At 48.0% G+C, this 922,746-nt stretch carries 925 protein-coding genes, 18 tRNA genes, 2 other RNA genes, 3 pseudogenes and 3 riboswitches (2 of these 951 only partly in view); of the genes and pseudogenes, 388 read left to right on the top strand and 560 right to left on the bottom strand.

Translation table 11 applies throughout. The annotated features are described in order from the left end of the window. The 3 genes in view from phoU to phoR are tightly spaced (at most 51 nt apart) and all read left to right on the top strand, a layout consistent with a single transcriptional unit that may run on beyond the window. Window positions 1–465, top strand: the 3' portion of a protein-coding gene (phoU, locus tag QUE66_RS05955) for a phosphate signaling complex protein PhoU (protein WP_286223165.1). The gene continues 240 nt to the left of window position 1, outside the view; the window shows 465 of its 705 coding nt (coding positions 241–705); its start codon lies off the left edge, out of view; the stop codon is at window positions 463–465. 4 nt (window positions 466–469) lie between these two features. Then, window positions 470–1,180, top strand: coding sequence for a phosphate regulon transcriptional regulator PhoB (gene phoB / locus QUE66_RS05950; protein ID WP_286223164.1), 711 nt, complete (start codon window positions 470–472; stop codon window positions 1,178–1,180). 51 nt (window positions 1,181–1,231) lie between these two features. Then, window positions 1,232–2,524 (top strand): phosphate regulon sensor histidine kinase PhoR, encoded by a 1,293-nt coding sequence (gene phoR, locus QUE66_RS05945; RefSeq protein WP_286223163.1) that lies wholly within the window; start codon window positions 1,232–1,234, stop codon window positions 2,522–2,524. On the opposite strand, the gene ppk1 is transcribed toward phoR, so the two are convergent. Next, complete coding sequence (gene ppk1, locus QUE66_RS05940) at window positions 2,490–4,583, bottom strand: polyphosphate kinase 1 (RefSeq protein WP_286223162.1); 2,094 nt, start codon at window positions 4,581–4,583, stop codon at window positions 2,490–2,492. The two genes, phoR and ppk1, sit on opposite strands and share 35 nt — an antisense overlap. 77 nt (window positions 4,584–4,660) lie before the next feature. Between ppk1 and QUE66_RS05935 the strand changes: the two genes are divergently transcribed. Further along, on the top strand, window positions 4,661–6,229 hold the full coding sequence (locus tag QUE66_RS05935) for a Ppx/GppA phosphatase family protein (RefSeq protein ID WP_286223161.1): 1,569 nt from the start codon (window positions 4,661–4,663) through the stop codon (window positions 6,227–6,229). Here the strand turns inward: QUE66_RS05935 and QUE66_RS05930 are convergent. From QUE66_RS05930 to QUE66_RS05915, 4 genes are all read right to left on the bottom strand, one after another. Then, window positions 6,226–7,173 carry a GNAT family N-acetyltransferase gene (locus QUE66_RS05930; protein ID WP_286223160.1) on the bottom strand — a complete coding sequence of 316 codons (948 nt, stop codon included), beginning with the start codon at window positions 7,171–7,173 and terminating at the stop codon, window positions 6,226–6,228. The genes QUE66_RS05935 and QUE66_RS05930 overlap by 4 nt on opposite strands. Before the next feature lie 85 nt (window positions 7,174–7,258). Then, window positions 7,259–7,660 (bottom strand): diacylglycerol kinase, encoded by a 402-nt coding sequence (locus tag QUE66_RS05925; RefSeq protein ID WP_286223159.1) that lies wholly within the window; start codon window positions 7,658–7,660, stop codon window positions 7,259–7,261. After that, window positions 7,660–8,688 carry a glycosyltransferase family 4 protein gene (locus QUE66_RS05920; protein ID WP_286223158.1) on the bottom strand — a complete coding sequence of 343 codons (1,029 nt, stop codon included), beginning with the start codon at window positions 8,686–8,688 and terminating at the stop codon, window positions 7,660–7,662. Before QUE66_RS05920 ends, QUE66_RS05925 begins: the two co-directional genes overlap by 1 nt. Continuing rightward, complete coding sequence (locus QUE66_RS05915) at window positions 8,685–9,551, bottom strand: UDP-2,3-diacylglucosamine diphosphatase (RefSeq protein ID WP_286223157.1); 867 nt, start codon at window positions 9,549–9,551, stop codon at window positions 8,685–8,687. Before QUE66_RS05915 ends, QUE66_RS05920 begins: the two co-directional genes overlap by 4 nt. Window positions 9,552–9,647: 96 nt before the next feature. Here QUE66_RS05915 and QUE66_RS05910 point away from each other — a divergent pair, with 96 nt between their 5' ends. Further along, window positions 9,648–10,397, top strand: a complete 750-nt coding sequence (locus tag QUE66_RS05910) for a lysophospholipid acyltransferase family protein (protein ID WP_286223156.1) — start codon at window positions 9,648–9,650, stop codon at window positions 10,395–10,397. Here QUE66_RS05910 and QUE66_RS05905 read toward each other — a convergent pair. Further along, the gene (locus QUE66_RS05905) at window positions 10,387–12,477 is read right to left on the bottom strand and encodes a TonB-dependent receptor (RefSeq protein WP_286223155.1); all 2,091 of its coding nucleotides are present in this window, start codon (window positions 12,475–12,477) and stop codon (window positions 10,387–10,389) included. The two genes, QUE66_RS05910 and QUE66_RS05905, sit on opposite strands and share 11 nt — an antisense overlap. 100 nt (window positions 12,478–12,577) lie before the next feature. Next, a complete protein-coding gene (locus QUE66_RS05900) occupies window positions 12,578–12,991 on the bottom strand; it encodes a hypothetical protein (protein ID WP_286223154.1) in 414 nt (137 codons plus the stop codon). Between the two features lie 82 nt (window positions 12,992–13,073). On the opposite strand from QUE66_RS05900, the gene QUE66_RS05895 reads away from it, so the two are divergent. Beyond that, a tRNA-Pro gene (locus QUE66_RS05895) sits at window positions 13,074–13,150 on the top strand. 28 nt (window positions 13,151–13,178) lie between these two features. Here QUE66_RS05895 and QUE66_RS05890 read toward each other — a convergent pair. The 3 genes from QUE66_RS05890 to QUE66_RS05880 are packed head-to-tail and all read right to left on the bottom strand — an operon-like array spanning window position 13,179 to window position 16,295. Further along, on the bottom strand, window positions 13,179–14,033 hold the full coding sequence (locus QUE66_RS05890) for a hypothetical protein (RefSeq protein ID WP_286223153.1): 855 nt from the start codon (window positions 14,031–14,033) through the stop codon (window positions 13,179–13,181). A gap of 53 nt (window positions 14,034–14,086) precedes the next feature. Further along, the gene (locus QUE66_RS05885) at window positions 14,087–15,430 is read right to left on the bottom strand and encodes an APC family permease (RefSeq protein ID WP_286223152.1); all 1,344 of its coding nucleotides are present in this window, start codon (window positions 15,428–15,430) and stop codon (window positions 14,087–14,089) included. 22 nt (window positions 15,431–15,452) lie between these two features. Continuing rightward, complete coding sequence (locus QUE66_RS05880; RefSeq protein WP_286223151.1) at window positions 15,453–16,295, bottom strand: methyltransferase domain-containing protein; 843 nt, start codon at window positions 16,293–16,295, stop codon at window positions 15,453–15,455. A gap of 111 nt (window positions 16,296–16,406) precedes the next feature. Between QUE66_RS05880 and QUE66_RS05875 the strand changes: the two genes are divergently transcribed. The 5 genes from QUE66_RS05875 (at window position 16,407) to QUE66_RS05855 (ending at window position 18,894) form a co-directional block, all read left to right on the top strand. Continuing rightward, a tRNA-Arg gene (locus QUE66_RS05875) sits at window positions 16,407–16,483 on the top strand. 178 nt (window positions 16,484–16,661) lie between these two features. Next, window positions 16,662–16,919, top strand: coding sequence for a type II toxin-antitoxin system Phd/YefM family antitoxin (locus QUE66_RS05870; protein WP_286223150.1), 258 nt, complete (start codon window positions 16,662–16,664; stop codon window positions 16,917–16,919). Beyond that, entirely contained in the window at window positions 16,906–17,217 is a 312-nt protein-coding gene (locus tag QUE66_RS05865) for a type II toxin-antitoxin system RelE family toxin (RefSeq protein ID WP_286223149.1), read from the top strand. Before QUE66_RS05870 ends, QUE66_RS05865 begins: the two co-directional genes overlap by 14 nt. Before the next feature lie 261 nt (window positions 17,218–17,478). Next, window positions 17,479–17,841, top strand: a complete 363-nt coding sequence (locus QUE66_RS05860; protein WP_286223148.1) for a Rap1a/Tai family immunity protein — start codon at window positions 17,479–17,481, stop codon at window positions 17,839–17,841. 39 nt (window positions 17,842–17,880) lie between these two features. Continuing rightward, window positions 17,881–18,894 (top strand): GNAT family N-acetyltransferase, encoded by a 1,014-nt coding sequence (locus QUE66_RS05855; protein WP_286223147.1) that lies wholly within the window; start codon window positions 17,881–17,883, stop codon window positions 18,892–18,894. A 206-nt stretch (window positions 18,895–19,100) separates the two neighbouring features. On the opposite strand, the gene QUE66_RS05850 is transcribed toward QUE66_RS05855, so the two are convergent. After that, window positions 19,101–19,700 carry a GNAT family N-acetyltransferase gene (locus QUE66_RS05850; protein ID WP_286223146.1) on the bottom strand — a complete coding sequence of 200 codons (600 nt, stop codon included), beginning with the start codon at window positions 19,698–19,700 and terminating at the stop codon, window positions 19,101–19,103. A 436-nt stretch (window positions 19,701–20,136) separates the two neighbouring features. Here QUE66_RS05850 and QUE66_RS05845 point away from each other — a divergent pair, with 436 nt between their 5' ends. Then, entirely contained in the window at window positions 20,137–21,819 is a 1,683-nt protein-coding gene (locus tag QUE66_RS05845; protein ID WP_286223145.1) for an amidohydrolase, read from the top strand. Window positions 21,820–21,944: 125 nt separating this feature from the next. Continuing rightward, on the top strand, window positions 21,945–23,024 hold the full coding sequence (locus tag QUE66_RS05840; protein ID WP_286223144.1) for a calcium/sodium antiporter: 1,080 nt from the start codon (window positions 21,945–21,947) through the stop codon (window positions 23,022–23,024). Window positions 23,025–23,059: 35 nt separating this feature from the next. On the opposite strand, the gene QUE66_RS05835 is transcribed toward QUE66_RS05840, so the two are convergent. After that, window positions 23,060–24,028, bottom strand: coding sequence for a sodium-dependent bicarbonate transport family permease (locus QUE66_RS05835; RefSeq protein WP_286223143.1), 969 nt, complete (start codon window positions 24,026–24,028; stop codon window positions 23,060–23,062). Between the two features lie 86 nt (window positions 24,029–24,114). Here QUE66_RS05835 and QUE66_RS05830 point away from each other — a divergent pair, with 86 nt between their 5' ends. The 3 genes from QUE66_RS05830 to QUE66_RS05820 all read left to right on the top strand — a co-directional run bounded on the left by QUE66_RS05830 (window position 24,115) and on the right by QUE66_RS05820 (window position 28,052). After that, window positions 24,115–25,023: a LysR family transcriptional regulator gene (locus QUE66_RS05830; protein WP_286223142.1), complete on the top strand. Its 909-nt coding sequence runs from the start codon at window positions 24,115–24,117 to the stop codon at window positions 25,021–25,023. A 249-nt stretch (window positions 25,024–25,272) separates the two neighbouring features. Continuing rightward, window positions 25,273–26,958 (top strand): alpha-keto acid decarboxylase family protein, encoded by a 1,686-nt coding sequence (locus QUE66_RS05825; protein WP_286223141.1) that lies wholly within the window; start codon window positions 25,273–25,275, stop codon window positions 26,956–26,958. Continuing rightward, entirely contained in the window at window positions 26,955–28,052 is a 1,098-nt protein-coding gene (locus tag QUE66_RS05820; RefSeq protein WP_286223140.1) for a patatin-like phospholipase family protein, read from the top strand. Before QUE66_RS05825 ends, QUE66_RS05820 begins: the two co-directional genes overlap by 4 nt. Before the next feature lie 16 nt (window positions 28,053–28,068). Here QUE66_RS05820 and QUE66_RS05815 read toward each other — a convergent pair whose 3' ends face one another. The 3 genes from QUE66_RS05815 to QUE66_RS05805 form a co-directional block, all read right to left on the bottom strand. After that, the gene (locus QUE66_RS05815) at window positions 28,069–29,184 is read right to left on the bottom strand and encodes a DSD1 family PLP-dependent enzyme (RefSeq protein ID WP_286223139.1); all 1,116 of its coding nucleotides are present in this window, start codon (window positions 29,182–29,184) and stop codon (window positions 28,069–28,071) included. Between the two features lie 95 nt (window positions 29,185–29,279). Next, window positions 29,280–31,166: a carbon-nitrogen hydrolase family protein gene (locus QUE66_RS05810; RefSeq protein ID WP_286223138.1), complete on the bottom strand. Its 1,887-nt coding sequence runs from the start codon at window positions 31,164–31,166 to the stop codon at window positions 29,280–29,282. 62 nt (window positions 31,167–31,228) lie between these two features. Further along, window positions 31,229–32,989, bottom strand: coding sequence for an amidohydrolase (locus tag QUE66_RS05805; RefSeq protein ID WP_286223137.1), 1,761 nt, complete (start codon window positions 32,987–32,989; stop codon window positions 31,229–31,231). A gap of 113 nt (window positions 32,990–33,102) precedes the next feature. Here QUE66_RS05805 and QUE66_RS05800 point away from each other — a divergent pair, with 113 nt between their 5' ends. From QUE66_RS05800 to QUE66_RS05785, 4 genes are all read left to right on the top strand, one after another. Next, the gene (locus QUE66_RS05800) at window positions 33,103–33,918 is read left to right on the top strand and encodes a hypothetical protein (protein WP_286223136.1); all 816 of its coding nucleotides are present in this window, start codon (window positions 33,103–33,105) and stop codon (window positions 33,916–33,918) included. A 17-nt stretch (window positions 33,919–33,935) separates the two neighbouring features. Next, window positions 33,936–34,781, top strand: coding sequence for a hypothetical protein (locus QUE66_RS05795; protein WP_286223135.1), 846 nt, complete (start codon window positions 33,936–33,938; stop codon window positions 34,779–34,781). Window positions 34,782–34,825: 44 nt separating this feature from the next. Continuing rightward, window positions 34,826–36,124, top strand: a complete 1,299-nt coding sequence (locus QUE66_RS05790) for a lipase family protein (RefSeq protein WP_286223134.1) — start codon at window positions 34,826–34,828, stop codon at window positions 36,122–36,124. A 153-nt stretch (window positions 36,125–36,277) separates the two neighbouring features. Next, window positions 36,278–37,351: a patatin-like phospholipase family protein gene (locus QUE66_RS05785; RefSeq protein WP_286223133.1), complete on the top strand. Its 1,074-nt coding sequence runs from the start codon at window positions 36,278–36,280 to the stop codon at window positions 37,349–37,351. Window positions 37,352–37,355: 4 nt separating this feature from the next. Here QUE66_RS05785 and QUE66_RS05780 read toward each other — a convergent pair whose 3' ends face one another. The 3 genes from QUE66_RS05780 to QUE66_RS05770 are packed head-to-tail and all read right to left on the bottom strand — an operon-like array spanning window position 37,356 to window position 40,196. Further along, window positions 37,356–38,786 carry a glycosyltransferase family 2 protein gene (locus QUE66_RS05780; protein ID WP_286223132.1) on the bottom strand — a complete coding sequence of 477 codons (1,431 nt, stop codon included), beginning with the start codon at window positions 38,784–38,786 and terminating at the stop codon, window positions 37,356–37,358. Then, entirely contained in the window at window positions 38,783–39,442 is a 660-nt protein-coding gene (locus QUE66_RS05775) for a hypothetical protein (RefSeq protein ID WP_286223131.1), read from the bottom strand. The genes QUE66_RS05780 and QUE66_RS05775 overlap by 4 nt, the downstream gene beginning before the upstream one ends. Continuing rightward, window positions 39,420–40,196, bottom strand: a complete 777-nt coding sequence (locus QUE66_RS05770; protein ID WP_286223130.1) for a YaiO family outer membrane beta-barrel protein — start codon at window positions 40,194–40,196, stop codon at window positions 39,420–39,422. Before QUE66_RS05770 ends, QUE66_RS05775 begins: the two co-directional genes overlap by 23 nt. Window positions 40,197–40,403: 207 nt before the next feature. On the opposite strand from QUE66_RS05770, the gene QUE66_RS05765 reads away from it, so the two are divergent. From QUE66_RS05765 to QUE66_RS05735, 7 genes are all read left to right on the top strand, one after another. Beyond that, a complete protein-coding gene (locus tag QUE66_RS05765; RefSeq protein ID WP_286223129.1) occupies window positions 40,404–42,122 on the top strand; it encodes an amidohydrolase in 1,719 nt (572 codons plus the stop codon). 19 nt (window positions 42,123–42,141) lie between these two features. Beyond that, the gene (locus tag QUE66_RS05760) at window positions 42,142–42,387 is read left to right on the top strand and encodes an EF-hand domain-containing protein (protein ID WP_286223128.1); all 246 of its coding nucleotides are present in this window, start codon (window positions 42,142–42,144) and stop codon (window positions 42,385–42,387) included. Window positions 42,388–42,506: 119 nt separating this feature from the next. Then, window positions 42,507–43,892: an APC family permease gene (locus tag QUE66_RS05755; protein WP_286223127.1), complete on the top strand. Its 1,386-nt coding sequence runs from the start codon at window positions 42,507–42,509 to the stop codon at window positions 43,890–43,892. Window positions 43,893–44,002: 110 nt separating this feature from the next. After that, complete coding sequence (locus QUE66_RS05750; RefSeq protein ID WP_286223126.1) at window positions 44,003–45,517, top strand: cryptochrome/deoxyribodipyrimidine photo-lyase family protein; 1,515 nt, start codon at window positions 44,003–44,005, stop codon at window positions 45,515–45,517. 100 nt (window positions 45,518–45,617) lie between these two features. After that, entirely contained in the window at window positions 45,618–45,959 is a 342-nt protein-coding gene (locus QUE66_RS05745) for a hypothetical protein (RefSeq protein ID WP_286223125.1), read from the top strand. Between the two features lie 11 nt (window positions 45,960–45,970). Continuing rightward, entirely contained in the window at window positions 45,971–47,209 is a 1,239-nt protein-coding gene (locus QUE66_RS05740; protein WP_286223124.1) for a DASH family cryptochrome, read from the top strand. Then, complete coding sequence (locus QUE66_RS05735) at window positions 47,210–48,196, top strand: NAD(P)/FAD-dependent oxidoreductase (protein WP_286223123.1); 987 nt, start codon at window positions 47,210–47,212, stop codon at window positions 48,194–48,196. Here the strand turns inward: QUE66_RS05735 and QUE66_RS05730 are convergent, their stop codons facing one another. Continuing rightward, window positions 48,197–48,892 carry an SDR family NAD(P)-dependent oxidoreductase gene (locus tag QUE66_RS05730; RefSeq protein WP_286223122.1) on the bottom strand — a complete coding sequence of 232 codons (696 nt, stop codon included), beginning with the start codon at window positions 48,890–48,892 and terminating at the stop codon, window positions 48,197–48,199. A gap of 45 nt (window positions 48,893–48,937) precedes the next feature. On the opposite strand from QUE66_RS05730, the gene QUE66_RS05725 reads away from it, so the two are divergent. The 10 genes from QUE66_RS05725 to QUE66_RS05680 all read left to right on the top strand — a co-directional run bounded on the left by QUE66_RS05725 (window position 48,938) and on the right by QUE66_RS05680 (window position 54,630). Further along, window positions 48,938–49,192, top strand: a complete 255-nt coding sequence (locus tag QUE66_RS05725; RefSeq protein WP_286223121.1) for a TIGR03643 family protein — start codon at window positions 48,938–48,940, stop codon at window positions 49,190–49,192. Between the two features lie 4 nt (window positions 49,193–49,196). Beyond that, window positions 49,197–49,574, top strand: a complete 378-nt coding sequence (locus QUE66_RS05720; protein WP_286223120.1) for a DUF4149 domain-containing protein — start codon at window positions 49,197–49,199, stop codon at window positions 49,572–49,574. A 100-nt stretch (window positions 49,575–49,674) separates the two neighbouring features. Next, a complete protein-coding gene (gene htpX / locus QUE66_RS05715; protein WP_286223119.1) occupies window positions 49,675–50,562 on the top strand; it encodes a protease HtpX in 888 nt (295 codons plus the stop codon). A gap of 134 nt (window positions 50,563–50,696) precedes the next feature. Next, entirely contained in the window at window positions 50,697–51,113 is a 417-nt protein-coding gene (locus QUE66_RS05710) for a MarR family winged helix-turn-helix transcriptional regulator (protein WP_286223118.1), read from the top strand. A 31-nt stretch (window positions 51,114–51,144) separates the two neighbouring features. After that, entirely contained in the window at window positions 51,145–51,699 is a 555-nt protein-coding gene (locus QUE66_RS05705) for a flavodoxin family protein (RefSeq protein WP_286223117.1), read from the top strand. A gap of 3 nt (window positions 51,700–51,702) precedes the next feature. Then, entirely contained in the window at window positions 51,703–52,401 is a 699-nt protein-coding gene (locus QUE66_RS05700) for a pirin family protein (RefSeq protein ID WP_286223116.1), read from the top strand. Window positions 52,402–52,437: 36 nt separating this feature from the next. After that, window positions 52,438–53,109: a DUF502 domain-containing protein gene (locus QUE66_RS05695; protein ID WP_286223115.1), complete on the top strand. Its 672-nt coding sequence runs from the start codon at window positions 52,438–52,440 to the stop codon at window positions 53,107–53,109. A gap of 59 nt (window positions 53,110–53,168) precedes the next feature. Beyond that, the gene (locus tag QUE66_RS05690; RefSeq protein WP_286223114.1) at window positions 53,169–53,498 is read left to right on the top strand and encodes an ArsR/SmtB family transcription factor; all 330 of its coding nucleotides are present in this window, start codon (window positions 53,169–53,171) and stop codon (window positions 53,496–53,498) included. Next, window positions 53,489–53,977 (top strand): arsenate reductase ArsC, encoded by a 489-nt coding sequence (locus QUE66_RS05685; RefSeq protein WP_286223113.1) that lies wholly within the window; start codon window positions 53,489–53,491, stop codon window positions 53,975–53,977. The genes QUE66_RS05690 and QUE66_RS05685 overlap by 10 nt, the downstream gene beginning before the upstream one ends. Further along, window positions 53,974–54,630 carry an aquaporin gene (locus QUE66_RS05680; protein ID WP_286223112.1) on the top strand — a complete coding sequence of 219 codons (657 nt, stop codon included), beginning with the start codon at window positions 53,974–53,976 and terminating at the stop codon, window positions 54,628–54,630. The genes QUE66_RS05685 and QUE66_RS05680 overlap by 4 nt, the downstream gene beginning before the upstream one ends. On the opposite strand, the gene QUE66_RS05675 is transcribed toward QUE66_RS05680, so the two are convergent. The 4 genes from QUE66_RS05675 to QUE66_RS05660 are packed head-to-tail and all read right to left on the bottom strand — an operon-like array spanning window position 54,621 to window position 57,600. Continuing rightward, window positions 54,621–55,160, bottom strand: coding sequence for a DUF3299 domain-containing protein (locus tag QUE66_RS05675; RefSeq protein ID WP_286223111.1), 540 nt, complete (start codon window positions 55,158–55,160; stop codon window positions 54,621–54,623). The two genes, QUE66_RS05680 and QUE66_RS05675, sit on opposite strands and share 10 nt — an antisense overlap. After that, window positions 55,157–56,389, bottom strand: coding sequence for an ABC transporter permease (locus QUE66_RS05670; protein WP_286223110.1), 1,233 nt, complete (start codon window positions 56,387–56,389; stop codon window positions 55,157–55,159). Before QUE66_RS05670 ends, QUE66_RS05675 begins: the two co-directional genes overlap by 4 nt. Then, window positions 56,389–57,090 (bottom strand): ABC transporter ATP-binding protein, encoded by a 702-nt coding sequence (locus tag QUE66_RS05665; protein WP_286223109.1) that lies wholly within the window; start codon window positions 57,088–57,090, stop codon window positions 56,389–56,391. Before QUE66_RS05665 ends, QUE66_RS05670 begins: the two co-directional genes overlap by 1 nt. After that, a complete protein-coding gene (locus tag QUE66_RS05660) occupies window positions 57,091–57,600 on the bottom strand; it encodes a ZrgA family zinc uptake protein (RefSeq protein WP_286223108.1) in 510 nt (169 codons plus the stop codon). It abuts the gene before it with no gap. 144 nt (window positions 57,601–57,744) lie between these two features. Here QUE66_RS05660 and QUE66_RS05655 point away from each other — a divergent pair, with 144 nt between their 5' ends. After that, the gene (locus QUE66_RS05655) at window positions 57,745–58,389 is read left to right on the top strand and encodes a lipid-binding SYLF domain-containing protein (RefSeq protein WP_286223107.1); all 645 of its coding nucleotides are present in this window, start codon (window positions 57,745–57,747) and stop codon (window positions 58,387–58,389) included. Window positions 58,390–58,413: 24 nt separating this feature from the next. Then, entirely contained in the window at window positions 58,414–60,108 is a 1,695-nt protein-coding gene (locus QUE66_RS05650) for a GMC family oxidoreductase (RefSeq protein WP_286223106.1), read from the top strand. Here the strand turns inward: QUE66_RS05650 and QUE66_RS05645 are convergent. Further along, window positions 60,105–60,377 carry a hypothetical protein gene (locus QUE66_RS05645; RefSeq protein ID WP_286223105.1) on the bottom strand — a complete coding sequence of 91 codons (273 nt, stop codon included), beginning with the start codon at window positions 60,375–60,377 and terminating at the stop codon, window positions 60,105–60,107. The two genes, QUE66_RS05650 and QUE66_RS05645, sit on opposite strands and share 4 nt — an antisense overlap. 160 nt (window positions 60,378–60,537) lie before the next feature. On the opposite strand from QUE66_RS05645, the gene QUE66_RS05640 reads away from it, so the two are divergent. Both QUE66_RS05640 and QUE66_RS05635 read left to right on the top strand, forming a co-directional pair. Continuing rightward, window positions 60,538–61,257 (top strand): hypothetical protein, encoded by a 720-nt coding sequence (locus QUE66_RS05640; RefSeq protein ID WP_286223104.1) that lies wholly within the window; start codon window positions 60,538–60,540, stop codon window positions 61,255–61,257. Between the two features lie 8 nt (window positions 61,258–61,265). Continuing rightward, complete coding sequence (locus QUE66_RS05635; protein ID WP_286223103.1) at window positions 61,266–62,066, top strand: substrate-binding periplasmic protein; 801 nt, start codon at window positions 61,266–61,268, stop codon at window positions 62,064–62,066. A 54-nt stretch (window positions 62,067–62,120) separates the two neighbouring features. Here QUE66_RS05635 and QUE66_RS05630 read toward each other — a convergent pair. The 3 genes from QUE66_RS05630 to QUE66_RS05620 all read right to left on the bottom strand — a co-directional run bounded on the left by QUE66_RS05630 (window position 62,121) and on the right by QUE66_RS05620 (window position 62,954). Next, a tRNA-Asn gene (locus QUE66_RS05630) sits at window positions 62,121–62,196 on the bottom strand. Between the two features lie 96 nt (window positions 62,197–62,292). After that, complete coding sequence (locus tag QUE66_RS05625) at window positions 62,293–62,529, bottom strand: CDGSH iron-sulfur domain-containing protein (protein ID WP_286223102.1); 237 nt, start codon at window positions 62,527–62,529, stop codon at window positions 62,293–62,295. Continuing rightward, the gene (locus tag QUE66_RS05620; RefSeq protein ID WP_286223101.1) at window positions 62,526–62,954 is read right to left on the bottom strand and encodes a MarR family winged helix-turn-helix transcriptional regulator; all 429 of its coding nucleotides are present in this window, start codon (window positions 62,952–62,954) and stop codon (window positions 62,526–62,528) included. Before QUE66_RS05620 ends, QUE66_RS05625 begins: the two co-directional genes overlap by 4 nt. A 65-nt stretch (window positions 62,955–63,019) precedes the next feature. On the opposite strand from QUE66_RS05620, the gene QUE66_RS05615 reads away from it, so the two are divergent. Then, window positions 63,020–63,853 (top strand): DODA-type extradiol aromatic ring-opening family dioxygenase, encoded by an 834-nt coding sequence (locus QUE66_RS05615; protein WP_286223100.1) that lies wholly within the window; start codon window positions 63,020–63,022, stop codon window positions 63,851–63,853. 90 nt (window positions 63,854–63,943) lie between these two features. Then, window positions 63,944–64,029, top strand: a riboswitch (glycine riboswitch). A gap of 3 nt (window positions 64,030–64,032) precedes the next feature. Further along, a riboswitch (glycine riboswitch) is annotated at window positions 64,033–64,119 on the top strand. 62 nt (window positions 64,120–64,181) lie between these two features. Then, window positions 64,182–65,450 (top strand): D-amino acid dehydrogenase, encoded by a 1,269-nt coding sequence (locus QUE66_RS05610; protein ID WP_286223099.1) that lies wholly within the window; start codon window positions 64,182–64,184, stop codon window positions 65,448–65,450. A gap of 276 nt (window positions 65,451–65,726) precedes the next feature. Here the strand turns inward: QUE66_RS05610 and QUE66_RS05605 are convergent, their stop codons facing one another. From QUE66_RS05605 to QUE66_RS05595, 3 genes are read right to left on the bottom strand one after another with little or no spacing between them, the layout of a single operon-like run. Next, entirely contained in the window at window positions 65,727–66,284 is a 558-nt protein-coding gene (locus tag QUE66_RS05605; protein WP_286223098.1) for a cytochrome b/b6 domain-containing protein, read from the bottom strand. A 9-nt stretch (window positions 66,285–66,293) separates the two neighbouring features. Continuing rightward, window positions 66,294–66,812, bottom strand: coding sequence for a diheme cytochrome c (locus QUE66_RS05600; protein WP_286223097.1), 519 nt, complete (start codon window positions 66,810–66,812; stop codon window positions 66,294–66,296). Window positions 66,813–66,825: 13 nt separating this feature from the next. Continuing rightward, complete coding sequence (locus tag QUE66_RS05595; protein ID WP_286223096.1) at window positions 66,826–67,224, bottom strand: DUF1924 domain-containing protein; 399 nt, start codon at window positions 67,222–67,224, stop codon at window positions 66,826–66,828. 103 nt (window positions 67,225–67,327) lie between these two features. On the opposite strand from QUE66_RS05595, the gene QUE66_RS05590 reads away from it, so the two are divergent. The 3 genes from QUE66_RS05590 to QUE66_RS05580 are packed head-to-tail and all read left to right on the top strand — an operon-like array spanning window position 67,328 to window position 69,655. Beyond that, window positions 67,328–67,633, top strand: a complete 306-nt coding sequence (locus QUE66_RS05590; protein ID WP_286223095.1) for a PepSY domain-containing protein — start codon at window positions 67,328–67,330, stop codon at window positions 67,631–67,633. Between the two features lie 11 nt (window positions 67,634–67,644). Then, window positions 67,645–68,307, top strand: coding sequence for a response regulator transcription factor (locus QUE66_RS05585; RefSeq protein WP_286223094.1), 663 nt, complete (start codon window positions 67,645–67,647; stop codon window positions 68,305–68,307). Further along, window positions 68,297–69,655 carry a sensor histidine kinase gene (locus tag QUE66_RS05580; RefSeq protein WP_286223092.1) on the top strand — a complete coding sequence of 453 codons (1,359 nt, stop codon included), beginning with the start codon at window positions 68,297–68,299 and terminating at the stop codon, window positions 69,653–69,655. The genes QUE66_RS05585 and QUE66_RS05580 overlap by 11 nt, the downstream gene beginning before the upstream one ends. Before the next feature lie 40 nt (window positions 69,656–69,695). Here QUE66_RS05580 and QUE66_RS05575 read toward each other — a convergent pair whose 3' ends face one another. The 3 genes from QUE66_RS05575 to QUE66_RS05565 all read right to left on the bottom strand — a co-directional run bounded on the left by QUE66_RS05575 (window position 69,696) and on the right by QUE66_RS05565 (window position 72,213). Next, entirely contained in the window at window positions 69,696–70,553 is an 858-nt protein-coding gene (locus QUE66_RS05575; protein WP_286223091.1) for an EamA family transporter, read from the bottom strand. Then, window positions 70,550–71,290 (bottom strand): sulfite exporter TauE/SafE family protein, encoded by a 741-nt coding sequence (locus QUE66_RS05570; protein ID WP_286223090.1) that lies wholly within the window; start codon window positions 71,288–71,290, stop codon window positions 70,550–70,552. The genes QUE66_RS05575 and QUE66_RS05570 overlap by 4 nt, the downstream gene beginning before the upstream one ends. A 290-nt stretch (window positions 71,291–71,580) precedes the next feature. Then, window positions 71,581–72,213: a response regulator transcription factor gene (locus QUE66_RS05565; protein WP_286223089.1), complete on the bottom strand. Its 633-nt coding sequence runs from the start codon at window positions 72,211–72,213 to the stop codon at window positions 71,581–71,583. Between the two features lie 480 nt (window positions 72,214–72,693). Between QUE66_RS05565 and QUE66_RS05560 the strand changes: the two genes are divergently transcribed. Both QUE66_RS05560 and thiD read left to right on the top strand, forming a co-directional pair. Then, entirely contained in the window at window positions 72,694–73,725 is a 1,032-nt protein-coding gene (locus QUE66_RS05560) for a tyrosine-type recombinase/integrase (protein ID WP_286223088.1), read from the top strand. 330 nt (window positions 73,726–74,055) lie between these two features. Continuing rightward, on the top strand, window positions 74,056–74,931 hold the full coding sequence (gene thiD, locus QUE66_RS05555; RefSeq protein ID WP_286223087.1) for a bifunctional hydroxymethylpyrimidine kinase/phosphomethylpyrimidine kinase: 876 nt from the start codon (window positions 74,056–74,058) through the stop codon (window positions 74,929–74,931). Window positions 74,932–74,936: 5 nt separating this feature from the next. Here the strand turns inward: thiD and QUE66_RS05550 are convergent, their stop codons facing one another. The 10 genes from QUE66_RS05550 to QUE66_RS05505 all read right to left on the bottom strand — a co-directional run bounded on the left by QUE66_RS05550 (window position 74,937) and on the right by QUE66_RS05505 (window position 83,904). Next, a complete protein-coding gene (locus tag QUE66_RS05550; protein ID WP_286223086.1) occupies window positions 74,937–75,866 on the bottom strand; it encodes a thiamine phosphate synthase in 930 nt (309 codons plus the stop codon). A gap of 9 nt (window positions 75,867–75,875) precedes the next feature. After that, window positions 75,876–76,688, bottom strand: a complete 813-nt coding sequence (locus QUE66_RS05545) for a thiazole synthase (protein ID WP_286224895.1) — start codon at window positions 76,686–76,688, stop codon at window positions 75,876–75,878. An 18-nt stretch (window positions 76,689–76,706) separates the two neighbouring features. Then, entirely contained in the window at window positions 76,707–76,907 is a 201-nt protein-coding gene (gene thiS / locus QUE66_RS05540; RefSeq protein WP_353506761.1) for a sulfur carrier protein ThiS, read from the bottom strand. Then, window positions 76,904–78,019 (bottom strand): FAD-dependent oxidoreductase, encoded by a 1,116-nt coding sequence (locus tag QUE66_RS05535; RefSeq protein WP_286223085.1) that lies wholly within the window; start codon window positions 78,017–78,019, stop codon window positions 76,904–76,906. The genes thiS (QUE66_RS05540) and QUE66_RS05535 overlap by 4 nt, the downstream gene beginning before the upstream one ends. Before the next feature lie 8 nt (window positions 78,020–78,027). Then, on the bottom strand, window positions 78,028–79,929 hold the full coding sequence (gene thiC / locus QUE66_RS05530) for a phosphomethylpyrimidine synthase ThiC (RefSeq protein WP_286223084.1): 1,902 nt from the start codon (window positions 79,927–79,929) through the stop codon (window positions 78,028–78,030). 41 nt (window positions 79,930–79,970) lie between these two features. Beyond that, a riboswitch (TPP riboswitch) is annotated at window positions 79,971–80,067 on the bottom strand. 48 nt (window positions 80,068–80,115) lie between these two features. Then, entirely contained in the window at window positions 80,116–80,940 is an 825-nt protein-coding gene (locus tag QUE66_RS05525) for an NUDIX hydrolase (protein WP_286223083.1), read from the bottom strand. 235 nt (window positions 80,941–81,175) lie between these two features. Next, a tRNA-Arg gene (locus tag QUE66_RS05520) sits at window positions 81,176–81,250 on the bottom strand. A gap of 6 nt (window positions 81,251–81,256) precedes the next feature. After that, window positions 81,257–81,415: a hypothetical protein gene (locus QUE66_RS05515; RefSeq protein WP_286223082.1), complete on the bottom strand. Its 159-nt coding sequence runs from the start codon at window positions 81,413–81,415 to the stop codon at window positions 81,257–81,259. A gap of 51 nt (window positions 81,416–81,466) precedes the next feature. Continuing rightward, a complete protein-coding gene (locus tag QUE66_RS05510) occupies window positions 81,467–82,690 on the bottom strand; it encodes an MFS transporter (RefSeq protein WP_458574870.1) in 1,224 nt (407 codons plus the stop codon). Next, a complete protein-coding gene (locus QUE66_RS05505) occupies window positions 82,687–83,904 on the bottom strand; it encodes a CaiB/BaiF CoA transferase family protein (protein ID WP_286223081.1) in 1,218 nt (405 codons plus the stop codon). Before QUE66_RS05505 ends, QUE66_RS05510 begins: the two co-directional genes overlap by 4 nt. Before the next feature lie 59 nt (window positions 83,905–83,963). On the opposite strand from QUE66_RS05505, the gene QUE66_RS05500 reads away from it, so the two are divergent. Genes QUE66_RS05500 through QUE66_RS05490 form a run of 3 tightly spaced genes read left to right on the top strand, consistent with a single transcriptional unit; the run spans window position 83,964 to window position 89,396 of the window. Further along, window positions 83,964–85,952 (top strand): DNA topoisomerase IV subunit B, encoded by a 1,989-nt coding sequence (locus QUE66_RS05500; protein ID WP_286223080.1) that lies wholly within the window; start codon window positions 83,964–83,966, stop codon window positions 85,950–85,952. Window positions 85,953–85,960: 8 nt separating this feature from the next. Continuing rightward, window positions 85,961–88,324, top strand: coding sequence for a DNA topoisomerase IV subunit A (parC, locus tag QUE66_RS05495; RefSeq protein WP_286223079.1), 2,364 nt, complete (start codon window positions 85,961–85,963; stop codon window positions 88,322–88,324). 4 nt (window positions 88,325–88,328) lie between these two features. Further along, window positions 88,329–89,396, top strand: a complete 1,068-nt coding sequence (locus QUE66_RS05490; protein ID WP_286223078.1) for a Rossmann-fold NAD(P)-binding domain-containing protein — start codon at window positions 88,329–88,331, stop codon at window positions 89,394–89,396. Window positions 89,397–89,402: 6 nt separating this feature from the next. Here QUE66_RS05490 and QUE66_RS05485 read toward each other — a convergent pair whose 3' ends face one another. Genes QUE66_RS05485 through QUE66_RS05475 form a run of 3 tightly spaced genes read right to left on the bottom strand, consistent with a single transcriptional unit; the run spans window position 89,403 to window position 91,225 of the window. After that, window positions 89,403–89,849 (bottom strand): hypothetical protein, encoded by a 447-nt coding sequence (locus QUE66_RS05485; protein WP_286223077.1) that lies wholly within the window; start codon window positions 89,847–89,849, stop codon window positions 89,403–89,405. Beyond that, on the bottom strand, window positions 89,849–90,202 hold the full coding sequence (locus QUE66_RS05480) for a DUF6152 family protein (RefSeq protein ID WP_286223076.1): 354 nt from the start codon (window positions 90,200–90,202) through the stop codon (window positions 89,849–89,851). Before QUE66_RS05480 ends, QUE66_RS05485 begins: the two co-directional genes overlap by 1 nt. A 45-nt stretch (window positions 90,203–90,247) precedes the next feature. Further along, window positions 90,248–91,225: a helix-turn-helix transcriptional regulator gene (locus tag QUE66_RS05475; protein ID WP_286223075.1), complete on the bottom strand. Its 978-nt coding sequence runs from the start codon at window positions 91,223–91,225 to the stop codon at window positions 90,248–90,250. 130 nt (window positions 91,226–91,355) lie between these two features. Here QUE66_RS05475 and QUE66_RS05470 point away from each other — a divergent pair, with 130 nt between their 5' ends. Then, entirely contained in the window at window positions 91,356–91,838 is a 483-nt protein-coding gene (locus QUE66_RS05470; RefSeq protein WP_286223074.1) for a TlpA family protein disulfide reductase, read from the top strand. 313 nt (window positions 91,839–92,151) lie between these two features. On the opposite strand, the gene ffs is transcribed toward QUE66_RS05470, so the two are convergent. Next, window positions 92,152–92,249, bottom strand: an RNA gene (gene ffs, locus QUE66_RS05465) — signal recognition particle sRNA small type. A gap of 33 nt (window positions 92,250–92,282) precedes the next feature. Here ffs and dnaX point away from each other — a divergent pair. From dnaX to QUE66_RS05410, 11 genes and pseudogenes are all read left to right on the top strand, one after another. After that, complete coding sequence (dnaX, locus tag QUE66_RS05460) at window positions 92,283–93,947, top strand: DNA polymerase III subunit gamma/tau (protein WP_286223073.1); 1,665 nt, start codon at window positions 92,283–92,285, stop codon at window positions 93,945–93,947. Window positions 93,948–93,970: 23 nt separating this feature from the next. Continuing rightward, complete coding sequence (locus tag QUE66_RS05455; protein WP_286223072.1) at window positions 93,971–94,294, top strand: YbaB/EbfC family nucleoid-associated protein; 324 nt, start codon at window positions 93,971–93,973, stop codon at window positions 94,292–94,294. A gap of 6 nt (window positions 94,295–94,300) precedes the next feature. After that, a complete protein-coding gene (gene recR / locus QUE66_RS05450; protein WP_286223071.1) occupies window positions 94,301–94,933 on the top strand; it encodes a recombination mediator RecR in 633 nt (210 codons plus the stop codon). Between the two features lie 20 nt (window positions 94,934–94,953). Continuing rightward, on the top strand, window positions 94,954–95,739 hold the full coding sequence (gene surE, locus QUE66_RS05445) for a 5'/3'-nucleotidase SurE (RefSeq protein WP_286223070.1): 786 nt from the start codon (window positions 94,954–94,956) through the stop codon (window positions 95,737–95,739). 26 nt (window positions 95,740–95,765) lie between these two features. Next, window positions 95,766–96,389, top strand: a pseudogene (locus tag QUE66_RS05440) (protein-L-isoaspartate(D-aspartate) O-methyltransferase); the annotation flags it as partial. Continuing rightward, window positions 96,386–97,216 carry a peptidoglycan DD-metalloendopeptidase family protein gene (locus QUE66_RS05435; RefSeq protein ID WP_286223068.1) on the top strand — a complete coding sequence of 277 codons (831 nt, stop codon included), beginning with the start codon at window positions 96,386–96,388 and terminating at the stop codon, window positions 97,214–97,216. The pseudogene QUE66_RS05440 and the gene QUE66_RS05435, both read left to right, overlap by 4 nt. Window positions 97,217–97,242: 26 nt before the next feature. Beyond that, window positions 97,243–98,055 carry a 3'-5' exonuclease gene (locus QUE66_RS05430; protein WP_286224740.1) on the top strand — a complete coding sequence of 271 codons (813 nt, stop codon included), beginning with the start codon at window positions 97,243–97,245 and terminating at the stop codon, window positions 98,053–98,055. Window positions 98,056–98,090: 35 nt separating this feature from the next. Beyond that, window positions 98,091–99,449, top strand: a complete 1,359-nt coding sequence (gene rlmD / locus QUE66_RS05425) for a 23S rRNA (uracil(1939)-C(5))-methyltransferase RlmD (RefSeq protein WP_286223067.1) — start codon at window positions 98,091–98,093, stop codon at window positions 99,447–99,449. Between the two features lie 40 nt (window positions 99,450–99,489). After that, window positions 99,490–100,050: a peroxiredoxin gene (locus QUE66_RS05420; RefSeq protein ID WP_286223066.1), complete on the top strand. Its 561-nt coding sequence runs from the start codon at window positions 99,490–99,492 to the stop codon at window positions 100,048–100,050. Window positions 100,051–100,104: 54 nt separating this feature from the next. Further along, a complete protein-coding gene (locus QUE66_RS05415; RefSeq protein ID WP_286223065.1) occupies window positions 100,105–100,377 on the top strand; it encodes a BrnT family toxin in 273 nt (90 codons plus the stop codon). Beyond that, entirely contained in the window at window positions 100,358–100,687 is a 330-nt protein-coding gene (locus QUE66_RS05410) for a BrnA antitoxin family protein (protein WP_286223064.1), read from the top strand. Before QUE66_RS05415 ends, QUE66_RS05410 begins: the two co-directional genes overlap by 20 nt. Before the next feature lie 92 nt (window positions 100,688–100,779). Here QUE66_RS05410 and QUE66_RS05405 read toward each other — a convergent pair whose 3' ends face one another. Further along, complete coding sequence (locus tag QUE66_RS05405; RefSeq protein ID WP_286223063.1) at window positions 100,780–101,481, bottom strand: Bax inhibitor-1/YccA family protein; 702 nt, start codon at window positions 101,479–101,481, stop codon at window positions 100,780–100,782. A gap of 269 nt (window positions 101,482–101,750) precedes the next feature. On the opposite strand from QUE66_RS05405, the gene ndk reads away from it, so the two are divergent. The 13 genes from ndk (at window position 101,751) to QUE66_RS05340 (ending at window position 115,534) form a co-directional block, all read left to right on the top strand. Beyond that, a complete protein-coding gene (ndk, locus tag QUE66_RS05400) occupies window positions 101,751–102,176 on the top strand; it encodes a nucleoside-diphosphate kinase (RefSeq protein WP_108508520.1) in 426 nt (141 codons plus the stop codon). 7 nt (window positions 102,177–102,183) lie between these two features. Beyond that, complete coding sequence (gene rlmN / locus QUE66_RS05395; RefSeq protein WP_286223062.1) at window positions 102,184–103,338, top strand: 23S rRNA (adenine(2503)-C(2))-methyltransferase RlmN; 1,155 nt, start codon at window positions 102,184–102,186, stop codon at window positions 103,336–103,338. Between the two features lie 21 nt (window positions 103,339–103,359). Further along, a complete protein-coding gene (ispG, locus tag QUE66_RS05390) occupies window positions 103,360–104,634 on the top strand; it encodes a flavodoxin-dependent (E)-4-hydroxy-3-methylbut-2-enyl-diphosphate synthase (protein ID WP_286223061.1) in 1,275 nt (424 codons plus the stop codon). Beyond that, window positions 104,621–105,907 carry a histidine--tRNA ligase gene (hisS, locus tag QUE66_RS05385; protein ID WP_286223060.1) on the top strand — a complete coding sequence of 429 codons (1,287 nt, stop codon included), beginning with the start codon at window positions 104,621–104,623 and terminating at the stop codon, window positions 105,905–105,907. The genes ispG and hisS overlap by 14 nt, the downstream gene beginning before the upstream one ends. Window positions 105,908–105,957: 50 nt before the next feature. Continuing rightward, window positions 105,958–106,611 (top strand): YfgM family protein, encoded by a 654-nt coding sequence (locus QUE66_RS05380; RefSeq protein ID WP_286223059.1) that lies wholly within the window; start codon window positions 105,958–105,960, stop codon window positions 106,609–106,611. Beyond that, entirely contained in the window at window positions 106,611–107,741 is a 1,131-nt protein-coding gene (gene bamB, locus QUE66_RS05375; RefSeq protein WP_286223058.1) for an outer membrane protein assembly factor BamB, read from the top strand. Before QUE66_RS05380 ends, bamB begins: the two co-directional genes overlap by 1 nt. Before the next feature lie 12 nt (window positions 107,742–107,753). Beyond that, complete coding sequence (gene der, locus QUE66_RS05370) at window positions 107,754–109,112, top strand: ribosome biogenesis GTPase Der (protein ID WP_286223057.1); 1,359 nt, start codon at window positions 107,754–107,756, stop codon at window positions 109,110–109,112. Between the two features lie 114 nt (window positions 109,113–109,226). Continuing rightward, on the top strand, window positions 109,227–109,475 hold the full coding sequence (hfq, locus tag QUE66_RS05365; RefSeq protein WP_108508513.1) for an RNA chaperone Hfq: 249 nt from the start codon (window positions 109,227–109,229) through the stop codon (window positions 109,473–109,475). Beyond that, window positions 109,453–110,709 (top strand): GTPase HflX, encoded by a 1,257-nt coding sequence (gene hflX / locus QUE66_RS05360; RefSeq protein WP_286223056.1) that lies wholly within the window; start codon window positions 109,453–109,455, stop codon window positions 110,707–110,709. The genes hfq and hflX overlap by 23 nt, the downstream gene beginning before the upstream one ends. Then, on the top strand, window positions 110,666–112,072 hold the full coding sequence (hflK, locus tag QUE66_RS05355; protein ID WP_458574869.1) for an FtsH protease activity modulator HflK: 1,407 nt from the start codon (window positions 110,666–110,668) through the stop codon (window positions 112,070–112,072). The genes hflX and hflK overlap by 44 nt, the downstream gene beginning before the upstream one ends. Window positions 112,073–112,092: 20 nt before the next feature. Then, complete coding sequence (hflC, locus tag QUE66_RS05350) at window positions 112,093–112,962, top strand: protease modulator HflC (RefSeq protein WP_286223055.1); 870 nt, start codon at window positions 112,093–112,095, stop codon at window positions 112,960–112,962. A gap of 11 nt (window positions 112,963–112,973) precedes the next feature. Beyond that, entirely contained in the window at window positions 112,974–114,149 is a 1,176-nt protein-coding gene (locus QUE66_RS05345; protein WP_286223054.1) for an ATP phosphoribosyltransferase regulatory subunit, read from the top strand. A gap of 53 nt (window positions 114,150–114,202) precedes the next feature. Continuing rightward, window positions 114,203–115,534 (top strand): adenylosuccinate synthase, encoded by a 1,332-nt coding sequence (locus tag QUE66_RS05340; protein ID WP_286223053.1) that lies wholly within the window; start codon window positions 114,203–114,205, stop codon window positions 115,532–115,534. A gap of 31 nt (window positions 115,535–115,565) precedes the next feature. Here QUE66_RS05340 and QUE66_RS05335 read toward each other — a convergent pair. Further along, window positions 115,566–115,652: transfer RNA gene (locus tag QUE66_RS05335), tRNA-Leu, on the bottom strand. Between the two features lie 74 nt (window positions 115,653–115,726). On the opposite strand from QUE66_RS05335, the gene rnr reads away from it, so the two are divergent. Next, window positions 115,727–118,054: a ribonuclease R gene (rnr, locus tag QUE66_RS05330; protein ID WP_286223052.1), complete on the top strand. Its 2,328-nt coding sequence runs from the start codon at window positions 115,727–115,729 to the stop codon at window positions 118,052–118,054. Beyond that, a complete protein-coding gene (gene rlmB / locus QUE66_RS05325) occupies window positions 118,051–118,812 on the top strand; it encodes a 23S rRNA (guanosine(2251)-2'-O)-methyltransferase RlmB (RefSeq protein WP_286223051.1) in 762 nt (253 codons plus the stop codon). The genes rnr and rlmB overlap by 4 nt, the downstream gene beginning before the upstream one ends. On the opposite strand, the gene tal is transcribed toward rlmB, so the two are convergent. After that, window positions 118,813–119,757, bottom strand: coding sequence for a transaldolase (gene tal / locus QUE66_RS05320; RefSeq protein WP_286223050.1), 945 nt, complete (start codon window positions 119,755–119,757; stop codon window positions 118,813–118,815). It abuts the gene before it with no gap. Window positions 119,758–119,804: 47 nt separating this feature from the next. Here tal and rpiA point away from each other — a divergent pair, with 47 nt between their 5' ends. After that, window positions 119,805–120,530: a ribose-5-phosphate isomerase RpiA gene (gene rpiA, locus QUE66_RS05315; protein WP_286223049.1), complete on the top strand. Its 726-nt coding sequence runs from the start codon at window positions 119,805–119,807 to the stop codon at window positions 120,528–120,530. Between the two features lie 3 nt (window positions 120,531–120,533). On the opposite strand, the gene acsF is transcribed toward rpiA, so the two are convergent. After that, on the bottom strand, window positions 120,534–121,610 hold the full coding sequence (acsF, locus tag QUE66_RS05310) for a magnesium-protoporphyrin IX monomethyl ester (oxidative) cyclase (protein ID WP_286223048.1): 1,077 nt from the start codon (window positions 121,608–121,610) through the stop codon (window positions 120,534–120,536). Window positions 121,611–121,766: 156 nt separating this feature from the next. On the opposite strand from acsF, the gene hemN reads away from it, so the two are divergent. After that, window positions 121,767–123,197, top strand: a complete 1,431-nt coding sequence (hemN, locus tag QUE66_RS05305; protein WP_286223047.1) for an oxygen-independent coproporphyrinogen III oxidase — start codon at window positions 121,767–121,769, stop codon at window positions 123,195–123,197. Here the strand turns inward: hemN and QUE66_RS05300 are convergent. Further along, window positions 123,194–123,472 (bottom strand): oxidative damage protection protein, encoded by a 279-nt coding sequence (locus QUE66_RS05300; protein ID WP_286223046.1) that lies wholly within the window; start codon window positions 123,470–123,472, stop codon window positions 123,194–123,196. The genes hemN and QUE66_RS05300 overlap by 4 nt on opposite strands. A 78-nt stretch (window positions 123,473–123,550) precedes the next feature. Beyond that, window positions 123,551–124,900: an amino-acid N-acetyltransferase gene (argA, locus tag QUE66_RS05295; RefSeq protein WP_286223045.1), complete on the bottom strand. Its 1,350-nt coding sequence runs from the start codon at window positions 124,898–124,900 to the stop codon at window positions 123,551–123,553. A gap of 85 nt (window positions 124,901–124,985) precedes the next feature. Here argA and hrpA point away from each other — a divergent pair, with 85 nt between their 5' ends. From hrpA to xth, 10 genes are all read left to right on the top strand, one after another. Further along, complete coding sequence (hrpA, locus tag QUE66_RS05290) at window positions 124,986–128,936, top strand: ATP-dependent RNA helicase HrpA (RefSeq protein WP_286223044.1); 3,951 nt, start codon at window positions 124,986–124,988, stop codon at window positions 128,934–128,936. A gap of 65 nt (window positions 128,937–129,001) precedes the next feature. Next, the gene (locus tag QUE66_RS05285) at window positions 129,002–129,988 is read left to right on the top strand and encodes a YVTN family beta-propeller repeat protein (protein WP_286223043.1); all 987 of its coding nucleotides are present in this window, start codon (window positions 129,002–129,004) and stop codon (window positions 129,986–129,988) included. Between the two features lie 10 nt (window positions 129,989–129,998). Further along, the gene (locus tag QUE66_RS05280) at window positions 129,999–130,748 is read left to right on the top strand and encodes a polysaccharide deacetylase family protein (protein ID WP_286223042.1); all 750 of its coding nucleotides are present in this window, start codon (window positions 129,999–130,001) and stop codon (window positions 130,746–130,748) included. A gap of 19 nt (window positions 130,749–130,767) precedes the next feature. Further along, the gene (locus tag QUE66_RS05275) at window positions 130,768–131,760 is read left to right on the top strand and encodes a sterol desaturase family protein (RefSeq protein ID WP_458574888.1); all 993 of its coding nucleotides are present in this window, start codon (window positions 130,768–130,770) and stop codon (window positions 131,758–131,760) included. A gap of 18 nt (window positions 131,761–131,778) precedes the next feature. After that, window positions 131,779–132,648, top strand: a complete 870-nt coding sequence (locus QUE66_RS05270; protein WP_286223040.1) for an EI24 domain-containing protein — start codon at window positions 131,779–131,781, stop codon at window positions 132,646–132,648. Further along, window positions 132,641–133,456 (top strand): competence/damage-inducible protein A, encoded by an 816-nt coding sequence (locus tag QUE66_RS05265; protein WP_286223039.1) that lies wholly within the window; start codon window positions 132,641–132,643, stop codon window positions 133,454–133,456. The genes QUE66_RS05270 and QUE66_RS05265 overlap by 8 nt, the downstream gene beginning before the upstream one ends. Before the next feature lie 187 nt (window positions 133,457–133,643). Further along, on the top strand, window positions 133,644–135,059 hold the full coding sequence (gene glnA / locus QUE66_RS05260) for a type I glutamate--ammonia ligase (protein WP_108508496.1): 1,416 nt from the start codon (window positions 133,644–133,646) through the stop codon (window positions 135,057–135,059). Between the two features lie 23 nt (window positions 135,060–135,082). Further along, complete coding sequence (gene glnL, locus QUE66_RS05255) at window positions 135,083–136,219, top strand: nitrogen regulation protein NR(II) (protein WP_286223038.1); 1,137 nt, start codon at window positions 135,083–135,085, stop codon at window positions 136,217–136,219. Further along, window positions 136,216–137,679 carry a nitrogen regulation protein NR(I) gene (ntrC, locus tag QUE66_RS05250; protein ID WP_286223037.1) on the top strand — a complete coding sequence of 488 codons (1,464 nt, stop codon included), beginning with the start codon at window positions 136,216–136,218 and terminating at the stop codon, window positions 137,677–137,679. Before glnL ends, ntrC begins: the two co-directional genes overlap by 4 nt. 30 nt (window positions 137,680–137,709) lie before the next feature. Continuing rightward, on the top strand, window positions 137,710–138,561 hold the full coding sequence (gene xth / locus QUE66_RS05245) for an exodeoxyribonuclease III (RefSeq protein ID WP_286223036.1): 852 nt from the start codon (window positions 137,710–137,712) through the stop codon (window positions 138,559–138,561). Window position 138,562: 1 nt separating this feature from the next. On the opposite strand, the gene QUE66_RS05240 is transcribed toward xth, so the two are convergent. From QUE66_RS05240 to QUE66_RS05225, 4 genes are all read right to left on the bottom strand, one after another. Beyond that, window positions 138,563–140,689, bottom strand: coding sequence for a M3 family metallopeptidase (locus tag QUE66_RS05240; protein WP_286223035.1), 2,127 nt, complete (start codon window positions 140,687–140,689; stop codon window positions 138,563–138,565). 266 nt (window positions 140,690–140,955) lie between these two features. Further along, the gene (gene folD / locus QUE66_RS05235) at window positions 140,956–141,825 is read right to left on the bottom strand and encodes a bifunctional methylenetetrahydrofolate dehydrogenase/methenyltetrahydrofolate cyclohydrolase FolD (protein ID WP_286223034.1); all 870 of its coding nucleotides are present in this window, start codon (window positions 141,823–141,825) and stop codon (window positions 140,956–140,958) included. A gap of 17 nt (window positions 141,826–141,842) precedes the next feature. Next, complete coding sequence (locus QUE66_RS05230) at window positions 141,843–142,475, bottom strand: response regulator transcription factor (RefSeq protein WP_215368546.1); 633 nt, start codon at window positions 142,473–142,475, stop codon at window positions 141,843–141,845. Beyond that, window positions 142,438–145,014, bottom strand: a complete 2,577-nt coding sequence (locus QUE66_RS05225) for a PAS domain-containing sensor histidine kinase (protein WP_286223033.1) — start codon at window positions 145,012–145,014, stop codon at window positions 142,438–142,440. Before QUE66_RS05225 ends, QUE66_RS05230 begins: the two co-directional genes overlap by 38 nt. A gap of 184 nt (window positions 145,015–145,198) precedes the next feature. On the opposite strand from QUE66_RS05225, the gene aceE reads away from it, so the two are divergent. The 3 genes from aceE to lpdA (QUE66_RS05210) are packed head-to-tail and all read left to right on the top strand — an operon-like array spanning window position 145,199 to window position 150,995. Then, window positions 145,199–147,895: a pyruvate dehydrogenase (acetyl-transferring), homodimeric type gene (gene aceE, locus QUE66_RS05220; RefSeq protein ID WP_286223032.1), complete on the top strand. Its 2,697-nt coding sequence runs from the start codon at window positions 145,199–145,201 to the stop codon at window positions 147,893–147,895. A gap of 7 nt (window positions 147,896–147,902) precedes the next feature. Continuing rightward, window positions 147,903–149,204: a dihydrolipoyllysine-residue acetyltransferase gene (gene aceF, locus QUE66_RS05215; RefSeq protein WP_286223031.1), complete on the top strand. Its 1,302-nt coding sequence runs from the start codon at window positions 147,903–147,905 to the stop codon at window positions 149,202–149,204. 9 nt (window positions 149,205–149,213) lie between these two features. Beyond that, window positions 149,214–150,995, top strand: coding sequence for a dihydrolipoyl dehydrogenase (gene lpdA / locus QUE66_RS05210; RefSeq protein WP_286223030.1), 1,782 nt, complete (start codon window positions 149,214–149,216; stop codon window positions 150,993–150,995). Between the two features lie 81 nt (window positions 150,996–151,076). On the opposite strand, the gene QUE66_RS05205 is transcribed toward lpdA (QUE66_RS05210), so the two are convergent. Then, complete coding sequence (locus QUE66_RS05205) at window positions 151,077–151,637, bottom strand: phasin family protein (protein ID WP_286223029.1); 561 nt, start codon at window positions 151,635–151,637, stop codon at window positions 151,077–151,079. Between the two features lie 157 nt (window positions 151,638–151,794). Here QUE66_RS05205 and QUE66_RS05200 point away from each other — a divergent pair, with 157 nt between their 5' ends. The 3 genes from QUE66_RS05200 to QUE66_RS05190 are packed head-to-tail and all read left to right on the top strand — an operon-like array spanning window position 151,795 to window position 154,740. Continuing rightward, window positions 151,795–152,718, top strand: a complete 924-nt coding sequence (locus QUE66_RS05200; protein WP_286223028.1) for a histone deacetylase family protein — start codon at window positions 151,795–151,797, stop codon at window positions 152,716–152,718. Then, window positions 152,715–153,599 (top strand): DMT family transporter, encoded by an 885-nt coding sequence (locus tag QUE66_RS05195; protein ID WP_286223027.1) that lies wholly within the window; start codon window positions 152,715–152,717, stop codon window positions 153,597–153,599. The genes QUE66_RS05200 and QUE66_RS05195 overlap by 4 nt, the downstream gene beginning before the upstream one ends. A 43-nt stretch (window positions 153,600–153,642) precedes the next feature. Continuing rightward, window positions 153,643–154,740, top strand: a complete 1,098-nt coding sequence (locus QUE66_RS05190; protein WP_286223026.1) for a serine hydrolase — start codon at window positions 153,643–153,645, stop codon at window positions 154,738–154,740. A 3-nt stretch (window positions 154,741–154,743) separates the two neighbouring features. Here the strand turns inward: QUE66_RS05190 and QUE66_RS05185 are convergent, their stop codons facing one another. The 10 genes from QUE66_RS05185 to QUE66_RS05140 all read right to left on the bottom strand — a co-directional run bounded on the left by QUE66_RS05185 (window position 154,744) and on the right by QUE66_RS05140 (window position 164,281). Next, on the bottom strand, window positions 154,744–155,550 hold the full coding sequence (locus QUE66_RS05185; protein WP_286223025.1) for an IclR family transcriptional regulator: 807 nt from the start codon (window positions 155,548–155,550) through the stop codon (window positions 154,744–154,746). A 97-nt stretch (window positions 155,551–155,647) separates the two neighbouring features. After that, the gene (locus QUE66_RS05180; protein WP_286223024.1) at window positions 155,648–156,676 is read right to left on the bottom strand and encodes a quinone-dependent dihydroorotate dehydrogenase; all 1,029 of its coding nucleotides are present in this window, start codon (window positions 156,674–156,676) and stop codon (window positions 155,648–155,650) included. Continuing rightward, window positions 156,669–157,430 (bottom strand): arginyltransferase, encoded by a 762-nt coding sequence (locus QUE66_RS05175; RefSeq protein WP_286223023.1) that lies wholly within the window; start codon window positions 157,428–157,430, stop codon window positions 156,669–156,671. Before QUE66_RS05175 ends, QUE66_RS05180 begins: the two co-directional genes overlap by 8 nt. Then, window positions 157,427–158,164, bottom strand: coding sequence for a leucyl/phenylalanyl-tRNA--protein transferase (gene aat / locus QUE66_RS05170; RefSeq protein WP_286223022.1), 738 nt, complete (start codon window positions 158,162–158,164; stop codon window positions 157,427–157,429). Before aat ends, QUE66_RS05175 begins: the two co-directional genes overlap by 4 nt. Window positions 158,165–158,179: 15 nt before the next feature. Next, window positions 158,180–158,734: an NUDIX hydrolase gene (locus QUE66_RS05165; RefSeq protein WP_286223021.1), complete on the bottom strand. Its 555-nt coding sequence runs from the start codon at window positions 158,732–158,734 to the stop codon at window positions 158,180–158,182. Further along, window positions 158,731–160,545 carry a bifunctional chorismate-binding protein/class IV aminotransferase gene (locus tag QUE66_RS05160; RefSeq protein WP_286223020.1) on the bottom strand — a complete coding sequence of 605 codons (1,815 nt, stop codon included), beginning with the start codon at window positions 160,543–160,545 and terminating at the stop codon, window positions 158,731–158,733. The genes QUE66_RS05165 and QUE66_RS05160 overlap by 4 nt, the downstream gene beginning before the upstream one ends. 4 nt (window positions 160,546–160,549) lie before the next feature. After that, the gene (locus QUE66_RS05155) at window positions 160,550–161,125 is read right to left on the bottom strand and encodes a peptidylprolyl isomerase (RefSeq protein WP_286223019.1); all 576 of its coding nucleotides are present in this window, start codon (window positions 161,123–161,125) and stop codon (window positions 160,550–160,552) included. A gap of 42 nt (window positions 161,126–161,167) precedes the next feature. Continuing rightward, window positions 161,168–162,463 carry a Y-family DNA polymerase gene (locus QUE66_RS05150; protein ID WP_286223018.1) on the bottom strand — a complete coding sequence of 432 codons (1,296 nt, stop codon included), beginning with the start codon at window positions 162,461–162,463 and terminating at the stop codon, window positions 161,168–161,170. 6 nt (window positions 162,464–162,469) lie between these two features. Next, a complete protein-coding gene (locus QUE66_RS05145; protein WP_286223017.1) occupies window positions 162,470–162,916 on the bottom strand; it encodes a LexA family protein in 447 nt (148 codons plus the stop codon). Between the two features lie 57 nt (window positions 162,917–162,973). Then, complete coding sequence (locus QUE66_RS05140; RefSeq protein ID WP_286223016.1) at window positions 162,974–164,281, bottom strand: replication-associated recombination protein A; 1,308 nt, start codon at window positions 164,279–164,281, stop codon at window positions 162,974–162,976. Window positions 164,282–164,357: 76 nt separating this feature from the next. Here QUE66_RS05140 and QUE66_RS05135 point away from each other — a divergent pair, with 76 nt between their 5' ends. Continuing rightward, window positions 164,358–164,900 carry a TIGR00645 family protein gene (locus QUE66_RS05135; protein ID WP_286223015.1) on the top strand — a complete coding sequence of 181 codons (543 nt, stop codon included), beginning with the start codon at window positions 164,358–164,360 and terminating at the stop codon, window positions 164,898–164,900. A gap of 16 nt (window positions 164,901–164,916) precedes the next feature. On the opposite strand, the gene QUE66_RS05130 is transcribed toward QUE66_RS05135, so the two are convergent. The 4 genes from QUE66_RS05130 to QUE66_RS05115 are packed head-to-tail and all read right to left on the bottom strand — an operon-like array spanning window position 164,917 to window position 168,230. Further along, window positions 164,917–165,405, bottom strand: a complete 489-nt coding sequence (locus QUE66_RS05130; protein WP_286223014.1) for a DUF3429 domain-containing protein — start codon at window positions 165,403–165,405, stop codon at window positions 164,917–164,919. Further along, window positions 165,386–166,243, bottom strand: coding sequence for a 3-hydroxybutyryl-CoA dehydrogenase (locus tag QUE66_RS05125; RefSeq protein ID WP_286223013.1), 858 nt, complete (start codon window positions 166,241–166,243; stop codon window positions 165,386–165,388). Before QUE66_RS05125 ends, QUE66_RS05130 begins: the two co-directional genes overlap by 20 nt. Next, window positions 166,240–166,956 carry a glutathione binding-like protein gene (locus QUE66_RS05120; protein ID WP_286224738.1) on the bottom strand — a complete coding sequence of 239 codons (717 nt, stop codon included), beginning with the start codon at window positions 166,954–166,956 and terminating at the stop codon, window positions 166,240–166,242. Before QUE66_RS05120 ends, QUE66_RS05125 begins: the two co-directional genes overlap by 4 nt. 11 nt (window positions 166,957–166,967) lie before the next feature. Further along, window positions 166,968–168,230 carry a pyridoxal phosphate-dependent aminotransferase gene (locus QUE66_RS05115; protein ID WP_286224737.1) on the bottom strand — a complete coding sequence of 421 codons (1,263 nt, stop codon included), beginning with the start codon at window positions 168,228–168,230 and terminating at the stop codon, window positions 166,968–166,970. A 60-nt stretch (window positions 168,231–168,290) separates the two neighbouring features. Between QUE66_RS05115 and QUE66_RS05110 the strand changes: the two genes are divergently transcribed. Genes QUE66_RS05110 through QUE66_RS05100 form a run of 3 tightly spaced genes read left to right on the top strand, consistent with a single transcriptional unit; the run spans window position 168,291 to window position 171,636 of the window. Then, window positions 168,291–169,553, top strand: a complete 1,263-nt coding sequence (locus QUE66_RS05110) for a SulP family inorganic anion transporter (RefSeq protein ID WP_286223012.1) — start codon at window positions 168,291–168,293, stop codon at window positions 169,551–169,553. Window positions 169,554–169,604: 51 nt separating this feature from the next. Then, on the top strand, window positions 169,605–170,384 hold the full coding sequence (gene yaaA / locus QUE66_RS05105; RefSeq protein WP_286223011.1) for a peroxide stress protein YaaA: 780 nt from the start codon (window positions 169,605–169,607) through the stop codon (window positions 170,382–170,384). Between the two features lie 40 nt (window positions 170,385–170,424). After that, window positions 170,425–171,636 carry a DUF2863 family protein gene (locus QUE66_RS05100; RefSeq protein WP_286223010.1) on the top strand — a complete coding sequence of 404 codons (1,212 nt, stop codon included), beginning with the start codon at window positions 170,425–170,427 and terminating at the stop codon, window positions 171,634–171,636. A gap of 15 nt (window positions 171,637–171,651) precedes the next feature. Here QUE66_RS05100 and QUE66_RS05095 read toward each other — a convergent pair whose 3' ends face one another. Continuing rightward, window positions 171,652–172,032 carry a hypothetical protein gene (locus tag QUE66_RS05095; RefSeq protein WP_286223009.1) on the bottom strand — a complete coding sequence of 127 codons (381 nt, stop codon included), beginning with the start codon at window positions 172,030–172,032 and terminating at the stop codon, window positions 171,652–171,654. 37 nt (window positions 172,033–172,069) lie between these two features. Beyond that, complete coding sequence (locus tag QUE66_RS05090) at window positions 172,070–173,059, bottom strand: malate dehydrogenase (RefSeq protein WP_286223008.1); 990 nt, start codon at window positions 173,057–173,059, stop codon at window positions 172,070–172,072. A gap of 108 nt (window positions 173,060–173,167) precedes the next feature. Here QUE66_RS05090 and QUE66_RS05085 point away from each other — a divergent pair, with 108 nt between their 5' ends. The 23 genes from QUE66_RS05085 (at window position 173,168) to QUE66_RS04975 (ending at window position 194,899) form a co-directional block, all read left to right on the top strand. Next, a complete protein-coding gene (locus tag QUE66_RS05085; protein ID WP_286223007.1) occupies window positions 173,168–173,902 on the top strand; it encodes a GntR family transcriptional regulator in 735 nt (244 codons plus the stop codon). A gap of 169 nt (window positions 173,903–174,071) precedes the next feature. Next, window positions 174,072–174,497 carry a succinate dehydrogenase, cytochrome b556 subunit gene (gene sdhC / locus QUE66_RS05080; protein ID WP_286223006.1) on the top strand — a complete coding sequence of 142 codons (426 nt, stop codon included), beginning with the start codon at window positions 174,072–174,074 and terminating at the stop codon, window positions 174,495–174,497. A gap of 10 nt (window positions 174,498–174,507) precedes the next feature. Beyond that, window positions 174,508–174,873 carry a succinate dehydrogenase, hydrophobic membrane anchor protein gene (gene sdhD, locus QUE66_RS05075; RefSeq protein WP_286223005.1) on the top strand — a complete coding sequence of 122 codons (366 nt, stop codon included), beginning with the start codon at window positions 174,508–174,510 and terminating at the stop codon, window positions 174,871–174,873. A gap of 3 nt (window positions 174,874–174,876) precedes the next feature. Then, window positions 174,877–176,652: a succinate dehydrogenase flavoprotein subunit gene (sdhA, locus tag QUE66_RS05070; protein WP_286223004.1), complete on the top strand. Its 1,776-nt coding sequence runs from the start codon at window positions 174,877–174,879 to the stop codon at window positions 176,650–176,652. 16 nt (window positions 176,653–176,668) lie between these two features. Further along, window positions 176,669–177,373 (top strand): succinate dehydrogenase iron-sulfur subunit, encoded by a 705-nt coding sequence (locus QUE66_RS05065; RefSeq protein WP_286223003.1) that lies wholly within the window; start codon window positions 176,669–176,671, stop codon window positions 177,371–177,373. Further along, window positions 177,370–177,627, top strand: a complete 258-nt coding sequence (locus QUE66_RS05060; protein WP_286223002.1) for a succinate dehydrogenase assembly factor 2 — start codon at window positions 177,370–177,372, stop codon at window positions 177,625–177,627. Before QUE66_RS05065 ends, QUE66_RS05060 begins: the two co-directional genes overlap by 4 nt. Before the next feature lie 30 nt (window positions 177,628–177,657). Continuing rightward, window positions 177,658–178,971 (top strand): citrate synthase, encoded by a 1,314-nt coding sequence (gene gltA, locus QUE66_RS05055; protein ID WP_286223001.1) that lies wholly within the window; start codon window positions 177,658–177,660, stop codon window positions 178,969–178,971. A gap of 31 nt (window positions 178,972–179,002) precedes the next feature. After that, on the top strand, window positions 179,003–180,412 hold the full coding sequence (gene leuC, locus QUE66_RS05050) for a 3-isopropylmalate dehydratase large subunit (RefSeq protein ID WP_286224736.1): 1,410 nt from the start codon (window positions 179,003–179,005) through the stop codon (window positions 180,410–180,412). A gap of 19 nt (window positions 180,413–180,431) precedes the next feature. Continuing rightward, the gene (locus tag QUE66_RS05045) at window positions 180,432–180,644 is read left to right on the top strand and encodes a hypothetical protein (RefSeq protein WP_286223000.1); all 213 of its coding nucleotides are present in this window, start codon (window positions 180,432–180,434) and stop codon (window positions 180,642–180,644) included. 2 nt (window positions 180,645–180,646) lie between these two features. Next, the gene (gene leuD / locus QUE66_RS05040; protein ID WP_286222999.1) at window positions 180,647–181,294 is read left to right on the top strand and encodes a 3-isopropylmalate dehydratase small subunit; all 648 of its coding nucleotides are present in this window, start codon (window positions 180,647–180,649) and stop codon (window positions 181,292–181,294) included. A gap of 53 nt (window positions 181,295–181,347) precedes the next feature. Continuing rightward, on the top strand, window positions 181,348–182,418 hold the full coding sequence (gene leuB, locus QUE66_RS05035) for a 3-isopropylmalate dehydrogenase (RefSeq protein ID WP_286222998.1): 1,071 nt from the start codon (window positions 181,348–181,350) through the stop codon (window positions 182,416–182,418). 24 nt (window positions 182,419–182,442) lie between these two features. Beyond that, on the top strand, window positions 182,443–183,606 hold the full coding sequence (gene asd / locus QUE66_RS05030) for an aspartate-semialdehyde dehydrogenase (protein ID WP_286222997.1): 1,164 nt from the start codon (window positions 182,443–182,445) through the stop codon (window positions 183,604–183,606). Window positions 183,607–183,616: 10 nt separating this feature from the next. After that, window positions 183,617–184,990, top strand: a complete 1,374-nt coding sequence (locus QUE66_RS05025; RefSeq protein WP_286222996.1) for a FimV/HubP family polar landmark protein — start codon at window positions 183,617–183,619, stop codon at window positions 184,988–184,990. 3 nt (window positions 184,991–184,993) lie between these two features. Then, window positions 184,994–185,815 (top strand): tRNA pseudouridine(38-40) synthase TruA, encoded by an 822-nt coding sequence (gene truA, locus QUE66_RS05020; protein WP_458574887.1) that lies wholly within the window; start codon window positions 184,994–184,996, stop codon window positions 185,813–185,815. A gap of 2 nt (window positions 185,816–185,817) precedes the next feature. Beyond that, a complete protein-coding gene (locus QUE66_RS05015) occupies window positions 185,818–186,501 on the top strand; it encodes a phosphoribosylanthranilate isomerase (protein WP_286222994.1) in 684 nt (227 codons plus the stop codon). A 31-nt stretch (window positions 186,502–186,532) separates the two neighbouring features. Then, window positions 186,533–187,726, top strand: coding sequence for a tryptophan synthase subunit beta (gene trpB, locus QUE66_RS05010; RefSeq protein WP_286222993.1), 1,194 nt, complete (start codon window positions 186,533–186,535; stop codon window positions 187,724–187,726). 3 nt (window positions 187,727–187,729) lie between these two features. Next, window positions 187,730–188,530, top strand: a complete 801-nt coding sequence (gene trpA, locus QUE66_RS05005) for a tryptophan synthase subunit alpha (RefSeq protein WP_286222992.1) — start codon at window positions 187,730–187,732, stop codon at window positions 188,528–188,530. A gap of 19 nt (window positions 188,531–188,549) precedes the next feature. Beyond that, the gene (gene accD / locus QUE66_RS05000; RefSeq protein ID WP_286222991.1) at window positions 188,550–189,452 is read left to right on the top strand and encodes an acetyl-CoA carboxylase, carboxyltransferase subunit beta; all 903 of its coding nucleotides are present in this window, start codon (window positions 188,550–188,552) and stop codon (window positions 189,450–189,452) included. Window positions 189,453–189,455: 3 nt separating this feature from the next. Then, window positions 189,456–190,760, top strand: coding sequence for a bifunctional tetrahydrofolate synthase/dihydrofolate synthase (gene folC / locus QUE66_RS04995; protein ID WP_286222990.1), 1,305 nt, complete (start codon window positions 189,456–189,458; stop codon window positions 190,758–190,760). Between the two features lie 3 nt (window positions 190,761–190,763). Next, window positions 190,764–191,528 (top strand): SPOR domain-containing protein, encoded by a 765-nt coding sequence (locus QUE66_RS04990; protein WP_286222989.1) that lies wholly within the window; start codon window positions 190,764–190,766, stop codon window positions 191,526–191,528. A 2-nt stretch (window positions 191,529–191,530) separates the two neighbouring features. Beyond that, window positions 191,531–192,082 (top strand): CvpA family protein, encoded by a 552-nt coding sequence (locus QUE66_RS04985; RefSeq protein ID WP_286222988.1) that lies wholly within the window; start codon window positions 191,531–191,533, stop codon window positions 192,080–192,082. A gap of 2 nt (window positions 192,083–192,084) precedes the next feature. After that, a complete protein-coding gene (purF, locus tag QUE66_RS04980) occupies window positions 192,085–193,623 on the top strand; it encodes an amidophosphoribosyltransferase (protein ID WP_286222987.1) in 1,539 nt (512 codons plus the stop codon). 70 nt (window positions 193,624–193,693) lie between these two features. Beyond that, entirely contained in the window at window positions 193,694–194,899 is a 1,206-nt protein-coding gene (locus tag QUE66_RS04975) for an O-succinylhomoserine sulfhydrylase (protein WP_286222986.1), read from the top strand. Here the strand turns inward: QUE66_RS04975 and QUE66_RS04970 are convergent, their stop codons facing one another. Next, window positions 194,900–196,048 carry an ABC transporter ATP-binding protein gene (locus QUE66_RS04970; protein WP_286222985.1) on the bottom strand — a complete coding sequence of 383 codons (1,149 nt, stop codon included), beginning with the start codon at window positions 196,046–196,048 and terminating at the stop codon, window positions 194,900–194,902. Further along, entirely contained in the window at window positions 196,005–196,655 is a 651-nt protein-coding gene (gene modB, locus QUE66_RS04965) for a molybdate ABC transporter permease subunit (RefSeq protein WP_286222984.1), read from the bottom strand. Before modB ends, QUE66_RS04970 begins: the two co-directional genes overlap by 44 nt. Before the next feature lie 154 nt (window positions 196,656–196,809). Here modB and QUE66_RS04960 point away from each other — a divergent pair, with 154 nt between their 5' ends. From QUE66_RS04960 to mnmH, 19 genes are all read left to right on the top strand, one after another. Further along, window positions 196,810–197,184 (top strand): ArsR/SmtB family transcription factor, encoded by a 375-nt coding sequence (locus QUE66_RS04960; RefSeq protein ID WP_286222983.1) that lies wholly within the window; start codon window positions 196,810–196,812, stop codon window positions 197,182–197,184. Window positions 197,185–197,229: 45 nt separating this feature from the next. Beyond that, window positions 197,230–198,603, top strand: a complete 1,374-nt coding sequence (soxC, locus tag QUE66_RS04955; protein WP_286222982.1) for a sulfite dehydrogenase — start codon at window positions 197,230–197,232, stop codon at window positions 198,601–198,603. A gap of 7 nt (window positions 198,604–198,610) precedes the next feature. Continuing rightward, window positions 198,611–199,705 carry a c-type cytochrome gene (locus tag QUE66_RS04950; RefSeq protein ID WP_286222981.1) on the top strand — a complete coding sequence of 365 codons (1,095 nt, stop codon included), beginning with the start codon at window positions 198,611–198,613 and terminating at the stop codon, window positions 199,703–199,705. A gap of 31 nt (window positions 199,706–199,736) precedes the next feature. Then, a complete protein-coding gene (locus tag QUE66_RS04945; protein WP_286222980.1) occupies window positions 199,737–200,063 on the top strand; it encodes a c-type cytochrome in 327 nt (108 codons plus the stop codon). Between the two features lie 110 nt (window positions 200,064–200,173). After that, window positions 200,174–200,626, top strand: a complete 453-nt coding sequence (gene soxY, locus QUE66_RS04940) for a thiosulfate oxidation carrier protein SoxY (RefSeq protein ID WP_108508443.1) — start codon at window positions 200,174–200,176, stop codon at window positions 200,624–200,626. Window positions 200,627–200,678: 52 nt separating this feature from the next. Beyond that, entirely contained in the window at window positions 200,679–200,987 is a 309-nt protein-coding gene (gene soxZ / locus QUE66_RS04935; RefSeq protein ID WP_286222979.1) for a thiosulfate oxidation carrier complex protein SoxZ, read from the top strand. A gap of 45 nt (window positions 200,988–201,032) precedes the next feature. Next, the gene (soxA, locus tag QUE66_RS04930; protein ID WP_458574816.1) at window positions 201,033–201,896 is read left to right on the top strand and encodes a sulfur oxidation c-type cytochrome SoxA; all 864 of its coding nucleotides are present in this window, start codon (window positions 201,033–201,035) and stop codon (window positions 201,894–201,896) included. 15 nt (window positions 201,897–201,911) lie between these two features. Next, window positions 201,912–202,520 carry a sulfur oxidation c-type cytochrome SoxX gene (gene soxX / locus QUE66_RS04925; protein WP_458574799.1) on the top strand — a complete coding sequence of 203 codons (609 nt, stop codon included), beginning with the start codon at window positions 201,912–201,914 and terminating at the stop codon, window positions 202,518–202,520. 20 nt (window positions 202,521–202,540) lie between these two features. Beyond that, a complete protein-coding gene (gene soxB / locus QUE66_RS04920) occupies window positions 202,541–204,271 on the top strand; it encodes a thiosulfohydrolase SoxB (RefSeq protein ID WP_286222978.1) in 1,731 nt (576 codons plus the stop codon). A 27-nt stretch (window positions 204,272–204,298) separates the two neighbouring features. Beyond that, window positions 204,299–204,733 (top strand): DsrE family protein, encoded by a 435-nt coding sequence (locus QUE66_RS04915; protein WP_286222977.1) that lies wholly within the window; start codon window positions 204,299–204,301, stop codon window positions 204,731–204,733. A 141-nt stretch (window positions 204,734–204,874) separates the two neighbouring features. Further along, on the top strand, window positions 204,875–205,192 hold the full coding sequence (locus QUE66_RS04910) for a hypothetical protein (RefSeq protein WP_286222976.1): 318 nt from the start codon (window positions 204,875–204,877) through the stop codon (window positions 205,190–205,192). Between the two features lie 8 nt (window positions 205,193–205,200). Further along, window positions 205,201–206,328 carry a YeeE/YedE family protein gene (locus tag QUE66_RS04905; RefSeq protein ID WP_286222975.1) on the top strand — a complete coding sequence of 376 codons (1,128 nt, stop codon included), beginning with the start codon at window positions 205,201–205,203 and terminating at the stop codon, window positions 206,326–206,328. Between the two features lie 16 nt (window positions 206,329–206,344). Further along, window positions 206,345–206,776 carry a YeeE/YedE family protein gene (locus tag QUE66_RS04900; protein WP_286222974.1) on the top strand — a complete coding sequence of 144 codons (432 nt, stop codon included), beginning with the start codon at window positions 206,345–206,347 and terminating at the stop codon, window positions 206,774–206,776. 4 nt (window positions 206,777–206,780) lie between these two features. Then, complete coding sequence (locus tag QUE66_RS04895; protein ID WP_286222973.1) at window positions 206,781–207,218, top strand: YeeE/YedE family protein; 438 nt, start codon at window positions 206,781–206,783, stop codon at window positions 207,216–207,218. A gap of 29 nt (window positions 207,219–207,247) precedes the next feature. Further along, window positions 207,248–207,592, top strand: a complete 345-nt coding sequence (locus tag QUE66_RS04890) for a protein tyrosine phosphatase family protein (protein ID WP_286222972.1) — start codon at window positions 207,248–207,250, stop codon at window positions 207,590–207,592. Between the two features lie 8 nt (window positions 207,593–207,600). Then, window positions 207,601–207,906 carry a 4a-hydroxytetrahydrobiopterin dehydratase gene (locus tag QUE66_RS04885; protein ID WP_286222971.1) on the top strand — a complete coding sequence of 102 codons (306 nt, stop codon included), beginning with the start codon at window positions 207,601–207,603 and terminating at the stop codon, window positions 207,904–207,906. A gap of 5 nt (window positions 207,907–207,911) precedes the next feature. Beyond that, window positions 207,912–208,349: a DUF2244 domain-containing protein gene (locus QUE66_RS04880; RefSeq protein ID WP_286222970.1), complete on the top strand. Its 438-nt coding sequence runs from the start codon at window positions 207,912–207,914 to the stop codon at window positions 208,347–208,349. 49 nt (window positions 208,350–208,398) lie between these two features. Then, window positions 208,399–208,824: an acyl-CoA thioesterase gene (locus QUE66_RS04875; RefSeq protein ID WP_286222969.1), complete on the top strand. Its 426-nt coding sequence runs from the start codon at window positions 208,399–208,401 to the stop codon at window positions 208,822–208,824. Beyond that, a complete protein-coding gene (gene mnmH, locus QUE66_RS04870; RefSeq protein ID WP_286222968.1) occupies window positions 208,821–209,867 on the top strand; it encodes a tRNA 2-selenouridine(34) synthase MnmH in 1,047 nt (348 codons plus the stop codon). Before QUE66_RS04875 ends, mnmH begins: the two co-directional genes overlap by 4 nt. A gap of 1 nt (window position 209,868) precedes the next feature. Here mnmH and QUE66_RS04865 read toward each other — a convergent pair whose 3' ends face one another. Further along, entirely contained in the window at window positions 209,869–211,047 is a 1,179-nt protein-coding gene (locus QUE66_RS04865; protein WP_286222967.1) for an acyl-CoA dehydrogenase, read from the bottom strand. A gap of 96 nt (window positions 211,048–211,143) precedes the next feature. Here QUE66_RS04865 and QUE66_RS04860 point away from each other — a divergent pair, with 96 nt between their 5' ends. The 5 genes from QUE66_RS04860 to QUE66_RS04840 all read left to right on the top strand — a co-directional run bounded on the left by QUE66_RS04860 (window position 211,144) and on the right by QUE66_RS04840 (window position 216,744). Next, window positions 211,144–211,851: a queuosine precursor transporter gene (locus QUE66_RS04860; RefSeq protein WP_286222966.1), complete on the top strand. Its 708-nt coding sequence runs from the start codon at window positions 211,144–211,146 to the stop codon at window positions 211,849–211,851. Further along, window positions 211,848–212,816, top strand: coding sequence for a protein-methionine-sulfoxide reductase catalytic subunit MsrP (gene msrP, locus QUE66_RS04855; protein ID WP_286222965.1), 969 nt, complete (start codon window positions 211,848–211,850; stop codon window positions 212,814–212,816). The genes QUE66_RS04860 and msrP overlap by 4 nt, the downstream gene beginning before the upstream one ends. Window positions 212,817–212,819: 3 nt before the next feature. Continuing rightward, window positions 212,820–213,428 (top strand): protein-methionine-sulfoxide reductase heme-binding subunit MsrQ, encoded by a 609-nt coding sequence (locus tag QUE66_RS04850; protein WP_286222964.1) that lies wholly within the window; start codon window positions 212,820–212,822, stop codon window positions 213,426–213,428. Continuing rightward, window positions 213,425–215,065, top strand: a complete 1,641-nt coding sequence (locus QUE66_RS04845; protein WP_286222963.1) for a gamma-glutamyltransferase family protein — start codon at window positions 213,425–213,427, stop codon at window positions 215,063–215,065. The genes QUE66_RS04850 and QUE66_RS04845 overlap by 4 nt, the downstream gene beginning before the upstream one ends. A 71-nt stretch (window positions 215,066–215,136) precedes the next feature. Beyond that, window positions 215,137–216,744, top strand: a complete 1,608-nt coding sequence (locus QUE66_RS04840; protein WP_286222962.1) for an ABC-F family ATPase — start codon at window positions 215,137–215,139, stop codon at window positions 216,742–216,744. Here QUE66_RS04840 and QUE66_RS04835 read toward each other — a convergent pair. The 10 genes from QUE66_RS04835 to ygfZ are packed head-to-tail and all read right to left on the bottom strand — an operon-like array spanning window position 216,741 to window position 223,931. Continuing rightward, entirely contained in the window at window positions 216,741–216,974 is a 234-nt protein-coding gene (locus QUE66_RS04835; RefSeq protein ID WP_286222961.1) for a DUF1289 domain-containing protein, read from the bottom strand. The two genes, QUE66_RS04840 and QUE66_RS04835, sit on opposite strands and share 4 nt — an antisense overlap. Before the next feature lie 3 nt (window positions 216,975–216,977). Continuing rightward, the gene (locus QUE66_RS04830) at window positions 216,978–218,171 is read right to left on the bottom strand and encodes a GNAT family N-acetyltransferase (protein ID WP_286222960.1); all 1,194 of its coding nucleotides are present in this window, start codon (window positions 218,169–218,171) and stop codon (window positions 216,978–216,980) included. A 23-nt stretch (window positions 218,172–218,194) separates the two neighbouring features. After that, complete coding sequence (gene gloA / locus QUE66_RS04825) at window positions 218,195–218,578, bottom strand: lactoylglutathione lyase (RefSeq protein ID WP_108508422.1); 384 nt, start codon at window positions 218,576–218,578, stop codon at window positions 218,195–218,197. A gap of 1 nt (window position 218,579) precedes the next feature. Continuing rightward, window positions 218,580–219,371 carry a peptidylprolyl isomerase gene (locus tag QUE66_RS04820; protein WP_286222959.1) on the bottom strand — a complete coding sequence of 264 codons (792 nt, stop codon included), beginning with the start codon at window positions 219,369–219,371 and terminating at the stop codon, window positions 218,580–218,582. Between the two features lie 28 nt (window positions 219,372–219,399). Further along, window positions 219,400–219,678 carry a BolA family protein gene (locus QUE66_RS04815; protein WP_286222958.1) on the bottom strand — a complete coding sequence of 93 codons (279 nt, stop codon included), beginning with the start codon at window positions 219,676–219,678 and terminating at the stop codon, window positions 219,400–219,402. Further along, window positions 219,675–220,226, bottom strand: a complete 552-nt coding sequence (locus QUE66_RS04810) for a septation protein A (RefSeq protein ID WP_286222957.1) — start codon at window positions 220,224–220,226, stop codon at window positions 219,675–219,677. The genes QUE66_RS04815 and QUE66_RS04810 overlap by 4 nt, the downstream gene beginning before the upstream one ends. Beyond that, entirely contained in the window at window positions 220,223–220,633 is a 411-nt protein-coding gene (gene msrB, locus QUE66_RS04805; RefSeq protein WP_286222956.1) for a peptide-methionine (R)-S-oxide reductase MsrB, read from the bottom strand. Before msrB ends, QUE66_RS04810 begins: the two co-directional genes overlap by 4 nt. Window positions 220,634–220,654: 21 nt before the next feature. Beyond that, window positions 220,655–222,121, bottom strand: coding sequence for a protein adenylyltransferase SelO (locus tag QUE66_RS04800; protein WP_286222955.1), 1,467 nt, complete (start codon window positions 222,119–222,121; stop codon window positions 220,655–220,657). A 2-nt stretch (window positions 222,122–222,123) separates the two neighbouring features. Continuing rightward, window positions 222,124–222,981: an NRDE family protein gene (locus tag QUE66_RS04795; protein ID WP_286222954.1), complete on the bottom strand. Its 858-nt coding sequence runs from the start codon at window positions 222,979–222,981 to the stop codon at window positions 222,124–222,126. A 17-nt stretch (window positions 222,982–222,998) separates the two neighbouring features. Continuing rightward, window positions 222,999–223,931, bottom strand: coding sequence for a CAF17-like 4Fe-4S cluster assembly/insertion protein YgfZ (gene ygfZ, locus QUE66_RS04790; protein WP_286222953.1), 933 nt, complete (start codon window positions 223,929–223,931; stop codon window positions 222,999–223,001). Between the two features lie 100 nt (window positions 223,932–224,031). On the opposite strand from ygfZ, the gene mltG reads away from it, so the two are divergent. Genes mltG through QUE66_RS04760 form a run of 6 tightly spaced genes read left to right on the top strand, consistent with a single transcriptional unit; the run spans window position 224,032 to window position 228,978 of the window. Continuing rightward, entirely contained in the window at window positions 224,032–225,099 is a 1,068-nt protein-coding gene (gene mltG, locus QUE66_RS04785) for an endolytic transglycosylase MltG (protein WP_286222952.1), read from the top strand. Window positions 225,100–225,102: 3 nt separating this feature from the next. Then, window positions 225,103–225,738 (top strand): dTMP kinase, encoded by a 636-nt coding sequence (tmk, locus tag QUE66_RS04780; protein WP_286222951.1) that lies wholly within the window; start codon window positions 225,103–225,105, stop codon window positions 225,736–225,738. A gap of 53 nt (window positions 225,739–225,791) precedes the next feature. Beyond that, window positions 225,792–226,931, top strand: a complete 1,140-nt coding sequence (locus QUE66_RS04775; protein WP_286222950.1) for a DNA polymerase III subunit delta' — start codon at window positions 225,792–225,794, stop codon at window positions 226,929–226,931. Between the two features lie 11 nt (window positions 226,932–226,942). After that, window positions 226,943–227,731 (top strand): TatD family hydrolase, encoded by a 789-nt coding sequence (locus QUE66_RS04770; protein ID WP_286222949.1) that lies wholly within the window; start codon window positions 226,943–226,945, stop codon window positions 227,729–227,731. Next, entirely contained in the window at window positions 227,728–228,441 is a 714-nt protein-coding gene (locus QUE66_RS04765; RefSeq protein ID WP_286224684.1) for an ankyrin repeat domain-containing protein, read from the top strand. Before QUE66_RS04770 ends, QUE66_RS04765 begins: the two co-directional genes overlap by 4 nt. Before the next feature lie 51 nt (window positions 228,442–228,492). Further along, window positions 228,493–228,978, top strand: coding sequence for an ion channel (locus QUE66_RS04760; protein WP_286224683.1), 486 nt, complete (start codon window positions 228,493–228,495; stop codon window positions 228,976–228,978). A gap of 3 nt (window positions 228,979–228,981) precedes the next feature. Here QUE66_RS04760 and QUE66_RS04755 read toward each other — a convergent pair whose 3' ends face one another. Further along, window positions 228,982–229,962, bottom strand: coding sequence for a DUF3108 domain-containing protein (locus QUE66_RS04755; RefSeq protein WP_286224682.1), 981 nt, complete (start codon window positions 229,960–229,962; stop codon window positions 228,982–228,984). Window positions 229,963–229,997: 35 nt separating this feature from the next. After that, the gene (locus QUE66_RS04750) at window positions 229,998–230,573 is read right to left on the bottom strand and encodes an HNH endonuclease (protein WP_286224681.1); all 576 of its coding nucleotides are present in this window, start codon (window positions 230,571–230,573) and stop codon (window positions 229,998–230,000) included. 421 nt (window positions 230,574–230,994) lie between these two features. Between QUE66_RS04750 and QUE66_RS04745 the strand changes: the two genes are divergently transcribed. From QUE66_RS04745 to QUE66_RS04735, 3 genes are read left to right on the top strand one after another with little or no spacing between them, the layout of a single operon-like run. Next, window positions 230,995–233,907: a molybdopterin oxidoreductase family protein gene (locus QUE66_RS04745; RefSeq protein ID WP_286224680.1), complete on the top strand. Its 2,913-nt coding sequence runs from the start codon at window positions 230,995–230,997 to the stop codon at window positions 233,905–233,907. After that, window positions 233,900–234,550, top strand: coding sequence for a 4Fe-4S dicluster domain-containing protein (locus QUE66_RS04740; protein ID WP_286224679.1), 651 nt, complete (start codon window positions 233,900–233,902; stop codon window positions 234,548–234,550). Before QUE66_RS04745 ends, QUE66_RS04740 begins: the two co-directional genes overlap by 8 nt. Then, the gene (locus tag QUE66_RS04735; RefSeq protein ID WP_286224678.1) at window positions 234,550–235,506 is read left to right on the top strand and encodes a dimethyl sulfoxide reductase anchor subunit family protein; all 957 of its coding nucleotides are present in this window, start codon (window positions 234,550–234,552) and stop codon (window positions 235,504–235,506) included. The genes QUE66_RS04740 and QUE66_RS04735 overlap by 1 nt, the downstream gene beginning before the upstream one ends. On the opposite strand, the gene QUE66_RS04730 is transcribed toward QUE66_RS04735, so the two are convergent. Genes QUE66_RS04730 through QUE66_RS04710 form a run of 5 tightly spaced genes read right to left on the bottom strand, consistent with a single transcriptional unit; the run spans window position 235,503 to window position 239,739 of the window. Beyond that, on the bottom strand, window positions 235,503–236,222 hold the full coding sequence (locus QUE66_RS04730) for a GntR family transcriptional regulator (protein WP_286224677.1): 720 nt from the start codon (window positions 236,220–236,222) through the stop codon (window positions 235,503–235,505). The genes QUE66_RS04735 and QUE66_RS04730 overlap by 4 nt on opposite strands. A gap of 44 nt (window positions 236,223–236,266) precedes the next feature. Beyond that, a complete protein-coding gene (locus tag QUE66_RS04725; RefSeq protein ID WP_286224676.1) occupies window positions 236,267–237,439 on the bottom strand; it encodes a UxaA family hydrolase in 1,173 nt (390 codons plus the stop codon). A 48-nt stretch (window positions 237,440–237,487) separates the two neighbouring features. After that, window positions 237,488–237,769, bottom strand: coding sequence for an SAF domain-containing protein (locus tag QUE66_RS04720; RefSeq protein ID WP_108508403.1), 282 nt, complete (start codon window positions 237,767–237,769; stop codon window positions 237,488–237,490). 27 nt (window positions 237,770–237,796) lie between these two features. Further along, window positions 237,797–238,807 carry an Ldh family oxidoreductase gene (locus QUE66_RS04715; RefSeq protein WP_286224675.1) on the bottom strand — a complete coding sequence of 337 codons (1,011 nt, stop codon included), beginning with the start codon at window positions 238,805–238,807 and terminating at the stop codon, window positions 237,797–237,799. Continuing rightward, complete coding sequence (locus tag QUE66_RS04710; RefSeq protein ID WP_286224674.1) at window positions 238,804–239,739, bottom strand: hydroxyacid dehydrogenase; 936 nt, start codon at window positions 239,737–239,739, stop codon at window positions 238,804–238,806. Before QUE66_RS04710 ends, QUE66_RS04715 begins: the two co-directional genes overlap by 4 nt. Before the next feature lie 96 nt (window positions 239,740–239,835). Between QUE66_RS04710 and QUE66_RS04705 the strand changes: the two genes are divergently transcribed. Next, window positions 239,836–240,816, top strand: a complete 981-nt coding sequence (locus tag QUE66_RS04705; protein ID WP_286224673.1) for a Bug family tripartite tricarboxylate transporter substrate binding protein — start codon at window positions 239,836–239,838, stop codon at window positions 240,814–240,816. 47 nt (window positions 240,817–240,863) lie between these two features. Here QUE66_RS04705 and QUE66_RS04700 read toward each other — a convergent pair whose 3' ends face one another. From QUE66_RS04700 to QUE66_RS04675, 6 genes are read right to left on the bottom strand one after another with little or no spacing between them, the layout of a single operon-like run. Beyond that, on the bottom strand, window positions 240,864–242,585 hold the full coding sequence (locus tag QUE66_RS04700) for an L-aspartate oxidase (protein ID WP_286224672.1): 1,722 nt from the start codon (window positions 242,583–242,585) through the stop codon (window positions 240,864–240,866). 17 nt (window positions 242,586–242,602) lie between these two features. Then, the gene (locus QUE66_RS04695) at window positions 242,603–243,211 is read right to left on the bottom strand and encodes a fumarate hydratase C-terminal domain-containing protein (protein ID WP_286224671.1); all 609 of its coding nucleotides are present in this window, start codon (window positions 243,209–243,211) and stop codon (window positions 242,603–242,605) included. A gap of 8 nt (window positions 243,212–243,219) precedes the next feature. Further along, complete coding sequence (locus QUE66_RS04690; protein WP_286224670.1) at window positions 243,220–244,095, bottom strand: fumarate hydratase; 876 nt, start codon at window positions 244,093–244,095, stop codon at window positions 243,220–243,222. A gap of 12 nt (window positions 244,096–244,107) precedes the next feature. Continuing rightward, window positions 244,108–244,470, bottom strand: coding sequence for a succinate dehydrogenase, cytochrome b556 subunit (sdhC, locus tag QUE66_RS04685; protein WP_286224669.1), 363 nt, complete (start codon window positions 244,468–244,470; stop codon window positions 244,108–244,110). Then, window positions 244,467–244,832: a succinate dehydrogenase gene (locus QUE66_RS04680; protein WP_286224668.1), complete on the bottom strand. Its 366-nt coding sequence runs from the start codon at window positions 244,830–244,832 to the stop codon at window positions 244,467–244,469. Before QUE66_RS04680 ends, sdhC (QUE66_RS04685) begins: the two co-directional genes overlap by 4 nt. Next, window positions 244,817–245,548: a succinate dehydrogenase/fumarate reductase iron-sulfur subunit gene (locus tag QUE66_RS04675; RefSeq protein ID WP_286224667.1), complete on the bottom strand. Its 732-nt coding sequence runs from the start codon at window positions 245,546–245,548 to the stop codon at window positions 244,817–244,819. The genes QUE66_RS04680 and QUE66_RS04675 overlap by 16 nt, the downstream gene beginning before the upstream one ends. An 82-nt stretch (window positions 245,549–245,630) precedes the next feature. Between QUE66_RS04675 and QUE66_RS04670 the strand changes: the two genes are divergently transcribed. Continuing rightward, a complete protein-coding gene (locus QUE66_RS04670; RefSeq protein ID WP_286224666.1) occupies window positions 245,631–246,491 on the top strand; it encodes a LysR family transcriptional regulator in 861 nt (286 codons plus the stop codon). On the opposite strand, the gene QUE66_RS04665 is transcribed toward QUE66_RS04670, so the two are convergent. From QUE66_RS04665 to gcl, 4 genes are read right to left on the bottom strand one after another with little or no spacing between them, the layout of a single operon-like run. Further along, window positions 246,488–247,093 carry a YqiA/YcfP family alpha/beta fold hydrolase gene (locus QUE66_RS04665; RefSeq protein ID WP_286224665.1) on the bottom strand — a complete coding sequence of 202 codons (606 nt, stop codon included), beginning with the start codon at window positions 247,091–247,093 and terminating at the stop codon, window positions 246,488–246,490. The two genes, QUE66_RS04670 and QUE66_RS04665, sit on opposite strands and share 4 nt — an antisense overlap. A gap of 6 nt (window positions 247,094–247,099) precedes the next feature. After that, window positions 247,100–247,999: a 2-hydroxy-3-oxopropionate reductase gene (glxR, locus tag QUE66_RS04660; RefSeq protein ID WP_458574881.1), complete on the bottom strand. Its 900-nt coding sequence runs from the start codon at window positions 247,997–247,999 to the stop codon at window positions 247,100–247,102. Between the two features lie 39 nt (window positions 248,000–248,038). After that, window positions 248,039–248,815, bottom strand: coding sequence for a hydroxypyruvate isomerase (gene hyi, locus QUE66_RS04655; RefSeq protein ID WP_286224664.1), 777 nt, complete (start codon window positions 248,813–248,815; stop codon window positions 248,039–248,041). Window positions 248,816–248,846: 31 nt separating this feature from the next. Beyond that, a complete protein-coding gene (gene gcl, locus QUE66_RS04650; RefSeq protein WP_286224663.1) occupies window positions 248,847–250,637 on the bottom strand; it encodes a glyoxylate carboligase in 1,791 nt (596 codons plus the stop codon). A gap of 128 nt (window positions 250,638–250,765) precedes the next feature. On the opposite strand from gcl, the gene QUE66_RS04645 reads away from it, so the two are divergent. From QUE66_RS04645 to QUE66_RS04630, 4 genes are read left to right on the top strand one after another with little or no spacing between them, the layout of a single operon-like run. After that, window positions 250,766–251,680, top strand: a complete 915-nt coding sequence (locus QUE66_RS04645) for a LysR family transcriptional regulator (RefSeq protein ID WP_286224662.1) — start codon at window positions 250,766–250,768, stop codon at window positions 251,678–251,680. Window positions 251,681–251,714: 34 nt separating this feature from the next. Continuing rightward, window positions 251,715–252,344 (top strand): hypothetical protein, encoded by a 630-nt coding sequence (locus QUE66_RS04640; RefSeq protein ID WP_286224661.1) that lies wholly within the window; start codon window positions 251,715–251,717, stop codon window positions 252,342–252,344. A gap of 40 nt (window positions 252,345–252,384) precedes the next feature. Next, entirely contained in the window at window positions 252,385–254,025 is a 1,641-nt protein-coding gene (locus tag QUE66_RS04635) for a thiamine pyrophosphate-binding protein (RefSeq protein WP_286224660.1), read from the top strand. Window positions 254,026–254,065: 40 nt separating this feature from the next. Then, the gene (locus QUE66_RS04630; RefSeq protein ID WP_286224659.1) at window positions 254,066–254,911 is read left to right on the top strand and encodes a M48 family metallopeptidase; all 846 of its coding nucleotides are present in this window, start codon (window positions 254,066–254,068) and stop codon (window positions 254,909–254,911) included. A 44-nt stretch (window positions 254,912–254,955) separates the two neighbouring features. Here the strand turns inward: QUE66_RS04630 and QUE66_RS04625 are convergent, their stop codons facing one another. The 8 genes from QUE66_RS04625 to gltX form a co-directional block, all read right to left on the bottom strand. Continuing rightward, complete coding sequence (locus QUE66_RS04625; RefSeq protein WP_286224658.1) at window positions 254,956–255,951, bottom strand: Bug family tripartite tricarboxylate transporter substrate binding protein; 996 nt, start codon at window positions 255,949–255,951, stop codon at window positions 254,956–254,958. A gap of 110 nt (window positions 255,952–256,061) precedes the next feature. Continuing rightward, a complete protein-coding gene (locus QUE66_RS04620; protein ID WP_286224657.1) occupies window positions 256,062–257,135 on the bottom strand; it encodes a TauD/TfdA family dioxygenase in 1,074 nt (357 codons plus the stop codon). 182 nt (window positions 257,136–257,317) lie between these two features. Continuing rightward, window positions 257,318–257,497 (bottom strand): hypothetical protein, encoded by a 180-nt coding sequence (locus tag QUE66_RS04615; protein ID WP_286224656.1) that lies wholly within the window; start codon window positions 257,495–257,497, stop codon window positions 257,318–257,320. A gap of 52 nt (window positions 257,498–257,549) precedes the next feature. Next, the gene (locus QUE66_RS04610; protein WP_286224655.1) at window positions 257,550–258,143 is read right to left on the bottom strand and encodes a hypothetical protein; all 594 of its coding nucleotides are present in this window, start codon (window positions 258,141–258,143) and stop codon (window positions 257,550–257,552) included. Between the two features lie 114 nt (window positions 258,144–258,257). Next, a tRNA-Asp gene (locus tag QUE66_RS04605) sits at window positions 258,258–258,334 on the bottom strand. A 31-nt stretch (window positions 258,335–258,365) separates the two neighbouring features. Next, a tRNA-Glu gene (locus tag QUE66_RS04600) sits at window positions 258,366–258,441 on the bottom strand. A gap of 19 nt (window positions 258,442–258,460) precedes the next feature. Beyond that, window positions 258,461–258,536, bottom strand: a tRNA-Ala gene (locus tag QUE66_RS04595). A gap of 34 nt (window positions 258,537–258,570) precedes the next feature. Beyond that, entirely contained in the window at window positions 258,571–259,974 is a 1,404-nt protein-coding gene (gltX, locus tag QUE66_RS04590) for a glutamate--tRNA ligase (protein ID WP_286224732.1), read from the bottom strand. Window positions 259,975–260,012: 38 nt separating this feature from the next. On the opposite strand from gltX, the gene hslO reads away from it, so the two are divergent. Then, window positions 260,013–260,987 (top strand): Hsp33 family molecular chaperone HslO, encoded by a 975-nt coding sequence (gene hslO, locus QUE66_RS04585; protein WP_286224654.1) that lies wholly within the window; start codon window positions 260,013–260,015, stop codon window positions 260,985–260,987. On the opposite strand, the gene ftsB is transcribed toward hslO, so the two are convergent. The 4 genes from ftsB to QUE66_RS04565 are packed head-to-tail and all read right to left on the bottom strand — an operon-like array spanning window position 260,988 to window position 265,204. Further along, window positions 260,988–261,311, bottom strand: coding sequence for a cell division protein FtsB (ftsB, locus tag QUE66_RS04580; RefSeq protein ID WP_286224653.1), 324 nt, complete (start codon window positions 261,309–261,311; stop codon window positions 260,988–260,990). 13 nt (window positions 261,312–261,324) lie between these two features. Then, window positions 261,325–262,617 carry a phosphopyruvate hydratase gene (eno, locus tag QUE66_RS04575; RefSeq protein WP_286224652.1) on the bottom strand — a complete coding sequence of 431 codons (1,293 nt, stop codon included), beginning with the start codon at window positions 262,615–262,617 and terminating at the stop codon, window positions 261,325–261,327. A gap of 51 nt (window positions 262,618–262,668) precedes the next feature. Further along, window positions 262,669–263,532: a 3-deoxy-8-phosphooctulonate synthase gene (gene kdsA, locus QUE66_RS04570; protein ID WP_286224651.1), complete on the bottom strand. Its 864-nt coding sequence runs from the start codon at window positions 263,530–263,532 to the stop codon at window positions 262,669–262,671. A 10-nt stretch (window positions 263,533–263,542) separates the two neighbouring features. Further along, on the bottom strand, window positions 263,543–265,204 hold the full coding sequence (locus tag QUE66_RS04565) for a CTP synthase (RefSeq protein WP_286224650.1): 1,662 nt from the start codon (window positions 265,202–265,204) through the stop codon (window positions 263,543–263,545). A 92-nt stretch (window positions 265,205–265,296) separates the two neighbouring features. On the opposite strand from QUE66_RS04565, the gene QUE66_RS04560 reads away from it, so the two are divergent. Both QUE66_RS04560 and acnB read left to right on the top strand, forming a co-directional pair. Next, window positions 265,297–265,485 (top strand): superinfection immunity protein, encoded by a 189-nt coding sequence (locus QUE66_RS04560; protein WP_286224649.1) that lies wholly within the window; start codon window positions 265,297–265,299, stop codon window positions 265,483–265,485. 96 nt (window positions 265,486–265,581) lie between these two features. Beyond that, entirely contained in the window at window positions 265,582–268,167 is a 2,586-nt protein-coding gene (acnB, locus tag QUE66_RS04555) for a bifunctional aconitate hydratase 2/2-methylisocitrate dehydratase (protein WP_286224648.1), read from the top strand. Window positions 268,168–268,250: 83 nt separating this feature from the next. Here acnB and QUE66_RS04550 read toward each other — a convergent pair whose 3' ends face one another. The 4 genes from QUE66_RS04550 to QUE66_RS04535 all read right to left on the bottom strand — a co-directional run bounded on the left by QUE66_RS04550 (window position 268,251) and on the right by QUE66_RS04535 (window position 274,055). Next, entirely contained in the window at window positions 268,251–268,505 is a 255-nt protein-coding gene (locus QUE66_RS04550; protein WP_286224647.1) for a hypothetical protein, read from the bottom strand. 67 nt (window positions 268,506–268,572) lie between these two features. Next, window positions 268,573–269,349, bottom strand: a complete 777-nt coding sequence (locus QUE66_RS04545) for a spermine/spermidine synthase domain-containing protein (protein WP_286224646.1) — start codon at window positions 269,347–269,349, stop codon at window positions 268,573–268,575. Next, window positions 269,350–273,336, bottom strand: coding sequence for a phosphoribosylformylglycinamidine synthase (gene purL / locus QUE66_RS04540; RefSeq protein WP_286224731.1), 3,987 nt, complete (start codon window positions 273,334–273,336; stop codon window positions 269,350–269,352). Between the two features lie 38 nt (window positions 273,337–273,374). Beyond that, window positions 273,375–274,055, bottom strand: coding sequence for an ABC transporter ATP-binding protein (locus QUE66_RS04535; protein ID WP_286224645.1), 681 nt, complete (start codon window positions 274,053–274,055; stop codon window positions 273,375–273,377). A gap of 10 nt (window positions 274,056–274,065) precedes the next feature. Here QUE66_RS04535 and QUE66_RS04530 point away from each other — a divergent pair, with 10 nt between their 5' ends. Further along, window positions 274,066–274,728, top strand: coding sequence for an arylesterase (locus QUE66_RS04530; protein WP_458574798.1), 663 nt, complete (start codon window positions 274,066–274,068; stop codon window positions 274,726–274,728). 3 nt (window positions 274,729–274,731) lie between these two features. Here the strand turns inward: QUE66_RS04530 and QUE66_RS04525 are convergent, their stop codons facing one another. From QUE66_RS04525 to ispD, 9 genes are all read right to left on the bottom strand, one after another. After that, on the bottom strand, window positions 274,732–276,171 hold the full coding sequence (locus QUE66_RS04525) for a peptidylprolyl isomerase (protein WP_286224644.1): 1,440 nt from the start codon (window positions 276,169–276,171) through the stop codon (window positions 274,732–274,734). Window positions 276,172–276,184: 13 nt separating this feature from the next. Further along, window positions 276,185–276,260 (bottom strand) — tRNA-Val (locus QUE66_RS04520). Window positions 276,261–276,286: 26 nt separating this feature from the next. Continuing rightward, entirely contained in the window at window positions 276,287–278,719 is a 2,433-nt protein-coding gene (gene lon, locus QUE66_RS04515) for an endopeptidase La (RefSeq protein WP_286224643.1), read from the bottom strand. Window positions 278,720–278,877: 158 nt separating this feature from the next. Next, entirely contained in the window at window positions 278,878–280,242 is a 1,365-nt protein-coding gene (clpX, locus tag QUE66_RS04510; protein WP_286224642.1) for an ATP-dependent Clp protease ATP-binding subunit ClpX, read from the bottom strand. Between the two features lie 15 nt (window positions 280,243–280,257). Further along, entirely contained in the window at window positions 280,258–280,875 is a 618-nt protein-coding gene (gene clpP / locus QUE66_RS04505) for an ATP-dependent Clp endopeptidase proteolytic subunit ClpP (protein WP_108508366.1), read from the bottom strand. A 31-nt stretch (window positions 280,876–280,906) separates the two neighbouring features. Then, a complete protein-coding gene (gene tig / locus QUE66_RS04500) occupies window positions 280,907–282,238 on the bottom strand; it encodes a trigger factor (RefSeq protein ID WP_286224641.1) in 1,332 nt (443 codons plus the stop codon). A gap of 51 nt (window positions 282,239–282,289) precedes the next feature. Beyond that, window positions 282,290–282,376 (bottom strand) — tRNA-Leu (locus tag QUE66_RS04495). Window positions 282,377–282,429: 53 nt separating this feature from the next. After that, complete coding sequence (gene ispF / locus QUE66_RS04490; RefSeq protein WP_286224640.1) at window positions 282,430–282,924, bottom strand: 2-C-methyl-D-erythritol 2,4-cyclodiphosphate synthase; 495 nt, start codon at window positions 282,922–282,924, stop codon at window positions 282,430–282,432. A gap of 9 nt (window positions 282,925–282,933) precedes the next feature. Then, a complete protein-coding gene (gene ispD, locus QUE66_RS04485; RefSeq protein WP_286224639.1) occupies window positions 282,934–283,689 on the bottom strand; it encodes a 2-C-methyl-D-erythritol 4-phosphate cytidylyltransferase in 756 nt (251 codons plus the stop codon). A 46-nt stretch (window positions 283,690–283,735) separates the two neighbouring features. Here ispD and mfd point away from each other — a divergent pair, with 46 nt between their 5' ends. Next, window positions 283,736–287,350 carry a transcription-repair coupling factor gene (gene mfd, locus QUE66_RS04480; protein ID WP_286224638.1) on the top strand — a complete coding sequence of 1,205 codons (3,615 nt, stop codon included), beginning with the start codon at window positions 283,736–283,738 and terminating at the stop codon, window positions 287,348–287,350. Between the two features lie 13 nt (window positions 287,351–287,363). Continuing rightward, window positions 287,364–288,236, top strand: a complete 873-nt coding sequence (serB, locus tag QUE66_RS04475) for a phosphoserine phosphatase SerB (protein ID WP_286224637.1) — start codon at window positions 287,364–287,366, stop codon at window positions 288,234–288,236. 3 nt (window positions 288,237–288,239) lie between these two features. Here the strand turns inward: serB and QUE66_RS04470 are convergent, their stop codons facing one another. From QUE66_RS04470 to QUE66_RS04440, 7 genes are all read right to left on the bottom strand, one after another. Next, window positions 288,240–289,424 (bottom strand): acetyl-CoA C-acyltransferase family protein, encoded by a 1,185-nt coding sequence (locus tag QUE66_RS04470; RefSeq protein WP_286224636.1) that lies wholly within the window; start codon window positions 289,422–289,424, stop codon window positions 288,240–288,242. Between the two features lie 51 nt (window positions 289,425–289,475). Further along, a complete protein-coding gene (gene rimO / locus QUE66_RS04465) occupies window positions 289,476–290,834 on the bottom strand; it encodes a 30S ribosomal protein S12 methylthiotransferase RimO (RefSeq protein WP_286224635.1) in 1,359 nt (452 codons plus the stop codon). A gap of 49 nt (window positions 290,835–290,883) precedes the next feature. Beyond that, entirely contained in the window at window positions 290,884–291,444 is a 561-nt protein-coding gene (phaR, locus tag QUE66_RS04460) for a polyhydroxyalkanoate synthesis repressor PhaR (protein ID WP_286224634.1), read from the bottom strand. Between the two features lie 44 nt (window positions 291,445–291,488). Then, window positions 291,489–292,229 carry a 3-ketoacyl-ACP reductase gene (locus tag QUE66_RS04455; protein ID WP_286224633.1) on the bottom strand — a complete coding sequence of 247 codons (741 nt, stop codon included), beginning with the start codon at window positions 292,227–292,229 and terminating at the stop codon, window positions 291,489–291,491. Window positions 292,230–292,258: 29 nt separating this feature from the next. Next, the gene (gene phaC / locus QUE66_RS04450) at window positions 292,259–293,875 is read right to left on the bottom strand and encodes a class I poly(R)-hydroxyalkanoic acid synthase (RefSeq protein WP_286224729.1); all 1,617 of its coding nucleotides are present in this window, start codon (window positions 293,873–293,875) and stop codon (window positions 292,259–292,261) included. Window positions 293,876–294,017: 142 nt separating this feature from the next. Then, window positions 294,018–294,809: a peptidoglycan editing factor PgeF gene (pgeF, locus tag QUE66_RS04445; protein WP_286224632.1), complete on the bottom strand. Its 792-nt coding sequence runs from the start codon at window positions 294,807–294,809 to the stop codon at window positions 294,018–294,020. Continuing rightward, complete coding sequence (locus QUE66_RS04440) at window positions 294,806–295,840, bottom strand: RluA family pseudouridine synthase (protein ID WP_286224631.1); 1,035 nt, start codon at window positions 295,838–295,840, stop codon at window positions 294,806–294,808. The genes pgeF and QUE66_RS04440 overlap by 4 nt, the downstream gene beginning before the upstream one ends. A gap of 35 nt (window positions 295,841–295,875) precedes the next feature. On the opposite strand from QUE66_RS04440, the gene QUE66_RS04435 reads away from it, so the two are divergent. Beyond that, complete coding sequence (locus QUE66_RS04435; protein WP_286224728.1) at window positions 295,876–296,700, top strand: outer membrane protein assembly factor BamD; 825 nt, start codon at window positions 295,876–295,878, stop codon at window positions 296,698–296,700. Here QUE66_RS04435 and alr read toward each other — a convergent pair. Then, on the bottom strand, window positions 296,693–297,778 hold the full coding sequence (gene alr / locus QUE66_RS04430) for an alanine racemase (RefSeq protein ID WP_286224727.1): 1,086 nt from the start codon (window positions 297,776–297,778) through the stop codon (window positions 296,693–296,695). The two genes, QUE66_RS04435 and alr, sit on opposite strands and share 8 nt — an antisense overlap. Window positions 297,779–297,826: 48 nt before the next feature. Between alr and lplT the strand changes: the two genes are divergently transcribed. After that, entirely contained in the window at window positions 297,827–299,146 is a 1,320-nt protein-coding gene (gene lplT, locus QUE66_RS04425; protein ID WP_286224630.1) for a lysophospholipid transporter LplT, read from the top strand. Here lplT and QUE66_RS04420 read toward each other — a convergent pair whose 3' ends face one another. From QUE66_RS04420 to scpA, 9 genes are all read right to left on the bottom strand, one after another. After that, entirely contained in the window at window positions 299,147–299,647 is a 501-nt protein-coding gene (locus QUE66_RS04420; RefSeq protein WP_286224629.1) for a DNA polymerase III subunit psi, read from the bottom strand. After that, window positions 299,637–300,164, bottom strand: coding sequence for a ribosomal protein S18-alanine N-acetyltransferase (gene rimI / locus QUE66_RS04415; RefSeq protein WP_286224628.1), 528 nt, complete (start codon window positions 300,162–300,164; stop codon window positions 299,637–299,639). The genes QUE66_RS04420 and rimI overlap by 11 nt, the downstream gene beginning before the upstream one ends. Beyond that, the gene (gene tsaB, locus QUE66_RS04410) at window positions 300,124–300,849 is read right to left on the bottom strand and encodes a tRNA (adenosine(37)-N6)-threonylcarbamoyltransferase complex dimerization subunit type 1 TsaB (RefSeq protein ID WP_286224627.1); all 726 of its coding nucleotides are present in this window, start codon (window positions 300,847–300,849) and stop codon (window positions 300,124–300,126) included. The genes rimI and tsaB overlap by 41 nt, the downstream gene beginning before the upstream one ends. 16 nt (window positions 300,850–300,865) lie before the next feature. After that, a complete protein-coding gene (aceB, locus tag QUE66_RS04405) occupies window positions 300,866–302,455 on the bottom strand; it encodes a malate synthase A (RefSeq protein WP_286224626.1) in 1,590 nt (529 codons plus the stop codon). 84 nt (window positions 302,456–302,539) lie between these two features. Beyond that, entirely contained in the window at window positions 302,540–303,001 is a 462-nt protein-coding gene (locus tag QUE66_RS04400; RefSeq protein ID WP_286224625.1) for a VOC family protein, read from the bottom strand. A 5-nt stretch (window positions 303,002–303,006) separates the two neighbouring features. Next, on the bottom strand, window positions 303,007–305,019 hold the full coding sequence (gene accC / locus QUE66_RS04395; RefSeq protein WP_286224624.1) for an acetyl-CoA carboxylase biotin carboxylase subunit: 2,013 nt from the start codon (window positions 305,017–305,019) through the stop codon (window positions 303,007–303,009). 22 nt (window positions 305,020–305,041) lie between these two features. Then, complete coding sequence (locus tag QUE66_RS04390) at window positions 305,042–306,574, bottom strand: acyl-CoA carboxylase subunit beta (RefSeq protein WP_108508348.1); 1,533 nt, start codon at window positions 306,572–306,574, stop codon at window positions 305,042–305,044. A gap of 8 nt (window positions 306,575–306,582) precedes the next feature. Next, window positions 306,583–307,614: a methylmalonyl Co-A mutase-associated GTPase MeaB gene (gene meaB, locus QUE66_RS04385; RefSeq protein WP_286224623.1), complete on the bottom strand. Its 1,032-nt coding sequence runs from the start codon at window positions 307,612–307,614 to the stop codon at window positions 306,583–306,585. Between the two features lie 9 nt (window positions 307,615–307,623). Continuing rightward, the gene (gene scpA, locus QUE66_RS04380; RefSeq protein ID WP_286224622.1) at window positions 307,624–309,801 is read right to left on the bottom strand and encodes a methylmalonyl-CoA mutase; all 2,178 of its coding nucleotides are present in this window, start codon (window positions 309,799–309,801) and stop codon (window positions 307,624–307,626) included. Between the two features lie 152 nt (window positions 309,802–309,953). Here scpA and QUE66_RS04375 point away from each other — a divergent pair, with 152 nt between their 5' ends. Next, window positions 309,954–310,592 carry a GntR family transcriptional regulator gene (locus tag QUE66_RS04375; RefSeq protein ID WP_286224621.1) on the top strand — a complete coding sequence of 213 codons (639 nt, stop codon included), beginning with the start codon at window positions 309,954–309,956 and terminating at the stop codon, window positions 310,590–310,592. A gap of 46 nt (window positions 310,593–310,638) precedes the next feature. Here the strand turns inward: QUE66_RS04375 and QUE66_RS04370 are convergent, their stop codons facing one another. Together QUE66_RS04370 and QUE66_RS04365 are read right to left on the bottom strand one after the other, a co-directional pair. After that, complete coding sequence (locus QUE66_RS04370; protein WP_286224726.1) at window positions 310,639–310,980, bottom strand: c-type cytochrome; 342 nt, start codon at window positions 310,978–310,980, stop codon at window positions 310,639–310,641. Window positions 310,981–310,997: 17 nt separating this feature from the next. Further along, window positions 310,998–311,360, bottom strand: coding sequence for a c-type cytochrome (locus tag QUE66_RS04365; protein WP_286224620.1), 363 nt, complete (start codon window positions 311,358–311,360; stop codon window positions 310,998–311,000). 145 nt (window positions 311,361–311,505) lie between these two features. Here QUE66_RS04365 and QUE66_RS04360 point away from each other — a divergent pair, with 145 nt between their 5' ends. Continuing rightward, window positions 311,506–311,961 carry a RidA family protein gene (locus QUE66_RS04360; RefSeq protein WP_286224619.1) on the top strand — a complete coding sequence of 152 codons (456 nt, stop codon included), beginning with the start codon at window positions 311,506–311,508 and terminating at the stop codon, window positions 311,959–311,961. On the opposite strand, the gene QUE66_RS04355 is transcribed toward QUE66_RS04360, so the two are convergent. Beyond that, window positions 311,958–315,461, bottom strand: a complete 3,504-nt coding sequence (locus QUE66_RS04355) for a UvrD-helicase domain-containing protein (protein ID WP_286224725.1) — start codon at window positions 315,459–315,461, stop codon at window positions 311,958–311,960. The genes QUE66_RS04360 and QUE66_RS04355 overlap by 4 nt on opposite strands. A gap of 5 nt (window positions 315,462–315,466) precedes the next feature. Further along, a complete protein-coding gene (locus QUE66_RS04350) occupies window positions 315,467–318,319 on the bottom strand; it encodes a PD-(D/E)XK nuclease family protein (RefSeq protein WP_286224618.1) in 2,853 nt (950 codons plus the stop codon). A gap of 122 nt (window positions 318,320–318,441) precedes the next feature. Between QUE66_RS04350 and trxA the strand changes: the two genes are divergently transcribed. From trxA to QUE66_RS04325, 5 genes are all read left to right on the top strand, one after another. After that, complete coding sequence (trxA, locus tag QUE66_RS04345) at window positions 318,442–318,768, top strand: thioredoxin TrxA (protein WP_286224617.1); 327 nt, start codon at window positions 318,442–318,444, stop codon at window positions 318,766–318,768. Between the two features lie 275 nt (window positions 318,769–319,043). After that, complete coding sequence (rho, locus tag QUE66_RS04340) at window positions 319,044–320,306, top strand: transcription termination factor Rho (protein ID WP_108508340.1); 1,263 nt, start codon at window positions 319,044–319,046, stop codon at window positions 320,304–320,306. Between the two features lie 120 nt (window positions 320,307–320,426). Continuing rightward, window positions 320,427–320,789, top strand: a complete 363-nt coding sequence (locus QUE66_RS04335) for a type B 50S ribosomal protein L31 (RefSeq protein ID WP_286224616.1) — start codon at window positions 320,427–320,429, stop codon at window positions 320,787–320,789. Window positions 320,790–320,888: 99 nt separating this feature from the next. After that, entirely contained in the window at window positions 320,889–322,607 is a 1,719-nt protein-coding gene (locus tag QUE66_RS04330; protein WP_286224615.1) for an ArnT family glycosyltransferase, read from the top strand. Between the two features lie 8 nt (window positions 322,608–322,615). Then, window positions 322,616–324,007, top strand: a complete 1,392-nt coding sequence (locus QUE66_RS04325) for an MATE family efflux transporter (RefSeq protein ID WP_286224614.1) — start codon at window positions 322,616–322,618, stop codon at window positions 324,005–324,007. Between the two features lie 2 nt (window positions 324,008–324,009). Here the strand turns inward: QUE66_RS04325 and QUE66_RS04320 are convergent, their stop codons facing one another. Beyond that, complete coding sequence (locus tag QUE66_RS04320; protein WP_286224613.1) at window positions 324,010–324,339, bottom strand: winged helix DNA-binding protein; 330 nt, start codon at window positions 324,337–324,339, stop codon at window positions 324,010–324,012. 189 nt (window positions 324,340–324,528) lie between these two features. Here QUE66_RS04320 and QUE66_RS04315 point away from each other — a divergent pair, with 189 nt between their 5' ends. After that, window positions 324,529–324,744 (top strand): hypothetical protein, encoded by a 216-nt coding sequence (locus QUE66_RS04315; protein ID WP_286224612.1) that lies wholly within the window; start codon window positions 324,529–324,531, stop codon window positions 324,742–324,744. A 12-nt stretch (window positions 324,745–324,756) separates the two neighbouring features. Here the strand turns inward: QUE66_RS04315 and QUE66_RS04310 are convergent, their stop codons facing one another. Genes QUE66_RS04310 through QUE66_RS04295 form a run of 4 tightly spaced genes read right to left on the bottom strand, consistent with a single transcriptional unit; the run spans window position 324,757 to window position 326,971 of the window. Beyond that, a complete protein-coding gene (locus QUE66_RS04310) occupies window positions 324,757–325,221 on the bottom strand; it encodes a glycine zipper family protein (RefSeq protein WP_286224611.1) in 465 nt (154 codons plus the stop codon). Window positions 325,222–325,280: 59 nt separating this feature from the next. Continuing rightward, window positions 325,281–326,246, bottom strand: coding sequence for a Bug family tripartite tricarboxylate transporter substrate binding protein (locus tag QUE66_RS04305; RefSeq protein ID WP_286224610.1), 966 nt, complete (start codon window positions 326,244–326,246; stop codon window positions 325,281–325,283). 6 nt (window positions 326,247–326,252) lie between these two features. Further along, a complete protein-coding gene (locus QUE66_RS04300; RefSeq protein WP_286224609.1) occupies window positions 326,253–326,816 on the bottom strand; it encodes a disulfide bond formation protein B in 564 nt (187 codons plus the stop codon). Beyond that, window positions 326,813–326,971, bottom strand: a complete 159-nt coding sequence (locus QUE66_RS04295) for a DUF5993 family protein (protein ID WP_286224608.1) — start codon at window positions 326,969–326,971, stop codon at window positions 326,813–326,815. The genes QUE66_RS04300 and QUE66_RS04295 overlap by 4 nt, the downstream gene beginning before the upstream one ends. 63 nt (window positions 326,972–327,034) lie before the next feature. On the opposite strand from QUE66_RS04295, the gene QUE66_RS04290 reads away from it, so the two are divergent. Genes QUE66_RS04290 through QUE66_RS04280 form a run of 3 tightly spaced genes read left to right on the top strand, consistent with a single transcriptional unit; the run spans window position 327,035 to window position 329,433 of the window. Beyond that, window positions 327,035–328,258, top strand: coding sequence for a CaiB/BaiF CoA transferase family protein (locus QUE66_RS04290; protein ID WP_286224607.1), 1,224 nt, complete (start codon window positions 327,035–327,037; stop codon window positions 328,256–328,258). Continuing rightward, on the top strand, window positions 328,255–329,040 hold the full coding sequence (locus tag QUE66_RS04285) for an enoyl-CoA hydratase/isomerase family protein (RefSeq protein WP_286224606.1): 786 nt from the start codon (window positions 328,255–328,257) through the stop codon (window positions 329,038–329,040). The genes QUE66_RS04290 and QUE66_RS04285 overlap by 4 nt, the downstream gene beginning before the upstream one ends. A gap of 9 nt (window positions 329,041–329,049) precedes the next feature. After that, complete coding sequence (locus tag QUE66_RS04280; RefSeq protein WP_286224605.1) at window positions 329,050–329,433, top strand: DUF2237 family protein; 384 nt, start codon at window positions 329,050–329,052, stop codon at window positions 329,431–329,433. 4 nt (window positions 329,434–329,437) lie between these two features. Here the strand turns inward: QUE66_RS04280 and QUE66_RS04275 are convergent, their stop codons facing one another. The 3 genes from QUE66_RS04275 to QUE66_RS04265 are packed head-to-tail and all read right to left on the bottom strand — an operon-like array spanning window position 329,438 to window position 331,166. Further along, on the bottom strand, window positions 329,438–330,130 hold the full coding sequence (locus QUE66_RS04275) for a fumarylacetoacetate hydrolase family protein (RefSeq protein WP_286224604.1): 693 nt from the start codon (window positions 330,128–330,130) through the stop codon (window positions 329,438–329,440). Window positions 330,131–330,138: 8 nt separating this feature from the next. Then, complete coding sequence (locus QUE66_RS04270; RefSeq protein ID WP_286224603.1) at window positions 330,139–330,591, bottom strand: cupin domain-containing protein; 453 nt, start codon at window positions 330,589–330,591, stop codon at window positions 330,139–330,141. Window positions 330,592–330,599: 8 nt separating this feature from the next. Continuing rightward, window positions 330,600–331,166, bottom strand: coding sequence for a 5'-methylthioadenosine/S-adenosylhomocysteine nucleosidase family protein (locus QUE66_RS04265; RefSeq protein ID WP_286224602.1), 567 nt, complete (start codon window positions 331,164–331,166; stop codon window positions 330,600–330,602). Between the two features lie 17 nt (window positions 331,167–331,183). On the opposite strand from QUE66_RS04265, the gene QUE66_RS04260 reads away from it, so the two are divergent. Beyond that, complete coding sequence (locus QUE66_RS04260; RefSeq protein WP_286224601.1) at window positions 331,184–331,702, top strand: adenine phosphoribosyltransferase; 519 nt, start codon at window positions 331,184–331,186, stop codon at window positions 331,700–331,702. Here QUE66_RS04260 and QUE66_RS04255 read toward each other — a convergent pair whose 3' ends face one another. The 7 genes from QUE66_RS04255 to QUE66_RS04225 all read right to left on the bottom strand — a co-directional run bounded on the left by QUE66_RS04255 (window position 331,703) and on the right by QUE66_RS04225 (window position 335,748). Further along, complete coding sequence (locus QUE66_RS04255) at window positions 331,703–332,371, bottom strand: RraA family protein (protein WP_286224600.1); 669 nt, start codon at window positions 332,369–332,371, stop codon at window positions 331,703–331,705. Between the two features lie 53 nt (window positions 332,372–332,424). Next, entirely contained in the window at window positions 332,425–333,081 is a 657-nt protein-coding gene (locus tag QUE66_RS04250; protein WP_286224599.1) for a DsbA family oxidoreductase, read from the bottom strand. Then, window positions 333,082–333,258, bottom strand: a complete 177-nt coding sequence (locus tag QUE66_RS04245; RefSeq protein WP_286224598.1) for a hypothetical protein — start codon at window positions 333,256–333,258, stop codon at window positions 333,082–333,084. Window positions 333,259–333,337: 79 nt separating this feature from the next. Then, window positions 333,338–334,354, bottom strand: a complete 1,017-nt coding sequence (locus QUE66_RS04240) for a DUF6352 family protein (protein ID WP_286224597.1) — start codon at window positions 334,352–334,354, stop codon at window positions 333,338–333,340. 5 nt (window positions 334,355–334,359) lie between these two features. Then, the gene (locus QUE66_RS04235; protein WP_286224596.1) at window positions 334,360–334,812 is read right to left on the bottom strand and encodes a Smr/MutS family protein; all 453 of its coding nucleotides are present in this window, start codon (window positions 334,810–334,812) and stop codon (window positions 334,360–334,362) included. Window positions 334,813–334,814: 2 nt separating this feature from the next. Then, complete coding sequence (locus QUE66_RS04230; RefSeq protein ID WP_286224595.1) at window positions 334,815–335,459, bottom strand: LON peptidase substrate-binding domain-containing protein; 645 nt, start codon at window positions 335,457–335,459, stop codon at window positions 334,815–334,817. Between the two features lie 22 nt (window positions 335,460–335,481). After that, entirely contained in the window at window positions 335,482–335,748 is a 267-nt protein-coding gene (locus tag QUE66_RS04225; protein ID WP_286224594.1) for a hypothetical protein, read from the bottom strand. 45 nt (window positions 335,749–335,793) lie between these two features. Between QUE66_RS04225 and QUE66_RS04220 the strand changes: the two genes are divergently transcribed. After that, the gene (locus QUE66_RS04220; protein WP_286224593.1) at window positions 335,794–336,171 is read left to right on the top strand and encodes a carboxymuconolactone decarboxylase family protein; all 378 of its coding nucleotides are present in this window, start codon (window positions 335,794–335,796) and stop codon (window positions 336,169–336,171) included. Here the strand turns inward: QUE66_RS04220 and QUE66_RS04215 are convergent. Further along, window positions 336,168–336,596, bottom strand: a complete 429-nt coding sequence (locus QUE66_RS04215) for a CBS domain-containing protein (RefSeq protein ID WP_286224592.1) — start codon at window positions 336,594–336,596, stop codon at window positions 336,168–336,170. The genes QUE66_RS04220 and QUE66_RS04215 overlap by 4 nt on opposite strands. Before the next feature lie 80 nt (window positions 336,597–336,676). Between QUE66_RS04215 and QUE66_RS04210 the strand changes: the two genes are divergently transcribed. The 3 genes from QUE66_RS04210 to QUE66_RS04200 are packed head-to-tail and all read left to right on the top strand — an operon-like array spanning window position 336,677 to window position 337,937. Further along, the gene (locus QUE66_RS04210; RefSeq protein ID WP_286224591.1) at window positions 336,677–337,090 is read left to right on the top strand and encodes a gamma-glutamylcyclotransferase family protein; all 414 of its coding nucleotides are present in this window, start codon (window positions 336,677–336,679) and stop codon (window positions 337,088–337,090) included. Window positions 337,091–337,148: 58 nt separating this feature from the next. Beyond that, entirely contained in the window at window positions 337,149–337,532 is a 384-nt protein-coding gene (locus tag QUE66_RS04205) for a glycine zipper family protein (protein ID WP_286224590.1), read from the top strand. Window positions 337,533–337,547: 15 nt separating this feature from the next. Further along, on the top strand, window positions 337,548–337,937 hold the full coding sequence (locus QUE66_RS04200) for a hypothetical protein (protein WP_286224589.1): 390 nt from the start codon (window positions 337,548–337,550) through the stop codon (window positions 337,935–337,937). On the opposite strand, the gene QUE66_RS04195 is transcribed toward QUE66_RS04200, so the two are convergent. The 4 genes from QUE66_RS04195 to QUE66_RS04180 all read right to left on the bottom strand — a co-directional run bounded on the left by QUE66_RS04195 (window position 337,938) and on the right by QUE66_RS04180 (window position 339,683). Beyond that, window positions 337,938–338,318, bottom strand: a complete 381-nt coding sequence (locus QUE66_RS04195) for a BLUF domain-containing protein (RefSeq protein WP_286224588.1) — start codon at window positions 338,316–338,318, stop codon at window positions 337,938–337,940. A gap of 75 nt (window positions 338,319–338,393) precedes the next feature. Beyond that, on the bottom strand, window positions 338,394–338,534 hold the full coding sequence (locus tag QUE66_RS04190) for a hypothetical protein (RefSeq protein ID WP_286224587.1): 141 nt from the start codon (window positions 338,532–338,534) through the stop codon (window positions 338,394–338,396). Window positions 338,535–338,551: 17 nt separating this feature from the next. Further along, complete coding sequence (locus QUE66_RS04185) at window positions 338,552–339,331, bottom strand: heme-dependent oxidative N-demethylase subunit alpha family protein (protein ID WP_286224586.1); 780 nt, start codon at window positions 339,329–339,331, stop codon at window positions 338,552–338,554. Further along, entirely contained in the window at window positions 339,315–339,683 is a 369-nt protein-coding gene (locus tag QUE66_RS04180; RefSeq protein WP_108508312.1) for a phage holin family protein, read from the bottom strand. The genes QUE66_RS04185 and QUE66_RS04180 overlap by 17 nt, the downstream gene beginning before the upstream one ends. A 150-nt stretch (window positions 339,684–339,833) precedes the next feature. Here QUE66_RS04180 and QUE66_RS04175 point away from each other — a divergent pair, with 150 nt between their 5' ends. Further along, on the top strand, window positions 339,834–339,983 hold the full coding sequence (locus QUE66_RS04175; RefSeq protein ID WP_286224585.1) for a TIGR02450 family Trp-rich protein: 150 nt from the start codon (window positions 339,834–339,836) through the stop codon (window positions 339,981–339,983). Continuing rightward, on the top strand, window positions 339,974–340,378 hold the full coding sequence (locus QUE66_RS04170) for a PIN domain-containing protein (protein ID WP_286224584.1): 405 nt from the start codon (window positions 339,974–339,976) through the stop codon (window positions 340,376–340,378). The genes QUE66_RS04175 and QUE66_RS04170 overlap by 10 nt, the downstream gene beginning before the upstream one ends. A gap of 311 nt (window positions 340,379–340,689) precedes the next feature. On the opposite strand, the gene QUE66_RS04165 is transcribed toward QUE66_RS04170, so the two are convergent. Together QUE66_RS04165 and QUE66_RS04160 are read right to left on the bottom strand one after the other, a co-directional pair. Beyond that, window positions 340,690–341,256, bottom strand: coding sequence for an SRPBCC family protein (locus QUE66_RS04165; RefSeq protein ID WP_286224583.1), 567 nt, complete (start codon window positions 341,254–341,256; stop codon window positions 340,690–340,692). Between the two features lie 12 nt (window positions 341,257–341,268). Continuing rightward, on the bottom strand, window positions 341,269–341,574 hold the full coding sequence (locus QUE66_RS04160) for a hypothetical protein (RefSeq protein WP_286224582.1): 306 nt from the start codon (window positions 341,572–341,574) through the stop codon (window positions 341,269–341,271). Window positions 341,575–341,640: 66 nt separating this feature from the next. Here QUE66_RS04160 and QUE66_RS04155 point away from each other — a divergent pair, with 66 nt between their 5' ends. Further along, a complete protein-coding gene (locus tag QUE66_RS04155) occupies window positions 341,641–342,051 on the top strand; it encodes a PaaI family thioesterase (RefSeq protein ID WP_286224581.1) in 411 nt (136 codons plus the stop codon). 2 nt (window positions 342,052–342,053) lie between these two features. Here QUE66_RS04155 and QUE66_RS04150 read toward each other — a convergent pair whose 3' ends face one another. Together QUE66_RS04150 and QUE66_RS04145 are read right to left on the bottom strand one after the other, a co-directional pair. Then, window positions 342,054–342,230, bottom strand: coding sequence for a hypothetical protein (locus tag QUE66_RS04150; RefSeq protein ID WP_286224580.1), 177 nt, complete (start codon window positions 342,228–342,230; stop codon window positions 342,054–342,056). A gap of 30 nt (window positions 342,231–342,260) precedes the next feature. Next, entirely contained in the window at window positions 342,261–342,851 is a 591-nt protein-coding gene (locus tag QUE66_RS04145) for a malonic semialdehyde reductase (RefSeq protein ID WP_286224579.1), read from the bottom strand. Between the two features lie 64 nt (window positions 342,852–342,915). Between QUE66_RS04145 and QUE66_RS04140 the strand changes: the two genes are divergently transcribed. Further along, the gene (locus tag QUE66_RS04140) at window positions 342,916–343,944 is read left to right on the top strand and encodes an isocitrate/isopropylmalate dehydrogenase family protein (RefSeq protein ID WP_286224578.1); all 1,029 of its coding nucleotides are present in this window, start codon (window positions 342,916–342,918) and stop codon (window positions 343,942–343,944) included. Here QUE66_RS04140 and QUE66_RS04135 read toward each other — a convergent pair whose 3' ends face one another. After that, a complete protein-coding gene (locus QUE66_RS04135) occupies window positions 343,945–344,094 on the bottom strand; it encodes a DUF2256 domain-containing protein (protein WP_286224577.1) in 150 nt (49 codons plus the stop codon). It abuts the gene before it with no gap. Then, complete coding sequence (locus QUE66_RS04130; RefSeq protein ID WP_286224576.1) at window positions 344,091–344,891, bottom strand: alpha/beta hydrolase; 801 nt, start codon at window positions 344,889–344,891, stop codon at window positions 344,091–344,093. Before QUE66_RS04130 ends, QUE66_RS04135 begins: the two co-directional genes overlap by 4 nt. 246 nt (window positions 344,892–345,137) lie before the next feature. Between QUE66_RS04130 and QUE66_RS04125 the strand changes: the two genes are divergently transcribed. From QUE66_RS04125 to QUE66_RS09275, 6 genes are all read left to right on the top strand, one after another. Continuing rightward, window positions 345,138–346,349 (top strand): tyrosine-type recombinase/integrase, encoded by a 1,212-nt coding sequence (locus QUE66_RS04125; RefSeq protein WP_286224575.1) that lies wholly within the window; start codon window positions 345,138–345,140, stop codon window positions 346,347–346,349. A gap of 8 nt (window positions 346,350–346,357) precedes the next feature. Next, window positions 346,358–347,026: a hypothetical protein gene (locus QUE66_RS04120; RefSeq protein ID WP_286224574.1), complete on the top strand. Its 669-nt coding sequence runs from the start codon at window positions 346,358–346,360 to the stop codon at window positions 347,024–347,026. 67 nt (window positions 347,027–347,093) lie between these two features. Then, on the top strand, window positions 347,094–347,294 hold the full coding sequence (locus QUE66_RS09280; RefSeq protein WP_353506821.1) for a helix-turn-helix transcriptional regulator: 201 nt from the start codon (window positions 347,094–347,096) through the stop codon (window positions 347,292–347,294). Further along, complete coding sequence (locus tag QUE66_RS04115) at window positions 347,291–347,812, top strand: hypothetical protein (protein WP_286224573.1); 522 nt, start codon at window positions 347,291–347,293, stop codon at window positions 347,810–347,812. Before QUE66_RS09280 ends, QUE66_RS04115 begins: the two co-directional genes overlap by 4 nt. After that, entirely contained in the window at window positions 347,809–350,178 is a 2,370-nt protein-coding gene (locus QUE66_RS04110; RefSeq protein ID WP_286224572.1) for a primase-helicase family protein, read from the top strand. The genes QUE66_RS04115 and QUE66_RS04110 overlap by 4 nt, the downstream gene beginning before the upstream one ends. A 341-nt stretch (window positions 350,179–350,519) precedes the next feature. Next, entirely contained in the window at window positions 350,520–350,900 is a 381-nt protein-coding gene (locus tag QUE66_RS09275; RefSeq protein ID WP_353506820.1) for an HGGxSTG domain-containing protein, read from the top strand. Window positions 350,901–351,167: 267 nt separating this feature from the next. Here QUE66_RS09275 and QUE66_RS04105 read toward each other — a convergent pair whose 3' ends face one another. Both QUE66_RS04105 and QUE66_RS04100 read right to left on the bottom strand, forming a co-directional pair. Next, on the bottom strand, window positions 351,168–351,515 hold the full coding sequence (locus QUE66_RS04105) for a helix-turn-helix domain-containing protein (RefSeq protein ID WP_286224571.1): 348 nt from the start codon (window positions 351,513–351,515) through the stop codon (window positions 351,168–351,170). A gap of 58 nt (window positions 351,516–351,573) precedes the next feature. Further along, window positions 351,574–360,054, bottom strand: a complete 8,481-nt coding sequence (locus QUE66_RS04100; protein ID WP_286224570.1) for an ESPR-type extended signal peptide-containing protein — start codon at window positions 360,052–360,054, stop codon at window positions 351,574–351,576. Between the two features lie 838 nt (window positions 360,055–360,892). Between QUE66_RS04100 and cysD (QUE66_RS04095) the strand changes: the two genes are divergently transcribed. From cysD (QUE66_RS04095) to QUE66_RS04080, 4 genes are all read left to right on the top strand, one after another. Then, window positions 360,893–361,789, top strand: a complete 897-nt coding sequence (gene cysD / locus QUE66_RS04095) for a sulfate adenylyltransferase subunit CysD (protein WP_286224724.1) — start codon at window positions 360,893–360,895, stop codon at window positions 361,787–361,789. Then, complete coding sequence (gene cysC / locus QUE66_RS04090) at window positions 361,789–363,777, top strand: adenylyl-sulfate kinase (RefSeq protein WP_286224569.1); 1,989 nt, start codon at window positions 361,789–361,791, stop codon at window positions 363,775–363,777. The genes cysD (QUE66_RS04095) and cysC overlap by 1 nt, the downstream gene beginning before the upstream one ends. 79 nt (window positions 363,778–363,856) lie before the next feature. Further along, the gene (locus tag QUE66_RS04085; protein WP_286224568.1) at window positions 363,857–364,252 is read left to right on the top strand and encodes a hypothetical protein; all 396 of its coding nucleotides are present in this window, start codon (window positions 363,857–363,859) and stop codon (window positions 364,250–364,252) included. Then, window positions 364,138–364,641, top strand: coding sequence for a phosphohexomutase domain-containing protein (locus tag QUE66_RS04080; protein ID WP_353506826.1), 504 nt, complete (start codon window positions 364,138–364,140; stop codon window positions 364,639–364,641). Before QUE66_RS04085 ends, QUE66_RS04080 begins: the two co-directional genes overlap by 115 nt. A 122-nt stretch (window positions 364,642–364,763) precedes the next feature. Here the strand turns inward: QUE66_RS04080 and QUE66_RS04075 are convergent, their stop codons facing one another. The 9 genes from QUE66_RS04075 to QUE66_RS04035 form a co-directional block, all read right to left on the bottom strand. Then, complete coding sequence (locus QUE66_RS04075) at window positions 364,764–365,015, bottom strand: hypothetical protein (RefSeq protein WP_286224567.1); 252 nt, start codon at window positions 365,013–365,015, stop codon at window positions 364,764–364,766. Then, complete coding sequence (locus QUE66_RS04070) at window positions 365,003–365,572, bottom strand: glycosyltransferase family 2 protein (RefSeq protein ID WP_286224566.1); 570 nt, start codon at window positions 365,570–365,572, stop codon at window positions 365,003–365,005. Before QUE66_RS04070 ends, QUE66_RS04075 begins: the two co-directional genes overlap by 13 nt. Then, window positions 365,562–366,866, bottom strand: coding sequence for a glycosyltransferase (locus QUE66_RS04065; RefSeq protein WP_286224565.1), 1,305 nt, complete (start codon window positions 366,864–366,866; stop codon window positions 365,562–365,564). The genes QUE66_RS04070 and QUE66_RS04065 overlap by 11 nt, the downstream gene beginning before the upstream one ends. 47 nt (window positions 366,867–366,913) lie before the next feature. Then, window positions 366,914–367,159: a glycosyltransferase gene (locus QUE66_RS04060; RefSeq protein WP_286224564.1), complete on the bottom strand. Its 246-nt coding sequence runs from the start codon at window positions 367,157–367,159 to the stop codon at window positions 366,914–366,916. Between the two features lie 8 nt (window positions 367,160–367,167). Then, on the bottom strand, window positions 367,168–367,947 hold the full coding sequence (locus QUE66_RS04055; RefSeq protein WP_286224563.1) for a class I SAM-dependent methyltransferase: 780 nt from the start codon (window positions 367,945–367,947) through the stop codon (window positions 367,168–367,170). A gap of 15 nt (window positions 367,948–367,962) precedes the next feature. Next, on the bottom strand, window positions 367,963–368,709 hold the full coding sequence (locus QUE66_RS04050; protein ID WP_286224562.1) for a glycosyltransferase family 2 protein: 747 nt from the start codon (window positions 368,707–368,709) through the stop codon (window positions 367,963–367,965). Window positions 368,710–368,722: 13 nt separating this feature from the next. After that, window positions 368,723–369,460, bottom strand: a complete 738-nt coding sequence (locus QUE66_RS04045; protein ID WP_286224561.1) for a class I SAM-dependent methyltransferase — start codon at window positions 369,458–369,460, stop codon at window positions 368,723–368,725. 191 nt (window positions 369,461–369,651) lie between these two features. Continuing rightward, window positions 369,652–370,512, bottom strand: a complete 861-nt coding sequence (locus QUE66_RS04040; RefSeq protein ID WP_286224722.1) for an alpha/beta hydrolase — start codon at window positions 370,510–370,512, stop codon at window positions 369,652–369,654. A gap of 5 nt (window positions 370,513–370,517) precedes the next feature. Next, on the bottom strand, window positions 370,518–375,734 hold the full coding sequence (locus QUE66_RS04035; RefSeq protein WP_286224560.1) for a sulfotransferase: 5,217 nt from the start codon (window positions 375,732–375,734) through the stop codon (window positions 370,518–370,520). Between the two features lie 288 nt (window positions 375,735–376,022). On the opposite strand from QUE66_RS04035, the gene QUE66_RS04030 reads away from it, so the two are divergent. Continuing rightward, window positions 376,023–376,694: an acetyltransferase gene (locus tag QUE66_RS04030; RefSeq protein WP_286224559.1), complete on the top strand. Its 672-nt coding sequence runs from the start codon at window positions 376,023–376,025 to the stop codon at window positions 376,692–376,694. Here QUE66_RS04030 and QUE66_RS04025 read toward each other — a convergent pair. The 7 genes from QUE66_RS04025 to cysS all read right to left on the bottom strand — a co-directional run bounded on the left by QUE66_RS04025 (window position 376,678) and on the right by cysS (window position 384,168). Beyond that, a complete protein-coding gene (locus QUE66_RS04025; protein ID WP_286224558.1) occupies window positions 376,678–378,186 on the bottom strand; it encodes a glycosyltransferase family protein in 1,509 nt (502 codons plus the stop codon). The two genes, QUE66_RS04030 and QUE66_RS04025, sit on opposite strands and share 17 nt — an antisense overlap. Before the next feature lie 260 nt (window positions 378,187–378,446). Then, window positions 378,447–378,541 (bottom strand) — tRNA-Ser (locus QUE66_RS04020). Between the two features lie 22 nt (window positions 378,542–378,563). Continuing rightward, entirely contained in the window at window positions 378,564–379,814 is a 1,251-nt protein-coding gene (locus QUE66_RS04015) for an aspartate kinase (protein WP_286224557.1), read from the bottom strand. 51 nt (window positions 379,815–379,865) lie between these two features. Then, window positions 379,866–381,146: a tRNA lysidine(34) synthetase TilS gene (gene tilS, locus QUE66_RS04010; RefSeq protein WP_286224556.1), complete on the bottom strand. Its 1,281-nt coding sequence runs from the start codon at window positions 381,144–381,146 to the stop codon at window positions 379,866–379,868. Next, complete coding sequence (locus QUE66_RS04005; protein ID WP_286224555.1) at window positions 381,106–382,083, bottom strand: acetyl-CoA carboxylase carboxyltransferase subunit alpha; 978 nt, start codon at window positions 382,081–382,083, stop codon at window positions 381,106–381,108. Before QUE66_RS04005 ends, tilS begins: the two co-directional genes overlap by 41 nt. Window positions 382,084–382,120: 37 nt before the next feature. Then, window positions 382,121–382,759 (bottom strand): DNA-3-methyladenine glycosylase family protein, encoded by a 639-nt coding sequence (locus QUE66_RS04000; RefSeq protein WP_108508298.1) that lies wholly within the window; start codon window positions 382,757–382,759, stop codon window positions 382,121–382,123. Further along, entirely contained in the window at window positions 382,759–384,168 is a 1,410-nt protein-coding gene (gene cysS, locus QUE66_RS03995) for a cysteine--tRNA ligase (protein WP_286224554.1), read from the bottom strand. The genes QUE66_RS04000 and cysS overlap by 1 nt, the downstream gene beginning before the upstream one ends. 80 nt (window positions 384,169–384,248) lie before the next feature. Here cysS and QUE66_RS03990 point away from each other — a divergent pair, with 80 nt between their 5' ends. Genes QUE66_RS03990 through QUE66_RS03980 form a run of 3 tightly spaced genes read left to right on the top strand, consistent with a single transcriptional unit; the run spans window position 384,249 to window position 386,359 of the window. Beyond that, window positions 384,249–385,040, top strand: coding sequence for a tetratricopeptide repeat protein (locus QUE66_RS03990; RefSeq protein WP_286224553.1), 792 nt, complete (start codon window positions 384,249–384,251; stop codon window positions 385,038–385,040). Window positions 385,041–385,051: 11 nt separating this feature from the next. Next, window positions 385,052–385,555 carry a peptidylprolyl isomerase gene (locus QUE66_RS03985; protein ID WP_286224552.1) on the top strand — a complete coding sequence of 168 codons (504 nt, stop codon included), beginning with the start codon at window positions 385,052–385,054 and terminating at the stop codon, window positions 385,553–385,555. 15 nt (window positions 385,556–385,570) lie between these two features. Continuing rightward, entirely contained in the window at window positions 385,571–386,359 is a 789-nt protein-coding gene (locus QUE66_RS03980; protein WP_286224551.1) for a UDP-2,3-diacylglucosamine diphosphatase, read from the top strand. Here QUE66_RS03980 and QUE66_RS03975 read toward each other — a convergent pair. Then, entirely contained in the window at window positions 386,352–387,146 is a 795-nt protein-coding gene (locus QUE66_RS03975) for an inositol monophosphatase family protein (RefSeq protein WP_286224550.1), read from the bottom strand. The genes QUE66_RS03980 and QUE66_RS03975 overlap by 8 nt on opposite strands. 80 nt (window positions 387,147–387,226) lie before the next feature. On the opposite strand from QUE66_RS03975, the gene QUE66_RS03970 reads away from it, so the two are divergent. Next, on the top strand, window positions 387,227–387,982 hold the full coding sequence (locus QUE66_RS03970) for an RNA methyltransferase (RefSeq protein ID WP_286224548.1): 756 nt from the start codon (window positions 387,227–387,229) through the stop codon (window positions 387,980–387,982). A gap of 23 nt (window positions 387,983–388,005) precedes the next feature. Beyond that, a complete protein-coding gene (gene cysE, locus QUE66_RS03965; protein ID WP_286224547.1) occupies window positions 388,006–388,764 on the top strand; it encodes a serine O-acetyltransferase in 759 nt (252 codons plus the stop codon). A gap of 24 nt (window positions 388,765–388,788) precedes the next feature. On the opposite strand, the gene QUE66_RS03960 is transcribed toward cysE, so the two are convergent. Beyond that, a complete protein-coding gene (locus QUE66_RS03960) occupies window positions 388,789–389,409 on the bottom strand; it encodes an FKBP-type peptidyl-prolyl cis-trans isomerase (protein WP_286224546.1) in 621 nt (206 codons plus the stop codon). A gap of 32 nt (window positions 389,410–389,441) precedes the next feature. On the opposite strand from QUE66_RS03960, the gene QUE66_RS03955 reads away from it, so the two are divergent. Both QUE66_RS03955 and QUE66_RS03950 read left to right on the top strand, forming a co-directional pair. Further along, a complete protein-coding gene (locus tag QUE66_RS03955) occupies window positions 389,442–390,737 on the top strand; it encodes a cupin domain-containing protein (RefSeq protein ID WP_286224545.1) in 1,296 nt (431 codons plus the stop codon). A gap of 157 nt (window positions 390,738–390,894) precedes the next feature. Further along, complete coding sequence (locus tag QUE66_RS03950; protein ID WP_108508288.1) at window positions 390,895–391,128, top strand: hypothetical protein; 234 nt, start codon at window positions 390,895–390,897, stop codon at window positions 391,126–391,128. A 63-nt stretch (window positions 391,129–391,191) separates the two neighbouring features. Here the strand turns inward: QUE66_RS03950 and bamC are convergent, their stop codons facing one another. From bamC to QUE66_RS03905, 9 genes are read right to left on the bottom strand one after another with little or no spacing between them, the layout of a single operon-like run. Then, window positions 391,192–392,325, bottom strand: coding sequence for an outer membrane protein assembly factor BamC (gene bamC, locus QUE66_RS03945; RefSeq protein WP_286224544.1), 1,134 nt, complete (start codon window positions 392,323–392,325; stop codon window positions 391,192–391,194). 15 nt (window positions 392,326–392,340) lie between these two features. Beyond that, a complete protein-coding gene (gene dapA, locus QUE66_RS03940) occupies window positions 392,341–393,240 on the bottom strand; it encodes a 4-hydroxy-tetrahydrodipicolinate synthase (RefSeq protein WP_286224543.1) in 900 nt (299 codons plus the stop codon). A 13-nt stretch (window positions 393,241–393,253) separates the two neighbouring features. Then, on the bottom strand, window positions 393,254–393,841 hold the full coding sequence (locus QUE66_RS03935; protein ID WP_286224542.1) for a class I SAM-dependent methyltransferase: 588 nt from the start codon (window positions 393,839–393,841) through the stop codon (window positions 393,254–393,256). Continuing rightward, window positions 393,838–395,040, bottom strand: coding sequence for a tryptophan--tRNA ligase (locus tag QUE66_RS03930; RefSeq protein ID WP_108508285.1), 1,203 nt, complete (start codon window positions 395,038–395,040; stop codon window positions 393,838–393,840). Before QUE66_RS03930 ends, QUE66_RS03935 begins: the two co-directional genes overlap by 4 nt. Window positions 395,041–395,059: 19 nt before the next feature. After that, window positions 395,060–395,902, bottom strand: coding sequence for a 3',5'-nucleoside bisphosphate phosphatase (locus QUE66_RS03925; RefSeq protein ID WP_286224721.1), 843 nt, complete (start codon window positions 395,900–395,902; stop codon window positions 395,060–395,062). Window positions 395,903–395,917: 15 nt separating this feature from the next. Beyond that, window positions 395,918–397,021 (bottom strand): cell division protein ZapE, encoded by a 1,104-nt coding sequence (gene zapE / locus QUE66_RS03920; RefSeq protein ID WP_286224541.1) that lies wholly within the window; start codon window positions 397,019–397,021, stop codon window positions 395,918–395,920. Between the two features lies 1 nt (window position 397,022). Continuing rightward, entirely contained in the window at window positions 397,023–398,459 is a 1,437-nt protein-coding gene (gene lpdA, locus QUE66_RS03915) for a dihydrolipoyl dehydrogenase (protein ID WP_286224540.1), read from the bottom strand. A gap of 10 nt (window positions 398,460–398,469) precedes the next feature. Then, window positions 398,470–399,675 (bottom strand): 2-oxoglutarate dehydrogenase complex dihydrolipoyllysine-residue succinyltransferase, encoded by a 1,206-nt coding sequence (gene odhB / locus QUE66_RS03910; RefSeq protein WP_286224539.1) that lies wholly within the window; start codon window positions 399,673–399,675, stop codon window positions 398,470–398,472. 50 nt (window positions 399,676–399,725) lie between these two features. After that, the gene (locus QUE66_RS03905; protein ID WP_286224538.1) at window positions 399,726–402,581 is read right to left on the bottom strand and encodes a 2-oxoglutarate dehydrogenase E1 component; all 2,856 of its coding nucleotides are present in this window, start codon (window positions 402,579–402,581) and stop codon (window positions 399,726–399,728) included. A gap of 303 nt (window positions 402,582–402,884) precedes the next feature. On the opposite strand from QUE66_RS03905, the gene QUE66_RS03900 reads away from it, so the two are divergent. Then, on the top strand, window positions 402,885–403,565 hold the full coding sequence (locus tag QUE66_RS03900; RefSeq protein WP_286224537.1) for a helix-turn-helix domain-containing protein: 681 nt from the start codon (window positions 402,885–402,887) through the stop codon (window positions 403,563–403,565). 48 nt (window positions 403,566–403,613) lie between these two features. Here the strand turns inward: QUE66_RS03900 and QUE66_RS03895 are convergent, their stop codons facing one another. The 17 genes from QUE66_RS03895 to QUE66_RS03815 form a co-directional block, all read right to left on the bottom strand. Then, window positions 403,614–403,952: an H-NS histone family protein gene (locus QUE66_RS03895; RefSeq protein ID WP_286224536.1), complete on the bottom strand. Its 339-nt coding sequence runs from the start codon at window positions 403,950–403,952 to the stop codon at window positions 403,614–403,616. A 281-nt stretch (window positions 403,953–404,233) separates the two neighbouring features. Next, complete coding sequence (locus QUE66_RS03890; protein WP_286224535.1) at window positions 404,234–404,638, bottom strand: PaaI family thioesterase; 405 nt, start codon at window positions 404,636–404,638, stop codon at window positions 404,234–404,236. Next, entirely contained in the window at window positions 404,638–405,051 is a 414-nt protein-coding gene (locus tag QUE66_RS03885) for a VOC family protein (protein ID WP_286224534.1), read from the bottom strand. The genes QUE66_RS03890 and QUE66_RS03885 overlap by 1 nt, the downstream gene beginning before the upstream one ends. A 20-nt stretch (window positions 405,052–405,071) precedes the next feature. Beyond that, window positions 405,072–405,148, bottom strand: a tRNA-Pro gene (locus tag QUE66_RS03880). Between the two features lie 19 nt (window positions 405,149–405,167). After that, window positions 405,168–405,518, bottom strand: coding sequence for a MerR family transcriptional regulator (locus QUE66_RS03875; protein WP_108508275.1), 351 nt, complete (start codon window positions 405,516–405,518; stop codon window positions 405,168–405,170). Next, entirely contained in the window at window positions 405,493–405,813 is a 321-nt protein-coding gene (locus tag QUE66_RS03870) for an integration host factor subunit alpha (protein ID WP_108508274.1), read from the bottom strand. The genes QUE66_RS03875 and QUE66_RS03870 overlap by 26 nt, the downstream gene beginning before the upstream one ends. Before the next feature lie 67 nt (window positions 405,814–405,880). Then, complete coding sequence (pheT, locus tag QUE66_RS03865; RefSeq protein WP_286224533.1) at window positions 405,881–408,322, bottom strand: phenylalanine--tRNA ligase subunit beta; 2,442 nt, start codon at window positions 408,320–408,322, stop codon at window positions 405,881–405,883. 8 nt (window positions 408,323–408,330) lie between these two features. Beyond that, window positions 408,331–409,374 (bottom strand): phenylalanine--tRNA ligase subunit alpha, encoded by a 1,044-nt coding sequence (gene pheS, locus QUE66_RS03860; protein ID WP_286224532.1) that lies wholly within the window; start codon window positions 409,372–409,374, stop codon window positions 408,331–408,333. 12 nt (window positions 409,375–409,386) lie between these two features. Continuing rightward, window positions 409,387–409,749, bottom strand: a complete 363-nt coding sequence (gene rplT / locus QUE66_RS03855) for a 50S ribosomal protein L20 (protein WP_108508272.1) — start codon at window positions 409,747–409,749, stop codon at window positions 409,387–409,389. 16 nt (window positions 409,750–409,765) lie between these two features. Then, window positions 409,766–409,963, bottom strand: a complete 198-nt coding sequence (rpmI, locus tag QUE66_RS03850) for a 50S ribosomal protein L35 (protein ID WP_108508271.1) — start codon at window positions 409,961–409,963, stop codon at window positions 409,766–409,768. Window positions 409,964–410,067: 104 nt separating this feature from the next. Further along, complete coding sequence (infC, locus tag QUE66_RS03845) at window positions 410,068–410,589, bottom strand: translation initiation factor IF-3 (protein WP_215372542.1); 522 nt, start codon at window positions 410,587–410,589, stop codon at window positions 410,068–410,070. Window positions 410,590–410,633: 44 nt separating this feature from the next. Further along, window positions 410,634–412,556 (bottom strand): threonine--tRNA ligase, encoded by a 1,923-nt coding sequence (gene thrS, locus QUE66_RS03840; protein WP_286224531.1) that lies wholly within the window; start codon window positions 412,554–412,556, stop codon window positions 410,634–410,636. Window positions 412,557–412,632: 76 nt separating this feature from the next. Further along, window positions 412,633–412,709, bottom strand: a tRNA-Val gene (locus tag QUE66_RS03835). An 18-nt stretch (window positions 412,710–412,727) separates the two neighbouring features. Continuing rightward, window positions 412,728–414,728, bottom strand: coding sequence for a RelA/SpoT family protein (locus tag QUE66_RS03830; protein ID WP_286224530.1), 2,001 nt, complete (start codon window positions 414,726–414,728; stop codon window positions 412,728–412,730). 30 nt (window positions 414,729–414,758) lie between these two features. Further along, window positions 414,759–416,579, bottom strand: coding sequence for an alpha/beta fold hydrolase (locus tag QUE66_RS03825; RefSeq protein ID WP_286224529.1), 1,821 nt, complete (start codon window positions 416,577–416,579; stop codon window positions 414,759–414,761). Further along, entirely contained in the window at window positions 416,576–417,229 is a 654-nt protein-coding gene (locus tag QUE66_RS03820) for a CoA transferase subunit B (RefSeq protein ID WP_108508268.1), read from the bottom strand. Before QUE66_RS03820 ends, QUE66_RS03825 begins: the two co-directional genes overlap by 4 nt. Before the next feature lie 36 nt (window positions 417,230–417,265). Continuing rightward, a complete protein-coding gene (locus QUE66_RS03815) occupies window positions 417,266–417,961 on the bottom strand; it encodes a CoA transferase subunit A (RefSeq protein ID WP_286224528.1) in 696 nt (231 codons plus the stop codon). 103 nt (window positions 417,962–418,064) lie between these two features. Between QUE66_RS03815 and QUE66_RS03810 the strand changes: the two genes are divergently transcribed. Continuing rightward, window positions 418,065–419,735: an electron transfer flavoprotein-ubiquinone oxidoreductase gene (locus tag QUE66_RS03810; RefSeq protein WP_286224527.1), complete on the top strand. Its 1,671-nt coding sequence runs from the start codon at window positions 418,065–418,067 to the stop codon at window positions 419,733–419,735. Here QUE66_RS03810 and QUE66_RS03805 read toward each other — a convergent pair. From QUE66_RS03805 to QUE66_RS03795, 3 genes are read right to left on the bottom strand one after another with little or no spacing between them, the layout of a single operon-like run. Beyond that, window positions 419,724–420,884: an MFS transporter gene (locus QUE66_RS03805; RefSeq protein ID WP_286224526.1), complete on the bottom strand. Its 1,161-nt coding sequence runs from the start codon at window positions 420,882–420,884 to the stop codon at window positions 419,724–419,726. The genes QUE66_RS03810 and QUE66_RS03805 overlap by 12 nt on opposite strands. A gap of 6 nt (window positions 420,885–420,890) precedes the next feature. Further along, window positions 420,891–421,994 (bottom strand): chorismate synthase, encoded by a 1,104-nt coding sequence (gene aroC / locus QUE66_RS03800; protein WP_286224525.1) that lies wholly within the window; start codon window positions 421,992–421,994, stop codon window positions 420,891–420,893. 15 nt (window positions 421,995–422,009) lie between these two features. Further along, complete coding sequence (locus QUE66_RS03795) at window positions 422,010–422,861, bottom strand: YihY family inner membrane protein (RefSeq protein ID WP_286224524.1); 852 nt, start codon at window positions 422,859–422,861, stop codon at window positions 422,010–422,012. 48 nt (window positions 422,862–422,909) lie between these two features. Between QUE66_RS03795 and wrbA the strand changes: the two genes are divergently transcribed. From wrbA to QUE66_RS03775, 4 genes are read left to right on the top strand one after another with little or no spacing between them, the layout of a single operon-like run. Then, window positions 422,910–423,515: an NAD(P)H:quinone oxidoreductase gene (gene wrbA, locus QUE66_RS03790; protein WP_286224523.1), complete on the top strand. Its 606-nt coding sequence runs from the start codon at window positions 422,910–422,912 to the stop codon at window positions 423,513–423,515. Window positions 423,516–423,518: 3 nt separating this feature from the next. Continuing rightward, window positions 423,519–423,905: a DUF2069 domain-containing protein gene (locus tag QUE66_RS03785; protein WP_286224522.1), complete on the top strand. Its 387-nt coding sequence runs from the start codon at window positions 423,519–423,521 to the stop codon at window positions 423,903–423,905. 9 nt (window positions 423,906–423,914) lie between these two features. After that, the gene (locus QUE66_RS03780; protein WP_286224521.1) at window positions 423,915–425,333 is read left to right on the top strand and encodes an FAD-binding oxidoreductase; all 1,419 of its coding nucleotides are present in this window, start codon (window positions 423,915–423,917) and stop codon (window positions 425,331–425,333) included. Then, window positions 425,330–425,884 carry a histidine phosphatase family protein gene (locus QUE66_RS03775; protein WP_286224520.1) on the top strand — a complete coding sequence of 185 codons (555 nt, stop codon included), beginning with the start codon at window positions 425,330–425,332 and terminating at the stop codon, window positions 425,882–425,884. Before QUE66_RS03780 ends, QUE66_RS03775 begins: the two co-directional genes overlap by 4 nt. On the opposite strand, the gene QUE66_RS03770 is transcribed toward QUE66_RS03775, so the two are convergent. From QUE66_RS03770 to QUE66_RS03755, 4 genes are read right to left on the bottom strand one after another with little or no spacing between them, the layout of a single operon-like run. Further along, window positions 425,877–426,212, bottom strand: coding sequence for a P-II family nitrogen regulator (locus QUE66_RS03770; protein ID WP_286224519.1), 336 nt, complete (start codon window positions 426,210–426,212; stop codon window positions 425,877–425,879). The two genes, QUE66_RS03775 and QUE66_RS03770, sit on opposite strands and share 8 nt — an antisense overlap. Continuing rightward, window positions 426,209–429,304, bottom strand: a complete 3,096-nt coding sequence (locus tag QUE66_RS03765) for an efflux RND transporter permease subunit (RefSeq protein WP_286224518.1) — start codon at window positions 429,302–429,304, stop codon at window positions 426,209–426,211. Before QUE66_RS03765 ends, QUE66_RS03770 begins: the two co-directional genes overlap by 4 nt. Window positions 429,305–429,315: 11 nt before the next feature. Continuing rightward, window positions 429,316–430,662 (bottom strand): efflux RND transporter periplasmic adaptor subunit, encoded by a 1,347-nt coding sequence (locus QUE66_RS03760; protein WP_286224517.1) that lies wholly within the window; start codon window positions 430,660–430,662, stop codon window positions 429,316–429,318. Then, on the bottom strand, window positions 430,662–431,948 hold the full coding sequence (locus QUE66_RS03755) for a TolC family protein (protein ID WP_286224516.1): 1,287 nt from the start codon (window positions 431,946–431,948) through the stop codon (window positions 430,662–430,664). Before QUE66_RS03755 ends, QUE66_RS03760 begins: the two co-directional genes overlap by 1 nt. 262 nt (window positions 431,949–432,210) lie before the next feature. On the opposite strand from QUE66_RS03755, the gene QUE66_RS03750 reads away from it, so the two are divergent. From QUE66_RS03750 to QUE66_RS03725, 6 genes are all read left to right on the top strand, one after another. Continuing rightward, entirely contained in the window at window positions 432,211–433,170 is a 960-nt protein-coding gene (locus tag QUE66_RS03750) for a sodium-dependent bicarbonate transport family permease (RefSeq protein ID WP_286224515.1), read from the top strand. A gap of 89 nt (window positions 433,171–433,259) precedes the next feature. After that, window positions 433,260–434,267, top strand: a complete 1,008-nt coding sequence (locus tag QUE66_RS03745) for an MBL fold metallo-hydrolase (RefSeq protein WP_286224514.1) — start codon at window positions 433,260–433,262, stop codon at window positions 434,265–434,267. 105 nt (window positions 434,268–434,372) lie between these two features. Further along, window positions 434,373–434,765, top strand: a complete 393-nt coding sequence (locus tag QUE66_RS03740) for a DUF3302 domain-containing protein (RefSeq protein ID WP_286224513.1) — start codon at window positions 434,373–434,375, stop codon at window positions 434,763–434,765. Beyond that, window positions 434,765–435,721: an HlyD family secretion protein gene (locus QUE66_RS03735; protein ID WP_286224512.1), complete on the top strand. Its 957-nt coding sequence runs from the start codon at window positions 434,765–434,767 to the stop codon at window positions 435,719–435,721. The genes QUE66_RS03740 and QUE66_RS03735 overlap by 1 nt, the downstream gene beginning before the upstream one ends. A 15-nt stretch (window positions 435,722–435,736) precedes the next feature. After that, window positions 435,737–437,119, top strand: a complete 1,383-nt coding sequence (locus QUE66_RS03730; protein WP_286224511.1) for an efflux transporter outer membrane subunit — start codon at window positions 435,737–435,739, stop codon at window positions 437,117–437,119. Window positions 437,120–437,172: 53 nt separating this feature from the next. After that, window positions 437,173–438,426: a patatin-like phospholipase family protein gene (locus QUE66_RS03725; RefSeq protein WP_286224510.1), complete on the top strand. Its 1,254-nt coding sequence runs from the start codon at window positions 437,173–437,175 to the stop codon at window positions 438,424–438,426. Window positions 438,427–438,428: 2 nt separating this feature from the next. Here the strand turns inward: QUE66_RS03725 and QUE66_RS03720 are convergent, their stop codons facing one another. The 12 genes from QUE66_RS03720 to QUE66_RS03665 form a co-directional block, all read right to left on the bottom strand. Continuing rightward, window positions 438,429–438,674 carry a hypothetical protein gene (locus QUE66_RS03720; protein WP_286224509.1) on the bottom strand — a complete coding sequence of 82 codons (246 nt, stop codon included), beginning with the start codon at window positions 438,672–438,674 and terminating at the stop codon, window positions 438,429–438,431. Window positions 438,675–438,681: 7 nt separating this feature from the next. After that, on the bottom strand, window positions 438,682–440,031 hold the full coding sequence (locus QUE66_RS03715) for an FAD/NAD(P)-binding protein (RefSeq protein WP_286224508.1): 1,350 nt from the start codon (window positions 440,029–440,031) through the stop codon (window positions 438,682–438,684). A 22-nt stretch (window positions 440,032–440,053) separates the two neighbouring features. After that, the gene (locus QUE66_RS03710) at window positions 440,054–443,131 is read right to left on the bottom strand and encodes an efflux RND transporter permease subunit (protein WP_286224507.1); all 3,078 of its coding nucleotides are present in this window, start codon (window positions 443,129–443,131) and stop codon (window positions 440,054–440,056) included. A 3-nt stretch (window positions 443,132–443,134) separates the two neighbouring features. Continuing rightward, entirely contained in the window at window positions 443,135–444,370 is a 1,236-nt protein-coding gene (locus tag QUE66_RS03705; RefSeq protein WP_286224506.1) for an efflux RND transporter periplasmic adaptor subunit, read from the bottom strand. Window positions 444,371–444,377: 7 nt separating this feature from the next. Beyond that, window positions 444,378–445,583: a TolC family protein gene (locus QUE66_RS03700; RefSeq protein ID WP_286224505.1), complete on the bottom strand. Its 1,206-nt coding sequence runs from the start codon at window positions 445,581–445,583 to the stop codon at window positions 444,378–444,380. A gap of 147 nt (window positions 445,584–445,730) precedes the next feature. Then, entirely contained in the window at window positions 445,731–446,108 is a 378-nt protein-coding gene (locus QUE66_RS03695; protein WP_286224504.1) for a hypothetical protein, read from the bottom strand. Window positions 446,109–446,220: 112 nt separating this feature from the next. Further along, window positions 446,221–446,502 carry an HU family DNA-binding protein gene (locus QUE66_RS03690; protein WP_108508243.1) on the bottom strand — a complete coding sequence of 94 codons (282 nt, stop codon included), beginning with the start codon at window positions 446,500–446,502 and terminating at the stop codon, window positions 446,221–446,223. Between the two features lie 270 nt (window positions 446,503–446,772). Next, window positions 446,773–447,654 carry a DMT family transporter gene (locus tag QUE66_RS03685; protein ID WP_286224503.1) on the bottom strand — a complete coding sequence of 294 codons (882 nt, stop codon included), beginning with the start codon at window positions 447,652–447,654 and terminating at the stop codon, window positions 446,773–446,775. 61 nt (window positions 447,655–447,715) lie between these two features. Beyond that, entirely contained in the window at window positions 447,716–447,907 is a 192-nt protein-coding gene (locus tag QUE66_RS03680) for a hypothetical protein (RefSeq protein WP_286224502.1), read from the bottom strand. A 94-nt stretch (window positions 447,908–448,001) separates the two neighbouring features. Continuing rightward, complete coding sequence (locus QUE66_RS03675) at window positions 448,002–448,370, bottom strand: Rap1a/Tai family immunity protein (protein WP_286224501.1); 369 nt, start codon at window positions 448,368–448,370, stop codon at window positions 448,002–448,004. Window positions 448,371–448,396: 26 nt separating this feature from the next. Next, on the bottom strand, window positions 448,397–449,515 hold the full coding sequence (locus tag QUE66_RS03670; RefSeq protein WP_286224500.1) for a DUF3300 domain-containing protein: 1,119 nt from the start codon (window positions 449,513–449,515) through the stop codon (window positions 448,397–448,399). A 28-nt stretch (window positions 449,516–449,543) separates the two neighbouring features. Further along, entirely contained in the window at window positions 449,544–451,241 is a 1,698-nt protein-coding gene (locus tag QUE66_RS03665) for a cation:proton antiporter domain-containing protein (protein WP_286224499.1), read from the bottom strand. A gap of 397 nt (window positions 451,242–451,638) precedes the next feature. Here QUE66_RS03665 and QUE66_RS03660 point away from each other — a divergent pair, with 397 nt between their 5' ends. Then, window positions 451,639–452,187: a GNAT family N-acetyltransferase gene (locus QUE66_RS03660; protein WP_286224498.1), complete on the top strand. Its 549-nt coding sequence runs from the start codon at window positions 451,639–451,641 to the stop codon at window positions 452,185–452,187. An 8-nt stretch (window positions 452,188–452,195) separates the two neighbouring features. On the opposite strand, the gene QUE66_RS03655 is transcribed toward QUE66_RS03660, so the two are convergent. The 9 genes from QUE66_RS03655 to hemP all read right to left on the bottom strand — a co-directional run bounded on the left by QUE66_RS03655 (window position 452,196) and on the right by hemP (window position 460,181). Beyond that, on the bottom strand, window positions 452,196–452,588 hold the full coding sequence (locus QUE66_RS03655) for a VOC family protein (protein ID WP_286224497.1): 393 nt from the start codon (window positions 452,586–452,588) through the stop codon (window positions 452,196–452,198). A gap of 20 nt (window positions 452,589–452,608) precedes the next feature. Beyond that, the gene (locus tag QUE66_RS03650; protein ID WP_286224496.1) at window positions 452,609–453,106 is read right to left on the bottom strand and encodes a Dps family protein; all 498 of its coding nucleotides are present in this window, start codon (window positions 453,104–453,106) and stop codon (window positions 452,609–452,611) included. Window positions 453,107–453,182: 76 nt separating this feature from the next. Further along, window positions 453,183–453,941 (bottom strand): ATP-binding cassette domain-containing protein, encoded by a 759-nt coding sequence (locus tag QUE66_RS03645; RefSeq protein WP_286224495.1) that lies wholly within the window; start codon window positions 453,939–453,941, stop codon window positions 453,183–453,185. Window position 453,942: 1 nt separating this feature from the next. Next, on the bottom strand, window positions 453,943–454,986 hold the full coding sequence (locus tag QUE66_RS03640) for a FecCD family ABC transporter permease (protein WP_286224494.1): 1,044 nt from the start codon (window positions 454,984–454,986) through the stop codon (window positions 453,943–453,945). Continuing rightward, a complete protein-coding gene (locus QUE66_RS03635) occupies window positions 454,983–455,885 on the bottom strand; it encodes a heme/hemin ABC transporter substrate-binding protein (RefSeq protein WP_286224493.1) in 903 nt (300 codons plus the stop codon). Before QUE66_RS03635 ends, QUE66_RS03640 begins: the two co-directional genes overlap by 4 nt. Beyond that, window positions 455,882–456,964, bottom strand: a complete 1,083-nt coding sequence (locus QUE66_RS03630) for a hemin-degrading factor (RefSeq protein ID WP_286224492.1) — start codon at window positions 456,962–456,964, stop codon at window positions 455,882–455,884. Before QUE66_RS03630 ends, QUE66_RS03635 begins: the two co-directional genes overlap by 4 nt. Before the next feature lie 9 nt (window positions 456,965–456,973). Then, on the bottom strand, window positions 456,974–459,277 hold the full coding sequence (locus tag QUE66_RS03625; protein ID WP_286224491.1) for a TonB-dependent hemoglobin/transferrin/lactoferrin family receptor: 2,304 nt from the start codon (window positions 459,275–459,277) through the stop codon (window positions 456,974–456,976). Between the two features lie 141 nt (window positions 459,278–459,418). Beyond that, window positions 459,419–460,006, bottom strand: coding sequence for an energy transducer TonB (locus tag QUE66_RS03620; RefSeq protein WP_286224490.1), 588 nt, complete (start codon window positions 460,004–460,006; stop codon window positions 459,419–459,421). 1 nt (window position 460,007) lies between these two features. After that, on the bottom strand, window positions 460,008–460,181 hold the full coding sequence (gene hemP / locus QUE66_RS03615; protein WP_286224489.1) for a hemin uptake protein HemP: 174 nt from the start codon (window positions 460,179–460,181) through the stop codon (window positions 460,008–460,010). A 154-nt stretch (window positions 460,182–460,335) separates the two neighbouring features. On the opposite strand from hemP, the gene QUE66_RS03610 reads away from it, so the two are divergent. From QUE66_RS03610 to senB, 3 genes are all read left to right on the top strand, one after another. Further along, the gene (locus tag QUE66_RS03610) at window positions 460,336–460,671 is read left to right on the top strand and encodes a hypothetical protein (RefSeq protein WP_286224488.1); all 336 of its coding nucleotides are present in this window, start codon (window positions 460,336–460,338) and stop codon (window positions 460,669–460,671) included. An 85-nt stretch (window positions 460,672–460,756) separates the two neighbouring features. Further along, window positions 460,757–461,950 (top strand): MFS transporter, encoded by a 1,194-nt coding sequence (locus QUE66_RS03605; protein ID WP_286224487.1) that lies wholly within the window; start codon window positions 460,757–460,759, stop codon window positions 461,948–461,950. 2 nt (window positions 461,951–461,952) lie between these two features. Then, a complete protein-coding gene (gene senB / locus QUE66_RS03600) occupies window positions 461,953–462,921 on the top strand; it encodes a selenoneine biosynthesis selenosugar synthase SenB (protein ID WP_286224486.1) in 969 nt (322 codons plus the stop codon). Here senB and egtD read toward each other — a convergent pair. The 6 genes from egtD to QUE66_RS03570 are packed head-to-tail and all read right to left on the bottom strand — an operon-like array spanning window position 462,895 to window position 467,954. Then, entirely contained in the window at window positions 462,895–463,824 is a 930-nt protein-coding gene (egtD, locus tag QUE66_RS03595) for an L-histidine N(alpha)-methyltransferase (protein ID WP_286224485.1), read from the bottom strand. The two genes, senB and egtD, sit on opposite strands and share 27 nt — an antisense overlap. A 1-nt stretch (window position 463,825) precedes the next feature. After that, a complete protein-coding gene (locus QUE66_RS03590) occupies window positions 463,826–464,968 on the bottom strand; it encodes an SUMF1/EgtB/PvdO family nonheme iron enzyme (protein ID WP_286224484.1) in 1,143 nt (380 codons plus the stop codon). Between the two features lie 11 nt (window positions 464,969–464,979). Next, window positions 464,980–466,251, bottom strand: a complete 1,272-nt coding sequence (locus tag QUE66_RS03585) for an ATP-grasp domain-containing protein (RefSeq protein ID WP_286224483.1) — start codon at window positions 466,249–466,251, stop codon at window positions 464,980–464,982. Next, entirely contained in the window at window positions 466,248–466,835 is a 588-nt protein-coding gene (locus QUE66_RS03580) for an SRPBCC family protein (RefSeq protein ID WP_286224482.1), read from the bottom strand. The genes QUE66_RS03585 and QUE66_RS03580 overlap by 4 nt, the downstream gene beginning before the upstream one ends. A gap of 10 nt (window positions 466,836–466,845) precedes the next feature. Further along, window positions 466,846–467,574: a cytochrome c biogenesis CcdA family protein gene (locus tag QUE66_RS03575; RefSeq protein WP_286224481.1), complete on the bottom strand. Its 729-nt coding sequence runs from the start codon at window positions 467,572–467,574 to the stop codon at window positions 466,846–466,848. Then, entirely contained in the window at window positions 467,574–467,954 is a 381-nt protein-coding gene (locus tag QUE66_RS03570) for a thioredoxin family protein (RefSeq protein WP_286224480.1), read from the bottom strand. The genes QUE66_RS03575 and QUE66_RS03570 overlap by 1 nt, the downstream gene beginning before the upstream one ends. Window positions 467,955–468,047: 93 nt before the next feature. Between QUE66_RS03570 and QUE66_RS03565 the strand changes: the two genes are divergently transcribed. Next, a complete protein-coding gene (locus QUE66_RS03565; protein WP_286224479.1) occupies window positions 468,048–468,431 on the top strand; it encodes a DUF2784 family protein in 384 nt (127 codons plus the stop codon). Here QUE66_RS03565 and QUE66_RS03560 read toward each other — a convergent pair. The 11 genes from QUE66_RS03560 to QUE66_RS03510 form a co-directional block, all read right to left on the bottom strand. Further along, on the bottom strand, window positions 468,428–468,730 hold the full coding sequence (locus QUE66_RS03560) for a Na+/H+ antiporter subunit G (protein WP_286224478.1): 303 nt from the start codon (window positions 468,728–468,730) through the stop codon (window positions 468,428–468,430). The two genes, QUE66_RS03565 and QUE66_RS03560, sit on opposite strands and share 4 nt — an antisense overlap. A gap of 14 nt (window positions 468,731–468,744) precedes the next feature. Then, window positions 468,745–469,014: a K+/H+ antiporter subunit F gene (locus tag QUE66_RS03555; RefSeq protein ID WP_286224477.1), complete on the bottom strand. Its 270-nt coding sequence runs from the start codon at window positions 469,012–469,014 to the stop codon at window positions 468,745–468,747. After that, window positions 469,008–469,496 (bottom strand): Na+/H+ antiporter subunit E, encoded by a 489-nt coding sequence (locus tag QUE66_RS03550; RefSeq protein ID WP_286224476.1) that lies wholly within the window; start codon window positions 469,494–469,496, stop codon window positions 469,008–469,010. Before QUE66_RS03550 ends, QUE66_RS03555 begins: the two co-directional genes overlap by 7 nt. Further along, window positions 469,493–471,034 carry a monovalent cation/H+ antiporter subunit D gene (locus QUE66_RS03545; protein ID WP_286224475.1) on the bottom strand — a complete coding sequence of 514 codons (1,542 nt, stop codon included), beginning with the start codon at window positions 471,032–471,034 and terminating at the stop codon, window positions 469,493–469,495. Before QUE66_RS03545 ends, QUE66_RS03550 begins: the two co-directional genes overlap by 4 nt. Continuing rightward, window positions 471,031–471,423 (bottom strand): Na+/H+ antiporter subunit C, encoded by a 393-nt coding sequence (locus tag QUE66_RS03540; RefSeq protein WP_286224474.1) that lies wholly within the window; start codon window positions 471,421–471,423, stop codon window positions 471,031–471,033. Before QUE66_RS03540 ends, QUE66_RS03545 begins: the two co-directional genes overlap by 4 nt. Beyond that, window positions 471,424–474,201, bottom strand: a complete 2,778-nt coding sequence (locus QUE66_RS03535; RefSeq protein ID WP_286224473.1) for a monovalent cation/H+ antiporter subunit A — start codon at window positions 474,199–474,201, stop codon at window positions 471,424–471,426. Between the two features lie 193 nt (window positions 474,202–474,394). Then, entirely contained in the window at window positions 474,395–474,787 is a 393-nt protein-coding gene (locus QUE66_RS03530; RefSeq protein WP_286224472.1) for a hypothetical protein, read from the bottom strand. Beyond that, a complete protein-coding gene (locus QUE66_RS03525; protein ID WP_286224471.1) occupies window positions 474,784–475,113 on the bottom strand; it encodes a heavy-metal-associated domain-containing protein in 330 nt (109 codons plus the stop codon). The genes QUE66_RS03530 and QUE66_RS03525 overlap by 4 nt, the downstream gene beginning before the upstream one ends. A 7-nt stretch (window positions 475,114–475,120) precedes the next feature. Next, complete coding sequence (locus QUE66_RS03520) at window positions 475,121–475,765, bottom strand: hypothetical protein (protein ID WP_286224470.1); 645 nt, start codon at window positions 475,763–475,765, stop codon at window positions 475,121–475,123. After that, entirely contained in the window at window positions 475,762–476,043 is a 282-nt protein-coding gene (locus QUE66_RS03515; RefSeq protein WP_286224469.1) for a copper-binding protein, read from the bottom strand. The genes QUE66_RS03520 and QUE66_RS03515 overlap by 4 nt, the downstream gene beginning before the upstream one ends. 54 nt (window positions 476,044–476,097) lie before the next feature. Then, window positions 476,098–476,448 (bottom strand): hypothetical protein, encoded by a 351-nt coding sequence (locus QUE66_RS03510; RefSeq protein WP_286224468.1) that lies wholly within the window; start codon window positions 476,446–476,448, stop codon window positions 476,098–476,100. Window positions 476,449–476,510: 62 nt separating this feature from the next. Between QUE66_RS03510 and trxC the strand changes: the two genes are divergently transcribed. Beyond that, on the top strand, window positions 476,511–476,936 hold the full coding sequence (gene trxC, locus QUE66_RS03505) for a thioredoxin TrxC (RefSeq protein ID WP_286224467.1): 426 nt from the start codon (window positions 476,511–476,513) through the stop codon (window positions 476,934–476,936). A gap of 4 nt (window positions 476,937–476,940) precedes the next feature. On the opposite strand, the gene QUE66_RS03500 is transcribed toward trxC, so the two are convergent. Then, window positions 476,941–477,573 carry a class I SAM-dependent methyltransferase gene (locus tag QUE66_RS03500; RefSeq protein WP_286224466.1) on the bottom strand — a complete coding sequence of 211 codons (633 nt, stop codon included), beginning with the start codon at window positions 477,571–477,573 and terminating at the stop codon, window positions 476,941–476,943. A gap of 82 nt (window positions 477,574–477,655) precedes the next feature. Here QUE66_RS03500 and QUE66_RS03495 point away from each other — a divergent pair, with 82 nt between their 5' ends. Next, window positions 477,656–479,203: a cryptochrome/photolyase family protein gene (locus QUE66_RS03495; protein ID WP_286224465.1), complete on the top strand. Its 1,548-nt coding sequence runs from the start codon at window positions 477,656–477,658 to the stop codon at window positions 479,201–479,203. On the opposite strand, the gene QUE66_RS03490 is transcribed toward QUE66_RS03495, so the two are convergent. After that, window positions 479,188–479,670, bottom strand: a complete 483-nt coding sequence (locus tag QUE66_RS03490; protein ID WP_286224464.1) for an MEKHLA domain-containing protein — start codon at window positions 479,668–479,670, stop codon at window positions 479,188–479,190. The two genes, QUE66_RS03495 and QUE66_RS03490, sit on opposite strands and share 16 nt — an antisense overlap. Window positions 479,671–479,952: 282 nt before the next feature. Here QUE66_RS03490 and QUE66_RS03485 point away from each other — a divergent pair, with 282 nt between their 5' ends. Next, the gene (locus tag QUE66_RS03485; protein ID WP_286224463.1) at window positions 479,953–480,222 is read left to right on the top strand and encodes a GNAT family N-acetyltransferase; all 270 of its coding nucleotides are present in this window, start codon (window positions 479,953–479,955) and stop codon (window positions 480,220–480,222) included. Next, entirely contained in the window at window positions 480,222–481,085 is an 864-nt protein-coding gene (locus tag QUE66_RS03480) for a ChaN family lipoprotein (protein WP_286224462.1), read from the top strand. The genes QUE66_RS03485 and QUE66_RS03480 overlap by 1 nt, the downstream gene beginning before the upstream one ends. Here QUE66_RS03480 and QUE66_RS03475 read toward each other — a convergent pair. After that, a complete protein-coding gene (locus tag QUE66_RS03475) occupies window positions 481,055–481,366 on the bottom strand; it encodes a hypothetical protein (RefSeq protein WP_286224461.1) in 312 nt (103 codons plus the stop codon). The two genes, QUE66_RS03480 and QUE66_RS03475, sit on opposite strands and share 31 nt — an antisense overlap. A 105-nt stretch (window positions 481,367–481,471) precedes the next feature. Between QUE66_RS03475 and QUE66_RS03470 the strand changes: the two genes are divergently transcribed. Both QUE66_RS03470 and QUE66_RS03465 read left to right on the top strand, forming a co-directional pair. Next, window positions 481,472–481,609, top strand: a complete 138-nt coding sequence (locus QUE66_RS03470; protein WP_286224460.1) for a hypothetical protein — start codon at window positions 481,472–481,474, stop codon at window positions 481,607–481,609. Between the two features lie 55 nt (window positions 481,610–481,664). After that, on the top strand, window positions 481,665–482,264 hold the full coding sequence (locus tag QUE66_RS03465) for an MOSC domain-containing protein (RefSeq protein ID WP_286224459.1): 600 nt from the start codon (window positions 481,665–481,667) through the stop codon (window positions 482,262–482,264). On the opposite strand, the gene QUE66_RS03460 is transcribed toward QUE66_RS03465, so the two are convergent. Next, window positions 482,249–482,659, bottom strand: coding sequence for a thiol-disulfide oxidoreductase DCC family protein (locus QUE66_RS03460; protein WP_286224458.1), 411 nt, complete (start codon window positions 482,657–482,659; stop codon window positions 482,249–482,251). The two genes, QUE66_RS03465 and QUE66_RS03460, sit on opposite strands and share 16 nt — an antisense overlap. Window positions 482,660–482,694: 35 nt before the next feature. On the opposite strand from QUE66_RS03460, the gene QUE66_RS03455 reads away from it, so the two are divergent. After that, complete coding sequence (locus QUE66_RS03455) at window positions 482,695–482,994, top strand: hypothetical protein (RefSeq protein WP_286224457.1); 300 nt, start codon at window positions 482,695–482,697, stop codon at window positions 482,992–482,994. Window positions 482,995–482,997: 3 nt separating this feature from the next. Here the strand turns inward: QUE66_RS03455 and QUE66_RS03450 are convergent, their stop codons facing one another. From QUE66_RS03450 to QUE66_RS03420, 7 genes are all read right to left on the bottom strand, one after another. Then, window positions 482,998–483,639 (bottom strand): hypothetical protein, encoded by a 642-nt coding sequence (locus QUE66_RS03450; protein WP_286224456.1) that lies wholly within the window; start codon window positions 483,637–483,639, stop codon window positions 482,998–483,000. Between the two features lie 15 nt (window positions 483,640–483,654). After that, complete coding sequence (locus QUE66_RS03445; RefSeq protein ID WP_286224455.1) at window positions 483,655–483,792, bottom strand: hypothetical protein; 138 nt, start codon at window positions 483,790–483,792, stop codon at window positions 483,655–483,657. Window positions 483,793–483,876: 84 nt separating this feature from the next. Then, entirely contained in the window at window positions 483,877–484,926 is a 1,050-nt protein-coding gene (selD, locus tag QUE66_RS03440) for a selenide, water dikinase SelD (RefSeq protein WP_286224454.1), read from the bottom strand. Between the two features lie 13 nt (window positions 484,927–484,939). Next, window positions 484,940–485,728 carry a DUF748 domain-containing protein gene (locus tag QUE66_RS03435; protein WP_286224453.1) on the bottom strand — a complete coding sequence of 263 codons (789 nt, stop codon included), beginning with the start codon at window positions 485,726–485,728 and terminating at the stop codon, window positions 484,940–484,942. A gap of 35 nt (window positions 485,729–485,763) precedes the next feature. After that, entirely contained in the window at window positions 485,764–486,024 is a 261-nt protein-coding gene (locus QUE66_RS03430; RefSeq protein WP_286224452.1) for a SemiSWEET transporter, read from the bottom strand. 29 nt (window positions 486,025–486,053) lie between these two features. Further along, complete coding sequence (locus tag QUE66_RS03425) at window positions 486,054–486,329, bottom strand: heavy-metal-associated domain-containing protein (RefSeq protein ID WP_286224451.1); 276 nt, start codon at window positions 486,327–486,329, stop codon at window positions 486,054–486,056. A 68-nt stretch (window positions 486,330–486,397) separates the two neighbouring features. Continuing rightward, complete coding sequence (locus QUE66_RS03420) at window positions 486,398–487,099, bottom strand: haloacid dehalogenase type II (RefSeq protein WP_286224450.1); 702 nt, start codon at window positions 487,097–487,099, stop codon at window positions 486,398–486,400. 92 nt (window positions 487,100–487,191) lie between these two features. On the opposite strand from QUE66_RS03420, the gene QUE66_RS03415 reads away from it, so the two are divergent. Continuing rightward, the gene (locus QUE66_RS03415) at window positions 487,192–488,337 is read left to right on the top strand and encodes an alpha-hydroxy acid oxidase (protein ID WP_286224449.1); all 1,146 of its coding nucleotides are present in this window, start codon (window positions 487,192–487,194) and stop codon (window positions 488,335–488,337) included. Window position 488,338: 1 nt separating this feature from the next. On the opposite strand, the gene QUE66_RS03410 is transcribed toward QUE66_RS03415, so the two are convergent. Continuing rightward, complete coding sequence (locus QUE66_RS03410) at window positions 488,339–489,154, bottom strand: ABC transporter substrate-binding protein (protein WP_286224448.1); 816 nt, start codon at window positions 489,152–489,154, stop codon at window positions 488,339–488,341. Window positions 489,155–489,229: 75 nt separating this feature from the next. Between QUE66_RS03410 and QUE66_RS03405 the strand changes: the two genes are divergently transcribed. Continuing rightward, window positions 489,230–490,225, top strand: coding sequence for a substrate-binding domain-containing protein (locus QUE66_RS03405; protein ID WP_286224447.1), 996 nt, complete (start codon window positions 489,230–489,232; stop codon window positions 490,223–490,225). 11 nt (window positions 490,226–490,236) lie between these two features. On the opposite strand, the gene QUE66_RS03400 is transcribed toward QUE66_RS03405, so the two are convergent. Together QUE66_RS03400 and yjgA are read right to left on the bottom strand one after the other, a co-directional pair. Next, on the bottom strand, window positions 490,237–490,707 hold the full coding sequence (locus tag QUE66_RS03400) for a methyltransferase family protein (RefSeq protein WP_286224446.1): 471 nt from the start codon (window positions 490,705–490,707) through the stop codon (window positions 490,237–490,239). Then, complete coding sequence (gene yjgA, locus QUE66_RS03395; RefSeq protein WP_286224445.1) at window positions 490,708–491,223, bottom strand: ribosome biogenesis factor YjgA; 516 nt, start codon at window positions 491,221–491,223, stop codon at window positions 490,708–490,710. A 70-nt stretch (window positions 491,224–491,293) separates the two neighbouring features. On the opposite strand from yjgA, the gene QUE66_RS03390 reads away from it, so the two are divergent. Both QUE66_RS03390 and QUE66_RS03385 read left to right on the top strand, forming a co-directional pair. Continuing rightward, a complete protein-coding gene (locus tag QUE66_RS03390; RefSeq protein WP_286224720.1) occupies window positions 491,294–492,235 on the top strand; it encodes a DnaJ C-terminal domain-containing protein in 942 nt (313 codons plus the stop codon). Window positions 492,236–492,246: 11 nt separating this feature from the next. Further along, window positions 492,247–492,555 (top strand): chaperone modulator CbpM, encoded by a 309-nt coding sequence (locus tag QUE66_RS03385; RefSeq protein WP_286224444.1) that lies wholly within the window; start codon window positions 492,247–492,249, stop codon window positions 492,553–492,555. Here the strand turns inward: QUE66_RS03385 and QUE66_RS03380 are convergent, their stop codons facing one another. Beyond that, window positions 492,556–493,740 carry a pyridoxal-phosphate-dependent aminotransferase family protein gene (locus QUE66_RS03380; RefSeq protein WP_286224443.1) on the bottom strand — a complete coding sequence of 395 codons (1,185 nt, stop codon included), beginning with the start codon at window positions 493,738–493,740 and terminating at the stop codon, window positions 492,556–492,558. A 205-nt stretch (window positions 493,741–493,945) separates the two neighbouring features. On the opposite strand from QUE66_RS03380, the gene QUE66_RS03375 reads away from it, so the two are divergent. Continuing rightward, complete coding sequence (locus QUE66_RS03375; RefSeq protein ID WP_286224442.1) at window positions 493,946–494,854, top strand: 3-hydroxyacyl-CoA dehydrogenase family protein; 909 nt, start codon at window positions 493,946–493,948, stop codon at window positions 494,852–494,854. Here QUE66_RS03375 and QUE66_RS03370 read toward each other — a convergent pair whose 3' ends face one another. Further along, window positions 494,855–495,988 (bottom strand): alanine--glyoxylate aminotransferase family protein, encoded by a 1,134-nt coding sequence (locus QUE66_RS03370; RefSeq protein WP_286224441.1) that lies wholly within the window; start codon window positions 495,986–495,988, stop codon window positions 494,855–494,857. 81 nt (window positions 495,989–496,069) lie between these two features. Here QUE66_RS03370 and QUE66_RS03365 point away from each other — a divergent pair, with 81 nt between their 5' ends. Next, a complete protein-coding gene (locus tag QUE66_RS03365) occupies window positions 496,070–496,918 on the top strand; it encodes an ion transporter (protein WP_286224440.1) in 849 nt (282 codons plus the stop codon). A gap of 9 nt (window positions 496,919–496,927) precedes the next feature. Here the strand turns inward: QUE66_RS03365 and ppc are convergent, their stop codons facing one another. From ppc to QUE66_RS03335, 6 genes are all read right to left on the bottom strand, one after another. Beyond that, window positions 496,928–499,738 carry a phosphoenolpyruvate carboxylase gene (gene ppc, locus QUE66_RS03360; protein ID WP_286224439.1) on the bottom strand — a complete coding sequence of 937 codons (2,811 nt, stop codon included), beginning with the start codon at window positions 499,736–499,738 and terminating at the stop codon, window positions 496,928–496,930. A 4-nt stretch (window positions 499,739–499,742) separates the two neighbouring features. Beyond that, window positions 499,743–500,768 (bottom strand): type I glyceraldehyde-3-phosphate dehydrogenase, encoded by a 1,026-nt coding sequence (gap, locus tag QUE66_RS03355; RefSeq protein ID WP_286224438.1) that lies wholly within the window; start codon window positions 500,766–500,768, stop codon window positions 499,743–499,745. A 30-nt stretch (window positions 500,769–500,798) separates the two neighbouring features. Continuing rightward, window positions 500,799–501,863, bottom strand: a complete 1,065-nt coding sequence (gene fba, locus QUE66_RS03350; RefSeq protein WP_286224437.1) for a class II fructose-bisphosphate aldolase — start codon at window positions 501,861–501,863, stop codon at window positions 500,799–500,801. Window positions 501,864–501,871: 8 nt separating this feature from the next. Further along, entirely contained in the window at window positions 501,872–503,866 is a 1,995-nt protein-coding gene (tkt, locus tag QUE66_RS03345; protein ID WP_286224436.1) for a transketolase, read from the bottom strand. 20 nt (window positions 503,867–503,886) lie between these two features. Continuing rightward, window positions 503,887–504,894, bottom strand: coding sequence for a class 1 fructose-bisphosphatase (locus QUE66_RS03340; RefSeq protein WP_286224435.1), 1,008 nt, complete (start codon window positions 504,892–504,894; stop codon window positions 503,887–503,889). Between the two features lie 80 nt (window positions 504,895–504,974). Beyond that, window positions 504,975–505,442, bottom strand: a complete 468-nt coding sequence (locus QUE66_RS03335; RefSeq protein ID WP_286224434.1) for a tetratricopeptide repeat protein — start codon at window positions 505,440–505,442, stop codon at window positions 504,975–504,977. Between the two features lie 83 nt (window positions 505,443–505,525). Here QUE66_RS03335 and QUE66_RS03330 point away from each other — a divergent pair, with 83 nt between their 5' ends. After that, complete coding sequence (locus tag QUE66_RS03330; protein ID WP_286224433.1) at window positions 505,526–505,720, top strand: hypothetical protein; 195 nt, start codon at window positions 505,526–505,528, stop codon at window positions 505,718–505,720. A gap of 105 nt (window positions 505,721–505,825) precedes the next feature. Here the strand turns inward: QUE66_RS03330 and QUE66_RS03325 are convergent, their stop codons facing one another. The 14 genes from QUE66_RS03325 to QUE66_RS03260 all read right to left on the bottom strand — a co-directional run bounded on the left by QUE66_RS03325 (window position 505,826) and on the right by QUE66_RS03260 (window position 516,682). After that, a complete protein-coding gene (locus tag QUE66_RS03325; protein ID WP_286224432.1) occupies window positions 505,826–507,265 on the bottom strand; it encodes a PucC family protein in 1,440 nt (479 codons plus the stop codon). Window positions 507,266–507,369: 104 nt separating this feature from the next. Beyond that, a complete protein-coding gene (locus QUE66_RS03320) occupies window positions 507,370–507,582 on the bottom strand; it encodes a light-harvesting protein (RefSeq protein ID WP_108508171.1) in 213 nt (70 codons plus the stop codon). A gap of 10 nt (window positions 507,583–507,592) precedes the next feature. Beyond that, the gene (pufB, locus tag QUE66_RS03315; RefSeq protein ID WP_108508170.1) at window positions 507,593–507,745 is read right to left on the bottom strand and encodes a light-harvesting antenna LH1, beta subunit; all 153 of its coding nucleotides are present in this window, start codon (window positions 507,743–507,745) and stop codon (window positions 507,593–507,595) included. Window positions 507,746–508,012: 267 nt separating this feature from the next. Next, a complete protein-coding gene (locus QUE66_RS03310) occupies window positions 508,013–508,411 on the bottom strand; it encodes a VOC family protein (protein WP_286224431.1) in 399 nt (132 codons plus the stop codon). A gap of 18 nt (window positions 508,412–508,429) precedes the next feature. After that, window positions 508,430–508,720, bottom strand: a complete 291-nt coding sequence (locus QUE66_RS03305) for a hypothetical protein (protein WP_286224430.1) — start codon at window positions 508,718–508,720, stop codon at window positions 508,430–508,432. Then, window positions 508,720–508,971 carry a sulfur carrier protein ThiS gene (thiS, locus tag QUE66_RS03300; RefSeq protein WP_286224429.1) on the bottom strand — a complete coding sequence of 84 codons (252 nt, stop codon included), beginning with the start codon at window positions 508,969–508,971 and terminating at the stop codon, window positions 508,720–508,722. The genes QUE66_RS03305 and thiS (QUE66_RS03300) overlap by 1 nt, the downstream gene beginning before the upstream one ends. Before the next feature lie 9 nt (window positions 508,972–508,980). Beyond that, entirely contained in the window at window positions 508,981–510,237 is a 1,257-nt protein-coding gene (locus QUE66_RS03295; protein WP_286224719.1) for an NAD(P)/FAD-dependent oxidoreductase, read from the bottom strand. 6 nt (window positions 510,238–510,243) lie between these two features. Continuing rightward, a complete protein-coding gene (locus QUE66_RS03290; RefSeq protein ID WP_286224428.1) occupies window positions 510,244–512,091 on the bottom strand; it encodes an aldehyde ferredoxin oxidoreductase family protein in 1,848 nt (615 codons plus the stop codon). Between the two features lie 12 nt (window positions 512,092–512,103). Next, window positions 512,104–512,577 carry a 4Fe-4S dicluster domain-containing protein gene (locus QUE66_RS03285; RefSeq protein ID WP_108509324.1) on the bottom strand — a complete coding sequence of 158 codons (474 nt, stop codon included), beginning with the start codon at window positions 512,575–512,577 and terminating at the stop codon, window positions 512,104–512,106. A gap of 123 nt (window positions 512,578–512,700) precedes the next feature. Beyond that, entirely contained in the window at window positions 512,701–513,894 is a 1,194-nt protein-coding gene (locus tag QUE66_RS03280; RefSeq protein WP_286224427.1) for a BaiN/RdsA family NAD(P)/FAD-dependent oxidoreductase, read from the bottom strand. Then, window positions 513,891–515,276: a TAXI family TRAP transporter solute-binding subunit gene (locus QUE66_RS03275; RefSeq protein WP_286224426.1), complete on the bottom strand. Its 1,386-nt coding sequence runs from the start codon at window positions 515,274–515,276 to the stop codon at window positions 513,891–513,893. Before QUE66_RS03275 ends, QUE66_RS03280 begins: the two co-directional genes overlap by 4 nt. A 10-nt stretch (window positions 515,277–515,286) precedes the next feature. Continuing rightward, window positions 515,287–515,475, bottom strand: a complete 189-nt coding sequence (locus QUE66_RS03270; protein ID WP_108509323.1) for a YgaP family membrane protein — start codon at window positions 515,473–515,475, stop codon at window positions 515,287–515,289. Window positions 515,476–515,501: 26 nt separating this feature from the next. Continuing rightward, window positions 515,502–515,801, bottom strand: a complete 300-nt coding sequence (locus tag QUE66_RS03265) for an ArsR/SmtB family transcription factor (protein ID WP_286224425.1) — start codon at window positions 515,799–515,801, stop codon at window positions 515,502–515,504. Window positions 515,802–515,818: 17 nt separating this feature from the next. Next, the gene (locus tag QUE66_RS03260; RefSeq protein WP_286224424.1) at window positions 515,819–516,682 is read right to left on the bottom strand and encodes an MBL fold metallo-hydrolase; all 864 of its coding nucleotides are present in this window, start codon (window positions 516,680–516,682) and stop codon (window positions 515,819–515,821) included. A 90-nt stretch (window positions 516,683–516,772) separates the two neighbouring features. Here QUE66_RS03260 and QUE66_RS03255 point away from each other — a divergent pair, with 90 nt between their 5' ends. Then, window positions 516,773–517,594 (top strand): sulfite exporter TauE/SafE family protein, encoded by an 822-nt coding sequence (locus QUE66_RS03255; RefSeq protein WP_286224423.1) that lies wholly within the window; start codon window positions 516,773–516,775, stop codon window positions 517,592–517,594. On the opposite strand, the gene QUE66_RS03250 is transcribed toward QUE66_RS03255, so the two are convergent. After that, on the bottom strand, window positions 517,591–518,313 hold the full coding sequence (locus tag QUE66_RS03250; protein WP_286224422.1) for a sulfite exporter TauE/SafE family protein: 723 nt from the start codon (window positions 518,311–518,313) through the stop codon (window positions 517,591–517,593). The two genes, QUE66_RS03255 and QUE66_RS03250, sit on opposite strands and share 4 nt — an antisense overlap. A gap of 50 nt (window positions 518,314–518,363) precedes the next feature. On the opposite strand from QUE66_RS03250, the gene fnr reads away from it, so the two are divergent. Then, window positions 518,364–519,128 (top strand): fumarate/nitrate reduction transcriptional regulator Fnr, encoded by a 765-nt coding sequence (fnr, locus tag QUE66_RS03245; protein WP_286224421.1) that lies wholly within the window; start codon window positions 518,364–518,366, stop codon window positions 519,126–519,128. Window positions 519,129–519,377: 249 nt separating this feature from the next. Here fnr and QUE66_RS03240 read toward each other — a convergent pair whose 3' ends face one another. The 9 genes from QUE66_RS03240 to QUE66_RS03200 all read right to left on the bottom strand — a co-directional run bounded on the left by QUE66_RS03240 (window position 519,378) and on the right by QUE66_RS03200 (window position 527,431). Beyond that, window positions 519,378–519,566 carry a hypothetical protein gene (locus tag QUE66_RS03240; RefSeq protein ID WP_286224420.1) on the bottom strand — a complete coding sequence of 63 codons (189 nt, stop codon included), beginning with the start codon at window positions 519,564–519,566 and terminating at the stop codon, window positions 519,378–519,380. Window positions 519,567–519,578: 12 nt separating this feature from the next. Continuing rightward, complete coding sequence (gene ccoG, locus QUE66_RS03235; protein WP_286224419.1) at window positions 519,579–521,039, bottom strand: cytochrome c oxidase accessory protein CcoG; 1,461 nt, start codon at window positions 521,037–521,039, stop codon at window positions 519,579–519,581. Between the two features lie 4 nt (window positions 521,040–521,043). Next, on the bottom strand, window positions 521,044–521,967 hold the full coding sequence (ccoP, locus tag QUE66_RS03230) for a cytochrome-c oxidase, cbb3-type subunit III (protein ID WP_286224418.1): 924 nt from the start codon (window positions 521,965–521,967) through the stop codon (window positions 521,044–521,046). Next, window positions 521,964–522,131 carry a cbb3-type cytochrome oxidase subunit 3 gene (locus QUE66_RS03225; RefSeq protein ID WP_286224417.1) on the bottom strand — a complete coding sequence of 56 codons (168 nt, stop codon included), beginning with the start codon at window positions 522,129–522,131 and terminating at the stop codon, window positions 521,964–521,966. Before QUE66_RS03225 ends, ccoP begins: the two co-directional genes overlap by 4 nt. Window positions 522,132–522,142: 11 nt before the next feature. After that, window positions 522,143–522,787, bottom strand: a complete 645-nt coding sequence (gene ccoO, locus QUE66_RS03220) for a cytochrome-c oxidase, cbb3-type subunit II (RefSeq protein ID WP_286224416.1) — start codon at window positions 522,785–522,787, stop codon at window positions 522,143–522,145. A 12-nt stretch (window positions 522,788–522,799) separates the two neighbouring features. Then, entirely contained in the window at window positions 522,800–524,245 is a 1,446-nt protein-coding gene (gene ccoN, locus QUE66_RS03215) for a cytochrome-c oxidase, cbb3-type subunit I (protein ID WP_286224415.1), read from the bottom strand. Window positions 524,246–524,326: 81 nt separating this feature from the next. Then, entirely contained in the window at window positions 524,327–524,497 is a 171-nt protein-coding gene (gene ccoS, locus QUE66_RS03210; protein ID WP_108508150.1) for a cbb3-type cytochrome oxidase assembly protein CcoS, read from the bottom strand. Window positions 524,498–524,511: 14 nt separating this feature from the next. After that, entirely contained in the window at window positions 524,512–526,947 is a 2,436-nt protein-coding gene (locus tag QUE66_RS03205; RefSeq protein ID WP_286224414.1) for a heavy metal translocating P-type ATPase, read from the bottom strand. Window positions 526,948–527,005: 58 nt separating this feature from the next. Then, window positions 527,006–527,431, bottom strand: coding sequence for a universal stress protein (locus QUE66_RS03200; protein WP_286224413.1), 426 nt, complete (start codon window positions 527,429–527,431; stop codon window positions 527,006–527,008). 103 nt (window positions 527,432–527,534) lie between these two features. Here QUE66_RS03200 and QUE66_RS03195 point away from each other — a divergent pair, with 103 nt between their 5' ends. Both QUE66_RS03195 and QUE66_RS03190 read left to right on the top strand, forming a co-directional pair. Continuing rightward, a complete protein-coding gene (locus tag QUE66_RS03195) occupies window positions 527,535–528,950 on the top strand; it encodes an MBL fold metallo-hydrolase RNA specificity domain-containing protein (protein ID WP_286224412.1) in 1,416 nt (471 codons plus the stop codon). Between the two features lie 2 nt (window positions 528,951–528,952). After that, window positions 528,953–529,813 (top strand): NAD(P)H-hydrate dehydratase, encoded by an 861-nt coding sequence (locus QUE66_RS03190; RefSeq protein ID WP_286224411.1) that lies wholly within the window; start codon window positions 528,953–528,955, stop codon window positions 529,811–529,813. Here the strand turns inward: QUE66_RS03190 and QUE66_RS03185 are convergent. Next, window positions 529,810–530,322: an HPP family protein gene (locus QUE66_RS03185; protein WP_286224410.1), complete on the bottom strand. Its 513-nt coding sequence runs from the start codon at window positions 530,320–530,322 to the stop codon at window positions 529,810–529,812. The two genes, QUE66_RS03190 and QUE66_RS03185, sit on opposite strands and share 4 nt — an antisense overlap. A 69-nt stretch (window positions 530,323–530,391) precedes the next feature. Here QUE66_RS03185 and QUE66_RS03180 point away from each other — a divergent pair, with 69 nt between their 5' ends. The 4 genes from QUE66_RS03180 to QUE66_RS03165 are packed head-to-tail and all read left to right on the top strand — an operon-like array spanning window position 530,392 to window position 533,993. Then, window positions 530,392–531,276 carry an LpxL/LpxP family acyltransferase gene (locus QUE66_RS03180; protein ID WP_286224409.1) on the top strand — a complete coding sequence of 295 codons (885 nt, stop codon included), beginning with the start codon at window positions 530,392–530,394 and terminating at the stop codon, window positions 531,274–531,276. Window positions 531,277–531,305: 29 nt separating this feature from the next. Continuing rightward, the gene (pcaD, locus tag QUE66_RS03175; protein ID WP_286224408.1) at window positions 531,306–532,097 is read left to right on the top strand and encodes a 3-oxoadipate enol-lactonase; all 792 of its coding nucleotides are present in this window, start codon (window positions 531,306–531,308) and stop codon (window positions 532,095–532,097) included. A gap of 32 nt (window positions 532,098–532,129) precedes the next feature. After that, entirely contained in the window at window positions 532,130–533,119 is a 990-nt protein-coding gene (locus QUE66_RS03170) for a Bug family tripartite tricarboxylate transporter substrate binding protein (protein WP_286224407.1), read from the top strand. Then, window positions 533,106–533,993 carry an amidohydrolase family protein gene (locus QUE66_RS03165; RefSeq protein ID WP_286224406.1) on the top strand — a complete coding sequence of 296 codons (888 nt, stop codon included), beginning with the start codon at window positions 533,106–533,108 and terminating at the stop codon, window positions 533,991–533,993. The genes QUE66_RS03170 and QUE66_RS03165 overlap by 14 nt, the downstream gene beginning before the upstream one ends. Window positions 533,994–534,008: 15 nt before the next feature. Here the strand turns inward: QUE66_RS03165 and QUE66_RS03160 are convergent, their stop codons facing one another. Together QUE66_RS03160 and sodB are read right to left on the bottom strand one after the other, a co-directional pair. Continuing rightward, a complete protein-coding gene (locus QUE66_RS03160; RefSeq protein WP_286224405.1) occupies window positions 534,009–534,590 on the bottom strand; it encodes a urate hydroxylase PuuD in 582 nt (193 codons plus the stop codon). A gap of 18 nt (window positions 534,591–534,608) precedes the next feature. Continuing rightward, window positions 534,609–535,190 (bottom strand): superoxide dismutase [Fe], encoded by a 582-nt coding sequence (gene sodB, locus QUE66_RS03155; protein ID WP_108508142.1) that lies wholly within the window; start codon window positions 535,188–535,190, stop codon window positions 534,609–534,611. A 157-nt stretch (window positions 535,191–535,347) separates the two neighbouring features. Between sodB and QUE66_RS03150 the strand changes: the two genes are divergently transcribed. Continuing rightward, window positions 535,348–536,292, top strand: a complete 945-nt coding sequence (locus QUE66_RS03150; RefSeq protein ID WP_286224404.1) for a hydroxymethylglutaryl-CoA lyase — start codon at window positions 535,348–535,350, stop codon at window positions 536,290–536,292. Window positions 536,293–536,307: 15 nt separating this feature from the next. Here the strand turns inward: QUE66_RS03150 and QUE66_RS03145 are convergent, their stop codons facing one another. From QUE66_RS03145 to QUE66_RS03130, 4 genes are read right to left on the bottom strand one after another with little or no spacing between them, the layout of a single operon-like run. After that, entirely contained in the window at window positions 536,308–537,045 is a 738-nt protein-coding gene (locus QUE66_RS03145) for an enoyl-CoA hydratase/isomerase family protein (RefSeq protein ID WP_286224403.1), read from the bottom strand. Between the two features lie 2 nt (window positions 537,046–537,047). Continuing rightward, complete coding sequence (locus tag QUE66_RS03140) at window positions 537,048–538,211, bottom strand: CaiB/BaiF CoA transferase family protein (RefSeq protein WP_286224402.1); 1,164 nt, start codon at window positions 538,209–538,211, stop codon at window positions 537,048–537,050. A gap of 41 nt (window positions 538,212–538,252) precedes the next feature. Beyond that, a complete protein-coding gene (locus QUE66_RS03135; protein WP_286224401.1) occupies window positions 538,253–539,269 on the bottom strand; it encodes a cytochrome d ubiquinol oxidase subunit II in 1,017 nt (338 codons plus the stop codon). Next, window positions 539,270–540,622, bottom strand: coding sequence for a cytochrome ubiquinol oxidase subunit I (locus QUE66_RS03130; RefSeq protein WP_286224400.1), 1,353 nt, complete (start codon window positions 540,620–540,622; stop codon window positions 539,270–539,272). A 102-nt stretch (window positions 540,623–540,724) separates the two neighbouring features. On the opposite strand from QUE66_RS03130, the gene QUE66_RS03125 reads away from it, so the two are divergent. After that, window positions 540,725–541,351 (top strand): cysteine dioxygenase family protein, encoded by a 627-nt coding sequence (locus tag QUE66_RS03125; protein ID WP_286224399.1) that lies wholly within the window; start codon window positions 540,725–540,727, stop codon window positions 541,349–541,351. On the opposite strand, the gene QUE66_RS03120 is transcribed toward QUE66_RS03125, so the two are convergent. The 4 genes from QUE66_RS03120 to QUE66_RS03105 are packed head-to-tail and all read right to left on the bottom strand — an operon-like array spanning window position 541,348 to window position 545,220. Beyond that, window positions 541,348–542,676: an NAD(P)/FAD-dependent oxidoreductase gene (locus QUE66_RS03120; RefSeq protein WP_286224398.1), complete on the bottom strand. Its 1,329-nt coding sequence runs from the start codon at window positions 542,674–542,676 to the stop codon at window positions 541,348–541,350. The genes QUE66_RS03125 and QUE66_RS03120 overlap by 4 nt on opposite strands. A gap of 35 nt (window positions 542,677–542,711) precedes the next feature. Beyond that, entirely contained in the window at window positions 542,712–543,485 is a 774-nt protein-coding gene (locus QUE66_RS03115; protein WP_286224718.1) for a 3-hydroxybutyrate dehydrogenase, read from the bottom strand. 41 nt (window positions 543,486–543,526) lie between these two features. Next, on the bottom strand, window positions 543,527–544,027 hold the full coding sequence (locus tag QUE66_RS03110; protein ID WP_286224397.1) for a YqaA family protein: 501 nt from the start codon (window positions 544,025–544,027) through the stop codon (window positions 543,527–543,529). Further along, complete coding sequence (locus QUE66_RS03105; protein WP_286224396.1) at window positions 544,027–545,220, bottom strand: CaiB/BaiF CoA transferase family protein; 1,194 nt, start codon at window positions 545,218–545,220, stop codon at window positions 544,027–544,029. Before QUE66_RS03105 ends, QUE66_RS03110 begins: the two co-directional genes overlap by 1 nt. Before the next feature lie 75 nt (window positions 545,221–545,295). On the opposite strand from QUE66_RS03105, the gene QUE66_RS03100 reads away from it, so the two are divergent. Genes QUE66_RS03100 through QUE66_RS03090 form a run of 3 tightly spaced genes read left to right on the top strand, consistent with a single transcriptional unit; the run spans window position 545,296 to window position 548,743 of the window. Continuing rightward, window positions 545,296–546,390 (top strand): choloylglycine hydrolase family protein, encoded by a 1,095-nt coding sequence (locus QUE66_RS03100; RefSeq protein ID WP_286224395.1) that lies wholly within the window; start codon window positions 545,296–545,298, stop codon window positions 546,388–546,390. Between the two features lie 2 nt (window positions 546,391–546,392). Then, window positions 546,393–547,562 carry an acyl-CoA dehydrogenase family protein gene (locus QUE66_RS03095; RefSeq protein WP_286224394.1) on the top strand — a complete coding sequence of 390 codons (1,170 nt, stop codon included), beginning with the start codon at window positions 546,393–546,395 and terminating at the stop codon, window positions 547,560–547,562. Window positions 547,563–547,564: 2 nt separating this feature from the next. Beyond that, window positions 547,565–548,743 (top strand): CaiB/BaiF CoA transferase family protein, encoded by a 1,179-nt coding sequence (locus tag QUE66_RS03090; RefSeq protein WP_286224717.1) that lies wholly within the window; start codon window positions 547,565–547,567, stop codon window positions 548,741–548,743. Here QUE66_RS03090 and cls read toward each other — a convergent pair. The 4 genes from cls to QUE66_RS03070 are packed head-to-tail and all read right to left on the bottom strand — an operon-like array spanning window position 548,740 to window position 551,717. Next, window positions 548,740–550,209 (bottom strand): cardiolipin synthase, encoded by a 1,470-nt coding sequence (gene cls / locus QUE66_RS03085; protein ID WP_286224393.1) that lies wholly within the window; start codon window positions 550,207–550,209, stop codon window positions 548,740–548,742. The two genes, QUE66_RS03090 and cls, sit on opposite strands and share 4 nt — an antisense overlap. A 1-nt stretch (window position 550,210) precedes the next feature. Continuing rightward, on the bottom strand, window positions 550,211–550,990 hold the full coding sequence (locus QUE66_RS03080; RefSeq protein WP_286224391.1) for an endonuclease/exonuclease/phosphatase family protein: 780 nt from the start codon (window positions 550,988–550,990) through the stop codon (window positions 550,211–550,213). Then, complete coding sequence (locus QUE66_RS03075; RefSeq protein ID WP_286224390.1) at window positions 550,956–551,159, bottom strand: (2Fe-2S)-binding protein; 204 nt, start codon at window positions 551,157–551,159, stop codon at window positions 550,956–550,958. Before QUE66_RS03075 ends, QUE66_RS03080 begins: the two co-directional genes overlap by 35 nt. A gap of 9 nt (window positions 551,160–551,168) precedes the next feature. Continuing rightward, entirely contained in the window at window positions 551,169–551,717 is a 549-nt protein-coding gene (locus tag QUE66_RS03070) for an LOG family protein (RefSeq protein ID WP_286224389.1), read from the bottom strand. A gap of 74 nt (window positions 551,718–551,791) precedes the next feature. Between QUE66_RS03070 and QUE66_RS03065 the strand changes: the two genes are divergently transcribed. From QUE66_RS03065 to QUE66_RS03055, 3 genes are read left to right on the top strand one after another with little or no spacing between them, the layout of a single operon-like run. Then, complete coding sequence (locus QUE66_RS03065; protein WP_286224388.1) at window positions 551,792–552,487, top strand: ABC transporter permease; 696 nt, start codon at window positions 551,792–551,794, stop codon at window positions 552,485–552,487. Next, window positions 552,480–553,169, top strand: a complete 690-nt coding sequence (locus QUE66_RS03060) for an ATP-binding cassette domain-containing protein (protein ID WP_286224387.1) — start codon at window positions 552,480–552,482, stop codon at window positions 553,167–553,169. The genes QUE66_RS03065 and QUE66_RS03060 overlap by 8 nt, the downstream gene beginning before the upstream one ends. A 27-nt stretch (window positions 553,170–553,196) precedes the next feature. Then, on the top strand, window positions 553,197–553,823 hold the full coding sequence (locus QUE66_RS03055) for a YbhB/YbcL family Raf kinase inhibitor-like protein (protein WP_286224386.1): 627 nt from the start codon (window positions 553,197–553,199) through the stop codon (window positions 553,821–553,823). A 47-nt stretch (window positions 553,824–553,870) separates the two neighbouring features. On the opposite strand, the gene QUE66_RS03050 is transcribed toward QUE66_RS03055, so the two are convergent. The 12 genes from QUE66_RS03050 to QUE66_RS02995 form a co-directional block, all read right to left on the bottom strand. Then, window positions 553,871–554,158, bottom strand: a complete 288-nt coding sequence (locus QUE66_RS03050; RefSeq protein ID WP_286224385.1) for a hypothetical protein — start codon at window positions 554,156–554,158, stop codon at window positions 553,871–553,873. A gap of 5 nt (window positions 554,159–554,163) precedes the next feature. Beyond that, window positions 554,164–555,222 (bottom strand): formate dehydrogenase subunit gamma, encoded by a 1,059-nt coding sequence (locus QUE66_RS03045; protein WP_286224384.1) that lies wholly within the window; start codon window positions 555,220–555,222, stop codon window positions 554,164–554,166. Between the two features lie 27 nt (window positions 555,223–555,249). After that, window positions 555,250–555,474 carry a hypothetical protein gene (locus QUE66_RS03040; protein WP_286224383.1) on the bottom strand — a complete coding sequence of 75 codons (225 nt, stop codon included), beginning with the start codon at window positions 555,472–555,474 and terminating at the stop codon, window positions 555,250–555,252. Next, window positions 555,471–556,121 carry a formate dehydrogenase FDH3 subunit beta gene (fdh3B, locus tag QUE66_RS03035; RefSeq protein ID WP_286224382.1) on the bottom strand — a complete coding sequence of 217 codons (651 nt, stop codon included), beginning with the start codon at window positions 556,119–556,121 and terminating at the stop codon, window positions 555,471–555,473. The genes QUE66_RS03040 and fdh3B overlap by 4 nt, the downstream gene beginning before the upstream one ends. Window positions 556,122–556,149: 28 nt before the next feature. After that, window positions 556,150–559,128, bottom strand: a complete 2,979-nt coding sequence (locus tag QUE66_RS03030) for a formate dehydrogenase subunit alpha (RefSeq protein WP_286224380.1) — start codon at window positions 559,126–559,128, stop codon at window positions 556,150–556,152. 54 nt (window positions 559,129–559,182) lie between these two features. Next, complete coding sequence (locus tag QUE66_RS03025; RefSeq protein WP_108508114.1) at window positions 559,183–559,404, bottom strand: formate dehydrogenase; 222 nt, start codon at window positions 559,402–559,404, stop codon at window positions 559,183–559,185. A gap of 142 nt (window positions 559,405–559,546) precedes the next feature. Continuing rightward, window positions 559,547–560,182, bottom strand: coding sequence for a TorD/DmsD family molecular chaperone (locus QUE66_RS03020; RefSeq protein ID WP_286224378.1), 636 nt, complete (start codon window positions 560,180–560,182; stop codon window positions 559,547–559,549). Window positions 560,183–560,191: 9 nt separating this feature from the next. Beyond that, window positions 560,192–562,249, bottom strand: coding sequence for a 4Fe-4S binding protein (locus QUE66_RS03015; RefSeq protein WP_286224377.1), 2,058 nt, complete (start codon window positions 562,247–562,249; stop codon window positions 560,192–560,194). 55 nt (window positions 562,250–562,304) lie between these two features. Then, window positions 562,305–562,973, bottom strand: coding sequence for a DUF3306 domain-containing protein (locus QUE66_RS03010; RefSeq protein ID WP_286224375.1), 669 nt, complete (start codon window positions 562,971–562,973; stop codon window positions 562,305–562,307). Continuing rightward, window positions 562,973–563,533: a DUF3305 domain-containing protein gene (locus QUE66_RS03005; RefSeq protein ID WP_286224374.1), complete on the bottom strand. Its 561-nt coding sequence runs from the start codon at window positions 563,531–563,533 to the stop codon at window positions 562,973–562,975. Before QUE66_RS03005 ends, QUE66_RS03010 begins: the two co-directional genes overlap by 1 nt. An 11-nt stretch (window positions 563,534–563,544) precedes the next feature. Further along, window positions 563,545–564,633, bottom strand: a complete 1,089-nt coding sequence (apbC, locus tag QUE66_RS03000; RefSeq protein WP_286224372.1) for an iron-sulfur cluster carrier protein ApbC — start codon at window positions 564,631–564,633, stop codon at window positions 563,545–563,547. Window positions 564,634–564,722: 89 nt separating this feature from the next. Then, a complete protein-coding gene (locus tag QUE66_RS02995; protein WP_286224370.1) occupies window positions 564,723–565,520 on the bottom strand; it encodes a DUF3047 domain-containing protein in 798 nt (265 codons plus the stop codon). Between the two features lie 37 nt (window positions 565,521–565,557). Here QUE66_RS02995 and QUE66_RS02990 point away from each other — a divergent pair, with 37 nt between their 5' ends. From QUE66_RS02990 to QUE66_RS02960, 7 genes are read left to right on the top strand one after another with little or no spacing between them, the layout of a single operon-like run. Next, window positions 565,558–566,733 (top strand): MFS transporter, encoded by a 1,176-nt coding sequence (locus QUE66_RS02990; protein ID WP_286224368.1) that lies wholly within the window; start codon window positions 565,558–565,560, stop codon window positions 566,731–566,733. Between the two features lie 9 nt (window positions 566,734–566,742). Beyond that, window positions 566,743–567,636 (top strand): NAD(P)-dependent oxidoreductase, encoded by an 894-nt coding sequence (locus tag QUE66_RS02985; RefSeq protein WP_286224366.1) that lies wholly within the window; start codon window positions 566,743–566,745, stop codon window positions 567,634–567,636. A gap of 6 nt (window positions 567,637–567,642) precedes the next feature. Next, window positions 567,643–569,160: an ArnT family glycosyltransferase gene (locus QUE66_RS02980; protein WP_286224365.1), complete on the top strand. Its 1,518-nt coding sequence runs from the start codon at window positions 567,643–567,645 to the stop codon at window positions 569,158–569,160. Beyond that, entirely contained in the window at window positions 569,157–570,170 is a 1,014-nt protein-coding gene (locus QUE66_RS02975; RefSeq protein ID WP_286224364.1) for a lysylphosphatidylglycerol synthase transmembrane domain-containing protein, read from the top strand. The genes QUE66_RS02980 and QUE66_RS02975 overlap by 4 nt, the downstream gene beginning before the upstream one ends. 46 nt (window positions 570,171–570,216) lie before the next feature. Further along, on the top strand, window positions 570,217–571,473 hold the full coding sequence (locus tag QUE66_RS02970; RefSeq protein WP_286224363.1) for a glycosyltransferase family 9 protein: 1,257 nt from the start codon (window positions 570,217–570,219) through the stop codon (window positions 571,471–571,473). Between the two features lie 2 nt (window positions 571,474–571,475). Further along, entirely contained in the window at window positions 571,476–572,255 is a 780-nt protein-coding gene (locus QUE66_RS02965; RefSeq protein WP_286224362.1) for a phosphatase PAP2 family protein, read from the top strand. Continuing rightward, complete coding sequence (locus QUE66_RS02960; protein WP_286224361.1) at window positions 572,248–573,111, top strand: 23S rRNA (adenine(2030)-N(6))-methyltransferase RlmJ; 864 nt, start codon at window positions 572,248–572,250, stop codon at window positions 573,109–573,111. Before QUE66_RS02965 ends, QUE66_RS02960 begins: the two co-directional genes overlap by 8 nt. Here the strand turns inward: QUE66_RS02960 and QUE66_RS02955 are convergent. Genes QUE66_RS02955 through QUE66_RS02905 form a run of 11 tightly spaced genes read right to left on the bottom strand, consistent with a single transcriptional unit; the run spans window position 573,095 to window position 581,648 of the window. Beyond that, window positions 573,095–573,745 carry an SOUL family heme-binding protein gene (locus tag QUE66_RS02955; protein ID WP_286224360.1) on the bottom strand — a complete coding sequence of 217 codons (651 nt, stop codon included), beginning with the start codon at window positions 573,743–573,745 and terminating at the stop codon, window positions 573,095–573,097. The genes QUE66_RS02960 and QUE66_RS02955 overlap by 17 nt on opposite strands. Next, window positions 573,739–574,683, bottom strand: a complete 945-nt coding sequence (locus QUE66_RS02950; RefSeq protein ID WP_286224359.1) for an LD-carboxypeptidase — start codon at window positions 574,681–574,683, stop codon at window positions 573,739–573,741. The genes QUE66_RS02955 and QUE66_RS02950 overlap by 7 nt, the downstream gene beginning before the upstream one ends. Further along, window positions 574,680–575,138: a tRNA adenosine(34) deaminase TadA gene (gene tadA / locus QUE66_RS02945; RefSeq protein WP_286224358.1), complete on the bottom strand. Its 459-nt coding sequence runs from the start codon at window positions 575,136–575,138 to the stop codon at window positions 574,680–574,682. Before tadA ends, QUE66_RS02950 begins: the two co-directional genes overlap by 4 nt. 6 nt (window positions 575,139–575,144) lie before the next feature. Beyond that, entirely contained in the window at window positions 575,145–575,603 is a 459-nt protein-coding gene (locus QUE66_RS02940; protein WP_286224357.1) for a 6-pyruvoyl trahydropterin synthase family protein, read from the bottom strand. Then, complete coding sequence (gene queE / locus QUE66_RS02935) at window positions 575,603–576,256, bottom strand: 7-carboxy-7-deazaguanine synthase (RefSeq protein WP_286224356.1); 654 nt, start codon at window positions 576,254–576,256, stop codon at window positions 575,603–575,605. The genes QUE66_RS02940 and queE overlap by 1 nt, the downstream gene beginning before the upstream one ends. Before the next feature lie 9 nt (window positions 576,257–576,265). Next, window positions 576,266–576,946: a hypothetical protein gene (locus QUE66_RS02930; RefSeq protein WP_286224355.1), complete on the bottom strand. Its 681-nt coding sequence runs from the start codon at window positions 576,944–576,946 to the stop codon at window positions 576,266–576,268. 46 nt (window positions 576,947–576,992) lie between these two features. Then, window positions 576,993–577,691, bottom strand: a complete 699-nt coding sequence (locus QUE66_RS02925) for a hypothetical protein (protein WP_286224354.1) — start codon at window positions 577,689–577,691, stop codon at window positions 576,993–576,995. A gap of 22 nt (window positions 577,692–577,713) precedes the next feature. Further along, on the bottom strand, window positions 577,714–579,321 hold the full coding sequence (gene guaA, locus QUE66_RS02920) for a glutamine-hydrolyzing GMP synthase (RefSeq protein ID WP_286224716.1): 1,608 nt from the start codon (window positions 579,319–579,321) through the stop codon (window positions 577,714–577,716). 19 nt (window positions 579,322–579,340) lie between these two features. Then, a complete protein-coding gene (gene guaB / locus QUE66_RS02915) occupies window positions 579,341–580,807 on the bottom strand; it encodes an IMP dehydrogenase (protein WP_286224353.1) in 1,467 nt (488 codons plus the stop codon). Between the two features lie 54 nt (window positions 580,808–580,861). Then, a complete protein-coding gene (locus QUE66_RS02910; protein ID WP_286224352.1) occupies window positions 580,862–581,224 on the bottom strand; it encodes an RnfH family protein in 363 nt (120 codons plus the stop codon). Then, the gene (locus QUE66_RS02905; RefSeq protein ID WP_286224351.1) at window positions 581,214–581,648 is read right to left on the bottom strand and encodes a type II toxin-antitoxin system RatA family toxin; all 435 of its coding nucleotides are present in this window, start codon (window positions 581,646–581,648) and stop codon (window positions 581,214–581,216) included. The genes QUE66_RS02910 and QUE66_RS02905 overlap by 11 nt, the downstream gene beginning before the upstream one ends. Window positions 581,649–581,682: 34 nt before the next feature. Between QUE66_RS02905 and smpB the strand changes: the two genes are divergently transcribed. The 5 genes from smpB (at window position 581,683) to QUE66_RS02880 (ending at window position 586,276) form a co-directional block, all read left to right on the top strand. Beyond that, window positions 581,683–582,132 carry an SsrA-binding protein SmpB gene (smpB, locus tag QUE66_RS02900; protein ID WP_286224350.1) on the top strand — a complete coding sequence of 150 codons (450 nt, stop codon included), beginning with the start codon at window positions 581,683–581,685 and terminating at the stop codon, window positions 582,130–582,132. 91 nt (window positions 582,133–582,223) lie between these two features. After that, a complete protein-coding gene (locus QUE66_RS02895; RefSeq protein ID WP_286224349.1) occupies window positions 582,224–583,636 on the top strand; it encodes a circularly permuted type 2 ATP-grasp protein in 1,413 nt (470 codons plus the stop codon). 3 nt (window positions 583,637–583,639) lie between these two features. Beyond that, window positions 583,640–584,617 carry an alpha-E domain-containing protein gene (locus tag QUE66_RS02890; RefSeq protein WP_286224348.1) on the top strand — a complete coding sequence of 326 codons (978 nt, stop codon included), beginning with the start codon at window positions 583,640–583,642 and terminating at the stop codon, window positions 584,615–584,617. Next, entirely contained in the window at window positions 584,586–585,431 is an 846-nt protein-coding gene (locus QUE66_RS02885; RefSeq protein WP_286224347.1) for a transglutaminase family protein, read from the top strand. Before QUE66_RS02890 ends, QUE66_RS02885 begins: the two co-directional genes overlap by 32 nt. Window positions 585,432–585,433: 2 nt before the next feature. Continuing rightward, window positions 585,434–586,276 carry a peptidase gene (locus QUE66_RS02880; protein ID WP_286224346.1) on the top strand — a complete coding sequence of 281 codons (843 nt, stop codon included), beginning with the start codon at window positions 585,434–585,436 and terminating at the stop codon, window positions 586,274–586,276. A gap of 41 nt (window positions 586,277–586,317) precedes the next feature. Here QUE66_RS02880 and ppsA read toward each other — a convergent pair whose 3' ends face one another. Continuing rightward, entirely contained in the window at window positions 586,318–588,705 is a 2,388-nt protein-coding gene (gene ppsA, locus QUE66_RS02875; RefSeq protein ID WP_286224345.1) for a phosphoenolpyruvate synthase, read from the bottom strand. A gap of 131 nt (window positions 588,706–588,836) precedes the next feature. Between ppsA and ppsR the strand changes: the two genes are divergently transcribed. Then, window positions 588,837–589,673 (top strand): posphoenolpyruvate synthetase regulatory kinase/phosphorylase PpsR, encoded by an 837-nt coding sequence (gene ppsR / locus QUE66_RS02870; protein WP_286224344.1) that lies wholly within the window; start codon window positions 588,837–588,839, stop codon window positions 589,671–589,673. 6 nt (window positions 589,674–589,679) lie between these two features. Here the strand turns inward: ppsR and QUE66_RS02865 are convergent, their stop codons facing one another. The 16 genes from QUE66_RS02865 to rpsB are packed head-to-tail and all read right to left on the bottom strand — an operon-like array spanning window position 589,680 to window position 604,397. Next, a complete protein-coding gene (locus QUE66_RS02865) occupies window positions 589,680–590,507 on the bottom strand; it encodes a TrmH family RNA methyltransferase (protein WP_286224343.1) in 828 nt (275 codons plus the stop codon). Next, window positions 590,500–591,081 carry a ribonuclease HII gene (gene rnhB, locus QUE66_RS02860; protein WP_286224342.1) on the bottom strand — a complete coding sequence of 194 codons (582 nt, stop codon included), beginning with the start codon at window positions 591,079–591,081 and terminating at the stop codon, window positions 590,500–590,502. Before rnhB ends, QUE66_RS02865 begins: the two co-directional genes overlap by 8 nt. Window positions 591,082–591,087: 6 nt before the next feature. Beyond that, a complete protein-coding gene (lpxB, locus tag QUE66_RS02855; protein WP_286224341.1) occupies window positions 591,088–592,248 on the bottom strand; it encodes a lipid-A-disaccharide synthase in 1,161 nt (386 codons plus the stop codon). 6 nt (window positions 592,249–592,254) lie between these two features. Continuing rightward, window positions 592,255–593,049: an acyl-ACP--UDP-N-acetylglucosamine O-acyltransferase gene (lpxA, locus tag QUE66_RS02850; RefSeq protein WP_286224340.1), complete on the bottom strand. Its 795-nt coding sequence runs from the start codon at window positions 593,047–593,049 to the stop codon at window positions 592,255–592,257. After that, entirely contained in the window at window positions 593,049–593,495 is a 447-nt protein-coding gene (gene fabZ / locus QUE66_RS02845) for a 3-hydroxyacyl-ACP dehydratase FabZ (RefSeq protein WP_286224339.1), read from the bottom strand. The genes lpxA and fabZ overlap by 1 nt, the downstream gene beginning before the upstream one ends. A 19-nt stretch (window positions 593,496–593,514) precedes the next feature. Beyond that, window positions 593,515–594,588, bottom strand: a complete 1,074-nt coding sequence (gene lpxD / locus QUE66_RS02840; protein ID WP_286224338.1) for a UDP-3-O-(3-hydroxymyristoyl)glucosamine N-acyltransferase — start codon at window positions 594,586–594,588, stop codon at window positions 593,515–593,517. A gap of 5 nt (window positions 594,589–594,593) precedes the next feature. Next, window positions 594,594–595,127, bottom strand: coding sequence for an OmpH/Skp family outer membrane protein (locus QUE66_RS02835; RefSeq protein ID WP_286224336.1), 534 nt, complete (start codon window positions 595,125–595,127; stop codon window positions 594,594–594,596). Window positions 595,128–595,138: 11 nt separating this feature from the next. Further along, entirely contained in the window at window positions 595,139–597,451 is a 2,313-nt protein-coding gene (gene bamA / locus QUE66_RS02830) for an outer membrane protein assembly factor BamA (RefSeq protein ID WP_458574886.1), read from the bottom strand. Between the two features lie 29 nt (window positions 597,452–597,480). After that, window positions 597,481–598,605, bottom strand: a complete 1,125-nt coding sequence (locus QUE66_RS02825) for a M50 family metallopeptidase (protein WP_286224334.1) — start codon at window positions 598,603–598,605, stop codon at window positions 597,481–597,483. A gap of 2 nt (window positions 598,606–598,607) precedes the next feature. Continuing rightward, the gene (gene ispC / locus QUE66_RS02820; RefSeq protein WP_286224333.1) at window positions 598,608–599,816 is read right to left on the bottom strand and encodes a 1-deoxy-D-xylulose-5-phosphate reductoisomerase; all 1,209 of its coding nucleotides are present in this window, start codon (window positions 599,814–599,816) and stop codon (window positions 598,608–598,610) included. 15 nt (window positions 599,817–599,831) lie between these two features. Further along, window positions 599,832–600,665 carry a phosphatidate cytidylyltransferase gene (locus QUE66_RS02815; protein WP_286224332.1) on the bottom strand — a complete coding sequence of 278 codons (834 nt, stop codon included), beginning with the start codon at window positions 600,663–600,665 and terminating at the stop codon, window positions 599,832–599,834. Window positions 600,666–600,670: 5 nt separating this feature from the next. Continuing rightward, entirely contained in the window at window positions 600,671–601,459 is a 789-nt protein-coding gene (uppS, locus tag QUE66_RS02810) for a polyprenyl diphosphate synthase (protein WP_286224331.1), read from the bottom strand. A gap of 18 nt (window positions 601,460–601,477) precedes the next feature. Next, window positions 601,478–602,038 (bottom strand): ribosome recycling factor, encoded by a 561-nt coding sequence (gene frr / locus QUE66_RS02805; RefSeq protein ID WP_108508077.1) that lies wholly within the window; start codon window positions 602,036–602,038, stop codon window positions 601,478–601,480. A 12-nt stretch (window positions 602,039–602,050) separates the two neighbouring features. Then, on the bottom strand, window positions 602,051–602,761 hold the full coding sequence (pyrH, locus tag QUE66_RS02800; RefSeq protein WP_286224330.1) for a UMP kinase: 711 nt from the start codon (window positions 602,759–602,761) through the stop codon (window positions 602,051–602,053). Window positions 602,762–602,766: 5 nt separating this feature from the next. After that, window positions 602,767–603,648: a translation elongation factor Ts gene (tsf, locus tag QUE66_RS02795; protein WP_286224328.1), complete on the bottom strand. Its 882-nt coding sequence runs from the start codon at window positions 603,646–603,648 to the stop codon at window positions 602,767–602,769. Then, complete coding sequence (gene rpsB / locus QUE66_RS02790) at window positions 603,648–604,397, bottom strand: 30S ribosomal protein S2 (RefSeq protein WP_286224327.1); 750 nt, start codon at window positions 604,395–604,397, stop codon at window positions 603,648–603,650. The genes tsf and rpsB overlap by 1 nt, the downstream gene beginning before the upstream one ends. Before the next feature lie 185 nt (window positions 604,398–604,582). On the opposite strand from rpsB, the gene map reads away from it, so the two are divergent. Beyond that, window positions 604,583–605,419: a type I methionyl aminopeptidase gene (gene map, locus QUE66_RS02785; protein WP_286224326.1), complete on the top strand. Its 837-nt coding sequence runs from the start codon at window positions 604,583–604,585 to the stop codon at window positions 605,417–605,419. A gap of 26 nt (window positions 605,420–605,445) precedes the next feature. Beyond that, window positions 605,446–608,019 carry a [protein-PII] uridylyltransferase gene (locus tag QUE66_RS02780; protein WP_286224325.1) on the top strand — a complete coding sequence of 858 codons (2,574 nt, stop codon included), beginning with the start codon at window positions 605,446–605,448 and terminating at the stop codon, window positions 608,017–608,019. Here QUE66_RS02780 and ligA read toward each other — a convergent pair. Genes ligA through smc form a run of 3 tightly spaced genes read right to left on the bottom strand, consistent with a single transcriptional unit; the run spans window position 608,008 to window position 614,570 of the window. Beyond that, window positions 608,008–610,023, bottom strand: coding sequence for an NAD-dependent DNA ligase LigA (ligA, locus tag QUE66_RS02775; protein ID WP_286224324.1), 2,016 nt, complete (start codon window positions 610,021–610,023; stop codon window positions 608,008–608,010). The two genes, QUE66_RS02780 and ligA, sit on opposite strands and share 12 nt — an antisense overlap. A 9-nt stretch (window positions 610,024–610,032) precedes the next feature. Further along, complete coding sequence (locus QUE66_RS02770) at window positions 610,033–611,055, bottom strand: cell division protein ZipA C-terminal FtsZ-binding domain-containing protein (protein ID WP_286224323.1); 1,023 nt, start codon at window positions 611,053–611,055, stop codon at window positions 610,033–610,035. After that, window positions 611,055–614,570 carry a chromosome segregation protein SMC gene (gene smc, locus QUE66_RS02765; protein WP_286224322.1) on the bottom strand — a complete coding sequence of 1,172 codons (3,516 nt, stop codon included), beginning with the start codon at window positions 614,568–614,570 and terminating at the stop codon, window positions 611,055–611,057. Before smc ends, QUE66_RS02770 begins: the two co-directional genes overlap by 1 nt. A 179-nt stretch (window positions 614,571–614,749) precedes the next feature. On the opposite strand from smc, the gene dapD reads away from it, so the two are divergent. The 3 genes from dapD to prmB are packed head-to-tail and all read left to right on the top strand — an operon-like array spanning window position 614,750 to window position 617,660. Beyond that, window positions 614,750–615,577 carry a 2,3,4,5-tetrahydropyridine-2,6-dicarboxylate N-succinyltransferase gene (gene dapD, locus QUE66_RS02760; RefSeq protein ID WP_286224321.1) on the top strand — a complete coding sequence of 276 codons (828 nt, stop codon included), beginning with the start codon at window positions 614,750–614,752 and terminating at the stop codon, window positions 615,575–615,577. A 3-nt stretch (window positions 615,578–615,580) separates the two neighbouring features. Beyond that, window positions 615,581–616,729: a succinyl-diaminopimelate desuccinylase gene (dapE, locus tag QUE66_RS02755; RefSeq protein ID WP_286224320.1), complete on the top strand. Its 1,149-nt coding sequence runs from the start codon at window positions 615,581–615,583 to the stop codon at window positions 616,727–616,729. Window positions 616,730–616,754: 25 nt separating this feature from the next. Beyond that, window positions 616,755–617,660 (top strand): 50S ribosomal protein L3 N(5)-glutamine methyltransferase, encoded by a 906-nt coding sequence (gene prmB, locus QUE66_RS02750; protein WP_286224319.1) that lies wholly within the window; start codon window positions 616,755–616,757, stop codon window positions 617,658–617,660. Between the two features lie 6 nt (window positions 617,661–617,666). On the opposite strand, the gene radA is transcribed toward prmB, so the two are convergent. The 3 genes from radA to QUE66_RS02735 are packed head-to-tail and all read right to left on the bottom strand — an operon-like array spanning window position 617,667 to window position 621,368. Then, the gene (gene radA, locus QUE66_RS02745) at window positions 617,667–619,028 is read right to left on the bottom strand and encodes a DNA repair protein RadA (RefSeq protein ID WP_286224318.1); all 1,362 of its coding nucleotides are present in this window, start codon (window positions 619,026–619,028) and stop codon (window positions 617,667–617,669) included. Between the two features lies 1 nt (window position 619,029). Then, entirely contained in the window at window positions 619,030–619,524 is a 495-nt protein-coding gene (locus tag QUE66_RS02740; protein WP_286224317.1) for a hypothetical protein, read from the bottom strand. After that, window positions 619,524–621,368, bottom strand: coding sequence for a potassium transporter Kup (locus tag QUE66_RS02735; protein ID WP_458574697.1), 1,845 nt, complete (start codon window positions 621,366–621,368; stop codon window positions 619,524–619,526). Before QUE66_RS02735 ends, QUE66_RS02740 begins: the two co-directional genes overlap by 1 nt. A 207-nt stretch (window positions 621,369–621,575) precedes the next feature. On the opposite strand from QUE66_RS02735, the gene QUE66_RS02730 reads away from it, so the two are divergent. Beyond that, window positions 621,576–621,652, top strand: a tRNA-Met gene (locus QUE66_RS02730). Window positions 621,653–621,708: 56 nt separating this feature from the next. On the opposite strand, the gene QUE66_RS02725 is transcribed toward QUE66_RS02730, so the two are convergent. Genes QUE66_RS02725 through QUE66_RS02710 form a run of 4 tightly spaced genes read right to left on the bottom strand, consistent with a single transcriptional unit; the run spans window position 621,709 to window position 626,921 of the window. Further along, window positions 621,709–624,159 carry a DNA internalization-related competence protein ComEC/Rec2 gene (locus QUE66_RS02725; RefSeq protein WP_286224316.1) on the bottom strand — a complete coding sequence of 817 codons (2,451 nt, stop codon included), beginning with the start codon at window positions 624,157–624,159 and terminating at the stop codon, window positions 621,709–621,711. Window position 624,160: 1 nt separating this feature from the next. Then, the gene (locus QUE66_RS02720; protein ID WP_286224315.1) at window positions 624,161–624,973 is read right to left on the bottom strand and encodes a TatD family hydrolase; all 813 of its coding nucleotides are present in this window, start codon (window positions 624,971–624,973) and stop codon (window positions 624,161–624,163) included. Between the two features lie 6 nt (window positions 624,974–624,979). Continuing rightward, window positions 624,980–625,666, bottom strand: coding sequence for an ABC transporter ATP-binding protein (locus QUE66_RS02715; protein ID WP_286224314.1), 687 nt, complete (start codon window positions 625,664–625,666; stop codon window positions 624,980–624,982). Beyond that, a complete protein-coding gene (locus tag QUE66_RS02710) occupies window positions 625,659–626,921 on the bottom strand; it encodes a lipoprotein-releasing ABC transporter permease subunit (RefSeq protein WP_286224313.1) in 1,263 nt (420 codons plus the stop codon). Before QUE66_RS02710 ends, QUE66_RS02715 begins: the two co-directional genes overlap by 8 nt. A gap of 68 nt (window positions 626,922–626,989) precedes the next feature. Here QUE66_RS02710 and QUE66_RS02705 point away from each other — a divergent pair, with 68 nt between their 5' ends. The 4 genes from QUE66_RS02705 to lysS all read left to right on the top strand — a co-directional run bounded on the left by QUE66_RS02705 (window position 626,990) and on the right by lysS (window position 632,313). Beyond that, the gene (locus QUE66_RS02705; RefSeq protein WP_286224312.1) at window positions 626,990–627,892 is read left to right on the top strand and encodes a hypothetical protein; all 903 of its coding nucleotides are present in this window, start codon (window positions 626,990–626,992) and stop codon (window positions 627,890–627,892) included. After that, window positions 627,889–629,631 carry a single-stranded-DNA-specific exonuclease RecJ gene (recJ, locus tag QUE66_RS02700; RefSeq protein ID WP_286224310.1) on the top strand — a complete coding sequence of 581 codons (1,743 nt, stop codon included), beginning with the start codon at window positions 627,889–627,891 and terminating at the stop codon, window positions 629,629–629,631. Before QUE66_RS02705 ends, recJ begins: the two co-directional genes overlap by 4 nt. 23 nt (window positions 629,632–629,654) lie before the next feature. Next, window positions 629,655–630,759, top strand: a protein-coding gene (prfB, locus tag QUE66_RS02695; RefSeq protein WP_286224309.1) for a peptide chain release factor 2 whose coding sequence is annotated in 2 segments (ribosomal slippage) — window positions 629,655–629,735 and window positions 629,737–630,759 — 1,104 coding nt in all. Because the reading frame shifts where the segments join, the coding sequence is not laid out codon by codon here. 9 nt (window positions 630,760–630,768) lie between these two features. After that, window positions 630,769–632,313, top strand: a complete 1,545-nt coding sequence (gene lysS / locus QUE66_RS02690; protein WP_286224307.1) for a lysine--tRNA ligase — start codon at window positions 630,769–630,771, stop codon at window positions 632,311–632,313. Between the two features lie 2 nt (window positions 632,314–632,315). Here lysS and QUE66_RS02685 read toward each other — a convergent pair whose 3' ends face one another. The 9 genes from QUE66_RS02685 to uvrB form a co-directional block, all read right to left on the bottom strand. Then, entirely contained in the window at window positions 632,316–632,663 is a 348-nt protein-coding gene (locus tag QUE66_RS02685; protein WP_286224305.1) for an HNH endonuclease, read from the bottom strand. 11 nt (window positions 632,664–632,674) lie between these two features. After that, window positions 632,675–633,013, bottom strand: coding sequence for an ISC system 2Fe-2S type ferredoxin (fdx, locus tag QUE66_RS02680; protein WP_286224304.1), 339 nt, complete (start codon window positions 633,011–633,013; stop codon window positions 632,675–632,677). A 17-nt stretch (window positions 633,014–633,030) separates the two neighbouring features. Then, window positions 633,031–634,893, bottom strand: a complete 1,863-nt coding sequence (hscA, locus tag QUE66_RS02675) for a Fe-S protein assembly chaperone HscA (protein WP_286224302.1) — start codon at window positions 634,891–634,893, stop codon at window positions 633,031–633,033. A gap of 11 nt (window positions 634,894–634,904) precedes the next feature. Beyond that, complete coding sequence (gene hscB, locus QUE66_RS02670) at window positions 634,905–635,429, bottom strand: Fe-S protein assembly co-chaperone HscB (RefSeq protein WP_286224301.1); 525 nt, start codon at window positions 635,427–635,429, stop codon at window positions 634,905–634,907. Beyond that, window positions 635,407–635,730 (bottom strand): iron-sulfur cluster assembly protein IscA, encoded by a 324-nt coding sequence (iscA, locus tag QUE66_RS02665; protein ID WP_286224299.1) that lies wholly within the window; start codon window positions 635,728–635,730, stop codon window positions 635,407–635,409. Before iscA ends, hscB begins: the two co-directional genes overlap by 23 nt. 8 nt (window positions 635,731–635,738) lie before the next feature. After that, the gene (gene iscU, locus QUE66_RS02660) at window positions 635,739–636,125 is read right to left on the bottom strand and encodes a Fe-S cluster assembly scaffold IscU (RefSeq protein ID WP_215371770.1); all 387 of its coding nucleotides are present in this window, start codon (window positions 636,123–636,125) and stop codon (window positions 635,739–635,741) included. A gap of 33 nt (window positions 636,126–636,158) precedes the next feature. After that, window positions 636,159–637,418 carry an IscS subfamily cysteine desulfurase gene (locus tag QUE66_RS02655; protein ID WP_286224294.1) on the bottom strand — a complete coding sequence of 420 codons (1,260 nt, stop codon included), beginning with the start codon at window positions 637,416–637,418 and terminating at the stop codon, window positions 636,159–636,161. 2 nt (window positions 637,419–637,420) lie between these two features. Then, complete coding sequence (gene iscR, locus QUE66_RS02650) at window positions 637,421–637,990, bottom strand: Fe-S cluster assembly transcriptional regulator IscR (protein WP_108508047.1); 570 nt, start codon at window positions 637,988–637,990, stop codon at window positions 637,421–637,423. 148 nt (window positions 637,991–638,138) lie between these two features. After that, entirely contained in the window at window positions 638,139–640,301 is a 2,163-nt protein-coding gene (gene uvrB, locus QUE66_RS02645) for an excinuclease ABC subunit UvrB (protein ID WP_286224292.1), read from the bottom strand. A 133-nt stretch (window positions 640,302–640,434) separates the two neighbouring features. Here uvrB and QUE66_RS02640 point away from each other — a divergent pair, with 133 nt between their 5' ends. From QUE66_RS02640 to QUE66_RS02615, 6 genes are read left to right on the top strand one after another with little or no spacing between them, the layout of a single operon-like run. Next, window positions 640,435–641,640 carry an amino acid aminotransferase gene (locus QUE66_RS02640; RefSeq protein WP_286224291.1) on the top strand — a complete coding sequence of 402 codons (1,206 nt, stop codon included), beginning with the start codon at window positions 640,435–640,437 and terminating at the stop codon, window positions 641,638–641,640. 28 nt (window positions 641,641–641,668) lie between these two features. Then, window positions 641,669–642,940 (top strand): polyhydroxyalkanoate depolymerase, encoded by a 1,272-nt coding sequence (locus QUE66_RS02635; RefSeq protein WP_286224290.1) that lies wholly within the window; start codon window positions 641,669–641,671, stop codon window positions 642,938–642,940. A 21-nt stretch (window positions 642,941–642,961) separates the two neighbouring features. Further along, window positions 642,962–643,642: an electron transport complex subunit RsxB gene (rsxB, locus tag QUE66_RS02630; RefSeq protein WP_286224289.1), complete on the top strand. Its 681-nt coding sequence runs from the start codon at window positions 642,962–642,964 to the stop codon at window positions 643,640–643,642. Beyond that, window positions 643,639–644,295 (top strand): endonuclease III, encoded by a 657-nt coding sequence (gene nth, locus QUE66_RS02625; RefSeq protein WP_286224288.1) that lies wholly within the window; start codon window positions 643,639–643,641, stop codon window positions 644,293–644,295. The genes rsxB and nth overlap by 4 nt, the downstream gene beginning before the upstream one ends. Further along, complete coding sequence (locus QUE66_RS02620) at window positions 644,288–644,710, top strand: DUF1841 family protein (RefSeq protein ID WP_286224714.1); 423 nt, start codon at window positions 644,288–644,290, stop codon at window positions 644,708–644,710. Before nth ends, QUE66_RS02620 begins: the two co-directional genes overlap by 8 nt. Window positions 644,711–644,717: 7 nt before the next feature. Continuing rightward, window positions 644,718–645,428 (top strand): class I SAM-dependent methyltransferase, encoded by a 711-nt coding sequence (locus QUE66_RS02615; RefSeq protein WP_286224287.1) that lies wholly within the window; start codon window positions 644,718–644,720, stop codon window positions 645,426–645,428. On the opposite strand, the gene QUE66_RS02610 is transcribed toward QUE66_RS02615, so the two are convergent. The 4 genes from QUE66_RS02610 to clpB all read right to left on the bottom strand — a co-directional run bounded on the left by QUE66_RS02610 (window position 645,420) and on the right by clpB (window position 651,411). Beyond that, entirely contained in the window at window positions 645,420–645,848 is a 429-nt protein-coding gene (locus QUE66_RS02610) for an HIT family protein (protein ID WP_286224286.1), read from the bottom strand. The genes QUE66_RS02615 and QUE66_RS02610 overlap by 9 nt on opposite strands. A gap of 99 nt (window positions 645,849–645,947) precedes the next feature. Next, window positions 645,948–647,246, bottom strand: a complete 1,299-nt coding sequence (gene aceA, locus QUE66_RS02605) for an isocitrate lyase (RefSeq protein ID WP_353506819.1) — start codon at window positions 647,244–647,246, stop codon at window positions 645,948–645,950. A 273-nt stretch (window positions 647,247–647,519) separates the two neighbouring features. After that, window positions 647,520–648,767 carry an MFS transporter gene (locus QUE66_RS02600; RefSeq protein ID WP_286224283.1) on the bottom strand — a complete coding sequence of 416 codons (1,248 nt, stop codon included), beginning with the start codon at window positions 648,765–648,767 and terminating at the stop codon, window positions 647,520–647,522. Between the two features lie 40 nt (window positions 648,768–648,807). Continuing rightward, window positions 648,808–651,411 (bottom strand): ATP-dependent chaperone ClpB, encoded by a 2,604-nt coding sequence (clpB, locus tag QUE66_RS02595; protein ID WP_286224282.1) that lies wholly within the window; start codon window positions 651,409–651,411, stop codon window positions 648,808–648,810. 82 nt (window positions 651,412–651,493) lie between these two features. On the opposite strand from clpB, the gene QUE66_RS02590 reads away from it, so the two are divergent. Next, window positions 651,494–651,760, top strand: a complete 267-nt coding sequence (locus QUE66_RS02590) for a GIY-YIG nuclease family protein (protein ID WP_353506818.1) — start codon at window positions 651,494–651,496, stop codon at window positions 651,758–651,760. Here the strand turns inward: QUE66_RS02590 and moaE are convergent. The 6 genes from moaE to QUE66_RS02560 are packed head-to-tail and all read right to left on the bottom strand — an operon-like array spanning window position 651,750 to window position 657,762. Continuing rightward, window positions 651,750–652,205, bottom strand: a complete 456-nt coding sequence (gene moaE, locus QUE66_RS02585; RefSeq protein WP_286224280.1) for a molybdopterin synthase catalytic subunit MoaE — start codon at window positions 652,203–652,205, stop codon at window positions 651,750–651,752. The two genes, QUE66_RS02590 and moaE, sit on opposite strands and share 11 nt — an antisense overlap. A gap of 1 nt (window position 652,206) precedes the next feature. Further along, window positions 652,207–652,464, bottom strand: a complete 258-nt coding sequence (gene moaD / locus QUE66_RS02580; RefSeq protein ID WP_286224279.1) for a molybdopterin converting factor subunit 1 — start codon at window positions 652,462–652,464, stop codon at window positions 652,207–652,209. 9 nt (window positions 652,465–652,473) lie between these two features. Next, window positions 652,474–653,736 carry a molybdopterin molybdotransferase MoeA gene (locus QUE66_RS02575; RefSeq protein WP_286224278.1) on the bottom strand — a complete coding sequence of 421 codons (1,263 nt, stop codon included), beginning with the start codon at window positions 653,734–653,736 and terminating at the stop codon, window positions 652,474–652,476. Window positions 653,737–653,738: 2 nt separating this feature from the next. Beyond that, complete coding sequence (gene thrC, locus QUE66_RS02570) at window positions 653,739–655,181, bottom strand: threonine synthase (RefSeq protein WP_286224277.1); 1,443 nt, start codon at window positions 655,179–655,181, stop codon at window positions 653,739–653,741. Window positions 655,182–655,195: 14 nt separating this feature from the next. Continuing rightward, window positions 655,196–656,506, bottom strand: coding sequence for a homoserine dehydrogenase (locus QUE66_RS02565; protein WP_286224713.1), 1,311 nt, complete (start codon window positions 656,504–656,506; stop codon window positions 655,196–655,198). Further along, window positions 656,506–657,762, bottom strand: a complete 1,257-nt coding sequence (locus QUE66_RS02560; protein ID WP_286224276.1) for a pyridoxal phosphate-dependent aminotransferase — start codon at window positions 657,760–657,762, stop codon at window positions 656,506–656,508. Before QUE66_RS02560 ends, QUE66_RS02565 begins: the two co-directional genes overlap by 1 nt. Window positions 657,763–657,846: 84 nt before the next feature. Here QUE66_RS02560 and QUE66_RS02555 point away from each other — a divergent pair, with 84 nt between their 5' ends. The 10 genes from QUE66_RS02555 (at window position 657,847) to QUE66_RS02510 (ending at window position 667,894) form a co-directional block, all read left to right on the top strand. Then, the gene (locus tag QUE66_RS02555) at window positions 657,847–658,227 is read left to right on the top strand and encodes an Mth938-like domain-containing protein (RefSeq protein ID WP_286224275.1); all 381 of its coding nucleotides are present in this window, start codon (window positions 657,847–657,849) and stop codon (window positions 658,225–658,227) included. Continuing rightward, window positions 658,228–659,922, top strand: coding sequence for a glycosyltransferase family 39 protein (locus QUE66_RS02550; protein WP_286224273.1), 1,695 nt, complete (start codon window positions 658,228–658,230; stop codon window positions 659,920–659,922). Window positions 659,923–659,926: 4 nt separating this feature from the next. Then, window positions 659,927–661,084, top strand: a complete 1,158-nt coding sequence (locus QUE66_RS02545) for a DegT/DnrJ/EryC1/StrS family aminotransferase (protein ID WP_286224271.1) — start codon at window positions 659,927–659,929, stop codon at window positions 661,082–661,084. A 28-nt stretch (window positions 661,085–661,112) separates the two neighbouring features. After that, window positions 661,113–662,075, top strand: coding sequence for a glycosyltransferase (locus tag QUE66_RS02540; protein ID WP_286224270.1), 963 nt, complete (start codon window positions 661,113–661,115; stop codon window positions 662,073–662,075). Between the two features lie 3 nt (window positions 662,076–662,078). After that, window positions 662,079–662,978 (top strand): formyltransferase, encoded by a 900-nt coding sequence (locus QUE66_RS02535; protein WP_286224268.1) that lies wholly within the window; start codon window positions 662,079–662,081, stop codon window positions 662,976–662,978. A gap of 40 nt (window positions 662,979–663,018) precedes the next feature. Continuing rightward, window positions 663,019–664,059 carry a bifunctional UDP-4-keto-pentose/UDP-xylose synthase gene (locus QUE66_RS02530; protein ID WP_286224266.1) on the top strand — a complete coding sequence of 347 codons (1,041 nt, stop codon included), beginning with the start codon at window positions 663,019–663,021 and terminating at the stop codon, window positions 664,057–664,059. A gap of 11 nt (window positions 664,060–664,070) precedes the next feature. Then, entirely contained in the window at window positions 664,071–665,006 is a 936-nt protein-coding gene (locus QUE66_RS02525; RefSeq protein ID WP_286224265.1) for a polysaccharide deacetylase family protein, read from the top strand. A gap of 21 nt (window positions 665,007–665,027) precedes the next feature. After that, window positions 665,028–665,495, top strand: coding sequence for a peroxiredoxin (locus QUE66_RS02520; RefSeq protein ID WP_108508023.1), 468 nt, complete (start codon window positions 665,028–665,030; stop codon window positions 665,493–665,495). A 220-nt stretch (window positions 665,496–665,715) separates the two neighbouring features. Then, window positions 665,716–667,380, top strand: coding sequence for a PhoH family protein (locus QUE66_RS02515; RefSeq protein ID WP_286224261.1), 1,665 nt, complete (start codon window positions 665,716–665,718; stop codon window positions 667,378–667,380). Further along, window positions 667,361–667,894 carry a C40 family peptidase gene (locus QUE66_RS02510; RefSeq protein ID WP_286224260.1) on the top strand — a complete coding sequence of 178 codons (534 nt, stop codon included), beginning with the start codon at window positions 667,361–667,363 and terminating at the stop codon, window positions 667,892–667,894. Before QUE66_RS02515 ends, QUE66_RS02510 begins: the two co-directional genes overlap by 20 nt. On the opposite strand, the gene dnaB is transcribed toward QUE66_RS02510, so the two are convergent. The 6 genes from dnaB to QUE66_RS02480 form a co-directional block, all read right to left on the bottom strand. Then, window positions 667,891–669,294: a replicative DNA helicase gene (gene dnaB / locus QUE66_RS02505; protein ID WP_286224712.1), complete on the bottom strand. Its 1,404-nt coding sequence runs from the start codon at window positions 669,292–669,294 to the stop codon at window positions 667,891–667,893. The genes QUE66_RS02510 and dnaB overlap by 4 nt on opposite strands. A 64-nt stretch (window positions 669,295–669,358) precedes the next feature. Continuing rightward, entirely contained in the window at window positions 669,359–669,811 is a 453-nt protein-coding gene (gene rplI, locus QUE66_RS02500) for a 50S ribosomal protein L9 (protein WP_286224259.1), read from the bottom strand. A 13-nt stretch (window positions 669,812–669,824) separates the two neighbouring features. After that, window positions 669,825–670,106, bottom strand: coding sequence for a 30S ribosomal protein S18 (rpsR, locus tag QUE66_RS02495; protein WP_108508018.1), 282 nt, complete (start codon window positions 670,104–670,106; stop codon window positions 669,825–669,827). Window positions 670,107–670,115: 9 nt separating this feature from the next. Then, window positions 670,116–670,421, bottom strand: a complete 306-nt coding sequence (gene priB, locus QUE66_RS02490) for a primosomal replication protein N (RefSeq protein ID WP_286224258.1) — start codon at window positions 670,419–670,421, stop codon at window positions 670,116–670,118. A 45-nt stretch (window positions 670,422–670,466) separates the two neighbouring features. Then, window positions 670,467–670,838: a 30S ribosomal protein S6 gene (gene rpsF / locus QUE66_RS02485; protein ID WP_286224257.1), complete on the bottom strand. Its 372-nt coding sequence runs from the start codon at window positions 670,836–670,838 to the stop codon at window positions 670,467–670,469. A gap of 102 nt (window positions 670,839–670,940) precedes the next feature. Further along, window positions 670,941–671,930 carry an asparaginase gene (locus QUE66_RS02480; RefSeq protein WP_286224256.1) on the bottom strand — a complete coding sequence of 330 codons (990 nt, stop codon included), beginning with the start codon at window positions 671,928–671,930 and terminating at the stop codon, window positions 670,941–670,943. Window positions 671,931–671,994: 64 nt separating this feature from the next. Here QUE66_RS02480 and lexA point away from each other — a divergent pair, with 64 nt between their 5' ends. After that, window positions 671,995–672,699, top strand: coding sequence for a transcriptional repressor LexA (lexA, locus tag QUE66_RS02475; protein ID WP_286224255.1), 705 nt, complete (start codon window positions 671,995–671,997; stop codon window positions 672,697–672,699). On the opposite strand, the gene QUE66_RS02470 is transcribed toward lexA, so the two are convergent. The 5 genes from QUE66_RS02470 to uvrC all read right to left on the bottom strand — a co-directional run bounded on the left by QUE66_RS02470 (window position 672,696) and on the right by uvrC (window position 676,003). Beyond that, window positions 672,696–673,154, bottom strand: coding sequence for a hypothetical protein (locus tag QUE66_RS02470; RefSeq protein ID WP_286224254.1), 459 nt, complete (start codon window positions 673,152–673,154; stop codon window positions 672,696–672,698). The genes lexA and QUE66_RS02470 overlap by 4 nt on opposite strands. An 81-nt stretch (window positions 673,155–673,235) precedes the next feature. Further along, window positions 673,236–673,309: transfer RNA gene (locus tag QUE66_RS02465), tRNA-Cys, on the bottom strand. Between the two features lie 72 nt (window positions 673,310–673,381). Beyond that, window positions 673,382–673,457 (bottom strand) — tRNA-Gly (locus QUE66_RS02460). Between the two features lie 65 nt (window positions 673,458–673,522). After that, entirely contained in the window at window positions 673,523–674,092 is a 570-nt protein-coding gene (pgsA, locus tag QUE66_RS02455; RefSeq protein WP_286224253.1) for a CDP-diacylglycerol--glycerol-3-phosphate 3-phosphatidyltransferase, read from the bottom strand. Window positions 674,093–674,122: 30 nt separating this feature from the next. After that, window positions 674,123–676,003, bottom strand: a complete 1,881-nt coding sequence (gene uvrC, locus QUE66_RS02450; RefSeq protein WP_286224252.1) for an excinuclease ABC subunit UvrC — start codon at window positions 676,001–676,003, stop codon at window positions 674,123–674,125. On the opposite strand from uvrC, the gene earP reads away from it, so the two are divergent. Both earP and efp read left to right on the top strand, forming a co-directional pair. After that, window positions 676,002–677,045: an elongation factor P maturation arginine rhamnosyltransferase EarP gene (earP, locus tag QUE66_RS02445; protein WP_286224251.1), complete on the top strand. Its 1,044-nt coding sequence runs from the start codon at window positions 676,002–676,004 to the stop codon at window positions 677,043–677,045. The genes uvrC and earP overlap by 2 nt on opposite strands. 79 nt (window positions 677,046–677,124) lie before the next feature. After that, window positions 677,125–677,685 (top strand): elongation factor P, encoded by a 561-nt coding sequence (gene efp / locus QUE66_RS02440; RefSeq protein WP_286224250.1) that lies wholly within the window; start codon window positions 677,125–677,127, stop codon window positions 677,683–677,685. On the opposite strand, the gene nagZ is transcribed toward efp, so the two are convergent. The 17 genes from nagZ to QUE66_RS02355 form a co-directional block, all read right to left on the bottom strand. Beyond that, window positions 677,682–678,758, bottom strand: coding sequence for a beta-N-acetylhexosaminidase (nagZ, locus tag QUE66_RS02435; protein ID WP_286224249.1), 1,077 nt, complete (start codon window positions 678,756–678,758; stop codon window positions 677,682–677,684). The genes efp and nagZ overlap by 4 nt on opposite strands. 4 nt (window positions 678,759–678,762) lie before the next feature. Next, window positions 678,763–679,197 (bottom strand): holo-ACP synthase, encoded by a 435-nt coding sequence (acpS, locus tag QUE66_RS02430; protein WP_286224248.1) that lies wholly within the window; start codon window positions 679,195–679,197, stop codon window positions 678,763–678,765. Beyond that, window positions 679,197–679,943, bottom strand: a complete 747-nt coding sequence (gene pdxJ / locus QUE66_RS02425) for a pyridoxine 5'-phosphate synthase (RefSeq protein ID WP_286224247.1) — start codon at window positions 679,941–679,943, stop codon at window positions 679,197–679,199. Before pdxJ ends, acpS begins: the two co-directional genes overlap by 1 nt. An 8-nt stretch (window positions 679,944–679,951) precedes the next feature. Further along, window positions 679,952–680,686, bottom strand: a complete 735-nt coding sequence (gene recO, locus QUE66_RS02420) for a DNA repair protein RecO (protein ID WP_286224246.1) — start codon at window positions 680,684–680,686, stop codon at window positions 679,952–679,954. After that, window positions 680,687–681,607, bottom strand: coding sequence for a GTPase Era (gene era, locus QUE66_RS02415; protein ID WP_458574692.1), 921 nt, complete (start codon window positions 681,605–681,607; stop codon window positions 680,687–680,689). It lies immediately after the preceding gene. Window positions 681,608–681,650: 43 nt separating this feature from the next. Then, on the bottom strand, window positions 681,651–682,442 hold the full coding sequence (gene rnc, locus QUE66_RS02410) for a ribonuclease III (RefSeq protein ID WP_286224244.1): 792 nt from the start codon (window positions 682,440–682,442) through the stop codon (window positions 681,651–681,653). Beyond that, entirely contained in the window at window positions 682,442–683,245 is an 804-nt protein-coding gene (gene lepB, locus QUE66_RS02405; RefSeq protein WP_286224243.1) for a signal peptidase I, read from the bottom strand. The genes rnc and lepB overlap by 1 nt, the downstream gene beginning before the upstream one ends. Continuing rightward, complete coding sequence (gene lepA, locus QUE66_RS02400; RefSeq protein WP_286224711.1) at window positions 683,242–685,050, bottom strand: translation elongation factor 4; 1,809 nt, start codon at window positions 685,048–685,050, stop codon at window positions 683,242–683,244. Before lepA ends, lepB begins: the two co-directional genes overlap by 4 nt. A gap of 196 nt (window positions 685,051–685,246) precedes the next feature. Then, entirely contained in the window at window positions 685,247–686,716 is a 1,470-nt protein-coding gene (locus QUE66_RS02395; protein ID WP_286224242.1) for a DegQ family serine endoprotease, read from the bottom strand. Between the two features lie 46 nt (window positions 686,717–686,762). Then, window positions 686,763–688,010, bottom strand: a complete 1,248-nt coding sequence (gene fabF, locus QUE66_RS02390; protein WP_286224241.1) for a beta-ketoacyl-ACP synthase II — start codon at window positions 688,008–688,010, stop codon at window positions 686,763–686,765. A 19-nt stretch (window positions 688,011–688,029) separates the two neighbouring features. Beyond that, window positions 688,030–688,272, bottom strand: a complete 243-nt coding sequence (gene acpP, locus QUE66_RS02385; RefSeq protein WP_286224240.1) for an acyl carrier protein — start codon at window positions 688,270–688,272, stop codon at window positions 688,030–688,032. Between the two features lie 79 nt (window positions 688,273–688,351). Then, a complete protein-coding gene (gene fabG / locus QUE66_RS02380; RefSeq protein WP_286224239.1) occupies window positions 688,352–689,095 on the bottom strand; it encodes a 3-oxoacyl-ACP reductase FabG in 744 nt (247 codons plus the stop codon). 14 nt (window positions 689,096–689,109) lie between these two features. After that, window positions 689,110–690,048: an ACP S-malonyltransferase gene (fabD, locus tag QUE66_RS02375; RefSeq protein ID WP_286224238.1), complete on the bottom strand. Its 939-nt coding sequence runs from the start codon at window positions 690,046–690,048 to the stop codon at window positions 689,110–689,112. Between the two features lie 15 nt (window positions 690,049–690,063). Then, the gene (locus tag QUE66_RS02370; RefSeq protein WP_286224237.1) at window positions 690,064–691,050 is read right to left on the bottom strand and encodes a beta-ketoacyl-ACP synthase III; all 987 of its coding nucleotides are present in this window, start codon (window positions 691,048–691,050) and stop codon (window positions 690,064–690,066) included. 2 nt (window positions 691,051–691,052) lie between these two features. Then, a complete protein-coding gene (plsX, locus tag QUE66_RS02365; protein WP_286224236.1) occupies window positions 691,053–692,063 on the bottom strand; it encodes a phosphate acyltransferase PlsX in 1,011 nt (336 codons plus the stop codon). Window positions 692,064–692,135: 72 nt separating this feature from the next. After that, the gene (gene rpmF / locus QUE66_RS02360; protein ID WP_108507995.1) at window positions 692,136–692,315 is read right to left on the bottom strand and encodes a 50S ribosomal protein L32; all 180 of its coding nucleotides are present in this window, start codon (window positions 692,313–692,315) and stop codon (window positions 692,136–692,138) included. Between the two features lie 73 nt (window positions 692,316–692,388). Then, window positions 692,389–692,973: a YceD family protein gene (locus QUE66_RS02355; RefSeq protein WP_286224233.1), complete on the bottom strand. Its 585-nt coding sequence runs from the start codon at window positions 692,971–692,973 to the stop codon at window positions 692,389–692,391. A gap of 14 nt (window positions 692,974–692,987) precedes the next feature. Between QUE66_RS02355 and QUE66_RS02350 the strand changes: the two genes are divergently transcribed. Together QUE66_RS02350 and QUE66_RS02345 are read left to right on the top strand one after the other, a co-directional pair. After that, on the top strand, window positions 692,988–693,587 hold the full coding sequence (locus tag QUE66_RS02350) for a Maf family nucleotide pyrophosphatase (protein WP_286224232.1): 600 nt from the start codon (window positions 692,988–692,990) through the stop codon (window positions 693,585–693,587). Window position 693,588: 1 nt separating this feature from the next. Then, window positions 693,589–694,353 carry an SAM-dependent methyltransferase gene (locus QUE66_RS02345; RefSeq protein WP_286224231.1) on the top strand — a complete coding sequence of 255 codons (765 nt, stop codon included), beginning with the start codon at window positions 693,589–693,591 and terminating at the stop codon, window positions 694,351–694,353. Between the two features lie 2 nt (window positions 694,354–694,355). On the opposite strand, the gene QUE66_RS02340 is transcribed toward QUE66_RS02345, so the two are convergent. The 3 genes from QUE66_RS02340 to QUE66_RS02330 are packed head-to-tail and all read right to left on the bottom strand — an operon-like array spanning window position 694,356 to window position 697,079. Further along, complete coding sequence (locus QUE66_RS02340; protein WP_286224229.1) at window positions 694,356–695,315, bottom strand: S49 family peptidase; 960 nt, start codon at window positions 695,313–695,315, stop codon at window positions 694,356–694,358. Window positions 695,316–695,319: 4 nt separating this feature from the next. Continuing rightward, window positions 695,320–696,027 (bottom strand): HAD-IA family hydrolase, encoded by a 708-nt coding sequence (locus QUE66_RS02335; protein ID WP_286224227.1) that lies wholly within the window; start codon window positions 696,025–696,027, stop codon window positions 695,320–695,322. Then, window positions 696,024–697,079 carry an RluA family pseudouridine synthase gene (locus QUE66_RS02330; RefSeq protein WP_286224226.1) on the bottom strand — a complete coding sequence of 352 codons (1,056 nt, stop codon included), beginning with the start codon at window positions 697,077–697,079 and terminating at the stop codon, window positions 696,024–696,026. The genes QUE66_RS02335 and QUE66_RS02330 overlap by 4 nt, the downstream gene beginning before the upstream one ends. Before the next feature lie 388 nt (window positions 697,080–697,467). On the opposite strand from QUE66_RS02330, the gene QUE66_RS02325 reads away from it, so the two are divergent. Genes QUE66_RS02325 through QUE66_RS02305 form a run of 5 tightly spaced genes read left to right on the top strand, consistent with a single transcriptional unit; the run spans window position 697,468 to window position 703,405 of the window. Then, window positions 697,468–700,032: an Rne/Rng family ribonuclease gene (locus QUE66_RS02325; protein WP_286224225.1), complete on the top strand. Its 2,565-nt coding sequence runs from the start codon at window positions 697,468–697,470 to the stop codon at window positions 700,030–700,032. Between the two features lie 24 nt (window positions 700,033–700,056). Further along, a complete protein-coding gene (gene moaA / locus QUE66_RS02320) occupies window positions 700,057–701,172 on the top strand; it encodes a GTP 3',8-cyclase MoaA (protein ID WP_286224224.1) in 1,116 nt (371 codons plus the stop codon). Between the two features lie 9 nt (window positions 701,173–701,181). Beyond that, window positions 701,182–701,787: a molybdenum cofactor guanylyltransferase MobA gene (gene mobA / locus QUE66_RS02315; RefSeq protein WP_286224223.1), complete on the top strand. Its 606-nt coding sequence runs from the start codon at window positions 701,182–701,184 to the stop codon at window positions 701,785–701,787. Window positions 701,788–701,791: 4 nt separating this feature from the next. Further along, a complete protein-coding gene (gene moeA / locus QUE66_RS02310; protein ID WP_286224221.1) occupies window positions 701,792–703,093 on the top strand; it encodes a molybdopterin molybdotransferase MoeA in 1,302 nt (433 codons plus the stop codon). 12 nt (window positions 703,094–703,105) lie between these two features. Continuing rightward, window positions 703,106–703,405, top strand: coding sequence for a hypothetical protein (locus QUE66_RS02305; RefSeq protein ID WP_108507984.1), 300 nt, complete (start codon window positions 703,106–703,108; stop codon window positions 703,403–703,405). Window positions 703,406–703,417: 12 nt separating this feature from the next. Here the strand turns inward: QUE66_RS02305 and QUE66_RS02300 are convergent, their stop codons facing one another. Next, window positions 703,418–704,404, bottom strand: a complete 987-nt coding sequence (locus QUE66_RS02300; RefSeq protein WP_286224217.1) for a 2-hydroxyacid dehydrogenase — start codon at window positions 704,402–704,404, stop codon at window positions 703,418–703,420. A gap of 113 nt (window positions 704,405–704,517) precedes the next feature. On the opposite strand from QUE66_RS02300, the gene fdxA reads away from it, so the two are divergent. Genes fdxA through QUE66_RS02285 form a run of 3 tightly spaced genes read left to right on the top strand, consistent with a single transcriptional unit; the run spans window position 704,518 to window position 706,163 of the window. After that, window positions 704,518–704,841: a ferredoxin FdxA gene (gene fdxA / locus QUE66_RS02295; protein ID WP_108509308.1), complete on the top strand. Its 324-nt coding sequence runs from the start codon at window positions 704,518–704,520 to the stop codon at window positions 704,839–704,841. 27 nt (window positions 704,842–704,868) lie between these two features. Continuing rightward, window positions 704,869–705,663 (top strand): thymidylate synthase, encoded by a 795-nt coding sequence (locus QUE66_RS02290; RefSeq protein ID WP_286224213.1) that lies wholly within the window; start codon window positions 704,869–704,871, stop codon window positions 705,661–705,663. A gap of 8 nt (window positions 705,664–705,671) precedes the next feature. Next, window positions 705,672–706,163 carry a dihydrofolate reductase gene (locus QUE66_RS02285; protein WP_458574885.1) on the top strand — a complete coding sequence of 164 codons (492 nt, stop codon included), beginning with the start codon at window positions 705,672–705,674 and terminating at the stop codon, window positions 706,161–706,163. Here QUE66_RS02285 and pmbA read toward each other — a convergent pair whose 3' ends face one another. Continuing rightward, window positions 706,164–707,510, bottom strand: coding sequence for a metalloprotease PmbA (gene pmbA / locus QUE66_RS02280; protein ID WP_286224210.1), 1,347 nt, complete (start codon window positions 707,508–707,510; stop codon window positions 706,164–706,166). 26 nt (window positions 707,511–707,536) lie between these two features. Here pmbA and mog point away from each other — a divergent pair, with 26 nt between their 5' ends. Next, window positions 707,537–708,154: a molybdopterin adenylyltransferase gene (gene mog / locus QUE66_RS02275; RefSeq protein WP_286224208.1), complete on the top strand. Its 618-nt coding sequence runs from the start codon at window positions 707,537–707,539 to the stop codon at window positions 708,152–708,154. On the opposite strand, the gene orn is transcribed toward mog, so the two are convergent. Beyond that, a complete protein-coding gene (gene orn / locus QUE66_RS02270) occupies window positions 708,155–708,739 on the bottom strand; it encodes an oligoribonuclease (RefSeq protein WP_458574880.1) in 585 nt (194 codons plus the stop codon). It abuts the gene before it with no gap. A gap of 15 nt (window positions 708,740–708,754) precedes the next feature. Between orn and QUE66_RS02265 the strand changes: the two genes are divergently transcribed. Both QUE66_RS02265 and rsgA read left to right on the top strand, forming a co-directional pair. Beyond that, on the top strand, window positions 708,755–710,005 hold the full coding sequence (locus QUE66_RS02265; protein WP_286224204.1) for a M48 family metallopeptidase: 1,251 nt from the start codon (window positions 708,755–708,757) through the stop codon (window positions 710,003–710,005). Between the two features lie 13 nt (window positions 710,006–710,018). Continuing rightward, window positions 710,019–711,014 (top strand): ribosome small subunit-dependent GTPase A, encoded by a 996-nt coding sequence (rsgA, locus tag QUE66_RS02260; protein WP_286224202.1) that lies wholly within the window; start codon window positions 710,019–710,021, stop codon window positions 711,012–711,014. Here rsgA and QUE66_RS02255 read toward each other — a convergent pair. The 6 genes from QUE66_RS02255 to rpsP form a co-directional block, all read right to left on the bottom strand. Further along, complete coding sequence (locus QUE66_RS02255; RefSeq protein ID WP_286224201.1) at window positions 710,959–711,915, bottom strand: CobD/CbiB family protein; 957 nt, start codon at window positions 711,913–711,915, stop codon at window positions 710,959–710,961. The genes rsgA and QUE66_RS02255 overlap by 56 nt on opposite strands. After that, window positions 711,912–712,643, bottom strand: a complete 732-nt coding sequence (locus QUE66_RS02250) for a CoA pyrophosphatase (RefSeq protein ID WP_286224200.1) — start codon at window positions 712,641–712,643, stop codon at window positions 711,912–711,914. The genes QUE66_RS02255 and QUE66_RS02250 overlap by 4 nt, the downstream gene beginning before the upstream one ends. Before the next feature lie 71 nt (window positions 712,644–712,714). Continuing rightward, window positions 712,715–713,113, bottom strand: a complete 399-nt coding sequence (gene rplS / locus QUE66_RS02245; RefSeq protein ID WP_286224199.1) for a 50S ribosomal protein L19 — start codon at window positions 713,111–713,113, stop codon at window positions 712,715–712,717. 84 nt (window positions 713,114–713,197) lie between these two features. Further along, the gene (gene trmD, locus QUE66_RS02240; protein WP_286224710.1) at window positions 713,198–713,950 is read right to left on the bottom strand and encodes a tRNA (guanosine(37)-N1)-methyltransferase TrmD; all 753 of its coding nucleotides are present in this window, start codon (window positions 713,948–713,950) and stop codon (window positions 713,198–713,200) included. Window positions 713,951–713,967: 17 nt separating this feature from the next. Beyond that, on the bottom strand, window positions 713,968–714,522 hold the full coding sequence (gene rimM, locus QUE66_RS02235; protein WP_286224709.1) for a ribosome maturation factor RimM: 555 nt from the start codon (window positions 714,520–714,522) through the stop codon (window positions 713,968–713,970). Between the two features lie 8 nt (window positions 714,523–714,530). Beyond that, window positions 714,531–714,776: a 30S ribosomal protein S16 gene (rpsP, locus tag QUE66_RS02230; protein WP_108507972.1), complete on the bottom strand. Its 246-nt coding sequence runs from the start codon at window positions 714,774–714,776 to the stop codon at window positions 714,531–714,533. 236 nt (window positions 714,777–715,012) lie between these two features. Between rpsP and QUE66_RS02225 the strand changes: the two genes are divergently transcribed. Together QUE66_RS02225 and QUE66_RS02220 are read left to right on the top strand one after the other, a co-directional pair. Then, the gene (locus tag QUE66_RS02225) at window positions 715,013–715,477 is read left to right on the top strand and encodes an META domain-containing protein (protein WP_286224198.1); all 465 of its coding nucleotides are present in this window, start codon (window positions 715,013–715,015) and stop codon (window positions 715,475–715,477) included. Beyond that, window positions 715,474–715,929 (top strand): hypothetical protein, encoded by a 456-nt coding sequence (locus QUE66_RS02220; protein WP_286224197.1) that lies wholly within the window; start codon window positions 715,474–715,476, stop codon window positions 715,927–715,929. Before QUE66_RS02225 ends, QUE66_RS02220 begins: the two co-directional genes overlap by 4 nt. Before the next feature lie 7 nt (window positions 715,930–715,936). Here the strand turns inward: QUE66_RS02220 and QUE66_RS02215 are convergent, their stop codons facing one another. From QUE66_RS02215 to QUE66_RS02205, 3 genes are read right to left on the bottom strand one after another with little or no spacing between them, the layout of a single operon-like run. Next, entirely contained in the window at window positions 715,937–716,866 is a 930-nt protein-coding gene (locus QUE66_RS02215; RefSeq protein WP_286224196.1) for an electron transfer flavoprotein subunit alpha/FixB family protein, read from the bottom strand. Beyond that, a complete protein-coding gene (locus QUE66_RS02210; RefSeq protein ID WP_286224195.1) occupies window positions 716,866–717,615 on the bottom strand; it encodes an electron transfer flavoprotein subunit beta/FixA family protein in 750 nt (249 codons plus the stop codon). The genes QUE66_RS02215 and QUE66_RS02210 overlap by 1 nt, the downstream gene beginning before the upstream one ends. Window positions 717,616–717,665: 50 nt before the next feature. Then, complete coding sequence (locus QUE66_RS02205) at window positions 717,666–718,586, bottom strand: histone deacetylase family protein (protein ID WP_286224194.1); 921 nt, start codon at window positions 718,584–718,586, stop codon at window positions 717,666–717,668. An 83-nt stretch (window positions 718,587–718,669) separates the two neighbouring features. On the opposite strand from QUE66_RS02205, the gene QUE66_RS02200 reads away from it, so the two are divergent. Next, complete coding sequence (locus QUE66_RS02200; protein WP_286224193.1) at window positions 718,670–719,950, top strand: lytic murein transglycosylase; 1,281 nt, start codon at window positions 718,670–718,672, stop codon at window positions 719,948–719,950. Here QUE66_RS02200 and cysM read toward each other — a convergent pair. The 15 genes and pseudogenes from cysM to gyrA all read right to left on the bottom strand — a co-directional run bounded on the left by cysM (window position 719,947) and on the right by gyrA (window position 737,196). Continuing rightward, complete coding sequence (cysM, locus tag QUE66_RS02195) at window positions 719,947–720,873, bottom strand: cysteine synthase CysM (RefSeq protein ID WP_286224192.1); 927 nt, start codon at window positions 720,871–720,873, stop codon at window positions 719,947–719,949. The genes QUE66_RS02200 and cysM overlap by 4 nt on opposite strands. A 40-nt stretch (window positions 720,874–720,913) precedes the next feature. Beyond that, the gene (locus QUE66_RS02190; protein WP_286224191.1) at window positions 720,914–721,360 is read right to left on the bottom strand and encodes a ComEA family DNA-binding protein; all 447 of its coding nucleotides are present in this window, start codon (window positions 721,358–721,360) and stop codon (window positions 720,914–720,916) included. A 94-nt stretch (window positions 721,361–721,454) separates the two neighbouring features. Further along, window positions 721,455–722,474 (bottom strand): ADP-glyceromanno-heptose 6-epimerase, encoded by a 1,020-nt coding sequence (rfaD, locus tag QUE66_RS02185; RefSeq protein WP_286224190.1) that lies wholly within the window; start codon window positions 722,472–722,474, stop codon window positions 721,455–721,457. After that, window positions 722,471–723,403, bottom strand: a complete 933-nt coding sequence (rfaE1, locus tag QUE66_RS02180) for a D-glycero-beta-D-manno-heptose-7-phosphate kinase (protein WP_286224189.1) — start codon at window positions 723,401–723,403, stop codon at window positions 722,471–722,473. Before rfaE1 ends, rfaD begins: the two co-directional genes overlap by 4 nt. 22 nt (window positions 723,404–723,425) lie before the next feature. Beyond that, window positions 723,426–724,790: a UDP-glucose dehydrogenase family protein gene (locus tag QUE66_RS02175; RefSeq protein ID WP_286224188.1), complete on the bottom strand. Its 1,365-nt coding sequence runs from the start codon at window positions 724,788–724,790 to the stop codon at window positions 723,426–723,428. A gap of 47 nt (window positions 724,791–724,837) precedes the next feature. Next, entirely contained in the window at window positions 724,838–726,049 is a 1,212-nt protein-coding gene (gene lapB, locus QUE66_RS02170) for a lipopolysaccharide assembly protein LapB (protein WP_286224187.1), read from the bottom strand. Between the two features lie 76 nt (window positions 726,050–726,125). Further along, window positions 726,126–726,461: pseudogene (locus tag QUE66_RS02165) on the bottom strand (integration host factor subunit beta); the annotation flags it as partial. 40 nt (window positions 726,462–726,501) lie between these two features. Continuing rightward, on the bottom strand, window positions 726,502–728,175 hold the full coding sequence (gene rpsA, locus QUE66_RS02160; RefSeq protein WP_108507959.1) for a 30S ribosomal protein S1: 1,674 nt from the start codon (window positions 728,173–728,175) through the stop codon (window positions 726,502–726,504). A 113-nt stretch (window positions 728,176–728,288) separates the two neighbouring features. Further along, window positions 728,289–728,954: a (d)CMP kinase gene (cmk, locus tag QUE66_RS02155; protein ID WP_286224185.1), complete on the bottom strand. Its 666-nt coding sequence runs from the start codon at window positions 728,952–728,954 to the stop codon at window positions 728,289–728,291. Between the two features lie 22 nt (window positions 728,955–728,976). Next, window positions 728,977–730,296 (bottom strand): 3-phosphoshikimate 1-carboxyvinyltransferase, encoded by a 1,320-nt coding sequence (gene aroA / locus QUE66_RS02150; protein ID WP_286224184.1) that lies wholly within the window; start codon window positions 730,294–730,296, stop codon window positions 728,977–728,979. Next, window positions 730,296–731,165, bottom strand: coding sequence for a prephenate dehydrogenase (locus tag QUE66_RS02145; RefSeq protein WP_286224183.1), 870 nt, complete (start codon window positions 731,163–731,165; stop codon window positions 730,296–730,298). Before QUE66_RS02145 ends, aroA begins: the two co-directional genes overlap by 1 nt. Then, window positions 731,162–732,298: a histidinol-phosphate transaminase gene (gene hisC / locus QUE66_RS02140; protein WP_286224182.1), complete on the bottom strand. Its 1,137-nt coding sequence runs from the start codon at window positions 732,296–732,298 to the stop codon at window positions 731,162–731,164. The genes QUE66_RS02145 and hisC overlap by 4 nt, the downstream gene beginning before the upstream one ends. A gap of 11 nt (window positions 732,299–732,309) precedes the next feature. Then, window positions 732,310–733,392, bottom strand: coding sequence for a prephenate dehydratase (gene pheA, locus QUE66_RS02135; RefSeq protein ID WP_286224181.1), 1,083 nt, complete (start codon window positions 733,390–733,392; stop codon window positions 732,310–732,312). After that, window positions 733,392–734,486 carry a 3-phosphoserine/phosphohydroxythreonine transaminase gene (gene serC / locus QUE66_RS02130; protein WP_286224708.1) on the bottom strand — a complete coding sequence of 365 codons (1,095 nt, stop codon included), beginning with the start codon at window positions 734,484–734,486 and terminating at the stop codon, window positions 733,392–733,394. Before serC ends, pheA begins: the two co-directional genes overlap by 1 nt. A gap of 28 nt (window positions 734,487–734,514) precedes the next feature. Then, window positions 734,515–737,196, bottom strand: a complete 2,682-nt coding sequence (gene gyrA / locus QUE66_RS02125; protein WP_286224179.1) for a DNA gyrase subunit A — start codon at window positions 737,194–737,196, stop codon at window positions 734,515–734,517. A gap of 146 nt (window positions 737,197–737,342) precedes the next feature. Between gyrA and ompA the strand changes: the two genes are divergently transcribed. The 4 genes from ompA (at window position 737,343) to ssrA (ending at window position 739,822) form a co-directional block, all read left to right on the top strand. Next, entirely contained in the window at window positions 737,343–737,948 is a 606-nt protein-coding gene (ompA, locus tag QUE66_RS02120) for an outer membrane protein OmpA (RefSeq protein WP_286224178.1), read from the top strand. A gap of 92 nt (window positions 737,949–738,040) precedes the next feature. Continuing rightward, on the top strand, window positions 738,041–738,739 hold the full coding sequence (gene ubiG, locus QUE66_RS02115) for a bifunctional 2-polyprenyl-6-hydroxyphenol methylase/3-demethylubiquinol 3-O-methyltransferase UbiG (protein WP_286224177.1): 699 nt from the start codon (window positions 738,041–738,043) through the stop codon (window positions 738,737–738,739). Continuing rightward, window positions 738,739–739,407, top strand: coding sequence for an HAD family hydrolase (locus tag QUE66_RS02110; RefSeq protein ID WP_286224176.1), 669 nt, complete (start codon window positions 738,739–738,741; stop codon window positions 739,405–739,407). The genes ubiG and QUE66_RS02110 overlap by 1 nt, the downstream gene beginning before the upstream one ends. A 56-nt stretch (window positions 739,408–739,463) precedes the next feature. Further along, window positions 739,464–739,822: a transfer-messenger RNA gene (gene ssrA / locus QUE66_RS02105) on the top strand. A gap of 35 nt (window positions 739,823–739,857) precedes the next feature. Here ssrA and QUE66_RS02100 read toward each other — a convergent pair. Further along, window positions 739,858–740,208: a hypothetical protein gene (locus QUE66_RS02100; RefSeq protein ID WP_286224175.1), complete on the bottom strand. Its 351-nt coding sequence runs from the start codon at window positions 740,206–740,208 to the stop codon at window positions 739,858–739,860. An 86-nt stretch (window positions 740,209–740,294) separates the two neighbouring features. On the opposite strand from QUE66_RS02100, the gene QUE66_RS02095 reads away from it, so the two are divergent. Continuing rightward, window positions 740,295–740,873: a hypothetical protein gene (locus QUE66_RS02095; protein WP_286224174.1), complete on the top strand. Its 579-nt coding sequence runs from the start codon at window positions 740,295–740,297 to the stop codon at window positions 740,871–740,873. Here QUE66_RS02095 and QUE66_RS02090 read toward each other — a convergent pair. From QUE66_RS02090 to QUE66_RS02080, 3 genes are read right to left on the bottom strand one after another with little or no spacing between them, the layout of a single operon-like run. Then, window positions 740,851–742,203, bottom strand: a complete 1,353-nt coding sequence (locus QUE66_RS02090; protein ID WP_286224172.1) for an NAD(P)H-dependent oxidoreductase — start codon at window positions 742,201–742,203, stop codon at window positions 740,851–740,853. The two genes, QUE66_RS02095 and QUE66_RS02090, sit on opposite strands and share 23 nt — an antisense overlap. A gap of 9 nt (window positions 742,204–742,212) precedes the next feature. Continuing rightward, window positions 742,213–743,070 carry a pirin family protein gene (locus tag QUE66_RS02085; protein WP_286224171.1) on the bottom strand — a complete coding sequence of 286 codons (858 nt, stop codon included), beginning with the start codon at window positions 743,068–743,070 and terminating at the stop codon, window positions 742,213–742,215. 3 nt (window positions 743,071–743,073) lie between these two features. Next, window positions 743,074–743,631 carry a carboxymuconolactone decarboxylase family protein gene (locus QUE66_RS02080; RefSeq protein WP_286224170.1) on the bottom strand — a complete coding sequence of 186 codons (558 nt, stop codon included), beginning with the start codon at window positions 743,629–743,631 and terminating at the stop codon, window positions 743,074–743,076. A gap of 62 nt (window positions 743,632–743,693) precedes the next feature. Here QUE66_RS02080 and QUE66_RS02075 point away from each other — a divergent pair, with 62 nt between their 5' ends. Beyond that, window positions 743,694–744,488, top strand: coding sequence for a sulfurtransferase (locus QUE66_RS02075; protein ID WP_286224168.1), 795 nt, complete (start codon window positions 743,694–743,696; stop codon window positions 744,486–744,488). 6 nt (window positions 744,489–744,494) lie between these two features. Here QUE66_RS02075 and QUE66_RS02070 read toward each other — a convergent pair whose 3' ends face one another. Further along, window positions 744,495–744,797, bottom strand: a complete 303-nt coding sequence (locus QUE66_RS02070; protein WP_108507945.1) for an antibiotic biosynthesis monooxygenase family protein — start codon at window positions 744,795–744,797, stop codon at window positions 744,495–744,497. A 68-nt stretch (window positions 744,798–744,865) separates the two neighbouring features. Between QUE66_RS02070 and QUE66_RS02065 the strand changes: the two genes are divergently transcribed. From QUE66_RS02065 to QUE66_RS02055, 3 genes are read left to right on the top strand one after another with little or no spacing between them, the layout of a single operon-like run. Then, window positions 744,866–745,846: a D-2-hydroxyacid dehydrogenase family protein gene (locus tag QUE66_RS02065; protein WP_286224167.1), complete on the top strand. Its 981-nt coding sequence runs from the start codon at window positions 744,866–744,868 to the stop codon at window positions 745,844–745,846. 3 nt (window positions 745,847–745,849) lie between these two features. Continuing rightward, entirely contained in the window at window positions 745,850–746,380 is a 531-nt protein-coding gene (locus QUE66_RS02060) for a chromate transporter (protein WP_286224165.1), read from the top strand. Next, window positions 746,377–746,901 (top strand): chromate transporter, encoded by a 525-nt coding sequence (locus QUE66_RS02055; RefSeq protein ID WP_286224164.1) that lies wholly within the window; start codon window positions 746,377–746,379, stop codon window positions 746,899–746,901. The genes QUE66_RS02060 and QUE66_RS02055 overlap by 4 nt, the downstream gene beginning before the upstream one ends. Here QUE66_RS02055 and crcB read toward each other — a convergent pair. Genes crcB through QUE66_RS02040 form a run of 3 tightly spaced genes read right to left on the bottom strand, consistent with a single transcriptional unit; the run spans window position 746,894 to window position 748,657 of the window. Then, complete coding sequence (gene crcB / locus QUE66_RS02050; RefSeq protein ID WP_286224162.1) at window positions 746,894–747,280, bottom strand: fluoride efflux transporter CrcB; 387 nt, start codon at window positions 747,278–747,280, stop codon at window positions 746,894–746,896. The genes QUE66_RS02055 and crcB overlap by 8 nt on opposite strands. 24 nt (window positions 747,281–747,304) lie before the next feature. Further along, the gene (cfa, locus tag QUE66_RS02045) at window positions 747,305–748,474 is read right to left on the bottom strand and encodes a cyclopropane fatty acyl phospholipid synthase (RefSeq protein WP_286224160.1); all 1,170 of its coding nucleotides are present in this window, start codon (window positions 748,472–748,474) and stop codon (window positions 747,305–747,307) included. A 45-nt stretch (window positions 748,475–748,519) separates the two neighbouring features. After that, a complete protein-coding gene (locus tag QUE66_RS02040; protein WP_199908516.1) occupies window positions 748,520–748,657 on the bottom strand; it encodes a hypothetical protein in 138 nt (45 codons plus the stop codon). A gap of 243 nt (window positions 748,658–748,900) precedes the next feature. Here QUE66_RS02040 and QUE66_RS02035 point away from each other — a divergent pair, with 243 nt between their 5' ends. Further along, window positions 748,901–749,569 carry a site-2 protease family protein gene (locus QUE66_RS02035; RefSeq protein WP_286224159.1) on the top strand — a complete coding sequence of 223 codons (669 nt, stop codon included), beginning with the start codon at window positions 748,901–748,903 and terminating at the stop codon, window positions 749,567–749,569. 87 nt (window positions 749,570–749,656) lie between these two features. Beyond that, entirely contained in the window at window positions 749,657–750,136 is a 480-nt protein-coding gene (locus QUE66_RS02030; protein WP_286224158.1) for a c-type cytochrome, read from the top strand. 32 nt (window positions 750,137–750,168) lie between these two features. On the opposite strand, the gene QUE66_RS02025 is transcribed toward QUE66_RS02030, so the two are convergent. The 3 genes from QUE66_RS02025 to QUE66_RS02015 are packed head-to-tail and all read right to left on the bottom strand — an operon-like array spanning window position 750,169 to window position 753,551. Beyond that, a complete protein-coding gene (locus tag QUE66_RS02025) occupies window positions 750,169–750,822 on the bottom strand; it encodes a cytochrome b/b6 domain-containing protein (RefSeq protein ID WP_286224157.1) in 654 nt (217 codons plus the stop codon). Between the two features lies 1 nt (window position 750,823). Then, window positions 750,824–751,765, bottom strand: coding sequence for a 3-hydroxyacyl-CoA dehydrogenase family protein (locus tag QUE66_RS02020; protein ID WP_286224155.1), 942 nt, complete (start codon window positions 751,763–751,765; stop codon window positions 750,824–750,826). A 1-nt stretch (window position 751,766) separates the two neighbouring features. After that, a complete protein-coding gene (locus QUE66_RS02015) occupies window positions 751,767–753,551 on the bottom strand; it encodes an IlvD/Edd family dehydratase (protein ID WP_286224154.1) in 1,785 nt (594 codons plus the stop codon). Between the two features lie 72 nt (window positions 753,552–753,623). Between QUE66_RS02015 and QUE66_RS02010 the strand changes: the two genes are divergently transcribed. The 4 genes from QUE66_RS02010 (at window position 753,624) to QUE66_RS01995 (ending at window position 758,583) form a co-directional block, all read left to right on the top strand. Further along, window positions 753,624–754,553 carry a 2-hydroxyacid dehydrogenase gene (locus tag QUE66_RS02010; RefSeq protein WP_286224153.1) on the top strand — a complete coding sequence of 310 codons (930 nt, stop codon included), beginning with the start codon at window positions 753,624–753,626 and terminating at the stop codon, window positions 754,551–754,553. A 12-nt stretch (window positions 754,554–754,565) separates the two neighbouring features. Then, window positions 754,566–755,486: a dihydrodipicolinate synthase family protein gene (locus QUE66_RS02005; RefSeq protein ID WP_353506817.1), complete on the top strand. Its 921-nt coding sequence runs from the start codon at window positions 754,566–754,568 to the stop codon at window positions 755,484–755,486. A 67-nt stretch (window positions 755,487–755,553) separates the two neighbouring features. Then, the gene (locus QUE66_RS02000; RefSeq protein WP_108507935.1) at window positions 755,554–756,504 is read left to right on the top strand and encodes a TAXI family TRAP transporter solute-binding subunit; all 951 of its coding nucleotides are present in this window, start codon (window positions 755,554–755,556) and stop codon (window positions 756,502–756,504) included. Window positions 756,505–756,567: 63 nt separating this feature from the next. After that, complete coding sequence (locus QUE66_RS01995; RefSeq protein WP_286224151.1) at window positions 756,568–758,583, top strand: TRAP transporter permease; 2,016 nt, start codon at window positions 756,568–756,570, stop codon at window positions 758,581–758,583. A 56-nt stretch (window positions 758,584–758,639) separates the two neighbouring features. On the opposite strand, the gene QUE66_RS01990 is transcribed toward QUE66_RS01995, so the two are convergent. After that, window positions 758,640–759,776 carry a mandelate racemase/muconate lactonizing enzyme family protein gene (locus tag QUE66_RS01990; protein WP_286224150.1) on the bottom strand — a complete coding sequence of 379 codons (1,137 nt, stop codon included), beginning with the start codon at window positions 759,774–759,776 and terminating at the stop codon, window positions 758,640–758,642. A 45-nt stretch (window positions 759,777–759,821) separates the two neighbouring features. Next, window positions 759,822–760,079 carry a hypothetical protein gene (locus QUE66_RS01985; RefSeq protein ID WP_286224149.1) on the bottom strand — a complete coding sequence of 86 codons (258 nt, stop codon included), beginning with the start codon at window positions 760,077–760,079 and terminating at the stop codon, window positions 759,822–759,824. 114 nt (window positions 760,080–760,193) lie between these two features. Here QUE66_RS01985 and QUE66_RS01980 point away from each other — a divergent pair, with 114 nt between their 5' ends. From QUE66_RS01980 to ccmI, 10 genes are all read left to right on the top strand, one after another. Beyond that, window positions 760,194–761,633, top strand: a complete 1,440-nt coding sequence (locus tag QUE66_RS01980) for a M23 family metallopeptidase (protein ID WP_286224148.1) — start codon at window positions 760,194–760,196, stop codon at window positions 761,631–761,633. A gap of 6 nt (window positions 761,634–761,639) precedes the next feature. Continuing rightward, a complete protein-coding gene (gene ccmA, locus QUE66_RS01975; protein WP_286224146.1) occupies window positions 761,640–762,266 on the top strand; it encodes a cytochrome c biogenesis heme-transporting ATPase CcmA in 627 nt (208 codons plus the stop codon). Further along, the gene (gene ccmB, locus QUE66_RS01970) at window positions 762,263–762,949 is read left to right on the top strand and encodes a heme exporter protein CcmB (RefSeq protein ID WP_286224145.1); all 687 of its coding nucleotides are present in this window, start codon (window positions 762,263–762,265) and stop codon (window positions 762,947–762,949) included. Before ccmA ends, ccmB begins: the two co-directional genes overlap by 4 nt. Window positions 762,950–763,013: 64 nt before the next feature. Then, a complete protein-coding gene (gene ccmC / locus QUE66_RS01965) occupies window positions 763,014–763,751 on the top strand; it encodes a heme ABC transporter permease CcmC (RefSeq protein WP_286225724.1) in 738 nt (245 codons plus the stop codon). Continuing rightward, complete coding sequence (gene ccmD, locus QUE66_RS01960; RefSeq protein WP_353506816.1) at window positions 763,751–763,930, top strand: heme exporter protein CcmD; 180 nt, start codon at window positions 763,751–763,753, stop codon at window positions 763,928–763,930. The genes ccmC and ccmD overlap by 1 nt, the downstream gene beginning before the upstream one ends. Window positions 763,931–763,945: 15 nt before the next feature. Continuing rightward, a complete protein-coding gene (gene ccmE, locus QUE66_RS01955; protein WP_286224144.1) occupies window positions 763,946–764,419 on the top strand; it encodes a cytochrome c maturation protein CcmE in 474 nt (157 codons plus the stop codon). Beyond that, window positions 764,416–766,353, top strand: coding sequence for a heme lyase CcmF/NrfE family subunit (locus QUE66_RS01950; RefSeq protein WP_286224143.1), 1,938 nt, complete (start codon window positions 764,416–764,418; stop codon window positions 766,351–766,353). Before ccmE ends, QUE66_RS01950 begins: the two co-directional genes overlap by 4 nt. Before the next feature lies 1 nt (window position 766,354). After that, window positions 766,355–766,873, top strand: coding sequence for a DsbE family thiol:disulfide interchange protein (locus tag QUE66_RS01945; protein ID WP_286224142.1), 519 nt, complete (start codon window positions 766,355–766,357; stop codon window positions 766,871–766,873). A 2-nt stretch (window positions 766,874–766,875) separates the two neighbouring features. Beyond that, entirely contained in the window at window positions 766,876–767,361 is a 486-nt protein-coding gene (locus QUE66_RS01940; protein ID WP_286224141.1) for a cytochrome c-type biogenesis protein, read from the top strand. Continuing rightward, on the top strand, window positions 767,361–768,230 hold the full coding sequence (gene ccmI / locus QUE66_RS01935) for a c-type cytochrome biogenesis protein CcmI (RefSeq protein WP_286224140.1): 870 nt from the start codon (window positions 767,361–767,363) through the stop codon (window positions 768,228–768,230). Before QUE66_RS01940 ends, ccmI begins: the two co-directional genes overlap by 1 nt. Before the next feature lie 3 nt (window positions 768,231–768,233). On the opposite strand, the gene QUE66_RS01930 is transcribed toward ccmI, so the two are convergent. After that, entirely contained in the window at window positions 768,234–768,674 is a 441-nt protein-coding gene (locus QUE66_RS01930) for a universal stress protein (RefSeq protein WP_286224139.1), read from the bottom strand. 89 nt (window positions 768,675–768,763) lie between these two features. Here QUE66_RS01930 and QUE66_RS01925 point away from each other — a divergent pair, with 89 nt between their 5' ends. Together QUE66_RS01925 and QUE66_RS01920 are read left to right on the top strand one after the other, a co-directional pair. Further along, entirely contained in the window at window positions 768,764–769,180 is a 417-nt protein-coding gene (locus tag QUE66_RS01925) for a DUF2177 family protein (protein ID WP_286224138.1), read from the top strand. 9 nt (window positions 769,181–769,189) lie between these two features. After that, entirely contained in the window at window positions 769,190–770,833 is a 1,644-nt protein-coding gene (locus QUE66_RS01920) for a SulP family inorganic anion transporter (RefSeq protein ID WP_286224137.1), read from the top strand. Here the strand turns inward: QUE66_RS01920 and QUE66_RS01915 are convergent. From QUE66_RS01915 to QUE66_RS01905, 3 genes are read right to left on the bottom strand one after another with little or no spacing between them, the layout of a single operon-like run. Then, complete coding sequence (locus tag QUE66_RS01915; protein ID WP_286224136.1) at window positions 770,830–772,050, bottom strand: MFS transporter; 1,221 nt, start codon at window positions 772,048–772,050, stop codon at window positions 770,830–770,832. The genes QUE66_RS01920 and QUE66_RS01915 overlap by 4 nt on opposite strands. Window positions 772,051–772,060: 10 nt before the next feature. Beyond that, window positions 772,061–772,795: a 2OG-Fe dioxygenase family protein gene (locus QUE66_RS01910; RefSeq protein ID WP_286224135.1), complete on the bottom strand. Its 735-nt coding sequence runs from the start codon at window positions 772,793–772,795 to the stop codon at window positions 772,061–772,063. Between the two features lie 7 nt (window positions 772,796–772,802). Beyond that, a complete protein-coding gene (locus QUE66_RS01905) occupies window positions 772,803–774,104 on the bottom strand; it encodes a TAXI family TRAP transporter solute-binding subunit (protein WP_286224134.1) in 1,302 nt (433 codons plus the stop codon). Window positions 774,105–774,148: 44 nt separating this feature from the next. Between QUE66_RS01905 and QUE66_RS01900 the strand changes: the two genes are divergently transcribed. Further along, the gene (locus QUE66_RS01900; protein WP_286224133.1) at window positions 774,149–774,916 is read left to right on the top strand and encodes an SDR family oxidoreductase; all 768 of its coding nucleotides are present in this window, start codon (window positions 774,149–774,151) and stop codon (window positions 774,914–774,916) included. Window positions 774,917–774,920: 4 nt separating this feature from the next. On the opposite strand, the gene QUE66_RS01895 is transcribed toward QUE66_RS01900, so the two are convergent. Next, window positions 774,921–775,994, bottom strand: coding sequence for an extracellular solute-binding protein (locus QUE66_RS01895; RefSeq protein WP_286224132.1), 1,074 nt, complete (start codon window positions 775,992–775,994; stop codon window positions 774,921–774,923). Between the two features lie 88 nt (window positions 775,995–776,082). Further along, window positions 776,083–777,666: an ABC transporter permease gene (locus tag QUE66_RS01890; RefSeq protein WP_286224130.1), complete on the bottom strand. Its 1,584-nt coding sequence runs from the start codon at window positions 777,664–777,666 to the stop codon at window positions 776,083–776,085. Window positions 777,667–777,747: 81 nt separating this feature from the next. On the opposite strand from QUE66_RS01890, the gene QUE66_RS01885 reads away from it, so the two are divergent. Further along, window positions 777,748–778,818 carry an ABC transporter ATP-binding protein gene (locus QUE66_RS01885; protein WP_286224129.1) on the top strand — a complete coding sequence of 357 codons (1,071 nt, stop codon included), beginning with the start codon at window positions 777,748–777,750 and terminating at the stop codon, window positions 778,816–778,818. A gap of 4 nt (window positions 778,819–778,822) precedes the next feature. Here the strand turns inward: QUE66_RS01885 and QUE66_RS01880 are convergent, their stop codons facing one another. From QUE66_RS01880 to rpsU, 10 genes are all read right to left on the bottom strand, one after another. Then, window positions 778,823–779,746 (bottom strand): DMT family transporter, encoded by a 924-nt coding sequence (locus QUE66_RS01880; RefSeq protein WP_286224128.1) that lies wholly within the window; start codon window positions 779,744–779,746, stop codon window positions 778,823–778,825. 23 nt (window positions 779,747–779,769) lie between these two features. After that, on the bottom strand, window positions 779,770–779,937 hold the full coding sequence (locus QUE66_RS01875; RefSeq protein ID WP_286224127.1) for a hypothetical protein: 168 nt from the start codon (window positions 779,935–779,937) through the stop codon (window positions 779,770–779,772). 70 nt (window positions 779,938–780,007) lie between these two features. Then, complete coding sequence (locus QUE66_RS01870) at window positions 780,008–780,718, bottom strand: alpha/beta hydrolase (protein WP_286224126.1); 711 nt, start codon at window positions 780,716–780,718, stop codon at window positions 780,008–780,010. A 1-nt stretch (window position 780,719) separates the two neighbouring features. Then, a complete protein-coding gene (locus QUE66_RS01865) occupies window positions 780,720–782,360 on the bottom strand; it encodes an AAA family ATPase (protein ID WP_286224125.1) in 1,641 nt (546 codons plus the stop codon). A 305-nt stretch (window positions 782,361–782,665) separates the two neighbouring features. Next, window positions 782,666–783,118 carry a hypothetical protein gene (locus QUE66_RS01860; protein WP_286224123.1) on the bottom strand — a complete coding sequence of 151 codons (453 nt, stop codon included), beginning with the start codon at window positions 783,116–783,118 and terminating at the stop codon, window positions 782,666–782,668. A gap of 153 nt (window positions 783,119–783,271) precedes the next feature. Further along, window positions 783,272–783,348 (bottom strand) — tRNA-Ile (locus QUE66_RS01855). A gap of 11 nt (window positions 783,349–783,359) precedes the next feature. Next, a complete protein-coding gene (gene rpoD / locus QUE66_RS01850; protein ID WP_286224122.1) occupies window positions 783,360–785,798 on the bottom strand; it encodes an RNA polymerase sigma factor RpoD in 2,439 nt (812 codons plus the stop codon). 233 nt (window positions 785,799–786,031) lie between these two features. Next, window positions 786,032–787,918 carry a DNA primase gene (gene dnaG / locus QUE66_RS01845; protein WP_286224704.1) on the bottom strand — a complete coding sequence of 629 codons (1,887 nt, stop codon included), beginning with the start codon at window positions 787,916–787,918 and terminating at the stop codon, window positions 786,032–786,034. A gap of 16 nt (window positions 787,919–787,934) precedes the next feature. Next, window positions 787,935–788,381, bottom strand: a complete 447-nt coding sequence (locus QUE66_RS01840; protein WP_286224121.1) for a GatB/YqeY domain-containing protein — start codon at window positions 788,379–788,381, stop codon at window positions 787,935–787,937. A 124-nt stretch (window positions 788,382–788,505) separates the two neighbouring features. Further along, on the bottom strand, window positions 788,506–788,718 hold the full coding sequence (gene rpsU, locus QUE66_RS01835; protein ID WP_011903537.1) for a 30S ribosomal protein S21: 213 nt from the start codon (window positions 788,716–788,718) through the stop codon (window positions 788,506–788,508). 86 nt (window positions 788,719–788,804) lie between these two features. Between rpsU and tsaD the strand changes: the two genes are divergently transcribed. Beyond that, entirely contained in the window at window positions 788,805–789,875 is a 1,071-nt protein-coding gene (tsaD, locus tag QUE66_RS01830) for a tRNA (adenosine(37)-N6)-threonylcarbamoyltransferase complex transferase subunit TsaD (protein WP_286224046.1), read from the top strand. Here tsaD and folE2 read toward each other — a convergent pair. The 4 genes from folE2 to xseB are packed head-to-tail and all read right to left on the bottom strand — an operon-like array spanning window position 789,872 to window position 793,833. Next, window positions 789,872–790,696: a GTP cyclohydrolase FolE2 gene (gene folE2 / locus QUE66_RS01825; protein ID WP_286224045.1), complete on the bottom strand. Its 825-nt coding sequence runs from the start codon at window positions 790,694–790,696 to the stop codon at window positions 789,872–789,874. The genes tsaD and folE2 overlap by 4 nt on opposite strands. Window positions 790,697–790,753: 57 nt before the next feature. After that, window positions 790,754–792,676, bottom strand: a complete 1,923-nt coding sequence (gene dxs / locus QUE66_RS01820; protein WP_286224044.1) for a 1-deoxy-D-xylulose-5-phosphate synthase — start codon at window positions 792,674–792,676, stop codon at window positions 790,754–790,756. 1 nt (window position 792,677) lies between these two features. Then, window positions 792,678–793,586 carry a polyprenyl synthetase family protein gene (locus tag QUE66_RS01815; RefSeq protein ID WP_286224043.1) on the bottom strand — a complete coding sequence of 303 codons (909 nt, stop codon included), beginning with the start codon at window positions 793,584–793,586 and terminating at the stop codon, window positions 792,678–792,680. Between the two features lie 19 nt (window positions 793,587–793,605). Continuing rightward, on the bottom strand, window positions 793,606–793,833 hold the full coding sequence (gene xseB / locus QUE66_RS01810) for an exodeoxyribonuclease VII small subunit (RefSeq protein WP_286224042.1): 228 nt from the start codon (window positions 793,831–793,833) through the stop codon (window positions 793,606–793,608). Between the two features lie 190 nt (window positions 793,834–794,023). Between xseB and QUE66_RS01805 the strand changes: the two genes are divergently transcribed. Beyond that, window positions 794,024–795,130: an aromatic ring-hydroxylating oxygenase subunit alpha gene (locus QUE66_RS01805; protein WP_286224041.1), complete on the top strand. Its 1,107-nt coding sequence runs from the start codon at window positions 794,024–794,026 to the stop codon at window positions 795,128–795,130. Beyond that, the gene (locus QUE66_RS01800) at window positions 795,130–795,987 is read left to right on the top strand and encodes a sulfurtransferase (protein ID WP_286224040.1); all 858 of its coding nucleotides are present in this window, start codon (window positions 795,130–795,132) and stop codon (window positions 795,985–795,987) included. The genes QUE66_RS01805 and QUE66_RS01800 overlap by 1 nt, the downstream gene beginning before the upstream one ends. 21 nt (window positions 795,988–796,008) lie before the next feature. Here the strand turns inward: QUE66_RS01800 and QUE66_RS01795 are convergent, their stop codons facing one another. From QUE66_RS01795 to polA, 3 genes are read right to left on the bottom strand one after another with little or no spacing between them, the layout of a single operon-like run. Next, on the bottom strand, window positions 796,009–796,770 hold the full coding sequence (locus tag QUE66_RS01795; protein ID WP_286224703.1) for a ZIP family metal transporter: 762 nt from the start codon (window positions 796,768–796,770) through the stop codon (window positions 796,009–796,011). A gap of 48 nt (window positions 796,771–796,818) precedes the next feature. Continuing rightward, entirely contained in the window at window positions 796,819–797,718 is a 900-nt protein-coding gene (locus QUE66_RS01790; protein ID WP_458574879.1) for a dienelactone hydrolase family protein, read from the bottom strand. A 37-nt stretch (window positions 797,719–797,755) separates the two neighbouring features. Further along, the gene (gene polA / locus QUE66_RS01785; protein ID WP_286224039.1) at window positions 797,756–800,518 is read right to left on the bottom strand and encodes a DNA polymerase I; all 2,763 of its coding nucleotides are present in this window, start codon (window positions 800,516–800,518) and stop codon (window positions 797,756–797,758) included. 162 nt (window positions 800,519–800,680) lie between these two features. On the opposite strand from polA, the gene QUE66_RS01780 reads away from it, so the two are divergent. Genes QUE66_RS01780 through QUE66_RS01770 form a run of 3 tightly spaced genes read left to right on the top strand, consistent with a single transcriptional unit; the run spans window position 800,681 to window position 802,837 of the window. After that, the gene (locus QUE66_RS01780) at window positions 800,681–801,049 is read left to right on the top strand and encodes a hypothetical protein (protein ID WP_286224038.1); all 369 of its coding nucleotides are present in this window, start codon (window positions 800,681–800,683) and stop codon (window positions 801,047–801,049) included. Window positions 801,050–801,057: 8 nt separating this feature from the next. Next, window positions 801,058–802,035, top strand: coding sequence for a homoserine kinase (locus tag QUE66_RS01775; protein ID WP_286224037.1), 978 nt, complete (start codon window positions 801,058–801,060; stop codon window positions 802,033–802,035). A gap of 16 nt (window positions 802,036–802,051) precedes the next feature. Further along, on the top strand, window positions 802,052–802,837 hold the full coding sequence (locus tag QUE66_RS01770; protein WP_108507894.1) for a BPSS1780 family membrane protein: 786 nt from the start codon (window positions 802,052–802,054) through the stop codon (window positions 802,835–802,837). 9 nt (window positions 802,838–802,846) lie between these two features. On the opposite strand, the gene QUE66_RS01765 is transcribed toward QUE66_RS01770, so the two are convergent. Then, window positions 802,847–805,183 (bottom strand): UvrD-helicase domain-containing protein, encoded by a 2,337-nt coding sequence (locus QUE66_RS01765; protein ID WP_286224036.1) that lies wholly within the window; start codon window positions 805,181–805,183, stop codon window positions 802,847–802,849. A 24-nt stretch (window positions 805,184–805,207) separates the two neighbouring features. Between QUE66_RS01765 and QUE66_RS01760 the strand changes: the two genes are divergently transcribed. Together QUE66_RS01760 and galU are read left to right on the top strand one after the other, a co-directional pair. Next, window positions 805,208–808,117 carry a valine--tRNA ligase gene (locus tag QUE66_RS01760; RefSeq protein ID WP_286224035.1) on the top strand — a complete coding sequence of 970 codons (2,910 nt, stop codon included), beginning with the start codon at window positions 805,208–805,210 and terminating at the stop codon, window positions 808,115–808,117. An 18-nt stretch (window positions 808,118–808,135) separates the two neighbouring features. Continuing rightward, a complete protein-coding gene (gene galU / locus QUE66_RS01755; protein WP_286224034.1) occupies window positions 808,136–809,008 on the top strand; it encodes a UTP--glucose-1-phosphate uridylyltransferase GalU in 873 nt (290 codons plus the stop codon). A gap of 3 nt (window positions 809,009–809,011) precedes the next feature. On the opposite strand, the gene dnaE is transcribed toward galU, so the two are convergent. Further along, complete coding sequence (gene dnaE / locus QUE66_RS01750; RefSeq protein ID WP_286224033.1) at window positions 809,012–812,602, bottom strand: DNA polymerase III subunit alpha; 3,591 nt, start codon at window positions 812,600–812,602, stop codon at window positions 809,012–809,014. Window positions 812,603–812,636: 34 nt separating this feature from the next. On the opposite strand from dnaE, the gene gluQRS reads away from it, so the two are divergent. Beyond that, a complete protein-coding gene (gene gluQRS / locus QUE66_RS01745; RefSeq protein ID WP_286224032.1) occupies window positions 812,637–813,599 on the top strand; it encodes a tRNA glutamyl-Q(34) synthetase GluQRS in 963 nt (320 codons plus the stop codon). Here the strand turns inward: gluQRS and QUE66_RS01740 are convergent, their stop codons facing one another. The 4 genes from QUE66_RS01740 to QUE66_RS01725 form a co-directional block, all read right to left on the bottom strand. Beyond that, on the bottom strand, window positions 813,600–814,979 hold the full coding sequence (locus QUE66_RS01740) for a DEAD/DEAH box helicase (protein WP_286224031.1): 1,380 nt from the start codon (window positions 814,977–814,979) through the stop codon (window positions 813,600–813,602). A gap of 180 nt (window positions 814,980–815,159) precedes the next feature. Continuing rightward, a complete protein-coding gene (locus QUE66_RS01735; protein WP_286224029.1) occupies window positions 815,160–815,570 on the bottom strand; it encodes a heme-binding protein in 411 nt (136 codons plus the stop codon). Window positions 815,571–815,631: 61 nt separating this feature from the next. Next, window positions 815,632–815,967 carry a helix-turn-helix domain-containing protein gene (locus QUE66_RS01730; protein WP_286224027.1) on the bottom strand — a complete coding sequence of 112 codons (336 nt, stop codon included), beginning with the start codon at window positions 815,965–815,967 and terminating at the stop codon, window positions 815,632–815,634. Next, complete coding sequence (locus QUE66_RS01725; protein WP_286224025.1) at window positions 815,939–816,325, bottom strand: type II toxin-antitoxin system RelE/ParE family toxin; 387 nt, start codon at window positions 816,323–816,325, stop codon at window positions 815,939–815,941. Before QUE66_RS01725 ends, QUE66_RS01730 begins: the two co-directional genes overlap by 29 nt. Window positions 816,326–816,497: 172 nt before the next feature. Here QUE66_RS01725 and QUE66_RS01720 point away from each other — a divergent pair, with 172 nt between their 5' ends. Then, window positions 816,498–819,563 carry an FAD-binding and (Fe-S)-binding domain-containing protein gene (locus QUE66_RS01720; protein ID WP_286224024.1) on the top strand — a complete coding sequence of 1,022 codons (3,066 nt, stop codon included), beginning with the start codon at window positions 816,498–816,500 and terminating at the stop codon, window positions 819,561–819,563. A gap of 30 nt (window positions 819,564–819,593) precedes the next feature. Here the strand turns inward: QUE66_RS01720 and QUE66_RS01715 are convergent, their stop codons facing one another. Genes QUE66_RS01715 through queG form a run of 3 tightly spaced genes read right to left on the bottom strand, consistent with a single transcriptional unit; the run spans window position 819,594 to window position 822,069 of the window. After that, window positions 819,594–819,974, bottom strand: a complete 381-nt coding sequence (locus tag QUE66_RS01715; protein ID WP_286224023.1) for an AzlD domain-containing protein — start codon at window positions 819,972–819,974, stop codon at window positions 819,594–819,596. Next, on the bottom strand, window positions 819,971–820,834 hold the full coding sequence (locus tag QUE66_RS01710) for an AzlC family ABC transporter permease (protein WP_286224022.1): 864 nt from the start codon (window positions 820,832–820,834) through the stop codon (window positions 819,971–819,973). The genes QUE66_RS01715 and QUE66_RS01710 overlap by 4 nt, the downstream gene beginning before the upstream one ends. Window positions 820,835–820,851: 17 nt before the next feature. Beyond that, window positions 820,852–822,069, bottom strand: a complete 1,218-nt coding sequence (queG, locus tag QUE66_RS01705) for a tRNA epoxyqueuosine(34) reductase QueG (RefSeq protein WP_286224021.1) — start codon at window positions 822,067–822,069, stop codon at window positions 820,852–820,854. Window positions 822,070–822,115: 46 nt separating this feature from the next. Between queG and tsaE the strand changes: the two genes are divergently transcribed. The 3 genes from tsaE (at window position 822,116) to QUE66_RS01690 (ending at window position 824,297) form a co-directional block, all read left to right on the top strand. After that, complete coding sequence (gene tsaE / locus QUE66_RS01700; protein WP_286224019.1) at window positions 822,116–822,673, top strand: tRNA (adenosine(37)-N6)-threonylcarbamoyltransferase complex ATPase subunit type 1 TsaE; 558 nt, start codon at window positions 822,116–822,118, stop codon at window positions 822,671–822,673. Further along, complete coding sequence (locus tag QUE66_RS01695) at window positions 822,670–824,040, top strand: N-acetylmuramoyl-L-alanine amidase (RefSeq protein WP_353506815.1); 1,371 nt, start codon at window positions 822,670–822,672, stop codon at window positions 824,038–824,040. Before tsaE ends, QUE66_RS01695 begins: the two co-directional genes overlap by 4 nt. Before the next feature lie 181 nt (window positions 824,041–824,221). Then, a tRNA-Lys gene (locus QUE66_RS01690) sits at window positions 824,222–824,297 on the top strand. 119 nt (window positions 824,298–824,416) lie between these two features. On the opposite strand, the gene QUE66_RS01685 is transcribed toward QUE66_RS01690, so the two are convergent. From QUE66_RS01685 to QUE66_RS01665, 5 genes are all read right to left on the bottom strand, one after another. After that, a complete protein-coding gene (locus QUE66_RS01685) occupies window positions 824,417–826,906 on the bottom strand; it encodes a beta strand repeat-containing protein (protein ID WP_286224017.1) in 2,490 nt (829 codons plus the stop codon). Between the two features lie 126 nt (window positions 826,907–827,032). Beyond that, complete coding sequence (locus tag QUE66_RS01680; protein WP_286224016.1) at window positions 827,033–833,407, bottom strand: autotransporter-associated beta strand repeat-containing protein; 6,375 nt, start codon at window positions 833,405–833,407, stop codon at window positions 827,033–827,035. Window positions 833,408–833,994: 587 nt separating this feature from the next. Beyond that, on the bottom strand, window positions 833,995–834,735 hold the full coding sequence (locus tag QUE66_RS01675) for a hypothetical protein (RefSeq protein ID WP_286224015.1): 741 nt from the start codon (window positions 834,733–834,735) through the stop codon (window positions 833,995–833,997). Beyond that, window positions 834,723–835,043, bottom strand: coding sequence for a hypothetical protein (locus QUE66_RS01670; RefSeq protein WP_286224014.1), 321 nt, complete (start codon window positions 835,041–835,043; stop codon window positions 834,723–834,725). Before QUE66_RS01670 ends, QUE66_RS01675 begins: the two co-directional genes overlap by 13 nt. Before the next feature lie 10 nt (window positions 835,044–835,053). After that, a complete protein-coding gene (locus QUE66_RS01665) occupies window positions 835,054–835,293 on the bottom strand; it encodes a helix-turn-helix transcriptional regulator (protein WP_286224013.1) in 240 nt (79 codons plus the stop codon). A 70-nt stretch (window positions 835,294–835,363) separates the two neighbouring features. On the opposite strand from QUE66_RS01665, the gene QUE66_RS01660 reads away from it, so the two are divergent. The 5 genes and pseudogenes from QUE66_RS01660 (at window position 835,364) to cysN (ending at window position 840,946) form a co-directional block, all read left to right on the top strand. Further along, complete coding sequence (locus QUE66_RS01660; RefSeq protein WP_286224012.1) at window positions 835,364–836,383, top strand: YqaJ viral recombinase family nuclease; 1,020 nt, start codon at window positions 835,364–835,366, stop codon at window positions 836,381–836,383. Then, a complete protein-coding gene (locus tag QUE66_RS01655) occupies window positions 836,380–837,105 on the top strand; it encodes a recombinase RecT (protein ID WP_286224011.1) in 726 nt (241 codons plus the stop codon). The genes QUE66_RS01660 and QUE66_RS01655 overlap by 4 nt, the downstream gene beginning before the upstream one ends. 269 nt (window positions 837,106–837,374) lie before the next feature. Next, a pseudogene (locus QUE66_RS01650) lies at window positions 837,375–837,530 on the top strand (helix-turn-helix domain-containing protein); the annotation flags it as partial. Between the two features lie 600 nt (window positions 837,531–838,130). Next, complete coding sequence (gene cysD, locus QUE66_RS01645; RefSeq protein ID WP_458574884.1) at window positions 838,131–839,024, top strand: sulfate adenylyltransferase subunit CysD; 894 nt, start codon at window positions 838,131–838,133, stop codon at window positions 839,022–839,024. Continuing rightward, window positions 839,024–840,946, top strand: coding sequence for a sulfate adenylyltransferase subunit CysN (gene cysN, locus QUE66_RS01640; protein ID WP_286224009.1), 1,923 nt, complete (start codon window positions 839,024–839,026; stop codon window positions 840,944–840,946). The genes cysD (QUE66_RS01645) and cysN overlap by 1 nt, the downstream gene beginning before the upstream one ends. Here the strand turns inward: cysN and fcl (QUE66_RS01635) are convergent, their stop codons facing one another. From fcl (QUE66_RS01635) to QUE66_RS01525, 23 genes are all read right to left on the bottom strand, one after another. Continuing rightward, window positions 840,947–841,921: a GDP-L-fucose synthase gene (fcl, locus tag QUE66_RS01635; protein ID WP_286224008.1), complete on the bottom strand. Its 975-nt coding sequence runs from the start codon at window positions 841,919–841,921 to the stop codon at window positions 840,947–840,949. An 84-nt stretch (window positions 841,922–842,005) separates the two neighbouring features. Further along, window positions 842,006–843,139 (bottom strand): GDP-mannose 4,6-dehydratase, encoded by a 1,134-nt coding sequence (gmd, locus tag QUE66_RS01630; RefSeq protein WP_286223986.1) that lies wholly within the window; start codon window positions 843,137–843,139, stop codon window positions 842,006–842,008. Window positions 843,140–843,174: 35 nt separating this feature from the next. Continuing rightward, window positions 843,175–844,644 carry a mannose-1-phosphate guanylyltransferase/mannose-6-phosphate isomerase gene (locus tag QUE66_RS01625; protein WP_286224007.1) on the bottom strand — a complete coding sequence of 490 codons (1,470 nt, stop codon included), beginning with the start codon at window positions 844,642–844,644 and terminating at the stop codon, window positions 843,175–843,177. A gap of 22 nt (window positions 844,645–844,666) precedes the next feature. After that, window positions 844,667–845,611, bottom strand: a complete 945-nt coding sequence (locus tag QUE66_RS01620; RefSeq protein ID WP_286224006.1) for a lysylphosphatidylglycerol synthase transmembrane domain-containing protein — start codon at window positions 845,609–845,611, stop codon at window positions 844,667–844,669. A gap of 59 nt (window positions 845,612–845,670) precedes the next feature. Next, the gene (locus tag QUE66_RS01615; protein WP_286224005.1) at window positions 845,671–846,357 is read right to left on the bottom strand and encodes a glycosyltransferase; all 687 of its coding nucleotides are present in this window, start codon (window positions 846,355–846,357) and stop codon (window positions 845,671–845,673) included. Continuing rightward, entirely contained in the window at window positions 846,354–847,574 is a 1,221-nt protein-coding gene (locus QUE66_RS01610; RefSeq protein WP_286224004.1) for an NAD(P)-binding protein, read from the bottom strand. The genes QUE66_RS01615 and QUE66_RS01610 overlap by 4 nt, the downstream gene beginning before the upstream one ends. Further along, window positions 847,561–849,696, bottom strand: coding sequence for a hypothetical protein (locus QUE66_RS01605; RefSeq protein ID WP_286224003.1), 2,136 nt, complete (start codon window positions 849,694–849,696; stop codon window positions 847,561–847,563). The genes QUE66_RS01610 and QUE66_RS01605 overlap by 14 nt, the downstream gene beginning before the upstream one ends. A 3-nt stretch (window positions 849,697–849,699) precedes the next feature. Further along, window positions 849,700–851,601: a hypothetical protein gene (locus QUE66_RS01600; RefSeq protein ID WP_286224002.1), complete on the bottom strand. Its 1,902-nt coding sequence runs from the start codon at window positions 851,599–851,601 to the stop codon at window positions 849,700–849,702. Beyond that, window positions 851,598–853,871 (bottom strand): rhamnan synthesis F family protein, encoded by a 2,274-nt coding sequence (locus QUE66_RS01595; protein WP_286224001.1) that lies wholly within the window; start codon window positions 853,869–853,871, stop codon window positions 851,598–851,600. Before QUE66_RS01595 ends, QUE66_RS01600 begins: the two co-directional genes overlap by 4 nt. Window positions 853,872–853,923: 52 nt before the next feature. Beyond that, entirely contained in the window at window positions 853,924–854,856 is a 933-nt protein-coding gene (locus tag QUE66_RS01590; RefSeq protein ID WP_286224000.1) for an NAD-dependent epimerase/dehydratase family protein, read from the bottom strand. Then, window positions 854,853–858,593: a rhamnan synthesis F family protein gene (locus QUE66_RS01585; protein ID WP_286223999.1), complete on the bottom strand. Its 3,741-nt coding sequence runs from the start codon at window positions 858,591–858,593 to the stop codon at window positions 854,853–854,855. Before QUE66_RS01585 ends, QUE66_RS01590 begins: the two co-directional genes overlap by 4 nt. A gap of 13 nt (window positions 858,594–858,606) precedes the next feature. Beyond that, the gene (locus QUE66_RS01580) at window positions 858,607–860,007 is read right to left on the bottom strand and encodes an ABC transporter ATP-binding protein (RefSeq protein WP_286223998.1); all 1,401 of its coding nucleotides are present in this window, start codon (window positions 860,005–860,007) and stop codon (window positions 858,607–858,609) included. Further along, a complete protein-coding gene (locus QUE66_RS01575) occupies window positions 859,997–860,815 on the bottom strand; it encodes an ABC transporter permease (RefSeq protein ID WP_286223997.1) in 819 nt (272 codons plus the stop codon). The genes QUE66_RS01580 and QUE66_RS01575 overlap by 11 nt, the downstream gene beginning before the upstream one ends. Beyond that, complete coding sequence (locus QUE66_RS01570) at window positions 860,815–861,795, bottom strand: glycosyltransferase family 2 protein (protein ID WP_286223996.1); 981 nt, start codon at window positions 861,793–861,795, stop codon at window positions 860,815–860,817. The genes QUE66_RS01575 and QUE66_RS01570 overlap by 1 nt, the downstream gene beginning before the upstream one ends. Window positions 861,796–862,442: 647 nt before the next feature. Further along, window positions 862,443–863,555, bottom strand: coding sequence for an MraY family glycosyltransferase (locus tag QUE66_RS01565; protein ID WP_286223994.1), 1,113 nt, complete (start codon window positions 863,553–863,555; stop codon window positions 862,443–862,445). A gap of 717 nt (window positions 863,556–864,272) precedes the next feature. Then, on the bottom strand, window positions 864,273–865,016 hold the full coding sequence (locus QUE66_RS01560) for a glycosyltransferase family 2 protein (protein ID WP_286223993.1): 744 nt from the start codon (window positions 865,014–865,016) through the stop codon (window positions 864,273–864,275). Between the two features lie 52 nt (window positions 865,017–865,068). Beyond that, window positions 865,069–865,836 (bottom strand): glycosyltransferase family 2 protein, encoded by a 768-nt coding sequence (locus QUE66_RS01555; RefSeq protein ID WP_286223992.1) that lies wholly within the window; start codon window positions 865,834–865,836, stop codon window positions 865,069–865,071. A gap of 19 nt (window positions 865,837–865,855) precedes the next feature. Further along, window positions 865,856–867,004, bottom strand: coding sequence for a glycosyltransferase family 9 protein (locus QUE66_RS01550; RefSeq protein ID WP_286223991.1), 1,149 nt, complete (start codon window positions 867,002–867,004; stop codon window positions 865,856–865,858). A gap of 179 nt (window positions 867,005–867,183) precedes the next feature. Beyond that, window positions 867,184–867,879, bottom strand: coding sequence for a class I SAM-dependent methyltransferase (locus QUE66_RS01545; protein WP_286223990.1), 696 nt, complete (start codon window positions 867,877–867,879; stop codon window positions 867,184–867,186). Between the two features lie 66 nt (window positions 867,880–867,945). Then, complete coding sequence (locus tag QUE66_RS01540) at window positions 867,946–869,364, bottom strand: lipopolysaccharide biosynthesis protein (RefSeq protein WP_286223989.1); 1,419 nt, start codon at window positions 869,362–869,364, stop codon at window positions 867,946–867,948. 96 nt (window positions 869,365–869,460) lie between these two features. Further along, window positions 869,461–870,450, bottom strand: a complete 990-nt coding sequence (fcl, locus tag QUE66_RS01535; RefSeq protein WP_286223987.1) for a GDP-L-fucose synthase — start codon at window positions 870,448–870,450, stop codon at window positions 869,461–869,463. 84 nt (window positions 870,451–870,534) lie between these two features. Next, on the bottom strand, window positions 870,535–871,668 hold the full coding sequence (gmd, locus tag QUE66_RS01530; RefSeq protein WP_286223986.1) for a GDP-mannose 4,6-dehydratase: 1,134 nt from the start codon (window positions 871,666–871,668) through the stop codon (window positions 870,535–870,537). Between the two features lie 35 nt (window positions 871,669–871,703). After that, window positions 871,704–873,203 carry a mannose-1-phosphate guanylyltransferase/mannose-6-phosphate isomerase gene (locus QUE66_RS01525; protein WP_286223985.1) on the bottom strand — a complete coding sequence of 500 codons (1,500 nt, stop codon included), beginning with the start codon at window positions 873,201–873,203 and terminating at the stop codon, window positions 871,704–871,706. A 153-nt stretch (window positions 873,204–873,356) separates the two neighbouring features. Between QUE66_RS01525 and QUE66_RS01520 the strand changes: the two genes are divergently transcribed. Beyond that, window positions 873,357–874,325 (top strand): GDP-mannose 4,6-dehydratase, encoded by a 969-nt coding sequence (locus tag QUE66_RS01520; protein ID WP_286223984.1) that lies wholly within the window; start codon window positions 873,357–873,359, stop codon window positions 874,323–874,325. Between the two features lie 22 nt (window positions 874,326–874,347). Here the strand turns inward: QUE66_RS01520 and waaC are convergent, their stop codons facing one another. From waaC to rfbB, 6 genes are all read right to left on the bottom strand, one after another. Continuing rightward, entirely contained in the window at window positions 874,348–875,487 is a 1,140-nt protein-coding gene (waaC, locus tag QUE66_RS01515) for a lipopolysaccharide heptosyltransferase I (protein WP_286223983.1), read from the bottom strand. A gap of 75 nt (window positions 875,488–875,562) precedes the next feature. Continuing rightward, complete coding sequence (gene rfbC / locus QUE66_RS01510; protein ID WP_286223982.1) at window positions 875,563–876,129, bottom strand: dTDP-4-dehydrorhamnose 3,5-epimerase; 567 nt, start codon at window positions 876,127–876,129, stop codon at window positions 875,563–875,565. 2 nt (window positions 876,130–876,131) lie between these two features. Continuing rightward, the gene (gene rfbA / locus QUE66_RS01505; protein WP_286223981.1) at window positions 876,132–877,067 is read right to left on the bottom strand and encodes a glucose-1-phosphate thymidylyltransferase RfbA; all 936 of its coding nucleotides are present in this window, start codon (window positions 877,065–877,067) and stop codon (window positions 876,132–876,134) included. 32 nt (window positions 877,068–877,099) lie between these two features. Then, entirely contained in the window at window positions 877,100–878,542 is a 1,443-nt protein-coding gene (locus QUE66_RS01500; protein ID WP_286223980.1) for a hypothetical protein, read from the bottom strand. A 62-nt stretch (window positions 878,543–878,604) separates the two neighbouring features. After that, window positions 878,605–879,570 (bottom strand): dTDP-4-dehydrorhamnose reductase, encoded by a 966-nt coding sequence (rfbD, locus tag QUE66_RS01495; protein ID WP_286223979.1) that lies wholly within the window; start codon window positions 879,568–879,570, stop codon window positions 878,605–878,607. Between the two features lie 19 nt (window positions 879,571–879,589). Next, window positions 879,590–880,648 (bottom strand): dTDP-glucose 4,6-dehydratase, encoded by a 1,059-nt coding sequence (rfbB, locus tag QUE66_RS01490; RefSeq protein ID WP_286223978.1) that lies wholly within the window; start codon window positions 880,646–880,648, stop codon window positions 879,590–879,592. A gap of 78 nt (window positions 880,649–880,726) precedes the next feature. Here rfbB and QUE66_RS01485 point away from each other — a divergent pair, with 78 nt between their 5' ends. The 3 genes from QUE66_RS01485 (at window position 880,727) to QUE66_RS01475 (ending at window position 883,621) form a co-directional block, all read left to right on the top strand. Next, complete coding sequence (locus QUE66_RS01485) at window positions 880,727–881,569, top strand: DUF5672 family protein (protein ID WP_286223977.1); 843 nt, start codon at window positions 880,727–880,729, stop codon at window positions 881,567–881,569. A gap of 8 nt (window positions 881,570–881,577) precedes the next feature. Continuing rightward, entirely contained in the window at window positions 881,578–882,597 is a 1,020-nt protein-coding gene (locus QUE66_RS01480; RefSeq protein ID WP_286223976.1) for a glycosyltransferase family 10 domain-containing protein, read from the top strand. A 166-nt stretch (window positions 882,598–882,763) separates the two neighbouring features. After that, window positions 882,764–883,621, top strand: a complete 858-nt coding sequence (locus QUE66_RS01475; RefSeq protein ID WP_286223974.1) for a hypothetical protein — start codon at window positions 882,764–882,766, stop codon at window positions 883,619–883,621. On the opposite strand, the gene QUE66_RS01470 is transcribed toward QUE66_RS01475, so the two are convergent. From QUE66_RS01470 to QUE66_RS01460, 3 genes are read right to left on the bottom strand one after another with little or no spacing between them, the layout of a single operon-like run. Beyond that, window positions 883,607–884,545, bottom strand: coding sequence for a glycosyltransferase family 2 protein (locus tag QUE66_RS01470; protein WP_286223973.1), 939 nt, complete (start codon window positions 884,543–884,545; stop codon window positions 883,607–883,609). The two genes, QUE66_RS01475 and QUE66_RS01470, sit on opposite strands and share 15 nt — an antisense overlap. Further along, window positions 884,545–885,444 (bottom strand): DUF6492 family protein, encoded by a 900-nt coding sequence (locus tag QUE66_RS01465; RefSeq protein WP_286223971.1) that lies wholly within the window; start codon window positions 885,442–885,444, stop codon window positions 884,545–884,547. Before QUE66_RS01465 ends, QUE66_RS01470 begins: the two co-directional genes overlap by 1 nt. A 12-nt stretch (window positions 885,445–885,456) precedes the next feature. Then, window positions 885,457–886,794 carry a glycosyltransferase family protein gene (locus QUE66_RS01460; RefSeq protein ID WP_286223969.1) on the bottom strand — a complete coding sequence of 446 codons (1,338 nt, stop codon included), beginning with the start codon at window positions 886,792–886,794 and terminating at the stop codon, window positions 885,457–885,459. Window positions 886,795–886,818: 24 nt separating this feature from the next. On the opposite strand from QUE66_RS01460, the gene QUE66_RS01455 reads away from it, so the two are divergent. Beyond that, a complete protein-coding gene (locus QUE66_RS01455) occupies window positions 886,819–887,808 on the top strand; it encodes a glycosyltransferase 61 family protein (protein WP_286223968.1) in 990 nt (329 codons plus the stop codon). Window positions 887,809–887,896: 88 nt separating this feature from the next. On the opposite strand, the gene QUE66_RS01450 is transcribed toward QUE66_RS01455, so the two are convergent. Continuing rightward, window positions 887,897–888,847 (bottom strand): aspartate carbamoyltransferase catalytic subunit, encoded by a 951-nt coding sequence (locus QUE66_RS01450; RefSeq protein WP_286223967.1) that lies wholly within the window; start codon window positions 888,845–888,847, stop codon window positions 887,897–887,899. Beyond that, window positions 888,844–889,356 carry a bifunctional pyr operon transcriptional regulator/uracil phosphoribosyltransferase PyrR gene (gene pyrR / locus QUE66_RS01445; RefSeq protein ID WP_286223966.1) on the bottom strand — a complete coding sequence of 171 codons (513 nt, stop codon included), beginning with the start codon at window positions 889,354–889,356 and terminating at the stop codon, window positions 888,844–888,846. The genes QUE66_RS01450 and pyrR overlap by 4 nt, the downstream gene beginning before the upstream one ends. A 384-nt stretch (window positions 889,357–889,740) precedes the next feature. On the opposite strand from pyrR, the gene QUE66_RS01440 reads away from it, so the two are divergent. Beyond that, window positions 889,741–890,178 carry a rubrerythrin family protein gene (locus tag QUE66_RS01440; protein ID WP_108507821.1) on the top strand — a complete coding sequence of 146 codons (438 nt, stop codon included), beginning with the start codon at window positions 889,741–889,743 and terminating at the stop codon, window positions 890,176–890,178. Between the two features lie 108 nt (window positions 890,179–890,286). Here QUE66_RS01440 and QUE66_RS01435 read toward each other — a convergent pair whose 3' ends face one another. The 6 genes from QUE66_RS01435 to QUE66_RS01410 all read right to left on the bottom strand — a co-directional run bounded on the left by QUE66_RS01435 (window position 890,287) and on the right by QUE66_RS01410 (window position 893,977). Next, on the bottom strand, window positions 890,287–890,592 hold the full coding sequence (locus QUE66_RS01435) for a high-potential iron-sulfur protein (protein WP_286223965.1): 306 nt from the start codon (window positions 890,590–890,592) through the stop codon (window positions 890,287–890,289). Between the two features lie 133 nt (window positions 890,593–890,725). Next, on the bottom strand, window positions 890,726–891,490 hold the full coding sequence (gene folE / locus QUE66_RS01430) for a GTP cyclohydrolase I (protein WP_286223963.1): 765 nt from the start codon (window positions 891,488–891,490) through the stop codon (window positions 890,726–890,728). 27 nt (window positions 891,491–891,517) lie between these two features. Further along, window positions 891,518–891,907 (bottom strand): MAPEG family protein, encoded by a 390-nt coding sequence (locus QUE66_RS01425; RefSeq protein WP_286223961.1) that lies wholly within the window; start codon window positions 891,905–891,907, stop codon window positions 891,518–891,520. A 35-nt stretch (window positions 891,908–891,942) separates the two neighbouring features. Next, complete coding sequence (gene plsY / locus QUE66_RS01420; RefSeq protein ID WP_286223960.1) at window positions 891,943–892,560, bottom strand: glycerol-3-phosphate 1-O-acyltransferase PlsY; 618 nt, start codon at window positions 892,558–892,560, stop codon at window positions 891,943–891,945. Window positions 892,561–892,582: 22 nt separating this feature from the next. Beyond that, a complete protein-coding gene (gene xerD, locus QUE66_RS01415; protein ID WP_286223959.1) occupies window positions 892,583–893,488 on the bottom strand; it encodes a site-specific tyrosine recombinase XerD in 906 nt (301 codons plus the stop codon). A gap of 3 nt (window positions 893,489–893,491) precedes the next feature. Next, complete coding sequence (locus QUE66_RS01410) at window positions 893,492–893,977, bottom strand: YajQ family cyclic di-GMP-binding protein (RefSeq protein ID WP_286223958.1); 486 nt, start codon at window positions 893,975–893,977, stop codon at window positions 893,492–893,494. A gap of 91 nt (window positions 893,978–894,068) precedes the next feature. On the opposite strand from QUE66_RS01410, the gene murB reads away from it, so the two are divergent. The 3 genes from murB (at window position 894,069) to QUE66_RS01400 (ending at window position 895,913) form a co-directional block, all read left to right on the top strand. After that, window positions 894,069–895,097, top strand: a complete 1,029-nt coding sequence (murB, locus tag QUE66_RS01405; protein WP_286223957.1) for a UDP-N-acetylmuramate dehydrogenase — start codon at window positions 894,069–894,071, stop codon at window positions 895,095–895,097. Window positions 895,098–895,248: 151 nt separating this feature from the next. Continuing rightward, entirely contained in the window at window positions 895,249–895,452 is a 204-nt protein-coding gene (locus tag QUE66_RS09270) for a type II toxin-antitoxin system HigB family toxin (RefSeq protein ID WP_353506824.1), read from the top strand. Next, window positions 895,449–895,913, top strand: a complete 465-nt coding sequence (locus tag QUE66_RS01400) for a helix-turn-helix domain-containing protein (RefSeq protein ID WP_286226943.1) — start codon at window positions 895,449–895,451, stop codon at window positions 895,911–895,913. Before QUE66_RS09270 ends, QUE66_RS01400 begins: the two co-directional genes overlap by 4 nt. 235 nt (window positions 895,914–896,148) lie before the next feature. Here QUE66_RS01400 and xseA read toward each other — a convergent pair whose 3' ends face one another. Then, the gene (gene xseA, locus QUE66_RS01395; protein WP_458574878.1) at window positions 896,149–897,339 is read right to left on the bottom strand and encodes an exodeoxyribonuclease VII large subunit; all 1,191 of its coding nucleotides are present in this window, start codon (window positions 897,337–897,339) and stop codon (window positions 896,149–896,151) included. 352 nt (window positions 897,340–897,691) lie between these two features. On the opposite strand from xseA, the gene QUE66_RS01390 reads away from it, so the two are divergent. The 6 genes from QUE66_RS01390 to adk all read left to right on the top strand — a co-directional run bounded on the left by QUE66_RS01390 (window position 897,692) and on the right by adk (window position 901,676). Further along, window positions 897,692–898,360, top strand: a complete 669-nt coding sequence (locus QUE66_RS01390; protein WP_286223954.1) for a MotA/TolQ/ExbB proton channel family protein — start codon at window positions 897,692–897,694, stop codon at window positions 898,358–898,360. Beyond that, window positions 898,357–898,821, top strand: coding sequence for an ExbD/TolR family protein (locus tag QUE66_RS01385; protein ID WP_286223953.1), 465 nt, complete (start codon window positions 898,357–898,359; stop codon window positions 898,819–898,821). Before QUE66_RS01390 ends, QUE66_RS01385 begins: the two co-directional genes overlap by 4 nt. Further along, window positions 898,821–899,936, top strand: a complete 1,116-nt coding sequence (gene lpxK, locus QUE66_RS01380; RefSeq protein ID WP_286223952.1) for a tetraacyldisaccharide 4'-kinase — start codon at window positions 898,821–898,823, stop codon at window positions 899,934–899,936. Before QUE66_RS01385 ends, lpxK begins: the two co-directional genes overlap by 1 nt. Window positions 899,937–899,989: 53 nt before the next feature. Beyond that, a complete protein-coding gene (locus QUE66_RS01375) occupies window positions 899,990–900,181 on the top strand; it encodes a Trm112 family protein (protein ID WP_286224699.1) in 192 nt (63 codons plus the stop codon). A 9-nt stretch (window positions 900,182–900,190) separates the two neighbouring features. After that, window positions 900,191–900,919 carry a 3-deoxy-manno-octulosonate cytidylyltransferase gene (gene kdsB, locus QUE66_RS01370; RefSeq protein ID WP_286223951.1) on the top strand — a complete coding sequence of 243 codons (729 nt, stop codon included), beginning with the start codon at window positions 900,191–900,193 and terminating at the stop codon, window positions 900,917–900,919. A 94-nt stretch (window positions 900,920–901,013) separates the two neighbouring features. After that, the gene (gene adk, locus QUE66_RS01365) at window positions 901,014–901,676 is read left to right on the top strand and encodes an adenylate kinase (protein ID WP_286223950.1); all 663 of its coding nucleotides are present in this window, start codon (window positions 901,014–901,016) and stop codon (window positions 901,674–901,676) included. A gap of 5 nt (window positions 901,677–901,681) precedes the next feature. Here adk and nrdR read toward each other — a convergent pair whose 3' ends face one another. Further along, window positions 901,682–902,128 (bottom strand): transcriptional regulator NrdR, encoded by a 447-nt coding sequence (gene nrdR, locus QUE66_RS01360; RefSeq protein ID WP_108507803.1) that lies wholly within the window; start codon window positions 902,126–902,128, stop codon window positions 901,682–901,684. Between the two features lie 5 nt (window positions 902,129–902,133). Beyond that, window positions 902,134–903,381 (bottom strand): serine hydroxymethyltransferase, encoded by a 1,248-nt coding sequence (gene glyA / locus QUE66_RS01355; protein WP_286223949.1) that lies wholly within the window; start codon window positions 903,379–903,381, stop codon window positions 902,134–902,136. A gap of 104 nt (window positions 903,382–903,485) precedes the next feature. Between glyA and tolQ the strand changes: the two genes are divergently transcribed. From tolQ to queC, 7 genes are all read left to right on the top strand, one after another. After that, the gene (tolQ, locus tag QUE66_RS01350) at window positions 903,486–904,160 is read left to right on the top strand and encodes a protein TolQ (protein ID WP_286223948.1); all 675 of its coding nucleotides are present in this window, start codon (window positions 903,486–903,488) and stop codon (window positions 904,158–904,160) included. A gap of 5 nt (window positions 904,161–904,165) precedes the next feature. After that, window positions 904,166–904,588 carry a protein TolR gene (gene tolR / locus QUE66_RS01345; protein ID WP_286223947.1) on the top strand — a complete coding sequence of 141 codons (423 nt, stop codon included), beginning with the start codon at window positions 904,166–904,168 and terminating at the stop codon, window positions 904,586–904,588. A 12-nt stretch (window positions 904,589–904,600) separates the two neighbouring features. Then, window positions 904,601–905,377 carry a cell envelope integrity protein TolA gene (gene tolA, locus QUE66_RS01340; protein WP_286223946.1) on the top strand — a complete coding sequence of 259 codons (777 nt, stop codon included), beginning with the start codon at window positions 904,601–904,603 and terminating at the stop codon, window positions 905,375–905,377. Window positions 905,378–905,412: 35 nt separating this feature from the next. Continuing rightward, window positions 905,413–906,711: a Tol-Pal system beta propeller repeat protein TolB gene (gene tolB / locus QUE66_RS01335; protein ID WP_458574688.1), complete on the top strand. Its 1,299-nt coding sequence runs from the start codon at window positions 905,413–905,415 to the stop codon at window positions 906,709–906,711. Window positions 906,712–906,804: 93 nt separating this feature from the next. After that, a complete protein-coding gene (pal, locus tag QUE66_RS01330; RefSeq protein WP_286223945.1) occupies window positions 906,805–907,314 on the top strand; it encodes a peptidoglycan-associated lipoprotein Pal in 510 nt (169 codons plus the stop codon). Between the two features lie 11 nt (window positions 907,315–907,325). Next, entirely contained in the window at window positions 907,326–908,045 is a 720-nt protein-coding gene (gene ybgF / locus QUE66_RS01325; RefSeq protein ID WP_286223943.1) for a tol-pal system protein YbgF, read from the top strand. A 90-nt stretch (window positions 908,046–908,135) separates the two neighbouring features. Beyond that, on the top strand, window positions 908,136–908,813 hold the full coding sequence (gene queC / locus QUE66_RS01320; protein WP_286224697.1) for a 7-cyano-7-deazaguanine synthase QueC: 678 nt from the start codon (window positions 908,136–908,138) through the stop codon (window positions 908,811–908,813). Here queC and QUE66_RS01315 read toward each other — a convergent pair. The 6 genes from QUE66_RS01315 to QUE66_RS01290 are packed head-to-tail and all read right to left on the bottom strand — an operon-like array spanning window position 908,810 to window position 912,493. Then, a complete protein-coding gene (locus QUE66_RS01315) occupies window positions 908,810–909,430 on the bottom strand; it encodes a riboflavin synthase (protein ID WP_286223942.1) in 621 nt (206 codons plus the stop codon). The genes queC and QUE66_RS01315 overlap by 4 nt on opposite strands. A 34-nt stretch (window positions 909,431–909,464) precedes the next feature. After that, window positions 909,465–910,586, bottom strand: coding sequence for a bifunctional diaminohydroxyphosphoribosylaminopyrimidine deaminase/5-amino-6-(5-phosphoribosylamino)uracil reductase RibD (gene ribD, locus QUE66_RS01310; RefSeq protein WP_286223941.1), 1,122 nt, complete (start codon window positions 910,584–910,586; stop codon window positions 909,465–909,467). A 39-nt stretch (window positions 910,587–910,625) separates the two neighbouring features. Beyond that, complete coding sequence (locus QUE66_RS01305; protein WP_286223940.1) at window positions 910,626–911,207, bottom strand: GspH/FimT family pseudopilin; 582 nt, start codon at window positions 911,205–911,207, stop codon at window positions 910,626–910,628. Then, window positions 911,200–911,589 carry a hypothetical protein gene (locus QUE66_RS01300; protein ID WP_286223939.1) on the bottom strand — a complete coding sequence of 130 codons (390 nt, stop codon included), beginning with the start codon at window positions 911,587–911,589 and terminating at the stop codon, window positions 911,200–911,202. The genes QUE66_RS01305 and QUE66_RS01300 overlap by 8 nt, the downstream gene beginning before the upstream one ends. 14 nt (window positions 911,590–911,603) lie before the next feature. Continuing rightward, window positions 911,604–912,254: a hypothetical protein gene (locus QUE66_RS01295; protein WP_286223938.1), complete on the bottom strand. Its 651-nt coding sequence runs from the start codon at window positions 912,252–912,254 to the stop codon at window positions 911,604–911,606. Beyond that, a complete protein-coding gene (locus QUE66_RS01290) occupies window positions 912,251–912,493 on the bottom strand; it encodes a hypothetical protein (protein WP_286223937.1) in 243 nt (80 codons plus the stop codon). The genes QUE66_RS01295 and QUE66_RS01290 overlap by 4 nt, the downstream gene beginning before the upstream one ends. A gap of 145 nt (window positions 912,494–912,638) precedes the next feature. Here QUE66_RS01290 and ribBA point away from each other — a divergent pair, with 145 nt between their 5' ends. From ribBA to nusB, 3 genes are read left to right on the top strand one after another with little or no spacing between them, the layout of a single operon-like run. Beyond that, the gene (ribBA, locus tag QUE66_RS01285; RefSeq protein WP_286223936.1) at window positions 912,639–913,817 is read left to right on the top strand and encodes a bifunctional 3,4-dihydroxy-2-butanone-4-phosphate synthase/GTP cyclohydrolase II; all 1,179 of its coding nucleotides are present in this window, start codon (window positions 912,639–912,641) and stop codon (window positions 913,815–913,817) included. 10 nt (window positions 913,818–913,827) lie between these two features. Further along, the gene (gene ribH / locus QUE66_RS01280; protein ID WP_286223935.1) at window positions 913,828–914,313 is read left to right on the top strand and encodes a 6,7-dimethyl-8-ribityllumazine synthase; all 486 of its coding nucleotides are present in this window, start codon (window positions 913,828–913,830) and stop codon (window positions 914,311–914,313) included. 4 nt (window positions 914,314–914,317) lie between these two features. Next, the gene (gene nusB / locus QUE66_RS01275; RefSeq protein ID WP_286224696.1) at window positions 914,318–914,803 is read left to right on the top strand and encodes a transcription antitermination factor NusB; all 486 of its coding nucleotides are present in this window, start codon (window positions 914,318–914,320) and stop codon (window positions 914,801–914,803) included. On the opposite strand, the gene QUE66_RS01270 is transcribed toward nusB, so the two are convergent. After that, window positions 914,800–915,624, bottom strand: coding sequence for a lytic transglycosylase domain-containing protein (locus tag QUE66_RS01270; protein WP_286223934.1), 825 nt, complete (start codon window positions 915,622–915,624; stop codon window positions 914,800–914,802). The two genes, nusB and QUE66_RS01270, sit on opposite strands and share 4 nt — an antisense overlap. A 520-nt stretch (window positions 915,625–916,144) precedes the next feature. On the opposite strand from QUE66_RS01270, the gene QUE66_RS01265 reads away from it, so the two are divergent. Next, on the top strand, window positions 916,145–917,635 hold the full coding sequence (locus QUE66_RS01265) for an NAD-dependent succinate-semialdehyde dehydrogenase (protein WP_286223933.1): 1,491 nt from the start codon (window positions 916,145–916,147) through the stop codon (window positions 917,633–917,635). On the opposite strand, the gene trmB is transcribed toward QUE66_RS01265, so the two are convergent. Genes trmB through QUE66_RS01245 form a run of 4 tightly spaced genes read right to left on the bottom strand, consistent with a single transcriptional unit; the run spans window position 917,632 to window position 920,774 of the window. Beyond that, window positions 917,632–918,432 carry a tRNA (guanosine(46)-N7)-methyltransferase TrmB gene (trmB, locus tag QUE66_RS01260; RefSeq protein WP_286223932.1) on the bottom strand — a complete coding sequence of 267 codons (801 nt, stop codon included), beginning with the start codon at window positions 918,430–918,432 and terminating at the stop codon, window positions 917,632–917,634. The genes QUE66_RS01265 and trmB overlap by 4 nt on opposite strands. A 6-nt stretch (window positions 918,433–918,438) precedes the next feature. Further along, a complete protein-coding gene (locus QUE66_RS01255) occupies window positions 918,439–919,386 on the bottom strand; it encodes a UDP-glucuronic acid decarboxylase family protein (protein ID WP_286223931.1) in 948 nt (315 codons plus the stop codon). A gap of 41 nt (window positions 919,387–919,427) precedes the next feature. After that, complete coding sequence (locus tag QUE66_RS01250; RefSeq protein ID WP_286223930.1) at window positions 919,428–919,910, bottom strand: DUF2721 domain-containing protein; 483 nt, start codon at window positions 919,908–919,910, stop codon at window positions 919,428–919,430. An 18-nt stretch (window positions 919,911–919,928) separates the two neighbouring features. Beyond that, complete coding sequence (locus QUE66_RS01245; protein ID WP_286223929.1) at window positions 919,929–920,774, bottom strand: undecaprenyl-diphosphate phosphatase; 846 nt, start codon at window positions 920,772–920,774, stop codon at window positions 919,929–919,931. A 68-nt stretch (window positions 920,775–920,842) separates the two neighbouring features. Between QUE66_RS01245 and QUE66_RS01240 the strand changes: the two genes are divergently transcribed. Beyond that, window positions 920,843–922,438: a TolC family protein gene (locus QUE66_RS01240; protein WP_286223928.1), complete on the top strand. Its 1,596-nt coding sequence runs from the start codon at window positions 920,843–920,845 to the stop codon at window positions 922,436–922,438. Window positions 922,439–922,452: 14 nt separating this feature from the next. Here the strand turns inward: QUE66_RS01240 and ruvX are convergent, their stop codons facing one another. Next, window positions 922,453–922,746, bottom strand: the 3' portion of a protein-coding gene (ruvX, locus tag QUE66_RS01235) for a Holliday junction resolvase RuvX (protein WP_286223927.1). It continues 120 nt past the right edge of the window; the window shows 294 of its 414 coding nt (coding positions 121–414); its start codon lies off the right edge, out of view; the stop codon is at window positions 922,453–922,455.

Here is a 922,746-nt window from a genome sequence, read left to right as displayed (position 1 = left end):
GACTTGCGATTGGTCATGGCGATTTCTAAGGCGATTACCAATCTTGAACGAGCCGGCGATGAAGCAGAAATTGTTGCGAAGCGTGCCAAGCGCGTGATTGAGCAGGCGCCGAACTATAAAATTAATGCTGCGGAGATTAAGCTCTCCGGGCAAATGGCCATTGAGCTATTGCGCCGTTCCCTTGACTGTTTTGCACGTCTTGATGCCGCCTCGGCTGCCAAAGTGGTTGAGGATGATAAACAAATCGATGAAGAGTTTAGGGGTTTTGTACGTAAACTCATTACTTACATGGCAGAAGATCCCAAGATGATCTCAACCGGACTGGATCTTTTATCGATTGCAAAAGCAATCGAGCGGATTGGTGATCACTCAAAAAATATTGCAGAGTTTGTGATCTATATTGTGAAAGGCGCCGACGTTCGTCATGTGCCACATGATGACCTAGTTCGCGAGGCGACTAAGTAGCCCCATGTCACACCGCATTCTGATTATTGAAGATGAACCTTCGATTGCAGAACTGATTGCGATTAATCTAACTCATTCAGGTTTCACGGTGGAGCGTGCCCTGCAATCGGAGGAGGGGCTGCAAAAGATTAAATCTCAAAAACCCGATTTATTGATCTTGGATTGGATGATGCCCGGTAAATCTGGGGTGCAATTCACCAAAGAACTGCGCGCTAGTCCTGAGTTACAAAATATACCCATTCTGATGCTGACCGCCAAAGGCGCAGAAGCCGATAAGATCCAGGGGCTGGATTCTGGGGCGGATGATTATGTCACCAAGCCATTTTCACCAAAAGAGCTCATTGCGCGGGTGAGGGCACTATTACGACGTAATACGGTCTTGGGGATGAGTGATGATGTATTAAAACTCGGGCCCATTCAACTGGATCCGGTCACCCATCGCATTACCGTAACCCATCCCGGAGAAAAAGAGCAATCGCTCAACTTGGGCCCAACCGAATTCCGCCTTCTGCAGTTCTTCATGGGCAATCCTGAGCGGGTTCATAGCCGCTCGCATCTTCTGGATCGGGTTTGGGGCGATCAGGTCTACATCGAGGAGCGGACCGTTGATGTCCATATTAAGCGCTTACGCGCGGCCCTATCGGAAGCCAATTGTGATCAATATATCGAGACCGTGCGCGGTAGCGGCTACCGGATCACTAAAACCCCAGCTTAGGCGTTATGCTTAATTTTTGAGCATCTCCGGAAGATGCTCTAAGATGTCGCCATGCTTTCTGGATTTCTCCGCCTTATCCCAATCCTTCTGCTTGCTGGTGTTGCTGGCTTGATTGGTGAGTCGTTTCTACGGGATGAGCTTGGTTGGCTTCTTGCGGTATTCATCATTGTATTTAGCCTATTCATTGCCTATGTCAATCAATCCCGCCTAGACGCCTTTGTAAAGGGTGCAGGAATCTCTCATTTATCGGGATTTGGCGGCGCTTGGGCTGAGATCTTCTTCAAACTCCAACGCATTATTACTGGCTTACGGAAAGACATTGAGCAGGCAGAGCGCCAGCATAAACGCTTTATTGAGGCATTTCAGGCATCCCCGAATGGTATTGTGATGCTTGATGATCAAGATCAAATCGAGTGGTGCAATGCGATTGCGGAACGCTTTTTGGGGATTGAGCTCAAACGTGATGTGTTACAACGGATTCATTACATCGTCCGCAAACCAGAGTTTGTGCAATACATCACTGAGCGGAATTATGAAGAGCCGATTGTGTTAGAGAAGATGAGTGGTTCAAGCCTGATACTTCGTCTGCAAGCATTCCCATTCTCTGAGAACCGCCGCTTGGTCTTGATTCAGGACATCACGGATTTGAGTAAGGCTGAGGCCATGCGGCGTGATTTCGTGGCTAATGTTTCGCATGAGATGCGCACACCGCTCACCGTCATGATGGGCTTTTTGGAGACCATGCAAACCTTGGATCTACCGCCCGAGCAAAAGGCCCAATACCTCGAGATGATGATGGATCAAGGTAAGCGCATGAAGAATTTAGTTGAGGACCTCTTAACTCTGGCAAACCTTGAGGCCAACACACAACCCGCACCTCTAAACAGTGTTTCGATGAGTTATTTGATGTCGCTCATCAAAAATGATGCTTACGCCTTATCGCAGGGTAAACATGCTCTGAATTTTAATCTCAATACACCCTGTAATTTATTAGGTGAAGAGCGCGAGGTGTTGTCCGCTTTTAGTAATTTGGTATCGAATGCGATTCGGTATACACCAGAAGAGGGATCGGTGACGGTCTCATGGGGCATTAATCCTGAGGGAGAGGGGGAGTTCTCGGTAACCGATACGGGACCTGGGATTTCAGCGGAACACATACCGCGCTTAACCGAGCGCTTCTATCGGGTCGATCGGAGTCGCTCGCGTGAGACCGGTGGTACCGGTCTTGGGCTAGCGATTGTGAAGCATGTGGCGAGCCGTCATCAAGCCCAGTTAGTGGTTGAGAGTACGCTTGGCAAGGGCAGTACCTTTACCCTGCGCTTTCCCCCCGAGCGAATTTCTTAAGCAGTTCGAGCTGACCCACGATCGGGGTTTGGTTGCTGCGTGGCTTACTCTTCACGTAACCACCATCGGGCTTCATTAGCCATGCTGAGGCATTGTCTTTGAGCAAAATCATTAAACCCTCGTTGATGACCCGTTGCTTTAGTTTGGGATCCTTTACCGGGAAAGCAACCTCCACGCGGCGCAGTAGATTACGCTCCATCCAATCTGCGCTCGACAGATAGACCTGTTCAGAGCCGCCATGATAGAAGTAATAAATCCGGTGATGCTCTAAAAAGCGACCCACAATCGAGCGTACCTTGATGTTCTCGGACAGACCTTTCACCCCAGGGCGCAGAGCGCAGACCCCGCGCACGATCAGATCAATCTTTACCCCAGCCTGAGAGGCTTTGTAGAGCTCTTCGATGATGGTCTTTTCTAAAAGAGCATTCATCTTGCCGATGATGCGCGCTTTCTTACCTTGTTTTGCGGCCTTGGTCTCGGCGCGGATGTGATGCACGAGTTGCTCGAGCATCGTGAAGGGCGCTTCCCACAGTTCGCGGGTCTCGAGCTGCATTCCAGTCCCCGTGAGTTGCTGAAAAACTTGATGCACATCCTTGGTGATGAGTGGATCGCAGGTCATCAAACCAAAGTCGGTGTAGAGCTTAGCGGTACGGGGGTGATAGTTGCCGGTTCCAAGGTGGGCGTAGCGCACTAGTGATGTCTTACCTGACTTATGGATTTTCTCTTTACGAACGATCAGCAATAGTTTGGCATGGCATTTATGACCGACCACCCCATAGACCACATGTGCTCCAACTTCCTCTAAGCGAGCCGCCCAATTAATATTGGTTTGCTCATCAAAACGGGCAAGAAGCTCAAGGACCACCGTAACCTCTTTACCATTTTGGGCAGCCTCAATCAGAGCCTCCATGACTGGCGATTTATCACCAGTCCGATACACCGTTTGCTTAATTGCCAATACATGAGGATCGCGACTTGCTTCGCGCAATAGATCTAAGACGGGCTCAAAGCTCTCATAGGGATGATGCAAAAGAATATCGGCCTGCTTAATGCGCTCAAAGAATGAGACAGCTCCATTACCTGAGCCGGTCTTAAATGGTATGGCAGGAGTGTATGGTTTAAAGACCAGCTTAGGCTCATCAACCAAGTCTGGGAGTTGAGCAAGGCGGACCAAATTGACTGGGCCATTGACACGGTAACAATCGCGCATATCAAGATTATTTTCCTTGCATAAGCGCTGTAAGAGAGCATCTGGAATATTGATATTCGCCTCTAGGCGCACTGCATCGCCCAAGTGACGGGTAGGTAGCTCGCCTTGCAAGGCTTGACGAAGATCGGTGATCTCATCATCGGAAACGAACAGATCAGAATTACGCGTCACCCGAAATGGATAGCAACCAAGTACTTTCATCCCCGGAAATAGCTGACCCACATACGCTTGAATAAAGGAAGATAAAAATACAAAGCTGCTTGTATTGCCTGATAAGCGGTGAGGCATTTTGACCAAACGAGGCAGTGCGCGCGGTGCTTGCACCACAGCAAGATTAGCCTTGCGTCCAAAAGCATCCTTCCCATCAAGTTGAACGATAAAGTTCAGGCTTTTATTGATGACGCGTGGGAAGGGGTGAACCGGATCGAGGGCGATGGGTGTGAGTAAGGGAAAGAGTTCTTCTTTAAAGAAGTCTTCAGCCCAAACTCGCTGTTCATCATTCCAGTAATCGGGTAGTAAAAATTCAATACCCGCTTTGCGCAACTGCGGGATCAGCACCTGTTGATAAAGATGATACTGGCGCTCAACCAAAGTGTGGGTGTGTTGCGAGACCAGTTCATAACTCTCTGCAATAGTACGCCCGTCAGAGCCTACCTTTAAGGAGTTATCGATGAGCTGTTCCTTGATGCCCGACATCCGAATCTCAAAAAACTCATCGAGATTACTCGAGACAATACTCAGAAAGCGAATGCGCTCCAGTAGGGGGATCTTCGGATCCTCGGCTTGCGCCAGAACCCGTGAATTAAACTCGAGAATACCGATTTCACGGTTGAGTAATAGAAGTGACATATCTCTTTATATTTCACAAATGTGTCACTTTTATTTCATACGATAATAGTCTTTGACTTTAATAAATCCTAAATACCGTGTCTAAGACCAGCACCCCTAATAAGCCCGGACTAGACCTAGTGGCCGCCGTTGACCTCGGCTCCAATAGCTTTCGATTGCTCATCTGTCAGGCCTACATTACTCCCTCCGGGATGCAGTTACGTACCATCGACACCTTGCGCGAGCCAGTTCGTTTGGCAGCCGGCCTAACCCCTGGCAAGGTCTTGGATGACGAGGCGATGGAGCGGGGCTTAGGGGCGATTCGACGCTTTGGGGAGCGCTTGCGGGGCTTTCGGCCTGAGCAGGTGAGAGCCGTTGCCACCAACACCTTACGAGTAGCGCGCAATGCGCAAAAGTTTGTGCAAGAGGCTCAGGTTGCTTTGGGATTTCCGATTGAGGTAATCGCTGGAGTGGAAGAAGCCCGTCTGATTTATATCGGCACCTCGCATGAGGCTCCAGCTGTTTCAGGCAATCGCTTGGTAATCGATGTGGGTGGTGGCTCGAGTGAGTTCATCATCGGTAAAGGCTATGAGCCAAAGCTCTTAGAGAGTCTTTACATCGGTTGCGTATCGCATAGCATTCGTTTTTTCCCAAACGGGACGATTGATCCCCACGCATTTAAAGAGGCAGAGCTAGCTGCGCGCCGCGAGGTGCAAGTGATTAAAGGACGGTTTAGTAAATCAGGCTGGAACCAAGTCATTGGCTCATCAGGCACGGCGCGTGCTTTGGCTGACTTGATAGCGGATAACAAATTGAATGGTTCTGGTGAGAAGTCAACCCTGGACCCCTTAGACAATAGTGGTGCGGGGGTGATTACCTTGCAGGGTCTCAAGGGCCTGAAGAAGCGCCTCCTGGATTTTGATCATATTGATCGCGTTAATCTCATCAACCTCAAGGATGATCGCCGCCCCGTCTTGCCGGGTGGGTTATCGATCATGCTCGCCATCTTCGATGAGTTAGGCATCGAGCGCATGGAAGTTAGTGATGCAGCCCTCCGAGTTGGCGTGCTATACGATTTATTAGGACGGACGCAGCACGACGACATGCGCTTTGTGACCGTTGAGCAGTTTATGCAACGCTATGCAGTTGATCGTGAGCAGGCGCATCGTTTAGGCACTTTGGCAGCGGAGTTCTTAGCCCAATTACCAAAGCCTAATCACGAGAGCCGCACTGATAACCTTGCCTTACTTGGCTGGTCAGCAAACCTGCATGAGGTCGGATTATCAATCTCGCATAACGGCTATCACAAACATTCAGCCTATATCGCCGCAAATGCGGATATGCCAGGGTTCTCCAAGAATGATCAAGCCCGACTGGCAGCGCTCTTATTAGGACATACAGGCAAACTGGGCAAACTCTCAAACAATGCTAACTTCAGCGATTGGCGCATGTTGTTCTGCATCCGTCTAGCACATGTCCTGTGCCGCTCACGCATGGATGAGCATTTGCCAAAGGTGAAGGTGAAGAACCCTAATAGCGAGACCTTTGAGGTTGCGATTGATCGGCAGTGGGCCAATGCCCACCCCTTAACCGAGTTCAGTCTACGTAAAGAAGCGGCGGAGTGGGAACGAATCGGATACCGCTACACCCTAAAGCTAACGGATTAGTCCGCCTTTTCCAGAAAATGCTTCGCGTAGCGCGGATTCATTTCTGAGAGCCGCAACATCGTGAGTAGATCGGCGGTGTTGAAGTCTGGATCCCAAGCGGGCGCACTACAAATCTTAGCCCCGAGTTTCAGGTAGCCCTTAATGAGCGGTGGTGCTTCCACATGCAGACCGCCATTTAAGCGATCTAAGGGGAGAGGTAGCTTCGGAAACGCATGGTTCTCAACGGGTGCCATTTGCTCTGGTCCGAGCGAGTTGTAGAGGCTGGCTGCATAGTGGCCGCCATCAGCCATTGGAATGCTGGCGCAACCAAGCATGATCTCGTATTGGTGCTGTTTCATGTATTGGCCAAGACCACTCCATAGGGCCATGATCACTGCACCCGAGCGATAGTCTTCATGCACACAGGAGCGACCCACCTCAACCATTTTGGGCCGTAAGTGATTAATACGGGAGAGATCAAACTCAGAATCCGAATAAAGGCGGCCAAGTTGACTGGCTTTATGGGGTGGCAAGACCCGGTAAGTACCAATGACGCGCAAGGTCTCGGGGTCACGAATGAGCAAGTGATCGCAATAGGCATCAAACTCGTCGATATCAAGACCGTCTTCATTGACTGGCAGATGCGCACCCATCTCTTCGGCAAATACCTTGTAACGCAGGCGCTGCGCTTCCTTGATCTCCTCGGCATTGATGGCCCACGAGATCTTAAAGGGAGCACGCTTGGCTTTACCTAAGAGCTGAGGAACGTTTTCTAATCCAGTCTTAGACGTGGGCGTGTCGGACTTGATATCGCCCTCAGGAGTCTCTGGCTTTTTGCCAAAGAGCTTTTTGAGAGGATTCAATTTATCCGCCCAGGGTTTAGTGGAAATTGATGCGTTCGCATGACGTTTCGTTGTAATAAATAGGTTGTCTAAAGGCGAAAAAGGATTTGGGATATCAGGCATTGTGATTCCTTGGTTGATAGCCTGATCCTATAGGGCATATATTACAGGAATAAGGCAGGGGTGACAAAATCATAAGTAATTGTTTTTATTGAATAAATTCTTGATAGAGGACGGCAGCCCAGATCACAAAGGCAATGAGTAGGGCTAGCATCACAGCGGCAGAGCCAAAATCCTTGGCCCGCTTCGAGAGGTCATGGTGCTCAAAGGAGATTCGGTCGATAGCGGCTTCTACGCTCGAGTTCAGCAGTTCAATCACCAGCACCATGATTAGCGAGCAGATCATGAGAGCTTTCTCAAGGTGGCCAACTGGCAGGAGAAGGGCAATCGGCCCCAAGACTACCAATAAGACCAGTTCCTGCCGGAAAGCACTTTCCTCTTTAAATGCAAAGACCAAACCATGCCAGGAGTTCTTGGCCGCATGAATCGCTCGGGTCAGACCGCGATTCCCCTTATGGGGATTTTGTTTAATGTCGTATGGTTGGCTCATCAAGCGGGAACCGTTTGCGTGCTCACATGCACACGCACTGGCTTTAGATGATTGGCAAACTGCTCACTCGCCGCTTTCCATGAGAACTTCTCGGCATGGGCGCGGGCCACCTCACGCGGAACCCGAAGGGCCTCCATGCAGGCAGTCTTTAAATCGGCATGCATGACTCCAGCCTTGGAGTCACCCAGTACATCAATTGGGCCGGTAACAGGGTAGGCTGCTACAGGCAAACCGCAAGCCATGGCTTCAAGTAAAACGAGACCAAAGGTGTCAGTCTTGCTTGGGAACACAAAGACATCGGCCGCTGCATAGACCTCAGCCAATTGATATTGATTTAAGACACCAAGATAGTTGACGAGCGGGTATTTCTCTTTAATTTCTTTTAAGGCCGGACCATCTCCGACCACCCACTTTGAGCCAGGAAGATCGAGCTCTAAGAAAGCATTGATATTTTTCTCAACCGCAACCCGACCCACATATAAAAAGATAGGATGAGCTGAATTTAATACCTTGGAGGGTTGAACTTTAAAGATCTCAAGGTCAACGCCGCGTGACCAGATCACGACGTTATCAAAACCGTATTTCTCGAGATCGTCTTTGACCACTTGGGTGGGTGCCATCACTGCCATCGATGGCCCATGAAACCATTTCAGGAAGCGATAGGTCCATGCTAGTGGAATGCGGGTGCGTGCGAAGACGTATTCCGGAAAACGGGTGTGGTAAGCGGTTGAGAATGGTAGGTTGTGGCGCAGTGCGTACGAGCGTGCAGCCAAGCCAAGCGGCCCCTCGGTCGCAATATGAATTGCATCGGGCGAGAAGGCCTTCATGCGTTTAGTGACACCTTTGCCAGGCAAGATCGATAAAGAAATGTCTGGATAGGTGGGGCAGGGAATGGTCTTAAATTCGGTGGGCGTAATCATCTCGACCTGATGCCCCATCTTTTGGAGTTCATAGGTGGTTTGCTTGAGGGTTCTGACAACGCCATTGACTTGGGGTTCCCAAGCGTCAGTTACGATCATGATTCTCATGAAATAGTCTCCATTGAATGAGTAGTAGTGGATTGCGCCATCAACGCAGGCGATGCGGCTCGGCTCGGAAAAGAAATCGATAGGTTCATTTGCTCAACCATCACCTCTTCGATGGCCGGTTTGTCATCCAAGATGCGCGGCCAATGCACAATCTTGAGCTCACCCTCGTGGGTCTCAACTAAGGCGGTCAAACTCTCGACCCAATCGCCATCATTGCAATAGAGGAGGTTATCGATCATACGGATCTCAGCTTTATGAATATGCCCACAGACCACGCCTTGGCAGCCCCGTAAACGGGCCTCGCGCGCCATGATCATTTCAAAGTCGGCAATGTAGCTCACGGCATTCTTGACCTGGTGCTTTAAGTATTGTGAGAGCGACCAATACTGCATGCCCATGCGAATACGCAGTAGATTGAGATAGCGATTCAAGTACAAAATTAGGGAATACAGGTTGTCGCCTACATAAGCAAGCCACTTGGCGTATTGCATCACGCCATCAAATAAATCACCATGGGTAATCCAGAGCTTGCGACCATCGGCCGTCGTATGAATAGCCTCCGGAACGACTTTGATTTCACCAAAGGAGAGGCCCAAGAACTGACGCACAGACTCATCATGATTACCGGGCACATAGACGACCTCAGTACCTTTGCGAGCCTTGCGTAAGATCTTTTGCACGACATCGTTATGCGACTGAGGCCAGTAAATACTCTTCTTTAAGCGCCAGCCATCAATGATGTCGCCAACCAAATAAAGAGTATCGGATTCGTTATGCTTTAAGAAATCGAGGAGGAACTTAGCCTGGCATCCAGGTGTCCCGAGATGCACGTCTGAGATCCAAATGGCTCGATAGTGCTTCATGGACCTCTACAATGCCACCGCATCATGAAATCATCATGACACTTTGGTGTCAGTTTGATGACAAGCTCCGGGGCAACCCCCTTTATTATCTGAACTATGGCAGATTCATCTCGATCCTTACTCTGGCCCGCCTTGCAAATCATTTTCCATGTGATCAAAGGCGCGTTGATCCTGATTACGATCTTTCCCTTTGCGCAAGAAGCCACTAAGAGACGCCATATTCAAGCGTGGTCAAGACAACTTCTTAAGATCTTTAAGCTCAAACTCAAGGTCATTAATGCCGAGTATTTGCCCAAGAGCGGGGGCTATCTGATTGCGGCTAACCATATTTCTTGGATTGATATTGCCAGTATTCATTCCTTCTTGCCTTGCCGCTTTGTCGCCAAATCCGAGGTAGCAAGCTGGCCCATCTTTGGCTGGATGGCAAGGCAAACTGGTACGCTCTTTATTCGTCGAGATAACAAACGACACGGCAAAGAGATTGCCAAACAACTGGAAGATCTACTCCCTAAAGAGCCGATTTGCATCTTCCCAGAAGGCACCTCAACGGCAGGAGATCGGGTTTTACCCTTCAAGACGAATCTCTTTGAGTCGGCCGCCCAAACCCAGGTGCAAAGCTTCCCAATGGCCATTCGATATCGCAATGCGCATCAGGAATATAGCGATGCCACTGCCTTCATTGGCGACATGACCTTGATTGATTCCATTGCCAAGATGCTGAGAGCCAAAGCCATTACCGTCGAGCTGATCTTTGCACCAAGCCCTGCAGTCGAACTGGATCGCAAGGATCTCGCGCTGTATTGCGAGAACCAAGTGCGATCCATGATTGAGACGTCTAGAAGTTAGCTCGAACACCCACCATCAAACTGCGACCCGGTTGGGGTGCGTATAAACGAACCGCCATCGGCGTGGTGGCATAGCGAATATCATCGTTCAGAATGTTTCTGAGCATCATATAGCCCGTCCAACTCACCTTATTGATCTTCTCGGTATAGGACAAACCGGCATTTAAGAGGTTATAGCTTGGAGTTGGGCCAACCTCCCAGTCAGCAAGACGATTTTGCTGAAAGCTATAGGTATAACTGGCGTTCGCCAACCAACCATTCTTCTGATGCGCCACCTGCACACCAACGCGAGGAGCAGGTTGCAAGGGCAAGTTACCACCCGCATCAAAGCTACCTTGAGACGCATCGGCAAACAAGCGTGCACCACTACCCACATTGCCCCAGTTGTAGGTCAGCTCACCCTCAGCCCCCTTAATGGTGGCAGCGGCTTGTTGATATTGGACTACGTTGAATAGCTCATCATCTTCTGCCCCAGCATACTCATTCGGAAGGTAGTAACCATAAATGTAGTTATTAAATTTGTTGAGATATACATTCACCTTACCTTTGACTTTGCCTAATGTTTTTTGGATATTCAACTCGAGGTTATGAGAGGTTTCTTTATTGAGGTTTGAGTTTCCAACAACAAAAGTCGCTGTAGCTTCATGAACCCCATAGGAGTAAAGTTCAGGAGCCGAAGGAGCTCTTTGTGAAACGGTGTAAGACAACCCAGTTCCATAACCGTTTGCAAAGTTCCAGAGACCTCCTGCTGAATACGATAGAAGATTGAAATTACGGTTTTGTAAGCCTGGCGCTAGAGGGGCGGCACCTGGACCTGCATAATAAGGAGCCTCAAACTCTGTTGCAAGATTCGGTTTTTGCCCAACGTTGTCGTAACGCAAGCCTAGATTTCCTTGCAATGCCCCCCATCTTCCTTCCTCAATCCAGAAGAGCGCATTCGAGTTTGTTTTGGTGGATGGCAAGATGGCATAACTTCCGCTTTCAACCTCTGTGGCCTCCATCGAACTGTTAGTTACTTGTGCGCCAAACGTTCCTTTCCAGCCCATGAACTGTTTATGCGCAAGCTCTAAACGAAATTCATTAGCTATGTTTTTCCAAACCGCAGCTGCTTCGCCAGAAGTTTTAAATTCAGTATGGTTGTAGTTGCCATTGGCTGCACTGAATTTAATGGATGAGAACCCTGCAAACGGATCGCGGGTTTGGTGCTGGAAGTCGTATCGATTTTGAGATTGATTAATAAATCCACCCTCAGGCGTTGGAATACCGTAGTTATTGTTCAAACGCTCAACTGAGATTCCTGTGTACCCTGATTTACCTATATACGACGCACCTACACCTAAGTTATTTTGGTTGTTAAAAGAGTTGGGAAGCTTCCCAGTGTAATTGGGAGCAGTCTCACCTTCATAGGGGCCAATCGGCCACCCCCCAGGGGCTAAAGTTGAATTCCCCGGAATCCGATAGTTCTGGTTGTTGTTGATGGCGGTATCCACATGAACTGCCACAGATCCCACAGAGCCTTCAATGACACCCGATGCGGCACGACCATTACTCACCGTGTCATAGCTAGTGTTCACAGCACCCGTAGCTTTACCAGGTAGCGTTGTCAGAATCCGATCGTTGACGATATTCACCAACCCGCCGCTGGATCCTGAGCCATAGAGCAGGGCAGCAGCTCCTCTCAAAATCTCAATCTGTCTGGCGTTCGCTACTGGACTGGCTACCGCATGATCGGCAGAGATTGCTGAGACATCGCCAACCGATAGACCGTTTTGTAAGATCTGTACGCGTGCGCCTTCGAGACCACGCATCACAGGGCGCGAGGCACCAAGACCGTAACCCGTTTGCGATACACCAAGTTCATTGCCAATGGTGGCACCTAAGGTGGTGCCTAATTTATCTTGCAGCTCATTACCTTGCAAGATCTTGGTGGGAGTCAAAATACTGCTTGCAGATTCGCGGGAGCCCGTGACATCAATTTGCATGGGATTTTGTTGTGCCATGGCTGCGCTACTAAATGCAGCTGTTGCCACAAGCCAAAGGGCTGATCGCCGTGTTGCGATCACTGAATATGTCAGGTTCATGATTGATTCATCCAAATGGGGGGATGACCCGGCCATGCCAGGTCAAACCGTTTAATCATCCAAATCAGTCTTCAAGCGAAGACCGATTTACAAAGGGAGATTAGAGGATGAGGAGTGGAGGTGCCCGCGATTGGTAGGGCTCGTGAGTGCGTGATGCACTCACGGGAGTAATAAAGCTAACTAGGGATTGGCTAAAACCATTTGGAACAACCAACTGAGTTGGACTACTAGTAATAAGACCTGTGAGTGTGATTGCATCAAAGAGTTGGCACTCGACCGAATGTTCTTCATGACCCAGGAATGCAAAAATTGAGTGATCATGGCTCTCGCAACTGGCATGGGACTCATGGGTCTGTAGAGTTACTGAGGGTTTAAGTTCTTGGTGTTCTATCTGGTGAACCAACCCAAGCCATTGAGTACTTAAGAGGCTCATCAGCACCAAGCCAAGCATGACCCAGCGCTTGATGGGCGCGGTATCTTGGGTAAAGAGGCGAGGGTGCGATATGGAGGACATATCGTCAATACTACCTGAGCTGTCAAGCCCCCCTATTGTGGGAGGGCGCTCAGAGCCCAGTCAGGCTATAATAGAGGTCTGTCGGAGTGTAGCGCAGCCTGGTAGCGCACCTGCTTTGGGAGCAGGGGGTCCAAGGTTCGAATCCTTGTACTCCGACCACTTTTCTCTTGTTACGCTCGTAACCCCCTCAAAAACGCCACGTTACGCCAACCTCGGTGCGGTCGGATGTAATGCCTTTGCTAGTCCAAGCATTGTTGGGTGTGGTGCTGCTCTGTAGATAGGACAGGCCAATATCCACATTCTTGCTCACCGAGAATATTGCTGCCACCATTCCGTAGTCATTGACTGCGGCTGCATTTGGGGACGTATCAATCGAGCTACCAATATCTAAAGCAAGCTTAAGCCATGAGTTCACAATCCAAACAGGCGCAATAGAACCCGATACCAAATTGATTTGATACGGACTATAGGTCCCGCTAATCGGATAGTTGGTGTTGTAGGGATTACGGGCATAACTAATATTGGTGTGTACCTGAATGCGCTCCCAATAGTAGGAGATGATGTAATTGATCTCATAGTTGGTTTTTGCCAGACCCAAACCTTGTACTTGTTGCGAAGTACTAGCTGGCAGAGTAATCGCAGGCTTAATTGCCATTCCAAGACCCTTTTGGCCATCGCCCCAGAAGCGCCATTTCAAGGAAACCGTATTGTTTGAGAACGGCGAGTATGATCCACGTGGGGTTGCGTAATACGTTGTTGAGAACGCAATCTCGGTCGTATCGGAGATGCCATGGGTGTACGTAAATGGGAATGCCTTGGCATTACCAAGTCCCCGGAACTCCTCGCCAGGAGTGGCGACGCTACCTGGATTACCTGGCGTGTTGTTGTGCAGAACATAAAAGTACTGCTCGATCTGATTGACCCTCTTGCCAATCGTGCCTGCATCGTCGGTGTTCAAGGGCTCAAATGCATGACCAAGTCTTGGCAATCCAGCAAAGACCAGTATTAGCAAAACGCATTGAATGAACCAGGACAAACGCATGAACCACATCCACAAAAGCTCTAGTTTACAGAGCAAGATGTCAGTTCAATGACCTAAGAGATCTTCCGTAACCGCAGAATAAGAAGAGCAACTAAGCCTGCTAGCATCACATAGAAGGAGATCTCGACTGCTCCTTTGCTGTGGGCATACATAATGCTCGAATACGCTAAGTAGGCACATGAGGCACAGAAGATCAGTGGTGTGATGGGGTAGAGAGGTACGCTAAAGGGGCGCGGAGAACGGTCTTTAAACCGCAATACAAATAAGCCAAGACCAACCAGTAACAAGAAGGTCCAAAACACTGGGGCAGTAAATTCCACCATGGCTTCAAAGCCATCACTTTGCAAAGCACCAAAGCCAACTAATGCCAGGCTGATGACACCCTGAACTAGATATGCAAAGGTTGGGGTGCCGCGGGCGGATTCCCATTTGCCCATTTTGCTTAACCCATCCCAGTCTTCACCCATTGCGTAGTTGGTGCGGGCTCCCACAATCATGGTGGCATTAATACTAGTTAGCGCTGCAACTGCCACAAACAAACCGAGTAATTTTTCACCGACGGGGCCAAAGACCAAACCTAATAAGTCAGCAGGAGCCGCCTTACTACTGGCTAACGCTTTCAGGCCTAGTCCATTAATAAGAGCAATATTGACCAGTAAGTAGATGATGGTAATCACCACCAGGCTAATCACAATCACGCTCACGATCGTTTTGCTTGTGCCTTTGAGTTCAGCTGAGATGTAGGCGGATTCGTTCCAGCCGCCAAAGGTGAGTAAGACAAAGACCATCCCCAGGCCAAGCATGCCGAGTTGCGGGGTATTGCTAAATAAGGGTGGGTTATCAACGGGGGGTGGAGTATTACCAAATAAACCAAAGCCAGCGATGATGATGGCGACTAAACCAGTCACCTCTAAAACAGTCAGTACTGTTTGCACATTAGCTGACGCATGAATACCAATCAAATTAATGAGCGTAAGTGCAATCACAATCAAGAATGCCCAATAGAGGGAGGAGTGAGCTCCCAAAGGCAACACTTTGGTCATGTAGTCGCCAAACACAAAAGCCAGTAATGCAATCGAGCCAGTATTAATGACCATTGCTTTGGCCCAGCCATATAAGAACGACACGTTCTTGCCATACGCACGGGTCAAGAAATGATAATCACCGCCCGCATGGGGATAGAGGGTGGCAAGCTCAGCGTAGCAAAGGGCGCCCATCAATGAGATGAGTGCGCCAGCGATCCAAATCGTAATTGCCCAACCAACATCACCGGTGATACCGGCAACCATCGATGGGGTTTTGAAGATGCCGGCACCAATGACGATGCCCACAATAATGGCAACAGCCCCAAGGGGGCTGAGCAAACGTTGAGGAGAGGCGCTAGCGTTAGCGCCCAAAGAGCTTCCCATCTATAAAGATTTAGCGACGCTTACCAGTTACTTCAGCAAATGTCGTGCCACCTTTGTCTTCGCCTTTTAGCTGAGAGCCATTGACTGTCACTTTGACTGTATGTAGATTGTTCTTACGATCGAGATAGCCAAAACTCAGTTTGTCACCCTCAAGAGTTGGATTCAGAATCGGTTGTGATTTGCCATTGATGGTGAGATTGCCACCAATGCGTTGGTAACGTTGCGACAAACTCAGGGTGCCTTTGCCGTTTACATCAACACCGTCGAGTTGCCATTCGCCAGCCACATTGGCAGGAACCACCCAGAAGTAACCCTTGGAGCCCACATCAATTTCTTTATCCGCTTCCCAATCACCCATCGTGAATGCGTGCGAGACCACGCGAGTACCGGGCTTCATAGCTAAGATGGTGGGGCGCAGACGCAAATTGAGGTCAGGCAACAAATAAAGAGTCACTACAGTTGCTTTACTGAAGTCTTCTTTGAAGATATCGCCATTAATGATCTTCACACGATCACCCACACCTGCACGATTGGCATTGCGTTGGGCAAAGGCTGCCATATCGGGATTGAATTCAATACCCACAGCACGGGCACCAAACTCTTTGGCTGCAGCAATTGCGATCTTGCCGTCACCAGCACCGAGGTCGTAGACCAAATCATTGGGACCTACTTTGGCGGTCTTGAGCATTTGAGTAACGAGTTCGTTGCCAGTTGGCATCCAGATGACATCCTTGCCTTCTTGACCCAGGCGGGGCTGATACTTGTCGTCGCCCACATCAGCGGGGAACTGAGCAAATGAGGAAACGGACAGGCTTAAACCAACCAATAAAAGCCAGGATTTGAGGAATTTCATGAAATCTCCAACACAGTTTTTGTTATGAAAACACTATTTATAACAGGAGTTTAATAAATTGCCCAAAAGAGCCCAAGGCAGGGGATAGTCCATTAAAATCAGCTATCCCAACTGCCCATAGCTCAGCTGGATAGAGCAACGGCCTTCTAAGCCGTAGGTCGCAGGTTCGACTCCTGCTGGGCAGGCCAATTGATATAGGTGTAAACCGGTCACATGGTTTACACAATATACCGAGCACATGGTTTACACTTTTTACCGCTCATACGCCAAGTAAGATTAGCCTCAAGGTCAATTTATTGGGCGATTGCACATTTAAATTCACTATATTATAATGTACATAATTATGTACAAAATAATGGTGAAAAAATGAATATACTTACACCGATTCATGCAGGGACAACAATCAGCGTGACTGATTTAAGAAAGTTAACGCCGAGTAAAATCATTGAGCAAGCAGGGGGTAATCCTGTTGCCATCCTCAGTCACAACAAGCCTGAGGCATATTTGTTATCCGCGAAAGTATACGAAACCATTTTAGATGCTTTGGATGACCTTGAATTAATTAAAACGGTTGAAAAAAGACGTGGTGGTAAAACTATTAGGGTAAATCTTGAGGATCTATAAGTTAGAGTTCCATGTTTTAGCCAAAAAAGAGTGGGATAAGTTGGATGGTTCTTTAAAAGAACAGTTCAAGAAGCAATTAGAAAAACGTCTAGTGACACCTCATATTCCATCGGCACTGTTAAGCCGGGAGTTAGAAGGTTGCTACAAAATTAAATTACGAACTAGTGGCTATCGTCTTGTCTATGAAGTAGTAGATAAGCGAGTAACAGTGATTGTGATAGCGGTTGGTAAGCGAGATAAAGATGAGGCTTACCAAAAAGCAGTAAAACGATATATCCATAAAGTGTCGGGTAAATAACTTGGTTAGTAAGTATTTGAGGTCGGTTTTCTCGATAACCTCCTGCAGACATCTTGTACTTAAAATTTGACCCCACCGAATGCCATGACAACGGGTGTTTTGACCAACACCTCAAACCTACCCACTGCAAGCGATTGTTGAGCATTGTTATTCGTAGATTAGTCAGCCCTTCTAGGCCGTAGGTCGCAGGTTCCACTCCTGCTGGGCAGGCCAATTCATCTGTAGTAGATTTTTTGTTAATCTAATGTATTGAACAGTTATATGAATACTCTCACTCTATTTCTAATCCCAGTTTTGCTGCCCGTGAGCGTACTAGCTCAATCTTCGACCATGCCGATACCCAATCTCACAACAGGCAGATTAACTCCAATTTGTAATCAATTATTAGATGATAAACAACAGGCCGTTGGCTTTAACCAAGGCCTGTGTGTCGGCATTATTCTGGGAGTTGAAGATAATGCCCATTACGATAAAAAAATTTGTGTTCCTAGGGATATAGATATTAAAGAACGCATTCGAGTAGTAAATAACTATATTGCCACTCAATCAAATAGGGCAGGCGAGGCTTTTGCTTCATTAACTTTTGATGCGATGGCTCAAAAATGGCCTTGTCGTAGCAAGTAGGGTATTCATTTAATTCATTCTGTTTAATTAGAGATCCAAATGAATTCAAATTCAACCGATGGTTTTTTAATCAGACCTGCAGAACCAAGTGATGCAAAAGCAATTATCGAGGCACTAACTCGTTGCTACGGTAATAGTTATCCTAATCCGCAGATGTATCAGGTCGATGAGGTAAAAAATTTGATCCAATCTCAGCTAATGCACTCAGTCATAGCAATCTCTCCCCAGGGGTCGGTTGCCGGACATTGCGCCCTTAGTTATGAACATCCCTTAGATCAAGTTCCGGAGGCTGGAAAGCTATTTGTTGATCCTGATTATCGAGGAAAACATCTTTCTGATATGTTGGCAAAGGAGCGAAAAAAACATGCCCAATCAATTGGTTTACAGGGCTTTTGGGCGGCCTGCGTTACCAATCACCCCTATAGTCAATTAGAAATTATCGCCCTGGGCGGTATAGAAACTGGATTATTAATAAACGGACAACCTAAGTCTGTTCATATGGATGGATTGCAAAATGTTGATGATGCACGACATTCCCTTATTCCATGCTACGTAAATATTCAAGATAAAGGTAATTTTTTGGCATATGTTTCCCCACATCACATATCCTTTTTTGAGGACTTGCTGAGGCATACAGGAATTAAAAGAAAACTGATTAGTCAAGCCACCTTGAATAAATCCGTTGATCTATCAAACTTAAGTATCCATCACTCCCCAGAAGGAAAGCCATCATTTATCAAAGTAAGGGAAATTGGCCAGGATTTTTTGAGAAGAATTGAAAGCCTTATGGATGCACTGCGAAGTGAAAATCATCCAGTAATTTACATCGATATTCCATTGAGTGATCCCTTAGCGAGCCAATCAATAAGTGATGTAGAGTCTCTAGGATTCTTTTGGGGTGCTTGGTTACCAAATTATGATCAAAATGGTGATGTACTTAGACTTCAGTGCTTGTTAGATCCGTCTGTAAGTGAAAGAAGTATTGTTTGCGCAAGAAAAGAAAGTGAATTTATTCGAGATTACGTTTTATCAGAATGGCGTAGAACACGGTAATTTGGTTGAAATTATTCGAAAGTATTGGCTTTCCGACACAAGACGTCAGTCAAAGGTGCGTCTCTCGTTGTTTTGGTGAACGGTTAAATCAGGGCGCTGTAGGCTAGCAGGATTGGGTAGTTTCACCGGATGAAATCAAAATAACTATTTGCATCAGTTGGAACTTGGTCGAATTTGTCGCGAAATCCAAGTATAAATAACACCCCTTATGTATTGGCTAATTTATAGGAAAGATTTGCTTTTACTGCAGGGAATTCACTGGCAATAATGCTGTACACACAAGTATCTCTGACGCTGTTCATGGCATCGGGATGGCGATTTAGTTGATGACTTCTCAGGACGCCATCTAATTTTGCGCCTAGTCTTTCAATGCCACTTCGACTTTGGTGGTTAAACCAATGGGTCCGAAATTCAACGGCAATACAGTTCAACGTCTCAAAAGCATGCGTCAACAAAATTAATTTACATTCGGTATTAATTGCAGTTCTTTGGACAGATTTGCGATACCAAGTAGAACCGATTTCCAATCTTCGATTATGTTCGTCAATATTCATGTACGTTGTCATACCAATAGGACTGCCTGTGGAATCCAAAACGCAGAATGGATTCATCGAACCTATTTTTTGTAACCCTAAGCGTCTTTCTATTTCATTTGCCATACCCTCAGGCGATGGAATAGTCGTGTACCAAAGTTTCCAAAGCTCCCCATCCCTGACGGCATCACACAGAGCATCGTGATGAGCCATCTCTAGCGGAACTAAGGATGCATGGTTACCTTTTAGGGATATGGGAGATGAGATTTTCATATTGGCACATTCTGATTAGTAAATGAAAAATAAAAGAGAAATAAAAAGGGCTTATCAAGTAATAATCTTAACAATCTATGCAATCAAGTGCCCCATAAAAGGACGCTTGAATTTGTCGGTTTTCCCGACAAACTCCTGCAGACACTATGAACCTAGTATCTGAGCCCACCTGAGGCCATAAAAAGAGTGTTTTGACGAATACCTCAAACCAAATCCACTGTATGTCAGTGCCTGATATTGTCTGAAGCAGATTAGCCAGCCCCCCTAAATCGTAGGTCGCAGGTTCGACCTGCTGGGTAGGCCAATTACAAAAGTTTGGACTGGCCCAACCCAGCTTCATAAAATCAATTCTTTTTTACGGCAATACAGCCAACGTACAATAAGTTAAGTTAAGCACTTTTAATCAACTTGGTTCCAAGCCTTTATTTCTCCTTCCATGAAAAAAATCATCTATCTTGCAATCACATTCTTTTCAACCATTGCAATGGCTCAAAACTCAACGGTTTACTTCAATGGTGACATTCTGACGATGAAAGGAGATGCTCCTCAATACGTTGAAGCAGTCGTGGTGCAAGGTAATGAAATTACCTATGTGGGAAATAAAGCCAAGGCAATGACAGTCGCGGGTAAGGGTCCAAAACTAGTTGATTTAAATGGGCGCACGATGTTGCCTGCCTTTATTGACTCCTGGGGGCACTTTACCTTGATCGCTCAAAATACCTTGGGTGTTAACTTGGCCTACTTTTCAGATAAGCCTCCCAAGACCAAAGCTCAACTAATTGAACGATTAAAGAATGAGGGCAAGCCATTGAACGGCTGGCTCATTGGAACTGGTTATGCTGACCCACTCCTAAGTGATGGTCCATTGACGCTAGCAGATTTGGACCGGGCATTTCCGAGTCAACCAGTACTAATTGCGAACATCTCGACTCTAACGGGGATTGCGAACTCAGCGGGGCTTAAAAAACTTGGAATAACTAAAGCTACCAAAGCAGTCTCAGGCTTTATTCCAATTAATCCCAAAACTGGTGAATTAACCGGCGAATTGATTGGTATGCCCTACCTAAGTGCTATTGCCCAAGCCGTAGGCAAGTACTCGCAGGATTTGACCTTCCAAACTTACCAAAAGGCAGAGAAGATCTATCTAGAGAATGGTTTTACGACCGCCCAGAGCTATCAAGCTGAGGTGAGTGATATTCAGTCAATGCAGACAGCCATTGAAAAGGGAGTCGTATCAATTGATCTGATTGCCTTGCCAACCTACGATGTGGTGGATCAACTACTCAAAGCAAATCCACAATATCCTTTTGGCAGGTATAACAAAGGAAAGCAAGGATTTAAGGTGGCTGGCATGATGGTGCCTACCGATGGCGCACCACAACTCCGTTTGGCATACATGACTAAGCCGTACCTGGTAACCACCGGCTTTGATAAAGATTGGCGTGGTTTTCCATACAACCCACAAAGCCTCATCGACCATTACGCAAAGCTTGCTTACGAGAAAAATATTCAATATTTTGCCTACAGTAATGGGGACGCCGGTATCGATATGACCCTTGCTGCCTTAGATAAGGCAATCAAGGAGACTGGTATTACTGAAAATCGCAGAACCGTGGTTTCTCATGCCATGTTTGCCCGTCAAGATCAGCTCAAGCAATTTAAAGAAAAACAGATATTGCCCATCATGCTGATTAATCATTTATGGCTGTATGGCGATGTTTATCAACAAATTGTTGGGCCTGAGCGAGCCGCCAATCATAACCCTCTCAAGTGGGTTCAAAACGCTGGTTTGCGGATTGGTATCCATAATGACACGCCATCCTCAGGACCTAGCGCTCTTTTTTCCATGTGGACGGCAGTCAATCGTAAGACAGTGAAGGGCACGCTTCTTGGCCCCGATCAGAGAATCACGCCGTACCAAGCGTTGCAGGGTTTTACAACGAATGCTGCCTATCAATACAAAGAAGAGGGGACTAAGGGAATGATTGCTCAGGGAATGTTTGCCGATTTAGTCATTCTCAATAAAAACCCATTAAAGGTTAATCCCGATGAAATTAAAGACATTCAGGTTCTAGAAACAATTAAGCAGGGTAAATCTCTCTTTAAAAGACCGATTTAATTAGTCTGAGCAGGCCTTGTTTATTTGCTCTAAGTAGGGGTCATATCAAACGTAAATCAGTTAAGACAAAACTCTCTGAGAAGTTTTGCGTATTCATTATCACAACATCTGTGTGAAAATAAGTTGTGAACATCCTTTATTTTATTGCTGGCTTAATCCTTTTGGTTGTGGGGGCGAATCTATTGATTCGGGGCTCTAGTCAAATTGCGTCGTTTTTTGGTATTCCACCACTCATCATCGGCTTAACGGTAGTAGCATTTGGTACTAGCGCTCCTGAGCTCGCAGTTTCAGCAAAGGCTGCACTTTCTGGATCAACTGATTTAGCAGTCGGCAATGTCGTTGGAAGCAATATATTCAATATCTTATTTATTCTAGGAATATCAGCATTAATTTCACCATTAGTTGTTCACTACCAGATCATCCGCCAAGAAATACCTATCTTAATTGGTTTGAATGCTTTGCTATTTGCTCTTTTGCTGGATCAAAAACTAGGGATGCATGAGTCCCTTTTATTAATTAGCCTATTAATCACTTACACGATTTTTTTGATCATCCAATCTAAGAAAGAACCCAGTCAAACTCAAGACTCGTACGCCAAAGAGTTTGATATGCAAGATAAGGTCAAACCCAGACCAAATATTTGGATCAATCTACTTTTTGTATTGATCGGATTATTCCTATTAGTTTTGGGATCCGATTGGTTTGTAGGTGCTGCAATCTCTATTGCCAAGACCATTGGCGTTAGTGACGCCGTAATTGGTCTAACGATTGTGGCTGCAGGAACCTCGATGCCAGAAGTAGCAACTTCGGTAATCGCCGCTTTGAAAGGGGAGCGAGATATTGCGGTTGGTAATGTGATCGGTAGCAATATTTTTAATATTATTGGTTGCCTAGGAATTACTGGCATTCTTGCCCCTTCTGGAATTCTGGTTCCACCCTCGGTTGTCCACTTTGATTTATGGGTTATGTTTGCAGTCTCCTTGGCCTGCATTCCCATCTTTTTATCTGGACGTGAAATTGCTCGATGGGAGGGCGGTCTTTTTGTCTTTTACTATCTTGCCTATGTCACTTATTTAATCCTAGCTTCTAAGGATCATGAGGCCTTGCCCATCTACTCGGCGACGATGTTAAGTTTTGTACTGCCACTGACTATCGTGACCTTAATGGTCATGATGTTAGGTCGATCCACAAAGAATGGAGCTTAGCGTTCTTGGCAAGTGTCGGAGGAATGGATTCATCATCATGCCTGAATTAATGTTTGTGCCATCCAGGCGTATAGCGGTATTCCAACTAAGATATTGATAGGGAAGGTGATACCGATTGAGAGACCAAAGTAAATGGATGGATTTGCCTCCGGAATAGCGTACCGTAATACCGCAGGCACCACAATGTAGGAGGCACTTGCGGATAACACCATGAGCAGTATGGTGTCAGCGAGTGAGATATTAAATAGCAAGCAAAGCCCCAATGCTAAGCTCGCATGAAATAGTGGGCTCACCGATGCGTAAGCGATTAATGTCAATGAGTTATTTTTGGCTTCCTTAAAGTTTTTGGCAACCATGAGTCCCATATCAAGTAAGAAGAAGGCCAGCATCCCCTTGAACAAATCTCCAGAGAAGGGTTGCATGACTGTTTTGCCCGCTTCACCACTGAAGTACCCAACGGCCATCGCTCCGAGCAGGAGCAAATGGGCGCCATCGGTAAAGGATTCATGCAAGATGTTCTTTAGCGATGGCCCTTTGCTGTTTACTGCATTATTGTTTTCATGCCGCAACATATTAGCCAATAACACTGCCATGATGATGGCCGGAGACTCCATGATGACTAAAGCAATTGCCATATAGCCATTTGGGCTCAGTTGGCTCTGCTCCATGAACTGAATGGCGGTAACAAAGGTCACGGCGCTAACCGAACCGTAGGATGCGGCCACTGCAGCAGCATCAAACTTGGCAATCCGGTCCTTTAAGAACCAGTAGCCAATCGTCGGCACAATGAAGGCCATGGCTAGGGCAATCGCAAGGCTCAATGCGATCTCTGGGTTTAGTCCAGTTTTAGCCAGAGCGAAGCCCCCCTTAAGTCCTAGGGCCATTAATAAATAGAGTGATAAGAACTTGGCGATCGAGCGGGGGATTTCAAGATTTGAACGAATTAGTCCGGCAAAGCAGCCAAAGACAAAGAACAAGATTGCTGGGTCGAGTAGGTTTTGCATGAAATCTCCTGTAGTTGAGAAATCATAGGCAGACCTATTTATAAAGTAAAATTGATAATTAAATACTTATATATAGATAAATATCTATGCATGCAAGCTTTCGTCAACTGCGTTTGTTTCTTGCCCTTGTCGAGACTGGAAGTGTCAGCGGGGCGGCTAGACGGATGCATGTCACCCAGCCCACTGCCTCGATGCAACTCAAAGAGCTCGGTGAGAACATTGGAGAACCGCTATTCGAAGTGATCTCTAGAAAAGTTCATTTGACATACGCTGGCGAGCAATTGGCTAAATCAGCTCGTGCCATGTTTGATGAATGGCAAAGTTTTGAGCAAGAGATTGCGCTCATGAAGGGTCTCACTAAGGGGCGCTTAAAGGTAGCTGCCGTCAGTACCGCGAAATACTTTATTCCCCAGATATTGGGCGATTTTTGTAAAACTCATCCGGATATTGAGATTGCTTTTGAGGTTCTTAATCGCGATGGCGTAGTTCAGCGCCTTGAAAATAATCAAGACGATCTTTACATCATGTCCATGCCGCCATCGCACCTAGACATTGAAGATGAAATCTTCATGTCAAATCCAATTGCCATCATTGCTGCCAAAAACCACCCATTAAGCAAGAAAAAAAATGTAGAGCTTAAGGATCTAAGGCAAGAAAAATTTATCATGCGAGAACGTGGCTCTGGAACGCGTATGGCGGTTGATGCGTATTTTCGCAAGAAACACTTCAGTCCTAACATTCGTCTTGAACTTGGAACGAATGAGGCAGTACGAAATTCGGTTGCGGCGAATCTTGGCATTGCTGCGCTGTCGATGCATTCCTTGGGCGATAGCCTAAGTCGGGATATTAAGGTCTTAAACGTTCAAGATTTTCCATTGTCATCGAACTGGCATATTGTGAGTCTTCAGGGAAAAAAGTTATCGCCGCTGGCAGTCAGCTTTAAGGCTCATTTACTTGAACGTCTAACCACCAATGTAGACAATGGAAAATCTTAGTATTCATCGTTCAAGGATGTTTATTATCTAAGCTACCTATATTTCAACAGGTGAAACAAAAGCCTAGTTTTTATCCAAAGCCACCTCTGGGCAAAGTCGCTGTTACTTAATTAACTTATCAAAATCCCCGTCAATTGAATGGCGGGGTTTAGAAAGAACACGATCAATGCCAACTTATCTTAATGGGTAAGGGGCATATTAAGAGTCTGCTTACAATAGCCAAATTCAGATTAAGCACTGGGAGTGGTTATGGCTTCAAATGCACCAACTGTCGCAGAGTATGTAGTTAATCGCTTAGCCGATTTAGGAATTGACCGAGTCTTTGGCGTGCCAGGCGACTATTCCTTTCCATTCGATGATGCGATTGAATCTTGCGATCGGGTTGAGTGGATCGTCTGTGCCAATGAGCTAAATGCCGCCTATGCCGCTGATGGCTATGCCCGAATTCAGGGGGCTGCCATCTTATCAACCACCTATGGAGTAGGAGAGTTGAGTGCAATCAATGGTGTGATGGGAGCTAAGGCTCAGCGTTTACCAATCTTTCATATTGTTGGGGCACCTAGTACGCAAATCCAGCGTCAAGGATTGATTACCCACCACACCTTGGGGGATGGGGTGTATAACAACTTTCGCTATCTTTCAGAGGCAGCCTGTTGTGTATCCGCTTATCTCACGCCAGATAATGCGATTGCCGAGATGGAGCGCGTGATTCGGGAAGCATTGCGTCTGAGTGCACCTGCATACATCACAGTGCCGATGGATCTCGCCAAGATGCCGGTGATTGGTAAGCCTATCAAGGGAGCACTATTAGCCAATATTGAGCGGGCCAGTAGCGACCCTGCCTCGCTAGAAGCGGCAATTGATTTCATCATCACCAAGATCGCGGCCAGCAAGACCATTGTGGCATTACCCACTCAACTACTGGCACGTTATGGAACCATCTCAAGTGCAGTCGAGTTTTTAAATAAAAGCAAGATACCGTTTGCCACCTCACCTATGGATAAGGGCACTCTTTCAGAGGCGCATCCCAGCTATTTGGGTATCTACAATGGCGCGGGGTCCAGCCCCAGCCAAGTGAAAGAGATGGTGGAGGGGGCTGATCTGGTGCTCGATATCGGCGGGATCATTTTTGAAGACTTCAATACCACCTTCTGGTCCGATACCATCGCATCAGCCAAGCAACTTACCATTGGCGATCAGTTTGTGCGTATGGGTAGCACTATTTTTACAGGCGTTGCCATGGAGGATGTCTTACAAGGCGTGACCCAGAAGATCCAAGCCCGTGCCCAATCTAATCCCTTAAATCCTGCTATAACACCTGCCATTACCAAACCATCCGATCCAACGACGTCTGCTAATTTTTATCCCCGTCTGCACGCTTTGCTAAAGAGCGGTGATGTCTTAGTAGTTGAAACCGGAACCTGCGTTCTTTACACCACGCCGATGCGCTTACCTGACGGAGTTGGTTTCCAGACCCAGACCTTGTGGGGCTCGATTGGATGGGCTACCCCCGCCGCCGAAGGGATTTGCATGGCCAATACCAAAGGCCGAACCATCTTGGTAACGGGCGATGGCTCCCATCAACTCACTGCCAATGAAATCGGGGTGATGGGACGCTATGGCATCAAGCCCATCATTTTTGTATTGAACAATGGCATCTATGGGGTTGAGAACGTATTAAGTGAGATGGGCCCATCATATGACAATCTGGCCCAATGGAACTACGCACAAATTCCCGGGGCGATGGGATGCAACACTTGGTTCACCGCCCGCGTGAGCACCGTGGCAGAGCTCGATGCCGCGATTGAGAAAGCCAATACCAGCGATTGCGCTTCGTATATCGAGGTCATGATTCCCGCTGCTGAGAGTCAGCCACTCCCAGAGGCAGTTCAAAACCAAATCTACAAAACTAATATTCCAGGAAGATCAGCATGACATCATCGAACCGTCGCCAATTTCTACAAAGCTCTGCACTCGGGATAGCCGTATCTGTTACTGGGACATCTGCGTTAGCGCAGACCAGTAATGCATGTAGCAAAGCTGTAGCGGAGGCGAAGGCGCAGGATACTAAAAATATTCAGACATCGACCGCGAACTGGAATGATGGACTAGCACATCCCATTCCATACAAAAACCCCCCAGGCAAAGGTAAAGATCGAGCACTCGTATTGGGTGGTGGCTCGGAGTACATGAGCTCATTCTTAGTAGGATACTTCCACGCCATGCTAACGAATGGTGTCAACTTGCGCTTAGCCGATATTGTGGTGGGCTCTTCAGCAGGCGCATTGCTGGGTAGTGCCTTATTAGGAGGGCGTCTTGATCTATTCTCCGCTGAATTTAATCTCTTGGCCGATTACCCCAAAATCATGGCCAAGTTTGTGCCAACGAATAAGTTCTCACCCAGTCAAGAGCGCGTCATGAAGATGGGTATTGAGGCCAAAGATGGTAATCCCGCCACCATCCAGGCGATTGGACATGCGGCGATGGCAGCTAAATCAATTCCCCAGGATAAGTTCGAGACCAATATCAAAGTATTTTTGGGCGATCTCAAAAAGATTCCGCCTAAGATGTACATCACCACGATTGATTGCTACACCGCCGAGCGTTTAGTGATTGCTCCGGATTCTGGTGTACCAGTTGCAACCGCGGTTGCTGCTAGCGCATCTGCCCCTGGGGTGACCGGCCCGACTTGGGTAAAAGATCGCGTCTGCATGGATGGCACGATTGGCCCCACTGAAACCCATTGCGATATCGTCGCTGGTTCGAAGCGCGCCTTGGTATTTGCCTTGGCCGATACGATTGCGCAAGAGAAGGCTGGTTTGCGCCTCAATCACCTACCCAATACCATTTTGCAAGAGGTGAAAGACTTGGAAGCTGGTGGTACCAAGACTAAATTGGTTGTGGTTGGCATGTTGCCTGGTCGTAAGACATTAAGCGTAGTGGATCCTGGCATCATGGCACCCGCGATTAAGTACGGCTACGATCGTGGCATGCAAGATCTCCCAGAAATGAAAAAGTTCTGGGCGTAATTAAGGATTATTAGTATTAAAGGAGTGCGCCCCGCGCTGCTACCGGCCAGATGGCTTCGACCCGATCTCCACGAATCGCAATTAACTCATCATAGAGATTGACGGTCGGGTCGCAATGCCCGGGAACCAAAAGTAGATAGTCGCCAAGCTTGAGGGTACTATCGGGCGTGAGTTCCAGAACTCCATGTTCATCGGAGGCCTTCAAATATTTGGCGTCGGAGCGTTGCCATACCACTGGCATACCAGAGTCCACACTCGATGCTTTCAGACCGGCATCGACCACTGCGCGATTATTTGAGGGATGGCTCAGCACAGCAGTTTTCACAAATAAGGCATGCTCAAAGGGTAGATCGCCAGGATCGCGTTGATTGGTCGCATAATCACGATCCATCAAGATGTAAGAACCCGCTTGTACTTCATTAAACAGTTTGGAGTGACTCTCGAGCATGACAGAGCCAGTACCTGCGCCCGAGATACGTTCCACCCGAATCCCCACTCCTTCAATCGCTGCTTTGGCAGCGGCTGCTTTGGCACAGACCGCCGCAATCGCTTGTTGGCGCTCCTCAGGTAGCCGGTAGTGCTGGGCGCTACCGTGATAACACTGCAGACCCATAAAGTTTAAGAAGGGCGCAGCATCGATTTGTTGAGCCATTGCGACCGCACGCTCAATCGATGCCACACCGCAGCGACCCATACCCACATCAATCTCAAGATAGACATCAATCAATACTTGACGCTCTGCGCTAGCACGTACAAAAGCACTGATTTGATCTTCATGATCAACCAGCACACCAATGCGTACCCGTGCAGCTAAGTCAAGGGTATGTGCTATTTTTTTCTCACCCACCACTTGATTGGTAATCAAGATATCCGATATACCCGCATCCACAAAGACCGCCGCCTCACTGACTTTCTGGCAACAGATGCCCACTGCACCCATCTGAATCTGACGTAATGCAATTTCCGGGCATTTATGGCTCTTGGCGTGAGGGCGTAAGCGCACCCCAGCACTCGAGACTGCATCTTGCAAGCGCTTCATATTGCGCTCAAAGGCATCAAGATCTAGAACTAAAGCAGGGGTATCAATTTGATCAATGTGATCACCGACGCGTGCCGCTTTCCAGGGTGCCATGTCTCTCTATTCCGTATCGAATCGTATTTATTTAATCTTGTAACGCGCTACGAAAGTATTCTAGAGTAGATCATAAGCGCCAACCGATTACATCCTTATCTGTTCATATCAACCGCTGGGCAAACTTCTTTGTTAGTCGAATTTGTTTGCCACTCTTTGAAACACGCGCTATTCATATCTAGCGTTAATGGAACCGCTTGATCCCAGCGACGACTAGCAATCAAGCGCTCTTGGTCCATAAAGACTGTTTTGTTCACATGGGTTGTAAAGTTCACAAGATGGGCCATCTCTTGGTCTGGAGCAATATTGGGTGGGTAATATCCAACTTCCGGAGCAGATGAGTAGACCGCACTTTGACCAACTGCTCGTTGATCGCCGCGAATGAAGTTAGAAACTAAGGTATACGCTTGCGCATACTTGGCAATGTTGTACCACATGGACATTCCGCGATTACTCGCATCCTGAACAACGCCCTTAGGGATATCAACCACTGAGCCATATTCCTTTTGGTTATAACTGGTAGGTACCAAAATTAAGTCAGCACGATAAATACCGTACATTTGGGTGATCTCTGGAATGCGAACTTCATCATTAAGCATCACAGCGACATTACCAAAATTAGGAGTAGAGAAAACTGGTAGTTCATTTCCAGCACTTGCCCATACTTTTTCTGAATCGTTTAGATGAGACTTGCGGTAGATGCCAACTTGTTTACCGCTCCCATTAAATAAAATAGCAGTCTGAAAGTACTGATTACCCCTTTTTTCGGGCATTGAGAATAGGACATAGGTTTGATACTTCTTGGCTAAGCCAGCGGCGAGTTGATAGCTCTTACCATTGAGCTCCTCCGCATATTGAGCGACCGTATTTTTGTTAAGGGTAACAGGCCCTAAAAATGAATTAAAAGGGAGAACGGTGAGATTAAATACCCCAGTGCGTTGTTTTAAAAGTTGCTCAACCTTTTTAAAGTTAGCATCGACATCACCTGTTTTTGGTTCATACTGAACGAGGACAGCTGCAACTTGGCGTGATTGATGGGTCGCGTTGCCATCATCGGGATAGCGGTAATTATTGAGATCTTGATAAAGTTCTGGACGACGATGCTTTAGCCAATAGTTTTTTTGTTCACTTTGCTTGCTGAGGCTCAGCGTTGCATATACGGTTTGAGGCTTGGTCGGATTGGCTACTGTCGATAATGGCGCTGAAATCAAGCGTTTTCCTGTGTTATCCCAAATGGATGAGGATCCATCAAAGGTTACAAAAGCCATACCTGGAAGACCCTCTGAGCGCGTAGAATTTGTGGAAATTACATTGGTACCCATCCAGCTCACTGCTGTTGATATATTAGCCATGGTTGAGTGATTGGTGTAGCTCGCTGTGAAGATGCTGGGTATTTTGTTTGAGCCAATCGGTTGCGCCACGATATCAGCACCGCGCAATACTGGTAATAAAAGATTTTGAATATTAGTATCGTCAAAGCAAATCACTAGACCAATCTTGCCAATATCCGTTTTAAATACTGGAAAGCCGAGATTACCCGGTGAGGCAACCATACCCTCGCCAGTCGCTAAATTATTCTTATGGTACTTACCAATATAGCCATTCGGTCCAATGAGAACCGCGGCGTTGTAGATCTTATTAGTAATGGGGTTCTTTTCATACATACCGACTACAACATAGGCATTAAATTGTTTGGTAACTTTTGAGATGGCTTCTGTTGTTTTGCCTGGAACGGTATCAGCGTATGGCATTAGTGCCTTAGTATCTTGATACAAAAAGCCAGTTGTAGCACCTTCAGGTAGAACCATCAACTTGGCACCATTTTTAGCGGCCACAGTTAATGCATCCACAATACCAGGTAAATTTGCTTCAAAGCCAGGCGACTTAGCTGCAAACTCTACAGCGGCTACTTTAATTTCCTTCGCACAAATAGTGAGGGGCATTAGAAGTGAAATAGCGAGGAGGGATTTAATGGATTTCATGATGGATTCAATAAAGTTGATATCAAAATAAATATTAATGGTGACAGCGGGTCAAAGCTTTTTTACCCATACATCTTCTTGCCAGCCACCCAGGTTTGTGAGGCTTTAATGGCACCGACTTTATCTGGGCTAGTGGTGAATGGGTCACCATCTAGGAGTGTGAGGTCAGCATCTTTGCCTACCTCTAGTGTGCCTAAGGAATCACCTAAACCAATTTGCCTTGCGGCATGCATGCTAATCGCACGCATTGCATGATGGATATCGACTCGTTGATCAGCGCCAATGATGGAGTTATCGACAATACAACGGCGCATCAGCTGAATCTCCACATGTCGCATGGGATTAAGTGGCATACCGGCCGCTGGATTATCCGAGTGCACGGTGTAATTCAGCTTTGCCTTGGCAGCCGCACCAAACGGAACCATAAAACTAGCTCTGGGATTACCAAAAATCTGATCACGGTAGGCATTGCCGTACAGGTAAATGAAGTCGGTCATAAAACTGGGTTCATAACCGAGGTGCTTCATCCGATCGATCTGATCTTGCCTTGCCATTGTGGCGTGCTCGACGCGGATGAGGCCAGTAGATGGGTTAGCGCCGTATACGGCCTCTAATGCATTGAGGTATTGCTCAATGGCCGCATCACCTTGACAGTGAGCAAGCATGGTCCAACCAGCTGCTTTGGCATTCTTGCAGATCTCGACCATTTGCTCGGATTTATATCCTCCCGTCCCACGTCGGTTGGTATTGAGATAAGGCTTGCTCTGCCATGCGGTCTCAGCTTGATTCGATCCATCGGACCAGACTTTCATGCCATAGAGCGAGAACCGACTATTCGGAATCACGCGGGCTTTGTGAGAGGGGCCTAAGCTCGCAAACGCCTTGCTATGTTCAACATCGACGCTGCTAAAGCTAGCACTTAGGCGAATCGGTAAGACATTAGATAGTTTGGCAAGACCCTCAATCCACTCCGGCTTCACAGTACCTGGCTCATGCAAGGCTGTAAAGCCGGCCGCTGCAGCCTTATTGGCATATGCGATTACTGCCTTTTCTAAAACTTCAGGGGTTGGTTTGGCAATCGCATGATCTAAAACCTTCATAAGGGCAGGTTGGTTATAAATCATGCCATTGAGCTTACCGTTACTACCTCGACCAAAAAATCCACCGCCTGGCAGGGGGCCGATATTTTCTGTTACCCCAGCTTTGGAAAAAGCTAAGCTATTGGCTGCACCTACGTGCCCGTTGACGTAGATGATGTAGATGGGATGAGTTTTAGAGATAGCATCCAGTTCTGTGAGCGACCAGTCGCCACCTTGGAGCAAGTTATCGTAGAAGCCAAACACCAGCCATTGACCAGCGGGTGTATTGGCTACTCTCGATTTGATCATGGCAGCGACATCGGCCTTGGTCTTGTATTGGGCAAAGCCGGCATTGATGAGGAGTAGATCAAAGAGACTACTAAGAACCGTGTGATTATGCGGATCAATTAATCCCGGCACTAGGGTGCGGCCCTGAAGATCGACAACCGTAGTGGATGCACTTGCAGTGCGCATCACATCGGAAACCGATCCTAGGCTCCGAATTTTGCCGCCACTAATGGCCAGCGCCTCAACCCGTTTGTTATCACCAGCGATTGGATAAATGGGACCATTACGAAAAATGACCTCAATGGGTTGATTACTTTGAGCTACTGAGGACGCAGCATAAGTTGCAGCGCCTGAGGCGAGTAGGGCGCTAGAGTACTTTAAGAATTGGCGTCGGTCACCTGAAATGCCTGAGGTGAGATGTTCGGAGATGACTGTGGAAATACACCATTGGCACATACATATAACCTTTGCTAATAGAGTGTGTTCGATAAAACTTGAAAAAAATTTTGACTATTTTTTTGTCTAATATAATTTACAAATTTAATCCATCATTAAAAAACATGATCTTTATGAAATCAACCTCTTTCAATCTTTTTCGTCACCCCTTACATGCAATGTTGGCAACCATCTGCCTCCTGGGGTTCGGTACAGCATCCGCCAATACCGACAATCCGATTCCTGCCGTCGCTGACCAATGGCGCTTTGAGGTAACCCCTTACCTCTGGGCCCCTGGAATTAAAGGAACTATAGGCCTTGATAATGGTTTTGCAAAGTCCGCTGACTATAGTTCGAGCAACGTTCTGAGCAATCTGAAGTCTGGCGGCATGATTGCTGCAGAAGCGCACTATGGCAGGTGGGGAATCATGGGTGATTTGGTATCTGCGACGCTTCAAAACTCGGGATCAGTTCCTGTGATGACCCCAGAGGGCGCTGCTAGGGTGGCAGACAAAATTACTCTGCAGCAAACCATTTTGACCGGTGCAGCAACATATACCTTTGCCAACACCAAAAATGCCTACGTGGATGGATTGTTGGGTGTTCGTGCGATTGATGTGACCGCAACATTAAATGGCGATCTCGAGGGCACCCCACTGAAGGAAACTATTTCAAAGACAACCTCAACGGTTGATCCAATTATTGGTGCCAAAGGGCGCTATCGCATCGCTGACTCGAGCTGGTATGTCCCGTTCTATGGTGATATCGGTAGCGGCGGAGGTACGACGAATATTACCTGGCAAGCGATGGTGGGGGTGGGTAAGTCATTTGGCAAATTGATTGATGCCTCATTGACCTATCGTGCTTTGTACTACGACATGAAAGCCGGTGGTGTATTGCAAAAGACCACCATGCAGGGCCCTCAAATTGCTGTCACGTTTAAATTCTGATTCCTAAGAGCTTTGCTATGAACACCACCAAAATCATTAGTGCCACGTTTCTGGCAATCGGCTTAACCGGCACGGCAATTGCCCAGCAAGCTGCACCGAGCGCCCCTGCTGCTCCAAGCGGAGGGATTGATAAGGTTGAGATTGCTAAAAAACTAGCCAATCCAATTGCCAATATGATTTCTGTGCCATTTCAATATGAGTACAGTCGGGGAGTGGGCGCGAACCAAGCGGGCTCTGAGCAAACTTTACTATTTCAGCCGGTCATGCCTTTTGATCTAGGCGGAGGCGATACGTTTATTGTGCGACCCATCGTCGCTGGTGTACGTGAGGTGAGTGTGCAAGGTCCCACGGGGTCACCATTTTCTGGATACGGTATCGCCAGCGTGACCGTGGAATCCTTTTATGCACCCAACACAAACTCTTCATGGATTTGGGGAGTTGGTCCCTATTTACAGTCCCCCTCGGGCAATAGCGGTAAGTTTGGCTCTCAGCAAACGGGTGCGGGTGTTACTGGGGTAGTACTTAACCGTAAAGGCCCATGGACCTACGGCTTACTTGGCTACCAATCTTGGGAGGTGGGCGGTAACCCCGCTTTTGGTACACAAAATAACCTCTATGGGCAACCCTTTGTAGCCTACACCACCAAAGACGCGTGGACCTTCACAACCAATATGGAAGCACTTTATAACTACGATACCCGTCGTACCTCCAATCCGCTCTATGCTGGGGTCTCGAAGGTAACTGTGATTGGAGGTCTACCGTTCTCGTTTAGTGCTGGCCCCATGTATTACGTCAGCAATACCCCAGGTGGCCCATCCGGTTGGGGTGCTAGAGCAACGGTGACCCTGATTGTTTTGAAGTAATTCTTCTCATTTACACCTAGCGCAATTATTTCTTAGGGTTTTGTATGAATAAACTATTTTCAGTTTTGGCAGTCAGTGCTTTATTGAGTATTTCTGTTTCGGTAGCGCACGCCAATCCACCGATGCCATCGTTTTATGCCGATGTCATCAAAATGAAACCCGAAGGTAAGTTGGGCCAGGTCATCAAACAAGAAAAGATTGAGACTTCAGTTAAGGGTGCACAGGCCTGGAAGATTGCGTATATTTCATCGGACGTGGGTGGACGTACTACTATCTCCACCGGTTTGGTGGTAGCTCCGGTCGCTGCTGCGCCCAAAGAAGGTCGTCCCGTATTAGCCTGGGCCCATGGTACGACTGGTACTGCGCAAAATTGTGGGCCCTCACAGGTAATCAACCCCGCAGCCCCGCTGAATCAGTATTTTTTGGTTGGCGGTAATTCATGGACGGACTATGGCATTCCCAACCTTGAAGAATTTATTAAAGAGGGTTATGTGGTTGTAGCGACTGATTATCAGGGTCTTGGCGGAGGTGGTAAACATCAATACGCAGTGGCTGGCACCAATGGTCGTGATTTAATTAACTCAGCGCGCGCCGCCATTTCCATGAAAGATACTGGCGCAAGTAAGCGCACTATTTTCTACGGCTGGTCTCAAGGGGGAGGCGCTACGATTGCAGCCGCAAGCTTGGGGAATTATTTAAGCCAGAAGGGTAGTGTTGCCGATGATTTGCAAGTGCTTGGTTTTGTTGCGATGGCACCCGAGGATGCTGGGGTGATGATCCAAAATGCAAACAAAGATCAAGCAACCGCTGATAAAGCTTTAAACGGACTAATTAAGCTCTTCTCTGACAATGTATTCAATTTCTCACACTTTGCAATGACGATGTGGGGCACCCAAGCGGCATACCCCAATCTCAAGCTGACCGACTTGTTTACCGATCAGGGTGCAAAAGTAATTGATCAAGTTTTGTCAAATAAGTGCATGCATGTGGTTGCGGATACGTTTAATTACGCCTACGGCGCCGATTTCAAATCGCTTCTTCGAGATAAGCCTATTAATTCGATCGCATGGGTAAAAGCCTTGATCGACGGTAGCGTTCCCCCGGTAAAGCCGATTGCACCAGTTGTCATTTACTGGGGAACAAAAGATACCGCGGTGCCACCGATCATGCATGAGCTCTATCAGAAACAAATGTGTGCCATGGGTGCCAATATCGAGCGGATTCAATTACCAGGGCAACAAACCCATTTCTCAACTCCCGGAGTATCTGCTCCTATGTATTTGCAATGGGTGAAGGACCGGGTCGCAGGCAAGTCTTTGGGAAATGGCTGTCCCAAAAGTTAACTAATTGCGAGGATTGCAACCAAACCCTCATCAGTAATGATCGGGGTTTTTCTTTTTATTGCGCCTGTAGTTTTTATAGGGTGCGGTCTCTTGGGTTGCTATCATTCTATTGACTAATTCAATTCTTAAACTCACCGTTCAATTAACCACACTATGCAACGTCGAACCTTCCTAAAAATTTCTTCCCTAGCGGCCCCTGCACTTGCGAGTGCTTCCTATTTATCTACTACTCATGCACAGGGCTTAGCAAAAAGAACTGAACAGATTTCAGAGAAGATCTTTGGCAATGACGGCCTATCGATTCCAATTGCAACGACACCTAAGGTCTCACCACTTGCCAAAGGCTTAGATCGTACGATGGTATTGGGTGGCGGTGGGGAGTATTACATTGCCTGGTATTGCGGATTCTTTCACGGCTTAATGGAAGCTGGCCTTGATATGGCAGGTCTGCCGCAGATGGTGGTGGGAACCTCAGCAGGATCGTATATGGGTTCATCTCTCCTATCGGGGCACTTTGGTCGCCTACGAGGGGAAATGGATTTCTTTGGCGAGTTTCCCAAGATCTTTGCCAAACTTGCACCAACGACTAACCCCAATGCGAGCCAACTCAGAGCGATGGAAATCAATATGAGTGCAACCGATGGCAGCATTGAAACAAGGCAAGTGATTGGCCGAGCTGCACTGGCAGCCGATAACCGTTTGAATGGATCCCGAGTTGAAGCCCTAGCGGCATTACTCACGGGGGATAGTAAAACAGATTGGCCAACACTCAAAATGTTCACATCATCGATTGATTGCTATACCGGTGAACGGCTAATTGTTGGTCAAGCTAGTGCTCGAAAGAATAAGATTGCATTGGCTCATGCTGTTGCAGCGAGTAGCTCGCTCCCCGGAATCGTGGGACCCACTTTACTTGGCCAGCGTTACGGTATGGACGGTGGAATGTGCTCCAATCCAGCCCATGTTGATGTAGTGGCCGGATCAAAACGTGCTCTAGTAATTACTCTCACCGATGGAGTAACTGGCCCCATTCTGACAAAGATTCCGCATCCGATGGCACAAAACATCAAAGAGATTGAGAGTGTTGGCACTAAAGTGAAATGGATTGTGGCGGGAGCGCCAGATGGGATAAACCTAACGGATCCTCGTCAAATTCAACCCGCTTTGCGAGCAGGGTATGAGCGTGCGAAGAAGGAAGCGGCTCAAATTAAGGCGTTTTGGGCGTAAGAAGTTAAATCCGATCTTGCTTGGCTGAGTAGCTAGCGTCTGTTGTGTTGTTACCCCATGCAATTGGCTCGCCTCGCACCCATTTCCACCAAGCATCGATACGCCAGTAGGATTCTCGTTGACGGTAACCAAGGGGCTCGATGAGCCCAATTAGTCCCAAGCGAATCACTTGCTTTAGATTTGGGAAGGTATTAATAAATGCATCGTTCATGGCGAGTGCAAACCAGGAATAAAACCCGGTAATGGAAAAGACCAGAAGTCCATAAATAAGAAAAGCTGGAATCGATAGCAGGCCAAATACTAGGGCACTGACAAAACACAGAAGACCGAGAAGTTCAAAAATTGGTGCAAAAGATTCAATAAAGACTAAATGCGGGAACGCCATCCAGCCAATCAATGGATTTTTCTGATTAAATGCCAATGCGCGGTGATACTTCAAGCTTTGGAGGGCTCCATACATCCAGCGCTCCCGTTGTATCTTGAGGTGTTTCGCATCAGTGGGAACTCGCGTCCAGCAAATGACATCTGGAATAGTCCAGACGTGATACGGAATTTGCCGATTCAAGAAGTGCCGATGCAATGAGAGAATCATATCCAAATCTTCGCAAGCAATACCTTTGCGGTATCCGCCAACCGCGATGACTGCCTCACGCTTAAATACTGTTAAGGCACCACCAATAATCAATAAGCCATCGAGATAGGACCAGCCGGTGCGCCATGAGGTGAAGGATCGCAAATACTCAATGATCTGAACCGCGACAAAAATAGGCTGGTTCGATTTGCGGCGACTGACCTTTCCGTCGCGCACCATAATTTCATTACTGGGGGAGATTGCGCCACCTAATGCAATCAAGCTTGGCTCATCAATGAATTTAACCACCATCTTACGTAATGAGTCGGGTGTAATAATGGAATCGGCATCAATGCAGCAAATGAGTTCAGTATTGCAATAATCAATCCCGACGTTGAGACTATCCGCCTTCCCAGAATGTTCTTTTTGGATCACAAACAGATTAGGATGACTCGAAGATCGGTAGCAATGTAATAGCCTAGCGGTGCCAAGCTTAGAATATTGCCTAATAGCATGTGCTTCGAGGTGATAGTTATTTCTTAATAAGGAAATCGTCTCATCAGTTGAGCCATCATCAACCACAATGACCTGGAAGGCTGGGTAATCGGCAGAGAGGGCGGCGGCAACACTATCTAGAATATTTTGCCCCTCATTGAACGCGGGGATGACAAAACTCACGAGCGGGGCTTGGAAGCGTTCAAACGGGATCTTCTCATGATTAATGGCCCGAAACCGAATATGCCGAATGTGCTTACGAAATAAAGTAGCGACAACTCCGTACGTTAGTAAAGCCAGTAATAAATGGAGATGAAAAAAATACTCCATGAAACGGATCACCAAACTCATGAAAGATGTTGGGTTCATGGCGCCCTCAAGTAGCGGGTAAATTCTGCTGGAAGTAGGATTGCACTCCTACCAGCGATTAGGTCCTGAAGATCCTTGGGATCTAATTGCAGTAAGCCTGTTAGTGTCTGACTAATGCTGAGCGATTTCTGTTGATAGTAGGCAAGGATGGTTGAAACAGCACCCATACCATCTAGGCGAACGAGAGCCTCGGCTGCGAAGCTGCAGCAGGATGGGTCATCCAGATAGCGAAGCAGGGTGGCACGGTAATCATCTTGCTTAAGTAATCCAATCGCTTCAATCGCAATGGCATGGTTTTTATGAAAAAAGCTTGCAAGTGAACGATCAATTGTCTCTTTGACCTGCATGTCTTTAAAGAGTCTGAGATCAATCAACGGCGAGGCGTTTTCTAGAACTCGTACTATGGCGTAGCAGGCATCAATTGGATGCTTTTGAATGAACTGATTCAGGGCATCGATTTGCAATGAATCGGGCTTGCCCGCCTTGAGAAGCTCCTGAATCAACTCTGTGGCATGGGCTTGTTTGACTTGGTGGCTATGATGTGACTGAAACTTATGGGCAATTAGAACCATACAACCCACAATCCCCAGAATAAAGAAGCCGGTGAGGTAAAGGGCGTATTGCAGCAGGGGATCAGAAAGCCACTCGAAATCCAACTTGCACTCCATTGCGTTGGTAAAAATTTCCCTGTTTTGCGTGCCACAGAGCGCCCGTTAGACCATATTGCTTAGAGAGCCAATAGATCCCATCCACTTGATATTGCTGAGTATCAATGGTGGTGAGATTGCCAATATTGACGACGGTTGGTTCATGGCCGCTGGCATAAGTGAGACCCAAGCGATTGCCATTGTTACCAAACCATTGAACTTGGTATTTGCTCAGCCAGCCACTTCGTTGATGATTCAGGGTGGAGTAGGTGGCAAGGTAAGCAATACGAAAGTCGCCAATGTATTTATCCAACCCTATATTTTGATTTACCGTATCACCATCCGTGTAATTACTTTGCCGTGCAGAGAGAAAGTAATTAAATTGTTGGGGTAGTTTGCCAACCCATCCTGCGCCATATAGCTCTTTGGCTAAGAAAAACGGATTGTGCGTGTAACCACCCTCAACATTGATGACTCCATAGTGGGTTGGGTAGGCGTAGTTTGCATAAACAGATTGATCCGATTGATCGAAGCGATTGGCGTTCTGAACTTGGGTGTATAGCAAACCATACTGCTTCATCGGTAACATGACATCCAGATACTGGGCATCCCAAGGTTTGTAATTGTTGGTGAGATTCTCATAGGAGCCGCCCAACTCCAAATACGGTTTGGAATCAAAAAAAGCGGGGCGATCAATTACCGGCCTGGTGGGATCCTCTAATTGAGCATGTACTACACCCGGCGCAAGCATGAGCCCAATCATGAATCGAAGGGGGAGGCAGTATCTGCCGATTTGCTTATTCAATAGCATCCATCCGATTACTTATCAACCCCAGTGTAAGACAGTTATATGGCCTGGGTCTATTGCTAAGGGAAATGCCCTACCTAGGCGATCAACCTATTGATTTATTGCAGTAATTCATGAAAATAAGGACTGTTATTTCAACCATCAATTCATCGACTGATTCCCATGAAAACACGTATGACCTTCCTTCAAAAACTACTCGCAATTACTCTTACATTGCAGGCTTCTTTTGTATTCGCCAAAGGTAATGCCGACACCATTTTTTATGGTGGCCCGATTGTGACCGTCAATCAGAAAAATGAAGAAGTTCAAGCCTTGGCAGTTCAGGGTGGCAAGATTGTGGCGGTGGGCAACAAAGATGCAGTTACAAAGGACTGGCAATCGAAGACAACTCGGATGGTTGATCTCAAGGGTCAGACCTTGATGCCAGGGTTTGTGGAGCCTCATGTGCACATCATTGTGACCTCGGTCTTTGAGGGCTTGGGACTAAATCTCAGTAATTTCAACTTACCATATGACACCAAAGAGACCTTAATCGCCAAAATGAAGGCGCATCTGAAAAATGTGCCCAAGGGTGGTTGGCTATTTGGTTTTGGTGTCGATCCATCGCGAACTTCTCCATTCATGGCCGAGCTCACCGCAGATGATCTCGACAAGGTCTCCAAAGATGTACCCATCTTTATCGTCAATCAATCAGGTCATATTGGCTACGTAAACCGCAAGGCCTTTGAACTTGCTGGCATTACGGATAAAACCCCAAACCCGAAGGGTGGCGGTATTTATGTGAAAGATGCTAATGGCAAGCTGACTGGTAAGTTAGTTGAGCCACCATCGTACTTGCCATTCATGGCCAAAATGCCTAACCCTTCGGAGGCCGAGTTGACAGCGGCAATCTTGGCAACGATGCGCAAGATGGCTTCGGTTGGCGTGACCACCGCCTCGGAGATGAGCGTGGGCGGTAATTTTGGGGTTGATCAAGAAATCGCCATTTATAAAGGTCTTTTTGCTAAGAATCTGTCACCGATTCGAGTCCGGGGTTATTTGTTTAGTGAGGCAATGCCACCTGGATACAAAACCATTAAGCCGAATGATGGTGATGATCGTTTGCGCTTTATCGGTATCAAATACATCTCGGATGGCTCAACCCAAGGTTTAACCGCCGCGCTGCGCGAGCCCTATACCTATCCGAAGGGAAGTTCTTGGAGTGGGGCACTGAACTTTAAGGATGACGAAATCTACCAATCGATGAAGTCTTACTTTGATCAAGGTTGGCAAATCTCAACCCATTCCAATGGTGATAAAGCAATCGATCAAACGCTCAAAAGCTATACCAAACTGCTCTCTGGTAACTCTAAGCCACAAGATCGACGCTTACGCATCGAGCACTTTACGGTGAACCATCCTGAACAGGTCAAGCAAACCGTGAAACTTGGGGTGATTCCAAGCTTCACCATTGGTCATGTGGATTATTGGGGTTCGGCTTTTTACAACCAGCTTATTGGTGCAGATCGAGCCAAACGCATTGACCCGGCCGGTGAGATCAAGCGGTCTGGCGGCAAGTTCACCTTGCATAGTGATACCCCAGTCTCTAATGTGGGACCACTGAACTACATTACTGAATCGGTTACCCGTATGTGGCAATTACCACCGAGTAAAGCATTGGGTCCTGATCAAGCTATTTCAGTTGATGATGCAATTCGAGCAATCACCATTGACGCTGCCTATCAGATCTTTGCTGATCAATTGGTTGGTAGCCTAGAAGTTGGTAAGCAAGCCGATTTGGTAATTCTGGAAAAGAACCCACGCAAAACCAAGCCTGAAGAGATTCGTAATATTAAGGTCATGTCGACCTGGATCGATGGCAAGCAGGTCAGTTTGAAGTAATTACTTAAGGATCGAGTTCATGAAGAAAGCCGCATTCTCTTTAATCATGCTTGCAGCCGTTGGTACGGCATACGCTCAAGAATCAAGAACTGATCGTGAGATTGATGAACGTTTTGCAGCTGCCGATAAAAATAAGGATGGCAAGCTCACCTTAGAGGAAGCAAAAGCCGGCATGCCAAGAGTGGCAGCCAACTTCCAGCGCATTGATACCCAGAAGAAGGGCTATGTAACCGCCGCAGAAATTAAGGCAATGGCTGATCGTTAATTTTTTGGGTGAGTAGCCAACATCTTTTTTGATTCTTCAGTACAATTAGCCAGCTAACTGAGGCACCCTGGTGGGTAGCTCTACAATATTGGCTTTTCATTAAGCCTTGAAAGTTGAGCATGTCTGTACCCGATGAACTATCTAAAAATACCCTAGGTAGTTCTGAATCCATCATTATGGGTATTGCAGGAACTGCCCCCGCATTTAGTGTGGCGGTAACCACTGCAGCGATTGTTTCTTCGGTAGGGGAGCTTTCGGTTGGTAGCGTGCTATTTTGCGGGCTCATTATGTTTGGCATTGTCTTAGCCTTCATGAACCTAAGCAAAATTACTGCTAATGCGGGTGCTGCTTATGCATGGGTGGGCCACGTATTTGGACCCAATTGGGGATTTTTTACTGGTTGGGGTCTTTTGGTGGCTTCGGTATGCTTTATGGTATCGGCAACGATTCCAGCCGCTAGCTCCACACTGTTATTAATTGCGCCAAGCTATGTTGAGAATACCCATGCCATTGCAGCTGTTGCAGCGATTTGGCTGACACTAATTACACTTCTGGTGGCTAGGGGAATCAAGCACTCCAGCTATGTACAAATTAGCTTCACAATCATTGAGGCAACTATTTTGATTGCCATTATTGTTGGCGCATTTATTCAATACTGGGATGCCCCGGTGCGCATACCAACGTTGCAGTGGATTTCGCCATTGTCATTCTCTCCAGGACTATTCGCGACAGGCGCTTTAATCGCAATTTTCTTCTTCTGGGGATGGGATGTCACGATGAACCTAAGTGAGGAGAGTAAATCGAGTCAGGGTCATGCATCTGGTGCGGCAAGTACCGGTGCTTTTTGGTCTGTGATCAACATGATTCTCTTTTTCTCGATCATGATGGTAGTGGTCTTGATTGTATTGACGGATGATGAGATTTCAAGTGCCAATACTAATGTCTTATTCGCAGTTGCAAGCAAGCTATTTCCGGAACCATGGAACTATCTTGCTGTCTTTTGTACGATTTTGAGTACAGTTGGAACAATCGAAACCCAAATTCTGCAATTTAGTCGGAGTTTATTCTCGATGTCGCGGGATGGCATGATGCATCCGTCCTATTCAAAAATTCATCCAGAGTGGCAAACGCCATGGATTGCAACCCTGGCAATCTGGGTTTTAGGACTTTTGCTGTTATTTACTTCATCGTATATGCCGACCGTGAAATCGATTCTCTCAAGCTCCATCATGGCGATTGGATTTCAAATTTGTTTCTATATGAGTCTTGCGGGTTTTGCATGTGCTTGGTACTACCGCTCTCAATTATCCAATGGGCCAAGTCATGCAATTGGCTATGTCATTTGGCCATTTCTATCAGCATTATTCATGGTCTTTATTGCGATCTACAGTACCCAAACTTTTGATTTTCTCACTAATCTCATTGGCTTAGGTGGTCTTGCTCTTGGTTTTATTCCTCTGTATCTCAATCGAATCCGCAATCGTCAACGCAGTTTATCTAACTAATAATCCATTGAGATAATTTAAGGATCAACCCCAGTATCGATGGTTTGGTAACCAACACAATTTTTACTTCAATGCTATTGTTATCACTCTGTCTACAAGAGTGATTTGTCATGAGTTATCAGCTCGTTTGGTTTAAGCGTGATCTGCGTTGGGAGGATCATGCCGCCTTAGCGCATGCTGCAAAGCGCGGACCGATACGCTGTATTTATGTGATTGAGCCGAGCCTCTGGCAGCAGCCCGATATGGCTTTAGGGCATTTTGGGTTTATTACCGAGTCGCTAAGGGATCTCGATGCAGAACTCCGTAAACATGGTGGTGGCTTGGAGGTGTTTACGGGAGAGATGCTTGAGGTTTTGGAGCGTTTGTGGCAATCCCAGCCGTTTGCTGCAATCCATTCGCATGAGGAGACCGGTAATCAATGGACGTATGATCGAGATCGATCCGTGTCGCATTGGTGCGCAGATCATCAGATTGCGTGGCATGAGTATCCGCAGTTTGGAGTGGTGCGACGCCTAAAGAGTCGTAATGCCTGGCAGTCGGCTTGGGAGCGTCATATGGCTAGCCCGCCAGAAAAAGCTCCAACACTTTCATTCTGGAATCCCGCGATACAATCTTTGTCAGCAATCAATCCCCCATCACATCTTCGGCACGACCCACCACGGCGTCAGCGAGGAGGGCGTAGTCTTGCACTCAAGACCTTAGATGATTTTTTGACCATTCGCAGTCAAGGCTATCGAGGTGGAATCTCATCGCCTTTAACGTCCCCGCAAGCATGCTCTCGTATCTCGACCTATCTTACCTATGGTTGTCTGAGTATGCGTGAGGTGGTGAGTCGCACCCGCGCCAGAATCACGGAAGAGGGGATTGCAGCAAGGCAAAAGGCGGGCTTACGAGCGTTTCTGAGTCGACTGTATTGGCACTGCCATTTCATTCAAAAGCTCGAGAGTGAGCCCGAGATTGAGTGGCGCAATATGCACCGCGGCTACGATGGTTTGCGTGAGAATGACTTTCATCACGAGCACTTTGAGGCATTGAAGGCGGCACAAACCGGTTGGCCGATGGTCGATGCTTGTGTAGTGATGCTGCGCGAGACCGGTTGGCTCAACTTTCGGATGCGCGCGATGTTAGTCTCGGTCGCGGCTTACCCGCTATGGCTGCATTGGCGCCCCGTAGGCGAATGGTTGGCTACCCAGTTTTTGGATTACGAACCTGGGATTCATTGGAGTCAACTGCAAATGCAATCCGGCACCACTGGAATCAATACCACGCGGGTCTATAACCCGATTAAGCAAGCGATGGATCATGATCCCACTGGGGAGTTTGTGCGCACTTGGTTACCAGCGATGCGCAAAGTGCCCAATACCTATCTCTATGAGCCCTGGAATATGCCCCAAGCTCTGCAAGAGCAACTTGGCATTCGGGTGGGGGTTGAGATTCCGCTACCGATTGTGGATTTGGCGATTGCTACCAAAGAAGCCAAGTCACGCCTGTATGGGCGCCGCCAGCAGGCTGAAGTCAGAATTGCCAAGCAGGCAGTACTAGAAAAGCACGGCTCTCGCAAAACGATGCATCGGACCAAGGCAAAGACCGCTCCCGCAAAGGCACAACTGGGCTTTGACTTTTAATGATCGGCTCTAAATAGTATGGTTGAAAGTGAGGGCGATGAACCCTCTGCATAAAAAAGTGGATTTTGGTATGCTGGATTCATCTTTTTGAAAGCCATCCATGAAATTGATCCCAATCCTCGCCACTGCCTTGAGTAGCTTGTTGCTTGTCACGTCTAGCCCGGCAATAGCAACGCTGAGTAGTGACCCAATCGCTAAAAACTGTATTAATCAGCAATTGCGTAATCATCAAAACGTCAAGAACAGAAGCCTCGAGGCCAGTGACTTTAGTAATTACTGTACCTGTGTGGCGCGGGTTGTGCGTAATTTAGCCAATGATCAACAATTGAGTGAGCTTAATTCATTGACTAATCAAACCAAGCCCGAGTGGCTCAAAGCGATCGAGCGTAACGCTCAAAAACAGTGCATGGTAGATCCCAGCGCTAAGCTACAGTCAACTTAAAGCATTTCATCGTGGGTTGTTCAATCTATTGGTTTAGAGCAGACCTGCGTCTTCTTGATAACCCCCAGTTTGTAAACGCCTGCCAGAACTCTCAAAACCTTTTACCGATTTTTATACTCCCCCCGCAAGAGCAAACACCTTGGGGGTTTGAACGAATCAGTAAAGAACGCCTTGCATGGCTGCACCAGAACCTTCGTGACTTAAGAAACTCACTAGAAGAGAAGGGCTCAACCCTATTCGTTCTGGAGGGTGACCCAAAGAATGTCTTGCCAGCGCTTTACAAGGAGATTGGTGCTGATGCGCTTTATTGCGAAGTGATTGCCGCCCCTGAAGAAGAGCACGATGTTTTGGAATTGCAAAGAGCAGGAATAAATATACGCACCCAATGGCAATCGACGATGCTCGATCCTCAAACCCTGGGTATGGATATTGGTGAGCTACCGGATGTCTTCACTAACTTTCGACAGTGGGTTGAAAAGCGTCGCCTCAAGTTTGCCGAGCCAGTAGCGATCCCTCAAACGATTCCACCACTGCCATCCAGGTTGCCACCCCAGGATCAAATTCAAGAGAGTGCCGTCACGCTCTTTGTGAATGGTGGTGAGTCCCATGCTCTAAGACATCTCGAACAATATTGCGAGCGACGCTTACCTGATACCTATAAAGAGACCCGTAATGCCTTAAGTCAATTTGATGCATCGAGTAAGTTCTCACCTTGGTTGGCGGTCGGATCGATCTCTGCGCGCACGATTGCTGGGCGGATTCATCAATATGAAGAACAATACGGGGCTAATGATGGCACTTATTGGCTTTGGTTTGAGCTGCTCTGGCGTGATTACTTTCGCTTTCTGATGCTTAAATACGGTAAACGCTTGTTTAGGCCTATGGGATTGAGTCAACGTGCACCCAACACCTTTGACCCCGAATGCTTTCATCAGTGGTCTACCGGTACTACCAGTGTTGATCTCATTGATGCGGGTATGCGGGAGCTGGCTGAGACGGGTTTTCTATCGAATCGCATGCGCCAAATTGTGGCGAGTCACTGGATCTATGCCATGAGCGGTAATTGGCAGGCGGGGGCAGCCTGGTTTGAGTCCTGCTTGATTGACTATGATGTCTATAGCAATCAAGGCAACTGGTTGTATATCGCGGGTCATGGTACCGACCCAAGGGGTGGTCGAGCGTTTAATGTCGCCAAACAGATTGCGCAATATGATGCAGATGGTTCTTATCGAAAACGCTGGTTGAATTAAATGACTACTATTAAAAAACGGGTTGCCATCATCGGTGCGGGGATTGCTGGTCTATCCTGTGCCCAAGAATTGCAAGCTCATGGCTTTGCTGTGACCCTCTTTGACAAGAGCAAAGGGGTAGGCGGTCGTATGAGCCATCGCTACTTTGGTGATTGGGAAGCCGATCATGGTGCTCAGTACTTCACGGCGCGCGATCCTCTATTCCAGAGAGAAGTTGCTCAGTGGGTGCAGGCCGAAGTTGCCAAACCGTGGTCAGGTCGGATCGTGACCCTCAATCATGGCAATGCCATCGATAAACCCTCGGATGCGACGCGCTATGTAGGTATTCCGGCGATGACCTCGCCAGCCAAACACTTAGCACAGAATTTGAATGTGCTGACCCAACATACGGTAGTGGATCTGCATCGGATTAATGATCTCTGGAAAATCACCACCAAAGAGCATGGCCAACTCGCTGGGGCATTTGAGTATCTCGTACTAGCGATTCCGTCGGTGCAGGCTGAACGCCTGATTGGTCAATACTCAGCATCCTTAAAAGCGATTTGCCAGGAAGTGGTGATGCTGCCCTGTTGGACTCTCTTGGCCTATTTAAAAGAGCCGCTCAATCTTTCTTTTGATGGTGCGTTTGTGGAGGGTAGTTTGTTTTCCTGGTTGGCGCGTGATAACTCCAAGCCCGATCGTCCCATATATGAGACCTGGGTTGCACAAGCGAGTCATGCTTGGTCATCAGAGCATGTAGATCGCACTCAGTTTGAGATCGAGCCCATTTTGATTAAAGCATTTCAGGAGCTGACTGGGGTGGAGCCCGATTTGCACCAAAGCCATTTATGGCGCTATGCCAAACTTGAGGCAGCCAATAAACGAGAGTTTGCCCTTGATCCATCGATTGCAGTGGGCCTCTGTGGCGACTGGTTAAAGAACTCCACCGTGGAAGGAGCTTGGTTGAGTGGCTATCGCCTGGCGGAGCAACTGAAGCAGATTCTCTAATTACCAGGGAATCACTTCGCCACTGTAGGACACAAAGCTTCCAGAGTTCTCGGCACTCACTTTTAATAGAACGGTTAGGATTTCATTGGCGGCTTGTTGAGGGTCGCGACCAATTTCTTCACCCCGAAACGGTTTGGATAAATTGGAGTTCACGGTACCTGGATGGATTGCAATCAAGGCAACCTTGGGCATGGTGCGTTTGAGCTCAATCGCCGCGGTCTTAATCAACATATTGAGAGCCGCCTTCGAGGAGCGATAGCTATACCAACCTCCCAAACGGTTATCGCTGATGCTACCCACCTTGGCTGATAGGGTGGCATAAATAGCGCCCGCTGGATTTAAGAGCTTCGTGAATTGGCTGATGGTGAGTGCCGGCCCAATCGCATTCACTAAAAACTGCTCTTGGAGTTGTGCGGCTCGTAGATCTGCCAAGCGCTTTTCGGGGGAGATGTTCTGATTATGCAAAACCCCAATGGTGTTAATGATCAAATCAAAGGGCGCATGAATTACTAATTGCTCTGCTGCCGAGGCGATCGTGCTTGGGTCAGCGTAATCGATGGATGGCTCAGATATGCGATGGATCCCGACCACCTCGGCACAGTTGGAATGCATTTGGAGGGCCGATACCAAGGCAGAGCCGATGGTTCCGGAGGAGCCAATTACAAGGGCCCGAAATGGTTTTTGGAGCAAGGACATGCGGCGACTGTACCTGATTTTGTAAATTCGTGTTTAATCCAATGCATGCACACACTGAATCCATCTGAGCTATCGCGTATCGTCGAAATGGCCTGGGAAGACCGCACTCCCTTTGAGGCAATCCATGCGCAATTTCAGTTGAGTGAACCCGAGGTCAAGGCACTTATGCGCAGTGTCCTAAAGCCGAGCTCCTATCGTCTATGGCGCGCGCGAGTCACCGGACGACAAACTAAGCATCGGCAATTGCGCGACCCTGATGTGCAGCGTGCTTATTGTCCAACCCAATACAAACACAAATAAAGCCATGAATCCTAATCTCACTCTTTATCTCGTTTCTGCCATGATCGGCATCATGGTGTTCTTCACCATCGCCGTGGCACCGACGGTATTTAAGGTGCTGCCTCAGGAGTGGGCGAGTAAATATGTGCGCAATTTCTTTCCTAAGTACTACGCCTTCCTAGGAGCGGTCTCGATCATTGCCTCCTTCTTGGCGAACGACACGCTTAGCATGGGATTGTTAGTGGGATGCGCAGCCTTATTCTTCATCTCCTTATGGGTTCTCACACCCGCCATTAACCGCGCGTCGGATCAAGGGCACAAGAAAAAATTTGGGATCTTGCACGGCTTGAGCATAGTGATCAACTTTATCCAGCTCGGGAGCTTTGTTTATCTAGTTTGGTGATACAACCGATAATTCCCCTAAAAATAGTCAACCAATTTGTTTTCAGCACATTTAAGAAATTCCTGATAGCGTAGCCCTATTGTCATAAGGAGTATTACGCATGAAACGTATTTTTCTGTTCCTAATCACCAACATTGCCATCATGTTGGTGATCACGATCATCATCAATATCTTTGGCTTAGGCCAGATCTTGGATGAGCAGGGTGTTGGGCTCGATCTGACCTCCTTGCTGATGCTCTCGGGAGTGGTGGGCTTTACGGGATCATTTATTTCCTTAGCTCTATCTAAAACGATGGCCAAGCACTCCACCGGTGCCTATGTGATTGAGCAACCCCGTAACGAGCAGGAGCAGTGGCTCGTAAATACAGTAGCTCGGCAAGCCAAGGAAGCAGGTATTGGCATGCCCGAGGTGGCAATCTACGACTCACCAGATATCAATGCCTTTGCAACCGGGATGATGCGTGACAGTTCCTTGGTGGCGGTGAGTACTGGCTTATTGCGTGGCATGACCCGCGATGAGGCGGAGGCGGTATTGGCTCACGAGGTCAGCCATGTGGCCAATGGCGATATGGTGACCTTGGCGCTGATTCAAGGAGTCATCAATACCTTTGTTTTCTTCCTCTCGCGCGTGATTGGTCACATTATTGATCGGGCGGTCTTTAAGACCGAGCGTGGGCATGGTCCTGCTTACTGGATCACTACCATCATTGCGCAGTTGGTCTTGGGTATCTTGGCCAGTGCGATTGTGATGTGGTTTAGCCGTCAGCGGGAGTACCGTGCCGATGCCGGCGCAGCCTATCTAGAAGGTAAGCAGAAGATGATTCGGGCATTGGAACGCCTGCAGAAGTCGATTAACGAGCCTCATTTGCCTGAGCAGTTAGAAGCCTTTGGAATTTCAGGTGGTATGGGCACTGGCCTTAAGCGTCTTTTCATGAGCCATCCGCCATTGGATGAGCGTATTGCTGCCTTGCGCAATATGGCCGATTAATCCTGGATGGTTGGCGCTTTACCGCCAACCATCACATCCCAACAGAAGTACCAATTTCCCCAGAAAAACTGGTGGTATTCAAATAGTCCGTACTCGTACTAAAATAGTACGCATATAGACTAATTGGAAATACCATGAGTTATCTCCGTTTCATCCGCAGCCTCGCGAGTACCTACCAAGCCTTTGAGGCTTACTCGACCAAGCACATTAAGGGAATGGGTCTTACCATGACCCAGTTTGATGTGATTGCTACTTTGGGCAATCAACCGCCGATGACCTGTAAGGAGTTGGGCGAGAAGACTTTGATCTTGAAGGGTACGATGACGGGCGTGCTGGAGCGCTTAGAGCAAAAGGGCTTGATTACAAAAATACCCAATGCGGAGGATGGCCGCAGTTACCGAATTGGATTGACCAAAGCGGGCGAGCGCCTCTTTAAGAAAGCCTTCCCTGAACATGTGCAGTATTTAGAGCAGGGCTTTGCCAAGTGCAGCACGAAAGAGCTCAATCAAACCATTGAAGCCTTAGACCGAATTCGTAGTCAGTTTATTTAATCCCAATTAACCCAAATTATCAGGAGAGAACATGTCAAATATTGCAGTGGTATTTCATAGTGGCTATGGCCATACTCAAAAGCAAGCTGAGGCCGTTGCCAAAGGCGCAAACGCAACATTGATCGCTATTGATGCCGACGGCAATATTACCGAAGCCCAATGGGAAGTATTAAAGAATGCCAAAGCGATTATCTTTGGCTCACCAACCTATATGGGCAGTGTGAGTTGGCAGTTCAAGAAATTTGCTGATGCCAGCTCAAAATCATGGTTTGGTCAGCAGTGGAAAGACAAGATCTTTGGCGGCTTTACAAACTCAGCCACCATGAATGGTGACAAACACTCTACCTTGCATTATTTCTTTACTTTGGCGATGCAACACTCAGGTATCTGGGTTGGCACTGGCCTCATGCCATCGAATGCCAAGTCCGCAAAGCGCGATGATGTGAACTATGTCGGCTCTTTTGCTGGCGCGATGATGCAAACCCCATCGGATGCCAGCGCCGATGAAGTTAATCCCGGGGACCTCGAGACCGCCCGTTTGTATGGTGAGCGGATTGCCAGAATTGCTAGCCAGTTTCACGCTTAAGCCATGATGCAGATTCGTAAATCGCAGGAGCGGGGCTATGCCAATCATGGTTGGCTTAAGAGCTTTCACTCATTCTCCTTTGCTAATTACTACGACCCTAAGTTTATGGGCTGGGGTAATTTGCGGGTGATTAATGAGGATCGGATTGATCCTGGCACGGGCTTTGGTGAGCACAGCCATCGGGATATGGAAATCATTAGCTATGTTCTCTCAGGCGAGTTGGCACACAAAGACAGTATGGGTAACGTCAAATCCATCCCGCCTGGAGACATCCAACGCATGAGTGCCGGTACGGGCGTCACCCATAGCGAGTTCAACTATGCCAAGGATCAAACCACCCATTTTCTGCAAATTTGGATCCAGCCCAAATTTACGGGAGTCAAGCCAGGCTATGAGCAAAAAACGTTTCCAGCCCAAGATAAAGATGGCAAATTACGCCTCTTAGCCTCCATCGATGGAGCAGAGGACTCGATCACCATGAACGCGGATGCGAAGCTCTATGCCGGTACCTTTAATGGTGATCAATCAGCGATCCTCAAACTGGACCCAAGTCGCAAAGGATATGTGCATCTCATCAAAGGCACCCTGACGGTGAATGGTCAGCGCTTAAGTGGTGGCGACGCTGCCATGATTGCAGATGAGTCAAGGATTGAGATCAGCCAAGGTGAAGAGGCGGAGGTGTTGGTCTTTGATCTTGTGTGAATTACACTCAAGCATTAATAGAACTTATTTGATCTTATGTCACCAAGCTCATCCAAACTTGTTCGCCTATTCCTAGCCGGACTCTTAGCGGCGTTTCCTCTGATAGCAACGGCTCTGCTGATTGCCTTTGTAGTGGGGATCGTGATTCGTTGGCTTGGACCATCGAGCGCAGTCGGCAGTGTGATGGCAAAGATGGGCTTAGGCATTGCAGGTTTTGAGTGGGTTGGTTATGTCATTGGCTTGGCGATTGTGATCCTAGCCTTGCTCATTCTTGGTCTGTTGGTTGAGAAGGGTTTGCAGAAGGGATTTACGGCCATCATTAATGGCTTGGTTCGGAAGATACCAGTAGTACGAACGGTCTATGACACCATTCATAGCTTTGTGAGTCTGGTTGCCAAGCGGGATGATGAGGAGTTGAAAACGATGCGCCCGGTATGGGTGCATTTTGGTGGAGCGGGTGGAGTGTCAGCGCTGGCTTTGCTCTCATCCCCCCAAGCGGTAATGGTCAAAGATCAGGCCTGCTATGCAGTAATCGTGCCAACCGCACCAGTACCGATTGGAGGGGGCTTGCTCTATGTGCCAGTTGACTGGGTAAGCCCTGCCGAGATTGGTATGGAAGAACTAACCAGCATCTATGTGTCGATGGGGGTTACATCACCTCAGTTTATGAAGACCCATCTAGATTCCACAAAAGTAATTCCGAAGTAAGCATTTAATCTTTCAGCCTATGTCACAAAGCTGTCATATATTTCTATATAATTGGAAATATGAAAAATATTGATGCCATCCAAGTCCTTTTAGCCTTAGGGCAGGAGACTCGACTCAATATCTTCCGTCTAATCGTGCAACGCGGAGATATTGGCTTGACCCCGAGTCAATTGATTGAGAAGTTAGGCATTCCCAATGCAACCTTGAGCTTTCATCTGAAAGAGCTAGTCAATGCCAAGCTGTTATTGGTAGAGCGCCAAAGCCGCAACTTGATCTATCGCCCTAATCCCAATGTGATTGAGGATCTCAGTGAATTTTTATTGGATAACTGCTGCCAGGGTCAGTCCTGTAGTACTCCTAAATCGAAGAAAAAAGTCGCATGCCCATGAAAAAATACAACGTACTCTTCTTGTGTACCCATAACTCTGCCAGGTCTGTTCTGGGGGAGGCGCTAGCCTCCACCCATCCCAGCGGTCTCTTCGTGGGCTATTCTGCAGGCTCAACCCCAGGCACCCAAGTCAATCCCTTTGCCAAGGAGTTGGCCTTGGAGATGGGCTATGACGAATCCAAATTACGCAGTAAGAGCTGGGATGAGTTTGGTTTACCCAATGCCCCTAAGATGGATTTCATTATTACGGTCTGCGATAACGCGGCGGGTGAGGTATGCCCCGTCTGGCCAGGCAATCCTGCTACGGCACACTGGGGATTTCCCGATCCATCGCAAGTCACTGGAACCGATATCGAGAAGCGTCTTGCATTTATCGAAGTGATGAACGGTCTCAAAAAACGCATTGATTTGTTAGCCAGCATGCCGCTCGATAAACTCGACTCGATGGCTCTGAAAGATATTCACCACAAAGCCTCATGAAGTCCTACGCGGCCGAGTTCTTCGGCACCGCATTACTGCTTACGATTGTGGCGGGTAGCGGCATCATGGGTGAGACCCTCTCGAATGGTAATGCAGCCGTGGCCTTGCTCGGTAATAGCATCGCCACCGGAGCAGGGCTCTATGTCTTAATCGTGCTCTTAGGCCCGATCTCCGGCGCACACTTTAATCCAGTGGTGAGCCTGATGTTTTGGAAGCTGGGGCATCTCAATCTCAACAAGCTACTTGCCTATTGGGCATGTCAGTTCAGTGGCGCCATTGCTGGGATTTGGGTAACGCATCTGATGTTTGGTCTAGCAATCTTGCAAGAGTCAATCAAGGTGCGCACTGGTGTTGGTATTTGGGTTAGTGAGTTGATCTCAACACTCGTGCTTCTCTCGGTGATTCGGATTGGGGATCAGGCGGCAAAAGATAAGGTGCCAATGTTGGTAGCGCTTACTGTCACTGCGGGTTACTGGTTTACCTCATCCACTTTTTTTGCCAATCCTGCGGTCGCTGTGGCTAGAAGCCTCACCAATACCTTTGTGGGCATTGCGCCTGCCGATGTGTTGGGCTTTGTCAGCGCTGAACTGATTGCTGCCCTCGTGATGGTAATGTTGTTTTGTAAGGCGAGTAAGTCGATCCATCAACGATAGGGCGTAATCTTGTCGGCGTTGAGAACGTAGGCGCTACTGCCAATCTCAGAATAAGTTCGACCCTCGCTCAGAATGCCTTCCACCCAGATGGCATCCATGGTGCGCACCTTCGAGCCCTTTGGGGGCTTGACCAAAATAATTTGATTGGCCGGAGGTGGTGGCGAATGAATGCAGGCACCAAAGTAGGGGACTAATAAAAACTCACTACTTTGCATGCGTTCCGCGTCAAGTAGCACCACATAACCAGGAATACGAATGGCTTTACCGATATAAACCTTGGATGGCGGCGCGGTGTCCCAAGCTTTCTTTAGTCGAGCATAGGCCTCATCGGCCTTGGGGTCGCCATCCATTAAGCTGCCATAGCGGCGCATGCGAGTGACCTCCAAGATCATTTTCTTGCGCCAACCCTCAGGCATCAGATCATCCCACTCGATCTCTTTATAGGTAGTAGCCTCACTGCGAAGTGGATGCGCCCCAAGCATGAGGCCCAGTAAGCTGACACTCGATAAGCGTAAAAAGGATCGTCTCATGTGGATGGGGGATTTAACTCTTCGTTGAGTGCCATTCTATAGGCTTTGATGGCCGGAATGCAGGCACAGAGGAGCACCACAATCACCAAGGCGAGTAAGGAGAGTAGATCATGGGTAGTCGGAAGCCCAATGCTGGTGACCACGCCCCAGGAGGTGCGGAAGTAATCGGCTGATAAGAGGATCGCGATCTGTAACATCAGCCAGCCTAGTGCAATACCAATTAGACTAATCAAGAGCGCTTCAAAAAGTACAAGGCGTAACAGTTGATAGGGCTTGGCTCCAATCGCCCGAAAGATGGCCAACTCACGACGTCGGTTCTCCAGTGAGACCAATAGGGTGGCCGTGATTCCTAGGATGGTCGTGATCAACACCCCTAAAGAAATAATTAAGAGCGCGTTCTCAGCCACCTCCATGGTGGACCATAAGTCATCTAAGGCAACCCCGGGCATCACACCCATAAGCCCTGCATTGGGCAGGGCGTCGATTTGGCGCCGTGCTGAGAACACGCTGCCGCGATCCTTGAGCCCGACATAGAACGCACTCACCTGAGAATCCGGATTGAGCTTGGCAAACTGAATTCCGCCTTCCTCAATGTCATGGAGCGCATCAAAGGCATTGGTGGAAATGAACACCGCGTTATTGATGGGGGTGCCATTAGGCTTTAGGATACCTACCACCCGAAAGGGCGAGTTACTGTGGTCTTGCTTGGGGCCGGTACCTGAGCCATGGGTAATGGCAATTTGTTCACCTAGTTTCAGTTGGGTGTTCTTAGCCACGTTAGAACCCAGCACGACCTCAAAGAGTGTGGGATCGGTCAGTGCCTTACCTTCGGATAACTCGAGATGGCGACCTTGAGCCTTAATGCGAGTAAAGAACTCAATACTCGTTCCCACGACTGGATAGCCCCGAAAGCTATCGCCTAATTGCACAGGCACTACCCAGGCCACAGGCTTCATACTCATGAGGGACTTTTCATAAGAAGCGGCAATCGTGTTGGTCGCTCGACCAATATGAAACACGCTATACAAAATGAGTTCGGTGGGACTTCCTTTGGCACCCACTACTAAATCGACACCGCTAATGGCATTCGAGAAACTGGTCTTGGTGTCATCGCGGATCTTAAAGACCCCAAGCAGTATCGCCACTGAGATAGCGGTCGATAAGACCATAATCAATAAGCCGCCTTTGCGAGCTAAGGCGCTCAAAAGTGTAATGCGTAACCAAATCATTAGGCAGCCACTTTCTGGGCAAAGCCGATGCGCTCATCAAATTGCTCGCTCAAGCGCTCATCGTGACTGACCATCACCAAGGCAGTGCGTTGCTCTTGCGCAAGACTCAAAAATAAATCCATGAGTTGGGTCTGATTCTGCCAATCCAAGGCTGAAGTGGGCTCATCTGCGATCACAATCGATGGGCGACCGATAAAGGCCCGTGCCGCTGCAACGCGTTGCTGTTGACCAATCGAGAGCCGATGTGCAGCTTGGGTGAGGAGAGCCGGAGCGAGACCTAGGCGTTCTATTAAATGCGACAGTGCGGAGTCTAGGGAGCCAAACTCCGCAATGGCAGCTTGACGCCGCTTGGGATACAGATGGGTAGGCAACAGGATGTTATCGGCAACATTAAGGTAAGAGATCAAGTTAAATTGTTGAAAGATAAAACCCATTTCCTCGCCGCGTAAGCGATCTATCGCACTCCGACTTAAGTCCTGTAAACGTTCGCCATGGATCCAAATCTCACCACGCTTGGGTGGCATCACCCCGGCGAGCAGATTTAATAAAGTACTTTTGCCACACCCCGATGGCCCTGAGATGAAGAGACTCTTCCCAGGGGCCACCGAGAACGATAGATTGGTAAAGAGTGGCACCTGAGCTGGCCAAGCAAACTCCAAATGCTTAACCTCAATCGCGAGGGAGTGGGGCGAGCGTCTCACTTAAAAGTTAACCGTACTGGAATCGCGTTTGGCGGTCGCTGATTTTTGACCCCAAGGACCAACTGACTCTACCCGAATCTCTTTGAGACGTTTGTATTCCGAAAAGAGGCCAATGCGAAGTTGTTTGAGTGAACCGAGTTTGGCACAGTTCAGGTCAAACTGATAGTCCAGATCGGCATGCTTACCTGCTTGATCGCGCACGATGGTACTGCTAATTAATTTGGGGGAGCACTCTGCGTCATTATTTGCCACAAAGAATGCGCCAGGATTCTGCAGTTTCTGGTTCATAGTATTAATGGCATTGGTCTCCGCCTCTGTCTTGGGGGCGCGCTCAAACCCAACGAGCGCCTCCAGTGGAAGCTTCATGTTGCCAATTGCCCTACCAGACTCAATTGTGAGCTCAAGTTTGCCCTTACCATGCTCATGCGCATGGCCATGTTTGGCTTGAGCCAGAGCATGTCCGCTTGTGAGGGATAAAGCCCCAATTAATAAAAAAGGAATAATGATCATCGCTGGCTCTTTAAAGGAAATAACTGTTGATCAACCCAACATACTACCTAGAAATTAATCCCATTTCATGAATGGTCTATAAAATATGTGGGCTTAGTCATTTATGACGTTTTTGTAATCGATCTTTATCCACAGGACCCATCAATGCGTGTTCCCAATCGCTGGACTGCCATCTTTTTAACTCTTCTTTGTCCATTGCTTTTGATCGCATGTCAATCGACTGGTAAAGATGGCAAACCATTGACCCCAGCCGAGATTACGCAAAAGCGCGAAGCAATGATCAAAATGGCAGAAAATGGCCTTAATCTTTTGTTAAAACAAGACCCTAAGGTGCGTAAAGATATTGAGAGTGCGGCAGGCTATGCCGTATTTAATACTACTAATGTGAACGTCATCTTGGTGGTGGTGGCGCGCGGCGAGGGGGTTTTATTCGATAAGCGCTATAAAGACCAACCGGTCTTCATGCGTGATATGAAAACCGGCGAGGGTCTCGGCGCTGGGTACCAAGAGCAATATCAAATTATTATCTTTAAGACCCAAGATGCCATCGAACAATTTATTCTGACTACCGTTGATGGTCAGCAGTTAGGCCTTGATGTCGAGGCGAACTTCTCGGCCGGCTCAAGCAGTACGATCCGCTCGTTTAATCCGAATGTGACCTTCTACACCGTGGGCATCTCGGGCTACGATTTGCAAGCCAATTATGGCGGCGCTTTATACATGGTTGATCAGCAGCTCAATACCCCAGCGGTCTTAAAAGCCATTCAAGAGCGCCGTCAGAAGAAATAATTTCTAGTTTGGTGAGACACAGAAGTGAGCACCCCAGCAGCGCTTGAGTTTGACACCATTATTGTGGGCGCTGGTAGTGCGGGTTGCCTCTTAGCAAACCGTCTCTCCGCAGACCCAAACCATCGAGTCTTATTACTCGAAGCCGGAGGAGAAGACGATTGGTTTTGGATCAAGATTCCTGTCGGCTACCTCTATACGATTGCTAATCCAAGAACCGATTGGTGCTTTAAAACTGAGTCCGATCCTGGCCTCAATCAGCGCTCGATTCATTATGCGCGAGGGCGTGTGATTGGCGGATCCTCATCGATTAATGCCATGATCTATATGCGTGGTCAGGCGAGTGACTATGCCCGTTGGGCCGAGTTAACCGGTGATCCCATCTGGAGGTGGGATCACTCCCTAGAGACATATAAATCCCTCGAAAACTATTTTGCTGGAGCCAATGCCTGGCACGGAGATCAAGGGGAGATGCGAGTCGAGCAGCCTCGGGTGCAGTGGGAGATCTTAGATGCTTGGCGCAAAGCTGCACAGGAGCGGGGCATTCCCTCGATCGAGGAGTTCAACCGAGGCGATAACGAGGGTTGTGCATATTTTCAGATGACCCAAAAGAAGGGAGTGCGTTGGTCGATGGCTGATGCGTATCTCCACCCAATTCGTCATCGAAAGAACTTAACGATTCTGACTAAAGCACAGGTATTGCAACTCAATTTAATACCGACGCAACCCCAAACCCAAAATAATCCAAAACAACAGAAGAATGCCTGGTATGGCGCGGCCTGGGAAGTGAGTGGTCTAGATCTATTACACGCCGGATCACGCGTCACTGCCCATGCCAAGGACCAAGTGATTCTGTCAGCCGGTTCGATTGGATCCCCCCAACTATTGCAAGTCTCAGGAATCGGTGCGCACCATCACCTCAATTCCATCGGGGTCGAAACTAGGGTAGACCTTCCGGGCGTAGGCGAGAACTTGCAAGATCACTTACAGATCCGCACGGTGTATCAGGTTGAGAACTGCAAGACCGTCAATACACTCTATAAAAACTGGTTGACCCGAATGGGAATGGGCCTTGAATATCTCATCAAACGTACTGGACCACTAACGATGCCACCATCGACCTTGGGTGCATTTACCAAAAGCGATCCATCGCAGCCCACAGCGAATATTGAATGGCATGTACAGCCACTCTCCTTACCTAAATTTGGGGAACCGCTACATCCCTTTAATGCGATTACACCCAGTGTATGCAATTTGCGACCCAGCTCACGCGGCTGGGTGAGGGCTAAATCAGCCGATACCCAGATGCATCCAGAAATCCGGTGCAATTATTTATCCACCCCAGACGATCTAAAGGTGGCAGTCGATAGCCTCCGAATCACACGCCAAATTATGGGAAGCGATGCCCTAAAGCCTTACGCCCCCAAAGAGGTATTACCTGGTACTCAATTACAAAGCGAGCAAGACCTTGAGCACGCGGCACGTGATTTAGGAACCACGATCTTTCATCCAGTGAGTACCTGCGCTATGGGGAAGGTCGACGCCCAAGGTCAAACTGATAATCCAAATACCGTATTGGATTCTGAGTGTCGGGTACGCGGAGTAGCACGCTTACGAGTCATCGATGCCTCAGCGATGCCCTGTATTACCTCCGGTAACACCAATGCGCCAGTCATGCTCATCGCAGAAACTATTGCCAGGCAAATCCTGGCGCAGCGCTAGGTCGAGCCGCCGTATTTTTTCTGGCAGGCCTCGGCGGATAGCTCGGGATGATTGCGCTTACAACGCTCAACTCGTTGTTCAGGGGTCATGTTCTTCATGTTTTGATACATCGAGCGACACTGGTCAACACTCATCTCAGGATGGCGTTGGCGGCAATGGTCAATCATGCGTTGTTCATTGCTGGTATCTTGAGCCATTCCAGGGCTCACCCAGATCATTAGAACAGTACTAATTGTTAATATAGGTTGACTCATGCGTAATCGAATCATTTCATTCTCCGTAGATAAGTTGGAAGGATGCTGTACATTAAGCCAATTGATTGATCGTACTACGAATGACATGCTACTGTTGATTAATTTAATTAAATTCATTTGCTTGACCATTCCCTTGCTTTCAGGGGTGACACTGGCCCAATCCCCAACGAGTACTATGAGCCATACTGCCAAATCAGGGCAGCAAATGCAAAATCCACTGTACCCTAAATCGCATGTCTTAGTCACCTATAACGCTAATCAAAAGTTAGGTGCCAACAGTAATATTAAGCAAGATGAGTATATGGTTGCTCCAGTCATTCCACTGCATCTTGGATCAAACATTCATTTGATTCTGAACCCGACATTAACCTACAACCGCAATATCAGCAATCAGCAGGTCACTAATCAGCAACAACCAATTCAGTTCCCAAGTTATTTCACTGTCATTCTCGATAAGCGATGGTTTGCCGGAATCGGTCCCTACGTTCAGACCCCAGCCAGTAATGCCAATAATGGGTCAAGGCAAACGGGTGTTGGTATATCGGCTGGGGCTCTATATGCACCAGATAATTGGACCATTGGCGCGACCATGTTTAATTCTTGGGGGATTGGCAATGACCTATCAGGTGGCTCAGCCAACATTCTGAATGTGCAACCAACACTGTCCTATACGAGCGATCATGCGTGGACTTACAACTTATCGAGTCAAATGAACTTCAATTACACCGCGCGCAATGCTACTAATCAGCTCACCTTGAGTGGTGGCAAAACGGTCAAATTGCTGGACTATCACGTCTCATTTCAGTTGGGACCAACCTATATGGTGACCACAACACCAACCAGCGCTAAAGGCTTTGGAGCCTACCTTGGGGTTAGTATTAAATCAGCCCAATAAGGTCAAGTATGATGAAGCTTCTAAACGAAAGGCTCTTGATGATGCGCCGTTATTTACTAACAATCCTAATTACTTTATCCCTAATTCATATCGCTCAAGCGCAGCAATGTAAGGCATTGGTTATCACTGGCCATCCAGCATATCCGCCAGTTGCTTGGGCAGCCGACGGAAAACTGCAAGGGTCATCGGTTACTTTAGTCAGCAATATTGCCAAAGGTCTTGGGGTTGAGAAAGTTAACTCGATGGATTTTGGTTCATGGGAGAAGGCGCAACAAGCCATACGTGATGGTCGCGCAGACATCATCTTTGGCATCTATAAGAACCCAGCTCGGGCCGAATATATGCATTACATAGAGCCACCTTACATGCTCGATCCAGTATCGATCGTGATCCGTAAGGGCGACAACTTTAGGTTCACTCAATGGTCTGACCTAAAAGGGCATCGTGGTGTCACCAACCAAGGAGAGAGTTACGGCAGTCAATTTGATGCCTATATCAAAACTGATTTGAATGTTGTTCGATCCAATGGCGTTGATCAGGCGTTTGCTCAGTTACTCAATAAACAGGCTGACTATTTAATTATTGGAAGCTACCCAGGCAAATTAGAGGCCAAGAAGTTAAATCTGGACTCAAAGGTGGTTTTCTTGCCCAAGAGCGTGTTAACAGCAGATATGTATATTGCCTTCTCTAAAAAATCGAAGTGTTACTCCCAATTAGAAAAGGGCTTTACTGAGGGGATCAAAAAAGCAGTTGCCAGTGGCACGGTCGATCAACTGATTGAGAGTGCTAACCAACAGTTTTATAAGTAGTCAGAGTAAAGAAAAAGGCTTACAAGCCAATTAAGCTGTAAGCCTTACTGAATCTGGCTCCCCGACCTGGACTCGAACCAGGGACCTGCGGATTAACAGTCCGTCGCTCTACCGACTGAGCTATCAGGGAATAATCCGTCATTTTACAGCATTTTTACTAGCAGTTTGATTGTTTAGAGAAGTTTGGTTTAGTAGAGATACGCATGCCATTTTTAATCAGCAATCTTTACAAAGCATTATGGCTTCCGTCACAGAACATTCCATTCTTAGAGTTTTTGCAGCCACAGAAGTAAATAGTCTTGGATTCAGTCGCAACCAATTGCTTAGGGGTAAATTTAGAGCCCTGGTGACTGCCATCGCAAAAGGGTTGATTTTTGCTTTTGCCACAGGAGCACCAGTAATACGTTTTGCCAGCCTCAACCGTGATCGGGTAGGGTGCTTTTTGAGCAATAGTTGCTTTCATGACTTCTCCTTCATAAAAATTAATTTTAGATTCTGTAAATTCGTTTCAATAGCTTTGAGTTCTTTCGTGCTTAAACGCTTAAATGCTTGCTCCAAATAATTCATATGGGCTGGAAATACTTTAGAAAAGATCTTTTGCCCTTTAGCGGTTAAATGAATCCGTTGGCTTCGACCATCGTTTTCGTGCGCCTCTAGTCCTAGTAGCCCTTTTTGAACCATTCGATCGATTACTCCTGTAAGCGAGGTCTTGGAGATAAGGGTTTTTTCACTCAACTCTTTATAGGTCATGGGTTCTTGGTTGGCGAGCGTAGCGATCACATCAAATTGAACGGAGCTTAACCCTAACGAACGAATATGCGTTGAGGAGTAACTCTCAAACGCCTGGTGGGTTCGCACTAATTCTCGTAGGGTTGGTAAGAAGTTCATATATGGACAATATAGTCCATATGTGGAATAATGTCAAGGATCCTTTCAATTTAACCAAAATATCAATGAATATCACTGCGCCCAATTCTTCAACCTTACCAACTTGGTTTATTCCCCATGGCGCTGGGCCATGTTTTTTCATGGACTGGAACCCACCCAATACTTGGGATGCCATGGCTCAATACTTAAGACAGCTCCCCGTGAGTTTGCCAAGGATGCCAAAAGCGATTGTGATGGTATCTGCCCATTGGCTAGAACCTGTAATTCGGATTACCAGTCATCCAAGACCGCATTTGATTTATGACTACTCGGGGTTTCCAAAACATACCTACGATCTGCAATATCCGGCCCCCGGCGACCCCATTCTCGCAAAACAGATTGTGGATTTACTTGCCCAGCAGGGAATCGCCGCAGGGGAAGATCCTCAGCGCGGATTTGATCACGGGATGTTCATTCCGATGATGCTAATGTTTCCTAAGGTCGATATACCGGTAGTGCAGCTATCCTTAAATAGCAACCTAGATCCACAGACGCATCTGGAAATAGGAAAAGCATTGGCTTCGCTACGCGATGAAGGGATCTTAATGATTGGCAGCGGTATGAGCTTTCACAACATGCGCGGCTATGGCAAGCCAAGTTTTACCCAAATATCACTTGAGTTTGATAAGTGGCTTACCCAAACGATTGAAAGTGACCCAGATATACGAAATAAGAAATTAATTAACTGGAGGACAGGCCCATTTGCAAACCAGTGCCATCCTCCGCATGAAGAAGAGCATTTATTACCACTCATGGTGGTTGCTGGAGCAGCAATGCATGACCGGGGTGCAAAAGTTTTTACAGATTGCGTGTTGGAGACCTGGATCTCTGGATTTACCTTTGGCGGAGGGAGCGATTGAAATGGATCTATTTCAATAGGTGAAATGAAGTTGAAATTAAGGAGTTGACAGCCTTCTTACTGCCCACCTAGAATCCAACATGTAATTGTAGGATTGGTATCGGGAGAGACTGTGTTTACAGCGCCGAAGGAGCAACCACCCCGGAAACTCTCAGGCAAAAGAACCGATATCACTGCAAACTCTGAAGAGCCTTTAGTTGCGTCAACTAAAGCACCGCAGGAGCAAGCAAGTCACGTACTTGCGAATCTCTCAGGTCCAAAACAGAGGGGGTGTTCATTGCGCATGGTGCCGATGAGCTTTAACTCCCGACGTATTGATTGGACCAACCATGAAATCCTATGTCATTATTGGTGGCGGCATCACGGGCGTCACTACGGCTTACGCACTTGTTAAACGCGGCTATCGCGTCACCTTGATTGAGCGGCATCGCTATGCTGCCATGGAAACCTCTTTTGCCAACGGCGGTCAACTCTCTGCCTCAAATGCTGAGGTCTGGAACCATTGGGGTACGGTATTTAAAGGCCTCAAATGGATCTTCAAAAAAGATGCGCCGCTGCTCATCAATATGAAACCCAGTTGGCATAAAGCTTCGTGGTTTGCTGAATTTATGGCGGCGATCCCCAATTACAAAGCCAATACGATTCAAACGGCCAAGATGGCGATTGATGCCAGAAAGCATCTCTTTAGTTGGGCAGAACAAGAGGGCGTTGATTTTGATCTCAAAAAAGAGGGCATCTTACACATCTACCGTGATCAAATTGGATTTAGGCATGCTGGTGAGGTATCGAAACTTTTAGCCGCGGGAGGATTGCATCGCGAAGCTGTTACACCATCTGAGATGAAGCTGATTGAGCCCACACTCTCAGGAGAGTATTACGGGGGCTATTACACGGAAAGTGATTCCACAGGGGATATTCATAAGTTCACCGTGGGGCTCGCCAAAGCCTGCGAACGACTCGGTGTGAAATTCATTCATGATCACGAAGTGGTGCAGGTGCAATCGAATGGTGAGCGGGTTCAAGTTCAGATAAAGAGTGGTTCGCAGCTTGATCAATTGTCCTTTGACAACATCGTGGTATGTGCTGGCATAGCTAGTCGTGATTTGGCTGCACAACTGGGCGATCGATTAAACGTCTACCCAGTCAAGGGTTATTCGATTACGGTTAATCTCAATGATGAACAAAGTCAGCAATGTGCACCAACAGTGAGCCTTTTGGATGATGAGACCAAATTAGTGACAAGTCGTTTGGGTCTTCTTCGCTTTCGAGTTGCTGGAACTGCGGAGTTCAATGGCGAGAATCGTGATATTCGGATGGATCGGATTAAGCCGCTGGTTAGCTGGGTGGAGCAATGTTTTCCGAAGGTCAATACCCGCTCGGTCGTTCCATGGGCAGGTTTGCGTCCGATGATGCCCAATATGCTTCCAAGAGTTGGCAGGGGCAAGCTAGGGAACGTGTTTTACAACACTGGCCATGGCCATTTGGGATGGACACTATCGGCGTGCACTGCTGAGATGATTGCAGACATTATTCATGGGTCGGCACATCAGCCCCGTTTTTTTCCCAGGCCATCACTTGGGAAGGTCGCTGCAGCTTGATTTATTAATTTAATTACAACTCCCGCAAATTAAATGTGGGGGTTGTGGTCTAAATGGGAGGCATCTTGAAGATACCTTTAACAAAAACATGTTATTTTTCGTTGAGTGACCGATATAGTAATTGTGCAATAACTGTGCAAACAACAAAGCACGTTAAGAATCGCCCGAAAAGGCATATAAAATTGGGATTTTTAGAGATTTGCTTTTGGAGAAAAACTGTTTGCTGAAAGTTAACAGTCCGTCGCTCTACCGACTGAGCTATCAGGGAATAGCCTGTCATTTTACAGCATTTTTTCTGGCAGATTGTTTGTAATAACTTAGAGGTTTTGATGCCGGCTTCAGAGGAGTTTGCTTTACTCTTAACAGACTGTATTTCCCAAAAATCAGCCCTAAATGAACCAAAACAATCGAAAGATAAAGTTCACCAATAAATTCGTGGCTATTTTCAGAGAATTTAATAAACCATTTCCCCCCGAATTCCTCATAAGTCACGATTCCAAATAAAACGAGTGGGATGGATAAAAAGTACATAAGAAATACCAAAATTCCCATACCAGAGCCATACCAAATTTGCCATTTGCAAAGACGCTCAAGTTTTAGATCCTTCAGATCCTGCACAATCGTTTTAAATAGATTGGCACGCGTCCAAATTGTTTGAAATGCCATCGATGTTCTTGGAACCAAGCCAATCAAGAGTCGAAGGGAAAAGATAATCCCAAAACCATATCCTAAATACACATGAATCAATCGCCAAGACTCACTATCGGCGGTAAGGTATGACCCAATAAAAGTAATGGCGCCTGCCAGGTGAAGGATTTGTTTGAGTGTCTTCATCGATTGGCTTTAGTCTGGGATCCGAACATCATCATCGTCAAATAGACCTTGCTCAGCCCGCTGATGGCAGGCGGCACAATTGGCAGGACTTTTCACGGAAGGCTTCATAAAGTCACTCGTTTTCACTTTGCGGTGCTTACGTTCAAACCATGCCGATTTAGTAATGCGATTCTCAGTTGGTGATTCTTTAACCCGTTTATAGCTGCCCCCATATTGGGTTAGCCACTGATTGATTTGATGGTTGGATTTGGCATCGATTGAGGCATCCGTTCCATAGTGTTTGGAAAGAGTGGACATCAATTGCTCCCATGAGGTTTTTGGTAAGAATCCGGGAGGGTAGGCTAAGTGGCACGAGCCACATTCGGTTTGATATACAGGAAGCGGTTGTGTTGGCTGCATATCTTTGCTTCCGGCATTGGCATGCTTGCTAGCCAAAGCAATGGCGGCCAAGAGAACCAAGGTCAATAAAATTAGTCCAAAAAACTCTTTCATGTTGATCTCCTGATGGTGTTTATTTTTTTGAGCCATCTCACTTATCCATTTATTTGGTTAATGAAATCAAATAAGCCAGCACATTGGCTTTCTCTAAAGGGGTGCATTCCCTAGCAACAACATCATTGCAGTTGCGTCGAAACCACTTTTCAATCTTGGCTGTTTCTGTAAATGCATCCGCATTACTGCCCGGGGCTAATGCCGGAATGACTTTGTTCGTGCTTGCATGTTTACCGGTGTTAAGAGGTGGATTGCCGTGACATGAGGCACAAGACCATTCTTTGCCATGCGTTTGGGTAAAAAAAAGCTTTCCAGCAACCGGGTTTGCTGCCGCACCTGCTTTATCTGTCCAGTATTTCAGCTGTGCAGAGGGGCTGGTATCACCGGCAACGGCGGCATTTACCATGCCTATGCCGATAATCAAGATGAGGCTGAAGGAGTATTTCATTGGAGTCCTTTATTGTTCGGACCCCAGTATTGAATAATGTTCCTAGACCTAAGCTGAAGGCGTTGTTCAGATTCCGTTCATCTTGCCGATCTACAATTTCGATATGTTAAAAGTTCAACAATTTATTCTGGTATCAACACTTATTTTGATGCCAATGGCAAGCATTGCCGAATCAGATCATGAGCGAGCTAGAAAAGCCGTCCAATCCGGTCAGATCCTTCCCCTACAAGAAATCTTGCAAAAGGTTTCCAAAGACCATCCCGGTCAAGTACTCGAAGTGGAGCTTGATCAAGAGAAGGGTGGCTGGGTTTATGAAATTAAGCAGCTTACTTCGTCAGGTTCAATCGTGAAGTTAGAGGTAGACGCTAAAACTGGTCAGGTTTTAAAGCAAAAGACCAAGAAAAACTAAAAGGCCAATTGATGCGTTTACTTGTGGTTGAGGATGAGCCAACTCTTCTTGAGCAATTAAAACTAGCGCTCCAAGAGCAAGGCTATGTGGTCGATACAGCCAGTAATGGTGAGGATGCGCTTCATTTCGGAAAAGAAGAGGCGATTGATGCGGCCATTTTGGATTTGGGCCTTCCCAAGCTTGATGGGATTTCGGTCCTAAAGGGATGGCGAGCTGCCGAGAAAACATTTCCAGTCATTATTCTGACCGCACGGGATAACTGGGGCGAGAAAGTAGCTGGGATTGATGCCGGAGCCGATGATTACCTCACAAAGCCATTTCATATGGAGGAGCTTTTAGCAAGGGTGCGAAGCGTCATTCGTCGCTCAACCGGTCACTCTTCTTCAGTAATTAGTATCGAAGGATTAACCTTAGATCTTGCCAGTAATCGAGTGAGTCTTGACGGCAATACCATCAATTTAACGAGTTATGAGTTGCGTTTACTGAGTTATCTCATGCATCACCCTAACAAAGTGATTGATAAAACTACCCTGAGTGAGCATCTTTATGCCTATGATGAAGACAAGGACTCCAATACGATTGAGGTCTTTATTGCTCGCTTGCGAAAAAAACTACCCGAAGGTTTGATCGAGACCGTCCGCGGCCTTGGGTATCGACTCAACGATGATGCTTAAGTCCCTGCGATTTCGGATCGCAGTCACCTCAACCTTAGCAATCCTTATCGCATTATTTGTTGCTAATCGGGTCATTACGGACTTGTTTGCCCAATATGCCACCAAGCAGTTTGAGCTTAACTTACAAACTCAATTTAATCAGTTGGCGAGTCTTGTAGCGATTAATCCGAGGTCTCAGCAGCCCCAGTTAGTATCGCCGGTAGGAGAGCCCAGATGGGCTGCGCCCTTATCTGGGCTCTATTGGCAGATCAATACATCAGATGGGACCGTGTTACGCTCGCGCTCCCTTTGGGACCAAACACTCGCCATCCGTGGCCCTAAAAATCAGTCTTATCAACCTCTTTTTTACGAAATCACTGGCGTTGGTCAGAATTCATTACTGGCGTACTCCAAAACCGTTTCATTGGAGGATGGTCAGTCAAATCCATTTACGCTAACAGTAGCTTCAGATCGCTCAACACTAGACTCTGAAATTACATTATTTTCAAGTGAAATCAGACGTTACTTATTCATTCTTGCGCTTGCACTTCTCACGATTTTGATTATGCAAATCACGATTGGATTAAGACCGCTTAGTGTATTAAAAGGGGCGATGATTCGATTAAAGAGTGGCAAAAGCTCAATGATTGAAGGTGAGTATCCTGCTGAGTTCAATATTTTGGTAAAAGACTTCAATACGGTTTTGGAGCAAAACCAACAGATCATTGCCCGAGCAAGAGCGCAAGCTGGTAATTTGGCGCATGCTATTAAAACGCCGCTAGCTGTGATTCAAAACGCTGTCCATGACAACAATCTATCCAAAGAGGCTTTTAAGGAATTGGTTCTTCAGCAGTCACAATCGGCTAAAGAGCAGGTTGACTGGAGTCTAGCAAAGGCAAAATCTATAGCGTTTAATCGGATAGTAACAACTCGAACACCAGTTTTGGAGGTTATTCAATCGGTTGTTCGGGTGATGGATAAACTGCATAGTGATAAGAGCTTACAAATAAAGATTGAGTGTAATGAGTCAGCCCCAATCTTTAATGGAGAAGCCCATGATTTACAGGAAATGGTTGGCAATGTATTGGATAACGCTTGTAAATGGGCTAAATCAATTGTCAATATCCGGATTTCAAAGAAAGAAAATTTTGTTGAAATTTGTATTGAGGACGATGGGGTTGGCTTAGATCCGTCCAAATATGATTCAGCACTTAAAAGGGGAATAAAACTCGATGAGATTACCCCGGGTTCCGGATTAGGTCTCTCTATTGTAAGTGAGCTTGTAGAGCTTTATGGCGGGAAAGTATGTTTGAATCAATCTGCTTTTGGGGGTTTACTAATTGTGATGAGGCTACCAAGTTTGACTTAAATAGGTATATCAATAACTTTCTATTGAAAAATGAATTACTCTAGTAAATCCGTATTAAGACTAAGCCGCAACACACCCCTAGGGCACCAATCATTCGCTGAGGGTATGGCGACTCTTTTAAATAGAGAGTTCCAAATAGAAATGCAAATAAAACGGATGTTTCCCGAACTGCTGCAACTAAGGAGATGGGGGCTTGGGTCATTGCCCAAAGTGCAATCGAATAGGAACCAATAATACAAGTCCCACCGATTAAGGGGTACATGAGACGGGATTTGATATAGCTAAAGCTCTCCGGTAGCGATTGCTGACGATGACGTTGCCAAAGGACTAATGACAGAAAAACACAGCCATGCGAAAACATTAATAGGCTCACATAAGACCACGCATTATTACTAAGCCGCACCCCATGCCCATCAACAATGGTGTAGAGGGCAATGACTAAGGCATTGCCAAGAGCAAAGAGCAGGGCTTTTAAATGATGGGCTGAGGAGGTAGTTTTACGCAAACCCAAGAGGATGACTCCGGCTGAGACCAGAAAAATACCAGCAATTACTCCATCGGATACCTGTTCACGTAAAAACACATACCCAAATAAGAGAGTCAGAAGTGGGGCCGCACCGCGCATGATGGGGTAAGCGAGATTCAAGTCCCCGAACCGATATGCGGATGCGACCAAGTAGAAATAAATTAAATGAAGGGCGATTGATAAAGCGATGTATGGAAAGGTTTGGGGATCAGGAAGTCCATATATCACTAGCAAGGGAAGGGCTAGGATTGCAGTGGCAAAGTTTGCTACCGCGGTTTCTAGGTTTTTATCCGCTGCCGACTTAAGCAATATATTCCAAAGGGCGTGCATGAGCGCAGCGCCTAAGATGCAGGAAAAGACAAAACCACTCATTGGTGAATCATACTCATCATCAAAATTGCAATCCCCGAAATGGCAATCACCCATTCCATCATCTGGATAAATTGCTCCTCACGCATTTTTAGAACAATTCGTTTGGATAGTAGTGACCCTATAAAGACACAGACCCCAAGAAAGAGTCCCTCCAGGATAGCCACCCGATCAATTACTCCCAGTTCATGAAACACCACGCCTTTGGTAATGAAGATGGAAAGCGAGCTGGCTGCCTCGGTACCCAGATACGCGCCTTTGGTTAATCCATAAGCCAAAAAGAAGGGGGTATTAATCGCCCCTGTTGTTGCAACGATGCCTGTTAAATAGCCAATCCCAGCACCAACTAAGGCCATGTGCCACAGGCTAACTACGATCTCTTGGCGGCGCATCCAACGACGGATTGGAATGAGGAATAGTAAAAATAGACCCAACACAATCTCAATCGCCCGGGGATTGAGCAAGATCAACGTATTGGCTCCCAAAATAACGGCAGGAATGGCGCTAGCAGCATAGACGGCGCATACTTTCCAATCAATACTGCGCCACCAAATGAAAACCCTAGCAAGATTAGCAATGGTCGCCGTAATTGCAATGATGGGAATGGTTAGTAGCGATCCATGCAAATAGACTAAGGGTGGCATGAGAATAATGGTGGTGCCAAAGCCAATCACACCCCCTAACAAACCAGCACCAATTCCTAAAAGACCAAGGATTAGATGGATTGCGCTAAGTTCCATCTCACGATCTTAGTCGATGCGTGCCTGCCGACACCACGATCACCCCTGTTTTGACGAACACCCAAATCAGGGCACTGCGAGTTATTGTTGAGCATTGTGTTCCGTAGATTTGTTAGCCCTTCTAAGCTGTGGGTCGCAGCTTTCAGTTTCAGCATTACTTAAGTATTGGGCTTTGGCCAAAAAAAGCCACCCCGAAGGGCGGCAATTAAAAGGAGACCGCTTTATGCCATGAATCTTCATAGCAATTTCATCTTAGCGAAGAAAAGCTCCCAAAAGGGGAGAACCTAGGGCTAATACGGATGCTTTTGGGCTTGGGCAAACAAATGCGCAACTTGGATGAGTCCCGCTGGGCGGCTAACTCCCAATTTTTCCATAACGCTGGCTCGGTGAGCTTCTACAGTTTTAATTGAGATTCCTAAAAACTCGGCAATTGCTTTATTGATTTTTCCGCCCACAATGCAATCGAGCACTTGTTTTTCGCGTGGGGTTAATTTTTTGAAATTATCAACAACTGCTTTTAATTCATCAACTTCTTTGATCTTGGCAAAGGCTTGATTGAGCATTTTGTTAACAAGCTCAATCAGTTTCTTTTCATCAAAGGGCTTTTCAATGAAATCGACTGCGCCTTGCTGGAGGGCTTTCACGGCCGTTGCGATTTGACCAAAACCGGTAATGAATGCCACAGGAATCGCTGGATATTTGCGCGCCAATTTGGCTTGTACTTCCAGTCCCGACATCCCTGGTAGATTGAGATCCAAGAGGACACAAATTGGGGTGGAGCGGTCAGCCCCTTCGAGGGCTTTGAGAAAACGCTCACCGTTTTCGTGGACGCTTACCTTAAAGCCATTACCCTCCAAAAGCCATGCGAGAGATCCTCTGACAGCGTCATCGTCGTCGACTATATAAACTACATCGGATTTCATGGAAATTGAATAATTTAGCCGGAAACTCCTATTTTAATAGATGCCTTTTGACCTATAGCTATTAGCTAATAGTTGCCCGAATTCCTGAGAATTCTGATCTCTTAATCTAGAAACTTGAATTTGTCGGTTTTCCCGACAAACACCTGCCGACACCAAGAACCTGATTCAAGACCCCATCCAACACCACGATGACCCATGTTTTGATCTACACCTCAAACCAGCCCACTGCGAGTCATTGTTGAGCATTGTGTTCTGCAGATTCGCCAGCCTTTCTAAGCCGTAGGTCGCAGGTTCGAATCCTTTTCCCGCCACTAACCTCTTGAAATCCTAATGGGTATCTTTTGGATACCATCTAGCGTGGTAGACCATACCCTTTGACTGGGTATATGCTTTTTATTGCTGTTGCTGTCATTGGTGATTTAAGCGCCACTATTTTTTTCGATTTCCTACACCTGATTAATTATTAATATGGAGGAAATGATGAAACAAGAATTAGCGCTTAATACCAGCCATCACCTAGCTCTTGAGAAAGTAGAGCGGATGGTAGACATCAATGGCGTGAAGTTTGATGAGAGTTTTTTAGCAAGTCTAGTCCGTGATCACTTCGCCAAGCAAGTGAACGGTCGACTTCCCACGATCACGGATGCCTTTGAAATCTATATCCGTGAAAATGCCTCGGCTCATCGACCGCGCTTTGTGAAAACCGCAAGCCGTCACTTTGCCTTTTTCAAACAACTGCATGGCGATTTGACCTTGGATGAGTTGCGCCATTGGCACATTACCCAGTACCGCGATTACCAATTGGGCCGGGGCTTAAATCCAACCAGTATTCGCAAGCACAATAACACCCTCAATGCCATGTTGAACGTGGCTTTTAAGCATTTGGATATTGATCGCTTGAGCCCTTTTCGAGCCCTACGAATTAAAGGCGAGGGAGAGATCGTGCGCCCTATGCCGGTAATTACACCGGAACTCATTCATGCTGTTAAAGAATACCTCTTGCATCGTCCTAGACCCCATTGTTTAGTGGCTTTAGTGCAACTCAATACGGGCTTGCGTCTATCCGAGCCGGTCTTTGCTCGTTTGGAGGATTGCGTGCTCGATCACGAGATTCCGCACCTATGGGTTCGAAAGAATTGTCTGAGTGATCGCAAGACCAAATCCAGTATTCGGGCCGTACCATTGTGCGGAGTTTCGTTATGGGCTGCCCAAGAGCTCGTCAAAATTGCCAAGCGCAAACGCAGCGAGTGGTTGGTTCCACATTACGCACGGGATAATGGCAACACTAGCTGCTCCGCGATCATTAACAAGACGCTTCGACCATTTGCGTTTCGTAGCCATATGTTTCGTCATGGTTTTATTGATCGGCTTAAAGCCTGTAATGATGTTCCTACGCGGATTGCTGAGAGCATTACTGGACATTCCAGCGGTAAATCGGAGTTTCATATCTATGGCACAGTAGGGTATACCTTGGAGCAAAAGTTAGCCGTGGTTGAGCGAGTAGTGGTGTAAGCAATCAGCATTAATCAAATGCTTTTTGAGTACGGGCATTATTGTGTACGGGTAGCAATAATGCCCATTTTGGAAGGTATCTTGAAGATACCCTTAACAAAAAAACACGGTATTTTTAGGTTGAGCGACCGATATAGTAATTGTGCAATAACTGTGCAATTGACAAAGCACATTAAGAATCGCCCGCAAAGGCATATAAAATAAGGATTTTTTGGGATTTGATTTTGGAGAAAAACTGTTTACTGGAAGTTAACAGTCCGTCGCTCTACCGACTGAGCTATCAGGGAATAGACGCTATTATAACGAATAGATTCCGAGGACTTCTTTTTCATGAAACTCACTAAACCCAACCCCATCCTGATCCCCAAGGTATTAAGCATTGCGGGATCTGATAGTGGTGGTGGCGCAGGCATTCAGGCCGATCTGAAGGTGATTACTGCTTTGGGTGGCTTTGGAATGACCGCCATTACGGCAATTACTGCACAAAACACGATGGGTGTGACCCGTATCCAAGATATTGACCTTGATGTGATTGAGGCGCAAATTGATGCGGTGGTTACTGATATTGGTGTGGACGTGGTCAAGATCGGCATGCTGGCGAGCCCCGCCATTGTAAAAACGGTGGCCACTACACTCAAGAAGCACGGTATTCGTAAAATCGTATTGGATCCGGTCTTGCGGGCTACCTCTGGAGCCAGTTTGGGTGGTGACGACACAGCGCGCACCATGGTGACCGAGCTCTTTCCACTTGCCACCATCATTACCCCCAATTTACATGAAGCTTCGATCTTATTGGGACGTCCGATTGTGGCGGTTGATCAATTCAAGACAGCTGCTGAAGAACTATTAGCCCTTGGCCCACGCGCGGTCTTGATCAAAGGTGGACACCTGGAAGGTGAGCCCAATGAGCTAGTCGACTATTTAATCTGGCATGATCGCAAAGACGATGTACCAGTGGTGTTTCATAAAGAGTTTAAGCATCCACGCATACCGACGGTGAACACCCATGGCACAGGCTGCTCACTCTCAAGTGCTATTGCAACCTACTTGGCTGACAAGCATGATCTCAGTCACTCGGTAGCGAAAGCAATATCATTTGTGAGTGCAGCAATTGAAGCAGGGCAGCGTTTAGAAATTGGTAAGGGTCCCGGGCCGCTGTGGCATATGCACGACTTCTATCCCACCCAACTACCTGACCAACAATAGCTTGCTTAGTTGGTTTTCATGAGCTCTTGTAAGCGCTTGACCGCCGCTTTGGGATCATCGCTGGCCACAATCGCGCGTACTACTGCGACCGATCCCACACCACTTTGTGCCACCGCATGAATACTTACCTCATCAATGCCACCAATCGCGACGAGTGGATAGTGCTGCATCAGCTTGGCATAGGCGTATAAGCGTCCTAAGCCTTGAGGTGCGGTGGGCATCTTCTTTAGATTGGTCGGGAACACCGCACCCATGGCAATGTAGCTTGGGCAATAGCGATCCGCAATCACCAACTCAGCGTAGCCATGGGTACTCAGCCCCAAACGCAGGCCTGCCTCACGAATCGCATCCAAATTGGCGCTTACTAAATCTTCCTGACCCAAGTGCACTCCATAGGCGCCAGCTGCAATCGCTTCTTCCCAATGGTCATTGATAAATAAGAGGGTCTTGCTACCTTTAACTGCCGCAACCGCCTCACGGATTTGTGAACGTATTTGGGTTACATCATCGGATTTAAATCGCAACTGTGCGGTAGGTAGCTCAGCATCGACCATGCGCTTAATCCAATCCGCATCCGGGAACACCCCATAAAGACCCAAACGCTTGGGACACTCTTTAAAGGCTTTTGGATTCGAATTGCGCGAGTAGGGCAACATCTCAAAATACTCTGGGCGTGAGGGCCAGAGTTTGGGATTAAAGTCACCTACATCTTTGATCATACGTGACCATGCTTTGCCTAAAACGCGTGCATCACTCTCAATAAAACCCATCTCAATCGCCGCAATCGTACCAGCAAGTTCGTATTGATCTTGGCTGGTCTCGGTCTTAATGGTTGGCGGTGGTTGATCGGGACTAAAGCTTGGCAAGGGTAAGCACAACTCATGATGGCAATGCGCTGCCACAATTTGCTTCGCCATCTCCCGAATATGACTCACACTAGATTCCTATTCGTGATGCCAAAACGGAGTGCCTACCAATGGGGTACTCGCCTGCGCTGAATCCTGGGGTTGCATCGCCCCCGATAAAAATGCCTGACGACCTGCATGAACGGCGCTGGCAAAGGCTTGAGCCATCGCAACAGGATCTTGGGCAAGTGCTACGGCCGTATTCAGTAGCACACCATCAAAGCCCCATTCCATCACCGTACAGGCATGGGACGGTAGACCTAAGCCCGCATCGACAAGCAAGGGAACCGACAAACGCTCGCGTAGTAAGCGCATCGCATAAGGATTAAGCGGCCCTTGACCGGTACCAATCGGTGCAGCCCAGGGCATGACCGCTTGGCAACCAACATCGACTAAGCGCTGACACAAAATGAGATCCTCGGTGCAATAGGGCAGAACCTTAAACCCATCTTTGATGAGATGCTCGGCGGTTTGCACTAGGCGCAAGGTATCCGGTTGCAGGGTGTAATCATCTCCAATCAGTTCTAACTTAATCCAGTTGGTCTCAAACACCTCACGCGCCATCTGCGCGGTGGTAATCACCTCTTGTGGGCTATGGCACCCAGCAGTATTGGGTAATACCGGTACCGCCATTTTCTTGAGGAGCTCCCAAAAACCGCTATGCGCATCGGTTGCAGCGGAGCCCTGACGACGCAAGCTCGCTGTAATCATGGCGGGACGTGCACGTTGCACCGCGGTCTCTAGTACCTGAGGCGAGGGATAGCGTGAGGTACCTAGTAGCAAACGACTCGCAAATGACTCCCCATACAGAATGAGGGGATCGTTGAGGTGGGTAGGCAAAGGAGCGGTCATGAGGTGTAAATAAATAGTTTAACCACCGGTCACCGGTGAAATAATTTCAATGGAGTCGTTGTCATGCAATACATACTCCGCATGCTGTGATTTGGGAACGAACTGCAAATTAACCGCCACGGCATACGGTGGCTTGGCATCGAGCACTGTTAAGAGATCGCTAACCTTGCTCGCAGGGGGAAGCTCACGGACCTGTTGGTTGACGAGCACGCGCATCATACGAGGGATCCACTCAAGCTAGCTTGCTGGATTTTCAAATCAAAGCGCTTGGCAAGCGTTTGGTTCTCACCACGTAGAAGTTGTATTGCTGCATCCATCATTGCTGGCGCAATTAAATAACCATGGCGATAGAGCCCATTGATTTGCATGAGCCCAGGTTCAGGGATGCATATCTCCGGCAAATTATTTTTAAGCGTTGGACGACATTGCGTAGCCGCTTCCACAATCCGTGCCTCGGCAAAGCCGGAGTGCACCGAGTAGGCCGCTGAGAGTAATTCCATGGAAGAGCGCACGCTCACGGGCGATAGGTCATCGGATTCAATTTCAGTAGCGCCAATCACATACAGATCATTTTCTTTGGGTGCAATGTAGATGGGATAGCGGGGATGGATCAAGCGTGTAGGACGCTTGAGCTTGACCTCTGGGGCATGCACCCGAATTACTTCCCCTCGAACTCCACGCAGGGGATTACGAGTATCGGCCCAGCTGGCTTTGGCACCTAAGCCCCGGCAGTCAATCACCCAGTCAAAGCCACGGCCTCGTAGCTCATGGGGCTCCATCGCACGATGCCAATGCATGGGCACTTGTGCTTTTATTAAGAACTCAAGTAAGCCAGTTAAGAGTTGACGATTATCGAGCTGGCCCTCGCGAGGCAAAAAGAGACCTTGGGTAAAGCGCTCCGCTACGGCAGGCTCAAGCTCGGTGAGTGCCTTGCTATCAAGATGCCAGGGTGTCGCCAGAGCTGGGTTCATGCGCACATTACGCTCAAGATGTTCAGCAAAGCGTTGCGCCTCCGGGGCATCAAGGCGATGCCACAGAACAAGGGTGCCGTCTTGCTGAAAGTAGGTCTGTTGCGATACTTGGGTATTTAGTTCAGTAATGAGTTGCTTCCAGCGATCAAGCCCATACAGCCCCATGCGCACCACCGGTGCTTCGGTAATCGCTGATTCGGCAAGAGGGGCCAACATCGAAGCGGCAACCCGTGCAGCGGAGTGTTCCGCATCGGGGCCACTGCGCTCAAACAATTCAACGCGTGCACCCGATTTGGTGAGGGCATACGCCATCATCCGACCCATGAGGCCGGCACCGACGATGGCGTACGACATACTCATTGCAAGACCTACTGATAGATCTCACTGCCGCGTTTGCGGAACTCGATCGATTTCTCTTCCATACCCTTGGCAGGATCAACACCTTCTTTGAGGCTCGCGGCGTAATCACGCACGTCTTGGGTGATCTTCATCGAGCAGAACTTGGGACCGCACATTGAACAGAAGTGCGCAATCTTGGCACCCTCGGCTGGTAGGGTGGCATCGTGGTACTCACGCGCACGCTCGGGATCCAAGCCTAGATTGAACTGATCTTCCCAGCGGAACTCAAAACGTGCTTTGGAGAGAGCGTTATCGCGCAATTGCGCACCCGGAAAGCCCTTCGCAAGGTCAGCGCCATGGGCAGCGATCTTGTAGGTAATGATGCCCTCGCGCACGTCCTCTTTATCGGGAAGACCCAAATGTTCTTTGGGAGTTACATAGCAGAGCATCGCCGTGCCGTACCAACCAATCTGCGCAGCGCCCACACCACTGGTGATGTGATCGTAGCCAGGAGCAATATCAGTAATCAAGGGTCCTAGGGTGTAGAAGGGGGCCTCAAGGCAATGCTTGAGTTCTTCGGTCATGTTCTCTTCAATGCGTTGCATTGGAACGTGACCAGGACCCTCAATCATTACTTGCACATCGTGCTTCCAGGCCTTAGCGGTAAGTTCACCTAAAGTATGCAACTCACCAAACTGAGCGGCGTCATTGGAGTCTGCGATGCAACCTGGACGCAAACCATCGCCAAGACTAAATGACACGTCATAGGCTTTCATGATCTCGCAGATCTCATCAAAGTGGGTGTAGAGGAAGTTCTCTTTGTGATGCGCTAAGCACCACTTGGCCATGATCGAGCCACCGCGGGAGACAATGCCGGTAATGCGATCGGCAGTGAGTGGTACATAACGCAGCAATACGCCTGCATGGATCGTAAAGTAATCCACGCCTTGCTCGGCTTGCTCCACCAAGGTGTCACGGAACATTTCCCAGGTAAGGTCTTCGGCAATTCCACCGGTCTTATCGAGTGCTTGATAAATCGGTACCGTACCAATTGGCACTGGCGAGTTCCGAATAATCCACTCGCGCGTTTCATGAATATGCTTACCGGTAGAGAGATCCATGATGGTGTCGGCACCCCAACGGATTGCCCAGACCATTTTCTCGACCTCTTCATTAATCGAGGAGGTCACGGCGGAGTTACCCAAATTGCCATTGATCTTCACACGGAAGTTACGGCCAATGATCATGGGCTCGAGCTCTGGATGGTTGATGTTGGCGGGGATGATGGCGCGACCTGCAGCAATCTCCGAGCGTACAAACTCTGGAGTAATCACATCCGGAATATTCGCACCAAAGGATTTGCCAGGGTGCTGCTTGAGGATCTGTTGATAGCGTGGATCTTGGCGAAGTTTCTCAAGACCCATGGACTCGCGCAGAGCGACGTATTCCATTTCAGGGGTGATGATGCCTTTGCGGGCGTAATGCATTTGACTGACGTTCGCACCGGACTTGGCAACCCGAGGCGCAGCAATGTGTGAGAAGCGCAAATGCGCGGTGGCTGGATCGTGTGCGCGGGCCACACCGTATTCGGAGGAGGGGCCAGCGAGTTGCTCGGTATCACCGCGCTCACCAATCCATTGACTACGTAATTTGGGTAGACCTTTTTCTAAATTGATGACGATATCGGGATCGCTGTAGGGACCTGAGGTGTCATACACCGGAATCGGCGGATTAGGAGTCTCGGTCTCACCGGTTTTGGTCGGTAACTGCTCAATCACCCGAATCGGTGCCTTCACGTCGGGGCGCGATCCTTGCAAATAGGTTTTGGTGGAAGCCGGATAGGCAAACTTTTGCCCAAAGTCACGCTCCAAACTCTTCAGACTGGGGATCTCAGGTTTGGCCTTCTTTTGATTCTCGGTGCTAACGCTCATGTCCATCTCCTCGCAATATTCATAGAGTGGACGAAACCGGGTGCCGGTTTGATGGAACTCCCCACGCCAGCATTACCTGGATCGGGTTCGAGGGTCTTTCTCAGCACCACCGCAGTGGGGGCACCCCTGTTTCATCCTTGTGACCCTATTTAACCACGAATCCCCCAAGCCCATCCTTGAGCTTCATCAAGCCATCCGGTTGCGGCGCAATATCAAGTCGGCAGTGACCAGGGCCGCATCGGTCGTGAACTCATCGGCCAGGATGCGGGCGGCAGCCTCCGCGAGATCCAGTTGGATAAAGCCACTGACCTCGCCATCGTGGTTGACGGGGATTAGATGATTAGGGAGCTCAAGATCAAAGATGAAGAGGCTTTCATGGTGGATCCCATGCGGTGGGTGAGGGCGGCTAATGAGTAGCCAGCCTGCTGGAGTAATGGCACTGGCGATCGGCTCGGGAATGCCTGCTTCTTCCCAAAGCTCCCGAATCGCGCAATGCACCACGGTCTCGGAGGCGCTAATGCCCCCAGCGGCGAGGTTATCGAGTTTGCCGGGATCAATTTGCTTACTCTCGCTGCGCCGTCCTACCCAGAGTTGGCCATTGGCGCTTACGCCATTGATGTGCGCTGCCTGACTTTGTACCCCAAGACTACGAAACGCCGCGCGCTCAACCCGAAAGTACTCATGACCATCAGCGCCATAGAATGCAAACTCTTCATTGCGCCACGCAGGGATCAAGCCAGCGTCACGCATCCTCATCGCCAAGACGCGCAAACTGGCACTGAGGTGGGCAGGAGGAACTGCTGCCAAAGACAAACCACGCGCACTGACATTCAGATGGGCAATTGGCTCGCGTTGCAAACTCTCGATCACGAAGGGGGTGAATTCAGGGACGAGGTGACCAACAGTGCGCTCACCCAACAGAATCGGCAGGCACGCGTGTGGTAGATGACAACTCGCGTTTTGCAACATTTCTTCGAGAGCGGCGAGTGTGCTTACAGGAATTGTTGACATGAATCAAGTGTAAGCGAACTATGTCGACCATGCTCAATTTTTGAGCATGCCAGCTCACTCGTTTAAAAATCAGCACTTAGGAAAATTTTTATCGATTTGTCCACATACGCTGTGGATAACTTCATCACCAATCGATCGCTCATGAATTTAAAGACGTAACAATTGCGTGACACATTGAGATTGAATCAGCTCAGTAGTTTTCCTAATTCAACAATCAATGCGTTATGAATAAATTTGGTCCCCCTGCCAGGAGTCGAACCTGGATCTATCGCTTAGGAGGCGATTGCACTATCCATTGTGCTACAGCGGGAGAAGATTACCAGCCACACAGGGCCCATGCTTGCTCAGCTAAACCAATCACAACTTCTGGAATGAAGTAGAGCGCAAAGACCAGCATTAGAAGAATCACAACAACTGCATAGAGAGCAATCTTCTTTCTGGTCAGAGTTGAAGTCATTGATGCGGATTGGCTCATGAATGCATTCTACCGAAAGCAAGTGGCCATCGCTACAGAAACTCTACCGCCTCACGCGCTTGCTGGGCGCTGTAAGGGTTCCTCGCGGATCGGTAAATTAATCAGACCGGCAAAGACCCCGAGGGCCATGGCAATGCCCCATACGATCTGATAAGAGCCGGTGAGATCGTAGAGGTAGCCACCAAAGTAGGCACCACAAAAGCTCCCTAATTGATGGGAGAAGAACACCACCCCCGAGAGCATGGTGAGGTACTTGACCCCAAAAATCTGAGCGACGATCGCATTCGTGAGCGGAATGGTCGAGAGCCAAAGTACCCCCATCACGGCAGCAAATACATAGGTGCTCATCGAGGAGAGGGGTAACAATAAAAAGAGGGCAATCGCTAGCGAGCGTGTGAAGTAAATACCCGAGAGTAAAAATCGTTTAGGAAAGCGTTCACCCAAGACCCCAGCGTAGTAGGTGCCAATCACATTAAATAAACCAATCAAGGCCAAGGCGGTGGTTGCCACAGTCGCACCGTTGATGCCCGGATAAATCGCTGACATGTCCTTGAGATAGGGCGCGAGGTGAACCGTAATAAAGATCACCTGAAAGCCGCACACAAAGTAACCCATCATCAAGAAACGAAAGTTGCGATTACCAATCGCTTCGTTAAGAGCCTGTCGGATGGTTTGATCACCCGCTTGATTGGGCTCAAAACCGGTCTCGCGTAAGAAAAATGCAATGGGGATCATGAGTGAGGCCATGAGCCCTAAATAGATGAGTGCTTCGTTGGCTCCAAAGTTGCTAATCAAGCCTTGCTCAAGCGGCATCATCAAAAACTGACCGAAGGAGCCTGCCGCTGCCGTAACACCCATCGCCCAGACGCGTTTTTGAGGCGATACATTGCGACCAATAATGCCGTACACCACACTGTAGGTTGTCGCCGCTAGACCAATACCAATCGATAGACCGCCCGCCAAATGAAATAACAAGGGATCATTAGTGAGCGCCATCCCAATCAGACCCACGGCATATAAGAATCCACCCAGAATCATGATCTTGAATGGTCCATAGCGATCGGCAAGCGCACCAGCGACGGGTTGTGCAAATCCCCAAATGAGGTTCTGGAGTGCAATCGCTAATGCAAAGGTCTCACGGCCCCAACCGTTGGCGGAGGTAATGGGCATATTAAAGAGACCAAAGCCATGACGAATGCCCATGGAGAGGGTGACCATTAGGCTGCCAAAGATCAGCACTTGAAGCATCGATAGGCTGGGCGCGCGTTGGGTCACACAATGCCTTTCTGATATAACTCGCTAATTTGCTCTTCACTCATACCCAGTTCGCGTAAGACCTCATCGGTGTGTTGTCCCAACAGCGGCGGTGGCATGCGCACCTCCACCGGGGTTTTGGAGAGACGCATCGGACTCGCAACCAATTTCATGGTGCCGGCGGTTGGGTGGGGCACGCGCATCTCAATGCCACGCGAGATGACTTGCTCGTTCTCAAACACCTCTTGCAAATTATTAATGGGCCCGCAAGGCACACCTGCCGTCTCCAATAAAGAAATCCACTGCGCCTTGGTCTTCTCCTTCACCATCTCGGCTAACAGTGGGATTAATGCAGTGCGGTGCTCAATGCGCGCTGGGTTTGTTGCAAAGCGCACGTCGTCAGCAAGAGCCTCGCGATTGCCGACCTTCACGAAGTTACGAAACTGGCTATCGTTACCAACTGCCACAATGATCCAGCTATCCGATGTCTGAAAGGTTTGATAAGGCACCACATTAGGGTGAGCATTGCCCCAGCGATGCGGCGAGATCCCGCTGCATAAATAATTACTAGAAATATTTGCAAGCATTGCTACCTGAGTATCGAGGAGAGCCATATCAATGTATTGACCTTCACCGCTGCGATCGCGATGAATCACCGCCGCAAGGATGGCGGAGCTGGCATACATCCCTGTAAATAAATCCACGATCGCAACCCCAGCCTTTTGAGGACCACCACCGGGTAAATGATCCGCTTCACCGGTAATGCTCATAAAGCCACCCATGCCTTGCAAGATAAAGTCATAGCCAGGGCGATGTTGATAGGGACCGGTTTGACCAAAGCCAGTGATCGAGCAATAAATGAGATTGGGCTTGATCGCACATAAGGATTGATAGTCAAGACCGTACTTCGCTAGCTGACCCACCTTGTAGTTCTCGATCACCACATCGGAGGTCTTGACCAAATCACGCACAATCGCTTGACCCTCAGAGGTACTGATATCGAGCGTGATGGATTTCTTATTACGATTAATCGAGATGTAATACGCTGACTCGGTGGTGTCCTGACCATTTGGGTCTTTAGCAAAGGGAGGGCCCCAATGGCGGGTATCGTCACCTGCGCCCGGGCGCTCCACTTTAATCACCTGAGCACCCAAATCAGCTAAGTTTTGAGCACACCACGGACCCGCTAATACCCGGCTCAGATCTAATACGCGAATATGACTTAAAGCTCCCATAGGCTTATTTTCCCATGCTTTTGTCACACGCCTTTGGGATATGACTACAATTTCTGCGCATGGCAACCCGTAAACCATCCCAATACAGCGAATCCTCCATCAAAGTCTTAAAGGGCTTGGAGCCAGTGCGTCAGCGCCCGGGTATGTACACCCGCACCGATAATCCCCTGCATATCATTCAGGAGGTCTTGGATAACGCCTCAGACGAAGCACTCGGTGGTTACGGCAAAGAAGTGGTGGTGACCTTACATACCGACGGTAGTGTGAGTGTTGAAGACGATGGCCGCGGTATTCCAGTTGGGATGCACCCGCAAGAGAAAAAACCCGTCGTTGAAATCGTCTTTACCCAATTGCATGCCGGTGGCAAGTTTGAGAAGGGTAGTGGCGGTGCTTATGCATTCTCAGGTGGCTTGCATGGTGTGGGTGTGTCGGTTACGAACGCGCTCGCTAAACGCTTAGAGGTGACCGTGTGGCGTGAGCAACAGGTCTCCAACATCACCTTTGCTGATGGTGATGTGATCGAGAAACTTAAATCCAAAGCAGCAACCAAAGGCGATAAAGCGCATGGCACCAAAGTGCGCGTTTGGCCGAATCCAAAATACTTTGATAGTGCCACCATTCCCATGGCTGATCTCGAGCGCCTCTTGCGCTCTAAGGCAGTGCTCTTGCCGGGCGTCAAGGTCACGCTCGTGCACGAGAAAAACGGTCAAAGCCAATCCTGGCTCTACACCCAAGGACTAAAAGGTTACCTCGATGAAGCCTTGGCACAAGGTGGTCATAGTGCCCCAGTGATTCCTGCATTTGAGGGTGAGCATTACGCCAGTGGCGCAGGCGATGAAGAAGCCTTTGCCGAAGGTGAGGGTGCCGCTTGGGTCGTGAGTTGGACCGAAGAGGGAGCACCGGTGCGCGAGAGTTATGTGAACCTCATCCCAACCCCAGCGGGTGGTACGCATGAGAGTGGTTTGCGCGAAGGACTCTTTAATGCGGTCAAAAGTTTTGTTGAGATCCATGCCTTGCAACCCAAGGGAGTGAAGCTCATGCCTGAGGACGTATTTGCTAGGGCCTCATTTATTTTGTCTGCCAAAGTGTTGGATCCCCAGTTCCAAGGACAGATTAAAGAGCGCCTGAACTCCCGTGATGCCGTGCGCTTGGTCTCTGGCTTTGTGAAATCCGCTCTTGAGCTGTGGCTTAACCAGCACGTTGATTACGGCAAAGCACTTGCAGAGCTCGTCATTAAACAAGCACAAGCGCGCACCCGCGCTGGGCAAAAGGTGGAAAAGAAAAAATCCTCGGGTGTCGCGGTACTGCCTGGCAAGCTCACCGATTGCGAGAGTGAAGATATTCTTTTAAATGAGATCTTCTTAGTGGAGGGCGACTCCGCCGGTGGTTCGGCCAAGATGGGGCGCAATAAAGAATATCAAGCGATTTTGCCTTTGCGAGGGAAGGTCCTCAATACTTGGGAGACCGAGCGCGATCGGCTCTTTGCCAATAACGAAGTACACGATATCGCAGTAGCCATTGGGGTTGATCCCCATGGGCCTAATGATGAGCCCAACTTAGGGAACTTACGCTACGGCAAGATTTGTATCTTGTCAGACGCCGATGTGGATGGCTCGCATATTCAGGTACTGCTGCTCACACTCTTTTATAAACATTTCCCACGCTTGGTCGAGAACGGTCATGTGTATATTGCGCGACCACCACTGTATCGCGTTGATGCACCTGCGCGTGGCAAGAAGCCCGCACAGAAGATCTACGCACTCGATGAGGGCGAACTAACTGCCATTGAAGATAAGCTGCGCAAAGACGGTGTGCGCGAGGGCGCCTGGCAAATCTCGCGCTTTAAGGGCTTAGGTGAGATGAGTGCTGAGCAACTGTGGGATACCACCTTGAATCCTGATACCCGACGTCTCTTGCCGGTGACCTTGGGCGAGATGAGCGAGAGCGAGACCATTAAGACCATGGATATGTTGATGGGCAAAGCAGAATCTGGCGCGCGCCGCGATTGGTTAGAAGAGCGCGGTAATGAAGTAGAAGCCGACATTTAGGACACAGCATGGCGACTAAAAATAAGAAAGCAACTCCTGAGCAGGGGGATCTCTTTACTCAAGAGCGGCCCAAAGCAAATACGGCTAACCCAGAGGAGTTCTTATCCTTAGGCATCTACGCTGAGCGTGCGTACCTTGATTACGCGATTAGTGTGGTCAAAGGGCGGGCATTACCCGAAGTCGCCGATGGGCAAAAGCCAGTACAACGTCGTATTTTGTTTGCGATGAACGAGATGGGCTTGCGTGCCGATGCGAAGCCAGTTAAGAGTGCGCGCGTGGTCGGCGATGTCTTGGGTAAGTTCCATCCCCATGGTGATCAATCGGCCTACGATGCCCTGGTGCGCTTGGCACAGGATTTCTCCTTACGCTACCCATTAATTGATGGCCAAGGTAACTTTGGCTCGCGCGATGGTGATGGGGCTGCGGCGATGCGCTACACCGAAGCACGCTTGACTAAGATTGCGAGCCTGCTGCTCTCTGAGATTGATGAGGGTACGATTGATTTTGTTCCCAACTACGATGGTTCGTTTAAAGAACCTAAATTACTCCCAGCACGTCTGCCATTTGTCTTGCTCAATGGCGCCTCTGGCATTGCCGTGGGTATGGCGACCGAGATTCCATCGCATAACTTACGGGAGGTGGCAAGTGCTGCAGTAGCGCTCATGAAGTCTCCCAAAACCAGTTTGGACGATTTACTCAAACACATTCCAGGCCCGGATTTTCCAGGAGGTGGACAAATCATCTCGCCGGCTAGTGAGATCGCCCAGATCTATGAGGGTGGGCGTGGCTCGGTCAAGGTGCGCGCACGCTGGACCATTGAAGAACTCGCACGTGGGCAATGGCAAGTGGTGGTTAATGAGTTACCACCCGCGACCTCAGCGCAACGCGTCTTGCAAGAGATCGAGGAGCTCACCAATCCCAAGGTGAAGCTGGGCAAGAAATCACTGACCACCGAGCAAAACAATCTCAAGCAAACCATTTTGAATGTCTTAGATAGCGTGCGCGATGAATCGAGCCGTGAGTCCCCGGTACGTTTGGTGTTCGAGCCAAAGAGTAAGAATGTTGAACCGAATGAGTTCATCACCTTACTACTTGCGCATACCTCACTCGAGTCCAATGCCTCAATTAATTTGGTGATGATTGGGAATGACGGCCGACCCCGTCAAAAGGGATTAAAAGAGATCCTCACCGAGTGGATTGAGTTTCGCGTGCAGACCGTCACTCGCCGTACCCAGCATCGCTTGGGGAAGGTCAAAGACCGGATGCATATCTTGGAAGGGCGCAAGATTGTCTTTCTAAACATTGATAAGGTCATTAAGCTGATTCGCAATAGCGATGAGCCAAAACCCGATTTGATGAAGGCCTTTAAGCTCACCGAGCGTCAGGCCGAAGATATATTAGAGATTCGTTTGCGCCAGCTGGCACGCTTGGAGGGGATCAAGATTGAGCAGGAGCTTAAAGAGCTCAAAGGGCAAAAGGCAGAGCTTGATGAGTTACTCAGTAACGAGTCGGCATTGCGCAAACACATCATCAAAGAAATTGAGAGTGATGCTAAAGAGTTTGGTGATGCGCGTCGCACCCTCATGAAAGAAGATGAACGGGCGGTGGCCGAGGTCAAGGTGATTGATGAGCCAGTAACCGTGATCGTATCCCAAAAGGGTTGGGTGCGAGTCCGCCAGGGTCACGAGCATGATCCCCAACAGTTCACCTTCAAAGCGGGTGATGCACTCTACGATACCTTTGAGTGCCGCACTGTCGATCAAATGCTTGGCTTTGGTAGTGACGGTCGAGTCTATACGGTTGCCGTGAGTGAGTTGCCCGGCGCACGAGGCGATGGTTCACCACTTACGAGCTATGTCAATCTCGCGCCAGGCTCACAAATGGTTGCTTACTACGCAGGTCACGCCGATGATCTGGTGTTGATCTCCACCAAAGGCGGTAATGGATTCTTGGCGAATGTGGCAGACATGATCACTCGCAATAAAGCGGGTAAATCCTTTGTGGGTCTGGATAAGAAAACCCCTGGTGATGCACCTCTTGGTGCTGCAAGGGTGAGCGAGGGTATGCGTCAAGTGGCATGTTTATCGGAGAACGGCCGACTCTTAGTGTTCCCACTCGATGAGCTCAAACGCTTGCCGACTGGTGGTAAGGGTGTGATCTTGATGGGACTGGATGTTAAGGAGCATTTGCGTTGCGCAATTACCTTTGGTTCAGCAGGGATAAGTTACAGCGGGTTAGGACGCGCTGGTAAACCCACTGATACACTGCTGGACGCTAAAACACTAAAGGGCTTCGCAGGCAATCGTGCCCGCAAAGGTCATTTAGTGGATCCGCGACTCAAAGAAGCACGATTAAAAGCAATCAACAATTAAAACCATGCCTTACAAAATCTTATTACTAGGAGCCTCTTATGGCTCCCTCCTAGCATCTAAATTACTCTATGGCGGTCATCACATTCACTTGGTGTGTTTGCCCGAAGAGGCAAAGCTCATCAATGCCGAAGGGTTCAAAGTCCGTTTACCCATTCGGGGGCGTGCTGAGCCCATTCTTCTCAACTCACAACAATTGCCTGGCTCGGTGAGTGCTGGACCTGCAGAAACAGTCGACGTGAGCCAATATGATTTGGTGGGGCTGTGTATGCAAGAGCCTCAATATCGCTCACCCGGTGTACGTGAGTTGATGGCAGCGATCGGTCGTTCTGGAATACCGTGTATGTCGATTATGAACATGCCGCCATTGCCCTACATGAAGCGTATTCCTGGACTGGATTATGAGGCGCTAGAGGCTGCTTACACCGATGCACGTGTATGGGATAGCTTTGATCCGAACAACGTTACATTAAATAGCCCCGACCCTCAGGCGATCCGTCCGCCAGGCGAACCAGCCAATGTTCTGCAGGTGACCTTGCCAACGAACTTCAAATGCGCCACCTTTAATAATGACGCATACAACCAAATCTTGCGTCAGCTGGAAACCGATGTGGCCAATGCCCGCTTTGCAACGCCAGAGGGACCCATTGAGCTACCCGTGAAATTGAAGGTTCATGACTCACTATTTGTGCCCTTAGCGAAGTGGGCGATGTTATTGGCTGGTAACTATCGATGTGTAACTGCTGATGGTATGCGCAATACTCAGGACGCCGTTCACGCCAACCTTGATGAATCACGCTCGGTCTATAACTTTGTGGTCGATTTGTGTATCAAATTAGGTTCCAACCCAGCCGACTTGGTTCCCTTCGAGAAGTATGCCGCTGCAGCCCAGTCACTCTCAAGGCCTGCATCTGCAGCGCGTGCTTTGCAGAATGGCGCCCCTTACATTGAGCGCGCTGATAAGTTAGTGCAACTCATTGCCAGATCAAAGGGCATGAGTCATCCGGCAATTGATGCTCAGGTAGCGCTTGTGGATCGCCGTCTCGAGGCGAATCGTCAGAAGCTCTCGACCTAGTAGGTTCTAGATATAAGCCAACCAACGTCCCATCCCAATCACACTCGCCCAACCGGCGAGTGAGAGAAGGGCTTGGGCTTTACTCACCCCATTGGTGATGGTGCGCATGCGCAGAATCATGGCATTGGCGAGCAACAAGAAGATGAGGCACATCTTCAGAATAAATAAGCGTGAACCAATGAGCTCAGAGGCTTGAGTAATAAACATCAGCGATCCGGTGAGAACCGCTAGGCCAAACCCGAGGAAGGCCACTAAGATCCCCAAGCGAGATAGATCCGATAGATTGAGTTTGTTACCAAAACCCAGGACCCGTAAATCCATGATGACCACACTTCCAAAGAGCATGCCAATGCCCCAGATGTGCATGGTCTCAACCGTGGGATAGAGCCAACTCGAGTGCTTCATGGCCTGGGCTAGCCATAAGCCCTCCAAGGCCATGATAGGACTACTCATTAACGCAGTTCAACCGTTTTTGTGCCAGCAGTGATGCGCTCAGCACGCAGTTCATCGGGTTGGCTGCGATTGATATAGCCCTCAACCGTGACTTGCGAACCGTTGGCAATATCACTCTTGCTCAAGCCCCGGTTTTCCATTCGAAAGGGTGGGGCAAGCACAATCGTCCACGACTTACCATCGGCACTTAATTTAATTACTCCATGCGGATGCTCATAAGCACTTTGAGTAATCGTGCCAGTGAGCTTCACGGTCTTGGTCTGATCATATTCAGACCAGCCGTGATGGGCATGAGCAAGACCAAGATTGAATAATAAGCAGCTCAGAATGATTCGTTTAATGATTGTGATCATATTCACCTCGTTCGGTTAATTGATTGTATGGTGAGATGGCGCGCATCACAATGACTGATAGCGCTTGGCAGCCTTTAGAAGCTCCTCGGCAACGCGTTTGCGCAAACTAGCAGGTGCCAGGACCTCAACACCATCCCCATGCTTCATGATCTCCATCACAAGCTCAGGATCTTGGTTGTAATCAAACTCAAGAAGGTAATTACCTTCTTTATCGAAGCTGCTCACCTGCTGACCGTGCCAGGTCTCTGCGGCAACCCAGCGGGCTTTCTCAGGAGTAAAGCGTAATTTGGCACGTTGCGTCGCTTTGCCAGAGAAGATGCCATAACTTTCAGCAAAGTTTTCTTGTAATTCTTTTTCAGAGACATCGATGGCTTTTTCATCCAAAACATGCGCTGTTTGAATGCCATCCATGGCAAAACTACGCAGGCCTTTGCGGAGATGGCAATACGCATCGAGGTACCAGTTATCTCGATAGAAAATTAAGCGCTGCGGTGATACATCACGCTCGGTTGATTCATCCTTACCCTTGGAGTAATAGGACAGGTGTAAGCGCTGGCGTTTTAGGAGTGAGATACCGACTTCTTCAAAGTTCTCGAGCACATTCTTGCGGGCTGAAACACCAAAAACCTTAATGCGTTTACGTAACTCTTTTGCAGAGATCTCAGACTGACCCAAGATACCATCAATGATGTTCATGAGGGGCGCAATATGAGGGCTTAGTAAGCCATTGGTATCTAGATTGGATAAGAGGTGTTGCATGAGAACGAGGGCAGTCGCCTCTTTTTCTGAGAACCACAAGCCGGGTAACTCAAACTTATCGCCGGCATTGGGCTTATCAAAGCGATAACCGCCCATGGCGCGGTCGTAGACAATTGGTGCGTTCATACGATCACGCAGATAGTCAAGATCGCGTTTGAAGGTTGCGCGCGAGATTTCTAAGCCGCTCAAAAAATCCTCAATCGGCACGCAGCTCCGACTCTGGATCATGTACTTAATCTTGTGCAAGCGCTCCATATCGCTCATAAGCAATCTCCCATAACAACATAGGCAACAGCATGGGCCATAAAAGGCTCACTATATGAGCCAGATCAAGGTAAGTCAATGACGCCACATACCGGCCCCAGATCCCAAGCACTTCAGTTAGGATTAGGGTATGAAAATCATTCGACTTCTATTCGTGTGCCTCATGCTCATTCCGGGCATGGCTCTGGCACTGACAGTTGGCCAAACCATTGAGTTGGGGCAACTGCAAACACTCAATAGCACTCCGTATGCCATACCGGCTAACAACACCAAGAACACCTTAATTCAGGTTTGGGCTACCTGGTGCCCATTTTGTAAGAAGCAAAATGCTTATTTAGAAAAACTCTACAAAGATCTGCCACCTAACTCACTCAATGTCATCACCATCTCCATTGATAAGAACCCATTGCTTGCCAAGCAATACATGGAAAACAATAAGTACACATTCCCGGCAGCCATGATGACCCCAGAACTGCAAAAATCAATGGGGAAGGTCAAAGGCATACCAATTCTTATCATTTTGGATAAGAACAACAAAGTGATCTACCGTGAAATCGGGGAGATATTTCCTGAAGAGTATGCAGACCTTAAGCGCTTTGCAAAAGTTCAATAATTAATCAAGTAATACATACGTACTACTTCCGTTGTGATTACAAACGTTTAGGCCCAACCTTCTTCACAAACCAAATGCATACAAATAATCTAGTGATTATTAAATCCCAAAGGTTAGGTATTCAAAATGGTGTTTTTAATCGAACTTACTCACAATCGAGCCAAAATATTCCGTATTGAGTTTGGCTCTCGCTTGCTCATGGCAATCACAATCCTAGGAATTGCCTATTTGACCTTCAAAAGTTTACTTGGGATATTTCTAGGATTATTTAGCAAATAGCTAAACGATCGATTCATTTGCATCACTAGGAAATAAGGACGAGCCCGACCCTCGGCACTGATAGTATTTGGGTATGGCTGCTTCGTTCCCGACCTGACCAGGTTGCCAAGCCACCATGCGAGGAGGCCCGTCCATTCTTATTGTAGCCTTGTTAGAATTGAGTCCATGACTGCACTTGCACTGGCTCGTAAATGGCGCCCTAAAACGTTCACTGAACTGGTGGGTCAGGATCACGTAGTGAAAGCCTTAACCCACGCCTTGGATCAAGGCCGCTTACACCATGCATGGTTATTCACGGGCACCCGTGGAGTCGGTAAGACCACCATCTCTCGCATTATGGCCAAAGCCCTTAATTGCACCGGAGTGGATGGCAAAGGGCAAATGACCTCAGAACCTTGTGGCCAATGCCAAGCCTGCACCGAGATTGATGCCGGACGTTTTGTTGATTACATCGAGATGGATGCGGCGAGTAATCGTGGTGTGGATGAGATGGTCTCTCTATTAGAGAAAGCTGCTTATGCACCCAGTAGTGCACGCTTTAAGGTCTACATGATCGACGAGGTGCATATGCTCTCCACGCATGCCTTTAATGCCATGCTCAAGACCCTGGAAGAGCCACCGCCGCATGTGAAGTTCATCTTGGCAACCACCGATCCCCAAAAGGTACCGGTCACCGTGCTCTCTCGCTGCTTGCAGTTCAATCTTAAGCAAATGCCAGTCCCTTTGATCGTAGAGCACTTGCAGCAGATTCTGGGTTCGGAGTCAGTGACTGCTGAACCGAATGCCTTGCGTGTGATTGCAAAAGCGGCCCAGGGATCCATGCGCGATGCACTATCGCTTACCGACCAAGCAATTGCCTATGCCGCAGGGCCGGTCACAGAGGCCGCAGTCCGCACCATGTTGGGCACGATTGATGAGACCTATCTCATCAAGATCTTAGATGCTCTACAGAATAAAGATGGCAAGACCTTAAACGATATTGCGGAAGAAATGGGTCTGCGCAGTATGTCCTTCTCCTTAGCATTGCAAGATCTAGCCAGTCTCTTACACAAAATAGCCACAGCCCAGATCGTGCCTGACTCCGTATTAGACGATTGGCCTGAGGCAAATGAGATTCGTAGGCTTGCGAAGGCGTTTACTCCCGAAGAGACCCAACTCTTTTATCAGATCGCCATTACCAGCCGGGCCGATTTGTCATTAGCTCCCGACGAGCAAGCTGGATTTGCGATGGCGCTTCTACGAATGTTAGCCTTCAAACCCGGTGGCAGTGGTAGTACTTCAGTAACAGCGAACAGCATACCAAAGCCTGCTACGCAAGCTACTCCTAAATCAACCGCTCCCGCAAACAAGTCAGTAGAAGCAAAGCCGGTTGCAAAGACTGTTGCGAGTACTGTTACAAATACTGCACCCGAAACCGCAACCCATACGCCGAACCTCAATAGTGAGATCAAACCCGATTGGCATGCGATGGTACGTAATTTGCCATTGCGAGGACTCTTGCAACAACTCGCTCACCAAACCGAACTGGTGGAGTGGCGCGACACCCCAACGACACTCTTTATTACTCTGACGACTGCGATGCCCCAACTGGCGACTGATGATGCGTTAGCCCGTTTTGGGGAGACCCTCCGGGCGCAGTACGGTAAACCTGTGAAGCTGCAATTGGGTGAGGGTAAGGCTAATCACACGATTGCTAAAGTAGATGCCCAAATTTACGAAGAGAAAAAACTCAATGCCGAAGAGCAAATTGCTGAAGACCCATTCCTAAAAGAGCTGGAGCGTGAGTTCGGAGCCAAAGTGGTCTCGGGCTCAGTTCGTCCTATTAATTAATTTCAATAGCGGAGAAGCACACCATGATGAAAGGTCAAATTGCGGGTTTAATGAAGCAAGCCCAGCAAATGCAAGAGAAGATGAAGCGCGCCCAAGAGGAGCTCAATGCCTTGGAGCTCACGGGCCAAGCCGCTGGCGGCATGGTGAAGGTCACGATTACTGGCAAGTATGAGATGAAGCGGGTGCAAATTGATCCGGCAGCAATGGATGATCGCGAGATGCTCGAAGATCTGGTGGTCACTGCGTATACCGATGCATTCAAGCAGGCTGAAGCAGCTAGCCAAGCGCTCATGTCGGGAGCGACCGCTGGTATGCCCATGCCTCCCGGATTTAAGTTACCGTTCTAAAGTCGGATGAGCCGGACCAAAGCGCCAAACGAGCCTCAAGACGCACTTAGTCGTTTGGTGGAGGCTCTGCGGGTCTTGCCTGGCGTTGGCCCCAAATCAGCGCAACGCATGGCGTATTATCTGCTGCAACATGATCGTAATGGCGCGGCTGTCTTAGCTCAGTCATTGGGTGAGGCAGTCGAGTCCATCGGCCATTGTCAGCGTTGCAATACCTTTACTGAACTCGAGCTTTGTACAACCTGCAGCGATTCACGTCGCGACCCCGCCTTATTGTGCGTGGTGGAGACCCCGGCAGACCAAGTGATGGTTGAGCAAACCATGAGCTTTAAGGGTCAGTACTTCGTTCTGATGGGGCGTATCTCACCACTGGATGGTATGGGCCCCAATGAGATTCATTTTGATCGCTTACTTGATCGGATTGAGAAACCAGAGTTTGGTGGACCCGTACGTGAAGTGGTGCTGGCTACCAACTTCACGAGCGAGGGTGAGGCCACCGCGCATTACATTGGCGAGGTCTTAAAGATCAAAGGCATCAAAGCAACCCGCATTGCCCGCGGCATTCCGGTGGGTGGCGAGTTGGAGTATGTGGATGCTGGCACCTTAGCACGCGCCTTACTCGATCGCCGCTCCATCAGCTAAAACAATCAACGAAAGTATCTATGAGTAAAGTCCCACACATCTTAGTGAGTAATGACGATGGCTATTTAGCTCCTGGCTTACTCGCTTTGGTTAATGCACTTCGCCCCTTAGGCAAGTTAACGATTGTGGCACCGGAGCAAAACCACAGTGGCGCATCGAACTCGCTCACGCTCTCACGACCCTTGAGTATTCATCGGGTCGCCGGTGGTGAGCGCGATGGATTTCTATTTGTAAATGGCACGCCCACCGACTGTGTGCACATGGCCATGACCGGATTTTTGGAGAGTAAACCTGATTTGGTGGTCTCAGGAATTAATCAAGGCGAGAACATGGGCGAGGATGTCCTGTACTCAGGTACCGTTGCCGCTGCGATTGAAGGTGTGATGTTTGGGGTGCCAGGCATTGCGTTCTCACAAGTGGACCGTGGTTGGGCTCAAATTGAGGATGCTGCAAAGGCAGCGCGTGACATCGTGACCCAGGCTCTGCAAGAGCCGATGGAGCGGGTCGATGGCATCGCCACCTTACTAAACGTCAATATTCCCAATGGCCATTATGAGCAGCTCAAACGCTGGCGGGTGACGCGCTTAGGAACACGCCATCACTCGCAACCCGTGATCGTGCAACAAAATCCTCGTGGTGAGAACATTTATTGGATTGGTCCCGCAGGCGAAGCGCGTGATATCTCCCCCGGGACGGATTTTCATGCGATCAATGAAGGATGTATCTCAATTACGCCGATGCAACTCGATCTCACGCACCATGCGCGCCAAGCGAGTATGCGTGCTTCTGGCTGGGACCGCGGATGAAAGCGGCCGAGCGCTTTGCCGGGCATCGCCAAGACCTCGCACGTAAGGTGCATGAGGCCGGGGTGAAGAACCCGCAGGTCTTACAAGCCATAGCCACCGTACCGCGCCACTCATTTGTGGATGCTGGATTGCACGCGCAAGCCTATGAAGACTCGGCATTACCGATTGGTCATCAGCAAACCATCTCGAAGCCCTCGGTGGTGGCACGCATGATTGAGCTCTTGCACAAGAACAAACAACCCTTGGGGAAGGTGCTAGAGATTGGTACGGGATGTGGCTACCAAGCAGCGGTGCTGAGTTTGTTAGCGCAAGAGGTCTACTCGATTGAGCGAGTTCGTGCTTTGCATGATCTGGCTCGCACCAAATTACGACCCTTTCGTATCGCCAATTTGCGCCTCATCTATGGCGACGGAATCCGCGGGCTAGCGCAAGCAGCACCTTTTGACGGAATCATCCTGGCAGCGGCGGGGTTGGGGGTGCCCGACCCTTTATTGGATCAACTGGCGATTGGGGGGCGCTTAATTGCGCCGGTCTCTAAAAGCGAGACCGAGCAACAGCTCTTACTCATTGAGCGGGTGAGTTCCCACCGCTATCAAAGGACCGCACTTGATGAGGTCTTTTTTGTGCCCTTACAATCAGGGGTGATATGAGCCCATTGCATGCCAGCCCACAATCCCGATACGCGATTCGCTTCGGCCAGACCGCTCTCGTAGCGGTTATCGCTTTTGGGCTTGCAGCATGCTCAACACCACCCAGAACCAAGCCAGCCACCATTACGGATCGCAGTGCACCAGTCAGCGCACCTGCTCAAGAGCCAGTTCCTCCGGGGTTCTATCGGGTCAAACGCGGCGATACCTTGATTCGGATTGCGCTCGATAACGGGCAGTCTTATCGCGATATTGCCGCTTGGAACAACATCACCGACCCTAATTTGATTGAGGTTGATCAGGTCTTGCGGGTGAAGCCACCGCCAAGCACGGCTCGGGTAACAAGCAAGCCGATTGAGCCGATCAAACCCGCTGATAGTAAAGCGCCTGCTGATAGCAAAGTGGCTGCTAAGAAAGCGGAAGAGAAAGAGGTAGTAGTTGCTGAGCCCAAAGCGAATGCAATTGATCCACCCATTAAGCTCTCATGGCCTGCAAAGGGCAAAGTGGTCGAGGAGTTCAATGAGGCCAAGAACAAGGGTATTGATATTGCCGGCAAGATGGGTGAGCCCATTCAAGCGGCAGCCGATGGCAAAGTCGTCTATGCCGGTAACAGTCTGCGAGGGTATGGCAACCTGGTCATCGTCAAGCATGACAACACCTATCTCACGGCCTATGCCCATAACCGCACTCTTTTAGTGAAAGAGGGTGAGAACGTGCGCAAAGGTCAACGGATTGCTGAGATGGGCGACTCCGATGCCAATATGGTGAAGTTGCACTTTGAGGTGCGTATGAACGGTAAGCCCGTTAACCCAATGCAATATTTGCAATAACTGTAATCACCCGTTTGGCTAAATCGATCCCCAGCGTACTGGTATTTGATATTGAGACCGTTCCGGATGTTGCGGGTCTTCGGGTACTCAATGCCTATCCAGACTCGATGAGCGATGCTGAGGTCGCAAAGGCCGCGATGGATGAGCGTGCTGCCCAAACTGGCCATGAATTTTTACCCCTTTACCTGCAAAAGATCATTGCGATCTCGTGCGTGATCCGCAGAACCACCAAAGAGGGCTTACCGCAATTTAAGGTTGGTAGTCTCGGAACCGCAGCCGATGATGAGAAAACTCTCGTACAAGCTTTTTATGAACTCATTGAAAAATACACCCCCCAGTTGGTGTCGTGGAATGGAAGCGGCTTTGATCTACCGGTCTTGCACTACCGGGCGCTGTTAAACCAAGTGGCCGCACCGCGCTATTGGGAGATGGGTGAGAGCATGGATAGCGATAGTAAAGACTTTAAGTGGAACAACTACATTAACCGCTATCACATGCGTCACATTGATCTCATGGATGTTCTAGCCAAACACAATGCCCGTGCCAACGCACCGCTCGATGCGCTAGCGAAGCTGTGTGGCTTTCCTGGAAAACTGGGGATGGATGGCTCGCAAGTATGGCCTGCCTATCAACGCGGAGAGATTGAACAAATCCGACAGTATTGCGAGACCGATGTGGTGAACACCTATTTGGTCTACTGCCGCTTTCAACAGATGCGTGGGGGCTTTACTGCCGATGAGTACGACGAAGAAATCGTCTACGTGAAGCAGCAACTCGAGCAGGATGCCAAGCAAGGCAAAGCCCCTTGGGCCGAGTACTTAGCCGGCTTTAGTTACTAGCACCCATCAAGGTCAGAATGAGTACGGAAGCACGGATGCCAAAAGCATCTCCCATCGTCACGATTGACTCTTTGGATCTCGATGCACAAGGCGTTGCGCGGCAATCGAATGAAGAGGGCGGTAAAGTACTCTTTATTCGGGGAGCATTGCCGACCGAGCGCGTGACCTACACCATCACGCGGGAGAAAGCGCGCTTTGCCAAAGCCAAACTTCATGAGCTGATTAAACCGGCGGTCTATCGCACCACACCTCGCTGCACCTATTTTGGGACCTGCGGAGGATGTAGCATGCAGCATCTGGATTTTGCTGCGCAGATTGCAATCAAGCAACGGGTCTTAGAGGATGATTTGTGGCACATCGGACGGATTAAGCCTCAAGAGATCCTACGACCCATCGCAGGACCCGCTTGGCACTATCGCCATCGAGGACGTTTAAGTGTGATCGATCGCTCGATCAAGAAGGGCACAATCTTGGTGGGTTTTCATGAGCACAACAGTAGTTATGTGGCGGATATGCTCACCTGCGAAGTTATCCCCAAACGCATCTCCGATCTCTTAGTGCCGATGCGGGAACTGGTGGGCTCACTGAGTATCCGGGATCGCGTACCGCAAATCGAGTTTGCTGTTGGAGAAGATATAAACCAACCGGGCGTCACTCAAATTGCCTTAGTGATTCGTCACTTGTTGCCGCTGACCCCCGCCGATCTCAAGAATCTGGAGTCATTTGCCAAACATCATCAAGTTGGTATTTGGTTACAGCCCCAAGGGCCTGAGAGCGCCAAACCGTTTTACCCCAGCGAGCAGTCGCTGAGTTACACCTTGCCAGAGTTTGGGGTGACATTGCCGTTTCTGCCGACGGACTTCACCCAAGTCAATCACGCAGTCAATCAAGTCCTCATCAGTAAGGCCATTTCTCTATTAGATATTCAAGTAAGTGATCGTGTGATCGATCTCTTCTGTGGCATTGGGAACTTCACACTGCCCATTGCAACCCTAGCCATGGAAGTGCTTGGCATTGAGGGTAGTAAGACCCTAACTCAGCGTGCCTTGCAAAATGCTCGGCATAACCAACTCGATCACAAAACCCAATTTAGTCAGAGCAATCTCTTTGAGATCACGGCCACTGATCTCAATGTCTGGGGCAGGGCCGATAAATGGCTGATTGACCCACCGCGAGAGGGTGCTATGGAGATTTGCAAGGCGATGCAGGATCTACCAACAACAGCGCTACCGAAACGCATTGTCTATGTGTCATGCAATCCCAAAACACTGGCACGTGATGCAGCGATTCTGACGCACGAACTAAATTACACCCTGAGTAAAGCAGGGATCATCAATATGTTCCCTCACACCTCGCACATTGAATCGATTGCGGTGTTTGATCGACTGGGATAAAAGTTAGGTATTCTGATGGGGTTCATCGATTAGATTCCCCATGACCAACCTCAACCAACTACCGACTGATTTACCCGTTCCCAAAGACGATGGGGCGTGCAATCATTTGGTCGGCATGGCTTTGCCGAATGTTGCTTTATTAGCAACCGATGGATCGATGGTGAACCTCTCACAACTACCCGGGCGCACAGTCATTTATTGCTACCCCATGACCGGGCAGCCTAATGTGTCATTGCCCGAAGGGTGGGATCAAATCCCAGGCGCGCGTGGCTGCACACCCCAAAGCTGTGCTTATCGTGATCACTATCAAGAACTCCAAGCCTTAAATGCCAATGTGTATGGCCTCAGTGTGCAGAGTACGGATTACCAACGCGAGATGGCTACCCGTTTGCATTTGCCATTTCAGGTGCTCAGTGATGAGCAGTATCAGTTCCAGCAGGCCCTCAACTTGCCAACCTTTGTAGCGGCAGGGATGACCTTACTCAAACGCGTGACCCTGATTACCAATGATGGGCATATTGAGGCAGTACATTACCCAATCTTCCCAAGTGACAGTGATCCTGGTTGGGTATTGGCTTATTTGCGCATTAATAAACCTTAATATTTGTAGTTATAATAATTGCAATCATGATTTATTGTAGTTACAATAAATCGGATGAAATTTATTTATGATCAGCAAAAAGATAAGACAAATTTACAAAAACATGGAGTTAGCTTGCAGGATGCGAGCAAGCTTGATTGGGATGATGGCTTATTTTGGACTGATGATAGAAAAGATTATGGCGAGGTGCGCTGTATTGGCCTCGTGCCAATGAAAAATAGGTTGTATTGCATTGTTTATATGAATATGGGAACTCAACGAAGAATTATTAGTCTGCGCAAAGCAAATAGACGGGAGTTTATGCATTATGAAGAAGAAATTAATTAAGCCAACTGTCAAAGAGGATCTTGCCATTACTAAGGCTGCAAGGTTAGATCCAGATAATCGTCCGTTAACTGAAAAAGAGTGGAAGCGTATTAAGCCAACCCTTGTTCGGGGTCGTGGAAGACCTCCTGGCAGTGGCAGTAAGGAGCAAATTACTCTTAGGATCGATAAAGAGACCTTAAATTTTTATCGATCTAAGGGTGAGGGTTGGCAAACATTTATTAATCTTGTTCTCGGTGAATTAAAGCGTGAATCAAAATCTATCAAAACAATCGAAAGACGGCTAAATCAAGGAAAATTAATGTACGCATGATTCTCTGACAAATGTGAGCAAATTTCGAATGCCCTAAATCCAAATAAAAAGGGCGCCGAAGCGCCCTAAATTACCGCGTGACGATGTTGCTATTAGTCGCGGTCTCCACCAAAGATGCCCAGAAGAGCCAAGAGGTTGGAGAAAATGTTGTAAATGCTTAGGTAGATGCCTAAAGTTGCAATGATGTAGTTGGTCTCACCACCATTAACCACGCGCTGCACATCCACTAAGATGAACGCGGAGAAGATGGCAATTGCTACAACCATCAAGGTGAGCATCAGGGCAGGGATCTGCAACCAGATGTTGGCCAAGGAAGCCAAGATCAACAGAATGACACCTACGAACAGGAACTTGCCCATGCCCGAGAAGTCTTTCTTGGAGACCGTGGCAATCGACGCCATCACGGTGAAGATTGCAGCTGTGCCACCAAAGGCACCCATGATAAGAGCAGCGCCATTGCTGTAGCTACCTAGGGTCATGCCGATCAAGCGAGAGAGCATCACGCCCATAAAGAAGGTAAACGCCAGCAAGAGCACGACGCCCATACCGGTATCTTTGTTCTTCTCGATTGCCCAGAAGAAACCAAAGGCAACGGCCAAGAACAAAATAGCGCCCATAAATGGACTACCTTCAAAGAAGGTAAAGCCCATGGCCACACCCAGCCACGCACCAATCACGGTAGGCACCATGGAGAGTGCCAAGAGGGCGTAGGTGTTTCTTAGGACACGGTTACGGGATTGGGCAGTTGCAACTGCAGCACCACGACCAAAACCATACGAATTCAGATCACTCATTGAGTAGCTCCTTAAAGTAAGTCCAACATGGACTTGATAGTCACTAAGTATAGACAAAACATATAAAAATCAAGACCTTTGTGACAGGAAGGTCGCTGGCATCAGGGTCTTTAGGTGATATACCTAAGAAATTCAATGGCTTAGGACTAAGAATAGGGGATAAAACCCTAAAAACAACGTATAATTTCGCATCGCAATACCGAGTATTGCTGACAAATGATTCAATAAAACCGAAAAACCGTTTCATACAACCTCACTGGAGTTTTTGCATGGCAATTCAGCGCACCTTATCCATCATCAAACCTGACGCAGTCGCGAAGAACGTGATTGGCCAAATCTATGCTCGTTTTGAGCAGGCTGGTTTGAAGATCGTCGCCGCCAAAATGGCGCACCTCTCAAAAAATGAAGCTGAGCAGTTCTATGCCGTGCATAAAGAGCGTCCTTTCTTCAAAGACCTCGTGAGCTTCATGATCTCGGGTCCGGTCATGATTCAGGTACTTGAGGGTGAGAACGCGATTGCCAAAAATCGTGAGCTGATGGGTGCGACCGATCCCAAGAAAGCCGACAAGGGCACAATCCGCGCTGACTTTGCAGATAGCATTGATGCTAATGCCGTGCATGGTTCGGATGCACCAGAGACCGCTGCAGTGGAAGTCGCCTTTTTCTTTCCCGGCATGAACATCTACGCACGTTAATTCACCATTGAATTCAAGCCGCACGAACTTACTCAATTTTGATGCTGCCAAGATGGCAGAGTACGTTGCGGGACTAAATGAGAAGCCCTTTCGGGCGAAGCAACTCTTGCAGTGGGTTCATCAGCGTGGCGTCAGTGACGTGGCGTTGATGACCGATCTGGCTAAATCCTTTCGTCATCAACTCGCAGAAGAAGCAGAAGTCATTAGCCTGCCAGTCATCCAGGATATGAAGGCCGGTGACGGTACCCGCAAGTGGTTATTGGATGTTGGGGCAGGTAATGCCGTTGAGATGGTGTACATCCCAGAGGATGATCGCGGCACATTGTGTATCTCCTCCCAAGCGGGTTGTGCAGTCAATTGCCGATTTTGTTCCACTGGTCACCAAGGCTTTGCTCGTAATCTGACCCCGGCCGAGATTATTGGGCAACTTTGGTTTGCCGAGCATCATTTGCGCGAGGATCCGCTTGCGATTCGCAGGCTGGATGAGGATTGTGCGGAGCAAGCACAGGGTCGTGTGATTACGAATGTGGTGATGATGGGCATGGGCGAGCCTTTGCTCAACTACGATGCGGTGCTCGTGGCATTGCGTTTGATGCTCGACGATCACGCCTATGGACTCTCGCGCCGTCGCGTGACTGTCTCAACCTCGGGTGTGGTGCCCATGATGGATCGCTTGGCCCAGGATTGCCCAGTGGCTCTCGCTGTATCCTTGCACGCACCGAACGACGCTCTGCGCGATGAGCTTGTGCCACTGAATCAAAAATACCCCTTAAAAGAACTGATTGCCGCGTGCGATCGCTACTTACCATTTGCACCGCGCGACTTCATTACCTTTGAGTACTGCATGCTCGATGGTGTAAACGATCAAGACCAGCATGCCAAAGAGTTAATCAAACTCTTAAAGGGCTTGCGTTGCAAATTAAATCTCATTCCCTTTAATCCATTTCCAGCCTCGGGCCTCAAGCGTTCACCCGCAGAGCGCATCAAACAGTTTGCCCAAATTTTGCAAGACGCTGATCTGGTGACCACGGTACGTAAGACCCGCGGTGACGATATTGCGGCTGCCTGCGGCCAGTTGGCAGGCGATGTGATTGATCGAACCCGCCGTGCTGAGCGTATGCAAGCACTCAATGAGCAGGTGATTCAGTTTCAGGGACGATAATGAACGCAATTGGATGCCATGATGAATAAGATCGAGCCAGGCTGTTTGCCACCATTACCCCTCGGACCATTACCGCGCCGTCTATCGCGCCAGTCGGTGGTGGCGTGGGGCGATAACCGCGTCACAGTTGGTGGAGATGCCCCGGTGCGGGTGCAATCGATGACCAATACCGACACCGAGGATGCGATTGCAACTGCGATTCAGGTCAAGGAGTTGGCGCGTGCCGGATCGGAACTGGTGCGCATTACCGTGAACACCCCAGAAGCCGCGGCACAAGTGCCCTATATTCGCGAGCAACTCGATAAGATGGATGTGAAGGTGCCTTTGATTGGCGACTTTCATTACAACGGCCACACCTTACTCAAAGACTATCCCGATTGCGCCAAGACCTTATCGAAGTACCGTATTAATCCCGGTAATGTGGGTAAGGGTGCTAAGCGGGACCCGCAATTCGCACAGATGATCGAAGCGGCTTGCCACTACGACAAGCCAATTCGGATTGGGGTGAACTGGGGCAGTCTTGATCAAGAGTTACTTGCACAGATCATGGATGAGAACGCTAAGCTGGCCACTCCCAAGACCTCTCAAGAGGTGATGATTGAAGCCTTGATTCAGTCGGCACTTCAATCGGCCAGTAAAGCGGTTGAGCTCGGCATGAACCCTGATCAGATTACGCTCTCGTGCAAAGTGAGTGGTGTACAAGATTTAATTGCGGTCTATCGCGATCTCGCTAGACGTTGCGATTACTCCTTGCATCTCGGGCTCACCGAAGCGGGCATGGGTAGCAAAGGTATCGTGGCATCAACTGCTGCACTTGCAGTGCTCTTACAAGAAGGAATTGGTGACACCATTCGTATCTCCTTAACACCTGATCCTGGTGCGCCGCGTGAGAATGAGGTGATTGTCGGGCAAGAGATCTTGCAAACCATGGGATTGCGCAATTTCACGCCGATGGTAATTGCTTGCCCTGGATGCGGTCGCACTACGAGCACCACCTTCCAAGAACTGGCTGCCAAGATTCAATCGTATCTGCGTCAACAAATGCCAGTGTGGAAGAAAACCCATCCCGGTGTTGAAAACATGAACGTGGCAGTGATGGGCTGTATCGTCAATGGTCCAGGCGAGAGTAAGCACGCCAATATCGGTATTTCTCTACCAGGTACTGGTGAGAGCCCTGCAGCCCCAGTCTTTGTCGATGGTGTGAAGGTTAAAACTTTACGCGGTGAGGGGATCGCCGAAGAATTTCAACTAATCGTCGACGAGTACGTTAAAGCCAATTACCATGCAAAAAATTAATGCCATCCGCGGCATGAACGATCTGCTGCCTAAGGATGCAGCAGCTTGGTCTTATCTCGAGCGCACCTTAGCGGATCTGACTCGAGCCTACGGCTATGAACAGATTCGGACACCGATTGTGGAGTCCACTGCACTCTTCCAACGCGGTATTGGTGAGGTGACCGACATTGTCGAAAAGGAGATGTACTCCTTTGAAGATCGACTCAATGGTGAACAACTCACATTGCGCCCCGAGGGAACGGCAGCGGTTGTGCGTGCCACGATTGAACACAATCTAATTTATGACGGCCCCAAACGGCTTTGGTACACGGGGCCGATGTTTCGGCATGAGCGCCCACAGCGTGGACGCTATCGCCAGTTTCATCAATTTGGGATTGAGGCACTGGGATTTGCAGGACCAGACATTGATGCCGAGATCATCTTGATGGGCCAACGCCTGTGGGATGAACTGGGTTTGCAAGGCGTGCGTTTGGAGCTCAATTCTCTAGGTGAGGCACCAGAGCGCGCTGCGCATCGCCAAGCGCTCGTTGATTACTTTACGCAACACCACGCACAATTGGACGAGGACTCACAGCGACGTTTGCAAACCAATCCACTGCGGATCTTGGATTCGAAGAATCCAGCAATGCAGGCTCTCATTGAGGGCGCCCCCAAACTCTTGGAGTTTTTGGGTTCGGAGTCCTTAGCTCACTTTGAAGCAGTGCAAATGCTTTTGAAAGCCAACAACATTCCATTTAAGATCAATCCACGTCTGGTGCGCGGCTTAGACTATTACAACCTGACCGTGTTTGAGTGGACCACTGAGGCATTGGGTGCCCAGGGTACGATCGCCGGCGGTGGTCGCTACGACCCCTTGATGGAACGCATGGGTGGCAAGAATGCGCCTGCCTGCGGTTGGGCGATGGGCATGGAGCGCGTACTCGATCTGATGGCGATCTCGGAAAGTACTCCCGCTAGTGAACCCGTATGCGATGTGTATGTCTTGCATCAAGGCGGCGATACTCTAGTACAGGCAATGATTGCGGCAGAGGCGCTGCGAAGCGCTGGAGTCGATGTGATTTTGCATTGCCCACCCGATGGGCAGAGTGCAAGCTTTAAATCTCAAATGAAGAAAGCGGATGCCAGCGGTGCTCAATTGGCTCTGATTATTGGCCCTGATGAGCTTGCCCGTGATGAGGCGCAGTTAAAAAATCTGCGTGGCACGGGTGCGCAACATGCCGTGCCACTCTCTGGTTTACTGGTGGCTGTGGTGGATGCTTTAGTAGATTCTTAGTCACACAGCATAAAATAAGCGTTTAATCAATCGAAGAAAGCAGTATTGGAATGGCACTTGACCTCGAAGAACAAGAGAACCTAGCGAACCTTAAATCGTTTTGGGCCCGCTATGGCAATTACATCATCGGTGTTATTACCGTGGCATTGCTCGCCTATGCCGCTTTCAATCTTTGGGGCTGGTATCAGCGCAACCAAGCAGCCGATGCGGGTAAGTTGTACGAGACCCTGATTAATGCAGTCACGAAGAACGAGAAAGATAAAACCTATCTCGCCGCCGATGATCTGCAAAAGAAATACGGCGGTACCACCTATGCTGCCATGGGCAACCTCGTGGCTGCCAAGATTGCGATGGATAGCAATGACGCTGCGAAAGCACAAGCGTATTTGAAGTGGACCGCCAATAAAGCGAGTGATGATTCGTTTCGGGCGCTGGCCCAATTGCGTCTCTTAGGACTTCTGATTGATCAAGGAACGGAAGCCAGCCTGAAAGAGGCCGATCAACTCCTCAAAGAAAAAGCCGTCAAAGGATTTGAGCCTTTATGGATTGAGCGCCGTGGCGATTGGTATTTGGTGCAAAAGAAGATTCCGGAGGCCCGCACCGAGTACCAGAAGGCGATGAAGGCGATGCAAAGTGATAAAGCCTTTCCAGAGGACGCACGTGGTTTGTTGAAAGTGAAGATTGATGCCGTAGGGGGTATGTAGTGCAAGTTTTGCGCTGGGGACTCATTGCATCACTTTCACTTGCATTGATTGCTTGTTCTGGCTCGTCTAAAGTTCGCAAACCCGCTGAGCTCGTCAATGTTAGTAATCAAGTCGAGCTTGCTGAGGTTTGGTCAACCAATGTAGGCAGTTCGATACCCGCGAACTTCCGCCCCGTAGTTGCTGGTGATCATGTATTTGCGGCATCTGCGCGTGGCACCCTTAGTAAATTAAATATTCAGAATGGACGCGCGGTGTGGGAAGTTAGTGTTCCTGAGAAACTCTCGATTGGTCCGGGATCGGATGGTAAGACCACGGTTGTGGTGAGCGCGGAAGGCAATGCCTACGGTTACGATGAGTCGGGCAAAAATATTTGGAAGACCCCAATTGGTAGCGAGGTGCTCTCCGATCCGATTGTGGGGGCGGGGGTGGTAGTGATCCGTACCCTGGACCATCGCTTTATTGGTCTGGATGCAACGACGGGTAAGCGGCGTTGGATCTATCAGCGACAACAGACTCCTTTGTCGTTGCGTGTCGGCTACGGCATGCTCCTGGTGGGTAATGATGCGGTGGTGACTGGATTTGGGGGCGGTCGCTTTGGAGCGCTTGCGCTCTCCAACGGTGGTCTCATCTGGGAATCGGCCGTCTCCTTCCCCAAGGGTTTCTCTGAGATTGAGCGCTTAAATGATGTTACCAGTCGACCCAGCTTAGAAGAAGGGCGTCTTTGCGTAGTCTCGTATCAGGGCAAGATCGGTTGCGCAGAACTGCGTAGCGGTAATTTAGTGTGGTCGAAGGACTTCTCAAGCTATACCGGTACCACCCAAAGTACCGAGTTTGTGTTTGCTGCCAATGAAAAATCCCATGTGTATGCCTACCGTGCAAGCGATGGTGTGCAAGTTTGGGAGAACACCCAGTTAACCTGGCGTGATGTTGGTGAGCCACTGGCGATTGGACGCGTGGTGATGATGGGTGATAAACAAGGCTATGTGCATCTTCTGAATCAAAATAGTGGTCAGATGGTCTCGCGTATTCGTCACGACAGCTCACCGGTCACAGCAGCACCGATTGCAGCCGGGGGCGTGATCATCATTGCTTCTCAAGGTGGCAAGATTGCGGCGTATCGCCCGCGTTAAGACCCATTACTCATGAAACCCGTTATTGCCATCGTGGGCCGACCCAATGTCGGCAAATCCACCTTATTCAATCGCTTAACCAAATCCCGTGATGCCTTGGTGGCGGATTTTCCTGGACTCACGCGCGATCGCCACTATGGTAACGGTCGAATGGGGGATCGTGAATTTATTTGTATTGATACGGGCGGCTTTGAGCCCGTTGCCAAGACCGGCATCATGGCCCAGATGGCCAAGCAAACCAAGCAAGCGGTCGCTGAATCAGATCTGGTGATCTTTTTAGTCGATGGCCGACTCGGACTTGCACCGCAGGATCGCGTGATTGCGGATTTCTTGCGCAAGACCGGACGCCCGGTGATCTTGGCAGTGAATAAGACCGAGGGTATGTCAGCTAGCGTGGTCACCGCAGATTTTCATGAACTGGGTCTCGGTCAACCCGAGCCCATTTCCTCTGCGCACGGCGATGGAGTGCGGGCTTTAATTGAAGAGGCTCTTGATCAGCTTCAGATCCCCGAACCTGAGCCCGATGATGCTGCCGTTGCCGATGGCACGCGACCCATGAAGATTGCGGTGGTCGGTCGACCCAATGTCGGTAAGTCCACCTTCATTAATACTTTGCTTGGCGAAGATCGGGTGATTGCTTTTGATCTTCCCGGTACCACGCGCGATGCCATTGAAGTCGAGTTTGAGCGTAATGGCAAATCCTATGTCTTAATTGACACCGCGGGGCTGCGCCGGCGTGGCAAGGTGTTTGAAGCGATCGAAAAGTTCTCGGTGGTCAAAACTCTGCAAGCAATTAACGATGCCAATGTGGTGATCTTGATGCTCGATGCCCAACAGGATATCTCGGAGCAAGACGCACACATTGCTGGCTATATTGTGGAAGCAGGGCGCGCATTAGTAGTAGCTGTGAATAAATGGGATGGCATTGATGCCTATGTGAAAGAACGTGCACGGGTTGAGATTGCCCAAAAGCTTCGCTTTCTAGACTTTGCCAATGTGCATCCCATCTCAGCTAAAAAAGGATTTGGGATCAAAGAGCTGTTTAAGGATGTGGATAAGGCCTACCAAGCTGCGATGGCGAAACTCTCCACGCCAAAACTGACCCGCGCCATGATCGATGCAGTAGCACACCAGCAGCCCAAGCGGGTGGCCAAGGGTCGACCCAAACTTCGCTATGCCCATCAGGGTGGTATGAACCCCCCAATCGTGATTATTCATGGGAGTGCACTGCATGGGATTACCGATAGCTACAAACGCTATCTCGAAGGGCGCTTTCGGGAAATCTTTGAGCTGCGCGGCACCCCCTTGCGGATTGAGTTTCGGACTGCGGCAAACCCTTATGTCAAGGATGAAAAACCACGCCGTAAGTAGGATTTGTCACACAAATACAGAAATCCATTAATTAGGGTTAATATCCTTATAGAAAACATCAGTGTTGTATACAAAAGCAAGACTCCCTAACTTAAATAACGATTAAGGAGCAGTATGAATACCAAACAAGTCCAGTTGCTGCAGGACCCTTTTCTCAATGCCTTGCGTAAAGAGCATATTCCGGTATCCATCTACTTGGTAAACGGAATTAAGTTGCAAGGTAACGTTGAGTCATTTGATCAATACGTGATTCTGTTGCGCAATACTGTCACGCAAATGGTCTACAAGCATGCGATATCGACCGTGGTACCCGCCCGAGCTGTGAGCTTTAGGGCAGACGATGAGGACGCTCCAGCTGCATAACACCGGAGTCGAGGAGGTCCGCGCGGTATTGGTTGGGATTGATACCGGCAAAGACGATTTCCCAGAAAGCATGGCTGAGCTTGCACTCTTGGCAGAGAGTGCGGGCTCCATTCCAAGTGCCTCGGTGATTGGTCGCCGCGGCAGTGTGGATCCATCCTTATTCATCCGTTCCGGTAAGGCCAATGAATTGCTGCGGGCCATGAAGGAGCACGATGCTGAACTCGCGATCGTCAATCACGCGATTTCCCCAACCCAACAACGTAATCTTGAGCGGCATCTCGGTAAACATGTGATCGATCGCACGGGGTTGATTCTGGACATCTTTGCACAGCGTGCGAAGAGTCATTTGGGTAAGACTCAGGTGGAGTTGGCCAATGTGCGCTATCGCATGTCAAGGCTAGTGCGCGCTTGGAGTCACTTGGAACGTCAAAAGGGTGGTATTGGTCTGCGTGGTGGCCCGGGTGAGACCCAGATGGAGTTGGATCGCCGCATGCTCGCCACCAAAGCAAAGCGCTTAGAAGCCGAGCTTGCAAAGTTGCAACGTCAGCAGCGCACTCAACGTCGGGCACGCGCTCGCAATGAGGTGTTCTCGGTGTCACTGGTGGGGTATACCAATGCCGGTAAGTCCACTTTATTTAATGCGCTCACCAAAGCCGGCACGTATGCTGCTGACCAACTCTTTGCAACCTTGGATACCACCTCTCGACGGGTTCATTTGGAAGAGGGGCGACAAATTGTCCTTTCTGATACTGTGGGATTTATTCGTGAGTTACCCCATCAATTGGTGGAAGCCTTTCGGGCCACGCTCGACGAAACAGTGCATGCGGATTTGATCTTGCATGTGATCGACGCCTGCAGCCCCGTTGCGAAGGAACAGCAGGCCCAAGTCGAGGCAGTTCTCAAGGAAATTGGGGCGGATGGTATTCCCCGCTTAGAGGTCATGAACAAAATTGATTTGATGCCACAGACCTTTACGAAGGGTCCCCTGATTGAGCGTGATATCCATGGAGTGCCCTATAGGGTCTTTATATCCGCTCAAGCCGGTATGGGTTTAGACCTCCTGCGTGAGTGTCTATGCGAGTTTGCGCGCAGGACTGATAAACTAAAGGTTGAGCACGCTGACGTCCAACATCGCAAGGCGCATGGCGATCTGCTTCAACCATTAACCGATAGACCAGAAACCGCTGATTTTGATTTCCATTCGACCCGAAACTATTCGCCAAACACTCCATAAAGTAGGTGACTACTTTAGAGGGTTTTTCTCCGTCAATGATCCTGGCTGGGGAAATAATTACCAAGCACCCAAAGGGGATAAAGACCCCAAAGAAGGTGGTGATCAGGCTCAGCCCAATGATCCAATCGGGCAGCCTCAAGGTAATCGCCGTCCTAATAGTGGGCCACCTGATTTAGATGACCTCTGGCGTGACTTTAATGATAAGTTGAACAATCTCTTTGGCGGTAAGAAGCGCCCATCGGGCGGTGGTCAGCCCCCAAGTGGTGGTGGTCGTAAGCCACCGCAATTTAATGTTGAAGGCTTTAATCCTAAGACGGCTAGTTTGGGCGCCTTGGTGATTGTGACCCTAGTATGGCTCTTTAGTGGCTTCTTCATGATTCAGGAAGGTCAGGCGGGCGTCGTTCTCACCTTTGGTAAGTATGATTACACCGCGCGCCCCGGTATTAACTGGCGGATGCCCTGGCCAATTCAATCAACCGAGACCGTGAACTTATCAGCCGTTCGTTCGGTTGAGATCGGTCGCTCGGTCATGATTAAGGGCACTAATCAAAAAGACTCCTCGATGTTGACCGAAGACGAAAACATCATTGATGTGCGTTTTGCAGTTCAGTACCGCTTAAAAGATCCGATGGAGTACCTCTTTAATAATCGCGATCCAGACATGGCCGTAGTTCAAGCCGCTGAGACCGCGGTGCGTGAGATTGTGGGACGCAGCAAGATGGATACGGTTCTGTATGAAGGTCGTGAGAAGATTGCGATTGATCTGGCGCTGGCTATCCAAACTATTTTGGATAGTTACAAGACCGGCATCTTTGTGACCAGCGTAACCGTGCAAAACGTACAACCGCCTGAGCAAGTTCAGGCTGCGTTTGATGATGCAGTGAAAGCCAGCCAAGACCGAGAGCGCCTCAAGAGCGAGGGTGAGGCGTATGCGAATGACATCCTGCCGCGCGCCAAAGGTACTGCAGCTCGTCTGATTCAAGAGGCTGAGGGTTACCGAGCCAGAGTCTCGGCGATGGCTGAAGGTGATGCCTTGCGCTTTAAACAAATTTACAGTGAGTACGCGAAGGCTCCACAGGTGACCCGCGATCGGATGTACATCGACACCATGAAGGAAATCTATAACAACGTCTCGAAGGTCTTGGTGGATACCACCAAGAGCAATAGCTTGTTGTATCTACCGCTCGACAAAATCATTAATCAGGTAACCACCGAGGCACAGCAAGCTGCCCAAGTGCAGGGCGCCACGCTGCCTGGCGTCGTATCACCGAATGCCATCTCCGCTCCTGCCCCCAATGCAACCCCTTCGCCCGCAGAGCGCGCTCCTGAGCGTCGTGAAGGCTTGCGTAGTCGTGAACGTTAAGAATCGAGGAAAAAGTTATCATGCCTAATCGTCTCCTTGGTCTTATTCTGGGTCTAATCGTTGCGTTTTATTTGATTAGTTCTTGCATCTTTGTAGTGGATCAACGCAAGTTTGCGGTGGTGTTTGCCTTCGGTCAGATCGTACGAGTAATTGAAGAGCCAGGTCTGCAGTTCAAACTTCCTGCGCCATTCCAAAACGTCATCTTTTTTGATCGTCGCATCATGACGATTGATAATCCCGATGCTGAGCGCTTCATTACTGCTGAGAAGAAAAACCTCTTGGTGGATTCGTATGTGAAATGGCGCATTATCGACCCGCTTAAGTTCTTCGTGAGCTTCCGTGGCGATGAGCGTTTAGCAACGGATCGTATGAATCAGCTCATTCGGTCGGCATTGAACGAAGAGTTCACTAAACGCACCATTCGCGAGATTATTTCTGAGCAGCGTGATCAGGTGATGCAGGGCATCCAGAAAAAAGTGGAGGACGATGCCAAAGCCATTGGTATTGAGATCGTGGACGTACGTCTCAAGCGGATTGACCTCCTGGCCGAGATTAGCGATTCGGTTTATCGCCGGATGGAAGCCGAGCGTAAGCGCGTTGCGAATGAGTTGCGATCCACTGGTGCGGCAGAGTCCGATAAGATTCGGGCGAGTGCGGAGCGTCAGCGCGATGTGATCTTGGCAGAGGCCTATCGTGATGCCCAGCGCATTAAGGGAGCAGGCGATGCACGTGCCACCGCCTTATACGCCGATGCGTTTAACCGTGACCCGCAGTTTGCTCAGTTCTATCGCAGCCTTGAGGCCTATCGCAATTCGTTCAAGGATAAGAAAGACGTGATGGTGATCGAGCCGAGTAACGACTTCTTCCGGTTCATGCAGAAGAAGAACTAATCGAGTTCACCATGAACCGTTGGTTATTGCCCGAGGATATTGCTGATGTATTGCCAGCCCGGGCTCGTAAGATCGAGGAGTTGCGGCGCCGCTCGCTCGATCTGTATCAATCCTATGGCTATGAGCTCGTTAGTCCGCCGTTATTGGAGTTCTTGGATTCGCTCTTGACTGGGACGGGATCCGATCTTAATTTGCAGACCTTCAAGCTAGTTGATCAGCTCTCGGGCCGCACCTTAGGCTTGCGTGCCGACATCACACCTCAAGTGGCGCGCATTGATGCACACCTTCTCAATCGTGAAGGCGTAACCCGTTTGTGCTACGCGGGGTCAGTGGCGCGCGTGCGCACACCGCCAGGCTCGACCTCGCGTGAAGAGATGCAATTGGGTGCCGAGATTTATGGGCATTCCGGATGGGAAGCTGATCTCGAGGCGATCCAACTCCTGCTTAAAACTCTTAGCCAAGCTGGCATTGGCAAGATCTATTTGGATCTCTCACATGCCGGCGTTCTCAAAGGAATCTTGGGGAATTTAGTATTGAGTCATGCTGATACCGAGACCCTCTACACCTTATTACAAACGAAAGACCGGCCGAGTCTCGCTCAATGGGTGAGCCAGTTTGCTCCCTCGATTAGCAAGCCTTTATTGGCATTATTGCAACTCAATGGAGCATGTGCCGAGGTCTTGGCCAATGCCCGTTCTGGCCCCTTGGCCTTGCCCAGTCAGTCTCTGATTGAGCAATCTCTCAAAGACCTAGAGCGTTTGATTGAGGCGATCAGTCGCTTATCCGATCAACTCGAGCTTTCACTTGATCTGGCGGACTTGCGTGGCTATCAGTACCACAGCGGCGTGATGTTTGCGGCCTATGTCGATGGTTTACCTCAGCCGATTGCGCGAGGTGGGCGCTATGACCATGTGGGTCAAGCCTTTGGTCGCTCACGTCCGGCTACGGGGTTCTCTCTTGACCTGCTCACGCTGGCCGACCTATCGACGATTTCCATCAAGCGCCAGGCTATTCTGGCGCCATGGTCGGACGACCCTGCTTTAAACCGTCGCATTGCAGAGTTACGCGCTGAGGGTGAGGTGGTGATCCAGGTTCACAAAGGGGATGACGCACATTCTGAGGAGTTTGAGTGCCAACGCGAGCTCGTTAAGCAGGGCACTGGCTGGGAACTAAAATCACGTGCCTAGTGGCTTGATCACTACAATTAGGCTAAATCAATAAAAAATGAAGTGGAATGGATATGAGTAAGTCTCGGGGTCGTAATGTTGTCGTGATTGGCACGCAGTGGGGCGATGAGGGGAAGGGCAAGGTGGTTGATTGGCTCACCGATCACGCACAAGCCGTCGTACGCTTTCAGGGTGGACATAACGCCGGACATACACTCATTATTGGTGGCAAGAAAACTATCTTACGCCTGATTCCTTCAGGGATCATGCATCCTCAAGTCATTTGCTATATCGGCAATGGTGTAGTGCTCTCACCGGAGGCTCTATTTAAAGAGATTGGTGAACTTGAAAGCGCAGGTCTTAATGTACAAGGACGCTTAAAGATCTCCGAAGCAGCCACGCTCATTCTTCCGTACCACGTGGCGATTGATCATGCGCGTGAGAAAAAACGTGGCAGCGATAAGATTGGTACGACCGGGCGTGGAATTGGTCCTGCGTATGAAGATAAAGTAGCTAGACGAGCACTCCGGGTACAAGACTTCTTTTATCCCGAACAATTTGCCTCTAAGTTGCGCGAGAACTTGGATTATCACAACTTCGCATTAACTCAGTATTACAAAGTGGATGCTCTAGACTTTAATCGTGTGCTTGATGAAGCCATGTCCTATGCGGAGCGCATTAAACCCATGGTGGTGGATGTCTCAAGCGCACTCTATGCGGCTGAGCAAGCGGGTCAGAACCTTCTCTTTGAAGGTGCACAGGGCACCTTACTTGATATTGACCACGGTACTTATCCCTTTGTGACCTCGAGTAATTGCGTTGCTGGTAATGCGGCTGCTGGCTCTGGTGTGGGACCCGGTTCATTGCATTACATCTTAGGGATTACCAAAGCCTATTGCACCCGGGTGGGCGCAGGACCATTCCCCAGTGAGCTGTATGACCATGAGAACCCCAATAAGCAAGATCCGGTAGGTATTCGCTTGGCTGAAGTTGGTAAAGAGTTTGGATCAGTGACCGGACGACCACGGCGTACGGGTTGGCTTGATGCCGCGGCACTAAAACGCTCCATCCAAATTAATGGTCTCTCTGGCTTGTGCATCACGAAGCTTGACGTGCTCGATGGCATTGAGACCATTCGTCTGTGCGTAGGCTACAAGCTGGATGGTAAGACCTTGGATGTTTTGCCACGAGGTGCTGAAGCGGTCGCGCGTTGTGAACCCATCTACGAAGACTTTAAGGGCTGGACTGAGAGTACCGTTGGGATTACAGATTGGAACAAGTTACCCAAGACCGCTCAAGACTATCTCAAACGCGTGCAAGAGATCTGTGGCAAACCGATTGCGATGGTCTCTACCGGACCAGAGCGGGATGAGACCATCCTCTTGCAGCATCCGTTTGAAGATTAAATGAGGATTGGTATTTAATCCTCTTGCATTTTGGTGCCCAAAAGAGGACTCGAACCTCCACAACCTTTCGATCGCCAGCACCTGAAGCTGGTGCGTCTACCAATTTCGCCATTTGGGCATATTTGCATTATAGGTTGCAGTCATCACATTGTGGTCAAATCACTCTAATGACCTTAATTGCGAAAGCCGTTCATGCGTAAATCGGATCAACCCATTACCCGCGATAGCGATCGCATGGGCACGGTTCAGGGTCACCGCGATGGCTTTGGCTTTGTGGTGCCCGATGACGGCGGTGAGGATATCTTCCTAGCCGAGCGTGAGATGGCTCGGGTCATGCATGGTGACCGGGTCTCGATTCGAGTATTGGGTACCGACCGGCGCGGCCGACCTGAGGGTCAAATTGTGGAAGTGCTGGTGCATGCCAATCGCTTGGTCATTGGACGTCTACTTAATGAGAACGGTGTTCTGATTGTGGCGCCTGAGGATAAGCGTATCGGTCACGACATCCTCATTCCACCGCGGGGGCAAGGCATGGCCAAATTGGGCCAGGTGGTGAGTGTTGAGATTATTGATTATCCCGATAGTTATCGCCAGGCTGTTGGCCGAGTTGTTGAGGTCCTGGGTGAGATTGATGACCCCGGTATGGAGATCGAGATTGCGGTTCGTAAGTATGGCGTGCCCCATACGTTCTCACCTGCTGCCCTAAAAGAAGCTGAAGCATTACCAAATGAAGTCACTCAGGAGGATCTCAAGGGCCGAGTTGATCTACGCGATATCCCGCTGATTACGATTGATGGCGCCGATGCCAGAGACTTCGATGATGCGGTCTATTGCGAGCCAGTGCAGTATGGCCAAACCAAAGCCTGGCGTTTAATTGTGGCGATTGCTGATGTAGCGCATTATGTGAAGCCCGGTCATCCACTTGATAAGGATGCCTTGCTGCGGGCCACCTCGGTGTATTTCCCTCGCAGAGTGATTCCGATGCTGCCCGAGAAAATCTCGAATGGCCTTTGCTCCCTTAATCCCGAAGTCGACCGCCTGTGCATGGTTTGTGATGCGGTGGTAGATCAAAAGGGTGAGATTCTGGCGTATCAGTTTTACCAAGGCGTGATGCACTCTGCGCAACGCTTCACCTACGATACCGTCTGGGAGATATTAAGTAATACTCGTGGACCCGAAGCAGTACGCTTTGCCCAGTTTAATGATCAACTAAATCACCTCTACCAACTCTACAAAATACTATTTGCCGCCCGTGAGAAGCGAGGCGCGATTGATTTTGAGACCGTTGAGACCCAGATCATTAGTAATGAGCTCGGCAAGATCTTGCGCATTGAGCCCCGATTGCGTAATGACGCCCATCGCTTGATTGAAGAGTGTATGTTGACCGCGAACGTCTGTGCTGCTAATTTTCTGCAAAAGCATCAGCACCTCAGCCTCTTTCGAGTACACGGTGAGCCCTCGGTCGAGAAAGTTCAGACCCTCAAGCAGGTATTGAGAACCACTGGCTTGCATCTGACCGGAAATGAGAAGCCTCATCCGAAAGATTTTGCCAAGCTCATGAAAGAGATCAAAGGCCGGCCTGATGCAAGTACTTTGCAGATGTTGATTTTGCGGTCGATGCAACAAGCGATTTACCAACCAGAAAATGAAGGTCACTTTGGCCTGTCATACCCTGCATACACCCACTTTACGAGCCCCATCCGACGCTACCCTGATCTATTGGTGCACCGCTCGATCAAAGCAATCTTGAGTAAGAAAGCCTATCATCCGCATTTGCCAGAAGATGTACCCATGAACCTCACCATGCCTCGTAAGGGGCAAGGTCGCGCCAATGCCGCTGCTGTGAAGCAGTCACAGCGGGATACTAAGGCAAAGAGTAAGCGCGCAGCGAATATCAAAGGATCCAAAGAGGGTGCAGCACTAGCCGTCTGGGCCCAGTTTGGGGTGCATTGCTCTGCCAATGAGCGTCGAGCCGATGAGGCCTCACGCGATGTCGAGGCCTGGCTGAAGTGCTATTACATGCGCGACCATTTGGGGCAGGAGTACGCCGGCACGATTACTGGAGTCGCTAACTTTGGTCTTTTTGTACAACTCGAGAGTTTGTTCGTGGAAGGCATGGTCCACGTTACTGAATTAGGGGGCGATTATTACCAATACGATGAGGCCCGCCAGGAGTTAAGGGGGGAGCGTACTGGGATTCGGTATCGAATTGGTGATCGCTTGCATGTCTTAGTGAGTCGAGTGGATCTCGATGCTCGCAAGATTGAGTTCAGTCTCGTGAAAGCCAATGGCAGCAATGAGCGCGATGGCGCACGATTTAAATCAGCGGTCTTGGCCAATGACTCAGGTCGCCCCTCTAAGAAAGCGGCCCACAAGAAAACCCGTCCTGCCGAGAAAGCGCCTAAGCGCGAAACCACAACCGCGAGTAAGAAATCAAAGGCAAAAACGGGTAAGACTGCACGTCAGCCATCGATGGGTCAGGGAACCGGTCGTAAAAGTCATAAAGGCAAACGCAAATGAAGCAGTTGCTCTTGGGATTTCATGCGGTGCAGACGCGTTTGCGGGTTGATCCCCAGAGTATTCAGTCGGTGTACTACGATCCTGCTAGACGCGATCGTCGGATGGCGGACTTCATTAAGCAAGCAGAACCCATTTTAGGGAAGCGTTTGTACACCGCTAATGCCGAGCGCTTACATAATCTTGCTGGCCACGATCGTCATCAGGGGATTGTGGCGATGGCAGAGGGCATCTCTGTAGCAAGAACCTTGCCAGAACTATTAGATAGCTTAGATGCTAAAAGTGATCCACCCTTACTCTTAGTGCTCGATGGCATTACCGATCCTCATAACTTAGGTGCCTGCCTGCGTGCAGCCGACGGTGCAGGAGTGCATGGCGTGATCGTTCCTAAAGATCGCTCGGCCAGCATCAATGCCACCGTGAGTAAGGTCGCCAGTGGCGCTGCCGAGGTAATCCCAATTATTACGGTGACCAATCTTGCAAGAACCATGCGCGAGATGCAAGAGCTTGGAATTTGGATTATTGGTACTGATGATGAGGCCCAGGAATCGATCTATGACGTTGATCTCAAGGGACCCACTGCGATTGTCATGGGTGCAGAAGGTGAGGGTATGCGGCGCTTAACCCGCGAGACCTGTGATCAATTGGTGCATATTCCGATGCAAGGGGCGGTCGAGAGTTTGAACGTCTCGGTAGCCACTGGTGTGACACTGTATGAGGCGCGCCGCCAACGCGCACAAGCTAAATCACCGAAGAAGTGATCAACGAATTAGCAAGGCCTCGAGTTTCTCAATATCGGCACAAAAGGCCTGAATACCTTCTTGGAGTTTCTCGAAGGCCATGGCGTTCTCTGCCAAGAGCTTCCCAAATCTAGCTTGATCCAAGTTCAAGCGCTCCACATTGGCTAATTTAGCATCGCTAACTAGTAATTTTGGGCTCACTGGTTCGGTACTGGCTTGCAATTCAGCTAAGAGTTCGGGGCTAATGGTCAGTAGATCGCAACCCGCAAGCTCTAAGATCTGACTGGTATTTCGAAAGCTTGCCCCCATGATCTCGGTTTCAATCTCAAAGTGTTTGTAATAGGTATAGATGCTGCGCACCGATTGCACCCCGGGGTCGTTGGCGCCCCCGAACTGCTCGAGAGACCATTGATCGCCCAAAGACTTCTTATACCAATCACTAATGCGTCCCACAAATGGAGAAATTAATCGAGCCTTAGCATCCGCACACGCAACTGCTTGCACCACCGAAAAAAGCAGAGTCATATTGCAATGAATACCTTCTTGCTCAAGCTCACGAGCCGCCATAATGCTCTCCCAGGTGCTAGCAAGTTTGATTAAAACCCGCTCGCGGGGGATGCCCATTGCCGCGTAGAGCGCCATGATCTCTTTGGCCTTCGCAATGGTGGCAGCGGTATCAAATGACAGACGTGCATCGACTTCGGTTGAGACCCGACCCGGCACAATGCGCAGTATCTCCACCCCAAACGCCACCAAGATCCGATCAATTAATTGGGCAGGGGAGGCGTTGGGATGATCACGCTGCACCGATGCAACCAAGGCTTGATACTCTGGCAGCAAGACCGCCTTGAGAATGAGCGATGGATTAGTGGTTGCATCTTGCGGAGCAAAGGCGCGCATGCGCTCAAAGTCGCCAGTATCAGCAACCACGGTGGTATAGCGTTTGAGTTGGGCTAATGTGTCCATAAGGTAATGGCATATGATAGCGAATATCCTTCTGTATCATTGCGTTTATGAACCAAGACGACCTCAAAAAACGCGTTGCCCAAGCTGCCAAAGACTATGTCATTGGGGCTATGCCCAAGGGTCAGTATTTGGGGATCGGGACTGGCTCAACCGCTAACTGGTTTATTGATCTACTTGCACCGTACCGCGATCATTTTGCGGGAGTGATCTCAAGTTCACTAGCAAGCACTGAGCGTTTGCTTAAATTGGGCTTTCATGTGGTCGACGCCAACCAATTACCTGATGCGATTGCAAAGCAATCCTACCCCATGCCAATTTATGTGGATGGTGCTGATGAAATTAATCCGCAGGGTCATATGATCAAAGGTGGTGGCGGCGCTTTAACCCGCGAGAAGATTATTGCTAGCATGGCTCAAGACTTTATCTGCATCTGCGATGAGACCAAACTCGTGCAGCAGCTGGGTCACTTTCCTCTCCCGGTAGAAATTATTCCTTTGGCACAAACGGCGGTTACGAAAGCGCTCACTCCATTTGGTGGGCAAGCTCAATTAAGAATGATCAAATCTGGCAAAGCCGAGGGTCAACCCTATCTTACCGATAACAAGGCTTGGATCTTAGATATCCATGGCTTATCCATTGAAGACCCAATCGCTCTTGAAGAAGCAATCAATCAGATCCCAGGCGTGATCAGCGTGGGACTCTTTGCCAAACGCAAGGCCAATGTCCTTTTGCTTGGCAAAGCCGATCAGGTGGAGAGAATTCGGTTTACCTAGTAACTACCAAATTGGTGCCAAGCGAATCTCTTTAGGTAACTTGTGGTGCTTGACTGGGATGAAGTACAGGCGCGCAAAGCTCAGAAAGCCTAGACTGGCGTACCAACCTTGTTGGATGAGTCCAGTGATTCCGCCTTTGGCCTTTGCCTCATAAAACCGATCTGCTACACGATGCAAATAATCCATTTCTTGTCGGAATTTTGGATGATCGGTATCGAGAGTAATGGGAAACACTTGTTTTGAGATCTCAGATGTAATCCGAAATACCTCGTAATCGTATTGGGTTGGATCTAGGCCCATCGCCATCTTTAAAGCAGGGCGGGTGTGATCACGGACATACATCGTGGCATAGACCGATAACAAGAAAAAACGGATCCAATAGATATTGCCTCCTTGCAATAGGCTTGGATTGGCGCGCATGATCAGTGCAAAGGATTCGCCATGCCGAAACTCATCATTGCACCAGCGCTGAAACCAGCGAAAGATTGGATGAAAGCGTTTATCGGGGTTTTTCTCTAACTGCCGAAAGATGGTGATGTACCTTGCATACCCAATCTTCTCTGAGAGGTAAGTGGCATACAAAATGAACTTTGGCTTGAAATAGGTATAAGGCTTATCACGCTTGAGATCACCTAGATTAACTCCTAGCCCAAAGTCTCTCAGGGAGGAATTAATAAAACCAGCATGACGCGATTCATCACGGGCCATATACGTCATCAGCTGCTTGATATCTGGATTGGTGATTTTTCCTCGGATCTCGTTATAGAGCACACAGCCCGAGAACTCAGAGGTCAGTGAGGTGACCAAGAAGTCCAAAAACTCCTTGCGTAATTCTGGGTCGAGTTTGGGCAATAACTCGTCCACTTCTTTAGCAAAATCGGCATCCCGAATAAAGTGATCCTGGTTGTTATCACCCTCATACTCTTTCATCATGATGTCCCACTCGGCACGTACCGGCTCGATATTAATTTGGTTCATATAGTCATGATCGGTGGTGTAAAAGCGGGGACTAATCATGGTGCTTGAGACCGCTTTACGAGCGGCATCTTCAAGAGTATTTATTTCGGTGATGGTGGTCATGAGGCTTTCTCTATGTGAGATTTATGGGTTGATATAGGGATGTTAATTTCCTCAGAAGTGAGGCTTTTGATCTAGATCAAAAACACAGGCGGTCTTTCAAAAAAAGTGTCAACTTTTATGGATTCGCACCGCATAATGCGACCAAGGAATGAAGCAATGAGTTTTGTACTTGATACCATACCGCCAAGCGCTTGTTTAGCTCAACATGAGCAGGAGATCCTCTTTGAGCCAGAACTGCTCAAACGGTTTGATGTGAATGGACCTCGCTACACCTCGTATCCTAGCGCCGATCGATTTCATGAGGGCTATACCGCCAGCAATTACGATCACGCTCTGAAAGCGCTTGCAACAAAAACCGACCCGGTATCGCTTTACTTTCACATCCCGTTTTGCCCCAATATTTGCTATTACTGCGCATGCAACAAGATCATCACGAAGGATCACTCCAAAAGTCGGCGATACATTGAGTACCTCGCGAAAGAAATGGATTTGGTCTTAGCGGCTCTTGGGGGACGCAAGCTCAGCGTCAGTCAGATGCATTGGGGTGGTGGGACACCTACTTTTTTGTCCCATCAGGAAACGCGCGAACTGATGGGCTTCATTCATAATCATTTTGAGCTCTTGCCCGATGGCGAGTATTCGATTGAGATTGATCCGCGACGTGTGAAGGAGGCGGATATCGCCTTATTGGCTGCCTTGGGATTTAACCGTATTAGTCTGGGTGTACAAGATATTGATCCCACGGTCCAGGCGGCCATTCATCGGATTCAAAGCGTGGAAGAGACCCAAGCGGTATTGGATTGGTCGCATCTGTATGGATTTAAATCGCGCAGCATTGATTTGATCTATGGTCTTCCGAAACAAAGTCAGAGTACTTTTGAGAAAACAGTTTCAGCGGTTTTGGCCATGCAACCTGATCGGATCTCTGTCTATAACTATGCCCACCTACCGCATGCATTTAAGCCTCAACGACGGATTTCGGAAGCTGAATTACCGAGCGCCAACGAGAAATTAGCAATTCTGGCCAATACCATTTCTCAGCTCCAAAATGCGGGATATGTGTTCATCGGGATGGACCACTTTGCTAAGCCGAGTGATGAGCTTGCAATTGCTCAGCGCGAAGGGCGATTGCACCGTAATTTTCAGGGCTACTCCACCCAAGCTGAGTGTGATCTGATTGCCCTTGGGGTGTCATCAATCGGCAAAGTAGCCGGTACCTATACCCAGAATCACAAAACCCTTCCTGAGTACTATGCGCAACTGGATCATGGTGTGTTACCAACCTTAAGAGGCATTACCCTGAACGATGATGATCGGATCCGTCGCGATCTCATTGGCGAGTTGATGTGCCAGTTTGAGCTGGACACGAAGGCCTTTGCCAAAAAACATGCAATCGACTTTGCGGATTACTTTGTAGTGGAGCTTGCCGAGCTCGCAAATCTAGAAGGCACCGGTTTAATCGAGAATCAGGGTGGGTACTTAAGAGTGCCGATGCGGGGCCGTCTGTTGGCCCGACGCGTTGCCATGGTATTTGATCGTCACCTACGAGAGTCGCGCTCGCAGGCGAAGTACTCCAAAGTACTTTAAGAACCGTTCGCTGGCGGCACGTAGCCGCTAGCCATATCGGCGCCACCTTCAAAGAAATACTTCTCGACCTGCTTAAGAAGGTATTGACGAGCTCGGGGATCGGCCATATTGAGGCGGTTCTCATTAATGAGCATGGTCTGGTGCTTTAGCCAGCCAGCCCAAGCCTCTTTAGATACCTGATTCCAGATCTTTTTACCAAGATCGCCAGGTAGGGGAGCAAAATCTAAGCCCTCGGCTTCTTTATTGAGCTTAATGCATTGAACCATTCGTGCCATATCAACCTCGATTGAACTAATTGCTTTGATTATAGGCACTCATACCTGAGTTGGTATTGCACCTCTAAATGCGGGGGATTAAATCTTCTTGGTGAGCACCATGGATTTGCGATCCCAGTTGTAGATCTGCTTACGCTCTTCTGGAAGATCGTCAACGGTGGCACGCACAAAGCCGCGCTTGAGGAACCAGTGCTCCGTTCGGGTTGTCAAAACAAATAATTTGTTAATGCCTTCTTGCTTGGCACGTGCTTCAATGCGTTTTAATAGTCGCTCACCATCACCCGAACCCTGGGAGTTGGGGTCGACCACAAGGCAAGCAAGCTCACCCACACCATTCGGAAACGGAAAGAGGGCGGCGCAACCAAATAAGACCTTATCGTGCTCGATGACCGAGAACCTGGCGATATCGCGCTCGATCACGTCCTGACCACGCGCAGCCAAAATGCCCTCTGCTTCGAGTGGCAGCGTGAGTTGCAAAATACCACCCACATCATCTTGCGTTGCCTCACGCAGGTTCTCAATATCGGAGGCGGCCAGCATCATGCCTACTCCATCGTGTGTGAACAATTCTTCGAGTAAAACGCCATCCCGATCGCAGGGTAAGAAATGCGCACGGCTCACACCAGAGCGCACCGCGCGCATGGCCGTGTTCAAGAAGTTGCGCATATTGCTTGGTAGATCAGGGTAGAGCTGGAGGTAGTGCTGAAGTTGGGCAATCGAGAGCTCAGTAACTAGTTGACCTTCCTCATCTTGCAATCCTGGGAATGGCGTTAAGAACATCAGCTTATCGGCTTTCAGAGCTGCAGCAGTAGCGGCAGCCACATCTTCAAACGACAAGTTAAATGCCTGACCGGTGGGTGAGAACCCAAGTGGTGAGAGTAATACCAACTTACCGCTATTGAGGGACATCCGAATCGATTCGGAGTCGACTTTACGGACAAGCCCAGTGAGAAGGTAATCGATCCCATCAACCACACCAATCGGCATGGCCGTAATAAAGTTGCCCGAGATTACTGAGATGCGTGAGCCCGCCATGGGGGTATTGGGTAAACCGCGACTGAACGCAGCCTCAATATCCAGACGCAGTTCACCAGCCGCCTCTTTGACACACTCGAGGGCGGGGGCATCGGTAATCCGATAACTACTCATATGGCCCTTACCAAACTTGCTCTTGATCTTCCGCAGGGACAACTGCTCATCGATTTGGGGGCGAATGCCATGAACCAGGACGATGCGCATGCCCATAGCGTGCAACATGGCGATGTCCTCAATTAAGTTCTCGAGTTGATCGAAGTCCTGGGCTAGCTCACCGGCAAAGGCAATAACAAAGGTTTTCTCACGAAAGGCGTGGATATAGGGCGCTACCTCGCGTAGCCAGCCAACGAAGGGAAAGTGAGCGGAATGGGAGGAGGATGGAAGCGCGGACATAATGCGAAAATTATAGGGTGCAAGCGCGTAGATACCAAATAAATCATGGATGCCAATCCTTACAACTCATGCTTCGGCCTAGACTATGAGCGAGTCAAGCGCGATCGTTTGGCATCCATTGCGGGATAAGCCCATTACCTTCCCAGAGAGTTTGCCGGTCTCCTCGCAGCGCGAGGTGATCGCCAAAGCCTTACTGGCAAGCCCTGTGATCATTGTGTGCGGAGAAACGGGTTCAGGCAAAACCACCCAGCTCCCCAAAATATGCCTGGCCTTGGGTCGAGGCAAAATCCATCAGGGTGGACTAATCGGTCATACGCAGCCGCGTCGTATTGCCGCCACAAGTACCGCCAAACGAATTGCCCAAGAGCTGGGTACACCTTTGGGTGAAGACGTGGGCTATCAGGTGCGCTTTGCCGATCACACCAGTAGCCAAGCATCGATCAAATTAATGACCGATGGGATTTTGTTGGCGGAGACCCAGGCTGATCCTCTCCTTAAAAAGTACGACACCATCATCATTGATGAGGCCCATGAGCGCAGTCTCAATATTGATTTCTTACTTGGGTATCTTAAGCAACTGATCGCCAAGCGACCCGATCTCAAGCTCATCATCACCTCAGCGACGATCGATGCCCAACGGTTTGCCAACCACTTTGCAATCCATGGTCAAGCTGCTCCGGTGATTGAGGTGAGTGGTCGACTCTTTCCGGTGGAGCAACGTTATGCACCATTGCAAGTTGATGGTCAAAGGGAGGCTCTTGAGATCCCCGAAGCAGTTTGCAAAGCAATTGGCGATGTGTGGCGTGAGGGTGCCGCAGGGGCTGGCGATGTCCTGGTATTTTTGCCGGGTGAGCGGGAGATTCGGGAGTGTGCTGAAGCCTTACGCAAAGACCCATTTTTACAACAACGTTTCCATCCAGAGATCCTGAGCCTATTCGCACGGCAAGCAGTGAGTGAACAAGAGCGCGTATTCCAAACCGGCAATGGCCGCCGGATTGTGTTGGCAACTAATGTGGCCGAGACCTCCTTGACCGTGCCGAACATTCGGTATGTGATTGACTCAGGATTAGCGCGCGTGAAGCGTTACTCCTATCGGAATAAGGTTGAACAGCTTCAAGTGGAGCCGATCTCTCAGGCTGCAGCGAACCAACGTGCGGGTCGTTGTGGCCGTGTAGCCGACGGTATCTGCATTCGCCTCTATAGTGAAGTGGATTACCAAGCGCGCGCCGCGTATACCGACCCAGAGATCTTGCGCAGCTCACTCGCCGCCGTGATCCTACGAATGGCCGCGTTGCGCCTACCTAATATTGCGCAATTTCCCTTCATTGATAAACCCTTAGGCCGGGCGATTGTGGATGGTATGCAGCTCTTAGAGGAGCTGGGTGCGATTGAGAACGCAGCCGAGCCAGATGTACAGGGTCAACACCGTGTTCAACTCAGCGCGATTGGCAAGGCTCTCGCTGAGCTACCCTTAGATCCTCGTATCGGGCGGATCTTGCTCGCTGCGCGTGAGCAGCAGGCACTCAAAGAACTCACCATCATTGCTGCAGCCATGGCCTGTCAAGATCCGCGGGAGCGGCCGCTGGAGTTTGCCAGTACAGCTGATCAAGCCCATTTGCAATTTGCTGATGAGCGTTCTGAGTTCCTATCGTTTGTGAAACTGTGGAACTGGTATCAAGAGGCTCTGAAACACAAGCAAAGTAATCGCCAGCTGGAGAATCAATGCCGCAGCCTCTTTCTCTCACCTAGGCGTCTTCGAGAATGGCGCGATGTGCATGGGCAATTGCATGTCTTGCTGGCGGAGAAGGGTTGGAAAGAGAATCAAACCCCAGCAACCTATGAGCAAATCCATACAGCTCTTCTTACTGGGCTTCTTGGCTATATTGGCAAGCGCGACGAAGATGCAAGTGATCAACGGGGCAATAAAGCCGGTGACTATCTCGGGGCTCGGGGTATTCGTTTATTCATTTGGCCGGGATCGAGCCTGGGTAAAAAAGTGGGCGCATGGTTTGTGGCGGGTGAGATTCAAGAGACCACTCGCTTATACGCGAGAACCTTGGCCAAGATCGAGCCTCAATGGATTGAGCGAGTTGCCAAACATCGTCTAGTGAAATCATTGAGCGATCCCTTTTGGGATAAGGAACGCGGCGAGGTCTTAGCTTTTGAGCGAGCCACACTGTATGGCTTACCCGTCTACCATGGTCGACGAGTGGCTTATGCGCCGCACGATGCAAGGGAGGCGCACGCCTTGTTTATTCAGAAAGCCTTAGTCGAAGGGGAGATGTTTGGTAAGGTCGACACCCCAGCTTTGGAGCGTGAGACCCAAGCGGAAGCAAAACGTCGTTACGGTAAATTATTTGCCTTCTTTTGGCACAACCGTCAAATGATTCGGGAAGTGGAGGCGCTAGAACATCGCTCACGCCGCCCTGATGTATTAGTGGACGATGAGTTGCTATGCGCTTTTTATCGCGAACGAATTCCAGAAACGGTCTATAGTCGCAGCGGTCTCCAAGCCTGGCTTGAGGAGGATCGTGCCAAACTGGAGCAAAAAGACCAGAGTCTGCGTCTCCAGAAATCAGACCTGATGCGCCATGAAGCTGCAGGTATTAGCGCTGACCGCTACCCCAAAACAATCGTTATGAATGGTGTGAGCTTGCAAACTAGCTATCACTTTGAACCGGGTAGTCCCAAAGATGGCATTACCTTGATCGTACCCATCACCGTTCTGAATCAGGTCGATGCGATTCAAGCGGAGTGGCTCGTGCCAGGCCTCTGTGTTGAGAAAGTCCAGCTACTTCTGAAGTCCTTGCCACAAAAGATTCGTCGTCATTGCATCCCATTGCCAGAGAGTGCTAAACAATTTGTTCAAGAACACTTAGACAGCAACAGTTTTGGGAAGGGGGATTTGATTGATCGGCTGATGCGCTATATCCGTGACCAGAATCCAATTGAGGTCAAGCGCACCGACTTTCGACCTGAGACCCTACCGGTCCATTGCTTCATGAACTTCCGTTTAATCGATGAGCATGGTCGACAGCTAGAGTTAGAGCGTAACTTAAATCGCTTACGTAGCGAGTATGGTGCGATAGCGCGTGACGCCTTCCAGAGCCTTGCTGATGCCAATATAAGAACGGTACAAACGGATCAAGCACAGGCATTACCCATTCAGAAGGGCAGTTATCAGGCTTGGGATTTTGGTGAGCTAGCGCAGACCGTCACCATGACACGTGGAAACCAAACCATCCAGGGCTATCCGGCATTAGTGGATCGTAAGACAGCGGTAGAGCTGGAGGTATTTGATGACCCAGCGGAGGCGAAACGAATCCACCGCCAGGGTTTATGCCGACTATATAGCCTGGTCTTAAAAGAGCATACCAAGGCTTTGCATAAACAATTACAGCATGCGCGTGACATCGGTTTACTCTTTATTCAATTAGGATCAGTCGAGGAGCTCATTGAGAACATTGGCATGATGGCGATTGAGCGTGCCATGTTGCAAAACCAATATCCCACCAACAAAGCGCAGTTTGAAGAATCACTAAAACAAGGCAAACCCCGCCTCATGCTCATTGCTGGTGAGATCGCGAAACACGTGTTAACCAGCCTGCAAGAGTATGCCGAGTTGCATAAGAAATTAATTGCTGCCAAAGCCTTATCAAGTAGCGCCTATGAAGACATGCGCTCGCAATTGCAGGGATTGATTCATGCGCAGTTTGTGAAGCAAATACCTTATGAGCATTTGGTGCACATACCACGCTACCTGAAGGCCATTGGGCTAAGGATTGAAAAACTGCGTAGTAATGCTAGCCGCGACGCTCAAAACCAGCGCGATTGGGAGTCCGTTGCCAGGCCTTGGCAGAGGATGATGCAAGAGAGTAAAAGCATGGCTGGAATGAATGATGAGCACGATGCGCGCTTGCGTGAGTTCCGGTGGCAGCTTGAGGAGTTACGGGTTGCCTTATTTGCCCAAGAACTCAAGACCCCTATGCCAATGTCGGTCAAGCGCCTCGAAAAGGTCTTAGCCAGTCTGCGCTAATAAGCCCAGAGTTCTTAGGCCTTTGGGCACTTTGGATGCGGCAAGTAGGGCCTTACAATCACGCTATGCAAATTATTCAACGAATCTCAACCATTGCAGCAGCCTCGCTGCTATGGATTTCAGTCGCACTTGCCGCCCCCACTGAACCCAAACTCGCAATTGTGTTGAACTCTGGTGAGGCAACCGTGAGCCTCATCGATATGCAAACCCGCAAGGTGACCAAAACCTTTTATGTTGGCAAAGAGCCGCATCATTTGATGATGACCCCGGATGAGAAAACTCTCTTGGTCGCCAATGCGGTGGGCGATGACATTGCCTTGCTGAATCCATTAACCGGTGAGATTACTGGACGGATCCCCAAAATTATCGATCCTTATCAGATTGGCTATTCGCCTAACAATAAATGGTTTGTGGCCGCTGCCAATCGTTTAGACCGTGTTGATGTCTACGCTGCCAATGGTGCCGACTTTAAGTTGGCTAAATCAATTCCTGCAGCCAAGACCCCTAGTCACATCGCGTTTACTGCCGATAGCAAACTGGCATTTGTGACCTTGCAAGATTCGGCTGAGGTAGTGGCGATTGATTTGGATAAGCAGGTGATCGTCTGGCGGATGCGCACCGGACCGGTTCCTGCCGGCTTGTGGATGACGCCCAATGATCAGTACTTATTAGTCGGCATTACTGGGGCAGATTATGTGCAGGTGATTGATTGGCGCAACCAAAAAGAGATTAAACGTATCAAGACAGGCAACGGAGCGCATAACTTTCGGCCAATGGGTGACAAGAAGCATGTGTTTGTCACCAATCGTGTAGCGAACTCGATTAGCCTATTGAATATGCAAACCCTTGAGAAGGTCGGTGATATCACAGGACTTCCCGCAGGACCGGACGATATGGAATTAACCCCGGATGGTAAAACCTTGTGGGTCACCCTGCGCTTCTCAAAACGAGTGGGCGTGATCGATGTGCCCTCCATGAAGCTGATTGATGTGATTCCGGTGGGGCGCTCTCCACACGGTGTCTTTTTCTATCCCCGCGCTAAGTGGGAGTAGGGTGTCTCGCATGCGCATGATTCGGTATCCACTCATCATCGCATGCATTCTCTTGAGCCAAGTCGTGTCTGCACAATCCAGTGCTTGTAAAAATACGGCTTACCTCACGTTTGATACTGGCAATATGGCGGTTGCCGAGTACATTGCCAAAGTACTCAAGCAACAGAACATTAAAGCCACTTTCTTCTTAGCCAATGAGAAAACCAAACAGGGCGGCTATTCATTGGATGATTCATGGAAGGGCTATTGGCAAGCCAGACTTCAAGAGGGTCATCGCTTTGGTAGCCACACCTACGATCACAGCTATTGGGTCCAAGATGTTGGTGAGAGTGATGTGATGTTAAGACCCCAGTTTGGCAAAAATGCTGGCAAAGCGATTCGTTTTGATCAAGCGCAACTTTGCCAAGAAATTTCCAGAGTGAGCACCCGTTTTCAGGAGCTTACAGGTAAGCCGATTGATCTGATCTGGCGTGCGCCGGGCGGTAAGACCTCACCTCGACTAATTGCCATGGGTGAGCGGTGTGGCTATCGCCATATTGGTTGGTCCCCCAGCGGCTTTCTGGGTGATGAGTTGGACTCTAAGCGTTTTCCAAACACAAAGTTACTGGAGCAGGCCAGTCGGGGGCTTAAGAATGGCGATATTGCCATTGCTCATCTGGGGATTTGGTCCCGCGAGGATCCATGGGCGCCTGCGGTTCTGGAGCCGCTCATTGAGAACTGGAAGAAACGCGGCTTCTGCTTCGCCTTAATCCCGAATTGACGATAATAGGGGCATGAGCCTGATTCAATCGATTCAAGACGCTTACGCCGATTTGCATACCTGGTTGTATACGCAGATGGTCGAACCTATTTTGTTCCGAGCCGGTGCGATGGCATGGGCGGAAGATCTGTTTGACGGTACCGAATGGTTTATGTTGGGTGTGATTCAGATTCTGATCATTGCCATTGTGTTTCGGACCTGGGAGCGTATCAACCCTGCTGAATCTCAGAACAATGCAAGACCGTATGTGCGGACGGATATTCTCTATACCCTGATTCACCGCCTTGGTTTATTCCATGGGGCATTCTTTATCTTGTTCTCAAGCCTGTTTTTCTACCTCTCGGGTGTCTTGCACGATTGGCGCTTTGAGCGTTTTAATGTCGAGGGCTGGATCCCCGGTGTAACCACGATCCCCATCATCAGTTTTCTGATCTATCTGATCATTCTCGATTTCATTGATTATTGGTATCACCGCGCTTCGCATCGCTTTCATTGGTGGTGGCAGTTACACGCCTTACACCATAGCCAAACACGCATGACTGCATGGTCTGATGATCGCAATCACATCATCGATGATGTGATGCGTGCCATGGTCTTTGCTTTCTTTGCCCTGATCTTTGGTGTACCGCCTGGGCAATTTATCTTTTTGGTAGTGGTCGGACAGTTGGTGCAAAGCTGGCAACATGCCAATCTGAAGATTGATCTTGGCCCCGCAAAGTATCTATTGGTATCACCCATGTTTCATCGCTATCACCACGCGGTCGGTTATGGCCATGATGCGCCGGGTAAGCCTGGCGTATTGGGAGGTTGTAATTTTGGGGTGTTATTTCCGTGGTGGGATATGTTGTTTGGTACTGCGGTGTTTGAGAAGCGCGTTTTTCCAACGGGTGTTCGTAATCTTGAAGTATCAAATAATCTTTTGGTACAGCAATGGCAGGGCTTCACACACTCCTTGCGATACCTGTTGAATCTACCCCGGTCAACAGAGACCAAATCCAAATCGATCAGCTAAGTAGATGAAGGAGCACGATTGTCTGAGTTAATTCGTTCACTGGGCCTCGCATTGGTTGGGACCATGCACCCAAAAATGCTGTGGTTGAGCTTTCGGCCATTTCTAATTGTGTCGATCTTCTGGGGGGTCGTGATTTGGTTGATCTGGTCGCCTGCGCTGGAGATGTTGCGTACCTTCTTAACCGCATCGATCTTTACCAGCTGGATTCAATCGGGACTTGAGTACGTTGGCTTTGATGAGGCACGCGCTTGGATTGCACCTCTATTTTTAGTGATCCTATTGATCCCGCTGATTGCAATTAGTCTCTTGGTTTTTATTGCCTTCTCGACCGTTCCTGCTGTAGTGGATTCGGTCGCGAAACAAAAAGCCTACGAAGGAATCATGCGAATCAAGGGCGGTAGCTTGGTTGGCAGCTTCTTTTATACCCTGTGGTCCGCACTGATTTGCTTGGCTTTGGTGATGCTGACCCTACCGGTATGGTGGATCCCCCCATTGTTTGCGATTTTGCCACCGCTCTTGTGGGGCTGGTTAACGATGCGTTTGATGGCCTATGATGTTTTACTAGATCACGCAACATCAGAAGAGCGCAATCAATTACTGGAGGAGCATCGCTGGACTCTCTTGGGAATGGGAGTAGTGGCTGGGATGATTGGCGCAGTTCCTACATTCTTTTGGGCCACCTCGGTATTGGCTTTAGTCCTCTTTCCATTTGTATCCTTTGTGGCACTGTGGATCTACTCACTCATCTTTATCTTCTCCGCTCTTTGGTTTAGCCATTTCTTATTGCATGCGCTCAAGCAATTACGTCAGAAGGAGCAATTGAACACGATTGATACCTCGGCAACCTTGATCGCTAATCCATCGAATCCAGGAGTAATTGATGGCTAAGGAGCGTCGTTTTGGCTTAATCGTCATTGGAGATGAGATTCTGTCGGGGCGTCGCAGTGATAAGCATCTGAGCAAGATGATTGAGTTACTCAGTGAGCGGGGTATGCATTTGTCATGGGCTCGTTATGTGGCGGACGACCCCAATCACATTACCCAAACCCTTAAAGAAACCTTTGCAAGTGGCGATGTGGTCTTTAGTACTGGTGGTATTGGCGCAACACCGGATGACCATACGCGTCTAGCCGCTGCTCGCGCTTTAGGGGTTGAACTTGCTTTGCATCCGCAGGCCAAAGAGCTGATTACCGCGCGCATTATTGCCAGCGCCGAGGGCGATCCCATCAAAGCTGATCTCAATCGCCCTGAGAACCAGCATCGCTTTAAGATGGGTGAGTTTCCAGTGGGCAGCGAGATTATTCCTAATCCGTACAACCAGATTCCGGGATTTCGGATCCGTGAGCACCATTTCTTTCCAGGATTTCCAGTAATGGCTGCGCCGATGATGGCCTGGTGTTTGGATGAACATTACCGTGATCATTTTCATCAAACGAACTGGTTAGAGCAAAGTTTCATTGTTCCTAGTGGTATCGAATCGACCTTAACCCCACTCATGGAATCCATTGAGTCTGAATTTCAAGGGATTAAAGTGTTTAGCTTGCCTTCGGTGGGTGATCCGATTCGGGGTGGCGTGTTTGCCAAGCGCCATATTGAGTTGGGGGTGAAGGGTGATGCAGATATCGTGCCAATGGCCCTTGAAAAGCTCAAATCAGGCACAACTGACCTTGGTTTTGAGGTCTTTATTCACCAATAAATCCACTTTATTGCACCCAAATAGTGCAATATTGGCTTAAATCGAAATTTATTCACCAAAGTAGTGCAAAATGTCAAAATCGTGCAATCCTGCACGAGTACAGTTCATCCTATGTATTAAATCGGAATTGGCATGGTTAAAACCATGTTGTTGAAAAACGCATTATCTATTCATTGAGGAGAGTTGCATGACCAAAACTGTCGCAGACGTAATGAAATTAGTCAAAGAAAAGGAATGTACTTTTGTGGACTTCCGCTTTGTGGATACCAAGGGAAAAGAGCAGCATGTATCGGTTCCTATCTCCGCATTCAATGAAGATAAATTTGAGAGTGGTCATGCGTTCGATGGTTCATCGATTGCTGGATGGAAGGGTATTGAGGCGTCGGACATGTTGCTCATGCCAGACCCAACCGCAGCGTATGTCGATCCCTTCTATGAAGAGCCAACCTTGGTTCTCACCTGTGATGTGATCGAGCCATCCGATGGTAAGGGCTATGATCGCGACCCACGTTCGATTGCTAAGCGCGCTGAAGCGTATTTGAAGAGCTCCGGTTTAGGAGATACGGCTTACTTTGGTCCAGAGCCAGAGTTCTTTGTATTTGATGGCGTGCAATGGAATGTCGACATGCAAGGTTGCTTCGTAAAGATCAATTCTGAAGAGGCACCATGGTCATCGGGTGCTGATATTGAAGGTGGTAACACGGGTCATCGTCCTGGTAAGAAGGGTGGTTATTTCCCCGTTGCACCTGTTGATACTTTCCAAGACATGCGCTCCGAGATGTGCTTGATTCTTGAGTCCTTGGGCATTCCCGTGGAAGTGCATCACCATGAAGTTGCGGGTCAAGGCCAAAATGAATTGGGTACCAAGTTCAGCACGCTCGTACAACGCGCCGATTGGACCATTTGGCAAAAGTATGTCGTCCAGAACGTAGCGCACGCCTATGGCAAGACCGCAACCTTTATGCCAAAGCCAGTGGTTGGTGATAACGGCTCAGGCATGCACGTGCATCAGTCGGTCTGGAAAAACGGTGAGAACCTTTTTGCAGGTAATGGCTACTCGGGATTGTCTGAGTTCGCGCTTTATTACATTGGCGGCATCATCAAGCACGCTCGTGCACTCAATGCGATTACCAACCCAGGTACAAACTCCTATAAGCGTTTAGTTCCAGGCTTTGAGGCCCCTGTGAAGTTGGCATACTCAGCACGTAACCGCTCGGCATCGATTCGTATTCCATACGTTGCTAATCCAAAAGGTCGCCGGATTGAGACCCGTTTCCCTGATCCATTAGCAAATCCATACTTGGCATTCTCTGCCTTGTTGATGGCAGGCCTGGACGGTGTACAGAACAAGATTCATCCAGGTGAAGCAGCTGATAAGAACCTCTATGATTTGCCACCTGAAGAAGATGCCAAGATCCCAACCGTGTGCCATAGCTTGGATCAAGCTCTGGAGTGCTTGGATAAGGATCGCGAGTTCTTGACTCGTGGTGGCGTGTTCACAAATTCGATGCTCGATGCTTACATTGATCTGAAGATGGAAGAGGTCACCCGCTTCAGAATGACCACGCATCCGATCGAGTTTGATATGTATTACTCGCTGTAATTATTTGATTGGTTGCGCGCGCTATGTTGCGTAATCCATTAAGTAAAGGGGCGGTTACTGGTTCGCCAGTCGCTGCCCCTTTTGTTTCCAGCATGCTCGACCAAATGCCAAACTCGGTATTGGTGTTTGTGGGCGCCACAAAAGATTTAGCCTATGCCAACGCTGCTGCCGAAGCATCCTTGGATTTATCCCGCAAGAGCTTACAAGGCTTAACCCTGTATGACCTCTTTGGCGATAACCAATCCTTAAATCACATGATTGATGAGGTCTTTGCAGGCCGCGCTGCGGCTCAGCGCCAAGAGTTAGTGTTGTACTCGGTTCCTGGAAAAATCTATCGTGAGCCACTTGCAGTGCATGTGGTGATTGCAATGTTAGAAGATCCAACGCTCATGATGATGGAGTGGTTCCCGATCGATCAACAATTACGTAGTGAGCGTGACGAGCGCGTCTCGCATCAAGTTGAAGCCAATAAACAACTCATGCGTAACCTTGCGCACGAGATCAAAAATCCCCTCGGTGGCATTCGAGGGGCTGCTCAACTTTTAGAGTTTGAGTTACCCGAGAAGGGCCTGCGCGAGTACACCCAGGTCATTATTAAAGAGTCAGATCGCCTACAAACCCTCGTGGATCGTTTACTAGCGCCGCATCGCAAAGCCCATGCGATGGAGCCGCTTAATATTCATGAGGTTTTGGAGCGCATTCGTAGCCTGGTATTAGCTGAGTTCCCCCAAGGCTTGAAGATTATTCGGAACTACGACACCAGCTTGCCCGATATATTAGGCGATCAGGAGCAGCTGATTCAAGCGGTCCTCAATATTGTGCACAACGCTGCGCAAGCCTTGGCTGATGAAATTCGCCGTGGGACCGCCCAGATTGAATTACGAACCCGCGTCGCACGCTCGGTCACGATTGCGAAGCAACGTCATAAATTAGCCTTGGATCTGCATGTGATTGATAACGGTCCTGGTATCCCCGATGAGATTCGGGAGCGGATCTTTTTTCCCTTAGTCTCGGGACGCGAGGGCGGTAGTGGCCTAGGTCTAACTCTTGCACAAACTTTTGTACAGCAGCATCAGGGTTTTATTGCCTGCGAGAGTCGTCCAGGTTATACAGATTTTCATATACAGATTCCTTATCGGAAGCAGGAGATAGCGGTATGAACAAACCAATCTGGATCGTGGATGACGATCAATCCATTCGCTGGGTCCTCGAGAAGGCACTAAGTCGCGAGAAGATACCGCATCGTAGCTTCAGCAATCCCAATGACGTGCTCAATGCCCTTGAAAAAGAATCCCCAGAGGTATTGATCTCCGATATCCGTATGCCTCGTGGCAATGGCATTGATTTGTTACAGCATGTGAAGGCGAGCCACCCGCATTTGCCAGTCATCATTATGACCGCCTATTCAGACCTCGAGTCAGCGGTTTCATCGTTTCAGAGTGGGGCGTTTGAGTATCTCACCAAACCATTTGATATCGATAAGGCTGTGGAGTTGATTCATCGTGCGGTTAGTGAAGGCAAGCGCTCACCAGGACCCAATAAAGAATCCAATGCATGGCTTCAAGAGGCCCCAGAGATCATTGGTCAAGCGCCAGCTATGCAAGAGGTCTTTCGAGCCATCGGACGTTTATCCCAATCGCAAGTCACGGTGCTGATTACAGGTGAGTCTGGAACGGGTAAAGAGTTGGTGGCGCACGCACTGCATAAACACAGCCCACGGGCCAAGGGACCATTTATCGCCTTGAACACCGCAGCTATTCCCAAAGACCTTCTTGAGTCCGAGTTATTTGGCCATGAGCGCGGCGCATTTACCGGTGCGCAAGCACTGCGGCGTGGACGTTTTGAGCAGGCTGAGGGCGGCACACTCTTCTTAGATGAGATCGGTGATATGCCATTTGATTTGCAAACTCGGCTCTTAAGGGTGTTATCCGATGGTCATTACTACCGCGTGGGTGGGCATGATCCGATTCGGGCGAACGTGCGCATTATTGCTGCGACCCATCAGAACCTAGAGGCAAGAGTGGCGCAAGGACTATTCCGGGAAGATCTATTGCATCGCTTAAATGTGATTCGGATCCGTTTGCCCGCTTTACGCGAGCGCTCGGAGGATATTCCTGCACTCGCACGTCACTTCATGATCTCCAGTGCGAAGTCTTTAGGGGTTGAGGCAAAGCGCCTATCAGACGAGGCCATTAAAGCGATTAGCCAAATGTCTTTTCCCGGAAACGTCCGCCAACTCGAGAACCTTTGCCACTGGATGACCGTGATGTCACCCTCCACCATTGTTGGGGTTCATGATCTCCCCGAGGATTTGCTGCAATCGGCCAATCCACCTGCTGCAAGCGCAAGTTCATCAGTAGCTACTTCCATACCAAGCCTAGAGTCGAGCATTGGTCAGAGGGGCGGGGATTGGGAGAGTAACTTACATCGCTTGGCGGTCAAGATGCTGCAAGAAAACCAAGACGAGGTATTTGATTCTCTCTTAGCTAGGTTTGAGCGCTCGGTCTTAAGTGCGGCGCTTGAGGTCACGCGCGGCCGTAAGGTAGAGGCAGCAACCCGCTTGGGGATTGGACGCAATACGATCACTCGCAAACTGCAAGAGTTGCAGATCGAAGCCTAAGTCAACATCGCTGGCCTTTACAATCCAGTGATGTCTACCCATTCAAGTATTCGTTTAGCCGCTTGGAACGTGAATTCCATCAAGGTTCGTTTGCCGCATGTGATTCAGTGGTTAGAGGGCCAGGAAAAAGCGCAACGTCCAATCGATGCCCTGTGCCTCCAAGAACTCAAACTCACTGATGATAAGTATCCTCATCAAGAGTTAGAACAGGCCGGCTACTTGAGTCTCACCAATGGCCAAAAAACCTATAACGGTGTCGCGATTGTGGTGCGCAAGGCCGCGCTCAGTGCAATCAGTTCTGATCCCCAAACTACCTTTCTAAAGGTCACCAAGAACATCCCAAACTTCGCTGATGAGCAGCAAAGGATTGTTGCCGCCACGATTTCATTTAAAGAAGCACAACCCATCCGCATCATCAGTGCCTATATGCCCAATGGGCAAGACCCGGCGAGCGATAAATTTCAGTACAAATTGGCTTGGTTACAAGCCTTGCAAATCTGGCTGCGTGATGAACTAGCAACCTATCCCCGCTTAGCTCTGCTGGGCGACTTCAACATTGCGCCGGAGGACCAGGATGTGCATGACCCCAAAGCTTGGGAAGGGCAAAACCTAGTTTCTCCGCAAGAGCGGGAGCAATTTCAGAGACTCATTCAGTTAGGATTGTGCGACTCGTTCCGACTGTTTGAGCAAGCCCCAAAATCCTATAGCTGGTGGGACTATCGCATGATGGCATTTCGTCGTAACGCGGGATTGCGTATTGATCACATACTACTTAGCAACGCTCTTCAAGAAAAATGCATGGCCAGTACGATTGATAAAACCCCCAGGGGCTGGGAGCAGCCTTCGGATCACGCTCCGGTGATTGTGGAGATTGCTAAATAAGTTAATGTGCAGTCACCAAGCCACCATGACGCAATAGCGCATCAATTTGTGGGGGACGCCCCCGAAACGCCGCAAATGACTCAGCAGCCGGGCGACTACCGCCTACCTCCAAAATCTCTTGGCGATACCGAATACCAGTCTCTGGATCCAAGACCGTGCCCTTAATCTTGGCCGCTTCCTCAAATGCAGCATACACATCTGCCGATAAAACCTCAGCCCATTTATAGCTGTAATAGCCTGCGGCATAACCGCCCGCAAAGATATGACTAAAGGTATTGGGCCAGCGCGAGATCGATGCTTGGGGGATTACATGATATTCATTATTGATCGATCGGGCCAGGTCTAAGACCGCCTGACCTTGTGCGGTATTTGCATCAAAGCGCGAATGCAAACGCCAATCGGTTAAGGAGAACACCAGCTGACGCATGGTGGTTAAGCCATTTTGGAAGTTCTTGGCAGCCAGCATTTTGTCAAATAAGGATCGGGGTAAAGGCTCGCCCGTATCAATATGAGCGGTCATGCCTTGTAACACTTCCCACTCCCAGCAGAAGTTCTCCATAAACTGGCTGGGTAACTCAACTGCATCCCATTCAACTCCATTAATACCAGAGACACCCAATGCGCCCACTTGCGTGAGAAGGTGGTGAAGACCATGACCGCTTTCATGAAAGAGGGTAATGACATCATCGTGAGTAATTGTTGGTTGGCGCAATTGACCATCAACCTCAACGGGTGCAGCAAAATTACAAACCAGATACGCAACTGGTGCCTGCACCTCGCCATTACTAAAAACACGACGGCCACGCGCATCATCCATCCATGCACCACCGCGTTTGCCTGGACGCGCATAGGGATCTAGGTAAAAGTAAGCAATGGGTTGCTGCTGACCATTTAGGATCTCAAACGATTGAACGCTAGGATGCCATGTGGGCAGCGATGCAGGGCGGATACTCACTGAGAATAGGGTCTGGATTACCTTAAACAATCCCTCTAAAACCTTTGGAAGAGGGAAGTACTGTTTGAGTTCATTCTCAGAGAACGCATAACGAGCTTGCTTGAGCCTCTCGGATACAAATGCCATATCCCATGGCTCAATTTCTTGAAGGCCTAGGGACTTCATTCCAAACTCTTGCAGCTCTAACCAATCCTTTTGTGCAAATGGCTTGGCGCGTTGGGCAAAGTCACTTAAAAAGGTATCGACCTCAGCCACATCTCGTGCCATCTTGGGAGCTAAGCTGAGTGCCGCATAGTTTGCAAACCCAAGCATTCTTGCTTCTTCATCCCGCAGACGTAATTGATCAATCATGTTTTGGGTGTTATCCCATTCCTGTTGACCACGACCATATTGCGCAGCTAGCTCGGAGGCGCGTGTGACGTATGCCTCATACATGAGACGCCGCAGTGAGCGATTCTCAGCATACTGTTGCACAGGATAATAGGATGGAAAGTGCAGAGTAAATGCCCAACCTTCCAAGCCCTTTTGTTTGGCAGTATCAGCCGCTGCCGCAATCACATCCTCAGGCAATCCAGCCAGATCGTCAATCGAGGTCACCACATGCACAAAGGCGTCGGTGGCATCGAGCACGTGATCTGAAAAAGCTTTAGCCAAAACCGCCTGCTCATCCTGGATCTGGGCAAAGCGGGGCTTATCAGTAGCGGGTAGCTCCGCACCTCCCAAACGAAAGTCACGCAAGGAGTTCTCAATCACTTTCTTTTGATCAACACTTAGAGCTTCAAATGAAGAGCTATTCCTTAACTCTTTATAGCGCTGGTAGAGGGCTAAGTTTTGCCCAAGACTGGCAAAGAAGGCGGTAACTTTGGGTAACATCGCACCATAAGCTGCACGAAGTTCTGGAGTATCAGCGACTGCATTGAGGTGCGATACCACTCCCCATGAACGACCCAATTGCTCGGTGGCATCCTCAAGTGGTTCGACTAAATCAAGCCACGTTGCTGGTGTTTTTGGATCGACCGCCCGAGTAACCGCACTCTCGCAAATACCTAGCAAGTGCTCAATGGCTGGAGCAATTTGCTCAGGACGCACGGCATCGTACTGCGCAATGCCGCGACCAAAGGATAAAAGGGGATTTTGGGAATCGAGGGAGGGGGTATTGATTGGAGCATTCATAGGGATAGCTTAATGGAATTTTCTTCAAAAGGTTTTATCAACATTAGATGACTGCATCTTTATTAAGAGTCATAAAATATGGAATTTATGAATAGGATTTCGTGGTGGAGAACTTAAAAAAGCAAAGTCGAATTATTCAAGACATGAATAAAACTTTTTCTACCTAAAAAAGGCCGGAGTGATTAACGCTCAGCAAATAGCCGAATATCAATCTATTTCAACTAGAAAACCAAAACAAATGAATCAAAGCTTAGGGGAAGTAAAAACTAGCTAAGCTTACTCACTGGCTTCATACTACGCTCAACCGCCTCTAAGGTATTCATGAGGAGCATGGTGATGGTCATGGGACCAACGCCGCCTGGTACGGGGGTAATCCAACCTGCCACATACTTGGCCGTATCAAAATCCACATCTCCACAGAGCTTGCCATCTGGTAGGCGATTAATACCCACGTCAATGACAACCGACCCTGGCTTGATCATATTGCCGGTAATCATCTTGGGTTTGCCAGTTGCAACCACGAGGATATCGGCCTCTTTGGTGTGCGCACTGAGATCTTTGGTTTTACTGTTGCAAATTGTGACCGTGGCGCCCGCTTGAAGTAAAAGCATTGCCATGGGCTTGCCCACAATATTGGATGCCCCAATCACAACCGCACGCGCACCACGCAGTGGGTACTCAATGCTCTCGAGCATCTTCATGCAGCCATAAGGTGTGCAGGGCTTAAAGAGTGGGGCGCCGACCATGAGGGCGCCAGCATTAGCTACATGAAATCCATCAACATCCTTCTCGGAAGCAATCGCCTCCAAGACGCGATCAGCAGCGATATGCTTAGGCAAGGGTAATTGCACCAAGATCCCATGAATACTTGGATCTGCATTAAGAGTCGCAATGCGCGCTAGCAGTTGGGCTTCATCAAGCTCCGCAGGGTAGCGCTCCAAGACCGAATGAAATCCCACATCCTCACAGGCTTTCACTTTATTGCGAACATACACTTGGCTCGCAGGATCATCTCCGACCACAATCACAGCCAATCCGGGACGCACACCTTTGGCGGTCAGAATGGCCGAGCGGGTTGCAATCTCAGCCCGAAGTTTTTTCGAGAGAAGATTACCGTCAATCAGTTGGGCTGGCATCGCGCTTACTCAAATGATTAAGAGAGTGCCAGACGCAGCAGGTCAGCAACAGTGTTGACGTTGAGCTTCTCCATGATGTTGGCACGATGTGCTTCAACGGTCTTAATAGAGATGCTCAGATCATCGGCAATTTGTTTGTTCAGACGACCTGCCACAATGCGCTCCAAAACCTGGCGCTCACGACCGGTGAGTTTGCTCAAGAGGCTCTGTGTGTTCTTACGTTGATCTGCCTGTGCAAAATCCACGCGTGCCTTGGTGAGCATCCGCTCAACCAGCGCGCATAATTCATTCTCTTTAAAGGGCTTCTCAATAAAGTCGACCGCGCCACGTTTCATGGTGGATACCGCCATCGAAACATCCCCGTGACCAGTGATGAACGAAATGGGCATCGGTAAGTTCTCGCTGATGAGACGCTCTTGGAGCTCAAGACCAGACATACCAGGCATGCGCACATCCAAGATTAAGCACGAGATTGTCGACTTATCAGTGTTTTGGAGTGACTGCAAGAAGCGCTCGGCACTGGCATGGCAACGGACGGTGTAGCCATTGCTTTCAAGTAACCAGGTCAGAGAGTCGCGCACTGCCTCATCGTCGTCAACCACATAAACGACTTCAGCCTGGGTTGTTTTCGGTGGATTGCTCATGTTCATTGCTATTTCCTATTGACGCCTTTGTTATTTGATTAGATTCCAACGGTAACAGAATTGTAAAGGTGCAGCCGACTAAGCGTGTGTGCTCGGTATCCATGTGATTTTTGGCCCACAGCCTACCATGGTGGGACTCGATGATGGAGCGGCAGATATTTAGGCCCATGCCCATTCCATCGGATTTGGTGCTAAAAAAGGGTTCAAACATTCGGTTGAGAACCGACTCGGCGATGCCGGCCCCAGCATCGGTCACCCGAATCCGCAGCATGCTGGGGAAGGTACTGGTTTCAAGGTCAGCACTGATCTTCACTGGTGGGGCTGACCAGCGTGAGGAGAGGGGGTAAACCTCGCGCAGGCTATCTAAGGAGTTTTTCAGGAGGTTGACCAAGACCTGCTGAATCAGAACAGGGTCAAGCTCAACCTGAGGAATATCAGGGGCTATCTCGGAAATAATCTTGAGGCGGTGGCGATTTGCTTCAATCTCCACCAGACCAACAGAGTCAGCGATGATGTCACCAATGCTGCATAACTTACTTTGCGGCTCACTCCGTTTTACAAAGCTACGAATGCGCGAAATGATCGTCCCTGCCCGATGTGCTTGGTCGCTGGCTTTTTCTAATGCGGGGACTAGTTCGTTGGAGAGCGGATTTTGGGTGCTCGATAGCCGCTTAGCAATTCCCATGCAATAGTTCGAGATCGCAGAGAGAGGTTGGTTGAGCTCGTGTGCAAGTGAGGATGCCATCTCACCCATGGTGGTAAGACGGCTAGTAAATTGCATCCGCTCTTCCTGTTGTCTGGCGAGCTCCTCGGTATTCTTGCGCAGCGTGATATCCGTAGCAATCAGTAACTGTGCCAGGTGACCATCCACCCAGGAAATATAACGGCGCCGTACCTCGTACCAATGCGTCGTATCGCCTCGTAACTGAATCTCCTCAGATTCAATTTCATTGGATTGTTTTAAGGCAGAGGCAGGCAAGCCTGCTAAGGCATCGACGTTATCACCTTCAAAATGGAAGATGGAAGATGGATCCATCTCATGGCCGGTTAGATCAATATGCCCCTTGGCGGTATCACCAAAGCGCTCACGGTAATAGCGATTAGCAAATAGCAGTTCGCCAGTTTCAATCGAGACCACCGATACGGCCGCATCTAAGCCCTCAAGCACTGTGACAAAGCGTTCTTGAGTAGCCGATAATTCTTCTCGGATCTTTTTGGGTTCTGAGATATCAATCACCGATGTCACCCAACCGGTTTGCTGGCCCTTATCATTGATTAATGGGGCGATAAAGGTACGTGTTGCAATCCGGGTTCCATTCTTACGCTGAATCGTGCCCTCGATCCCATTCTTCGCATTACCCTCAAGCGCCCCAGCCATCTTTTGCATTAATTCTTCGTGAAGCTCGGCTGGCCAGAATGGAAAAGGCGGTTTTAATCCAAGCAACTCCTCTTGGGCCCAGCCCGTCATTTCAGAAAACGATCGATTGACATAGGTAATGCGTTTTTCCATATCATGCGCCCGAATTCCGACTGGCATGGAGTCTTCTAGCACCCTACGGAAGCTACTCTCAGTTCGTAAGTTTGCTTCAGTGAGTTGACGCACTTGCATCTGTTTTAGAACTGACCACAAGCTCCAGACCACAAAAGCGGATAAGCCAATCACAACACCCAGCAGCATCCGAAAGGTGAGGTCAGTTGGAGGTGGATAGGTATCCACGCGTAACATAATGTTGGGGCCCAGCGCACCAAAGTCCAGACTCGTTTCATTACTGAGTGAGCGCGTGGGTGTATCGCGATCGGATGAGATGGCGAGCACTCGATTATCTTTACCAATTAAGGAGTAGCGGTGCTGGCTCTTTAGCTCGGGTGGAATAATGTATTGCAAGATCCCTTGGCTCGAGTACATCACAGCTAATGCACCTGTCGCTTCCCCATCTTTGAAGATTGAAATAACCTCCCAAAAAACCGATTGACGCTCACTCATGATTGGATCGTCTTTCGGAACGGTAATACTAATTACCTGACTATAGGCGGGTCGATTAGTCTCACGACTTAAGAACAGAGCTTTCTTTAGTTCTCGATCAATATCGGTTGCTTGGGGCACGATATCAAACCATTCATGATTACGAGCAGGGGGAGGGACCATCCATTGCCGCCACTCGTTATCGTTTAACCAGATGAGCTGCAATATCTCGGGGTTGCCTAAGACAAAGGACTCGATTTGAGCTAAGACCTTGTCACGTCCGGCGCGATCATTTTGGGTTTGGGCGAGATCACGACTAAAGGATTGCAAGGCTTCGCTGTTATTGATAAAGCGCAGCTGAATCCGCTGCTTCACCAAACTTAGTTCACGAAAGAGGGAACCCTCTTGTTGTTGTCGCTCTTGAACTTGCAGTGTTCCAAGAATGATGGCCATCACCACCAAAAAGATCACAATCGCCATTAGTGGCGTGTAAACCAAGCGCGAACCAATAAAGCGCCGGATCGAAGGCATTCGTTTAAACGCTTCGTAGAGCTTTACCTGCAAGGAGTTCCCAGTAGCCAATCCAAGGGTCTTTCTAATTAGTGGAAGTTCCTAATATAAAGGGCTTTGCACTGCAATATTATTCCATATAGTGATAAATATTACCGGAATGTGGAAAATTAATTGTCACAATCGTCACCTATTCTTAGAATATTAGCCATAGAGGGACACAATCCCTCGTCACAGATTAAAACGGAGGCAAACCATGGCAGCTGTACCCGAGCAAGTGGCAGGTCAAATGAATCCAATGGATGTTGATCCAGTTGAAACCAAAGAGTGGTTAGAAGCACTCGATGGCGTGATCAAGCATGAGGGCACCGATCGTGCTGCGTATCTGATTGATCAGCAAATCGCGCATGCGCGTGTGAATGGAGTTGATCAACCCTTTCATGCAGAAACACCCTATATCAATACGATTCCAGTAGAGATCCAAGCGCGGATTCCAGGGGATCAAAATATTGAACATCGGATTCGATCCTTTACTCGGTGGAATGCCATGGCGATGGTATTGCGCGCCAACAAGAACACAAACGTTGGCGGGCATATTTCTTCCTTCCAATCGGCTGCTACCTTATATGACGTTGGATACAACCACTTCTGGCATGCGCCGTCCGAACAACATGGCGGCGATTTAATCTTCGTCCAAGGACACTCGGCGCCCGGTGTATACGCTCGTGCCTATATGTTGGGACGCCTAAGCGATGAGCAGCTTAATAATTTCCGCCAAGAGGTGGATGGCAAAGGCATTTCAAGCTACCCCCATCCTTGGCTAATGCCTGATTTCTGGCAGTTCCCCACGGTATCGATGGGCCTTGGTCCCATCATGGCTATTTATCAAGCACGCTTTATGCGTTACCTCGAGGATCGCGGTTTTGCGAAGACCGAAGGTCGCAAAGTGTGGGCCTTCTTGGGCGATGGTGAAACCGATGAACCCGAGTCGCTCGGCGCTATTGGTATGGCGGGCCGTGAGAAACTCGACAACCTCATTTTTGTGGTGAACTGCAACCTGCAGCGCCTTGATGGACCGGTTCGAGGCAACGGCAAGATTATTCAGGAGCTTGAGAGCGAGTTCCGAGGCGCTGGTTGGAATGTCATCAAAGTGGTTTGGGGCGGTCATTGGGACGCACTTTTTGCCCGCGATAAGAATGGCATCTTGATGCAGCGCTTGGGTGAGATTGTGGATGGTGAGTACCAAACCATGAAAGCCAAAAATGGTGCCTATGTCCGTGAGAAGGTATTTAATACCCCAGAACTAAAAGCCTTAGTGGCTGACTGGAGTGATGAGGATATTTGGAACCTCAATCGCGGTGGCCATGATCCCCATAAAGTCTACGCCGCGTTTCATTCGGCTGTGAACCATCGTGGTCAACCAACAGTAATTTTGGCAAAAACCATTAAAGGTTATGGCATGGGTGGCTCGGGTGAGGGCATGAATATTGCTCACCAAGCGAAGAAGATGAGTCATGACGATGTGGTGCGCTTTAGGGATCGCTTTGAGATTCCGGTAAGCGATGAACAATTGGCTGATATGCCCTTTGTGAAGTTCCCAGAGGGCAGCCCCGAACTGGAATATATGCGCTCACGTCGCATGGAGTTAGGTGGTTATCTGCCACAGCGCCGCACAAAAGCTGAGAGCTTACCAGTGCCTGCTTTGGATGCCTTCGCACCTCTTTTAGAAGCAACGACTGAAGGCCGTGAGATCTCAACCACCATGGCCTTTGTGCGTTTACTCAATACGGTGGTGCGCGACAAGACCATTGGTCGCCGAGTTGTACCGATCGTGCCTGACGAGTCACGTACCTTTGGTATGGAAGGTATGTTCCGCCAACTTGGTATCTGGAATCAGTTAGGACAGCTTTACACCCCAGAAGATCACGATCAGTTGATGTTCTACAAAGAAGATAAGGCCGGACAAATTCTGCAAGAGGGTATTAACGAGGCCGGTGGCATGTGTGACTGGATTGCAGCCGCGACATCATATTCCACCCACGGCGTGCCGATGTTACCGTTCTACATCTTCTATTCGATGTTCGGCTTCCAACGTATTGGTGATTTAGCATGGGCTGCTGGAGATATGCGCAGTCGCGGTTTCCTTCTTGGTGGTACTGCCGGTCGCACGACTCTGAACGGTGAAGGCTTGCAACACGAGGATGGCCATAGTCAGATCTGGGCGGCAGCCGTTCCAAACTGCGTGAGCTATGACCCCACCTTTGCGTTTGAGTTAGCAGTTGTGATTCAGGATGGTATGCGTCGCATGCTGACCGAGCAAGAAGATGTCTATTACTACATCACCTTAATGAATGAGAACTATGCTCACCCAGCGATGCCTCAGGGTGCTGAGCAAGACATTATTAAGGGAATGTACAAGTTGCAATCGATCGGCGATGCAAAAAATTCATTGCGCGTTCAACTGCTTGGCAGTGGCACGATCTTCCGCGAAGTGATTGCTGCTGCAGAACTGTTAAACCAGGATTGGGGAATTGCTTCGGATCTATGGGGTTGCCCCAGTATGAACGAACTTGGGCGGGATTGGAATCAAACCAACCGCAGCAATCTACTCAACCCAACTGCCACACCGAAGTTATCGCATGTCGAGCGCTTACTGAAAGATCATCAGGGTCCAGTCATTGCTGCCACCGACTACATGCGCATGTTTGCAGAGCAAATACGTCCAGCGATTCAGAACCTGGGTCGTCGTTATGAGGTGTTGGGAACCGATGGCTTTGGTCGCTCCGATACACGCGAGCAACTGCGTCACTTCTTTGAGGTGGATCGTCACTGGATTACGGTCGCTGCACTGAAGTCCTTGGCCGATGATGGGAAGATTGATCGCAGTAAGGTTGCACAAGCGATTACGAAGTACCAAATTGATCCCAATAAACCCAACCCCATGAAGATGTAAGGCCATCATGAGTCAATTACTTGAAATCAAGGTCCCCGATATTGGAGACTATCAGGATGTGCCGGTCATTGAGGTGCATATCAAAGCAGGTGATCGCGTTGAGAAAGAGCAATCCCTCATCACCCTCGAGTCCGATAAGGCAACCATGGATGTGCCATCCTCCCACGCAGGAGTGGTGAAAGAGGTGAAGGTCAAAGTGGGCGACAACATCTCGGAAGGTGGTGTCGTGCTCTTATTGGAAGCAAGTGATGCGAGTGCATCTGCGCCCGCTGCCTCTGCAGCTCCGCCAGCCCAAGTTGCACCGGTTGCCCCAGCACCCACACCAACACCCTCGCCAGCAGCGATCCCTGCTGCAACTCCGGTACGAGCTGAGCCAGTAAGCTCAATTGATGGCGCAAGCCATGCCAGCCCATCGGTTCGTAAGTTTGCCCGTGAGTTGGGCGTAACGATTGCGCAGGTTAAAGGCACAGGCCCCAAAGGGCGGATTTCACAAGAGGATGTGCAGGCTTTCGTTAAATCTGTAATGACTGGTGCGAGTGCGCCTGCAAGTCAAAGCACAGGCGGTAGTTTAGGAGGCCTCAATCTCTTGCCATGGCCTAAGGTTGACTTCAGTAAATTTGGTGAGACTGAGCGTCAACCGCTCTCCCGAATCAAGAAACTCTCAGCTGCTAATTTGGCACGTAACTGGGTGATGATTCCGGCGGTTACTTATCATGAGGATGCCGATATTACCGACCTTGAAGCGTTTAGAGTACAGACCAATAAAGAGAATGAGAAGCAGGGTAGCAAAATTACGATGCTCGCATTCTTGATTAAGGCTTCGGTTGCCGCATTGAAGAAGTACCCCGAGTTCAATGCTTCACTTGACGGCGATGATCTCGTTCTCAAAAAGTATTTCCATATTGCCTTCGCAGCCGATACCCCCAATGGTCTGGTTGTGCCAGTGATTCGCAATGCGGATCAAAAAGGGATCTTCGAGATTGCCAGAGAGACTGCAGAACTCGCAGCGCTTGCACGTGAGGGCAAGTTAAAGCCCGAGCAAATGCAAGGAGCCAGTTTCACGATTTCATCCTTGGGTGGCATCGGCGGTACGTACTTTGCGCCCATCATTAATGCTCCTGAGGTAGCGATTCTGGGCGTTAGTAAAGCTGCCATGAAACCCGTTTGGGATGGCAAAGCCTTTGTGCCGCGATTAATCTGCCCACTATCACTCACAGCGGATCACCGAGTAATTGATGGTGCGTTAGCGACGCGCTTTAATGTTTACATTTCGCAGTTACTCGCCGACTTCCGTCGCGCTGTTTTGTAGGAGAAGGTGATGAGTCAACATGCGATCGTAGTGCCTGATATTGGCGATTACTCTGATGTACCGGTCATTGAGGTTTTGGTGAAAGTTGGTGATGCAATTGAGAAAGAGCAGCCACTGATTGTTCTGGAGTCCGACAAGGCCACGATGGAGGTCCCCGCGGATCAGGCAGGTGTCGTCACTAGTCTTGCGGTGAAAGTGGGTGACAAGGTAAGTAAAGGTTCGGTGATTGGGCAGCTTGAAGTATCGGGTACAGCATCATCAGTTACTCCAGCGACTACAAAATCATCTGCACCACCAGTACCACCAGCGCCACCCGCAGCCATTCCAGTTCCCGCTGGTGCGTATCAGGGTAAGGTACAGCATGAATGCGAAGTACTTGTCTTAGGTGCCGGCCCCGGTGGCTATAGTGCCGCCTTTCGGAGTGCAGATCTTGGTGCGAATGTCATTTTGGTCGAGCGCTACCCAACCCTCGGTGGCGTTTGCCTCAATGTGGGCTGCATTCCATCCAAAGCACTCTTGCATACCGCAGCGGTGATGGATGAAGTGAAGCACATGGCTAAGCATGGCATTGAATTTGCTCCCCCCAAAATTAATCTCGATCAATTACGCCAACATAAAGAGGGCGTGATTGCTAAATTAACTGGTGGTCTAGCGGGTATGGCGAAGATGCGCAAGGTCAATGTCGTCAGAGGTCTGGGACGTTTTCTGGATGCTCATCACGTTGAAGTGGATCTATGCACAGGTAGTGGGCAAGCTCTATCGGGTCAGAAAGAGGTGATCCGTTTTCAGAAAGCCATTATTGCCGCTGGTAGTCAACCCATTGCCTTGCCCTTTATGCCTAAAGACCCCCGGGTGGTGGATAGTACGGGCGCATTGCTATTAAAGAGTATTCCAAAGCGGATGCTGGTCATTGGTGGTGGCATTATTGGTTTAGAGATGGCCACCGTCTATAGCGCACTCGGCTCTCGCATCGATATTGTGGAGATGATGGATGGTTTGATGGCTGGGGCTGATCGTGATCTCGAGCGCGTTTGGGAAAAGATGAATGCGCATCGCTTTGATCACATCATGCTCAAAACCCGTGCGGTTCGTGCAGAAGCCAAGCCGGATGGCATCGAAGTTTATTTTGAGGGTGAGAAGTCACCAGGCAGTCCACAACGCTACGACCTCGTGTTGGTAGCAGTAGGGCGTACCCCCAATGGTAAGAAGATTGATGCAGGCGCTGCTGGTGTGCAGGTTGATGAGCGCGGATTTATTCCCGTAGATTCACAAATGCGAACAAATGTAGCCAATATCTTTGCGATTGGCGACATCGTTGGGCAACCCATGTTGGCGCACAAGGCCGTTCATGAAGGCCATGTAGCAGCTGAAGCAGCAGCTGGTCAGAAATCCTACTTTGATGCGAAGCAAATTCCGTCGGTAGCCTATACCGATCCCGAGGTTGCTTGGGCAGGGCTAACTGAAGAGCAATGCAAGGCACAAGGCATTGCCTATGAGAAAGGTTTATTCCCATGGGCGGCCAGTGGACGAGCAATTGCCAATGGTCGTGACGAAGGCTTTACTAAATTGCTCTTCGATGCCAACACCCATCGCATTATTGGTGGAGGCATTGTGGGAACCAATGCGGGTGACCTCATTGGTGAGGTTTGCCTAGCGATTGAGATGGGAGCCGATTCGGTCGATATTGGTAAGACTATTCATCCGCATCCAACCCTAGGGGAGTCCCTGGGATTGGCAGCAGAAGCACATCATGGATCGTGTACCGATTTGCCACCCGTCAAGAAGAAGTAGCGTACAAAAAAGATTTACTAATCTTGAGTCCCAAGAAAAAACCCCGCCGTAGCGGGGTTTTGACTATCTACATTCAGTTAATTACTCAGACGATTTCTTGGCAGCCTTTGCTGCTTTGCTGGCTGCTTTGGTCACGGTATCAGCTGCATTTTGCATATTGGCTTGCGCCACTTCCATCGCGTGCTTGATAGCCTTTTGGCTGGTCTCATAGCTGTTGTTTGCTGCCGCGATTGCTTGCTTCATCATTTGCACGGCAGCATCTGACCCGGCCGGAGCGTTTTTGGTCCACTCATCAACCATGGATTGCAATTTTTTCTGGTTAGCAGCGAACTCTGCTTCTGCCGTTTTGGTAAACGCATGGGAGCTATCTTGTGCAATCTCATAGAGATCACGACCGTAGTTCATCATGCGCTCAGCCATTGGCTGAATCATTTCAGCTTGCTGGGTAATGAGTTGTTGAACATCGCGTACTTCTAGTGCTTTCTTGGCATTGCTCATGCTCTCGCTCAAACTATTCTTGGCGATTTGCATATTGAGTTCAACGAGTTTCTCAACGCTTTTGAGGGCTTGATTGGTAAGACCGGCAAGGGTCTCCAGATTAGCCTTTTGGGCGGCCGCAATTTGTTCTGGGGTTAGGTTCATGATGGACTCCTTTAATTAAATGGGGGAGACTGGTTATAGTCATCTTACCTTTGATTATAGGAGAAGATTTGTTGCGTTGCAACAAAAAATATTAGCCGTAAGGTTAATATTAATAATTCAATATAATCAGTAACTTATACAATAAACCTTAGATTCCTTGAAAGCCTACTACAGCGATCACTTTGTATTACCCTTGCCCGCGGGGCATCGGTTTCCGATGGCGAAGTACAGGATGCTGCGAGATTTGGTTGTTGATCTTCCAGACGCTCAATTACTTGAGGCACCCAGGGCAAGTGATACAGAACTGCTCTTAGCCCATGACGCTTCCTACCTGCAACGGGTGATTAGTGGAACCCTGAGTGAGGCAGAGCAGAAAGAAATCGGATTTCCTTGGTCAGAGAAAATGGTGGAGCGTTCCCGCCGCTCGGTGGGTGCCACGATTGCCGCATGTCAATCTGCTATCGAGGAGGGTGTCGCAGTCAATCTAGCGGGTGGTACCCATCACGCCTACCGTAACAAGGGCTCGGGCTTTTGCGTTTTCAATGATGCCGCGATTGCGGCGCGGGTACTGATGAAGTACCCAATCAGTCCTCGAAGAATCGGCATTCTGGACCTCGATGTTCATCAAGGCGATGGCACGGCAGCGATTTTGCAACATGATCCTGCGATTTGCACGGTCTCGATCCACGGTGAGAAAAACTATCCATTCGCAAAAACGAACAGTGATCTGGATATTGCCTTAGCCGACGGTAGTGGCGACACCATCTATCTAGAGGCTCTCGAACAGGCCCTCGAGTTTCTTGCAAAACATGACATTGAATTTCTGATTTACTTGGCCGGTGCCGATCCTTTTGAGGGTGATCGCTTGGGACGCCTAAGACTCACAAAAGAGGGGCTAGCGCTACGTGATCAACAGGTCATGGCATTTGTGGGAGAGCGGGGTATCCCTATCGCCATTGCGATGGCAGGAGGGTACGCTAATCCAATTGAGGATACCGTGCAGATTCATTATCAAACGATCCAAATTGCAAGTGCGCATCAGCATAAAATGAGAACCTCCAAATCTCGACCCTCTTCATGAAGTCAGCCACTCCAATCGAGGCATTTGCCGCGCCATTATTTGTATTTATCTGGAGTACGGGCTTCATCATTGCGCGCTTTGGTATGCCATACATGGAGCCCGCCACATTTTTATTCTTACGCTTTACTGGCGTATTGCTCGTGATGGGTCTCATCATTTTGTTCTGGAAACCCATCTGGCCCAACCGCAGCCAGACCATCCATATTGCAGTCGCTGGAGTGCTATTGCAATTTGGCTATGTCATGGGGGTATGGAGTGCGGTGCGTTTGGGGATGACCGCTGGACTGATCGCATTGATTGTGGGATTGCAACCCATCTTAACGGCGTGGAGTGCGTCATGGGTTGCCGAGCGGGTTAACTATCGCCAATGGCTTGGTTTGGTTTTGGGCATTGGTGGTGTGGCTTTGGTGGTGGCTGATAAAACCAGCTTTTTGGATATTCCCATGAGTGCCTATGGTTTTGCGATTGCTGCTTTATTTGCCATTACCTTTGGTACGCTCTACCAGAAAAAATACTGTCCAGATTTTGATCTTCGGGCTGGATCGATGATTCAGTTTTCGATCTCAGCTCTCTTATGCTTGATTGTTGCCTTGCTCTTTGAGACCCGTGAGATTATCTGGAATACGCCAGTGATTGGGGCCTTGCTCTGGGGCATTTTGCCCACCTCGATTGGTGCAATTAGTTTATTGTTTATTTTGATTCGTAAGGGTGCTGCCACCAAGGTTACGAGTCTTTTATATCTAACACCACCCACCACAGCGTTGATGGCCTGGATACTATTTGACGAACCCCTGACTCTCATGATGCTAGCGGGGCTATTGCTAACGATGACCGCGGTGATCTTGGTCAACTACCAAGGAAAAATACCAGCCAAGCGCTAATCCAGTTATTATTGTGGTGTTGTACTGAATTCTGGGATTTATATTGAGATTGATTCAAGCGTTTATTAATTCAGTTACTCGTCATTTGTCTGAACAGCAGACAAGGGCCCGACGCCCCCTCCAGATTCTTCTCCTTGGTATTCTTAGTATCACTCTTGGTGTTACTGAGCCAGCCTTGGCGCAGTCTTCAAATAGTTCTCAAGCGAACAAACCGAAACAGAGCGCCCAGGGAAACAAGTCGACGGCGGCTCAAAAGCCCAAGTCTGCTAATTCGAAGCAGGTTCGAACCACGGTCAATCGCCCCAAGAATCCCCCCCAGGCCGCTGGTCGTCCATCATTTGCAACTGCCATGGGGTTACGAAACCAACCGGATGATCTCAATCTCAAGTCGAGTGTGGCGATGGTGGTGGATCAGCATTCTAAAGAAATCCTCTTTGAGAAAAATCCCGATGTCAGCTTGCCTATCGCATCCATCACCAAACTAATGACCGCGATGGTGGTGCTCGATTCCAATGCGCCACTCAATGAAGTACTCACGATCACTCAAGAAGATGTGAAGATTTATGGAAAATCTCGGCTGGCTTTGGGGACCAAGTTAACCCGTGAGGAAGCGCTCCTCCTAGCGTTGATGTCCTCTGAGAACCGCGCCTCGTATTTATTGGCTCGTAATTATCCAGGCGGTGCGAAGGCCTTCGTCGAGGCCATGAATCACAAGGCCTACTCTTTAGGAATGACCCATTCCAACTTTACCGATCCAACCGGTTTATTGGCGACCAATGTATCGACTGCTGAGGACTTGGCCAGAATGCTGGTTGCTTCTTATAACTACAAATTGATTCGGGAGTTCTCAGTGTGGCCCGATACGACCTTGGTCATTAATAAACGCCCACAGGTATTCCTAAATACCAACCGACTGGTGCGCGCGGGTGATATGGAAATCGGTCTGCAAAAAACAGGATTCATTAGTGCGGCCGGTAAGTGCTTAGTGATGCAAGCCAAAGTAAACGGCCTACCCATACTGCTCGTGTTCTTGGATTCGGTTGGAACCCAATCGCGCTTTGCGGATGCCGTTCGGGTACGAGACTGGATTGAAAGTTATCAGCCTGGTGAGCCCAAGCCAATTCGCCGCCTCACAATGTAGAGACTAGTCGGTTTTAGAGCTGGTTTGGGGTTTATATCCCAGACCCTTAGAAATCTGTAGCGCAGTTTCTTGTAAGGCCTTGAGCCAATCGGGTTGCATGCGATCGGTTGGTGAGCTCAGTGATAGACCTGCCACTAACTTACCCGTGTCATCCAAAATGCCAGCCGCGAGGCAACTCACTCCGAGCTCAAGCTCTTCGTTATCCCGTGAGTGGCCCACGTGACGAACACTCCCCAGCTCACTCTCAAGCTTCGCTAACTGTGTGATGCTGTTGCGCGTATGGCCGGCAAGACCCGTTCGGGTAGCATAGGCGCGTACTTGATTGGGGTCATCGACTGCCAAGAATAATTTACCAACCGAGGTGAGATGTAATGGGGCACGACCACCAATGGCGCGCACCACTTGCATTCCAGAGCGTTCACTATAGGCGCGGTCGACATAGACAATTTCATCACCCTGACGAACCGAGAGGTTGACGGTTTCCCCGGTCAGCTTATGAAGGGCTCGCATGGGCAGTTGAGCAGCTTCTCGAACGGATAGACGCTCTTTGACCAAATTACCAAGCTCTAAGAGCCGTAAGCCTAATTTATACGTTCCACCATCACCACGCTCGACTAAGCGACAGGCAACCATGTCGTTGAGAATGCGGTGCGCCGTAGAAGGATGTAATCCGGTTTTTTGAGAGAGCAGTTTGAGGCTACTCGCTTCTTCCTGATCGGCCAAACAATCAAGCAGGTTCATCATGCGCTCAACGACCTGAATTGCCGTCTTGCCAACATCACCGGAGTTTTTGGTTGCCTTGCTATCCATTTTGATGATTGTAATGAGTTTTTACAGCGTTGCGTATTGTGAAATCTAATAGTAAATCAACCGGAGCAATTCAACAACTAAGGGACGGATGAAGTGTTTATGGAAAGGCCCGCACACAATCAGTAATGAGTTTAGGGCCTTGATAGATCAGCCCCGTATAGATTTGCACCAAACTAGCGCCTGCATCCAGTTTCTGTTTGACGTTCTCACCAGACAGGATGCCGCCAACGCCAATAATGGGAATACGGTTATGAAGTACCTGAAATAAATCATAGATCGTTTGATTAGAACGAGCCAAGACAGGCAAACCTGAGAGACCACCCGTTTCATGACTATGCTCGAGCCCCTCTACACCGGTGCGTGCAATAGTGGTGTTGGTGGCAATCACTGCATCGATCTCAAACTCAATTAAAAGGTCGGCTATTAACTTGAGGTCCGCCGCCTCGAGATCGGGTGCAATCTTTAAAAAGAGTGGCTTGCGCACGCCCAACTGATTGCTTAAATCCTCACGGGTTTGATGAAGCGCTTGTAATAATTGGCGCAACATCGTTTCACCCTGAAGATCGCGCAAGTTTTTGGTATTTGGTGATGAGATGTTAGCTGTGATGTAGCTTGCCACTGGATACACCTTGCGCATGCAGGTCACGTAGTCATTAGCAGCATCTTCGATCGGAGTGCTGGCGTTCTTACCAATATTGAGACCAATCACGCCACCCTCTTGGTAAAACCGAGAGCGTTTGACACGTTCAATACAGGCATCAACCCCATCATTATTAAAGCCCATGCGATTAATTAAGGCGTTTGCACTTGGCAGACGAAACATGCGCGGCTTGGGATTACCTGGTTGTGGTAAGGGGGTCACGGTGCCAATTTCTAAGAACCCAAATCCAAGGCTTGCAAGTGCGTCAATATGTTTGCCATCTTTATCTAAACCGGCAGCCAAACCCACTGGATTACGAAATCGTAAACCGCAGAGCTCAACCGGCTTGATGATGGGTTTGCCAATTAAGGCTTTCAGAAGTCCGCAGCGTTCTAAGCGATCTAGTTGTGCGAAGGAGAAGTCATGAGCCTCTTCGGGGTCCATTGAGAACAGCAGGGGACGAACAAGCGGGTAGGTATTAATCATCAGTAAGCTGATGCGGCAACAAGGGTTGCCACTGATCGTTGATCAATCCTTCCAGTGGTTGAAATTTAATCTTGTATGACATTTTAGGGCTTTGTGCAATGTAGTAGCCCAAATATAAATAGGGTAGACCGAGTTTTTGAACCTGATCAATCTGCCACAAGACACTATAGGTGCCATAGCTCGTGCCTGCTTGACTGGAATCATAAAAGGTGTAGACCGATGAGATGCCTTGCTCCAAGACATCAATCATGCTCACCATCCGCAAACGCCCAGGATGTGAATCATTCGAACCATCCCGAAACTCCACCATGCGCGAGTTAACTCGGCTTTGCAATAAGAACTGTGTGTATTGCTCTTGATTGTCGTGCTCCATCAAACTGGAGTGATGACGGGTTGATTGATACTGCTGATAGAGTTGGTAGTGCTCATCAGTAAACGCAAGGCTTAAGACCTGAGCCTGTAATCCGGCGTGTTTTTGCCAAGCGCGGCGTTGACTGCGATTAGGAGTAAAGGAGGCTACTGGAATACGTGTTGCGATACAGGCCTTGCAATGATCGCAATAGGGTCGATAGGTATAAGAGCCGCTGCGACGAAAACCTGCATTTACTAAATTGCTATAAACATCGGCACCGATGGAGTGCGTAGGGGTGGCAACTTGCGAGCGGGCAATTTGGTTGGGAATGTAGCTACACGGATAAGGTGCTGTGGCATAAAACTGAATTGCCGTAATCGGTAGTTCGTGGACGCGGCTCATCGCAGGTATCTCTCTAGAATGAACTTATCCATTACCCATTTTTCTTGGATTGGGGTGGATACCGCACGCTCGATATGCCCTAAAAACTCAGAGCGGCTAATCGGCAAGGCACCCAAAGAGCGAAGATGGGCGGTTTCTTGTTGGCAATCAATGAAAGTCACTCCATGATCGTAGCACCATGCGCACAAGGCTGCTAAAGCCAGCTTGGAAGAGTCGCGAACCCTAGAAAACATCGACTCTCCAAACACCATCGCCCCAAAAGAGACGCAATATAGGCCACCAATGGCGCGCTGATTCTGCTCCAGGGTGATGCAATGAGCATGACCTTGCTCATGCAATGCCGCGTATGCATCCATGATCTCATGCGTAATCCAGGTACCATCTTGGCCTTGGCGCTCGGTGGTGGCGCAGGCGCGCATTACCCCCGGAAAATCATGATCAACCTGCAATGTCATACTTGGATCATCCAAGCATGCGCGGATTGTTTTGCGTAATGACTGACTAATTTTGAGATTCGCGGGCCTGAGAGTCATGCGCGGGTCAGGCGACCACCACAAGACGGGCTGATGATCGGAGTACCAGGGGAAAATACCGCTGCGGTAAGCACGCTCTAACTGTCCAGGATAGATTCGTTCACTCACTGCGAGCAATCCCGGCACCTCTGGGTCAGGATCAGGCTGGGTGAGTGGGTTAGGGAATGGATCGCTTGGGCCAAGCCACGGGATGGTACTCATGATCAGTGATGCAATTTACTCAATGCACTCACCAGGCAAAATATCACGCGAGCGCGTGCGGCCGTGCAAGATCCCACCGCTACGGAGATCCTCAAAATACCATTGCAAGGTCTGCTTCACGGTCGGAAAGGCAAGCTCCGACCAGGGGATTTGTGCTTCGGTAAATAAGCCGACCTCTAAACTCTCGATACCCGCTTCAAAGTTGGGTGTGCGCATCTTAGCCAAATAAAACAAGTGAACTTGCTCAACGTGTGCGACATTCAGAAGCGAGAAGAGGGGGCCAATATCAACCTGCGCACCTGCCTCCTCCAGGGTTTCGCGGGCAGCGCCGTGCTCAGTGCTTTCACCAACCTCGAGGAAGCCCGCTGGCAAAGTCCAGTAACCATGCCGAGGCGCAATCGCGCGTCGACAGAGCAGAACTTGGTTCTCCCAAATGGGTATGGTGCCAACTACATTGCGCGGGTTACGATAATGGATCTCACCGCATTGCGCGCAGACATGGCGCATACGCGTATCGTCAGGCGGTATTTGCAGGCGGACATTGGAGCCGCAGGAGGAGCAGTAGTTCATAGATAGGCCGGAATCATTCCGCGCAAAGCATTGCACACCATTATTTCATTAGCGTTTACTACTTGGGTAATAGTCAGGTTGGCCTCGCGGGCATTTATGCTTGGATCGGCCAAGATGACTGATCGCATCACACCCGGCAGCACACCTGCAGATAAAGGTGGCGTGAGCCACGGACCATTGACATCTTCGCGGATCAATACGCTAGTACGACCACCTTCCGTGACGTGTCCATGCTGATTGATAAATAGGGCATCAAAGCCACCCAGCTCAACTGCCTTGTGCCAGGCGGCATCATAGATTTCACGTACGCTAATCTTGTGACGCAATAAGGGGTTATGCGACTGCATGGTGAGTTGCTGTGGTGTGTATTGATCTTGCAAAATCTCATGGGCCCAAAATAATTGAACAGGACCGGGGAGCTTCTCAATGATGGAATGCGATAGTGATAGTTGGCCGGCTGCACTTAAATCAATCCGCACGCGATGAATAGAATCGTGCGCCAAATCCGCTGCAGCTGCTTGCACCATATTCTGCAAGACTTCGTCATCAAATTGAATTCCTAAATCACGGGCTGAGTTCGACAGACGTTCGAGATGCTGTGACCAGTTTGTAATTCGGGTAAGGTCGCTACCCCGATCAAAGCGGATGGTTTCAAAGATCCCTACACCGCTTGGCAGGCTCGTTAAGAATGCCGCCTTCAGTTGGCACTCTTGATATTCAGTATCAGCATCAGAGTCGATGGTAATTCCGGCGCCAACACCTAAGACAAACGATGATGAGTCGGACTTCGGATCATGATCCATCTGCAGCGTGCGGATTGGCACACTCATCGCAAAGTCGCCATTGGGATCAAACCAGCCCAATGCCCCGCAATACCAGCCGCGTGATTGATCCTCTAGCGCTTGAATAATCTCCATACTGCGTTTTTTGGGAGCGCCCGTTACTGAACCGCATGGAAATACTGCTCGCAATACATCCTCAATTCGAAGATTGGCTCGCGGCTTTGCTTGCACAGTTGAGGTCATTTGTAAGACCTGACCGTGTTGCTTGACCTCAAAGAGTGCGGGAACATGAACCGATCCAGTTAGTGCGATGCGTCCCAGATCATTACGCAGGAGATCCACAATCATGACATTCTCAGCTTGATTTTTGGGATCATTGGCTAGCTCACTGGCCTGCGCCAAAGTCGCATCGGCCGTGCCCTTCATCGGTTCTGCTATTAGGGTATCGCCAGAGCGCCGAATAAATAGTTCCGGGGATTGGGATAAGACTGCCTGATGACCATCCTCAATAAATGCACCATAACGCCCCGGTTGCCGCTCTCGTAAGCGTGCATAGAGAGCAAGGGGTGAGCCATAGGCGTCACCATACACCCGATAGGAGTGATTAATTTGATAGGTATCGCCCGCTGTAATCCATGCTTGAATGCGTTTAATATCCTCGGTAAAACGTGCGTGATCGATTGAGTCGTGCCGATTGAGGATGCCACTGGGAGTTGACTCAATCGCTAGGCGATCGTGTAAAAACGCATCGACCGCCTCTTTGGAAAGTTTGCTGACCTCAGCAAAGGACCACGCTCTGAGTAAAGGCAGTGGTTCAGGGTGCTTACACGCAATGCCTTGCCAATAATAACCAAGTTCATAAGCAAAGAGTGCAACCACATATTGACCCTGGCCTAGAGCGGTCTCGATACCATCAAAGCAAGTATCTAACTCATTAAATCGATTAGCACACCATTCTTGTTGGACGTGTTGATAGAGTCGACTGGTGGGTTGCTCCCGACTACTCTCAACATCGTCTAGCAATAGCATTGGCTTATTTGAGGATGGTGACCGACTCAATCACGACAGGCGTATTGGGCACATCGGCCATGCGACCACGCGGGGTTGAAGCAATGCCTGTTGGTACTTGCTTGATCTTATCGATAGTTTGTGTCCCTGAAATCACTTTTCCAAAGACGGTATAACCGCTTCCCATCGCATTCGGAAAATCCAAGCCTGGATTGTCTTTAACATTGATGTAAAACTGCGCAGTTGCTGAATCGGGATCCGAGGTTCTTGCCATGGCAATGGTGTAGATCTGATTCTTTAAACCATTTTGTGCTTCAGAGACCACGGGTGGCTGCGTTGGTTTTTGTACCAGCTCGGTGGTAAAGCCGCCACCTTGCACCATAAAACCATTAATTACGCGATGGAACACGGTGCCGTTATAGAAACCGCTCTTTACATAGGTCAAAAAATTATTGACGGTCTTGGGGGCTTTATCGGAGTCAAGATCGACAACGAAGTTACCGAGATTAGTCTTAAATTCTACTTTGGGTCCTGCGTATGAGAACCCAGAGAGGGTAGCGATACCAATCGCGAGACCAAGCGAGAGCCAAAATTTGCGCATCGTATTTCCTTTAATTGCAATGGTTATGGATGCTTCATTGTATTAGCGATTTGCGCATGCCTGCGCAAGTTCATGCCAGGCCGTGGTGTAGTTGGGGCTGCGCTGCGAAGAGCGCATGGTCCACTGCGGACGCAAACCAGCGGCTGCTAGGCGCAGGGTGTTGGAGCCGTACTCTTGATTGAGTTGATCCATCACTTGCATGAGTTGCGATGAGCGCTCACGTTGTGGCAGATTGCAAAAAAGATCGCCAAGATCCTGACCCGCTGGGTGCAGACCTAACAACATCACACCTGCTTTCTTATATGCAAAGCCAGGACGATAAATACGCTCAATACCTGCGCTAGCGTATTTGGCCAAGACGCGTGTGTCATCCGTACCCACCAATAGGGGGATGGTCATGCTCTTGGCGTATTGAGGATCATGGGGTGCAAATGGATTCGTGCGCAGATAAACCAGAAGATGGGAGCACCACGAACCTTGTTGGCGCAATTTCTCGGCGGCGCGCGTGACATAACTCACTACTGCTTGGCGTAGCTCATCGAGTTGATGCACGGGCTTACCAAAACTTTTGCTCGAGATAATTTGGTGCTTGCGCACTGCCTGATGGTCTTCGGTATCCTCCAAATCAAGGCAACTAATCCCATTGAGCTCATGCACGGTGCGCTCAAGCACTACACCAAAGCGTTTACGAATCAAACTAGTTGGGGCATATTTCAGGTCGCATACGCTCCGTATACCGCATTGCTCGAGTTTGATCTTTAGGCGTCGACCCACCCCCCATACTTCACCAATCTCAATATCGGCCATTAAGGCATCGGCCTCCAGGCGATTGCAATGCGACCAACTAAATACGCCTTGATAGCGCAAGCGTTTCTTGGCAATGTGGTTTGCTAATTTAGCTAAGGTCTTGCTCTGCCCAATCCCAACGCAGGTTGGTAGTCCTAGGTACTGCTTAATGCGCTTACGTATTTGGTGGGCATGGGCTACCAAGTCATTTGGGATACCAGTTAGATCTAAAAAGCATTCATCGATGGAGTAGATTTCTTGGTGAGGTGCAAACTCGCCTAACAGGGCCATCAGGCGAGCGCTCATGTCGCCATAGAGGGTGTAGTTGGAGCTGAGCCAAATGAGGCCGTGTGAGCGAATCAGATGTTTGGCTTCAAAGAAGGGGGCTCCCATCCGAATGCCGAGTGCGCGTGCTTCTTGGCTGCGGGCAACGATGCAGCCATCATTATTGGATAACACCACAACGGGTTTGCCTTCGAGACGAGGGTTAAAGACCCGCTCACACGAGACATAAAAATTATTGCCATCCACCAGAGCAAAGACAGGGCGCATGAATAACTACACCTTATGGATCACGTGCGCGACCACCCCCCAAATTTGTAACTCTTGCCCCTGACGAATCTCAATCGCAGGGTAATCGGGGTTATCAGCACAGAGCAAAATCTTGCCGCGTTGTTGATGTAAGCGTTTCACGGTGAGCTCCCCATCGAGCGCAGCAATCACGACGCGACCGTGACTGGGTTCAAGTGAGCGATCCACCACCAATAAGTCCCCATCATGAATCCCTGCCCCAATCATTGAGTTGCCTTTCACTCGCAAGAAGAAGGTAGCCTCCGGATGCAAGACCAAGTGTTCGTTGAGATCAAGGCGCTTGTCGTAATGATCAGCGGCGGGTGATGGAAACCCGGCAGGTGCGCGCCCAGCAATCAGGGGTCGATAGCAAGATCCACGCCGGATGGGGGCGAAGCACGAAGATAGCAGAGGGTTTAAATCAGGGGATTTCATATACTGTATATTTATACAGTATATAGTAATTTTGTTAGTTCAGAAACGGGCCATACCTTACGTTTTATTGGCCTGCTCATCCAAGCTACGCAAGAAGGCCATCCGCTCCGCAATCTTAATTTCAAGACCACGCTCAACCGGCTCATACCAGCGCGGCTCTGCCATCCCTTCGGGTAAATACGATTCTCCCGCGGCGTAGGCATGGGGTTCATCATGCGCATAGCGATAGGCATGACCATGCCCAAGGTCTTTCATGAGTTGGGTTGGGGCATTACGCAAATGCACCGGTACCTCGCGACTGCGATCGCTTGTAACAAAAGCGCGAGCCGCATTAAATGCGTGATAGCTCGCATTACTCTTGGGCGCCACTGCTAAATAAACCACAGCTTGCCCTAAGGCTAGCTCGCCCTCGGGCGATCCCAAACGTTCATAAGTCTGCGCAGCATCATTGGCAAGTTGCATCGCCCGTGGATCGGCTAGACCAATGTCTTCCCACGCCATCCGAATAATCCGACGTGCGAGGTAACGCGGATCAGCACCGCCATCGAGCATGCGGCATAACCAATAGAGCGCGGCATCGGGGTGTGAGCCGCGCACCGATTTATGTAAGGCTGAGATCTGGTCATAAAACTGATCACCGCCTTTATCAAAGCGTCGTGCATTGAGATTGAGGGTGTTCTCAATGAGAACCCGATCTACCGCAGTAATACCTTGAGTGCGGACGGTTTGTTGCAATTGCTCGACCAAGTTTATTAAGCGCCGTGCATCTCCATCGGCATAGGCCACGATGGTTGTTCTCGCATCATCACTAAGCGTAACGCTTGGCAAAGCATGATCGCAGGCACGCACTAAGAGTTGTCTTAACTCATCCCCAGTGAGCGATTTGAGAACATAGACCTGAGCGCGCGAGAGAAGGGCGGCGTTGACCTCAAAGGAAGGATTTTCGGTAGTTGCGCCAATCACGGTGAAGAGACCCGATTCCATATGCGGTAGCAATGCATCTTGCTGACTCTTATTAAACCGATGGATCTCATCAACAAATAAAATTGTTTGTCGACCAAACTGAGCCATGTCATGGTGCGCCTGTTCAATCGCTTCTCGGATTTCTTTAACACCTGCTAGCACAGCTGAGATCGCAATGAAGGAATGACGAAAGGCTTGCGCGGATAATCGAGCAATCGTAGTTTTACCGACTCCAGGCGGCCCCCACAAAATCATCGAATGCGGTTGACCACTTTCAAAGGCTAAGCGTAATGGTTTACCGGGCCCCAATAAGTGCGCTTGACCAATCACTTCATCGATCGTCTTGGGGCGCAAGGCCTCAGCCAATGGCGCAATCGGTTTGGAGTCAAATAGGCTAGGCATGGCCTTGATATTCTCACACTTTTAAGGAAGCCCCTGGCGTCATGGCCATGACACAAACTTCGTTAAAATCCTCGCCATGAGTGAAAACAAAGAATTTGTGTTCGAGAAAAAATTGCGCCCCTTGCCGCGCTGGATCTTTATGTCCCGCTGGTTGCAGGCCCCGCTTTATATTGGTCTAATCATTGCCCAAGGCGTCTACGTTTGGCAGTTCTGGTTAGAGTTGATTCATCTCATCACGATGATGGGTGCCAATGAGATGACCGAGACCGCACTGATGCTAATCGTCTTGGGACTGATTGATGTCGTGATGATCTCCAATCTCTTGGTGATGGTGATCGTGGGCGGTTGGGAGACCTTTGTGTCGCGTCTTGATTTGCAAGATCACCCCGATCAGCCCGAGTGGCTCTCACATGTCAATGCTGGGGTATTAAAGGTCAAGCTGGCTACCGCGATTATTGGTATCTCTTCGATTCATTTGCTAAAGACATTTATCAATGCCGCATCCTATGATGAGAAGACCTTGCTCTGGCAGACCCTAATTCATGTGACGTTTGTGTTGTCGGCATTAGCAATTGCGTATACCGAGAAAATTATTTCTGCTGCCCACCAGAAGCACTAGCATCAGAAAAACTCGATTAGTAATTACGAATCAAGCTAGCTAGACCCGCCCAGATCAAGCACACTGAAGCCACCACTGTTAAGTGAGTGCGCATGCGTAAGAACGCATTGGCCATTTGAGTGTTCTCAAAATAGTACGCGTAAGTGCGTTGATCAATCGCACGTTGTACGATCAAAGTGGCTGCGAGTAAGAGTAGTGCCAATGGTATAAAGATATGAATCGCCAACCACGCAATCAGTGCTGGCATGATGCCCCAAATCCAAACGCTATGATCAAGCCAGCGATTTTGGGTTGACTCGCCGATGGTCTTAAAGCAAGCGCCCCAGTGCAAGGCGCCCAAAAACGAGACAATCACTGCACCATAGGCAACCAATGACTCAAGAGCGATGAGGTCGTTGGGGCTATCCGCTAACTGGACCATGAACGCCAGCCCAATAAATGGGATGAGCCCCGCGTAACCGAGGATCCGCACAATCGTTGGAAACTCACTTTTTGTCGTAGACATACACTCCGCGTCCAGTCTTGCGTCCTAGATGACCCTTGGCAACTAAATCAATCAGTAAGGGTGATGGACGATATTTATCGTCCTTAAATTCTTGGTGATACACCTCCATGATTGCAAGGCAAGTATCAAGACCAATCAGGTCGGCCAATGCTAAGGGGCCAATGGGGTGGTTGCAACCAAGTTTCATACCGGTATCAATGTCTTCGGGGCTAGCAATTCCTTCATGTAAGACAAAGAAGGCTTCATTAATCATTGGCAAAAGGATGCGATTGACGACAAAGCCAGGTGAGCTTTGTACAGTGATAGGCTCTTTGCCCATACGAGCGGCCATCGCCAGGACTGCCTTTAGGGTCTCAGGACTGGTTTGCTTACCCATGATGACCTCGATGAGAGCCATGAGGGGTGGAGGATTGAAAAAATGAATCCCAATAAAACGCTCGGGCCTTGAGTTGAGTGAACCCAGATGCGTAATCGAGATGGACGAGGTATTGCTCGCAATAATCGTATCTTGACTAACCACCCGATCCACTTGCTGCAAGATCGATTCTTTAATGGTTTGGTTCTCAGTAGCTGCTTCAATCACCAAAGAAACTGATGCAAGCTCAGCGTATTGCGTAGTAGTTTTAATCCGCGCCAAGGTTTGAGACTTTTGCTCAGCACTGATGACCTCTTTTTTGATGAGGCGATCAAGGCTATTATTTAGTGCTGCTAAGCCTTTCTCGAGTGCTGCATCGCTAACATCCAGTAATACAACATCGTATCCAGCACTTGCGGCCACTTGCGCAATCCCATTGCCCATCGTGCCAGCGCCAATGATTCCAATCGAAGTGATGGTCATTTTGTTTGCTTCCTGCGTTGATATTGAGTTGCACCAAACAACTGTTCCTTTTCCTTTGGATCCATCTCGGGCTTACGCAGATTTGTTAGTACTTCAACACCGCGTTGCACTGCTGGTCTTGCACTAATCATTTCAAACCAGCGTTTGAAGTTTGGGTAGTCCTTGAGATCCATCCCTTGTTTATCCCAACGTCGTGTCCATGGATAGATTGCAATATCAGCAATCGTGTATTCATTACCAACGATGAACTGATGTTTCTTTAGGCGTTCATCCAACACACCATATAAGCGTTTTGCTTCATTGGTATAGCGCTCAATCGCGTAATCAATTTTTTGAGGTGCGTATAAGCGGAAATGATGATTCTGACCCAGCATCGGTCCTAAGCCACCCATCTGAAACATGAGCCATTCCATGGTCTCGTATTTACCCCGAATCGATTTCGGTAGGAAGCGCCCCGTTTTATTAGCGAGATAGAGCAAGATGGCGCCAGATTCAAATAGATGAATCGGTTTGCCATCAGGTCCATTGGGGTCTACGATCGCTGGGATCTTATTGTTAGGACTGATTTTCAGAAAAGCGGGTTTAAATTGATCCCCTTTGCCAATATCAATCGGAATGGCACGCCAATCGCGATCTAAGCGATAGCCGCATTCTTCCATCATGATATGGATCTTATGGCCATTGGGAGTAGCCCAGCTATATACATCGATCATAGATTTTTTCATCATGGTTCTCTTGTCGGTATTGATAAGGGTACTAAGGCTTGTAAACGAAGCAGTGCGGTTTTAAGTGTTGACTCTTGTTTGGCAAAACAAAAACGGATGACACCTGATTCCGTTTGCTTGGCATAGAAGGCGGAGTTTGGAATGGCTGCAACGCCCAACTCCGTGGTTAACCAACGACAGAACTCTGCCTCTGGAAGACTGGCCTCTTTGCGTGGCAGAGCGGTGTAATCAACGCATTGAAAATAACTACCCGCACACGGTAATAACTTCAGTGGAGTACTTGCAAGCCCCGCCCGGAAATAATCGCGCTTGGCTTGATAAAACGCAGGAAGCGCAAGATAAGGTTCGGGGTTTTGCATATATTGAGCAATGGCGTATTGCATGGGTGTATTCACTGAGAACACGTTAAATTGGTGTACCTTGCGATATTCATGCATGAGTGCAGCAGGGGCAGCAATGAAGGCCAGTTTCCAGCCCGTGACATGAAAGGTCTTGCCAAAACTAGAAACCAAGAAGCTGCGTTCTGCGAGTGCCGCATGGCGCGCGATACTCTCGTGAGGTTTGCCATCAAACACCATGTGTTCATAGACCTCATCGCTAAGGATCAAGATCGAGGTATCTTTGACCAAGCTATATAAGCGTTCCAAATCGGCGGCTTCCCAAATGCTGGCCGTAGGATTATGTGGCGTATTGGTAATAATTAAACGGGTCTTTGAAGTAATGGCATTCGCTAGTGCTTCCCATGGCAAGGCATAGGCATCGACGAGTCCATTGTGATCGCGCACAATCTCCATCGCCACAGGAACCGCTTTGCCGCCAGCCAATTGAATGGCTGGTAAGTAACTATCAAAGGCGGGTTCAATCACAATCACTTCATCATTGGGGCCAACGCAAGCGGCAATTGCAGTAAAGATTGCTTGGGTTGCCCCAGCGGTCACCGTAATTTCAGAGTACGGATCGTAGTGATGGCCATACAAGCTTGCAATCTTCTGCGTAAGTGCCTCACGCAGTTCAAGAATGCCCGGCATGGGGGCATATTGGTTATGACCTAATCGCATGGCGTGATTGACGGCATCGAGTAGGGCCGGATCACAAGGAAAGTCCGGAAATCCTTGCCCTAAGTTGATGGCTTGGTGCTCAGCGGCCAAAGCCGACATGGTGGTGAAAATCGTGGTGCCAACTTGCGGTAGTTTGGAGGTAAACCAGCCCTCGGGCGCAAGACTATCGCTAGAATGTGGAGTTTGGAGAAGCGGTGATGGCATAACTAAATTGTGCCACGCTAACTCTAAGTACTTAGGATCATTCATAAATTGCGGTTCTCTTTGCCCTTTGCCCGTTGGTTACCCGAATATCAGAAGCCGGGAGTGGTGCGCGCAGATCTTCTTGCTGGATTAACGGGTGCCATCGTGGTGTTGCCTCAAGGGATTGCATTTGCTCTATTAGCAGGCATGCCCCCGCACTATGGTTTGTATGCTGCGATGGTCCCGTGCATCATTGCTGCACTCTTTGGGTCAAGCCGTTTGATGGTGACCGGACCGGCCAATGCGATCTCGCTAACCACCATGGCATTGATTGCGCCGCTCGCGATTCCGGAGAGCGAGCATTACGTAGTACTAGTCCTCACGCTCAGTTTTTTGATTGGCGTGATTCAGATTGCATTGGGCTTGGGTGGGGCGGGGAAGTGGGTTGAGAAAGTACCGCATTCGGTGATCGTGGGATTTACCGCTGGCGCCGCTGTACTCATTATCAATAGTCAGGTCGGAACCTTATTAGGTATTGAGATCGCGCGTGGCACGAGTGTGCTCGATACCATCTTCCAAACCATGACTGCGATTTACGAAGGTCAGTGGCGACCACAAGTATTGGCCCTGGTACTCGTTACCTTGGTGACCATGCGTTTGTGGAAACCACTCAATCGTTGGATTCCCGCGATGCTGATTGCGGTGATTACGGGTAGTGTTGCCCTGCTGGTTCTGGAACAGTACTTCACCGAATTTTCTGGGATCCGCAAGGTGAGCGCGATTCCTGGGGCATTGCCACCACTCTCGTATCCAGCCCTCACGTTAGAGCATCTGCAACTCCTATTTGGGCCCGTCTTAGTAATGACTCTGTTGGCATCGACCGAGGCAATGGCAATTGCACGTGCTCTAGCCCTGAAACGCAATGACTCGTTTGATGCAAACCAAGAGTTCATTGGTCAGGGACTTGCGAATGTGGGCGGATCCTTCTTCTCTGCCTATCCTTCGAGCGGCTCTTTTAATCGCTCTGGCGTAAACCTAGCAGCTAATGCGCAAACGCCGCTGGCCGCGATTTGTGCCGCGGTCTTCTTATTAGTGATCTTGATCTTTGTTTCGCCTTTGGCAGAACATCTACCGTATGCCGTAATTGCTGCCCTACTCTTGGCGGTGGCTTGGAACCTGATTGATCTTAGGCAGATTCGCCATGAATTTCGCTCGGGGGCACAAGAATGGATTCCGATGGTCATTACTGGCGTTGGTACCGTAACCATCTCTTTGGAATGGGCCGTTCTGGCTGGTATTTGCAGCGCCGCGATTGCCAAGCGGATTAGCGCGTCTGCAAAATAATTGAAGGTGACTAGAATAGGGTACTAAGCACTATTAAACGAGCCATCATTTATGTTAATTGTTTTATCGCCCGCCAAATCCCTCGATTACGAATCACCGCTGAAAGTTAAAAAACACACCCTGCCTGATTTTGTGGGGGAGTCCGCTAAGCTGATAGCGGATCTCAAAAAACTTTCCCCCCAGCAAGTTGGAAAACTAATGGGAATCTCAGACCCATTAGCAGCACTGAATGTGGGACGTTATCGCGATTGGTCCAAAACATTCACGACCGAGAACAGTCGGCCAGCACTCCTCGCTTTTAATGGGGATGTGTACGAGGGCTTTGATGCAAAATCCTTGGATGCGAAGGCCCTAGACTTTGCGCAAGAGCATGTGCGGATTTTGTCTGGTCTGTACGGTGTGTTACGACCCTTGGACTTAATGCAACCCTATCGCCTGGAAATGGGTACTGCTTTGAAAAATGCCCGTGGTAAAGATTTGTATGCCTTTTGGGGTGATCGCATTACTAAAGCTCTTGAGAAAACACTGTCTCAACAGAAAAAACCATTCTTACTGAACTTAGCATCGGAAGAATATTTCAAAGTATTGCAAGCCGATGCTTTGGGGTGTCCAGTGATTTCACCGGTTTTTCAGGATGAGAAGGATGGCAAGTACAAAATCATCTCTTTTTATGCCAAGCGAGCACGAGGACTCATGGCGCGCTTTGTGGTGGAGAATCGTATTACCGATCCTGCAGAGCTCAAGCACTTTAAATCCGAAGGCTATCGCTACAGTGCTGCCGAATCGAAGCCGGATAAACCCGTATTTCGTCGTGCGGAACAAGCGAAGTAAATTCTGAAGTAAATTCATTTAGCAGGAGTGCTCATTCATTATGGCGGTTCATCGTTCCAAAACATCTCAACGGACCTCGCCCGAGACCGAGCGCTTAGTAGCCGATTCCATCTCGTTGGCGGCATCGGGTAGTCAGGTTGAAGATCGATTTTGGGAAGAGCGGTTACGAGCCCGTCTTCTCAAGCTTTTGAAAAGTCATCATCAATCGGTGATTGATGCGGCGCTTGATCAAACCTTTCGGATCAATACGGTTGCCTTTGAGGTATTGGCCGATACCGCCGAGACCTTGGCCGAGTCCATGAGTTTTGAGCATGAGGGAACGCATTGGGATGCATTATTGATTGCCATGCCCATTGTGGCTCATACTCGTTATCAAATTCCTTCAGGACCCTTGCCCGTTTCCTTAATTGAAGCATCGGCGGGCGCATTACAACGAGCTGTAGCTGCCGAGGGCACCCAGTTTGCCATCGTGCCCTGGCTCTATAGCATTGATCAAATGCCCCATTCGCATACCCAAACTCGTACCTTACTTGAAACCCTAGCGAATGCCGCCGTATCCGGTGGCGAAATGAAACTCGAGCTGCGTGATATGTCAGAGACCATTGCTGTTCTGGCCGATCCTCGTTTCATTTTGGCGGTCATCATTGCGCCACATCAGCAACCGATCTTTCGGTGGCAAATGGATGGTCCTCAACGCCAAGAGCGCGGCGTGGCTTTAGCAGAATGGCAAAGCGCCATGTACGATCCCTTATGTCAGCTCTTGCCCGGTTGTGAGTTTGAACTCCTCTTGCCGGAGGCGTATTTCACGAACTGCCGCTTAGCAGATAAGCATGTGAGACCCTTGAGTATTCGTGCGGCAGTCAATTTCCTTGAATCTACCTTGGGCGTGCTACCTGCTGGCTTGTCATGTGTGGTTGGAGCCTTTGGTGAAGACCAGGCTGATGAGTACCGCATCTCATTTAGTCTCAAGGGTTCTTCAGAGATTATCTATGGCGTGATTTGGCCCCTATACGATCGTGAGAGTGTGGCAAGTGATGCACTCAATGATGTCTCGGACGAGGAAAGTCCGATAAAACGGATCTGCGATGCTTTGCATGACGCTGGTGTGGAAGACGTATTTCGACACGCCGTCTTATTTACACCCGAGTTATGTGATGATTGTGGAGTGCCGCTATTTCCAGATCGGCAGGGTGAGGTGGTTCACGCCGAGATGCCCGAAGACAGTCCTTCGCAGCAACCCTTATTTCATTGATAGGTATTGAATCAATTACTTCTCGAAGGCGAGAAGGTGGGCCTCTCGACCCTCTTTCATCGCCACGGTCTTGCACTCGTCTGCCAACCGAATTCCCGATTTGATATTAAATAGCATTGCTTTAGGACCAATCACCACTAAATCAAGACCACTGTCGTAGTTCTTAAATCGCATGCTACCTGGCAAGGACTGCTCTTTCTGCATAGCATAGGACTTAGAGCGCCATTGAACTTCAAGCTTCTCAACTGGACCGCTTGTAATGAAGCGTTCATTGTTACTACAGGTCCAGACATGGGGCACAGTCAATGCACTTTCTTGCGCACGAACTTCATGCGCAACACCAAGCGCCATACTCACGAGCAGTGCTGCAAGTAATGAGCTTGGTAATTTACGCATGCTATCTCCAAGAGTGAACTTCTTCAATAAATCAATCTTAACCCAAAAGATGCTTGACGCCTGCTTGTTCCTCGAGCAACTCATTTAAGGTTGCGGTCATGCGCTCGCGGGAGAACGCATCAATTTCTAAGCCCTTAACGAGGGTGTATTCACCGTTGGTGCAGGTCACGGGGAAGCCATAAATGATCTCAGCGGGGATCTCGTAATCACCAGCGGAGGGAATGCCCATCGTGACCCATTTACCATTGGTACCCAAGACCCAATCGCGCACATGATCAATCGCCGCATTCGCTGCAGAGGCGGCTGACGATAAGCCACGCGCTTCAATGATGGCAGCACCGCGCTTACCCACCGTTGGAATAAAGACATCTTTGTTCCAAGCAGGATCATTAATTAGATCTTTAACCGACTGACCATTGACCGTTGCAAAGCGATAGTCGGGGTACATGGTTGGGCTGTGATTGCCCCACACAATGAGCTTCTCAATATCAGCTACTGCCTTGTTGGTCTTGCTTGCCAATTGGGAGAGGGCGCGGTTGTGATCAAGGCGCAACATGGCAGTGAAGTTCTTGGCCGGTAGGCTAGGTGCAGACTTCATCGCAATGTAGGCATTGGTATTGGCAGGGTTGCCAACCACCAATACCTTGACGGTACGCTTGGCCACTTGATCGAGTGCTTTGCCTTGTGCTGTAAAAATTTGCGCGTTAGCGGAGAGCAAATCTTTGCGCTCCATACCTGGGCCACGTGGACGAGCGCCAACGAGCAGGGCTACATCAATGTCTTTAAAGGCGGTCATTGGATCGCTATGCGCACTCATCCCGGCTAATAGTGGGAATGCGCAGTCTTCCAGTTCCATCATGACCCCTTTGAGGGCCTTTTGTGCCTTTTCATCCGGGATTTCGAGTAACTGCAAAATGACGGGCTGATCTTTGCCCAACATATCGCCATTGGCAATACGAAACAGTAGGGAATAACCAATTTGACCTGCTGCACCAGTGACAGCGACACGCATAGGGGCTTTTGCCATTACAAACTCCGGATAAAGGGTTAATGATGAACTTGCTTACAAACCACTAGTTTACATTTACACTAGAGCCAAGTCTTTTATAAGATAAAAGAATCACGATTAGTCACGATGCGATCCGTAGAGCAATCTGCCAACTTTAGCCCTCTGTATCAACAGATTAAAGAGCTCTTATTGAAGAGCTTACAAGCCGGTGAATGGCAACCTGGACAACCAATCCCCAGTGAAATGGACCTCGCCGAGCGTTACAAGGTCAGTCAAGGAACCGTGCGCAAGGCCATCGACGCGCTTGCAGCCGAGAATGTGGTGGTGCGACATCAGGGGAAGGGTACTTTTGTCGCCAGTCATCGCGAAGATGCCGTGCAATTTCGGTTCTTGCGCCTCGTTCCAGATGATGGCAAAGAACTGATTCTGAAGAGTAGTTTTCTGAGCTGCGCGTCACGCCAGGCCGACGCACATATCGCTTCGCTTTTGGAGCTCAGGCCAAGCGACTCAGTGATCGAAGTCAAACGAATTCAGCGCTTTGGTGGGCAACCAACCGTATTTGAGACCATTTACCTTTTGCCAAAGCGTTTTGAGGGAATCAGCCTTGAGCGCTTGAGTACTTGGCATGGACCCTTATACGGCTTTTATGAAAGCGAATTCAATACTCACATGGTCTGGGCCGAGGAGCAAATCAAGGCTGTGAATGCGAGTGCCGAGTTAGCCAAATATCTCAATCTTGACCCTGGTGCTGCGCTTTTATCGGTTGAACGCCGCAGCTTCACGTACGGCAATAAGCCGGTTGAGGTCCGTATGGCGTATTACGAGACCACGAAGTTGCACTATGTGAACGAATTAAGCTAACCCATTAAGGATAAACACCTAAAGATAAATTAATAAAACTGCTTAAAATCAATAAGTTAGACCGGTTGATGTAAAAAAGTGTCCACTAAGTCTGACGTTTCTAATAGAATATGTTGCAATACAACAATTTAACAATTTGGCCCTTCATTACTCAGGATTACAACCAGCTATGAGTGACTCACACCAGGACTCAAATCCAGCCCAGCAGCGGCCAGTGTTCCGGAACATCGGGATTGCGCAACTTGCTCAATATCGACTTCCTTGGCCCGGTAAAGTTTCTATCCTCCACCGTATTTCTGGCGCCGCCTTATTTCTGTTTCTTCCCTTTATTCTCTTTTTGTTTGATAAAAGCCTAGCGTCTGAGGTCAGCTTTGCTTACTTCTCGAACTTGCTGGGTAACCCGCTCGTCAAATTAATTTGCCTGGGCTTAATTTGGGGCTATTTGCACCATTTCTGCGCCGGAATTCGTTATTTATTTCTTGATCTCGAGATCGGGGTCGACAAGGCGGCCGCAAATCGTTCGGCAGTATCGGTCATGGTGATTAGTCTCACGCTGACAGCGATTTTGGGTCTGCGTTTATTTGGTCTCTTCTAGGTCACGCGCTATGTCAAAAAATAATATTGGTCCTAAGCGTCTGGTGGTTGGCGCCCATTATGGGCTTAAAGAATGGATTATTCAGCGCGTCACCGCGATTGTGATGGTCGCATTCACCATTGTTCTATTGATTGTTTATCTTCTGAATGGCAATCCCAGCTATGACGGTTGGGCAGGATTGTTTGCCAACCCTTTGATGAAGGTGCTGACTCTTCTAGCATTGTTAAGCCTTTTCTATCACGCCTGGATTGGTGTGCGTGATATTTGGATGGATTACGTCAAGCCCGTTGGCATTCGCTTGGGTTTACAAGTTATTACCGTTTTATGGCTCGTCGGCTGTGCTGCGTATGCCATTCAGATCTTATGGAAAGTCTAAGAAATGACAGCCATTAAAAAATCACTTCCCCGCAGGCGTTTTGATGCTGTGATCGTGGGGGCCGGCGGCTCTGGGATGCGTGCAGCCTTGCAGCTCTCAGAAGCAGGACTTAGCGTTGCAGTCTTATCAAAAGTATTCCCAACCCGCTCACATACCGTTGCTGCGCAGGGTGGCATTGGCGCATCGCTTGGCAATATGAGCGAGGATAACTGGCACTATCACTTCTACGATACGGTGAAGGGTTCTGATTGGTTGGGTGACCAAGACGCGATTGAGTTCATGTGCCGCGAGGCACCCAAGGTGGTCTATGAGCTTGAGCATTTCGGTATGCCGTTTGATCGCAATGCCGATGGCACGATTTACCAACGCCCCTTTGGTGGCCACACCGCAAACTATGGCGAGAAGCCTGTGCAACGCGCTTGTGCAGCAGCTGACCGCACCGGACATGCCATGTTGCATACTTTGTATCAACGCAACGTCAGAGCAAAGACCCATTTCTTTGTTGAGTGGCTTGCGCTTGATTTAATTCGGGACGCAGAGGGTGATGTAGTTGGTGTTACCGCACTAGAAATGGAAACGGGCGAGGTTTATATCCTCGAAGCCAAGATTACTTTGATGGCTACAGGTGGAGCAGGGCGCATTTGGGCCGCCTCAACCAACGCATACATCAATACTGGTGACGGTATGGGTATGGCGGCGCGTGCCGGCTTGCCTCTAGAGGATATGGAGTTCTGGCAGTTCCATCCAACCGGTGTGGCAGGCGCAGGTGTTTTGCTGACCGAGGGCTGTCGTGGTGAAGGCGGGATTCTGCGTAACAAAAATGGTGAGCGTTTTATGGAACGCTATGCACCCACACTGAAAGATTTGGCCCCACGTGATTTTGTATCACGTTCGATGGATCAAGAAATCAAAGAAGGCCGCGGTTGTGGTCCAGATGGTGATTACGTGGTGTTGGATCTCACGCACATTGGTGCAGAGACCATCATGAAGCGCTTACCATCGGTCTACGAAATTGGTATGAACTTTGCGAACGTGGATGTGACCAAAGAACCCATTCCTGTGGTGCCAACGATTCATTATCAGATGGGCGGTATTCCCACGAATATTCATGGTCAAGTGGTGGTTCCCAAGAATGGCAATCCCAACACGATTGTGAACGGTCTCTACGCGATTGGTGAGTGCTCGTGTGTATCAGTACACGGCGCAAATCGTCTGGGTACCAACTCGCTCTTAGATCTACTGGTCTTTGGTCGCGCCGCAGGTAATCATGTCGTGCAGGCCAATCTGAAAGCGCGTGAGCACAAACCATTGCCTGCAGACGCAGGTGAGTTCACGCTTGAGCGCATTGCTAAGCTTGATAACAGCAGTTCGGGTGAATATGCGCAAGATCTTGCCAACGATATTCGTAAGACCATGCAAACCTACGCCGGCGTGTTCCGCAATCAAGAGTTGCTCGATGAGGGTGTGCGCAAAATGGCAGAGCTCACTGAGCGTGCTAAACACCTGTGGGTGAAAGATAAATCAAAGATCTTCAATACTGCGCGGATTGAGGCGCTAGAAATTGATAACTTAATTCAGACGGCAAACTCCACGATGATCTCGGCAGCCGCTCGCAAGGAGAGTCGTGGTGCTCATGCCCATGATGACTTCCCTAAACGGGATGATGCCAACTGGATGAAACATACCCTGTGGTACGAAGGCAATCAATTGGATTACAAGCCGGTGCAACTTAAACCCCTGACGGTGGAATCAGTTCCACCCAAAGAGCGTACGTTCTAATACTTGGATAAAGACTATGAGTGATACCCGTATCTTTGAAATTTATCGCTACGATCCAGACGTTGATAAAGCTCCTCGGATGCAACGCTATGAGTTAGAGCTCAAGGGTGAGCGTATGCTCTTAGATGCCCTGATCTCGCTGAAGAAACAAGATGAAAGTATTTCTTATCGTCGTTCCTGTCGTGAGGGCGTGTGTGGCTCCGATGCGATGAACATCAATGGTAAGAATGGCCTTGCATGTCTGACCAATATGCGTTCCTTACCGCAGAAGATTACTTTGCGTCCATTACCAGGACTACCGGTGGTTCGCGATCTGATCGTCGACATGACTTTGTTCTTTAAGCAATACCTCTCGATCAAGCCTTACTTGATTAACGACATGCCGCCACCCGAGAAAGAGCGTTTGCAAAGTCCAGCAGAGCGTGAGGAGCTCGATGGTTTGTATGAGTGTATTCTGTGTGCGTCGTGCTCAACCTCATGCCCATCGTTTTGGTGGAATCCCGATAAGTTTGTTGGTCCGGCAGGCCTGCTTCAAGCCTATCGATTTATTGCCGATAGCCGTGATCAAGCAACCGCTGAGCGCTTAGATAATTTGGAAGATCCGTATCGCTTGTTCCGTTGCCATACCATCATGAACTGCGTTGAAGTTTGTCCAAAGCATCTCAACCCAACTAAAGCGATTGGCAAGATTAAAGAATTGATGGTGCGTCGGGCAGTATGAGCCTTGACGCTAAGAAGATTTATCAGCTTCGCAGTGCAGCGCGACGCGGATTGTTGGAAAACGATTTAATTCTGGAGCGTTTCTTTCATCGATACGCTCATGAACTAAATGATGAGCAGGGCAGGGCGTTATCCACGCTCTTGGAATTGGATGACAATGATTTGCTGGATTTGTTGTTGGCTCGCAAAGAGTTAAATCCAGCGATGGATTCTGAGCCTGCTCGAGCGGTATTGGGTATGTTGCGTCAACGATAATGAATTGCATTGACTGATTGGGAATAAACCATGATTGAATCGAACATCAAAGCCAAACTTTCTTTCTCAGACGGTACGCCCGACATCGAGCTGCCAATCTATAAGGGTACCCAAGGTCCCGATGTGATTGATATTCGTAAGCTCTATGGTCAAACTGGAAAGTTCACTTACGACCCTGGTTTTTTATCGACCGCCTCATGTAGCTCAAAGATCACCTTCATTGATGGGGATAAAGGCGAATTACTCTATCGCGGTTATCCGATTGAAGATCTAGCCAAGAATTGTGACTTCCTAGAAGTTTGCCAACTCTTGATTAATGGTGAGTTACCGAATCAGAAGCAAAATCGTGAGTTTCAGGACATGGTGATGCATCACACTATGGTGCACGAGCAAATGCAGTTCTTCTTGCGAGGATTCCGGCGCGATGCGCATCCGATGGCCGTATTAACTGGCTTGGTCGGTGCCATGGCGGCCTTCTACCATGATGAGATTGATTATGGTGATGCGAAGGCGCGGGAGATTGCCCAAATTCGCTTGATTGCCAAGATGCCGACCCTAGTGGCTATGTCGTACAAGTATTCGATTGGCCAGCCGTTCATGTACCCAGATAACAGCCTGTCGTACACGGCAAATTTCATGCGCATGATGTTTGCAACGCCATGCGAGCCTTATAAAGTCAATCCGGTCTTAGTTCGTGCGCTCGATCGCATCTTCATCTTGCACGCAGATCATGAGCAAAATGCATCGACCTCCACCGTTCGCTTGGCTGGATCCTCAGGGACTAATCCATTTGCCGCCATCTCTGCCGGTATTGCATGCCTTTGGGGCCCAGCCCACGGCGGTGCTAATGAAGCTTGCCTTGAAATGTTGAATGATATTCAAGCAAGTGGTGGTGTCGAGAAAATTGGTGAGTTTATTGCCCAAGTGAAAGATAAAAACTCCAATGTTCGCTTGATGGGCTTTGGCCATCGCGTCTACAAGAACTTTGATCCGCGCGCTAAGCTCATGCGTGAGACCTGTCATGAGGTTCTCAAAGAGCTTGGATTGGAGAACGATCCGCTCTTTAAGCTCGCGATGACCCTTGAGAAGATTGCGCTTGAGGACGATTACTTTGTAGGTCGCAAACTCTATCCAAACGTGGATTTCTACTCCGGCATCGTTCAACGAGCACTCGGCATCCCAACCGAGATGTTCACCTGCATCTTTGCGCTGGCCCGAACCGTTGGTTGGATTGCCCAGTGGGAAGAAATGATTACCGATCCTGAATACAAGATTGGTCGTCCACGTCAGTTGTTCATCGGCGCAACCCCACGAGCCGTACCTCCCATTTCTGGGCGAAAATAAGCGTTATATTGCTTCTTTTGCTTTAAAGGGAATTATGCGTACGCTTTATGACAAGTTGTGGGATGAACACGTCGTTCATTCGGAGGAAGATGGCACAGCAACCATCTATATCGATCGACAGTTACTTCATGAGGTGACCAGCCCGCAAGCTTTTGAGGGCCTAAGTCTCGCTGCACGCCCAGTCTGGCGTGTGTCAGCCAACCTCGCGGTCTCGGATCACAATGTCCCAACTACGGATCGTTCCGAAGGAATTGCCGATCCGGTATCGAAGTTGCAAGTGGATACCTTAGATCAAAATTGCGATCGCTTTGGTATTACCCAATACAAGATGAATGACCAACGGCAAGGCATCGTACACGTGATTGGCCCTGAGCAGGGCGCTACCTTGCCTGGGATGACCGTAGTGTGCGGGGATTCGCATACGAGCACGCATGGTGCATTTGGAGCATTGGCCTTTGGGATTGGTACATCCGAGGTTGAGCATGTGCTTGCAACCCAAACCTTGCTCATGAAAAAGAGCAAAAACATGTTGGTGCGGGTTGAGGGTCGCCTGCAACCAGGAAGCACTGCAAAAGACATTATCTTGGCTGTGATTGGCAAGATTGGTACCGCAGGTGGTACCGGTTACACCATTGAGTTTGCAGGTGAAGCCATTCGTCAGCTATCGATGGAAGGGCGCATGACCATTTGCAATATGGCCATTGAAGCCGGTGCGCGTGCTGGCCTAGTGGCGGTCGATGAAACTACCATTGAGTACATTCAAGGTCGACCCTACGCTCCCAAGGGCGAGACTTTGCGTCAAGCCTTGCAATATTGGCGCACCTTGCATTCAGATCCTGGCGCCCATTTTGATCGCGTGGTTGAGTTGCGGGCTGAAGAGATCGCCCCCCAAGTCAGTTGGGGCACCTCCCCAGAAATGGTTCTGCCGATTGGTAGTCGCGTGCCTGATCCAGAGCGCGAGCGTGACCCTGTCAAGCGTCAAGCGATGGAGCGTGCCCTGCAATACATGGGGCTTGAACCCAATTTGCCGCTTGATACGATCTATGTCGATAAAGTATTCATTGGCTCATGCACTAATAGCCGTATTGAGGACTTGCGGGCTGCCGCAAAAGTAGTTGAGCGTTTAGGTAAGAAGGTAGCGGTCAATGTCAAGCAAGCCTTGGTCGTTCCCGGCTCTGGCTTGGTGAAAGCACAAGCAGAGCGCGAAGGTCTTGATCGCGTCTTTAAGGCCGCGGGCTTTGAGTGGCGCGAGCCTGGTTGCTCGATGTGTCTGGCCATGAATGCTGATCGTCTGGAACCTGAGGAGCGCTGTGCCTCAACCTCCAACCGTAATTTTGAGGGGCGTCAGGGGGCGGGTGGCCGAACCCATTTGGTGAGTCCTGCCATGGCAGCCGCAGCAGCAATTGAGGGGCATTTTGTGGATGTGCGCAAGATTGCCTGATCTTTTCTAGAATATGAATATGAACTCTTTGATGCGCTCTGGATTAATGTTTCTATCAGTGATCACGCTAGTGGCCTGCTCCAACACTTGGACAGGCGTTGGTAAGGATTTGCAGGAGATGGGCAAGAAAATGGATCCTCAGGCGAAGCCCGCTGAGACCGCACCTAATCCAGCAAGTACTCCAAGCACAAGTACCAATAACAAAGACGTTACAGTCACACCGGTCAAATAATCATGGATGCATTTACGGTTTACCAGGGACTAGTTGCCCCATTGGATCGCGAGAACGTCGATACCGACGCGATTATTCCTAAGCAGTTTCTGAAGTCAATTAAGAAGACCGGTTTTGGTCAGAACCTCTTTGATGAGTGGCGCTATTTGGATCAGGGTGAGCCTGGTCAAGACTGTTCGAAGCGCCCCCTAAATCCTGACTTTGTCCTAAATCAACCGCGCTACCAAGGGGCTGGTATTTTGCTGGCTCGTAAGAACTTTGGTTGCGGAAGCTCCCGTGAGCATGCGCCATGGGCCTTAGCGCAATACGGATTTCGGGCGATTATTGCCCCAAGTTTTGCCGATATCTTCTTCAATAACTGCTTTAAGAATGGCCTCTTACCCGTCGTTTTATCGGAGCAAGAGGTCGATCATCTATTTAATGAGACCAAGGCGTTCTCAGGCTATCAGCTCACCATTGACCTTGAGAGCCAAGAAGTGATTGCCCCAGATGGGCGTCGCTATCGCTTTGAGGTCACTCCATTTCGGAAGTATTGTTTGCTCAACGGTCTAGACGATATTGGTCTGACCTTACGGCATGCCGATAAAATAAAAGCTTTTGAGGCAGAACGCATATTGCGCATGCCATGGCTTGCGACCCAGCTCCCGTAGACTGACGCATTCCTGGCGCTCAATGGGCTAGCGCCATTACATAAAGGTTCATCATGAAAATTGCTGTTCTCCCGGGCGATGGCATTGGTCCGGAAATTGTTGCGCAAGCCGTAAAAGTTCTAGAAGCGCTCAAGTTGCCTCTCGAGATGGAAACTGCTCCAGTTGGCGGGGCCGCCTATGACGTGGCGGGACATCCCTTACCCCCAGCCACTCTCGATTTAGCCAAAGCAGCCGACGCCATCTTATTTGGAGCGGTGGGCGACTGGAAATACGATACTCTAGCGCGCGAGTTAAGACCCGAGCAAGCGATCTTGGGTTTGCGTAAGCATTTAAGCCTCTTTGCAAACTTCCGTCCAGCGATTTGCTACAAGGAGTTAACCGCCGCCTCGAGCCTAAAACCTGAAATTGTGGGTGGCCTCGATATCTTGATCGTGCGCGAACTCAACGGCGATATCTATTTTGGTTCCCCCAAGGGTATTCGTAATTCCCCTGATGGCCTCTTTACTGGGGCGCGCGAAGGTTTTGACACCATGCGCTATAGCGAACCCGAAATTGAGCGTATTGCACATGTAGCATTTGCAGCGGCACGCAAACGTAATCGCAAAGTGTGTAGTGTGGATAAATCGAATGTGTTGGAGACCTCGCAATTATGGCGCGAGGTCATGACCCGCATTGCCAAGGAATATAGCGATGTAGAGTTAAGTCACATGTATGTGGATAACGCTGCCATGCAATTAGTGCGAGCCCCCAAATCCTTCGACGTGATCGTGACTGGTAACTTGTTTGGAGACATTCTCTCCGATGAAGCTGCCATGCTCACGGGTTCGATTGGGATGCTGCCCTCGGCATCGCTCGATAAGAACAATAAAGGTTTGTATGAGCCCAGCCATGGTTCAGCCCCTGACATTGCTGGAAAGAATATTGCCAATCCCTTGGCAACCATTTTGTCAGCAGCGATGATGTTGCGTTTTTCTCTTAACTTAGCAAATGAAGCAGAGCGGATTGAGAAGGCTGTACAAACCGTTCTGGCTCAAGGCTATCGTACAGCTGATATTGATACCGCTGGAATGAAACGTGTATCTACCTCAGAGATGGGTGATGCCGTGGTTGCAGCTCTTAGTTAATAAATTCTTTAAAAGAACTTGAATATGGCATATACCCCTTTAATTAATCCTGTAGTTGGTTTGGTCGGCTGGCGCGGCATGGTTGGCAGTGTGCTGATGCAACGCATGCAAGACGAGAACGACTTTACTCATATCGAACCTGTCTTCTTTAGCACTAGTAATGCCGGTGGCGAGGTGCCATTGATCAATGGTCAACGCGTTACTAAAAGTGAGACTCGTTTGCAAGATGCCAATGATGTAAAGGCCTTAGCTCGCTGCGATGTGATTTTGACCTGTCAGGGCGGTGATTACACCAAAGCGATCTACCCCCAACTGCGCGCAGCGGGTTGGCAGGGGCATTGGATTGATGCAGCGAGTGCATTGCGGATGGAAAACGACGCAGTGATTGTGTTGGATCCCATTAATCGGCCGGTGATTAATAAGGCGCTGGACTCGGGCGGTAAGAACTGGATTGGTGGTAATTGCACGGTTAGCTTGATGATGCTGGCGATGGGCGGACTTCTCAAAAGCGGTCATGTGGAATGGATCAGTGCCATGACCTATCAAGCAGCATCTGGTGCTGGAGCTGCCAATATGCGCGAGCTTCTCGAACAAATGGGCACTTTGCATCATAGCGTTGCCAGCGAACTCGCTAATCCAGCCTCATGGATCTTGGATATTGATCGCAAGGTAGCGCAGACCATTCGTTCGGCAGAGTTCCCCAAAACCAACTTTCGTAACACTGCATTAGCTGGGAGCCTGATTCCTTGGATTGATGTGCCGGTTGAACACGGTCAGACCAAAGAAGAATGGAAAGCGGGAGCCGAGTGCAACAAGATTATGGGCAATCCGCCATTTCGGTCACCAGGCAGCATTCCCATTGATGGCATTTGTGTGCGTGTTGGCGCGATGCGTTGCCACTCACAGGGCTTAACCGTCAAGTTAAAGAAAGATATTCCGCTCGCTGAGATCGAGAAGATGTTGGCGGCCGATAATCAGTGGGTGAAAGTCGTTCCTAATGAGCGGGAGATCACCGAGCGTGAGCTATCGCCAGCAGCAGTCAGTGGCACCATGACGATTCCAATTGGGCGCTTGCATAAATTAGCCATGGGTCCCGAGTATCTCGGTGCATTCACGGTCGGCGATCAGTTGCTATGGGGTGCCGCTGAACCTCTGCGTCGCATGCTACGCATTCTGCTTAATACCTAAGACAAGATCTATGATGCCTTGGCGTTGCGTTCTGCAAACCCTTTTTAACTGGCTCGTACTGGCCATCGTGATCTTTTTCATGTGGCCGACCGCGCAGGCGGTGACCTTGGGATCGCCCATTATTTTGTCCAAACCTAAGGAGCCATTGCGTGCGGAGATTCCAGTGCGAACCGGTATTGAGGATCGACCCTATCTCGAGTCGCTAGCGATTGATCCGGTTACCAAGGCTGACTATGAGCGCTTGGGGATCTCTACACGCGTTTTGGATTACAAGCCATCCATTACCCTCAAGCGCAATCAGCCCGAGCAATTTCTGATCGTGGTGCAAACCGAAAACCCCATTGAAACCGGGAAGGATCCATTTGTTGACATCATTTTGGGGCTTAAATGGACGAACGGTGGTATTGCCAAGACCTATAGCTTGATGGTCGGCGACGTTAGCCAGGTCACGGTGCGACCGGGCCAAAGTTTGAGTGAGATCGCTTCGCAGATCAGACCGCAATTGGGTAGCGCCGATATGGACGAAGCCTTGCTTGCTTTATACAAAGCCAATCCCGATGCATTTATTGGGGGTAGTATTCATCGCCTAAAAGCTGGCGCACAACTCAATAAGCCCGATGCCACCTTGTTGGGTTCCATTACTCCCGCACAAGCAAAAGAGTTTGCACAAGAGGCAAACCGCGCATGGCTGGAACAGGAGGGCGGATCAGGTCAAAGCGCTGCCTCAAGTCGTGTAGCGAATCAGGCCTTGAACCCGACACCGGGTGTTGGCGAAGATCGCTTGCGCATTGGCCCAGGCGCAGGTAGCGAGGCTGATACGCGGCGTTATGTGGAGGAGATGGTTGCCCAAGAAAAGGCCTTGGCACAAAGCAAGGCACGCGTGGCAGAGCTTGAGAAAAATATTGCTGACCTCCAAAAGCTCTTAGAGGCTCGCAAAGAGGGCGTGAGCCCGAGTGATTCTGCTACACCGAAGTCAGGTATGGATCAATGGGGACCAGCCGTAGTAGGGGTTGGGTTCATTGGTATCACAGCTTTGCTGCTTTGGTCTCTAGCCCGCTACACCCGCCGTGCTGAATCGCATTCTCATGAATCATCCGTTGATGCCAAAGAGACCAAGCTAGCTTCGAGCCCCACAGCGATTCCGCCCAAAGCGGCCGCTATTTTGTCGAGTCTTGACCTCAATTTAGACTCACCTAAGCAGCATGAGGCTGATGCCTTGCGGGTAAAGCTCAATTTGGTGAAGGCTTACATCACGATTGAAGACTTTGTCGCAGCGCGCAAAGCCTTGGAGGAGATTTTGCTGGTGAGTAGTCAGGTTGATCCGCAGATTACCATCGCCGCTCGTGGCATGATGGCACAGATTAATCAACGCAACGATCGTTAAATGATGCGGATTGCTCTAGGCGTGCAATATGACGGCCGCGCCTACTGCGGATGGCAAGTTCAGCCCAATCAACCGACCGTTCAAGCCACCCTTGAATCAGCGATTTGTCAGTTCGTTGGGGACGGACAAGCAGTGCGAGTCACCGCGGCAGGGCGAACCGATACGGGGGTGCATGCCCTTGGGCAAGTGGTGCACTTTGATGCGAAGGTGGAGCGTGAGGATTGGTCATGGGTGAGAGGCATCAATACTTTCTTGCCGCCCGATGTGGTGGTGAACTGGGCAAAGCCTGTCGCCGATGATTTCGATGCACGTTTTAGTGCAAAAGAGCGCACCTATATTTATGCCTTACTGGCTGGGCCAACACGCTCGCCCGTCTTGCATCAGCGCTACGGCTACCAGATGCTGCCAGCCGGTCAATGGTTTGATATTAAGCAAATGCGAACTGCTTCACAGCACTTAGTGGGTGAACATGATTTCTCATCATTTCGGGCGTCGGAGTGTCAGAGTAAAACCCCTGTGAAGCATCTCTATGAATGCGCTATCTTGGATCAACAACCCTTTGTGTATTTCAAGATTAGGGCCAATGCCTTTTTACATCACATGGTGCGCAATATTGTTGGTAGTCTTTTGCATATTGGCCAAGGGCGGCAACCCAGTCACTGGATGAAAACCATCCTTGATGGCAGAAATCGGGACTTAGCAGCGCCAACCTTTGCTCCGGATGGGCTGTACTTGGTAAGGGTGGCCTATCCAGACGAATTTGCCATCCCAGCACCGCATCTGCAAAATGCCAGTTTTCCAAAAGAGCTTATGCTCCAATCTTAACGATGGGCTTACTCACTTTTACCCCTAACCGAACCCGGATCAAGATCTGTGGCTTGCGCACACCCACCGATATTGAGGCGGCGGTGGCGGCTCAGGTCGATGCGGTGGGTTTTGTCTTTTATCCCCAAAGCCCAAGAGCGGTTAGCCCAGAAGATGCTGGCACCCTCATTACCCAATTACCTGCCTCCATGGATGCTGTAGGGTTGGTGGTTAATCCCACCCCCAATCAGATGGAGGAGATTCGGGCGAATGCTGCTATTACTCTATGGCAATTTCATGGGGACGAGACCCCTGAGCAGTGTCGGCGGCTTTCAGGGGGTCTACCCTGGATCAAAGCCGCCCGAATTGGCCAGTCCTTCAATTTCCCAGAATTTTCCCTACAATATGGGGATGCCGCCGGCTTTTTGCTAGATGCACTCGTCGATGGCTACGGCGGTAGTGGTACCGCCTTCAATTGGAACCTAATACCGGACACATGGGCAAACGTAAACGCGCATCGGGTCGTTTTGAGTGGTGGATTGAACTCGCACAACGTTGGCGAGGCGATCGCTCGTCTGCGCCCCTGCGCGGTTGATATCTCGAGCGGAGTCGAGGTTCGTAAAGGGGTAAAAGACCCGGTATTAATCAGGCAGTTTGCGGATGCAGTACGAAGCGCCGATCAAACAAATCCAAGCAGTTATTCCTAACGCTCAGGCGTTAAACCAAGTCGAGGTACCTATGTACGACAAACCAGATGAACGTGGTCACTTTGGCCCCTATGGTGGCATCTTTGTCTCTGAGACATTGATGTATGCCTTAAACGAGCTCAAAGAAGCCTACGCAAAATACCAACATGACCCAGCATTTATTGAGGAGTTTCATTACGAACTCAAACACTTTGTGGGTCGTCCGTCCCCGGTCTACCACGCTAAACGCCTAAGTGAGCAATTGGGTGGGGCGCAGATTTATCTCAAGCGCGAAGATCTGAACCATACCGGAGCTCATAAGATTAACAATGTGATTGGCCAAGCGATGTTGGCTAAGCGCATGGGTAAGCCTCGCATCATTGCCGAAACTGGTGCGGGTCAACACGGCGTGGCAACCGCTACCATTTGTGCTCGCTTTGGTCTGGACTGCACGGTTTATCAAGGCTCTGTCGATGTTGCGCGCCAAGCCCAAAATGTATATCGCATGAAGTTGCTCGGCGCCAAAGTGGTGCCAGTCGAGTCAGGTAGTAAAACGCTCAAAGATGCGCTCAATGAAGCCATGCGCGATTGGGTTACCAATGTGGAAAACACCTTCTACATCATTGGTACAGTCGCCGGCCCTCATCCTTATCCTATGATGGTGCGGGATTTTCAGAGTGTGATTGGAGAAGAGTGCAAAGTCCAAATGCCAGAGATGATTGGTCGCCAGCCCGACTATGTATTAGCGTGCGTGGGTGGTGGATCAAATGCCATGGGCATCTTCTATCCGTATATTGATGTGCCTAACGTACGTTTGGTCGGCGTTGAGGCTGCAGGTCGCGGCATGAGTACCGGTGATCACTCCGCGGCACTATGCGCCGGCAAACCGGGTGTACTCCATGGCAATCGCACCTATCTCTTGCAAGATGAGAACGGTCAGATTGCCGAGACCCATTCAGTGTCCGCTGGTATGGACTACCCCGGTGTTGGACCAGAGCATGCGTGGTTAAAAGATTCGGGTCGAGCAGAGTATGTGGCGATTTCGGATGAGGATGCGTTAAAGGCCTTCCATGACTGCTGCCGCATTGAGGGCATTATTCCTGCACTTGAGTCTTCTCATGCAGTGGCGTATGCCTGCAAATTGGCACCGACCTTAAGTAAAGATAAAGTGATCTTGATTAATCTCTCGGGTCGGGGCGATAAAGACATGCATACCGTTGCTCAAGCAACCGGTTCGGAAGGCTAATTCATGTCAAAGATTGCTGGCGTATTTGCAGATCTCAAGGCCAAAAATAAAAAAGGGCTGATCCCCTTTGTTACAGCGGGCGACCCGCATCCTGATTTAACCGTGGACGTCATGCATGCCTTGGTGAAGGGCGGGGCTGATGTCATTGAGTTGGGCGTTCCTTTCTCAGACCCAATGGCTGATGGCCCTGTGATTCAGCGTTCGTCCGAGCGCGCCCTTGCACAAGGCGTAACACTCAAGCAATGCTTAGCCAATGTGCAGCAGTTTCGACAAAAGAATCAAAACACTCCCGTGGTGTTGATGGGTTACGCCAATCCAGTTGAGCAGATGGGTCACGCGGTATTTGCAAAAGCTGCTAAAGCAGCTGGCGTTGATGGTGTATTGATTGTGGATTATCCACCTGAAGAATGCGAAGAGTTTGCTAAACAAATGCGCAGTGAGAGTATTGATCCAATCTTCTTGTTGGCACCCACCTCAAGTCAAGAACGTATTCATCATGCCGCACAAATTGCAGCGGGTTACATCTATTACGTATCGCTGCGTGGCGTCACCGGTGCAAGTAACTTAAATACGCAAGATGTAGCGAGTGTATTGCCCCTGATTCGGCAAGCGACCTCGATTCCGGTTGCCGTTGGGTTTGGGATTCGGGATGCGGCGAGTGCCAAAGCGGTTTCTAAAACAGCTGATGCAGTCGTGATTGGTAGTCGGATTGTTCAATTACTTGAAGAGGCAAAAAAGGGTGAAGAGTTGGTGGTGCTTGAGCGCTTTATCTACGAAATCCGCCAGGCTTTAGACCACGATTGAAGGTCGTTACAATACCGCTATGAGCTGGATTGACAAAATACTTCCGCCCCAGATCCAACAAAGCGATCCGGCCAGTCGGAAGACCGTCCCCGAGGGTTTATGGGTCAAATGTGGCGGGTGCGATGCGGTTCTTTACAGCAGCGATATTGAAGCCAATCTTTCGGTTTGCCCAAAGTGCTCCCACCATATGCGCATCAATGCGCGCAAACGCCTTGATCATTTATTGGATCCTAAGCCTCGCGTTGAAATTGGTGAATCGGTGTATCCGGTTGATGCTCTCAAGTTCAAAGACAGCAAAAAATACCCAGATCGTTTAAAGCAAGCCAGTGATGCATCGGGTGAGTCCGAAGCCCTAGTAGTAATTGCTGGCAAGATTGAATCCATTCCTGCAGTGGTGGCGTGTTTTGAGTTTGAGTACATGGGTGGCTCGATGGGCTCGGTAGTGGGTGAGCGCTTTGTGCGGGGTGTTCAAGAGGCCATCCAGAAAAAATGCGCCTTCATTTGCATTACTGCAACTGGCGGAGCGCGCATGCAGGAGAGCTTGTTATCACTCCTGCAAATGGCCAAAACAAACTCGATGCTAACTAAGCTCTCGCAAGCGGGCTTGCCCTACATTAGCGTTTTAACCGATCCTACGATGGGCGGCATCTCAGCCAGTTTTGCATTCATGGGCGATGTGGTGATGGCTGAACCTAAGGCCTTGATTGGCTTTGCCGGTCCGCGCGTGATTGAGCAAACCGTGCGTGAGAAATTACCCGAAGGATTTCAGCGTTCCGAGTTTCTGATGCAAAAGGGCGGTATCGACATGATTGTGGACCGTCGTCAGATGCGTGCCGAACTCGCAAAATTACTCGCCTTATTGCAAAAGATCCCGGCTGAGAAGCTACCAAAGCAATTGCTGCAAACTAATAGTTCGAGCTAAGTCGTGCTTGAACCCCAGCAGAGCCAACCAATTCTATTTTCAAACCTAGACGAGTGGTTATCCCACTTGGAGACTGCACATCCAGTAGGAATCGATATGGGACTTGGCCGTATTACCCGGGTCAAGGAATCGCTGGGACTGAAGTTTCCATGCCCCGTGATTACGGTGGGCGGAACGAATGGCAAAGGATCCACTTGTGCATTTCTAGAAAGCATTTTGTTAGCCGCCGGATATAAAGTGGCGTGTCATACATCACCCCATCTCTTGCGATTTAACGAGCGCGCCAGAATTAATGGGGCTGATGTCGGTGATGCTGATTTACTAAACGCCTTTGAGCGAGTTGAACAGGCGCGTTGTCGATTGAGTGATCCACCAACCCTCACATATTTTGAGTTCACCACTTTAGCAATCATGGATCTATTTGCCAATGCGAAGGTTGATGCTGCGATCTTAGAGGTCGGGATGGGCGGGCGACTCGATGCGGTCAATATTGTCGATGCGGATTGCGCGATTGTGACCAGTATTGATTTGGATCACATGGCTTATTTAGGTAATACCCGTGAGGCGATCGCTTTTGAGAAAGCAGGTATCTTCCGACCCAAGGCGATTGCAATCTGCGGTGATCCGATGCCTCCCACGTCTTTGATCAATCATGCTAAGGAGATTGGTGCTGACCTCTACCTGATGGGCAAGGATTATTCATTTACGGGCGATCAACAGCAATGGGGTTGGTCGGGACGGGGTAAGCGCTTTAGTGGTCTTGGCTATCCTGCATTACGGGGTGTTAATCAACTTCTCAATGCTTCAGCAGTAATTGCTGCATTGATGGCCTTGCATGATCGATTACCGGTTAGCGCTCAGGATATTCGGAATGGCTTAGCGCTGGTGGAGTTACCTGGACGCTTTCAGGTTCTGCCAGGCAGGCCCACCGTGGTATTGGATGTTGCCCATAATCCGCATGCGGCAGCGACCTTGGCTCAAAGTATTGAAGCTATGGCATATCACCCATACACCTATGCCGTGTTCGGGGCAATGGCCGATAAAGACATTGAAGGTGTACTCAAACCAATGTTAGATATCGTTGATTATTGGTATTGCACCGATTTACCAACGCCAAGAGCTGCCTCAGCGCACGATCTTGTAAAACGCTTGCAGGCTTTCAACAAAGAAGCCTTAGTGTTCCCAAATCCAGGAGCTGCCTATCAAGCGGCATTGGATAAAGCAGGTGAGGGTGATAGAATTACAGTCTTCGGATCCTTCTATACCGTTGCAGGCGTAATGGCTTATCGAAATAACCAGGCACATTGATCCATGACCTTCTTATCGAATCTGTTTCGACGCAAGCCTGCCCCCCAAAAAATTGAGCCCCTGGCTCGCCGCACCCTTCCAAAGCGCGCAAAGTCTGCTGAAGATAATGGAGAAGACCTTGCGCTGACCGAGGACCCTGAAAAGCAACGTGCCCGCCATCGCCTGATTGGTGCAGCCACACTGGTATTGATTGCAGTGATTGCCTTGCCGCAGATTTTGGATCAACAACCCAAACCAGTCGCTAATGACATCACGGTGCAAATTGTGAGTAACTTGCCTAATCCTGCAGCTGGTGTGCTCAATGCCGAACCTGATAAAAAACCACCGGTGGAAGTGAAAGCAGAACCAAAACCTGAGCTTGCGCCAGCAGCCCCTGCGAGCCCTCCGGTGGCAGCGCAAAAACCAGCTAGCCCAGCCCCAGCAACTTCGAATCCCCCAAATAAAAGTTTAGGTTTAGCACCGGGTGAAGAGTTGGTGAGCACCAGTAAAGAGCCTGCTGGCGCAGCTGATGCCAAGGTAGCAGCCAACGGCAAGTTTGTGATTCAGATTGGGGCCTTTGCTTCTGAGGAGCGTGCCAATGGTTGGGTTGCTAAGTTAAAAGAGAACAAGATTCCGTATTACGTTCTGACTCGCAATAACGCGGAGGGCGTCAAGCTCTATTTGCTAAGAGCTGGCCCGTTTACTGAGCGCGAGGCGGCAGAGTCGGCCGAGAAACGAATCCGCTCCCTTGGCTTAAGCCCTCGCATCGTTGAGCTGAACAAGAGTTAATCATGCAGTCACTCGGCGCCATCCAACTAACAACCTTAGATTACTTTGCGATTGGCATCTTGATAGTTTCAGCAGTGATTGGCTTGTGGCGCGGTTTTTTTCGGGAAATCATTGCGCTCGCATCTTGGTTTGCTGCTGCGTGGCTCGCTTATCATTTCTGTAATTATTTGGCGACCGAATGGCTCTCGGCATTTATCCCCAATGAGACCGCGCGCTTAGCCGCTGCTTTCCTACTCATCTTTGTTGCCGTCCTCATTGCCGCTGGGTTATTGGCTCGCGCCTTTCAGTCCTTACTCTCGAGCGCTGGGCTTACCTTGGTTGATCGTTTCTTTGGATTATTGTTTGGTTTTGTACGGGGCGCCTTAGTACTGGTTGTATTAAGTACGCTGGGGGCGCTCACTGGTGCGCAGGAGACGCAGGCATGGCAAGCTTCTGCAATTCGGCCAGTGCTTGAACAGGGAACGGGCCTAATCCGTTCATGGTTGCCTGAAAACTGGGCAAAGCAGTTAAATGCAATTTCAATGACCGATCGTTCCCGATCGGCAGGGGGCTAACTATGTGTGGTGTTGTCGGAACGATTTCGCATCGACCTGTAAATCAACTCTTATATGACGCCTTGCTCCTGCTGCAACATCGCGGCCAGGACGCAGCCGGGATTGCCACCATGAACGGTAATTCATTTGCGATGCATAAGGCCAATGGCTTGGTGCGCGATGTATTTCGCACTCGCAATATGCGCAGTCTCGTTGGCAATGCAGGCATCGGCCAAGTGCGCTATCCCACTGCTGGTTCGGCGAGCAGTGAAGAGGAGGCGCAACCGTTTTATGTCAGCGCACCCTTTGGCATTATCTTGGCGCACAACGGCAACCTAACCAATGCCCCGATGCTACGCAGTGAAATGGCTTATCGTGATCGCCGCCATATTAATACTAGCTCCGATACCGAGGTCTTACTCAATGTCCTCGCTGATGAGTTACAAAAAGAGACCAACAGTGCTGCCTTGGATGATGACTCGATCTTTAAAGCCGTCGCAGGCCTTAACAAACGGGTGAAGGGATCCTACGCAGTGGTGTCTCTCATTGCTGGATTTGGTTTGTTAGCATTTCGGGATCCTTTTGGGATTCGTCCTTTATGCATCGGTAAGGTCGATACACCCGATGGGCCGGAATGGATGTTGGCTTCCGAGTCGGTTGCGCTGGAAGGATTGGGCTACACCTTCGTGCGGGATGTGGCGCCGGGTGAGGCGATCTACATTGATCTCGATGGAAACTTTCATACGCGGCAGTGCGCACCCAATGCTAGTCTTAATCCATGTATTTTTGAGTATGTCTACTTGGCTCGTCCCGATTCAACCATTGATGGCGTGACCGTGTACAACGTTCGCATGCGCATGGGTGACTACTTGGCCGAGAAGATTCGGGCGGAGACCGACGTTAGCAAGATTGATGTGGTGATGCCAATCCCAGACTCCAGTCGACCTGCAGCACTTCAAGTGGCAAAACGCTTAGGCATCTCCTATCGTGAAGGATTTTTTAAGAATCGCTACATCGGTCGTACCTTCATCATGCCTGGTCAAGCGGTACGCAAAAAGTCTGTGCGTCAGAAGTTAAATGCGATGCGGATTGAGTTTAAGGATAAGACCGTCTTAATTGTCGATGATTCGATTGTGCGCGGCACCACCTCGTATGAGATCGTGCAGATGGCGCGTGAGTCAGGAGCCAAGAAGGTGATCTTTGCATCTGCTGCACCGCCAGTGCGCTTTCCCAATGTCTACGGCATTGATATGCCAACCCGCAGTGAGCTGGTCGCGTATGGCCGCACCCATGACGAAATCAATGATCTCATCGGAGCCGATCAGCTGATTTATCAAAGCGTTGAGGATATGAAAAAAGCGGTTCAAGACATTAATCCCAATATCAAAAATTTTGAGGCATCGTGCTTTGATGGCCATTACATTACGGGCGATATCACCGAGGCTTATTTGGATGCACTCGAGGCAGCACGCAATATTGCAAATAAGGAAGAGGATCGCAAGAGCGACCCCAGTGACTTTACGCGCTCACAACTGCATTTGCATCTAGCTAACGGAGACTAAACAACAGTCGTGGCATTTGCAGCATGCTCTGCGTGACAGCCCGTCATTTACCTGTCAAACTTGATCTGTTATGAAAAAATCCATACGGCCTAAACCTAATCTCAAAACCTTGGCACCTGAGACCCTAGCGGTTCGAGCTGGTACTCGTCGTTCAAGCGATTATCAGGAGCACTCGGAGGCGATGTTCTTGACCTCCAGCTTTTGTTTTAACTCAGCCGAAGAGGCAGAGCATGGCTTTGCCCATGCCGATCAAGGATTTATCTATTCACGGTTTACCAATCCAACGGTCAGCATGTTTCAGGACCGTCTCGCGGCACTCGAAGGTGGCGAGGCATGCATTGCCACATCCTCTGGAATGGCCGCCATTTTGACCACGGCGATGGCGCATCTGCAAGCAGGTGATCATGTGGTGTGCTCAAAATCCGTGTTTGGTGCAACCACCCAGCTGTTCTCATCAATTCTGAGTCGCTTTGGCATTACGACAAGCTATGTGGCTATTAATGATCTAAAGGCATGGCAAGCAGCGGTGCAAAGTAATACCAAGCTCTTTTATCTAGAGACTCCGTCCAATCCCTTAACCGAGATTGCGGATATTGCGGGAATTGCGAAGATTGCTAAGAAAGCCAAAGCGCTATTGGTAGTGGATAACTGTTTTTGTACCCCGGCCTTACAAAAGCCTTTGGCGCTCGGTGCAGATGTGGTGATTCATTCAGCGACCAAGTATCTTGATGGGCAAGGGCGGGTCGTCGGCGGGGCAATTGTGGGTAGTCGTGATTTCGTCATGGGTAAAGTATTTCCTTTTGTTCGTACCGCGGGCCCCACACTCTCCGCGTTTAATGCTTGGGTGTTTCTAAAAGGGCTGGAGACCTTAGAGCTGAGAATGCAAGCGCAAAGTGCGAATGCTCTAGCATTGGCGCAGTGGTTAGAGAAACAAATTGGAGTCGAGCGCGTGTATCACCCGGGCCTAAAGAGTCATCCGCAGCATGCCTTGGCAAAGCGCCAGCAAAAAGCAGGTGGCCCGATTGTGTCATTTGTTCTGAAGGGTGGCAAGAAAGCGGCGTATAAGCTCATTAATCAAACACGTTTATGCTCCATCACAGCAAACCTTGGCGATACGCGTACTACGATTACGCATCCAGCCAGTACGACCCATGCTCGTATTACACCGCAAGCACGTAAAGACGCCGGCATTGTTGATGGTCTAGTCCGGATTGCCGTTGGCCTTGAGAACATTGACGATCTCAAGCGCGACCTATCGGCTGGATTAAAGAAGTAATTAAGTAACACCAACAAAACGTCGCGGGTCGTTAATTGGGCGCAGCGGCATGATATGAATCAGCTTGCAATCGAGCTCGAGATACACCTGCGCATCTCGTCCCAAACCTAAACGCTTCACTTCTGCAGCAGAAGCTTCCCATGTTAAGAGTTCATTCAAACCATCGATCGAGAACTCAATGAGCGCAATCTGACCCAAAGCACTGATGGCGTTAACGCGACACGGAATGCGATGGCTGTCTGGGCTGATGTGCACACTGAGCCCCTCTTGAGGAATCACCCATGCTACTTGAGCATTGGGTGGAATGCGACCTTTATCAATCACTTGAAAGGTCCAGGGGCTTGAACCCCACGACAGAGTGCCACCATTAAACACCCCATGAAAGAGATTGGGGATGCCAACGAGCTGGGCAACACGTGCATTGCGGGGCTTAGTAAATAAGGATTGTGGGTTTGCGGTTTGTAAACCCACGCCGTGATCGAGCACGGTGATGCGGTCGGCTAATAAATGGGCCTCACGCAGATCGTGCGTGACCAAGATGATGGGGATGTTGAGTTGCTTGCGAAGCTCAGCCAGCGTTTGATACAGTTTCTGGCGAGTCGGTATATCGATTGCTGAGAAAGGCTCATCGAGCAAAAGCATCTTGGGTGAACGTGCTAAGGCGCGCGCCAGAGCAACACGTTGTTGCTGCCCACCCGATAACTGTTTGGGTAAGCGCTCTCCAAGTTCGCCAATATTGAGTTCATCGAGCCAACGCTGAGCTTCAGCCCTACGCTTTTGTGGATCGCTGATGGCGTTGTAAAGCGCCATACATACGTTATCGAGGGCGCTGAGATGGGGAAAAAGAGCGTATTGTTGGAATAAGAATCCGCATGAGCGTTGATTGGGTGGCAAGATGATCATAGGCCCACGGGCCGGATCACGATTGAGCCAGACCTGATGATCGCATTCAATGTAAGCAAACTCCGGATGGTGAAGGCCGGCAATGGAGCGCAAGATACTGGTCTTGCCGCTGCCCGAGGGGCCCACTAAGGCATGAACTTCACCGGCATCAATCTCTAGCTGAATCGACAGGGGGTTGGGAAGCGTTTGCTGAAGATGAACCTTAAGCACGGCGCGCCCCAGCAGTATTGCGACCAAAGACTCCATAGGAAATAGCAATGGCAACAAGCGAGATCAACAACAGGATCACAGAAAGAGCACCGGCTCCTGCGCTATCAAACGTCTGCACCTTGTCGTAAATTGCGATCGATGCAGTTTTGGTTTCTCCAGGAATGGCGCCCCCCACCATAAGGACCACTCCAAACTCACCCAAGGTATGGGCAAAGGTCATCGCCGCACCACTAAGGATGCCTGGCCAGGCCAAGGGCAGCTCAATGAAGCGAAAGCGCTGCCAAGTACTAAGTCCACTGACCTTGGCTGCTTCCTTAATCTCTGTGGGGATCGCTTCGTAGGCCCGTTGGATGGGTTGGATTGCAAACGGTAGATTGACGATGATGGAGGCAATTAAGAGACCAGTGAATGAGAACACCAGGGGTTCCCCAAAGAGACTTTTGCCAGCAAACGCCACGATAAAGTAGTAACCCAAGACCGTGGGCGGCAAGACCAAGGGTAGGGCGAGTGCGGCTTCGGCCCAGGATTTCCAGGGGCCAGCTTGGGCTAACTGATAGCCAAGCCAGATCCCAATGGGGATTAAGACCACCAAGGTCCAAAAGGCTAACTGTAAGGACAGGAAAATTGCTTGGGTATCTAACAATTAATTATTTAAATCAGTTGCTTATAAAATGTTTCTAGAATGAATCTGGGTATTGATTTTTACCAAGTCTCTATTCTAGTCGGATCGAATCAGGGTAACTCTGTATATTTATTTAGACAAATATTCGGTGTAATATGCGCAATTACGCATATTTATGTCAAGTCCATTACCTCAAACTAAAAACTCTGTAGCCCAGGGCTTTGCGGATGGCTTGTCTAAAAAACATTTATCCCCGGAACAAATGGAAACCCTTTTTAAAGAGGTCTCTGCGTTCTTTGCGGTTCTTGCTGAGCCATCCCGTCTGCGCATCATGTATGCATTATGCGAGGGTGAAAAATCCGTTAGTGAGGTGATTGAGTTCTCGAAATCGAGTCAAGCGAATGTATCGCGACATTTAGGCACCCTCCATCAGGCTGGAATATTGGCGCGTCGTAAGGTTGGCACCACGGTTTATTACTCGATCTGCGACGACGCCACGCTTGAAATCTGTCAACGCGTTTGTGGCCGCGTTATGAATGAATTGTCTTGATTAAGTCTGATGAATTTTTGTTTAACCATCTAATCCTTAATGAATATGAGTGAACGAACCAAAACCACGCAATCTCTGGGTAATCCGAATCTCATTCGGAAGGCACCCGAGAACTTTCTGTCGCAAGAGACAATCGCTGAAATCAACCAACATGGCGCTGATGAGACCCGCCGCGGATTTCTGCGCAAGAGTTTCATGGCGGCCCTTGGTGGTGTAGGCGCTGCAGGAAGCGGCTTGGCCCTTGCTAATCCCCAGGGCGACCCAGCGATTCTGGAGAAGCAAATTTGGCAAACGACTCTCGGTAAGAATGTGGCTACCGAGCCCTATGGCACCCCATCCATTTATGAAAAGAACTTAATCCGTCGCGAGTCACCGGGATTAACCCGCGTATCGGCGGCATCCGTGGCGTTTACACCACTGCAAGGACTGTTTGGCATCATTACGCCCAACGGCTTGCACTTCGAGCGCCACCATCAGGGTTGGTACAACATTGATCCCAATAAGCATCGCTTGATGATTAATGGCCTCGTGAAGAATGAAAAAGTGTTCACGATGAACGACCTCTTACGATTGCCATCGGTATCACGCATTCACTTTATCGAGTGCGGTGCCAACACCGGTTTAGAGTGGGGCAATGTGGCTGTACCAACCGTGCAATATACCCATGGCATGCTCTCATGCTGCGAGTTCACGGGCGTACCACTATCAACGCTTCTCGATATCTGTGGCGCCGATCTAAAGAAGGGCAAGTACATTTTGGCCGAAGGTGGCGATGGTTCAGGTATGACCCGCACCATCTCCATGGAAATGGCGTTGGACGATGTCATCGTTGCTTGGGGCATGAATGGTGAGATGTTGCGCCCAGAAAATGGCTTCCCACTCCGCTTGGTCGTGCCAGGTGTGCAGGGCGTCAGTTGGGTGAAGTGGTTACGACGTCTTGAGGTGGGTGATATGAAATACGCCACCAAGGATGAGGCAATTCACTATATTGATTTGATGCCAGATGGCTTGCATCGTCAATACACTTCAATTCAGGAATGCAAATCCGTCATCACTACACCATCAGGTGGTCAGCAACTCTTTGATAAGGGTTACTACAACGTAAGTGGTTTGGCGTGGTCTGGTCGTGGCAAGATCAAGCGCGTGGATGTCTCGTTTGATGGTGGCAATAATTGGCGCACTGCACGACTTGAGACCCCTATCTTAACGAAGGCTCTTACGCGCTTTAACATCGATTGGGTTTGGGATGGCTCGCCCACCATCATGCAATCGCGTGCGATCGATGACACGGGTTATGTGCAACCCACCATTCGTCAATTACGAGCCGTGCGTGGTACGCGCTCCATCTATCACAACAATGCAATTCAATCGTGGAAGGTTGATACCAATGGCGAGGTCAGCAATGTTCAAGTCGGCTAATGTTTTGATGAAACCTATTCTTGCGAGCGCGGTAGTTGCTACTGTTATTTTCTCAAGCGGTGCTGTGCATGCGCAATCTGCTCAAGCGACTCCAGCAGTAAGCAAACCAAAACCCTATATGAATATGGGACGTAATGCGACCCCTGCAGAAGTAGCAGCCTGGGACATTGATGTGCGCCCTGACTTTAAGGGCTTACCACCTGGATCTGGCTCAGTATCCAAGGGGCAGGGTATTTGGGAGCAAAAATGTGCGAGCTGCCATGGCACATTCGGCGAATCCAACGAGGTCTTTACGCCAATTGCCGGTGGAACCACAAAGGATGATGTTAAAACCGGCCGTGTTGCTTCATTAACGAGTGAGAAGCAACCGCAGCGAACCACGATTATGAAGGTGGCCACGATTTCAACTTTGTGGGATTATGTTTATCGTGCCATGCCATGGAATGCGCCGCGCACACTGACGGTTGACGAGACCTATGCGCTAGTTGCTTTCATGCTCAACTTGAGTGAAGTGGTTCCGGATGACTTTGTACTATCGAACAAAAATATTGCGCAAGTGCAAGGCATGATGCCTAATCGCAATGGCATGACCCAGAAACACGGTTTATGGACCGTGAAGGGTACACCCGATGTGAAGAATACAGCTTGTATGAGCAATTGCGCCCAACACGTTGCGATTGGATCGGTCTTACCTGACTATGCTCGCAATGCGCACAATAACCTGGCAGAGCAAAACCGAGAGTATGGTCCGTATCGCGGAGTTGATACCACCAAACCACCTTTATCTGCTTTGCCAGCGGCCGGCATGATGATGGTATCGACTGCAAGTGCTGCGGCACCGAAAGCGGCGGGTCCTGCGGATTTATTCAAGAAAGAAAATTGCTCGGCTTGCCACGCACCTGCAGCGAAATTAGTAGGCCCATCGATTGCGGATGTTGCCAATAAGTACAAAGGCGTTGCGAATGCGCAAGCGATACTTGAGAAGAAGGTGAAGGCGGGTGGTGCGGGAGTCTGGGGTGCAATTCCAATGCCCGCTCAACCACAACTCTCGGATGCCGACAATAAGACTTTGGTGCAGTGGATGTTAAACGGCGGCAAATAAGATTAGTTAACACTTGAAATAAAGGAACAATATGAAAGTTCGTAATTTAGTTGGAAAAATGGCAGTGCTTAGTTCGGCGGCTCTATTCGCAGGTGCGGTCTATGCCTCCCCAGGAGAGCTCTTTAAAAAGAATGGCTGCGCCGCATGCCATGCTCCAGCTGCCAAAATGGTTGGCCCCTCATTGGCAGATATTGCTAATAAATACAAAGGTCAAGCCGACGCCCAAGCGAAGTTAGAGAAGAAGGTCAAGGCCGGAGGATCAGGTGTTTGGGGTCCAATTCCAATGCCTGCTCAAGCGCAGTTATCGGATGCTGATAACAAAGCGATCGTGCAGTGGATCTTGAGTGGAGCAAAATAAGCATTTCGTCAGAAATTAGGGGTTATTACTAACGAAGGTAACACCCCATCGGCTTTATAGTTTTAGGTAAGCAACAACGAATGAGTAGCAGTTGATAACAAGGAGTTTTTATGGATATGCAACGACGTGATGTACTGAAATACTCAGCCATCTTTGGTTTGATGGCTTCAGCCGGTTTGATTACTCCCGCACAGGCGCAAGAGTGGAACAAAGCCGCCTTTGAAGGTAAAACTTTGGATGATGTGTTCAAAGTGCTAGGTGCTGGTAAGCCAGAGACCTCGGCAGCAATTACCATGATCGCACCCGATATTGCCGAGAACGGCGCCGTGGTTCCTGTTGGCATTAACACCACCCTCAAGGCCCAGCAAATGGCAATTTTGGTGGATAAGAACCCCAGCGCGCTTGCTGCTCAGTTCTTCATTCCAGCCGGTACCGAGCCATTTGTTACAACTCGTATCAAGATGGGTCAAACCTCCAATGTCTACGCTTTAGTAAAAGCCGATAACAAGTGGAGTGTGGCCGTGAAAGAAGTGAAAGTAACCCTCGGTGGTTGCGGCGGTTAATGATTAAGCCGAATAGTCGATTACTTATTTAACGAATTAGAGAGGAAGCAAAATGTCAGATCCGATGCGCGTACGAGCAACTGAGAGCGGCGGTGTGGTGGATGTCAAAATCCTAATGAAACATGATATGGAAACTGGTCAGCGCAAAGATGCGTCTGGCAAGGCGATTCCAGCATGGTTTATTAGCACCGTAACTGCCAAAGCCAATGGTAAAGATGTCTTTGTGGGCGAATTTGGCCCAGCAGTATCCAAAGACCCATTCTTGAATTTCAAGTACAAAGGCGCCAAAGGCGACAAAGTCACCGTTAGCTGGGTTGATAACAAAGGTGGTAAGCGCACCGATGAGGCAACCGTTTCGTAATTGATCGTTTGTAGTTCACTGATTAATAACAAGAAGAGGGATATCATGAGACAACACTGGACTCGCGGGGCGCTTATTGTGTCATCGCTATTTGTTCTGCAAGCATGTACTACACCTGAGCCACCTAAGAAAGCGGCGGCTCCTGCTCCGGCGCCTCAAGCAGCCGCACCGGCTGGCGCACCAACGGCTGAGATTGAGAAGTACCGTGCAATGATTGCTGATGGTAATCCCTCTGATTTGTATGAAATGGCTGGCGAAGAGCTTTGGAAGAAAGCCATGGGCCCCAAGAATGCCACTCTAGAAAAGTGTGATCTTGGTTTGGGACCTGGTGTGGTGAAAGGCGTTTATGCCGTGTTACCCAAGTACTTCAAAGATACCAATAAAGTCCAAGACCTTGAGTCACGCATTGTGACCTGCATGGAACGCCTACAAGGTTTTGATGCAAAAGAAATCATTGCCGGTAGTTTTGGAAAAGGTAAGCGCAAAGACGTTGAGGCGATTGTGGCTTATGTGGTTGCTAACTCCAAAGGTGCAACCATTAATGTTTCCATGAAGCACCCCAAAGAGAAAGAAATGTACGAGCTTGGTAAGAAGTCATTCTTCTATCAAGCCGGTCCGATGGATTTCTCATGCGCTTCCTGCCATGCTGATCCTGGTAAGCGGATTCGCTTGCAAGATTTGCCTGATTTAACCCAACAAAAGGGCGCCGCGCTCGGTTGGGGTGCTTGGCCAGCGTATCGCGTATCAAGCGGTACCTTCTGGACCATGCAATACCGTTTGAACGATTGTTATCGTCAGCAACGTTTCCCAGAGCCGATCTATATATCCGATGACACGATTGCGGTATCGATGTATATGGCCGTCACGGCAAATGGCGGCAAGATGGCCGCTCCTGGTTTGAAACGCTAATCGCTGGAGAACAACATGAAGAATAAATATCTAATTACAGCAGCAACATTATTGGCGTTACCCATGGGGTCTGCCTTCGCCGATGCAAAGTTTGACAAGATGATGAAGGATAGTTTTCAAACGAAAGGCATTGCCTCGATTGATCGTCTCAAGCAAGACGCAGCACAAAAGTATTGCTCTGATCCTGCAGTATTGGCAGGCAAGGGCAACCCTAAGCAGGCTGAGTCGATTCAGAAGGCCAATATGGCAAGTATTAAGCAACCCGCTGATGGCAAATACATCGGCGACTGGAAGGCCGGTGAGCGAGTTGCGCAGAGTGGTCGCGGCGCGACCTGGAGTGATAAAGCGGATGCGGTGAATGGTGGTGGTTGCTATAACTGTCATCAAATTAATAAAGCAGAACTTTCCTACGGAAACATCGGCCCAAGCCTCTGGAACTACGGCAAGCTACGCGGTTACAGCAAAGAAGTTGTGACCTATACCTGGAATCGAATCTATAACTCCAAGGCTTATAACGTGTGCAGCAATATGCCGCGCTTTGGTCACTTCAATTTGTTGACCGAGAAACAAATGCAAGACGTGATGGCCTTGTTATTAGATCCGAACTCCCCCGTTAATCAGTAAACCAATTTCAAAGGAGTTGTATGTCTTTTAGTAGACGGGAGTTTCTGCAAGCCCTTGCAGTGGCATCGGCTGGTGGAATGAGCTTGCAGTCCAATTTTTCTCATGCTCAAAGTGCTGCACAGAAGTTTTATGACCTGCCAAAGTTTGGCAATGTGCACTTCTTGCATTTCACGGATTGCCATGCGCAATTGCTCCCAATCTACTTTCGTGAACCCAATGTCAATTTAGGCATTGGCGCACAAGAGGGCAAGCCACCCCATTTGGTGGGTGAGTATCTATTGAAGTTCTATGGAGTGAAGCCTGGCACGCGTGATGCCCATGCCTTTACCTATTTAGACTTCGCTTCTGCAGCGAAGACTTATGGCAAGGTCGGCGGCTTTGCTCATCTTGCTACTTTGGTAAAACAAATTAAGGCGAGCCGACCTGGCGCTTTATTGCTTGATGGGGGCGATACCTGGCAAGGCTCAGGAACGGCATTATGGACCAATGGTCAGGATATGGTAGATGCCTGTCTAGCGATGGGTGTCGATGTGATGACCCCCCATTGGGAAATGACCTTGGGTGAGAAACGCGTCATGGAGATTGTGGAGAAGGATTTCCGGGGCAAGGTCTCGTTTGTGGCTCAAAACATTAAGACTGCCGACTTTGGTGACGCAGTCTTTGCACCGTATGCGATGAAGACCATGAATGGTGTTCAGGTTGCCGTAGTTGGCCAGGCATTCCCCTACACACCGATTGCGAACCCGCGTTATTTCACGCCCAACTGGACCTTTGGTATTCAAGAAGAGAATATGCAAAAGGTAGTGGATGAAGCCCGTGCGAAGGGCGCAAAAGTAGTTGTGGTGCTCTCACACAATGGTATGGATGTGGATTTAAAGATGGCCTCCCGCGTACGGGGCATTGATGCCATCATGGGTGGACACACGCACGATGGCGTGCCAGCCCCCGTGAAAGTGAAAAATCCAGGTGGCGTCACCTTAGTTACGAATGCTGGATCGAACGGTAAGTTCTTGGGCGTTTTGGATTTTGATGTGAAGGGGGGCAAAGTAAGCGACTTCCGCTACAAACTTCTACCGGTATTCTCCAACTTATTGCCCGCAGACGCAGGGATGAGTGCTTTGATTAAGAAGATTCGGGCACCGTATGAGTCTAAGCTTGCTGAGAAGCTCGCAGTGACCGATGGCCTCTTGTATCGCCGTGGTAACTTCAATGGTAGTTTTGATCAAGTGATCTTAGATGGTCTCTTAAAGCAAAAGAATGCGGAGATCTCATTCTCGCCCGGCTTCCGTTGGGGCACCTCCTTATTGCCTGGTGAGTCGATCACGATGGAGCATCTACTCGATCAGACCGCGATTACTTATCCCTACACCACGGTCACCAATATGAGTGGTGAGATGATCAAAACCGTATTGGAAGACGTCGCTGATAATTTATTCAACCCCGATCCCTACTACCAACAGGGTGGTGATATGGTGCGGGTCGGTGGCTTGCAATATACGATTGATCCAGCGGGTGGTGCTGGCAAACGCATTTCTGAGATGCGCTTAAATGGCAATCTGATTGAGGCAGGTAAGACCTATAAAGTAGCTGGCTGGGCGCCGGTTTCGGAAGAGGCAAAGAATGCCGGCGGCGAAGCCATTTGGGATCTAATGGCACGTCACTTACGGGAGGTGAAGACCATTAAGGCCGTGAAGCTTAATGAGCCTGTCATTAAAGGTGTCAAGGGTAATCCGGGGATGGCCCCTATTTAGTCGTTCCTTTTTTAACTGGAGGATGGTATGAAAGCATTCGTTCGTGCAGTATTGATGGGCTTTCTAGCCATCGCTTTAACAATTGGCTCTAATTTAGCAAAAGCCGAATCAACCCGGGTGGTTTATCACATCGATGATGCGGCTACCCAAGGCTTAAAAGGCTTACGCAATATACGCAATCACCTCGATGTCTCACCACAGACCAAAATTATTGTGGTGACCCATGCCAACGGGGTCGATATTCTGATGGAGGGTGGCAAAGACAAGAATGGAACCGAATACGCTCCACTGGTTGCCGCCTTAAAGTCTCGTGGGGTACGTTTTGAAGTCTGCGAGATTACCCTGCGCAACCGCAACCTCAAGCGCGATCAATTTATCCTAGATGCCGAGTTCACCCCCTCTGGCGTGGTTCGGATTGCTGACCTGCAATTTAAGGATAAATACGCCTATATCCGGCCCTGATTACTCATTGCTTTATAACTTTTGCTTATATTAGCATTACGGAATAATCTTGATTTTGGCTTCTAAAACACTGATTTTGCTGTAGTTTTTTAATTCAGTCCGATAGAATCACATCTTCAGAAATTGATACATACAAATACTATGAAGACTTTATCGACCTTAGCAATTTTCATCGGTGTTATAGGTGGATTAGCCGCGCAGCCTGTCGTGGCTGCGCCCAACCTTGCCAATGGCAAGAAGATTGAAGATACCAAGTGCTATCAATGCCATGCTGAGAAGTCTGGCTTGGGTGATGGCACTTTGATTTACACCCGCAAGGATCGTCGGGTGAAGGGCTTAGATCGCTTGAAAGTGATGGTCGCACGCTGTAATACCGAATTGCGCCTAGATTTATTCCCAGAGGATGAAGCCGATGTGGTGGCTTACCTCAACCAGCAATACTACAAATTTAAACCTTAGGGATCATCATGACTGATTTATCACCAGAGCAGATTCGCTCTCTGGGTAGTCAGGCTTTGCTGATTACCTTTGCCATCACTGCAGTGTTGGGTGCCATCATGCAGCGCACGAACTTTTGCACACTGGGTGCCGTATCCGATGGCCTCCTAATGGAAGATTGGTCTCGTATGCGCCAATGGTGCTTAGCGATTGGCATCGCAATACTGGGGGTTGCTACGATGTCCCACCTTGGATGGATTGATGTCACCAAATCCCTCTATACCGGTAACCGCGTGCTTTATCTATCGACCCTAATCGGTAGCGTTCTATTTGGGATCGGGATGGTTCTGGCATCCGGATGCGGTAGCAAAACCCTAGTTCGGATCGGCAGCGGCAATCTGAAATCCATCGTGGTATTTATTGTGTTGGGACTCGTTGCCTATATGACCATGCGTGGATTTTTAGGAGTTTTACGAACCAATTCGATTGACCAAGTGGCATTCAATCTCAAAACTTCACAAGATTTGCCAAGCGTTCTCTCAGCGAGTGTTGGTATGGGTAAAGAGCAATTGCGTTGGATTCTGTCCATTGTGATTGGTGGCGCCTTCATTGCCTACGCGCTCCTAAAGAAATCCTTTTGGACTATTGATAATCTCTTAGCAGGAGTCGGGGTTGGCTTGGCGATCACCGCTATTTGGTGGGTATCCGGGCACTTTGCGCATCTTGAAGAGGACCCCAATACTTTGCAAGAAGCATTCTTGGTGACAAACTCGGGTCGGATGGAAAGCCTTTCATTTGTGGCGCCGTATGCCTATTCCTTGGATTGGTTAATGTTCACGAGTGATAAGTCTAAAGTGCTCACCATTGGCATTGTAGCGGTCTTGGGCATGATTGTTGGCTCGGCGATTAGCGCCATCATCAGTAAGCGTTTTCGTTGGGAAGCATTTCGGGGGGTGGAGGATACCGCCAATCATCTCGTGGGTGCCGCGCTGATGGGATTTGGTGGAGTCACTGCGATGGGGTGTACGGTCGGGCAGGGCTTGAGTGGAATATCAACTTTAGCACTCAATGCATTTATTGCACTCCCTGGATTTTTCATGGGAGGCTATTTGGGGCTTCAATACTTACAGTGGCGCATGAGTCCAAAACCCTGTTAAGTATTAAAATGATGTCATGACAGTCGATTGGACATCCTTTACCCCGGGGCCCGCTCTAGTAGGCGGTATTTTGCTGGGAATTGCGGCTGCGCTATACGTTCTTATCAACGGCCGCATTCTCGGAATCAGTGGCATTTTGGGTGGCTTGATTGGCCCCAAGAAAAGCGATTGGTTATGGCGCGCCAGTTTCATATTGGGATTGTTAACCGCCCCTTTGTGGGGAAAGTATGTGTTTCAGATGAGTACAACCGCAGTCATTGATGCGGATTACATCACGCTCATCGTAGCTGGTTTATTAGTAGGCTTTGGTGCTCGCTATGGATCGGGCTGCACCAGTGGTCACGGCATTTGTGGTTTATCGCGCCTGTCACCACGTTCCTTGCTGGCGACCCTCACATTTATGGGTTGTGGATTTTTAGTGGTATATCTCGTGCGGCATTGGATCTAAGTCGATGAATCAAAATCAATCCTTCTTTTCAAACGGTAGCGAGTATCTCATCGGAGTTTTATTTGGCCTCGGTTTAATGATTTCAGGCATGACCAATCCTGCCAAAATCTTGGCCTTCCTTGATCTGGCTGGCAACTGGGATCCATCTCTCATTTTTGTGATGGGCGGTGCTGTGCTTGTAGGGCTCATTGCTTTCTACTTAGCCAAGAAACGCACCCAGAGTTTTTTGGGTGGCGCAATGCATATCCCAACTCGGCGCGACATTGATCGTCCCTTAATTATTGGTAGTGCAATGTTTGGTGTGGGTTGGGGACTTGCTGGTTTTTGTCCGGGGCCTGCGCTGGTCTCTCTTGGTTCCGGTGAAACCAAAGCCTTAGTTTTTGTCGTCGCCATGGTTGCGGGTATGTGGTTGTTCGAGCGAACCCAGAAAAAGTCTGTTTAAATTCTTGATGAGATATTTGTAAGGATCCTATGAGCGTTCATATTTCATGTCACAACCCCAATTTTGGAACCGCTGGTCAAATTGAGCCGACCGATGTGGCTCAAATTGCACAGCAGGGTTACAAGAGCATTATTAATAATCGCCCAGATGGTGAAGAGGGCCCAGAGCAACCTAGCAATGCTTCCATCGCTGCCATGGCCAAAGAGCATGGCCTTGAATATGCCTACTTACCCGTGGTGAGCGGTGCAATTACTCCCGAGCAAGTGGTGGAGATGGCCAAGCTCCTTAAGGCAATGCCGCAACCGATCTTAGCCTTTTGCCGCTCGGGCGCGCGCTCAACCTTTTTGTATCAACTGGCCTTACAAAACTCTTAAGTATTGCCATGGCAAGCCTTCTCAGTGCAGACGAGCGCTTGGCCATTGCTACTGATCTAGCGCATTGGGCAATGGTTGCTAATCGCGATGCCATTACCCGTTCGTACCAGTTTAAGGATTTCAAGGAAGCTTTTGCATTCATGACACAGTGCGCACTCATGGCTGAGCAAATGAATCATCATCCCGAGTGGTTTAATGTCTGGAATCGGGTTGAGGTTACGCTCTCGACCCATGATGCTGGCGGTCTCACAAAACTTGATCTGGATTTGGCGCGATCCATGGATCGATACGCCAGTGCTCTCTTAGCAAAATAATCCCCATGCGTACGTGGCACACGAAACGAAATTGTTCGTTCACGCCACGCCAGGTTGGCTATTTCTATTTATCGATGTTTCTGTTTTCATCGTTTATTGCCACCTACTTCTTGCTTCATGGCGTTTGGATGATTTTGATCTTCACCCTGATTGAGTTAACCGTATTAGGTATTGCGCTGATCGTCTACGCACGTCATGCGCTCGACTACGAATCAATTGCCATCGATGGCACGGCCCTAAAGATTGAGAAGAATATTGGCGGAAAGATTGAACGTCACGTATTTAATACCCGTTGGCTAACGCTCACACAAGAGGAGAGCGGTAAGCGTTTAATTCGGGTGGAGGAGAGAAGCAAGGAAATGCCGATCGGTATCTTCGTGCCTCTTGATGCAAGGCCTCAGTTCTACCGGGATCTGCGCGCCCAAATACGGATGGAAGCATAAGCCTAGAGGTAAACTAGCGCTTTGCTTTGTCATTTAGAACTCCTCAATCATGCGCATTGAAATTCCTGCCGATAAGAAATTTGTTCATGAAACGATCATCCCATTACGTTGGGGTGATATGGATGCATTTGGTCACGTGAACAATACACTTTACTTTCGGTACATGGAGCAAGGCCGTATTCATTGGATTGAGTCTTTTGGATTCGGTGCGCATCACGATGAAGGTGGTGCCTTAATTGCAAACGCATTTTGTAATTTCTATGCCCAAGTAAGTTACCCTGCTGATATTGTGGTGCGTACCTATATTGGTAAAGTGGGGCGTACCAGCGTGGATACCTATAACCTCATGTCGCTTGCGAGCAATCCAGAAGAACTATGTGCAGCCGGTGGCGCAACCTTGGTGTGGGTTAATCTCAAGACTAATCGTCCTGCACCGTGGCCAGAACCAATTAAGCAAAATTTAGGGCTGCGTTGAGTTCCGCTTTACTCTCCCCCGAGACCTTGGGTCAGAGCTTAGGTCAGTTTGATTGCATTATTGATGCGCGCTCACCTGCTGAGTATGCCTTAGATCATATTCCAGGCGCGATCAATTGCCCGGTATTAAACAATGAAGAGCGTGCTACTGTTGGCACACTGTATAAGCAAGAGTCTCCCTTTGCAGCCAAGAAATTAGGTGCTGCTCTGGTTGCTAAAAATATTGCCAGTCATTTGCAAGAACACTTTATTCAAAAGCCGCGTGAGTGGCGACCTTTGGTGTATTGCTGGCGGGGCGGGGAGCGAAGTGGTGCCTTTGCTCATATTCTGCAACGAATTGGTTGGAAGGCCCAGCAGCTGCAAGGTGGCTATCAAGGGTATCGGCGTCAGGTGGTTGCTGATCTTGAGCGATGGGCGCCACATGCAAAGTTCACCGTTATTTGTGGCATGACTGGCACCGGCAAAACTCGTTTATTACTAGCCTTAAATAGTCACGCTCAAGTTTTGGATCTCGAGGGTCTCGCGGCCCATCGTGGCTCAGTGCTGGGTGGCTTGCCTAATGAAGTGCAGCCCAGTCAGAAAATGTTTGAGAGTCGCCTATGGAATGCGTTACGGCAATTTACATTTGATCAAACCATTTATGTCGAGTCGGAGAGCAAGAAGGTGGGTTGCTTGCATATTCCAGATGCTCTGATGGATCAAATTCGGCAGGGGGATTGTGTTGAAATCAAAGCGGATCGCTCGGTGCGGGTCGATGTACTGATGGAAGAGTACGTCCATCTCTTAAGTGATCATGATGGGCTGCGGCATTTGCTGAGTCTGTTGACGCAACGTTATGGTAAGGAACAAATTACCAAATGGCAGCAACTGGCCGCTGAGGGGCGCTACCCAGTATTGGTTGAAGAATTACTGATTAAGCACTACGATCCAGCGTATCAAGATTCAATTGCTCGTAACTTCAGCCAATTTCAAAATGCTCGCACTCTCACGGTTCAAAGTGCGCAGCAGGCAAGCTATCTTGAATTAGCGCAGCAACTTTTGTAATCTAGCTAAACGCCTGAATTCCCGTTTGGGCTCGACCCAGAATGAGGGCATGAATATCGTGCGTGCCTTCATAGGTATTAACCACCTCAAGATTGAGCATGTGACGGATCACACCGTACTCATCCGAGATACCATTCCCGCCCAACATATCGCGTGCCATGCGGGCAATATCAAGCGATTTGCCACAAGAGTTGCGCTTCATGATGGAGGTGATCTCAGGGGCAGCGGTTCCTTCATCCTTCATGCGCCCCAATCGCAGAACGCCTTGCAGTGCTAAGGTAATCTCAGTTTGCATATCGGCTAATTTTTTCTGGATGAGTTGATTGGCTGCTAAAGGTCTGCCAAATTGTTTGCGATCCAAGGTGTATTGGCGCGCTGCGTGCCAGCAAAACTCCGCGGCACCGAGTACTCCCCACGAGATGCCATAACGCGCCGAGTTCAGGCAAGTGAAGGGGCCTTTCAGACCCGTAATTTCTGGGAACTCATTTTCGGCAGGTACAAATACTTCATCCATCACGATTTCACCAGTGATCGAGGCGCGCAAACCTTGCTTACCAGTGATTTTGGGGGCGCTTAAACCCTTCATGCCCTTTTCAAGGATGAAGCCCCGAATCTGATCATCATCGTTCTTTGCCCATACCACAAATACATCAGCAATCGGGGAGTTAGAGATCCACATCTTGGAGCCTGTGAGCGAGTATCCACCAGGAACTTTCTTGGCGCGTGTGATCATGCCACCAGCATCAGAGCCGTAATTGGGTTCTGTTAGACCAAAACATCCAATCCATTCACCAGTGGCTAATTTAGGAAGGTACTTTTGCTTTTGAGCCTCGCTACCGAATTCGTAAATGGGTACCATCACTAAGGAGGATTGCACACTCATCATGGAGCGGTAGCCAGAGTCAACTCGTTCAATTTCACGGGCAATGAGGCCATAGGAGACGTAATTGAGGTTAGCGCCACCGTATTCCTCGGGAATGGTAATGCCAAGTAGGCCCAATTCACCCATTTCTCGAAAGATAGTGGGATCGGTTGTTTCAGAGCGGTAGGCCTCATGCACCCGCGGGCCCAGCTTCCCCTGAGCATACTCACGGGCCGCATCGGCAATCATGCGCTCCTCGGTGGTCAATTGGTCTTGCAAGAGGAGGGGGTCTTCCCAATGAAACTGCGGCTTACTCATTATTTACCTATTCTGTGAATTCATGCCAATACCGCTATTCTATGAAATATTTCCCCTTTTAACCGCCTCACCGAACCTATAAGGCCCTAACACCCCATGCGTCGCCAGTATCGCTATTACGACCTAATCCTGGGGGCATTCGTCGCGGTGCTGCTTTGCTCAAACTTCATTGGAGCCGGTAAGGCGGCGACGGTTGAGCTGCCATATTTTGGTTACGTCATCTTTGGCGCCGGGATTCTATTTTTCCCCATCTCATACTTCTTTAGCGACATTCTGACCGAGGTCTATGGCTATGCCTATGATCGTCGCGCGGTGTGGGCTGGATTTACGGCCCTTGGCTTTGCTGCCATCATGGCCTTGATCGTGATCGCGCTACCAGTGGCACCGGGATCCTATATGGCGAACTATCAGCATGGTCTAGAAACGGTCTTTGGTAATTCTTGGCGGATCGCATTGGCTTCCATGCTGGCATTTTGGTGCGGCAGTTTTACGAATAGTTATGTGCTGGCCAAGATGAAGATCTGGACCCAAGGGAAGTATTTATGGACCCGCACAATCGGCTCAACGGCGGTTGGTGAGCTGGTGGATTCTTCATTATTCTATTTCTTGGCCTTTTATGCGATTTGGCCCACGAATGAGATTATTCAGGTAGCGATTGCACAATATATCCTCAAAACCTCGTGGGAGATTTTGGCAACCCCGCTGACCTATGCGGTGGTGGGATACTTGAAGCGTAAAGAGAACGAGGATTATTACGACACCAATACTAATTTCACACCATTTCAATTAAAGGTAGATCGATGATATTTAAAGACCCAAGAATTCATCCCAGTCAAATCACTCCTCGTGCGATTGTTGAGAACCGTCGTCAATGGTTAAAAGCCATTGCCCTGGGAAGTGCAGCAGTGGGCATGGGATCCTGGCTTGAGCGCGATGCCTTTGCTAAAACAGCAGCGCCCCGCGAGAAGCTTCCGGCAAAGTTTAATGAACAGTACTCCACCCGCGAGACCCAAACCTCGTATGAGGAAGCAACCACCTACAATAATTTCTATGAGTTTGGAATGGATAAGGATGATCCTGCCAAGTTTGCCGATCGTTTACAAACTAGACCCTGGACCGTATCAATCGAGGGGATGGTAAAAAAACCGGTCACACTCGATATTGATGCACTACTGAAGTTGGCACCCATGGAAGAGCGCGTTTATCGACTGCGCTGCGTGGAAGGTTGGTCGATGGTGATTCCATGGAATGGCTATGCCTTATCGCACCTTCTCAATCGAGTTGAGCCCCTGGGCTCTGCCAAGTATATCGAGTTTATTAGTCTGGCTGACCCTAAACAGATGCCTGGATTAAAGCGACCCGTACTCGATTGGCCTTATCGTGAGGGTCTGCGGATGGATGAGGCCATGAACCCATTAACTCTGCTCACATTTGGGATGTACGGTGAGTTATTACCCAAACAAAATGGCGCTCCCATTCGTTTGATCGTACCCTGGAAGTATGGCTTTAAGAGCTCCAAATCCTTAGTAACGATTCGCTTGACCGAGAAACAACCGCTCACGAGCTGGAGCGCATCCGCACCACGCGAATATGGTTTTTATTCAAACGTCAATCCAGCAGTGAGTCATCCACGTTGGAGTCAAGCCACGGAGCGTCGCATTGATGGTCGGGGGATCTTTGCGCCCAAGATTAAAACCGAGCCCTTTAATGGCTATGGCGAGTATGTTGCCAAGCTCTATGCAGGGATGGATTTGCGTAAGTTTTACTAAAGCATGCTTGCAATTACGCAGATCAAGCGCTGGCTCTTTGTTGTAGCGCTGATTCCGCTTGCCCGTTTATTTGTTCTTGCCTATGCTGGACAGCTGGGTGCTAATCCTGTCGAGTTCATTACTCGTTCAACTGGTACCTGGACCATTACCTTTTTGTGCATCACCTTGGCCATGAGTCCAATGCATTGGATAACGGCATGGTCTGGCTGGATCCAAATGCGTCGGATGCTGGGGCTATTTACATTTTTCTATGCATTCTTACACTTCACGATTTGGTATTGGCTGGATCACAATCTTGATTTCCAAGAGATGTTTGCAGACGTGATTGAACGCCCATTCATTACAGTAGGGTTTGTTGCCTTTGTTTGTATGAGTCTATTAGCAATCACTTCGAACCGAGCAGCAATGCACTGGTTGGGGCGAAGCTGGAGGAGTCTGCATCGTCTCATTTATTTGATTGCCATTCTTGGAGTGCTGCATTACTTTTGGCATAAGGCCGGCAAAAACGATTTTCAGACCGTTTACATCTATGCTGGGATAATCTTGATATTGTTAGTAGTACGGATTCCTTTCATCCGTGAACAACTTCGAAGAATAAAGACACGATCATGAGCTCACCGTTTAATTGGCACAACCCATATCCCACTGTACGGATGCCCGTTTTTGGCCGCAATATTTGCTCAACCTCCCATCCCTATGCCGCTCAAGCAGGATTGAAGATGATGCAGCAGGGGGGTAACGCAATTGACGCTGCCATTGCTGCCGCAGCGGCCTTAATGATCGTTGAGCCAGTTTCTAATGGCTTGGGCAGCGATTGTTTTGCCATCGTTTGGGATGGGCATGAACTACATGGTTTAAATGCCTCAGGGGTCTCACCAGCCGACTGGAGTCTTGACTACTTTGCCAAGAAGTATGGTCGTGATACACACGGCATGACCAATCGCCCCATGCGAGGGTGGGATAGTGTGACCGTGCCAGGCGCCATTGCTGGCTGGGAGGCGCTTCATCAGCGCTTTGGATCCTTGCCCTTGGCTGATATCCTGCAGCCCGCCATTGAGATTGCAGAGCGCGGGCATGCGGTTGCACCAATCGTGGCGCATAAGTGGGCTGCCGCTTTGAAGGAGCTTAGCCCCCAGCCAGGTTTTGCTAAGGCATTCATGCCAAATGGTCGAGCACCACTCACGGGTGAGATCTTTCATTTTCCAGCAGCTGCACGAGCGTTAAGGCAAATTGCTAACAAGGGTATCCGGGATTTTTATGAAGGTGAGATTGCCAAATCAATCGTTGAATTTGCTCAGGAGCACCAAGCGGCATTGAAGGCTAGTGATTTAGCCAACTATCAGCCAGACTGGGTTGGCACCATCTCCACTCGGGTGCAGGGCTATGACGTCCATGAGATACCCCCAAATGGCCAGGGGATTGGCGCCTTAATGGCGATGGGGATCTTAGAGAACCATGATCTATCAAAGTATCCAGTAGACGGTGTCGATAGTCAGCATTTGCAAATCGAGGCCATGAAATTAGCCTTTGCAGATATTTATCGCTATGTAGCGGATCCACGCTCGATGGAAGTCAGCTCCCAACAAATGCTTAATCCCAAATACCTTGCCAAGCGAGCAGGGGAAATTAATTTACAACGCGCCACCCAATTTACCTTTGGCATGCCCAATACGGGGGGTACTATCTATTTAAGTGCGGCTGATGAAAAGGGGCGCATGATCTCGTTTATTCAGAGTAATTACATGGGTTTTGGCTCTGGTGTAGTGGAACCGAATTGGGGAATTAGTTTTCAGAATCGGGGATATGGATTTTCATCAGACCCTCAATCACCCAATGTGGTGGCAGGCAATAAGCGACCATTTCATACGATCATTCCGGCATTCTTAACTAAAGAAGTGAATGGCAAAACCGTTCCCCAAATGAGTTTTGGAGTGATGGGAGGTGATATGCAACCGCAAGGGCATTTACAAACCCTCTTGCGCATGTTGGTCTATCAACAGCAGCCCCAAGCTGCGTGTGATGCACCGCGTTGGAAGATCAATCGAGATTTCAGTCTCGATGTCGAGGCCAATATGGATCCTCAAACGGTTAAGGGCCTCATCGAACGGGGGCATGTTCTGAAAAAGGTGGATGATCCCTATATGGATTTTGGTTCTGGCCAATTTATCTGGCGCCTATCTGATCAAATTGACGATGGCTATGTTGCAGCAAGCGATAGCCGCCGAGATGGGCTTGCTGCTGCGTATTAAGCATCACTGGCATGGAAGACCGTTAAAATAACGAGCTTTGCCAGCACGGCATCATTATTGAGAAAGTTCTTGTGTTAAACGCGTCTAATATCACCATGCAGTTTGGGGCAAAACCCCTGTTTGAAAACATCTCAGTCAAGTTTGGTGGCGGCAATCGCTACGGCTTAATTGGCGCCAATGGTTGTGGCAAATCAACCTTTATGAAAATCCTTGGCGGAGAGTTGGAGCCATCGGCTGGCAATGTCAGCCTTGAACCCAATATTCGTTTAGGAAAGTTGCGTCAAGATCAATTTGCCTATGAAGATATTCGAGTGCTCGATGTAGTGATGATGGGCCATGCCGAAATGTGGCAAGCGGCGGCAGAACGCGATGCGATTTATGCCAACCCCGATGCCACTGACGAAGACTATATGCGTGCGGCTGAGCTCGAAGCTAAGTATGCAGAGTTTGGTGGCTATACCGCTGAAGCACGCGCTGGCGAGTTGCTGCTTGGGATTGGCATTCCACTAGAGCAACACAATGGCCCGATGAGCAATATTGCACCGGGCTGGAAATTGCGTGTCTTACTTGCTCAGGCTTTATTCTCGGATCCAGATGTCTTGCTGCTTGATGAGCCAACCAATAACTTAGATATTCATTCGATTCATTGGCTCGAAGAAATCCTGAATCAACGCAATAGCACCATGATCATCATCTCGCATGATCGCCACTTCCTAAATGAAGTGTGCACGCATATGGCCGATATGGATTACGGTACGCTGAAGGTCTATCCTGGCAACTACGATTCCTATATGTTGGCATCCACCCAGGCACGGGCCCAGCAAATGGCGGCTAATGCCAAGGCCAAAGAGAAGATGGCTGAACTTCAGGCATTCGTGAGTCGCTTCTCGGCCAATGCTTCCAAGGCCAGACAGGCAACCTCACGCCAGCGCCAACTCGAGAAGATTGAGCTGATTGATATTAAGCCCTCATCGCGCCAGAACCCATTTATACGGTTTGAAACTGAGAAGAAGTTACACAATATGGCAGTGGAGTGTAATGCGCTCACCAAACAGTTTGATCGGGTGATCTTTAAGAACTTCAAGATTGCGATTCGTCCGGGTGAGAAGATCGCGATTATTGGTCAGAATGGCGCAGGGAAGACCACCTTACTGAAAACCATTCTGAGTAAACGCTTTGATGGCATTGCTGCTGATACTGGGGATGTGAAGTGGGCTGAGAATGCCAATGTGGGTGTCATGCCGCAAGATACTAGCGAATGCTTTCCTAAAGATGAGAACCTCATTGAGTGGATGACCCAATGGCGCAAACCAGGTGATGACGATCAGGTCGTGCGCGGGATTCTGGGGCGCCTCTTATTCTCAGGCGATGAGATCAGTAAATCGGTGAAGGTGGTTTCGGGTGGCGAGAAGGGGCGCATGATTTGGGGTAAGTTGATGCTTCAAAAGCATAACGTGCTCGCAATGGATGAGCCAACCAATCATATGGATATGGAGTCAATTGAGAGTTTACAAATCGCCCTTGAGAAATTCGATGGCACTCTGATTTTTGTCTCCCATGACCGCGAGTTTGTTTCAGCCTTAGCAAATCGGATTCTGGAGATCAAACCTGATGGCACGATTAATGACTACTCCGGCACCTATGAGGAGTATTTGCGAAGCCAGGAACTTGCGGGTTAAGATTTTTGCTCGCGGGTAAAGCGCATGGCAGTACCTTCTGCCTGAATACGAACCCAGACCGATTGCTTCTCTTCGGGGCTCATGAAGACCCAGTTGCTGACTTCTAGGGCGGTGCGACCACAGCCCTTGCAGATCTCGTCAAAGAGGGTGGAGCAGATCCCAATGCATGGGGAATCAGAATCGCTATCGCCGATTCCCAAAGAATTAGCACCGTTATTGATTGAGCTCATGCCTTACTTTAATGCATCAAGTTCAATCCTGCCGAGGCTGCTTGAATTAGGGTCTTGGCGCAAGGGGCTATGTTCAGCTAATTCATCAAGATATAGGCCAATCCCTTGACGTTCACGCTCCAGAAATCGTGCCACTGCAGCAGCAAAGCGTGGATCACTCAGATGGTGGTATGAGAAGACGCTGGTTGGCATAAACCCTCGCGCCATCTTATGCTCACCTTGCGCACCACCTTCCAGGGTTTGGATTCCCTCGCGGATGCAATACTCAACTGCTTGATAGAAGGCGGTCTCAAAATGTAGACAGGGATGTTGCTCCACGCACCCCCAATACCGCCCATAGGCTTTACTTTGTTCACGATCAACGACCAATAGAGCGCTGGCAATTGCGCGGCCTTCACGCTTGGCCACGATCAAATGAAGATTACGGGGCATCTGCTGCGCCCACTCCTGAAAAAAGAGTTGATTTAGATAGGGAGTGGAGTAGTGGTCCTGATAGGTATTGCGATAACAGCGATAGAAGAACAGCACATCCTCCTCGGTGACTAACTCTCCGGGAAGGTGTTCAAAGGTAATCCCTGCACTTTGTACCTGCTTACGTTCACGCTTGATATTCTTGCGACGCTTCATGGTGAGGGTAGATAAAAAGGACTCAAAATCATGATAGCCATGGTTATGCCAATGAAACTGCACCGACTCCCGCTTTAAGAATCCCGCCTCACTAAGAAGCTTTGCCTCCTCTTCGACAGGAAAAAGAAGGTGGGCAGATGATAGATTTAGCTCGCCAACCAATTGTTTTAAACCGGTAATTAGGGCTTCTTGATGCTCAGTTGATCGGGCTAATAATCTCGAAGAGGTAACCGGAGTAAATGGGATGGCGCTCAGTGCTTTTGGAAAGTAGGGAAGCCCTGCTTGGGTATAGGCCTCTGCCCAGGACCAATCAAAGACATATTCTCCATAGGAGTGAGTTTTGAGATAGAGAGGCAATACGCCAAGAAGCGCGTCACTATCAGCTTCATAGAGCGCCAGATGCGATGGCTGCCATCCCGTTTCTGCACTCACACATCCAGTTTTCTCCAAAAGACTCAGAAATGAATACTGCATGAAGGGTCCGGCTGAGGGCGGCAAGATTGAGTCCCATGCCTGCTGCGGGACATCCGAAATTTGATTTAGAACCCGAACCTCATACTTAGCTTGCATATAAATCAGCCAAGTGCATCCAATCAGCGTTGAATCAGTTCGATCTTGTATCCATCGGGGTCGGTGATGAAGGCAATTAAGGTTTTGCCACCCTGAACTGGGCCGGCAGGACGAGTAATCGTGCCTCCAGCAGCAGCAATATCCTCACATGCCTTGTAAACATCGGGGACTGCGATTGCGATATGACCGTATGCGCTACCGTGGTCATACGTACTCACGCCGTAGTTGTAGGTGAGCTCAATTTCTGCCTGCCCATCCTCATTACCACGCCCAAATCCCACAAAGGCTAGGGAGTACTTTTGCTCCTCGCGATTGGTCGTGCGCAATAAGTTCATACCTAATACCCGGGTGTAGAAATCAACCGAGCGGGCAATGTCCCCCACGCGCAGCATGGTGTGCAAAATCATCTTACTCAATCCGGGCTCTCTCGCGAATCTTCTTCATCATTTCAGAGAACTTAGCCTTTTGCCAGGCCTGATCTTGCATCAGCATTGTCTTTAACTGTTCCTTGATTTCAGCCATTGGGGGTATCTTCACATCACGTACGTCTTCGAGCTGAATAATATGCCAGCCAAATTGGGACTTCACTGGCTTATCGGTCATCTGACCTTTTTGTAAAGAGGTCATTGCCTTAGAAAACTCAGGAACGAGTGCCTTATCGCTTACCCAACCAAGCTCTCCACCCTCAGGAGCAGAGCCGGGATCTTTGGAGTTAGCCTTGGCTAGATCGCCAAACTTTGCACCGGCCTTGATCTTGGCAATAAGAGCTTTGGCATCCGCTTCTTTTTCTACCAAGATGTGTCGTACTTTGTATTCTTTGCCGCCAAATTGACTCTTAATGGAATCATATGCCGTTTTGTAATCTTCTTCGGTAATGCCGCCTTTATCAATGTAATCATCAAACAGGGCTGCTACTAATACTCCCAAACGAGCCTGCTCAATTTGATCTTTGACATCGTCCTTTTGACTCACGCCGCGCTTATCCGATTCTTGAATAATCAGTTCACGGGTAATGAGAAGTTCACGGCCTTGCTCACGAATTTTTGGATCGCTTGCAGATTGCCCTGAATTTTTAATGAGGCGATCAAGCTGCGCCTTGGGAATGGGCTTGCCGTTCACAATCGCTGCATTTTGAGCCATTACAGCGGTACTCATGAAGCCGATAGAGCAGACGAAGATGATTTTTTTGGTCAGACGCATATAGAGAATAAAGAGGCTAAAAGAGGAATTATGACTCATTTGGTGCAAGTGCATGGATGGCCAGTGCGTGGATCTCGTGCGGCATGAACCCTTTCAATGCACTATATACTAAGCGGTGACGTGCCACGCTGTTAAGACCCGTAAATGCCTGCGCAGTAATCCTGATCCGAAAGTGACCTGCGCCTCCAGCAGCACCCGCATGACCAGCATGCAAATGACTCTCGTCTTCAATGACTAGATGAGATGGCTGGAGTTGCTTTTGCAAGCTAGACTGAAATGCGGCAATACGCTCTTGATTGGTCATCATGCTTCGTCCGTCTCCATATGACGACTTAACCACAGTCCTTGGGAAATGATGAAGAGAATAAGCAAACCAATGCCACCAAAGAGTTTGAAGTTCACCCACACATCCTCAGAAAAGGTATAGGCCACATAAAGGTTCAGAACACCCATGAAGAAGAAAAATGCCGCCCAGGCATGATTGAGCTTAATCCAGACTGAGCGTGGACTACCGGGTTTCAAGGTCACTTGCTTTCCCATGATGCTCTCAATCCAATTTTTCTTAAAGAACTGGGCGCTAAAGAAGAGCACTGCTGCAAATAACCAATATAAGACGGTGGGCTTCCACTGGATAAAGGTTTTATCTTTTAAGAGTATGGTGAGACCACCAAAGACAACAATGAGCACTAAGCTCGCCCACTGCATGCCCTCAATTTTTTGCCGACGCAGATAAAGCCACACAATTTGGGCAATAGTTGCAATGATTGCCACGATGGTTGCTACATAGATATCGGCGAGCTTGAATGCAGCAAAAAAGAGAATGACCGGGAATAGGTCAAAGAGAAATTTTTTCATGAGGATTGCTTGAGGGTGGCGTTTTGACTTGGCTCAAAGCGCAATGACGCAGAATTAATGCAATAGCGCAGTCCAGTAGGCTCTGGACCGTCTTCAAAGACATGTCCAAGATGGGCATCGCAGTTTGAGCAACGGACCTCGGTTCGGATCATGCCATGTGTCAAATCCTGGTGCTCACTAATGACTTGGGGATTGGCGGGGCTGTGATAACTTGGCCAACCGCATCCGGCATCAAATTTGGTGCTTGATACAAATAATGGCGTGCCACAGCAGACGCAACGGTAGAGGCCATTTTCCCAATGATCCCAGTACCGACCTGAGAAGGGCGGTTCGGTTGCCGCTTGGCGCGTCACGCGATACTCAATCTCAGAGAGTTCTTGACGGTATTGCTCATCACTTTTAGTCATAGATTAGATTGTAAAGAAGGATTAAGAGGAGCAGCTAAGGACAATATCTTCGAGCTCTTTAGAGGGAGGAGCCGAGTAAGTCTCATGCTCTGGCTGTTCTGCAAACGGATTTTCAAGGATCTGTAAGAGCTTTTGGACTTCCGAAAAATCATCCTGCTGGGCGAGTTCGATAGCGCGCTGTGCCAAGTAATTGCGTAAAATAAATTTTGGATTGGTATTGAGAATGGCACTCTGTCGATCAAAATCAGACAGCCGTTCAAGTTTTAGTCGATCCAAGTAGGATTGCATCCATTGATCGAACCCTTGGCGGTCAATGAAGTGATCGCGTAATGGATTGGTTTGATCATCGGCATGCGATTGAACCTGAGCAAAAAGACGGAATGTGTTTGTGAAATCCACTCGATTCTGATGCATTAATTCAAGTAAGTTCTCAATTAATGCGAAATCATTGGCGAGCTCATTCATTAAACCCAGCTTTGCACGAAAGCGCCGTAACCAAGCCTCACGATATTGGTTTGGAAATTGCTCGAGGGCGGTTTGTAATTTCTGCTGAGCCTCTTCGTTTGAACACCTCTTCTCCAATAAAGGCAATATGCCGCCTGCCAAACACGCCATATTCCAATGCATGATTTGTGGTTGGCGATGATAGGCATACCTTCCTTGCGAATCACTGTGGTTGCAGATGTGATCCATTTGAAAGCGATCCATCATTCCAAAGGGACCGTAATCGATCGTAAGCCCCAAAACACTGATGTTGTCACTATTGAGAACCCCATGGCAAAAGCCCAAGGATTGCCAATGTGCCACAAGCTCAGCAGTACGACGACTAATCGCTGAGAATAATGAAAGATAAGGATCATCACCATCTCTGCACTCTTGGTAATGGCTATCGAGAAGATACTCGGCCAATTGCTGGAGATGCTCGGTTTGGCGCGCAGCCGCATAGTGCTCAAAATGACCTACGCGCAGAAAGCTGGGGGCTAAGCGCGTACAGACCGCTGCAGTTTCAAGGGTCTCACGCATGACTGGTTTTTTGGATCCCGTCACCGCTAAAGCTCGACTAGTTGGTACGCCAAGAGCATGCATGGCCTCACTAGCCAAAAACTCACGGATGGATGAACGCAATACGGCTCGGCCGTCCCCCATGCGCGAATAGCAGGTGATGCCCGAACCTTTTAATTGAATCTCATAAGGACCAATATCGCCCAAAAGGATAGCGCGACCATCGCCCAGTTGCCCAGCCCAGATACCAAATTGGTGACCGCTGTACGCTGTGGCGATTGGGTTAGAAAAAGCATGTTCTTTGGTAGCTAATGTATTACCACTTAAGACATCCAACCAAAGTGGGTCGGCAGGAAGACCAGATTCATTAAGGGCAATACCGAGCTCTTGTCCGAGTAAAGATGAGAATCCGACCCAATAGGGCTCTGGTAGGGGAGTGGGTGCAATTGATTGACAGGTATCGTCACCCTGAAGGGGAAAGGCCATTGCTACACCGAGTAATTAGCCCAAGCAGAGCCAATTAAATTTCCGGTAATTACATCGTGCGCAATCACGCCCTTGGCATCAAAGCGCCGCTCCACCATCTCATAGTTACCGTCGTTACGAACTCGCAATACTGTGCTTGAACGCGTGCCGTAATGTTCGGTCCGAATAAAAGCCGAAGAAAGCGCTTTCTCCCATTCCAAACTAACACCGGTACTTGGAAGTTCACGTTCAGGTGCCTGATGGTCATCGGCTAATACGTGGAGATAGGCATCGGCATTTTTTAAGCCGCCAGCATCCATGGCTAGAGTTTGAGCAAACGCAGCAATCCGGTGATTCACTTTGGGCCATGGAGTATCGAGCATGGCATTCGATAGCCCATAGACGCCTGGAGTTAGTGGCTGACTTGGAAATGTTTTGCGGGGGCGCACGGATTTACCCATCACCACGCGATTGCTCACCCAGTGCATTTGAGCATCGCTCGGATCACTCAGATCAGCCATCAATAGATTAAAACCGTTGTACTGATCAAAGCGCTTGCTGTGCTTCTCAATAAAGTGGCTGGGTTTATCTGGGTTCGTAAGATATAAAAAGGGTAGCTCACCTCGGGTTCTCGCATCGGGTTTTTTCTCACTGGGTGAGCGCACGTTCGTAAGTGCAGAAAAACGCCCCTGCCGATTGAGCCCTAACCAGGTGCCTGGACTACCAATCACATCAGCATGATCTCGACCGGCCAATACATCTGGATGCTCAGGCCACCAAGCAATGCCAGTGGTATTGCGCTCGTAGAACTCATCCCGATTGGCAGCTACCACCAATGGGTATTTTGGGTGCGATTTCCAGGCAAATAAAATGAGGCACATATCAATACTATGCCTGATTAAATCTCGATTAGAGAATAGGGTAGTTTTCCAAGCTCCAGACTGGGGCCGCTAGCGTCACCAAGATGAAGTTTGCCGCTTTGCGCAAGTTCTGATTTGCATTCAATTTGAAGATCCACCCAATCAGGGTTATTCGAATTAGGTGCTGAGAGCACGATCATTCCGGCCGGCTGGCCTGGATCCTCTTCATGAAAAATCTCGGTCGCTGGCGGGCAGGACTCAGAAGGAATTTGTGCTTTAGCCAAATAGAGGCGACGCTTAATCGCCCCTCGATATTGGCTGCGAGCAACGACTTCTTGGCCTGGGTAGCACCCTTTCTTGAAATCGACCCCACCCACGGATTCCAGGTTCACCATTTGAGGAACGAATTGGTCCTGCGTAGCCGCCACAATTCGGGGAATGCCACTGGCTACTTCAGTTGTATTCCATTCGCGTGAATTGAGTTGGGCGTCGACTGTCATTTGGGAGGCAAACACAATCCGCTTTGTAGGATTTGTGTCACTGGGGGATTGCATCGCTAAGGCAATTGCATCGGCCGGAAGGCGAGGGAGAAGCCCCTCAATAGTCTCAAGAGAGCCATATACGAGCCAATCATCACTGACGTCACGAATCACGACCTTGGAACGCAAAACGAACATGCTCAGTCGTTTTGCAAATGCCGCAGCAAGATCGCGTGAGACAAATAAAGCATATTGCGTTACTGCTTGGGATGAATGCAAACTAATCCATGCAGAGGCGAGTAAGCGACCCTTTGCCGTGCAATATCCAGTCAATCGGGCGGCTGAACTTCCATGAGCAATTGCTCCGGTGGGGGTGGTGGTTAACCCGAGCACTGAATTCGTTAACTGACCTTGTAAAAATGAACTTGCATCAGATCCCTCAACCAGAATCAAGCCCCAGTCTGGTAAGCGGCAAATAGCAAGTGAGTTCATAGTGTTGCTTGATCGATGATGGTCATGTCAGTTCCTTAGCCTTTTATCATAGTGCTATGTGCAAAAACTTTCTAAATCATCGAATTCCTTATTTCTTGCCATGGCTCTAAGTAAACGGTTACTGGGCATTGGTCTTGTATCGCTCATGGGCATTATTTGCCTGTATTACCTTGCTTTATTCACATGGGGCGTGGTGCCACCCAAATCTGCTTTGTCCAGCCAGGCCAAGGTAGAAGATGCTGCCGTGCGGTTTAAGGTGTTACCGAAATCCGGGGTCTCAAAGATCGCAAGCCAGCTGCAAGACCAGGGAATTAGGGTTCCTGCCTTGGTTTTCCAAATCGGCGCTCGATCCCTTGGAGTCGCTTCATCATTAAAGCCCGGCACTTATGAGTTTCCGGCCAATGCAAGCTTGGGCAGCATACTGCTGCAAATGGCTCGGGGCGATCGAGTTCGGGAGGTTGTGAAGCTTATTCCTGGCATGACCATATGGCAGGTTCGGGCAGCAATTGATGCGCACCCAGCACTAACTCATCAAACGAATTCGCTCAGTGATGCTCAGCTCGCTAAGCTCTTAGGGCTAACGCAGCCGAGTGCAGAAGGGTGGTTATTTCCAGACACCTATGTATTTGATCCCGATGATTTGGATTCGAGTATTTATCAACGTGCGTATGTGGGTATGCAAAAGCAATTAGCGAATGCATGGGATCTTTATCTGCAGGGCCAGCCGAATGATCGGGTCTTAAAGAGTCCGTATCAATTACTGATCCTCGCCTCGATTATTGAGAAGGAAACTGGCCAAGCGTCTGAGCGTGGATTAATTTCTGGGGTATTTCATAATCGGCTCAGAAAGGGCATGATGTTGCAAACTGATCCAACGGTCATCTATGGAATCGGCCCACGATTTGATGGCAATATCCGAAAAACCGATTTACGCCGCGATACTCCCTACAATACTTATATGCGCTATGGCTTACCTCCAACCCCGATTGCAATACCCTCCAAAGAATCGCTAATTGCCGCTGCGCAACCCGCTCCCACCAATGCACTGTATTTTGTTGCCAAGGGCAATGGCAGTAGTCATTTTTCTCCATCCTTGAAAGAGCATGAGGCTGCGGTTGATCGCTATCAGCGCTTGCCTGCCCAATCGTCTACCAAGTCGGTAAAGTAACCAATGGATATCAATCGTCCCGGTTTTTTTATTAGCTTCGAGGGCATCGATGGTGCTGGGAAGAGTACTCACCTTGAAGCCTTTGCCAAGCATTTAGGGCAGTGCTATCCCAATCATGAGGTTGTGATTACTCGTGAGCCAGGCGGCACCCCTTTGGGTGAAAAACTCAGGCAACTTTTATTGCAAGAGCCGATGCATATTGAGACTGAAGCCTTGCTCATGTTTGCCGCTAGACGTGAGCACCTAGCTCAGGTTATTGAGCCCGCCTTACAGGCTGGCAAGATTGTGATCTCGGACCGGTTTACCGATGCCAGCTTTGCGTATCAGGGGGGTGGAAGGGGTTTAAGTCTCGATACCTTAAATACACTTGAGACTCTGGTGCAGGGGAGGGGGGCTGAATTGATACAGCCGGACCTCACGCTCTTATTTGACCTACCTGGCGAGACTGCGGAGCAGCGTCGCTCGAAGGCGAGAACCCCCGATAAGTTTGAACGCTTGGATCTGCATTTTTTTGAGAACGTTCGCAATGAGTACTTGCGACGTGCTAAGGCCGATCCCGGCCGCTTTATGGTGATTGATGCACGGCAATCGCAAGAGCTGATCTGGAAGCAATTATCAGAAATTCAGTTGAATTACTGATGCAAATTACTGATTTATATGAATAATTTCATGATAGGTTTTTTCTAAAATCCATGCCAATAGAAAATATTCATCATGAATCAGTGAAGCTATTGCCATGGTTTGATGCGCTTGGTAAAGCATTCAATTTGGAGGCAACCCCCCAGGCAATTTTGTTTCATGGGCAGCCGGGCATAGGTAAATTTGATTTTGCCCGCTGGCTTTCTAAGGCACTGCTGTGTGAGGCTGATTTGTTCTCAACAGGGCATAAGCCTTGCAATTCTTGCGAGGCATGCCGTTGGTTTGATACTGGAAATCATCCAGACTTTATTGCTTTAATACCGCAAAGCTTAAAAGGGCGCTTGGTCCAAGCTGAACTGGAAGGAAGCCCAAAAATCGACCCTGCGGCCTCTGAGAACCAAGACGATAGCGATGGAAAGAAAGAGAGTGCTTTCATCAAAATTGACGAGGTGAGAGGGGCGCTTGGGGGCATCAATATTGGTTCGCACCGGGGTGGCAAACGCATCATTTTAATTTATCCCTTAGAAAGTTTGCGAGAGGATGCATCCAACACCTTGCTCAAATCATTGGAGGAGCCCAATCCCGACACAATTTTTATTCTGGTGAGCGACCGCATTGATCGAGTGCTACCAACCATACGGTCACGTTGCCAACTGATTGCCTTACCAAAACCAAGTCGGGATGTGGCGCTTGATTGGTTGCAATCTGAGCTGAAATTATTGTTGACTGATACGGTTCGAACCGAGGAACTGGAAGCTACGATCGATGAGCATGCGGGTGCACCGCTAAGCGCAAAGGATCAGATTTTGGTAAGGCATCTCGGCGATGATAAGGATGGCATTGGTCTTGCCATCCATGCCACGAGAGTGTTGTTAGAGGCTTTAAGCAAAGGGCCTCAGATTGCTTACTTGGAATGCGCAGAGAAGGTTCAAAAAGCCCCGTATTCCGCTTTATTAATGTGTATGCAACGCTGGCTGTTTGATTTGCAATTATCTCGCCAGTTAGGGGAGGTGCGCTACTACCGCCGGCACGCCCAACTCATCGGGCAACTAGCGTCCCAACTGCAATTGGCAAAAGCTCAGCGATTGTGGTCAACCCTAACGCTCGCTCGTCGTCACGAGAATCACCCCTTGTCCACACGGGTTCAAATGGAATCGATGCTCTTGCAATATCAACAGCTCTTTGCAGACTAAAATTAGTTGTTATGTTTATTGATTCGCACTGCCATCTCGACTTCCCAGAATACCAAGATCGCCTTCCCGAGGTTTTGGGGAATATGATGCGCGCCAATGTGAGTCATGCGCTTTGCATCTCCGTAGACATTCCAGATTTTCCCAAGGTGAAGCAACTCGCCCACACTTATCCAAATTTATTTGCTTCGGTTGGCGTTCACCCGGATTATGAGGAAACCCCCGAGCCAACGCTTGAGTTTTTAGTTGAGGAAGCCAAAGACGATAAAGTCATTGCGATTGGTGAGACCGGGCTTGATTACTACCGAATGGGTGATCGATCCTATGAATCATTGGAGTGGCAGCGCGAACGCTTTCGGACTCATATTCGCGCTGCCTTATTTGCCAAAAAGCCTTTGATTATTCATACGCGTTCGGCCTCAGAAGATACCTTGCGAATCATGCGAGAGGAGGGCGCTGATGCGATTGGTGGTGTGATGCATTGCTTCACAGAGTCTTATGAAGTGGCCAAGGCAGCAATTGAACTTGGTTTTTATATCTCGTTTTCTGGAATCGTGACCTTCAAGAATGCCAAGGATCTTCAGGCAACCTGTAAGGCCTTGCCTTTAGACCGATTGCTCATTGAGACCGATTCACCCTATTTGGCTCCCGTACCGCACCGCGGCCAAACCAATGAACCTGCCTGGGTAGCGCATGTGGCGAGCTATATTGCTCAATTGCGTGGTGAATCAGTTGAGCGCATTGCCAAGCAAACTACAGATAATTTTTTTCAATGTTTTCAATTAAATAGAAGTTATTCATGATGCTACGTCGCAGTTTTATTGCTCTTACCGCCCTAAGCTTTATCTCAGGTTTTGCTATTGCCCAATCTCAAGAGCAGGCCGATCGAATGGCGCGCGCTGTCCAATTTGACGACCTTGCGCAAGTGAAAAGGCTCCTACAAGACGGCGTAAGCCCCAATTTGCTCGTTCGCGGCGGCAATCCGATCTCGGTTTACGCAGTGCGAGAGAACTCGCGTACCACCCTCGATTACCTTCTTACTCTTAAGAATTTGGATGTCGACCAACCGAACCTCTCGGGTGAAAACGTTCTAATGATGGCTTCGCTTTATGGGCTGCTACCTGAGGTTAAGACCCTGGTTGATAAGCGGGCCGCTACGATTAATAAAACGGGTTGGACGCCACTGCATTACGCCTGTACTAATGGTCATTTGCAAGTTGCGGAGTTTCTGTTGGATAAAGGTGCTCAGGTAAACGCCTTGTCTGATAGTGATACATCGCCACTGATGATGGCTGTGCGATCTGGGAATATTCAGCTAGTAAGACTATTGCTTGATCGTGGCGCTGATTTGCAAATTCGCAATCACCAAGGCTTTAGTGCCATAGATGTTGCAGATTTATTCAATCAAGAAGAGATATCGAGAGGTCTGCGTTCGCGTTGGGAAAAGCTCTATAAAACCAAATATGAGGGGGGTCCAAAGCCTGTAGCCGTGGAATCCCAGCCTAAGGGCTAGATATCATATTTGCGTATAATCATTATTATGTCAAATAACATATAACATTCAATGGCGATGTCATCCCTTCCAAACTTCTTTACTCTGGCGCGGCAAGTTGGTGAAAGCTTCCCAGACCAGCTAACCGTAGTCTTTATGACCGCGATCGGTATGCTAGTTGCTCATGCACTACTGATTCTATTAATTGGCAAGATTTACCAAGTGCTGATTGATTGGGCGGATAAGCGCAATATCTTTTGGCTGTCGATCCCGTTCTATATGATTGCTGTTGGCCTGGTGTTGACGACCCATTTAGTTGATATTGTGGTGTGGTCCTACGCACTAATTGCACTGAAGATTTTTGAGATCGATACGAACGCTTTTTACTTTGCTGGCGAGATGTACACCACGGTTGGGTATGGAAGCTTTCCATTACCGGATAACTGGAAAATTCTACCGATCGTTGTTGCCTTTAGCGGAATATTTGCTGCCTCGATGTCTGGGGCGGTGCTCTTTAATATGATTGGTCAGATTATTCGTAAGAAAACGGTCAAATAAGTTTTACTTGGGCAAATCTGCAATTGGGTCGACTTGCTTTAGAAATAGTTCAAAGGTTCGACCCTTTTCATTTTCCAGGCGCACCCTACCCGGTATCCAGCCAAAATCTTTCACTAACCATATGTCATTTCTGCGCTTGTGGTCCATCTCCTTGACAGGTAAGCGCTTGTAGTGCCGCAGGACCGTGGGTCCTAGAGTCGATACTGCATCCGATAATTCTTCACCTTGGCTTTGAAAGCGCCAGGTCTCCACTGTATCCAAATTAGCAATTGGAACTTCTCGCACGGTACCTTTTTCATCAATCTGATCATTGCCCGCCAGCAGTGATGCAAGCTGCATCATGAGACTGAAACGATCTTGGGTGCCAGGTGGAATATCTTTTAATTGATCTGGCTTTTGAGAGAAGAATAACTTCCCTCCCCCCTTATCATCGCGATCAAATCGGGTAAATCGTGCTGGCCGGCTCCCAAGGTGCTCCACATAAAAATCAGGGGCCAATCCGTAGGCATCAATCTTTCCTCGGGATTCAAAGATAAATGGCCCAACAAATGCATAGGGAATATTGATGAATAATCGATAGCCAAGTTTTGGATCAAATTGCCACTCGATTGAAGCCGTTTGCAAGTATTGGCCATCGAGATAGGCATCGTAGTAATAAATACCAGGATCGGGAACTCGAAAAGCCTGACCTTCTTGCTCCACTTGCCCTGCACCGTTCCCGCCATCGGACTCAATGATCGCGCCATCGCCCACTGCGTTTGAGCTTTGATCCCGCACGGTTGGCTCAGGTGCGGCCGGTTTACTTAACTGAACTTTTTTAACAGGCTCGACACGCAGCTCGGCGACGGTCACATCTTCTAATGGAGCCGCCTTAGAGAATAAAAAACTGGGAAACCCAACAAATATGTAAAGATGGACCAATACCGATATGGTGATTGCAAACAGCACAATCGTACGCGGTTTGAGTAAGCGCAAACCATTCATAAAAAGACTCAGCGAACGATTGCTACTGCAATCAATTAGACCCAAAATGGGTCTTGCAAGATGCGGCTATCCTTCGGCAGATTGGCAGCCAGAAAATCCATCTGATCTGCCAAAATATTTCTGCCCTTCAAAATCATATCTTCGTACAAACTAGGCGTATAAGGGGCGTAGAGAAGGCTCATCCCCGCTCTCTCGGGCGTACGATTACCTTTGCGTTGATTGCAAGGACGGCATGAGACAACTAGGTTCATCCAGGTGTAGCTACCGCCTTTACTGTTGGGAACAATATGCTCTGCTTCAGCATCGTGCTCTGAGATTCGGCAGCCACAATAGGCGCATAGGCCGCGGTCACGTCGATAGAGCTTGCGTTTCGTGATGGCTGGAACCACATCAAACAAATTTATTTTTGCAGAGCCCTTAACAGCAATGATGGAGTGCAGCTCAATGATCGATTGTTGGCCGGTTAAACGAGAGATGCCACCACGCATGATGGCGACAGGTTCACCCAGCGTCCATGAAACGCTGTCATCCGCATAATGTCGGGTTGCATCCTCAGCATCTATCCAGCACTGGGGGATACCGCCCGCATCCAACTTCAAAATGCTGAGCACCACTCCTCCTCTCTGTCATGGTCTTAGCGCCATGGCACGCCTGATAACTCTTAATATAGTCTAAGTTTCCTATAAAAAGATGACGTTTTTCAAGCCCCCAGAGGATTTATGAGTAATTGCTGGAAAGAGCTTGGTTTCTACTCAAATCGTTTACAAACCCATTCTTTACGACCCCACTCCCCAGGACGCTCTGCGAATACCAACCAAACGATCCATTCCGATAGTTTTTTCATGACACTCTCCTTGTTTTGAGAGATCATTGTGGTTCATTAAAGGCTCATAAAATGAGCTTTACGGTAACTATCCAAGAATATCTTCAAATCATTGATTTCAATCATGAATTTATAAAACAAATGGTGCTGTAATACCTGTGAATTCACTGAAATGTCGCTACAATTCAGAGATAACTATAAGTCGCTGCATGTTCAAATTCCTATCCTCCCAACCAGTTCACGATCCGATTCATTCGCAAAACCCGGCGACTGAGGTCAAAACCACGACCTGCTATATGTGCGCTTGCCGCTGTGGCATCCGAGCGCATTTGCGGGATGGCGAACTGGTCTATATTGATGGCAATCCAAATCATCCGCTGAATCAGGGGGTCATTTGTGCCAAGGGTGCATCGGGCATCATGAAGCAGAAGTCCCCTGCGCGGATCACGAAGCCACTCTTACGTAAGCCAGGTTCAGAGCGCGGCCAATCGGAGTTTGAAGAAATCACTTGGGAACGAGCCTTTAGTATTTTGGAAGATCGTTTACGAGGTATCCGAGAAACCGATCCCAAAAAATTTGCGCTATTTACTGGACGCGATCAAATGCAAGCTCTTACAGGCTTATTTGCTCGTCAATTTGGCACTCCTAACTACGCAGCCCACGGAGGTTTTTGTTCGGTCAATATGGCCGCGGGCATGATTTACACCATTGGGGGTAGCTTTTGGGAGTTTGGCGGTCCTGATTTAGAGCGGGCCAAATTATTTGTGATGATTGGCACTGCGGAGGATCATCATAGCAATCCAATGAAGATTGCGTTGTCGAAGTTCAAGCGCAATGGTGGGCGATTCATTTCAATTAATCCCGTACGAACTGGTTATTCAGCGATCGCTGATGAATGGATTCCAATTAAACCGGGTACTGATGGCGCGCTATTCATGGCTTTGATGCATGAGTTAATTGCATCCAATCAAGTCGATCATCCATTCTTAAAGCGGTATACCAACTCATCGCAGTTGGTTTGTCTTGATGCGGGTCCTGAAGAAGGATTATTTTTATTTGATCCTGAGTCGGATCCAATTAATACCGACATTCCTCATAACAAATACATTTGGGACATCAAAAGCAATGCTGCAAAAGCCTGTTTTGCAAATGATGTCGACCCTGCCCTATCAGGCGAGTATGTCATGGGTCCCGGCCCCCATCAGGGCAAGCGGGTTGCGCCTGCATTTGAATTATTGCGTCGTCAAGTTAAGACTTGCACGCCCGAGTGGGCCGAGAAAATTACCTCGATTCCAGCGGCACGCATTCGCTTACTGGCCAAGGAAATGGCGCACACCGCATTTAAGCAATCATTTGAATTACCAATTGCTTGGACCGATTCCTTTGGTCAGCAGCATACATCGGTAACCGGACGGCCTGTGGCATTTCATGCGATGCGTGGCTTATCTGCACACTCCAACGGCTTTCAAACCACGCGTGCCTTAGCTGTATTAATGACTCTACTCGGCACCATTGATCGTCCAGGTGGGTTTCGTCATAAAGCCCCCTACCCTCGCCAGATTCCTCCGAACATCAAACCGCCCTCTTCTGAAAACGATATTCAAGCCAATACGCCATTAGCAAAAGCACCGCTTGGTTGGCCAACTCGCCCAGAAGATCTGGCACTTGATCAGGATGGTAAGCCTTTACGTATTGACAAGGCTTATACCTGGGAGCACCCTTTAGCCGCTCATGGATTGATGCATAACGTTATTACTAATGCTGTCAAAGGCGATCCCTATTCGATTGATACCTTAATGATTTTCATGGCCAATATGTCATGGAACTCCACGATGAACACCATGGAAGTTAGACAGCATCTCAATGCTAAAGATGAAAATGGACAGTTCAAGATTCCATTTCTTGTGATTTGTGATGCATTTCAATCGGAGATGGTGGCCTTTGCTGATCTCGTGCTTCCTGACACGACCTATCTTGAGCGCCACGATGCAATGAGTATGTTGGATCGCCCTATCTCTGAATTTGACGGGCCATGCGATTCAGTACGTATCCCAGTTTTGCCGCCGACCGGACAATGCAAACCTTTTCAAGATGTCTTAATTGAGCTTGCCTCCCGCTTAAAGTTCCCTGCGTTCACAACCGCGGATGGACAAAGAAAGTTCAAGGATTATCCCGACTTCATTACCAACTTCCAGACGGCACCCGATTCAGGTATTGGGTTCTTAATGGGTTGGCGCGGCAAGGATGGTGATAAAAGTATTCGTGGTGAACCGAATCCCAACCAATGGGAGCGCTACCAAGAAAATAATTGTGTTTTTCACTACAGCATGCCCCCCGAACATCAATACATGCGTAACTGGAACCAAGGCTATTTAGACTTTGCCAAAGCCAACGCCTTACGCCAAAAGAACGATCCGATTGTTTTGGCGGTGTATTCAGATATTGTTCAACAGTTTCGACTGGCTGCCAAAGGCCAACGCCCCGGTCGCGTACCGCCGGATCACCTCAAAGAACGGATCATCCAATTTTTTGATCCGCTGCCCTTTTGGTATCCACCTTTAGAGGATGCGGTTACTAATTTAGACGAGTACTCCATCAACGCCATTACACAACGGCCGATGGCGATGTATCACTCGTGGGACTCACAAAATGCCTGGTTACGACAAATCCACAGTCATAACTTCCTGTTTATTAATGCAGCTACGGCCATTGATCATGGTATTGAGGACGGCGCTTGGATTTGGGTGGAATCCCAATGGGGCAAAGTACGCTGCATGGCCCGTCATACCCAGGCTGTTGAAATGGGGACTGTTTGGACTTGGAATGCCATTGGTAAAGCAGAATCCGCATGGCATCTTGATCCCAATGCGGATGAGTCTAAGAAGGGCTTCCTGCTTAATCATTTAATTACCGAAGAGCTGCCCATGGGCACACGCGAGAGCAGCTTCCGTGTCAGCAATTCAGATCCGATTACTGGTCAAGCGGGATGGTACGATGTGCGCGTCAAGATATCCCCTGCTGGATCAAGTGAAAATCTAGATACTTGGCCAGCGGCACAAGCCAAAGAAGTTCCTGGCATGCTCAAACTATCATCGTACGAAATTAAGAAGCCGAATGAGTAAACAGTTAGCACTCGTAATTGATTTAAATGTGTGCGTGGGCTGCCATGCATGCGTTACCTCATGCAAAGAATGGAATACGCAGGGATCAGCTGGCCCGATGACCGATCAAGATCCTTACGGCGCTCATCCCAGCGGCACCTTTTTTAATCGGGTCCAAACGTTTGAGGCTGGTGTATTTCCAAAAATGGAGACCGTGCATTTCCCGAAATCCTGTTTACATTGTGAGGATCCACCATGCGTGCCCGTTTGCCCAACCGGAGCTAGCTATAAGCGCAAAGAAGATGGCATTGTGCTGGTTGATTATGACAAGTGCATCGGTTGTAAGTATTGTGCTTGGGCTTGCCCGTATGGAGCTCGTGAGCTCGATGAGGACCGGCAGGTGATGACCAAATGCACCTTATGTGTCGATCGCATCTATAGCGAGACCCTACCAGAGTCAGAGCGTAAGCCAGCTTGCGTTTTAGCTTGTCCAACCAGCGCTCGGATCTTTGGTGATGTACATGATCCAGAGTCAGATGCCAGTAAGGCGATTGCCCAACGAGGTGGATACGGTTTAATGCCTGAATGGCAGACCCAACCAGCCAATCACTACTTGCCCCGTTCGATTACTGAAACCATTGCAGCTGTAAAGGCAGAAAACTAATGCATCCCGCTTTCTCACTCATCTTCTTTACCGGTATGGCCGGTATGGCTCAGGGTATGGTGATGAGTCTTCTCGTTTTGCATCTAGCAGGTGATCCATTACCCAGTCACTTCATGAACTACCTGGCTTTTCCAATCGTGCTATTGCTATTGGCTGGTGGATTGCTCGCCTCATTTTTTCATCTGGGGCACCCAGAGCGTGCATGGCGCGCCATTTTGATGTGGAGAACTTCCTGGCTCTCGCGTGAGGTGTTAGTTTTGCCAAGTTTCATCGCCCTCACAGTTCTAGCCTATATTTACTCCTGGCAAATGGGTGCGATTCCCAATTGGCTGTGGTTGTTACTCGGTATTTTTGCAGTTCTTCTATGGGTGTGCACTGCCATGATTTACCAATGCATTCGGTTTATTCAAGAGTGGGCCCATCCGATGACCATGGTTAATTTCATTGCACTTGGGTTTGCTTCAGGATGGTTTTTGCTAATGACCCTATTTACCATTTGGTCAGCATGGCTCCCTGAACAAGCTATCGTCACCTCTCAAAACATTGCTGGTGTGACTGGTTTTACCGGATTCTTATTGTTGCTATCGCTCACTCTGAAACTTTGGATCTGGAAACGAAATCGCAGCCTTAAGCCAAAATCAACCTTGCAGTCGGCGACTGGAATCCAGCAAGGCCCCGTTCGACAAATTTCGATGGGGATGATGGGTGGTAGTTTTAATACGCGTGAGTTCTTTCATCAGCAATCCAATTTCTTTGTTGCCAATGTTCGCAAGCTGGCATTTTTTGGGGCTTATCTGCTTCCTGTCACCCTACTGGTATTTGCGGCAAGCCAAGCTAGCTTAAATTTAATTATCGTAGCGTTTTTAGTGCATCTGCTTGGTCTAATTGCAGAGCGCTGGCTATTTTTTGCTGAATCCAACCACCCACAAAATCTGTATTACCAGCGTATTGCTTAAGTCCCTAGTTCGCTGAAGTACTCGTAATGCTGGGTATTTAGGGTTGAGACTCGCCACTCAATCGGCTCGTCTTGCATTCCAATCGCTAGACGACGAATCACAATTACGGGGTCACCAACCTTTAAGTGAAGCCATTCAGCATCTTGTTTACTTGCTGCACCGGCTCGTAATCGCTCACTGGTTCGCGCAACCACTTGTCCATATTGGGCCTGATACAACTGATAAATACTGCCCTCACGATGCTGAAAAGCACTTCGAGTCAAGGTTGGAAATCGCTCTTTGCTGAGCGTAAGTCGATCGACGATGACACATTGGCCATCAAGTGAGAGGCGATTGACAATCCGCCATACTGGCGAACCCTCATTTAGTTGAAGCTTTTTTGCTTCTTCGCTATTTGCGCTTGCACTTTGGAACGAGACTAATTCAACCGTTGGATATTTTTTGTGGTCAGCGTCATGCTTAATTACATGAAAGAAGTAATACAACAAGCGCTGTTCGTCATGCTCGGCAATAAAGGTGCCCTTCCCTTGCCGTCGAATCACAATACCTTCTGAGACAAGTTCATCCACTGCTTTGCGGAGCGTGCCAATCGATACCTTCAGCTCCTTTGCCAACTCTTTTTCAGCAGGCAGGGCCTCGCCCATAAAGTAACGACCACGGACGATATCGCCCGTGATCTTCTGTTTCACTTCTTGATATGCAGTAATTGCTTTCATACGAATCTGGGCCACTCAGGAGTCTGAATGACCCATGGGACAAATTAGGCCGATTCGTATAAGCGAGTGAGAACAAACTCGCGATGACCCAAAATCTCAGCAGCGGTTAGCTCGCCATTCGCAGTTCGCAAGAGGCAATCTAATAATTTCTCACCGGCGGTATCCATGTTTTCCTCGCGGCGCAAGATTCCAGAAACATCGACGTCAATGTGCTCAGACATCGTACGCACTGTTTTTGGATTCGCGCATAGCTTAATCACTGGAAGAATGGGGTTACCAATCACATTGCCCTGTCCGGTTGGGAAAAAATGGGCTGCATACCCGGCGGCTGCACATAGGGTCACCATCTCAGCAGCCGCTGATGAGGAGTCCATAAAGTACAGACCTTTACCAGTTGGGGTTTCGGCTTTATCCAATACGCCATCAATCATGCACTTTTTACCAATCTTTTGAATATTACCTAGTGCTTTTTCTTCAATAGTTGTTAGGCCACCGGCAATATTTCCTTTGGTTGGTTGTGAGTCAGAAAGATCACTGGTTTTGTGACGCTCAATCACATCTTGGTAACGATCAAAGACTTGTTTGAATTTCGCTTTGATTTCAGGGGTACGGCAACGCGCTTCTACTAGATGCTCACCGCCGGTTAACTCAGTGGTTTCACCAAACACCAAAGTAGAGCCAATGTCATAGAGCTTATCGAAGGCATTGCCAACGGTCGGGTTGGCACCGCAACCTGAGGTGGTGTCGGATTCACCGCATTTGGTAGAGACCCAGAGCTCAGACAAGGGTGCAGAGACACGCTGTAACTTCGATGCGTGCTTCATCATCTTGTAGGCAGCTTTGCTTGCAGCAGCAATGGTCGCTGTATCACCGTTGCCTTCAATCCAGAATCCTTCAACAGGCTTACCTGATTTCTTGATCCCCTCAACTACGGTATTGGTCCACTGTGGCTCAATTCCAATCACCACAACTGCAGCCACATTGGGATTGCAGCCAGTGCCGATCAGGGTACGGAAATGGAGTTCCAGATCAGCACCAAACTGCAAACGCCCATAAGGATGTGGGATTGCCATGGTGCCTTTGATATTGTTTGCTACCGCCTCACAGGCTGCATTCGACAAATCATCAAGGGGCAAAATAATTACGTGATTACGAATACCCATCCGTCCATTTTCACGACGATATCCCATAAAGGTCGCTTTTTTCAAATCAATCATTTGTTCTTTCTCTCAATCAAAAAATTAGTTAATCAGTTGGCTAATCGATTACCAGCGCTTTGTCTTAACGTTTTGAACGTGCAAATGTTCGCCCTTTTTAATTGGGGCGACTACTTTGCCAATGTCAATTCCGTACTTGATCACGGTATCTCCGACCTTTAAATCTTTTAATGAGATCTTGTGACCAATCGGAATATCGCTCTCGGATTTAATGTTCAGGGTGGTATCGCCGTCCATCACCCAACCTGTTAGGTCATTACCAGCTTTCACGCCCTCCACTACTACGACACCCACCACATCTCCGGGTTCATGTACGACAAAGTGAATCATGCTTTCTCTCCTTTAAAGATTGACTTATTAACTATTCCAACGGCTTTGAATGCCATTCTGAATCTCTTGCAATACTGCTTCATTGACCATAACCCCAGCCTTCATTGCCTTTTGGCGTACGGCAAAGCGACGTTGTCCAGGTAATCGCACACCCATATCACTTGCGAACGTCTTGAGCAAATCGAGCACGCGGTTTCGGTAGATGCCTTTTCCAGGAAGACCAGGATCAATCGTGATGATGAGCTGACCTAATCGTGGCTTATTACCCCTCATTGAAAAGAAGCTATCAGCTTCATAGGAGTACTGACTTCCCGACAAACCAACTGCAAGTAGTTCGATGATGAGTGCCAATAACGCACCTTTATCACCACCGAGCGGAACCATTAAACCCTTAAGACCTTCATTCGGATCGGTGGTGGGCTGGCCGTGAGCAGTTAGAGCCCAACCCAATGGAATTGACTCCCCTTTTTTGGATGCCACTAATAATTTGCCTCGCGCCACTGCAGAGAGTGACATATCAATGACCAAAGGATCCTTGCCCTGAACTGGAAAGGCAGCAGCCAGTGGATTGGTTCCGAAGACCGCTTTGGTGCCGCCAGCCATCGGCATTGCCGCAGGGGTGTTACCGAGCAAAATCGAGATGTATCCAGCTCTAGCTGCGGCTTCTGTATAGTGACCCGCGACACCAAAATGATGGGTGTTCTTAATTGCCACCAAGCCAACGCCATTGCGATGTGCAAGATTGACTGAAAGATCTGTTGCGTACTTCAGCGCAGGAAATGCAAGACCATCTTGACCGTCAACTAATGCTGCCGCAGATTTATAGGGATGCGTCTTAATGACTGCTTGAGTATTAATTCGCTGATGTTTAGCATGTCCCGAATACTGCGCAACCCGTGCTAGGCCATGAGAGGCTAATCCATCAATCTCTGCTAAGGCTAAAAATAAGGCAGTATCTGCTGCTGCATCATGTTTAACTCCAGCGGCACACAAACCCTGATAGGCAAGTTGCACTAGCTCCTGAAATGAATGACTCACGTATTCTTCTCCAAAAATAGATTTACTTCTTGGGCAATCATGGTGCTCACCCGATCATTACTCTCTTCAGTGACGCCCGCTACATGTGGCGTCAGAATTAAATTCGGCACACCAATAAAATGACTAAGGTCCTTTGCTGGCTCAAGCGCAAACACATCTAGCGCTGCTCCACCGAGCTTGCCGGATTTCAAAGACTGTGCGAGCGCAAGCTCATCCACAATGCCGCCACGAGCTGTATTAATTAGATAAGCGCCTTCTTGAATCTGGTTGAGCAAACCCTGATTGAATAGACCCTTAGTCTCAGGGAGTAATGGCAGATGCAGGCTAACAATTTGGCTGTTTGCAAGTACTTCCGATAGCGAGCGCATTACGACATCCCCACCCTTTATGGCAATAGAGGATTGTTTAATGAAAGGATCGTAGGCAATGCAGCGCATTCCCAGCGCGAGTGCTTTTTCAGCAACGACACGACCAATACTCCCAAATCCGACGATGCCAATTGTTTTACCAGCAATTTCGTGGCATTTGGAGTAAGTCGGTCTGGGCCATTTTCCTGCGAGAGTTTCTAACGTGGCCTCGCGATACGAGCGCATGAGTGCCATCGCAGTACCAAGCACATACTCGGCTACCGACTCAGCATTCGCACCGGTGGCCGGGATCACCCGAATGCCTCGCTCAGCACAGGCATGTAAATCAATATTCTCAAGACCAACGCCCAAGCGACCAACCACCCTCAACTGCTTGGCCCCATCGACCAAGTCCTTGGATACTTTGCTTAGATTTCGCACAATCCAGGCATCGGCGCTGACCAAGGAATCAGCCATTTGCTTTGGGTCTTGATAGGCATCTGGCTGATAAATAACTGTATGCCGAGCCTTAAGGGTTTCTAGGGCTTGACTCGTAATGAATTCCGAGATGAAAATATTAGACATATCCATATCATATAGATGACTTAGATCTCTTGCAAGAGGCGGCCGATCGAATATGTGATTAAATGGATCAGAAGATAGATAACCAAGGAGATCAGTATGTATAAAACCGTACTTAGTCGTATGAAGTTTGCCTTGGGTCTTGTGGCGGCCAGTTCGATCGCGTTCACAAGCCCTTCGATTCAGGCGCAAAGCTGGCCTGATAAGCCTGTAAAGCTTGTGATTCCCTTTGCTGCTGGTGGTACCACCGATATTTTGGGTCGTTTGTTGGCCCAGCAATTAAGCACCGAGTGGAAACAAAACGTGATTGTGGAGAACAAAGGCGGTGCGGGAGGCAATATCGCTGCGGATTTAGTAGCTAAGTCCCCTGCCGATGGATACACCATCATGCTGGCTTCAGGCAGTATGTTGACCGTAAATCCCTACCTTTATAAGAAGTTGCCAATCGATTACGACAAGGATTTCAAGGTTGTAACCAATGTCGCAAGCGGCCCAATGCTTCTATCGGTGAACCCAAAGGTACCTGCGAAGAACGTTAAGGAATTAATTGCATTGGCTAAAACCAAGAACCTCAACTTTGGTTCTGCAGGTATTGGTAGCCAAGTGCATATGGCGGGTGAAAACTTTACCTATGCTGCTGGCATCAATGCCACCCACGTTCCTTACAAGGGTGAATCTGCAGCATTAAACGACTTGGTTGCTGGTCAAATTGATTTTATGGTGGGTAACTTAACTGCTGCGACTGGCTTTGCAAAATCGGGGCAGATTCGTCCTCTGGGCGTTACCAGTGCGAAACGCGTTCCACAATTACCAGACGTACCTACCATTGCAGAGACAATTCCTGGTTTTGAAAACACGGGTTGGTTTGGTTTGGTGGTCCCTTCTGGCACACCCAACGCGATTGTCGACAAAATTTATCGATCAACTCTAGAAGCTTTTAAGAACCCTGAGTTCAAGGCACGCGTTGAAGGTGCTGGCTTAACCCCGGTTCTTAATACACCACAAGAATTCGCAGCTCAGATTAAAAAAGAAGGTGCAAACTGGGAAAAGATTGTGAAGGCTCGCAATTTAAGTCAATAACAATAAAACCCTTCATATCTCTTAAGCCCAGTTGATCTGGGCTTTTTTTATGCCTCCACCAAAATGGTTTCACCTGGTTTGACCATGCTAAATATCACGGGTTTTTTATCGATCGTTAATTGATCGCCAACCATTTGCACAGCCGTATAGTAGGAAGTCTCCAGGTCGCCTTCTTCAGGGTAGTCCTCACGATAATGCGCCCCCCGAGAGTTCTCGCGAGCGATGGCAGCCCCTACAACAGTTTTGCTAACTAGCAATAGATTACGTAAATTCATCCAATCCTGCCATGTAAGATTAAATGCAGGGTTGGTATCACCCACTCCCATGGTTTGCAACATTTGATCTAAGCGATCTAAGCGTTCCCGGGCCGCTTCTAAATCCTTGCGATTACGTAAGATACCCACCTGATCCCACATGCAATCAGCCAACTCATCGCGAATGAACTCAATATCCCCTTGGGCTTGTGTTAGTGGTTTGCGATGCATCGCAATACTTTGTTCGATCATTACGGGATCAAATTCCAAGAACTCTCGATCGGATACATAGCGCGCCATCGTATCGCCGGCAATCCCACCAAATACTGTAGAGTTTGCAACACCATTGCCGCCCAATCGGTTCGCACCATGTACGCCACCGGTATCTTCACCAGCAGCAAATAGGCCAGGCAGATCCGTACTAGTGTCCGCGTGGAACACCACCCCACCCATCATGTAATGGGCGGTGGGAACAACTTCAACCAATCCTCCTGCCAAATCAAATCCCGAGTCGGCACAACGCTCGACCATTCCTTTGAACAATTTACGAACATTGTCGGGCCCCAGATGATGCATCTGAATATAAACCCCACCATTTGGGCTAACCCGCCCAGCGCGCATTTCGGAGTAAATCGAGCGCGAGACAATATCACGTGTGGCGCGCTCATTGCGTGGATCGTAGTTACCCATAAAGCGCTCTTGATTACCGTTTAGTAGGTAACCACCCGCTCCTCGTAAGCCCTCCTCCAAAACCGTTCCGGTCATACGCGTATTGGGGCCAGCCAACATTCCAGTTGGATGAAACTGCACCATTTCCATATCGCGCAGCGTCAATCCTGCTCGAAGGGCCATGGCCAATCCATCACAGCTTTTATCACCCGATGGGGTATGGTATTTATACATCGTGGGGCCGCCACCGGTTCCCAATAAGACTGCCTTTGCACGCACCATCACAAATTGACCAGTGCGCATATTGAGCATTAATACTCCAGCAATTGCTTTACCGTCGGTGCTTTTAATTAATTCGATCGCACGATGTTCCTCTAAGCGATGAATTCCACGAGCCCAAACTTGCTCTGCTAGGCGATTAATGATTTCAATTCCAGTGAGATCGCCCTTATGAACCGTACGATCGAAGGTTTGTCCAGCAAATGCTTTTTGATGAATCGTGCCATCAGGGTTGCGATCAAAGAAGCAGCCTAACTCATTCTCGAGCTCATGAATTCGTTCAACCGATTTAGTCACCAAGGTCCAAGCGAGCTCTTGATCAGATAGCCATTTGCCACCCTCGATGGTGTCCATAAAGTGGCGTTCAACCGAATCACCCTCGGCCAGCGCAACGTTATAGCCACCTTGAACCATGCGGGTGCAACCGCATTTGCCCAAAAGACCTTTTACTGCAATCGTAATATGCAAATTTGGGTTGGCTTGATGCGCATGCAAAGCTGCAAAGAGACCTGCCCCGCCGGAGCCTAGGACCAAGATATCAGTTTGAATGGTTTCAATCGATGGCATACCAACCTTCTCTTTCTTTAGACAATGCCTAAGCTTTTAAGTACCGCTTCTTTGTTACTTGCAACATCGGATTTCACCTCTTGATAGATGCTGCCCCCGTGGCTGTCCATCGCCACTAACAAAGGACCAAATTGATTAATTTTGAACTTCCAGAGTGATTCAGGGTTTAGGTCATCGAGATCCACGTCCTCAATTTGGTCAATCCAGGTAGTCTCAAGAGCCGCAGTACCACCAATAATGGCAAGATAGACGCCACCGAACTGCTCAAACGCTTTTGCGGATGATTCTCGTAAGCCACCTTTACCTACAATCATGCGAACCCCGTATTCCCGCATGAGAGGTTCTGTAAACCGCTCCATTCGATCCGATGTGGTTGTGCCAATGCAAATCGGCTCATAACCCGCTGGGAACTCAGAACTAATAGGCACTTTACGAACATTGGGTGCTGTATGAATCACAGCATGCCCCTGAAGATCAAATTTAGTTTTTCGTCCCCGATCAAATAAATGAATTTGCGTTGCATCGCGGATACCAAATAAGGTCTGTTGTAAGGTAACGGTGTCATTAATCCTCAACTTGCGGATATCACCCTCACTGACTGGTGTTGCTAGGTTGTAGTGCGCCATGATCTTCCTTAAAAGCCGTATTCAATACCGTGTGATCCAATCGATGCCCGCGCGCGTCGCGCCGAGTGGCATTGCATATTGACTGCAACAGGGTTCATGGTGATATGCGTAGCCGCCAATTCCACATGCACTGCAAACGCTGTACCATCACCACCAAGTCCCTGGGGACCAATTCCGAGTTGATTGACTGCGGTACTTAGCTCCTTCTCCAACTTGGCGCCTTCCGCATCACTGCAAATAGTGCCAAGCGGCCGAGTAGCAGCGCGCTTTGCAAGTGCCATGCATTGGTCGGATGTGCCGCCCACCCCAACACCAACAATGGTCGGTGGACAGGTCTTACCGCCAGCGTTGACAACGCTCTCAATGACAAATGCTTTAACTCCTAAGATTCCTTCAGCTGGAATGGCCATCTTCAGAAACGAATTATTCTCCGAGCCACTGCCCTTGGGAATCATTTCAATCTCAATCACGCCGGGCTTATCCATAAAATCAATATGAATTGCTGGCATGTCAATACCAGTGGAGGTATGATTATTTTTTCGGGTGATGGGGTGCACAACGGATGAGCGTAAGGGGTATTCCGTTGTGGCCCGCTCACAGCCCTTTCGAATCGCCTGCTTCAGCTGGACTCCATCAAATTGAACATCTCGACCAATCCAAACGTTATAGATTGGCAATCCCGTATCTTGACAAAGCAGATTATCTTCACGTTCTGCCACGGCAATATTCGTGACCATCGTCCCCAGCACCACTTGCGCGCGAGCATCGCGCTCTTTCTGTTTGAGATCGTTAATTCCCTCTTTAATATCGTCAGGTAATAATTTCAGGGCCCGGATGTAAAGCTCTTTGCATGCATCTTCAACGTGTTGCAGGTTCAGTTCCATAAATGATTCGCCTTAGCGAGAAAGAATTAAAAACAAGGCTCCACTAATTAAGGAGCCAATTAAGGTCACCTGCACCCAGGCCTTACGAAGGCCTTTCCAGATTCCAAACTCGATCACCAATAAACGGGTGCCGCCAATTAGATGAAGGGCTAACAAAGTCACCAGTCCCCATTCACCAAACTTGACCATGGGATGGTCGGTAAACTGCAGATACCGTCCCAGTTCCGCTTCTCCGTACAGGGAGCGCGAGAGGAAAAAAAAGTGCAGTGGCAAAAAGCACGCTAGCAAGAGTCCAGAGACGCGATGCAGGTAATAGGCAAAGTAAGACCAATGCGCCTTGGTTCGAAAGTCGAGTCGACGCCCCGCCTTGCTCATGGCGCACCCCACACTACGCCAATAACAGCAGCCGTTCCCAAGATCAGGATGAATGCCGCAAGCAATATTGGGAGCGCTCTAATCAGAAATGCGCTTTGGATGTTCTCACGCAGAATATTCGCTAAGCCAATGGGCGCATGAACAAAGCAAGCCAGAACAAAGATCTCATAGAAAAGAGCAAAGGCAAGATTACCTCGCGTACGCGCCAAGATTTCTCCAGCAGTCAGGCCATCCTGTATTGCGTAGTAGATGATCACCAGATGAATTGCAACGCATAGTGTAAGTACCATGGCGCTGATCCGTTGGTAGTACCAAAGTTTGGCCTGAAGAATCGCGCCGCTGGTCATTACAGTTTGCCCCATTTGCTACCCCTAACTGCTGCACGACCAACCATCTTTTTCAATCCTGCAATACCAGCGGTTGGCTCAATCTGTTTAGGGCAGCGCTCTGAGCAGGTACCTTGCGTATGGCATGAATGACATCCTGCATCCCCAGCGACCGCACGCAAGCGATCCAGTTGCTGGGTATCGCGTTCATCGTTCACTAGGGTCCAGGCACGATTGAGGGCGGCTGGACCTAAATAACTATCACGTGATGAGACCACCTCACACGAGGCGTAGCAAACCCCACAACCAATGCACTCAATACCAGCATTCGCCAATTGACGCTCCTCTGAATCTGGTTTGACTTGTGCAAAATCATCAAATCGGGTTTTATCACCTTTAAAGTAACCCACCGCCTTACTCATCTTGTCAAAGAACTCGCGCATATCGGTGGCCAGGTCTTTGATGATGGGTAGATTATCGAGAGGCGCAATCTCAAGCGTATTTTGATCTGCAATTTTGGCAACATGAGTACGGCAGGTCCAACGTGCTTTACCGTTGACGGTCATCGCACAGGAGCCGCACATTCCTACACGACATGCAAATCGATAGCTTAGAGTTGGGTCAATTTTGCGTTGGATGTAGGTAACTACGTCCAATACTGTTTGATTGGCGGCACGTGGCACGTCGTACTCTACGAACTCACCGTCATCGGTGCCCCGCCAGACTTTTACTTTGAGGATGCTTGGATTCATGTAAGCATTATAGGGATAGACAATAAAAAATAAATCGAATAGTATTTTAATTGAGATAAAAAAATTATTTACTATTGAATCAATGACCAGCATCCGGGTACTTAAAAATTTCATCGCCATCACGCGTCACAACAGCGTGGCTGCTGCGGCCCGTGAAATTGGCTTGACCCCCGCTGCTGCAGGACAACAGCTTGCACAGCTCGAGGCCGAATTAGGTGTGACGCTATTTGATCGCAATAAACGCTCACTAATCCTCAATAATCAAGGCCGCGCTCTGATTGAGCCCATCCAAGATATTCTCTCCCGCTATGAATCCCTCGGAAGTCAATTTCGGACGGGACTTTCTGGCTCTCTTACCGTGGGCGCTTTGGTCTCAAGCCTAATGGGTCAGTTTGGTAAAACATTGGACCATTTGAAAGATGAGTATCCAGGTCTGGAATTAAAAATTAGTACCGGCCTATCGAGCGATTTTTTGCAACAAGTGATTGATGGCATGCTCGATGCAGCCATCGTTACTGAATCCCCTTACGCATTACCCAAAAGTGTTCGCTGGACCTTGCTGTATGAAGAGCCCATGATCTTGATATACCCCAAAGGCAAGGACCCTGCCAATCTCCCCTTCATTCGGTTTGAACCCAAAACCTGGACTGGGGAGCTAGTCGATCGCTTTATTCGGGTCAATGGTTTAGAGATACGCAACAGCATGGTGGTTAACTCGGTTGAGGCCATTATTGAATTAGTTCGCCAAGGCTTCGGCTATGCCGTAGTACCAAAATTAGCCAATGTTGAGTGGGATAAAGACAAACGAATTGTGATTGCAAATCCGCCCCGTAAAACGATTTATCGTCGGGTGGGCCTACTTGAACGAAAAAATCATGCCCGCACCAAAATCACCAAAGCGATTGAAGAACAATTTAGAACTGGGATTAATTCTAGTTCTTAGTCGAGATAACTGGCAAAGTGAACCACTCGATCTAAATACAGAGGATACTCTGTGATGCCATGATCGCTCCCCTCAATTACGACATGGTTCGCATTGGGGTAAAAGTCAACCATCTCATGCCAGTCGAGTAACTCATCGCCTGTTGCTGCAACCAGTAAATAGCGCTCGGGATGGGTGATCGCTTCGACTTGCTGGGCACGCAACTGTTCGACATACTCTGCGCGCCAATCAAAAGGCTCATCGCTGTCATAGGCAGTCAGTTGCCCAACATAAGGTGCCAACTCTCGAGCAGCTCGCACTGCTGGATTCAGTAACACAGCACGCGCATTAGGAAATTGCTCGGCTAAATGAGTTGCATAGAAGCCACCAAGCGATGAGCCAATAAAACTAATCCGTTTGGGATTTACTGTTTCAATTTTTGCCTTGATCATCGCGATCGCCTCTGCGGGTGATGGGGGCAATTGAGGGCAATACCAGTCAATGGATTTGCCTTTTTCAACGAGGGATGCAATTGCATCCCTGGTCAGTTGTGCTTTGGAGGAGTTCGGTGAGGACCGAAATCCGTGCAAATAGACAATTAGCAGATCAGGATGATCGGGCATAGTGTCTTAGTTTGCTTTTTGTCCAATCTCAAAGTTAGCTAAGGTCTCGAGCGCCTTTACCATGGCTGAATGGTCCCAGGCCTTGCCACCGTGAGCTGCGCAGGAGTTAAATAACTCTTGGGCAGTTGCCGTATTGGGTAATGAAACGCCGAGTGCTTTGGCACTGCTAAGCGCCAAGTTCAAATCCTTTTGATGCAACTCAATCCGAAAGCCTGGATTAAAGGTGCGATTGACCATGCGCTCACCATGCACTTCCAAAATTTTCGAGCTTGCAAAGCCGCCCATCAAGGCTTGACGAACCTTAGCTGGATCAGCACCTGCTTTAGCAGCAAATAAGAGAGCCTCACCAACCGCCTCAATATTGAGAGCCACAATGATTTGATTAGCCACTTTTGCGGTTTGCCCTGCTCCATTACCGCCCACTAGGTTAATGTTTTTACCCATGAGCTCAAAGAGCGGCTTGACTTGATTAAATACCGCTTCGTCTCCTCCAACCATAATCGAGAGCGTGGCGTTTTGTGCGCCTACTTGACCACCCGATACCGGGGCGTCGACATAGTTACACCCAAGATCGTTGAGCTTTTTAGCAAACTCTTTGGTCGCAATCGGTGAGATGGAACTCATGTCCACCACAATCTTGCCTTTACTAATTCCGGACGCGATACCGTTCTCCCCAAACAGAACTTTTTCAACATCGGGTGTATCAGGAACCATTGTGAAGATGATGTCGGCATGTTGGGCCACTTCGGCAGGGGTCTTACAGGCAATCCCGCCGGCCTTGATGAGCTCCTCGGGTACTTTGCTACGGGTTGCTAAATAGACCGAATGACCACCCTTAATCAAATGACCAGCCATTGGTGAACCCATAATGCCTAATCCAACAAAACCCAATTTCTTTGCACTCATAGCAATCCCTTTGAAGAAAAATAACGAAATAAATTGATTTTAGGAGATCGACTTCAACCAACCCAAGCCGGCTTCCGTGGTGGTGGCTGGCTTATATTCGCAGCCGATCCAACCTTGATATCCCAATTGATCAATGAACTTGAACAAATAGGCGTAGTTAATTTCACCAGTCCCGGGCTCATTACGACCAGGGTTGTCTGCTAACTGCAGATGCGCAATACGACTGAGGTACTTCTTCATGGAATTGGCTAACTCCCCTTCCATGCGTTGGGCATGATAGATGTCGTATTGCAAGAAAGCGTTATCGGCACCCACCTCATCCAAGATTGCAATTCCTTGGGCGGTGGTAGACAAGAAGAAACCAGGGATATCAAATGTATTGATAGGTTCAATCAGCAATTTGAGCTGATGTTTTTTCAGTTCAGCCGCTGCGTACCGCAAATTACTAACAAATGTTGCGTGCAAGGTCTTGTGATCAACGCCGTCTGGAACTTTGCCGGCCAAGCAATTGAGCTGACCAACCCCGAGAGCCTTGGCATATTCAATCGCCTTAGCAACGCCAGACTTAAACTCCTCGACTCGATCGGGCAGGCACGCAATGCCACGTTCACCCGCCTCCCAATTACCAGCAGGCAAATTATGCAACACCAGTTTGAGTTGATTACGATCTAACGCTGCTTTAATCTCGCTCGCTGCAAACGGATATGGAAAGAGGAACTCGACTGCCTGAAAACCACAAGCGGCTGCACGATCAAAGCGCTCCATAAAGGGCACTTCATTAAACAACATGGTTAGATTTGCAGCAAACTTTGGCATTCCAGTTCCTCTATGTGAGTTTAAAAAAGATTTATTCTAAAAGACCGGCCGTTACCAAACCTTCAGTACCGGCTGGGTGACGGCAATCAATGTCCTCAAACTCGTTGACATTATTGATCTCGGTACCCATGGCGATATTGGTGACCTTCTCCAAAATGATTTCAACAACTACGGGGACTCGATACTCTTTGGCCATCTTCTGGGCCTCAATCAAAGCCTCCTGAATCTTGCCTGGATGGGTAACGCGCAAGGTTTTACAACCTAAGCCTTCAACCACCTTACCGTGATCAACGCCATAGCCCTTCAGGTTGTCATCGTGTACGTTGATATTGTCAAACGCGAGCTGTACACAGTAATCCATATCGAAGCCACGCTGCGCCTGACGGATGAGGCCTAAGTAACTGTTGTTCACGAGAACCATGACGAGTGGTAATTTAAACTGAGCGCCAACGGCCAATTCCTCAATCAAGAACTGGAAGTCATAATCACCTGCAAGACCAACGACGGTGCGAGTTGGGTCAGCAGCCAACACACCAAGTGCAGCTGGCACAGTCCAACCTAAGGGGCCTGCTTGACCGCAATTAATCCATTGACGTGCACCATAGACATGCAAGAACTGGCCGCCAGCGATTTGTGAAAGACCAATGGTTGATACATAAACGGTATCGCGTTTAAACGCTTGGTTCATCTCTTGATAAACACGCTGAGGCTTGATGGGTACATTATCAAAGTTTGTTTTGCGAAGCATGAGGCGCTTACGCTCTTGGCAACGCGAGACCCAATCGCTGTAATTTTTGAGCTTGCCTTTCGCCTTCCACTCTTTGGCTACTTCAACGAAGAGTTCGAGGGCAGCCTTCGCATCAGACACAATGCCGTAGTCAGGATTAAATACGCGACCAATCTGAGTTGGCTCAATATCGACGTGTACAAACTTACGGCCTTTGGTGTAGACCTCTAACGAACCAGTATGGCGATTGGCCCAACGATTACCGATTCCTAATACAAAGTCGCTGGCCAACATCGTGGCATTGCCATAACGATGCGAGGTTTGTAAACCCACCATGCCAGCCATCAAGGGATGATCATCTGGAATTGCACCCCAACCCATTAATGTTGGGATCACAGGAACACCAGTAATCTCGGCAAACTCCACTAAAAGATCTGCGGCATCTGCATTAATGATTCCGCCGCCCGCCACGATCAATGGCTTCTCGGCTGACATCAACATCTCCATGGCCTTCTCAATTTGCTTCTTATTGGCAAATGGTTTGTAAACCGGCAATGGCTCGTAGGTATCGATATCAAACTCGATCTCGGCTAACTGCACATCGATCGGCAAATCAATCAGTACAGGGCCAGGACGTCCTGAGCGCATTACATGAAAGGCTTGCTGAAATACGCGAGGTACCAAACCAGGCTCGCGCACGGTTACGGCCATTTTGGTCACTGGCTTGGCAATACTCTCGATATCAACCGCCTGGAAATCTTCTTTATAGAGACGGGCACGTGGTGCTTGGCCTGTAATACAAAGGATTGGAATTGAATCTGCGCTTGCTGAATACAAGCCAGTAATCATGTCCGTTCCAGCGGGGCCGGAGGTACCGATACAAACACCGATATTGCCAGCCTTGGCACGGGTGTAGCCCTCAGCCATGTGAGATGCGCCCTCGACGTGACGTGCCAGAATATGGGTGATGGATTGACGCTCGCGTAATTGTGCGTACAGGGGATTAATCGCGGCACCAGGAACGCCAAACGCGGTGGTGATGCCCTCTTTTTCCATTACCAAAACAGCTGCCATTGCGGCTTTCATGAGTGCCATTGTTGCCTCCTTTTGAATAAGATGAATGAATCATCCTTAAATTGAGGTATTCTGAGAAGTGTGATACCTTAATATCATCTATTCTATTTTGGAATATATTAGTTTTAATTCATTTAAATCAATAATTTATGGATCGAATTCAAGGCATTTCCTTATTCATACGAGTGGTCGAAACGGGATCATTTAGCAAAGCTGCGAGCAGTTTGGGAATAACTCAACCCACCGCCACCAAGCATGTCGCCGCCCTTGAAAAGCGCCTGGGATCCCTTCTGCTCCATCGCAGTACCCGCGGGGTAACGCCCACCGAAATCGGCAAGATTTATTATGAGAAGTGCAAAACAATTATTCATGAAGTTGAGGATGCCGAGAATCTAGCCGGCCTCTTACAAACCGAAGTACAAGGCAAACTCAATATCAGTAGCTCGGTCGCCTTCGGTCGTCGTGTACTGACTCCGCTGGTCCTAGAGTTCATGAGGGATCATCCACAGTTACAGGTAAGCCTCAACTTAGATGACCGCTACATTAATTTGGTTGAGGAAGGTGTTGATCTAGCGATTCGGATGGGGCGTCTATCCGATTCCAGTTTGGGTGCACGCTTTTTGGGTCTCAATCCCTGGGTCCTAGTCGCTACCCCTGAATACCTCATGCAAGCTGGCACGCCCTCCATACCCAGTGATTTAAGTCGTCATACCGCACTGATCTACAGCTCCGTTCAAGGAGACCATCGTTGGCAATTTACTGGTCGTGACGGCTCCAACAAATCAATTCAGGTGCAAGGACCCCTCTACTCCAATAATCTCTCAGCACTTCTATCTGCAACCAGGCAACATCTCGGAATTGCTGCCCTTCCCTGGTATGTAGCCTATACCTCCGTTCAAAGCCGACACCTTAAGCCCTTGTTAGAAGATTGGACCATGCCCGCTCAAGAGATCCATGCGGTCTATAGCTCACCACGACTGCTAACGAGTAAAGTTAGTAAATTAATCGATTGGCTCGCAGGTCAATTTAAGGGAAACTGGTGGGCCAGAGAAATCGGGTCATAATCATTTGGTGTTAAATCAACTATTGCTCAAAATCATGAACTCATCGTTATACATCTCAAAAAATCTTGCAATCCTCGCTATAGGCATTGGCCTCTCTTCTACTGGCTTTGCCCAAAACAAGCCGGCAATGGTTGACCCCAATAAGGCTCCGATCGCGGCTGCTGGGATTGATGAGGTCTATCAATTAGTCGATGCAGTAGTAACAAAGGTCGATAGCAAAACGCGCACGGTTACCCTAAAAGATAAAGACGGCACAGTGACCAATTTTGTTGCAGGGCCTGAGATCAAGAACTTCCCCCAAATTAAAGTGGGCGATCGTCTTACCGTCACGCATGAGTTAGCAGTTGTAATTGAATTGGCTAAGGTCAACAACCAGGGTATTCGCAGCGAAGTACAAACCACCAGCCAAACCTCTGCTCCACTTGGCAGCAAGCCCGCTTCAGTCATTTCTAATACCACCACAATTATTGCCACCGTGATTGGTATTGATCGCCAGAAGATGACCATCTCGGTTAAGGGTCCCAAAGGTAAGCCCGATACCTACCGCATCAAGAATGCGGCCCTACTTAAGGATATTGCCGTCAACGACGAGGTCAAGATTGTTTTATACGATGCAATGGCTGCATCCTTTACGGCTCCTACTGCTGCTACCCAGAAAAAATAAGAACGTCTAATTAAAATAAAGCAATTATTAAGGAGCAATCATGGCAGAACGGCTTGGTGCGCATTTATTGGTGGATGCCTTTAAGGCACAGGGTGTGAATTCAATATTTACCCTTTCTGGTAATCACATCATGCCCATTTTTGATGCTGTGATTGATCACCCGATTAAATTAATTCATACGCGTCATGAAGCGGCAACCGTTCATATGGCCGATGCATATGCTCGCTTGAGTGGCAAAGTGGGCATTGCAATGGTCACAGGTGGGCCAGGCCATGCCAATGCGGTATCCGCTTTATATACCGCGGCAATGGCCGAAGCTCCGGTGGTGCTGTTATCTGGTCATGCCCCCCTCAACCAATTAGGCAAAGGCGCCTTCCAAGAAATGTCCCAAGCTGATATTGCCGCGCCTTTATGCAAAGCATCCTGGACCTGTGCAGGCCCCCAATATTTAGCAGCCGATTTTGAGTTAGCCTGTGCAATTGCTCAATCGGGTCGACCGGGCCCCGTTCATTTGAGCCTGCCATCCGATGCGCTTGAGAATCCATTAACAGCTGCATCTGCAACACCGAGTCCTAGTGCGCCCAAACTTGCATCAAACCCTCCCTTAAGTTCGGAGAATGCACAGTTGATCGTAAAGCAGTTACGTGCTGCGCAAAAGCCGGTGGTTTTAGTGGGTCCGCGTGGTTGCTACCAATACGCTAAGGAACTTCACCAATTAAGCGAAGCGCTTGGCGTGCCAGTGATTGCCACAGAAAGTCCTCGTGGCGTAGGCGATCCCAGTTTAGGCGCCTTTGCTGAGGTGCTAGCACAAAGTGATTGTGTCTTATTGCTTGAGAAACGACTGGACTTCACGCTCAAGTTTGGTAACTCGCCAACTTTCAAAGCCGATGCGCGCTTTATGCAAATTGACTCAGAGGCGGATGAACTGCAGCGCTCTCAGAATGCACTCGGCTCGCGGTTGGAGTTGGCAGTACAAGCTGATTTACTTCCATCTATTGAGACCTTATTGCAAACTGCTAAGAGTGATCAAGCTAAATCTCAAGATACTAGTTGGTTGCCATGGGTCAAGGAGGCAATCGCTTATCGCCCCAATACTTGGTCAACCGCTACATCTAAGACACCCAAGCATGCGCACCCAGGCAGAGCAATGCTTGCCTTACAAGCCATCCTCGACTCCCATCCAGATTCAGTACTGGTAGCAGATGGTGGTGAAATTGGCCAATGGGCACAGGCTTGCCTGCATGCACCCAACCGAGTGATTAATGGTGTTGCTGGTTCGATAGGTGCAGCACTGCCCTTTGCGACTGCAGCTGCGTACACTAAGCCAGGCGTGCCAGTTGTTGCTGTGATGGGAGATGGCACCTTTGGCTTTCATTCGTCCGAGCTCGATACTGCCGTTCGCTATCAACTGCCATTCATTGGGGTCGTGGGCAATGATGCCTGCTGGAATGCCGAGTATCAGATTCAGATACGGGAATATGGTCAAGAAAGGGCTAAGGGATGTGAGCTTTTACCTTCCCGCTATGATCAGGTTGCAGAGGCGTTTGGTGGTGCTGGAGAGTTAGTGACTGATGCGGTTGATGTCTTACCTGCTGCGCAGCGCTTACAGGCCAAAGGCTTACCAGCGATCTTGAACATCTTGATCGAGGGCTTACCTGCCCCCAATCTCAAGCGCAGTTAGTTAGGGTCATCCGCTGTTACGTATCAGGCGTTTAACGACCATGCACCTGATGTATCGCCCGCGTTTTATTCAAGCAGTTGTTGGTATTTTGGTAGCAAGCTGCCTCTTGGTGGCGTGCGCCAATACTAGCCGTCCTGGGGTTGTAGGCGTGCAACGCTCGCAGTTCATGATGATCTCCGCAGCGCAAATTGATCGGATGTCGGCGATTAGTTTTGAGCAACAGGCGAAGGCGGCGCAGAAGAAAAAAATCCTCATTACCAGTGGCCCAGAATATGAGCGCCTCAAGACCATCGCCAATCGACTGATTCCACAGACCGCGGTATTTCGGGACGATACCCGCAATTGGAACTGGGGTCTACAGTTGATTGATTCCCCTATTGTGAATGCCACCTGCGCACCTGGTGGTCGGATTACTTTTTATACCGGGATCATTAATAAACTTAACCTCAATGATGATGAAATTGCAGCCATCATGGGTCATGAGATTGCTCATGCCGTACGAGAACATGGACGGGAGCAAGTTTCCCAGGCATTAGCCCAAAACATTATTAGTAATGTTGCGCTTGCTGCTGCTGGAGCGGGCTCGGCACAATCGATTGATGCAGCCAATCAAATCATGCAATACGTGATGGTACTTCCTAACTCTCGCCAGAATGAGCGCGAAGCTGATGCGATTGGCGTAGAGCTTGCGGCGCGTGGTGGCTATGATCCTCGCGCTGCGATAACGCTGTGGCAAAAGATGAGTAAAGAAAGTCAGGGCAAGAACCCACCTGAGTTTTTATCGACCCACCCCTCCAATGAGAATCGTATTAAAGAGCTTTCTGCATTGATACCGAAGGTCATGCCCTTATACGAGGCGGCAAAGCGAGAGAATGTGACCAAATAAAAACGGCCCCAGATTTTGGGGCCGTGGTTTTTAAGATGTTTTGGTTATTTCTTAAGGTTAAGTTGTGTTCCAAGTTTGCTATAGAGCTCAAATTGCTCTCGGGCAAATTTCTCGGTATCTTGGGGTGACCGAATCGCTGGGATTGCACCAACGGTATCGTTTCCACGTAACCAAGCTGGGTCTTTGGCGACTTCCTTCAAAACAGCTTGCCATTTGTTCACAACCTCAGCAGGTAATCCTGGGGGCCCATACAAACCACTCCATCCCATGACTTGCTCTAGGTTGCCGATGCCCATTTCTTTGGCGGTTGGCACATCTGGGAAGTCCTTTAGGCGATTAGGGGTTGATGTAACCAGTGCGCGCATGGCACCGCCCTTAATTTGACCAACCATGGTGGTGAGATTGTTGCAGATGAATTGCACTTGACCACCTAATAATGCGGTAGTTGCCTCGCCACCTCCTTTATACGGGATCATCATGGCAGCAGTAGATGGCAATCCAAGCTGACTGAGCATGACTTCCACTGCTAAATGTTGTGTTGTTCCAGGGCCAGCAGTTGCGTAATTGAGCTTACCGGGATTAGCGCGGATTGCATCAATAAGATCCTTCATGGTCTTATAGGGTGCGTCATTTTTGACCACACACACCACTGGATTGAAATCCAACAAGGAAATCATCGTGAAATCATTCCATTTATATGGTGTTTTACTATCAAGCGCCGGCACAATTGCTTGGGATCCGCCGCGTGATACTAATAAGGTATATCCATCGGGTGGCGCAGCGCTTACCTTTTGAGACCCAATCGTGCCAGAGGCGCCAACTACGTTCTGAACTACAACTGGCTGCCCAATTAATTTGCTTGCAACAGCAGCTAAATTGCGGCCTGAGAAATCACTATCACCCCCAGCTGCGTATGGGGCAATTAAGGTAATGGGCTTATTGGGATAGTTTTGCGCGATTGCTGGGCTGATACCAAGCGCACTTGCAACCAATCCCGCAAGAATCGATTTGCCGATTAGGCGTTTACTAGACTTCAACATAGTAGGTCTCCTCCACAATGGGATGTTTTTATAGGCACAACAACCCATACTACAAGTCGATTTTTGGGAAACCAATCAGGGTTAAAACTAGGTTTTTACTCTTTTAGGGGCTAAATACTCAATTCCACTGAGAGTTTGGTGCCCGGCACAATAATGCCGCCCCGATCCCCGGGGGTCGTATTGCCCCAACGAGATGCAAAGTAATCGGGCAAAGGTCGTCCAGATGGCGGGGCAATCCAGAGTCTTAGCAAATGACGATGACGCTCAGGTTCAGGCCAGTTCTCAAAATCATTTCTGGAATGCAGAATTTGATGATTATGCAAAAGCTGAATATCGCCAGGTTCAAATGCCATCTGCAGAGCAAATCCGGGCTCTTGCAAGATTGCATCGATCAAGTCCATGACCTCCACCTGTTCTTTGGTGATGCGTGGCGCATTGGGAAAGCGTCGTTGCGCCTCTTCAATGTAATGGCGTAGATAAACGCACGATAGTTCACCGTGATACCAGTTAAAGATGGGGATCTCAAACCAGGGGTCACGTCCTTCGGGAACTTCGCCACGGCGATCGGTGGGATACGGAGTAAACATCGCAGGAATGAGATCGGGGCGGCGCCTCACAAGTTCGTTGTAAACAGCCATTGAGCTGGCGATGAAGGACTCACCACCCTGCTTTGCCTTTTGTAGACACAAGAGGCCCACAATGTCCGCGGAGTCAGTGTGGTAGTCCAGCTTCTTGTTGGTTTGGTAAAAACGCGCACCCGCCTCCACTTTGGCGCCTTGATCGCGCACATGACCCAAGAGATGTCCTTTGCCATTGGAGCTGCGCAAACTCCCCATGTGACGACCGATCCCCATGTAAATGGTGGCGGCTTTCTCAATCGACCAGTTTGCGATTGGCAACCCTCGCAGCATCACAAAGCCACGGCCATGCAAGAGCTCTTGCAATTGTCCCTGAATAAATGGTTCTAGATTGTGAAGAGGAAAACTCGCGGGTGTGATGTTCTCAAGAGCAAGTCCGGTGCTAGCAAAGTGCTCCGCAGCGCGCTCGAGTTCGGCGACTTGTTCCGGAGTCCAGTGCACGATCCAATCCGATTTTTGAGCAAGGTCGGCGCCTCGCCATGTGCACGGTCCATCAATCGATTTGGGGATACTACCCACGGCATTAACTGCTTGACTTGTTCTCATCGTACGCCCCCGTTCGGATCTTTGCTTGGTAATCACTTCCTGATGAACTGAAATTAGTCTATTACAAAAATAGCCCAAATTTAAGCAAAAATAGAGGAAATCAGATCAATTAGTTTGGATGTGAATACTCTTTATATCTAAATTGGGTAGATGACTCTAAATGACTTCGGGCTAATACTAATTTAGCGCTTGGGGTCGTCTTGTTTGGATTTGCGCAAAATTGACTGCAATAGAGGTGCAGGTTTGGCGTTTGATTTTGACTTTGTTTGCTTGTTTTGCAAATCAGCCTTGCTGGCATTTTTCAGGCGCAGCGCGATCTGAAGACCTTGGCGTTTTGCTAAATCGGTTTTCTTGAGGGTCATGATGAAAAAACCCGCCTAGTTCACACTAGACGGGTTTTCAATACGGTATAAATTACTTCTTGGGAGCAGTTACTTCAATCGCAATGATTTCGGTAACAGTTGCTTCAACTTGTGTACCCACTTTAACGCCCTTGAGTACTTTTGGATCCTTCACTTTTAGATCCAATGTACGGGTAGCACCACGCAGAGTGATAGTACCTTTCTTTTCATCTACAGCGGTTACGTCAGCAACTACAGTGACTTGACGCTCGATCGCAGCAGCAGGCTTATCACCCAACTTTGCACGCGCTGCCTTTTCGGTTTCAACACGCTCACGGATTTCAACTTTGCTTGGCTTTTTAATGTCAGCCACGAGGATCTCAACATGAGTGAGCGTAACAATATCGCCCACTTTTATTTGATTAAAGTTTCTGACCTCATCACCCAACACGGTTTTGTACTCATTACCATTTGGGCCAACAATCACCACTTCACGGGTTTTTGGATCTACTGATTTGAATTTGCCTTGGAACTGAACACCTTCAGCTACTTTTAAGACGCCTGGAGCAGTTTCAACAGCAACCACTGCCTGTGGTTTATTTTGGGCCATGACAGCGGATGTGCCCATCATTAATACGGCTGCGCTTACAAGTGCAATTTTCTTCATGAAATTCCTCTATGGTTAATTAACAAAAATACCTCAAACGAGAATATTGTTGTAATGATAGTGGTTTTCATGACCAGGAAATGAAAAAACCACCCGAAGGTGGCTTTTGGAAATTGGCGGAGCGGACGGGACTCGAACCCGCGACCCTCGGCGTGACAGGCCGATATTCTAACCAACTGAACTACCGCTCCAGATACTGCATCATGCGCGTCACTGCATGACTGGCGTCCCCAGGGGGATTCGAACCCCCGTACTCACCGTGAAAGGGTGATGTCCTAGGCCTCTAGACGATGGGGACCTTGGACTACTTGTTTTGTTGGTGGAGATAAGCGGGATCGAACCGCTGACCTCTTGCATGCCATGCAAGCGCTCTCCCAGCTGAGCTATACCCCCTTATATTGGTGCACTTTCAAAACAATCCAAGATTTTAGCCTATTTTTGAGAGACGCTCGACAACTTCGTCCTTACCCATCACCGCAATCACCGCATCAAGCGCTGGCGTTTGGGTGGTGGCAAATAGCGCATACCGGATTGGCATTGCCAAGGCGGGCATCTTGAGTTGAAACTGGGTGAGCGTCGCTTTCAGCTGAGTAGCGATCTCTTCCTTAGTTTTGGGATTTGATGCTAACAGTCGCTCTCTAAAATCAGTAATGGCTGGGATCACAGCATTTGGAATATTTTGTGAGATTTGCTCATTATTGATATTGGGTCGGCCCTGATAGAAAAGCTTGGCACCTTCGACGATCTCTAACAAAGTGTTCGCACGATCTTTAAGTAAGTTAACCACGGACTCAAAATCAGGGCCTTGCGAGAGATCAATTCCCTGCTGATGGATAAACGGCATGCACAACTGCGCAAGTCGTTTTGCATCGCCCTGCTGAATATAGTGGTGATTGAGCCAGAGTAGTTTCTCGGGATTATGTTGTGCGGGTGAGCGACCCAAGTGCTCCAAATCAAACCATTTCACAAACTGCTCTTGCGTAAAGATTTCAGCGTCGCCGTGCGACCAGCCTAAGCGCGCGAGATAGTTTAGGACCGCTTCAGGTAGATAGCCCATTTTTTGATAGTCGCGCACACTCAAAGCACCATTGCGCTTACTCATCTTCTCGCCACTCTCATCCAAGACCGTTGGTAGGTGCGCGTAGACCGGCGGCGTACCACCAAGCGCTTTCATAATATTGATTTGCCGTGGGGTATTGTTCACATGATCATCGCCCCGAATCACATGGGTAATTTGCATGTCGAGATCATCCACTACCACACAGAAGTTATAGGTAGGAGTGCCATCGGGACGGGCGATGATGAGATCATCTAACTCATCGTTACTAATTTCAATCATCCCCTTAACGGCATCTTTCCAAATGACTGAGCCGCCAATTGGGTTTTTAAAACGAATTACGGGTAAAGCATCTTTGGGAGGTTCTGGTAATGTCTTGCCAGGTTCGGGGCGCCAAAAGCCGTTGTAGCGAGGCTTCTCTTTATTAGCCATTTGCTGGTCACGCAGACGATTGAGCTCATCTTCGCTCATATAACAATAGTATGCCGAGCCATCCGCTAGCATTTGCTTGAGAACTTCACGATAGCGGTCCATGCGTTGCATTTGATAAATCGGGCCTTCATCGGGATCTAAGCCCAGCCAATGCATTCCCTCTAAGATCACCTCAACTGCCTCGAGGGAGGAGCGCTCTTGATCAGTATCTTCAATCCGCAAGATGAAGTCCCCACCCTTACTTCTCGCAAAGGCCCAGGGGTACAAGGCACTACGCAGATTACCTAAATGAATAAAGCCGGTTGGGCTTGGGGCAAAACGAGTTCGAATACGCATGGGCAGTATTATCTCAGGTCAGAACTGCTTAGGATATTTTTCGGATGAATCAGCTTTTGGTCTTTGTGTGTGACGGCGCCCCCGTGCGGGGTGAGTTTGTCTCGATTGGTAGTGCGTGGCAGAACATTTTGGCCCTGCGCAATGACCCACCGGCGGTGCAAAAGGTGATGGGCGAGTTTATTGCAGCAGCCACGCTCTTAACGGCTAGCATCAAGCTCGATGGCACTTTAATTATTCAAGCCCAGAGTAAGGGGCCAATTCAGCTCTTGGTGGTTGAATGCACATCCCAACTTGAGATTCGGGCGAGTGTCACCCTCAATCCGGATTTTGGTCAAATTCCTGATAATGCCACTCTCGCTGAATTACTTGATGCAGAGGGCTCAGGGCGCTTAGCCATCACCCTCGATCCGATCGATCGCAAGCCATCCCAAACACCCTATCAAGGAATCGTGGCATTAAAACGACCATCCTCCACCCACCCCGGTTTGGACGAGCCGATTGAAACGGTCGCAGAGGCCATCATGCAATATATGCAACGCTCCGAACAAATTGATACCCGTATCTGGCTCGCCTCAAGTTCAAAATCCTTGGGCGGTTTTTTATTGCAACGCATGCCCGATGCCGGTGGCGCCTCTCAATATGACCCCAAGATGATGGCCGAGGGTTGGGAGCGCATTCAGATGCTAGGAAGCACCATTACCAATGAAGAGCTCTTAGACGTTGCGCCTGAAACCTTATTGCGTCGCTTATTTCTTGAAGAATCTGAGCGCTTTGGTGTGCGTAGCTTTCCAATACGCCTCGTTCGGTTTGCCTGCCGTTGCTCGCGTGAGCGAGTCGCAGATGTCATTCGAATGTTAGGTCAAGAAGAGGTCGATAGCATATTGGCCGAACTCGGTGCCGTAGAGACTCGCTGCGACTTTTGTGGAATGCAATATCGTTTTGATACCGTTGATTGCAAACAAGCCTTCGCTAGCACGACGCTCAGCGATGCTGTGCGACCACCTTCCAAAGGACACTAATTATTGTTTGGGTACGGGTACCTGAGTAGTATTTGGGCTCTGAGGCGCGCCTTCTTTTGGCACGATCTGCACAAAATATTCGCCCTCTTTGAGCATCCCATGCTCTGATCGGGCCCGTTCTTCAATTGCACGTGTGCCCTCTTTTAAATCCTTTACATCGCCAGCCAGTTTATTGTTCCGAATTTCTAAGGCTTTATTTTTCTGGATTTGCGCATCGAGCTGACGCTCTAGCTCATAGGCCTTGAGCCATCCGCCCTGACCAAACCAGAGCGGATACTGAATCACGATCAGCAACCCCAACATCGAGTAGATAATCAGGCGCATTACGCAAGCAGACTTACTTTAAATTGTGCAGGTTGTAGAACGCAGCCTTACCGGGATAGCTCGCCACATCACCCAGATCCTCTTCAATGCGCAGGAGCTGGTTGTACTTCGCGATCCGATCGGAGCGAGACAGGGAACCGGTTTTAATTTGACCAGCATTGGTACCCACTGCAATATCGGCAATCGTACTGTCTTCGGTCTCACCAGAGCGATGTGAGATCACCGCGGTGTAATTAGCGCGTTTAGCCATCTCGATCGCCGCAAAGGTCTCAGTGAGCGTGCCAATTTGGTTGATCTTGATCAGAATCGAGTTCGCAATCCCTTTGTCGATCCCCTCTTTGAGAATGCGAGTATTGGTGACAAATAGATCGTCCCCAACCAACTGGATAGTTTGACCAAGCTTTTGAGTTAAGGTCGCCCAGCCATCCCAATCACTCTCATGCATCCCGTCTTCAATTGATACGATCGGGAATTGATTGGCTAAATTGCCGAGGTAATCCGCAAACTCGGCGGAGCTCAGTTGCAAACCCTCGCCTGATAAATGGTACTTGCCATCTTTATAGAACTCACTCGCCGCACAATCTAAGGCCAGCAACACATCATCACCGGCGTGATAGCCCGCTTTCTCAATCGCACTCAGAATGGTTTCTAGGCACTCTTGATTGCTCTTGAAGTTGGGCGCAAAGCCACCTTCATCACCCACCGAGGTTGGCATATTTTTATCGTGCAATATTTTTTTGAGGGCATGAAAGACCTCGGCACCACAGCGCAACGCCTCCCGAAAACTATCCACACCCACTGGCATGATCATGAACTCTTGAATATCCAAGCTATTGTTAGCGTGGGCACCGCCATTGACGATGTTCATCATGGGGACCGGCAATTGCATGGCGCCTGAGCCACCAAAATAGCGATAGAGTGGCAAGCCGGCCTCTTCTGCAGCGGCGCGTGCTACGGCCATCGATACGGCTAAGGTGGCGTTTGCACCAAGACCGGCTTTATTGTGGGTGCCATCAAGATCATTGAGGGTGCGATCCAGAAACGCTTGTTCACTCGCATCTAGACCCAACACCGTTTCAGCAATTTTGGTATTGATGTTCTCAACGGCTTTTAGTACACCTTTGCCCAGATAACGACTTGCATCACCATCACGCAACTCGATCGCCTCGCGCGAGCCAGTCGAGGCTCCAGATGGAACCGCAGCGCGTGCCATGACACCCGATTCCAACAGAACGTCGCACTCGACGGTGGGATTACCACGCGAGTCCAGGATCTCACGACCAATAATGTCAACAATTGCGCTCATGCTCTCTCCTAAATATCTGTTCGGTGATGAAGGTCGATGATTGACTAAGGGTCAACCCACAAATCGGTCTTCTAAATACATATTGGCTTGTTTCACAACACGATCCAACTGTTGCAGCGTTGCTAATAGCTCTTTTAAGTGATTGAGCGGCACTGCATTGGGGCCATCCGATAAAGCCTTAGCTGGATCCGGATGGGTTTCCATGAAGAGACCGCTGATGCCGACTGCTACCGCTGCGCGCGCTAGCACCGGCACAAACTCACGCTGCCCACCACTACTGCTGCCTTGACCACCGGGCAATTGCACAGAATGGGTTGCATCAAACACAACGGGGGCTTGCGTCGCGCGCATGATGGCGAGGCTACGCATATCCGAGACTAAGTTGTTATAGCCAAAGCTGGCGCCACGTTCACACACCATAAACTGATCGGGTAGGTTTTTCTCACGCGCAGCAGCCCGCGCTTTATCGACCACATTACCCATCTCATACGGGGATAAAAATTGCCCCTTCTTGATATTGACTGGTTTGCCACTTTGAGCAACAGCAGCAATGAAGTCTGTCTGACGACAGAGAAACGCCGGGGTTTGCAAAACATCAACTACGGAGGCTACCGCTGCCACATCACTGATTTCATGTACGTCGGTGAGAACGGGAACGCCAACTTGCTTCTTGACCTTTTCTAAGATTGCCAAGCCCTTTTCCATTCCCAGTCCCCGAAAGGAGGATCCTGAGGAGCGATTGGCTTTATCAAAGGAGGACTTGTAAATGAAGGGGATGTTGAGATCGGCACAAATTGCTTTGATCTGACCAGCCGTGTCAATGGAAAACTGTTCCGACTCAATCACGCACGGGCCCGCAATCAAGAAGAATGGTTTGTTTAAACCAATCTCGAAGCCACACAAATGATTAAACATAAAGATCCAATTACGCAGCGACTGCTGTTTTAGCAGTTTGACGCGCGAGTGCTGCGCGGATATATGCCAAGAACAAGGGGTGGCCAGCTCTTGGGGTTGAGGTGAACTCGGGGTGGAACTGCACACCAAAGAACCATGGATGCATCGATTTAGGCAACTCCATCATCTCCGGCAAATCTTCATTGGGGGTACGCGCAGAAATAATCATGCCGGCTTTCTCAAGCTTTGGAGCGTAGATATTATTCACCTCATAGCGATGGCGGTGACGCTCATTTACTTCGGCACCATAAATGCTGTGAGCAAGTGTATTGGGCTTCACTGGGCATTTTTGTGAACCCAAGCGCATTGTTCCGCCCATATCGGAGTCGGCTGCACGTTTTTCAATCTTGCCCTCTCGGTTGAGCCACTCAGTAATGAGTGCCACAACTGGATTAGGGGTCTCTGGATCAAACTCGGTGCTGTTGGCCGCCTCAATCTTCGCAACATGCCTAGCAAACTCGATCACAGCAAGTTGCATTCCCAAACAGATGCCTAAATACGGCACGTCGTTCTCGCGCGCATACTGAATGGCTTTGATTTTCCCCTCGGTCCCACGCTTACCAAATCCACCCGGTACCAAGATGGCATCGAGATCATAGAGACACTCTAGATTGCCCTGCTCTAGGCGTTCGGAGTCGATGTAGCGAATATTAATTTTGGTGTGATTATGAATGCCAGCATGGCGTAGTGCTTCAATCAATGATTTATACGATTCGGTGAGGTCCACATATTTACCCACCATACCAATCGTGACCTCGTATTGAGGATGTTCAAGCTCGTATACCAAGGAATCCCACATCGAGAGATCGGCAGGCTTAGCTTGAATATTGAGCTCCTTGCATAAGAGCTCATCCATCCCCTGCTCATGCAGCATCTTCGGAATCTTATAAATCGTATCGACATCCCAAACGGAGATCACTGCTTCTTCGCGTACATTCGAGAACAAGGAGATCTTCGCGCGCTCGTCATCGGGGATCTCACGATCGGCGCGGCACAATAGGACGGTAGGCAATATCCCAATCTCGCGCAGTTTTTGCACAGAGTGTTGGGTGGGTTTGGTCTTCAACTCACCCGCACTCTGAATCCAGGGTACCAAGGTGAGATGCACAAATGCACAATCACCTTTAGGAAGTCGCAAGCTCATTTGGCGGGCTGCTTCCAAGAACGGGAGTGATTCAATATCACCGACGGTACCGCCAATCTCGCAAATGGCAATATCGGCATGGCCATCATGACTGGCTTTAGCACCCTTCTCCACAAAGGCCTGAATCTCATTGGTAATGTGGGGAATCACTTGAACTGTCTTGCCGAGATACTCACCACGGCGCTCTTTGCGAATCACCGACTCATAAATTTGACCGGTGGTGAAATTATTGCTCTTGCGCATCTTGGCGCTCACAAAGCGTTCGTAATGACCCAAATCGAGATCGGTCTCAGCCCCGTCTTCGGTCACGAATACTTCTCCGTGCTGAAACGGACTCATCGTTCCAGGGTCAACGTTGATGTAGGGGTCTAATTTTAGGAGGGTGACTTTCAGGCCGCGTGATTCAAGAATCGCGGCAAGCGAGGCGGCTGCAATTCCTTTTCCGAGAGAAGAAACTACACCACCAGTGACAAAAACGTATTTGGTCATCGCTTAACGTCTATTGGTAATACGCAATTATAACGATAGCTGGAGCGGATTGAAAAAAAGAGACTTCGGACTTGCCCTAAGTAAAATTAGGGATGCGTTTATTTTTCGCCATCCTCATCACCCTTCTATCCCTGTTTTATTTCCTGCCGGTGGCGATTGCGTTTTACCGTAAACGCGCCAATACCGGGGCTATTTTTGCCCTGAACCTCTTTTTAGGGTGGTCCTTAATTGGCTGGGTAATTGCTCTGGTTTGGGCGCTGAAGGACGAAGAGATCCTGTAAATATCAGGCTGATTAGGGGTATTTTCACTAGATCCGCTGTCAGTAAAGTTTTACAATATAGCCTGTTCTTTTGGCCCACTTCTGATCAGGAATCTTATGTTAGACGCATACCAATCCCATGTAGCCGAACGTGCCGCGCAAGGCATCCCCGCCCTCCCATTAACCAAGGATCAAACCGCTGAATTGGTCAAAATGCTTCAGAACCCCCCTAAGGGTCTAGAGGCACAACTCCTTGATTTAATTACCTATCGTGTGCCTGCAGGGGTGGATGAAGCCGCCAAGGTCAAGGCCGAGTTTTTAGATGCGCTTGCTAAAGGTAAGCTGCAGTCCCCCGTTATCTCCCGAGTCAAAGCGACCGAACTCTTGGGCACCATGCTTGGGGGCTACAACATCAAGCCATTGGTTGAATTGCTTGAGGATAAGGAGTGTGGCGCTGCTGCGACCGAAGCCCTCAAGAAAACCTTACTCATGTTTGATTACTTTAATGACGTCAATGACTTAGCAGAGAAAGGTAATGCAAATGCTAAGGCTGTTATTCAGAGCTGGGCGAATGCCGAGTGGTTTACCAGCCGCCCCGCCGTCCCTGAGTCCATGACCCTCACGGTTTTCAAGGTAACTGGTGAGACCAATACTGATGACCTCTCCCCGGCCCCCGATGCTTGGAGCCGTCCAGATATTCCGCTCCATGCGACCGTCATGCTCAAGAACCCCCGTCCGGGTATTGAGCCTGATGAGGCTGGAGTGCGTGGCCCCATGAAACAAATTGAGGCTCTTAAACAAAAGGGTCATCAAATTGCCTATGTGGGCGATGTCGTAGGTACCGGATCGTCTCGTAAATCGGCTACCAACTCTGTGCTTTGGTGGACTGGCCAAGACATTCCCTTCGTTCCCAATAAACGTTTTGGCGGCGTTTGCTTAGGTGGCAAGATTGCACCGATCTTCTTTAACACCATGGAAGATGCGGGTGCCCTGCCAATTGAGCTCGATGTCAATCAAATGAATATGGGCGATGTCATTGAACTTCGCCCCTATGAAGGCAAAGTGCTCAAAGATGGCAAAGTGATTGCGGAGTTCACCCTGAAGTCACCGGTGATTCTCGATGAGGTCCGCGCCGGCGGTCGTATTCCACTCATCATTGGTCGCGGCTTAACCGCCAAGGCGCGTGCCTCACTGGGCTTACCTGCATCGACCGAGTTCCGAGTACCGATTAGCCCACCTGATAACAAGAAGGGCTTTAGCTTGGCGCAGAAGATGGTCGGTCGTGCCTGTGGCTTGCCAGAAGGTCAAGGCGTTCGTCCCGGTACCTACTGCGAGCCCCATATGACCACCGTTGGTTCGCAAGATACAACCGGCCCCATGACCCGCGATGAACTCAAAGATCTCGCCTGCCTTGGGTTCTCGGCAGACTTAGTGATGCAGTCGTTCTGCCACACCTCGGCCTATCCAAAGCCAGTGGATATTCGTACCCATCATGAACTGCCATCGTTTATGACCAATCGCGGCGGCGTCTCACTGCGCCCAGGCGATGGCGTGATCCACAGTTGGTTAAATCGCTTGCTATTACCTGATACCTGTGGCACGGGTGGTGATAGCCATACTCGTTTCCCAATTGGCATCTCCTTCCCCGCTGGCTCGGGTCTGGTCGCATTCGCGGCTGCCACCGGTGTCATGCCTCTGGATATGCCCGAGTCTGTCTTAGTTCGCTTTAAAGGTCAAATGCAACCTGGCATTACATTGCGCGACTTAGTGAATGCCATTCCCCTCTTTGCGATTAAGCGTGGCTTACTCACCGTCGAGAAAAAAGGCAAGAAGAATGTGTTCTCGGGTCGCATCCTCGAGATTGAGGGCCTGCCTGATCTCAAGGTTGAGCAAGCCTTTGAACTTTCCGATGCATCGGCCGAGCGCTCAGCCGGTGGTTGCACTGTGCATCTCAACAAAGAGCCCATCATTGAGTACATGCGCTCCAACATTACGCTCATGAAGTGGATGATCGCGAATGGCTATGAAGATAAACGTACGCTCGCGCGTCGCATTAAGGCGATGGAGAACTGGATTGCAAATCCACAATTGCTCAAGGCCGATGAGAATGCAGATTACGCTGAGATTATTGAGATCGATATGAACGAGATCAAGGAACCCATCTTGGCCTGCCCCAACGATCCCGATGATGTCAAATATCTCTCGGAGGTTCAAGGTGACAAGATCGATGAGGTATTTATTGGTTCGTGCATGACCAATATCGGTCACTTCCGTGCGGCTGGCAAGATCCTCGAAGGTAAAACTGATATTCCAACGCGCTTATGGATCGCGCCACCCACCAAGATGGATGCCATGATCCTTACCGAGGAAGGTTATTACGGCATTTTGGGTCGCACGGGTGCACGCATGGAGTCGCCAGGTTGTTCGTTGTGCATGGGCAATCAAGCGCAGATGCGCAAGGGTGCCTCAGCGGTTTCTACATCGACACGTAACTTCCCTAATCGCTTAGGAATTGATACACGGGTGTATTTAGCCTCTGCGGAGCTGGCTGCGGTTGCCGCCCTCTTGGGTCGCATACCCACCATGGCGGAGTACTTGGAACAGTTCCAAGCGGTCAATGCCAAAGCCAATGATGTGTATCGCTATATGAATTTTGACAAGATCAAAGACTTTAGTGAAGTTGCGGATACCGTCAGCGTTTAAGTCTTCCCTTAAACGATTAAGCCCAAGGTTTTAGCCTTGGGCTTTTTTGTTTCAGTTTTCACTCTTCGGTGATGATTTAAATCTCAATGTAAGGCGACTGGCTTCGCTTGTTTTCTGCGTTTATGCATGATCCAAGCGCTGTGGACTCTGGTAACGACCATAATTGGCCAGAGTAATGCGCATAGCAGGACCCAAAAGGTGCGGGTCTCAAATGGGCTGTCATCGGAGCCCTTTGCCTTGTGAGGACCCTCACTAAACAGGTGACGTTGTTCATAGGTGATAAACCCAAAACACGCGCCAAAGAGGATGAAAAGGCTAATAAAAGTAGTGTCGGTCATCGCTAATACCCCACAAAGGTTGTGTAAAGCGAATATTACACCTAAACATGTAAAAGAAAAGGGTTATTTAAATAACCAGTCGTTCTTCTTGGTGGGCATTCACAGCCCGTAAGCCATTTGCCCAAGACTTGGTTGGCAATCCCGTCGTTTTCTCAATGATTTTGGCGCGCTGCACAATACGCTCCCAATCAATTTTGATCATTGGTCCTTTGAAAGCGATCGCGACGGCATTGCAATCGTGCGATTCCGGGAATATCAGCACCCTACCCTGAAAGGCTTTACAGATATGGTTGAGATTAATGTCAAAGCTTTTGTGTTGTGAGAACAAATTAACGGTCATCACCCCAACTGTCTTTAAGGTTCGGTAACAGGCTTGATAAAACTCGAGCGAACTTAAGACGGGACCTTTGGCATCCGCATCATATAAATCCACTTGCAAGACGTCGAACTGCTGCTGATGCCGTTTGTTATTCACAAAGGCTAAGGCATCCTCCTGTAGAACTCGTAGCTTCGTATGGTCGTCGGGTAAAGCAAACATCGTTCTCGCCGCCAGGATGACTGCGGGGTTTAGCTCGACAACCGTATTCACAACATCGGGACAATGCTCTAGGGTGAACTTCGCGAGTGAGCCAGTACCCAAGCCCAATTGGGCGACCTGCATCTTGGGCTTACTCTGCAAAAAGAGTAACCATGCCATCATTTGCTGCGAGTACTCGAGATAGATCTCATTTGGATCGCGAATGCGCATCGCGCCTTGGATCCATGGAGTACCAAGATGGAGATAACGAATTCCGCCTGACTCCGAGAATGTCACAGGGGGAAATTTAGTTTTATTACTGGCCACCTAGTTCACCCAAACACGGGCATTACGGAACATGCGCAACCAGGGGCTTGCCCCATCGGCGTTTTGGTTCCATTGCTTGGGATACCAACTCATTTGCACATTTCTGAAAACGCGCTCGGGGTGCGGCATCATCACGGTAAAGCGGCCATCAGCAGTCGTTACGCTGGTGAGTCCATGGGGTGAGCCATTGGGATTAAAGGGATAGCATTCAGTTGGATTACCGTAGTGATCAATAAAACGCATGGCTGCTAAGTGATTGGATTCAATCTGCTGATAATTACCTTGGTGTTTAAAGTTGGCATACCCTTCACCATGCGCTACTGCGATGGGTAAATGACTGCCTTCCATCCCTTGAAAGAATAATGATGGTGAATCCAATACTTCCACCATCACCAAACGCGCTTCGTATTGCTCCGATTGATTACGCGTGAACTTCGGCCACGCATCCGCCCCCGGAATGAGTTTCGATAAATTACTCATCATCTGACAGCCATTGCAAACACCCAAGGCAAAGCTGTCCGAGCGATTGAAAAATGCCTTGAACTGATCACTGAGCATCTGGTTAAACAAAATGGTCTTTGCCCAACCCTCACCCGCTCCCAATACATCGCCGTAGCTAAATCCACCGCAGGCTACTAAGCCTTGAAAGTCCTTCAGATGGGCTCTGCCAGCCAGTAAATCGCTCATATGTACATCATGCGTGGCGAAGCCGGCAAGATCCATCGCATACGCCATCTCCAGATGCGAGTTCACGCCTTGCTCGCGCAAGATTGCGATCTTTGGACGACTTACTTGTTGGAGATATGGCGCACTGATATTTTTATTGGGATCAAACGTGAGTTTCGGGCTCATACCCGGGTCCTTGGCGTCATCTAAGGCATTGAACTCACTATCGACGCATTCGGGGTTATCGCGCAGGCGAGCAATTTGATAGCTGGTGTTTTGCCAAAGTTTTTGCAAGGTGATGCGGCTCTCTGTATAGATACATTTGGCATCGCGCCAGATCTCTAGGGTGTCGTTTTGATTGGCTTTGCCAATCACATGGCTATAGGCACTGATGCCCTGCTCTCGCAAGATAGCAAATACCTGATCACGCTGGGACCGTTCAATCTGAATGACCACTCCAAGCTCTTCATTAAAGAGTGCCCGTATGGTTTGCTCGTGGCGTCGACCACTCACTTGGCTAGCCCAGTTCTTCGCATCACCATAATCTTGTTCGGTCCGCGCATCAATGCAAAGTAGATCAACATTGATCGAAATACCGCGGTGAGTAGCAAAGGCCATTTCGGCAATACAGGCGAGGAGTCCTCCGTCCGAACGGTCGTGATAGGCCAAGACCATTTGTTTGGCACGCAGTTGTGTAATCGCGTTGGCAAATCCTTCGAGGACCTCAGGTCTGTCAACGGAGGGTGCCTCAGAATCGGTTTGATCAAACACTTGGGTAAGAATGCTACCTGCCATGCGATTTTGATTGCACCCTAGATCAATCAGAATCAGCTCGGTATCTGCGATCTCGGTGTTGAGCTGCGGTGTGAGTGTTTTACGAACATCTTGCACTGGGGCAAACGCTGAGATGATTAGTGAGACCGGTGCAATCACTTGTTTGGTTTGATTCTGATCCTGCCAGGTCGTGGCCATTGATAAAGAATCTTTCCCCACTGGGATCGAGATTCCTAAGGCCGGACAAAGTTCCATGCCGACCGCCTCGACTGAGGCAAAGAGTTTGGCATCCTCGCCCGCTTGACCACAGGCGGCCATCCAGTTCGCTGAGAGCTTAATGTCTTCAATTCCTCGGACATCTGCTGCCAGAATATTCGTGATGGCTTCACCTACTGCCATCTTGGCTGCTGCTGGCGCATTAAAGAGAGCCACGGGGGTGCGCTCACCCATACTCATCGCTTCTCCACGATAGCCCTGATAGTCCATGGTGGTGACCGCGCAATCAGCCACCGGTACTTGCCATGGACCCACAAATGGGTCCCGCGAGTTCAAGCCTCCTACGGTGCGATCCCCGATCGTGATTAAGAATGATTTACTGGCTACCGTTGGTTGTTGTAATACCGCCTCAATCGCAGTTTTTAGATCAATCTCATTGCAATTGATGGGTGCAAACTGCTCATGCGTACTTTCTACATCACGGTGCATTTTGGGAGGCTTACCTAAGAGCACCTCCATGGGCATATCAATTGGATACTGTTGATCTGGGTTAGCGCTTTGCTGCTGATCGTGCAATTGCAGTTGACGCTCTTGCGTGGTGTGACCCACGACGGCATAGGGGCAACGCTCCCGCTCGCAAAGAGCGGCAAAGCGCTCAAGGTCTTTAGCGTGGATCGCAATCACATAGCGCTCTTGCGATTCATTGCACCAGATCTCGGCAGGACTCATACCGCTCTCTTCCAGCGGAATCTTGCGTAGCTCAAATTGCGCACCGAGCTTGGCGCTATCGGCGAGCTCAGGAAATGCATTTGATAAGCCACCCGCCCCCACATCATGAATGGAAACAATGGGGTTGTTCTCCCCTAACGCTCGGCACTGATTAATCACCTCTTGCGCACGACGCTCAATCTCCGGGTTACCACGCTGCACGGAGTCAAAGTCAAGATCGGCGGTATTAGTACCGGTTGCCATGGAGCTTGCTGTCCCACCACCCATACCAATGCGCATCCCTGGGCCGCCCAACTGAATTAGTAGATCGCCATCTAGAATGGTTTTCTTATGGGTGTGAATGTCTTCAATCGCACCAATCCCGCCCGCGATCATGATGGGCTTGTGATAACCGCGGCGCTTGCCTGCAATCGTTTGCTCAAAGACCCTGAAATACCCTCCCAGATTAGGACGACCAAACTCGTTATTAAAGGCGGCGCCACCCAATGGGCCATCGATCATGATTTGTAAGGGGGTCGCAATCCGCTCTGGTTTGCCATAGGGCTTTTGCTCCCAGGGCAAGTTCGTTCCAGGAATATGTAAGTTCGATACCGAAAACCCAGTAATACCTGCTTTGGGTTTGCCACCAATACCGGTTGCGCCCTCATCACGGATCTCCCCACCCGATCCTGTAGCCGCCCCTTGAAACGGAGCAATCGCAGTGGGATGATTGTGGGTCTCAACCTTCATTAAGGTGTGTACTAAGGCTCGCTTTGTGCGGTATTGCCCTGCGGGGCCCGAGGAGCTCCATACATCCGCTTCGCACCCTTCCATAATGGCCGAGTTATCCGAGTAAGCCACTACTGTCCCTTTGGGTTGTAAGCGGTGCGTGTTCCGAATCATGGCAAAGAGTGAGTGTTCTTGCGCCTTTCCATCGATTGTCCAACTCGCATTAAAGATTTTGTGGCGGCAGTGTTCACTATTTGCCTGGGCAAACATGATCAACTCAACATCGCTAGGATTGCGACCTAAGCGCTTGAAGTTCTCTTCGAGATAAGCGATCTCATCGGTAGAGAGTGCTAAGCCGAGCGATTGGTTTGCATCATCCAGTGCCTTTTGACCCAAACCAATGACATCAATACGGGTGAATGGGCGATCGGGTAAGGTTTGATAGAGGGCGTTCGCCTCATCTGGGGAAGCAATGATGACCTCGGTCATGCGATCAAACAGGCTGGCGTGGAGAATACGTTCTTGTTCTGGGTTGAGCGTGCGTTTTGCGCTCCATTGGTAACGAATACCGCGTTCAATTCGAAGGACTTTTAATCCGCACTGATGGGCGATATCCGTCGCCTTACTTGCCCACGGAGAAACCGTGCCAAAACGTGGAATCACGATCGCACGATTAGGCGCTGCTTTTGCTTCAAATGGTTCACCATACTGCAGTAGTGCCTCGAGGGTCGCGAGCTCATCGCTTGTTAACTCATTGGTGGACCAAACAAAGTGGAGATACTGAGCCTGAATCGACTGAAGTTCAATCCCTTCCTGATGGAGGTGACTCAGAAGCCGTTGTTGACGGAATACAGAGAGGGCATCGGCCCCGGGCAGACAACGGAAAAAGGACATCATGTAATTATAAGATCCCAGCGACCCCAGTCCTTGTTTTAGACCAGACGACCACCTTGCAGGGTTAACTGACGGCTGCAGCGCCTTGCGAGTTGAGGGTCATGGGTTACTAGGATTAAGGTGGAGCCGTTCTCACGGTTGAGCTCAAAAAGGAGTTCAATGACTTTGGAACCGCTAGTCTCATCCAAACTACCAGTGGGCTCATCGGCAAACAGAATGGATGGCTGGCTCACAAATGCACGGGCTAAGGCTACGCGTTGTTGTTCACCACCGGATAAGGTTTTTGGGTAATGCATCAAGCGTTGCGATAAACCGACGCGTGCGAGGCAATCGGCTGCGAGCTCACGTGCTTGAGAGAGGGGCGTACCGCGGATCTCCAAAGGCAGCATGACGTTTTCGAGGGCATTGAGATGCGGTACTAGCTGAAAGGACTGAAACACAAAGCCCACGAACTGACCCCTGAGCCTTGCCCGACCGTCTTCATCCAATCGACCAAGATCCTGTTGCATAAGCTCAATCGAGCCGCTCGTGGGTAGATCTAGGCCAGCCATCAATCCCAACAGTGTGCTCTTACCAGATCCCGATGCTCCCACGATGGCAACCGACTCTCCTGATCGAATCGTGAAATTAATGTCTTGCAAAATGGCAAGCAGCCCATCACTGGTCTGAACCGTTTTACCCACACCTTTGGCCTGCAAGACTGGGGCAGATTCATGCACAATAGTCAATGTGAATCCTTTGTTTAAACAATTTATTGTTGGATTGGCCTCCATCTTACTCGTCAGTGCTGCACCCGTGCAGGCACAAACTGCTAAGACCCCAAGCGCGACTCCACAACTCCTCGTTCTGGGCGATAGCCTTTCTGCAGAGTACGGACTGCCACGCGGCACCGGTTGGGTGGGATTGCTCCAAAATCAATTACGTAAGGATGGCAGTATTTGGCAAGTTGCCAATGCCAGCATTAGCGGTGAGACCACCGCAGGTGGCTTAAGTCGTCTGCCAGATCTCTTAAAACGCATCAAACCTCGTTTAGTGATTATTGAGCTGGGCGCCAACGATGCCTTGCGAGGACTCTCGCTCGCGGCTACCCAGAAAAACCTCAAAGAGATGATCGTCATGAGTAAGAAAAGTGGTGCTGAGGTCTTGCTCGTGGGGATGCAAATCCCTCCCAACTATGGTCAGGAATACACCAAACAGTTTGCGCGGCTGTTTGTGACCCTATCGCAGTCGGAGCAAGTTCCCCTGCTGCCATTTTTTCTGGAGGGTGTCGCTACCCGGCCTGAGTTATTTCAGGCGGATCGGATTCATCCAAATGAACAGGCACAACCAATCTTATTTAACAACGTTTGGAAGGCTCTCGAACCATACCGAGAACTTCTCAAAACCAATTGATTATTACTTCAGAGGATTGATAACCTTCACATCCGCCAAGATGCGCATGTGATTGAGGAAGGCTGCAAACTCAGCTTGGGCTGCAAGAGCTTCCATTTGCTGTGCTTGTGCAGCTCTCATTTTAGGGTCTGCAGCTGGTGGTTGGCGCACTTGATCAATGCGATACAAAGTGATTCCGCCATCCGAGCCTTGAGCAGATACCACGACAGGTAGTTTGGCTGGATCAACCGCCATGACCGCATCGAGTTGTGGGCCAATCAGATCGATTGGCTTATTACGCGAGACCCATACTGGCTTACCAAAACCATTGGTGTCATTCGGGTTCTTTTGTAGGGCCTCAAAGCGCGTGCCCGCTGCTTCGGCTGCTAGTTTTTGGGCAGCCTTCAGACTGTATTGGCGGCGCACTTCAGCACTCACCTCTTTGTAGGGTAAAACTTTAGAGGGGTTGAACGTTACTACGCGCGCCGATACAAAGGTGCCAGGGGCAATTTGTACTGCTTCGATATTACGTTTGTTCTTGAGTGCTTCATCATTAAATAGCGCTTGCACCACGCGTCGGTCATTCATGGGATGATCTTTGGAAAGACTCGCTTGACCATTACGCCCCACCCCTTTGGCCGACTGAATGGAGAGCTTTAATTTATCCGCTGCTGGTTTAAGACTGTCTGCTTGATCATAGGTGATATTGGCGAACTGATCAGCCTTGTCATTAAATACCTTAGCGTCTTCTTTAGGATCGGCTTTGAGAACCAAGAACTCCACATCAATGGTCTCAGGAGACTCAAAGAGTTTGGTATTAGCTTGGTAATACTCCTGCAGTTGAGCATCGGTTGGGTTCACTTTGTTTACAAACTCATTGGCTGTAAATCGTAAAGATTGAACCTGACGTTCGGTCTCATACATGGTTGAGATCATGCTTGCTAATTTTGGATTTGGTAGCTCGGTACGCGCCACTGCGGTAACCAGTTGCTGAATCATGAGATCAAAGCGTTGAGCGTTCTCAAATTGATCAACGGTCATGCCCACATTGGCTAATAGTTGACGATAGCGGGCAGAGTCAAAACTACCATCGGGTTTGTACATGGCTTTGATCTCTGGGATCTGCGCTAAGCTTTGACTGAGGTAGGCATTGCTAATACTGAGTTTGAGGTCGCGTACGGCAAATGCCAAGAGACGCTGCTGAATCAACTCATCTAATACGGCTTGTCGGAATGGCAGACTCTGCGCAATTTGACTAGTTCCACCAAATCGCTCGGCTTGACGCTTAGCATTGTTATCCACCTCTTGGGTGGTAATGGGTTTGCCATCGATCTTGACAAGATCTGTATCTTTGTCAAAGAAATCTGTATAGCTCGAGATACCAAAGAGCGCAAATGATGGGACGATAAAGATCAACAGAATGATCTGCGCTAGTTTTTGGTGTTTACGAACGGAGTCGAGCATGGATTAAAAAGAATGGTGGGTGCTAACGGGATCGAACCGCTGACATTCTGCGTGTAAGGCAGACGCTCTACCAGCTGAGCTAAGCACCCTTAAAACTGACAACCGAGATTGTAACTTAATGTTTGATGACGTCTCCACTCGCAGGGCTGCTGGTTTGCTTAGCAGCCTCGGCGGCCTTTTTAGCTAACTCCTCAGGGCTGGGATCGGGTAGAGGCTCGGCCTTGCGCTCTAAGGCAAGTTCCAAGACCTTATCAATCCAGCGAACTGGGACAATCTCGATCGCATTCTTCACATTATCCGGAATATCAATTAAATCTTTGACGTTCTCTTCCGGAATCAGGACCAACTTAATCCCGCCACGGTGTGCTGCCAAGAGTTTTTCTTTCAGGCCGCCAATTGGAAGGACCTCGCCTCGTAAGGTGATCTCACCAGTCATGGCAATGTCTGAACGTACAGGGATTCCGGTAAATACCGAGACCAGTGCGGTGGTGATTGCAATACCTGCCGATGGACCATCTTTGGGGGTGGCACCCTCCGGGAAGTGAATATGAATGTCCTTCTTCTCAAAGGCCTCATCCACAATACCGAGTCCCTTGGCGCGCGAGCGCACCACCGTTCTGGCAGCCTCGACGGATTCTTTCATCACATCACCAATGGAGCCAGTACGAGTGATCGTGCCTTTACCTGGCATCAGAGCTGCTTCAATCGTGAGCAAATCACCACCAACCTCTGTCCATGCCAGACCCGTAACCTGCCCAACTTGGTTCTCCTTTGCGGCGGAGCCAAAGTCAAACATGCGTACCGATAGGAATTTCTCGAGATTATCGGCATCGACTTTGATGGGCGCACTCTCTTTTTTGAGGAGCAGCATCTTCACGGTCTTGCGGCAGATTTTGCTAATTTCACGCTCGAGTGCACGAACACCTGCCTCGCGCGTGTAATAACGAATGATGTTCCGAATTGCGCTCTCATCAATGGTGAGTTCACCGTTTTTCAAGCCATTGTTCTTATTTTGTTTTGGAATGAGGTAGTTCTTCGCAATACTGAGTTTCTCATCCTCGGTATAACCGGCTAGGCGGATTACTTCCATGCGATCGAGCAGGGGACCCGGGATGTTAAGTGAATTGGCAGTTGCCACAAACATCACATCCGAGAGATCAAAGTCCACTTCAACATAGTGATCTTGGAAGGTATGGTTTTGCTCTGGGTCCAGAACCTCAAGCAGAGCGCTAGCGGGATCGCCACGGAAATCCATACCCATCTTATCCACTTCATCAAGTAGGAACAATGGATTACGAACACCAACCTTAGTGAGACTACTCAGAATCTTGCCTGGCATTGAACCAATATAGGTACGACGATGCCCCCGAATCTCCGACTCATCCCGGACGCCACCCAAGGCCATGCGCACAAACTTACGGTTCGTTGCGCGTGCAACCGATTGTCCAAGTGAGGTCTTACCGACTCCGGGCGGTCCAACCAAACATAGAATGGGTGCTTTCACGCGATCTACCCGTTGCTGAACCGCAAGGTACTCCAGAATGCGCTCTTTGACTTTGTCGAGCCCATAATGGTCCTCGTTCAATACCTTTTCAGCATTACTCAAGTCGTTATTAATTTTGCTCTTCTTGCGCCATGGCAAGTTCACCAAGGTATCGATGAAGTTACGGATCACCGTTGCCTCTGCCGACATCGGTGACATGAGTTTTAATTTCTTGAGCTCAGACTCGGCCTTCTTCAAAGCCTCTTTGGGCATGCGTGCCGCTTTAATGCGCTTCTCCAGCTCTTCAAGGTCTGCGCCTTCTTCGCCCTCACCCAGTTCTTTCTGAATGGCTTTCACCTGCTCGTTGAGGTAGTACTCGCGCTGACTCTTTTCCATCTGGCGCTTCACGCGACCACGAATCCGCTTCTCAACTTGCAAGATATCGATTTCGCTCTCAAGATCTGTTAAGAGACTTTCTAAGCGTTGCATCACACCGTTCATTTCCAATAGGCGCTGCTTTTGCTCAAGTTTTACTGGCAGGTGTGCGCAAATGGTGTCGGCCAAGCGGCTGGGATCATCAATTCCTGCAAGCGATGCCAAGATCTCTTGGGGGATTTTTTTATTAAGTTTGACGTATTGATCAAACTGAGCCATGATCGCACGGCGCAGTGCTTCAGTCTCGTGCGCGTCGACCACTTCAATCTCTTTAGGAGTGGCTTCGCAACTGAAGTAGCCCAAGCTATCTTCAATCTGACTGACTTCAGCCCGTTGCGAGCCTTCAACGAGAACCTTCACGGTACCGTCCGGGAGTTTGAGCATTTGCAGGATGCTGGCAATGCAGCCCACCTCATACAGGTCCTCAACCGAGGGCTCATCTTTGGCGGCGGCTTTTTGTGCCACCAGCAAGACACTCTTACCGGTCTCCATCGCGGCCTCAAGGGCCTTAATCGATTTGGGGCGACCCACAAACAATGGGATCACCATATGGGGAAAGACCACCACGTCCCTTAAGGGCAACAAAGGTAACTGGATGGGTTCAGAAGGAAGTAATAATTGTCCTGGCATTGCGTTGTTCTCCAGTTAGTTCTATGACTAGCATACTACCTATGTGGGGAGTTCATCGAAAAACTCAATACCAATCATACAAAAAAGATCAAAAATACCCCAAATTAGGGTTAATTTTGCAAAAACGGCTTAATTTCAGAGAGTTTTATGACAAAGGCCTAAGCCTTTTTGCTTAGGGATGACTCCGCGTCATCGCCACCCTGCTTGTACACAATCAAAGGCTTAGCCCCAGATTGCACGGTACTGTCGTCAATCACAACTTTTTGGACATTCTTCATCGATGGAAGTTCGTACATCACATCCATCAGCACGCCTTCGAGCAGAGATCGCAGGCCTCGGGCACCAGTTTTACGAGCAATCGCCTTCTTCGCAATCGCACTTAAGGCCTCGGGGCGAACCTCTAACTCCACACCCTCCATCCCAAGCAAGGCTTGGTATTGCTTTACCAGTGCGTTTTTAGGTTCGGTCAAAATGGCGACCAGGGCGGTTTCATCAAGCTCCGCTAAGGTTGCAAGTACTGGTAAACGTCCAATTAACTCCGGAATCAAACCAAACTTGATGAGATCTTCGGGTTCTACTTCTGCCAAGAGCTGGCCAATACCTCGACTGTCTTTGGCAGCAACTTCTGCTCCAAAACCAATACCCGTCTTTTGGGTGCGCTGTTGAATCACTTTCTCTAAGCCATCAAAGGCGCCGCCACAAATAAAGAGGATGTTGGTGGTATCGACCTGTAAGAAATCTTGATTGGGATGTTTGCGTCCGCCTTGGGGGGGTACTGAGGCCATCGTGCCTTCAATCAACTTGAGTAGAGCCTGTTGCACACCCTCACCCGAGACATCACGGGTAATCGATGGGTTATCCGATTTACGAGAGATCTTATCGATCTCATCGATATACACAATGCCACGCTCGGCCTTCTCAATGTTGTAGTCGCAGTTTTGCAAGAGCTTCTGGATGATGTTCTCAACATCCTCGCCCACGTATCCAGCTTCGGTCAATGTAGTTGCGTCGGCCATCACAAAGGGCACATCCAGCATGCGGGCCAAGGTCTGTGCCAACAAGGTTTTGCCGGAACCAGTAGGGCCAATTAATAGAATATTGCTCTTGGCTAACTCCACACCATCGACCAGTGGCTTGTTGTTGCCTGCTTGGGCGGCCGTTTTCTTATTATCTTTAGGTGCCTCCGCTTTGTCGCCTTCCGCCTTCTTCACTTTCGGTGGGGGCAGATGCAATAAGCGCTTGTAATGGTTGTAAACAGCGACTGCTAAGGTTTTCTTGGCGAGATCTTGACCGATTACATATTGATCAAGATTTAAGCGAATCTCTTGAGGGGATGGTAAGGTATCTCCTTTGTTAGCCAGCGGCTCTTTCGCAATTTCTTCTTGAATAATATCGGTGCATAGATCGATGCACTCGTCACAAATAAACACCGATGGGCCAGCAATTAGTTTTTTGACCTCATGCTGGCTTTTGCCACAGAAGGAACAGTACAGCGTTTTATCCGTGGTGGTAGTTTCGCTCATCGCTTAATCTAGGTATTAGCTACCGCGCTGATCGATCACTTTATCAACCAGGCCATAATCACGTGCTTGCTCAGCTGACATGAAATTATCGCGATCGGTATCTTTAGCGATGGTCTCGATGGTTTGGCCTGTGCGTTGCGACAAGATCGTATTCAAGCGTTCGCGCAAGTACAAGATCTCGCGGGCTTGGATCTCAATATCAGAAGCCTGACCGCGTGCACCACCTAATGGCTGATGAATCATCACGCGCGCATTGGGCAAGGCGTAGCGCTTCCCTTTTTCACCAGCGGCCAGCAAGAAAGCACCCATACTGGCAGCCATTCCCATGCACAAGGTACTTACATGGGGCTTAATGAATTGCATGGTATCGTAGATCGCTAAACCAGCAGAGACCGATCCACCAGGAGAATTGATATAAAGCGAGATCTCTTTGTCGGGGTTCTCACTCTCCAGAAATAGTAATTGCGCAATCACTAAGTTGGCGGTTTGATCATTGACCTCACCCACCAGAAACACCACCCGCTCTTTTAATAGACGTGAGTAGATGTCGTAGGCGCGCTCTCCTCGTCCGGAGGTTTCTACCACCATCGGAACTAAACCAAGGGCTTGGGTTTCAAGTGCGCTCATGCTCATTAACTTTCCAGATTAATCATTGGCTACTAGATTAACTCATTTTGCTGAGCTCTTCGAAACTAACCGATTTGTCGGTTACCTTCGCGAGGCTGCAAATGTGCTTCACCACGTTCTCCTCGAGCACCACTGCTTCGACCTCCTTGAGGCGGCTCGGATCACTGTAATACCAGCGCACCACCTCTTTGGGGTCCTCGTAGGTCGCCGCGGTCTCTTCAATTGACGCTTTAATTTGATCAGGAGTCGCAGTTAGGTTATGAAGCTTCACCAGATCCGACAGAATCAATCCAAGACGCACGCGCTTGTCAGCCTGCTCAGCAAACATCTCGGCAGGAATCGGTGCATCCTTTGCATTGGGGATGCCGCGTTGCATCAGGTCCTGACGCGCGCCTTCTACTAAGCGCTCTTGCTCGCTGGTAATTAGTGATTTGGGCACATCGAGTTGGCATTGCTTAATTAACTCTTCCATGACCTGATTCTTAAGGAGAGCCTCGCTGCGCCGCTTCACCTCACGCTCCATATTGGCCTTAATTTCGCTCCGCATCTTCTCGACGCCACCTTCGGTAATCCCAAGGGATTTGGCGAACTCATCGTCAACAGGAGGTAAATGAGGCCAGGCGACATCCTTGATGGTGATTGTGAACTGAGCGGTTTTACCTGCCACTTCTTTACCGTGGTATTCCGCTGGGAAGCTTAAAGGGAAGGTTTTGCTCTCACCCTTTTTAAGACCTAAGGCTGCGGCCTCAAACTCGGGCAACATCTGACCGGCACCGATTACGAATTTGAAGTCGTCAGCTTTGCCGCCTGCAAACTCCACACCATCAATCGTGCCCACAAAATCAAGGGTGACTTGATCATCTTTTTGGACACTCGTGTCAGCACCGCCGTCACCATGCTCGCCTGCCTCACCACGCGAGTGGTAATGCACGCGCTGTTTACGCAACACATCCAATGCGCGATCGATTTCTGGATCGTTCACATCGGTGGTGTAGCGGGTTAATTCGGAGCCACTGAAGTCCCCAATCTTCACTTCGGGCAAGACCTCAAAGAAAGCGTCGAAGACCACTTCGTCTGCACCAATCTCACTTTTGGGTTCTAAGCGGGGCTGGCTAGCTAATTTGATTCCTTCTTTTTTGCTGACCTCATAAAAGAGTTGCGAGGCTTTGTCGTACTGAACCTCAAAATCTACTTGCAGGCCATACTGCTGCTCCACAATTTTCTTGGGCACCTTACCTGGACGAAAGCCAGGCATCTTCATGGATTTACCAATCTTATTTAAACGTGCTTCGCGTGCTTGGTTCACATCAGCACGATTAAATTGGAGAGTAATTTTGCGGTCTAAGCTACCTAAGTTTTCGATTTGCACTGCAGCCTCTTTAATGAAGGTTAGATGTGAAGACTAAGCCAAGCAGCCGTGTGGTGCGAGGAGGGGGACTCGAACCCCCACACCATTTCTGGCGTCAGGACCTAAACCTGGTGCGTCTACCAATTTCGCCATCCTCGCTATTTCAGCGATGCAGACACGAACCGGCTCAGAATTCACGTAAAAGGTAGATTCTACAATGCCTTATAGAGGAGAGCCACGGCGTGGACTGCGATTCCCTCACCCCGACCCAGATGGCCTAGGGATTCATTGGTTTTGGCTTTCAAATTAATGTGGCTGTCAGTCACCTTCAGGTCACTCGCAATGTGGCGCACCATCTCCGGAATATACGGAGCTAATTTTGGTTTTTGACAGATGACAGTAGCATCGACATTGCCAACCTGATACCCCACAGCTTGGACCTTTTGTAAGGCTGCTCGCAGTAGCACTCGGCTATCCATGTCTTTGAAGCGCGCATCGTCATCGGGGAACATTTGCCCAATGTCATGCAGACCAGCGGCACCCAAGAGTGCATCGGTAATGGCGTGCAGGAGTGCGTCAGCATCCGAGTGGCCAAGTAGACCCTTTTCATAGGGAATGGTTACTCCCCCCAGAATCAATTTGCGATCGGGTACCAGAGCATGAATGTCATACCCCTGCCCGATCCGAAATGGAATGCTGCTTGTCATGGCACTATTTTACCGACGCTCACTGAGTACTAGCTCCATCAACTCCCAATCTGCAGGATGGGTTACCTTGAAGTTCCGGGTAGCACCCTCGACCAAAAGAGGTTGCCCACCTAAGCGCTCAATCGCGCTCGCTTCATCGGTAATATTGGCCCCCGCTTCAATGGCCTGACTTAATGCGTCATGGAGCACTTTGAGAGGAAACATCTGTGGGGTTTGTGCTTGCCACAGATGCGAGCGATCAATCGTCGTCTTGGCACGCATCGCATCGTGCGTGGTCTCTTTCATCGTATCGGCAACCGGCATTGCTAAGAGACCACCGGATTGCAATGTCTGATGGTGACTCTCAGTTTGCTCTTGAGCTTTGACTAAAGTGATGAGCCTGGCAATCAATTCAGGGGTGATTCCTGGGCGGGCTGCATCGTGCACTAATACCCAATCCTGCGGATCAACTCCTAGATCAAGCATTGCCGCAAGTGTATTTAAGACCGTTTGCTGCCGAGTGGGGCCACCTGTTTCCAGGAATTCAAAGCGTTTAACCGGATGAGGGTAACGTGATTTAAGGTCATGAATCAAAGAGTTTGAGCCAGGACTCATGCCGATCCAGACCGAGTTCACCTTAGGGCAGGCAAAGAAAGCATCCAAGGCATAAAGCAACATGGGCTTACCTGCCATATGCCGAAACTGTTTAGGCTGATCGCCACCCAAGCGTACGCCCATGCCCGCAGAGGGCAATACGGCATGGCAAGGTTTAGTTAGTGTTGCCATGGCAGGTTCAGAATGGGATACATACCTGATTCTATAATGCTTCTAGATGTCGGATGCTGTCAATCCAGCGGCAGCGCCAAGGCCTGCTGCTTTACTTACACCCCCTATTCCCGTGCTACGGGCGGGGCAGCGCTTTACCTTCGATTCCATTGTTGGCTCAGCCGATGCCGCGCTTCTCGCACAAATGGCAGGCGCCTATCGCAGCAATTACAGCCAGTTTGTGGTGCTCTGCGCCAATGCGACCGATGCCCAGCGCTTACTGGAGGAGATTCCGAGCTTTGCTCCGCAATTGCGCATTCGCTTACTGCCAGATTGGGAGATCCTGCCCTACGATCATTTCTCACCGCATCAAGATTTAATCTCCGAACGCTTGGCCACTCTCTATGAAATGCAAAACGGCACGTGCGATCTGATCCTAATGCCAGTGACCACCGCATTGCAGCGGCTTGCCCCACCCGCATTTTTATCCGCTCATACTTTTTTCTTTTGCCAAGGCGAGCGCTTAAATGAAGAGGCTCTACGTTTGCAATTGCAACAGGCAGGTTACGATCCCGTTAGTGCAGTGATGCGCCCTGGCGAGTACAGCATTCGGGGTGGCTTAATTGATCTGTTCCCAATGGGGTCTTCCCTACCCTATCGCCTCGATCTCTTTGGCGATGAGATTGAACATATCCGTGCTTTCGATCCAGATACGCAACGCAGCTTGTATCCAGTGAAAGAAATCCGTTTATTGCCTGGTCATGAGTTTCCATTTGATGAGGCCTCACGCACTGCCTTTCGGGGGCGCTGGCGGGAGTATTTTGAGGGAGACCCAACGCGGTGTTCGATCTACAAGGATGTGAGCACCGGGATTCCGACGGCAGGAATTGAATCTTACCTGCCGCTGTTTTTTGATGAGACCGCCACCGTCTTTGATTACTTTGTGCGCAGCGATCAAGAGGATAGTCGCAGCGACATTTGTCTTGGCTATGTGGGTGATATTGAAACCAGTATCACGCAGTTCTGGAAAGATACCGAGCAACGCTATGCTTTTCTAAAGCACGATCTCGAGCGTCCTGTTCTAAAGCCTCAGGATTTGTTCTTGAGCTTAGAGCAGTTTTATACGATTGCGAAGTCCTATCCGCGCTTTGTGCTCCAAACGCAAGCCGAATTGGAATCAACGACGGAACCTGTCTTTACCCAATTACCAGATGTCGCCATTCATCGACGCGATGCCGATCCCCTCAAGCGCTTGCGGCAATTAGTTTCTCAAAATGAATGGCGCATCCTAATTTGTGCAGAGAGTGCAGGACGACTCGAGTCAATTCGGCAACTCATTGAAGAGAGTAATTTAGGGTCTTCTAAAGATGCAGCGTTTGCTTTACACCCACAGGGTGTAAACACCATCGCTGATTTTGTAAAAGGTGATGAGCGCTTTGGGTGTTGCGTATCTCCCCTCTTTAATGGCTTTGTATGGCAACCCCAGCAATTACTCATCATTACGGAGGCTGAGCTCTTCACGCAAACGGCGCGTCAGCGTCGGGGTAAGGAAACCAGCAATACCGATCCCGATACCCTCTTTAGGGATTTATCCGAGCTCAAGGTCGGCGACCCTGTGGTTCATGTCGAACATGGCATTGGTCGTTACCAGGGCTTGGTATTACTCAATATGGCGGGTCCTAAAGAAGCACCCGCCTTCGAGGAATTTTTGCATCTCATCTACGCGCACGATGCAACCTTGTATGTGCCAGTCCAACAACTGCATCAGGTCACGCGCTATGCGGGGGCCGATCCGGATTCAGCGCCCTTGCATCAATTGGGCTCTGGTCAGTGGGATAAAGCCAAGCGCAAGGCTGCTCAGCAAATACGAGATACGGCAGCAGAGCTTCTCAATCTCTATGCCGCACGAGCAATCCGCAAAGGTCATGCCTTCGAGTTCTCGGCACATGACTATGCCGCGTTTGCAGAGAGCTTTGGCTTTGAAGAAACGCCGGACCAAGCGAATGCGATTGCTGCAGTGATTGGCGATATGACTAGCGGCAAGCCGATGGATCGCTTGGTTTGTGGCGATGTGGGTTTTGGTAAAACCGAGGTGGCACTTCGCGCTAGCTTTGTGGCGGTGATGGGTGGTAAACAAGTGGCGATTCTGGCACCCACTACCCTACTGGCTGAGCAACACGCTGCCACCTGGAAAGATCGTTTTGCCGCCTGGCCAGTTCGGATTGTGGAGCTCTCACGTTTTAAGACTGCTAAAGAGATCAGTGCGGCATTAGCTGCGATTGCTGCCGGTGAGGCTGATATTGTGATTGGTACCCATAAGCTGCTCTCCAAAGAGACGCAATTTGCGCGCCTTGGTTTGGTAATTGTTGATGAAGAACATCGCTTTGGTGTGCGTCAGAAGGATGCCTTGAAGGCATTGCGTGCAGAGGTGGATATCCTCACACTCACTGCCACTCCAATACCGCGCACTTTAGGTATGGCGCTCGAGGGCTTGCGAGAGTTCTCGGTGATTGCCACTGCTCCTCAGAAACGTCTAGCCATTAAGACCTTTGTGCGACGTGAGAGTGATGGTGTGATTCGGGAAGCGGTCTTACGCGAGATCAAACGTGGTGGTCAGGTGTACTTCTTACACAACGAGGTGGAGACCATCCAGAATCGCAAGCAAGCCTTACAGATGCTGTTACCCGAAGCCCGAATTACCGTGGCGCATGGCCAAATGCACGAACGCGAGCTTGAAGCCGTGATGCGAGATTTTGTCACGCAGCGCAGTAATGTCTTACTGTGCACCACCATCATTGAAACCGGGATTGACGTACCAACCGCCAATACCATCATCATGCATCGCGCTGATAAGTTTGGTTTGGCGCAGCTCCACCAATTGCGCGGTCGCGTAGGTCGCTCGCATCACCAAGCCTATGCCTATCTTTTAGTGCCTGACCCAGATGCCCTAACGAAGCAAGCGCGTTTACGCCTAGACGCGATCGTGGCGATGGAAGAACTCGGTTCTGGTTTTTATCTTGCTATGCACGATTTAGAGATCCGTGGGGCTGGTGAGGTGTTGGGTGATAAGCAATCGGGTGAGATTCATGAAATTGGCTTTCAGCTGTATACCGAGATGCTCAATCGCGCAGTCAAGTCCTTACGCAGTGGTAAGGAGCCCGACCTACTCTCACCCATGCAAGCGGTGACCGATGTTAATTTAGGGGCACCCGCTCTCCTGCCTGCGGATTATTGTCCCGATGTGCATGAACGCCTATCGCTCTACAAACGCTTTGCCAGCTGTGAAGCCTTTGATGAGTTGAGCCAGTTGCGTGAAGAACTCGTCGATCGCTTTGGTAACTTACCTGATCCTGCCAAAGCCTTTTACGAGACCCATCGGCTACGCCTTGAAATGGTTCTCTACGGCATTCAGAAAATGGATGCGAGTTCAAATGGCATTCAGGTAAGTTTTATTGCACACCCCCCATTGGATCCCGTGAAATTGATTCGTTTGGTGCAATCCAACCCTCAGGTGCAACTCAATGGCCAAGATCGCATTAAATACTTACCTACTAAGGGGTCCTCGTTTGATCAGCTTGAGCAGCGCATCGAAGCGATTCGCCATCTTATGAAACTCTTAAGCACCGCTTTGGTAGCTTCAGCACATCCTCTACCGACTCCCGCGCTCTCATCAATCGCTTAGGCATAATTGATTTATGGTGTCTTCATCATCTCACCCCTTCCCCAGTTTGCAGATCTTAGGATCAAAGGCGACTGATCCCCAACTCGTTTCAGGCGTAGAGCGCGCTCTGCAAACCCTGGGGATTGGTTTTCAGCATACTGCGGGGAGATTTTTATTAATGCGCGAGATTGAAGCATTCGAACGCAATGGTCTGCGCCAGTATTGTGCAGAGCGTGGTTGTGATTTGGCCATTCTACCTACTGGCTTTAATCCAAGCACACTGAAAGTCTTGGCCATGGATATGGACTCGACCTTAATCAATATTGAGTGCATTGATGAAATTGCTGACTTTACTGGCAAGAAAGCAGCGGTCGCAGAAATTACTGCAGCCACGATGCGTGGCGAGATCCCAAACTTTGCCGAGAGCTTGCGTCGCCGTGTTGCCCTATTAGAGGGTGCGTCCATCTCGGCTTTGCATTCGGTCTATGAGGAACGCTTACAACTCAATCCCGGAGCCGAGCTCTTGATCAGCGGTGCGCATGAACGTGATATGCACACCCTACTGGTTTCGGGTGGATTCACATTCTTTACCGATCGCATGCAAGAACGCCTTGCCTTGTGCGAGACGCACTCCAATCAGCTAGAGATTGTGAATGATCGACTCACCGGTAAGGTCTTAGGTGAGATTGTGGATGGAGCGGCCAAGAATCGGTTTGTGGAAGCGGCGTGTGCACACTTTGATCTCGATAAGCGCGCTGCAATTGTGATTGGTGATGGCGCCAATGATCTATTGATGATGGCCGACTGCGGTTTGAGCGTCGCCTATCGCGCCAAGGCGATTGTTAAAGAAAAAGCCGACGTCGCTTTAGACAACGTCGGCTTGGATGCAGTCCTCGAACTGCTCTAAGGCTTAGAGTCGCTCAAATACCGCGGCAATGCCTTGACCGCCACCAATACACATGGTGACTAAGCAGTATTTACCGTTGGTGCGATGCAATTCATAAATGGCTTTAGTGGCGATCGCAGCACCGGTGCAACCTACCGGATGACCAAGGGCAACTGCACCACCGTTCACATTGGTCTTTGCTGGGTCCAAACCTAATCCCTTGGTGACAGCAATTGCCTGAGCAGCAAAGGCTTCATTGGACTCAATCACATCCATCTTGTCTAGAGTCAATCCAGCGCGTTGCAAAGCAATCTTGGTTGCGGGAATGGGGCCCTCACCCATGATGTGATTGGGTACACCAGCGACTGCATAAGAGACCAAACGTGCGATTGGCTTTTGTCCAGCTTTGGCAGCCACATCAGCCGCAGCCAAGACCATGAAGGCAGCACCATCGTTAACACCCGATGCATTTCCTGCGGTGACTGTGCCACCCTCTTTTTTGAAGGCAGGCTTCATCTTCGCTAAGGTCTCCATGGTGGTATCCGGTTTGCAATGCTCATCGGTATCAAACACCACATCACCCTTTCGGGTCTTTAATGTAATCGGTACGATTTGGGATTTAAAGCGACCCTCTTTAATCGCTATTGCTGCACGGCGATGGGATTCAACAGCAAAGGCATCTTGATCCTCGCGTGTAATCTTCCATTTCTCAGCCAAGTTCTCGGCAGTGATGCCCATATGACCCACACCAAAAGGATCTGTGAGAACGGCGACCATGAGGTCAATCATCTTGGTATCGCCCATGCGTGCGCCATTGCGCATTGCTGTCGCGCCGTACATCGCGCGTGACATTACTTCAACACCACCGCCCACACCATAGTCATAGTCGTTAAGCATGATGCCCTGCGCAGTGGTCACAATCGCTTGTAATCCTGAACTGCACAAACGATTCACTGCCATCGCGACCGAATCCATCGGGAGTCCCGCTTGAATTGCAGCCACGCGTGAGACATAGGCATAGCGTGAATCAGTTGGCATGGTATTGCCGACCGTCACATAATTAATCTTGGCAGGATCCGCGCCAGAGCGGGCAACGGCTTCTTTCATCACCACGCCAGCCAACTCCGATGGCTCCATACCACTGAGACTGCCACCATAACTACCGATTGCAGAACGCGCTGCACTTAAAACCACGACTTCACGACTCATCATTATTCCTCTCTTTACACATTAGCCGAATAGCTAGTTTTAGCTCATTATCTACACTTGCACAATCAGATCATGCCCTTGCGTATCAAGGACGGTTGCTTTCACAAACTCTCCAACCCGGTAGCGCTTGGAAGGCTTACTGGGCGGGAGGATCCGCACAATCCCATCAATTTCTGGGGCATCTGCCGCACTCCGACCGATCCCGCCCTCTGGGGTCACATGATCAACCAATACCCGAATGCGTTGGTCGACTAATCGCCGTAAGCGCCGGCTCGATTGCTCCTCGGCAAGCGCCATAAAGCGGGAGCGCCGCTCTTCGCGAAGGGGCTCTGGGACTGGGTTGTCGAGCACATTGGCAGTAGCGCCCTCCACCGGTGAATAGGCAAAGCATCCAGCTCGATCGATTTGCGCCTCTTCCATGAATTGCAATAAGGCTGAAAACTCCTCTTCGGTCTCGCCTGGGAATCCAGCAATAAAGGTGCTACGTATCACGAGATCAGGACAAATCGCACGCCATGACTGGATTCGGTCCAGATTTTTTTCACCACTGGCGGGTCGCTTCATGCGCTTGAGGACATCTGGGTGTGCATGCTGAAATGGAATATCAAGATACGGTAAGAGTCCAAATCCCGTGTCCTTGAATTGAGCCATGATCGGCAAAATCTGATCAACATGCGGATAGGGGTACACGTAATGCATCCGCACCCAGGCTTGATGCGATATGGCGAGCTCATGAAGTGCAAGTGCCAAATCGTAAAGACGGGTCTTAATGGGTTTGCCATCCCAAAAGCCGGTGCGGTACTGAATATCCACACCATAGGCACTCGTGTCTTGCGAAACCACCAAGAGCTCTTTAACTCCCGACTCAAAAAGTTTTTGTGCTTCTTGCAACACATCGCCGATGGGACGCGATACCAAATCGCCTCGCATGTTTGGAATGATGCAAAAGCTACAACGATGATTACAACCCTCTGAAATTTTTAGGTAAGCGTAATGCTTTGGCGTTAGTTTGATCCCAGCCGGAGGCACAAGATCCAAAAATGGGTCATGCGGTTTGGGTAAATGGGTATGTACGGCTTGCAAGACTTCAGCAGTTGCATGTGGTCCAGTTACCGCTAATACTTTGGGATGGATGCTAGTAATTAGATCGCTACCATCGGCATTTTTCTTGGCGCCTAGGCAACCGGTCACGATCACCTTGCCGTTCTCGGTGAGGGCTTCACCAATCGCAGACAGACTTTCCTCCACTGCAGAGTCAATAAAGCCGCAGGTGTTGACGATCACCAGATCGGCCCCAGCATAATCTTTTGCGGTCTCATAACCTTCGGCACTTAACTGCGTCAAGATGAGCTCAGAATCCACCAATGCTTTGGGACACCCCAATGAAACAAATCCTACTTTTGCAACCACGAATAATGCCCGATCTTAATGATGTAATGAAAGTCTCTAAGCCCCGTGCTTAGGAGTTGGAATCCGATGTGTCAGATTTGCCTTTGAATGGGAAGCCAGTAAAGAGTTGGTTCGAGCCTTGCATTTGTTCCTGCATTTTTAAGAATAAGTCCTTGCTCTGATCCATATAATTGGTCATTAAATTTTGCATAAAAGGATTTTGCAAGTTCATCATTTGGGTCCAGGCTTCTGTACCACCACCGGTCATCGACTTGGATTGCTCCGCTAATTTTTGCTGCATATCCATAAAGGATTGCATGGTGCGCTCCAAGTGGCTCCCCATCAACCCTTGCATCGAGTGACCATAAAAACGGATCATTTGCTGCAGCATCTGGGTCGTGAAGAGCGGCACCCCGCAGGCCTCTTCTTCAAGAATGATCTGCAAGAGAATGCTGCGGGTCAGATCTTCATCGGTTTTGGCATCGAGAACCTTAAAGCTCTCGGACGCCATGACCAACTGCTTAATGTCAGCAAGAGTTACATAGGTACTCGTCTGGGTATCGTAGAGACGCCGATTGGGGTACTTTTTGATTAGGCGCTCATCGCCAGCCCGTTTTGTTCGTGTAGCCATGGTGATTCCCTTGCTCGCTGTTGCAATGCAGAATTTACCTTAGTTTAGCCTGTATGGATCCCCCCATTGACCGAGAAGTCGGCGCCGGTTGAGAAGGCGCCGTCGTCTGAGGCAATCCAAGCGCAGATTGAGGCAATCTCGTCGGGGGTTCCCAGGCGCTTCACTGGGATTGTGCCAACAATCTTCTCAAGCACATCCTCCCGAATTGCCTTAACCATATCCGTCGCAATATAGCCTGGTGAAACGGTATTCACGGTCACCCCTTTGCTAGCAACCTCTTGGGCTAGCGCCATGGTGAAGCCATGCAAGCCTGCCTTGGCAGTGGAATAGTTGGTTTGACCAAACTGACCCTTCTGACCGTTGACCGAGGAGATATTAATGATCCGGCCCCAGCCGTTATCGATCATGCCATCAATCACTTGCTTGGTTACATTAAAGAGCGAGTTCAGATTGGTATCAATCACCGCCTTCCAATCCTCAGGGGTCATCTTCCGAAACACGCTATCCCGAGTGATGCCGGCATTGTTCACCAAGACATCAACCCGACCTACCTCGGCTTTGACCTTCTCAAAGGCTGCTTTGGTGCTCTCCCAATCGGATACATTGCCCTCAGACGCAATGAACTCATACCCCAAGGCCTTTTGCTCACCAATCCAACGATCCTTGCGGGGCGAGTTCGGGCCGCAACCAGCAATCACCTTAAAGCCGCCTTTGGATAAACGCTGACAGATCGCCGTGCCGATTCCGCCCATCCCACCTGTTACGTATGCAATCCGTTGTGCCATCATCTTCTCCTTGTATTCAGATCAATCGATTAAACCTTTTGCGCCTTTTCTTTGACGTAGGTGCCAGGTGCTGCAACTAATTTTTTGTACTTGCCATGCCCATAATTTTTCGGTGCAGGAATCTGTTTACCACCATATTGAGCGAGCCACTCGGTAAAGTCGGGCCACCAACTACCCGGCACTTCTTTGGCACCTTTGAGCCATGCATCCGCGGTTTTTGGTAAATCAGAATTAGTCCAATAATTGCGTTTCTTCTTATGCGGAGGATTAATTACACCCGCAATATGACCCGAGGCCCCCATCACAAACCGAATCGGCCCCTTCAAAATTTGAGTACTCTGATAACCCGAGTGCCATGGCACGATGTGATCATCACGTGATGCGTAGATGTAAGCAGGGACCTTGATCTTACTTAAATCAATCTTCTCCCCACAGACCTTGAGCTTGCCGGGTTTGGCTAGATCATTTTGCAAGTAAGTATGGCGTAGATACCAGCAATACATCGGGCCAGGCAAATTGGTGGAGTCCCCATTCCAGTAGAGCAAATCAAATGGCGGTGGCGAGTTACCTTTGAGGTAGTTATCCACCACATAGTTCCACACCAACTCGTTGGGTCGCAAGAAGGAGAAGGTATTGGCTAACTCTAAACCAGATAAGAGGCCATAACGCCCTTCAGCACCACCGATGGATTTCTCACGCAGATTGACCAAGGACTCATCAATAAAGACATCGAGGATGCCTGTGTCCGTGAAATCCAATAAGGTGGTGAGCAGCGTTAGGCTTTCGACGGGATCCTGTTTGCGTGCTGCGAGCACTGCCAGTGCGGTGCTCACTAAGGTGCCGCCAACACAGAAACCTAAGATATTGATCTTGTCTTGTTGACTAATTTCCTGTGTAACCCGAATCGCTTCGAGCACTCCAGTGCCCACATAGTCTTCCCAGGTGATGCGATTCATGCTGGCATCGGGATTTTTCCAGGAGACCAAGAACACCGTATGCCCTTGGCTCACCATATAACGCACCACGGAGTTGTCGGGTTGCAAATCCAGAATGTAGTATTTATTAATACATGGGGGAACCATTAAGAATGGTCGCTCATAAACCTGATCAGTGAGAGGCTTGTACTGAATCAATTCAAAGAGCGAGTTCCGAAATACCACCGCACCTTCGGTCTGTGCCAAATTTTTACCCACCTCAAAGCCACTCTCATCGGTTTGGCTCACCTTTCCTTTGCCAAGATCACCCAATAAGTTCAAGATCCCCTTTTGAATCGATTGACCTTGGGTCTTGAGGATAGTCTCCAATGCCTCTGGGTTGGTGGCCAAGAAGTTTGAGGGCGATAAAGCATCAATCATTTGATTGGTCGCAAACTCAATGCGCTGTCGGGTTTTGGTATCGGTCTGCACAGCTTGCACGAGCTCATTGAGATAACGTGCATTCAATAAATAGGTGGAGACTAGTGCTTTGCTCCAAGGGTTTTGCCAAGCCTCGCCCATAAAGCGTCGGTCTTTGAATTCCAATGCGCTGGGATCTTTACCCAATTTACCAAGGTCTTCGAGATATTTGGTTTGAATTTCGGAGAGCTTGTCTGGGGGAATCATGGCCATGTATTGCGGGGCCAAGCTTGGTGAATTACCCAAATTCATGATGATGGTGATCTTCTTAAAAGTGTCAATCAAACTAAACAGTACGTCTCTATTCTCAGGTGATTATGACGCAAGGGTTATAAGCACTAACCCTAGCATTTATCAGGATCGCTGGGCTGAGATGCGGCAATTACCTTGATTGCTAGGGCTTCGGATTGAACCAAATCAAGCTAGCAAAGCGTCCCGTGGGGGTTTCACGGCGATAGGAGTAAAAACGTTCAGGATCACTGAAGGTACATAAATCGCCGCCATAGACCGCACCAATACCCAAGGCTTGAAGTCGGGATTTGGCAATTCGTGGCAGATCGGCCCAATACTTCTCATGGCTTGAGGTCTGATTAGGAATAAAACATGCATCGTCGAGTAGATAATCAAATTGCACTGCTGACTCCATAAACGCAGCACGCACTTCACCGCCCACCTCGTAATGTGCCACCGAGATGCTCGGACCAATCCATGCGAGCACATCGGATGCGGTGCTTGAGGACTCTTTGAGAACTTTGGCTACCGTATTTTCCAGAATACCGGCACATAACCCACGCCAACCCGCATGTGCAGCAGCAACTGCTGTTCCTGATCGATTCGTGAAGAGCACTGGCATGCAATCAGCCGCCAAGATGCTCAACACGGTTTGCGGAGTCGTCGTCACACTCGCGTCCGCCTCAATGATGCAATCGCCGATACCCTCGTGCACACCTTTTGCTAAGACCACATCGGTACCATGCACTTGCTTAATCCAAAATGGTGCTTGCGGTAATAAGGCGTTGAGCAAGGCCCGATTTTGTTGCACGGTTGGCAAATCCTCGCCAGCAAATGCCCCTAGATTGAATTGATCGTATGGTGCTTGACTAAAGCCACCTTGCCGGGTGGTTGTAAAGGCATGCACATTAGTAGGTGCCGGCCAATCGGGTCTCAGAATACGAAGCGGGCTCATGAGGAAGAATCATCAAATGGTTTGGGAAGATCTGCGGCATCCATATGCACTTGCGCATGCAGTTCTAAGAGATCATTTGGAATGGGAGCAAACCATCGCATCGGTTCGTGTGTGCTTGGATGCACAAACTCCAACGCAAACGCATGGAGGGCTTGGCGCTTTAGGAACAATTGACTCGCAGCCGCTGGGATTCGTTTGCGATACACCGGGTCACCTAATAATGGATAAGACAAAGACTCAAGATGAACGCGAATTTGATGGGTTCGACCGGTCTCCAAGCGACACTCCAATAATGAGACCTTACTTTGTTGGTAGGCGCCCAGCGCTAAGCGTTTGTAATGGGTGCGTGCGGCTTTGGCATTGGCTACTCTAGAATCGGCAGGCACCACGGCAATCTTGAGTCGATCGCGTGGGTCACGTGCTAAGGCAGCGTTAATTGTGCCGTGTAATGGAGTATCGCCCCACACCCAGGCCAGATAGCGCCGCTCCACTAAATGATCTTGCAATAGTCGTACTAAGGCAGTTTGGGCCAATGCCGTTCGAGCCACCACAAAGAGTCCTGAGGTGTCTTTATCGAGTCGATGCACAATCCCAGCACGAGGCAACTGGGCGAGCTCCGGGTAATGAAACAGAAGACCATTGAGTACCGTTCCAGTCCAATTGCCAGCCGCGGGATGCATTACCATCCCAGCCGCTTTATTAAAGACCAAGAGATGATCATCCTCATAGATGCAATTGAGTGGAATATCTTCTGGCTCAAATGCATGTTGCTCCGGCATCTCTTGTGGAAAGACACGAATCGCCTCACCGCCTCGCAAAATCTGGCGAGATTTAACGACCTTGCCGTCAACTAGGACCGCTCCTTGATTGGCCCATGCCTGTATCCGATTGCGGGAGTAGTCGGTTAAAAAATGGGCTAAGACTTTATCTAAACGCTCTCCCGCCCATGCATCCGGGATCTCAAGCGCAATGAAATCCTCATCATCGATATAATCAGAGGGATTCGGATCAGGAGTTTGCGGCAATGCCACGCTGGAAGGACCTTATTGTGTTATCTATTCCCCCTATGGGGCACCATCGTGCTAGTTTAAGGCTTGTTGCTCTTGCTTCACTAGTTTCTTCTGTAATGCTTCTCACTTCATGCGCCAATACTAGTACCGATGAAACCTTGGGCTGGTCCGAAGCTAGGCTATATACCGAGGCGCGCGACAAGATGAATGAGAATGATTTTGATAAGTGCGGTCAGTACTTTGAGAAACTGGAGGCGCGCTTTCCATTTGGCCCCTACTCCCAGCAAGCTCAGATTAATTCCGCGTATTGCTTTTGGAAAGCCCAGGAGCCTGCCCAAGCAATGGTGCAAATCGATCGCTTCATTAAGTTGCACCAAGGTAGCCCCAATTTAGATTACGCGTATTACCTCAAGGGTCTGATCACCTTTAATGACGATTTAGGGTTTATGGGAAAGTTCACGGGACAAGATCTGAGTGAACGTGATCCCAAAGCAGCCAAAGAGGCCTTTGAATCCTTCAAGGTCGTGGTGGAACGCTTCCCCAACAGTAAATACGCCCCCGACTCACTTGATCGCATGCGCTACATCGTCAACTCTTTAGCAGAGGCTGATGTGATTGTGGCGCGCTACTATTACGATCGAGGCGCATACTTAGCTGCTGCCAACCGTGCTCAACTCGTGATTCGGGATTACGATCGTGCGCCAGCGGTTGAGGAAGCACTCTTCATTTTGGTTCAGTCCTATCAAGCCTTGGGGATGTATGACTTAAGCTCTGATGCCATGCGGGTCTTTAAGCTCAATTTCCCTGATAGTCAGATCTTTAAAACGGGCAAGCGCGTTCAGAAAGAGCGCAAGTGGTGGCAGTTCTGGATCACTAAATAATTTCGAGCGGTACCCGAGGCGCAATCGCGCATACCAGTTCGTAGCCAATCGTTTGGGCGTGTGTTGCCACATCATCGACATGCAAGTTTTTACCCCACAACTCTACTTTGGTGCCGACGGTTGCCCAGGGCGCATGGGTGAGATCAATGGTTAGCATATCCATCGAGACCTGGCCCGCAATCGGGCAAAGCCGTGATTGGCTTGGATCATCCGCATAAACCCAGACGGGGGCGCCGTCTTTTGCATGACGGGGATAACCATCCGCATAGCCACAAGCAACCACACCAATTCGCATCCGCCCGGTTGCTCGGAATCGTGATCCATAACCCACTGCGTCGCCCGGCTCTAGATCTTGAATCGCAATGATGGAGCTTGATAGGGTCATCACCGCTTGCAAATTGGCATGGGCAATATCCGCAAACTGACCCGATGGAGAAATCCCATGCAACATAATCCCGGGACGGACCCAATCACCTAAGGCGTTACGATGCCATAAGACCGCTGCCGAGTTAGCCAGCGAGGTCTCACCCGCTAATCCATCGATCGTCTTGGTAAAGCACTCCATTTGAGCACCGACTGAGGGCTCGCGATCAACGTAGTCGGCATTTGCAAAGTGAGTCATATGGTTCATGCGGTGCCCGGCGGCATGAAGCCGATGGTAGGCTAATCGATACGCTTCTGGTCGAAATCCAAGACGATTCATTCCTGAGTTGAGTTTGAGAAAGATGGTGACGGGATGGGCTTGCTTTTCAAGCCAAGTCACTTGATTGGGGTTGTGGACCACCACATCGCAGTCCAGCTCAATCACTGACGGAATATCACCCTCTTGGAAAAGACCCTCTAACAGCAAAATGCGCTTGGTCCAGCCCTGCGACCGCAACCAGCGGGCATCATCGAGATCTAAGACCGCAAATCCATCGGTCTGCGAAAGTCCTGCCAACGCCGCCCTTAGGCTATGGCCATAGGCGCGAGCTTTAACCACAGACCATATGCGAGAATTACCCGCGAGTTCTCTGACCCGCCTTAAATTGTGGCCTAATGCAGCAGTGTCAATCGTTGCCAGAATCGGGCGTTCCAGAAATCTCCCCTTTCATGCTCTAATCTAGTAAATGAAGCAATTGTACGAATGAAACCAGGTTTTTACACCATTATGGCGGCGCAATTTTTTTCGTCGCTCGCCGATAACGCCCTGCTAATTGCGGCCATTGCCCTCTTAGCCCAACTCGCTGCCCCGGCGTGGATGACCCCGCTTCTCAAACTGTTCTTTGTGCTCTCCTATGTATTATTGGCTGCCTTTGTTGCAGCCTTTGCTGATTCCAGGCCCAAAGGTCAGGTGATGTTCATCACCAATACGATCAAAATTATTGGTTGTGCCGCGATGCTTTTTGGCGCTCACCCGTTAGCTTCATATGCGATTGTGGGTCTTGGAGCAGCTGCGTATTCACCAGCAAAATATGGCATTTTGACCGAGCTGCTCCCCCCTGAAAAACTCGTGGCCGCCAATGGCTGGATCGAGGGTTTGACCGTGGGCTCGATTATTGCGGGCACCGTCTTGGGTGGTGTGTTGATTAGCACCAAAGTTTCAGCTTCCCTTATGAGTTTTGATTTGCCTTTGTTTAACACAGGTGTTGATAGCCCTGCTGAATCCGCGATCTCGATCATTATGTTTATTTACCTGATCGCCGCACTCTTTAACTTAAAGATTCCGGATACGGGAGCACGCTACCCAGAGCAGCGCTTAGACCCTATTCAGTTGACCAAAGATTTTTTTGTCGGTTTTCATATTTTGTGGCGCGATCGCTTGGGCCAAATCTCTCTGGCAGTTACCACTCTTTTCTGGGGTGCGGGTGCAACCTTACAGTTCATCGTGCTGAAGTGGGCTGAGACCGCGCTGAATATGAACCTCTCGCAAGGGGCTATTTTGCAAGCAGTTTCTGCCATTGGTGTCGCCGGGGGTGCGGTTTGGGCAGCCTCACGTATTCCATTAAAGTCCGCTTTAAATGTCTTGCCGTATGGCGTCGTAATGGGCCTGCTGGTATGCATCATGGCCATCTACCATATTGAATACATCCCATCAATCGTGCTCTTTAAGATTGGCGCCTTGGAAGTCAACTTTAATCTTCTACCTGCTTATATCCTTCTGATCACCGTTGGCTGGTTAGCAGGTTACTTCGTTGTTCCAATGAATGCCCTCTTACAGCACCGTGGTCACGTCCTACTTTCTGCAGGTCACTCTATTGCTGTTCAGAACTTCAATGAGAACCTCTCGGTTCTAATGATGCTCATGCTCTATGCCCTGCTGATTTGGTTAGACGTTCCAGTACCCATCGTGATTACCGGCTTTGGTTTAGGCGTTGCCCTCACCATGTGGCTGGTGATTAAGAAGCATCAAGCCAACCAAGCCGAGTATGACTCGCTGCATCTGATTGGTGAAGCCAAACACTAATTAGAGCGATTGCAATACAGAGCGGGCTAGCAATAGATCTTGCCACAAGAGCGCTTTGTCCTTCGGTCGGTTGAGGCAGTGCGCCAGATCAACGCTGGCGATCAAGGGAATGTCTTGACCAGTAATCTCTAGGACCACATCCCGCAAGTGCGCGAGTGGCTCTTGCTCTCCACTTAAGGTCTGTGCTGCGTGCTCACCGAAGGCAAATGCCACACATGGCAAATGCGTATTCGGTGCTTGCGTATCGGTCGGTGAACGCCATTCCCATTCTTTGGGCAAGAGCCCGAGGGCCAAAATGATGTTCTGGAATAAGCGTTCTTGATCACCACCGGGCGCTTGGCCATAAAACAGCCAATACACCTTAGGCTCCAAATTGGAGATGGCCTGATGAGGCTCAGCATTCGGAGACATGCTGGGTGGAGAGACTTCCGCAGCAGAACGCAAAGACCACTCGGTAATGCCCATTTCTTTTAAGTAACGTGAGCGATCGTCAATGTTCATAGGGTTTTGCAGGGCAATCGATGGCTTTGGTCATCACAATCGCGTCTTCACGCGTACTAGAAGAAGATTCTACTGGGTAATAGGCTTTGCGCCGCGCTAACTCTTCATATCCTGCCTTCTCATAGAGTGCGATTGCAGCACGATTACTGGGACGAACCTCAAGCAAAATCCGCGGGATTGATAAATTAGATGCGATCATTTGGATAGCACTCATGAGTCGAAGGCCTATGCCCTGTTTGCGCAGATCATTATCCACCGTAATATTGAGAAGATGGAGATCATCGACTGCGGGTAGCAAGATGCAATAGGCCCAAATGCGCTTGTCAGGATCGCCTACCTCGCGCAGGCAATATGCCCAATGGCCCGCTTCGATCGAATCGCTAAAGTTTTTGCGCGACCATGGGTGCTGATGCGAAATTGCTTCAATTGCCATGACCGCATCCAGATCGGATTCGGTCATCAGCTCCAGAACCAGCTCAGCCAAGCAAATGACCGGTTGGGGCGGGGCTTGCTGCATCGAGACGTTCTTGGGTAGTGAGAGCCACTTTATTACGAATATAGAGGGGCTCAAGCTGCTCAACCGAAATCGTTTGGTCCGCTTGATAACGCACTTGCGCGAGATCCAAGATGCTAAGTGCATTGGGCACTAGCTGCGAATCAATCTGTCGACCTACAAAATGATCCTTGAAATCATCGGCATACTCAGCAAGGGCATTACCGGAAATTAAATCTTGATGGTTATCCTCAATATACTCTGGGGCAGTTAGTTGTATTGGATGAATCGATTTAGGCTGTGAGGCTTCTATTTGATAGCGAGTCCAATACACTTCACCCATACGGGCATCCAGAGCAATGGTGAATGTCGTGTTTTGAGGCATTTGATGGTGTTGCGCAAACTGCGATGCCATCGCATCAAGACTGGTCACCGGAATTACTGGCAATTGCGAGCCAACCGATAATCCCTGGGCAACTGCAACCGAGAGACGTACTCCAGTAAATGCTCCAGGACCCACACCTACCGCCAGGGCATCCAGATCGGAGAAACGTGCGCCACACTGCTGTAGTAGCTCGCTGCACCATGGCAAGAGATGCTGACTCGCTTTTGATCCAAGTAGCTCATGCCGATACAGAATCGGTTTGTCATCAAAACATAAGGCCACCGAACACCACGAGGTCGAAGTGTCGATGGCCAAGATGCGCATGCTAGATGTCCTGAGTTTAAAACTCTTCGTACAGCGGCAAGGTTAAGAACTCCACAAAATCATCATTGGCAACCAAGTCCTCAAAGATCTTAGCGGCACGATCAAACTGTCCAACAGCACCGGAGTCTTTGACCTTCGTGAGCTCTTCACCAATCAGTTGACGCACTAGCTCAAGGGTGACTTTACGACCGTCGTCGAGAACTCCTTTGGGCGACCGAATCCATTGCCATACTTGTGAGCGGCTAATCTCAGCAGTAGCGGCATCTTCCATCAGATTATGGATGGGCACACAACCGTTACCAGCAAGCCAAGCACCCATGTAATGGATACCTACGTTAATGTTGTAACGCAGCCCTGCTTCGGTGATTGGTCCCTCTGGAGCAAAGTTGAGTAAATCCGCAGCGGTGACCTGAACGTCCTCGCGTTGACGATCAAATTGATTGGGTTTGTCACCCAATACGGCTTTGAACTCATTCATGCACAGCTCAACCAAACCTGGATGGGCAACCCAACTACCATCGTAGCCATCGGTAGCTTCACGACGCTTATCCGTTGATACAGCTGCAAGCGCAATCGCATTCTTCTCAGGATCATTCTTAATGGGAATGAAAGCGCTCATTCCACCCATTGCTGGGGCGCCGCGCTTATGGCAGGTCTTTAAAAGAAAGAGTGCATAGGCGCGCATAAAAGGTGAGGTCATGGTCACCTTCACACGATCGGCCAAACAGAAGTTTTTATCGAGCTTAAATTTCTTAATCGCGGAAAAGATGTAATCCCAACGACCAGCATTTAATCCCGAACTATGGTCACGCAACTCATAGAGGATCTCATCCATCTCAAAGGTGGCATTGATGGTCTCAACCAACACCGTTGCTTTAATGCTGCCGTGCTTCATGCCCAGCTCTTTCTCAGCCATGGTGAAAATATCGTTCCACAAACGGGCCTCTAGATGGCTCTCAATCTTTGGCAAATAGAAAAATGGGCCTAAGCCTCTCGCTTCGAGATACTTACCACTATTAAAGGTGAAGATGGCGAAGTCAAAAATACCGCCTGAGACACGCTGACCATCAACCAAGACATGTTTCTCATCGAGATGCCAACCGCGAGGACGAACAATTAAGGTCGCGGTTTTTTCATTGAGCTTGTATTCCTTACCAAAGAGATTGAGCTCAATATCACGGCGCACGGCTTTCTTTAAATTAACATGCCCTTGCACAATGTTTTCCCAATAGGGGCTATTGGAATCCTCAAAGTCCGCCATATACGAATCTGCACCAGAGTTCAGCGCATTAATCACCATCTTGGCATCGACTGGACCAGTAAGCTCCACGCGGCGAGTTTCCAGTGCTTTGGGTACTGGAGCAATTTTCCAATCACCCTCACGAATGGATTTAGTTTCTGGCAAGAAATCAAGCTTTTGACCGGCGTCTAATTTTTTGGCTAGTTCAACCCGTTTTTTGAGGAGTTCCTGACGGCGTGGCTCGAAGGCGCGATGCAATTTAGCAACGAACTCTAGGGCTTCGGGGGAAACAACGGTTGCAAAATCCGGATTGAGTTTGGCTTTGAGCTCAATGCCACTGGATTCGATGGTTGGGGCGCCAGACATGAATACTCCTAATCGGTTTTAAGGATTAAATGACAAATTGATGACTATTATGCCTGAATTGTTGCACTGCACACAAATTGGGGTTTATGCCAATGCGGCAATTACATCGGGTGGCGCCTGAACAAGTTCAATTAAAACCCCTTCACCCGAGAACATGAACTCCTCGTTCGCTTTGGGATGAACAAAAATGATGTCGTGACCTGCTGCCCCCTTCCGAATCCCGCCGGGGGCAAATCGCAGACCCTGTTGCGTCAACCACTCCACCGCCTTGGGCAAATCATCAACCCACAGACCAATGTGATTGAGTGGGGTTTGATGCACAGCTGGCTTTTTATCGATATCGAATGGTTGCATCAAATCAATTTCAACCTCGTGCGGGCCACGACCGATGGCACAAATATCCTCATCGACGTTCTCGCGCTCGGATACGAAGGCATCTTTGTATTTCAAGCCAAGAAGATCAACCCACAGCGCTTTAAGCTTTTGCTTATCGGTACCACCGATGGCAATTTGCTGAACTCCCAGAATGTTGAATGGTCGACTCATAGTGATCACTTCGCAAACTGAATAATGATTTGATCGACTGCAAGACTCGATCCCTCAGTGGCACATATATCGTCCACCACCCCATCTTGCGAAGCGAATAAAGTGTTCTCCATTTTCATGGCCTCAATCACAACCAATTTCTGACCAGCAGTAACCTTATCACCCTTGGCTACATGTAATTTGGTTAATAGTCCGGGCATCGGCGACAGTAGTAACTTCGATGTGTCAGGAGGCGCCTTATATGGCATACGGCGTTGCAACTCTGCCCCAAATGGACTTAAGACCACGCAGTCAAAATGCACGCCATCTTGCATGAATACATAACCCAAGCCTGGGCGCTCCACTTGCGCACATGCCGTCGGTCCATCATTTAAACGATAGATCAAACGAATCGAACCGGGTTGCCAATCACTCTCCAAGAAATAATCCGTCATCGTGTTCTTGCCTTGATTGGCTTTGACGGATATTTGGTAACCGTGATCACGTTGCTCAATCTTGGTGTCGTAGGATGTGTCACCATGCATCACCACAAACTCTTGGGTAATCTTCATTTCGTGGCCTAAGAGCTGCCCTTCAAGTAATTTGGCACGCTCCAAATAACGACGGTGCACAAAGCTTGCTAAAGCTGGTAAGCGATTCAAGTCACTGGGCTCAACCGATCCTTTTAAAAATCCCTTGGGGAACTCCTCAGCAATAAATCCAGTATTGAACTGGCCCGAGAGAAATCGTGGGTGTTGTAGCAAAGCAGATTGGAACTGAATGTTCGAATGAATCCCCCGAATTACAAACTCATTGAGCGCCCCGCGCATTTTGCTCATTGCCTCCTCGCGGTTGGCACCATGCGTAATGAGTTTTGCAATCATTGAGTCGTAATACATCGGGATCTCGCCACCCTCATATACACCCGTATCAACTCGTACACCATCTTTGGATGCCGGAGGCTGATACTTCACCAAGCGTCCGGTCGATGGCAAGAAGTTTCGTAGAGGATCTTCGGCATTAATGCGGCACTCCATCGCCCAGCCATTGCGCGGAATTTGGTTTTGGGTAAATGCCAACTTCTCACCAGCAGCCACCCGGATCATTTGCTCGACAAGATCAAGTCCTGTGATGCATTCGGTGACCGGATGCTCAACCTGCAAGCGTGTGTTCATCTCTAAGAAGTAAAACGACTTGTCTTTACCAACCACAAACTCCACAGTACCTGCCGATTGGTAGTTAACGGCCTTGGCGAGCGCTACCGCTTGTTCGCCCATGGCCTTACGGGTGGCATCATCCAAGAATGGCGATGGCGCCTCTTCAATCACTTTTTGATGACGACGCTGAATCGAGCACTCACGCTCCCACAAATACACCACATTACCGTGCGCATCGCCTAATACCTGGATCTCAATATGCCGCGGTTCTTCTACAAACTTCTCAATGAAGACGCGGTCGTCACCAAAACTATTAAGTGCTTCATTCTTACAAGCCACAAAGCCTTCGGCCGTTTCTTGGTCGTTATACGCAACACGCAATCCCTTACCCCCACCACCAGCAGAGGCCTTGATCATCACTGGGTAGCCAATTCCCTGCGCAATTTTTACCGCAGCCTGAGGATCATCAATAGCGGCGTTATGGCCGGGGATGGTGTTAACCTTTGCCTCTAAAGCAAGTTTCTTAGACGCAATCTTGTCGCCCATTGCAGCAATCGATTGATATTTGGGGCCAATGAAGATAATGCCCTCTTCCTCAACGCGCTTAGCAAACTCTTCGTTCTCGGACAAAAAGCCATAACCCGGATGAACCGCTTGCGCACCCGTTTCTTTACACGCCGCAATAATGCGATCCATTTGCAAGTAGGACTCGCGCGATGGTGGCGGTCCAATGCAAACGGCCTCATCGGCAATCCGAACATGACGCGCCTCGGCATCCGCTTCGGAGTAGACCGCAACCGTTTGGATTCCCAAGCGTTTTGCAGTTAGCATCACTCGGCAAGCAATTTCACCGCGGTTCGCAATTAAGATTTTCTTAAACATAGTGATTGGTCAGTCGGTTAAATTAAAGAGGGATGTTGCCGTGTTTACGGGGAGGATTTTGCAAATCTTTGTCTTGCAACATCGCGAGTGATCGTGCAATCCGCTTGCGTGATTCGTGGGGCATGATGACATCATCAATGTAGCCACGCCGTCCTGCGACAAAGGGGTTTGCAAACTTCGCTTTGTACTCTGCTTCACGCTCGGCAATCTTTTGCGAATCATTTTTCTCTTCGCGGAAGATAATTTCAACAGCGCCCTTAGGCCCCATCACCGCAATCTCTGCCGAGGGCCAAGCAAAGTTCACATCGCCTCGCAAATGTTTTGATGCCATCACATCGTAGGCGCCGCCGTAGGCTTTGCGTGTAATCAAAGTGACTTTGGGAACAGTGCAATCGGCATAGGCATAGAGTAATTTAGCGCCGTGTTTAATGATGCCACCGTACTCTTGAGCGGTACCTGGCATAAAACCTGGCACGTCGACCAAGGTCACGACCGGGATATTAAAAGCATCACAAAAGCGCACAAACCGAGCGGCTTTAATCGATGATTTGATATCGAGACACCCTGCAAGCACCAAAGGTTGATTAGCAACGATACCGGCAGTCTGGCCGCCAATGCGTGCAAAGCCAATAATGATGTTCTTGGCATAGTCGGGCTGCAACTCAAAGAAGTCTTCATCATCCACAATCTTATGAATCAGCTCTTTCATGTCATACGGCTGATTGGGGTTGAGAGGCACCAATGTATCGAGCGAGTAATCGGGCTCATCCGACCAGACAAGACCGCCCAGAAAAGGGGCTTTTTCTTTATTTGAGAGCGGTAGATAACTGTAGAAACGGCGTAGCATCATGATCGCCTCAACATCGTTATTAAATGCCAAGTCACAGACTCCCGATACAGTGGAATGCGTGTTCGCACCACCCAAATCTTCTGCGGTGACATCTTCGTGGGTCACGGTTTTCACTACCTCGGGTCCAGTGACGAACATGTAAGAGGTGTCTTTCACCATGAAGATGAAATCCGTTAAAGCAGGTGAGTACACTGCACCACCGGCACAGGGACCCATAATCAAAGAGATTTGCGGGATCACACCCGAAGCAGATACATTCCGTTGGAAGATCTCTGCATAACCACCAAGCGAGGCAACCCCTTCCTGAATGCGTGCACCACCAGAGTCATTGAGTCCAATTACGGGCGCACCCACTTTCATGGCCTGATCCATGATCTTGCAGATTTTCTCAGCATGGGCTTCCGATAAAGATCCGCCCAGAACTGTGAAATCTTGCGAGAACACAAACACCAAACGCCCATTAATCATTCCATAACCGGTGACGACACCATCGCTGGGCACCGTTTGATCGGCCATCCCAAAATCCGTGCAGCGATGCTCCACAAACATATCCCACTCTTCAAAGGAGTCTTCGTCGAGCAGTAACTCGATCCGCTCGCGTGCAGTAAGTTTGCCCTTGGCGTGCTGAGCAGCAATGCGCTTTTGACCGCCACCAAGACGTGCTAACTCGCGCTTGGATTCCAATTGAGAAATAATGTCTTGCATAAAAACTCCTATTGAATATCGGGTGTTTGCATCGCGTCTAGTAAGCGACGCGCTGCCACAGAAGGTGCGATCGTGCCCTCATTCACAGCGGCACTGAGTTCGGGTAACAACTGCTGTACTCCAGGATGGTTCTTAAAATTACTTTTGAGAGCGCTATCGATGCGCTCCCACATCCAAGCAGTGGCTTGCTGACGACGACGCTTTTGTAGATGGCCATTCTTCGATTCGAGGGACTGAAAGCGAGTGATCTCATCCCACAATTGCGCTACACCTTGATTGAGAAGTGCGCTCATTTGCATCACCACGGGATGCCATTGCTCAGCATCATGAGCGGCGTGGTCTGGGTTCCCCTGAAATCCCATTAAGCGCAAGGAACTTGTAATAAATGCTTGGGCTCGGGTGGCTGCATCCGGATCTAGATCCGCTTTATTAATCACGATGAGATCCGCGATCTCCATCACACCCTTTTTAATGGCTTGCAGATCATCACCGGCATTGGGGAGTTGCAACAACATAAAGAGATCGGTCATCCCAGCCACCGCAATCTCGCTTTGCCCTACCCCAACGGTCTCCACAATCACGACATCATGTCCCGCGGCTTCGGCTAAGAGCATCACCTCTCGGGTGCGCTCGGCAACACCACCCAAGGTTCCCGAGGATGGACTTGGGCGAATGAAGGCATTCTCATTGACTGACAGCAGTTCCATGCGGGTCTTATCACCCAAGATCGATCCACCAGACAAGCTTGAGGATGGATCAATTGCCAGGACAGCAACCCGATGGCCTTTGGAAATTAAGTAAAGACCTAAGTTCTCAATTAAAGTGGATTTACCAACCCCGGGCACTCCTGAGATTCCGAGACGAAAGGATCGCCCCGTGTGCGGCAAGATGGTGTTGAGTAATTGATCGGCGCGCGCGCGATGATCAAGGCGCGTTGACTCTAATAAAGTAATGGCTTTGGCTAATGCCCGACGTTGCTCCGCACAGGGCTTGCCGAGCAAGGCTGCCACTAACTGCTCATTGCTTGGAGCTTTCGACATTGTGAGGGCTTAGCGCAGGTTGTTCCGAATTTGCTCGAGCACATCTTTTGCAGAGGCGGGGATCGGCGTACCAGGTCCGTAGATGCCCTTCACGCCTGCCTCATACAAAAACTCGTAATCCTGTCGCGGAATGACGCCACCCACAAACACAATAATGTCATCGGCGCCTTGTTTTTTGAGTTCCGCCACAATCGCAGGAACCAAAGTTTTGTGCCCAGCGGCTAAGGTAGAGATCCCCAAAGCATGCACATCGTTTTCAATGGCTTGGCGCGCACACTCCTCCGGTGTCTGGAATAAAGGTCCCATATCCACATCAAAGCCCAGATCAGCATAGGCGGTAGCAACCACTTTGGCGCCGCGATCGTGTCCATCCTGACCAAGTTTTGCGATCATGACGCGCGGACGACGTCCGTACTCTTTGGCAAACTCAGCGATCTCGACTTTAAGTTTTTCCCAACCTTCGGCTGAATCATATGCAGCTGCGTACACTCCGGTCACCTTTTGTGTATCGGCTCGGTGGCGCCCATAAACTTTCTCCAAAGCATCCGACACCTCGCCCACCGTTGCGCGTAAACGAATTGCTTTGACCGCTAAATCTAATAAATTACCTGTATTGTTCTCGGCTGCTGTTGTCAGATCCGCCAAGGCTTGATTCACCTGCGCTTGATTGCGTTTAGCCTTGATGTCCTTTAAGCGAGCGATTTGATTATTACGAACCATATCGTTATCGATGACTAAGACATCCACCAAACTCTCTTCTTCCAGTTTGTATTTATTCACACCCACAATGACATCCGATCCGGAGTCGATCTTGGCTTGCTTTTGTGCAGCAGCCGCCTCAATTTTTAACTTGGCCCAACCACTCTCAACAGCCTTGGTCATGCCACCCATCTGATCCACTTCCAAAATAATTTCCCAGGCGGCATCTGCCATCTCTTGAGTTAATTTCTCCATCATGAACGATCCTGCCCAAGGATCAACTACGCTCGTGATATGGGTCTCTTCTTGCAAAATTAATTGGGTGTTGCGGGCAATTCGGGAGGACATCTCTGAAGGCAAGGCAATTGCTTCATCAAATGAGTTGGTGTGCAGTGATTGCGTTCCGCCAAAGACCGCAGCCATAGCCTCAATCGTGGTGCGCACCACATTGTTATAGGGATCTTGCTCGGTGAGCGACCAGCCTGAGGTTTGGCAATGGGTACGCAACATCGATGACTTGGGATTCTTGGGATTGAACTCTTTCATAATGCGCCACCACAAGATGCGAGCAGCGCGCAGTTTGGCAACTTCCAGATAGAAGTTCATACCGATCGCAAAGAAGAAGGACAGACGGCCGGCAAACTCATCCACATCAAGACCTTTGGCCAAGGCAGTTTTGACGTACTCCTTGCCATCGGCCAGTGTAAATGCGAGCTCTAGGGCTTGATTTGCTCCAGCCTCTTGCATGTGATAGCCCGAGATCGAGATCGAGTTGAACTTGGGCATATTCTTTGCGGTGTACTCAATGATGTCACCGACAATGCGCATCGAGGGTCCGGGTGGGTAGATATAGGTATTGCGCACCATGAACTCTTTGAGAATGTCGTTCTGAATCGTGCCACTCAGTTGCTCTTGCTTCACGCCCTGCTCTTCACCGGCCACGATATAACCTGCCAAGACTGGTAGTACGGCACCATTCATGGTCATCGAGACCGAGATTTTGTCCAAGGGGATGCCATCAAAGAGGATCTTCATATCCTCCACCGAATCGATCGCAACCCCCGCTTTACCCACATCACCCACCACCCGAGGATGGTCCGAGTCGTAGCCCCGATGCGTAGCCAGATCAAATGCCACTGAGACCCCTTGACCACCTCCTTCAAGGGCTTTGCGGTAGAAACGATTGGACTCTTCGGCCGTTGAGAATCCGGCGTATTGACGAATGGTCCAAGGGCGCACCGTATACATCGTCGCTTGTGGTCCGCGCAGATAGGGCTCAAACCCAGGGAGTGAGTTCACATAAGGCAACCCCTGAAGATCATTTTGGGTGTAGAGGGCTTTTAGATGGATGCCGTCGGGGGTATCCCACCCTAAAGCATCCGGGTTGCCATTGGGCGCCGATTTACTGGCTGCTTTTTGCCATTGCTCAAGGGATTGATCGGCTGCAGCTGGCCATTGCCCGCTGGGTTGTGATGCGTTCTTGGTCATAAGCGCCCCATGTGTGCATGAATGTGCATTGATATTTTCATCATTTTGCTTGACTTTTATAGTTTTGTCCATAGAATTGGATACATAATTATGAATTCATAAATGTATTTTAATTAATTAAAATCATAAATAAACAATGACTTACAGAAATAATGAGTAAATTACTTTCAACTCGCCCGCTCTATGAAGAGGTTGCAGATCAACTGCGTAGCCGTATTTTTGCGCATGAACTAGCCCCCGGTGCTTGGATCGATGAACAAAGCCTTGCCAAGGAATTTGGGATTAGCCGCACTCCCATGCGCGAGGCCATTAAGGTGTTGGCGGCTGAGGGCCTCATCACCATGAAACTACGCCGCGGCGCTTATGTCACCGAAGTCAATCGTGGCGATCTTGAGCAAATCTTTACGGTTCTCTCCTTACTGGAAGGTGAAGCTGCCAAAGAAGCTGCCACGAAGGCAAAAGAAAGCGATCTCAATGCCTTGGATGATTTGCACTTGCGTCTTGAGAAAGCAGCCGCTGATCGCAACCTCGATTTATTCTTTGAAATCAATGTTCGCTTTCATGAGCGCATCATCGCGATTGCCGCCAATCCCTGGATGAGCAGCGTGATTGACGATCTTCGTAAGGTTCTAAAACTGCAACGCAAGGACTCGTTATCGCGCACGGGGCGCTTGCAACAATCTTTGAGTGAACACCGCGAGATCCTAAAGGCCCTGCTTAAGCGCGATCCGGTTGCTGCTGAACAAGCGATGCGCACTCACCTGGCCCATGGCTTGGAGGCCGCCAAATAAAAAAGCCCCCAGTTTTAAGTGGAGGCTTTTGAGCTTAAGCGGTGATTTATTTTTTGACGATCAGATCACCAGGAATCGATGCAATATAGGCAGCCATATCTTTTAGATCTTTATCGCTAAATTGCTTCACTTGCGATTGCATGATGGCATTATTACGGCCCACCAGAGAATTACCATCCACTTGGTAGGACTTCAGTGCGTAATACAAATAGTCTTGGTATTGACCCGCAATTTTCGGATAAGCGGGAGCCACTGGGGCTTTGAGGCCAGCGCCATGGCAGGCAGCACAATTGTTCTTTTCAACCAGTTCTTTACCCTTGGCAACATTACCAGCGTGAGCAAACCCAATGGAGGCACTTAACAAGGAGAGGATCAGAGCGGATTTCATCATGTTCTCGATTCCAATTACTTTAAGGGGTTACGGGGAGAGGTTGGCGTTTGAGTCGAGTAGTAGGCAGCCAAGTCAGCCATATCTTGATCGTTCAGACTTCCCGCAATCGCTCGCATGGTTGGATGCTTGCGCTCACCCGATTTATACGCTTTGAGAGAGGCAATAATGTAGTCAGCATTCTGGCCACCGATCTTCGGAACGCGATAGACCTGGGGCCAGTCAGCCCGGTAATCATTAATGGCATGACAGCCTGCGCAAAGCCAGACTTTGGCCTCTCCTGCTTTTGCAGAACCTTTAACATCTTGGGCTTGGGCAGTGATTGAAAATAGACCGGCGAATACTGCAGCGCCGAGCGAAGTAACGATGGCTTTGTTCATATGCGTGATCGTGTTGCAAAATGGTTAATATTTTGTAGGCTGAAGTATAGCGGACAGCGAATATTGTCAGTTATTTTTGTCATCTACCTATACTAAGGGCTTGTTCGGTGATTTCGTGTTTAACCCCGCTGCTTGAAGGAGTTTCATGAGCGTAATTTCCCAAAAACTGAATGACCTAGGAATTACCCTAGTAAGTCCTGGGGCACCCGCGGCCGCCTACGTCATGGCAGTGACCACCGGTGATCAGGTATTTTTATCAGGCCATATTGCCAAACGCGATGGCAAGCCATGGGTTGGTAAATTGGGGCTAGACATGGATACTGCTACCGGTCAGTTAGCCGCTCGGAGTATCGCGATTGATTTACTCTCAACCCTCAATGCCCACCTCGGCTCACTTGATCGCGTACGTCGAGTGGTCAAAGTCATGGGCCTCGTGAACTCCACCCCCGAGTTTACCGAGCAACATTTGGTCATGAATGGCTGCTCTGAACTCCTCGTCGAGGTATTTGGTGAAATTGGTAAGCATGCTCGCAGCGCCTTTGGGGTTGCGCAAATCCCCTTGGGGGCTTGTGTCGAAATTGAAATGATCGTTGAGATCTAAGTTAGCAAATCGGTGCTGTGGCCCTGCCCATCAATCAGCAGACTGCGCACGCTTTTGTCTGGAAATAGTCGTCGCACGGCCTGACAGTAGCCCTCAAGCTGCAGTTGATATTGAGAATAAAGAGGATCGGTTTTCTCAGGGATGCTGAGTTTGTAATCCAAGACAACAAGCTCGTTTTCAAACTCTACTAAGCGGTCAATCCGCAAGCACCGCTCCTCACTCACGACATCAAGTTCATTCCAAGCATTAAGATAGACCGCCGGGTCAAAGAATGGGAGCAAATCGGAACTGTTAAAAACGGTTCTCACTCGTTCAATGGTGCGCTGTGCATCCGCGACATCGATACCAAGTCGGCTAGCCAAGGATTTCTCGTCTGGCAAGGTCTCAGCCGCTCGGTACTGTTGAGGCGTGGTTCGCTCTAGTACCCAATGAAACCAATCACCCTCTTGCATGCGCCGTTGCTCATCGATACTGTGCGTCTTGGTTCTGTGAGATAAGCTTGGTTCACCCTGCCAGGTCAAGACCAAATCAGGGTATTCAAATCGTTCATCGCTGTGTGATGGTTGGGGCTGACTTGTATGACGCTGGTCGATGTGTGCCTCATCAAGATCAGTGAATACTGGGACTTGACCTTCGCAAGCGCGCTCATACCAGCTGTCGGGCACCAAACCACCCTGCTGGCGATTGCGGGTACTTTCCACCCCACTTAACCAAAGTCCCTGCTTGGCACGGGTGAGTGCCACATAGAAAAGGTTCCAGTTCTCATGCAAGGCAATACCTTTCTCTTGCGCAAGTAAATCTTCACGCGCCTTGGATAAGCTGAGCTTGGTGAACATTGACAAATGATCTGGTGCTTGCTGATCGGGATCCCAATCAAGTAATACGCCGCGTCCTGGGTTGGTGATCGCTGTATGGTTGCAATCCAGAATAATTACAAATGGAGCCTCAAGTCCCTTCGCCCCATGAATGGTCATTAAGCGAATGCGCTGTTGACGGTGTGAACGTGAGTGAGTGTTTAGATCAAAATCCCCATCCGCTAGATCATCGCTCTCATCCTCTAAGGGAACCTCACCGCGCATCTCGCCCTCATCCGGTGTCTCATCTTGATCGCCGCGCCGCATTTGTTTGAGTTGTGAAATAAATCGTCCCAAGCTGGGGTAGCGGCCACCATCTAAATTTAAGGCAAGCTCCAGAAAAGCATCCAAATTAGCCAAGACCTGATCTCGGTCGCGTGCTTGGCACACGCTCGCATATTTGCAACGAATATCGCCCGAGAAATACACGTGATCAAGGAGATCATGCACTGGCAAGTGTTTGGCCAACTCCGTCCACTCCATGAGTTGCTTAGCAATCCCCAAAAAGGTCTCGGCATAGGGATGATCATCAGCATGCGTTAGTGCTTCCCACCAATTGCGATAGCCACGATTACTTTGCACCAACTCTGAGAGTGTTTGCATCTGCACCTCAGTAAGGCCATATAAAGGACTGCGCAAGACCTGCGCCAGTGCAAGATCATGATTGGGGTTACTCAGAATCGTGAGTAAAGCAATCAGGTCATCAACTTCCAGTGTTTCGAGTAAGCCGCCTAGGCGTGGGCTCTCAAATAGCAAATTGGCATGCCGCAATGCCTCCTCATACTCTGGCAAGTACTGACGGCGCTTGACGAGCACTAAGAAATCACCCAGGCGCGCTGGTCGCCACACTTTATGACGCTGCTGATGATTGCTTGGGTCAATCATTTCATCGAGCACCAAACGAGTTCGTAGTACCTCGTGGATTAATTGCGCTAGACGCTGTCCTTCCAACAGCCGTTGCTGTTTGGCGCCAGTATCGCGGGTATCGGTGAATGGCATGACCAAGGCGTTCTCGCGGGCAATGGTCTGTGGCTCATCAATGATCGGGATTAATGGCAGACGATAAGCCTCGCCTTTGGCGAATTTTGAATGGCCTGGTATGTCGGGAGCGGTCCAGAGAGTTGCCTGTGCCTGAAATGGATAGTTACTGGGGACTCGGCTGGTCGTGAAGATGCGGTTCACCGCCGCCACAATCTCAGGCGCATTGCGCCTTGTGGTGTTTTGTTGTTCAAGGTGAGCCTGATCGTGCGCTTGCAAAAAGCGGGTTGCTGCTCCAAATAGACGGGGGTCGGCACGACGAAAGCGATAAATAGATTGCTTGGGGTCACCCACAATAAATACCTTGGGCTTATCCTGATCATCGCCATAGGCTGCAAGCCAAGCTCGCAGAATTTGCCACTGCAAAGGATTGGTATCCTGAAACTCGTCAATCAGAATATGTCGATAACGTGCATCCAAACGTGCTTGCCAATACGCCGCAACACGAGGATCCGAAATCAGTTGCGCCACACCAAGTTCTAGATCATCAAAGTCACGCACGCGCATGCGTTCTTTACTACGCTCGATATGTTCGAGCATGGCCGCACCGATGCTAAACCAGGCTTGATTGAGTGCAAGCGCCTCCTGCTGAGCCTGCCACTCAATAAATTGCTCACATGCGATTGCCCAGGCTTGCCGAGTCGCAATGAATCGATTGGTATCTTGATTCTGCGCCTCTAAATACGATTGAATCGCTTTCGAAGCACTGTCATTGTCCTTGCGATAGCTTGGGAGTTCATCACGCGTCATAAACACGGGGATCAATAAGCGTATCGCGGTATCAAATTGTTTTTCCTTTAAGGCTTCAAGCGCTGCGCCTAATTCTGCGAGACCCTGCTGATCACGCACGCCGCCATGAGACAACACCTCATACAACATAGAGAGTTCATGGGGCGCTGCACTCTCTTCTAGTTTGATGAGTAAGGGATTAGGTTGAGAAAGCGCGTTACAGCATCTGCGTAAGGCCTCGGTTTCGGGTTCACCACGGGCCTCGCAGGCTTTCTTGAAAAATACCCAGGCGCCCTTTTGCTGCACTAGGCCATCAGCCCCCAATAAAAACTGATGGGCTTGTGCTGAACCCAGTTGCTCAAGCAAATACTCATAGGCAGACAGCACATCGGGTGGCATCGATGCCCACCAATCCTCTAAGCACTCCTGTTGCAGCCGTTTGGCGTCCTCGCGCAAGGTAAATCCAGATTGAGCTCCCATTGAGACCGGCGCCCCAGCAAGTAAGCGTCCGAACCAGCCATGAAAGGTGTCAATCGAAACGGTATGCGGATTCGATAACAGGCGATCATAGAGCGTACGTGCAGACTGAAGATGCACTTGTGCTGCTTCGGGATCGAGTCCTCGCTCTACCAGGGCATGCATCAGCTCGGCATCACTCATCGTGGTCCAGGATTGCAAGAGTTGATAGAGGCGTTCACGCATCTCTTGCGCAGCCTTACGTGTGAAGGTCAGAGCCAAGATGGATCGGGGTGACTCACCGGTAAGCAATATGCGGACTAGACGTGCGACTAGTAACCATGTTTTCCCGCTACCGGCGCAAGCAGAGACCACCACCGAGCGCTGCGGGTCACAGACAATCGAAATATTGAGTGCTTGCATACTGCTCACCACATCCCTTTACGGCAAATACCCCGGGCATCGCAATAAAGACAAGTACTCTCGGGTGCAAAGGCCTGCATGGCGTCTCCAGACCACACGCTCCTTAAATCATTTTGCAACTGCGCATCAAGCTGTTGCATCGCGAGCGGGATCTCTGTAATGCCAACTGCGCGCTGGTCTGTACCTTTTTTCTTGAGGTTCATTTTTAGAGAAACCCAATCCAATTGCTCGATCGGACCTTGTGTGGATAGCGCTTTGGCATATAGCAGTAACTGGGGGTCATCCATCAGTTGCGTGCCACGCTCCAACACCTTCTCGCGGCTCTGGTGCTTATAGTCCAGGATCGCGAGTGATGATGTATTGGGCTTAACATCAATCCGGTCAGCGTAGCCCTCAATCTGAATTTGATGGAATTGCCCATGCTTGTCCAAGAAATTGAACTCAAAGCCAAGTTTGCGTTCGGCATCATGAAAACGCCAACCCTGTGACTCTCGTTCCAGTTGCCATTCCACAAAACTGGGAATTTGTTTTTGCCAATCCCGCAAATGCCCTAAGACCCGCTGATCACCCTCCAGTAAGCGACTAAAACCTTGCTCAGAAGCGCGCATCAGGCGCGTGATCATCCAATCTTTACGGAACTGCAAATCATCGTTGATCTGGGCGTCGCGAGCCTCGGTACTTTTGAGTTCCTGGAAAAAATTGCGCAGTATTTGATGCAAGGTTTGACCAATCACCGATGCATCGAGCTCGTCATCAAGATCCTTGCGTTTACGAAGACCTAAGAGACTACGCACATAGTACTGATACGGGCAAGCCCGCAGTGCCCGATACGCACTCGGGCTCATGCGCGTTGGCATGGGTAGTCCATCGAGTCGATTTGCCTGCGCCATGGTCATCGGTGTTCCTACAGCGGATCGTGCAAAGCGACTAGATTCACGGGTTGCAAGTTGCGGAAGATCTTCTTGTAAGCGTACGATCCAAGGGGATGCGCGCAAGGGCTCACCACTAGCACCCTCGCTTAGCCATAACAGATCAATATAGGAATATGAGGCAAAGAGTTGTGAGAGATCCCGCGCCTGTTGACGATATTGCCGAGCAATATCGGTACCACCGAGAGTCTGACTTAGACTCTCCGAGAAAAATAGTGGGGTCTCGCCATAACTTGGCAGTTGGCGTTCATCGCAACCAACCATCACCACGGCATCAAAGCGGCGCAATCGAGTTGCACTGAGTGGCAAGATGGTCACGCGTGCCGATGCATCACTGCCCTGCTCGCGGTACACCTCTTCTTCCATTCGGGTCTTTAAAAAGATAATCCATTCGGCCAGGGGCATTCGTAGCGTTGGAAGCTGAGCTTGCTCTAAGCCCAGTTTGTCGAGCATGGCAAGTAACTGTAAGCCAGCAGCATCATCCTCAAATTGCTGACGCATTCCAAAGTAGGACAAATCATCTCGCAGTTGTGCAAGGGCTCTCGCAGACGGCAGATTTTGCATCTTGGGGTTCTGCCAAATACTTACCCGCTCTCGAATGGACTGTAATAGGTGATGTAAGCGTGGGTCAAACTCGGAGCTTGCTCCCGCTTCGATTGCTAAATAGAAACTAACCCACGAAGCTCTCGCCTGCTTGAGCAACAACATGCTCTCGAGTTCACTAATGAGTAATCCGATTTCCTCAGGCGTAGCGTTCAGCAAGCCACTGAGATTGAGAAATGGGTTTTTGAGGAACTCCAGTAAGGTGATCGCGCTCGGCCCTTGAGGTGGACAACGCAATAACTCAAGCCAAGCATGAAGCGCTGCGGCTGCGCGCGTGGTCGAGAGTTTCCAACCTGTTTCGTCGTCGATGGATAAACCAGGACCAAGACGTGCCAGCAAAGCGCGGGTGCGGCGTGCCAATAGTCGGTCTTGTGCCACGAGAGCAATTTGAGTACGTCCTGCCTGTAAATGGCCCTCAATACAATGCGTTGCCTCCCACGCAAGGTCCTCAAAGCGTTTTGCGCTTTGGCAGGTAATGTGTTTTTGATTGAGCGCTGACCGATTGATTTGCAGTTGCCCGTCGAGCGATGAATCAAACTCCATGGTCTCGGGCCATAGGCCAACCTCAGTCCAATCCATCACAAATCGGTGCACCGGGATGAACGCTTCACAATGATCAAGAAACACCTGATGCGCGCGGGCTTGCGCATCATTCTCTTCGATGGTCTCAATCCAAATCAAGGGTCGACGTGTCTTTGGGTTGATTTGCCATTGCTGCAGATGGGATACCAGTGCGAGATGCTGGGTGATGACGGGATCACGCACGGAGCTGAGATAACGCCAGAATGCCAAAAGAACTGCGGACTCTTTGCTTACAAGCTCTTGGGCTAGTTGTGGATAGGCGTCTGCTATTGCTTGGCTTAGCTTGATTTGTACCTGCTCAATCCCGTGTTCGAGCTCCAAATGATCGATGCTCCAGGCCAATTGCGGAACGACGCTTTGCGATAGCAGATCACAGGCACTAACAATGGCATTGGCCAAGCTCCAAGCGCCCCCCTCTCCTTCGGCAGTAAACCACTCGCGCAGATTGGGATAGGTCTCAATCGAGGCATAGGTTTGCAAGACTCGTTCCGTGTTCGACTGTGGCTGTGGTAGGCGCAATCCATCTGGAGTCAGCGCAAGCCAATCAGCCAAACTATGTACCTCGGGTAATAGCATGGTGTTTGAGGGACGACTGCTCTCCAACGCCAAGCGCAAACTGAGATTGGGTCCAGCTGTGGGCAAAATGACCAGGGGGCGCGCATCGCTTGCCGCTGCAATTGCCCAGATTTGCTTCGCGATTTGCGCTAACGCATCTTGGTTCGGAGTGATCGAATACGTTTGCATAACAACGGGTTCACTTAGGGGCAGGAGCAAGTTTTGGCATGAATCGTGGCTTATTGATAATATAGGGTTTGGAATGACCGTTTGCTGAGTTATTCCATCCATTTAAACCATAAGGAATTTTCATGAGTGCCGGCATTAAACAAGTAAGTGATGCATCGTTTGAACAGGATGTTCTCAAGTCTGATAAACCCGTTCTCCTCGACTTTTGGGCCGAGTGGTGCGGTCCTTGCAAGATGATTGGGCCCATTTTGGAAGAGCTCTCGACTGAATACGGTGATCGCATCCAAATTGCCAAGATGAACGTGGACGAGAACCAAGGCGTTCCAGCCCAGTTCAATATTCGGGGAATCCCGACACTCATTTTGTTTAAAAATGGCACGGTCGCAGCTCAAAAAGTCGGTGCTCTCGCCAAGTCGCAACTCACGGCATTCATTGATAGCAATCTGTAATTGAAGTGGTTTTAGTATGGCTGGGGTCAGGCTCACAATTCGAGCTAGACCCTTTCCGTCTTTGAGGAGTGGCAAAAATTACGTGTTTTGCCATTTTTTAGTGTAGTATCTAGTTTCAATAAAGGTCTCTTTAAGGCCATCCCCAAATTTAATCCCATTTCAAACGACTAATTCACCGTAACGCTTTTTTCCGTTGATCGTTTTTCTCGCCTGATCGGCACCCTCCACTTTTATCTTATTTTTTTTCTTTTCTAGTTTTATCCTAAGCACACATCATGCAATTAACTGAACTCAAAGTACTCCACGTCTCTCAACTCCTCGAAATGGCAGCAAGCCTCGAGATTGAAAATACCCAACGGATGCGCAAACAAGAGCTGATGTTTGCCATTCTGAAGAAGCGGGCTAAGGCCGGCGAACAAGTTTTTGGCGATGGCGTCTTAGAGGTATTACCCGATGGCTTTGGATTCTTGCGCTCCCCCGAGTCGTCTTATATGGCGTCTCCCGATGATATTTATATCTCCCCTGCACAGATCCGTCGTTTTAACTTACACACGGGTGACAGTATCGAGGGTGAAGTGCGCACCCCCAAAGAGGGTGAGCGTTACTTTGCTTTGGTGAAGGTCGACAAGATTAATGGCATGGCGCCTGAGGATCTCAAAAATCGCATCATGTTTGAGAACCTCACGCCGCTTCACCCCAATCGCAATATCGCCCTCGAGCGGGATATCAAGGCCGAAGAGAATCTCACCGGTCGCATTATTGATATGATCTCGCCGATTGGTTTTGGTCAGCGTGGCCTGATCGTGGCATCTCCCAAGTCTGGTAAGACCGTGATGATGCAGCATGTGGCTCATGCGATCTCTCAAAATTATCCCGATGCGATCTTGATTGTTCTCTTGGTCGATGAGCGTCCTGAGGAAGTGACTGAGATGCAGCGCTCCGTCCGCGGTGAAGTAGTTGCTTCCACCTTTGATGAGCCAGCCGTTCGTCACGTCCAGGTTGCTGAAATGGTGATCGAGAAAGCCAAGCGTCTAGTGGAAATGAAAAAAGATGTGATTATTTTGTTAGACTCGATTACTCGTCTAGCCCGCGCGTACAACACCGTAGTACCCTCCTCAGGCAAAGTGCTCTCTGGTGGTGTCGACGCCAATGCCTTGCAACGTCCTAAGCGTTTCTTTGGTGCCGCTCGTAATATCGAAGAAGGTGGATCGCTCACCATTTTGGCAACCGCGCTGATTGAAACCGGTAGCCGCATGGACGATTTGATTTACGAAGAGTTCAAGGGCACTGGCAATATGGAGGTCCATTTAGAGCGTCGCTTAGCCGAGCGCCGTGTCTACCCCGCTATTAACCTCAATAAGTCAGGCACTCGACGCGAGGAACTCCTCGTCAAGCCCGAAAACCTCCAGAAAATCTGGGTCTTACGTAAGCTTCTGGCCGATATGGATGAGATTGAGGCTATGAACTTCATTGTCGACAAGCTCAAGTCCACCAAGAATAATGCCGAGTTCTTTGAGTTGATGCGCCGAGGCGGCTAGACATTGGAGCTTAAGCGTTGATTTTGTGGCATAATCTCGCTTTTGCTGTACTAAACCCTGGGCAAGTATTGTGAGATCATGCGTGACGCACAACGGCTACCCGTTCCAAGGATATTGATTATGAAACAAGGCATTCACCCTGATTACCGCGAAGTTGTTTTTTTAGATGTTTCCAACAACTTCAGCTTCAAAACCCGCTCCACCATCATCACCAAAGAGACGATTAAGTGGGAAGACGGTCAAGAGTATCCATTAGCAAAGATTGAGACTTCCTCGGAGTCGCATCCTTTCTTTACAGGTACCCAGAAGATTATTGACACTGCTGGTCGTGTTGAGAAGTTCCGTCAGAAGTTTGGTGGCAAAGCGGCTGCCAAGGCAACCGGTGATGGCGCTGCCAAGACCGCTGAGAAGCGTGCTGCTGCCGCTGAGGCGAAAAAAGCAGAGCCTGCTGCAAAGAAAGTGGCCAGCAAGAAAGCGAAGTAATCACCTTAGGTGGTTTGTGTTACCGAAGGCAGCAGACGCTGCCTTTGTTATTTCTGGGAATGTGGATCAAGATAGTATTCAGGGATACGATGAACTAGTATGGTCAAACTGACTGCCGCTGCCACAGCATCCATTCCTCGGATTGTGATCTTTGCACTCACAATCGTCTACGGCTTGGCCGGGCTTTTTGGTCGTGATCCCTGGAAAAACGAAGACTCGATTGGGTTTGGTGTGATGTGGCATCTGCACACCAGCTCTTGGCAGGATTGGCTAATCCCCTCTCTCGCTGGACGTGAGCAATCGATGGGGCCACCACTACCCTACTGGCTGGGTGCGAGCTTGATGGATTTGTTTGGCTCATGGATTGGTGATAGCAATGCGGCACGTCTTTACTCAGCACTGTGCTTCTTCGTGACCGCAATTGCCATTTGGTATGCGTGTTATCTCTTAGGGCGTCGTAAAGAAGTACAACCCATGAGTTTTGCGCTGGGTGGCCAACCCAATACCCGCGACTACGGGATGACCTTAGCCGATGGGGCGCTCCTCATTTTCTTGGCATGTGTGGGCCTGGCCCAGCGAACTCACGAGACCACGCCGATGATGGCGCAACTCATGGGTTTATCAATTGTGATGTATGGCACCATCCGTGGCCTTGATAAACCTTGGCAAGGTGGCGCATGGACTGGTCTCGGATTAGTCATTTTGGGTCTCTCGAGTAACTGGGCTTTAACTACATTGATTGCGATAGCAACCGCACTGGCCGTTTTCTTCTGTCAGGTAAAACTACGATTTCGGTGGACACTGAGTTCGCTGGTCATTGCGATTGTGGGGATTGGTATTTGGCCACTCTTATGGCAAGTCTTTGCCGTTTCTCCAGCAGCACAAGAAGCGGCACTCCAAGCCTGGGCGCAAACACCGCCCATGCATCGCTACATTGCATGGAACTCATTACAGTTTATGGGAGTCAACTTTTGGGCATACGCATGGCCGGTCTGGCCGCTGGCCTTAGTCGCCCTCGTGCACTGGGTGCGACATGAGGATGCTGGCGCGTGGCGCGCGCCCCATTTATGCATTCCCTTAGGTTTGTTACTCGCTGGACTTATCTATGTGCTATTTCGGGTGGAAGCGAATGAGCATGATTTAATCATCCTCATTCCACCAATGGCCATCTTGGCTGCCTTTAGCCTTCCCATTTTGCGACGCAGTGTCATTAGTTTTATTGACTGGTTTGCAATGCTGAGCTTTACGATTATTGCAATCGCCATTTGGCTGATTTGGCTTGCTAAGACCACGGGCTTTCCGGCAAGCACTGCTGATAATGTGGCACGTTATATTCCCGGTTTTGAGGTTCAATTTAGTTGGGTCACCCTCCTCATTGCACTTGGCATTACCGGTCTTTGGCTGTGGGTGGTGCAGTGGCGCACCTCACGTGCTCCCAAGGTGATTTGGCGCTGCTTGATTATCTCGGCATCTGGTACGACACTCATGTGGGTGTTGCTCATGACTCTGTGGTTACCCACCATCAACTATGCTAAGACCTATCGTTTTGTTGCTGAGCGACTTGTACAAGCTGCGCCAGCCAATGCTACTTGTATCGATACAAGTAATTTAGGAGCGGCACAATTAGCATCATTCAGTTACTTCACTCGCTTACCCTTGGCCGACAATCCCGCCTGTCCTTATGTACTGACCCACAATGCCAGCACTGCAACGGCATTCTCCGCACTGCATGACAAGAAGCTCAAACTGCTTTGGGAAGACCGACGTGCTGCTGATCGCGATGAGCGTTTGCGCTTATACGAAGTAATCCCCGAGTAAGACCACGCATGACATTTTTTCGGGTCTCGCGCTTACGAGACGATGTTCCTGAACTCCTGAAATTAGCCGGTCCACTATTGGTGGGCCAATTAGCGGTGATTGCCTTTGGTGTGTTAGATACCGCCATGACGGCGCGCTACTCCTCTGAGGATCTTGCAGCTCTGGCCATGGCCTCAGCGATCTACATCAGTATTTATGTTGGACTCACAGGGGTGATTGCCGCCCTAACCCCAATTGCGGGGCAATTATTTGGTGCAAAACGGTTTGGTGAGATTGGTGAAGAGGTTCGTCAAGCGGGTTGGCTTGCTGTAGGCTTAACCGTGGTCGGCACATTAATCCTTTTGAATGCCGATCTTTTACTTGGGATCTCACAGGTTGAGCAGGATCTCGAGAGTAAAGCACGCCTCTACCTAGAGATCTTGGCCCTTGGTTTACCAGCCAGCATGGGCATGCGGGTTTTGATGTCCTTTCATAATGCAGTTTCTAGGCCAGGGATTATTACGATTGTGCAATTGGTGGGCTTGGGTCTCAAGTTTCCACTCAATGCTTTATTTATTTATGGTGGCTTTGGAGTCGCCGCAATGGGGGGCCCCGGTTGCGCAGTTGCTACGGTGATCATTAACTGGCTGTGGTTTTTTGCGACTCTCATTATTGTGCTCTCGGGTCGGTTTTATAAGCCATTTCATCTCTTTGCGCAATTTAGTTGGCCCGATTGGCATCGGATCTGGACGCTTTTACGCTTAGGTGCGCCAATTGGTCTGAGTTACTTTATTGAGGTGACCTCGTTTACCTTTATGTCCTTGTTCATTGCGCGCTTTGGCACCACCACGCTTGCAGGTCATCAAATCGTTGCTAATCTCGGTACGGTCATTTATATGGTGCCGCTAGCACTGTCAATTGCAACCATGACCCTGGTCTCGCAGTCCATTGGTGCAGGTCGTCAGCAACGCGCCGAAGAGATTGGTTGGTCATCGGTGATCTTCACCAGTAGCCTATGCATTGTGATCGGTCTATTTGTATGGGTGTTTCGGTTCCAGTTACTTGATCTCTATGACCCAACACCGGATGTCAAATTATTAGCTGCGCCGCTCTTCTTGTTTATTTGCTTCTATCAATTGGTTGACTCGGTACAAGTGGTTGCGGCATTTATCTTGCGCGCGTATCGCATCTCGTTTTTGCCCATGTTGGTTTACGCAGGATCACTGTGGTGTGTGGGCCTTGGGGGCGGCTATCTATTGGGCTTTAATGTCTTGGGCAGTACACCCCAGATTTTGCAGGGGGTCAATGGATTTTGGATTGCCAATAGCGTGAGCCTGGCCATTGCCGCCGCACTACTTTTATGGATTTTTAGAAAGACTGCGGCACACTACAAAAAGACCAACCCACCGGTGACGGTCTAAGCTTATTTTGTTTTGACCAGTAGCATGCCTAGCTCTTTGTAGAGCTTGATGGCTTTCTCAGTTGGAACTAATTTCTTCACGCGAGCATCCTTGGTGCAGGATTTGTTCTCGATTAGTTTCTTTTCAATTAGAGATTTGAGGGCGGCATGCGATGTTGCTGGTGAAGCAATCGACTTCATTTGAATCACATCCGACACAGTGAGCTTATGCCCCTCATGAAAGGCGCTGGTGATCATGCGCAAGATAATGCACTCGCGGTGAGTGACCTTGTACTTGGCATGTATTTTGTCCCGACTACTTGCGAATTCAAAGTAATTGGCTAAGACGTCCATATTCTTGTCCCCACAAGTAATCGTTGTAATGGAAGACTTTCTTTATTTCCCAAGGTAAGTTTAATCGCTTTTGGGCTAATTACTAGATAGATTCCACCCCCCCCCCCGAGATTAGTTGTCAAGAGGTGAAAATCCGTATTCACCAATATGTATATATTTTCTATAAACTTATGAGTTTTATAAATTTATATGCTTGATAAATTATTTCCTCGCTCCGAACACTTTTCGATTAAAGCGATCGATCATCAAAGCAAATTGGTCATTGTTCAAGATAAGGAACTGGGCTTAGAGCTTTCGTTGAATTGGGGTAATAAGGAGTTAAAGAGTGCCGAGATAGTGGGTCAATATGAGCTGCGCTTTCTTTATCAAGATGGAAGCGAGCGCATTGTCCAGATTCTTAGTTGAGCAATCTTCTTACTACTGAATCTTTTTAAACTCACCAATCGGTTTAAAACCGGGTACTTGATTGCCCTTGGTATACATGCACTGTTGGTACGCGGTGTTGTATTGGGTTTGGGCCTGCGATTCTTTACTGGCAGCGCCCATGGCCCCGACTGCAGCGCCACCAACCATACCAATGGCTGCACCAGTTCCAACATTCGTACTGCTTCCGCCTTGGTACAGGGCTCCGGCTGCAGCACCAATGGCGGCACCCGTGGCCGCACTAATGGCCCCCTCCTTTAGGGCTGCGGTATTGCCTTCTTTGACGGACTGAGATGCGAAGGCACGGCACTCCTCATCATCTTTTTTAAACTCCTCAAAGGATTTTCCTTCGCGCGGCATGATGGTAATCGTGGGGCCAGTGGGTGCGGATACGCAAGCCGTAAGTACAGCGATACCAATGCTGCTAATAACAATTGTTTTAAAGGCCTGAAGTCGCATGGAATGCTCCGGTTGATCTTTCTATGTATTTAACGCTTCTGGAGTGGGTTTGGCAGACATCATTCTGCCTTTGCTCCAGATTGCTGGACAATTTTGCGCCATTTATTGGATTCGAGTTGGATATAACGGGCTAAATCCTCGGGGCTGCCAGGATTAGGCTCGAGTCCACCGTTCATCAGCTTGGCTCTGACCTCTGGCTTCGATAGGGTTTGCTGGGTCAATTGGTTAAGCCGCATCTGAATATCGCGAGGCAACTTGGCTGGGCCCATCAGAGAGAACCAGGATATCGCTTCAAACCCTTTGAGTCCTTGCTCGGCGAGGGTTGGGATCTCTGGGGCTGATGGGGAACGCTTAATTGTGGTGACTCCCAGCGCAACCACTTCATTGGCTTTAATTAAGGGTAATGCAGACGCTAAATTATCAAAGAGCATGGAGATTCGGCCACTCACGAGGTCAGGCAAGGATTGTGCTCTACCCTTATACGGAATGTGCCGAATCTGCACGCCCGCCATTTCTTTAAAGAGCTCTCCTGACATATGAATCGAGGTCCCTGTACCCGATGATCCAAACGTCAGTTCATTCGGTTTTGCTTTGGCTAGAGCAATTAGGTCCTTGAGTGACTGCACGCCAAGTTGCTTACTCACAATTAGTACGTTTGGGGTGCTCGCCAAGAAACTAATTGGGGTGAAATCAGCAACGGGATCGTAAGAGAGTTTTTCATAAAGAGCGCCATTAATCGCATGAATCCCTACGGTACCAATCAGCAAGGTATAGCCGTCGGGCGCACTCTTAGCTACCTGATCGGCTCCAATATTACCGCCGTGTCCAGGACGGTTTTCGACAACGATTGCTACGTTCAAGGTTTTTTGCCAATCCTCTGCCAGAACGCGTGCCAAGGTATCGGGTGCACCGCCTGGAGGAAAACTCACCACGATACGAATGGTATCGCGTGGCCAGATGCGTTCCGCCTGCGCTGCAGAACATAGCCCAAATACAAGTGCGCCGATGATAAAGAGTCGTTTCAAAGCAACTTACTTCGTGAGCCACTGGCGCAGCTGCGTAATACCGTCATAGTGCAATGGGTTGTCTGCGCAAGCACCTAAACCGCAAATGGATAAGGTCGAGATTACATTACCCACTAATAAAAGGATGAACCACAAACAGATAAACTGCGCAAACCAATGGCGGCTGCGGGTGCCACGATCCGGAATGATTAACAGAATTGCAATACTAATCATCAAGGAGACAAATCCAACAAAGGCCCAGGTGTAAAAATGCAGACGAAAGAAGGTGTCGCCATAACCCAGATCATCAGGGGCAACATGCAGAAGTATTTGGCGCAAGGAGACTAACAACCCCAAGATCGCAAACAGAATGGCAAATCCGTAATGCGCAGGCTGCGCACCTGAACGGATATTGAGCAAGAACATCAGTCCAATTAAGATAAAGCCCATGCGCTGCAGAATGCATAGTGGGCATGGCAAATCATGATTGATGAATTGATCCAAAAATGCCAGAGTAAGTACCAAATTAATGACCCCTAAGAGAACAATGTTCCCCAGGCCACTAAGCGATGGTAAGGTTAGCTTACTCATAGGCTAATATTGAGTTTGTCGGAGGCATGATGCAAGAACCATGCGACCGTGATCACAGCGCTAGCGAATGCAAACAGCAATCCAAGTACGCGCTTCTCAAACCAAATGAAGATGGCGGCTAGTAATGCAATCACAAAAGGTAAAAACATATACATACTAATTATTTTAATAGACGGATGTGCACAAACAAAAAATGGTTTTGTGTTTAGAATGCCATGATGAATTCCTCTGCATCCCAAACTAATCGTCCTCTACCCCTCGCCGGTGTTAAGGTTCTTGATGTGAGTCAAGTCATGGCGGGCCCCTACTGCTGTATGTTGCTCGCCGATATGGGCGCCGATGTCATCAAGGTCGAGCCACCAGGCTCAGGTGACCAAACCCGTGGTGCCATGGGTTTTAAGATGAAAGGCCCCGATAGCATGGGCTTTTTGAACATGAATCGCAATAAACGCAGCATTGCGATTAATCTGAAGTCCGATGCTGGCAAAGAGATTTTGTTTGAGTTGGCCAAGGACGCTGATATTTTGGTGGAGAACTATCGCCCTGGGGTCATGAAACGACTTGGTGTTGGTTACGAGGCAATGCGCAACATCAATCCCGCACTGGTATACGTCAGCATCTCGGGTTTTGGCCAAAGTGGTCCATGGGCAGAGCGTCCTGGTTTTGATTTAATGGCTCAAGCGATGTCCGGAGTAATGAGTGTGACCGGCCATGGCGATGGCAAACCCGTCAAAGCCGGTGTTCCCGTTGCTGATATTGGTTGCGCACTCTTTGCGGTCTATGCGGCACTGTCAGCGTATATTGGCGCCAAGAACACGGGCCAGGGTCAATACATTGACGCTTCCTTATTTGATTCAGCGCTGGCGTTCTCGATTTGGGATACCTCCGAGTACTGGGGCACCGGTCAACCTCCTATTGCACTGGGTACGGCCAACCGTATGACCGCGCCTTATCAAGCTGTGAAAGCAAAAGATGGTTACTTCGTGATGGGTGCCACGAATAACAAGCTTTGGCAAAAACTCTGTGACATCTTGATGCGCCCAGATCTGTTACAGAATCCTGATTACCAAACCATTGCTGGTCGACTCGGTCATCGCCAAGCACTGATCACTGAACTTGAAAAATCCTTTGCTAATAAAGATGCAAGTGAGTGGATTGATCTGATGTTGGCTGAGGGAATTCCGGCTGGGCCAATCTTAGATTATCCGCAGGCTTTTGAGAGCGAGCATGGTAAGCATCGCCAAATGAAGATTGAGATTGATCATCCGCTGGAGGGCAAAGTTCCGAACATCGGCTTTGCGGTCAAGATGCAAGGCACCCCGCAGCAAATTCGTCGTCATCCTCCCCTATTGGGCGAGCATACCCAAGAGGTTTTAGAGCAGGCTGGATTTACCTCGGATCAAATTGAATCACTACGCGCACAGGGTGCATTTGCTGCATGAGTGATGCAATCAATGCACGGGTGTATTGCGAGATTAAGGACTCGATCGCACATCTCTTTTTTGATCATCCCCAAGCGCGTAATGCGATGACGCAGGCGATGTATGAGCAATTGCGAACGATTTGTTTAGAGCTTGCACAAAATCCTTCTGTGCGAGTCGCTATTTTGCGAGGGATTGGTGGCAAATCCTTTGTCTCGGGTAGTGATATTGCCCAGTTTCAATCCTTTCAAGGTGGTGCCGATGGGGTTCAGTATGAGCGCATGATTGATCACTATTTGGGGCCTCTTCAACAACTACCCATACCAACGATTGCAGTTATTGATGGACTCGCAGTTGGCGGTGGCTTAGCAATTGCGGCTTTGTGTGATTTTCGGATAGCGACTCCAACTGCAAAATTTGGAGTACCAATTGCACGCACACTTGGCAATACCCTCTCGCCGAGCAATATCGCCTGGTTAACGGCCCATCTTGGGGTCGCAATCACAAAACGCATGCTCTTACTTGCTGAGTTAATCTCGGCGCAAGAGCTTTTGACACAGGGATTTGTCTACCAAACTGGTGAATCAGAGGATCTTGAGCGGATGAGTATGGATCTTGCAAAGCAATTAGCTGCTCTAGCACCAATTACTCAAAAGGCATCCAAACTCATCATGGCGCGCGTGATCGGACATTCATTACCGAATTGCGATGATTTAATTACCGAGGTGTACGGCAGCGCAGACTTTAAAGAGGGTGTAACGGCATTTTTAAGTGGTCGCCCTCCCAATTGGCAAGGGAAGTAAGGAGAACAAATGCCTGAGATTGTGCGTAATGTCTTTGGTGAGCCACTCGTACCCTGCTCGTTTGATCCGCTCACTGGTTTCTTTCGGGATGGTTGCTGCAAGACCAATGACGAGGATGTTGGCTTGCATTTAGTATGCGCAATCATGAGCGATGAATTTCTGGAGTTTAGTCATCAGCGGGGCAATGATCTGATTACCCCGAGACCAGAGTGGAACTTTCCGGGGCTTAAAGCGGGCGATCAATGGTGTTTGTGCATTACTCGCTGGCAAGAGGCTCTAGCGAATGGCTGTGCACCACTCCTTAAACTAGAGAGTACCCACATCAATGCACTTGACCATGTGGATTTTGATACCCTCAAATTATTTGCGCTCGAGAACCAGTCTGAGCTCTAAAGCCTTACACAATTTTGGTTTGGAGAGTGGGTAAGCCATCTACATGGCCTTCCAATACATCACCGCGTTTGACCGCAGCGACTCCTGCAGGGGTTCCTGAGAAGATTAAATCGCCTGGCATTAGGGTAAAGAGCGTGGACAAGTAGGCAATCGTCTCCGGTACATTCCAAATCATCATCGCAAGATCACCGTCTTGCTTCACTTGACCGTTCACCGTCAGGTAAATACGACCCTTGGATAAATGTCCGCATTGACTTACAGGCACTAAGGCCGAGCATGGTGCGGACTGATCAAAGGCTTTACCAGTATCCCAAGGACGACCCATTTTTTTGGCTTCGCCTTGCAAATCACGACGGGTCATGTCGAGTCCCAAACCATAGCCCCACACATGATCTAAGGCTTGGTCTACAGGAATGTTCGCTCCACCTTTACCCAAAGCGACAACCATTTCTAACTCGTGGTGAACATCGTTGGATAAAGCCGGATAAGCCATGTCATGACCATCGGTCACAATCGCGGTCGCGGGCTTCATGAAAAAGAATGGTGGCTCGCGGTCGGGGTCATGGCCCATCTCACGGGCGTGATCAGCGTAATTGCGCCCAACGCAGTAGATGCGATTGACGGGAAAGCGCTTGCTATCACCCAAAACGGGCAAAGATGGAGTGACTGGGGCTGGAATAACAAATGATGTGCTCATGAATCGTCCTAATCGGGTTTTGTACAGTCTTCTGAAATCGCGAGGTCTGGATTTTTTTGTCCAAGATAAACAGCAATGATTCTAACGGACTGATTACCCAGGGGCTTACCAAAGTGGCACCAGTTGATGGCTTCCACAAACGAGGTGCCAGATCGCATAATCTTTTTGCCCTTGCTGCCGTAATCAAGCTCCAGGTCTCCGCTGGCGATATAGGCAAAGAGTGGTATGGCATGGCGATGCAATGTGGTTTGCTGACCCGGAGGAATCTCAATCTCAAAGACCTGAATCTGGGGCGTTCCACTGGGGTAACGAAAGTCTTGACCAATAATGGTCTTTGCGCTTTCCATCGGAATTGGCTTGACGCGTATCGTTTTGGAAACCTTAGCGGTTTCTTCGTTTGCCCATCCATTTCCATGAAGAAATAGTCCTGCTGTTAGCAAGAGAATGGGTCGATTGAGCATGGGTCCGATCAAGATAGTAACTGTTTGAGCTCTTCCAAGAATAACTCTTCCCCATGGTTTATTTTCTCGTGCCACTGCTCACCTGCCTGATCATCGGCGGCATCACTGATAAATTTATATGAGCGCCAAGGGATTTGGTGCTGATGGGCGATTGCCGCAATCGCAAATAACTCCATATCCACCACATCAACCTTCTGCTCGATCAACCAAGGATCTATGCTGGTTACGAAGCTATCTCCAGTGCCACAGGTATATTTACCCGACTCAGATAGATATTCGGCGGGTTTGGAACAAAACGGGGTGATGCCACGAGGTGCCAGGGGCTGCGCATTCATATCGCGCTGAATCACACGTCCGATCGTTACTAACTCACTGAGCTTGGGATTTAATCCTCCGGCAGTTCCAAAGTTAATGATCAAACTGGGTTGATAATGAATAATCGCACTTTGAGTAACCGTAGCCGCATTGATTTTGCCGATTCCGGTGTATGCCACTGCAATGTTTTTTGGAATGGTAATAGCCTCAAGTTCATTCTTAAGAGCAACTACTAGTAAGATGGGGTGTTCGATAGTCATGATTGGATTCTAAACGGATGAAGCTTGAAGACTACTTGCCTGGCATTTTGGACTTTCCGAAGCCTGGGATCGTATTTCGGGACATTGCTCCCCTACTCGCCAATGCGGATGCCTTTGCTTATACCGTTCAATCGCTAGGTAAGCTTAGCACTGAGTACTCCTTTGACTATATTTTGGGGATTGAGTCCCGGGGCTTTATTTTTGCCTCGGCACTTGCCACTCATCTTCATAAAGGGTTCGTGATGGTCCGCAAGCCCAACAAATTACCGCCCGATATCCATCAAGAATCCTATGGCTTAGAGTACGGATCAGATACTCTTGAGATCAGTAAACATATTTTGCAGCCCGGGGCTTCGGTGCTGATCGTTGATGACGTTTTAGCGACTGGCGGTACTATCGCCGCAGCTGCGCGTCTTGTTCAGAAAACCGGAGCGCAAGTTGCTGCAGCGGTTTGCGTTCTTGAGATTGCTGGTTTGAATGGTTCTCAGGTTTTAAGCCAAGTGGGGATTGCTAATCGCTGCGTGATCGCTTTGTAATTAAAGCTTCACCCCTTTTTTGATGAGTAGCTCATCAACCCATGGTGCCGCATAAGTTCCGGCTTCGATCGTTTTGAGAATCTCTTGTTCTTGCTTGATCTTTTCTTGGCCAAGACGGGCTGCTTCTGCAGCAAGAGTTGGAGGAACGGCAATCACGCCGTCTTGATCACCCAAGATAATGTCTCCAGGGTTCACAATCATCCCGCCGATGGAGACGGGTATATTAATTGCACCTGGTCCATCCTTTAAGGGGCCACGCAAACTAATACCACGTGCCCAGCATGGGAAGGCTAACTCCTCGAGCGCATCGACATCGCGCACTGCACCATCGACAACGATACCGCCGACGCCGCGACTTTTAGCAACGCGCGTCAAGATCTCACCAATCACCGCGCAACCGGTATCGCCCTCGGCATCAATCACCATCACATCCCCTGGACGCACCATTTGTAATGCTTTGTGAACCATGAGGTTATCTGCCGTATGAACTTTGATGGTGAAGGCATTACCGCAGACAGACATTGGCGCGCGATGAATCGGCAGAATATCCTTGGCAACCAGGGTGCGTCCCAACATATCGCTTATCACGGTGGATGGCATACCACGCAGCGCATGAATGCCTAATTCGGCAGGTTCGTGCCGTGGGTTAATTTGAATTCCGTGAATCATGAGCTACCCTCCAAAATGAATACCGTCATTGTATTCATTAGAAGTGCTGGGATTTAGATCACGCCATTGGCGCAATCACGCAGAGCTTCCGCAAAGAGCTCTGGGGATTGTGCACCCTGAATAATGAATTGATTGTTCAGAATGATCGAGGGTACCGAGTGCACACCGAGCTGATGGTACTTTTGCTCTTGGTCTTTCACATCCTTGGCGAACTCATCAGAGGCGAGAACTTCTCGAGCGCGCCCGGCTGGTAACTGAGCACGCTCAACTGCTTCTAGCAGCTGTTCGTGCTGATCCATATCAACTGCTAAGGTGAAGTAACTCTTGAGAAGCTCTTTTTTGAGACGATGCTGGGCATCGAGATCGAATTCCACCATGGCCCAATGTAATAGACGATGGGCATTGAAGGTGTTGTAGACCCGCTTGCGACCTTCGGGATGAAATGGAAATCCTAGTTCAGCAGCACGCTGATAGATTTTCTCTTGATTGGCCTTGACCTGAGTAATGGTCGTGCCGTACTTCTCGGTGAGATGCTCAAAGACATCTTGCCCGCCTGGGGGCATATGAGGGTTTAATTCAAAGGGTTGAAACTGGATCTCCGTACTGACTTCACTTCCGAGTTCTTTTAACGCCTGTTCTAGGGATGCTAATCCAACAGCACACCAAGGACAGGCGATATCGGATACAAAGTCAATATGGACAGGTTTCAATTATTCCCAACCGCCACCTAAGATGGCACGTTTTTTATATTCCACTCTGGACTCTTCCCAGGCCTTGCCAAGCATGCGCAAGGTTTTAAGGATTGTTGCCAAGATACCAGAATTTGATCCGGCGCTAGCTCCAATTGAACCGGCAGCCAAAGTGGGTTTGATAGTCGTTGTAGTCATTTTCTTCTCCTAAGGGTTTATACCTAATAGTATACCCTAAATTCTATTGCGCTGCAACAGACGGAATAGAAAAAAGTGCTTACGAAACAGGGCTTAAGGGAAGATTAAATAAGAGGTTCTGGGGCTTGAGCTTAATCTGAGACTGATCGTTCATTGCCAGACCCAAATACACGGGTTTGCCTCGAACCTGGCTAAGCACTGGGCTCAGGTCCTTGAATTCGAGCTTAAAGAGGCAAATTAAGCGGTTAAGAACACTTTCATCAAGACTCTGCTCTTGGTACAAACCATTCAGAATCTCGGTCGCAGCAGCATCTAAGCCAACATGCCAAACCCATTTGGAGTCGGCGATCTCCTTCAACGGGGTAATCACTGTATCGATCCCTAAAAAATGCTTGATCCATTTTTCTAGAAGACGCGACAAGGCAGGTAATGCAGGCTGATCGAAATTGAGCTGGACTGCGAAATCATAGAACTCATTACGACCCCAATAGGACTTGGCATTATCGGGATGCAATACATCCAAGTCGATCGTACGAGCAGCCAGTGATTGATTCTTTAGAAGATCAACAATATTTCCAAAGTCAGAAGCCTGTGCATTTCGCTCAATCGTTTCATGGTCTGCTGCCATTAAAACACCACCCTCCAGAATGCTGACCTTTTGGGTGCGAAAGAAGAACTCTGCCATCCTTAGTTCGTAAGGGTCTGGGTTCTCACCCAATATATGCCGAAGGAAAATTTGAGTGAGCTGGCTCACAAATAAAGGTGGGACATCGACTCCCTTCCCCTGAAACAGACTCATGTAAAAGTGCTCAAGGGAGCTTGCGGCTAATAATTTAGCTCGGTAGCGAAACCAAATTTCATAGTTAGCCTGCACGTCGTGATCGGCGATTTTCTGAATCTCAGCTTGGCTAATTTCTTCGCGTGGTGAATTCAATAGACGCTCATGGACCGCTCGTTCTTGAGCGCACGACTGTGGAATGAGACTCAGCTCCGGGCGAGCAAGATAGGTTCTAAGAAAGTCATCGGTCACCACCAGATGGTGATCCGCATTCACTTTCAAGGTATCAAAACCGCTGGTGGACCAATAGTTAGGCATTGCTCTTAGGGCTGTGAGTGCATCATTAATAAGGTCATTCCAGCATTACCCTCTTTAAACAATTTGAAGTGCTTCTTTAAAGCAGGTCGGCGCTTAATTACGTCCCGATATAAGTCCGATTGATGCCGAAGATCTTCACCGTGATAATACTCGCTCACACGATCTGCAAAATAATTATGCTCTAAAGCCTCACGAACCTTTTTGCGGATATTGCCGCCCTTCCCGCTCGAGCCATAACCATGAATCACAACCAAGGCCCGAATTTGCGCTTCACTGGCAGCCCGAATGTAATGCGTTAGTTGATCAAGGGCTTCATCGCTCGTGGGGCTATCCAGCTCAAGGTTAATGACGTCAGTATCGGAGTGCGCAAGCGGTGCAATCGTCGTATTACAAAATGGGCATTCGCCAGTGACGGGACGGGCGTTCCCACAAACCGAACATTCGTAGGAATAGCTCATGCTTACTTAACGGCTTTATAGACGCCCATCTCTTCTAGCAGTTCATGAATCAGATCCAACCGAAGACGAGGACTCTCTTGTTCTAAGAAAAATTGCTTCTGGCCAGGGCTTAATTGCAAGAGCTCGCACCAGCGATTGGCGACCCAGCCGCATTCGTTAAAGCGATAGGGCTTACTGAAGGGCAGCTCTTTCCCAAGGGCTGCGCCCTGCTCTTTAAAGGACTGAATCACTTTACCCAATACGGTAGAGGCAATTTTGAGATCCTCTGGAACCTCCATGAAAGCATCGTCTTCGATGAAATCAACCTCGGCAACAATCAGGCCATTGCGTTTGGTTTCACTGGTTTTGACACGAAAGCGCTGCTCCCCTTGGCATTGAATCATGAAGAGACTAGGCTGTACCGGATCAAATTCTTTAATCCGGGCAAAGGTTCCTACTGAATTAAATCCAATCTCTTGACCTGGCATGCGCACCTCGTCCCCACTGTTTAGAGTAACCACACCAAAGCCAGAACCCTCGCGCACACACTGTTTGACCATATCGAGGTAGCGCACTTCAAAGATTTTGAGCAGCATCACTCCATCAGGGAATAAGGTGGTTCCCAGTGGAAATAGTGGAATGGTTTGGGTATGAGTGTGAATCGACATTGGATTAGGTCGCTAGGTATGACTAGCGCAGACATTGATAAATATAAATCATTGGAAATTTGTCATTGTGGGTGGTGCGGGCCTCTGAAATACGGGCGACGGATTTTCCATTCTTTTTACACTCTTTAGTTGCCAGCTCTTGTGCCTCGATCTCTTTAGCGCCCTTCACAGCCTGCACACCAATCATGCCGTCGGAACGTTGAACCACCCGAAAGCCACTCTCTGGGGTTCCGCAGGCTGATAGGCCTACTGCCATGATCAGAATTCCGGGAATCAAACGAATGTTCATGCCTATTACTATACTGCTGTTTAGTAAGTTACTAAGGAGACAGTCATGAATCGTGATGCTTTTGAAAAAGGATTAAAAACCCGTCGTGAGGTACTCGGTGCCGAGTACGTGGATCAAGCGATTCGCAATGCCGATTCGTTCAACTTACCGCTCCAAGAGCTGGTAACTGAATACTGCTGGAATGAAATCTGGAATCGGCCTGGCCTTGATCGCAAAACCCGCAGCATTGTTAATTTAGCAATGCTGACTGCACTCAATCGGCCCCATGAACTCAAACTGCATGTTAAGGGTGCAATCAATAATGGTTTGACCAAAGATGAGATTGCAGAGATCTTTTTACAATCGGCAATCTATTGCGGCCTTCCGGCAGCCATTGATAGCTTTCGTACCGCCAAAGACGTCTTTAAAGAAATGGGGCTTTAAGAATTAATATACGCCTCAAGTTGCGCAATCGTAGCAGCTTGTTCTGCGAGTGCAGCTTTGAGCAAATCCCCAATCGATAGCATGCCAATCAAGCGGCCGCCATCCAATACTGGGAGATGGCGAATGCGCTTTTCTGTCACGAGTTGCATACAGTAGTCCAGGGTATCTGCTGGTTTTACTGTAATCAGTTTGGTACTCATGACATCTCGCACCAAGGTATTTTGTGAGCTTTTGCCCTGCAGAACTAATTTACGGGCGTAATCACGCTCAGTGAAAATGCCGACTAGGTTACCAAACTCAATTACCAACAGCGAGCCAATGTCTTTCTCCAACATGAGTTTTAGGGCATCAAACACATGTACATTGGGAGCAATGGTTTCGATTCGGTGATGTTTCTCTGCGAGCAACTGGCTAACGGTTTTCATCTTGGTGCACCTTCTTGATCAATTAAGATTGATTGTGAATAGGCTTTTTACTTCCTCCTATTAGGGTTTCCATGTAAATAATGATGCGCTCCGATCTTCTATTTGTTTATGGAACCTTGATGAGCACCTTTACTCATCCTAACGCCATTCAATTTCATGCAGGGGCACAGTGTTTAGGTGCCGCGCAGATGCCTGGTCTACTCTATCGAATATCCTGGTATCCCGGCGCTACGGATCGACCCAGCGAGTCAATCCAGTTTGCAGAATCTTGGGTTTATGGAGAGCTCTGGCGCCTAAACAATATGCAATTACTGGATGTGATTGATCGATATGAAGAATGCTCGCCCGACAATCCAAGCCCCCATGAATATCAACGCGTATTGCGCTCCATCCATCTCATTGGAACATCGGAATGGCAAATCGCTTGGGTTTATCTCTATCAACTTGATCCACGGAGCTTAGAAAGCATTAAAGATGGGCGGTTTAGGGCTTGATTACGCAATCCTTGACGATCACCATGACCTTTGATTTAATGATTTAGGAGGGAATTACTTGAAACTTCATCAAGCAAACAAGATCTATCTCATTCCCCTAACAGCAGTGGTGCTGGCTGCCTGTGCTGGCGCTGATGTGCGCCCAATAGTGGACATGAAAGGTGTCAACGAAGCGCGCTATGAAAAAGATCTTGCCGAATGTCAAAACTATGCCAAGGAAGCAAGTGGTATGGGTGGTACCGCTGCGAAGGGTGCAGGCGCGGGTGCTGTCGTGGGGGGTTTGCTAGGACTGGTTACCGGCGGTAATCGCACGGAGATTGTTCAGGCTGCAGGAGCCGGTGCGGTGATCGGCGGTGCGGGTGGCGCTTATAAGGGAAATGAATCCCAAGAGGCCATTGTCAAGAAATGCCTAGTGGGTCGTGGCTATAAGGTTCTCAATTGATCTAATTCTCGCATCATGAAGAAGCGCTTGATCAACCCTCTATTGTGCGTGATGCTACTTCTATCAAGTTCCTTATTACAGGCAAGCTGGTTTGACCGTAAAGATGATCCAGTCGATTTGATCCTCAATCAAAAAGATTGTATTTATATGAAGACCTACCGCGGCAAACTGGTTAAGGGCGACTTCATTCGACCCGACCGCTGGACGGGCTCTAAATTTAGTATCGGTGAACCGACCACGATTGCAAGCTTAAAACGGATTGACAGTAAGACCGCACTCTTTACCAATGTCAACAATATTGGCGACGGCAAAGGAGTGAAGGTGTATGTGTCAAAGACCGATCAGTATGTGCAGGCAAGCTTGCAAGATGGGTATCCCATCATGCAATGCGAGTTACAAAAATAATTAGAGCTTGATGTCGGGATTAGCGGAAGTAATTTCTTCTCGGCCACACAGACGCATGGACCAGTTTGCAAAGCGCCTAGAATTGATACGCTTCATACCGAGCGATACTACATTGGAATGACGTGGATCACGCTGGATAGCCTCCCAAAGCAATTCCACATCCTTGGGCTTACCCTCCAATATTTGACCAAAGCGACCATTGTCAAAGGATAAAACGCCAGTGATGTTTAAGCTCTTATTGCGACGTGATGCCTTATCTACTAGCTGCATCAATGCCAAAATGCCAAACTCTTCGGTTGCATCACTGACGTAGGACAGACTGACCAAATCGAGTTCGGTGTAGCTCTCTTCAGGAAAGTATTTTGTGGCTGGTTTTGGCACAGTCAGTTCATCTTAGTGTAATTCTAAGTTTTAGCAAGTATTTGAGATGATGTCTATCGATGCAGTGCAATATGCTTAGGATTTATCCTCTTCCCTCTTTTTTTGATCCTTCTCGCGTTCTTTCTTGAGATCGCGCAATTGCCACCATGCAAAGAGTAGCACCCCTCCAAATACAAGGATGACCTCAATCAGAATAATCGGTCCAAAACTTTCCATTTCATAACCCTATTCAATCACCTATTCTGAAGTAGAAAGGCTTTAATCGAGTGTAAATTTTTGTACTCCAATACCGCTTCACTCATCGATTGAATACTCGCACAGATTTGAGTGCGTTGTTCTGGGTTTTGCCAAAACACCATCAATGGGCAAACCTCAACCTTCACAAGAAATAGACTGGCTCTTCCCTGAGAGGTGTTGATTGGCATAGTGGTTTGAGTTTCTAAGCGGTAATACAGATCATCGATCCTTTGTGGTGTTGCATTTGACTTTCGTGATGGATGTTGACTCAGTTCGGGACTATTGCTAATCGTCCAGACAAAACGCCGAAAGGATCCTTGCTGAGGATCGCTCATGACATGGGCGATCTTTGGACTGGCCTGCACCAGTCGCTCCCCATCCGCAACCGGATGATGAATTTGTGCGAGTGGCATGCCAAGACGTTTAGCAGGTATCCAACTACTGGGAAAGCAAAAGCAAATGGCCGTGAGGATATCGTTCTCCAAAAGCGCAACGTCTTCATTGAGTCGTAATGCCAAATCCTCAATCTTCCGAATAGTTCTGGCTTCTGGCAAATTGAGATCTGATGCCGCTTTAGCAATCAGTTCCTGAGTTTGTTCAGCGTCTTGCTGGACACATAACTCAGACCCAAGAAGAGCAAGCTCATGGTTCTTAGCTTCTAAATAATGAGGGTCCGGATGAGCATCAATTAATGGGCCTGCATACCGACTCATCTTTGGCGAGGTGGTATAGGGCACCTCAACTACGAAGGCAGGATGCTTAGCGGATGCGTTCAATTTTGATGCGGTTGATACTAAATAAGGAACCGATGATGGCGTTCAGAATGGCAATAAAGATGCTGGCAAAGAAGGCGGTCCAAAATCCGGAGAGGACAAAACCGTTGACCACCTGAGCAACCAGCATCAGTACCAAGGCATTAATCACCAGTAAGAAGAATCCAAGACTAAGGATGGTAAGTGGTAAGGTGAACAGGATCAATAAAGGACGAACGATGGCGTTAGCAAGGCCCAAGACAAGAGCAGAAATAATTAATGCTCCAGAATCATTAAATTGCAAACCATCAAATACATAGGTCGCCGCCCATAGGGATAAGGACGTAATTGCCCAAGTCAGCATGAATAAGGTCATGGTTTTCTCTTCATAGGAATGATTAGAATCGAGTATAAGGAATAATCATGATCTCTCCCGATAAGCCGCAAAAACGCCCTCTCTCGCATAAAAATATTACTTACGAAGTGGACGGCGGTCATCCCGCAACATCGAGAGAAGCATTTTCTGGTGAGCAGGGTCCATGATCCGCAACTGCCGAGCGACCAAACGATTCCGAAAAACTATGTTGAGCTCGAGGCAGTTCTTACCAAGCGACGTTACCTTCTGATCTGGACCGAACTGAAGGATATAACCCGTTGGCTGAACGGATGGCAATAAAGACTCTGATTCTTGACACCAATATCGTGCTTGATCTGTTGGTGTTTCAAGATCCACGTGCCGATTGGATTCGTGATGGCATTGCTCGGGGACAGTTTGAGCTTATTTACAGCTCCGAGATGCTCCTTGAGCTCACCGACGTCATCGCCCGTCCACAATTTGCTCAGAACTCAAATGATCAATCAACTTTGCTGGGCTCTTGGACTCAGATGGCGATTCATAAACCCACGCCACCGCGCTGCTCGTATCGCTGCGATGATCCAGATGATCAACCCTTTATTGATTTGGCATATCACTACCGCCCTAGTCAATTAATGACTAAGGATCGAAAGATTTTGCAGATGCAACGGGTCTTGAGTACGCACGATGTTTGGGTTCAAAGTTACCCTGCTTAGTTGAGGATATTGATCGCGCTCCTCATCATTTGCTTCGTTGCAATAAAAGAGTAAAAACATTGGCTTATACCGATTTGCTTAAATCGATTATTGATAAATAAATTTCATGATTGGTTTGCTTGACAGCACTTGGTGACGCCCCTAAGATGAAATCGTGGTGTCGCAGTCATTGTGTGACCCGCCTGGTAGCAATACCAGTCTTAGTGGGTACATTCCTGTGCCCTTCTCAATACGGGACAGCAAACTCCCGTAGCGACGATAACCACTCAGAAGAGTGGTATGGCCCGGCGGCATACCCGTCGGGCTTTTTGCTAAGGGCAATTCAGTTTCAGTGTTGAGGCGCGCTGATTGGCGCTCTCTGCCATCATCTCAAAACGCTTACTCATTTGGTTCTTAATAAAGTACTCAATAATGAAATTTGGTACTATGGAATCGAGCTCGACATTGGCTCGAAACTGGAAACGGGTTGCATTGCCTTCGGGCTCGATGCGCCACGTTCCTTGATATAACTTGGCGTCACCACTAATTTGTTCAAAGTCGATGATTTGATCTGAGAGCTCTTTGTACTGAACCGTGGAGCGTAACTCAATTGGGATTAAGAGGATGCGGTCCTCCACCACGCGCTCTACGATGACTTGGTTTCCACTGCGCTTCACAATCTTGGATTCTTTAATTCCTGGTATCGACTTCGCACCCTCGTAGTCCTTCAGGTATAGCAAGGCCTGGCATGGGGTCAAGGCAACTTTGTAATTGGCAATGATCTGAAACCGATCTCCTTTGGGGTAGACCTGAAGATTGAGATCATAGGAATTAGATGAGGGCCATGCCAGGGAACAAGATGCCCAAAGCAAAATACTGCAAAGCGTTCTAAACAACATTGGTAACGCGGATTAATTAAATGGGATGGTGATTAATCCCTCGCGTGGGTTCATGGGCTGCGCTGAATTATCTTCTAAGGACTTCGCTTCCGCTTCACCACGCGTGTCGCTTTGATAATTGGGGCCAATAATGATGCCTTGCGGAGGAGTCTCTGGTGGTAATGGCTTAGGTTTGCCCATGACCCCTTGTGGGGGCACTAAAGGTTGCTCGTTAATAGCTTTTAGCTCGTTGGGCTGTAGCGGTGATACTTGCGCAAGCGCTAGATTAGCGGTGGCGGCTGATATCAGAAAACTGGAGAGGGAAATAGATAGGCGCATCCCCGTATTAAACCACTCTTTGGGCTCACCTAAAATGATTGATTAAATTAATTAGGATTCATTTGTATGCCAGCTACCCGAGATGAAATTGCTGCCTTCTTTAAGAAGGATTTTCCACAAACTAAGTGTCAGATTCTGGAAGTGGGTAACCGTGCGGCGTTAGTTACTCATCCGGTAGGTCACGGTGAGCTACGCCCAGGAGGAACGGTTTCAGGACCTACCATAATGGCGCTCGCTGATGTTGCACTTTATGTGGCGATTCTGGGTGAAATTGGTATCGTGCCACTTACTGTCACTACTAGCTTGAATATCAATTTCTTAAAACGACCCCAAGCCAGCCCTGAAATTCGTGCTCAGTCTCGACTTCTAAAATTGGGTAAGAGCCTGGTGGTTGGGGAGGTCTTCATTTACTCAGGAACTGATCCCGATCCAATTGCCCATGCGACTGCAACCTACTCGATACCCCCGCAATCCTGAACTTATTCTTTGCGTTTAAAGATACCGATCACAGTAGCCAAGATTTTTGGTGAAAGTGACAATGCAAAGAGGACATCCACAATAAAGAACCATGATCCCCGGCTTAGCTCAATGATCGCGAGGACCACAAAGATTGCCATCATCACGCGGCGCAGTGTATCGGCTGGGAAATAGCCCATGGTTCTTCCTTTTGTTAAATAGTTCTCAGTTTAGAGGATTTGGGCAACGTCCCCAAAGGCTAAACGAGGCCCTCGTGGGTAAATTCCGCTCGGATTGGCGACACCAATGTTCATTAAGAAATTAGCGTGATAGCGCCCATCCGGAAAAAATGCTTGATTGACTTTAGCCGGATCAAATCCCGACATCGGCCCACAATCCCAACCTAAGCTACGCGCAGCGAATAGCAAGTAAGCGCCTTGCAAGGAGCTATTACGCAGAGCAGCTACTTCGGTTACCGCTGGCTTTCCCTCAAAGAAGGATTTAGCGTCCATGGCCGGATATAGGCTTGGTAAGTGTTCATAAAATTGTGTGTCGTAGGCAATGATGACAGTTGCCGATGCACTTTTCACTTGAGCAACGTTTCCCGGGCTTAACGCTGGCAATAAGCGCTCTTTTGCCGCTTCACTTCGCAAAAAGACATAGCGTCCGGGCTGCGCATTAAACGCGGTCGGCCCCCATTTCATCAACTCATACAACTGGCCAATTTGTTCGTCACTGATGGGGTGTGATTCAAAGGCGTGCACGGTTCTTGCCTCAGTAAAGAGCTGCTCTTGGACAGAAGTCGGTATGGGCTTGGTCATTTTGTTTTGGTGTCACTCAAAGGATCTAAAATGGAGAATTCTGATCATAATCCAAGCATCCGCCATGAGCTCATCCAAACCCTTGACCGCCACCCTCATCCCCGGAGATGGAATCGGCCCCGAGATCGTCGAGTCCACCATCCAGATCTTTGAAACTCTAGGCAGCCCGTTTGCCTGGGATGTTCAGCAAGCTGGGGTTGCGGGCGTTGAGGCGCTGGGTGATCCTTTGCCTGCCCAAACCCTCGAGAGTATTCGTAAGAATCATCTGGCCTTAAAGGGTCCCCTGACTACGCCAGTTGGGGGCGGCTTTCGCTCCTCCAACGTGCGCTTGCGTGAGGAGTTTGAGTTGTATGCCAACGTGCGCCCTGCTAAAACAATGATCCCGGGTCGCTATGAAGACATCGATATCGTTCTAATTCGGGAGAACTTGGGCGGCTTCTATGTGGCCCATGAATACTTAATACCAGTTGGTGACAATCCCAAAGCCGTAGCAGTATCAACTGGCATGAACACCTATGAGGGTAGCAAACGGATTGCGCGCTTTGCTTTTGAGTATGCACTCAAGAATGGTCGCAAGAAGATTACCGTCGTGCATAAAGCCAATATTCTGAAGCTCCTTACTGGTATCTTTCTGGATGCTGCACGAGATGTATCTAAAGAGTATGAAGGTCGAGTTGAGATGGACGACATGATTGTGGACGCATGCGCCATGCAGCTGGTCATGAATCCCTGGCGCTTTGATATGTTGTTATGTACCAATCTCTTTGGCGACATTTTGTCCGATCAAATTGCAGGCTTAGTGGGCGGTCTTGGAATGGCGCCTGGGGGAAATATTGGCACAAATACGGCAATCTTTGAAGCCGTGCACGGCTCAGCTCCCGATATTGCGGGCAAAGGGATTGCTAATCCGATCTCCATTCTGTTGGCATCGGCCATGATGCTTGATCATGTGGGCAAACAGGATTTAGCAACGCGTTTGCGTACTGCCATTATCGATACACTCAATGTTGACCAGATCCGCACTGGGGATCTCAAGGGTAAGGCAACGACTAAGGAGTTTACCGACGCAGTCTGTAAGCGTCTCGTTAATTAGTTATTTGCCTTTTTTACGACAGGCCTCAGAGCAGTACAACACACTCTCCCAGTTTTTGGCCCAAGACTTACGCCAGGTCATGGTGCGGCCGCATACCGCACAAGGCTTACTGGGTAAATAGCTTTTATTGCCTTTAAAAGATTGCTTCACGGCTTCGTAGCGCTTACTTTTTGAACCCAATTCAACACTTGCGGAGCAGCCTCCTCTGGGGTTGTAGCGTGATCGGCGCCAACCACTACATAGGCATTATTGGGGTTTGGTGGCACACGATCAAATGCATAAGCAGGCCCTGATGAATAGAGAGGATCTAGGCGTCCGATCACCCACATAAAAGGTGTGCTTTTCTTGAATTGCGAAGCGGTTAAGGTCATGTTACCAAGTCCATTAGGATTAAAGTAACTCCAAAATACATCAGCCCGAATTTTAAAATCTCTCTGTCGACCTTGATTCAGATCCGTAAATGAAATTAAGGCATCTGGTTTTCGATCGGCAATAGCCTTTTGAGCACGCTCCAAGTCGGATCCGGTCATGCCACGCTCATACATCAGACTTGGGGAATGTCCTGGCGCTAAAGCAATAATGGCATCGGCATCACCAATATAGGCTTGATATGCCATGGCAGCATTCGCACCAAAACTCTGTCCGCCAATAAAAACTAGCCGATATCCTTTTGTTCGATACCCTTTAACACTTCCTGCTAATTGATTGAGGGCGCTCTCGTAGGTTTCATCGTAGTTACGGTTTCGAGACCATGGCATTTCGCGAAGCTCAACCTCGCATACCGTACTTACTTGCTTGGCTAATTCCTTGAGATAGGGAGATTGCGGGCCGCCCCACTTGCCATGCATCAAAACAAATACACAGTCCTTAGTGGCGGCCTGAACAAGGCTTGTGGAGCAAAAAAGAATTGAGGCTAAAGCGAGCCGACAAATAAGAGGAAGTTGCATCAAGTTCTTCCTTCCAGTGATTGGCGGAGACGAGATCTTATCCTGGCCGTGTACGGCTTTGGACATCACTAGTTTAGCGTGGACGCCCCTAGAAGAGCTAACTGGCTGATTCAAATAAATAATTATTCATAACTTAAGTTATGAATTCCCTAAAAATGTCTGAAGTCGTACATTGAAGTCTAAGGTGATCTACCCCATTCCAAGGGTGGATTTTGGTAACAAACTTTGGTAACCAATGGTGACAATATGACAATTAAGCTCGACTACCAGACAGTCAAAAATCTCAAGGCCCCAGGGCGTTATACGGATGCACTAGTTAAAGGCCTGCATATTTGGGTAAAACCAAATGGCACTAAATACGCAATCTTTAGGTACAACTACAACAATAAGCAGCACAACATAAGCCTGGGCTCATTCCCCTCGCTATCTATATCAGAGGCTAGGATTAAGGCGCAACAGTACCGCGATCAGATAGACAGCGGCGTCAACCCGATGGATATTAAAAATACTGCAAAGAAGCAGTCTGAGCAGGTTCAGGCCCAAAAATTAACCTTCAGAGAATTTGCTGCTGAGTGCATCAAAACGAAGCGCGCTGAATGGACTAACCAAAAGCATGGAGACCAATGGGAATACACGCTGGAGGAATTTGCCTACCCTATTATTGGAGATAAGCATCTTGATGAAATAACTATGGAGGACGTACTTGAGATTCTTACGCCAATATGGACAACAAAGACTGAGACGGCCTCTAGACTGAGGGGTCGGCTTGAGTGGATTCTAGCCGCTGCTACAACCCGTAAGCTTCGGTCTGGGATCAACCCCGCCCAATGGAAAAACTACCTTCAGACCATTTTGCCTGCGCCCAATAAGGTCAAAAAGGTTGTCCACCACAAAGCGCTGCCTTACCGCCAAGTGCCTGAGCTAATAGCAAATCTTCGCGAAATGACCACAATGACCTCTCTAGCCCTAGAGTTCACAATACTCAACGCATCTAGGACTGGCGAGGTAATTGAAGGGCTGAGGACAGAGGTAATGGGCGATATCTGGACTATCCCAGCCTCAAGAATGAAAGCTCGCAAGGAACATCGCGTCCCACTATGCCAGAGATCTCTAGATATATTGGCTATTGCAAAAGCAATGGATGATGAAAGTAAGTATCTCTTCTCGGTTAAAGGGAAAAAACTTACCAACATGGCGATGCCTATGATGCTTCGTCGTGCAAAGGTTGACGCAACGGTACATGGCTTCAGGTCCTCGTTCAGGGATTGGGTATCTGAGGAAACAAATCACCCATCTGAAGTCGCTGAAATGGCATTAGCTCATACTATAGGAAATAAAGTTGAGGCGGCTTATCGAAGAAAAGATCTGCTTGAAAAAAGACGCAGTCTTCTCGTAGACTGGGAGTCATATTGCTCCATTCCAGCCCAAAACAATATCCATGAATTAAAAGTAGCTTAGGAGAAAAAATGTCAAAACTCTTGCATCCATTACCCCTAGAATTTGATGTACTTGCTCAGGCAACTATTTCTCTTGAAAACCAATATTCAATCATTCACGATATTGATGTCGTGAAGTACCCAGGGCGTAAAAAGTTGAGGAAAGATACGCTAGCGCTATTTGACTTCGGGTTTGAAGCCATAAATTTAGATATTGAATTTATAAATTCACATGTCACTAAGCCTGTAAAGCTTAAACCCGGCAGCTATTCATCAGTCTATCCCGCGTATATAAGCGCTCTGGAACGATGCACTGAACTACTTGTTCAAATGGAAAAATGGGTGATTTGGCATAAAGCAACAACATCCAAAAATCGCTCTACGGGTGTAGCCAAAAAGTTTTCACAGAATGATCTTATCTGCAAGAATCACGTCACTATTTTGGAGAAAAAATTAGGCAGAACATTAGTTGGGTCAGATTATTTAGCCTGGAAAAGGCAGCTAATTGCAGCATGTCCAAATCCACCGGTCACGAAAGCATCTAGAAATCTTAAGAAAAATGGCACCCCCTTAAAGCCTATAACCGGGGCTCCGGTTTTAACCACAACCAAAGGCTGGAAAGAATCAACGCTCAGAAATAAGTTTGAAGAATTTACTGGATATAGGCCAACGACAAAAAAAGCTTCACAACTTAAGTAATGAATAGGGTATTTTGATTTAAGTTGCAAAAATTCATTTGTGTTTAAACATTACGAAAGGAACACAAATGAAACACTTTGTACAACTACTTCGGATTGCCGACGTATCGAAAAAGACAACGCTTGCCAAAAGTACAATTTGGCTAAAAATTGCTAAACAAGAGTTCGTGGCCCCTACGCGGATTGGAGGTATTTGTGTCTGGAAGGAATCAGACGTTGACGACTGGATCGAAAGTCACTTTCAATCAGAGAAAGGGACGACAGCATGAAAACCCTTCATCAAGTATTCATTACTACACCAGCCGAACCTCTTGAATTAGTTGTAATCGATTATCAACAAGATAAAGACAGCGATCCGAAACTGAACGGTACAGTTCAGGTAATTCCAATCGTAGCTTTGAAAATTAACATCTACGAGCAAACCTATCGCAATTCAAGCGATATTGATCTTATTACTGAGACTAAATATGTTTCACCCAAAGGTGAAGTAGACCTAGAGGAATTTACAACAGTTCAGACTATTAAATCTAGCAATACGCTTGCATGTATATCGGTAGTAGCACTTCGTACTAAAGGCTCAGATCTAGTATCTTTATTAGAGTCTTCCCGTGAAAACAGCTGGATCGATCACTGCCCTTGGGAAATGCCACGAAATCGCTACACAACCTATTCAGCAGGTGAATCGCATCCCGTATCAGTTGAGCTGGATCAGTTGCTCAAAGATATTGAATCGACTTTTCCAGCGATTACGGAATTTAATACTATGGATCGAGGAGCAAGTTCATGAACATGATTGCCGATACCCCTACCCTGTCTATGCAAATTGCTGAGCTCATTCCGGTGGGCCAGTTAACGCTAGCAACAATCGACCCTATGGATAAGCAAAGCTCGGTACCATGTAAAACTTTTGTGATGCCACAACAGGCAGCCCAGGCGGAAGCCTGGGTTTTGAAGGCCAATGCTGATGGTCACAATTGTTACTTCCACACAAACATCAGCGATGCAGTTAATAAACGGCTATCTAAACATGATGTGAAATCAGCGCGCTTTGCCTGGGCGGATATTGATCCCAATATCAAGAAATTTGGCTCTTATGAACAAGCCAAGATTTATCTAAAAGACCTAGTTCCCAGTCTATGCAAGCACGCATCAATCATCATTGACTCCGGTAATGGGCTCCAAGTTCTTTATCGATTAACGCCTACGCTCGATATCAGCTCCCAAGAAGCTAAGGAGCAGTTTGAAATTGTGAACCGTGCGGTTGCTAAGCGTTGGAATGCTGACTCCACACAAGACTGTAGTCGAATCCTGAGGCTCCCTGGAACACTTAATTATCCCAGTCAGTCAAAAATGGATAAAGGCTATCCAAGTACCCCTTCGCTAGCGAAGATTATTTATTGCTCAGATAAGGAATACACCTTGGAATCAATCCAAGAAGCCTTATCAATATCGCCAGAATTAATCGAGCAAGCTAGGGCTGAGTACCATGCCAAATCCAAAGGCGCTAACCCAACCCAGCCTATTTCGAAAATTGAAATCACTGAACAGTTGCGGAATCGATTCAAGTTATTCCTGGAGAGCAACCCCAGTGCTAAGGCGCGATATCTAGGCAGTACTGATGGTCTTATTGATAAGTCAGGCTCAGCGATGGATATTGGTATGGCTACCTCATTGATCCGAGGTGGGTTCAATATGGAGCAAATCAGAGCACTGCTGGCAGACTGGAAATTTGGATCCAAGAATAATGACCGTACCCAAGACCGTTACTGGGCAAACATCCGCCAGAACTCCTATGCCAGAGACGAAGAAATCACTCAGGAAAAAATCGACGCATTTTGGTCGCAGATCAAAGGTGTCCCACCACAGACTACCTGCATAGAAAATGCCAGGGTAAGCGAAGGAGAGTCCACTCCCCCACCCGATGCAATTGACATTGTTAATCAAAACTACGCTTGGGATAACTTTATGCGGGAAATTTACGACATCAAAAACGGCATTTATGTACCAGCGCCTAAGTTTTGCATGCACTACGACAACGTTTCCTATAAACCTAATGAGGATGCTAAGGCCACTACATTAGGCAGAGGCTGGCTCAAAAGCCCAAAGCGACGAAGTGTTACTAGGCTGGTTCTTGCTCCTGGTCAACCTTCCACCCTACAAGACGGCTCACTTAATACCTGGCGCGGCTTTACTACTGAACCGATCCCTGGTGACATAAGTCCTTTTCTGGAGCTCATTGAGTTTGTATTGCCGAATGCTCAGGAGCGTGAGTACTGTGTCAAGTGGCTTGCCAAGATGATTCAAGAGCCTGGGACAAAGTTCCTCGTCTCGCTCGTAGTTTGGTCTATCGAAGAAGGGGTCGGAAAAGGCTTGCTGTTTGAGACCGTTGGCAGCCTCTTTAATGCAAGACATTTTAAAGTTGTTGGTAACGAGGTATTTAGCGACCAATTTACTGAATGGCAGTCCCAAAAAGTCTTTGTAATCGCCGATGAAGTATCAAGCGCGGATAAACGCAGCACAGCAGACCGCATTAAAGGATGGATTACTGCCACCGAAAACAATATCAACGTCAAAAACACGTCTAAGTTTTCAGAACCAAATATTATCAAGTATGTGTTCTTAAGCAACCATCCTGATGCCGTTTACCTAAACAATAAAGACAGACGGTTTTTTGTAGCTGAAGGGCCAGATAAGAAGCTGCCCGATGACATCCGAAAGAGGTTTGTGCAATGGATAAAAAATGGGGGTAAGTCGGCCTTAATGAACTACTTGCTGAGTCTAGATACCAGTTCATTTGATCCCACTGCCCCGGCACCCATGAGCCAGTCCAAGATGAGCATGCTCGATAGCAACAAATCAGACCTCGAGCAATGGGTTGAAAACGCTCTTCTTAAGGCGCAGGCCAAAAATCACGACCTTATTAGCACTGAGGATTTGGCAGCGCAATATAACAGCGGGTTTAGACCTTCTAAATGTTCTGGCAAAACAGTGGCTACGATACTAAAGCGTATGGGGTACAAGAGGCTTGCGAAAAAAGCAAAGTTTGATAATGGCACGCGCAAGGGGTTATTCACCACCGCCCAGAGATTTAATACATATAGCTTTATGAGCGAGACTGAAATCGCTCGCCACTATAAAGAAACCATTTTTTAATCATGTGTGTGACCACATTTCCATTTAATTCAATGACTTACCGACGTTCGCACGGATCATACACACAAACTACAAATCCTGCAGCTGCTATTTCAGCTCCAGCATACCCATGGTTCTTATTTATTAATTATTTATATATAAATAAAGTGTGCGATGTGTGTGATAACTACCAAAGCCCTATACGTAAAGGGTTACACCCACACAGTTCGGCGGCCTAATCGTGTGTTACGCGTGCACTTGGGTGAAATCTACACTTCCTTTGCATGAGGTTCAGTGTTTAATATTTTTGAGCCGCCCTTTGAGGGGGTTATTAGGGTGTAAATATATGTCAATTATTAGATATGCCACTCCCATCCTTTAAATATTCGAAACGTCCACTTTGCGGTGCCAAGTGTAAACGTACTGGCCTACCTTGTAAGAATATGCCTGTACGAAGTAGCAAGGCTAACCGGTGTCGCCTTCACGGCGGAATTGTCAAGCCGAGGAAGATCCTACGAGGCGCTGATCATCCGCAGTATAGAAATAAAGGGGAATCTAGTATTGAACGCGAGGAACGCAGTAAGCGAAGCGCTGCCCTACTTTACCTAAGAGACATTGGCGATCATGTGAAACTTTTTAATGGAACCAAAACGCGGGGACGAAAGCCAAAAGGCTATGTCCGTCTGGATATGTCAAACCCAGAACATCTATTTATAGCAATACAAAAGACACTTGAGGATTAGATAAAATTTTAAAAAATTACTAATCGTTTGAGCAAAACAGTGTGTAAAGGTATAACGATGGGACCCATTTCAAAAATGGGGGGTACCGAGTGGGCGGGGTTAGTCCATAGAAAATTCACTAGGGGGTTGCCCCCCTCTTAATAGCTTAGAGTCTAGTTCCAGTTTGGTAACAATCTTTGGTAACTTTATGTTCATCAGGCAAGAGCCCATATATATAAGGCATCTTGGGCGGATGGTATCTCCGCCATCAGACACTAAGCACTCCGATTAATTGACTTTAACCCGCAACGTCCTTGACGGCTTCTCCCCATATTGCTCATGGTAGTAGCGGGCAAAGATACCGAGATTGGTAAAGCCACTGGCTATAGCCGCTTGCGTGACAGTAATACCGGGGGTTTTGGTTTTGAGGGTCTGGTTGACTAACTTCAGACGCTCTTGGCGGAGCCAGCGCATGGGCGTAGTTTGTAATTCTCGTTTAAAAGCGTATTGCAAAGCTCTGGGGGTTAGATCTACTGCCTGGGCTAGGTCTGCAAGAGTAAGGTCCTCTTGTAAGTTGCTTTGGATGAACTGGCATAGGGATGCCAACCAGGGTTGGCTAGGGTGTTGGGTCAGCATCTTTCTCCTTCTCCCCGGCCTTCTCTGCTGCTACTGCATGCTTGCTATGCGCTCTGGATTAGAACCAGAACTTGAGCTTTGCACTTACCATATTGTTGGTGTAGCTCGTGGTGCTAAATTGGGTGTCGTAGCGCACATTAAGCTCGGTGTTCTTGTTAATCCAGCCGTTTACGCCAAGGCCCGCATTGTAGAGCCATGGCGAGACCTGCAGGCCGTTGGTCACAAAGGCGGTTCCCCCACCTTGGTAGGCGCTCGTGACCTGCACCTGGTTATTTAAGGTGTTATAGCCGGCGCCGACGTTGACCGAGGCACGTACTTTACTCATCAGCATGTAGTCAACCCGTAAGTCGGTGGAGAGCATGAGCATGTTATAGGTCTGACTATTGACGCTCAGGTTCAAATCCCCACCCCCGGTCTCGGTATAGGCTTGCGAGCGAACTGTGGTGTAGTCGGCGCGCACCGAGGGGATGAAGGTCACTTTTTGCCCCACGGGTACCAGTTGGCGTAAGCCCGCTCCCAGATGGGCCACGAGGCTGTTGTAGTTGGCATTGGCATTGGCCCCGACGCCTGAGACCCCGCTAAAGGCCGAGAGGTTGCGATAGCTCTTGTTGTTGTTGAGTCCCACATCGGCTTGGTAGTTGGCTTGTAAGCCTGGGCGCAAGGCGTAGTCACCATAGGCGCCTAATTGATAGCTATTAATGGTGATCCCACTGGGCGCTACGCTACTGTTACTGCTTACCCCACTATTGGCAAAGGCGAAGACTACACCGGCATTAGCTCTGGGTGAGAACTGGCGATCAATACCAATGGCCAGACCACCGGTATTGACCTTGTAGCCCGAGACATTGTTGATATTGCCCTGGTCGGCCCAGCTGCCAAAGCCCTTCATCCACACATCGCGGTTGCCAATATAGCCATCCCCAGAGGAGAGACCGCGCAGTTGATTTTGACGCCCTTGCATGATTTGGTTGAGGTTTTGTTGCAAGAATGCGGTGGCTTGCGACCCGGCACCCACGATCACGGGTAAGGTCTGGGAGACCGCATTACTAATTTGTTGATTATCACCTGTTTGGAGCTTGGTCATGACCCCGCTCATTGCCCCCCCGGTAGCCGCAATCGAGTCGAGCATGGCAGCTGCTCCACGGGCCGCAGGATTGTTGGTGGCATTGACCGCATCAAGAATCGTAGCTACTTGAACAACTGCTAGGCCAAATTTAGTGTCTCCATAAACCGGTTTAAAGTCGAAAAGAGAGCTGTCGTCTTCCATTCTTCCGGTAAATGTACCGCTAATACTTGTGGCGGAAATGACTCCAGCAAGGGTACTGCCGGCCGTTAATGCACCGCTCGCAACGCTCGCAGCATTGACTTTGAGGGCTCCAGCAATCGTGGCATTACCAGTAACGGTGACTTGCGAGTAGTTGGATTGGCCAGTGACCGTGACACTTAAGGTGCCGGAACTAGCTAAAGTCAAATTACCTGTGATTGTTGGACGACCTGTCGCTCGTAGATTTAAGGTACCTTCATTACTAAAGTTTGGTGTAGCGAAGTTGGTATCGAGGGTATACGTCTGACTACCCGCTACAGTGACTGGAGTGTTTGGTGCATAGACATCGCCACTGAAGGAGGCGGTATCACTACCCGCAATCACAATTCGATCAACTGAAGCGCCGGGACCGATATAAATTGATTTTGTACCTCCGGAAATGAAGCCTGCATTGGTAATGCCGCCGGTGAGGGTGGAATTGGCATCTACAAAAATACCGTATTGACCGCCAATAATAGTGCCGCTGGCTTGGTTAGTGATACCTCCAGCAAGAAGAGTCAGGTCATTTAAGCTAATTCCTGAATTATTAATTCCCTCAATACGCCCGGTATTGATGATTTCCCCAGTAATAGTTGAATTACTTACATTAACACCGTATCCACTTCCAGTGATGGTGCCGGCGTTATTGATGCCGTCAAATACCTGACTTTGGTATATACCAATGCCACCAGAGCCGCCAATGGATCCGCCCGCTTGGTTGGTGATGCCGCCATTGAGAATGGCGCCATTAAGAGCGATGCCGTCACCAAAGAGCATCGAGGCAATCAAACCACTATTAGTAATACCGCCAGTGATAGTCGTGCTGCCAGTACCGCCGCCCACATAAATGCCGTATTGACCGCCAATAATAGTGCCGCTGGCTTGGTTAGTGATACCTCCAGCAAGAAGAGTCAGGTCATTTAAGCTAATTCCTGAATTATTAATTCCCTCAATACGCCCGGTATTGATGATTTCCCCAGTAATAGTTGAATTACTTACATTAACACCGTATCCACTTCCAGTGATGGTGCCGGCGTTATTGATGCCGTCAAATACCTGACTTTGGTATATACCAATGCCACCAGAGCCGCCAATGGATCCGCCCGCTTGGTTGGTGATGCCGCCATTGAGAATGGCGCCATTAAGAGCGATGCCGTCACCAAAGAGCATCGAGGCAATCAAACCACTATTAGTAATACCAGCATTAATAGTTGTATTGGGGAGTGCGAATAAGCCAGCACCGCCGCCTAGGATCGTGCCACTATTTTGGATACCCTCATTTATCTCCGCGCCAACCAATGCCATGCCGGCTATGCTGCCTACGATTAGACCAGCATTGGTAATTCCGCCATTAATGCGGGATAAGCCACTAAAGAATCCGGTGGGTCCGCTCATACTCGGAGAAATCGTTCCGCGTACAGCCACGCCAAACATTTCACCCTGAATGGTTCCAGAACTTGCATTACTAATGCCACCATCAACCTGGCTATTATTTGCAACCAGGATTCCAGTACCTAACAATGGCAAAAAGCCAATATCGCCACTAGCTGTACCGCCACCACTAATCAAGCCTGCATTATGGATACCGGATGAAACAGTGCTAGCACTGTTGACCAGAATACCAACCCCTAAAGCATTAATCGCTAAACCACCGGAAACCGATCCGGATAGAGAGAGAGTACCGTAACCACTAATCGTGCTTCCAGCATCATTTTGGATACCGCCATTTACGAAGCTATTATTGTTAATCACAATACCCGCTCCAAGGCCAATGATTGGAGCATCAATACTACCGACAACGTTTAACGTTGCGTTACCAGAAATTAAACCTCCAGCAGTATTGAAGATGCCGTTGTTGATCGTGCTTTCATTAATTGCAATACCGGCTGATAGTCCAATTAGGGGTGAGGTAATCGTGCCTTGATTACTAACAATGCTGCTGGAAATTGCGCCGCTGTTGGTAATGCCGCCGGTGATGACGGAGCTGCCACTGCCATAGATGCCGAACTGACCACCGGTGATCGTGCCACCGGCTTGATTGGAAATATTACCGCCAAGATAAGAACCGGCAATGTTAATACCATTTTGCACACCGCTGATAAGTCCAGAATTAACGATGGAGCCGCCAATGGAGCTTTGGTTTACAGTTAGTCCACTGGTTCCATAATAATCAGGCACACCAATGATGGTGCCTCGATTCACGATATCGACAGCAATGCTAGATCGATAGACCATGAGTCCTGCGGTATATCCCCCAACGATTTGACCGCTAACGCTATTGATGATGCTACCCGCTATGGTACTGTCATCAATGCGGATTCCGCCATACCAGGCGCCGTAGATGGACCCACTGTTTTCAATATTGCCACTGATTGATGATCTGTAAACAAGGACGCCATCGCTATGGCCGGTTAGGGTTCCCGTGTTAACAATGGAGCCATCTAATAAAGAATCTCGAAGAGAAATAGCCTTGCCCGCTTCAAAATATTGCGCAGAAATCAGACCGGCATTGGCAATGTTCCCAGAAATTGTGCTATTGTTGGAGTAAATGCCTGCGAGCGTTCCAACAATGACACCGGTTAATTCGTTGGTAATACCACCACTTAGCGATGAATTATTGAGGAGAATGCCTGCAGCAATCGTGGTGCTACCAGAGCCTGCGCCAAGTGCAGTGTTTTCAATTAAACCGGCATTCACAATCCCACCGGTGAGCGTTGAGTTCTCGACATGCAACGCGCCGTAAGTATTGGACACACCAATGATGGTGCCGCCAACTTGGTTGGTAATACCGCCATTGAGCTGAGAGCTGATGATTGCAATTCCAGATGCTGAAGAACCCTGAATTAATCCAGAATTAGTGATACCGCCCATCACAAGCGAGTTGCCGCTCGCCCCGACTGAATAAGCATTTAATATGCCCAATCCGATTAATTGACCAACAATAGTACCAGTATTAAGAATCCCCCCGCCAATAGTTGATCCGCCGTACAGCACAACACCAGCAGAACCACCTTGAATAGAGCCGGAATTTATTAAGCGCCCTGTGAGCACACTACTCTCAATATAAATCGCATTAACACCCGTCAGCGTTCCGCTATTGTTAATAGTGTCAACAACGCTATGGCTATTCAAATTAATTGCGGCATTGGCCGTCAGGATTGATCCTGAATTGTAGATTCCATCGGATATAGAAGATTTTTGTACATAAATACCTTGCGTGCCCACAATTGAGCCACTGTTGCTTATAGATCCAATGACAGAAGAGCTATTTAGATAGATAGCCTTGGTGACACCGCTGATATATCCTGAGGCAAGATTAAGAACACTACCAGCAAAGGCAGTCCCCGGCTCAAATGCTAAGCCATAACTAGTGCCCATTACTGTGCCGGCATTCACAATACCGCCGGCGGTGATGCTGCCAGACAGTACCCGGATACCAGTATTAGCACCGCTAATGGTACCGCCAGAGAGGACTGTAATTGTTGGTTGGTCAAAGGCAATTTCGCAGGGTCCGGTTTGAGGGCCGCTAACGGTCGTGCCGCATCCAGTCTGAGTAACTGCAATTAAATCGAGTGTGCCGCTAGTGGTATTGGCAACAAAATTAATGAGCGAACTATTATCGGTGATGATAAACCCGTTACTTGTAAGGGTGCCTGCATTAACTACACCTGCTAATGTGCCGTCAATCAATACACTGTCTGCAGCACTCATGCTGACGCGAATCCCGGTATTGGCATCAAAGGTAGCTGCTCCACCCACCGTGAGCGTGCTGTAATTACCAGCTAGGGTGCCACTGCCCGCGGTACCATTGACGCCGATTTGTAACCGACCGCTACTACTTTGATAGTAATCCCCCGAAATATTAGCGCTTACTAGGGAGCCAGCCGAAATAGTGCCACCTGCCTTCTCTTGCAATGCCCACAGTCCACTATTGGTGACATTCGCATTACCATTAATAGCGCCCACGATCGTACCGGATACGCTGTTTAAAACATCCACGCGGCTTGCGCTGTCTATTTTAATTGCAGACCCGCTAACCGGAGCGCTAATGAGACCCGCATTGGTAATACCGCCGGTGAGGGTGGAATTGGCATCTACAAAAATACCGTATTGACCACCGCTGATGGTGCCACCAGCCTGGTTATGAATACCGCCTGTTAAGGCACTTGTGACAAGAGCAATGCCAGCAGCCCCGACTCCGCCTTGAACTAGGCCGGCATTGGTAATGCCGTCAATGATAGTGGATCCGGTACCAAAAATACCATGATAGCCACCAATGATAGTGCCACCAGATTGGTTATCAATCCCACCGGTAATGGTCGTGTAATACGAAAAAAAGCCACTATTGTTAATTGCCGCAATCAAACCGGCATTAGTAATACCACCATTAATTTCAGAGAAGGATAAATATATGCCATAGCCAGCCCCTGCGATCGTTCCGGTAGACAAATTTTGAATGCCGCCATTGATGGTGGAATAATTTGAATATACGCCATTTGTTCCGGAGATTGAGGCTTCAATTAATCCTGCGTTAGTGATTCCATTATTGATCTGGGAGCCGTTAGTAATGGCAATTCCATATAGACCGCCCGTGATTGTGCCGCCGGCTTGGTTATAAATACCGCCATTAAGGGTGGCATTTGATTGAAGGCTGATTCCGGTTATGGAAATTCCCTGAATTAATCCAGCATTAACAATACCACCATCAATTCGACCACCGCTCTCTATACGGATTCCATAGTTACGACCCTGGATTTGTCCCGCATTGACGATCCCACCGTCTATCATTGAGTTATATACATAGATTCCAGCGGTGAACCCGCCATTAATGGTTCCACCCACCGAGTTCTGAATGCCACCAGTTACTAATGAGTTGCCGTCAAGAACGATTCCATTCGTTGAGCCTTGTATCAAACCGTCATTGACAATGCCACCGTCAATTCGTCCAGAAAATTCAAGCAAGATTCCATTACTACCTTGAATCAAGCCTGAGTTGGAGATCCCGCTTGTAATCGCAGACCCGCGCACAGAGATGCCGGTGCTGCCTCCGCCGATCGTTCCTGATGAGAGATTCGTGATGGCGCCCACAATGCTTGAGGATGAGGACAAGCCAATCCCCGATTCTATCAATCCTTCGATACGCCCTGCGTTGATGATGCTGCCATTGATCGTTGAAGCAACCAAAGAGATTCCATATGAGTTGCCAGTGATAGTTCCACTCAAAGAATTTTGAATATTTCCATTAATTGCAGATGATCCGTTGATGTCGATACCATTAGAACCTCCTTGAATCAGGCCGGAGTTTGTAATACCTTCAGAGACCGTGGCGCCCAATAGGGAAATGCCATGCGAGTTTCCAGCAATTGTTCCACCCGCTTCATTGATAATTCCGCCCAAAAGGCTGGAATAGGAGAAGAGAATGCCTGATTGAGAGGTTCCTTGAATCAGGCCGGAGTTTGTAATACCACCATCAATTAATGAGGAACCTACATAAATTCCGTTATTGACCCCAGCGATCACACCGGAATTCTGAATGCCTCCATTTAATGCGGACGAATAAAGATAAAGGCCGTCGTTGCCACTTCCTGGCACAACACCTCCAATCGTTCCGGTATTTGATAATCCTCCAGAAATGATGGAGTTAGCAATATAAATTGCTCCGTCTACCGCACCCTGTATGAGTCCAGCATTGGTAATACCGCCGTCAATTTGAGAATAAGAAAAATTTAGTCCTGCGTTTCCACCAGAAATGGTGCCACTCGAAGCATTTTGAAGTCCACCTGACACGGATAAGTTACTTAAATAGATACCCGTGCCAGTGCCCTCAATTAATCCTGAATTCGCGATGCCGCTCTCTACTTTGGAGCTTTGCAATCTGAGCCCCGTCATTCCAGAGATGGTGGCGCCAACATTATTCTGAATACTGCCCGTTAAAGTCGATCCGTAGAGATAGACACCGTTAATACCGGCATTAATCAAACCTGCATTTGAGATATTTCCACCAATTGAGGTGGATTCAATTGATATGCCGTTGTCTCCACTAATAGTGCCAGTGTTTTGATTTCTGATGTCTCCAGCAAAGGTAGAGTTTTGAATTAAAAGTGCAGGAAGAGATGCGCCGGAGCCAGTTACTTGGATGATTCCAAGATTATCAATACTATCGATATGCGCATATTTTATGTAAACCGCAGCGCCGTTCACCGTTACACCGCTTGCGCCTTCGATTAAGCCAGCGTTGATAATACCGCTGGATATGATCCCTTGATCAATATAAATACCGTATTGACCGCCCGTGATTGTGCCGCCCGATTGGTTAGAAATACCTCCCGATAAATCTGTCGCAATTAGATGAATACCAGAAATTGATGGTCCCACCCCAGCGACCGTACCAGTCGCCGCAATCAACCCAGAATTAGTGATGCCGCCATTGATTGAACTTAAAAGAGTAAAGATCCCGGCTTCATTGCCACTAATAGTTCCAGTCGATGTGCCATCCGCTAGATTACTGATGCCCCCCGAAAGGGTGGAAGATGTAAGATCAAGGCCATAGTAAAAACCTTGAATCAGTGCTGCATTTTGAATTCCACCATTAATCTCAGAGTTGTTGATGGTTAGGCCACTGGCTGAGACGCCAGCAAGTGTCGCTCCGGCAAGATTTTGAATGCCCCCAGAGATTGTAGAGTTAGCAGCAACAAGACCATACGTTACCCCCTCAATGCGTCCAATATTTGTAATTCCACCCGCAATCGATGAATTCAAAACATTTAAGCCCGCTACTGCGCCGGAAGAACCATAACCAACAATAGTACCCGTGGCAAGGTTTTGAATACCACTTGAGAGGGTCGCACTTTGTAGCTCAATTCCTCCTTGCGAACCAGTGATGGTGCCCGCATTGCGAATGGAGAATGGATCACTACCACCAGTGGTGCCGAGGGTACCGCCGACTGTGACGCCAATGCCACTTCCGCCATCTATAATTCCAGTTGATAATACATTCAGGGTGTCGCTTGTTGAAAGGGTAAAAGGTCCTGAGGTAGCCGCGGAAATGACGTAATTCGTTCCAACAGGGGGGGCGGCCATTCCTTGCCCACCTCCCAAAGCCAACATCGCTGCTGCTATTGCATCGATTATGGCTCTTTTAGTACCAGAACCTTTGCCATTGGATTTGGCATTTTCACCTACCACCATTAAGCATTTACGAGCTTTATTCCAGACAATGCGGTAGGCTTTATTCATTATTCTTCTATATTCAATTTAATAGTAGTTTAATGTTATTTTGTGCGCACTTTCACACCCTCACAATAGTAACAAAAGTGCTAATAAAAAATAAGGATTTATAGGGGGGTAATTGACCTAATAAAGTGCCGGTGATAGGCAGAGCTTCTGCCAATATCAATTCAAAGACACTTTAATATTGACGCAATTTGCGGATTAACAAATAAAATACTATGTTAGAATTTTTTTTAATTTAAGATTCTATAAAATTAATGATATTCGCAAAATGCGAAAATTAAAACAATGCACACAGAAAGAAGAAGTGGCGAACACTCAAAAAGCTCTTGAATCGCTTTCAAACGGCAAGCCCTGGAGCACCGAACTCGCATTTTCTGAACTTTTAGCGCTTAGAATGGCGGGCACCAAACGTACCGCCGAAAGACAATTGAAAAAACTAGGGTTATGGCCTAATGAATTAACCCCAGCATTGCTCACCGATGAGTTTCGCAAACCACTCAATCTCGTCGTACTTAACAACGAACTCGATATTGCCAGATCAAAAAGAAAGTTAGTTTTATTTGCTCAAATTCATAATGACTTGAATGGGCGTTATTTTCTACACGCTAATAATGCCAAAGGGGGAAGATCCTGGGTAGCTATAAAAGATCAACCAAATGAGAAAAATATTCAAAAAGCCTTCAATCAATTGCAAGATCTTTTTGGCAAACCATTACAAATTTTTCCGCATGGAATGCTTACTGCATTTTTTAGAAATAATGCGGCGTTACAAAAAATCAACCCCCTGACAGCCTACAGAGAATCCTTTTACCCGCCCAATCAAACTCAAAAAACTCTCACTCTGCCACCGCATCTTGCGAAGCTAGAGGCGGAAAGCATTCATATCATTCGAGAGGCAGTGGCGCAGTCAAGAAATCCAGTTATGCTCTATTCCATTGGTAAAGATAGCTCTGTCATGCTCAGGCTTGCGCAAAAAGCCTTTTATCCTGGCAAACTTCCTTTTCCCTTGCTGCATATCGATACGCGCTGGAAATTTCAAGCAATGTATGACATGCGCAATGAAATTGCCAAAGATCCAAATCTCACCTTGATTACCCACACCAATCCTCAAGCGATTGAAAACAATATCAACCCCTTTGACCATGGCTCTACCCTGCATACCGACATTACCAAAACAGAGGGCTTGAAACAAGCGCTAGATCAATATCAATTTGATGCCATTTTTGGAGGCGCTCGGCGCGATGAAGAAAAATCTCGCGCGAAGGAACGAATTTTTTCATTCCGCACCAAAACCCACCATTGGGATTCCAAAAGTCAACGTCCTGAGCTATGGAATCTATTCAACGCCCGCATTCATCCCAGCGAAAGCATGCGCGTATTTCCGCTTTCCAATTGGACAGAATTAGATGTTTGGCAGTACATCTACCACGAAGACATTCCCGTAGTCCCCTTATATTTTGCTAAAGAACGCCCTATCGTTGAACGTAATCAACTCTTACTCATGGTTGATGATGAGCGATTTCGATTTCAAGAAAATGAAAAAATTCGTAATCGCCTCGTGCGCTTTAGGACGTTGGGCTGTTACCCCCTGACCGGCGCAATTGAATCGAACGCAAAGAATGTGCCAGAGATCATCTTAGAGCTCATCAGTGCTCGACAGACCGAACGACAAGGTCGGGTAATTGATAGCGATGCGAACGCTAGCATGGAGAAGAAAAAACAAGAGGGTTATTTCTAATGACCAAAACTAAACTATCCAACCTGAACGCCAAAATTGCGCAAAAAGAAAATAAAATCCCTAAGAAAAAAGCAGGAATCTTGGTAGATGCAATTAAGAAAACGCCCAAAGACATTGAATCATTTCTTGCTAAAGAAAAGGAGCAAGATTTACTACGCTTTATTACCTGCGGTAGTGTCGATGATGGCAAAAGCACTCTGATTGGTCGACTACTTTATGATTCGCATTCGCTGCTAGAAGATCAAATAGAGTCACTTCAAAAGGACTCGAAAAAATTTGGCACCCAAGGGGAGGCCTTGGATTTTGCCCTCTTGGTAGACGGTTTAGCTGCCGAACGGGAGCAAGGCATCACCATCGATGTCGCTTACCGATTTTTTTCCACGGATAAACGGAAGTTTATTGTGGCCGATACTCCAGGTCATGAGCAATATACGCGCAATATGATTACGGGGGCTTCTACCGCTGACCTAGCGGTCATCTTAGTAGATGCTACGCAAGGAGTCCTGACGCAAACGAAACGTCATGCTTATCTAGTGTCCCTGATGGGCATCAAACAGATCATTCTCGCTATTAATAAAATTGATTTGGTCCCAAAAAAACAAGAGGTTTTTCATCAGATTGTTCGTGATTTTGAAGCACACATCAGTAGCCTGCACTTTAATCAAGTAACCGCCATTCCAGTGAGCGCTCTATTGGGCTATAGTATTACGAGCCATTCGCATAAGCTACGCTGGTACCAGGGCCCCACTTTGATGCAAGCACTTGAAAGCGCAGTCATTCTAAGTAATGCAATGGATAAGGAACCCAAACCCTTTGCTATGCCTGTGCAATGGGTCAATAGACCCAACGCCCAATTTAGGGGGTTTAGCGGGACCATTGCCAGCGGAAGCATCTCTATAGGTGATGAAATTCGCGTAACCTCCTCAGGCCAAACGGCCAATATTAAAAACATCATCACCCCAGCGAAAACACTCACTCAAAAAGGAGATTTTGCAAATCAAGGGGAGGCCATTACCCTAACACTCACAAAAGACATTGACGTCTCTAGAGGAGACGTACTGACATTGGCCAATGTACCCCTTTCAAGTTCGGATCAATTTGAGGCAACCTTGATTTGGCTAGATCAAGCGGCTGGATTAAGCGGTAGAACCTATGAGCTGATGCTGAGTACCCAACAAGCGAGCGCCACGATTACGAGCATTAAGCATCGCATTGATGTAAACACCTTCGAAAAAAAAGTGTGTCATCGATTAGAACTCAATGACATTGCTTTGTGCACCATTGCACTAAACAAACCGGTTGCCTATGACACGTATTCGCAATCTAAGGAGCTTGGTGGCTTTATTCTGATTGACCGCTTTTCTAATGCCATAGTGGCTGCTGGTCTTATACACCATGGCCTTAGACGTGCCGACAATATCCATACCCAAGCATTAAATATCACCAAACCAGAACGTGAAAAGCTCAATGGGCATAAAGGAAAAGTGATTTGGTTTACTGGTCTTTCAGGTTCAGGCAAATCTACTTTGGCTAATGAGCTGGAAATCGCGCTTCACCAACAAGGGCAACATACTTATCTACTAGATGGTGACAATATTCGCCAAGGTCTCAATAAAGACTTAGGCTTTACTGAGGCTGATCGGGTAGAAAATATTCGGCGGATTGCGGAAGTGGCCAAACTAATGATGGATGCTGGCCTCATTGTCATGACTGCCTTTATCTCGCCATTTAAGAGAGAACGGGAAATGGCAAGGGAACTCATTGGCAAAGACAACTTTATCGAGGTCTTTGTCAATACCCCCATCCAAGTTTGCGAAGAACGCGATCCCAAGGGGCTTTACAAAAAAGCGCGGGAAGGTAAACTACCAAATTTTTCCGGTATTAGTAGCCCCTATGAGCGACCAGAAAATCCTGATATAGAAATTACGGTGTCAACCGTTGAAAATCAAATGAAAATTCTTAAAAACTTTTTAATAAAAAGTCAGTAAAAATAGATCCTGCACTTACGAGTAACTCTGTAGAATGCAAATATTAAGCTCAACCTTCGGCTAAACAACTTCAAAATTAATGCAATCGATCTGTGCATGGTTGCCACTCCAATGGTGTACTTTTGGCGCAAACCAAGTATTGGATGGCAAGAAACCGAAATCTGAAATTATGATTATGGATAGCCCCCAAACAAAATACAACAGCTTCAAGATGGTTTTGGGTGGCACCGCCATTTATGGCGATTACATTCAGGAACTACGCAAACGTATCGAGGCAAAAGACTTTGCCGGCGGATCCAGAACAAGAAGCACTTTTGATATTCTTCCAATATATCTAAATCACATGATTAGCGATGTCAAATTGGCTTACCTACGAAAATTGCAGCTGATTGCGGCAATCGCGTTGGTGGTGTATTTACAAGTAAATTATTCAGGTCACTGGGCTGCGAATTGCAAGGGCTCTGTTGCGAGGTAGATGGTCATTTTCCTAATCACCACCCTGATCTAATCCATCTTGAGAATCTGCAAAGTCTCATTAAGAATCTACAAACCACCGCTAGTAAACTGGGCTTTGCCTTTGATGGTGATGCCAATAGCTTTGGCGTAGTGACCAAAGATGGCCTGGTGATCTTCCCTAACCGTGAAAAGATGCTTTTTGCTATAGATGTATTCTCAAGAAATTCGGGCGGCCAGATTATTTATGACGTCAAGTACATCCCTAATCTTGCCTCTTGGGTCAAGCAACGTGGCAGCAAACCTCTCGTGAGGAAAATGGGTCACTCTTTAGTTAAAGTAAAGCTCAAAGCAACAGACGCACCCTCAGGAAATGTCAGGACATACTTACCTCAAAGACCGTTGGTTTAGTTTTGATAATGGTCTGTATGCAGAGGCATGTTTATTGAGATTCTCTAAAAAAAGATCCCAATAAGACACTAAATGATTTGCCAAATACCATCTGCACAGCTGATGTATTTATAAAATATTCCTCAATATGTGCGAGGGACGATACTATAAGCAATACGACGATCAATTTTCAGATCGCCCGACCTTACACAATCAACGCGCTCTCCGATATTAATGATCAGCTCAATTGGTTTTCTACCACCTTTAACGTAATTATCAAATGCATCCGAAGCAAGTTTGCGTATTGTTTGGAGATCTTTTTCATAAACTCGGGAACCCGATATTCTTTCAAGGTCATACTTAATAGCACCATAGAGCGCATTTAACCCTTCCATATATTCCCTGGAGGCGTCATAACCTTCGATAATGGTGTATTTAAAACGCTCCGAATTGCTATGCGGAATCGATTTGAATAAATTAGGTGCATATAGGCGTTGTTCATATCCACCCCTCCCCAACCCCGATAACACTCATCATAACCATCAACATCTTCAAATGCATTTTTTGGAACAAAAAAAGTTCCATTCAATTCCGTTCCCCTTGATGACGTTACATAATAACCTTTAACTTGCAAATTTTTATCCGACCACTCTGATAAATGACTTGCCACCTTAACATCTGCGTCAATAAAAAGCAGCCAGGGCGTATTAGCCTCTTTCGCGCCAGCATTTCTTGCTCGAGATAAATTAAAACCAGCATCATCGTTAATTTTTATAACGCTAACCTGCGGATAGTAATTCCTTACCCATTCACCAGTCCCGTCAGGGCATCCGTAATCCACAACAATAACTTCCAAATCATTCTGCATAGCAACAAGCAAAGGGAGAGTTTCCATTAAATGATAGAGACGGCCTTTACAAACCGTAATAGCTGTTAGTTTTTTAGGATGCATTTTTTATCAATGCCTGATATAAAGATTTTATTGCACGATACTCATCATCTGGAGATTGAATGGTTGATTGGCGGGCATTTTCTCTCATTTTCTGCAGCCGTTCTCGATCTTGAAAAAGATGCTTAACCGCAATAATCAATGAATCAGGCTTCTCCGGGTCTATCAAAATTCCATTGATACCATTAACCAAAACATCGGATATTCCAAATGCTGGAGATGCTATAGGCACAACCCCGCATAGCATCATTTCGCGCACTACTCGACAATATGTCTCAAAACGAGTTGGAACAATTCCAACATCCGCCCAAGAAAAAACGTTCGCAATTTCCCCGGGCGAATATTCATCAAAAAATTCAACCTCAGAATATTTAGCTAAGCGACTATTTTGTGTCTTTAACTTATTGCCATAAATTCTTAACTTAATGGACACTACACCTGAAAAAATTAGGTTGTCAAATACGGACTCAATAACATCCCACCCCTTTCGATAATTCGAACCTCCTACATAAATACACCGAAGTTCATCGTGCACTGCCCCATTAACCCTGGGAACAGTCTTTACTTCGCACCCATGGTTAATAATTGAACATGGGGTATCAAATGATACAAAATTGCGCCAATACTCAAAGAAACTATTGGAAGCGAATAGCAAATGATCATAGTAGTAATTTAGATGCTGCCTTACTACTAGTTTTCTTTGGGTCGTGCTCTGCATGGCTTGGGAGTAATTTTTCTGAGCAACTTGTTGTACTTGTTGCATCAAATTTGCAAGGGTTATTTGTCCTGATTTCATTGCAACAATTGATCGCTGGCTAATACACTCTGCGCATGAAGCGGGACTCAATGGCGCCGGGCATGCAGTCCCAGAGTGATTCTTATGAATCGGCTCAATGAATTGACAAAAATCCTCAAAATTCCAAACATGTCTCAAAATTGGAATATTGAGGGTTTTTAAGCAATGCAATAAAGAAGGAGAAATTCCAACCCAATCAATAATGTGAACAATGTCAGGGAGAAATTCTCGGTATGGCCAAGATACTGAATTAGGCTGACAAAAATCTGCCGGCATTCTTGAAAAGGCCATTTGAGGCCATTCAGGCAAGGCTTGCCAACTCAATACGCGAATCCCTTCCCACTCACCAATATTCTCTACTGGCAAATGATCTACACCAGGCGTCATAATCGCTACTGAATAACCCGCCCTAACCGCTGCTTTCGCATATTGACCAGCTATTAACGGCGTACCGCTAAACTCCACCCATGGAGCAGCATGCACTACATATAAAATTTTCATTTTTAACTTTTTTAGGGTTGATTAAAACACTAAGATTACGTGCCAAGCTAAGTATGCCCCCAGTCTTTGTAGCGAGAATCAGAGAACGCAAACTCAACCACTCCCGGGTTTTTCTCCTTGAACTCAGACAGAATCCGATGCATTTGCTCGTCATATCCATCATGCAGAACGATCAACTTGAAATTCTGTAATGTTTGCGCTAATAGTGAGTGAATCAGAACTGGAATGTTTGCATAACGTATATAAGCCACGCAAACGACTGTCAGATCCTTCGCCTGATGATTAAGAGTCACGTTAATTCCTAAGCGCGTTCACCAACGATCGTATAATGTGGCACTAAATTGCCACCACCTTGCACATACAGTTGGTTATGCGTATAAATCGAGATATTTTGAAACCCAATAACCTGCAGTAGCTGAATAATCAGTTTTGGTGAAAGCAAGAACCACAAATCCAAACTTGCATTCTGTGGTGACGGAATCAGCGTCATTGTTGGTTGCTGCTCGTTAAGTTGAGCCTGCCCTCCCCATATGGATTCGGTAATTAGAATCCGTTTATTAGTCAACTCACCACATCGACAAATGATTCCAATTGGATCCCTCGCATGAAGAAGAATGCCAGTCATAATCGACACATCGAACATACCAACTTCGTCTGGAAGATCAATCACCTTGCCGTAAATAACCTTAGCCTTGGATTTGCTTGCGCTATGTAGGTACCAAAATGAATTATGCAGGCGTTTCATATGCCTCTTTCGTTCAGCCATCCACTCAACCTTAGGTTGCGGCCTTGGAACAATATCCCACCCATAATCTGTCGGCAGATCTAAAGCAACCACATCAGCGCCTTGATTTTCCATGTAATTCGTCAAGTAACCAGAGGCCGGCCCAATTTCCAAAACCCGCTTTCCATTAAAGTCGGTATTACCTAAATAGGCGGCAACATTCGGCCTCAAATCCCACTGTCCAGTAACCGGGCCATACCCAGGGATATCCATGGAATGATAAAAATCACAATCTTCAAACCTAGGTTGGCAAGGTTCAGCATATAAAGATTCAATCTTCTTTTTCCTTGCCGACATAAAAGTTCCTTTAACTTAAATATATTTTAATTGACGAATGGTTTCAGATAAATGTTGACTAACGTAGTCTGGCGTGAGTTGCGGACCCTCGACTGACAAAGAACGATAGACCTCACTTGTCAACCACTTCCGTGCAAAATACAGTTGGTCTTCAAGTTTGATTTTATTGAGCCAGGTATTCGTCATGGATGCGCTCCCGCCCAGCTCATGCCCAACGAAGGCACTGGGTACAACCAAACAACGCCAGCCGCGTGCACGTGCCGTAAACGAGATATCGGCATCAGAACAGATGAACTTCATTCCCTCATCGAGCAGACCAACCTCACGTAACATGGCAGTGCGTAACAACATACAGGCACCGTTAATCCAGTAAGTTTCAAACGGCTGCTTGGGTAACTGTGTGAGATTGTATCCAACGTGCCTCCCCCAGGGGAATGCTTCAGCTGACCCCGCCCAGTTAACTGATTTATCTGGTGACAACGCAATCGGCGCACAGATACCAGCATGTGGGCTTTTGTTCATGGTTTGCACAAGCTGCAACAAACATTCTTCATGAAGATTGGCATCCTGATTTAGCACCAAGACGTAATCGTACACGTCGCTGTAGGCAAACTTGCGCAATCCTTCGTTGACTGCACGCGTGAATAGAATATTATCTTCAGAATTGTCGCGCACAAAGATCTCAGTCTGAATGCTACGCTGCTTTTGCAGGTGGCTAATGGCAATCTGCAAAGCCTCTGGGGCTCTATAGTATGGGATCACCACGCCAACGGGTTTAAATAGTTTCTTTTGCGAGCTCATGCTTAAGCATATGTAAATTAGCATTTAAATTATGCACTTTAAAACCATAAGTCCCGGACAAATGATCTAATGATTTTTTCGAGAACAAACTAATGTGTCCATTTCTAGGTGCTGCATACCACCAATTGAGTCGATCATTTTGATTCACGTTACCATCACTAAGCAAGGTAAAAATCAAGATTGCACCATCTGGCAATAATAAGCTTGATAAATTTTTCATTAAATGATGTACATCTGGTACATGTTCAAAAACCTCAAATGCAGTAATTAAATTAAAGCGCCCTAAAGCTTGAAGATTTATTTCGGCAGAGGGGAATGGATCATAGCTAACAGAATTCCACCCCCTACTCTTCAGAATCTCACTAAGGTTGCCATTACCACCACCGTAATCCAAATGCCTGATAACTGGCATCTGCTCACCAAAAAAATTTTCAAGTAATGCAGCATTTTCTTTAGGTCTTTTCTGCAAATAATCGCCATCAAACTTAATATAGTCAGAGTTATATATTGCCTCCAAGAACTGGGTTTCATTCCAAGAGTAAATACTAGGAGTAAAAAGAAATTCACATCCACTACACCTGCTGTAATAAATTGGCATACCAGAAAACCCAGTATCCCGACACAACGGATCGGTGCATGATTTATTAAAGTCAACCACATCAAAATAACTGGCCTTATCCCCACATACAGGACAAATCATCGAACTATTCATTTTTCTTTAGTAACAAAGATTAATCAAACCACATCGTTAGTCGGAATGCATTCTCTTTTGCGTAAGAGTCAACATAAATTTTAGCGTTACACACAACATCCATCGTATAGACTATCAGTCATAGTGCATTTAGTACTAAGTAATCTGCTACTTACAATATGACAATTGTGTCAAACAATTTTTTTACCGGATCATAATGCATGATTTGATTGAGCTTTCATCCATAGCGTCTTCCATTGTTGCGCCCAGCAACAGCTATGCGTATTCTCCGGGATGGTAATGATATGTGGTTGTTTATCGACAGGATATTGCTTAGCAAAAAGCTCAGTCAAGATTGGTGGTACAACCTGATCTTTACCGCCAACAAAGTCAACTCGTGGAATAGCTGCAGTCTGTTTCACAAGGGTGGCCGTCTCTAACAAACCATTAAGTGGTTGTAAACGCAGGTATGTTGTCCAGCTCTGAGGATCTAGATTACCTGCCACGGTAATGATGCGCGCTATATCAGAACGACGAGCAGCAACCAGCAATGCAATAGCAGCCCCGCCAGAATACCCAACTAAAGTGATTTTCTTCACACCCAGCTGTTTAAGTTGACTAATAGCGGCATCCATACTGTTAACAACATTTTCACTGAAACGAGCATCAGTCCAAACTGCTTTATGGCAACGTGGATCTGTCTGTGCCCCCCTATACTGGCAGGGGCGTCCAAGATAGGCTACAGCTCCCGATCCTGGTTGCGCCATCGCTAGATGCAGTGCAAGTGGTATAAACGGCGTAGGATCCTCTGATGGATATTGCCCATCAACCCAGGCAAAACCATCGCCTTCCAAATAAATGGTCAACTGACCGTCAATAACTGCTTTCCCATTGCCAAAACTTTGCAGATCAAACTGTGGTGTATGGATTACTCTATTCTGCCACCCCCCCTGCTCGGCTTGATTTTGAATTATTGCACTACGCTCTAACCCACTCTGATAAGCACATCCCACCAATATCAACCCCAACACTACAGAGATAATGTGCCAACGTAGTGGAATGTTCACGAGCATCACAATTACAGAACGGGTTTGAGCTCTTCGAGTAATGGACCAAGATAACTCTCATAATGCCGCCAGCGCTCAACCGACGATTTGTAAATCGGCTGGCGCACTTGCGTAACGCTGGCCGTTCGGATGCTGCGCTCGTTCTTATGGAAATCCAAGCACGCCTTGTCCCACGGTAAACCGACGTAATCGATCAACCGCTTGGCCTGGCCTTCCATATCCGCTACGATATCTTCGTATTGCACCTCAAAAAAACTACCTGCTGGCAACACTTGGCGCCAGTGCTCCATCAGTCGCACATAACATATATAGTGCTTACCCAATTCGGCAAGATCATAAGTTGCATCTTGATGGCGATTAAATAAGCGCGTGAAACAAGAAACACAGGTATCGACTGGGTTACGTTTAACGTGCACAATTTTGGCTTTCGGTAGCATTAGCGGAATTAATCCAAGAGCCATATAGTTAGCTGGCATTTTGTCAGTGATATGTTGCGCTGTTGCACTGTGTTTGCGCAACCGAGTAATGTAATCATCACCCCAGCGAGTTAGGATATCTCGATTGAGTTTAATGAGATTGTCTGGAAACAGCAGATTATCACCCTCAGATAGGGATTGCTGTACAACCTCTAACAAATCTTTTAATTCACCCGCACCATATACCAAGGGATGACTGGCAATAATTTGCTCCGTCAGTGTTGTGCCAGAACGCGGCATCCCCAATACAAAGATTGGCGTAGCATCAGTGCTACCGGCACCACTTAAACTTGCCAATCGCTCCGAACTAAACATATTAATAATGCGGTGCGTACGCTCTGCATCGCCATCAGCGCTGTAGTGCAGCTTGCTACGTTTTAGTTTTGCACCTTCGATAAATTGCGAGAATGCCTTGTCATATTCCTTAAGGTCATCATAAGCCTTACCCAAAGCATAATGCAAGGAGATCCGTTTATCAGTACTCAGACTTTCTGCACTAACAGACTTCGCCTCTAACACTGCCAGATTGGGATCGCCTTTCTTAACCTTTTGTGCCTGCGTCAAATGAAAACGTGCGCCAAGGTTATCTGGATCAATCTCCAATACCGCATTTAACTCAGCGACGGCTTCTTTAATCTTGCCAGCCTCTAACTTGAGATTTGCGAGCCCAGTCAAGGCATCAGCACACTTCGCATCGACAGCCAAGGCGCGCTGATAGACCGACTCAGCCATCTCTTCTTTTCCTTGCTCCGTATATATCGCGCCCAGTTGACACCAGGCATCGGCTTTACCGGGGTCATTTGTCGTAGCTTCAAGCAAAATGGTTTCTGCTTCCTCAAGCCGGTCAGTATCATGCAGCACGCGCGCAAGGCCAACTAGCGCCTCAGGATAACTAGGTCGGTTTTGTAAGGAACGGCGTAGCAATGCTTCACCTTTTTCAAAATCATTCTGTTTGTAATACGATAACCCTAGATTACAAAGAGCCTCTGGTGAATTTGGATAGGCCCGTAACACCTTCATAAGAGGCTCAACGGCCTCTTGGGGACGCTCTTCTTCCACCAGCACTGCGCCAATATTAGTAAGCGATTCCAGAAAATCGGGGTTTACAGCCAAAGCCTTACGATACCAAACCAATGCCTCATTTTTGTTGCCTCGAGCGCGCTCAATACTGCCCAGGTTATTCAGCGACTGCAAAAGATTGGGCATCACTGCTAGTGCACGTTGGTGGGAAGTTTCCGCATCGTCATAACGCTTAGCATCAAACAAGGCAATACCCAAATTACTGTGTGCCGAGGCCATGGTAGGATCAAGCACGACAGCTTTTTGACCATGATCGATAGCCTCATCGATACGACCCTGCTGGCGACACATTTCAGCCAGATTGCTTTCAAATAATGCGGCCGTAGGCTCAATGGCAATCGCCTGGCGAATTAAATCCAGAGCCAAAATGGGCTGACCAGCCTGATATGTCACTACGCCTAACAAATGTAGAGCGTGAGCATTTTGTGGATTGAGTTTCAGAATTTGGCGCAAAAGACCTTCGGCTTGAGCCAAACGGCCAGCCACTTGATGCTGACTAGCCAATTGCAGCGCCTGTTCTGCAGTGAGTGCGTTATCAACAGCGGATGCCGGGGAAGGCGATACAGCCTGGGGCGGCGTCGCTGGAGCCATCCGCTGCTGTGGTAGGGGCTGCGCTAAGGGTGTGACTTGACGCCGGGGGCGCAATTTGGCCGGCACCTGTGGCACATTGATCGCAGCCAGATCATGGCGCACGCGATCCACAACAGATTGCCAATCCCCAAAAGAGGGTTGGTTATAAATGCGCAGGTTCGGATACCATGGGCTGGTAGATTGTGATTCAAGCCAGCGCCATTCACTGTCAAAGCGATTGAGCATCCACACAGGGCGATTGAATGCACCTGCTAAATGAACCATGGATGAGTCGATGGAAATAATCAGATCTAAATTTTCTAATAGCGCAGCAGTGTCACCAAAATCATTTAGCTCCTCAGTCCAGTCGATCCAGTCAATTGCCTCAGGAATGGTTGGCCGCACTTCATCAGCAGGCCATTTTTGCAGACTCACCCAGGCAATGTTTGGAGTTTGTAGCAAAGGTAACATTTGCGTCAAGGTCATGCTGCGTCGCGCGTCATACTGATGTGCCTTACGACCCGCCCAAGCAATGCCTACTCGATAACGATCTGGCGATGCTTCTTCCAAACGATGGCGCCAATGAGCTACAGCAGGAGCTGGCACCCTTAAGTATGGTACCTCACATGGAATACTATCAATACGGGTCTTGCAGGCCCGCGGCAAGGACATCAGTGCACACTGATAATCCCAGGTCGCATAGTCTTGCGGCATATGGGTAAATAACACGATCTTGTTGTTAAAAGCCCATTCCATCAACCGACGTGTGGGGTCAGAGCAAACAAAACCCACCTTCTTAAAGCGGCCAGCCACGATATCAAGATAGCGTGAGAACTGAAAGGTATCGCCAAAGCCTTGTTCCGTAATCACTAACAATGATTTTTCAGCAATATCGGTTTGGCCATCCCACATGGGTAGCGGACAATTGGGTCGCGTAAAGGTGCCTTGTACGCTTTCTGCCGAACCCGTCCAGCGCGCTTCATAGTTTTCCCAACCATGCTCAAAGTCACCAAGCTTTAATTGAGCCATGCCAAGATTGAGCCGAGCCATAGCCATGTCAGGCGCCTGCGTAACGGCTTTCTCAAAAGCAGCTAGCGCCTCTTTCATCAACCCCATATCTTGCAATAAAAAACCTAAGCTGTTGTAGCAAGCAGGATGATTGGGCTGAATCTCCAGAGAACGCAAATAACTTGCACGCGCCTCTTCAAAGCGATCTAGTCGATAGAGCGAAATACCATTCAAATGATAAAGCGCAGCAGCAACCTGATCCAAACCCAGCTTGGGTAAATAGGGTGCTAATAAGCTAATGACAGCGCCGTGATCACCTTTACCCTGCAAAGCAAGGCATTGATTCACCAAGTCAGTTGGAATAACTGAGACGAGTGGCGGTAGTGGCAGCAGCTTACTAACATCTGGCTCATCGCTACTATCGCGGAACTCTCGCACTAACGCCAACAAAGGTTGCAAGTGTCGCGCAAAATGTTTCCAGCGCGCTACGGAAGTTTTGTAGATGGGTTTACGAACCTGGGCCACGCTCGCCGTTTTAACCAAGCGCTCGTTCTTATAAAACTCCAAGCATTTATCATCCCATGGCAGTCCAACAAACTTGAGAACGCGCCGAGCTTGCGCCTCAGTATCGGCCACTAAATCCTCATAGGGCAAATCAAGAATCGTGCCTTCCGGTAGCACCTTATGCCAATGGCGCATCAAGGTCATATAACGACGATAGTAATTTCCTAGCGTGGTTTGATCATACGCAAACTCCATCGTGTCATTAAATAAACGCGAGAAACACGAAAAACATGAATCCATCGGATCACGCATGGCGTGAATAATCTTCGCATTAGGCAAAGCCAAATGAACCAGCCCTAAATAAAAGAAATTAGCCGGCATCTTATCAGTAATGTATTTACTCTCGAGTGAAAGTTTCCATACCCGTTGAATATATTTATCGCCAATTTTTTTAATCTGCTCTTTCGTCAGATTAATCACCCCTGGTACAAATGAAGTCTGTGCATTAGCACCCGTAGCTTCGCAGATGACTTCATTTAAATCCGTTAACTCCCCTGCTCCATAGACCGATTGATGACTACACAAAATCTGCTCTAAAAGCGTAGTGCCTGAACGCGGCATGCCGACAATAAAGATGGGCGTCTTGCTACGCGGCTTCGCACTACCCCAGCGCTCACGCTCCTTAAAAAATTCGGTGGTAAAGGTCGTTAATATGGCATCAAGTAATGCATCAGCACGAGCCTCATCGGTTGGTAATAAGGCATGCTGAATTCGGTTCGCTTCATCATATGCTGCAAAAGCCCGATCGTACTGACCAATATCATCGAGCGCTTTACCTAGAGCAAAGCCGTAACGGATACGTGCATGCGGGGTTAATTGTTCGCGCTGAGCGTATACACCCTCCAGCATGGACAAATGGGGATCATCGACGGTGTAGGTTTTAAGTGACGAGAGGTTATAGTGAGACTCGACAAAAGCAGGTCTTGCAGTAATTGCCGCCTGAAAACTCGCTCGCGCCTCATCTAACTTGCCCTGCTCACTATATATAGCGCCTGCATTGTTTTGTGCTTCAGCATGGTTAGCGTTAAGAGCAACTGCCTTTTCATACGCTTTTAATGCGCCCTTTTTATCGCCCTGTTGCTCCAGCGCAGAACCTAAATTATTCCAAGATAAGCCATGCTTTGGATTAATTTTTACTGCTTTTTTGTAAGCTTGTACCGCTTTAGCAAAATCTCCACTGTCGGTATAAGCCAATCCCAAGTTGTAATGCGCATCCACATCTTTGGGGGCTAATTTACAAGCGGCCTCACCAGACAACCGTGCTTGCTCCAATTTGCCAAGGCGACGACTAATCTCACCCAAATTACGGCAATATAATGGATTCGTCGGCTCCAAGCGTACCGCGTTCGCAAACATCTCAAAAGCTTGAGGTAAATTACCGCTACCAAACACCAATACTGCCAACGCATGCCAAGCGCCTGCTAAATTCGGATTTTGATTCAGAATTTGCTGATAAATCTGAGCGGCCTCATTACTTTTACCGGCAGCCTCTAGTTGAGCAGCTTGCTGTAATTGTTGCGCTAATGTCATGTTGAGCAATCACTTTTGGTCAAGATAACATGAATTTATCAGGGTAATCAACTCGAGAATATTCAAAAAACGAAAATTATTAAATTAATAAAAATATCATTGAATAACAATTCTAGAACTCAAAAAAATTAAACCTATTGAGCCCAACTTATACTTAATCAAGCCTCCGTCAATTCTAAATGTAAAAAGAAATTTTATGATTTATTGTATGAGTGTTCATAGGATAATACTAATCAAAGATAAGCTGGAGACCATCTTTCGTTTTAGTTACTGGCCCATTGAATGATTATGCATAAATCTGAACTTGTTATATTTGGCGCGAGTAACATCGTCTCAGACATTGTTGAATGCGCAATCGCCTGTCAAATCAAGCCCAAAAAAATAGTTTTGGATTTGCCGGAAGTGCCCAACAGCAGAGGTTTTCCGATAGCACAACGGATTGAATGTCTTAATTCACACTGGAATTTATCTATCACTACAGAATCACTAGCGTCATTTATTCCAATGGAACACGAGATCTATCTTCTGGGACCAACCACACCATTGCGAGAAGAATTAGTTGAGCGAATCAGAGCGCGTCACTCGCTCTCCTTTCACACCTTAATTCATCCGACTGCCTATGTCTCGACTATGACAAAGCTAGGCCAGGGAGTATTTATCGGGGCCAAATCTATAATAGCTCCTGGCGCAATACTCGGCGAACATGTTTTTATCAATCGAGGCGTTACCATTGGTCACGATACTCAAGTTGGTTCTTACTCCAGACTCCAACCAGGCACTAATATTGGCGGATTAACACAGATTGGCAAATCTGTTACCGTCGGAATTGGCGCAACAATTGTGGATCGCATCGTGATTGGCGATCACGCTGTAATTGCGGCTGGGTCATGTGTCATTCACGATATCGAATCTCATAAACTTGTAGCAGGTAGCCCCGCCATGATTAAACGGTCGATATAATTCGCTCTTTAAAATGATTAACCGCTAACCGACAGGCATTGACTAAACTTGATTGTGACTGTTTCAGATCATATAGGGCAAAAAAACGCTGTGCTAACTGTCGCCCCTCGTGAACTCGTTGCTCAGGGTTCAAAATTAAACGGTGTAATTTTGCAAAATATTCATCCTCATCATTTACTGCTAATACCCCAATTTTTTCCCCACCATCCGAATCGGCGTAAGAAACAACAGCGCGCGCCTTACCCATTGCCTCAAGAACACTGAAGCCCCCACCCATTCGCGGGGGATTAACGTAGACATCACATAAGTCCAAACAATTCACAGTTCGTGATTGAATACCTAAATTAATTATTTTTTTCGGTGACAAATGACTAAGGCACGAAGGGGTTGCGTCGCCAATCAATACCCAAACTACTTGCTCATAATGAGCGATGAGGTCGCACATCTGATCGGCCCATGCGGGAGTTATCTCGCTACTTAAGCGAAAGCCCACGGTAACTAGTACAACTGCGTCTTCACTTATACCCAATTGAGTTCGTGTTAAGTTACGAAATTTCGCATTTTCCAAAAAAATTCGATAGGGATGCATAACCGATAGTGGCATAGGAAATTCTTGCTGCCAGGTTACTTCATTCTCAGTCATAAAAAAATCGGAGCCCCGTAACCATATATCTGCACACCCAAGAAAACTTGCAGTATTAGTGGGTAAAGCCAAAACTGGACGAACCGAATAAAAAGCGGATGCAATCGAAGAGTAAGGGCCAACGCATAAAACAAGATCTGGATCAAATTGGAGCGCCAAATCTATAGCCTTACCATAACGCTCATCCATACTGAGGGATTTATCGAAAACAAAAGCAGTAACTTCCTCGGGAATATGCATAGTCCAGCTAGAAAGATCAACAGCTGGTAGATTTACAACCCTACCTGCGCCATGATAATTTTTCATCTTAGCTGGCTCTAACTCCTGCGGTGCGCAAATAAAAACGCGGCATCCGAGTTGATGAAAAATGGTTGCGTAATCTACTGTAAGCATACTCGGGGTATGCTTGGGATTAGCAAAAAATGAGGGGATAATCATGACTCGATTAATTCGCTCTGGTATGCGAGGGTTTATTTTTCTGCATACTAATTCAGAAGCATGATGATTAAGTGCCGTAATTATTTTTGGTAATTGTGCATTGATAATGGAAGCAATAAATTGTCTTCTGTTAGGCTCTGACAGGGCGCGCATGCAACCTAAAGCGGCAATAGCCGTAAGACACTCAATATTTAGAGGAGTCCGCTGTTGAACTATTAACCCGGCAAGGCGAATGTGCTCTTTTGGATTGGAAAATTCTGATAAAAATGTAAGCCTTAATAGCTCAATATATGGATCCTCAATTACTAAGCCAGCAACCTCTGCGATTACTTTTTCTCTTAGCGAAGAATCATTTTCATTGACCAAGCTTTGATACAAGCTGTGCCAATAGGTTGGATCATTTAATTTCAAACTAATGTGGCTTATATTAAGTTTCTAGAATCAACTGCGATTGAGAAAAAAGTTGTCAAGTTATAAAAATATTACATAAATTGATAAATCAAATTTTTACAAATTACCCCTAGCAACATCCATGGTTACTTTTATTCCAAGCTTTCTATGCAGAAGTTAATAGTTACTAACAGGGAACAAAATAGAGAAGGTCGAATTTGGTAACAATTTTGGTAACAAGGGTGTTGTTTATTCGCAAACCCTTATAAAACCAATTGACTTGGCGGAGACGAGAGGATTCGAACCTCCGATCCGTGTTTTAGCACAGATGCTCCCTTAGCAGGGGAGTGCCTTCGACCAGCTCGGCCACGTCTCCGTATTACTTCAATACCGCTAGTTTACTTCTGATCCAATTCAAAGGCTTTATGGAGGGCTCTAACTGCGAGTTCCATGTATTTCTCATCAATCACGACTGAGATCTTAATCTCACTGGTTGAGATCATCAAAATATTGATGCCCTCCTCCGATAAGGTTCTGAACATCTTACTGGCTACACCAACGTGGGAACGCATTCCAACGCCCACTACGGATACTTTCGACACCTTGGGATCGCCAATAATGTCTTTGGCGCCAATATGCGCTTGCACACTCTTTTTCAGCAGATCGAGGGCTTTTTGATAATCAGCACGCGGCACTGTAAAAGTGAAATCGGTCTTACCCTCAACCGATTGATTCTGAATAATCATGTCCACATCAATATTGGCTTCAGCAATGGGGCCCAAGATTTGATAGGCGATACCAGGGCGATCTGGTACATCAATCACAGTGATCTTGGCCTCATCGCGTGCAAATGCGATTCCTGAGATAACGGCGGCTTCCATGGTGGTGTCCTCTTCAAAGGTAATTAAAGTACCCGACTTCATTTCTTGATCAAGGGGAATTAGTGGATCAGTCAGCGATGACAATACACGGGTCTTCACTTTGTACTTACCAGCAAACTCCACTGAGCGTATTTGCAAGACCTTGGAGCCAAGGCTTGCCATTTCCAGCATCTCTTCAAAGGTAATCTGATCGAGGCGACGCGCGTCCTCACAAACACGAGGGTCAGTGGTATATACGCCATCCACATCGGTATAGATTAAGCACTCATCAGCTTTTAGAGCAGCGGCAACAGCAACTGCTGAGGTGTCTGAACCGCCACGACCTAGTGTGGTCACGTTACCTTGAGGATCAACCCCTTGAAATCCGGTAATGACCACGGCCCTGCCAGCATCTAAATCTTTTTTGATCTTGGCATCATCAATGCCCATGATGCGAGCCTTGGTGTAGGCCGAATCGGTATGAACCGTGACTTGCCAACCTGAGTAACTAATCGCATCAATTCCTTGCTCTTGGAGAGCGATCGCAAGCAGACCGGAGCTGACCTGCTCACCGGTTGCGGCAATTTGATCGAGTTCTCTAGGGTTTGGGGAAGTGCTTAGTTCTTTTGCGAGCCCCAAAAGACGATTGGTCTCACCTGACATGGCCGATGGCACCACCACCACCTGGTGACCAGCCCGCATCCATTTCGCAACCCGTTTGGCCACATTTTGGATGCGCTCGATGGATCCCATCGAAGTGCCGCCGTACTTATGAACTATTAAAGACATATCCGTTTAACTGAATTGCAAAATCGATGATTTTACAGGGTTTTGTTTTTCTTAATCCAAATAGGACCACTCGGGCCAAACGCGCGGGCCCTTGGTCGTTAAGTGGGCAATGCTGACCCCTAAACCCTCGGCCGCAATGAGGGTGCCATCGATAAATAAGAGCGGGATTTGGCGCTGCCAAGGGGGAACCCCAGCTTCTTGATACAAGTTTTTCAGGCTTTTGCTGGGGGTATTGGGCTTGATCTTTAAGCGCTCACCTCCCATACGAGGTCTACTCTCAATCAATTTGGCTTGTTGACAGTATTCCCATGATAGGCCCGCTTGAGTGGAGCGTTCGGGGATTGGCACAAAAATCCATTGGCCACGCTTGGATCTTTGCGCAGATTCAATCCGCAAGGTATTGCGCCATGCTCGGATGGAATGCCGATCATGCAACCATTCCAACTTAGCACCGGTGCGCAAGGACTGTAGATCACGCCACCAGGATTGCAAACGCTCTGCTGAGGGCATCGATAGTTGATTACGCTTGAGCCAATAACGCATCACATTGGTCGCACGCGCAGGGTCTTGGCGATGGAGCGTCATCAATCGCGCAATGCTGAGTTGATTGCGATCGATCCAGGTATGCGCATCGTGCTGCGCCAGTTGGTCCATGAGGACTTGCGACTGGGCAAGCCATTGCGCACTACGCGCTAGATTGGCAATTGCCCCACCCTGAATCTGTTCTAACTCTGGCAGAATTTTTTTACGGATTGCATTGCGGCGATAGCGCGTATTTTGATTACTGGGATCCTCCACCCAAGACAATTTGTGTTGCTTAGCATAGGTTTGTAATTGCGTGCGGTCTTGCTCAAGTAATGGTCGCCACAATTGCACCGTTCTGCCATTGGGGCTTTGCAGCTCTTTGTGGGCAGGCATTCCAGCTAGACCTGCGGGTCCTGCACCGCGCAAGAGTTGCAAGAGCACGGTCTCGGCTTGATCGTGCTGATGGTGAGCAAACAATAAATGATCGAGTTGATGTTGATCACAAAGCTGCAGTAATGCCTCATAGCGCGCTTGGCGAGCATGGGCTTCAATGTTTGCAGTGATTGGCAAATGCAGTAGTCGGAAGTCAAAGGCAATCTTGTAGTGTTTGGCTAGGCGCTCACAGAACAGCAACCACTCATCTGCCTGCGCTTGGAGTCCATGATGCACATGGAGCGCATACACCACATCGTTGGGATAGGCCTTACTGACAGCATCGAGCAATACGACTGAATCGAGACCCCCACTGAAGGCCACACCAATTCGTTTAGCTTGGGTCTTTGGCTTTGACTTCTTTGAACTGGCCATAACTCATGAACCGTTGATGCCGGCGCTCGAGCAGTTCTTTCTCAGAGAGACCTTCAACCTCCGAAAGAGCGCGGGCAAGTGCTTTATTCATATTGGCCATCATGGCTTCGTAATCTCGATGAGCTGCACCGACAGGTTCTGGCACGATCGTATCAATCAATTGAAGGTCTTTTAAACGCTGTGCAGTAAGCGCTAATTGCTCGGCTGCATCAGGGGCCTTCTCAGCAGTCTTCCATAAGATCGAAGCACAGCCTTCCGGCGAGATAACGGAATACGTTGAGAATTGCAACATCATCACCACATCACCCATGGCAATGGCGAGCGCGCCGCCCGAACCACCCTCACCAATAATGGTGGTGATGATGGGCACTTTAAGTTCGGCCTGGGTATAGAGATTATGACCAATCGCTTCAGATTGGTTACGCTCCTCGGCATCAATCCCTGGGAATGCGCCAGGGGTATCCACGAAGGTAAAAACCGGCAAGCCAAACTTCTCAGCTAAGCGCATGAGACGCATCGCCTTGCGATACCCCTCGGGGCGACTCATTCCAAAATTACGCATGGCACGCTCTTTCGTGTCCCGACCCTTTTGGTGACCGATCACCATGCAAGGCTTGCCATTGAAGCGCGCAAGGCCGCCAATAATCGATTGATCATCGGCAAAGACTCGATCGCCATGCAACTCATGAAAATCGGTGAACAAGGCTTGAATGTAATCGAGCGTGTAAGGACGCTGTGGATGACGGGCGACTTGAGAGACCTGCCAAGGCGTTAATTTTTCGTAGATCTCTTTGGTGAGCTGTTGGCTTTTTTCTGAAAGTGTCTTGATCTCGCTTGAGATATCCACCGAAGACTCGTCTTGCACATAGCGGAGTTCTTCGATTTTGGTCTCAAGCTCGGCTACCGCTTGCTCAAAGTCTAGGAAGGTGGTCTTCATGGCCTAATTTTATGTGCTTTTTGGGTTTACCCCAAAATTAGTACTCGACAGGAATGGGGTCAATGCTTCGCCACATATACCAAGTGGCTACGGTGCGCCACGGCGCCCAATTGGCTGCCACCTCGCGGGCCTCATGACGGGTGACGGGCTCGCCACTGAAATAATTGATCGAGATTGCCCGAATCAGCCCAATATCGTCAAGCGGCAATACATTGGGGCGCATCAAATTGAAGATCAGAAACATTTCGGCGGTCCAGCGTCCAATCCCCCGAATCGCACTCAACTCCTTAATGAGCTCCTCATCGTCCATTTTGGGCCAGCGCTCGGTTTGGAGTCGCCCATGATGAAAGTGATCGGCTAGATCGCGGATGTACTCCACCTTGCGCATGGATAAACCGGAAGCTCGTAGGGCATCATGTTTGGTATCGAGTACGCGCTTCGGTGTTACCTCGTGACTTAAGGTCTCCAAAGTTCGATTCCACACCGATTGTGCAGCAGCCACTGAAATTTGCTGGCCAACGATCGAGCGTGCCAGAGTCGTGAATGCATCGCCCCGACTTCCCAACATTCCATCACCGTACTTGGGAATCAGTTTGCGCAGGATCCGATCTTGCTTCATGAGTTCAGCACAGGCGTCTTGCCAATAGCTTGGCTTTTTGGTGCGTGGTTTTGGCATTAGGCTCGTCGCCAGATGGTTTGACCACCAGGCTTATCTTCCAAAATGACTCCCTCGTCCAGCAACTGCTGGCGAATCGCATCCGCGCTGGCAAAGTCCTTCGCCTGCTTGGCCGCTTGGCGGGCCGCAATTCTCTCTTCAATCTGCTTCTGGCTTAAGCCAGCTTTAGGCGTACCGCTTTGCAAGAACTGTTGCGGTGACTGATACAAAAGTCCGATCGTGTTTCCTAAGTGATAAAGTGTGTTGAGAAGTTCTTGCTTGCGCTCGATAGCCTGCGTCTTATGACTCTCAGTCACCAACTCAAATAATACTGCTATGGCCTCAGGGGTGTTGAAATCATCGTCCATTGCTTGCGCAAAGCGGTCTCTCCAGATCGGATCAAGCTTGCTGCTTGGAATAGCTGCTTGTTCACTAAGGGCGGTATACAAACGGGTTAATCCAGTGCGCGCTTCTTCAAGCTGATGATCCGAGTAATTAATGGGGCTGCGATAGTGAGCCTTGAGCATAAAGAAGCGCACTACCTCGGGATCAAACTGAGCCAACACATCTTTGATCAAGAAAAAATTACCCAAGGATTTTGACATCTTCTCGTGGTTCACACGGATATGGCCGTTATGCATCCAGTAACGCACAAAGGGTTGATCAACACTGCCAGATCCGTAGATCGCGCCTTCACTTTGCGCGATCTCGTTCTCATGATGAGGAAACTGCAAATCGGCCCCACCACCATGAATATCAAAATGCTGTCCCAATAACTCACAGGACATCGCCGAGCACTCAATATGCCAACCTGGGCGTCCCTCGCCCCATGGAGAAGCCCAGCGGGTATCAGCAGGCTCCTCAAGCTTGGCGGATTTCCAGAGCACAAAATCCAGTGGGTCGCGCTTACCACCGCCAATGGCAACCCGTTCACCGGCCTGGAGTTCGTCAATCGATTTACCGGATAACTTGCCATAGCTGGGGAACTGGCGAACGGCATAGTTCACATCACCATCATCGCCTTGATAAGCCATCTCACGCTCAATTAAACGACCAATTAATCCTTGCATCTGAGTAATGTAGTGAGTAGCCCGGGGCTCATGATCGGGTGATAGGAGATTGAGGGTTTTAGCATCCGCATGCATTGCATCAATAAAACGCTGAGTGAGTGCCGCAATCGGCTCTTGGTTCTCAAGCGCTCGCGTAATGATCTTGTCATCAATATCGGTGATGTTGCGAACGTAGTTCACTTCATAGCCGCTGGCCCGCAACCAGCGTACTACCATGTCAAACACAATCATCACCCGTGCATGGCCTAAATGACAAAAGTCATATACGGTCATGCCGCATACATACATCTTTACCTTACCGGGCTCAATGGGCTTAAAGACCTCTTTGGTTCTCGATAGGGTGTTGTAAATCGACAGCATGATTAGCAGTTGGGGATGACGGGGCTTAAATGGTGTTGAGTGAACGGCACACGAATTTGTTAGACTGATGAGTATATCGAATGACGCGCCTTCTGAGTGATCTTCTTGCCATGACAGCCCAGCACCCAAACCACAGTTCCATTGCTTGGATCTCACGATTTTTTGGGGTGTCATTTTGCGCTCTTGTAATTGGCTGCAGCACCACCCCGCCACCCACTACTTCGGGTAATGCGCCTGCGCCCTACCTTGGTGGCTATGGTCCAACAGACCCACCACGCATGAGCACCAACCCCAATCCAGAAACCGGCAATAACCAACTCTCGGAGTCCATTGCGGTGCCGTTTCTCTCTTTTTTGATTATCGAGCCCGATCCGGTCATGAAAAATGCGATTCCTACGCATATTGAGAAACTGATCAAGGAACGTAAATATCCAGAGGCGATCAAAGCGATTGACGATGCCTTAGTGAAAACCCCTCGCAATGTACAACTGCGCTTTATCAAGGCTCGACTACAAGTGGAATTACGTGATGTCAATGCAGCCCGTGCCACCTGGATCGAGATTACTCAGCAATTTCCGGAGTTACCTGAACCTTATAACAATCTAGCCGCATTAGCAGCCAATCAAGGGCAATGGATTGAGGCCCGCGATTATTTAGAGCTCGCCCTTAAATTAAGGCCTGACTATGCCTTAGCCCAGGGCAATCTAGCGGATGTGTACTTGCGCCTAGCCGATCGCTATTACTCCAGTGCGAGTAAACTGCAACCCAGTCAACGTGAGTATGGGCAACGCGCTCGGGCCATTAAAGAGATCTTGAACCCACCGCCGCCCAAACCCAGTAACCGACCCAATCCCCCGATTTCTAAACCATAAGAGAGTTATTTATGCCAAGCGTTCTTCTAAAAACCAATCACGGTGATATCACCCTCGAGCTTGATGCTGCCAAAGCACCAAAATCCGTTGCAAACTTTTTGGCCTATGTAAAAAGTGGTCATTACGATGGCACGATTTTTCATCGGGTGATTGATAACTTCATGATTCAAGGTGGCGGCATGACCGCGGGCATGAAGCAGAAGTCAACCCTGGATCAAATTGAGAATGAGGCCAACAATGGCCTAAAGAATGATCGGGGCACGATTGCGATGGCACGTACTAGCGATCCCCATTCAGCTACCGCCCAGTTTTTTATTAACGTCAATGACAATGATTTTCTCAATCACACCGCTCCCACTCCACAGGGTTGGGGCTATGCCGTGTTTGGCAAAGTGACCAACGGCATGGATGTGGTTGATAAGATCAAGAAAGTTAAGACTGGCAATGCTGGGTACCACCAGGATGTTCCGACTGAAGATGTGGTGATTGAGAAAGCCTCGGTCATCGCTGATTAATCCCTTGATTTAAGCATGCAAGAGCACGCCAGCGCCCTGCTGATTTCCGATCTTCATCTTACGCCGTCGATGCCCTTAACGGCGCAGCGTTTCTTTGACTTTATTGAAAAAGAAACGAACGATGTCGAGTCGGTATTTATTTTGGGTGATCTCTTCGAATACTGGGTAGGCGATGATGCTGGCGCGCGTTCACCATTTCAGCAAGAGGTCCTGCGCGCGCTCTTTGCTTTATCCAGCAAGACCAAAACCTATTACATCCATGGCAACCGTGACTTTTTAATCGGCCCAGACTTTCTTAAGAAATCTGGGATGCAGCTGTTGCCCGACCCATCGAAGGTCATGATCGCTGGAGATGAATGGGTTATTAGTCATGGTGATGCGCTGTGCACCAATGATCTGAGTTATCAGGTGTTTCGTAGATGGGTTCGTAAGCCCTGGCTCCAAAAATTATTTTTGCGACTTCCTCTGGAGTGGCGACGTGGGATTGCTCGAACCTTGCGAAGCAACAGCACCGCAAAGTATGAGCAAGCAGCGCGTTATACCCCGGATGTCGCTCGCTATAAAAGCGATGTCACTTTGGTGGCGTGCGCCAACCTGATGGGAGCCTTCGGCTCCGAACGCTTGATTCATGGGCATACCCACTTACCGGCACGGCACCATGAAAGTATGGGTAATAAAGAATGGCAACGCTATGTACTCTCTGACTGGGATCTAGATCATCCTGAGACCGTGTTACCAAAAGCAAGTGCTTTGCGCATTGACCTCAATGGCGTGCGCTACATTGATTTGGTGAAGTCTACGTAGCCGTTCTTGAGTACTTGCTAAGAATATTTGCCATTTGGGCAAAGATCCTTGGGTTCGCAGCCATAATCTCACCGCTGTCCATAAAGCCTTCTTCGCCGCAGTAGTTTCCAACGAGGCCACCCGCCTCGGTCACAATCAAAGCCCCTGCTGCCATATCCCATGGCTTGAGTTCACTCTCAAAGAATCCGTCATAGCGGCCCGCTGCTACATAGACAAGATCTAGGGAGGCTGCACCAGGACGTCGCAGACCCGCGCATTGGCGAGTCATGTCAGCAAAGATTTTCAGGTAGAGATCCACATCTTGATCGTGTCGATACGGAAATCCCGTACCCAGCAATGCATTCTCTAATTTGGTTTGCTCGGCCACTCGAAGGCGACGGCGATCCACGTAGGCTCCACCACCCTTGGTGGCAGTGAACAGCTCATCACGATTGGGGTCATAGACCACGCCTTGAGTTACAACACCGTTGACCGACAGAGCAATCGATACCGCGTATTGTGGAAATCCATGAATAAAGTTGGTGGTCCCATCCAATGGGTCAATGATCCAAATGTGATCGGAGCCATTCGTGGCCTCGCCCGTTTCCTCTGCCAAAAAACCATGGCCCGGATAGGCTTCGCTTAGGGTCTCGATAATCGCCTCTTCGGCAGCTTTGTCCACTTCGGTTACATAATCATTATGTTGCTTGCGATCGATTTGCAAACGCTCTAAATTGAGTGATGCACGATTAATAATCGTTGCGGCACGGCGAGCGGCTTTCACAGCCACGTTTAACATGGGGTGCATAATGAGTGGACAAATTAAATAAGAACAAACTAGTCGACAAGGTCTCTAGCGCAATAGCAATATTCTAAACGAATTCATTCATGTCTCAGACTCCCTTTACTCAATACAGCGACCAGGTCCGCTGGATCATGGTGGAAACCAGTCATGCGGGTAATATTGGTTCAGCAGCGCGCGCCCTTAAAACCATGGGGTTTGATGCGCTTCATCTGGTGCGGCCCCGCGAACTGGCGATGCATACCCACCCCGATGCGATGGCATTAGCCAGTGGTGCTAGTGATGTATTGGCTCAGTCGAATACTCACGATATGCTCTCTTCCAGTATTCAAGGGTGTGCTGTGGTACTGGGCCTAACCAGTCGCGATCGGGAGTTTGGTCCGCCCCCACTATCTTGGGCAGATGGTCTGCATTTGCTCACCGATGCATTGCAATCGAACCGCTCGGTTGCATTGGTATTTGGTCCTGAGCGGACTGGACTCGAGAACGAAGATCTTGCCTATTGCACGCATCGGGTCTTTTTACCGGCCAATCCCGCCTATCCCTCATTAAACCTGGCCCAGGCCATCATGGTCTGTGCGTTTGGCTTACGCCAAGCCCTTCTGAAAGATCCATCGCCATCGGTGGTAAATGAGGAGCTCTCAGAACTTGCAGATCCAGCAGCAGTTGCTGCCATGCTCGACCATTGGCAAGCAGGCTTAGAGGCGATTGGTTATTTGGACCCCAAAAATCCCAAGAAACTCATGCCGCGTCTGCAAGCGCTGTTTGCTAGAACTCGCTTACGCAAAGAGGAGATTGATCTCTTGCGTGGCATTGCCAAACAGATGCTCCTGAGAAAATAAGGCGCACGGATTACACTATCTCTATGTTGAGTTCTCTATTGGAAGATGTAGACGCCATTATTGCGCGCGATCCTGCTGCCCGACACCGGTTAGAGGTAATTACCTGCTATCCAGGTTTACATGCGATTTGGCTGCATCGTCTCAATCATGCCCTATGGAATCTCGGTCTTAAATGGCCTGCCCGCTTTCTGGCGTCGCTCGCGCGTTTTTTGACCAATATTGAGATTCATCCGGGCGCACAGATCGGGCGTCGGGTATTTTTAGATCATGGCCTTGGGATTGTGATTGGCGAGACCGCAGAGATTGGTGATGACACCACGATTTATCAAGGGGTGACCTTGGGAGGTACCTCGCTCTACAAAGGGGTCAAACGCCATCCCACACTTGGCAAAGGCGTGGTTGTGAGTGCGGGCGCCAAGGTCTTGGGTGGATTTACTGTGGGTGATGGTGCTCGAATTGGATCCAATGCAGTGGTCCTCAAAGAGATTCCTGCGGGCGCAACGGCAGTCGGTGTGCCAGCCCGCATCCTGCATCCCGATCTACCCAAACATGCAAGCGATGCCAGTAAAGCGAGTTTCTCAGCCTATGGCATTACACCGAATGCAGATGACCCTGTTTCGTTGGCATTGAAAAGTTTGATCGACGCTACCATCGAGCAAGAACATAAGATCAAAGCCCTTGAAGAGGCTCTGGCGAAGTTGGGTGGAAAAGCTAGCGACACGCAAGCGCATGAGGAAACTCAGCGTGAGCTCGATGCCATCAAAAATCTTCTAAAAGAATAAAGCGCTTCTTTGGGGGTGTACCCATTAATGCAGGGTTCGTGGACCTTGGTCGCGTTGCCCCGTTGCTGATAAATCAAGATCATCCAGATCATCATCGGCTAGGTCCATCCCAAAGCCGTCTTCACTTTGTGGATGCTGATTGGCAATCTCATCTTCTGTAGCCTGACGAACATCCTCAACCTGCAACCAGAACCGCAGCGCCATTCCAGCAAGTGGATGATTACCATCGAGTACGACTTGTTGATCAGCCAGGTCGGTCACGGTATAGATCAACGTATCTGATTCTTGATCATCCTCATCATCGTCGATCTCGTCCACATCGGCAGCCTCGATCTCTTCAGGACTTTGCTCTTCAGGTACGCCCTCAAACTGCATACCGATCTCTAGCGGCTCGGGAAAGCGCTCACGCGGTTCTATTTTGAGAAGATTGGGATCGTATTCTCCAAAGGCATCATGAGGTTCAAGTTGAACCGTGGTCTCAAAGCCAATATCCTTGCCATCCAATACACTCTCAATTTTTGGGAAGGTTCCTGCGTATCCCCCGTGCAGATAAACCATCGGGGTATCGGGTTCTTCGATAATATTGTTTTGAGCATCGCTAAGTTTGTAACGAAGAGATACGATGGTATTTTTTTCAATCTTCATAGCGATGTGTTTCCTTAATGAGGCCATTTTACTTGACTAAGACTCGCGCTCGCTACGAACCCCCCAAAGCCCCAGCCACACTGCCGCTTGATCTGCCGTGGCCGCTTTTGGGCAATCTGAGCCCCCAAACATTTATGCAACGGTATTGGCATAAATGCCCACTCCTGGTCCGCCAAGCCATTCCCGCCTTTGCACTGAGCAAAGAGGCTGGCTTGCCTCTATTAAGCCCAATCCCAGATAAAACCCTGTTTGGATATGCATGCGATGGCCTTAGTGAAGCACGTTTGGTTGAGGCTAAACCATGGCGTCTACAACACGGCCCTTTTCGAAAAAAAGAGATCCCCGCAAATAGCGCGCGAGATTGGACGCTATTAATCCAAGGGATGGAAGCACGGCATTCGGCGGCCGCCCATGTTTTATCCTGGTTTCGGTTTATTCCAGATGCGCGCCTAGATGATCTAATGATTAGCATCGCGGGTGTTGGGGGTGGCGTAGGGCCGCATGTCGACTCCTACGATGTATTTTTAATCCAGATGGAAGGTCGACGCCGCTGGAAGATTTCTGGGCAGGCTGATCTGAGCTTACGCCCTGATTTACCACTTAAGATCCTGGCTCGCTTTAAGCCGGAGCAAGAGTGGGTCTTAGAACCCGGCGATTTACTCTATCTACCGCCCAATATTGCCCACGAGGGAGTGGCGCTCGATGCAGGTTGCCAAACCTGGTCGGTGGGCTTTCGATCACCGTCGTATCGAGAACTCATCGCTGAGGGGTTGTGGCGCCTTGCCGAATCCTTGGAGTCCGATCCTTCCCTCGCCGCAATTTATGCGGATCCCAATCAAAAAGCCTGCCTTGATCCAGCACGTTTACCTGCACAACTCGAAGATGAAATCCGCCAACACATTGCAGCCCTGGACCTAAATCAGTCCCCAGTGTTGATTAATGGCATTACTGCTTACCTGAGCGAGCCAAAACCGCAAGCGATCTTTGCTTCACCCGATCCCGTCTTGAGTCCCCGTGCACTACAAGCCAGTTTGCAGAAAATGGCCTTGGTACCTCACCCCCAAACCCGCCTATTGATCCGAGGTGAGACCGTTTTTTGCAATGGGGATGCAGTGACTGAAGGGCAGGATCTTGCCACCATCAAAGCATGGCAAATACTAGCGCAGCAGCATTTCCTCACCCAAGGGCGAATACAAAAATCCAGTAAAAATAAGGGTTTATCAAGAGCGAATTCGAAGAAGATCGATCGGGAATTGAGTCTCCCGTCTTTAACGAAAAATAACTCGCTGTATGAAGCCTATTCTGACGGTTGGCTCTTACTTGAGTAGGCAGCAATTTAGCCCAATGGCGTTGAGCAAATGATGGTGCAATTGCTATAATTATTAGTGGATCTGAGTTGTATTGCATCCGCAATATGCACTCAAGGTCTTACAACAATTACCGGTAATTGATGTAAATCGTCTTAAATTTAAAGGAAATAAATCAATGAAGAAGTCACTCCTCTTGGCCGCAATGTTGGCCGTTGCTTTGTCTGCTTGCGGTAAGAAAGAAGAAGCTAAGCCAGCTGCTGCTCCAGCCGCTCCTGCTGCAGCTCCTGCTGCTGATGCAAAACCAGCTGACGGTGCTGCTCCAGCTGCTGCACCTGCCGGCGCTGCTCCAGCCGCTCCTGCTGCTGCTCCAGCTGCACCTGCTGCACCTGCTGCTCCAGCCAAGAAGTAATTCTGAAGCTGTATGAAGAAAGGCGCTCATTGAGCGCCTTTTTTCTTTGGAAGAGTGCTGTGATTATTTAATGAGCTGTCGATCTAGCGTGGTGAGTAACTGATTGCCAGTGGTGGTGTTCTCAGGCTTACCTTCGGAGTCTTGCACCAAAATCACGACTTGATTCTCGCCCCTTGCTTGAACCACGACCCGATAGAGTTTTGCTTTCTTATCTGAATCATTGCTTCTGCCAAAGGTACGACCAAACCAACTGCGACCATCACCTAGATCTTTTGGATTAACGTAACGGACAAAGTAAATCCCTCGTGAGCGATCGCGGTCTTCCACCGTAAAGTTAGAGCGATCTAAGGCAAGGCCAACATCGCGCCAAGCACGATCAAAGCTGGAGCTCATTTCGATACGGGTAGCGGACCCCTCTTCCACCAACTTTGCTCTTGGGGTCTTGGGAGCCGTCGCAGTTGCCGCAACTTGGGCCCTCGCCTGGTCTTGGGTCATACCAAGACGCTCCATCAAGCGTGTCAAGAAAATGGCCTCCAACTCAGGGTCGGTTGGTCGCACAGTCCATTGGGTGGTAATCATGGCGCCTGAGCTATCTTTTACTGGAGTCTCGATTGCCCCTTTGTGAGTAATGTAGATCTCAGTGACATCGGGTTTTTGCACCTCAAGACGAGTTCTGTATTTATCCCGCTCCCCAGAATCATAAGCAGAATCCAACACACGCCCTAAGGTTCTTCGAATAATATCTTGCGGAATCTTGGCACGATTTTCTGCCCAGTCGGTTTCCATAATCCCAGTTGATGGTGAATCAATTACTAGTAAGAAACCATTCTCTTGCCAAAAATCTTTTACTTGAGGGTAAAGCTCAGTTGCAGACTTATCGACCACCAACCAACGCCGATCCCCGTCACGCTCAATCTTCATCCCCGGAATACCGGTCAACACATTCGAGCGCGTTTGAGAGGACTTCTTGACCGCCTGGTTGTACTCCGACATGGTCGCAGTGCCATCCTGTACTACATAGCGACGATCCGCTTGAGCCGTGATTAAATCCGGGGGTAATGCCAGATTGGGGCCGCGTACATCTCCGGATTTTTTGTAGTCCACCTTATCACTGGCGGTCATACTGCTAAAGCTACTGCATGCAGTAAGCGTAACAATTGCACAGGTCAACGAGATGGTGTGAAGAACTGAACGCATTCGATCCTAAAGAAATTACAGCAAGCCGGCTTGGCCTAGTGCCTGACGCAATGGCTCACGCAATGGCTCGCTAAGTGGCGTCAATGGTAACCGAATTCCGGCTGGAATCTTACCCATCTGATGCAAGGCCCATTTCACGGGTATGGGATTAGCCTCGATAAACATCATCTTGTGAACTGCCAACAATTGATACTGAATCTCTCGCGCGCGCTTGGCATCCCCTGCGATCGCTGCTTTGCAAAGTTCGCTCATCAAACGTGGTGCCACATTGGCAGTGACCGAGATATTGCCATGCCCACCCATCAGCATTAAGAATATAGCAGTAAGGTCATCACCGGAGTAGACCGCAAACTGGTTCAGTTGTTTACTTTTAAGCTCGGCCAGTAGGAGCGAGCCGCGCTCTAGATTACCTGTCGCATCTTTAATCCCAATCACGCCCGGCACTTGTGCCAACCGTACGGTGGTCTCGTTGGCAAGATCAGCGACCGTGCGTCCAGGAACGTTATACAAAATGACCGGCAGATCGACGCGCTCGGCGATCGTTTTAAAGTGGGCGTACATTCCCTCTTGCGTAGGCTTGTTGTAATACGGCACCACTTGCAAGCTAGCATCCGCACCCACCTTCTTAGCGTATTCGGTTAATTCAATCGCTTCTCGGGTGGAATTGCCGCCAGTTCCAGCAATGACTGCGATACGGCCATTGATATGTTCAACAGTAATCCGGATCAACTCACAGTGTTCTTCAACCGAGACCGTAGGTGACTCACCACTGGTGCCAACGATCACAATCGCATCGGTACCCTCGCTCACATGCCAGTCGAGCAAGGAGCGCAATGCGGGGTAATCGAGACTACCGTCTTCGTGCATTGGGGTTGCAATTGCAACCATACTTCCGGTCATCATGGCTGATTTCATAGGGCTTTATGGATTAAGCGACTGTCGCATTGAATTGTAACGGATGGCGTATTTTGGGCAGTCCCCGACTAGCGCATAGGCTTTGAACCATGGCTGGCTTGGGCATCTCACGATAGCCATCCTGATAGGCGACCACATGCAGATCATGTCGCCTGGCGAGATCCAATAATTCGCCATGCTGGAGTAAAAAGTTTGGGTTTGAGGGTTTACCAAATTCTTCATTGCCGATTGCAAAGGTCTCATAGAGCAAGATACCGCCCTCTTCCAAAAGATTGGGTAACTGATCCAAGTAAGGACGGTAAAGATAGTTGCTCACCACGATGGCATTCCATTTACCAAACTCGGATTCGGGCAAAGGCCATGCCTCCCCTTCAAGATCCATTGGCTGGGTCATTACAAAATCATGTCGAATACGCGCTAGAGACTCCTGATCACGATCAACTGCGAACACCATGAAGCCACGATTGGCGAGGAAGATCGCATGACGTCCACCACCACAGGCAAGATCTAAGACCTTACCGCCTGGAACAATCAGGTCAGTGTATTGGGCAATCCAAGGGGAAGCAGTTTCTAGAGTGGCGTGCACGTGATTCGTAATCAATCAACGTCTAGACCCATGGCCTCACGCACATCCCGCATGGTTTCTTGGGCAACCTTACGTGCCTTGTCTGAACCATCGGCAATGATGGAGCGCAATAGGCTAGGATCGTCTAGATATTGCTGTGCTCGTTCAAACATGGGTTGTTGCTCTCGCAAAATGGCATCAATCACGGGTTGTTTACAGTCTAGGCAGCCAATGCTTGCGGATTGACAGCCCTTCTGAGCCCAGTCTTTCGTCGTTTGGTCCGAATACACCTGATGAAACTGCCATAGGGGGCAATTGGCTGGGTTACCGGGGTCAGTGCGTCGTACCCTAGCAGGATCAGTTGGCATGGTCCGCACCAAGCGGATCACCTCCTCAGGCGCCTCCCGAATGGCAATCGTATTGGCGTAGGACTTCGACATCTTTTGCCCATCAAGACCTGGCATCCGCGCCGCCTCCGTTAACAAAGCCTGGGGCTCGACCAAAATGATCTTGCGCGCACCCTCGAGGTATCCAAATAAACGCTCACGGTCACCCATCGAAAGACTTTGCGCCTCTTGCAAGAGCGCTTGGGCTTGCATGAGTGCCTCATCTTCACCTCGCTCCTGATAGGCATTACGCAGCTCTAGGTAGAGTTTGGCGCGCTTGCTGCCTAATTTCTTGACCGCCTCAAGGGCTTTCTCTTCAAAGCCTGGCTCGCGGCCATACAAGTGGTTAAAGCGCCGCGCGACTTCACGGGTCATCTCCACATGAGGAACTTGATCCTCGCCCACTGGAACGTAGAGTGCTCGATAGATCAAGATATCAGCTGCTTGCAGCAAGGGATAGCCCAGAAAGCCATAGGTCTGTAAATCTTTTTCTTTGAGTTTCTCGATCTGGTCTTTGTAGGTGGGCACCCGTTCTAACCAGCCCAAGGGTGTGCCCATCGCTAGCAGTAGAAATAACTCTGAATGCTCTGGGACCCGACTCTGAATAAATAATGTGGCTTGATTGGGGTCCACTCCTGCTGCTAACCAATCGATCACCATCTCCCAGACCGACTCCTGAATCACCTCGGGGGTCTCATAATGGGTTGTCAATGCGTGCCAATCAGCGACAAAGAAGAAACAGGGGTATTCAGCCTGAAGGCGAACCCAATTTTTAAGGACGCCATGGTAATGACCTAAATGCAAGGCGCCCGTGGGACGCATGCCGGATAAAACGCGTTCTGCAAACATAAAGTGGATTGTCGCTTATTTAATGAAAGGCCGACCAAATGGGCTTGAGGTGCTCAGGAAGATGAGGAAGATTCCCCAAATCAATATCGCTCTCCTGCGGATCATGAAAATCAGAGCCACGTGAGGCCATAAAGCCATAGCGCTCGGCAACCTTCGCATAGGTTTGGTATTGATTAGGGCTATGGCTACCGGTCACCACCTCAATACCAGCGCCCCCAAGATCCTTAAAGCGGGCATAGAGCTCATCCATTTGCATTGCATTTAGGCGATAGCGACCGGGGTGTGCAATAACCGCTTCGCCACCAGCACCCCTAATCCACTCGACCGCCTGATCTAAGCTTGCCCAACGATGCGAGACATAACCGGGTTTACCGGCGACTAGGTATTTTCTGAATACCTCATCCATATCACGACAGACATTTTGCTCCACCAAAAAGCGTGCAAAGTGGGTGCGGGCAATAAGCTCTGGGTTGCCTGCAAACTTGAGGGCGCCCTCATAGCTATTTTCAATCCCAATATGCGCAAGTTGGGCTGCCATTTGACGAGCTCGCTCTTCTCGACCATCGCGCGTAGCACGCAAGCCCTCCTGCAAGATTGAATTACTGGCATCAAATCCCAAGCCAACAATATGGACGGTTTGCCCCATCCAACTAATGGAGATCTCGACTCCCGATAAATAGTCCATGCCCAAATTAAGAGCGGCTTGACGCGCACGCTCCTGACCACCCAGGACATCATGATCGGTCAATGACCACAGGTGAACCCCATTTTGATGGGCACGCAAGGCCAATTCCTCTGGCGTTAAAGTGCCATCGGAGACCACCGAGTGGCAATGCAAATCGGCATTAATGGGAATTGGCATACTCATGACCCTATTTTAGGTCAGTTGAGCATTAATCAGTCGACGCGGTGCCTCAATGTATTCCCGAGACTGCATCTCCATTAAACGCGATACGGTTCGGGCAAATTCACTGGCAACCTGCCCCTCGGTGTAGAGCTGATCGGGGGGCACCTCAGCAGACATAATTAATTTCACCCGATGGTCATACAGCACATCAATCAACCAAATAAAGCGTCTGGCCTCATTAGTTAAACGCGGGGGCATATACGGCACCTCAGAGACCATCACCGTGTGAAACGTATTGGCAATCTCCAGATAATCATTTTGAGACCGCGGGCCCGCGCAGAGGGTTTGGAAGTCAAACCAAACGACGCCTTCAGCCAAATGCAAAGCTCGGATCTCGCGGGACTCAATTTTGAGGGTGCGGTTGGTGGCCTCGATTTGTTTGCCGATTAGCTCATGAAAATAATCTTCCATCTGCCGATGGGTTGTTTCATTTAAAGGGGTTAAGTAAGCCTGAATCCGCGTCATCTGAATTTGTCGGTAATCACTGCCTGCATCGACATTCAAGATATCCAGTTTTTCCTCCAAGAGCTTAATGGCGGGTAATAGTCGATCACGGTGCAGACCATTGGGATAGAGCTGATCCGGTCGATAGTTGGAGGTCATGATGAACTGCACTCGATCAATGAATAAAGCCTTTAAGAGGCGATACATGATCATGGCATCGGCAATATCGTTAATATGAAACTCATCAAAGCAAATTAAGCGATATCGATCGGAGATGCGTTTGGCTAACTCATCGAGAGGATCGGCTAATCCTGAAAGCTCATGAAGTTCACGGTGCACTTCGCGCATGAACTCATGAAAATGAATCCGGATTTTCTTTTGAACGGGAGATGCCTCGTAGAAACAATCCATCAAAAAGGATTTACCGCGGCCCACCCCGCCCCATAAGTAAACCCCACGAGGTAACTCGGGGTGAAAGAGTTTTTTGGTGAGCGCGTTACTCCGAATCTCTTTATAAGCGACCCACTGATCTTCGCATTGCTGCAACCGAGCAATGGCTCGCTCCTGCGCAGGATCTGGCTGATAACCGCGCGCTTTACACTCTTGGTAGTAAAAGTCAGCGACTTTCAACTTACATATTGAGTGCGCGTTGATCCGTTGCTAAAGCTGCTTCGCGCATAACCTCCGATAAGCTAGGATGTGGATGGCAAACACGAGCAATGTCTTCAGCAGCCGCTTTGAACTCCATCGCGAGCGCGGCTTCCGCAATTAGATCCGAAGCATTGGGGCCAATAATATGTACCCCCAGAACCTCATCCGTTTTGGCATCCGCTAGGATTTTGACGAAGCCATCAGCACGATCCATCCCAAGTGCACGGCCATTAGCCATGAACGGGAACTGGCCCGCCTTATAGGGACGTCCTTCGGCTTTGAGTTGTTGCTCAGTTTTACCAACCCATGCAATCTCTGGGTCGGTGTAAATCACCCATGGAATACAGTTGTAATCAATATGTGGTTTTTGACCAGCCAGCAACTCGGCCACAAGCACCCCTTCATCCTCGGCCTTATGAGCAAGCATTGGTCCACGGACCACGTCACCAATCGCATAGACCCCAGGTGCTGTAGTAGCACAGGTATGGTCATTGATGGGGATAAATCCCCGCTCATCCGTTTTGACCTGGATGGCCTCTAGATTGAGTCCTTCAGTATTGGGCACACGGCCGACTGAAACAATCAAGCGATCGCATTCCAGTTTTTGGGGTTTACCTGTGCTGTCCTGATAGGAAACCACCACGCCCTTCTTGTCGGCCTTCACGCCATCAATCTTGACGCCCATATGAATATCAAGACCTTGCTTAGTGAAAATCTTTTTAGCTTCTTTTGCAATTCCGTCATCACAAGCGCCCAAGAAGCTTGGCAAGGCTTCGAGGACCGTGACCTGGGAGCCAACGCGGCGCCACACTGAACCAAGCTCAAGACCAATCACACCAGCGCCAATCACGCCCAAGCGTTTGGGTAGAGAGTCAAATTTAAGCGCACCCTCGTTATCGCAAACCAGTACGTTATCCACTGGGATGTTGGGAAGATGTCTGGCCTTTGAGCCCGTCGCAATAATGACATTCTTAGCGCTAATGGTTCCGGCGTCTTTACCGGTAATCTTGATTTGATAACCATCTGCGGTTTTACCAACAAAGGAAGCGTGCCCTTTGATACTGGTGACTTTATTTTTGCGAAACAGAAAACTAATGCCGCCGGTCATTTTGTTGACGATCTCATCCTTGCGGGCCAGCATTTTTTTGATATCAATGCTCACGCTACCCACTTGGATACCGTGATTAGCCACATGATGGCCAATCTTCTCAAACTCTTCAGAGGATGCTAACAAGGCTTTCGAAGGAATACAGCCTACGTTCAAACAAGTGCCGCCCAGTCGAGGCTCCCCTTTGGGATCTGCGTATGGATTCGACTCTGCACACGCCACCTTAAATCCCAACTGCGCAGCCCGAATCGCCGCGATGTAACCACCGGGGCCAGCTCCAATTACTAGCACATCAAATACTTGGCTCATGGTTTACTCCTTACAGATCAAGTAGTAAACGAGCTGGATCTTCTAATAGCTCCTTCATTGCCACTAGACCGAGTACTGCCTCGCGACCATCAATAATCCGATGGTCATACGAGAGGGCCAGATAGTTAATCGGACGAATCACGATTTGTCCGTCCTCCACGACAGCGCGCTCCTTGGTAGCGTGGATTCCGAGAATAGCCGATTGTGGTGGATTAATAATGGGGGTTGAGAGCATCGAACCAAATACGCCGCCATTGGAGATGGAGAAAGTTCCACCGGTAAGCTCTTCAATGCTTAACTTACCCTCGCGCGCTTTATTGCCATACTCCGCAATTTGCTTTTCAATCTCAGCTAAGGTCATTTGATCGACGTTACGCAAGATGGGCACCACGAGACCTCGTGGCGAGCTTACCGCAATCCCAATATCAAAGTAACCGTGGTAGACGATGTCGTTACCATCAACTGATGCGTTCAGAATGGGATACTTCTTCAACGCATAGGTAGCAGCTTTCACAAAGAAAGACATAAACCCTAACTTCACACCATGAGTTTTTTCAAAGACGTCTTTGTAGCGGGAGCGCATGGCAATCACAGGAGCCATATTGACCTCATTGAAGGTGGTCAAGATCGCATTATTGGCTTGAGATTCGAGGAGGCGCTCGGCAATGCGCGCACGCAGACGAGTCATCGGAACTCGCTCTTCAGTCCGCTCGCCTAATGAGACACTCGACATCGGCAATGGTGCAGCACTCGTTGCAGGCTTAGCACCGCCTGCGATCACATTTTGTACATCACCCTTCGTTACACGACCATCACGACCGGTACCAGCAACTTGATTGGGCGTTAGATTATTTTCAGCCATGAGTTTGGCTGCAGAGGGTGCCGCGATTGAGCCCTTGTCTGCAGAAGCTGCAGCGGCTGGGGCTTTAGCGGGAGCTGCTGCTGTGGCTGGTGCGGGTGCTGCAGTCGCCCTGCCTTCGCTATCAATCTTGGCGATCACCTGATCGGCCACCACGGTTCCACCATCGGCAACCAAAATCTCAGCCATCACCCCTGCGGATGGAGCGGGTACTTCCAACACCACCTTGTCGGTTTCGATCTCAATCAAGATCTCGTCTTGGGCTACGGCATCGCCCGGTTTTTTCTTCCACTGCAAGAGAGTTGCTTCAGCAACAGATTCGGAGAGTTGTGGAACCTTTACGTCAAATAAAGCCATGATGTGTCCTATGAATAAGTTAGATTAAATCGCTGTTCTGTACGTGCCACCTATTTGGTGGCCACAAATCCTTTGAGCTTGGCAAACGCTGCGGTGAGTAATGCCTTTTGCTGACTCTGGTGTAAATGGGCATAACCAACCGCTGGAGAGGCCGATGCGGGTCGACCGGCGTAACCAAGGCGCATACCCTCACCCATGTTCTCGAGCAAGTTGTGTTGCACAAAGAACCAGGCTCCCTGATTTTGTGGCTCGTCTTGACACCACACCAGCTCAGTAAGATTGGGGTAAGACTTGATGATATTTGCAACCGCCTTATGGGGGAATGGATACAGCTGCTCAATGCGAACAATCGCCACGTTATCAATCTTCTTATCGGTGCGCTGCTTGACCAAGTCGTAATAAACCTTACCCGAACAAACGATCAAACGCTCCACCTTTTTGGGATCGAGCGAATCGTCTTGCTCTGGAATCACTGTCTGAAACTCACCTTTGGTGAACTCAATGAGCGGTGAGGCAGCATCTTTATGACGCAGTAAGGATTTAGGCGTCATGATGATCAGTGGCTTTCTAAATTGCCGAATCATCTGACGACGCAAGAGGTGGAAGATTTGCGATGCGGTCGTGGGTTGAACCACTTGCATATTGGTATCAGCGCACAACTGCATAAAGCGCTCCAGACGCGCCGAGGAGTGCTCTGGGCCCTGACCTTCGTAACCATGTGGCAACATCATCACCAAGCCGTTCACTCGACCCCATTTCACCTCACCAGAAGCAATGAACTGATCAATAACCACCTGGGCGCCATTCACAAAGTCACCGAACTGGGCTTCCCAGATCGTGAGTGTATTGGGCTCAGCTGCTGCATAACCGTACTCAAAGCCTAACACCGCCTCTTCAGAGAGGATGGAATCAATGACTGTAAAGGGTGCCTGGTCCTTACTGACATGTTGCAAGGGGATATACGTGCCGGTATCCCACTTCTCGCGATTTTGATCATGCAATACGGAATGACGATGGCTAAAGGTACCGCGACCGCTGTCTTCACCCGATAAACGAATTGGATAACCACTCGCAAGCAAAGAAGCAAAGGCCATCGCCTCGCCCATCCCCCAGTCCACATTGATTTCACCGCGACCCATCGCAGCTCGGTCTGCATAGACCTTTTGAACCAAGGGGTGCGCCTTAAAGTCTTCAGGAATGGTGGAGAGTTTTTCAGCTAAGCGCTTCCACTCGGTGAGTGGAATAGCAGTATCTGCTTGATCAGTCCACTTCTTATTTAAGAACGGTGACCAATCAACCGCAAACTTTCCTTTGAAATTGCTCAATACTGGATCAAGCGTTTGCTTGCCCGCATCCATTGCGGCACGATAGGCTTTCACCATCTCGTCACCAGCTCCAGGAGCAATCACACCTTGCGCTTCAAGCCGGTCTGCATACAACTTACGCGTTCCAGGATGCTTCGCAATAATGCTGTACATCAGGGGCTGGGTCATCGCTGGCGTATCTTGCTCATTGTGGCCTAATTTACGGAAGCAAATAATGTCGACAGCAACATCTTTCTTAAACTGGGTTCTGAACTCAAGCGCAAGTTGAGTCGCCAATACCACCGCCTCCGGATCATCACCATTGACATGCAACACCGGTGCGTCAATTGTTTTCATGATGTCGGTGCAATACAGACTCGAGCGTAAATCACGCGGGTCGGAGGTTGTAAAACCAATTTGGTTATTAATCACGATATGCACCGTACCGCCCGTGGAATAACCGCGCACTTCCGATAGGGCTAAAGTCTCTTGCATCACACCCTGACCTGCAATCGCAGCATCGCCATGAACCAGGACCGGCAAAACTTGACTGCCGGAGAGATCATTGCGGCGCTCCATTCTTGCACGGGCTGAACCCTCTACCACAGGGTTCACAATTTCTAAGTGGGATGGATTAAAGGCGAGCGATAGATGCACTGGACCGCCAGGGGTCGAGATATCGCTTGAGAATCCTTGGTGATACTTCACATCACCTGCTGGCAAATCCTCCGGAGCCGTGTGATCGAATTCAGCGAAGAGATCTTTGGGAGATTTACCTAGAACGTTGACCAGCACATTTAAGCGGCCACGATGAGCCATACCGATCACTATCTCTTGCACACCTCGTTTCCCTGCCCCTTGAATCAACTCATCCATGGAGGGAATAAAGCTGTCACCACCCTCGAGTGAGAAACGCTTTTGACCTACATACTTTGCTTGTAGATAACGCTCCAGTCCCTCAGCAGCAGTTAAGCGATCCAAGATCTGACGACGTTGCTCATTGGTGAACTTTGGCGTTGAGCGGATCGACTCTAATTTCTCTTGCCACCATTTTTTGATCTTTTGATCCGCGATGTACATAAACTCAGCACCCAAAGTGCCGCAATAGGTCTCACGCAAGGCTTGCAGCAAATCGCGCAAGGTCATTTGGTTTTTACCAAAGAAGGTATTGCTGGTATTGAAGACGATATCCATATCGCCATCGGTAAATCCATAAAACGATGGATTGAGTTCCGGAATATCGGGGCGCTCGGTGCGCTTTAGGGGATCTAAATTTGCCCAGCGATTACCGACGTTACGATAAGCAGCAATGAGCTGCTGAACTGCCACCCGTTTACGACCCATCTCGGAATCGGCTGAATCCTGAATGGTTTTGATGGGGCCCTGCTTAGCGCGTTCGGCAAATGACGCCACGATTGGGGCGTGCGCAATATCGCGTCCATTGGAACCATCAACGGCTGGAACTTGAACGACATTATCAAAGTAATCGCGCCAATGCTGCGCTACGGATGTGGGATCTAATAAATATGACTCGTAGAGTTCTTCTACGTAGGGGGCATTACCCCCGAAGAGGTATGAGGAACCTCTATAGGACTGCATCATGATGCTCACCTTTCATCGGGTAACCCGAAAAAAACTGTGGTTTTAACCATCTGCGACACGGCTTAACCGATTAGCAGAACGCAAAGCAAATGCCTTATGTTTCGTAAGGATAGCATGGGTTAGAGGAAAAAACACCCCAAGATCAATGAATTAGTGAAAGTCCTAGGGGATTACTCACTTGGTAACTTACCTATCCCTACCCCTTTATAGGAAATTTCCTACCCACATTTCATCCCTGCCTGACAGATCTCTATCGAATTGATTTTTATGCTCTTTCTATCCCAATTTACAAAAGGAGAAAGCATGAAACCCATTAATCTGAATCAGCCCTACTTGAGCACTCGACAGAGTGCCAAGGTTCTACAGGTCTCGTTAGGAACCGTTCAAAAAATGGTGGAGCTTGGTGAATTAACAGCCTGGAAAACTCGGGGTGGGCACCGCCGTATTCTCACGAGCTCACTCAATCAGCAGCTACGCCGCCGAAAAGTAGGAATGCAGCAGCGCGCTAAACACCATCAACATATCGCCCTGGGGGTCTTTAAGCGTCAAGAGAATCTTGATGAAATGCAAAAAGCGATTCAAAAGTGGGGCATCCCCTTTCAATTAATCCATTCCCTCGATAGTCTTGAGGGCCTGATGCAGGCCGTGTCGCATTATCCCGATGTAATTTATTTAGATTCTTTAATCCCGCCAGTTGAACAATTGCATTTAATTCATTATCTGAGTAAGAATATTCAGACACGTCGCATTCCCCTATTGGTGGACGAAGCCTTTGTACAACTTCATCCTGGCGTATTAGAAATGGCCAAAGAGAATGGAGTTCATTTAAAACCGCAAACGAGCGATACGGAAGCACTTAGCCAGGAACTCAATGCCTTACCTGAAAAGACGAATGTCATGACCTATAGTGCGAGTAGCGATAAAGAGCCCTATCAGGAATTAGAGAAATTATTTATCGAAGCAGTCAATACCGTGTTTGAGTAAAGAAAAAGCCAGTTCAATGAACTGGCTTTTTAGTGCAAATGATTAGGATTACTTAATCGCAAATTTACTGCGATCCTTCCCTGCGATCCATTTAGGGGCCTTACCGCGTCCGGTCCAAGTTTCTCCAGTTGCTGGATTTTTATACTTGGGGGCGACCTTACCGCGCTTTTTACCTACCCGCTTTTTAGTGGCTGCTTTTTTGGCTGGACGTCCACGCTTGCCGGCACCGGTAGCCTTGCGACCAAATAAGTCACTCGCAGTTAAGCCAAATTCATCAATGATCTTTTTGACCTTTGCAATTCCTTCAGACTTTTCACGCTGCATCAGGCTCTGGATCTGACTGTCCAACTTCTCACGCTGCGCAAGTAACTCTTTATACGATGACATATTAAATAATTCCCTTGAATTTTAAAATAATGGTGAGGGGTAATAAATAAAAAATTTAGAAGGAATAAATCATTTATTGATTAATCTTTTTTAATTATTCATTATTACTACGAATCGATTATATATGAATCAAGAAATAATTTATTTTGGATTATTCGCCCTAGAGTGAATAATAAATTCGCGATTTAAATTGACTATTTATTATAATAATCAGTTACTTGTGATTATTAAGTACTAAAAAATATAATAATTAATTGAATAATTAATTTAACTAATTTGATTTAACTAGCTTGATTTTTAGCTCGGCGCAGCATGAAACTGCCTGTGGATTTAGCGGTCAATTGGCCGGCTTCATTAAAAATACTGCCCTCACAATAGTTGACGGTGCTACCAACTTTTAAGACTTTGCCTTCTGCAATGAGCATGCCTTTTGAGGGTCTCAAGAAACTGGTGGTCATATCAATCGTGATGACGCCAAGAATGTGCTCATGCGAACTACGTGCAGCAGCGGCCATTGCAAAATCCAAGATGCTCATCACCACCCCGCCATGGGCCACATGAAAGCTATTTAATAGCTCAGGTCGAAGATTTAAGCGAATCCGAGAATGACCATCCTTGGCAAACTCTGGCTCGACGCCTAAGACATCCAAGAATGGGATAGTTAAACCAAAATAATCTTGACTCATTATTTAGCAAACAAGCGATCAGGATGCGCCATCGCCTTAAACTCAATCGCATTCCCTGAGGGGTCTAGGAAAAACATGGTGGCCTGCTCACCGACTTCACCCTTAAACCGAATATAAGGCTCAATCACAAACTCAATACCAGCCTTTTTTAATTTATCGGCCATCGCTTCCCACTCAGGCATGGACAGCACAATACCAAAATGGCGAACAGGTACTTTTTTACCATCCACATCGGAGTGCGCATCGTTTTTTGCTTCACCGTTAGCCAAGTGCGCCACAATTTGATGCCCAAATAAATTGAAGTCAATCCATTCATCCGAACTTCGCCCTTCAGGACAACCGAGTAAGCCGCCATAAAATGCACGAGCATCTTGTAAGTTATCAACCGGGAAAGCTAAGTGAAATGGATGCATGGTTTTTTCCTCAACGCAGATGGTCGGGGCGAGAGGATTTGAACCTCCGACCACTTGCACCCCATGCAAGTACGCTACCAGGCTGCGCTACGCCCCGACGAAACAATTATTGTATCTCAGCGGCTTAAGACCTGAAGGACCTCTTGGAGCTCCTCGCGTAATCGCAAGGTCGATTTACTCTCGTCTAAACGGTTTTTTGCACCGCTGATCGTAAATCCCTCTTCGTACAATAATGTACGAATTTGACGGATTAAGACCACCTCATGATGCTGGTAGTAGCGACGATTACCTCGGCGCTTTTGCGGTCGCAGTTGAACGAATTCTTGCTCCCAATAACGCAATACATGGGGCTTTACCCCGCACAACTCCCCCACTTCGCCAATCGTGAAATACCGCTTACTCGGGATTGGGGGAAGCAGCGAAACCGTATTCGCTTTGGAATCAAGCTCTGTTTTGGTTCTGAGCATGGGACTCGACCGCGTCCTTTAGCTTCTGACTGGCATGAAAAGTAACAACACGTCGCGCCGCAATCGGGATCATCTCACCCGTCTTTGGATTACGCCCTGGGCGCGCAGTTTTATTGCGCAACTGAAAATTACCAAACCCTGAGATCTTAACCTCAACCCCAGATTCCAGAGTCTCGCCAATTCGATTAAAAAAGGCGTCAATCATGTCTTTTGCTTCGCGCTTATTGAGACCAACTTGATCAAATAAGGCTTCCGAGAGTTCATTTTTGGTCACGGTTTGATTATTTGCAGTCATAGCGATACTCTTTTCTGATTCTAATAAATTGGTTTTCAGTAACTAATATAGCAAATCCGGATTGCCGCTAGCGCAATCGCGCTTTGCAGTGATTCTTTAAGGCATCCAATAAGGCGGTCATGCAGGTTTCCACTTCTTTATCTTGCAGTGTATCTTGATCGTTCACTAGGGTGACCCGAAACGCAAGGCTTTTCTCATGAAGCGCCATCGAGCTGCTCTCTTTTTGAGGACGAAATTCATCAAAGAGCTCGATTTTGCGAACGAATGGTTGGCGTTGTGCCAGCATCACATCAAGTAAGGACTGCGCTGGAACTGATTGGTCCACCACAACAGCCAGATCACGTTGCACTGCAGGAAACTTACTAATCTCCGTCGGTGCTGGTAAGCCCACATCACAAATTGAATTCCAATTAAGAGAAAACAATACTGGGGCCGAACTCAGCTCATAGGTTTGCTGTAAAGCTGGATGCAACTCACCAATCCAACCAATTACATGATCGCCCAAATAAATATGGGCGCTGCGGCCCGGATGCAAAGCGGGATGGGTTTCTTTGTCAGCTTTGGTCTCGATCTGTAATGGGCTAAGTAAGCGCTGGAGATCGCCCTTCACGTCAAAGAAATCCACCAAACGATTGGGCGATGCCCATTGCTCAGGATTTACATAACCATAGGCCAAGCCGCCCACTTGTTTGGTTTGGATAAAACCTGCGACGATGCCAGGAGCCTCTGGTTGACTCGCATCTCTAGTAAATACTCGACCGATCTCAAAAATACGAATCCGTCCGGCACCGCGATTCAGATTGCTGCGCAGGTTCTGTAAGAGGCCGCCCCATAAATTGCTGCGCATCACACCATACTGGCTCGCTATCGGATTGAGTACGGTGATAGGACTGTTCTGTCCCATCTGCAGTTCGGATTGGGGATCAATAAATCCAAAGTTCAAGACCTCTTGATAACCCTCATGTGCTAAGCGATGGCGCAACGCGTGCACCGGTCGTTGGCGCTCCTGCGGGGCACTCATCTTCAGCTCGGCTTTTGGTGGAGAATCGGGAATGTTCTCGAATCCATATAAACGCGCTACTTCTTCGATGAGATCTTCCTCGATATCGAGATCAAAGCGATAACTTGGGGCCTTAACAGTAAATACACTAGCCTCGCCCTGCCCTGAAACAGTGAACTCGAGACCCAAGCGTTTGAATACATCACTCACTTGCTCGATGCTTAATGGAATACCAATCACACGTTGAGCTCGCTCGAGGCGCATCGCTACTGCTTTGCGTTCTGGCAATTGTGTAACTTGATCATCGATCGGCCCCAATTGACCGCCACAGATCTCCACAATGAGCTGACTAAGGTAGTCCAATGCAGAAATGGTTAATTGTGGATCAACACCCCGCTCAAAGCGGTGCCCCGCATCGGTTGTAAAGTGATAGCGTCGAGCGCGACCTGCTATTGCAGCAGGCCACCAAAAGGCTGCCTCAACATAAATGTTCTGAGTTGCATCACTCACTGCGGTACGATCCCCGCCCATGATGCCAGCAAGACTGATGGGGCCTTCTTGATCCGCAACCACTCCAACGCGTAGTCCTTCTAAATGCGCTTCCACGGTTTGATCATTGAGCAACTTCAATGACTCGCCGGGCTTACCCCAGCGGACTTCAATCGGATCCTTGAGTTGATCAAGATCGAATATGTGATTAGGCTGACCGATCTCGAGCATCACATAATTGGAGATATCTACCAATGGCGAAATACTACGCTGACCCGCGCTCGCTAGGCGGTCTTTAATCCAAGCTGGCGTCTCTACCCTGACGTTCACTCCACGGATCACGCGACCGGCAAAGCGACCGCATAGATCTGAATCCATTATTTTGACTGGCACACGGTCGTTAATTGTTGACGCAAGTGGCTCGCGCTTTGGAACACAAAGAGCAGCGCCTGTAATCGCAGCAACTTCTCTCGCAATCCCGATGATGGATAAACAGTCGGCCTTATTGGGAGTTAATTTGATCGTAAAAAGTTGATCGTCTAGGTGCAAATAGGTTCGCAGATCTTGCCCGATCGGCGCATCACTGGGCAGCTCCAAAATCCCGGCATGATCTTCGCCGAGACCCAACTCGCGTCCCGAACATAACATGCCATTACTTTCCACACCACGTAACTTGCCAACCTTGATCTGAAATGGTTTTCCACCAACTTCACTCGGCGGCAACTCAGCCCCAACCAAGGCGCAGGGAATTTTGATGCCAGCACGTGCATTCGGTGCGCCACACACAATTTGTAAGTTGGGATGATCGGGTCCTGCATTCACGCGGCATACCCGTAAGCGATCAGCATCGGGGTGCTGCTCTGCTGAAATAATTTCAGCAACCACGATCTTAGTGAATGGCGGTGCTAGTGAGCGTCGCTCCTCAACCTCAAGACCGGCCATGGTCAGAGCATGCGACAGTGCCTCACTATCAATGGGTGGATTAACGAACTGGCGTAACCAGGATTCAGAAAATTGCATGATGGGAACTAGGCCGGAAATTGCGCAAGAAAGCGCAGATCGTTATCAAAGAAAAGACGCAGATCGTCGATACCATAACGTAACATGGTTAGACGCTCGAGCCCCGATCCAAAGGCAAAGCCCATATACCGCTCAGGATCGATGCCCATATTACGCAATACATTGGGATGAACTTGGCCTGCTCCCGAGATCTCCAACCATCGACCTGCTAATTTACCGCTCGCAAAAGCCATATCAATTTCGGCCGAGGGCTCAGTAAATGGAAAATACGATGGCCGAAAGCGCACTTGTAAGGCGTCGGTCTCAAAAAAGGTTCGCAAGAAATCGGTGTAAACGCCTTTGAGATCAGCAAAGGAAACATCCTTCGCAATCCATAAACCCTCCACCTGATGGAACATGGGTGAATGCGTTGCGTCACTATCGACGCGGTAGGTCCGGCCCGGCGCAATCACTTTGATTGGCGGCATATTGTCTTGACCATAACGCTTTACGTGCTCACTTGCATAACGCACTTGAATCGGACTGGTATGCGTTCTGAGCAAAAGCGGTTTGCCTTGCGCATCCTTGCCGTCAACATAAAAGGTGTCTTGCATGGAACGTGCAGGGTGATTCTCAGGGCTATTGAGGGCCGTGAAATTAAACCAATCAGTTTCAATCTCTGGGCCATCGGCGACATCAAAACCAATCGAATGAAAGATGGTTTCAACCCGCTCCCAGGTTCGCATCACAGGATGCAAACTACCGAACGTCTGCCCACGACCTGGCAATGAGACATCAATTGCTTCGGCGGCAAGTCGGGCTTGTAATACTTGATCAGCTAAGGCTTGACGACGGGCGTTTAAGGCGTCCTCAACGGCTGTTTTGGCTCGGTTAATCTCCGCGCCTGTACTTTTGCGCTCTTCAGGCGACATTCCACCGAGCGCCTTTAAGCGCTCAGTTAAAAGTCCTGATTTACCGAGATACCGAGCTTTTGCATCCTCCAAAGCAGCAGAGTCGCTGGCTTTGGAGAAATCGCGTTTGGCATCCTCGACAAGTTGGTCGAGAGAAACCATGGCTGCAGGAACTTAAGCGTGTGCTACGGCTGATTTGACACGTGTGACCAAGGCAGCAAACGCGTCCTTGTCAAACACAGCCATATCCGATAGAACTTTACGATCGAGTTCGATCGACGCTTTCTTCATGCCATTCATGAATACGCTATAGGTCATATCGTGTTCACGCACAGCAGCGTTGATCCTGGCAATCCATAAAGCACGGAATACGCGCTTCTTGTTACGACGATCGCGATAGGCGTATTGCCCAGCGCGCATAACCGCTTCTTTAGCGATTCGGAATACGTTTTTACGACGTCCACGATAGCCGGTTGCGGCATCGGTGACTTTCTTATGACGGGCTCTCGCTGTAACCCCACGTTTTACTCTTGGCATTGTGCTCTCCTAAGATTTATGCGTAAGGCATCATGGCGCGAATCGACTTAACATCCGATTTCGCGACCGGAGCGGAACCCCGCAACTGACGCTTGTTCTTGGTGGTTTTCTTGGTGAGGATGTGACGCTTAAACGCCTGTCCTCGCTTGATCGATCCGCTCGCGCGGACCTTGAAGCGCTTGGCTGCGCCACTTTTGGTCTTCATTTTGGGCATGACTGCTCCCTTTTCTTCTCTGTGCGATTACGGTGGCAACCGACGGCTGCTCTTCCTGTACCGATGATTCGCTACTTAGTGCTACCTACTGCAACTACAAACTCTTACTTCTTCTTGGCGGGCGCTAAGACCATCACCATTTGTCGGCCTTCCATCTTGGGAAACTGCTCGACTTGACCATAAGGCTCTAAATCCACCTTCAGTCGATCCAACATCTTTGCACCGATTTCTTGATGGGCCATTTCGCGACCCCGAAACCGAAGCGTAATTTTTGTTTTATCGCCGTCTTCTAAAAAGCGAATCAGATTCCGTAGCTTCACACCATAATCACCGTCATCGGTACCAGGCCGGAATTTCACTTCCTTTACCTGAATCACCTTTTGCTTCAGCTTAGCTTCGTGCTGACGCTTGGCTTCTTGGTATTTGAACTTACCAAAGTCCATCACTCGGACTACAGGTGGATCAGCATTCGGAGCAATCTCGACTAAGTCGGTATCTTCTTCCTCAGCCAACCGCAAGGCTTCGTTCAACTTAACTACACCGACCACATTGCCGTCGGATCCGATCAAACGCACTACAGGGGCAGTAATTTCCTGATTGATGCGTTGCAATTTTTCAGTAGCGATCTTCTAATTCCTCTCTCAAAAACAATCAAAAGCCATCACACCCCCTAGCTAGGCTCGGGTCCGACTTTCTGGGCAATATCCTGCTGGAGTCGGGTGACGAAGGCATCTACGGGCATAACCCCTAAATCAATTCCGCCACGGGCACGAACGGCCACCGTATTACTTTCACGCTCTTTATCGCCAACAACAAGCAAATAAGGCAGTTTTTGTAATGCGTGTTCACGTATTTTATACGTAATTTTCTCGTTTCGCAAATCAGATTCCACCCTAAACCCTTGTTTTTTCAGCATTTGCTGGATTTTTTGGGCATATTCGGCGGAATTTTCAGAAATATTCAACACAATTGCCTGGGTTGGAGCGAGCCAAACAGGCATGGCGCCGGCATGATTTTCTATCAAAATCCCGATAAAACGCTCCAAGGAGCCCACTATCGCACGGTGCAGCATGACTGGGACCTTACGGCTGTTATCTTCGGCTACGTACTCAGCCCCTAGGCGGGCTGGCATAGAAAAGTCGACCTGCATGGTGCCGCACTGCCAAGAACGCCCAATCGAATCCTTGAGGTGGTACTCAATCTTGGGCCCGTAGAAAGCACCCTCACCAGGCAGCTCTTCCCAGGTTTGACCGGAGGCTTTGAGAGCCCCTCTTAGCGCAGCTTCGGCCTTATCCCAAATGGCATCATCCCCCACCCGCTTAGCAGGACGCAGGGCTAATTTCACAGCCACTTCTGTAAAGCCAAAATCACGATAGACCGCTCGAACTGCTTGGTCAAATGCGGCAACTTCTGCCTGAATCTGATCTTCGGTACAAAAAATGTGACCATCGTCTTGGGTAAATCCGCGTACCCGCATCAATCCGTGAAGTGCGCCTGAGGGTTCATTGCGATGGCATTGTCCAAACTCACCAAAGCGCAGCGGTAACTCACGATAACTATGCAAGCCTGAATTAAAGATTTGCACATGGCCTGGGCAGTTCATGGGCTTTAATGCATAGGCCCGGTTTTCCGACTCGGTCGTGAACATGTTCTCTTTGTAGTTATCCCAGTGGCCGGATTTTTCCCAAAGACCGCGATCCAGAATTTGTGGAGCCTTGACCTCTTGATAACCCTCTTGCTGATAAACGCGGCGCATGTACTGCTCCACCTCTTGCCAAATGGCCCAACCTTTGGGGTGCCAGAACACGAGGCCTGGCGCCTCATCTTGAAAATGAAATAAATCAAGCTGTTTGCCTAGGCGGCGATGATCGCGCTTCTCAGCCTCTTCCAACATGTGTAAGTAGGCGTCTTGATCTTCCTTCTTGGTCCAAGCGGTACCATAAATCCGTTGCAACATCTCATTCTTGCTATCACCGCGCCAATACGCACCGGCGAGCTTCATGAGTTTGAATACCTTGAGTTTTCCAGTCGAGGGCACGTGAGGACCACGGCAGAGGTCGGTAAATTTACCCTCGGTGTAAAGCGAGACCTCTTCATTTTGCGGAATGCTCGCAATGATCTCGGCTTTATAAATTTCGCCTTGCTTTTTGAAGAACTCAACCGCTTGATCTCGGGGCATCACTTGACGAACGACTGGCTCATCCTTCTTGGCTAACTCCAGCATTTTTTTCTCAAGCGCAGCGAGATCATCTGGAGTGAAAGGTCGGTGATACGAAAAGTCGTAATAGAAGCCGTTCTCAATGACTGGGCCAATCGTGACCTGCGCATCGGGGAACAATTCTTTAACAGCATATGCAAGTAGATGGGCAGTGGAATGACGAATGATGTCAAGGCCTTCGGGGTTTTTATCGGTAATGATGGCCAAGTGCACATCATGGTCGATCGTGTGACTCAGGTCCACTAGACGGCCATCCACAGAGCCGGCGAGCGCAGCTTTGGCTAAACCGCTCCCAATCGATTGCGCAACTTCAGCAATGGTCACCGGCGCAGCAAACTCGCGCTTCGAACCATCAGGAAGAGTAACCGCAACCATACACACTCCATGCATAAAAGAGAATGCGCGTTCGTCCCAAACACTATGAACACAACGCGCATCCGATCTGTTTCGTTGGTAGGCTCGATTGGACTCGAACCAACGACCCCCACCATGTCAAGGTGGTGCTCTAACCAGCTGAGCTACGAGCCTATATTTATCAAGAGTTTATCACCGCCGGCGTACTTCGGTAACGCCGCGCAATCCCTCAAGCCCCGTTTGTACTAAACGGAGTGCCTCCGCATTCGAGATTTCAACGGTTAATTGAATATGCGCCACGCCTTTGCGAACCGATTTTTTGAGATCAATTACATGGACGCCAATCTTGGAAGTAATCTCAAAGAGTTCCCGCATCAGCTCAGGTCGATCAAGGGCAATGATGGATAAATCGGCAGGGAAAACTCGTTCTTTATTACTGCCCTGCTCTGGATCTAACTTGGCACTCCACGCCGTTTGGATCACACGCTCTGGTGCGCGCTCTAGGAGCCCTCGAAAAGTTCTGCAACTGCGTCGATGAATCGATACCCCACGGCCTTGGGTCACAAATCCAGCGATTGGATCGGGGGGAACCGGTCGACAACATTTGGCCAATTGCGTCAGTAAAGAATCCACTCCCACGACCAATACATCTCCGCGCTGATTGGCTGCACTCGCGCGCGTGCGAATCTGAATCTCTTCCTTCTTATCAAGTGACTTATCAGCACTCTTATCGAGCTTGCTATCAATTACCTTACTCGGAGCTTGACTCGCTTCATCATCAAGTGCATTGAACCACGCACGCACCCGCGCCCGCGCACGCTGCGAACGCAAATAGCCACGCTCGGGGTTGAGCCAATCTCGTGAGGGCCCACCTTGCTTCACCGAAATGATTTCTACGGTCTGGCCATTGAGTAAGGGGGTATCGAGCGGCACCATAGCTCCATCAATCCGAGCACCACGACAGCGATGGCCAAGATCGGTATGCACTGCATAGGCAAAGTCGATCGGTGATGAACCCTTCTCCAAAGCGATCACTTTTCCTAATGGAGTGAGCACATAAATATGATCATCAATCTCATGATGCTTGAGCTGTTCCCAGGCATCCTCTTTCCATGAGATTAATTGCCGCGCCCAGGCAATTTGGCGCTCATAAGCTACTGCGGCACTATGGGTTCCGAGATCTTTTGCTTGCGCGGCATACGCGCCCTCTTTATAGCGCCAATGTGCTGCTAAGCCATACTCCGCCTGACGATGCATTTCTTGCGTGCGAATCTGAATTTCAAATGCAATCCCATTCTCATCAATCACAACAGTATGCAGGGATTGATAACCGTTTGGTTTGGGCCTAGCAATATAGTCATCAAACTCTTTTGGCACCGGTTGCCAAATGTTGTGCACTAAGCCCAGAGTCGCATAACAGGCCTTGACATCATTAACCAACACCCGAAATGCCCGCACATCATAGAGATTGGCAAACTCCAATGATTTGCCCTGCATTTTTTTCCAAATGCTGTAGATGTGCTTGGGTCTTCCTTGGACATCAGCTGTAATCTGGGCAAGCGATAGCTCGTGATTGAGGCGCTTGATAACATCGGCAATGAATTGCTCACGCTCTACGCGTTTGGCATCCAATAGGCCCGCAATTTCTTTATAGGTATCAGACGCAACAACCCGAAACGCCAGATCCTCCATCTCCCACTTCATTTGCCAGATACCCAGGCGATTAGCTAAGCTTGCATCGATATCTAAAATCTCTTGAGCCCAAGACGGGTTTACTTTGACGCGATTCTTTCCAATCCAGCGTAAGGTCTGTAAGCGCGATGCTAGATAAATGAGTACCACGCGTAGATCGTTACCGAATGCCAACAGCATTTTGCGCAAGATCTCTTCTTGGCCTGCTACCCGCAACTTTCCGTCGTGCTTAGTGAGCTTTGCTTGAGCCTGACGCAGACCGCGGTAACCAATCAATAAGGTGGCGGCATCTTGTCCGAGTTGCTTGACTAAAGCTTCTTTACCTAAAGTGCTGTGTAAATGACGAGCAGCAACAATACTTGCCTCATCCAGACGTAGCGTTTGCAAAATCTCCGCGACAGCTTGAGAGTGAGCTTCCTCAGGCTCGCCAAACCAAGCATCGCCCTCCAGCGCTTGAATGGGATTTGTCGACAGCGGCAATACTGACTCGTTTGGACTCACAGCAATCAATCCTGATTAGCGGATAAGCCACTATAGAAAGAATTGGCGCGCAATGTCAATTTGCTCTTTTTTGATAAAGGCCGGGGCATGTCCGGTATTCGGGATCTCAATACTCTTTGCATGCGGATTTAATTGGCACATCTCATCGACCGTTTGCGGAGAAAGTAAATCCGAATCCGCACCCCGCACAATCAAAATGGGGCATTCGATTTGCTGAAAACTTTGCCACATCGCTAGCTCACCAGCTTGAGCTAGGGCCGGCGTCACTGAGGCAAATGGCACCGAGATGGCTGGGTCATAGTGCAAGACCCACTGCTGATCTTTCTGAATCAGCATCGGTCCATTGAGAAGCTCCCATTCGGCATCTGTGTGTTTTCCGAAGGGAGCGCAAATCGATTTGAGTTTATCCATCGCTACATCACGATTGACATAAGAAAACGGTTTACCAACATAACTCGCCAACCGAATCAATGCGGCCGGCTCGATTCGTGGTCCGACATCATTGAGTAATAGTCGCTTAACGCCATTACCCGGAATAGCTGCATACACCATGCCAATTAAGCCGCCCATCGAGGTTCCAAACCAATTGGCCGTTTGAACTTTCAATTTGGCGCTTAGGGCGGTCATATCAGTCACATATTGAGGGACTGTGTAGAACATCGGATTACTTAAGTAGTCAGAATCTCCTCGCCCAACGATGTCTGGGCAAACCACAAAATGGCGATCGCACAAGGCCTCAGCCATTGCCCGAAAATCACTACCCCGGCGCGATAGACCATGCACGCAATACAGCACGCTCGGATTCTGTGGATCGCCCCAGGTATGAAACGCCATACGGTGCGATCCAGCTGGACTGGTGCATTGCACATAATCCGTGTGGCCATGATGGTCACGATTGAGTAAAGCGGTATGACGCGCCTGCTCAACGCTAACTGGAGGTGATTCAAGCTCTTGTTTGCCAGCCTCTTCGGGTTGTAGCGTAATGTGGTCAATGCCGTAAGACTCCCGCAGCATGGTGGTCAAGTTTGCAAGAATCCGCGGCCACTGCTTAAATTGTTTGATCTCCACATGGGCGATTAATGCAGGGTGACCAGGGCTCATTTCCCAAACATGCAGATCGTGAATCGCCATCACTCCCTCAATACGGGACAAGTCTTCACCGACCTTCACGTAGTCAATATGAAGCGGCACACCCTCCATCAAAAAGTGATACGACTCTTTAAGAATAGCTGTAGTGGATTTAAGGATTAAGAGCGCCACAAAGATCGATAAGATAGGGTCAATCGGCATCCACCCTGTGAGCTGAATCACCACTCCCGCTACCAAGGCAGCAATCGATCCCAGAAGATCGCCCATCACATGCACCAGTGCGGCGCGGGTATTCACGCTCTTTTGATCGCGTGACAGCACCCAAGCAACGATCAGATTTACAGCAAGACCCAGAGCAGCCACAATCGTCACGGTCATCCCAGCCACTGGGTGCGGATCCTGAATGCGACTCACGGCCTCAATCACAATCCATATGACTAGACCAACCATCACCAAGCTGTTCACAAAAGCTGCAAGTGCTTCGGCACGACCAAATCCAAAGGAATGCTTGGCAGATGGCGGACGTCTGGCAATGTATTGCGCCAGAATGGCAAGACCCAGCGCGGCAGAGTCAGTCACCATATGTCCGGCATCGGACATCAGTGCTAAGGAACCTGAAATTAGACCAGCAAAGAACTCAACGCATGCAAATCCAAGTGTAAAAAGCATAGCAATCCACAAAAAGGATTGCTTTCGATCAGCTACCGCGTGGGTATGGCTTGCATCCCCACGTTTATGAGCATGTAATGGGGCGCTATTCAATGAACCGCACTAGTATCAATAGGGGCGCCGGTCTTCGCCTGAATCTCTTCTTTGGTTACACCAGGCGCTAATTCCACCAACTTCAATCCTTTGGGTGTGATGTCGAGTACACCCAAATCGGTGATGATGCGATCAATCACACCTAATCCGGTTAATGGCAAGGTGCACTTGGGCAGAATTTTGATTTCTTCGGTACCGTCTTTTTTCTTGGCCACGTGCTCCATCAGCACCACGACATGTTTCACGCCGGCAACCAAGTCCATGGCACCACCCATGCCCTTCACCATTTTTCCAGGGATCATCCAGTTGGCTAAATCGCCATGCTCGCTGACCTGCATTGCGCCCAAGATCGCAATATTGATCTTGCCACCCCGAATCATTCCAAAGGAGTCCGCCGATGAAAAAATAGCGGACCCTGGCAAAGTGGTCACGGTTTGCTTGCCGGCATTAATCATATCGGCATCCACTTGTGCTTCGGTGGGAAATGGTCCAATCCCCAACAAGCCATTCTCAGACTGCAACCAAACCTCCATCCCAGCGGGAACATGGTTTGCCACCAAGGTGGGCATGCCAATACCTAAATTGACGTAGTAACCATCTTTTAACTCTTTTGCAGCACGGGCTGCCATTTCATCACGATTCCAAGGCATTGCAATTTCCTCTGTGTAATCTTTTCAAATAAATGCTTATTTAGATAGCGTGCGTTGCTCAATCCGTTTTTCTGGTTGAGGGTTGAGCACAATCCGATGGGCATAAATACCAGGGGTATGAATTTGATCTGGAATGAGATCTCCGTTTTCCACGATCTCTTCGACTTCCACCACAGTGATCTTTCCTGCCATCGCGACAACTGGATTAAAGTTGCGTGCTGTTAAGCGATAAAGCAAGTTACCTGCTTTATCCGCTTTCCATGCTTTAACGAGCGAGACATCGGCAACCAATGAGCGCTCTAGGATGTACTTTTCTCCATCAAATTCACGCTCATCCTTACCTTCAGCCACAATCGTTCCAACGCCGGTCTTGGTATAAAACGCTGGGATACCGCAGCCGCCTGCACGCAACTTCTCTGCTAACGTACCTTGAGGGGTAAATTCCAATTCGAGTTCACCAGCTAAATATTGACGCTCAAACTCTTTGTTTTCTCCAACATAAGAGGCAATCATTTTTTTGATCTGCCGAGTCGCCAGCAAAATCCCCAAGCCAAAATCATCTACTCCAGCATTATTAGATATTGCTGTGAGATTTTTGGTACCCAAGTCTTTAACTGCAGCAATCAGTGCCTCTGGAATGCCGCACAAACCAAAACCACCAACCGCGATGGTTTGCCCATCTTTCATAATGTCCTCAAGAGCAGCGCGGGCATTGGGAAATATCTTGTTCATTCGCCTAACTTTCTTTCACGTTCTTTAATCAATACCGGATATCACCTAAATGATAACCGCTCTGCATGACCGATTCATGGCTTAAAAGCACTAAACTAGAGTGATGAATACCGAGGAATTACTTGCTCAATACGGCCCGCGCGAGGCCATGGACTATGACCTCGTGATCGTCGGGGGTGGCCCCGCTGGGCTATCGGCAGCAATCCACGCCAAACAAATTGCCCAGCGCGAGGGTCGTGAGATCTCCGTTTGCGTATTAGAAAAGGGTTCTGAGGTCGGCGCTCATATTTTGTCGGGCGCCATCATGGATCCACGCGCCCTCACAGAATTATTTCCTGATTGGCAAGCACTGGGGGCTCCGCTCGAGACACCAGTTAGTAAAGATGAATTCATCTTTTTGACCGAATCGAGCTCGTTCACAGTACCCCATCTTTTGCTACCAGAGTGCTTTAACAACCACGGTAATTACATTTTGAGTTTAAGTAATTTCACGCGCTGGCTCGGTGGCCAAGCGGAGCAACTGGGCGTTGATATTTTTCCAGGGTTTGCTGCGGCAGAAATTTTGTTTAATTCCCAGGGTGCGGTTTGCGGAGTCGCTACCGGTAATTTAGGAATTCATAAAGATGGGCAGATCTCAGAACAGTTTCAGCTTGGCATGGAATTGCGAGCCAAGTACACCTTATTTGCTGAAGGCTCACGCGGTCATCTCGGCAGACAACTGATCACTAAATACCAACTCGATCGCCAATCCGATCCACAGAGTTACGGTATTGGCATTAAAGAACTCTGGGAAGTAACGCCCCAGAACCATCGCCCGGGTTTAGTGATTCATACGGCAGGATGGCCCTTAGATCGTCAGACCTATGGCGGATCTTTTTTGTATCACTTTGGTGAAAACAAGGTGGCCGTCGGCATGGTGGTTGGCCTCTCCTACCGCAACCCTTATCTCAGTCCCTTTGATGAGTTCCAACGCTATAAATTGCATCCTGCGATTCGTCCGACGTTCGAGGGTGGTAAGCGCTTGGCCTATGGTGCACGTGCCATTACCGCTGGCGGCTTAAATAGTTTGCCGCAAACGGTGTTCCCTGGCGGCGCCCTGATTGGCTGCGATGCGGGCTACCTCAACGCATCCCGCATTAAAGGCAGTCATGCAGCGATTAAATCCGGCATGTTAGCGGCCCAGGCAGCCATGTCTGCGCTCTCTGAAAATCGGGCCAATGATATTTTGAGCGCTTACCCCAGTGCCTTTAAAAATAGTTGGCTGTATACCGAACTCAAGCAGGCGCGTAACTTTAAAGCATGGATGTCTAAAGGTTTATATCTCGGCACCCTCATGGTTGGTATTGAACAAAAAGTGTTTGGTGGAAATGTGCCATGGACTATTCATCAGAAAAAAGCCGACTACGAATATCTTGAACCGGCGCGCTTACATCAGGTGATTGAATATCCAAAACCCGATGGCAAAATTACTTTTGATCGACTCTCCTCGGTATTTATCTCCAATACCAATCATGAGGAGAATCAACCAGCTCACTTAACCCTCAAGGATGAAAGTGTGCCGGTGGCCATTAACTTAGATATCTATGCGGGCCCTGAGCAACGCTACTGCCCAGCCGGTGTTTACGAATACATCGAGGTGGAAGGTAAGCCCAAGCTCCAAATCAATGCCCAAAACTGCGTGCATTGCAAAACCTGTGACATCAAAGATCCTACCCAGAATATTGTATGGGTCACCCCTGAAGGAGGCGGTGGTCCGAATTACTCAGGAATGTAAAGCAGTTTGTTTGGTTTTAACCTGCGCAATCGCAACACCGGCCAAGGCGCACGCCACCGCTGCCATACCAAACACTTGATTGGGGCCCCAATGATCCCAAATCCAGCCTGCGCATAAGCCACCCAAGGTTCCACCAAAACCATAAGCAACCGTCGTAAAGAGTGCCTGACCACGCGCTTGCAAGGGACCGCTGAACCAACCCTGAATTAATTTGGTACTCGCACTATGGTGTGCTGCAAAGGTCGCAGCGTGCATTAGCTGCGCTAGGATCAAGAGACTGGTACTTGCAAAGTAGCCGATTAATACAAAGCGGATCACTGCAATCATGAATGTTGCTTGCAACACACTCGTTGGTGAGTATCGCGACATGACCTTGCTCTGAAAATAGAAGAAGATGACTTCCGCGGTCACACCCAATGTCCAGAAAAACCCGATCTCGGATTTGCTGTAACCTAGATCTGCAAGGTAAAGGGAATAAAACACATAGAGTGCAGCATGGCCAAAGATCATGGCAAATGCGGAGACTAAAAACCAGCGCACCTCTACGCGCCGCAATACCGTACGGAGCTCCCCGCGCACCAAGGGTTGACGCTCAATCTTAGGCTCTCGAATTAAAAAGGTGTCGATCGCCAGTGCAATTAATACACCTAAGCCTAACCAAGGGAAGACTTCGATACCCCACCATTGAAATACTTCACCAGCGAGTAAGACCATGGCAATAAAGCCAATCGATCCCCATAGGCGCAGCCGTCCATAGCGATGGTCAAACGAGTTATCTTTAAATAAGGCGTGTACAGTCGCCGCCTCCCCTAAGGGCACCATGCTACTGAGAATAGTGTGCAGAATAAACATCCAGATTAAAAATGGGATGTACTGTTCCAAATAGAAAATGACCAAGAAACACAGAACCGCCAGGACTCCGCAAAAGCGCATGATGCCCACCCGGTTGGATAAATAATCCGAGAGCCATCCCCAAGAGAACGGCCCCAAGATGCGGGTTACCTGCAACATCGACATCAACGCGGCGATCTCAAGAGCACCAAAACCCAACTCTGAGAAGTACAAGCTTGCATACGGCGACATGAGGCCAATGTAGGCGAAGTACAAAAAGAAAAAGGCCCCGAAGGCCCAACGCGAAGACGCTGTCATGAATCCTTAGGTGCTACGAGAGGCAGCAATTGCGGGAGGACTCACCGCGACATCGCCGCATTGAGCACGATGACGCAAAGCATGATCCATTAGCACCAATGCCAACATCGCTTCAGCAATTGGCGCAGCACGAATTCCGACGCAGGGATCATGACGCCCTTTGGTCTGAATCGTTGCGGGCTTACCGTGCAAGTCAATGGTCTCTTTGGGACTCATGATGCTTGAGGTTGGCTTGATCGCAATTGATACACGAATATCTTGCCCAGTACTAATACCACCCAGAACACCACCGGCATTATTACTAGCAAAGCCATCCGGATGCATCTCGTCACCGTGTGCACTCCCCTTTTGGGCCACCACCCCAAATCCTTCGCCAATCTCCACGCCCTTAACGGCATTAATACCCATCATCACATGGGCAATATCGGCGTCTAACTTATCAAAAAGCGGCTCGCCCAAACCAATGGGTACTTGGTGAGCCACAACCTCAATTTTGGCTCCACACGAATCCCCGGCTTTACGGAGTTGATCCATATACTCTTCGAGCTTCGGAATGATGCTGGCATTCGGGGCAAAGAATGGATTGCGAGCAATTTCTTTTGCATCTTCGAATGGAATGGCAATTTCACCCAGTTGGCTCATATGTGCCACGATTTGAGTACCGTAGTGTTCCCGCAACCATTTTTTTGCGATTGCTGCGGCTGCAACCACGGGGGCGGTTAAACGTGCTGAGGAGCGCCCGCCACCGCGCGGGTCTCGAAAGCCATATTTATAGTGATAGGTGTAATCAGCGTGACCTGGCCGAAAGGTTTGTAGGATCTCGCTGTAATCTTGGCTGCGTTGATCGGTATTGCGAATCAACAAACAAATGGGGGTACCCGTGGTTTTGCCTTCAAAGACGCCAGACAAAATCTCGACCTTGTCCTCTTCTTTGCGTTGGGTTACATGGCGCGAGGTACCTGGCTTGCGACGATCCAGATCCACCTGAATATCATCAACCGATAGTTCCATTCCTGGGGGACAACCATCCACCACCGCACCAATTGCAGGACCGTGCGACTCACCAAAGGTGGTTACAGTAAATAGAAGACCTAACGTATTTCCAGACATACCATCATTATGGCATTAGGCAGGCGCCTGTTCCCGCTGACGGTTTTGCCGAATGGTTGGCAAGTTCGCCACAATCACTGCACCGGCAAGGGTAAGCCACCAGGTGATATAGATCCAAATCAACATGAGGGGCACGATCGCAAAGGTTCCATAAACGGTTTTATAAAAGGCCGCCTGGGTCACGAAATAGGCAAAACCAAACTTGGTGATCTCATAAGCAACGGCCACAAAAGCAGCCCCCACAAATGCATCACGCCAGGTCACTGGGGCATAAGGCAGGATTCGGTAGGCCAGAGCAAAAACGATGAGCGCCAATACGCTAGGAATAATCGTGCTGATGAATTTAAATCCTGCCGATAAGGTGGGGAACCAGCCACTAGCAGAACCTAACAATATACCGCTGAGATAAATTCCCAGACCTAAGAGGATGGGGCCGATCACGGTTGCTGCCAAATAGATGATGAGCTTTTTTAGAAAGGGTCGACGCTCTTTAACCTTCCAGATCTCATTAAAGGCACGCTCAATGACCACCATGGTCAAAATCGTCGTAATCACTAGCCCAAGCGAGCCCACAATCGTTAATCCCTTGGCTTTGGCTGAGAACTGGTTAAAGTAACTAAATACTTGTTGGCTGATGCCGCCTGGGAAATAGTTTTTTAATAGCCAGGTCTGAAAAGCATTACGTAGATTAATCACGGCCGGGAATTGGCTCAGCAGGATCGACCCAATGGTGAGCATCGGTACCAAGGACAAAATCGTGGTGAAGGCCAAACTAGCCGACACCTGGCTCAAGCGTAAATGTTGATTGCGATCCCAGAGCTCTTTGCCTAGGGGCAACCAACGCTCGATCGGAAAAGATAATGGCATGACCGTATCATAGGGGATCTGACTGAAATTCCAAAGAAAGTGCAGCGTATGCGTTCATCCGAGATCTTGGTGTTGTACTACTCCCGCTACGGCGCGACCGAGCAGCTTGCTCGACTGATTGGCCAAGGAATTGAGAGCGTGCCCGGAGTTGGCGCACGTCTGCGAACGGTGCCTGCAGTGTCAACCGTTTGTGAAGCTAGCGAACCGCCCGTACCGAAGGATGGGCCTCCGTATGTCGAGTACTCTGATTTGGGGGAATGCATTGGTCTAGCACTGGGATCACCGACCCGCTTTGGCAATATGGCTGCGCCGCTCAAGTATTTTTTGGACGGCAGTACATCACAATGGTTAAGCGGCGCACTGCAAGGGAAGCCCGCCTGTGTATTTACCAGTACCGGTAGTTTGCATGGCGGCCAGGAGACCACTCTTCTCTCCATGATGATTCCTCTTTTTCATCATGGCATGGTGTTGCTTGGTCTACCCTATAGCAATCCTGAACTCATGAACACCACGAGTGGTGGAACACCGTATGGTGTATCGCACCTTGCCCACGCTGATGGTAGCGCCCCGATTAGTACAGATGAATCTCGCTTAGCCATTGCCCAAGGTAAGCGTTTGGCTGAAGTCGCTTTACGTCTTCACGGTAGCAAATAAATCATGCTGAGTGGATTACTGAAAAAAGATAAGTATGTGCTGATTGCCAGTGCCGCAATCGTTGATTTAATTGTGTTGTGCGTTGCTTGGGAATGGATCATTTCACCGCTGCGTCCCGGGGGCTCATGGTTGGTGCTAAAAGCAGTACCTTTAATCATCATGTTGCCAGGGGTATGGCGCGCGAATGTGTACACCATGCAATGGAGCAGCATGGCGATCCTGATTTACACCACCGAAGCCTTAACCCGGATTACCGAACCCGGTTGGAATATGTGGATGGCCATCCTGGAACTCATCCTATCGGTAACGGTTTTTATTGCCTTACTGTTGTATCTCAAACCCATTAAGGCGGCGGCTAAGGCAAAAGCGGCTGATGAAGCAAAGCACTAGAATCATCCCATGAATCACTCCGAATTCATTTCACACTGTCAGTCGATTGTTGGAAATGCTTATGTATTGGTCGACCCCAATGATCAAGCGCCCTATCTGAGTGATTGGCGCAATCGCTATCACGGCAAAGCACTCGCTGTTTTACTTCCCAAAACAACCGAAGAGGTTGCCAAGATCGTCAAAGCGTGCGATCAAGCGTCGATTTCCATTGTTCCGCAAGGCGGCAATACCAGTATGTGCGGAGCGGCAACCCCCAATGACTCGGGCCAGCAAATAGTTTTGAATCTCAAGCGGATGAATACGATCCGTGAAATTAATCCGAGCAACCAAACCATGGTGGTCGAGTCAGGTTGCATTTTGCAAACCTTACAAGAGGCTGCCAAGACACAGGGATTTTTGTTTCCGCTCAGTCTTGGTGCTCAAGGAAGCTGTCAAATTGGTGGCAATCTGGCCACCAATGCGGGTGGTACTAATGTGCTGCGCTATGGCAATGCCCGCGAACTGTGTTTAGGCCTCGAAGTAGTCACTGCCCAAGGTGAGATCCTGCATGGTCTGCGGAGCTTACGCAAGGACAACACCGGATTTGATCTGCGTGATTTATATATTGGTTCCGAGGGGTGTCTTGGCATCATTACCGCCGCGGTGATGAAGCTATATCCCTTGCCAGTGACCCAATGGACTGCTTTAGTAGCTGTCCCAAATATTCCGGCGACGATTGAGTTGCTCAGTCTTTTTCAGAAACGCACTGCCGCCCTACTCACTGGCTTTGAAATGATGTCAAAGGACTCCTTGGACCTCACTGCCAAGCAATTTCCCCACATGAAAAACCCTCTTGCCAATGACCCTCTTTATACGGTCTTAGTCGAGTTATCGGATCATGAAGGTGAAGAACATGCGCGTAACTTGATGGAACAGGTTCTTGAGTCTGCCTTTGAAGCAGGTATTGCGAGTGATGCGGTGATTGCGAGCAATCTCTCGCAAGCCCAATCGTTTTGGACCATGCGTGAGCACATCACGATGGCACAAGCGCAAGAAGGCGCCAATCTAAAACACGATATCTCGCTACCAATCTCAGGTCTTGATGCCTTTATCACTGAGACTGATCGACTGATTCGGGATCAATTTGCTGGGGTGCGTATTATCAATTTTGGGCATTTGGGTGACGGTAATTTGCATTACAACATTGCTCCGCCACTTGGGATAAATCCTAGCGAGTTCAATCGCGCTCATGAAGCAGCCATTCATGATGTGGTCTATTCTCAGGTCGAGAAACACCATGGCTCCATTTCGGCAGAGCATGGCATTGGGCAACTCAAACTCCCCGACCTAGAGGCTCATCGTGGATCGGTGGCGCACCAACTGATGCGCTCTATTAAATCCGCTCTAGACCCCAAGAACATCATGAACCCGGGTAAGGTATTGCCTTGATCCGAATCCTTGTCGCACTCTGGGTGTGGCTGGTGTTCATGCCATTGGCAAATGCCAACCTGCTCTCTGAACTTCAATCAGGCTCAAGTCTCATCATCATGCGTCATGCCGATGCCCCTGGGATCGGCGATCCCCCAGGTTATCGGATTGGCGATTGCTCGACCCAGCGTAATCTGGGTGAGTATGGACGTCAGCAAGCCAAAGAGATTGGTGCATGGTTAAGTAAGCAAGGCATTAGTGAGGCACGTGTCTTCAGTAGCCCCTGGTGCCGCTGCCTCGATACAGCAGTGTTACTCAATAAAGGTCCAGTTACAGCAGAACGGTCGCTCGGTTCCTTCTTTAATGAAATGAGCGAGAGCGGCAAACAGACTAGAGAGCTTGAGGCATTTGTGCGACAGCAACTATCCAAGTCAAACAAATTACCGCTGATTTTGGTGACCCACCAAGTAAATACGTATGCCTATACTGGAATGTCGGTTGGCGTAGGTCAAATGCTGCTTGTGAAAGTGAATTCCCAAGGCAAGGCCATTAGTAGCCGTGCGCTCAATTAATTGGGTTTGGATAGTTCTTCGCAATAAAGAAGGCACGCTCAACATTCACCTTCCAGACAATCCCATCGCCCACCTGCCCAGTCTGGCACGCTTGGACTAAGCGATCCATGATCGTATCAGCCACTTCATCATTGCAAACGATCTCAATCCGAACTTTTGCTGAGTAATCGGTTAACTCATCTTTAATGGTGGTTTTTTCAACTCGAGTAGGAGCACTACAGCCTTCAACCTTCGTGACTGTCATTCCAGGAAAACCGGGGGTGTCCATCAGTGCAGCCCGCACCATGGGTAATTTATTCGGACGAATCACTGCCTTTATTTCAATCACGCTTCAACCTTTTTCTCTTCAAACCAACCATATAAAACCGGCAATACCAATAATGTTAAGCCCGTTGAAGTAATTAGACCTGAAATAACCACAATAGCAAGAGGTCTTGTGACCTCCGATCCCGGGCCGCCGGAGAACAACATGGGAATCAAGGCCAACATCGCCACCGATGCGGTCATCATCACAGGTCTAAATCGATGTGCACACCCATCAATGAGAGCCTCATGCAAAGGCATGCCGTCATCGCGCAATTGTTTGATAAAGGAGATCAGCACCACGCCGTTTAGTACCGCAATACCCCAAAGATTGATAAATCCGACAGCAGCTGGTACCGATAAATACTCGCCGGTAATAAAGAGGCCGAAGATACCTCCAATCGATGCAAACGGCAGAACCAAAATAATGAGTCCAGCCAAACGAATCGATTGGAATAGCATAAAGAGCAAGAAGAAAATCGCGGCAATCGTGAGCGGAATGATGATCATGAGTCGTGCCATGGCGCGCTCCATGTTCTCAAACTGACCGCCCCAAACCAGGGTATAGCCCTCGGGTAATTTCACATCCTGGGCAATTTTCTTTTGGGCTTCATCGACAAAACCACCCAAATCACGACCCTGCACATTGACACCAATCACGAGGCGACGCTTACCGGACTCGCGCGAGATTTGCGGTGGACCATCAAGTAACTCAATCTTCGCCAGATCCTTCATGAGCACCTGGGCGCCATTAGGCGATAGCAGGATGATGTTCTCGATGGCATCGATCTTGTCACGGTAAGGGGCTGGATAGCGCAACACCATGGGGAAGCGGCGCTCACCCTCGTAGACCGTGGAGGCCTGTTTACCACCGATTGCGGTTTCGATTACGTCATTGACATCGGCCACATTAATACCGTAGCGCGCAATCGCATCGCGATCGATCTTGATATTGAGGTAGTTTTGGCCAGAGGCTTGCTCGATCCGCAGATCAGTACTGCCCTTCATGCGCGATAAGATTTGACTAATCTGAGTGCCCAGTTTGATGAGCGTCTCAATATCGTCGCCAAAGATCTTGATCGCTACTTGTGAACGTACACCCGAGACCATTTCGTCAACACGGGCTGCAATCGGTTGAGAGATCACCAACTCCACACCGGGCAAGGTCTTTAATTTCTCACGAATTTGATTGGCAATTTCCTCTTGGCTTAGATCTCGATCGCCTAAGGGCTTCAAGGTCACGATCGGATCGGACTCGAATGGTTGACCAGGGTCGGCCGGGGACTCACCGCGTCCTAAACGGGATACCGCCATTTCCACACCGGGAATAGTCATGATTCGTTTGAGAGCCTCAAACTCCAACTTAATCGACTCATCGAGCGCAATATTGGCGGAGCGCACAATCACTGGAGTGATAGAACCCTCTTGCATCACCGGGATAAATGATTTACCCAAAAAGATAAACAGAACCACACTAGCGCCTAGCGCAATCAGAGCGCGTTTTACGACTAAACGCGGATGCTTTAAGCTCCAATCGAGCATAAAGTTATAGGGTTTACGCAACTTTGCCACAATCTTCGTGTCGTCCTCGCTACCGCCTTTGAGGATGTATGAGCATAGGACGGGAGATAGTACAAACGAGAGAATTAATGAAATCGTTAGCGCAATCGCAATCGTGATCGCCATCGGGGCAAACATCTTGCCTTCCATGCCCTCGAGAGCAAGCAAAGGCATAAATACCAAGATGATGATGCCCACACCAAAGAGCACAGGTTTACCAACTTCGGTAGCGGCCTCCAAGATAATTCGGTTACGAGACTCACCCATTTTTAGGCGAGCGCCTAACTTAGCAAAAGTGTTTTCAACCACCACGACTGAGCCATCGACCATAATGCCGATTGCGATTGCGAGACCACCCAAGGACATCAAGTTCGCAGAGATGCCATAGCGGTTCATGACAAAGAATGTGAGCAGTGGGGTCAAGATCAGAGTGGCCACCACAATGATCGATGAACGCACATCGCCCAAGAACAAGAAGAGCAACACGATCACCAAGATGATGCCCTCAACCAAGACCTTGGCAACGTTGAACATCGCTGCATTGACCAGATCGGTTCGGTCATAGAACGGCACAATCTGCAAACCCTCAGGCAATAACTTACGCTCGTTAATCTCGGCGACCTTGGTCTTAATGCGATTGACCACCTCTCGAGCATTCGCGCCGCGGTTCATCTGAATAATGCCAGCCACACCCTCGGTAACACCATTTTTAATAATGGCGCCCTGCCGAATCTCATTACCAATCATGACCTCAGCAACATTGCGCACATAAACTGGGGTTCCCTTCACTTCTTTCAGAATAATCTTGCCAATGTCCTCAGGCTTTGCCACAAGACCAACCCCACGAATCAAATACCGCTCTGCATAGGTCGGTAATTGGCCGCCACCAGAATTGGCGTTATTGCGAGCCAGTGCCACATACACATCTTGCAAGGTAATCCCATAGTGCCGCAAGCGCTCAGGATTAACTAGTACTTGATATTCTTTGGCGAAACCGCCCATGGTGTTGATCTCAGCAACACCTGGAATCGAGCGCAACATCGGGCGCACCACCCAATCCTGGATCGTGCGGCGCTCTTGCAGCTCATCCTCAGTCAGGGGGCGATCTCGATCAGACGGATGCTCGAGGGTGTACTGATAAACCTCCCCGAGTCCCGTTGTCGGTGGCGCCAAGACGGGAGTGATTCCGTCGGGCATTCGGGACGCAACCTCAATGAGACGCTCCAGAACAAGTTGGCGGGCAAAGTAGATACTGGTCTTATCAGTGAAGACCAGGGTCACAATGGAAATACCGTTGCGATTCAATGAGCGCATCTCTACGAGCCCTGGCAAGCCCGTCATGCCCAACTCAATCGGGATGGTGACAAAGCGCTCGACTTCTTCGGGTGATTTACCAGGGGCCTCGGTTGCGATTTGCACCTGGATATTTGTTACATCAGGGAAGGCATCAACCGATAAGCGCTTCGTAGCAAATAAGCCTACGAAGAATAAGCAAACAGAGATCACCACCACCAGTAGGCGTTGCTGAAGAGCAAAACGGACAATACGCTCAATCATATTAAATGGTCTTAGCCGCCACCACTAAGCTGACGCTTGCGTTCCGCATTTAAATGAAATGCGCCTTCTATGGCAATTTCCTCACCCTCTTTTAGGCCAGAAAGAATCGCGCGCATGCCTTTGCCCTCGGGTCCGGCTTTGACGGGAACCATTTTGTATTGGTCGTCTTCGCCTCGCACAAATACGTAATCCTGGTTATCTTCCCGAATTACCGCAGAATTTGGCACAACTAGGCGCTCTACCGGTTCACTATCAATCAACATCGTAGCTAACATTCCGGGACGTATTTGCCCTGTTGGATTCGAAATGTCCATCCGCACCACAACGGTACGCGTTTGTGGGTTAACGATGGCATCGACGTGCGAGATCACGCCTTCAATCACCCGATTACGCAGCGCAGGAATAATCACCGACGATTTTTGCCCCTTTTGTAACAACGACGAATTTCCCTCAGGAACTTCAGCGACTGCCCATAAGGTACTTAAATCTGCGATCGTGAAGAGTGATTCGGCTGGTTGAACAACTTGTCCACGATTGATTTTGCGCTCTACAATTTGACCGGGGATCGTTGCTACGACATTATTAATGGACTCAATCACACCCGATTTAGCAAGTCGATCAATACTCTTCTGATCCATGCCCTGCACTCGCAATTGATCGTTCGCAGCACGTAACTCGGCTTTTGCGCTCATCGCCTCAGCCTCACGGCGTTGTAACTCAGCTAATGCGATCACATCTTCCTTATAGAGAATGCGTGCGCGATTCGCGGCTTGCTCGGCTAACTGGCTAGCGGTTCGTGCTTTTAAATAAGCAAGCTGTGACTGAGTCAGTTCAGTAGAGGTGATCTTTGCCAAGACCTCCCCCTGCTGAACCTCTTGACCAGGCACGCCTAAGATCTCGGATACGCGTCCGGTCACATTAGCACCAATGCGCGCTAAGAAACGCTCATTGAAATCAATTCGGCCAGAAACTCGTAACTCCTCTACGAAGGGAGCTAATTCAACCTTCCCATTTTTGATCAACTTACCAAGATCATCGTTCACATACACAATGCTTGGGTCTTGTACTAAGCGAGGTGTTGGCTTGGAATCAAATACGTCGAAGTAATACAGAGTTAATAAAAGAACCACCACCCAAGGCAGAATAAAGAAACCGGTCTTGACCCAGGCTGGGCTGGCATCATACTTTTGCAAAACCGCTGGAGCTTTTTGATTTGCAAACTCGCGAATTTGGCCGTAGCCTTGCTTTTGCCAATCCCGTATTGCATGAATTGCGGCGGTGGTTTGCTCCAGAATTAGGGCACGCCCCTTCTGAATTTGATCAGCTATTTTTTTAGTGAGTTTAGGTTCGGCACTCATTATTTTTTACCTTCAATCATGGCCACCCATTCTGGCGAGGCACTCAAACGTTCAATCTCATTCACAATCGATGCCAACTCAAAGCGGGCTCGGATTAAATCATTCCGAGCGGCCCGAAAGGTTCGTTGCGCATCCAAGAACTCCAACATGCCACGTTCACCAAAGCGATAGGAGGTCTCGGCAATTTTGCGAGCACTAGCCGCAAGTTGTACGACCCGCTCGTCCAAAGTTTTGACCTGAAAGCTCGTGATCTCAAAGAGTTTGTATGCTGACTCGAGCTGAGTCTCGAGGCTTTGCATCTGAGCATTCAATTGATTACGGGCTTTCGAGGCATTGGCCTCGGCTTCAGTAATTTGGCCTTGGCGGAAATCCCAAATCGGGATACTGACCACCAGACCATAGAGGCGATCGGTAAAGTTCGGGTCATTGTATTGCTGAGCCTTAATTGCCAATTGCGGTAAGCGCGAGTTTTGCTCAAAACTTAGGCGTGACTCGCTGGCTTCAACCTCGGCCTTGGCGCGCTTTAGCTCAGGGCTCTGATTGCGTAGGTTATCCAATAAGACTTTGAGTTCGGGTAATTTGGGGATGGAATCTACTTTGGCTGCAATCTCAAAGTTTGCAGGAAGATTAAAGCCCACGACTTTACGCAATTGACTGCGGGCTTGCTCAATCCGTAGTTTGCTTCCTTGGGCCACGATCTCAGCATTGAGAAACTCGGTTTGCGCCCGAATTAACTCAAAGCGAGCGGTCTCACCAACGTCGTAGCGCAATTGCATGCGATCGCGGATTTGTTTGGTGAGATCCAAATCTTCATCTGCAGCGCGTGATTCAGCTTCGCGGCGCACGAGCTCATAAAAACTTTGGCGAACACGCGCAATGGTCTCAACCTCAAATGCAACCCGATTTGCTTCAGCGGCACGCATGCTGGCCTCAGCAGCATTGACCCGTGGGAAACGGGTATACGGCATATCGAGTGGCTGAGTAACAACCCATTGCGAGAGGTTGCCGGTGTTTAATCCGCCCGAGGTACCACGTTGCTGACCGGTATTGACCTCAAACTCGGGGTTTGGAATCGCTCTCGCGCTTCGCAATTGACCACTAACCGCCCGGGTCTGATCGCGAGCGGCCATCACCTGCGGATTACTTTCTAAGGCAAGCTGGATAAGCTGATCAAGAGTAAAAACGGTTTTGGTAGATTGCGTTTGCGCCCAGGTAGGGGATGCAGCACATGCCCAAATTAGGGCAATATGAACTACTCGGCGAATCACGCTTAAATAGGGGTCCACAGTTTTCCAATACTTAAAACTGGTCTGGCCAAGGACTTATTCCCCTCGCGCACCGGGTTGGCTCTTAACGGCTTTCCGGAATGTCGATGCGCAAGACCCATTACTAGGCAGGCTACTCCCCAAAATCGATAGGTGAATTTGACCATAGATCGCGAATTAGTGATTTCCCTAATAAATATGGGTCTATTCTACTCAAGCACTTTTTAGGGGGGGAGTGGCTCTTTTTCTGAGAAGCTCTCTAAAAATGAGAAAATAAGAACTCATGAGTACCATTATTGATCCCGCCATCCTATTTTTTATCTTTGGCGTGTTTGCAGGATTGGTTCGTTCCAACCTCGAGATCCCGCAACCCATCACCCGGTTTCTATCTCTTTACCTTTTAATGGCTTTAGGCCTCAAGGGTGGGTTCGCTTTGCACCAATCTGGGCTTACCTTCGCAATTACTACCAGCTTGATCATTGCGATTGCCCTAGCCTGCATTATTCCGCTCGTCAGTTATTACTTTCTAAAGACCAAACTCAACGCTCTTGATTCAGCTGCGATTGCCGCGACGTATGGGTCGGTTAGCGCAGTGACCTTTATTACCGCCACTCAATACCTCAACCATGTTCAGATCGAATATGGTGGCCATATGGCTGCTGCCATGGCACTAATGGAATCCCCAGCAATTATTTTGGCGATCTTCCTCGCCAATCGTGCGAAATCCTCTTTATCGCAAACTAAGCAACCTATGAGAGTTGGCAAACTGCTGCACGAGTCATTTACGGACGGCGCGCAACTATTGCTACTTGGTGCGATGTTAATTGGCATTATCTCGGGACCCGATGGGCAAAAGGTAATGGCGCCATTCTCCGTGGATTTATTCAAGGGGATGTTGGCATTCTTCTTACTAGATATGGGCTTAATGAGCGCCAAGAGTTTTGTGGATCTCAAGGGCAAGCCCAGACGTTTGATTGTGTATGCCTTTGTAGCGCCCCTTTGCCATTCCCTCTTTGCGCTTTTACTCTGCTACATCTTCAAGGTGGAATTGGGTAATACGATTTTGTTGATGGTGCTAGCTGCTAGCGCGTCTTATATTGCGGTGCCAGCAGTATTGCGACATGCTTTGCCCGAGGTGAGCCCTGCTTTGTACATGGGTATGTCTTTGGGTATCACATTCCCACTCAATTTAATCCTTGGGATCCCGCTCTACACCCAGATTGCTAAATTGGTCATGGGATAGCGATTGATGAACAAATTACTCAAGTAATCATTGAAATTGATAGGCAGGGCAAATATTCGCTAAACTGAATATATCAATGGGGGTATTCAATGGTTGCTGATACACGTCGTCAGGCACTCAAATGGATCGCAGGAGCCGGGGGAATCATGCTTGCCCCGCAAGCCATGCAGTTTGCCAGTGCGGCGGAGGATTTTTTCAAAGGGCCGCCAGTCAAGGATATTCCTGCCAAGCAGATTAGTAAGCACGTTTGGTTAATCTACTCGCCCGACGGCTTTCCAACACCTGAAAACCGGGGCATGATGGCTAATGTGACCTTCGTGGTCACTAGCAAAGGGGTCGTCATATTAGATTCCGGCGCCTCCTTGCAAATTGGTGAGATGGCAATCCGGATGATTAAGAGGGTCACCAATAAACCGGTGATTGCAATTTTTAATTCGCATTACCACGGCGATCATTTTTTAGGTAATCAAGCATTTGTGGAAACCTACAGTAAGGACATGCCCATTTATGCGCATCCCTACTCCATCAAACAGATCAAAGGTATCGAAGGCAATGCCTGGCGCAATTTGATGGAGCGCTGGACTAATCAAGCGACGGCGGGTACTAAAGTGATTCCGCCGACTCACGACGCCAATCAAGGCGATGTATTTAATTTTGGCGATGTGCGCATCAAGGTGCATCACCATGGCACTGCGCACACCCCTGGTGATATATGCATGCAGGTCATTGAAGATAAGGTCACTTACGTAGGCGATATTGCAATGGGTAATCGGATTGCCAATATTGATGACGGCTCTTATGTCGGCACCTTTAAGACCTATCAGAATTTACAATCGACCGAAGGTGATCAGCTCTGGGTACCAGGGCATGGTGAACCGAGTAAACAGCTCCTCAATGAATACGGCGAGTTCTTGGCAGGCATTTACGATACCTGCGTCAAAGCCGTCAAAGATGGTCAGGATTTAAGTGTGGCCAAATCATTGGTGTTGAAAGATCCGCGCGTTAGTAAGCGGGCTAAAACCATGCAGGGGTTCGATGGCAATATTGGTAAGTACACGAGCCTTGCCTATTTAGAGGCTGAGAAAGAGGCGTTCTAATCAATATTAGCTATATAGCTAATAGCCTTACCCAAGACTACCGTCAATACTATTGGCAATGTATGATTTGCCTTGCCCAATTCATGCCAACTTAAGGAATTGCCAATGAATACTCGTGCCCTCCTTTTTGCGATGATGGTTGCATTACTCCTGCCCCTACCCGCCCATGCTTCATTCATGCCAGCTCATTTGATTGATGGCTTTGCGAATATTGTTTCCTGGGTTGTGATTATTGTGTTGCCAATTGCGCTAATTGCGCTCTTTTGGTTTGTACATATTTGGCCCGATACAGTTGCAAAGCGTCGTCAGCACCCGCAACGCGATGCCATTCACGCACTATGCGTTCTCTCCCTATTCTTTGGGGGCCTCCTCTGGCCATTTGCCTATTTATGGGCTTACACACGCCCAACCATGTACAAGCTCGCCTATGGAACGGATCGGTACTCACCGATTAACGAGGCCGATACCAAATCCAAACCCGAGTCGCGTAACTCATAATGGAAGCATTACTCCTTGCCATCTATGCCACGATAGTTTGGCTAATCTTTTTTAAGTTCAAGCTGTTGCCTTGGACCACCTCGGCCAAGGTCGTTGTGGTGACCATTCCGGTAGTTGGCATGATTACGATGATTTTGTTACTCAATGTCTTTGCCCCATCGTCTGGGGATGTCATCGTGGTTCGCAATAGCGTAGGGATTGTGAGTCAGGTGAAAGGCCGCGTCGTTGAAGTTCCTGTGCATATTAATCAGCATGTCAAACAAGGAGATGTACTGTTTAAGATTGATGCGACCCAATACCAAGCCCAGGTAAATTCGATTAAGGCAAAACTGGATCTAGCTAAACTTCGGGTCTCAGAAAATCAACGCTTGGTTGCCGCAGGCGCGGGTAATCGTTTTGATCTTGAGAAGGCAGAGGCGGACTTGCTTGATCTTCAAGAGCAGTTCAAACATGCGCAATATGATCTCGATCAAACGGTGATGCGCGCTCCGTCTGACGGCATCGTTGTGAATGTGCAATTGCGACCCGGGGCTTATGTGGCGGCCTTTCCGATCTCCTCAGTAATGACCTTTATGGAGGACACCCCACAAATTTATGCCCTCTTTAAGCAAAATGAGTTGCATCAGATCGAGCCAGGTAATGAAGCAGAGTTTTTTATTCCGAGTCTGCCTGGTGAGATCCTCAAGGCTAAAGTTGAATCGATCATTTATGCCGAGGGTCAAGGACAACTCAATGTAAGCGGCAATCTGCCTACGATTGGCCTGAGAGACATTACAGCCAATCGCTTTGCTGTTAAGTTATCTTTAGATGAGACCAAGAACTACCCCCTACTTCCTGCAGGTGCGGTTGGCGAAGGTGCGGTCTATACCAATCACTTGGCCTTCTTACACATTATTCGCAAGGTGATGTTAAGAGTCGGCACCAAACTCAATTACATCATCCCAAAGTTGCACTAAATGATAATTAGGCAGATGCGCACTCGATTCATTATCAGCGTTAGCGGTGCTCTAGCGCTGGGGCTAAGCGCATGCGCAATTCAGGATCCATTAACAGGTCAGGCGCTACGTGAGCAGTCCTTACCTAAGGTCGTCATCCCTAATCAATTTAGCACTCCAAGCGTAAGCGGACCAGCGCTCGATAAGGCATGGCTTGCACAATTTAATGACCCAGAACTTAATGAGTTAGTAGCCGAGGCGCTGCAAAATCATCCCGACATTCGGGTAATGGCTGCACGGCGCCTACAGGCTCAGGCTTTAATTGATGCGGCGGGTGGTGCGCAATACCCAAGCTTAGGAGTGGTTGGCAATACGGGTGGTCGGGTTGGATCGAGTGGCACTGGCTTAACCGGCTATTACATTGGTGCCAATTGGGAACTAGACCTCTGGGGTCGTGTACGCAATCAAGTCGCTGGTGCCCGCGAGAATGCACGCGCTATTAATGCAGAACAAGAGGCAGCCCAACTCTCACTGGTGGGAACCTTGACCAAAACGGTATGGCTTGCCAGAGGACTACAAGATCAGGCACGTTTAGCCGAAGAGAATGCCAATGCCGCAGCACGCTATGCCGAGCTCACTGCCATACGGGAAGATATTGGCGCCTCATCGAAGTCCGAGGTCTCAGCAGCCAAAGCGACGGCTGCTCAAAGCAAAGAGGCGGAACTGATTGCCAAACAGGCACGCGATCAGGCACTGCGCGCCGTCGAGATTTTAGTGGGGCGCTACCCCCACGCCAAGCCACTCAAGAGCACACAGCTTCCGGCCTTACCACCTCCAGTCGCGCCAGGTATTCCAACCGATATATTGGAACGTCGCCCCGATATTATGGCCGCAGAGGCACGTGTGAACAGCGCCTTCTATGCCGCCGCCGAGAAACGCATGGCGCGTCTTCCCAAGATTAGCTTGACTGCCGGATTTGGCTATATCAATAGCCAAGTGTTTAGTTTGGTCAGTGGCCCCAGCAGTAGTTTGGGTGTTGGAGCAAATGTCATGATGCCCCTCTTTCAGGGTGGTGCAATTGAGGCACAAATTGCCTATCAGAATGCGGAGGCACAAGCAGCATTAGCCAACTATGGAAAAGTCGTTCTAAATGCGTTTGGGGATGTTGAGAATGCCCTCAATGGTGAAATGACCTGGCGCGAGCGCACCATCGTACTGCAGAGCCAATTGAAGGAACAAAAACAAATCCTACAAAATACCGAACAAGAGTTTGTGATTGGGCGCATCGATCAACGCCAGATTCAGCAGCAGAAGATCAAAACGAACACTACTGAAATCAATTTCCGCCAAGGACAGGTTGATGCTCTAACCCAACGAGTCAATCTATACCTTGCCTTAGGTGGCTCCCCTACTCCTTAGACTCTTTAACACTTGAACTTTTTTATCCCTTTATTTTTTGATTGAAACTCTCTATGCGCTCGTCATTCATCCGTTATACCGTTTTCATTCTTAGTACTTTAGCGCTTAGCGCTTGCGGCACCTTAGAGCGCAAAGCTGCCGTACCGGCCTCCGATTTGACCCGCGCACAAATCGCTGGCATGCAAAGCTCGCGCTATTTGATCGCCACCTCTGCTGGTATTAATAGCTTTGTTGATGATGTCAATCAACTCAATAAACGCTTGGGCAAAACGGTTCTCGATGGCAAGAGCAATTACCTATCCTTATCTGGTGGTGGTGATAACGGAGCATTTGGTGCAGGCCTTTTGGTTGGTTGGACTGAACAAGGCACTCGTCCTGAGTTCAATTTGGTCACTGGAATTAGTACCGGAGCCCTAATTGCTCCCTTTGCCTATTTAGGTAAAGACTATGATCCTGTTCTCACAGAGGTCTATACCAAGGTTAAGCCCAGTGATATTTTTAAGTCGCGCGGCTTTTTGTCCGGGTTTTTTGGCGATGGCTTAGCGGACACCTCCCCTTTGTTTCAGCTGATATCCAAACATGTCACCGCCGACTTTTTGAAAAAAGTGGCGCATGAGTACAACAACCGCGGTCGCTGGCTTTTAATTGGCACGACTAATATTGATGCAGGCACTCCAGTGATCTGGAATATGGGGCAAATCGCCAGCATCGGCACCCCTGAATCCCTAGAGCTCTTTCGTAAGATCTTATTAGCTTCCGCTTCAATTCCAGCAGCTTTTCCACCTGTGATGTTTGATTTCATGATCGATGGTAAGGAGTTTCAGGAGATGCACGTCGATGGTGGTGCAACCACTCAGGTTTTTCTCTATCCCGGGGCAGCAGCAAACCGTGCGAAGGAAATTGGTGTGAAGCGCAATACCAATCGCCAGGCCTACATCATTCGCAATGCGCGCCTAGATGTCGATTGGCAACAAACCGAGCGTCGCACCCTGAGTATCGCGGGTCGGGCGATCTCGCAATTGATTCAATCGCAAGGTCTCGGTGACCTTTATCGTATTTACAACATCACCCAGGATGACCGAGTCGGTTTCAATCTAGCCTATATCGGCTCAGACTTTACTTTCCCGCATGTTGAAGAATTTGATACCAAATACATGCAAGCGCTGTATGACTATGGCTATCAGCGAGCCCGCAAAGGCTATGACTGGAGCAAGTACCCACCGGGCTATCGCAAATCAATCGAGGAGGATACAACGATGCAGCCTGAGCTCTTGAATACTAAACCCACCCCCAAGAAAACAAAATAAGCTTAACGGCAGTCAAATACAGCAACCAGTAAATTATCGCCTTTGCGATATACGGCTTTCTTACCGTACTGTTGGCAATAAGCATTTGCCTTCTCTGTTAATTGAGGAAGTGACTCATCGGCGCTATTCAAAAAGGTGACATGATTAGCGTCCGATGCATCTGTAAAGACAGCGGCACAGCCCTGTAAGCTGATTAAGGCAGCCAAAATAATGAATTTGCACTGAGAGTGTTTAGGGAATCGTTTCATAATCGTTTTATTGAACGGATGAACTAGGCATCCAGTTTAATCGGATTGCTTTCGCAAGTTGTTCAGCTTGCTTGGCAATCGCGCTTGCCGCAATCACGTCTCCCAAACTACCCATGGTTGCCGGTCCAATCATCCAAAGGCTTTGATGAGCCCTGCCTTTTGGATCAAGAACGCTAAGCTGTGAATCGATTGCAATCGAACTCTTGAGTGCATCAGGGCTTGCAATAGCGTCGCTTATCAACTGATCAACTAATCGGTCACGTGCTACCCCAGTGCAATTAATTAAATGATGGCCATGTGTCACTTCTCCATGGTGAAGTGACACATGAATCGCTCCGTTCCGAACAGCTATCTCCTTGGCGCGTCCACATCGAAACTCAATTTGTTGCCGATCGCGCAATTGATGGTAAGCCGCAATAGTTTGCGGTGAAGCCCGAAAGCGATAGAGGTTCCAGAGCCAACCAAAGCGTTTCATCAAGATTCTTCTCTGATAAGCATTAAATCCCTGCCAAATACGATTGAGATCGGGTCGCAGCTCTTCCCAGGCACATTGCCATTCCGATTGATCGGTTGGGGTATTCGGGAGATAGTGGCGCATGAAGCGTACCAATCGTGCAGGTGTGATGGGATTAGGCCATTGCGGTTGCCTCATTCTGGTCCACGGCGCCTGAGATGGGGGAAAAAGTGCTCTTGGAGAAATCACTAAGACTTTTCCTTGGTGACCCTGCTCTACCAAACCATTAATGGCATCCAATGCCGTTAACCCACCACCGAGTAAAAGGACATGATGATTTGCGGGTATCCGATGGAGGTAATCACCCGGCCATGGGTTCTCAGTCAGGGTGCAATGGTTCGAGAATTGATCGATATGAACCGGGAATGGCCAGATCGGGGTCGCATTACCTGTCGCCAGAATCATTGCCTTTGCATCAATATGTTCACCAGTCTTGAGCTCCACTCTCCATTGGCCATCAGACCCAGTGATGCGCTGTGCCTCGCCTTGAATATGATTAAGAGCTTTACCGTCGAGTTGGTGATTAACCAATTGATTCATGTAAGCGCCAAAATCACTGCGGCGATAGAAGTAGCCTGCGCTTGTTTTGGCTTGGGAATCCTTAATATGCTCATTTGCCCACCTGGCAAAATGCAGCGGGTCTTCGGACAAGATAATTGGAAGATCTTCACGGACATTTAACCGAAACGCTGGGCTTGTGCACCCATATGCATTACCCCGTCCGGGAGAATGCTTGCCAAGAATCGTAATTGACTGCGCATCGATCCCTTGACGCAGCAGATGAATCAAGGCGACAGCGGCTGAGAAACCATCCCCGATGATTAGTAAATCCCTAGTCGCCACTTTCTATACTCAATTAATTATTTCATACAGTATAGAGATTACTTCCTTTTCGAGACCGTAACCATGCATAAAAGACTGGCAAAACAAACAATGTCAATATTGTGGCCGTAATCATACCGCCCACAATGACAAGTGCTAATGGCCTCTGAGCCTCTGAACCAATTGCATGCGACAAGGCTGCGGGCAATAAACCCAATCCAGATAGTAAGGCAGTCATCAGAACTGGGCGCACTCGTAAGCTTGCACCCTCAACCATCGCATCCTTCATTTGTGATTCATCTTCGGTGCTCACTTTATTAATGAATGAAATTAAGATGACACCATCTAAAACTGCGATACCAAATAAGGACAAAAAGCCGAATAATGCTGAAATACTTAGAGTCTCACCCGCTAGATGTAGGGCAATAATCCCTCCAATGGCTGCAAACGGAACATTGATCAGCACAATCGATGCGTCACGAAGATTACCAAATACACTAAGTAATAAAAAGAAAATAGCAAGAAGCGCCAAAGGCACGATGATCATTAAGCGACGTTGCGCTTCTTTCATTTGATTAAATTGACCATCCCAGGCAATTGAGTAGTTTGGTGGTAATCGAAGTGATTTATCAACCAAAAATTTTGCATCCTCAATAGCACTCCCAAGATCTCGTCCGCGAACACTAAATTTGATTGCTATATACCGCTTACCATACTCTCGATAAATGAAAAAAGGGCCATCTCCTATTTTTACTTTAGCAACCATCGATAAGGGAATTCGTCCGCCTCCGGGAACATCGATTAATAGGGTTGCAATATCTGAGATATCGTTCCGATGATCTTCTTGTAACCGTATCGCAATACCAAAACTTTTTTCATCCTCCAACAATTGGGTAATGGGCGTACCACCAATTGCATTCGCAACTAATGATTGAATTGAGTCCATTTCAATGTTGTAGCGTGCAGCACGCTCACGATCAATCTCAATATTTAGAGTTGGCTGCCCTAACTCTTTCAAAATACCTTCGTCCGCAATACCACGAACCTTTTTAAGCAACCTCAAGACCTCGTGAGCCTTTTGATCTAAAACCTCTAAATCGGGACCATAGATTTTGATGGAATTTTCACCTTTTACACCAGATAAAGCCTCATTCACATTATCTTGAATATACTGAGAGAAGCTGTAGCTTAAGCCCGGGATTTTCTGAAGCTCTTCCTCTAAATTGGCAATTAGTAATTTTTTACTACTGCCAGTGGGCATATTCTCTGGGGATTTTAGATACAAACCATATTCTTGATTAAATACACCAGTTGGATCAGTACCATCATCTGGCCGACCGATTTGTACTGCAACTTTTTCAATCTCAGGTTGCTTTCTGAATAACTCACGTAGTTTGTTAGCTATATTCACTGAATAATCAAGATCCACCGTATTCGGTAAAGTAACACGCAGCCAGATATTATTTTCTTCAAGAGTAGGCAAAAAGGCTGTTCCCAGGCGAGTGGTGCTCAAAAGTGCAAGTCCCAAGATAAATACTGAGACAGCGGCAATAGTTCGAGGTTTATCCATCCAACGCCGCAAAAGAGGTCGATACCAAATTAATAAGGATGTAATAAAACGAGGTGGACGATGATGAAACGTTTCACCAAAAATTAAAGACATGATGGCAGGCAAGAAAGTAAGGCTCAAAATCATCGCCGCAATGAGTGCAAATCCCATCGTAAATGCCATCGGTTTGAAGATAATTCCCTCCACCCCTCCCATTAAAAATAATGGCGAATAAGCCACAATAATGATGCAAACAGAATAGATCATGGCGCGCTGTACTTCGCTAATTGCGACAACAATACTCTGATTGAGGCGCTTTTTCCCATCCTCAAGATGTCGCATTACATTTTCAGTCACAATGACAGCGGCATCTACGATCACGCCAAAATCAATCGCCCCCAGAGAAATTAAATTAGCTGGTACGTTGAACAGATCCATTTGGATGAATGAAAAACAGAGCGCTAACGGGATCACGGCAGCAACGACAGCAGCCGCACGAAAGTTACCTAAAAATACATAAAGTACGACTAAAACTAAAGAGATCCCAAAAAATAATGTGTGCTTAACTGTGCCAACAGTTATATCTAATAAATTTTGGCGATCATAGAATGGTCTGATCTCAATTCCAGGAGGTAATACATGACTATTGATATGATTGATTTTTTCGCGCACTCGACCTAATACCTCGGTAGCATTTTCTCCACGCCGCAAGAAAATAATTCCCTCTACTTCGTCTGGCTTGTCATCGAATTGGAAAATTCCTAAGCGTGGTGCATGACTAATCCTGACATCAGAAATATCTCCGATACGAATAGGAATACCATTATTGGTAGCAATCACTACTTGCTTGATATCTTGCACATTCTTTAATAATCCAACCCCACGAACCACAAACTGTTGTTCGCCGCTAGGTAATAGGCCTCCACCAGTATTGGCATTGGCAGCTGCTAGAGCCGAAACCAGCTGCTCAAGCGTAACGCCCTTGGCTTGCATTTTTTCCGGCATGATCACAATTTGGTACTGTCGAACCTTGCCGCCAAATGAGGTGACTTCAGCAACACCTGGAGTTTGTTTCAACTCTTTATAAATTTCGTAATTTTGAAGTGTTTTGAGTTTTGAGGAATCAGCATGCTCTGAAGCAACCTGGTAACGCATGATTTCTCCAGTTGCATCTGAATCAGGACTAACGCTTGTTATTACCCCAGGTGGAAAATCAACTTTAGAGAGATTACTAATGAATATTTGTCGTGCCCTGAAGGGGTCAGTTGAATTATTAAACTTTAAGGTGACAACAGACAGACCAAAAAGAGATACGGAACGAAAGGTTTGCACACCCGGAATACCGGCTAGAGCATTTTCGACCGGTATGGTGATTTGTTGTTCTACTTCCGTCGTTCCCCTGCCCGGCCATTGCGTGATAGCCTGGATTGTTAATGGGGCCACTCCTGGATAAGGCTGAATGGGTAATGACCGCAATGCGAGGGTGCCAAGTATTAAAAGCAGTCCACAGCATGCTAAAACAATAATGCGTTTTTGAATAACGCTACGAACAAATGAACTAACGAGACTCACGCACTACTCCTGTTTTATAAAACGCTCATTAAGTAGTACAGCACCTTTAATCAGAATTTCACTATTTGGCTCAACACCGTCCGTGATCGCAAAACGCTTACCATCAAAATCAAACCCCTTAACCACGAGGCGGCGATAGTTATCGGGTGACGTGCGAACAAAGGCATATAGCATCTCTTTGTCACGCACAATAGCAGCTTGCGGGACCACAATTGCCTGCATCGTACCAATCTGTAATTTACCGTTTGCATACATATCAGGACGCAAACTACCATCAGAATTATCAATATCTGCGCGAATTAAAATACCTCGCGATTGGGCATCTACTGTTGGAGCAACATAATTCACCTTTGCAGTAATTTCTCGATTTGGAAATGCCTCAAGTGAAACTCGAATCTGCTGACCTCTTTCGATTAGACGCGCATCTTGCTCAAAAATATTACCGGCAAACCAAAGAGCTTTGGGATCCGCTAAGAAAACTAATGGATCACCACTGTTCACAATTGAACCGGGTTCCACATTGCGCTTTACAACAACCCCCTTCAACGGTGAGCGCAATAACAAATTCGGATTAGATTTGCCTGTTTTCTCCAATAATTTGATATCAGAATCAGCAAACCCTAAATTTCGAAGTCGATTGGCTGCCGCTTCCTGAGTAATCCTTGCATCGGCTAACAGATTAGTCAATGAATTAGATTCACTGAGGATTTTCACTGTTTGGTAAGTTAATAAAAATTCTTGTTGAGCAGAATTAAATTCGGGGCTATAAAGCTCAATGATTGGGCTACCAATATCAATTGGTGATCCTTCAAATGTAAAAATTCGCTCGACCCGCCCGGGCACTCGAGCGCTTAATAATTTTCCTTTTTCAGCATTAAAAATTAATCGCCCAGGAACTCTGATTTCTTGAGGAACAGACTGGATGGATACTTTCTCAAATTGATAAATTTCAGAATTTAGTTCCACTCCGACCATTGTTAATGAAATCATTCCGGATTTATCAACTACCATCTCTTTTTCTTGCTGCTCAGTTTTAACAACCCGATGAACGGTTGTCAGGCGACCTCCAATAAATCCAATAACTAAAATTGCAAATGCAAATGAGGCTAAACGAATACGGTATCGTTGATTTGGGCTTAATTGCCAATAAGCATCTGAAATAATTTGTAATCGTTGCTTAATAATTACAAAGATCCCATTCAAAAAGTTAAGCAATTTGGGGTTGAAATGATGTTTCATAGAATTCCTAAAAGGGCTCCCGGCCAGCAGAGACCATCAAGACTGCAAAAGCTTGCAATAAATCACTTTCGGTGACCGTTAATTGGTTTTGAATATGTCTTAGTTGATTTTGGGCTGTTAGTAAATCATTAAATCCCTGGCCATTATTTGAATATTGTGTAAGGGCAACCTTATAGGCAGCATCAGCCTGGGGTAATTGACTGTCGCGTATAAATTGCATTCGATTTTTAGTTTGCTCAAATACTGTATAGGCATTAGCCACGCCCAAGATAATTTGCTGACGATTTGCAATGTTTGTTGCCTCGACTGCTGACTGCTTACGAATTGCCTGCTCAACACCGTATTTTTCTTTCATGAAAAAATACAATGGAATCACGATATCAAATTCAAATTGATAAAAAAGTGCACCATTATTTGATGCAAATGGGCCTCTTGGAGTGTAAGAAGATCCGATAATTTGAAAGTCAGGTAAGTATGCTTTTTTAGCTAAGCTGACACCCTTTCGGGCAGCATCCAGATCCAATTGGGAGCTTCGCAACAAGGGATGACTGGTTTCAGCATAGTTCTCTAACTCAATTAATGTAGGTACAGAACGAAGTGCTTGCTGAATATCTCCAGATAAAGCAATTTTTTCTCTCGGATCCCGCCCAATAAGTTGATTGATACTACGATATGCCAGTTGCAACTGCTTCTCTAGATTAAATTGCTCTGCCATTGCTGCGCTCTGAGCAACTTGAGTATTTAGATACTCAACATATGCTGCAGAATTATTGGCATAGCGTGAACGTGATACGTTTTTAATTAACTCTAAACGCGCCACCATCTCTTTAGATATTTGTAGCTGCTTTTGAGCAGATAATGCGTTGTAATACAGGGTTGATAGTTGTGCCCCAAGCTGAAGGTAATTTGATTCGCTTTGAGCCAATAATGACTCGGCTGAATTATCAGCAATTTCGGAGGCTAGACTCTTTTTTCCAGGGAACTGGAAAGGCTGCGCAAATGAAATTGAATTATTTGTAGGCCCTACATTACCAGCGTTTCCTAACCCCAATGGCGTATTGGGGGGAATTCCAGACCATACAAGTCCTAACTGGGGATTCGATGGCGCCGCAATCTGCGGTACAGTCGCTTTTGCTGCTAAATAATTCTCTCGAAGCGCAGTTAGCTGTGGATTATTAAGTCGCAACTCTGACCACAATTGCCGCAAATCCATAGCGCGATTTGGATTTTGCGCATGAGCAAGCCCAATACTAAAAGAAAGGACAAAAAAACTGATTGACAGTCTAATAAAATACACCGATGAACCCCAAGCAAGGGTTGATACAACGTAGAAATTGCTTCTACCCCAAAAAAATATTCATCAAATGATGATTGGGGGTGCTCGGGCCTGGTGAAAGTTTGGTGTTTGCCGTTCAAAAAGAACTGGTCGAACGGAGCAGAGAGAATACTCTAAATGTTGCAGAATAAATGCGGGATTTGTTTTAAGTATAAGTTTTTCAAAATCATCAACTGCGCCATGGGCTGTCAATACAGTTTGTGAGAGATCTTCGTTTTGCCAAAGAATTATTGGCGCATCAAGAATAGCGGGAGCAGAATGTTGATTGGATAGGAGATAAATTTCTTCAAAATCATCTAAATCTTCTTTAAATGATGGTGTGGCAGCCTGCACCGAGCATCCAAAAATGATGGAGGCAATAACAAAGCAATGGACAAATCTTTTGCCGATGTATTGAAGCATTCTTGGATTCTAGTCCTTTGATTCCGAAACACAAGTGTTTAATCAGTCATAAATGCTGCGTAGCAACAAAAAACCGCCTCGTGGGCGGCCTTTTGGAAATACCGAATTGGTATTACTTGCGCTTGTTAACAGCGTCTTTGAACGCCTTACCAGCAGAGAACTTTGCGGTCTTAGATGCAGCAATCTTAATTGCTTCACCAGTCTTTGGATTGCGACCAGTACGTGCTGAGCGCTTACCTTGGCTAAAGGTTCCAAAACCAACTAACTGAACAGAGTCACCTTTCGTTACTGCTTTGATAATATTTTCAATCGCAGAGTTCAGAGCACGCTCTGCACTAGCTTTTGAAAGTTCAGCATCATCAGCAATTTTTTCTACGAGTTCAGCTTTATTCATATTTTTCCTTTAAACAAACAATTAATAAACTTTACAAAAATGGACTGCATCAGCAGCCCAAAATAGAAGTCTCCTAAATCTTTATTACCAATTACCTAGTGAATTGCAACTGATAACGATTAGAGTTTGCAACACAGATCCCATGAACACAAGGGGATTACTCTAGGGATAATCCCGCATTTTTTTGGGATCTTGACCGCCATCAGACCCTTTACTGGCTTGATTCTGCGGTTAATTTCATAATCTGAATCCATTTATCCGTCAATCCAATTAGACAGCCGGTCCCCGACGGACCAACATCTGGCGCCCGATCATGACCGTCGTAATCACCAGACCAGCAAATAGGATGTTCATCCATGTAATAGGCTCGGAGACCAAAATAGCAGAGGCTAGTAAGGTACAAAAGGGTTGCAATAATTGAACCTGACTCACGCGTGAGATTCCGCCAATCGCCATACCGCCATACCAAAAAAAGAATCCAATAAACATTGAAAAGATCCCGAGGTATAAAAAGCTAATCCAGATACTGGCACTCGCCACTAAGTAAGACTCTTGGAAAGTGAAAACGCTTCCAATGAAGTTGATCGGCAATGAGAGAACTAAGGTCCATGAAATCACTTGTTTAGCATTCATCGTACGCGACAAGTTGCCACCAATCGCATAGGCAATTCCATTGGCTGCACAAGCAATTAATAATAAGAGATCGGTATACCGAAACCCCCCTTCACTATTTAAATATGCGTAGGTGCAAACTAAGAAGCAGCCTGTTAAAGCGCTCGCCCAAAAGCCCAAGGACGGGCGCTCTTGAAAAAGTAACACCCCTGCAACGACTGTAGCAAGCGGCATGATTCCCAAAATAACTCCGGCATGAGAGGCTTCACCCGTAGTCATCGCGATATTAATGAATAGCGGGAAGATAAAGACAACGCCAAGCGCCACAATCGCAAATTGACGAATTTGTTTCGCGTCTGGAATGGGTGCTTTGGTATAGATTAGATAGCCTCCCGCCAAGATTCCAGCGAGTAATGCGCGCGCAAAGCACAAAAAATAGGGATTAAGACTCTCAACGGTTATTTTGGTAACTGGTAGGGTCAGGCTGAATATAAAAATACCAATGAAACCAATCAGCATGCCCTTGGTTTCATTTTTCATTGAGTGCTCTTAAAAATAAAATGGCTCCGCAATGGAGCCATCAAGGATTGAGTCTATTTAATTAGTTTCGAGATTTTTGTTTAATCGCAAATGACAAATAACCAAGGGCAAGACCAGAGCCTAGAGAGAAGATAAATACAGCGGTTTTGGAGTCAGGGGCACTTGCGGAGAAGATCAAGTAAAACGCAACCGTAATACTAACCACCATACCAATAAAACCAGCGATTTTCATGATCTTGTCAGTGGTACTCATTGAATCATTAATCAGCATCTGGAGCATGTTTTTTCCTTTCAGCAAAGAGAATCGGCGGGACTCAAAACGATTGTATAACGATTGCCTAAATTAGCTACGATTTACAGGGGTAGCGTTGTTTAAAAAAGCGGACCAGGGTTTTGGCAGCCTGCTCTTGATTAAATTGAGGATTTTGCTGATTCCATTTCAGAAAATCCTCTAGCACTTGCTCGCGCGTGTGGTTGCTAGATCCAAAGCAGATATTAGGCTTTGCGCCCGCTGGGCGACTAGCTAAATAAGCCTGATATACCCCCTCACCAAATCCAAAACAAAAGTTCTGAGCATCAATATCGTTTCGCGCTTTGCAAAGTTCCACCATGGCAGCAGTCGACGCATCATGGGGCTTTACTTGGCCATAACTGATTGCCGGAATGATTGCCAAATATCCCAATACCAATCCCAAAAGTATCTTCATTGTTTTCATTGATCGTATTTTGATTGATAGCATGATTAGCGCCTAAATCCCCCCATGCGACCACCCCCAAAGCCCCCTCCACGGAAGCCCCCGAAACGATCCCGATTCTCATCAAAGCGCGCCTGTTCTCGCATCGCATTTTCTTGGGCGGCCTCTCGAGTTGCATTGGGGTTTGCTCGATCCGCTGCAATTGCGGAGCGCCCTTCTTGATCAAAACGGCTAGCTTGTGCCTTCTCTTGGGCTGTAGCATTTTTCTCAAATGAACTATCGGCGCGCTGCGCAGCACTACGCGCATCCTGACGCTCTTGTGGAGTGGCGTTATTTTTCCAATCGTTTAAGAGGCGTTGCTGATTGGCAATACTGCTCGGACCAATTAAGCCTCGGTTAGGACGTTGCTCATTATTATTTACATTAATCGTGCCACTTGACCAAGCCGGCGTTGCCCATAAGGCCCCTCCAACGGCTAAACCCACACCAAATGACATTGCGCCCCACGCTGGGTCGTACGCTGGGTATGGCGGGTAATCGGGATAGGGCCAAGGACCATAAACCTGGGTTGGGTTGTAGGTTGGTACATACACAATTTGTGTATTGGGCGGCGCGATGATGATATTCCCGCTGGCATCAGTACTCACGGCCATTTGGGCATTGCTTTTTAAGGTACCGGCGGTTTGTGCTTTCTTGCGCAGCACTTGCACGGCTTTCATCGTATCTGCCGGTTGCAATTTATAAGCATTTCCAAGATTTTGTGTCCACTGCAATTGCTTACCCATCATGTTTAAAGCCTGAGGAAATGAAATCAATGACTTAACGCTATCGTTCCACGATTGAGCATTGAGTGCATTTGAAAGCGCACTGCCCTGCAAACTCGCATTGCTCGAGCGCCAGTTATAGGCTTCAGCAACCTCAAGTGGGTAGGTTGAGGCCAACAACATAATTGATAGTAGTGAATCAGGATACAAGGCAATGGGAGAAACTAAAGACTCCAGCTGTGCATTCGATAGCATTTGGGGGCTCGCACTCACGGTTGCAGCATTCCCAAAGTTATTATTGGACTGACCTCCCGCACAAGCACCTAGCAATAAGGTCGCCGCAATACTTACTGCAATACAAATGGGCTTTTTGGGTTTAGCCATCATGGTTTTGTGGTCCATTATTTTTAGTACTAGACAAATAATTAAATTATTTTGCCATTTCCGCGATGACCTCACCGGCTATGCGTGCTGCCAACTCATCTTCGGGTGTAAAGGATTTACCCCAGCCCTCTTTCTCATAGAGCTCGATCTCTTCAGGACTTCGCGCCCGGATAAAGATTTTGACCTCGGGATTAAGGGTCCGCGCAGTTTCCACCATCTTACTAATATCAATTGAATCCTTGGTTGCAATGACCAAGATTGCTGCACGGGCGATATGTGCCTGAATCAAAACAAAGGGGTCGGCTGCATCACCAGTTACTGCTGGTATGTTTTGCTTGCGCAATTCTTCAACAGTACCGCGGTCTTTCTCGGCGATCACGCAATTAATGTTTTGCGCTTTGAGATTTTCAAAGACTTTCTTACCAACCCGGCCATAGCCAACAATCACTACTTGCTTATGCAAGAGCGATTCATTAACGGTGGTGGGCAACAATGATAGAGGGTCCAGGCGCTCATCCAGCTTGCGCGCCAGATGTGAGCGCTTTCTGGCCCATACTAAGGCTGGTTCGATCCCATTAAATAAGAAGGAGTTAAAGGCAATCGACAAAATTGCTCCTGCCAAGATCAAGCTGTATGCCTCATTCGGAATTAGATTCATGGCAAGGCCCATGCCGGCGAGAATAAATGAGAACTCCCCGATCTGAGCCAAACTAACGCCAACCGTTAAGGCAGTACCCAAAGGGTAGTTGAATAGCAATACCAACAAAATTGCCGCCAATGTTTTACCAACCATGATGATGGCAATCACAATCAGTAATTTGATGGGCTCTTGCCAGATGATCTCGGGGTTAAAGAGCATGCCGACGGATACAAAGAACAAGACCGCAAATGCATCACGAAGAGGCAATGACTCATCGGCTGCTCGCTTACTGAGCTCAGACTCACCAAGCATCATGCCAGCAAAGAAAGCGCCCAGAGCAAACGAGACGTCAAATAGTTCTGCGGCTAAGAAAGCAATCCCGATTGCTGCTGCAATCACCGCTAAGGTAAAGAGCTCGCGTGAACCACTCTTTGCAACGATCCACAGCATTTTAGGAAGCAAGCGTTTGCCCACGACCAACATCAAAACAATAAACGCAGTCACTTTGGCCAAGGTTATTCCGACTAAGCTCAGTAATTCACTAGGGCTGGTGGAGTGTGCAGCCGATCCATCATTGCCATAAATCTCAGCCATGACCGGTACCAACACTAAGGCTAGAACCATCATCAAGTCCTCAACTACCAACCAGCCGACTGCAATCTGCCCATTCACCGTCTCTAAAAGCCCCTTTGACTCGAGGGCTCGCAGTAAAACAACGGTACTAGCTACCGATAGACTTAAGCCAAAGATGATGGAGCCAATTAAGGACCAGCCCCAGTAATGTGCTACCAAATAGCCAAGTGCAGTGGCAACTGCCATTTGGAAAAGCGCACCAGGAACCGCAATTTTTTTGACAGCCAGTAGATCATTAATTGAGAAATGAAGTCCCACCCCAAACATCAGTAACATCACTCCAATTTCTGCAAGCTGAGTCGATAAACCAATGTCGGCAACAAAGCCTGGCGTTGCCGGGCCAATGACCACGCCTGCAATTAAATAGCCTAATAACGGTGGCATCTTCAGGTAAGAGACCGCAAGCCCAAAAACAAGAGCGAGCCCAAAGCCTCCAGCCAGAATTGCAATTAAGGTAACGTCATGCGGCATCGATCGGTCTTGTTATTTTTAATGTATTGAACCATTCGATGGTATCAGTTTTGATTTTGTACTGCCCCGTACTGATAACCCCAAGTTGTAATTTGTTCCGTATTTAGTGAACGGGTGATGAACTTAGCCAATCAACCATGGCCAACCCTTTGGGATCTGTGAGGATGGGTTTGGATTCCTCTTTTTTTTGCTGTCATGCAGCATTCTGAAAAAGGGCGTATAGTGGTTTAGGGTTAACCCTTAAAAAGAGTTAATTCCTATTGAAATCAACCCTTTACAAGAGGATAAAATATGAAAAATCTAGTGAAATACCTAAAAAGCATCATTGAAGCCTGGTCTGAGGCTCGCTTAGCGTACATCGCAAGAAACCGAAAAAGTTACCCCATGGGGTCCTAAAATGACGGTCTTTACCCACTTTCTGCCCGATACCCAAATCAATCGGTATGGATCGTGGCTGAAAACCTTGGATCCGCAGACACTTAGAAACTACTTTGGGATTAGCTTAAGCGCTGAGGGCATCAATCGCCTCGTCCGTAAATTTAAACAGGACAAAGCAAATCATCATTTTCTGATTGCTCATCATAATGGTCATTGGGCTGGCGTGATTCATATTGCCTGTCTCAATGATGCAGTTGAATTTGGGGTGATTGTGAAAAAAGAGTTTCGTCGACAAGGAATTGCTGATCAGCTACTCAGTGAAGCAATCACCTGGGCCCAAAACCGTGGATACCGCACCCTCTATATGCATTGCGTGATCGAAAATCAAGCGATCCGATATTTATGCGATAAGCATGGCTTGCAATCGAGGAATATCTACGGCGATGTCGAGGGACAAATGCGCCTACCCAAAGCAAACTGGCGTTCATTATGGAAGGAGTATTGGCAACGACAGACCAATTGGTATTTCTTTGTTCAAGAGCGACTAAAGAACTCCAAAACAACTTAAATTCACCCCTAAATGAGTTCGCTAATTTCTATTAGATTTTGGTCAGGATCGCGCACATAGACTGAATTGATTTTGGTCGTTGCGCCAGTGCGAACCACCGGTCCCTCGATAATCGGCCAGTTTTTAGCATTCAATTGCTCAATCACCTCTCTCAAGGGACGATCTGCGATAAAACATAAATCTAACGAGCCGGGTGTCGGAAGATCGGCCTTGGGTTCAAATTCTTTACCCTTGATGTGAAGATTAATCTTCTGCTGACCGAACTTGAATGCTTTGCGCTCAACCGGTGGTGTGCCGCCAGTAAATGATTCAAGAGTCATGCCAAGAACGCGGGTATAGAAATCAATGCACTCCTTCTCATGAGAGGTAGTGAGCACCAAGTGATCGAGATGATGAATCATCAGAGTCTTTTAAATTTGAGTTAATCGGTTTCGAGCAGGCTACGTAACATCCAAGCGGTTTTCTCGTGTATATCAATCCGTTGCGTTAATAGGTCTGCTGTTGGTTGATCATTGGCTTTCTCAACCACTGGGAAGAGACTGCGAGCCGTTTTCGCGGTTGCCTCTTGCGCATTCACCAAATAACGCACCATCTCCATTGCCTTTGGAGTGCCTTCTGCCTCCCGGATCGAAGCTAAGCTTGCAAACTCTTTATAGGTTCCCGGTGCATGATGTCCAAGCGCCCGAATACGTTCGGCAATCAGATCCAACGCAGCCCATTGCTCGGTATATTGGGTCATGAACATTGTGTGTAAAGTATTAAAGTGAGGTCCCGTGACATTCCAATGAAAATTATGGGTCATTAAATATAGAGTGTAGCTATCGGCCAGAAATTTGGAGAGACCCTGCGCAATTTTTTGGCGATTGGCATCAGTAATACCGATATTGATGCTGGGTGTAGCTGGTTTTTTGTTAGCCATCATGACTCCTGGTATTTAATCAATAGTTAATCATATGCCAAATTAGGTAAGGAGTGCAGCCAATTCTTAACAGAGTCTATCGAACTTGTACCAGCACGCTAGCCCCTTGGCTATCCTGAAGATGTTCTAACTGAATACCATATAAACGCTCTAGGTCTGCTCGTGCATGATGATCAGCCGGACAATCTTGAATAATGCGCCCATGCTCTATGAGGAGTAAACGCTCAAAATCAAGGGCATGATTAATATCATGCAAAACTGCTAGCACCGCGTGGTTTCTTTCTCTCGCAAAACGGTCAATCGTATCCAGCAATTGATACTGCAGCCCTGGGTCTAATGCTGCTACTGGCTCATCCACCAAAATTAGACCATCGCGGACATCCCATAGCTGAGCAAATACTCTTGCCAGATGAATTCGTGCTTGCTCACCACCTGATAGCGTATTGAAAGAGCGTCTTAAAAGATGCTCTGCGCACGCCATCTGGGCTGCGTGTATAACGATCGTTTCGTGGTTGATCTTATTAGTGGCGCTCACTCGTCCTAGCTCAATCACAAGATCAGTCATCAGCCCAAAGGCAATCTGAGTATTCTGAGGTAAGACCCCTCGTATCTGACTCAGTTGCGCCGATGAATACCGATCCATCGAAGTGCCATTGATCAAAATTGAGCCGCTTTTGATTTGATACTCTCGCGCAATCAATCGAATAATGGTTGACTTACCGGCACCGCTTTTACCCAGGATCGCAATCCGCTCACCCGGCTTGATCGTGAAATCAAATGGCCCAAAGAGTTTTTTTCCAAGCTGTAAAGAGGCATGATGGAGTTGTAATTTCATATCAATCAAGCCTTGATCGATATTGCCGTAATAAGATCAAAAATAATGGGCCGCCTAACAGGGCAGTGAAAATACCGACTGGCACCTCTGCAGGGATTGCAATGGTTCTGGCAATTGTGTCGGCAATGAGTAGCAGAATAGCCCCCACCCCTGCGGAATAGGGAACTACCCTCTTTTGATCAGACCCCAAGCAAATACGCACAAGGTTGGGTGCCATTAAACCAATAAAGCCAATCATGCCGCACCATGCAACAGCTAATCCAGAAAGAGTGGCAACCAAAACGATGACCTTGGTTCGTAGGTGTGAAACATCTACCCCGAGATGATTGGCAATGTTCTCACCCAATGTCAAGGCATTGAGATCCTGTAAAAGAGTTCGAATCCAGACCCATCCGATAACTATGGCTCCAACCAACACCCCGACCATCATCCAGCGTGCGCTTGCGAGAGACCCAAGGGTCCAAAAGGTAAAGCTGCGCAATTGTTCATCGCTGGCTAAATAGGTACATAGACCGATCACTGCACCCGCTAGGGCATTCAATGCAATGCCGGTTAATAGCAGACCAGCAATCGACCCTGGAGATATAACACGGGCGACATAATCAAGGCAGAAACAAACCGCTATAGCACCCAAGAATGCAAAAACTGGGATAGCCCAGACCCGCAGCTCCTCCGGGGAGATAAAACGAAAGCCATCCAACATCACAATCCCAATAGCCACACTGCAACTGGCACCCGCAGAAACTCCCAATAGGCCAGGGTCAGCTAAGGGGTTACGAAATAAGCTTTGTGCGAGAGCGCCTGCAACGCCCAGTGCTGCTCCAACCGTAATGGCCAATAAGGCGCGCGGAATCCGAATGTTCCAAAGCACATAACTGGCACCCTCATAACCATTCTGTGGATTAAAAACTTGCAACCAGTCCAAACCATGAATATCCACAGCACCTAAGTTCACTGCGATTAGAAATGCAATTAACCCCAAAAGAATTAACCCAAGCCTTGCACCCCAGGCTGAGTAGTCAAGCGGACTGACAACCTGTCTCATCCCAACAAGGTGCGTGCCTGACGATGAAGCGTTAAAACTGCATCCGGCATTCGTGGACCAAATCCCAATAAATAAACGGCATCCATTGAAATAATCTTCTGACGAATAATCGCTTTCGTTCTTTCCATACCGGGCAGGTGCGCAAGCTGACTACGTCCGCCAATCGCTTGCAGTCCTTGATCTGTGACCAGAATTAAATCGGGATTGGCTGCAATAACAGCCTCTGGGGTCAGCGGTTTATAGCCTTTGAATCCATAGAGTGCATTTCGTAAGCCAGCGTAAGTGATCATGGCATTGGCATTCGTATCTTGACCTGAGACCATGACCTGGGATGGATTCATGGAATGAATGTAAAGCACCCGTGGGGCAGGATTTACAAAGGGTTTTGCTTTCAACTCGCGCTCCAAAGTGATCCACTGCTGCTCCAACTGGAACTTCAATTGATCCGCTTGAGCTTGCCGATGGATTGTTTGACCAATCGCAATCACACGATCACAGACACCGTAAAAGGTGTGATGAGCGGGCAAAAGCCGTATCGGAATCCCGGCATCTTGAATCTGGCGAATAACTACCGGAGGTCCGGCATCCTCGGTACATAAGATTTGGGTTGGGGATAGCGATAAAACGCCCTCTGCCGATAAGGTTCTTGAATAGCCAACACTGGGTAACGTGCGTGCGGCATCCGGATAAATCGAGGTCGTATCAACTCCCACAATCAAATTACTAGCATTTAGTGCATACACAATTTCTGTAACTGCCGATCCAATGCAAATTAGACGTTGGCGACCTAGGGTAGCTTGAGTTCGCTCTGCCCAAGCCGGCTTCCCAAGCCATGCCATCTGGATGGCTGCCATTGCGCACAGAAAACGACGGCGCCCTGTATGACTAAGATCATTCATTGGCAGACCTCCATTAATCCATGTTCACCCTCAATCTGGGTTACCAGATCTCGCCAGGATGCAAGTTCAGCTTTACCGGGCTTGCGCTCTCCAAAAAACATTGCAATGGCCTCACCGCTCTGATCAAAAAACTCAATGGAGGTAACAATGCCATCGACAGTTGGCTTACGAACAATCCAGGCACGCTCAATCAGATCCTGACGAAGGTGCAAATTAAAGCGGGGATCCATCACATTGATCCAAGACCCTTGCTCAATGATCCGATCAATGGGTCCCGAATGAATCTGAATCATTCCAGGATTGCCAACAAAAACCATGATGGGGGTTTTAGTCTGTGCTGCACCCTGCAACATTGATCGTAGGCAGTCTTTAGAAAGCTCCCGAACAAACTCTGGCTCTGCCAAACGAAGTGCCTGAGTACGTGTGAGTGTGTATTTTCGTAAGAGCGGATAAAAATCATGGGTATCCTTGAGATCTCTCCATGCCTGCCAGAATCCGGCGCGATCGATCTCTGTATCTGGAGCTGGGGTTGGCTTTGCCTTGAGCTTTGATACCTCAAGACCAGGCTCTTGTTGAGGGGTCGCAAACAATGAAACGATTGCGTCAAATTCTGACACATCACTCTGTGGCTTCAGATGAACCTTATGAATCGCCTGTCCCTGCGCATCAAAGAATTGCAAGCTACGCCGCTCCCCCTGAGAACTACTCTCAATGACTGCAAACCCAGCAAACCAATGTTGATAAAAGATCCGCAAGTCAATCTCACCCACGACTAGACCTACCGACCCCTCCTGACTCACGTGACGGTATTGACCAATTTTTTCATGGACGCAGGCTTCGTTACGGGTGAGAGCCATGACCTCCCCAATCGACTCAATCGAGGCTATCAGCGCAGGCCAATTAGCATCCAGACGAATTGCTCTTAAGCCTTTAGCTGCCGTAGCACCAAGTCCAACGTGAGCGGCAATCAACTCTCCCTCAGAAATAGTCAGCTTCTCAGCAATTTCTCGATGCCGTAAGCGTCCCTCTTTGCGCAAGGTGATAAACGATTGACGAATACGATGAATAGTCGGTTTCATGATGCCTCCTTAAAAGTCATACCGAGCTGAGATTTGCCAGTTCCGCGGCGCTGCCGTGGCGGATTGTTGAGCAGCTTGGGCGTTGTACCCCGAAAATCCGCCAGCCGATGCTCGGTTTTGAGTTAAGACTGAGCCCTGTACATCAGACCAGTTCCAATAGGTGGTGTTAAAGACATTATTGAGATTGGTATTAATCGTGAGTTTTTTAAGGGGCTTCCAGTAGCCTGTCAGATTTAAAACGGTCGATGTGGGCGACAAAAATTGATTGGTTGTACCACCAGTAGCATTATTAAAGTTCACACGATCGGCAGATTTACCCTGATTCCAAATAACATTGGCAAACGCTCCCCAAGTACTAGCGTCATACCGCAATCCTGCAATGGCGCGCAAAGGTTGAATCGAATTTAGCGGTGCTGAAATCCCATTTTGGGTTTGCTCACCATAGCTATAGGCCACTGCTGCATTCGCCTGCCAACCCTGAGCAAACGCCCAATCCGTTCGAACATCCCATCCCCAAATATTGACGTTGGATAAGTTCTGAAATTGATACAAGGTCTGAGGTGCACTACCGTTATACGAACCTAAGTAATTAACCTGAGAGATAAAGTCTTTGTAATAGTTTGCATACCCCGATGCCTGATAACGAAACTGCTGAAGCTGACCGCGAGCACCGACCTCAAAGCCATTGCCAGTTTGCGGTTTTAGATTGGGATTTGGGATGTTGGTATATCCGCTACCCGCAAAATAAGATAGCGTTTGATCCGGTGTGGGTGCAGTAAATCCAGTTCCCCAGTTTGCAAACGGACGAAACTCGCGAGCTATATTCCAAATAGCCCCAATTCGAGGGGATACTGCTGATCCGGAGTTCGATGGCAATGAACCAGTGACTGGTGTAATCGAGTAACTATCATAGCGAAGTGCTGGAATCACACTCACTTGATTGAACTCTATTTCACTTTGCAAAAACGCGCCGCCTAAGTTGTAAGTTGATTTGGGTGCGGGTGTAATTGAGCTTCCATTACCCGCAGCATTGAGTTGACTCGAGATGCGTGAAGAACTCCAATCAAACCCATAGGTCAGTCGCTGATTCACCAGATGGGTAGTATTAGTCTCCAGAGTGGTATTAATACCGTAGGTATCTTGGCCATAGGAGTTATTACGGCTGCGCCATGATGAGAGACGTGAATTGCCAACTTGCTGCTGGTAGGCATTTTGAGTGACGTCTGCATCTTGGTAATACACCATGACATTGGCTTTTTGAACATACAGCGCCCCACTGTCCTTAAAGTCATATTCGCCCGATACGCGATTGCGAGTGGTCTTATCTTGGCTGGTGGATGTCACGACATTGTTATAGGTAAATCCACCCGGGCCACCAAACGAAATCCAGCCTCCGCCAGTTCCCAAATCCGATAAGTTATTCACGTTTTGCGTGACGTTTTGAGACTCATAGGTAATGCCCAGTTTTTGGTTGCGATCGATTTGGGCAAATCCCTTAGTCAGAACATACCAATTGCTGTAATCCGCTGGATTGGGCGCTGTTCTGGTGATACCGGTTGAGTTATTGGATCCTCGATTTTGATATTGGTGGCCGGCTTGAAAGTTTCCAAGGACCATCCCTTGCAAGTGATCTTGAATACCAGCATAGCCAAACGTCGTATTCGAAGATTTATCGACGCTCGAGTAACCAGTACGAGCAAATCCGCCGTGAGTCTCACCCTTTTTGATGAAATCACTTGGATTAAAGGTCTGAAAGTTCACAATCCCAGAAAGCCCATCGCTACCATACTGAGTTGACGATGGGCCGCGCACTACTTCGACTCGACGAAACCCATCAACATCCAGAAAGTTTCCTCGCCCGACCGATAGGGCCCCAAACGAGAACGCATTGGGTACCCGAATCCCATCCACAAGCAGTAAAACATTATTGCCCTGCAGACCACGAATATTGATACTCTCATTTCCTGCCCGGCCCTGGGCTCCAATCGCCAGACTAAATCGTTGAGTTTGCTGGGGAACCGTAACATCGACCGAGTTATTAAATAGGTCTTTGATGTTTCGGTCGCCCTTTTCTTGAATTTCTTCGGCAGTTGTTACGGTGACGACATTGGGTACGCTATCCACCTTCCGAGGGGACCGAGTCGATGTCACGGTAACCTCTTTCAGAATGACATCCACCTCGACCCGCTCACCACGGGACTGTTCAATAGGTCTTCCATCTTCGGTGGTCACTGTCTGACTATGGGCACTCATGGCAATACCCGCCATGGTGATGGCTGCAATAGCCGCAAATGGGTATTTTCTTAGATTCATGCTCGCTAGAATTTGATGACACTAGCTAGCGACGGCGGGCTGTGACGTTTACATAATCGTTTTTTGGTTAAAACGAATGGCTATATTAATGAGAATGATTCTCATTGTCAAGTGATACTGACAATATTACGTATATGGAAATTAAGTCAATACAAAGATGATAGGCAATCGATAACAGTAAGGAATGGCGGCACCATTTTGGCGAGCCGGATGAAATTTCCAGTGAGTCACCGTATTCAAGGCCGAACGATCGAGCGCCGGATGACCAGACGATTGAGCTAATTGCAAGCGGCTGATAGCACCATCCTCAGATACGCATAGTGAAAGCCATACCCTGCCCTCCTCCCCGTTTTCTCGACTAGCGATCGGATACGGCGGCTTTGGGTTATTGAACCTAGGGTCAGCAGCGGATGGCAAGGATATGGGTGCAGATGACACGTTCGAGTGTCTGCTATCTGGCTGTTGACTGGTTATGATCCCCTGGCTACTCTCAATAGTCGGTGTACTCGCTTGATTAATGGGATCTTGCTTTGCATGAATTGGCGAAATTACTGTTTTTTGAATCGTATTCGACTCGCGCTCAACCAAGTGCCCATAAAGGATGGTAGGCGACTCAGGCTGATGATTAGCTATGGCAGTCATCATCCATCCAATTAGCATGGCATGTCCCATGCAAACCGCTAGAGTAATTTTGAATGAAGACGAACGCAGCAACTGTCCTGAATTCATATCACTTGGTTAAGATCAATTTACCTAATTGAGTAATTCGTAAGGTGTAGATCGCACCATGATGATTAATTTGAATCGCGCTTTCCGAGCAAAATAGCTCTTCACTGCGGTATACCCGCATGTCATTTCTTGATATAGGTGCCGATGGCTTTGATGTTTCTTCTGCTTGAGTCATACCAAGATCTATTCAGACTAGATCACAATCCATAAGAGAATGCTTCCGGTAATTGTCAGTAGACCCATGGCTAAAATAGCCCGATCTTTTGGCTGAATACTATTTTTTTTAATCATCCTTGCGTTCCTTTGTATGTATTCGTATGATACTATAAATGAGAATGATTATCAATAAGGATACGATGATGAATACTCAGCATACTGTTTTACTTATGGGCGCCTTAGCAAAGGTCATGGAACTTTCTAGAACACAATGCTCTGTGCTAGCCAAACAAACTACTATTACCTTGAGGGCTCTAAATCACTGCCCAGAGATACCTCTAACCTTAAAAGCCCAAATTGAGGAAATGCTCGACAGCATAGAAGAACAATATCAACTAGATCGTACTCATAAAGACAGCGGACCAGATTCACAATCGGATAATTTATTCTGTATCCATACAATGCAAATACGCAACGCCCCGCTTTATTCAGATGCCAGTCTAGTATGAGTTGTATGCTCTAGATATTTTGTATTAGGATTTAAGCGGTACCATAATAGGGGTAGCCTCGGCTACCCCTAATTTTTTACCTCAAGTGAATATTACGAAACCCTCTCGATCGATTAGTCCCAATTTAGCCTCACTATTGATTGTGATTGCCGAGCTAATGGGAACTTCTTTGTGGTTCTCCATTAATGGGGTGGCCGATAATTTGATTGATTCATGGAATATAAATCTTGCAGGCATCGGCATACTAACCAATGCTGTGCAATTTGGATTTGTAGCTGGCACCTTAGTATTCGCCCTCAGTGGAATCGCAGATCGGTTTAAGCCGAGCCATCTTTTTGCTGCTTGTGCCCTGCTTGGGGCATTGTTTAATACCGCATTTGCGGTATTAGCTGATAGCATCTGGATAGGTTCTGTACTGCGTTTCTTGGTTGGGATTTGTTTAGCAGGCATCTACCCCATTGGCATGAAACTCATCATGACCTGGGATCCCCAAAAGGCATCATCACGCATAGCCCAGCTGGTTGGCATGCTAACGCTGGGAACGGCCATCCCGCATGCCACACGCTACTTCGGTGTGGATTGGCCTTGGCAAGAGGTGATTCTGTTCTCCTCACTCCTGGCAGTCATTGCAATGGGAATTATTTTTTGGCTTGGCGACGGCCCCCACCTGAAATTAGGCAGCGCCTCACGGGTGAAGCTAAGCGGCTTTCGTCAGCTCTTTGCAATCCCCGAATATCGTCGATCTGCATTGGGATATTTTGGTCATATGTGGGAGCTCTATGCCTTCTGGGCACTGGTGCCGTTTCTGATTGCAAGTACGTATCCCATTCAAAATCCTTTGGATTTATCTGGGTTGGCATTTTCGGTGATCGGTGTTGGAGCACTTGGCTGTTTCCTTGGAGGACAGCTTAGCAAATCGATGGGCGGCATAAAGGTTGCCTCAACCGCCCTAGCACTGTCCGGTCTCTGCTGTCTACTGTATCCATGGATTACTGGATTGCCGCTATGGGCACAAATTCTGTTTTGGCTTATTTGGGGCATGAGTGTCGTGGCTGACTCACCACAGTTCTCGGCTCTATCAGCCCAAGCCTGCCCACCCGAAATTGTCGGCACTGCACTGACGATTCAAAATGCGATTGGCTTCACAATAACGATGATCTCGATTCAAATCAGCACCCTGGTGTTACCCATCATGGATCACTACATTACGTGGCTATTACTACCGGGTCCTGTATTGGGGGTCATTTTTCTGAATCGCATTTCAAAGAATAGTTCTTGAATATGCGTCGTATCGAAATCGTCACTCCAGCCCCTCCAGGGAGCCTACACGGTAATCGTGTGACCGCCAAACGATGGCAAGGTTTTTTAAGATACCTTGGCTACCGCGCTCCCATCACCGAATCCTGGTCTGGAAAAGATGCCGACCTCTTGATTGCCTTGCATGCCTTCCGAAGTCATGCGTCAATTGATGCATTTAAGTTAGCACACCCTAATCGTCCTTTAATTCTGATTCTGACAGGCACCGATCTGTACCGGGATATTGCAAACCACCCTGAAGTTCATGAATCGATGGCATTAGCTGATGCATTGGTAGTTTTACAAACAGAGGCATTACGAATCATTCCCGCAAAATGGCATCATAAGGTAACGGTTATTCATCAGTCGGTACCTCGGATACCTAAACAGCAGAAGCCTAAGGATCAATTCAGGATATGTGTGATTGGGCACCTTCGCCCTGAGAAAGATCCCTTTTGTATCGTACGTGCACTTCCCCACTTACATGACGATAGTCAAATTACTGTTCAACACTTGGGAATGGCCATGAGTAGGGAAATGGAAATATCCGCATTACAAGCCACCAAACAATATGGTCGCTATACCTGGCAAGGCAAGGTGAGTCATCAGACAACACTAAGAACCCTGGCGCGATGTCACGTCATGGTTATCTCTAGTCGCATGGAAGGTGGCGCTCATGTGGTTTCTGAGGCAATTGCGACGGGTGTTCCGGTACTCGCCTCAAAAATACCAGGCAATTATGGGCTGCTAGGAAAAGATTATTTGGGATATTTTCCGGTTGGTAATGAAAAAGCCCTAGGCAGACTTTTGCTCCGTGCAGAAACAGATCAATTCTTCTACAAAAAACTTCAAGAGCAAGTGAAGAAATTACAAAAGTTTGTCCAACCTAGTCATGAACGGTCCTCTATACTAAAACTCGTAACCCGCCTACTTAAATCCAGCAAAACATACTAAGAAATTGGACTCTGGATCAGTCCAGGCAGTCACTTGAGCAAAACCAGCCTTCTGGAGCATTTCTAGAAAAGTAGGTTTAGAGTATTTATAGCTATTTTCAGTATGAATCATTTCACCTGCGTGGAACATGCGAGCACCACTAGGCCAGCTTACTAACAGATCCGATTTGGCTCGAAGATGCATCTCAATGCGATCAAGGGTCTGATTAAAGAACGCATAATGCTCCCAATCCGGAATGGAAAAATTACTTCCGATCAGATGATTAAGGTGTCGCAGTACGTTCAAATTAAATGCCGCAGTCACGCCTAGAGTATCGTTGTAAGCTCGCTCTAATATGTGAATGTCTTTAACTAAATCAACCCCAATCAGTAAACCGCCGCTTCCATGACACTCCCTAGCTAGATTTAAAAAAAGACGGAAGGCCTCTGGGGGATTAAAGTTCCCAATCGATGAGCCGGGATAGAAGAACAATATTCGCCGGTCTTGTAAATCTGGAAATGAAAGTTCTTGGGTGATATCCGCTGCTATCGCCTGCATATCGATCGCTGGATAATCGTGATGTAAATCAGCTAAGGCTACCTCTAGAAAATCCACTGAAATATCTAAAGCCCGATATTGCTTAGGCGCAACGGTATCCAATAACGGTCTGACCTTTTCGCAATTACCGGCCCCTAGCTCCACAATCACATCAACTGCGGCAATCGCTTCTGTAATCTCGGCAAGCTTGGAATCCATGATCCCCCGCTCTACACGGGTTGGGTAATACTCCTCAAGATGAGTAATTGCCTGAAAAAGACTGGATCCTAATTCGTCATAAAAAAACTTTGGGGAAATTGAAGCCGGATTCGCTTGTAAGCCATCAACAATTTCTTGGAAAAGTTTGCTCTTAATTGATAATGTCATATCACTCGATTGAACAGGTACGAAATCCACAAAACATGTCTGCGCGCTGGGGCTGATAAAAATTACGAAACGCCGACCGTCGCAGGCGCTCTGGCGTATAACTACTCCAACCCTTCAAGACTTGATGGACACCATCAAACCATGGCTTCGAATAATCTCGGTATGGGTCTTCAGAAAAGCCTGGAAAGGGCTGAAAAACGCTACTACTCCATTCCCATAGCCCTGAGGATTGATAAGTATTCGTGTTACTAGAATACAAAATCGTCAACTCATGTTCCGTAGGTAGTCGTCGATGGCGCCACTCACAATACCTCTGAGCTTGATCATACCGAATATGACGTACAGGATTATTTTCTTGCAAGATTTGCCATTGATCAAAATAGCGCTCATACCATTGGCTACCATCCAGCTTCCAATAAAGAGGAGTCCAAGCCTCCGACTGATCAGCTTGGGATTGTAAAAACTCGAGGTATTCACCATTTGTAACTGGATGGGATGCGATTGAAAAATGCTCAAGTTGAATTGGGTGGGCCCACTTTTCGTTATCAAATACAAAGCCTTCTCCTGACTGGGATCCAAATTGTCGAGTTTGACTAGAGAACGCAAGATCACATGCTGAAATTTGGGAATTGGTGCTTTGATAGCTTGGTATGAAGGGCTGGGGATAGCCAAGGGTTTGCCACATATAGGCAAAGGCCTCGTTATGCATATCCTGATGAAAAATCGATAGCGTAATGAAGTACAGCTGCTCATTACTTAAAGGTCGACCCAATAGATCAGCGGTTCGCTCGAATGTCGCTTGGTTATAGGCAAAAAGTTTGTCGAGATCAGGAATCTGAAGCCCCCAGCGCTTATGATGCGATACCAGTGATGAATTGAATAATCCATCTGCATTAGCCAGCCAGGATTGATTAGCCTCTAATCCGTGTCGATGAACCCAAAACTCATGAAACCAGCTGATATGGCCAAACTCCCAATGAGGAGGATTCAGAATTTCCTGCTCTGGAACGGATTCTTGCCCAATATGTAGATTTTGCAGGATATGCCTGGTCAAAGAGTTTGTGTCTTCAAGCCAAGTTAGCAGTGTTGCTTGACTGGGGTACGGGGTGTATCGTAAATAATCGGGGATCACAGATTGCATCATGTAATCCTTACTCAAAATGGATAATCAAACTGTAGTGTATGAGAGATTGACTGGCATCGCTCAAAAAGATCACTACGATTTATTCCGCCAAGATTGAGAACGGCATACCGATAACTTCCTAGCCATTTCAACTCACGCTTTAATTGAGATCCCTTTTTAAAGTAGAGCATCAGATTGGCATCTGGATAAGGTGCCAGGGCTTGTTGGATCTGGTCTGACGTCGGAATACTTTGGGCTGCGGACTCACGAAACTTCCGAAAAATAAAGCTGGCGGCTACTTGAAATTGAGACGGTTCTTGCCTTACTCTTGGTTCTTCACCAACTGCAAGTTCAAAGAGAATATCGTATGGGTTATACCCACCTACCCGATGATACAAATTAACCAGCTGAGATGCCATCCGAGGATTAATTTCGATGATTTTTAGTTGATCATTACTTTTGTCATAAATGAATTCAATATTAAAAAATCCATGCTGATAATGAATCGCCTCAAGCACTTTTTTGGTGATGATCTTGGCGCGCTCTTGAATTGTTATTGGTAACTGCGATGGATATTCAAAACGCATGAAGGCATTAGTGCCCGGATACATAATTTCATCAATCGCACCCAGAAAAAATGCTTGGCCATGATAGCAATAGCCATCAATATTGATTTGATCCCCAGTCATGATTTCTTCGGCAAGCATCCCACCTGGATCAGCAGTATGGTCACTATAGAGAGGCATGATATCGGCAAAGGGTTTTACAAGTCGGCGAATAATCCACTCCTCAAAAAAGCCAAAATGGAGAAGATCATCTAATTCCGATCGCTGCTGAATGACCTTTGCCAATACAGAATATGTTGCTTTAATGGGCTTCACAAAAAATGGGTATGGCAAATTGATGATTTGATCCCTTTTTAGGGGAAATGCAATTGGGGCATAACGCGGGACCGCCTCAGGAACAATCTTTTCTTGAATCATACGGCTGTAATACTTGTGCTGGCAGGCGATGATGGCTCGTGGATCATTCCCGGGCAGGCCTAAGCGCTCCGCTAGAACCGCGGCAATTAAGGCGCCATACTGCTCGTGATTGCTGATAACGCCATCAAGTCCAATTTTGCGGTACTTCTGCTCCAGATGAGCAATGTAATCAAGAACCCGAAAATGAAGCAGTCGAGCATTTTGTGGGAACTGGAATAAATCAAAGCCTTCAAAATAGAACTGGTATCGACCGCTCTCTTGATAAGCACGAATTGCTAGTTGATCCCAGTCCTTCATAAATAGCACTAGGATTTTTTTCATTGGCAGCGCTCTGGTATGAAATCTTTTTTTCGGTTAGCGCGATTTGCCATTTTCTCAAAGCGCTGCTGAACTCGATTATTCATGAAATGCTCAATCAGAAACATCGGGATTGATGATTCAGGTAGGATAAATGCTTGATAGGTAAATAAGGTGCCGCCATCTTTGGGGATTAAGCGCCAACTGCCACGATATTCTTTGAAGTAGCCCTTGACCTGACGGAGATCCATACCGCGCATTGGATACTCGGTGTAATCAATGATAGATTCAAATTTAGTGGTGAAGAATAGAAACCGATCTTCAACCATTTGCTCCACCCGAATAGTCTGATCTGACAGACGAGTGACTTTTGAAGATTTAATTCCTTCGGATGGCTCATCAGAGGAAAAATCGGTTAACAACACATAGGCCTGGCATTGGGTTAGGGGTGACATATAACTCCCCTGAATATCAAATCCACCCCCAGTTTGACGAATCTCAACCGAAATCGCAGCAGCTGAGGCTAATCCAAAACCACTCCATGCAATCATCATTAAGCCTAGGCAATAGCGAATCGTTTTATTCGTCATCGCAGAACCAGCATCCATGAATCTGGGTTCAGAACATCGTGGTTAAGTCTGTAAGCCACGCGGGTGAGTGCTTTAGTAGGAAGGCTTCTACAGGCTTATCTAATCCGGTTAAAACCAATCCACTAATGAGGATCAAAAATCCCCCTAGAAATTGTTTACCAAATTTACCTGCGTGACCAAGCTTTCCCTTGGCTTTCATCAGAGCATTTCTCGATAAAACACCGAGCAATGCGAGTGGTAAGCCCGCTCCGAGACCAAAGACCAGCATAACAAATACGATTTTCTCAAGATCTTTTCCTTGACTGGCCAAAGTAATGGCTGCACCAAGAGTAGGCCCTACGCAGGGAGTCCAGACCAAGCCAAGCAAGATACCAATCAGAAGCTGGCCAAATAAACCATCAATACTCACTTTGGATAACAAGGTGTTGCCTACGCCACTAATACCCGACATGGCAACCGCAAAACGCTCTTGTAAGTGTGTAGAAATCAAGACAATACCAATCAGACCCATGATGATTGCTGCAAACAAACGAAATCCATCCTGAGCAATCCCAATCGAAGACCCAAGACTAGCCAGGGCCGTACCAATCACAGCAAACGACAACGTCAAGCCGCCTGCCAACGCAAGTGGTCCCAGTCGATGCTGATTAGTGGCCGCCCCAATAATGATGGGAATTAGAGGTAAAACACAAGGGGATAGAGTCGATAAAACGCCCGCTAGAAATGCAAAGAGGAATGACCCAACCCCAAAATCCATTAAATCGCCTGCTTTGTTAACTTCGCAAGCGCTGACTCTTTTGTATCCCCTGTCGCGCGTGCAACTTCTTTGCCATTCTTGAAAACAATAATTGTGCTTTGCGAGCGCACCTTGAGCGTTTTTAAAAGATCTTTCTGAGTATCGTATTCAAGCTGATAAAAAGTAACATTTTTATACTCTGGATTTTTCATGAACTCTGACAGGATTTTGTCTTGCGTTTTGCATGTGGAACACCAATCCGCATGGACGGAGATCACCGCTGACTTGCCTTGCTTTTCAATTTCAGCTAGCTGTGTCGCTGTAATTGGCTGACCGGCAGCAAATACACTGGTAGTAACAAACACTCCTAATCCAATAAAAAACTGCAAGAATGATTTCATAAATGAAAGCTCCTAGTGAAATAAGTCAAAACGGGTATCAATTCATTCTATATCGAATCGATGACAAAGGTTGTTTAATCCTAAAATAATCCTATGGCACTCATTGCAGATCTTGTCCTGGCCCTTCATTTTGCAATCGCCCTCTTTATTACGCTGGGCTTGTTGCTGATTCCGCTGGGATTCTTTTTATCTTGGTCATGGATTCGCAATCGTCGCTTTCGCCAGATTCATGCAGGTCTCATGCTCTTTGTTGCTATTGAGGCAATTTTTGCCATCACCTGCCCCTTAACTATTCTGGAGGCAAAGCTTCGACAAACAACCGCCCCTGAATCATTCTGGACATATCAGCTCAACCAATTACTCTACTGGAATTTACCGCCCACATTTTTCTTGGGGCTCTACCTACTCTGTAGTATCTGGATCATCTATCTATGGCGACGAATTCCGCCACGGTCTTCCAATCAGTCAGATTATTAATCTGGTAGCTTTGCTTTCGAGTAGAGACGCAGACGTAAAGCCGCTTGGGCCAAAAGATGAGCACTCACTGGAGCGGTTACAAATACAAACAAAGTAATAATCAACTCATGAATGAGTAAACCGTCTTTTAGAGCATAGGCCATGGATGCGAGCAGAACTCCGCCCACCCCCAAGGTTGACGCTTTAGTGGGTGCATGTAAGCGCATAAAGAAATCGGGCAAACGCAACAATCCCAAGGAGCCAACAAAGATAAAGAAGGCGCCGATCAGCAATAAGACAGAAGTGATTAGTTCAAGCATGGTCTATCCTCGATTTAGTCCATCACATCGCCACGGGCCAAATAGCGCGATAGCGCAACCGTACCCACAAAACCCATTAATGCAATCAATAGTGCGGCCTCAAAATAGATGGGGCTACCGTCATATATACCCAATACAATTAAAAGTGCTACTGCAGTGACATATAAGGTATCTAAAGCCAAAATACGATCCGGCGCATCGGGCCCCTTGATTAAGCGATACACCGTAATACCCATCGATAGAGCAATGACAACCAAGGTAATTTTGATGGAAAGATCTAGCATCCAAAAATCTCCATAAGAGGTTTTTCGTATCGATTCTGAATATCGGCAATCAGTGCACTTGGGTCTGCACAGTCAAGAGCATGAATAATTAAGACATGATTGTCATCCGTGAGCTCAGCGGATACCGTACCCGGGGTCATAGTAATAATGCTTGCCAGCAGTGAAATCGACATAGGCTGGGTCAGTGCAATTGGCATTTCTACAAAGAGCGGTCTGAGTTTTTTAGTGGATCCCAATATGAGCCGCGCCACCACCACATTTGCCACCACAATATCGTAGGTCACCACAAAAAGAAGACGTAACGCTGCCAAAGGATTTTTAATGGGGGGCAGCCCCGCTAAAAATGACCTGCATACGTAAGGAATAGCCCACGCCAAGATGGCCGCCAACACAATATGCGCTAACGAGAGATCAGCAGATAAAAGTAGCCATGTAATAAAAAGCAGGATCGATAGAACTGGGTGGGGTAACCAACGCTTCATGGTCTTGACTCCCGTGGTAACGCTCGAGGTGCGCGATCGGCAGTTTGGCCAATTACTGCTTCAATGTAGGTTTGAGGCGCCTTCATTTGCGCAGCTGTTTGATCGGTTATTTGCTTTAAGGGAGCCGCATAAACCACCATCAATAAACTTGCGCCGAGCAAGAAAAGAATCGGCAACCACTGGCCAAAACCTGGAGAACGTGCGTCAGCGGCATATTCATGGGATGTTTTCCAGAACAAGGTGCTGCCGGCCCGAGATAAACCAATTAAGCCAATAAAACTTGCTAACAAGATGATTGTCCAGATCATCGGCATGTGTGTATTCAGTGTTGCGCTTTGCAAAATCATTAGCTTTGCTAAGAAGCCAGATGACAGGGGTAGACCAATTGCAATTGCACCAGCAATCAGCACGGCAATTCCCAAGGCAACTCCCTGCTTCATGAGTGGCCCTGTTTGAAGTTTTTCCTCAATAGATCCCCTCGCCTGTCCGATCATCTCTGCTAGCAAAAAGAGTGTCGCTGAAATTAAGGTGCTGTGGACCATATAAAACAAGGCCCCTGAGAATGATGCTTGATTACCAATTGAATAGGCCATCAAGATCATGCCAACGGATGCCACTGTTAAGTAAGCAATCAGCTCTAAAAGACGCTTTGCAGCCAATGCGCCCAATCCCCCAAGAATCAGGGTCAACATGGCCACAGGCATCAGCCAAGGGCTGGTGATATCAGCCGTCACACCCTCCGACCCACTAAAGATCAAACTATTGAAGCGGAAAATGGCATAGATACCAATCTTCGTCATGATGGCAAATAAGGCAGCTACCGGTGCTGATGCACTGGAGTAGGCATTGGGAAGCCAGAAATACAAAGGAAATAGCGCTGCTTTAATTCCGAAGACAGCGATTAGCAATAAACTAGCTGAACGAATCAAGGCGATGTCGTCCGCGGATGAGCTAGCAATCCGCTCTGCCAACTGAGCCATATTTAAGGTGCCAGTCAGGCCATACAGAATGCTGACACCAATTAAGAATAAGGCCGAACCTGTCAGGTTAATCACAACATAGTGAACTGCTGCACGCAAACGGCGCTCACCAAATCCATAAACCAACAAGCAATAGGAGGCGATTAATAAGACTTCAAAGAAAACGAATAGGTTAAATAAGTCGCCGGTTAAGAACGCCCCATTGATGCCCATCAATTGAAACTGAAACAAGGCATGAAAGTACTTACCACGCTGGTCCCAGCCCTGCATCGCATAAAACAGTGCAGCAATTGCCACAATCGAGGTCAGCAATACCATTAATCCTGATAAACGATCCAGAACTAGCACGATGCCAAATGGTGCAGCCCAATCACCTAATACATACGTCTGAATTACCCCGCTATTGGCATCCTGAAATAATTGAATTCCGATATGGACTAATAATGCACTAGCAATAAAACTAATCACACGACTAATTGCGAGTTGGCGTCCCATGAGAAGAAGCAAAGCTGCAGTAAGTGCGGGTAGAACAATCGGTAGTACAAGAAGGTGGCTCATGATTCCTGCCCTTCTTTATTCTTAACACTTGAATCTTGATCTGACTCTGAGTTTGAGCCTTTACCCGGCTCCTCACCATCCACGTGATCGGATTTAGTGTCGTTCCGAGCCCGTAAGGCTAGTTCCACAATAAAACCAGTCATTCCAAAACCAATGACAATGGCCGTTAATACAAGTGCCTGAGGAATCGGATCGGCATAAGACGATACTGCTTGATCAATCACAGGAGGCTTACCACTGGTGAGACGACCCATCGCAAAGATAAAGAGATTGATGGCATAACCGAGCAGAGACAAGCCAAGCACTACGGAGAAGGTTCGTCCTCGCAGCATCAGGTATACCGCGCAAGCAGTCACAATGCCTAAGGCGGATGCAAGTAGCAGTTCCATCTAGGCACCCCCTTTTAATTTGGAATCCCGTTGGCTTGCACCTGAGAGCGCAGAGATAGTTAGCAGGGTTGCCCCAACGACGGTGAGATAGACCCCTAGGTCAAAAGCTGCCGCACTCGCAAGCGGAATCTTTCCAATGAGGGGCAAGACCGGGTAACCGTAGGTGCTCGTCAAGAATCCTGCCCCAAAGATAAAGCTTCCGAGTCCAGTGATTCCGGCAATCAGCACACCACTACCGATTAACTTGGGGAAATCCATTTTGAGCTTGGCGGATGTTGCAACTAGTCCGCCGGCCATGTACTGCATCACTAAAGCAACCGATGTAATCAATCCCGCAATGAATCCTCCACCTGGCAGATTATGGCCACGCAAGAAGATATAAACACTAACCAGTACCGCAAAGGGTAAGAGAGTTCGGGCTGCAACCGAGAGCATCACGGAATTTAATGAACCCGGTAACAGTTGACGCTCGATTTTTAATCCATCCATCAAACTCAAGGCACCAATTGCCGCAATCCCAAGAACGATGATCTCGCCAAAGGTATCAAAGCCTCGGAAGTCGACCAGGATTACGTTCACCACGTTGCTACCACCGCCCAATGGCACACTTTGTGCCAAGTAATACCAGGCAATTGATTCATGGGGTCGAGTTAATACTGCCCACAGTAAAGCGGATACACCAGCACCCGCCAGAATCGATAAAACGATGTCACGCGTCCTGCGGCTTGAGCTAGACTCCTTGGGACCATTTCGTGGAATCAAGGCTAAGGCCATTAGCATGAGCGCGGTGCTTACCACTTCCACCGATAACTGCGTTAGGGCTAAATCCGGTGCCGAGAAATACGCAAAGGTCAGCGCGGTTGCCAAACCCACCACCCCAACTAGGATCACTGCCGTTAAGCGGTGACGATGAACCACGGCAGTTGCAATCGCAGCCAAGACGGCAATGGCCCAAATCACAATAGCCACTGGATTAGCTGGGGTCAGAGAAGCGTCACCAGTGGTGTAACCGTATTGCATGAATGGCCACAATCCAATTAGGAGAACCGCAGCAATCAAGACTGCAAGGTAACGTTGCAAAGAACCATTCTGAATGGTCCGAGTGATCCAACGAGCAGTTCCCAATAAGGACTCAATAAAGTGCACAAAAATCCGTGTACCGTTTAACTCTTTGGGGGCATGCAAGTGCAAATTAAAGCGATTCTGTAATAACCAGAACATCACCACCCCACCCAATAGAGCGATGATGCTCATCATGAGCGGCGTATTAAATCCATGCCAAATCGCAATCGTATAGGGAGGAATCGGGCCACCAAACACGTCGTAAGCAGCCAGAAATACAAGGGGTGCTACAGTGATAGCGGGAAGAACGCCAACCGCAATACAAATAACCACTAGTAACTCAACAGGGATCTTCATGAAACGTGGCGGCTCATGGGGCGTATGAGGCAAATCCTTGGCTGTGCCATTAAAGAACACGTTGTGCACAAAGCGTGCGGAGTAGGCAACGCTGCACATCCCACCGAAGGTCACAACGATTGGTGCAATCACTCCAAACCAACCAAGATGCGAGAGGGTTAAGGACTCTGTGAAGAACATCTCTTTGGATAAGAATCCATTAAATAACGGGATACCCGCCATGGAGGCCGCAGCCACCATCGCCAGTGTTGCGGTGTAAGGCATGAACTTATAGAGTCCACGCAAACGGCGCATATCGCGCGTTCCGCACTCGTGATCAATGATCCCCGCCACCATGAATAGCGACGCCTTGAAGGTCGCATGGTTGATGATATGAAAGACCGCTGCCGCAGCTGAGAGCGGCGAACTTAAGCCAATTAAAAAGATAATGAGCCCAAGATGACTAATCGTGGAATATGCCAAGAGCCCTTTTAAATCATGCTTGAAGATAGCCACATAGGCAGCAAATGCCATCGTGGTTAAGCCAATCACAGAAACAATGATCTCAAAATCGTAGGAACCACCCAGGGCTGGGTATAAACGGGCCAGCATGAAGACCCCTGCCTTCACCATCGTAGCCGAGTGCAGATAAGCCGAGACAGGGGTTGGGGCTGCCATGGCCTGCGGTAACCAGAAGTGGAATGGAAATTGCGCTGATTTTGTAAATACACCCAACAAAATTAAGATCAAGATCGGTAGATAGAGAGGGCTCGATTGAATGGTCTCGCGAGCGGCAAAGATCCCGGATAGCTCATAGGTACCAGCTACATGTCCAAGTAACAAGAAACCGGCAAGCATTGCTAAGCCTCCACCACCGGTCACTGTTAAAGCCATGCGAGCCCCACGTCGAGACTCGGACTTAAAGTTCCAATACCCAATCAATAAGAACGATGAAATACTAGTGAGCTCCCAAAAGACAATCGTGAGCAAAATGTTCTCGGTCAGAACAATCCCTAACATCGCTGCCATAAAAAGCATGAGGTAGGTATAAAACTTACCAATCGGATCGGTATCTGCTAGATAGTATTTGGCGTACAAAATAATCAGTAAGCCAATACACAGAATCAGAAGAGCAAATAAATAGGCAAGTCCATCGAGACGAAAGGCAAAATCAATACCAAGCTCTGGAAGCCAAGAATACTTGGCAATGATCTTTTCACCAGCAAAGATACGACTGCTATAACTAAGCAGCAGTGTAAGACTAGTCGCTGTCACCCCCGCCACGGCCCAAGCAGAGGCCACTCGACTAAAGCGAGCAGCCAATAGCGCCAAGGTTGTTCCAACAAGCAGTGGCAATAAAATAATCGTCAATAAGGTCATAAAGCAAATGTCACTGTTGGGGTGATCAAAGCACGCATCACAAGCCGGCAATCAATGCCTGACCTACGATAAAACCATCCTGGATGATAACAAAGATCAGGCCTTACAAAGACCGAATCCTTGTAGGTCTTTCTTACGATTCAGTAGTCTTTCTCAAAAATTGACCCAAATCAATCAAATGAATTGGGTCAATCTATCCGATCAAGGGTTGGATGAATGCAAACCAAGCCCCAACCAATAACAGAAATACGCTAAACCAGTAAATCCGCAAAGAATTTTTTCGGGTTTTCAGGCAAGCGTTTCGGAGTACCGGGTCAATGGGACAAGGTGCATTGCGATTCCACCATTGCAGAATTCCACCGAGGACCATTAACAAAGTGCTGATCGCAAAGATAGCTTCTTTATGTTCACTAATCCATACGATTTGAGGAAAAACAGCAACCAATGAGGCCAGCGCAGCCCCAGCACCCAAACTAACCAGTAGCGCAGGAATCGCGCAGCAGATGAGCGTGCTGGAGCTTGCCAGTAAAGTAATGACCGAGCTAATAAATCCCGATTTTGATTCCTGTAAACCATCGATGCTCATTTCTTCTCTTTCTGCTGAGCTCTAAATTGCGCAACGGTTTGCGGAATGGTCTCAATCTTCACCACATCGTAGCCCGCATCTTTAATCTCGGCAGAAATTTCTTTCTCATTGAGTGTTTTTCCTTCTTTGGGCTCAATGACGACGACCTTATTCTTGAGGTCTACAAACACTGCCTTAGTTTCACCCATCTTCGAAATGCTCTTCTCAATTCCTTGGGCACAGAAGGAGCACACCATACCGTTCACCGTCACCTTCATACTGGCATGTGCTACAGACCCCAAACCCATGAGTGCAATAAATAGAATGGAATAAATTGATTTCATCATGATTCTCCTAATAGTTGTACATAAAGTTAAAGCGCCACTGTCCTGATAAATTGGCACCTGCTTCTACGAAATAACGGTTATGAATCACTCGTAACATCGGGGTGAATTCATACTGCTTTGAGACAAAGGTCATTCGCCGTGCTTCAATGATTAACCACGGCTGAGCTTCGTCATAATCAACTTCATAGAATGACGCGCCCAATCGTGCAACCGTGATATTGCTAGTTGCCCCCTCCGCGGCATACACTCGGGCCGAAGCCATGGAATAAAACCGGGTGGTTTCATAATCGACCTGAATACCTGGGGAAGCCATGGCCTTTGTGCCCACAAAGGTATTGCCTGTTGTAGCACCCAACCCGCCAATAAACCAAATATTGGCTTGTGCTTCGGGCATATTCCAGCGCGCTAGCTTACGGGTATAGACTGCCTCAGCATTTTGCTGTTTAGATACCGAGTTATCGGTCTGCATCGCGCTGGTTGAAAACCCAAATGCATCGTTCGCTGTAGCTGCATAGTTCACAGCAAACTCTTGGTAGGTCTTCGAGAAGTCCCCCATGATCATCCAGCTGTTCTTAAACCCCATAGGGGCAGCACTTACCTGACTAGCCAACACAGATATCCCAAGCAATAGGAGTTGGGAGAGTCGATTCATTTGAGCTTCTCCAACGCGGTGACATCTAGACTACCGCCGGCTTCCCTAAACTGAAATTGCACACGATCTCCTGGCCGATATGAATCCAGCGCAACATCTTTGGCCACATCAAAGCGCATAGTCATGGCCGGCATTTTGATGCTGGGAATGGGCTCATGCTTAAGAACGATCCGCTGCTTTGCGGTATCCACACGAACGACTTCTGCCCTAACCCACTCTGAGGCTGCAGCAGCCGATAAGGAAAAGATGCTAACGATTAGTAATAAAAGGTATTTCATTTAACTCTCCAAAGTAAAAGGTGCCCAAAATTTGGGCGGACTTATCCTAGGGAGTTAAAGAATCGGGGGCTTATTTCCTAAAACCAGATCTTCACTACTAAATCTTTGAAGATCGGTAAATAAACTTTGCGTTGGAGATTCAAAGCGCAAAATAGGATTAGTGATCAGGGTGGCACCGAAAGCCATACATAAACTGCAAGCATAACAACTAGTCTGCTTACTTTCAGTGCCCTGATCATCAGAATTTATTGCCGTCTCTTGATGGCAAGGATGATGGGCGTCTTGGGCGGAGATCGATGCACTGCCAAACTTTAAAGCCTCTTTTTGCAGACTCATATCCACCACTGCCCAAGATTGAATGGGCAGAATGGCGACCAAAAGAGTCAATAGGAGTTGCTTTACCATAGAATAATCCTAGCACTCTTTAGAAAAATTTGCCGATTCTTTCTGGTTGGGGAGCAAACTAAATGCTGATTCAATGCCCGTCGTGTAACAAATTAAACCGCTTATCCCCTGAAAAAGTGGCTAGCAAGCCGATTTGCGGTAGCTGCCAGCATGACCTCCTCTCTGCACCGATCGAGGCGAATACAGGTGACTTTGGGGAGCTAATTCAACAAACTCAGATACCCGTTATCGTCGATTTCTGGGCGCCATGGTGTGGGCCTTGCAAAATGTTTGCGCCCACCTTCAATCAGCTTGCTAAGCAATATACCAATCGGGTTTTATTTGTGAAACTCAATACCGAGGAGGAACAAGGTATTGCTGCTCAGTTTGGGATCCGATCTATCCCCACCCTCGCATTCTTTAAGGGTGGAAAAGAAACAAATCGAGTCAGTGGCGCACTAGGCGCAGGGGATCTAGATCGCTACATCCAACAGCAGTTATCTATCTGAGACCTTAGGGCTTGCGAGCAACCACGCCCATGAGGGCGGACATTCCATGATGCCCATCACCCTCATGGATTTCTACTTCATATTCTTGCCAATCACAGATTTCCATCCCTCTTAAGAGGTCCTGAATTAATTCAGTGGTGTAGAGATGATCGATGCTTGGTGGGCCACCAGTCTTGTAATCCAATTGCTTCGGCGTATAGCCCTGGAGGATTAAATATCCGCCGGGTTTTAAGGAATCGCGTATTTGGGCAAATAGATCAATGCGCATATTGGGGGTTGCAAACTGAATAAAAATGGCTGCGATCAGATCGTAGTGATTGGGTTTCCAAACCCAAGAATGGGTACTGGCAACACTGAAGGTAACCGATACCTGCTCTTCTTTTGCTAACTGCTTTGCCTTTTCTACGGCTACTGGCGATATATCAAAGGCCTCTACCGTCATTTCCTGCTTTGCTAGCCACACACTATTACGCCCCTCACCATCAGCGACACAGAGGGCATTAGCACCGGGCCTCATATACTTTGCTACTTGATTCTTTAAGTATGCATTTGGCTCTTTACCAAAGACATACTCCGCCCCTGAAAAACGTTTATCCCAGAATTGGGCTGCGTCTTTACTGAAATCAATACTTGTCATCGCATTAACAATAAGTTATCAATCTTTCAAGGATAATTGATCTCATGATCAATCGCGTCCCAATATCTGTGGTTTACAGTCCATGCGTAACCTAATCCTCGTTCTCGGCGACCAGCTCAATCGGGATTCGAGCGCGTTTGATGGATTTGATCCTAAGCAAGATGCAGTCTGGATGGCAGAAGTGGATGAAGAATCCACCCACATTTGGTCCTCAAAGCAGCGGATTGCTTTGTTTATTAGTGCGATGCGACATTTTGCGCATTCACTGCGCAAGGCAAAGATTAGCCTGCATTACAGAAAACTCGATGATCCTGGTAATACCCAAACACTTGAGGGTGAGCTTGCAAGAACCATTTCTTTGTGCAATCCAAGCAGACTCATTATGACTGCCCCGGGGGATTGGCGTGTTCTCGAGAAAATCAAACAGCTGTCATTACAAACTAGTATTGAACTAGAAATACGTGAGGATCGGTATTTTTTCGCAACCGTAAAGGAGTTTTTTGAACATGCCAAAGGGCGCAAGCAACTGCGGTTGGAGTATTGGTATCGCGAGCTTCGCAAAAAGCATAGCGTACTGATGAATGGCGATGCGCCTGTTGGGGGGGAGTGGAACTTTGATTCCGAGAATCGCTCCTCCTTTGGCAAGGATGGCCCCCCACCCATCCCACCGCCATTACGCTTGAAGCCCGATCACATTACCCAAGAGGTTATCCAACTGGTCGAGAGTCGCTTTACATCTCATCCGGGTTCGGTTGCGGCAAGTACCTCCGGCTTTGGCTGGCCAATCGATCGGCAAGAAGCCCTCCAGGTGCTAAATGACTTTATTCTTAATCGCCTTCCCCAATTTGGTGTGTATCAAGACGCGATGTGGACCGATGAGCCATGGTTATTTCATTCACATATTGCAAGCGCTCTGAATCTTAAGTTGCTATCGGCTCAAGAGGTAGTGATGGCCGCAGAGAAAGCCTATCGTCAGGGTCGTGCACCGATTGCAGCAGTGGAGGGCTTTATTCGTCAAATCTTAGGCTGGCGCGAATATGTTCGCGGCATCTATTGGATGAATATGCCAAAGTATCTTGAACTCAATGCATTGAAAGCGAATCAAGCCCTACCAGCATTCTTCTGGGACGGTAACACCCCAATGCAGTGTTTATCGCAAACCATTACTCAGAGTTTACGCACCGGCTATGCGCACCATATTCAACGCTTAATGGTCACCGGTCTCTACGCCCTACTTCTTGGAGTCAAGCCAAAGGAGATTCATGCGTGGTATTTGAGTATGTATGTGGATGCCGTTGAGTGGGTCGAACTCCCCAATGTAATTGGCATGAGCCAATTTGCGGATGGAGGTTTAATGGCAAGCAAGCCCTATATCGCAACCGGCAAATACATTGATCGCATGAGTAACTATTGCAAGCACTGTGTCTTTAAGCCTGATCAATCCACTGGTCCTGATGCCTGTCCATTTACCACGCTGTATTGGGATTTTCTGATTCGCCACGAGAACGCCATGAGCAAGAATCCACGCATGCTGATGCAGGTGCGCAATCTTGGGCGCATGAGCGATCAAGCCAAGCAGGCAATTCAAGATAAAGCCACAGAACTTCGCGATCCTCAGGCTGGTAAATAATCCCAGCAATCAAATCGGGCGGCTTGACCCACTCTCACTCCGTTTACATCGATTAGGTTCCAGACAGTGGCATTACGAATCCAAAACCGTTTGCCAGTTTTGGATATCCGAATTCCGGAATAATCATCGATAAAGCCAAACTGTTGCACGCGCTGCAGCAAGGCTTGGCGCTCATCTTGCAAAACAGGTTCTGCTGATTGTCGCGATGGAATTGAGGTGATTTCAGCCCAATTCATTTCAAATGCATTCTGGGCCATGCGATTAGCGTAACCAAAGATTGGATCAGCCTGCGTATCGTGTGCTACCACTGCAAAAGGAGCTTCATAGAGCATTTGTGCCGTGTTTATTAAGCTGACAGATTCAAAACAAGGCTTACCTAGAAAATGCTGATAGCTATCCAATATCAACCGAGCCTCGATGGGTAAAAATTGATTATCCGGATCTGGTTCAATGCGTGAGAACAGCATGCCGGTCGCTATCGACCAAGCAGTGAAATAATTTTGTAGCGGCCGTCACTACTCATCACTTTTAAAGTGTATTCCTCAATGAAAACCGCATCACTTAGTTTTGGAAAGTAAAACTCAAAAGACTTCCCTTTTGGTTCGTCTGCAATGTAGACCAATTCTTTGACAGGATCGATTTTTATTATTCGGTACATAAATGCTAGGTCATACAAAAAACTTGCAATACTAGAATTCAAAACTAAACATAAAATATCTAGATTCATTCTACAGGCGATTTAGGAAATAATGCAATTAGTCAATCCCATGGATTACACAATCGAAATCGAGCAGCAAACAATCTGGATTAAGAACCAAAATACCACGATCGCATACTGCCGATACTCCGATAACGGTGATATTGAGTACATCTATGTCCAACCCATGTATCGGCTGATGGGGTTTGGTCGCAAGCTAATCCAAGAGGCCCAACGCATTACAGGTAAGGTCGGCGTCCCGCAAGAACCGGTTTCACCGATGGGTCAACGTTTTTTTGCTGCCCTCAAGAACGATTTTTAATGAATGCTATTAAAAATATTTATCTGGGCTATTGCCTTCTCTTGGCGAGCATTACTGCGACGGCAAGTCCAATCATTGATCTTCGAAGTCAGGCCACTATTCATCAAGGGCAGTTGCTCGCTGAGCTAATCAGCGCCGACTATATTTTGCTCGGCGAGCTCCACGATAACCCCTATCACCATGAGGCACGCAGTCGATTAATTACTGCAATGACTAACAAAAAATATGCAGCGGTTGTTGAATATCTTCCCTCCGGTCCATTAGTCCCCTGGTCTGGATCGACCCTCCAATCCCTTGAGCAAGCAGGATTCTCTGCTAAAGCGTGGCCTTGGAAGCTCTATCAACCTCTATTTGAAGCCATTCGGGTATCTGGATTCCCGCTCTATGGCTCCAATCTCGATCGCTCTATCTCAAAAACCATCTTCTCAGGCGGGCCGATCCCGGCTGCGATGGAATCGGATTACCAAAAAAGTGTTCTATCAATTGAAGCAAAACGCAGCCTTGAGAAGGATTTGATCGACGGACATTGCGGCAAGCTCCCCGCCCAGTATTTAGAACCCATGTTTCGGGTGCAACGCCTAACCGATATTTCAATGGCGCAGACCATGATGCGCCATTCTCCTGCGATTCTGTTTGCCGGCAATGGCCATGTTCGCAATGATTATGGAGTTCCTCAAGTTTTAAGATCCCTTGATCCCTCTAAGAAACGCATGAGTGTTGGTTTTGTTGAAGAGGATCGGCGTAACCCTAAAGCACTGGCGGAGCTGGCCAAACTCTATGATTTTGTTTGGATTACCCCCGGCATCGAGCGCCCCGACCCTTGCGCTACTCTTCATTTTGGTAAATCCGAATCCTCTAAGTAGTACGCATCAGCAACAAATGCCGGACCTTTCATTAAATACACAATGAAAGCACATAAAGCGGCAGTGAAAAGCATCGTCCAGAAGAAAATAAGTCCGGCTATTAAATAGAGCTCCCAAAGTCTGGATGATCCACTGGGCTCTATTCCGTATTGCAAAATGGCAAGCGGTACAACAAATATGCTGGTGCCATAGAACATTAGCTTCGGCGTATGGCGCAAGATGACCCACTCAAAGCCAGGGGGCTCTCGACGCGTTGAGGGAATCCTCTTTAACCAGTTCATCGTTTCATCTTAATCGATCGCCCTTGAATTTTCTTGGACTGAGCCCTATATTTCTTTCGCAGGACTTTTCCTGACCTTTTTTAATAAATCAATAAAGGAGTCTATATGTCAAATTACAGTCAAGCGAACGTACGCTACTCCATCGCCGATTGCAAAGCATCGCTGGATAAAAATAATCACCATAAGCGCTATAACCACAGTATTCGCGAGTGCGATCAATCGATTCGCGCTGAGAAGAAATAAATCAATCCCAAGAGCCCCGAGTTTGAGCTTGGGGCTTTCTTCGGCATAATGGGCTATGGCAATTCGTCTAGAAACCATTAGTGCTGGGCTGGCAAAACCCCTGTGGGTTCGTGACGGGGAGGACCTCCGAACGGTTACATCAGCTATCAACAAAACACCAATTAGTACCATCATTCAACCCCAGGCGGTTGAAGTCACGGTAACCGGCATCGTTGGTGATGAACAAGCCGATCCTCAAGTGCATGGTGGGACTGAAAAAGCCCTCTACATGTACCCACAAGAGCATTACCCCTTTTGGAGCACGTTACTTTCTGAAGCCAAAGGCCAATCCCTCCGTTTGGAGCATGGTTACCTAGGTGAAAACCTAACTATTAGTGGGCTTAGTGAACACGATGTCTACGTTGGCGATCGCCTCCGGATTGGAGCCATTGAATGCGCGGTTACTAAATTACGGGAGCCCTGCTATAAGTTCACAGCAAAGACAGGGGTTGCAACTGCAGCTAAGGCAATGATCCAGGGCGCTCGTAGCGGCTGGTACCTGCGTGTTCTGCAGAGAGGAGTGATTCAAGCAGGCGATGCCATCATGGTTATTCCTGGGCCTCGCGAATGCTCAATCGCCCAACAAAATCATGCGCTACTTCATCGGGGTGATTGAGTCATCCGTTTGACCAGTTTTAATGCGAAGGGTCCGATGGCACCTGATATCGCATGTCGATTCTTAGCAAAGATCCGATACACTAGGTTCAAGATGGGTCTTAGAGTTTTTCTTGAAAATAACCAAGCCAAGATGGGTAAATTAGCGCGCCGATAAGCCTCTGCAAAGACAGGAACACCATGAATGGGGGCATGCCCCTCAATTTGCCCAACCATCTGATCAAGTGCAGCCTGGCACGAAACACCGACACGGTCTGGGTCGAATGCGCTGCTGTTGACGTCGACAAATTGAAGTAATTGCTGATGATTGCGGGTCTGCAAATAAAGAATCTCTGCCTGACACAGTGGACAGGCGCCATCATAGAAGAGGGTCAGCGGCAATAGGACTTGGCTCATACAATAGATTAATGTAATTATCAATTGTCCTGTAAATGCGCATTTTTTACTTTCTCCCCCTAGTTCTTCTACTTTCGGCATGCGGCCAAGCCGACTACACCACCTGGAACTGCATTCCTGAGAATGACTCCAACAAAAAGGTGGTCATGGTCTTGCAGCAATCGACCATGAAGTTTGGCGAACGGCAGATGCGCTTTTGTGGCAGTCTTGGGCTAATTAGCTACTTTGATGAGAGCTGCAAGGTCGGCGACGTCAAGGCATCGATCGCGCAATTGATTCAGAGCGAATCACGCCTAGCCATTGGCAAGGACGAGTACCGCTGTGAAAAGCTCTAGACTTTAATCGGAGCGCTTTAGCAGAATCTGCGCAGTCATTTTTCCAGCAAACACCAAGTCCATCTCCAGACCATCGTTGGCCGACTTGATATCAACACCATCTTGAATGGCCGGTTTAGTCTCTTGAACGGCGAGTAGCTTGTCTGGCCATGAGAACTTCATGTTTGCGGTCATGGGTAAATAGCCATCAAAAAGTCGTCGCATCAAAGGGCCAGCATTGAGTTGATAAAGGCCGTTACCCAGAGAGTCCAGAGCCTTGGACTGCAAATCAATACAAATTGATCCGCCTTTTTGTACTTCACTAAGGGTTACGCGATTGTCTTTGACCTCAGCCATCGCAATACCGTCCATCGTCCGAACTTGAATATCCCGGATTCGATCTTTGTTAAACAAAATGACTACTTTACGAATCGGATCCAATTTTTTATGGCAAGTCTGGATTTGTACTAAGCCAGAGTCAAGACTGGTTTCTAAGATGGTTACCTTCGATTCATAAGTGTATGAATTCGGATCGGGCTTGGTTTTGAGAAACCGAATCTGCCCTTCACCAACCACATCCGCAAGACCAGCTGCCAATACGCTGATAGGGAAAACAAAAAGGCACACCGCTAAGTGTGTGCCCCATCGAGTCACGATTGATCGCATTCGATCAAAGCACAATTAATAGATCTTTTTACGCAAGCGCTCATCACGCTTATCAATCATCAACTGTAAAAACCACTCTCCCCGCTTCATCGGGGAACCCATCATGCTTTGCATGAAGGACTGAAAACATGCCGCAAAACTTTGGTTTTTCATGGTGAGGCCTTTACTTTTAATAGTTAGTCAACTCATTGTAGCTAGTTTTAGGACAATGGGTGAAAGCAAGACCCAGCCAGCTTCCTAGGTCATCGCGAGGCCTTGCCCGCTTCCAAAATGGCCAATTGCTCTCGCCTCATGAAACCCCGAGCGATGGAGCAAATCCAGAACCTGGTCTTTAGCCTCCGGTGCACAAGCAATCAGTAACCCACCACTGGTTTGCGGATCGGTCAATAAATGCTGTTGCCAAGGTTGAACATCTGAACTAAACGAAACCTCCCCGCCATAAGCTTGCCAATTTCGGGTTGAGGCGCCGGTATAGATATCTTCTTTAACAAACTCAATCGCCTCCGGAATTACTGGAATATCACGCCACCTCAAATTAGCTCTTAGATTTGCCCCGCGACTCATCTCCAAAAGATGTCCTGCCAAACCAAAGCCGGTGACATCCGTCAGGGCATGAACTTCTTGCATCTTCGAAAGGGCAATGCCAGGCTGATTTAACTGGGTGGTGAAGGCAATCATTGACTCATATCCCTTGGCGGATAACCGCTCCTTCTTTAGGGCGGCACTCAAAATGCCAACCCCCAAAGGTTTACTCAAAATAATCGTATCGCCCTCTTCTGCACCGCTGTTGCGCTTCAAGTTAACCGGATCAACAATGCCAATCACGACCAAGCCGTAGATGGGCTCAACCGTATCAATCGAATGGCCGCCAGCGATCGGAATCCCCGCTGCGTGACATACAGACTCTCCACCCGCAATAATCTTCTGAATGACCTCCAGCGGCAATACATTAATTGGCATACCGAGTAAAGCCAATGCAAATAAGGGTTGAGCACCCATCGCATAAATATCTGAAATCGCATTAGTGGCAGCTATTCGACCAAAATCATAGGGATCATCGACGATTGGCATAAAGAAGTCTGTTGTAGCCACAATCGCCTGATGATCATTAATTTGATAAACCGCTGCATCCTCATTATTTTCTGAGCCAGCCAACAAAGCAGATGGAATCATTTTGAGGGGTGAGGCTCGCAAGATATCACTCAAGACGCCGGGGGCAATTTTGCAGCCGCATCCACCTCCGTGCGAAAGTGAGGTCAGGCGTCCGTTGTATGCATTAAGAGTCATAGGTTTATCTTGGCTATTTTCGAAAAAGCTTCTTGATGGTGGTGACGGCATCTTTGCCAAGTTGCTGAGCACTACCGGTAACATCGCGCAAAGTATCGGTAGCGATGTTTAAATAGGTATTGACGCTTTTAAGGGCTGCGCTCTTGATCACCGGAATAATGGCGTCGATGATTTTTCCGACGGCTTCTTTAGTTCCTGCGCCATCTTTACCGGTATCGATATTAGCGATCTGAATATCATCTAATTTGAGGTTAACGCTTGTGCCTAGGATACGCATATCCTGATACACCAGATCTGCCCCTTGAATATCAAATTGCTTGATGAGAATGCGTGGCTGCTTAGAATCGCTTGGGGCTTTATCTGCTTTGTTTTGAGCATCTTCCTTTTGATTAGCTGCGCTATATTGCCTAGCATTATTTTGTAGAACCGACAGATTGTCAGACTCTTTCGTTTTGACATAGCGCACACTCGGCTGGTTTAAGAGTACACGGTCAATCACTACAAAATCCAATTTAGATTCCTTGGGATTGAGCACAATCTCAATGGTTCCCGCTTTAAAAGCATGAGCCCCCTCAAAACCAGGGGGGTTAGCAACCTCAAGATTACGAATCGTCGCCTGAGTTTGACGCAAACTAAGATTAACCTCGCCTACCGTTACCTTGGTACCCAGAGATTGCGTCGCATAGTTCTCAATCGAGCGCTTCACATACCCATCTAATTTAGTTGCGGTGTAGTAAGCAACACCAATTGCAATCGCTATCGCCAATACGATCAAGAGTGCAAGCATCTTCAGGATTTTCATTATCAGAATTTAGTCAGAATACTGTGTGTGCCGAGTTATTTTGACATTTGTTTTAGTTTCATGAGTAAGATACTCAGAGCAAATATAAAGGTTAAGGCATTAGTCACAATTAGGGGCCAACTTTCAATCACAATCCCGTAAATTAACCATAATGCCACTCCCAGGGTAAACATGCTGTACATGCCTAGAGAGATGCCCGAGAGGTCTCTAGTTCGCCACGATTGAATGGCCTGAACCAGAAAAGAGAAAGTGGTCAGTAAAGCGGCTAAATAACCAATGATGTCAATATGAAACATCCTGGCATCTTAGCCGATTGATTGATCACTTAGCCGATGCGGCCGATCGCGCAACTCACAAATGACTTAGCAGTCGCAATTCCTTTATCAAGACCCGCGACAGAGCCCTTTTCTGGGTAGCCCATACTGAGTAACTTATCGACAATTTGCTGGCGCAAACTTAAGTCGGCATCCAGAACAACTGCTCTATTTGCATGATCGACTGTGACCGCTTGAACCCCAGATATTGCTCTTAAACCCTTAACAATGGTGTTCTCACAGCCACCGCATTTTAGGTTCTCAATTTCAATCGTTAGATTTGCCATAGGATCCTCCCTTTAGTCCTCTAAGTATGATCTTTTCTTTAGGTTTACGTTTGATCTAGATCATTATTTTACGAGGCGGCTTTTAGTTGGGTTGACAGGTCAATAAAGTCTTTAGCATGGTAGGTAGTCCAGGACTCATGCCCAAGATCCGTCCGTACCACCCTCGGTCCAAATTCAGCAGGCCGCTCAATGAAGGCTGTTTGCAAGCCACAAGCATGCGCTGCCTCCAAATCGTCTTTATGGGCAGCAACTAGCATCACGTCCTGAGGTTCTAGATCAAAGGTTTGACAAACGCCCAGATAGGTCTCCGGATCGGGCTTGTAGTGCCGAAATACCTCGGCAGAGAGAATCAGATCCCAGGGTAAACCGCCGTTTTTTGCCATATTGGCAAGCAAACCTAAATTACCGTTTGACAGGGTAACGATCGTAAAGTCTTGTTTTAAAAGTGTTAAGCCTCGCACTGTATCTGGCCAAGGTTTTAACCGGTGCCATGCGAGATTGAGATGTTTCTTTTGCGCTTCGGTCAAATGATCGATTTTCTGATCCGCAAGGACTTGATCCAAGATCATCCGGTGCAGATCATCAATCCGAGTCCAGCCCAGCTCTCCACTACGCACTCTAGCCATAGCGGGCTTGTATCCCGATCGCCAGGCGCTTGCAAACGCGATGGGGTCCGCCTCGGGAATCAGTTGGGCAACCTCGGCCGCAATCGAGCCATGCCAATCGACCACGGTTCCAAATACATCAAAGGCTAATACGGTTGGTTTCATCTCTGAGTTTGGGTTTAGTTAGGATCATTCATAATAGACAAATCATTAGTCTGTCTGATACATTTAGTTGTATTTACCTTGTAAAACTCATCATGCCAATTATTACCAATATTGAAGATTTGCGCGTCCTCCATCAAAAGCGCACCCCTAAGATGTTCTATGACTATGCAGATTCCGGGTCCTGGACCGAATCTACTTACCGAGCCAACGAATCGGATTTTCAGAAGATTAAGTTACGCCAACGGGTGGCTGTCAATATGCAAAATCGCACCACCAAGACAACTATGGTCGGCCAAGAGGTTGCAATGCCGGTCGCGCTGGCACCCACCGGATTAACTGGAATGCAATACCCCGACGGTGAAATTTTAGCTGCGCAGGCTGCTGAGAAATTTGGCGTCCCCTTCTGCTTATCGACCATGAGTATTTGCTCCATTGAAGATGTGGCTGAGCGAACCACTAAACCATTTTGGTTCCAGCTCTACGTCATGAAAGATCGCGGTTTTATTGAACGTCTGATTGAGCGGGCCAAGGCGGCAAAATGTTCAGCCCTCGTGCTCACCCTGGACCTACAAATCTTAGGACAGCGTCATAAAGATATTAAAAATGGCTTAAGCGCCCCGCCCAAACTTACCATTCCTAACATCATCAATATGATGACCAAACCACGTTGGTGTATGGGCATGCTACAAACACCGCGTCGTACCTTTCGAAACATTGTTGGTCATGCCACGGGCGTTGGAAATATGTCTTCCCTGTCATCATGGACTGCGGAACAATTTGATCCCGGCCTTAATTGGGGAGACGTCGAGTGGATTAAGAAACACTGGGACGGCAAACTGATTATTAAGGGCATCTTGGATCCCGAGGACGCCCGTGCGGCCGTCGGATCAGGCGCCGATGCCATCGTGGTATCAAATCATGGCGGTCGACAGCTCGATGGAGCGATGTCGAGTATCCAGGCGCTTCCTCCAATTGTGGATGCGGTTGGTAAGGACATCGAGGTCTGGATGGATGGCGGAATTCGTTCCGGCCAGGATGTTCTTAAAGCGTGGGCTTTGGGTGCACGCGGTACGATGATTGGCCGCTCATTCCTCTATGGTCTTGGTGCCATGGGCGGCCCGGGTGTAACCAAATGTTTAGAGATTATTCATAAGGAGCTGGATCTCACGATGGCGTTTACTGGCCACCGTGATCTCCATAATGTCACCAACGATATTTTGGTGCCAGGTACTTACTAGCTTAATTCTTGGCGTTTGGGAAAAATAACTGCTCGCCGCCTACCTTGTAGCTGGCAATCATATCTTGTCCCTCTTTTGAGGTAATCCAATCGATAAATGCTTGGCCTTCGGCTTTCTTCACTTTGGGATGTTTAGCCGAGCTCACCAGCATCACACCATACTGATTAAAGAGCTTGGGATCGCCTTGCACCAAAATCGTTAGATCGCCACGGTTCTTAAAGCTGAGCCAAGTTGCGCGGTCCGACAAAATATAAGCATTCATACCGGATGCGGTATTTAATGCAGGGCCCATCCCCGAGCCAGTTTCTTTATACCAAGGCAGATTGGGAGAAACTGCAATATCTGCGCCCTTCCAATAGCGTAACTCAGCAGCATGGGTACCGCTCTTATCACCGCGCGATACAAAAGTCGACTTACTGTCAGCAATTTTCTTAAGTGCTGCTTGAATATCATTACCACCAGCGACTTTCGCTGGATCAGCCTTGGGGCCAATGAGAATAAAGTCGTTATACATTACTTCAATGCGTTTGTCGGCAAATCCCTCGGCAACGAATTTCTCTTCAGCAACCTTGTCGTGAACCATCACCACATCAGCGTCACCGCGACGGCCAATGTCAAGAGCCTGTCCAGTTCCCACCGCAACTACTTTCACCTGAATCCCGGTCCTCTTCTCAAAGGGCGGCAGGATGTGGCCAAATAAACCCGATTGTTCGGTCGAGGTCGTTGAAGATAGGACGATGCTCTTTTGTGCATACGCAGCGGTGGACAACAAGAAAGAGAGGGTCAGTATCGAAATGATGGAACGTAGATTTTTCATGATGATGAATTGTTGGTTGAAAACGTTTTATCATCAAGAGATCAGTTTAAATAATCAATATGCAAAAATATTCATATGAAGCTTGTAATCCAACCCACCCTGCTCCTGAAAACCCCAAACTACCATCAGCACACCCTCGATCTAACGCATATTGGTAATTTATTACGCAGCGTAGATCAGGGGCGTACTCTAGCTGCGGCAGCAAAGGATCTGAATGTGTCCTATCGCACGGTCTGGAATGAGTTGCAAGAGGCTGAGCGGGAATTAGGTTGCCAGCTCTTAGAACGAATTAAGGGACATGGCTCCAAAATTACTCCTGCCGGGCAATTGCTGATTCACTCTCTAGAGCGCTTAGATTTGCAGCTATCTAGCGAGGCTCAACGTTTAGCAAGCGACATTAGTGAAAAACTCTCCAATCATCTCAATAAGACATTTGATCGATATATCTTTTGCAGCAGCAACGATCCTCTAATTGAGCAGATTCATTCAAAATTTGATGAGATTGAATATAAGACCATGGGGTCCGGACATGCATTGGATCGCCTCATGGAGAATAAAGCGACGATTGCCGGTTTTCATGTATCCGATGCAAGAGAGTTCAAAGCCATCGAGGATCACCTGCGACGCGCCGGTCTTATCACCATTCCCTTAATGCAGCGCGTCCAAGGACTTTTATTGGCAAAAGGCAACCCCCTCAAGATTCATTCGATTCGAGATCTTGCTCGACCCGAGGTGCGAATGATTAACCGACAGAAAGGTGCGGGTACACGCCTTCTTCTGGATCGGCTTTTGGAGCGCGAAGGCCTTAAAACAAAGCAAATCAAAGGTTATGGACACGAAGAGTTTACCCATAGCGCCGTTGCGACCAGTATTTTGGCAGAACAAGCCGATGTCGGCATTGGCCTGCAGCACATCGCCAAAGAATATAAGTTGCACTTTATTCCTCTAGAGACTGAAACGTTTTATCTAGCCATAAAACCGGAGTTCAGGCGGAATAAGACCTTAATCGCCTTTGTTAAGGCTGTCCAGAATCGCTCCAATAAAACGCCGGGGTATAAAGCGGTTAAATAAATTGGGTTGATTTAATAAATCAGCGGAATTAGTTTTTTAGTGCGCTGCCGATAGTCTTGATAGTTCGGAAACTTTTCTAGTAGCCACTCCTCTTCTTTGCGGGACTTCAGATCAAAAAAGATGAGTAGCGCAACTGCAACGGCAAGGGTATACCAACTTTGCAAGGTCGCTGCCCAACCAAAGCCTAAGATAATGACCCCAAAATAGATTGGATGGCGAACCAGCTTATAAATCCCTGTCTGGATCAGCTCGCCATTGCGCTTCGGTTTAGGCATTGGGGTGAGATTGGGCCCCAAGGCAATCGCGGCCCAAAGCGCAATACCTAAGCCCAAATAAAAAAGAGCTCTTCCAGCCAGCCATAGGGGGTAATAAATAGTTTCTGGCTTACCGAAGAGATCAGCGGGACCAAAGAATAAGGCGATCAATAAAATTGCTTGAATGAATACGTAGATTTCGCCACGATCTTGTTTGGTTTTACTCATTTAGGCCTCAAGCTCTCTTAGGTATTGAAAAATCTCGCGATAGGCCTTTGGGGGCTTATTGGCCTCCCGCTCCTTCTTCGCATTTCGGATTAGAGTACGAATATTCTGAATATCCAAAGTCGGATACTGAGCAATGAGCTCTTGTAGCGCCTCATCATTTTGCAATAGGCGCTCACGCAGTCGCTCTAAGCGATGCAACTTTGCAGTTTCGACTCGACCAGGTCCCTCAATCACCTCAAGCTGCTTCTTGATGGCTGCAATATCCTCATCCGATAAGGCCCGCATCCGCTTACCAAGGTATTGCTTATGGCGCCGAATCCCCTCAAATGAGCGAACGCGTGAGGTTTCTGCAATCGCATCTCGCAAGTCTTCATCGATTGGAATTGACCTTAAGGCATCACTTGGAAGTGCGCTTAAAGCCTCAGCCAATTTTTGGCGATCGGCCATTTGGCGTTTGAGCTCTGATTTACTCGGGGGCAAATCATCGTCGGCGCTTAAAAGATCAAATTCGGGCATATATCCATTCTACTGAATGGTTTAATCCGATTAAAATCAAGGATTATTGATTGACCTCCCTTGTGCATTCATGGAATACCAAGACTATTACAAAATACTCGGCCTTGAGCGGGATGCAACGCCTGATCAAATTAAACAGGCCTATCGTAAGCTAGCTCGCAAATACCATCCCGACGTAAGCAAAGAGCCCGATGCTGAAAAGCGCTTTAAGGAAATTGGTGAGGCTTATGCCGTCTTAAAGGACCCTGAGAAAAAAGCAGCTTATGATCAGATGGGCAGCAACTGGTCGGGTGGTCAAGGGTTTAATCCCCCACCCAATTGGGACTCTGGTTACGAGTTTCGGGGCAATGGTTGGGGCGATAGTGCTAATCCTGACCACAGCGAGTTCTTCGAATCCATTTTTGGGCGTCGTGCTCAACAGGCCAATCAGCAAAGTGCACAGTTCAATATTCCGGGTGAAGATCACCACGCTAAGATCGAGATTGATTTAGTTGATTCGTATCTAGGTGCACAACGAAGCATCGGACTCAAAATGCCCGCACTGGATGATCAAGGCCATCTGCGCATGCAAGAGCGCACCTTAGAGGTCAAAATACCCAAGGGTATTCGAAGCGGTCAACATTTACGCCTCGCTGGTCAGGGAAGCCCAGGCTTTGGAAATGGCAAAGCGGGTGACCTCTATTTAGAGATTGTGATTAAGCCAAATGCCCTCTTTAAGGTCGATGGTAAAGATGTAACGGTTGAGTTAAACCTTGCCCCTTGGGAGGCGGCATTAGGAGCAACCGTAGACCTCCCCACTCCCACTGGCAAAGTTGAATTGAACATCCCGGCTAATACTATGGCAGGCAAGAAACTCCGCCTCAAAGGCAAGGGCATTCCGAGTCAAGAGCCAGGCGATCTTTATGCAAGTGTTCGACTGGTTACCCCACCAGCGAGCACTGATTCAGATAAAGAAGCTTACCAAGCAATGGCAAAGTCATTTGCTGCATTTAATCCACGTGCAAACGGTTAGGAGTAATCGATATGAGTACAAATCGTTCAGTATTACTAGAGGGTGTGGTGGTTGAAGAGCAGCTGCATTTGACTGTGACTGAAATCTGCCAAGCTTGCTCGATCAGTCATACGCATATTGAAGAATGGGTCGCCGAGGGAGTTCTTCAACCGCAAGGCTCAAACCAGAGCGAATGGCGTTTTACGGGCCACTCTTTGCGCCGTGCCAAGATTGCTAGCCGTCTAGTCCGAGACCTGGAGGTAAATACTCCAGGGGTTGCTTTAGCGCTTGACCTCCTAGAAGAGATCGAAGCGCTACGCAAACAACTCAATCAATCGTAGTTACTGAAGAGCCTCTTGAGCCGCAAGAATACCGCTGCCTTTGAGTTTGATGCCAAAACGGTTCATACCCATTTCGCATCCGCTGATGGCGGCAAGCAAGGACAACTCGTTGCAGTCGCCCAAATGTCCAATACGGAACAATTGACCTTTTACCTTACCCAAGCCAGTACCAAGGGACAAGTTATAGCGTTCAAAGATTAATTTACGCAAGGCATCGGCATCCACACCCTCTGGGGTACGCACGCCGGTCAATACTGGCGAGTAAACCGCAGGATCTTTGCACTGAACTTCCAATCCCCAGGCCTCAACTGCCGCACGGCAAGCCTTGGCAAGGCGCTGATGGCGAGCAAATACATTGTCCATACCTTCATTCAAAATCATCTCAATCGCCTCATGCAAGCCATAGAGTAAGTTGGTTGCAGGCGTTGAAGGCCAATAACCCGTCTTATTGGACTCCAGAATTTCATCCCAAGCCCAATAGGCTTTAGGTAGGGTGGCACGCTTACTGGCTTCTAACGCTTTCGGTGAAATCGCATTAAATCCGATACCCGGTGGGAGCATCAAGCCCTTTTGCGAACCGCTTACGGTTACATCAACACCCCACTCGTCATGACGAAAATCAGCTGAGGCTAGGCCTGAGATCGTATCGACCATTAAAAGCGCAGGATGCTTTGCCGCATCAATGGCTTTGCGCACCGCGGCGATATTGGAAGTAACGCCCGTTGAGGTCTCGTTATGAACCACACAGACCGCCTTAATTTGATGACCAGTATCTGCCTTAAGACGCTCTTCAATTTTGGCCGCATCAACCCCGTGACGCCAACCTTCGGCACCAGGCAAGCCAATGAACTCCGTTTTAATACCTAAACGTTGGGCCAACTTGTTCCAAAGGGTTGCAAAATGACCAGTCTCGTACATCAGGACGAGATCACCAGGTGAAAGAGTATTTACGAGAGCACCCTCCCATGCACCAGTTCCTGAACTTGGATAAATGATCACTGGATGCTTGGTCTTGAAGATGGTTTGCATACCAGCCAGTAATTGAAGACCTAACTCACCGAACTCGGGGCCGCGATGATCAATGGTTTGATAGCTAATTGCACGCAAGATTCTGGATGGGACTGGACTGGGTCCTGGAATATGTAAAAAATGTCTACCGGATGGATGTTGGTCAAGTTTTAGCATAATTTGTCTATCGTTGTCGTTATAAATGGCAATTACTTAAAAAAGTAAAGCCCCATTTATACCAGTTTCAGGGCTCACTTGCCTTGACCTGTTTGGGATATTCTCTACTCGACCAATTGGATGCGATAGCCTGTCAAGCCAAGCTGACACTTGCCATACTGAATTAGACTCTTGTTTATTTCATGATTCTTAATAGGGGCTTTTGATGGCTTATGTAACAGTAATTGGAACTGGCACCATGGCAACGGGCATTGCGGCTGGCTTCTTGGGGGCAGATGTCCCCGTGGTGGTTTTAGGTCGTACCCAAGAAAAGGCACAACAATGCTTAGAGGATGCGATCGCCTTATGCTCATCGGACAAACGGAGTGCTGCAGGGTCATCTCGCGCCGGCGAAATTGATACATGGAGCGACTGGACTGACTGTCGCTGGATTGTGGAAACAATTATTGAGGATTTGCCAACCAAGCAAGCCTTATTTCATTCTTTAGACCAACGTGTTCCACAAGAGATACCGATTGGGAGCAATAGCTCCGCCTACCCAATTAGCAAAATCGCACAGGGTTTGAAAACAGCCCATCGCATGATGGGGGCCCATTACTTTATGCCCGCTGAACTGGTGCCCCTAGTCGAAATCGTATTGGGTGAGAAAACCGATCCAAGGATTGCGGATGCAGTGTATGCCTTTTATCAATCCATTGATAAGAAGCCAGTTTTGGTCAGGCAAGATATTCCAGGATTTTTAGCCAATCGCATCCAGCATGCCTTAATGCGGGAAGCGCTCTACTTAATCGATCGCGGTGTTGCAACGCCGGAGGATGTGGATGATGCGGTCCGCTACAGCTTTGGATTTCGGTATGCTGCGGTCGGACCCATCACTCAAAAAGAATTATCGGGTTGGGATGTCAATTGCAATGCCGCCAAGGAGATCTATCCTGCGCTTTGCAATGACACTGCGATGCCAGAATCGATTCTGAATATGGTTAAGAGTGGCAAAACGGGAACCAAAAGTCTTGCTGGCTTTTGGTCGTGGACCCCTGAAAAAGTAAAGGCGCTAAAGGAGATTTACTCCAAGCGCCTTCAGGCTGCCTTTGCTGTCTTAAAGATCGAAAAGTAATTACTTTGCTGTGATCTTGTCCATCGCAGCTTCAAGATGCGTGATGGCGCGCTCAATATGAAGTAACTTCTCGAGACCAAATAATCCGATACGGAAGGTCCTAAACTCTGGGCCCTCGCCCACCTGCAATGGCACACCCGCTGCAGTTTGCAGGCCTACCTCCATAAACTTCTTACCAGACTGCATATCCGGATCGGTGGTGTAACTCACCACGACACACGGAGCTTGATAGCCTGTTGCGGCTACGCTTGGAAAGCCCTTAGCAACCATTAAGGCTCGAACTCTGGTGCCTAACTCAATCTGCTGCTGCTTGAGGTAATCAAATCCATGCGATTGGGTCTCTTTCATGGCGTTACGCAGGATCTTCAATGCATCGGTTGGCATGGTGGTGTGATACACATGCGCACCCTTCTCGTAGGTCTCCATAATCTGCAACCACTTCTTGAGATCAATTGAGAAGCTATTGCTTTGAGTATGCTCAATTTTTTGCCGAGCACGCTCGGAGAGACCAATCAAAGCGCAACATGGCGAGCTACTCCACCCTTTTTGCGGAGCGCTAATCAAGACGTCCACTTTGCTGGCTTTCATATCAACCCACATTGCACCAGAGGCAATGCAATCCAATACAAATAATCCATCAACGGATTCCACTGCGTCACCAATGGCCCTCAAATACTCGGGCGGCAGAATAATTCCGGCGGAGGTCTCGACATGCGGAGCAAATACGACGTCTGGCTTCTCTCTCTGAATAAAGGCGATAACCTCTTCGATCGGAGGGGGTGCATACGCACCTTGGGCAGTTTGTTCAACTTGGCGACCTTTGATGACATGAACATCTTGGGTGAACTGCTCAAGATCAAAAATTTGTGTCCAGCGATAGCTAAACCAGCCGTTACGAATAATTAGACATTTTTTACCAGGAGCAAACTGCCGTGCCACCGCCTCCATGCCATAGGTCCCGCTTCCAGGAACCACGACGGTGGAATGCGCTTTGTAAACATCCTTGAGAATTGCGGAAATATCAGTAATGACTTTTTTAAATTCCGCTGACATGTGATTTAAAGAACGATCGGTATAGACTACCGAGAATTCCAATAGACCATCCGGGTCTACATTGGGCAAAAGGCCTGGCATGCAAATTCCTTCGTATTTAGGCTAAATTAATGATTACTTGGTAAACCGTTATTCTAATTGTTTTGAACACCCAAGGCCGATATGACCGCCAAGCCTCAGATCCATGAAGAACAGACTCTGAAAGAGACCTTGTATCGGGTTATTTTTGAGTCCGATACCCGCGCTGGCCGACTCTTTGACCGGATTTTGATCTTTGTCATTCTGGTCTCGATTTTGGTGGTAGTGCTTGATAGTGTGCAGAGCATATCAGCCAAGTTTCACTCGATCCTCTTTGCCTTGGAGTGGTTTTTTACCTTCATCTTCACCGTTGAATACCTTGCGCGCCTCTACTGTGCTCCCGATCGACGCAAGTATGCGCTGAGCTTTTTTGGAATCATTGATCTCATCGCATTTTTACCAACCTACCTAGCGCTATTCTTCCCGGAGTTGCATTCACTGATTGATGTTCGGGTTCTACGTCTTTTACGCATATTCCGGATCTTCAAGCTCACGAGTTTCTTGGTCGAGTACAACCATCTAGCAAATGCCCTAGCCGCTAGTCGACGCAAAATTATGGTGTTTTTGTCGGTCGTGCTAATGGTCGTGATGGTAATGGGCACACTCATGTATGTGGTTGAGGGTCCACAAAATGGATTCACCAGTATTCCAATTAGTATTTATTGGGCCATTACGACCATGACCACAGTTGGTTTTGGTGACATCACCCCACAAACGGATTTGGGTAAATTGATTGCATCAACCATGATGCTGATGGGCTGGGGCACCTTAGCAGTTCCCACTGGAATTGTTACGAGTGAAATGGCGCTACGGCGCCATCGGCCAGATCTAGATCCGCGCACCTGTCCAAACTGCTTAGCCGATGATCTCAATGCCACCGATAAATACTGTCGCGCATGCGGTGTTGAGCTTCCCGCCGATCACCATAAGTGATTGACGGATTTATCCCGTATTTCGTAAGCCCGATGCAATGCCATTGATGGATAAGTGGATGCCCCGCTTAACCCGCTCATCGCTTTGCCCAGCACGATAGCGTCTGACCAGCTCAACCTGAATGTGGTGCAAGGGGTCGATGTAAGGAAAGCGATGGCGTATGGACCGGGCTAAGATTGGGTTATTGGCAAGGCGTTGCTTCTCCCCCGTGATTTGCACAAGTGCATCAATGGTCTTATCCCACTCCTCGCACATGGCTGCAAAGATCTTTTTGCGTAAGCGCGAATCCGTAACCAGCTCACTGTAAAGAGCAGCCAAATCAAGATCTGCTTTGGATAAAGCCATATCCATATTCGATAAGAGGGTTCGAAAGAATGGCCACTGACGATACATCCGTTTTAATAGAGCCAAGTTCGCAGCGCGCTCTTTCGGCTTGACGTCATGTAATAACTCGTAAATGGCAGATCCAAAACCAAACCAACCGGGGAGCGTTAGGCGGCATTGGCCCCAACTAAATCCCCATGGGATGGCTCGAAGATCCTCGATGCGCTGCGTCGCTTTACGGGATGCTGGTCGTGAACCAATATTGAGCTCGGCGATCTCACGAATCGGCGTAGCTTGGAAAAAGTATTCAGCGAAGCCCTCGGTCTCATAGATCAAGCGGCGGTAGGCCCGCATACTGGACTCTGAAATCTGGGCAGCCGTTTTAAGGAACAAGGGTGTTGCGGGCTTGGTAGGCTGCAAGAGTGTTGCCTCAAGAGTTGCCGCAATTAATGCCTCTAAATTTTGTCGACCGATTGCTGGGTTCGCGTATTTAGAACCAATCACCTCCCCCTGCTCCGTCAAGCGAATTTGACCTCGAACTGTTCCTGGTGGCTGCGCCAGAATGGCTTCATAACTTGGGCCGCCACCACGCCCTACTGTTCCACCGCGCCCATGAAATAAGCGCAGCTGAATATTGTGACTATTGGCTAAGCGCTCAAAGAGCTCCACCAGGGCAATCTCAGCACAATACAGCTCCCAGTTGCTGGTGAAGATCCCGCCATCTTTATTACTATCGGAATAGCCCAACATAATGTCTTGCTCGGCACCCGACCGTTTCACTAAATTGGCAATACCTGGCAAGGCATAGAAGTCACGCATGATGGGTGCTGCATTGCGAAGATCTTCAATGGTTTCAAATAAGGGTACGGTGATGAGATCAATCCGCGCCTTAGAATCTAAGGTACCGCGCATCAGACCAAGTTCCTTTTGCAGTAGCATCACCTCTAGCAAATCGCTGACGGTCTCGGTATGACTAATGATGTAGTGGCGGATCGCATCTGCACCAAAACGCTCACGTAGACGTTTAGCAAGGGCAAAAATGGCAAGCTCACTCATCGTGTGTAGGGAATACTCTGCGCCAACCACCTGCAGTGGCCGTGCTTCATTGAGTAAGCGGATTAATAATGCCTGCTTAGCAGCCTCATCTAAACCTCGGTAGTTGTCCTCAATCTTGGCGACAGACAGCAACTCTTGCAATACCTCTTCATGCTGGTCTGAGCTCTGGCGCAAGTCCACGGTCGCCAAGTGAAAACCAAATACTTCAACAGCACGGATGAGCGCCCTTAAACGCTGATTAATGAGTGCCTCCGCAGAATGGGAGCGCAAGGATCCTTCAATCACTTGCAAGTCGTCCAAGAATTCTCTTGCGCTTTGATAGGGATTTTGGGGTGGGACGGCGTGTCGCGCTGCATCGCCCCCGGTTAAGTCTTTGAGTGTGGCAGCGAGTCGCGAGTAAATACCGGTTAAGGCTCGGCGGTAGGGCTCATCCATGCGATGCTCATTCTCATCGGGGGAGCGATTCGCTAAGGCTTGCATGGCCTTTGGAAAGCCCACCAAGAATGCCGACAGAGAGAGCTCCGTGCCCAGATAATGCACTTCGGTTAAGTAATGACGCAATATCATCTCGGCCTGCCGTTTTAGGGCATATTCCAAGGTTTGGGCACTAACATTAGGGTTGCCGTCCCGATCGCCGCCGGTCCATTGACCCATTCGTAAAAAGGATGCGATATGCGGTTGCCCAAGACGGTCCTCTAGTTCAGCGTAGAGCTTGGGGATCTCCCGTAAAAAAGTAGCCTCGTAGTAACTCAAGGCATTTTCAATTTCGTCAGCAACCTTCAGTTTGGTATAGCGTAATAAACGGGTTTGCCATAACTGAATCACGCGTGCCTTGATTTGTAATTCATTGTCGGCAAGCTCACGCTCACATAACCGATCTTTTTTGAGCTGATATGCTTTTGCTCGATCTTTAATCTGATCCCGATTTAGTAATAATTGTGCGATGCTGCGCTCTGCATCCAAAATACTTTTGCGTTGCACCTCAGTTGGGTGAGCGGTCAGTACGGGTGATAAATAACTATCAGTAAGGGTTTTAACAATGGTTGCTTTACTAATACCAGCCGCATGAATTCGTTCTAAGGCTAAATCAATACTACCGGGCTGCTGGCTGGCAATACGTTCTTGGGCGGCTTGACGTCGCAATTGATGGCGATCCTCCGCCAGATTTGCCAAATGACTAAAGTAGGTAAAGGCTCGAATAACCTTGACTGCATCATCGGCACTCAATCCCTTTAAAAGCTTCTTAAGCTCTTTATTGGCATTCTCATCACCATGGCGATGAAACCGGACCGATAAGACCCGAATCTGCTCAATCAAATTGAATATTGCAACGCCCTCTTGTTCCCGAATCACATCCCCTAAAATGCGCCCAAGTAGACGAATATCGTCAACCAAGGCCGAGTCGGGGTCTTGCTTTCGGGTAGAAGATCGACTGGCCAATGCCTTACACCGCCATCAGCGCTTCTGCCGCATTGAGCATTTGTACGGAGTAGCCCCATTCGTTGTCGTACCACGCCAGGACCTTGACCAACTTGCCATCGCTCGAGACGCGCGTTTGTGAAGCATCATAAATACTGGGTCGGGGATCATGATTAAAGTCGATCGATACCAGCGGTAAGGTATTAAAGCCCAAAATGCCTTTGAGCTCATGCTCACTGGCCGCCTTCAGTATTTGATGAACTTCATCCACAGAGGTGGGACGCTTGGCAATAAAGGTGAGGTCAACGACCGAGACATTAATGGTAGGTACGCGCATCGCAAAACCATCAAAGCGGCCGGCAAGCTCTGGTAGCACTAAACCAACTGCTTTTGCAGCACCGGTTTTGGTGGGAATCATACTGCTCACGGCTGAGCGTGCTCGACGCTTATCCTTGTGATAGACATCAGTGAGTACTTGATCGTTGGTAAATGCATGAATCGTGGTCATGAGGCCAGATTCAATCCCAATCTTCTCAAGTAAGGGCTTGACCAGTGGTGCCAAGCAATTGGTGGTGCAGCTCGCATTGGAGACCACCACATCCGTGGGTTTTAAGACCTTCTCATTAACGCCATACACAATCGTGGCATCGACATCCTTTTCACCGGGGGCCGAGATTAATACCTTCTTGGCGCCCTGCTGAATATGGACCATCGCTTTTTCTTTCGAGGTGAACTTACCAGAACACTCGAGTACCAGATCAACACCCTCTTTGCCCCATGGGGTTTCAAGGGGATTGCGGGTTGAGTACATCCGAATCCGATCGCCATTGACCACCATGTAATCACCGTCAACGCTTACTGTTCCCGGAAAACGACCGTGGGCGGAGTCATATTGGGTGAGATGTGCGTTGATATCAATATCGCCCATCGCATTAATGGCGACGATTTGGATATCACGTTTTTTATTCTGTAACATCGCCTCCTCGTAGAGAGCGCGCAATACCATCCGGCCAATCCGGCCATATCCATTAATTGCAACTCGGATCGTCATGTTTTCCTCTTTATTCCTTTTACTCAATCATTACTGCACAACAGCTTTTAACTCTCCCTTGGCGTAGCGCGCTGCCATCTTCTCCAAGGGAATCACTTTAATCTTGCTCGCTTGCCCAGCGCATCCAAAGGATTTGAAGCGCGCCTCGCAAATTCCCTTAGCGGCTGCTGTAGCAACCTTGAGAAAAGCGCGAGGATCAAATTCTTCTGGGTGTTCTGAGAAAAACTTGCGGATTGCTCCGGTCATCGCCAAACGAATATCGGTGTCGATATTAATTTTGCGCACGCCGTGCTTAATTCCTTCAACGATCTCTTCTACTGGCACACCATAGGTCTCTTTAATAGTGCCGCCATGTTCACGAATAATCGCCAACCACTCTTGCGGCACGCTCGATGATCCATGCATCACTAAATGCGTATTCGGAATCCGCTGATTGATGGCCTTAATGCGATCGATTGCCAAAATATCGCCGGTGGGTGGTCTGGTGAACTTATACGCACCATGACTGGTGCCAATCGCAATGGCCAGCGCATCCACCTGAGTTTGAGCAACAAACTCGGCTGCCTCGTCTGGATCTGTGAGTAGCTGAGAATGATCAAGCACGCCCTCTGCACCACTGCCATCCTCATCACCCGCTTGTCCAGTTTCTAATGAGCCTAAGCAACCCAACTCGCCTTCTACTGAGACGCCCACGGCATGTGCCATATCGACCACCCGGCGGGTCACATCGACGTTATAAGCAAAGTCAGCAGGGGTCTTGGCGTCTTCTTTCAGTGAACCATCCATCATCACACTAGAAAAGCCGCTACGGATCGATGCCTGGCAGACTGCCGGGGAGGCACCGTGATCCTGATGCATGCAAATTGGAATATGAGGGTACTGCTCAACCGCTGCGAGTACTAGCATCCGCAGGAATGGCTCACCAGCATATTTACGCGCGCCTGCTGAAGCCTGCAAAATCACAGGGCTATCGACCTGATCAGCGGCCTGCATGATGGCATGGATCTGTTCCATGTTATTGACATTGAATGCTGGCAGTCCGTAATGATGCTCAGCGGCGTGATCTAAAAGCTGTCTTAATGAAATTAATGCCATTTTTTCCTCTAGGACAAAACAAGTTCAACAATACGGTCAACGGTAACACCTAAGGCTTGATAAACCGCTGGTGCAGGCGCCGATTCTCCGAACCGATTAATGCCAATCACAGCGCCACCTAAACCAACGTATTTCCACCATAGATCGCCCTGCCCAGCTTCAATCGCGATCCGGCGAACGCCCTTCGGCAAGACCTCGTCTTGCCACTCGCGAGACTGACGATCAAAGACTGACGTACATGGCATGGATACCACGCGTACCGACTTGCCTTTGGTACGTAAGAGTGCTTGGGCTTGTATCGCTAGACTTACCTCGGAGCCGGTTGCAATCAGAACTGCCTCAGGATTAGGAGAGTCTGATAAGACATAAGCACCCTTTAATACCTGGGTTTCCGTGATCGCCTGGGTAAGCTGGGGTAAATTTTGGCGAGATAAAAAGAGTGCGCTGGGTCCATCGGTACGCTCAATCGCTGCAGTCCAAGCGACGGCAGTTTCAAATCCGTCGCAAGGGCGCCAGAGGTCGAGGTTTGGGATCAATCGCAAGCTGGCTGCATGTTCAATCGGTTGGTGGGTTGGCCCATCCTCACCCAGACCAATCGAGTCGTGCGTGAGCACATAAATGACACGCTGGTGCATCAGAGCACTCATACGCATGGCATTACGGGCGTAATCCGAGAACACTGCGAAGGTGCCGCCATAAGGAATGAAGCCTTTATGCAAGGCAATGCCATTCATGATGGCACTCATACCGAATTCACGCACGCCATAGGATAGGTAGTTTGCTACTTGTTCAGGCTTTTGATGCCAGGTGATGCTGGCTTTCACAGCAGTTAAGTTGGAACCGGTGAGATCAGCAGAACCACCTAATAGCTCAGGTAGAGCTGGGACCAAAACCTCCAAAACCTGTTGCGATGACTTGCGACTCGCTGTCGGCGCTTCGATCGCTTTCATGCTCGTAAAGAGTTGGGACTTGGTATTGGCCCAACCCTCAGGGAATTTTTCATCAATACGACGCAGTAACTCTTTGGCGAGCTCAGGGTACTCACGTTGATAGTTGGCAAACGCCGCATCCCAAGCAGCCTGTTTGGCCTTACCTGCCACGATCGCACTCCATGCATCTTTAATCGATGCCGGAATTACAAACGGTGCGTGGGTCCACCCAAGTGCTTGACGGGTTGCTTGGGCTTCTTTCTCACCCAAAGGTGCGCCGTGCACATCATGGGTACCCGCCATATTTGGAGCTCCCCAACCAATCGTGGTCTTGCAAATAATCAAGCTTGGGCGCTTGGATTCATTCTTTGCTTTCTGAATGGCTTGTGAGATTGCATTGCTATCGTGACCATCAATGGGACCAATTACATTCCAGCCATAGGCCTCAAAACGCTTGGCAGTATCGTCCCGAAACCAGCCGTCGACATGCCCGTCAATTGAGATGCCGTTGTCGTCATAAAAGCAAATGAGTTTATTTAAGCCCCAGACGCCTGCCAGTGAGCAGGCCTCATGGCTCACGCCCTCCATGAGGCAACCATCTCCCAAGAAGGTATAAGTGTGGTGATGAATGATGGAGTGGCCGGGGCGGTTAAAGCGCTTTGCAAGAAGTGATTCTGCTAAGGCCATGCCCACCGCATTCGCAAGGCCCTGACCAAGGGGGCCAGTAGTGGTTTCGACTCCGGGCGTAATACCAACTTCGGGGTGTCCGGCGGTGATGCTATGCAACTGTCGGAACTTCTGAATATCGTCAATGCTGACGGCATAGCCGGTGAGATGCAATAAAGCATAGATCAGCATTGATCCATGGCCATTGGAAAGGACAAATCGATCCCGATTAATCCATGCTGGATCGGCAGGATTATGGTGGAGATGATCGCGCCATAAGACCTCAGCAATGTCGGCCATGCCCATCGGTGCGCCCGGATGACCCGACTTCGATTTTTCAACGGCATCGATGGCCAAAAAGCGAATGGCGTTGGCCAGTTCGCGACGATTAAGTGATGTTGTACTCATATCCATGCTTGTTATTAGTGTTACGCACGATCATGTTCGCGGTGATACTCCTCAATACGCTCTACTTCATTTTTAGATCCCAAAATGACGGGGATTCGTTGATGAATACTCTCCGGTTGAACATCCAAGATACGTTGACGTCCAGTAGAACCCAAGCCGCCGGCCTGCTCCACCACAAATGTCATCGGGTTCGCTTCATACATCAGACGCAAGCGCCCTGGTTTACTCGGATCCTTTGTGTCTTTGGGATACATAAAGACTCCACCGCGCATCAAGATTCGGTGAACATCCGCCACCATACTCGCAATCCAACGCATATTAAAGTCACGTCCTCGCACACTGGTTTTACCTTGCTTGCATTCGCTGATATAGCGACTCACAGGCGGCTCCCAGAAGCGCTCATTGCTGGCGTTGATGGCAAATTCACTGGTATCGGCAGGGACTTGAATCCCTGGGTGCGTCAATATGAATTCGCCAGATGCTGCATCAAAAGTAAAGCCATGTGTACCGTGCCCCAAACTAAAGACCAACATGGTTGCCGGTCCATAGATTGCATACCCTGCTGCAATCTGCTGGCGACCCGTTCGCAGGTAATCGCCCACTGTCAGCGTGGCGTTCGGGGTTGCGGATAATATTGAAAAGATGGTTCCGACCGAGACATTGACGTCAATATTCGATGAACCATCAAGTGGATCAAATAAGCATAGGAAGGATCCACCCTTGGGATTACTCAGTGGCTCATCATTCTCTTCAGATGCAATTCCAGCCACGAGATTGCCGGATCGAAAGGTCTGAATCAAAATCTCATCGGAGAGAACGTCTAATTTCTTTTGGGTCTCGCCCTGAACATTTTGACTCTCTAAACTGCCCAATACGCCAGCAAGCGCTCCTTGGGAGGTTAATAAAGCGATTTCTTGAACAGCTTTGGCAATTTCTAATACGAGCGAACCAAGATCAGGGTGGAGTGATAGGTGCTGAGCCGATTGCTGGCTTAAATACTCTGAAAGCGTGGTTCTCCCTGCTGGCATGGTGGCGGGTCTTTAAACTCATTAATCAAAACTCTATTTTCTCAGATATTGAGACCCGGGCCCCGATTTTTAGCTGAGGCCTACTTTATGCCTTTTTGAGCCTTGTACTTGGCAATTTCAACTTTTAGCTCGCGATACTCCTCGCACGGCAAGAAGCAGGCCTTATTGAGTCGGGCAAGCATCTGTTCGGCTCCAGCTAAATCATTTTTCATTAAAAATAACTCACCGTAGTACTCCAGGGCGCCACGATGTTTTGGATCAATCTTCAGGGCCGCCTGATAGTAACGCTCCGCAGCAGCTAAATCCGGCGGGGTCTTTTTGCGTTGCGCATAACCGACCAAATTGTTCCAATCCGCCGAGTTGGGCTGATTGGCTGCCAGTAATGTTTTGATGGCAGCATCGTATTGATTGGCCTTAATCTCTTTTTGGGCTTCCGCTTGCCAAGATGGAGCCGACTCGCTTAGTCCAGTATCGGCAGCGAATGCTCCTAATCCAAAGACGATCGAGAAAATTGAAAATAGGGAAATAGCAAACCGTTTGATCGCCATGATGAACTCTCCGATTGAAAAGTCATTATGATCCAAGTCCATCAAAATTGCTGAGCAGAATTTCTCCGGCTAAGATGGTGCCTATGAAGAAGCTTCGTAACTACCTCTTTTTGATCCCTTACCTGATTGCAGTGGGTATCGGCCTGAAATTTGGCTACGATTTTGGCATGCAAATTAGTGGTCCGATCATGGCCGTGACTACCGCCCTTCTGGGAGCGGTATTTTGCTCGATCATCGTGGAATCGTTTTTGGGTAAAAAACGCAAAGGCGATTCCTAAGTAATACTTACTTACGGCGATTCATATTCCGAATGGTGACCATGGCGCCAATCGCAACAATCAAAATTGCAACAACATAACCTGCTTCCATCGCTTTCTCCTTAATTAAGAACTACGACCCATGCCGCCTGAACTTGTTTGCAGGGGTTGCGGCATTCCCCGTTGCCTCATTAATGGGGCCATCGCAACAATCGTTACTATTAAAAGCGCGATCTCAATTGCATACACAGCAATGTATCCCGTGCTTGGGTCAACGAGAGTAGCACCAAAGTAACCGTTCATCGCAAAGTAATTAACAAGATCACGAATTACTCCGCCAAGGGCCATTGCAATCCCTGCCCCCGTGGCCTGCACAGCACCCCAGGCACCTAGAGCCAATCCGCGTTGCTCCGGCGGCGCAAGATTCATGGTGGCTGTTAATGTGCCATGACCAAATAAGCCGCCTCCAAACCCAATCAGGAAGACCCCGAAGCTAAATAATGATGCAGAGGCTAAAGGGGCCGCAAGAATAACCGCCACAAAAGCGGGTAAGCCAAGTAGCGCGCCTATACTAGCCATCCGAAATGGATCCGCCCCTCGACTGAGCACACGCGATGCCAGTCCAAACCCGATTAAGCCCCCCATTGCTAAGGTTGCAGTCAAGAACGTCGTTGAGCTAACGCTGAGTTTCAGAATCTCGCCACCATAGGGCTCTAACAGAACGTCCTCCATAGTGAACGCCATGGTTCCCAAACCAACCGCGGTTAAACGACGAATCGCATGATCGCCTTTACAAAAGAGTTCCCAGGATTGCTTAAACGTTGGCTGATCGGGATTCTTGAAGCGTCGATTTCGATCGCGGGTCTCCTGCTTCCACAGGGCAATTACATTCAAAATCATCGTGGTGATTGCGCAGCCTTGAATCACCTGAATCAGACGACCCGGTGAAAAATCCTTTAAGACTGCTGCAAATACAAAAGCGCTCACAATCATTCCGAGGAGCAACATCACATACATGAGTCCAACCACTTTGGGTTGCGATTCTTGTGGCGCTAAGTCGGTCGCCAACGCCAATCCAACGGTCTGGGTAATGTGAATCCCAGCACCCACTAACAAGAATGCCAGCGCAGCAGAGGCCTGTCCAATCCAAGCTGGGGCATCTGCCGACTGACCGCCGCCAGATAGAACCAGTAAGGCAAATGGCATGATGGCAAGACCACCAAACTGCACAAGTGTTCCCATCCAAATATAGGGAACGCGTCGCCACCCTAGCTCAGAGCGATGGGTGTCAGAACGAAAACCAATCAAGGCACGAAATGGTGCAAACACCAGTGGCAAAGAAACCATCATCGCCACTAAAGAGGCGGGTACCCCAAGCTCAACGATCATCACGCGATTGAGTGTGCCAATCAATAAGACCAAGGCCATGCCAACCGAAACTTGAAATAAGGAGAGTCGCAGAAGTCGCGAGAGGGGCAAATCGGGGGTTGCGGCGTCTGCAAATGGCAGAAACTTAGGACCGAGGCTGGTCCAGGATTGCACTAGTTTCTCGCTCAAGCGTTTCATGTATAGCTATCTCACCATCAGGATCAACCGGCGTCAAGACTCACTATCAAAATGCAAAAAGTCCGAGGCCCGCCGACCTCGGACTAGTGAAAAATTAAAGTACTTTACTTCTTCACTGCAGGTGCTGCAGGTGCTGCTGCTGCCGATGCCGAAGCGCTAGCTACTTTATCAGCATTGCCATTCAAAAATGCTTTAACCCACGTTGTATTGTTGAGGATCATTGTATGAACAGCAAACGAACCAACTGCGCAGGCGCCCAAGAATAGTGGGATCCCGACGGATGGTTTTACGACACACCACATTTTTCCGTAAATCATTTTTTTCTCCTTATTTCAGCCAAGGCGAATAAATGTACGCAAGCAAATGGGCAAGAGCTGCAATCATGCCAAAAAACTGCGTGCCTTGAATCAGATTACGGTGTAACTCTTCAGATTCAGCCTCCGTTAAGCCGGTGGGCCATACCTTGTTTGGGTCTGACATAGTTTTCTCCCTTTGAAAGACACCCTACTTCTCGTGCTCCACCCGCACGCGGGTTTTATGACACCCTCTGCCACAAAATCTTAATAACCTACTTTTCTTAAGTGTAATTCTAAATTTACATATATCTTTGTCAATAAAAATATACATATTTGGGTGTCAATATGCCTTTATATGGGAATAAGGATAAAAATATTCTTTTAAATCAATTAGTTAATAAAATAGAAAAAAGCCCCGAATTGGGGCTTTTGAGGGTCGTACAGGTGAAATCTAGATGTATTCGGCGACTTCAACCAGGTTTCCATCTGGATCCCTGAAATAGACCGACCGAATCGGCCCCAAAGCTCCCCGGCGCTGTACCGGACCTGTATCGATGGTTACGCCAACCTTTTGTAGGTGAGCAATGAAGTCATCCAGTGGAACTTTGGAGATCAAGCAAAAATCGCCAGCCCCAATCGTTGGCGCTTTTGCCTTGGTCGGGGTTTCGGTATTTTTGTCTTGCAGATTGATCTTGTATTGCCCAAACAACAAGGCATACCGTGGCTGTCCTTCGGGTCCTTTAAAGAACTCTCGCTCAAAACCGAGTGCCTTTTCATAAAACTGCGTAGTTTTCTCAATATCAGTCACCGTCAGTACGAGGTGATCGACACGGTCAATAAATAAAGTCATATCAATTCTCCTGATGATCTAACCGCCACCTCTACGAGTGTAAAGATCAAACCGCTCTAACAGTGCTTGAATTTGATGGTCGACAAGACCGGTAAATTTTAATTGAAGCTGAAGTTGAGGAATTCGGAGTAATGCAATTTGACGATCATTTTTTGTGAACCCAACCATCTGAATCAGTGGATTCTCAACATGAATCAATGTGATTCCATCAATTTCAAGTGAGCACCGTGGGTAATAACTGCCAAGAGCATCCGGAAGCCAGCGTTGCAGATCATGAGCTGTACAGCCCATCAAGCGCTCAAATTGCATTACCCGCCCGCAACGGGTGGGCACAGAGCAAGAGCATCATTTTCTTGAATAACCGTAGTAGCCCGTTGATCTGGAGCAACAAAATGACCATTTAGCAAAACTAAGTGTACTAACTGGTTGGGCAAATTTTGCATTTCAATCATCTGGGCAACGGTAATGCCCTCTGGCACATCTAATTGCACTTCATTCCTCTTAGCATGTTTTGGCAAATACGGAGAAAGGCTTGCAAAAAGTTTAAGGGTGACTTGCATCACTTAATTTTAAGAGACCCAGGCTGCTTGAGATTGCCCTTTGGCAAGATACGCAGCCATTATTTGGGTTGGATCCTCAAGTAATTTCTCTTTCCATTCCCCTAGGGCAACGCGGGTCTGAATCAACCCCCGCAGTGCTCCAATGTGGTCTGTGAGGCCCAAGCTTGTTGCGCCGATTAAACGATCTTGATCAAATTCCAGTCGAATGTACTGATATTGGTCAGGATTGGCTTTTTCAACGTATTCACCGCCCTCTACGCCAGCCCATTGACCGAATGAGCTAGAAATTAGGCCCAATGTATCAAGAACGTTTACCTGCAAAGCACCCCGGGTTTGTGCATTACCGCCTGCCATATTCGTTGCAGCAATCATGGCTTGATCTGCCGCATTCGGTTGAATGGCATTCACAATCGATTTGCCGGTACAGAAATCCGTTGATTCGGTAACATCACCAGCAGCATAAATATTGGGGTCCGAAGTTTGCATTCGATCATTGACCACAACTCCCGTATTAATTCCTAAATTAGCATCTTTTAGGAATTCAATATTGGGCTTTACGCCTGTGGCTGAAATCACCAAATCGACCTCAATGCGCTCGCCATTCGAAAGGCTCACTTGCAAACCAGAGCTTCCTTGAGAGATCGCCTCAACTTTAGTCTTTGTATGTACGGTAATACCTTTTTGTTCAACCCATTGCTTAATGAGTCCACCCGCCTTTTCGGTCATCATGCGTGGCACCATGCGATCACCCATCTCTACGACCGTCAGTTTGACACCTTGACTGGCAAGAGCCTCCAAAATAATGCAGCCAATAAACCCTGCGCCCATCTGGAGCACCCTGGCGCCTGGCTTTGCAATCTTTTGGATCGCACGAGCATCTTCTAGAGTCCAGCAGGGATGTACACCAGGCAAATCAATGCCTGGAATATTGGGGCGAATCGGTTTAGAACCTGTAGCAATGAGTAATCGATCGTAAGAAATGGCCTCACCTGAATCAAGGATGACGTGCTTCTTTGCGGCATCGACTTTTGTGGCGCGCGCTTTTTTAAGGTGAATCTTTAAATTTGCAAAATGGTGTGCATCTTTTCGCAGAAATGTTCCTTCTTCAGAAATATTTCCAACTAATAAATAAGGTATCGCCATGCGTGAGTACGGTGGAGAGTCCTCTGATCCAATCAGAATGATCGAATCATTTGGCCTTAGACGACGTATTTGCTCAGCAGCGATAACTCCCGCTGGGCCATTGCCCAGAATAACGTGATTCATCATCGATTAAAGACCTAAACGTTTGCGCGTTTCAGCGTTTAGACGACCTTCACTATCCCATCCGCGGACTTTGTAGTACTCGGGGAGCATTTTGTCAAGACCACTCACGGTGCCCTTACCAGGTCCTGTTTTTGCAGGCTCCGTCATCAAGCGCTTTGGTAAATTGTCGTCTTTACTCGTAAAGCCGGCGCGATTATTAAAGTCACGCTCCATGTTCCAAATGCGCTCACCAATCGTATTTAAATTTTCAACCGTAAACTCTTCACCGCAGGCTGCTTGCACCTGGGGTGCTACGTCAGCAAGCGTCCATGCAAAACTAGTAAATAAGCAAATACCTGCCGAGTCAAAAGCGGCCGTTGCGTCTTGAAATGCTTTGACCAACTCGGGCTTACCATTCGTTTCAGTAGGCTCGGTTTTGACAGGAATACCTAAGACCTCTGATGCAACCGTGTAACCCCGAAGATGGCAAGCACCTCGGTTAGAAGTTGCATAGGCTAAACCCATTCCTTGAACAACGCGCCCATCATAGGCAGGAAACTCTTGACCCTTCACACTCATGGATAAATCCGGCTGACCATATTTTTTGGTTAACTTTGCCGAACCAAGTCCAATCTCTTTTCCAAAGCCCTCGCCGTTTGCAGTAATTTCTGCAAAGTAGCAAAGCGCATTAGCTGAACCAAATGGGGCTTCAATGCCTAACTGTTCTTTTTTAAGCACTCCCATTTCGTACATTTCCATAACGGCACCAATCGTTGCGCCAAAACTAATGGGGTCCATGCCCTGTTCATTGCAAACCATATTGGCAAATTGCAAGGCCTCAAGATCATTCACACCATTAGCGGCACCAAGAGCCCATGCAGCTTCATACTCTAGGCCGCCCGAAGCATTGATGTATTGAGGACGGTTCTGAATCGAGAAATGTGTTTCATCGATCTTTGAAATCCGCCCACAAGCAATCGTGCAACCAAAACAGGCTTGATTGGTCACTAAATGGGCTTTACCATCTGTTTCACGCGGGGTGGCCATTGCTTCCGCCGAAATATCTTTAGCACCCTCGAATTGAACATCTTGATGATTGCGGGTTGGCAATGCCCCAACCTCATTAATCACATTCATCAGCACTTGCGTGCCATAGGTCGGCAATCCTTCTCCGGTCACCGCATGTCCAGCTAAAACAGCCTTCGCTGCCGCTGTCGCTTTCATAAAGCCTTTGGGGTCTTTCAAATTACCAACACCCTTAGTTCCCCGAACGGCAATCGCCTTCAGATTCTTACTCCCCATCACTGCGCCCACTCCAGAACGCCCTGCAGCTCTGTGTAAATCATTCACAACGGATGCAAATAAAACCTGATTCTCACCAGCCTTACCAATGCATGAAACACGAATTTGCGGATCTTGGTGTTTAGCTTTAATGCTTGGCTCTGTCTCCCAAACGGATTTGCCCCAAAGCGAACTTGCATCCAATAATTGCGCATCATCATCTTGAATAAACAAATACACCGGTTTGGGTGATTTACCTTCAAAAATAATCATGTCCCAACCAGCCATTTTGAGCTCTGCCCCCCAATATCCCCCGGAATTCGAGCAGGCAATGGCTCCAGTCAGTGGGCCTTTAGTCACGACGGTATAGCGCCCGCCGGTCGATGCCATGGTTCCGGTTAGTGGCCCTGTAGCCCAAATGATTTTGTTTTCGGAAGACAAAGGATCAACTTTAGGATCGATCTCCTCGACAAGATATTTGGAGGCTAGGCCACGCGAACCGAGATACTCTTTAGCCCACTCCATATTGAGTGGCTCAGACTGACAGGTTCCCTTGGTTAAATTGACACGAAGAATTTTTCCTGACCAAGACATAATGATCTCCTATTAAGCGGCGGGTTGGTTGCCAAGCTTGTCTGCCCAAGCTCTCATTCGATCTAAGCCAGTCCAATCGGCATCGACATAGGTAATGGCGCCCGTCGGGCAAGAGGTGGCGCATGCTGGATCGCCCCCACAGAGATCGCATTTCTGAACCTTCCCAGAATCCTGAACATAATTAATCGTGCCAAATGGGCATGAGATCGTACAGACTTTGCAACCGACGCACACATCTTCAATCACTACTTTTGCGCCAGTGCTTGCATCAATCCGAATTGCATCAACTGGGCAGGCCTTTAAGCACCATGCCTCATCGCATTGTGTACAGGTATAGGGAACCTTTTTTCCAGTGGTATGAAAATCAAAGACCTTAATGCGGGATTTAGCAGTATTAAAGACACCGTAGTTTTCATAACTACATGCCATTTCACATTGCAAACAACCCGTGCATTTATCCGCATTAATGAGTAATGATTTCTGCATAAGAAAGTCCTTAACGAGTAAATGATAATTTTGCTTATAACCATCCATATTACGGACAAGGGGAATGAAGAACAAGGGACTTAGGAACCAGTCAGTAAAAACCCTAAAGATTTATTAAGTTGACTAATTTATTAGGGAATTAGCACAAACAAAAGCTGACGACCAAGCCCACTGGAAATTATGCCCTCCAAGATGACCGGTGACATCTACACACTCCCCAATGAAGTAGAGATTCTGATGTTGTTTAGCCATCATGGTTTTACCATCCAATGCTTTGGTATCGACCCCGCCTAACATGACCTCCGCTTTTTTCCATCCCAGGGTACCTGCAGGCTTCATTTGGGCCTTCGTTAAATGGGTACGCAAGGCTTCTCGATCTTTCTTAGATACCTCCGCCCAATTACGTTTTGCGAGATTGAGCTGTTCGGTCAACAATTGTGCAACGCGTTGCGGCAATACCTCTGCGAGAGCGGCATCAACTGTTTTCTGGTGCGCCTCAGAAAAGATCGCATCAAAATCGGTCTTTCCTAGCCAATTGATGTGGATCGCTTCGCCCTCATGCCAATAGCTACTGGCTTGCAAAATAGCGGGTCCCGAGAGCCCTTTATGGGTTATCAAAAGATCTTCATCAAATCGATAGGTTCCGTAACCGTGGTTACGCTGTCCCGCCTGGACGCTAGCTTCCAAGCTGATCCCAGCCAAGCTGGTGAATACTGAAAACTCGTCTGAGGTGAATGCGAGTGGTACCAATGCAGGACGTACCGAAGTGGTTGGGATTTCAAACTGCTTGGCAATTCGCAGAGCAAAATCACTCGCGCCAATCGCTGGTACTGGCAATCCTCCGGTCGCAATAATTAAATGAGTAGCCTGTTTGATTCCATCTGTTGTTTCTAAAGTCCAGTTCGATTGCGATTTGATAATTTGGGTAACAGATACTGGATGCTGAATAGTGACACCGCCCTTATGACACTCAGCCAACAGCATCTGAATAACGTCTTTTGCAGAATCGTCACAGAATAGTTGGCCACGATGTTTCTCATGAAACGGAATGCGGTACTCACGCACGAGATTAATGAAGTCCTTTGATGAATACCGCGCCAGGGGGCTTTTTACAAAATGGGGATTGAGGGATAAAAAATGCTCAGGGGCTGAGTTCAGATTTGTGAAATTACACCGCCCACCACCGCTAATACGAATCTTCTCCCCCAATACTGGGGCATGATCCAGTACCAGAACTTTTTTACCGCGTTGACCAGCAATTCCAGCACAAAAGAGCCCAGCAGCTCCGCCACCGACAATGATGGCATCCCAAATCAAATGGAACTCTCGCGACCCAGAATTTGATGATCGCCCCGATTAAGCGCATTGCGCACATAATCAATGCTACTTCTAAGCGTGTAAAAATCACTCGAAGCACTCTTTGGAACTTTCAAAGCCAAGGCACGTCTTTCCATATCCGCAAGTGTTTCCAAATACTCAGGTACCTTGCTGGGATCGTAGCTAATTAACAGATCGTTCTCAAAAAACTTTAGCTCACCATAAATACGATTGAGTTTGGCTCGAACCCGCCTTAAACGATAGCTAGGCAAGGAGAGCACAATGGGGTATGCAATCGCAAAGAATGGTAGCAAGGTAAAGAACATTCGATGGATAAACTCAGCGACCCAAAATGGTAAGAAATCCATTAAGACTGGTAAACCGCGCTGATGAAACTGTTGCGCAATGGGACTTTCCGGAAACTCCGAGCTCATAAAGGCTGGGAACTCGCCACGCTTGGCAAAAAATGATTCTTTACCATTGATCTCTTGGGCTGCCATCAGAAAGAGAAACTGAATCGCTGGGTGCATCCGATCATCAATTAATAAATTAGTGACCGTGGAAATCATTTTGGTATCACTGGGCGGGAAATTACGCGCAATATTAAAACTGCCCATCGGTACCTCAAGTTCTTCTAGATAATGAATATTTTTTGTATAAGCGGCAGCACGATTAAAGTTGAGCAATCGAACAGTTGGATCATTTATGAGGGTTTGTACATTTTTTGCTCGCAAGCCATCTACCATCAAGACAATATCAACTTCACCTTTTTGCAAAGCAATCACCGCCTCATCATTATTGAGTGGTAATAGTGTGGGCATCCGCTCCACGGCACTAACTCGCAAAATATTCATGGCTTGGACATGAGTGCCACTACCCTCGGGACCAATGGCTACCCGAGCCTTGGCAAGTCGATCAAGATCTAAAATGCCATTTTTTAGAAACGGTCCTCTATAGAAGACCCAAATCGGCTCGTAGTCAACACTTCCAAGGGACTCAACACCAGGAACTTGTTTAGCATGCAAAGATCCACCTTGAACGAAAGCTGCTTGAACTGGATCTTTGCGATCCGCGAGGCGATTAATATTTTCTTGGGAACCTTCGGTACGCACCAGCTCAATGGTGACACCTTTTTTTGCAAAGAACTCCACATACTTCGCGGCTAATTGTTCATATGATCCTCCTTGAATACCGGAGGCCATGATGATATGGCGCGGTGGAGGTGGATTCCAGTAGGCAATGAGGCCAATTAAGATAGCGGCCAATAGAACAAGCAGAGGCCATGTTTCTTTAACGAAACTGACGGCATCACGGTACTGGTCCTGAGCGGTTTCAAGAAGCGCAACAACGGTATCTTTGAAGTCTTCCTTGAAACTGCCCATAATTAATGCACTACTTTTTCTTGGCGGTATTCATCCCTAAGAGCGGATACGCTGGGCAGAAACGAAAGATGCCGGTTGCTAATGGCACAACCCCGATCCAGCCCCATGCCCCAATCACTCCACTTAAAGATAAAAGAATTAATAAACTTCCTGCCGTAATTCGCAGGACCCGATCTGTATGACCGACGTTACATTGCATCATAAACCTCCTTTTAAATCAATTGGTTATTTACAGTAATTTTGGTAGAGCAAGTTCATCACTGACATCGCCACAGGATTGGCGCCGGAATAATAAATCTGCTTACCCTCGCGACGGGTTTTCACCAGCTTTTTCTTACGCAATACCGTTAGTTGTTGTGAGAGGGTTGGCTGATGAATATCCAAGGAATCTTCCAACTCGCCCACGCATTTTTCCCCTTGGTTAATTTCGCACAACAACATCATTCGATCTCGATTTCCCAAAACCTTCATTAAGTCAACTGCTTTATCAGCCGATTGGCGCATTTTCTTTAAATTGATATTCATAGCCACTCAGTCGCCAATTAGAGAACATTGAAGGGGATTTTGAGATAAGTCTTGCCATTCGTCTCAGCAGGCGGTGGATGACCGGCACGAATATTGACTTGAATCGAAGGCAAGATCAAAATCGGCATCTCTAAGGTCTTATCACGCTGATTCCGCATCTCCACAAACTGAGCTTCGGTGACCCCCTGATGCACATGAATATTTTTATGCTTCTCTTCACCCACGGTGGTTTCATAGGCAATTGGACGGTCGGTGGGGGGATAGTCGTGGCACATGAATAAACGCGTGTCATCTGGGTAGGACAAAATCTTTTGCATCGACTGGTAAAGCGTATTAGCGTTGCCACCCGGGAAATCACAGCGCGCCGTCCCAACATCGGGCATGAAGATCGTATCGCCAACAAAAATGGCGTCGCCAATCACATAAGCCATGCATGCTGGTGTATGTCCAGGAACAAATAAGGGGTGGATGGTTAAGTTACCCGCATACAAATCCTGGCCCTCTTCGATCAAGTAATCAAATTGGGAGCCATTGGTTGGAAAGTCACTCTCAAGATTGAATATTCCTTTAAATACTTTTTGCACATCCTGAATATGCGAGCCAATGGCGATCTTGCCCCCAAGATGCTTTTGAATATAAGGTGCAGCACTCAGGTGATCTGCGTGCGCATGGGTCTCCAAAATCCAATCGACTGTGAGGCCCTGATCTTTGACAAAAGCAATCACCTCATCTGCAGACTTGGTCTTGGTACGACCCGATTTAGGGTCATAGTTGAGGACTGTATCAATCACCACACACGGCGTGTTAGGTTTTTCATAAACGACGTAGGTAAAGGTCCATGTTCCTTGATCAAAAAAGGCTTTGACGATTGGCTTTTGCATGCTTTACTCCTTATTCAAGGTGAATTACAATATATATAAATATATAATATATTATGATTTAACTAATAGCAAGTCGTTGATACTATCTTGATGGATTTAATCGGTCTTTTACAACCCCACCTTATTCCTGCGGGGCTTGGCATATTCGTTGGCCTCATCATGGCGCTAACGGGTGCCGGCGGCGGCATCTTATCGGTTCCTTTGCTGGTCTTTGCGCTCCATTTACCCATGGTGGAGGCGAGCCCCATTGGGCTACTTGCAGTCACTGTATCTTCTGCGCTAGGCGCCATCATGGCTTTACGAACTGGGTTATTACGTTACCGCGCTGCCATACTGTTGGCCTTTGCAGGCTTGCTACTATCACCCGCAGGACTTTGGTTAGCACACCAGATTCCCAATCAACCCTTAATGCTGATTTTTTCTTTGGTTCTCCTCTACGTTGCTATCCGAATTTTTGTAGAGGCCTACCAACAATCAAAGGGGGTATATAAAGAGCCCAAAGCAGTACCCTGCTCGCTCGACTTATCGATTGGTCGCTTAATTTGGACCGTCCCTTGCGCACGCGCCCTGATTGGCTCTGGCGCCTTAGCTGGATTTTTATCAGGGCTTTTAGGGGTTGGAGGCGGCTTTGTAATTGTCCCTGCACTCAAACGGATTAGTGATCTACCCATGCAGTCAATCATTGCCACCTCTTTGGGTGTTCTGTCTCTGATTTCACTGGGAGGTGTTGCGGGCTCGGGGCTGGCTGGGACTATGAACTGGTTGGTGGCCATACCGTTCGCAATCGGCGCCATTGTTGGAATGATGGCTGGTCGCCTAATTGCTCCTAGAATCAGTAGCCAATGGACTCAGCTCATTTTTGCTGGATTCTCAGGACTCGTTGCAATTGGTTTGGCAATCAAAGCACTCTAGGTCAAACAAAATCCACTCTTTAATAACTCTGCTGGCAAGGTCATGCCACGATAAAAACCATATACAGCAGTTGCTATCAATAAGAGTGCGGCAAGGTATCGTACCCAGACCCTTTGTCCAAACTGCATCAAGGCACCACTGACTTTGGTAAATACCAATAGGCTTGGCAAGGTACCCAATCCCATTGCCAGCATTAGTAATGCGCCTATGATTGGATCGCCCGATAAAAATGCAAGGGCTAGGACTCCATATACCAAACTACACGGCACCAAGCCCCACAGCATCCCCGTCATCCAGCGCGCCAGGCCAGTGCGAGATTTTGCAAAATGTTTTGCCCACCATTGCGATAAGGCCTGTGCAATCTTTTGTCCAAAAAGATGGGTGATTTTTTTACCACTTGGGTGAATCAACCGATAGGCTTGATAGAAGAGAATCCCGGCCGTAATTCCAAATAATGCTCGTTGAATTGGAATCACCTCCTGCCTCCAAAAAGCAATTCCCAACCAGGCTGCTCCAGCTCCCAAAAGCATGTAACTGGCAATCCTCGCCAAATGAACCACTATTTGATCCCAAACGACTCTTGACCGATTGGGGTAAACCTTAATTTTTGCCACCGATTGATCAATCGAAGCCGCAATCCCCCCACACATCAAGGCACAATGCCAACTACTGGCCATTGTTGCTAGGAGAATTCCGATAAATAATGTGCTACTGAGCATGGGGCGTGAAATAGAACTTTTTTGGACTCTCGACTAGAATATGCATCATCATGAATATTTCTTCCAGTAAAGAAATTCTGAATAAATGCTCTACTTGTGTCTTGGGGCAATTTTGTCTGCCGCTTGGTCTGTCTGCCAATGAGGTAAGCCAGGTTGATACTCTCGTCAAAGATCGAGTCCATCTCCACAAGGGCGATACCCTGTACCGACACGGCGAGCCGCTCAATTCTATATACAGCGTTCGTTTTGGTACCCTAAAAACAGAGCACTTATTACCGGATGGTCGCGCACAAATCATCGGTTTTCATATGCCTGGTGAGATTTTGGGTTTAGACGGCATTGGCGAGCACCAATACCAAGCTAATGCGATTGCACTCGAGGAGAGCGAGGTTTGCATCATTCGCTTCTCCGAATTTGAAAACTTAGCATCACAAATTCCCAGTTTGCAGCATCAATTCCATCGCATCTTAAGTCGTGAACTAACTCAGGATCAACGTCATTTACTGTCATTGGGAACTCTCAGAGCCGAAGAACGACTCGCAGGTTTTTTAATTAACTTATCCCAACGATATGCCGCTCGCGGATATGAATTTACTGAATTTGATTTAAAGATGAGCCGTGAGGACATTGGCAGCTATCTTGGAATTCAGATTGAGACGGTAAGTCGGATGTTGTCACGGTTTACCGAGTCAGGCTTATTACAAATTAAGCAACGCCACGTTAAATTGATTGACATTGAAGGGCTCTATCAACTCGCTGGGGTTCCGAACGTGAATGAGAAAACCAACTGCTCATCACCTATACGACTCAGTTAAGCAGGTCATCTTCCGCTGACTTCGAGTTTAAGAAGCAGTCGCGTACGATAAATAAAGAAATGGCGCTTGATATCGCGCAAATCGTCCAAAAGGCAAAAAAACCAATGGAGTATATTGCCTCGTTCGATAAATAATGGGGTTGCCCAAACAGGAGCAAGTCTTCGGGCCTAAATAAACTGAATACCAAACCTTCAGCAATAATGGCTGCTAAAAAGGAGGGCCAAAGAATCCAAATCGCTGTCTTGAGTTTCACGGCTGCACCTGCTCGACCTTCAGACCCCGCTTAATGCCATCTCGCACCGGTTCATCGGCATGCACAGTAAATGCCAAATAAATGGTAATCGCGCAACCAATCGCTGCCAAGGCTGGGCCCAGAATTAATAACCAGGGCCAGAGCTGTTTCCACCATGGTTTTGAAATTTGCGATTCTGCTTTCATAATGAACTCCCTTTATTGGCGTGGCACGATAAAGCTTGATTTCTCATCACGCGAGCGAATCTGTTCGCCCTCTTGACCACGAAACTGGAACTGAATCGGATGCGATCCGGATATCACTTCATTGATCGCCACGCTTGCCTTCACCGGAATCAATAAATTACTGGCAGGTGCAATCACTACGCTATGGAGGACCTTGCCGCTGGAATCGAGCACTGCAATGTCTGGCAAACCGGTTGCTTTGATATCGACCTGCATTGGCGACTCGGAAGAGTTCATCAATTGGACACGATAGACATTCTCAATATAGCGACCATCCACTTCACGAGCTAGAGCACCGCGATCACGCATCACATCCACTCGCAAGGGATTTCGTGTGAAGAGCGAAAACAAGAAGACCGAGGTTAATACCAAAATAATTGAGGTGTAAATCAAGATGCGCGGGCGAAATAAATGACTACGTGCCAATTGATTCGACTCCCGATTGAGCATGGCTCGCTCAGTGGTATAGCGCACCAATCCCTTGGGGTAGCTCATCTTTTCCATGACTTGATTGCAAGCATCGATGCAGGCCCCACAGCCAATGCACATGTATTGCAAACCATCGCGTATATCAATCCCCGTGGGACACACCTGCACACAGATACTGCAATCGACACAATCACCTAAGCCTTTTTGAGCTTGATTGTCTGATTTATTGCGACCACCGCGAGGCTCACCACGCATCTTGTCATAGGTCACCACAAAGGTATCTTTGTCGACCATCACACTTTGAAAACGGGCATACGGGCACATATATTTACAAACCTGCTCGCGCATAAAGCCTGCGTTGCCCCATGTTGCAAAACTATAAAAGAGTAACCAAAAGGTTTGCCATGGCCCTAAAGAAAAAGCCAAGATATTAGCGCTTAGTTCTTTAATAGGAGTGAAATAACCAATAAAAGTAAATCCAGTCCATAGGGCAATGACAAGCCATAAAGCATGTTTCGTAATTTTGAGTCGCCACTTTTTAAAACTCCAAGGCCACTCTTCCCCATCTAAGCGAATGCGGGCAAACCGATCGCCCTCCACCTTCCGTTCAATCCACATAAAGATTTCGGTATAGACCGTTTGCGGGCACGCATAGCCACAAAATAAACGGCCCGCGACAGCGGTAAATAGAAATAGGCTGAGCGCCGATAAGATGAGAAGTAATGTGAGATAAATCACATCCTGTGGCCACAATACCAAGCCAAAGATGTAAAACTTACGTTGCACCAAATCAAATAAAACAGCTTGACGGTCGTTCCAACTGAGCCATGGCAGTCCGTAGTACAACAACTGGGTCAGCACAACAAATACGATGCGCCAGCTTGCAAATGGTCCACTAACCGAACGGGGGTAAATATGTTTACGAACTTCGTAGAGTGACTGCTCTACGATCTCGATCACAGGCTTGCTGTGGCCAGCAGTCTGTGTCGATGAAGTTTGATTCATGGCTTTACTTCTTTGTATTCATCGGCTGATGCGACAAACCCCAAACATAAGCCGTCAGAATCTGAATCTTTTCTGGGGTTAGGATTGCGTCATGACCCGGCATCACGCCGTTACGACCTTTTTGCACTGTTTCGGTAATCGCCTTCTCGGAACTGCCGTAGAGCCAAACTTTATCGGTTAAGTTGGGTGCGCCCAGAACAATATTTCCCTTTCCGTCTGCCTCATGACAAGCCGCGCAGTTGGTTTTATAAACAGCTTCACCCTGAGCAACACGAAGATCATCGGCGGGTAAGTTGGAGAGGCTACGAACATAAGCCACCACCTCGCCAATTTGGGCAGAGCTTAGGTGGCCAAAGGCGGGCATAACACCTGCCCGTCCTTGCACAATCGATGCCCGAATCATCTCTGGTTCGCCACCATATAAATAATCTTTGTCATGCAGATTAGGAAATCCCTTAGATCCTCCAGCATCTGATCCATGGCATTGTGCGCAATAGTTCAAAAATAAGCGCTGTCCCATTTCTTTGGCTTTAGGATCAGTCGCAACCTGCTCAATGCTCATTTGCATGTATTTCGCATAAACCGGTTGCAGATCTTTATTTGCGGTCTGTACAGATTGATCGTGCTCCGCTTGAGTGCTATATCCCAAGATACCTTGATAGGTACCTAAACCAGGGTAAAGAACCAGATAAATACCTCCGAAGATACAGGAGATAATGAACATCCACATCCACCAACGTGGCAGCGGATTGTTCAATTCACGCAAGTCATCATCCCAAACATGGCCCGTATCGGTTACATTGCCCGAAGAATCGGTTGGTACTTTGGTTTTACGTTGCGACATCAATAGCCACAAGCACCAAATAATGCCGACGATCGTTACGATCGCAATAAAAATACTCCAACCGGGACTAAAAAAATCACTCATGATTGATCCTTCTGAAACTCATCCGGAAGTGCAAATGGTAAATTTGCTGACTCCTCATTGGCGGCCTTGCGATGCGTAGACCAAGCCCACCAAACAATTCCTAAAAACACAAATAAGCCAAAGGTGCTCGATATTGCCGATAGATAAGCGGTAAATGCTTGCATGCTGATCTCCTTTATTGGCTGGCAGTTTTAGTAGTGGCGCGACGATTAATGCCCAGGCCCTGTAAATAGGCAACTAAGGCATCCTCTTCCGTTTTGCCTTCAAGCTCTTTGGGGGCATTCGCAATTTCTTCATCGGTATATGGAACCCCTAAACGCTTTAATGCATGCATGTGTTTTTGAATACTCGATACATCTGCTGGCGCATTTTGCAAATACGGGTAAGCCGGCATATTGGATTCCGGGACGACATCACGAGGATTGCGTAAATGGATACGTTGCCAGTCATCTGAATAGCGTCCACCTACACGAGCAAGATCGGGTCCTGTCCGCTTACTACCCCAAAGGAATGGATGGTCAAAGACAGACTCTCCAGCAACTGAATACGGACCATAACGCTCGGTCTCTGAACGTAATGTACGAATCTGCTGTGAGTGACAGCCAACACAACCCTCGCGCTGGTAAATATCACGTCCAGCCAATTGCAATGCTGTAAACGGCTTGATTCCAGGGCTTGGCTCGGTGGTTGAGTGCTGGAAAAAGAGCGGCACAATCTGTACCAAGCCAGCCACACTCACAACCAAAATAGTCGTGATGATGAGCCAACCGACGTTCTTTTCGAGAGTAGCGTGAGAGAAAAATTTATTTTGATCTGACATTTTTCCTCCCAATTAATGAGCAACTTGAACATTTGATGGGATCGGTGCATCCACAAAACGCTCGCCATACAAGGTCTTAAATACGTTGTACGCCATCAAGAACATACCCCCCAAGTAGCAGATACCACCTAAGAGTCGAATCACATAGAAGGGGTAACTGGCTTTCACCGACTCTACAAAGCTATAGGTCAATGTGCCATCGGCCTCAAAAGCTCTCCACATCAAGCCCTGCATCACTCCAGCAATCCACATTGCGGCGATATAAAGAACGACACCAATGGTGGCAATCCAGAAATGCAATTCAATGAGGCGGGTGCTATACATCTCCTTCTTACCTACCAAACGAGGAATGAGGTAGTACAAAGAGCCGATTGTGATCATGGCAACCCAGCCTAGAGCTCCAGAATGAACATGGCCAATCGTCCAATCGGTGTAATGCGATAGTCCATTAACGGTCTTAATCGACATCATCGAACCCTCAAAGGTTGACATACCGTAGAACGACAGTGCCACGATTAGAAATTTGAGGATGGGGTCACTCCGTAGCTTGTACCAAGCTCCCGACAGGGTCATGATGCCGTTGATCATTCCGCCCCACGAAGGTGCCAACAGAATTAATGAGAACACCATCCCCAGCGATTGAGTCCAATCCGGTAATGATGTGTACTGCAGATGATGGGGTCCTGCCCACATATATGTGAAGTTAAGAGCCCAGAAATGCACAATCGATAAACGATAGGAATAAATTGGGCGATCGGCCTGCTTAGGAATGAAGTAATACATCATGCCTAAGAAGCTGGTGGTCAAGAAAAAGCCAACTGCATTATGACCATACCACCATTGAATCATGGCGTCTTGTGCACCAGAGTATGCCGAGTATGACTTCCATAGACTCGCTGGCATCTCAATATTGTTCACAATATGCAAAATAGCAATTGTCAGAATATAAGCACCAAAGAACCAGTTCGATACATAAATATGCTTGGTCTTGCGCTTCATGATGGTGCCAAAAAAAACAATGGCATAAGCAACCCAAACAATCGTAATCAAAATATCGATGGGCCACTCTAATTCGGCATACTCTTTTGAGGTGGTAATGCCAAGCGGCAAAGTAATAGCGGCTGCCACAATCACGAGCTGCCAACCCCAGAAGGTAAATGCAGCCAGTTTGTCGCTAAAAAGGCGGACCTGACAGGTGCGCTGGACAATGTAATACGAGGTTGCAAATAAAGCACTGCCCCCAAAGGCAAAGATCACCGCATTGGTATGCAAGGGTCGTAAGCGACCGTAGCTTAACCATGGAATATTCATTGTGATTTCTGGCCAAATCAACTGGGCTGCCAGAACTACCCCCACAAACATCCCAACAATGCCCCATAACACCGTAACGATGGCAAATTGGCTGACAACCTTATAGTTAAAGTTCGCGTCTTGCGACCCACTGATGGCTAACGCCATACAACCTCCCTGAGCAAAATAACTGTGCTAAAAGCCTTGGGAAATTATCGAGTTAGCGTAATTTCGGTATTTTGATGTAGATCAAATATTAGGGGGGTCTTTGCGCTGCGGGCTGTCATCATCCAGCAAGATCGACTCGCCAGGGCCCTGCAGATCATCAAACTGACCGCCCTGAATCGACCAATACAGTAGGTAAGCAAGACCAGCCACAAGGAGCAGCGATAAGGGGATCAAAAGATACAAACTTTCCATGCAAGTAGTCTAATCTAGACCTTACGTAAACGCCATGCATTGAGGGTTACTAAAAGCGATGAAGATGCCATCCCAATCCCAGCAACCCAAGGATTAATCCAAGCCATCATCGCCACCGGAATAATCGTCACGTTGTATAGGAATGCCCATAGAAGGTTTTGGCGAATGATTCTTTGGGTGCGATGTGCCAAGGCAAATGCCTTCACCAAGGTCTCAAAATTAGGGCTTACCAATACAGCATCCGCACCAGCCGCGGCTAAAGGGGCGCCACTTCCCATTGCGATCGATACATCGGCCTTTGCCAAGAACGGTGCATCATTCACCCCATCACCAATCGCACATACCTTGGCACCATTTGCCTGTAGATCACGAATAAACTCATATTTTTCTTCGGGGCTGGCACCACCACGATACTGCGTAATTCCGTGATGGCGTGCCCAGGCCTCGACAGTAGCCTGGGTATCACCCGACAATAAGTGAACTGCAATCCCATGAGCGCGTGCATATTGCAATAAAGCCTCAACACCCTCTCTGGGGCGATCTAAGAAGCTAAATTGGGCGATGAGTCCCTGATCATCGCTTAAGTAGACATGACTATAGAGTGCATCGAATGGAATCGGTGACCCCTGCACACCCACCCAGCTGGCCTTACCAAGACGGTAGTTACCATTGGATAGCCCTTTGCCTAAGTGGTTTTCACTTCGAGTCAAAAAACGCTGTGGCGCAAGCTCACGCTCTCGAAGTGCATCGCCAAGCGCTAGTCCCAAGGGATGATTTTGACCCTCCTCCATACCGACCGCTTGCGCTAATACATCTTGCTCACTCATACCATCTCGAAATACAGTGATGCTTTGTAAACGAGGCTCGCCGATCGTTAGAGTGCCAGTTTTATCCATCACCAAGGTATTTGCTTTACTCAAACCTTCAAGGGCGCGACCATGAATTACAAATAAACCAATCTTGGTTAACGCACCCTGTGCGGCTGCCAGAGCGGTAGGTATCGCTAACGATAATGCGCACGGACAACTGGCCACCAACACACCGAGCATCACGGGCCATGCTCGGCTAGGGTCTACTAATAACCAGGTGGCACTACTCATGATCGCTGCAATGATGAGAAGAATCACAAATCGACCGGCCCATACCTCAGCCAATCCCAACATAGGTGGCTTTGCTTGCAGAGCACGATCCAATAGGATTGCAATGCCAGCCAAGCGAGTGGTTTGTCCCACCGCCGTAATTTCCAGCGCAATACTATTTTGAATATTATGCGTGCCAGCAAATAAGCGATCACCAGGAGACTTCTGTACTGGTCTTGATTCACCAGTTAATAATGCTTCACTCACACTGGTATATGAATCCATCAGTACGCCATCTGCCGGGATAATCTCACCAGGACCCACCCGAACTCGATCGCCGACAAGGCAACGCACAACAGGTATGCGCTCAACCGCAGTATTCTTTGGGTAATCAAGGTAGCGTTCACAGCTAGCCGGAAGCTGTTTAGCCAATGCCTCCGAGCCACTTTGAGCATCCTGCCTAGCAATCAATTCGATATAACGCGCCCCGAGGGTAAAGGCCACAAACATCGTGATCGAATCAAAATAACTCGGTCCATCTCCTAGTAATAAGTTGACAGTACCCACAGTAAAGGCCATCCCCAGTGCCAAGGCAATGGGTACATCCATGCCCAAAGATCGTGTTTGCGCAAATGAACGTATACTCCGCCATGCGGAGCCAAAGATTGGGGCGGCAGAATAGAGAACAACAGGGACGGTTAATAGCCAACTGGTCCAGTTGAGTAAAAGATTGTTTTCTGGAGATAGGTCAACCGAGTCGGTATAAATCGGCCAGGCATACATCATGACCTGCATCATGCCCAATAGAGCAACCCCTAAACGGAATAATAGATTTCTGCGCTCGCGCTTACTACGGAGAGCCAACTCTGAGGGCTCATAAGGCCAGGCTAGATACCCAATGCGCTGCACCTCATACAATATTTTTGGTAAGGTAATTTTCTGAGGATCAAAGCGCACAATGGCTTTTAGGGTGACGTAATTAATTTGGACATCATCAATACCTAAAACACGTTGCAGATGACGATCGCAAAGCCAAACACATGCCGCGCAACGGATTTTTTCGAGCGACAGAATCGACTCAGCTAAGCCGGAAGCCAGAATCTTCACAAAGCGCGCCTGCAGGGTCGGATCGTTATAGACTTCGAGCGCTTCAGGAAGTTCATTGCCATTGACTAAATAGTCGGGTCGCTCGCCAGCGGGTATTTGGCGCTGATAAAAACTTTCAAGCCCTTCCCCATAGATAGTTTGCGCAACTGCCATGCATCCAGCACAGCAAAATGGGCGCTGGATCCCACCTAAATCAGCATGCAAGGCATCTGCTGCCTTGGTATCACTACCGCAGTGGTAACACGGTGTCGATGAAATGGTCATGCGGACTTACAAAAACAAAGGGCTGCCAAGGCAGCCCTTTTATTGAGTTGATGGCAAATTATTTCACCAAGAGAACAGGCTGCTTAGCTGAAGATACGACTCGTTGAGCAACCGATCCAATCAGAAGATCAAGCACGCCGCCGCGACCTTTGGCGCCCATCACAATCATGTCAAACTTTTCTTTGGTGGCAGTAGCCAAAATTTCTTTGGATACATGGCCGCGCTTAATAATCATATTGTGCTTAACACCTGCTGCATCTAAAACCTTCTGAGCAGGCTTTAACTCTTTTTCACTGATTTCACGTAAATAGTCATCCACTACGCTTTTGCTGACAAATTGCTTAACGTGATTGAGTCCGAAGTCATCGTGGACATTAATTAAGGTAACGGAACACTTACTGCGCATATTGCCAACTAATTGAGCAACGTATTTGGCCGCACTCAACGAAGTCTTTGAACCGTCAATTGGTAGTAGTATTTTCATATGATCCCCCTCCACAATGTAATCAGTTCTAGCAGTGTAGCAATATTATTGGGTATTCCCTTGATCCATATCAAATTCAGCCGCCTATATCCCTAATTTTTTTATGCATATTCAATTCCTTGGTGCAGGCCAAGAGGTCACCGGCTCTAAATACCTTATCCGCGGCAAAGCATGTGGGGTTCACCACTGCTTTATGGTGGATTATGGAATGTTTCAAGGAGGTCGAGAGGCGGACGACAAAAATTTGGCTGAACTCCCAATTTCTCCCCGTGAGCTCGATTTTGTGGTTCTGACCCACGCACATATTGACCACAGTGGATTATTGCCGCGCTTATGCGCCCAAGGGTTTCGGGGGGCTATCTATTGCACTCCTGCGACAGCCTCTTTACTCAAAATTATGCTTTTGGATAGTGCCCATCTACAAGAAGCCGATTATGAACGCGCTCAACGCAAACAGGCTCAGGGCCGTTGGAAAGGTGATCTTCCAGTTCCTCTTTACAGCACCCTCGAAGCCATCGATTGCTTGGCGCAACTCAAGACCGTGCCTTATCACCGCCGCTTTAGCCCTGGTCAAGGGATCGAAATTGAATTTTTAGATGCCGGGCATATCCTGGGAGCCGCAATTACGGTGATCGATATTCAAAAAGAAAATCAACAAAGCCATCGCACCGTCTTCTCGGGTGATTTGGGAATGTTTGATCGGCCGCTAATGAACGACCCTGAGCTAATTGAGCATGCTGACACCTTAATTATGGAATCGACTTATGGCGATCGCTTACACCGATCGCTACAGGACACAGAGGATGAGCTCGTAGAGGTCATTACGAATACACTCAAGCACAATGGCAATATCATCATCCCCGCATTTGCGGTCGGTCGCACCCAGGAAATCATTTTTGTATTAATGGATTTAATTCGGCGCAAACGTTTGCCGTATCTCAATATCTGGGTTGACTCGCCAATGGCTACATCTGTGACTCGATTGACCGAGGAATATCGTTCCTCCCTCGATGAAGCAGCGCAGGCTATCTTCGATTGGTATCAAAACAACCCTAACCGCCTAGATTTACGTTTTATTGCCGACGTTGAAGAGTCCAAAGCACTCAATCGCATTAAAGGCGGCGCCATTGTGATCTCTGCTAGCGGAATGTGCGAGGCCGGTCGAATTGTGCACCACCTCAAATGGAATCTACCTCACCGTAATAATGCGATCATCATCACCGGTTTTCAGGCAGAAGGTACATTGGGACGGCGGCTTGTTGATCAAGCAAAAATCGTTCATCTCTTTGGCAAGGAAATTTCTGTCAAAGCCTCTATCCATACCATTGGCGGTTTATCAGCCCATGCTGATCAGGCTGGACTCATACTTTGGTTAAAAGGATTTCGACAAGCTCCAACGCATGTTTATATTACTCATGGGGAGCCCTACGCCGCAGAACAACTGAAGGTAGCAATCCACTCACAACTGGGCTGGGAGCATATTCATCTGCCTCAGCTTCATAGCACCTACCCTCTCTAATCATGCCAAACCTAAATGCCTTTGCGCTGCGTGCCCGCTTGATTCGTAAGCCCCATGAACATAAAGGCGATATGGGGAAGGTATTACTTGTAGGCGGTGCGCCTGGGATGGCAGGTGCTATTTTTTTATCTGCGTATGGATCTCTGTATAGCGGTGCTGGGTGGACCATTATTGGGATCTTGGATTCGAAGTCAGCTCATGTGCAGGTTGATCAACCTGAGTTGATGGTTCAAGACATCAGTGAGGTGGTTAATGCCCGTAATTTCATTGAGCGCATGCAGTCGGATTCCCTTGCGATTGGTCCCGGCTTAGGTTTAAGTGATCAAGCGTTGCAATTTTTAGAGGCCAGTCTTGCGTTCCCTGGTCCACTAATCTTAGATGCGGATGCTTTAAATCTGATTGCTGAGCACCCACGGTTAGCACAATTATTGCGAGAACGTGAAGATCCATGCACAATCACGCCTCACCCCGGCGAGGCAGCTCGTCTTTTGGGCATGTCGGTGGATGAGATTCAGGCCAATCGATCAGGAGCCATTCAGCGCTTGATTGATCAATTGCAATGCTATGTGGCTCTCAAAGGCCACCACACATTAGTTGGTTCGCCAGCTGATGTGATTTATACCTGCAATGCAGGGAATCCTGGGATGGCAACCGGTGGCATGGGGGACGTCCTAACGGGCCTCATCGCCTCACTTGCAGCCCAAGGAATTTGCCATCATCTCAATTTGTGGGAGGCAACTTGCCTTGCAGTTGAGCTTCATGCGCGTGCCGCTGATCAACTGGTTCAATCCGGAATTGGGCCTAATGGCATGACCGCACTTGAATTAGCCAAAGCGGTTCGCGAATTAATGAATCAGACTTAGATTGATCCCCATGGACCCCAATGGGGTCCGGGTGGAGACTCTTGGTTCCATTTCACTGGATATTTGACCTTTCCAGGCCCAAGACGTGACCAGATAAATGCTGTGGCAGCCAGCGCTATGACACCCAATAAAACATGGGTCCAGATATCCATAAATCCTGCATGTGCATGAATCATGATCAAAGGATTAGCACCTGCAGGTGGATGAACAGTCTTGGTCAGCAACAATACTGCGATTGTGATTAGCACTGATAAGACCAGTACCCACGTTGCATCACCCAAAGTTTGGTAACAGATCACCCCAATCAAGGCAGATATAAGATGGCCACCAAATAATGCCCTGGGCTGCGTCGGCGGCAGTGTTGTTAGACCAAACAAAAATAGTGTTGAACCACCCAAGGAGGCAAGTAATAAGGTGGAATCTTGTGGACGGACCACATGAAGAGCCAAAAACAAGGCCACACTTGCGCCACTCAATACCCAGAGGATCCGCAAAATAGCTTGTTTCATGTAAGCAGTTTACGCCATTGTTCCTAGGGTCTTTATTCAGGTATATAGTGATACCTCACAAGGACCTATTTGCAAACCTTTTTTAATCACCTCTCAGTATCACTATTACGCTTTGTCCTAATTTTTCCATATACATGGATTATTCAACTGGGTCGTGGTTTAGGATGGGTCGTCGCGCACATACCAAGCGATCGTCAGCGGGTGGTCTTAATTAACTTACGTCTGTGTTTTCCACAACTATCGAATAAAGAAATTGAGGCTCTGGCTTTGCAGCACTGGCAGTTATTTGGGCGCAGTATTTTGGAACGCAGTCGCATCTGGCTGGGCACCCCTACCCAGATCAATGAAATGATTCAGATTCATTCTGAAATTGACTTAGGGGATCGAAAGCCCCGCATTTTGGTCAACCCCCATTTTGTTGGTATTGAAGGTGGCATTGCTTTGTGCGCCCTAGCCGAGAAAATGGATTGGCCACGCGGTGTCACCCTCTACCAAAAGATGAAAAATCCATATTTTGATCAAAAGATTATTGAGTGGCGTGGTCGGTTTGGCGGACGATCCATTCCAAGACAAGGTCATCTCATCGAAACGGTTCGAGAGATTAAAAATGGAAACTTTGTTTTTATCGCCCCTGATATTGATCTCGGCATCAAGGACTCCGTATTTGTACCCTTCTTTGGCGTTCAAACAAATACCATTACTGCGATTTCACGTTTAGCTAGGATAAGTGGCGCTGAAGTGTGCGTGATGCAGACAACACTTAAATCAGATCGCTCTGGTTACATTTGTCATATTGGTAAGGCGCTTGAGTCATTTCCAAGTGATGATGAGAACGCCGATACAGCACGCCTTAATCAATACTTTGAAGATGAGATCCGGCTGCGCCCAGCTGAATACTATTGGGTTCATAAACGCTTTAAGAATCGACCTGCTGGAGAAGCCAAGATTTATTAGTGTAAAAATAGCATCTTAAGGAGAAAAAGATGAGACAGTTTGTAAACGCTAATCAAATCAAGATCGCTTATCAAATCGACGGTCCGGAAAATGGCCCCCCCGTTTTTTTAAGTAATAGCCTGATGTCCAGTTTAGAAATGTGGGATCGAACCATACCCGCATTGATTGATCGGTATCGTGTAATTCGCTACGACACACGCGGTCACGGTCAAAGCGAAGTAACGCCAGGCCCCTACAGCATTGCCCTTCTGGCAGAAGACTTAGTTGCCCTGATGAACGCTCTCGGAATCAAGAAGGCACACTTTGCTGGGCTGTCCATGGGCGGCATGATTTGCCAATACATTGGCGCCAATTACCCGGACAATGTTTTATCACTTAGTCTTTGCGATACCGCCAGTGAGATGCCACCTCGCGCTATGTGGGAGGAACGTTTTGCGATCGCGAGATCTCAGGGCATCGCTGGTCTTGTTGATGGAACCATCAAACGGTGGTTCTTAAATGACTTTATTGAGCGCGAGCCAGATCAAATTGAACGAGTACGAAAGATGATATTAGCTACGCCTGTAGATGGCTATCTAGGCTGCGCTAGTGCAGTTCGGGATATGGCGCAATCAACGATGCTCTTAAAAATTAAGGCGCCAACTCTGATTTTGTTAGGCAGACAAGATCCAGCCTGTACATATGAGCAATCCACTGTCTTGCATCGACTTATTCCCCATTCTTCGCTAATCGCGATTGATCAAGCGGCTCACCTATCGAATATTGAGAAGCCTGCTGAGTTTAACCATGCGCTACGGGGATTTTTAGATTCTGTGGCATAGTAGACAAGCAGTCATAATAAAAAGGAGACATCATGAAAATTAGTATCAAAAAATATCTCATTGGCGCAACCACGCTTGCATTTGCTGGGGCATTTAGTCTGCCAATTCAAGCACAGAGTGCAGCGGCCAATTACCCTAATAAAACCGTCAAAATGGTCGTGCCCCTCACGCCTGGCTCAGGTGCTGATATTGCTGGGCGCATTGTTGCCAAAAGCCTTGCAGAAACCTGGAAGCAACCTGTCATTATTGAAAACCGGCCTGGTGCTGGTGGCTTGCTAGGCACTGGCGTCGTGGTGAACTCTGAACCTGATGGTTATACCCTTTTAGTTCAATCCGCATCCTATGCCGCCAATCCTGCGATTTATAAAAAACTGCCTTATGACCTCAAGAGCCTCACCGATGTCAATATTTTAGGTAGCAGTCCATACGCTCTCGTTGTGTCAGCTGAGAGTCCTTATAAGACCCTTAAAGACTTGATTAACGCTGCCAAAGCAAAACCGGGTGATATTCCATTTGCAAGCGCTGGTGTCGGAAGCTCAACCCATTTGGCAGCCGAGTATTTCAATCAAACCGCTGGCATCAAGATGCTGCACGTCCCCTTTAAAGGATCTCCAGAAGCAATTCAAGAAACCATTGCTGGACGTACCGCCTACTACATGGCTCCCCTACAAACTGCCATCTCACAAATTCAGGGTGGTAAAGTCCGCGCATTGGGTGTAACGGGTGCAACCCGTGCCGAGGCAGCCCCCAATATTCCAACGATTGCTGAGCAAGGTTTTTCTGGCTTTGAGATTGGTTTATGGGTCGGCGTTTGGGCACCATCGGCAACACCCCAAGCGATTTTGCAAAAACTGAATACCGACATCAATCGGGCGCTGCAGGACCCTGAGGTGAAATCAGCCTACGCCAAAGCAGGCATCACCATCAAGCCCATGAATCTTGCTGAAACAGAAAAGTTTGTTCGTAGCGAAATCAGCAAGTACACCAAGATTGCTAAAGACGCTGGGATTGAACCACAATAACGCTCCCCTTTGCCAAGCACCAGACCAGGCCCTCAAAAAGCCTGGTCTCGTTCTTTGTGAGAACGCAACGGATTGCCATGCTCACATCTGCGGTCCTCAGTCCTTGTATCCCTACATACCAAATCGGATCTATACCCCGCCAGATGCCTTACTTTCACAATATCAGGCACTACTGGACAGCCTAGGCGCTCAACGATCAGTATTGGTCCAGCCCAGTATTTATGGAACGGATAATCGTGCATTGCTGGCAGCGATTAAAACTAATCCATTGCGCTTTCGAGGAGTCGCAGTGGTGAATTGGGATATTAGCGATACAGAATTAGAAGATCTGCATCGCGCTGGAATTCGTGGATTACGCTGCAATATTGTCGATCTTGCCGAGGCTAAGGGCGTTTTACCAATCAAGCAATTAACTAAATTAGCGAACCAGATTGCATCATTTGGCTGGCATTTGGAGTTTCTCATGCATGTCAATGAGTTCCCAAATCTCTCGCAATTACTATCGAATTTCCCAGTCCCGATCGTGCTGGGTCATCTTGGGTATTTAAAAACAAATCTAGGTACCAAAGACCCTGGCTTTCAAAACCTCTTGTCGCTCATGCGCGAGGAGCGTGCCTGGGTAAAACTTACTGGCCCCTATCGAATCACAACTGAGGAAAGAATCCCCTACTCTGATACCAATCCATTTGCACATGCCTTGATTGCTGCGAATTCAAGGCAGGTGGTATGGGGCACGGACTGGCCCCATGTGATGGTCAAGGGAACGATGCCAAACGATGCAGATCTTTTAGATTTACTACAAGTGTGGATCCCCGATCCAGCAATTCAAAAGCAAGTTCTGAGCGAGAACCCGGAGCGTCTTTATCAGTTTTAACGACTGAGGGCTTTCTTACAAACCGCCGTTTTGCTGAGCCACCATCAAATACAACATGGGGATCGACAAAATGGTATTGATCCGCGAAGTGAGCATCGCGACGCGTGCAGACTTTGCTTTAGTCGCGGCATCTACTTCCACAATTCCGAGGGCGCGCTTCTGGTTGGGCCAAATCACGAACCAAACATTAAAGGCCATAATCAGAGCAATCCACATGCCCAGGCCAATTGCTAAGAAAGGCTGCTGAAGTGTGAAAGCTTGATGGGCATAGCCATTGAGTACAGCCAGAATAAATCCGGTTAATACCGTAGCCATCGCTGCATAACGAAACCATTTCAAGGCCATTGGTGCAATCACTTTCGCCACCGCAGGCTTTTGTTCATCCGGAATCTTTGGCATGGATGGAATCTGTACAAAGTTGAAATACCACAATAGACCCACCCACATCACCCCTGAAATCACATGCAGGAAGCGAAATACAAAAGTAATCCACGCTGAGCTCCCCACATTGGATCCCCCTAGGGTGATCACAATCAGGGTAAGCAGGATAAATCCGACCAGAACGGTCTTGCCTAAAGAGCTCAGAATGGATGTCATATGGATTGCTTACTAGAATTACGCTGCAAAGTTTTTGCTAACAAAATCCCAATTGACGAGATTCCAGAAATTCTCGACATACTTAGGACGAGCATTACGAGTATCAATGTAATACGCGTGCTCCCATACGTCACAGGTCAACAGTGGCTTCGCATCGGTTGTTAATGGTGTCGCAGCATTGCTGGTCGATACTAAATCGAGGCTACCATCCGCTTTCTTGACTAACCAGGCCCAGCCCGATCCAAAAGTACCAACTGCGCATTTGGTGAACTCTTCTTTGAACTTATCAAATGAGCCCCACTTTGCATTGATCGCATCCGCCAAGGCACCGGTTGGGGCACCGCCGCCATTTGGCTTTAAACCAAACCAATAGAAGGTGTGATTCCATACTTGAGCGGCATTATTAAAGATACCGCCGGATGATTTCTTGACAATGTCTTCGAGACTCGAGTTCTCAAACTCGGTTCCTTTGATGAGATTATTCAGATTAGTCACATAAGTCTGATGATGCTTGCCATAGTGATACTCCAATGTTTCCTTTGAAATATAAGGTGCAAGCGCATCAAGTGCGTAAGGCAACTGGGGCAATGTATGTTCCATTTTTTTCCTTTATTAGTAACAGAGCGAACACGTTGATAAAAACTCGGTGCTGTAACTATAGACCATTCTGGAATTTTTGTTTTTTCCATCCCGAAATGGGGTTTTCTTAATTAAAATAAGGTGTCAATGATTCTTTGCTAATAACGAACGAGCTTGTATGTCCGGTCAAACTCATATCAATCCGTCAACTCGGATTTACATCCAAGAGGTGGTTACTCGCGATGGCTTTCAGGCAGAACCGCGTTTCATTCCCACAGAGGACAAGATTCGCTTAATTAATCGCTTAAGTCGCGCTGGCTATGCCAAGATTGAGGTGACCTCCTTTACAAGCCCCAAGGCCATTCCAATGCTGGCTGATGCGGAGGCCGTGATGCGTGGCATTGAGCGCGTCCCTGGGGTCGAATATACAGTCCTAATCCCAAATCTACGCGGTGCTGAGCGCGCTCTTGCAGTCGGTGTTGATGAATTCAATCTTGTCATGTCAGTTAGCGAGACCCATAATCAATCCAATCTGCGTATGTCCCGTGCTGATTCAGCCAAAGCTCTGAGCGAGGTAATTGCCTTGGCACATCAATCCAAGGTGGCCGTCAATATCTCGCTTTCAACTAGCTTTGGGTGTCCGATGAGCGGCATGACCCCCATCCATGAACTAATGCATTGGATTAATCATTTTGTTGATCAAGGGGTTCGCGGTATTAGCATTTGCGACACAACCGGTATGGCCAATCCTCGTCAGGTCACAGAAATTTGCGAGAAGGCTCAATCCAAATACCCCAATACTCAGTGGACCCTGCATTTTCATAATACGCGTGGCATGGGTTTAGCCAATGTCTTAGCTGCAGTTCAAGCAGGCATTGTGCGGTTTGATTCGTCTTTGGGCGGATTAGGTGGCTGCCCTTATGCTCCAGGAGCCACTGGGAATATTTGCACCGAGGAATTGGTTCATATGTTGGATCTAATGGGCTTTCATACCAACATGAACCTTGATTTATTACTCGAGTGCGCAGTAGATTTGCGTACCCTGGTCGATCGCCCCTTACCAAGTCAGGTTCTGCTGGCAGGCAAAGTAGATCGCCTGTATGACAAGATCTGTCAGAGTTAGATACTTCTCTCTTCTTTACTTCTTCGCTGCGGCTTTCACCTTTGCGAGATACTCAGCAACACGGTGTTTAATATCTGGCACCGATCCTGATTGGACTAAATCATATAAATCAACCGTACGGGTATCGCGTTTGCAGGCATGCAGTGCCATCGCACGAGCATCGGGTGGGATCTCCAAAATATGCTCCAAAACTTGTGCTTCATACGCATGCCAATCAGTCGCCTCTAAAACTGCAGTAAGGATCCCAAAATCTTTAGCTTGATGCGCATCAATGCGACGTGGATTTCCAATGAGCTGCTGCGCGCGATCAGAGCCCACACACTCGGCTAATCGCCGCGATCCCAAGATCAAACCAAAACGGGCACCAGGAAACATCATGCGCATATCCTCCGAACCCGCCCGGTGACGACATGCCAAGAGCAAATCAGCCCCCGCTCCAATCGTTTGTCCATGGGCCAATGCCATCGTGTCATATGGTGCATGCGCAATCACTTGGAGCATTTGCTCAATACGCACAAAATGCAACAGTAGATCGCCAGGGCTCGCATCATCAAAGTTGGAAAAATCAAATCCGGCACAGAAACCCTGCCCCTCGCCTCGCAGTATCAGTAAGCGAGTGCCATCGGTCTCCGCCTCCTTGGCGACAGCGAGCAACTCACAAGCCATCTCATAGCTAATCGCATTGCGCTTCTCTGGACGATTAAGAGTGACTCGCTTGATGTGACCCGAATGCTCTATCCGTATGGTGTTCATAGTTACTCCACGATCTCAGAATTATGCTCACCCAAGCGCGGCGGTCTGCGCTCGATGGGAGCTATTGCGCCATTAAATTTAATTGGATTAATCACCGTTTTAGTTGCTTGACCATTGGCCATCACCATGGGCTGCACCCAACCCATCGCAAGGGTTTGTGGATCATTTAAAACAGCGGAATATTGATTGATTGGACAGCACGGTACACCTGCTTGACTAAATTGCGCAATCCAATTGGCGGCTGTATCTTGTTTTAAGATTGCCTCAATCAATTCTTTTAAAGCGATTTGATTTTTTGCCCGCAGTGCCGTACTAGTAAAGCGTTCGTCTTGCAAAAGCTCTGGGCTCTTCAAGATCTGACAAACAGTTTCCCATAGAGCTTGCGTACCAGCTGCCATCACCAAATAGTCGTCTTTGGCCTTAAATGCTTGATACGGGGCATTGCGAGGATGAGCTGAACCCAATTTAACTGGATCTTTGCCAACTCCAAAGTACTCCGAGGTTTGCAAGGCGGCGATGGCTAATGAAGTTCCCATCATTGGCACATCAATATGAACACCCTTACCCGTTTGCGCCACAGCTCGTAATTGCGCACAAATACTCATTGCGCCATACAAACCAGCTGTGAAATCCGCGACTGGCACGCCGCATTTGACAGGGGCTCCATCGGGTTCTCCAGTCACACTCATGATGCCGCTCATCGCCTGAATCGTGACATCAAAGCCACCTTCGTTAGCGCGTGGTCCCGTTTGACCATAGGCCGAGATCGAGCAGTAAATCAGTTTTGGATTAATAGTTAGGGCTGAGTCAAAATCCAGGCCAAGGCGTTTCATCACACCAGGGCGATTGTTCTCGATCAGAACATCCATATTCGCAATTAAAGCCTTGGCTTTTTGTTTATCATCCGGATTTTTTAAATCCAAGGTAATTGATCGCTTATTGCGATTTAAAGAGGCGAAGTTCTCACTCAAGCGATCATTCTCAGGACCGGTGTGGGGAGGCCAGGCACGCAGTGTATCCCCGGCACCTGGGTTCTCTAGCTTGATGACATCGGCTCCGAGATCGGCGAGCAGCAAAGCGCAAAATGGTCCTGCGGCGACATTGCAAATCTCGAGAACACGAATTCCGGCAAGTGGTTTTAAGGCAGAAAGATCAGCGGTGTTCATAGGCACTCTTGTGAATGGAATACCTTATTCTAACGATCTCATTAGTAGTAGCTCAGTGGCTGTGTTTTGCCCTTAAAGATACGGTAGGAGAACAAGGTGTAGGCCAGAATCGTTGGTAATACCACAATCGCGCCCCAGAAGATGACCCACAGCGATTGAGTCGATGCGGCTGCTTGCCACACCGTCATACGATCGACAACCAAATAAGGAAATAAACTATAGGCAATTCCAAAAAACGATAGCCAAAAAATTGCAACCGTTGCTGTGAATGGCAACCATTCCCGCTGGCTGGGATTCGCTTTGAGCTGGTGCAGCGCTCGATCCGTGATTAAAAATAAGAGTGCAGTTGCGATCGGAATGGGTGCCAAGTAAATAATATTCGGGTAGCTAAACCAACGACTCATGATTTCTGGGCTGAAATACGGTGTTGCTGCCGAGATCAAGGCAATGCCCAATCCAGTTAGCCACAAACTTGTCCGCGCCCATGAAATCGCTCGCAACTGCAATGCTCCCTCCGTTTTCATGATGAGCCAGGTTGAACCCAGCAAGGCATACCCTGCTGGCAAACAAATTCCGACAAGTGCAGCAAAAATCCAGCCTAATAAGCCAGACTCGTAGCCAATGATGTGGCGTCCAATCATTACACCTTGCGCTACAGCAGTTACTAGGCTACCAAAATAGAATAGGAAGTTCCAAAGTGGCTTTTGCGCTAAGTTCACCTTAGCCCGAAAATCAAATGACACCCCACGCAGAATCAACCCAGCCAACATAATCGCCACTGGCAAATAGAGTTCGGTGAGGACAATCCCATGTGCAAACGGAAATGCGACTAGCAAAATACCCACACCAAGCACCAACCAGGTCTCATTGGCATCCCAAAAGGGTCCGATCGAGGAAATCATCACATCTTTGTCGGCATCTCCAGCACGATTGAGCAAAATACCAACTCCCAAATCGTAGCCATCTAACACCACATACGACAACATGGCAAAGCCCATCGCCCCCAAGAAAAACAAGGGGAGCCAGACGGAAGCTTGGGACCAATCTGCTGGAATCATCTACGTTTGCAAGGAGGTAGATGAAGGCTGAATTACAGCTGGTACCGCATCTGCACTCTTTTTGTCAGCCTGTCGTGCCATATAGAAAATCGCCCAGATATAGGCAATGATCAAAGTAAGGTAGAGAAACAAATACATCATCAAACTGCTAAATACCATGCCACCCGGCAATTTTGTGGCAGCCTCTGCGGTTGTCAGAACGCCATGCACCAAATAAGGCTGACGTCCAATTTCAGTGACATACCAACCAGCAACCACTGCTACCCATCCTGAAAAGGTCATCCAGACAAAAGCGCGGGCCAGCCAATTGGGTAGATCCTGTCCTTTACGCATCCGCCACCACCCATACCAAGATAAAGCCAACATCAGTATTCCAATTCCAACCATAATGCGAAAAGCAAAGAAGACTGGTTTGACTGGTGGAGTCTTATCAAAATCTTTTAAGCCCTTGACCTCACCGTTCCAGTCATGGGTGAGATAGAGTGAAGCCAATTTCGGGATCGAAATCTCGAACTTATTGGATTGGGTTTTTTCATCGGGGATGGCAAACAAAACAGCCGGAACCCCATTACCAGTATCCCAAATTCCTTCCATCGCTGCTAATTTGGCTGGTTGGTATTTGAGGGTATTGAGACCATGCATATCCCCTAAGAAAATCTGAATGGGGGTCACAATCGCGGCCGCTACGATGCCAAACTTGAGAATGGCTTTATTTGCTTGAGTACGACTACCCTGTAAATAGCGATAGGCTGATAAACCTGCTAACAGGAAGAACACGGTTAGGAATGAAGCGGTCATCATGTGTGCAAAGCGGTATGGCATGGATGGGTTGAAGACGATTTCCATCCAACTCACCGCATGGGCCTGGCCGTTGATCATCTCAAAGCCTTGGGGAGTTTGCATCCAGGAATTGAGAACAATGATCCAAAATGCCGACAAAGTGGTTCCAAAAGCTACTAAGAACGTTGCTAGGGTGTGCACCCGTTGTGAAACGCGCTTTGCACCAAATAACATGATGCCCAGAAACGTCGCCTCAAGAAAGAAGGCGGTCAGTACTTCATAAGCAAGTAGAGGTCCAGCAATATTGCCGACGGTCTCCATATAGCCTGGCCAATTAGTACCAAACTGAAAACTCATCGTGATACCGCTTACAACCCCCAAAGCGAAGGTCAAAGCAAATACTTTGACCCAAAATTGATACGCCTCTTGCCAATAGACTTCACCAGTGCGATTGAACTTGATCTTGAAATAAAACAGGACCCAGCCTAAAGCAATCGTGATGGTGGGAAATAGGATATGAAAGGTAATGTTGGCGGCAAACTGGATCCGGCTCAACATGATGGGGTCAAACATAAATTTCCCCTAGGGTGTAATGAATGGAATACTGATATTTTAGGGGTCTTTGCCAATCGCTGCTTGCTGGGGAAATCCCCAAAGTATTCATATAATGGATCTATGACAAATCCTGCTGTGACCGATCCAATTGCCCCATTACGGCACTTTGTGACTCAAATGACCCAACTGGTCGGCGAGAGCCAAGCCGAGGATATTGTTCGTCCCAAAGCTAAAGCGCTATTACAAGAGTTAATTAAGACGGATTCTTGGTTACCGGATTTTTGCGCAGTTCCCCACCCTCAGTATTACCAGCAATACTTATTACACGCCGACCCACTGGAGCGATTCTCGGTCGTCAGTTTTGTTTGGGGACCAGGCCAAGCCACTCCAATTCACGATCACATGGTTTGGGGTCTAATTGGCATGCTGCGGGGCTCTGAAAAAGGTCAACGCTACGCCCGCAATGCGGCTGGTCAATTAGAGGCTGTCGGTCATGAAGAAACCTTATTGCCTGGTGATGTGGATGAGGTCAGCCCGAGCATTGGGGATATTCATATTGTGAAGAATGCCTTTGACGACAAACCCTCGATCAGTATCCATGTTTATGGGGGCAATATCGGTGCTGTGAAGCGCCATGTCTACGACCCACAAACAGGTTCTGTCAAAAACTTTGTTTCGGGTTACTCCTCATCGCAGATCCCCAATCTTTGGGATCGCTCTACTCAAGTTCGTTCCGAACTCAATTAATGTAATTTAACGTGGGGTTCGGTACGGCGCGTTATCATGCGCGCCAAGGTATCAAGGCTTACTTTGGCCCAGCCATGCAATGCCAGCTCATGCATTTTGTACAAAGACAAATACATTAGCTTGGCAAAGACGCCTTCGATCATGAGGTTGCCACCAATCAGGCCGCCCATCATATTACCAACGGTGCTGTACTTCCCTAAAGATACCAAGGAACCAAAATCACGGTAGCGGTATGGTTTCAGGGGTTTGTTCTCAAGACGCAATTGGATTTGCTTAAACAAATGAGAGGCTTGTTGATGGGCCGCTTGGGCTCGCGGCGGTACAAAGCCGCCCTGCCCCTCGTTTGCTTCTGGCCAAGGGCAGGCCGCGCAGTCGCCCATGGCAAAGATGTCAGGATCACGCGTCGTTTGTAAGGTCGGCAGCACCACCAGCTGATTAATTCGATTCGTCTCCAAGCCCCCGATGTCTTTGAGAAAATCAGGCGCCTTGACTCCGGCTGCCCACACAATCAATTCAGCGGGCAGACTCGTGTTGTCACTAAATTGAACTTCTTTTGGAAATACCCGCGCCACTTTCTTGTTCGTAATAACCTCAACACCCATCTTTTGCAATAAGGCTTCAGTCGCGTTTGAGAGTCGCGCCGGCAAGGCTGGCAAGATTCGGGGGGCTGCCTCGATCACGCTTACCTTTAAGTCCTTATTAGGGTCTACTCGATCAAGACCGTACGAAACAACTTCGCGCGTGGTGCGATGCAGTTCGGCAGCAAGCTCAACACCAGTTGCCCCTGCGCCAATAATGGCTACGTGCAATTGATCGGGCGAAAGTGGATTACTTTGTGCCTGAGCTCGAATAATCGCATTGAGCATTTGATGATGAAAGTTTTTGGCATCGTCTTGAGACTCTAAACGTAAGGCGTATTCCTCAACGCCGGGAGTCGCAAAGTCATTGCTGAGGCTTCCAATACTCATGACGAGAACGTCATAAGGAATAGAGCGTTGTGGGGTAATTTCGGTACCCAGGTGATCCTTATATGGCGCAACAATCACCTCTTTGCGCTCGCGATCCAAACCGATCATCTCACCAATGCGATAGGTAAAGTGATGCCAGTGGGCTTGCGCAATGTAATCAACTTCATGGTCGCCCAAATCCATACTGCCAGCGGCAATCTCATGGAGTTTTGGTTTCCAAATATGGGTGCGATTTTTATCAATCAAGGTAATAGAGTAACGACCGGGCTTTCCTTTGCGAGGACCAAATCGATCGCCTAGACGGGTTGCTAGCTCCAACCCTCCTGCCCCACCACCTACGATGACAATTCGTTGCATGACGAAGTTCTTCTTATTTTGATTGGAGTGATTAATTATTGCGCCGTCCAGCCGCCGTCCATATTCCAGGCAACACCACGGACTTCAGATGCATCCGGTCCACACAGAAATACGGCTAATGCAGCGAGTTGCTCTGGTTTCACAAATTCACCCGAAGGCTGCTTCTCGGAGACTAATGCTAATTTAGCTGCATCATTCGAAATATTGTCACGCTGGGCGCGTGCATCCACTTGCTTTTGAACAAGGGGGGTTAACACCCAACCTGGGCAAATGGCATTGCAAGTAATTCCGGTACGGGCAGTCTCAAGCGCAACCACCTTAGTTAAGCCTACGATGCCATGCTTTGCCGCTACGTATGCTGCTTTTTGAATAGAAGCCACAAGACCATGAACGGAGGCAATATTAATAATGCGGCCCCAATTACGTTCTTTCATTCCTGGTAGTGCTAAACGCGTTGCATGAAATGCCGAACTTAAGTTGATCGCAATCACCGCGTCCCAGCGCTCTGCTGGAAAATCTTCCACACTGGCGACATGCTGAATCCCCGCATTATTAATGAGCACATCAATTGCACTAAAGCGTTTTTCGGTAGCAGCAATCATTTGTGCAATCTCATCGGGCTTACTCATGTCGGCGCCGTGATAATCCACTTCCACTCCGTAGGCCTTGACCTCGGCAATTGCCGCATCCTTATCACCAAAGCCATTCATCATCACATTGGCGCCTTGGGCGGCCATGGCCTTAGCCATCGCCAGTCCAATACCACTCGTTGAGCCCGTCACTAAGGCGGTTTTACCCTTTAGAAGCATTCCAAAAAACCCTCGTTTGAACCAATAAGACAACTATCTTCTCATAGACCTATGAGTCGGCCTAATTCTTGCCAAAAGGACTTGGGTATCGAGGTTAGCAGCCATGTGAGAGTGATGTACCGCAGTAGCTTACCAACCGCCATGTAAATCATGCACGGTAACCATTGCAGACGCAACCAACCTGCTACCAAACATAAAGGGTCACCAATGATTGGTAACCACGAGAGTAACAACATTGGTGGCCCTCGTTTTTCTAGCCAGGCTTGGGCGCGTGAATGGGTCTCTCCTCGCAATGACTCATAGGTATTTCGCGCGAGTAATCCCAGCCACCAATTAATCATGCCGCCCAGGGTATTGCCCAGGGTTGCCACACCAATTGCCAACCAATAATCCTCAGGATTTAAGCTGACGTATGCAAACAAAACGGGTTCGGAGCCCATTGGAATAAGAGTGGCGGATACCGCCGCCACAATAAATACCGCCGGTAGACCCACGGTGGGCATACCAAACCAATCCATCATGGAATGAATGAGGGCTTCCATTAATGCAGAACGCCGGCGTCTTTCAAAGTCTGAATCTGTTCAACCGTAAATCCGTGCTTCATGAGAACCGATTCAGTATGTTCGCCAAGTGTCGGTGCGCGATGTCGAATTTGCCCAGGATTTTGGGAGAGCTTCGGAATGATGCCTGGCATCTCTACTTTTAAACCGTCTGCACTCTCAATGGTTTCAATCACACCGCGCGCACGGTAGTGCGGATCCTCCGCAATATCTTTCGCGCTATAGATACGTCCAGCAGGAACAGCAATACCCTGTAGAGCAGCCAGAATCTCTTCAAGGGTTCGTTGGCTCGTCCATTGCCCAATTGCTTCATCAATGGCGTCAGCACGTTTAGCCCGCCCATCGTTACGCGCCAATTCAGGATCGTTGCCTAAATCGTTACGACCGATCAGATCCATCAATCGCTTAAATAATGAATCCCCATTGGCGGCAATTAATACGTATTGGCCATCAATACAAGGATAGGCATTTGATGGGGCAATGCCTGGCAATGCCCCTCCTGCTGGTTGACGGATTGCACCAAAGACGTGGTACTCCGGCAAGAGGCTCTCGGTCAGATTAAACACTGCTTCGTAAAGCGCCACATCAATCATCTGCCCTTGACCACCTCGAGCATCACGTTCATAGAGTGCAAGCAAAACACCCAAGGCGCCATGCAAGCCAGCAATCGTGTCACCGAGTGATAAGCCCGCGCGCGCAGGCACCTGCCCGGGGTGTCCAGTTAAATATCGTAATCCAGCCGTTGCTTCCGCAATAGCGGCAAAGCCAGGCTCATCGCGACGCGGTCCATCTTGTCCGTAGCCAGAAACACGCAACATGATCAAGCTCGGATTAAGCGCATGCAATGCATCCCAACCCATGCCCCATTTCTCCATCGTGCCGGGCCGAAAGTTTTCAATCAGAACATCCGCCTCTTGGGCTAAACGTCGCACGATATCCTGACCCTCGGGTTGGCGCAAGTCAATGCAAATCGATTGCTTATTACGAGACTGCGCTTGCCACCAGACCGAGGTTCCCTCATGCAGCATACGCCATTTGCGCAATGGATCGCCATCCCCGGGCGACTCGACTTTAATAATCTCCGCCCCGAAGTCCGCCAAGGTCTTCGCTGCGAAGGGGCCCGCAATTAATTGGCCAAGCTCTAGGACACGAATACCGGAGAGGATTTGTTGCATGGCAATTAGCCCCATCAATCAAGAAAGTATCTAGATTAAACTACAAGATTCCGAATCTTGAGTTGGAGAGTCACAATGAAACAATGGTTGGTTGGTCTTATGCTACTTAGTTTTTTTCACAGCTCGTTTGCTTGTACTGCGGTCAATATTCAGGCCAAAGATGGCACGGTCATTGCTGGTCGCACCATGGAGTGGGCCTTTGATATGAAATGGACCATCAACAGCCTCCCACAAGGAACTAAATTTCGTACCACGGCTCCCGATAATCTCAAGTTACCTCCAATCCAGTTCATTACCAAATACGCTGTTCTCGGAATCTCCCCTGGAATCTTGCCGGGCGCACCTGCTCTGCTTGAGGGTCAAAATAGTGCCGGCTTAGGGATGAGTGGCAACTTCCTTCCTGGCTTTACTGAATATCAAACCGTTACCCCCAAAGATTTGGACTATGTCTCGATTCTAGATTTTGGAACGCTTGCCTTGGGAATGTTTGCTAATGTCGCTGAATTACGCAAAGAGATTCCACGCTTCAAAGTTTGGTATGACTCAAGCCTTCCCTCAGGCCCAACTCCCCCCTGGTTACATTTTGTGTTCACTGATCGCACAGGTGCCAGCATCGTAATCGAGTTCGTTAAAGGTCAAATGCGTATCCACGAAAATGTCGCAAACGTATTAACGAACTCCCCAACCTACGATTGGCACATTACCAATGCTCGAAATTACATTAACCTAACCAATTTTGCTCGCAGCGCGGTTACGGTGAATGGCCAAAATGTTACAGAGCTTGGTCAAGGTGGTGGGCTGATGGGCTTGCCTGCGGATTACACCCCGCCCTCACGATTTATTCGGGCTGCGTACTTACGCCAACTTGCTGCACCACCAAACAACCGCGCTGAGAGCGTGCAACTCACTGGTCATATTTTGAATAATGTTGATATTCCAATTGGTGTAGCTGCCTCAAAGGACGGTGATAAAGTGGTTTCCGATTACACCCAATGGGTCAACATTAAGGATCTCAATAACCAGCAATGGCATATCTCCAACTATGCAAATCGCACTAGTTATGTCACCTTAGATCTCAAAAAGATTTTTGAGAGTAATAAATCTGGTGCTTGGCCAGTAGATCAGCTCCCTTATCAAACCATCGACATCACTAATAAACTACTGAATTAATCATGGCATTAAGTATTCCAAAACCAGACCAATATCAGGAAATGCGCGAAGCGCTTCGCGATCTTTGCTCGCGCTATGACTCTGCCTATTGGCAAAAAATTGATCACGAGCGCGGCTATCCTGAAGCATTTGTAAAAGCAATGACCGATGCGGGTTGGTTGGCAGCTTTAATTCCTGAGGAATATGGTGGCTCTGGGCTGGGTCTTGCTGAAGCCTCCGTCATCATGGAAGAAATCAATCTCTCTGGAGGCAATGCTGGCTCTTGCCATGGTCAGATGTACAACATGGGCACCTTGCTACGTCACGGCTCAGAGCAACAGAAGCAACAATATTTGCCGAAGATTGCCTCGGGTGAATGGCGACTGCAAAGTATGGCAGTGACTGAGCCCACTACTGGAACCGATACGACTAAGCTAAAGACTACTGCAACCAAGAAAGGGGATCGCTACATCATCAATGGTCAGAAAGTTTGGATCTCGCGCATTCAGCATTCGGATTTAATGATCTTGTTAGCGCGTACCACTCCCCTCTCGGAGGTCAAGAAAAAGTCGGAAGGTATGTCCATTTTCATCGTCAATCTCCATGAGGCAATCGGTAAAGGAATGGAAGTGCGTCCCATCGCCAACATGGTCAATCACGAAACCAATGAGGTCTTCTTTGATCAGTTAGAGATTCCAGCCGAGAACTTGATCGGCACCGAAGGTCAGGGCTTCAAATATATTTTGGACGGCTTAAATGCTGAGCGCACACTCATTGCTGCAGAGTGCATTGGTGATGCCTATTGGTTTATCGATCGCGCACGCCGCTACGCTACTGAGCGTGTGGTCTTTGATCGCCCCATTGGCATGAACCAAGGTATTCAGTTTCCGATTGCCGATAGTTATATTGAGACCGAGGCAGCAAACTTGATGCGCTTTAAGGCCTGCGAGCTATTTGATCGACAAGAGCCCTGTGGGGCTGAGTCGAATATGGCGAAGTATTTAGCAGCCAAGGCATCCTGGGAAGCCGCCAATGTTTGCTTACAAACACATGGGGGCTTTGGCTTTGCTTGTGAATACGATGTCGAGCGTAAGTTTAGAGAAACCCGACTCTATCAAGTTGCTCCGATTTCGACTAATTTGATCTACTCCTATGTGGCCGAGCACTTGCTTGGCTTACCACGCTCATTCTAGTGATGCGGCCCTTAGACGGTATTACTGTCGTTGCACTCGAGCATGTCATCGCGGCGCCTTTTGCTACTCGTCAGCTAGCGGATCTTGGTGCCCGCGTCATCAAGATTGAGCGGCCTGGTGCCGGTGACTTTGCGCGCAACTACGATCAACGCGCCAAAGGGATGTCCTCGCATTTCACCTGGGTGAATCGCTCCAAAGAAAGTTTGACTCTCGATCTCAAACACGAGCCTGCGCTTACTATCCTGCGTCAATTACTAGAGACTGCCGATGTGTTTGTCCAAAACCTTGCTCCGGGCGCAGCAGCCCGGATGGGCCTTACTGCCCAAGCATTACAAGCAAGCAATCCCAAATTAATTTATTGCAATCTCTCTGGCTATGGTGAGAATGGGCCGTATCGGGATAAAAAAGCGTATGACCTACTGATTCAGAGTGAAGCGGGACTCTTATCCATCACTGGAACACCTGAGACCCCTAGCAAGGTTGGTATTTCCATTGCAGATATTGCAGCAGGTATGTATACCTATACCAATATCTTGGCAGCGCTTCTCCAGCGACAAAAGACGGGCAAAGGGTCAGTGATCGATATTTCCATGCTAGAAGCGCTTGGAGAGTGGATGGGCTACCCGATGTATTACAGTATGGATGGCGCCTCTCCGCCACCGCGCACCGGTGCTTCGCATGCCACTATCTTTCCCTACGGTCCTTATTTAGCCGGCGATGGCAAAACGATTATGTTAGGCCTTCAGAATGAGCGCGAGTGGGCTTTGTTTTGCGAGAAAGTACTCTTGCAGCCTGAGCTTGCGACCGATCCCCGCTTTGATAAAAACTTCAAGCGCAATGAAAACCGTGTGGAACTCAATGCCATTATCTTGAAGATCTTCTCTGCAATGACGAGCGAACAGGTTTTAGCCAAACTCGAGGAGGCTCAGATTGCCAATGCCTCCCTAAATGATATGCATCAGTTTTGGAATCACCCACAATTGCGTGCGCGCGGACGTTGGCATTCGGTGGAATCTCCCAATGGCTCAATCCCCGCCCTATTACCTCCAGGCATCAATACTGCCTATGAGTATCGGATGGACAAAATACCGGGGATCGGTGAACACACTGAGGCAATCCTAAAAGAACTCGGGCATTCTGCAGAATCGATCCAGCAGCTAAAACAAGCCGGAGCGATTTAAAGCAAGGGCGATGCTAGGTGCGCTGTGTTCTCCAACAGTCTTCGCCACCGTGGGCGGCGTTCCCACCCAATTCGATTAATGATCTGTGAGCGTTTAAGATAACTGGTAGTTAGCTGTTTAAGTTGAGTGCAGAAGGTTTGGTCGTACACAATGAGGCTGATTTCGAAATTAAGACGTAAGCTGCGCTGATCGAAGTTGACCGATCCAAAAATAGCAATCCGCTCATCAATTAAAAGGCTCTTCGTGTGTAATAAGCCTCCTTTAAACTCAGCGATCTCAACACCCGCACCTAGTAGAGTACTGTAAAAACTCCGACTGCTCCAAGCAACCAAAGTTGAATCATTCAGGCGCGGTACGATTAGCTTCACCCTCACTCCACGGTGAGAGGCTGCCATTAACGCCTGGACCAGACCCTCATCCGGAACAAAGTACGGGGTGGTAATCACGAGCTCCTGGCGCGCATCGAGTACCGCAGAGAGCAAGACCTGATAAAGAATATCGTCTCGATAAACTGGTCCAGACGAGAACTCCTGAGCTAAAGCGTTACCAGCCGGCTTTTTATTGAGACCATCGCGATCACTAAAGTGCATTACCCTTGGGTTATCAACACTCCAATCGTATGAAAAGGTAAGTTCAAACTGGGACACCACGGGTCCCTGAATACGAACCATGGCATCGACCCACTCCCCCACTCCAGAGTCCTGTTTAAAGGTTCGGGGATCAACCAAGTTCATACTTCCAGTCCATGCTGTCTCACCATCAATGATGAATATCTTGCGGTGTAAACGCAGATCGGCGCGTCGGAACTGAAAACGGCCAAACTGAATTGGTAGAGCTTCGGTCACCTCAATCTTGGCATTTGCAAAGCGCTTTGGCCAAGCAGATTTAAACCAGCTAGAACTTCCCAAAGAATCAAGCAAAACACGGCACTTCACTCCGCGCTTGGAAGCTGTAATCAGGGCCTCGCCCACTCGGTCAGCATCACCACCCAGCGACCAAATATAAAACTCCATATGAATGGATTTTTGGGCACGATTGATCTCATCAATGAAGTGCTGCAGGATCTCCAGCGAGTTGGTAAACAGTTCGATCTGGTTACCAGCGGCCACTGGTGTACCGTTCTTGGCCTGCGCAAGTAGGCTAATCGCATGCGCATCCTGATGCAAAAGGGCGCGGTCGGGCTCATGCAACTGACGCATTGCCTTACTAATTTTGGCGTACTCCTTTTCCATGCGAATGATCTTGCTTGTCAGCGTTCGGCCAACGGGTCGCTCACCAATGGTCAAATAAAGAATCAGGCCAATAATTGGGAAGGAAACGATAATCAATAGCCACGAGACTGCTACCCCCACTGGGCGTCGAACCCAGATGATCCGCAGGAAAAATAAGATCGCAATCACGACATGCAGGATCACAAACCACGGGACGTGATAGCCAAAAATGGTGCCGGTGAACAGGTGCATCATATTAGTGACCTAACTCTGCATATACAGCTAAATGATCTGATAATTTTGACCATTCGGTTAATACCTGCGCCTTCTGAATCTTTAAGCCACGCACATAAATACGATCCATCGCTAACATCGGCTTCGCACTTGGGAAGGTTTTAGCCGGGGCACCATACAAACTCTCAAACGCATCCACAAAGCCAGCCTCACCCATCGGCTCACTCGCAGAATTACGCCAATCATTAAAGTCACCCGCAATAATACTGGGCTCATGCTTTGATAGAGTCTCAATGTGCTGCAAGATGGTATCGACTTGGCGCTCACGTCCACGTTGCAATAAGGCCAGGTGTACACAAAAGCAATGGATGGGCGGGCCCTCTGCTAATTGAATAATAGAGTGCAAGAGACCGCGACGCTCAAACCGATAGGCTGAAATATCGTAGTTATCTCCTTTATGCAATGGAAATTTGGAAAGAATGGCATTGCCGTGATGACCATGTCGATACTCGGCATTTTTGCCGTAATGCCAATCTGCATAAAATCCATCAGCCAGAAAATGGGTGATTTCTTGCTTCGGCCAGGTGGATAAACGTTTCTGTCGACGGATGTTCTCTTGTTGTAGCTCTTGAATGAAGATTAAATCGGGATGTTGAGATCTCAAACGCTGACGTAAACGATAGACGGTCGAATCAATTTTGAGGGGTGACATCCCTTTATGCATATTAATCGTGACCACCCGCAAACCTGAGGCGGGCTGGATTGCACTAGGATGAATGTTGCTGGCGTCGAATGCGCGCATGATAAATTTCAGTTTGAACGAGCTCTTCGCATTGCATGCACTTATTACAAATTGATGCCTCTTGGCGCAACTCCTCGATGGAGTTAATTTCATGGGTTGCCAAGTACTCTCGTAAATCCTCGTCCCAAATTTGATTACATAAACAAATGACATCCGCCATGACATTCATGATACTGAATTACCGCGCCTTCAATTGAAGAAATGCAATTGCCTCAGGAATTGTCTTCACTACCGTGATATAGCTGAAATGACGCTCGATTAAAAAGCCATTATCGAACTGTTGTTGAGTAAATTGAAGCAGCAAGTCATAAAAACCATTTAGGTTCACAATCAGGATTGGCTTGCTATACGCCTTGACATGATTACCAGTCCACACCTCAAACAATTCTTCGATCGTACCAATACCGCCTGGTAGAACCACAAAAACATCGGAGAGCTCAATCATCATCTCTTTGCGGGCAACCATACTTTCTACGACGTAAAGCTCCGCCAAATTTTCAATCACAGCCTCTGCCTCAGTCAAAAAACTGGGGATAATGCCAATTACATTGCCATGGGATGCCAGAGCACCTCGGGCCAGATCACCCATTAGACCTCCCCCGCCACCCCCAAAGACGAGTCGCCAGCCATGCTTAGCAATTTCAGAGCCCAATTGGCTACTGGCAGTCGACCAGCTCGGATTAGAACCGGGTCGAGATCCACAAAAGACACAAACAGTAATTGACATCACACCATTGTGCCACCGAGACTTAGGGAGCATTGATTGTTAGAATCCAATGATCCTTTTAATGATTCTCGCTCATGAGCTCCACCTTTCTTGATGCCGTTGCACTGCTAGCCCATCTCGATGCGGCAATTGTGCGCATTGTCATCACCTCTTTGCAGGTGAGTATCACGGCCCTGATATTGGGGACCTTGGTGGGCTTGCCGCTTGGGGCTTGGCTAGCCACCGAAGAGTTTGCGGGTAAGCGCGTTGCAATCGTGATCCTGAATAGCATGATGGGGATACCGACAGTGATTGTGGGCGTTTTGGTGTACTTGATTCTGTCAAGAAGCGGTCCTTTTGGCGAGTGGGGCTGGTTATTTACGGTCAAGGGAATGATCGTGGCTCAGTTTTTTATCACCACCCCTTTAATTGCAGCACTTAGCCGCCAATTACTAGAGGATTCTTGGAAAATTCATCGCGACACCTTCATGGCTCTGCGTCTACCCTACTTTGCTCGTCTTAAGTGGCTCATTTGGGATTGTCGCTTCTCACTCACGATCGCCATTCTGGCTGGTTTTGCCCGGGCGATCTCAGAAGTCGGGGCAGTAATGATTGTGGGCGGCAATATTGATCGGGTAACGCGCACCATGACCACCGCGATTGCACTAGAAACCAGCAAAGGCGATCTTGCGTTTGCCTTGTCTTTGGGAATTGTCCTTCTTGGTATTGTGATATTGGCAAATATATTCATATTTGTCGTTCGACAAGTTGCGGAGCGACGTTATGGATAAATTGCTTAACCTACATAATGTTGAGGTCATCCGTGATGGGCGCATTATTTTGCAATCTGGCGATCTTCAAGTTCCCCTAGCAGGTATTACTGCCCTGATTGGTCCCAATGGCGCTGGGAAAACAACCTTATTACGCTTAATCCATGGCCTAATTGAGCCATCGCAGGGTCAATGCCAACGTCCCTTCACGTCCGATGAGAGTGCACTGGTGTTTCATTACACCCCCATGCTCAAAGCCACGGTTAGAGAGCACCTTAGCTTATTAAGGGATACCCATCGAACCATTAGCGATCAAGCAATTGATGAGGCCTTGCAATCTGTTGGAATTGCGCATTTAGCTAATAATCCCGCTCAACGCCTTTCTGCTGGGGAACGCCAAAAGCTTTGCTTTGCCCAAGCTCGCTTACAAAACCCCAAATTAGTCCTTCTCGATGAGCCCACCGCTAATCTAGATCCCAATGCCAGTGATGATGTAGAGCAGATGATTACTGAGCTTGCCAGAGATGGGAAGGTGGTTTTATTTGCCTCTCACAATATGGCCCAGGTGAAGCGCCTAGCGTCCAATCTCATCTTCATGCAAGACGGCAAAATCCTAGAAATTACCCACCCCGATGCCTTCTTTAAAAACCCTCAGACCAAAGAGGGTTCCCAGTTTCTTGCTCGCGAATTTATTGCACAATAAGTCAATTATTCAATATTAGGAGACCCTATGCTACTCACCAGTTCAAGCTTTCAAGATGGTGCAGTGATTCCAGGACAGTATGCGTTTTGCATTCCTAATGATCGGGGACATGTATGTCTTGGGTCAAATCACAATCCCCATTTGCGGTGGGAGGATATTCCCGCTGGCACACAATCGTTTACTTTGATTTGCCATGATCCAGATGTTCCCTCCAAGCCGGACGACGTCAATCAAGAAGGTAAAACGGTACCCGCATCCCTACCCCGCATTGATTTCTTTCACTGGGTCATGGTCGATATTCCCAAGACGATCACTGAGATCCCAGCAGGTCACTACTCAACCGAAGTGGTGCCCCGAGGTAAACCCGGCCCTGGAACACACCACGGCGCCTTACACGGGATCAATGATTACACCGCTTGGTTCTCAGGTGACGCTGAAATGAAGGGCAATTATTTTGGTTACGATGGCCCTTGCCCGCCATGGAATGACAGCATTTGGCACCACTACATTTTTACGGTCTATGCCCTCGATACGCCATCGCTCGGTTTAGGTTCCACCTTTGATGGCAAAACTGCATTAGCAGCCTTACAGCGTCATATTTTGGCAAGCGCACAGATCACTGGACGATACACCCTCAATCCCGCTGTCAAATAAAAAATCCCCAAGGGTCGCCTTGGGGACTCCTATTAAGAAATATTGAGTTATTTTTTAGCAGGTGCAGGCGCTGGTGCGACTGAGGCTGTTGCAGGAGGTACAAATGGGGGTGGCGCAACACAAGGGGCAGGATTGGGCGTACCTGCTGTTTTATATTTCATCGCAATGGCATTTATGGATTGGCAAAGCTGATAGCTGGCAACGGTTCCTGCATAAGCAGTTTTTGCTTTAGCAAGAGCTGCTGCCTCGGCTTGCTGTGGGGTTGGGGGTGGTAATGCAGCTAGGGCGACGGTTGATCCAATTAAACAGACAGAACCAACAAGCAAACGTTTCATGTGAATTACCCCTTTCCTAATTTTTTATACCAAAGCTCATGGTGCTCTTTAGCCCAAGTCTCATCGCAATACCCTGTTTTCATGGCATCGATTGAGCCTTGCATACCAATCGTACCGATGTAGATATGCCCGAGCGCAAGGGCAGTCATCAAAATCGCTCCCACACCATGGATGATGTTGGCAATCTGCATGGTGCCACGCCAGTATTCAATCTGAATAAATGGGACGATCATATCGAGCACCCATCCAGATGCGGATACTGCGGAGCCTAAAATCACCATTCCAACCCAAAACCAGAACTTCTCACCGAAGTTAAAAAATCCAGCAGGGATATGTTTGCCTGAGATCAAACCACCAAATCCAAGCGCCCAGGCCATATCGCCCTTCTCAGGAAGGTTTCTGCGGACAAAGAGAATAAAGAACACTACGATACTGACAGTGAATGCGGGGCCCACAAAGTTATGCACATTTTTGCAAACCAATAAGAAGGTTCCGAAGAATGCTGGCCCTGTTAATGGTAATAAGAAATATTTACCCCATAAGATCATGATGCCGGTAAAGGCAAGTGCCACAAAGGTAAACGCCATGGTCCAATGAGTAATGCGCTCTAGCAAAGTGAAGCGCTGAATTTTGCGTCCAGACATCGGCTCATGCAATTTAATCGTGCCCTTAAAGACGTACATGGCAACAATTCCGCAAAAAGCGATTGTCAGCAACCAAGCCCCGTAAACAGTAATCACTCCATTACGAATTAAGCGCCACTCTTGCCCGGTCTTTTGGATTAATACACCATTTTCAGCCCCTGGTAGGGAGGTGTAATGCACCTCGTCGCTATTCACCATTCTCCAGATTGGCGCATTGTTTCCTGGTTGATTTTTACCCGCCTCAATGGCAGCTTGAGTAGTTGCATTCGATGACCGTCCAACATCCAGAATATTGACTGACTCAACCTTCTGAGGAGTCGGCGACTGGGCGGTTCCTTGTTGAGCAATACTTAGAGAGCTGATAGCAAGACCTGCTGCCAACAGGATAGATCGTATTACAGAGCCAAATGATGCATTCATCGGATCATCTCCAAATTATTCTAATTTTTATTTGATTCTGCTGTACTCAGACTGAAACTGATTCCGCTTCGTAATCTCAGCATTCCAGCTCGCCTGATCACCTGGTTTCCAACCTTTCGCCATAAACCCATTATCAGCACCCATGTAAGGAGCCATATCGGGTCGCTTAGACGCTGAGGTACCCACATTCGCCTCGTTACAGCCAGCCAATAAAGCGGTTACAACTAAGGCGCTCGTTAGGGCGAGTTTCATGATTTACCTCCAGCGGCTGGTTTAGCAGCGGGTGCGGGAGCATTGGGTTTGCCGTAAGCAGTTGCCCAACCAAACACATCAGCTCCAGCATTCTTACCGGCAGCCATCCGCTTCACCACACGGGTTCGGAACACATCGGCAATTACATCGCCATCGCCACCGATGAGCGCTTTAGTAGAGCATAGCTCAGCACAGAGTGGCAACTTACCCTCGGCTAGACGATTACGGCCATACTTCTCGAACTCAGCGACGCTGCCGTTCTTCTCGGGACCACCGCTGCAGAAGGTGCACTTATCCATCTTGCCACGTAAACCAAACACGCCAGAGCTTGGGAACTGAGGTGCGCCAAATGGACAGGCATATGAACAATAGCCGCATCCAATGCAGGTGTCCTTGTTATGAAGTACCACGCCCTCATCGGTACGATAGAAGCAATCGACTGGGCAAACAGCCATACATGGTGCGTCTGCACAATGCATACATGCTACTGAGATGGATTTTTCAGCACCAACGACACCATCATTAATGGTAACTACCCTTCGGCGATTAACACCCCAAGGTACCTCATTCTCGTTCTTACATGCTGTAACGCAACCGTTGCATTCAATACACCGTTCTGCGTCGCAGATAAATTTCATTCTTGCCATAGTTAATCTCCTGACTTTGCGGTGTTAGTTAAGCAGCCTTTTCGATCTGACAGATCGTGGTCTTGGTCTCTTGCATCATGGTTACGCGGTCATATCCATAAGTGGTGCCGGTATTAACGGCCTCACCACGAACAATCGGATAGGCTCCTTTTGGATAAAAATCGAGCAGATCTTTTCCTTCCCACCATCCCGAGAAATGGAAAGGCACAAAGGCAGTATCTGGGGCTACGCGTTCGGTTACTAATGCGCGCACCTTGATCTTGGCACCCGTTGGTGATTTCACCCAAACAAAGTCCCAATTTTTGATACCTCGCCGGGCTGCTGCACTCGGATTAATCTCCACAAAGTTCTCTTGCTGTAACTCTGCAAGCCATGGGTTCGATCGAGTCTCTTCACCACCACCCTCGTATTCCACTAAGCGACCCGAGGTCAAAATGATGGGGAACTTTTCATAAAGCTTATCTTCAATTGCTTTGTTCTGAACTGTCTTAAACAAGGTCGGCAAGCGCCAGAAGGTCTTCACGTCATCGTGGGTTGGGTACTTCGCGACCATGTCTGGACGAGTGCTATAGAGCGCTTCGCGGTGAATTGGAATTGGATCAGGAAAGTTCCAAACCACGGCACGTGCTTTAGCATTTCCAAATGGATGGCAGCCATGGTTTTTCATGGTGACACGGATGATTCCACCAGAAAGGTCGGTCTTCCAGTTCTTTCCTTCGGCAGCTTTTTTCTCATCCTCAGTGAGCTCATTCCACCAACCTAACTTCTTCAAGAAAACATGGTCTACCTCTGGGTATCCAGTTTTGATGTCAGCACCCTTCGAGAACGAACCATCAGCAGCCAAGAGTGACTTACCATCCTTCTCAACACCAAAGTTGGCTCGGAAATTACCACCACCATCCATCACGTGCTTACTTGTGTCATAGAGGTTGGGTGAACCAGGGTGTTTGAGCGCGGCATTACCAAAGCATGGCCATGGCAATCCAAAATAATCACCGGCTGTGTCATAACCAGTAACTGGATCTTTGCCACCACGTGAGCGCAGTGTTTTCGGGTCAAACACGCTCATCATGCGCATATGTGCCTTCAAACGCTCTGGTGTCTGGCCGGTATAACCAATCGTCCAAACGGCCTGATTAATTTCGCGCAAGATCGACTCAACTTCGGGCTCTTTCCAGTTCTTACCAGCAAACTTAGAATCCAGCATCTTGAAGTTCTTCGAGAGCTCTTTTCCAAAGCCCAAGCGGTCAGCAAAAGCTTGCATCAGAACATGATCAGGAACAGACTCGAAGAGCGGATCGATCACCTTCTCGCGCCACTGCACTGAACGATTCGATGCGGTTGCGGAACCTGCGCACTCAAACTGAGTTGTAGTTGGTAGCAAATACACGGCGCGGTTTTTATTAACCGTCCCACCAGGAGCAGGTGGCATCGCTGCCATTGCAGCCGTTGCGCTTGGATAGGGATCGACCACTACCAAAAGGTCTAATTTATCCATGGCGCGCTTCATATCCAAGCCACGGGTTTGCGAGTTTGGTGCATGGCCCCAGAAGAACACGCCTTTTACTGCGGTGGCTTGATCAACCATGTCATCTTTTTCAAGGACGGCATCAACCCAACGAGAAACGGTAGTGCCCGACTTCTCCATCATGTCAGGAGCATAGCGACCTTTGATCCACTCATAGTCAACACCCCATACAGCAGCGTAGTGTTTCCACGAACCAGCGGCAAGGCCATAGTAGCCTGGTAAAGAATCTGGGTTTGGACCAACATCGGTTGCGCCCTGAACATTATCGTGGCCACGGAAGATGTTGGCGCCACCACCGGACACGCCAATATTACCGAGCGCTAATTGCAAGATGCAAGAAGCGCGAACCATGGCATTACCAACGGTGTGCTGCGTTTGCCCCATACACCAAACAATCGTTCCTGGACGATTCTTAGCCATAGTTTCTGCAACTCGCTTAACTTGCGCCTCTGGAACTCCGCAAGCCTCTTCGACATTAGCTGGTGTCCACTTTTCCATGACCTCTTTGCGAATGTCGTCCATACCAAAGACACGGTCGTTGATGTACTTCTTGTCCTCCCAACCATTTTGGAAGATGTGATACAGCACACCAAAGAGGAATGGGATGTCTGTACCAGAACGAATCCGCACATATTGATCCGATTTTGCGGCGGTTCGGGTATAGCGCGGATCGACCACGATGACTTTGCAACCATTCTCTTTTGCATGCAACATATGCAACATGGAAACAGGGTGCGCCTCAGCAGCATTCGAGCCGATATATAACGCCGCCTTCGAGTTCATCATGTCGTTGTAGCTATTAGTCATTGCACCATAACCCCAGGTATTTGCCACACCTGCAACGGTGGTCGAGTGGCAAATACGCGCCTGGTGGTCGGTATTATTGGTGCCGTAGAACGACACAAACTTACGGAGCAAATAGGCTTGCTCGTTGTTGTACTTTGATGAGCCAATAAAGAAGATGGAGTCTGGCGTGTACTTTGAACGCAGATCTTTCATCTTGGCGGTAATCTCATCAAGCGCCTGATCCCAAGAAATTTTCTGGTATTTGCCATCCACTAACTTCATGGGGGTGCGCAAACGATAGTCGCCATGCCCATGCTCACGTAATGCAGCGCCCTTTGCGCATGCGCCACCCATATTGATAGGCGATTCAAACACGGGATCTTGACGAACCCAAACCCCATTTTCAACGGTTGCATCAAACGAGCACCCCACTGAGCAATGGGTACAAACTGTGCGCTTCACTTCAATCTTGCCTTTGCCATCAAGCATCGCTTTGGTCTCAGCCGCATTCGCTTTTTGGAGCATATTTAATTGAGTAGCGGCAATACCAGCACCAACACCAATACCGGAACGTTTTAAGAACGTACGGCGGTCCATAGTCGGAACTGCTGAACGCAATCCGCGGGATAGGCTACCAATCAGTTGCGATGGAACCCGGCTAGAGGTTGAGGTTGATTTGCGAGTTAGGCTCATGGTGAGACTCCTGCGATAAGCGATAAATAAGTTCGTTCAATAAAAAACGCTCGATTAAACGAGCGTTGTTTGGTAATACTTCTTAATGTGAGCGGTCAGATGATAGCCATCAGGCTTACTGGTAACTGCCTCAGCAACATCCTGAACAATCGCCTGACCAAGCGGTGTTTGAGAAGCAACAGCAGCCGCACCAACAGTGACTCCCGCGCCAATGAAAAATTTACGACGCGATGGTTTGGATTTTTCTTGAGCGTCTACAACTTTTTTGCTGTCCATAAATATTCCTTTACACGAATATAGTTGATGCATTTCAACAGTTTTAGTGTAGAAGAATTAAATAATTTATGTAAGTTTTTGCATGTTTTTATGGCTAGGACTTACCCTTAAATGCAAAAACGATGGCGTCAATTAAATTTGACTAAACCATATCAAAACTTTGACCCTCAATCGCCAAAAACTCTCGAGTCAGGGCCGAGACGGCTTTGTACAAATGGGTTTCCGGATCAGCGTCGATTGCATCGCACAATTCGTCATACCAAGGGCGAATATGATCGTTGAAAAATATTCGCTGATTAGTCAAATTCGCTATCTCCACATCCTCCCCTGCGATGAGGTAACGCATGACCTCAAATAAGGCTGCAATATGATCCTCGGTTTCGGCAACTGAATCAGAGGTCTCCAGTCCAAATTGCAAAAGTGAACGCCTAATGTCTAGGAGCGGCTTTTCATGCAAATGCCCAGCGAGATAGTAGGAGCCATATAAAAACACATTGGGTTTGCCGACTCCCAAAAAACTACTGTCGTATTCGGCCTTCCAATCCGATGCCTTACTATGCTTGGCTGCCTCAACCAAGTCGGTCCAAACACTTGCCAATGGTGCCTGATTATCTGGGTTATCTGCATTTCCAGATGCGCTTATTTGATCGAGCAATACTTGATCTGGCGGCTGAAAAAATAAGTTTGCGAGTAAGCCATACAAATCGGCACGTGCCAAGTCTTCAGCTAAGCCCTCTTGGCTAAGTTCTGGTGTCTGGGGAATATTTGCTTCGCTCATGAATGTTGTTCACAGTTCTTTTTTCATCATATCCACGACACGGCAATCGCTACACATTTTCAGGCGATTCAAAGCCTCACCTGAGAAAGCGTGATGGGTGCCAATTCGACCAAGCATCAACTCGACCATCTTCAGGGTTCCAAATGCCTTGCCACAGCTGATGCAATGGAATGGCTCGGTTTTATTGAGTAAAACCTTTTGCTTGCGCTGCTCAATCGAACTCAAGCGAGGGCTTAAAGTGATTGCGTTTTCAGGGCAGGTTTGCTCACATAGTCCGCACTGCACACACTGTTTTTCGATAAATGAGAGCTGTGGCTCATCGGGGTTATCCAATAAAGCGCCCTCAGGGCATGCCCCCACACAGGACATGCAAAGCGTGCACGCCTCTTTATTGACCGCAATTGCCCCTAAGGGTGAGTGGGCTGGCAGTGGAACACCCTCGGCGGGGAGTGCCTGTGGAGCAAATTCCAATAAATGCTCCAAACTCATTTCAAGGGTCTCGCGCTTTTGCATCGCCAAAGCAAAGCTTGCCGGAGGTGCCATTAATTTTTGGGCTTTACGATTAAGTAACTCAGCCATGACCTGATTAACTGCATTGATATCCGAACTTGAGGAAGCCATGATGCAGCGTACACGTTGGCCATAGCCTAATGCTTGTGAAATCGAATTGGCCAAGTCAGCCTGCTCGGTAAGCGCACTTCGGTATCCAGGGTCTTCGTCACCACTCAGTAGCAAAACAACCTCACCGAAACCATACGACATTGCACCAAACCACAAATCAATTCCGGTTGAAGCAATATGTTCAACAGCAAATGGAATCACAAATGCAGGCAGCCCAACAATTTCTTTTGGTTTTGTGCGGGCAGCTCGCCCAAGATTCTCCAAAAGAGTAGTACCAGCCTGTTGGCTATGTATCAATAAGCTTGGCGCATTATGACCAGGCTTCGAACTACCAATACCGTTTAAATAGGTTTGTGCCAGTGTTTTGATCTCCCGTCCCTGATACGCGACGCTTGGAAAGTTATAACGCATCGCGCCTGATGGACAAACCGTCGCACAAGCGCCGCATCCCATACAGAGGTTTGGATTGACTTCTACCTTACCCTGTCCATCCTTAAATACTGACTGAATTGCTTTTGTTGAACACACATCAATACATGCGGAGCAACCGACCTTGCCATTACGTCCATGGGCACAAATTTTTTCGGTATAGGCAAAATATTTTGGCTTCTCAAACTCACCAACCATTCCAAGCAATTGACTGGCTGCCAAGGATTGCTCGAATCGATCTACGCCAGGCGCAAAATATCCCTGAGGTTTTTGACTAATTTGAATACTAGGATTCGTTTGCAGATCAAGAATCAGATCAAACTCGCCCTCACGAGAACGTTCTGCTCGCTCAAAATTAATTGCGCCGATGCCAGCACACGCAGTGACGCAAGCACGGTGGGATTTGCATTTATCCAAATCAATTTGAAACGACAAATCGATCGCATTTTCAGGGCATACAGCAACACATGCCCCGCATCGCGTACACATCTCTGGATCAATGGGATTAGTAAGCTCCCATTTGGCGATAAAGCGCCCTAGATAACCTTCGAGACTTGTAATCTTTCCAGTAAATACTGGGTAGCTTCGCCCAGTGGGCAACGGGCTGGGCTCCGTTAACAAGACACTCACTTCCAATGACTGACCAAGGCGCTGCGCCCAATAGATGGCTTGATCTCCAGGTCCGATGATCAGTACGCGTCCATCGCTGTGATAGTCAACAATCGGAACCGCATCGGGCTCAGGCAAATCGGTTACTGAAAGTAAAGCCTTGATCTTTGGGTGTGATTCCTTCGCATCCTTAGACCATCCAGCCATCTCACGAATGTTGACAAATTGAAGGGGTGCAATCAGAGGTTTTTCTGCCTGACTCGCAAGTTCAGTAAACAAAGCACGCTCTTGCGTACAAGCGACCACAATCGGCTCAGACTCATTTAGAGCATTTAGAAACTGTCCCACCTCTTGGCGGCATAAGGATGTATGAATGGGCATGCCCATTTCTTTTGGGTCAAGAGGCATACTGCGATTGCAGTCGCAGACTAATTTTTTACTCATTTTGTTTTAAAGCTTCGCGCTAAGACCCTGAAGTATCGGAATCGCGTTTTGCCTGTCTCTCTCCACTAGGTTTCTCATCAACTACTTTTGGGTTTAATGAATCTGATTCTATATCGATTGGCTGAGCAGCGTCCTGGTTATCCATGGGAGCTGGTTGTGATGATTGCTCAATTTGCGTATGTTCCTTGGCCGATGTTTGAATTGCATCCGCTTGATCCAAGGCGTCTTGCTTACTATCGGGATAGAGCTCCTCGGTCGATTTGAAGATACCCAAGAGCTCAGATTGCTGCATGCGTTTGAGCATATCCAGTGGAATTGGATCGGGTTTTGAGTAATCATCAATATAAATATCCAAACCATCCATCACATTAAAGTGCGGATCGCTGAACATTTTCTTAAGAGCGGCCTGCTGTACGACAGGATCGACATCGGGACGCATAAAGGCCGAGAAATCAGGTGATTTCACATCAATTTTTTCAACATCCTCAATGGTTGGAGTCGGGGGCTGCTGCGCCTGATCTGGGGCAAAAATTTCTTTTTTTTCTTCATTACTTACTTCATCATTTACTTCTTTTAATAGCGTATCGGGTGCTTTAGTAACGGGAGCAGTCGATGGCGCTGGAGCGGCCTCTTCTGCAAGCCCAGCTTTTTTTCGAGACCAGCGAGATAAAAAATTATCTTCGGCCATTAAGGCTCCGCTGGGCGGTTGGCGCCTTTAAAGGAGGCTGGCTTCGCACGTTTTTTGGGCTCCGGTTTGTAATTCTCTGCAACGTATTGGGCTAAGAATACTTTCATCTCGTCTTGCAGTGGGCTTGTATCGACCTGCTCCCCCCCATCAATCAATCGGGCTGCCTCGTTGTAGCTCAACATTAATCGATGAGGTATTGCAAGCCCCGCCCCATCATCATTACTTACCATCGGAATTGAATTTGGCTCTAAATAAGACTCGAAATCAGTTTCAAGACGCCACATCACAAACCAACATGGATCGGGTGAGGTGGAATTTAAATAGTAGCCCTCAGCCTCATCCCGAAAGAACTGGAAGTCAAATCCTGCGAATACCCAAGACTCGCCATCATCATCCCGCTCTAGAAGTCGTCCAACCACCTTAGGGTTAATGGGTGTACCCGCCTGTTCTAAAGAATTACCAAACTGCCCAATATCAGGAACAACCTGAAGTAAACACCAACGATAGTTTTGCCATGGATTATCAATCTTTTGCTTTCGAATGACGATGGCAAAACGCATAGTATGATCCGTTAGGTCTTTTGCACCACAATGCTAGGGAACTTACTGGTCATGTCTTTGCTAAGGTTGGCAATGCGAATGGCGACTTGTCGCGCAATCCCTTTATAGATTGAGCTAATTGCGCCATCAGGATCTGCGACCACCGTGGGTCTTCCAGAGTCTGCCTGTTCACGAATCGAAAGATTTAATGGGAGAGCACCAAGAAAGTCAACGCCATAGTCTTGGCACATTTTCTTGCCACCGCCCTCACCAAAGATATGCTCTTCGTGATTGCATTTCGGACACACATAGGTACTCATGTTCTCAATAATGCCGATGATAGGAATTCCCACTTTCTCAAACATTTTGAGACCCTTGCGCGCGTCAAGCAGAGCGATATCTTGAGGTGTGGTGACAATCACGGATCCGGTGACCGGAACCTTTTGTGAAAGTGTTAACTGAATGTCACCAGTTCCTGGTGGCATATCCACAATCAGATAGTCAAGGTCACGCCAACGTGTTTGGCGTAATAGCTGCTCTAAGGCCGAGGTCACCATGGGGCCTCGCCACACCATCGGGTTATCGGGCTCAATCAAAAATCCAATTGAACTCGCTTGCAAGCCATGTCCTTCCATCGGTTCAATCGTATTCTCGGCTAGCGACTCGGGGCGCCCAGTGATGCCAAGCATCATGGGCTGACTGGGGCCATAGATATCCGCATCCAAGATTCCGACTTGAGCGCCCTCAGCAGCTAATGCCAAGGCTAGATTCACTGCGGTGGTTGATTTTCCAACACCGCCCTTACCGCTGGCGACTGCAATAATATTTTTTACACCAGGGAGTAACTTGACTCCACGTTGCACAGCGTGCGCGACAATATCGGTGGTAATCGCCACGCTGACATTTTTTACCCCAGGAAGTTCTCGAATGGCACTGACCACTAATTGACGAATCAGATCAATTTGGCTTTTAGCTGGATAACCCAAAACAATATCGAGAGAAACATCTCCATCATTGACTTTGAGATTACGAACTGATTTTGAGCTCACAAAATCAATTTGTGTATTTGGATCCTTTACCCCTTTGAGGGCTTGTTGAACCTGTTCCGTACTAACCGACAATTTTGTCTCCTTAAAGCGTTTCTAATGCAAGAAATATATCTTTTAAAGTGATCATAACGGGAACTAAAGGAAATTTCCCAAGCCAGTGATTAATTGGGCTTGTAGTTCTTATATTTCAGCTCAATATCCCCATAATAGGCTTTGGTTTCAGAGTTGGTATTGTCTGTATCCGTCAAGAGTGCAATTCCAATCAAATTCCCTGGTGCGTAACCATAAGCCGCTTCATAGTCAGCGGTTAGGTCTCTGCTGTGCTTACGCCATTGTCCGAGGTTTTCTTTACCGGCATCGACTGCAATCATCTTGATCCGATTCGTATGTGAATTTGGCTTGATTTGATTGAGCTGACCATTAGGTGACCAGATATACATTAATGTGGCGTACGGCATTTCTTGTCCACTCATGATCTGCGCAAGCTCACCGACCATTTTGTCTTTCAAAGTTAACTTTGATCGATCGCCATCAAATGCAACTAGGATTCGCAATGGCGCATCATCCGCATATCGATCTAAATTATTTGCTTTATCTAAAGTACCGGTGGCTTTCCATTCCCACTCTAGCCAAAGATGTTGCGATGGCCGAGGTTTGAGTTTTACCGCCAACCCTGAGGCTGATTTTTTTGCATTCGCACTGAGCACTGTTCGACCCTGGTAGTTCTCAAGGCGATAAGCAGTATTTTTCTTATAGGGTGCCAAGCGATAAAAGCTCCATCCTCTAAGGGGTTCATTCGCAGGTTGTGCTGAAAACTTCTTGATATCTTCACGAGCCACCAAGGGGTCGAGCTTATCTGCACTGGACTGACTAGAGTCAGTACCAAACCCGGCGCAACCTTGAAGCAGATAGCCAAGAAAAAGATACAAAGGGATTAGAGCAGTATGCCTACGCATCATGCAATGCATTATCGTAGAGCTTTTATGACCGTGCAGAATGAATAAAAATCTCTGGTTTCTGACCCTGGCACAGGGGCTTTATCTCACCAATAACGTTACCTTTATTGCCATTAATGGCTTAGTGGGTTTCGCGCTGGCACCCGAGCCTTGGTTAGCAACTCTGCCGGTGATGGCGTATGTGGTGGGCAGCGCCATGGCAACTACCCTCGTGGCTAGAGTTCAACAGCGCTTAGGTCGCAAGCGCTCCTTTCAGATTGCCTTGCTCGTAGCCCTGTTCTCATCGCTCTTGTGTGCCTTTGCGACCTTAGAGAAACAATTTTGGCTTTTAAACCTTGGAACAATCATTGCGGGGTTTTATAACGCCAATGCTCAACTCTATCGGTTTGCAGCTGCTGAACTTGCCGACAAAACCGCTAAAGAGAAAGCGATCTCTTGGGTACTAGCTGGGGGTATCTTGGGCGCTGTTTTAGGGCCCAATATGGCAAGCTGGACGCGTGATTGGTTTATGCAACCCTTTGCGGGTGCCTATATCACCTTAGCTGGTGTTGCGGTGATCGCATTCGCAGTGATTAGTCAGATTCACTTTCCTGAAAAACGCGTGGATCCAAACCAAGAGCCAGGTCGCCCTCTCTCCGAAATCATGCGCCAGCCCTTATTTATTGTTTGCACTCTTACTGCCGCACTCGCCTACGGTGTAATGAACCTACTCATGGCGGCAACACCCTTAGCGATGGAAGCCTGTCAATTTAGTTTTGATAAAACCGCATGGGTTCTTGAGTGGCATGTGATTGGCATGTTTGCTCCTGGATTTTTTACTGGCGCCCTCATTAAGCGTATCGGCGTGATGTGGGTCTTGCGAATGGGAGTGGTACTCAACATCGCCTGCGTCATGATTGCTCTATCAGGCATTACTTTTTTCCATTTTTTGACTGCACTATTTTTACTGGGGGTGGGTTGGAACTTTCTATTTACGAGTAGTACCACCCTAGCCTTAGAGGCTTATCGCCCATCGGAGCGTGATAAGGCTCAAGGTGCCATTAATTTCTTTGTGTTTCTAGCCACCGCTTTGTCTGCATTGAGCTCCGGCGTTCTAATCACGACGCAAGGCTGGACCCTCCTTAATTTAGGATCAATTGTTCCGCTCACAATCATTGCCCTTGCCCTGATCTGGCTTGGGGTTCAGCGCAAACCTGTGCGAGCCCAGCCCCTTTAAAATAGGTCCATGAACTCTAGAACAACATCCTTGCCAGCTATTGGTTTTATTGGCACTGGCATCATGGGCAAGAGCATGGCTTCGCACCTATTAAAGGCGGGCTATCCATTGCATCTTTTTAACCGCTCTCCCGAGAAGGCAGCGGCATTACTTGAGCAAGGAGCGATTTGGCATTCTTCTCCAAAAGAATTGGCTGCTCAGTGCGATGTGGTGATCACCATCATTGGCTATCCCAAAGACGTTGAAGAGGTTTATTTAGGAACGAATGGTATTTTGGCTGGCGCAAAGCCAAACTGCATTGCCATTGATATGACCACCTCTAGTCCAGCATTGGCTGTGCGAATTGCAAAACTCGCTCGTGAACGACAAGTCTTTGTTCTAGATGCACCGGTATCCGGTGGTGATATTGGCGCACGCGATGCGCGTCTTTCCATCATGGTTGGTGGTGATCCAAGTGCTTATGAATGTGCTTTACCAATCTTGCAATGCATGGGCAATAACATTGCGCTACTAGGTCCTGCTGGATCCGGTCAGCATGCCAAACTCTGCAATCAAATTGTGATTGCATCGACCATCATGGGAGTTTGCGAGGGTATTCGCTATGCCCAAGCGGCGGGGCTTGATGCCTCGGCGGTCCTCAAAGTGATTGGTAGTGGCGCAGCAGGCGGCACCCAGCTCAATGTGCAAGGGCCGCGCATAATTAAAGGCGACTTTGCCCCAGGATTTATGGCCGAGCACTTTATGAAAGACATTGGTCTTGCAGTTGAATCTGCAGAGCAGATGGGACTTCATTTACCTGGCTTGGAGCAAGCAAAGCGTCTCTACCAACTAATGCTCGATGACGGGATGGCACGCGATGGCTATCACGCTCTTTACCAACTTTACATAGCTAACAAAGTCTGACGTTCCATGTCGACGCTAATTACCAAGCAAACACCCTATGCTTGGGCATTTATTCTGATTGCGCTCGGCACAATTATTCATTTGGCATTGGGCTTTACGACTGAGCTATCGGTTGATGAGGCGCATTATGCCCTCTATGCAGATCGTCTTGCATGGAGTTATTTTGATCACCCGCCGCTGGTGGGCTGGATACAGTGGCCGCTAGTCGCAATTGATGCGCCCGATGGCATTTTGCGACTCATTCCGATTGTGCTGTGGATTATCTCCTGCGCGCTGGTCTATCAGATTGCCGAGCAACTCTGGAATCTTTATCACCCAAAATCAGAGACGCAATCGTTCTCACGTGCGGGATTATTTGCCGTTGCAGTGATTGTTTTTGCCCCCCTACCGCATGTACTAGCTGTTGGGCTGGTACCTGACTCCCTATTAACGCCTCTTGCCCTCGGTATTTTGTGGATGGCCCTGCGGTGGATTGTGCAAGATGGGCAATATCGTTTTAGCCAATGGATTCTATTGGGGGTGTTGTTTGGATTGGCTGGATTGAGTAAATACACAGCTGTTTTATATGCACTGGCATTTAGCGTTGCTTGCTTGACCGTCCCACGGTGGAGCGTCTTGCGGGAGCCAGGGTTTTACATTGCCATCTTGATTGCACTGCTTCTCATTAGTCCTGTTCTTCTGTGGAATGCCGCCCATGACTGGATCTCATTTCGATATCAAATTGATCATGGCGCCGGTGGTGAATGGAAATGGCGCCGAGTGGCCACTTTTATTGGAATCCAAATCGGCGTGTTTGGATTTCTGCCCTTACTGGGCTCGTGGAGTATGCTGCGCTCGTCATTAGCCCAGCCTTCCAAAAAGCTGGTGGTGTTATTTATTTTCTTTGCGCTCCCCTTTGCAGTATTTGCTATCTTGTCCGGAGGTGGCGGCTTGCCGCACTGGACCACACCTGCTTGGTTTTGCTTAGCCCCTTTAGCGGGCGTTGGGCTTGCACTTTGGTGGGAGCAAGGCAAGCGTTGGTTGATTAGTTTGTTTTTGGCAATCCAAGGGACGCTGGTTGTCGTCGGACTAACACTCGTAATGACCGCCGGCTATCCAGTTGCTAATCAGATGAAATCGAATCCGCTAGCTGATTTATATGGTTGGCGTTCTGCATCCACACTTGCTAATCTTTTGGTGAAAGAACTCAAGGCAAGTGGTATTGCAGTCCAGAACTGGACCTTGGCAAGCCGAGTCGCTTGGTATGCCAGACCAACCTCTGTTTTTGTATTGGATGATCGATTTGATCAATTTGATCTATGGTTTGGGTCACTGCCCGAGGGATCGAATGTTATTTTGCTCAATTGGTCACAAATGTCCTTTAAGCCTCCGGTGGGGGAAGGTCAATTTCGGACCTGTCGCCCCTTGGATCGACTGAGCATCGGCCATATGGGTGAAGCACTTAGCCAATTTGAGCTCAGTTACTGCCAGGGTTGGGGCGGAAAGGCAAACCCGCAGCGAGAGGCATTATCCTTACGCCCATGAGCGCCTCATGGAAAACCGTACTAAAGAAGAGTTGGCCCACGATTCGGATTGTTCTATCGATTGCATTGCTGTGGAAAGCGACGAGCGGTATTGATTGGAAAACCCTTTTTGAATCCGAGTTGCAACTAGAGGCCCAATGGCTAGTTGCTGGTGCGCTGTGCATTACTGCCGCCTTTGTATGCGGTGGCCTACGTTGGGGATTGTTCATGCGACGCGCAGGATTTCAGGGGAGCCTAATAGGATACATTGGGCTGTATTTCTCGGGGGGATTAATTAATCAGGGCTTACCGAGCACTTTAGGTGGTGATAGTTACCGAGCCATTGCCGGTACGCACTTAACTCCTAGCGGCCAGCTCAGTCAACAACAAGAGCTTACAAAAGAGCTTTCTCATGCTGAAGACCTTGCTAAGCAGAACCCAAAATTACGGCTAGGCTTTGCAATGACCCTTTTGGATCGCGTGGTCGGTCTCATGGGAAATAACATCTTGGGTGGGATTGGTTTGGTATTGGGTGGGGCTACCCTGGCCTCCTGGGGAACCGAGTTGGGGTATTGGGTCTTAGCACTGATGCTGGGTGGCGGTGTTGCATTAGCCTTTGCGCTGACCTATCAACCATTAATGACCATGATTCGTTCGCTTCTAACACGCTTTTCTTTGGATCATGCCTTACCTGGAATTCGGTTTGCCTTTGCTTGGCCAACCAATATTGGGCAAGCTATTTTTGCGGTAGGCATTCATTGTTTTAATATTCTGGCGCTTGGCTTTTGTTTAAAAGCCTATGGAGCGGATGTTCCCACCGAGGCTCTTATGATCGGTTTACCAGCCTTGAGTTTGCTATTAATGCTGCCCATTAGTATTTCTGGTTGGGGTCTGCGTGAGGCCACCTTGGCATCAGTGTTGGCCCTCTGGGGCGTGAGCCCATCATTGACTGTTTTGGGGTCAATTAGTTATGGGGCCATTACCCTGTTATGTGTTCTTCCAGGCGCCTATCAACTACTTAAACGGAAGTAGGCCCCGCTCAGCATAAAATACAGTCTTCGACTGTTAGGAAAATAGAATGGCAATCAGCGTTAACGCAATGCGAACCATTGATCACTGGGTGGGTGTCCCGCTTTGCGCTCTTGCCAGTCCGATTGTGGCTTTATTCGATTTGATTGCAAAACCATTCAGAAAATCAGGCCCCCCCAAGCGACTCCTATTTATTGAACTCTCTGAGATGGGTAGTGCAATTTTGGTGGATCCTGCCATGCGTAAAGCACAAGCAAATGGCGCAGAGATTTACTTCTTGATCTTCAAGAGCAATGCGGCAAGCTTGAGTTTGCTTAACACTGTAAACCCCAAACATATTTTTACGATTGACTCCTCGAGTCTTTGGAAGTTGGCACTTGATACCTTGGGATTTTTAGCCAAAGCCCGCATTCATCGCATTGATACCGTAATTGATTTAGAACTCTTCTCGCGCTTTACTGCCCTATTAACGGGTTTATGCGGTGCAAAACGACGGGTCGGGTACGATATTTTTCATGGTGAAGGTTTATGGCGTGGCACCATGCTCACACGCAAGGTGCATTACAACCCCCATATTCATATTGCCAAGAATTTTATTTCTTTGGTATACGCTGCATTTGCTGAGCGGGAAGAGTTGCCATTTAGCAAAATTGCGATTACCGATGATGAAATTCGTCTCGCTCAGGCGGTCATCGATCCTAGTGTAAAACAAAACTTGCAGATCCGGATTGAGAATTTAGCTCAGCAAGCTCTCATTCCATTCAAAGTGGGCCAGCAGCGCATCATTTTGATTAATCCAAATGCCAGTGATTTATTACCTCAACGGCGTTGGGCTCCTGAACGCTTCTCCGAACTCATTATGGCAGTTCATCAGCGCTATCCCGAAGACTTAATCCTAATTACCGGATCACCTGCAGAGCATACCTATGTTGAGGGTGTACGCTTGGCAGCCAACGTCAAGCGCGCTCTGAATTTTGCTGGCCATGTTCGTTTCTCTGAACTCCCTGCCCTCTATACGCTTGCGCATGCGATGGTGACCAATGATTCGGGTCCTGGGCATTTCTCATCCGTTACTGCCTTGCATACGGTGGTGTTATTTGGACCAGAGACTCCGGCTCTATACGGTTCGCTCGGTAACTCCATTCCGATCACTGCCAACCTCGCCTGCTCACCGTGCGTCAGTGCAGCCAACCATCGCAAGACACCGTGTCAAGATAATGTGTGCATGAAATCCATTTCGGTGTCCCAGGTTATGGAGCAATTAGCTGTGCAAATTACTGCGGCTGATCGCGCCCGCGCGTCATAAAGATGCCCATGTCACTGGGTCGTGCCTGGGCAGTTCCACTTTTGCCACTCATCCTTTGGCTCACCTTGGTATTGAGTGGGCACGAAGTTGAACTCTTTTTGTGGATGAATCAAGCTGCTCAAGTTCTACCAAACTGGGTGTGGGCATGGTTTACATTCTTAGGCAATGGTTGGGGAGTGTTTGCCTTCTGCTTTCCCCTGCTCATCATTGCTCCTCGGCAGCTCTGTGCCGCTCTGCTCGCTGGCGGCTTTGCAGCCATCCTTAGTCTCATCTTAAAACCCTTGATTAATTTACCCAGACCTGCAGGCGTATTAGCAGAGAACAGTTTTACGATTTTGGGTAATCCCTTACTTCAACATGCGCTCCCTTCTGGTCATACTCTCACGGTGTTCTCGGTAGCAAGCGCCTTATTTTTTTCCACCAGTCCAGCACGTCGTAATTTATTGCTTGTGTTATTTGTGATTGCTACTCTGACCGGTATATCACGCAGTGCCGTTGGTGCCCACTGGCCGGGGGATATTTTGGTGGGGTCCGCACTCGGTATCTGGTGTGGGCTGATTGCTAGTCGCCTCATGAATCATGTGAAGTATCAATACCTTACCCCAACTAGCCTCATTCCTCGGATCATTGCAGTAGCGGGGATCTTGGAGCTCTATATTTTGCAAACTACGGTTTTGGATTTTCCGCACAACCAACTTTTACAACACCTCGGTAGCGCGCTTGTTCTCATCACACTACTGGTGTTTGTAATGCGCCAAAATAAACCGCAGTCCAATGTTTAGTTATCGCCACGCATTTCATGCGGGTAATCATGCCGATGTTTTAAAACACTTAGTGCTGATACATAGTGCGCAATACCTGCAAGAAAAAGATGGGGCAGTAATGTTTATTGATACCCATGCGGGTGCAGGTATCTATTCACTGCGCGATGGTTATGCGGTAATTAGCCAAGAATCGCAAGGCGGAATCGATCGTCTATGGGCAAGCCCGGAGTTTGATAACTCAGACTTTAAGCCTTATCGAGAGGTGATTGTAGATTGCAATCCCAAAGGGGCGCTAGATGTCTATCCTGGCTCTCCATTGATCATGGCGCATCTCCTACGCTCTCAAGATCGCCTTCGATTATTTGAGCTTCACCCAAGTGACATTGGTGTTTTACAAACCAATATTGCAAGCCTAGATAAGCGCTCCCAGATTGAAGTACGCCAACACGATGGTTTCACATTCCTAAAGTCTCTGCTACCCCCACCAAGCCGTCGGGGTTTGATCCTCATGGATCCATCGTATGAGCTCAAATCCGATTACCGAGCAGTCGAAACCAGCTTACATGAGGCCTTAGACCGATTTGCAACCGGTACTTATCTGATTTGGTATCCCGTCTTACAGCGCCCAGAGTCCAAACAACTCATCAAGCGCTTACGAACTTTATCTGAGCAATTCCAACGCCCATGGCTAAGAGCCGAGTTACGTATCTCTCATTCGGTTGGTGAGAAGCGACTCCAGTCCAGCGGGGTATGGGTGATTAATCCTGTTTGGACCTTGGCGCCCTTTCTAGAAAGAGCCCTACCAATCTTACAAAGGGTCTTGGGCGAGGATACGGGCGCAAGGTTTGACTTAGAAACTAGTAGTCCAGCATAACCTCATTGCGTCGCAGAAAAGGAATGCTCCAAGGTGGGTTGTAACGCGCCAATTGTGGCTCACCCAATGGGGTTAGATTCTTCGATTTCATCCAAGCCCTGAGTTCTGCAGTCTTCTCTTGCGTCTTTTCTTCCGAATTAAACCCAGTAAAACTAATAACGGCCTTCCGCTGCGCCGGAACCTCTTTGAGCTTAACCTCAGGGCTTAGCGGTGTTGGCAAGGTAGCTAAGGTGTACTGACTAGGCATCACAAAGAACATCCGCCATTGATTGGGTCCCGCTTGGTTTTCCATCGTAACTGGTGCGGTCATGGCAATCTTCTCGCTGGCAGGCTCCATGGTGACTGGAACGGTCATTGCAATCTTTTCATTTGATTTTGCATCGTTCGATAGATTGGCTTTGCTTTGATTTTTACCAAAAATATATCCAGCGATTAAGCGAAACCCCTTGCTTCCCGCATCACTCATATCCCCATCCACAGTAACCTCGGCGATGATCATGGGCGCATATTGGCGCAACTCAAATGGAGCAGCGCTTTCAATTACAGTGTATTTTGGTTCTTCGAGTGCCATGAGTGGTGTGGATACCAAAAAAATCAGGCTGGAGATAATTGCTTGTAGTGCACGTTTTACCATTTTCCTTCCAATACAAATCCTTTTAAGCTCGCTTGTAGGTTGACATGGGCACCAACAGGTAGGGTTAATTTATCGGTCACATGACCAAATGGCAGCCCGGTAAGAATTGGGGTCTTCTTGGTCAAGCGCTCCCGAATGTATCGAATCGCACTATCTAATTGATAGCCACGATCGACTTCGTACAAGCGGTATTGATTAAAGTGTCCCAAAATGATGGCCTGCTGACTGGCAAGTACCCCAGCTTCATGAAGCTGCAAGAGCATTCGCTCAATGCGATAGGGATGCTCATTCACGTCTTCAAGAAATAGAATCCCACCCTGAATCTGCTTAGCACTTGGAAAATAGGCGGTTCCTAATAGCGTAGTCAGAATACTGAGATTACCGCCCCACAACATCCCCTGAATGTTTTGGGAGAGATCAACTTCACCGGCAAAGTGCTGAAGATCGGGCACTGCCACACTCATGCGGCGCGACTGAATCGCGGTTTGAAAGTGACGCCAGGTAAAAGCGCTTGGAGTTTGTGGCTCGCCATACTCGTTCAGTGGCCCAAAATCATAATTGAGCATGGGTCCAGCTAGACTCATCGCCCCAGTTTTAGCAAGTAACCCCAAATGAAATCCCGTGAAATCGCTATGCCCACAAATTTGCAACCCCTGTTTTACTGAAATTGCTATCTCTTTCCAGGCAATTGCATCAAGCAAGCGATGAAGTCCATAACCACCCCGAACCGCCATGACGACCTCGTTGGGATCAACTGTAGGAATCGCATTCATCTCCGCTAAGCGCTCGTGATCGGTACCTGCAAAACGCTCATGCACACGCTCAGTGCAGGCCGCGTTATGCACCACAACGCCCTGCTCTTTGAGCCAGCGTAAACCGGCTTCTGGACTACGCATATCAGGACTTGCGCCAGACGGAGCAATTAAATGAATCTTCATGAACGTCGTTGTTTAAAAAACTCTCTTAATAAATTGCCGCACTCTTCTGCCAGAACACCGCCCTCAATATCTGTTTGATGATTAATCGCTTTCAGGTCAAAGAGGTTGGCAACACTACCGGCCATTCCTGTTTTAGGATCGGCCGCACCAAACACCACACGTTTGACTCTAGCATGAAGAATGGCTCCACAGCACATTGCACAGGGTTCCAACGTCACGTACAGGGTTGATTGCGGAATTCGGTAGTTTTCAAGGGATTTTGCCGCCTCCCGAATTGCCATCATCTCAGCATGGGCACTGGGATCATGTAAGCCAATTGGCTGGTTATAACCATGACCAATCACTTGATCATCAAACACGAGGACTGCACCCACCGGAACCTCATTACACGCCGCAGCCTTTTGAGCTTGCAGGATGGCAAGACGCATAAACGCTTCGTCTTGTGGCGATACCATTAGTCCTTAAGCCACTCGAACAGGATAATCAGCCCAGCAATTGGGGGTCTCATAGAGCCGCACACTAGAAAGGGAAAGTTTTCCTTGGGTCTCGGCTGCAAAAATTGGTGCTAAACGATCAAAAGCAAACTTAACCAGGTTCTCAACTGTAGGCACATCATCCAATACGACGGTTTTATGGTTAGGCAGGCTTTTGAGGAAGTTCAGTAGCAAGGTGTCCTGCTTGGCAACCAAAAATGCATGATCCCAGGGCTCCACCAAATGGGTCAATGCAATGCGTTTGATATCACCAAAGTCAATCACCATACCGTCATCTGCCTGCCCGCGACTTTCATGGACAGGACCTTCAACGGTTAACTCGATTGCATAGCGATGGCCGTGCAAGTGGCGGCATTGCCCACCATGATTGGGAATGCGATGGCCCGCATCAAATTCGAGGCGGCGAGTTATCGTGAGTTGCTGCATTACCGAATTCCAATCATCTTGTGGGTTTGCACACTTAAGCGCCATAGTGGATACTTTTGGCACAGTTGGATCGCAAAGGCCATATTGTCGCTTAGATTTGGTCCATCCATGGCCTGGATATAACGGTGGCGAAAGTCCATTGCCTCAAAGCGATGCAAAACGGATTCAATTGGTTGATGCCCTGCTTGCGGAACGACCAACTTAATTTCATGAGCCTGCTTCACAATGAGATCAGCCCCAGCCTTAGGGCTTAAGCAAACCCAGTCAATCCCTTTGGGAACCGCAATCGTTCCATTCGTTTCAATTGCGATCTCAAACTGCTTGGCATGCAAGGCTTTAATTAAAGGTTCATCGAGCTGTAATAAAGGCTCTCCACCGGTCATCACTACAAAGCGATAAAGTCGCGTTCCCATGGAGTCAATCCAAGCATTTTCAATCGCCTGCGCAAGCTCCTCCGGGCTTACGAACTTACCGCCCCCAATACCGTCGGTTCCGACAAAATCCGTGTCACAGAACTGGCAAATAGCAGATGAACGATCTTCCTCACGCCCAGACCATAGATTGCAACCTGCAAATCGGCAAAATACAGCGGCCCGCCCAGCCTGAGCTCCCTCACCTTGCAAAGTTGCAAAAATTTCTTTAACGGAATACATAAACCGGACTTACTTCCAAGAAATTAGTTCCCAGCGTAGATAGTCCTCCTTGATAGACTGGGACCAGCCGACCATCCCCAGCCAGAGATACTCACCAAAACTCTCACGCACCACCCAGCGTCCAATTTGTGGGACAAACCAAACTTGATCACGTCGATTATTGACGTAGCGCATGAAGTCGTCGCTCTCAAAATAATCTGCGGTGTTCACATAATAGAGAGCATCAAACTCACCAGCCTGAGTTTTAATTCGATTCCAAGCATTTGCTTGAATGGTTAAGCCCCAATAAAAATCATTATCTGGAAATCCAACTACCTGATAGCGGGTCCGATAAAACCCAGACCAGCCAGGCTTCATTTCTTGTGGCCAGAGTGGAACAGCTTTAGTAAATCGTTGCGGTGGGGTCCAGTGGGGATCTTGCAAAATCATTCCCCAAGGCTCTTGAATCTCATCGGGTAACTTACCCAGTTTTTTACCCTCTCTGGCAATTTGTACTTTTGGGCTCACTGAGACCACGGTCTCGGTCAAAATATCAACCAACTCGCCATTAAAAATATTGCGAACTTCATAGACCCACTGCTGCCCCACTGCAGGTACTCGAATGACTGGGGTGGGCTTAGGAGGGGTAATCTCACTCTTGGGGATGTGAGACACCGAACCCAGACAGGCGGTCAATAACAAACTAGCCATCACAGTGGCCGCACTTCGCCAAGAAAGGTATCTGAATAACACTAGACTATTTCCAGGATCGCAATTGCCAGGCTGTGCTGTTCTCGAGTAATACCGCACCAATTTGGCCCTGGATTTGATAGGAACCAGAAGATTCGCGTGCGACCCAGCGACCAATCTCTGGAGCAAACCAAATGATTTCATGGCGAATGCAATCCACTTTATTGGCATCATCACTCTGAAAATTAATTAGGTTCTGATAGCGCAAACAGGTGAATTCTCCAGCTGGAACCTTGAGCCTTTCCCAGCCAGCGCAGTACATATACTGCTGCCAACCAAATGAGTTATCCGAATATCCTGCAATCGAATAGCGCGTTGTAAATTGTTTGCTCCAGTTGGCCTGTATCTGCTCTGGCCAAAGAGGAATCGGGGGGCCATAGTTCAAGATTCGGCCCCAATGCGGATCCGTTGCAATCATTCCCCATGACGATTGAATCTCACTTGGAAGCGTTGCGCCATCTTGATTGCTACGGGAGATCGTGACTCCTGGCCCAACAATCTCAACACGCTCGGTCACCACATCGAGTAACTTACTTGAGAATGTATCGAACTGCAGATAAGTCCACTCCTGGCCCAATTGGGGTGAACGCACACTGGGGATTTTTTTGGGAGCGGCTACCGGAATTCCGCGGTCAAAGGTAGCGGTTGCGCAACCTAAGGGAGCTAAAGCAGCTGAACTAATGACCAGACGACGTAGGGGGTTCATACAAACTCCTAAAGACAAATAGCTATTCCCACTCGATTGTGGAGGGTGGCTTCCCACTGATGTCAAAGACCACACGATTAATACCGCGCACTTCATTAATGATGCGATTCGATACCTTACCTAGCAGTTCATGTGGCAGATGAGCCCAGTGCGCAGTCATGAAGTCTTGGGTTTGCACTGCACGCAGTGCAACGACGTATTCATAAGTACGTCCATCGCCCATCACGCCAACCGATTTCACAGGTAAAAAGACTGCAAATGCCTGACTCGTTAATGCGTACCAAGATTGCTTGGTGCTTGGATCAATCGTATTACGAAGTTCTTCGATAAAGATGGCATCCGCTCTGCGCAAAAGATCGGCAAACTCGGGTTTAACCTCCCCTAAAATTCGGACGCCCAGTCCTGGGCCTGGGAAGGGATGGCGATCGACCATCTCTTTTGGCAAACCTAGCTCAACGCCCAAGGCTCGCACTTCATCTTTAAATAACTCTCGTAATGGCTCAAGAAGTTTGAGGTGCATATCCTCAGGCAATCCACCAACATTGTGATGGCTCTTAATGGTGTGGGCACTATTTTTACCCTGACCTGCTGACTCAATGACATCCGGATAAATCGTACCCTGGGCAAGCCACTTGGCATTTTTGATCTTGCCAGACTCGCGCTGAAATACCTCCACAAACTCTTTACCGATGATTTTGCGCTTTTGCTCCGGATCGGTCACACCCTTTAACTGGGACAGGAACTCATGAGAGGCGTCCACATGAATCACCTTGACCCCTAAGTTCCGGGCAAACATATCCATCACCATCTTGCCTTCATGAAGGCGCAGCAAGCCATGATCGACAAATACGCACGTTAGTTGAGGTCCAATGGCTCGATGAATCAGGGCTGCAGCCACGCTGGAGTCCACGCCGCCCGACAGTCCCAAAATAACTTCGTCGCTACCGACTTGCTCCTTGATCTTCGCTACTGCTTCAGCAATGTAGTCACCCATTACCCAATCAGCCCGGCATCGGCAAATTTCATGTACAAAACGATTTAAGATCTCTTTGCCCTTTAAGGTGTGAGTGACCTCAGGATGAAATTGCAGGCCGTAGAAATGTTTTTCTTCATTGGCCATTCCTGCAATGGGGCAGGATGGCGTCGAGGCCATTAACTTAAACCCTGGAGGTAGCTCAGTAACTGAGTCGCCATGACTCATCCATACTTTGAGAATTCCATGTCCCTCGGCGGTGCGATGGTCCTCAATGCCATTTAGCAAATCCGTATGGCCCCGGGCACGCACCTCGGCATACCCAAACTCACGTGCTTTTCCCAAAGACTCGGCTGAAGCAACCCGACCGCCCAATTGGGTGGCCATCGTTTGCATGCCGTAACAAATACCTAGAACTGGAACATTAAGTTGGAAAACAATTTCGGGGGTCCTAGGACTATTGGGCTCCGTCACTGAACTTGGTCCACCCGAAAGAATGATTCCTTTGCAGCGACGCTCTTGAACAAATGTTTTGATTCGTTCCGGATCCGAGTCATACGGCCAGATCTCAGAATAGACTTTTGACTCCCGCACACGGCGGGCAATCAATTGGGTAACTTGCGAACCAAAATCCAGAATCAGAATCGTATCGTGCACAGTTTTGCCCAAGCGACTCTTAGTCAATGTGATAGTTAGGGGCTTCCTTCGTGATCTTCACATCATGGACGTGCGACTCTCGTACGCCTGCAGAAGTAATCTCCACAAAACTGGCCTTCTCATGTAATTCCGCAATGGTTTTGCAACCACAATAGCCCATCGACGAACGAATACCACCACTCAGTTGATGCAAGATACTCAGGACACTTCCTTTGTAAGGCACCTGCCCCTCAATCCCCTCGGGGACTAATTTCTCGGCATTGGCTGCGCTGATATCTTCTTGGAAGTAGCGATCAGCAGCACCATCGGCCATGGCGCCTAATGAACCCATGCCACGATAACTCTTATAGGATCGTCCTTGATATAAAAAGACCTCACCAGGGGCTTCTTCCGTCCCAGCAAACATGCCACCCATCATGACGCTATTGGCACCCGCAGCAAGGGCTTTTGCAACATCTCCTGAGTAGCGCACACCGCCGTCTGCAATTAATGGAATACCGCTTCCCTTAAGCGCATTGGCAACATTCACCACGGCCGTAATTTGTGGAACTCCGACGCCCGCCACGATGCGGGTGGTGCAAATCGAGCCCGGACCAATGCCGACTTTTACACCATCAGCACCATGGTCTGCTAGTGCTTTCGCAGCCTCGCCAGTCGCTATATTGCCGCCAATCACTTGAACCTGAGGGTAGTGCTTCTTGACCCATTTCACACGATCGAGAACGCCTTGACTATGGCCATGTGCGGTATCGACCACAATCACATCAACACCGGCCTTCACCAGCAGCTCAACACGTTCATCGTTATCCGGGCCCACACCGACGGCAGCGCCAACGCGCAACTTACCCTCACCATCTTTAGCAGCATTGGGATGCTCGGTCGCCTTCAAAATATCCTTAACGGTCACTAAGCCGCGTAACTCGAAGGCATCGTTCACAACGAGTACGCGCTCTAAGCGATGCTTACTCATTAAGCGCTTGGCCTCCTCAAGGCTTGCGCCCTCCTTCACGGTGATAAGACGATCACGTGGGGTCATCTTGGTCCTCACGCTTGCATCTAAATCCTCTTCGAACCGAAGATCGCGGTTGGTGATTATGCCAACTACGGTTTTTCCTTGCAGCACGGGGAATCCTGAAAAGCCATGCTCCCTCGATAGAGCAATCACCTGACGGACGGTCATTTCTGGAGTAATCGTGATGGGGTCGCGCAGGACTCCCGACTCAAAACGTTTTACTTTAGCTACTTCTTTGGCCTGCTCGGCAGGCTTGAGATTTTTGTGGATGATTCCGATACCACCCTCACTTGCCATGGCAATCGCGAGCCTACCCTCAGTGACCGTATCCATCGCGGCCGATACCAAGGGAATATTGATCGTAATATCGCGAGTTAACTGGGTGACCAAACTGGTGTCACGAGGAAGGACGGCCGAGTAGGCCGGCACAAGGAGCACGTCATCAAAGGTCAGTGCTTTTTGTATGAGTCGCATGCAAAACCCCTAGTCGCAAAATCCGATTATAAAGGTTCTGGGTCGAGGACTCCTTTAAGGTCTCGGTTTCGCAGCTTGCCGGCGCATGGCTTTGGCCTTTAAAAGGCTATCTTTATCGCGATTGGCCTTCTTTCGTCTGGCTAATTTAGGGTCAATGCGTAATGGTGCATAGAGCTCTAAACGGTCGCCGGCATATAGCGGGCTACTCCAATCCTTGCGCTTACCAAATACCCCATAGCAGCCCTTACGGCTAATCACTGGATCATCTTGATCTTTGGCAATGCCCAAGCTTTGAAGCGCCCAACCCACCGTGGGCTTTGTAACACTATTTAACGGAAGATGATGAATTTGAAGTAATGGCGGATCCTGGCGCGCATCGCATAAAAGTATTTCCATGGTCTGCGCTTTAGTGGCCATAGAGTTGCTCCGCACGCTTTACAAAGCAATCCACAAAGGTGCTGGCGATGTAGGAGAACACCGGACCAATAATCTTATCCAAGATGGCACTTTTGAACTCCCAGTGCAAATTGAACTCAATCTTGCATGCATCATCGCGTAAGGGAATGAAGCGCCACTGGCCAGTGAACTTTTTAAATGGACCATCAACAAATTGCATATCAATCGAATCAGGGCGATGGTTGGCATTTCGCGTATGAAAGAATTGCTCAATCCCTTTAAAGTGGATCTTGATTTTGGCATCGAGAACCGTTTCGGTTTGTTCATAAATATCCACACCGCCGCACCAGGGTAAAAACTCTGGATAGCGCGCAACATCCGTTACTAGGCTGTACATTCGGTCAGCGGATTGACCAATCAAAACCGTCTTATTGACGTCTGCCATAATGAAACCGTGGAACCTATAAAAACTCTAAACCATGAGTATCGTCGATAACAAAAAAGCCTTCTTTGATTATTTTATTGAAGAACGCTATGAAGCGGGCCTTGTCCTCGAAGGGTGGGAGGTTAAGGCAATTCGTGCTGGTCGTGCGCAAATTAAGGAAGCGTATGTCGTAGTGCGTAATGCTGAAATTTATTTGATTGGTTCTCACATCAGTCCACTCTCCTCGACATCGACTCATATTCATGCCGACCCCACCCGAACCCGCAAGCTCCTCTTAAATGAGAGCGAGATTCGGAAACTCATCGGCAAAGTTGAGCAGCGAGGCTATACCTTGGTCCCGCTCAATTTGCACTTCTCAAAGGGTCGAGTTAAATGTGAAATTGGGCTTGCCCGCGGAAAGAAACAACACGATAAGCGCGAGGCAAGTAAAGAGCGTGACTGGGAGCGAGAAAAAGCCAGAATCGTGCGCGGTCAACTCTCATAATCCTGTTTCTTGCACCATTTAGGTGCATATTTGCACCAAGCCATGCCAATCTACGGATGATTTGTCATTCGGGCGTAATACCGTAAAGACTATGAAAACTCCGTATGACGAAATGTTTGATGTACATGGTGCGGCTAGACCCCACTACGCCATCTTTCAGCAATGGCTAACTGAGCAAAGTGATGCTCTGATGGCCCTTAAACGGGCTGAGGCCGATCTCATCTTTCGTCGGGTTGGCATCACCTTTGCAGTCTATGGTGATGATTTGGGGACTGAGCGCACTATTCCATTTGACCAAGTCCCACGGATATTCACAGCAGAAGAATGGTCGACGCTTGAAGCAGGACTGCGGCAACGCGTGACCGCACTCAATCACTTTATTCATGATGTCTATCACGACGAAGCAATCATTAAAGCTGGGATTATTCCCGGGGAGCAGATTTTTAATAATGCTCAATATCGACCGGAAATGCGCCATATCGATGTACCACGGAATATTTATGCTCAAATCGCCGGGATTGATATTGTGCGTGCAGGCGCAGGTGAGTTTTATGTCCTAGAGGACAATCTGCGCGTACCATCTGGCGTCTCCTATATGGTCGAAGATCGCAAAATGATGATGCGCCTCTTTCCCGATCTATTCCAGCGCTATCGAGTTGCTCCTGTAGAGCACTACCCTGACCTTCTGTTGGAATGCCTGAAGTCCGTCAAGCCCGAGGGAGTAAAAAAACCAAATGTGGTTGTTCTCACCCCAGGCATGTTTAACTCGGCCTACTTTGAACATACTTACCTTGCTCAACAAATGGGTGTCGAACTAGTCGAAGGTAAGGACCTTTATGTCAAAGATGAAGAAGTGTTCATGCGAACCACCCAAGGGCCTCAGCGGGTCGATGTAATCTATCGACGTATTGATGACGACTTTTTAGATCCCTTAGCATTTCGATCCGATTCTGCTTTAGGCGTAGCCGGCTTACTCAATGCCTATCGTGCGGGCAATATCACTCTAGCCAACGCGATTGGCACTGGAATTGCGGACGATAAATCCATTTATCCGTATGTGCCGCAAATGATTGAGTTCTACTTAGGTGAAAAGCCGATTCTTAACAATGTACCGACTTATCAATGCCGCAAGGCCGAAGATCTTACATACACACTAGCTCATCTTGATGAGTTGGTCGTCAAAGAGACTCATGGCGCTGGTGGCTATGGCATGCTGGTAGGTCCAGCATCCACCAAAGAGGAAATTGAGCGCTTTCGAGCGAACTTAATTCAACATCCCGATCAATATATTGCTCAACCGACGCTATCTCTATCAACCTGTCCAACCTTTGTTGAGTCTGGAATTGCCCCGCGCCATATTGATCTACGACCTTTTGTGCTCTCTGGCAAAACCATCAAGATGGTTCCGGGAGGGTTAACCCGCGTTGCCCTCAAGGAGGGTTCTTTGGTGGTGAACTCTTCACAAGGTGGTGGCACCAAAGATACTTGGGTACTGGAGGATTAGTCCATGTTAAGCCGTACCGCCGATTGCCTCTACTGGATGGCTCGCTATACCGAGCGGGCTGAGAATACCGCGCGTATGCTCGATGTGAACTATCAAACCTCTTTGCTGCCGCAGCCCTCTGAATACCGAGACCAAAGTTGGCGTAAGTTACTCACCATCTCTAAACTAGAACCGGCGTTCCTAGCGAGCCACTCCCAGATGAACCAGGAATCCATTTTGCGGTTCATGATCGCTGATGCGAATAATCCATCGAGTATCGTGTCTTGCTTGCGCGCCGCCCGTGAAAACGCGCGAGCGATTCGTGGACGGATTACATCTGAGCTGTGGGAAACCCAAAACACCACCTGGCTTGAGTTAACGCAATTACTTACCAAACAGGATTATGCTGATCCCAGTAGCCTTCTAGACTGGGTTAAATATCGCTGCCACCTCTCCCGGGGGGTCATGCATGGCACGATGCTGAAAAATGAGGCCTATTACTTCATGCGCATTGGCACCTTACTAGAGCGCGCCGATAATACTGCTCGCATCCTAGAAACCAAGTACCAAGATCCAGCAAGCTTGCGCCAATTAAAACCAATTCATGATATCACCGAGGAGGCGGATTCAGCATTCTTTGATTTCTATCATTGGGCCGCCCTATTGCGTTCTGTATCTGCTTATGAGATCTATCGTCAGATTTACTCAGACCAAATTACCCCTCAAAAAGCAGCAGAACTCCTAATCTTTAATCAACAAATGCCCCGTTCATTGCGCTATTGCGTTGGCGATTTAATTGTGCTGTTAGGTGAAATTCGGAATCAGAATTCCAAAGAGATTGAACGTCTTATCGGCAAACTCCAAGCTGACCTTGATTATTCTGATATCAATGAAGTCTTTCATATGGGTCTTGAAGAGTTCACGAAGCAGTTTTTAAAACGAATTAACCACATCGGTGACGAGCTCAGTAATGCATACCTCATCCCCCTTGCCGTTGCCTAAGATGAAATCGATGCACTTACAAATTGAACACCATACCGAATACCAATATGACAATCCAGTTCGCTATTCGATTCAGGAGTTAAGACTAAGCCCACTGGATAACAAGGGGCAAACGATTGTAAAGTGGCAAATTCAGTCGCCCGTCAAAGCCAAGTCCACTCAAGACACTTTTGGTAATACCTGCCAAACATTAGTACTCGACACGCCCTATAAATCAATGAGCATTACTGCCAAAGGAGAAGTCAAGAGCCATGGATGCTATGAGTACCAGGATGATACCCATGCCGTGTCCCCTTACTATCTGCTACAGCCAACCACCCTCACACAAATATCAGAACCAATGCAATCGTATTTTGAATCGGCACTTCCTAATAAACGTGACATTGATTCTGTTTTGGCTCTAGCCGATGCGATTCGTGCCGGCATTCGTTATCAAGCAGGTGTCACGACCTTTGCAACGACAGCAGCTCAATCATTTGCGATGCAGACTGGGGTCTGCCAAGATCATAGTCACATCATGCTAAGTCTATGTCGGTTTGCCAATATTCCAGCGCGCTATGTTAGCGGCTACTTCTTTGCTGAAGAATCTCCAAACCTAGCAAGTCATGCCTGGGTAGATGTTTGTTTGGATGCAGATCAAGGTCGCTGGATCAGTATTGATGTAACCCATGCCTGCCTGACGGATCAACGGCATATTCGCTTGGCCATTGGAAGGGATTATTATTCAGCTGCACCCATCAAAGGAATCCGTTCCGGTGGTGGCCAAGAGGAGCTACGGGCTCGCATTGCCATACAACAAGTGAAAGTGCTGTAACCATGACCTATTGCGTTGCCCTTTGCCTCGATGAAGGCCTAGTGTTCTTAGCCGATACTCGAACGAATGCGGGAGTTGACCAAATCGGCACCTTTCGTAAGATGGCCCTCTTTCATCAAGACCGAGAGCGTTTTTTTGTTCTCATGAGCTCGGGTAACTTAGCCATTACCCAAGCAGTCAAAGAAATTCTCCTCCAAGGTGAAATGTTCGATGGCGTCAATCTTTGGAATGCCAAAAGCTGTCACGAGGCAGCGACGGTGGTTGGTTCTGCAGTCAAGAAGGTAAGAGAGCGCGATTTTGAGGATCTGCAAAAGTCAGGAATTGAGTTCAATTGCAACTTAATTTTTGGTGGACAAATCCAGGGTGAAAAACCCCGTTTATTTAATATTTACGCTGCCGGTAACTTCATTGAAACTACGCCGGAGACTCCGTACTTTCAAATTGGAGAATCCAAATACGGTAAACCCATTCTCGATCGGGTGATTCGTTTTAATACCCCGCTTAATTTAGCGACCAAATGTGTCCTGATCTCGATGGACTCGACTATTAAAAGTAATATTTCCGTTGGCTTACCGCTCGATCTCTTGGTCTATGAGAAAGACTCTTTCAATTTAGATAGATTAATCACGATTGATGAAGATAATCCCTACTTCGAAATGATGCATCGAATTTGGGGTGAGAAACTAAAAGAAGTGGCACTCAGCATTCCAGAACCCAGTTGGAATGGCTCTAAGAAAAGTATTTCGATTCTATCGCCGTCAAAGAAGCTGGGCAGCGTACCTGTCCATAAACCCAAAGGCAAATCTTCAAGCCAAGTAAAACGACTAAAAAGGGTAAAAAAATAAGGCGGGTCTTGCCCGCCTTATTGGTCTTGTTGGACAGGAACTTACGATCCGTTCTTGGCCAAAAACTCCCAGGTTTGTACAACACTGTCTGGGTTGAGTGAGATTGAGGTGATTCCTTTTTTGACCAGCCACTTGGCAAAGTCTGGATGATCAGACGGGCCCTGTCCACAAATACCGACATACTTGCCTTGTTTGACGCAGGCATCAATCGAGCGCTCGATCATGAACTCCACCGCAGGATCGCGCTCATCGAAATCAATCGCTAAGAGCTCCATGCCAGAGTCGCGATCAAGCCCCAAGGTTAACTGGGTCATATCGTTTGAACCAATCGAGAAGCCATCAAAATACTCCAAGAATTGATCGGCCAGAATGGCATTCGATGGAATCTCGCACATCATGATCAATTTCAGGCCATTCACTCCACGTTGCAGACCAAACTTAGCCATCATGTCAATCACGCGCTTTGCCTGGGCAATCGTGCGCACAAATGGCACCATGATCTCAACATTATCTAAGCCCATTTCCTCGCGCACCCGCTTCATCGCCGCGCATTCAAGAGCAAAGGCCTCGCCAAAATCCTCCGACACATACCGCGATGCCCCCCGAAAACCGAGCATGGGATTCTCTTCATCTGGCTCGTAACGAGACCCACCAATCAACTTCTTATACTCGTTGGACTTAAAGTCTGACAGGCGCACAATCACTGGCTTGGGATAGAAAGCCGCAGCAATCGTTGCCACACCTTCAACTAATTTATCCTCATAAAATGCTCGAGGACTTGAATAGCCACGCGCTACACTCTCCACTGCTCGCTTTAGATCAGCGTCAATATTGGGGTATTCCAACACTGCGCGGGGATGCACGCCAATGTAATTGTTGATAATGAATTCCAGACGAGCTAGGCCAACCCCTGCATTCGGCAGTTGGCAGAAATCAAACGCTAATTGAGGGTTGCCGATGTTCATGGTGATCTTGACTGGTATGTCTGGCAGAACTCCGCGCTTTACCTCAGTAACCTCGGTTTCAATCAGACCGTCATAAATGCGTCCTTCATCACCCTCGGCGCACGAAACAGTAACAACCGCACCATCTTGTAAGACATCGGTTGCATTACTACAGCCCACAACTGCAGGGACCCCCAACTCGCGCGCAATAATCGCGGCATGGCAGGTTCTGCCACCTCGATTGGTAACAATCGCTGAGGCCCGCTTCATGACGGGCTCCCAATTTGGGTCGGTCATATCAGCCACCAAAACATCGCCAGGCTGAACCCGATCCATTTCGCTGGCGTCCCGAATCACACGTACCGGACCGCCTCCAATTTTTTGACCAATGGCTCGGCCGGTTGTAATGACTTTTGAATTTCCCTTTAAGCGATAGCGAAGTTCCACTTGATCTGCCGCTTGGCTCTTCACGGTCTCTGGACGGGCTTGAAGGATGTAGATCTTGCCATCCACACCGTCTTTGCCCCATTCGATATCCATGGGTCGACCATAGTGCTTCTCGATAATGACTGCATACTTGGCAAGCTCAGTAACATCTTCATCAGTAATCGAGAAACGATTGCGTTCTTCAGGGCCCACCTCAACAGTTTGTACACGCTCTGCGGATCCCTGGGGAGCAAATTGCATCTGAATTAATTTCGATCCTAACGACTTCCGGATAATCGCTTTTTTACCTTTTGCAAGAGTCTCTTTGAAAACATAAAACTCATCGGGATTAACTGCACCCTGCACGACGGTCTCGCCCAAGCCATAGCTTGAGGTAATAAAAACCACTCCTGGAAAGCCAGACTCTGTATCGAGAGTGAACATCACGCCTGCCGCTCCAAGGTCTGAGCGCACCATACGCTGCACACCCGCAGAAAGAGCCACATCTGCATGGGCAAATCCTTTGTGGACACGGTAGGAAATCGCACGATCGTTATACAGGGATGCAAACACCTCACGGATCTTTTTTAATACATCATCAATACCCGATACGTTCAAAAAGGTTTCTTGCTGACCTGCAAATGAAGCGTCAGGTAGGTCCTCAGCCGTTGCCGAAGAGCGGACCGCAAACGATCCTTTGCCGGATGCATCGAGTTTTTGAAAAGCTGCTCGTATTTCGGCCTCTAACTGAGGTTGAAAGGCAGCTCCTTCGATCCACGAACGAATCTGCGCACCCGCTTCTGCCAAAGCACGAACGTCATCAACATTGAGCTTGGCAAGCCGCTCTGAAATTTTTTGATCGAGTTGATTGTGTTTTAAGAAATCCCGAAATGCGATGGATGTGGTGGCAAAACCGGTTGGCACACGGACCCCTGCAGATGCCAATTGTGAAATCATTTCACCCAGTGAGGAATTTTTACCGCCTACCGACTCAACATCGCCGACACGCAGCTCCTCAAAAGGCAAAACATAGGCGTTTTGCTTATTTTGCATAGACATAAAGACTCTCGTAAAGTTAAAAAACTGACTAAAGCGTTGCCCCTAAAATCGGGCATACTTGAATGATCAATATTGTATTACTGGACCTTAATTTGCCTATTTTTTAATCAATCTTTATCGCAATAACCACCATGACTCTTCCGGCCAATACTCTACCTCGCATTGTTTACATCGTCTCTGATGGAACGGGTATTACCGCTGAAAACTTTAGTCAATCGATCCTAGCTCAGTTCGAGGCTAGCTTTCGACAGGTTCGTATTCCTTTTGTCGATACTGTAGATAAAGCACATGACGCGGTATCTCAAATTAATGGCACCGATCCTAAGTATGGCCAAGCGATTGTTTTTACCACCCTTGTCAATCCAGAGGTAAATCAGATCGTTGGGCAAGCCAAAGCCCTGGTGCTTGATATGTTCCAAACCTTTGTGGCGCCCCTTGAACAAACGCTAGGAATGCGCTCAACCCATGCGATCAATCGCCTGCATCACAATGCTGATACGGATGCTTATAAAAACCGGATTGAAGCGATTAACTATTCTTTAGCCCATGACGATGGCCAGTCCAATCAAAATCTGGTCGATGCGAATGTAATTTTGGTGGGCGTGTCTCGGGTTGGTAAAACACCAACTAGCCTTTATCTGGCGATGCAATATGGATTAAAAGCAGCCAACTATCCCTTAATCCCCGAAGATTTTGAGCGCGGCCAGCTGCCCAAAGATCTTCTCTCTCATAAACAAAAGATTTTTGGTTTAACGATCGACCCCGAACGCCTCTCTGAGATCCGGAATGAACGCCGGCCGGGAAGCAACTATGCCAAGCTAGAAAACTGTCGATATGAGATTAATGAAGCCACTGCCATGATGCGACGCGAGTCCATTCCATGGGTCTCGACCACTAGCAAATCAATTGAAGAGATTGCAACCACCATCCTTCAGGCCATTCGTTCTGATAAAACCATCCTTGGCTAGCAAGGCTCAGGAATTAAATTGCCCTCGGGCCCGCAGGGTTTCATACAAACAAATGGCGGCGGTGCTCGCCACATTTAAAGACTCCAGCTGTGGATTTTGGGGAACCCGAATTGGAGTGGCTTGTCCCAAGAGCTCTGGGGAGACCCCTTGTCCCTCATTACCAAATACCCAAGCAACCGGCTTTTGTAGACGCGCCTCAATAGAGTACAGTGAGCGCTCGGCAGTCATGGTCGTTGCCAATAAGGGTGCCTCAATATTACTGGTCACATCATCGATGCTTTGTGCCTCATAAAAAGTCAGGTAACGATGTGCTCCCATGGCCGCACGAAGCACCTTCGGCGACCAAATATGGGCGGTTCCAACCGTACACACAATTTGATTGAAATTACAAGCTAAAGCGGTACGCAAAATCGTTCCGACATTCCCAGCATCCTGAATAGCATCCAGAATTACAGTGTCACCGAGCAGATTCTTTGCAGTAGACTTTGGAGATTCAAGGCGAACTAAGCCCATGATTTGCGGAGCATTCTCTAGCTCGCTGATAGAGGACCATAAAGACTCATCAAGCAGCTGGATCTCAACTTCTGGGCATTGCTCACAATGTACATCAATAATCGCTGCAATCTCTGTATTTGCGAGTGCTGATGGAGTAGTCAGGATGCTCTGTAAACGCGGGTCGCCTTGCCAGACTTGGAGTAAATGGATGCCTTCCATGACCGCAAGCTGATACTCCTGGCGAGCCTTCTGCCCCTTGCTACCCGCTTGCTGAAGTTGACGAATGCGCTTGAGCAAATGATTTTCTTTAGAAGAAATAACACCCTTGGAGTTATGCATTGATGAGCTCCCGAACCGGCCCAAAGGAGCGTCGATGATCCGCGCATGGGCCATAGTGTTTAAGGGCTGCAATATGGGCCTCGGTGGGATAGCCCATATGCTGATTAAAGCCATATTGAGGAAATTGTTCATGCAGGATTTGCATCTGTTGATCGCGATGCACTTTAGCCAAGATCGATGCAGCTGAAATGGCCGGCTCTTTTGCGTCTCCCTGAATAATTGCACGCGCTGGTATAGGTAGGGATGGGCAACGATTACCATCGATGAGCGCTTCGCTTGGCCACTCACCCATTCGATCAACTAGGGACTGTATCGCTCGTTGCATGGCTAACATGGTCGCTTGCAAGATATTGAGCTCATCAATCTCTTGGGGGGATGCTTCGCCAATACCCCAAGCCCTTGCCTTTGACACAATTTCAGCATAAAGCACTTCACGCTTGGCAGGGCTTAACTTTTTTGAGTCTTTAAGTCCAATAATGGGTTGCCGGGGATCCAGTACGACCGCTCCAGCGACAACTGCACCAACCAATGGACCGCGCCCTGCTTCATCAACTCCGCAAATCCAAATACTCATGGTGAACTATGCTCTCTCACGCAGAGTTTGCTCAACTGCTTGGGCCACTAAAAGCCCAGTTGGCCTCTTCAGTATTCGATGCAGCTCTTCAAAACGCTTTTGAAGTTTTTGAACGGCTGCGGGGTGGCTCAGCCAATGCATCACTTCACGAGCCAAGGCCTCAGGCTTGGCTGCATTTTGTAAAAGCTCGGGCACCACAAACTCGCCACACAGAATATTAGGCAAACCCACGTATGGCAAGTACCCTTGTCGTTTCATAATCTGGGCAGTTAGCCAAGGCACCTTATATGAAATCACCATGGGTTTTTTCCAAAGCGCCGCTTGTAGGGTTGCGGTCCCGCTGGCGATCAAGACCACATCGGCAGCGGCTAATGCCAGGTTAGCATCTCCGTCCAATAGGATCAATTGGACATCGGGATGACTGGCTAGGAGTTGCTGCTGTAAACGCTCAATGGCAGGTCGTAAATGTGGTGCCGCAATAGGAAGAACAAAATGAACCTTCTGGCCCTCCAATTGCTTTGCAAGAATGCTGATGGTCTCAAAAAATAGTGGGCCGATTAACTCAATCTCCGACTGACGACTGCCTGGTAACACCGCAATAGTGATGCCATCAATACCTAAATCGTTCTTTGCTGCAGCTTGATCCACAATTTCTGGGATCTCGCTGGCTAAGGGGTGACCAACATAGCTTGCAGCAATCCCAGCCCTCTCATAAATCTCTGGCTCAAATGGAAACAGGCACAGAACCCGATCGACCGCACGAGCAATTTTATGAATGCGGCCACCTCGCCAAGCCCAAATGGATGGGGAGACTAAATGAAGCGTTGGGACTCCATGCTGCTTTAAGCGGGTCTCGACCCCCAGATTAAAGTCAGGCGCATCAATGCCTAGAAAGATATCAGGCCGCTCGACCTTTAAAAGATAGTGCAGCAACTCGGAGCGTAATCGCAAAATAGCAGGTAGTTGCGCAAGCGCTTCAACATATCCACGCACACTTAAGGTCTCCATCGGCCAACGGGAGATAAAACCTTCTGCTTGCATCGCTGGCCCGCCAATCCCAAACATCCTAAGATCGCGAGTGTACGGTATTTGCTTTAGGGCTGAAAGCGCAGGGGCTGCGATTAAATCCCCAGACGGCTCTCCTGCAACACAAGCCAGACTCGGCAAAATCAGTTACCGGATAATGCCGCGACTGGAGGCGGCTAAGAATTGATGAAACTGAAGCAAGGCTTCTTGGGTTTTGACATCCGCTTGCTGCTTTGCCATGGCGTCGATCGCAACTTTTGCCTCTTCAAAACTCAGCCCATCTTTGTATAAAACCTTATAGGCATTACGGAGCTCCATAATCGCCTCCGGTAAATAGCCGCGGCGCTTTAAGCCCTCGACATTGATTCCATGGGGTCCAGCTTTATCCCCCGCTGCCATGACAAAGGGAGGAATATCTTGTACAAGTGCCGAGGCCCCACCTAACATCGCATGAGCCCCAATACGAACAAACTGATGAACACCCGACATTCCACCCAGAATCGCCCAATCTCCTACTTCAACATGCCCGGCAATTTGGGCGTTACTTGAGAAGATGGTGTGATTACCAATTTGGCAATCGTGGGCAATATGTACATAAGCCATGATCCAATTGTCATTGCCGATTCGAGTGATGCCCTGATCTTGCGCAGTACCCGTATGAATGGTCGTGAACTCCCGAATCGTATTGCGGTCACCAATGATCAATTGGGTTGGCTCACCACGGTATTTCATGTCCTGCGGTTCGCCGCCGATGGCTGCAAAGTGACCAATCCGATTATCTTGTCCAAGGCTTGTATGCCCTTCAATCACGGTATGCGAACCAACCGTGCAACCTGAACCCATGGTGACATGAGGCCCAATCACAGCATAGGGTCCAATAACGACGTTATCGGCTAATTGCGCCTTGGAATCAACGATGGCACTTGCATGGATTGTGGCCATTACACACTCTTCTTTCGAACCGCACAGGTAATGGATGCCTCAGCTGCTAATTCATCTTGGACGGTCGCTTTAACCTGAAACTTATAAATACCAGCCTTACCGCGCTCAAATGTAGCGTGCATGATGAGCTGATCACCAGGTAATACGATCCGTTTAAAACGCGCGCCATCGATTCCAGCAAAGTAATACACATCCTCCGGGTCATGCTCTTCAGAAAACGTCAAGAGTGCTGCGGTTTGAGCTAGCGCTTCAATAATCAGGACACCTGGCATCACCGGAAAATCTGGAAAATGACCCTGAAAGAATGGCTCATTCATCGTGACATTTTTCAATGCCTTGATGGTTTTTCCGGGATCTAACTCAATAACCCGATCGACCAACAAAAAGGGATATCGATGAGGGAGTAGTTTCAGAATCTTGTGAATATCAATCACTGCTTGACTCATAGCATGTCCATAAAAGTTACTAATCGGGTTTACTAACCGAATCGGATGCTTTACCTTCAAGGCTTCGAATCCGCTCCCGTATTTTATCCAGTCCGCGCAAAATCGCTGCATTTCGCTCCCAGGCAGAATGGGGCATTGATGGGAATACACCGGTAATGTGCGTACCGGGCTCCGTTATAGAACGAATCACGGGGGTGCCACCCGATACGGTGGTGCGGTCTGCAATCTGAAGATGACCGGCAAAGTTCGCATTGCCACCAATCACACAGTAATTACCAATCGTGGTACTGCCAGCGATGGCAGCACAACCAGCAATCACGGTATGAACACCAATCACTACGTTGTGCGCAATTTGGACTTGATTGTCGATCTTACAGCCATCCCCAATCGTGGTGTTCGCCATTGCACCACGATCAATCGTCGTGCAGGCCCCCACTTCAACATCCTGACCAATCCTTACCCCACCTGTTTGTGGGATTTTGAGCCATTGACCGCCATGTGCTGAAAAGTCAGGAGCAAAACCAAAACCATCAGCCCCTATCACGGCACCGCTATGAATAATGCAACGATCGCCAATTGTGCAATCGTGATAAATCGTAACGTTGGGGTAAATGAGGCAATCATCACCCAAGGCGGCGCCCTCACCAATACTAATTTGACCCAGAAGAACCACACGCTCTCCTAAACGAACACCGGGGCCAATTTGCACAAAGGGTCCAATATGGCATGAGGCAGGAATCGTGGCCGTTTTATCCACGACTGCCATGGGACTAATTCCTGGGGGGTAGATTGGAGTACTTTGCTTCGCAAACCACTGCGCCATCTTAGCGAAGCTGGCATAAGGATTTTTTGATACCAGATAACTTGTCTTTGTAGTCTGAGAGTGCCCTTGCAGGAACTTTAGGTCTGCTTCACTGACGATTAATGCACCCGCACTACTATCAAGTGCCTGTTGGCGATAGAGAGGGTTCGATAAAAAAGAGAGCTCGTCAGATTGGGCTCGCTCAAGCGGAGCAAGCCCGCGCAATAATCGGGAACCATCCCCCACCAAGCTAACTTGAAATTGTTCGGCTAGCTCGATGGCAGTTGGCATGTGAATTACTTCAGATTATTTAATACCCTGATAACCTCATCGGTCACATCAAGTCTTGGATTGAGGTACGCTGGGGGTTCTTGAAAAATCACATCGATCTTACGCTGTTCAGCCACCTGCCGAATGGCAAGATTAGCCTTTTCAGCAATTTTTGCTCGCTCTTCCGCATTACGTTGATTGGCATCATCGTTTAACTCGCGATTCTTGCGTTGCAACTCACGGTCAAAGTCGGCCAACTCCCTCTGCTTGCGAATTCTCTCAGCCTCAGGCATCACGGCAGCCTCTTTATCTAATTTCTCAGCAGCAGCTTTAATTTTCTGAGCACCATCCCGAATTTCATTCTGACGTTTCGCAAACTCATTTTGCAAACGCGATTGGGCTGCTTTTGCCATATTGGACTCAACAAAAATCTTCTCGGCGTTCACAAACGCAATGCGAGGAGCAGTCTCTTGGGCAAAAGCAACAGAACAAATACCCGTCAAGAATGCAGTTATAACTAATTTAGACCCTTTGGTCATTAATCCCTGAATCATCATCATTTTCCTTACAATTAAAACGCTGTACCCACTTGGAACTGCAATCTTTGGATTCTATCAGTAGGCTGTGCATTTACTGGTATGCCGTAGCTAAATTTTAATGGTCCCAATGGGGAAATCCAAGACAAGCCAACACCGTAAGAGTATTTCAGGACTAAATTGATGTCCTGAAAGGCATTACCGCCGTCCGCAAAGGTAAAGAGGCGTAAGGTTTTGTCTGCCCCCGAACCCGGGACTGGGAAGGTATATTCCACATTGGTAACGATCTTCGATTGACCGCCGGTTGGTAAGAAGGTACCGGTTGTGGTGTTGAAATAAGTTGGACCCAAGGAACCCGGGGCATAACCCCTAACTGATCCAATACCGCCGACGAAATAGTTCTTGGTAATGGGGTATGGCTTATTACCGTAGGCTTCTCCATAACCAACCTCGCCATTAAAAGACAAGATATTACCTTTAGAAAATGAGTGGTATTGCTGATATTGGGCATTTAACTGATAGTACAGAAGATTGCCCAATGGTGTTCCAACCTCTGCAGACAAGCGTTGCAATGAACCTTTTGATGGAATGAGTGCGCTATCACGACCATCACGCGCCCAGCCCACATTCACTGGAATATTGTAGGTTTGCAAACGACTGGGGATGGTTTGACCCCAATCCTGTACATAGGTTTGGTAGGGTTGCGGGGTATTTTGAGTGACGTAAATATCAAAAAACTCGAGCGCCGTTCCATAGAACACCCGATCAACCTCAGTGTAAGGCACCCCAAACTTCAAGTTCGTACCAAAAGACTTGATCTGATAGTCAGGATCACCCACGTAATACAGCGGCTTATTGGAGCGATAGAAAAAGTCGGTGTAACGACTAATACCATCCTCAGTAAAATAAGGGTCAAATTGTGATAGTGCCAAGGATTGATTAATTTTACCGAGCGAGAAATTAAGACCAATACTGGTTCCAGTTCCAAACGCATTCTCTTGGTTAATACCTGCACTCAGAATTAACTTTTCAGTAGAAGAAAATCCAGCACCAATCGAAATCGCACCCGTTGGCTTTTCCTCAACCTTCACGTTCACATCGACTTGATCGGGGGAGCCGGGAACATCGGAAGTGGTGATTTCGCTATCCTTTACATAGCCGGTTCGACCAATCCGCTCCTTCGAAATTCGGATCTTTTCACTATCAAACCAGGCACTCTCAAACTGTCGCATTTCTCGCCGAATCACCAGATCCCTTGTCTTTGAGTTCCCTGTGATTTCGACTTTGCGCACATACACGCGCCGACCGGCATCGATCACGAGCGTAATGTCCACTTCATTTAAATCACGTCGGATATCGGGCTGCGGATTAATCACCGCAAAGGCATAACCATACGAACCTAACTTCTCAGCAATGGCCTTGGTGCTTTCCGCTAACTTTGCCGACGAGAAAGTATCCCCAGCTTTGATCTTCAATAGAGACTGGAACTCTTTTTCCTTGCCAAGTAATTCCCCAGCAAGACTAATGTTCTTAACAGTAAATTTATTACCTTCACGAATACTGATGGTTAGATAGATATCGCGCTTATCGGGGGTAATAGAAACCTGGGTGGATTCAATCACAAACTCGAGATAGCCCCGATTGAGGTAATACGAACGAATGGTCTCGAGGTCAGCGGTTAGCTTTTGCTTTGAGTACAAATTATCTTTGGAGTACCACGATAACCAACCACCGGTTTGAAGCTGCATCTGACTGCGTAAAGTACTCTCACTAAATACCTTATTGCCGATGAAATTAATCTCTTTAATCTTGGCTACTGGTCCTTCATCAATATTGAAGAAGATCGCCACTTGATTACGAGCTCCTGGGGTAACCGTTGTAACCACCTCAGCAGCAAACAATCCCTTACTCACATATTGACGCTTGAGCTCCTGCTCTGCTTTATCAATTAAGGCCTTGTCATAAAAACGTGCGTCAGCTACCCCGACGCTTCGCAATGATTTGCGGACCACTTCAGGGTCAAACTCCTTCATACCCGTGAACTCAATACGAGAAATCGTGGGGCGCTCGTCCACAATCACAATTAAGACATCACCTTGCGCCTGAATCTGTACATCCCGAAAAAATCCAGTGGCATACAAGGCTTTAATTGAATCAGCAGCCTTTTCAGGGGTAAAACGCTCACCCACCTGAACAGGGAGATAACTAAATACCGTACCAGGCTCAACCCGCTGCAAACCCTCAATCCGAATGTCTTTGACGATAAATGAGTCCGCAGCCAATGCTGACTGAGTCAATCCTGCATTGGCCAACAAAATGATGCAAAAGCACGAGGCTAAATATTGCATCAGGCGGTTAGGAAGTGACGAAAAACGGATCATGAAGACAGAAATAAGCGTTGTAGATCGTTAAATACAGCAAATAGTGTGAGCGCAATAATTAATATAAAGCCAAAACGCTGGAAAACCGCTTGCAACTGAGTAGATAAGCGCTTTCCAGAGACCAACTCCCATGCATCATACAGGAGCTGACCACCGTCCAGCATTGGTAAAGGGATGAGGTTTAGCAATCCAATACTAATACTGAGAAGTGCTAGAAAAGAAACGAAGGATTGCCAGCCAAACTGGGCCGATTTGCCCGCCATATCGGCAATACTAATCGGACCACTTAGCTGTTTTAAGGAGGTCTCCCCGGTAATTAAGCCAATCATCATTCGGGTCGAGACTTTGGTAATCAACCAAACGCGTTCACTGGCATAAACCAGAGAATCGATTGGACCGAGCTGGAGCTCAAACCACGTAGACCCTCCATCGGCATCTTTGCCTGGAATGGGTAGGATGCCCAAACGCGCAAAGGGATCTGTACCCGGTGACAGACGAGGCAGAGCATCTGCCTTAAATTCCACGATGTGGCGCTTACCAGACTCCGCCTCCAGCTCCAATGAGAAGCCACGCTCCGCAGTGATTGCATCCAATAAACGCCAGCGTAAATCATTCCAGCTCACAATTGGTATAAATTCGTCATCGCCTGCAGTCTTCCAAGCCAAAATCTCATCACCCTTTTCCATATCTAACTGGGCTGCCATGGTTTGCTCAGCAGGCGCCTGTATTTGTGCAGGTAATTGGGGTACGCCATTGATATAGATGAACGCCAGCAGAATGATTGCCAATAAGAAGTTCGCTAGCGGACCGGCAGCCACAATGAAGGAACGCTGCCATAAGGGCTGGTTATCAAAGGCTACGGCTTGCTCTTCAGCTGATATCTGCTGCTCCGAATCACGTCCATCCAAAAGCTTCACATAGCCGCCCAAAGGAATCGCGGCAATGACCCATTCGGTTCCAGATTTTGATTTCAGAGTTAGAAGTGGCTTGCCAAAGCCAACTGCAAACCGCAGCACCTTCACCCCGCACATCCGAGCGGCGCTGTAATGGCCAAATTCATGAAAACTCACCAAGATCCCAATGGTGATTAAAAAATAAAGAAGTGTTGAAATCGCTTCCATGCTTAATGGCGTGCAATCCAGTCACTGGTTCTAAGGCGAGCCTCTCGATCAACCGTTAAAACCTCATCCAAGGATCCTGCCTTTTGGCCGGGAAACTGATTAAGCGCGAACTCAACGGCCTGCGCAATTTTCAAGTATGGCAAGCGGCCTTCTAAAAATGCAGCGACGGCAATCTCATTGGCAGCATTTAGAACCGTGGGGCTTGTCCCCCCTTGCCTCGCAGCAGCAAAGGCAAGACCTAAGCACGGAAAACGCAAAAGATCAGGTTCGGTAAAGTGCAAACCAGATAACTGAGTCAAATTGAGAGGCGCAACACCAGCATCAATTCGATTAGGCCAAGCCAAGCCAAATGCGATGGGTGTGCGCATATCTGGCTGTCCGAGCTGAGCCATGACCGAACCATCTCGATAGCGCACCATGGAGTGCACTACGCTCTCCGGATGAATGAGCACCTTAATTTGCTCGAGGGGCAATCCAAATAACCAATGCGCCTCGATTACCTCAAGGCCCTTGTTCATCATGGTTGCAGAATCAACTGAAATTTTGCGGCCCATTACCCAATTTGGATGAGCGCATGCCTGATCTGGCGTGATATTAGCCAACTGATCAATTGGGGTATTTCGAAAGGGTCCACCAGAAGCCGTTAACCAAATTTCCTCAACCCCCAAACGTTCTTTCATGCTCGAAGTATTTTTTGGACTGGTAAAGTGCGGCGGCAAGCACTGAAAAATTGCATTGTGTTCACTATCGATTGGCAATAACTCTGCGCCACCTCGGATTGCGGCATTCATAAAAATATCTCCGGACATCACTAGAGATTCTTTATTCGCAAGCAGTACCCGCTTACCGAGCTCAGCCGCGCGTAAGGTGGGCAAAAGACCCGCAGCACCAACAATAGCCGCCATCACGGTATCGCAGTCGCTCTCTGAGACTGCGGCAATGAGACCCGCCTCACCATGATGCACAGCAATCGTTAGGCCTTTACCTTCGAGTAATTCTTTTAGGGTGTTGGCATCAGCGGCCGAGTGAACCACTGCGATCTTGGGTCTGAACTCCAAGCACTGCTCTGCCAAACGTTCAATTTGCCGACCAGCAGTGAGTGCGCTTACCCTAAATTGATCACGATGAGCCCGAACCACATCAAGCGTATTCATCCCGATTGATCCGGTAGATCCTAAAATACAGAGATTGCGGGCGATAGGGTCGTGCATAAGCAAAGTCTTTTTTTAGCTTCTCACTATTATCGAGAATAATGCAGCAATTGGCATGACCGGCAGTAAAGCATCGACACGATCCAAAAATCCACCATGCCCTGGTAATAAATGGCTGCTGTCCTTTACTTTTGCGATCCGCTTGAGTTGCGACTCAAATAGATCTCCCATGATGCTGTAAGCCACCAAAACTGCAGTCATGAGAAGCATCCAGCCCCAGCCCCATTTCGATTGATACGATCCAAATAGGGTATCGTTCACCGGTAAATAGTGTGCGCAGCCAATGGCGTACCCCAAACATATGGCTAAGCCACCGAGAGCCCCTTCCACAGACTTACCTGGACTAATTTGGCTTGCAAGCTTTCGTCGACCAAAGGACTTGCCAACAAAATAGGCGCCAATATCAGCAAGCCAAACTAATATCAATGCGCTTAATAACCACCCCAAGCCGATTTCACGAAGCAAATCCAAAGATAGCCATGCGCTCGGCAAAATAATGAAACCAAGAACGCTAAAAATAAATCGCCACCGTGACAGCGAAAGATGAATCCCTTGGGACAAGATCATTGGCATACCAATGATCCAAAACGCAAGCGCGATACTCAGTAATGCGATTTCTACCGTAGGGATTGCAAAGAGCCATAGGAAAAGAACAACCATGGCGCACACCAGTGCATAAAAATAGGCTGCATACGATGCATGGGGGGCAATCAAGCGACTCCACTCCCAAGCCGCTGCCACTAGGATTAATAAAAATAATCCAGAGAGATAGATTGGGGGTAGCAAAAACAATACTGGCAACAAAATGGCCAGCATGATGATGGCAGTTACGATCCGAGTTTTAAGCATGCCAATTAGACGGCATCGGAGAGGGAAATGGGGTTGGACCCTTCCGCCAGCTGGGCACTGGTGCGACCAAAGCGACGCTCCCGCTGGGCATACCAAAGAAATGCTTTTTGTAATTCAGCGGCATCAAAGTCTGGCCAAAGAATATCTGTGAAATACAGTTCGGTATATGCCAATTGCCACAAGAGGAAATTACTAACCCGCTGCTCACCACCCGTACGAATAAATAAATCAGGCTCGGGTGCATAGGCCATCGAAAGATGGGGGGCCAACCACTCCTCAGAAATGCCATCTGGATCAAGATGTAGGTTTTGCGCTAGTGCTTTTTGCATCGCTTGCAAGATATCCCAGCGCCCACCGTAATTAGCGGCAATCGTCAGGGTTAAGCGATTGCAATCTTTCGTTTTTTCTTCCGAGAACTCGACCATTTCGGTAATCGCACCTCCAAAGCGGCTAAGGTCACCAATCATCTTCAGACGAATATTATTTTCAGCAAGGCGAGCAACCTCTTTACGAAGGGATTTCAGAAAGAGTTTTGTTAAAAATCCCACTTCCTCAGGGGGTCTACGCCAGTTCTCTGAACTGAAGGCAAATAAGGTCAGATATTCAACGTTTTGCTTGACGCACTCCTCAACCACCTTACGTACCGCCTCAAGCCCTTCTGAATGCCCAGCAACGCGCGGCATAAATCGTTTAGTTGCCCAACGACCATTGCCATCCATGATGATGGCTACATGCCTGGGAACACTACCAACGGCAGGAACTGCAAGCGTAGAGCTGGTAGCTGCTTGGGTCATGTGACCAAATCATGACGGTTAAACCGTCATGATTTCCTTTTCCTTCTCAACGACCAATTTATCCACATCTGCCACAAATTTATCGGTCAGTTTCTGGATCTCATCCTGAGCACGACGCTCATCATCTTCCGAGATCTCTTTATCTTTGGTTAAACGTTTTAAATGCTCATTGGCATCACGTCGCAAATTCCGAATTGCTACTTTAGTCTCTTCGCCTTCTGCTTTCACGACTTTGGTCAGCTCTTTGCGACGCTCCTCAGTTAAGGGGGGCATTGGCACTCGAATCACCGTACCCTGAGTTGCTGGATTTAGACCGAGGTCCGATTCGCGAATCGCTTTCTCAACCACCGCGACCATATTTTTTTCCCATGGGGTCACATTAATGGTGCGCGCATCGGCTAGCCCTAGATTAGCCACTTGCGAGATTGGCGTGGGATTGCCGTAATAATCCACCATTAGGTGCTCCAAAATACCAGGGTTGGCACGACCCGTTCTGATTTTTGCGAGATTAGCTTTAAATGCCTCAATTGACTTTTGCATTTTTTGATCTGCATTGGTCTTTATTTGTCCAGCCGACATGCCACTCTCCTTTTAAACGTGAACTAGGGTACCTTCTGGCTCGCCCCGCACAACACTTAATAATGCACCTGGTTTTAAGATCGAAAATACGCGGATAGGTAATTTTCGATCGCGGCATAAAGCAAATGCAGTTGCATCCATCACCTGAAGATTTTTAATGAGGCACTCATCAAAAGTAATAGTGGAATACAACGTGGCACTTGGATCTTTATTAGGATCGCTGCTGTAGATACCATCCACCTTAGTTGCTTTGAGCATCACCTCGACACCCATTTCCGCGGCACGCAATGCGGCAGCAGTATCAGTTGTAAAGAATGGGTTACCGGTACCAGCAGCAAAGATCACAACCTTGCCCTCTTTCATGGCTCGAATGGCTCGCGGCCGAATATAAGGCTCGACCACTTGATCCATTCGCAAAGCAGACTGCACTCTTGCCTCAACGCCTTTTTGTCTTAGCGCATCTTGTAAGGCCAACGAGTTCATCATGGTGGCCAACATCCCCATGTAATCAGCCGTGGCCCGATCCATCCCAGCTGCACCGCCTGCTACACCACGAAAGATATTTCCGCCACCAATCACGATGGCGATTTCAACGCCCAATTGAACCACCTCAGCGATTTCGGTGACCATGGAATCAATCGTTTTCGGATTGATTCCATAGGCATCATCACCCATTAGGGCCTCGCCCGATAACTTCAGTAGAACGCGTTGATATCCCGGCATATACCTTAGGCAGTTGCCTTTGCAGCAGCAACCTGAGCAGCTACTTCTGCAGCAAAGTCATCTTGACGCTTTTCAATTCCTTCGCCGACAACGTAAAGGGTGAAGGATTTAATCGTCGTATTGGCTGCTTTTAGCATTTGCTCAACGGTTTGCTTGTCGTTCTTTACAAAAGCTTGGTTCAATAAAGAGACTTCCTTTAAATACTTTTGAACCGAACCCTCAACCATTTTGGCAGCGATATCAGCTGGCTTGCCAGACTCCAAAGCCTTTTGCTCAGCAATCTTACGCTCGGTTGCAATATTTTCTGCGGGAACGTCAGCAGTCGATAGAGAAACAGGCTTCATTGCGGCAATGTGCATGGCAACATCTTTCGCTGCTGTTGCATCACCCTCATACTCCACCATCACACCGATTCGGTTGCCATGAAGATAAGAAACCAGTTGGCCACCACCAGCAAAACGTTTGAAGCGGCGGGGGTTCATGTTCTCACCGATCTTTCCGATCAGTTCGGTGCGCACAGCCTCGACAGGCTTACCATTGAGTTCTAAAGCGGCCAAAGCGGCGACATCTGCGGGATTTTTCTCGGCAACCAGCTTGGCGCAGCCATTACTAAATGCCAAGAAGTCATCGTTTTTGGATACAAAATCAGTCTCGCAGTTCACTTCCAATAAAGCTCCGGTTGTTCCATCAATATGGGAAACAATTACACCCTCTGCCGCAATCCGTGATGCAGCTTTACTGGCCTTGCTTCCCAACTTTACACGCAGGATCTCTTCGGCTTTAGCTAAATCACCATCGGCTTCCGTTAATGCTTTTTTGCACTCCATCATGGGAGCGTCGGTTTTGGCGCGGAGTTCGCCAACCATTGCTGCGGTAATCGCGGGCATCAGTCTTCCTTCCCTTCTTCAACAAACTCTTCTTCGCCCTCTTTAACAGACTCGAGGACTTGCTGTACCGCATTTGCTTTACCTTCTAGGATGGCATCTGCAATACCGCGAACATAAAGAATGACTGCTTTACTCGAGTCATCGTTACCCGGAATAATGTAATCAACGCCCTCTGGTGAGTGATTGGTATCCACTACGGCAATCACAGGAATACCCAATTTGTTGGCTTCGGTAATTGCAATTTTGTGATAGCCCACATCCACAACAAAAATAGCATCCGGTACACCGTTGAGGTCTTGAATACCACCAAGTGATTTTTGTAACTTATCAAACTCACGCTCATTGGTAAGGGCATCTTTTTTCGAGAGCTTCTCCCAATCGCCCGCCTCTTTTGCAGCGGCCATATCTTTTAAGCGCTTGATCGAACCCTTTACCGTTTTGAAATTGGTCAGGGTGCCTCCAAGCCAACGGCTATCAACATAAGGCATACCTGCACGAGTTGCCTCTTGGGCAATAATTTCGCGAGACTGGCGCTTAGTACCAACAAAGAGAATTGTGCCGCGGTTGGCAGCTACCTGACGCACAAATTTCAGGGCATCCTGAAACATGGGCAAGGTCTTCTCTAAATTAATGATATGAATTTTGTTGCGATGACCAAAAATGTAAGGGGCCATCTTGGGGGACCAGAAGCGCGTTTGGTGGCCAAAATGGCACCCAGCTTCCAGCATTTCACGCATTGTCACTGACATTACAATCTCCTAAGGGTTGGTTCTAAGATCAAGTCCTGACTGCGCTCAAAAGCGCCACCCTGGATGGCTTGATCTGGGATTTCAGTCTCACCATGAGACCGATTCCAAAATTATACCTTAAATATCAATCCACTAGTGATTCGGCAATTACTCAAAATCAACCAGATTCGGCCATAATACGCGGTATGCACAGCGTATTTACTGATGAAAAAGATCTAAATGGGATGCGAGAGGCTGGCCGCCTTGCGAGCGAGGTTCTCGATTACATTGGCCCCTTTGTCAAACCCGGCGTGAGTACCGGGGAATTGGATCGTCTTTGTCACGCCTACATGCGTGATGTGCAAAAGACCATCCCCGCCCCATTAAATTATCAACCCCCAGGCTACCCGCCTTTTCCGGCATCGATCTGCACCTCGGTCAATGATGTCATTTGCCATGGCATTCCAGGTGACAAAGTACTTAAAAATGGCGACGTTGTTAATCTCGACATCACGGTCATTACCCAAGCCGGCTACTATGGGGATACCAGTCGAATGTTTGCAGTCGGCGACATCTCGATCTTGGCTACCCGATTGAACCAAGTCACGTTTGAATGCATGTGGCTTGGAATTGCCCAGGTAAAACCAGGAGCCCGTTTAGGAGATATTGGCTATGCCATTCAGTCGCATGCCGAACAGGCTGGCTACTCGGTGGTGCGCGAATACTGTGGCCACGGTATCGGTAAAGTATTCCATCAAGATCCTCAGATTCTTCATTATGGAAAACCAGGTACCGGGGAAGTATTAGAAGAAGGTATGACCTTCACGATTGAACCAATGATTAATGCTGGTCGACGCGAGATCCGAACCATGCCCGATCAGTGGACCGTGAAAACAAAAGATCGTAGTCTTTCAGCCCAATGGGAACACACTGTTTTAGTCACTCACCATGGCGTTGAGGTCTTAACCTGGTCTGCTGATACACCAAAGGCTCCTGCTTGCGTTGGCAGCCTAAACTATCGACCCAGCGTAGTCGCTGCTTAGATTCTCCTCATCTTTAGAACGCGCTCATGAGTTCGGAATCCCATCCACTCAAAGATGCACGGGGCTTGGCGTGTTCTGATTTTTTAGTTCACCAGAATGTTGGCAAGTTAATGCAGCGTTTAACCCAAGCAACCGATCAACAGTTGCTGGATTTATGGAATCGCTGCAATCTTAGTACAGATGCTGCCTTGCTAGCCGTTGGTGGCTATGGTCGCTCTGAATTATTTCCTCACTCCGATATTGATATCTTAATTTTGCTTGATGATGCACGCAGTGAGGATCCGCAACTGCAGTCCAACCTGGAATCCTTCATTGCGCTGTGTTGGGACTCGGGTCTAGAAATCGGCTCTGCGGTTCGCACGCTGTCCGAGTGTTTATCAGAAGCCCAGCAAGATATTACCGTGCGTACCTCGGTTTTAGAGGCGCGCTTACTGGGTGGTCATCGCGGCTTATTTAAGTTATTCAAGCGCAGTCTTGATGAAGCGATGGATCCCAAGGCATTCTTCCAGGCGAAGTTATTGGAGCAGCAGCAGCGTCACTATAAGTTTCAAGAAACACCCTATGCACTCGAGCCAAATTGCAAAGAGAGTCCAGGGGGATTGCGTGATCTACAAATCATTCTATGGGTCAGTAAAGCTGCATCCCTCGGCAATAGCTTTACTGATTTATTCAAAAAAGGGTTAATCACAGAGCGCGAGCTCAAAGAACTCAATCGCAATCAGAAGTTATTGCAAAACATTCGAGCTAATTTGCATTTGCTTGCAAAACGTCGTCAAGACGTTCTGGTATTTGATCTTCAAGCCGGTCTGGCTAAGCAGATCGGGATTGATCAAGAATCAGGCAGGCTGGCCAGCGAAGAGCTGATGCGACGTTATTACTGGGCGGCCAAGGCCGTGAGCCAGCTCAACATGATTCTGCTTCAAAACATCGAAGCAATCTTATTTCCCAATGAATCACGTACGACCTATCCCATCCCAGGCCCCGATAACACAATGTTTATCGAGCGCCAAGGTTTATTAGATATTGTTGATCCCCAGCTTTACCAAAAACATCCCGAACAAATATTGCGGACATTTTTAGTGTTTGCCCAAAACCCAGCCATCAATGGTTTGTCAGCAAGCGTCTTTCGGGCCCTCTATAACGCACGGCAGCTTATGAATGCCTCGTGGCGCAAAGACCCACGAAATCGTGCTGTGTTTATGGAATTACTCAAATTACCGGATGGTGTGACCACCGCCTTTCGCCTGATGAATCAGACCAGTGTTCTGGGGCGTTACTTGCCATCCTTCCGTCGTATCGTCGGTCAAATGCAGCACGATTTATTTCATGTGTACACCGTTGATCAACACATCTTGATGGTCTTGCGCAACGTCCGACGCTTCATGATTCTTGAGCATACCCATGAGTTCCCATTCTGTAGCAACCTGATTGCAAGCTTTGATAAAAACTGGATTATTGTCTTGGCTGCCCTATTCCATGACATTGCTAAGGGGCGCGGGGGCGATCACTCCGAACTCGGAAAACGCGATGCCCGTACCTTTGCCAAAGACCACGGCTTAGCCAACGATGAAACCGAGCTATTAGTTTGGTTAGTTGCCGAACATCTGACAATGAGTCAAATTGCTCAAAAGCAGGATATTACGGATCCTACGGTCATTACTGCCTTTGCAAAACGCATGCGCGATGAACGGCATTTAACTGCACTCTACTTGCTGACCGTTGCGGATATTCGGGGTACTAGCCCCAAAGTCTGGAACGCTTGGAAAGGCAAATTATTAGAGGACCTCTATCGAGCAACCCTTCGGGTCCTAGGGGGCGCCAAACCCGATCCATCGTCGGAGTTAATTCAGCATAAGGAGGAAGCGTTAACCCAACTGCGTCTAGCAGGAATTGATGACGATGCACCTCAAGCCTTATGGCAGAAATTAGATGTGGCATTTTTCTTGCGCCACGAGGCTAATGATATTGCGTGGCTTACACGACACCTCTATGCAAACGTCCATACGAATGAACCAATTGTCCGTGCCCGTCTCTCACAAGCGGGCGATGGTTTACAAGTCGCGGTTTATGTCAAAGATCAATTGGATTTATTCGCCCGCATCTGCGCCTATTTTGAGCGCCATCATTTTTCCATTTGGGATGCGCGGATTCATACAACAAAGCATGGCTATGCCTTAGATACCTTCCAAATATCTGGCAGTCATTTAGTTGATGAAGGTGGCAGCTATCGCGACTTGATTCAGTTAGTTGAGTATGAACTTGCGGAGTCCATCAAAAAATCGGCCCCTCTACCAGAACCCAATATGGGTCGTTTATCTCGACAATCGAAAAGCTTTCCAATCCAAGCTAGGGTTAATTTGCAGCCAGATGAACGCAATCAATACTTTGCTCTCACCCTCTCGGCAGCAGATCGCTCGGGTCTTCTATACGCAGTCGCTAAAGCGCTTGTTAAGCACCAAATCTCACTTCATACCGCACGTATTAATACCTTGGGTGAGCGCGTTGAAGACATCATGTTGCTTGATGGTAGCAATCTTAGTAAGAATCCAAAGCTGCAAATTCAGCTCGAGACTGAGTTGTTGGAAGTGTTAGCGGCCTAGAAGTTTCAGTAAGCCAAGCTCATCCAAGATCGGTATACCAAGCTCATTCGCCTTATCAAGCTTACTTCCCGCTTCGGAGCCAGCAACTACGAATGAGGTTTTTTGAGAGACTGAGCCTGCCACTTTAGCTCCGGCTGCCTCGAGTAGTTCTTTTGCTTGATCTCGAGAGAGTGTTGGGAGCGTTCCGGTCAGAACAAAGGTCTTACCACTTAAATCAACGGCTGCGATTCGTTCTTCTTTCTGAAATTCGATACCAGATGCGAGTAGTTGCTCAATGACCTCGCGGTTATGCGGTTCTGACATAAAACTAACAATTGAATCAGCAACCACCGGTCCAACATCATTGACCATTAATAATTCATTCATTTGTGCATCCATTAAGGCGTGGATGCCTCCAAAGTGCTTCGCAAGATCTTTGGCAGTACTTTCGCCAACATGACGAATCCCCAATCCAAAAATAAATCGCGCTAAGGTGGTTTTCTTGGATTGAGCAATGGATTGCAGAAGATTGTCAGCGGACTTCTCTCCCATGCGCTCCATGTTGACTAAAGCGGTAAATCCCAAGCGATAGAGATCTGCTGGTGTTCGGACCAAATTGAGATCAACCAATTGATCCACAATTTTGTCGCCTAAACCTTCAATATCCATCGCGCGGCGTTGTGCAAAATGCAATAGTGCTTGCTTGCGTTGTGCTGCACAAAATAGGCCGCCGCTACAGCGGGCAACCGCTTCGTCAGATAAGCGCTCAATATGGGACTCACAGACTGGGCAGCGGGTTGGCATGATAAATACTTGTGCATTGGCTGGCCTGCGATCCAAAACGACGGATACCACTTCAGGGATTACATCACCCGCCCGACGAACGACCACCGTGTCACCAATGCGGACATCTTTGCGTCGTACCTCATCTTCATTATGTAAGGTGGCGTTGGTTACAGTAACACCGCCTACCAAAACAGGCGCTAAGCGAGCCACAGGTGTAATCGCTCCAGTTCTACCCACTTGCACATCAATCCCCAGGACCGTAGTAATTTCTTCTTGCGCAGGATATTTATGCGCAATGGCAAAGCGTGGCGCGCGCGATACATAACCTAGTTGCGCTTGTTCAGCAAAGGAGTTCGCCTTATAAACCACGCCATCAATCTCATACGGTAACTGTTGACGCTTAGCAGCAATCTCGGTGTAGAACGTCATCAAGCCCTCGAGCGAATCCACTACCCTGCGCTCTCTGCATACAGGTAAACCAAGTGATTCATATTGATTTAGTAACTCACTATGGGTTGAGGGTAGCCATTGACTTGGCTCTAAAGCACCTAGACCATAGGCAAAAAAGCTTAAAGGACGTTTTGCAGTGATCTTTGAATCTAGCTGACGCAAACTTCCTGCAGCCGCGTTTCTAGGATTGGCAAATTCCTTCTCACCATTGGCTGCAGCCATTTTGTTCATCTTCTCAAAATCAGTTCGATGCATAAATACTTCGCCACGAACTTCGATCACTTTTGGAAGATTGGGTCCCAACAAACGCAATGGGATTGCCCGAATCGTTCGGATATTACTCGTTACATCCTCGCCACTTGCCCCATCGCCGCGGGTTGCTGCCTGGACCAAGACACCGTTCTCGTAGCGCAATGAGATTGCCAAGCCATCAAACTTCAGTTCACATGCGTACTCCACGCGATCTAAACCTAGACCCTCACGACAACGTCGATCAAACCCAATGAGTTCAGACTCCTCAAAGGCATTGTTTAAAGAAAGCATGGGGACCGAGTGCTTGATCTCCATAAATTCTTTAAGGGGAGCACCTCCTACCCGCTGCGATAAGGAGTCAGGGGTCACCCAGTCGGGATGTTGGGCCTCAAGTTCCAATAACTCGCGATACAAACGGTCATACTCAGCGTCGGGGACCAAGGGCTGGTCTAAAACATAATACGCATGCTCAAGACGAGCAAGTTCTTGCTGTAAATAATGATAACGATCCGCGGCCGAGGATCTACCTTGACTCAAGATCTTGTCCTAAGAGAATAAACGGAGTGCAGTGCCGGACCCTGCAGGGATGCCTGCTTTGTCAAGCTGAGCATAAAGAGAATCAAGTTGTTGGCGAATCACATACACCGAGTTCTCAGTCAAGTGAACTCCGTTGTCATCAACCAAGCGTCCTTGCAAGGTCTGTGCCACATCCGCAGCCTCATTGAGCATCAGCTCAAAGGGTCGCAAATGTTGTGCAACCACAGGCACTTCCAGTAAGAAAGTAATTTGTCCAATTGGCGCTTGCCGATCAAATGTCCCTGTCCGAAATGCTGGCTTACCATCGACTGCATATTCAAAGGCATATCCCTGAGGGCTCATGCGGTAGCCTCTTTGGGTAAGGGCTGACTCAATATGGGGCCAAGACCATGTTTGCTGATCAAACACAATGTTCATTCCCAACAAAATATCGCTTTGCGCAGCAAGGGCATCCAGTTCTTTTGCACTCTCTAGCATAGTATTTACAGCTGGCATATCAATTTGGGCATCCAAGGACTCTGCCAACACCTGAACACGGGAACAAAAGTCCGATAACTCAAGGACCCCAATGGGGCCACGCCGACTAGCGAGTTGAACTGCAAGCTGAATCTCAAGATACGAATGATCTGCCTCTAGGGGCTCCCAAACACCCTCATTTGCGCCAGTTGCATAAAGCCCATCGGCCATCCACGCAATTGGCAGATCGCTCCACGATTTAAGAGCCTCCAAAATCTCCAACCCAGAAATGGCTTGGTTAAAACGCAGAGTGATCACGCAATCGATCCGGGGATCAATCGTTTGAGGTGCCGGGCCTTGGTTTACTGTATCGACAGAAACAGGGGGTGCCTCGATTAGTTCTTCATCAGTGACATTAGAGCTTGGCTCAATACGCTCTTCGATTGCTTTGGATTTTGCTCGAGCATTGCGAACGTTATAGATCACCACCCAAGTAAGGAACAGAACCCCAAAAGCTCCTAGCGCCAGTTGAAGCTCTGACAAACCCAACTGAGATGCAAACTGATCAAGCGGCATTAAGCCGCCTCCACCATCGAAACAGCCGACGCAATATCAACAGCAACAATCCGCGATACGCCTTGTTCCTGCATCGTAACGCCAATTAATTGGCTGGCAATTTCCATGGTGATCTTGTTGTGTGAAATAAAGACGAACTGAGTTTTATCCGACATCCGTGCGACCATCTCAGAATAGCGCATTGTATTCGCATCATCAAGGGGTGCATCCACCTCATCGAGCAAACAGAACGGTGCTGGATTTAGTAAGAATAAGGAGAAGACTAAGGCGATAGCTGTCAGAGCCTTCTCCCCACCGGAGAGTAAATGAATTGTGCTATTTTTCTTACCGGGCGGCTGCGCCATCACTTGGACACCTGCATCTAAGATCTCTTCGCCTGTCATAACGAGCTGCGCATTACCACCACCAAAGAGCTCAGGGAACAATCGCCCAAAATGGGTGTTCACCTGATCAAATGTGCCTTGCAATAGATCACGTGTCTCAGCATCAATCTTTGCAATCGCATCTGTCAATGTCTGGATCGCCTCATTTAAATCGGCTGATTGCGCATCTAAGAATGACTTGCGCTCACGGCTACTCGATAGCTCATCAATAGCAGCCATATTGACGGGTCCCAATGATTGAATCTCATTATTAAGGCGAGTGACCTCTCCTTGCAGACTGCTCGCACGCAGATCTGGGCTATAGCGCTCAGCAAGTGCTTGGTAATCCGCCTCATCGTCATTCAATAAAGTTGTGAACTGCTCATAACTCAAGCGAGCTGCTTGCTCTCGCAACTGCAGATCAACCACTCGGTCGCGCATCGGCTGTAGGGTTTGCTCAAGCATTAAACGCGCTTCATCCGCCTGACGTAACTGGTGCTGCATCGCCTCTTGCTCGGTTCTAGCCTTTGCTAACGAAGCCTCGCGCTCAGAACGGGTGACCAACAAGCTTTGTAGTTTGTTTTGTGCTGCCTCATCACTCAAGGTCTTTAGCTCGTTTTGATTAGCATCAAAGCGGTCCTGAAGCTCCATAATTTGGGTTCTAGCAGTACTTTGATCACGCTGTAGATCATTGATGCGTTGCTGTAAGGAGCGAGTATTAAATGTGGCTTCTTGAGCAGTCATTTCGGCTTGACGCAAAGCAAGGCGCAATTCCTCGCGAGCAGCACTAGCTTGCTCCAGGTCATTCTGAGCAGTTGAGAGCTGAGATTCCAGGTCTGATTTTTGTGCGTTCGTATCCCGGAGCTGCTGTTCAGTTTGAGTCTTTACCTCTGAAATACTCTTTAACTGTTGATTAATTTCCGATAACTCAGAATCGATTTGTGCAGCCCGAGTACTGTACTGCTCTTTAGCTTGCACTAATTGCATTTTTTCAACTTCAAAGGCATGCGCCTCTTGAACGGCTTGCTCTGCGGCAACTCGGGATTGATCGGCAGCAGCAAGTGCAGCCTGATAGTTCGCATTAGCTTGCTCGAGCTCGCTTTGCAACTCGCTCTGAATTAACTGTTGCGCCTTAAGTTGCTTCTCAAGGCTTGCCATCTCTTGTGCACGAGCCAACATTCCCGCCTGCTCAGAATCAGGTGCATACAGCTGGACACCAGCGCGCGTCACCAAATGTCCTTGTGCGGTGACCAAAGCAGCGCCACGGGTGAGTTGTGTACGTCGCCGTAACGCATCCTCTAAGGTATCAGCGATATAAATATTGCTCAACCACTCTTGCAAAACATTGGCGATGACACCAGATGCCTGCACACGTGAGATAAATGGCACAAATCCCGATGGAGCCTTAATCTCCCCAGACTCCAAATCATCGGTCAAAAGAATGGCTAAGCGACTTGGTGGCGCCTCTTTAGCAAGGCTTAGAGTCTCATTCAGACTTTTACCGGTTAATGCCGCTAGGCGCTCGCGTAATACTGACTCCAGAGCGGGCTCCCAACCCTTTTCAACTTTAAGCTCCTGCCATAAGCGTTTACTCTCTTTTAAGCCTTTACTTTCTAACCAAGGGCCAATCTTGCCTTGTGCTTGAACACTTGCTTGTAAAGCAGCCAGTGCGCTGAGTTTGGCCTCGCTTTGCTGCACATCCTGATTGGCTTTTTGAATCTGATCCAATGCAGCTTGCCGCTTGGCATCGGTGACAGGCACGTGCTCTTGGTTTTGAAGCGCCTTAGCTTTTGCTTCATCTGCTTTGCGTAAAGCCATGATGTGACGATCCGTAGCCATTTGCAGGGCTTCTTCATCTGGTTTACGCATCGTCGCCAACTCATCCTGTAAACGAGTCGACCGTGAGGTGGCGTCTTCAAACTGGGCTTCACCAGCATGAATCCGCTCTTGCAAACTAACAAGTCGCTGCTCAAGGCTTGCCAATGCAGCGCGCGCGCCATCGAGTGCTTGGGTTGCTGACTGCAAACGTTCATCGTAGGAAGGTGCTTGCGCTTGCAGAGCCCCAAACTCTGCTTGCAATTTTGTTTCGTTCTCACTCGCAGCCCGGAACTCTTGCTCGGCCTGGCGCTGCGCTTGAGCAGCCTCCTTCTCTTGCGTAGTCCAGCGATCAAGTTGGGCCTGCAAATCAGCTACTTGTTCTTGAAGGCGTTGGCGGGATTCATGAACGTATTTAATCTCGGCTTCAACTTGACTAATTTCCGCATTGGTTTCGTATAAATCGCCCTGTGCTTTGGATACCACGTCCTGCAGTGCATACTGCTGCGTGCGCATCGTTTCTAGCTCGGACTCTGCGTGACGCAGCTTTGCAGTTTCTTCTTCTAATTTGACCTGGGTTTCACGAATGGAGTTGGCGTGTTTCTCTTGCTCCTTACCTGACTCGGTTTGCTTTACAAACCACAGTAATTGCTGCTGCGATTTCATCTGAGTCAGCAGTTCATTATGACGACTAGCCACCTCAGCCTGTGCTTCCAAACGTGCTAACTGCTGTTCTAGCTCCCGCAAAATGTCCTGAACGCGAACTAGGTTCTCTTGGGTATCTTCTAGGCGCGCTGCAGTTTCTTTACGACGCTCTTTATATTTTGAGACGCCAGCAGCCTCTTCCAAAAACACGCGCAGTTCCTCAGGCTTGGACTCCAAAATACGCGAAATCGTGCCCTGACCAATAATGGCATAAGCACGTGGACCAAGACCGGTTCCCAGAAAAATATCTTGTACGTCTTTACGGCGTACCACCTGATTGTTGATGTAGTAACTTGAGTTACCGTCGCGGGTTAAGACACGCTTAACTGAGAGCTCAGCAAAACTAGACCATTGACCTTGTGCACGACCATCGGCATTATCAAAAATGAGTTCTACGCTGGCCCGACCAGATGGTTTACGTAAGCCAGAGCCATTAAATATGACGTCTTGCATCGACTCACCGCGCAACTCGCTCGCCCGTGACTCTCCTAGAACCCAGCGAACCGCATCAATGATATTTGACTTACCACAACCATTCGGACCAACCACACCAATTAACTGGCCAGGTAACTCAAAATGGGTTGGGTCAACAAAAGATTTGAAGCCAGATAATTTGATTGATTTCAGTTGCACGGATGTTCTTCTTAGTAAGGCAAATTAGGGGATTAATGGTCTAAACGTTCTAATCCAAGATGATAACAATCCCAGGACCATTTAACCCTTCCGTACAAGCCCCAATATAATGACTGTTAAGTATTTATATTTCAGTTATTTCTAAAAATCCTTATCAATCCTATAGTTATCTACACCTTATGACGCAAGCCCTCCAAAACACTATTGAACAAGCCTGGGAAAACCGTGGGAATTTATCTCCGAGCTCAGCACCGGTCGACATTAAACAAGCAGTTAGCACTGTTTTAGACGGTCTCAACAATGGCTCAATTCGGGTTGCCGAAAAACGAGGCGTCGGTCAATGGGATGTCAATCAGTGGGTCAAAAAAGCGGTATTGCTTTCGTTTCGCCTTGAAGACAACCAGCCAATGTCAGCCGGTGGCTTTACCCAGTTTTACGACAAGGTACCCAGCAAATTTGTAAATTACTCATCCGAAGACTTTGCCAAAGGTGGGTTTCGGGTGGTGCCACCCGCTTTTGCTCGTCGCGGCTCATTCATTGGCAAAAATGTTGTGCTCATGCCCTCCTATGTCAATATTGGCGCCTATGTGGACGAAGGTACGATGGTCGATACCTGGGCCACGGTTGGATCGTGTGCGCAAATCGGTAAAAACGTTCACCTCTCTGGCGGCGTAGGTATTGGTGGTGTCCTAGAGCCCATTCAAGCGGGTCCTGTCATCATCGAAGACAACTGTTTTATTGGCGCTCGCTCCGAGGTGGTTGAAGGAGTGGTGATTGAAGAAAACAGCGTTCTCTCAATGGGCGTCTATATTGGCCAGAGTACCAAGATTTATGACCGCGAAACTGGTGAGGTTCATTATGGTCGTGTTCCGGCAGGATCCGTCGTGGTTCCAGGATCGATTCCAGCCAGTAATGGTAAATACAGCTTGTATGCAGCAGTGATTGTGAAAAAAGTTGACGCTAAAACCAGAGCGAAGACGGCTATTAACGAACTCTTGCGTGACTAATTGATGAATACGGCCCTTACGCTGACTAAAGAGCTAATTGCATGTCGCTCGGTGACTCCTGCGGATGGCGGATGCCAAAAGCTGATTGCAAAGCGCTTAGCAGCAATTGGCTTTGAGGTCGAAACCATCGTCAGCGGTCCAGAACACTTTCAAGTGACCAATCTTTGGGCAATCAAACGAGGTAAAAACTCCCAAGGCAAAGTATTAGCCTTTGCTGGACATACGGATGTGGTGCCAACCGGACCAATAGAGCAGTGGACCAATGACCCGTTTGCCCCTACCGAACGCGATCAATTTCTGTACGGTCGTGGCGCTGCGGATATGAAAACTTCCCTTGCCGGTTTTGTAGTGGCAACCGAAGAATTTGTAAAGACGCACCCGAATCACTCTGGATCAATTGCCTTCTTAATTACCAGCGATGAGGAAGGGCCTGCCCATGATGGGACTGTAGTCGTATGCGACCTCCTTAAAAAACGGGGTCAAAAACTGGATTACTGCATCATTGGTGAGCCCACCTCCGTAGAGCGCTTAGGCGACATGATCAAAAATGGGCGACGCGGATCGCTTTCGGGGAAATTAAAAGTCAAAGGGGTTCAGGCGCATATTGCCTACCCTCATTTAGGTCGTAATCCCATTCATGAAGTTGCCCCGGCCCTTGCGGCACTGGTTGCCAAAGAGTGGGATCGCGGCAACCAATACTTTCAGCCGACTAGTTTTCAGATCTCAAACATTCATGCCGGTACCGGTGCAAACAATATCATTCCGGGCGAGTTGGTGATTGACTTTAATTTCCGCTTCTCCACCGAAAGTACGCCAGAGCAGTTAAAAGCAGGGGTTGAATCGATCTTGCGAGACGCCAAGCTTCAGTTCAGCATTGACTGGACCTTAGGTGGCGAACCGTTCTTAACCAGCGATGGCGAATTAGCGGGTGCGATGCGCGAAGCCATTTTGGCTGAAACCCAAGTTCATACAGAGCTCTCAACCACCGGTGGTACCAGCGATGGTCGATTCATTGCAAAGATTTGCTCCCAGCTGATTGAATTTGGACCTGTGAACGCAACTAGTCACAAGATTGACGAACGCGTGGCGCTCGACTCCATTGAGCCACTGAAGAATATCTATCGTCGCGCACTTGAAAAACTAATTGCCTAAGGATTTGTTGGGTAAGCTATTGCCCATGGACCCCATTCCCATTAAAACCAATTTGCCCAGCATGACAATTGATGCGTGTTGTCAACGCATTCAAAGTCTTTTGGAATCGGCTGATCTTTATTACGGACATGGTGCGAGTAATGCAGAGGCCGAGGCATTGTGGATTGTCAGCAAACAATTAGAGCGATCGCCTTCAGAAACTCTTGAGCATCTAGACTCCATGATTTCTGGAGAACTTAGCCAAAAGGCTTTCGCGGTGGCTCAAAAACGAATTGAATCACGTCAACCTCTCGCCTACCTTTTGGGAGAAGCATGGTTAATGGGGGTACCCTTTGATTGCACTACGCAAAGCATCATTCCGCGTTCATTCATCGCTGAGCTAATCGCTCATGAAGCGCTTGAGTCTTGGTTACCCGCAGATGGCAAGGTGCTTGATTTATGCACCGGTAATGGTTCACTGGCGGTTCTCATGGCCCTTTATTACCCCGACTTACAGGTTGTGGCTAGCGATCTCTCTTTGCCAGCTCTCGCTCTGGCCGCTCGCAATCTTGATCGCCATCACTTAAGCGATCGCATTGAATTACTGCATGGCGATCTATGGGAACCGATTGCAGAGCAGGATTTGCAATTTGATTTAATTGTTTGCAATCCACCCTATGTGAATGAACAATCGATGCAAGCCCTCCCTCCTGAGTACCGTGCCGAGCCGCGTGAGGCGCTTGCTGGTGGATCAGATGGCATGGATCTGATTCGTCAGATCATTCACTCCGCCAGCGAATATCTCCATGAACGTGGCGCATTAGTACTTGAGATCGGTAATGAGTATGAACATTTCCAAAAAGCTTTTGGGCATCTTTCCCCGATTTGGATGGAGGTATCTGCGGGCGACCGGCAGGTATGCTTGATTGAGGCAGAGGATTTACGTCGCTAGTATTTTCTAATACAAATCGTTGATAGCAGCAATCGCCTCATCAATTCGCTCGACTGCAATCATTTGTAAGTCAGCAATTTTTGTTTTTGGCAAATTAGCCTTTGGAATAATTGCAATCTTGAATCCCAATTTAGCGGCCTCCTTGAGTCTCTCCTGACCGCGCGGACATGGGCGAATTTCTCCAGCCAAGCCAACCTCACCAAATACCACCAAATGTTTTGGTAGAGCACGATTACGAATTGATGATGTGATCGCAAGCAAAACCGCAAGATCGGCAGCTGGTTCGGTAATTTTGACACCACCCACTGCATTTAGGAACACATCCTGATCAAAGCAAGCGATTCCAGCATGACGGTGCAAGACCGCTAACAGCATGGCCAAACGCGCCTGTTCTAAGCCAACCGCTAGGCGTCTAGGATTAGGAATATGCGCCGTATCAACCAGCGCCTGAATCTCAACCAACAGTGGCCGACTCCCCTCCTGCGTTACCAATACACAGGAGCCAGGCACCGTTTGCGGATGTTGCGATAGAAAAAGAGCGGACGGATTGTTGACACCCTTGAGACCTTTCTCGGTCATCGCAAAGACGCCGAGCTCATTGACCGCCCCAAAGCGGTTTTTAATCGAGCGCACTAAGCGAAATGACGAATGCGTATCGCCCTCAAAATATAAAACGGTATCGACAATGTGCTCAAGTACGCGTGGGCCAGCCAAATGACCATCTTTAGTCACATGGCCAACTAATAAAACACAGATGCCACTTGACTTTGCGAGACGTGTTAACTGGGCGGCGCACTCACGCACCTGAGCGACTGATCCAGGCGCCGATGTAAATGCCTCGGAATACAAAGTCTGGATGGAATCAACTACCAATACCTGCGGCTGCGCAGCTTCAACCGATAGCAATAATTTTTCTAACTGAATCTCTGCCAAGATTTCAAGCTGAGGTGCATTTAAAGAAATACGTTGAGCACGCAAGGCAATTTGAGCAGCAGACTCCTCTCCGGAGCTATATAAAACATCAACTCCTTGCATACTGAGCTCAGCGAGGGCTTGCAATAGCAAGGTGGATTTACCAATTCCAGGATCACCGCCGAGCAAAACTACTCCACCGGCTACCAATCCCCCACCCAGCACGCGATCGAGCTCCGTAATTCCTGTGGGCAAACGAGGCGAATCCTGCGCTTCAATGCTCACTAATTTTTGTCGCGGGATTGACTTGGCCAATCCCTGAAAACGATGGTTGGCGGTCTCAGCCAAAGACTCTTCAAGCGTGTTCCATGCATCGCATGCAGGACATTGGCCCTGCCATTTAGGAGAACTGCCTCCACACGCTTGGCAAACATAGAGGGTTTTGGTCTTTGCCATATCAGTCTAATTTCACACCAGATTTATTCTCTTGTGCACGTCGTGGAGCATCTTTACGACGCTCCTCTAAGTCTGCAGCACGGGCTGCCGCATCCTTTTGTTTTTGTAAAAATGCTTTTTCATTCTCAGCGCGTTCTTGTGCACGTTTCGGATCAGCCCGCTCAGCAGCCCTGCGAGCATCGCGTTCAGTCTTGATACGCTCTTTAATAATGCGTTGGTTTTCATTGAGCAATACTTCTTGTGCCCGAATCGGATCGATTTCTTTCCGATACTTAGCTCTTGCATCGCCAAGACAGGAGTTTACGAAAAACTTCTCATAACACTCCGCACTCGTTTTCTTCCAACGATATTCAACCCATTCACGCTGCAACGTTAGTTGAGCCTCGATTTGATTCAACTTTTCAAGCTCAAGTTCGTCACTTGTTGATGCATTGACTGGAACAATCGTCAATCCAAAAAGAATAGCAACAGTTAAAAATCGATCGGCGTACTTCATTAAATCTCGACCTTAGCACCCAACTCAACTAAGCGATTAGCCGGAATGTTATAAAAATCCGATGGCTTAGCAGCATTTTGCATCATCCAAGCAAAGAGACGCTCGCGCCAAACGGCCATTCCTGGAGATTTAGATGGAGTAATGGCGTCTCGCGCGAGGAAGAAGGTAGTATCCATTAAATCAAATGGCAACCCATACTGCTTGGTAATTAATTCAAGTACTTTATTGATATCAGGGGTTTCTTTAAAGCCATGCACACTGCGCACAACATAAACATTTCCACCAAGGTCTTTCAGAGATAAGCGATCTTCATCTCGGACAAAAGGCACGTCCCAGGTACTCAGCTTTAAGAAAAAGACACGTTCATGCATGACATGGTTGTGCTTTAAGTTATGCAGCATTGCCGCCGGTACAAAATCAATATGCGGGGTCAGAAAAATAGCGGTGCCTTCGACTCGATGCGGTGGGTGAGCCAACAGATTCTTAATGAATCCCTCAAGCGGAATAGATTCAACAATCAATTTATCACGTAAGAGTTTGCGTCCGCGATACCAAGTCAGTGAGCAGGTAAACATCACTAGAGCTAATGTGATGGGATACCAACCACCATCCTTGATCTTGATTAAGGTGGCAGTCCAGAAGCCAATATCAATTACCAAAAACATCACGATCATGCACAAAATAATGATTGGATTAATATGCCATTCACGACGCATCACAATGCTTAACAAAATAGTGGTCACCAGCATCGTGGAAGTAACCGAAAGTCCGTATGCTGCCGCCAAACTTACAGACTCTCTAAACTCCAACACGGTAACGATTACCATGATCAATAGGGCCCAGTTGACAGCAGGTATATAAATCTGACCACGCTCTGAAACTGAGGTATGCAAGATATTCATACGGGGAATGAAGCCCAGTAGGATCCCTTGATTCACCATGGAAAAGGCACCAGAGATGACCGCCTGAGATGCAATCACGGTTGCAGCGGTTGCTAAACCAACGATAGGCCACAACGCCCACTCTGGAACCATGAGATAAAACGGGTTTGATATAGCAGTTGGATTTGATAACAGCAGAGCACCTTGACCTAAATAATTAAGGAGCAAGCAAGGCAAAGCGATTGTTAGCCATGTAAGACGTACGGGATTTTTTCCAAAGTGCCCCATATCAAGATACAAGGCCTCAACACCAGTTACCACCAAGACTACAGCGCCTAAAACAATGTAAGCCGTAACCGGATGATCGGAGATGAAGTTGATGGCATACAGAGGGTTAAACGCATAAATAATGTCGGGCGACTTCGCAATATTCATCACGCCCAAACCAGCCAAGACCAAAAACCATACCAAAGTAATAGGTCCAAAGAGTTGGCCCACGGCAGCAGTTCCGTATTTCTGAATTATGAATAAACAAACCAAAATTAGTAATGAGATTGGGATTACTGCGTCTGCCAAGTTGGGGGTTGCTACCGCGATACCCTCAACAGCAGAAAGCACTGAAATCGCTGGAGTAATCACAGACTCACCCAATAACATACAGGCACCCAGCATCCCAAGAACCATCACCATGAAATACTGCTTTGAATCACTTTTCATAGAGCGCAGGGCAAGTGCCATTAAGGATAAGACACCACCCTCGCCTTTGTTATCGGCACGCATAACGACAAAGACATATTTGAAGGTCACCACAATCAGAAGCGCCCAGATCATCATGGAGATCACTCCAAATAGTGCTTCGTTCGAGAATGCAATGCCATGATCTGGACTAAAGCATTCTTTGAGAGCATACAGCGGGCTTGTACCAATATCTCCAAAGACGATTCCCAAGGCCGCAAGCATCATGATTGGCAAACTCTTCTTCTGATGCTCACCACTACTCGAGATTTCGACTGGCTCTAATAGGGATGAATTGGAGTACTCAGGCTTACTAATCGTCATTCAACAATTGGGTAAAAATGATCTTGTGGCTATGATACGCCCTTTAAACCACTTAAAACAGGGAGAAGCTCGACAGGTGAAAGTAAAAAATGGTAGAATCTAAGGCTCAGGCGCGGGGTGGAGCAGTCTGGCAGCTCGTCGGGCTCATAACCCGAAGGTCATAGGTTCAAATCCTATCCCCGCAACCAATCTCTCAAGCCTTTCCGACTCAGAATGCCTATCTTTAGGTATTCACTGTGATTGGCTAGTCGTGATGCCACAATCGCTTTCGCTTCTGTCTCACGAAATCAACAATCAGCTCGTTTGTCATAGCATGCCAATGTTGAGCACCAGTAGTGGTTGTCTCTAGAAACGGAATTTGATTATCCCGATATCGTTCTTTCACAACACGATGTGGATGACCATATCGATTTCGATATCCGTGCTGAGAAAATGCCACGGTCGGTTGAATGGCATCTAGCCACACTTGAGATGATGATGTTTTGCTACCATGATGCGGGGCCATGACCACCACTTTATTGGGCCTTTGATAACCCATTTCCTCTAGGCGTCGAGCATGCTCATGCTCTCCACGTTTTTCAATATCGCCTGTTAACCAGAAACTTGTGTTGGCATTGCGGATCTCTAGCACGCAACTATTTTCATTGGGCTTTCCGCGATGGGACTCTGCTTTAAAGTCTACCTCCTCAGATGGATGCCAGACTTTAAAATCTATGCCATCCCATTGCCATTCTTGACCATACTGACAGGGCAATGCTGGTATGGCTGATTGTTGGATGTCATTCATTAACGGATGATGCTCCGGCATCGTTCCCAAGAATGATTGAATATTTAAGTTCTTCATCAGAGTGTTTGCACCCCCTATGTGATCTGAGTCTTTATGGCTTATAACTAAGCGATCCAATCGATCAATTCCTTCTCCGCGAAAGTAAGGAAGTAATACCCGTTCTCCAGCATTGTCATTTTTTCCAGAAAGTGGGCCAGCATCATATAAGAGCCGATGTGATTTGGTCTCAACAAGGACTGCGGTGCCCTGCCCAATATCAAATACATATGCCTTAAATTGACCATGATTAATGGTATCGGTCACTTGCCAAAATAAAGGGATGCAAAGGGCAAGCCCCACAATGCGACTCATTCGATGGCTTGTCATCGGACCGGGACGAATATGCCAATAGATTCCAAGAGATGACAGCGCCATTGCCCAGAGCGTTGGTTGATGAGACCAATGCACTGTCCAGTCAAATTTTGCAAGCCAGTTCAGGTATTTCGCCGTCCATTCCATTGCCCCATGAGCGAGCTGGAGAAGGATGGGTGCAAACCACTCAGGAAGAATCGCGCCAGCAATCGCCAAGGGGGTCACAACAAAACTAATCACTGGGATTGCCAGTGCATTCGCTAGTGGCGATACGATAGATACTTGATAAAACCAATATAAAGTACAAGGAATGAGTGCAATGGTCACAATCCATTGCAAGCGGCAGGATTCAAAAAAGGCTTGTTTGAGCCGTTCGAGTCGGCTACGCTCCCACTCGGCTCCATTCGGAATACCAATGAGGCTTGATGAGGAACCCATCCCATACAAGATGATGGCTACCGCTCCAAACGACAACCAAAATCCCGGGGTGTAAGGGGCCATGGGGTCAATTACCAGAACCAGTAATAGTGCGATCCACCAAATATCAAAGGCGCGTGGAATTCTGGAGGTCCAGAGTGCAAAAGCCACAATCCCAACCATGTAGAGCGTTCGTTGGGCTGGTATTTGAAATCCAGCTAACCAGGCGTATAAAAACGCAGTCAACAACCCAGTGGCAGCTGCAACTTTTTGAACAGGAATGATGAGCGGCCATTCACGACGACGCCATATCCATGCCCCTAATAAGGCGCCCAATCCAGAGAGCATCGTGACATGCAAACCCGATATCGAGATTAAGTGTCCGACTCCAGTGGCATTAAATACCCGCCAATCCGATTGCGCAATTGCATTTTGATCGCCAATTACCAAGGCAATTAATACCCCAGCATAGGGCGCAGAGGGATCTAGAGCGGCTTTGATCTTATTGCGAAGTCGCCAGCGTTGATACTCGATGGCTGTTTTTAATGAAATCCATCGAGACTCTTGAATTCGCTTACCCGACCTAACTGAACCATTTGCTCCAAAGCCTTGATGAAACATCCATCGTTCAAAATCAAAGCCATGGTCATTCATTAAGGTATGTGGTCTTTTGAGTTTGACAACAAATTGCCACTCCTCACCGGGGACAAGCTCCGGAATCAAACGATTTTTTTGCCACGCCCCACTCCAACTCAAGTAGATTTTTCTTGGCAAGGTCTCAGATTGATCATCATTCCAGTCAACTACCTCAAAGGCAAAGCGCTGATGTTGATGATCACCAGTAGGTAGTTGATCGACATATCCCCGGATCGTTAATTCTTGATCTTCAAGAGAAACTGGTAAGGGCGATGAAAGTCTCTCCTTTGCATAATGAAAGTGATAACCCCACCCCAATAATCCCAAAGCTAACACAAGCGCTAAGCATGCGAAGGTGCGATTACGATCTCGGAAGTAATAGCAAACGCTCAGCAAAATGATTCCGGAAATAATGCTGATCTCGAGGCCGTGATTCGGTAATTTGGGTAAAAAGAAAAAAGCCGACCCTCCGGCAATCCATGCCGTAATTGCGATGCGGAGCACGTTATTGGTTCAGAAGCTGGCCCCAGCGCGGTAGGGCCTGACTGACGTTACGGATAACTGCTTGTGAAAGGGTGTTTGGCTGCACGCTACGGATTTCTGCCAACACCTGCGCAATACGAGGTAAAAATGCCGGCTCATTGCGACGCCCTTGTTCAGAGCGTAACCATGCTGGTGGAATATCTGGCGAATCGGTCTCGGTCACGATAGCTTCTAGTGGCAACTCTTGAATAAGCCTACGAATTTGTAAAGCACGCTCATAAGTTGCCGCGCCTCCAAAACCCAGTTTGAATCCAAGATCAATAAATTGGTAGGCCTGCTGAAAACTACCATTAAATGCATGGGCAATGCCGCCACTTAAATTTCGTTGGCGAAGCGCCTTCAAAATCATGTCCTGAGAGCGACGAACATGCAAGATCACCGGCAGTTGATAGTGTTGGGCTAAGTCTAGTTGCGCATGAAAGAATAGAGCCTGTCGATGCGGATCTAACTCAGCAACAAAATAATCGAGGCCAATTTCACCAATACCGACAAAGTGAGGATCATTTTTAGCATTGGTTACTGCAGTCTCTAAGGTTTTTAGATCACTTTCGCTAGCACGATCGGTATACAGGGGATGAATCCCTAAGGTATAGACTAAATATGGAATGTCGCACTTAAACCGATGGGTAAGCTCTTGAACGGCCTCAAAATCTTGGGCTCGTACTGCAGGCAATAAGATACCGGCTACGCCAGCACATTTTGCACGCTCTACGATGCTCTCGATATCACTCAAAAATTCTGGGGCATCGAGGTGGCAATGGGTATCAAGCCACATCACTTACTATTCCCCAAATGGCTCGAGTACACCGCGGGTTAAGCGCAAAATACGATCACAGCGTTTAGCACGAATCGGATCGTGGGTCACAATTAAAAATGCGGTGCCCTGCTCTTTGGCAATATCGAGCATTAAATCAAATACCCGATCAGCAGTCTCCGTATCCAAGTTACCAGTTGGCTCGTCGGCCAATACACAATCGGGTTTTCCAACTAAGGCGCGCGCCACTGCAACGCGTTGACGCTCCCCACCCGATAACTCTGCTGGGGTGTGATGCAGACGTTTTCCTAAACCAACCGCATCCAATAGGATCTGGGCTGGGGCTTCTGCCCCTTCCTGACTCAAGCCTCTAATACGTAAAGGCAAAGCAACATTCTCAAGCGCTGTTAATTCGTCAAGCAGATGATGAAACTGATATACAAAGCCCAGGCGTTCATTACGGATTTGATCAAGCTCCTTCGGGCTCATCCGATTGAGTAATTGACCTGCTAGCTCTACTTCACCAGCGCTTGCCGTATCCAATCCCCCCAAAAGGTGAAGTAAAGTACTCTTACCCGAGCCGGAGGATCCCACAATCGCAACCTTCTCAGCCGGACTTAACTCTAAATCGACTGCTTTCAATACTTCAACAGCATTAATACCTACTCCATAGGTTTTAGCAAGTTTGGACGCTTTAAGAACCGGCTTACTCATAGCGCAATGCCTCGGCTGGTTTGACCTGCGCTGCTCTACGGCTTGGGTAAATCGTCGCAAGAATCGATAGAACAAAAGCCATGATTCCTACCTTTAGTACATCATCGAGACGCACATCCGATGGCAGCTGGCTAATGAAATAAATATCTCTTGGCAAGAACTGTACTCGGAAAAGAGTCTCAATAAATGGCACGATCACATCGATGTTAAGAGCAATAAGTAATCCAAATGCAACGCCTAGGAGCGAGCCCAACAAGCCAATCGCCAAACCTTGCACTAAAAATATACGCTGTACGAGTCCCGCGCTCGCTCCCATGGTTCGAAGAATCGCAATATCGGCCTGCTTATCGGTCACAGTCATTACTAGAGTGGAAACTAAGTTGAATGCTGCTACCGCAATAATCAAGGTCAAAATAATGAACATCATTTTTTTCTCAGTTTGGACTGCAGCAAACCAATTGCGATTAGAGCGTGACCAATCGCTAACCCAGAGCGCTTGCGGTACGACCTGAGCTAGACGCACCGCAATTTCAGGAGCTTTTTGCATGTCATCAACTTTTACCCGCAAACCGGTCGGATCGGTCATTCGCAACAAGGCAGCAGCATCCTTCCAGTGCATCACTGCCAAAGTACTATCGTATTCATAGTGACCACTATCCACCATGCCAACTACCTGGAGAGCGCGCATCCGCGGCATCATGCCGGCGGGACTCAAATCACCTTCCGGAACTAATAGGTTTACGCGATCACCCACCCTTACACCAAGCGTACCTGCCAGTTGGGTTCCTAATACAACCCCAAATTGCCCGGGCTTGAGATCGCTCATTGAACCCACAATCAATTGCTTGGGTAGATCAGATACTCGACCCTCTAAGGCTGGATCCACGCCTCGCAACGCAACCCCGCGCATTGATTCAGCTCGAGATAAAAGACCCTGGGAACTTACCATTGGGGCAACCCCGAGAACATGAGCTTGTTTTGCAAGTGTCTCGGCGATTGGCTCCCAATCGACCAAACCACTTGGGGAGGTAATCTCAATATGGGAGAGAACCGAAAGCATACGGTCTCGCACCTCTTTCTGAAACCCATTCATGACAGAGAGCACTACGATTAGAGCCGCTACCCCTAAAGCGATCCCAGCCATGGAGATCCCAGAAATAAAGGATAGAAACCCATCACGCTGACCAACCGCTTTCCTGCGTCGTGAGCGCGTGTACTTAAGACCTATCTCTAGCTCAATCGGAATCTTCCACATCTTCACAGTTTAAGCAATTGGCACCGCCTACTAAGCAAATTGAGTAATTGCCACCTAAAATTAGGGTCATGAGTCATCACATTAGCATTCTCCTGCCTGGCGAAGATCAGATTAATCACGATGTTGAGCGTGCGCCCAAAGCTTTGCCGCATGAGCGCTATCTGATTGGCGACTCCTTTGCACTTGGTAGTGCCCTGCATACAAATCCGAATAATCAAGTTCAACTATGTATTGAGCCGGTTCATTTACACGCGACTCGCGATCATCTCGTCCTACTTCCGTTATCGGAATTAACTGTATCTAGCGATGAAATCATGATCTTGATGGAGGAGGCAAACACCATCTTCGGCGAAGAGGGAATGATCCCGATTTCAAATAATGGCTATGCCTGGGTTTATGCAGCAAGTGATTATCAATCACTCTACACCAACAGCCTGGCACAAGCCACAGGCCGTAATATCGATTGGTGGCTCCCAAAAGATACCGTCGTGTCAGGTTTAGCCAAGCGTTGGCGCAGGGTTCAGAACGAAATCCAAATGCGCTGGCATATTCACCCCATTAATGAGGCACGGGAGGCGCAAGGATTGCCCCGAATTAATTCAGTTTGGGTATATGGGATTGGTAAAGCAACCGATATTACTTATTCGCCTGAATTAACTAATGCTACGCAAATTATTAGTGATCATCCCTGGATGACATCGATTGCTGCACAACGTGGCATCCCTCTTCTGAACTCCCAAACTGTTCAGTGGGAACAACAAGCAAGCGATATCTTTGTGTGGTTAAAGGATATTGACAAACAATGGCCAAGACTGGTGCAAGCGATGTTCGAATTTGACCTAGAAATCACGCTAATTGATTTTCCGCAAGGCATTCGCAAGCGCACGCTTCGAGCCAAAGACTATCGAGGACCTGCATGGAAGTTTTGGCATAAAAATCAGCCACCGACCTGGGAGGAATTACAGGCATGAGTGTTTTCAGCCAACGCGCCTACCCAAATGAAGTTACTACAAGCTTAGAGGGGCATGGCATTGATCCGCTCTTTGCCCGCTTATACGCTGCTCGAGGCATTCAGGAGTACTCCGACTTAAGTCTTGAGGCAAAGCATTTACTACCACCCTCGTCACTGAAGGAATGCGAGACAGCCGCGAGATTATTAGCAGATGCAATAAGCTCTAAACGATCGATGGTGATCGTCGCTGATTACGACTGTGATGGCGCAACCGCCTGCGCTGTTGGCCTGCGAGGATTACGCATGCTAGGGGCATCTGACCAGCAATTGGGTTACTTGGTTCCCAATCGCTTTACCATGGGATATGGGCTAACCCCCGAGGTGGTTGATATGGCGCTTGAACTCAATCCAAGACCATCGCTCATAATTACGGTTGATAACGGAATTGCTAGCCATCAAGGAATTGACTATGCCAAGACACACGGCATCGATGTTCTGGTCACTGATCATCATCTACCCGGCGAGGAACTTCCAAACGCTCTAACAATAGTCAACCCCAATCAGCCAGGATGTCCATTTTCTAGCAAAGCACTAGCGGGCGTTGGTGTGATGTTCTACATTTTGATTGCCTTACGAGCCCTGTTACGAGAGCGAGGCGTATTTACTGTCGAGACCCAGCCAAAACTCGAGCAGCTCTTTAGCTTAGTGGCGCTTGGCACGGTGGCAGACGTTGCCCAACTCGATCGCAATAACCGCATCCTGGTCTCACAAGGTCTCAGAAAAATACGTCAGGGTCTTGCGCCAGCAGGATTGCTAGCCTTATTTGAGGTGGCTGGACGAGATCCCAGAGCTGCCAGCCCCTTTGATCTGGGATTTGCCATTGGGCCTCGCCTAAATGCTGCTGGTCGCTTAGCCGATATGAGCTTAGGAATTCAATTGCTCCTATGTGACGATGAGGTTCGCGCAAGATCCCTGGCACAAGAGCTTGATCGCATTAATCGAGAGCGGCGCGTGATCGAATCCGGTATGCAAGATTCCGCGCTTGCGAGCCTTGCTAATTTATCCGTGAATGAACAACCCGCACTTTGCTTATGGCACCCTGATTGGCATCAAGGCGTGGTGGGCATTGTCGCCTCGCGACTAAAGGAACGCTTTAATCGCCCAACGATTGTTTTTGCACCTGCCGATGATGACTCTGGCGCTCGATTGCTGCGTGGCTCTGGTCGGTCGATTCAGGGCTTTCATCTGCGTGATGCGCTTGACTTAGTATCAAAAAAATATCCTGGTCTTATTTTGAAGTTTGGCGGCCATGCCATGGCTGCGGGCCTAACGATTCGCCAATCCGACTTTGATGACTTTGAGAATTACTTTCGAGAGATCAGTACTAGCCTGCTCGATGATGAAATTTTACAAAGGCGCTGTATCCATGATGGTTCCTTGAGCCCAGATCAATTTACTGTTGAAATTGCTGACCGCCTGGTGCAAGAGATCTGGGGACAAGGTTTTCCGCAACCACTCTTTTATGGCGAATTTCAGGTACTACAGCAGTCGTTAATGAAAGATAAACATTTACGTCTTTCACTACGCCCAATTATGCAGGACGAAAGTGATACCCCCGTCGTATCAGCAGTTTGGTTTAATCGCACCCAAACACTACCGCAGCTCGCATTTTTGGCATTTCGTCTAGTGAGTGATCGTTTTCGCGAAGAGGCCCGTATCCAATTGATCATTGAGGCCATCGACGACCCACTCCATTAGGCGCTTACCCGTATAATTCAGTAATGGAAGCCGAACAACTTAATCAAATTACCAACGCCTTCAAAGATCTCCTCGCTCGCGAGCACGCCCTTCGGGGGTATCTTTGACTTTGATGCTAAATCAAATCGCCTAATTGAAGTCAATCGTATTTTGGAGGATCCCAAAATTTGGGATGATCCAAAACAAGCACAGGCCTTTGGGAAAGAAAAAAAGTTACTTGAAGGCGTAGTGAGTACCCTAACTGATTTGCAGCAAAACATTATTAGCAGCATGGAGCTAATGGATCTTGCTCGCGCCGAGAATGATTTAGATACCCTGCTATCTCTTGAAGCGGATGCAGGTACTTATGAAAAAATTATTGCCGATCTCGAATTTAGGCGGATGTTTCATAATGAAATGGATCCCTGCAACTGCTTTATCGATATTCAGGCAGGGGCCGGGGGTACCGAAGCATGCGATTGGGCCAGCATGCTGTATCGCCAGTACCTCAAATACTGCGAGCGCAAGGGCTATAAAACCGAGATTTTGGAAGAATCTGACGGTGACGTCGCTGGCATCAAAAGTGCCACAATCAAGGTGGATGGTGAATATGCGTATGGTCACCTCCGCTCCGAAACGGGTGTACACCGCTTAGTCCGTAAATCACCATTCGACTCCTCGGGTGGTCGCCATACCTCATTTGCCAGCATTTATGTCTACCCTGAGATTGATGACTCGATCGAAATCGAGATCAATCCTGCCGATATTCGTACTGATACCTATCGCGCCTCTGGCGCTGGCGGTCAACACATTAACAAGACTGACTCTGCGGTTCGTCTTACTCATATTCCAACGGGCATTGTGGTGCAGTGTCAAAACGATCGTAGCCAGCATCGCAACCGAGCTGAGGCAATGAGTATGCTCAAATCACGCCTATATGAACATGAGATGCGTAAACGACGTGCCGAACAAGATAAGTTAGAGGCTAGCAAAACCGATGTCGGCTGGGGGCATCAAATCCGCTCTTACGTGCTTGATCAAAGTCGCATTAAAGATTTACGAACCAATGTTGAGATCTCGAATACCCAGAAAGTCTTGGATGGTGATCTCGACGCATTTATTGAGGCCAGCCTTAAACAGGGCGTGTGAGATTCCATTATGAGTAACTTAGACCAACAAGATCCGCTAATTCCTGCGCAAGATGAAAATCACATCATTGCTGAGCGACGTGAGAAGTTAGCAAAGCTACGCCAAGCAGGCATTGCATACCCCAATGATTTTGTACCAACTCACTTGGCGGCCGACCTTCATCAGCATTACGACTCATTTAATAAAGAAGAATTGGCCAGCAAACGTGTTCATGTGAAAGTTGCTGGTCGGATGGTTCTAAAGCGAGTGATGGGTAAGGCCAGCTTCGCAACCATTCAAGATCGTAGTGGTCAAATTCAGTTTTACATCAGTGATGATGTCACTGGCAGTGATGTTCATGCGGCCTTTAAGCATTGGGATTTAGGCGACATCATTGCTGCCGAAGGCTATTTATTTAAAACGAACAAGGGTGAGTTATCGATTGAGTGTTCAACACTGAGACTTTTAAGCAAGTCTTTACGCCCACTGCCCGATAAATTCCATGGTCTTGCCGATCAAGAATTGAAGTATCGGCAACGCTATGTGGATTTGATTGTGAATTCAGATAGCCGAAATACGTTCTTGGCGCGCAGCAAAGTGATTACTTCGTTGCGTCGTCATATGACTGACGCACAGTTCATGGAAGTCGAGACGCCCATGCTTCATCCGATTCCGGGTGGAGCTGCAGCTAAACCATTTATTACCCACCATAATGCACTTGATATGCAAATGTTTTTGCGTATCGCTCCAGAGTTATATCTAAAGCGCCTAATCGTAGGTGGTTTTGAACGGGTTTTTGAGATCAATCGTAATTTCCGTAATGAAGGTGTAAGTCCTAGGCATAACCCCGAGTTCACCATGATGGAGTTTTATGCAGCCTATACCGACTATCGGTGGCTCATGGATTTCACTGAAAATCTCATTCGTAGCGCTGCCATCGATGCCCAGGGGACTGCAACCCTAACCCACCAAGGTCGTCCGCTGGATCTTGCCAAACCCTTTGACCGTCTGACCATTACCGAGGCGATCTTAAAGTACAGTCCTCTTTCGAAAAAATCCTATACCGCGACTCAACTAGAGGATCCTGAATTTATTCGCAGCGAGCTTAAAAAAGGTGGTGAAGACCTGAACGCTCCGCCACTAAAAAACGCTGGTTTGGGAGCATTGCAGCTTGCCTTATTTGAACTGGTAGCTGAAGAGCACCTTTGGGATCCGACGTACATTATTGACTACCCCATCGAAGTGAGTCCGTTGGCGCGCGAGTCTGACACTCGCAAAGGAGTAACCGAGCGTTTTGAGCTTTTTATTACAGGCCGTGAAATTGCAAATGGTTTCTCGGAACTCAATGATGCCGAGGATCAAGCCGAGCGTTTTCGAAAACAAGTGGCGCAAAAGGATGCCGGCGACGAGGAGGCCATGTATTTTGACCACGACTTCATTCGGGCGCTTGAGTACGGTATGCCCCCTACCGGAGGCTGCGGGATTGGCATTGATCGATTAGTGATGTTACTGACCGACGTACCCAATATTCGTGATGTGATCCTGTTTCCTCATTTACGTCGGGAAGACGAATAAACCTAATACTCTTTTAAGCGAGAGCTTTTAGCAACTCGCTCATAAAAGCCATCTGGCTTATTTTTCACCCACTCAATGAAGCGTTGCATCTGCGGATGTTGGCGAATCGCTTCTGCCGAGTTCAAACGTCTTGCTAATTCGGTCTCGGTAAATAAAGCGTGGATCTGACGATGACAGATTCGATGTAAATACTGTGTTTCCCTGCCACCCTTAGAGCGTGGAATCAGATGATGTGCATCCATTTGGGCGGGAGGAATCTCGCGCTCGCAAATAGGGCAAATCATAGGGTTGGGGGTTACTGATACCGCATCGATTGAATCAATTTGCTTTTGGCGAATCCGACCCAACATAGACTTTACGACTAATGATTTTCTTTGGCGTGATTGATCGAATATTTTGGGATTTCAATCACTAAATCCGTTTTGGCCACAATCGCCTGACATGATAGACGGGATTGTGGGGAAAGGCCCCAAGCACGATCGAGCATATCCTCTTCATTTTCATCAGGCTCATTAAGACTTGCAAATCCTTCGCGCACAATGACATGACAGGTGGTGCAAGCGCACACCATATCGCACGCATGTTCAATTTCAATATCATTAGCAAGCAAGGTCTCACAAATACTGGCCCCTGGTTCAGCTTCAATCACTGCGCCATCAGGGCAATACTCAGAGTGGGGCAAGACAACTATTTGGGTCATTACGTTTATCTCAAGAGTTAAATTTCAGCAACATTTTTTCCAGTCAGTGCACGCTGAATGCTGGCATTCATGCGTTTTTCAGCAAACGGATCGGTAGTCTTGGCGGCTTTTTCAATCGCTTTACGCAACACATCACTGTTTGTTTCCACTTCTAAAAGTGTCTGTAACTGAGTCATTTCCTTTCGAATCAGGGCACGCTCGACATCGGTTAGCAGATCACCATCCTCCTGCAGTGCTACAGTCACTGCCTCTAATAAGCGCCTTGCTTCCACCTGCTCTTCACGTAATGCACGAGCGCGCATATCATCCCCGGCGGCCTGGAATCCATCTTGCAGCATGCGAGCAATCTCAGAATCACTTAGCCCATAGGATGGCTTGATTTCAATGGATGCCTGGACTCCAGAGCTTTGCTCGATCGCATGCACCGATAAAAGTCCATCTGCGTCGACCTGGAATGTCACTCGAATACGCGCAGCACCAGCAACCATCGGAGGAATACCCTTGAGCTCAAATCGCCCTAGGGACCGGCAAGCATCAACGACCTCGCGCTCCCCCTGTACAATGTGGAGCGATAAACCGGTCTGACCATCTTTAAAGGTCGTGAAGTCTTGTGCCCTGGCAACAGGAATTGGCGTATTGCGCGGAATTATTTTTTCTACGAGTCCACCCATGGTTTCCAAACCAAGGGATAGCGGGATAACATCAAGTAATAACCACTCATTGTTCTTGCTTTGATTGCCCGCTAGAAGATCGGCCTGCATTGCTGCGCCAAGAGCAACCACCTGATCGGGATCAAGGTTGTTTAAGGGCTGAGTCTTAAAAAATGCCCCAACCGCTGCTTGTACTTGCGGCATACGGGTGGCGCCACCAACCATCACGACACCCTTTACTTCATCCACTTGGAGTTGAGCATCACGCAGTGCTTTACGAACCGAAACCATAGTCTTATCCACCAATGGCTTTGTAAGCGCTCCGAACTTGTCGCGAGTCAGAATTAGGGAGATGGACTGTCCGTTCGTGAGCGTGAGCTCAATAGGGGTTTCGGTCACATTGCTTAACTCTTCTTTGGCGCGCTTGGCTGCGCTCAGAAGCGCCCGCTGATCCTGAGGCTCAAGGCTTATCAGCTTAGCCTCATTAATAACCCAGTCATATACCGATCGATCGAAGTCATCACCACCCAAGGCAGAATCTCCACCGGTGGATAAAACCTCAAACACGCCCTTACTCATTCGCAGAATCGAAATATCAAAGGTTCCGCCGCCAAGATCATAGACGGCATAAATACCTTCCGAGGCATTATCTAGGCCATACGCAATCGCAGCCGCTGTGGGCTCGTTTAATAGCCGCAGGACGTGGAGCCCGGCAAGCTTAGCAGCGTCTTTCGTAGCTTGACGTTGGGCATCATCAAAATAAGCGGGAACTGTGATGACCGCCCCGACGATTTCATCCTGTACGGAATCTTCGGCTAACTGTCGTAATCGCGCCAAGATCTCTGCGCTCACCTCCACCGGGCTTTTATCCCCTGCAGCAGTTCGTAACTTAACCATGCCTGGCTCATCGATGAACGTGTAAGGGAAATCGTGACCCGTGAAATCATTTAAACCGCGTCCCATGAAACGCTTAACTGAGACAATCGTATTTTTTGGATCCTCGATCACATGTTCTAAAGCCTCAAATCCACCCTGCGTTCTGCCATTTGGCAAATACCGAACCACCGAGGGAAATAGAGCCTGACCAGCAGCATCCGTTAAGACTTTTGGTAAGGCATCACGAACGACCGCAACCAAGGAGTTCGTCGTTCCTAAATCGATTCCAATGGCCACCTTGCGCTCATGGGGCGCCAATGCCATTCCAGGTTCAGCAATTTGTAGTAGAGCCATATTTGTTTGTCTTAGACCAGTTGCGCGATTGCATCATCGAGCTCGGTAGCAAATTTGTTGATAAAGAGTAAGCCACGCAAGATATCGACCGCTTTGGAATAAGAGGACTGCTCAAATGCATTGGTAAGCTGCTGTAATGAATCGCTACGAGAGGCTTCAACCTCAGTTGCAAGTTGCTCCAGAGCCTCCAAATCATCGGCATGGTCATCCAAAGCTTCGCGCCACTCCATTTGCTTCATGAGAAACTGGGCTGGCATTGCAGTATTAGTCTCGAGATCAGCTTCAACGCCCTGGAGCTGACAGAGGTAGAGGCCACGCGCGATGGGGTCTTTCAGGGTTCGGTAAGCGCTATTGGCATAAGTCGCCATTTGCATCGCTAAGCGTTGCTCGGCATCAGACCCCGAGGCGTGACGATCGGGGTGAACTTCCTTTTGAATCGCTAAATAGGCCTGATCCAATGCCGACGTATCAAATACGAATCGGGGAGTGAGGCCAAAAAAAGTGAAGTAGTTGTCAGACGCGGAAAGATTCGCCACAACCACACTCATCTTTCACATTGGGATTCTGAAACTTAAATCCTTCATTTAAGCCCTCGCGGACAAAATCAAGCTCGGTGCCGTCGATATAGGTCAGGCTCTTTGGATCAACAAAAATCTTGATGCCATAGGATTCAAATACTTGATCTTCTGGAGCGGCCTCATCAACATATTCCAATTGATAGGCAAGGCCTGAGCAGCCAGTGGTGCGCACGCCCAAACGCAAACCACAGCCTTTACCGCGTTTTTGCAAACTACGGTTGACGTGGTTAGCGGCCTTTTCAGTGAGGGTGATGGGCATAGTAGTTTTTATTTAACAGGATGCTTGTCTTTGTAATCTTTTACTGCTGCCTTAATGGCATCCTCAGCCAAGATCGAACAATGAATTTTCACGGGTGGCAATGACAACTCTTGAGCAATTTGGGAGTTCTTAATCTCCAAAGCTTGATCAAGAGTTTTACCTTTTACCCATTCGGTCACCAATGAGGAGGATGCAATCGCAGAACCGCAACCATAGGTCTTGAATTTCGCATCTTCAATGACACCATGATCATTCACACGAATTTGCAATTTCATCACATCACCACATGCGGGCGCACCAACCATTCCGGTGCCAACCTGCTCATCACCCTTGGCAAAGGAGCCAACATTTCGGGGGTTTTCATAATGATCAATTACTTTATCGCTATATGCCATTTCAAATTACCTCGTTTAGAACAACAAACATCATTAATGCGCTGCCCATTGAATCGTATTGAGATCAATGCCGTCTTTGTACATTTCCCATAAGGGAGAAAGTTCCCGCAATTTTGCAATCTTGTCTTTGACCAACGCAATCGTGAAATCTACTTCTTCTTCGGTGGTAAAGCGACCGATCGTAAAACGAATCGAACTATGGGCAAGCTCATCGTTACGCCCCAATGCACGCAATACATAAGAAGGCTCTAAAGATGCTGAGGTACAAGCAGATCCAGAAGAGATCGCAATGTCCTTTAATGCCATCAACATCGATTCACCTTCAACATAGTTAAAACTGATATTGAGGTTATGGGCAACACGGTGATCCATATCACCATTGACATAAACTTCTTCAATGTCTTTTAAACCAGCTAACAAACGATCACGCAATTTGCGAATCCGCGCGGCTTCCTCAGTCATCTCAATCCGAGCAATCCGGAACGCCTCACCCATGCCAACAATTTGGTGAACAGGTAAAGTTCCCGAACGCATTCCGCGCTCGTGACCGCCGCCATGAATCTGCGCTTCAATTCGCACTCGGGGCTTGCGTCGCACATATAGAGCACCAATCCCTTTGGGGCCATAAGTCTTATGTGCTGAGAAACTCATCAGATCGACTTTGAGCTTTTCTAAGTCAATCTCAACCTTGCCGGTTGCTTGCGCAGCATCCACATGAAAAATGACTCCGCGCGAGCGGCACAATTCGCCAAGTCGTGGAATGTCTTGAATCACTCCAATTTCGTTATTGACATACATCACCGATGCCAAGATGGTGTCTGGACGAATAGCAGCCTCAAACTGAGCAAAATCAATTAGACCGTTTTCCATGACATCGAGGTAGGTAACATCATATCCCTCGCGTTCAAGCTCACGACAAGTATCAAGGGTCGCTTTATGCTCAGTCTTCACCGTAATAATGTGCTTGCCTTTTTCTTTGTAGAAATGGGCTGCGCCCTTCAGCGCTAAATTAATACTCTCGGTTGCGCCACTGGTCCATACGATCTCACGAGGATCGGCATGAACTAATTTAGCAACCTCAACCCGCGCTTCCTCGACCGCTTCCTCGGCCGCCCATCCAAATGCATGGCTACGGGAGGCTGCATTACCAAATTGCTCCCGCAAATAAGGCAGCATTTTGTCAACCACGCGCTGATCAATCGGCGTCGTCGCCGAGTAATCCATATAGACCGGGAAATGCTTGGGGCTATATATGGAAACGGGTTGTAAAGCTGCCTTCATGGGAGCGTTCATACTTAACCTTGTCTTGCTAAATTGAATACTGAATTAATTAAGGGCCGCTTAGGAGCCTCTTCTTTTTTAGCAACTGCAGCGACTGCGGGCTTTTTCAACTTCGCAGGCTCAACGCGCACTTTTTTCTCGCGCATATCAGCAATCACCACTCCGCGGCTTTCTTGCTGTTTGACCAAATCGCGTAAGGTGACCGAGTCTAGATACTCAACCATCTTGGCGTTCAAATTGGTCCATAAGTCATGGGTCATACAGCGACTATGGGTGTCTTCCTCGCTATGGCAATTTCCCTTGCCGCCGCACTGGGTAGCGTCTAAGGGCTCATCCACAGCCACAATGATGTCGGCCACACTGACCTCCTCGGCTTTGCGGGCTAATGTATAGCCGCCACCTGGACCGCGAGTACTCTCAACAATGTTAAAGCGACGCAATTTTCCAAAGAGTTGCTCTAGATACGAAAGCGAAATCTTCTGGCGCTGGCTAATTCCAGCTAGGGTTACGGGACCATGCGCTTCGCGCAAGGCTAAATCAATCATCGCGGTTACAGCAAAACGACCTTTAGTAGTAAGTCTCATAAATCACCTTGGTTGTGGGTTGATATGGACAGCCATTGCCAGAGGGGTAATACCTGACAATTCCACTCAAGTATAACATATTCCCGAGTATTTTTATCAGGAATAAGCCATAGGGGTAATGTGGGGATAAAAACGATAAGCGCTTGATTTATATAGAATCTTTAGCAAGCGCTCCAAATGCCAACTCCTTAATTTTAGCAATCTGGTCTCGAGTTGCGGCCGCCTTCTCAAACTCGAGATTTTTGGCCTCAGCCATCATTTGCTTCTCGAGACGATTAATTTCGCTCGCTAACTCACGCTCACTCATCATCTCATACTGGGCCTTACGCTGCGCAACTTGCAACTCCGCGCGCTTTTCCTGAACATCGTAAACGCCATCAATAATGTCTTTGATTCGCTTCTGAACACCTTTGGGCTTAATGCCATGCTGCAAGTTAAACGCAATTTGCTTATTTCTGCGACGCTCAGTTTCCCCCATCGCTCTTTTCATGGAGTCCGTTATCTTGTCGGCATACAAAATCGCTTTGCCATGAACATTTCGCGCTGCCCTTCCAATGGTCTGAATCAAACTCCGCTCTGCTCGTAAAAATCCCTCTTTATCCGCATCCAAGATTGCGACGAGAGATACCTCGGGGATATCAAGACCCTCGCGCAATAAATTGATACCAACTAACACATCAAAAACACCTAAACGTAAATCACGAATAATCTCGACACGCTCAACCGTATCAATATCCGAGTGAACATAGCGTACTTTTACGCCGTTATCAGCCAAATATTCTGTTAATTGTTCGGCCATACGCTTTGTAAGCACTGTGACCAATATGCGCTCACCCGCTTTCACACGCTCATGAATTTGACCCAGTAAGTCATCCACCTGAGAGCTGGCAGGTAGAACCTCAATTTCAGGATCGACCAGACCTGTAGGACGTACGACTTGCTCAACCACTTGGCCCGTTTTTTGGTTTTCATAATCGGCTGGAGTTGCTGAGACAAAAATTGCTTGGCGCATCTTCGTCTCAAACTCTGGAAATTTCAGTGGGCGGTTATCCATTGCCGATGGTAAGCGAAAGCCGTACTCCACCAAGGTATGTTTACGAGAGCGGTCCCCGTTATACATCCCATTCAATTGCCCAATCAAAACATGGCTCTCATCTAAAAACATGAGCGCATCATCTGGCAGGTAATCAACTAATGTGGGTGGCGCTTCACCCGGTTTTGCACCCGATAAATGTCGCGAATAGTTTTCAATCCCTTTGCAAAAGCCAAGTTCCGCGAGCATCTCAAGGTCAAATCGGGTACGCTGCTCTAAACGCTGCGCCTCCACTAACTTATTCCCTTTAACAAACTCATCCAAACGCTCCCGTAACTCAGCTTTAATAGTTTCAATCGCTCTTAAAACTGTTTCTCTTGGGGTTACATAATGCGAGCTTGGATACACCGTAAAACGCGGTAATTTTTGCTTAATCTTTCCGGTTAATGGATCAAAGAAATGAAGTGATTCAACTTGGTCATCAAATAGCTCAACCCGAATCGCCAGTTCATTATGCTCGGCCGGGAAAATATCGATCGTATCGCCGCGGACCCGAAAAATGCCTCGCTGAAAATCCATCTCATTGCGCTCATACTGCATGGAAATCAATCGAGTCACGATATCGCGTTGACTTAATTTATCACCAGGTCGTAAAGTCAACACCATACTGTGGTAATCGCCTGGATTACCAATGCCATAAATGGCCGATACGGTTGCCACAATCACCACATCTCGACGCTCTAATAAACTTTTTGTGGCCGATAAACGCATCTGTTCAATATGCTCATTAATTGATGAGTCTTTTTCGATGAACAGATCGCGCTGAGGTACGTAAGCTTCTGGTTGATAGTAGTCGTAATAACTCACAAAATATTCAACAGCATTTCTGGGGAAGAATTCCCGAAACTCAGAATACAACTGTGCTGCGAGAGTTTTATTGGGCGCAAAGATAATGGCCGGCCGGCCCATTCTCGCAATGACATTCGCCATGGTGAATGTTTTGCCCGAACCGGTAACCCCTAATAGAGTTTGAAACAACAATCCATCCTCAAGTCCTTCGCATAACTGATCAATCGCAGTCGGTTGATCACCGGCGGGGGGAAATGGTTGATAGAGTTGATATGGTGAATTTGGAAAGGTAACAAACTTCGATTCATCCAGAGTCGTTGCCTGCTCAATCTGTAAAACAACATCCTCTGCGACTCCAGAAGAATCGGTAAAAACGACCGGGTCTGGGTTCTTTTTTTTGCTGGTCGATTTTGGATTGAGCTTTGGCATCTCGGCTATCATTTATGGCCAGGGATGAATTACCTAGCAATTTATAAATAATCTTCAATTTTGCCGTTTTTATTCCGTTTATACCAACCGCTTCTAAGAGCCTGATTTACAACAACTAATCGAAATTTCCACCATGAATCTGTTTTCTTCCGTCCAGCTTGCTCCCAAAGATCCAATTTTTGGCCTAACCGAGGCTTATAGCGCTGACCAAAGGCCCGGCAAAGTTAATTTAGGTGTAGGGGTTTATTACACCGACGAAGGCAAAGTTCCGCTCTTGCGCGCTGTCCTGGAGGCGGAGAAAGAAGTCGTTGCTAAAGAAGCGCCTCGTGCCTACATTCCGATTGAAGGACCCAATCCATATAACTCAGCTGTTCAGAACTTACTTTTTGGCAAAGACTCAGCATTGATTCAGGCTGGGCGAGTGGTCACTGCAGAGTGCCTTGGTGGCACTGGAGCCCTCCGAGTTGGTGGAGATTTTGTTAAACGCCTTGAACCCACTGCAAAAGCAGCCATTAGCTCCCCAAGCTGGGAGAACCATCGCGGTATTTTTGAGGCTGCTGGATACGAGGTTTTGGAGTACACCTACTTTGACCCAAAAACACGGGGCGTTGACTTTGATGGCATGGTGAAATCGCTGGAGTCTTTTCCTGCGAAAACCTTAGTCATCCTCCATGCCTGCTGTCACAATCCAACGGGCGCGGATCTCAACAAAGATCAATGGAAAAAAATTATTTCGATTTGCCAACAAAAACAGTTAATTCCATTTCTTGATATTGCTTACCAAGGCTTTGCGGACGGTATTGAACAAGATGGTGCTGCCGTACGCATGTTTGCTGATTCGGGAATGTCTTTCTTCGTATCGAGTTCTTTCTCCAAATCATTCTCTTTGTATGGTGAGCGTGTTGGTGCTTTATCCATCGTGACACAAAGCAAAGAAGAGTCTGCCCGCGTTCTGTCGCAGCTCAAACGCGTGATTCGAACCAATTACTCAAACCCACCAACGCATGGTGCAGCGATTGTGGCAACGGTTCTCAACTCACCAAAACTGCGTCAAATGTGGGAAGATGAATTAGCCCAGATGCGCGATCGGATTAAATCCATGCGTCAAGGCCTAAAAGAGAAATTGGCAGCAGCTGGCGTATCGCAAGATTTTTCATTTATTGAAGCACAACGGGGAATGTTCTCCTACTCAGGGCTGACCTCTGACCAGGTCGCCAAGCTCCAAGAACAGGATGGCATTTACGCTCTGTCCACGGGACGCATTTGCGTGGCTGCTTTAAATACTAAAAATATAGATCGGGTCGCTCAGGCAATTGCCCGGGTTCTCATGTCAAAATAGGATCTTTGCTGGTTCTGGAGAGTATTCAATGCTTTATCAAATCTATGATTTTCAAAAAGCATTATTGCAACCCCTAACAGAGTGGGCTAAAACGACCGCTGAGACTTTTGTTAATCCCGCGAACCCGCTCTCACTGGTGCCGGGTGCCGAACGTCTAGCAGCCAGTTATGAACTCTTGCACCGTCTTGGCAAGGACTATAAAAAACCCGAGTTTGGAATTCGGAGTGTCAAGGCACACGGCAAAGAAGTGGTTGTCCAAGAATTTACTGCTCTAGCCAAGCCTTTTTGTAATTTGGTTCGCTTCAAGCGTTTTTCAGATGATATTGAAGTCATCTCCAAAATGAAGCAAGACCCTGTTGTTTTAATTGTTGCCCCACTCTCGGGTCATCACTCGACCTTATTGCGCGATACCGTTCGCACCATGTTGCAAGATCACAAGGTCTATATCACCGACTGGATCGATGCCAGGATGGTTCCAAATGACCAAGGTGTATTCGGCCTAGATGATTACGTCCATTACATTGAAGATTTCATTCGCCACATTGGCGCTGAAAACTTGCATGTGATATCGGTGTGCCAACCAACCGTACCAGTACTGGGCGCTGTATCTCTGATGGCTTCACGTGGTGAGAGCACACCTCGCTCACTGGTGATGATGGGCGGACCAATCGATGCACGCAAATCACCAACCGCAGTGAACTCTCTAGCGATGAGTAAATCGATTGAGTGGTTTGAGGCAAATACGATTCATAACGTACCGCCACCCCATCCTGGTGTCGGGCGACGAGTTTATCCAGGGTTCTTGCAGCACATGGGTTTTATTGCCATGAACCCAAGCAACCATCTGCAATCACATTGGGATTATTTTCAAAACTTAGTACGTGGTGACGAACAAGATGCGCAAGCCCATATCCGTTTTTATGACGAATACAACGCGGTGCTGGATATGGATGCTCACTACTACTTAGATACCATACGTACGGTCTTCAAAGACTATGCACTACCAAATGGAACTTGGATGGTACGCAATGAGCTCGTTAAACCTCAAGATATTCAGGAGTCAGCCTTACTGACGATCGAAGGCGAGATGGATGATATTTCTGGGAGTGGTCAAACGCGTGCGGCCCATAAACTGTGCAAGGGAATTGAGGAATCGAGGAAAGAGCATTATGAAGTAAGCGGTGCCGGACATTACGGTATTTTTTCTGGAAGTCGTTGGCGCAATAAGGTCTATCCCCGCATCCAGCAATTTATTCGGGCTCACCACTCATCGAATCCCAGCAATCAAGACGCGAATTAAATTGCATCGGATTTAAAGTCCATGCCCTCAACCAAGCTGGCCGACCTACTCGAAGACGCGCTTCCGCAAACACAATGCACAAAGTGCGGCTACCCCGATTGCCGCGGTTACGCAGAGGCGCTCGCTGAGGGAGAAAAACCCAATCGTTGCCCCCCGGGCGGTGTCGAGGGAATTATTCGTCTTAGCCAAATCCTGAATTACCCCTTGGATGATGAGACCCGCACCATTAACCCAGAGTGCGGGGTTGAGCGTCCCCGCCCTGTCGCTTGGATTGATCCGAAAGCCTGCATTGGCTGCACACTCTGTATCCAGGCATGTCCCGTCGATGCCATCGTTGGCGCGTCCAAACAAATGCATACCGTTCTTTCCGAGTGGTGTACAGGCTGCGATTTATGTGTTGCCCCTTGCCCAGTCGATTGCATTCACATGCTCAATGTAACGGGTGAACAAACCGGCTGGAATGCCTGGTCAGTCGCCCAAGCCGATCTTGCGAGAGCTCGCTATGAGTCGCATTTAAATCGATTAGAACGTGAAGAGCGTGATCAACAAGAGCGATTAGCCACTAAAGCCAAAGCTAAATTGGCTGCACTGGATCAGAATGAGGCCACTAGCCAAGCACAACTCGATGAAATCGAACGGAAACGGGCGATTATTGCTGCAGCCATTGCACGAGTAAAGCAATCAGGCTCATCAACATCATGAATCTTGAGCAGCGCATTGCCTTTTTTGAGCAATTGAAGGCAAATAATCCAAAGCCGACTACTGAACTCGAATACAGCTCGCCATTCGAACTATTAACTGCGGTCTTACTATCTGCGCAAGCAACCGATGTATCGGTGAATAAGGGAACTCGTCGATTATTCGTAGTCGCCAATACTCCTAGAGCCATCCTAGAGCTCGGCGAAGAAGGGGTACGTCCTTATATTCAACATATTGGACTGTATCGAACAAAAGGTAAACATTTACAGGAGACCTGTCGAATCCTGCTTGAGCGCCATGGTGGTGAAGTACCCAGAAACCGATCTGACCTTGAGGCACTTCCTGGGGTTGGGCGCAAAACCGCCAATGTGATCCTCAATACGGCATTTGGGGAACCAACGATTGCGGTAGATACTCATATTTTCCGAGTATCGAATCGCACAGGTCTTGCCCCGGGTAAAAATGTCATTGAAGTTGAAAAAAAACTCATGAAACGGATTCCGAAGGACTACCTCATGGATGCTCATCATTGGCTGATTTTGCACGGCCGCTATGTATGCAAAGCTCGCAATCCAGATTGCGCGCAATGCATCGTCGAGCCTTTATGCTCCTATCGATATAAAACCAATCAAGGAAAAATACGTGGCACTGTTTAACCCAAGCCGTGATGAGGTTCGACAATTCTTTTGCGGGGCATGGCAAAAAGAGTTATCTGGGGGTGTATTAACGCCCCTGGAGATGATGGCCTGCTCATGGATCAAGCTTCACCCTGAGTACCACGCTATTTTGACGAGCAATAAAGCGCTCTCTCATGAATTCACACCCGAACAAGGGCAAACCAACCCCTTTTTGCATTTATCGATGCACCTATCGATTAGCGAGCAGATTTCAATTGATCAGCCCCCGGGAATCAAGTTGGTAGCCGAGCAACTTAGTCGAAAATTAGATTCAGAGCATGAGGCCCAACACCAGATCATGGAATGCCTAGGTCGCGCACTTTGGGAATCACAGCGCAATGGTCAGGCTCTCGATGCGCATGCATATATTGAATCGATCCGAAAATTACTCTAGGTTTTCAATGAATCAAGCGTCTGAATCTGACCCAATCACTTTATTTCGCTCCAATTGGGCGACATATCAAAAACTACTTGAGCATAACTACATGTTTCATCACGAATTAGTTCATGCCAGTCAAAAGCTAATTCAATCAATTGATCGACCGCTGTCTCTTGTAGATCTTGGTTGTGGAGACGCCACTCTCAGTCAAACACTTTTTAAGAATAATCAAATCTCGCGCTACATAGCATGCGATCTTTCACAACCAGCGCTGCAGCTTGCTAAAACTAATTTGGCACCCTGGTCTTCGCAATTGGAATTAAATTGCTTGGATATGCTTGAGCAACTTCGTCAAATACCGGACTGCGCCCTGGATTTAGTATTTTCAAGTTATGCCATTCATCATTTGAATGATCAATCCAAGCTGGCTCTTTTTAAGGAATGCTTTCGGGTCTTAAAACAGTCGGGGTCATTTGTGTTGATCGATGTAATGCGCAATGATCGACAAAGTCGAGATGACTATCTCGATCAATATTTATGTATGGTTGAAAAGGACTGGGTAGAGATCAATTCCATCGAATGCGCCCGTATTACTGAGCATGTGCGAGCCAATGACTTTCCTTTGAGCCCCTCTGAATATCAATCGCTCGCGCGCCAGGCAGGCTTTCATCAGGAAAATTTACTAGACGCCCACGGCTTTCATCAAGCCTGGGCCTACCAACGCTTAAGCTAAGTCAGCAATACCTGATCGGATCGCTTCCGGAACTCCCTTAGCAAGCTCACGTCGCGACTTCAGTACAGCTTCAGCTGTATCGCGCTGCCTTGAAGACCAAATTGACTCTGGAAAATATGGATCATCGGCAAAACGGGGGATCACATGCCAATGAAGATGGGGAACTTGATTACCCAATGAGGCTAGGTTTATTTTTTGGGGTCGCATCACACGGCGGACTGCAAACTCAACCACGTCCACCAAGGCCAGCAAGATTTCTCGCTCAACTCGTGATAGCTCACTCATCTCAGCAGTATGTCGATTCCAAATCACCCGGCAATAGCCAGGCAAATCGGGAGCATCGACCAGAACAACGCGCGCATCATCACCGCGCCATACTAGATGCCCGCCCTCGTCTTTGCAAAGAATGCAATGGTTCATAGTCACTACTGTAAAACAGAAAGGCGCCTAAGTCACCCTTTTGGGATGCTAAAGGCGCCTTCCATAACTGCATTAGCCGCAGATTAGGCGAATAAATGATTAATGAAATTGCTCTTCTTCGGTCGATCCAGTCAAGGCAGTTACCGATGATTTCCCACCTTGAATCACGGTTGTAACGTCATCGAAGTAGCCGGTGCCAACTTCTTGCTGATGTGAAACAAAGGTATAACCCCGATCGCGTGCTGCAAACTCGGGCTCTTGAACCTTCTCAACATAAGCCGTCATACCGCGCTTGACATAGTCTTGTGAAAGGTCATACATGTTGTACCACATCGAGTGAATACCGGCCAAAGTAATGAACTGGTACTTATAACCCATCGCACCTAGCTCGCGCTGGAACTTAGCAATCGTTGCATCATCTAAGTTTTTCTTCCAGTTAAATGACGGCGAGCAGTTGTAGGCCAACATTTTTCCGGGGAACTTCTCACGAATGGCTTCAGCAAACTTCTTCGCAAAATCCAAATCTGGGGTACCCGTCTCGCACCAGACCATATCGGCATATTCTGCGTAAGCCAAACCACGAGAAATCGCCTGTCCGAGCCCTTTACGAGTTTTATAGAAACCCTCAGGTGTTCTCTCACCAGTCAAGAACGGTTTATCGTTTTCATCATAATCCGAGGTTAATAGGTCAGCAGCCTCAGCATCGGTTCTTGCCAAAATAATGGTTGGCACACCCATGACATCGGCAGCCAAACGAGCAGCAATTAATTTCTGCACGGACTCTTGGGTTGGTAACAGCACCTTGCCACCTAAGTGTCCGCATTTTTTAACGGATGACAACTGATCTTCAAAGTGCACGCCGGCTGCACCATTTTTAATCAATGCTTTGCTTAATTCATAGGCATTCAGAACACCACCAAAGCCAGCTTCAGCATCGGCAACGATGGGTGCGAAATAATCGATGTAACCAGGATCGCCTGGATTAATTCCTTTTGACCACTGAATCTGATCTGCGCGCTCAAATGTATTATTAATTCGCTCAACCACCTTAGGTACTGAATCCACTGGATAGAGGGATTGATCAGGATACATTGCTGCATAGGTATTGTTATCAGCAGCTACTTGCCAGCCTGACAAATAGATTGCTTTAACACCTGCCTTCACTTGCTGCATGGCTTGACCACCGGTCAATGCACCCAAGCAATTTACATAGGCTTCGTTATTCACTAAATTCCATAACTTCTCAGCGCCCTGTTTCGCTAAGGTGTGCTCTGGGCGAACAGAACCACGAAGACGAACGACATCTTCTGCGGTGTAGCCACGCTTTACCCCCTGCCAACGTGGATTGGTATCCCAATCCTTCTGAATAATTGCTGCTTCTGCTTTACGAGTCACCATATTGCTCTCCTTCATTCACGATAAAAATGGATATCGACGAGGGCTTGAGAAACCCAAATTCTTATGTCTTATATAAGAGTTTAGAAAGCAATTGATTAATAATGACTAAATCTACTAATGATATAAAAATAAATTAACTCAACAGATTCAATTACTTATTGATAAAATTTTGCTTTATGAAATAAAGAATTAGAAAATGAAATGGGGTAACAATTTTCATTTTTCTATCTTTCCATCTAATGAAATTTTGATTTCACTAGATGGAAATTAGATTTAATCCGCCGTAGCTGGTCGATTGGGGATGCTACTTGCAACCCTAAATGCGGTAAAGATAATTAAGCATTGGATAAAGGCAACCCCTAAGAAGAGCCAGTTGGGCCTGCCAGCATCGAGCAAAATTCCAAAGGCAAGAGGGCCGACTGAGGCGCCAAGGTCAATGCCTGAGTAGACAATGCCATAGACTCGACCAGAGGCGCCTTGCGGCGTTGCTGACCGAATCATTAAGTCGCGTGATGGCGCAGCAATACCCAAGCCAATTCCGATCACAACAAACAAGGTTGGAATGAAGGCAGCCGATACCAACTCTGCACCGATGATCACCGACATAAGCACACTAACAAATAAGCAGATCACAACCGTTCGTTCCGGGGCAGCAAAACGACTTGCCAGATAACCGCCTAATAGCATGCCGCCAGCGGTTCCAAGTGCTAGGAGAGTTAGGAAAAAGTTTCCGGAGGCAACCGAGATTTCATAAGTCTTAAACAGGGCACTAGGGGCAAATGATTGAATACCTGACATCGCCACCATGCTAAAAAAGAAGAAGAGCCAGCATAGCCAAACGGCAGGCAACTTTAAGAAATCAAAAGTTCCCAAGGGGCTATGGTTTGGGTCTTCCTTACGCGCATTCGCTAAATTACTAGCTTGACGCTCTTTTGCATCATCCGTTAACAAGTCACGGTTAAACCAGAGCAACAACAGAACCGATATGGCTAAGATGGCTGCCGCCATCATTGCCGTTCGCCAGTTTACCAATTCGGCAATCGCCACCATAAAGACTGGGGCTAAAGCCCAGCCTAGATAACCTGTGACCCCATGGAAGGAATACGCATACGGTAGTCGTTTTGGCGAAATCTTATGATTAATTAGGGTGTAATCAACAGGATGAAAAACGCCGTTACCACACCCCATCAAAATTGCACCAATCATCAACCCCAAATAGCTTGAACTCACAGCATAGGTCACTGCGGATAGAGCCAATAGTCCGATCCCGGCGAAAAGGACTGGTCGCGCGCCTTTGTGATCCACCAGAAAACCAGACGAGGCCTGAACAATGCAAGACACCACAAAGAAGACGGTCATCAATAAACCGAGTTCGGCGTACGACAAGCCGAACTCAATCTTGAGCCAAGGAAATAGTGGAGGAAGAACTAAATGGTAAAAATGTGAGGTACCGTGCGCGAGGCTAATTAAGCCAATCGTACGGTTATCACTAGAATAAAAACTGCCTTGGGCAAGCGACATGGCACTAGTTTAGCGCCAGTCGCTCAATCCGCCAAAACGCTTAATGCACGAGACGCGAAAAGCTGAAATCGCCCTTTTTATCGACATCCACCGGAATTACATCCTGCGGGCCAAATTTACCCTCCAAGATCATCTTCGATACCGGATTTTCAATATGTTGCTGAATCGCTCGCTTGAGTGGTCTTGCTCCAAAAACAGGATCAAAGCCAACCTCGGCTAACTTATTCAACGCGGCATCACTAATATCTAATTGCATATCAAGACGCGCCAAGCGCTCGGAGAGGTTTTGTAAGAGGATTTTTGCAATCGAGGCAATATTCTTTTGGTCAAGTCCATGGAAGACCACGATCTCATCGACCCGGTTTAAGAACTCAGGACGGAAATGATTCTTAAGTTCGCCAAAAACTGCTTCTTTCACTTCTGCTTGATTTTTTCCAGTCATGGACTGGATCAAATGAGAACCAATATTACTGGTCATCACAATCACCGTGTTTTTAAAATCAACCGTGCGACCCTGACCATCGGTTAAGCGTCCATCATCCAAAACTTGTAGTAACACATTAAATACATCAGGATGTGCTTTTTCGATCTCATCAAACAAAATCACGCTATAGGGTTTGCGACGCACCTGCTCAGTAAGATAACCACCCTCCTCATAACCCACATACCCAGGGGGCGCACCAATTAAGCGAGCGACGCTGTGCTTTTCCATGAACTCACTCATGTCAATACGTATGAGTCGGTCATCACTATCAAACAAAAACTCAGCCAATGCTTTGCAGAGCTCCGTTTTGCCGACGCCAGTAGGCCCTAAGAACATAAATGAGCCATAGGGTTTATTTTCCTCAGAAAGACCGGCACGCGAGCGACGAATCGCGTCCGATACCGCGCGAATGGCTTCATCTTGCCCCACCACGCGTTCGTGTAAATGTTCTTCCATTTTGAGCAGTTTGTCCCGTTCACCTTGCATCATTTTAGAAACAGGGATACCAGTGGCGCGCGAGACCACCTCAGCAATCTCTTCGGCACCAACTTGAGTACGAAGCAATTTCGGCCGGCCTGTATCTTTTTGTTCTGCTTTTGCCTCAGCAGCCGCCGCTGACTTGAGCTTTTGCTCAAGCTCAGGCAATTTACCGTATTGGAGTTCAGCTACTTTCTCGAGCTTACCCTCACGCTGCAGCTTGGCGATTTCTGCTTTAACGCGTTCAATCTCCTCCTTCACAGAGGCAGCGCCCAAGGCCGCACCCTTTTCTGCCTTCCAAATTTCCTCAAGGTCAGCATACTCGGCGCCCAAACGGGTAATTTCTTCTTCAATGAGATCTAGGCGTTTTTTGGAAGCATCGTCCTTCTCTTTCTTGACCGCTTCACGCTCGATCTTTAATTGGATCAGGCGACGATCCAATTTATCCATCACCTCAGGCTTTGAATCAATCTCCATCTTGATGCGAGAACCAGCCTCATCGATAAGATCAATTGCTTTGTCCGGTAAAAATCGATCTGTGATGTAGCGGTGAGAAAGCTCAGCTGCGGCCACAATCGCTGGATCGGTAATCTCAATGCCGTGATGTAGTTCATATTTCTCTTGTAAGCCACGCAGAATCGCAATCGTTGCCTCAACACTTGGCTCATCAACCATCACTTTTTGGAAACGACGCTCTAGAGCGGCATCCTTTTCAATATATTTACGATATTCATCCAGTGTGGTGGCACCAATACAGTGGAGCTCACCCCGCGCTAGTGCGGGCTTTAACATATTGCCAGCATCCATTGCGCCATCGGCCTTACCAGCTCCAACCATGGTATGAATTTCATCAATGAACATAATGGTGCGGCCTTCATCTTTTGCCACATCATTAAGAACGGCTTTTAAACGCTCTTCGAATTCACCGCGATACTTTGCGCCTGCTAGTAACAGTGCCATATCCAACACCAAGACGCGTTTGTCTTTTAAGGTTTCCGGCACTTCACCGTTCACAATACGTTGCGCAAGGCCTTCAACGATGGCCGTCTTACCGACACCTGGCTCACCAATTAAGACCGGGTTATTTTTACTACGCCGCTGAAGAATTTGAATCGCACGACGGATCTCATCATCGCGCCCGATCACTGGATCAAGCTTTCCAAGTCGAGCACGCTCGGTCAGATCAAGGGTGTATTTCTTTAGAGCTTCGCGCTGCCCTTCGGCATCCGCTGAGTTCACCGACTCTCCGCCGCGCACTAAATCAATGGCTGCTTCTAAGGCCTTGCGACTCAGCCCATTCTCACGGGCTGCTTTGCCAAGCTCGCCTTTATCGTCTGCCAAAACCAATAAGAATAGCTCGCCAGCAATAAATTGATCTCCGCGTTTACTTGCTTCCTTTTCGGTTTGATTGAGCCAACTTAATAAAGTCCGACCGATCTGAACGTCGCCCCCGGTACCCTGCACCTGAGGTAATTTGGCGATCATCGCCTCGGCAGCCTTTTCAAGGCCAGCAACATTGGTACCGGCCCGAGTTAATAAGCTACGCGCCCCCCCATCTTGCTGGCGCAGCATGGCAAGCAGCAAGTGCTCGGGCTCAATGAACTGGTTATCGTTAGTTAAGGCAAGGCTTTGTGCGTCCCCTAACGCCTCTTGGAATTTAGTGGTTAATTTATCGATTCGCATGATTTAAATGAATTTATTTACTAATGAATAAGTCTACTTAGAATATGGGGGTAAAACCCCATTATTCAAGTTTTTTATTTCAATGCAAACTGCGATGCCCTGGTTCCTTTACCTCCTCGAATGTGCTGATGGTAGTTATTACACTGGCATTACCAATCAGCTGGAGGGGCGGATACTTGCACACAATCAAGGGCTTGGTGCACGCTATACGCGTGGACGAGGGCCAGTGAGGTTGTTGGAGGTAAAGACCTATCCTGACCGCTCAGAGGCCTCTAAAGCGGAATGTGCCGTGAAACGTTTACCACGAGCCCAGAAAAGAGGGTTCTTTAGCAATCAGCCTAGCTTTTAGACCAGCGGGCCAAAGCGGCATCATCTGAAACGCGGGCATCGACCCAACGAGCGCCATTTGGAGTATCTTCTTTTTTCCAAAAAGGCGCTTGTGTCTTTAGGTAATCCATCATGAACTCGCATGCAGCAAAGGCCTCGCCACGGTGGGCGCTGGTAACGGCGACCAGCACAATCTGATCGAGCGGCTGCAAGGGACCGACGCGATGAATAATCAGGGCTTGATTCAAATCCCAGCGACCCTTAGCCTGATCAATAATTGACTGTAAGGCTGCTTCGGTCATCCCCGGGTAATGCTCCAAGGTCATTTGCCTCACAGCGGAACCGTCATTCAGATCCCGAACCGTACCAACAAAAATAGCGACCGCACCAACTGCACCGTCGCCAGCTCGTAAATTTGCAATTTCTGTACTGAGGTCAAAATCCTGCTCTTGAATACGAACCGGCATATCAGCCTCCAGTGACCGGAGGGAAGAAAGCAACTTCAGCGTCCTCCAATAGAGCGGTGTCTGCGCTGACCATTTGCTGATTGAGAGCACATCGCAAGACGCGATCCTTCGACAACACATCGGACCACGGCGCGCCTCGCGTTGTTAAGAAGGCGCGAAGATCTGCAATAGTTTTGACCGAGTCGGGAATCACAATCTCTTCTTGCGCCACACCTAGGCCTTCTCGTATCGAGGCAAAAAAACGCAGATGCAGTTTCATGGCGATGAATTAATAAAGTAGTCCACTAAAGGGGATATATCGAACCATATCACCCTTTTTGAATCCCTGTCCGGCCGGACAATCAATCAAGCCATCCCCCCAAGCTGCGCTTGTCAAAACACCCGAGCTCTGATTGGGAAATAGGTCAAGACCACCTTCTGCGTTCATTTTGACTCGCAAAAACTCATTACGGCGATCTGGCTTTAGCCAATCAAAGTCGGCTCTCACCTGAAAAGATGGTGGTGCCAAATCGGACCGCCCCTGAAGTTTTAAGATAAATGGACGAACAAATAGAATGAAGGTCACAAAACTAGATACTGGATTACCAGGAAGACCGATAAACCATGCCTCGCGATTTGCCTGATTTTGTTTGCGAACCGCGCCAAATGCCAGCGGTTTACCTGGCTTAATACCAATCTGCCATAAATCCAGTCGACCTTCCGCATGAACGGCTGGCTTAATGTGATCCTCTTCGCCCACGGAGACTCCGCCTGAGGTAATAATCAGATCATGATCTTCGCTAGCAGTTCGTAAAGCTTGGCGGGTTGACTCCAATCGATCAGGAACAATCCCATAATCTGTCCCAACACATCCCATGCTCCGAATAAGCCCCAATAAGGTGTCCCGATTCGAGTTATAAATACCGCCAGGCTTTAAAGGTTCGCCTGGTAAGGACAACTCATCACCAGTAAAGAATGCTGCTACTCTTACCTTACGCTTAACAGGCAGCTGTGCATAGCCAGCAGACGCAGCGACGCCCAGATGTTGAGGTCTTAAAACGGTGCCAGCCGATAAAGCAACTTTTCCGACACTTAAATCCTCCCCGCGTCGACGAATCCATTGTCCCGCGTTAGGAATAGAGTTAATTTGTACCAAATCGGATTGGGCCTGAGTTACACAATCCTCTTGCATCACAACCGCATCTGCCCCTGGGGGTATCGGCGCACCCGTAAAGATTCTGGCAATGGTCTTTGGCTTAAGCGGCTTACCGACCGATCCCGCTGGAATGCGTTGATCCACTTTTAAGATTACGCCTGGCTCCGAAATATCCCGAGTAGCTAGCGCATAACCATCCATCGATGTGTTGTCGAGTGGCGGCACATCAACTGTACTAACAATATCCTCAGCAAGTACACGCCCTAGTGCATCTTGGGTTGGCACTAACTCTTGGGCCTCAACCGGCACAGGGTTTTTCAGTAAATGTGATAAAGCATCGGCTGCACTTAGTAGTGGTGGTTTATTACTAGAGCCTGAGGATGAGCTGATGGCCATGATCAATCGACGTGATCTTGGATAAAGGCCTTCACCGTTGGGGTGCTAGCCGGTACATTCGTCACACGTTGTGGCTTATTTTTAATGTCACGAAATGCGGGTGGGCAATCGGCAGGCCGACCCAATGCTTCTTGGATCGTTTCTTCAAATTTAATTGGCAAGGCGGTCTCCAGCACTAGCATCCGAATGCCATCCTGCAAATACTCACGTGCCACTTTAATGCCGTCAGCAGTATGGGTGTCAATCATGACACCGTAGCGCTCATCAATATCCCGAATCGTTTCTAAACGATTTTGATGTGTACTTCGACCCGAGACAAATCCAAATTGAGAGATGTTTTTAAATGCCGGATCATACGATAAATCAAAGCCACCATCCGTTTCTACTTGTTTAAATAATTGGGCAGTACGCTTACCGTCACGACCAAGTAGATCGAAAATAAAACGCTCAAAATTACTTGCTTTCGAAATATCCATCGACGGGCTTGAGGTATGTAAAGTTTCGGCAGATTTGCGTGCTCGGTAAACGCCGGTTTTAAAGAACTCATCGAGGACATCGTTTTCATTGGTTGCAACTACTAAGTGCGCAATCGGCAAACCCATCATCCTGGCGATATGACCTGCGCAAACATTACCAAAATTACCGGATGGCACTGCGTAAGATATTTTTTCCTCACTCGAAGCTGTTGCTAATAAATATCCCTGAAAGTAGTACACCACCTGCGCTAAAACACGTCCCCAATTGATAGAGTTCACTGTTCCAATTCGATATTTAGCTTTGAACTCCAAATCATTGCTAACCGCCTTCACAATATCCTGGCAATCATCAAATACTCCGTCGACCGCGAGATTAAAAATATTGGGGTCTTGCAAGGAATACATTTGCGCCGACTGGAACGGGCTCATCTTGCCACGCGGCGACAGCATAAACACTTTAATGCCCTCTTTACCTCGCATAGCGTACTCGGCCGCACTTCCAGTATCCCCGGAAGTGGCCCCCAAGATATTGAGATCCTGCTTGGCATGTTTTAATGCGTATTCAAAGAGATTGCCTAACAACTGCATCGCCATATCTTTGAAAGCAAGGGTTGGGCCATTCGATAAACTTAAGAGTCCCAACCTTGCACCATGCTCCTCACCTAACCAATGCACCGGGGTAATGTCACTTGCTGCGTCAGCAGGACGACCATTGCAATAGACCTGCGGAGTATAGGTCTTGTGAAGCAAGGCTTTTAAATCATCAGCGGGAATATCATCGCAATACAAACGAATAATTTCAAATGCCAAGTCGGGGTACGACAGACCCCTCCAAGAATCTAACTGCGCCTTGGTCACCTGAGGATAGTGAGTTGGCAAATACAAACCCCCATCGGGTGCCAGGCCACCTAATAAAATTCCCTGAAAAGTTTGTTCTGGGCTTGCGCCTCGGGTTGATTGATAAAGCATATGTAAAACTGGGTCTAGGAAAGATTTTCAAGACGAATCTTCACGATCTCACCAATCACGGTTTTTAGATCTTGCATCTCTAACAAAGCCGCCGTCATATTTTTTTCTTTGGTCTCATGGGTCAGAATCACGAGATCGGTTTGGCTTTCACCTTCGGCAGCTTCTTTTTGCAAGAGAGCATCGATGGATACGCCATGCGCAGCCAAAATTCGTGTGATATCGGCCAAAACGCCAGCCTGATCAGCAACTGCTAAGCGCAAATAATAACTGGTCGTTACTTCTGCGATCGGCAGGATCGGAGTATTTTGCAAGGCATCTGGCTGAAACGCCAAATGGGGCACCCGATTTTCAGGATCTGCCGTTTGCAAACGCGTCACATCGACCAAATCGGCAATCACGGCAGAGGCTGTTGGCTCTGAACCAGCGCCCTTCCCGTAATAAAGAGTGGTACCTACCGCATCACCAAATACTTGTACCGCATTCATGGCGCCTTCAACGTTAGCCAACAAACGCTTAGCGGGAACCAAGGTTGGGTGCACACGTAACTCAATACCACTTGGGGTTTTCTTGGTAATCCCTAAAAGCTTGATGCGGTAGCCCAATTGCTCAGCATACCGAATGTCAGTGGCAGAGAGCTTGGTGATTCCCTCAACATGCGCTTGCGCAAATTGCATCGGCACTCCAAAAGCAATAGCACTCATGATAGTTGCCTTATGAGCCGCATCAATTCCTTCAATATCGAAGGTTGGGTCCGCTTCAGCATAGCCTAAGCGTTGCGCCTCTTTTAGGACGACATTAAAGTCCAAACCCTTATCGCGCATCTCAGAGAGAATAAAGTTAGTCGTACCGTTAATAATTCCAGCAATCCATTCGATCCGATTGGCACTCAAGCCCTCACGCAAGGCCTTAATAATTGGAATGCCGCCAGCGACCGCAGCTTCAAATGCGACCATCACTCCCTTAGCATGAGCTGCTTTAAAGATCTCATTACCATGCACAGCAATTAAAGCTTTGTTGGCAGTGACCACGTGTTTTCCATGTGCAATGGCTTCAAGCACCAAATCCTTAGCGATCCCATAGCCGCCAATCAGCTCGACCACAATATCTATCTCGGGATTCTGAATCACCTTACGTGCATCGTTGACCACCTCGGCCTGGCCCTGTACAAGCTCTTGCGCGCGCTGGGTATTTAAATCCGCTACCGTATGAATCCGTATTCCGCGCCCTGCGCGCCGCTGTATTTCCTCTTGATTACGAGCGAGAACGGTAAAGACTCCGCTACCAACGGTGCCAATCCCCAGAAGTCCAACTTGAATAGGTTTCATCATGCTTTTACTGTGGTTGCTGTGACCGAATTGCTTGCGTGTTTCGTACGATAGCGTTCAAGAAAGTGAGCAATCCGCTTGATAGCCTCACGCAAAGTATCTTCATGGGGTAAGAAAGTAATCCGGAAATGATCTGGTTTGGGCCAATTAAAACCGGTGCCCTGCACCAAAAGAACTTTCTCCTCTTTGAGAAGATCGGCAATAAATTGCTGATCGTCTTTAATCGGATACATCTGTGGGTCGAGTTTTGGGAATAAATAGAGTGCTGCTTTAGGCTTGGCAACACTGACCCCTGGGATCTCACTCATGAGTTTGTAAGCCAAGTCACGTTGACGAGTTAATCGACCATCCTTAGCCACCAGGTCATTGATGCTTTGATAGCCGCCTAATGCCGTTTGAATCGCATATTGCCCTGGAACATTAGCGCAGAGCCGCATTGAGGACAGCATGTTTAAACCCTCAATGTAATCAGCAACCATTGCTTTATCACCAGACACAACCATCCAGCCCGAGCGGTAACCGCAGGAGCGGTAGTTCTTTGATAGACCATTAAACGTAATCGTGACTACGTCGGTCGATAGCGATGCCAGCGAAATGTGTTTCTCGCCATCAAAGAGCATTTTGTCGTAGATCTCATCGACAAATAAGATCAAATTATGCTGGCGCGCAACCGCAATGATTTCTAGCAACACTTCTTTGGAATACAAAGCACCGGTTGGATTATTAGGATTGATTACCACAATAGCTTTGGTTCGCGGAGTGATTTTGGAGCGCATATCCTCAAGATCAGGCTGCCAATCCTTAGACTCATCACACAAGTAGTGATGCGGGGTCCCGCCTGATAATGAAACAGCGGCAGTCCATAGTGGGTAATCGGGTGCCGGCACCAACACTTCATCGCCATTGTTCAAAAGCGCATTCATCGCCAGAACAATTAACTCAGATGCACCATTGCCGGTGTAAATATCATCCAAGGTAACACCTTGAATCCCTTTTTCTTGGCAATACTGCATGATAGCTTTACGAGCCGCAAAAATCCCCTTGGAATCCGAGTAAGCGGACGCATTTCCAAGATTACGAATCATATCGAGCTGGATTTCTTCCGGAGGATCAAAGCCGAACACACCGACATTGCCGATGTTTAGCTTGATAATTTTGTGCCCTTCCTCTTCCATGCGTTGAGCAAGTTCAAGTACAGGGCCACGAATGTCGTAGCAGACGTTGTTTAGTTTGTCGGACTTTTGTATGGGTTTCACAATCAGATCTTCTACAGGGTTAAGCCATTGAAATTTAGGGATAATTTGCTAGCTATAATCCTCTAATTATGACAGAGCCTCAGCGTGAAGTTACATTCTGACCCACAATCTAGCCAAAATACGATTACCGGCTACGGAATTGGCTTTATTGAGGTCAATAAAACCCCGTATTCGCAAGCCCTTATCGTTCAGCCTGATGGCGAAGTGATGGTGTGGCCAGTTGAAGAAAGCCTTGACCTCACAGAAGATCATTTCTCGTTAATTAGTGGTTTGCAACCTGAGTTGGTGATCATAGGCACCGGCAAGAAGCAGGTATTTCTGAACCCCAAAATTCTGCAACCACTGATTAAGGCCAAAATTGGTTTTGAAATGATGGACTCCCAAGCGGCATGCCGCACCTACAACATCTTGATGGGCGAGGGGCGGAAAGTGCTTGCCGCCATCATCTTGGAGAAAATTAGTTAGATGTTTGCTGAACGCCAACTCACACCGCTCAATGCAGGTGCATTACTGATTGTCTTCATCCTTGCGAGCGTATTATGGTTTGCCACTCTGGACTATCGGCATCTGATTCCAACGGATGAAGGTCGTTATGCGCAAATGGCCCGCGAGATGATGGTGAGCGGCGATTACATCACACCCCGGTACAACGACTACAAATATTTTGAGAAGCCACCTCTGCATATTTGGGCTTCAGCAATTACGTTTCAACTCTTCGGGCTAGGGGAATGGCAAGCACGCTTTTGGAGTGGGCTGACCGGTTATCTTTCGATTTTGTTGGTTGGATTTACTGCGGGTAAATTATTTGGGCGGGTTACCGGATATCTATCCGCACTTATTCTGCTATCAAGCCCCATGTGGGTCGTGGGCGGACATTTCAATGCGCTCGATATGGGCTTATCGGCTTTTCTAAATTTAGCCCTATGCTCACTTTTATTAGCTCAACATGCGTATCAACAACATCGCCCACAATCCGGCCGCCTTTGGATGTGGGTCTGCTGGTTGGCAATGGGTCTTGCCACCCTATCAAAAGGACTGATCGGCATTGTGATTCCAGGAATGGTGCTATTTGCGTATATCGTGACGCGCTTTGACTGGAAACTGTTAAGCCGCTTACATATTCTCAGTGGATTAGTGATTTTTCTGATCGTGACTGCGCCCTGGTTTATTGCGGTATCGATTCAAAATCCAGAGTTTGCTCACTTCTTTTTTATTTATGAACATTTCGAGCGCTTTACAGCAACAGCTCATGGGCGCACGGCACCGGCTTACTTTTTCTTACCATTAGTCCTTGTGGGCTTTTTACCCTGGATGCCCCAGTTCTTTCGGTCCGCCTGGCAAACCCTCAAGCAATATAGAATCGGATCATTCTCGGCAGAGTGGATGCTCTGGGCATGGTTCGCAGTTATCCTTATTTTCTTTAGTATCTCGCGCTCAAAATTACCGGGCTACATCATGCCGGTCTTTCCAGCCCTGGCTATTTTGGCAGCCAAATCAATCGCTGATTATTTAGAATCGCATGCGCACCTTTCCATAGGTTGGCGATTACAAACCTTATTTTTTGCCTTACTCGCGCTCACCGGCTTCTTCTTTTTGTCCGAAATTGGTCGCAATGGTCAGCCTGATGAAGTCGCTGCCTATCAGGCTTACACCGTTTGGATTGTGATCGCTCTATCTTGCTTATTGGCATTTAGTCTGGTAGCAAGCCTGTTTGCGAAGCGCAATTCACTGCTCAGCATTGCCCTATTTGCTTTTGGCTTTTTCTTAACCGCCACCATTGCTGGAACGGGACATGAAACTTTGGGTCGCGCTGTCTCTGGCTATGACCTGGCACAAAGAGTGAAATCACAAATCCCAAAGGATGCCAAGATTTACTCGGTTCGCTTACTCGATCACACTGTTCCCTTTTACCTGGAGCGCAACACCATCATGGTCGAGTTTACCGATGAACTGACCTTTGGTGCCAAACAAGAACCCCAGAAATGGATACCGACTCTCAGTGAATTTATCATCGTCTGGAATCAAGATCCCAATGCCATCGCGCTAATGCGCCCCGATCAATTTGTTGAGCTAGAAGGTCTCGGGCTTCCCATGGAGGTATTGGGTCGCGATAGTCGACGGGTTGTGGTTCGACATCCACAAGAGCCTTTGCGACAATAGGCAGATGGAGCAAATGAGCCAGCCATTTATTCCCTTTACTAAGCCAACGATTGATGAGGCCACGATTGCAGCAGTAGCCGATGTGTTGCGCTCTGGCTGGATTACGTCCGGCCCAAAGGTTTTAGAGTTTGAAGCGGCTTTGAGTCAGTATTTAGGTGGCGCGACTGTTCGTTGCTTTGCAAACGGCACGGCCACCATGAAAATCGCCCTTCAAGTTGCTGGGATTGGTCCAGGCGATGAGGTGATCACGACTCCAATTTCGTGGGTCGCCACTTCCAATGTGATCCTAGCTGTGGGCGCAAAGCCTGTTTTTGTTGATATTGATCCGAAGACCCGTAATTTAGATCTTCGTCAAGTTAGCTCTGCCATTAACGCCAAAACCAAAGCTATTATGCCGGTGTATTTGGCTGGATTGCCTCTTGATATTGATGCGCTTTACGCGATTGCGGAGCATCATCAATTGCGCGTGATTGAGGATGCCGCTCAAGCACTCGGATCCTCGTGGAACGGATTGCGCATTGGCACAAAAGGTCGGCATGATTTAGTCAGTTTTAGTTTTCAGGCAAATAAAAATCTAACCACCATCGAAGGTGGTTGCTTAGTTTTTAACACCGAGCGCTTTGGTGAGGATCAAGTCAGTCTGGCCGAGAAATTACGGTTGCAAGGATTGGTGCGTCATGGTCCTGATGGCATGGAGGTCGATGTTCTGGGTGGCAAAGACAACCTAACCGATGTCAATGCTGTTATTGGTCTTCATCAATTAAAACAATTGGACTGGTTTCAAGGGCAACGCCTCGCTCTCGCCCGTCATTATTTTGATCAGTTCGAACAATCGGGTTTGAACAAAATAGGTTTAGGTCTGCCAATCGCCGATTTTGCAAATAGTAATTGGCATATGTTCCAGGTCTTACTGCCCTTGGAGCGCTTAGGCCAATCACGTAGCCAAATCATGCTTGCCTTAAAAGAACGTGGTATTGGTACTGGGGTGCATTACCCAATCATTACCAGCTTTGCACTGTATCGTGAGCGTGGGTACTCGGAACAGGCAACCCCAGTTGCCAATATGATTGGTCAATCCATTTTAACTCTGCCACTTTTCCCCACCATGACCAATGCCGACGTTGATCGTGTGGTCAAGGCACTACAAGAGGTTTTAGCGTAAACGCCTCTAGATCAGGCAAAATGGTGTCATGAACAGCTTTGCTCATCCACGCTTAAGTGTCGTGATCCCGGTTTATAACGAGGAAGAGGGCTTACAGGCTCTATTTGATCGCCTATACCCCGCACTTGATCATGTTGCGAGTCAGTATGCACTCAGCTACGAACTTATATTTATTAACGATGGCAGTAAAGATCGGTCTGCTGCCATGCTCGCGATGCAATACGAAAAGCGGCCTGATTTAACACGCGTGGTTTTATTTGCAAATAACTTTGGCCAACACATGGCGATCATGGCTGGTTTTGAATATGCACGCGGTGAATACATTGTTACCTTAGATGCGGATCTACAAAATCCTCCGGAAGAGATTGGGAAAATTGTGCGTCAGCTGGAGGAAGGTCATGACTATGTTGGCACGATTCGAGAAAATCGCCAAGACTCATGGTTCCGAAAGACGGCCTCGCGTGCCATGAATCGATTACGCGATAAGCTCACTCGCATCACCATGACCGATCAAGGCTGCATGATGCGTGGCTACCATCGCCGCATCATTGATTTAGTGCGGCAGTGTGAGGAAGCGAATACCTTCATTCCTGCCTTGGCTTACACCTTCGCCAACAATCCAATTGAAATTACCGTTAAACATGAAGAACGGTTTGCTGGAGAATCAAAATACAGCCTGTATCAATTGATTCGTCTTAATTTTGATTTGGTCACTGGCTTCTCAGTGATGCCACTGCAACTCTTTTCGATCCTCGGCATGCTATTAGCTGGAGCAGCAGGCTCCCTATTCCTTCTCCTTTTAATCCGTCGTTTTGTATTGGGCGCTGAAGTTGAGGGTGTGTTCACACTCTTTGCGCTCACCTTCTTTTTAATTGGCGTCATGCTATTTGGCCTGGGCCTCTTAGGGGAATATATCGGCCGGATTTACCAACAAGTTCGTCAACGGCCTCGCTATATGGTGAGCGCGGTCTTAGAGCAATCTAAACCCTAGATCTTGAATCAAACACCAAAGCGCGCAGTTGTTTTTGCCTACCATGATGTCGGTGTTGCTTGTTTGCAAGCATTAATCGATGCAGGCATGCAAGTTGATTTAGTCATCACCCATGCCGATGACCCCAATGAGAGGATTTGGTTTGGCAGCGTTCAAAAACTCTGCGAACAACGGGGTTTGCCGTGTCGAATCGTGCAACAGAGTGAATTATTAACCTTACTCCCCGAGATCAAGGAGATTGCACCCGACTATCTCTTTTCTTTTTATTACCGCTTCATGTTGCCCACTGAGTTACTTGAGACCGCAACCATTGCGGCTCTCAATATGCATGGCTCGCTCTTACCGAAGTACCGCGGCCGTGCTCCTGTGAACTGGGCCGTGTTACATGGCGAGACTGAAACGGGAGCAACCCTACACGTTATGGAAGCAAAACCCGATGCCGGTGATATTGTGGGACAAGTGGCTGTTCCCATTGAAATTCATGAGACAGGCAAAGAGGTGTTTGACAAAGTCAGTCAAGCCGCAAAACGGGTGATGGAGAATGTGCTACCCCAACTCATGCAAGGAGAGCTTCCTCGACAAGCCAATCGATTGGCAGAAGGTTCTTATTTTGGGGGTCGCAAACCCGAGGATGGTCGCATCGATTGGACCAAGTCAGCCATGTCGATTTACAACCTGATTCGGGCGGTGGCGCCGCCCTACCCTGGTGCCTTTACCGAATTAAGTGGGCAAAAAGTGATTCTTACCAAAAGCTCCCTACCACTGGAACCTAGCGTAGACCTACCCCCCTCAATCGCAGCATTCCTCAAAAAATCCGGGTTGGGGATGCATCTCGTCGATAATCGTTACTTTGGCCTGTGCGGCGATGGCAAGGTTCTTGAGCTATTTTTAATGCAAGAGTAGTCGGTCGTTGGCCTCTGAAGTTCATCAAAGGAATGGTTTTATGAAAAAGATTTTGATTTTGGGTGTGAATGGATTTATTGGCCATCACCTCTCAAAGCGCATATTGGAGACCACGTCGTGGGAGGTCTACGGCATGGATATGCAAAACGACCGAATTGGTGATCTTCTCAACCACCCTCGTATGCATTTCTTTGAGGGTGATATCACCATTAATCGTGAATGGGTGGAGTATCACGTTCGTAAGTGCGATGTGATCCTGCCGCTCGTTGCAATCGCCACACCGGCAACCTATGTACAACAACCACTGCGTGTATTTGAGTTGGACTTTGAAGCCAATCTTCCCATCGTGCGCTCGGCCGTGAAGTATGGCAAGCACCTCGTCTTCCCGTCAACCTCCGAGGTCTACGGCATGTGCACAGATACTGAATTTGATCCAGCCTCATCCAATTTGGTTTATGGCCCCATCAATAAACCGCGCTGGATTTATGCCTGCGCCAAGCAATTGATGGACCGAGTCATCTGGGGTTATGGCATGGAGGGCTTACGCTTTACTTTATTTAGACCATTTAACTGGATTGGCCCTGGTTTAGATAGCATCTATACCCCCAAAGAGGGTTCCTCACGGGTGGTTACTCAGTTTCTAGGCCATATTGTGCGTGGTGAGCCGATTAATCTGGTCGACGGGGGCTCTCAGAAACGGGCCTTTACATACATTGACGATGGCATTGATGCTTTAATGCGCATCATCACTAATCAAGGTGATATTGCCAATGGCAAGATCTATAACGTGGGTAACCCCAAAAATAATTACTCAGTTAAAGAGTTGGCTGCCATGATGCTTGCGATTGCCAAGCAAATCCCTGAGTATGCAGTTACGGCAGATCGAGTTCAATTGGTGGAAACAACCTCCAAAAGCTACTATGGCGCTGGATATCAGGATGTCCAAAATCGAGTTCCTGCCATCGAAAATACGATGGCTGAACTTGGTTGGAAACCCACTATTGCGATGAACGATGCACTTAGTAAGATTTTTGAAGCCTATCGCCATGATGTCGATAAAGCGCGACATCTGGTTGAATAGTACTGAGTCCCATGGCAAAAATTGCACTGAAAGTTGACGTTGATACATTACTTGGAACCCAAGTTGGAACTCCAAATCTAGCCAAGCTTTTTGCAGAGCTCGATATTCAAGCGACTTTTTTATTTAGTCTTGGGCCCGACCATACAGGTTGGGCATTAAAACGAGTTTTTCGGCCAGGTTTTCTGAAAAAAGTATCGCGCACTTCGGTGGTAGAGCACTACGGCATCAAAACCCTTTTATACGGGGTTCTCCTCCCGGCGCCTGACATTGGCAAAACTGCTGCGCATGAAATGCGTGCTGTTGATGAGGCCGGTCATGAGACCGGGATCCATACCTGGGATCATGTCTATTGGCAAGATCATGTTTATCAACGTGATGCAACGTGGACTCGAATCCAAATGCAAAAAGCCTATGATCGTTTTTGTGAGATATTCAAACACCCTCCACTTACGCATGGTGCTGCAGGCTGGCAAATGAATGAAGCGGCCCTGATGCAACTCGATGATTGGGGGATGCAATACGCCTCTGATGGGCGCTCTGAGCCCAATCTCGCGCCGTACCGTATTCAATTTAAGCATCAGCGAAGCAAGCATATTCAGTACCCCACCACACTTCCAACCTTTGATGAGCTCATTGGAGTGGATGGGCGGGATGCCTTTGGAGCGGCCCAAGCAATTCTTGGGCTCACTCAAAGTAATCCCAATGATCAAGTCTTTACCCTGCATGCTGAGTTAGAAGGACAAAAGTTGTTACCTGCCTTTAAATCATTACTTCAGGGGTGGATGATGCAAGGTCACGAACTGGTTACGATGGGTCAATTGCACAAATCTTGGCTGGCGACTGGGCAACTCGATAAAATAACCACTGAGCCATTCCAGTATGGCAGTATTGCCAATCGCAGCGGTGAACTGATGATCCAAATGCGCCATGCAACTAATTTCACATAACCATTGACGAGGGGAATTACGATGACGATTAAGATTGGGCAGACGATGCCAATGTGTGAGATTCCGGCAACATCAAACCTCACTTTCTCGCCAAAAGCGTATCAAGGTAAAAAGCTAGTGCTTTACTTTTATCCCAAAGATTCAACACCGGGATGCACGGTTGAAGCAGGAGAGTTTCGGGATCATATTGACGCATTTAATCAAGCAAATGCTTTGGTGGTTGGGGTGTCCCGGGATAATTTGCGTTCACATGAGAACTTTCGCCAAAAATTAGGTCTGCCTTTTGAATTGGTTGCCGATACCGAAGAAAAACTGTGCACGATCTTTAATGTCATCAAAATGAAAAATATGTACGGCAAACAAGTTCGTGGCGTTGATCGCAGCACCTTCCTATTTGATAGCAAAGGCGTTCTCCAAAAGGAGTGGCGAGGCATTAAGGTTGCAGGACATGTGGCCGAAGTACTCGCTGCCGCCAAGGCTATGTCCTAGGGATTTATACGGTACTTGCAAAGACATCAATTTGGGTTACAGTATGGCTATATGCACCGTAAGCGATGGATGCCATTAAACCCGCATCGGGGTCTATTTAGGCCACGACGGGAGACCGGCCCCCTAGTAAATCGTGCATATGATCCCGCCCTCTGCGTCACCCCTCAAAACCGCCTTTCGCTCTTCGTAGGCGGTTTTTTCATCTAGGAGAAGTTCTCGCATGCCATTACCTCCACTGCCCACCCAAATTGCCGATCAAGTCAATTTAAGTCGTCAGAAAACGCCGGATCTCAAAAACCCCCCTAAAAAGGTAAAAAAAGCACATGCGCCAAGCTGGGCCCAAGAGGTAGAACCCAATATTGATATGGATGATGATCTGTCAGCCGCGGAGGCGGCATTAGAACAGATTAAAACAATTGCTCCCACCCAACATCTGGAAAAGCAACTGGACTCCAAGCTAGAGCGACCAAAGCGCACAGTGCGTACAGGTCCACCAAGTTTATTTGTCTTAGATACCAATGTATTAATGCACGATCCGTCCTCGCTCTTTCGGTTTGAGGAGCACGATTTATATCTGCCCATGACAACCCTTGAGGAGCTCGACAACCATAAAAAGGGGATGAGTGAGGTTGCTCGTAATGCACGCATGGTGAGTCGCTCGCTCGACCAGCTGATTGCCGGTACCAGCGGTCAGCTCGACGAAGGAATCCCGCTCAATAAATTGGGTAATCAAGATGCAACGGGGAGGTTATTTTTCCAGACCCAGTTTTCCACCGCCCCCCTACCCGAGGGGTTGCCAGAGGGTAAAGGCGATAACCTGATTTTAGGGGTGGTTCGTGATCTGCAAAAAGCCAAACCTCAGCAAGAAGTTGTTTTGGTATCGAAAGATATCAATATGCGAATCAAGGCCAGAGCTCTGGGCCTTCCGGCCGAAGATTACTTCAATGACCAGGTCTTAGAAGATCGAGATTTAATGTACTCGGGCGTGATGGCGCTACCGAGTGACTTTTGGCCGAAGCATGGCAAGGCCATGGAGAGTTGGGCGGATGGCAAGAGCGGTACGATGTTTTATCGGGTTACTGGCCCGCTGGTGTCCAGCATGCTGATCAATCAATTTGTTTATCAAGAAAATCCAGACGGCACGACTCCCTTTTATGCCCTGGTGCGCGAAATCAATGGCAAAACTGCATTACTTCAAACTCTGAAGGATTACTCCCATCAGAAAAATAATGTGTGGAGTATCACCGCGCGCAATCGCGAGCAAAACTTTGCCATGAATCTCCTCATGAATCCAGACATTGATTTTGTGACTCTGCTTGGTCAAGCTGGTACCGGTAAAACTTTACTTGCCCTTGCAGCCGGCCTCGAGCAAGTATTGGATAGTAAACGCTATAACGAGATCATCATTACTCGAGCAACCGTTCCGGTTGGTGAAGATATTGGATTTTTACCAGGCACCGAAGAAGAAAAAATGCAGCCCTGGATGGGCGCTTTTGACGACAACTTAGAGGTATTACATCGGAGTGACGACACTGCAGGAGAATGGGGTCGCGCTGCCACTCAAGAACTAATCCGTTCTCGGATTAAGGTTAAAAGCATGAACTTCATGCGAGGTCGTACATTTGTGAGTAAATTTCTGATTATTGATGAAGCTCAGAACTTAACACCTAAACAGATGAAAACGCTTGTTACACGAGCTGGTCCCGGTACCAAAATCGTATGCCTTGGGAACATTGCCCAAATTGACACTCCTTATCTTACTGAGGGCTCATCCGGCCTTACCTATGTGGTCGATCGTTTTAAAGGTTGGCGTCACAGCGGTCACATTACCTTGGCTCGTGGCGAACGTTCGCGACTAGCCGATCATGCAGCTGAAGCACTGTAATACCAATTTACTAGTCACAGCGGTGGTTGCACTGAGTGTATTAACACTCAGTGCTTGCTCCACCACCCCAACTCGTAAATCTGGCGGGGTGGTAAGTAACCCGCGTATTGCGCACTTTAAGAACGATACAAGCGTTGGTAACGAAGGTATTTCGATTGCAGCAATGGGCTTGGTCGGTGTCCCTTATCGTTATGGCGGCAACACCCCAGCAGGTGGATTTGATTGCAGTGGATTAATTGTTTACGTCTACAAAAACAGCTCGGGCATCAAACTACCAAGAACGATTCAGCAAATGAGTAATGTTGGCACTGGTATTGGGCAACAGGCTCCTGCGCCCGGCGACTTGGTGTTCTTTAATACCACTGGTGAGCGCTACTCTCATGCCGGAATATATGTTGGCCAAGGCCGTTTTGTACATGCGCCTAGCGCAGGTGGCACAGTCCGTCTTGAACGGATTGATTCACCCTACTGGGCAGCGCGCTATACCGAGGCGCGCCGGATTACAGGCAATTAAAAGGGGCTAAACCCACCGCCATACGAAGGAGTATTGGGGGCCAAGTTATCGAACTTAGTGAACTGTCCTTGCCAACTCAGGCGGACTGTACCAATTGGACCATTACGTTGCTTACCAATAATGACTTCGGCCACACCTTTATCGGTTGTGGTGTCTGGGTGATATACCTCATCACGATAAATAAACAAAATTAAGTCAGCGTCTTGCTCAATGGCTCCAGACTCACGCAGATCAGACATAACAGGTCGTTTATTGGGACGTTGCTCAAGACCACGATTAAGCTGAGATAAGGCGACCACTGGGCACTGCAACTCTTTGGCTAGCGACTTTAAGGACCTTGAGATCTCAGAGATTTCGGTGGCTCTGTTTTCTCCACCGCCACCCGAGCTACCACTCATTAATTGCAGATAATCAACCACAACCATTCCTAGGGTGCCGCCATAATTGCGCGCAATACGACGAGCGCGGGCGCGCAACTCGAGACAGGTTAAGGAGCCGGTCTCATCAATGAGGATTTGGGTATTACTCAGTCGTGCAATCGCATCAGTAACACGTGGCCACTCATCATCATTTAACTTACCAGTCCGCATCCGACTTTGATCAACTCGACCGACTGATCCAAGTAAACGGGTTGCTAGTTGCGCTCCAGACATCTCCATCGAAAACACAACAACCGGGAGACCTTCATGCAAGGCCACATTCTCAGCAAAATTTAGGGCTAACGCGGTCTTACCCATCGAGGGTCTGCCAGCCACGATGACCAGATCGCCTTTTTGCAGACCACTGGTTTGTTTATCGAGATCAATAAAACCAGTTGCGATTCCAGTAATGTCGCTACCGCCATCACGGTTATATAACTCATCAATACGCGCAACCACCGCCTTTAAGAGAGGTTCGATTTCGAGATAATCTGCTTTGCGACTCCCCTCTTCACCAATTTGCAGAATGCGTGATTCAGCCTCATCCAGTAAGGTACGAACTGATCGACCCTCAGGCATAAATGCCGTATTGACAATACTGTCTGAGACCTCAATTAAGCGGCGTAAGATACTGCGATCCCGAATGATCTCTGCATAACCTTTGATATTGGCTGCACTAGGAGTATTTTGTGCTAAGGAATTTAAATAATCGATACCGATGAGATCTGCTTCGGGCTCATTCTTGATCGCCTCAAATACAGTAATCACGTCAGCCGGTCGGTTATCACCGATTAAACGCTCGATAACTCGATAAATCAGCGCATGCTCGCTACGATAGAAATCCCGCTCGGAGAGGATGCCGCCTAAACGATCCCATGCGGTGTTATCCAAAAGCAAACCGCCGAGAACCGATTGCTCAGCCTCGACGGAATGGGGTGGGACTTTGAGAGCCTGCACAACCGCGTCACCAGGCCCAGGCATGCCTGGGTTCATTGGTACGGGACGGTTGCGAGGTTCGGCCATAGGGCTAGTGTACCGAAGTCAACTAGGCCTGCTCACCAATCACACGAATATTAATATCAACCACCACGTCCGTATGAACAGCAACAGCCACTGGGTGGTCACCGACTACTTTCAATGGTCCGGTTGGCATCCGAACTGCAGCTTTTTCAATTTGAAAACTCTTTTTCGCCAGAGCTTCAGCGATATCGTGATTGGTGACTGAGCCAAACAAACGGCCATCAACGCCGGCCTTTTGACTAATCTCCAACACTAAGCCTTTGAGCTTCTCGCCAATCGCTTGCGCAGCCGCGAGCTTCTCTGCAGCAATCTTCTCAAGCTCGGCACGACGTGCAGCAAAGTCAGCAATGGCTGCCTCGGTTGCGCGACGCGCTTTGCGCTGAGGAATTAAAAAGTTGCGAGCAAACCCATCTTTGACTTTAACAACATCACCAAGGTTGCCCAAATTGGTTACTTTTTCAAGCAGAATAACTTGCATCGTGGGCTCCTAATTATTTCTTATGTTGATCTGAGAATGGCAGCAATGCCAAAAAGCGAGCGCGTTTAATTGCGGTATCCAACTGACGCTGATATAGCGCCTTAGTACCCGTTAAGCGAGCTGGCGTAATCTTGGCGTTCTCACCAATAAAATCCTTAAGCGTATCGACATCCTTGTAGTCAATTTGCTCAACGCCTCCAACCGTAAAACGGCAATAACGCTTGCGTTTAAAGAGTGGGTTCTGTGCAGGCTTCTTTTTGAAGTCTGTCTTTTTGTTCATTTTTCCAAAAGCCATAATGGTTTCCTATTTGTTCGATGTGATCTTCGTAATATGAAAAACGAGGCGCTCATTTCGTAAGGTCTTTTGCGTTAAGAACCCCTCAAATACTGCTACTACTCCTAAATCCATCGCTAGTAACTCTCGATGAATCTCACCAATTGCCACGGCTTCAACATTCATCCGAATTTGCCGAACTTGATTTGCTTCGCTTAACTCACCATCATGATGTAACTGACAATGAATCACGGGCAAACCCGCTGGGGTATATCGAATGGCGTCCTTGGCGATTAGAGAAGCAGTCAGGATGAGAAGGTTTGAACTACGCTTCACAATCAGACCGACTTTTACGAATCAAAGCCTCCTTTTCAACAATAATTAGGCTGCTGCCGGTGCGTCAGCTTGAGCGAGCTTGCGAGCTTCTTCACGCTGCACTTCTTTCATCATGATGGATGGCTCAGTCTCAGCCTTCTTCATCTTGACAATGAGGTGACGTAACACTGCATCATTGAACTTAAATGCATGCTCGAGTTCTTCAAGCGTTTTTTGATCGCATTCAATATTCATGCAAACGTAGTGGGCTTTAGCGAGCTTGTCGATCATGTAAGCCATCTGACGACGACCCCAATCTTCGATGCGATGCACTTTGCCACCATGGGTGGTTAGGATCGACTTGTAGCGATCAATCATCGCTGGAACCTGCTCGCTTTGGTCCGGATGGACGATAAAAACGATTTCATAATGACGCATTAATCACTCCTTATGGATAAAACTGCCTAGGCGTCTTGCTTAATTCCGCTGTCAAGAATTAAGCACCAGTGCAGCAAGGGTGGAACAAATTGTTTAAATTACTTACCGAAATTCCGATAAGCCTATCATTCTAGCAAAATAATCCTGCCAACTCAATGGATTAGCACCTGACTGGGTGGCAGCGAATAAGGCTAGCTGCAAAGCGATTCGGGCTTTTGCGGGATTTAAATAACCCGCGCTCAATGCCTTTGCTAATCGACCATTAGGAAGAGTGCCGCCAATATAGCCCCTACCAATTCGAGACGCCCGCACCACCGCGCCTCCAGCCTCAATAAAGCGCTCCAGAGGAGTTGCAAGCTTCTCGTGTACGGTACCTGCACCAGTGCCCGCCAGAACAATGCCCTGAACCCCATGATCCTCTAAAAACTTGACGGTTTCTGGTCTGCCGCCCGAGTGGCTTGTAATAATTTCAACCCAGGGCCATTGATTATCTGGTGGTATCGGTAAGTCATTGCTAACTTGAACCCAATCATTAGGCAGCGCTTCACCAAAAAAGGCGTTCGTCTGAGAGCTATGTCCCTTGACCAAAGCAAGGCCCAGTATTGGCTTAGAGCCCATCACAGCCCAAATTCCACTCTGACTATCCCTTTTCCCAGCAAATTCAATCGCATCGGATAAATTCCCCGGACCATCAGCCTGTGGATGATCAGAGGGAAGCATCGCTCCAGTCAAAACCACCTTCTTGCCAAAATTTCTGGCAGATCCACCGCAGACAAACTCCAAAAAAGTAGCGGTTTCTTCCATCGTATCGGTGCCATGGGTAATTACGATCCCTATTACTTCGGGGTCTGCTAGTCCCATGCGAACCTGGACACCTAATTCGCTTAGAAGGGGCTCACTCAAATCACAGCTATCAATATTTGATAACTGCATGTTTTTTAAAGTAAATTTGCTATTAATCTGGGTCAAAAGGGTTGAAATCGGCACTTGACCAGCTTGATAACCCCCATTTCCTAAATCGGTCCTAAGGCCAGCGATGGTACCGCCAGTGCCTATCACCAAAATAGAGGAAGAAATAGAAGAACTTAACATCTAGGCATTATCCAACCAAGCAAAAGTTCTTGAAATGCCATTTTTTACTGTATACAATCCCAGTATGAACATAAATACAGTAATTGACAGCCCATCTTTACCAAAACTGACTGCTCGGCAGGAAGAGATTTTGGGGCTCATTACCTTGGCCATTGAGGAAAGTGGTCTTCCTCCCACCCGCGCTGAAATAGCAAATCGACTTGGTTTTGCATCTGCCAATGCTGCCGAGGAGCATTTACGTGCTCTAGCCAAAAAGGGCTATATCGAATTAAGTCCTGGAACGTCGAGGGGCATTCGAGTTACCAATACGCAGACTCTTTTACAAGGGCAAAATTTTCGTCAATTGAATTTGCCATCGGGCAGTTTGCAACAACTGACCCTTCCCTTAATTGGTAGGGTTGCCGCAGGCTCACCCATTACTGCGATTGAACATATTGAGAAACATATTCCAGTTGACCCTGGCTTGTTTAGTAAAGGCGCAGACTACCTGCTACGCGTCAAGGGGATGAGTATGCGGGATGCAGGCATTCTCGATGGTGACTATTTAGCCGTTAAAAAGACCACTGAAGCGCGTAATGGCGACATCGTGGTTGCTCGCATCGATGATGAGGTCACTGTAAAGCGCTTTTTGCAAAAGAAAGGCGCTGCTGGTTCATACCTCGAGCTCCAAGCTGAAAATCCAGATTTTGAGAACATCATCGTTCTCGCAGATTCCAACTTTGCCCTTGAGGGGCAAGCGGTTGGGCTAATCCGAGCAAACGGACTTTAAGGCTTACGGGTCGGCGCAATCACATTCGCATTTTTAGGCGAAGAGGTGATGGTGATGATGGATTTAGGGCCTGTTAGAGATCCCTCATTAATTTCAACCGTGCAAGTGCGTTCGCCTTTGGTAAAGACCAAGAAACTGGTTTTTGATTTCGTGGCGGTAACCGTGGTCCACCCCGCTTTGGGATATTCGGACTGAAAAAACGCGTACACATCGGTTGCACCTTGTAATGCGCTGATATTAACGCGGCCTACCCAGCCATCACCACGACCAATAATTAATGAATCAGACCCAATAATTTTGGCCCCAGTTGGCAAAGGCATGTCGCCAAGCAACTGCGCCTGGATTTGATTGATTTCTTCCTGAGTTCCAGTAGGGCTATCACCAGTGGCACAGGCTCCCAACAGCGCAGCAGCGGCAAGAGTAACAAAGTGAGTTTTGGAGATCAATCGATTCATGGTTTTGTTCCAAGGCTAATGGATAAAAGTACCAACAGTCTCTATTTTAGGGCAGAGGGTTAATTCGTCAATGATTATGGGTGGAGGCGCGTGAGGGAATCGAACCCCCGTACGAAGCTTTGCAGGCTCCTGCCTAACCACTCGGCCAACGCGCCCTAATTGGTTTGGAATCCACCAAACAACAACTCAAACAAAATGGGAAGCTTTTGGGGCTTCCCATCAATGAATGGAGCGGGAAACGAGGCTCGAACTCGCGACCTCAACCTTGGCAAGGTTGCGCTCTACCAACTGAGCTATTCCCGCATTACAGGATCGACAGTTTAGCAAAGATTCAGGGATGGGGTCCTAATTAGCAAAATTTCCTAGTTTTACGGCTTATTGGTTAATTGCGGTAAAGCCTTTTGTAGATAGTAAAACATGGACCAAAGCGTGAGAAAAGCTGCAATCCAAATCAGCCAAGTCCCCAAAAGAGAGCTATGGATACCCAAAATTTGCCCATTAAAGAGCAAGAAGGGAATGGCAATTAATTGGGCAGTCGTTTTTAATTTACCGACCATATGGACGGCAACGCTGCGTGACGCACCAACTTGCGCCATCCACTCACGCAGAGCAGAAATTGTGATCTCACGGCCAATAATGACTAATGCGACCCAGGCCTGCACCCGATCTAAATTGAGCAATACCAGCAAAGCAGCAGCCACAATTAATTTATCTGCGACAGGATCTAAAAACTGACCAAAGGCCGACTCTTGGTTCATCCGTCTTGCTAAGAATCCATCTAACCAATCCGTAATGGCGGCAAATACAAAAAGGCCTGTTGAAACGATATTTTTTTCGGGCAGTGACAACCAATCATTGGGTAAATAGAAAATCCCCACCAATAATGGAATGGCTGCTACACGCAGCCAGGTCAAGGCGATGGGTAAATTAAATGGCATTTTTGGAGAATAAACGATTTAATTGATCGATTAATGAAGCTGACGGTATATCTGCTCCGCGAGAGTTTGAGAAATTCCCTCCACGCTCGCTAACTCTTCAACGGTTGCATTTGCAACCCCCCGCAACCCACCAAAGCGCGCTAATAGTTTTTGTCGACGCTTGGCCCCAATGCCCTCCATCTCTTCAAGCCTAGAAACAGTCCTTGACTTAGCACGCTTGGCACGCATCCCGGTAATTGCAAAACGATGCGCTTCATCCCGAATCTGTGCAATCAACATGAGCGCCTGGCTATCCGAACCCAATCGGATGGGCTCCCGCTCATCAGCAAAGATCAGCGTTTCTAGACCAACCTTACGGTCCTCTCCTTTGGCAACACCAACAATTAGCCCAATATCAATACCGAGCTCACTAAAGACCTTCCTGGCTACTTCTACCTGACCCTTACCGCCATCAATGAGAACGAGTTGTGGCACTTTGTCGGCTGGGATTTCCTGAAAATTTGCATAGCGGCGTTGTAATACTTGCTGCATCGCTGCGTAATCATCTCCGGCTGTAATACCAGTAATGTTAAAGCGTCGATACTCACTGGGTTGGAGTTCATTTTTGGCAAAGACTACGCAAGATGCTTGAGTAGCTTCACCAGATGTGTGACTAATATCAAAGCACTCAATGCGTAATTGATCAAGCTGCTCCAAATCGATACCAAGTGCATCTGTAAGTGCTCGAACCCGAGCCAGTTGTCCGCCCGCTTCTGCAATGCGCCGCAGCAAGGCAATCTTGGCATTCCCCTCGGCCATCGCTAACCAATGCTTGCGCTGACCCTGTGGCTGGAACAAAAACGAAATGGGTCGTGCCGAGCGCTCCGTCAGTGCTTGACAGATCGCTTGCGCACGTTCGCCCTTGAATGGTACGTTCGTAATCATGACAGGGGGTGTGATCACGGCTAGGTCAGAAGATGAATCGGTCGATAAATAGTGTTGCTGAATAAATGTTTCAAGAATGATCTGGAGATCAATCGGCTCATCTTCGGATGACTTTAGACCCTTGGAAAAATAGGCACGATCCCCCAAATGACGGCCGCCACGAACCATCGCTAAATTGACACAAATTTGGCCATCGATTTCGGCAGCCGCCAAAATATCAACATCGCCCTCCCCTTCGGCCGCCACATCCATAGACTGCTGCTGAAGAACATTGGATAAGTCAGCAATACGATCACGAATTACAGCAGCCATCTCAAACTCCATAGCAGCACTATAGTTTTCCATCTCACGCTCTAGTTCAGCCAAAACAACTTGGTGGTTACCTTCCAAGAATCGCAGGGCTTGACCAACATCTTGAGAATATTGCTCCTTGGTCAACTTACCCACGCATGGTGCACTACAGCGATGAATTTGATGCAAGAGACAGGGGCGACTTCGATTACGAAAAATCGTATCCTCACAGGTTCGCAAACGAAATACTTTTTGCAAAATTTGCACACTATTACGAACTGCCCAAGAGTTCGGGAAGGGGCCAAAGTAACGATTGCGTCGATCAATCTTGCCGCGATAGGAGGCTAAACGAGGGTAATCATGCCCTGTGAGCATCAGGTAAGGATAGGATTTGTCATCTCTAAAAAGAATATTGAACGGTGGGCTGTATTCTTTAATCAGATTATTTTCAAGAATCAAGGCCTCCGTTTCGGTGCGAGTAATCGTGATTTCGAAACGGATAATGCGCTTGACCATTCGCTCAATTCGAGGGGAGTGGTTATTCTTTTGAAAATAACTCGAGACCCGCCGTTTGAGATCCTTGGCTTTGCCAACATATAAGATATGGCCTGACTCATCAAAAAAACGATAGACGCCTGGTAGCCCAGGAAGTCCCTTTAAATCAATTCGTAAGGATTCAGGAAGTAAATTAGTCATGCGTTGGGATATTTTCTGCCAAATTATCGATAACTATGGCGATGCGGGTATTTGCTGGCGTCTAGCACGATCACTGGCAACTCAATACGATCAAAATATACGCCTATTTTGCGATGATTTGCATACCCTACAACTCATCATGATGGAACAATCCCATCTTAAGGGTATTGAGGTTCTTCCCTGGGAAACCAGTTATCAAAATGCCCGGCATCCGCCAGAGCTTCCCGATGTTGTAATCCAAGCGTTTTCATGTGAGCTACCCACCCGCTATCTCAATAGCATTTTGGTCGCCCCCCAAAAGCCGATTCTGATTCATCTCGAGTACTTAAGTGCAGAGCCATGGGTTGCGGACTTTCATGGCAAACCATCCCCTAATACGCATGGCTTACAAAAGTATTTCTTCTTTCCAGGATTTCAAGCCAATACTGGAGGCCTATTGCTTGATCCCCTTCCAAAAAATGATCAAGAGGATTGCCCCAAGAGCCTAAAGACAATCTGGCAACAGTCTCGGGCCGATTCAAAAAAACTGAGTATTTTTTCGTATCCCGGGGCGCCAATTAAAGAATGGCTCGTAAACCTTAATCAACTGAGAGAGCCCTTTGATATTTTTTTAGCATTTGGTAATGCGCAACTGCTCAATCTACAACAACACCATTGGCCAAATTTAAATCTGATCTCGATGCCGTTTATTCCACAAGATGATTATGACTGGCTCTTGGCACGCTGTGATTTCAACATTGTGCGCGGGGAAGATTCCTTTATTCGGGCGCAGTTAGCAGGCAAGCCCTTTATTTGGAATATCTATCCTCAAGACGACGGCGCGCATCACACCAAGCTCAACGCTTTTTTAGATCTCTACCTTGAGGGTGTCGATCCACGACTGCAAAACCTCATTACAGATGCAATGAATTGGCGGGGGACTCAAAACTGGTGGGACCAACTACCGATGTGGTTAGAGCATGCCAAACACTGGCAAAGAGCCATAATTGATCGCCAATCCGATGGCGGCTTAGCGGGCAGATTAGTTCGGTTTGTCAGTTAAATCATTAACCAGTTAAAATACTAGGTTTGAATCAGTTGGCCCCAATAGGAGCCAATATCCGTAAATATCAGGAATTATTATGAAAATCGCTCAAGAACTCCGCGTGGGTAATGTTGTCATGATTAACGGTGACCCCATGGTGGTCCAGAAACACGAATACAGCCGCTCTGGCCGCAACTCAGCTGTAGTCAAAATGAAGTACAAGAACCTATTAACAGCGGCGCCAAATGAGGGTGTTTACAAAGCGGATGATAAATTCGATGTTGTGATTCTTGAGAAGAAGGATTGCACCTACTCCTATTTTGCAGACCCAATGTACACTTTTATGGACGGCGACTACAACCAATATGAGGTCGAGAAAGACAATATGGGTGATTCACTCAATTACCTCGAAGAAGGGATGGCGGTTGAGGTTGTTTTTTATGACGGCCGAGCCATCTCAGTGGAATTACCCACCACAGTAGTTCGCGAAATTACCTATACCGAACCCGCTGTTAAAGGGGATACCAGCTCCGGTAAGGTTCTCAAAAGCGCCAAAATTGCAACCGGCTTTGAGATTCAAGTTCCCTTGTTCTGCAATACCGGGGACAAGATTGAAATCGATACCCGTACCGGCGAATATCGTAGTCGCGCTAACTAATGAGTAAGGCCAAGGGTTTTTAATAAATCCTTGGCATGCAGATACTCATCGTTTTTATGCAACTCATCCCAGGACTGAGATTCACCCTTCGGAAATAATTTCTTGAGTCGCGTTGCAGACTCTGTGAATTTCTTTGGAGAAACACTGAGTTCCTCAAGTAAGCGATCAGCAAGATCGGGGCGATTACAAATCAGTACCGCGTCACATCCTGCCTTGAGTGCTAATTGAGCACCCTGCACCACATCACCAGCAACACTGGCCCCCTCCATGGAGAGGTCGTCACTAAAAATCACTCCACCAAACTTTAGCTTTTTACGTAAGATGGTTTGCAACCAAATACTAGAAAAGCCTGCCGGTAATGCATCAACCTTGGGATAAATGACATGAGCAGGCATCACTGAGGCAAGACTGATATCAAGCCACTCGTAAGGCTTCATATCATCACTCTCAATTGATTTTAGTGAGCGTTCGTCTTGGGGAATAGCAATATGAGAGTCTGCCTCAGCCCATCCATGTCCCGGGAAGTGCTTACCGCAATTAGCCATATCACCTAAGCGGAGCCCCTCATTCAAACTTTTTGCTAGAACATACACAATTTCTGGGTTGCGATGAAATGAGCGATCGCCAATCACACCACTGCGGGCATAATCCAAGTCCAAAACGGGCGTGAAACTAAAGTCAACTCCACACGCTCTTAGCTCGGTTGCAAGCACGTAGCCGCATGCGGTTGCTGCCTTCATCGCGGAAATTGCAGAGCTTGCCCCAACTCCATTGCGCATCCATAGATCACCCAGGCGGCGCATAGCAGGAAGATGCGTAAACCCGTCCGTTTTACAACGTTGTACTTGACCTCCCTCATGATCAATGCATATCAGAATGTCAGAGCGGACTTGCTTGATTGATTTAGTGAGTGCAGTTAATTGTTTACGAGATTGGAAGTTCCGCCCGAATAAAATTACGCCTCCCGTCAAGGGATTTTTAATGCGTCGGATATCGTGTTGGTTTAAGGTAAGCCCCTCAACATCCAAAATAATGGGGCCTGGGTTATAAGTCGATTTTTTTTGGGTTGCCACGGTCTCATCCAAGATAGTTTTGCGGATCAAAGCTGGTAACAATGGGTGTGCCGTAACTGACGACCACAAACGCCATCACCAATTCTTGCTCGTCAGTCACTGTCACATGCGCATACCATTGTTTATCTTCCATAAACTGCAACAGAGCCCCAGAATATTTTGTATAAGGCTTACCACTGGGCTCATTGAGTGTTTGCAAAGATCGCCAACTCATTGGCATGTGCATACCCAAGCCAATTGCTTTTGAAAACGCCTCCTTAGCTGCAAAACGGGTAGCCAAGTAGGCCATTCCCCGCTTGTGATTACGGCTAAGTCGCTGTTGAAACACCTGATACTCCTCATCCCCCAAAACCCGCTTGGCTAAGCGACCTTGGGTGCGCTCATAAGCCGACTGCAGTCGACCCATCTGTAAGAGATCAGTGCCAATCCCAACAATCATTACGAACGCGCCTCATTCATGAGTCTGCGCATATCCCGAATCGCATTGGGAAGACCCTTAAAAATAGCCTCTGCAATGATCGCATGCCCAATATTCAGCTCGCTAATTTCAGGGATTTTGGCGATGGGCTGAATATTTTTCTCATTCAAACCGTGCCCGGCATTGACTCGAAAACCTAAACTCTTTGCATAGCGTGCAGCCTCTGTAATTCGCTGCAGCTCAAATGATTGATGCTCTATTTGAGCATCTGCATAGGCTCCAGTGTGTAACTCAATTACATGTGCTCCAAGCTCCTTAGCGACATCAATTTGGCGAGGGTCTGGATCAATAAAGAGTGATACCCGAATACCAGCAGCCTGTAGTTGTTTGGTAGCAGAATGGACTTGATCCTGATGAGTGATCACATCGAGCCCGCCTTCGGTAGTAATTTCGGTCCGCTTCTCAGGGACCAAGCACACATCCTGCGGCTTAACCTGAATCGCAATGCCCAGCATCTCCGTTGTAATTGCACATTCCAAGTTCATACGGGTTCGGATCAAGGGTCGAAGCGCAAATAAATCGGCATCTTTGATATGACGCCGATCCTCACGTAAATGCAAGGTGATCAAATCAGCGCCTGCTGCTTCGGCAATTTGTGCCGCCATGAGTGGATCGGGATAGGATGTCCCGCGAGCATTACGCAGGGTTGCAACGTGATCGATATTGATTCCGAGCTCTAGTGGGGCCATACCGAATATTAAAGCCATAGTCCCACTTAGATCTTTTTTAGATCAATCAAGATTTGACGAGTGGTCAAAGTCTGATCTTGCAAGTGAATACCTAAGAGGAAACGCATTAATTGTTTGCTCTGGCTTAGGGTCTCTGATCCCGAAAAGTCTCCCTGCGCCATGGCTCGCAGTGCCGACCCCTCAAGTACCGGCCAATGACTGGGGTCATCGGGTTGCCATGGACGGATCCCCTTCTCGGGCTGATAGACATATCGCTCGCCATCAATTAGTTGGGAGCGGGTCTCCACACAATGATCAAGAGCTGCAGCATATCCAGTCTCTCGCAAAAGGGCCAGCTCAAATGGTCTTAAGGTTTGCTCGATTGATGGTCCGGCGGACTCGATTTGTGAGAGCGCATAAACTGTCTCGGCATAATGATCGTAGAGCGACTCGTAGGCATCTTCTCTGGCCAAAAACTTCACCAGCAACTCATTGAGATAGAAACCACACAAAAGTGCATCTCCAACCAAAGCCGGAGAACCTCCGACCCATTCTGATTTAGTGAGAGTTCTCAGTTCTGATTTACCACTCCACGAGATGAGCAGTGGCTGAAAGCGCTGCAGAACTGGTCGTAAGCTCGAATGAGGGCGCTTCGCACCTTTAGCGATTAATGCCAGTCGTCCGTGCGAACGGGTAAATACATCCAGAATTAAGCTTGTCTCTTTATAGGGAATACTGTGCAGTACAAATCCCGGCTCATCCAGAACACGAGTTCCTGCCATTTATTCTAAACCCTGAGCACGTAGTTCAGCAAGGTCATCCGCCCATCCCCGCTTCACCTTCACCCAAGTCTCCAAGAAAACTTTGCTATCAAACAATGCTTCCATGTCTAAACGAGCTTCGGTCGAGATCTTTTTTAGCCGCTCACCTTTCTGGCCAATGATCATTGCCTTATGACTGTCACGATCTACCAGAATGGTTGCAGCAATACGTCGCATTTTGCCATCTAGCTTGAACTGATCTATCACCACAGAGCTTGAGTACGGCAACTCATCACCGGTATAACGAAACACCTTCTCGCGCAAGATCTCAGCAGCCATAAAGCGTTCGCTACGATCCGTCAGAGTGTCCGGTTCGTATCGCGCCTCGCCCTCCGGCAAATACTCTGCAATTAAATCCAATAAGCGTTCAATATCATCCTTGTTCTTACCACTCATTGGAATCACTTCAGCAAAGGTTTGCTCAGGACTTGCAATTGTTTGCGCTTCACAACCCTTGGTTTGCTCGGCAATTGCCCCCCATGGCTGTGCCATTTTTTTCATGAACTCAAAAAGTTCCAGATCACGAGCGTCGGAATTATCAAAACGCGACGCAAATAAATCCAGCTTATTTGCAACTAATAGCACCGGCTTGTCATTTGGTAATAAACGCAAAACGTTGACATCATCGGCACCCCAGTAACCTGCCTCCACAATGAAACAGATAACATCAACGTCGTGCAAAGTGCTGGTCACGGTTCGATTGAGGGTTTGATTAAGGGTATTCATGACGCGCGTCTGAAAGCCCGGAGTATCGATAAAGATAAACTGCGCGTGCTCACGCGTTTGCACCCCCGCAATTCGGTAACGGGTCGTTTGCGCTTTGCGCGATGTGATGCTAATTTTTTGACCTACAAGTGCATTTAATAAGGTGGATTTGCCCATATTGGGCCTGCCCACTAATGCGATCGTGCCGCACCTAAACACTTCAATCCTTTAACTTAAGAGGTAACTGCCCTTTAACCGGATCGGATTTGGCAGCTTTCTTTTTTGCAGCACGAGTCTTCTTGGGCTTACGCGACTCTTGTGGCAAGGCTTTTTGTACAGCAACCAAAGCAATTTTTGCAGCGCCCTGTTCTGCAGCACGCCGCGATGCCCCTTCCCCTTTTACGCTCACTTTAAGATTTGGAACAATGCACTCGACCTCAAACTGCTGATTGTGAGCGGCGCCAGTCGTAGCCACCACGTTATATGTAGGTAGAGGTAGCTGAAAGCCCTGTAGATACTCTTGTAACAAGGTTTTATCGTCCTTACCTAAGGTTTTGGGATCCACGTTTTGCAAGATGGTGGAGTACAGTTTACGTAGACTTGCCTTTGCCGCCTCGAATCCTCCATCAATAAAAATTGCCCCCGCAATGGCTTCAAGTGTATCGGCTAGGATTGAAGGTCTACGAAATCCACCGCTTTTTAACTCCCCTTCTCCAAGCTTGAGATAGTCCGATAGCATCAATGCTTGAGCAATTTCATACAGCGCTTGTTGCTTTACCAAGTTGGCTCGTACCCGTGATAGATCGCCCTCATCAAGATCGGCATAACGCTCATACAAAATCTCAGCAACTACACAGTTCAATACAGAGTCTCCCAGAAACTCGAGGCGCTCATTATTCTTTTTACTATGACTGCGATGGGTTAAAGCTTGAGTTAATAAATCAGGCTTTTTAAATTGATATGCCAAGCGATCCTGCAGTGGGCCAAGATCGAGTGTTGCCCGGGCATTCATTACTGAAAGCTTCCAATTCGGCCAAGTGAACCCATGTTCAGCCAAATGAAAAAGGCGCGACCAACTAAGTTTTGATCGGGTACAAATCCCCAGAACCGCGAATCCAGACTATTGTCGCGGTTATCACCCATCACAAAATAATGGCCTGCTGGCACCTTACAGCGCAGTGCAGTTCCTTGATATTGGCAGTTCTCCGATCCAGGGAAGTTCTCGCCTTGGTAGATCGTGCTGCGATCGGGATCATTCAAAATCTCATGAGTATTACCACCAAGATCGGCTGGAAAGCTCTCTTGGTAGAGCTTGGCATACCGCATGCTCTCAGGATCAAGATAAGGGGCTCCACCAGCGTATTGAAGTGGCTTCCCGTTAACAGTGACCTTTTTATCCTCGTAGAGGATGTCATCACCAGGAATCGCAATCACGCGTTTAATGTAATCAACCGACTGATCTTTGGGATAACGAAAGACAACCACATCACCCCGTTTTGGGGTACCGATATCAATAATTTTCTGATTGATTACTGGCAACCGAATGCCATAGGTGTATTTATTGACGACAATGAAATCTCCAATCTGCAGGGTTGGAATCATCGATCCGGATGGAATCTTAAATGGCTCAATCAAAAATGAGCGCAGAATGAATACCGCCAAAATAACCGGGAAAAAACTTGCCGAATACTCCAACCAAAGTGGCATCCGCTCAATTCCAGCAGCTTTGCGTTTTGGGGCAAAGTAGAGTTTATCGGCAACCCATGCGATACCCGTGATGATGGCCAAGATGAATAAGATAAGGGCAAAGTTCATTTTTCTTCCACCTGAAGGATGGCCAAAAATGCTTCTTGCGGAATTTCAACATTACCCACTTGTTTCATGCGCTTCTTGCCCTCCTTTTGCTTCTCGAGCAACTTACGCTTGCGAGTAATATCACCACCATAGCACTTCGCCAATACATTCTTACGTAAAGCTTTGACGTTTTCTCTGGCAATGATATTGCTACCAATTGCCGCTTGAATTGCGACATCAAACATTTGTCTAGGAATAATGCCGCGCATCTTAGCAACCACCTCGCGACCGCGTGACTGGCTATTACTTCGATGCACAATAATGGATAGGGCATCAACTCGATCCCCATTAATTAGGATATCGACCTTTACTACATCAGCTGGCCGATACTCTTTGAACTCGTAATCCATCGAGGCATAACCCCGTGAGACGGATTTCAGGCGATCAAAGAAATCCAACACGATTTCTGCCATTGGTAACTCATAAGTGAGCTGTACTTGACGCCCTAAATAGGTCATATTGGTTTGAATGCCCCGCTTACCAGTACATAAGGTAATGACCGAGCCAACATATTCTTGAGGCATATACAGATTGACTGTCACAATCGGTTCTAAGATTGTCTCGATCTTGCTAGGGTCAGGCATTTTGGAAGGGTTATCCACCACAACCTTCGTGCCATCACGCTGCTCCACCTGATAAACAACCGTTGGCGCGGTTGTAATCAAACTCATATCAAACTGCCGCTCTAAACGCTCTTGCACAATTTCCATATGCAATAAACCTAAGAAACCGCACCGAAATCCAAACCCTAAGGCTTGAGAGACCTCCGGATCAAACTGCAAGGATGCATCGTTTAATTTGAGCTTTTCCAAAGACTCACGCAATGCATCGTATTGATTGGCTTCTACTGGATATAAACCTGCAAATACCTGTGGCTTAACCTCTTTAAATCCAGGCAGCGGCTGTGGCGCAGGGGTACGACCCTGTTGACCGGATGCATGGGTCACGGTATCACCCACCTTGGCAGCCTTCAACTCTTTAATGCCAGCAATAATGAATCCGACCTCGCCTGCACTGAGCTGGGGACGAGTCACTGACTTCGGAGTAAAAACACCAAGCTGTTCGACCAAATGAGTGGATCCAGTAGCCATCAAGGTAATTTTGTCTTTTGGTTTTAGGGTGCCGTTCACCACTCGGACCAACATGACTACACCCACATAGTTATCAAACCATGAATCAATAATTAAGGCTTGCAGAGGTAATGTGGCATCACCCTTTGGTGGCGGGACGCGCCGAATCATTTCTTCTAAAACATCAGCAACACCAAGTCCTGTTTTGGCAGAACAGGTAATAGCATCGGTTGCATCAATACCGATCACGTCCTCAATCTCTTTCTTAGCTGATTCAGGATCTGCAGATGGTAAATCGATCTTATTGAGGATTGGAATGACCTCTACACCCAGTTCAGTAGCGGTGTAGCAGTTAGCCACCGTTTGCGCTTCAACTCCTTGGCTGGCATCGACAACCAACAATGCCCCTTCACAGGCAGAAAGAGAGCGACTGACCTCATAAGAGAAATCGACGTGCCCTGGGGTATCAATCAAATTAAGGTTGTAGGTTTTCCCATCTTTTGCCTTATACGTTAGGGCAGCGGTTTGGGCCTTAATCGTAATGCCTCGCTCGCGCTCAATGTCCATGGAGTCGAGAACCTGCTCCTCCATTTCACGGTCGGAGAGACCGCCACACAGCTGAATAATACGATCGGCTAAGGTTGACTTACCATGGTCAATATGGGCAATGATGGAGAAATTACGGATGTGATCCATTGGCGCTGTTCGATAGAGGTCTTGATAAAACGCCTTGTCGCAACGCAACACAATGATGCGCTGCAATAAGATGTCTTTTCCCTATTGTACTGGGAGCAGAAAAATCAGCGCTTTTCCCCACCCCCAAAAGAAATAACCCAAGAAAAAGGGGTGACTTTTTGGTCACCCCTTGATGGTTTTGTTCTTATATCCGGATTTACTTCTGAGCGGGTCGGATGGGTACCACGATGGTGGCATCACCGCGACGCACAAAAATAGGTACCGCCTTACTGGGGTCGAGGGTTTTGGTTACCGACTCAAATTGCTTGATCCCTGTAATATCGGCATCTCCAATTCGGACAATCACATCTCCAACCCGTAAACCTGCTCTAGCAGCGGCACCATCACCCACATTAGTAATTTCAACCCCACCTTTGCCGCCCAATTCCTTATTTTTGGCCTCAGTCAATTCGGCAACACTGATACCCAATGATTTGTTTGCCGTGCCAGCTTGCGGAGCTGGAGTCTCTGACTTGCGTGCAACCGCTTTATCGGGCTCTGCATCCGCAACCACAACCGTTAGGTCACGTGTTGTCCCTTTGCGCCAAACTTTAACCGTTGCAGAGGTACCGGGTTTTGTCTCACCCACAATACGAGGTAGATCGGTGGACTTATTAATATCACGCCCGTTAAAGCTCAAGATCACATCACCGGCCTCAATGCCGCCCTTAGCTGCAGGCGCACCAGGTTCCACATTGCGGACAAAAGCGCCGCGTGGTTTACCAAGCCCAAGGCTTTCAGCCACATCTTTATTGATCTCACCAATCGCCACGCCAATTCGTCCACGCACTAAACGGCCGGTGGTTCTTAATTGATCTGCGACCCGAATGGCCTCATCGATTGGAATTGCAAATGAAATTCCCATATAGCCACCTGAGCGACTAAAGATTTGAGAATTAATACCAATCACTTGGCCAGCAGTATTGAGCAATGGTCCACCAGAGTTTCCGGGATTGACTGCGACATCGGTTTGAATGAATGGCAAATAGTCTCCTGTGTCACGGCTTTTGGCTGACACAATTCCAGCAGTTACCGTATTCTCCAAACCAAAGGGTGAGCCAATCGCTACAACCCACTCGCCCACTTTCACCTTAGAGGAGTCACCTAAAGGAAGCCTTGGTAAACCGGTGGCATCAATTTTTAGGACCGCAAGATCGGTACGCTTATCTGCGCCAAGTAGTTTTGCCTTGAACTCACGCTTGTCTGTTAGGGTGACATAAATCGTTGTTGCACCTTCAACTACGTGTGCATTGGTCATCACAATTCCGTTGGAATCAATAATGAATCCCGAACCAACACCGCGTTCAATTTCTTCTGGTTGGCCACGTCGATTACCCTGACCGCGAGGGGTATTGGGTGCTCCTGGAAGCGGTACCCCAAAAAAGCGACGAAAGAATTCCGCTTGCTCATCAGGTATGCCTGGGACAGAGCCTTGAGCCTGTTGATTGGATAACCTCTCGGTAGTACGGATATTAACCACTGCGGGACTAGCCTTTTCAACCAATTCCACGAAATCTGGGATCGCTACCCGAGGAGGCTGAGTGTTTGTCTGAGAGGAAACCGTCGGTGAAAACGACAGGATTCCCCAGCTAAATACTGAGAAAACGACCAATAGAATTTTTTTCATACCAAATTGAGCTTTGCTCAACCCATTAGTTGCAATACTTCAGATATTAGGGCTTTTTCCCAAATATCAAGGTACCGTTGGTACCCCCAAATCCAAAGTTGTTTTTCACAGCGTAATCAATTTTGAGATCCCTAGCAGTATTGGCGCAGTAATCAAGGTCGCATTCGGGGTCTTGATTAAAAATATTGATAGTCGGTGGTGATTTTTGATGGTGCAATGCAAGAACTGTAAAGACCGATTCAAGGCCCCCAGCGCCACCCAATAAATGGCCCGTCATCGATTTCGTGGAATTCACCACCACTTTTTTGGCATGATCGCCTAAAGCTGCCTTGATGGCATCTGTCTCATTCTTATCGCCCAAGGGTGTTGATGTACCATGTGCATTTACATACTGAATCTGATCTGCCGTAATCCCCGCATCACGCATTGCATTGACCATGCAACGGCGCGGTCCATCCATATTGGGGGCGGTCATATGATAGGCATCACCGCTCATTCCAAAGCCACATAACTCCGCATAAATTTTGGCGCCACGCGCTTTCGCATGTTCGTACTCTTCGAGAACCATTACACCAGCACCCTCACCCAAAACAAATCCATCGCGGTCTTTATCCCAGGGGCGCGAAGCAGTTGCAGGATCATCATTACGGGTCGACAATGCCCTGGCAGCTGCAAAACCACCAATGCCCAGAGCAGAAATGGTCGACTCAGCGCCGCCGGCGATCATGACATCTGCGTCGCCATACTGAATTAAGCGAGCAGCCAAACCAATACTATGCAAACCGGTCGTGCAGGCGGTCACCGCCGCAACATTGGGACCCTTCAGATTAAAGAGAATACTCAAATGCCCAGAAATCATATTAATGATCGAGCCTGGCACAAAAAATGGTGAGATACGGCGCGGACCACGAGACAGTAACTCGGCATTGGTATCCTCAATCATCGGTAAACCACCAATTCCTGAGCCGACTAACACACCAATTCGCTCGGAATTTTGATCGGTGACCTCTAAACCACTATCTTTAATCGCTTGGGTTCCGGCTGCGATTCCATAATGAATGAAAGTATCCATATGCCGAGCTTCTTTGGCAGAAATGTAGTCCTCGACATTGAAATCTTTTACCTCACCGGCAAAATGCACACTAAGTGCTGAGTGGTCAAACTTAGTGACTGTAGCAATACCAGTCTTGCCCGCAATCAGGTTATCCCATGCGGTTGCGACTGAATTGCCAACTGGTGAAATCAGACCTAAGCCGGTGACCACCACGCGACGTGGTTGATTTGATGCGGGCACGGCTTAGCCTAGATACGAATTAAGCCTGTCCAGCTTTCGTTTTTGCGAAATCAATCGCAAGCTGTACAGTGGTAATTTTTTCAGCCTCTTCGTCTGGTATCTCAATACCAAACTCATCTTCTAAGGCCATTACCAATTCAACTGTGTCAAGAGAGTCTGCGCCCAGGTCGTTCAAAAAAGAAGACTCATTCTTGATGTCTGCTTCTGGCACGCCTAACTGCTCAGCCACAATTTTCTTAACGCGTTGTTCGATGTTGTCCATTCATTCCCTCCGGGACTTGTTAAAACGAATTACAGGATTTTATCAGTTTGTTTGTGACACCGATCATTTGACGGGAGACTCAAGCCAGATATAGGCCGCCATTGACATGGAGGGTATTTCCAGTGATATAAGCTGCCGCCGGAGAGGCCAAGAAAGCGACTGCCTGAGCAACATCCTCAGGGGTTCCTAAGCGAGCTAGAGGAATATTGGCTTTAAGGCTATTTTGCTGGTCTTCACTTAAAGCGCGGGTCATATCGGTATCGATGAATCCGGGTGCTACGCAATTCACAGTAATATTACGGCTACCAATCTCACGCGCCAGAGCACGGGTCATGCCAGCAACTCCCGCTTTAGCAGCCGCATAATTTGCCTGACCAGCGTTACCCATATGCCCAACAATCGAGGTGATATTAATAATCCGGCCTGATCGAGCCTTCATCATGGGTCGCAACACAGCCTGTGATAATTTAAATACCGAACTCAGATTGGTAGCAATCACATCGGACCACTCATCTTCCTTCATGCGCATTGCTAATTGATCCTTAGTAATGCCTGCGTTATTGACCAAAATATCAATGCGCCCAAATTGCTTGACGATCTCCTCAATCATTGCCTCACAGGCGGCTCCTTCTGTGACATTCAAGACCTTACCAATGCCCTTAGATGCGCTCAATCGCTCGGAGATTGCATTCGCGCCAGACTCTGAGGTCGCGGTACCGATCACGATTGCGCCACAAGATGCCAATTCAGTGGCTATTGCCTGTCCGATACCGCGCGATGCGCCGGTTACTAGTGCTACTTGATTTGTTAAATCGAGGTTCATAAGAATTTCACAAATTAGGTTTTTAACTGTTGCAATGCGTCCATCAAGCTTGATTCGTCGGTAATCGCCATGCCTTGAAGTCGATCATCAATTCGTTTTGTTAGTCCAGCTAGTACTTTACCGGGACCGCACTCGACAACCTGAGTAACTCCACGATCAGCCATAGCGCGGATGGTCTCTTGCCAACGCACTGGCTTAGCCGCTTGACGAACTAAGGCATCTTTGATTTGTTCTGGGGTCTCGAGAATAGATACGTCCACATTATTAATCACTGGCACACAAGGCGCATGAAATTCAATGCCCTCTAAATAAGTCTTCAGCTTTTCGGATGCAGGCTGCAGGAGCGAGGAATGAAACGGGGCGGAAACCGGTAGGGGTAGAGCACGCTTAGCACCAGCTGCTTTAAGAAGCTCACATGCTTTGGCAACTGCCTCGGTCGCACCGGCAATCACAATCTGGCCAGGAGCATTGAAATTAACGGCCTCAACAACCTTGCCGCACTCACGGCTTGCAAGCGCGCACACCTCGATCACTTGCTGATCATCAAGCCCCAAAATTGCTGCCATGCCACCTGTGCCAACTGGCACCGCAGATTGCATGGCCTCTGCACGAAATCGCACCAAAGGTAAGGCATCTTTAAAACGAATCACTCCGGCAGCAACCAAAGCTGAATACTCACCCAAGCTGTGACCCGCAACTACGCTGGGCTTGGGTCCACCAGAGGCCAACCAAGCTCGATAGCAGGCTACCCCAGCGGTCAGCATCACCGGTTGAGTGTTGGTAGTTAGGGCCAATGCCTCGGCAGGCCCTTCGGCAATTAACTTACCAATGTTCTCACCCAGTGCATCGGATGCCTCTTGCAGCGTGGCATGCACTTCTGTTCGCGAAGCCAGGGAATTAAGCATCCCCACCGATTGTGAGCCTTGACCTGGAAATACAAATGCAAATGTCATATCAATTTTTTCTCATTAATAGCGCAATACAACCGCGCCCCAAGCAAAACCGCCCCCAACGCCTTCTAACAAAATATGCTGACCGCGCTTAATTTGACCCGATCGAATGCCATGATCGAGCGCCAGGGGAATCGATGCTGCTGAAGTATTACCATGTTCATGCACCGTAACAATCACTCGATCCATGGACATTCCCATTTTGCGGGCCGTTCCTTCCATAATGCGAATATTAGCTTGGTGAGGGACGAGCCAGTCAATTTGCTCAGGCTGCATATCGGCTTTTTGCAAAACCTCGTGGGCGACCTGCTCTAACACCTTCACGGCTAATTTAAAGACGGCTTGGCCATCCATTCGCAAAAAGGGAGCGCCTTCAATCCCACCGCAAGTTGCTCGTCCAGGGATGCACAGAATGTCACGTTGACTGCCATCCGCATGCAAAGCGCTTGCTAAGATTCCGGCCTGATCAGAGGCTTCGAGCGCAACAGCACCCGCTCCATCGCCAAAAAGTACACAGGTACCGCGATCTTTGAAATCCAAGATTCGAGAGAATACTTCAGCCCCAATGACCAAAATCTTTTGATACATACCAGCACGAATGAATGCATCCGCCGTACTCAAGGCATATGAGAATCCAGCGCATACCGCCTGCACATCAAAGGCAGCGCAACCATTCCTTAGACCTAATTTATCTTGAATCACGCATGCCGTGCTTGGAAAACCGCCTAGATGATCGGGGGTTGAGGTCGCCAAGATGATTAACTCAATATCATCGGCATTCCATTGCGCTTCCATCATTGCGCGCTGTGCTGCCTTGACCGCTAAATCGCTCGTTAACTCATCGGGCGCAGCAAAATGCCTAGATGAAATACCGCTGCGAGTTTTAATCCAATCATCACTGGTCTCAACACCCTCTTTGGCCAAACGGTCCACCAAATCTTGGTTACTCAGCCTTAATGCGGGCAAGTAACTGCCGGTTCCTGCAATTCGAGCAAATCGACCCATACTTATGTGGACCTCAATGTAAATGACTCAGCAATTTTCTCAACCATCCGATTCTTAGCGGCATCGTATGCACGCTCAAGCGAGACCTTAAAGGCAAAACGATCGGCAGAGCCATGGCTTTTGATCACACAACCCTTGAGACCCAATAAAACTGCACCGTTGTAGCGCCGATGATCGACCCGTTGACGTACTCTTTTCAACGGCAATAGAGCAGCAAGACCCATTAATTTAGTTAATATGGATCGATTAAATTCTTCACGGATCATACCGCTCATCATTTTCGCCAAGCCTTCGCTAGCTTTTAAAACAACATTACCAACGAAGCCATCGCAAACCACAATATCCGTGGTTCCCTTGAAGATATCGTTGCCTTCGACGTTGCCATAAAAATGCAATTGGCTTTGGCGCAATAGTTCCGCAGTTTGTTTAACCACCTCATTACCCTTAATGACTTCTTCGCCAATATTTAAAAGGCCGATCGAGGGTTTTGGATTGCCATTGACCACGCGCAACATCACATCAGCCATTTGCGCAAATTGTAAAAGGTGAATTGGCTCACAATCGGCATTTGCACCCAGATCAAGTACGGTAGTGCCTTTCCCCAACTCATTCGGTATCGCAGTTGCAATTGCCGGTCGATCAATCCCATCCAAGGTTTTTAAGATATAGCGGGAGATTGCCATCAATGCACCCGTATTGCCCGCAGAAATGGCGGCATCTGCCTTGCCATCACGCACCTGCTCAATGGCGACTCGCATGGATGAGTCTTTCTTACGACGCAGAGCAACTTCAATGGGATCGTCCATCAAGACAATTTCAGAGGCACCGAGAATCTGGAAGCGATCTAGTAAGTTTGGATTAGATTTGCGAACCGACTGCTCAATCGCTTGGGCGTTGCCAATTGCAAGAATCTTAGCGTCAGGATGATCTTGCAGAAAATCACAGCAGGCTGGGATAGTCACTTCTACCCCAAAATCCCCGCCCATAGCATCAACTGCCAGAGTGATACTCATTGAATATGTATAAAACGTCGATTCTGTTTAAGAAAAAAGCGGCCTGAGCCGCTTCGATCAAACAATGAGGAATTAGTCGTTCTTTGTTTTAACGACTTTACGACCACGGTAGTAGCCATTAGGGGATACGTGGTGGCGCAAGTGGGCCTCACCGGTAGTGGACTCTACTGCGATTGCAGGTGCAGTCAAAAAGTCGTGTGCGCGATGCATGCCACGCTTTGAGGGGGATTTTTTATTTTGTTGGACGGCCATAATGAACTCCTAAGCAAGGCGCAATTCTAGCATAGAAAGTGGTAAAAACCCGCATTCGCCAACAAAATAATGGCTATTTCTTGAGGTTTTTCAGTACCTTAAAGGGATTAGGCTTTTCCAAGTCAGCCCCGATTTGCCGCAATTGACACTGGCCCACCGGGTGTTTGGGGGCGTGAGGCAGTGCTAGCAAAATCTCATCTTCGATCGCTTCAAGCAAATTAAAGTGGGTTGAGGCGACCATTGCCTCCTCATCATCGCGATCCATGGGGAATTGATCTGCCTCTACTTCCGTTCTTAAAAAAACGTATGTCTTTTGTATTTCCAACTCTAATGCCATGGGGTCTAAGCAACGTTGACAGGCAATCGCCATCCGCCCTCGAATCTTTACCTCCATGAACGGCCGGCCATCACGATGCAAACTAACAATTTGGCAATCAAATCCATCGCCTGGGCTCACAGAGGCTGATTCGGCTAAAAGTCTTGGAAAATCGGCAAGCTGGATAAATCCCTCGCCTTGGTAAGAGACAGGCGCTAACATATCAACTCTAAGCAAGGAGCTGGGGTTGATTTCTAACGATTGAATTGGGTAAGGCGAGTTCTGTTTCATCCGATCGACGATTTGTAATTCATTCAAACTATTGACATTATCAAACATCATTCAATTACTCATTCATGCCGTCCGTCCCCACCCTGATTCTTGCCTCAAGCTCACCCTATCGGCAGCAACTGCTTGAACGACTTGGGATGCCATTTGTAGCGATTGCACCCAACCTAGATGAATCCCCCCTGCCCGGCGAGACTCCAAAAAATCTCACGCTTCGGTTAGCGCAAGCAAAAGCACAGGCGATCGCATCCCTGCACCCGAACGCGTGGGTGATTGGCTCCGATCAAAGCGCTGATTTAAATGGTCACATGATTGGCAAGCCAGGTTCGCACGCCGCCGCCTTAGCTCAACTCAAACAAATGCAAGGTCAGGCTGTTGTTTTTCATACATCGCTTTGCCTAATCGGTCAGAATTTTTGCAAAACAATCCATGTCCCAACCACGGTTCAATTTCGTAAACTACCCGAGCAGGTTCTGGATCAATACCTCCGCCTTGAGAAACCCTATGATTGCGCTGGTAGCGCTAAATCAGAGGGCATGGGAATTATTCTTCTCGAAAAAATTGAGAGCGAAGATCCAACCGCGCTGATTGGTTTACCGTTAATTGCCTTAACAAGCCTATTTCTTGAAGCGGGAATTTCTCTGCCTGCGACTCAAGACTCTCAATAGCATGCAAATTGGTAACTTATATTTGGTACCCAATACATTAGGTAGTGAAAACCGAGCTGCGCAACTCCATCACGTCATACCAGCCGAGAACCTTCGGCAAATTGCCAAGATCAAGTATTGGATTGTGGAAGACGCCAAAACAAGTCGTGCATTTTTAAATGCCGTTCATGAAATCGAACCACTGCATCATTCATTACAAGAGATGGTGATACAAGAGTGGCGCGGCCCGGACCGCAAACATGCCTTAAGTCTTAAACCGGAGGAATTGCTTACTCCCATTCAAGCGGGGCATGATGTGGGCCTCTTATCAGAAGCAGGTGTTCCGGGGGTTGCCGATCCTGGCGCAGAGATTGTCCAAGTCGCACATCAGTGGGGGGCCAAAGTGAAGCCCTTAGTCGGCCCCAGCTCGATCTTGCTTGGGCTGATGGCAAGCGGTCTTAATGGTCAGTTTTTTCAATTCAATGGATATCTTCCTGTCGAAGGTGCAGAGCGTTCAAAAAAACTCAAGGAGTTAGAGGGGGCCTCTAGGCAGCGCCGCGAGACCCAAATTTGGATTGAAACTCCCTATCGAAATACCGCAATGCTGCAAAGCTGCTTGAGCTCACTATCTCACCAAACGCGACTCTGTGTAGCAATCGATTTAACACTGAGTAGTGAGTGGGTGTGGACAGGGCCAATTGATTCTTGGCGCAAGCGCTATACCAAACCTGAAGCACTCTCCGATCTCATCAAAAATAAGCCTGCTATTTTTTTGATGCTGGCTTAGTTTTACCGCATCTCCGCGCTTCGCGATAAGGCCTTGCTAATCGCAGCACCGGTCTCTGCCCCAAAGCGCTTTGCGACACGCTCAGCAAAATTCTCTTTCAAGGTGTACTCCACCACATCAGGGGTTTTTAAAAGATCACGTGCGACAGAATCAACTGTGCCATAACCATCGACCAATCCCAACTGAACTGCCTGTTCGCCATTCCAGACGCGACCCGAAAAAATATCCGGATCATTCTTTAGGCGCTCGCCACGACCCTCTTTCACGACATTAATAAATTGCTGATGGATTTCATCAAGCATTTTTTTAACCATCTCAACTTGCTTGGGATTTTCTTTAGAGAAGGGGTCGAGCATGCCCTTATCCGACCCCGCTGTAATCAAGCGTCGCGAGATGCCCATCTTATCCATCAGCCCCGTAAATCCAAAGCCACCCATGACGACTCCAATCGAGCCAACAATACTGGCTTTATCCACCAAAATCTTGTCTCCAGCTACAGCCACATAGTATCCACCGGAAGCACAAACATCTTCGACCACGACATAAAAGGGTTTATCAGGATACAAGCCGCGTAAACGTTTAATCTCATCATTAATCATGCCGGCTTGCACGGGAGAGCCGCCTGGACTATTGATGCGGAGTACTACCCCGGCAGCCTCTTTGCTTTCAAATGCGGCGCTTAATGCCGAATTAATATCCAAAGCATTTGCAACCGAATTGGGTGAGATCTCACCCTCAATGCTAACGAGTGCGGTATGTTTGCCACTACCCCCGCCGCCGGGTAAACCAATGTCAAAGATTTGTGTGACTAGGCCCACCAACACAACCAAGGTCAAGATACGCAGAATAGCTCGCCAACGTCTTGCCTTGCGATTTTCTTTTAGGTTCTCAAGCAAGAAATGTTCGAGAGCGCTACGCTCCCACTGCGCATTGGAATTGGATGACTCGGGGTTTTGATTCATACACTTAGCTCGCTTTACTGAATTCGGCAGGATCTTGGAATGGTTGATGCAAATTCTGCATCAACCAGTTTCCCAAAGTCTCTACATTATCAAAGCAAGCCAAAGAATTTGCAGACCGCAAGGCATCGGCCGGATGGGCGCCATAAGTGACTGCGATCGCATCCACTCCAGCCGCTTGGGCCATCTGAAGATCGTGCGTCGTATCGCCAATCATCAGCATCTTGCGAACTGGAACTTGAAGACGATCCGATAAGTCCATCAACATACCCGGGTGGGGTTTGGCAAAGGACTCATCCGCAGTTCGTGTGTCATGAAATAGATGCTCTAACTGATGATGACGCAAGGATCGATCGAGCCCGCGCCTAGGCTTACCGGTTGCAACTCCCAACATAAAACCCTGAGTCTTTAAGCTCTCAAGCAAGTCTCGCATGCCCCCAAAAAGATGCAACTCATGATCCTTTGCTAAATAGTGATAGCGAAAACGATCAACGAGCGTTGGAAAATGCTTCGGGTCGATAGTCGGCACGACACGTCTTAGTGAATCATGAATACCCAAACCAATTACATAGCTCGCAATCGAGTCCCCGGGTACCGGGAAATCGAGGTCTCGGCAGGCTTGCTGAATGCACTGAACAATCGTTGGCGTGGAATCCATAATCGTGCCATCCCAGTCCCACACGATTAGCTCATAGCGACGTTCGTTTGTCTTCAATCGATCTCTTTCGGTTGTAGCGTTTTAGCCAAAAAACGACTGTCCCATTGTGCGAGAAAATCATGAAACCGTTTTGGCAGATCGGCTTCAATACGCATTTTCTCCAAAGTTTTAGGATGCGAAAAGACCGCAAGATGCGCATGGAGAAAAAGTTGCTTAACTTTCAACTCCTTATCTCCGGCTTCCAATCCATACTTATCATCTCCCAAGATTGGGTGCCCAATTTTTTGCAAATGCACCCGAATTTGATGCGTTCTCCCAGTTTTTAACTGTGCTTCAACCAATGTAAAACTCGCGCCATCTCGTTGAAAGAGCTCAGTAACCCGAATGTTGGTGTGACTTTCTTGTCCTTTTGGGTCCACCCGAACCCGACGCTCACCGTTCTCTAGCAAATATTTCAACAGAGGAAACTTTAGTTGCTTCGTGCCACTGATTACATCCATTGCTCCATGGGCGATTAAACGATAACGCTTATCAGTTAAACCTTCCCGAATCTGCCGATGCATTTCCAGAAGTGCGCTGCGCTTCTTTGCCATGATCAGGATTCCCGAAGTATCTCGGTCTAAGCGATGGACCAGCTCCAAAAATGAATTCTCTGGCCTTGCCTTACGAAATAACTCGATAGCCCCTAACTGAACACCCGAACCTCCGTGAACCGCCAGCCCAGAGGGTTTATCAATCACCAATAAATATTCATCCTCAAACAAAATGGGGATATCTGTTGCCAGGGTTTTAGCCTGCGCTTCCGAGATGACTTGATCCAATTTCTTAGGTTCAGCCAATCGGGTGGGGGGCAAGCGAACCACATCGCCCTCAACCAGACGAGAGCTTGGCAACGCCCTTTTTTTGTTAATCCGCACCTCGCCTGAGCGAATAATTCGGTAAATATGGCTTTTTGGAACCCCTTTAGCCCACCTTAATAAATAATTATCGAGTCGCTGACCGGCAAAATCCGGTCCCACGGTTTCCAAAACAGCTGCCAAAACCTTAGTTTTATGGGCATCCTTGCTTGAAATACGTGGTTTTGAGGGGGGCTTTAGCGATTTATTCATTGTAATATTCCCATTGTCGACCGTTTTGTGTCCTATAATCAAGGCTCTAAGTCATTGATGACTAAGAATTTGAATTCCGGAGCTTGGAGTCGCCCATGAATAGACTCCCGGGGTTGCCCCTCTCCCGTTTTAATGAGGCGCAAGGGTTGGCGTGATATTTGCCGCGACCCCCGAAAGCAGATGACCGTTTTTAAAACGAGCGCCTACATTGAGAACTAAAGGACATCTCTGTGGCGAGCGTTCATGTGAGACCCAAGCCAATTTGATTGGTATTTTTCCTGTTTAGGAACTTTGTTTGTCTCACCCCAGTACTCTGGGGATTTTCCTCAGAGCATATTTGTCATCCACTTCGTGTCGCTCAAGTCCGCCTCCCATTTAGGAGAGTGTTATGAAGCGCATGTTATTCAATGCAACGCAACAGGAAGAGTTGCGGGTTGCCATCGTTGATGGTCAAAAACTAATCGATATCGATATTGAAACTGCCGGCCGCGAACAGCGCAAAGGCAATATTTATAAAGGGGTCATCACCCGTATTGAGCCGTCTTTAGAGGCCTGCTTCGTCAACTATGGCGAGGAGCGGCACGGTTTTTTACCTTTTAAGGAAGTTGCAAGAACCTACTTCAAGGATGGTATTGATGTCCGCAATGCGTCGATCAAGGATGCACTGAGAGAAGGTCAAGAAATCATTGTTCAGGTTGAAAAAGAAGAGCGCGGTCAAAAAGGCGCTGCCCTGACCTCCTTTATCTCCCTAGCAGGTCGCTATCTAGTATTAATGCCAAACAATCCGCGTGGAGGTGGTGTGTCGCGCCGCATTGAAGGTGAGGATCGGCAAGAGTTACGCGAAGCCATGGCGCAACTTGAGGTACCTGACGGAATGAGCATCATTGCTAGAACGGCAGGAATCGGTCGGGATGCCACCGAGTTGCAGTGGGACCTTAATTACCTCATGCAATTATGGAAAGCCATTGATGAGGCAGCCAAAGCAAACTCAGCACCCTTACTCATTTACTTAGAGTCGAGTCTTGTGATTCGCGCCATTCGCGATTATTTCCAGCCCGATATTGGCGAGATTTTGATTGATACCGATGATATTTATGAGCAAGCCCAGGCATTTATGTCAGTGGTGATGCCGGATAACTTGCCTCGGGTGAAGCGTTATCAAGATGACGTCCCCCTCTTTTCGCGATTCCAAATTGAGCATCAAATTGAAACCGCCTATTCCAGAACGGTTCCCCTACCCTCTGGCGGTGCGATCGTCATCGATCATACGGAGGCCTTGGTATCGGTCGATGTGAACTCCGCACGCGCAACGCGTGGGTCGGATATTGAAGAGACGGCAACCCGAACCAATCTCGAGGCGGCCGATGAAATTGCACGGCAAATGCGTCTACGTGATCTTGGCGGTCTAATCGTGATTGACTTTATTGACATGGAGTCCTCGAAGAGTCAGCGGGACGTTGAAAATCGTCTGCGCGATGCCTTGCGCCATGATCGCGCACGGGTGCAAATGGGCAAGATTTCAAAGTTTGGTTTGATGGAGCTCTCGCGTCAGCGTTTGCGCCCTGCTCTATCAGAAGGTAGTCACGTTACCTGCCCACGATGCAATGGAACTGGTCATATTCGTGATACCGAATCCTCTGCATTACAAGTCCTGAGAATTATTCAGGAAGAGGCCATGAAAGAGAATACGGCTGCAATCCACTGCCAGGTACCAGTAGAGGTGGTTGCATTCTTGCTCAATGAAAAGCGTGCTGAAGTGATCAAGATTGAGACGCGCTTTAAGGTGCATATTTTGATGATCCCGAATAAGCATCTGGAGACCCCTCATTACAAATTAGAACGTCTGCGTCATGATGACCCTCGCTTAGATGAGCAAAAACTGAGCTACGTCATGGTGGAAGAAGCCGCGCGCGAGCTTGAAACCGATGCAGTCATTGGTCGCAAAAACGAGGAAGTGCGAGCTCGCCCTGAGGCCGCAGTGAAAGGGATTACCCCAAGTCAACCGGCACCTGTCGCATCACCGCGTCCGATTCGAGATTCCAAACCCAGTTCCTCGACTCCAGAGTCAGGTGGTTTCCTCGGGTTTATCAAAAAACTATTTTCCTCAAGCGCTCCAACGGCAGCCCCAGAGACAAAACCAAATCTGCGCTCTGAAAATCGTGGCCGTAATGGTGATCGCAACCGCAATAGGGGTCGCAATCGCAATGAAAAAAATCAGCGTACCGATTCATCTGATCGCATGGAGAAAACTTCTGAGCCAACCGAAGCTGCAGCAAATCGCCCATCGCGTTCAGAAGGTCGTGGCCGTAACCGCAGTGAACGACAAAATACCCAAGAGAAGCTAGAAAGTGCTAATCCAGTACCGCAAGTGGTTGGTGCCACCGATGAGTCTGAAAGCGCTGGGGACGAACGCCGCCGTGGACGTAACCGTCGAGGTCGTGGCCGTAACCGTGGCGATCGAAATGAGCGCAACGAGACTGGTAACTCAGCAATCAATTCAGAATCCAATCCAGGCTTTCCGATGGGGCTAGGTGGTCGCTCGGCATCGGTGCCGCTGACTCGAATTGTGAGCACTTTCCGAGAGTCCACCGGAGGACGACGTCCGAATCAGCGTCGGGAGCGACGTGAAGAAGCAAACCCAATCGTGACTGAACCGATGAATGTGCCCGCGATAAGTTTAGAAGTGGCTACTACAGCACCTCTACCTGAACTACCCAAAGTAGCATTCACACCCTTAGCTGAAGAACCATTAAAGGATGTGGTGCAAGGAGCAGGGATGGTTTGGGTGGGAACAGATCAATCGAAATTGGCAGAAGTTCAAACCCAGATTCAGGCAGAAATCCCGGCGCCCCGCGTTCCGCGAGTGCCTAAAGCGCCTGCAAGCCTCCCAATAGGCCCGATGGTGCTGGTCGAAACAGGTGGCCAAGAAAAAACCATCGATAAAACGATTTAGTCGTTTAAGGCCATAATGTGAATTATGGTGAAGCCCGTCATACCGATACGCAAAGAGACCCCCAGGGGTCCTTTGCCATTGATCCCAAACATACTCAGCGAGGCCCATAGTCGCACCCTTGATCGTCGACAGCGGCCATTACGTGATTTACGCATCTCGGTTACCGATCGTTGTAATTTTCGGTGCACCTATTGCATGCCCAAAGAGGTATTTAATCAAGACTATCCATATCTCGCACAATCCGAATTATTAAGTTTTGAAGAGATTCATCGCTTAGCCACGATTTTTGTTTCTCTTGGGGTTGAAAAAATTCGCTTAACTGGTGGTGAGCCCTTGCTTCGTAAAGATCTCGAAACCTTAATTTCTATGCTTGCCAAGCTTCGGACACCCAAGGATCAGGAATTAGACCTAACACTTACAACCAATGGCAGTCTATTGAGCAAAAAATCAACGCCCCTAAAAGAAGCAGGCTTGCAACGACTCACGGTCAGTCTGGATGCGCTCGATGATTCAGTCTTCAAGGCGATGAATGACGTCGACTATCCAGTCAGCGATGTGCTCAAAGGAATTGAGGCAGCACAAAAGGCGGGCTTCGAAGGCATCAAAGTCAATATGGTGGTTAAGAAAGGGGTGAACGACCACGAGATCCTACCAATGGCGAAGTATTTTCGTAATCGCGGCATCACCCTACGCTTTATTGAATTTATGGATGTTGGCTCTTCAAATGGCTGGAACCTAAATCAAGTTCTGCCATCTGCTGAAGTGATTGCCAAGATTTCTGAGCACTTCCCTCTTGAGCAAGTCGATCCCAATTACGCCGGCGAAGTCGCTCAACGCTGGCGGTATCAGGATGGAGCTGGCGAAATTGGCGTGATCTCCAGCGTGACCCAAGCGTTTTGTCATGAATGCTCCCGTGCCCGGCTATCCACAGATGGTCAACTGTTTTTATGTTTATTTGCTACCGAAGGATTTGATTTTAAAACTCTCATTCGATCTGGTCGTTCTGATCTTGACATTGCAAACGCTGTTATGCAAACATGGTCAAATCGCGATGATCGCTACTCCGAGATCAGACACCTTCACACCAAGGATTTAGAACGCAAGCACGGTAAAGTTGAAATGTCCTATATTGGTGGCTAGGACCTGCCGATGATTGCGCGTTCTGAAATTACCGGACTATTACTTGCTGGCGGTCGTGCACAGCGTATGGGTGGGATCGATAAGGGCCTCGTACCGTTTCAAGGCAAGCCTTTAATCGAACATGCAATTCAGCGCCTTGGACCACAAGTCTCAGGTTTGCTGATTAACGCCAACCGTAATCAGGATATTTATTCGCAATATGGTTACCCTATTGTGGCCGATGAGAACCAGGATTTTGCTGGTCCCTTAGCGGGCTATCTGGTTGGCCTTAAGACTTGCAAAACACCTTATTTGGTGACTGCTCCCTGCGATTCTCCACTTTTTCCAACCGATTTAGTGATGGCGCTTGCCAATCGACTAGAAAAACAAGATGCGAATATTGCCTATGCATCTAGCCAAGATTCTGCAGGAAAAATTTGGGCCCAACCGGTGTTTTGCCTAATGAAACGAGAAGTGCTTGATTCGTTGGAGCAATTTTTAGCTAATGGGCAACGCAAGATTGATCGCTGGTTTGCATCTCAAGATGCATGCACCACTATTTTTGCAAATGAATCTGCATTTACCAATGCCAACACTCCAGAAGAGCTGGCCCAATTAGAAAAATTTACCAACTAAAGATATGGAAACTAATAAAGCAAATCAAGAGTTCCAATCGGATTTTTTGTCTGTAACGGATGCACGCCAAGCCATTGCTGACTTAATTGCATCCAGTTACGAATCGTCGGGAATGCATCTCAAAAAAGAGATCTTACCTCTCCATCAATGCCTCGGTCGTATCTTGGCGGGCGATATCTTATCCCCCATCGATGTTCCCGCCCATGACAACTCTGCCATGGATGGGTATGCATTTAATAGTGGAGAACTACGTGATGATCGCCAGAATCTTGAATTAACCATCATTGGAACACTGCATGCTGGGCAAACTGAAATGCTTACCGTCAAACCTGGGCAATGCATCAAGATCATGACGGGGGCTCTGATGCCAGCGACATGTGACACCGTTGTACCCCAAGAATTTACCAAGACTCTTAGCAATGGTCTGGTGAGCTTTTCCAGTAGCATCGTTCGTGCTGGCGAGAATCGTCGCTTACGGGGCGAAGATTTACAGTCGGGCAAAGCGGCCATTTTGCAGGGGCGAATTTTGCGCCCTGCTGACCTGGGTCTTGCGGCATCCTTGGGCATTCATCAGCTTGAAGTCTATCAACGGACCAAGGTGGCAATCCTCTCCTCCGGCAATGAGCTTTGCGACATCCATGAATCCTTGGCGCCTGGCAAGATTTTTGACAGTAATCGCTACAGTCTAAGAGCCTGCATTGAGCGCCTGGGTATGGAGGTGATTGATTATGGGATCGTGCGAGATAACCCCGACGATCTTCGCAGGGCTTTCATTGCTGCAGCCCAAACGGCCGATGTCATCATCTCCTCAGGTGGGGTCTCGGTTGGGGAGGCAGATTTCACTAAGCAAATGATGGAGGAACTGGGTGAGGTTGGATTTTGGAAAATTGCCATGCGTCCTGGTCGACCCATGGCATTCGGTAGCCTAAAGCCAAGTTCGAGCAAGCCTACCCCCACCGTATTTTTTGGCTTACCCGGCAACCCCGTAGCCGTGATGGTGACCTTCTATCAATTTGTCCGCAATGCGCTATTGCAACTAAATGGCGCCAAGTGGGTTGAGATCCCCTTGATTCCAGTTCGATCTGCCGCAGGAATTCGGAAGAAATCCGGTCGTACCGAGTTTCAACGGGGGATTCTATTTCAGGATGACCAGGGTCAATGGGTCGTTAAAACAACAGGTAGCCAAGGCGCTGGGATTTTGCGCTCCATGAGTGAAGCGAATTGCTTCATTATTCTTCATCATGACCAAGGGAATATCGCGCCTGGCGATTGGGTAGATGTAGAGATTTTTGATGGACTGCTTTAAGATGGCGGGATCATGAAATTTACCAAAAAAGAGATTGTATTTTTAGATCCCATGCATACCGCCAAAACCTTGGTTTTGGTTTACTTATGCTTTTCGGTCCCCATCGTTTTATTGGCGCTCTTTGTCGCCTTTATTCGAGATGGGTCGATTCCGGGTTTTACGGTGATTTCTGCCCTGGTCCTAAATGCGATTTTGGGCTTTGGTCTCTTATGGATCGCCTGTAAGGTCTATAACTGGGTTGCGGAAAAGTTTGGCGGCATTGAGCTTGCGCTCAAAGAACTCACCGAAGAGACCGACGATATTCAGCAATAAGGACTAACTGAATTAGGCTTGCCACAATTCGGTATTGATCAAACTCGGCGGACGTTTTCCCTCGAGAGCTGCGCTAAGGTTTTCAGCCGCTAACGCAATCATGGCACGTCGAGTTTTTTCAGTCGCACTGGCAATATGGGGCGCCAGTACCACATTACTTAACTTGAGCAACTCCGGATGAACTTTCGGTTCTCCCTCAAAAACATCAAGTCCTGCGGCAAAGATTGTTTTTGCTTTTAATGCAGCCGCCAAAGCTGCATCATCCACAATACCACCACGGGCAATGTTAACTAGCGTAGCAGTCGGTTTCATTAGCGCAATTTCTTTGGCGCCGATTAGATGATGGCTCTCTGCAGAGTATGGCACCACCAAGATCACATGGTCAGCTTCGCGAAGTAGGGTTTCTTTATCAAGATATCGAGCACCACACGCTTTTTCATCCGCCTCGCTTAAGCGTTTACGGTTGTGATAAACCACTCTCATCCCAAAACCTAAGGCACGCTTAGCAATACCCTGCCCAATTCGACCCATACCAATAATGCCCAAGGTGCTGTGGTGCAAATCCATGCCCAAGGGATTGTGCACGATAGACCATTTATCCCATTGGCCATTTCGGATCCAATGCTCAGATTCTGTGATCCGACGGGCAGTAGCCATTAGCAGCGCAAAGCCAAAATCAGCGGTTGTATCAGTCAATACATCCGGAGTATTTGTTGCCATGACTTTGGCTGCAGTCATCGCTGGTACATCAAAATTGTTATAGCCAACCGAAATATTTGCTACGATTTTCAGGCGCTTTGCATCGGCCAAGGCGCTTTGATCGATTCGCTCACTGCCAGTCACTAATGCCCCATCTACACTCGCTAGATGGTTACGCAATTCATCCGGGGTAAACACCTGATCAGCCTGGTTAGATATCACCTCATAACGATCCTGTAGTTTTACTAAATCATCTGGAAAAATGGCGCGGGCAACGAGGATTGTTGGTTTGGTTGTCATGGCTCTGTATGGAGTGTGATATCGGTGGAATCAAGACTTTACACCATTTGGGATAAAATCCAGTGATTGATTATTTTCGTGTTTTTGATGGTATTTATTCTTCAGAGCGAGCTATGACCTACGTTGTCACTGAATCCTGTATTCGTTGTAAATACACCGATTGCGTTGATGTATGCCCTGTTGACTGTTTTCGTGAGGGTCCGAACTTTTTAGCAATTGATCCGGATGAATGCATTGATTGTGCGGTATGCGTACCAGAGTGTCCTGTCAATGCGATTTACGCAGAAGATGATGTGCCAGGTGATCAGCAAAACTTTATTGCAATCAATCTTGAGCTTGCGAAGCAATGGCCTAGCATTACAAAATCCAAGGCACCTCTCGCCGATGCGGATGATTGGAAAGATGTCAAAAGTAAGCTTGAGCATCTCGAGAAGTAATATCAAACTGCACTGACTTAATTTCGCATGCGCCAATTTCACGAACTCATGCACCATGTTCTAGAACATGGTGCTGAAAAATCGGATCGTACCGGAACTGGAACTTTATCGGTTTTTGGCTATCAGATGCGCTTTAACCTCGCAGAAGGCTTTCCACTGGTTACCACGAAAAAGCTTCACCTGAAATCCATCATTTATGAGCTTTTATGGTTTCTGAGTGGCAATACGAATAATCAATGGCTCAAAGAGCGTGGCGTATCCATTTGGGACGAGTGGGCCGCTCCCAATGGGGATCTTGGACCGGTTTATGGCTACCAATGGCGCTCCTGGCCCACACCCAATGGCGAGCACATCGATCAAATTAAAGAGATTATTCATACAATTAAAACCAATCCGGATTCCCGCCGGATTATTGTCTCCGCTTGGAATGTTGCTGATATTCCCAAAATGGCCTTGGCGCCCTGTCACGCCTTCTTTCAGTTTTATGTCGCCAATGGAAAACTCTCGTGCCAACTCTATCAGCGTAGTGCCGATATTTTTCTGGGTGTACCTTTTAATATTGCCAGCTACGCATTGCTAACACATATGGTTGCAGAGCAATGTAATTTACAGCCTGGTGAGTTTATCTGGACCGGTGGAGATTGTCATTTGTACAGCAACCACCTGGAACAGGTGAAGCTTCAGCTATCACGCACGCCCTATCCATTGCCGAGCCTTAAGATTCATCGCAAACCTGAGTCGATCTTTGATTATCAGTTTGAAGACTTTGAAATCGTGGGCTATGAGTCCCATCCCCATATTAAAGCCCCGGTTGCGGTCTAAATAAATTGATAACAAAACCTGCTATATCGATGATCGTTGCTCGCTCACGCAACCATGTGATCGGCAAAGACAATCAAATGCCCTGGAAGATCTCGGCCGATTTGCAATTTTTTAAGAAAGTAACCATGGGTTACCCAATTATTATGGGGCGTAAGACCTGGGAATCGATTGGTAGACCCTTACCTGGAAGACGCAATATCGTGGTTAGTCGCAATTCTGACTATCAGGCAAATGGGGCTGAGCTTGTCTCGTCGCTTGAAGAGGCCTTGCAATCATTGCGCGAGTTTGAGCGAGTGTTTGTGATTGGTGGTCAACAATTATTTAATCAATCTTTTCCATTAGCAGATCAGCTCTTCGTTACCGAGATTGAGCTGGAGGTCGAGGGCGATACCTTTTTTGAGATTCCCGATCCGCAGAATTGGCAAATTATGGAGCAGCTTGCGGCAAGCGAAGGTGATATTCAGTTTAGTTATGTGACCCTAAATCGAGTTCGTCACTAACTATTTACCACCGATCGTCATCGAACCGATCAAAATAGAGCCCGTTTCTTTGGTGCCACGAATAATGGTGTCGTCTGCCACTGCGGCAATATCCATCAACATCTCTTTGAGATTACCCGCAATCGTAATCTCTTCAACCGGATGCTGAATCTCTCCATTCTCTACCCAGTAACCAAATGCACCACGTGAGTAATCCCCGGTCACGTAATTCACGCCCTGACCCATAAGTTCTGTCACCAGCAGACCGGTACCCATTTCTTTGAGTAAACCAGGCAAACCTCCGGACGGGGTATTTTGACTGTGCAATTTCAAGTGATGAGCACCACCGGCATTGCCGGTGGTTTGCATTCCTAACTTACGAGCTGAATAACTGGATAAAAAATATCCTTGCAGCTCTCCCTTAGCAACGACTGAGCGCGCTTGGGTACGAACCCCTTCTTCATCAAAAGGAGCGCTACCGGTCTGTCGTTTTAGATGCGGTAATTCAAATAAATCAAGATGGCTTGGCATCACAGGTTTACCAAGACTGTCTAGTAAAAAACTAGAGCGTCGGTAAAGTGCGGCCCCTGAAGTTGCTTGAACTAAAGATCCGATCAGTCCAACCGCAATGGGAGCCTCAAAAATGACTGGGCAACGACGCGTACTTAATGACTTCGCATTTAAACGAGAGAGCGCGCGTTGGGCCGCATATCGACCAATCAAGCTTGGTTTAGCAAGTTCGGTGGGTACCCGAGAGGTACTGTACCAATCATCGCGCTGCATCGAACTGGTCTTCCCCGTTGCATTCGCAATCGGAGCACATGAAATAAAGTGTCTTGAGTATGGATAACCGCCGATAAATCCGTTACTGGTCCCCAACATAAAGTGCGCTTGATGCGCAGATACCGAAGCTCCATCGCTATTGACAATGGCTCGATCGACCGCAAAAGCCGCTTTCTCTGCCTGCCGTGCAATTGCGATCGCTTTTTTACTGTCAATTTCCCATGGATGAAATAAATCCAAATCCAATGGGTAGTGCTCTAGCAGATCTGGGTCGGCCAATCCAGCGCAATCATCTTCTGCAGTGTGTTTAGCAATGTGGAAAGCGGCTTGCACCGTGGTTCGTAATGACTCGGGTGAGAAGTCGCTGGTGCTGGCATTGCCTCGGCGCTGACCCAAATAAATACTAACCCCGACTTGCTTATCAACACTCTGCTCAATCGTCTCTACCGCACCTTTACGAACCGTGACGGATAAGCCATGGCCCTCTGAAATTTCAGCGGCGGCATCTGTGGCTCCAACTCGCTTGGCTTCTGCCAAAATAAAGTCAATAATGATTCTGAACTGATCTTGTGAATATGCAAACATCCTCTAATGATAGCTAGAATAGAACCATGAAGCAGCCAAGCCCCTTTGAACGCAGTTTTCCTAATGAAGCCAAAATTGGATTGGTCTCAATTTCAGATCGAGCCAGTCAGGGTATTTATGTCGACGAAGGCATTCCTAGCCTACGAAATTGGCTATCGCGCGTCATCACCACACCCCTTGTTTTCCATGAGCGCTTAATCCCCGATGAGATAGAACATATCTCCTCAACTTTAATTGAGCTCGCTGATGAAATGGGCTGCGATCTGGTCTTGACCACCGGCGGCACCGGCCCCGCACGTCGGGATGTCACCCCAGAGGCAACTCTAGAAGTGGGGACTCGCGAAATGCCGGGGTTTGGTGAACAAATGCGTCAAATTAGTTTGCATTTTGTACCCACCGCAATTTTGTCAAGGCAGGTGGCTGTTCTGCGAGAAATTGAAGGTCATAGCGCCCTGATTCTCAATCTTCCGGGCCAGCCTAAATCCATTCAAGAGACCTTGGAAGGCTTAAAGGACTCTGAGGGCAAAGTCTTAGTTCATGGGATTTTTGCAGCCATACCCTATTGCATTGAGCTCATGGGTGGGCCGATCATTGAAACCGATGAGGCCATTGTCAAAGCCTTTAGGCCCAAGAAAAAGAAGTAATTAATCGCTAGTTGGCGTGGGTAGCCGAAAGAAGTGCTCTCGGTAGTACTTTAGCTCCTCGATCGATTCCATAATATCGGCTAATGCCGTATGGGCCTGCTGCTTTTCAAAGCCCTTTACCAAATTGGGCTGCCAACGTTTTGACAATTCTTTAACGGTTGAAACATCAACATTTCGATAATGGAAATAGGCTTCAAGCTTAGGCATATACCGAGCCATAAAGCGTCGATCTTGGCAAATTGAGTTACCGCACATTGGGGCAGTATTCGCTTTTACATATTGCTTTAAAAAGGTGATGCACTGCTGCTCAACCTCCGACTCACTTAGCAAGGAAGCTTTCACTTTATCCACCAGACCCGACTTGCTGTGGGTTCCTTTGTTCCAAGCATCCATACCATTTAAGACCTCGTCCGTTTGGTGAACAACCCATACCGGCGCTGTGGCTATTACGTTCAAGTGAGCATCGGTGATGATCATAGCGATTTCCAAGATTCGGTCGCTGTCGGGCTTTAGGCCGGACATTTCCATGTCGACCCAAATCAAAGGATCATTCCCGTTGGGGGTGTGCTTCATTTGTTCGCTCATCTCTATAATACTTTCATGACCTTTACATTGATCTTCATTGCCGCCCTACTGCTAAGCGTTGGTATGCGCCACTGGTTGGCCATGCGACAAATACGCCATGTCGCCCTCCACCGCGCTAGTGTACCGAATGAATTTGCTTCGCGAGTTTCTTTGGCTGATCATCAAAAAGCAGCTGATTACACGATTGCTAAATTACGCTTAGGTCTTCTCGAAAATGCCTTTGGTGCATTTGTGTTGATCGGCTTTACCTTGCTGGGTGGCTTGGAGTGGCTTAATCAAACGCTCTTGAGCTTAGTGGGACCAGGCATTACCCAGCAAATCCTTCTTTTAGTTTCTCTGGCCTTCATTTCCGGTATATTAGATTTACCTTTTACCTGGAAAAAACAATTTGGGATTGAAGCATCCTTTGGCTTTAATCGCATGACCCCGCGCCTCTTTTGGCTGGATACCTTCAAAGGAATTGCCTTGGCGGCTGCGCTTGGTTTACCGCTCTTATGGTTAGTTCTCGAGCTTATGGCCACTAGTGGCACTTATTGGTGGTTGTGGACATGGGTAGTTTGGACACTATTCAACGCCCTACTGCTATGGCTCTTTCCCACGGTAATCGCACCCTTTTTTAACAAATTTAAGGCGCTCGAGGATGGCCCCCTAAAAACCCAAATCGAGCAACTCTTAAAACGCTGTGACTTTGCTAGTCAAGGTCTTTTTGTCATGGATGGGAGTAAACGAAGTGCCCATGGCAATGCTTATTTCACGGGTATCGGCAAAGCCAAGCGTATTGTCTTTTTTGACACCCTGATTGAAAAGTTAGAGCCCTTAGAGGTAGAAGCAGTTCTAGCGCATGAGCTGGGTCATTTCAAGCGTCAACATATCCGTAAGCGTTTACTGGTCTCATTTGCTCTCAGTTTTGTAATGCTAGCTATTTTGGGATGGATTAGTTCACAACCCTGGTTCTATTTCGGATTGGGGGTAACCCCCGATCTCAATGGTTACAACGGTGGTCTGGCTCTTGCCCTCTTTATGTTGGTAGCGCCTGTATTTGGATTCTTTTTTACGCCACTGGGAAGTCTTGCTTCGCGTAAACATGAATACGAAGCCGATCATTTTGCAGCCCAGAAGTCATCTGCAAGCGCCCTGATCTCTGCCTTGGTGAAGCTGTATCAAGACAATGCTTCCACCCTCACACCCGATCCAATCTATACGGCTTTCTATAGTTCTCACCCTCCCGCCCCATTGCGGATTGCGCATCTTCAGCGATTTGCATGAGTGATATTCGGTAATGGGTCCTTTTCGTGCCCTTCTAAGCGCTTCGTATGGCAGACATTACTTAGCGCAACGGATTGAGGCTGATGGATCCCATCACGGGCCATTCATTCATGTGAGTGCTCCTGGTAAACAACACCTTGGGGCAGTTGGCGATCGCTTGATTCTAGAGAGCACTTCGGCGGATCAGGCCCGTATTCTTGAGATTGAACCTCGCAAGAATTTACTGTATCGCTCAGATGCATTTAAGAGTAAGATTATTGCCGCCAATGTTGATCAGATACTGATTGTTTTGGCAACCGCACCCGCATTCTCGCCAGATCTTCTCGGACGCGCAGTGATTGCGGCTGAACTGAGTCAAATTGATCTTCATATCATTTTGAACAAATGCGACCTACACGATAAGCTTGAAGCGGCACGTGATCAGCTTGCCCCATACAAATCGATGGGTTACACAGTGCATGAAGTCTCTTCAAAATTGAATCCGCAATCGCTCGACGCACTTGTGCCACTCCTAAAGGGCAAAGTATCGGTTTTGGTCGGCCAATCCGGAATGGGTAAATCAACGCTTCTAAATGCCTGGATCCCCAATGCAGCGGCTGTCACTCAGGAATACTCGCAAAAACTGGATAGTGGCAAACACACCACTACAGCCTGCCGCTATTTTGATCTACCCGAATGGGGTCGCGATGCAAATAGTTTGGGAGCAATTATTGACTCACCAGGCTTTCAAGAATTTGGCCTTGCGCATGTATCAGAGAGTCAGTTACAACATGCGTTTCGGGAGTTCAAACCCTATTTGGGTCAGTGTCGCTTTCATAATTGCAAACACGATAATGAACCTGATTGCGCAGTTCAAGCCGCCGTCTTGGCAGGAGTCATTGCGAGCGAGCGCTTAGCACTTTTTAAACAGCTGGTCTCAGACTCGAGAACAGCAGATATTCAGATCCAGGGGATTAGCCCAGCCAAAGAGCGATGGTCAACATTGCTAAAACCACCATACAAACGATAAGGGCCCGCCACACCAGACCGATTGCCGAGCGCATGGATCGCTCGCTAGGCTCATGACCGATTTCGTAAATCGGCGGCTCACCTGCTTCAGCTCTTGCCAATGCCTCATCGCTGGTTGGCTCCCGCAGAGGCTCTCCCAAGCGAACGCCTAGTGCTCCACTACCTGATGCTAAGAGAACAGCCGAGAGTGGATCTGCCCACTTACCGGTTAAGTTCCGCCAGGCATAAATCGCATCCTCAAAGTTGCCTACAATCGCAAAGCTGATTGCGCTGAGTCGGACAGGGACCCAATCCAATATGAAGAAGAAATGTTTAGCGGCCTCAGATAAATTCAAACCAAAGCTCTCCCAACGCTTACTCGCCTTATCTGCCAGTCGGTACAAAACGACTCCAGCGGGGCCAATGGGCATTAAGAACCAGAAAAATACCCCAAATACGTGGCGATGAGCCCCAATAATAGCTCGCTCGAGAGCAATCGCGATGATTTCGCTTTCAGATAGATGTGAGGTATCAAACTCATCACCCACCCACGCTTGCAGTGCTTGCCGCGCAGCAGGTAGATCATGGTTTTGAATTGCCTCATGCACTTCGGTAAAGGAGTGGCTAAATTGCCTAAAACCGAAGAACAGATACACGATGATGATGTTCCACACAAATGCTAACAATGGGTTCACGATGTATGCAAATACATAGACTGCGAATACCAATACTGTTGGTAAGCCAAACCCAACTAAGCAGGCTAAGCGGGCGCCCACGGGTGTTGCACCCTGCTCGGATTTGCCACCAAACTCTTTAGCGACCCAATCGAGCCATGCGGCACTGATTCTCCGAATCCAATGCGATGCGGTAACGGGCCGGTATTGCTCGGCAATGAGAGCGAAAAGAATAGAGAAAAAGGTCATGCTTTTAATAAATGATATAGATTTCGTAACATTCCAGCAGTAGCGCCCCAAATAAATCGATCCGCATACGGAATGGCATAAAACCGTCGCGAGCCCTCATCACTATGCCACACCCGTACCTCGTGATTCGCTGGGTTCATCAGAAATGGTAGAGGAACCTCAAAAACATCCGCCACTTCAAATGGATCTGGTCGATATACTCGAGGAGGCTCAACCAGAGCAACCACGGGGGTCACCCGATAACCAGAGACGGTCAAATACTCCGGCATGGTTCCAATCACATCAATATGATCGCTGGACAAGCCGATCTCTTCCTCACTTTCGCGCAATGCAGTGGAAATGATTGATTCATCGGCATGATCTTTTCGACCACCTGGAAAGCTAATTTGCCCGGCATGATCATGCAAATGATCGGTTCGCTGCGTTAAGAGAACATTTAAACCGTTTGGCTGCATCACAAGTGCTAACAAAATAGCGGCTTCTGTGATCAAGCCCTCTGCCTCACGTTGCGCAATGATGTCACTGGCGATCACATGCCGATTTTCATCGGTAATTTCAGGAGTCCAGGCCGGTGGAGCAGCAAAATGCCTTCGTAGGGCCTTGGCATCAAACAGATGCTCAGCCACCTGCGCTTGATCCTCGCAGCGATGCGCAATTGGCACCCTTCGCGGATTAAAACTCGGTGGAGCAGCTAAGCTCTTTTTGATGGATGTGGATGAATGAACCATGCCATCATTTTAGGTGATTTAAATAAACAAAAAGGCGACCGAAGTCGCCTTGATTGCTGATATCAGATTAATTACTCAGCGCTTTGCTCAGCAACGACCTCTTTAGCACGGGCAGTGAGCTTCTCTTTGATACGCGCGGACTTACCGGAACGATCGCGCAAATAATACAACTTGGCACGACGCACATCACCGCGACGCTTCACCTCAATACTGGCAATCAATGGTGAGTAGGTTTGGAATGTACGCTCAACACCCTCACCCGATGAAATCTTACGAACAATGAAGCTGGAATTAAGACCGCGATTACGTTTGGCAATCACCACACCCTCAAATGCCTGAGCGCGTTTACGGTTACCCTCAACAACATTGACGCTGACAACAACGGTATCGCCAGGAGCAAAACTCGGAATCGTTTTGTTGGCAGTTAGGCGAGCAATTTCTTCTTGCTCAATCGTTTGAATCAAATTCATTTCAACTCCTTTGGCATCGTATTGACGTTAATCCCACACATAGGTGGACTCAATAGAGGATGCAGTTCAATTTTTGCCAAGCTTTTAGGATTTAAGCGTCTTTAAAAACGCTTCATCTTTCGGGCTTAGCAACCCATTTGCACGCGCTTTGATGATGAGATCTGGGCGGCGCTTGAACGTCAGCTCCAAAGACTTTTGCCGACGCCAATCTATTATTTTAGCGTGATGTCCGCCCAAAAGCACGTCTGGCACCGATTTATTTCCATAAACCTCTGGACGGGTGTAGTGGGGATGGTCCAAAAGGCCATTCATAAAGCTATCTTGTAGAGCAGAGTCTTCATCCCCTAAAGCCCCCGGGATTAAACGGATTACGGCATCCATGAGGATCATAGCGGGCAACTCGCCCCCCGAAACCACAAAATCACCGATTGAGATCTCAAAATCCACTTTGTCATCAATAAAACGTTGATCAATAGCTTCATAACGACCACAAATTAGGGTTAATTGTCGATAATTGAGGATATCTGTCGCTAACTTTTGTGAAAATGGCTCTCCTTGGGGACTTAATAAACAAACCGGCCCAGGATTAATCCCTCGATTAAGGTGGGAGCGCCCCACAGCCTCAAGACAAGAATCTAGGGGTTTGGCCATCATTACCATACCAGGGCCACCACCATAAGCCCGATCATCGACCGTTTTTCGAGAATCCTCAGAAAAATCTCTGATATTCCAGGTAGTTACGGAAGTTAGCCTTTGCTCACAGGCGCGGCCGGTCACCCCATATTGCGTCAGAGCAGCAAACATCTCTGGGAAGAGTGTCAACACATCAAAATCCATCTTGGTTGAATCCATGCTCATTCACTCCAGTTGGGCTGCCAATCCACTACAAGTTTGCCTAATGGAAGTTCTGCTGACCTCAGCTCAACTGATTTCACAATTGCAGGGACAAAAGGAATCAGCTCACTGCCAATCGTCATGACTGGATGAGCCCCAAACTCGGCCATACCCTCAATCATGCCCAGATGAACTCCTTGCTCGTTATAAACTTCGCAGCCAATCAAATCGACCCAGTAATAGGCATCTTGCTCAGGCACTGGAAATGCCTTTCTTGGTAGCAAAACCGTCTGACCCTTGAGGGCTAACGCAGCATCTCGATCACAAATACCATCCAAAAGCATCACCACGAAGCCAGAATGAATTTTTGCACTATGTACACGATAAACAACGGGGGATGCGGCTGAGTGAGTGCCCCTCAAATAAGCCTCCTTGCACGCCAAGAGGGAGATTGGGTCAGGGGAATAGGGACGGACTTTGATGTGGCCTTTTAGCCCCTGGGCATCGTATACGATACCCAAATCAATCAAATCAGAGGGGGGTTGATGACCGCTCACCACTCCCCCTTCAGTCATGGCCAAGATTAGGCCGCTGGGTGATCCTTGATCAAACGCTTTACGGTTGGCGAAATTTGCGCACCAACGCCAGACCAATAAGTTAAACGGTCTTGAGAAAGGCGCATTGCCTGCTCTTTTTCAGAAGCTTGGGGATTAAAGTAACCCAAACGCTCGATGAAGTTCGAGTCGCGACGATTGCGTTTGTCGGTAGCAACGATGCTAAAAAAAGGGCGCTTTTTAGAACCGCCGCGGGCAAGTCGAATGACGACCATAGGTATTTCCTTAAAATCAAATGATTACAAAATGGTTGACTGAATCGTCTTCGCTCAAAAGGGTTTTTGACCAACGAGTGCGACGATCGCAGAAAACCTCATATTCTAGACGAAATACCCTAAAAACTCCATCACTTCACCAAAGATTATTGACTGTGACCAATAAATATACATATAAATCAAAGGCTTATATAAAAAATCCCGGACTAGAGGTCTCACAGACTAAGAGAGGGCTAATGAGACTCATTAGTGCAACCCCAATTTTTTTGATTGGTTGCGCCAATATAGTGCCGCCGTGTCCCGGGAAAACGACCCCGCCCTACTCTGAACTGGTTGGCACTCAATGGGAACTAAATCGCTGGAATATGCCACCAAACAGTATGGGTGAGGTTCGCCTTCGCTCGATGCCCAGTGATGGTGGGCCAAAAATTAGTTTGCAATTTAGCCAGAGTCGAATGAGTGGTTATAGCGGCTGCAATCGCTTCACTGCCCAAATCATCGAAGATCCTCGGGGTTTTCAAATTGAACAGATCGCCACAACTCGCATGGCCTGCGCTTCCAATCGCGAGGATATTGAACGCGATTTCTTATATTTGCTGCGGGATTACCGAAGCATTGCACGCGATGGTAATTATTTACTTATCATTGGACCCAATCGCGAAGTATTGGGCTTTAATTTAATTCAACGAACTAATCCATGAGCACCCCATTTCGGTCCAAATTAACATTCTCTGCACTGGGGCTATTTCTTCCTGGAACTGGATTGAATTGCTTTTATTTGCTCGGTATCAAAAGTTTTTGGGGATGGATCCAGCTTGCATCCCTAATCGCGGGCATTCTGGGTTTTATGCTCTTAAACACAAGTCCAGAATCTTCTGCGGCAGCCTGGGTGTTAATTATTCTTGGGTTTATTGCCTTAGAAGCAAGTTGGTTAAGTACGATTGTTTTTGGATTGCGTCCCGATGAGAAATGGGATGCGCAATTTAATGCTTCCTTTCAAGGCAAACAAAAAACGGAATCGGGTTGGCCTGTCGTAATTTGCGTAATCCTCTCGTTGGTGATTGGCGCAGGGGTCATGATGAGCTTTCTGGCTATTGGCTTTGAACAATTCTTCATCTACCAAATTGAAGAGGCCAAAAAGCTCAGTCAATAAGTTGAGCTTAGATCGAGGCAGTTAACTCGGGTACCAGAGTAAACAAATCACCTACGAGTCCGTAGTCGGCGACCCCAAAGATCGGTGCATCTGGATCTTTGTTAATCGCCACAATGACTTTAGAGTCTTTCATGCCAGCAAGATGCTGGATTGCCCCAGAGATCCCCACTGCAATATAAAGCTGAGGGGCTACAATTTTTCCAGTTTGACCTACTTGATAATCATTGGGCACATAACCAGCATCAACTGCTGCTCGGGAAGCGCCGAGAGCAGCGCCAAGCTTATCGGCTAGGGGCTCAATCAACTCTTGGTATTTCTCGGCAGAGCCAAGCCCACGACCCCCAGAAACAATAATTTTTGCGGCAGCCAGCTCAGGGCGGTCTGATTTGGTTAACTCGCGACCTACAAATTGACTGGCAGTATATGGCTCTACTGGAGAGATTGATTCGATTGAGCATGATCCGCCAGTTCCCGCAGGATCAAAATTCGTGGTTCGTACGGTAATCACTTTTTTAGGGTCAATCGTTTGAACCGTTGCAATTGCATTACCCGCATAAATGGGACGCTCAAATTGATCGGCGGACACAACCTTAGTGATATCGGAGAGCTGGGCAACGTCCAACTTTGCCGCAACCCGGGGCATCACACTTTTACCGTGTGCCGTCGCAGGTGCTAAAAAATAGTCATAGTTTGGGGCTAGGGCAAGAATTTGCTCCGCAACTGCCTCCGGCAACTGATTCGCAAAATGCGGTGCATTGGCATAAAGAATCTTTCCAACCCCCTCAATCTTGCTGGCTTCCTGGACTATCGCATCCACGTCATGGCCCACTACCAAAATATCGACCGTATTGGCGCACTGCTTCGCAGCACTTACCGCATGATGCGTGGCCATTTTTAATGATTGCTGATCGTGCTCAGCGAGAACCAGTGCAGCCATTACAGTACCTTTGCTTCGTTTTTTAATTTATCAATCAAAGTTGCTACATCCGGCACTTTGATACCTGCTGAGCGCTTTGGTGGCTCCTCGACCCGAATGGTTTTCAACCGTGGGGTAATATCAATTCCTAGATCATCGGGTTTTACGATATCCAACTGCTTTTTCTTAGCTTTCATAATGTTGGGTAGAGTGACGTAACGCGGCTCATTTAAGCGTAGATCGGTCGTAATCACAGCAGGCAAAGAAACTGCGACGGTCTCAAGGCCGCCATCTACCTCACGTGTAACCGATGCCTGCCCATTACTAATTGTTACCATAGAAGCAAATGTTGCCTGGGGCAGATTGAGCAAGGCGGCTAACATTTGGCCGGTTTGATTACTATCATCATCAATCGCCTGCTTACCCATAATGATGAGCTGAGGCTGCTCTTTGGAATAGATTGCCTGAAGTAATTTAGCAACTGCTAAAGGCTGTAATTCGATATCGGTCTCGCATAAGATGGCACGATCTGCACCGATCGCCAAGGCAGTTCTTAAGGTCTCTTGGCATGCTTGGGGGCCTGCTGAAAAAGCAATAATTTCTGTAACAAGGCCTGCCTCTTTGAGTCGAACCGCCTCCTCAACAGCAATTTCATCAAAGGGATTCATGCTCATTTTGACATTCGCAATGTCTACCCCCGATTGATCCGATTTGACCCGGACCTTCACGTTGTAATCGACCACTCGCTTGACTGCGACCAAAACCTTCATGAAAGAGGACCTTTTTACGTATCTAAACCTCCATTTTATCGTGATTCAGATTAAATCTCGGCCAAGGTTTTTAGATGGGCAGCAACGCTTCGGCCTAACGCCGAGAGGTTATATCCGCCCTCAAGGCAACTCACAATCTTGCCATCGCAATAGCGATTAGCAACCTCCATTAATTGCTTGGTCATCCATACATAATCATCCTCAACCAAGCCCATTTGGCCTAAATCATCCTCACGATGAGCGTCAAAACCCGCTGAAATGATAATGAGCTGGGGTTTGAATTCATCAAGTCGTGGAATCCAGGTTTTACTAATCATGTCGCGGACGATCTTGCCATTAGTGGTTGCCGGCAGGGGCACATTGACCATATTTTCCCCGCCATCTAAACCACTGTAGGGGTAAAAGGGGTGTTGAAAAAAACTGCACATGAGTACATGTGGATCATTGATAAATGCAGCCTCTGTGCCATTACCGTGATGGACATCAAAATCAATCACGGCGACACGTTCTAGGTCATACTTTTCGATGGCATAACGCGCGGCAATTGCCACATTATTAAATACGCAAAACCCCATCGAGCGATGAGGCTCAGCATGATGTCCCGGAGGCCGAATCGCACAAAATGCATTATTGACCTCACCTTGCATCACGGCATCCACTGCTGCTATTGCTGCGCCGGCTGCACGCAAGGAGACTGTTAACGTTGCTGGGTTCATGATGGTATCGCCATCAATCATCGAGTAGCCACTACTCGGAGCCTTACTCTTCACAAACGCCAAATGATCTTCGCTATGCACTCGTGTGATATCAGCGTCCGATGCAAGTGGGGGATCAATCCGCTTTAAATGCGTATCCAGACGACTCTGGATTAGCTGGTCCTCAATTGCGGCAATTCGCTCAGGACACTCTGGATGATGGCGACCCATCTCGTGTTTCATAAAATCAGGATGGCTGATGTAGGCTGTGCTCATATTTGTCTCTCATTGAATAACAACTAACTATACTTAATGTGAATTTATATTAAAAATACTTTTATTATTATCTTAGCGCGATCTTGAACTTTCTACCGTTTTTCTCCAACCTGGTACTAGCGGTTCTGTTAGGCGCCTGTGCATCGCCCACTCCACCAAGCACAGCATCCAATCCTCAATCCACAAAACCCGAAGTAGAGGTTCATGCTGATAAGGCTACTGTATCAAGTGCTAAACGAGATCCGTCTTCACTCAAGGAGCTTCTCGATCAGATCTCACGGCAGCAAAACATTCCTTTGGCATTTCTGGATAGTGGCTTTAAAGATGTTCAACATCTATCCCAAGTCAAAAAATTAGTTGCTCCCCCGCCTGTTAGCTTTCAAAAAAACTGGCGGGTATATCGTTCGCGCTTTGTGGAACCAGTCCGTATTCGAGCTGGCCTTGCCTTTATCGAGCAAAATCGTGCTGCCTTAGAAGTTGCCGAATCGGAATCTGGCGTTCCCCATCAAGTGATTGCGGCGATTATTGGGGTTGAGACGATTTATGGTCGTCAAATGGGAAACTTCCGGGTCAAGGATGTACTGAGCACCCTTGCTTTTGACTATCCAGAGGCGCCCAATCAAGCAGCGCGTGAGCTTCTTTTTCAGAATCAACTGAAAGACCTCATTATTTTGTGCTGGCAAGAGGCCAAAAATCGGCAAGATGCGTTTAATCGTTGCCTCAATCAAAGTAGCTCCTATGCAGGTGCCATTGGACTTCCCCAGTTTATGCCTGGGAGTATTTTGCAATTTGCCACCGACGGGGATGGCGATGGCGTAATTGATCTTCGCAATAGTCGACGTGATGCAATCTTTAGCGTCGCCAACTTTCTCAAAGTTCATGGCTGGCAACCTGGTATGCCCATCTACTTTCCTGTCATTCAAAATGAGCAAACTCGGGCAAAAATTATTGAGCTAGCCGATGGCCAGCCGATTGCCAAAATTACAGTTGCAGAGTTAATTCAGCTCGGTATTTTGGAGCCCAGCAACGGCGACCTGCTGCAAGGCGGGGTTGAACCGGGTAGCAAAGCTTTGATTGTTGATTTGCCATCTCCTGGAGTCAATCAAGAGCCCGAGATTCTGTATGTTGTTGGACTCCAAAACTTCCTCAGTATCGTGAACTACAACCGTAGTTACTTTTATGCTCAAAGTGTTGCTGAATTTGCGCAGGCGCTAGGGTATCAAAACAAAAGTGTGTTTACACGTGACCAAATCGAGAAACCGGGGCCTACGCCCGCTAGTAAAAATCGATCCACGACAACTAAAACGGCAAAAAAAGATAGTAAATTGAAAAAATCGAGCAAGCCACCAAAACCTAGTAACTAGGCTGGAAATACACCTGTCGATAAATAGCGATCGCCCCGATCGCACACAATGAATACAATCGTGGCGTTTTCAACCGTTTGAGCAACGCGAAGTGCAATCACTAAAGCGCCTGCAGCAGACACACCACAAAAGATACCTTCTTCCTTAGCCATACGACGGGCCATTTCCTCCGCTTCCGCCTGACTAACATACTCAATTCGATCAACACGTTCAGCTTGGTAGATTTTGGGCAAGTAGGCAGGTGCCCATTTCCGAATTCCAGGAATCTGCGAGCCCTCTTCAGGCTGCCCACCAATAATTTGGATCTCTGGATTCATGGACTTTAGATATGTTGATACGCCAGTAATCGTTCCCGTAGTCCCCATCGCAGAAACAAAATGGGTAATCTGACCATGCGTATCACGCCAAATCTCAGGCCCAGTGGTCTCGATATGAGCTCGCGGATTATCTGGGTTTGCAAATTGATCTAATAGTTTGCCGCGACCCTCTTTTTGCAATTGCTCTGCGTAATCACGAGCCAACTCCATCCCGCCTGAACTGGAGGTCAAAATAAGTTCCGCACCATACGCTGCCATGCTCTGTCGACGCTCAAGGCTTTGGTTTTCGGGCATGACCAAAATAATTTTGTAGCCCAACATAGCCCCAACCATCGCAATTGCAATACCAGTGTTGCCACTGGTAGCCTCAATTAGAGTATCGCCAGGTTTAATCTCACCACGCAACTCAGCGTGCTTAATCATGGAAAGCGCGGGTCGGTCTTTGACCGACCCGGCTGGATTATTACCTTCCAACTTACCTAAAATCACATTACCGCGGCGCTCATTCTCCACACCAGGAATACGCTGTAAGCGAACCAAGGGGGTATTACCAATGGTTTGAGAAATCGTTGGATAGAGTGCCGCAGATGGATTGAATTGGGTCATAGAGTTATTTTAGCGATAACTTCACCCAAAACTGCTGATTTCAGTAGCGGTGACGCGAACCTGTCGACCGCTCACCCTCCGCCGTAGACGCTTTAGTTTGATACTTGGAGTTCTTTTTTGTGGAACGCGCCTCTGAGCGTGGGCCACTTTTTGTCTCACGGTATCCACTTTGACCCTCGATTTTCAAACCATTCTCCATTAATTTACTCACCGAACGCTCGCCAATACCGCGAACCCGTGATTGCAGATCATAGGAGTCATAAAACGCACCGCCCTTTTCTCGCTCAGCAATAATTGCCTTCGCTTTTGATGGCCCAAGCCCACGAATACCCTCTAACTCGGTCTGACTGGCCGTATTGACATTGACTGGAGCAGCTTTTGCAAGAGTTATGCCAAGAGGAAGTGTCAGTGCTAATGCCATCATGCCAATCATCGATCCTTTAGATACAGCGTTAGCAGATGTGTGAAACAGAGTCGATAAACCCATAATTTCTCCTTTGAGGTTGATGAATGAACCATGACGAATATGTCATGGCCTTCTTCAACGCCCAATGGTTGATTGGGTTGACGAAAAAAATAGTCTAGAGGGGATTGGCTAAAAAATCAGAATTTGCTGATAACCAGGCAATGTATTGACTGACACCATGCTCAACATCCAAGAAGCTATCGGTATAGCCTGCCGCCCTTAATTGAGTTAAATCGGCTTGTGTGAAGCACTGATATTTGCCCCGCAAGTCATCAGGAAATGGAATGTATTGAATGAAACCTTGTTGTACTAAATCTGCCAATGCTAACGCTGGTTGATTGGCCAGTTTACGCATGGTATTTACAGTTGCTAGTGCGACATCATTAAAAGGTTGAGCGCGCCCTGTGCCAAGGTTAAAAATGCCACTCTTTTCTGGATGATCCAAGAAAAATAGGTTCACTTTTACAACATCTTCAACCGATACAAAATCCCGTGATTGCTGACCGGGTGCATAGCCGCCATATTCACCAAATAATTTGACCGTTTGATTTTTTTTGAACTGATGGTAATGATGGAATGCAACCGAAGCCATCCTCCCTTTATGGGACTCACGTGGACCATATACATTGAAATACCGAAAGCCAACCACCTGAGCGGTCGGAGCCTTCTCAGCCATGCGTGCACGCATATATTGGTCAAACAGAAACTTTGAGTAGCCGTAAATGTTCAAAGGCTTCTCATACTGACGATCCTCTACAAACGTATCAGACCCCCCATAGGTTGCAGCCGATGATGCATAAAGAAATGGCACCTTTTGGTCGGTACAAATCTCATAGAGATTGATAGAGTATTGATAGTTATTGTTCATCATGAAAACCCCATCGGTCTCCATCGTGTCTGAACAGGCACCCTCATGAAATACTGCCTTTACCTTACCAAACCAGCCCTCATGAAAGCCTTCTAAAAAATCATTCTTATCGATGTAATCGGCAATATCCAAATCGGCTAGATTGCGATATTTATCTGCAGGTCGCAAATCATCGACTGCAATAATATTTTTTTCACCACGGGCATTTAAGGCACGAACAATATTCGCCCCCACAAATCCGGCGGCACCAGTCACGATATAGGTCACTGTAGCTCCTCTGCACAAACGGTTGCTGTTCCCAGTTTACCGACTACGATTCCTCCAGCGCGATTGGCTAGGGACATCGCACGCTCCAGCGGCCATTTTGCTGCCAAGGCTACTGCTAAAGTAGCAATGACGGTATCGCCAGCGCCTGATACATCAAATACCTCGCGGGCCTGCGCACGTACATGACTTGCGCCCGCTGATGTAAATAATGTCATGCCTTCCTCAGAGCGAGTTAAGAGCAAAGCCTCAACCTGAAGCTGCTCTCGTAAGGCTTGCGCTTTTTGGGTGAGCTCCGCTTCGCTCGACCATGCGCCAACCACTTGCCGCAATTCGCTTCGATTGGGCGTCAATACAGTAGCCCCCTGGTACTTCGCATATGCATCACCCTTTGGGTCGACCAGAACGATCTTATTTTTGGCTTTTGCTAGAGCAATCATGCTTGCTACTTGCTCAAGTGCACCCTTGCCATAGTCGGACAAGATAACAACATCTGCTTCGGGCAATAATGCCTCGAACTGCTTGAGCTTTTGAGCGAGCGAGCCTGGACTCGGAGTTTCCTCAAAGTCCAAACGAATCAGTTGCTGCTGCCGAGCAATCACTCTTAACTTAACCGTCGTGGGTACTTTGGGATCAGCTTGTAAGTAGCTTTGTACACCACTATCTTGCAATAAGGCTTCTACACGTTTGCCAGCCTCATCCACTCCAATCACCCCTAGAAGGCTGGTTTGCGCTCCTAAAGCCGAGGCGTTGCGGGCTACGTTAGCTGCACCCCCTAAACGCTCATCAATCTTACCAACCTGCACCACAGGAACTGGGGCCTCAGGCGAGATACGACTAGTGTCACCAAACCAATAGCGATCGAGCATGACATCACCCACCACCAAAAGGCGTGCTTTGCTAAATTGTGTACGGTCAGCTTTCTCAGTCATCGCTCTAAATTTAATTCAAATGTTAATTATGCCGACCAATTCCGTAATACTCAAAACCGAGGTCGGTCATGGACTGAGGTTCATACAAATTACGCCCATCAAAAATGATCGGGTTCTTCATCGCCTGTTTTAGATGATCAAAATCAGGGCTACGGAACGCCTTCCACTCGGTCACAATGATTAATGCACTGGCCCCTACTAAGGCATCCTCAGGAGTTTTTACTAGGGAAATTTTTTGAAGCTGATCTGGTTTTCCTTGAAAATCGATCTCAAAGGCGTGTTGTGCCTCAGGCATTGCAACTGGATCATGAGCCATCACCTCTGCACCACGCTTGACTAACTCAGAAATAATATAGCGACTAGGAGCCTCACGCATATCATCCGTGTTGGGTTTGAATGCCAAACCCCATACTGCAAATCGATGCTTAGAGAGGTCATCACCAAAACGTTTGGTGATCTTCTTGATCAAGATTGTTTTTTGGCTCTGATTGACTGCCTCGACGGCCTCTAAGATTTTTAGGTCACGCCCATGCTGTAAAGCTGTTTTGGTCAAGGCTGATACATCCTTTGGAAAGCAAGAGCCACCATAGCCTGTTCCTGCGTATAAAAATCCATAACCAATCCGTGAGTCGGAACCAATCCCCTGGCGAACGGCCTCAATATCAGCGCCAACCGCATCGGCTAAATTGGCAAGCTCATTCATAAACGAGATGCGCGTTGCTAGCATTGCATTGGCAGCATATTTTGTAAGCTCGGCACTCTTTACATCCATGTAATAGGTGCGCTCATGATGACGATTAAATGGTGCATAGAGTTTGCGCATCAGTTCTTTGGCACGCAGTCCTGCGGCATCCTGATTGGTGCCAATCACAATGCGATCGGGGCGCATAAAATCCTCAACCGCAGCACCCTCCTTCAAAAACTCAGGATTGGAGACCACTGAGCACCATGTGAGATCCAAATTGCGCTTTTTTAATTCCTCGGTAATGGCTTGAGTCACTTTATCTGCAGTACCAACTGGCACCGTTGACTTATCAACGATGACTTTGGGACCGTTCATATGTTTGCCAATATTGCGTGCTGCCGCAATCACATACTGCAAATCGGCCGAGCCATCTTCATCTGGCGGGGTACCCACGGCAATAAACTGAATTTCACCATGCTGAACAGCCGCTGCCACATCGGTCGAAAATTGAATGCGTCCAGCCGCGCGATTACGGGCGATCATCTCTTGCAACCCCGGTTCGTAAATTGGAACTCCGCCCGAGTTTAAGATATCGATCTTTTTCTGATCGAGATCTAAACAGAAAACCGTATTACCGAGTTCGGCTAAACATGCCCCGGTAACTAATCCCACATATCCACTTCCAACAATAGTGACTTTCAATCTTTATTCCTCATTCAAAGTACTTACCAGATCATTTGAGTGATTGATTACATCGACGGGCCGCTCGGAACAGCGCCCTCAGTCCGTCGGGGTGAGTATGCCTCCCAATGATTACAACCAGGGCACTGCCAATAAAAACGCCTTGCCCGAAATCCGCAATTGCCACAGGTATAACGCGCCAAAGCAGTTGTCCGCTGCTTGAGTAACCCAAGGGTAGACTTAAGATCGGCTACCCGTGTCTCGGGACCCGTCACTTCTGCCAAGGCTAAACGCGTCTCCGCCAGTTTTGATAAAGCACTGAGTGTCGGAGAATGTTGCATGACATCAACCAACATGGCTTCGGCCGCCTGAGCCCCCCGAATTTGCATCATATGCTTATGCACGATGTCCAAGAGCTCCCCAATGGCTTGGGTTTTGAGAAGAACGAGTAATTGATCTAAACCAAGATCGACTTGGTTGACAGCATGATGTGCAGCCATCCACCGATCGGCTACTAAATGCATATAAGCGGGATTCTCTTTCGCCACAATTGCCCAGACATCAATCGCCTGTTGGGGGCGCTCATTGGCCAAGTAGTAATCACCCTGCAAGATTAAGGCTCTGGCATGGTTTGGAATTGCGGATAGGGCGTGATGGATGGCCCCATCTGCCTCAGGAAAATCAGCGCGTCTTAGCGCTTCTTGGGCAATCTCGCAATAAAACTGCGCAATCTCTAATTGATGGCTTTTATCCTGCAAGCCCTGAAGTTCATTAGCAGCAATAATGGCTTTTTTCCAGTCCTTCTCAATTTGATACATCTCGAGAAGACTTTCTTTGGCGGGTACGGCATATTTGCCAGCACCGACTTGATTGAGAGATGCCTCAGCTCGGTCTAATAGACCGGCACGCAAGAAATCGCGGCCTAACTCATATGCGGCATGATCTCGATCGCGCGGTTTCAGATCTTCACGGTTGGCCAGATGTTGATGAACGCGAATTGCTCTTTCGGTCTCACCACGACGTCGAAACAAATTACCCAATGAAAAATGCAGATCCACCGTCTCTGGATCCAATTGGGCAACCTTGACCAAGGTTTCAATCGCCTGATCTGGCTGCTCATTGAGTAATAAGTTTAAGCCCTTGAAAGTTGAGCGTTGCTGTTTAAGTCGTTCACGCTCTTCCTGCCTTGCCTCTAAGCGTAAATCCCAGCGAGAAGCTAGCCAACCCAAACCAAAAAAAATGGGGATTAGGAGTAACCAACCAGTTTCAATTTGAATCATTTCAGTGGCAAATGAATAGACGTACTATTTTTAGATCCCTAAGAGATCTGCCACCACAGGATTAGGCACCCGAGCTACCCGAGTCAGAAGTAATTTTTTGATCAAGTGGCTTGTAGTCAACGCGCTCACGGAGCTCTTTACCCGGCTTGAAATGCGGAACACGCTTTTCTGGGATAAGAACCTTCTCACCCGATTTGGGATTGCGTCCAGTCCGAGCGGGACGATGATGCAAAACAAAGCTGCCCACACCACGTAACTCAATACGCTTGCCTTCAGCTAAGGCTTGGGTCATGGTGTCTAGCAAGGTTTTTACTGCTAGCTCAACATCCCGAGGCAGGAGTTGCGGGAATTGCTCCGCAAGACTCTCAACCAGCTCAGAACGGGTTATCGCTTGGTGCTCTTGATCTGACATAGTCTAATTAGCCCGCCACCCAAAGGGTGGCGGAATCACCTTAGCTTTGATTATCCATTTTCGCCTTCAACAGGGCGCCAAGATTGGTTGTGCCAGAGCCAGCATCACCCTGTAACTTATTCATGGCATCTTGTTGATCAGCGCTATCTTTTGCCTTGATCGATAAATTAATCGAACGTGATTTACGATCAATATTAATGATCATGGCAGTGACAGAATCACCCTCTTTCAGAGCATTGCGCGCATCTTCAACGCGATCGGTTGAGATCTCTGAGGCGCGCAGATAACCTTCGACCTCATCAGCGAGGGCAATCACAGCACCTTTAGCATCAACACTCTTCACGGTACCGGTGACCATGCTACCTTTATCACTAGTCGATGTGAAGTTGTTAAAGGGGTCGCCTGACATTTGCTTGATGCCAAGAGAGATACGCTCCTTCTCAACATCAATTGCCAAAACAACAGCTTCCAATTCATCGCCTTTCTTGAAGGCCTTAACAGCCTCTTCGCCAGGCTCATTCCAAGATAGGTCAGACAGATGAACTAAGCCATCAATTCCGCCAGGCAAGCCAATGAAGACACCAAAGTCCGTGATGGACTTAATTGCGCCTTTGATCTTGTCACCCTTTTGATGGCTACGTGAGAACTCTTCCCATGGGTTTGCTTTGCATTGCTTAATACCCAAGCTAATACGACGCTTATCTTCATCAATGTCCAGAACCATCACTTCTACTTCGGTTCCCAAAGCAACTGCTTTACTTGGAGCCACATTCTTATTGGTCCAATCCATTTCAGATACGTGAACCAAGCCCTCAATGCCGCTCTCGATTTCAACGAATGCACCATAATCGGTCAGATTGGTGACCTTACCAAATAGGCGTGTATTGGGTGGGTAACGACGAGCAATACCAACCCAAGGATCATCGCCCAACTGCTTAATGCCTAATGAAACGCGGTTTTTCTCTTGATCAAACTTCAGAATCTTAGCGGTTACCTCTTGACCAACAGTCAACATCTCGCTGGGATGACGCACACGACGCCAAGCCAAGTCAGTAATGTGGAGAAGGCCATCAATACCGCCAAGATCAACGAATGCACCGTAATCGGTAATGTTCTTAATGGTGCCCTGAACAACGCTACCCTCTTGGAGGTTAGACATCATCTTCGCGCGCTCTTCACCTTGGCTGGCCTCAACCACGGCACGACGCGAAAGAACAACGTTATTGCGCTTACGATCTAGCTTAATGACCTTAAACTCCATGGTCTTGCCTTCATAAGGGCTGGTATCTTTAATTGGACGGGTATCGACGAGCGATCCAGGTAAAAAGGCACGAATGCCATTTACCATGACGGTCAAGCCGCCCTTAACCTTACCGGTCACTGTACCGGTAACGATCTCAGCCCCTTCAAGAGCTTTCTCGAGGTTCATCCAAGACGCAAGGCGTTTTGCTTTGTCGCGTGACAAAATCGTATCACCATAGCCATTTTCTAAGGCGTCAATTGCGACAGATACGAAATCACCAGGGTTGACTTCGAGCTCGCCCTGGTCATTTTGGAATTCTTCAACGGGTATAAATGCTTCGGACTTTAAGCCGGCATTCACAACCACAAAATTATGATCAATACGAACGACTTCGGCCGAAATAACCTGGCCGGTTTTCATATTAGAACGGGTTAGGGATTCTTCAAATAGTGCTGCAAAAGATTCAGACATGAGGTTCACTTTGTGCCGCCAATTACTGACGGGTTAGGTTAATAAAACTCAAGCTAGCGGTTTTTACCGTAGGTGCTAACTTAAGCGCCAAACTTCAACTTCTACTTTCACTTCTAATTTCTATTTACTTCTTGGTACCAAGACAGTACCTGCTCAACTGCCTGATCAATCGATAAGTTCGAGGTATCGAGCAAATGCGCCCCTTCAACTTGTTTTAGAGGCGCGGTTGCTCGTTGAATGTCTCGAGCGTCTCGTTCCTGCAAATCTTGCAAAAGGACATCCATTCTAGCAGAAATTCCCTTAGCGATCAATTGCTTATATCGACGCTCCGCCCGAGCCTGCACACTAGCCGTTAAAAATACCTTCAAAACAGCGTCTTTAAAGATCCGGCTAGCCATATCCCGACCATCGGCCACTAAGCCAGGAGCCCTTCGAAACCCTCTTTGGAGGGCCAAAAGGGCATCCCTCACCTCTGGATAAACTGCAATTTGGGATGCCAAAACCCCAATGGATTCGTCTCGAATGGCCTCTGTGACATCCTCACCATCCAAGAAAATGAGTCCATTTTTAAACTCAATCTGTATAGTGAGGGCAAGCCCACCCAAGGCGCGGCAATCGGAAGGTGAAATACCCTTTTGCTGGCTAGCAAGCGCTACTAGACGATACAGGGCGCCGCTATCTAAATAATGGAACCCAAGACGGTTGGCAACTTGCATGGCCACGGTACCTTTACCTGAGGCAGTAGGTCCATCAATTGCGATAACCGGGGGAAGACTCAACCCAATACTCCTTTATAGGAAATTAATACGTGATTCGCGCTAACTCTGAAAAGTAATGCGGAAAGGTTTTAGCAACGCATAAAGGATCATTAATTAAGATTGACTTTGGACCGAATGCTGCTAAAGAGAAACACATTGCCATCCGATGATCATCATAGGTATCGATTCCCTGCGGTGGAGTCTGCCATTGCTCATCAGTTAATGGATGAATCTCAATAAAATCCTCGCCCTCATGAACCACTGCCCCTAATTTACGCAACTCGGTTGCCATGGCCGCAATTCGGTCTGTTTCTTTGACCCGCCAGCTGGCGATCTTCTCTAAGCGAGTTTTTCCTTGAGCAAATAACGCCATCATAGCGAGAGTCATCGCTGCGTCTGGGATTGTGGTGCAGTCAATCGTAATCCCTCGCAATCTACCATCGACATGAATAACGCCGCTGGTCTCAAGAAAATCATCGCCACGTAGCACTCTTGCTCCCATTTGTTCGATGGCATCTGCGAAGGCAATATCCCCCTGAATGCTATTTTTACCAACCCCAAGAACGCGCACTGGGCCACGGCCTAGAACGCCGGCAGCCAAAAAATAAGATGCGGAGGATGCGTCGCCCTCGACCCAGAGTGTTTGAGGGCTTTTGTATACGGCCCCAGCTTGAGTGGGCGTAATCACAAACTGATTGGGCGTTGGGTTGCTTACCTCAACCCCAAACCGGGCCATCAATTGAATTGTGATGTTGATGTATGGTCTAGAAATTAATTCACCGATCACTTCGATCTGAATTGGTTTACGGGCTACGAGAGGCAGTGCCATCAATAAAGCCGTAAGAAATTGGCTGGAGACATCGCCCCTAACCCGAATCACCTCTGGCAAGACAAGCTTGCCTGCATGGATTTGAATGGGCGGATAACCGACCACTTGCTCATAATCAATCTGCGCGCCAATTTGCGAGAGTCCGTCAACTAAATCACCAATCGGTCGCTCGTGCATCCGCGGCACTCCAGAGAGTCGATACTCACCCTCTTGCATGACTAATGCTGCAGTGAGCGGCCTAATGGCAGTTCCGGCATTTCCCATGAATAAGTCAGCGCGCTTGACCGGGAAAACGCCAGCACAACCTGTCACTTCGCAATCATAACCACGATCCTCAGCCTTTACGCCCAATTGACGCAAGGCGTTGCGCATCACCTGGGTATCATCGGCATCAAGTAATTGCTTAAGAGTAGTCGTACCGCTTGCTAACGCAGCAAGCAACAAGGCGCGATTCGAAATACTTTTTGATCCAGGCAGGGTCATCTGACCCTTGGCGCCTTGGAAAGGTCCAATCTGCAATGACTCGCTCGCCATTACGACTCTTCCCACCGTTTGCGAGCTTCACTGGCTTTCAGAAAAACTTTCTCGAGCGCTTGCGAATCCTCCTTGGCAATCAGGTCACGAAGAGCATTTGTAATCACGAGATACTGGTCTAGCTCTTTCAAAATCGCTGATTTATTAGCAAGGCAAATATCGCGCCACATCTCAGGGCTCGAAGCGGCAATCCGCGTGAAATCCCGAAATCCAGCCCCAGCGTGGCCAAGCTTTTGCTCAGCATCTTCGGAGTTCAGCACGCTCGTCATTAATGCGTATGACAGCAAATGAGGCAAATGCGAAACCGCTGCGTAGATTGCATCATGCTGAATCGCTGATATCCGTTTAATGCGCGACCCCAATGCCTGCCAAAAACTCTCAACCAGAGCCACATCTGCTGCCGAGTTCTCTTGCAACTGACAAATAATGGTTTGTTTTCCGTGAAATAAATCGGCCTTCGCTGCCACCACACCATGCTGCGCACCACCTGCAATGGGATGGGCCGGAACAAATTGACAGGCCTTCTTACCCAAAACCTCTTTAGCCGCCGCAATCAGATCACTTTTAGTACTACCGGCGTCAGTAATCAATGTGTGCGGATTGAGATGTGGCTCAATCGTTTGAAAACATGCGCGCATTTGCGCAACAGGCACGCACAAAATAATCCACTGGGCTTTTTTACTTGCGCCCACAAGATCATCGATGCGATCAATCGCCCCTAATTTTTTAGCCTCTTCAAGATTGCTTTCACTTCGACCGACGCCGATCACTTCGGTAACGACCCCTGCCTTTTTGAGCGCTAAGCCGATGGATCCACCAATCAAACCAACGCCAACAATGGCGACTGTTCCAAACTGATTTTGGCTCATGCAGTACCCTGTGGCTTACTTAAAATGGCGCCAAGCGCTTGAATGCAAATAGTATTCTCTTCTGGCAAGCCGATGGAGATTCTGAGCCACTGAGGTAGCCCATAATTGCCAACGGGTCGTACAATCACGCCCCGCTTTAATAACTCACGGTTGACGCGTGCACCCGCTTCGTCATCATCGCCCACCTTCACTAAAACAAAATTTCCAGATGAGGGCAGATAGGTTAAGCCCATTTGCTCAAATGCCTGTGTCAATTGTTGATAACCGGCTCGATTTAACTCATAGCCTTGTTGTAGAAATGCTTCGTCACCTAGAGCTGCAATAGCAGCGGCTTGCGCCAAACTATTCACATTAAATGGCTGTCGAATCCGGTTTAATAAATCAGTTAAATGGGGTTGCGCGATACCATATCCAATACGTAACCCTGCTAATCCGTAGGCTTTTGAAAAGCTGCGCGAGACCACCAAATTAGGATATTTTTTTACCCAAGCAATCGCGTCGTAGCGCTGCTCTGGGGAAAGGTACTCGTTATATGCCTCATCTAACACGACCACGACATGCGCAGGCATCTCAGATATAAATGCTTCAATCGCTTTTGGCTGCAAGTAACTACCGGTTGGATTATTTGGGTTCGCTACAAATACCAACTTGGCAGTCTCCCCGAGTGATCGAATGGTCTGCAGCATGGCCGGCAGATCATGCCCGTAACTTGCATCAGCAGCAACCTCCACTGCTTTTGCGCCAATCGCTTGCGTTGCCAAAGGGTAAACTGCAAACGCGTGTTTAGAAAATACGACAGCATCACCAGCGTGTGCTACCGCTCTAGCGGTAAGCTCCAAAATATCATTGCTACCATTTCCCAAGGTAATCCAGTCTTCTGGGACCCCCAGCCGCTTGGATAAAACGCGCTTAAGCTCAAAACCATTGGAATCTGGATAGCGGCCCAAATCATTGGCAGCCCGCAACATCGCTTCCTTAGCCGATGTTGGCATACCCAAAGGATTTTCATTGGAGGCCAACTTTACGATCGCGCTTTCGTCTAAACCAAACTCACGCGCTACCTCGCTAATGGGTCTACCACCAACATAGGGTGCAATTGCATGCACATGATCTAAGCCAATTTTTTTGGTCATGAATCAGACTCTTAATTTTTAGCGCGGGGATAGGAGCCCAGGTTTTTATAAAAAGCAGCGATGGTTTTTAACTCAGAAATCGCAGTGGCCACTTTGCCATCACTCGCATGCCCATCAATATCGATATAAAAATGGTATTCCCAAGACCCCTTGCGGGCTGGTCGTGATTCAAACCGCGTCATGGACACTCCATGTTTTGCTAATGGACCTAACAAGTGATGAACGGCTCCAGGTTGATTGGCGACCGACAGCACCAAAGATGTCTGATCATGACCGCATGGTTGACATGCATATTGGCCGATCACGACAAACCGCGTACGATTGTTTGGATCATCTTGAATCTGCGCTGAAACAATTTGCAAACCATAAGCCAATTGAGCCGGCTCACCAGCAATCGCGGCAATACTTGGATCTTGACTGGCCATCCGTGCAGCCTCGGCATTACTACTAACAGCCTGCCGATGCAATTGAGGCGCATGCATACTTAACCATTGTTGGCATTGAGCCAAGGCCTGAGCATGAGCGCAAACTGTTTTTACACCATCCAAACTTCCATGCTTAGTTAAGAGGTGATGCCGAATGGGCAAGACTACCTCACCACTAATTTGCAATGGACTTTCTAGCAATAAATCCAAGGTTCGCGAAACAGCGCCTTCACTGGAGTTCTCAACAGGCACTACCCCAAAAGTAGAGACCCCTTTTTCAACCGCCTTAAACACCTCATCCAAACTCGCACATGGCAAGCCGTCAATCGACTGCCCAAAAAATTCATGCGCCGCCTGTTCCGAGAAGGTGCCGGTTGGACCCAAATAAGCGATAGTTTGCTTGGATTCAAGTGCACGACATGCTGACATGATCTCGCGCCAGATCGCAGCAAGGCCACCTGGCAGCAACGGGCCAGGATTCTTTTGTAAAACATTCTGGATTACCTGGCTCTCTCGCTCAGGACGAAAAATAGGGGCTGATGACTCATTTTTAATATGGCCAACCGCTTGGGCCGCCTTTGCGCGCTTCGATAAAAGCTCCAAAAGCTCTTGATCGATCGCATCAATCTGGGCACGTAGCGGAGCTAAGCGCTGATCATCATTTGACATTAGGCACGCCTTTCGAACTCACGCATGAACTCCACCAAGGTCTCAACGCCAGCAATTGGCATGGCATTGTAAATACTAGCGCGCATCCCTCCTGCGGCCTTATGACCTCGGAGGGCTGCCAAACCTGCAGCACTGGATTGCTCCAAAAACTCTGCATTTAAACCTTCGTCTTTCAGAAAAAATGTGACGTTTGTTCTCGAGCGACACATTGGATCCACGCGATTTTCATACAAGGAGCTTCCATCAATCAACTCATAGAGCATGTTTGATTTCAATTGACTACGGCGCTCCATCTCTTCTACCCCACCTTGCCGCTTGATCCATTCAAATACTAAGCCCGAAACATAAATTGGGAAAGTGGGTGGAGTATTGAACATCGATTGATTAGCCGCCTCCTTGGCCCAATCCCAGATTGAGGGGGTAATAGGCATCGCATGCCCCATCAAGTCCTTGCGCACAATCACAATGGTGACCCCCGCGGGACCAATATTCTTCTGTGCGCCAGCGAAAAGTACGCCACACTCGCTCACATTCATCGCTTTTGAAAGAATATTGCTCGAGATATCAGCAACCAATGGGGTCTTGCCAAGCTTTGGAAACCCAGCAAATTCAACGCCGCCAATCGTCTCATTAGCGCAGATATGCACATAGGCCGCATCTTCGGACAAGGTCCATGTTCTTTGATCTGGAATCGACCGAAACCCCTGCGCCTGGGAACTCGCAGCGATGTGAGCTTCCCCATATTTTTGTGCTTCCTTGACTGATTTCTCAGACCAAATCCCGGTCACCACAAAATCTGCCTTGGGTTTCTTGGCTAAGGGCATCAGGTTCATCGGAATCGCCGCATTTTGACCAATCCCCCCACCTTGCAAGAGCAAGATTTCGTAATCGTTTGGAATGCGCATAAGCTCGCGAAGATCGGCTAAGGTTTTTTCATAGACCGCCATAAACTCTTTGCTGCGGTGACTGATTTCCATCACACTGGCACCGAGGCCCTGCCAATTCAACAGTTCATCGCGCGCTTGTTCCAAAACCTCACTTGGCAAGGTTGCTGGGCCCGCTGCGAAGTTATAAATGCGGCGGTCAAAACTCATCATGAAGTCCGGTTAGTCGAAGCTTTGATTAAGCATCAGGCGCTGCATCGGATTTGCCATTGCCCTGCTCATCACTCATGTCATCGCCATCCTCATCCGAATCACTCTCTGCGATGCGCTGCAATCCGGATAAATGGGTTCCCTCATCGACGTTAATTAGAGTGACGCCTTGTGTGGCGCGACCCATCTCCCGAATCTCAGAAACCCGAGTACGAACGAGTACTCCACCAGTAGTAATCAACATAATTTGGTCTTCTGGGGAAACCAGAGCAGCCGCAACTACCTTACCATTCCGCTCGCTGGTCTGAATCGCAATCATGCCCTTCGTGCCGCGCCCATGCCGGGTGTACTCGGCAATCGGGGTGCGCTTACCGTAACCATTTGCGGTCGCAGTTAACACACTATTTGGTGCTGCGGCATCTTCAACTGCTTCCACTGACCCCTCTGCAACTTCGGCAGGAGCAACTAGCATCGCAATCACTTCTTGCCCATCCGACAAATTCATGCCGCGGACACCACGCGCGGTACGACCCATGGGTCGTACGTCATTCTCATCAAAACGAACGGCTTTGCCTGCATCTGAGAACAACATCACATCATGCTTACCGTCTGTAATGGCTGCTCCAACCAAAAAGTCGCCTTCATCCAAGTCAACCGCAATGATTCCGGCCTTACGAGGATTCGAAAAATCCGATAAACGGGTTTTCTTCACGGTGCCTCGACGAGTTGCCATAAATACATAGTGATCCTCTTGATAGCCCTGAATCGGCAGAATCACTGTAATCTTTTCACCCTCAACCAGTGGGAACATGTTGACAATTGGCTTACCGCGCGAAGTCCGACTTCCTTGGGGAACCTCCCAAACTTTTAACCAATACATCCGACCTCGGTCAGAGAAACACAAAATCGTATCGTGGGTATTGGCGACAAACAGAGTATCGATCCAGTCCTCATCTTTAGTAGCCGCAGCTTGCTTACCTCGACCCCCACGCTTTTGCGCCCGGTATTCGCTTAACGGCTGACTCTTCATGTATCCAGCGTGCGAAAGCGTAACCACCATATCGGTTGGGGTAATTAGATCTTCAGTAAACAGCTCTGTGGCGTTCATTTCAATATAAGAACGACGACCCGAGTCGCTACCTTCTGAACCAAACTCTGCCTTCACCTCAAGTAACTCAGTTTCAATGACTTTGGTAACGCGCTCAGGCTTTGCGAGCAGATCCAATAAATCAGCAATCTGATCCATCACCTCTTTGTACTCATTCACGATCTTGTCTTGTTCAAGACCAGTTAAACGCTGCAAGCGCATTTGCAGAATTTCTTGGGCTTGATCATCCGACAAGCGATATAGTCCGCTATCTTGCATGCCATATTCTGGCAAGAGGCCCTCGGGCCGGAAGGCATTGCGACCACCGGGAGCCTCGCCCTCAGCGCGGGCCAGCATCTCACGCACTAACGAAGAGTCCCAGGCCTGTGCCATTAGCTCCTGTTTGGCAACTACTGGATTAGCGGCTGCCTTGATGATGGCAATGAATCGATCGATATTGGCAAGGGCAACCGCTAAACCCTCAAGCACATGACCCCGTTCGCGGGCTTTGCGTAACTCGAAAATGGTGCGCCGGGTAATCACCTCACGGCGATGCGCCAAGAAATACTCGAGCATTTGCTTGAGGTTAAGGAGCCTTGGCTGATTGTCGACCAAGGCGACCATATTCATACCGAAGTTATCTTGAAGCTGAGTACTCTTGTATAAATTATTGAGAACGACTTCGGGCACTTCACCGCGCTTGAGTTCAATTACGACTCGCATTCCCGACTTGTCAGACTCATCGCGCAAATCCGAGATGCCCTCAATTTTTTTCTCATTGACCAACTCGGCAATGCGCTCAAGCAGGTTTTTCTTGTTCACCTGATAAGGTAACTCGTCCACAATAATGGCTTGACGCTGACCCTTGTCCATGTCTTCAAAATGGGTCTTGGCGCGCATCACAACTCGGCCACGCCCAGTGCGATACCCCTCACGAACTCCCTGAACGCCATAAATAATTCCGGCAGTTGGGAAATCAGGCGCCGGAATGATCTCAATGAGCTCATCGATCGTGCAATCCGGCTGATGCAAGACATGCAGACAGGCCTTGATCACCTCATCCAAATTATGGGGAGGAATATTGGTGGCCATACCCACCGCAATACCAGAGGAGCCGTTAATGAGTAGGTTAGGAACTTTTGCAGGCAGGATAAGAGGTTCTTTTTCACTGCCATCATAGTTAGGGCCAAAATCAACGGTTTCTTTGTCCAGATCCGCTAATAGCTCATGGGCGATCTTACGAAGACGAATTTCGGTATAACGCATCGCCGCGGCATTATCGCCATCGACCGATCCGAAGTTACCCTGACCATCGACCAACATATAGCGCAAGGAGAAATCCTGGGCCATGCGGACAATCGTGTCATAAACCGCCGTGTCGCCATGGGGATGGTATTTACCAATCACGTCACCCACGATACGGGCCGATTTCTTAAAAGCCCGGTTCCAATCGTTGTTTAATTCATACATGGCGTACAAAACCCGGCGGTGTACGGGTTTTAAGCCATCCCGTACGTCTGGCAAGGCTCGGCCGACGATTACGCTCATGGCATAGTCCAAATAGGACCGCCGCATTTCGTCTTCTAGGGATATCGGGAGAGTTTCTTTAGCGGCTTGTTCCATCTCGAAATAATATCATTTCACAGGCCCATAACCTGTGCTAATATTCTGATAGTTGGTAACTATTTATGTTGTAGCGCTTTGGGCTTTTTTGGGCTTTTAGGCGATTCGGTTGCATTAATTTATTAAATGTTTTTTGAGGATAAAAAATGAACAAAACCCTAAAACTGATTCTTGCTGCAGTGATTACGATTTCTGCCGGTTCAGTCATGGCCCAGCCAAAGAATGTTGATAACTGGGTAAACTCCACCGGCACTCCATGGAGAAACGGTGACGGTACACTCTGCTGGCGTGACGCTAGCTGGACCCCAGCAACCGCCGCTCCAAATTGCGACGGCTGGCTCGCTCCTAAGCCTGCTGCTGCTGCGAAACCAGCTCCAAGCAAAGTGACCCAAAAGAAAATCACTCTACAAGCCGATACTTTGTTTGACTTTGATAAGTCGACTCTCAAGGCGGAAGGTGTTGCAACCCTGAACAAACTCGCTCAAGACATCAAAAAGATGAAGCTTGAGGTGGTCATCGTTGTTGGTTACACGGACAGTGTTGGTACTGATGCTTATAACATTGCCCTCGGTCAGCGTCGTGCCAATGCTGTTAAAGCGTTTTTGACTAATGCTGGAGAGGTTGATCCAACCCGCGTTTACACCGAAAGTAAAGGTAAAGCTGATCCAGTCGCTAGCAATGCAACTGCTGAAGGCCGCGCCAAGAACCGTCGTGCTGTAATCGAAGTAGTTGGTACACAAGCTGTTAAGTAATTTAGTCCACTGGACACTAAAAGCCCGGCTTGCCGGGCTTTTTTATTGCTTTTTTTGTATAGTCTTACTTATTCCTTTAAATGGTATTTTCAATGAGCAATGTTGACCAAGGTGAGATTGATAAATTTAGCGCCTTAGCGCATCGCTGGTGGGATCCGACCAGTGAATTCAAACCTTTGCATGCAATCAACCCCTTACGACTAGGTTGGATTAAATCGATCACTAATTTAGATGGTAAACGAGTACTCGACGTCGGATGTGGCGGCGGCATTCTGGCTGAGTCGCTCTCCAAGTCAGGGGCAACAGTAACTGGTATTGATTTATCGACCAAAGCGCTCAAGGTCGCTGAATTGCACCAATTAGAGAGCGGTACTACCGTGCGATATCGCTCGATTTCAGCGGAGGATTTAGCAAAAGAAGAGCCCCATTCATATGACGTGGTCACCTGCATGGAAATGCTTGAGCATGTACCTGATCCAGCCTCCGTGGTGCAAGCTTGTGCAAATCTCTGTAAACCTGGTGGGCATCTCTTCTTTTCCACCCTCAATCGCAATCCAAAATCCTACCTCTTTGCAATCATTGGCGCGGAGTATATTTTGCAACTCCTCCCCAAAGGTACTCATCAGTATGAGAAATTTATCAAGCCATCTGAACTGGCACAATTTACTCGGACTGCCGGCCTAGAGGTATTGCAACTCAAGGGTATGACCTATAACCCCATCACACAAATTTATCGCTTGGGTAGCGATACGGATGTGAATTACATGATGGCAACCCGCAAGCCTCAATAATGGGCACGCCAGTATTTGAGGGGGTCTTTTTTGATCTCGATGGCACGCTCGCGGATACCGCACCAGATTTAGTTGCAGCAGCCAATCGTCTGCTAATTGCCAATCAGCGTGCGCCCATGGCCTATGAGGTCCTCCGACCCATGGCATCTGCTGGAGCGCGGGGACTAATCCAGAAAAGTTTTGGGATTGATCCCGATCATCCTGAGTTTATTTCCCTGCGCGATCGCTTCTTAAACTTTTACGAAGAAGCGCTCTTGGTTCACAGTAAGCTGTATGAGGGCATGGAAGCGCTTTTACAAGAACTTGATGAGCAAAAGATTCCTTGGGGTATTGTCACCAATAAACAACAACGATTCACCCAACCGCTCACAGAGCAAATGGGCTTACTAAAAAGAGCCCATTGCGTGGTCTCAGGCGATACCACGCCCCACTCCAAGCCCCATCCAGAACCGATTTTGCACGCCGCTCGCTTGGCTAAGGTCGATCCAAAGAGAGCCATTTATATTGGTGATGATATTCGTGACATTGTGTCTGGTAAGGCTGCTGGGATGCAGACAGCAGCCGCTCTCTATGGCTATTGTGGGTGCGAAGAGCCGCCGCACGCCTGGGGTGCAGACTACCTGATTCATCGCCCACAGGATCTGCGCCAAATTCTGTTTGCCAATTAGGTGTGCAAATTACTCCACAAAGACTTAAAATAGTGGTCCTAGTGTGAAAATAATTCGGGGTCGACATGGTTTCGACGTGGATTACAAAGCATCAAGGGCATACCGAGGACCCGTTATCTCGTAAATCAATGGGAATGCAATAACTGCTAACGACGAACGTTACGCACTAGCCGCTTGATTGCGGCTGCCCCTGAACTGATTCTCTCTTGGGTCAGGTAGCGCAAGCTACGTCAGGGTCATATACAAGAGATAAGATCAGCCCGCGTCACGAGAGTTGATACGAAAACTGAGTGAATCGCTAATGCAAAGCGTGTCGATTCGCGTTGCCTTAGTTAAATTAAATAATTAGACTAAGTATGTAGAACTTGTTGTAGCGTGTTTGCGGACGCGGGTTCGATTCCCGCCGACTCCACCAATTTAAGGTTGGAACTGTTTAAAACAGCTGCCAACTTAAGGTGTTTGTAGAACACTCTCCATCTGCATGGAGAGCTTTTCGTAGTGGCTGAAAGCCAATTTCGTTGGGACGATGTGCTTTTTGCGAGCATCGGCTTTATCAATTGACAACTTGATATAACCCATCGCCTGCAAATTTTTGATCCGTCCATGAAGTGTTGCCTGAGAGCCAAGCTCATGGGCAGTTAATAAGTCTCCAACCAAGATCGTTTGCTGGCGATCCCAGGCCAACATCACCCGATTTAATAACTGCTCCTCAATGGAATCTAATTTTTTTCCGGGATTGATCCGATCCAAAGTATCCAAACAGTTGAGAAAACGTAAATACGATAGAGAGCGGTGTGACATGAATTTAATTAGAATTGGTGAATAACATGCAAATGTGAACCATATACCAAACAAACTCGAATCGCAATAATCGTTGTCAATTTTTCATGAGCCAAGCAAATTATTCAAAGGAATCAATCCTTTCTGCAAAGACAATCATTGCTTGCGCTCTCGTTTATAGCTTTCTTTTTTATGCCAATGATTGGCTTACTTCATTTTTAGAGGCAGCCCCTGGTGTCAACTGGATTTACCTTCCCGCAGGACTCAGGCTATTTTTAGTTCTTATTTTTGGTTTGTCTGGAGCACTTGGGATTGCGATTGCCTCGACCTTAATCACTTTTGGTCGCGATCTTGGTGATGACATGATTGGCATTCTTGGCATCGGCCTTATTTCAGGATTTAGTCCCTATTTAGCCCGCCTAATCGTGATTCATAATCTCAAAATTAATCCGGATTTGAGCAACCTCAATATACAGATAATCGCTATTAGCGTTTTGGTCTTTGCTCTTTTGAGTACCGGATTACATCAAGTGTGGTTTGTAATAGTGGGCATCCCGAGTGGCAGTCTCTCCAATGCGATTGCGATGCTCATTGGCGATATTTTAGGAGCCCTGTTATTTATTTCCATCTGTAAATTTGGAATTGATCTTTATAAGAAATTTGTTAAGGGAGAATCGCTCCCTTAAACGATTGCTCCATTTCCATGCGAATTTTGTAAGCATCGGTGGTTTTATCGATTAGTACATCATCCCAACAAAGACTTTGTCCTTTTTTCACCGGTCTGATGACTTTAATCTGATGCGCTAAGCCTAAAGGTAATCCGCCCATGGTATGTGATTTCTTGGCGGGTAGTAATTTCCCCCAAACGGTATACCCACCCTCACCATCTAATCGATCACCCGGATTTAGGTCGCGCTTGGCGGTTGCGATGACATCGGCATTCCAACAATAGGGCACCCCGGTTGCTTCTTTACGGAGAGCAACGCTGGCTACCGACAAACCAACCTCTAGTCCGATTAAATGCCAGCGCTTATACAGCGTGAAATACCGTCCACTTGGATCGGTATGGGCTTTGTACTCTTCAAAGCAATTCTTGATGTAATCAGTCTCTGCTTCAACCGTGACCCAAACCCCCATGCGAATGTCATAGGGTATTTTTCGGCCATCCTTTTCTAAAGAAGAGATCACTTCGACCATCCCTTTACGTTCTAAATGGCCACCCTCTGAAATCGGTCGTGTTACGACAGGAATATCTTCAACACTGGCTGGAGGGTATAAAAGACCGTTACTTGGTACAGCTAATCCCGTCGCATTGGCGACTGCAGTGGATTCGATTGCAGGCTTTGAACCATCCAAAAAACTATTAAACATTTTGGGATTGAGACCACCCCGTTTTGCCTGTTCAGGAGTTAAACCGTAGTAATTCCAGACCGTTTCTGGGGTTGAATCCGCATAGTGCGGCAACCACTGATGACCTCTACCAGCAGCCACGACTGGGAAGCCACAGGTGCGAGCCCAATCTACCAGATCACAGATTAAGGCCGGCTGATCGCCAAAAGCAAGGGAGTAAATGACGTTCGCATCTCTCGCTTTTTTGGCTAACAAGGGTCCACAAAAGGCATCTGCCTCCACAGTGACATTCACAACGTGTTTACCCTCTGAAAATGCCCGTAAACAATGCTCAACTGCTGCGATTGGATTACCTGTGCATTCCACAACAACGTCAACTGCTGGATGCCGCACAATCGCTTGCCAATCATCGGAAACATAGCACGTACGCTCACGAAGCGCCGAATCAATTGATGAAGCCTCTAATTGAGTTGCGTCCCAGCCAACGTTACATAAATTCTGTTTAGCAAGCGCGGGCATCAAATCCGCCACTGCAACCAATTGCACCCCAGAGGTTCTAGGAATTTGGGCCAGATACATCGAACCAAATTTACCGGCACCAATTAGTCCAATCCGAATCGGTTTTTGCTCAGCCTCACGTTGTAAAAGTTGTTGATAAAGACTCATGGCTTGCTCTTAGGGAGTAGTTAGTCGATTCTGTTGATAATCTGCAATTGCTTGCATAATCTCTTCTTGGGTATTCATGACAAAAGGGCCATGCTGAACAATCGGCTCATGGAGTGGTTTTGCAGCAAGCCAAATGGCTTTAGCCCCCTGAGCGCCAGATTGCATCGTCACTTGATCACCCTCACCCAAAACGAGCGCCGCCTGACGTGGTACTCGCTCCACTTGACCACCAAGGGCTAAATCACCTTCGTAGACATAGAGAAAGCTATGGTGCGAGACTGGTATTGGATGACTAAACATCTCATGACCCAAGAGGTGAATATCAAAAAATAAAGGTTCGGTACTTAATCCATGAATCGGGCCCTGGATCGCAGTGCCATCGGGCGACTGGCACTCCCCAGCAATCACCTTAACTAATCCACCTTTCGGTAAATGAACTCTTGGAATGGATATATCTTGAATATCTTGATAACCTGCTGATTTCATTTTTTCGCGAGCGGGCAAATTAATCCAAAGCTGAAACCCGCGCATCGCACCACTTTCTTGCTGGGGCATTTCTGAATGAATTATTCCGCGACCGGCCGTCATCCATTGCACGCCACCACTTTTTAAGTGGCCACGATTACCCAAGTGATCCTCATGCAACATGTGACCCTCGAGCATATAGGTCACGGTTTCAAAACCGCGATGTGGATGGGGTGGAAATCCAGCAACATAATCATTTGGATCGTTGGATGAAAACTCATCGAGCATCAAAAATGGATCTAGGCGCTGCCGATCTTGACCGCCCAAACTGCGACGTAAGCGAACGCCCGCCCCATCAGAGGTTGCAACACTTGGAATCACCTGAATAATTTGACGATCCATTACTTAAGCCTTGGGAGCCTGATCTTCGGGATGAATATCTAAAGCAATCAGAAAGCGTGACACCATGTTGTACGCTGCAATCACCGTTACCAACTCAACTAATGCAGTATTGCCTAAAGCTTCTTGCAGGCGCTTCATCAACGCAGGATCAACCTGAATGGCTCGGGTCATTTGTAAGGTTAGTTCGAGAGCGTCTCGCTCTAATGAGCTAAAGGAGCTAGGGTCAAAGTTGTTACCTCCCAAATACCGCATTGCATCGACTTGGGCTTGTGTGCCTCCTGCTTTCAGAAAAGGTGGGGCATGATGGAAGAACTCATACTCGGCACCATTGAGAACTGCAACACCACACATTCCCAGTTCACGTAACTTGGGATCGAGTGAGAGTTGCTGGCGCACATTACCAATAAAATGATTCCAGCCGCGGGCTACTGGCTCACTATGCAACAGCATCCGGTCCAGATTAATCAGCTGGCCACCGCGACGTTTGCGGATCTCGGCAACCAGATCTGCAGGCTCCGCTAAATCTAGGGGTTGGTAGGGAATTAAACGATCGTTTTTCATTAAATGATGGGGTGGGTTTCAGTGCTATAAGTGTACCGATAAACTTGGTCGATAATACAGTCATGAATCATGAGCGTCCGGGCTCAAACGCCCTTTCCATCCTCAATATTGCTGGCTATCAGTTTGTCCGTCTAGGCGAGCTTGATCAACTAAAAGAATCACTCTATCAAGTTGCCTCAGAGCTTCACCTCAAAGGAACAATTCTGCTATCAGAAGAAGGGATTAATTTATTTCTGGCTGGTCTCGAGACCAACATTCAGAGTTTTCTGGCCTTTTTACGAAATGATCCACGACTGGCATCGTTTCAAACAAAGGACAGTTGGTCAGCAACGCAACCGTTTCGTAAGCTTTTAGTTAAGATCAAAAAAGAGATTATTCGCATGAATCATCCGACGATCGCCCCGGAAAAAGGTCGGGCGAAGTTTATCTCTCCGCAGAAATTAAAAGAATGGCTTGATCGGGGCCAAGATGATCTGGGGCGCCCTGTAGTGATGATTGATACACGCAATGGATTTGAGGTGGAATACGGAACATTTAAGAATGCATTGCATTTCAACATCAATAAATTCAGTGAATTTCCGCAAGCAATTGAGGCGCATCTCCCGGAACTAAGTGATAAGACTTTGGTCAGTTTTTGTACAGGTGGAATCCGCTGTGAAAAATCAGGGCTATATTTGCGAGAACGCGGTCTTGAGCATAGCTATCAATTAGACGGTGGGATCTTGCAATATTTTGAAGATATTGGTGGCGATCACTATGTGGGTGATTGCTTCGTCTTTGATGAACGCGAAACTCTAGAGCCCAGCCTTGCTGCTAAGCCCCAGGGCAGACTCAAGCCCAAGAAAAATCAAGCTTAGTTAAACCTAGTCGGACTTACCGACTAAATTGAAATGCTCAACGGCAGGCGCTTGGGTAAAAAATGGGCCCACAATGCTGCGCCATTCGGTAAACGCTGGGGATCCCCGAAAATCAACCATATGGTTCTCAAGGGTGTCCCAATAGATCATCAGTAGGTAACGATTGGGGGACTCAATGCTGTGATTGACTTTAAAGCCCCGAAAGCCCTTAGCAGGAGCGATGGTGGTGCGCACTCCCCGTAAAATTGCCTCATTAAATTCAGCTTGCTTACTTTCATCGATACGAATATCAACCACTTCTAGAATCATTTTGTTTCCTCAAGATCACGGTTAAACATCAATTATCATCGATTTATTCATTGATTCTGCGAATTTCTATGCATACCAAACCGATTATTGCTGTCTTAGGAGACTACGAGCGCTGCTTGCAAGACTATGCGGATTGGTCACCAATTCAAGCGCACTCTAAACTGCGATTTTTTCATGAACCTCTCTCCGGGGAATCGCTCTATGAAGCTGTTCATGATGCAGATGCGATTGCTTTGGTCCGTGATCGGTCTCCCTTTGACGCATCACTCATTAAGCGCTTACCTAAGCTCAAATTATTTGTTTTTACTGGAACACGCAATGCTTTACTTGATCACACCGCCCTCCTCCATCAAGGGGTAACGGTCGCTTGTACACGCGGCGGACCATCCAAAGAAACCACCACTGAGCTAACTTGGGCCCTCATTCTGGCTACCAGTAAGCGGGTGGTCGATCAGTCTCAGATGATGAGTGACGGGCAATGGCGTAATGCCCATTCCGTATTACCCATGCTCCACGGGCAACGTCTTGGGATTATTGGACTAGGCGGCATCGGTAGCTTAGTCGCCAAAGTAGGCGCTGCATTTGGAATGGAATTGGTTTGCTGGAGTCCGAATATGACCCATGAACGCGCCAATGCCGCTGGGTGCGAGTTCTTGCCACTAGAAACCCTTCTTCAAACCTCAAAAATTGTGAGTTTGCATTTGGTTGCCAGCGAGCGCACCAAAGGCCTCATTCATCGGGATCGCTTAGCGATGATGCGAGCAGACTCTATCTTGGTAAATACCTCGCGCTCAAGCCTGATTGTGACCAATGATCTGATCGCGGCTCTCAAATCCGGTAGACCAGGTCAGGCTGCCCTCGATGTCTTTGATCAAGAACCACTTCCAAAAGACTCTGAACTGCATCGCATCCCAAATTTACTAATGACCCCCCATTTAGGCTTTGTGGCTGAGCCTATTTTTCAGGGTTTTGCCCAAGGTCTTGTTGATACGCTTGATGCTTGGCTCAATGGCAAGCCTGTACCGATGCCCTACCCTGCCAATTCATAAGCCATGCGGCACAGCCCAGCTCATTTATTCATTACTTTCACATTCATTGGTTTATCGGGCTTTGGTGGCGTTCTGCCGTGGGCCAGGCGAACCTTGGTGGAGCAAAAACAATGGCTCAGCTCTCAAGAGTTCAATGCGCTCTTGGGAGTCTGTCAGTTAGTTCCTGGTCCTAATATTGTTAACCTTGCGGTGTGTGTAGGCGAGCGTTTTGGGGGCGTACGAGGAGCATTCGCCGCTGTTGGTGGGTTGATGCTGGCTCCCATGACCGTTGTGATTTTGCTGGCCTTACTCTACGACCATTACGGAGAGTTTGAGCGGGTGCAAGGTATTTTGCGAGGCATCTCTTCCGTGGGGGTTGGCTTAATCGCTGCTACAGGATTTAAGATGCTCAAAGATGAATTGAGTTACCCACCAATGCTAATGGTGATTTTGATTAGCATCGTGATCGCTACGATCTATCAGTTAGCGCTTGGCTGGGTCGTTGCCATCACCTTGCCGCTTGCGCTATTGGTTGCTTGGAGAAAAGCGCGATGATGATCGGCCTCTTAGGACTGTTTATCAAACTGTCGTTGTTCTCATTAATTGCATTTGGCGGGGTCAACGCTCTCCTCCCAACCTTGTATGACATTTCGGTCAACCAAGAGGGTTGGATCGATCCTCAAACCTTCATTCATTACTTTGCGATTGCGCAAGCGGCACCAGGGCCTAATCTATTAACCGTTACCTTAATTGGTTGGAATGCCTTTGGCTTAGCGGGCGCCCTCTTAGCAACTTTAGCCGTTTGCTGGCCATCGTGTATTTTGATTTTTTATCTACAGCGGGTGATCGCAAAACTGCAACATTTGCAGTGGAAAAAAACCATTGAGTACTCAGCAAGCGCCCTTGCAGTTGGCTTAGTGCTTTCATCTGCCTGGCAAATTGCCATTCGCATTAATGGCAATTGGGCAGCCTATGCATTAACCATCTTTAGCATTCTGTTTGTCTTGCTCAGTAAGCGTCATCCTCTCTATCTAATTGGACTCGGTGCAATCCTGGGATTTTTTGGTTTTATTTGAGAGCATGAACAGTCCAAATCCCTAGAAAAGTTAGTAATAAGGATCCGCAGACATGCATGAGGGCGAGGCCTAAAGCGAGCATCAATTGATCTCGCTGCATCAACTGCACAACCTCTGCCGAGAAGCTTGAGAACGTAGTCAGCCCACCCAAGAACCCGGTGATGATAAAAAGTCGCCATTGTGGAGAAATCGTTGGTTGATCCATGTAATACGCCAAAGCAATACCTACTAGATAGGCGCCCAGGAGATTAGCGATTAAGGTTCCTGCGGGGATCGTAGAAGAAAATGATTCGGCAAGAACATTAAACCAGGCGCGTAAGAGCGCCCCAAGGCCGGCTCCAAAAAAGATGGCGGCAATGGATACAGAAGTAGTAGACATTCCCATAACTGGGATTATGAGGGATTAGAAACTGGGACGATAGCCCAGATAGGTTTGCTGGCGTTCGCGCTTAGTTAACACCAGTTGCCATAGTTGCCCTTGGCCAGAGCGGAAAAATCCAGCGCAACAGCACAGGTAATAGCGCCACATCCGATAAAAACGCTTGGAATACTGGGTTTGTAACTGCGGCCAAGCGCGCTCAAAATTACTTAACCATGCCATCAGCGTTTTGTCGTAGTCGTGTCCAAAGTTATGCAAATCCTCGACCAAAAACCGGCGCTCTAATGCTTGCGATAACTCCACTAAAGATGGTAAATGCCCATTCGGAAAGATATAGCGATCAATCCAAGCATCCGTTTTTTTAACCGTTGCGTAACTGCCGATGGTGTGCAAGAGAAAAATTCCTTGATCACTTAACAAGCGATGAGCGATATCAAAGTACTCTGCATAATTTTTTTGCCCAACGTGCTCAAACATCCCAACTGAAACGATCTTATCGAACGATCCCGTAAGATCTCGATAATCAATTAAACGAATTTCAACTGGAAGACCTTGGCAATGTTCGATAGCTAAGGCCCGCTGCTCGCTCGATACGGTGATACCTAAAACCTTCACACCATAGCGCTCCGCCGCGAATTTAGCCAACCCACCCCAACCACAACCAATTTCTAATAGCGACTCACCTGGCTTTAACTGAAGCTTCTTACAAATCAAATCAAGTTTATGTTCTTGTGCCTCGGTTAAATCCTTTGCATGAGCCCAGTAAGCACAGGAGTAGATCATGCGTGGATCAAGCATGGCCTCAAACAGATCATTGCCCGCGTTATAGTGCTGCTCACCCACCTGAAAGGCTCGATCTTTGGATTGCAAATTAAATAGTTTGGAGCGGGCGATTTCATAAAGAAGGCGGACTTTAGCGAAACCCTGCACGCTCTCATCTAATTCATCACGCATTAAACGATAAAAGAACTCGTCTAGACGCTGGCAGTCCCATTGCCCATCCATGTAGGATTCACCAAGGCCCAAAGACCATGTTTGTAAAATCCGATCAAAAACCATCGGGTCATGAACTTGCATGTCCCAAGCTTGAGTACCGTTAACGGCAATACCGGCTTGCTGAAGAATTTGTTGGAGTGCAGCAGGGGCTTTGATACCCCCGGGAGGTGAATAACTTGCGGAATTACTTGACATCATGGCAAGTGATACCGGCTTACATCATCGTGCTAGAAGCACTGGCATTTAACCAAATACGTAACCCATATGGGCTGCAACCAAGGCAAACAAAATCGCTAGGCTGGTAGCGGCTGCCAACATCACAATTAGGGTAATCATCTTTTTGTTGATGACGTCTTTGCTTTCATTTTGCCATTCGTTCATGGTCTGCCCCTTTATCTAAACGATATAGTCAATATTATCCACACTTTAGGTGATTATCGGCCCCGACCAGCTTTTCGCATCATGCCCTTACCACCCCCAAATCCTTGTTGTGGCTTGCCCCCCATACTTTGAGGGCCCTTCCCGACCGGTGGGCGGGCTGGAAGCTTAGGTGCCTTCACGGCGGATTTAACTAGGGGTTTCTTCTCATCGGTCACAATAGTCTCCTCTCGATATGATCTTAATATGATTTCTGACTATTCTATCCAAGCTATTGCAATTAATGCGATTCCCTTGGTTTTTGCCATTACGATTCATGAGGCTGCTCATGGCTATGCAGCCAAACGCTTTGGCGACAACACTGCTTTCTTGCTTGGTCGTGTCACGCTTAACCCCCTAAAACATATTGATCCGATTGGCACTGTTTTAATCCCGATTGCACTGATTTTGGCAAACTCCCCCTTCTTGGTTGGTTATGCTAAACCGGTTCCAGTGCGCTTTGATCACTTGCGCAATCCTCGAATCGATATGATTTGGGTCGCACTCGCTGGGCCTGGTTCTAATTTTTTTCAGGCGATCGCTTGGGCTATTGCTTGGATTTTGCTTCAAGGGTCAGGTATTAATGAGCCGTTTTTGATCTCCATGGCTAAGGCGGGGGTCTTTTGGAACATTGGACTCTTGGTCTTTAATTTATTTCCCCTCCCTCCATTGGACGGTGGCCGCATTTTGGCAGGCTTGTTACCGTACCGCCAAGCCCTGTTATTAGGTAAATTAGAGCCCTGGGGCTTTTTTATTGTGTTGGGACTCGTGTTTACCGGAATTATTTCTCAATGGTGGATGGTTCCCTTAAGTGAGTTCTTCATTTCGATCGTGCGGGGCCTCACCTACCCCATCAGGATGATTTTTGGAGCTTAATGAGCTCACAAGGACTGTCTTATCGCCATCACAAAACTGGAGTATTCTTAAATCTGAATCAATTCTGATTAGTTTCATGGAGGATTTATGAGTATTCAATCACTTCGCTTTTCCCTAAAAGCCCTCATCCCAGCACTTGCTCTCGTAACCGCATCACCGGCCATGGCCCAGTTTGCCAAGCCAGAAGATGCAGTCAAGTACCGTCAAAGTGCATTTGTATTGATGGGTGCTCATATGGGCAGACTTGCTGCCGTAGTTAAGGGTGAAACCCCCTACAACAGAGATGAGGTTGTTCGCAATGCAGCGGTCATTGGAACGCTCTCGAGCTTGCCTTGGCAGGCATTCCCTGCTGGCACAGAGAGTGGAAAAACGCCTGGGAAAAATGATGCACTACCAGTTATCTGGACTGAAAATGCAAAATTTAAGTCTGCTGCTGATCGGATGCAAGCCGCCGTTGCAGAGCTCAATACTGCAGCTCAATCAGGCAATCCTGAGAATTTGAAGAAGGCGTTGGGTGCAACTAGTCAAACCTGCAAAGCTTGTCACGACGATTTCCGTAAGAAGTAATTATTCGCCACAACTCGGCCTATATTCTCTGATTAAGCAATCAGGAGATATAAGCCGAGAATAATCAACAAAAATATTGCCAGTGCCAGCATGCGTTGGCGAGATGAATCAACCGTTTCCTGCAACTTTGGAGCGGTAGTAGTTAATTTATCTCCAGTGACCATAGGTCGGACTAAGTTTTCTCGTTTCACGAAATAGTAGTACGAGATTGCGGCAATATGCAGTCCGACCAAAGCAAATATTGAGTATTGGTTGAAGCGATGAATACTAGTGAGTAGTGCGACCGTACTATTTGATACATATTTTGCAAGTGGTCCCTGGAAAAAAATATCATCATCGGCAAATAGGCCTGTCAGAGCCTGAATTAAAACGACAAGTAATAAACCGATGACGGATAAGGCGCCGAGCGGGTTATGACCAAGTCCGCCATCGACTTGACCCCGAAGAAAAGCAATTAGCGTTGCGGGGCTGGGAATGAAATTAGCAAACCGTGCATACTGCGAACCCACAAAACCCCAAATGATGCGAAACAAGATCAGTGCCAGCGCAGTATAGCCACAATAGGCATGCCACTGAATAGCATTACCGCCAATTTTTACAAACACAATACCGAGCACAATACAGATCGCCAAAGCCCAATGAAATAGCCGCGTTGGCAAATCCCAAATGCGAACCGGCGTGCTCACTTTATTTGATTTCAGGAAGTTCTTTTTGTAAGAGTTTCAAACCGGCACGAAGCAAATCATCATACCGCTGGCGCTCTGCTTTGATCGCCTCGGCATCCCAGGAATAAAACCCTTGGCCTGTTTTCATTCCGAGATTTCCAGAATCTACTTTTTCCTTAAGGCATTGTGCAATCTCACCTTTGTTATTCAGGGAGGGGTAGATACTGGCTCCGGCCGCGGCATGAACCTCAACACCAGCATGATCACGCTGTAATACTGGGCCTGCAGCCAAGTAACGAAACCCGAAACCAAAACGTACTGCTTTATCAACATCCTCGGGGGTCACAATCCCCGCATCGATCAGATCAAAAGCTTCACGAGAGAGTGCATGTTGCAATCGATTGGCCAAAAACCCTGGCAGATCTTTTTTGACTGTAACGGGAACCATGCCACACGCGGTCATTAAACGACTCAAACTGTCTGCTACCAAACGCGATGTTTTTTCACCATAGATCACTTCCACACAAGGAACCAAATGTGCGGGCATAAAAAAATGCAAACCAATCATGCGAGCAGGACTTTTTAAACCTTTGGCAATTTCACTAATAGGAAAGCTAGAACTATTACTTGCTAGAACAGTTTCAGGGTTAACCACCTGCTCGAGTTGGGCAAATAAATCCTGCTTGACTTCGAGTTTTTCTGGAACGCACTCAATCACCAAGTCAATTTCTGACCAGTCAAAATGATTGAGCGAATCAACGACAGAGAGTAAGTGGAATCGATGCGCATAGCCAATTTCTTGCAATTTAGTTTCAAAATAATTGGGCAATAGAGCGCGACGTTCAGCGCTCGATTCAAAAACTTGGGTTGCGCACCCTCCACGAGCACAGACTATGGCAACATCAGCCCCCATGGTTCCACCACCAACGATTAAAACTTTAGTCTCGGCTGGATTAAATAGCATCTCATTTTCCCTTTAGAAGTGGTACCACGCCATGTGCAGAGGGAACCATAAAGTCAAAATCACACCCAACATCTGCTTGCGTAACCGTCGTTTGATAGAGATGACGATAACCTGTTTCTGGAATATTCAAACGCTTTGCTGGTGTCTCAAGAGCAGCGATGCGACGCGCAATTTCTGCATCATCAAGCTCTAATTGCAATAAACGATTTTCAACATCCAAGGTAATCATGTCGCCATCCTGAACGATGGCAAGCGGTCCATTCTCGGCCGATTCTGGGGTGACATGCAACACAATCGTGCCAAAGGCAGTGCCACTCATACGTGCGTCTGAAATCCGGACCATGTCTTTAACCCCTGCTTGAGCCAGCTTTTTGGGAATCGGCAAATAGCCCGCTTCAGGCATGCCTGGCGCACCTTTGGGGCCAGCATTTTGTAAGACCAAGATATCTTCTGCCGTGACGTCTAGATCTGGACTGTCCACACGCAAGGCTAAATCCTCCAAAGATTTAAAGACTACTGCGCGACCGCGATGCTTGAGCAAATTAGGGCTAGCCGCTGAATGCTTAATGACTGCTCCACGTGGTGCTAAATTGCCCTTCAAAACAGCCAAGCCACCGACAGGATAAATTGGTTCACTCGCAATCCGAATGACCTTACGGGCTTTGGTAACTTTTGCTGCGTCAATCTCCTCGCCCAGTGTTCTGCCAGATACTGTTAAGCAATCGAGGTACAAGTGGGGTTTTAGCTCTCGCAAGACACCCATCAAACCACCGTCTTCGTATAAGTGCTCCATGTAGTGCGAACCACTGGGCTTTAAATCAACCAGGACCGGTATATTTCGGCCCAAGCGGTCAAAGCGCTCTAAATCCAGTTTGATTCCCAGACGTGCTGCGATCGCCGTGAAATGAATCAAGGCATTGGTTGAGCCCCCGATTGCATGCAAGACAACAAGCGCATTCGTCAACGCTTCGGGACTTAAGATGGTTCGTGGTGAGAATTTACCTTCACCAGCTGTTTTGCCAAGCTCAACCGCTCTGCGACCGGTGAGCTCCGATAAACGAAAGCGTTCTGCAGTGACTGCTGGAGCTGCTGCTGTGCCAGGCAAACTCAAACCAGCGGTCTCAACCATGCAGGCGATGGTGCTGGCGGTTCCCATTACCATACAAGTACCGGTCGTTGGAGCTAATTTGCCATTGATCTCATCAATTTCTGCTTGGTCAATTTCCCCAGCCCGAAACTTTCCCCAATATCGACGGCAATCGGTGCAAGCTCCTAAACGATCGCCCTGATGCAAGGTGGTCAGCATAGGGCCTGTTGGAATTGATAACACTGGCACATCAAGACTAGCCGCAGCCATTAATTGGGCGGGGATGGTTTTATCGCAACCACCAACAAGTACTACGGCATCCACCGGTTGCGAGCGCATCATCTCTTCGGTATCAAGCGCCATCAAATTGCGCAAATACATGCTGGTTGGAAATGCAAACGACTCGTGAATGGAGATGGTTGGAAATACCATCGGCATCCCACCCGCCTGCATCACACCACGCTTAATCGCCTCAATCATTTGCGGCACATTGCCATGGCAAGGGTTGAAGTCACTATAGGTGTTCGTGATTCCAATAATGGGTCGGTCAAGAGCGCTGTCACTAAATCCCATCGCCTTGATAAAGGCTTTGCGCATAAATAAAGAAAATTCAGTATCGCCGTAGCGAGTGAGGCCCTTGCGAATTCCTGTTTGGGGTGTGCTGTTCGATGCAGCTTTAGGATCGTTATTAGTGCTCAATGGGTGGTATCCAAAATGTTAAAAATATCGACTTACAATGTCACATTATTCCAATAAAAATAGAAACGAGACATGATTCCAGTCAATAGCGTATTACAAGTGGGATTTTTCCCTGAAATCATGCAAGATGAGGTCTTACGTCGCCTAACACCAGTGATGATGCCTGACCCTCAGGGTCTCATTCCACAACAGGATGTTCAGGCGATTTTGACAAGACCCAGCTATCCAATCACGCCCGCTCTTTTAGATCAATTGCCCCGGGTCGAAATGATTGCCTGCTGTGGCGTTGGATATGACAATCTTCCGCTCGATTATTTAAGGCAAAAAGGGATCATGGCATCGAACACGCCAGGGGTACTCAACGATGCAGTGTGCGAACTCACGATCGGCATGTTGTTTGCCCTACTGCGACAAATTCCGAAGGCGCATGAGTTTGTAATTCATAAAAATTGGAGTAAAGGGGCCTTTCCGTTTACAACTTCCTTGGCAGGTAAAACAATCGGGATCGTAGGCATGGGACGAATTGGTCAAGAGCTCGCAGCGCGACTAGTGCCTTTTAAGGTAAAGATTGCCTACCATGGCCCACATGACAAGCACCTGTCCTATCCATACATTTCCTCATTAATTGAGCTAGCAAGAATGAGTGATATCTTGATTCTGTGCTGCCCCGGCGGCAAAGAAACCGAGCGCATGATTCATCGGGAGGTGCTTGAGGCTTTAGGTCCCTCGTCCTACTTGATTAATGTCGCCCGTGGCACTGTGATCAACGAGTCCGATTTATTGGACGCACTTCATGGCGGGAAGATTGCTGGAGCTGCCTTGGATGTATTTGAAAACGAGCCCAATCCTGATCCACGATTTTTAGAGCTCCCCAATGTCTTACTAACACCCCACATTGGCAGCGCGACCCAGGAGACTCGTCAAGCGATGACGAATCTTGCGATTGATAATCTTGATGCTTTTTTTAATCAGCGCCCTCTACCAACCCCTATTGTCTTTTAATTGGAGATTGTGATGCCCGTTCACCCCTCAAGTTTTTCAGCAGTCCTGTCACCGGTTCTAACTCCATTTAATGCCGATGGTGGTCCGAATTCCAAAAAACTCCTGCGACAATGTCAATGGCTACAAAGTCACGGAGTGGGTCAAGCGGTCTTTGGAACGAACTCTGAAGCCAATTCCATGTCCGCACGCCAAAAGATCATGGTGCTAGAGGAATTGATTGATGGTGGGCTCAACCCAAATAATGTGATGCCAGGGACTGGTGCATGCTCGGTTGATGATGCAGTTGCCATGACACGTGCCGCAGTGAATGCTGGTTGTGCCGGAGTATTGATGCTCCCACCCTTTTATTACAAAGACGTCGCCGACGATGGCTTATTTGCGTTTTATGCTGAAGTCATTGAAAAAGTGGCTGATGCAAACTTAAAAATCTATGTCTATAACATTCCTCCGGTCACCAAAATTGGTCTGAGTATTCCCCTGTTGGAGCGCTTGGTGAAGGCTTATCCCAATACTGTCATCGGGATGAAAGATAGTTCGGGAGATTGGCCATATACCGAATCTGTGATTAAAGCGTTGGCGGGCTCAGGATTTCGGGTCTATGCAGGTAGTGAGGTATTTTTACTGCGCACCCTAAAAGCTGGGGGCGTGGGTTGTATCTCAGCCACCGCGAATGTCAATCCAAAAGCAATTGCCCAACTAGCAGCTCGCTGGCAAGAATCAGGGGCAGATGCCCTCCAAGAGTCCTTATCGGCAGTACGGGCCATTTTTGCCCAGTTCCCGATGATTCCTGGCATGAAGGCCGCGGTCGCTCACTATAGCGGTGATCCTGATTGGCTTCGCGTGAGACCCCCACTGCTATCCCTCGATGCAGAGCAGCAAAACAGACTGGTTCACGAACTGCAAAAAATTAACTTCCAGATGGAAGGGCTTTAAGACGATTAAATTGGTATAGACTTACGGCTTGTAGTAACGATCAATAATGATTACAGGAGATATCTACATGAAACTACTTAAATTGTTGCCTCTGTGCTTTGCACTGCTTTGGGGCAGCGTTCAAGCTCAAAATCTTTCGGTCGCGACTGGCGGTACCGGCGGTGTTTACTATCCCATGGGTGGCGGCCTAGCAGCTGTTCTGTCCAAAAAAGTGCCTGGGATGTCTGCGACTGCTGAGGTAACTGGCGGCTCAGTGGATAACCTCAACCTGATCGGCACTGGTAAGCCTTACATTGGCTTCTCAATGGCCGATGCCGCTAAAGATGCACAAACTGGTCAAGGCAAGTTCTCGGGTAAAAAAATTGACCTCAACACCTTGTTAGTTCTCTATCCTAATCGGATGCACATTGTGACCACCGAGGCATCGGGCATCAAAACGATGCAAGATCTCAAAGGCAAGCGTGTGAGTACAGGAAGCCCTGGCAGCGCTACTGAGGTGATGGCCTTTCGCGTGATTGAGGCTGCTGGTCTCGATAAAGATAAAGACATGAAGCGTGAGCGTCTTGGTGTTGCAGAGTCTGTCAATGCTGTCAAAGACCGCAAGATTGATGCGTTCTTTTGGGTGGGTGGCTTACCAACCGCTGCTGTAACTGACCTTGCCAATACTCCCGGAACTAAGATTGTGATGATTGATCACTCCAAAGAAGTGGATGCCATGAACAAAAAATATGGCAACCTTTACTTCAAGGACGTGATTCCAAAAACTACCTACAAGGGCATGGATAAAGATAATAATGTGATCTCTGTTGCCAATATCTTGGTGACTAGCTCAAAGATGTCTGAAAAAGAAGCCTATGACATCGTGAAAGCCGTGTTTGATAACAAGATCGACTTGGTTCGTTCACACTTTGAGTACATCAATGTGACCCCCGAAGGTCAAAAAGCTGCCTCAACACCAGTTCCATTTCATCCTGGTGCTTTGAAGTACTTCAAAGAGAAAAACATTAAAGTCAATTAATTCGTTTCTTCGTTTTGTTTGAATGGCCGCTAATGCGGCCATTTTTCAGTAAAGACCTATACCATGAGCCAAAGTGCAATTGATAGCGCAACCCAAGAAAAATTAGATGCGCTGATTAAACAAGAAGAGGGTGACTCCAATAATTACAAAGGGATCTTTGCGATCTTTTTGACCTTGATGGCGGTTGGTATGTCGCTGTTTCATTTGTACGCCGCTTACTCCATTGTTCCAACCCAAGTGCTTAGAACAGTACACGTGAGCTTTATGCTTTTTTTGGTCTTCTTAAGCTTTCCGATGTTGGCGCGGTACAAGAATCAAGTGAAGTGGTGGGATGTGATTTGCGCCCTGTTGGCGATTTATATTGCCTATTACGCAATTGCCGGTGGAGATGATTTTGGCGATCGCAATACTGCGCCCGACCGCATGGATGTGGTTTGGGGCTCCATACTGATCCTATTAATCCTAGAGGCTGTGCGTCGCACTAGTGGCGCTATTTTGGTATCAGTGACCATACTATTTTTACTCTACGCACTTTTTGGAGACTTGCTTCCAGCCCCATGGACCCATAAAGGCTACTCAGTAGACCGTCTGGTTGGGTTTATGTATATGACCCTAGAGGGTATCTACGGTACCGCGGTTGATGTATCCGCTACCCTCATTATTCTCTTTACGATCTTTGGGGCATTCTTGCAATTTACGGGTGCGGGCAAGTTTTTTATCGACTTCTCATTTGCTGCCATGGGCGGCAAATCATCTGGCGTAGGACGCACCATTGTTTTATCTTCATTCTTGCTAGGCGGCCCCTCTGGGTCCGGCGTAGCCACCACCGTCACCGTCGGCTCAGTAGCAGCCCCAATGCTCGATAAGGTAGGTTACGAGAAAAACGCGGCTGGTGGCCTCTTAGCAGCTGGTGGCCTAGGGGCGATCATTTCTCCGCCAGTATTGGGTGCAGCAGCCTTCTTGATTGCCGACTTTTTGAAGATTTCGTATCTCGATGTTTTATTAATGTCGATTATTCCGACCATTTTGTTTTATCTCGGACTTTTTACGATGGTAGAAATCGATGTTCGTAAGTACGGCATGAAAGCAATGCATTTTGAGGCGGTCGAGAGTGCCTGGTCCCTCAGCAAAAAATACTGGTTTCATTTCTTCTCGCTGATCTCAATTGTTCTATTTATGCTGATGGGCTTCACGCCCGTCATGGCTGTGTTATGGGCAACAATTATTTCCGCGTTGACCAGCATGTTGCGCCGGGATACGGCCATCATCCCCTACGAGTGGTTTATGGGTAAACAGCCCATCCTTAAGGGTCTTTATGAATCCAATTTAACCAAGGCGCTCGCTTCTGGCTCAACCGGTGTTCTGGCGATTGCGGCAACCTGCGCTGGTGCCGGCCTGATTGTGGGTACCGTGGTATTGACTGGTCTAGGCCTCAAGTTCAGCTCGATTGTGATTCAGTATGCAGGCGGCTCTTTATTACTCACCGCCATATTTACTGCCTTCATTGTTTGGATTGTCGGTCTAGCAGTACCAGTCACTGCTTCGTACATCATTTGTGCTGTGATTGCAGCTCCTGCGCTCATTAACTTGGGTGTACCCGCATTTGCAGCGCATATGTTTATCTTTTACTATGCAGTGTTATCGGAGGTTTCACCGCCAACCGCCCTATCGCCCTTTGCGGCGGCAGCGATTTGTAAGGGTAACCCATATAAAACAACTTTACAAAGCTGGAAATACGTGGCGCCTGCGATTTTGGTGCCCTTTATGTTCGTGCTAGATAAATCAGGGGTTAGCCTCTTGCTAATGGGCTCTACCACTGCATTGGCCGAAGCAAATTGGATGGAAATCGTTTGGTCAACACTAACCGCCATCGTCGGAATTGTGGCACTGGCCGGCGGTCTGCAAGGTTGGTTTATTGAGAAGACCAATATTGTGGAGCGTACCCTGATGATTGTTTCCGGGGTCGCGCTGGCCTACACCTCACCAACCGCCGATATGATTGGCTTTGCTGGATTTGGCTTGGTACTCATCCTGCAGTTCTTTAAGTACTTTAAGGCCAAGCCTAAAGCCAGTACCTAAATGGTCATCAACTAAAAAGCCGCTTTCATCAAGCGGCTTTTTTGATTCGTTTCGTACTATTTTTTGATCGTAGTCCAGGCTGATTTGCCGGCGTATTTCTTAACCGCAGCTTCATCAAACTCAAATCCCAATCCTGGTGTTTTATGCAAAATCAGATCACCGTTCTTAAATGCCAACTGCTTGTTAATAAGGCGTCTGAAGTTTAAGACTTGGTTGTCAGGGAAAAACTCCACAAAGCGAGCATTGGGTGTTGCCGCAACTAAGGGAGCATGCAAATCATGGAACCAGTGGGGGCAAACTGTAATCCCTTTAGAGTCAGCATAAGCAGCAATCCGCCTGAATTCGCTAATGCCACCGCACACTGCCGCATCCGCTTGCAGGATGGTTGCGCCACCGGCATCAACCAGCTCACGAAAACGCCAACGGCCTACCTCAATTTCGCCAGTAGCGATCGTGATGGAGGTTTTTTTTGCCAAGCGGGCATGCAAATCAATAGCATCCGGGGAAAATGGCTCTTCCAACCAATAGGGGTTGTATTTCTCAAAACGACGGACATACTCCATCGCGGTTGGTAAATCGCGCCAAGCATTATTCGCATCGAGGGTTAAAAGGACATCATCGCCGACTGCACTGCGAGCGGCTTTGACTCGAGCCTCCTCCTCACGAGGGGATAGGCGGCCCACTTTCATCTTCACCGCCTTAAAGCCAAGCTTCACAAACGATTCCATTTCCTTGCCCAATTTGGCTGGAGTTTTACCTTCCAAGTAGTAACCACCGCTGGCATAGGCAGGGACACGATCATCTACCACACATCCCAAGTATTGATGGAGAGGCAAACCAACTGAGCGGGCGTTGAGATCCCAAATTGCAGTATCCAGAATCGAGATGCCACGCATCACAGAGCCAGAACGACCTTGCAAAATCGATTCCGCATACATCTCCGACCACAGACCCTCGCTACGATGGCTATTCTGACCAATCAATTTAGGAGCCAACAATTGCTCAACGGCGACTTTGGCGATACTGCCGGCGGCAGATCCGACGTAACAGAAGCCAACCCCCTCGTGACCATCTTTACTGCGAACTTTAACGATGCAGTAATGGCGCTCGCTCACGGTTCGAGTCGCAAACGATGTTACAACATCTAAGGGAACTGGCACGCTGGCCACTTGAACAGATTCAATAATCGGCATTTTTTCCTCTTTTGGTTGACCAATCAAAGAAAATGATTGTAGCGATTATTTGCCGATGGATTCTGCAAGACAGCGTTTCATAAAACTCTCTTTAGCAACGTCGATCAATTTACGATCTCGTGCCGTCCGCTCACAATCGATGCGAGCCTGCTTGACACAATCGTCATAACTCATGGGCTTGGATCCTGGACGAGCAGAATTTTGTGGGGCCAATTGTTCTGAGCAACTCTTGGCCGACGCCTGCGAAGAAGGGATACTAAATACACAGGCAGCGGTCATCAAACGAATCATCACAGCTTGCATCGATTACCGCTCCCTTGAAGTCAATGCCTGATCATACCTAGTTTTTAGATACAAAAATGTTGCACTACGGAATAAATACCTCGATTACCCCTCTTGATATTGGATAATCGAGGTGTGCATCAAACCCATACCTCTCGATTCAGTGTTCAATCTTTGGCTCTTTGGGGCAAAGTATGTTTTGGAGTTTGCCTCATACTTTGCAGTCAGATCGCGCTCTCTCAATCTAATCAAAACACCAAATCGAATGTCACCAACAAAAAAGTGACCGCTCCCCAAAAAGGAATTCAGGTTAATCAACGCACCCAAAGTAAAGCAGGGAGTGGTGGCTCGGGCTTGCAAAGTAAATCCGTTGCAGAGCAAAACCAACAGCTGACCGATCCTGGCAATGAAGAGTACAGTCAGTTTGATGCGGTACCTGATTTTCAGGTACAACGTGGCTGTCTAAAGCGAGGATTTCGAGAGGGCAATCTTCCCAGTCGAATTGGAATCAACGATCCTGAATTTTTAGAGTATTTCAAGAATCAAACGGGTCGGTTCTTCGACTCCGCAAGTGGTCCATGCATCCCTTATGTCGTTGCTTTCGGAAAACGGGGGCGCTTTGAGTCGCTGAGCATCATGAATGGGCCAAGTAGGAATGAAAAATCGCAGATTTTGACCTTTACTGCCTCAGGGTTTGGGGGATACCTCGTTCAAGAAGAAAACCTTGCTGACCAAATGCAGTTTTGGACAGAGTTATTTATTCCGTTGCAAGAGGTACTCTATGACCCCCAACGTTTAGGAGATAAATTACCTGTTGAGCTTGCCTGGGAACTCAACTCGATCGTGAAGCAACTTTATCCAGATGACTCCGCCTCACTTGGAAATAGCCCAAAGCAAGTGCGCGTGATCGTTGATTTTGGTACTCGGGATCGTTGGGCACAAATTTGGGCAGTTGAGATTCTGAACCTAGCAACCAATCAAGTACTAGCCGATGCATTTTGGTTGGATCGCGATGATATTCCTGGATCATTTTTTACTGCCAACGGCGACTCTATTGAGCGTAGCTTTTGGACCAATCCTCTTAGCTATCGACGGATCTCTCGAGGTGTTGGACAGGTTCCGATTCGCTCCCGAACCAATCCTAATAATCCGCAAGCCCAAAGCAAAGACCGACGCTATCGAACCCATATGGGGATTGACTATGCAGCCCCTACTGGTACGCCAGTATTTAGCGTTGCGAATGGGAAAGTGGCTTTTCTTGGTTACAGCGGCGCGTACGGCAAACTCATCATCATTGACCATCCAGGCAACTATCGAACCTATTACGCCCACTTGAGTAATTACAATAATGAATTAGTAGTCGGAAATGATATTCGGCGCGGTATGGAGATCGGCTATGTTGGCTCGACCGGTCGTTCCACCGGCCCCCATTTGCATTACGAATTACGAAAGAATGGTATCTATGTGGATCCATATAACCCAAAAATCCAGCTGGATTTGTGGACCATGCGCCCAAGCGATAGCGGCTCGTTCACGAAGCAGCTGTTAATGTTAGGTAGCATCCCCAAAGAATGAGTGCGCATGTCTAAATCGTTACGCCTTGAGTCCATTGCATGCGTGCGTGGGGGTCGTACCTTGTTTGAAGATCTCCGCCTTGAAATTAAACCGGGATCTATTCTACGCATCTCTGGGGATAACGGTTCAGGCAAATCCAGTCTTCTGCGTATTCTGTGTGGCCTACTCTCACCCCATTCGGGACAGATATTTTGGGGACCAGATCCAATTACCGAGGACCGGGATCAATTTCATAGCGAGCTGATTTATCTTGGGCATATCCCCGCCCTGAAGTCAGACTTTAGTGCGATCGAGAATTTAATGTCATTGGCATTACTAGGTGGACAATCGATCTCCAACGATGAGGCTATGTTCGCTCTGCGTGCAGCGGGTTTGGAGCGCCAAGCCCATCGTTTTATTCGCACCTTATCGCAAGGGCAAAAGCAACGTATCGCGCTAAGTCGCTTGCGCCTTCCTCAAGCAAAAACAATTTGGGTTTTAGATGAACCATTTAATGCCTTGGATCGAGAGGCCAACCTTGCGTTACAAAGCTTATTAATTGAGCATGTCAATCATGGAGGAATCGTAGCACTTAGTAGCCATCAAGAGCTACAGATCGATAGCGAACCTTGTGTGATTCGATTAGAACTATGAGTCAAAGCGCATCCGGATTTGTGATCTTCCAAGGCGTGATTACGCGCGACCTGCGCCTCGCTCTGCGACGCAAAAGCGATAGCCTTGCGGTCATCATTTTTTTTGCCGTAGTTACGAGTCTTTTTCCATTGGGTATTGGGCCAGAGCAAAACTTGTTGATGCAAATTGCACCAGGCATGCTGTGGATTGCCGCCTTACTAGCAGCCATGCTATCGCTTCACAAAATATTTTCAGAGGACTTTATCGATGGGTCTTTGGACCAAATTGCGTTAACCGCCTTACCCTTGCCACTCGTAGTGCTTGCTAAAACCATTGCGCATTGGATGAGCAGTGGTCTATTACTTGCCCTCATCTCACCAATCCTTGCCTTGCAATTTAATTTACCGATGGATACGGTCGGTGTTTTGTTTTTATCCCTTCTACTGGGAACACCTCTATTGAGCCTAATCGGCTCTATTGGTGCAGGCTTAACCTTAGCCAGTCGTGGTAGCGGGACCCTGTTGGCCCTGATCATTTTGCCCCTCGTAAGCCCCGTCCTCATTTTTGGAGCCGGCGCAGTCGAGTCCTACCAGAGTGGCCTTGGAGTTGCCGCCCACTTTTCTTTGCTTGGTGCCATGCTCGCACTCACATTATTTTTAGCCCCCTTTGCCAGCGCGGCTAGCATTCGGATTGCCCTGGAATAAAAGACGATCACACGCAATCGACTTACAATACTTTCGGTTAATTAATCCTTTAGGTTTTATTACTTTGTCTTTACTCAATCTAAATTGGTTTAAGTATGCAGCCCCCCAACGTTTTTATGGGCTCGCCGGATCGCTAATCCCATGGTTTGTGGTGAGCGGCGTGATCCTGACCATCATTGGTTTAGTGATTGGCTTAGGTATTGCGCCCACTGATCATCAGCAGGGTGACTCGTATCGCATCATCTTTATCCACGTTCCTGCGGCCTGGATGTCAATGCTGATTTATTTGGTTATGGCATTTTGGGCGGCGATTGGTCTCATTTTTAATGCACGCTTGGCTAGTATGCTGGCGCTTTCTCTTGCGCCCACAGGAGCCATAATGACCTTTATTGCTCTGTGGACGGGTGCGGTTTGGGGTAAGCCAACCTGGGGTACCTGGTGGGTCTGGGACGCTCGCCTCACTTCAGAGCTCGTATTACTTTTTCTGTATTTTGGCTTCTTATCATTACACGCCTCGATTGAGGATGTGCGCAAGGCCGACCGAAGCGCAGCACTACTGGCAATAGTGGGGGTGATCAATGTCCCCATTATTTATTTTTCAGTGAAATGGTGGAATACCCTTCATCAAGGGGCCTCCGTTAGCCTCACCAAAGCCCCTACGATGGCCACTCAAATGTTGACTGGCATGCTCATCATGGTTTTTGCTTTTTGGATGTATTCGATTGCAGTTGCCCTATATCGCTGTCGCAATCTCATTCTGGACCGCGAGCGCCACGCCGACTGGGTGAAGGAGGTGCTGTAATGTTTTATTGGTCGAGCTTTTCTGACTTTCTTCACATGGGTGGCTATGCCCTCTTCGTATGGGGGTCTTACTTGGTCACGATTTTGGTGCTAGTTATTGAGATAGCCCTGTTACGAAGTCGGAATAAGACCCTCCGAAAAACCCTAATTTCTGAAATTCGCGAGTCCCAAAGAAATTAGGCAAAATAGGGGGTTATGAAACCCCGTACAAAGCGCGGTCTTGCGATCGCTGGTGGTCTGGCCTCATTAGGTGTTGCAGCCTATTTGGTATTGCAGACCTTCCAAAGTAATTTAGTGTTCTTTTTTAGCCCATCCCAGGTCTATGCCAATGAAGCACCGAAGAACAAATTATTTCGGATTGGCGGCTTGGTTAAGGAAGGTAGCATTACACGCGACCCCGGTGGTCTGAAGGTGAACTTTATCGTGACTGATACTGCACACGATGTCCCCGTTCAATACGAAGGTCTTTTGCCAGATTTATTCAAGGAAGGTAAAGGCGTGGTTGCTCAAGGTCAACTCGATCAAAACGGAATCTTTCAGGCAAAGCAAGTGCTTGCTAAGCATGATGAGAACTATATGCCACCAGAGGCTGCTGAGGCTCTTGAAAAAGCCAAATCAAAAGACCCTCAAGCCGCACCTACTCTAAAAGAGTATGGGGGTAAAAAATGATTGCAGAAATCGGCCAATACGCGATGATCTTGGCGCTGGTGACTGCGCTCATCCTCTCTGTGTTTCCAATGGTAGGCGCCCAGAGTAATCGCCCTCATCTCATGGCCATTGCTAGGCCTGCCTCTTGGGCCCTCTTTATTTGGGTCGCAGTTGCCTTCGTTTGCCTCACAGTGAACTTCATTCAAAATGATTTCAGTGTGCTGTATGTGGCACAAAACTCCAATTCCAATCTGCCTCTAATTTATCGAATTTGTGCCGTCTGGGGTGGCCATGAAGGCTCCATCTTGTTATGGGCATTAATGTTGGCGGCCTGGACCTTAGCCGTGGCTGTTTTCTCAAAACACCTTCCAGACAAAATGATTGCACGCATTCTGGCCGTATTGGGTATTTTGAGCGTGGGTGTTTTGCTATTTACCATCCTGACCTCCAACCCCTTTGATCGGCTCTTTCCTCCCGCTCCTGAAGGGCGCGATCTGAATCCTCTGTTGCAAGACCCTGGGATGATTATTCATCCGCCGTTTTTATACATGGGCTATGTGGGTTCAGCAGTCGCTTTCGCATTCGCAATTGCTGCTCTTTTATCTGGTCGACTCGATGCTGCCTGGGCGCGCTGGTCGCGCCCTTGGGTTACTACCGCCTGGTGCTTCTTAACCATTGGTATTGCGCTTGGAAGCGCTTGGGCATACTACGAACTCGGTTGGGGTGGCTGGTGGTTCTGGGACCCCGTTGAAAATGCGTCCTTTATGCCTTGGCTAGTCGGTACCGCATTGATGCACTCGCTTGCCGTTACAGAAAAGCGTGGTGGTTTCAAAATGTGGACCGCCCTCTTAGCGATTTTAGCTTTCTCACTATCGCTATTGGGAACCTTCCTAGTTCGCTCAGGTGTGATTACTTCGGTTCACGCCTTTGCTACCGATCCTGAGCGGGGCGTATTTATTCTGGGCTTTTTAGGTCTGATCGTTGGTGGCTCCTTATTGCTATTTGCATGGCGAGCTCCGAAAGCCAACATTGGTGGTAACTTTGAGACCGTCTCACGCGAAGGCATGCTCCTCGTCAACAATGTTCTCTTATTGGTTGCCGCCGCCGCAGTGTTACTAGGCACTCTCTATCCACTGATCTTAGATGCCTTAAACCTTGGAAAGATCTCGGTGGGCGAGCCTTACTTCGAAGCAGTATTTGTGCCACTCATGACGCCTGCATTATTTTTAATGGGAGTTGGTCCAATTGCGCGCTGGCGCCAATCGCCGCCAATCGAACTGGCGACTAAATTGAAGTGGGCACTTGCAGCAAGTGCGATCTCTGCGATTATTGCCCCCCTAATTCTGCGTTCCTGGACGCCAATGATCGGCTTTGGACTTTTGATTGCTGCCTGGATTATTAGCTCTGGTATTACGCAATTAATCGATCGTGCCAGGATTAACCCAAGTAAGACCTGGTGGCAAAACCTACGGATTCAACCAGCTGGTTACTACGGCATGCTACTGGCACATTTTGGGGTTGCAGTATTTATTATTGGCGTGACCGCAGTGCGTGGCTTTGAAACCGAGCAGGATGTGCGCATGCAAATTGGTAGCGTATCGCAGTCCGGTGGCTACGACTTCAAGATGGTTGGCTTAAAAACCATCAATGGCCCTAACTATGCGGCCATTCAGGGTCAATTTGATGTAAGCAAGAATGGCAAACCAGTAACCAGCTTGTTCCCTGAGAAGCGGATTTACACCGCAAGCCAAATGCCGATGACCGAGGCAGCAATCGATTCTGGCCTGACACGCGACCTGTACGTATCTCTAGGAGAGCCAATTAATGAAAGCGAATGGAGTGTAAGGATTTATCACAAGCCATTTGTTGATTGGATCTGGGGCGGATGCTTCTTGATGGCTCTCGGTGGTTTCTTAGCGATTACCGATCGTCGCTATCGTAAGAAAGAAGCTTAAGATGCGACGTTACCTGATTCCCTTCATCATCTTTTTGGTGCTGCTGGTTTTTCTGGGAATCGGCTTACAGCTGAAGCCGCGTGAGGTTCCCTCGCCATTTATTGGTAAACCTGCTCCGATGTTTAATCTACCAGTGCTTGGTAAAGAACAAACAAGTTTTTCTCCTGATCAGATGAAAGGACAGGTGTGGATTCTCAATGTCTGGGCATCTTGGTGTGCTGCCTGTCGGGACGAACATCCTTTACTAGTTGACTTTGCAAAAACTCAGAGCACACCTCTGATTGGGCTTGACTACAAAGATAAGCCTGAGGCGGCGCAAGCGTGGCTCAAGCAATTCGGCGATCCGTACCAACTCTCAGTATCGGACATTAAAGGTCAGGTTGGAATTGATTATGGGGTCTATGGGGTTCCTGAAACCTTTGTGATTGATCGCTCTGGCGTGATTCGCCTCAAACACATCGGGCCACTCACCAAGGATGCGATCGAGAAAAAAATTATCCCCTTGATTGCCAGCCTCTAATCATGAAACGCCTCTCTATTCATTTAACTGGACTCTTGCTTAGCTTTGCTATTCCCGGCCTGGGTTTTACACAAAGCAATACAGCCCCCTCGGTCTCCGATAACCCAGCGCTTGAGAAGAAAGTTCTTGAGGTCTCGAATGAACTGCGCTGCCTAGTTTGTCAAAATCAGACGATTGCAGATTCTAATGCCGATCTTGCGGTGGATCTCAAAAACCAAGTTCGCCAACAGCTAAGTGAGGGGCGCTCCAAACAAGAGATTTTGAAATACATGACCGAACGCTATGGGGACTTTGTGCTGTATAAGCCCCCCTTTAATGCAGCGACCGTAATGCTTTGGGTTGGTCCATTTTTACTGATGCTGCTTGGTCTCATTTTATTAGTTCGCCAAATTAAGCAACGCAAACAAGAGCTGTCTCAAGAAACGTTTTCGGCTCAAGAAATTGAGCGCGCTAGACAACTGCTAGACCGCAAACTAGGAAACCAGTAATGACTCTTTTCATCCTGATTGCTGTATTGATGACCGTAGTTGCGGTTTTACTGATCATTATTCCGTTTCGTAAAAGCAAGCTTAATACTGAAAAAATTAGCCTCGAGCAAGATGAGAATATTGCCATTCTTCGAAATCAATTGCGTCAATTTGAGCTTGATCACCAAGAAGGTCGAATCACCAAAGAGCAACTAAATGAATCACGTCTAGACATTGAAAAACGCTTACTCCAGGAGGAGCGGGCGATCGCTGCTGATCAACTTGTCTTAGATGGTGAGTTGCATCAACGTAAGAAAAAATGGTCGACCATTTTCATTGCCACTACATTACCCATTGGGGCGATTGTTTTATACCTCTTGGTCGGCTCCCCATTGGCCCTGTACTTGCCAGAGGCTAATCAAGGCCAACCGCAGCTGACGCAACAAGATATTGAAGGCATGGTTGAGCGTTTAGCTCAACGACTCGAGAAAGAACCTAATAACGCTGAGGGCTGGCAAATGCTGGGGCGCTCATATGCTGCATTAAACCGGATGGCAGAGGCTCGGGCGGCTTATAAGAAGGCATTGGAACTCAACCCCAATAATGCCCAGCTCTTAGTGGACTATGCCGATCTCTTAGCGTTTGAGAATAAGAGTATTCGGGGTGAACCGATGCGCCTGGTGCAAAAAGCCCTGCAGATCGACCCCAATAATCTCAAAGCCCTTGCTCTTGGAGGCACCGCTTATTTTGAGATGGGCGACTATAAAAAGGCTGAAGAATATTGGGCGAAGGCAAAAGGCTTGGTTCCTGCCGATAGCGAGTTTGCACGTGGCATGGATGAAAACATCGCTGCAGCCCGCGCTGAGGCGGGCCAACAGAAAAAGAAGTAGAAACTAGCCTAAAACCAATACTGGCAATTTAGTGTGCACGATCACTGCGTGGGTTTCACTGCCGAGCATAATCCCTTTGAGGCCAGTATTTTTATGGGATGCCATCACAATCACATCTCCTTTTGATTTCTTGGCAGCTTCAATAATACCTTCGAACAGATTGACATGAAAAACATGGCGGGTATCAACCATTAATCCTTTACCTAATTTTTCAGTGGATTTAGCCAACACTTTTTTTGCAAAGGCCTCGCAGGTCTTTTTATGCTCGGTATCGGTAAACGCAACGCCCATCGTGCTATCGGCATATGCAATCGGAGGCAATGGATCAGACACATAAACTAAAGTAATTTTTGCCCCATCTGCTTTTGCTAACTCAGCTACTTTCTTGAGCGATTTCATACTCACATCGCCGCCATCAACGGGTACGATTAAATTCTGAAACATAGAGGCCTCCAACGAAATAATTGAAAGATATATACTCGAAGTACTATGTTAAGTCCGATTGACGTTCTGTGCGGCTGGTTCTGACCAAAATGCTCAAGTATTTCATCCCCTATTTTGCCTTCCTGCTTTGCCTCTTAGTGATTGATTTAATTTGGTTATTAGGAATTGCCAAAGGCCTGTATCGCAGTGAAATGGGCACCCTCATGTCCCCCAATCCCAATCTGATGGCCGCTTTAGGCTTTTATCTGTTGTACGGACTTGGAGCCCTAATTTTTGTGATTTATCCCGCCCTACAAAAGCAGGTGTGGCTTAATGCACTCATTTATGGGGCGTTTTTTGGACTCTTTTGCTACATGACCTATAACCTCACCAATCTAGCCGTGATTCGTGATTTTCCAAGTAAGCTTGCTCTGATTGATATCGCCTGGGGCAGTATTCTGACAGCAACATGCTCAGTGTTGGCCTATGGGATTACTCAGTGGTTGGGGAATTGGTTTAAAACCTAAAAACCCACAATGGCTTTCTTTCGACCAGCCATCCTTGATTCATTTAGCGAGTATTCGCGTCAACAGTTCTCACAGGATATATTGGCTGGTATCACGGTTGGAGTGATTGCACTGCCACTAGCAATGGCGTTTGCAATTGCTAGTGGCTTAAAACCCGAGGCTGGAATCTTTGCCGCCATTATTGGGGGATTGATTGTCGCCCTATTTGGCGGCACTAAAGTTCAAATTGCAGGGCCTGCTGGTGCCTTTATCGTGATCGTTTATGCCATTGTTGATCGCTATGGGGTTGCCAATCTCTTACTAGCCACCACCCTATCAGGTATTTTTTTATTTCTGATGGGACTGTTTCGCCTAGGAACTCTAGTTCGCTTTATACCGATTGCGGTGATTGTTGGCTTTACCAATGGCATTGCAGTTCTCATAATCCTCTCGCAAATTAAAGATTTCTTTGGTTTGCAAATTCCACAATTACCATCGCAATTCGTTAGCATGGTACAAACGCTCATTCATCAGGCCGCTACCTGGAGCCCAACGACCTTAGCTCTATCACTCTCAAGTCTGCTCTTTCTGATTCTATGGCGACTCTTTCATAAGCGCCTCGGAAAACTGGGGATCATTCCAGGGACCATTTGGGTTCTGGTACTTGCAACTCTGGTAACCACCATCTTTTCGTTACCAGTGGAGACGATTGGCACTCGATTTGGAGGTATCCCGTCTGGCCTTCCAAGCCCTCAATGGCAAGGAATTACCTGGGAGAGCGCTCAATTGGTGATTGCCCCAGCGATGACCCTAGCACTATTAGGCGCCATTGAATCCCTGCTCTGTGCTCGTATTGCCGATGGCTTGACGCATGAGCGCCATCGCCCCAATCAAGAGCTCATGGGCCAAGGAATTGCTAACTTTTTCATGCCTTTCTTTGGGGGTATGCCAGTTACCGGTACGATTGCCCGCACGGTCACTAATATTGAATCTGGCGCTAGAACACCAATCTCAGCAATTGTTCATTCAGCCACTCTACTGCTCATCATCGTATTAGCATCACCATTGGCAAAAAATATTCCCTTGGCATGCTTAGCCGCGATCCTCATCTTTATTGCTTGGAACATGGGGGATTGGAAAAAGTTCATCGATGTCCAACAATTTCGTCTGCCCTACCGCATCACCATGATCAGCGTGTTTTTACTCACAGTCACGGTGGATTTAACGGTTGCTGTGCAAGTGGGATTAATCTTGGCGTTCATCACTTTTGTATATCGAATTTCAAGTCTCTCACGAATTGAAAATGCGCCGATCACTGACTTTCCATTTCTTGAGGGTCAAGAGGATAAAGTGGCAGCGTATCGCATTTATGGCGCACTCTTTTTTGGAGCTATTCAGCTGCTTGAAAAAATCGAGCAACGGCTGCCGCAATGTGCGGTGGTATTGGATTTTAAGAATGTAATTTATATGGATGCGACTGGGATGGATAGTTTGATGGAGTTCATGCACCATTGCCAAACTCAGGGCGTAGTAGTTTATATCTGCGGCTTAAATCATCAAACCCATGATATTGCCCTGCGCTCTGGTCTTTACGACAAGATGAGTTCGGAGTATTTCTGCCATGACCTCGCTAGTGGACTTCAAAAAGCCAGAAATGCATTTTTGATAACTTAGCGGACCCAGCCCTTGCGACGTTCATAGATCACAAATAAGACCCCCCAAACTACGATCGAAGCATAGGCCCAAATCCAAGAAACTCGATCGGATTGGGATCCGGTGAGATCAAGCACAAAACCAAAAATGGCTGGGCCCAATAATCCACCCCCAAAACCCATCAGCGAATGTAAGCCCATTGCTGCTCCCTTGAGCTTCTCATCAGCGCTTGTTACTAGCCCCGCGGTCAACGTAGCAGAATCTGCCATGATAAAAATGGCATGACCAATTGCCAGTGCCAAAATAATCCAACTGGCATGGCCCATGGAGTAAGCGAGCGCCACTCCAAAAAAAGCACTGGTGATCATCACAATACACACCCATTGTTGGCGACCAACCTTTAAGGCAAGCTCGTTACCCAAAATCGAGGCAGGTACCCCAAAGAAATTAATGACTCCAGCAAGTGTCGTAGCCGCCAGAATAAATTGCTCGCCCGAAAGCTGGGTGCTAAGGATAAAAAAGGCAACTAACCAACTGCGCGAGGCAAAGAGCTCAAGTGAATGAACGGTATATCCGAGGATGTATCCTGAGGCATTGCGATTTTGCAAAACTTGTTGCCACTTCCGGATCGGAAAAATATTACGCCAATCAATCCTTATATTGTCTTGCCAGTGAGAATGACGTGTTGGCTGAATCAACACCAACACGATCAGGAGCGAGCATGCTGGACCCAAAGCGACCCAACGGTAAACATGATGCCAATCACCCAGATCGAGGATCCACCCTGAGATGACGTAGGAGAGGCCCGTGCCAACCCCAAAGAACGCGGTATAAAACGCAATATGGCGGGTGATTTCCCCTTGAATAGCTCGATCGGAAAGGATTTTGAGACCTGGCATATAGGTAGCTGCTAACCCAGCGCCGCTCACCATCATACAAGCGCAAGCGCTGATAAAGCCACTGGCGATAAAGCCCATTCCCAATTGACCCGCAATCGCCAACAAACTTCCAGTCATATAGATACGCCGCGCATCCATCTGATCGGTTAGCGCCGTGGCAAATGGCACCACCGCGATATAACCTACGAAGAATGCACTGGCAATTAGGCCGGATTCAAAATTAGAGAGGCCCCACTCGCCTTGCAAAGTGGTTAGGGTCACAGCATATGCAGCAAAGCCCAATAGAGCACCGACTTGGGCTACCAACATCCATGGTGTATTCCCTTTCAGAATGCTCATGACGATTTAATTACTGATCTTGCCGATTTGGAGGCTCTTGAAAACCATTGCGCCGAAAGGTAATCACCAAGGTGTCTCGATAGCCATGGGCTCCGATGGGTTGAATTGGTGTGGTCTCATGAATCATCTTCGCATCATTTAAAACTAAGGCTGTCCAAGAATCCTGCAAGGTAAACCGCAAACCAATCGAGCCTTGTGCTTCAAAAATACGGGTCTCCCCGCCTTTGACACCCACTCGATCCACCAAAATCACCACAACGTAGTCGACACCGTCGCGATGTGCTCCCTCAGGCGTGGGGCGACCGATACCATCACTGGTATCGATCCGAAAAGGATGGGCCTCAACATACCATCTTGGAGATGCAGGAAATAATTGCGAGATCCCCAGCATTAATTGTTGCCAAGTAGAGTTGTTCTGCAATTCGGGCTCTAGGGGCTCAAACCAACGCTCGATCCCGCCATGCAGAGCGTTGTAATCAACCGATTGCCAATGGGCACGATGGGGTGCTAATTCAAGAGTTCCTTGATGAAGCAGATAGCTCGCATGACGACGAAACCGATAGCGTCCCCCATCTTTTAAGTACGGATCGCGCGGCAGATCATTCCAATGGGTCTTCAATGCCCCCAGATCCTTGAGAGGGACCCTCACTAATTGGCTCAGGCTATCGGGGGATATCACCGCATAGCCCCGCTCTTGCAAGGAAAGTTGCAGTTGATCAAATGGGGTAAATGGGGGCGCTAACATTGAAATCTTATTTTGCCTGTTTTAACTGATTACGTACTAAAGCAATATGCGAACGGAGATCATAAAGTTCTTTTGACTGAATTAGGGATACATTGAGTCGCTCAATGCGTTTCTCAAGATCATTTAGCTCAGTCAACAAATGATCCGCATCTCTTGAAGATGCAAAGCGTTTTTCAATATTTTTCAAGACTCTATAGAGTCGGCCCAGCCGAATCTTCAAGCTTAGGTTCAAAATCGCAGGCAGATAGGCAAAAATGGGAAACAAAATGATGAGCAACGGGATCAAAATCTTGATGACGCGCTCAAGCCATACCGCACCCCAAAAAGGCAGATGTCGATAGAAAAATGAAGGGCCGTCTTTTAAGAAAATCTCTGCGTCTAAATCAATTGGAAAATCCAAGCCTTTACTGGAAGGAAACTCACCGGGTTTTTGCAAGCGCGAGTAATTGCGCAATATGTCATAGGAAGCACCTAGCAAAAGACTCACCGTAGCAGGATTGATATTCGAATGTGCTACTAAGGTTGCCGTGGGTGCAATCACATGAATATCTTCTTTTGGTAAATCATGTGCAATGCTCACAATGCCCCTTGGGACATCAACCCTCTTGAGAAAAGGCAGAACACGGGTGTATGCCTCTGCTTGATCAAAGTCCATTAGGCGAATGCCGGGTAATTGGTAGAAATCTTTCAATAAGGGCGCTTCGCCAGCAAGAACAATCATGGCAACGTCAATCTCCCCTTTGCGAAGCTGTGAAATCGCTTCATCAGGATTGAGGGTTAATAAATGAAGTTGCCTGAGCTCAATATCATTGAGTTTGAGAATCGCTCGGGAGAGTAAATTTGTGCCGCTCCCCTCATTACCGATTGATACTTTTTTTCCCTTGAGCTGATTCAATTGCTGTAAAGACCCCCCATCTTTGACAAAGGCCTCGGGTCGATACCAAACCCAAAGAGGTTCGTAGAAGAGTCCTGCCAATGCGGTGAGCTTTGAATACCGACTAGGGTCACCTACCCCACTCTGAATAATCGCTAAATCCACTCCCGATTTGGGATCTGCCATTAGCGCCAAGTTATCCGCACTGCCACCCGTATTCCGGATACGCAAGGTGATCTTTTGTTTTGCGAGTTCTGCTTGAAGTTGCGTAGCAAACTGATGATAGAGCCCCTCCGGAAAACCGGTAGCAATCGTCAATGTCTTGGGAGGCCCAGGCAGTAACAGCCAGATCGCCAAAAAGATACTGGCAATGATCGCGATAAATGCCGTCACCAAGTAGGCAGGTCGAGAGGCGATCTGATACAAAAGGTTCATGGCTTTATCATTCTATTTTTAACCATTATGCCCTGATTAAATCCATGCCAACGAACTCAAACTCTCTGCGTGTTGCTCTTGTTACCGGTGCCGGAACTGGTATTGGTAAGGCCGCTGCTAAAGCGCTGTTATCCGATGGATTCTCGGTCGTGCTTACTGGGCGCAATCTAGAACGTTTACAAAAAGCAATTAACGATATTGGTGGCAATGCTAGCAATTGCTTAGCGGTGGCGTGTGATGTCGGTAAACCTGAAGAAGTGAAATCATTATTCAGTAAGCTCAAAAATCAATTCGGCCGCATTGATGTACTTTTCAATAACGCGGGGATGGGCGCACCTGCGATCCCGATGGATGAACTCTCCTATGAACAGTGGATGAATGTCGTCAACAGCAATCTTTGTGGCGCTTTCTTATGTGCACAAGAGGCTATGCGGATGATGAAAGCCCAGTCACCACAAGGTGGTCGCATTATTAATAATGGCTCAATTTCAGCCCATGCGCCTAGACCCAATACCGCACCTTACACCGCAACTAAGCATGCAATTACCGGTCTAACCAAATCCATCGCCCTCGATGGCAGGCCATTCAATATTAACTGCGGTCAGATTGATATTGGTAATGCCGCTACTGAAATGACCGAGCGCATGGCCGCCGGAATTATGCAGGCTGACGGCTCGATCAAAGTCGAGCCGCGGATGGATGTCGATCATGTTGGACAGGCTGTTTTACAGATGGCCAAACTGCCGCCCGAAAGCAATATCTTGTTCATGACCATCATGGCAAGCAAGATGCCATTTGTTGGTCGCGGTTAGTCGTCTAGCGATAGCCTGCCTGATCCAAGATACGCTGCGCTGCTACTTGATTACGGCCAATGGCAGCGATCGATACTTTTTCGACTTGATAAGGTCCGAGCGCTTTTAAAGCAGGATTGTCGACTTTTACGCCCGCCACAACCGGCCATTCGTTATTACCATCGGCCAGATAGATCTGCGCCGCATCGCTGGCTAGATACTCTAAAAACTTAACGGCTGCTTGCGGATTGGGAGCGTTCTTGGCTACCCCTCCCCCAGAAATATTGATGTGCACACCACCGGCATTTTGATTGGGCCAAATATGACCCACTTTAGCAACCACCGCAATATCCTCAGGCTTGGTCGAGCGCATTAGGCGCGCTAAGTAGTAGGAGTTGGTTAAAGCAACAGCACACTCACCCGATGCAACAGCACGGATTTGATCGGTGTCGCCACCTTTCGGTGCGCGCGCCATGTTGGCAACCATGCCTTTGGCCCACTTTTCAGTGGCCGCAGAGCCATCACGCTCAATCAGAGCACCCACCAATGACAACATATAGGGGTGTGAGCCCGAACGAGTGCATACCTTACCTTTATTGATTGGATCAGCTAACTTTTCGTAAGTGTTCACATCCTCCGGCTTAATACGATCTTTGTTGTACACAATAATGCGCGCCCGAGTTGAAAATCCAAACCAGGTGGTTCCATCCGGATCAGCCTTAGCACGCAGGTTGGCAGGTATGCGCTGATCCAATACCTTCGACTGAATCGGCTTGAACATTCCATTGACTTGAGCGCGCCACAATCGTGCTGCGTCAACAAGCAAGATCACATCGGCTGGGCTTTTGGCACCTTCGCTATTCAAGCGCTCAAGCAAAGCATTGTCGTCTGCCTCAATCCGGTTAATCTTGATACCAGTACTTTTTGTGAAGTTGGCGTAGAGCGATTCATCGGTTTGATAATGACGCGCGGAGTACAAATTAAGAACTGTATTAGGCTCAGCCGCATGGCTAAGTGGGGCACTAATTGCAAAACCCAAACCAAGTACGAAAGATACCTTCTTGATTGAAGATGTGAAGCCTGAGCGAATTCCTTGCATGTCAAACCATTCCTATCAGCAATTACAAAGATTACATTGTAATACGAATGAGAATGATTATCAATAATATTGGTACTTATGTGGTTTTTTAACGTTTCTGAGCAATGGCCCTAGATAGCAAGATCACCGGTAAAAGACCAACCAAAACAATGCTTAAGGCAGGTAAGGCTAATTCGGCCAGACGCTCATCAGCTGCTAATTGATAGGTAGCGACTGCCAAGGTATCTAAGTTAAATGGTCGCAATATTAAGGTGGCTGGCAGCTCTTTCATGACATCAACAAACACAAATAACAAGGCTGTTAAAACACTGCGTCTTAGTAATGGCAGATGAATCCGCCAAATCATCTCCATCGGCTTGGCGCCCAAGAGCGCAGCGGTCCCATCCATCGCTGGGGTAATACGGGTCAGGCCAGTCTCAATACTTTGCAAGCCTGCAGATAAAAAACGAATCAGATAGGCGTAAACTAATACTCCAACGCTTACCGACATCAACCAAGCAATATCCAATAAACCCAATAGAGACAAAATACCGACTCCCAAAACTGCACCCGGCAAGGCATAGCCAACCGTAAGCAAGCGATTGACCCCTTGCAACGTTTTGCTTTGAGTGAGGCGTGCCGCATACGCCAAAAAGAGTGCGCAGAATACAGCCAATATCGCAGTGAACGCGGATAAGCTTAAGGAATTTTTTAACCACCCCCAATAGCGCGGATCAGCCTCTAGCCCCTGCTCGCTTAGAAGATCAAATAAAACTGCCATTGGCAAAACAAATGCAAAAAATAGGGTTAAGGCGCAGAATAAAAATGCGTAGAGCGCATGCGAACCGACTAAGCGTTTTGGGATCGCAGGTCGGGTATTCGTGTTAGCGAGGGCATAGCGTTGCCTGGCTCGATTATGGCGCTCCCAATAAAACACGATGAGGACAAAACTTAAGAGCATGAGGGATAGATGAACTGCAGCACTGCGGTCCCCAAACGATAACCAAGCCTTAAAAATGCCGGTCGCAAAGGTTTGCAAGCCAAAGTACGATACTGCTCCAAAATCGGCTAAGACCTCCATCAGTGCCAACGCAATACCGGTAAAAATTGCGGGTCTAGCCATGGGCAATACTAGCTTCATGAATGCTTGCACACTGGTGTACCCCAGAGTCTCGGCAACCTCCATAAATCGTGCACTTCGATCTAAAAAAGAGGTGCGAGCCACTAAGTAAACGTATGGATATAAACACATGGAGAAGGTCCAAATCGCACCTCCCAAAGAACGCGGATCGGGCAATGCCAATGAAAGACCTAAATTCTCACGCAACATAGTTTGCACAGGCCCTGCGTGCTGCAAAAAATCCACAAACAAATACGCCATCACATAGGCAGGAACTGCAAGGGGCAGGATCAAGGCCCATTCAAAGATTGCCTTTCCTGGAAATTGATAGTTCGCTACTAGCCACGCATTACCAACGCCCAATACAAAGACGCCGATACCAACGCCTAAACACAACAAGATCGTCGTGACAATGTAATCGGTCAGCACGTAGTTCCAGAGGTGGGTTAGCGTACTCTCGGCGACTATCCCATCGGATAGGATGGGGCTAGGTTGACCCAATAAAGCTGCCAAGATCAACCCTAGAATCGGAAGACTGAGGGCGAGGGCTAAAAGAATGGAGCTAGTGCGCATCGACTGCTGTGAAGGATCAAATAAATAGGTAGGTTATGGTGTTTTTATGAATTTTTATGATTCAATGCGAAAATTATAGGGATGAATTCCAATCCAGCCCTGATTTCCCTTGAAAACATTGCTATTGAGTTTCCAAAACAGGAAGGCTCAGGCTTTATTCGAATTGTGAATGGGCTCAGTTTCCAACTTCCCAAAGGGGATATTGCCTGTCTATTGGGCCCCTCCGGCTGTGGCAAATCTACGGTTCTACGCGCCATTTGCGGCTTTGAGCCCGTGCAAACTGGAGAAATCAAGATTTATGGCAAAACGGTGAGCTCACCAGGTATTCGAGTTCCACCAGCAGAGCGCAAAGTGGGGATGGTTTTTCAGGACTTTGCCCTCTTTCCACACCTAAGCGTTCTCGAGAATGTCATGTTTGGACTGCGCACGGGTACAACAGCAGAGCGTGAAACTGTTGGGATGCAATGGTTAGAACGCGTAGCACTTGCCGATAAAGCAAGCGCTTATCCTCATGAGCTCTCGGGCGGACAACAACAACGCGTAGCTCTGGCACGTGCAATGGCTCCCGAACCCGATCTCATTTTGCTCGATGAGCCCTTCTCCAACTTGGATATTGATTTGCGTGAACGTCTGGCTAGTGAGATGCGCGACATCCTCAAGGCCAATGGAGTTACCGCTCTTCTCGTCACACACGATCAATTTGAAGCGTTCGCAATTGCGGATCACATTGGGGTGATGAACGAGGGCAAAATTATTCAGTGGGATACACCTTATGACCTTTATCACAAGCCTAATACACGGTATGTCGCTGAGTTTATCGGTCGCGGGGTATTTATCAAAGGCAAAACCCAAGATGGTGGTGCCGTTGAAATTGAACTCGGTCAGTTACAGTTAGACCCAGGTGACGAACTAAGTCCTGGAAAACAAATTGATGTGCTCTTACGCGCTGACGATATTCAGCATGATGATGAAAGTCCGATGCAAGCTGAGGTTGTACGCAAAGCGTTTCGGGGAGCTGATTTTTTATACACCCTCAAACTTAGCTCAGGTCAAGAGGTATTTGCCTTTGTTCCCAGCCACCATAATCACGCCATTGGTGAAAAGATTGGGATTCGTTTGGGCGCTGATCACGTAGTGACATTTAAAAACTAAGCAACTACTCCGTTGGGGTTGGATTTTGATTGGGCTTGTTGCCAATCGATAGCAAGATCGCAATACCAATTAGTACAACCACAATACCAGCAAGCTGTAATGTGCTCACAGGCTCACTCAAGAAATACCAACCCAAGAATGCCGTTCCCACCGGGCCAATGGTGCCTGCCTGAGCGGTCAAGCTTGAGCCAATACGATTGACGGCCATCATGATAAAGAGCATGGGCATGAAGGTACAAAACAAGGCATTGACGAGAGCAAAGTAATACACCTCGGGCTGTTGTACAAAAAGTTGATCGGCCCCCAGAACGAGGGATTGAATACAGGTTGCGACCGTGGCTGATGCACTTGCAAGCGCAACCAGTCTGATGCTGCCTACACGACCGACTAGCTCACCCGCAAAAATTAAGTAGATCGAATAAACCACAGCCGCTAGAAAGACCAAAATACTGCCCAAGACAACGGCGCCATGCTCATTCAATTGAATATCGTGCATAAATACCATCACAATTCCTAAATAAGCAACGACCATTGCCCAATATTGCCTGCGAACAATCTCTTTTTTAAGAAAGAATTTTGAAAGCACTAAAACAATGGCTGGGGTCAAGTACAAAATGACCCTCTCTAAGCCTGCTGAGATGTAATGCAATCCTAAAAAGTCTAGATAGCTCGATAAAAAATAGCCTAATAAGCCAATCGCACAGACTTTAATTACATCTTTCCTAATGAGAGGCTGCGGCGATGTGGCTCTCTGGTTCCACCAAACTGCTAGCCAAAAGATGGGGAGTGAAAACACCATCCTCAGGGTGAGAACGACATCCGCAGTGGCACCATATTGGTAAGAAAATTTCACCACAATTGCCTTAGCAGCAAATAGGATGGCTCCTAGACTGGCAAGAATGATGGAGAGGTAAAAGCCTGACTGCACTAGCGCTTTCTAAAAATAGTCACCTATTCTTCCCATGGAAATCGTTGGCGTGATAATTCTTCCATGATCTCGCGCTTACTCATGGTGGGCTTGGGCTCAGATTTGATCTCAGCCTTGAGTTGGCTTGAGGATTGATCTTCCTCCTTTGCTTGATCAACTGAATTTCTATTGTTTGGCTCAGATGAATTCATGATGCTGAAATTGTAAAGCTATATCCGCAAGATACTGTTAATCAAAAAGTAAACTCCCAGCTTATTACGGCTACGCCGTCGGTTTCAGGAAGAAATCGATTGCCAAGGCAACTACTGGTGGCTCGATGCGGTGCGGGCCTTTGAATTCTAAAGAAGTTACGTCATAACCTGCGGCTTTAAGTTTGGTTACGTGAGGACGTGCACTAGTTTCAATTGACAATTGCTCATCTTCCAAACCGTGGGCGATGAAAATGCGGGGTGCGCCATTTTGTTGAAGGACCGACATAAAGCCTCCAGAAAATACGATCACATGACTTACAAAGTCGCCATTGGTCAGACCTACTGATAGTGCATAGCTGCCTCCGTCTGAAAACCCAGCAAATCCCAAGTGGGATGGATTAATAGAAAAACGTGAGGCTACTTCGTGCAATGCTTTGTCTAGCCGCTCTAGGTCTGGGCCATTACCACCCACAACCAAATCCCAAGTCGGAAACTGAGACTGCGGCAGTAGAAGCAAAAAGCCATGCTGACGCGCATGCTCGATCAAAAATGGCAGCACCTTATCAGCGCTGCCACCAGCACCATGAAACATCACAAGCAGAGCAACTGGGACTCCAGGCTGGAGACCTTCCGGTACGATTAATACTGTATCGCGCTCGCTAGCAATACCCAGGTTGTGACGACCAGCGGGCAAAGGTTCCTTGTCGGGTACAGTGCCAGGCCGAAAACTGAGCCGGCCCAGCAGCAAATCTCCAAGGAGGGATGTGTCAAACGTTGCCATCTTAGACGGATTTGCTGATACTGCGAAAAGCCGCGCACTGAGCAAATGCATCTTCGTTCAGTAACAAATTCCTACCCTTGCAGAATTTGAGCGTCAGCTTGAGCAACTCCTTGATATCGCGGCCGCTGGCAGCTGGGTAAGTTACTATCAAGCGCTCAACTAGGTCATCAGACAGCTCGGTGTTGAACTGCTGCGCGAGCGATTTCCATAATTGTTTCGCCTGCTCTTGTGTCGGCGTCTCGAACTGGATGATAGCGATGCAGCGCGATAGGACAGCATCATCAATATCGGCTACGCGGTTGGTGGTCATGAACAGCAAACCGTTGAAGTACTCGAGGGTCCGCAGAAACTCGGCCACGATGGCGTTATGCTCCAGATCATTGTCGCGGCGGCGAATGTAGACGTCAGCCTCGTCGAGCAATAGCACCGAATCCCAGCGCGCAGCACGCCGCAGGATTTTCGAAAGGTTAGCCTCCACTGAGCTTGCCGTCACCCCGAGTTGACCAGAATGTACCCGGTATAACGGTTTTTCGACCACTTCGGCATAGACCTCTGCTGTCAGCGTCTTGCCAAGCCCAGGCGCCCCTTTACACAGAATGGTTGTCCCGCCTGACTTACCCTCGACAATGTCTTCCATTAGGAAGTTACGATCAGCGGTCAAGATATCAATCAAGTCGCGATGAGCATTTGGCAGAACGAGCTTGTCACGCAATTCTGGCTTATAACGATAAGCCTTCACATTTTGCACATGAGCCCATATGCTGCGGTGGTAATCCAGGTGAAATAGGTGTAGATAGCAATGCTGGGGAATCCTCTCAAAACCCTCGCTAATGCCGCTTGCTCGCCAGAAGATTGCGTCAGCGGTGGTATCGAAGTGGCGTTCCAGTAGCTCTTCATCATTGACGCATCGAGCTGTTGTACCGGCCTGCAGCCTCAGGCATTCGAGTTGTGGACGAGACCCTTCGCTAGACATCCAGACAGTGCCAGAAACAGTAAATTGCGCACCAAACTTCGGTTGCATTTGCATGAAATGTTTCAAGTGTGTCTCGTATTCGTTTTTGAATTCCACACATTCTTTGAAGTAACCATAGCCCGTCATCAATTCAGGAATCGTGCAATCCTGAATATCTTCGGCGTAAAAGGTGATACTGTTGGTCATGCCGGTGCGCCTTAACCTCGGATCGTTAATTGGCTCACGATCTGCGGCCTGCAAGGTATTCGCCAGAAGGCCGATGATGACGTAAGCTGCACCATCGACAGGCTGTACATAGCGCATCGAATGGACGAGCCAGGGCAGCAACACACCATCCTTGCCAAGTTTGTAGAGCCAGCCATCGATCATGTCGCGCGACAGCCAAGCGATCAGACCGGGGATCAGATGCTCCAAGCTTGGGATTTTTCGGGCAGCCGGCGCAGCATGGATATTGTCCAGCGCAATCATTTGGAACATCAGCTCACGCTCGTCGGCCGTGCGGCACAGGCCGTAGAGCGTGTTCAATGAAGTGGCATCGAAAAGACGGCTGGATACCACACGTTTACCACGGGAAAGGCCGTACTCGCTAAGCCGCTTCGCGAGGAGCGTATCCCCATCGATCATTCCAAGAAGCGTATTGGCTAGGGTTTCTGGTATTTCGAATTCCATGTGCTCCTTTTACTCTTCTACTCGTTGAATAAATCATAGAAAGCAAGGTCTGAAATATGATTGACTGCAGTCAATGCAAGCCAAAATTGGGTCTATTTTAGGCATGGTATATGCCCTAGTAACACTCAAAAAACAAAAACCCCAGGATTACTGATGAGGGTTTTTGTATTCTAGTGGGCCCACCGGGACTTGAACCTGGGACCAAAAGATTATGAGAGCAGACAACCAAATAAAACCATTAGGATTTCAAGAGCTTACGTCTCCTGTTTATTGGTGTGTGAGTATTTGTGTGATTACTTTTAGGTTTATTTATTAAATTCAATCACAGCACCTTCGGGAGCAATAACAACCGGCCCCTTAGACCAGCCTTTTAGATCAACTAGGACATTTTTATTATTGCGAATTCTTGATTGCCCAGTTGCCTCCATACCAGTAGTGACTGCAGTGAAAGTGCCTGCAAAATCAGATGCCTTGTTGAGGTTATAGACAGTCGCATCGGCAACGAGTTGGGCTGCGCCAATTTGGTTTTCATTTAAACCAATTCCTTTGACTGTAAACGGATATTTTTTACCTTGGTAAGTTAGAACGCCACTGGCATTACTCACTTTTTGTCCGGAACTTAACGCGTATACCTTAAGATCAAATGTAGCGGTCGCCGATACAGTAGGCGAAGGAGCGCTGCCTTGCGCATTCGCAACTCCGATGGCAGAACAAAGGCTTACTGCCAAGGATACAACCACTACTTTAAGGCGATTCATAGAAATTCTCCATTTATATAATTTAAATTAATCACTACATGGGGTGGATGTGTTTTATTAACTCCAAAAACTATATCAGATGCTAATGCAATTAATTTGGATGTATCGCAAGAGCTAAAAAAATACCAACCCGAAGATTGGTATTTTCATTTCTGGTGGGCCCACCAGGACTTGAACCTGGGACCAAAGGATTATGAGTCCTCTGCTCTAACCAACTGAGCTATGGGCCCCTAAGACTTCATCAATCTTCTTCGAGGAAGGTTTTCAACTTATCACTGCGGCTTGGATGACGCATCTTACGCAATGCCTTCGCTTCGATTTGACGAATGCGTTCACGCGTCACATCAAACTGCTTACCAACTTCTTCGAGGGTATGATCGGTACTCATCTCAACACCAAAACGCATCCGCAATACTTTTGCCTCGCGCGGTGTTAAGGAATCAAGCACATCCTTCACTACATCGCGCATCGAGTCATGCAGTGCGGCCTCGGCAGGTGCCAAGGTATTGGAATCTTCAATGAAGTCGCCCAAATGTGAATCCTCATCATCGCCAATCGGGGTTTCCATAGAAATCGGTTCTTTTGCGATCTTCATGATCTTCCGAATCTTGTCCTCTGGAATCTCCATCTTCTGTGCCAAGGTTGCAGCATCGGGCTCATGACCAGTCTCTTGCAAAATCTGGCGACTAATGCGATTCATCTTATTGATGGTCTCAATCATGTGCACCGGAATACGAATAGTTCTAGCTTGATCCGCAATCGAGCGAGTAATTGCCTGACGAATCCACCAGGTCGCATAAGTAGAGAACTTGTAACCACGACGGTACTCAAACTTATCGACTGCTTTCATGAGGCCAATATTGCCCTCTTGAATCAGATCCAAAAACTGTAAGCCACGATTGGTGTACTTCTTAGCAATCGAGATTACTAAGCGCAAGTTTGCGACCGTCATCTCGCGCTTCGCTTCCCGCGCACGCTTCTCACCGGCAATCATTTGCTTATTCACTTCTTTGAGCTCATTGAGCGGTAAGACCACTTTGGTCTGAATATCGATCAACTTTTGTTGTAGCTCTTGAATCGCTGGGACATTGCGCTCTAAGAGAGCGCTGTAGGGTTTTGGCTCTTTGAGAAGATTTGCGGTCCAACGCAAGTTCATGGCCATTTTTGGAAATGCTTGTAGAACTTCGGCACGCGGGATCCCGATCTTATCAACCAGAATACTCACAATGCCACGCTCAAGCTTCCATACTTCATCGACTTGGGCACGCATGGTGTCACAGAGCTTTTCAACACTCTTTGCTGTTAAGCGAAAGCCAAGTAACTCGTTTCGAATCGCGTCTTGCGCTTTTAAATAACCAGGTGAGTTATAACCATCGCGGTCATGGGCACGTCGCATCTTGTCAAACTGCGTCCGAATCACCGCAAACTTTTCAAGGGAACGTTGCTTGAGCTCTTCGAGTTGCTTCGCACTAGCAGTACTCGCGCCACCACCGCCACCTTCATCATCATCGCCCTCTTCGCCCTCATCCATCATCTCCAGATCCTCGGGCTCATCGGCAGCCATCGGAATATCTTCAGCATTAGGATCTACTAGGCCATCGACAAACTGATCGATTTCCATCTCTCCGGAAACGATCTTGTCGACATTGGTGAGGATCTCTGAAATGGTGACGGGGCAAGCAGAAAGAGCCATCACCATATCTTTGAGACCGGCTTCGATCTTTTTGGCGATCACGATCTCACCCTCGCGGGTTAAGAGATCGACGGTACCCATCTCGCGCATATACATGCGCACGGGGTCAGTAGTACGACCGAACTCCGAGTCAACGGTTGAGAGAGCAGCTTCAGCTTCTTCTTCCGCCTCTTCTTCCGAGGTTGCGGTAGGGCCATGTTCATTTAAGAGTAAGGTTTCTGCATCGGGAGCTTGCTCATAGACGGTAATCCCGATGTCATTAAGTAGGCCGATCAGAGTTTCAAGGGCGTCCACCTCTGACAATTCATCTGACATGACATCGTTCATCTCGCCATGAGTTAAGTAACCCTTGGACTTACCCATTTTGATAAGGGTCTTCAAACGTGCACGGCGTAACTCTTGCTGCTCTTCACTACCCAATTGTTGTGCAGCAAACTCTTTGAGGAGGGCCTTTTCTTTTGCTTTACGATCGCGTGCTTTTTGGCGATCGGTGCGGTTATCAATACCAGGCTCGCCCGCTACTTCGACCTTTGGTTTACGACCACGCGTCTTTTTAATCGGCTGACCATTTTCATCCAACTCAACCGCCGCCTCTTTGGCTTTTAACTTGGCGGCTTTTGCTTCGGCCTTGGCTTGTTCCTTCGCCGCCTTCTCTTGCGCTTTCTTCAGGGCTTTCTCTTCTGCTGCTTTTTTAGCCAATTCTTTCGCGGTCAGCTTTGGTGCCGCTTTCACTGATTTAGCACTTGGCTTGGCAGTCTTTGCTGTCGGCTTTACAGTTTTGGAAACCACTTTTTTAGCTGGCGCCTTCGTTGCTTTACCCGCTGGTTTGCTCACTTTTTTTACTGGAGCCTTGGCGGGCTTCTTAGCAACCGCTTTTGCTGACTTCTTTGCAGGAGCAGCAGGCTTTGCTTTTTTAACCGGTGCCTTAGCTTTAGGTGCCGGTTTTGCTAATTTTTTAGGAGCGACTTTGGAAGCTGGTTTTTTCATGGATATCTTTGCAATCGATCAATCTAATAAGTTAGTAAATACTCACTTAAGCCATATTTCCTGACGATCTGGTTTATTGAACCGTATCGATCATCCAAAGGTACTCAGGCCATGGAGGTAAGTGGCTGATTCAAATAGTTTTTTCTGGAAGTGCGTATTATACTCGATTGAGCCAATCAAGACCTACAAAAGCTTAAAAAATATCGATTTAAGCCATTTATTTTCTGATTTTCCTACCGCCTACTCAAACGCTGACTAATTTCCCGGTAGCGCTCTAAATCCTGTGTATTTGCAGTTCCCTGAGTCATTTTTTCGGTAATTTCAGTCATTTCGGCTTTCAAATGACCAAGTTCTAGCTTATTTAAGACTCCCTCCAGATCCTCTTTTGCTCCAAGATACTCAATCTCAGAACCCAAAATGCGTTGCCTGAGGATTTGGTACAAATCGGCCAATGGACTGGTTGCTAACTGATCCTGAAAAACCGCAAAGGAAGAATTTGGATTTTGAGTATTGATCTCCAGAATGTCGCATTGATGAATCAGGTCGCTCATTAAATCATGCGCCTTATCTGATCGTTTTTTGGCGACCTCCATTGCCAATTGACGTTGATCGGGGGTCATGTCTTTTCCAAGAATCGGGAACTGAATCAGTAAACGCATGATGTGTTCTGACAAATCGGTTGGCCTGGGTGGTTCAACGTTAGGACGGGACTGCTTTGCCGATCGTGCGGCGATCGGTTTTGTAATTACCGGTTTGATATTCTGCGATTTGGTTTGGGCTTGAGTGGTAGGGAGCGGAGTTTTAGTAGCAGAAGTCAATGCACAAAATTGCTCAAGCTCACTCACACTCGATGCGGTACGATTCGCAAGCTCACGCAGCAGTTGAGACCGCAAAGCAATTGCTGGCATCGATTGCAACCAGGGCTTAGCAACATGGTGGGTTTTAGCTCGACCCTCTGGAGTTCCTAGATCATTACCCTCACTCGCAAGCTTGAAAAAGAATCCGGATAAGGGCATCGCCTGATGAATTGCTTGCTCAAACGCGGCAGCGCCATATTGACGGATATAGCTATCGGGATCGTGCTCACTGGGCAAGAATAAAAAACGAATTTCTTTATCGTCACTCAAGATGGGTAGGGTTGCCTCCAGCGCACGCTGCGCCGCACGCTGACCGGCTGCATCCCCATCAAATGAAAATACAATCCGATCGGTTTGGCGCAATAAAGTGCGCACATGAAAGGGTGTGCACGCAGTCCCCAAGGTGGCAACCGCATTGGCAAAACCTAGTTGGGCCAAAGCCACCACATCCATATAGCCTTCACAGACCAAGACAAATCCGCGATCCCGAATCGCTAAGCGCCCCTCAAATAATCCGTAGAGGGTATTTCCTTTGGAAAACAACGGGGTCTCTGGAGAATTTAAATACTTAGGCTCCCCTTGATCTAAGATGCGGCCGCCAAAGGCAATCACTTGTCCTTTGGGATTTCGAATGGGGAACATGATCCGATCTCGAAAGCGGTCATAACGTTTGGTCTTGCCCTGACTGTCGGTACCCTCCCCCTGGATAATCAAGCCAGCCTCGATCAGTAATTTGGCAGTTTCATCTTTGATGTACGAATCAAATACCGCCTCGAGTCCCTGCCAGCCATCAGGTGCATACCCAAGGCCATAGCGCTTGGCAATCTCGCCGGTCAAACCACGCCCCTTCAGGTAGTCAATGGCCCGCTGCGATCCTTTTAGTTGCTGAGAATACCAATCGCTCGCCATAGTCATTACTTCGCCCAGGGCCAAGGCTTGCTTTTGCGCAATCACATCACGAACATTGCGCTCTTCACGGGGAACAGACAGACCCACCGAGCGGGCGAGATCTTCAATCGCATCCACATAAGACTGTCCGGAGTACTCCATCATGAAGCCAATTGCCGACCCATGCGCGCCGCACCCGAAGCAGTGATAGAACTGCTTGGTGGGGGATACTGAAAACGAGGGTGACTTCTCTTGATGAAAAGGACATAAGCCTTGATAGTTCGCGCCCGCCTTTTTGAGTTTGACGTGCTTGCCCACCACATCCACAATATCGACCCGATTGAGTAAATCGGAAATAAAGGATTGGGGAATCAGGGCCATAAAAGAATCACTACTTTGCGAGAGCGGCCTTGACCATGCCCGAGACCATTCCCATGTCGGCTTTCCCAGCAAGTTGTGCCTTGAGTGCTCCAATCACTTTGCCCATATCCTGTGGGCCCGCAGCTCCCAAGCTCGAAATTGTCTTTTGAATCGCCGCCTGCACTTCAGCCTCTGATAGTTGGGCTGGCATATACGCTTGTAAGATTCCCAGCTCTTTACTCTCTTGGTCCACTAAATCCGTGCGACCTGCTTTCTGAAACTGCTCAATTGAATCTTTGCGCTGCTTGATCAGTTTTTCAACAATGGCAATGATGCCGGCATCATCTACCGTAATACGCTCATCCACTTCGCGCTGTTTAATTGCAGCCAACAATAAGCGAATGGTGCCCAGCCGCTCGGTCTCTTTAGCACGCATAGCTGACTTCATGTCTTCGGTAATTTGCTCTTTGAGAGTCATTTAAGTTCTCCAAATCGTAGATGGTACTGATCCATTATCCAAGAGATTAAAAAAACAAAGCCCGCAGACTAGGCGGGCTTTGATGACTGGTGGTTTTCGGGAACTTTCCGAAACCCAGAAATTATTAATAGAGCTTTTTGGGGAGCATCTGGCTACGAATGCGCTTGTAATGGCGTTTTGCAGCGGCTGCTTTCTTACGCTTACGCTCGGCAGTGGGTTTCTCATAGAACTCACGAGCACGAAGATCGGTCAATAGACCATTCTTCTCGATGGTGCGCTTAAAGCGGCGCAATGCCACTTCAAATGGTTCGTTTTCGCGAAGGCGTACTGTGGTCATGCTGTTTTTACTCGCTTTTACTCTTTGATTGCTTGAAAATGGTCAAAATTTACTAAAACACGGATTCTAGCACGACCCCGCCACCAATGATAGTCCTCGGTATTGAAACCTCCTGCGACGAAACCGGCCTAGCCATCTATGACACAGGGCCCTGGGAGGCCGGAAGACCTGCCCATCATGGCATCTTAGGTGCCGCTTTGCACTCCCAAATTGAGATGCACCAAGATTATGGTGGGGTGGTTCCTGAATTGGCCTCACGAGACCATATTCGCCGCTTAATTCCCTTATTAAACAAGGCGTTAAAAGATTCTGGCCGCACCTTCCAGGAAGTCGATGCCATTGCCTACACCCAGGGGCCTGGTCTGGCAGGCGCCCTGCTGGTGGGATCAGCCTTTGCCAATGCACTAGCCCTGGCAACCCAAAAACCCCTGGTCGGAGTTCATCATTTAGAGGGTCATCTACTATCCCCTTTGCTAGCAGATGGATCCTCGCGCCCACCTAAATTCCCCTTTGTTGCCCTATTGGTCTCCGGTGGGCATACGCAACTCATGCTCGTAAATCGAATTGGGGACTATCAACTGCTTGGGGAAACAGTGGATGATGCAGCCGGTGAGGCGTTTGACAAGACTGCCAAATTATTAGGTCTTGACTACCCAGGCGGGGCAGCGCTCTCAAAATTGGCAGAGTCTGGAAAGGCTGCCGGATTTGATTTACCCAGACCGATGTTGCATTCCAAAGATCTGGATTTTTCGTTTTCGGGACTAAAAACCGCAGTGCTGCACCAAGTCAAAAAAGCGCAATCCACCAATTCTGATACCGAGTCTTTTCGTGCCAACCTCGCCTGTGCATTTGTTGAGGCCGTGACCGATGTCTTAAGTCATAAAGCAATGGCAGCACTCGAGCAAATGGAGTGTCGTGATTTAGTGGTTGCCGGAGGTGTGGGTGCCAATACCCAGCTTCGGAAAAAACTCACCGCAATGGCAACTGGACGCGGGTATCAGGTGCACTATCCACCAATCGAGTTATGCACTGATAACGGAGTGATGATTGCATTTGCAGGAGCACTTCGACTACTGCAAAGTGGTTCAACCACGAATGGGGCATTTGATATCAAACCCCGTTGGGATCTGAGTTCTTTAGATCGCTCGAATCATTAAGGAAGGCTGATACGGGCGAACGCACTGTGGTTATGGATGGACTCAAAGTTCTCCGCTTCGACCATCAAAGACAGGATTCGTTCATCGTGCTTTAACCGGGTAGCAACATCACGTACTAAGTCTTCCACAAATTTAGGAGTCTCATACGCGCGCTCTGTTACCCACTTTTCGTCAGGGCGCTTCAAAATAGCCCACAACTCGCTTGAGGCTTCGGTCTCTGCAATACGCAATAGCTCTTCAACATTCAGATTGGCGGCAGGATCGACTTTGACCAAAATGGTGACATGCGATCGCTGATTGTGGGCGCCGTATTCCGAAATCTCTTTTGAACATGGGCATAAGCTCATGACCGGTACGATAGCCTGTAGATACAAGTCAACATCGACGCTTTCATCAGGCATTTGTTTGGCCTCGGCACGATACGTGACCTCGTAATCCATCCAACTTTCTACCGAGGAAACGGGTGCGCTTTTCTTTTCAAAATGGGTGTATTGCATTTGAATACGGCCCTGCTTCGCCTGCAACAGGGGTAACATTTTTTTTGCCATCCCAACGATCTTTGAGCCACTGTAAGCGCCTTGCTCATCGTGCAAAAGATGGACAAAGCGCGACATATGGGTCCCCTTTTGGTCAGCTGGGAGTGCCACATCCATTTCAAACTGAGCAACAGTTGGAAATGATCCAGAACCACTTTGAACATGAATGGGATGCTTGATGCCACGAATTCCAACACGCTCAATCGCAAGAGCGCGAAGGTCATGACCACCTTGAATGTCAGGCAAGGCAGTCGTGTTCAGGAAGTGGGTGTTTAAATCATTCATACCAGTATTTTCGCTCAAAACAATCCAACTGGCTCAAGGAGCGCCTGTACAAACGCTTTACTTACCGACGGGGACCTGATCCGATGGGGTCTTAAGATTGAGTGGGGCGGTACCCAAATCTGGGAAGCGGGCAAGAATTGCTCCCTCGATTCCTGCGGCATCCAATCCACACTGAGCCATGAGCAAGTTGTAATCCCCGTGCTCAATAAAGACATCGGGTAATCCAAGAGTTAATACCGGCTTGGTGATACCCAAGAGGTTCATGGCCTCCATGCAAGCGCTACCAGCACCACCCTGAACACAACCGTCTTCAACAGTCACAAAGTAATCATGATTACGGGCAAGCGTTTTGATCAACTCAATATCCAGCGGTTTTACAAAACGCATATTCACTACCGTAGCATCCAGTTTTTCGGCAACATCCAAAGCAGGATAGAGCAGCGTTCCGAATGCCAGAATAGCGAGACGTTTACCCTTTGTTTGTGCCTCACGACGAATTTCACCATACCCGAGTGGTAAGGAGCGCAATTCGGCAGATGGCGGATTGCCAATACCTGCGCCGCGGGGATAGCGAACTGCGCTTGGGTGATTTTGATGATACGCGGTCGTTAATAGATCACGGCACTCCGCTTCATCCGCCGGAGTCATGATCAACATATTAGGAATGCATCGCAAATAGGCAATATCGTATGCCCCGGCGTGAGTCGCACCATCGGCACCCACTAACCCAGCACGGTCAATCGCAAACACAATCGGTAAATCTTGCAAGGCCACATCATGAATTAACTGATCATAGGCACGTTGTAAGAAGGTGGAGTAAATCGCCACGACGGGTTTCATACCCTCGCAGGCCATACCTGCAGCAAAGGTCACAGAATGTTGCTCCGCGATACCCACATCATAGTAACGATCGGGGAAACGTTTTTCAAACTCGACCAAGCCTGAACCTTCGCGCATTGCAGGTGTGATACCAATTAATTTTGGATCCGCCTGCGCCATATCGCATAACCACTCACCAAATACTTGAGTGAATGTTTTCTTACCCGCACCACTCGATTTGATTCCTTCTTGGGGATTAAATTTACCGGGGCCATGGTACAAAATGGGATCCGCCTCAGCCAACATATAGCCTTGGCCTTTGCGCGTGATCACATGCAAGAACTGAGGCCCATTCCCCTCCTTTGCCAAACGGCGTACGTTTTGCATCATCGGGATGAGGGTATCCAAATCATGGCCATCAATGGGACCAAAGTAGGTAAAGCCAAACTCCTCAAAGATGGTGGATGGGGATACAAAACCTTTGGCATGATCCTCAAGACGTTTAGCAAACTCGCGCAACGGCGGTGCCATCGAGGACAGAACTGAATCAATTCCTTTTTTGGTTGCCGAGTAAATATTGCCGCTCAGAAGACGCGCTAGATAGCGATTGAGGGCGCCAACCGCTGGTGAAATTGACATATCGTTGTCATTTAGAATGACTACCAGAGGCATATTCTCATACACGCCTGCATTGTTCATGGCTTCAAACGCCATTCCCGCACTCATCGCGCCGTCGCCGATCACAGCAACTGCCACCCGATCCTCGCCCTTGGTTTGCGCTGCGCGCGCCATCCCCATGGCTGCCGAGATGCTGGTAGAGGAGTGAGCTGTACCAAAAGTGTCATACTCACTCTCAGAACGTCTTGGAAATCCTGACAATCCCCCAAATTGCCGTAAGGAGTGCATCTGATCGCGACGTCCAGTCAAAATCTTATGCGGATAACTTTGATGACCCACATCCCACACGATCCGATCGTGCGGTGTATCGAATACATAATGCAAGGCAATCGATAGCTCTACCGTTCCTAAATTCGACGAGAGGTGACCGCCCGTCTTTGATACAGAATCCACGATGTACTGTCTTAGCTCATCGGCAAGTGCCGGGAGCTCCTCACGTGTTAATTTACGTAAATCGCGAGGGTCATTGATCGAGTGCAACATACTATTTTTTGCGATCCACAACTAAATGAGCAATATGACGCAAGGCATCGGCCTGTGGCCCAAACTCATTCAGACTGTTTAGCGCTCTCCCCTTTAATTCATTAGCCAGTTCGTTTGCATAGTCTAAACCCTTCAGGGTCACATAGGTAGGCTTATCTTGCGCCGCATCTTTGCCCGCCGTTTTTCCAAGTGTTGCACTATCAGAGGTCGCATCCAGAATATCGTCCACCACCTGAAAAGCCAAGCCAATCGCCTTTGCGTAAGTATCAAGTTGAGCCATCGCTGGATCGGACAATTGGGCGGCAATCCCTCCGAGCTGGACAGCGCAAATGAGTAGAGCACCGGTCTTCATGGCATGCATTTCTTCTAGAGCGGGCAAGTCCATTTTTTTGCCCACGTTCTGCAAATCAATCGCCTGTCCACCGGCCATGCCCTTAGAACCCGAGGCATGAGCCAAGGAAGCAATCATGCGCAGCTGTGCAAAACCGGTCTTTGGGTCAGGACCGACTGGATACGAGAGGATTTCAAAGGCACGGGTTTGTAATGCATCGCCCACTAGTAAAGCAGTCGCCTCGTCATAGGCTTTATGAACTGTAGGGCGTCCGCGGCGCAAATCATCATCGTCCATGCATGGCAAATCATCGTGCACCAGGGAATAGGTATGAATCATCTCAATCGCACTCGCGGCACGATTCACGAGCGACCCATCCACTTGATCAACTGACCCTAACTCACTCGCAGCAAATACTAATAGGGGACGAATTCGTTTGCCACCACCCAACACGGCATAGCGCATGGCGGCGTGCAAATGCTGGGGGATCGCAGTATCTGAGTCGAGATACTGCAGGAGCGCACATTCTGCTCGCTGGGATTGGGAGGCCAACCATGCCTCAAATGAAAATAGGCTCATCAACGCGACTTGAATCGAATTAGGTCTCGATCACTTTGACTTGTTGCTCAACCTGTGCCAACACGCCCTGACAGTGTTTTAAGAGTGCAGCACCTCGTTGATAGGCGACCAAGGTTTCTTCAAGGGATAGCTTGCCAGATTCCATAGCAGCCACCAAGGACTCAAGCTCTTTAAGGGCTGCCTCATAGCGCATTTGGGGGTCAATATTTCCCTCGATTGGGGCTGGGTTCATTTTTTTACTTGCCATTTCAAGATCTTAATACCGAATTGAATTTCAACTGATTTAGGGGTTTATGGGGATTTTCGTCGTTTGACAAATGTCACGAGCAAGATTTTGCCCCATGGGTATAATCCTTTTTCCTTTCCAATATCGACACGTCGATGGTTGGATTGGTTGTTCCGCTTAGCTTCGGCTGACTTTTTCGGGGGTGGGGAGAATGACTAATCTGGCTACCGCGCAATTTCTTGCGCCGTCCAATTTACAACTGCCGGTTTCGGCATATTTTGACGTTGATTTATTTCAACAGGAATTGCAATTGCTGTTTAAGCAAGGGCCCGGCTACGTCGGTCATGAACTCATGGTTCCAGAAACAGGTTCGTACCGAACCCTGCTAGCGGAAAATGAGGGGCGTATTCTGGTTCGCAATCACGAAGGTCCAAACGGTATTGAGCTCTTATCCAATGTCTGTCGCCACCGACAAGCACTGATGCTCAATGGTAGCGGAAAGGTCGACAACATCGTTTGTCCACTGCATCGCTGGACCTACGATCTCGAAGGTCAGTTGCTAGGTGCTCCACATTTTGGGGACAAGCCTTGTTTGAATCTTGGTAAGTCACCTTTACAAAATTGGCAGGGCCTACTATTTGAAGGTCCTAGGGATGTGCAAGCCGACCTCGGAAAACTCTCCGTGGGTCGCGATTTGGATTTTTCGGGTTATATGCTCGACCATGTTGAGGTGCACGAGTGCAACTACAACTGGAAGACCTTTATTGAGGTATATCTCGAGGACTATCATGTAGTCCCTTTTCATCCAGGGCTTGGTAAGTTTGTGTCTTGTGATGATTTGCGCTGGGAGTTTGGTGACTGGCACAGTGTGCAGACCGTCGGGATTCACAAGGAACTGAGTAAGCCTGGTACACCAACCTATCGCGCCTGGCACGACGCGGTTTTACGTCATCACCAAGGTCAGATGCCAAAACATGGTGCCATCTGGCTCACTTACTACCCCAATGTGATGGTGGAGTGGTATCCAGGTGTACTCTGTATTTCAACGCTACATCCGATTGCCCCAAATAAGACTCGCAATATTGTGGAGTTCTATTACCCTGAGGAAATTACTCTTTTCGAGCGCGAGTTTATTGAAGCGGAACGTGCTGCGTATATGGAAACCTGCATTGAGGATGATGAAATTGCCGAACGCATGGACGCTGGTCGCGCGGCACTGCTCGCACGCGGCCAAAACGAAGTGGGTCCCTATCAAAGCCCGATGGAAGATGGCATGCAACACTTCCACGAATGGTATCGTCGTGAAATGAACTACTAATGGATCTTCACCCAGGAGGCTATATGAATCCCATCATTACTGCAAATCAACTGGAAGAACTGATCAATGAAGGCAGCGATGTCTTAATTTGCGATTGTCGCTACGACCTCACGAATGCCAACGCCGGCTATGCAATGTACAAAAATGCCCACATCACTGGCGCCATCTATGTGAATGTTGAGCATGATTTATCGGGCCCTAAAACGGGGAAGAATGGTAGGCACCCACTTCCAAGCCCTGAGGCTTGGGCAAAAACGCGTCAACGCCTTGGGATTGCTAATCACACCCATGTGGTTGCCTACGATAGTCATGGCGGCACCTTTGCGAGTCGTTTATGGTGGATGCTACGCTCGATTGGCCATGCCTCGGTGCAAGTGCTTGATGGCGGACTAGACGCTTGGAATGGCAGTATTGGTAATGTGGGTCGTGAACCAACACCATTGACCTCGATGCCAGAGGTCTATCCCTTCCAGGGAGTTATCACAACCAATGAGATGGAACAAAACGTCAAAGCCGATACTCCTAAAATGGTGATTGATGCGCGCACACCCGATCGCTTTCGCGGTGAGAATGAGACTTTAGACCCGGTCGGTGGTCATATTCCCGGAGCAACTAATCGCTGCTTTAAGGAGAATTTGGTCTCGGGTAAATTTAAATCGCCCGAGCAACTCTATAAAGAATTTGTTCTCCTCATTGGCCAACAAAAACCAGGAACGATTATTCATTCGTGTGGATCTGGGGTTAGTGCTTGCCATAATCTGTTGGCGATGGAAGCAGCAGGCCTCAGTGGCTCACGCTTACATGTAGGTAGTTGGAGCGAATGGTGCTCAGATCCAAGTCGTCCGATTGAGCGATAAACCCGGTTTGTATTCCTTAAATTAGTGGTTGTGGTCGGTTAGTAAAACCACAATCCCAACCCCGATTGCAATTAATACGATCTGGCGTAGCGACTCCTGCCAATGGGGTCGCCGATGCATCTGCGGAATTAAATCACTCACCGCGATGTAAATAAAGCTGCTCGATGCAATCACCAGCAGATAGGGCATCACTTGAGTAGCGCGCTCTAAAAAGTAATACGCTAATACGCCCCCGACCACTGCCATCAAACCACTAATTCCGTTGTATAGCAATGCGCGTGCCCGAGAGAAGCCCGCATTGAGAAGTACGATGAAGTCTCCAATCTCTTGGGGGATCTCATGCGCAATGATGGCTAAGGCAGTAAAGATACCGATTTGCACATCGACCATAAAGGCGGCAGCAATCAAAACACCATCCACAAAATTATGAATGCTGTCACCCACCAAAATCATCCAACCACTACTACCCGCCTCCTCTTTATCGTGGCCGTGGTGATGGTCATGCCCATCGCCTTCGTGGTGATGGCTATGACGAAGGAGTGCGATTTTCTCCAAGAGAAAAAATCCAAGCAATCCACCCAAGAGGGTGGCAAATAGGTAGTTGGCTTGTGCACCTGGGATCTCAAAGGCCTCGGGCAGAGAATGCAAAAAGGCGGTGGCCAACAAAATACCTACCGAGAGGCTCACCATATTATTGACGATCTTGGCAAGCAAGGTTAAGGAAAGGCTTGCGGCAGCGAGCACACTCGCAAGCCCGGCGCCTGCGGTGACCAAAACAATCATTTGAAGTGTACTCAAACCCACAGGCAATCCGCTCGATTCAATGGATTTTTAAGAGACGCCGTACTGCTTAAACCAAGCTAGACATTTTGCCCAGCCGTCTTTTGCGGGACCCTCGCGGTAGGTATTGCGATAGTCCGCATGAAAGGCATGTGGGGCATCTGGATAGATCTCGAACTTGGAGGCTTTCGCCGCAGGATTGGAACTTGCTTTAGCGAGTGCTGCTTTCATTTGCTCCACGGTATCGAGTGGAATACCAGTATCAGCTGAACCATAGAGACCCAATACGGGAGCTTTCAGATCGGCTGCAATCTCAACGGGCTGTCTTGGGTTATTAGCGGTTTTATCGCCCACCAGGCGTCCATACCAAGCTACGCCCGCCTTCACCTCAGGCATCGTTGCTGCTAACCAGGTAATGCGTCCACCCCAGCAAAATCCAGTGACACCGACTTTTTTAAGATCGCCGCCATTTTTACCAGCCCAGGCAATCGCAGCCTTGAGATCGCCCAATACTTGAGCATCGGGGGTCTTGGCCACAATATTGCTCTGAATCTCGGCAATGGTTCCAAAGGTATTGGGATCGCCCGCACGAGTGAAGAACTCTGGCGCAATCGCCATGTAACCCAACTTTGCAAAGCGGCGGGTGGTATCAGCGATGTACTCATGCACTCCAAAAATCTCACTCACGACAATCACAATGGGCAAGGGGCCACTTGCTTTCTCAGGACGAGAAATATAAGCCGGCATATTAAAACTACCCACCGGAATATCCTGCTCACCCGCTTTAATGCCAGTAAAGTCGGTTTTAATCGCTTGGGCCAAAACAGGATCCGAAGCGGCTACAAAGCCAATCCCCAAGGCTCCGGCGGTCACCGTTGCTGTTGAGGCTTTCAGTGAGGTCTTCATGAAATCACGTCGACCTGAATCATTTTGCTTGTGATCATTACTCATTGCCTTGTCTCCCAGTTTGTTTTCAATAACGAATGCGCTAATGCGCTTCTTCCCAATTATCGCCAACTCCGATACTTACAATCAGAGGCACCTTGAGTTCAGCAATCGATCCCATGAGTCGAGGTAGGGATGATTTTAGATGCTCAAGCTCCTCAGGCGGGGCCTCAAAGACGAGCTCATCATGCACTTGTAAGAGCATGCGGGTCTTCAGTTGCTCTTGTTCTAGCCAATTTTGTACGGCGACCATCGCCAACTTAATGAGATCGGCGGCCGTTCCTTGCATTGGTGCATTAATCGCTGCGCGCTCAGCGCCCTGGCGTTTTGGTCCATTGGCTTTGATGTCCGGTAACCATAAGCGTCGCCCACATACGGTTTCTACATAACCATTGACACGAGCCTCTTCTCGAGTTCGTTCCATATATTGAGCAACGCCTGGGTAACGCTCAAAATATTTTGCAATGTACTGCTGAGCAGCTGCGCGCTCGATCTTTAAATTGCTGGCTAGTCCATAGGCGCTCATGCCGTAGATGAGACCAAAGTTAATCACTTTGGCATAGCGCCGTTGCTCCGAGCTCACTTGCTCCAGTGGAATCGCAAAGATCTCGGCCGCTGTCGCTTGATGAATATCCTTACCCGCCTTAAACGCAGCTAATAAGTTTTCATCCTCGGCAATGTGCGCCATGATACGCAGCTCGATTTGCGAGTAATCAGCCGAGACCAAACGATAGCCTGCTTGGGGAACAAAGGCCTCCCGAATGCGTCGGCCTTCCTCGGTGCGCACTGGAATATTTTGCAAATTAGGATCGTTTGACGCCAAACGGCCGGTGACCGCAACGGCTTGGGCGTAATTGGTATGGACGCGCCCTGTTTTGGGATTGATCATGCGCGGCAGTTTCTCGATATAGGTCGACATCAACTTAGCCAAACTACGGTAATCCAAAATCCGTGCCGGCAAGGGAAAATCCTCGGCTAGTTTTTGTAAGACCTCTTCGTCGGTGGATGGCGCTCCTGATGGAGTCTTTTTAACTACAGGTAATTGCAGTTGCCCAAACAGAATTTCACCGATCTGCTTGGGTGATTGGATATTAAATGGCTGACCCGCCAGTTGATGAATCTCTTTTTCGAGGACGAGGAGTTTTTTTCCAACCTCCTGCCCCTGGATTGCTAACTTGTCACGATCAATCGTGATGCCATTACTTTCCATGATGCCCAAGACGCGCATCGCTGGCATTTCGATCTGTTCATAGACGAACCGCAATCTCGGCATGCGTTCCAATTGTGGCCATAAATGGTGATGAAGACGCAGGGTGATGTCAGCATCTTCAGCGGCATACTCGGTCGCAGTTTTGAGATCCACCTGATCAAAGCCAATTTGATGCACGCCTTTGCCACAGACCTCTTCATATTGAATGGTCTTCACTCCCAAATGGCGCTGGGCTAAGTTGTCCATACTGTGGCTAAGGTGCGACTCTAGGACATAGGATTCGAGTAAGGTATCGTGCTCAACGCCTTGTACCTGAATTTGATAATTACCAAACACGTGCATATCGTATTTAAGGTTCTGACCCAATTTTTTGGCTAGCGGATTTTCAAGCCAGGGCTTTAGTTGCGCGAGCACCCAATTGCGATCCAGTTGCTCTTCGCCAGTACGATGCGCAACCGGGATGTAACAGGCCTTACCCTCTTCAACCGATAAGGAAATCCCAACCAGCTCGGCTTGTAAGGCATCTAGGCTCGTGGTCTCGGTATCAATACAGGTTAATGTGGCATGCTTAATTTTCTGTAGCCATTGTTCAAACACTTCTTGGGTTGTCACACATGTGTAGTCACGCGTAATCTCACTTTTAGATGGTGCTTGAGACTCCTGCGAAAGAGGCTCTTGGAAGACTGGGGTATCTGAATGATTCGTTGCGCTCTGTGAAGTTGGAGCAGATAGACTCTTAGCGTCTAGTTCTTTCAACCATGATTTAAATGCGTAGCGCTCAAAGAGTGCTCTCAGTTGGCTTGGGTCTTCGGGCTTCGCGTGTAAATCATGTAATGAACCGATGTGCGGATTGAGATCGCAATCGAGTTTTACTGTCAGCAGTTCTCTGGCCTTAGGTAACCAATCAAGACTCGCTCGTAAGTTATCACCCACCACTCCTTTAATTTCACTCGCGTGGGCGATGAGTTGATCCAAATCACCATACTCAGCTAACCATTTATTTGCTGTTTTGGGTCCGGCCTTATGAACTCCTGGAACGTTATCCACGCTATCCCCAATAATCGCTAGATAATCCACAATGCGCTCCGGTGGCACACCAAATTTAGCTACCACCCCCGTGCGATCTAATTTCTCGTTGGTCATGGTGTTCACTAAAGTTACTTTGTCATTCACGAGTTGCGCAAGATCCTTATCACCCGTGGAGATCACGGTTGACCAGCCCATCTCAGCAGCTTGCCGGGCCAGAGTGCCAATCACATCATCGGCCTCGACACCGGAGATCATGAGCACTGGCCATCCGAGCGCCTTAACTACCTCATGAATCGGCTCGATTTGTGCCACCAAATCCTCGGGCATGGGGGAACGATGCGCCTTGTACTCAGGATATAAATCCTCTCGGAAGGTCTTACCCTTGGCATCAAATACACAGGCAATGTGATCGGCGCCGATTTCCGCACGGGCGCGTCGCATCATATTGACCATACCGTAGATTGCCCCAGTCGGCTCCCCAGCACTATTTCGTAGATCCGGCATGGCATGAAAGGCTCGGTAGAGGTAACTAGAGCCGTCGACAAGGAGTAATTGGTGTGCTGACATGCCTCAATCGTACAATTTAGTTGCTGGGGTCTGGAAAACCCCTGATTTTGCTGTATCGGCGTAACGGTGGGGCAAATCCTAGTTTCTTAGGATAATAGGTGGCATTCTCTCTTAATAAAAATGACGATATCCCTCAATTTACCTACTAAATCTGGACTACTTATGAGGCGCTATGTTTTCATCGTATGTTCTGCCGCACTCTTATCTCATGGTGTGTTTGCCCAAACATCTGGCACACAAGCGCTAAGCAAAGAAGATCTGAACCAAATTAATAATCAGCCATTAGCTCCGTCATCCAGAAATCCTGCGGGTCTTGGCGTCAAGGAAGAGCGCAAGCCCAGCTTTGAATACACCGACCCCTCCGGTACTCAAATCCGCGAATACCGGGACAGTAATTTACCTACTGAGATCGAGGTGAAATCCGCCTTTGGTACTTATGAGATGTCACCCCCACAAACGGTATTTCCAGCAGGCGGTATGTCATCGGATAATTTGATTAGCGTTCCGAGTATTCGGATTCCGATAAAGTAATCCGACTCATGGCGGTTTATACCTCCCTCACTCTTGATGAGATCGCTCCTCGCATTGCTAACGATTTTTCAATTGGCAATGCCATCGAACTTAAAGGTATTCATGGTGGGATTGAGAACTCCAATTTCTTTCTGGATTGCCAAACCTCTGAAATCAATCACTATGTTCTGACCATCTTTGAACGGTTAAGCGCTGCGCAACTGCCCTATTACTTGGAGCTAATGCTTCATCTTGCCAATCAAGGCATCTCAGTTCCCAAGCCGATTGCCAATCGTGCTGGACAGCTATGGTTTGAGATCAAAGGAAAACCGGCAGCGATTGTCACCAAACTCTCGGGTCAATCAGAACTTACCCCCCAGAGCGAGCATTGCGATGCCGTGGGTAGAGAGTTAGCGAAAATGCATCTGGCTGGGCAATCGTTTGCGCTATCCCAACCCAATTTACGCAGCCTCTCCTGGTGGCAAGAGACCGTTCCTGTCATCGTGCCACACCTTAATACGTCTCAAAAAGAATTGCTCTTATCCGAGATGCAATTTCAGGAGACATTTTTTCAATCCTCGGTATACAAGTCTCTTCCTGAGGGCCCTTGCCATTGCGATCTCTTTCGGGACAATGTGCTTTTTACTCGCCACCACAGTCAAGAATCCTTAGGTGGTTTTTTTGATTTCTACTTTGCGGGCAATGACAAATGGTTGTTTGATTTAGCCGTCACTGCCAATGATTGGTGTTTGGAGGAGCCCTTTACCAATGGCTCAGGCGCTCTTAATCGCGAGCGCTTGCATGCCCTTCTCACTGCCTACATCAACGTTCGCCCACTCACCGATGGCGAAGAAGCATCGTGGAGCGCGATGTTGCGCGCGGCCGCTCTGCGGTTTTGGATCTCGCGGCTTTGGGATTTTTACCTACCTCGTAATGCGCAGATGCTCACACCCCATGATCCAACGCATTTTGAGCAAATCCTACGTAACCGCCGTCACACAAGTTAAGGTAAGCTAAGCGCCTATGAATCTCAATCCCGTTGCAACCAATGAAGGCTATGTATGGGTCCGCCAGGGGGTTTGGCTCTTCAAGCAAAACCCGCTAGGCTTCTTGATGCTTGTCTTTATGTATGTTTTTCTGGCTCAGCTAGCCATCATGATTCCATTGGCTGGAGTATTTGCAGTCCTCATTTTGACCCCTGCTCTATCGGTTGGCTTCATGACCGCGTGTCGTCAAACTATTCAAAAAGAACGGATTTTGCCAACCGTCTATCTAGCGGCGTTTCGCTCCAATAACCCTGAAGTTAAAAAACGCATCTTGCAACTAGGACTGGTATATGCCCTCATGATCTTCACCATGAGCTTAATTGCGAGTATGGTGATTGATTTTCAGGCGCTCCTGCCATTCATTACCAATGACAAACCGATCACCTCTGAGGTCATGCAGCAGTTGTATTACTCACTGATGATCGGTGGTATTTTGTATATCCCTGTAGCTATGCTCATGTGGTTCGCCCCCGTCTTGGTAGCGTGGGCTGATATGCCACCGAGCAAAGCTTTATTTGCTAGCTGGATGGCGTGCTGGACCAATAAAGGCGCGTTCTTTTACTACATCACCATCTGGAGCGTAGTGCTGATTGTGATTCCGCTCACTCTGGGAATGATCATGGATATCATCGGTTTGAGCCGTTACGCGTCTTTTGTGGTGGCGCCCTTCTCCATGGCTGCATTAACGGTGATGTATTGCTCGTTCTTTGCGACCTGGAAGGGTTGCTTTACGGGTAATGATTACGAGCAGTTACCGAATTAGACCGGAGTATTAGGTCTCAACTGCCACCAGCTTGGCAATCGATAGTTGTAACCACTTTGCGCCATGGCGTTTGAAGTTCACTTGCGCCTTGGCATCGACTCCTTCACCTTCTAGTGCAGTCACACGCCCTTCACCAAACTTAGTATGAAATACTTCTTGACCAACCCGAAAAGAATGTCCGCGCTTCTTGTTTTGCTCTAACTGCAATGAACTCGTAACAATCGCGTTACTCGCCTGATCATTGCGTACAGGCACATCACTCTCGTTGCCGCCCCACCATAACTCATCGACACTGTTTGTATTTACAGATCGTCCTTTTTGCCACGATGTTGCTCCCCAGCGGGCATCTTTTGCTTTAGGTGTTAAGTGTTTGAGGCTCTCCGCAGGCAATTCATCCAAAAAGCGTGATGGCATGTTGTAACGCACTTGACCATGGAGCATACGTGATTGCGTATGCGAAAGATACAAACGCTCTTTGGCGCGTGTAATTGCTACATACATAAGGCGTCGCTCTTCCTCAAGTCCACGGGGCTCTGAAATACTATTCTCATGAGGGAATAATCCCTCCTCTAGGCCAGTCATAAATACGGCAGAGAACTCCAAACCTTTCGCCGAATGCACAGTCATCAACTGAATCGCATCCTGACCGGCCTCAGCCTGATTGTCGCCAGCCTCAAGCGATGCATGGGCCAAAAATCCTGCCAGCGGTGAAATATCCTCCACCCCAGCTTGCTCTGGGCTGGGTGGCGTAGCGGCTTGAACATCTTGACCATAGCCCTCTTCGGCCACAAACGCGGTCGCAGCATTAATCAGCTCTTGTAAGTTCTCAACGCGATCTTGCCCCTCACGCTCAGTCAAATAATGCTGAATTAAACCACTGTGCTGAATCACATACTCCACCGTCTCCGGTAAGGTATTGTGTTTAGTCGCATCTCGCAGATGCTCAATTAAGCGCACAAACCCCGAGATACTATTACCGGCTTTACCCTCAATGAACGAGGCTGCTGCATAGAATGAGCACTGGTGTTGTTTGGCAGCATCTTGTAAGGCTTCGATCGAACGCGCTCCAATACCACGAGCCGGGAAGTTCACAACCCGTGCAAAGGAGGTGTCATCATTGGGGTTTTCAAGTAAGCGCATATACGCTAATGCGTGCTTAATCTCAGCGCGCTCAAAAAAGCGTAGGCCTCCATACACGCGGTAAGGGATATTGGCTGAGAACAACCCGTGCTCAATGATGCGTGACTGAGCATTGCTGCGATAGAGCACCGCAATCTCGCTACGGCTCATGCCACCGCGAATCAAGGCTTTGATTTCATCAATTAGCCAAGCGCACTCCATACCATCGCTTGCGGCCTCATAAATACGAACCGGCTCACCTACACCGGCTTCAGTACGCAGGTTCTTACCCAAGCGATTTTGATTGTGTGCAATCAAATGGTTAGCAGCATCGAGGATATGCCCGTGTGAGCGATAGTTTTGCTCCAACTTCACGGTTACAGGCTTAAATTGCTTCTCATAGAGTCGCATATTCTCGACATCTGCACCCCGAAATGCATAGATACTCTGATCATCGTCACCAACCGCGAATACCGAGCTGCTAGTCATCTGACCATTGCCGGCTAAGAGCTTGAGCCAAGCATATTGCAAGGCATTGGTATCTTGAAACTCATCAATCAAGATATGTTTAAAGCGCTCCTGATAGTGTGTGCGGATTAGCTCATGGTGTTTAAGTAACTCATAGCTGCGCAATAAGAGCTCCGAAAAGTCGCACACCCCTTCGCGCTGACACTGGGCATCGTATGCCTCATACAACTGAATCATGCGGGCCTCAAAATCATCCCCCGGATCGAGATCCTTGGCACGCTTGCCCCGCTCCTTGGCATTGGCAATAAAGTACTGTAATTGCCGCGGTGGAAACTTCTCATCATCGACGTTGAGGCTCTTTAAAAGCCGTTTAATCGCGGAGAGTTGATCTTGTGTATCCAGAATCTGAAAGGTCGATGGCAGGCCCGCATCGCGATGATGCGCCCGTAGTAATCGATTACACAAGCCGTGAAAGGTGCCTACCCACATACCTCGGGTATTAATGGGCAGCATCGCACCCAAGCGGGTGAGCATTTCTTTAGCTGCTTTGTTGGTAAAAGTCACCGCCAAAACCCCAATCGGAGAAATTTGTCCCGTTTGAATCAGCCAAGCAATGCGGGTAGTCAAAACGCGGGTCTTGCCGCTACCCGCTCCCGCCAAAATCAGTGCTGATTGAGGGCGCCCATCGGGGTGAGTTGGAGGTAGGGTCACCGCCTCCCGTTGTTCGGGATTGAGGTTCTCAAGTAAATCAGCGTACATCGTCCCAATTATAATTTGATGCTTATGTCTGACACTGCCCATTCCCCTGAAAAACCCTCGCTCAATCACAATCCTGACTTAGCCAAATTAGCCAAGTCATACGAGCCAGCCCCAATCGAAGCATTCTGGGGACCTGAGTGGGAAACGCGTGGCATTGCTACCGCTAAGGTTGATGATGGCAAAGACAATTTTTGTATTCAGCTACCACCGCCCAATGTCACGGGCACCTTGCATATGGGTCATGCGTTTAATCAAACCATCATGGATGGCTTAGTGCGCCATGCACGCATGTCCGGTAAGAATACCCTCTGGGTTCCCGGCACTGATCACGCCGGAATTGCCACCCAAATTGTGGTGGAACGCCAACTCGATGCCCAAAAAATCTCCCGCCATGATCTTGGGCGCGAGGTCTTCCTGAAAAAGGTGTGGGAGTGGAAAGAAGAATCCGGTTCCACGATTACGCGGCAGATTCGGCGGCTTGGTGCATCCATTGATTGGTCACATGAGTATTTCACGATGGATCCCAAGATGTCCGAGGCTGTAGTTGAGGTCTTTGTCACTCTCTTTGAACAAGGACTGATCTATCGCGGCAAGCGTTTGGTCAATTGGGATCCGGTGTTAGGTACTGCAGTTTCAGATTTAGAGGTAGTGAGTAGCGAAGAGCAAGGTAGCCTCTGGCACATACGCTACCCCCTCTCTGATGGGAGTGGCCACTTGGTGGTCGCAACGACACGTCCCGAAACCCTCCTGGGTGACGTGGCGGTCATGGTGCATCCAGAGGATGAGCGCTATCGTCACCTGATTGGTAAAACTGTTGAGCTTCCCCTTTGCCAACGCAGCATCCCGATTATTGCGGATACCTATGTGGATATGAGTTTTGGGACTGGGGTAGTAAAGGTCACGCCCGCCCATGACTTTAATGACTACGCGGTAGGTCAGCGTCATCAGTTACCACTCATTAATGTCTTAACGCTCGATGCCAAAATTAACGAGCATGCTCCGAAGGTCTATCAAGGGTTCGATCGCTTTACCGCTCGTAAGCAAATTGTGGCCGATCTCGAAGCAGCTGATCTATTGGAAAAAGTTCAGCCCCACACCCTCATGGTGCCGCGGGGTGATCGAACCCAAACCGTGATTGAGCCGATGCTCACCGATCAGTGGTTTGTGGCGATGTCGAAAGCAAGTCCCGATAATCGCTACCAACCGGGTCAATCGATTGCTGGAGCCGCCTTGCATGCGGTCACCTCGGGTGACATCCAACTCGTACCTGAGAACTGGATCTCAACCTATACCCAGTGGCTCGAGAACATTCAGGACTGGTGCATCTCGCGGCAATTATGGTGGGGCCATCAGATCCCCGCATGGTATGGAGATAACGGCGAGATCTTTGTGGCGCGCAATGCGGATGAAGCGCAGGCTAAAGCCAAGGCAGCGGGCTACGCAGGAGATCTCAAGCGTGATGAGGATGTCTTAGATACTTGGTTTAGTTCTGCCTTGGTGCCATTTAGTTCACTGGGGTGGCCCAAACAAAGCAAAGAGCTCGATCACTTTTTACCCTCCTCGGTCTTGGTCACCGGCTTTGACATCATCTTCTTTTGGGTCGCGCGCATGGTGATGATGACCTGCCACTTTACTGGGAAGGTACCATTTAAAACTGTTTATGTGCATGGCTTAGTGCGCGATGCCGAAGGCCAGAAAATGAGTAAGTCCAAGGGCAATACTCTGGACCCCATCGATTTGATTGATGGTATTGCACTCGACGACTTGGTTCAAAAACGCACTGTAGGCCTCATGAACCCCAAACAAGCGGAGAGCATTACCAAGAAAACCAAGAAAGAGTTTTCAGAGGGTATTCCGGCCTTTGGTACCGATGCATTGCGCTTTACCTTTGCCTCGCTTGCTTCATTGGGACGTAATATTAACTTTGATCAAAAACGTTGCGAAGGTTACCGTAACTTTTGTAATAAGCTGTGGAATGCCACACGCTTTGTTTTGATGAGTTGCCCCGGGGATGAAAAAGACAATGGCTTCGCACCGTGTGATAACCAATGTGGCCCCGAAGGGTATCTGGATTTCTCGCAAGCGGATCGCTGGATCGTCTCGCAACTGCAGCGTACCGAAGCGGATGTCGCCAAAGGCTTTGCCGATTACCGGTTTGACAACATTGCTCTCGCCATTTATCAATTTGTGTGGGATGAATATTGCGATTGGTATTTAGAGCTTGCCAAAGTTCAGTTACAACATGGCAGCCCTGCTCAACAAAGGGCAACCCGTAGAACGCTTTTGCGCGTTCTCGAGACCATTTTGCGCCTGGCTCACCCCATCATTCCATTCATCACCGAGGAGTTATGGCAAACCATTGGTCCCAAGAGTGGTAAGGCGCTTTCCAATCAACCGTTGCAATCCATCGCACTCCAACCCTACCCTGTATCGCAAAGTGACAAGATCGATCCGGCTAGCGAGTTATGGATGGGTGAGGTTAAAAGCATTATTGATGCGTGCCGTAATCTGCGTGGAGAAATGCAAATCTCGCCTGCTCAGAAGGTGCCCTTATGGATTTATGGGGACACAGACTTTTTAACCAAAGCGGCTCCCTACCTAAGCGCACTGGCAAAGCTCTCAGAAGTGAAAATCGTGACTGATGAATCCACTTTGGAAAAAGATGCGCCAGGAGCACCGATTGCCCTCGTCGGTCGTAATAAGTTATTGCTGAAGATTGAGGTTGACCCCAAAGCAGAAGAAGCGCGACTTACCAAAGAAATTACGCGCCTTGCCAACGAGATCGCTAAATGCCAAAGCAAACTAAATAATGAATCTTTTGTGTCCCGTGCTCCCGCTGCAGTTCTGGAGCAGGAGAAAAAACGTCTAGCAGATTTTGAAGTGAGTCATGCGAAGCTGACTGAGCAATTAGCCAAGTTGAAGTTGTCATCCTAAAGCCCCATAATTATTGATATGAGTTCAAAACCCATCACCAAAGCAGTCTTTCCTGTTGCAGGATTGGGTACTCGCTTTTTACCAGCTACCAAGGCATCTCCTAAAGAAATGCTCAATGTGGTGGATAAACCATTGATTCAGTATGCAGTCGAGGAAGCCATTGCTGCTGGCATTACGGAAATGATTTTTGTGACCGGTCGCAGTAAGCGCGCGATTGAGGATCACTTTGATAAGGCGTATGAGCTTGAAGCGGAACTTGAAGCGAAAAATAAGCAAAGCCTTCTAGAGATCGTGCGCAATATCAAACCCAGCCATGTGGATTGCGTCTATGTACGCCAAGCAGAGCCATTGGGCCTCGGACATGCGGTTTTATGCGCTGAGAAATTAGTACGTGACGAACCGTTTGCCATTATCTTGGCTGACGATTTGTTGGATGGCAAAACTCCAGTCCTCAAACAAATGGTTGATCTGCATTCCAAACACAATGCTTCAGTCTTGGCTGTCGAGAAAATTCTGCCAGAGCAAACCAAATCGTATGGGGTCGTAGCAGCCAAAGCCCAAAGCGCTGGAATCCACTCCGTTACTGGAATCATTGAAAAGCCAGCGGCTAAAGATGCTCCATCCAATCTTGGGGTAGTAGGTCGCTACATCCTCTCATCATCTATTTTTGGCCACATTCGTAATCTTAAACCTGGTTCGGGCGGGGAATATCAACTCACCGATGCCATACAAACTCTCCTAAAGGATGAGCCGGTACTGGCTTATGAGTACGAGGGTGTGCGCTATGACTGCGGCAGTAAGTTGGGCTACCTTAAGGCAACTATTGAGTTTGCACTCAAACATCCTGAACTCAAAGATGAGTTTGGGTCTTATCTTAAAAATCGCTCATAAAAATTAGGCGTACTGAATTTCTACCGGATTAGGGCTTGAGCCTGTTTTACTTCCCAAAATCTGATGCAAGTTGCGTAGGCAATTGTCATCCGGGTAAAGACGGACATCTTCTGGAAACTGGACTAAACAAGCTCCGCCTTTAGCCATTACAGCAGCAGTCAATGGCAGTCCTTTCGGTGGATTTTGTAGGGCGCTCCCCATTGGGGCTTTGACTAAAAATGGATTGATCTGGGCTTTCAGAACCTTTAGATCAATGCCGGTATCTAAGTTGAGATGAACGTTTCTGGCAAAGCGTAGACGTGCGCCCACAATATCCATCACACTCTCAGCAACAATTCGCAAGCCTCCTGAGAATTTATCAGGACTGACATTCACCTTAGCAATTAATAACTCATCTTCTTTAAGCCAAGAGCGATTGGGTTCGTACACTTCGCTATAGAGCGTGAGCTCAACGGCTGCACTACCATCATCAATCGTAGCAATCATCATCCGTCCACGCTGCCCCATCAGCATCCGTGACGAGGTAATGATGCCGGCGACGAGTTGATCCTTACCCTCTGTGAGCTTGATGAGTGGTTGACGAATAAAGTGCGTCACTTCGGGCCGGTAGGCATCAAACAAATGCCCGGTTAAACACAGGCCCAATGCCGCTTTTTCATCTTGAAGTCGCTTCTTCTCAGAAAAAGGAAGTTCCTTCACGTACTCCGGTGCATGGGCTTGCGCCACATCCTCTGCATCAAAGAGACTTACCTGATGCACTGAGGCTTCAGCCTGCTCGGCAGCCTCGATCGCACGGGAGAGTGAGGCTAGAAGTGTGGAGCGCGCATCATAGGTATTTGCGAAGCCTTTAGCAGCATCGGTCGCAATCGAATCAAATGCCCCCGCCCGAATCAAGGCTTCAATCGCACGGCGATTGACTTGACGCCGATCCACGCGGGCACAAAAATCAAACAGATCTTTAAATAGTCCATTCTTGCGAGCTTCCACAATGATTTGGATTGCCCCTTCACCGGTGCCTCGGACCGCTCCCAAGCCATAACGAATTGTGCGTATCCCTGCGCTTTGCTCCTCATCATCGGGCTCGGTAATCGGTGTGAACTCGTACATACCGGTATTAATATCCGGCGGCAAAATCTTTAAGCCATTGTGCAGGCTATCGTCATACAAGATCTTCACCTTATCGGTGTCATCCATCGAGAGCGATAAGTTGGCCGCCATAAATTCAGCGGGGTAATAGGCTTTCAGCCACGCGGTTTGATAGGCTAAGAGCGCGTAGGCTGCTGCATGGGACTTATTAAATCCATAACCCGCAAAACGCTCCATGAGGTCATAGATTTCATCGGCCTTGTGCTCGGTGAGTCCATTTTTTTGCGCCCCCTCGCGAAAGATCTGGCGATGTTGAGCCATCTCCTCGGGCTTCTTTTTACCCATCGCGCGCCGCAATAGGTCAGCACCCCCTAAGGAGTAACCTCCAATCATCTGCGCCATTTGCATAACCTGCTCTTGGTAGACCATGATGCCGTAGGTCTCACGCAATACGGGCTCAATGCGAGGATCGGGATACTCCACTTTCTGCTGCCCGTGTTTACGTTTAATGAAATCGGGAATGAGGTCCATGGGACCCGGTCGGTATAACGCCACCAAGGCAATAATGTCTTCAAAGCGATCGGGTTTGGCATCGCGCAGCATCCCTTGCATGCCCCGACTTTCCAGCTGAAACACGGCAACCGTATTACCGCGCTTTAAAAGCTCAAAAGCTTTGGGATCATCCAGTGGGATATCACTGATACTCCAATCCTTACGTTCCGCATGTAGTTTCTGAATCCAACGCTCTGCCCCCGCCAAAATCGTCAGAGTGGTGAGTCCCAGGAAGTCAAACTTCACAAGACCAATCGATTCCACATCATCTTTATCAAATTGGCTAATAACCCCTGCATTGGCATCGCCCCCATCTTGGGTATAGAGCGGGCAAAAATCGGTGAGTTTGCCAGGGGCAATTAACACCCCTCCGGCATGCATGCCCACATTGCGGGTCATACCCTCGAGCTGCTGTGCAAGCGCTAAGAGTTGGCGCACTTCCTCTTCATTTTTTTCCCGCTCAGCGAGTTGCTTTTCTTCTTTCTTGGCAGACTCGATCGTGACTACTTGCCCTGGCTTAAACGGTACGAGCTTGGCAATGCCATCAACAAAACCATAAGGCTGCTCTAGAACCCTTCCCACATCCCGAATCGCGGCCTTAGCTGCCATGGTTCCAAAAGTGGCAATTTGACTCACCGCATCCTTGCCGTACTTCTCTTTCACATAGGCAATCACGCGGTCGCGCCCATGCTGACAAAAGTCAATATCAAAGTCGGGCATCGAAACTCGCTCGGGATTTAAAAAGCGCTCAAAGAGTAAGTTGTAGCGCAGAGGATCCAGATCGGTAATCCCCAATGAGAACGCGACCAAGGATCCAGCGCCCGACCCACGACCCGGGCCCACCGGCACGCCATTATTTTTGGCCCAGTTAATGAAGTCCGCGACAATCAAGAAGTAGCCTGGGAAGCCCATTTGCGCAATCGTATTGACCTCAAAGCGCAAGCGCTCGCGATAGCCGGGCTCAAGGGCCTTACGCTCTTCTTCGTTGGGATAGAGTTTGCGCAGATTTTTATCCAAGCCGATCTCCGCCTGTTGCATGAGGTATTGATCGAGTGGCATACCATCGGGCGTTGGGAACTCGGGTAACCGCGCTTGTCCTAAGGTCAGGTTGAGATTGCACATCTTGGCAATTTCTACGGTATTGGCAAGCGCCGCTGGGAGATCCGCAAAGCGCTCGCTCATTTGCGCTTGCGTCAGAAAATATTGCTCTTCGGTAAAACGTTTGGGACGACGCGGATCGCCCAATAACTCGCCTTCTGCAATGCACACCCGCGCTTCATGCGCCGTGTAATCCTCGGGCTTCATGAACTGAATCGGGTGGGTGGCAACGACCGGAATCTTCAAATCACTAGCGAGTTGGCATGCAAGCTGAATATGCGCCTCTTCTTGAGCATGACCAAAACGCTGAAGCTCCACAAAATAGCGGCCACCAAAGACCGTTTGCCAGTGTTTGGCCGACTCACGCGCCCTCGCCTCATCCCCGTTTAGGAGTGCAACTCCCACATCCCCCAGATGTCCACCCGAGAGCGCAATTAAGCCCTCGGCCAATGTTTTCTTCTTTGATCCTTTAGTACTTGCGGGCAGCGACTCACTCAACCATTCCGGTTGGATCTCTGCTCTTCCGTGACGCTGATTATGGAGCGACGCTTTACTTAAAAGCTCGCAAAGATTGAGGTAACCGGTGTGGTTTTGCACCAAGAGCAGCATGCGATAGGGTTGGTCGGGCTCCTGGGTGTTGGTCACCCACACATCGGCACCAGCAATCGGCTTCAGACCGGAGGAGCGGGCAGCCGAGTAAAACTTAATGAGACCAAATAAATTGCCCAAGTCGGTAATTGCGAGGGCGCCCATGCCATCCAAAGCAGCGGCCTGCACCGCGTCATCGATGCGCACTACCCCATCGGTAATCGAGTACTCCGAATGCAAGCGCAGATGAATAAATTGGGGGGCTGCCATATGAGATGATTTTAGCTGTGCGCACCACCAAATCATGAGCCTGATGACCCGCCCTTCAAATCCCCAATTCAATCAAGGCACTAGGTCGGAGATAGGCCATGGGGTTGATAGACCCTACCGGGGTCGCTTTGCCCCCTCGCCCACTGGACCCCTTCATCTGGGTTCGCTCGCAACCGCTTTAGGAAGCTGGCTCGATGCCAGGGCGCATGGTGGAACATGGCTGGTTCGCATCGAAGATGTGGATACCCCCAGATCAGCACCTGGGGCCGCTCGGTTGATCTTGGATCAACTGCAAGCATGTGGCTTGGAATGGGACGAGGCACCGGTCTGGCAATCCCAACGGACAACTCACTACCAAAACGCTCTGGAAGAACTCATCACGATCGATCGTATCTATGGCTGTCAATGCTCCCGCAAGCAAATTGAAGAGGCTTTACAGAAAAAAGGTGTTTTGATTAAACCTAATCAAGAATTGATTTACCCAGGGGTGTGTCGAGAACGAAAGGTATCGATTCAAAATCATGCCTTGCGCATTCGCTTGCCACACGAGTGCCAGATCAGCTTTACGGATCGAGATTTAGGTAAGCAAACTCAAGATATCAATACACAAGTGGGGGATTTTGTTCTGCGCCGAGCTGACGGACTCTTTACCTATCAGTTAGCAGTGGTGGTCGATGATCACTTACAAGGGATCACGCATATTGTGCGGGGTGAAGATTTACTCAGTAACACTTCACGGCAAATCTATTTACAACAATGCTTGGGTTATCAAACCCCGAGTTATTTGCATTTACCACTCGTGACCAATGACGCTGGCGAGAAACTCAGCAAACAAACGAAAGCAACTGCGGTTGATATCACTCGCACGGAGTCGATTCGCGAAAGCCTCTGCCGTGCGGCAAATCACTTGGGATTACAAAACGATCCGATTAGTGGAAGTATCACGCAGTGGTTAAACCTTAAGGTGCAGGAGTGGCAGGAACGCCACTTCATGTAGTTACTTTTTAGTGCCGCCCAAAAGTGCCCCAAGCACTGGCTTTTTTTGATTGGTGCCCGGCTTGATCGATGAACTGGTTGGCTCTTGCTTTGGTTCTGCCATGATTTGCCCAGGCTCATAAGGCATGTAGAAAAATGGGTCGGCTGCAATCGCTTTAGAACCACCACTTTTAGCCTCTCGCTCACTCGTGGGTAAGCGCGCAATCGTGAGCTTACGCTTCATGAGTTTCTCAATATCCTCGAGTAAGCGCTTTTCACTATCATCAACTAAGGCAATTGCATCACCTTTACTACCGGCGCGCCCAGTGCGACCAATTCGATGAATGAAGTCTTCCGCATTAAAGGGCAGCTCATGATTAATCACGCACGGCATATCGGCAATATCTAAGCCGCGTGCTGCAACGTCGGTAGCAACTAAGGCATCAATCGCGCCGGTCTTAAAGGCTTCCAAAGTTGCCATTCGTTCAGTTTGGCTCTTATCCCCATGAATCGCTGCCGCTTTGATGCCATCGCGCTCCAAGGCACTTGCTAGGCGCGCACATCCCATTCGGCTATTGGTAAAGATGATGCACTGTCGGCTTAAGCCTGCCTTCACCCGGTTTTGCAATATTGCCACGATGGCTGCACGCTTATGTTCGGAGGGTACCAAGTGCACCACTTGATTGACCGTATCGGCTGCGGCATTTTGCCGAGCCACTTCAATGGTTACGGGATTGCGTAAGTAGGTTTGTGCGAGCTTCTTAATTTCTGGAGAAAAGGTGGCAGAGAACAATAAGGTCTGACGCTGTGCGGGGATTAAATTGATGATGCGTTGCAGATCGGGCAAAAAGCCCATATCGAGCATGCGATCAGCCTCATCCAATACCAAGAGTTGCACTTGCGACAAATCGGCCGTTTTACTGGTGATGTGATCAAGTAAACGCCCAGGGGTTGCAATCAAAATCTCTACCCCCGATCGCAGCAAGGCTGTTTGAGGTTTGATGTCAACACCACCAAATACAACGGCCGTGCGTAGATCCGTAAATTTGGCATAGAGGCTCGCGTTATCAGCCACCTGATCGCTCAATTCCCGGGTCGGGGTCAAGATTAGGGCCCGAATGGGGTGGCGTGCGGGCGAGGTACTCGTATTCGCCTGAGGCAAGAGCTTCTGAATGATCGGTAAGGTAAAGGCGGCGGTTTTACCAGTTCCAGTTTGGGCTGCGCCCATCACATCCCGACCTTCTAGGACGACTGGAATCGCCTTGGCCTGAATTGGGGTTGCCTGGGTATAGCCTTGCTCCTCAATCGCTTTGAGGATCTTGGGATCTAATTGGAAATCAGCAAAATTAGCGCTGGGCGCATTACCCGAATCGGGTAGGTTTGGATCAGTTTTTGTAGACACCCCTTGATTTTACAGGCTTTAGAGACCCGTTTAGGATTTTGGTCAAATATTGCCAACTAAAGCATGGATCAAAAACCATCAACCAAGTTCCGACTTTTTGAACATAAATGTCAAGAAAGTTGGGAAAACGAACGATTTATATGAATCGGCTCACATTTTCCTACGACCTGGTTTTTTGGATCAGGGCAAAATTGCGGCGATGCCGGCTCGAGCAATACCTGCATCATCGGCCGACTTCACGCCAGACACCCCTACCGCACCGATGGTATGCCCATCGACATCAATATTGACCCCGCCCTCGAGCATGCCCTTAATGTGGGGTACGGTCGCAAAGGCAGTTCGGCCGTTATTAATGATGTCCTCATACACCTTGCTCTCACGCTTGCCCATTGCCGCAGAGCGAGCCTTGTCCTGAGCAATATAGGACGACACCGGAGCGCAACCGTCACGACGGATCAATCCCAATAGATGCCCGCCGTCATCGCACACGGCGATGGTGACCGCCCAGTTGTGTTTCTCGGCATGGGCATTGGCGGCATCTAAAATTTTTTGCACATCGACTTGGCGCAAATAGGGTTTATTGGCTAGCATGGCGGTCTCCTTGGTATTTTGATTCTTTCTTTAGGGTCATTCTGCCACGGTTCTTATCAGCCTAGGCAATAGCCACCCGCAAACTCCCAATTGGCTTTCTAACTGGTTTTACCCGAATCTCAATGTTGTAACCAAGGCAGGTGAGACAGTCCATCAGCTTGCGCTCGGACAAATTAGAGAAATCTCCATGAATCATGGCAGAAACTTTTGGCTGTGAAATACCCATCCGTTGCGCAGCTTCAGCCTGAGTCAACTGAAGGCGCTCAATCGCTTTAATAATTTGAATGACTAGATCAGTCTTAATCTTAAGTTTGTCAGCGTCAGGCAAACCTAGGTCTGCATACACATTTTTCGATCCTCGGGTAATTTCAGTACCGCCCATTTCTCTTTTCTTCATCTTCCAACTCCTTGGCAATTTTTTCAGCCATCTTTAAGCGTCCTCTAATGACATCCATATCCTCTTTTGGCGTTGCTATTCCCTTTTTACTCTTTTTCTGAAAACAATGTAGTACAAAAACTGCTTGGGCATACTTCACGGTGTACATTGCTCGATAGGTACCCCCCTCATCTGTTTCAATAATCTCCAAGACGCTCGATCCACCAAACCCCTGCAAAATTTTGGTCGACGAATGACGAAGACCCGATTGAGCCAAAGAGAGTGCATATCCAAACCCTCGCTTTACTTCATTTGGAAGAGCCAATAAATCTTTGTAACTGCTTCCGATCCAAATTAAAGGTTTTTCAATATCATGCATTAGAAAATTATACCTGAAATAGTATAAACAATTCCTGAGTAGTTCCTTGCCCATAGTCGGCAAAGGGATCCTTGCAACCCCTGAAAAGTAGCACTTAAATCACTACAATTATTTTTAATAAATATTGTTCTATGTCATTGCGCATCAATCACCCTGCTAATAGTCTTCCTTCATGACCAAAATTGCACCCGATCCCAGCTTTACTGTAAGCAGCCTGCCGCCTGAGATTTCCACCAAGCTCCAACAGCATGTTGAGGGCGAGGTCTTGGTTGATGGTGCTAGTCGTGGGCGCTACGCAACCGATGCATCAATCTACCAACAGTTTCCGGTAGCAGTTCTCGTTCCTAAATCGGCGCAGGACATTGAAGCGGCCCTTGAGGTTGCCAATGAGTCAGGTATTCCCGTTTTACCCAGAGGCGGCGGCACCAGTCAATGCGGCCAGACCACAGGTGCTGCACTCGTGATTGATAACAGCAAACACTTTCGCAAGATCCTCTCTTCTGATCTGAGTGATCCGGATCACGCCACGGTAGAGGTGGAACCAGGTATGGTGCTGGATCATCTCAATGCCCACCTTAAACCCCATGGGCTTTGGTATCCGGTTGATGTCTCCACAGCAGCCCAAGCGACCATCGGCGGTATGGCGGGTAACAACTCGTGTGGCAGCCGCTCCATTGCGTATGGAAATATGGTGCACAACGTTTTAGGGATTGATGCCTGGCTTGCTGATGGCGAGCTTGCCAGCTTTGTTGCGTATTCTGAGAGCATGGGTCGTGCCAAAGCCTTAGGTGACTTTGTCAAACACTTAGTCAATGATCTCAAGCCTGAGATTGAAGCGTATTGGCCCAAAGTGATGCGCCGTGTAGCGGGTTATAACTTGGATGTCTTTCATCCGCAAAGTGAGTTGCCTTACACCTTAGATAACAGTGTCAATCTTGCTCATTTACTCGTAGGTAGTGAAGGTACTCTCGCCTATTTCAAATCCTTAACACTCAAACTTGCGCGCTTGCCCAAACACAAGGTCTTAGGGGTCGTAAACTTTGCGAGTTTTTATCAAGCGATGGATAGCGCCCAGCATATCGTGAAGTTAGGGCCTACTGCTGTCGAGCTCGTCGATCGCACCATGATCGACCTCTCGCGCAATAACCCCGCATTTCGTAAAACCATTGAGACCGCGCTCGTGGATGCCCAGGCTAAAACAGTCGATGCGATTTTGCTCGTGGAGTTTAGTGGCGATGAGCATGCACCTCTCTTACAAAAACTTCAAGATCTCAACACCCTCATGAGTGATCTGGGTTTACCTGGGTCGGTCGTGATGATGCCCGACGCGGCGATGCAAAAGAACTTATGGGAAGTGCGTAAAGCAGGGCTCAATATCATGATGAGTCTCAAGGGTGATGGTAAGCCGGTGAGCTTCATTGAGGATTGTGCTGTGCCCCTAGAGTACTTAGCTGACTACACCCAAGCCTTGACCGAGGTCTTCAGTAAATATGGCTCGCGTGGTACCTGGTATGCGCACGCATCAGTCGGCACCCTGCATGTGCGCCCAATACTGGATATGCGCCGCGATGGGGCTCTCAAGATGCGCGCGATTGCAGAAGAAGCGGCGGAGCTCGTGCGCAAATACAAAGGTGCCTTTAGTGGCGAGCATGGCGATGGTCTGTGCCGGGGGGAGTGGATTAGTTGGCAATTTGGTCCCAAGATTACCGAGGCGCTTGCCAAGATCAAAACACAATTTGATCCCAAAGGGCTTCTTAATCCCGGCAAGATCGTCAATCCCCCCAAGATGGATGACAGCACCTACTTTCGCTATCCACCTTCCTATCAGGTCATTACTGTTCAACCGAAGCTCGATTGGTCCGCCTGGAATGTACAAAACAATCCCGTGACCGAAGCCGTCACCGCGGCAGGTACCGGTGGCGATCCCGCGCAAGGCTTAGCCAAAGCGATTGAGATGTGCAATAACAACGGGCATTGCCGTAAGTTTGATGCGGATGTGATGTGCCCGAGTTATCGCATCACCCGCAATGAAAAAGATCTCACCCGCGGTCGTGCCAACACCTTGCGTCTTGCGATCTCAGGGCAAATTACGAGTACGAGTGATACACCTCCTGCCCATTTGCCACTGGCCACCCAAGCAGTGAAAGAGGTGATGGATTTGTGCGTGAGTTGCAAAGGCTGCAAACGTGAGTGCCCCACGGGCGTGGACATGGCCAAAATTAAGATTGAGTATTTGGCGCAATACAAAGAGCGCTTTGGCCATACCCTACGTGATCGCTTAGTGGCCCATTTGCCGAACTATGCCCCCATCATTGCGCGTATTCCTGGTTTGCCCGCGCTCATGAATCTGCGCAATCACATGCCACTCTTAGCCAAGCTCCAAGAGTGGCTTACCGGAATTAGCGCCCAGCGCTCATTGCCGATGTGGAAGAGCAAGCATTTTTGGAATCAAGCACCCCTGCCATTTGCAACGCCTGAGGAACTCGCCAAGCACGACAAACGCGTCGTGCTCTTTGCCGATACCTTTAATGCCTATTTTGAGAATGAGAACTTGCAAGCGGCACTTGCCCTCTTACAAAAGTCGGGCTACGCGGTTCATGTGGCGCAACCTGCAAAAGATCTCGATGAACAAAAGCCATTTTGCTGTGGTCGCACCTACTTAGCATCCGGTATGGTGAATGAGGCGAAGACACGACTCTCAGCACTTGTTAACCATTTAGCAGCCTATGCAAACGAAGGAATAGCAATTGTGGGTCTAGAGCCCTCTTGCTTATTTACGCTTCGCGATGAAGCGCTCACCATGGGTCTGGGTGAGTCTGCGCAAGTCGTGAGTAAGCATGCCCAACTCCTTGAAGAGTTTTTAGCCAGCGAACACAAAGCCAATCGGTTTGTGCCGAACTTCAAGGAGTCCGCTCAGCCGATTTTGGTACATGGCCATTGCCATCAAAAAGCCTTTGCGGCCGTGAGCCCCGCCCTTGAATTACTGAAACTCATTCCGAATGCCAACCCCCAACTGATTGAATCCTCGTGCTGTGGCATGGCGGGTAGCTTCGGGTATGAGGTGGAGCATATCGAGGCTTCCAAACAAATGGCAGAACTTAGTTTATTGCCACGTATTCGCAAGGAGCCCAATGCAATCGTGGTCGCTGATGGCACCAGCTGTCGTCACCAAATCGCCGATGGGGCAAGTCGCGAGGCAGTGCATATTGCGAAGGTTTTAGAACAGCATTTGAATTAAGTCGGGTAACTTAGAGATTGGTGTCACGAATTACCGCATCACACCAATCGTGACCATCAATAAAGTACCGGTGAGCAATGCCGGCACCAAACGCCGATTGGGATTGGAGAGCATCACTCCCAAAGCCAAGATGCACACCAGAATACGCAGATAGAGCGGCACCGTAGCTAAGAGCCCAATCGGTAAAAAAATCAAGCGAATCGTGAGTGCTGCCACCATCGCATAGGTCACTGCGGAAAGCCAGCGAAAGAACTCGCTATCTTGGCTGACTTGCCCCGAGAGCATCACCCCCACCGCGCGGCACACATAAGTTCCAAGAGACGCTGCCAAAAGCGCAAGCCATGCGCCCCACCCCTGTTGAATCGCAAAGGCGGTATCGAGGTTTTGGGCTAGAGATGCTGTCACACTCATGTGGACACCTTTCGGTCATAGCGCCTGATCCAACGCCGATCGATCCAGTAGGCTAAAGTACCGCCAATCAGTCCGGCGGTTAATAGGCTCGTATCGCGATCGAGCAAATAACAGATGGGGCCGGCAATGCTGCCTAGAAGAATGGCTAGGCGATAGCCACTTACCTTAATCTCGGTAAAAGTGAGCAAGAAAAAGAGGGGATTAATAAAGATGAGTCCCAAAGTAATGGGCATAGGGACCGAGCCCGCAATTAAAAATCCCACAATCGTTCCGGGTACTGAAATTAACCAGCACAAGATCCCAAGCCCTACAAAGTAACTTAGACGATGCTTAGGTTCAATCGTTTGGAATTCTTTCAAAGAAACTGCCCATGCGGTCATTGCTAGAAGGTGCACTTTGGCATAGAGCGCCTTATTGCGATCGCGCTGATGGAGCATCGGAAACAACGTGGCGGTCATGGTCACAAAGCGGGTTGCGGTGAGAGTGGTCGCAAGCGCAATGGTGAGCGATGAGGCACCCACCAAAATCATCTCGAGCATCACAATCTGACCGGGCAAGGCAAACATCAAAAAGCTTGTTGCGGTGGTAAACCACAAATCAAACCCGTTAGTACGCCCCATCGCCCCAAAGCCCACCATCCCGGCAAAGAGCACCATCGCTGGAGCTCCACGGCCATCGCGCACCCCACTCCAAAAGGCATCATGTGTGCTCATAAAGCGCGGGGTGATGGGTGAATTAGATGGCGATTGAAGCGCCTTCTCATGAGACTCGAGCGCATCGATTTCGCTCACCACCCGATCAGCCGGACGCTCAGCACCCGTTTTAGATACATCGTTCGAATGGTTGGGCGGTGTACTCATAGTGGATCTACCCTATTTTAGCGGCTTGACCCTTGGGGATCTTGTGAGCTATCTCGACTGAGTGCCCAAGAGATATGCTCGGCGACCAATGGGCTTGCGCTCGATAAGGCCTCTTGTAAGTGCCAAACAATCTCCCTCTTTACTTCATCATCAAGATTCGATGCCAAGGCATTTCCCAGAGCAACGGCTAGATTGCGTCGCCAGCGCTCATAGCCAATGCGCAAAATGGCGCTACCCGCATGGCGCTCGATAAACTGGGCTTCGCTCCAGCTCCAGAGTTCCAGTAGTGATGCGCTTCCCAATCCATTTCGCTCCCCAAAATCCGCTACGGTCGAGAGCTGGGCGTATTTATTCCAGGGGCAAACGAGTTGACAATCATCGCAGCCATACACTCGGTTACCCATGGCACTACGAAACTCTACGGGGATTGCATCACGATGCTCAATCGTTAAATAGGAAATGCAACGCCTGGCATCCAATTGATAAGGAGCAACAATTGCATTTGTGGGACAAATGTCGATGCACGCCTGACACGAGCCACAATGCGCCTCCATGGGCTCATCGATTGGTAATGGGACGTTGATGAGGATTTCGCCTAAGAAGAAAAACGACCCGGAGTCGCGATTAAGGAGTAAGGTGTGCTTGCCCCGCCAGCCCAAACCGGCTTTGCGCGCTAACTCCACCTCCATGAGCGGCGCAGAGTCGGTAAAGACACGGTATTCCAGGGAATGGTTCAATTCACCGAACGCCGCTTGTAGTTTTTCTTCAAGTTCAATTGCCAGTGTTTGTAAACGCGAGCGAATCACCTTGTGATAGTCCCGCCCTCTAGCGTATAGCGACACCACCGCTTGATTGCTCTCTAAGAGACGCTTTTCTTCATGCTGAAGGAGTTGCTCGACTGAAGACGCATCTATCTCATGCGGCTCAGGCTGCCCATGCTGCTCATGAAACTTACTTCGCTCACTCAAATACGGCATGGTGAGGCAAATGCTACGAATCGCGCCTGCTTGCAAAAGACTGGGGTCAGTACGCAGATCCTTATGGCGCTCCATGTAGGCCATCTGGCCATGACGACCCTCCTCTAACCACTTCACTAAATGAGGGTGAGCATGACTGACATCGGTATCGGTAATTCGTACCTCCCCAAAGCCCAACTCCTTGGCACGGGTATTGAGCCATGCGCGCAACGCTTCCCACTGAGTGTGCAATTCTTGCGAAAATGCGTGAGAATGCATGGGCAATTTAGAATCCATCCCTAAATAAGTGTGAACGCACGAGGTCATGACGCGCTTGGCAATCAACCATACGATCCATTGTAAAGATGAGAAGGCCACCGCGGAGGCGGTGCAAATGCTCGCTAATGCCATCCTTGCGTTTTATGCCGCCACCCCCGATAAACCTCAATCACTCTTTATGAGTCTTCATGGCGATCTGGGAGCGGGTAAAACCACCGCCACCCGTTACCTTCTCCAAGCGATGGGCTATCAGGGTAAGGTCAAAAGTCCGACCTATAGCCTCTGTGAAGAGCACATTCTGGATTTACCCAATCAAGCACTCCACGTCTTTCACTTTGATCTCTACCGCATGCAAAGCCCAGACGAATGGGTCGATGCTGGTCTCTTAGAGCACTTCACGCATTCCGAGTACCCGACGCTGTGCATCATTGAGTGGCCAGAGAAAGCCGAGCACACCCTGCCCACCATGGATCTGGCGATCACCCTGATTCATCCTCAAGAGACGCAATCTGAGCTTGCGAGAACGGTTGAGATTGCCGCACAGACCCCAACGGGTGAAGCCGTCCTTCAATCCCTCGTCACCCAATCAACAAGCAATCCATGAACCCCAAACGTCGCCAGATGATTTCGCAAGGGCTGCAGTCGATGGGCTCACTGGGTGTGCTTTATCTCTTGCTAACTGAAAGTGAATTGGTGCAAGCCAATAGCGGTGCCAAACTCTTGGGGGTGCGCATTTGGCCCTCGGAGGACTACACACGCATTACCCTGGAGTCGGATAAGGCGCTGCCGATTTCTCATCAACTACTCACAGGTCCTGATCGATTGGTGGTCGACATCGATGGTTTGGAACTCAACCCCACCTTGAAAGATTTGGTTGCGAAGGTCAAACCCAATGATCCATATGTGGCGCAAATTCGGGTGGGGCAATTTCAACCCACAGTTGTAAGACTCGTGTTTGATCTCAAAGAAGCGGTCAAGCCTCAGCTCTTCACCCTAGAACCTATTGCCGAGTATCAGTACCGCTTGATCTTTGACCTCTACCCCACCAATCCCCCCGATCCGCTCATGCAACTGGTGAAAGAGTCCGCCAGAAAAGAGAAGTTGCTGGCAGAAGAACAGGCGAAAAATCCGAAAGGGGCTGCTACTGAAGAGGATCCGATTGCAGCGTTTGCCAAAAAAGACACCCCCAGCAAAAAGAGTGGCCCCAGTACCGCTCAACAAAGTCCACCCAGCGCAAGTACTGCCAATACCCAACGCATTCCGTTTAAGCGCTTAATTACCGTGGCGCTTGACCCCGGTCACGGAGGTGAGGATCCAGGCGCGATTGGCGCACGAGGGTCGTACGAAAAAAACATCGTTCTCTCGATTGCCAAGCGCTTAAAGAATAAGATCGATCAAGAAGACTCAATGCGGCCCTTTTTAACCCGCGATGGCGATTACTTTGTGCCCCTGCATCGCCGCGTCTTTAAAGCACGGCAAGTGGAGGCTGACCTTTTTATTTCCATTCATGCAGACGCATTTATTCAGCCGCATGCTAAAGGAGCATCTGTCTTTGCACTCTCCCAACAAGGAGCGACGAGTTCTGCCGCGCGCTGGATGGCGAATAAAGAAAATGCCTCGGATCTTATTGGTGGCATCAACATCAAAACTAAGGATAAGCAAGTGGCGCATTTACTCCTTGATATGTCAACCACGGCCCAAATCAATGACTCCTTACAAGTAGGTCACTCGGTCTTACGGAACATTGGTAACTTTGCGCCACTGCATAAAAATCGGGTTGAGCAAGCGGGCTTTGCAGTCTTAAAGGCCCCCGATATTCCCTCGATCCTGATTGAGACCGCTTTTATTAGTAACCCCCAGGAAGAGAAAAAGCTCAATGATGAGACCTACCAAGAGCGGATTGCGGAGGCGATTTTGGCGGGCATTAAGGATTACTTTGCCAAGAACCCGCCTATGGCGCGGCGCGGCTAGGGGCAATCAATCGTCAGGCGAAGATAAGCCAGAAGTCAAAAACGGGCGATCCAGTAGACTACCAACATCTTGCTATAATCTTGGTTTTGCCAAATATCATGAATTAAAGCGGTTTTTCTTGCAGTGTTCTTATTAGGCAAATTTCTTGCTTATTCAGTATTGAATCTAGCAACACCACACTGGGTCGGTAGCTCAGTCGGTAGAGCAGCGGACTTTTAATCCGTTGGTCGCGAGTTCGAGTCTCGCCCGACCCACCATCTTCATTTGGCACATTCAGTGCAAATTGATTTGAATCTTTTCTTCGATCGGATTGCTAATCAATCCACTAACTGGATCCAAGGTTTCAAATACGAACTGATCAAGAAAGTTCGATGCATTAGAAGCCAATCGTATAAGTGGCTAATACAGTCGTCGTTGAAACTGCTTGGAATGGCTCTTGACGATAGATCCCTGTGATACCAATGCGTTGGTTTTTGAGGATGTCGTAGTAACCCCCCACAGTTGCAGTGGGTCTAGTCTTCACAGGATTGGGATTAAAGTTCACTGGGGTTAAACCATCCACACCGGTTGCCGAATATGAACCATTACTGGTATTGGTATCGGTTTCGACTCCCGCGCTGGCAAAGAGCGTGGTCTTGGGAATACCCTGATAACGCGCTCCAACCCCAGCTAAGGCAGTCGTAGCATTCGTGTTCAGTGCCGAGTAGGTTAGAGGCGCTGTGACAGAACTCGATGTTGCTTCGGTATAGCCGCCCATATTGTTTTGCGTGTAACGCACTCCAGCATAGGGTGAGATCACCACAGCGGGCATCACTGCAAAGCCATATTTTGCGACCACTTGAGCACCTTGGCTAATGAGTTGTGAGCTACCAGTGCCCGCTTCACTCGTACCCACAATTTGCCGGGTAATAGTGGTGTCTTTTTGTCCATAAGCAGCAGATACTTTGACTTCGGCGCCCGCGCCGTCAGGGCGTTGGCTCCATACTCCAAAGAGACCAATCATGGGGGTGCTATTACCGAGTTTCACCGTACCGGGAGCGCTTACCGATAAGTTCTGATCGACCCACGCACCAATGCGGCTATTGTTCTTACTTAAACGGTAGGAAGCAATCAAGAGACCGCTGGTGTTATTGATGCCTTGGGCTTGGACAGTGGTATTGCGACCGCCCGCACTGATACAAATCCCTCGCTTATCAAATAAAGAGCAGTCATAGGTAAAGCCATTGACCATGACTGAGTTTTGAAGGGTGTAGGTACCTTGTAGTACAGAAGCTGTATTCACTAAGGATTGTTGGGTGTCAGCCGTGGACGCTCCGGTCACAATCAGATCCCAAATGTCTGCCGAAGAATTACTAAGACTCCAACGAAAGCCATTAAAGGTACCTGAGGTGTTGTTGAGATTACTTGAAGAAAATCCTGAGAGCACCGCACTATACGTACCTCTTGTCACAGTAGAGCCAGTGTAAATACCAAACGTGGTTGCACCAACAACAGATCCCATTAACTGTCCGTACTGGGTTGGGCTATTGATAATCACGTTATAGCTCCCTGGCAATTGGCCATCGTAAATTAAAGCTCCATTGGCATTACCCTGACCCTGAAGATTATTAAGGGTACTAATACTGCCGAAATTGTAAATACCACCGCCAGCGAGACCAATGATTGATCCAGTATTGGTAATCGATTCAATAGTGCTCGAGATATTAATATTGCCGATACCATAACTCCCGCCAGCAATTGTTCCAGAGCTCGTATTGGTGATAGCGCCAATAGAACCTTCATTAACAATAGCGTGCCAATTCACGCCACTCATCGTACCTGAATTAGTGAGTGAGGCAATACTTCCAGCGTTACGGATTGCAGAATCAATTGCACCAACGAGTCCCAGATTATTAATCGTTCCAATTGCAGCAGTTGAACGGTTGAGTATGCCCACTTCACCCGCCGCAATCAAAGCGCTCGTATTATTCGTTACGGCATCAATCGTTCCATCATTATCGATACCAAAAAAATTACTAGTGATCGATCCGGAATTACTGATACTAGAGATTGAGCTGGTGACCCCTGCGTTATAAATTGCGGTACCAGCGCCAGTAATTGCTGAGCCTGAATAATTGACCAGCGACCCAATCGTCCCCTCATTTTGAATTCCCTGAGAACTGTTACCAGTAATGTTTCCAGAGTTAGTTAAGGTAGTAATTACACTTGAGGTCCCAAAATTATAGATACCTGCATGTCCGGTTATGGACCCATCGCTTCGATTCTCCAGAGAGCTAATCGTTGCCTCATTTTGAATACCAGAAAAACTACCAGTACTACTTGAAATGACTCCAGAGTTAATTAAAGTCGTAATTCGACTTGAGGCCCTATAAACAAATATACCCACACCTCCACTGATCGTAGCGCCATTATTATTAGTTAAGGTACCAATCATGCCGCCATCTAAATAAATACCGGCAAAGCTGCCGGATAGGGTGGCGCCTGAGTTATTCGTTAAATTGCTGATCGTTCCACCGTTATACACTCCACTAGAAGTGGAATTAATCGTGTTGGAATTGGTCAGCGAATAAATACTGGCGCCGGCGTTTGCAGAGATTCCTGTACTGCCATTGATTGTCCCTTGGTTGGTGATTTGCACATCCTGTACGCTAGGGTTGCTCACTGCCGCAAAAGAACCTGTTACAGTCACGCCCGAGTTAATTTGTAGGCACTCGCCATCGGTACCCAAGGTAATGGGTCCACTATTGGAGGTGATGGTCGTTGTGGTTGAGCAAACGGGCGGACTCGATTGAGCACTGACTCCCAGGGAAAAAAGGCTAAGACCCCATACACCAAGAATGGTTCGAATCTTTAATATTTTTAGCATGATTAAGACAGTCTGGGTCAAGGGTTGTACAAGATCAATTAGCCTGAAAACGCCCAGTTTATCGGAATTGAAGGGCAATACAGAAATTATCCCTACACGGTGCACAGACTGCTAAGTCGAGCGGGACTACAGACCAATCGTGTAGGTTGCTAACACCGTCGTTGAGCTCACCGCTTTGTAAGGCTCTTGGCGATAAATTCCGGTAATCCCCAGTACGTGGTTTTTTTCGATGGCGTATGAGGCGCCCACAAGTGCGGTGGGTCTCGTTTTCACCGGATTTAGATTCATGGAAATGGGAGTTAGATTGGGAATATTGGAGTTACTCGCCACATAATTTCCAGCGCTGGTATTGGTATCACTTTCTAAGCCGCCACTCAGATTGAATGTCAAATCCACGCGGGGTTGATACGTGACTCCTAAGCCAGCGAGTGCCGTCGTGGCATTACTTTGCACCGCGTTGTAACTGAGCGGATACGCAACCGTTGCGCTGGTTGTTTCAGTATAGGCGCCCACCGTACTTTGCGTATAGCGCATTCCAGCGTACGGGCTCACCGTCCAACGCGCCGCTACTGGAAAACTGTATTTCACAGTGGCTTGCACACCCTGATTGGTTAAATTCGATGAACCGCTTCCGGCTTCACTGGTGCCCACGACCGGGCGAGTGATATTGACAGATTTTTGCCCATAGGCTCCTGCCATACGTACCTCCCAACCAGTTCCGAGTGAATTTTCAGACCACGCGGCAAAGGCACCCACCAAAGGGGTGGCATTACCAAATTGCACGTAGGAGCTGGGGTTACTAGCGGATAAGTTTTGATCAGCAAAAAGCCCGATGCGCCATTGCGGTGCGACGCGATACGCTGCAATCAATAGGCCGCTGGTATTGTTGATCTCGCGTGCCTGCACGGTGGTATTGCGACCGCCAACTGAAATACAAATGCCGCGCAGATCAAATACCGTGCAGTCATAACCTAAGCTATTGACAAGCACCGCATTTTGCAAAATTAAGCTGCTTTGTAAGTAATTGGCAGTAGTATTGAGCGCACTTTGGGTATCGGCAGTGCTTGGGCCAACGGAGGTAATCTCAAAGTAGACATTTTGGGCATCGTAATTAATTTGATAGCGAATGTTGCTCGCAAGATTAGTATTAATGGTGCCAAATTGACCCGTGAGGCGATTGGAACTCAATAAGGTGTAGGTTTTTCTGCTGTACGTACCCGATTGCGCATTAATCACCAAACCACCGGCAATCGTAGCGTCACCCAAGACATTTAAAACGCTATTGGCCGTTGGCGTCACATCGCTTTGCAAGGTGCCACTACTCGTTTGGGTGTAATTACCAGCAATTGTTAATGTACCGATCGAGCCGCCCGGTTGCACAGTTCCCGTTGAGGTTACAGATCCTGCGACCATGCCATGGCCTTGCAACAAAGCGCCGGCTTGGACTGCAACATTACCGCCTAAGCGGGCCGTGGTATGGGCTTCACTTTGTCCGACTTTTAAGGTTCCAGCGGCTACCGTCACATCACCCGTATTCGTGCTCACACCATTGACCACCAAACGACCCTCACCTTGTTTGGCGAGAGCTCCGGCGCCACTCAAAGCGCCATCCAAAACCACGCTAGCGCCCAATCCAGCGTCTATCGCATTACCGCTACCTTGCAAAATCACTGGACGGCTTGCTGAAAAACTCTCAGTGGTTTTTAAGGTCCCGTTGCTAAGCTGTACGTTTGCGCTCGCGTTTCCGAGTGCAGCATCGGCATTGATCCACAGCGTGGCGTTTTGCACGGTTGTGCCGCCACTATAGGTATTCGTACCTGACAACTGCTGCACCCCACCGCTCACGGTGACGCCACCAGTCCCCGTAATTGCTCCGGCATAGTTACTTGATGCGTTACTAAGCCTGAGGTTTTGATTACCCAAGGCAGTGTTGCCACTCCCTGCCAAGGATTGAATTGATGCACCACTGGTGGTAGCGCTAATATCTAAACTACCATCAACTTGTACCACGCTTGATTGTGCAATCGATCCACCACCCAAAAGAGCCAGCTGTGATCCGGAGCTAATGGCGGTGGTGCCAGTGTAGGTGTTACTGCCAGCGAACTGCTGCGCCCCACCGCTCACGGTGACACCACCCGTACCGGTAATTACTCCCGCATAGGTACTTGATGCGTTACTAATCGTGAGGTTTTGATTGCCTAAGGCAGTGGTGCCACTGCCTGCTAAGGATTGAATCGATGCGCCATTGGTGGTGGCACTAATATCCAAGACCCCATCGACTTGCACGACGCTTGATTGCGCAATGGAGCCACTGCCCAAGAGAGCTAATTGTGAACCAGGGTTAATCGTGGTGGCGCCAGTGTAAGTGTTGTTACCCGAAAGAACGAGGCTACCCGGACCTGAAATCGTGAGACTACCGGAGCCCGACATCACACCACTAACAGTTGCCGATCCGGAGCTGGGCGCAATCATAATCCCCGAGCCATCGAGCACAAAATTACTGCTCACGGTTTCACTTAAACCCAGTTGCAAACTGCCCCCAGTGAAGTAGGGGTTCACTGCCGATCCCAGCTGCGAGGTGGTGGCCGTCATGCCAGGGCCAATCGTTGGAAAGGTGAGCTTCCAAATGCCGCCAGCAAGTGTTTGGGACTCTAAAGTCCAAAGCCAGCCATCGTAAGTGGTCGAGAAGTTCCTAATATTGCTTGCATCAAAACCACCTAGAACCGCGTTATACGTGGTATTGAGTGTCATCGTGGAACCCGGAGCAATCCCAAACCCCATGCTACCGGCAATTACACCGCTGGTATTGAGTTGGCCGTACTGGGCTAGACTGGTAATTCCAATTTGGTAGGTATCAGGTAAATTACCGCGAATGCTTAAGGGCCCTGCTCCACTGCCGCTGCCTTGGAAATTATCAATCGTACCGATTGACCCATTGTTTTCAATTCCACTAGCACCCGTAATAGTGCCAGCATTTGTGATGGTACCAATCGCATTAGGCGTAGTATTGTCATTGAGGATTCCAGCAGTAGCACCACTAATGGAGCCGTTGTTAGTAATTACATTAATCGAGCCAAGGCCACTGTTATAGATTCCCCAGGACGCACCGGTAATCGAGCTGGTTGCATCGGCATTGATGGTATTGATCGTGCCGATATTATTAATCCCCTCGAAGGTGGTGCCGGTGATTTGGTTACTGTTATTAATTGTGCCGATCGATCCATAGTTGTCAATGCCAGTGGCACCCGTAATCGAGCCAGTACGAGTGTTGGTAATCGTGCCAATCGCATTGGGTGCAGTACTATCATTTCGAATACCACTTGAAAAGCCAGTAAGCGAGCTCGTGCCGGCAATCGATCCGCTATTCGTAATCGAATTAATAACGCCATTACCACTATTCTGGATCCCAAATCCATTAGTTTGTGTAATAAAACCCGAGTTGTTGGTGAGATCGAGATCGCTAATGTCTGCACGAATGGTGCCCGAATTGTTTAGCAAAGAAATCGTCCCCGTGTTGTAAATACCAGTGGTGTAAATGCCACCTATAGAATTATCATTGGTTAAATTTAGGCTACTGGTGTAAAGATTAATGGTGCTGGTATTGCTTAATTGATTAATGGTACCGGTGTTATAAATACCAATGGTGTAGATGCTGCTAATGAGGCTGGTATTATCATTTCTGATACTCAGCGGATTACTGGTATTGATGGGATTTGTGTTCAGTAGTCCATCAACAACGCCGCTGTTTTGCCGACTAAACCCATAAATACTCCCAATTGAGCCGAAACTATTATTGTCGATACCGAAGATAGTCCCCGCAATTGAACTGGCCAAATCGTAAGTAATTGCTCCAATCATCGACTGGTTATAGATACCAGCTCCACTCGTGCCGATAATTTGGTTGTTGGTGAAAATCGTGCCAATCGATCCATAGTTTTCAATCCCATAGCCACCCGTAATCACTCCAGTATTGGTGATTGAACTAATGGCATTGAATGATGTATTGTCATTACGAATTCCGCTTGTGCCACCGGTGATGCTATTTGTATTTTCAAGCGAATCAATGGTGCCTGAGACATCGTTCAAAATGCCAGAATTGAATCCCGATAAGGTCCCCTGGTTTGTGAGCGTACTAATACTGCCATTATTAGCAATCGCGTAAGCTGCACTACCAGTAATGCGGGCACCGCTCGCATTCGTTAGGATCTCAATTTGCGCATTAACTCCATTTTGAATCCCAGTCTCACCATCAATCGTGCCGAAATTACGCAGCGTACCAATCCGATTGGGATTAATAAAACCCCAATCATTATTCCGAATACCATACATTGGGATACGTGAGGGATAAGCCTCATCTCCGATCTTGCCGTAGTTATCAAGATTAGCGATGAGTCCGCCACCCGTATTGAAAATCGAAGCCGTTAAGAAATTCCAGGGGTTTAGGGTGCCTACATAGCCTGTGTCACGATTAATAAAACTAGTGATAGTGCCAGCGTTATAAAGGGCGGCTTCACCACCTGAGATGTTTGATGCAATCGAACCTGAATTATCAATACGATTGAAGGTACCTTCTGTATCGTTATAGATGCCATAAAGTGGGGAGGCGATAATACCGCCAGAGAGATTTTCAAGCGCGGTGATCGTACCCTTGTTATAGATACCCGCATCACCCGGCACCCCATTAAGATTCGTACCTAAAATCTCACCTGCATTTTTTAAGAGCGTAATGGTTGCAGCTTGAACATCGCTATCAACCGTTGCGTCGGTATTGCGAATTCCTGATGAACCTTCAATTCGACCGGTTGATTGGTTGTCAATCAAGGCAATATCACCTTCATTTTCGATACCGGCGACATAGCCAGTGATGGTGTTTTCATTCAGGATGGTTCCAATCGATCCGGAGGGGCGTAAATCCAGACTGGCCAAAGGAAAAAATGAGCGATGATTAAAAATGCCGGAGCGGCCCGATGGATCGCTATTTGACTGAATACTCGCGCCAGCTTGATTGTGAATCGAATCAATTCGGCCAAGGTTATCAATGCCGTAATTGGTATTGCCGGCGATTACTCCCTGATTATTAATATTGCCTATATACCCAACCCCGGTCGTGAATCCCCAGCCCATAAGGACGTCATTCAAAACACCACTGCTGGTGCCAGCAATGCTGCTGCCTAAAGTTGAATTGGTAATCGCATTAATCGTGCCACCCGAATTGATAATGCCGTAGTTTGATGAAGCCATATAAGGCGAGTCAACTCCGATTTTCCCCGTATTGGTGATCGCACCAATATCACCATCATTCTGAATGCCCGCGGTAGGTCCAGTAATTCGCAAGGAATTATCAATCGTGGTGATCGTACCGAGGTTTTGAATGCCGTATTCATAAAAACCTTCGATACTGCCGGAGTTATCAATCGCCCCAAGCGACGCGCCGGTGTTATTAAAAATCGCACTGCTACCACGGATGATTCCGGGGTTGATGTTCACTAAGGAGTCAATACGCCCGTCATTACGAATCCCCATTGAGCCGTATGACGCATCTCCCTCAATCACTCCCTGGTTATCGAGCGTACCAATCCGTCCTTGCGAAGCACCATTATTGGTATTGAAAATTGCCACATTCGAACTCATGGCGGAATCGGCCGAGTTGGTAAGTAGCTCAATAGTGCCGCCATCGTTATAGATGGCGGACGCCGTACCCACAATACTGGCAGGGGCATAACCAAAGACACTAAGGTTACTCAATTGATTAATCGTACCTGTGTTGTAGATCCCCAAAAAACTCGTACTCGTTGGCCAAGTCATACTGTTAAACCCAATATTGGCCCGATTTTCGAGTGAGCCTACGGTACCCCCAAGATTACGAAAGCTCGCCCCATAGTCGCGAGGAAACTGAGGGTCATACATTGCTGGATCAAAATCCCAATATCCCAGTAATGAGGCGTTTAGATTATTGGAGAAGGTATTGATCGTGCCGTAATTGACAATCCCTGAATTGTAGTTTCCTTGAATGAGGTAATTATTGGCAATGTAATCAATAAGGCCACTATTCGTATTTGTAATGCCATTACTATTGCCAATAATTTGGCCCACGTTATCAATTAAACCAATATAACCTTGATTAAAAATTGCGTTCGACGTAAATGGTCCGATCGTTCCGATATTGGAAATGGTGCTAATCGATCCCAGGCTTTGATTGACAATGCCACTATTAATATTGAAAGTATTGGTGATTCCGGTATAAAAGCCGCTACCTGATAGAGTTCCAAAATTATTAAGGGTATTGACAGTACCCATGAGTTGCACCGCAGGATTAGACGGTGGCGAAATGGTCACACCACTTTGCACAACCAGATCTCCGTCATACCAATACACCTGGGAACACTCACTAGCTACCGAAATCTCATTTACGCTCGGACTTGTGGCTGAGCATACGCTACTCGCTATCGCGGTATGCGGCACTAATCCACAAAGTAGTAACAAAATGCCACGAAGTATCACGTGGTATCGATCGCTAAATGAATATGGGGTGCGCACTGGAATTAAATAAATGAGTGGATTACTAAATCAATCGCTACATGAATCACAACAGATCGAGAGGACTAGCCTTGGAAGCACTCTTGAATCAAGAATTCGTAGACCCGTTGAACGTTTATTTAGTTTTAATAATTTAATTTTTTGTTTTGTTAAGTATGGTTTAAATGATGCTAAGCACAAGAACCGTTAGTAATCGATGGGTATTACAAGCCGACAAATGACACAGTATTCTTTCTAGACGCTTTTTAGATGCCTTTTAATGCTTTTATCGGGTTTTTCAATTGGACGATTGCTGTCTTACTGCACAAAACGATGCTTATCAATAAGTTCCAAATTATAGAATGAATCAGAAGGTCTAAGGTCTCTGATGCACCCCATCGGTGCAAGCGATTGATTCAACGGGAGTGGTAAGAGCCTGATATACGCTAAGGACTGCGCAATTGATAAAGCGTTAGGCTGTAGAAGGGCAGCCCTGCCCCCCCGGTCTGACGTATTGAGAATTAGTTCGTTTTGCAAAAAACAGGGTAAATGGGCCATTGACCCATGAACACCTATTCTTTAGCGCCTACGCTGCAATTCCAATAATTCGCCAATAGCCTGAGAGAGACGGCGCTCAAGCGCCGATTGATAGCGCAACAAAAGCTCAGCCTCCGAACTGGGCAAGGCCAAGGCTTTGAGTAACAAATCCCGTGTGTTTGCTGATACTGGGCATAGGCTCGCTTTGCGTCTTGGCTATCAACATAGAGCTGCACCCACAATTGGCACTGGCTCATAATCTGCCTAAACTTTTTAGCTGAGACCTCTTGTTCATTGTCAACCTGGGTAATTGCTTTCGTTTTGGGGTGCCGTTTTTGCGCGCTCAGCCTCACGGGCTGCCTGTTGCGCCTCAATCCACTCCTCAAGCTCCGTTTTTGAGTCGGAATCTGAATCCACATCTTTGAATCATCGAGCGGCTCAAACATAGCAATGAGGGATTTAACCTGCTCTAGATAATTCTCACCATTTTCATAAATCGTTTTTAGGTTTTGCAATAGGGTTTCAAGTTGCGCCAAACGTGAACCCTTATTTGCCTCACTGGGCTGGAGCTCTTTCAGATGGCGATCGATCAATTGCGTCAGATGCGGTACCAGTGCCCATAAATTCGCCTCATCCACAGCCTTACCTTGTAAGCTACGTACCTCAGTGGCAATCTGAAAAAGTTCTAGCTCAGTAAGACCCAGTGGCAACGTGAGCGAACCAAAACGAATGTATTCCAAGGTCATGCCCTTGACCACCCCTTTTACATGCGGCATTTCTTAAAAAACTGATTAGGCGTACTGGCTAATTTATTGGCTTCGATGTCAAGGCGGGCATTCTCAACTTGATAGAGTCTTGCTAACTTCGCTCGGCAAAGCGCAATGCGCTCAATTTGAAGTTTTTCAAGAGGAGATTGAGGTTTGTAGTAATCAATGAGCTCTTGGGCAAACGATTCCATCATGACCAATTCGGCTGGTGAAGTGGGTACTTTGGCAGTGAGGCCATGTTTAATGGAATTTTGCGAAGCTTTTGCTATACCACTTGGAGATTTTGGACCGCCGGAGCGGCGAGATTTAGGTGGCATCGGCTCTCTCCTACTTTGGTGGTTTTAGACGAACACCAGGGCCATCGGTGGGAGTACCAATGAATTCAATCCCAGCTTCTTCAAAAGCTTTTTTGATTGCCTCAATGGTTTTCATCGTGCCATTGGGAACTCCATCGGCAGTTTCCATTCGCATGATGGTTGAGAAAGCAACACCAGATTTTTCAGCCAGATCGGCACCAGTCCATTTAAGTAAGGCACGACCCGCCCGAATTTGACCACTTGTAATCAAATGATTATTACCTTATTATAGGTAATCATTATCTATTTAAAGATAATAATTATTTATATGGAGATAAAAAATGCTTAATAATCAAGATTTTACACACAATCGCGCTACTTTCCTAGGTGGAAGCGATATTGGGGCGATTCTTGGGGTCTCAAAGTACCGCTCAGCCATGGATGTCTGGTTGGAAAAGACAGGTAAGCGCATGGATCACAAGGATAGTTTTGCCCTGCGCTTTGGTTCGTTTGCCGAAGCGTTTATTGCCGATGAATATGCTCTGCTCACGGGTGAGCATCTTGTTGAGCATCCAGAAGGTCTTGTTCATCCCACATATTCCTTTTGCGTCGGACACATTGATCGCTTTGTGTTGGAGAAGAAAGAATTACCTCTCTTTCATTCTGATGGACGTCTTAATGCCAAGAAGCTCTTGGAATGCAAGACTGCCAATCACTACAGTCAGAGCGATTGGGGTGAACCAGGAACCGATGCAATTCCCCTACCCTACCTCTGTCAATGCTTGTGGTACTTAGGGATTACTAATCTGACTGAGATCGATGTTGCCGTTCTCTTAGGAGGGTCGGATCTGCGGATCTATACGATTACCAGAGACTTAGAGCTCGAGTCCTTACTATTTGAGAAAGCCGCTTTCTTTTGGACCGAGCATGTTCAGAAAGACATCCCACCCAAACCGCAATCGATGACCGATTGCCAAGTACTCTTTCAGCGAGCGAGTATTGGTAAAACGCTGGAAGCTAACTCGGAAACGTTGGATCTCATTCGAAAGCTCAAAGCCTTGGAATCTCAAGCCCATGCTGAGGAGGAGCAAATTAATACGATTAAGCAAGCCCTCATGGAAACCATGGCGGACGCCGAAGTGCTGACTTACCTTGGCAAACCTGTAATCAATTGGAAGGCTCCCAAACCATCGTATCGGATTGATACCAAACGCTTGGGTCTAGAGCATCCTGAACTCATCAAGGCTTATCAGAGCCCAGTCATCAATAGTCGGCGCTTTGTGGTGAAAAATTTACCCAAGGAGCTCTTTACACATGAGCGCATCATAGAAGATTTTGTATTAGAAGAGGGAATCCAATGAGCAAGATATCGATCCTTGATATGTCTGAAGATCTTTTGGATGAGGATCGATCTGAGCAGACATCCTCACCCAAAAAGCTAACATCAGAAAACTGGACCGGCAAAGTAAGTTCATCAAAGACCCCATTAAAAGGAGATAACTTCATTACCGATGTCGCAAAAGCGCTTGAAATCACGAAAGAGGAACTTTGCGATTGGGTACAAGAAGCTGCGCTTCCTGAGGATGTCTTCAAAGCGATCTTGAAAATCGCCAAGCATTTAAAACTCAATCCTCTCATGGGTCACATTGATTGGGAACTAAATCCTGATGGTAAATATGAGCTCTTTATCCCAATTGATGGCTGGATTACTCTGATTCATCGGGAACCAACATTCCAAGGAATCACCTTTAATCAATCCCCTGAGACCGACCAGGACGTTCCCATTTGGATCGAGTGCTCCATCTATCGCTCAGATCTCACCCATCCGATTACCGTGCGCGAGTACTACGTGGAACTCAAAACAAATCATCCCATTTGGCAACAGATGCCCCGGCGGATGCTGCGGCATAAAACCCTGCAGCAATGCGCGCGCTTAGCTTTTGGGATTATTGCGCCTGAATTAAATCCGCAAAGACGGCCATTCAATTACCCAAAAACAATTATTTGCTCTGAAACGCTGCACCAAATGAAGCCCAAACAAGTATTAAAAGAAGTATTAAGCCATGGGAATATTGCTCAGTAATTTATTCAACTGAATTGAAAACTTTGAGCAAATGTAATCCTCGAGGAAGACGAAGGGAACGAAGACCAAGGAACCCATTTTTTTACTGCCCGGTTGCCTCCACTTCCTCTATGAATGCTTGCTGCGTAATTGATTAGCGATTTTCATAATAAGAGCTTTTTTAATAATTATTGAAATTTAAGTCAAATATTATTTAAATTTTAAATAATTTATTGACATATAAATCAATTATTAGTACCATCACCGAATGAAAAAAACCTCTGCCCCGATTGGAGAACGCAAAAAAAACGGCCATTTCTTTGCGCCTAGAAGGTAAAACTCTAGCTGAGGTAACAGCAAAAACGGGCTTTTCACTGCCCACCATTTCTGCCCTTGTAAAAGCCTATGAAAAAGGAGGGTGGGAGGCCATTGAATCTAGAAAACCTGGCAGGCCCAAAGGTGGCAGCCGCAACGCCACCCAAGAGTTAACCGATTTACGTGCTAGCTTTTTAGCTGAGCGATTGCTTGGCAAACCATTTGGTCCTGTATTTACGATTACTGATCTAGTTACTTGGTTTTTCAAAAAAACCAATGAGAACCTTAAAGAGCGCACAGCGATTCGTCGGCTTGCCGAATGGGGTTTTCTACCTCCTGATCGCCCGCTTTGCGCCGGCACTCTGTATCCCGATCCTCAGATAGCCATTTTTTGGGCGAGAGGCCCTAAGGGGGAAGTTTTCATCATGCCAAGTGGGCTACCGCTTACCGATGAAGCGTACTGCGCAATTTTTCGCTCGCTTGAGGAGCACTTTCCCAAAGGTCTGACCATCACCCTAGATTTTGCGGGCGTTCAATATACGCCGCTACTAAATGCATGGCTGTCACGCCATCCTCATTTCAAGTTGGCAGAACCTAAACAGGAAATCAAACCAATTGAGAAGAAAAAGTCGGAAACTCATCGACAAAGAAAGGGGGGAATGAGGGAACCCGCTGAGCAGCCGCCTAAGTCATCAAGTCATACGAGTCGCTCTTCAAGCAATTCCAGTCGATTGACACACCTACAACGACTGGAGGCGGAAGCGATTTACATCATGCGAGAGGTAGTCGCCGAAGCAGAAAATCCAGTGATGCTCTACTCCATTGGCAAAGACTCCACCGTGATGGTGCGGCTCGCAGTCAAAGCCTTTTATCCCGCTAAGGTGCCTTTTCCACTGCTGCACATCGATTCCACCTGGGAATTTCAACAAATGTATGCGTTTAGTCAGTGGCTCCAAAAAGAGCATGATCTCAAATTAATTTCGTACGTCAACCAAGAAGGGATTGCCCAGGGCATTAATCCCTTTACCCATGGCAGTCAAATTCATACTGATGTGCTAAGAACCCAGGGTTTAAAACAAGCTCTAGACCAATACGGCTTTGATATTGCCTTTGGCGGAGGGAGGCGCGATGAAGAAAAATCACGCGCCAAAGAACGCATCTTCTCATTTCGCACTAAAGATCATCGCTGGGATCCCAAAAACCAACGACCCGAACTTTGGAATTTATACAACACGAGAAAACACCCGGGAGAGAGCATTCGCGTCTTTCCCATTTCCAATTGGACCGAACTGGATATTTGGCAATACATTCATTTAGAACAGATTCCCATTGTGCCGCTCTACTTGAGCGCTCCTCGTCCGGTTGTTAATCGCGATGGCACCCTCATCATGGTTGATGATGATCGGATGCCTCTGGCGCCAGGCGAAGTCCCCATGATTCGGAATGTGCGCTTTAGAACCTTGGGCTGCTATCCATTTACAGGTGCCGTTGAATCAACCGCTACCACTTTAGAAGACATCATTCAAGAAATGCTCCTCACGAAAACTAGTGAGCGCCAAGGGCGGGTAATTGATCATGACTCGGCGGCAAGCATGGAAAAGAAAAAACAAGAGGGGTATTTTTAATGGCTCATGTCTCTGATCTCATCGCTAACGATATTGAGGCCTACCTCAAAAAGCACGAGCATAAAAGTTTGCTACGGTTCATTACCTGTGGCAGCGTCGATGATGGTAAAAGTACCCTCATCGGACGCCTTCTTTATGAATCAAAAATGATTTTTGAAGATCATTTACAGACGCTGCAAACCGAAAGTAAAAAATTTGGCACGCACGGTGATCGACTAGACTTTGCCTTGCTAGTTGATGGCTTAGCCGCCGAGCGGGAACAGGGGATTACGATTGATGTTGCTTATCGCTTTTTTTCAACCGATCAACGCAAATTTATTGTGGCGGATACGCCCGGTCATGAGCAATACACTCGGAATATGGTTACCGGTGCTTCGACTGCCGATCTCGCCATCGTTTTAGTGGATGCACGCAAAGGAATACTCACGCAAACGAAACGTCATACCACTCTGGTTAATCTCGTAGGCATCCAAGAAATCGTATTAGCTGTGAATAAGATGGATTTAATGGGATATCGCCGCGAGGTTTTTGACAAAATTGTGGAGGACTATCGAGCGTTTACAGCGCTACTAGGCATTACAAAATTCACAGCGATTCCGATGAGCGCCTTAGAGGGTGACAATATCACTGCACGCAGTATTGCTATGGATTGGTACAGCGGCCCAACGCTTATGGGTTACTTGGAGTCGGTGCCAATCGATATGGACTCGGCAAACCAAAAGCCCATGCGCTTTCCGGTTCAATGGGTTAATCGCCCGAACCAATATTTTCGCGGTTATGCGGGAAGCTTAGCATCAGGGTCTCTAAAAAAGGGGGATGCTGTGCGAGTCACGCCATCCGGCCAAGAAACCAAAATCAAAGAAATTCTTTTGTATAACAAGTCCTTACCCAAGGTAGTGGCTGGTCAGGCCATTACCGTAACGCTCGAAGATGAAATCGATATTTCTAGAGGGGACATCCTGTGTGATCCAAAGTCACCCCTAGAGGTATCCGATCAGTTTGAGGCTAAATTAGTTTGGATGGCTCAAGAGCCGTTACACCCTGGGAGAAGCTTTCGCCTCAAATGTGGGACTAAAACGGTTAATGCAACCGTTACAAAAATTAAATACCAACTAAATGTCAACACCCTCGAAAAGTTAGCCGCAGAAAAATTAGACCTGAACGCGGTAGCAGTATGTAACCTATCAACCGATACGCCACTGGTTTTCGATCCCTATTTGGAAAATAAAACAACCGGTAGTTTTATTTTGATTGATCGGCACACCAATAATACGGTAGCAGCTGGCATGATTGATTTTGCTTTGCGTCGCGCTAAAAATATTACTCCACAAGCTTTTACAATCACTCAAGAAATTCGAGCACTTGCATTGAATCAAAAACCGAAAGTATTTTGGTTTACTGGGCTTTCCGGTTCAGGGAAAAGCACCATTGCCAATGCCTTTGAGCAAAAACTCCATGCCATAGGTAAACATACCTATATCTTAGATGGGGATAATCTGCGCCATGGATTAAATCGAGATTTAGGATTTACCGAGACCGATCGAGTCGAAAATATTCGTCGCACTGCGGAAGTAGCTAAGCTCATGGTTGATGCTGGTTTGATTGTCCTGGTTACCCTAATCTCACCCTTTAGGGCTGATCGTGCCATGGCGCGAAGCCTTTTCAAAGAAGGTGAATTTATCGAGGTATTTATGGACACACCACTTCAAGTAGCTGAACAACGCGACCCCAAAGGGCTTTATGCAAAAACCAGAAAAGGTGAAATAAAAAATTTCACTGGAATTGATTCGCCATATGAGAAACCGTTAGCCGGAGCACCCCCAGAACTCACCATCAAGTATTCGGATTCAGTTGAATCTAATATTAAGCATTTAACACAGCTGTTGAATTGCACAGTAACTAACAACTCTCCAGCAGGTTAACTAATTTAATTTAAATATAAAATCCTCATAAGCCAGCCTAAGCCCCGTAGAAAGATCTATCTTTGCTTCCCAGCCAAGATGGCGAATCTTATCCGAGTTCATTAATTTTCTTGGTGAGCCATCAGGCTTACTAGAATCAAAAACAATTCTTCCCCTATAAACTATTGCGTCAGCTACTGCATGGGCTAGTTCCTTGATAGTGATGTCGCTGCCATAACCAACGTTGATGTGCCCTTGCATAGGTTCAGTGTATGACTTATAAACCACCTCATCGAGTTGCATGACAAAAATGCTGGCAGCGGCCATATCATCGACGTATAAAAATTCACGCTTAGGAGTACCAGTTCCCCAAATCATGACCTCGGGTGATTGATTGATCTTCGCCTCATGAAAACGTCTAATCAGGGCCGGAATCACATGGCTATTTTCGGGGTGGTAATTATCCCCAGGACCATACAGATTAGTGGGCATCACAGAGCGGTAGTCCACCCCATGGCTTTTGCCATACTGACGGTTGTAGCTCTCACACATTTTGATCCCCGCAATTTTGGCAATCGCATAGGGCTCATTAGTGGGCTCGAGCTTCCCAGTTAAAAGTGCATCTTCAGCCATAGGTTGCGAGGCTAACTTGGGGTAAATGCAGCTTGACCCTAAAAACAAGAGTTTTTTCACACCACTCACAAACGCCTGATGAATCACGTTGTTTTGTACCATCAGGTTCTCATAAATAAATTGCGCTGGGTAAGTATTATTTGCATAAATTCCGCCTACCTTGGCTGCGGCTAAATACACCTGATCGGGTTTTTCGGTCTCAAAAAAATGACGAACCGCAGCTTGATTGGTAAGATCCAACTCTTGGTGCGTGCGATAAATCAGATTGGTATACCCTTGGCGCTCTAACTCGCGCACAATGGCTGATCCCACCATCCCCCGGTGGCCCGCGACGTAGATTTTTTGGTGAAGATCGTTTGCCAAAAAAGAGTCCTTAATTCGTTACGAGAGAGTTAAGCGTGTTTTGCTGTTCTGTTACTTTTTTCTTACTTCTCTATTGCTTCTCGCTTACTTTTCCTTACCCACTGTCACCGCATACCCATGCTTTTGGAGTAAGGCATGCTGCTTGGCTTTTTCAAGATCATGGGCGACCATTTCCTCAATCATTTGATCGAGAGTAATCTCAGGGACCCATCCGAGCTTTTCTTTGGCTTTAGTTGGATCTCCTAGGAGGGTCTCGACTTCAGTGGGACGATAGTAATGGGGGTCGATTTGTACAATCACATCGCCTACTTTGAGCGCAGGCGCTTTATCTCCCTCAATCTTTGTGACGATTGCCTTCTCGGCTTCAGCTTTGCCTTCAAATGTGAGCGTGATTCCTAACTCGTTGGCACTCTTTTGAATGAACTCACGAACCGTATATTGCACACCAGTCGCAATCACAAAATCCTCTGGCTTATCTTGTTGGAGCATAAGCCATTGCATGCGCACGTAATCTTTAGCATGCCCCCAATCACGAAGTGCATCGATATTGCCCATATAGAGGCATTGCTCTAAGCCTTGGGCAATGTTCGCAAGCCCCCGAGTCACTTTACGGGTCACAAAGGTCTCGCCGCGGCGCTTGGACTCATGGTTAAAGAGAATGCCATTACATGCATACATGCCATAGGCTTCGCGGTAGTTCACCGTAATCCAATAGGCATAGAGTTTCGCGACTGCATAGGGGCTTCTGGGATAAAAGGGGGTCGTTTCCTTTTGTGGGATCTCTTGTACTAGGCCATAAAGCTCAGAAGTCGATGCTTGGTAAAAGCGGGTTTTCTTCTCTAAGCCCAAAATACGAATCGCTTCGAGCATGCGTAGCGCCCCAATCGCATCCACGTCGGCCGTATACTCGGGGGATTCAAACGAGACTGCCACATGGCTTTGCGCACCCAAGTTATAGATCTCATCGGGTTGGCACTCTTGAATAATCCGTACCAAATTACTGGTATCCGTCAAATCCCCATAGTGGAGAATCAGATGAGGGTGATTGACATGCGGATCTTCGTAGAGGTGGTCAATGCGCTCGGTGTTAAAGAGTGAGGCGCGGCGCTTAATGCCATGGACCACATAGCCCTTCTCTAATAAAAATTCTGCAAGGTAAGAGCCGTCTTGACCAGTAATCCCGGTTATTAAAGCAACTTTGGCTTGATTCGTACTCATGGCTTCTCTCTTAACTCCATTATTCGTCATTGAGCTTATTGTCGCCCATAGGTGTCTTCAAAGCGCACAATATCATCCTCACCCAAGTAAGAACCGGATTGAACCTCAATAATCTCCAAAGGCTCTGTGCCGGGATTGGCTAAGCGGTGGGTTTGTCCTTGGGGGATGAAAGTGCTTTGATTTTCATGCAAGGTCAGCACCTGATCACCATTGGTAATCTCGGCAATACCCTTAACCACAATCCAATGCTCAGCGCGGTGATGATGCATTTGCAGCGATAAACTCGCTCCGGGTTTGACTTGAATGCGTTTGACTTTAAAGCGCTCGCCCTCATCAACGCTGTCATACCAACCCCAGGGGCGATTGACTTTGCGATGCAGGTTTTTCTCTTCGCGCCCTGCTTTCTCTAAGCGACTCACAATCGCCTTGACCTCTTGGCTATTGGCACGATTGGCTACCAAGACCGCATCGGCAGTTTCCACAATCACGAGATCTTTCACGCCCACTGCACTCACTAGGCGCGTACTCGAATACACCAGACTATTGGTGGTTTGATCCAAAACCGTATCACCCCGTGTCACATTTCCGGCATTATCTGGAGCGCCGACTTGCCACACTGCATCCCAAGCACCCAGGTCATTCCAGCCCGCATCCAATGGGACCATTTGAATGGGAAATCTGCTACCTGGGCATTGTTCAATCACTGCGTAATCAATCGACTCGCTGGGAATTGCTTCAAACAGAGCCTTGTCAGGACGAATAAATACGGTACCATCGTGCGCGTCACTGGTTTTACCATCCCATGCTTGAGTGCTTGCCTGCAAAATGTCTGGGCGAAATGCCTGGAGGGCTGCAAGCCATACACCGGCTTTGAGCACAAACATCCCGCCATTCCAATAGTAGCCACCCTCCTTTAAATACTGGGTCGCGGTTGCCACATCGGGCTTTTCAACAAAACGCTCAACGGTCATACCAATATCAACTACTGCTTGAGGATCGAGCTTGGCCTTGATATACCCGTAACCAGTCTCTGGACCAGTGGGGGTCACGCCCAGGATAGCGATTGCCCCGGATTGCGCAATCTGCAGTGCGGAGTGCATCGCCAACTCAAAAGCGGGTTGATTAGTAATCGTTTGATCGGCTGGGGTGATGAGCAAAATGGGGTCATCGCCTTGCGCCTGTGCACACAATGCCGCTAGCGTAAGCGCCGGGGCAGTATTGCGTGCTACCGGCTCGAGTAGCAATGTTGCCTTTACATCCTTTAACTCACGCAATTGATCGAGCACTAAAAACCGATGCTCTTCATTGGTCACTATTAAGGCAGGCTGTTCATCGGCATGGGACCCAATCGCTTTTTGAGCGCGGCTCAGGGCTTGCTGAAAAAGGCTATGCTGGTCTTCATTACTTGAGAGAACAAGAAATTGCTTGGGGAATCCCGAGCGCGATAAGGGCCACAAACGCGTACCCGAGCCGCCACATAGAATGACAGGGATGATAGAAGGCATAGAATAAATCTATAAAGATAACTTATTTTAATGGTATTTTTGTTTGTTTTATTCTACTTTTATTTATCAAGTAAAAAGGAAGGCCAAGAAGTCTAGAAAACATTCCAAAGAATTGAAATATTAGACCAATTAATGCTCCATCATCTATTGATAAAGTTTTTGAAAGTATGAATTCAAATGCAAATGTACCAATACCAAAACCCCCGGCAAATCCAAAAATACCGCAGAAAATAGCTATTGGAAAAACAATTAGCCCTTTGATTGGATTAATTTCTTGCCCCAAAGAATAGCTAATTACCAGCAATGAAAAACACCAAAATAAATGATTTAATATTGACAAAGCAATAGATGTAAAAAAAAATTTTGGAGTTTTTCTTAGTGTATTAAATGAACCAATTAATTGCAAGATACGAAAACCAATCCTACTCTTTGGCAAATAGTAATTAATCTTTTTGTTATGGTAAATAATATTTGAACCCAGTAACCTAAAAAGTATCAACGGACCAATTCCTAAAAGAAATGAAAGTCCAACTATTTCCTTTTGAAACCCAATATCACCCAAATAAGACCAACCTAGAATTGATGCTAAACAAGCTAAAATAAATAATCCCAAAATACCAATAACTCTATCGAATCCAACGGCTAAAATTCCAGAAAATTTAGAGCCAGGCTCTACAGATTTAGCTACGTAAACACCTTTGATAATATCGCCTCCGTTTGAGCTTGGCATCATGAGGTCAAAAAAAGACCCGATCATAGTCCAGCGCAACGCAACATGATAAGGAACAAAAATATTTTGACTCGATAATATAATTAAAAATCTATATGAAACAATGAAAAACGGGGGAATAGTTAAGCAAAACCCTAATAATAACCAAGGCCAGCGAGTTTCTAAGTTTGTTACAGATGAAAAATCAAGCTTGTTCGAATAAAATAATATCCCAATTACACTTAATGCAACTAACAATTTGAAAGGGGTTGACGACAGAAACTGAAGGCACCATCTTTTTAACATCTTGAATGACATCAATCCTGACGCCTAAGCTCAAACCATAAGTAAGCTAATAACTTCTTTCCTGTTGGCCAAATTTTAAAATGGGTTTCACCGTACCCCCTTGGAAGCTCCTTGGTAGGAAATTCAATACGTTTAAATTTTAATTTGTAGCTTCGAACCACCATCTCTAGATCAATCGACAAACCCTTATCCAATATTTTCATTCTATCGAAAGACTCGCGCCTCCAACCCTTAAACCCATGTAATACATCACGTATTATGTTACCTTCACGACGCCAAATTAATTCAACCATGTAGGCAAGCATAATCACAGCCCATTTTCGAGGCCGAAGCAAGTATGCATCTTCTTCATTTACAGATCCTGGTAACATCCTGCTTGCAATTACAAGGTCATAACCAGCATCAAATAATGGCCCAAATTTAAGCAGATCCTCAGTTGGTAACGTACCCTTTGCGAAGAAAACAACGATCGAATCACCAGACGCCATTTGATTTGCATGTACGTAAGCAGCATTTAACCCAGGTTTTGGCTGCTTATAAACTTTTATCCCTTGTGACTCTAAATACTCTGCTGTACCATCAGTACTACCACCATCAACTGCAATCACCTCAAAAAAATTATGTAGCGGTAGGTTGGGCACATCGTTCTTGCAGCCCTCAAGCTCATTCCAGACAATTAAACAAAGTGTAGTTTTCAAGGTAAAGCTCCATGACATAGGTCATGAGCCAAACGAAGAGCTTGATCTACAGCAACATCTGAATTCATGTGCTCCCAAGTCCCCCATCTACCAAGTCCAACTACAGAGTGATTTTTAGCCCAAGCCAGAATTTTCCGAACCGCTTCAGGCTTTTCAATGGTATTTATTGGATATGCAAACTCATTGTGAAAACGAATATCACTTTTCCCCAAAATTGATGAACGCTTTGCATTTGTTTCAGTCCAATATCCACGTGAACCAGAAATAAAATTAGCTCTTAATAATATTCGATGATAGGTGATTGATTCATTAGGTTCATATATCCAATGAGAATCATTATCAAGTGTTTCAGGAATATAATCTATATCAATTGAAGCATTTTTCAAGAGATTAATAGCATCCACAATCTCAGTTGGTAGAATACAATATTTTTTCCAATAAATCCATGGGATAGAAGTAATTAGATTTTCATAATGAAATTCATCATTAATTACATGATTATTAATATCAATTGATTTAATGCTGTAATTCGTTATCAAAGAATCTCCAAGAAATTTGCCCATACGACGCCATACTTCACCATAACCAAACTCTTTGGGATATAAAAATTTTCCGTGAGCAGGCAAAGATCCGGTAGGTTTAGCCTCCAAACAACTCAATAGAGTTTCACGAAAGGAAACGTTTGGAAGCTTGTACAGCCAATAAGTACCAAGAAAATCCGGGTCCATCGACCAAATTTTTCGATTGTATGGAAGCATATAATCTTTGGAGATACGCTCACCAAACTTCCATGTTATCCACTTTGCAAACGAGCGAGGTTCTTGATCACCGCTTACGCATCCAGCCTGGGCAATAGATTCAAGATAATCAATTTGAGTCTCAGTGGGAAATTGCCATAAATTAGCCTCCAGAGGGTGGTCAATTTCTACGCCACGAATACGAATTTTAGAAATCCTCTCATGAAGTAACCACTCTTCTGCGGGCATAAATCTAAATAAGAAATCCAAAACATTTTGACGTCTTACATCTAAGAAATGACCGCCACCTATATCAAGTGGAGAACCATCTATCATTTCAGATCTACACAAGCCGCCAACATTAGAATTTTTTTCTAATAATAAAAAATCCGATGGTGAAATACCGTTATTTATTAAGGCATTTGCAAAACTAAGCCCGCTTGGACCGCCGCCAAGGATTATGAATTTAAAATTTTTCAACTATTACTCCCTGTATCATTGAAATGTCTGCAGAAAATTCTTTTTTAACTAAACGAAAATATATTTTATTTATAGCATTTTTAGTAATATCAACAGAAAAAGGCATATTTTGATTTATTCGATAAGGATCTATTTCACCGACATTAACCCAATTTAAACCATCCCAAGAAACATCAAGATCAAAAATACGTTGACTATTTGCTTTTTGCCACTGCTCCCAAAAAATGAAACTTATTCTATATTTGCTATACGAATCAAATAAAATTTGATAAATAAAGTCGCCATTTCGATTCGTTCTATAAAAATAAAGAGATGGATTTATATTTGGGTTAGAATAGGTGGAATTAATACCCGATATGAGTCCATAATTCTTAATAAAATTTACCCCATTAAATGGAGAAAAGAATTCCTTATCGTACAACACGCCAGAATTTAACGAAGTCGATATTGACAAATTATTACCTAAATCTATTGCAAGAGATTTAGCATCAGAAGAAATTTCATAATTTATGACATTCTTATTAATAAATTTAGAAAAAAAATAAGGTTCAAATTCTTTTATATTTTTAAAAACTCTTAAATTTTTACCATATATATCCTCTTTATTAAACCCTAAATTTGCAATAACAATAGTATCTTCATTATTAATTCTTGTTAATAAACTTTGCCACTTTGGACAATTAACAATACTATCAAATTGAAGAATTTCAGTTAATCCACAGGCATTAAGGTAGCCTTTGAGCTTCATTTCTAATTGATAAGGCCAATATGTTGAAAATCTTGCTTGTGTATTTTCAGAGAAAAGCATTGAGCCCATCGCTGGGCCACTACTATAATAATCAAGAATAGTTGGATACCTCTGATCAGATGCGATAAAAATGATACTGTTATTTTTACTTTCAGCAGCATTGGGAATTATATTTTGTAATATTAAGTCATTTTTTTTAATGCTATTTACATTAACTAATTGCCAAAATGAAGTAATAAATAAAACTACGAACAAATAAAAAAGAGAAACTATAATTTTAGTTCTAAGTTTTTTTGTAAAACTGTCTATAAGTAAATAAAAAGAAATTAATATAAGAGTAAATGGGATATATCCATACCTTCTAGGCATAAAATCAGGGATTGAGTTTGATATTACTACCGTTAATACATATATTAAAAGGAATGAAATTGATAATAAAAAATATCCCAAAGAAAATTTTATTAAATTATTAGAATAGTTAATTTCTTTTAATTTGATATTTATATAGAGATAAAATAATAAAAAAATAGGTAGAATATAAAGTGCGAAAAATATAAAGTTAACTAATTCAAACTGAAACAAAAATGTTTTAACTATAGAATTTAATGTAGTTAACAAACCTGTGTAAGATGAATATAAAGATTGTTCTTTTATTGAAAATCTTGCAGTAGTTGCTTCTGATGATACATAAAACTTCCATATTAAAAAATGAATTGTTATCACAACATATTGAGATAATACAGTGATTTTAAAAAAATTATTGAGACGATTTGATTTAATTACTCTAGATACCAATAACATGGCCAAAGGTGCAGCTATAACTTGCATTTCACCTGTCAAGGCAAGTAAGAATCCAAAAATTACACTTGATTTTACTGATAAATTAAATTTATCATTTATTGCTAAACTTATTCCTATTATTAATATCTGTACAGGTAAAATTAAATAGGAATAGTGATGAAAACAACTTGTCCATATGAAGGGACTACATACCCAAATTAACGAAACAAATAATGCAGATATGTTATTAATACCTAATCTTATATTTAAATTATAAAGGTAAAAGCTGGTAACTATGTGGGTAGCTATTATTATTAAAGTGTAAACATATATATTACTTAAACCAAAACTCCACAGTAAAAACTGAATTGATCTTGAAATCCCATATGTTCTGTATTCGTTTGGTAAGTCTAAAGCAAATATTTTTATAAATGAATTTACCCATCCAATACTGTCATTTAATGCCTCAAAATTATTTGGTAAATTTATGTCATCATAAACTAATGTTTTATTAACCCACCAAAGTGATCCTATGTATAATCCCACTAAAATTATTATTAATTTTTCTTTATGAGTTAGAATTTTTTTAATCATGATCTATTTAGATTTTACTAATTCTTTTAATATAATTTGCAATCCAATAAATAACATTAGGGCATATGCCGGGATTGCAGGAAGGATATATCTTGCCTGTATTCCATTATAAGAACTTGAGTCAATTACACTTATTAATAATACTCTCGAAGATACCGCTATCGTACACAATATAAATAAAATATAACAGCAATTAATTTTATTATTTAATAATGGTATTATAATTCCAAGTATTATTATTGGTAATGCAATATATCCTATATATGGGTATATACTATTGAGTACTTTATTTAATTTTTCTAATCTCTTTTTAGATTTATAAATATTTAAAGAATCAATTCCAATTTGAGTATCTATTTGTCCTTTAATATCAGTTACTCCACCCATTTTTAAATCTTTAAACATTACTTCATCACTTTTTCCATCTGGTGTTTGATATTTTATTTTTGCAGTTTGAATATCACCATTAGGTATTTCTAAGTTTATAGAATAGGCACCCTGGACGTCGGGTCTTTTTTTAGTTAAAAATTCCATATCTTTTATATTTACATTACTAGCCTTTAGCTGAACCAATGTTCTTTCTGGTAGTTTTATCCAACCTTTAAATTGAAATTTTGATGCTTCGCGCCTCTTGCCAGTAATTTCGGTATAAATATATTTTTGATCTATCGTTGCACTATCCTCTACTTTTTGAATAAAATTTGAACTAGGATACAGAATTAAATCTGTCACATTAATTATTGAAATAGGTAAGTTTTTTATCCACTTACTGTAATCTGGATCTAAAAAAGGAGAAATTGCATATGATTTTGCTTTTATTTTTCCAGATTTGTATGAATTTACTATCTCCTCTGACACCCTTTTAAATTTATTGTTTGCATATTTTGGATCTTTATACCAACCTGCTTGATATGCAGCATCTCTAAGGGCCCAATAAAACCATCCATTTGCTATTTCACCCTTTATTCCTGTTGAATCTTCACTAATTTTTCTCCACATCTTTCCCGATTCATTATCTAAATATTGCCTTATCTCATTTAAGGTTTCACTTTCTTCATATGCTACTGATAGCACATTTTTTGATGCCGTTACATACTTTTCTGTTTGTCCTGCATTTATTTTATTAATTGCAGTCAATGCATTTAGATATCCGGGATGTTCTAAATCATATCTTGCATAAATGCCTGTCTTAGCGTAATGTATGGTTGATATCAAAATACTTAGTGTAATTATTGATATAAATGGATAAATTAATAATGGAAGTGCTATTTTAAACTTTTGTGATTTTATCCACCACTGTTTCCTATAAAATATTGAATAAATAAATAATGTCATTATTGGAACAACAAATACTATACCCTCGCTTCTTGTATGGTATCCAAAGGCGCATCCTGCCACATAAATTACTACTGCAAATTTCCATCTTAAATTTCTTGTATTATTTCTATTGTTCCATATTTCTATTGCAGATGCGATAACAAATGCAGATATTACAGTGAGAAGTGTTTCTGAAAGTGCTCTATCGAATATTTCAAATATATAAGGATGAAAAATTAGATATATAAATAATAATAACCCAATTATATAATTATTTATAATCTTGATAATTGAATAAACTAAGTATGCGGTAGCCAATACCCAAAATAAATCAATCAGAAATCTTGTTGGAATTCCTATTAATGATGAAAATTTTAACCATATTGAATATATGGGTAAATGAATATAACTCATATGAGTATATTCACCTCCAAAAATATTATTTTTGGCATTATTTATATACCAATATTCATCATGCGGAGAATTTAACTGAATAATATCTCGGTCACCTGTAAGATATAATCTATATATCGATATTAAGCATAGTAAAATCCAAAAAATATTTTTTAAAATATTATTTTTTTTCATCTCATTACCCCTTGCACATAGGATGTTGCCACTTGATAGCCTTTAGCAGGAAATCCTAGTAATCTTTCTATAGCATGCAAAGTTGAGCCGTCATAAGGCAATGGCTCGGCTGGATAATCCTCCCAATCTAGGTTTAGATTAAAAAATGGCATTAACGCCTTTGTTCTAGCCCAAAACATGGCACCTACGGGGAAGAGGAAGTTCTCTGGTAGCGTCTCTATACCCATTCTTTTGGCTATGGGCTTTGCATGCTCTTTATTTTTATCCCACCCAACAATATTGGGATCATCGGGGAAAACGATTCCTAAAGTACTATTGATATTAAATTCAGTCAAAATGACATCTGCCATGGGGTGCTGTTTTATACCCAGCAAATTGGCCAAGGCAAATCGATACCAGACATCTCCTGTTTGGGCATCTTTAATATCAACACTTTTCTTGGTGTGGATATGGCCCACAAAGTCATAACCCTCTAAAAAATCTTTTCCGAACTCCGTTAAGAATGGGCCAATGTCACGACCCCGATTTGGCACAACCCGAATATCGTGCTTTACTCCCTGATATCGCCTGAGCTCATACATTACCTTTTCTTTACCCTGCTGATCGGGCACGCTAACAAATAAATCTGGGCGTATTTGGTTGCTTAATAAAGCATCAATAATTGACGCAAATAACTCTGGATAATAGGCATGAATATGCAAGGCGACACGTTTATTTTGAGGTAGTGCAGGAAGCCTCCTATTAGTTTGACTGGTAATGACCGGGTAACTCCAAGGGCCCTTCGGTCGACCTGCCCGCAGATAGTCAGCAAAGGGATCAACATTGGGACTAGCTAATCCATGTTGTTCACGGTAGATGCCTGGGTGAAAACCGGGGTGGGGTTTTCTTCTACCCATTCCATTTTTCCATGATAGGAGGAATGCACTTACGTTAAATCTCTTATCATTACCCAGTCTTTGAATCCCAAACCCCTCCTTTAACAACCCTGACTCTATGATAGTCTGACCATCTAACTTATCTTGCTCCATTTGGGCTTTTGCATTCTCACCTAATTGCTCTAGCTTGGCAACATACGTCTTCATATCAAAATACTGAGAGGCCGCTTGCTGACATTGCTGTGCAGTTGCCTGATAAAGCGACTCTGAATTAAGTAATGAGATAATCTTTTGTGCCATCTCAGCTGTGTCTATATATTGAGCAACACAAACCTCTTCGAGCCCACTTTCAATTAAAAAGTCAGCTATACCGGTGGTTTTGTTAAAGCACAAGACTGGCACGCCATAGGACATAACTTCAATAGCGACGTTGGGTAGAGGATCTAATCTGGAGGAGAGTAAGAATAGATCTGCCTCTTCATAAGCAGCTTCAATCGCTGGGGTCTCATCGATAAAGAATATGTATTTCTGCAATCCTGCGCGTTCAATTTGATCTTTGATATAAACAGAATAGGCAATATCATTTTCTGGATCATACCCCTTGCCAATCCAGACAAAACGGCACTTTTCCCCACCAGGGGAGCCAACCACCCTAGTGGCGCACTCCACAAATAAATCAATACCTTTACGCATCTGCACAAAACCAGCGCCCAAAATAATTTTAGTGTGTGGATCCAAATCTTTAGGTCGCATAAGAGAGCGAATGCGAATGCACTCTTGCTCAATATCAATCTGACTTAAATCATCGATTGGTAATAAACATCTACCCTGGGGAATGATGTGGGTGGAGCGAGCACTTAAATGGGGATAAGTTAAAAAGGCATTCTCACGAACAATACTTGCAGAAAAAACTACCTCGCTAGACCAAAATAAGGCTGCTGGGAAAGCATCTTCAGGACGTGTGTAAGAAGCAAACTCATGAATCAGGGTAATAGTTGGGACACTATTTTGACTTAACCCATCGAGAACAACTCGAGACTCAATGCTGTTGACAATTGCAAATTTGAAATTGAAGCGTTTGGTGAGTTTGGTGATTTTTTTTTGAATAAAAATTCTGGGTACTATCTTCTGGTTTATGAGTTGCACATATACAGCGCTGACCCTTTTAAAACTATTTGTCAATACTCCTGGTCCTAGCAGCACGACCACTACATTAAATTTCTTAGAAAACTCCCTAACAAGATTAAGTGATAAAACAGGAGCTCCAGTTCGTGAAGCTTCATGGGAGATAATTAGAATGGTTTCTAAATCTACATCAATCTCACCGACAATTCCTATATTCTCTTTAACTTGAAATACAAGCGTTTCACGCACTTTCTTGATAAATTTCGACATGCCATGGACCCGAATATATCGAATGGCACTAGAGAGTAAATGTTGCATGTAATTAACAGGCTAATTGACTACGTATCCATTGCGCAGTATTTTTTAATGCTACATTTAGATCGAATGCTGGGGACCACCCTAATTCTTTAAACGCTAAAGAATTATCCAATATATTTGCTTTGACATCATAGGCTCTGCTAGGAAGATAATTTTTGGTTATTATCAAATCTAACGAATCTTCAATAAGCCCAATTAATTGATTTAATGAAGTGCCAATTCCAGAACCAATATTAAAAATACTCTCTGTTCCATGGTAATAAATAGCCTTTGCAAAAGCTTCAGCTACATCCGTAACATAAATATAGTCCCGCACCACAGAGCCATCACCCCAAATATCTATTGGCTGTCCAATAATTGCTTTATATAAAAATACCCCTACCGCCCCCTGTGCCGTCTCAATCCGCTGACGCTCTCCAAATGGATTGGAAACCCTCAATACAGTCGAATTAATTCCATATAAATGCTGATAAAGTAATAAATACTTTTCAATAGCAAGCTTTGAAATTCCGTAAGAAACCACCGGATTAGTGGAGTGGGATTCATTAATAGGAAGGTATGACGGATTTCCGTAGACGGTACCGCCAGAAGATATAAAGACTATTTTTTGAACTCTTTTATCCACCATTGCATTTAACATCTGTAGAGTACCAATTAAATTGGTCTGGACATCAAAAATAGGATCTTCATTTGAGCTTTTTGGAAGAGTGGTAGAAACCAAATGCAGCACTACGTCCATTCCATCAATTGCATTTCCCACATCAAAACTACTCATAAAATCACCAGCAATCCATTCCACTGACTCATCAGGACTAAATGTCCTGTAAGGCTCTACCCTCGGCCGCTCGAATATTCTCAGCTCATGTCCATCTAGAAGCAACCTATCTGCTATAGCGGATCCTATAAAACCTCCACCTCCGAATATCACAATCTTCATCTCATTACCCCTTGCACATAGGATGTTGCCACTTGATAGCCTTTAGCAGGAAATCCTAGTAATCTTTCTATAGCATGCAAAGTTGAGCCGTCATAAGGCAATGGCTCGGCTGGATAATCCTCCCAATCTAGGTTTAGATTAAAAAATGGCATTAACGCCTTTGTTCTAGCCCAAAACATGGCACCTACGGGGAAGAGGAAGTTCTCTGGTAGCGTCTCTATACCCATTCTTTTGGCTATGGGCTTTGCATGCTCTTTATTTTTATCCCACCCAACAATATTGGGATCATCGGGGAAAACGATTCCTAAAGTACTATTGATATTAAATTCAGTCAAAATGACATCTGCCATGGGGTGCTGTTTTATACCCAGCAAATTGGCCAAGGCAAATCGATACCAGACATCTCCTGTTTGGGCATCTTTAATATCAACACTTTTCTTGGTGTGGATATGGCCCACAAAGTCATAACCCTCTAAAAAATCTTTTCCGAACTCCGTTAAGAATGGGCCAATGTCACGACCCCGATTTGGCACAACCCGAATATCGTGCTTTACTCCCTGATATCGCCTGAGCTCATACATTACCTTTTCTTTACCCTGCTGATCGGGCACGCTAACAAATAAATCTGGGCGTATTTGGTTGCTTAATAAAGCATCAATAATTGACGCAAATAACTCTGGATAATAGGCATGAATATGCAAGGCGACACGTTTATTTTGAGGTAGTGCAGGAAGCCTCCTATTAGTTTGACTGGTAATGACCGGGTAACTCCAAGGGCCCTTCGGTCGACCTGCCCGCAGATAGTCAGCAAAGGGATCAACATTGGGACTAGCTAATCCATGTTGTTCACGGTAGATGCCTGGGTGAAAACCGGGGTGGGGTTTTACATTTTTGAGATTGCTTTTATGCCCATTTATATAAGAAAGAAGCACGTTTTTAGTACCCGTAACAGCCCATTCTGATGGAAAATTTAAAAACCCCTCCTTTAACAACCCTGACTCTATGATAGTCTGACCATCTAACTTATCTTGCTCCATTTGGGCTTTTGCATTCTCACCTAATTGCTCTAGCTTGGCAACATACGTCTTCATATCAAAATACTGAGAGGCCGCTTGCTGACATTGCTGTGCAGTTGCCTGATAAAGCGACTCTGAATTAAGTAATGAGATAATCTTTTGTGCCATCTCAGCTGTGTCTATATATTGAGCAACACAAACCTCTTCGAGCCCACTTTCAATTAAAAAGTCAGCTATACCGGTGGTTTTGTTAAAGCACAAGACTGGCACGCCATAGGACATAACTTCAATAGCGACGTTGGGTAGAGGATCTAATCTGGAGGAGAGTAAGAATAGATCTGCCTCTTCATAAGCAGCTTCAATCGCTGGGGTCTCATCGATAAAGAATATGTATTTCTGCAATCCTGCGCGTTCAATTTGATCTTTGATATAAACAGAATAGGCAATATCATTTTCTGGATCATACCCCTTGCCAATCCAGACAAAACGGCACTTTTCCCCACCAGGGGAGCCAACCACCCTAGTGGCGCACTCCACAAATAAATCAATACCTTTACGCATCTGCACAAAACCAGCGCCCAAAATAATTTTAGTGTGTGGATCCAAATCTTTAGGTCGCATAAGAGAGCGAATGCGAATGCACTCTTGCTCAATATCAATCTGACTTAAATCATCGATTGGTAATAAACATCTACCCTGGGGAATGATGTGGGTGGAGCGAGCACTTAAATGGGGATAAGTTAAAAAGGCATTCTCACGAACAATACTTGCAGAAAAAACTACCTCGCTAGACCAAAATAAGGCTGCTGGGAAAGCATCTTCAGGACGTGTGTAAGAAGCAAACTCATGAATCAGGGTAATAGTTGGGACACTATTTTGACTTAACCCATCGAGAACAACTCGAGACTCAATGCTGTTGACAATTGCAAATTTGAAATTGAAGCGTTTGGTGAGTTTGGTGATAACTAAGCTCGCAAGTTTTCTGTCGTACTTGATATTTTCAACAGCTACAATACCGGCTTCATCAAACAAAAATTCATCTTTTAGCACCCCATTATCCAAAATAAGAGATAAGACATTAAATTTCTTAGAAAACTCCCTAACAAGATTAAGCGATAAAACAGGAGCTCCAGTTCGTGAAGCTTCATGGGTGACGATCAGTATTGTTTCTTTCTGCTCCGAAAAAGATGTAGATCCAAAGATTTCAAAACCTTTATATTTTCTGCCTTCACGTTCTCCATAATTTATAAAGTGCTCTATAGGATCAATCTGACTTAAAGCAACATCGGGGTTAAATGCCAAATAAATATCAGGATCAAAGTCAATCGGCAATTTGCTAAGATCATTAGAGTAATCCAAATGTGGCAATAAACTAGATTGAGTAGTGTTTTTAATTAATAGCCCATTACCAAATCGAGAAAATATTACTCTTACAAAGTTGGTTAACCTCCAAATAAACGATAATTTAATTGAATCAATTTCAATTGACTTACCTAACCACTCTTGATTGACGCGCATCACTTCGTTATTAAGGGATTGAATTTGATTATCGCGTTCGGTAATTTGATTTTTGGCTAACAACCACTCTTGATTGACGCGCATCACTTCGTTATTAAGGGATTGAATTTGATTATCGCGTTCGGTAATTTGATTTTTGGCTAACAACCACTCTTGATTGACGCGCATCAATTCGTTATTAAGGGATTGAATTTGATTATCGCGTTCGGTAATTTGATTTTTGGCTAACAACCACTCTTGATTGACGCGCATCACTTCGTTAATATTAATATCCTCTAATAAATTAATATATCTAAATGCAGAATTTAAAAATTCTACATTTAGATATGTCATTAATCCACTATCGGAAATAATTTGGTTAGATGCCGCTTGAGTATCTGACGCAAAATCTAAAAGGTAATTAAATAATTTAACCACTTCCCTCGGAGCATCTGCATCAACCTTGTGATCCGGATAATGATTAAGCTCTTTTTCAAGAAAATTACTCAAATAGTCTTGAGTCTCTGGAGTTTTTAGATTTGGAGCCTTGAGATGCAAGGAGCTAGCAATTCTGGATAAATGAGAAAGTGGATCTTTCAAGTAAAGATCATAATCAACAATAACGCGGCAATACCCTTCGGTGCTTACTATCGAAGCCAACACATGTTGAAACCATAAAAGGTAAGATTTTTCTTTAGGAGTTTCATTTCGAGTAGCCAATGATTTTACTACGCTCGAAGGATTTCTTATCACTATTAAGTAAAAGACATCACAATCAATTTCTTTAAATACTTTTTCCCAAAACCACAACAATCTACAAGTTCTGGGGTCTTTAAAGCCCCATAAACCCATACTAGTTTTTAGTCTTTTTTTAAGAACTTCTTTTGCTTTATTTTTTAAATTATTAACTATAGGATTGTCAAAGCTCTTTTCTTCCCGAATACCGAGTTTATCGTAAGCAGATCCGAAATTATCCAGAAGTGCTTCGTTAATTGATAAACATTCCATGTCCTCCCAAAAACCCTTTGGATTATCTACTGCGGCAGAATATAAATTGTCTCCAAGATCAACGCCCAATAAAGTCAAACCACGCGTTATCAGACTTGTGCCACTTCGATGCATTCCTAAAACTACTATTAGCTTATTTCTATTGACGCCCTCATTCTTAGAAATATTGTTAAATTCGGCATCAATTGGAACATTAAAAGTACCATGAACAGTCATAATTAAATCCGAATTAATTACAAATTTCTATTTTTGGAACACATAAGAAATCAACGGGAGCTGTTGATATATTTGATTCAACAAATAACACCTTAAATGTAGCAAGATCCAATACTCGATGAAGATAAGTTTCCTCCTGACCCCTCATACCAAGCACCCCAGCATTGCAAAAATAGACATTTGGATTGAGGTTGCATGAAAATGTAAATTCAACATTGATACAAGTTCCAGGCTCAATAAAAGATAAGCCCTTATTAAAAGTTGATTCGGACATTGCCCCGCCCAACTCCATTCCTGAAATTGTTTTTATAAGCATTGAAAATCGTACGTTTGTTGCTCCCTCATTAAACTTCACTCTGTATAAAAACTTATATTTCTTGCCCCGCACCAAGCAATTAACCCTTTTACCAGATTGAGTCAAAATCATTGGGGAGTCTATCCATGCACCTAATGACTCATACTGCAACATAGTTTTAGCATTATGAAGCTCAATACTCTCATCAAAAAACTCTTCTTCACGATCTTGAGCGTTAGATCTGGCGTGATATACAGAGTGGCTTTTGACGGAATCTAGACTTGGTAACTCATCAAAACATTCATTTAAATCAGAACGTCTTAATATCTGCTCTCGAACCGATGAGGCCTTTTCTAATGGCGCATAAAGTAACTTTTGATACTTACCAACAACCTCTTTTGGCAACCCAAATAAAAGTTGCTCCCCGCAATCAAGAAGAATTGCTCTTTCACAGAGTTCAATGATCTGACTTGCGGAATGCGATACAAATAATATTGTTGTGCCATTTTTTTTTATTGCTTCAATTCGAGAAAAGCATCTTCTTTGAAAAAGCTCATCACCAACAGAAAGTGCCTCATCAACAATTAGTACTTTGGGATTACTGTGGATAGCAACAGAAAAGGCAAGTCGAATAATCATTCCACTCGAATATGTTTTTATAGGCTGATCTAGAAAGTCACCAATGTCTGCAAAATCTATAATTAACTGAAATATTGAATCAACTTCATCTTTACCCAACCCTAAAATTCTAGCATTGAGATAAATGTTTTCTCTTCCAGTAAAATCAGGGTTAAAGCCCGAACCAAGCTCCAGTAGTGCAGCTATCCGGCCAACTGTTTTTATAGACCCAGATGTCGAACTTAATGTCCCACAAATTAATTGCAATAATGTTGATTTTCCGCTTCCATTACGTCCGATAATTCCAACAGTTTCACCCTTTCTTACTTCAAAGTTTATATCCTTTAAAGCCCAGAATTCATGGTAATAGCGTTTTTGAGAAATAAAAAAGAGACGCTGAAGCGGTGGTAATATAAATTGTTTTAGTCTGTCACTGGGTTGATCATAAATCTGATAACATTTACTCAGATTTTCAACTTTGATAGCAATATCAGAGGACATCTGCAAATCCTTTTCTTGTCCTCTGAAACCATGCAAAACCTAGCCAAGCAAGCATAATCGATACTGCTAGCTGAATAGTCCATAACTTTAGGCTTGGTATATGTCCCCTTACTAAAACTTCTCGCGTCGATTCAATCACTAACGTCAGCGGATTTAGATGCATTGAGGTTTGAAATTCTAGAGGCAATGCCGAGATTGGGTAAAAGATGGGCGAAAGAAACATCAATGCAGTTGTTAAAACTCCTACAATTTGACTAATATCACGCAAATAAACACCTAATGATGCAAGAACCCACGACAAACCCACTGTTAAAAATATCAACGGTAATATGACCAATGGCAGAAAAATAATTGAGTGTTGGGGTTTTCCAAAAAAAATAAGATAGAAAATGAGCCAAACTATCAAACTAACCATAAAATGAAATAGGGATGCAAGTAGTGCAACTAGGGGTAAAATCTCTAATGGAAATACTACCTTTTTAACATAATTAACGTTAGCCAATATTAAACTCGGCGCTCGATTAATACACTCTGCAAACAAAGAGAACACAATTAAACCTGAAAACAAAATTAGAGCAAATTCTGTTTTTGAATCACCGCCACCTGACCAGCGAGCTTTGAATACAACACTAAAGACAAAAGTGTAGACGACCAGCATAAAGACCGGATTAAAAAAAGACCATAAAATTCCAAGCATGGATCCACGATATCGGCCTATCACCTCGCGCTTAGTTAACGCTATAACCAAAGATCGATTCCGCCAGATACTTGCAATCATTTCGCGAGGAGAACAAGAAAAATTTTGCATTAGATCTTCTTAAGTAAAGCGGCGAACAAAAGACTGATTGTCCCACGCCAAGTTTGTCGATACAAACCTGTCACCTCAAGCAAACGAAAGCGGTCTTTTAAGTCTGCGCTACGCATTTTTTTAAAAAGATCAAGAGTTTCTTGGCTACCATGACTTAATAATGGTTTAATCGAACATAAAATAGCAATATTTATATCGTTCCAAATCCTAAATTGGCCTTGAAGTACCATTTGAATCCGCTGACATCTTGCAACGATTGAGGTATTACCGCCAATTAATGCATCTTTATGTTGTCGATAAAGTAGCTGTGGTTTTGGGTCATAAAAAACATCACCGCCCACTCCGGTGACTAATTGATAAAGCCACCAGTCATGGGAGATGTGATTTACTGGTCCCACCCTCTCTAAAAGAGTCTTAACGTCATGATTAAATACCATAGTATTTCCACCAGCAATGCTTTGAACGAGCGCATTACGAAATGTTCGTGGGAATGTAAATAATGGCGAATATCCTACTTTACGAAGTTCCTCATCTACGTAGATGGTACGTCCACAATAAACATACGGTAAAGCGTTTTCTTGATTTTCTAAGATATTTTGGATGGCAACCGTTAGCTTATCAGAAAGCCACACATCATCTTGATCACAAAAAGCATAGTAGTCTGCCCTAATTGCGGGATCACAAGCCAAACTTAAAAAATTCACGCAAAACCCTTGTTGTGGGCCAGCACGAATGATCATTTTTCCATCAGGCCATTTGGTCTGATACTTATCTAAGATGGATAGAGTGCTGTCTCTAGAGCCATCATCGCTGGCATACAACACCCAATTCTGATGAGTCTGCGTTTCTAAAGAATCAAGCTGCTCCGCTAAAAACTGCTCACCATTTTTCGTGCCCATGAGGATCGCCACGAGCGGTTTTGGGGGTTGCCCAAGATTATTCTTATTTTTGTTTAAAGAAATTGACACTTCCCAACTCATAACTACGATCCAATTCCTTTAAACGCGACTAAAACTCAGTGTATAAAGCCAAAAAAGCAATGACAAGCATCAAATCTGAAGAAATACTCTCAAAATTTATAATTGAATTATACCCTGCGGGGGGGGTAAATACCAATACTGAAGAAAAATACTGCAATTTCTCACATAGCAGTCTCGGGGCAGGACTGCTAATGGCGTTTAACATTCACTCGATCGGGGACTTTAGGCGGCTTGTTTTAACTTTACCTCTCCTGATTCAGGGTAACTCTGTATAAGACTATTTCAACAAAAATTGAATCCGCCATTCCACTAAAACTGGTTGTGGTCTTGGGCACTTAAATCTCGGAAAGGTTTTGATGGACTGATTCTTGTGAATTTAATGACAAGATCATTTCCCATAGTGTTCATACGAAATTTTTTAATCAAGGTCTCTGCTGCCATTTACCAATCTTATTAAGATCAGCTTAATTACTCCTTACTCTCAAACTAATTACTTCGGTACTGATTGCTAACTTACAAGGCTTTCAGAAAATACTGTCTTATGTATTTCAAGTTATAGTCTTGATTTAATGATCAAACATAATCTTTATAGTCAGAATACTTTAAAAAAGCGAGCGTCTATACAAACATACAGACTCTAAATGATGCTACTCAGAATCCTTATCCGCATTTGAAATAATAAGAAATTCTGGAAATTTATAGCGAACTATAGCCCAATATATCCAGCAATAGATTAAAGCAAAGATCGCTGTAAATATTTTAAGAAGTACGTGATTTTGCCAAAACAACAATGCTGGGATAACAGCTAATAGGCACAACATCCAAAGATAGGGTGCAGTTAGAGCATTACGCTGCACTTTTAAATAGTTAAAGTTAGTACCAACCGACCATCTCACTACACGTTTATAAACTAGTTGATGTAAGTGAGAAGCATCAGGCATGCCTGGATGCACCCTCTTAAGAATCAAACGACGATAAATAGTAAAGAGGGTTTCAAAAATTGGGTATGCACAAAGAAGTAGTGGAAACCATTTAGAGACTTCAGGGTGACGAGTAGTTAGTAGTACCGATAGCTCCGCAATCCAAAAACCTACGAGATACGCACCCCCATCTCCTAAAAAAATAAGCCCGCGAGGATAATTCCAAAATAAAAATCCAAATAGAGCTCCGATCATCGCAAATGAAGCAATCATAATTTGATGATCACCGACTTTAAAGGCCACATAGGCAATACCCAAGAGAATCATAATAGCAACCACGGCAGATAAGCCGTTATAACCATCAATGATATTAAAGGCATTTGCTACACCGCCGACAGCAAAGCAAGTGATGGCAATAGCAAGAATAGGATAGGTAATCATCAAATTATCAATACCAAGAATTTGTACACTTCCTAACCATGCATTCAACATATATCCTGCAAGGCCAGCCGCAAGAATAGTGGCCATCAGACGAATACGAATGCCGACTTTTTTTGTAATATCCTCAGTCAAGCCGGCGATAACAGCTGGTAAAGAGCTAAGAATAAGCAAAAGTCCAAATAGACCAACGTCAGGACTTTGAAAATAGCGTACCCACAAGGCTAAAAAAATAGCTAAAAGGATCGCTGCACCTCCTACCCTGGGAACTGCAATAGTATGAAATTTTTGAATACCGGTTAAGTCTGAGTCTGCGGAAAATCGAGCGTGAAGGTAACTGTACCTAACAAGCCATAGGTTAAGGATAAATGAAAAAAGAAAGGAGATTAATAAAACAGACATACCATCAATCTAATATTTAATGAGTTTACATTAGGTATTGCCTCAGGCAATCAAAATCCATAACGAATCTCGCCCGGTGAGGGTTTTATTTAATCCCACCCCAAATCTTTTCACCATGAGCGTTTGCCAATAGTTTGCTTGGGGTAGCGACTTAATCAAAATCTCCTGTAATTTTGTGCATTGATATAAATAAGCCACATTGGTAATAAATAGACTTTATCAGGGACAAAACTCAGGCTAGCCGAGTGTTAGATCTCATAAGTTTTTTTAAATGAAGAGTCATTTGATCGATTTAAAAGGATTGAAGTACTTATCCGCTTTGAATCAAAGAAGTTCTAATCACTAAATCAGCGCCAATAGATCGATCCCAGAAAATCCGGTTGATATCTTTCCATAACTTGCATTTACATAGCAATCGTCAGTATTGAAACCTCAATGAGATCGCCTGTAGCTTGACCCATAGCCTTAATCATTACTTCACAAAAGCATTATGTAGCTCAGGTACTTAAAACTTGTCTTTGCGTGATGTCTGCAAAAGGTATCCAATGCAAACATGATTTTACTCAATCACATTGGGCTCAATTTTAAAGTCTAAACAAATTTATATGATGATAGACTCAAAATCAAAAAATAGTCCTGCACTTCTTAGTACCACAGTAACGATGCTAATTTTCGTCTATTTATTTGAGACAGCACATACATTGAAGCTTACTTGGGTTAGCTCAAAAAATTATGTCGAATTGCCAGCTTTAGATAAGCAATCATGAAATCCCATTTAGCAGTTACCCTTGATACCGCCTTATGATGCAACTTGGCGCGCATGGCCTCATACAAAACCGTGTGGTTGCGCTGACTTACTCCCCCAGCAAGCATGACGGCTACAACCTTGGTAGAAAATGATGTTTTTAATTGTCTATTGGCGCGTAATAGCAACTCGTAATCACCGGCAATTTGATAACTAGGATCAAAGATCCCATAGTGGTCAAATAATTTTCGAGAATGCAAGGCCCCAACGTGTGTTGTACACATATAATGACGAAACAGGCTCCATGACCAAGGCTTACCAATGATTCGCTTTTTTTGATCTGAGCTTTGAACGCTAACCTTTCCAAAAATAAATTCTGCCTGAGGATTGCGTAATGCCAAAGTCACGAGATCTTCTAAGCCACCAGGCAAATAGCAATCGCCAGCGCCCAAGAATGCAATGTATTGGCCCTTGGCTTGGGCTAAGCCCTTATTCCACGCATCATAAATACCGTGATCAAATTCAGAAATCCAGTAATTAACAACCCCTTTTGATGCCATCAATAGCTCTTTTGTACCGTCGCTTGATCCCCCGTCTATGACTATGTATTCCAGGTTGGGGTAGGTGTGAAGGGCGATATTCTGAATGGTTTTTTCCAAATTTATGGCATCATTGAATGAGCTGGTAATAATACTGATGAGTGGGAGATTTTGCATAAAACAGCAATTAACTTATTAAGTGGGTACTTTGTGATTTGCCATGAAAAAATTAAGGTCGTTTAAAAAAAAACTGGGGTAGCCTAGATATCATTTTTTGAAGAATAAAAAGGGATGGTAGCGAAACTTGAAGTCCATGTTTTCTGCACGCCCTAAATGCATCTAAATTTGAGAATATGCTTCTTATCAAGCTGCGATTTGAGATGCCGCCCATCCGCATCTTTACCCAAATTCTAGGTACATAACATACCTTGATTTGATGAACACATAAAAAGCGCATCATTAGTTCAAAATCTGCTTGTAAATTAAATAGGGGGTCAAATGACCCGTATTTCTCATAGATTCTCTTTCTAACAAAGAAAGTTGGATGAGCTGGCATCCAGCCTTTCTCAAATAAGCCGGGACGATAAGTGTTTGACTTCCAATAGCGCACAATGCGAGAAGAATCAAACTCTTTTACATAGACTAAATCAGCGTAACAAGCATCAATAGAGGTATCTGAAAATATTTGTGCCACCTGGGCCAAAACAGAATTATCTACATACACATCATCTGCATTTAAAAGACCAATAATCTCGCCACTGGCAATCGAGATGCCTTTATTCATTGCGTCGTAAACCCCTTTATCGGGCTCAGTAACAAAATATGAAACTTTCCCAAAATGAGGGTGAGATTTAATGATGTTTACAGTTTGATCCGACGAATTCCCATCGATGATGAGATATTCAATATCGCTATAAGTTTGGCCAATGACAGAGGAGATAGTTTCGGCAATGGTGTATTGCGCATTATAGCAAGCGGTAATGATGGAAATTTTCATTTAGCCTGTAATGCTTATCTCAATGAGGCTCAATTGAATCTAATTTTTTAAGCATAAATTTATCTAATTGCCTAGATGCAGATTGCCAAACCGAGTCTACTGAAATCATCTGAATGCATGGAACAGCCTCATTTTTAGGCACCTCATAAATGCAGTTCCAATTACAACCGTAACACTCCATTGGGAAGTATATAGCCTCAACCGCACTAGGCATTAAATCTGGTGGGTATGGAAAAAAACGCCCGAAGTGGCCACCACCCAACATGCAAACAGTTGGTGTTCCAAGATTAGCGCCTATATGAACAGTCCCAGTTTCATTGGTAATTAATAAGCTGGCATTATTTATGATATCGATCAATTGATCCAGGCTCGTCTGCCCGCACAAGTTAGATAAAGGGATCTCTAGTCCAGCATTAATAGCATCAGCAAGAAAGCTCTCTTGAGCTGTGCCGCAAATGAGGCCAGGAATATTATATTTTTGCTGGATACGCCTAGAGAGTTCAATGAATTTTTCGGTTGGCCAGCAACGCCCCCTCCAACTACCACCTGGCACTAATACGAAATAACTGTGATCTAAAATTCGCGGAGAAGGGTGTAAGGTCGCAAGGCCAGAGGCTGGCTTACCGCCCAAGCCTCGTATAAATTCAGCATTCTTATCAATCTCCGATAATCTAGCAAAATCTCCCTCAATGAATCGTGTATACCAATTATCAGTAAAACCCTTCAGTAAAGGAGTGATATTTGTCGTGTCACCCCTAAATCCAATTTTTAACTTAGCCCCAGATGATCTAACGATTAAATCTACAGCATAAAAATCTCTGGAATACACCGGACTTATTAGAAATTCAATACCCAACTTTCTTATTTTCCTTATTATCGAAAATCGATAGGTTAAAGAACGCTTAAATTGATTCACTTTGATCGGTAAGATCTCATCAAATTGATGAGTCTCCTCTGCCAAAGAAGCCCACGCGGCATTTGCAATCAAAACCATTGAAAACTTTGGACGGGGATATAGCTCTCTTAAGGATGTAATCTGAGGAGCCCAAAGGAGATAATCCCCAATATGATCTAAACGGACCACCAAAATGCGATTGCTTTTTATTGAGTTAAATAAGGTAGTTAATATCGCAGAAAAGTCAAAAACCCAAAAAAAGGCCGCGGCCATAGTTCGATATAAATTTTTTACAAAATGCCGCATTAACTTAAGAATATCTCCATATAGCTTTAAAGAGTTATAAAAATCTAAAGAAAAATAAGGATCACTAGTAACTCCATAAAGGGGATAAAAAAATAATCTCTTTTTTTACCAGATGAGTTATGTAAGACTAGAGCTAAAAGTTTTATCTACTTTCTTGCCACTGCAAAGATCACTGGATCTAAAATTTTAGGGTTTGGATTCGCATTTAATGCGCGAAGAAATCGCACTGCTCTTCTATAAAAAAATCTCAGAGCTAATCTTAACCTTTGCTTTAGGCTTGTAGCAAATATCTCCTCAAATCCATATAACTCAATTTGTTTGAAACCCGCAGCCAGTAAAACCTGCCTAAGACTATGCTCCACAAATCCACTTACATGAGTAAAGTCATTAAAGTGGTGTAGATAACCATATGGACTTTGCAGATTCGGCACTTGAATGATTGCAACACCACCGTTTGACAAGCTTGATTTGATTGCCTTTAAAAAATTAATTGTTTGGTTTTGAGGTACGTGCTCCAGAACATCAAGGCATGTAATTAAAGAAAATTTTTTCCGGTTATTCAATAGCCATTGAACAGTATCGTCGGTAACTTCACATTTCAATTTGTGGCTCTGGCAAAATTTTACTGTTGAAGGAGATATATCAACCCCTTGATAATTGAAACCCCAGTCGCGCATACACGACAGCATTTCACCGCGTCCTATACCTATATCCAAAACTAAACTTTTTTTATCTTTAGGTAAAAATTTTTCATAATTAATTTTAAATTGCTTGAATTTAAATGTTGCCTGTTGATAACCATCAAAAGATGTTTCAACATAATTATCAAATATTTCTTTCATTTAATTCTATTCCCAATTTAGCAATGCATTTTCTGTATTGTCAGAATAATCAATTAATCCTTAAGCTTAATTCACTTGCAGTTTTTTTTGAATATCCCTAAAGCAAAAATAACCATAGACTGAAAACACAGCAATACTATAAGCCGCTATAGTGGCTAGAGGAACCGCTATTAAACCCAACTTTTCAATTAATCCAAATTTCAAAGGAATAGCTAAGAGAATAAACAAGGTAACAGCATATAGTTGCTGACGGATAACATTGGTTCCATTTAAAAACATTGCAAATGCATTGCCGCAAGCATCTAATAGTGACCATACTCCACAGAAGATTACTAAAGATAGGGATGCAACAATGACACCTTGTGTCCATCGATCGATAATTGGCGTATGGAACAGTATTAACAAAAAAGAAATTGAGCCTGCGCCAAAAAAAGTAAGGGTCATGCTCCTCTTTAAGGTCTTTCTAATAAATGATTTATCGCTATGAGCCTCTGCATCCGCATAGGCCCCCCACAGAGGTGCATTCATCACCATAAATGGCTGAGAAGCAATTTGAAATAGTCGCTGGACTACGGCGTAAACCGCTACCTGAGTTACCCCAATGGTACTTGAAATAATTAATGAATCAGCTCCCCACCCCACAATCCCGCCAATTTGTAATAAAAAATATATTGCGCCGGCACGAAAGAGTTGAGAAAATTCGACTCGCGCAAATGCAACTGAACCACGTAGCTGGAATTGCTGCCTTAGCACGAGAACAAAAAATAGTAGTGAATTTGCAAATACCTGACTTCCAAAAACAATAATAAGCAGGGTATCAATACCAGCCTCATATTTGGCAGCTACGAATAAAGCCAAAATACCTATTAGAAAACCAAAGCCACTAAAAGCATGACTAATATAGCTTTGCTGAAGCCCCAAAAAAATACGCTGACATCCTCCTGAAAAAATACTGAGGCCAAATAAAATCGCAAAGCAGAAACCTGCGTCTTTAATCTCTGGCAATAGAAGTGGATTATTTACTTTTAATAAGGTCTCCCAAGGCGTGTAACTAGAAACCATTATCAAAAGAATTCCGATGAGTAAACCGAGGCCTATTAAAATAATCAAGCCGCCACTAATCACTTTTGCCAATTCCTCACGAGACTTAACGGCTGCGCTAGCAACTCGGTTTGTAAGAGCATTTCCAATTCCTAAATCTAAAAAGCCTAGCAAAGCTACGAAACTTGAGATGGTCATCCAAATTCCAAATCTTTCAACCCCCAAATATGGAATGGTCAAGCTGATGCTAATGACCATCAAAATAAGGCTTAAACCCTTACTCAAAACATTCGCTAGAATTGAGAAAAGTGCTCTTTTATATCGCTCGGCGTGTAGACCATTTTCCGTGTCTAGGCAAAATACTCTAAGCCCATGACGACTTAGTTTTTTTAATATTTCCAAAAATAATCGCCTTGCAAGATAGTAAAAATTTAAAGATTTCATCCTCAAAAAGGATTATGAGCACCTAAGTTTTTCACACTAAACACTAAAAAGAAGTTTCCGTTTATGCATGAAACTTTTTTATTAGCCAGCAATCAACTACGCATCCGTACCCAAATTAAACTGCTCACAAAAATCCTTATATGCCAGTCTAAGACCATCCTGCAGATTTACCTTAGCCTGCCAACCCAAAACACTCAAGCGAGAGGAGTTCATCAACTTCCTTGGTGAGCCATCAGGCTTACTAGAATCAAAAACAATTCTTCCCCTATAAACTATTGCGTCAGCTACTGCATGGGCTAGTTCCTTGATAGTGATGTCGCTGCCATAACCAACGTTGATGTGCCCTTGCATAGGTTCAGTGTATGACTTATAAACCACCTCATCGAGTTGCATGACAAAAATGCTGGCAGCGGCCATATCATCGACGTATAAAAATTCACGCTTAGGAGTACCAGTTCCCCAAATCATGACCTCGGGTGATTGATTGATCTTCGCCTCATGAAAACGTCTAATCAGGGCCGGAATCACATGGCTATTTTCGGGGTGGTAATTATCCCCAGGACCATACAGATTAGTGGGCATCACAGAGCGGTAGTCCACCCCATGGCTTTTGCCATACTGACGGTTGTAGCTCTCACACATTTTGATCCCCGCAATTTTGGCAATCGCATAGGGCTCATTAGTGGGCTCGAGCTTCCCAGTTAAAAGTGCATCTTCAGCCATAGGTTGCGAGGCTAACTTGGGGTAAATGCAGCTTGACCCTAAAAACAAGAGTTTTTTCACACCACTCACAAACGCCTGATGAATCACGTTGTTTTGTACCATCAGGTTCTCATAAATAAATTGCGCTGGGTAAGTATTATTTGCATAAATTCCGCCTACCTTGGCTGCGGCTAAATACACCTGATCGGGTTTTTCGGTCTCAAAAAAATGACGAACCGCAGCTTGATTGGTAAGATCCAACTCTTGGTGCGTGCGATAAATCAGATTGGTATACCCTTGGCGCTCTAACTCGCGCACAATGGCTGATCCCACCATCCCCCGGTGGCCCGCGACGTAGATTTTTTGGTGAAGATCGTTTGCCAAAAAAGAGTCCTTAATTCGTTACGAGAGAGTTAAGCGTGTTTTGCTGTTCTGTTACTTTTTTCTTACTTCTCTATTGCTTCTCGCTTACTTTTCCTTACCCACTGTCACCGCATACCCATGCTTTTGGAGTAAGGCATGCTGCTTGGCTTTTTCAAGATCATGGGCGACCATTTCCTCAATCATTTGATCGAGAGTAATCTCAGGGACCCATCCGAGCTTTTCTTTGGCTTTAGTTGGATCTCCTAGGAGGGTCTCGACTTCAGTGGGACGATAGTAATGGGGGTCGATTTGTACAATCACATCGCCTACTTTGAGCGCAGGCGCTTTATCTCCCTCAATCTTTGTGACGATTGCCTTCTCGGCTTCAGCTTTGCCTTCAAATGTGAGCGTGATTCCTAACTCGTTGGCACTCTTTTGAATGAACTCACGAACCGTATATTGCACACCAGTCGCAATCACAAAATCCTCTGGCTTATCTTGTTGGAGCATAAGCCATTGCATGCGCACGTAATCTTTAGCATGCCCCCAATCACGAAGTGCATCGATATTGCCCATATAGAGGCATTGCTCTAAGCCTTGGGCAATGTTCGCAAGCCCCCGAGTCACTTTACGGGTCACAAAGGTCTCGCCGCGGCGCTTGGACTCATGGTTAAAGAGAATGCCATTACATGCATACATGCCATAGGCTTCGCGGTAGTTCACCGTAATCCAATAGGCATAGAGTTTCGCGACTGCATAGGGGCTTCTGGGATAAAAGGGGGTCGTTTCCTTTTGTGGGATCTCTTGTACTAGGCCATAAAGCTCAGAAGTCGATGCTTGGTAAAAGCGGGTTTTCTTCTCTAAGCCCAAAATACGAATCGCTTCGAGCATGCGTAGCGCCCCAATCGCATCCACGTCGGCCGTATACTCGGGGGATTCAAACGAGACTGCCACATGGCTTTGCGCACCCAAGTTATAGATCTCATCGGGTTGGCACTCTTGAATAATCCGTACCAAATTACTGGTATCCGTCAAATCCCCATAGTGGAGAATCAGATGAGGGTGATTGACATGCGGATCTTCGTAGAGGTGGTCAATGCGCTCGGTGTTAAAGAGTGAGGCGCGGCGCTTAATGCCATGGACCACATAGCCCTTCTCTAATAAAAATTCTGCAAGGTAAGAGCCGTCTTGACCAGTAATCCCGGTTATTAAAGCAACTTTGGCTTGATTCGTACTCATGGCTTCTCTCTTAACTCCATTATTCGTCATTGAGCTTATTGTCGCCCATAGGTGTCTTCAAAGCGCACAATATCATCCTCACCCAAGTAAGAACCGGATTGAACCTCAATAATCTCCAAAGGCTCTGTGCCGGGATTGGCTAAGCGGTGGGTTTGTCCTTGGGGGATGAAAGTGCTTTGATTTTCATGCAAGGTCAGCACCTGATCACCATTGGTAATCTCGGCAATACCCTTAACCACAATCCAATGCTCAGCGCGGTGATGATGCATTTGCAGCGATAAACTCGCTCCGGGTTTGACTTGAATGCGTTTGACTTTAAAGCGCTCGCCCTCATCAACGCTGTCATACCAACCCCAGGGGCGATTGACTTTGCGATGCAGGTTTTTCTCTTCGCGCCCTGCTTTCTCTAAGCGACTCACAATCGCCTTGACCTCTTGGCTATTGGCACGATTGGCTACCAAGACCGCATCGGCAGTTTCCACAATCACGAGATCTTTCACGCCCACTGCACTCACTAGGCGCGTACTCGAATACACCAGACTATTGGTGGTTTGATCCAAAACCGTATCACCCCGTGTCACATTTCCGGCATTATCTGGAGCGCCGACTTGCCACACTGCATCCCAAGCACCCAGGTCATTCCAGCCCGCATCCAATGGGACCATTTGAATGGGAAATCTGCTACCTGGGCATTGTTCAATCACTGCGTAATCAATCGACTCGCTGGGAATTGCTTCAAACAGAGCCTTGTCAGGACGAATAAATACGGTACCATCGTGCGCGTCACTGGTTTTACCATCCCATGCTTGAGTGCTTGCCTGCAAAATGTCTGGGCGAAATGCCTGGAGGGCTGCAAGCCATACACCGGCTTTGAGCACAAACATCCCGCCATTCCAATAGTAGCCACCCTCCTTTAAATACTGGGTCGCGGTTGCCACATCGGGCTTTTCAACAAAACGCTCAACGGTCATACCAATATCAACTACTGCTTGAGGATCGAGCTTGGCCTTGATATACCCGTAACCAGTCTCTGGACCAGTGGGGGTCACGCCCAGGATAGCGATTGCCCCGGATTGCGCAATCTGCAGTGCGGAGTGCATCGCCAACTCAAAAGCGGGTTGATTAGTAATCGTTTGATCGGCTGGGGTGATGAGCAAAATGGGGTCATCGCCTTGCGCCTGTGCACACAATGCCGCTAGCGTAAGCGCCGGGGCAGTATTGCGTGCTACCGGCTCGAGTAGCAATGTTGCCTTTACATCCTTTAACTCACGCAATTGATCGAGCACTAAAAACCGATGCTCTTCATTGGTCACTATTAAGGCAGGCTGTTCATCGGCATGGGACCCAATCGCTTTTTGAGCGCGGCTCAGGGCTTGCTGAAAAAGGCTATGCTGGTCTTCATTACTTGAGAGAACAAGAAATTGCTTGGGGAATCCCGAGCGCGATAAGGGCCACAAACGCGTACCCGAGCCGCCACATAGAATGACAGGGATGACTTTGGAGCTTAAATTAGGGTTGGGCACAATTCGTATCATTTTTCAGAATAATCGTATTGTAAAGGGGTAAAGGTCTCCTATAAGGTATCTAGGCTGCAGTCCTCTGCCTCTGCCCCTGACCACGCACTCTGCATGGATCCTCATGAAAACCCAGTACTGCTTGCGCCTTCGAAAAGTTCGTATCATTAGCGTATGAGCAAAAAAGCCCTCATTATCGGCATCACCGGCCAAGACGGTGCCTACCTAGCCCAATACCTCTTAGGCAAAGGGTATACCGTGACCGGTTCATCGCGCGATGTGATGGCCTCCTCTTTTCATAATTTGAATATTCTGGGGATTCGCGAACAGGTCAAACTTCTCTCTGTCTCCATTAATGATTTTCGTAGCGTGTTTAATGCCATTCAAAGCTGCGATCCCGATGAGATTTACAACCTTGCTGGACAAACCTCGGTGGGACTCTCGTTTGAACAGCCGGTCGAAGCGATCGAGAGTATCGCCATTGGCACGCTCAACATCCTAGAAGTCATTCGGGTATTAGGGAAGTCTGTGCGTTTTTACAATGCAGGCTCCAGCGAGTGTTTTGGCGATACTGGCACAACCCCCGCCAATGAATCCACACCCTTTGCACCCCGTAGTCCCTATGCAGTTGCCAAATCAACTGCCAAGTGGCTCATTAACAGCTACCGCGAGTCTTATGGCTTATATGCTTGCACAGGCATTCTGTTTAACCACGAATCGCCCTTGCGTCCAGAGCGCTTTGTCACCCAAAAAATAATTGTGGGGGCTAGCAAAATTAAAGCGGGGCTGCTTCAAAAAATCCAACTGGGTAATTTAGACATCTGCCGCGATTGGGGCTGGGCCCCGGAGTATGTAGAAGCCATGTGGCTCATGATGCAGCAAGATAAGCCTGATGATTTTGTAATCGCTACGGGCCGCATGGAGTCACTCACCTACTTTGTCGCGAAAGCCTTTGAGTATTTTGATTTGGATTGGCAACAGTACGTGGAAATCAATCCTGCGTTTTTTCGACCCAATGAAATCCAATACAGTGTGGGCAACCCCGAGCGTGCGATTGAACACCTTCAGTGGAAAAAACCCACCGATGTTGATGGGGTGATTGAGCGCATGTGCGCTGCTCAAGCCCAAAAACTGGGTCAATAGGCTATAGTTTTACTCCGATAGGTCAAATCGGTGATTGCGCAATTAATCGCTGACAAGCCGCGAGGACCTCGGCTACTTCAGGCGGATGCCCCACATCGCCGTGATTGGAAATACGCTCTGACCAATAGCCTTCAGTTTTCCACCTCGGGGAGTCGCAATAAATCTCGACCGTGGGTTTACCCAAAATAGCGGCCACATGGGTTAAACCGGTGTCCACACCCACGATGAGCGCGGCATGGGCAATGAGCGAATAGGCCTCCTCAATCGAGATGGCTCTTGGAACGATTGCCCCCGGAATGTGACTTGCGATGGATTCACTCACCCGCCTTTCGCTCGTACTCCCCCAAGGCAGTACCAATCGGTAACCCTCTTTAGCCAATGATTTTCCCAAATCAATCCAGGACTCATTGGCCCAGCGCTTGGCGGCGCGCGCCGTGGAATGAAAACACAGCACATACTTCGTGATGGGGTCATTAGCCGCGCTCGAAAGACTCTCGAGGGGTAGGATTGGAAGATGCTTTACAAATTCAGGGGGATAAAACTGCGGTGGTTCGTTCTCGCGTTTAATCAGTGGCCAGTCCATCGCCGAGCACATCACCCAACGCGCGCGATCAACCGCGTGGCACTGTTTGGGCACCTGCACTGCTTGGGTATAAAAAAGGCGTGCCAACGGCTCATAGCCTGAGTACTCGGTGGCATTTCCAAGACCCGCAACTACCGCATGAGCGGATTTTTTTGCAAGTGCGCACACCAATGCAGATTTAATTAAGCCTTGTGTTTCAAGAATCACATCGTAGCTGGTGGCTTGCAACATTTGGCGCATGGCCCAGAACTCATGCCAGGCACTCTGACTCCAAAAGCTTTTGCGCCAGCGGCGAAACGCAAGCGGAATAATCCGATCAATGCCTCTGAATATGTTGGTGGTTTCTAAGGGTTTGAGTAATGGCACATACGCCTCTTCCACAATCCAATCGATTTGTGCATGAGGAAGACGCTTGCGTAAATCCCAAACGAGCGGAAGGGTATGGAGCACATCGCCTAAGGATGAGAGCTTAACAATCAAGATTTTAGGGGTATCCCCACCTTGACTGATCAACCCTGCCTGATCAGTCTGATCCACGGATGTGTGCTGTGACCTTTGCGTCTGCAATGAACTAGCCATGGCTCGATTATCGTATGGTTTAGTCTTGGGCTTGGCTCACTCTTCTTGGCTATACCAGTGATTAGGCTGATGTCATTAAAACTTGGGGGCTTGCTCCCAGGAAAGACCTGCCGCATCTTTAGCATTGAGCGATACCTCCACGCCCGCTGGAATTGGCCATTGGATCGCGATGGTGGGATCGCACCATGATAAACAGACTTCACTCTTTGGATCGTAATAATCGGTGGTTTTGTATAAAAACTCTGCGGTATCGGATAACACCAAAAAACCATGGGCAAAGCCTGGTGGGACCCAAAGCTGACGGTAGTTTTCAGCACTCAGCATCTCGCCTACCCATTGACCATAGGTCGGTGAGTTTTTTCGCAAGTCCACGGCTACATCAAAAACTGAACCGGCAATCACGCGTACGAGTTTACCTTGGGTGTGTTCGAGCTGATAATGCAGTCCACGTAGTGTCCACTGGCGTGAAAAGGAATGGTTATCTTGCACAAACTCGACCTGAAGTCCAGTCGCGTTTGCAAAATCGTTGCGATTAAAAGATTCGGTAAACCAACCACGCTGGTCCCCAAAGACCTTAGGCTCCACTATCAACACCTCCGGGATCGCGGTGGGCTTGACTTGTAATTTCGGATTAGTTTCCATGATTATTGCTTTATCTTGGCAGATAAACCAATCGGCTGTGGATTGGTAGTGAGTTCATGGAGCATTTTAGTGAGGTACTGACCATAACTATTTTTACTAAGTTGGGCAGCCACTTTCTCCACCGCTTCTTGGCTGATCCAACCTTGTCGGTAAGCGATCTCTTCGGGACAAGCCACCATGAGACCTTGACGTTTTTGCAACGTAGCGATAAAGCCCGCCGCATCCAAAAGCGAATCGTGCGTACCGGTATCGAGCCAAGCATAGCCGCGCCCCATGATCTCAACGCTCAATGCATTGCGATCGAGATAAACGCGATTCACATCGGTAATCTCAAGCTCGCCCCTGGCGCTGGGTTTAATCGAGGCGGCTATATCACAGACCTGGGTATCGTAAAAATAAAGTCCGGTTACCGCATAACTACTGCGCGGCTTTGTCGGTTTTTCTTCAATCGAGAGTGCCTTGTAGTCTTTGTCAAACTCCACAACGCCATAGCGCTCGGGGTCATTCACGTGATAGGCAAATACCGTGGCGCCATTGGCTTGCACATTCGCCCGTTGGAGTTGCTCCACGAGCTCATGGCCATAAAAAATATTGTCACCCAACACCAATGCGCTGGGATGATCGCTCACAAAAGAGCGGCCCAAAATAAAGGCTTGGGCTAAACCATCGGGTGAAGGCTGCACGCAGTAGCTAATATTCAAGCCCCACTGCGAACCATCACCCAATAACTCGGTAAAGCGCGGTGTATCGTTCGGAGTGGAAATTAACAAAATATCGCGAATACCAGCGAGCATCAGGGTCGTTAGCGGGTAATAGACCATCGGCTTGTCATAGACGGGCATCAATTGCTTCGAGACCGCTTGAGTAACCGGATACAAACGTGTGCCCGAGCCTCCCGCCAAAATAATTCCTTTACGCCGATTTGAGTTTGTTGTCATGTGATACCTTTTATAACGTTCATTACTCGCGTTTATTTATGTATTTTAGTTTCCAGCACATCATCACCTCCTACCTCATGAGGACTTACCCATAACAAGGCTGGCAGTAAGCCCAGCAAATAAAACAAGATTTCCAAGCCATGACTGATGGCTAACTCCCCGGTGGTGTAGACAAAAAATACCAAGACGACTAAGCCTAAAACAGTCATTTTGGCTGGATAAGAATCGTTGACAGCATTGATGAATGTGATAGCCAAAGACGACAGCAAAAGACCTAGTATCGGTAAACCAAATGCGAGTCCCAATTCCACCCAACCGCTATGGGTTGCAACACCGGGTTTTAACGGATCCTCGAGCATTCTTTGAGGTGCATTGGGATGTTTGGCAAAAGGATAGGCAAGCACTCCAACCCCTTGCGGGTTTTCAAGAATGGCTCGTGAGCCCGCAGTGGCCCAAGCAATGCGCTCATAGTTATTAATCGTGACAGTTTGTCCTCTGCTATTAAGCGGATAACCCATCTGTGCAGGGTTTTGCCAATGCTGATACTTATCAATCTGAACTGCAATTTTGGCATCCTCGATTAACGTACTCCATCCTCGATTAAGTTTTGCTTGTTGAAGCGCAAAGAAAATAAATAGCATCAAACTAATTAAGACTAATAAAAAACCAAACCAGTGCTTCAGACTTGGTTGACTGAGTTGGCTTTTAATCAAGAGGATAATGGCGCAAGTAAACCAAAAGAAGTATAAGATTGACGATAGCCCGATACCATTTCGAGCATCCACGATATATACAAAAGACCATAAGGCCATTGCCGTTGCAATGAGCCAAGCAATCGCAATCCAAAGATTGGTAGAGCGTAATTGATAATGGATCGAGCGCAAATGATCAAATAAAGCGCCATCCACACCAGCCAATAAAATCGTCCCCATCAGCACCGTATTGATCTTTAAATGAAAAAGGTAATGATCATAATCGGGGACTAATAATTTATGCTGCTCTATGGCTCTTGGGATGTACTGATAAAACAGCACCAGAAAAGCAGCAAATATTCCAAGCCATAAAATCGTTAATCGATTGGGGTATTTGTTAAGGGCAAGTCCGGTTCCAATACCCAAGATACATGCCAAAATAGCCCTCAACCAAGTACTCTTTAATTCCTTCCATTGCTGAATAGGGTCCACTGAAAAAAAGAAAAAATGGGTTATAACCCATATAAATGCAAGGAAAACGAGGAGAACAGGCAATACTTTCGCTAGAGTCAAGTGCCTGCTAAGCCTCCCTTGTCTAAATTCACTGATGAGGTAATACAGGGATACTAAAGTCCCTATGACAAGCAAAATATTACGAAGTGCAATTGTATTTTTAGCAGCCCATATGCCGAGCAAAACACTACTCAGAATTAGTAATGCCCACTCAAGGTAATACTTTGATGATTTTGCTTGGGCTGCAGTTGCCGTTATATTGGTGCTCATGATCAAGTGATTATGCAGCTTTTCGTACATGAAAAAGAGCGTGCTAGGATTTGTGAGCCCACTCAAACAGCTCCAGTTGCAACCAATCTGTGCACATATTCACGTACCATGTTTTCCCATTCTGGGAACTGAAACTCGTTGATAAATGCATTTGCGGATCCCGGCTTTACCAGCAGGCTACGAAGCTTATCTGTTGACATGCGTGAGTTCATCGGTCTTGGAGCGGGAAGCGAGTATTCAGCAGTCAAAATTGGCTGAATTGCCTTGGCATCCACTTTGAATTGCACACCTGCATCCATAGCGGATTGGATAGCCAATGTTGCCAATCCATGCCAAGTTGTTTGCCCATTCGGTACCGCGTGGTAAATACCAGATGGAAACGACTTAATACACCCATCTTCACCCAGAGCCATTAATAAACTAATGCCCGCTAACCATGCTGAGCTTGTAGGCGCGCCATGTTGATCTGAAATAATCTTGAGTACCTCACGTTCTTTTGCAAGTCGCAAAATCGTGCGAATAAAGTTCCCCCCGTCTCCATACACCCAACTGGTACGCAAAATTGCAAATTGAGCCTGTGGATTGCGATTATTACGAAAGGCATCCTCAATCGCCGCTTCACCGGCTGCTTTGCTTTTGCCGTAGATCCCCAAGGGATTGCGCGCATCGGTCTCGAGATAAGGAGTGGCTTTAGTCCCATCAAAGACGTAATCGGTCGAGTAATGCACCAGGGTTGCACCCTCTTTCACAGCGTATTGCGCCATGATGGCGGGAGCATTGGCATTAACTGCATAGGCTAGATCGATTTCTTGTTCAGCTTGATCAACGGCTGTATACGCAGCGGCATTGAAGATAAGTTGCGGTTGAGTTTCGTGCAGAAGATTCATTACCGCATCGGCATCACTTAAGTCGCACTGCGCACGACCCACATATTGAATATCATGTGAGGCTCCAAATTTTTGAGCTTCAAAGGCGCCTTGAAAGGCCTTACCCAATTGGCCATCTTTACCAAAAACTAGGATGTTCATCGGGCGCTGTTTAAAAAAATTAGCTGTATTGCTTTTGCAACCAGTCGCGGTATGATCCACTCACCACGCCCTCAACCCACTTGGGATTATCGAGATACCACTGCACGGTTTTGCGAATGCCGGTATCAAAGGTTTCAGCAGGTCGCCAACCGAGATCGCGCTCAATCTTGCGCGCATCAATTGCGTAGCGCCGATCGTGGCCAGGGCGGTCTTTGACAAAGGTGATTTGCTGGGCGTAAGACTTCCCATCGGTTCTCGGCCTTAACTCATCCAAAATCTGGCAGATGGTTTGCACGACACTGAGATTGGTTTTCTCATTCCAGCCGCCGACGTTGTAGGTTTCTCCAAGCGCACCGTTAGCGAGCACCGCCCGAATGGCAGAGCAATGATCGCCCACATAGAGCCAATCGCGCACTTGCTGACCATCGCCGTAGATGGGGAGAGCCTTGCCATTGATCGCATTAAGGATCACCAGGGGAATGAGTTTTTCGGGGAAATGGTAGGGCCCATAGTTGTTCGAACAATTGGTGGTCACTACTGGCAAGCCATAGGTATGAAACCAGGCGCGCACTAGATGATCTGACGCGGCTTTAGACGCCGAATAGGGACTATTGGGCTCATAGGGATGGGTTTCACGAAATGCAGGGGCAGTGGGTGATAGCGAACCATAAACTTCATCGGTGGAGACATGGTGAAAACGAAATTTTCGTTTTGCATCGTCTGGTAAGCCACTCCAGTAATCGCGCGCGCACTCGAGAAGATTAAAGGTACCTACGATATTAGTCTCAATAAAATCAGCTGGGCCATGAATCGAGCGATCCACATGACTCTCAGCCGCAAAGTTCACAATCGCTCGGGGTTGATGCTCTTTTAAAAGTTGGGTGACCAAAGCACAATCGCCAATGTCTCCTTTTACAAAGAAATGACGCGAATCGTTCTTTATAGAATCAAGAGTCGCCAAATTACCGGCATACGTCAATTTATCCAGATTGATGATGCCTTCAGCATGGGGATCTTTGAGCCAATCAAGCACAAAGTTGCCGCCAATAAACCCTGCGCCACCAGTTACTAAAATCATGTTTTTTAACCAAATATCGCTATAGAATGATTGTAAAACATAGTCACAAATTTCCTTTTACTTTTTAAAACGATTCATTTGAAAACAATAGCCAACCCGGTGATTCTTATTCCGAGTCATCAACCCAATCCTTCGACAGAGGAAATGTTTTCTTTGAGTCAATGTCAGAAAATCTTAGGTCATTTTCCGATCTTTTTACTCCATCCAAAGGGCATGCAAACCAGCATATACCAATCACTAATTCCTAACCTTCAGTTTCTGAGTGTGGCGCCAGAAAGGATGGCAAGCATTGCTGCTTATAACCGGCTAATGATTTCTCCATACGTATTTAATGCATTGCGACACTACACCCATGTTCTAATTCATGAGCCCGATGCGATCGTTCTAAAAAATGAATTGCTTTTTTGGTGCGAACAGAACTTTGACTATATCGGCGCACCATGGTTTAACTCTGATCAAAAAGATGATTTCACCCTAAAAGCCACTGGAAATTTCGGGCTCTCCTTAATTAAATTAAACACGGTAAATGATTTATTCTCAAAAAATCCTCGTTGGTACTCCTATTTGATGATTTTCAGAGATCTGATGCGCGGCTTAAGAGGTAAGCACACAAGCCTACAAAAAGCACGGTTGGCTACTGGCAAGTCTGGAAAATTAGCACATGCGGCAGATTTATATTCCGATCATTGTGATATGTTTTGGAGCTATCTTGTCCCCAAATTGGATTCTCATTTTTTTATTGCTCCCCCTGAAAAAGCAATTCGATTTGCTTGGGAGACTCATCCGGTTAAATGCCAAACGATTTGTGGTAATCACCTGCCCTTTGGTATTCATGCCTGGGCAAAATACGATGGCAATTTCATTCGCTCACTTATTTCAAAATACGAATCAACTGATTCCCTGAGCCCAATAAATAATTAAATTAAAAGATGCGATTTGCTAACTATTACCAGCAAGACCGAATAAAGAATGACTCCTTTGCAGAGGTTGATCGGCATCACACTTACAACCCAACTTTTACCAATCGGTTGCTCCGCTTGGAATTTCTCAAACACGGAATCGAGTTAAATAATCCCGATGTGAATGAGGGTCGTCCGATTGTATTTAGCATCTTGCATGATGGTCAAGCGCTTGAGCAAATCGCTAATCCAAAGTATTTAATTGCTACCGAGAACCCGTATATTTGCCCACGCAATCAGGATCGGTCCTACCTTTTGCAATTTGATGGGGTCTTTACCTGGAACACAAACTTTGCGGATCTACCGAATATTAGTCACCTATTTATCCCCAATCAAATTAGATGTCAACCTACCCCCGCGTTTTCTGAGAGACCAATCTTCTCTTGCATTATTAATGCGAACAAGGCTTTTCCAAAAGGTCTTAAGAATGATCTTTATCGGGAGCGCCTGGAGGTCATTCGTTGGTATGAAAAAAATGCGCCTGCTGCTTTCTCGCTCTACGGTCTTGGTTGGAATAAACCAGCACCAGCATTTAGTGCCCCTGAAAAAGTCACACGCCGCTTCATGCGCCTAGCAAGCCAATTGTTTGGTTATCGACCTTTTCCAAGCTATGCCGGAGAAGTGGTCGATAAAGAGTCAATCTATCGAAAAACAAAATTTGCCTACTGCTATGAAAATGTCGCCAATCTCCCTGACTATATTAGTGAAAAAATCTTTGATTGTTTTTTTGGTGGCTGTGTCCCAATTTATTGGGGATCGCATACTATTGATGAGCACATTCCCCAATCATGTTTTATTGATCGGCGAAATTTTAAGAACACAGCGGAAGTACATCGTTATCTCTTGAGTATTGATGAGCAGCAGTATGCGCAATATCAAGAGAACATTCGACAATTTCTCATGAGTCCAAAGGCTATGGAATTTGATACAACTACCTACGTATCAACCATTGTTACTAGGATTCTTGGTGATTTAAGACATGATCAATAGATTTCTATTGGATTACGATAACCCGGATGCTGGGATTGGTCATTCTATGGGGATCATCAATCGGGCCCTAAAGATCGCCAACCGCAATCAGTTGCAATTGGTTTACTCCGAATCGCAGCTTATTAAGTCTAATCGTAGTTCTATGCACTGGAACATGAAACAGTGGATGAGGCGTCTTAGGGGCAAAAAGGCCTATGAGACGCATAATATTGGCAATGATTTAAATCTCATGCTAAATATTGGTCAACTTTTACCGCGTCGCGAAGATATCGAAAAAAGGATTAACCAACATCAAATAAAACTTCTGGAGTTGCCTAGACTGCAAATCGATATCCCAACGAACATACAAAATGATGATGAGGCCTATCGTGAAATTGACGCATTTATTAAAAGTCACCCCGAATCTAATATTGCCTTCAAAGTCAGTCCAAATTTATCTGGCGATTATGAGTATGCGGCAACCAAAGATTGGTTTATGAATGCCTATATCAAGGCGAGAGAACTTCATCCGATTGCACTGACATTTAACCCGAATCAATTCAATATTGCAGTTCATGTTCGTCGAGGCGATTTATTGCCAGGTCGCCAATACTCCGATCTCTCGAACCGAATGTTGCCAGACGCATGGTATCTAAAAATCCTGGATGCTGTGACCCACCTCCCCAGTAAGGAGGTTGCCATTCACATTTTTAGCGAAGGAAAAGATGGTTGCTATCTCTCTGAGCATGGCAATCCATTCTCATGGAAAGACCATTTTCGCGATCGGCCGTATTCAATCATCGAGCATATTGATAGCGAATTTCTCAGCACTTTCCATCATTTGTTACATGCCGATGTTTTAATTGGCTCCAAAAGTGGCATGAGTCATTTAGCGGGAATGTTGAGCACGCGCATCAAGATCATGCCAACTATGTGGCACTCTTATCGTGGAGCCAATCAACTACTAGAAGTATCTGGATTAGAGTCCGAACTCAACCAAGAGGCTATTACCAAACATATACAAAATTATTTAAGCCTTGCTTAAAGCCACCCAAAGGGTGATCACCAATCTCTCTAGACGAGTTAGCGGCGTCCAAAGGCCGCAGCGGCGGTATTGAAATCGGGCATAGATTTCCGCGCATGCTTTGCGGGATATTTCCGGAAAGCATCTTTTTAAATGCCGCAGAAGCCTAATGGCGCTCCCCAACCGCTTATGCCAAGGCAGGGGTTTGGGACGCAGTTGAGAATCGATTCCCAATAGGGTCAGGTAGCGTATCTGAACTTCGGCAGTCGAAAACTTCAAGTCTTCACTATGAATTGCACTTGCTTGAGTAGGATATTGACGGTATGTGAGCAGTCTTTTTTTTAGATTTTTAAACCGATAACCAGATGCTGCTAACTGAGCCCATAAATAGTAATCTTCCGAAGTCCTCATAATAGAGGCGTCATATTTGAAGCATTTAAAGAGTTCTGTACGCGCGGTCACCGCGGAGTTGCATAAGGTGCAATAGATTGAGAGTAGCGCGCGCAAATCGGCGTCCGTAAATTTGTCTTTGGATTTTTTGATCCGTTGCGTGGCATCATCCAAGACCCACTGGGCACTGCCGCACACATCACACTCGTTGTTTTCTAACACGCGCAGCTGGGCCTCAAGTCGCATGGGGTCTGCAATATCGTCTGCGTCCATGAGTGCGATGTATTTACCCTTAGCTAAATCAATGAGGGCATTACGGGCATAAACCACGCCGTGATTTTGGTCCGAGAGCACCTTGATAATACGGGGATCGGTATAGCGATTAATGACCGATCGGGTTTGATCGGGGGAGCCATCCTCAAAAATCAGGAGTTCCAGATGCGTATGAGTTTGCGCGAGGATGCTCTCAATTGCTTGACCAATGTATTTCTCACTCTTAAAGGCCGGCATGATGACGCTCACGAGCGGCGTGGTCATGGCAGCTTGCGTGCTCATTAGATGAAGCTTTGCAAATAGCGCCCCACGCGCTTGATTTTTTTCAAGGCGCGCGAGAAGATCGATTTGTTGCTCGGACCAAGATCGAGACTCAAATCCCAACTCGATTGGTAAATCACGCCTAGATAGTTTTCCGTGAGCTTCGGGATAGACTCGCCCAGTCGGCGCAAGATAAAGTAATGCCAATCGTAGTAATACACCCGAAACAATTGCTCAATGGGGTGAAGGGGAATCGCCCGAAAGTTCAAAAGCGCCTCGAGGTAAATTAAGGTCTCGGGGTGCTCGCGCGTGCACAGATCCCACAAGGTTTGTCCTCGGGGTTCTAAATACTCGGTATCGAGCGATTGCCACACGGCAGCCGACCAAATAAAGGGTGGGCAGGGGCAATAGTAGTTGGGGCCCGTGCGTCCAAAGATGGCCTTGACGCGCTCGGCCTCGCTTTGCAAGTGTCGCGGCGCTTTGCCGTAGTTTCGGTTGATCGCAAGCTGGTGGTATTCCTTATTTTGGTAGATCACCGTATAAGGATTACCGTCGCTCGCGATAAAGTCGCTTTTTTGAAAGTCTTGAATAAAAATGCAATCCGAGTCTAAGCACACGTAATTCTTTGCCAGACCCAGGCGCCAAAATTCGGATTTGATGACCTGCTGCGCAAGCCCCCCCGACTTCGTCTTATCAATACCCAATGGCGCTCGTGGGTTAGCGCGCACAATCGACTCGTCCGAGACCCACTGATAACCCTGAACGCCAATTTGACGTTCGAGCTCAGCGCGCTCGCTCTCCGGAGTGGAGATATAAAAATTGAGCTGGTCTTTGTTGTATTGCTCAATCGATACCAATAAATTGCGCAGACGCAAAAAGTCCTTGGAGTAGGACTTGCAGTACAAAACAATATCTTTCAAAGGCGCGCCCGCTTAGCTGTAAAGGTGACTCAAAATGGTGTGAACCGCTTGATCCACCCCAATTGGATTGTAAATCGGGGTAATGAGTTGCTGACTCTTCCAATCAAGCCAAATGCGCTCGAGCGTCATGGCAATGCCTGCCGCATCGCCATCCGCGCTCAGATACGATCCACGCTCCATGAGCATCTGATCGAGCTGCGGATTGCGGTGCGTGACCCCCCAAATGGGGCGGCCCGCCCAGAGGTAGTCATAAAATTTCGACGGGATGTATTCCGCGCACCACTCATCGTTCCCATGCAAGAGAAGAAGGATATCGGCCTCTTGCATCTTTTGCGCTACGCGCTCACGCCCCGATTGACCGGTTACCGGATCGCGCTCAAGCCGCCCGTGCGCTACTAAGAGATCGGAGTAATCGTATTGCTTGATTGCCTCCACGGTTAATGAATCCAAGGGTGCGCCATAAGCATGCACTTTGATAAGCTCTCGGGCCTCTGGGTACTTGGCGACTAAGGTATGCACCGCCCGCAAAACCATGGAGAGCGAGCGATCATTGGCTAAAGAACCAAAGTGGCATAGATTCAAGTAGGTGCCATAGTGGTGAGGGGTGCGCTCTGCAGCAATCGGTGGATTGGCCCCCGGCATCACTACAAAACCACGGGCATTGCCTGGGGTATTTAAGTTTGGATTACGAATCTTGGCGTAATGAAGCGCCCCATCGGTAAACCACCACACATCATCAGAATACTTGCACAACTGTTGCTCAAGGTAATGGCGAAAGCGCGCATCGCGATTTTTGGGTTTTTCCATCCCCAGATCATTGGGACCTTTACGAATCACCAAGGGATCATGCACTTCGGAAATCAGTGGCAAGCCCGTAGCGCGTTTTAACCACACGCCTGCTAAGTGAGCTGACCATGCACTGCCAATCGAATAAATCACATCGACTTTGCCAGATTTGATAAGCCAATAGCCACGCAAAAACGCCGGGATCGCCCAGGACCATTGGCTCGAGTAACCCAAGAGGAGTTTTTCAATCGCAATGAAGGGGGCTAGGAGTACCGAAACCGTTCGAGTTGTCAGTTTATAAAACCATCCTCGTCCGTATTGATTGGCAATCCAATGGCGAAAGTCAAAGCGAAATGCTGACGGCCCCCAAGCTAAGAATTGATAATGTGGAAAGCGTGCATCCTTGATACCGGTAATCGCACTAAGGACCACAGGTTGCACCCCAGCCTCAAGAAGATATGGAATCTTATCTGTGATGGTAAGGCTTGCTGCCCTGCCATCCATATTGAATGCATGCGATAAAAGTAACCACTTCCGATTGGATTGTAAGCCGATAGAATCCATCTCGAAGTTAATCCTTTAGTATTTATGAACCATCATTCGAATTTTAAGTCAAAAATGCATGCTAAAAAAAATTGGCGAAATCGTTACCATCGCTATGCCAATCAATTGCAATTTTTAATGTGCAAACTCCGACAAAAACTTGTTCGTAATCCGCGATCGGGCTATACGCTTGTCGATGACCGACTCTATACCCTCAATCCAATTCGGCTAAAAAATTCTAGAATTCATCTGCAGTACCAAGCTTTTGTGCCCTCAAATGATCAAGAGGTTCACGAACTAAATGAATCGTTTTATCTTCTGCTGTTACACGAAGATAACTTAGCCCATTTTTTCCATGACATCTTCTTTCCTGTCTATGTTCGCTGGAGACAAAATCCCCATAAAGTATTTGCATCCATTAATGAAAATCGTTTTCTCAAAGATTTCTTGATTGCTGTTTTTGGGGTAAATAATGTAGTTTTCGCTAAGCGCTCAGATATTTATCACTTTCAAAATCTTCTCTTAACTCCTGAGAGTAGAAATATCCGATCATTTGATGGATATAAACAAATATGTAAAGAAATTAAAGCGATATGTTTTAAGCATTACGGTATTCAAGAAAACCGAACCCGTCATCTTTTGTATGGTCGCACCGAACTCACTCGCAAGAAATTATTAAATATCGATGTAAATTTTTTAAATACTCATCTTATCGAGCAACCCATTCTCTCAAAGTTATCGTTTGAAGAAACCATCCGCACTCTTGCACAGGCAAAAACCTTCGCTTACATTGTAGGCGCTGGCGTTTTTTATCTCCTTTTTCTAGATGAAAATGTGCGAGTACTGGAGATTAATCCTTATCAAAATAACTCGTGGGCCCAAATGTTTGGCCTAGCTGATTTATGCCAACTCCAGGTGCATGTTAGCAAAAACATTCATCCATCTAGCAATCCTGCGCAAGGGGATCCCCAGCTAGATAGCCATGTTTATTTTGATGAAGCCATTAAAGAAAAATTACTCATGCTAGCGTCGTAAGGCTAGCTTCCTGATTTAAAGTTATCGGATTAGTTTTGATACAGGAATTAGCTCCCTTTGTCTGAAACCCCTTGGCTATCACCAAAACTCAATTACCCGCCACAATTGACATCACCGCCATCCGTACGGCTATTCCAAAAGTGACTTGTTTGAGGATGACCGATTGAGCACCATCGGCAACCGCTGAATCAATTTCCACGCCCCGATTCATGGGGCCGGGATGCATCACAATCGCATCGGGCTTTGCCAGTGCTAAACGTGCAGGGGTGAGTCCAAACTGAGCAAAAAATGCAGCGCCTTCGGGAACCTTGCCGGCTTCCATGCGCTCTTTTTGAATGCGTAGCGTCATCACCACATCGACCCCGCGCAGGCCCTCCTCCATGCTATGAAATACTTTCACGCCGAGCAAATCCAAATCATTGGGGAGCAAACTCTCAGGACCAATCGCGCGAATATCAGTGCAACCCAAAGCGGTAAGCGCATGAATATTCGATTTCGCGACGCGGCTATGCACAATGTCTCCCACAATCGCGACTTTGAGTTTGGTGAAGTCCTTCTTAAAGTGGCGCATGGTGTACATGTCGAGTAAGCCCTGCGTGGGATGCTGGTGGCTCCCATCACCCGCATTAATCACATGCACATAAGGTGGCACGTGATTGGCAATTTCAATCGGGGCGCGCGAGACACTGTGACGCACCACAAAAATATCGGCCTGCATCGCAATGAGATTGTCGATGGTATCCATGAGACTCTCGCCCTTGGCGGTTGATGAGGTCGAGATATCCAGATTAATCACATCCGCCGAGAGGCGCTTAGCCGCAATCTCAAAGGTCGTGCGGGTACGCGTGGAGTTTTCAAAAAAGAGATTAAAGACGCTCTTGCCCCGCAGGAGCGGCACTTTTTTCACTTCACGAGCAGGGTCGGTCACGCTCACAAACTGCTGCGCAGTATCCAAAATGTGGACGATCTGCTCTTTGGGCATGCCCTCGAGCGTGAGTAAATGGGTGAGCTCGCCTGCGGAATTTGTTTGCATGGTCATGCACGCTCCTCGAGAACGAAGCGAAAGAGTTCGTGGTTGCCCTTGGTTACTTTTTCTAAGGCCAGGATTTGAGTATCTGGTAATTGGATATGCTCACCGACAAAATCAGCAGCGATTGGTAATTCCCGCTGACCCCGATCAGCGAGCACCATGAGCTCAACGGCAGCGGGTCTACCAAAATCAAAGAGTTCATTGAGCGCCGCGCGCACGGTTCTTCCAGTAAAGAGCACATCATCGATGAGTACGATTTGAGCGCCCGTCACCTCAAAGGGAAGATGCGTTGCCATGGTGTCGGCCGATCGAATCGCTGCCAACCCTTTTTCTGCATAATCGTCGCGATGAAACGCCACATTAATCACGCCGTATTGTGCCAAGCTTAAATCGTTGGCGAGGCGCTTAGCAACCCAAGCGCCGCCAATGGCAAGTCCGGCGATCTGAAGGGTTGGTTCACTTTGGAGCTTCTCCCGCAGATGATTTAGTAACTTTTGATAGAGAAGCTCAGCATCCATATTTTCGAATCGGTTGATTTGGACTGACTCACCTTAAGTTTTGAGCCAATTTTGTACTGCACCTGACCCAATCCCAATGCACCTTATTGTATTGCTTCAAAACAGAGGGCAGGATGAAACCGACCTAAATCCAAGAGCCTCCTCTGTCTTCTGGGTGTCGCGTATATCCCTCAAAGAATTCAAGTGCTTACGAATACCCCCAAGAATTGATTAACTTTAACTATCCATTAAGAAAATCACTAGTTTTTTCCTATTGGATCTATACAAAAATACGATGAAACGGTCATCAAAATTTCTGATAATCACTAAGTGGACTAGTGCCGGGAGAGCCTCTCCCTTCACTGCCTCTAAATTTATAACCCATTCATTCTAAAGGAGATTTATATGGCTAAGTCGGTAAAAGGTACCAAGACTGAACAGTCGTTGAAAGAAGCATTTGCTGGTGAGTCCCAAGCCAACCGTCGTTATTTGTACTTCGCAAACCAAGCTGACATTGCTGGTGCAAACGACGTAGCAGCTGTTTTCCGCTCCACCGCCGAAGGTGAGACCGGGCACGCTCACGGTCATATGGAGTATTTGATCAATGGTGGCGCTGGCGAGCCAGGCACTGGCATGCCTGCTAAGACCGTTGCCGAGGCTCTCCAAGCAGCGATTGCTGGTGAGACCCATGAGTACACCGATATGTACCCAGGTATGGCCAAAACCGCTCGTGAAGAAGGTTTTGACGAGATTGCTGACTGGTTTGAGACTTTGGCTAAGGCTGAGCGCAGCCACGCTAACAAGTTCACCAAGACCTTAGAAGCACACTTGGCAAATTCCTAATTAGTTGTAGTTGGTAGTTTCTTAGGAAAAGAAATGGCGCTCCTTGGAGCGCCATTTTTGTTTGCCTTAACACCTAAAGGGTGTTGAAGCTTTTGAGTAATTAAGCGTTTAAGCCTTCTTTGCCCAAGCAGAACACCAACCGGCAGCAGCCACTTGCTTACCAGCAAACAGGCTGCAACCACCAGCAGCAGCACCTTTTGGTTGATACAGAGCGCAGTTATCGCAACGCTGCGTATTAGCGTGCTTTGGATACTTCTTGGTATCGACCTTAGTGGTATCGGCTTTGTAACCCAAGGCTTGTGCTTGTGGATCGGTCTCAGCAACCATTGCTTGTGCTTGAGCCAGGTTATTGAGTGACAAAGTTGCTGCACCGGCAGCAGACATGATCAAAAATTGACGACGTGTGTTTTTCATGGATTCTCCGTGTTCAAAAAAACTGCAGTTGCGATCTTAAAACACAAATCAACACTCGTTGTAGTGTTTTATAAACTACTGATTTAATTGATTTTTTAACTGAGAATGATTCTCAAATCAATAAGATGAAGCTCTACTGCTTGCCTTGCTGCTTATCCATGAGCGCTAAGAACTCTCGGCGCAAATTCGCATCCTTTAGAAATGAACCGCGCATCACACTATTGACCATCTTGGAATTGAGATCCTTCACGCCGCGCCATTGCATGCAAAAGTGATCGGCTTCCATGACAAGTGCCAATCCAGTGGGCTTCATCTTCTCTTCGAGGATGTTGGCAAGCTCCACCACGGCCTCTTCCTGAATCTGTGGTCGGCACATGATCCACTCGGTGATGCGGGCGTACTTAGATAAACCAATCAGCGCAGTTTGCTTATCAGGCAACACCCCAATCCACACGCGCCCCATGATCGGACACAGATGGTGCGAGCACGCGCTCTTCACCGCAATTGGTCCAATGATCATAAGTTCATTAAGACGCGTAATGTTCGGAAACTTGGTGAGATTAGGTTGTGGGGTATAGCGCCCTGTGAACACTTCGTTGACATACATCTTCGCGACGCGATAGGCAGTGCCGCGCGTATTGTGATCACTCTCGGTATCAATTACTAAACTCTCAAGGACTCCTTGGAGCTTACCCGCCACTTCATCAATCAAGCCGTCGATCTCACCGGGTTCAATGAACTGCGCAATATTGTCATTCGCATGAAAGCGGGCTTTCTTTGCTTGAATGCGTTTACGGATGACTTGCGAGAGTGGCACGCCCTCTTCACTTTTGCGACTTTTGCGAGTCACTGATGTAGTACTCGCTTTGGATGGGGTTTGTTTTATTGCGCGAGGCATAAAAATCTCAGCATCTTGGGTGCTGACCTAAATTTGGAAGAATAGAGCTACTGTACACGCAAATCCGATGAGCCACACGAAGGTGCGCAAGTTCGCCCAGTCCATCACATAGCACGCAATATAGGCCACGCGAGCTAAAAGATAAGCAATCGCCAACACATCGATGCGCGCTTGGGGTGCTTGCAAGATCATGGCGATTGCAATCCCAGCATAGAAAAAGGGTAAGGACTCAAAGGTATTGGCTTGCGCTGCATTCGCACGTGCACGTATTCCCGTTTGCTTGGCAAGCCACTCGCGCGGTTGATTGTTGTCATAGGGATCGCTTGCAGAGTTCTCAGTGGGACCAAACTTCGCAATACCCGCTGCAATGATGGGTAAAAAACCGGCAAGGATGACGCAGATAATAGCGATAGTCATGATTGATTGCTCTTTATTCTGTTATTTTTAATTCACTATTTTTTACTCAGGCGCGTTTCCGTGCCGTTTAAAAGATTTCGGATATTACTGCGATGGCGATAAATGAGAAGTGCACTCATCACCAAGATGGCCAAACCCATTGGCTGTATTCCAAATAAAAAGGTGAAATAAATCGGCGCAAAGACTGCGGCACACAGGGCTGCTAGCGACGAATAGCGCATAAAGACTGCCACAATGAGCCAGGTTCCTAAGGTGGCCAAGCCCAAGACCCAATTAATCGCAAATAAGATCCCTGCGGCTGTGGCCACACCCTTACCCCCTTTAAAGCGATGAAAGATCGGATAGAGGTGTCCGATAAAGACGGCAATCACCACTAGTCCTAGGAGAATATTGACGCTTGTTTGACTGGGGTCGCCTAAGACTACGCGCGCGATCGTCACCGCCAGCCACCCTTTGGCCGCATCCCCAATCAAGGTGAGTGCAGCGGCCACTTTATTGCCAGTTCGTAAGACATTAGTAGCGCCTGGATTTTTAGAACCATGGGTATAGGGGTCGGGTAAACCCATCGCACGACTCACGACCACCGCAAACGAGATCGACCCCAGCAAATACGCCACCGGGATCAACCAAAAAAACTTTATCAACTCGTCCATAAATCAATACTAGCGGATTTGATTAAGAACCACGCGGATGGTGGGTGGCGTGTAAGGATTTGAGACGCTCACGGGCCACATGGGTATAAATTTGGGTGGTGGAGATATCAGCGTGCCCTAGTAAGAGCTGCACCACACGCAAATCTGCACCATGATTTAGAAGATGTGTTGCAAAAGCATGGCGCAGGGTATGCGGTGAGAGAGCCACTTTGATACCCGCAAGACTCGCGTATCGTTTAATGATGAACCAAAACGCTTGACGGGTTAATCCAGTGCCTGTTCGGCGCCCCACAAAAACCTCTTGGCAATTTTTTCCTTCCAAAAGAATGGGTCGGGCTTCTTGAAGGTATTGACGCAACCACTGCCCTGCTTCACCACCAAAAGGGACGATACGCTCTTTGCCACCTTTACCGTTGACCACCCGCACGACCCCTTCATTGAGTCCCAACGATACAGTTTTGAGTGACACAATTTCTGAGACTCGTAAGCCGCTCGCGTACATCAGCTCGAGCATAGTGCGATCGCGCAATCCCAGGGGCTCTTCAATATTGGGGGCATTCAGTAGCGCAATGACCTGATCTTCACTCAAGATCTTGGGGAAACGCTGTGCTTGCTTAGCTGCTCGTAATTTCGCACACGGATCTTCTTTGACATAGCCAAGACGCAGTGCATGGCGATAAAAGCGCTTAAAGACCGTTAGGCGCCGATTGGCTGTGGTGGCTTTATCGCTTCGCTTTGCTGCCATGTAGGCCGTTAAATCCGCTTCGTGTACGTGATATAGATCACTGGCATTTTTTTGCTCACCTAACCAAGTGGCAAATAAAGTGAGATCTCGCCGATAGGCACTAAGCGTATTTTTTGAAAGGCCATCTTCGAGCCAACAGGCATCACAAAACTGATCGATCGCATTTTGAGATGCCAAAACCACAAATTAGTCGCGAAAATTGTTAAACGCCAGAGGGGCTTCGTTTGCTTCTTTTCGCAGCAACGCCATCGCAGTCTGCAAATCATCGCGCTTGGCACCAGTCACGCGCACCGCATCACCTTGAATACTCGCTTGCACTTTAATCTTGCTGTCTTTGATGATGCGCACGATCTTTTTAGCAAGCTCTTGCTCGATGCCTTTTAAGAGTTTCATGGTTTGCTTACGCTTATCGCCTGACATCGTTTCGGTCTTATCGTCTTTTAAAAACCGTACGTCCACATTGCGTTTAGCCATTTTGCTAAAGAGTACATCGCGCACTTGTCCTAACTTGAAGTCATCGTCGGCAAACAAAATGAGTTCGTTATCTTTTTGCTCGACGCGCGCGTCTGAACCTTTAAAGTCAAAGCGGTTCGCAATTTCTTTATTGGCTTGCTCCACGGCATTTTTGAGCTCCACGACATTGGGTTCGCACACAGTATCAAATGACGGCATTTACCTCTCCAAACGAATGTTGTAATCATGACGGTTTTGCTATTTTTAGACCAATTTCGTTCTTCCTGCAAAACCCGAATAAGATTGTGGCATGAACTTTGATTGCAAGCCACTCGCCAATTACTCCTTGGAGGATCGTAATACCTTAGGCTTTGATGTGGTGGCCGAGTGGGCGTTGCCCATTACCCAAGCTGAGCAAATCCCCGCTGCGATTCTCTGGGCCAGAAATGCGGGGCTACCCCATCGCGTTCTTGGAGGAGGTAGTAACGTTGTTTTACCCGACCAATTACAAGGAGTCACCCTCCTCATAGACATCAATTTCATCGAGGTTCTAGAGAATCGTGATTCAAATACACGATTGCGGGTAGGGGCCGGGGTGAGCTGGCATGCCTTCGTTCGTTGGACCTTGGATCAAAACTATCGCGGCCTTGAAAACCTTGCCTTGATCCCGGGCACGGTTGGCGCAGCGCCCATCCAAAATATTGGCGCCTATGGGGTTGAAGTCAAAGAGTACATCGAGGCGGTGGAGGCCTATGATTGCCAAACCAATCAGTGGGTCAGCCTATCCAAGAAAGATTGCCGCTTTGCCTATCGGCACAGTATGTTTAAAGATGAACCGAATCGCTTTGTGATCACAGCGGTAATTTTTGATCTGCCCAAGGTATGGCAACCGCGCGTGTCATATGCCGATCTCACCAACCATTTTGCTAATCGCGCAGTTGATTCAATTACTGCCTATGAAATCTTTGATGCGGTGTGTGCCATCCGCGCTCAAAAATTACCGGACCCTAAGGTGATTGGTAATGTGGGTAGTTTTTTTCAAAATCCTGTGATTTCCAACCAGCAATTGCAATTCCTTAAAGAACAATTTCCACAGATTGTGAGTTATCCAGAATCGGCTACGCATAGCAAGTTAGCAGCCGGTTGGCTCATCGATCAATGCGGCTTCAAAGGGATGCAACTGGGTAATGTGGGGGTTCACAACAAACAGGCCCTGGTTCTTACCCATCGGGGTGGCGGGAATGCAGGGGAACTGCTTGGTCTTGCGGAGCAGATTCAGAAAAGGGTGAAAGCAACCTTCGGAGTCGACCTGATTCCTGAACCAATCTTTTTTAATTAATCCGATTCTTTTTTCATGGGCTAAATATTCTTCTTTCTTTTTATTGCATTTTGCAATAAAATGGGTGATGCGCGTCATTTCCAATAAACGAATCATTGAGTTTTCAGCAAACCACCCAGAAGCCCTTAAAACCTTACAAAGTTAGAGAAGAATTATTGAATCCCAGTCATTCGACAATTACTCTCAACTAAAGTCTATTTTTGGCTCAATGGATAAAGTTGAAGATTTAATTGTTTTTGATATTTGCGGAAATCGCTATCGATTAATTACTTTTATAAGTTTTCTAAAACAAATTTGTTACATTAAGCAGATTCTTACCCATGCCATTTACGATAAGGGACGGTGGAAGAAATGAACATGCTCGAATTAGAAAATGCTTGGCAACAACTTAGCAAAACTGTTGCCCTTTCTCCCATTCATAACCGAAAAGACTATGAGCGTATGGTATTGCTCGCCGACCATCTATCGGATGCGATTGGCTGCTCAAAAAAGCATTCCCTACTAAACCTTTTTGAGATCGTATGTGAATTGATTCGCTCGTATGAAAGAGAACATTTCCCAATCGATCAAGCTAAACCTCAAGAAATTCTTAAGTTTTTGATGGATCAACACGGGCTTCGACAGTCGGATCTACCTGAAATTGGTAACCAAAGCGTTATATCCCAGATTCTATCTGGAGCGAGAAAACTAAACCTTCGTCAAGTTAAAGCGATTTCGAAGCGCTTCGGTATTTCGCCTAATGTTTTGATTGAGCAGCCCATCAAAAAATCTACGATATCGATAAGAGTGGCGAGCAAACAAAAGTTGAAGGTTTAAGGATAAATCTGCATCTTCTTAAAATCTTGAGCCGACAAATGCCATTTTTCGCCATTATTCGCCAAAAGATGAATAAGAGACTGGCTTTTGGCAGGTTCCTGATTTTGATTGAAGTCCATATTAAAGAAAGCTTTAAATTTCAACTTTCAAATTAAAGTTCTCTTTAATTTGACAGACTCCATATTGGAACAATCAAGGGTCCACCCTCCAGCCCAACAGAAAATGGATTAGTTATCTATTTTTTAAAGGCAACTTGTATCTTGCCTTCTGCAAGCCAAAGCTGATACCGCTCATCCTCTCGAATATCACTGGGTTGACGTGCAGCTTTTTGGTTTTGATCCAAAATCACTGCGTAACCCCGCTCGAGCGTGCGTTGCGGATTGAGGGTTTCAAGCTGAGTAAGCCAATGTGCCTGATTGCGTTTCAGGCTCTCTAGATACATGCGTACACCTTGAGACAAACGTTGCCGCCATTGCTCAATTTGCTCGCGCATGCGCTCCGGGTTTGGTAAAGCGTGCTTGAGTCTTAGGCTGATTTGATCGAGTGTTTGAGCTTCGCGCTCGAGGCGTTGCTCCAGACGCTGAGTGATCGTGTCTTGATAGCTCTTCAGTTCTTGTAAGAGTTGCTCTCGTTTTGGGGTGGCTAATTCAGCAGCACCGGTTGGTGTCGGGGCTCGTAGGTCCGCCACAAAATCGGCAATCGTGAAATCGGTTTCGTGCCCCACCCCGCTGATGATTGGTATATCCGAACTGGCAATAGCGTGTGCCAACTGCTCGTCATTAAACGCCCATAAATCCTCAATGCTGCCACCGCCACGCACCAGAAGAATCACCTCAGCCAAGCCATCATCATTAGCCTTTTGAATGGCGTTGACGATCCCAACAGGAGCATCCGCACCCTGAACCAACGTTGGATAAATGTAGATGGGAATGTGCGGCGCACGACGCGCTAAGGTGGTGAGCACATCTTTCAAGGCCGCGGCTTGTGTTGAAGTCACAATTGCAATTGCCTTGGGATGAGTCGGGATTGCGCGTTTACGCTCTTCGTCAAATAAACCCGCCTTCGCTAACTTATCTTTGAGTTTCAGAAACGCTTCATAAAGACCACCCAGGCCCGCTTTACGTAAAGCATGAATCGTTAACTGCACATCACCGCGGGGCACATACATGCTGACCGAGGCACTGACCTCCACTTGATCCCCAGATTGGGGCATAAATCCAACTTGCAGATTTTTTCCCCGAAACATCACACATCGAATTTGACCTTCTTCATCCTTGAGTGAGAAATACCAATGCCCGCTGTCATAGGCTTTGAAGTTCGATACCTCCCCGCTAACCATGACAAACTCAAATTGTTCGGTCAAAGACTCAGCAATGGCGCGGTTTAGATCGCCAACGCTCAGGATCGGGCTTGATTTTTCCATCATTTATTTGTCACTTTCCAGTAACTATATGGCCTTGCGGGTCGCGACATATCCACAAGCCTTGGCTGATCGAAATAGTAAGAAAGTTAGTGAATACTCGCTCTTTATCAATGTCGCTTTCATCCAACAGTAAATTTGCAAGTAATTGATTTAAATGCATATTTTTATCATTGGAATTGACCGATCTTTAGGCATAAATCAAGGACTTACACCACCCATCAAGGACTTAGGGTGGACTTTGCTCAAAGTTTTGCACAGAGTTATCCACAAGCCGGCGGGAAAGCCCGTGATTTGATAAAACCGGTTTACTGGATGGAATACAGTTATCCGCTTTTTTGGGCTTTTCTGAATTTGCATGAAAATACCGTTCATGTATTCCATCTTAATCGCTGCTGGCTGGCCGATCTGGCCACTTCTTGCTATATCCATCCTAGGCCTTGCCATTTTGCTCGAACGCAGCTGGTATTTGCGCAAAACCCACATTGTTCGCAAACAGTCGATTGAAGAGGCCTTTGCTGCCACACCGACTCTGGCCAATGATCCCAACTTCATTAATCACCTCACGAGTTCCTCCCCGATTGGCGGACTATTGGCTGGTGTCTTACGTGAACATGCCCTGGGGCACTCGGCCGAGGTTGCCATCGAAGAGCTCCAGATCCTCGCCCAAAACCTTTGGACCAAATTAGATCGCTACTTAGGGGCACTCGCCACAATCGCCACCGTTTCCCCACTGCTGGGCCTCTTTGGCACTGTGGTTGGCATGATTGAGATCTTTGGTAGCCAAGGTGGCACGATTGGTAGTGCAGTGAATGCCGCAAGCGTTGGAGCGACCAATCCGCAGCAATTAGCACACGGCATCTCAATTGCGCTCTACAACACCGCGTTTGGTCTTTTAATTGCAATCCCAGCATTGGCTGGATGGCGGATCTTACGCGCAGTGGCTGATCAACGCCAACGTGAGTGCGAGGAATGCACTCGGCAGTTATTTAAGAAGTTGTACCCACAATCTTCCTCATCTTCATGAGCTGGCTCGACACCTCGCACAAAAGCTCCTCTCGCTTTGGCATGCATTTGGGTCGCTCATCCCGCTCGTTTTCCTATGCCGAACCTGAAATCAATCTAATCGCATTTATTGACGTCCTCTTGGTCATTCTGATCTTTTTGATGATTTCCACCACGTTTACGAAGTTTCAAGAAATTGCAATTACCTTGCCAACAGCCTCTGGTGTCGAGACAGTCGATTCAGCGCGTGAGATTAATATTGCGGTGAGTAGTGATGGCCGCTTTGCTCTCAATGGCAAGGTCATGAATCGCGCTCAATTAGGTAGCGCTCTCAAGCAAATGAATACCGCTCCTGAGCGAAACCTACGCATTAGTATCGATGCCGATGCTCGCGCACCACATCAAGCCGTGATGACGGTATTGGAATTGGCGCGTGATGCGGGCCTACCGAACATCGCCTTTAGTAGTCAAGCGAAAAAATAATGCTCTTTAAAACTGCGCCGCGCTTTTGGGAAAAATCTTCATTTTCTCAATCGCCTATTCGCGCACTTGTCGATCGCTTAATCAGTCTTGTTTTACTGCCATTGGCGTGGCTCTATGGCCTCGTAGTTTGGATCAAACAGTTGATCGTGGACTCTGGGCTATTGCACACCCTGGGGATCTATCGCGCTGCACCAGTTCCCATCATCATCGTGGGCAATATTCGAGTGGGGGGCACGGGAAAAACGCCACTCGTGATTGCGCTTGCCAATGAACTGGTCGAACGTGGCTTTAAGCCTGGCGTGATTAGCCGTGGCTATCAACCCAACACTCGTTCATCACTCACGCAACCCACACGTGTTGATCGTCACAGCAAACCCAATCAAGTTGGTGATGAACCCGTATTAATGGCGCAACGTATTCATGACTGCGTGCCGATATGGGTCTATCGCAAACGCAAAGCCTGCATTGATGCTCTTTTACAGTCCGATCCCCAGGTCAATGTGATCATTAGTGACGATGGTTTACAGCATGCGGCCTTAGTACGTTGGCCTGCACGCGAAGGTGGGCGTGATTTGGAGTTGGTCGTTGAGGACGAACGTGGGGATGGTAATGGCAGACTCTTGCCCGCTGGGCCATTACGCGAGAGTGCTAAGCGTGAGCGCGATGCAACCATCACTATTAGCGAATCCCCTCCCCCAAACGACCCGTTTCCCAGCTCTCGCGAACTACACTTGAGTCCAACGATGGATAGTGCGTATCCACTGCATCGGCCCAATGAGCCTATTAGCTTTGCCCACATGCTCAGTCGCTTAGTTGGACTCAAAGTTGGCGCACTCGCCGCCATTGGTAATCCAAAGAAGTTTTTTGATGCACTGACCAAACTAGGGGTGCATATTGATCAAACTCTAGCCCTGCCCGATCATGCACCGGTTCACCACAATGATCTCAAATCACTTGCTGTAGATCTCATCCTAATCACCGAAAAAGATGCGGTTAAATGCGCTGGAATTGAGGATTCTCGCATCTGGGTTGTTCCGATGCGCTTAGAAATCCCACCCGTGTTTTGTGATTGGGTGCAAGAGGTGATTACGCGGCCCAATCCCTATCGCAAATAGGTAGTCCTATTGGGCTATGATGGGTACATGGCAATAATTGAGGTGCTGAGATGATGAACAAAAATTTACTCGATATTGTGGTGTGTCCCATTTGTAAGAGCTCGCTCCATTTGGATGAAGAGAAACACGAACTGATTTGTAAAGTGGATAAGCTCGCCTATCCCATTCGGGATGACATTCCGGTCATGCTAGTTGATGAAGCGCGCAGTCTCAGTTCTGAAGAAGCTGCTGCTCTCTCTAAATAATTACTTGCGATGACCGTATTTACCGTTGTAATCCCGGCACGTTTAGCATCGACACGGCTTGAGCGCAAAGCGCTTGCGGATCTGGGTGGTAAGCCGATGGTAGTACGCGTAGCCGAACGTGCTCAACAATCGAAAGCAAAACAAATTTTGGTTGCCACCGATGCCGTTGAGATTGAAGCTGCCTGCCATGCGGCGGGATTCAATGTCCTCATGACTCGCGCGGATCATCCAAGCGGTACTGATCGGATTGCGGAGGTTGCCTCTCGCTTAGGCCTGGATGACGAGGCACTGATTGTGAACGTACAAGGGGATGAGCCTTTAATTCCGGTGGAACTCATCAATCAAGTCGCTGATACATTAGCAGCAAATCCGCAATGCGTCATGAGTACAGCAGCCGTGGCCATTCAAAATGTTGAAGAAATTACCAATCCCAATGCGGTGAAAGTAGTCCTCAATCAACAACGCGAGGCCTTGTACTTCTCGCGAGCAGCTGTGCCCTACGATCGCACTCAATCGTCACCTACTTACTATCGCCATATCGGTATCTATGCCTACCGCGTGGGTTTTCTAAAAAAGTATGCCCAACTTGCAACCTCGCCATTAGAGGTCGCAGAGTCTTTAGAGCAGTTGCGTGCGCTCTGGCACGGCTACCGTATCGCAGTACACCTCGTCTCCGAATTGCCACCAGCCGGTGTAGACACCCTCGAAGATCTTGCGCGGGTGCGTGCCTTCTTTTAAGGGATTTCGCTAAGAAGCAGGTCCCAATAAATCTGCCCTAAGTCGGTGCAATCAATTAGACTATAGGGAATGAAAAAATAAGACAGGGGATGACATGCGCTTAATTTTGCTAGGTGCTCCAGGTGCGGGCAAGGGAACGCAAGCTCAATTTATTTGTGAGAAATTTGGTATTCCGCAGATCTCCACTGGCGATATGTTGCGCGCTGCAGTCAAAGCGGGTACCCCCCTCGGAATCGCTGCCAAGAAAATTATGGATGCGGGTGGCCTGGTTTCTGACGACATCATTATTGGCCTTGTCAAAGATCGCTTAATCCAACCCGATTGCCACAAAGGCTATCTCTTTGATGGCTTCCCACGGACCATTCCACAAGCCCAAGCCATGAAAGATGCGGCAGTGCCGATTGACTATGTACTTGAGATCGATGTGCCCTTTGATGCCATTATTGAGCGCATGAGTGGTCGCCGCGTGCACCCCGCTTCTGGTCGCTCGTATCACATCAAATTTAATCCTCCAAAAGTGAACGGTAAAGATGATGTGACGGGTGAGCCGCTCATTCAGCGTGATGATGATCAAGAAGCAACCGTACGTAAGCGTCTGCAGGTCTACACCGATCAAACGCGCCCTCTCGTAGACTACTACTCAAAGTGGGCGAACGAGCCAGCAAGCTCTGGGGTTAAGGCGCCTGCCTATCGCAAGGTATCAGGCACAGGTTCGGTGGACGATATCACCAAAGCAATCTTTGCAGCGTTGCAGTAAGTTTTTTACTTCAGCTCTTTGAGAGCGCTCTCAAACGACTCGAGATCGGCAAAGCTACGATAGACCGATGCAAAGCGGATGTAGGCGACTTTATCTAAGCGCTTAAGTTCACGCATGACCAGTTCACCAACCCGCTCGCTAGGGATTTCTTTTTCGCCGGAGGCCATCAGTTTTTCTTCGATGCGTCCGATTGCATCATCGACTGCATCAGATGAAACCGGGCGTTTGCGCAATGCCAAACGAATTGAACTTACTAACTTCTCATGGCTGTACTCCACACGACTGCCATTTTTTTTCACAATGGCCGGCAGACTTAATTCAGCCCGCTCGTAAGTGGTGAAGCGCTTATCGCACGATGCACAGCGCCTGCGGCGTCTGACCGAATCCCCCTCGTCCGATACCCGGGTATCCATCACCTGGGTATCGTCACTATGGCAAAACGGGCAACGCATGGGGCTTAATTTCCGTAGACGGGGAAACGTTTAGTAAGCGCATTCACTTGCTCGCGCACCTTTGCCAAATGATTGGCATCATTCGGATGATCGAGCACATCCGCAATCAGTTGCCCCACTTGCTTGGCTTCGGCCTCTTTAAAGCCACGCGTGGTCATGGCGGGTGAGCCTAAGCGAATCCCACTCGTCACCATCGGTTTCTCAGGATCGTTGGGAATCGCATTTTTGTTCACGGTAATGTGAGCAGCGCCTAATGCGGCCTCGGCTTCCTTACCGGTAATTTTCTTCGCACGTAGATCGACGAGCATCACGTGCGACTCCGTTCTACCAGAGACAATGCGCAGGCCCCGCTCAATCAACGAATTTGCTAAGGCTTGCGCATTGGCAATTACCTGTTTTTGATAGTCTTTAAAGCTAGGCTCGAGAGCCTCTTTGAATGCCACCGCCTTCGCGGCGATTACATGCATTAAGGGGCCGCCTTGCATGCCTGGAAATACCGCAGAGTTAATGGCTTTCTCATGCTCAGCTTTCATGAGAATGATGCCACCGCGTGGACCACGTAGACTCTTGTGCGTCGTTGAGGTCACCACGTCGGCATAAGGCACTGGATTGGGGTACACACCTGCAGCGATCAATCCTGCGTAGTGCGCCATATCGACCATAAAAATAGCGCCGATCTCTTTGGCTACTTTTGCAAAGCGCTCAAAATCAATCTGCAAAGAATAAGCGGACGCACCAGCAATGATGAGTTTTGGTTTTTTCTCACGCGCTAAGCGCTCCATTTGCTCGTAATCAATCGCTTCGTTTTGATCGAGTCCATAGGAGATCGCGTTAAACCATTTACCGCTCATATTAAGGGCCATACCATGCGATAAATGTCCGCCCTCAGCAAGGCTCATGCCCATAAAGGTATCGCCAGGCTTCAGAAAGGCCAAGAAAACCGCTTGATTAGCCGATGCTCCGCAATGGGGTTGCACATTGGCGGCGTCGGCTCCAAACAATTTCTTGACTCGATCGATCGCCAATTGCTCAGCCACATCGACAAACTCACAGCCACCGTAATAGCGCTTGCCGGGATAACCCTCGGCATATTTGTTGGTTAATTGCGAGCCCTGAGCGGCCATCACTGCGGGTGAGGTATAGTTTTCAGAGGCGATGAGCTCAATATGCTCCTCTTGACGACGGTTCTCGTTTTGGATGCTAGTCCATAACTCAGGGTCAATGTGCGCTAAAGTGTGCTGACGATCAAACATAGTGGCTTCCTAATTAATCACAAATCAATACCAAAATACGACAATTAAATTGCGGCAATCCAGTGAGGATTGGCTAAAATTACCCTCCATAATACAAAGTCCTTATGAACCCTACTGAAGACCTTTCTATTCTGACCCTGGTTCTCAACGCCAGCATCTTGGTTCAAGCGGTGATGGTATTGCTCTTGAGCCTCTCTGTGGCCTCGTGGACCATCATTTTTCGAAAGGGCTCAAACTTACGCGCAGCGCGGCGTGAAACGGAGCGCTTTGAGCGTGATTTTTGGGCGGGTGGCGACTTACAAACCTTATTTGAGGCTGCCCAGCGCAAAATGAGTAGCGCTGGTACCCAAGTCAATGCAGCAGTTTTAGAGCGCATCTTCGCTGCCGGGATGCAGGAGTTTTTAAAGGCCAAAGAAATCGATGCGGCACGGCGCGCGATGAAAGCCGCCTATCAACGCGAGATGGATCGCCTTGAAGCCAATTTGCCCTTTCTAGCATCCGTTGGCTCAGTATCTCCTTACATTGGACTCCTCGGAACAGTCTGGGGGATCATGCACGCCTTTCGCGGTTTGGCCAATGTGCAACAAGCGACTCTTGCGTCTGTGGCCCCAGGCATTGCAGAAGCGCTGGTAGCTACTGCGATCGGATTATTTGCAGCCATCCCTGCGGTCGTGGCTTATAACCGTTACTCCACCGATATTGATCGCCTCTCGATTCATTTTGAATCCTTTATCGAAGAGTTCACGAATATTTTGCAACGTCAAGGCGCTCGCCTCTAATCATCATGGCTAGCCGCTCATCCTTTCGCTCCTCTCGTCGGAAAGCGATTGCGGACATTAATGTGGTCCCCTACATCGATGTGATGTTGGTGCTCTTAGTCATCTTTATGGTGACCGCCCCACTCGTTAACCCCGGAGTGGTCAATCTTCCAACGGTGGGAGGCGCCAAGGTTCAAGCCCTACCCCCAGTCTTTATTACGATTGGCGCTGATGAGGCCATTACGATTCGCAAAGAGGGTGAAAGCGCACAAACCATTTCTAAATTGGAGCTCGGCGCCTTTGCGCGCTCCCAAGCCGAGAAATCTGCCGAGCAACCGGTTGTTCTAGCGGCCGATAAATCCATCAAATACGAAGTGGTGATGGATGTGATGTCTCGCTTAAAAGAAAATGGTGTTAAACGCGTGGGATTGGCGGTTCGTAGTCAGTAATGATGAGTCAGCATGAGTAGCGCAACCCTTAATGCCTCGTGGCAGTTTCATGCGGATCGCGAACCAGGAACCACCAAAGCGTTTGTGCTCTCATTAGGAGCCCATCTTTTTCTGATTGCTTTACTGACTTTGGGGATTCATTGGAAAACGAGTTCCAGCCCTGCTGGTGTTGAGGTGGAGCTCTGGGATGCAAGCGTTCCACCCCCAAGTGTTACACCCGCCCCCATAATGGATGTAAAGCCCGAAGCGGCTGAGATCGTTATTAAGAAAACCAAACCACCGCCTGAGACACCCAAAGAGGCAGTAAGAAAACCCGAGCCCAAGCCTGAGAAAAAAGCAGAATCCAAGCCACCCGAGAAAAAGGCTGACCCTAAAGAAGATGCGGCTGCTAAAAAAGCTGCCGCTGCTGCGGAGAAAGCACGCCTGGATCAATTGGCCCGTTTAAAAGCAGCTGCAGGTGCTGAAGGCGGTAGTGGCGGCAAAGTGGGTGATGGCGTCGGTGCGAGCGGTAATGCCCCACCCGGCTACGCCGATCGGGTACGCAAGAAAATTAAACCCCTCATCGTCTTTAATACTGAGTCCACCAGCGGTAATCCAACGGTGGTGGTATTGGTTGATCTCGCTCCCGATGGCATGATTTTGAAACGGACCGTGACCTCGCCCAGCACCGATCCAGCCTGGGATCGTGCGGTCCTAATTGCGATTGATCGTGCCGAGAGCCTACCGCGTGACGAAAACGGCAAAATCCCGATGCGTCAAATCAAATTAACCTTTAAACCAAAAGATTAATTCAGGGTTCATAACAAGCGTCTAGAATATTGATCATGATATTCCAGCGCTTATGCACCATTCCCCTACTGGCACTTGGCATCATCATGGGGCTTTTCATCAACCCCGCGCATGCTCAAATGAATATTGAGATCAAGGGTGTTGGCCAAACCCTCTATCCGATTGCGGTTTCCCGATTTAAAGATGAGGACAAATTACCGGTCAAGATTTCTGATGTGATTCGCCAAAATCTCACACGTAGTGGTTACTTCCGAAATGTCGAGCTTGGCAATGGAGTCGAAGACGATCAAGTTGTTCCTAACTTCAAAACGTGGGCGGCGCGCGGCGCTGATGCCTTGGCAGTTGGGTCGGTCACCCAAAAATCCCCAGGGCAGTATGAGGTTCGTTACCGCTTATACGACATTCGTAAGGGCGAGAGTCTTAATGGATTAATTGTTTCAGCCAGTGAAGATAACTTGCGCCTGGCAGCCCACAAAATTTCAGATGACATCATCTTCAAACTCTTGGGTGAGCGCGGCGTATTCTCCACCCGTCTGTCATATGTCATGAAAGAGGGTAAGCGCTATCGCTTAGTCATCTCGGACGCCGATGGTCAGAATATGCGCAACGCGCTCAATAGTAGTGAGCCCATCATTTCTGTAGCGTGGTCGCCCGATGGTCAAAAGATCGCTTATGTATCCTTTGAAGATCGCAAGCCCATCGTTTATGTGCATGAGCTGGCGACAGGCCGTCGCATTGTTCTCTCCAATGAGCGCGGCAACAACAGCGCCCCATCCTGGGCTCCCGACGGCAAAAGCCTAGCAATCTCACTCTCCAAAGATGGCAATACGCAAATCTATCGAGTCAATGCCGATGGCAGTAATCTAAGGCGCCTCACACAAGGCAATACGATTGATACCGAGCCACAGTTTTCTCCCGACGGTAAATTTATTTATTTCACGAGCGATCGTGGCGGCAATCCACAAATTTATCGGATGAGTGCCGATGGAGAGCGCGGCGAACCAGCTAGACGAATCACCTTTAAGCAACCCTATGCAACCTCAGCGCGTATCTCACCCGATGGTAAGTACTTGGCTTACATCGGCGGTGCAGGCGGCGGATTCAAGCTCTTTTTAATGAATCTCCTCACGGGCGATAGCACACCCATGACCGATACCAGCTTTGATGAGTCCCCAAGTTTTGCGGCCAACGGTCGCTACATTCTGTACTCAACCCAAGTCGGGGGTAAAAAAGTATTAGCGGCGGTTTCGGTTGATGGCTATGTCAAACAAATATTAAGTGTTCCAGGATCCGATGTACGTCAACCATCCTGGGGACCATTTATGGATCGCTAATCCGTTTTAGTGATGCATGATCCGAGGCATAATAGTGGTCAATATGTAATTCATCGGTTTACGAAGACCATCAATTTATTCGAGGGAGAGCGCATGAAAACCACATCACCCCAGCGTCGCTTAGTACTAACCAGCATTTTGGGAGGCATTGGCCTACTCAGTGCGTGCTCGTCGGGCGTTAAATTAGATGATGTTAGTACCATGAAAACCCAAGAGGCCAAAAGTAGCAATATTGCTTCTCAGCCATGGAATGACCCTAAGAGCCCGCTCTTTCAGCGCAGCATCTATTTTGACTTTGATGAATACACCATCAAACCCCAATATCAAAATATGCTACAAGCCGGAGCTGCTTTCTTAAAACAAAACCCCCAACAAAAGATCATGATTCAGGGCAATACCGATGATCGTGGTACCGCCGAATATAACCTCGCTCTTGGTCAACGACGCTCAGATGCCGTTCGTAAAGCACTCGCAGCGCTGGGCGTACCCGATAGCCAAATGGAGGCCGTAAGTCTTGGTAAAGAAAAACCCAAAGCAGAGGGTAACACCGAAGCTGCATGGGCTGAGAACCGTCGCGCTGACATCATTTACATCACCAAATAAGAGCAAATCGCTTGACCGCTATCTCCAGATTTACTCGCACCGCTCTTACGATTGCATTGGGGGCATTACTTTCAAGTAATGCGTGGGCGATTTTCTCTGATGACGAGGCTCGCAAAGCAATCCTAGAGATGCGCAAATCGGTTCAAGCCTCACAAGGCGCGATTCTGGATTTACAAAATCAAATCGAGAAACTGCGTACAGAAAACGCCCAACTACGCGGCCAAATCGAGACCTTGCAAAAGCAAACGGAAGATCTCACCAAGAATCAAAAAACCTACTATCAAGATTTAGATAATCGCCTGACTCGATTTGAACCTCAAACCGTCGAGGTGGAAGGTGTGACTGGTGTGGTTCAACCTGGTGAGCGGTCTGCATATGAAGAGGCGCTCAATGCGTTTCAGAACAATCAGCTCAAAAAAGCCGATACCGATCTCAATGCGTTTATCCGGAAATACCCATCTAGCCCTTATTTACCCCTTGCACTCTTCTGGTCCGGTAATACCAAGTACGCACTGAAGGATTACAACGGCTCCATCAATCAATTACAAACTTTGATTACCCGCTTCCCAGGCCATCAACGGGTTCCCCCAGCAATGCTCACGCTTGGCAATGCCAATCTTGAGTCGGGGAAGAAAGCGGTGGCCAAAAAGGTCCTAAGCGATCTAATTGCCAAATACCCAGACTCTGAGGCTGCCAAAGAAGCAAAGTCGATTGTTGCCAATATCAAGTAAGTAAATCCTGGATTTCTAATTTTGGACTTTTCTGCTCTCCGGCATTCGTTTACTCCAGCACAGGCACGCTCTCCCAATAGCCCTGCAGTCATTCTGTTCTCTGGCGGTTTGGACTCCACGACTATTCTGGCGCTTGCCAAACAACTCGGCTATCGCTGTTATGCCCTCTCAGTTCATTACGGCCAAAAGCATTCGTCTGAGTTAGATGCTGCAAAACGGATTGCCCAGTCGTTCGGTGTTGAGCGCCATGAAGTTATCCACCTGGATCTTGCCCGCTTTGGTGGGTCCGCCCTCACTGACGAGATGCTGCGTGTTCCAACCGAGGGCGATCCAAAGACAACAGACATCCCGATTACCTATGTACCCGCTCGCAACACCATCATGCTCTCGATGGCCCTAGCCTGGGCCGAGTCTCTAGGCAGTATTGATGTGTTCTATGGTGCTAATGCAGTGGATTACTCTGGGTATCCAGATTGTCGGCCTGAGTATGTGAAGTCCTTCGAAACCATGGCGAACTTAGCCACAAAAGCTGGGGTCGAATCTACTAATGAGCAGCACCGATTTCGGATCCACGCGCCCATCATTTCCATGAGTAAGGCCCAGATCATTCAACTGGGTCAGTCCTTAGGAATCGACTACAGCCAAACCGTTTCGTGCTATCAAGCCAATCAAGAAGGTCAAGCCTGCGGCGTTTGTGAATCGTGTCAACTTCGTAAAGTAGGATTTAAAGAGGCTGGGGTAGCCGATCCAACGAGATATCAGTATTAAGTTGAGTCTTTACTAAGCATGCGCGCCACATAACGCGCGATCAGATCCACTTCCAAGTTAACGTGATCGCCTACCTTGAGTTGGCCAAGGGTGGTGTGATCCAGGGTATGAGGAATGATGTTAATTTCAATGGGGCATTGAGATTGATCTTTGGGCCCCGCTTGATTGACCGTTAGCGATACGCCATTGACTACTATCGATCCTTTGTAGGCCAGATAAGGGGCCAATGATTGCGGGGCATCGATTACTAATTTCCATGAGCCATAGGCATCGCCTTGAACGGGGGTAAATGATTGAACCGTACCTATTCCATCGACATGGCCACTGACCAAGTGGCCTCCGAGACGATCATTAAATCGTAGAGCCTTTTCTAGATTCACAGAACCAAGTTTGTCGAGTCCTGTTGTTTTTGAGATCGACTCCTTAGAAACATCCACTTCAAAGGCGTTGGCTTGCATAGTCGTAACCGTCATGCAGGCGCCATTAAGGGCGATGCTATCCCCGATCGCCACATCATCAAGATAGTTAGCAGGGGTTGTGACGGTTAAATGGAGGCCATCCCCTTTGGGAGCGAGATGGGTAATTTCACCAATCGCGGTAATGATTCCAGTAAACATGAATGCACTATATCAGTTTGGAGAGCAATAAATACTATGGGCGTACAGCACGAATGCGCAGGTCATCTCCGATCAAAGTGTGCTCCATAATCTTCCAAGCACTGCGCTCAGAGAGCTCTTGAAGTGATCCAATATTGGCCATTCCCAGGCCCTCACCCAAAAAGCAGGGCGCCTGATAGATGAGTAGCTCATCGACACAGCCCTCACGAATGAGTGAACCATTTAATTTGTAACCTGCTTCAACATGCACTTCATTAATCTCACGCTCTTTAGCCAAATACGCAAGGAGTTTAGGTAAGTCCACCTTACCCTTTGCATTCGCAAGTTGCACTACTTCAATACCGCGCTCCGCCAACTCTTTTTGGGTTTTCTGTAAGTGGCTTAGCTCTGGATTAGCACAAACGATGATGGCATTCGCATCACATAGCACCTTAGCTCCTAACGGAATCTCCAATTGCGAATCCACAATCACTCGTAATGGCTGACGCTGAGTGCTCACCTCACGTACCGTGAGAGCTGGATCATCTTCCCTGACCGTACCCACCCCCGAAAGAATGGCGCATGCTTGGGCCCGCCAATGATGACCATCGGCACGCGCAGCTGGTCCTGTAATCCACTGACTCTTACCATTGAGTAGCGCAGTACGACCATCCAAACTCGATGCAATCTTCATGCGCATATATGAAAGACCCTGGGTCATGCGTTTGATAAATCCAGGATTTAGTAAGGCCGCTTCATGCGCCATTAAACCAAGATCCACCTGAATGCCATGCTTTTGTAAGCTTGCGATACCCTGCCCCGAGACCTTGGGATTGGGATCTTGCATGGCAATGACCACGCGCTGTGGAGAAAGTTTTATCAGCGCATCACAACACGGGGGTGTGCGACCAGTATGCGAACAAGGTTCCAACGTGACATAAAACGTACTGGCAGCAAAATCAGCGTCACCTGCTCCCAACCGTCGTGCATTAGCGATCGCCTCAATCTCAGCGTGCTGAGACCCCACTTGCTGGGTAAATCCTTTACCCAAAATCTGCTCACCCTTGGTGATCACGCAACCCACCCGTGGATTTGGGTTAGAGAGGTATAGGGCTTTCTTAGCCTCATCAAGTGCGAAGGCCATCATCTGCTGATCAAGTGAACTAAATTGGGTCATAGTGCTATTAAACCCGATTTATTGATCTGACTAAATACACTAACAACCCAGCCCTTTAGGATTCGTTGCAGAATTTGGGTTACATATACGCCAGCGGCCACTTGCTGCCAAGATGACATGACGCTGCAGGGATGTGTTCTTGGTGTGAGCAAAAATCAAGCGATTAGCGACAAAGCCGCCATGTTTTGATTTCGCCCCGCCCGCAGGATTAAATCGAATCTGACTTTGGCCAGAATGTGGATCCACAAACCCCTTGGAATGAATCGCAATATTAGCAGGTAAGGAATGTCGAACAATCTTTTCTGGCGAGCCATTTATATCAAGGCCCTCAAGCTGCCAACCTGAATTCCAATTCGCTTCATCATCATTCCTTGCTCTTGGCTTTAAGAGCATATCGCGACCCCGATAGAGAGCGCGCTGTCTTGCAAACTGTGCGTGGTAAATGAACTGGCGCGCCGCATGCTCGAGCTCGCGCTCATAGAGCTGATTTTGGATTTGAGGAACCCCAAACATCAGCAGCAAACTGATGAGCGCGATGACCACCATCAACTCCAATAAGGTATACCCCTGCTCCCCATACCCTCGCGAGTGAAATGAATAATATTCTTGTCCTCTACTCATAGATTAGCTGCCAATTGATGCGGCTGAGGTGTTGGCTGGAGATTTGATAACGAAGCATGCTACGAAGCCGAATTCCTTGACCAACTTCCATCTCGACTAGTAGCGTGTTTTTCATTGGATGTTTCTGTTGATGGACCATTTGTGTTGCACTCATGAGCTTTAGTCGACAGCCCTCCGAACCTAATACATCGAGGTCCTCCTGCGACGAATTAGGCTCATGAATCAATGATCTTCTAAGCTGATCTTCACACTGGGTTGAGAGCGCTTCCGCTCTCTCAAACTGGGACAGATATTGGACCTGGGTCGCATGCGATTGAATCTCAAGGGCGATCACCGACTCTAACTGGGCTACCGCCCATGCCAGATAAAGTAAAAGACTCATCACCCAAAGCAATATCATGGGTTATAAATGCCATGGCGCTGACTAATGTAGCGCGTCTGCTCGATGACCCGCGTTGGGTTATTTGACCCTCCATGGGGTTGTACGCGCAGAGTAATGCCAACCAGGCCGCTTGGGGTCCGAGAGATAGTAGGCGCTTGGCTCAGTGAATGTGCTCTTACCCAGTTAATCTGCAAGGACTGAACCTTACTCAGAATTTCACCCTGATGTAACCGACCTTGACGATCGACGCTCTGACACATCAGCGTCTGGGTTCGAGAATCATGCCGACTGGGTTCTACATAAAACCGCTGATAGGCCTGTTGTTTGATAGTGCGTTCGAGTGCTAAAGGATTACCCATGCAGTCATACCCTAATTTGTCCGGAATATCTTGGGTAAGCACAATGGCATCAGAACCGCGAGAAGAGCCGCCTTTTTGGATGGTGATTGGGTTTACTGTCAATGAATTCTGCATTGAGCTAGATTGATACCCCGCACCTTGAATCGCTCGACTGATTAAATCCAGTGAGCGATCCATATTCTGTTGCAGCAAAACTCGATCCTCGAGTTGAGCGTGATGAGTAAGTACTTGATGAACTAACCATGCAGGTGGCAAAAGTAAAATAGTACTGAGTGTGAGTGCTGTTAAGCACGCTAGTAGGCTCATCGTTTTGAACGAGGCACGTTGTTCGGTTGCTCGCTTTTGAATCGATTCAAATAAATTGCAATCTCATGCTGGTTCTTCTGATGTACCCACGCTGCATGCGAGCGCTCTAATTGAGCGGCCTTCATGATGAGCTTTGAATAAACCATGTGAGCAACCGTAATACTGCCCACGATAAGGGTCATCGCAATCAAAAGCTCAAATAAGACCATTCCAGATTCGGCTAAATGGTCATCGTTCATTGGGATTCTCCTGAAGTAGCTGATCCCCAAGATTGTTCATAAATCCACAGGGCTTCACCATCAGCCTCTTCGGAAAATCCTGTTGTAGAGACCTACTAAGAGCAAGAAGGCTTAAAATGACGCTCTACTTACGAATTCCATAACCATGCCAAGCTCACCATTACCAGCCATTAGCCCCGTTCATGAGATCGTGGCCGACCTTCGTGCTGGCAAGATGATCATCTTGGTTGATGAAGAGGACCGTGAAAATGAAGGTGATTTAGTTCTTGCCGCTGATCACGTCAGTGCTGAGGCCATTAACTTCATGGCCAAGCATGGTCGCGGTCTCATTTGCCTCACCCTCACGAAAGAGCGTTGCCAGCAATTAAACCTGCCTCTGATGGTTCGAGACAATGGCACTGCCCTAGGTACAAACTTCACGGTTTCGATTGAAGCCGCCAGTGGCGTAACGACTGGGATCTCAGCAGCTGATCGAGCACGCACCATCCAGGCCGCAGTTGCCCCAAATGCCAAACCAGCCGACTTGGTTCAGCCAGGTCACGTCTTTCCTTTAATGGCTCAACCTGGAGGTGTCTTAATTCGCTCTGGCCACACGGAAGCCGGTTGTGATTTAGCAAGTCTTGCTGGTTGCTCGCCCACTGCCGTGATTTGTGAAATCATGAAAGACGATGGCAGTATGGCACGCTTGCCCGATCTCATCGAATTTGCTAAAGAGCATCAACTCAAAATTGGAACGATTGCGGATCTGATTCAGTATCGCAGTCAAACAGAGAGTATTGTGTTGCGCGAAGGCGTGCGCGAGTTTGCCAGCCCTTGGGGTCGATTTACGGGTGTAGTGTATCGAGATACGCCGAGTAACTGCTTACACCTTGCACTGGTTCAAGGAGACCCGCAGTCCGCTGAAGAATCGATTGTGCGGGTTCATGAACCGGTTACTGTTTTGGATCTTTTGGATATTGATCAATCCACGCATTCCTGGCCTTTAAGTAAAGCCCTACAAATGATCACCAATTCACCGTGCGGCGTTGCTGTTTTACTTAATGCTGCAGGAGTTGCTGCTCCCAACGAGCTCAAATGGCTTTCACAGTTTGAGAAGCTAACTCAATTGGACCAAGGTTCCAATCACAAGCCTTCAAAACCACCCGGTCAATCCAGTGCGGAGCGAAAAACCGATTTCCGTAGTTACGGAATTGGGGCACAAATACTTAAAGACTTGGGTGTGCGCAAAATGCGTTTACTAGCCAACTCCTCTAGAGTACCGAGTTTGTCTGGCTATCAGTTAGAAATTATTGATCACATCCCCTACACACCAATCTCATCTTGAGGAATAGCGCATGAACGACATCGATGTCTTTGAGGCTGACTTAAATGGTCAAGACCTAAGGGTGGCAATTGTGCAAGCTCGTTTTAATGAAGAGCACTGCAAAGCGCTATCGGAAGCCTGCATTACTGAGTTACTCAATTTAGGTGTTGCTCATCAAGACATTCAACTTGTTACAGTACCTGGTGCCTTAGAGATTGGCTTTGCCCTCTCCCAACTTGCGAAGACCCACGAGTTTGATGCCATGATTGCCCTGGGCGCTGTGATTCGGGGAGAAACCTACCACTTTGAATTAGTCTCTAATGAATCTGCGAGCGCCATTACTCGCATTAGTTTGGATCACGACATTCCGATTGCCAATGGGGTGCTAACGTGCGATACCGATGATCAAGCATTTGCACGCACCCTTGAAAAGGGTCGTGATTGTGCCCGCGCCGCGGTTGAAATGGCTAATCTCGCCCTAGCAATCAATCCTGATCTCGATATTGAGTCAGCGTAATTACATGACGGCTGGATCGACCCAAAACCCAAAGCGCTCGCTCACGCCGCGAAGGCGTGCCCGCGAGTATGCCTTGCAGGGCATCTATCAGTATTTGGTGATTCAAAAGGCGGGCGAGCTAAGCGATGCCCCCTTAACAATCAGTGCGATCACAAAACAACTTGGCGAAGATCCGGCATTTAAAAAATGTCAGGGTGATTTATTTTCCAGCATCTTCAAGGGGGTGGTCGGCCAGCACCAAGAACTTGATGCACTCATTATTCCGGAGTTGGATCGACCCTTGGCTGAACTATCACCAGTAGAGCATGCTGCCATGCTGATCGGTACCTATGAGTTAGCTGCTGATCTATCGGTACCCTACAAGGTTGCAATTAATGAAGCTGTGGAGTTAGCAAAAACCTTTGGTGGCACCGATGGCCATAAATACGTCAATGGGGTTTTGGATCAGCTTGCCCAAAAACTGCGGCAAGCTGAAATCGCAGCAGATTAAACGTTACCGCCTAAGCGGCGCGCAACGTTACGCAACTCTTCGCGCTCTGTGAATACCTTATGGGTATAGGTACCAATCCCGCTAGCTGCATTGGGGGCGCCCAAATAACTCTTTAAACCATCCTCAAGCGATCCAGCGCGAGCGATACAAGCCTTCAAAATCAGAGCCCCCACCCGAATGTTTGCCTCAGGGATAAAGGCCGCTAAGGGGCCGCCATAGGGCTCAAATTTCTCTTGATGGACATGGGTTCGAACCTGCATTAATCCTTGTGCACCCGCACGGCTCTCAGCGCGCGGGTTTAGGCTAGATTCCGTCGCCATCACCGCCAAGATGAGGGTGGGGTCTAAGTTGACCTCTTTACTCACCATCATGGCTTGATTGACATAGAAAAGAGTGTCTTCTAAAGAAATCCGAAACTTTTTAGCTAAATGCTCCGCCACCGCGCGACGCTCATTCTCAGATCGCAATATAGAGCGATCAATTGCACTTAAGTCGACCAAATGTCCTGGGATTTGCGATGCGGGTCCCGCAATAGAAGGGATGCTCTGAGGATTTGAGCTCCAAAATTTGAGCTGATTAGACGACTCATCAGCCGTTAAGATTTCAGCGCTATCCGCCCCAAGAATCAGTGCACGGGCCTCTGCAGGAACTAAGTAGTGGGCAAGATCAAATATTCCAGCACCGGTGCGGGGGCCAAGCAACCAAACAGCAAGAATAGCGGCAACCATAAATGCAAAAAGGCGTTGTATGAGCCTAGCTAAGGATGCAGAGGCCAAGTGCTGTTCAATCCCAATTGTCTTTGGCAAATTAAATGGTTTCATTGCTTGGGTCACACACAATACAAAGAATCTAAATAACTAGACTCAATTTATATTGCAGTGCAACAACTGTTAAACATGCCGAATCTTAGAAACCCCTATATAACCTGTCAAGAATAAAGAAATGATTTTATATATCAATTAATTCATATTATCGGTTTAAACCCTAATATGATGCGCTACTGAATATAAAAAGATCAATTAAAACAATGATTTAATTAAGTTAGTCAACACTCATTCCTCATCATGAAAAAAACATTTATTCGGGGCATATTTTCATATTTTGGAAAAAAACACATACCACTCTAACTACCTATAGGCTGTCAACTGAGTCATATCCACTATTGGTAGTAGTTTTTAGAAATCAGCATTCGCTCCATAGGCAATACGATTGGCGGATCTATTTTTGTATGTCTAGAGTCAAGCACCCCTCCTTCTGGAGCCAATCATTGCCAATAATCTTCCACTACGGTTGGGATTACACTAAGCCATCGAGATACCACCCACTTAAAAGAAGAACATCATGAACGCCCCCAATTCAACGATTGATATCCGCAAACTCCTCAAAAACCCCAGTCTTTTTCATGAAGATGCTTTTATCAACGGCCAGTGGGTGAAAGCGTCAGGGAACGCTCGATTTGCCGTTTCCAATCCCGCCAATGGCGCAATTATTGCTGAGGTTGCCAATTTGAACGTCTCCGATGCCCAAGAAGCGATCTCTGCTGCCGAGCTAGCTCTCAATGCCTGGAAGGGGAAGCTGGCCAAAGAGCGTGCCCAGGTCATGCGCAAGTGGTTTGAGTTAATTTTGGCGAATGCGGATGATCTCGCCACCCTCATGACACTTGAACAAGGCAAACCCCTTGCCGAAGCTAAGGGGGAAGTGGTCTACGGCGCCTCCTTTGTGGAATGGTTTGCCGAAGAAGCCAAACGAGTCATGGGCGCCATTCCAGCAACCACTTGGAGTGATAAGCGCACCATTGTTTTAAAGCAAGCCATTGGGGTCTGTGTTGCCATTACCCCATGGAACTTTCCGATTGCCATGATTACTCGCAAAATCGCTCCGGCAATGGCAGCCGGATGTACTATCGTGATTAAGCCTGCAGAACAAACGCCGCTGTCAGCGCTCGCAATTGCGGAACTAGCGAATCAAGCAGGGGTCCCGCAAGGGGTCATTAATATCGTGACCGCCGATGCTGAGCAATCCATTGCGGTTGGTAAGGTCCTCTGCGAATCCCCAACCGTTCGCCATTTATCCTTTACCGGCTCTACAGAGGTGGGTCGTATTCTTATGGCGCAATGTGCTCCAACGATCAAGAAGCTCTCCTTAGAGCTTGGTGGTCATGCGCCTTTCATTGTGTTTGACGATGCCGATATTGATGCTGCCGTATCGGGCGCAATGAGCTCCAAATACCGAAATGCCGGGCAAACTTGTGTTTGCGCCAACCGGTTTTATGTACATAAAAAAGTGCACGATGCGTTTGTAGAAAAGTTAGCCCTTGCAACCAAAGCAATCAAAATTGGAAACGGTCTAGAGCAAGGCGTTTCTCAAGGGCCTCTCATCGACCAAGCGGCCATTGAAAAGGTGGAGCGACATGTAGCGGATGCAATTAGCAAAGGGGCGCGACTTGTAATTGGCGGTAAACGTGCAAGTTTGGGTGGAACGTTTTATGAACCAACGGTTCTTACCAATGTAACCAATAGCATGCTCATTACCCATGAAGAAACCTTTGGTCCAGTTGCACCGGTCATACCATTTGAGAATGATGATGAAGTGATTCGACTGGCCAATAGCAGTCAATTTGGTCTAGCGTCTTACTTTTACAGTCGGGATATTGGTCGGGTTTGGAAGGTCGCTGAAGCGCTCGAATTTGGCATGGTGGGAGTCAATACCGGACTGATCTCAAATGAGGTAGCCCCATTTGGGGGAGTCAAGCAATCTGGCTTAGGCCGCGAGGGTAGCTCTTGGGGAGTCGACGAGTACCTTGAAATGAAATACGTATGCATGGGGCTTTAAGTCTCACGCTTACGATAGAGCAAATCCCAAACCCCGTGGCCTAATTTGAGACCACGATTCTCAAATTTGGTCTGCGGGCGATACGAGGGCTTATCGACAAAACCCTCATGCATCCCCTGTAACTGCTCCGCCGTCCAATCAATACCACCAATAGTTTGATCCTGATCGATGCCGAGAATGGCTCCTAAGCGAACTTTTTGAGTGGATTGATTTCGTAACAGAGGATGGTGATTGAGAACTAAGAGCATTTGCTCCGCGTAATGCTGCCAATCCGTTGCCAGGTGAAGATAGCCATTAGGCTTCAATCGGGAAACGAGTAGTTCTACAAATTCTTTTTGAATTAAGCGACGTTTATGATGACGCGTTTTATGCCATGGATCTGGAAAGAAAATGTGAACCCCATCCAAAGAATTGGGTGCAATCATCCGCTCGAGTATCTCAACAGCATCATGGGAAATTAAGCGAAGATTGTGAAGATCCAACTCACCAATGCGTTTAAGAAGTGCGCCAACCCCGGGCTCATGAACTTCAAGACCTAAAAATATATCGTTGGGACGAGCTTGCGCAATCTGAGCGGTGGACTCACCCATGCCAAAGCCGATCTCGACAATGCGCAGAGCATTCTGATACGACGGACCAAATACTGACCAATCAAATAATGCATCTTGAAACGGTAGTAAAAATTGACCACCTAAAGTTGCGATCGCATGCTCTTGGGCACTTGTAGTGCGTCCTGCTCTACGAACAAAGGAGCGAATTTTTCTATGAGGATGATTTGATGGCAGGAATTTATCCATGCCTTTTTATTTCAATAGAACTCGAAAATAAGCAATCGTTTCTTTCAGGCCATCCTCAAGGGATAGCTTGGGCTCCCACCCTAATTTGGCTTTAGCTAAATCAATATTGGGCTGACGCTGCTTCGGATCATCCGATGGCAATGGTTGATGAATAATCTTGGATTTACTGCCAGAAAGCTTGAGAACCATCTCGGCAAGCTCGAGCATGGTGAACTCTCCGGGGTTGCCAATATTAACGGGGCCAGTAAAACCCTTCTCTGAGTTCATCATTCTGACCATGGCGTCGATTAGGTCATCGACATAGCAAAAACTTCGGGTCTGAGAACCGTCTCCATAAATCGTGATGTCTTTACCTTGCAAGGCCTGTACGATAAAGTTACTCACGACCCGGCCATCATTAGGATGCATCCTTGGTCCATAGGTGTTGAAGATACGGACCACTTTGATATCGGTTTGGTGTTGGCGAAAGTAGTCAAAAAATAGGGTTTCAGCACAGCGCTTACCCTCGTCATAACAGGACCGAATGCCAATCGGATTCACCCTACCCCAATAGCCCTCGGGTTGAGGATGCACCTCTGGATCACCATAGACCTCACTCGTAGAGGCTTGCAAAATACGTGCTCTCGTGCGCTTCGCCAAACCCAGCATATTAATGGCGCCATGTACGCTAGTTTTGGTGGTTTGCACGGGATCGTATTGGTAATGCACTGGAGAGGCGGGACACGCCAAGTTATAGATCTGATTGACCTCGACATACAAAGGAAAGGTCACATCATGGCGCATGATCTCCAAATTAGGGTTACCCATCAAGTGCGCAAGGTTCTGTTTGTTGCCAGTAAAAAAGTTATCCACTACCAAAACATCATTACCCTCACGTAGTAAGCGCTCAGTCAGGTGAGAGCCCAAAAAGCCAGCGCCACCAGTGATGAGGATTTTGCTTTGATTGATTGACATAGATATCTTTCAGAAATTTTAGGTTACTGCGAATTTTATTCCTAGGGCCTTTTAGGCTTTTGAGATAGTTCTTGCGCAGGCATATCCCAACTTGTCGAGCGATAGGCAAATATAACCTCAACCAAGATCAGCGTTAGAGAAACCACAAATGAGACTAAGCCTGCAACAAATGTGATCAAAACATAACCTACGTTGACCAATTTTCCTGCACCGGTTTGCACTAAAAATAGCTCAAGAACCGTCAGAGAAATTAAAACACCCGCCAAGACATCAAAAAAAATGGCCAGAGTGCATAACCTTCCTCTGGTCTTGAACTCATCAATTTCTTTCTCATAATGCGTCTTCAGCTTTTGACTAAGCTGCTGATCGCCATATAGCTGGTTCTGGATAAAACGCATCCGATCTACATTACGAGCCAGCCTCGCTGTGATCGCAGCAACTAAGGTAGCGACGGCTGTTAGGAGAAAGACAGGTGCTAAGGCCAGCTGAATATTGGCCTGTATAGCATCAATTGAAAGGTTCATATTTTTACTCTGCAACTATCAATTAGACCAAGCGACAAGACCGGTGTACGAGGTCACCAAAACTAAAACGCCAAAAATAATACGATACCAAGCAAAGGGGATAAAGTTGTGATGCGCAACATAATGAATCAGCCAGCGCACACAAATGAATGCTGAGATAAAGGCTGCGACAAAACCAACTAAAAGGGTAGGCGCAAAATCAGCAAAACCAAATACTTGGGGCGAGTTTGCAATCTTGAGTAACTCATACGCAGTTGCCCCACCAATGACCGGGATTGCTAAAAAGAAGGAGAATTCAGTTGCAACGGCTCGCGGCAATCCAAAGAGCATCCCACCAATAATTGTTGCTCCTGAACGTGAGGTGCCTGGTACCAGAGCCGCGCATTGTGCCAGTCCAACCTTTAAAGCATCGAGTGCAGTCAACTGATCAATGCTATCGATTTTCCTTATGGTTGATGCTTTAGTTTGGCGATACTCCGCCCAGAAGATCACAAAGGCCCCCGCAATGAATGCGCTTGCCACAGGGACTGGTGAAAACAGATGAGTCTTAATGAACTTACCAAAAATCAGACCAAGCCCCATGGCCGGGATACAGGCAATCACCACATGCAAAACAAACTTTTGTGATTGTTTACTAGAAAAAAAGGTATTGGTCACCTTGAATAAGCGCTCACGGTACTCCCAGCACACCGCCAAAATGGCACCGAACTGAATGATGATTTCAAAAGCCTTACCACGCTCATCATTAAAATTTAAGAGATCCCCCACCAAGATTAAATGCCCAGTACTCGAAATAGGTAAAAACTCGGTTAAGCCCTCAACAACCCCGAGAATGAGAGCTTTGAATAAAAGTAATGGTTCCATAAGTATCAATACTAAAGCCTTAAATCCCTAAACTCATCAATTTGGCGTTTGGGCTTAAACTTCGGATCATGCATTCAATGAAACGGTTCCCATTAATTACCCTCATTGGACTGGCTGGATGGATAGTATCTAGCCAGGTACTTTCACAATCGAATCAGCAGCCAACCTCTAATCAAGGCTCCGTCACCGTAACACCGGCAAATAATGCATTACCCAAGACCTTAAGTCCTCAAGACCTTCTAAGGCTCGAAGCACCACCACAAACAGCTATTCCAATCCCACCGATTTCATCGAACCTAACGGATCCCCAAAACCGTAAGGCGCTCGATGGCCGTACTTTGGATCTCCTTACCCTGTATCAAGAGGCTGCATTTAATGATCCAGTGATTAATAGTGCACGCTTTAATTTAGCAGCCCGAAAAGAGCTCTACTGGCAGGGGTTATCCGTATTGCTACCACAGGTTTCAGCTAATCCAACTGCTACTCGGTTTTTCCAGCACGGAGAGGGCAATAACCGAGTTTATGATCAGCGTAGCTATACCCTTACGCTAACCCAACCGGTCTTTAACTTAAGTGGGGTGCAGCTATTTAAACAAGGAGAGCTTAATAGCAAAATCTCTGATCTTCAGTTTTATCAAGCTCAGCAAGATTTGGTCATTCGAGTATCGCAAGCCTACTTTGATGTATTAACAGCTCAAGACAATGTTGAGCTTTTCAAGAGCAAAAAAGAGTTAATCCGTCAACAACTTCAGGCTGCAAAGGCCAAGTTTGAGATTGGCTCGGCTACGATCGTCGATGCCAATGATGCCCAGGCACGCTTTGATGTCGCAAATGCTCAAGAGATTGCTGCACATGCAGACCTAGTCGTTAAACGCGGAGTTCTCGAACAGCTGATTGGCCACCCGGTCAAGCACATTAAACCAATGGCAAAGGATGTTTCGATTGCTGGGGTGGTGGCTGATCCAAGGGCCCGCAATAAGGATATCAAAGGAGTACCAATTGCAGAAAGTGTCAGCCCCAAACTACCCCCAGGCCAAGCATTGGAGGACTGGATTACCCAATCCGAAAACGCCAACTATGGAGTGCTGGCTGGTCAACTCAGTGTGCAATTAGCCGAGAGTGTATATAAAGGCTCTCTCGCCGCAAACTATCCAAGCGTTAACTTTGTTGGGACTGCGGGTTTTAATCAATCGAATGGTTCTGCTCTGAACTTTAACCCACTCCCAACACAAAATATTTATAACAACACGTTAGCGTTACAAATGACACTACCTATCGTGTCGGGCGGATTTAATATGTCCGTCATCCGCCAAAACGCAGCGCTTTTTGATAAGTCGAAGGCAGATTACGACAATCTACGACGTACCGCTGCCCAGGCAACCCGCCAAGCCTTTACTGGATTCTATGGTGGTTTGGCTACTGTTAAAGCACTGGAAGCCGCCGAGAAGTCATCGGCCATAGCCGTTGAATCGAGTAAATTAGGTTACAACGTTGGCACCCTCATTAACATCGATGTCTTAATTGCCTTAGATACGCTCTTCACCACACGCGCCTCACTCTACAAAGCCCGCTATGACACGATTATGAACGCATTGCGCTTGAAAGCTCAGGCCGCTAATTTATCCGATGAGGATTTGATTGCAATTAATGCATTACTGCGCTAGTGATTAATCAGGAGTTAACTGCGCTCGCGAAAGAACTGCTCTATGAGCAATCCAGCTGCATGCGAATCTAGAGCCCCCTGATACTGGGTGTCTTGTTCTAATAACACTGAGGAATAGCGCTCATCCACATAATGGATGGGCTTACCAGATTGCTTGGCAAGCTGTTTACCGAACGAGCGCGAGCGTTTGGTTATTGCATGTTCAGCACCATCTGGATGCAATGGTAAACCTACCACTAGGCAACTCGGCTGCCACTCATGAATTAACTCTTGAATTTTTTGATATGTTTGATTGGGCTTGATATTTTG

It is taken from the genome of Polynucleobacter sp. HIN6, from assembly GCF_030297575.1.
GTDB lineage: Bacteria > Pseudomonadota > Gammaproteobacteria > Burkholderiales > Burkholderiaceae > Polynucleobacter.
The sequence above is the reverse complement of the archived record's forward strand: the minus strand, read 5'-3'. Positions and strand labels throughout refer to the sequence as shown.

Bases quoted from the DNA above. Each gene is read 5' to 3' on its own strand.
- phoB (WP_286223164.1), top strand. From the start codon at position 470: ATGTCACACCGCATTCTGATTATTGAAGATGAACCTTCGATTGCAGAA.
- phoR (WP_286223163.1), top strand. From the start codon at position 1,232: ATGCTTTCTGGATTTCTCCGCCTTATCCCAATCCTTCTGCTTGCTGGT.
- ppk1 (WP_286223162.1), bottom strand. From the start codon at position 4,583: ATGTCACTTCTATTACTCAACCGTGAAATCGGTATTCTCGAGTTTAAT.
- QUE66_RS05930 (WP_286223160.1), bottom strand. From the start codon at position 7,173: ATGCCTGATATCCCAAATCCTTTTTCGCCTTTAGACAACCTATTTATT.
- QUE66_RS05925 (WP_286223159.1), bottom strand. From the start codon at position 7,660: ATGAGCCAACCATACGACATTAAACAAAATCCCCATAAGGGGAATCGC.
- QUE66_RS05920 (WP_286223158.1), bottom strand. From the start codon at position 8,688: ATGAGAATCATGATCGTAACTGACGCTTGGGAACCCCAAGTCAATGGC.
- QUE66_RS05915 (WP_286223157.1), bottom strand. From the start codon at position 9,551: ATGAAGCACTATCGAGCCATTTGGATCTCAGACGTGCATCTCGGGACA.
- QUE66_RS05910 (WP_286223156.1), top strand. From the start codon at position 9,648: ATGGCAGATTCATCTCGATCCTTACTCTGGCCCGCCTTGCAAATCATT.
- QUE66_RS05905 (WP_286223155.1), bottom strand. From the start codon at position 12,477: ATGAACCTGACATATTCAGTGATCGCAACACGGCGATCAGCCCTTTGG.
- QUE66_RS05900 (WP_286223154.1), bottom strand. From the start codon at position 12,991: ATGTCCTCCATATCGCACCCTCGCCTCTTTACCCAAGATACCGCGCCC.
- QUE66_RS05890 (WP_286223153.1), bottom strand. From the start codon at position 14,033: ATGCGTTTGTCCTGGTTCATTCAATGCGTTTTGCTAATACTGGTCTTT.
- QUE66_RS05880 (WP_286223151.1), bottom strand. From the start codon at position 16,295: ATGAAATTCCTCAAATCCTGGCTTTTATTGGTTGGTTTAAGCCTGTCC.
- QUE66_RS05870 (WP_286223150.1), top strand. From the start codon at position 16,662: ATGAATATACTTACACCGATTCATGCAGGGACAACAATCAGCGTGACT.
- QUE66_RS05860 (WP_286223148.1), top strand. From the start codon at position 17,479: ATGAATACTCTCACTCTATTTCTAATCCCAGTTTTGCTGCCCGTGAGC.
- QUE66_RS05855 (WP_286223147.1), top strand. From the start codon at position 17,881: ATGAATTCAAATTCAACCGATGGTTTTTTAATCAGACCTGCAGAACCA.
- QUE66_RS05850 (WP_286223146.1), bottom strand. From the start codon at position 19,700: ATGAAAATCTCATCTCCCATATCCCTAAAAGGTAACCATGCATCCTTA.
- QUE66_RS05845 (WP_286223145.1), top strand. From the start codon at position 20,137: ATGAAAAAAATCATCTATCTTGCAATCACATTCTTTTCAACCATTGCA.
- QUE66_RS05835 (WP_286223143.1), bottom strand. From the start codon at position 24,028: ATGCAAAACCTACTCGACCCAGCAATCTTGTTCTTTGTCTTTGGCTGC.
- QUE66_RS05830 (WP_286223142.1), top strand. From the start codon at position 24,115: ATGCATGCAAGCTTTCGTCAACTGCGTTTGTTTCTTGCCCTTGTCGAG.
- QUE66_RS05825 (WP_286223141.1), top strand. From the start codon at position 25,273: ATGGCTTCAAATGCACCAACTGTCGCAGAGTATGTAGTTAATCGCTTA.
- QUE66_RS05820 (WP_286223140.1), top strand. From the start codon at position 26,955: ATGACATCATCGAACCGTCGCCAATTTCTACAAAGCTCTGCACTCGGG.
- QUE66_RS05815 (WP_286223139.1), bottom strand. From the start codon at position 29,184: ATGGCACCCTGGAAAGCGGCACGCGTCGGTGATCACATTGATCAAATT.
- QUE66_RS05810 (WP_286223138.1), bottom strand. From the start codon at position 31,166: ATGAAATCCATTAAATCCCTCCTCGCTATTTCACTTCTAATGCCCCTC.
- QUE66_RS05805 (WP_286223137.1), bottom strand. From the start codon at position 32,989: ATGTGCCAATGGTGTATTTCCACAGTCATCTCCGAACATCTCACCTCA.
- QUE66_RS05800 (WP_286223136.1), top strand. From the start codon at position 33,103: ATGAAATCAACCTCTTTCAATCTTTTTCGTCACCCCTTACATGCAATG.
- QUE66_RS05795 (WP_286223135.1), top strand. From the start codon at position 33,936: ATGAACACCACCAAAATCATTAGTGCCACGTTTCTGGCAATCGGCTTA.
- QUE66_RS05790 (WP_286223134.1), top strand. From the start codon at position 34,826: ATGAATAAACTATTTTCAGTTTTGGCAGTCAGTGCTTTATTGAGTATT.
- QUE66_RS05785 (WP_286223133.1), top strand. From the start codon at position 36,278: ATGCAACGTCGAACCTTCCTAAAAATTTCTTCCCTAGCGGCCCCTGCA.
- QUE66_RS05780 (WP_286223132.1), bottom strand. From the start codon at position 38,786: ATGAACCCAACATCTTTCATGAGTTTGGTGATCCGTTTCATGGAGTAT.
- QUE66_RS05770 (WP_286223130.1), bottom strand. From the start codon at position 40,196: ATGATTGGGCTCATGCTTGCGCCGGGTGTAGTACATGCTCAATTAGAG.
- QUE66_RS05765 (WP_286223129.1), top strand. From the start codon at position 40,404: ATGAAAACACGTATGACCTTCCTTCAAAAACTACTCGCAATTACTCTT.
- QUE66_RS05760 (WP_286223128.1), top strand. From the start codon at position 42,142: ATGAAGAAAGCCGCATTCTCTTTAATCATGCTTGCAGCCGTTGGTACG.
- QUE66_RS05755 (WP_286223127.1), top strand. From the start codon at position 42,507: ATGTCTGTACCCGATGAACTATCTAAAAATACCCTAGGTAGTTCTGAA.
- QUE66_RS05750 (WP_286223126.1), top strand. From the start codon at position 44,003: ATGAGTTATCAGCTCGTTTGGTTTAAGCGTGATCTGCGTTGGGAGGAT.
- QUE66_RS05745 (WP_286223125.1), top strand. From the start codon at position 45,618: ATGAAATTGATCCCAATCCTCGCCACTGCCTTGAGTAGCTTGTTGCTT.
- QUE66_RS05735 (WP_286223123.1), top strand. From the start codon at position 47,210: ATGACTACTATTAAAAAACGGGTTGCCATCATCGGTGCGGGGATTGCT.
- QUE66_RS05730 (WP_286223122.1), bottom strand. From the start codon at position 48,892: ATGTCCTTGCTCCAAAAACCATTTCGGGCCCTTGTAATTGGCTCCTCC.
- QUE66_RS05725 (WP_286223121.1), top strand. From the start codon at position 48,938: ATGCACACACTGAATCCATCTGAGCTATCGCGTATCGTCGAAATGGCC.
- QUE66_RS05720 (WP_286223120.1), top strand. From the start codon at position 49,197: ATGAATCCTAATCTCACTCTTTATCTCGTTTCTGCCATGATCGGCATC.
- htpX (WP_286223119.1), top strand. From the start codon at position 49,675: ATGAAACGTATTTTTCTGTTCCTAATCACCAACATTGCCATCATGTTG.
- QUE66_RS05710 (WP_286223118.1), top strand. From the start codon at position 50,697: ATGAGTTATCTCCGTTTCATCCGCAGCCTCGCGAGTACCTACCAAGCC.
- QUE66_RS05705 (WP_286223117.1), top strand. From the start codon at position 51,145: ATGTCAAATATTGCAGTGGTATTTCATAGTGGCTATGGCCATACTCAA.
- QUE66_RS05700 (WP_286223116.1), top strand. From the start codon at position 51,703: ATGATGCAGATTCGTAAATCGCAGGAGCGGGGCTATGCCAATCATGGT.
- QUE66_RS05695 (WP_286223115.1), top strand. From the start codon at position 52,438: ATGTCACCAAGCTCATCCAAACTTGTTCGCCTATTCCTAGCCGGACTC.
- QUE66_RS05690 (WP_286223114.1), top strand. From the start codon at position 53,169: ATGAAAAATATTGATGCCATCCAAGTCCTTTTAGCCTTAGGGCAGGAG.
- QUE66_RS05685 (WP_286223113.1), top strand. From the start codon at position 53,489: ATGCCCATGAAAAAATACAACGTACTCTTCTTGTGTACCCATAACTCT.
- QUE66_RS05680 (WP_286223112.1), top strand. From the start codon at position 53,974: ATGAAGTCCTACGCGGCCGAGTTCTTCGGCACCGCATTACTGCTTACG.
- QUE66_RS05675 (WP_286223111.1), bottom strand. From the start codon at position 55,160: ATGAGACGATCCTTTTTACGCTTATCGAGTGTCAGCTTACTGGGCCTC.
- QUE66_RS05670 (WP_286223110.1), bottom strand. From the start codon at position 56,389: ATGATTTGGTTACGCATTACACTTTTGAGCGCCTTAGCTCGCAAAGGC.
- QUE66_RS05660 (WP_286223108.1), bottom strand. From the start codon at position 57,600: ATGATCATTATTCCTTTTTTATTAATTGGGGCTTTATCCCTCACAAGC.
- QUE66_RS05655 (WP_286223107.1), top strand. From the start codon at position 57,745: ATGCGTGTTCCCAATCGCTGGACTGCCATCTTTTTAACTCTTCTTTGT.
- QUE66_RS05645 (WP_286223105.1), bottom strand. From the start codon at position 60,377: ATGATTCGATTACGCATGAGTCAACCTATATTAACAATTAGTACTGTT.
- QUE66_RS05640 (WP_286223104.1), top strand. From the start codon at position 60,538: ATGAGCCATACTGCCAAATCAGGGCAGCAAATGCAAAATCCACTGTAC.
- QUE66_RS05635 (WP_286223103.1), top strand. From the start codon at position 61,266: ATGATGAAGCTTCTAAACGAAAGGCTCTTGATGATGCGCCGTTATTTA.
- QUE66_RS05625 (WP_286223102.1), bottom strand. From the start codon at position 62,529: ATGAAAGCAACTATTGCTCAAAAAGCACCCTACCCGATCACGGTTGAG.
- QUE66_RS05620 (WP_286223101.1), bottom strand. From the start codon at position 62,954: ATGAACTTCTTACCAACCCTACGAGAATTAGTGCGAACCCACCAGGCG.
- QUE66_RS05615 (WP_286223100.1), top strand. From the start codon at position 63,020: ATGAATATCACTGCGCCCAATTCTTCAACCTTACCAACTTGGTTTATT.
- QUE66_RS05610 (WP_286223099.1), top strand. From the start codon at position 64,182: ATGAAATCCTATGTCATTATTGGTGGCGGCATCACGGGCGTCACTACG.
- QUE66_RS05605 (WP_286223098.1), bottom strand. From the start codon at position 66,284: ATGAAGACACTCAAACAAATCCTTCACCTGGCAGGCGCCATTACTTTT.
- QUE66_RS05600 (WP_286223097.1), bottom strand. From the start codon at position 66,812: ATGGCTCAAAAAAATAAACACCATCAGGAGATCAACATGAAAGAGTTT.
- QUE66_RS05595 (WP_286223096.1), bottom strand. From the start codon at position 67,224: ATGAAATACTCCTTCAGCCTCATCTTGATTATCGGCATAGGCATGGTA.
- QUE66_RS05590 (WP_286223095.1), top strand. From the start codon at position 67,328: ATGTTAAAAGTTCAACAATTTATTCTGGTATCAACACTTATTTTGATG.
- QUE66_RS05585 (WP_286223094.1), top strand. From the start codon at position 67,645: ATGCGTTTACTTGTGGTTGAGGATGAGCCAACTCTTCTTGAGCAATTA.
- QUE66_RS05580 (WP_286223092.1), top strand. From the start codon at position 68,297: ATGATGCTTAAGTCCCTGCGATTTCGGATCGCAGTCACCTCAACCTTA.
- QUE66_RS05575 (WP_286223091.1), bottom strand. From the start codon at position 70,553: ATGAGTGGTTTTGTCTTTTCCTGCATCTTAGGCGCTGCGCTCATGCAC.
- QUE66_RS05570 (WP_286223090.1), bottom strand. From the start codon at position 71,290: ATGGAACTTAGCGCAATCCATCTAATCCTTGGTCTTTTAGGAATTGGT.
- QUE66_RS05565 (WP_286223089.1), bottom strand. From the start codon at position 72,213: ATGAAATCCGATGTAGTTTATATAGTCGACGACGATGACGCTGTCAGA.
- QUE66_RS05560 (WP_286223088.1), top strand. From the start codon at position 72,694: ATGAAACAAGAATTAGCGCTTAATACCAGCCATCACCTAGCTCTTGAG.
- thiD (WP_286223087.1), top strand. From the start codon at position 74,056: ATGAAACTCACTAAACCCAACCCCATCCTGATCCCCAAGGTATTAAGC.
- QUE66_RS05545 (WP_286224895.1), bottom strand. From the start codon at position 76,688: ATGACCGCTCCTTTGCCTACCCACCTCAACGATCCCCTCATTCTGTAT.
- thiS (WP_353506761.1), bottom strand. From the start codon at position 76,907: ATGATGCGCGTGCTCGTCAACCAACAGGTCCGTGAGCTTCCCCCTGCG.
- QUE66_RS05535 (WP_286223085.1), bottom strand. From the start codon at position 78,019: ATGAGTATGTCGTACGCCATCGTCGGTGCCGGCCTCATGGGTCGGATG.
- thiC (WP_286223084.1), bottom strand. From the start codon at position 79,929: ATGAGCGTTAGCACCGAGAATCAAAAGAAGGCCAAACCTGAGATCCCC.
- QUE66_RS05525 (WP_286223083.1), bottom strand. From the start codon at position 80,940: ATGTCAACAATTCCTGTAAGCACACTCGCCGCTCTCGAAGAAATGTTG.
- QUE66_RS05515 (WP_286223082.1), bottom strand. From the start codon at position 81,415: ATGAGCCAATCCGCATCAATGACTTCAACTCTGACCAGAAAGAAGATT.
- QUE66_RS05505 (WP_286223081.1), bottom strand. From the start codon at position 83,904: ATGGGAGCTTTAAGTCATATTCGCGTATTAGATCTGAGCCGGGTATTA.
- QUE66_RS05500 (WP_286223080.1), top strand. From the start codon at position 83,964: ATGGCAACCCGTAAACCATCCCAATACAGCGAATCCTCCATCAAAGTC.
- parC (WP_286223079.1), top strand. From the start codon at position 85,961: ATGGCGACTAAAAATAAGAAAGCAACTCCTGAGCAGGGGGATCTCTTT.
- QUE66_RS05490 (WP_286223078.1), top strand. From the start codon at position 88,329: ATGCCTTACAAAATCTTATTACTAGGAGCCTCTTATGGCTCCCTCCTA.
- QUE66_RS05485 (WP_286223077.1), bottom strand. From the start codon at position 89,849: ATGAGTAGTCCTATCATGGCCTTGGAGGGCTTATGGCTAGCCCAGGCC.
- QUE66_RS05480 (WP_286223076.1), bottom strand. From the start codon at position 90,202: ATGATCACAATCATTAAACGAATCATTCTGAGCTGCTTATTATTCAAT.
- QUE66_RS05475 (WP_286223075.1), bottom strand. From the start codon at position 91,225: ATGAGCGATATGGAGCGCTTGCACAAGATTAAGTACATGATCCAGAGT.
- QUE66_RS05470 (WP_286223074.1), top strand. From the start codon at position 91,356: ATGAAAATCATTCGACTTCTATTCGTGTGCCTCATGCTCATTCCGGGC.
- dnaX (WP_286223073.1), top strand. From the start codon at position 92,283: ATGACTGCACTTGCACTGGCTCGTAAATGGCGCCCTAAAACGTTCACT.
- QUE66_RS05455 (WP_286223072.1), top strand. From the start codon at position 93,971: ATGATGAAAGGTCAAATTGCGGGTTTAATGAAGCAAGCCCAGCAAATG.
- recR (WP_286223071.1), top strand. From the start codon at position 94,301: ATGAGCCGGACCAAAGCGCCAAACGAGCCTCAAGACGCACTTAGTCGT.
- surE (WP_286223070.1), top strand. From the start codon at position 94,954: ATGAGTAAAGTCCCACACATCTTAGTGAGTAATGACGATGGCTATTTA.
- QUE66_RS05435 (WP_286223068.1), top strand. From the start codon at position 96,386: ATGAGCCCATTGCATGCCAGCCCACAATCCCGATACGCGATTCGCTTC.
- rlmD (WP_286223067.1), top strand. From the start codon at position 98,091: ATGCCAAAAGCATCTCCCATCGTCACGATTGACTCTTTGGATCTCGAT.
- QUE66_RS05420 (WP_286223066.1), top strand. From the start codon at position 99,490: ATGACCAACCTCAACCAACTACCGACTGATTTACCCGTTCCCAAAGAC.
- QUE66_RS05415 (WP_286223065.1), top strand. From the start codon at position 100,105: ATGAAATTTATTTATGATCAGCAAAAAGATAAGACAAATTTACAAAAA.
- QUE66_RS05410 (WP_286223064.1), top strand. From the start codon at position 100,358: ATGAAGAAGAAATTAATTAAGCCAACTGTCAAAGAGGATCTTGCCATT.
- QUE66_RS05405 (WP_286223063.1), bottom strand. From the start codon at position 101,481: ATGAGTGATCTGAATTCGTATGGTTTTGGTCGTGGTGCTGCAGTTGCA.
- ndk (WP_108508520.1), top strand. From the start codon at position 101,751: ATGGCAATTCAGCGCACCTTATCCATCATCAAACCTGACGCAGTCGCG.
- ispG (WP_286223061.1), top strand. From the start codon at position 103,360: ATGAATAAGATCGAGCCAGGCTGTTTGCCACCATTACCCCTCGGACCA.
- hisS (WP_286223060.1), top strand. From the start codon at position 104,621: ATGCAAAAAATTAATGCCATCCGCGGCATGAACGATCTGCTGCCTAAG.
- QUE66_RS05380 (WP_286223059.1), top strand. From the start codon at position 105,958: ATGGCACTTGACCTCGAAGAACAAGAGAACCTAGCGAACCTTAAATCG.
- der (WP_286223057.1), top strand. From the start codon at position 107,754: ATGAAACCCGTTATTGCCATCGTGGGCCGACCCAATGTCGGCAAATCC.
- hfq (WP_108508513.1), top strand. From the start codon at position 109,227: ATGAATACCAAACAAGTCCAGTTGCTGCAGGACCCTTTTCTCAATGCC.
- hflX (WP_286223056.1), top strand. From the start codon at position 109,453: ATGAGGACGCTCCAGCTGCATAACACCGGAGTCGAGGAGGTCCGCGCG.
- hflC (WP_286223055.1), top strand. From the start codon at position 112,093: ATGCCTAATCGTCTCCTTGGTCTTATTCTGGGTCTAATCGTTGCGTTT.
- QUE66_RS05345 (WP_286223054.1), top strand. From the start codon at position 112,974: ATGAACCGTTGGTTATTGCCCGAGGATATTGCTGATGTATTGCCAGCC.
- QUE66_RS05340 (WP_286223053.1), top strand. From the start codon at position 114,203: ATGAGTAAGTCTCGGGGTCGTAATGTTGTCGTGATTGGCACGCAGTGG.
- rnr (WP_286223052.1), top strand. From the start codon at position 115,727: ATGCGTAAATCGGATCAACCCATTACCCGCGATAGCGATCGCATGGGC.
- rlmB (WP_286223051.1), top strand. From the start codon at position 118,051: ATGAAGCAGTTGCTCTTGGGATTTCATGCGGTGCAGACGCGTTTGCGG.
- tal (WP_286223050.1), bottom strand. From the start codon at position 119,757: ATGGACACATTAGCCCAACTCAAACGCTATACCACCGTGGTTGCTGAT.
- rpiA (WP_286223049.1), top strand. From the start codon at position 119,805: ATGAACCAAGACGACCTCAAAAAACGCGTTGCCCAAGCTGCCAAAGAC.
- acsF (WP_286223048.1), bottom strand. From the start codon at position 121,610: ATGACCACCATCACCGAAATAAATACTCTTGAAGATGCCGCTCGTAAA.
- hemN (WP_286223047.1), top strand. From the start codon at position 121,767: ATGAGTTTTGTACTTGATACCATACCGCCAAGCGCTTGTTTAGCTCAA.
- QUE66_RS05300 (WP_286223046.1), bottom strand. From the start codon at position 123,472: ATGGCACGAATGGTTCAATGCATTAAGCTCAATAAAGAAGCCGAGGGC.
- argA (WP_286223045.1), bottom strand. From the start codon at position 124,900: ATGTCCGCGCTTCCATCCTCCTCCCATTCCGCTCACTTTCCCTTCGTT.
- hrpA (WP_286223044.1), top strand. From the start codon at position 124,986: ATGAGCGAGTCAAGCGCGATCGTTTGGCATCCATTGCGGGATAAGCCC.
- QUE66_RS05285 (WP_286223043.1), top strand. From the start codon at position 129,002: ATGCAAATTATTCAACGAATCTCAACCATTGCAGCAGCCTCGCTGCTA.
- QUE66_RS05280 (WP_286223042.1), top strand. From the start codon at position 129,999: ATGCGCATGATTCGGTATCCACTCATCATCGCATGCATTCTCTTGAGC.
- QUE66_RS05265 (WP_286223039.1), top strand. From the start codon at position 132,641: ATGGCTAAGGAGCGTCGTTTTGGCTTAATCGTCATTGGAGATGAGATT.
- glnA (WP_108508496.1), top strand. From the start codon at position 133,644: ATGACCAAAACTGTCGCAGACGTAATGAAATTAGTCAAAGAAAAGGAA.
- glnL (WP_286223038.1), top strand. From the start codon at position 135,083: ATGTTGCGTAATCCATTAAGTAAAGGGGCGGTTACTGGTTCGCCAGTC.
- ntrC (WP_286223037.1), top strand. From the start codon at position 136,216: ATGAACAAACCAATCTGGATCGTGGATGACGATCAATCCATTCGCTGG.
- xth (WP_286223036.1), top strand. From the start codon at position 137,710: ATGTCTACCCATTCAAGTATTCGTTTAGCCGCTTGGAACGTGAATTCC.
- QUE66_RS05240 (WP_286223035.1), bottom strand. From the start codon at position 140,689: ATGAATGCTCCAATCAATACCCCCTCCCTCGATTCCCAAAATCCCCTT.
- folD (WP_286223034.1), bottom strand. From the start codon at position 141,825: ATGCCAGCCCAACTGATTGACGGTAATCTTCTCTCGAAAAAACTTCGG.
- QUE66_RS05230 (WP_215368546.1), bottom strand. From the start codon at position 142,475: ATGAACATGAGCAATCCACCGAAAACAACCCAGGCTGAAGTCGTTTAT.
- aceE (WP_286223032.1), top strand. From the start codon at position 145,199: ATGGCAGCTGTACCCGAGCAAGTGGCAGGTCAAATGAATCCAATGGAT.
- aceF (WP_286223031.1), top strand. From the start codon at position 147,903: ATGAGTCAATTACTTGAAATCAAGGTCCCCGATATTGGAGACTATCAG.
- lpdA (WP_286223030.1), top strand. From the start codon at position 149,214: ATGAGTCAACATGCGATCGTAGTGCCTGATATTGGCGATTACTCTGAT.
- QUE66_RS05205 (WP_286223029.1), bottom strand. From the start codon at position 151,637: ATGAACCTAACCCCAGAACAAATTGCGGCCGCCCAAAAGGCTAATCTG.
- QUE66_RS05195 (WP_286223027.1), top strand. From the start codon at position 152,715: ATGAAGTCAGCCACTCCAATCGAGGCATTTGCCGCGCCATTATTTGTA.
- QUE66_RS05185 (WP_286223025.1), bottom strand. From the start codon at position 155,550: ATGGATAGCAAGGCAACCAAAAACTCCGGTGATGTTGGCAAGACGGCA.
- QUE66_RS05180 (WP_286223024.1), bottom strand. From the start codon at position 156,676: ATGATTAATACCTACCCGCTTGTTCGTCCCCTGCTGTTCTCAATGGAC.
- QUE66_RS05175 (WP_286223023.1), bottom strand. From the start codon at position 157,430: ATGAGCCGCGTCCACGAACTACCGATTACGGCAATTCAGTTTTATGCC.
- aat (WP_286223022.1), bottom strand. From the start codon at position 158,164: ATGAGTACCATCCCGTGGCTTGGCCCAAGCGATCCATTCCCTAACCCA.
- QUE66_RS05165 (WP_286223021.1), bottom strand. From the start codon at position 158,734: ATGAACTACTGCTCCTCCTGCGGCTCCAATGTCCGCCTGCAAATACCG.
- QUE66_RS05160 (WP_286223020.1), bottom strand. From the start codon at position 160,545: ATGCTATTGCTAGACGATGTTGAGAGTAGTCGGGAGCAACCCACCAGT.
- QUE66_RS05155 (WP_286223019.1), bottom strand. From the start codon at position 161,125: ATGCGCAAATTTTGGCTCTCGCTTGGTCTCGCGATTGGTATCGCTACC.
- QUE66_RS05150 (WP_286223018.1), bottom strand. From the start codon at position 162,463: ATGCGCCCTGTCTTTGCTCTGGTGGATGGCAATAATTTTTATGTCTCG.
- QUE66_RS05145 (WP_286223017.1), bottom strand. From the start codon at position 162,916: ATGAAATCCCCTGATTTAAACCCTCTGCTATCTTCGTGCTTCGCCCCC.
- QUE66_RS05140 (WP_286223016.1), bottom strand. From the start codon at position 164,281: ATGCCTAGCCTATTTGACTCCAAACCGATTGCGCCATTGGCTGAGGCC.
- QUE66_RS05135 (WP_286223015.1), top strand. From the start codon at position 164,358: ATGAGTGAAAACAAAGAATTTGTGTTCGAGAAAAAATTGCGCCCCTTG.
- QUE66_RS05130 (WP_286223014.1), bottom strand. From the start codon at position 165,405: ATGTCTACGACAAAAAGTGAGTTTCCAACGATTGTGCGGATCCTCGGT.
- QUE66_RS05125 (WP_286223013.1), bottom strand. From the start codon at position 166,243: ATGACCATCACTTCGATTGGAATCATTGGCGCTGGCACGATGGGCAAT.
- QUE66_RS05120 (WP_286224738.1), bottom strand. From the start codon at position 166,956: ATGATCGATGTATATAGCTGGGCTACTCCCAATGGCCATAAGATCCAT.
- QUE66_RS05115 (WP_286224737.1), bottom strand. From the start codon at position 168,230: ATGCCATCACCGCTTCTCCAAACTCCACATTCTAGCGATAGTCTTGCG.
- yaaA (WP_286223011.1), top strand. From the start codon at position 169,605: ATGTTAATTGTTTTATCGCCCGCCAAATCCCTCGATTACGAATCACCG.
- QUE66_RS05100 (WP_286223010.1), top strand. From the start codon at position 170,425: ATGGCGGTTCATCGTTCCAAAACATCTCAACGGACCTCGCCCGAGACC.
- QUE66_RS05095 (WP_286223009.1), bottom strand. From the start codon at position 172,032: ATGCGTAAATTACCAAGCTCATTACTTGCAGCACTGCTCGTGAGTATG.
- QUE66_RS05090 (WP_286223008.1), bottom strand. From the start codon at position 173,059: ATGGCAAAAGCCCCTATGCGTGTCGCTGTCACTGGTGCAGCAGGTCAA.
- QUE66_RS05085 (WP_286223007.1), top strand. From the start codon at position 173,168: ATGCGATCCGTAGAGCAATCTGCCAACTTTAGCCCTCTGTATCAACAG.
- sdhC (WP_286223006.1), top strand. From the start codon at position 174,072: ATGAGTGACTCACACCAGGACTCAAATCCAGCCCAGCAGCGGCCAGTG.
- sdhD (WP_286223005.1), top strand. From the start codon at position 174,508: ATGTCAAAAAATAATATTGGTCCTAAGCGTCTGGTGGTTGGCGCCCAT.
- sdhA (WP_286223004.1), top strand. From the start codon at position 174,877: ATGACAGCCATTAAAAAATCACTTCCCCGCAGGCGTTTTGATGCTGTG.
- QUE66_RS05065 (WP_286223003.1), top strand. From the start codon at position 176,669: ATGAGTGATACCCGTATCTTTGAAATTTATCGCTACGATCCAGACGTT.
- QUE66_RS05060 (WP_286223002.1), top strand. From the start codon at position 177,370: ATGAGCCTTGACGCTAAGAAGATTTATCAGCTTCGCAGTGCAGCGCGA.
- gltA (WP_286223001.1), top strand. From the start codon at position 177,658: ATGATTGAATCGAACATCAAAGCCAAACTTTCTTTCTCAGACGGTACG.
- QUE66_RS05045 (WP_286223000.1), top strand. From the start codon at position 180,432: ATGAACTCTTTGATGCGCTCTGGATTAATGTTTCTATCAGTGATCACG.
- leuD (WP_286222999.1), top strand. From the start codon at position 180,647: ATGGATGCATTTACGGTTTACCAGGGACTAGTTGCCCCATTGGATCGC.
- leuB (WP_286222998.1), top strand. From the start codon at position 181,348: ATGAAAATTGCTGTTCTCCCGGGCGATGGCATTGGTCCGGAAATTGTT.
- asd (WP_286222997.1), top strand. From the start codon at position 182,443: ATGGCATATACCCCTTTAATTAATCCTGTAGTTGGTTTGGTCGGCTGG.
- QUE66_RS05025 (WP_286222996.1), top strand. From the start codon at position 183,617: ATGATGCCTTGGCGTTGCGTTCTGCAAACCCTTTTTAACTGGCTCGTA.
- truA (WP_458574887.1), top strand. From the start codon at position 184,994: ATGCGGATTGCTCTAGGCGTGCAATATGACGGCCGCGCCTACTGCGGA.
- QUE66_RS05015 (WP_286222994.1), top strand. From the start codon at position 185,818: ATGGGCTTACTCACTTTTACCCCTAACCGAACCCGGATCAAGATCTGT.
- trpB (WP_286222993.1), top strand. From the start codon at position 186,533: ATGTACGACAAACCAGATGAACGTGGTCACTTTGGCCCCTATGGTGGC.
- trpA (WP_286222992.1), top strand. From the start codon at position 187,730: ATGTCAAAGATTGCTGGCGTATTTGCAGATCTCAAGGCCAAAAATAAA.
- accD (WP_286222991.1), top strand. From the start codon at position 188,550: ATGAGCTGGATTGACAAAATACTTCCGCCCCAGATCCAACAAAGCGAT.
- QUE66_RS04990 (WP_286222989.1), top strand. From the start codon at position 190,764: ATGACCTTCTTATCGAATCTGTTTCGACGCAAGCCTGCCCCCCAAAAA.
- QUE66_RS04985 (WP_286222988.1), top strand. From the start codon at position 191,531: ATGCAGTCACTCGGCGCCATCCAACTAACAACCTTAGATTACTTTGCG.
- purF (WP_286222987.1), top strand. From the start codon at position 192,085: ATGTGTGGTGTTGTCGGAACGATTTCGCATCGACCTGTAAATCAACTC.
- QUE66_RS04975 (WP_286222986.1), top strand. From the start codon at position 193,694: ATGAAAAAATCCATACGGCCTAAACCTAATCTCAAAACCTTGGCACCT.
- QUE66_RS04970 (WP_286222985.1), bottom strand. From the start codon at position 196,048: ATGGAGTCTTTGGTCGCAATACTGCTGGGGCGCGCCGTGCTTAAGGTT.
- QUE66_RS04960 (WP_286222983.1), top strand. From the start codon at position 196,810: ATGTCAAGTCCATTACCTCAAACTAAAAACTCTGTAGCCCAGGGCTTT.
- soxC (WP_286222982.1), top strand. From the start codon at position 197,230: ATGAGTGAACGAACCAAAACCACGCAATCTCTGGGTAATCCGAATCTC.
- QUE66_RS04950 (WP_286222981.1), top strand. From the start codon at position 198,611: ATGAAACCTATTCTTGCGAGCGCGGTAGTTGCTACTGTTATTTTCTCA.
- QUE66_RS04945 (WP_286222980.1), top strand. From the start codon at position 199,737: ATGAAAGTTCGTAATTTAGTTGGAAAAATGGCAGTGCTTAGTTCGGCG.
- soxY (WP_108508443.1), top strand. From the start codon at position 200,174: ATGGATATGCAACGACGTGATGTACTGAAATACTCAGCCATCTTTGGT.
- soxZ (WP_286222979.1), top strand. From the start codon at position 200,679: ATGTCAGATCCGATGCGCGTACGAGCAACTGAGAGCGGCGGTGTGGTG.
- soxA (WP_458574816.1), top strand. From the start codon at position 201,033: ATGAGACAACACTGGACTCGCGGGGCGCTTATTGTGTCATCGCTATTT.
- soxX (WP_458574799.1), top strand. From the start codon at position 201,912: ATGAAGAATAAATATCTAATTACAGCAGCAACATTATTGGCGTTACCC.
- soxB (WP_286222978.1), top strand. From the start codon at position 202,541: ATGTCTTTTAGTAGACGGGAGTTTCTGCAAGCCCTTGCAGTGGCATCG.
- QUE66_RS04915 (WP_286222977.1), top strand. From the start codon at position 204,299: ATGAAAGCATTCGTTCGTGCAGTATTGATGGGCTTTCTAGCCATCGCT.
- QUE66_RS04910 (WP_286222976.1), top strand. From the start codon at position 204,875: ATGAAGACTTTATCGACCTTAGCAATTTTCATCGGTGTTATAGGTGGA.
- QUE66_RS04905 (WP_286222975.1), top strand. From the start codon at position 205,201: ATGACTGATTTATCACCAGAGCAGATTCGCTCTCTGGGTAGTCAGGCT.
- QUE66_RS04900 (WP_286222974.1), top strand. From the start codon at position 206,345: ATGACAGTCGATTGGACATCCTTTACCCCGGGGCCCGCTCTAGTAGGC.
- QUE66_RS04895 (WP_286222973.1), top strand. From the start codon at position 206,781: ATGAATCAAAATCAATCCTTCTTTTCAAACGGTAGCGAGTATCTCATC.
- QUE66_RS04890 (WP_286222972.1), top strand. From the start codon at position 207,248: ATGAGCGTTCATATTTCATGTCACAACCCCAATTTTGGAACCGCTGGT.
- QUE66_RS04885 (WP_286222971.1), top strand. From the start codon at position 207,601: ATGGCAAGCCTTCTCAGTGCAGACGAGCGCTTGGCCATTGCTACTGAT.
- QUE66_RS04880 (WP_286222970.1), top strand. From the start codon at position 207,912: ATGCGTACGTGGCACACGAAACGAAATTGTTCGTTCACGCCACGCCAG.
- QUE66_RS04875 (WP_286222969.1), top strand. From the start codon at position 208,399: ATGCGCATTGAAATTCCTGCCGATAAGAAATTTGTTCATGAAACGATC.
- QUE66_RS04865 (WP_286222967.1), bottom strand. From the start codon at position 211,047: ATGAGTAAGCCGCAGTTTCATTGGGAAGACCCCCTCCTCTTGCAAGAC.
- QUE66_RS04860 (WP_286222966.1), top strand. From the start codon at position 211,144: ATGCGTCGCCAGTATCGCTATTACGACCTAATCCTGGGGGCATTCGTC.
- msrP (WP_286222965.1), top strand. From the start codon at position 211,848: ATGATATTTAAAGACCCAAGAATTCATCCCAGTCAAATCACTCCTCGT.
- QUE66_RS04850 (WP_286222964.1), top strand. From the start codon at position 212,820: ATGCTTGCAATTACGCAGATCAAGCGCTGGCTCTTTGTTGTAGCGCTG.
- QUE66_RS04845 (WP_286222963.1), top strand. From the start codon at position 213,425: ATGAGCTCACCGTTTAATTGGCACAACCCATATCCCACTGTACGGATG.
- QUE66_RS04835 (WP_286222961.1), bottom strand. From the start codon at position 216,974: ATGAGCTCAATCAATAACGGTGCTAATTCTTTGGGAATCGGCGATAGC.
- QUE66_RS04830 (WP_286222960.1), bottom strand. From the start codon at position 218,171: ATGCAAGCTAAGTATGAGGTTCGGGTTCTAAATCAAATTTCGGATGTC.
- gloA (WP_108508422.1), bottom strand. From the start codon at position 218,578: ATGATTTTGCACACCATGCTGCGCGTGGGGGACATTGCCCGCTCGGTT.
- QUE66_RS04820 (WP_286222959.1), bottom strand. From the start codon at position 219,371: ATGCGTCTGACCAAAAAAATCATCTTCGTCTGCTCTATCGGCTTCATG.
- QUE66_RS04815 (WP_286222958.1), bottom strand. From the start codon at position 219,678: ATGATGACCAATCAAGAGCGTATTGCCGCATTTCAGTCTAGCTTGCAA.
- QUE66_RS04810 (WP_286222957.1), bottom strand. From the start codon at position 220,226: ATGAAAAAATTTCTCTTTGACCTATTCCCGGTCATTCTCTTTTTTGCT.
- msrB (WP_286222956.1), bottom strand. From the start codon at position 220,633: ATGACTAAAAGTGATGAGCAATACCGTCAAGAACTCTCTGAGATTGAG.
- QUE66_RS04800 (WP_286222955.1), bottom strand. From the start codon at position 222,121: ATGGCCTTTCCCCTTCAGGGTGACGATACCTGTCAATCAATTGCACCC.
- QUE66_RS04795 (WP_286222954.1), bottom strand. From the start codon at position 222,981: ATGTGCCTCATTTTATTTGCCTGGAAATCGCACCCAAAATACCCATTG.
- ygfZ (WP_286222953.1), bottom strand. From the start codon at position 223,931: ATGAACTCACTTGCTATTTGCCGCTTACCAGACTGGGGCTTGATTCTG.
- mltG (WP_286222952.1), top strand. From the start codon at position 224,032: ATGGCTCTAAGTAAACGGTTACTGGGCATTGGTCTTGTATCGCTCATG.
- tmk (WP_286222951.1), top strand. From the start codon at position 225,103: ATGGATATCAATCGTCCCGGTTTTTTTATTAGCTTCGAGGGCATCGAT.
- QUE66_RS04775 (WP_286222950.1), top strand. From the start codon at position 225,792: ATGCCAATAGAAAATATTCATCATGAATCAGTGAAGCTATTGCCATGG.
- QUE66_RS04770 (WP_286222949.1), top strand. From the start codon at position 226,943: ATGTTTATTGATTCGCACTGCCATCTCGACTTCCCAGAATACCAAGAT.
- QUE66_RS04765 (WP_286224684.1), top strand. From the start codon at position 227,728: ATGATGCTACGTCGCAGTTTTATTGCTCTTACCGCCCTAAGCTTTATC.
- QUE66_RS04760 (WP_286224683.1), top strand. From the start codon at position 228,493: ATGGCGATGTCATCCCTTCCAAACTTCTTTACTCTGGCGCGGCAAGTT.
- QUE66_RS04755 (WP_286224682.1), bottom strand. From the start codon at position 229,962: ATGAATGGTTTGCGCTTACTCAAACCGCGTACGATTGTGCTGTTTGCA.
- QUE66_RS04745 (WP_286224680.1), top strand. From the start codon at position 230,995: ATGTTCAAATTCCTATCCTCCCAACCAGTTCACGATCCGATTCATTCG.
- QUE66_RS04740 (WP_286224679.1), top strand. From the start codon at position 233,900: ATGAGTAAACAGTTAGCACTCGTAATTGATTTAAATGTGTGCGTGGGC.
- QUE66_RS04735 (WP_286224678.1), top strand. From the start codon at position 234,550: ATGCATCCCGCTTTCTCACTCATCTTCTTTACCGGTATGGCCGGTATG.
- QUE66_RS04730 (WP_286224677.1), bottom strand. From the start codon at position 236,222: ATGAAAGCAATTACTGCATATCAAGAAGTGAAACAGAAGATCACGGGC.
- QUE66_RS04725 (WP_286224676.1), bottom strand. From the start codon at position 237,439: ATGATTGATTTGAAAAAAGCGACCTTTATGGGATATCGTCGTGAAAAT.
- QUE66_RS04720 (WP_108508403.1), bottom strand. From the start codon at position 237,769: ATGATTCACTTTGTCGTACATGAACCCGGAGATGTGGTGGGTGTCGTA.
- QUE66_RS04710 (WP_286224674.1), bottom strand. From the start codon at position 239,739: ATGTCTAATATTTTCATCTCGGAATTCATTACGAGTCAAGCCCTAGAA.
- QUE66_RS04705 (WP_286224673.1), top strand. From the start codon at position 239,836: ATGTATAAAACCGTACTTAGTCGTATGAAGTTTGCCTTGGGTCTTGTG.
- QUE66_RS04700 (WP_286224672.1), bottom strand. From the start codon at position 242,585: ATGCCATCGATTGAAACCATTCAAACTGATATCTTGGTCCTAGGCTCC.
- QUE66_RS04695 (WP_286224671.1), bottom strand. From the start codon at position 243,211: ATGGCGCACTACAACCTAGCAACACCAGTCAGTGAGGGTGATATCCGC.
- QUE66_RS04690 (WP_286224670.1), bottom strand. From the start codon at position 244,095: ATGGAACTGAACCTGCAACACGTTGAAGATGCATGCAAAGAGCTTTAC.
- sdhC (WP_286224669.1), bottom strand. From the start codon at position 244,470: ATGAGCAAGGCGGGGCGTCGACTCGACTTTCGAACCAAGGCGCATTGG.
- QUE66_RS04680 (WP_286224668.1), bottom strand. From the start codon at position 244,832: ATGGGGCAAACTGTAATGACCAGCGGCGCGATTCTTCAGGCCAAACTT.
- QUE66_RS04675 (WP_286224667.1), bottom strand. From the start codon at position 245,548: ATGAATCCAAGCATCCTCAAAGTAAAAGTCTGGCGGGGCACCGATGAC.
- QUE66_RS04670 (WP_286224666.1), top strand. From the start codon at position 245,631: ATGACCAGCATCCGGGTACTTAAAAATTTCATCGCCATCACGCGTCAC.
- QUE66_RS04665 (WP_286224665.1), bottom strand. From the start codon at position 247,093: ATGCCCGATCATCCTGATCTGCTAATTGTCTATTTGCACGGATTTCGG.
- glxR (WP_458574881.1), bottom strand. From the start codon at position 247,999: ATGAGTGCAAAGAAATTGGGTTTTGTTGGATTAGGCATTATGGGTTCA.
- hyi (WP_286224664.1), bottom strand. From the start codon at position 248,815: ATGCCAAAGTTTGCTGCAAATCTAACCATGTTGTTTAATGAAGTGCCC.
- gcl (WP_286224663.1), bottom strand. From the start codon at position 250,637: ATGGCACTCATGAAAGCCGCAATGGCAGCTGTTTTGGTAATGGAAAAA.
- QUE66_RS04645 (WP_286224662.1), top strand. From the start codon at position 250,766: ATGGATCGAATTCAAGGCATTTCCTTATTCATACGAGTGGTCGAAACG.
- QUE66_RS04640 (WP_286224661.1), top strand. From the start codon at position 251,715: ATGAACTCATCGTTATACATCTCAAAAAATCTTGCAATCCTCGCTATA.
- QUE66_RS04635 (WP_286224660.1), top strand. From the start codon at position 252,385: ATGGCAGAACGGCTTGGTGCGCATTTATTGGTGGATGCCTTTAAGGCA.
- QUE66_RS04630 (WP_286224659.1), top strand. From the start codon at position 254,066: ATGCACCTGATGTATCGCCCGCGTTTTATTCAAGCAGTTGTTGGTATT.
- QUE66_RS04625 (WP_286224658.1), bottom strand. From the start codon at position 255,951: ATGTTGAAGTCTAGTAAACGCCTAATCGGCAAATCGATTCTTGCGGGA.
- QUE66_RS04620 (WP_286224657.1), bottom strand. From the start codon at position 257,135: ATGAGAACAAGTCAAGCAGTTAATGCCGTGGGTAGTATCCCCAAATCG.
- QUE66_RS04615 (WP_286224656.1), bottom strand. From the start codon at position 257,497: ATGACCCTCAAGAAAACCGATTTAGCAAAACGCCAAGGTCTTCAGATC.
- QUE66_RS04610 (WP_286224655.1), bottom strand. From the start codon at position 258,143: ATGAAGAAAATTGCACTTGTAAGCGCAGCCGTATTAATGATGGGCACA.
- hslO (WP_286224654.1), top strand. From the start codon at position 260,013: ATGAATCAGCTTTTGGTCTTTGTGTGTGACGGCGCCCCCGTGCGGGGT.
- ftsB (WP_286224653.1), bottom strand. From the start codon at position 261,311: ATGCGCCTGATTATCTACTCGATGTTGGGGTTGCTGATCGTGATTCAG.
- eno (WP_286224652.1), bottom strand. From the start codon at position 262,617: ATGAGCGCAATTGTTGACATTATTGGTCGTGAGATCCTGGACTCGCGT.
- kdsA (WP_286224651.1), bottom strand. From the start codon at position 263,532: ATGTTTAATCATTTGTGTGGCTTCGAGATTGGTTTAAACAAACCATTC.
- QUE66_RS04565 (WP_286224650.1), bottom strand. From the start codon at position 265,204: ATGACCAAATACGTTTTTGTCACTGGTGGTGTAGTTTCTTCTCTCGGA.
- QUE66_RS04560 (WP_286224649.1), top strand. From the start codon at position 265,297: ATGCGTTTATTTTTCGCCATCCTCATCACCCTTCTATCCCTGTTTTAT.
- acnB (WP_286224648.1), top strand. From the start codon at position 265,582: ATGTTAGACGCATACCAATCCCATGTAGCCGAACGTGCCGCGCAAGGC.
- QUE66_RS04550 (WP_286224647.1), bottom strand. From the start codon at position 268,505: ATGACCGACACTACTTTTATTAGCCTTTTCATCCTCTTTGGCGCGTGT.
- purL (WP_286224731.1), bottom strand. From the start codon at position 273,336: ATGTCCTTTTTCCGTTGTCTGCCCGGGGCCGATGCCCTCTCTGTATTC.
- QUE66_RS04525 (WP_286224644.1), bottom strand. From the start codon at position 276,171: ATGCTCGACTCCGTTCGTAAACACCAAAAACTAGCGCAGATCATTCTG.
- lon (WP_286224643.1), bottom strand. From the start codon at position 278,719: ATGCCAGGACAATTATTACTTCCTTCTGAACCCATCCAGTTACCTTTG.
- clpX (WP_286224642.1), bottom strand. From the start codon at position 280,242: ATGAGCGAAACTACCACCACGGATAAAACGCTGTACTGTTCCTTCTGT.
- clpP (WP_108508366.1), bottom strand. From the start codon at position 280,875: ATGAGCATGAGCGCACTTGAAACCCAAGCCCTTGGTTTAGTTCCGATG.
- ispF (WP_286224640.1), bottom strand. From the start codon at position 282,924: ATGACAAGCAGCATTCCATTTCGGATCGGGCAGGGGTATGACATTCAT.
- ispD (WP_286224639.1), bottom strand. From the start codon at position 283,689: ATGGCAACACTAACTAAACCTTGCCATGCCGTATTGCCCTCTGCGGGC.
- mfd (WP_286224638.1), top strand. From the start codon at position 283,736: ATGTCGGATGCTGTCAATCCAGCGGCAGCGCCAAGGCCTGCTGCTTTA.
- serB (WP_286224637.1), top strand. From the start codon at position 287,364: ATGGTGTCTTCATCATCTCACCCCTTCCCCAGTTTGCAGATCTTAGGA.
- QUE66_RS04470 (WP_286224636.1), bottom strand. From the start codon at position 289,424: ATGAGTCGTGAAGTCGTGGTTTTAAGTGCAGCGCGTTCTGCAATCGGT.
- phaR (WP_286224634.1), bottom strand. From the start codon at position 291,444: ATGGCTACACGAACAAAACGGGCTGGCGATGAGCGCCTAATCAAAAAG.
- QUE66_RS04455 (WP_286224633.1), bottom strand. From the start codon at position 292,229: ATGGCACAACGGATTGCATACGTAACAGGTGGGATGGGCGGAATCGGC.
- phaC (WP_286224729.1), bottom strand. From the start codon at position 293,875: ATGAATTTGGGTAATTCACCAAGCTTGGCCCCGCAATACATGGCCATG.
- pgeF (WP_286224632.1), bottom strand. From the start codon at position 294,809: ATGAGCCCGCTTCGTATTCTGAGACCCGATTGGCCGGCACCTACTAAT.
- QUE66_RS04435 (WP_286224728.1), top strand. From the start codon at position 295,876: ATGGGGCACCATCGTGCTAGTTTAAGGCTTGTTGCTCTTGCTTCACTA.
- lplT (WP_286224630.1), top strand. From the start codon at position 297,827: ATGAAACCAGGTTTTTACACCATTATGGCGGCGCAATTTTTTTCGTCG.
- QUE66_RS04420 (WP_286224629.1), bottom strand. From the start codon at position 299,647: ATGAACATTGACGATCGCTCACGTTACTTAAAAGAAATGGGCATTACC.
- rimI (WP_286224628.1), bottom strand. From the start codon at position 300,164: ATGCAGCAAGCCCCGCCCCAACCGGTCATTTGCTTGGCTGAGCTGGTT.
- tsaB (WP_286224627.1), bottom strand. From the start codon at position 300,849: ATGCGCATCTTGGCCATCGACACTTCGACCTCGTGGTGTTCGGTGGCC.
- aceB (WP_286224626.1), bottom strand. From the start codon at position 302,455: ATGTCTGGCGCCCCAACCATCGAATCCAGTGGCATTGAGCTCAAAGCC.
- QUE66_RS04400 (WP_286224625.1), bottom strand. From the start codon at position 303,001: ATGAGTCGACCATTCAACATTCTGGGAGTTCAGCAAATTGCCATCGGT.
- accC (WP_286224624.1), bottom strand. From the start codon at position 305,019: ATGTTTAAGAAAATCTTAATTGCGAACCGCGGTGAAATTGCTTGCCGA.
- QUE66_RS04390 (WP_108508348.1), bottom strand. From the start codon at position 306,574: ATGCAAGACATTATTTCTCAATTGGAATCCAAGCGCGAGTTAGCACGT.
- meaB (WP_286224623.1), bottom strand. From the start codon at position 307,614: ATGTCGAAAGCTCCAAGCAATGAGCAGTTAGTGGCAGCCTTGCTCGGC.
- scpA (WP_286224622.1), bottom strand. From the start codon at position 309,801: ATGACCAAGAACGCATCACAACCCAGCGGGCAATGGCCAGCTGCAGCC.
- QUE66_RS04375 (WP_286224621.1), top strand. From the start codon at position 309,954: ATGAGTAAATTACTTTCAACTCGCCCGCTCTATGAAGAGGTTGCAGAT.
- QUE66_RS04370 (WP_286224726.1), bottom strand. From the start codon at position 310,980: ATGAAATCCGCTCTGATCCTCTCCTTGTTAAGTGCCTCCATTGGGTTT.
- QUE66_RS04365 (WP_286224620.1), bottom strand. From the start codon at position 311,360: ATGAACAAAGCCATCGTTACTTCGCTCGGCGCTGCAGTATTCGCCGGT.
- QUE66_RS04360 (WP_286224619.1), top strand. From the start codon at position 311,506: ATGAGCGTAATTTCCCAAAAACTGAATGACCTAGGAATTACCCTAGTA.
- QUE66_RS04355 (WP_286224725.1), bottom strand. From the start codon at position 315,461: ATGCAAGCACTCAATATTTCGATTGTCTGTGACCCGCAGCGCTCGGTG.
- QUE66_RS04350 (WP_286224618.1), bottom strand. From the start codon at position 318,319: ATGCAAACGTATTCGATCACTCCGAACCAAGATGCGTTAGCGCAAATC.
- trxA (WP_286224617.1), top strand. From the start codon at position 318,442: ATGAGTGCCGGCATTAAACAAGTAAGTGATGCATCGTTTGAACAGGAT.
- rho (WP_108508340.1), top strand. From the start codon at position 319,044: ATGCAATTAACTGAACTCAAAGTACTCCACGTCTCTCAACTCCTCGAA.
- QUE66_RS04335 (WP_286224616.1), top strand. From the start codon at position 320,427: ATGAAACAAGGCATTCACCCTGATTACCGCGAAGTTGTTTTTTTAGAT.
- QUE66_RS04330 (WP_286224615.1), top strand. From the start codon at position 320,889: ATGGTCAAACTGACTGCCGCTGCCACAGCATCCATTCCTCGGATTGTG.
- QUE66_RS04325 (WP_286224614.1), top strand. From the start codon at position 322,616: ATGACATTTTTTCGGGTCTCGCGCTTACGAGACGATGTTCCTGAACTC.
- QUE66_RS04320 (WP_286224613.1), bottom strand. From the start codon at position 324,339: ATGGACGTCTTAGCCAATTACTTTGAATTCGCAAGTAGTCGGGACAAA.
- QUE66_RS04315 (WP_286224612.1), top strand. From the start codon at position 324,529: ATGCTTGATAAATTATTTCCTCGCTCCGAACACTTTTCGATTAAAGCG.
- QUE66_RS04310 (WP_286224611.1), bottom strand. From the start codon at position 325,221: ATGCGACTTCAGGCCTTTAAAACAATTGTTATTAGCAGCATTGGTATC.
- QUE66_RS04300 (WP_286224609.1), bottom strand. From the start codon at position 326,816: ATGAGTAAGCTAACCTTACCATCGCTTAGTGGCCTGGGGAACATTGTT.
- QUE66_RS04295 (WP_286224608.1), bottom strand. From the start codon at position 326,971: ATGTATATGTTTTTACCTTTTGTGATTGCATTACTAGCCGCCATCTTC.
- QUE66_RS04290 (WP_286224607.1), top strand. From the start codon at position 327,035: ATGAATTCCTCTGCATCCCAAACTAATCGTCCTCTACCCCTCGCCGGT.
- QUE66_RS04285 (WP_286224606.1), top strand. From the start codon at position 328,255: ATGAGTGATGCAATCAATGCACGGGTGTATTGCGAGATTAAGGACTCG.
- QUE66_RS04280 (WP_286224605.1), top strand. From the start codon at position 329,050: ATGCCTGAGATTGTGCGTAATGTCTTTGGTGAGCCACTCGTACCCTGC.
- QUE66_RS04275 (WP_286224604.1), bottom strand. From the start codon at position 330,130: ATGAGCACATCATTTGTTATTCCAGCCCCAGTCACTCCATCTTTGCCC.
- QUE66_RS04270 (WP_286224603.1), bottom strand. From the start codon at position 330,591: ATGCTCAATCGACCCATTCTCTTGCTAACAGCAGGACTATTTCTTCAT.
- QUE66_RS04265 (WP_286224602.1), bottom strand. From the start codon at position 331,166: ATGACTATCGAACACCCCATCTTACTAGTAGTTGCTCTTAAGAATGAA.
- QUE66_RS04260 (WP_286224601.1), top strand. From the start codon at position 331,184: ATGAAGCTTGAAGACTACTTGCCTGGCATTTTGGACTTTCCGAAGCCT.
- QUE66_RS04255 (WP_286224600.1), bottom strand. From the start codon at position 332,371: ATGATTCACGGAATTCAAATTAACCCACGGCACGAACCTGCCGAATTA.
- QUE66_RS04245 (WP_286224598.1), bottom strand. From the start codon at position 333,258: ATGACTACAACGACTATCAAACCCACTTTGGCTGCCGGTTCAATTGGA.
- QUE66_RS04240 (WP_286224597.1), bottom strand. From the start codon at position 334,354: ATGCCTAACTATTGGTCCACCAGCGGTTTTGATACCTTGAAAGTGAAT.
- QUE66_RS04235 (WP_286224596.1), bottom strand. From the start codon at position 334,812: ATGAGCTATTCCTACGAATGTTCGGTTTGTGGGAACGCCCGTCCCGTC.
- QUE66_RS04230 (WP_286224595.1), bottom strand. From the start codon at position 335,459: ATGTCGATTCACACTCATACCCAAACCATTCCACTATTTCCACTGGGA.
- QUE66_RS04225 (WP_286224594.1), bottom strand. From the start codon at position 335,748: ATGAACATTCGTTTGATTCCCGGAATTCTGATCATGGCAGTAGGCCTA.
- QUE66_RS04220 (WP_286224593.1), top strand. From the start codon at position 335,794: ATGAATCGTGATGCTTTTGAAAAAGGATTAAAAACCCGTCGTGAGGTA.
- QUE66_RS04215 (WP_286224592.1), bottom strand. From the start codon at position 336,596: ATGAAAACCGTTAGCCAGTTGCTCGCAGAGAAACATCACCGAATCGAA.
- QUE66_RS04210 (WP_286224591.1), top strand. From the start codon at position 336,677: ATGATGCGCTCCGATCTTCTATTTGTTTATGGAACCTTGATGAGCACC.
- QUE66_RS04200 (WP_286224589.1), top strand. From the start codon at position 337,548: ATGAAGAAGCGCTTGATCAACCCTCTATTGTGCGTGATGCTACTTCTA.
- QUE66_RS04190 (WP_286224587.1), bottom strand. From the start codon at position 338,534: ATGGAAAGTTTTGGACCGATTATTCTGATTGAGGTCATCCTTGTATTT.
- QUE66_RS04180 (WP_108508312.1), bottom strand. From the start codon at position 339,683: ATGACCTTATTCATGCTGACTTGGGCAATTACGTCCTTATCCCTATGG.
- QUE66_RS04170 (WP_286224584.1), top strand. From the start codon at position 339,974: ATGGCAATAAAGACTCTGATTCTTGACACCAATATCGTGCTTGATCTG.
- QUE66_RS04165 (WP_286224583.1), bottom strand. From the start codon at position 341,256: ATGTTGTTTAGAACGCTTTGCAGTATTTTGCTTTGGGCATCTTGTTCC.
- QUE66_RS04160 (WP_286224582.1), bottom strand. From the start codon at position 341,574: ATGCGCCTATCTATTTCCCTCTCCAGTTTTCTGATATCAGCCGCCACC.
- QUE66_RS04155 (WP_286224581.1), top strand. From the start codon at position 341,641: ATGCCAGCTACCCGAGATGAAATTGCTGCCTTCTTTAAGAAGGATTTT.
- QUE66_RS04150 (WP_286224580.1), bottom strand. From the start codon at position 342,230: ATGGGCTATTTCCCAGCCGATACACTGCGCCGCGTGATGATGGCAATC.
- QUE66_RS04145 (WP_286224579.1), bottom strand. From the start codon at position 342,851: ATGACCAAGCCCATACCGACTTCTGTCCAAGAGCAGCTCTTTACTGAG.
- QUE66_RS04140 (WP_286224578.1), top strand. From the start codon at position 342,916: ATGAGCTCATCCAAACCCTTGACCGCCACCCTCATCCCCGGAGATGGA.
- QUE66_RS04130 (WP_286224576.1), bottom strand. From the start codon at position 344,891: ATGCAACTTCCTCTTATTTGTCGGCTCGCTTTAGCCTCAATTCTTTTT.
- QUE66_RS04125 (WP_286224575.1), top strand. From the start codon at position 345,138: ATGACAATTAAGCTCGACTACCAGACAGTCAAAAATCTCAAGGCCCCA.
- QUE66_RS04120 (WP_286224574.1), top strand. From the start codon at position 346,358: ATGTCAAAACTCTTGCATCCATTACCCCTAGAATTTGATGTACTTGCT.
- QUE66_RS09280 (WP_353506821.1), top strand. From the start codon at position 347,094: ATGAAACACTTTGTACAACTACTTCGGATTGCCGACGTATCGAAAAAG.
- QUE66_RS04115 (WP_286224573.1), top strand. From the start codon at position 347,291: ATGAAAACCCTTCATCAAGTATTCATTACTACACCAGCCGAACCTCTT.
- QUE66_RS04110 (WP_286224572.1), top strand. From the start codon at position 347,809: ATGAACATGATTGCCGATACCCCTACCCTGTCTATGCAAATTGCTGAG.
- QUE66_RS09275 (WP_353506820.1), top strand. From the start codon at position 350,520: ATGCCACTCCCATCCTTTAAATATTCGAAACGTCCACTTTGCGGTGCC.
- QUE66_RS04105 (WP_286224571.1), bottom strand. From the start codon at position 351,515: ATGCTGACCCAACACCCTAGCCAACCCTGGTTGGCATCCCTATGCCAG.
- QUE66_RS04100 (WP_286224570.1), bottom strand. From the start codon at position 360,054: ATGAATAAAGCCTACCGCATTGTCTGGAATAAAGCTCGTAAATGCTTA.
- cysC (WP_286224569.1), top strand. From the start codon at position 361,789: ATGACCAAAACTAAACTATCCAACCTGAACGCCAAAATTGCGCAAAAA.
- QUE66_RS04085 (WP_286224568.1), top strand. From the start codon at position 363,857: ATGCAATCGATCTGTGCATGGTTGCCACTCCAATGGTGTACTTTTGGC.
- QUE66_RS04075 (WP_286224567.1), bottom strand. From the start codon at position 365,015: ATGGAAGGGTTAAATGCGCTCTATGGTGCTATTAAGTATGACCTTGAA.
- QUE66_RS04070 (WP_286224566.1), bottom strand. From the start codon at position 365,572: ATGCATCCTAAAAAACTAACAGCTATTACGGTTTGTAAAGGCCGTCTC.
- QUE66_RS04065 (WP_286224565.1), bottom strand. From the start codon at position 366,866: ATGAAAATTTTATATGTAGTGCATGCTGCTCCATGGGTGGAGTTTAGC.
- QUE66_RS04055 (WP_286224563.1), bottom strand. From the start codon at position 367,947: ATGTCGGCAAGGAAAAAGAAGATTGAATCTTTATATGCTGAACCTTGC.
- QUE66_RS04045 (WP_286224561.1), bottom strand. From the start codon at position 369,460: ATGAATAGTTCGATGATTTGTCCTGTATGTGGGGATAAGGCCAGTTAT.
- QUE66_RS04040 (WP_286224722.1), bottom strand. From the start codon at position 370,512: ATGCTCGTGAACATTCCACTACGTTGGCACATTATCTCTGTAGTGTTG.
- QUE66_RS04035 (WP_286224560.1), bottom strand. From the start codon at position 375,734: ATGACATTAGCGCAACAATTACAGCAAGCTGCTCAACTAGAGGCTGCC.
- QUE66_RS04030 (WP_286224559.1), top strand. From the start codon at position 376,023: ATGCATAAATCTGAACTTGTTATATTTGGCGCGAGTAACATCGTCTCA.
- QUE66_RS04015 (WP_286224557.1), bottom strand. From the start codon at position 379,814: ATGTCTTTAATAGTTCATAAGTACGGCGGCACTTCGATGGGATCCATC.
- tilS (WP_286224556.1), bottom strand. From the start codon at position 381,146: ATGGCCAGTTCAAAGAAGTCAAAGCCAAAGACCCAAGCTAAACGAATT.
- QUE66_RS04005 (WP_286224555.1), bottom strand. From the start codon at position 382,083: ATGAAGACCACCTTCCTAGACTTTGAGCAAGCGGTAGCCGAGCTTGAG.
- QUE66_RS04000 (WP_108508298.1), bottom strand. From the start codon at position 382,759: ATGCCAAAACCACGCACCAAAAAGCCAAGCTATTGGCAAGACGCCTGT.
- cysS (WP_286224554.1), bottom strand. From the start codon at position 384,168: ATGCTGTCGATTTACAACACCCTATCGAGAACCAAAGAGGTCTTTAAG.
- QUE66_RS03990 (WP_286224553.1), top strand. From the start codon at position 384,249: ATGACGCGCCTTCTGAGTGATCTTCTTGCCATGACAGCCCAGCACCCA.
- QUE66_RS03985 (WP_286224552.1), top strand. From the start codon at position 385,052: ATGCCAAGCGTTCTTCTAAAAACCAATCACGGTGATATCACCCTCGAG.
- QUE66_RS03980 (WP_286224551.1), top strand. From the start codon at position 385,571: ATGCAAGAGCACGCCAGCGCCCTGCTGATTTCCGATCTTCATCTTACG.
- QUE66_RS03975 (WP_286224550.1), bottom strand. From the start codon at position 387,146: ATGCACCCCATGTTAAACGTGGCTGTGAAAGCCGCTCGCCGTGCCGCA.
- QUE66_RS03970 (WP_286224548.1), top strand. From the start codon at position 387,227: ATGTCTCAGACTCCCTTTACTCAATACAGCGACCAGGTCCGCTGGATC.
- cysE (WP_286224547.1), top strand. From the start codon at position 388,006: ATGTTGAGTTCTCTATTGGAAGATGTAGACGCCATTATTGCGCGCGAT.
- QUE66_RS03960 (WP_286224546.1), bottom strand. From the start codon at position 389,409: ATGAAGATTGAAAAAAATACCATCGTATCTCTTCGTTACAAACTTAGC.
- QUE66_RS03950 (WP_108508288.1), top strand. From the start codon at position 390,895: ATGAAGAAGTCACTCCTCTTGGCCGCAATGTTGGCCGTTGCTTTGTCT.
- bamC (WP_286224544.1), bottom strand. From the start codon at position 392,325: ATGCGTTCAGTTCTTCACACCATCTCGTTGACCTGTGCAATTGTTACG.
- dapA (WP_286224543.1), bottom strand. From the start codon at position 393,240: ATGAAATCAGCCATGATGACCGGAAGTATGGTTGCAATTGCAACCCCA.
- QUE66_RS03930 (WP_108508285.1), bottom strand. From the start codon at position 395,040: ATGTTTGCAGAACGCGTTTTATCCGGCATGCGTCCCACGGGCGCCTTG.
- QUE66_RS03925 (WP_286224721.1), bottom strand. From the start codon at position 395,902: ATGCCAATTCCCATTAATGCCGATTTGCATTGCCACTCGGTGGTCTCC.
- lpdA (WP_286224540.1), bottom strand. From the start codon at position 398,459: ATGAGCCAAGTATTTGATGTGCTAGTAATTGGAGCTGGCCCCGGTGGT.
- odhB (WP_286224539.1), bottom strand. From the start codon at position 399,675: ATGGCTTTATTTGACGTAAAGGTTCCACAACTCTCCGAATCTGTTGCT.
- QUE66_RS03905 (WP_286224538.1), bottom strand. From the start codon at position 402,581: ATGATGCAGTCCTATAGAGGTTCCTCATACCTCTTCGGGGGTAATGCC.
- QUE66_RS03900 (WP_286224537.1), top strand. From the start codon at position 402,885: ATGAAACCCATTAATCTGAATCAGCCCTACTTGAGCACTCGACAGAGT.
- QUE66_RS03895 (WP_286224536.1), bottom strand. From the start codon at position 403,952: ATGTCATCGTATAAAGAGTTACTTGCGCAGCGTGAGAAGTTGGACAGT.
- QUE66_RS03890 (WP_286224535.1), bottom strand. From the start codon at position 404,638: ATGAGTCAAGATTATTTTGGTTTAACTATCCCATTCTTGGATGTCTTA.
- QUE66_RS03885 (WP_286224534.1), bottom strand. From the start codon at position 405,051: ATGCATCCATTTCACTTAGCTTTCCCGGTTGATAACTTACAAGATGCT.
- QUE66_RS03875 (WP_108508275.1), bottom strand. From the start codon at position 405,518: ATGCTCAGAACCAAAACAGAGCTTGATTCCAAAGCGAATACGGTTTCG.
- QUE66_RS03870 (WP_108508274.1), bottom strand. From the start codon at position 405,813: ATGACTGCAAATAATCAAACCGTGACCAAAAATGAACTCTCGGAAGCC.
- pheT (WP_286224533.1), bottom strand. From the start codon at position 408,322: ATGCAATTTTCTGAATCCTGGTTACGCCAGTTCGTTAATCCACCCATT.
- pheS (WP_286224532.1), bottom strand. From the start codon at position 409,374: ATGGTTTCTCTCGACCAACTTGTCGAGGATGCCAAACGCGATTTCTCC.
- rplT (WP_108508272.1), bottom strand. From the start codon at position 409,749: ATGCCAAGAGTAAAACGTGGGGTTACAGCGAGAGCCCGTCATAAGAAA.
- rpmI (WP_108508271.1), bottom strand. From the start codon at position 409,963: ATGCCCAAAATGAAGACCAAAAGTGGCGCAGCCAAGCGCTTCAAGGTC.
- thrS (WP_286224531.1), bottom strand. From the start codon at position 412,556: ATGGTTGCGGTTACTCTTCCTGATGGTTCGAAGCGCGAGTTTGCTGCG.
- QUE66_RS03820 (WP_108508268.1), bottom strand. From the start codon at position 417,229: ATGCCTTGGAATCGTGATGAAATGGCAGCCCGTGCTGCAAAAGAGTTA.
- QUE66_RS03815 (WP_286224528.1), bottom strand. From the start codon at position 417,961: ATGAACAAGATATTTCCCAATGCCCGCGCTGCTCTTGAGGACATTATG.
- QUE66_RS03810 (WP_286224527.1), top strand. From the start codon at position 418,065: ATGAATACCGAGGAATTACTTGCTCAATACGGCCCGCGCGAGGCCATG.
- QUE66_RS03805 (WP_286224526.1), bottom strand. From the start codon at position 420,884: ATGACAGCGTCTTCGCGTTGGGCCTTCGGGGCCTTTTTCTTTTTGTAC.
- aroC (WP_286224525.1), bottom strand. From the start codon at position 421,994: ATGTCTGGAAATACGTTAGGTCTTCTATTTACTGTAACCACCTTTGGT.
- QUE66_RS03795 (WP_286224524.1), bottom strand. From the start codon at position 422,861: ATGCCATTATCTTTTCCGATCGAGCGTTGGTTGCCCCTAGGCAAAGAG.
- wrbA (WP_286224523.1), top strand. From the start codon at position 422,910: ATGCGTTCATCCGAGATCTTGGTGTTGTACTACTCCCGCTACGGCGCG.
- QUE66_RS03785 (WP_286224522.1), top strand. From the start codon at position 423,519: ATGCTGAGTGGATTACTGAAAAAAGATAAGTATGTGCTGATTGCCAGT.
- QUE66_RS03780 (WP_286224521.1), top strand. From the start codon at position 423,915: ATGAATCACTCCGAATTCATTTCACACTGTCAGTCGATTGTTGGAAAT.
- QUE66_RS03765 (WP_286224518.1), bottom strand. From the start codon at position 429,304: ATGATTGAGCGTATTGTCCGTTTTGCTCTTCAGCAACGCCTACTGGTG.
- QUE66_RS03760 (WP_286224517.1), bottom strand. From the start codon at position 430,662: ATGAGTGCCGAACCTAAACTCACTAAAAAAATAGCTGATCAAATTCAG.
- QUE66_RS03750 (WP_286224515.1), top strand. From the start codon at position 432,211: ATGAGTACCATTATTGATCCCGCCATCCTATTTTTTATCTTTGGCGTG.
- QUE66_RS03745 (WP_286224514.1), top strand. From the start codon at position 433,260: ATGGTTGCTGATACACGTCGTCAGGCACTCAAATGGATCGCAGGAGCC.
- QUE66_RS03740 (WP_286224513.1), top strand. From the start codon at position 434,373: ATGAATACTCGTGCCCTCCTTTTTGCGATGATGGTTGCATTACTCCTG.
- QUE66_RS03735 (WP_286224512.1), top strand. From the start codon at position 434,765: ATGGAAGCATTACTCCTTGCCATCTATGCCACGATAGTTTGGCTAATC.
- QUE66_RS03730 (WP_286224511.1), top strand. From the start codon at position 435,737: ATGCGCACTCGATTCATTATCAGCGTTAGCGGTGCTCTAGCGCTGGGG.
- QUE66_RS03725 (WP_286224510.1), top strand. From the start codon at position 437,173: ATGCGCTCGTCATTCATCCGTTATACCGTTTTCATTCTTAGTACTTTA.
- QUE66_RS03720 (WP_286224509.1), bottom strand. From the start codon at position 438,674: ATGAAACGATTCCCTAAACACTCTCAGTGCAAATTCATTATTTTGGCT.
- QUE66_RS03705 (WP_286224506.1), bottom strand. From the start codon at position 444,370: ATGAAACATCATTTCAACCCCAAATTGCTTAACTTTTTGAATGGGATC.
- QUE66_RS03700 (WP_286224505.1), bottom strand. From the start codon at position 445,583: ATGGATTTGCGGCAATTGTGGTCAGAGTTGCGACTTAATAATCCACAG.
- QUE66_RS03695 (WP_286224504.1), bottom strand. From the start codon at position 446,108: ATGCTTCAATACATCGGCAAAAGATTTGTCCATTGCTTTGTTATTGCC.
- QUE66_RS03690 (WP_108508243.1), bottom strand. From the start codon at position 446,502: ATGAATAAAGCTGAACTCGTAGAAAAAATTGCTGATGATGCTGAACTT.
- QUE66_RS03685 (WP_286224503.1), bottom strand. From the start codon at position 447,654: ATGAAAAATGAAACCAAGGGCATGCTGATTGGTTTCATTGGTATTTTT.
- QUE66_RS03680 (WP_286224502.1), bottom strand. From the start codon at position 447,907: ATGAGTACCACTGACAAGATCATGAAAATCGCTGGTTTTATTGGTATG.
- QUE66_RS03675 (WP_286224501.1), bottom strand. From the start codon at position 448,370: ATGAAAACAATGAAGATACTTTTGGGATTGGTATTGGGATATTTGGCA.
- QUE66_RS03670 (WP_286224500.1), bottom strand. From the start codon at position 449,515: ATGGACCACAAAACCATGATGGCTAAACCCAAAAAGCCCATTTGTATT.
- QUE66_RS03665 (WP_286224499.1), bottom strand. From the start codon at position 451,241: ATGCCGCATGACGTTACCTTAATTGCAATTCTGGCTGGAGGCTTTGGG.
- QUE66_RS03660 (WP_286224498.1), top strand. From the start codon at position 451,639: ATGACGGTCTTTACCCACTTTCTGCCCGATACCCAAATCAATCGGTAT.
- QUE66_RS03655 (WP_286224497.1), bottom strand. From the start codon at position 452,588: ATGATTCATCATCTCGATCACTTGGTGCTCACTACCTCTCATGAGAAG.
- QUE66_RS03650 (WP_286224496.1), bottom strand. From the start codon at position 453,106: ATGGCTAACAAAAAACCAGCTACACCCAGCATCAATATCGGTATTACT.
- QUE66_RS03645 (WP_286224495.1), bottom strand. From the start codon at position 453,941: ATGAAATTACAACTCCATCATGCCTCTTTACAGCTTGGAAAAAAACTC.
- QUE66_RS03640 (WP_286224494.1), bottom strand. From the start codon at position 454,986: ATGAGACAGGTTGTCAGTCCGCTTGACTACTCAGCCTGGGGTGCAAGG.
- QUE66_RS03635 (WP_286224493.1), bottom strand. From the start codon at position 455,885: ATGAATGATCTTAGTCATACAGGGCGCCGTCGTTTTCTGTGCGCAATG.
- QUE66_RS03630 (WP_286224492.1), bottom strand. From the start codon at position 456,964: ATGAAACCGACTATTCATCGTATTCGTCAATCGTTTATCACCTTGCGC.
- QUE66_RS03625 (WP_286224491.1), bottom strand. From the start codon at position 459,277: ATGAATCTAAGAAAATACCCATTTGCGGCTATTGCAGCCATCACCATG.
- QUE66_RS03620 (WP_286224490.1), bottom strand. From the start codon at position 460,006: ATGAATTCAGGACAGTTGCTGCGTTCGTCTTCATTCAAAATTACTCTA.
- hemP (WP_286224489.1), bottom strand. From the start codon at position 460,181: ATGACTCAAGCAGAAGAAACATCAAAGCCATCGGCACCTATATCAAGA.
- QUE66_RS03610 (WP_286224488.1), top strand. From the start codon at position 460,336: ATGAGAATGATTATCAATAAGGATACGATGATGAATACTCAGCATACT.
- senB (WP_286224486.1), top strand. From the start codon at position 461,953: ATGCGTCGTATCGAAATCGTCACTCCAGCCCCTCCAGGGAGCCTACAC.
- egtD (WP_286224485.1), bottom strand. From the start codon at position 463,824: ATGACATTATCAATTAAGAGCAAACTTTTCCAAGAAATTGTTGATGGC.
- QUE66_RS03590 (WP_286224484.1), bottom strand. From the start codon at position 464,968: ATGATGCAATCTGTGATCCCCGATTATTTACGATACACCCCGTACCCC.
- QUE66_RS03585 (WP_286224483.1), bottom strand. From the start codon at position 466,251: ATGAAAAAAATCCTAGTGCTATTTATGAAGGACTGGGATCAACTAGCA.
- QUE66_RS03580 (WP_286224482.1), bottom strand. From the start codon at position 466,835: ATGGATGCTGGTTCTGCGATGACGAATAAAACGATTCGCTATTGCCTA.
- QUE66_RS03575 (WP_286224481.1), bottom strand. From the start codon at position 467,574: ATGGATTTTGGGGTTGGGTCATTCCTCTTTGCATTTCTAGCGGGCGTT.
- QUE66_RS03570 (WP_286224480.1), bottom strand. From the start codon at position 467,954: ATGAAATCATTCTTGCAGTTTTTTATTGGATTAGGAGTGTTTGTTACT.
- QUE66_RS03565 (WP_286224479.1), top strand. From the start codon at position 468,048: ATGGCACTCATTGCAGATCTTGTCCTGGCCCTTCATTTTGCAATCGCC.
- QUE66_RS03560 (WP_286224478.1), bottom strand. From the start codon at position 468,730: ATGCTTGAACTAATCACTTCTGTCTTATTGCTGATCGGCGCCTTCTTT.
- QUE66_RS03555 (WP_286224477.1), bottom strand. From the start codon at position 469,014: ATGCTAGATCTTTCCATCAAAATTACCTTGGTTGTCATTGCTCTATCG.
- QUE66_RS03550 (WP_286224476.1), bottom strand. From the start codon at position 469,496: ATGAAGCGTTGGTTACCCCACCCAGTTCTATCGATCCTGCTTTTTATT.
- QUE66_RS03545 (WP_286224475.1), bottom strand. From the start codon at position 471,034: ATGAGCCACCTTCTTGTACTACCGATTGTTCTACCCGCACTTACTGCA.
- QUE66_RS03540 (WP_286224474.1), bottom strand. From the start codon at position 471,423: ATGGAACTGCTACTTGCATCCGCCTTAGGCATTGTGACTGCTTGCGCG.
- QUE66_RS03535 (WP_286224473.1), bottom strand. From the start codon at position 474,201: ATGACCTTATTGACGATTATTTTATTGCCACTGCTTGTTGGAACAACC.
- QUE66_RS03530 (WP_286224472.1), bottom strand. From the start codon at position 474,787: ATGAGCATCGATGGTTTACAGGAATCAAAATCGGGATTTATTAGCTCG.
- QUE66_RS03525 (WP_286224471.1), bottom strand. From the start codon at position 475,113: ATGATGAAATCAATTTATTCCATTCTATTTATTGCACTCATGGGTTTG.
- QUE66_RS03520 (WP_286224470.1), bottom strand. From the start codon at position 475,765: ATGAATCGACTCTCCCAACTCCTATTGCTTGGGATATCTGTGTTGGCT.
- QUE66_RS03515 (WP_286224469.1), bottom strand. From the start codon at position 476,043: ATGAAATACCTTTTATTACTAATCGTTAGCATCTTTTCCTTATCGGCT.
- QUE66_RS03510 (WP_286224468.1), bottom strand. From the start codon at position 476,448: ATGGTAAAGCAACTCCTATTGACTCTTTTGGTCGCCATTCTGCCCATT.
- trxC (WP_286224467.1), top strand. From the start codon at position 476,511: ATGCTGATTCAATGCCCGTCGTGTAACAAATTAAACCGCTTATCCCCT.
- QUE66_RS03500 (WP_286224466.1), bottom strand. From the start codon at position 477,573: ATGACAAGTATTGATTTCAGTAAAGACGCAGCCCAATTCTGGGATAAA.
- QUE66_RS03495 (WP_286224465.1), top strand. From the start codon at position 477,656: ATGCGTAACCTAATCCTCGTTCTCGGCGACCAGCTCAATCGGGATTCG.
- QUE66_RS03490 (WP_286224464.1), bottom strand. From the start codon at position 479,670: ATGCTGTTCTCACGCATTGAACCAGATCCGGATAATCAATTTTTACCC.
- QUE66_RS03485 (WP_286224463.1), top strand. From the start codon at position 479,953: ATGCAATTAGTCAATCCCATGGATTACACAATCGAAATCGAGCAGCAA.
- QUE66_RS03480 (WP_286224462.1), top strand. From the start codon at position 480,222: ATGAATGCTATTAAAAATATTTATCTGGGCTATTGCCTTCTCTTGGCG.
- QUE66_RS03475 (WP_286224461.1), bottom strand. From the start codon at position 481,366: ATGAACTGGTTAAAGAGGATTCCCTCAACGCGTCGAGAGCCCCCTGGC.
- QUE66_RS03470 (WP_286224460.1), top strand. From the start codon at position 481,472: ATGTCAAATTACAGTCAAGCGAACGTACGCTACTCCATCGCCGATTGC.
- QUE66_RS03465 (WP_286224459.1), top strand. From the start codon at position 481,665: ATGGCAATTCGTCTAGAAACCATTAGTGCTGGGCTGGCAAAACCCCTG.
- QUE66_RS03460 (WP_286224458.1), bottom strand. From the start codon at position 482,659: ATGAGCCAAGTCCTATTGCCGCTGACCCTCTTCTATGATGGCGCCTGT.
- QUE66_RS03455 (WP_286224457.1), top strand. From the start codon at position 482,695: ATGCGCATTTTTTACTTTCTCCCCCTAGTTCTTCTACTTTCGGCATGC.
- QUE66_RS03450 (WP_286224456.1), bottom strand. From the start codon at position 483,639: ATGCGATCAATCGTGACTCGATGGGGCACACACTTAGCGGTGTGCCTT.
- QUE66_RS03445 (WP_286224455.1), bottom strand. From the start codon at position 483,792: ATGAAAAACCAAAGTTTTGCGGCATGTTTTCAGTCCTTCATGCAAAGC.
- selD (WP_286224454.1), bottom strand. From the start codon at position 484,926: ATGACTCTTAATGCATACAACGGACGCCTGACCTCACTTTCGCACGGA.
- QUE66_RS03435 (WP_286224453.1), bottom strand. From the start codon at position 485,728: ATGAAAATCCTGAAGATGCTTGCACTCTTGATCGTATTGGCGATAGCG.
- QUE66_RS03430 (WP_286224452.1), bottom strand. From the start codon at position 486,024: ATGTTTCATATTGACATCATTGGTTATTTAGCCGCTTTACTGACCACT.
- QUE66_RS03425 (WP_286224451.1), bottom strand. From the start codon at position 486,329: ATGGCAAATCTAACGATTGAAATTGAGAACCTAAAATGCGGTGGCTGT.
- QUE66_RS03420 (WP_286224450.1), bottom strand. From the start codon at position 487,099: ATGAAACCAACCGTATTAGCCTTTGATGTATTTGGAACCGTGGTCGAT.
- QUE66_RS03415 (WP_286224449.1), top strand. From the start codon at position 487,192: ATGCCAATTATTACCAATATTGAAGATTTGCGCGTCCTCCATCAAAAG.
- QUE66_RS03410 (WP_286224448.1), bottom strand. From the start codon at position 489,154: ATGAAAAATCTACGTTCCATCATTTCGATACTGACCCTCTCTTTCTTG.
- QUE66_RS03405 (WP_286224447.1), top strand. From the start codon at position 489,230: ATGAAGCTTGTAATCCAACCCACCCTGCTCCTGAAAACCCCAAACTAC.
- QUE66_RS03400 (WP_286224446.1), bottom strand. From the start codon at position 490,707: ATGAGTAAAACCAAACAAGATCGTGGCGAAATCTACGTATTCATTCAA.
- yjgA (WP_286224445.1), bottom strand. From the start codon at position 491,223: ATGCCCGAATTTGATCTTTTAAGCGCCGACGATGATTTGCCCCCGAGT.
- QUE66_RS03390 (WP_286224720.1), top strand. From the start codon at position 491,294: ATGGAATACCAAGACTATTACAAAATACTCGGCCTTGAGCGGGATGCA.
- QUE66_RS03385 (WP_286224444.1), top strand. From the start codon at position 492,247: ATGAGTACAAATCGTTCAGTATTACTAGAGGGTGTGGTGGTTGAAGAG.
- QUE66_RS03380 (WP_286224443.1), bottom strand. From the start codon at position 493,740: ATGCTAAAACTTGACCAACATCCATCCGGTAGACATTTTTTACATATT.
- QUE66_RS03375 (WP_286224442.1), top strand. From the start codon at position 493,946: ATGGCTTATGTAACAGTAATTGGAACTGGCACCATGGCAACGGGCATT.
- QUE66_RS03370 (WP_286224441.1), bottom strand. From the start codon at position 495,988: ATGCCAGGCCTTTTGCCCAATGTAGACCCGGATGGTCTATTGGAATTC.
- QUE66_RS03365 (WP_286224440.1), top strand. From the start codon at position 496,070: ATGACCGCCAAGCCTCAGATCCATGAAGAACAGACTCTGAAAGAGACC.
- gap (WP_286224438.1), bottom strand. From the start codon at position 500,768: ATGACGATCCGAGTTGCAATTAATGGATATGGCCGGATTGGCCGGATG.
- fba (WP_286224437.1), bottom strand. From the start codon at position 501,863: ATGGCATTAATTTCATTAAGACAGCTTTTAGATCACGCCGCTGAGCAT.
- tkt (WP_286224436.1), bottom strand. From the start codon at position 503,866: ATGAGTACAACATCACTTAATCGTCGCGAACTGGCCAACGCCATTCGC.
- QUE66_RS03340 (WP_286224435.1), bottom strand. From the start codon at position 504,894: ATGCCAGCAGGGAGAACCACGCTTTCAGAGTATTTAAGCCAGCAATCG.
- QUE66_RS03335 (WP_286224434.1), bottom strand. From the start codon at position 505,442: ATGGCGATCAAACGGTTTGCTATTTCCCTATTTTCAATTTTCTCGATC.
- QUE66_RS03330 (WP_286224433.1), top strand. From the start codon at position 505,526: ATGAAGAAGCTTCGTAACTACCTCTTTTTGATCCCTTACCTGATTGCA.
- QUE66_RS03325 (WP_286224432.1), bottom strand. From the start codon at position 507,265: ATGAAACGCTTGAGCGAGAAACTAGTGCAATCCTGGACCAGCCTCGGT.
- QUE66_RS03320 (WP_108508171.1), bottom strand. From the start codon at position 507,582: ATGATTTACGGAAAAATGTGGTGTGTCGTAAAACCATCCGTCGGGATC.
- pufB (WP_108508170.1), bottom strand. From the start codon at position 507,745: ATGTCAGACCCAAACAAGGTATGGCCCACCGGCTTAACGGAGGCTGAA.
- QUE66_RS03310 (WP_286224431.1), bottom strand. From the start codon at position 508,411: ATGACTTTATTTATTGACCGTGTCGATCACCTCGTACTGACGGTGACT.
- QUE66_RS03305 (WP_286224430.1), bottom strand. From the start codon at position 508,720: ATGCAATTTGAGCGCTTGATGGGCTGTACAGCTCATGATCTGCAACGC.
- thiS (WP_286224429.1), bottom strand. From the start codon at position 508,971: ATGCAAGTCACCCTTAAACTTTTTGCAAGCCTTTCTCCGTATTTGCCA.
- QUE66_RS03295 (WP_286224719.1), bottom strand. From the start codon at position 510,237: ATGAATCACGTTATTCTGGGCAATGGCCCAGCGGGAGTTATCGCTGCT.
- QUE66_RS03290 (WP_286224428.1), bottom strand. From the start codon at position 512,091: ATGTCTTGGTCAGGAAAAATTCTTCGTGTCAATTTAACCAAGGGAACC.
- QUE66_RS03285 (WP_108509324.1), bottom strand. From the start codon at position 512,577: ATGCAGAAATCATTACTCATTAATGCGGATAAATGCACGGGTTGTTTG.
- QUE66_RS03275 (WP_286224426.1), bottom strand. From the start codon at position 515,276: ATGGGCAGTTTCAAGGAAGACTTCAAAGATACCGTTGTTGCGCTTCTT.
- QUE66_RS03270 (WP_108509323.1), bottom strand. From the start codon at position 515,475: ATGCAATGTAACGTCGGTCATACAGATCGGGTCCTGCGAATTACGGCA.
- QUE66_RS03265 (WP_286224425.1), bottom strand. From the start codon at position 515,801: ATGAATATCAATTTAAAGAAAATGCGCCAATCGGCTGATAAAGCAGTT.
- QUE66_RS03260 (WP_286224424.1), bottom strand. From the start codon at position 516,682: ATGCAAAAGCCAATCGTCAAAGCCTTTTTTGATCAAGGAACATGGACC.
- QUE66_RS03255 (WP_286224423.1), top strand. From the start codon at position 516,773: ATGGATTTAATCGGTCTTTTACAACCCCACCTTATTCCTGCGGGGCTT.
- QUE66_RS03250 (WP_286224422.1), bottom strand. From the start codon at position 518,313: ATGCTCAGTAGCACATTATTTATCGGAATTCTCCTAGCAACAATGGCC.
- fnr (WP_286224421.1), top strand. From the start codon at position 518,364: ATGAATATTTCTTCCAGTAAAGAAATTCTGAATAAATGCTCTACTTGT.
- QUE66_RS03240 (WP_286224420.1), bottom strand. From the start codon at position 519,566: ATGAAAGCAGAATCGCAAATTTCAAAACCATGGTGGAAACAGCTCTGG.
- ccoG (WP_286224419.1), bottom strand. From the start codon at position 521,039: ATGAATCAAACTTCATCGACACAGACTGCTGGCCACAGCAAGCCTGTG.
- ccoP (WP_286224418.1), bottom strand. From the start codon at position 521,967: ATGAGTGATTTTTTTAGTCCCGGTTGGAGTATTTTTATTGCGATCGTA.
- QUE66_RS03225 (WP_286224417.1), bottom strand. From the start codon at position 522,131: ATGCAAGCATTTACCGCTTATCTATCGGCAATATCGAGCACCTTTGGC.
- ccoO (WP_286224416.1), bottom strand. From the start codon at position 522,787: ATGTCAGATCAAAATAAATTTTTCTCTCACGCTACTCTCGAAAAGAAC.
- ccoN (WP_286224415.1), bottom strand. From the start codon at position 524,245: ATGGCGTTAGCCATCAGTGGGTCGCAAGACGCGAACTTTAACTATAAG.
- ccoS (WP_108508150.1), bottom strand. From the start codon at position 524,497: ATGGAAAGTTTGTATCTTTTGATCCCCTTATCGCTGCTCCTTGTGGCT.
- QUE66_RS03205 (WP_286224414.1), bottom strand. From the start codon at position 526,947: ATGACCATTTCATCGACACCGTGTTACCACTGCGGTAGTGATACCAAG.
- QUE66_RS03200 (WP_286224413.1), bottom strand. From the start codon at position 527,431: ATGAAAATACTACTACCAATTGACGGTTCAAAGACTTCGTTGAGTGCG.
- QUE66_RS03195 (WP_286224412.1), top strand. From the start codon at position 527,535: ATGCATATTCAATTCCTTGGTGCAGGCCAAGAGGTCACCGGCTCTAAA.
- QUE66_RS03190 (WP_286224411.1), top strand. From the start codon at position 528,953: ATGCCAAACCTAAATGCCTTTGCGCTGCGTGCCCGCTTGATTCGTAAG.
- QUE66_RS03185 (WP_286224410.1), bottom strand. From the start codon at position 530,322: ATGAAACAAGCTATTTTGCGGATCCTCTGGGTATTGAGTGGCGCAAGT.
- pcaD (WP_286224408.1), top strand. From the start codon at position 531,306: ATGAGACAGTTTGTAAACGCTAATCAAATCAAGATCGCTTATCAAATC.
- QUE66_RS03170 (WP_286224407.1), top strand. From the start codon at position 532,130: ATGAAAATTAGTATCAAAAAATATCTCATTGGCGCAACCACGCTTGCA.
- QUE66_RS03160 (WP_286224405.1), bottom strand. From the start codon at position 534,590: ATGACATCCATTCTGAGCTCTTTAGGCAAGACCGTTCTGGTCGGATTT.
- sodB (WP_108508142.1), bottom strand. From the start codon at position 535,190: ATGGAACATACATTGCCCCAGTTGCCTTACGCACTTGATGCGCTTGCA.
- QUE66_RS03150 (WP_286224404.1), top strand. From the start codon at position 535,348: ATGTCCGGTCAAACTCATATCAATCCGTCAACTCGGATTTACATCCAA.
- QUE66_RS03145 (WP_286224403.1), bottom strand. From the start codon at position 537,045: ATGAACACCATACGGATAGAGCATTCGGGTCACATCAAGCGAGTCACT.
- QUE66_RS03140 (WP_286224402.1), bottom strand. From the start codon at position 538,211: ATGAACACCGCTGATCTTTCTGCCTTAAAACCACTTGCCGGAATTCGT.
- QUE66_RS03135 (WP_286224401.1), bottom strand. From the start codon at position 539,269: ATGATTCCAGCAGATTGGTCCCAAGCTTCCGTCTGGCTCCCCTTGTTT.
- QUE66_RS03130 (WP_286224400.1), bottom strand. From the start codon at position 540,622: ATGTTTGACCCCATCATGTTGAGCCGGATCCAGTTTGCCGCCAACATT.
- QUE66_RS03125 (WP_286224399.1), top strand. From the start codon at position 540,725: ATGACAAATCCTGCTGTGACCGATCCAATTGCCCCATTACGGCACTTT.
- QUE66_RS03120 (WP_286224398.1), bottom strand. From the start codon at position 542,676: ATGCAACGAATTGTCATCGTAGGTGGTGGGGCAGGAGGGTTGGAGCTA.
- QUE66_RS03115 (WP_286224718.1), bottom strand. From the start codon at position 543,485: ATGCTTCTAAAGGGTAAAACCGCCTTAGTGACGGGCTCAACGAGTGGT.
- QUE66_RS03110 (WP_286224397.1), bottom strand. From the start codon at position 544,027: ATGGAAGCCCTCATTCATTCCATGATGGATTGGTTTGGTATGCCCACC.
- QUE66_RS03105 (WP_286224396.1), bottom strand. From the start codon at position 545,220: ATGCAACAAATCCTCTCCGGTATTCGTGTCCTAGAGCTTGGCCAATTA.
- QUE66_RS03100 (WP_286224395.1), top strand. From the start codon at position 545,296: ATGAAACAATGGTTGGTTGGTCTTATGCTACTTAGTTTTTTTCACAGC.
- QUE66_RS03095 (WP_286224394.1), top strand. From the start codon at position 546,393: ATGGCATTAAGTATTCCAAAACCAGACCAATATCAGGAAATGCGCGAA.
- QUE66_RS03090 (WP_286224717.1), top strand. From the start codon at position 547,565: ATGCGGCCCTTAGACGGTATTACTGTCGTTGCACTCGAGCATGTCATC.
- cls (WP_286224393.1), bottom strand. From the start codon at position 550,209: ATGATGCACCTGTTCACCGGCACCATTTTTGGCTATCACGTCCCGTGG.
- QUE66_RS03080 (WP_286224391.1), bottom strand. From the start codon at position 550,990: ATGCGCGCATTCGACGCCAGCAACATTCATCCTAGTGCAATCCAGCCC.
- QUE66_RS03075 (WP_286224390.1), bottom strand. From the start codon at position 551,159: ATGAATGTCATGGCGGATGTCATTTGTTTATGTAATCAAATTTGGGAC.
- QUE66_RS03070 (WP_286224389.1), bottom strand. From the start codon at position 551,717: ATGTCAATTACTGTTTGTGTCTTTTGTGGATCTCGACCCGGTTCTAAT.
- QUE66_RS03065 (WP_286224388.1), top strand. From the start codon at position 551,792: ATGAGCTCCACCTTTCTTGATGCCGTTGCACTGCTAGCCCATCTCGAT.
- QUE66_RS03060 (WP_286224387.1), top strand. From the start codon at position 552,480: ATGGATAAATTGCTTAACCTACATAATGTTGAGGTCATCCGTGATGGG.
- QUE66_RS03055 (WP_286224386.1), top strand. From the start codon at position 553,197: ATGCTACTCACCAGTTCAAGCTTTCAAGATGGTGCAGTGATTCCAGGA.
- QUE66_RS03050 (WP_286224385.1), bottom strand. From the start codon at position 554,158: ATGAAACGTTTGCTTGTTGGTTCTGTCTGTTTAATTGGATCAACCGTC.
- QUE66_RS03045 (WP_286224384.1), bottom strand. From the start codon at position 555,222: ATGAATGCATCATTTGGCTCTGTAATACGATCTATCCTGTTGGCAGCA.
- QUE66_RS03040 (WP_286224383.1), bottom strand. From the start codon at position 555,474: ATGAAACTCGCCCTAACGAGCGCCTTAGTTGTAACCGCTTTATTGGCT.
- fdh3B (WP_286224382.1), bottom strand. From the start codon at position 556,121: ATGGCAAGAATGAAATTTATCTGCGACGCAGAACGGTGTATTGAATGC.
- QUE66_RS03030 (WP_286224380.1), bottom strand. From the start codon at position 559,128: ATGAGCCTAACTCGCAAATCAACCTCAACCTCTAGCCGGGTTCCATCG.
- QUE66_RS03025 (WP_108508114.1), bottom strand. From the start codon at position 559,404: ATGGACAGCAAAAAAGTTGTAGACGCTCAAGAAAAATCCAAACCATCG.
- QUE66_RS03020 (WP_286224378.1), bottom strand. From the start codon at position 560,182: ATGAGCGAAGCAAATATTCCCCAGACACCAGAACTTAGCCAAGAGGGC.
- QUE66_RS03015 (WP_286224377.1), bottom strand. From the start codon at position 562,249: ATGCCTCTTGACCCAAAAGAAATGGGCATGCCCATTCATACATCCTTA.
- QUE66_RS03010 (WP_286224375.1), bottom strand. From the start codon at position 562,973: ATGGCCGAAGATAATTTTTTATCTCGCTGGTCTCGAAAAAAAGCTGGG.
- QUE66_RS03005 (WP_286224374.1), bottom strand. From the start codon at position 563,533: ATGCGTTTTGCCATCGTCATTCGAAAGCAAAAGATTGATAATCCATGG.
- QUE66_RS02995 (WP_286224370.1), bottom strand. From the start codon at position 565,520: ATGATGCGTAGGCATACTGCTCTAATCCCTTTGTATCTTTTTCTTGGC.
- QUE66_RS02990 (WP_286224368.1), top strand. From the start codon at position 565,558: ATGAATAAAAATCTCTGGTTTCTGACCCTGGCACAGGGGCTTTATCTC.
- QUE66_RS02985 (WP_286224366.1), top strand. From the start codon at position 566,743: ATGAACTCTAGAACAACATCCTTGCCAGCTATTGGTTTTATTGGCACT.
- QUE66_RS02980 (WP_286224365.1), top strand. From the start codon at position 567,643: ATGTCGACGCTAATTACCAAGCAAACACCCTATGCTTGGGCATTTATT.
- QUE66_RS02975 (WP_286224364.1), top strand. From the start codon at position 569,157: ATGAGCGCCTCATGGAAAACCGTACTAAAGAAGAGTTGGCCCACGATT.
- QUE66_RS02970 (WP_286224363.1), top strand. From the start codon at position 570,217: ATGGCAATCAGCGTTAACGCAATGCGAACCATTGATCACTGGGTGGGT.
- QUE66_RS02965 (WP_286224362.1), top strand. From the start codon at position 571,476: ATGCCCATGTCACTGGGTCGTGCCTGGGCAGTTCCACTTTTGCCACTC.
- QUE66_RS02960 (WP_286224361.1), top strand. From the start codon at position 572,248: ATGTTTAGTTATCGCCACGCATTTCATGCGGGTAATCATGCCGATGTT.
- QUE66_RS02955 (WP_286224360.1), bottom strand. From the start codon at position 573,745: ATGGTAAAACGTGCACTACAAGCAATTATCTCCAGCCTGATTTTTTTG.
- QUE66_RS02950 (WP_286224359.1), bottom strand. From the start codon at position 574,683: ATGAAGATTCATTTAATTGCTCCGTCTGGCGCAAGTCCTGATATGCGT.
- tadA (WP_286224358.1), bottom strand. From the start codon at position 575,138: ATGGTATCGCCACAAGACGAAGCGTTTATGCGTCTTGCCATCCTGCAA.
- QUE66_RS02940 (WP_286224357.1), bottom strand. From the start codon at position 575,603: ATGCAGCAACTCACGATAACTCGCCGCCTCGAATTTGATGCGGGCCAT.
- queE (WP_286224356.1), bottom strand. From the start codon at position 576,256: ATGTATTCCGTTAAAGAAATTTTTGCAACTTTGCAAGGTGAGGGAGCT.
- QUE66_RS02930 (WP_286224355.1), bottom strand. From the start codon at position 576,946: ATGGCTAGTTTGTTATTGACCGCCTGTCTGGGTTCGGTGTCTCACATC.
- QUE66_RS02925 (WP_286224354.1), bottom strand. From the start codon at position 577,691: ATGAACCCCCTACGTCGTCTGGTCATTAGTTCAGCTGCTTTAGCTCCC.
- guaB (WP_286224353.1), bottom strand. From the start codon at position 580,807: ATGCGACTCATACAAAAAGCACTGACCTTTGATGACGTGCTCCTTGTG.
- QUE66_RS02910 (WP_286224352.1), bottom strand. From the start codon at position 581,224: ATGGCCACTAAAGCGCAGACCATGGAAATACTTTTATGCGATGCGCGC.
- QUE66_RS02905 (WP_286224351.1), bottom strand. From the start codon at position 581,648: ATGGCAGACGTCAATAAGACGGTTTTGATTGGTCAATCCGCTGACCGA.
- smpB (WP_286224350.1), top strand. From the start codon at position 581,683: ATGAGTATCGTCGATAACAAAAAAGCCTTCTTTGATTATTTTATTGAA.
- QUE66_RS02895 (WP_286224349.1), top strand. From the start codon at position 582,224: ATGAAAACTCCGTATGACGAAATGTTTGATGTACATGGTGCGGCTAGA.
- QUE66_RS02890 (WP_286224348.1), top strand. From the start codon at position 583,640: ATGTTAAGCCGTACCGCCGATTGCCTCTACTGGATGGCTCGCTATACC.
- QUE66_RS02885 (WP_286224347.1), top strand. From the start codon at position 584,586: ATGCATACCTCATCCCCCTTGCCGTTGCCTAAGATGAAATCGATGCAC.
- QUE66_RS02880 (WP_286224346.1), top strand. From the start codon at position 585,434: ATGACCTATTGCGTTGCCCTTTGCCTCGATGAAGGCCTAGTGTTCTTA.
- ppsA (WP_286224345.1), bottom strand. From the start codon at position 588,705: ATGTCTATGCAAAATAAGCAAAACGCCTATGTTTTGCCTTTTGAGGAG.
- ppsR (WP_286224344.1), top strand. From the start codon at position 588,837: ATGACTCTTCCGGCCAATACTCTACCTCGCATTGTTTACATCGTCTCT.
- QUE66_RS02865 (WP_286224343.1), bottom strand. From the start codon at position 590,507: ATGCATAACTCCAAGGGTGTTATTTCTTCTAAAGAAAATCATTTGCTC.
- rnhB (WP_286224342.1), bottom strand. From the start codon at position 591,081: ATGAGTATTTGGATTTGCGGAGTTGATGAAGCAGGGCGCGGTCCATTG.
- lpxA (WP_286224340.1), bottom strand. From the start codon at position 593,049: ATGGCCACAATCCATGCAAGTGCCATCGTTGATTCCAAGGCGCAATTA.
- fabZ (WP_286224339.1), bottom strand. From the start codon at position 593,495: ATGAGTCAAGCAGTGATTGATATTCACAAGATTCTGAAACTACTCCCT.
- lpxD (WP_286224338.1), bottom strand. From the start codon at position 594,588: ATGCCAACTGCCATCGAGCTAGCCGAACAATTTCAAGTTAGCTTGGTG.
- QUE66_RS02835 (WP_286224336.1), bottom strand. From the start codon at position 595,127: ATGATGATGATTCAGGGATTAATGACCAAAGGGTCTAAATTAGTTATA.
- bamA (WP_458574886.1), bottom strand. From the start codon at position 597,451: ATGCAATATTTAGCCTCGTGCTTTTGCATCATTTTGTTGGCCAATGCA.
- QUE66_RS02825 (WP_286224334.1), bottom strand. From the start codon at position 598,605: ATGGAAGCGATTTCAACACTTCTTTATTTTTTAATCACCATTGGGATC.
- ispC (WP_286224333.1), bottom strand. From the start codon at position 599,816: ATGCACGACCCTATCGCCCGCAATCTCTGTATTTTAGGATCTACCGGA.
- QUE66_RS02815 (WP_286224332.1), bottom strand. From the start codon at position 600,665: ATGCTTAAAACTCGGATCGTAACTGCCATCATCATGCTGGCCATTTTG.
- uppS (WP_286224331.1), bottom strand. From the start codon at position 601,459: ATGACCCAAGCAGCTACCAGCTCTACGCTTGCAGTTCCTGCCGTTGGT.
- frr (WP_108508077.1), bottom strand. From the start codon at position 602,038: ATGTCGGCTGGACAAATAAAGACCAATGCAGATCAAAAAATGCAAAAG.
- pyrH (WP_286224330.1), bottom strand. From the start codon at position 602,761: ATGCCGGGATATCAACGCGTTCTACTGAAGTTATCGGGCGAGGCCCTA.
- tsf (WP_286224328.1), bottom strand. From the start codon at position 603,648: ATGCCCGCGATTACCGCAGCAATGGTTGGCGAACTCCGCGCCAAAACC.
- rpsB (WP_286224327.1), bottom strand. From the start codon at position 604,397: ATGTCAGTGACAATGCGTGAAATGCTGGAAGCTGGGTGCCATTTTGGC.
- map (WP_286224326.1), top strand. From the start codon at position 604,583: ATGCACAGCGTATTTACTGATGAAAAAGATCTAAATGGGATGCGAGAG.
- QUE66_RS02780 (WP_286224325.1), top strand. From the start codon at position 605,446: ATGAGTTCGGAATCCCATCCACTCAAAGATGCACGGGGCTTGGCGTGT.
- QUE66_RS02770 (WP_286224323.1), bottom strand. From the start codon at position 611,055: ATGCCGCTTGATCAGTTTGCATCTCAGTTGGGTTTGTCAGAGCTTCAA.
- dapD (WP_286224321.1), top strand. From the start codon at position 614,750: ATGACGCAAGCCCTCCAAAACACTATTGAACAAGCCTGGGAAAACCGT.
- dapE (WP_286224320.1), top strand. From the start codon at position 615,581: ATGAATACGGCCCTTACGCTGACTAAAGAGCTAATTGCATGTCGCTCG.
- prmB (WP_286224319.1), top strand. From the start codon at position 616,755: ATGGACCCCATTCCCATTAAAACCAATTTGCCCAGCATGACAATTGAT.
- radA (WP_286224318.1), bottom strand. From the start codon at position 619,028: ATGGCAAAGACCAAAACCCTCTATGTTTGCCAAGCGTGTGGAGGCAGT.
- QUE66_RS02740 (WP_286224317.1), bottom strand. From the start codon at position 619,524: ATGAAGTACGCCGATCGATTTTTAACTGTTGCTATTCTTTTTGGATTG.
- QUE66_RS02735 (WP_458574697.1), bottom strand. From the start codon at position 621,368: ATGATGCTTGCGGCCTTGGGAATCGTCTTTGGAGATATTGGTACAAGC.
- QUE66_RS02720 (WP_286224315.1), bottom strand. From the start codon at position 624,973: ATGTGGCTTGATACCCATTGCCACCTCGATGCCCCAGAATTTTTGAGT.
- QUE66_RS02715 (WP_286224314.1), bottom strand. From the start codon at position 625,666: ATGAGTAAGCCGGTTCTTAAAGCGTCCAAACTTGCTAAAACCTATGGA.
- QUE66_RS02710 (WP_286224313.1), bottom strand. From the start codon at position 626,921: ATGTGGAAGATTCCGATTGAGCTAGAGATAGGTCTTAAGTACACGCGC.
- QUE66_RS02705 (WP_286224312.1), top strand. From the start codon at position 626,990: ATGAGTCATCACATTAGCATTCTCCTGCCTGGCGAAGATCAGATTAAT.
- recJ (WP_286224310.1), top strand. From the start codon at position 627,889: ATGAGTGTTTTCAGCCAACGCGCCTACCCAAATGAAGTTACTACAAGC.
- lysS (WP_286224307.1), top strand. From the start codon at position 630,769: ATGAGTAACTTAGACCAACAAGATCCGCTAATTCCTGCGCAAGATGAA.
- QUE66_RS02685 (WP_286224305.1), bottom strand. From the start codon at position 632,663: ATGTTGGGTCGGATTCGCCAAAAGCAAATTGATTCAATCGATGCGGTA.
- fdx (WP_286224304.1), bottom strand. From the start codon at position 633,013: ATGACCCAAATAGTTGTCTTGCCCCACTCTGAGTATTGCCCTGATGGC.
- hscA (WP_286224302.1), bottom strand. From the start codon at position 634,893: ATGGCTCTACTACAAATTGCTGAACCTGGAATGGCATTGGCGCCCCAT.
- iscA (WP_286224299.1), bottom strand. From the start codon at position 635,730: ATGCCCATCACCCTCACTGAAAAGGCCGCTAACCACGTCAACCGTAGT.
- iscU (WP_215371770.1), bottom strand. From the start codon at position 636,125: ATGGCATATAGCGATAAAGTAATTGATCATTATGAAAACCCCCGAAAT.
- QUE66_RS02655 (WP_286224294.1), bottom strand. From the start codon at position 637,418: ATGAACGCTCCCATGAAGGCAGCTTTACAACCCGTTTCCATATATAGC.
- iscR (WP_108508047.1), bottom strand. From the start codon at position 637,990: ATGAGACTTACTACTAAAGGTCGTTTTGCTGTAACCGCGATGATTGAT.
- uvrB (WP_286224292.1), bottom strand. From the start codon at position 640,301: ATGCCAAAGCTCAATCCAAAATCGACCAGCAAAAAAAAGAACCCAGAC.
- QUE66_RS02640 (WP_286224291.1), top strand. From the start codon at position 640,435: ATGAATCTGTTTTCTTCCGTCCAGCTTGCTCCCAAAGATCCAATTTTT.
- QUE66_RS02635 (WP_286224290.1), top strand. From the start codon at position 641,669: ATGCTTTATCAAATCTATGATTTTCAAAAAGCATTATTGCAACCCCTA.
- rsxB (WP_286224289.1), top strand. From the start codon at position 642,962: ATGCCCTCAACCAAGCTGGCCGACCTACTCGAAGACGCGCTTCCGCAA.
- nth (WP_286224288.1), top strand. From the start codon at position 643,639: ATGAATCTTGAGCAGCGCATTGCCTTTTTTGAGCAATTGAAGGCAAAT.
- QUE66_RS02615 (WP_286224287.1), top strand. From the start codon at position 644,718: ATGAATCAAGCGTCTGAATCTGACCCAATCACTTTATTTCGCTCCAAT.
- QUE66_RS02610 (WP_286224286.1), bottom strand. From the start codon at position 645,848: ATGAACCATTGCATTCTTTGCAAAGACGAGGGCGGGCATCTAGTATGG.
- aceA (WP_353506819.1), bottom strand. From the start codon at position 647,246: ATGGTGACTCGTAAAGCAGAAGCAGCAATTATTCAGAAGGATTGGGAT.
- QUE66_RS02600 (WP_286224283.1), bottom strand. From the start codon at position 648,767: ATGTCGCTTGCCCAAGGCAGTTTTTATTCTAGTGATAACCGTACGATT.
- clpB (WP_286224282.1), bottom strand. From the start codon at position 651,411: ATGCGAATCGATAAATTAACCACTAAATTCCAAGAGGCGTTAGGGGAC.
- QUE66_RS02590 (WP_353506818.1), top strand. From the start codon at position 651,494: ATGCAAACTGCGATGCCCTGGTTCCTTTACCTCCTCGAATGTGCTGAT.
- moaE (WP_286224280.1), bottom strand. From the start codon at position 652,205: ATGCCGGTTCGTATTCAAGAGCAGGATTTTGACCTCAGTACAGAAATT.
- moaD (WP_286224279.1), bottom strand. From the start codon at position 652,464: ATGAAACTGCATCTGCGTTTTTTTGCCTCGATACGAGAAGGCCTAGGT.
- QUE66_RS02575 (WP_286224278.1), bottom strand. From the start codon at position 653,736: ATGGCCATCAGCTCATCCTCAGGCTCTAGTAATAAACCACCACTACTA.
- thrC (WP_286224277.1), bottom strand. From the start codon at position 655,181: ATGCTTTATCAATCAACCCGAGGCGCAAGCCCAGAACAAACTTTTCAG.
- QUE66_RS02565 (WP_286224713.1), bottom strand. From the start codon at position 656,506: ATGAAACCTATTCAAGTTGGACTTCTGGGGATTGGCACCGTTGGTAGC.
- QUE66_RS02550 (WP_286224273.1), top strand. From the start codon at position 658,228: ATGTTTGCTGAACGCCAACTCACACCGCTCAATGCAGGTGCATTACTG.
- QUE66_RS02545 (WP_286224271.1), top strand. From the start codon at position 659,927: ATGGAGCAAATGAGCCAGCCATTTATTCCCTTTACTAAGCCAACGATT.
- QUE66_RS02540 (WP_286224270.1), top strand. From the start codon at position 661,113: ATGAACAGCTTTGCTCATCCACGCTTAAGTGTCGTGATCCCGGTTTAT.
- QUE66_RS02530 (WP_286224266.1), top strand. From the start codon at position 663,019: ATGAAAAAGATTTTGATTTTGGGTGTGAATGGATTTATTGGCCATCAC.
- QUE66_RS02525 (WP_286224265.1), top strand. From the start codon at position 664,071: ATGGCAAAAATTGCACTGAAAGTTGACGTTGATACATTACTTGGAACC.
- QUE66_RS02520 (WP_108508023.1), top strand. From the start codon at position 665,028: ATGACGATTAAGATTGGGCAGACGATGCCAATGTGTGAGATTCCGGCA.
- QUE66_RS02515 (WP_286224261.1), top strand. From the start codon at position 665,716: ATGCCATTACCTCCACTGCCCACCCAAATTGCCGATCAAGTCAATTTA.
- QUE66_RS02510 (WP_286224260.1), top strand. From the start codon at position 667,361: ATGCAGCTGAAGCACTGTAATACCAATTTACTAGTCACAGCGGTGGTT.
- dnaB (WP_286224712.1), bottom strand. From the start codon at position 669,294: ATGCCTGGGCCTGGTGACGCGGTTGTGCAGGCTCTCAAAGTCCCACCC.
- rplI (WP_286224259.1), bottom strand. From the start codon at position 669,811: ATGCAAGTTATTCTGCTTGAAAAAGTAACCAATTTGGGCAACCTTGGT.
- rpsR (WP_108508018.1), bottom strand. From the start codon at position 670,106: ATGGCTTTTGGAAAAATGAACAAAAAGACAGACTTCAAAAAGAAGCCT.
- rpsF (WP_286224257.1), bottom strand. From the start codon at position 670,838: ATGCGTCATTATGAAATCGTTTTTATCGTCCATCCGGACCAAAGCGAG.
- QUE66_RS02480 (WP_286224256.1), bottom strand. From the start codon at position 671,930: ATGTTAAGTTCTTCTATTTCTTCCTCTATTTTGGTGATAGGCACTGGC.
- lexA (WP_286224255.1), top strand. From the start codon at position 671,995: ATGAACATAAATACAGTAATTGACAGCCCATCTTTACCAAAACTGACT.
- QUE66_RS02470 (WP_286224254.1), bottom strand. From the start codon at position 673,154: ATGAATCGATTGATCTCCAAAACTCACTTTGTTACTCTTGCCGCTGCT.
- pgsA (WP_286224253.1), bottom strand. From the start codon at position 674,092: ATGCCATTTAATTTACCCATCGCCTTGACCTGGCTGCGTGTAGCAGCC.
- earP (WP_286224251.1), top strand. From the start codon at position 676,002: ATGCGTTGGGATATTTTCTGCCAAATTATCGATAACTATGGCGATGCG.
- uvrC (WP_286224252.1), bottom strand. From the start codon at position 676,003: ATGACTAATTTACTTCCTGAATCCTTACGAATTGATTTAAAGGGACTT.
- efp (WP_286224250.1), top strand. From the start codon at position 677,125: ATGAAAATCGCTCAAGAACTCCGCGTGGGTAATGTTGTCATGATTAAC.
- acpS (WP_286224248.1), bottom strand. From the start codon at position 679,197: ATGATTGTTGGGATTGGCACTGATCTCTTACAGATGGGTCGACTGCAG.
- pdxJ (WP_286224247.1), bottom strand. From the start codon at position 679,943: ATGGCTTTAATATTCGGTATGGCCCCACTAGAGCTCGGAATCAATATC.
- recO (WP_286224246.1), bottom strand. From the start codon at position 680,686: ATGGCAGGAACTCGTGTTCTGGATGAGCCGGGATTTGTACTGCACAGT.
- era (WP_458574692.1), bottom strand. From the start codon at position 681,607: ATGGGCAAATCCACCTTATTAAATGCACTTGTAGGTCAAAAAATTAGC.
- rnc (WP_286224244.1), bottom strand. From the start codon at position 682,442: ATGAATGCCCGGGCAACACTCGATCTTGGCCCACTGCAGGATCGCTTG.
- lepB (WP_286224243.1), bottom strand. From the start codon at position 683,245: ATGAACTTTGCCCTTATCTTATTCATCTTGGCCATCATCACGGGTATC.
- lepA (WP_286224711.1), bottom strand. From the start codon at position 685,050: ATGGATCACATCCGTAATTTCTCCATCATTGCCCATATTGACCATGGT.
- QUE66_RS02395 (WP_286224242.1), bottom strand. From the start codon at position 686,716: ATGAAAAAAATTCTATTGGTCGTTTTCTCAGTATTTAGCTGGGGAATC.
- acpP (WP_286224240.1), bottom strand. From the start codon at position 688,272: ATGGACAACATCGAACAACGCGTTAAGAAAATTGTGGCTGAGCAGTTA.
- fabG (WP_286224239.1), bottom strand. From the start codon at position 689,095: ATGAACCTCGATTTAACAAATCAAGTAGCACTAGTAACCGGCGCATCG.
- fabD (WP_286224238.1), bottom strand. From the start codon at position 690,048: ATGACATTTGCATTTGTATTTCCAGGTCAAGGCTCACAATCGGTGGGG.
- QUE66_RS02370 (WP_286224237.1), bottom strand. From the start codon at position 691,050: ATGGGTCGATTTGCTCGAATTGCAGGAACCGGCAGTTACTTGCCCGCA.
- plsX (WP_286224236.1), bottom strand. From the start codon at position 692,063: ATGAGTATCACTCTGGCAGTTGATGCTATGGGCGGGGATTTTGGGGTA.
- rpmF (WP_108507995.1), bottom strand. From the start codon at position 692,315: ATGGCCGTCCAACAAAATAAAAAATCCCCCTCAAAGCGTGGCATGCAT.
- QUE66_RS02355 (WP_286224233.1), bottom strand. From the start codon at position 692,973: ATGATGTTTGATAATGTCAATAGTTTGAATGAATTACAAATCGTCGAT.
- QUE66_RS02350 (WP_286224232.1), top strand. From the start codon at position 692,988: ATGCCGTCCGTCCCCACCCTGATTCTTGCCTCAAGCTCACCCTATCGG.
- QUE66_RS02345 (WP_286224231.1), top strand. From the start codon at position 693,589: ATGCAAATTGGTAACTTATATTTGGTACCCAATACATTAGGTAGTGAA.
- QUE66_RS02340 (WP_286224229.1), bottom strand. From the start codon at position 695,315: ATGAATCAAAACCCCGAGTCATCCAATTCCAATGCGCAGTGGGAGCGT.
- QUE66_RS02330 (WP_286224226.1), bottom strand. From the start codon at position 697,079: ATGAATAAATCGCTAAAGCCCCCCTCAAAACCACGTATTTCAAGCAAG.
- QUE66_RS02325 (WP_286224225.1), top strand. From the start codon at position 697,468: ATGAAGCGCATGTTATTCAATGCAACGCAACAGGAAGAGTTGCGGGTT.
- moaA (WP_286224224.1), top strand. From the start codon at position 700,057: ATGGTGAAGCCCGTCATACCGATACGCAAAGAGACCCCCAGGGGTCCT.
- mobA (WP_286224223.1), top strand. From the start codon at position 701,182: ATGATTGCGCGTTCTGAAATTACCGGACTATTACTTGCTGGCGGTCGT.
- moeA (WP_286224221.1), top strand. From the start codon at position 701,792: ATGGAAACTAATAAAGCAAATCAAGAGTTCCAATCGGATTTTTTGTCT.
- QUE66_RS02305 (WP_108507984.1), top strand. From the start codon at position 703,106: ATGAAATTTACCAAAAAAGAGATTGTATTTTTAGATCCCATGCATACC.
- QUE66_RS02300 (WP_286224217.1), bottom strand. From the start codon at position 704,404: ATGACAACCAAACCAACAATCCTCGTTGCCCGCGCCATTTTTCCAGAT.
- fdxA (WP_108509308.1), top strand. From the start codon at position 704,518: ATGACCTACGTTGTCACTGAATCCTGTATTCGTTGTAAATACACCGAT.
- QUE66_RS02290 (WP_286224213.1), top strand. From the start codon at position 704,869: ATGCGCCAATTTCACGAACTCATGCACCATGTTCTAGAACATGGTGCT.
- pmbA (WP_286224210.1), bottom strand. From the start codon at position 707,510: ATGTTTGCATATTCACAAGATCAGTTCAGAATCATTATTGACTTTATT.
- mog (WP_286224208.1), top strand. From the start codon at position 707,537: ATGAAGCAGCCAAGCCCCTTTGAACGCAGTTTTCCTAATGAAGCCAAA.
- orn (WP_458574880.1), bottom strand. From the start codon at position 708,739: ATGAGCGAACAAATGAAGCACACCCCCAACGGGAATGATCCTTTGATT.
- QUE66_RS02265 (WP_286224204.1), top strand. From the start codon at position 708,755: ATGACCTTTACATTGATCTTCATTGCCGCCCTACTGCTAAGCGTTGGT.
- rsgA (WP_286224202.1), top strand. From the start codon at position 710,019: ATGGGTCCTTTTCGTGCCCTTCTAAGCGCTTCGTATGGCAGACATTAC.
- QUE66_RS02255 (WP_286224201.1), bottom strand. From the start codon at position 711,915: ATGACCTTTTTCTCTATTCTTTTCGCTCTCATTGCCGAGCAATACCGG.
- QUE66_RS02250 (WP_286224200.1), bottom strand. From the start codon at position 712,643: ATGGTTCATTCATCCACATCCATCAAAAAGAGCTTAGCTGCTCCACCG.
- rplS (WP_286224199.1), bottom strand. From the start codon at position 713,113: ATGAATTTGATTCAAACGATTGAGCAAGAAGAAATTGCTCGCCTAACT.
- trmD (WP_286224710.1), bottom strand. From the start codon at position 713,950: ATGGATTTTGATGTGTTGACACTCTTCCCAGAGATGTTTGCTGCTCTG.
- rimM (WP_286224709.1), bottom strand. From the start codon at position 714,522: ATGACTGAAGGGGGAGTGGTGAGCGGTCATCAACCCCCCTCTGATTTG.
- rpsP (WP_108507972.1), bottom strand. From the start codon at position 714,776: ATGGTCGTCATTCGACTTGCCCGCGGCGGTTCTAAAAAGCGCCCTTTT.
- QUE66_RS02225 (WP_286224198.1), top strand. From the start codon at position 715,013: ATGAGACTCATTAGTGCAACCCCAATTTTTTTGATTGGTTGCGCCAAT.
- QUE66_RS02220 (WP_286224197.1), top strand. From the start codon at position 715,474: ATGAGCACCCCATTTCGGTCCAAATTAACATTCTCTGCACTGGGGCTA.
- QUE66_RS02215 (WP_286224196.1), bottom strand. From the start codon at position 716,866: ATGGCTGCACTGGTTCTCGCTGAGCACGATCAGCAATCATTAAAAATG.
- QUE66_RS02210 (WP_286224195.1), bottom strand. From the start codon at position 717,615: ATGAAGGTTTTGGTCGCAGTCAAGCGAGTGGTCGATTACAACGTGAAG.
- QUE66_RS02205 (WP_286224194.1), bottom strand. From the start codon at position 718,586: ATGAGCACAGCCTACATCAGCCATCCTGATTTTATGAAACACGAGATG.
- cysM (WP_286224192.1), bottom strand. From the start codon at position 720,873: ATGACCCAATTCAATCCATCTGCGGCACTCTATCCAACGATTTCTCAA.
- QUE66_RS02190 (WP_286224191.1), bottom strand. From the start codon at position 721,360: ATGGGTTTATCGACTCTGTTTCACACATCTGCTAACGCTGTATCTAAA.
- rfaE1 (WP_286224189.1), bottom strand. From the start codon at position 723,403: ATGACTGAGAAAGCTGACCGTACACAATTTAGCAAAGCACGCCTTTTG.
- lapB (WP_286224187.1), bottom strand. From the start codon at position 726,049: ATGATTCAAATTGAAACTGGTTGGTTACTCCTAATCCCCATTTTTTTT.
- rpsA (WP_108507959.1), bottom strand. From the start codon at position 728,175: ATGTCTGAATCTTTTGCAGCACTATTTGAAGAATCCCTAACCCGTTCT.
- aroA (WP_286224184.1), bottom strand. From the start codon at position 730,296: ATGGCGAGCGAGTCATTGCAGATTGGACCTTTCCAAGGCGCCAAGGGT.
- QUE66_RS02145 (WP_286224183.1), bottom strand. From the start codon at position 731,165: ATGAGCCAAAATCAGTTTGGAACAGTCGCCATTGTTGGCGTTGGTTTG.
- hisC (WP_286224182.1), bottom strand. From the start codon at position 732,298: ATGACCAAAAAAATTGGCTTAGATCATGTGCATGCAATTGCACCCTAT.
- pheA (WP_286224181.1), bottom strand. From the start codon at position 733,392: ATGTCAAATGATGATCAGCGCTTAGCTCCGCTACGTGCCCAGATTGAT.
- serC (WP_286224708.1), bottom strand. From the start codon at position 734,486: ATGAGTTTTGACCGCCGCATTTATAACTTCGCAGCGGGCCCAGCAACC.
- gyrA (WP_286224179.1), bottom strand. From the start codon at position 737,196: ATGGAACAAGCCGCTAAAGAAACTCTCCCGATATCCCTAGAAGACGAA.
- ompA (WP_286224178.1), top strand. From the start codon at position 737,343: ATGAACAAAACCCTAAAACTGATTCTTGCTGCAGTGATTACGATTTCT.
- ubiG (WP_286224177.1), top strand. From the start codon at position 738,041: ATGAGCAATGTTGACCAAGGTGAGATTGATAAATTTAGCGCCTTAGCG.
- QUE66_RS02110 (WP_286224176.1), top strand. From the start codon at position 738,739: ATGGGCACGCCAGTATTTGAGGGGGTCTTTTTTGATCTCGATGGCACG.
- QUE66_RS02100 (WP_286224175.1), bottom strand. From the start codon at position 740,208: ATGTCACACCGCTCTCTATCGTATTTACGTTTTCTCAACTGTTTGGAT.
- QUE66_RS02095 (WP_286224174.1), top strand. From the start codon at position 740,295: ATGAGCCAAGCAAATTATTCAAAGGAATCAATCCTTTCTGCAAAGACA.
- QUE66_RS02090 (WP_286224172.1), bottom strand. From the start codon at position 742,203: ATGAGTCTTTATCAACAACTTTTACAACGTGAGGCTGAGCAAAAACCG.
- QUE66_RS02085 (WP_286224171.1), bottom strand. From the start codon at position 743,070: ATGGATCGTCAAATTATTCAGGTGATTCCAAGTGTTGCAACCTCTGAT.
- QUE66_RS02080 (WP_286224170.1), bottom strand. From the start codon at position 743,631: ATGAAAAACGATCGTTTAATTCCCTACCAACCCCTAGATTTAGCGGAG.
- QUE66_RS02075 (WP_286224168.1), top strand. From the start codon at position 743,694: ATGAATCATGAGCGTCCGGGCTCAAACGCCCTTTCCATCCTCAATATT.
- QUE66_RS02070 (WP_108507945.1), bottom strand. From the start codon at position 744,797: ATGATTCTAGAAGTGGTTGATATTCGTATCGATGAAAGTAAGCAAGCT.
- QUE66_RS02065 (WP_286224167.1), top strand. From the start codon at position 744,866: ATGCATACCAAACCGATTATTGCTGTCTTAGGAGACTACGAGCGCTGC.
- QUE66_RS02060 (WP_286224165.1), top strand. From the start codon at position 745,850: ATGCGGCACAGCCCAGCTCATTTATTCATTACTTTCACATTCATTGGT.
- QUE66_RS02055 (WP_286224164.1), top strand. From the start codon at position 746,377: ATGATGATCGGCCTCTTAGGACTGTTTATCAAACTGTCGTTGTTCTCA.
- crcB (WP_286224162.1), bottom strand. From the start codon at position 747,280: ATGTCTACTACTTCTGTATCCATTGCCGCCATCTTTTTTGGAGCCGGC.
- cfa (WP_286224160.1), bottom strand. From the start codon at position 748,474: ATGATGTCAAGTAATTCCGCAAGTTATTCACCTCCCGGGGGTATCAAA.
- QUE66_RS02040 (WP_199908516.1), bottom strand. From the start codon at position 748,657: ATGAACGAATGGCAAAATGAAAGCAAAGACGTCATCAACAAAAAGATG.
- QUE66_RS02035 (WP_286224159.1), top strand. From the start codon at position 748,901: ATGATTTCTGACTATTCTATCCAAGCTATTGCAATTAATGCGATTCCC.
- QUE66_RS02030 (WP_286224158.1), top strand. From the start codon at position 749,657: ATGAGTATTCAATCACTTCGCTTTTCCCTAAAAGCCCTCATCCCAGCA.
- QUE66_RS02020 (WP_286224155.1), bottom strand. From the start codon at position 751,765: ATGCTATTTAATCCAGCCGAGACTAAAGTTTTAATCGTTGGTGGTGGA.
- QUE66_RS02010 (WP_286224153.1), top strand. From the start codon at position 753,624: ATGATTCCAGTCAATAGCGTATTACAAGTGGGATTTTTCCCTGAAATC.
- QUE66_RS02005 (WP_353506817.1), top strand. From the start codon at position 754,566: ATGCCCGTTCACCCCTCAAGTTTTTCAGCAGTCCTGTCACCGGTTCTA.
- QUE66_RS02000 (WP_108507935.1), top strand. From the start codon at position 755,554: ATGAAACTACTTAAATTGTTGCCTCTGTGCTTTGCACTGCTTTGGGGC.
- QUE66_RS01995 (WP_286224151.1), top strand. From the start codon at position 756,568: ATGAGCCAAAGTGCAATTGATAGCGCAACCCAAGAAAAATTAGATGCG.
- QUE66_RS01990 (WP_286224150.1), bottom strand. From the start codon at position 759,776: ATGCCGATTATTGAATCTGTTCAAGTGGCCAGCGTGCCAGTTCCCTTA.
- QUE66_RS01985 (WP_286224149.1), bottom strand. From the start codon at position 760,079: ATGCAAGCTGTGATGATTCGTTTGATGACCGCTGCCTGTGTATTTAGT.
- ccmA (WP_286224146.1), top strand. From the start codon at position 761,640: ATGTCTAAATCGTTACGCCTTGAGTCCATTGCATGCGTGCGTGGGGGT.
- ccmB (WP_286224145.1), top strand. From the start codon at position 762,263: ATGAGTCAAAGCGCATCCGGATTTGTGATCTTCCAAGGCGTGATTACG.
- ccmD (WP_353506816.1), top strand. From the start codon at position 763,751: ATGTTTTATTGGTCGAGCTTTTCTGACTTTCTTCACATGGGTGGCTAT.
- ccmE (WP_286224144.1), top strand. From the start codon at position 763,946: ATGAAACCCCGTACAAAGCGCGGTCTTGCGATCGCTGGTGGTCTGGCC.
- QUE66_RS01950 (WP_286224143.1), top strand. From the start codon at position 764,416: ATGATTGCAGAAATCGGCCAATACGCGATGATCTTGGCGCTGGTGACT.
- QUE66_RS01945 (WP_286224142.1), top strand. From the start codon at position 766,355: ATGCGACGTTACCTGATTCCCTTCATCATCTTTTTGGTGCTGCTGGTT.
- QUE66_RS01940 (WP_286224141.1), top strand. From the start codon at position 766,876: ATGAAACGCCTCTCTATTCATTTAACTGGACTCTTGCTTAGCTTTGCT.
- ccmI (WP_286224140.1), top strand. From the start codon at position 767,361: ATGACTCTTTTCATCCTGATTGCTGTATTGATGACCGTAGTTGCGGTT.
- QUE66_RS01930 (WP_286224139.1), bottom strand. From the start codon at position 768,674: ATGTTTCAGAATTTAATCGTACCCGTTGATGGCGGCGATGTGAGTATG.
- QUE66_RS01925 (WP_286224138.1), top strand. From the start codon at position 768,764: ATGCTCAAGTATTTCATCCCCTATTTTGCCTTCCTGCTTTGCCTCTTA.
- QUE66_RS01920 (WP_286224137.1), top strand. From the start codon at position 769,190: ATGGCTTTCTTTCGACCAGCCATCCTTGATTCATTTAGCGAGTATTCG.
- QUE66_RS01915 (WP_286224136.1), bottom strand. From the start codon at position 772,050: ATGAGCATTCTGAAAGGGAATACACCATGGATGTTGGTAGCCCAAGTC.
- QUE66_RS01910 (WP_286224135.1), bottom strand. From the start codon at position 772,795: ATGTTAGCGCCCCCATTTACCCCATTTGATCAACTGCAACTTTCCTTG.
- QUE66_RS01905 (WP_286224134.1), bottom strand. From the start codon at position 774,104: ATGAACCTTTTGTATCAGATCGCCTCTCGACCTGCCTACTTGGTGACG.
- QUE66_RS01900 (WP_286224133.1), top strand. From the start codon at position 774,149: ATGCCAACGAACTCAAACTCTCTGCGTGTTGCTCTTGTTACCGGTGCC.
- QUE66_RS01895 (WP_286224132.1), bottom strand. From the start codon at position 775,994: ATGCAAGGAATTCGCTCAGGCTTCACATCTTCAATCAAGAAGGTATCT.
- QUE66_RS01890 (WP_286224130.1), bottom strand. From the start codon at position 777,666: ATGCGCACTAGCTCCATTCTTTTAGCCCTCGCCCTCAGTCTTCCGATT.
- QUE66_RS01885 (WP_286224129.1), top strand. From the start codon at position 777,748: ATGAATTCCAATCCAGCCCTGATTTCCCTTGAAAACATTGCTATTGAG.
- QUE66_RS01875 (WP_286224127.1), bottom strand. From the start codon at position 779,937: ATGAATTCATCTGAGCCAAACAATAGAAATTCAGTTGATCAAGCAAAG.
- QUE66_RS01870 (WP_286224126.1), bottom strand. From the start codon at position 780,718: ATGGCAACGTTTGACACATCCCTCCTTGGAGATTTGCTGCTGGGCCGG.
- QUE66_RS01865 (WP_286224125.1), bottom strand. From the start codon at position 782,360: ATGGAATTCGAAATACCAGAAACCCTAGCCAATACGCTTCTTGGAATG.
- QUE66_RS01860 (WP_286224123.1), bottom strand. From the start codon at position 783,118: ATGAATCGCCTTAAAGTAGTGGTTGTATCCTTGGCAGTAAGCCTTTGT.
- rpoD (WP_286224122.1), bottom strand. From the start codon at position 785,798: ATGAAAAAACCAGCTTCCAAAGTCGCTCCTAAAAAATTAGCAAAACCG.
- QUE66_RS01840 (WP_286224121.1), bottom strand. From the start codon at position 788,381: ATGACTCTCAAAGAGCAAATTACCGAAGACATGAAGTCAGCTATGCGT.
- rpsU (WP_011903537.1), bottom strand. From the start codon at position 788,718: ATGACCACAGTACGCCTTCGCGAAAACGAACCATTTGAAGTGGCATTG.
- tsaD (WP_286224046.1), top strand. From the start codon at position 788,805: ATGATAGTCCTCGGTATTGAAACCTCCTGCGACGAAACCGGCCTAGCC.
- folE2 (WP_286224045.1), bottom strand. From the start codon at position 790,696: ATGAATGATTTAAACACCCACTTCCTGAACACGACTGCCTTGCCTGAC.
- dxs (WP_286224044.1), bottom strand. From the start codon at position 792,676: ATGTTGCACTCGATCAATGACCCTCGCGATTTACGTAAATTAACACGT.
- QUE66_RS01815 (WP_286224043.1), bottom strand. From the start codon at position 793,586: ATGAGCCTATTTTCATTTGAGGCATGGTTGGCCTCCCAATCCCAGCGA.
- xseB (WP_286224042.1), bottom strand. From the start codon at position 793,833: ATGGCAAGTAAAAAAATGAACCCAGCCCCAATCGAGGGAAATATTGAC.
- QUE66_RS01805 (WP_286224041.1), top strand. From the start codon at position 794,024: ATGACTAATCTGGCTACCGCGCAATTTCTTGCGCCGTCCAATTTACAA.
- QUE66_RS01800 (WP_286224040.1), top strand. From the start codon at position 795,130: ATGGATCTTCACCCAGGAGGCTATATGAATCCCATCATTACTGCAAAT.
- QUE66_RS01795 (WP_286224703.1), bottom strand. From the start codon at position 796,770: ATGATTGTTTTGGTCACCGCAGGCGCCGGGCTTGCGAGTGTGCTCGCT.
- QUE66_RS01790 (WP_458574879.1), bottom strand. From the start codon at position 797,718: ATGAGTAATGATCACAAGCAAAATGATTCAGGTCGACGTGATTTCATG.
- polA (WP_286224039.1), bottom strand. From the start codon at position 800,518: ATGTCAGCACACCAATTACTCCTTGTCGACGGCTCTAGTTACCTCTAC.
- QUE66_RS01780 (WP_286224038.1), top strand. From the start codon at position 800,681: ATGAGGCGCTATGTTTTCATCGTATGTTCTGCCGCACTCTTATCTCAT.
- QUE66_RS01775 (WP_286224037.1), top strand. From the start codon at position 801,058: ATGGCGGTTTATACCTCCCTCACTCTTGATGAGATCGCTCCTCGCATT.
- QUE66_RS01770 (WP_108507894.1), top strand. From the start codon at position 802,052: ATGAATCTCAATCCCGTTGCAACCAATGAAGGCTATGTATGGGTCCGC.
- QUE66_RS01765 (WP_286224036.1), bottom strand. From the start codon at position 805,183: ATGTACGCTGATTTACTTGAGAACCTCAATCCCGAACAACGGGAGGCG.
- QUE66_RS01760 (WP_286224035.1), top strand. From the start codon at position 805,208: ATGTCTGACACTGCCCATTCCCCTGAAAAACCCTCGCTCAATCACAAT.
- galU (WP_286224034.1), top strand. From the start codon at position 808,136: ATGAGTTCAAAACCCATCACCAAAGCAGTCTTTCCTGTTGCAGGATTG.
- dnaE (WP_286224033.1), bottom strand. From the start codon at position 812,602: ATGGCAGCCCCCCAATTTATTCATCTGCGCTTGCATTCGGAGTACTCG.
- gluQRS (WP_286224032.1), top strand. From the start codon at position 812,637: ATGAGCCTGATGACCCGCCCTTCAAATCCCCAATTCAATCAAGGCACT.
- QUE66_RS01735 (WP_286224029.1), bottom strand. From the start codon at position 815,570: ATGCTAGCCAATAAACCCTATTTGCGCCAAGTCGATGTGCAAAAAATT.
- QUE66_RS01730 (WP_286224027.1), bottom strand. From the start codon at position 815,967: ATGAAGAAAAGAGAAATGGGCGGTACTGAAATTACCCGAGGATCGAAA.
- QUE66_RS01725 (WP_286224025.1), bottom strand. From the start codon at position 816,325: ATGCATGATATTGAAAAACCTTTAATTTGGATCGGAAGCAGTTACAAA.
- QUE66_RS01720 (WP_286224024.1), top strand. From the start codon at position 816,498: ATGACCAAAATTGCACCCGATCCCAGCTTTACTGTAAGCAGCCTGCCG.
- QUE66_RS01715 (WP_286224023.1), bottom strand. From the start codon at position 819,974: ATGAGTGTGACAGCATCTCTAGCCCAAAACCTCGATACCGCCTTTGCG.
- QUE66_RS01710 (WP_286224022.1), bottom strand. From the start codon at position 820,834: ATGAGTACACCGCCCAACCATTCGAACGATGTATCTAAAACGGGTGCT.
- queG (WP_286224021.1), bottom strand. From the start codon at position 822,069: ATGCATTCTCACGCATTTTCGCAAGAATTGCACACTCAGTGGGAAGCG.
- tsaE (WP_286224019.1), top strand. From the start codon at position 822,116: ATGACGCGCTTGGCAATCAACCATACGATCCATTGTAAAGATGAGAAG.
- QUE66_RS01695 (WP_353506815.1), top strand. From the start codon at position 822,670: ATGAACCCCAAACGTCGCCAGATGATTTCGCAAGGGCTGCAGTCGATG.
- QUE66_RS01685 (WP_286224017.1), bottom strand. From the start codon at position 826,906: ATGCTAAAAATATTAAAGATTCGAACCATTCTTGGTGTATGGGGTCTT.
- QUE66_RS01675 (WP_286224015.1), bottom strand. From the start codon at position 834,735: ATGCCGCATGTAAAAGGGGTGGTCAAGGGCATGACCTTGGAATACATT.
- QUE66_RS01670 (WP_286224014.1), bottom strand. From the start codon at position 835,043: ATGCCACCTAAATCTCGCCGCTCCGGCGGTCCAAAATCTCCAAGTGGT.
- QUE66_RS01660 (WP_286224012.1), top strand. From the start codon at position 835,364: ATGCTTAATAATCAAGATTTTACACACAATCGCGCTACTTTCCTAGGT.
- QUE66_RS01655 (WP_286224011.1), top strand. From the start codon at position 836,380: ATGAGCAAGATATCGATCCTTGATATGTCTGAAGATCTTTTGGATGAG.
- cysN (WP_286224009.1), top strand. From the start codon at position 839,024: ATGGCTCATGTCTCTGATCTCATCGCTAACGATATTGAGGCCTACCTC.
- gmd (WP_286223986.1), bottom strand. From the start codon at position 843,139: ATGAGTACGAATCAAGCCAAAGTTGCTTTAATAACCGGGATTACTGGT.
- QUE66_RS01625 (WP_286224007.1), bottom strand. From the start codon at position 844,644: ATGCCTTCTATCATCCCTGTCATTCTATGTGGCGGCTCGGGTACGCGT.
- QUE66_RS01605 (WP_286224003.1), bottom strand. From the start codon at position 849,696: ATGATTAAAAAAATTCTAACTCATAAAGAAAAATTAATAATAATTTTA.
- QUE66_RS01600 (WP_286224002.1), bottom strand. From the start codon at position 851,601: ATGAAAAAAAATAATATTTTAAAAAATATTTTTTGGATTTTACTATGC.
- QUE66_RS01595 (WP_286224001.1), bottom strand. From the start codon at position 853,871: ATGTCGAAATTTATCAAGAAAGTGCGTGAAACGCTTGTATTTCAAGTT.
- QUE66_RS01590 (WP_286224000.1), bottom strand. From the start codon at position 854,856: ATGAAGATTGTGATATTCGGAGGTGGAGGTTTTATAGGATCCGCTATA.
- QUE66_RS01585 (WP_286223999.1), bottom strand. From the start codon at position 858,593: ATGACTGTTCATGGTACTTTTAATGTTCCAATTGATGCCGAATTTAAC.
- QUE66_RS01580 (WP_286223998.1), bottom strand. From the start codon at position 860,007: ATGTCCTCTGATATTGCTATCAAAGTTGAAAATCTGAGTAAATGTTAT.
- QUE66_RS01575 (WP_286223997.1), bottom strand. From the start codon at position 860,815: ATGCAAAATTTTTCTTGTTCTCCTCGCGAAATGATTGCAAGTATCTGG.
- QUE66_RS01570 (WP_286223996.1), bottom strand. From the start codon at position 861,795: ATGAGTTGGGAAGTGTCAATTTCTTTAAACAAAAATAAGAATAATCTT.
- QUE66_RS01565 (WP_286223994.1), bottom strand. From the start codon at position 863,555: ATGTCTGTTTTATTAATCTCCTTTCTTTTTTCATTTATCCTTAACCTA.
- QUE66_RS01560 (WP_286223993.1), bottom strand. From the start codon at position 865,016: ATGCAAAATCTCCCACTCATCAGTATTATTACCAGCTCATTCAATGAT.
- QUE66_RS01555 (WP_286223992.1), bottom strand. From the start codon at position 865,836: ATGAAAATTTCCATCATTACCGCTTGCTATAATGCGCAATACACCATT.
- QUE66_RS01550 (WP_286223991.1), bottom strand. From the start codon at position 867,004: ATGGCCGCGGCCTTTTTTTGGGTTTTTGACTTTTCTGCGATATTAACT.
- QUE66_RS01545 (WP_286223990.1), bottom strand. From the start codon at position 867,879: ATGAAAGAAATATTTGATAATTATGTTGAAACATCTTTTGATGGTTAT.
- QUE66_RS01540 (WP_286223989.1), bottom strand. From the start codon at position 869,364: ATGAAATCTTTAAATTTTTACTATCTTGCAAGGCGATTATTTTTGGAA.
- gmd (WP_286223986.1), bottom strand. From the start codon at position 871,668: ATGAGTACGAATCAAGCCAAAGTTGCTTTAATAACCGGGATTACTGGT.
- QUE66_RS01525 (WP_286223985.1), bottom strand. From the start codon at position 873,203: ATGATACGAATTGTGCCCAACCCTAATTTAAGCTCCAAAGTCATCCCT.
- QUE66_RS01520 (WP_286223984.1), top strand. From the start codon at position 873,357: ATGAGCAAAAAAGCCCTCATTATCGGCATCACCGGCCAAGACGGTGCC.
- waaC (WP_286223983.1), bottom strand. From the start codon at position 875,487: ATGGCTAGTTCATTGCAGACGCAAAGGTCACAGCACACATCCGTGGAT.
- rfbC (WP_286223982.1), bottom strand. From the start codon at position 876,129: ATGGAAACTAATCCGAAATTACAAGTCAAGCCCACCGCGATCCCGGAG.
- rfbA (WP_286223981.1), bottom strand. From the start codon at position 877,067: ATGACAACAAACTCAAATCGGCGTAAAGGAATTATTTTGGCGGGAGGC.
- QUE66_RS01500 (WP_286223980.1), bottom strand. From the start codon at position 878,542: ATGAGCACCAATATAACGGCAACTGCAGCCCAAGCAAAATCATCAAAG.
- rfbD (WP_286223979.1), bottom strand. From the start codon at position 879,570: ATGAACATCCTAGTTTTTGGTAAAGATGGCCAATTGGGTAAGGCCTTT.
- rfbB (WP_286223978.1), bottom strand. From the start codon at position 880,648: ATGATTTTAGTAACTGGTGGCGCAGGGTTTATTGGCGGCAACTTTGTG.
- QUE66_RS01480 (WP_286223976.1), top strand. From the start codon at position 881,578: ATGCGATTTGCTAACTATTACCAGCAAGACCGAATAAAGAATGACTCC.
- QUE66_RS01475 (WP_286223974.1), top strand. From the start codon at position 882,764: ATGAGGCGTCTTAGGGGCAAAAAGGCCTATGAGACGCATAATATTGGC.
- QUE66_RS01470 (WP_286223973.1), bottom strand. From the start codon at position 884,545: ATGAGCACGCAAGCTGCCATGACCACGCCGCTCGTGAGCGTCATCATG.
- QUE66_RS01460 (WP_286223969.1), bottom strand. From the start codon at position 886,794: ATGGATTCTATCGGCTTACAATCCAATCGGAAGTGGTTACTTTTATCG.
- QUE66_RS01455 (WP_286223968.1), top strand. From the start codon at position 886,819: ATGAACCATCATTCGAATTTTAAGTCAAAAATGCATGCTAAAAAAAAT.
- QUE66_RS01450 (WP_286223967.1), bottom strand. From the start codon at position 888,847: ATGACCATGCAAACAAATTCCGCAGGCGAGCTCACCCATTTACTCACG.
- pyrR (WP_286223966.1), bottom strand. From the start codon at position 889,356: ATGGATGCTGAGCTTCTCTATCAAAAGTTACTAAATCATCTGCGGGAG.
- QUE66_RS01440 (WP_108507821.1), top strand. From the start codon at position 889,741: ATGGCTAAGTCGGTAAAAGGTACCAAGACTGAACAGTCGTTGAAAGAA.
- QUE66_RS01435 (WP_286223965.1), bottom strand. From the start codon at position 890,592: ATGAAAAACACACGTCGTCAATTTTTGATCATGTCTGCTGCCGGTGCA.
- folE (WP_286223963.1), bottom strand. From the start codon at position 891,490: ATGCCTCGCGCAATAAAACAAACCCCATCCAAAGCGAGTACTACATCA.
- QUE66_RS01425 (WP_286223961.1), bottom strand. From the start codon at position 891,907: ATGACTATCGCTATTATCTGCGTCATCCTTGCCGGTTTTTTACCCATC.
- plsY (WP_286223960.1), bottom strand. From the start codon at position 892,560: ATGGACGAGTTGATAAAGTTTTTTTGGTTGATCCCGGTGGCGTATTTG.
- QUE66_RS01410 (WP_286223958.1), bottom strand. From the start codon at position 893,977: ATGCCGTCATTTGATACTGTGTGCGAACCCAATGTCGTGGAGCTCAAA.
- murB (WP_286223957.1), top strand. From the start codon at position 894,069: ATGAACTTTGATTGCAAGCCACTCGCCAATTACTCCTTGGAGGATCGT.
- QUE66_RS01400 (WP_286226943.1), top strand. From the start codon at position 895,449: ATGAACATGCTCGAATTAGAAAATGCTTGGCAACAACTTAGCAAAACT.
- xseA (WP_458574878.1), bottom strand. From the start codon at position 897,339: ATGATGGAAAAATCAAGCCCGATCCTGAGCGTTGGCGATCTAAACCGC.
- QUE66_RS01390 (WP_286223954.1), top strand. From the start codon at position 897,692: ATGAAAATACCGTTCATGTATTCCATCTTAATCGCTGCTGGCTGGCCG.
- QUE66_RS01385 (WP_286223953.1), top strand. From the start codon at position 898,357: ATGAGCTGGCTCGACACCTCGCACAAAAGCTCCTCTCGCTTTGGCATG.
- lpxK (WP_286223952.1), top strand. From the start codon at position 898,821: ATGCTCTTTAAAACTGCGCCGCGCTTTTGGGAAAAATCTTCATTTTCT.
- QUE66_RS01375 (WP_286224699.1), top strand. From the start codon at position 899,990: ATGAACAAAAATTTACTCGATATTGTGGTGTGTCCCATTTGTAAGAGC.
- kdsB (WP_286223951.1), top strand. From the start codon at position 900,191: ATGACCGTATTTACCGTTGTAATCCCGGCACGTTTAGCATCGACACGG.
- adk (WP_286223950.1), top strand. From the start codon at position 901,014: ATGCGCTTAATTTTGCTAGGTGCTCCAGGTGCGGGCAAGGGAACGCAA.
- nrdR (WP_108507803.1), bottom strand. From the start codon at position 902,128: ATGCGTTGCCCGTTTTGCCATAGTGACGATACCCAGGTGATGGATACC.
- glyA (WP_286223949.1), bottom strand. From the start codon at position 903,381: ATGTTTGATCGTCAGCACACTTTAGCGCACATTGACCCTGAGTTATGG.
- tolQ (WP_286223948.1), top strand. From the start codon at position 903,486: ATGAACCCTACTGAAGACCTTTCTATTCTGACCCTGGTTCTCAACGCC.
- tolR (WP_286223947.1), top strand. From the start codon at position 904,166: ATGGCTAGCCGCTCATCCTTTCGCTCCTCTCGTCGGAAAGCGATTGCG.
- tolA (WP_286223946.1), top strand. From the start codon at position 904,601: ATGAGTAGCGCAACCCTTAATGCCTCGTGGCAGTTTCATGCGGATCGC.
- tolB (WP_458574688.1), top strand. From the start codon at position 905,413: ATGATATTCCAGCGCTTATGCACCATTCCCCTACTGGCACTTGGCATC.
- pal (WP_286223945.1), top strand. From the start codon at position 906,805: ATGAAAACCACATCACCCCAGCGTCGCTTAGTACTAACCAGCATTTTG.
- QUE66_RS01315 (WP_286223942.1), bottom strand. From the start codon at position 909,430: ATGTTTACTGGAATCATTACCGCGATTGGTGAAATTACCCATCTCGCT.
- ribD (WP_286223941.1), bottom strand. From the start codon at position 910,586: ATGACCCAATTTAGTTCACTTGATCAGCAGATGATGGCCTTCGCACTT.
- QUE66_RS01305 (WP_286223940.1), bottom strand. From the start codon at position 911,207: ATGAGTAGAGGACAAGAATATTATTCATTTCACTCGCGAGGGTATGGG.
- QUE66_RS01300 (WP_286223939.1), bottom strand. From the start codon at position 911,589: ATGAGTCTTTTACTTTATCTGGCATGGGCGGTAGCCCAGTTAGAGTCG.
- QUE66_RS01295 (WP_286223938.1), bottom strand. From the start codon at position 912,254: ATGAGCCTACTAGCGTGCTTAACAGCACTCACACTCAGTACTATTTTA.
- QUE66_RS01290 (WP_286223937.1), bottom strand. From the start codon at position 912,493: ATGAACGATGACCATTTAGCCGAATCTGGAATGGTCTTATTTGAGCTT.
- ribBA (WP_286223936.1), top strand. From the start codon at position 912,639: ATGCCAAGCTCACCATTACCAGCCATTAGCCCCGTTCATGAGATCGTG.
- ribH (WP_286223935.1), top strand. From the start codon at position 913,828: ATGAACGACATCGATGTCTTTGAGGCTGACTTAAATGGTCAAGACCTA.
- nusB (WP_286224696.1), top strand. From the start codon at position 914,318: ATGACGGCTGGATCGACCCAAAACCCAAAGCGCTCGCTCACGCCGCGA.
- QUE66_RS01270 (WP_286223934.1), bottom strand. From the start codon at position 915,624: ATGAAACCATTTAATTTGCCAAAGACAATTGGGATTGAACAGCACTTG.
- QUE66_RS01265 (WP_286223933.1), top strand. From the start codon at position 916,145: ATGAACGCCCCCAATTCAACGATTGATATCCGCAAACTCCTCAAAAAC.
- trmB (WP_286223932.1), bottom strand. From the start codon at position 918,432: ATGGATAAATTCCTGCCATCAAATCATCCTCATAGAAAAATTCGCTCC.
- QUE66_RS01255 (WP_286223931.1), bottom strand. From the start codon at position 919,386: ATGTCAATCAATCAAAGCAAAATCCTCATCACTGGTGGCGCTGGCTTT.
- QUE66_RS01250 (WP_286223930.1), bottom strand. From the start codon at position 919,910: ATGAACCTTTCAATTGATGCTATACAGGCCAATATTCAGCTGGCCTTA.
- QUE66_RS01245 (WP_286223929.1), bottom strand. From the start codon at position 920,774: ATGGAACCATTACTTTTATTCAAAGCTCTCATTCTCGGGGTTGTTGAG.
- QUE66_RS01240 (WP_286223928.1), top strand. From the start codon at position 920,843: ATGCATTCAATGAAACGGTTCCCATTAATTACCCTCATTGGACTGGCT.